Raw genomic sequence first — 897,783 nt, forward strand, 5'->3', positions numbered from 1 at the left:
ATGACGGAAGAAAACTGGGGCCGGTTGAGACAGCGTTTGTTGAAAACCGTGGGGCAAAACAACTTTACAACTTGGATCGAACCTCTTGAGTTTGCGCGGGTTGATGATGGCGTTGCCATCTTCAACGTGCCGACGAATTTTATGGGAAACTATGTCAGCCAGAACTTTGCTGATTTGATCCTGCATGAATTCAATCTGTCCGGCATGTCGGTACAGCGGCTGGCCTTTCGGGTTGCTGCCAATTCCAGTACGCGCCCGGTGCAGACCGAACAGACAGCTGCCGCTGATGACGCACCGTTGGATGGTCTGGACGACGAGGTGTTGACGGATAAGACGCGTATTCGCGCCGTTGGGCGCACCGCGCCGACTAAGGATCTGGGTGACACACTGCAGGCCGCACCGCTTGACCCTCGGTTTACCTTTGACAGCTTTGTCGTCGGCAAGCCTAACGAATTGGCACATGCAGCTGCACGTCGTGTGGCTGACGGTGGGCCGGTTACTTTTAACCCGCTGGTGCTTTATGGCGGCGTCGGTCTGGGTAAAACGCACCTGATGCACGCTATCGCTTGGGAGCTGACGGCCCGCAATCCAGATCTCAATGTGCTGTATCTGTCAGCGGAACAGTTTATGTACCGCTTTGTTCAGGCGCTGCGCGAACGCAAGATGATGGATTTTAAACACCTTTTTCGGTCGGTTGACGTTCTGATGGTAGATGATGTGCAATTCATCGCTGGGAAGGATTCAACACAGGAAGAATTCTTCCACACATTCAATGCGTTGGTGGACCAGAATAAGCAGATCATCATTTCCGCTGACCGCGCACCGGGCGAGATCAAGGATCTTGAAGACCGGGTTCGTTCGCGGCTTCAATGTGGTCTGGTTGTTGATCTGCATCCGACTGACTACGAACTGCGCCTTGGCATTCTTCAGTCCAAAGTTGCCCAGCAGATGATGACCTATCCCGATCTGCGGATTACTGATGGCGTTCTGGAATTCCTTGCGCACCGTATCTCCACCAACGTGCGGGTGCTTGAGGGCGCGCTGACACGCCTGTTTGCCTTTGCATCGCTTGTGGGTCGTGAGATCGACATGGAGCTGACTCAGGATTGCTTGGCAGATGTTCTGCGTGCGTCCGAACGCAAGATCACCGTGGAGGAAATCCAGCGTAAGGTGTCGGAATACTATAATATCAGGATGTCCGATATCATTGGCCCCAAACGCCTGCGGTCTTATGCGCGTCCGCGTCAGGTGGCGATGTATCTGTGTAAACAGCTGACCAGCCGCAGCCTCCCCGAAATCGGCCGTCGCTTTGGCGGGCGGGACCATACCACCGTCATGCATGGTGTGCGTCGTATCGAAGAGCTGAAGACAATTGACGGCCAGATTGCCGAAGATGTCGAGATGCTGCGTCGCTCGCTGGAGGCCTGACGCCAGTCATCTGCTTCGGTATATCAGCTCCGAATAGCCGCCGTTTTGCGGCGTCCCAAAAGTTCCGCAACGACCCCGGCCAGTCCGGGGTCTTTTGCCCTCTCGTCAGCGGCGGCGATACCCAAGCCGGGGTGAGGCGTTCGGGACCAGCGGAAGTCATGCTATGGGGCCACGTTTCCGAGGGATAAATCGGGCAAGAGGGCATCCGCCCTTGACGCTGCGGGCAATCCCTTGGACAAATCCATAAAAAGCCTTGTGCCGAAGGGGTAAAGCGTTACGTTGCTTCTCCCGGCCAGACGTTAGAGGACTTAGGGACATGAAGATCAGCATCGAACGCGGCACCCTGTTGAAGGCTGTGGCTCAGGCCCAGTCGGTTGTCGAGCGCCGCAACACTATTCCGATCCTGGCAAATGTGCTGATTGAGGCTGAAGGGGACACCGTTCAGTTTCGCGCCACCGATCTGGATATTGAGGTGGTCGACAAAGCCCTTGCACAGGTTGAGCGTGCTGGTGCGACAACCGTTGCCGCGACAACTTTGCATGAAATCGTTCGGAAACTTCCTGACGGAGCATTGGTCACCCTGACGGCAGATGCTGCCAGTGGGCGTTTAACGGTTGAGGCTGGACGCTCCAACTTCTCGTTGGCGACGCTGCCACGTGAAGATTTCCCGGTGATGGCCTCCTCCGAGTATCATTCCAACTTTTCTGCCAATGCGGCAGTTCTGAGGCGGCTGTTCGACAAGTCGAAATTTGCAATCTCCACCGAAGAGACGCGGTATTATTTGAACGGCGTCTACATGCATGTGTCCACCGGGACCGATACCAGCAAGGTCTTGCGCTGCGTGGCAACTGATGGCCATCGCCTGGCCCGGATTGATGCCAACCTGCCGTTGGGGGCAGAGGACATGCCTGGCGTAATTGTGCCGCGTAAAACCGTTGGTGAGCTGCGCAAGCTGCTGGACGATGATGAAATGGATATTGCGGTTTCTGTCAGCGAAACCAAAGTGCGTTTTGCGACGCCGAACCTCACTTTGACCTCTAAAGTTATCGATGGGACCTTTCCCGATTACACCCGTGTTATTCCGGCTGGGAATACGCGTCGTCTGGAAGTGGATGCAGGAGAATTTGCCCGTGCCGTCGACCGGGTCGCCACCGTATCGTCAGAGCGGTCCCGTGCGGTCAAGTTGCAGCTGGATGAAGATCGCCTGATCCTGTCCGTGAATGCACCTGATAGCGGTGCCGCCGAGGAAGAGCTGGCGGTGGCCTATAGCGACGAACGGCTGGAAATCGGCTTTAACGCTAAGTATTTGCTGGAAATTGCGAACCAAGTGGATCGTGAGAATGCTGTATTCATGTTCAACTCCTCTGGTGATCCAACCCTGATGCGCGAAGGCAGCGATGAAAGCGCCGTTTACGTTGTGATGCCGATGCGGGTCTGACGTGCCTGATGGCACGGCCTCCGGCGGAGATATTTTAGCAAAGATGAAACCGGATCTCGCCCCATGCTGGCGCTGACTGATTTAACGCTGTCCCATTTCCGCTCGCATTTGCGGGCGGATTTGCATTTGGACGGTCGGCCCGTGGCGATTCACGGAGCAAATGGCGCAGGCAAAACCAATATTCTAGAAGCGGTTTCTCTGTTTTCGCCGGGCCGTGGTCTGCGGCGGGCCAGTGCAGCTGATATGGCACGGCGCCCTGAAGCTCTGGGATGGAAGCTGAAAGGCCAACTGACCGCCGCCCGTCAGATCTATGAGGTTGAAACATGGTCCGAAGAGGGTAAGGCGCGACAGGTCAGGATTGACAATAAGGCGGCCAGTCAGATTGATCTGGGGCAAATCTGTCGTGTAGTCTGGCTGATCCCGGCGATGGATAGGCTGTGGATTGAGGCCGCAGAGGGGCGACGACGATTTCTGGACCGTATCGTGCTCAGCTTTGATCCGGGCCATGCCGAGGCCAGTCTTGCCTATGAAAAAGCCATGCGAGAACGTAATCGCCTATTGAAGGACCAGGTTCGTGATGCGGGGTGGTACAAGGTTCTGGAGACGCAGATGGCCGATGCGGGTCATCGCATACATGCCGCCCGCACAGCTGCCGTTGATCGATTGCAACTGGCGCAGGCTGAGGCTGAGACCGCTTTTCCAACTGCAGAGTTGGAGTTGATTCAATCGGATGGCGGATTGCCGGATAATGCCGATGATCTGCGCGAAGCGTTGGCCGAGGGGCGGTTTCGGGATCTGGTGGCGGGGCGAACTCTGCTTGGGCCGCACCGTACCGATCTGCTGGGCACTTTTGCGGCAAAAGGTCTGCCCGCGCGTGATTGTTCGACGGGTGAGCAGAAGGCGTTGTTGGTTTCGCTGATCCTAGCCAATGCCCGCGCGCTGATTGCCGCGGGTGGTGCCTCTCCGATTTTGCTGCTGGATGAGGTGTCGGCCCATCTGGATGTGAGTCGCAGGGCGGCGCTATATCATGAAATTGTCACGCTTGGGGCGCAGGCTTGGATGACCGGTACTGGACCTGAACTGTTTGATGAGCTGGGTGCGCAGGCGCAAATGCTAACTGTGCATGAGGGGGTCGACGGATCTGAGGTAGTGGCCGGGTGAGCGTTTCTATCTGGGACCTTACGCTGTATGCAGGCGGATTGTTCGTGCTGTTCTTGACCCCCGGTCCGGTCTGGTTGGCGGTTATGGCGCGGGCGATGTCCGGCGGGTTCAACGCTGCTTGGCCGCTGGCGTTTGGGGTCGCTTGTGGGGATATTCTCTGGCCGGTGATTGCGGTCGCGGGGATGTCTTGGATCGTCTCGGAGATCACGGGCCTCATGGCGGTGCTGTGCTGGGTGGCCAGCGGCATGTTTCTGATCATGGGTCTTATGTTGCTACGCCATGCGGATGCCCGAATAGAGGCGAACAGCGCATTGACCCGACCTGGTATCTGGGCGGGGTTTGTTGCCGGGATCGCGGTGATCCTCGGCAACCCCAAGGCGATTCTGTTCTACATGGGTGTTTTGCCCGGGTTCTTTGATCTGACGGCGGTGAACTGGCTGGATATCCTTGCCATTGTGGCGCTGTCATTTTTGGTGCCGCTGATCGGCAATCTGTGCATGGCTGGGCTGGTGCACAGGGTACGCTGGCGGGTCACGTCGCCGGCGACATTACGTCGGATTAATATTGTGTCTGGCTGCCTGTTGATCGTCGTCGGCTGCCTGATCCCCTTCGTCTGATCCCTTGGGTAATCTGGTCTTGCGTGCTTTCTCTTAGCTGGGCTTCTGGGGGGTCAGCCAAGGGGTCAGATATTGCAACAGATCGGCCCGAAAGCTGTTGTCTGTGTCATGCGCCGCGCAGAACGACAGTGCCAATATATGGTTCAGAAATGCCTGTATGCCTTCTGCCAGGACGTGCGGAGGTTGGTCATTGCGCAGTGCGCCGGTCTGCTGCAACTGCGCAACCCACTGTGACCACAAGGTGATCTGACGAAAGAAGCTTTGTGTAATGACGGCATCCGTCTCGGTCCCTGTCGTACCTGAATAACGCAGCAACAAATCGAAAATCACCCGATCCTCTGCCACAAAATTGATGATCGGCAGCAAGCGGTCGATCAGGGCTTCCAGCGTATCGGGGGCCGTTTCATCCTCGGTTGTGTCCAGTACCGTCATGATACGGGTGCCGATCAAAACGGCGAGCAGCCCGTTCTTGTCGCCAAAATGCGAAAACAGCGTGCCTTTTGCGACACCCGCTTCTGCCACGACATCCTCCACTCGCAGGCCGCTGTATCCGACGTGCGCGATTTGTGTGGCTGCCACCTCCAGCAGACGGGCGCGGGTTTCCAAACGGCGTTGCTGCGGTGGACGGGACATGATGACCTCTCAAAATATGACCGCGGTCATATTTAATATTGACCACGGTCATTTTTCATATAAGTTGACCGAAGTCATTTTACGGATCAGAGGTCAACATGTCTACGCGCAAAATCATCATTCTCAATGGCCATCCCGCGCCGAGCTCTCTGTCCAAATCCCTTTGCGACGCCTACCGAGATGCCGCTGAGGCGAAGGGACATGAGGTGCGCTTCCATGATCTATCGGCAATGGAGTTTGATATTGATTATGGTCAAAGCGGCTATAAGGCGCCAAAACCACTAGAGCCAGATTTGGCTAGATTTCTGTCAGATCTGGAATGGTCGGATCATGTTGTCATGGCCACGCCGATGTGGTGGGGGGCGGTGCCGGCAAAACTGAAAGGCGTCTTTGATCGCGCGCTTTTGCCCGGACGTGCGTTTGATACGCGAAACATCAATTTCATGGGCATGCCTGCACCAATGCTGGCGGGTAAGACAGCCCGCGTTTTGTTGACATCGGATACGCCAGCGCTGTGGTTGCGGTTGATCTACGGGAATGCGATCAAGCGGTTTATCAGTGGTCAGGTCCTTGGATTTGTAGGGATCAAACCAACGCGATTTTCCTCATTTGCGCCGGCTACCGACGCCCCGGATGTAAAGGTGCAATCCTGGCTGCGCAAAGCTGCTGGTCTGGGGGCCAAGGCTGTCTGATTCCATCAAGAAAAAAAGGGGCTTGCGCGTGACATTCCCGGCCAGACTTCGTATAAAATCCTGAAGCAAAGACAGGAAGATGTGAATGTCCGGAAACGAGCAGGCCCCCGCAGAATATGGCGCGGATTCCATCAAAGTTCTCAAGGGGTTGGAGGCGGTTCGCAAACGCCCTGGCATGTATATTGGGGACACCGACGATGGGTCGGGGCTGCACCACATGGTGTATGAAGTTGTCGACAACGGCATTGACGAAGCGCTGGCAGGTCATGCTGATCGTGTGGTGGTGAAAATTCACGCCGATTCCAGCGTCTCGGTCAATGACAACGGGCGCGGGATTCCTGTGGGTATCCACGAGGAGGAAGGCGTCTCAGCGGCCGAGGTCATCATGACCCAGCTGCATGCGGGCGGCAAATTCGACAGCAACTCCTACAAGGTTTCGGGCGGTTTGCACGGCGTTGGTGTTTCTGTCGTGAACGCACTGTCGGATTGGCTGGAGCTGCGCATCTGGCGCGACGGTCATGAGCACGTCGCACGATTCGAGCGTGGTGATACCGCAGAGCACCTGAAAGTGGTCGGCGATTGTGGCGATCAGACGGGCACAGAGGTCCGCTTCATGGCGTCGACCGATACGTTTTCCAACCTCGAATATTCCTTTGAAACGCTGGAGAAACGTCTACGCGAGCTGGCGTTCCTGAACTCTGGTGTGCGGATCCTATTGGTCGATGAACGCCCGGCAGAACGGCTAGAGGTGGAGCTGTTCTACGATGGCGGCGTCAAGGAGTTTGTTAAATACCTCGATCGGTCGAAGTCGCCGGTTATGGAAGAACCTATCTACATCACGGGTGACAAAGACGACATCGGGGTCGAGGTCGCGATGTGGTGGAATGACAGCTACCATGAGACAGTGCTGCCTTTTACAAACAATATTCCGCAGCGCGACGGTGGCACCCATGTAGCGGGCTTTCGCGGGGCGCTGACCCGGACCATCAACAACTATGCTCAATCTTCGGGTATCGCCAAGCGAGAGAAGATCTCCTTCACCGGCGATGATGCACGCGAAGGTCTGACGTGCGTCCTATCAGTGAAAGTGCCGGATCCCAAATTCTCCAGCCAGACCAAGGATAAGCTGGTTTCCTCTGAGGTACGCCCTGTGGTGGAAAGCCTGGTGAACGAAAAGCTGTCGGAGTGGTTCGAAGAAAATCCAGGCCAAGCCAAGCAGATTGTCGGCAAAATCATCGAGGCGGCTCTTGCCCGTGAGGCGGCCCGTAAGGCGCGTGAATTGACACGACGCAAGACGGCGATGGATGTGAACTATCTGGCCGGTAAGCTGAAAGATTGCTCCGAGAAAGATCCGTCTAAGACCGAAGTCTTCCTCGTTGAGGGTGACTCTGCTGGCGGCTCCGCCCAGACCGGGCGGGACCGGATGACGCAGGCGATCCTGCCGCTCCGTGGTAAAATCCTGAATGTTGAGCGCGCACGGTTTGACCGGATGCTGGGCAGTCAGGAAATCGGCAATCTGGTGATGGCGCTCGGCACAGGTATCGGGCGTGATGAATTCAATATTGATAAGCTACGGTACCACAAGATCGTCATTATGACTGACGCTGACGTCGACGGTGCTCATATTCGTACGCTTTTGCTCACCTTCTTCTACCGCCAGATGCCAGAGCTGATCGAAGGCGGTTACCTCTATATTGCTCAGCCACCTCTTTATAAGGTCGCACGCGGAAAATCTGAGGTCTACCTCAAGGATCAGGCGGCGTTGGATGAGTATCTGATCAATCAAGGCGTTGATGGCGCGGTTTTGAAACTGGGATCTGGCGAAGAACTGGTGGGGCAGGATCTGGCCCGCGTTGTGGACGAGGCGCGCCAGTTGAAGCGTGTACTGGATGCCTTCCCTACCCATTACCCGCGCCATATTTTGGAACAGGCCGCCGTCGCAGGTGCCTTTGTACCCGGCGCTGTGGATTCCGATCTACAGGGTGTTGCCGATATGGTGGCTCAGCGTCTTGACCTGATCGCGTTGGAGTATGAGCGCGGTTGGAACGGTCGTATTACACAGGACCACGGTATCCGCCTGTCGCGCATCCTGCGCGGTGTCGAGGAGTTACGCACTCTTGATGGTCCAATGCTGAGATCCGGTGAGGCGCGGAAAACCGGCAGCTTTACCAAGAGCTTGAAAGAGACGTATGGGACCACGGCGACGCTTGTACGTCGGGATCGAACTCAAATGATTCACGGTCCGCTTGGCTTGTTGAGGGCGATTCTTGATGAGGGCGAAAAAGGCTTGTCGCTGCAACGCTACAAAGGTCTGGGAGAGATGAATCCGGGTCAGCTGTGGGAAACCACATTGGACCCCGATGCGCGCACGCTGCTTCAGGTCCGTGTCGAGGACATGGTCGAGGCGGATGATCTCTTTACCAAACTGATGGGGGATGTGGTGGAACCTCGCCGCGAATTCATCCAGAAAAACGCGTTGAGTGTCGAGAACTTGGATTTCTGACCCAATGTAGAATGCCAATGACCAAGCGTTTCACGGTATTTGTGTGGTTCTGCAACAAGGGCATGGCAGCATTTCTGGCGCATGACCTGTTTAAAATGCTCCGCCTGTGAATGGTGGAGCATTTTTGCATGTGGCAGAATGCGCAACCCTGCCCGTGGTTGAACGGTATCTTCTGCTGGCACGGCAGCATCTACTGCATTCTGACACCATGCGATCAAGCAGCCATGCGACCGTTGCTGTGCGCGGCCAAACCATGGGAGGATGAAAAATTACCGTGCGGGGGCGCGCGCATTGGGGTGGGTGCACATCCTGTGGCAGTTTATCATTCTGGCGCAGAATGTTGACGTAGAATCAGTGGAAGGTTAAGAATCGATTAACAAAACGTGGCGTGAACGCGTTTACCGTGCAACCAGGGGTAATTGGGGCAATGTTGAGTGCAAAGAAGGACAGGATTTCCGACGCGGAACCTGTCACTGGCGGTGATCGCAACCCGCAGTCGGCGAGCCCGGTTCGAATTGACGGTGTAATCACCTCTGACAACAGTAGGCTTGACACACCTCATGCAAGAAAGCGACGGGCGGCGTTGAACATCGCATCTGCGGCGAACGTATCCGGAGGATCGGAGCAATCAACGGCCAGATCCAATGCTTTGAATACTGCCAGTGGAATGTCGCCGATCATCAAACTTGGGGCCGCAGCTGCGGTTCTTGCGTTGCTGGCCGCTGGTCTGGCCGTGCTTCAGTTCGGGGGTAGCGATGTGGCTGAGGCACCTACGGACAGGCCGCGGGTTGCTCAGCTGCTGACACCGCAGGCCTTAGCGGGACTGGATCCCAGTGCGACGCCGACCGAACGCGCCGCAGCTGACGTTCTAATGACGGCGGCTGTCGAGACAGCAGCCCCCCTGAGCGCCGAAGACGCCCTTGTTGCACAGATGACGGCCGGCACGCTTGCGGCCCTTCGGCGTGGCAGTGATGCGTCCAAACCTGCCGCAGTGACGCGTGATACAACCTCTGCCAGTCAGGCACATACTGCTCTTTACAGTATGGTGTTGCGTGCAGTCGGGCAGGGGCAGTCTCCCGCTTACATCGACCAGATGGTGAATGATGCCTATCGCAGTCAGACGATAACTGTGCCCGCAGCACTTATCGGTGCTGACGGCCGGGTTGATACGGCGACCATCCTTGCATTGTTTGTGGGCCAGTAAGCCCCCGCCTGCAAAGGCTTCACATACTAACAGCAGATCGGTCGCTCTGGTGGGCGGCTTTTGCTGAGCAAAATCACCAATAAACTGTTTACGAAAAATGAGGTGTCGCCCAGCCAGGGGATGAACGCCCGATATGACCCGAAGGGGGGACCGATGAAAAAACACCTGATTGCGGCGCTGATCTGCGTCACAGGCCTGATGGCTGCACCTGTTGCGGCCGAAACTTGTGGCGGCACCTACAAGGTCCGCACCGGCGACAGTCTGTCGCTGATTGCGGACCGCCTCTATAAGGATGTCGGTATGTGGAGTGCGATCCACAGCCGCAACATCGACGCGATTGGCCCCCGCCCTGACGCGATCCGTGTCGGCATGGAGCTGACAATGGCTTGCCTCAATGGCCTTCCCACGGGATTGCCGGGCGGCAAAGCTGTGGCGGATATCCAACCGGTCGCTGCCGCGCCTATCAAGGTGCAGCCCGGCACCGCTGCCGTGCGTAGCAAGATCAACCTGTTGACCGGAGATGACTACGCGCCTTTTACCTCTAAAGCGGCGCATAATGGCGGTCTGATTACTGATGTCGTAAGTGCGGCGATGACCAATGCCGCCCCGGCGCAAGGCTTTGCGCTCCACTGGGTAGATGACTGGGCGTCTCACTTTGATCCGCTGTTATCCAACGCACTCCTTGATCTTGGTTTTCCTTGGTATCGCCCGGACTGTGACACCATGCCGGAGAGCTATCGCTGCGTGAATTTCCTGTTCTCGGATCCGATGTTTGAAACGCTGATGCTGCTCTTTGTGGATACATCGCGGCCATTCATCTTTGAAACTGACGCCGATATCGAAGGGAAGACATTGTGCCGCCCTTCAGGCTACCTGACCTTTGACCTTGATGGCTATGGTCGCCGCTGGTTGGAAGATAAAAAGATTACGCTGAAGCAGCCCCACAAAGTGGCCGATTGTTTTGAAATGGTCGCCAAAGGTGAGGCGGATGCTGTGGCAATCAACGAGTTTACGGGCCGCAGCGTGATGAAGGAAAACGGCCTGCTTGAACAGTTCGAAGTGCTGCCGCTGCCGCTCTCTGTTCTGGGCATCCATGTCGTGGTGCATAAAACTCACCCACAGGCCGATGAGATGCTCACCATGATCAACACCGGTCTGCGCAATATCCGCGGCAATGGTCAGTATCAGGCCATCATCGAGGATCATATGGCCAGGATCTGGGCTGGCTTTTAGAGGAGGGCGCGATGTCTAAACGTTTCGCAACACTGGCGGTCGCTGTGCTGATGGCAGTAGGGCTTGTGCCCCGCGCCGCCCAGGCGATTTGCAATGTCGATTACCGGGTGCAGCCCGGCGACACACTCTTTTCGATTGCCGAGGCCCATTATAATGACCGCAGCCGCTGGACGCTGATCTACTATAGTAACCAGCATGTGCTGGAGGGGCCCAGCGTCATTCCGGGCAAAACTCTGCATATTCCTTGCGCGCAGGAGGCCTCCGCTCCGGATGCCACGCCTCTGCGCAAGGATGACGCAGAGATGAAGTTGCTGACCGGTGGCGGCTTTGCACCATTTACCGATCAGGCATTGCCAGGCCAGGGCATGGTCACCGAATTGGTCAACGCAGCGTTGGAGCTGACCCCGGCGCCAGTGTCTTATTCCATTACATGGGAGCAGGATTGGTCCAAGCATCTGTTCCCAATGCTGGATGAAAAACAGTTCGACATGGGGTTTCCCTGGCTGAAGCCTGATTGCGCCGCCACTCCAGCCGATGAGCGTTGCGTGAATTTTCACTTCTCAGAACCGCTGATGACGATCCCGATCATGGTTTTCGTACGGGCCGATACGACCTTTTCCTATGACAGCGATGCCGACATGCTGGGCAAGACGCTTTGCCGCCCGGAGGGGTATTATACCCATGATCTCGACCGTAGTGATCGCAAATGGTTAAGCGAGGGCAAGGTCACATTGGTGCGCGCAACGGATCCGGGGGCTTGTTTTCGCAAGCTGATGGCGCGCGACGTCGACGCTGTGTCGCTGAACCTGTTCCTTGGTGCCAATACGCTGATTGCCGAAGGTCTGCGTGATCAGGTGGTCCCATTGGAGCGCCCTCTGTCCGAAGAGGGGTTGCATGTGGTGATCTCAAAGCGGCACTGGCGCGGGACCGCTCATCTGTACCGGGTCAATGCGGGGCTAAAGGCACTTAAAGCGGACGGTCGTTTTCAGGACATTGTGTCCCGGCACCTGGAACTGTTCTGGGCACAACTGCAGTAATCTGGACTCGCCGCCAGAGGGTATGCCGCGCTGATTGGCAGAGGCCTCCCGCCCAAATTGGGAATAGTTCCCAATTCCGTTGGGCCAAGCGCCGCGCCCCTCAAGGGCGCGGCGTGCGCATATATAGAGAGAGCCGCGCCCGGTCGGTCGTGCATGTCGCCTCTGCTGATCTATGCCGCTTTGACTGTGCCGCTCTTTTCCACATGAATCTGGCTGGCGTTCTAAGATCTCTGCCAATAGCCCTTGAAGCAGGCGTTCAGTTGATACTGCTGTCTTCTATTGATCCTGGTGTGGCCGCCTTGGCATGATCGCCTGTAGTGCTGATTGCAATCATCTGGCCACTTAAATGCGCGCTTCTCAGGTTGTCACCCCTGGCGCATTTCCAGTCTTTTCTGTTTTTGGTCTGACTTGTTGGTGAGGCAAGTGGGGTGTGTTGGTTTTTTTGGTGTGATTCCTGGGGTGTTCGGTGATGATTTGGGGTGTTGGGTTGTGGATATGTCAGGGTTGCCTGTGGGTAAGTGGTTTTCTGGTTGGGTTGTTGGGGGGATTGTCCGGGGTTTGGGTGGAATACGGGTCAGTTTTGTTGACTTTGTTGTCGTGTAAGTATCTGTATTTGTTGTGTTTCATGTTTTTGTTTTCGAAAACTTCGCTTTTCCATCATTTTGGTATTGCGGCTTTGTGTAACTCGCCTTAGAACCCCCTTCACCGGCGGCGCTGAGGCGCTACGGGGACACACTGGACGGGACGGCGGCGACGCTGGATTGGACGGGAAACGCGGCGGAGAGACGCTGGGACGGGCTGGAGAGACGGTCGGACACATCGGAGAGACGGTGGACATTTTGGAGATTTGGTTGGCGGGCGCGTCATGAGAGTGGCGCATCTGTTGGTTATTGTCTCTTGGTGTATGCTCTTTGACATTGATGAAATCTGAAGAGATATGTGGGCGGTTTGGTTCATTCGATGGATCAACCTCTTCATATCAACGCTTTTAGCAAGGCCTTTCGCTCTAGTAGCGATGTGGTTGCGCGATAATAAAGTGTCAGCTTCACTGTTTGTCGGCTTTCTGTACCTTTGGTACTGAAGCACGAGAAACAGAGAATGTTGGATGTTCGTTTCGAGTTCCTAGCCGGGTTCGAAGCCGTGCTGTTTGAGGCCCGTCCTCAAGTAGCGTTAGCGGTAGGACATTCAAAGATGTGCAGAGGTTCGAACGTCAAGGATACGCATGTAAGTGCGTTTCAACTTGAGAGTTTGATCCTGGCTCAGAACGAACGCTGGCGGCAGGCCTAACACATGCAAGTCGAGCGCACTCTTCGGAGTGAGCGGCGGACGGGTTAGTAACGCGTGGGAACGTGCCCTTCTCTAAGGAATAGCCACTGGAAACGGTGAGTAATACCTTATACGCCCTTCGGGGGAAAGATTTATCGGAGAAGGATCGGCCCGCGTTAGATTAGATAGTTGGTGGGGTAACGGCCTACCAAGTCTACGATCTATAGCTGGTTTTAGAGGATGATCAGCAACACTGGGACTGAGACACGGCCCAGACTCCTACGGGAGGCAGCAGTGGGGAATCTTGGACAATGGGCGCAAGCCTGATCCAGCCATGCCGCGTGAGTGATGAAGGCCTTAGGGTCGTAAAGCTCTTTCGCCAGAGATGATAATGACAGTATCTGGTAAAGAAACCCCGGCTAACTCCGTGCCAGCAGCCGCGGTAATACGGAGGGGGTTAGCGTTGTTCGGAATTACTGGGCGTAAAGCGCACGTAGGCGGATCAGAAAGTATAGGGTGAAATCCCAGGGCTCAACCCTGGAACTGCCTTGTAAACTCCTGGTCTTGAGTTCGAGAGAGGTGAGTGGAATTCCGAGTGTAGAGGTGAAATTCGTAGATATTCGGAGGAACACCAGTGGCGAAGGCGGCTCACTGGCTCGATACTGACGCTGAGGTGCGAAAGTGTGGGGAGCAAACAGGATTAGATACCCTGGTAGTCCACACCGTAAACGATGAATGCCAGTCGTCGGCAAGCATGCTTGTCGGTGACACACCTAACGGATTAAGCATTCCGCCTGGGGAGTACGGTCGCAAGATTAAAACTCAAAGGAATTGACGGGGGCCCGCACAAGCGGTGGAGCATGTGGTTTAATTCGAAGCAACGCGCAGAACCTTACCAACCCTTGACATCCTAGGACCGCCAGAGAGATTTGGCTTTCACTTCGGTGACCTAGTGACAGGTGCTGCATGGCTGTCGTCAGCTCGTGTCGTGAGATGTTCGGTTAAGTCCGGCAACGAGCGCAACCCACATCCTTAGTTGCCAGCAGTTCGGCTGGGCACTCTAGGGAAACTGCCCGTGATAAGCGGGAGGAAGGTGTGGATGACGTCAAGTCCTCATGGCCCTTACGGGTTGGGCTACACACGTGCTACAATGGCAGTGACAATGGGTTAATCCCAAAAAACTGTCTCAGTTCGGATTGGGGTCTGCAACTCGACCCCATGAAGTCGGAATCGCTAGTAATCGCGTAACAGCATGACGCGGTGAATACGTTCCCGGGCCTTGTACACACCGCCCGTCACACCATGGGAGTTGGGTTTACCCGAAGGCCGTGCGCCAACCTTTTCGGAGGGGGCAGCGGACCACGGTGAGCTCAGCGACTGGGGTGAAGTCGTAACAAGGTAGCCGTAGGGGAACCTGCGGCTGGATCACCTCCTTTCTAAGGATGTATCTAGCTAGATCAGAGCTTGCTCTGTCTCGTGATACACTTAGCATAAGATCAGTAATCAAAACTGATCACATCCGGACCAGGCCGTCCTCATATCTCTTCAGAACTGTCATGATTTTGCCCTTTGGCAGGATCAGCAAGGGGCCTTAGCTCAGCTGGGAGAGCGCCTGATTTGCATTCAGGAGGTCAGGAGTTCGATCCTCCTAGGCTCCACCACTCATGCGAAGGCCCTACATAGAATGGGTCGGTAGCTCAGGTGGTTAGAGCGCACGCCTGATAAGCGTGAGGTCGGAGGTTCAAGTCCTCCTCGACCCACCATTCTTCAGTATACGATTTGATCGTTAAGCATCCTGTGATGTTTAACCGTCCAATCGGACCGGATCGATGTTCCTTCGGGAAGGTTGATCACATTGACATCGTTTAGAGAGATACAATCAACAACACTGTTGGTCACCCGCGTAAGGGATCGACCTCAGTTTGGTGCTGATGACTGCTTCGGTGGTCTGATGCGAGCCTTTGCATTCCGCCCTTTTCCTCGGGCGCGCGAAGGTCTGCCGGATTGAAACCACAGTGTTGTCCAAGTCAAGTACACTAACCCGGTTCATATTCCGCAAGGTTTATGAGCCATTGTTCACTTCTTATGAAGTGAGCGGGAAAGTAATGCTTTTGGTTCAGAATAAAGCCGTAGTTTCTTACCAGCTTCTGCGGCGTGGCAGGTCACTGTCTTTTTCTGGACCAGATCAAGCGCGAGAAGGGCGTTTGGTGGATGCCTTGGCAGTAAGAGGCGATGAAGGACGTGATACTCTGCGATAAGTCATGGGGAGCTGAGAATAAGCTTTGATCCATGAATTTCCGAATGGGGGAACCCACCTGACAGTTTGTTATTGTGACTCTGCAGTTTGCTATGAGAGGCCTGTCCTCAAGTAGCGAAGCGGTAGGACATCAATAATGAGCTTAATCAGGTACTTAAGACCTGAATACATAGGGTTTTAAGAGCAAACCCGGGGAACTGAAACATCTAAGTACCCGGAGGAAAGGAAATCAATATGATACTCCCCTAGTAGCGGCGAGCGAACGGGGACCAGCCGAGCCTTGAGTGTGAATAGAATGTGTTGGGAAGCACAGCCATAGTGGGTGATAGCCCCGTATATGAAGCATGATAGGACGTATTAAGTAGGGCGGGACACGTGAAATCCTGTCTGAAGATCGGAGGACCACCTTCGAAGGCTAAGTACTCCTTACTGACCGATAGCGAACCAGTACCGTGAGGGAAAGGTGAAAAGCACCCCGACGAGGGGAGTGAAACAGTACCTGAAACCGAACGCCTACAATCAGTTGGAGGCCCCTTGAGGGCTGACAGCGTACCTTTTGTATAATGGGTCATCGACTTGGTCTCACAAGCAAGCTTAAGCCGTTAGGTGTAGGCGCAGCGAAAGCGAGTCTTAATAGGGCGAATGAGTTTGTGGGATCAGACCCGAAACCGAGTGATCTAGGCATGGCCAGGTTGAAGGTGCAGTAACATGCACTGGAGGACCGAACCCACATCTGTTGAAAAAGATCGGGATGAGCTGTGCCTAGGGGTGAAAGGCCAATCAAACTCGGAGATAGCTGGTTCTCTGCGAAATCTATTTAGGTAGAGCGTCATCCGAATACCCCGGGGGGTAGAGCACTGGATGGGTAATGGGGCCCCACAGGCTTACTGATCCTAACCAAACTCCGAATACCCGGGAGTACTAGATGGCAGACACACTGCGGATGCTAACGTCCGTAGTGGAGAGGGAAACAACCCTGACCTACAGCTAAGGCCCCTAATTCATGGCTAAGTGGGAAAGCAGGTGGGATGTCCAAAACAACCAGGAGGTTGGCTTAGAAGCAGCCATCCTTTAAAGATAGCGTAACAGCTCACTGGTCTAATTAAGACGTCCTGCGGCGAAGATGTAACGGGGCTCAAGCCATGAGCCGAAGCTTAGGATGCACATAGTGCATGGTAGCAGAGCGTAGTGTGACATAGTCTCATGTCTCCTTAGTGTCCTCGGGCACATTGGAGACGCGAGGCTTTCGATGAAGCGGGCGCGTGAGCGATCCCGTGGAGAGATCACTAGCGAGAATGATGACATGAGTAGCGACAAAGAGTGTGAGAGACACTCTCGCCGAAAGTCCAAGGGTTCCTGCTTAAAGCTAATCTGAGCAGGGTAAGCCGGCCCCTAAGTCGAGGCAGAAATGCGTAGACGATGGGAACTAGGTTAATATTCCTAGGCCAGGAGGATGTGACGGATTGTGAAGGTAGTTCATCCTTATCGGATTGAATGGGCTGCTGATCAGTTCCTGGAAATAGCCCTCCATGAGACCGTACCCTAAACCGACACAGGTGGACTGGTAGAGAATACCAAGGCGCTTGAGAGAACGATGTTGAAGGAACTCGGCAAAATACCTCCGTAAGTTCGCGAGAAGGAGGCCCAGTTCCAAGGCAACTTGGAGCTGGGGGCACAAACCAGGGGGTGGCGACTGTTTATTAAAAACACAGGGCTCTGCGAAGTCGCAAGACGACGTATAGGGTCTGACGCCTGCCCGGTGCCTGAAGGTTAAAAGGAGGGGTGAGAGCTCCGAATTGAAGCCCAGGTAAACGGCGGCCGTAACTATAACGGTCCTAAGGTAGCGAAATTCCTTGTCGGGTAAGTTCCGACCTGCACGAATGGCGTAACGACTTCCCCGCTGTCTCCAACATCGACTCAGCGAAATTGAATTGCCTGTCAAGATGCAGGCTTCCCGCGGTTAGACGGAAAGACCCCGTGCACCTTTACTACAGCTTCGCACTGGTATCAGGATTGTGACGTGCAGGATAGGTGGTAGGCATCGATATCGGAACGCTAGTTCCGGTGGAGCCTCCCTTGAGATACCACCCTTCGCACTCTTGATATCTAACCGCGGTCCGTTATCCGGATCCGGGACCCTGCGTGGCGGGTAGTTTGACTGGGGCGGTCGCCTCCTAAAGCGTAACGGAGGCGCGCGAAGGTTGGCTCAGAGCGGTCGGAAATCGCTCGTTGAGTGCAATGGCAGAAGCCAGCCTGACTGCGAGACTGACAAGTCGAGCAGAGACGAAAGTCGGCCATAGTGATCCGGTGGTCCCAAGTGGGAGGGCCATCGCTCAACGGATAAAAGGTACGCCGGGGATAACAGGCTGATACTGCCCAAGAGTCCATATCGACGGCAGTGTTTGGCACCTCGATGTCGGCTCATCTCATCCTGGGGCTGGAGCAGGTCCCAAGGGTACGGCTGTTCGCCGTTTAAAGAGGTACGTGAGCTGGGTTTAGAACGTCGTGAGACAGTTCGGTCCCTATCTGCCGTGGGTGTAGGATACTTGAGAGGAGTTGCCCCTAGTACGAGAGGACCGGGGTGAACGATCCACTGGTGGACCAGTTGTTATGCCAATAGCAGTGCTGGGTAGCTATGATCGGACAGGATAACCGCTGAAGGCATCTAAGCGGGAAGCCCCCCTCAAAACAAGGTATCCCTGAGGGCCGAGGTAGACCACCTCGTCAATAGGCCGGAGATGTAAGTGCAGCAATGCATTCAGTTGACCGGTACTAATCGCCCGATAGGCTTGATCTGTTCCAGTAACAGACAGTGACACAAGAACCAAAAGCAAAACACAAAACTTGGACTTCATGTCGATTGTATCTCGACGATCTCATAATAGATCGTCGAAAAATGGATTTTTCTCGGTTTGGTGGTCATAGCGCAAGTGAAACACCCGGTCCCATCCCGAACCCGGAAGTTAAGCACTGTTGCGCCGATGGTACTGCGTCTTAAGGCGTGGGAGAGTAGGTCACCGCCAAACCTAGTAAAATCCATAACTCTAAAACGATACTACTAAAGAATACCCTTCAGACCAAATAACCCTGAAGGGGAAACGCAGTAGTGCTACCCGCAATACTGCAATAGTCCTCAACCGCAACGATCGGCGATAGGACAAACAAATGGGCTCAAATAGCGTAAGCAATAGCCCAAACAAACTGTCGCGGGATGGAGCAGCCCGGTAGCTCGTCAGGCTCATAACCTGAAGGTCGTAGGTTCAAATCCTACTCCCGCAACCAAATCTACACAGAAATAACAGATGCTTGGCCTCGCTTCGGCGGGGTTGTTCGCGTTGTGCCAAACGCACTGGAAGCACTCTGGAAGCAAATGGGGAGACGTTTGGAGCTGTGACCGAAAGGTAACGGCCCAAACCGGATCTTCAGCACGTATGCAATATGCTGCGGCGCGGCCCACCGAACCTTCCGTTCGCTGCGTGTGCAAAGCTTCGGCTTAGGTACTCTCACGCAATACAGGATGAATGGGTTAGTTTTATTGTACCAGTGGTTTCAGCTTTCGCAGGTGCCTAAAATGAGCAAACGTATGTTCCGCAAGCCCGTCAAATCCACCCGTAAGAACGGTGCTGCGGCTACAATGAGCCCGGCGATGCAAGCACCACGGAAGCAAACAGGGACACGTTTGGCACCGTAACCGAAAGGCAACGCCTGGAAGGGCGCTCCGTGCGACGCTCTTACTCATATAAAGGCGCAGAAGGGCAAACAGGGCAGGTGCTGACAAAGCGGGTCGAAGTGTCCCTGCTCTCTCCTGTAATCGGTTTGCTTTCAGTGGTGCTACTTCATACAATTTAGAGATGTTCAGATTTCTTTTTAGATCGTTTTTTAGGCCGAGCTATCGGCCTCGATCTAAGCCACACACGAAACCGGTTAGAGAAACGCTTGCCTATAAGGCAGGCCGCAGCATCGCTGCTGCTTCTGTGCAACCAAAAACGCCGGAGGCTCGTGCGCCGGAAAGGGACGATGCGTTCGATGCAACGACCTCTCACTCAGTTACGCTGCCGCGCGTACTGGAAGGGCGAGCTTACGTTACAGACGGTGATACAATTACGATCCAAAAAACCCAAGTACGCCTTTACGGGATAGACGCACCAGAACTGCATCACCCCTACGGCAAGAAGGCGAAATGGGCCATGGTGCATCTGTGTAAGGGCCATAGTATACGCGCGGAGATCACTGATGAAGACGAATATGGCCGTACAGTTGCAAAGTGCTTCTTGCCTGATGGTCGTGACCTATCCGAGGAACTAGTTAAGCAAGGCCTCGCTATCGACTGGCCAAAGTTCTCAGGTGGTAAATACAGCAAACTTGAGGTCGCTGGCATCCGCAAGAAGCTTTGGCTTGCCGACGCTCGCCAAAAAGGCCGCGTACATGTATTGGAAAAATTTGATGCGCGAAAAAATGGTGAAAGCAAAGGAAAATGAAGAACCGACCCAGAGCCGACATTCATAACACTTTCCGATTGCTGCAGTGCGGCCCGTCAAACCAGACTTCCGTCGGTCATGCGGCGTCAGATGCATAGCGTCCTGCCGATGCAAACAATCGAGGCCTACTCTATTGAAGCCAGAATAGTACATGCTCATATCAAAGCAAAGAAGTCATGGAGATAAGCGTATCAGGTAGTCAAACTTGATGACGAAGAAGCGTTGGAAATTCGCGCATACTCTCTGAAGGACTTGATTGCAGAGAAGCTATCCGACTGCTCGCGGTCAAATCGCTGATGTCAGGAAACAGCTCTTCGTTGCAGGTAGGGTGCTGACTGCGCAGATGGCAATTTTCGACTATATATGGCTTCCGAACCCCGCCCCGACGACACTCTGCCCGGGGCGAGAAAAGCCCAGTCACTTTCGAAAGGAACGCGGCTGGAACGAGCACCTGGGTCGCCACCGAAACGCGACAGGTACATTCTGGGTTGCTCTTATGATTGTAACTTTTGCATGTTGAAGGATGAATCGTGAGGCTTCTGGTCGCTTCTAGAATTTCGTTGGATTATCCGTCAGAACCGACAGCTGAAAGGTGCAAATATCGGGTATCATGGGCGTAAAAATATCAAATAGATATAGGTAGCTTAGGCTTCATGACCGATACCGCACAGCAGACCGATGCCAGAGACCAACTTCAGATTGGGGCTCATTTCTATGATCCGGTATCCAATGAACTCTTAGACCCGTCTGGAAACACGGTTCCGCTGAGGCCTCAGTCTGGCCAGGTCTTAGCAGTATTGGCCAAACAATCGGGTACAGTGATTACGAAATCTGAGCTGTTTGCTGCCGTCTGGCCGAATACAAGTGTTACGGATGACAGCCTTACACAATGCATCTCGGAAATTCGCAAATCGTTGGGGGATAGTGATCGCAAGTTGCTTCGCACCATTCCAAAACAAGGATACCTGTTGGATAGTCGATCCGTTGTACCTGCCAGCACGGCTCAGAAAACTCTGCCTCACCATATCAGCGCCGACCTGATAGAATGGGAGGTGACACGCCAGCGTACGGTGATGATCATATGTCGACCTGCGGGAGGGCCTAACGAAACCTCGCTGCATGAGGCGGTGCAATCGGTTGTACGGCTGCACCGTCCCACCGGGGCAAAAGCAATTGATGGAAACAGTGCAACGCTGACTTTTGCAACGCCAATCGAAGCAGTTCAATGCGGTCGGGCCTTGATCAGAAGTGCAGGTACGTTGGGAATGGGCGTTCTTCGCACTGCCTTCGATACTCTTGAAAGAAGCCGAATAGCTGCCTTGTCAAAATTGCTGCAAGAGTCGAACGATGGGTGGGAATATGCCACCGTTGAGGTGAGGGATCAGCTACACTTCAGTTTAGAATGCGAGTTCGAGGATCTGGGAGATCAGCATCAACTGGCTGAGGTCAATGGTATTCGCTTGTATCGTGTGCATCGATACGGATCAACATACCATCCTGCCGCGCGCACCAATCTGGACGATGTATTGCCAACGGTGGCTGTTCTACCGTTTACAACACGTAATCGCAGCGCTCATGATCCTGTTCTGGCTAATGTGTTGGTTGATGACATTATATCGGCATTATCCCAATCACCTGACCTCAACGTAATTTCACGTCTCTCAACTTTTGGAGTCCGGGCAGAAAACATGACGTTGGAGCTCTGTAAAAAGACGTTTAACGCAGAATTTCTGATGTCCGGGGTCTGCGACGACGACGGCTCACGGGTGATCGTAACTCTTGAATTGACCGATGTTTCATCTGGCAAAATTTTATGGTCAGAACGGATCTTGAAGCCGCTAGAAAGTTGGATCAACAATCTCGGTGTTATCGATGAGATTGTGATGAGCATTCGCAAAGCGATCAGCCTCAATGAAGTGCGAAAATCACGATTGCAGCCGATTACATCGTTGAAGAATTCGACGCTTCTGCTGGGCGCTGTTGCTCTCATGCATCGGTTATCCAAGTCCGATTTCCAAGCGGCGCGGGTCATGCTGGATGAGTTGATGGATCGAATTCCGGATCACCCAATAGTTTTGTCTTGGGTGGCCCGCTGGTATGTTCTTCAGGTGCAGCAGGGGTGGACGGAGACGCCTGAAAACGACGGTCAGCGTGCGCTACAGTATACGTCGCGTGCGCTCGAAATTGATCCGGAATGCGCATTGGGGCTGATTAGCGAAGGCGCTGTTTTGGTTAACCTCTTTAGAGATTTGGAGCTTGCACAAGATCGCTATGATACAGCGCTGGAAGTGAACCCGAACGATGCAAACGGACGCCTGTTGCGGGGTACACTTTATGCGTTTCAAGGACAGGGGGATCTGGCGGTTAGTGATACCGAACTGGCTATGCATCTTGCCCCACTCGACCCGCATCGATTTATGTTCCTGGCGCTTGCTGCTGGAGCGAGCCTCGCCGCTGATAACTTGCCCCGTACCATCGAACTGGCTGACGCTTCGCTTCGACTGAACCGGTCACATGCCTCTACCTTGCGGATTAAAGCCGTAGCACAATTGCGCTTAGGACGTGAGAGCGACGCGCGTAAAACTACTAGGGAACTGTTGAGAGTGCAGCCTAATCTGACTGTTGACGGATGGCTGAGGCGGTCTCCCAGCTCCTCTTATCAAGTCGGTCTACGTTTTGCGGAAACGCTGAAGGGCCTCGGGATTCCCGAGACCTAGGCGCAATCTCCAGCCGGTCCGCCGTTCTGGGGCACCATCGCGGGATGATAAGAGGTGCAACTTTATTTTGTTTCATTTATTTCATAACGCCTTAAGGTGGTAATGTCTGCACCTTGGCGCACTGGAACGTATCGGTCGTAAGTGCTGGTTTCCGGTAGGTTTTAGCGCAGCGGGGGGGGCTAAAGGTCGGTCAGTGTGAGAGCGGTGTGTTACGCGACGCCAATGGAGTGGCGCCGTTTAGGCATAATTCTTCATACGAGCGTTGCCCCGAACAATTAAAGGCCGTGAGACATCATCTGATCTCTTCCTGATCGGGTGTTTATCACTAGTACCCTATGATTTATCAAAGGAAAATTGATTTGCCCTTCAATGCTAAAGGTTCGCCCGAGAATAGTTTTAACAGCTTCAATAGTTTTAATAGTTTCAACAGCTTTAATAGCTTTGGAACCTCTGGGAATACCGTCGCAGCTGAGGCTTTGCTAACGACGCGCGATGGTATTGTCGGTGCGCCCTTAGATCTGAATCCCCACATTACTCCGGGTAGCCCCCATGATCCGCGCAATCTGGCGCGGTTGTCGGCAGATGTTCGGGCCAGCCTATATTTGTCTGAATTAGGCTCGCGGGTTGCATTTTCGGATGCCATAGATGAGACGGCAATCGCCACCCTTTGGCGGCGGGATACTCGGCCAGCGGGTCGTTCGCCTCAACCAGATAGCCTCCTAGTCCAAATCACAACCCCGACGATTGATCAGTTCAAGGAACAGATGGCCTATCTCACCGCTTATGCTGACCTGCGCAGCGATCGGGCGGCAGAGATCCTTTCGCAAACCAGCGCAATTACGCCTTTTTTGGCGTCGATTTCCTTTATGGATCCTGCAAGAACCCCCTTCACGCTGGAATTGATGTCTGCAGCACTTGGGTTCACCAACTATTGTGGCATGCGTTTGAAATACAGTATCTCTGCCAAACGCCCGATAGAATTTTCGCCACAGGTGCAACCAATAATCCCGACGCCCACTCACGGCTCTTTGCCGAGTGGCCATGCCACGGAAGCCTTCGTTACAGCACGCCTCCTATGGAAACTGCTGCGGGCCTCCAACTCGGAGCAATATCGCGAGGATGGTGTCTGGGGCGAAATGTTCATGCGTTTGGCATCCCGGATTGCCACGAACCGGACTGTCGCAGGCGTCCACTTTCCAGTTGATAGTGCGGCGGGGGCTGTGCTGGGTCTTACACTGGCAGACTATCTGCACGCGGTATGTGATCCAGAGGCAAATGAGCTGACAAGTGCATGTTTCAATGGCCCTGCGTTCAATGCTGCGGAGGATTTTGATTGGCACGCCTTGTATATGGCACGCGAAGATCGCCAGACGAAAAAGGCGGGCAAGAAACGCAGGCCCTGGGCTACCAGCGAGCGTCATCCAACGACGCCGGACATGGCTTCTCCGGTTCTGACATGGCTCTGGAAGAAGGCGCAGGCCGAGTGGCAGGATTTCTCCGTATAATTCCAATGCTTTGTCGAAATAGGAGTAAAAACCATGCCATTGCATTGGGAAACATTTCATTCGCAGGATCTGCTGTCTGACGTTGCTGACTATCGATTGTCGCGTCCGCTTATGCACACTACATCAGAGGCGTCTCAACCTTGGTGGTCCGCCCTTGTTGAGTTGCAAGATATCAGTATCCGCGAGTTTGAAGAGCGGGTGCAAAGCCGGTTCCCGGATTACTTGGTCATCCCAACTGATTATGATGCAGATGATCGTGATCGCGTCGAAGAAACGCAATTCGTTTCAATTTTTGCCCGTAAACCGCTGCTTGATGCGTTCAACCGTCACGCTGCCGAGTATTCAGTGATAGGGTTGACGCTGGGCACAACTGTTGCGGCCTCTGATCTGCCTGATGTTGATACAAATGATGATGACAGCAATCATCGTAAGATCATTGAAGTGCCCGAAGGAACGGTCATCACAGCTGTCATCGACGATGCGATTGCCTTCGCCCATAACCTGTTTCGCGATGGCCTGGTGTCGTCGCGGGTGGAATTTGCAACAATCCTGCCAACGTCTTCCGAACAGCTCTCTCAGGGGAGACCGTCGGGGCGCAGCTATAGCAAAGCCCAAATTGACGCCCTTTTGCGGGAATATACGACCAACGGTTTGTTAGATGAGCCTGCATTTTATGCAGCGGTTGGTTTGATAAATGCACGAAGTAAAGCACTCTCCGCCGTTGCCCTGCGTCGTTCTCATGGCACGCATGTGATGGCGCTGGCAGCGGGGCATTCGATGAGGGATGCCCCGAATGATCGGCCAATTATCTGCGCGCTTTTGCCATCCCGAGTGACTGAGGACTCTACCGGACAAAATACGCTGCCCAGCTTTAAGCTGGCGCTCAAGCGCCTGTGCAATCAGGCGGCGCGGTTCCGACTGCCTGACAAAAGTAAACCGCCTGTCATATTCAATTTCAGCTATGGGAATTTTGCGGGACCTCACGATGGAACCAGCGGTATTGACCGTGTGATTGACCGGTATTTCGGACCGCAAACAAAAAAGCACGATGCAGATCAAACACGCCAGATTGTGCTACCGGCGGGCAATGGTAACCTTAGTCGCATTCATGCGGGCCTGAACCTTCAGAACGCGAAAAGCAAACCCAAGGGCCCATCGTGGAAACTGGATTTTGTTGCTCAGCCGGATGACAGGACATCAAGCCATCTCCAGATGTGGATGCCATACCACGCAACCAATCCGCCACCCCGGTTTGTGGGGGTGCGTGTCACTGTGCCATCTGGCCCCACGAGCAAGACAGTTTATGTGTCCGGTAATACCGGACAGCGGCTGGTTGATGAGCAAGGCCAGGAGGTCGCACGCCTGACGTATCGGTTCGACGGGGGTCATACACGTCGAGGGGTTATGATCTTCAGCGTCAATCCCACTGCGCATCAATCTGCTATCGATTTGGCGCGTGCCGGCCGTTGGCGGATCAATATTACGTCTTGCGATATGGGCAGCAGTGACGACGTTCAAATCTGGATAGAGCGTGACGAAACCTTGCCCGGTTTTCTGCCCGGTGGTCGGCAAGGGTATTTTGACAACGCCGACTATGTCTATTTTAACGCGCTTGGCGCGCCACTCCCGGTGGATCCGGCGGGAACAACTAGCTCAATCCACCGTGCTGGCACATTGAGCGGTTATGCCTGCGGGAAAACACCTATGGTGGTTGCCGGCTTCACCCAAAGTAACCGCTTGCTGTCAGACTATTCCGCCGCAGGGCCGATTACGCCTTCTCGTGGAAAGAAAAAGGCCAATCGACTGGGACCGGATGCGGCGGCACTTGCGGATAACAGTCCGGTCTTGACCGGCGTATTGAGCGCGGGATCCAACAGCGGCAGCCTGACGCGCATGGGCGGCACCAGTGTCGCCGCACCCCGGGTAGCGCGCCTGGCGGTTCAAATGACCTCAGAAGGGGTTGAAACTGACCGCAATTGGCTATGGTCTTTGGCGGAGGCCGAAGATCCCAACAATAAGGCGGCTATAACCCGTACAGGTGGTGGCCAGGTTGATATTCCAGTGGATTTTGTTTTGCCTGAAAAAGGCTGAGCGACATTGCCCAGCTGGGGCAATGATCACGAGCTTCAGGTCAGTCTGCGGTCATGCTCTTTAGCTTGGTCATCAGGGCTTTCGCACTTTCCTTGTCAATTCCCACAAGGGTCGAAAACTCGTCCGTTTCTGTCTGTGAAACCATATGATTCAGGCAGTTGGCCAAAGCCATGCACTCTGTTGCCGTCAGCGTATCTGGAGATTGGTCAGGCATTGCGTTTTCCTTGTTAAATCTGCCGCCCTCCGCAGACCGGAGAGGCGGCATGGATTTAGGGCTGAACTCAACTTAAGTTGTCGTAGTAGGTCTTACCGGTCAATGGACGAAAAGCGGTGCCGCAGTCGTTGGCATTATCATTCGTAATGATGACTGTACCGGTGGGCGTATGCCAGTACGCATAGCGACTGTTAGCCAGCGCCTTGGACTCCGTCGGCGCGTTCATAATCCCCAGAAGGAATGTCGCGAATTCATCTGCATTGGCAATCGTGGGATCGGGAAATGCCAAGCCATCGATTACCTTTCCATGTACGAATTCGGCTGAGTGTTTCGTATAAGCGTGGCCATGTGCAATGGCTGCTGAATACTCGGTATTATTGGTAGCTGTGCAGGCAGCGTGAGCAAAGGCAGGCAGGGAAACCAACAGCACGAGGACCGCAGCTAATCTTTTAAGAAGTGTCATGTCTAAATTCCTTGTTCGCCAGAGATTTGAAGGATGTCGCCATGCGGCGAAGTGTTTTTGCCGGGGCCTAAAAAGGTCCCGCAACAAGTCGTTATTGGCGGTGGACTGTGAACGTGCCGTCCGACTGATAGTCCACGTTGCAGGTAGAGTAGCCGTTCGTAAAATCGCAGAGCGCAGCACCCGTGGCCGAAAACGAAATGGATGATCCGACGGGATGATCGCCTGTCTTCACGTAGAATTTCGGTTTTGGCGCGCAGAATATGTGATTGACCGGTAACGGGGTGACGTAGCTGGACAAAACGACCTGCGTGTTTTTTATCTTTATCCCATTGCCGCAGTAGAGCTTCAAACCACCAGTGGGTGTGTAGCTTGGTATCTCGATACCAAAGCTCCCTTCAGAGATGCCTGATGTGTAGGTCGGCTTTGACAAGCCAAGAGAGCCGACCGTCAACTGAGTATTATTTGGCACCTGCTTAGTCTGGTCCTGTGGCGTCAGAGCAATTGGCCAACTGGCAACAACAGATGTTTGCGAAGCGCTTGCAAACGGTTGTGGCTTCACAAGCATCGCAAATTTGGCTTGATTGCTAAATGCTGCCACATGAGGTTGTCGGGCAAACTGGAACTGAAGCGTGGACCCAGATGATTTGTAGGGGAGGACTGCTCCCGTAGCTAAGCTGGCCGATGACGACTGAAGTACACTTCCTGAACTCTTGTAATCTGCAGGGTGCTGAAATGCATAGAACTGCATTTTATTCTGAGACAGGTTCCTGATTACTATGGTCAGCGTATGCGGCATGAGAGCAGTCCATTCTGCGGCGCAGCCTGAGCTGCTCCGAAGTTCTACTAAGCAGAGAGGTAGACTGACCTAGGTTCGGCTGGTGATGTTCCAATCCCCGTTAGCTGCCAGCTCCACGTCAATCACAGTGTAGCCCCCGGTGAAGTCACACAGCGCGGATGTTTTTGACGCGGCGGTGAAATCCATCACGGTGCCAGGTGTGTAGGTGCCGGTTGCAACATAGTATTTCAGGATCGGCTCACAATCAGTGTGGGACTGCGGATTTGCCTGAACAAAGTTTGACAAAACGATCCCGCCATTCGCCGACACCGCAGAGCCGACGTTGTAGAAGGGCGGCGAAGAGAAGCTGGGTGTGTTGATGCGGAACGCGCCAGCCTGTACGCCGGTCTCGTTTGTCGGAGTGGACAGGCCAAGTGCCGGGCTGACAGTGGCGGTTGTGGAGTCATTGGCGCTGCCACCGCCGGCAGGCGCGAGGTCGATCGGACGGCTCGCAGACGAATAGCCCGAGGATTGGCCAACAGTGGGTGCCGAATGAGCCTCTTGAATGCCAGCGTAATACTGGAGATCAACCTGAAAAGTCAGAATTGAGCCAGCCGTGCCATAGTTCGCTAAGTTCTCTGCAAAAAGGCTGTTCGAATAAACTTTCGCACCACCGGTATAGGTTGCAGGTTCCTGGAAAAAGAAAAAGCCTTGGGTCGCAGGCTCCAAGTTTTTTACGTTGATTGTCAAAAGGGTAGACATGAGAAATTCCTTGCTTTGATGAGTGGCAGCAGGCCCTGACTTTGCAAGCCTTGCCCAATCATCATCGGGTCGCTGAGGCCAGATGTCCTGAAACTGGTGCTGAAATTTTCTGAAATTTCCAGAAGGTCATGTCTAGGTTTTGATCAGCTTCACCCACATGGGCCATCTCTGAAAAGTATAATGCGGATGATTTGGTGGAGATCACCACCTGTCCGCAGGCCCGGCCATAATCAGCGGACTAGGATCAAAACGCGGTGCCTGCTGACGTGCTCCCCTGAAAAGTCTGCAGTTTGAAGTTAGCCTGTTCTCCAAACGAGGAGACAGACGATGCGGAAGAGCCGATTCAGCGAAGAACAGATCATTGGCATCCTTAAGGAGCACCAAACGGGACGGGTCCAATGACCCTTCATGGGAGTGCAGCGATGGAGATGGCTCGCTCACTTGTTACGGCGAGCGTGCCGTTTTGGGTCGCGGCGATTTACCCGCCAACGATACCGGAAATTAGTGGGCAATCATTCCGGCTGCGATTTCTGTCCCACTCAACTCTGCGAGAAAGTAGGTTGGCCAGTTGGTGACTTCTGTCAGCAACTCAGCACGGTCATCGCCCCAATAAAGGTGATAGTGATCAACTTTGGTTGGTATGATTTCATGGTCGCTGAACTGAATGAACTGGGGCGCGGTGGCATCGCCTCCAGACTTTTCAAAGATGAAGCGCACACCCTGGTTTCCAGAGGCATAGGTTAGAATTTCATATCCGTCGTTCGCATACTGACCTTGAACGGGCTGGCCGTTTCGAAAGAATGTCACGCGGGAACCGTCGATTAATATGCGCTCCACATCGGTTTTGTAGCCCGCCTCATAATACGCACGGTATTCTTTGGCGGTCTTCTTCCCGTTGTTCGCTTTATGCTCCATGACGGCGTCCAAAGTGCCGTCTTGCAAAAGCGGGTAGGCAGATTGCCAGTCTCCGGCCCAGTCAGACAGGTTACGGGTTTGAATGTCTGCGTCGTCCACGAGGACGGGCGCGCTCGCCTGATGGCTATGGCTATGGCTATGGTTGTGGGTCGTGGCCGAATTCGACGTTGTTTGCGCTATGGTCTGCGTTGAAATTGCGACCAACGCAGCAATTGCGATGATGTCAGATCGGTTGAGGATTGCGTGTAGCATAAATTGTCTCCAGCGGTCTCTGAATTTTTTATATGTTATGTTACAACATAACATTTAGGTATTAGACTGATCACGTATGTTTGGCAAGGCGTGCCGGTGCCTTCCCGACGAGTTTAAATTTGATCACTTACAGTCAGCTGAACGCAGCCCGCTGGATGTGAAAAATCAATGTCTACAAAGATCCGTGTTGTGGGTCTCCATGACCTTGCAGGGCAGCACAGTGGAGCGGTTGCTGTGCAGGTTTTAAGCAATCAATTTGGTGAGCCTAAACCACTGTTTATGTGCGCCAAACATGATCGCTATACTGAGCGTCGGGCGCCGAATGTGGGCACGCGTTGCTTTATGAGCCTCGTGGGGGCTCTCTCCGCAGGTCGATCAATTTAGCTGTGTACTCAGCATAATCCTGACAATCGCTCGACCATTCTCTCGCGGTTTCGGGATGCAACGCCATCGTGTCGAACACATCTGCGCGCATTGACCCGTCCACATTGTGGATCTGTCCGGTATTTGTGTCGCCCCGTAGTCTATATTTGGGCCAGTTTCCATCGGAGAGTGACGGGGTTTTCCATCCGGGTATGAGCCGCGACATCGTCGGCCATAGACATCTTTGATGTGGTCGAAGCCTGCGAGCTCTCGTGTCCTATTGGCCTTAATACCCTGTGTGCTTGTCGAGGAGTCATGCTGGACAAGAAAGACTGTCCACAATTGTCATGCTGCGCGCAAGCGGCTGAGATCGCGTCGTCTCAGAGACTGCCGGGCCAGGTTCCCGTAGGTGCTGCGTACGCGGGCGCGACCGAGTTCGCCCGTCAGGCCATGCGCTGTTGCCAGCTCGGGAAACAGCGTCAGTAGTTCAAGCATATCGTTGATCGACAATCCACGGATCGCCTCAGGTCCTGGCCAGAAGGTTTCGGTGGCGATGCCTTCGGCAAAGATCACCTCGTGCTGTTCAGTCATCAAATGCACATATGTGACAGGCGTTGTTGTGGTCACCTGCTGGACAAAGCTTTGATCCACCTCGGCTAATAGTCTGGAGGACACAAAGCTCTCTTCAAATGGCCGCTCGGGCATCAATCCGCGATCGTTCACAATCAGACGATGCTGCGGGGACAGCAACATGGGACGTTCCGGGGACAACAGACCTCCGGGGCGCAGGCAATAGGGGCGCAGCTGGGGGCGCTTTTCCAGATCCGCTACGCTCAGGGAACGCTTGCCTACCCATATCACTGGTTGAAACCCGTTGTCCGCGGTTTGAAGCAGATCCCCGACCCGAATCTGACCGGCTGGGACAGCGCCCCGGCGCGTGGCCAAGAGGACATCTGGGGTGAAACACGGGATACCCGCCGCATAAAGCTGATCATGAGTGGCCATCTGTGCGGGGGTGACCCCCTGAAGAACCAGTTGTTCACCTCCGGGGAAGGTCAACAATGCATTGCCAGAGCCATCATCAGTCACCGTGACATCACTGGTCCGCACTGCGCCATCGACACCGCTGCCGCCGACCAGATCTGAGACATCCAGCTGGTCATTGTAGAACCCGTTGCTATCATCATCCATGAGATCAAAATCAGCGACGGTATCGGTGCCCCCGGCATCAGATAGGATCAGTTGATCATCCCCGGCGCCACCAGTGATGGAATCGTCCCCCGCACCAAAGCTGATCGTATCGTCGCCAGCGCCCGCATCTATATCAACCCCGGCATTGTCAGCCGAAGCATCGACCACATCTGCCTGATCGGTCAGGGTCAGTCGTTCAATCTCACTGAAGGTGACGGTGTCTGCGCCATCGGTAATCTGGCCGGCCTCAAATCCGGTATATGTGACCGTGACGCTGCTGGTGACTGTCGACATGTCGATGTGGTCGGAATCATTTCCGGCCTCACCGCCCGATATAGTGTCGTTGCCAAAGCCATCCGACATCTGAAAGGTGTCGGCATCCGCTTCGCCATACATCTTGTCATCGCCGGCGCCGCCGACCAGAAGGTCGTCATCATTGCCGCCGTACATGGTATCGGCACCATCGCCACCTTCCAGCGTGTCGTTGCCGTCGGTGGCGACAATGCTGTCATCACCAGTGCCGCCGACAAGGCTGTCATCGCCCGCCGAGTTGCGCAGGGTGTCGTTGCCGGCCCCACCAATCAGCGTGTCATTGCCAAGCCCGGTGGTCAGACTGTCGTCGCCGTCGCCGCCGTCAATATAATCGTCACCATCGCCACCTGCAATGGTATCGGCCCCGAGGCCACCCATCAGGGTATCGTTGCCGACCCCGCCATCCATGACATCGTTGCCATCGCCCCCGTCCAGGCTGTCGTTGCCCGTTTCGCCGTACATCAGGTCGTTGTCGGCGCCACCCAGCAGCAGGTCATCGTCATTGCCGCCGTACATCGTGTCGTCGCCATCGCCGCCTTCCAGCGTGTCAAAGCCGTCTGTCGCCACAATACTGTCGTTGCCGACCCCGCCGACCATACTGTCATCGCCGGCAGAGTTGTTCAGCGTGTCATTGCCCTCACCGCCGAGAAGCGTGTCGTTGCCAATACCGGTTGAAAGCTGGTCGTCACCTTCGCCCCCTTCGATGTAGTCGTCGCCGTCACCGCCAGAGAGGGTATCACCACCGCTGCCACCCATCAGGGTATCGGCACCCACACCACCCTCTATGACGTCATCGCCGTCACCCCCGTCCAGGCTATCGTCGCCCTCTTCCCCTAGCAGCGAGTCGTTCCCGCCCTGACCGTAAACGACATCATTGCCCTCGCCGCCCATGACAGTATCATCGCCCTGCTCGATAATTGTGGTCACCGGATCGTCCAGAACATCACCAGACAGGGTGAAACCAGCCAGGCCCGCACGGGTTTGTAAGGTGAACTCAATTGACGATCTGTCCTCGAATGAGGCGGAGAACCAGGAATCCTGGTCGGTGTAGTCGTTAAACTCGGAACCGGTCGCTTTGACCACATTTCCATTTACGTCCGTCGTCAGCGAGGAATCGGAGGAAACACCGAAAGATGTGAAGCTGTTGCCATCAATGATCACCGCCTCGGCGTCACCGGAATAGCTGTTGTCGTCGATGTCATTGAAGGTCGCTGTGGAGTCTAGAAAGACGGCTTCGCCCGTTGCCGGGTCAAAGAACTCAAGCCGAAATTTGGCCTGATCCCCTGACTGATCCCCATCCAACAGGATTTCGGCGCCTGCGTCATAGCCGAAAGTAACAGACATGTTGGCATTGGATTTCTCGACCAGAACCAATTTGCCGGAAATGCTGGTGCCGTCCTCAAGTGTGGCGACATTGCTGAACACCGCGTAGTTGCCGGCGGAGCCGTAGGCGCCATCATGGGAAACCGACTGCATGTTGTTGATGTCCAATGTCAGAGGTGACGCTTGCACACCCTGGTCGAACCCATCCCCCATATCGCCATAAACGATGTCATCCCCATCGCCTGCCGAAATGATATCGTCGCCCTCTTCACCCGCAACGGTATCGTCGCCTTCGCCGGCGTCCATGGTATCGTCACCCTTGGTGCCACCCATTTTATCCTTACCCTTACCACCTTTCAGGGTCGCGAGGAGATCTTCGAGCCAACTTGGACGGGGCATGATAGTATTGATCCTTAACTAAGTTTCACAGCAGCACACACAATGTCAGGCGTCATCGCAGGGCCAAAGCGAAGGCAGGCCCGAAGAACAGCAATATCAATGTATGCTTTCTGCGATAAGAAACCGTAAATTAGGACGCTGCTCCAAATTTCTTAGGTGGTGGCTGACCAATGAAAATCTGGCACAGTCCGTGCCAGACCACTTAGCGCGCTGACCGACCTGTTTATCCTGCGTGGCGTGCCTGTTTACATTCGCTGGGACAACGGCCCAGAATTTATCGCCGAGGCCGTCAGAGACTGATCAAAGCTGTGGGAGCAAAGACCGCGTATATCGAGCCAGGATCGCCTTGGGAGAACGGATTTTGCGAAAGCTTCAACGGGCGCATGCGCGACGAACTGCTGAACGGGGACGTTTTCTATTCCCTGCGAGAGGCTCAAATCATCATCGAAGGCTTGAGAAGGCCCTACAACACCAAGCGACCACACAGTGCCCTGGGCTACCGCCCACCTGCGCCCGAGGCCGTCATCCCGATGGACCAGAGGCCAACCATGCACTAACTTTCAAATTGGACCACTCAAGTGGGGCCGCTCAAAGTGCTTAAAGTAGAAGAGTCTTGAAGCAGCCATTTAGGTTCAGCGCAGAGAATGGCCGCAGTGAGCCCAGACTGTACCTTGTTTTTTTCGCCGCGTGCCCTTGCAGCGCAGATTTCGCTGCAAGGGCGTAGAATTCCGTGCCGCATTGTAGAGGTAAATGTGGCCGTTCACTGCAGATGAGAATGGCCTGACTTGCCCCGCTGGATCCTGATACTTCAGCCTGAAGCCCCGCTGGTTTCAACCTGCCTGGCCCACCACCCTGCGCGCTGCCTCCAGGCCGTCGCTGCCAGTCATCGAACAGCAAACGCTGGCAAGGGTACGCGGTTGCTCATAGGGCCAGGGCATACCGCGATGCAGCGTTGCCCTTTGGTCCCACATGAGAACATCGCCAACCTGCCACTGGTGCGAATAGACAAACTGCGGCTGCGTGCAGAAGGCGATCAGTTCATCCACCAGCGCGTCGCCTTCCGCCGGGCTGAGCCCTTCCACCTCAAATACATGCGATGCGATGTACAGCGCCTCCTGCCCGTTGACGGGATTTGCCCAAACCGCAGGCCACCTTTGCGCGGGCCATTTGTTGAACATGGGAAGATTGGCCAGTTCCATCGAAATCCGCTCTCGCGACCGGCGGTAGTTGTGCCCCAAAATCCGCCCTTTGATCCGCTGTCTGAGATCCTCGGGCATCGCAGCCCAGGCTGCGCGGGTGGAGGCCAGCTCCGTCTGGCCGCCCTCTGTTGTCACAACTTTGGCTGCCAGGACGTTGCACAGCGAAGGAACCGGCATGAAGGTGGAATCGATATGCCATTGCTGGTTTGCTTGCAGATGCAGGGTGTGCAGATCCATTTCCCCGGTGACGCCCGCGTCCGTTTCATTGGATACCAGCGACACCTCCGGCGCCGCACCCGGCTGCCGTTCATCCTTTTTCCGGTCCTCAATGGGGCCGAACAACTGTGCCAGGCGCAGGTGATCTTCCGGCGGCAGCGACTGGTTGCGGAACAGCAGCGCAGAGTGATCTTCGAAAAGCTTCCGCAGTTCCGGGTAATCTTTCTCGGCTGAGATCTTGGACAGGTTGAAGTTATGAACGGCAACGCCAAAGCTGCCTGTCAGAGGGCTGATTTCGAATAAGGCTGACATTGCTTTCTCCCGTATGTCATCTCTTAACTGCATCCTAAGAAGGAGAAGAAGCAAATAAACTTGCTAAATCTTCATGCCACTCATAGCTTTTCCTTATGCAAGGCCGTTTTCGCCGTACCCAGCATCTGCTCAATGCGCTTCCTGTTCTGGAGGCATCCGTGCGGCTTGGCAGCTTCACGAAGGCCGGCGAGCATCTGGGCCTCAGCCAGCCTGCCGTCAGCCGCCATATAGCCAATTTGGAGGATCAGCTGAGTGTGAAGCTCTTTGCCCGGAATCACAACAAGCTGACGGTGACCAGACAAGGCCGGGATCTGGCGAATGCGGTGGACCTGGGCCTGTCTCATATCGATGCGGCCATCCGCAAAACCGCCGGAACCGCCGGTGCTGGTGGGTTGCGCCTGGCCTGCACGCAAAGCTTTGCCAACTGCTGGCTGCTGCCCCGGTTTTCCAGTTTGAGGCAGGCGATGGGTGATGTGCAGGTGCATCTTGCGGTGTCCCATTGGCTGGATGACATCGACCCTGACAGTGTGGACATGATCGCCCACTGGCGGCCGCAGGGCTGGGCCGGATGGCCGCGAAGGCAGCTATTTGAGGAGGTGACATTTCCGGTGTGTTCCCAGGAATACCTGGATCGCAATCCTGCGCTCCAGAACGCCTCGGAGGATCCATCAGTTTTGATCCGACCGGATCTTTTGCACTATGAGGAACGTGCAATGGAGTTCGCAGGCTGGCCGGAATGGTTTGCCGCCTCCGGCATCGGCTACACCGCTCTGGATCAGGTGTTCCGCTACCCCAGCTACCAGTTCATGTTGCAGGCGGCGGCAGATGGTGCTGGGGTCGCATTGGCCTGGCAGCACCTGGCTGCAGACAAGGTTGCTTCCGGCGAGCTGGTGCAAATCGGGCGGGACCTTCACCGGAACGGTGCTGGCTACTTTCTGGAATACCGGGACACAGGAAGCACTGCGCGTTTTCAGCAGAGGCTGCTGGACTGGTTCGTCGCCGAGGCAGGCAGGTGATCGGACTTAGCCGTTGCCGCTGAATAAGAGCAAAACCAACCGCGAAGGAACACTTTCGGCAAGGTCGGTTTTGGGCTCCGAGCTGCCCAATGCCCGTGCAGCAATCCAATCAAAGAAGCGCATCTGATAGCGGTTACGTGCCGTCAGCCAGGCGGTTGTTGCTTCCGTGAGGTCATTTAAGGGTCTTGAGGTACCCGATTAGATCGGTGATCTGTTCTTCCTTTTTCAAGCCGGGAAAGGCCATTTTAGTGCCAGGAAGGTGTTTCTTGGGCGCGGCCAGGAATCCGGCCAACTGTTCTTCATCCCAGGCGTATCCGGCCTCCTGCATCGCACCGGAATACTTGTAGCCCTCTACCGATCCGGCCGGACGGCCGACAATCCCGAACATCGTTGGGCCGACCTTCTTTTTCCCTTCTTCCACCGAGTGGCAGGCGGCGCATTTTTTGAACACCTTTTCGCCAGCGGCTGCGTCGCCTTCAGCGGCAGCAGTTTGAAAACAGCCCATGATCATTGAAGCGGCCAATAGAATTTTCTTCACTGGGGTAATCCTTTTAGGTTGAGTGGTTGATCGGATTTTGAAGCGGGCTTCTGCCCCTCTGCGGCTGGAGGAGGCGCAGGGACAGTGTTCCGGCCCAAACAAGACAGACTGTTTTAAGGATTTCAGCAGCCACGTAGACTATGTGAAGCGAGCTTTCTTCCACCTGAGCACCTGCGATGATTGCGAGGGTGCGGGTGTCCAGCAGCGGCAGGAGCCAAAGCCGCTGAAAGGCAAAAACTGCCGCTGCCGCCAGCAGAGGCCAAGATGGCCACCGTCGTGCCGCCGTCAGCAGGAGCAGGATGGCCAGCAAGCAGATGGCCTCCGCTACGCCGATCCAGAGAAACTGCATCCGCCCCACTTCCAACGCCACAGGAAGTGACAGGGAGGACGCCTGGAACTTCGCCGGTGCGGCGATCAGATTTCCGGAAACAGCTGCCCCTGCCCAAAACATTGTGGTGGCAGCTGCGGCTTGGCTCGCCGCAGTTCCCGCACTTGAGCGCACGTGCGAAGCTGAACAAGGATGTGCGCGGGTCAGTGCCTCCATCAGCCTGCCTCCCTCTGGTCCTGCCCGTCCTGCAAACCGTTTGCTGCTGCAGTCCGCACATTTGGCCTCGAGGCCGCGCGCCAATATCCGTATCCCATGATGCCAGCGCCTGCGAACGCGTTGCCAAGTGTGACATAGGCCAGATTATGTGCTGCTCCCGCCAAAGAGACGGTATCAGGGTGATCAGACAGTAGCGCCAACGAAAATACGGTCATATTGGCGACACTGTGCTCGAAGCCGGCTGCGATGAAGGCATAGAGGCACCAGAAGATGACGATGCATTTGGTCACGTCATCCTTGGCCCTGGCCGAGCACCACAGGGCCAGGCACACCAGCCAGTTGCACAGCACCGCCTTGGCAAGCAGCTGCAGGCCGGTCCCGTGCATCTTCTTTGCGGCCACTTTGTAAAGCAGCGCCTCTTCGCCTGCCCCCAGGATCAGTCCGCCGCCGCCCGCCACAAAGAGCAGTGCCAGCAAAAGCGCCCCAGTCAGGTTGCCTGCCCAGCTCACCGCCCAGCAGCGCAAAAGATCGCCCAGGCTGCTCTGCCCGGTCAGCAGGCCGTGCGTCATGTACATGGTGTGGCCGGTGAACAGCTCGGCCCCCGCAAAAACCACCAGCGTCAGTGCAATGCCGAAGCTTGCGCCCATCACAATGGGCCGGATAGCGCCCTCCACCCCCTGACCCACAGAGAATATCAGCAGGATGCCCGCACCCACAAAAGCGCCCGCTTTTAAGGCGAGGATCAGGAAGGCCAGAGGATCGTCCCGCAGGCTGGCGCTTTTGTTTTGCGCCACCTGGGCAAAACCCAGAACAGTTTCAGCATAAGTCATCTTGTTTCAAACTCCGCATTTGGCGCATCCTGAACTGCTCAGCGGCAGCCAGCGCGGATTTCCGAATAAAACCGGGATGGCCCAAAGGCAGGCCAGAGCCGCGGCGAGATAGAGGAAGGCAAAGCCCAGATCCTGCTGGGCAGAGACCAGGTAGGAGTTGCAGATCCGAACCGGCGCATGGGTGTACAGAAACCCAAGCACTCCCAGCATCGACAGCGCGTTGGCCTTAATAAACCCGCGCAGGATTGGGCCTAGCCAGGGCCAAGACAGCCGCAGGGGTATTCCCAGCAGCAGCGGTAGGGTGATGTATTTAGCGGCCTCCCCACCCGGAGACAGCGCCCAGTCCACATTGCGTGGCAGCATCCAGAACAGAAAAACGGTCAGTGCTGCCAGCAACAGAGGCACGGCCCATCCGCGCGGTGCTTTCAGGTTCCAGGCCGACATAAAGCCCGCCAGCGCAAGCAAAGGCATCTGCACCAGAACATGCTGAACCGGGCTGGCCACCGCCGCATCCCGCAGCGCAACCGCTTCGGCAAAGGCAAGCAGGGCCAGGCAGATCATCCTCATGGCTGCTCCCCGTTCACATGTGCCAGCACAGCCTCCACTGCGTCGGTATCGTAGACAGCGGAGAAGCGGCCATCGCCGGTGATCACATGGATCGCTGCATTATGCTGGTAGCCGCCCCATTCATCCGGGATGACCGTCACATCAAACAGTTCCAACAGATCCGGCAGGTCCTTCTGCCTGGGCCGCGCAACGGTCCACATGGCGCCGTCAGCTTCATGCGCATCGCCGTAGATGGCCATCTGCTCCGGTGTGTCGCGCTCAGGATCGAAACTGACAGATAGCAGCCGGACCTTCAGCCCCCGCGCCTGCAGGCGGTCGCGGATCTCGGCAAAGTCCGCGGCGGCAATCTGGCAGATGTCGCCGCAGACCGTGTATATGAACTCAACCAGCACCACCTCATCCGGCTGCGGCAGCAGCGGCACCGGCCGGCTGGCCATATCCTCCAGCTGCACGTCCGGCACCGCACGGGGGGCGCGCAGCACATCCAGCCGCCGCGCCGCCTCGCTGGTGAAGGCCTGCGCTCCGTCGGTGGCCTGCCACAGGACCCCGCCGCCAATCACGGCGGCGAGAACGGAAGGGAGCGCGCGGGCCAGCATCAGCTCTCGCTCCGGCCCAAGCGCGCAACAAAGCGCAGGACAAAGATCAGCGTGCCCAGCACCACCAGCACGCTGAACAGGGTGCCGATGCGGTCATGGGTGAGCCATTCCTCGTAATGCACGGCCCAGCGGCGCGGGATTGAGGCGGCACCGGAGAACAGGAACACAGTCACGAAACCAGCTGCACCCGCCAGGTAGGTTATAAAGGCTGCGCGGTCCAAACCGCCCATCTGCGAGATGGTCCTGCCGCGCACCAGCCAGGCCATGAAGCCAAAGGCCATCGCAACCTCACCCAGCAGCAGATAAGTGTGGAAGTGGCCCGGCACCCACATGGTGTTGTGCATCACCTTGTTGACGCTGATCATCCCGTCGATTGATGCCGGGATCGACCCCACCGACCAGCCGGCCACCGACAGAACCAGCAGCGAGGAGGCCAGGTCCCAAGTCATCTTGGATCCGCGCACATAGAGGAAGGTGGAAAAGGCCGTCACCGCAATCAGAGGAATGCCGCTGAAGTAGGAAACCAGCTGCCCCACCACCAGCATCCAGGGCGGCATTACCACATCCTGCAGCAGGTGGTGCCAGTAGACCGCCATCACGAAGATCAGCACCGCGTTCCAGGCGATCGCGAACACCCGGTTCGATTTCCAAGGGCGACCGGTGTATTCAGGCAGGATCTCGTAGACTGCGGTCACCGCCATGTAGATCGAGGCGTTGATGAAGACATGGCCGAAGAAATAGATCAGATTCTTGGCCAAAAGCGCATCGACCTCAAACCCCGGCACCAAGAGATGCACCAGGCTGGCCACCAGAACTGCCGCACCCAGGATAATACCGATCGAGTTGAAGATGGTGACGGCTGCCGCTGCAACAATGGTGGGTGGCGGCGGGTTGCTGTCCTCGCGGCCCAGAATAAGGTTCCAGCCAAGTGCCCGAACCAGACTGCCATATCGCGCATGGATCTGGCGCCCCAGCTCAAGATAGTAGAGCAGGAAACCGACACCGATCGACACATAACCCAGCATGAAGGCCGCGGCAGCCCCAGCCTCCCACGCGCCGCCGGACAGGGCGGGAAGCGGGAACAGGAAGGTCCAGGCACCGCCAAATCCGCCGACGAAGATCGCGCCCAGGATCAGCACAACACCCAGCAGAAACAGGCCGAGAAAGGCCCAGAAGATACCGGCGGTCAGTACGACGTAACGACCGCAAAAATACCACATGACGGCCGCGCCCGAGAGCGCTGCAGTGCCGACCATGCCAGCGCCATGCGCAGTCAGGATTTGATAAAACAGCGCCGGATCAAGCTCGATCCACTGGCCCTGGGCTGCGCGCATGATCAGACCAAAGACCATCATCAGCGCAAAGACTGCGCCGGACAAGATCATGGTGAGCTTGACCGCTCCGGCTTGGGGTTCAGCCGCAACAGGCCCGGCGGCGATTGGTTCAGATGCAGTGCTCATTTATTCCTCCACCGCTACAACTTCGAATTCATTGACCATGTCGTGGTGGGCCACCCCGCAGAACTCCATGCACAGGAGCTGGTAGCTGCCCGGTTCGGCGAACGTATAGGTGACCTTGGTTGTGTAACCGGGAATCGCTTGGACCTGGGTCAGCAGCGTCAGCTCACTGTCATAGATACCCATGCCGTGGGTGACGTCCTCGGTCGTGACGTTGAAGTTGACCGGCGTTCCAGCCGGGATCTCCGTGGTGTCGATATCCCACCACCACTGACCGCCGCTGACGTTCACTTCCAGCGCATCGCCGGTACTGGCCAACGCGTGCGGCCAGCTGCGCAGAGAGCCTACGGACACGATTACACCGAGAACCACCATCGCCCAAATCAGGCCGGTGCGTTTGCTGTTGGCATTTGGCCCGGGGGCTTCGCCCTCCGAAGCCTTGGATGCCATGTAGAAGACCGCTGACAGCAATGCCATCAGGATCAGGGAGATCAAAAGAACAACTGGCTGCATGTGCTGCCCCCTTTAATGAGTATCTATAATGCTTATTATTGAAGGGCGTCGATACATGTCAATGAAATACGTATTTTCAATACGTGTTTTTTGTGAGAAGAGTGCTTATGCAGATTTCAAAGTTCTCAGATTACGCACTTCGCATCCTGATCCACCTCTCCACCCATGAGGAGGGGCTAATGTCTACGCGTGAAATTGCGGAGATGCAAAAGCTACCCTTTAACCACCTGGCCAAGATTTCCCAATGGCTTACTCATGAGGGCTACGTGGAATCAGTGCGCGGGCGCAACGGGGGCATGCGGATGGCACTGCCGCCGGAGGCTATATCAATTGGCGGGCTGCTGCGTAAGTCCGAGCGCGGCACACCGCTGGTTGAGTGCATGAAGGAAGGCGGCGGCTGCTGCGTGATGACCCCGGCCTGCGGCCTATTGCCGATCCTGACCGAGGCACAGGAAGTGTTCTTTGCCGCACTAGACAGCAAGACCCTGCAGAATGTTCTGGAGGGAAACCGAGGAATGAAGAACCTGATTCGGGCGCTGGAAGCCGGGCAGGGTGCGGCCTGAAGCCACAAATGCGCAACCATATTGCGCATTTTGACGACAAACTACTTGGCAGCGTCCAAAACCACACCTTCCAGCGGCTGCCCCTCCCAAGCGTCGAACGCCACCGACAGGTGCCATGCCTTGAAGCCGATGTAACCGGCCAGCAGGGCCAGTATCAGCAAATACATAGCCCTGCGGAAGCGGGGGTTCTCCTCAGCTTGGCGCATCTTCACCGTTCCATAGCAGATACAGCGTCAGCATCCGGATCTGTGCATCGCTCAGGCGTCCCTCCCAGGCGGGCATAACGCCCATGCGGCCATAATAGATGCTGCGGTATACATCTTCCCTGCTGTTGCCATAAATCCATTGGCCATCGCCCAGATCCGGCGCGCCGATTTCATATCCGCCGCGCCCGTCGTCCCCATGGCAGGCCGCACAGTTGTCTTCAAAAACTCCACTTCCGGCTTCTGCAGCCGCCGCATCATGTTCCAGCCCGGACAACGACAGCACAAAATCAGTCACCTCGCCGACCTGTTGCTTTTCAAGCATCCCATCCGCCCCAAAGGCCAGCATGAGAGCGTTGCGCGTCTCGTCATGGGCCGCATTGATGCCATAGCGGATCGTGTATTCGATCTCCTCCGGCGATCCCGACCACAGCCAATGGCCGTCCGCCAGGTTCGGAAAGCCAGGCTGCCCCCTCAGATTTTCCGTATGGCAGGCGGCGCAATTGTCTGCATAAAGCTTGGAAATGGCCGCGCCATAACGCTCCTCCAGCGCCGGATCGGCGGCCAGCGCTTCAAAATCCTCCGATGCGAATGGTGCAAAAGCTTGTTCGCGGTCCGCCTCTGCTTTCTTCAGCGAGGCCATGACTTCCGCCCTTGAGGAATACCCAAGCGCCCCTTTGGCGTAATCCCTCACAGCAGGAAAAGACGGATAGAACACCCAAAATGCGGCGGCCACTGCAATACTGCCCCACAGCGACCATCGGGCGGCCCAAGGAACCGGCGTGTCCAGCTCCTTGATCCCGTCCCACTCGTGACCGGTCAAGTCCGTACCCGAGACCGGATCCTTTTCTCTTACCGCCATGGCTGGTCCTCCCGCCCGTCCAGCGGAGACTGCGCCGCATCGTCATACATGCGGCGCCGCGAGGGCCAGTAGACCCAGACCACGGCCGCCAGGAACACACTCAGCAGATAGATCGCGCCCCAGGTTTTGGAGAAGACCAGAACTGCATCATGGGTCATCGGTTCACCTCCTCGGGGTTCAAAGAATCGAAATCAACAAGCGTTCCCAGCATCTGCAGGTAGGCCACCAGCGCATCCATTTCTGTCAGACTTCCGGGCTGGCCGTCGAAATCACGCACCTGGACGCTTGCCCCATAACTCTCCTGCAGCTCGCCTTCGTAATTCTGCTCGAAATCTGCCTGCCAGACCGCGTCCTTTTCGGCATTTTCGATCTGCGCTTCTGTGTAGGGCACCCCTGCGCGGCTCAGCGCCTTCAGCGCCGCGGGCAAATGGCCGGTCGGCAGCCTGTTTTCGGACAGGAAGGCATAGCCGGGCATCACAGATCCGGGGACCAGTTCACGCGGCGCCTCCAGATGCGCCACATGCCAGTCATCGGAATACTTGCCGCCGATCCGGGCCAGATCAGGCCCGGTGCGCTTCGATCCCCATTGGAACGGGTGGTCATACATGCTCTCGGCGGCCAGGCTGTAATGCCCGTAACGCTCCACGTCCGAGCGCAAGGTGCGGATCATCTGGCTGTGGCAGGCATAGCATCCCTCGCGCACATAGATGTCGCGCCCGGCCAGCTCCAATGGCGTATAGGGCCGCATGCCTTCGACTTCCTCCACCGTGTTTTCGATTGTAAACAGCGGTGCAATTTCGACGATGCCGCCGATCGAGGCCACCAGCAGGATCATCATGGCAAATCCCAGCGAGTGGCGTTCAAGTTTCTGATGTGCTGTGCTCATGGGCGTTACTCCGCAGGCCGGGTCAGAGGCCCGGTTTGCCGGGTTTCCATTTTCCGCGGCCCGCTTACGGTCATGTAGATGTTGTAGGCGCCGATACAGGCCCCAATCAGATAGAGCAGCCCGCCGACCGCACGGGCGACATAGTAGGGGTGCATCTCGATCACACTGTCGAGGAAGGAATAGAGGAAAGCGCCATCCGCATCATAGGTCTGCCACATCAGCGATTGTGTAATGCCGCTGTTCCACATCGCACCGACGTAGATCAGCGTGCCTGAGAGGGCGAGCCAGAAGTGCCAGGCCTCCAGTTTCAGCGAATAGACGCCCTCGCGTTTCCAGACCCAAGGCACCATTTTGTACATGGCGCCAAAGGTGATAAAGGCCACCCAGCCAAGCGCTCCCGCATGCACATGGCCCACGGTCCAGTCGGTGTAATGGCTCAGCGAGTTCACCGGGCGGATCGCCATGAAGGAGCCTTCGAAGGTGGCTAGGCCGTAGAACAGGATCGCCACCATCATAAAGCGGACGGCAGGGTCGGTGCGCACCTTGTCCCAGGCGCCGTTGATCGTCAGGATACCGTTGAAGACCGAGGCCCAGCTGGGCACCAGCAGGATGATCGACATGCTCATGCCCAAGTATTGCACCCAATCCGGCAGCGCCGTGTAATGCAGGTGGTGCGACCCTGCCCAGAGGTAGAGAAAGGTGATCCCCCAGAAGCCGACTATTGACATCCGATAGGAATAGACCGGCCGGTTCACCGCCTTGGGCAGGAAATAGTAGAGCATACCCAAGAAGCCTGCGGTCAGCAGGAACCCGACCGCATTATGGCCGTACCACCACTGCGTCATCGCATCCTGGGTGCCGGCAAACAGCGAATAGCTCTTGGGGTAGGCAATCGAGACCGGAACCGAGAGGTTGTTCACGGTGTGCAGCATCGCAATCACCACGATGAAAGCGAGATAGTACCAATTGGCCACATAAATATGCGGCTCAGCCCGTCGCGCCAGGGTGCGCAGATACAGAGTCAGGTAACCGATCCAGACCACCAGCAGCAACAGGTCCGCGTACCATTCCGGTTCAGCGTATTCCTTGGACTGGGTGATGCCCAGCGGGTAGCCGGAGGCTGCCAGCACCAGGAACAGGTTGTATCCCCAGAAAACTAGCCAGGGCAGCGTTTCGCTGGCCAGCCGCGCCCGTGATGTCCGCTGCACAACGTAAAAGGACGTGGCGATCAGCGCGTTGCCGCCGAAGCCGAAGATAACGCTGGAGGTATGCACCGGCCGCAGCCGTCCGAAGTTGGACCAGGACATATCGCCGTTAAGCGACGGGATGGCCAGTTGCCACGCAAGAATGTCACCAACGGCAAAACCGATTATTCCCCAGATCAAAGTGGCAATGACACCGAAGCGGATGACTTTGTCGTTATACTCTAAAGGCACCTCTCCCGGCCCGTCACTGATCCGGTTCAGCATCCACATGATGCCCCAGCCAGCGGCCAGCGCGATCAGCCAGCCGTGCAGCACATAGCCCAGCGGCACGCCCCAGCCCAGTACGGCAAGCCCGCCCAAGAGCACGGCAAATAAAGCGCCGAAAATGACGCCATCCTCTATGCTTAGATTACGTTGCATCGGACACCTCCTGTCGGTGGAACCGGACTTCGAATTCCACTGCGCCAAGCGCCTCGACCGAGTGTATTTCCTGCGGGGCAAAGATGGCGGTTCCACCCGCTTCGACAATCACCTCTGCCTTGTCTTCCCGCCGGAACAGCAGCCGACCGCTTTGCACCGCCAACTGACCCCAGACGCCCGCCTTGGTACTGTGATCCTTACGCAATTTCTCCGGGAGGGTGTCCTGCGTAAACCGCGAGGTGGCGTAATGCACCGCGCCTTTGGGAAGAGCCTCAGCCATTCATGCATCTCCATGGAACAGATCCGCGTAGGCATGCCAGGTGGCATAGCCAAGCAGCGGAAAGACAATTGCAAGCCCCAGCAACCCGGTCAGAATGCCCAGGGCGGTCAGGAAGGTGATGGCAGCGCCCCACCAGACGCAGAGCCGGAAATTATGGGTGGCCGCATTGAAGCTCAACCCCATGGCCGAGAAGCCGTCGATCTCGCGATCCACCAGCATCGGCACTGAAAACGCCGAGACCGCAAAGCCAAGCGCTGCAAACAGCCCGCCCGTCAGCGAACCCGCGATCATCAGCACCCACCCTGCCTGCGTGCTGAGCAGCAATTGCAAGGTTTCGATGAAACCGGCAAAGGGGCGCAGACCGTAGACGATGGCAAACAGCACCGTGGCTGCCCGGATCCAGGTCAGGGCAAAAACCATCAGGATGGCACCCACCAGCGCGATCTGCCCTTTTGAGGCTACCTCGCGCCGCCCACGGGCCACTGCGTAGAGCCCAACCGTTGCAACCGGCCCAATCAGTACTCCGCCCGCCAGCAGCGGCAGCAGCATCCAGCCGGTCCCGCTCGCTGAAAGGAGCCAGATCAAAGCCCAGCCCCCTAGGACCAGTGCCATCCCATAGCCAAGGGAAAACCCTGGGTTCGCACGCAGATCTCGCCAACCGGCAACCAGCCAGCGTTTCACCACCTGTCCCGGATCCTCTTGGATCACCCTTGCTTTGGAATAGACGCCTGCGGTCATTTTTCGCCTCTCCTTTTGGCCGTCCGGGACGGAATGATGGTTTCGATCCTAACACACGAGACAGCGACCCTCCGGCAACTGCCCGTAAATTACTCATGCCAGAACAGGTGGAGCCCCTTCAGGCTTGCGGAAGTTTTCGATTCCATAGGACAATCCGTTGCCGATGCGGTCGGCCAGATTTGCAAATGCCGCGGCCGTTTCCGGTTTCAACTCGCGGTTTGCCGTGTCCCGGAACAGCTCCAGCCACCGAGGAAAGTGCTCCGGCAGTATTTCCGAGTTGGACAGATGGACCTGCATGGGATTTCCTTCATACCCCGGTTCGCGCAGGATCGCCCCCCTCCAGAACGCTAAGATTTTCGCCTCGTGCGCTGGCCAGTCTTCAATGGCCGCACTGAACACTGGGCCAAGCACATTATCCACGCGGATACGTGCATAAAAACAACATACCAGCCTGCTGATCTCTTCCGGGGTAACATCAAACATATGTGGCCGCGCCCGCTGTACTTGCGCCATGAGAATCTCCAAGTTTGACCATGACATCCCTACTTTACCGAGTACTTACTTTACCAAATAGGTATTTTCAAGTCGTATTTTAATTCCCCTCCGGCAACGGCGGCTTGGGCGCAGCCAATTTGGCAGTTTCAACTAGACCGGCGCGCAACAGAGACCGCATATGCAGGACTGCGCAGGGCGAATACATTATCGTGAGGTTCTGCCACACCCTCTGGCAAATGAGAGGGGTCAAACACTTTGGCAACGCTCTCCGCCCGGTCATCCGGCAACTCGATTTGCACCGTTCCAAGGATCAGTTCGCCATGCACCCCATCCCATGGGACGGTTGGATCCGAGATATCATCCGCATCATTCGCCACAACCAGCTTCAGCGTCCATCGGGCAGGCCGATTACTCAACTCCCGCAGCAACCTGTCATAAAGGAAATCATCCGGCAGATCCTTCTTCTCCTCATCCGTCAGGCCGTGGCGACCGCCTTCAGGCTCCAGAAGGATACGGGCCGCAAGCACGCCTTCGCTGGTACCGAAGTGGTAGGCATGGCCTGAATGATACTGTTCTGCAGAATAACACCGGCAAGGCGCCACAGATTTGAGGTAGGCTTGATGCGGAACGGTGTTCGGGTTTGCGTCATTAAACGCCTTTACCTTTGCAGGGTCCGGTGCGCCAGTTGCTGGGTCAGCAACCCGCGCCGCCAAAAATGCCTTAAATTGCTCTGCCGAATTGGCGAAGAACACCGGATTTGAGATCAATGCCATAGCCCATTTTTCGGCGTTCTGCCCGATCTCCAACCCAATCCCCCGGACGGTTGGGCTTTTATCGCTAATCGCTGGCTTACCGCCCCCAACCGAGAAGCGCGCAACTACCTGCTGTTCGGATTGCAATAGCGGTATCTGCGCTTCACCACCACCGGATGCGGGAATGAAGCGGCCCCTGACGGAAAACCCCTTGGCATGAGACGCGCGGTATCCGGCATGGTGACCAAAAGTACCATTCAACGCATCAATCAGCTCTTCTGCCCCAGACATGTCCTTCAACTCCTCATTTCTGACTGCGCAAAGAAACTGCTGCAGTGCAAATTATATCGTGCACGACATAGTGCAGTTCGACACTACTCTTGACATCCGCAAACTGTCAACTAGAAATATCGCGCACGATTTAATGGGAGCATGAGGACCAGGATGTCAAAACTGCCCGAAAATGCCGATGAGATGTTCTGCTTTGCGGTGTACAATGCTTCCCACGCAATCAATCAGATCTATGGCCCACTATTGAGGCCTCTGGGCCTAACCTATCCACAGTACATTACCCTGATGTTGCTGTGGGAGCGCGATGCGCAAGGCGTGAGCGAGCTAGCGGCACAGCTCTCCTTGAAAACCAGCACCCTCACACCGCTGCTCAAGCGGCTGGAAAGTTCTGGCCTGGTGCAACGGATCCGGGGCACCAAGGACGAACGTCAAGTGTTTGTGCATCTTACCGACAAGGGCCGGGACCTGCACGCAGCCTCACGCAAAATAACATCATGCCTTGTGGAAGCGACGGAGATGGAACCGGAGGCATTGGATCAGATTACCACCAACCTGACCCGCCTTACCAAAAATCTGACGCATGGGAGCTGATGGTAGCGCACCTTGCCTATATACCTGTAGTGGCTTGCACTTATCCGGGCGCCGAATAAATCCAACTTACAACAGCTACCAGACGCGGGAGTCGCATGGCAGCAACAAGTCAGTTGAAGGGCAGCACTGAATTTACCGTTCGGGGGCAGCCCGCTTGCGCGGCGCTGCCCCTTGCAAGGTTTTGTTGGTAACAATCATTCCTTTTCGGAGAGGCGCTGTCCAACGCCGAGTGCATAGATCATTGAACGAACCTGCAACATTGGATCTTCCGAGGGGGCAAACCCGTCGCTCAGCACCATTGGGTCAAAGTTGAGCTCATCACACTGACCGTCACTTTCAGCCATTGCGGCTTTTGCGGTAAAGCGAGCCGCGACGATCTCGGTATGGTCCCCGGTCCATTGAACGGACGGATCCGCGACAACGTCATCTGGATTGGCCAATGTCACAACCATGTCCCAGGAAACGCCACCGTCAGCGATATTTTTCTGCATGTTTTCCAAGAAGAAATCAGGGTGGGTCTCTGTGACAATACCCTCTTCTCCGGAAGGTCGGAATGAGAAACGCATCGCCGTTTGCGTGCCAGCCTCATTCACCAGATAGAAGGAATTCACGCTGTTGAAAGTCGTGCCTTCGTAGGGGCGTAGGGTTTCGGCCTGTCAATGAGCGTTCAAAGTTGACCCGGTTTCAGCATTTAAAATTGACCCACCCCATGTGGCGCAAAGCCCCCAGGCGGGCCGCCCTCATATAGCGAGTCCGTCTGGGGGCTTTGCTTTCGGGACGGTTACTTTTCTCTGCGGCTTTTGCTCTGAGCAAAGCGATAGGACGTGTTGCCGGTTTCGATGATTGCGCAATGGTGGGTGACGCGATCCAGCAGCGCGGTGGTCATCTTGGCATCGCCAAAGACCGAGACCCACTCTCCGAACTCCAGGTTGGTGGTGATGATGACGCTGGTTTTCTCGTAGAGCTTGCTGATCAGATGGAACAGCAATGCTCCGCCAGACTTGGGGAACGGGATGTAGCCCAGCTCGTCGATGATGACGCAATCCAGAGCCGAGAGTTGCCGGATGATCTTCCCGGCATTGCCCTCGGCCTGTTCCTTGATCAGGGCGTTGATCAGATCGACGGCGTTGAAGAAGCGTGCCTTCTTGCCGTTGGTGATCAGGGTGGTGCCCAAAGCGATGGCGATATGGGTTTTGCCGGTGCCGGTTCCGCCCACCAGGATGAGGTTGTGCGCCTCTTGGGTGAACTGCCCTGTGCAGAACGGTTCGATCTGGGTCTGGGTGATGGCGGCAGCACCATAATCGAAGGTGGCGAAGTCCTTATGATGGGGGAACTTCGCGATCCTCATTTGATACTGGATAGAGCGCGCCCGCCGCTCTACAGTCTCCGCGTCGATCAGTTGCTTTATCGCTGTGGTCAGACTTGGTGGCTTGCGCGCGGACAGCAAATCATGTGCGCAAGCTGCCATTCCGTGCAACCTCAGGGCGGTCAGTTGGTCGATCAGGGCGTTCATGCGGCAACCTCCTCAGTCGAGCACAGGATCTCATAGCGCTTGCAGTCGGCCTCGGGTCGCAGGGTCAGTTGCGGATAGGCATAGGCTTCGCTGAGCGGCGTGATGACCGGCTCCACCAACTGGTTAATCAGGTTGATGATGGCGGGCAGGCGGAGGGTGTTTTGTGCCACGGCCAGTTCACAAGCCATCTCGACAACCTCGATCCCGTGATCCTGGACGAGCAGAAGCAGATCAACGAACTCCCGATCCCCGCCCTTGTCTGCCATGTAATGTTCCCTGATCTGGTGCATGGCCTCAGGCAGTTGCCAGTCCACGAAGGGTGCGCCATTGCGTAGGGCGCCGGGCTTGCGATCCAGCAGAGGAACATAGTGCCAGGGTTCAAAGTAGCTGACGTTGCGGGTGAAGCGGCGCTTATGCTCGGCGATGATATCCTGGCCCGACACCAGCATAATCCGGCCCGCATAAGCGCGCAGCGACACATGTTGACCGGCAAAGTGGGACGGGACGCTGTAGCGGTTGCTGGCATATTGAACCAGGCAAGTGGATCGGACACGAACCGTCTTCTCAACATAGCCGTCAAAAGGCCGACCCAAGGGGCGCAGCTCGGCGCGTTCGTCTTCGAACACCTCGGCAATCGTGCGATCCTGCTGTTCGGGATGGGGACGATTGGCCAGTTCTTCACAGCGCAGGCGCAACCAGGTGTTCAGCGCATCAAGATCTTCAAAGGCAGGCTTGGGCACAAACAACCGGCCGCGCAAAAACTGGACCTGGTTCTCGACCTGCCCCTTCTCCCAACCCGCTGCGGGCGTGCAGGCAACAGGTTCCATCACATAGTGGTTCATCAGAGCCAGGAACCGGGGATGGAATATCCGGTCCTTCGAGCGGGACACATAGGTCACCATGGTCTTGGGGTTATCAATGATCACCCGTCGTGGAACCCCGCCATAGAAAGACAGTGCCTGCACAAAAGCATCCAGAACCATCTCCTGGGCTTCGCCGGGATAGGCGATCACCAAAGGCTTGCGGCTGTGGCACAGGCGGAAATGGGCAACCTAGATCTTTTGTTCAACGCCGCCCAGGACAACCCGTTCTTCGCTCCAGTCAAACTGAAGGGCGTCACCAGCAGCAAAATGCAGGGGGATAAAAGCATCGCCAGAACCGGCGCCAGCCCGCTTCAGATCGCGGACAAATCGCTGAACTGGAGAATAGGACCCGGTGTAGCCTTCCACCACGAGCTGCTCATAAAGCTTCTGGGCCGTTCGCCGCTCCCGACGTGGTCGCTTCTGGTCCTGATCGAACAGTTCCTGAAGCCGGAGATCAAACCCGTTGCACAGTTTGTGCCGAACCGGTGGAGCCTGGCGCTGGTAGCTCGGCGGGCTCTCATCCTTCAAATACTTCTTGATCGTGTTGCGCGATAATCCCGTCGCCCGCGCAACAGACCGGATACTGCGCCCTTCAACCAGCACCCACAGACGGATCTTCGATACACTTTCCATCAATAACACCTGCTCTTTCCTCCGCACTTGAAGCGCGGATGTTAACGAAACAGGTGGGTCAATTTTACTCGCTCATAACCCACCTAAGTGGGTCAATTTCGCATGCCGATTCACAGTGCAGGTCCTCACGCGCGTCTTGGTCGGGTCCAGCACCAGCCACGTCGCGTCCTCCCTGTCGATCCGCGTGAGGCCCAAGTCCGTCATCTCTTAGCTCGCCAGCATCAACGTCCAAAGCAAACTCGCGACCATCATCGAGACGATCCCCGCCAAGAATGTCCCCATGATCAGCCAGGGCGAGATCGTCAGCCACCTCTTGTTCTGTCGCAGAAAGCTGCGGGTATCGGTCTCGATTGTACGATGCGCGTTTATCGCAATGCTGTTCAAATCGGTCCTGAAGCTCTCCAGTTGAGATGCCATCGAGGCGGCGTAGTCCTGCCTGATCGTGTCCAGTTCCGCGTTCAACTTCTCGCTCAGCCGGGTCGGCTTGCCAGTCTTCATGGAAAATCTCTCCTTTCAGTCGCCAGCGCTCGCCGGTGTCGGGGTCTTGTGCGGTCAGGTAGGCTTTGCCCGCGCGGGGGAGGTCGAAGCCTGCGTCAGCAAGGGCGTCGACCATACTAGCGCGGTCGGTGATCAGGCCGACGCTAATCTGGTCTTGCAGCCATGCATGCAGCTCGTCGCGGCCTTGGGCGCGGGTTGCTGTTTGCTCTTCTGTGGGATTGGTTGCGGTCATGATCTGAGGCCTGCGGCTTGGATTTGGGCCTGCGTCACCAGCTTCGACGCAAGCAATGCTGTGACTTGGGGTGCCGTGATGTGTTCGCAAATCGGGTTGCGGTCACTGATCCAACAGGCCAGTCGCGCATGGTGATCAGCCTGCAACGCTGTCGCCTTCTCCCGGTCTTCCCCTTGCTTCTCGACATAGGCCTGCCACCGCCGCGACTGAAACCAGTTGTCGGAAAAGCAGACCTTGGAGCGAGTGAAACCTGCGCTACCGTTGGCGTAGGCTTGGATGGCCTGCCGCAAGTTCTCCGGTGCGACCCCTTCCTTCATGGCCTCTTCGATCTGGGCGATGCAGACCGCCTTGCCCCGTAGCCGGTCCGGCGGGTATGCCGCCAGAATCTTCTCAATTTCTTCATCCGCCGCCGCCTCGCGCCTGCACGTAGGTGGTTTATGGATGGTTGTAGGATGGTTTGGGGGCCGTGGTGGCCCCGGTACCCCGGCCACAGTGGCCCCCGTGCCGGGGCCAGACTGGACGGGGGCCACTGTGGACCCCGTCTCAATTTCGGGTTCAAGCGTGGGGTCCAGGGCCTCAACCTTGGCGAGATCGATCCGGTAGACGACGGTGAAACCGTTCTTGCAGGTACGCGCGCCGGTCTCAACCAGAATGCCTTCCTTCAGGAATTCGCGCACGGTTCGCTTAACGGTGGTCTCCCCCAGCTCGGTGTGCCGCTGAATCGTGCCTTTGGAACACCAGATGCCCGAACCGTCATCGCTCGCCTTATCGGCGAAGAACATGATGATCTGCTTGCGCGTGGCACTCCCGAACTTGCGTTCCGCGCATGTGTTCGCAACCCGCCAGCTCATTGGAAGGCCCCAAAACGCGCAAAGACGTGCGAATTTTGTACAGGTTTTGTACGAGATTTCCGCGGTTTCAGCAGAATTCGGCGCGAAAGCTCACGGGACTTTCTGCAAGCTCCTGCACAAAGCTCTGTAAATAAGTCATATTTTTCAGGTGGTTTTGGCGACCCCGGCAGGATTCGAACCTGCAACCTGCCCCTTAGGAGGGGGCTGCTCTATCCAGTTGAGCCACGGGGCCTGCTTGTTTACGCGATAGCAAACCCACCGTGGCAAAACAATCCTCACGAATTGGATTTTGCAGGCGTTGCGCCCCATTGTGCAGCGCGCTCTGTCTGCGCTAACCTAACAGGAACAACAATGTGAGGCCATCGACGTGACAACGGACAACAAGCGCCCGCTTACCCTTCGTGATGTATCCGAAGCAACCGGCGTTTCAGAGATGACTGTCAGCCGTGTTCTGCGCAATCGGGGGGATGTTTCAGAGAAGACCCGGAAAAAGGTTCTGACGGCCGCCAAGGAACTGGGCTATGTGCCCAACAAGATCGCTGGCGCGCTGGCGTCGAACCGGGTCAATCTCGTGGCGGTGATCATCCCGTCGCTGTCCAATATGGTGTTTCCTGAGGTGCTGACGGGCATCAATTCGATACTGGAAAATACCGATCTGCAGCCCGTGGTCGGGGTGACGGATTACCAGCCCGAGAAAGAAGAAAAAGTCCTTTACGAGATGTTGTCCTGGCGGCCGTCTGGCGTGATCATTGCCGGATTGGAACACACAGAGGCGGCGCGCGCGATGTTGAATGCGTCGGGCATTCCGGTGGTCGAGGTCATGGACACTGACGGCAAACCGGTGGACGCGATGGTGGGGATTTCGCATCGCCGCGCGGGCCGTGAAATGGCCAAGGCCATCCTCAAGGCGGGCTATCGTCACATTGGCTTCATGGGCACCAAGATGCCGCTGGACCACCGCGCCAGAAAGCGGTTTGAGGGCTTTACCGAGGCGCTGGCCAAGGAAGGCGTTGAGATCGAAGATCGCGCGTTTTATTCTGGTGGTTCGGCGCTCGCCAAGGGGCGGGAAATGACACAAGAGATGCTGGAACGCTCTCCTGAGCTTGATTTTCTCTATTACTCCAACGACATGATCGGCGCAGGCGGGATGCTCTATCTGATGGATCAGAAGATCGATATCCCTGGTCAGATCGGTCTTGCCGGGTTCAACGGGGTTGAGCTGTTGCAAGGTTTGCCGCGCCAGCTAGCCACGATGGACGCCTGTCGTCTGGAAATCGGGCGCAAAGCTGCCGAGATCATCGCGGCGCAGCTCGACAACCCGGATCAGGAGATCGAGAAACACGTGACCCTGACCCCGACCATCACCTACGGCGACACGCTTAAGCGGCGCTGATGTCCGTTGCGCGGCTGGACAACCGGGCCGCGCGGCGGCTGTTTATGGATCGTCATGCGCTGCTGGAACAGCCCAGCGGGTCCGCTACGGGTGATGCGCTACTGGACCTGATCACTCGATTGGGGTTCGTGCAGCTGGACAGTATCAACACTGTTGCCCGCGCCCATGACATGATCCTCTATTCACGCAGGCCCAGCTATCGCCCCGCCGCTCTGAAGCGACTTTATGAACGGGACCGCCGTCTGTTTGAACATTGGACGCATGATGCAGCTGTGCTGCCGATGGCGTTCTATCCTCACTGGCATCTGCGGTTTCAGCGGGATGCCGAGGTGTTGCGCAAACGCTATCGCAACTGGCATCGCGACGGGTATGAGGCAAAGTTTCAGCATATCCTGGATCACATCCGGGACCATGGTCCGGTCGGGTCATCCGATGTCGGCAAGGACGAGGCCAAGGGATCGGGCGGCTGGTGGGATTGGCATCCGTCAAAAACGGCGCTGGAATATCTTTGGCGGTCGGGCGCACTGACCGTTGTGGGGCGCAGTGGTTTTCAGAAACGCTATGACCTGACGGAGCGAGTGATCGACCCCGCCCTTGTGCCTAACCAAGGCACTGTTGATCCGCGTGAAACCGTGGACTGGCTGTGCAACGCTGCGCTGGACCGGCTGGGGTTTGCCACTTCGGGCCAGCTCGCGGGCTTCTGGGCAACGGCCAGTCCGGCTGAAACCGCCGCCTGGTGCAAACATGCCGAGGCTGATGGCCATATTGTCCCGCTTGAAATCACACTCGCAGATGGGCGCAACCGACGTGTGTATGCGCGCTCGGGGGCCATCGACAACGCCGCAGATCTGCCTGCACCGCCGGGCCGGATACGGGTGCTTAGCCCCTTTGATCCTGCGCTGCGGGACCGCAAACGGACTGAAGAACTGTTTGGCTTTCACTACCGGATTGAGGTCTTCACCCCTGCCGCCAAACGCCGCTATGGCTACTACGTCTTCCCGCTGATGGAAGGGGACCGGCTGATCGGGCGTATCGACATGAAGGCGCAGCGCCAGGCGGGCCTGCTTCATGTCACAGCCCTGTGGCCTGAACACGGGGTCAAATGGACTGTGTCACGCCAAGCCCGGCTGGAGGCGGAATTAGACCGCGTTGCCCGTTTTGCGGGGGTGGAGCAGGTGACATTTGCCGATGGATGGCGACGTGAAACTCTCTAGATACGGCTCTAATCAGGTGGTTCAGGCCAGATCCGGGCGCAAAAGCGGCTCAATCACCGCACGGTAATCCGCAGGTGCGGGCCTTGTTGTGAAATCCTCGGGCGCGATGAAGACACAGACAAATTTGCCCTCAAAACACAAAATCCCGTCTTGGCTGGCCTCGACCCGGAAGGTGACAGATTTCTGTCCCAGCGCTACCGGCCAGACTGCACAGGCCAGGCGATGGCGTGGGGTCACAGGTGAGCGGAAATCTATGCTCATATGGACAAAGGGCGTGCCGGTGCCGCGATCCAACTCCATCTGATACCAGCCGTCGCCGTCCAGCTGATGTTCCCACCAACCATCAATCGCCTGAAGTGCAAAACCCGGCAGATGGCCGGTATAGGCAATCCGGGCCGGGTCACAATCGCCCCAGCCAACGCGGATTTCATGCACAAAATCGGGCGTATTTGGTTTGGTCATCGGCGGCCTCGGCTGTGAACGGGTTAAACGGATCGCGGCCACCCGCCGGAACGGATGGCCGCGTTATAGTGAATGATTACGTCTTAGCGCATCAACATCAACGGCAACAGCGTGATGATCGGAAAGGCAACGAGGATCACCACCCGGATCAGATCAGAGGCAACAAAGAACATAACCGCCTTGTAGGTATCGACCATACGCGTGGTGCGATCCATCGCATTGATGACAAACAGGTTCATGCCGACCGGCGGGGTGATCAGGCCAACCTCGACCACGATCAGAACCAGAATACCAAACCAGATGGCGACGTATTCGGTCTCGATCCGGTTCGCTATACCTTGGGTGACACGGATGCCCAGCTCTTTCATCTGCTCGCGGGTCAGTTCGGCCCCCGTGGCAATCGCGTCTTGGATAGAGGCCAGCATTTCGGCCCCCATGCCTTCGGGTATGCCGGCCTTCAGGACCTCCATCGCCGCATCGGCCTGCATGGCGGGCAGGTTCACCAGGCCAAAATCCATCGCCGAGATCACCGGATAAAAGATCGGGATAGTCAGCAGGATCATTGACAGGCTGTCCATCAGGCAGCCAAATACCAGATAGAAGGTAAGGATCAGAATGAGCACCATCCACGGGCTTAGGCCTTGGCTGACGACGAAATCAGCCAGCTCCTGCGGCACTTTGGTTAGCGCAAGAAAGCCGTTATAGAACCCGGCCCCCAGCACGATGAAAAAGATCATCGCAGTGGAACGCGCAGTCACCATAAAGCTCTCGCTCAGCGTTGCTTGGGTCAGCCCCCCGTTGAGCCAGGCAATCAATCCGGTCCCCAGCGCGCCAACAGCTGCGCCTTCGGTTGGGGTGAACCAGCCCAGATAGATGCCGCCCACCACAAGGCCAAAAACCAATAGCACCGGCCAGACCCGGAAAAGCGCTGTAAACCGCTCTCCCCATGGCACCGGTGGTCGGGTGCCCGCACTGCCTGGAAACACCCGCACGTAGACAGAAATCGCGATAACATAGCCAATCGCCGCCAGAATGCCGGGAATAAAGGCCGCAAGAAACAGCTTGGCGATATTCTGTTCGGTCAGGATCGCATAGATCACCAGCACGACCGAGGGCGGGATCAGAATACCCAGCGTGCCGCCCGCCGCCAGTGTCGCAGTGGAAAACCCGCCCGCATAGCCATAGGCGCGCAGTTCCGGCAGGGCGACCCGGCCCATGGTTGCCGCTGTCGCCAGCGACGATCCGCAAATCGCACCAAAACCGGCACATGCCCCGATAGAGGCCATCGCAACGCCTCCTTTTTTGTGCCCCAGAAACCCCTCGGCTGCCTTGAACAGGGCGGTCGACATACCGCCCAGCGTTGCAAAATGCCCCATCAGCAGAAACATCGGCACGATGGTCAGAGAGTAGGAGGAAAAGGTCGAATAGGTCTCGCTCTTCATGCGACCAAAAGCGACCTGTGTGCCATCCGTCACCACAATCAGCCCGACCAGGCCAACCAGAAACATCGACAGGCCAATCGGTACCCGCAGAAAGATCAGGATCATCAGGATGGGAAAGGAAGCGATCCCGATTTCAAGTGCAGTCACTGTTCACCCTCCACGCCGTCCCAGACAAGGATCCGACCGGTAAAAAATTCGATGGTGCGCACAGCGCCCATATAGACGCCGACCAACGCGGCAACGATGGCGGCGATCAGGCTGGCGCCATAGGCCCACCAGACCGGAAATTCGAGCAGGAACGACGTCTCACCATTCTGTAACTTGCTCAGCGCGCCAGCGCCCAGTCGGACCGCAATCAACACCAGAACAGCGGCAAAGACGATTTCGGTCACCATGCGCAGGAACCGTTTGACGCCCCGTGAAAAACTGTTCGTCACGATATCAACCGATGCATGGCCCGCCGTGATCTGACAGAGAGGGAGAAAGGCAAAAATGGCAAAAGCCACGCCTGCCTCAACCACCTCAAAATCGCCATTGATAGGCCCGACACCGATGGCAATCAGCCATTCGGACAGCTCAGGGGCCAGCCCCTGCATCATCGCCCCATGTAGCGCGCCGTTCAGCAGCCGCCCGGCGATCGACAGACAGGTCAGCAGGATCAGCAGCGACAAGACAATACCGCCCACAATGGCCATTGTTCTGGCCAGTCCCATCATCAGCTTATGCATGGAATATGTACCTTTTTCAGGTGGGTGGACCCGCCGCCATCATGGGCTGCAGATCCACCGGTCTTGGGATCAGTTACTGATACTGAGCCGTGTATTTGTCGATCAGATAGGTTGCCTGCTCCAGCAGTGCGTCCCCATCGACACCTTTGGCCTTCATGTCGTCCAGCCACTGCTGGTAGATGGGCTGAGATGCCTCACGCCACGTGGCAGTCTGGTCGTCGTCCAGAGTGATGACATTGTTGCCCTCATCCAGCGCAAATTCCCGCGCGGGAGTGTCGGCATCCGCCATAGTACCACCGGCAAAGACCGAGAATTCCAGCCCAGAGTTGTCATCCACGGCCTTTTTCAGATCGTCCGGCAGGCTGTCGTACTTGTCTTTGTTCATCGCCAGAACAAAGGTCAGCGTATAAAGCGCACGACCGGTGAATTCCGTGTGGTTCTCAACCAGTTCCGGCACTTTCAGTGCGGTGGTGACTTCCCACGGGATGGTTGTCCCGTCGATCACACCTTTGGACAGCGCCTCGGGGATGGCAGGCACCGGCATGCCCACCGGGGTTGCGCCCAGCTCGGTCAGCAGACCATTGACCGACCGGCCACCGCCACGGATCTTCATACCGCGCAGGTCGTCGGGGGATTCCACGGGATCAGTGGTATGGATGATGCCCGGACCATGGACCCATGTGCCCAGGATTTTCACGTCCTTGAACTCGGTGTCCTTCATATGTTCGTCGAACATCTCCCAATAGGCGTGCGACGCCGCGCGTGCATTGGTCATCATGAAGGGCAGCTCAAACACTTCGGTCGACGGGTAGCGACCGGGCGTATAGCCGACCACGGTCCAGACGATATCCGCAACGCCATCAATGGCCTGATCCATCAGCTCTGGCGGCTTGCCCCCCAGCTGCATCGACGGATAGCGGTCAATCTTGATGCGGCCATCGGAAGAGGCCTCGACCTTGTCGGCCCAGACATCCAGAATCAGCTTGGGCACATTCGCCTGCGCCGGCAGAAACTGGTGCAGCTTCAGCGTCACCTCCTGCGCCATGGCGGACGTCGCGCCCATCGCCATGAGTGCAACGGCCCCCGCCGCGCCAAGTAGCTTTCTCCGAGTGGTCATGTGTTTCCTCCCTCTGACCTTCTTATCTTTAGATGTTTATCGCCCTCAGGTGACCCTGATGCAACAAACGCCGTTCATGGCCCGGCCATGGGCCTGACCCTGACCGTGCTGATGATGCCTCCAAGCCCCACCAGCTATTAGGTGCATTTGTAACCATCAACAGATGATTATGCATTTGTGCTGTATCATTTCCCACTTGTGCGAGTGATTACAGATCTCAGAAAGAAAAATACGTTACAAAATTATCAACGCAAGCCGTATTAGTGATACTTAAAACACCTACAGGTTGATATTTCGACCATCAGCCACCGTGTCCGCAACTCCGGTCAGCGCAGTGCCAGGCGCACAGGCGTTAGCCCGTCAATCCCGCCTTCGATACGATCTCCAGTTACCACAGGTCCAACACCGGCAGGCGTACCGGTTAGGATCAGGTCGCCGGGCCGCAAATGATAGTAGCCGGACAGATGGCAGATAATCTCCTCCACCGACCAGACCAGCTCGGCGAGGGTTGCATCCTGCCGGATGTCATCATTGACCGACAGCCAGATCCGCTGCGCCTCAACTTCGCCCCACTCCGCAGCCACAGTGAGTGAGGCAAAGACGGAACCGGCCTCTAGATCCTTGCCCAGGCTCCAGGGGCGCTGCTTCTGCCGTTCGCGCAGTTGCAAATCGCGGCGGGTCATATCCAGCGCGCAGCCGTATCCAAAGATCGCAGCCCGCGCCGCCTCTGGTGTCGGGTCTGTCAGCGGTGCGCCAATGGCGACGGCCAATTCCATTTCATGATGGAAATTCTCGGTGCCCCGCGGGTAGGGGATCTCTGTGCCACTCAACACCGTATGGCAGGCCGATTTGGTAAAGTAAAACGGCTGTTCGCGGTCAACCTCGACCCCCATCTCCGCCGCATGGGCCGCATAATTGCGTCCAACACAGAAAATCCGTCCAATCGGATAGCTGTCAGTCCGGCCCACAACGGGGATCATCGGAGCAGGAGAGAGATCAAAAAGGGGCTGTGACATGGTAGGGCTCCTGGAGTTGGCGAAACCAATGGTCTGCGGCGCGATCACGCGACGCCAGATGACCATCATCGTGGTGCGTGTTACCGTACCTTAGTCAGCAGTCTCCTTGAATCACAGCCAGAACAGGATCGTCGTTACAACAGCGAAGGTCAGCACGGTCTTGATCGGCCATATGGCCGAAATCTGGGTGCGCTAGCCTTTGCCTCTGATTTTTCTCAGACTCAGGCTGAGCGATTTGCGCATCACTTCGCGCAGGGAGGCGCCCGCGCCGTTGATCATGACGATTTGGCCCAATACCCGTCTCAGACAGGCGCGGCCCGCCGCTTTGTCCGATTGTGCGAAATGAAACGCGGCCATGTTCAGCAGGGTGATGGTCCCCATGAACAATTTCTGGTCCAGGCTTTCCTTCGAGAAAATGCCACCGCCATGTTCGCGGTACCCGGATTTGCCCAGTTCAGGCATGAATTTGCCGCGACCATGATGGCCGAGAACCGCCCAGACCGTCATGTCACCCATGGGGGCAGATCGCAGGAACATGGGCGGCGCCTTGGAAAACACATTCCTGAAACAGGTCGTCAGCGTGTTGATCGGCAGCCCTTGCTTTAGCTCAGCTGGCGAAAGATCACGCTCCAAACCATTTTTGAAGTCGATGGTTTCAATATCGTCCTGCACGCGCTTGACCGGACCATAGGTTAGTGAGACATCCGGTTCGCTGTCCAAAATCGCGACCTGTTTGCTGAGCTTGGCAGGATCATCCCAATAATCATCCCCATCGCAGATCGCCAGATACGCGCCCTGTGCATTGGGAAAGACATACGCATAATAGGGGTTTACCCCCTTGGAGTACTGATTGTCAGTTTGCAATATGGGGCGGATGATATCTGGGTAGCGTTGCGCATAGGTCTGGATGATCTCGGCGGTGCCATCGGTCGATGCGTCGTCGTGGATGATGATCTCTACACGAAAATCACAGATCTGATCCAGAAAACCCTCAAGACATTGCTCCAGAAATGCGGCGTGATTGAAGGTGATCGTACAGATCGACAGTTTGACCGGGTCTGTGGCCAAAAACCGCGCGTCTCGAAGTGCTGGAACCTTGGTCAATGTGCGTGCCTTCTTCGCTTGATCTGGATGGCCCTGTGCAGGGGCTGTTTCTGAACAGACCGGAACCCAGTCGCGGTCTGCATCTCGTGGGCCGTTACGTTTGGTTTTGCTCAGCCAGCTCTGCTCTCAGCTCTGCTTCCAATCTCAGGCAGTCCTGCTTTCTTGGGCGGATGGCTACGGCAGGCACCCCTGCGTAGACGGTCCACGGCGCAAGCTCACGCTTCACGAGGGTATTTGCGCCCACACTTGCGCCCTCTCTCAATTGGGCACCAGGCAGGACAACCGACCGCGCCCCCAGGATGACATGCTTATGGATATGAATGTCCTCTGTCCGCACGTTTGTAAACTTGGATGGCACGGTCGGGTTGGTAAGGGCCGCGCCCGAATAGTCATCTGACGAGGAAAAAATCAGGCAGTGGTTTGAGATGCCGGCAAAATCATCAATGGTTATCCGACCGGCACCAGACAGGGTGCTTCCGCCAGCGATGTGGATAAAGTTGCCCAGCTTCAGATCCTTGCAGGTCAACGTGCAATAGGGATCAATACGAATGTTGGACCCGAACCGGATACAGTCGAAATCCAGCACAACACATGTGCTGTGGATCAGGATGTTCCGTTCCGCGCTGTTTTCCACACCAAGCGTGGCCAGCGCTTCGGGCGTGAGAAAGCCGCTATTCAGACTCCGGCGCGCCATGGCGATGAGACCTTGTGTTTAGACGCATTGCGTAATGCACAGGCGTGTTTTCTCCATCAGATCGGATCGTTCCTCGGGCGTCAACCAGGACCGGACTGGCAGAACGATCACCCGCTCAGACAGGTTCTGCGCATTCTCACAGGTGCCAACCCGCGCCATGCCACCGCAACGCCCAAGGCTCGGCTGATAGTAACGCCGGATTTCAACGCCCAATCCCTGCATCTTCTCAGAAAATTGCAGAACGCGGCTCTCATCGGGCAAAAGGATAGGGAACACCTGCCATGGCGCTTTGGCAAGCTCGGTGTTGAAGATATGACACCCCGTGTCGCCCAACGCAGTGATCCACTCGCGGGCCATGGCCTGCCGCAGCGCGACGCGCGCGCCCATATCTTCTGACACCGCCATGCCAATCGCAGCCATGACCTCTGACAGTTTGCCGTTGATGCCCCAGCGCGGTGTGGCGTCATGGCCGGCGCCGGTATGGGTCTGTAGGCCGAAATTGATGGCCGAGCGGATGGCCCCGTCTAGGCCGGGGGCTGCAAATATCGCGCCGCCTTCGCCAATGCCAAACGGTTTGGTTGCATGTAGCGAAAACACTTCGCTGACATGGTTGCCATAGGGCACCGGAGACAGCCCGCGCCGGTCGACTCCCAATCCGGCGGCGTTGTCGATAATCAGTATGGCGCCTCGCTTGGCGCAAATCTCCGCATGGGTCGCGAAGTCGGTCTGGATCCCATAAGGGGCCAGAACGATGGCCGCTTTGGCTCCGGTTTCAATCAGGGCCTGCTGTAGACACTCTGGCGACACAACGCCATTGGTCGGGTCCACATCAATGATAACCGGCGTACAAGCCGCCCCCAGAATCGCGCAGGCCGTCGCCTGAAAGGTGAAGGCAGGGCACAAAACAGGCCCCGAAATACCATTTGCGATCAAACAGGCCGACAGGCCGGCAGTTGCGCTGGAGGTTGCGATAACGGTTTCGTCCGCATGGCCGTACAGCGCATGCAGCTTTTGCTCAAATCGTTTGGACGTCGGCCCAAAGTTGGTGTGCCAATTCGCAGCCGTTGCCTCCTCCGTATAAGGAAGCCATCTGTCTGCTGCGGGGATTTCTGGCCAAACTGATCTCACGGTGGTCTGCGTCCTGATTCTCTGCGTGTTTCGCGCGGTCGCTGACGGTGGCGCTGGGCATGGCCAATCGTCGGGTGCCGCATTCCACTAGATTTCTAGTTGATCCCGACGGGATGGCCTATAGCCAAAATTTGATCAGCCGTGGTGACGATCTCTGAACGGTCTACCGCAGTGGTAGATGGCCGAGATGATCTTCGCCGCGCTGACGAGCAAGTTTCATTTGTTTCTGGCGCTCGCGGAATCGGGCTTTGTCGGCGTCAGAGGTTTCGTCGATGCACAGATGGCAAGACACGCCCAGCTCATAGGCCGGATGCTTTTTGTCGTTTGGCAGGATCGGGCGACGGCAGCCATTGCACAGCTCATGCGGACCTTCCTGCAACCCGTGCCCAACCGATACCCGGCTGTCAAAGACAAAACACTCGCCGTTCCAAGTGCTGTTTTCCTGTGGCATTTCCTCAAGATAGCGCAGGATCCCCCCCTTGAGGTGATAGACGTCCTCAACCCCTTGGCCAATCAGGAAATTGGTGGATTTCTCGCAGCGGATGCCACCAGTGCAGAACATCGCAACCCGTTTGTTGTGAAACCGGTCTTTGTTCTGCTCCCACCAAGCGGGAAATTCGCGGAAACTCTCGGTCTTGGGGTCCACGGCACCCTCAAAGGTGCCGATGGCCACCTCGTAGCCGTTGCGGGTGTCGATCACCACAACATCCTCGGCGCGGATCAGGTCGTTCCAGTCTTCAGGATCCACGTAATGCCCGACATGGGCGCGCGGATCGATATTCGGCTGGCCCATGGTCACGATCTCTTTCTTCAGCCGCACCTTCATCTTGCCAAAGGGGGGCTTGTCGCTGGTGGCTTCCTTCCATTCAAGGTCGGCGCAACCGGGCAGGGCGCGGATATGGGCCAGTACCGCGTCAATGCCAGCGCGGGGGCCGGCAATTGTGCCGTTGACACCTTCGTGGGCCAGCAGCAGCGACCCCTTGACCGCCTGCGCCTCGCAGAGCGTCAGCAACGCCGGTTTGATGGCAGCAGGATCGTCGAAACGGGTGAAGTGATAGAGAGCAGCAATCGTATACATGGCGCCGCTCTACACCAAGCAGGCAACGCCCTGCAAGGTCGTGGAATGCCGCAGTGGCGCAGCTTTGTTGACGGGTGGGATTGCGACGCGTACCCCTGTTACCAAAGATGCGGAGACCCTGATGACCAAAGCTTTGATCGTGATTGACGTTCAGATGGATTTTTGCCCCGGTGGCGCTCTGGCGGTGCCGGGCGGGGATCAGGTTGTGGCCCCGATCAATGCGATGATGGCGCAATATGATGCGGTTCTGATGACCCAGGATTGGCATCCCGGCGACCACAGCTCCTTTGCCTCGCAACATCGCGATGCCGCCGAATATGATATGATCGAGATGCCCTATGGCCCACAGGTTCTGTGGCCGGATCACTGTGTGATCGACAGTGCAGGCGCACAATTCCACCCGGATCTGCACCTGCGCGGGGACCTCATTTTGCGCAAAGGCTACCGCCGTGAGATCGACAGCTATTCGGCGTTTTTTGAAAATGACCAGACAACCACAACCGGATTGCACGGTTACCTGCGGGATCGCGGGATCACCGAATTGACGCTGGTTGGTCTGGCGACAGATTTCTGCGTGGCCTATTCGGCGCTGGATGCCGCGCGATTGGGATATGATGCGACGGTTGATCTGACGGCCTGTCGGGCCATTGACCTTGACGGTTCGCTAGACGTCGCCCTGACCAACATGCAAAAGGCGGGTGTGCATTTGCTGGGCGGGCAGGGGTAAGATGTTAAGAAATCGACGATAGACTGAGATTTATCGTTAGCAGGGACCGTGCAAGCCGATGCCGCAGGCCGAAGCGCTCAACAATGGGCCTTTAGAAACCTATCATAAGCGATACAGTCGCCGTGGGTTGCTCAACCGCTATGCGGATGGGCGGGCCCGGTTCTTTGTCTATCGGCAACTGACGATGCTTGGTCTTGCGGGCCTGATTGGCATGTTGTTGTCGCCGCTGGTTGGCTTGGCGGCCTTCGTGGTTGTGGTTCTTGGTGATCTTATCGACACCAGCTACCTCAGATATGTCACCCCTGTGCGAGACGGGGTCTCGGTCAGATGGGTGCTGGTGATCAGCACCTTCACAGCGGCCGTACAGGCGATATCCTTGGCCTTTCTAGCCTGCGCACCAAGCCTGTTCGCTGAGCCAGCAGATCACATGCATCAGGCCCACGCCACGCCGCTGTTCACTATGGGCATCCTGGTCGGCGCGGCGATCAATGCCACTGTGGTTCTCCCCTATCAGGTGTCTGCGGGCATTGTTCGGTTGATGATCTATGCGCTGACGCCATTGGCTGCCATTGTGGTCAGTTCCCTTGGGGAACACGGTGGCCACATTGGCGACGTCCAGATGTTCCAAATCGCTGGCCTGGCAGTGCTGTACCTCAGCGTTTTCTTCTTCGTCAGCTTTATTGCCGGTCGCTATCATCGCAGTCGCAAGAATACACTGGCAATGGCGCTCCAGCACAAGCAACTGGCACAGATCAATACCAAGCTGCAAGCTCAACAGCTGCAATCGCAACGCCTTGCGTTGGTTGCCGAAAATGCCAATGACAGTGTCTTTCTCATGGACAAGGACGGGCGCATCACTTGGGTGAACGACGCCTTCACGCGCATAACTGGATATGGTTACAATGAGGCCATCGGTCAGTTTCCCGGCGATCTTCTGAACGCTGACAACACTGATATGGCGGTCGTGCGGGCGTTGGAACAGGGGCGTGCGACTGGAAAACCCTTCCGGCTTGAGATCTGCAATCGTCGCAAGGACGGGCAGCTGCTGTGGCTGGAGACCAATCAGGTTCCAATGCTGCGCGAGGACGGAACGGTGGAAACCATCATTGCCGTGGAACGCGATGTGACGGCATCCAAACAATATGAACAGCAGCTGAAAGATGCCCGGATTGCCGCAGAGGAAGGCGCGCGGGTGAAATCGGAATTCCTGGCCACCATGAGCCATGAGATCCGCACCCCGATGAATGGCGTCATTGGCATGGCGCAGATGCTGGAGCGCACCGATCTCAGCGAGGATCAAAAGCTTTACGCCGATACGATTCTCGGCTCAGCGCGCACATTGCTGTCGCTGATCAATGATATTCTGGACCTCTCTAAGATGGATGCTGACGAGGTCATCCTCAGCGAAGTCGATTTCGATCTGTCCGCTTGTTTCCACCAGACGTTGCAATTGTTTGAACCGCAAGCGCAGGAAAAAGGCATCACGCTGACTCTTGATGTCGCGCCTGATGTGCCACAGATGGTAAATGGGGATGACCGTCGTCTGCGCCAAATACTGCTGAACCTTGTTGGCAATGCGGTGAAGTTCACCGAAACCGGTGGCGTCCGCGTCGAACTTTCCACCGCTCGTGCGGGTGACCGGCTGCGATTGCGCTTTGCCGTCAGCGATACCGGAATTGGCATCGCGCATGACAAGCTGGACCATGTTTTCGAACGGTTTTCACAGGCCGATGCGGCAATCACGCGGCGCTTTGGCGGAACTGGCCTTGGACTTACCATTTCGCGGTTGCTGTGTGAGGCAATGGGCGGCGAAATATCCGTGACCTCTGAATTGGGAAAAGGGGCCTGTTTCTCGGTGCATCTGCGGATGCAAGCGGCGCTTGGCACCGCCACACCTGAGGCGGCCGATAATGTGCGCTACGACGGGCGCTCGTTGCGGGGAATGCGTATTCTTGTGGCCGAGGACAACAAGATCAATCGCCTGCTGATGCAGAAGTACCTACAGGATGAACCGGTAGAGCTGGCTTTTGCCGTCGACGGTGCCGAAGCGATGGAAAAGACGCTGGATTTCGATCCGGATTTGATCTTGATGGATATGTCGATGCCGGTAATGAACGGGCTGGATGCCACCCGTAATATTCGCGATATGGATATCCGCCAACCGGTGATCGCCGCATTGACGGCCAACGCTTTTGATTCAGACCGCGAGGCCTGTTTGGCGGCCGGCATGGATGATTTCCTAAGCAAACCAGTCAACCGCGACGACCTGTTGATGGTGCTGCGCAAGCACAGCCAGCCCCCACGGGACTGCGCGGCGGTCTGATTTCCTTTGCCCCCGACAGCCGGCTGTTTTATCAACCATTGAAACACGATGGATGAGGCCGCCTGTGGACATTGCAACCCGCGTCTATAACCACAAGTGGAAGATCGATCCGATCGTTCGGTCCCTGATCGACACGGATTTCTACAAACTGCTGATGTGCCAGTCGGTGTTTCGCAACCGTCGCGACACCGATGTGCGGTTTTCGCTGATCAACCGGTCCAAACATATCCCCCTGGCCGATCTGATTGACGAGGGTGAGCTGCGCGAGCAGTTGGATCACATCCGTTCCCTGTCGCTGTCACGCGGCGAGAGTACCTGGCTGCGGGGCAACACCTTTTACGGCAAGCGTCAGATGTTCCGCTCTGATTTCATGGAGTGGTTCGAGGGGTTGCAGCTGCCGCCTTACCATCTGGAACGCAAGGGCGATCAATACGAACTGACGTTTGAGGGCAAATGGCCAGAGGTCATGCTCTGGGAAATCCCTGCTCTCTCTGTACTGATGGAGCTGCGCAGCCGGGCGGTGCTGGACCGTATGGGACGGTTCGAACTCCAGGTGCTCTACGCCCGCGCGATGACCCGCGTCTGGGAAAAGATTGAGCAGCTGCGTGATATCGACGGACTCAGCATTGCGGATTTCGGCACCCGCCGCCGTCATGGGTTTCTCTGGCAGGACTGGTGCGTACAGGCCATGAGAGAGGGGCTGGGCAACAAGTTTACCGGCACCTCCAACTGCTTGATCGCCATGCGCCGCGAGGTCGAGGCCATCGGCACCAACGCGCATGAATTGCCGATGGTCTATTCTGCCCTGGCCGCAGATGATGCGGCACTGGCCCGCGCGCCTTACGATGTTCTCTCGGATTGGCACGACGAACACGAAGGAAACCTGCGCATCATTCTGCCCGACACCTACGGCACCGAAGGCTTCCTGAATGCCGCGCCGGATTGGTTGGCCGGTTGGACCGGTATCCGCATTGACAGTGGTGATCCTGCCACCGGCGCGGAAACTGCAATCCGCTGGTGGCAGAACCGGGGTGAGGATCCAAGAGACAAGCGGGTCATCTTTTCCGACGGTCTTGATGTCGAGAAGATCAAGCAACTTCACACGCAATTCTCCGGCCGGACCAAGGTCTCCTTTGGGTGGGGAACGCTGTTGACCAATGATTTCCGTGGGCTGGTGCCGGGGGACGCGCTGGCGCCTTTTTCACTGGTTTGCAAAGCGGTTTCGGCCAATGGCCGACCGACTGTGAAACTGTCGGACAACCCGGAAAAAGCGATGGGACCCAAGGACGAAATTGCGCGCTACAAGCGGGTGTTTGGTGTTGGCGAGCAGGACAGCCAGGCGGTAATCGTCTAGCAATACTTCGCCCATCTTGGGGTGACTTCGTGCAGTTTCCCAACAAGTTGCGGCAAAAGATCTGCCCCATTGTTTCGCACGCGAAACAATGGGGCAGCCAGCCTGACCTACCGCGCCACACCTTCTGTATGCTTAGCCGTGATAGGCCGCGATGGTTTTCAACTGCGAAAACCCGTATAGCGCCTCGAATCCTTTTTCACGGCCATGGCCGGATTTTCCAGTGCCGCCGAACGGCAGCTCAACCCCACCGCCAGCACCGTAGTTGTTCACAAACACCTGCCCGGCACGCAACCGCTTGGCCAGCCGCATCTGACGCGCGCCATCACGGGTCCACAGCCCTGCGACCAAACCATAGTCCGTGCCATTGGCGATCGCGACGGCTTGATCTTCGCTGTCGAAAGGGATCAAAACCTGCACCGGGCCAAAGATCTCTTCCTGCGCCAGAGGGTGATCAGGCGCAACATCGGCAAACAGGGTTGGGCACACATAGGCCCCGCGATCTGTCGCCTCTTCTGCCAGATAGCCCTGTGCGGCGATGGTCAGATCCTGACCTTTGGCCAGATACCCCTCGATGATCTCTTTTTGTCGCATAGAGATCAGCGGCCCCAACCGCATATCGGCCATTGCCGGTCCGACACTCAGCTGTTTGTAAGCCGCTGCCATGGCGTCGCGCACCTGATTGTAAACGCCCCGTTGTACCAGAATACGAGAGGCGGCAGAGCAGGTCTGCCCAGCATTCTGAATGCCTGAATTCACCAGAAACGGCAGTGCCGCCTGCAGATCCGCATCGTTAAACACCAACTGCGGGGATTTTCCACCCAGCTCCAACGTCACCGGCACAACATTGCGGCCTGCCGCCTGCTGAACCAGGGCTCCCGTTGCAACGGATCCGGTGAAGGAAATATGATCAACACCCGGATGCCCAGCCAATGCCGCGCCTGCCTCGGCACCTATGCCGGGCACCACGTTCAACGCGCCTGCGGGCAATCCGGCCTCCACCGCGATCTGGGCAAAGGCGAGCGCGGTCAGGCAGGCTTCGTCGGCGGGTTTCAATACGCAGGCGTTGCCCATGGCCAAGGCCGCCCCGACAGAGCGGCCAATGATCTGCATTGGATAGTTCCAAGGCACGATATGCCCCGTCACCCCATGCGGCTCGCGCAGGCTGTAGACTGTGTAGCCGGACTGATAAGGAATCGTTTCGCCATGCAGTTTATCCGCCGCGCCACCGTAGAATTCCAGATACCGCGCCAGCGCCACCGCATCGGCGCGCGCCTGAGTCAGCGGTTTGCCGACATCCATCGCCTCTAGCTGGGCAAGGGTGTCGCAGCGGGCCAGCACCAATTCGCCCATGCGGCTTAGCAATCGCCCGCGCTCCGTTGCCGTCATTGCGCCCCATGGCCCATCCAACGCAGTCCGGGCGGCTGTGACGGCGGCGTCGATGTCTGCGGCATCGCCGCGCGCGATATTGCACAGGGCGCTGCCGTCAGAGGGATTCACCAGTGAAAGGGTCTGGCCCTTGGACGCTGGGCGCCACTCTTCCCCGATCAGGCAGAGCGCGGGATCAAACCAGAGCGGCGCGGCGTCAGTCATTATGATCTCCTGCAATATGGAAGCTGTAACTCTTGATCTGATGTTCGGTGAAGGGGGCCCCGTCGCGCAGCTGTTCCACCCCGCGCAACGCGCTGAGACAGGTGCCCCAAAAGGCAACCGCACTGGGGGATTGGCCCGATATTCCCATACGCCAGAAGCCGGGGAATTCCGCAAAGATCAGGCTGGCAGCGGCATGGCCATAGCCCTGCCTGCGGCTGGCCTGATCAATATAGAATTCGGACAATTCGCGCCGGTCATCGGGCAGGTTCAGCACAATGGCAAAGCCGATGCGGACATCATCCTGCCGGATCCAAAAGGCGGTGACATCCTTGCGATGCAGCATCCGCCCGGCGCGTTCGCTTGGATCAATGGCCAGGGCCGGGGCGATTTCGGAGTAGTAATTGGCCAATGCGGCGGCCAATCTGGCCCGTTCGCGGGGCAGGATCAGGGTCAGGCTGATACTCATCCGCGCGCCGCCTCATGGCCGATGTTTGGCAAGACCGGCGCTGCCGCGATGAGGGACTGCGTGTAGGGGTGCTGCGGGGTGCTGAACAGAGCCTCGGTTCTGCCCTCCTCGACGATCTGCCCGCGGCGCATCACCAGACAGCGATCGGTCATATTGCGCACCACGCTCAGGTCGTGGCTGATGAACAGATAGCTGAGCCCGTAGCTGCCGCAGAGATCAGCGAGCAGATCCAGAATTTGTGCCCGGACCGAAACATCAAGCGCGGACACCGCCTCGTCAAAGAGGATCAGTTCGGGGCGGGTGATCAGAGCCCGCGCGATGGCGATGCGCTGACGTTGACCTCCGGAAAACTGGTGGATGTAGCGACCTGCATCCTCCGGTGACAGGCCAACTGCATGCAGCGCCTCGGCAATCTGTTCCACGCGATCTTGCCCTTTGGGTGCGTCTGCCATGCCGTGAAAGGGTTCGGTGATCAGCCGGTCGACCCGGTGTCGGGGATTAAAGCTGCCAAACGGATCCTGAAACACCACCTGCATCTTGCGCCGTTGATCTGCGGCCAGACCCGTTCTGGCAAGCGGCGTCCCATCCAGCAGAATTTCACCGCTTTGCAGCGGTTCCAGCCCCAGAATTGCCCGTGTCAGGGTTGATTTCCCACAGCCGGATTCCCCGACCAGCCCCAGCCGTTCGCCCCGGTGCAGGGTGAAACTGACGTGATCCACCGCCCGCATATGCTGGGCCGGCCCAAACAGGCGTTTGCGCGCCACCGGGTAATCCCGCACCGCATCGCGAACCTCTAGCAGCGGCACCGGGTGTGGCGGGGTCGCAGATGCGGGCGGCAGGGCTACCTTGTGACTGGAGGCCGCAAAGAGTTTCTGCGTGTAAGGATGGTGCATATTGGCCAATAGCCACTGGGTAGAGCCTGTTTCCACCACTTCGCCCTTGCGCATGACCACGATGTGATCGGCCATGTCCGCGACCACGGCCAGATCATGGGTGATGATCACCATGCCCATCCCATAGTCGCGCACCAGATCACGCAGTAGGGTTAGAATTTGTGCCTGTGTTGTCACATCCAGCGCGGTTGTCGGCTCATCCGCGATGAGCAGCGCTGGGCGCAGGGCGATGGCCATGGCAATCACCACGCGCTGGCGCTGCCCCCCGGACAGTTCATGCGGAAACCGGCTGAGCGGAAACCGATCAGCTGGCAGGCCGACGCGATCCAGCAACGTGCGCGCCTCTTTCTCGGCTTCGGCGCGGGGGCAGCCACGGTGCAGCAGAATTGTTTCCATCACCTGATCCCCGATGGTCTGCACCGGGTTCAGCGCAGTCATTGGCTCTTGGAACACCATCCCTACCTTTTGGCCGCGTAGCGCACACATTTCTGTTTCGCTCTGGGCAAGGATGTCGGTGCCATCCAGACTAAGATGGCCACGCAGGGTGGTGCAATTCGGCAGCAGACGCAGAATTGCCAGTGCGGTCATGGATTTGCCGGACCCGCTCTCACCAGTGATGGCCAGGATCTCGCCCGGCTCAACCGACAAAGAAATGCCTCGCAGAATCGGGTAGGCTCCGATGGAGAGCGACAGGTTGGTGATCTCAAGAAGGCTCATGTGCGGCCCTCGCGTAGCTTTGGATCCAACCAGTCGCGCAAGCCGTCCCCCATCAGGTTGAGGCCCAGAACGGTGAGGATGATCGCACAGCCCGGCACCAGCGCCATATGCGGTGCGAGGCTGACCATGGTCTGCGCATCTGCCAGCATCCGCCCCCAGCTGGGCACGGGTGGCTGTGCGCCAAGGCCCACATAGCTGAGACCGGCTTCGGCCAGAATGCCGAGCGAGAACTGGATGGTGCCTTGCACGATCAGCAGGTTGGCGACATTGGGCAGGATATGCTCGACTGAAATTCTGGCGGATCCTTTGCCAGCGACACGGGCGGCCAGAATGAACTCCCGCTGCCAGAGCGACAGCACCGCCCCACGGGTGACGCGGGCAAAGACCGGGATGTTGAAAATACCGATGGCGATGATTGCATTGACCGCACCAGCGCCGAGGATGGCGGTGATCAGGATGGCAATCACCAGCGAGGGGAAGGCAAAGACCAGATCATTGGCCCGCATGATGCCTTCGTCCAGCCAGGAGCCACGTTTGGCTGCAGCGGCCAGGCCCAAGGGCACACCAAGCCCCATGCCGATCCCCACCGCCACCAGCGCAACCGCAATCGAGGTGCGCGCGCCGACCATGATCATCGACAGGATATCGCGGCCAAAGTGGTCGGTGCCAAGCCAGTGTTCCGCGTTTGGGGCCTGCAGCTTGGCGGGGATGTTCAGGGCGGTGTGGTCGTAAGGCGTCCAAATGAAGGACAAGAGTGCGGCCAGCAGCACCAGCGCGGAGAGGACTCCACCAAGGATGAGGCTACGGGTCATCGGGGGCCTCGCGTGTCGCGGAGTGGCTTGCGTCCGACCCTGGGTGGGTGCAAAGCGCCCTCCCGGGGGGAGGGTCGGGCGCTGCCCGGCTGTGCCGGGCATATGTGAGCCATGTGGTTTGTCATCCGCGCCCCCGCAGCCTGGGATCGACCAGTGCATAGGTCAGATCGACCAGGAAATTCACCATGATGACGGCAAAAACCAAGAGCATTACGACGCTTTCCACCACGATCAGATCACGGGCGGAAATGGCCTGAAACACCAGCCGCCCTAGACCGGGCAGGTAAAACACCTGCTCAATGATGATCGCGCCTGCGAGGAGGAAGGAAAACTGCAACCCGATGATGGTTAGCACCGGGATCAGCGCATTGCGCAGCCCGTGCCGCCAGAGCGCCTGCCGCTGGCTCAGCCCTTTGGCGCGGGCGGTGCGGATAAAATCTTCGCCCAGAATATCCAAGAGAGCCGAGCGCATGACGCGGGCCAGAATGGCCGCCTGTGGCAGGGCAAGCGCGATGGCGGGCAGTGTAAGGGAGTGCAGCGCGGCCAGCGGCCCGGCCTCCCAGCCGACAAAGCCCCCGGCGCTGAACCAGCGCAGATTGATGGCAAAGACCAGAACCAGCATCATCGCAAACCAGAAGTTCGGGACGGCGACGCCCAGCTGGGTTGCGCCCATCACCGCGATATCGCCGGTTTTGCCGCGGCGGGAGGCGGCGTAAATCCCAGCGGGCAGGGCAATCAGCGTCGATAGCGTCAGGGCGTAGATCGCCAGCGGCAACGAGACCCAGAGCCGATCCGCAACCATCTGCGCAACCGGCGTGCGATAGGTGTAGGAGGTGCCGAAATCGCCCTGCAACATACCTGTGAACCAGCTGATGTAGCGGCTGAATTTCCCCTCATCCAATCCCAGCTCACTGCGCAGGGCAGCGATGGTATCAGGTTGCGCGTTGATCCCCAGCATGAAGGACGCAGGATCCCCCGGCGCGATCTCAATCACGAAGAAGATCACCCAAGAGGCAATCACAAGGCTGACGATCAGCGACAGCAGGCGTTTGGCGAAGTAGCGTCCCATTGGCGGCAGGTTAGGCGCGCGCTGGGCGCGGGTCCAGAGCGGCCAGGCCCTGACCCGGAGAAAACGGCAAAAACATTTATTTCACAGCGCCCTAGCATGACCGTAAAAGGCGAAGCTGTGCGGCTATCGCGCGGCTGTTGCTGCTGTTGGATCTGCGGGGTTTGGCGCAGCACTGTTCCGCGCTATCTCTGGGCGCATGACACAATTCACTGCTGCTCCCACTCGGCTTGCCGTCACTGATACCGCCAGCCCCTCCGGCCCGCTGGAGGCGCCGGTTTTTATCGGCTCGGAGATCTATCGCGGGTCCAGCTATGGGCGGATGCATCCGCTTCGGGTACCGCGCGTATCGACGGTGATGGACCTGTCGCGGGCGTTGGGCTGGTTGCCGTCGGCGCAGTATCAGACCTCGCCTCGGGCGAAACCGGCGGCGCTGGAACGCTGGCACAGCCCGGAATACATCGCGGCGCTGCAAGCGGCGGAGCGGGCGCAGGCGGTAAGCGATGAGGTGAAGGCGCGGCATCATATCGGGACGATCTCCAACCCGGTGTTCCCGGAGATCTATCGCAGGCCCGCCACGGCGGCGGGTGGGTCGATCCTCGCGGGGGAGCGGTTGGCGGCAGGGGGCGTGATCTACAACCCGGCGGGGGGCACGCACCACGGGATGCCGGATCGGGCCAATGGGTTCTGCTACCTCAATGATCCGGTGCTGGCGATGCTGTCCTTGCGCCACCATGGCGCGCAGCGGATTGCCTATGTCGATATCGATGCCCATCACGCAGATGGGGTCGAGCATGGCTTTGCCGGTGACCCGGATGTGCTGATGATTTCCATCCATGAAGAAAATCTATGGCCCAAGACCGGTAAGCTGGCCGATGATGCCGGGGGCAGTGCGCTGAACCTGCCGGTGCCGCGCAGCTTCAACGATAGCGAGATGGCCTATATCCTTGAGGAGCTGATCCTGCCTGCGGTGGCGGATTTTGCGCCGGATGCGGTGGTCCTGCAATGCGGGGCGGATGCGGTTACCGAGGATCCGCTGGCGCATCTGGATCTGTCGAACACTGCGCATTGGTCGGTTGTTGCGGCGCTGCGAACGCTTGCGCCGCGTTATCTGGTGCTGGGCGGCGGCGGATATAACCCCTGGTCCGTCGGGCGACTGTGGACCGGGGTTTGGGCAACCCTGAACGGGCATGAGATCCCCGATCGTCTGCCACCAGCGGCAGAGCAAGTCCTGCGCGGGCTGGAGTTCAAGGGGCATCGTCTGGGGCGCAATCCGCCAGAGCATTGGTTCACAACCTTGCGGGATACACCGCGCCCCGGTCCCGTGCGCGATCAGATCCGCGAGTCGGTGGCACAGCTGCGTCGGCGTCGTGGGCTTGGCTGAAAGGTCGCCAATAGACAACAGCGCCCGATCAGAGGCGCTGTTGTTTCGGCTCTAATGCAGGGCATTCCGGCCTATTTTGCCCAGCTGACCGCTGTCAGATCGGTGGCTTGTGTCGGTGCGTTGGCCCAGAGCCCTTGCAGATCCGCCTTGGCCACGCTGAGTGCGGCGAGCTGGAACAGGAAGCCGTTCACATAGTCCTGCGCGATGATCTCCTGCGCCTGTTGCAGCATCTTGGTGCGGGCGTCGGGATCGGTGGTGCCGGTCAGCTCTGCCATCAAATCCTGAAAGGCCGAGTTGTCATACTGGAAGTAGTAATCGGGCCGGGCGTAGATACCGATATCCATCGGTTCTGTATGACTGACGATGGACAGGCCAAAATTCTTGCCCCGGAACACGGTTTCCAGCCACTGCGCCCATTCGACGTTGATGATCTCGGCGGTGATGCCGACCTCGGCCAGTTGCGCGGCGATGATCTCTCCACCACGGCGCGCGTAAGAGGGCGGCGGCAGGTGCAGCGTTGTGGTAAAGCCATCGGTCAGACCGGCCTCGGCCAGCAGGGCGCGGGCCTTCTCCGGGTCATGGGCGCTGGTGCCGGTCAGATCGACATAGGCCGGGTTGTGGGGCGCAAAATGGGTGCCGATTGGGGTGCCGTAGCCAAACATCGCACCATCAATGATCGCCTGTCGGTCGATCGCATGGGCCACAGCCGCGCGGACCTTGGGGTCGTCGAAGGGCGGCTGTTTGTTGTTGATCGACAGGATCGTTTCCCCCTCGGTCGAGCCGATGAGCACCTGGAACCTTGGGTCGGCCTCAAACTGCGGCAGGTTCTCAGGCGCGGGGAAGGCGGAGAAGGCATCGACATCCTCGGCCATCATTGCAGCAAAGGCGGCGGTAGGGTCGGAGATAAACTTGAACGTGGCCGCATCCAGCATGGCGGGGGTGCCCCAATAATCGGGGTTGCGGGCCAGATCGATGCGGTCGCCCTGCACCCAGCCATCAAAGGTAAAGGCACCGGTGCCCACGGGCATGGTCTTGATCGTCTCGATGCTTTCGGGGGCGACGATGACCGCATCGCCCCAGGCGAGGTTGAACAGCATCATACCATTGGGTTGGGCCAGGGTGATCTGAACCGTGGTCGGATCCACCACTTGGACGTTGGCGATATCGGCAAACAGTGCCTTTTGGGCGTTTGTGCTGTCTTCGGCGCGGGCACGATCGAGACTGAATTTCACATCCTCGGCGTCCATGCCGGTGCCATCGTGAAAGCGCACGTCGGAGTGCAGTTGAAACGTATAGGTCAGCCCGTCGTCCGAGATGTCCCAGCTTTTGGCGAGGCCGGGCACCACGGATCCATCGCTGGTAAATCGGGTCAGACCTTCAAAGACATTGGAATAGAGCACCTGGTCAATGGCTCCGGCCGCGGCGCTGGTTGGGTCCAAATGCGGCGGCTCCAGCTGTAATCCGATTGTGACGCTGTCACGCGCTGCGGCGGCTCCGGCCAGAATTGCCAGCGCCGAACTGGCGGCAAACAGGAATGAAAGTCGTGGCATCGGTGGTCTCTCCCTCTGGGTGACAGCCGCTGTAGCGGGGCTTTGGGGTGAAGTGTTCCGCATTTTCCCTTAGGTAATCAAGGGCGGCGGGACATTTCGCCCCCTAGAAGCGCGCAGCGTAAATTGCTAGCGGTGCGCAATGCGAACGGAGAGGACAGCATCATGAGTGCAACAGCCCGCAAGACGGCACCCAATGCCGAGGATATCCGCGCCCGCAAAGGCGGCACTCCGCTGGTGAGCCTGACGGCCTATACCACACCGATGGCGCAGCTGATGGACGATCATTGCGATTTTGTGCTGGTGGGCGACAGTGTCGGAATGGTGCTGCATGGTTTGCCCTCAACCCTGGGCGTCACCATGGAGATGATGATCCTGCACGGGCAGGCGGTGGCGCGTGGGCTGACGCAGGCGATGATGGTGATCGACATGCCTTTTGCCAGCTACGAGGAAGGCCCGCAGCAGGCGTTTCGCAATGCCGCCCGGCTGATGGCGGAAACCGGTGCAGGCGCGGTCAAGCTGGAGGGCGGTGTTGAGATGGCGGAGACGATCCGCTTCCTTGTCAAACGCGGCATCCCGGTGATGGCGCATATCGGCCTGACGCCGCAGTCGATCAACACGCTTGGCGGCTACAAGGTACAGGGCCGGGATGCACAGGCGGAGGCGGTTCTGGCCGATGCCCATGCGGTGGCGGAGGCTGGCGCGTTTTCGGTGGTGCTGGAGAAGGTGCCGCAGGGGCTGGCCGATCGGATCACAGCAGAGGTCGCCATTCCCACCATCGGCATTGGTGCCAGCGTGGGCTGTGATGGCCAGATTCTGGTTGTGGATGACATGCTGGGCTTTTTTTCCGCCTTTAAACCGAAGTTCGTGAAACGCTATGCCGACCTCGGCCCCTTGGCAGAGGCGGCGATTTCCGAGTATGCAGCCGAGGTGCGCGCGCGTAGCTTCCCCGCGCCCGAGCATGTGTTTGCAGATCAGGCCCCGGCTGCCGCCAAGACGGCCGCGCCCAAGGCCCCGCAAAAGGACTGATCCCATCATGACTGCCCCGATTCTGCGCCGCCTGAGCGATCTGCGCGCGCTGCATTCCGATTGGCGCCGCGAGGGTGCCCGTATTGGTCTGGTGCCCACCATGGGTGCGCTGCACGAGGGGCATCTGTCGCTGGTCGCTGCGGCCAAGGCCGCCTGCGACCGGGTCATCGTCACGATTTTTGTGAACCCCAAGCAGTTCAACAATGCCGAGGACCTGGCGAAATACCCCCGCACGGAACTGGCGGATGCGGAAAAACTGGCCCCCTACGGTGTCGATGCGATATATGTGCCGGATCCGGATCAGATCTACCCGGAGGGCTATGCGACCACTGTGTCGGTGGCGGGGCTGACCGATGTGCTGGAGGGCGAGTTTCGCCCCGGCCATTTCGACGGGGTGGCAACAGTGGTGGCCAAGCTGTTCCTGCAATGCGGTGCAGATGCGGCGTTTTTCGGCGAGAAGGACTATCAGCAGCTGATGGTGGTCACCCGTATGGCGCGGGATCTGGACATTCCGATCACTGTGCAGGGCTGCGCCACCGTGCGCGAGGCCTCTGGCCTGGCCATGTCGTCGCGCAATTTGCGGCTCTCGCCTGAGGCGCTGGGCAAGGCCGGGCAGCTCTATCCGGTGTTGCAGGATCTGGCGAACCAGCTGCGCGGCGGTGCGGATTTCGGGGATATTGTTGCGGGCGCGCGCGCGACGCTTGCGACGGCGGGATTTGGCGAGATCGAGTATCTGGACCTGCGGTGCGCCGAAACGCTGGAGCCTTTGTCGCGCCCTGATCGTCCGGCCCGTCTGCTGGTCGCGGCATGGCTGGGTGGCATCAGGTTGATCGACAATATCGCGGTTGATCAACTAAATGATTAGTAGGGGCTGGTAGCGATAGCACTTTTGCGTCTAATCTCTGCCCCAAACGACCCAGGGGAGGGGCAAGATGACGTATATTCTGGCGATAGATCAGGGCACAACCTCGACCAGAGCGATCCTGTTTGATGACAGGATGCAGGCGCAGGGCTCGGCTCAGCAGGAGTTTACCCAGCATTTTCCGCAGGCGGGCTGGGTGGAGCATGACCCGGAAGACCTCTGGTCCACAACGCTGGATGTCTGCCGCAAGGTGATGGCAGAGCAGGGCGTTACGGCGGCGGATATTGCCGGGATCGGCATCACCAACCAGCGCGAAACCACGGTGGTCTGGGATCGTCACAGCGGCAAGCCGATCCACAATGCGATTGTCTGGCAGGACCGCCGCACCAGCGCCATCTGCGAAGAGATGCGGGCGGCAGGACATGAGGACAGCGTGCGGCAGAAAACCGGGCTGCTGCTGGATCCCTATTTCTCGGGCACCAAGTTGAAATGGATTCTGGACACCGTGCCGGATGCACGCGCGCAGGCTGAGGCCGGGGATCTGCTGTTTGGCACTGTCGACAGTTTCCTGATCTGGCGCCTTACGGGTGGTGCGTCGCATGTGACCGATGCCACCAATGCTGCGCGGACGCTGATGTATGACATTCGCAAGGGTCGTTGGAGCAGCGAGATCTGTGGTTTCCTTGGCGTGCCGCGCGGAATGCTGCCCGAGGTGAAGGATTGCGCCGCCGATTTTGGCACCACCAAAGGTGAATTTCTTGGTGGTGAAATTGCCATTCTGGGCGTTGCTGGCGATCAGCAGGCGGCCACCATCGGACAGGCCTGTTTCCAGCCGGGTATGATGAAATCGACCTATGGCACGGGCTGTTTCGCGCTGCTGAACACCGGTGATACGCCGGTTGTGTCCCAAAACCGGATGCTGACCACCATCGCCTATCAGCTGGACGGCGCGCCGACCTATGCGCTGGAGGGCTCGATCTTTATCGCCGGTGCGGCGGTGCAATGGCTGCGGGACGGCTTGGGCATTATCGGCTCAGCCCAGGAAAGCGGTGCCCTGGCGCGCAATGCGGATCCCGGTCAGGACGTTATTCTGGTGCCGGCCTTTACCGGTCTTGGTGCGCCTTATTGGAAACCCGATTGCCGGGGCGGCATGTTTGGCCTGACCCGCAGTTCTGGACCGGCGGAATTTGCACGCGCAGCACTGCAAAGCGTGGCCTATCAGACCCGTGACCTGTGGGAGGCGATGCGGGCGGATTGGCAAGGCGAGAGTCTGGTCACCCTGCGGGTGGATGGCGGCATGAGTGCCAGCAATTGGACCATGCAGAGCCTGGCGGATCTCCTTGGGGCGGCAGTGGATCGTCCGGTGATGCAGGAAACCACCGCGTTGGGTGCGGCCTGGCTGGCGGGGATGCGGGCGGGGGTCTACCCGGATCAGGCGGGCTTTGCCGCGACCTGGGCGCTGGACCAGCAGTTCACCCCGGAGATGGACGAAGACCGACGCAGCGCCGCCTATGCGCGCTGGAAGCGTGCGGTAGACGCGGTGATCGGGGGCTGAGGCGTGGCCGCAGGCGGGCGCTCCCGCCTGCTCCGTCACAGTCGTGGACTGTGCCTGCACAGTTGGGGGTGGCGCCGCGCGATGCGCGGCGTTTTCTTTTGCTGAGAAGCGGTTTGCGGGCAGGCCTGCCCGCAAACGCGCCATATCGATGGTGATGGCGCCGATCCGCGCCTCAAGGGTGACCCGTGCCTGTGGCACGGCGGCTGTGCCGCCCTTGACCCACGGCGCGGCGCCCGGTCGCCTCAGTTGATGCGGGTGCCTGCTGGTATGGTGCGGGGGCGGGCGTTCAGCTCCTCGATCGAGAAACCGGCGATGGATTTGTATTTTGCCGCATGGGCCGCAAGGTCCGCCTGCGGGATTACGTCGCCGATATTGCTGAAATCACCACCACAGAGGTCTTCGACCTGTTGCAGCACGCCGTCCGGACCACCGCCTGCGCGATTGGCCAGAGCGACGGCTGTTGTCACCGGGCGGACAGCCGCCTCATAGGCGTTGAGGGCCTGGGGGGGGATGCCATGGGCCAGCATCTGCGCGCCAATGATGCGGGCGTCGACAATGGCTTGGCTGGCGCCGTTGGAGCCGACGGGATAGGTTGGATGGGCGGCGTCCCCCATCAGGCTGACAGGCCCATCCTGCCAGCGGGGCAGAGGATCGCGGTCCACCATCGGGTATTCATAGACGGTTTCGGCCCCTTTGATCAGCGCGGGGACATCAATCCAGTCGAAATGCCAATTGGCAAAATCCGGCAGGAAGTTACTGATGTCCGCCGCTCGGTTCCAGCTTTCGCGTTTCCAGGGGGCGGATGGGTCGAATAGTTTTTCCGCAATCCAGTTGATTGTGGCGCTGCCATCGGCCTCCGGCGTGCTGATGGGATAGGCGACGAGGCGCAGTTGGTCGTGACCGATCATCGCCATCGCCGCGCCCCCATGAAAGGCAGGCGCGCGAGTGGTGGCGCGCCACAGGATGCGCCCATTCCAGATCGGTGCGCCCTCATCCGGATACATCTGGGCGCGGATGGCGGAATGGATCCCATCAGCGGCGATCAGCAGATCACCACGGGCGGTGCGGCTATTCTCCAGATGCAGGCAGACGCCCTGATCCGAGGTGTCGTAGCCGGTGGCGCGCGCGCCGGTGGTCAGGACGCTGCTGCCTGCGCGCTGGAGGAGCGCGTGGTAGAGCATCATCTGCAACGCGCCGCGATGGACGGAAAACTGTGGCCAACGGTAGCCTGCAGCCTCACCGCGCGGCTCCTCCCAGATGGTCTTGCCGAGCTTGGAGTAAAAGCCCAGTTGCCGGGTGCGCACACCGATGGCGGAGAGTTCGGCCTCAAGCCCCAGATCAAAGAGTTCGCGCACCGCATTGGGTTGCAGATTGATGCCGACACCCATCGGCTTCAGCGTCTCGGTGGCCTCATAGATGTGAAACGGCACGCCCAATTCGTGCAGGGTGAGGCCAAGCGTCAGCCCGGCGATCCCTGCGCCTGCAATCATCACCGTCATCTGGCTCTCCCACTTCCTGCGCGCTTTGCGGCATTAGAACCATGGCGCGAGAGGCAGAACAAGATGGGTAAATGCCGCGGTTAGAGCCGAATACGCGCGGCTATCCATCCTCGCTGCTGCCGAGGCTGAGGTCAGGACCAAAGATCACGTCGGAGTAGCTGTTGAGATAGATCTTGAGCCAGGGGGTAAAGCGATCCGGGTGGCGCTGCACCTCGGCCAGAAGGTCGTGATAGTCGACCCAGCGGGTCTCCATCACCTCTTCCGGGTTGGGCGCGAGATCCGGCACGCGGTGCGCATGGGCGAGAAAGACATCCACCACCTCGTGTTCGATCAGCCCGTTGCCGACATCGGCGCGGTATTCCAGATGGTGGCGGAACTCAGGATAAAGCCCGGTGATGCCGAGTTCCTCTTCCATGCGACGGACCGCGCAGGCCGAGGAGGCCTCGTCCCATTGCGGGTGGGTGCAGCAGGTGTTCGCCCAGAGCCCGGGGGTGTGATATTTGCCAAGCGCGCGGCGTTGCATCAGGATTTCGCCGCCTTTCACCACAAAGACCGAGACGGCCTTGTGCTTCAGCCCCTGTTCATGGGCGGCCAGCTTATCAACCGGCGTCAGGGTGCCATTCACCCAAGCGGGAATCTTGTGGGTCATTGCAGGAACTCGCAAGGATTGAGCAAGGGGGCGGGCGGCCAAGCCACTGGGCCGGGCGCACTGGATCGGGCAGATATGGTGGTCATCAGGTGGAGATCAATCCCACAAATGAGGCTGCCCGGATCGGCGGGTGAGTGGATGCAGGGGCAAAAGGCCTGCGCGGGACGGTCAATATCGTAGAGACATATGAAAATCAATTGTGCGAAAAGCCGCGGCCGGGGGCGCGCGGCTTTTGCCAGTTTGTCTGCCGACCAAGGATCAGTTGGTTGCGGTCTCTTCCGTGGTGGCTTCGGCTTCTGCTTCGGCGGCATCCGCAGGGCCATGCATTGCAAGGAACGCGTAGATATCTTCCGCGCCTTTCTTCAGGCGGAAGGACATTTTGGACTTGGCTTTCTTGTCGCCGAGATAGTCGCGCAAGAAGGCTTTGGGGTCGGCGGTATAGGCGGTGAAGGAGGCTTCGTCCCAGGCCAGGCCTGCTTCGCCCGCGGCGACCATGTCCTTGCCGTATTTGTAGCCCTCATAGGTGCCGGCAGTGCGGCCGACGACGCCCCAGAGGTTCGGGCCGGTCTTGCCACCCTTGATGATCACATCACCGCTGTCGGAGACAACCATGTGGCAGGATTTGCATTTGTTGAAGCCCTTTTCGCCCTTGTCGGCATCGCCTTCGGCAAAGGCAGGGGCCGCAATCAGGCCCAGGGCTGCTACAGCAGTCAGAAGTTTCATTTCGCTTGCTCCAATATTGAGTTGGCTTGGTCAATACGCGCGTGATGCGGCGCAGAGTCAAACGGGCGTTTTGCCGCGTCCGCTGTCTGTTATGCGCTCAGCCCGACCAATTGTATCTGATCTGCTTCAAGTCAAGGTGGTGGCACCGAGGGGTCAACTTTTCTGCCAGCAAGGCAGCAGGTCGCCCGGTTCGGGACAGGCCAGGGCGGCGGCGCGGGCGATGGCGCGGCTGAGGCAGAGGGCCGCAGCGTGGCCGATTTCGCCAAGATCAGCGCCGAGTTCGCCACCTGTGGTGGCCGCACCCGGATCGCCGGTGCTGACGGCAAAGACGAGATCGCCGTCGCCGGGGGAATGGGCCGGAACGATCGCCCGCCCGATCCCGTCATGGGCGGCAATGGCAAGACGCTGGCATTGTGATTTCGTCAAAGGCGCATCGGTGGCGACAATGGCGATGGTGGTGTTGCTGCCCTCAGCCGGGATCGCGGCATCAGCGGCCAGTTTCTGCATTGAGGCGAGTTTCAGGCTGGGGGCGGGGGTGGTGAACCCTGAGGCCGGGTCCACACCCGCACCGCCAAATTCGCCGTTGATCTCAAAAGGGGCGGCCCAGAAATGACGATCCCCCGGCGTGGTGACAGAGCCAAGCGGATTGGCCGCCACCAGGGCGCCCACCGTGGTGCCATCCGGCAGCACAAAGGAGGCCGACCCAAGCCCGCCCTTCACCCGCGCGGCGAGGGCGCCGGTGCCCGCCCCGGCAGTGCCGAGGGCGAACTGGCGGTCTGCGGCCATATAGGCGGCGCGGCCGAGGGCAGAATAAGGGTTTTCTGCCCAAGCCTTGTCACCGCCGTTCAGGAGATCAAAGAGGATGGCGCCCGGCACGATAGGCACACGGGCTGGTCCCACTGCAAAGCCGCGCCCGGCGGCGTGCAATCCGGCCACAACGCCGGAGCAGGCGTCAAGCCCGAAGGCCGAACCGCCAGACAACACCAGCGCATCAATCTGGGCGACGGATTTGTCCGGTGCCAGCAAATCGGTTTCGCGTGTCCCCGGCGCGCCGCCCATGACATGTACCCCGGCGGTGAAGGGCTGATCTGCAGTCAGCACGGTGGTGCCGGATTTCAGCTGCCGGTCCTCGGCGTTGCCGACCTTGAGGCCGGGCACATCGGTGATCAGGTTCAGGGGGCCGGGGTGCATGGGGTGTGTCCTTTGTCGTTGGCTCTGTGAGGGCCTGTAGCAGGGGCGCGCTGGCGCGCGCGGCCTCTGGCGGGAGTATTTGGGGAAAGATGACGGGCCGGCCGGACGCCACAGGGAGGCCGTCAGATGCAGCGGCCGCCGTCAACCTCAAGCGCGACGCCGGTGACCATGCTGGCCTCATCCGAACAGAGATAGCAGGCGGCATTTCCCATATCTTCGGGCGTGGAGAAGCGACCGATAGGGATGGTGGAGAGGAATTTCGCACGGGTTTCCGGCGTATCCTCCCCCATGAAGGTTTTCAGCAACGGGGTTTCGCCCGCCACCGGATTGATCGCATTGACGCGCACCCCTGCGGGGGCGAGTTCCACTGCCATGGTGCGGGTGGCGGTGATCATCCAGCCCTTGGAGGCATTGTACCAGTTGAGGTTCGGACGCGGCGATATCCCGGCTGTGGACGCCACATTGAGGATCGCGCCGGACTGGCAGGATTTCATATGCGGCACCAGCGCGCGGGCGGTCAGGTAGACAGATTTCATATTCACCGCAAAGACCCGGTCGAAGTCCTCCTCGCTCACATCTTCGAGCGGGGTGGGCAGATGGCTGACGCCGGCGTTGTTCACCAGAATATCCACCTGACCAAAGTGATTGAGTGCGGCCTGCGCCATTTGATCGACCGAGGCGCGGTCAGAGACATCGACGGTCTGGGCGATGGCCCGGTCGGATCCATAGGTTTCGCAGGCCCCGGACGCAGCTGCAGCAGCGGCGTCGCCGTTGATATCCGCGATCATTACCCGCGCGCCTTCCGTCAGGAATTTGGTGACGATCCCGGCGCCAAAGCCCGAGGCCCCGCCGGTAATAATGGCGCATTTCCCTGCCAGCCGCATATGCTCTCTCCCCGATTGACTTTGCGGCAGCTTGGCCGAGAGCGGGGGTCAGTGCAATCGCCTGTCTTAATCTGGGTCGATCTTACCGCGCGTCGCTTTGACATCACTGCGCTGGCGTTTGGCATCAAGGCGGCGACGCACTGAACCGCGTGTGGGCTTGGTGGCGATGCGGCGTTTGGGGACAACCAGAGCCTGGCGGATCAGCTCGGCCAGCCGGTCGCGCACCAGCTCGCGGTTGCGCTGCTGCGAGCGGGTTTCGTCACATTGCAGGATGATCGCACCGTCCTTGGTCCAGCGACGGCCGGCCAATCGCTTGAGCCGGGATTTTACGGCCGGAGTCAGGGCGGGCGAGCGTGCTGCCTCGAATCGCAGTTCAACGGCTGAGGATACTTTGTTGACGTTCTGCCCTCCGGGCCCGGAGGCGCGCATGAAGCTTTCGGTCAATTCCCAATCCTGAAGGGCAATGGTGTCGGTGATACGCAACATGGGGCGGACCATACTGCGGGGATTGGCCAAGGTCCAAGCGAAAGCCGGGGTCGGGCTGGGCACTGTGGACTGCGTGTCACGCAAAAAGGGCCGCCCCTAGCGAGGCGGCCCTTTCCGAAAGTTTGTAAGAGCAAAGGCAGGTTAGGGTCCGAGACCCAGCCGGATGGCTGCTGCCAGAGAGGGCTGCCTCAGAGGCCCGCCGCTCCGGTTGTTGCTACGCATTGCTCCAATACCTTTCTGGACACTGGATCACCTCCTTTTCTCTTTGTTTCCGTTACTCAGGATGGTGGCACGGAACGGAAGGATCTCCAAATAAAAAAAGCAAAGTGTCAGTTTGCGGTAGCCTTGGCGCGTGTCAAACGGGCCACAATCAGGCGGAAGGGGATCAGGGCCAGGAGTGCCAGACCGACCTTAACGCCCCAATCCGCAACGGCGAGCGAGACCCAGAGCGGGGCCACGGGACCGGTGCCAAGGATCGGCAGCATCTCACCGGCCCAGCTGACGTCATTGCTGGGTTCCAGCCAGACCAGAGCGCCGGAAAACGCGATGCTGAAGAACAGCGCGGTATCGACGGAGGCACCAATCAGGGTGGAGGCCAGCGGCGCGCGCCACCAGGCGCCATTGCGCAGGGCGGCAAAGATCGAGACATCCAGCAGCTGTGCGGTGAGAAACGCGAGACCGGACGCAACGGCGATCCGCAGGGTCACGAGCGGGCCGAATTCGCCCATGATCTGCGTGCCGATCAGCGAGCAGATGACGCCGACGACAAAACCGGCCAGAACCACCCGGCGGGCGGGGCCGGTGCCATAGACGCGGTTGGTCACGTCAGTGACGAGAAAGGCGATGGGGTAGGTGAAGGCACCCCAGGTCAGCCATTGGCCGAACAGAAATTGCACCAGGATGTTGGAGGCCACGACAATGGCGGCCATGGCAAGAATGCCAGGTAGATAAGAGCGTGTCATTTTGCAGTCCGTTTTTTAGACAAGGTCGCGGAGACTTGTTTCGCCAATGCGAAAGATCAGGCCCAATAGCGGAAAAGCTGCGGTTTGGGCAAGGGGTTTGTCAGGGCGCGCGCCTGTGCTGGTACCTGTTCTGGTGCCTGTTCTGGTGCCGGTGCGCGGCGTGTGAGGACCTAGTCGGGCAGCCGGTATTCCACCAGTTCGGTGCGTTGCAGCGATTTGAAATTGTCGTCGGAGACCATGGTGGCACGCAGCGCGCCGCTTTGATCACGCCAGATCGACACGCCTTCCAGATTGTCGTGCAGCCCAAGGCCGGTTTCCAGCAAGGTAACCTCACCGCTGATGCCATCCGGTGTGAGATCCCAACGCCGCAGACGGCTGCGAAACCCGATCAGGCCGAAGTTGCGTTCCAAGAGGTAGAACCGGCCATCGGGACCGAAATCCGCCCCCACGGGCAGGAAGTTACCCCGGCTGGGCAGCACGAAAGGGCGATCCCAGCGGGTCCCGTTCCAGCGCCAGACCGGAATATCACCCGCCGCAGTCAGCGCGCGTTCCGGCAGGGTGTAGAGGTGGCCTTCGCTGTCGATGGCCAGCGCCTCAAGCGCCTTGTTCAGGGGCAGGCGGCGGAAGGCCTTGGGACGGGGCAGGACCTCGGCGCGGCTGTCACCCCGGCGGTGGCGGGCCACGCGCGAGACCCCTTCGAAGGAGATGAAGAGGGTGCCGTCCCGCGCTATGGCGAGACCTTCTGCATCGACGATGCGCCCGCGCAGGATCGCACCGTCTGAGGCGCGCAGCTTATGAGCCTCGGTCGGGGTCACCGCCTTGATCGGCTGCATCGCCTCCGGGCTGCGCTCAATCCGGGCGGTGACGATGGTGGCGCGGTCGCTGACCACGGTCATCTGCCGCCCGTCCGGTGACAGCGAGAGCGCGGAGAACCCACCAAACCACTTGGCCGGGTGGGTCCAGCGATAGGCTGCGATGAACTGCGCCCCGCCGGGCTGGGCGGCGGAGGCGACAGGGCGATAGGCCACCAGCGCGGTCAGAGCGAGGCCAAGAGCGGTTACAACGCCGAGGCTCAGTTTGATTGCAGAACGGCGGCGCATTGCTGAGGCAGATCCGATAGAGTGTGCTCGCGCCGAGGCTTGGGCTTGGGCGCATTGGGGTCGCGGGGTTTCGGTGGCGGCGGGCTTAGGATGTCCTTGACCCATTGGCGGGCATCGTCGCAGCCATCACCGCGGGGCGGTGGATCCTGATTGACGCAGCCACGCGTACCATCGGGGCATTTCAGCCGCACATGGAAGTGATAGTGGTGGAGGTACCAGGGCCGGATTTTACGCAGCCAGTCCCGGTTGCCTTTCTCGTCGTTGCACATCTGCACCTTGGCCCCCGGGAAGACAAAGATCCGGGCGACGCGATCATCCTTCGCGGCGGCGCGTAGGATGGCGTGATGCTGAGGGGTCCAGTTGGAATTGGTATAGGCGCCCTTGGCCCGGCGCAGAGAGATCGACGAGATCTTCTCGCGTTCGGCCACAGACAGATCGAGACGCTTGGCCGGCAGCATCCAGATATCGGCATCCAGCCCCATCTGATGGCTGCGGTGACCCGACAGCATCGGCCCGCCGCGCGGCTGGCTGATATCGCCGACATAAAGCCCGTTCCAGCCGTTTTGACGGGCGGCAATACGGCTCAGATCCTTGATGAAATCGATGGTTTCGGGATGGCCCCAATTGCGATTGCGCGACAGGCGCATGGCTTGCCAGGTGGGGCCAGTCTGGGGCAGCTGTTCCGCGCCGGCAACGCAGCCCTTGGCGTAGGAGCCATGTGGTGCAGGTTTCTGGGCAGAGCCGTTGCGCTTGGCCCCGAACAGCTGTTTGGCGGGCACGCCGGTGTCGGCAGAGCGGCTGACCACCTGCTTTACGGTGGGCGAGCGGCTGTCTGCGGCGGGGCCGCAGGCGGTTAACAGGAGGGCGGTGAGGGTGATGTATCGACTGAACTTCAACTCTGGTCTCCTTCTGCATTGACCCAGCGCAGGACGATGAGTCCGATAATGAACAGGAAAATGACCGGTGCAATCCCAAGGCGGGCACTGCCGGTCAGGGTGGTGGCGATGCCGATCAATGCGGGGGCAAGAAAGGCAGTTGCGCGCCCCGAAAGACCATAGAGGCCAAACGCCTCGGTGGCGTTTTCGGGGGTGGTGTGGCGTACCATCAGGCTGCGGCTGGCGGCTTGCAGTATGCCACCAAAGCCGCCGATCAGCACGCCGCAGGCGAAGAAAACCGTGTCAGGCAGGCCGGAACCTGCCGCGAGGGTCACGCCAAAGAACTGGTCGCGCGACATGTTCACGACCAGAAAACACACAGCCGTCAGGATCAGGATCGACAGGGTGATAACGGGTTTTGGGCCAAACCGGCGATCTGCGAGGCCACCTAGCCAGCTGAACAGCGCCGAGGAGATCACCGCGATGATACCGAAGATGCCAATGAGGGTGATTTCCCAGCCCAGGACCAGCCGCGCGTAGATCCCGCCAAAGGCATAAAGCCCGTTCAGGGCATCACGGTAGAGCATCGAAGAAATCAGATAGCCGGTCAGGCTGGCGCGATGGCGCAGATTGGCGATGGCGCGCCCGACCGAGCGGATGGCATCGCCGAACCGGCCCCGTGCGCCGGTGATGGCATCGTCGTGGACCCAGCGGAAATAGGGGATGATGAACACGGCAAACCAGATTGCGGTCAGCGGACCCGCAGCGCGGGTGCCTTCGCGCAGCGCCGCATCCAGCCCCAAAATGGGGTCAATCCCGATCAGCGTCTTGCCGTCACCCTGTTCAACAAACAGCGCCAACATCAGAAACAGCGCGATTACCCCGCCAAGGTATCCGATGGCAAAACCAGTGCCGGAGATGGTGCCCACGTCTTCTTTGTTGCCAAGCGAGGGCAGCTGCGCATTGACGAAGATCAGCGCAAATTCCGCACCGATAAAGCCAAAGCCAAAGCTGATAAGCATCCACCACAGGTTCGAGCCGCCCGGATCCATGAACCACAGCCCCCAGGCGCCGGTGATATACATCAGCGAAAAGACCATAATCCACGGAAGCTTGCGCCCGGAAATATCGGCGAGCGCGCCCAAGAATGGCCCGCCAAGGCCGATCATCAGGCCGGTGATGGTCAGGCACATCGACCAGACGGTCTGCGCCTGTGCCTTTGCCGCCTCATCCGCGAGCCCTTGGGTTAGGTAATAATCGGCGGCAACCGCAGCAAAGAAGGGCGCAAAGACAAAGGTCACCAGCAGGGTGTGATAGGGCTGACTGGCCCAATCAAAGGCCCACCAGCCCCAGATGCGCTTGCGCATGGAAATCTGCGTCATGCCTCGTCTTCCCTCGCCCGATGCCTGTCGTGGTCTTTTGTCATTACCTTTCGGTATGACAGGCCGGTGTGGGGTTAGGCAAGCGTGTCCTGAGCAGCGGATGCATCAGGAGCCACTGTTTCTGTCGGCATCATCGGCGGCCAGGGGCGGCCTGCGTCGGCCTCGCACCAGGCCTTGATCCAATCGGGCATCTGTGGCGCGGCGCTGTCGGTGCGGCCGATGGTTTTCAGCACCTCCTGCGGCGAGACGATCCCCTTGGCGTCGGTGATCGCGGTGCGCAGCATTACGTGGCTGGCGCAGTCGCCGTTGGATTTCCACATGGATTGTTCGAGGTAGATGAAGCGATCGTCCCAGGCCACCGCGCGGCTGCGCATCTCAAACCGTTCAAACCCGCGAATACGGCGACGGAACCGCACGGTGGTGCCCGCAACGGTCATGCCCCAGCGACGGCTGCGCAAAGCGCCGATCAGGCCGACACGCTGCGCCAGCATGGTGCGGCCCAGATCATACAGCGTCATGGCGCGGCCGTTGTTCAGCTCCATCCAGATGTCCAGATCCCAGGGCCAGCAAATGTGGCGCGAGACATGGGTTTCGGTCAGATCCAGCGGCGGCATCCGGCGGGCAACCAGCAGATCCTTGATCAGGCGGACGATGGGAAACATGGGCGCGCTCTCCTGTGTGATGTGCCCGTGTTGCCATGTGTTTACAGCACGTCAACCGCAACCTCGCGGCAGTCTTGCGATTTTGCGCGGGCGCGCTTACCTGTGAACAAGCTCCAAAAAGGGAAAATCAAGAGATGCTGTCGCTGTTTCAAATTCTGATGCTGATCCTAGACATCGTCTGGTTCTTTATCATCGCCCATGTGATCATGAGCTGGTTGATCAATTTCCAGGTTCTGAACCTCAATCAACAGTTTGTGTCACAGGTTTGGTACGGCCTGAACCGCTTGTTAGAGCCGCTTTATGCGCCGGTTCGTCGCATTCTTCCCAATATGCAGGGGCTGGATCTGGCGCCGTTGGTGGTGCTGATCGCGGTTTACGCGTTGCGGATCATTCTGGCCAACAATATCGCGATGTTCTACTGATTGCAGGATGGCTTCTGCCGTTTTGATTGACCGCCGGGGCCATGGCTTGCGGCGGTCTTTTTCTACGCGCTACCCCATTGCGAGGGGCGCTGACCCTTGCCGCCTGAATCCGGTTGTGGGATTGTGATTGCCAAGACGAGCAGATCACCAAAAACGAGGCCCACCGCCCCCATGTCCGCAGTTTCGCCGGAAATGACCGCCCCCAGTGGTGCGACGTCACCTGCTGCGTCCGCAACCGGTGCAACACCGCTGTTGCGCGAGATCTTCGGCTTTGACGGGTTTCGACCCGGTCAGGAAGAGATCGTTGATGCGGTGACAGCTGGCGAGAATGTTCTGGCGATCATGCCAACCGGCGGCGGCAAATCCCTGTGTTTCCAACTGCCCGCGCTGCTGCGCGAAGGGATTACAGTGGTAATCTCGCCATTGATTGCGCTGATGCGGGATCAGGTGCGGGCGTTGCAGGAGGTCGGCGTGACTGCCGGGGCGCTGACCTCCGGCAATACCGACGAAGAAACCGAAGCGGTCTGGCAGTCGATTGAGGAGGGGCGGCTGAAGCTACTGTATATGGCGCCGGAGCGTCTGGCCTCGGGTGCGGCGATGGGCATGCTGCGGCGGATTGGTGTCAGTCTCATTGCCGTAGATGAAGCGCATTGCGTCAGCCAGTGGGGCCATGATTTCCGCCCGGATTACCTGCGCATCGGTGAGTTGCGGCGGGCATTGGACGTGCCTCTGGCGGCCTTTACCGCGACAGCAGATCAGGAAACCCGCGAAGAGATTGTCGAGAAGCTGTTTGATGGCGAGGCGCCGCGCAGTTTTCTGCGGGGCTTTGACCGTCCCAATATCCATCTTGCCTTTGCCACCAAAGACAGCCCGCGCCGCCAGATTCTGGAATTTGCTGCCGCTCGCAAGGGGCAATCCGGCATCGTCTATTGCGGCACTCGTGCCAAGACCGAGGCATTGGCGGCGGGGCTGCGCGAGGCGGGCCACGCGGCCTGTTATTACCATGGCGGCATGGACGCCGAAGATCGGCGCGGGGTGGAAACACGGTTTGCCCGTGAGGACGGGCTGATTGTTGTGGCGACAGTGGCCTTTGGCATGGGCATCGACAAGCCCGACATTCGCTGGGTCGCCCATGCAGATCTGCCCAAATCCATCGAAGCCTATTATCAGGAAATTGGCCGTGGTGGCCGCGATGGCGCGCCTGCTGAGACACTGACCCTGTTCGGGCCGGAGGATATTCGCCTGCGCCGCAGTCAGATTGACGAAGGGCTGGCGCCTGCGGAGCGGCGTGGCGCGGATCATGCGCGGCTGAATGCGCTGTTGGGGCTGGCTGAGGCGCTGAAATGTCGGCGGCAAACCCTGCTGGCCTATTTCGGTGAGGCGGCTGAGCCCTGCGGCAACTGTGATCTCTGTGATCAGCCCGTGGATGTGTTCGACGGCACCACTGCGGTGCGCAAGGCGTTGTCGGCGATCTTGCGGACGAATGAGACTTATGGATCAGGACATCTGATCGACATTCTGGTGGGCAATATCACCGACCGGGTGCGCGACAAGCGGCATGACGACCTGTCGGTTTTCGCCTGTGGCAAGGAATACGGCAAACGGCAGTGGCAGGCGGTGTTCCGGCAGATGATGGGCCATGATCTGGTGCGCCCGGATCCCGAACGCCATGGCGCTTTGCGGATGACCGAGGCGGCGCTGCCGGTTCTGCGCGGCGAACAGGACATTGCCCTGCGTCGCGACACCATCAGCTCAGCCAAGCGCAGCCCCGCCGTGAAGGCGCTGGTGTCGGATGAGGACGCGCCGCTGCTGTCGGCACTGAAAGCCAAGCGGCGCGCGCTGGCGGAGGCGCAGAAAGTACCGGCCTATGTCATTTTCCCGGATCGAACCCTGATCGAGATGGCCGAAACCCGCCCCAGCTCGCTGGACCAGATGGCGCGGATTGGTGGGGTCGGGGCGAAGAAGCTGGAACGCTATGGCAGCGCATTCCTGTCGGTGATCACTGGCGAGAGTGAGGCGTTGCACCCTATGCGGCGCAAATTGGCCGGGCGTTATGCCGGGTCGCTTTATGATGCGCTGTTGGAAACGCAAACCCAATTGGCGCGCGGCAGCGATGGCACAGAAAAGCCACTAAGTTGTTCTGCGGCACAATTGGCCAAGCTGGCGCAGATGCGCCCGCAGGACGAAATGGCGATCACAAGACTGTTAGGGGAGCGCCGCGCGGAACGTTTTGCGGCGGCGTTTCTGGACGTCTTGCGCGGCGCGGGCTAGGTCTTGCCAAGAACCAAACGGGGGCAGAGTATGCTGGTAGTGACTTCTCCGGCCAAAAAGCTGGACTGGAGCGAGCGCGACGTTGAGATGACATGGCCCGCCATGCATGACGCCGCGACGGAATTGGCATCAGTGGCACGCGATCTGTCGGTCGCCGATCTGATGAAGCTGATGCATATCAGCGAGGATCTGGCCAGGCTGAACCACGAGCGGTTTCAGAATTTCGCGGCTGATCCGGGCAGCGATGATATACGTCCCGCCGCACTGGCCTTTGCGGGTGATACCTATCAGGGGTTGGAAGCGGGTTCGCTGGACGCGGATGAGATGAGTTGGGCCCAAGATCATTTCCGCATTCTGTCGGGCCTATACGGGTCGTTGCGCCCGCTGGATGCGATGCAGGCCTATCGGCTGGAAATGGGATCGAGGCTGAAGACGCCACGCGGTAAGTCGCTGTATGAATTCTGGGGTCGTGAGATTTCTGATGCATTGAATGCTCAGGCTGACGTCGTGGATGCAAAGGTTCTCGTAAATTGTGCGAGCCAGGAGTATTTTGGCGCGGTAGACCAGACCGCGTTGAAGCTGCGGGTGGTGACGCCGGTGTTTATGGAAGACAAAAACGGCACACCGAAGGTGGTGAGCTTTTATGCCAAACGGGCACGGGGGGCGATGACCCGCTATATCATCCAGAACCGCTTAAACGATCCGGCTGCGTTAGAGATGTTTGACAGCGGTGGGTATCACCATATGCCGGAGCTGTCGAAGCCGGACCAGCCGGTGTTTCTGCGCGCGGGCTGACCGGTGGCAAAAAGATCAGGCTGCGCCTGTCTGGTTCAGATCTTCGGGGACGAGCGGCGCGGCCTCTGCGGGCAAATAGGCATGCAGGCGTTCAAGGATCAGCGCCTTGCGCAGCGGTTTGGTCAGATAATGATCGAGCCCTGCGGCCAGAATGCCTTCTGAATCGCCCGTCATGGCGTGGGCCGTCAGCGCGACAATGGGCACATAGGTGCCGGTTCCATGTTCCAGGGCACGGATTTTCTGTGTCGCTTCTTTGCCATCCATCAGTGGCATGGAGATGTCCATGAAGATCAGGTCAGGCTGGAAAGACTGATAGGACTCCACTGCCTCGATACCGTTGTTGGCAAATTGAAGGTCGATATTGAGATCCTTCACCATCTTGCGAAAGACAAGCTGGTTGGTGCGATTGTCTTCGGCCGCCAGCACACGCATCAATCGCTGGACGGGGACAGTGGTGACCGGCGGCAGAGAAACAGCCGTTATCGTCGCTGTCGCTGTCTGGGCGGGTTCTGGAGTTTGCGGTTCCGCGGGCATGGGCGGGCTGGATACAGCACCGCCAATTGGCAGGTCCATCAGCCGTTGGAACAACTCGTCTCTCTGGATCGGTTTTAGCAAAACGCTGTCGGTGACCGATTGCACATCTGAATTTCTTGGTGCGGTTGGGTCGTTGCTGAGCATCAGGATTGGCACCTTGGCGAAGGGGCCAGAACGTAGTTTCTTCGCCAGTTGCACCCCCTCTTGATCAGGCAATTTTTCGTCACAAACCACCAGATCGACATCGCCGGGCATGCCTGCAATCGCGGCCGCACCGCTGTCAAACACGGTGACTTCTAGCCCAAGCGTTGCCAGCTGCTTGCTCAGGACATCGCGCATCACAGATTGGGAATCAATCACCACAACCTGACATAGCCCTTTGGGCAGCGCTGGAATGCTGGTTGCTGCCCCTTGCGCCACCGGGAGTTCTACACGGAAGCCGAAGCAGGAGCCTTTGCCCTCTTGGCTTTCGACCCAGATTTCGCCGCCCATCAGTTCAATCAGGCGTTTGGAGATCGCAAGGCCAAGCCCGGTGCCCTCGAACTGGCGATTGCGCTCGTCTTCGACCTGATTGAATTCGCCAAAGATGTCTTGGGCTTTGTCTTCGGGGATGCCGATGCCGGTATCCTCGATCGTGACATGGATCGAGCAGATCTTGGTATCGGCATTCGAAATGCCGGTGATTTGCAGCGCCACATGACCGGAAGAGGTGAATTTCACCGCGTTGCCCACCAGATTGGTCAGGACCTGGCGAATGCGCCCCGGATCGCCGACAAAACTGGTGGGAAGGAACAGGTCATAATCCAAGAGCAGGGTCAGCCCCTTGTCACGCGCGGTGGGTTGAAGCAGCATCAGCACCTCATGGACGCTGCGCTCCAGATCAAAGGGCTGGGTATGCAGCTCCAGTTTCTGCGCCTCGATTTTCGAATAATCCAAAACGTCATTGATGATGACCAGCAAGGCCTCGCCAGAGTTTTTGATCGTGTTTGCATACAGCTGCTGTTCTTCGCTGAGATTGGTATCGCTGAGCAGCTCGGCCATGCCGACCACGCCATTCATCGGCGTGCGGATTTCGTGGGACATATTTGCCAGGAAGGCAGATTTTGCACGGTTCGCGGCCTCGGCGCGTTCACGGGCGGCTTGCAGCTCTTCCTCGTATTGCACGGTAGACGTGATATCGAGCGCAAGGCTGACCATATCGCCGCCATGCCCGCGCTGGTCGAGCAGCCGCAGATAGCGATCATCCCACATGCGCACCACCACCGGTTCGGGCGAAGGCGAGAGCCAGCGGTCGGCCATCTGGGCACGCCAGTGGTCGGGATCTTGTTCTTCGGTATTGACCAGCCCTTCGTCGGTGAGCACCTGGAGCATCCGCACATAGGATACGCCGGGCGTGATTTCATCCAAGCCGTCGAAGAGGTTCAGATAGGCGGTGTTGGCGCCGATCAGCTTGCTGTCAGCATCAAAGAACGCAAACCCATCCTGAAACGCCTGGATCGAGTGCCAGAGGCGACGCTCAGCCCTTTCGACCTTTTCATTGGCGGTAGAGAGATCTGATTTTACCTTGGCGTTTTCGTCGCGAACGGTTGCGACCTCGGCCTGGGTGACACCGATCTGGCGGGTCAGGGCCAGCGCGTGGCGCCCGAGTTTGCGGTTGGCTGCCGAAAGCTCCGCCTGCTTTAACTCAAGCAGGCGCTCCGCCGCGAGACGCGCACGTCGTTCTTCCGTTAATTTGTCAGCAAGGTTCATCCCTGCGAACTCCACATAAAAACCAACACAAACAGCTTGCCCCAGCTTGGGGGGCAGAGATTAAATTGAGATTAGCTCATCTGTTACGGTGCGATACCTTGCTATGGCGTTAACCCCGTGCCAGCCTCAACGCAGTTTTGGAGGGTTCCCCAGTGCGTGTGCTTATTTCATTTGTTGTACTTCTCTGTGGCTTTGCATTTCAACCCCTAGTTGTTTCAGCAGAGTCCATTCTTCCCGATATCCGGTATATTGTTCGCCGCGATACCGATCATTTTGGTGCTGATCTTGGCCCGCTGTTCGATACCGACATGCGCAGTTGCGCACGGGCCTGTTCGGCGCAGTCGGATTGCGTTGGCTTTGCCTTCAACAGCCGGTCTAACGCCTGTTTTCCAAAATCGGCAATGGATCAGCCATCGCCCTATGAAGGCGCATTTTCAGCTCTGAAACTGGATGCCAGCGCTAGACTGCAGCAGGGCGCTGATCAACGCGCCGCACAGTTGCAGGGACTGCAAGAGGCAGATCTGACAGCCGCTGTCAAACAGGCGGAAAACCTTGGGCTGCGCTTTCCCACCGGTGAAGCCAGTGTCGGGGATCTGACCGCAGCGGCCCAGAATAGCACACCCACTGCGGCTCTGCGCTGGTTGGCGGAGGCGGTTGTCTTGAGCGACCGAGCTGATCTTTGGTTGGACTATGCCCGCGCCCTGCTGCGTCAGGAGGCCAATGGTTTGGCGCAGCGGCGGTATCACGAAGAGGCCCTCGCCGCCGCCCTTAACAGCTATGTGCGCAGCCCGGCGGCGGAGGGGCAAGCGGATGCGCTTGTTACGGCCGCAGGCGCGCTGGAACAATTGGGCCGGGGGCGGGCTTCGCTGACCCTGTTACGGTTGGCTGCTGACCGTGCAAATACTCCGAAGATTGTACAGCGGCTGGACCGTGCAATTGACAAATACGGATTTCGGATCACCGGGAGCCGGGTTGAGAGCGACAGCGATGCGCCACGTATTTGTGTCGAATTTTCAGAAGATTTGTCCCGCACCGGGGTCGAGTACAGCGATTTCGTGAAACTTGCCGACCCGAGACTGGTGGCTGAGTCGGCCGGGCGCGAACTGTGCGTGGAGGGGGTCGAACATGGGTCTCGTTATCGCCTGACGTTGCGCCGTGGACTGCCTGCGGGAAATGATGAGACATTGGCCAAGGATGTTACCTTGACCCACTATATTCGCGACCGCAGCCCCAGCGTTCGCTTTTCGGGCCGGTCCTATGTTCTGCCCAAAGGTGATGAGGTGGCAGTGCCGGTAGAGACGGTGAATGCCACGACACTGGATCTGCGGCTGCGTCGGGTCAGTGATCGCAACCTGCTGCGCACCTTGCAGGAAGACTACTTTGCACGCCCGCTGTCACAATGGCAGGACGAGCAGTTCGCCACTGATATCGCAGAGGAGATCTGGACCGGCACCGCCGAGGTGTCACAGGATCTGAACCAGACAGTTACCACCCGGCTGCCGCTGCAAAAGGCGTTGGCGGATCAACCGGTTGGTGTCTACGCGCTCAGCGCACAGGTGCCAGGGGCAGATCCCTATGACAATCCGGCGGCCACGCAGTGGTTTGTCCTGACCAATCTGGGCCTGAGCACGATGATGGGCAGCGATGGGTTGCATGTGCAGGTGCAGGGATTGTCGGATGCGCAGCCACGCGAGGGTGTGAAGGTTCAGCTGATTTCCAATGCCAATGCGGTGCTGGGGGCGGCGATCAGTGACGCTGATGGCTATGCCCGGTTCGACGCTGGTTTGACCCGAGGCCAGGGGGCTGCGGCTCCGGCTGTTGTGATGGCACAGACCGGCGCGAGCGATCCAGGCGCCGACGATTTTGCGTTTCTGTCGCTGCGGGATGCCGCGTTTGATCTGTCGGATCGAGGAGTCGAGGGCCGACAGGCTCCGGGGCCGATTGACGTTTTCCTGACAACGGATCGTGGCGCTTACCGTGTCGGAGAGGTGATCCACGCCACCGCGCTTGCCCGTGATCCTGCGGCGCAGGCATTGCCGGGTGTGCCGCTGATCGCAGTGCTGACCCGGCCTGATGGTGTGGAATATGCCCGGCTCGTGTCTGAACAAGACGCAGTTGGCGGTCACGTCTTTTCCCTGCCCATCAGTGGCACGGCCCCCCGTGGCACATGGCGGTTGTCGATCCTGTCAGATCCGAAAGCGCCGGCCTTGGCAAGCCAGCAGATCCTGGTTGAAGATTTCCTGCCGGAGCGAATTGATTTCACACAGGCCTTGGCAAGTGGCTCGGTGCCGCAGCTGCGCCCCGGTGCCAGCGGCCTGCTCCAGATTGCAGCCCGGTATCTGTTTGGGGCTCCCGGTCGCGATCTGAGCATCGAAGGCGAGGTCACCCTGCGCCCGGCGGGGCAGATTGCCGGTTGGGAGGGCTACCGATTTGGTCGCCATGATGAGACTGTTGCGCCGCAGAGCCGTTCCTTCGGCGGTATACGCACCGATGACGCTGGCAAAGGCGAGATCTCGGTCCTGTTGCCGGACATTGACGCGCTGGGACAGCCGCTGGTGGCTGACATCACCACCCGCCTCGCCGATGGGGCCGCTCGCCCGGTGGAGCGACAAATTTCGGTGCCTTTGCTGCCGGATGGAGCAATGATCGGGATCAAGCCGCTGTTTGAGGATGTCGTGGCTGAAGGTGATGATGCGCGGTTCTCGGTGATTGCGCTGGCACCCGATGGCGCACAGCAGGAAATGCCGATCAGGTGGACATTGAACCGGGTGGAAACCCGCTATCAATGGTATCAGCTCTACGGCAACTGGAACTGGGAACCGACAACCCGCCGTAGCCGTATTGCCACCGGCGAGGCGGTGCTGAACGCACAGGCGCCGCTAATGTTGGAACACCCTGTGCAATGGGGGCAGTACGAACTGGTGGTAGAACATCAGGGCACGCCTTATGCGGCGGCCTCGACCGATTTCTATGCAGGCTGGTATGTGCCTGATGCGGGTGCAGATACGCCGGACCAGTTGGATGTTTTTCTCGATCGCGACAGTTATCAGCCGGGCGATACGGCGCGGCTGCGACTGGTGTCGCGGGCGGCAGGGACGGCGCTGGTGTCGGTTATGTCGAACCAACTGATTGACCGGCAAATGGTCGAGGTGTCCGCAGGAGAAACCATTATCCCGTTGAGCGTTAGTGCCGATTGGGGCAGCGGTGCTTATGTCTCTGCCATGGTGGTGCAGCCGCTGACGGGTAAGGCGGATCAGACACCAGCCCGCGCGCTTGGGCTGGCGCACGCCACCGTTACCCGACCGGGGCAAGAGCTGGAGGTGAGGCTGACTGTCCCTGAGGTGGCCCGCCCGCGTGCAACGCAGCTGGCTAAGATTATGGTGACCGGTGCCGCCCCCGGTGAGGATGTCTGGCTGACGCTGGCCGCTGTTGATCTGGGGATTATAAACCTAACCGGCTTTCAAAGCCCGGATCCGTCAGCACATTATTACGGTCAACGGCGTCTGGGGATGGAGCTGCGGGATCTCTATGGTCGGTTGATCGAGACAGGCAACGGGGCGCTTGGCCGGGTTCGTTCGGGTGGGGACGCGGGGGCCGGGATGCGGTTGCAATCGCCACCACCGACGCAGGATCTGATGGCGGTGTTTTCCGGGCCGGTAAAGATTGGCTCCGACGGGCAGGCTGAATTGCCCATCGCAGTGCCGCCTATTAATGGCACGGTACGTCTGATGGCGGTTGCCTGGTCGCAGAGCGCGGTTGGACAGGCCGAGCAAGATATGCTGGTGCGCGATCCCGTGGTGGTCAGCGCTAATGTGCCGCGTTTTCTGGCTCCGGGGGATACCAGCCGTGTGCAAATTGACATCACACATGCCGATGGTCCTGCCGGGCAGGTTGCCCTGTCTGCGCGGGTGCTGGGAGCGGGCCTGAACCTTGGGCAGTTGCCACAATCTGTGGAACTAACGGAGCAGGGTCGTCAGAGCCTGATCCTGCCGGTTGAGGCGCTGACCGTCGGTGATCCTGAGATCGAGCTGACGTTGACCACGGCAGCAGGCGAGACGCTGGTACAGAGCCTGCGCCTGCCGGTGCGGGCCAATGATCCGATGGTTGCCACCACCCGGCGCTTTACGCTGGCGGCGGGAGACAGTTTTTTGTTCTCTTCTGATGTCTTTACAGGGCTGAACCCGGGGAGCGCCCGTGCGGTCATGTCCGCAGGTCCACTGGCGCGGTTTGACGTTCCTGGGCTGCTGAACAGTCTGGACCTTTATCCCTATGGCTGCACCGAACAGGTGACGTCGCGCGCCTTGCCATTGCTATATCTGTCATCTGTGGCACAGGCGGCTGGGCTCGGCGATGGACCGCGTGTTGCGGCCAAGATCGACAGCGCCATTCAGCAGGTTCTGACACGACAGGCGAGCAATGGCGGCTTTGGTCTGTGGCGGGCCGAGAGCGGCGATTTCTGGCTGGATGCCTATGCCAGTGATTTCCTGAGCCGCGCACGCGCACAGGGCTACACGGTTCCGGATGTCCGGTTCCGTCAGGCGTTGGACAATCTGCGTAATCGTGTGAACTACGCCCCCGATTTTGACAGCGGTGGTGAGGATATCGCCTATGCGTTATTAGTCCTGGCCCGTGAGGGTGAGGCCGCGATGGGCGACCTGCGGTATTATGCGGATGTGAAGGCGGAGGATTTTGCCACGCCTTTGGCGGTTGCCCAAATCGGAGCCGCTCTTGCGGCCTACGGAGACCAGCGGCGGGCTGATCAGTTGTTTACACGGGCCGGTGTGATGGTGCAGCAAGCGGATCCCAACCCCACCCTTTGGCGGGCTGACTATGGCAGTCTGCGGCGCGATCAGGCTGGTGTGCTTGCGCTTGCAAGCGAAGCCCGATCCGAAGCGGTAGACAGCCGCCAGCTGAGCGCGCGTTTGGCGGGTGATGGGCGGGCCTTGTCCACACAGGAAAGCGCGTGGACGCTAATGGCTGCACATGCATTGGTCGGACGTGCCGAAGAGTCGGGACTGCTGATCAATGGTCAACCGTCGGAGGGGCCTGTGGTCGAGGTGCTGGAGGGTGATCAGGACAGTGCACCGCTAGCGTTGACGGCCGCGTCCGGCAGACAGGTGGATATCACCCTGACCACGCTGGGTGTGCCGCTGGTGGCAGCCCCGGCAGGTGGGACTGGCTACAGCATCGAACGGAGCTACTACTCGATGGAGGGGACCGTACTGCCATCGGATCAGTTTGCGGTGGGGGATCGTTTTGTCACCGTGCTGCGCGTTAAACCGTTTGAACCTAACGGTGCGCGGTTGATGATCAATGATCCGCTGCCCGCCGGTATAGAAATCGACAATCCAAACCTGTTGCGATCCGGTGATCTTCGCGGCTTGGACTGGTTGTCGCTGAGCGAGGCCCGTCATACAGAATTCCGCTCAGATCGGTTTCTGGCTGCGGTGGATCTGCGGCGTCGGGACGATGAGGAGACGGGCGGCGCCATCACCCTGGCCTATGTCGCCCGCGCGGTGACTCCAGGTCTGTTTCACCGTCCCGCCGCCTCGGTTGAGGATATGTATCGGCCTGACTATCGCGCCCGCACTGCCACGGGCCGTGTGCAGGTCCGGTGATCACGGGGGCGACAGGTCAACCGCCCCCTCCGCCTGGCGCAAGACGGGCTTGGTGGCGGAAGGCCATGGTACTGACGGCTGCGGTCTGCGCGGCTGTTGTGGTCGCTGGCCTGGTGTTTGACGGCTGGGTTGCCCGTACGCCGATGCCGACCACGCTGGCAGAGACTGCAACCGAGGTGCGAGATCGCAATGGTCAGTTGCTACGCGCCTATCCGGTTGGCGATGGGATCTGGCGCATGGCGATCACGGCGGGTCAGGTTGATTCGGGCTATCTGGCGATGTTGCTGCGCTATGAAGACAAGCGGTTTTACGACCATAGTGGCGTTGATCTTATCGCCCTGCTGCGGGCAGCGGGGCAGGCGTTGTTGTGGCGGCAGGTGGTTTCGGGTGGGTCCACGCTGACCATGCAGGTTGCGCGATTGCTGGAAGACGGCAGTACCGGGCGCTGGGCGGGCAAGCTGCGGCAGATACGGTTGGCGCTTGCGCTGGAGCGTCGGCTGACCAAAGGGCAGATACTGGAGCTGTATCTGATCCATGCCCCGTATGGTGGGAATATCGAAGGTGTGCGGGCGGCCAGCTATGCCTGGTTTGGCAAGGAGCCATCACGGCTGACCCCGGCGCAGGCGGCGCTGCTGGTGGCGCTCCCCCAAGCGCCAGAGGCCCGTCGCCCGGATCGCGCTGCAAGGCATGCGCGTGCGGCGCGTGACCGGGTTCTACGACGTATGGTCGATGCTGGCGTGCTGACTGCTGAGGACGGCGCAACTGCCCGCCACGCAGGGGTTCCCACGGAAATGCGGGCCTTTCCGCAGCTGGCACCGCATCTGGCGGATCAGGTGGCGGCTGAAACCCCGGAACAGGCGCTGATTGCCCTGACGGTGGAGGCCGGGCTGCAGCAAAGACTTTCGACGCTGGTGGCTGAAACCGCCGCGCGGCAGGACGCCCGATTGTCGGCTGCGGTCGTCGTGGCGGATCACCAGAATGGCGAAATCCTGGCATTGGTTGGGTCGGCTGGCTACCGGGATGATCTACGGCAGGGTTTCGTGGATATGACGCGGGCTGCGCGGTCGCCCGGTTCCACCCTGAAACCCCTGATCTATGGTCTGGCCTTTGATCAGGGAATGGCACATCCCGAAACCATGATCCACGACGGTCCGATAGATATAGATGGCTATGAGCCGCAGAATTTTGATGGCCGGTTTCGGGGCGATGTCCGTGTCGGACAAGCCCTGCAACTGTCGTTGAATATCCCCGTGGTGCGGCTGATGCAGGCATTGGGACCTGCCCGGTTGATGGCGGCATTACGTCGCGGCGGCGCGCAGCCGCAATTGCCTGGTGGCAAGGCAGGTCTGGCTGTGGCGCTCGGTGGGGTTGGCCTGTCGCTACGCGATCTGGTGCAGGTCTATGCAGGGCTGGCTGCCGGCGGGCAGGGACCACGTTTGCGGGTGCGTATGGACACCACAGAAGAGAGAATGCCGCGGCTGCTGTCCAAGGTCGCAGCCTGGCAGATCGCAGATATTCTGCGCGGGCTGTTCCCTCCTCCGGGGGCCCCGGCGGGGGTGCTCGCCTATAAGACCGGGACGTCCTACGGACACCGCGATACCTGGGCGATTGGCTGGGATGGTCGTCATGTGGTTGGGGTCTGGCTGGGGCGGGCGGATGGCACGCCGGTGCCGGGTGCCTTTGGCGCGGAACTGGCGGCACCGCTGTTGTTTGAGGTCTTTGGCCGACTGGGTACGGGGTTCGCCCCGCTGCCGCCCGCGCCTGCAGCAACACTGCGGGGTTCCACAGCTGATTTGCCGCTGCCATTGCAACGATTTGACAGTCCGGGTGGGTATGGTAGCGGTCCGGGCGGCAACAGCTTACAACTGGCGTTTCCACCGGATGGTGCCATATTGATACTGGCAGACGACGGGCAGATTACCCTGCAGATCAAAGGCGGCGCGGCCCCGTTTCTGGTCCTTGTCAATCAACGACCGGTGGTGATGGGCGCGCGCCGTCGCAGTATTGATGTTCCTGCCATGGAGGTGGGGTTCTCGACCCTTGCGGTGGTTGATCGCAATGGCATGTCCGACCAGGTCCAGATCCGCATTACCCGCCCCGGAGGATAGCCCCCAATGTGAGGCGGTGATCAACGACGTCCTTCGCGCAGCCATCCGGCTAGGATTGCAGCTGTGGCCATCAACAGCACCAGCCAGGCTGGAAGCAGAGGTGTCTGATTGACTGACACCGTACGATAGGCATCGCGCGGGGTCAGTCCGATCCATCCCCGCCCGGCTGCAACGCGTCCGGGACGCACGTCGCGCAGATCAGGCACGCCTTCGTGGAGCGCACGCACGCCGCCGCGGGTCTGGGCAACGGCCGCTGCCATCACATCGCCAGTGGCGATGGTTTGTTCGAACTCACGGGGGGCGGCTGGGCCAAGGCCAATGACCGTAGATTGCCTGCCCTCTTCCAAACGATAAAGACCAGGTTCCGGCCCCTCGTAACGTCCTTCCCAACGCCCGGGCGCGGTTTGTAACAGGGTGACACTGGCGGTGCTGCCGTCGGGATTGGTAAGTGTTACAGGCCCGACATCATCGCCAAGGCTGCGACGTTGAATGCGCATCCGTTGACCCGTGGCCTCAGCGCTTAGGACCTCTTCTTCCAGTTCAGGCTCTTTCATCATCCAATGGGCCAGTCGGCGCAGCAGTTCCAACTGTGGCCCACCGCCTTCGTAGCCACGACTCCAGAGCCAGGCATGATCCGAGGCCAAGAGTGCCACGCGTCCCTCGCCCACGCGATCGAGCACCAGCAGTGGGCGGGTGTCGACACCGCTCATCAAGACATGTCCCTGGGGCACGTTGACCTCAATCTGGCGCAGCCAGCGGCCCCAACTGTCAGAATCGGTCAAATCAGCGGTGACCGGGTGGCGTTGACCAAGATCGGTAATCTCGGGCCGATAGGCGCGTTCCAGCACGCGGGCAGAGGGGCTGGCGGGCAGGATGCTGGAGAGGGGAGAGCGATAGATGCTGTCGGCGCTGGCAAAATCTGGCCCTGCCGCCACCAGTACGGCCCCGCCGCGTTGAACATAGTCGGCAACGTTATCAAGGTAGATCGCAGGTAGAATGCCGCGCCGTTTGTAGCGGTCAAAGATGATCAGGTCGAAATCGTTGATCTTCTCCAGAAACAGCTCACGGGTAGGAAAGGCAATCAGCGACAGTTCGTCCACTGGTACGCCATCCTGTTTCTCAGGTGGGCGCAGAATGGTGAAATGGACCAGATCCACAGCGCTGTCCGATTTCAACAGGTTGCGCCATGTGCGCCCGCCCGGATGAGGTTCGCCAGAGACGAGCAAGACTCGCAGCCGATCACGGACGCCGTTGATCTGGACAAGGGCGGAATTGTTGCGATTGGTCAACTCTCCAGCCGCAGTTGGGGTGGTGAATTGGATCACGTTGCGTCCGCCGTGCGGCAGGGTCAGCGGCAGGTCGAAATCAACCCCTACCGGCAGGTTGAAACGCTGAGGTTCGGCCCCGCCAATGGAGATGGCCAGCTCTGCAAGCCCATTTATGACAGGGGCTTCGCCCTGATCCTCGATCCGCAGCGTCAGGGTCACTGGTTCGCCAATGATGGCAAAGCTGGGTGCGTTCTTGACGATCAATCGTCGGTCCCAATCGCCGGGGCGACCGGTTAACAACAGATGCAGCGGTGCGGGCAGGGCGGGGGTCTGTTCGATGTCATGGATCTGTCCGTCGCTCAACGCGATCATCCCTGCAACCCGACCACGTGGCACATTGGCGAGCGCTTCGGCGAGCGCGTTCATCAACAGGGTGCCGCTATTGTCGCTGGTGCCATCACGGGGCGGCTCGCTTTGTACGGGGATCCAGCGGATTTCGGTATTGGGACGTGCGGACAGCGCGGCCTCAAGATCAGCGCGGGCCTCAGCGGTCTGTACCCCTCGGTCAGACAACCGCTGGCTGGCGGTCTGATCCTCCAAGACCAGAACAATGTCGCTCAGTGGGGTGCGATCCTCAATCTGGTAAACAGGACCGCTGAGGGCACCAAGCAGGATCAAGGCGGCCAGCGCCCGCAGGGGCCAGCCTGCCAGACGGCGCCAGATCGCTAGGGCCAGCGCGGCCAACGAGATCGCACCGAGCACGCCAATCATGCTCCAGGGGATCAGCGGATCAAAGAGGATCGTCTGTGTCATCACCCTCTCTCCTATTGTCCGAGTCGGTCAAGCAGGGCAGGCACATGGACCTGATCTGATTTATAGTTGCCGGTCAGCACATGCATCACCAGATTGACCCCAAAGCGATAGGCAAGTTCGCGCTGCCGTTCGCCGGCATAGCCACGCCCAACGGGCAGCAGGGGGCGGCCATTGTTATCGACGGCCCAGGCGGCGGCCCAATCATTGCCGCCAATCACCACGGGGGTAACGCCATCGTTAAGATTGCGAAAGGGGATGCCCTCCACCTGTTTGGCATCGGCGGACGCCGCCTCGACCCAGACTGCGCCACGGCTGTGACGTCCTGGAAAGTCCTGCACCAGATAAAAGGTCCGCGTCAGAACGTGATCAGTGGGCAGCGGCTCTAGCGGTGGGACATCCAGCCGCAGCGCCAGCTGTTGCAAACGTCGGCCAGCTGGACTGCTGGCACCCGCGCGGGTCAGATCCGCGTCGCGGGTGTCAAAAAGGATCATGCCACCCGTGCGCAGATAGGTATTGAGCCGGTCATAAGCCTCGCCCGAGGGCATCGCCTGATTTGCAGTCACGGGCCAATAGAGCAGCGGGTAGAACGCCAGTTCATCGCGCTCCAGATCCACGCCAGCCGGGGGCGCGGGTTCGACCGAGGTGCGAAACCGCAGGGTATTGGAGAGACCCTGAAGACCATCGCTGGCCAGTTGGTCGACCTGTGGATTGCCGGTCAGCACATGGGCAAGCGTTAGTTCCGCAGCGCGCAGAGCCGCCAGCGCGTCTGCTTTGGGGGTGACCTGGGGATCGGCTGGGCGGCTGTTCTGGTCTGTAGGGTCGGCGAGGCCCTGCGCCCGCACGCGCAGATCATCGCCGACCCCGACACTCCAGGCGAAGATTGCTACGAGCATTACGGAGGACATGTTGCTGCCCGCTTTTCCGACCAAGTGACGCGTATTGCGGGACAGCATACCTGAGAGCGACAGTGACGCAACAACGTCCAAGGCCAGTAAGAGCAGCGCAAAGCTGAGCAACAGGCCGCCCAGCGGGCGTTCCGGCGTCAAGCCATAACCGCTGAGCACAACACCTGCGGGCCATGTGGCAGCGGTCAGCGGTTCGCCCGTACGCAGGACGTTGCGGGCGATACGGCGATCCCCATTCTGGTACAAACCAGGTTGCAGGGATGGCCCTGCCTCGGCGGCTATCAGATCTGGCCCCGCAACGCCCGGCAACGCATCGGCGTCTTGCAATACACCAAAACCATCCAGCACCTGCAAAGGCGACCAGGTGGTGCCGTCCAGATCGGTCGCTTCGGGTGGTTTCGACGCAGAAGAGACGGCCAGTCGCTCCATCATCTGAACAAATAGGCCAGACAGTGGCAGGCTGCTCCATTCCGCGTTGGCGGTCACATGGAACAGGACAACGTGGCCATCTCCCATCGATTTACGGGTGACCAGCGGCGTACCATCCGACAGTTCTGCAATCACCCTGTCAGCCAGTGCGGGGTCCGGTTGGGCGACCACTTGGGACGTGACTGTTACATCGGGTGGAATGGACAGGCCAGAGAACGGCGAACCTTCGGCGAAGGGTGCAAGTGTTTTGGGTTCGCCCCAGCTCATTGCGCCGCCGATACTGCGCCCACCGCTGCGCAGGCGCACGGGCAGCAGGGGCTCTTCGTCTGTGCGGGCGGTGTCGCTGGAGGCCAGTCGCGGTCCCGCAAAGCGCAGCAGAAGCCCGCCTTGGTTCACCCAGTCGATAACGGCGGCTTCCTGATCCGGGGGCAGCCGGGCGGTATCCGCCAGTACAATCACATCTGGATTGGCCGGTAACAGATCACTTAACCCGCCTTCCAACAGGTCCGCTGTTGGGGCCAGTGCTTTGCGCAGGTAGTGCAGCGGCGACAACAAGGCGAGACCTTCGTTGCCGCTTTGGGCTGAGATAAGCGCAATCTCGCGGCGGCGGAGGCTGTCATCTGTGAGTGAGATCGCCCCAGCACTGCGCTGGCCTTGGACCTCAAACATGCGAATACGCGCGCGCAGCTCCGCAGGGAGAGACAGGCGTGCGCTGGCGTTTTGCCCGTCCGCGGCAGTGCCGCTTGGGTCGGCAAAGTCTACGGTGACGGTCCCCAATGTGCGCAGAGTGCCGCCGGGATCAGGTCCTTTGGCCAACACCGTCACGGTCTGGCTGAGGCTGTCTGAGGGGCTGGCAATGCCAGATAGTCCGCCCGCTCTGTTGGTCGGTAGGCTGCGGGCTACGGTGACCTCCATCATGCCATCGACATAGGTCACCGGGCGCAAGGCAAGCGTGGCTGTCGGATGCTGGTAGATGGTCAGGTCGCCCTGCGATGTCAGCGCATCCAGCATCTCTGCGCGGCCGGGGTAGTCCAGCCCATCACTGAACCACAGGCTATCAAAACCGCCGTCAATCTCGTTGAGATGCGTCTGGGCCGTGGCCAGCTGATCGGGAGAAGGTTGCCAGGACTGTGGAGTCTCGCCAATGATCTGGCGGCGCCAGCTGGCTGCGCTTTGGAATTGCAGTGGCTGCGGCGCGGTCAGGCGCAGAACAGCAACAGGGCGGTTTGACCGACCAGCCTCGGCCAGCAGGCGGTCGATTTCTTTGTGCGTGTGGTCCCACTCCGGGGCCCCGGCCCAGCTTCCGTCCAACACCACCAGAAGTGGCCCACGTCCGGTTGGTTCTATGGTCGGGTTCAGTACCGGTCCGGCAAGGCCGACGATGGCGGCCGCCACGACGACAAGGCGCAGCAACAGCAACCACCAAGGGGTGCGATCCGAAAGGCTGTCGTCGTCGCGCAGGCCCAGCAAGAGGGTCACGGCAGGGAAAAATCGTTTGCGCGGCGCTGGCGGAACCGCCCGCAACAGCAGCCACAACAAAGGCAGCGCCAACAATGCCAGCAACAGCCAAGGCGCGGTAAAGCCGATGCCCGCAATTGTGGTCATGGGCTGCTTCTTTCCATGGCATGAAACAACCACATCAAAGCTGCTTGTGCGCTATCGCCGGTGTGATGTGTGCCCAATCGCCAGCCAGCTGCGCGGCAAAGCCGTTCCAATGCGTCGCGTCGCTCGGCCAGCCGGTCCAGATAACGTTGGCGCAACGCGTCGGCCTTGAGGGTTTCGTGGCGCAGACCACCGCCGACGCTTTGGAAAATAGTGCGGCCTTCGAAGGGAAACTGCTCTTCTGTAGGATCAAGAACCTGCATCAACACGCCACGTACGCCGCGGTCTGCGGCCTTGGCCAAGGACTGTTCCAATGGCGTGAACGGGCCAAGGAAATCGGACAGGAATAGCACCCGCGCATGGGGCAGCATGGCGCGGTCTTCCGGCGGAGTGTAGTCGCTTGTGCCGTCTTCGCTCAGGTATTCGGCAAGCCGCAGGATCTGGGCGGTGCCGCGCCTGGGCGGTAGGTGACCACCGGTCAGGCCCACGCGTTCACCCCCGCGCAGCATCAGGACAGAGGTCGCTAAGCCCAGAAGCCGCGCGCGGTCAATTTTCTGCGGCAATGCATCGGTTGAAGCAAAGCGCATAGAGGCGCCCTGATCGACCCAGAGATGCACCGTCTGGGCAATCTGCCATTCGCGCTCACGTACAAACTGCTGATCTCCCTTCGCAGAGCGGCGGTGGTCGATCATGCGCCGGCTGTCGCCTGTCTGCACCGGGCGGTACTGCCAGAAATCATCGCCCATGCCGGCGCGGCGGCGTCCATGTTCCCCCAGCAGAACAGAGCCTGCAAGCTGCTGTGCCTGTACCAGCAGTGGCGGGAACCTGCTGGCGGCGCTTTCAGCCCGGTGCCGCAGGTCGACAGCGCGCTGTGTTGCGGGGGCGGCGGCACCGGCCGGCTGGGGGGCAGCGGATGATGTCACGCAGCCGCTCCTGGGCGGGCCAGGGTTTCAGCAGTGTCGGCAATCAAGTCGCTCAGGCTTTCACCACGGGCGCGGGCGGCAAAGTTCAGCGCCATCCGGTGGCTTAGTACCGGTTGCGCCATATCCAGCACGTCGTCAGCGTTGGGCGCAAGCCGTCCCTGCAACAGGGCACGTGCCCGCACCGCCAGCATCAGCGCCTGTGCTGCGCGTGGACCAGGACCCCAGGCCACGGTTTGCTGCACACGCTCAGAGGCACCGGGATCGTCGGGGCGGAATGCGCGCACCAGATCCAGGATCATTTCGACCACGCTGTCGCCCACGGGCATCCGGCGCAGCAGGGTCTGTGCGGCGATCAGCTCATCCGCGGTAAAGACCTGATGTGCGCTGCTCTCTTCGACCCCTGTCGTGGCCAATAGAATGTCCCGTTCGGTCTGGCGGGTTGGATAAGGTACGTCGATCTGGAACAAAAAGCGATCCAACTGTGCCTCAGGCAGGGGGTAGGTGCCTTCCTGCTCAATCGGATTCTGGGTGGCGAGCACATGAAACGGGGTGCCAAGCGGCCGGTCGGCGCCTGCTACGGTGACCACGCGTTCCTGCATTGCCTGCAACAGCGCCGATTGGGTGCGGGGGCTGGCGCGGTTGATCTCATCCGCCATCAGCAGCTGGCAGAACACAGGTCCCGGCACAAACCGAAAGGCGCGGCTGCCATCGCTGGCGGTATCCAGTACCTCGGAGCCCAGAATATCGGCAGGCATCAGGTCTGGCGTGAACTGCACGCGGTTGCCTGCAAGGCCCATCACCGTGGACAGCGTTTCCACCAGACGCGTTTTGCCCAGACCGGGCAGGCCGATCAACAGACCATGCCCCCCGCATAAAAGAGTACTGAGCGTTAGATCAACAACGCGTTTCTGACCGATAAAGCGCCGGGTGATAGAGGATCTGGCCTGTGTCAGCTTGTCTTCAAGCGCTTCAATCTCGGCCAGCAAATCGTCGGGTTCGGACATGACTTTCCCTTCACGGCGAATATATAGTGGTACTGTATCGCGTTGACAGAAAATGGCAAAAGCAATGAGCGGACAAAATCCCGTGACCACCGGCAAAAATACTCCTGAAACAGGATCCGAGCCCCCCAGTGCCGAAGGGCTGGCAGCGGCTGCCAAAACCGCCGGCAAGAGTGGCCCGCCGCCGGTCCATCTGTGGAATCCGCCGTTCTGTGGCGATTTGGATATGCGGATCGCCCGTGATGGCACCTGGTTCTACCTCGGCACGCCGATTGGCCGGTTTGAGCTGGTGCGGCTGTTTTCGTCGATTCTGAAGCTGGAAGACGGCAAATACTATCTTGTCACACCAGTGGAAAAGGTAGGCATTACGGTGGATGATGCACCGTTTGTCGCGGTGGATTTCGAGGCAACGGGGGAGGCGGCTGAGCAAGATCTCTGTTTTGAGACCCATGTCGGCGACAAAATCGTGGCTGGTCCCGAACATCCGATTCGCGTTCTCAGAGACAGCGAGACTGGCGAGCCGTCGCCGTATGTGATGGTGCGTAGTGGGCTGGAGGCGCTTATTGATCGGAAAAGCTTTTACCGGTTGGTTGATCTGGGTGCGCATCAGGATGGTTGGTTCGGCCTGTGGTCCGGTGGTGCGTTCTTTGGTGTGATCCCTTCGGCCGAGCTTGCTGACGCATCCACCTGACGACAAGGCGTGAAAATCGAGAGGGCGCGCGGCATGAAAACGGTCACGGACCGGATGATCGGCAAGGCCTTGCCCGTGTGGTGCACAGTTGGCAGAAACCCGCTTTCCTGCGCAGTGTTGTCGTCAAATTGCCAAAAATTCGCATGAAATCCTGCTCAAAGTCGGCGCAGATCTGGGGCAGATTAGAGCTGTGCAGTAGGGGGCACATCGACGGGCGTCCAGCGGGGGCTGGCCCGGCCGTTTGGTGTAAGCGCTCTCTGGTGCCGCAGTTTGGCCGCCAATCGGGGGTGGCACCATAGGAGATTTCTGATGCCCAAGTTCGCGGCCAATATTTCGTTGCTGTTTGCTGAATTGCCTTATCTGGACCGTTTTACAGCGGCGTCACGCGCGGGTTTTGAGGCTGTCGAAATCCTGTTCCCCTACGAGCTGGCCGCGAAAGAGACACAGCGGGCATTGCTTGCCAATGGGTTGGAGCTGCTGCTGATCAACGCGCCGCCGCCAAATTACACCGGTGGTATGCCGGGGTATGCCGCGCTGCCGATGGGGTCAGATCGCTTTCAACGCGATATCCGTCGCGTGCTGCGCTACGCCGAGGTTCTGCGCCCGACGATGATCCACATCATGGCGGGCTATGCCAAAGGGGATGTGGCCAAAGAGACCCTGATCCGTAATTTGCAGTGGGCTGCTGACTATGCGCCGGGCCAGCAGTTCACAATTGAGCCGCTGAACGCGGGGGATCAGCCGGGATATTTTCTGGACGACTATAATCTTGCTGTTGAAGTGCTGGAGACGGTCGATCGGGAGAATGTAGGGTTGCAATATGATGCCTATCACGCACAGTTGATCCATGGCGACGCGGCAAAGGTCTGGGAGGCCTTTGGTGATCGGGCCGTCCACGTCCAAATCGGCGCCGCACCGGGGCGGTGCGAGCCAGGAACCGGGCCCGTGGATTTCGAGCAGCTGTTCGCGGCCATCGACGAAAGTGGGTATGATGGCTGGGTCAGTGCAGAATACACCCCGAGCACCAAGAGGACCGAGGACAGTCTGGCCTGGATGGGGTGAGTCTGTCTGCGATGATCTGAGGATTGCTGTTAAGCGGCCATATCCGCGCGGATTGACGGAAATACATTCGTGAATTGCAATGTGATGTGCCGCGGGGCATAAGTTCGCCAGACACTCATTCTTGGAGCGCGCAATGCTGCCTGCACGATTTGCCCCAATTCTGTTCGGATTGATCCTGTCGGGGATCATGTCCTGTATTGTGACCGGCGTTGCAACGCTCAAGGCCGTCGGTTTCAGTGCTGAGGCACCTGGACTGTGGATGGGGGCCTGGAGTTTTGGTTGGCCTGTGGCCTTTGCTGTGGTTCTGGTGGTGGCACCCGGGGTGCGCCGATTGGTGGCGATCTTGGTGAAATCACCACCCGCGCCGAACCGCTGAACAGGACGCGTTCCCGGCCGTCATCGCAGTATCAAAGATACTTCTCTGCCGGTTGGGCTTAGCGCCATGCCATAGGCATGGCGCAGAGTTCGCTAGGTCTGGTGGATCAGTGTGCTTCCGCCCAGTTGCGACCTTGGCCTGCATCAACGACAAGTTTGACGTCCAGATGGACAGCCGGATCTGCTGCGGTTTCCATCACGCGGCGCGCCGTTTCGATGGTGTCGTCGACTGAACCCTCCGGCACTTCGAACAGCAATTCATCGTGGACTTGTAACAGCATCCGGGCAGGTAGATGCGCGATGGCGTCAGGCATGCGGATCATCGCGCGGCGGATCACGTCGGCAGCGGTGCCTTGAATCGGGGCGTTTATGGCTGCGCGTTTGGCAAAGCCTGCGCGCGGCCCCTTGGCGGCGATTTCCGGTGTGTGGATCTTGCGCCCGAAGAGCGTCTGGACATGACCGTGTTCTTTTGCAAATGCGACAGTGTCGTCCATGTAGCGGCGGATGCCGGGGAAACGCTCAAAATAGCGGTCAATAAATCCCTGTGCCTCGGCACGAGGGATGCGGAGATTGCGGGCTAGACCAAAACCGGAGATTCCATAGATCACCCCAAAGTTGATAGCTTTGGCCTGACGGCGGATGTCTGGTGTCATTTCATCCAGCGGTACGTTGAACATCTCAGAGGCGGTCAATGCGTGGATGTCCTGACCTTCGGCAAAGGCCTGTTTCAGCGTATCTATTCCGGCGACATGGGCGAGGATGCGCAATTCGATCTGGCTGTAGTCCAGCGACAGCAGCACGTTGCCATCCTCGGGCACAAAAGCCTCGCGGATGCGGCGCCCTTCTTCTGAGCGGACAGGGATGTTTTGCAGGTTCGGATCGGTCGAGGCGAGCCGCCCGGTGTTCGCGCCGGTCTGTACATAAGAGGTATGAACACGCCCGGTTTCCGCATTGATATGGTCCTGCAAGGCATCTGTATAAGTCGATTTCAGCTTGCTCAGCTGGCGCCAATCCAACACCAGCCCCGGCAAGCTGTGTTCGGTCGCAAGATCTTCCAGAATGTCGGCGCCGGTGGCATAGGCCCCCGTCTTGCCTTTTTTGCCACCTTCAAGACCTAGTTTGTCGAAGAGGATCTCGCCAAGTTGCTTTGGCGAGCCAACATTGAAGGTCTGGCCTGCTTGTTCATGAATCTCGGCCTCAAGCCCCGCCATCTTTTGGGAAAAGGCGTTAGACATGCGTGAGAGTGTATCGCGGTCGACCTTGATGCCTTCGCGTTCCATCCGGGCGAGCACTGGTACAAGGGGGCGTTCCAACGTCTCATATACCGTGGTGACACCGGCCTGGTGCAGCTGCGGTTTGAAGAACTGCCAGAGACGCAGCGTGACATCGGCATCTTCTGCCGCGTAGGCGACGGCGTCGTCAATCGGAACACGGTCAAAGGTGATCGCAGATTTACCGGTGCCGAGGAGCGGTTTGATGGGAATCGGTGTGTGGTTCAGATAGCGCTCTGACAACGTGTCCATGCCATGCCCGTGTTGGCCTGCGTGCATGGCGTAGGACATCAACATGGTGTCGTCGATCGGTGCCACGTCGATGCCCCGACGGGCAAAGATCTTGGCATCGTATTTCATGTTCTGCCCGATTTTGAGAATGCTGTCGTCTTCGAGCACTGGTTTCAACAAAGACAGCGCGTCATCAAGCGGCATCTGCCCCTCCGCCAGCTCGTCTGAACCAAACAGGTCATTGCTGCTGCCAGATTTGTGGGTCAGCGGAATATAGCATGCGGTGCCGGGTTCGACGCAAAGCGAGATACCGACAAGCTCGACGACCATCTCATCAAAGCCCGTGGTTTCGGTATCCACGGCCACCCAACCGCGGTCGCGGATTTGGGCGATCCATTTGTTTAGCGCGGCAGCATCGCGGACGCATTCGTAAGCGGTGCTGTCAAATGGCAAATCGACCACGGCAGGTGCGTTTGTAGTGGCAGCGGTGCCGACGGATGCCTCTGCGATTGCTGGGGCTTCTTTGCCAAACTGATCTGCAACCCTCTTTGACAGAGTGCGGAATTCCATCTCGGCCAAAAAGCCAAGCAACTGATCAGCCTGGGGTTCGCGCACGCCGAGATCATCGAGGGTAAAGTTCAGATCCATATTGCAATCAAGCTGAACAAGCTGGCGTGACAGCTCAATCTGGTCTCGTTTTTCAATCAGGGTCTGGCGTCGTTTCGGCTGTTTGATTTCCTCGGCCCGGTCCAGCAGCTCATCTAGGCTGCCGTACTCGTTGATCAACAGGGCAGCGGTTTTGATCCCGATGCCGGGCGCGCCCGGAACGTTGTCGACGCTGTCGCCGGCCAGCGCCTGCACATCAACAACGCGGTCGGGACCGACACCGAATTTCTCATGCACGCCATCGCTATCAATACGCTTGTTCTTCATGGCGTCCAGCATTTCTACGCCGCCACCGACCAGCTGCATCAGATCCTTGTCAGACGAGATGATGGTGACGCGGCCCCCTGCCTCGCGGGCGCGGCAGGAAAGTGTGGCGATGATGTCATCTGCCTCAAACCCTTCTTGCTCTTTACAGGCGATATTGAACGCTTCGGTCGCGGTGCGGGTCAGTGGTATCTGCGGGCGCAGATCCTCGGGCATGGCTTCGCGATTGGCCTTGTACTGATCATAGAGATCGTTGCGGAAGGTGTGCGACCCTTTGTCGAAAATGACTGCGACATGGGTCGGCGCGTCCGGGCCGGTATTGCCCTCGACATAGCGGTGCAGCATGTTGCAGAACCCGGCTACGGCCCCAATCGGCAATCCGTCGGATTTTCGCGTCAGCGGCGGTAGCGCATGATAGGCGCGAAAGATAAAGGCCGATCCGTCGATCAGATGCAGGTGGCAGCCGGTGCCAAATGGGGTGGTGGTCATGGCCGATGCTCCGGGAGTTTCGCGTTGACCTCCGTTATCGGTGATCCCGCAAGCGAGAGCAATTGCCGTTTCACCCGCGTCTCGGCGCGGGCTGCCCGCTATGATCAGGCCACCGGCCGCTTGCAAGCCCTGCACGATCGCGGGCGATTGAAAGGGACAAGGGAAAAAATTGTATCAATGGTCAAACTCATGGAGCCGACTGTTGGGCACCAGCTGACAAAGGTGTCAGGCTGTCTTCTTCTCGGTCGGTTTGGCCTTTTTGCCTTGTACGAGGACGCGCATTTCGTCCCGCGACATTGGTTTGCCGAAGTAAAATCCCTGTACCGAGGCACAGTTTTCTAATCGCAGGAATTGTAGTTCATCCTCGACTTCGACACCTTCAGCGAGCACGGGGATGTCCAAGGCTGCACCAAGGAGGAGAGTCGAGCGGACAATCGCTGCACGCTGCGCATCCTTGTGCACGTTCTGGACGAAACTGCGGTCGATTTTGATCTTGTCGAACGGAAAGGTTTGTAGCATGGCCAGCGACGAATACCCGGTGCCGAAGTCATCCATTGCGATGCGCAGCCCCATGTTCTTGAGCTGTTGCATGACCTTCAGCGTGTGAACCTGATCGTCGATAATACTGGCTTCGGTAATTTCCAGTTCCAGCTGTTGTGCGGACAGACCCGTTTCCAGAAGAATGTCAGAGACATGTTCAACAAATGATGGCTGCATCAGCTGCTGAGGTGCAACATTCACAGCGATATTATACTGACCGTGCCACGTGCTGGCCTCGTGGCAAGCGGTTCGCAGCACCCAGAGCCCTATCTGACGGATCAGACCGGTTTCTTCAGCGATTGGAATAAAGGTAGTCGGCGGTACGCGCCCTCTGGTCGGGTGGTTCCAGCGCAACAGGACCTCAAACCCTACGGGTTCCAGCGACGTCAGGTCGTTTTGCAGTTGATACGCCAGTTCAAACTGATCTCCGGCTTTGCAGGCCTGCCGCAGATCGTTGACCAGTTCGAGACGTTCACGGCTGTGTTGCTCCATCTGAGCGTTGAACAAACAGATGTGGCGGTCTGCGTCGGCCTTGGCGCGATACATGGCGACATCGGATTTGTGCAGGAGATCGCGGATATCACGCCCGTCTTCTTGACTGGTGGCGACGCCGATTGCGACGCCGATGATTGCGGATGTATTGTCGAAATCAACCGGCTCCACGATCAGCGCATGCAGGCGTTCAGCAAAGGCCATGACCTGATCAACCCTGCGGAACCCCCGCTTAAACGCAACAAATTCGTCGCCGCCGACGCGCGCAATGAATTCGTCCTGCTCCACCGCAGCTGCAAGCCGGTCAGCGACAGTTCCAAGAACTATGTCCCCAGCCGCATGGCCGTAGAGGTCATTGATTTCTTTGAACAGATTCAAATCCAATGTCAGCACCGCGACGCGCTCGGTTTCGTCGCGTTCCAGCAGCTCTGTCAGGCTGGCCATCTTGCGGGTCAGCGACATGCGATTCGGTAGGCCGGTTAGCGGATCATGCAGCGCGGCATGCTGCAGTTGGCCACGGGCCTCACTTTCCATATTGGTTTCAATGCTTAGCGCCGCGAAACCGATCATTAGGATGATCGCCATTGCACCCAGGATGAGCAAGCTAAGCGTGGTGTCGGAAATCACTTCGGCTGGGACCGAATATAGCGGGCTCAGCTGTACAGTGATCGCGGACATACCGGTGAAATGCATGGTGCAGATTGTCAGGCTCATCAGGGCCACGGAGACAAGCCAATGACGTCCTTCCGAAAACCGCGTGATATAACCGTAAGTCGCCATCCCGAACAGCGCTCCCAGTAGGATCGACGACACAAGTGGCGTCGTTTCCCAGACAATTTCACCTGGTAGTAGATAGCCCGTCATGCCGAGGTAGTGCATGGTCGAGACGCTAAGACCGAACATCGCGCCACTTGCCGCAACTCGGTAGCTGGTGGAGTGGGCGAGCGCATAAACCCCGTTGGTCATGACCATTCCCAAGACCGCAGCTCCAAGCGACAGTGCGGTTGTCAAGGGATCGTACCCATGGATGTACCCCGGATCAAAGGCCAGCATCGCAATGAAGTGAGTGGTCCAAACGGTGCCGCCGCTGATCAGGCTGGTCAGAGCCAACTGGACCAGTTTGCGGTTACCGACTGTGTGGCCAAGCCGTTGCGTCATCAGTACAGACAGACAGGACCCGATAACGCAGACAAGTGCTGCTACGGCCACAAGGCCAAGGTTGTGCTCCTGCGTGATGCATTGAACGACGCTGTACATCTCAGTCTCCGGTGGCGACAGAATTAACCTCTATGTCTTGCATGAGGATCGTAAATAAACCGCTACCACGGCCCACGTTTGCGGCCTCTAACGGCGTGCAATTGTGCTCAATTTGCGGTAAATTTCGGCTGAGCAGAACGCAAAAAACGCCACCATGACTGGCAGCGTTTCTAGGAAGCAAAAATGTTAGATTGTTACGCTACAATGTCCGCAGCGTCTTTGTGTACATATCTGCAGTCGCAATAGGGGCATTCGACAAATCCGTCGGCTTCGGGGATTTGCAGGTAGACCCGTGGATGTCCCAGCGCACCTTCGCTGCCGTCGCAGGCAATGCGGTAGCTCTCCACGATCTTGGTTTCCGGCGCTTGGATGGTCATCGCTGGCGGTCCTCTTGGTTATCAGTTAGGGGCTTTTATGAGCCAAGGGAAAACCGGGGGCAAGGGCCGCGATGACAGAGGACGCAATCCGTATTGAAGGTTTGCAAAAAACCTACAAGGGCAGCCGGGCGCAACCGGCGAAACAGGCACTTAACGGGATTGATCTGAGAATCCCGCGCGGGTCAGTTTTTGGCCTGCTGGGGCCGAACGGTGCTGGAAAATCCACGATGATCAATATCCTGGCTGGTCTGGTACTCAAGACCGCCGGCAAGGTCACGATCTGGGGATTTGATCAGGATGCAAATCCGCGCCAATCGCGTGCTTCAATCGGGGTTATGCCACAAGAGCTGAATCTTGATCCATTTTTTAGTCCACGCGGCGCGCTGGAGGTGCAGGCTGGTCTATATGGCGTGCCGAAATCCGAACGGCGCAGCGATGAAATCCTGCGCATGGTCGGGTTGGAGGGTAAGGCCCATGCCTATGCGCGGACGTTGTCGGGGGGGATGCAGCGGCGTCTGCTGCTGGGCAAGGCGCTGGTTCATCATCCGAATATCCTGGTGCTAGATGAACCAACGGCAGGTGTGGATATCGAATTGCGGCAGATGCTGTGGGAAAACATTCGCAAGCTGAACGCCGAAGGGATGACCATTATCCTGACCACACACTACCTCGAAGAGGCTGAGGAAATGTGTGATGAAATCGCCATTATCAATGCTGGAAACCTGGTGGCACGCGACACCACGGCAAACCTGCTGGGTCGGTTGGATGCCAAGGCGATGGTGGTGCATCCGGCGTCACCGGTGACCGAATTGCCAACCGGAGCAGGGATCACGTCGGACCTGCGCGGTGACGGCGCGGTGATCCTGCGATATCATGGCAATGCCACCAGTGCCGAAGAGGTGCTGTCAGCGGTCCGCGCGGCTGGCATCTCTATCCGTGACGTGAAGACCGAGGAAGCCGATCTTGAAGACGTGTTCTTGGCGTTGACCAAATCGCGCGGCTAAGCGCGGCAGCCGAGGAAACGTGCGAAATGGCCCGGATCAGAGCCTATTCCACCCGTCACTGGGTCTCGACACAGTGACGGCGAAAGGCGCGTTTCAGCATGTCCAGTTCAGCGCGTAGCAGCTCTATCTCGACTCTGAGATCATCGCCTGTCAGTTCGCCGCAGACGAGGGTGAAATCGCCCAGTTTGGAATCGCTGGCTAGGTCGTAGATGACAAAGCTCTGGACGCCGTCTGCAATAGCTTCTGTCGGGATAGGGATCTGTAAGGCCCATTCGCCGCTGGTTTCGCTCTCGACAATTGTCACGCCAGCAACTGGGCGATCCAGATGGCGGACGTCAATTGTTGGTGCTTGACCGGTGTTGCCTGTCCCTGCAATCTGCCCTTCCCACAGTGCGTCGCGAAAACGAGTTTTGGTCAATGTCAGTTGGCTCATATCCGGGCCTCTCGAATGCAGGTTACAGGCTGGCGCGGCGGCTGCGCGACAGGGTGACATCGCGCAGGGTCACCTGGTTCATTTCAGGAGCTTCAAAGATCAGCTCAAGCCAGAGCCGTTCTACCCGCTTTTCGTTCAGCTCGGCGTAGGCGAGATCGTATTCAACATGGGTCCGTTTGCTGCCCATTGGCATCTCGCGCACCAGCTGTTCGGTGTTGGGGCCGTGTTTGATATTGAGTCGGGCAAAAATCTCGATCGGGTTTTCGGTTTCCAGCGTGCAATCGACCCGCAGCAGGTGGTCTCTGCTTAATCCATCAGTCACCTCCGCAGGGAGTTCGATGACCAGGGACAGGAAAGAACCGTCAAATCGAAACACATCCAGCCGAACGCCGTAAGGCGCGAGGTCTTCGTCACGGTTGTTTCGCAACTGACGCAGGGTCAGCTCTGAGACGGTGCAGTCGTGGAACAGCTGCACCTCGTCGCCCAAGCGCGTTTTACTGGAAACAGAAGAGGCACCGGGAACGGGCAGGGGCCCGCGCCACAGTTCTGGTCGCCAGCCCCAATCGGTGCCATGCGGGCGTGGAAAGGCGTTGGACCCGATCTGAGGAAGCGCCAACCGCCCCTCGGCGATATGGATCAGCCGGTCCAGATGAAAGCGCAGCTTTCGGGCGCGGTTGCGCTGGTCCCGCAAACGGCTGAGCGGGGCTTTGTGGGCCTGCTGTGCAAGCCGGCGCCAACGTTCCAATACGCGCGCGAATAGCAGTTTTTCGACGATCCTGCCCATGGGCTCAATATCCTTGGTGCGCGATACGATAACCGGCGTGAAACCGGGAACTCGTGGCGGCCTCTTTGTTTTCTTGACCCTACCCAATGCGCGGTCCGCTGACAAATCCTCTCACGAATGTTCGGCTAGCCCATACGTGCGGACACCGGAGAGACGGGGTGTCAATTTTGTCCGTTCGGTGCGGCGTCAAGATCTGCGGTAACAGAGGCCTCAAGCGTTTTGGCGGTCAGCTCATCCAGCAGCCGTGCGCCGCGCCCGCCGAGATTCCGACTGCTGCTGGGCGCATATAGCGCTACGGCAACAAGCTGGTCATTCAGCACAAAGGCCCCGCGCCAATGTACCGGGCTGGCGCCGCGTGCGCGGTGGTCTGGCATGTTCAGCTTTACCAACGGCAACATCAGGTCATTGCGCTCCGCCAGCAATCGCGCCCCGCGTGCATTCTCGTAGATCTGAGCGCTTGTCAAAGCGGCATCACCGGTTCCCGCAGGCCCGACGGCAACAGTGATCAGGGCGCGATTTCGGCTGGAGAGATCGGAGCCGGGACGCAGGCTGGCGCAAGGCACAATAATGGCAAAGCCACCATCGGCCCGGTGACCGGTCATGCGAGCGTCGATGCAGAAGCCTTTTGGTGGAACCAGATGAATGGTGCCGCTGGCGAAGCTCATCCGGGTGATATCGTCTGGGTATTCTTCGGTGGCGTTAGCGCCCGATGATGGCGCGGTTCCAGGGGCGCAGGCCGCCAGCAGCACTGCCAAGCCAGAGGCCATGACCATTCGCTGTATGCTCTGACGCAGATCCGCGCGCGGAATATGCTGTGCGCCAATGCAAACGCGCTGTGCAAGGGCGATAGAAATGCAACAGGTCCACACTCGATTTAGGGTTGCGGCCCACTCGTTTTTCGCGCGTTTACCTGACTGCTTTCTATCATGAATAGATGCGATTTTTCCGTTAGTTACGGTTGTCACGGTTGTTTCCGCCTGTCTTTGTCTTGCTCCCTGCCGGGATAGTTCGGGCCTTTGGTCGGGGCAAGCACCCGATGCAAAAGTCGACAGTGTGTTGCCTTGTAATGTCAGGGTGCAGTGATTAGGCTCTTTTCGCTGTGCAGGCAGCAGGCGGCCTCACACCGGCATTTTCCGACAGGCAAAAGGAGCAGGGGATGAAATCCACCCTGTTTTCATTCATCTGGACCTATTCACGGCGCCAGCAAATAGGTCTGTTGGCCCTGACGGTGGTCACATTTCCGTTTCTATTCGCCGCGTTGGAATTGCCAAAACGGATCATTAACGATGCGATCGGTGCCCCGATGGACCGCATCGTCGTCCTGGGGCAGGAAATCGGCCAGGTCGATTATCTCCTGCTTTTGTGTTGTGGGTTTCTTGCTGCCGTCATGATCAGTGGCCTGCTGAAAATGCGACTCAACACGATGAAGGGTGTTGTTGCCGAGCGCCTATTGCGGCGTCTGCGCTATACGCTGATCAGCCGTATGATGCGCTTTCCGACCCCCTATTTCCGCACCACCAGTCAGGGTGAGATGGTGTCAATGATCACCTCTGAGTCTGAACCTATGGGGGGGCTGATGGGCGATGCCGTTGCGCAACCTGTATTTCAGGCCGGGCAGATGCTGACGATTGTCACCTTCTTGTTCATGCAAAGCGTTTGGTTCGGCCTGGCCTCGGTTGCGCTGATCCCGCTTCAGGCGTGGTTGATCCCGATGCTGCAACGTCAAATCAACTTGCTAAACAAGGATCGCATCCAAGAGGTCCGGGCATTGTCAGCCGAAATCGGTGAAACAGCGGCTGGCATTAGCGATCTGCGTATCAACGGCGGGCGCCGCTATCGGTTGGCGCAGATTTCCGCGCGTCTGGGGCGGTTGTTCGACATTCGGCGACGGATTTATTCCAAAAAATACTTCATGAAGTTCCTCAACAACATGATCGGCCACCTGACGCCCTTCGTGTTTTATTCGGCGGGTGGCGTATTGGCGATCCGGGGCGATATCACCGTGGGGGCGCTCGTGGCCGCGCTGGCAGCTTACAAGGATCTGTCTGCCCCCTGGCGCGAGCTTTTGACCTATTACAATCAGGTGCAGGACATGAGTCTGCGCTGGTCGATCATGACTGAGCGGTTTGCACCCAAAGGCATGATCGCGGAGGAGTTGATCGTCGGCACGCCTGCCGACATTCCGCATCTGCGCGGTGCGATCGAATTGCGCAATGTGTCAGTCAAGGATGCTGACGGCAACATGGTGCTGGAGGATCTGTCCCTGGCCATCCCTGCCGGTGGGCGCGTCGCGATCCAAAGCAGCAGCGAAGCCGAGCGCGCGGCATTTGCGGCCCTGTTGACGCGCGAGGTGTTGCCTGCCCGTGGGTCCGTGACGATAGCGGGCCATCGGCTAGATCAGTTGCATCAGGGCGTTATTGCAGCGCGCGTGGGCTATGCCTATTCGCGGCCGTATCTCTTTAACGGCTCGCTCGGGGATAATGTGTTAATGTCCTTGCGCGATCAGCCCCATATGCCGCCGGGTGCTGAAACAAGGGGGCAAAGCCGCACCATGACGGAAGCCTGTCGTGCGGGTAATAGTCCAGATTCGCTTGCGGCAGACTGGATCAACCCGGCTTTGGCTGGCTTGGGGTCGGAAAGCGAGCTGCGCGACTGGTGGTTCCAGCTGGTCGAGGCTATGGGCATCGACGAGCAATTGTTCCGCCGTACCTTGCACACGCGGTTCCAGATCGGCCCACATCTGGGGCTTGTGCAACAGATCGTATCGCTGCGTCCGAAAATTGCCGAGCGCCTGCAACAGGCTGGCCTTGCAGATGTGGTGAACCGGTTTGACCCGGATGTGTTTAATCCGGCGGTTCCCTTGGGGGGGAACATCCTGTTTGCCGCCCCAACCCGCGCCATTGCGCCCGAAGAACTGATTGCCGCTGACGGGCCGATTGTCAGCGCATTGCGAAACAATGGGCTACAGGATGACGTGATCGCCTTTGGCCTGAGCGTGATGGAAACCTTGCAGCAGACCTTTGGCCGGGTTGATACGAACCACCCGTTGTTTAAGCGGCTTGGCCTTGATGAGGCACTATATCAGCGCATCGCCGAGGTCGCTGATCGGCAGGCCACCCTTGGCGTGGCAGGCTTGCGGGAGGATGAGCGGGTACTGTTGGCGTCGGTGCCGTTTCTGATCTCCGAAGAGCAGATCGGCACGCCTTTTCCCGAGCGTTTCAAGCGCCGCATTTTGGACATTCGGCGCGACAGTGGACCCGCTTTGCAGGCGCAATTGGGCGATCTCTTTATCCCGATTACACCGGATGCCTATTTTCCACGGCTGACAGTGCTGGAAAACGTGCTTTATGGCCGTCTGTCGCTGATGGCAGGGGCCAAGGCCAAGCAGGTCGAAGATCTTGTTGCTGAGGTGCTAGAAGAGAATGGGTTGCGCAAGCGATTGGCGCTAATCCTCTATGACTTGCCCGCAGGCCTTGGCGGCACTGCGTTGGAACCGGTGTTTCAGGAGCGTGCCGCCTTTACCCGCGCGGCGATCAAGCGGCCTGATATCCTGATCCTGGATCGCGCGTTGGCAAGCCATGACAGCGCCAGCCGGTTGCAGTCGCGCGACCGGTTGGCCAAGCTGATGCCGCATGCCACAATGCTGTTTATCGAAGACCAGTTCAATCACCCGGACCGCTATGATCTTTTTGTGAAAATTAGCAACGGCCGTATTGACGGCGTGGAAGGCGAGCTGACCGAACCCACAGAGAAAATCGCGGGTAGCGATTTGGGCAAGCGGCTGGAATTGATTCAGAGCACCGAGCTGTTTGCACAGCTGGATGCCCGCAACCAGCGCCTGCTTGCTTTCTCGGCGCGTTGGCATGATGTGGTCAAGGGCGACTATGTGTTTCAGTCTGGAGAAAGCGCCGATGCCGTGTTTCTCTGCTTAAGCGGCAAAGCCGATTTGTTCTGGCCGGGTAGCGACCTAAACGCCAATCCGATTTCTCAGATTGAGCCGGGACGTCTGATTGGCGATCTTGCGGTAATTTTGCGTGACACAAGGCAGCTGGACTTATTTGCGGTGGAAGATTGTAGTTTTCTAAGGATCGGCGCTGAGGAATATCGTGCGGTGATCGAATCTGACTCCGGTGTTGCGGTGCAGTTGCTTGAAACCGTTGCACGGCATTTGGTGCAGACCGCAGGGGTGGCGCGGGCCGCGAAACAGAACGTTGCGGACAGTGACCGGCTTTCGATGGCCGCAGCCCTGCCAGATACAATGGAGCAGGCCGACAATGTCCACTGACACCGCTTACGTTGCTCATGCACAATTGGTTGAGGCGGCGCGGCAAAGACCGCAGATATGGCGGCTTCTATTGGGGCTGCTTTTGGTCGTGGTGCTCAGCTATGCGGGCACCAATGTGACAGTGCGATTGCTGATCGTTGCCTTCCCTGGCGATTGGATCGGCGATCTGCCTACAGGCAAAACGCCGATTGCGATGTTCGTCCTGCTTGGCAGCTTCCTGTTTGTGACTTGCGCGGTTGCCTTCGTTCTACCATTTTTGCACCGTCGCAGTCTTGCCAGTTTGATTGGCCCGTTCCATCTGGCCGTGTATCAGTTTCTGCGGACTGGCGCTGGCTTGCTGTGTCTCATCGCTGGGCTGGCTTTGCTGTGGCTGATATTGCCCGGCGAGCTTGCGGGCGGCACAATGACGGATCTTGTGCCGAATCTCGATTTAGGGCCTTGGCTGTTATTGTTGCCCTTGGCATTGATCGCGGTATTTGTGCAAATCAGTGCTGAGGAGGTTCTGTTTCGCGGCTATCTTCAGCAGGCGCTTGCAGCGCGGTTTCAGCATCCGTTGATCTGGCTACTGTTGCCTTCAGCCTTGTTCGCCGCCGGTCACTACGCGCCAGCGGATGCCGGGGACAACGCGCCCTTGATCGCGCTTTGGGCGGGTGGGTTTGGTTTGCTGATGGCGGATCTGACAGCAAGAGCTGGCACCTTAGGTCCGGCTATGGCTGTTCATTTTGCCAATAATATCATTGCGATCCTCTTATTCGGCTCTCCCACCAGCTTGTCTGGGCTGGCTTTGTATCTGGTCCCTTTTGAGCTGTCTGATCCGGTTGCGGTACGTCAGATGCTGTGGATTGACTTTGCTATTGTGGGGCTTTGCTGGTTGGTTGCGCGGCTTGCCATCCGGCGCTGATTGCATTTAGACGCGCGGGGCCTTATTTGAAGGTCCAAACCGCCCCTACAAAGGCATGGCTTATGAACTGGATCACCAACTACGTCCGGCCGCGGATCAATTCGATCTTCTCGCGCCGCGAAGTTCCCGAGAACCTTTGGCGCAAATGCGATGAATGCGGCACCATGCTGTTTCACCGTGAGCTGAGCGACAATCTGAATGTCTGCAACAACTGCGGGCATCACATGCATATCACGCCGCGCGATCGCTTTCTGGCGCTGTTTGACAGTGGTGTCTTCACTGAGGTTGCCGTGCCTGAGCCATTGGCGGATCCGCTGAAGTTCCGGGATCAGAAACGCTACCCCGACCGGATGAAGGCAGCGCAGAAGAAAACCTCCGAAAAAGAGGCTATGCTGGTTGCTGTCGGCGAGATCGGCCGAACGCCGATTGTTGCTGCGGCGCAGGATTTCTCCTTTATGGGCGGCTCGATGGGCATGTTTGTCGGCAATGCGATCATCGCTGCTGCCGAAGAAGCCGTGAAACTCAAGCGCCCGTTGGTGCTGTTCTCCGCCGCTGGTGGCGCGCGTATGCAGGAGGGCATCCTGTCGCTGATGCAGATGCCCCGGACCACGGTCGCGGTGCAGATGCTGAAAGAAGCAGGCCTGCCATACATCGTGGTGCTGACCCATCCAACCACTGGCGGTGTGACAGCGTCCTACGCGATGCTGGGCGACGTACATATTTCCGAACCCAATGCGCTGATTTGTTTCGCCGGTCCGCGTGTGATCGAACAGACCATTCGCGAAAAGTTACCCGAAGGCTTTCAGCGGGCAGAGTACCTGCTGGATCACGGGATGCTGGACCGGGTGACGCCGCGCACCGAAATGCGCGCTGAGCTGATCACCATTACCCGCATGCTGCTGGGGCTGTCGCCCCAGATCGTTGGCGACCTTCCCGCCCCTGATGAGGACGCAAAAGCCGCGAATGGCGCGGATGATGCCGCTGAGACATCGTCAGCTGACAGCTAATGTCGCTAAAGTATGATTATGCGGCCCGCCTATTCAAAGGGCGGGCCGTTTTTATGTGACGCATCAAGATCCACCTCCACAGTGAGCCGCACAATGACCCAGACCTCTGACGTGATCCTTGCCCGCATGATGGCGCTGCACCCCAAGATCATTGATCTGACGCTGGACCGCGTTTGGCGTCTGCTCGCGGCACTGGACAACCCGCAGGAAAAGCTGCCTCCGGTGATCCATCTGGCAGGAACCAACGGTAAGGGATCGACCCAGGCCATGATCCGCGCAGGGCTTGAGGGGATGGGAAAATCAGTCCACGCTTATACTTCGCCGCATCTTGCCCGATTTCATGAACGGATCCGCCTGGCTGGGGATCTGATTTCCGAAGCGCATCTGACGGATATTCTTGATGAGTGTTGTGCCAAGAATGGCGGCGAAACCATCACCTATTTCGAGATCACAACGGTAGCGGGGATACTGGCATTTTCCCGTAGTTTTGCAGACTACACCCTGCTTGAGGTGGGCCTCGGCGGCCGACTTGATGCTACCAATGTTGTGACACCAGAACTGTCGGTGATCACACCAATCTCCATCGACCACGAGCAGTTTCTTGGCAATACCCTGACCAAGATTGCCGCGGAAAAGGCCGGCATCATCAAACGCGGGGTACCGGTTGTGGTCGGCCCGCAGCCTGATGAGGCGATGGAGGTGATCGAGGCAACTGTCGCACGTCTTGGCGCACCGCTGATTGCCTATGGCCAGCACTGGCACGTCTGGGAAGAACGCGGGCGGCTGGTGTTCCAGGACGAGAACGGCCTTTTGGACCTGCCGCTGCCTGCCTTGCTCGGCGCACATCAGATCCAGAACGCTGGAGCGGCACTCGCTGCTTTGCGCCATATGGGTGCCGATGAGACGGCTTGCGAGGCGGCAATGACCCACGCCGAATGGCCTGCGCGCATGCAAAAGCTGAAAACTGGTCCGCTGGTGGATGCGGCGCCTGAGGCCGAGCTGTGGTTGGATGGTGGTCATAACGCGGCGGCCGGCCTTGCGCTGGCGGATGTGCTGGCGGGGCTTCCAGCGCGGCCTACGCACCTCATCTGCGGCATGCTGAATACCAAGGATGTGACAGGCTATATGGAGCCGCTGGCCGCATATGCAGAAAGCCTCACCGCGATTTCAATCCCGGACGAGATGAATACGCTGCCCGCAGCAGAGACCGAGGCCGCGGCACGATCTGTTGGCCTCAGGGCAGCCAGTGCAGACAGCACGATGGATGCGCTGAAATTGATTGCAGCCAGCGATCCTCAGGCGCGGGTACTGATCTGCGGCTCGCTCTATCTGGCTGGTCACATCCTGCGCGAGAACGGGTGACACTGGAAACCGAGGTGACTGTGACGTGTCACCTTTCCAAAAATACTCCGGGGGCGAGAAAGCTGCGCTTTCGAGGGGGCAGCGCCCCCGGCAACGCAGCCAGTTTCCAGCGGTTCGATCAGGTCCGCTGACCCCAGTCCTTGTCCTGCATCTCCCGCAGCCGTGATGCTGTGCGTTCGAATTCGAACGTGCCTTCGCCCTCCACATAGAGCATTTCTGGTTCTGCTGCAGCGGAACAGATCAGGCGCACGCCTGCCTCATAGAGCGCATCAATCAGCGTCACAAACCGCTTGGCCTCGTTGAAGTTGTTGCGCGACAGGCGGGGTATGTCCTCAAGAACCAAAACTTTGACAACCTCCGCAATTGCCAGATAGTCGCCCGGCCCAAGCATTTTTCCGCACAGATCATAGAAACCGGCGCGCGCGACGCCGTTGCGAAAAGCGGGCAGAGTGATCTCGCGCCCTTTGACCTCCAGTGTCAGGGGCATGGCTGGACCACCAGACAGATCTTCCCAGATCGCTCGGATATTCGCGCTTGCCTCGGCATTTACAGGTGAGAAATAGACCTGCGCCCCAGTGAGCCGATCCTGACGGTAGTCAACCGGGCTGACCATCTCATGGACCTGCATCTGCTGTTTGATGAGACCAATGAACGGCAGGAACAGCTGCCGGTTCAGCCCGTTCTTATATAGGTCGTCCGGCACCCGGTTTGATGTCGTGATCACGGTGACTCCGGCGGCAAACAGGGCCTCGAACAAACGCCCAACAATCATTGCGTCGGTGATATCGGTGATCTGCATTTCGTCAAATGCCAGTAAACGCACAGAGGTTGCGACATCCGCGGCGACTGGTGCCAATGCGTCTTCGACCCCGTTCTGGCGGGCTTTGTGCATTTTCGCGTGGATTTCCTGCATGAAAGCATGGAAATGCACCCGGCGTGAGGGCACGTCATCCAGGCTGTCGACAAAGAGATCCATCAACATCGACTTGCCTCGCCCAACGCCGCCCCAGAGATACAGGCCCTGGACCGGTTCGTACGTGGCTTTTCGGAAAATACCACGTTTTACTGGCGGTGCTTTTAAACCTGCGGCGATGTGGTCGAAATGCGGAAGAACAGCCTCTTGTGCTGGATCCGGTTTCAGCTCGCCTGCGTTGATTTTCTGCTGATATAGCTCTGTCAGATGGGTCATGAGCAAGGGATAGCGCGGAGAAATTCGGATGAAAAGCGGTGTCTGGGAATCGTCGGACGTCAATCTTGTGTGTTGACGCGCTCAGGATATGACAGCGTCGCGTTGACATGCCGGATTGATGTGTCCGTGATCACATCAATTATCTTTAACTGATGGCGCAAAAATCCTGATTTGACCGACTGGTGAATATCCGTACCGTCGCTGAACCGGACTATCTCCGGGAAGGAGAGAGAACATGACCCGTCCGGCACCGTTGTTTACACCCGTTCTGATCGTGGGCTGTATCGTCATCATGATCAGCTTTGCAGTGCGCGCCTCATTTGGGGTGTTTCAGATTCCCATCGCGGAGGAGTTTGGTTGGTTGCGGTCGGAGTTTTCACTAGCGATTGCAATCCAGAACCTCGCGTGGGGGATCGGACAGCCGATTTTTGGGGCTATTGCGGAAAAGATTGGCGATCGAAAGGCGATTGTCACAGGCGCGCTGATCTATGCGGCAGGTTTGGTGTTGAGCGCCTGGTCGACCACGCCGTTTGAGATGCAGGCCTACGAATGGCTGGTGGGTTTTGGAATTGCCGGTACCGGGTTTGGCGTGGTTCTTGCTGTGGTTGGCCGGTCCAGCTCTGATGAAAATCGGTCAATGTCGCTGGCAATTGTGACTGCGGCTGGTTCAGCCGGACAGATTTTCGGAGCGCCGACTGCGGAGTGGCTGCTCACCTTTCTCAGTTGGCAGAGCGTGTTCCTTGTTTTTGCTGGTGTTATACTGGCCCTGATAGCCACCCTGCCGTTGATGCGTGCGCCCGTGCCCGTTTCCAAGGCAGATCTGGAAGAGAGTATGGGTACGATCCTGCTGAAGGCGTTCAAGGATCCTTCATACACGCTGATCTTTCTTGGCTTTTTCAGCTGCGGTTATCAACTGGCCTTCGTTACAGCGCATTTCCCGGCCTTCGTGACAGAAATGTGCGGACCGATCATGCCGGGCGGGGCGCTATATAGCATCGGGATTACGTCCACGTCGGCGCTCGGTGCTGTGGCAATATCATTGATTGGGGCCGCCAATGTGGGCGGAACGCTGTTGGCGGGGTATCTGGGCAATCGCTATTCCAAGAAATACCTGCTGGCAGCGATCTACACCGGGCGCACGATTGCTGCGGCGGCGTTCATCCTGCTGCCGATCACGCCGATGTCTGTCATCGTTTTCTCGATTGTGATGGGATCTCTGTGGCTGGCGACGGTGCCGCTGACCTCTGGGTTGGTCGCGCACCTCTATGGATTGCGCTACATGGGGACACTGTATGGCATCGTGTTTTTCAGCCACCAGCTGGGTAGTTTCTTGGGTGTCTGGCTGGGCGGGCGGATGTATGACATCTATGGCGATTACACGATGGTGTGGTGGATTGGTGTGGGCATCGGCGCTTTTAGTGCGATTGTGCACCTGCCGATCCGCGAGCGTCCGCCGACTCCGGCTGCCGTTTGAAATAAGGCAACCGGCTGGCAGTGATCACATTGCGTTGCGCCAGCTGTCCAGGATGTGGCGGCTGGTCATGAGATCCAGATGGGCACCACCGCCGTTCTTAAACAGGGTGATGTGTGCCGGGTCATAGTCGGGGAAGGCATCCAGCTGGTAAAAATCCGCGAGGATATTGGCACGTTTGATGGTGCCCGCTGCCAGTGGGATTTTGAATTCTCCGATATGGTCAACGGTGGTGTCGAAACTATCGCAATATATTTTGGCGCGGTGCAGGGCTGTGTCATCCGCTTCGCGCATGTCGGGGCGGTAGGCCCCGATCAGATTCAAGTGCTGGCCCGGACGCAGCCATTCTCCCTGTATGATGGGTGTCGACGACATGGTGCAGGTAATTATGATATCCGCAGCACGCACCGCAGGTTCCAGATTTTCTGCGACTCTGGTGCCTGGATAGCTAGAAACCAGCGTTTCTGCCTTGGCTGTCGTGCGGTTCCAGACACGTATCTGGGCCTTGGGGTATGCCGCCCCAAAGGCCTCAATCAGGGAGGCACCGACGGTACCAGCCCCAACAATCAGGATTTCCTGGCTATCTGGATTGGCCAGCCGTCGCGCACCCAGCAGGCTGTCGCCAGCGGTCTTCCACTTGGTCACAAGATGAAAATCTACCAATGCTTGCAACATACCGTGGAGGTCATCGTATAGGCAGACGCCGCCATTCACCATTGGCTGGCCTGCTTCTGGATTCTCAGGAAAGATTGTGGCGCTTTTGACAGCCAGACCCAGACCGTCGATCCAGGCTGCGCGGTTCAGCAACGTATCTTTTCCCCGATACAGAAAAGTGTCGGACACTTCGGCCTTGGGCAAGCGGTGACCTGCAGCCAGCGCCTCGCAAAATGACAGCCAGCTCAATGTGGCCTCGCCCTCGGCAAAGGGGATCTGCAATATGGTGCTCATTGGGCATCCTCCAATTGTAGCAGGCCCTCGTCGACCAATCGCTGGGCCCAGGTGTCTGGTGTGGTGAACAGATGCGTCTGCCAGCCTCTTGCGGCGGCGGCTTCGATGTTCTCTGGGCGGTCATCCGTGAACAACAACTGCTCGGGTGTCACACCTGTATCCCGCTCCAGATGGGCGTATATCGCCGCTTCAGGTTTGATCGTTTGCAGGTGTCCTGACACAAATACCTGATCGAATTCATTAAAAAACGGATAGACTTTCTTAGCCAAATCAAAGGTGCCGATACCAAAATTAGTCAGCGCAAATACCGGGATTCTGCGCTGACGAAGTGCGCGCATCAGGCGAACAGAATGGGGGATATCGGGGCTGGCCATCTGCAACCAGCTGTCATGCCAGTGGCGGATTTCCTCGGCCCACTTGGGGTGCCGGCCCGCCAGCGAATAGACCGCCTCTTTGAAATCATCACCTCGATCAATGCCAAGGTTCATCCCGTGCAGGTCGACATCTCGAAACAAGGCTTCACGCTGCGGCTTACCGATGTACGCGTCGTAAAATCGTTCGGGCTCCCATTCGATCAATACACGACCAATATCAAAGACAACGGCAGTCACGGGCATTGGCGTTTCTCCTATCCGGTGGATCGCGGTCGTGGGCGTGGGGCCGGGCGGCTGCGACGGGTTTCGCGCCAGACTGAAACAAGACCGGCGCCAATGATCAAGGCGGATCCAATCCAAACAGGCCCATCGGGCCATTCGTTGAAGACCAGAACACCCCAGAGCACGGCCATTGGCATGGCAATGTATTCAAACGGGGCGACCAGGCCTGCCTCACATTGGCGATAGGCCTGGCTAACCAGATAGCCACCGATGGACCCTGCCAGACCCACGGTCAGAAACAGGATCCAATCCTGTGGCGCAGGCCAGATCCAACCGCGCAGGATGAACTGAAGCGCGGCGCTGTCGCCAGTGGCAAAGCGGCCATCGCCGGTGACTATCCCAACCAGCGCGCTGACCACAAGAAATCCAAGCGTTGGGTAGAACGACAGCGTCGCAGCCCTGTCTGTGCCACCTGCACGGCGCGTCAGCACATGCAGCGTCGCGTAGCCACAGGCCCCCAGCAGCGGCAGTAGTGCGGCAGGTTGAAACGTCCCGGGGCCGGGGCGCATGATCAAGAGAACACCGGCGAAACCCACCGCAACTGCCAGCCAGCGCCAGGGGCCTACACGTTCTTTCAGAAATACAACCGAGAGAGTCGTCACCACTAGGGGCGTGGCAAAGGCAATGGCGACCGCTTCGGCAATGGGCATGATTGCCAGACCGGTAAAGAAACAAAGATTGGCAAACAGCACCGCGAGGCTGCGCAAAAGATGCAGGCCGGGCTGTCGTGTCCGCAGTATACCGAAGCCGCCTTCGAGCGGAATAATGAGCGTTAACAGCACGATCATTGCCACTACCGAGCGCAGCAGCACCACCTCGTAAAGAGGATAATCGCCGGAGAGAAATTTGAATATAACGTCGATGATGGAAAAGCAGACGGCGGCACCAATGGCCGCAAACACGCCGAACAGGCTGATTTTGGTCTGTGGCTGTGTCACGCATCATCCCCCATCGGTGATCAGTGACCCAAAGGCAGGCAAAGGGCAAGAGGACGAGTGTAACCCTCTGCTGCTGCGCTGTTCTTAACGGGTTTCGCGTGCCGCCTGTGCGGCAGCCGCACGGATTTCCCGCTCTAATGCGTCCAAAAAGCGGGACCGGTCCGCCTTGGTAAAGCCCTTGCCGCTGCCGCCTGCCCCGAGCGGGTTGGCGGCCCGTAGATCGGCCATGAGATCCCGCATGGCGAGCTGCTGGCCGATGTTTTCCGGCGTGAAGCGCTCACCATTGTGGCGCAGCACACGGGCACCGGTTTCGATACATTTGGCGGCCAGTGGGATATCTCCGGTGACCACCACATCGCCCTCGCCGCAGCGCTCAGCGATCCACATGTCCGCCACATCGGCGCCTTCGGACACGATCACCGTCTCAACCAGGGGGGTCTGCGACGGGCGCAGCCCACCGTTTGAAACGACAAACATCGTGACCTTGTGGCGGGTCGCCACGCGCTCTGCTTCAGCTTTGACCGGGCAGGCGTCAGCGTCGATGTAGAGCGCCATTACTCAGCAGCCTTGGTAGATTTTGCAGCGACTTTGGCCTTTGTCGCGGCTTTGGGTTTTTCTTCTCCGGGTTTCTTCACTTTAAACTCATCGGGGATAGGCATCCGGTTGAACGCATCAAGACCCGCGATTTTGTAGGCTTCGGCCAGAGTGGGGTAGTTGAAGGTATTCTGTACGAAGTAGTCTACCGTCCCTTTTAAGTTCAGGACCGCCTGGGCGATGTGGATAAGTTCGGTCGCGCCTTCACCAACGATCTGCACCCCCAACACCCGGCGCGTTTTGAGCGAAAACAGCATCTTGAGCATACCGTGCTCCAGACCCATGATGTGCCCGCGGGAGGTTTCACGGAACCGGGCGATGCCGATTTCATAGGGTATGCCACGTTCCTGAAGTTCCTCTTCGGACATGCCGCAAGTGGACATCTCGGGCACCGAATAGATGCCATATGGGAACCAGGGGCTCTCTGGTAGGGTCGGGGTTTCCAGCGCATGACAGGCGGCGACCCGCCCTTGTTGCAGAGAGGTTGAGGCCAGCGAGGGGTGACCGATCACATCGCCGGTTGCATAGATATGCGGCACCGGGGTTTGATAGGATTTGCGATCTACGCTAAGGCGGCCGCGATGATCCGTTTCCAGTCCAACAGCGTCCAGGTTGAGGGCTTCGGTATTGCCCATGCGGCCCGCGGCGAACAGCAGCATGTCGCCCCGCACGTGACGTCCGTTCTCCAGGCTGACTTCGATGTGAGTGCCTTCGTCCTCAATCGAGATGATGGCCGAGCCAAGGCGCAGATCAACGCCGTTTTCACGGATCTGGTGGGTGAAATCCTGGATCAACGTACTGTCGATGAAATCAAGAAATGTGTCGCGGGGCTCGACCAATGTGACCCGCACATCCAGTGCCGAGAACATAGTGGCATATTCAACGCCAATAACCCCTGCACCGACCACAACGAGCGAGCGCGGGATTTCCTCCATCTCGAGGAACTCGTCACCATCGACTACGGTTTTGCCATTGAAGGGCACGTAGTCAGGGCGATAGGTACGTGTTCCGGTGGCGATCAGGAACTTCTCGCCGGTAACGCGGGTGGTATCGCCTGCCTCAGTTGCAACTTCGACCTCATTCGGGCCAACAAAGCGCGCAAGGCCCGGCAGAACCTCAACATGGTTGCGGTTGAACTGATGCTCCAGAACGTCGACCTCATGGTCGAGGGTCATGTGCAGGCGGGCCTTGAGATCTTCGGCCTGAATCTGGTCCTTCACCCGGTAGGCGCGCCCGTAAAAGCTGCGCTCACGCCACCCTGACAGGTTTAATACGGTTTCACGCAGAGTTTTGGAGGGCACCGTTCCGGTATGGACAGAAACCCCGCCGAGCCGATCCTTGCGGTCGATCACCAGCACGCGCCGGTTCAATTTTCCGGCCTGAATGGCAGCGGTCCGGCCAGAAGGGCCAGAACCGATAATGATTAGATCGTAGTCAAATTCTGTCATGGATCAGCCCCGGTAGAGCGCTTCTGCATGGAAGGATACGTGATCCTCCATGAAGGTGGAGACAAAGAAATAGCTGTGATCATAGCCCGGTTGCATCCGCAGTACCGCCTGCTGGCGGCGGGCTGCCGTCGCTTGCGCCAAGGCTTCGGGCTTCAATAGATCAAGGAATTGATCAGTGGTGCCGGTGTCCACCAAAATTGGCCCATCAAAGCCGCTGTCCTGCATCATTAGGGTGGCATCATGGCGTGCCCAGGTGGTTTCATCTTCGCCAAGATAGGCGGTCAGCTGTTTGCGGCCCCAGTCGCTGGCCGAGGGATTGCAGATCGGCGCAAAAGCCGACACCGAACGGAAGCGCCCGGGCAGGTTCATCGCCATGGTCAAAGCGCCGTGGCCGCCCATGGAGTGACCGGTGATCGACTGCCGATCGAGGTCGATTGCAAAATTCTGCCCCAGCAGGACTGGCAGCTCTTCGGTGATATAGTCCCACATCTGGAAGTGTGATGCCCAAGGGCCCTGTGTGGCGTTTACGTAGAACCCCGCGCCTTGACCCAGATCGTATGCGTCGTCATCAGCAACCCCGTCGCCACGCGGCGAGGTGTCGGGAAAGACAATTGCGATCCCCTGTTCGGCACACCAGGCTTGCGCCCCGGCCTTGGTCATGGCGTTTTCATGAGTGCAGGTCAGCCCAGAGAGGTACCACAGCAGCGGCACCGGACCATCAGCCACCTCTTCCGGCAAGAACAGACCAAAGGTCATGTCGCAATTCGTGCTGCTGCTGGCATGGCGATAGACGCCTTGTACGCCGCCGAAGGCGGTATTTTCCGAGACGGTTTCCATGAGGCGACTCCTTTGGTTCTGTGTTGCTCTATCGCTACCTGTGGTCAGCCATAGCGTCCAGTGACTGCGCGTCTGTGGTCCCTGTTTTTGCGACATATGATTGCAAAAACCTGAATAATACCCAGTTGCGTGGCTCCGCGCTGGTTTAAGGCAGGGTCAGTGCGGAAACCCAAGCAATCACCAATGGCAACGTCAGAATGGACAGCGTCGTGGACACGAGGATCGCGGCAGAAGCTCGGTGCGGTGCGACGCAGTAATGTTGCGCAAGCATGTACACATTGCCGGCAACCGGCAGCGCGGCAGCTGCTATGGCCACCCCTGCGGCATAGGGGTCAACTGGGATCAATACCAGTACAAAGAAAGCCACGCAGGCCGGGTGCAGCACCAGTTTGGCAAAGCTGAGCCAGCTGGCGATCTGGATGCGTTCCGCCGATTTGGAGGCAAGCGACGCGCCAATTGCAAAAAGCGCACCGGGTGTGGCTGCATCGCCCAGCAAGACCAGAAACGCGTTGGCCGGATCGGGGATTGGTAAAGCCAGCGCCGACCAAATCAAACCTGCGCATATTGACAGGATCATCGGGTTTTGCAGCAATCCACGACCAACAAGCCGGAAGGTTCCGCTGCCGAGGCCACTGCCGCGCCCCAGATTGATCAAGATAACGATGAGTGAGGAAAAAACCACAAGATCGACACTGAGGATCAGCATCATAGGCCCGACTGACGCTGGGCCAAACAGCAGCACCATCATTGGCAGGCCCAGAAAACCGACATTGCCGATGGCCGCGCATTGGGCCTCAACTGCGGCTGTCTGCATGTCGAGCTGCCGCATCGCCGCCACGAGGGTGGTCAGCAGATAGACAGCCATGGTGCCAAGCAGGTAGCCGATGATCAGGCGGGGGTTGAAGATCTCGACAAAGGATAGATTGGCGGCAAAGCCAAAGATCATCGCAGAAAGAGGGAAATAAAACACAAACTTCGTGAGATGTGCAGTCGCGGTTTCTCCGAAGAAACGGCTGCGACCGGCCCCGTACCCGAGGCCGATGATTGCAAAAAATGGTAGTGTTCTCAAAAATATGTCGAGCATCGACGTAACTGGTAACCTGAATTGACCAACGCGAAAAGGGCGTTTCGCAGCCCGAATGGGCCGCCTTTGCCAAGTGTCTTATCCAAGTGCATGGCTCTGCTCTGATCGAGCGCGGCGACGTCATGATTTCCTTTCGCCGCACATGGCTCTAGTTTCTAATGATATCATCGCGTCACAATAGAGTGTGAGGTCATGCTTGACCTTGCGGGTCAATGCCTAGATTGGGCCGTGAACGCAGGAAATCCAGTCCAAGTGGCATGTCGAAACCAGGAGCTTTGATGAACCAGCCAGCCGCCATTCCTCGCAAAGGCCGCAAATACGATCAAGTGCTTCAGGGCGCGCGCGATGTGTTCATGGCCAATGGGTTCGAAGGCGCAAGCGTCGATGATATCGCTCGACAAGCCGGTGTCTCTAAAGCCACGCTATACAGCTATTTCCCCGATAAGCGGTTGCTGTTCATGGAGGTGGCGCGCCATGGATGCGCGCATCAGGCCGACACTGCGGTGGCGATTACCTCTGGCTGCTGTGATCCCGCGACGGTCTTGCGCGAGGCGGGGCACCATGTCCTGTCGGTGATCCTGTCGGAATTCGGGGTCAAGATGTTCCGCATCTGTGTTGCCGAGGCGGACAGATTTCCGGATCTGGGGCGCCGGTTCTATGAAAGCGGGCCGGCCACCATCCGCGCGCAGCTGAGTGAGTATTTGACGGGCGCGGTGGCACGCGGTGAACTGCGGATCAAGGATATCAACCTAGCGGCAGATCAGTTTGCAGAGCTCTGCCGTGCGGATATGTTCCTGCGGCTATTGTTCAACGTCGATAGCGAGATCACTGAGGATGAGCGTGCGCGCGTGGTCGATGCTGCGATTGAGATATTCCTGTCTCGCTACGGGCCCGACATCTGATCGTCTTTGGCGGACGTCAATGCGTGGTAAACTCTCTGGGTGTTATACGGTAAATCTGATGGCAGTTGTGGCAGGACGAAATCAACCTGGGCAGACTACGTTTTAGTCCGGCCGCCGACCGTGTATTCAAGGCGCGGGCGGCGTTTTGTGTGTCCTTTGCGTGGATTGTGAAATCATCCCAATTTGTCCAGATTCCACCACGTGCATGGGAAGACAGGTCCGTCACATCCCGCCGGAAGTGTTTAGGGATGCGCCCAGTGGAACGGATCAGGGCGCGCCGCGCCTCCCGTGCGCCAGACCGGTCAAAGACGATATAGTCTCTGGTCATGGCAATTAGATCTTGCAGTGCGTTTTTCTGGGCGCTCATCAAGGCGATACGTTCAGCGACGTATTTGTTTGTCGGCGTATTGTCGGCCTTGGCAGCTGTGTTCAGCAACAAGACCACAATGATCATCATCGCAGCGAGCAACATCAGGCGGACCGGAGGTGATTTGCGCCAATCCGGGTGTGTGCGCGCCCTTGCGACATAAGATTTGGCGGCAGGCCCGGTCGCTGCCGCGCGCCTCAGTCCGGGCATTTTATCCTGCATAGCTTATGCGTCCTCGCCGTTATGAAATACGCCCGTGTGCAATCTAAGAATGACCGGTTAGATTGGCGTTAACGCGGGGCAGGACCATTTCAGACAATCCTTCGATACTGGGCGAAACGTTTGCGCTAGCTGTGTGCCGCGTGGGTAGGCTATCGTGAGCGACATGAGCACTCCACGTTTCGATATCCTTGGCCAAGCGCTTGCTGATGCTAGCCGCACACGCATGTTGTGCGAGCTTTTGGACGGGCGTTCTTACACGAATAAAGAGTTGGCGGCGGCGGCCGGGGTGACGCCACCCACCGCCACGGCCCATCTTCAACTGCTGCAATCCTCAGGTCTTGTGGTGGCTGAAAAACGCGGGCGTTGCGTGTTTCACCGGCTTGCCAACGCGGAGGTTGCGCTGGCATTGGAGCAGCTTGCAGCGATTGCACCATCGGATCATCTGCATCGCGCACAGCAACGCAAGGCCGGTGGGCTGGCTCCTCTGCGCAGCTGTTATGACCATTTCGCCGGCCCGCTGGCAGTGGCGATGACAGCCCGCTTTGTCGAGCTGGGTATATTGATTGAGCGAAACGGCGGGTTCGAAGTGCTTCCCGCCGTAGAATGGGGCAAATTGGGCGTAACCTTGCCTGATCGCAGTGGTCGCCAGCCTTTTGCACGGCCCTGCATGGATTGGACAGAACGGCGGTTGCATATCTCAGGCGCGCTGGGGCGTCAGTTGTTGTCACACGCGCTGGAGACAGGATGGGTCAAACGTCAGGCTGTCAAACGTGGGTTACTGTTGACCGCGCCTGGGCGCGCGGCATTCGACCAGATTATCGGTTTGGACACCGGCGCTGTGGTGCCGGAATTTTCGATGTCCTGATTAGCCAATCACGGCATGCCGTGCGATAATGCTTGATTTAATAGGCGTTTGACGCGACGCTGATGGTATGAGCTTTGACAAAGTGCAGCCCTTTTCCTCATCTTCTGGCCCGCAGCAGGTTGCTTTTCACCGCACGGAACTGTCTGTTATCCTGTCGCTCTATGGCCGCATGGTTGCGGCTGGTGAATGGCGCGACTATGGCATTTCCACTCTGCGAGATCTGGCTGTATTTTCGGTTTTCCGCCGCACTGCCGAACATCCCCTTTATCGTATAGAAAAACGTCCAAAGCTGCGCGGACGGCAGGGGCAGTATGCGGTCGTAGGCATGGACGGGCAGATCCTGAAGCGGGGCCATGACCTGAAAACGGTCCTACGTGTTCTTGAACGCAAGTTGATCCGTTCGGTGACCTAACTCTGTTGATGGAAGCAATCGCTTCAGATCGCTGGACGACGGTGCGCTGTTACGGGGCCGTCGCCCTGTTCCATGATCCGTTCTACGGCATCCATCACAGGTTCTAGTGCGACAGCCATATGATAGGCGTTGGCGTGGATCATCGTCTCGCTATTCTGCATCAGAGCCACGTGACCTTTCCAAAACAGCAGGTCCCCGCGCCGCAGATCACTGGGGACTGCGGTGTTGCCGAGCGGCATATCTGCGCCCAGTTCATGTTCTTGCTGATCGCTATCGCCGGGGCAGTTCACGCCACAGGCCAGCATCGCGGTCTGAACCAGACCGGAGCAATCAATCCCCGCGCGGCTGTTCCCCCCCCACAGATAAGGCGTTCCCAGAAACAGTTCTGCAACCGCAACCGGGTCCCTGTCCAATTCGGAGATTGCGCGCAAATGGTTGGCCGGGACAAACCCGCGGTCGGTTTCGGCAAATTTCTCCGTGAAGGCGGACACGACAAGCCGGCTGCCGTAGCTAAGGCTGCAAAGATCTGCGGATTTCATATTCGGCGCGCTATAGGCATGTGTCGCTGGCGTGCGGACCTGATGGGTCAATTCTGCGCGCGCTTCTGCCAACGCGGCTGTCGGCACATAGCCGACATACTCATCTGCGGCGGCCTGAACAAAGGCCCAGCCGTCGCGGATCTCATAGATTGTGACCTCTGCCCCAAGCAGCAATTGACGGTCACGCGGACCATCGGGGCAGCGCAAGAGGTCAACAAGCGGCAGCCCGATGCGCGCCGCGTGTCCCTCAACACTGGTGCGTCCTGAAGGGGGCAGCGGGAGATGTCGGGCGGCAATGCGATCGTTGACGGGAGTGCGGCGTGCATCGTTCATCACAGACCTCAGAGCCCCAGCATCTGCGGCAACGCGTCAAACAGCGCTCGCGCGCCTTGCAGCGCGCCGCCTTTGGGTTGTGCGGGTGCAGCGGTTGGGGTCCAGCCGTAGATATCAAAATGCATATACCGGCTGTCTCCTGCGAACCGGCGCAAGAAAAGAGCAGCGGTAATGGATCCGGCAAAGCCACCGCTTGGCGCATTGTCGAGATCTGCGATCTGTGGTTCGATCATGGCCTCATAAGGGGCGTGAAACGGCATCCGCCAGACCGGATCTGCTGCGGTGCCTGCAGCCGCGCTGAGGACAGCGGCATCGGTATCGTAGTCGGTGTAAAAGGGGGCGAGATCTGGGCCAACTGCAACCCGGGCCGCACCCGTCAGCGTGGCCATGGAGACCAATAAATCAGGCCCGTCTTCGGCTGCATAGGCCAATGCGTCGGCTAAGACCAGCCGCCCTTCAGCGTCGGTATTGTTGATTTCCACGGTCATGCCATTGCGCGCGGTGAGCACGTCTCCTGGTCGAAACGCATTGGCGGATACACTGTTTTCCACGGCCGGAATCAAAACGCGTAGCTGAACCGAAAGATTGCTGGCCATGATCATATGCGCCAATCCTAGCACATTCGCAGCTCCGCCCATGTCCTTTTTCATCAGCCCCATGCTGCTGCCCGGTTTGAGGTTGAGGCCGCCCGTGTCAAAACAGACCCCTTTCCCAACCAGTGCCAGTTTTGGGCCAGATGTGCCCCAGCGCATATCCAGCAGGCGTGGGCGACGGTCCGAGGCGCGGCCTACCGTGTGGATCATAGGAAAGTTCTGCGTCAACAAATCGTCATCTGCGACAACGTCGAGTGTTGCAGCGTGCTGATCGGCAAGCGCCTGAGCCGCGCGGTGCAGGTCATCTGGTCCCATGTCAGAGGCGGGCGTATTGATCAGATCGCGGGTCAGGAATTCCGCTGCAGCAAGGGTTTCGATATGTGCGGCATCAATGCCATTAGGGGCAATCAGATGCCTGTCGAGATCCTGCCCGGATTTGTAGCGGTCAAATTGATACTGGGCGAGCAACCAGCCCAAGCATTCAACGGCGCGTTCGTCTGTGGGGATCCCCTGAGTCAGCCGATATGTGCCTTTGGGTAAACTTGTGAGCGCTGCCGCCAGAATAAACCGGCGCCGTGCGCGGTCTTTGCTTGTGCCGTAGCCGACCAAGACCTGTTTGGGCAGGCCGTCCTCGCCGGGTATTGTGACGGATTGCCCAATGGCGCCACGAAACCCGATTGCACGTGCCCAATTGGCCACCGTCGCAGGCGCGTCTGCAAGCCAGCTTTCGCAGCCGTCCTGCTCCAGCACATGTAGATTGATGCAATCAGTATCTGCCTTGGCAAAGGCAGGGGGCTTGGCAGTAGGCATGGTGGATTACTCCGGATCCGGGGGCAGTTCTGCGTAACAGTATCTGCCACAGCGCCGTCTGCAAGCCCTGCTCTGTCGCGCGCAGCCAGTCGTTTCAACTGGCTGCAGCTCTCATTGTTTGCGCAATTGCAACGCCAAGAAGGGCCCAATGATGAGCCCGGACGCAAAACACGCGTCTCAACGAACAGGTCGACAGCAGCGGGGTGATCCCCTCTCGTTTCTGACAGTTGGAGCAGTGTTTCCATCGGCGGCAGAGCCGCTGTCAGTACTTTCCGAACAAATGTCCCCCCAGGGTCATTTGTCAGACAGAGAGGTCTTGCTGCTCCCATACTGCGGTCAGTGACCGTTCGCCAATTCGCATCAGTCGAAACAACGTCGCTGACGCGGCTGCGAAGTCATTGGCATCGATCGCGGCGGTCACGTCGCCGGCGACCCGCGCCATGGCTGACATGCCAATCTGATCCGCGATGGCGATCAGAGACCGCGCGCTTTTGCGTAGGTTCGGCAGATCATTCTGCCGCCAAAGCCGTTCGCAATGAGACAGGCGGACCGCCAACTCCTCAATTGCGCGACAGACCACATCTTCGGCCCCGGCTTCGCCAAGCTGCGCATAAAGGTCAGACAGTTTGTCTGAATCCAGGCGCACGTTTTCTTTGTGTATTACAGTGAGTATTTGAGCCACCACATTAAACCCCATTATTTATGCCCCCACGGCACGGGCCAAATTTGCGCCCTAGAAGTTGTCAAAAGGTTTCCAGCCGGGTGAGCAAATCGCTCGAATTTGGTGACAATCCTTGATAACAGACCAGACAGAGGTCATTCGAGGAACGACAGATGGAATTTGCCAAACCCCTCCCCAGCTATTTGGTGACGCGCTATCACGGGTGGAAAGCCACAACGTATAGCGACAATCAGGGCTGGTATCGGAGGCTTGCAAGTGAAGGTCAGCGCCCGCGCGCTATGGTGATTTCCTGCTGTGATAGCAGAGTTCATGTCACATCGATCTTCGGGGCGGACCAGGGTGAATTCTTTATCCACCGAAATATCGCGAATCTGGTACCGCCATATCAGCCCGATGGAGACCATCACGGCACCAGCGCGACCGTTGAATATGCGGTCACCGTTCTAAAGGTCGCGCATCTTATCGTACTGGGCCATTCGCAATGCGGTGGCGTGCAGGGGTGTATTGACATGTGCAAGGGGCACGCGCCCGGATTGGACGCCAAAGAAAGCTTCGTCGGCCGGTGGATGGATATCCTTAAGCCAAAGTTTTCTCTGGTCGAGGATATTGAGGATGAAGACGCCCAGGCACGCCAGTTCGAACGCCAGGCAGTTGTTGCCTCGCTTGAAAACCTGATGACATTTCCCTTTATCGACAGCGCGGTCCGTGATGGCACGCTAAGCCTGCACGGATTGTGGACCGATATCGGCGAAGGCGGGTTGGAGTGTTACGAACCGCGCAGTGGAAAGTTCATGCAGGTTTGACATCGCACGATTGGCGGCTGGCCTAAGCGGCGGTTCAGGCTGTGGCGTGGTCTGACGCCGCGGCCATGCGCAGCGCTGCCTGTGTGTAGCCGCCCGCGGCACCATCGATGAAATGTACATGGTCATCCCGCATGACAGATGGAACGATGCAGGTCACCAATGCCTCGTCCTGTTCATGCAGCCCGTAACGCACATGGCCTGCGATCATCGCCTGCTCCAAAATGCCGGCGATCTTGTCGCGCACTTGGGGTGGGCAATCGAGGGTTAATTTCAGACCGTCGTCAAATTTTCGAAAATCTGCATTCGTCACCAGCATCTTGCGGTAGTGGACTGCGTCAAATCCACCCAAAGGTTTGCGCCGACTAAGGGCAATGGCCGCAATGGTTGTTTCGAAAAATAGTCGCAATTTTCGCAAAATGAGTGCCTGTTTCCCGCGCGATACCTTGGCCTCCAGCGTCAGTCCGGGTGGGGGAAAGCTGAAACTGGGCCCGCCGTCCGGCACGGGGTGACCTTTGCGGTGTAACTGGTCTGCTACGGCAAGCACATCTCCGGCAATTTGGGCAAAATTCTTGAGTGAGGCACCGGGGCTGGGCTGCACAACGATCGACAATATCATACCGTTGCGCGCTGGGATGGTGTTCCAGCGGCAGGACAGCCCGGTCAGGTCAGGTGGGTCTGGGAGCGCAGCGGCCGGGACCTCGAACCCACCAAGTTTCATCTGCCGTTCAGCCCAGTTAAGGCCTCCGCCGCTGAACATAGCGTAGTCTGCAGCCTCTGAGACAGCGTAGCGCGCGACGGAAACATCCAACCCTTCGGCCCGGATCCACGAGACGGGCAACAGAGCTGCGCGTAAATCAACATCGAACTCATCGCTGGCCCAACTGCGCAGGCGCGCCAGCGTGTCACGCGCAATGTCTGCATGTTCTTGAGCAACTGCAAAAGACGCGCCATCGCCGCCAAAGACATAAGGGAAGGGGGTGCCCTTCAGGGCGTTGATCATCGCGGCGATTGCCGAGGCGCCTATGGTGTTCACCGTTTTATAGCGCCCAGTTGCAATTAGGTCGGTGGAATTGACAATATCACAGCACCCAACCATCCAGTCGCGAGGCAGTGGCGTAAAGGCCGCGGTCCGGGTCAAGGCTGCAAAATCGCGGCTGGGCGCAAGGCCCTGGTAAAAACCGTCCTGTGTCATATGCGATCCGTTCATCCTGCTGAAATCATAGCCTAGCGCGCGGTGGCCACACGACCAATCACGGCTAAGTGGTTTCTCACTCTTGCGAAATGATGCCAAATCGCCACTGTGGGCCGCAGTATGTCATCGGGGGGACTGGGCCATGCAGGCGGGGCTTATCATCTTGTGTCTGGGCTATGTGCTCAGTCAGTTTTTCCGTGCGTTTCTGGCGGTGCTTAGTTCATCCTTGCAAAGCGACCTTGGGGCGACGCCAGGAGACCTTGCATTTGCATCTGGGCTTTGGTTCCTGACTTTCGCTGCGATGCAATTGCCGGTTGGTTGGGCGCTGGACCGTGTCGGCCCCAGCCGCACTGCAGCGGTGCTGTTGTTGATTGGCGGGGGAGGCGGGGCCTTGGTGTTTGCGCTGGCAGGCACACCGGTCCACATTAGTTTGGCGATGGTTCTGATCGGGATCGGCTGTTCGCCGGTTTTGATGGCGTCATATTACATCTTTGCCCGCGAATATCCACCGCGTCGCTTTGCGACACTGGCCGCATTGATGCTGGGTGTCGGGTCGCTTGGTAATCTGGTAGCGTCTTATCCAACGGCCCTCGCGGTTGAGCTGTTGGGATGGCGTGGGACGCTATTTGGTCTTGCAGGGCTTTCCACCGCTGTGGCGATCGGCATTGCACTGACTGTCCGGGATCCGTCGCGGGTGGAGGTTGCTGATGGCCCCAAGGGATCTGTATTTGATATCCTGCGGATGCCGGTCCTTTGGCCGATTTTTGTGATGATGTTTGTGGCCTATGCGCCCTCGGCTGCGTTGCGCGGCCTTTGGATTGGCCCTTATTTGAACGATGTATTTTCTTTGGAGCGCGGGGCCGTGGGTATCGCCAGTCTGGTGATGGGGGTTGCAATGATCCTCGGTACTCTGGCCTATGGGCCGATGGATCGGTTGCTTGGTACACGCAAGGGCGTGGTACTGGGGGGCAATCTGCTTGCCTGCGTGGCGCTAGGCGGGCTGATGGTCTTGGTCGACGGGCCAGTGGTGCTGGTGGTTGCACTGATAGCGGTGATCGGGTTTTTTGGTGCGTCTTTTCCGGTTATCCTGGCACATGGTCGCGCCTTTGTGCCGCCGCATCTGGTTGGGCGCGGGGTGACCATGCTCAATTTTTTTGGCATCGGTGGCGTGGGAATCATGCAGTTTGCCAGTGGTCGGCTACATGCGGAAATGACCGGAGCGGACCTTTCCTTGCCCTATTTTGCCATTTTTGGTTTTCTCCTGGCGTTTTTAGCGGGTGGGTGCGCAATATATCTGCTCAGTCGCGATAGCTTGGATTGATCTGGCCTTTCCACGCGGGGCCTTTCCCGATAAGACACCGCAGCCGGTCACAAGGTCGGTTTAACTGGAGAAATAATATGGGTTATCGCGTCGTTGTCGCCGGCGCCACGGGCAACGTGGGCCGTGAAATGCTGAATATCCTGGCCGAACGCCAGTTCCCGGTGGACGAGATTGCCGTTCTGGCAAGTCGAAAATCGCTGGGTACAGAGGTTATGTTCGGTGACAAGACACTGACGACGCAGGACCTCGATACCTTTGACTTCACGGGCTGGGACATGGCGTTGTTTGCCATTGGTTCCGACGCAACAAAGAAGTACGCGCCCAAGGCGGCGCGCGTGGGCTGTGTGGTTATCGATAACTCGTCGCTTTATCGTTATGACCATGATGTGCCGCTGATCGTTCCCGAGGTGAACCCCGAGGCGGTACACGGCTATGCCAAGAAAAACATCATCGCCAACCCCAATTGCTCAACCGCGCAGATGGTTGTTGCACTGAAGCCTTTGCATGACCGTGCCAAGATCAAACGTGTCGTGGTGTCGACCTATCAATCGGTGTCCGGGGCCGGCAAAAACGGCATTGATGAGCTTTGGGATCAGACCAAGTCGATCTATAACCCGACAGACGACAAGCCGCCCAAACAGTTCACCAAGCAGATTGCGTTCAACGTGATCCCGCATATCGATGTGTTCCTTGATGACGGCTCCACCAAGGAAGAATGGAAGATGGTTGCCGAAACCAAAAAGATCGTCGATCCGTCGATCAAGGTTACAGCAACCTGTGTTCGCGTTCCGGTTTTCGTTGGTCACTCTGAAGCGATCAATATCGAATTCGAAGATCACCTGGACGAAGATGAGGCCCGCGATATCCTGCGTGAGGCACCGGGCATCATGGTGATCGATAAGCGAGAAGATGGTGGCTATGTCACACCGGTTGAGTGCGTGGGTGATTTCGCCACATTTATCAGCCGGATTCGTCAGGATTCGACGCTTGATAATGGATTGAACCTTTGGTGTGTCAGCGACAACCTGCGTAAGGGCGCGGCCCTGAACGCGGTGCAGATTGCTGAACTTTTGGGCCGTGAAGTCCTGAAAAAAGGCTAAAAACCTATCCATTTAGTAAGGGGGCTGTCTCGAAAGAGATGGCCCATTTACCGTTTGTACAGATGTTCTTGCCAGCCTTGATACCATTAGTCTGATGGAGGTTAGACAACGGTAACTGGGGGTAAGATAATGACGGAGAAGACAACAACGCAGGCGATATCACAGGCCACGCACACCGGTATCGGAGAGAGCGCCTGGGCCAGTGCACGTACCAGTTCACGCCTGGATGCGGAGATGGTCGCGCAGTTGCGTATGGTCCTGAGTGAGAGTTTTCGCACCGCGAAGAACTGGCTCGACCTGATCCGGGCTTTGAGGAGCAAAGGGTTCTACCTGCAACGAGATCAAGATCGCATGCGCCTTCGTGATGCAAATAGCCATGTGGAAATCTGTACCTGCCGGTTCCTCGGGTTTCCTGGGAAAGAGCTGGAGGCGCGCTTTGGTGCTCCGTTGCCAGATGATTCAAGCGAAGCCTGAACGAGCAGGAGCGGTCTGCGTCATGATGCGATGCAACGGCTGGTAACCTCTCGCACCGATACGTAGGTTCGATCACAGGCGGGCAACCTGTCCGCGGTTTGATCAATCGAGAGATATCATGCGACCTGTCTATTCAGTTATTGCCTTTCTTGCGGCTTCTGTCGCCACAACGAACATTGCCACATCCGCAGTTGCGGATGTATTCTCCGTTTCCAGCCAGGTTTCTGCGGTAACGCTGTATCCGGGGCTTGCCCAGATCACCCGCACCGCTGTGCTCGACTTGCCTGCGGGGCGTCATCAGTTGATCCTGCAGGGCGTGCCACGCAGTGCGAATACAGCCAGCCTGCAAGTTCAGGTCAAAGGTGCCCGCCGCATCAGTACTCTCATGCGAGCGGATTTCGTGCCTCCCCAGAACGTTGCGACACCCGCGATTGACGCAGCCGAGGCGCGTGTTCGTCAAATTCAAGAACAGATCGATCTCGTGAAGGATGAGGCGGAACGTGCCCGAGCCTCTGCCCGTGCCGCACAGAGCTCAATTCATTTCCTTAAACAGCTTGGCAGCAATGATGGTCTTGGGCGAGCGGATGCCTCAACATTGGCAGACATCGCTTTGATGATCGCAAACCGGGCCACTGCAAGTCACCGTGAGATGGTTGATGCAGAGGCAGAGGCCCGCGCCAGGGAACAAAACCTGATAGCGCTGAAAGATGAACTGGCAGGAGCTCGCGCGGCGCTTGCCGCCATCGCAACCGAGGATGAAGATCGGCTCTTCCTTGAGGTGCAGGTCGAGGTTGCAGAGGCCGGGCGCGGGGAGGTGACGCTGAACTACCTAACAGGTGGGGCGGGTAAGATCGGCTGGTCTCCCTACTATGAACTGCATCTCGCGACCGGTGATGCGCCGGAACTGACCTTGGCCCGTAGCGTAATCCTGGCACAGGATACAGGCGAGAGCTGGCAGGATGTTGCGTTGACCCTTTCGACTGCGGAACCCTTGGGCCAATCTGCGCCATCCGTTTTGTACCCTCGGCTGCGACGGATCGAACAACCGGCCCCGCCGCCGAATCCAAAGCAGAGGTTCTCGTCCGACATGGAAATGTCGACGGACGCCGAACCGATTATCGAAGCTGCGGTGATTGTTGAATCGTTGCCGCAATGGAACGTCGATACGGGTGGTGTCGCTGCGGTCTATGCCTTTGGTGAACCTGTCTCTATTGCTTCGGGTGTGGATGCGTTGCGGCTTGAAATGGATAGTCTCACCACAACCGCTAAGCTGACGGCGCAGGCGGTTCCGCTGCGCAACGAGGTGGCTTATCGTATGGTGCGTTTCACCAATGAATTTGGCGAGCAGCTACTGGCTGCCACAGAGACTGCCCATTTCGTTGACGGAAAACTGGTCGCTGTTGCAGATTTTCCGGGCCTGGCGCCTGGGACGGAAACGAATATCGGGTTTGGCCCAATCAAGGGGCTGACGCTGCGCCGCGATGTGCTTGACCAGAGCGAAGGCGAGCAGGGTTTGATTTCACGTAGCACGGAGCAGGTCAGCCGTTTCGAAATCGAGATTGAGAACCTGACCAATCAGGCATGGCCTCTGCGGGTGCTGGACCGGGTTCCATATTCCCAACAGGAGGCGTTGGAGATCACTTGGGCAGCGCGCCCGGCACCATCTGAGGAAAACGTTGAAAAACAACGCGGCATCTTGGCCTGGGAGGTGGAGATCGCCAAAGGCGCGACGCAGACTATTCAAGTCGAAACAAAGCTGAACTGGCCCGAAGATCAGGTCCTGCGCTGATCCATGCGCCGCGTATCACCGTTGGCCGCGTAGGCGGCCAACTACACCGCTTGGAAAAAAATAGACGCTAAGGATAAACAGAACCCCCAGCCACAGCAGCCATCGGTCTGGGCTGAGCAGGTCTGGCAACAGGGGCAGGTCCTCGGTCATGCCCGCCAACACGCCCATTAGAGTTTGTAGGTAATTCTGTGCCAAGATAAACAGCGTTACGCCAATCACAGCGCCATACATCGTGCCCATGCCACCGATCACGACCATCAGCAGAATGTTGATCATGATTTCCATCGATAGGGTGGTGTCAGGTCCGACATAACGCAGCCAAATAGCATATAGCGATCCTGCAAGTGCGGCTACGGCCGCAGACATGCACGTGGCTGCGACCCGGTAATAAACAACGCGGTAGCCGATTGCCTCAGCCCGGAAGTCATTTTCCCGAATTGCCTGCAGCACTCGGCCAAAGGGTGAATTAACAACTCGCAACAAGCCAAGGAACAGAGCGGCGCTGCTGCCAAATATCAGGTAGTAGGTTAGTAGCTTCCCATTCAATTTGACGCCGAAAAGTTCACCGTCAAAGCTGTCTTGACCAAATTTGAATGCTGGGCCCAACGCGCGTGGTGTCTTGAAGGTTAGCCCGTCTTCGCCACCGGTCAGGCTGGAAAACTGGCTGAACAGCACCGCGACCGCAGACGCAACGGCAAGCGTGATCATAGCAAAGAAGATCGCCCGCACCCGCAGGGAAAACAGCCCGATCAGCAATGCAAGCGCAGCCGCAGTGCTGGCACCAATCCCGGCCCCGACAAGCAGCGCGTCGAAACCACGCCCCATATGGGTTGAGGTCAACGCCACACCGTAGGCCCCAATGCCAAAGAACATGGTATGGGCAAAGCTGACGATGCCTCCGTAGCCCAGTAGCAAGTCATAGCTCGCGACGAGCACCACAAAGATGCAGATCCTTGCGGCAGTATCGACGGTGCGCACGCCTGGAAAAAGAAATGGTGCAAAGGCGAGACAGAACAGGATCATCGCCAGCAGCAGAACCAGGATTTTAGATCGCGGCAGATCGCCGGAGAGCAGTGAGCCGATCATTTTGCCTTTACCACCGGGATCATGCCCATCGGGCGCCACATCAGGATCGCGACCATCAGCGCGATGTTTGAAATCAGGGCGAGTTTCGGCTCTACAAAGGCAACATAGTTCTGCAAGAGGCCGATCAGAAGCGCGCCGATGAAGCAGCCTTCGACTGAACCAAGGCCGCCGATGATCACCACGATAAAGATCAGGATCATGGCCTGATTGCCCATATGGGCGGTGATGACCTCTTGGTAAAGTCCCCACATCACGCCGCCAAGTCCGGCCAATGCGGACCCTGCGATAAATACGCCGATGAAGACCAAGCGCAGCCGATACCCGAGCGCCGCGACCATTTCGCCGTTTTGGACACCGGCGCGGACAATCAAACCGATCTTGGTTCGGCGCAGTACAAACCGCATCGCGGCAAAGACAGAGAGCCCCACCACGACAGCAACCAGTCGGTATTTTTCGATCGCCGCATCACCGAAGGTCAGCGCGCCTTTTAGGGCTTCGGGACGGGTGAAGTAGATCTCTTCTGGTCCCCAAAGCACAATGATCAGCTGCTCGGTGATAATCAGCCCACCCATCGTCACCAAGATTTGGCTAAGGTGATTGCCATAGACGGGCCGCACGATCACCCGTTCGAAGGCCCAACCCATGCTGGCTGTGGCAGCCATCGCTGCGAGAACCGCAGCGAGGATGGCCAACAGGTTTAACCCCAGCGATGGCGCATTGGTGAGATGGCCCAGCGTCAGCAGGACAGAAATGCCGACAAAGGCACCCACCGAAACAAAGGCACCATGGCCAAAGTTGATGACATCCATGAGGCCAAAGACCAGTGTGAGGCCTGAAGCCATGAGAAAGATCATCATTCCCATCGCCAGGCCGGATACTGTGAGCGTTAGCCAGCTGGCTGGGTTCTGTACGGCGACGAAGCCTGCGACAGTCAAAAGCGGCACCAGCAACAAGGGAGCATAGGGGGAGAGCCGATCACGCAGAGAGATCTGCGCCAGGGTGGGGGCGTGTTCAGGGGCTGCGGTCATTGGCGGGCCTCGTCTATGGTGTCTAGGACGGGAGAGTTGCGTGTCATGGCTACTGCACTTCCATGCTGAGCCCCATCAGCCGTTCTTGCAGTGTGGCATCACTGCCGAGCTTTGCCATCTTGCCAGACCAGATTACGCGTCCGTCATCCATGACATTGGCGGTATCGCCAAGCGCCTTGGCCACTGCGAAATTTTGTTCAACCATCAAGATAGCGGCACCTTGGCGCTTTAGATCCCTCAATGCGCGTGCCATGGTTGAGATGATCGCCGGGGCAAGCCCTTTGGTTGGCTCATCTATAAGGTACAGCTTGCGTTCTTCGATCATGGCGCGGGCGATGGAGAGCATCTGTTTTTGTCCACCGGACAGGTTGCCGGCTTCAGATTTCCAAAAGGTTTTTAGTGGTGGGAAAGCCGCGAAGATCCAGTCGAGGCGGGCTGAATTGATCGGACCTGAAATGGCAGCCAGAACCATATTTTCTTCTACCGTCAGGTCGGCAAAGATCCCCATGTCCTCCGGCACGAAACCAAGACCTGCCCGTGCAATGCTGGCAGTGGCCATACTAGTGATGTCCTCGCCATCAAAAATGATCCGGCCCTGATGGGGCCGCCAATGGCCAATGACACTGCGCAGGGTGGTTGTTTTGCCGACACCGTTGCGCCCCAAGAGCATGGTGACACCGCCGCGCGGCACCACCAGATCGACACCCTGCAAGATGTGGTATTGCGCGATATTGGTGTAGATTCCGTCGATCCGCAGGATTGGATCTGCATCGGATGTGGCTGTGCTTTGTTCAGACATCGGTCAGCACCCCTTCCAACCCACGGCCCATATACGCTTCCTGCACCACATCAGAGGCCATGACCTCTGTCGGGGGGCCATCCGCCGCGAGCGCGCCATTGTGAAGAACGATGATGCGATCTGCGAGAGTCCGGATCACGTCCATTTTATGTTCAACCAACAGAACCGTGCGGTCGGTTTGCGCTTTCAGATCGGCGATCAGATCCAGCACAACCGGTGCTTCATCCACGCTCATCCCGGCAGTCGGCTCGTCGAACATATAGATCGCAGGATCCAAGGCAATTAGCAGTGCCACCTCCAGCTTGCGTTGGTTGCCATGTGAGAGTTCGGACACAACCTGATTGCGTTCATCCAACAGGCGGACCCGTGACAGGATTGTCTCAGCTTCGATGATCAGATCAGAATGGCCGGCCACCATAGACCATAGGTTGAAACCGCGCCCGGCCTTGGCCTGCACCACAAGCCGCACGTTTTCCAGAACCGTCAAATCCGGGAATAGATTGGTCAACTGAAAGGCGCGCCCGATGCCAGCTTTGGTACGGGCCGCGACTGATAGCGCACTTATGTCCTGACCAGCCAGCATGACCTGACCCGCAGTTGCAGGAACCTGGCCGGAAATCAGGTTGAAGTAGGTTGTTTTGCCCGCGCCATTAGGACCGACAATCGCTGTCAGCTCGCCCGCGTGGAACGCACAAGTCACGGCATCAACGGCCATATGGCCGCCAAATTTCACACTCAATTTGCTGGTGGACAAGAGGGGGACTGGCATCGACAGATCCTATTGCTGAGGTGACAGTAGCGAGATCAGGCCCTAACGGAATGGGGTGTGGGGCCGACGCCTGGCAAAAAAAACCGGGGGCGCGATGGCCCCCGGACGCGGTGGTTAACTCTTACTGATTGCGCACAGGGATCGGCAGATCATCTATGCTCAGCTCGCGTACCAATTCAGGAATGGCCCACTCAACATCATCATCAACCCGCAGCTTAAAGTGATACATCGACTGCAAGGCTTGATGATCCTCGGCGCGGAATTGCATGGTGCCTTTCGGGGTTTGCCACTCCATGCCTTCCATTGCGGTGATCAGTGCTTCGGTGTCGGCGGAGCCTGCTTTTTTGATCGCCTCAACTGCTGCGATTCCAGCGGCCATACCGCCAGCAGTGAAGAAGTCCGGCGGGCCATCGAAACGTTCGAAATGGGTTTTTACCAGCCAGTCGTTCACCGGATTATCAGGCAGTTCATAATAGTAGTAGGTGCCGCCTTCCATGCCTGCAAAGTCCTTGAAACCCTTGAGAGCCGCCAGAATGTTGCCGACACCTGCAAATTCGATGCCAAAGCGGCCTGGATCCATAGCGTTGATTTTTGCCCAAGGGTTGCCGCCGCCTGCCCAGATGATGAACAGTTTTTTCTCACCCTCCAGATCTTTCATCGCGTTGAAGATACGCTCACCTGCGGCGGTGAAATCTGTGGTGTCCGTCGGGGCAAATTCTTCATGAACGATTTCGTGGCCTTGCGCAGCGAGGGCCTCACGGAAGGCTGCAATGCCATCGCGACCAAAGGCGTAGTCCTGTGCCAGTGTCGCGATATGTACATTATCACCTGCCAGCGCGATGGCACTGGCGACCGCGTCCTGCGAGGAATTGCGCGAGGTGCGGAAGATATAGCGGTTCCAGTTTGCGCCGGTGATGGAATCGGCAACGGCAGGTTCCACGATCAGAAGTTTTTCATATTCTTCGGCCACCGGCAGCATCGCTAATGCCACGCCCGAGCTGACTGGGCCGATGGCCAGATCGACCTCATCGTCGCCATAGGCCTCTTCCAGGAGAGCCTTGCCGTTTTCCGGCTTTAGCTGTGTATCTTTTTCGATCACCACGATCTTTTCGCCATTCACCTCCATCGTGCCGCCGGTTGCGTATTCCAGTCCCAGCATCAACCCGTCATGGGATTGTTTTGCATAGGCCTCAAACGGGCCAGTCTTGCCGTAGATATGTGCGATCTTGATATCGGCAAACGCGGCAGTGGCCGCAGATAGCGTCAGCGCGGAGACCATCCCCGCAACAAATGTGCGCTTCATATTGTAACTCCCTCGTGGCGCGCCAAGGCACTCGGCGCAATCTCGCTTAAGTGGTGTCAGTCTGGCGGCGGGGTGTCAAACTGATCAGTTGGGCAAACATAGTTAATTGACGTTAAAGCCGTTGGCTGGCGGAAACAAAAGTCTATTTTGCCTTCCATTCGGCCGCTAGGGCGCGGGCGTTTTGGGCCAGCAGCAATACATCGATTCCAACGGCAAGGAACTGCGCGCCCATATCTAGGTAGGCCTGCGTTTCGTCTGGAGTGACCCCTAGAATGCCGGGTGCCTTTCCTGCATCCTTGATCCGGGTCAGCGCATCGGCAATGACGGCGCGGACCTCTGGGTGGGCAGAATTTCCCTGATAGCCCATATCGGTCGACAGATCCGCTGGACCGATAAAGACACCATCAATTCCCTGAACCGACAGGATGTCGTCGAGGTTTTTGATCCCTTGTTGGTTTTCGACTTGCAGCAGCAGGCAGACTTGTTGATCCGCTGTCTGAATATAGTCACGGGCGGAGCCGAACATGGTTGCCCGCGCGGCCGTCGCGCCGACGCCACGGGCGCCATGCGGCGGATAGCGGCAGGCGCGGACCAGTGCATCGGCCTGTTCTGCGCTTTCCACCATAGGCACCAAGATGGTTTGCGCGCCCGCATCCAGAACCTGTTTGATTATCCAGGTTTCGCCGATGGGTACGCGCACCACAGGGTGGCTGTCTGACGCCGCTAATGAGATGAGGTGATCGCGGATCGACCGGATGTCATTGGGAGCGTGTTCGCCATCAATAACCAGCCAGTCAAAGCCACAGGTGCCCATGATCTCGGCCACGGCACTTTCACCAAAGCTCATCCAGCAGCCGATTTGACGCTCTCCGCTGATCAGAGCGTGTTTGAAACGGTTCTTGGGGGCGGGCATTGGTGAAGCTCCTCGTTAGGTTGGTGAATGTTTGCAGTGGCCTTCACGACAAGCCCCTGGCGATCTCGGTAATGACGTTATGTGCCATCATCACATCCGCTTCGGTGGTCTCAAACTGGCCTGCTTGAAAACGGATAACCAATTGATCGTCGACGCGCGTCTGGGTCAGGTAGATGCGCCCGTCATCGTTGATCGCGTTCACCAATCGAAGGTTCAAAGCATCCAGATCTGTGGCATTGCTCGGGGTGTAGCGGAACGACCAGAGCGACCACATCGGAGGGGTGACGATCTCAAAATCAGGCTCTAATTTAAGCACATCGTGAAGTTGGGTGGACCAATTTACGTGATTGCGCAACCGTTCACGCAGGCCTTCCAACCCATAGGTGCGGATCAGGAACCAGATCTTGAGGGCTCGGAAACGGCGGCCCAGCGGCACCGACCATTCAGAATAGTTGATGATCCCGTCTTTGCCATGGGTTTTTAGATATTCCGGGCTGATCGCGAGCGTCTGCACGAGATCATCAGGGTCCTTCAGGAAATGAGCGGAGCAGTCGAATTGCACGCCAAGCCATTTGTGCGGATTAAAGACAATGCTATCTGCACGCTCAACACCTGGCCAGTAATGGCGATACTCCGGGCATATCATCGCAGATCCCGCCCAAGCAGCATCTACATGAGTGTAGAGGCCGTATTTCTCGGCCACATCCAGCACCCGATCAACCGGATCTGTTGCACCGACACCGGTTCCCCCGACACAGAGGATCACACCGGCTGGCTGATGACCTGCGGCGAGGTCAGCCACAATGGCGGCTTCCAGAGCCGTCGGGTCCATTCCGCGCCAGTCGCCTTTGACCGGCACCCGGATCAGGTTTTTCTGACCGATGCCGGCCACCCAAATCGCGCGGTCGATGGAGGTATGCACCTCGGACGAGCAGTAAATACGCAGTGTTTTTTGGTCAAAGAGCCCCTGTTGATTGCCCTGCCAGTTCAGGGCCTTTTCGCGCATGGTCAGAACCGCTGCGAGCGTGGCAGATGAGGCGCTGTCCTGAATGACACCTTGAAACTCTTTGGGCAAATCCAGCGCCTGGCGCAGCCAATCCATCATCCGCGTTTCCATCTCAGTAGCGGCTGGCGAAGTTTGCCACAGCATACATTGCGGTGCGATGGCGGAGGTTAGGAATTCTGCAAGCACCGAAGGCGCGGCGGCATTGGACGTGAAATAGGCAAAGAAGCGGGGATGCTGCCAATGGGTGATGCCGGGCATCACGATGTTCTCAAAATCGGCAAAGATGGCCTCCATCCCGTCGCCGGATTCAGGCGGAGTGACAGGGAGCGCATTCAGGATATCACCAGGTTCCGTCCGGGCGCGTACCGGTCTGTCACCGACAGTTAGGTGATAGTCCTGTGCCCAGTCAGCAACTTTGCGGCCCCAGTAAGAAAAGTCTTTCCAGTTCATCTAGTTGTCCTTTGGTCTGAAGGTCGTGCCGCGATCACATGTTACATTTGGTTAACATGTTTTCCAAACCCCATCCAGTTGATCGAGGCCGCGCAATGGTGCCTATGGACTCAGCGCAGTTCCGCCTATTCTCGCCGGGAATAGTCTATTTGACCTGCTCTGGCACGCATTCGCACGCCAAACTCGGCAGAGGGGATTTGCCTTTGGGCGCGTGTGCGGCGATAATTGGGCATGACCAAACAGTTACCCAGCACGGACCGATCTCTGCCCATTGCCCTATTGCGCGCGAGAGAGCGCGTAATGGGACCAATCCGCGCATTGTTGAGCGACGCAGATCTGACGGAACAGCAGTGGCGGGTGCTACGTGTTGTGCAGGAGACCGGCGGTATAGATCCGACGCAGATATCAGAACGGGCCTGCCTGCTGCTGCCTAGCCTGACGCGTATCCTGCAAAAACTTGAGGATAAGGGACTTATCCGGCGAGAAAAGGACCAGATGGATCGCCGTCGCCAAATTGTCAGTATCACGGCGGCAGGCGAACAGGTCATTGACCACAACCTACCAGCAAGCCTTGCGGTCATCGAACATACGCGCGCTAAGATGGGGCATGAGCGGTATGAGGCGCTTTTGGATCTGTTGAACGAGTTGCATCAGCTGGACGAATAGATCTGGCCGCGATGCTATTTCGGCATTTGCAGCAGGATCTGCACATCCGCGACATTGGTGCCGGTTCCACCGGTCAGCAGCAGATCATTGGCCATGGCCAAAGCACGATTGCTGTCATTGTCGGCGAGTAGAGCGTCAGGATCGCCACCTGCGGTTTCGATACGGCCCCAAGTGCCCGCATCGACAATGCCACCAGCGGCCGCAGTTGGGCCGTCCCGCCCGTCGGTGCCACCAGAAAGAAATACCCAGCGACCTTGCAGCATCTTGCGTCCCATGCGTGCCACATGAAGTGCAAGCTCCTGATTGCGGCCACCAAGACCGGTACCGCTCAATTGCACCGTTGTCTCGCCGCCGAAAATCAACGCCTGCGGCTGGCTGCAGTTAGTTTCCTGACTGGCATGGATGATGCGTTGTGCGGCCGCCTCCACATCTCCTATCAGCGCATCATCAACGATCTGCGCCAGCCAACCGGCAGCTGTGGCGCATACGCGCATGGCATCCAGACTGTGCCGGTTTGAGCCGATCAAATGTGCATTGCCAGCAGGCGGGACTGTCGGAGGAACATCTATCGACAGATGCGTCTTCACGGTTGTCGGCAATTGTGACCAGATGCCATGTTGTTGCAGCAGGTCCCGGGCCTCTGTTCGGGTACCGAGTGGTGCAACCGTTGGGCCAGATGCGATAGCCCGTAGATCGTCACCAATCACGTCTGACAGAATATAGCTGGAAACCAGAGCTGGGTGAGCCTGGCGTAGAAGGCCGCCACCTTTTACATCCGACAATTGTTGCCGGATCAGGTTCATTTCGGTAATGCCCATCCCCGACGCTAGCAGCTGCTTGGTCACGGTCGTCTTGTCGGCGAGCGTCAGCCCCGGCGCGGGCACAGCTGCCAGAGAAGATCCTCCGCCGGAGATCAATGCGATGACCCGATCAGATGAATCTAACCCGGTGACTGCCTTTCGAAGGGCAAGGCCTGCGTTGACACTCGTGTGGTCGGGCACCGGATGGGCACCTGACATGACTTGAGCACCGTCAAGTTCCGCTCGGTTTTCAGGGTTGGTGACGGCCAGTGCCGCCTCCGCGCGGGGCAAGATCTGCATCGCTCGGCGCAGCATTGGTATTGCTGCTTTGCCCAGTGCGACTAAGATCAGGTGGCCTTTGTTGGTGGGCAGGTTCGGGGGATACTGCTGCAGCGCTGTTTCTAACGCAGCCTCAGGATCGGCGCGTGCGACGGCAGCGGTAAATAGATCTGTGGCAAAGCTGCGCAGGTTGGTCATTTGGGTGTCGCTCCTGACTGCTTTGGCAGATGTCGTGACTGCTGGCGCGGACCTTCGGGCGTGATGGTGTGGAGCGACAACGTGTGATCCATATTGCGCATTCGGTGTCGTAGCATCTGTCGGGTCAGCCGTGTTAGAGCAGTTTGATAGGTCGGATCATGCGCGACATCGACCCGTTCCCCTCCTTTGTCGTGATCGAACAGCAGTGGCGGCAGGTCGGCTGCAAATTCCACAAGGGTAAAGCGCGCGTCGCGCAGGATTGCCAGATTAGATTCGCTGACGTCGGTACCAAGATATTGTTGCCACGGGCTAGGCCGCTCTGGCTCGCCAAAATCTAGCTCAGAGTAACTGTAGTGTCGCCAATCGGTTGGTACGTCTCCGGCCAGCAATGGCAATAGCGAGCGCCCGTCCATCGCGTTGGGTATGGGCTGGCCGACCCAGTCCAGAATGGTTGGCGTCAAGTCGATGGATTCCGTGAATTCGTTGACAACCGCCCCAGCCCGCGCAGCATTGTCTGGTTGGCGAATGATCAATGGCGTGTGATAGGCTGCATCATAGACTGAAAACTTACCCCAGCTGTGCCGATCCCCCAGCATTTCACCGTGATCGGCGCTGAGCACGATAAGCGTGTTATCCAGCTGACCGCTCTCGCGTAGATGCGCCATCACCCGACCGATATGGGCGTCAACCTCGGTTGCGAGCCCGAGATAGATCGAGCGAAGGGTCTGCACGACCTCATTGCTGGCCTCCAGATCAGAAAAGCCCTCTACCATGGATGCAGGCGAATAGGCGCGGGTGGTTGGATCAAAGAAGGGATGCATGGCGCGCTCTTCTTCGGCAGTTGCAAGACGTTCTGGCAATGGCAGGCTGGCGGGATCATACATTCGATTGTATGGGGCCGGTGCCACCAGTGGCGGATGCGGTCGGATATAGGTTAGATGGGCAAACCAGCTGTGGTCGTGATACCCCGGCAATGTGGCCAGCAGCCGATCCGTTAGAAACGCAGTATCGCTGTCTTCTGCCTTATATGGCGCTGGATCGTTTATCTGGTGAGCCTGGCCAGTGGCAGACATTGGTTTGTAGAGATCCCAATACCGATCAAACTCGTATCCCTTGTTCAACAAATGCGCGCGCCATGGGTGCGACATCTCCATCCGCATTTCCAGCATCTCGTGAAACCCAGTCATCGGGTATTCGTAGGTCCGCATCGCAGGATCATTCGGGTTATAGACACGCGGATCATGGGACGTATCGGTGTAGCCGAACAGCATTGGCAGATATCCGGCCTTGCGCATTTCGGTCGCAAGATTCGGAGTATCATGTCGCAGTGGCGTGCCATTGCGCACCGAACGATGGTTCATTGCATATTGCCCGGTCAGGATTGAGGCCCGCGACGGCCCGCAGGGATTCACAACCGTGTAGTTGCGGCGAAAGCTGACTGCATCCGCCATTAATGCGCGCAGATTGGGCAGCTCGACGTGTTCTGCCAGCGCACCAAAAAGACAATCTGCCCGCATCTGGTCAATCAGAATGAACAGAACGTTTCGTTGCCCATCTGACGGTTTGTTAGTCGTGGGCGATGATGGATGGACCGAGGGAAGAGGGGGGGGCTGTCTCATAGGCATTCCTTCGCGAACGTATCGCCAGATAAGCTCGCTTTATTCGCTTTGGCAAAGAGAATTCCCGTTTTCGGCGTCAATATTGACCGAATTTGTGGGATTTTGTGCTTTCTTGTTTGATTCGTGCCATGTGTCTGTGGTTGTGTTGCGCCAAACAAGTAGAGGCGACCGGGTGTCCGACGATCAGAAAATGTCCCATCGTGAATTAGAACTGCTGGAGGCGCTGCGCCGCGTGGGTGGTTCTGCGCGCAGTGGTGAATTGGCCAAGGTCCTGACCGTGTCAGAGGAAACCGTCCGTCGAACCATCAAGGCGCTGTCCAAACAGGGGTTGGTTCAGCGGGTGCATGGTGGCGCGTATCTTGTCGGCCCCGATGCGGCTGACAGCTTTTACCGACGGATGTCTGAACACGCGGATGAAAAACAACGTATCGCCGCCGGAATACTGCCCCACGTCGATGATGGCATGACAGTGTTTCTGGACGTCGGCTCTACCACCGCATTTATCGCCAATGAATTGCGCAGGCGCGCCAATCTAACCATTGTGACCAACTCCATTGGTGTGGCGCAGACATTGGCCAATCACAACGGCAACCATGTGCATTTTCTGGGTGGTGAAATCCAGAGCAACGAGCGAGGGACATTTGGCCATGTTACCGAGCAACAGGTGCAAGTGTTTGCCCTTGATATTGCCATACTGTCGGCAGATGCATTCTCTGCGAAACATGGCGCGTTGTACCATAGCGCGACCGAGGCGCAGCTCGCGGCCGTTGTAGCCGACGCAGCAGAGCGCACGATGGTGGTCGTCACGTGTCCAAAATTTGATGACACCGCGCCGCATCTCGGTCCTGCGCCTGGGGCGATCGATCTGATCCTGACCGATGCGCCCCCCCCGCGCAAACATCGCCGTTCCCTTGAGAATTGGGGAGTGTCGTTGGAGGTTTCGCCGGCCCCCCCCGGATCAACGCGTGAGGCTGGTCAAGATGGTAAGGGCCGGACGGCAGAGCCTGCCGACTAAAGACACACTCGCGCCAACGGAGACAATCCCATTGCGCCAAGAGACAACAGTTGGTCGCAAGCAACGGCCCTACAAAGGATAAGAACACAGCATATGGCCATATTGAGTTTTCTAACCAACCTTGCCGGAGCCGTTATGCTGCTTTTGTTTGCAGTGCGCATGGTCCGAACGGGTATCGAACGCAGCTACGGGGCGACCTTTCAACGCCTGTTGACCGGGCAGCGCACGCTCGCGCAGGCCAGCTTTGTTGGAATTGGCATGGCGATTGTCTTGCAAAGCTCAGCCGCAGTTGCCTTGTTAACTTCGGGCTTTGCAGCCAGTGGGCTGCTGTCGTTCGCACCGGGATTGGCGATCGTATTGGGCGGCGATCTAGGGTCGGCGTTGATTATTCAATTGCTGTCGTTCCGCCTGGATTGGCTGGTGCCTGTATTGTTGGCCGTGGGCGGGTATCTCTTCGTCAAGACTGAGGCCAAGAAGGCGCGACAGATGGGGCGCATCCTAATGGGGATCGCCTTTATCCTGATATCGTTGCGGTTCTTGCGCGAAGCGATGGACCCGATCCGCGAGAGCGCGTTTCTACCTGCCATCGCCGAGTATCTGGCCCGCGACTATATCACTGCGTTCCTTGTGGGGGCGGCGCTGGCTTTTGTGATGCATTCATCGGTGGCCGCGATCCTGATGTGTGTCACGCTGGTGCAGATTGATGCGATACCTTTTGCGGCAGGTCTGTCGCTGATGCTAGGGGCCAACTTTGGGTCTGCATTCATTCCCGTTTGGCTTAGTAGGGGGATGCCTGCAACGGGACGCCGGATCCCAATTGCCAACCTCGGTTTGCGGGGAACTTGGGCTGTCATTTGCCTTGTTGGTGTCAATATGGCGTTAAGATCAGGAATGTTGGGTGCGCCTGAGGGCGGCCAGACGCTGGTCTATGCGCATCTTCTCTTCAACGCGTCGCTGCTGCTCTTGGCTTTGCCATTCTGCGGTATGCTGCACGGCGTTCTGACCGGGCTGGTACCGAATCCTGTAACGTCGCAGGGCAGCGCGCCCGGGTTGCCCGTCAGCGTTTTGAATCAGGATGATTACCAGCAACCCAATCAAGCGATTGCCAGCCTGAAGCGTGAACTACTGCGCATGTCCGATCTTGTCGGCGCGATGTTTAGGCCCATTCCTGATCTCTATCAGCACGGTGACCGGTCACAAATCAAGGCGGTACAGGCTCTGGACCGCGAGGTGAACAGTTGTCTGTCGGGGATCCGAACCTATGTCGCCGGTATGCCGACCGAAGGGTTCGGGAAAGACAACGCCAAGGTCGCCCGTGATTTAGTGGAGTATGCCATTCGCCTGGAAACAGCGGGTGACGTGGTTGATGAACGTCTCGCCACGCTTGCCGCCGCAATGCATAAGAAAGGTGTGCGGTTCTCCAAGGAGGGGTGGGGCGAAATCACGCGTATGCACGAGGTGATCGTGGCCAATATGCAATTGGCCTCGAATGTGCTGATCTCGGACGATCTGGAAAGCGCACGCTTGCTGAGTCTTGAGAAAACCGAGGTAAAGCGGATGGAGCGCGATAGCCGAAAGCGCCATCTGCGTCGGCTCCAACACGGTGCCAGCGAGAGCTTTGAGAGTTCGGATATACATCTGGAAACGCTGCGTGCCCTGCGGGAATTCAACAGTCACATCGCTGCGATTGCCTATCCGATCCTCTACCGCAACGGGCAATTACTGGAGACCCGGCTGATCACCGATATGCCCGCCGAAGAGATGGATTGATCTGTGCACCCTTCCCTATCGACCGAGAGCTGAAGATGACCCCGTTTGTGATTGCTATTATCCTGTCGGCGGCAATGCTGCACGCGATCTGGAACGCCATTGTCAAAACCGCCGCTGACCGGACCACGACGCTGGGTTTAGTGGCGTTGGGGCATGTGGTTCCTGGCATTGTTATGGTCGTCACACTGCCGCTGCCCTCGGCAGAAAGCTTGCCTTACATCGCGTTGTCGACCGTTGTGCACTTTGGCTATTTCTACATGCTAGGGCGGGCTTATCAGCATGGTGATCTAAGTGTGGTCTACCCGATCGCGCGAGGTATCGTGCCGGCGCTTGTCGCACTCTGGGCGATGATCTTTGTCGGTGAAATGCTTCCGGTTCAGGCCTGGATCGGGATCGCCCTTATTGCGTTTGGTATTCAACTTAGCAGTTGGAAGGCGCTGCGGTCTGGTGTGGGGCAGACCGCGCTGTGGTATGCGCTGGGCACTGGGTTTTGTATTTCGGTCTATTCTCTGGTGGATGGCGTTGGCGTGCGGTTGTCTGGCAATACGGTCAGCTATTGGGCCTGGGGCGCCTTTCTGCATGTTTTTGTCGCGGTGTTTGTGCTTGTGCGTAAGCGTGAAACGCTACCAAGCCTGCCGCCTCGTGTCTGGGTTCTGGGCATCGCGGGTGGCTTGGTGTCGATGTGCGCCTACGGATTGGTGCTTTTTGCCAAAAACTTCGCCCCGCTTGGGGCGGTGTCGGCCCTGCGGGAAACCTCTGTGATTTTTGCGGCGCTCATAGGGTTTTTGGTCTTGAAGGAAGGCAATTGGAAACGGCGTTTGGGGGCTGCGCTGCTTATGGCGTGTGGCGTCGCGCTTATTGGAATGGCGGTTTGACCGTGTCATTGAATTTGTGAACGCTTCCGCGGAGTTGCAACATTGACGTGGGCCCCACGCTGCGCGCAGACTGATCTGCGTGAAGCTATTGGGGAGTCGACAGCAAATATCGCAAAAGACGTACCCGCGTTGGATTTGCAGAAAACGAAACAGAACTGAAACTGGCCCCATAAACGCGCCCATGCGGTGATTTCTGGCCTTATCGAATTCTGAATCTGTCACTGTAGCAATGCGGGAGCGTTCCGCAGAGTTTCACCACCAAAAACAAAAACAAAAACCAACAGATCCATAGGGAGAAATACAAGATGACTGCAAAGTCCACAGTAACCCGCCGCTCTATCCTTAAGGGGGCAGGTGCGGCCGCTCTGGCCGCTCCGCTGTATTCCAAAAGCGCGCTGGCCTCTTCTGGGGAGATCAACATTCTGATGTGGTCCGACTATCTGCCGCCAGAGTTCATCTCGGGTTTTGAAGGCAAGACCGGCATCAAAGTGAACTACACCGGTATCGGATCGAATGAGGAAATCATCAATAAGATGAAGGCCACCAAAGGGCAGGGTTTCGACATTGTGTCGCCGACCAACAACCGCTCTTTGCAGTGGGGGCCGCTGGAACTGCTGAAGCCGTTTGATCTCAACAAGGTGAACCTAGATGCGGTAAACCCTGCCATGGCCAAGATCGGTACCGACGCCTGGAATTTTGACAATAGTGGCGCACATTGGCTGCCGCATATCTGGGGTACCGAAGGTATTGCCTATCGGACCGACAAGTGGCTGCCTTCCGGTGATGCACCGTCTTACGGGGATGTCTGGAGCGAAGAAAACGCAGGCAAAACCATGGGTCGCGCGCATTCGATGATGCTGGGTGCTGGTCTTTATATGGAAGCCTCTGGTGAGATGGAGCCGGGTTCCATCTGGGCCGCCTATAACGACGAAGAGACCATGCGTAAGGTGTGGGGCCAGGTCACCGATTGGTGTGTCGCCCGCAAAAACCGGATCAAACTGATCTGGAACGACGCGGATTCGCAGAAGAATGGTTTGCTGAATGAGGGTGTTGTTGTTGGTCAGACTTGGGATGGCCCGCCGCTGGCGTTGAAATCCGCAGGCGAACCTGTGCATTATCAGGCTCCGGTTGAGGGTGCTATGGCTTGGGTTGACGGTATTTCGATGCCAGTTGGCGCTAAGAACGAAGAGCAGGTTTATGCCTTCATTGACTATGCTTACGAGCAGGAACCTGCAGGTAATGCAATTGATAGTCATGGCTACAATTCGCCAGTGCTGAAGGCTGACGACTATTCGGGCGATGTTTACAAAAAGAACTTTGCCGAAGCTTATCCGGGCAACAGCCTCGCCAATCTGAACCCTTGGCCTGCTGAAGCGCCATGGTATGCGGATGTGCGTACTGAGTTCGTCAACAAATTCAAAAGTGCTTGATTAACTGATCAGACACGCAAAACTGGCCCCTGTTGCGACCGGGGCCAGCCACACGCCCAAGAGGCGTAAATTCAACGTATAATCAACCGGATGCTTTCTGCATCGGCCGGAGGTTCGCCACCGGACGAACGGTTGCACCGAGGGAGAGGCCACATGAGTGCTGGGGTTGGCGTAGATCTTGAGAATCTCTGGATCCGCTTTGGAGATTTCGTTGCAGTGCGCGACGCGAATGTCAAAATTAACGGAGGCGATTTCTTTTCGTTCCTGGGCCCGTCTGGCTGTGGCAAGACGACGATCTTGCGGGCCGTGTCCGGTTTTCTGGAGCCAAGCGAAGGCAATGTTCTGATCGGCGGAAATAATATGCGCGGGATTGGTCCGAACAAACGGCCAACCGCGCTGATCTTTCAGAATCTGGCTCTGTTTCCGTTGATGAAGGTCTGGGAAAACATCACCTTTTCCATGGAGATCAATGGTGCATCAGCGAAGGAACGTCGCAAGCGCGCAGATGAGTTGCTGGACATGATCGCGCTGCCGGGTCAGGGCGACAAACTGCCGTCGGAACTGTCCGGTGGCCAACGGCAGCGGGTTGCTATCGCGCGGGCGCTTTGCGCGGAACCGGATGTGTTGCTATTAGACGAACCCCTATCTGCGTTGGATTTGAAATTGCGCCAACATATGCGCACCGAATTGCGTGAAATTCAGCAACGCGTCGGCATCACATTTATTTATATTACCCATGATCAGGGCGAGGCACTGACCATGTCGGACAATATCGCTGTCATGCGTGCTGGCGTTATCGATCAGATCGGCGATGGCAAAGCAATTTACAATGATCCAGCAACGGCTTTTGCTGCGTCCTTTGTCGGTGAAAACAACGTGTTCCGGGGCAAGGTCAAACGGGTAATGGGCAATGAAGCACTGATCGCGACCAACCGTTCTGGTGAATTGGTGGCGCGGATATCTCCGGCCAACCAAGGCAAGATGAAAGAAGGCGACGACGCCATGATGTTCATCCGCCCCGAAGCCTTTGCATTGGCACCCAAAGGGGCCACTGGTGATCATTTTGTGACAGCCAAGGTCAATCACGAGGAGTTCGAGGGCAACGCCTTTAACATCTTCATGGAAGGCGATGGTGGCAAAGAGCTGAAGGTCTCCATCCCCAATCTCGGTCAGTCGTTTGACGATCATACAGGTCAAAACATCACCCTGGAATACGAGACGAAGAATGCCGTCGCCGTGCCAGCGGGTGAGTTGGCCGCAGAATAAGGAGGCCCACGCCATGCCAAGGTTCCTAAGGGAATTCTTCAATCGCAACGGCTACGGGCTGGGTGCCTTGATGCTGGGTCTGGTCCTGTTCTGGACCATCGGCCTGATCATTCTGCCACAGTTGTCGATGCTCGACTTTTCATTCCGTCCAAACCTACCGCCGCCGGAAATCGGTGGTCCAAAGGACGTCTATACACTGGAGAACTATAAATATCTGGTATTCGGCCCCGAAGGGGGCGGGCAGGATTACAACGCCGTGGATCTGCGCGTGTTCTTCCGTACCTTGGTTGCGGCAGTATGCGTGACCGTGTTCAACCTCATCCTGTGCTACCCGATCGCCTACTATCTGGCTCAGACCAAGGGCAATCACATTCGCATTTTTGCGCTGATGCTGATCATTCCTTATTGGATCAACGAAATCCTGCGTGCCTTTGCATTGCGCATCATCTTTGGTGACAGCGGTGTTTTGAATACGGCGTTGGTTGGGCTTGGGGTGTTTGACACGCCGTTTGATTTCATCCGCAACGATATCGCGCTCTATGCGGGGCTTGGCTATGCCTACATCCTGCTGATGATTTTCCCGATCTATAATGTGATCGAAAGCCTGGATCGCAATCAGATCGAAGCTGCACGAGACATGGGTGCCAGCTGGGCCAAGATTCACCAGCGTGTCGTCATTCCCTATGCCAAGCCCGGCATCAGCTCGGGCTGTACCATGGTGTTCATGCTGTCGGCTGGTGCGCTGGCTGCGCCGCAGATCCTGGGGGGGCCATCGTCGTTGTGGTTCACGCAGCTGATCTACCAGCAGTTCAACGACAATAGCGACTGGCCGCAGGGGGCCGCCTATGCGGTTGTTCTTCTGGTCACCTGCATCCTGTTGGTCTTGGCCGCCATGCGACTGTTCAAGGTGAACATGGGGGATATTGGTAAATGAAGAGCTTCTCCTTTCTACGCCTGAGTGTTTGGTTCTATCTGGCGATTTTCTTTGCCTACCTGTTGGGGCCGCTGGTGATTATGTCGGTCACTGCCTTCAACTCACCTGGTTTTCCGCAGGCCACGCCTTGGGAATGCCTGACCTTTGAATGGTTCTCGGCACTGTTTCAGGATGAACGGATCCTCAACGGTATAAAGAACTCGATTTTGGTGGGTTTTGGCACTGTTGTGATGTCTGTCGCAATGGGGCTTGCCGGGGCGCTGATGCTTACCCAGATCTGGCCGAAACTGCGGGCGACCTATTACACGGTGATCATCGCGCCGATTCTGATCCCCGGTGTGGTGATTGGTATCTCGACGCTGGTGTTTTGGGATCGGGTCAATCGCATGTTGGGGCTGGGAGCGGATAGCTTTCTGTCCAACGGGTTGTTCCTAACCATCATTGGTCAGTCCACTTTTATCGCTAGCTACTGTATGTTGGTGCTGGTGGCCCGTCTGCAACGTTATGACACCGCGTTGACAGAGGCGGCGTTGGACCTGGGCGCAACCCATGCGCAGGCATTCCGTAAAGTGCTGCTGCCGTTCATGAAGCCCGCGATTGCCTCTGCTGCGGTCTTGGCGTTTCTCGCAAGCTTTGAAAACTACAATACAACGACCTTCACCTTTGGTGAGTATCCAACGCTGACGATCGAACTGGCGCAGAAGGTGCGGTACGGTATCACGCCTGCGATTTCTGCGCTGGCCTTCATCATCGTTGTGCTGACCGTCTTTGCAGCGCTGTTCAATGAGGCCAGCATTCGGCGGCGAGAACTGGTTGCTGCCGCGCGCAAGGATGCGACGGTCGAAGAACTGGAAAGCGGCCGTCTGCGTCTACCCAGCTTCCTCAGTTCAAACTGGGCAGCCGTGGGGCTGGTCGGGGTTGCCTGTTTCACCATTGTGATCGTTGGGACGGCGACGGTCTATAGTCCGGCGCAATGTATCGCGGACGTAAAAGAGCAGAAGCGTATGGAAACCGAACTGCGCATTCAGGAGCTACGTCAACGGCGCGCCGAGGATGCGGCCCGTCGAGCTGCGGAAGAGGCTGAAAACGGCGGTGCAGATGCGAGTGACTCAACATCGCAGCCGTCGACCGGTGGCGGCAACAACTCAGGCTTTGGCGGCGTGTTTAGCCCCAATACACTGGGCGGCGGTGACACAGCGGCACCAGAAGCAGAAGGTGAAAGCAGCGCACCTGCGCCTACGGCTGAGGGGAACTCTGCCTTTGGCGGCGCGTTCGATCCTAACGCTCTTTCCGGCGCAGAGGCATCTGACGGTAACTGACAAACCCTAGGACTGCGAAAAACAAACCCTGCCCAAGATGATCCTTGGGCAGGGTTTCATATTAGATAAAGCGGCTTGAAGATGCTCCTTCGATCCTGGCATCTGCGGGTACATGTCGGTTCAATCAGTGCCGCAGCCTGAAACCCTTGCTTGTATGGATCAGCCGATATGAGCCCGCGCGGCAACGGTAGGGCGCGTGGGCGCTTCGACAGAACCGAACCGGCGCAGCTTGTGCCATCCGGTCAGCCGACCCGTGAGGATCCGCCACAGCGACCGATACACGTTGATGATCAGAAGTTGGCGATAGATCAGCCTGTTTAGCAGAAGAAGGAACACCATAGAGCGCGGCGTCGAAGGTTCAGACCGCACCGCGAAATCGGCCATAACCATTTCAAGCAACGGCAGCGCAAGGAAGATTGCCAGTACCGCATAGTCGCGGACGGTAAAGGCATTAAAAGTGGTTCCATCAAAACTAGAGACAAAGCGGACCAGCATCAGCACAAGCAAGAGGTCAATGATCGGCCCCAGCAGAGGCATAATCACCCCAAAGACCACCAGATCAGTTAACCCCACTAGCCCAACTGCATGGCCTTTGCGGATGGTGCGACGGTGTTTCCAAGCCGATTGAAGAATGCCGATAGACCAACGCATGCGCTGCTTCATGAGTGTTCCGACTGAGGCGGGGGCCTCGGTATAGGCATAGGCCCGGTCCGCAGCGCGCACTTCATAGCCTTTTTCGAGCAGGGAGATCGTCAGATCGGTGTCTTCGGCAAGAGTCTGACTGGAATAATAACCACACCTGCGCACAGCCTCAGTCCGCCAAGCGCCAAAGGCACCAGGCACTACCATAATCGCATTGATCGTTTCATAGGCACGCCGGTCGATGTTCTGGGCAACCGTGTATTCCAGTTTCTCAAGCTTCGTCAGCAGATTTTTGGAGTTACCAACCATGATTTTGCCTGCGACAGCGCCGACGTTCGGATTGCGCAGGGGCTGCATCAACCGCCGAATCGCGTCGGGGGCCACAATCGTGTCAGCGTCGATAGCGACAACATAGTCCGTCGTTACATGCGAGAACGCCAGATTGGCCGCTTTCCACTTGCCGCCGTTGGGCTGACGCAGGATCTGGACACTGGGATTGTTCTTGTAGGTTTTGGTGACCAGCGCATGTGTGGCGTCGGTTGATCCGTCATCGACAACTAGAACGGATAGGTTCGGATAATCCGAGTCGAGCACGCTGTAGATCGTCTTGAGAATACTCTTCTCTTCATTATAGGCCGGGATCACAACGGTAACCGGGGCCGAGAAATCACCGGTACGATGGCGTAGATCCGCGCGGTCAGCACGCCGAGAGCGGATTGCCATAACAAACAGGATCAGTGCGCGGATCACGCCCAGCAACACAGCAAAGGGGACCACAAAGGCAACCCAAGTGGCGCTGTTGCCAACACCCGTGAAGGCCAGTGCTTCAAAAGGGTCTAGTTTGGTAATCTGACGGGTCTCATACGGAGTGCCGAAACCGGCCATAGCTTGATTGAGGGTCAGGAACTGATACCCGCGTGCCTTCAACTCAGGAAGAAGTAGGCGCAAGGCGTCAATGGTATTGCTCCGCTCGCCGCCGCCGTCATGCATCAACAATACTTGGCCAGTGCCGTCCAATGCTTCCAGCGTATAGTCTACAAGCTGTTGGGGGTTGAGGCTGCGCCAGTCTGGTGGGACAATATCTGCACCCAGCAGGTGGTAGCGCTGATCAACAATGGTTTTCAGTCGGCGCGCCAGATCCCCCTCCAGTGGACCTGGACCACGCATGTAAGGTGCGCGGAACACAACAGGTGTGCGACCGGTAAGCCAAGAGAAGATCCGTGATTGCAGCGCCAGCTCTACCTGCACCCGAGCAGGGGAAGTTCGATCAAGCTGCGGGTGCGAAAACGTGTGCAGTCCAAAGTCAAACTCGGAATCGGCTAAGGCATTGACGACGTTTTTCTGTTCGAACATCTGGTTGCCAACCATGAAAAACGTTGCGGGCACCTCAGCGTCTTTGAGAATGTCGAGCACCTCTTGCGTATGATCCTGTGCTGGCCCGTCATCAAAGGTCAGCAAAATGGATTTGTCCGGTAAGGATCCGTAGCGCTCACCAATAACGGGTGTCGGAAGCGGCTGGGCGACCGCATCAATCACCATCAGGGTTTCTGAATCGCGCGTCACATGACGGTGTCCAAGAACCTCGGTCTGGTCAAACCGCAGAAACGGGCCGGTACCACGATAAGAGACAAAGCTGCCTAGGTCGATTTCGCTCAATGTGTCAAAAGCTTCATCCGAGAGAATATCGGGCTTTGCGAGCAACGGCCAAATCGACGGGTCTTCTTGGCCCAGCCCCCAGATCGCGACACCGTCGATCCCCGCTTCTGCGAGGCTCAGCAGCTGGCTGTAATGGCTTACGGCGTCCAGATACCAGATCATGTTTCGTTCGCCGTCGGCATCCATGTAGGAAATCAACCCGTGACCCTTGTCCGGGGCATATCCGGCAAAAGCGCCGTATTGATCGGCCTGGGACATTGCATCGGCGTAGCTTATAAATTCAGGCACTTGGCTGCCCGTAGTCCAATGGACGCCACCGGAAGCGAGACCAATCACCAGCTTTTCGCTGGGAATGGCGCTGCGCGCACGTTCTAGAACCGATCGAAACCAATCCAAAGGGGCGGGCGACTCTTCGTAGATGCTGAGTCGATAGCTGTTTTGCACTGCGGGCAGGATCACCCGATCTGGCAGTTCGGATCCGTAGGCGAGCGCTTCAATTTGATCTGGCGCTATGACCGCGCAGGTTTCCAATCCCTTGATGATGAAATCGTCTTTTACCCCGTTCAGATGGACCAGCGCCTTTTGTAAGTTTTGGGTTTCCAGCCGACGCATATCAAAGCATAGACCTGACCACCCGTGCCGCTCGGCGAGACGTGCGGCCTTGGACCAGTGATCTGTGCCTTTCCCCTCAAGCGCGCTGGCCTGGACGTGCATCAATGGTTGGATCGGATGATCGCCAAAGGGGTTTGTTCGCACGACGTAGGGGGTGCCGAAGGTCTGATCGCCGGATTGCAGCCAATCAATGCCTTCGTCGCTAATGATCAGCCATTCGGGAACAAACACATTGATCGTGTCGCAGGTCCGCTGAACAGAATTTGCGACGTCTTCCAGATCGGCTGTCACAAAGGCATAGAGACGCGAAGGGTTGTTGTTCGCACTGCGAGGCGGGCTAGCTTCTTTTTGGCATGAACTTGCGAATGCACTCGACTTGCGTCCGTGGTCGTTTCCCAATTGGTCGTTGCCGCCGTTCCCTTCAAGAGTTGTACTCTTGGGCAAGAACCGGCGCCAATCCTGGCTGACGCTATCCTTGGGTTCACTGTTCTGAAACAGAGGGCGGGCGAGCTTGAATTCGGCCACTACGCTTTGCGTGACAGCAACAATCATTGCAGCAGCCAGCGCCAGCATGATGACGAATAACAAGGCTGCCAAAAATGGTCGGGTTGCACCATTGGCTTTGAAGATTTGCCGTTGCTCATCGGTCGAGTTGGTCATCTCGGCCGGTAAAATTTCAGTCGGAAAGGTCTTGTGACGAAGCTTCGAAGACGCAGCAGATTTCGCTGTGCGTGTCGCAGGCCCTGACGCTGGCCGGTTTTTGATCGTCGTGTACATCGCTTGCCAACCCGTTCAAATAACGTGCTACTTTTTCACTCACTAGTTTGGGGGGCAGGCGATTTTCGCCGTAGTCGCATCCGCATAAACCATTTCGATTCCACGTCCGCTAATTAAGTTTTTAACAAAGTCCTAATGATAATTCAAGATGGGCTTTGCGACTCGTTCAAGTTAGAGTGGCCTCTGCCGAAACCGGAAAGTTGGATAGGGTAATGCCGTGGAAACGCCGTGAGTTTCTGGGTTTGGCCTCAAGCGGCCTGCTTAGCACTGCCTGGCCTGCTCTGGCGCAGACCGAGCGGGCAGAAAGTATCCGTGCCTTCTCTATAGTGCTCACAGGCGTGCACCCGTCTTTGCCCGAAAACGCCCTTGGGTCGTTGATTTTTGCGTTTTTGTCACAGGGCGTGGCCCTGTCGGTTGAGATTGAATTCGAGGAATTTGCCAAACACACAACAGAGGGCACTCACCCTGTCTTGTCGATGCTAAGTGATACCGCATCGCAGAACCGGACATTTGTTGAAATCGTACCATCAACGCGGCAGCTGATGCAGAAGACGGGGTATTTCAAGGCACGCACTCTATGGAACCTGCGCTCCGAAATCGACCGGCTTTTGCCCGGCGCGATGGTGTCAGCTGCTCAGCCTGCACATTTTTCAACGGTGTCGACCGACACGCTAGAGGGTGATTTGCGGCAGGACGGGCTGCGAACTGGTGGCTGCACAACTGTGATCTATGATGCCATCGATCTGCCAGAACGCGAGGCACTTCTGGGGCCTGCTGCGGTCCTTATGCTGCCATTGAAGGCGCGTCTTGATTTGTGGGCGGCGCAGGAAAGAATGAACTCTGCACTGTTTTCGCAGTTGGGGGATGGCACTGCAATTGCAATCAATGTCGCGGAGCTACCCATTAATCCCGCGCGGGCCTATGAGATCGGGCAGCGTATCGCGGCGGGAGTCAATCGCGCACGGCTCTCCGGCTACCTTTTGTCCGTGCTTCCGCGAGAGATCTACAAGAGATGTTGCGCATTTCTGCCGAACCATTCGCGTCACTACGTCATACTGCCTGAGCTACCGAGGGATGCCGACGCATATAGTACACTTTTGGCGCAGGCGCGCGGGCGGCTTGATGTCGATTGTGTGACTTTGGTACGAGGAGCAGAGCGCCGGGCGGATGGCACCTTGCTGGTTGAAACGCGTGATGGTGAAGAGCTGCGGCTTGGTGCCCCTGGGTTGGCCGCTGATGGCGAAGCGGTCGAAGGCCCGCTTTTTTTTGCTGACGAGGTGGCCCCCCAGCGGGGAGATGTGCGCCACCCGGATGCGGTGTTTGTCCATAGGGCCGATACTGTCGGCAAGATTGTTGCCAAGGTTCCCACCGCAAACGGCATATGCCTGAATTATCCGACCCGGATCATTGATCCCGCGCATGAGCTGTTGCTCGAATCTCGCACAACGCTGAAAGCCGCAAGCCTGGTGCCGCAACCTTCGATCTTTGACGATGCCATGATGGCCGACGCTCGCCTGGCCTACGCATATTTGGAGCAGGCGGAGATAAAGGCGACAGGATTGGCGCTGACGGTTCGCAAGCGGATCAATGGGAAAGCCTTCAATAACTCTGAGATCACCATGTGGGACGTCGGCAGTCTGATCCTTGGCCTGCTTGCTGCAATTGACCTGGAGCTGGCTCCGGCTGAAACCATTTACCGCCGTATCCGCAAAATTTTTCGCAGTCTGCCTGTGATCAAAGATGCAGAGATGGCCTATCCGCCAACGCTGATCAATGTGCGGGATACTACAATTAATAGGCGGGGGTTTGATGCTTGCGATTTCGCACGGCTGACCAGCGCGGTGACACGCGCCGCGCAACAGCCCCCCTTGGCCGAGGCCTGCGCGGATCTTGTAAGTCGTTGGAACATAACAGGCTTGATGCAAGGCGGGGTGCTCAACAACATTCTGAAGACCCGTGTTCAATCCTCGTATTTGTCACATTGCGCTCATTACCAGGCGCGCGTTCTTCCACTCATCGGCCAGGCCAACACGCGTTCTCCTTATCGCGAGGCTTTTGTGGGGAGCACAGTGGCGGACCGGACCGTCAACCTGCTCTATACAGTTGATCAGATTGGCATCTTGCCAACCGAACCGCTGCTCTTGGAATATGTCGAGCTGGGGCCGTCTGCCGAATGTGCGGTGCTTACGGATGTCTTTCTGGGCGCGATGAAGCATCATTTCGACCTGACGGGCCAGCTATTGGCCCCGTCCGAGACCCCGATCGACACTGCGCCATGGTTTGTCTACCAAGGGTTCGATCTGGGTCACGAAACGCGCTGGAATGTCAGCTATCGCAAGGGCAGAGACGTGTTCTTCGATCCTGTTGCCACTAGCCCATATGGAATTTTTTCGACCAAAGCTGCCTATCTATGGTACGCCGTGCGGCCTTGTGCTTTTACTCGTCAAATGCTGGATTTGGCACAAAGCCGTGCCCGAATTGATGATTTCGGGATGAGCAGTGGGTTGTTTCTGGATGGGTATACTCAGATGAAGAACCATGCGGACCTGAACACAAACGGCATCGTGTTGCAGGCGCTTGCGCATCTGAAGCGCCGCGCCCGCTGACGGTCAGATTGGGTTTATCCGACGGGGCCAAACACTTGACATCCGCTGGCCGAAATCTCCCCCCGCGCAACGGGGTAACCGCGGCGCGGGTTCAGGCGGATAGGTTGCATCCCGGTTAGCCGATTCATGCAGCGTTGCGTATCCCGTACAGAATTGCGCTTACCTCCGATGTAGATATCCAGCCAGGGGCGGCCCTGTTTGCCAGTGTAGCACGGACCGTTTTGTGGTTTGTGCCCATCCCCGCAAACATCTTCGACGATGGCATATTTGCGCAGTCTCTCAATGTAAAAACGCGTTCCGGCGGGAAATTCCAGAGTTTGACGCCCTCGGCGGATCGCATGGCCAACTGCGATGGTAATGGGGTCATTGTACGTGCCGGTGCCCCCTGCCTGTCGCCGCAGCACAGGACGCGCAATCGCGGCGCTGCCCGGCGGCGTGTTGTCCCAGTAACTGTAACCGGTCAGATAGCCTTCAAACCGAACTTCTGTTCCTTGCCGAACAAACTGTTTCAGCTGCGCCTTGATATCGTTGTTGATGCTTTGTGCCGGAAGCATGCCCGCGCAAATGCTCATCATTGTCAGTGCGGCGGCAGCCACAGTGGTCTTTCTGAAGGCGGAGTTCCATATCGTCGACATGACATGTTCCTTTTCGAGGGTGGCCTCGTGTTTGAGTTCCGACCCAGAGAGGGTGGCGCGCGGGCAATCCACTAGGGAGCGTTCGCTTTTGAACGGGCGACTGTTGCGCGATGTGCTGTTGCCCCTGTCGGCAATTTGTTGTTGTGCGGTTTTCTAAGGGCCGGTCTGATGACTTGTCCTCTAGCGAAAGGTCGAATCCGCTCGGCGCTACCTCACGATTGACGTTGAGCGGATACACCAGATGAGGAGCCTTGCTCAAAGCAGGCAGCCCTGTTGTGGCGGGATCTCTCCCAAGCGTCGGCGGATTTCAGGAGGTGCTATTTCTGCTGGCCACTTGCGCTTCGCGCAGATCGAGCACACGGGACTTGTGCCTTCGTCGTTTCCAGCGAGATCCAGGCTGGCCAGTTATGATTCGCCGCTCCAAAGGAAATACCGTGCCCGCACCGGTCAACGCGTATGTCCGCGCACCGGTGCCTGTATCTACCCGGAACGTCATTCGACCCAGTGGGATGGTTGCCTGTATGAATTGCCCTGCAGTGTGCGTGACTGATAGTTGTAGCGTAGCCCCGCATTTTTCATTTTTCCCGAAATGGTCTAGAGAGTTTAGAAGTCGGAGGCGCGCTGGGCTTGAAGCGAACGTGTGCTTATGATTGGTCGGGTGATACCGTCGTTTTCGATCTGTCATCCAACCCTCCTGATCCTGGTGCTAATGCTGCCTCCGCAGGCCTCACTAGAGGCAAGATTGCGGTGTCTGACATTGATGATGAGGGGAAGAACTTAAAATCGGCCTTAACTGATCCGATTCGGAAAGATCCAATTGCGGACAATTTGATTCAACGGCGGTTCATCGCTGACAGTTCCAGCTATCAGGCCAATACTGTTTCCAATTTGCCAACGATCAACGCGAATCGGCGGCAGCTTGTTCGGTTCACGATTCGGTATTCGGTCACGAGCAGGGCCGTTGGTTTGGAATATCGGCGTCCCGATTGGCAGATTGGTGACCGCGAAAGCTTGCAAAATTGTCGGGCATGATCACTTAGTCTGCGGGCTTATCAACCCGATGGACAAGCGATTTTGGCTCGTGCTGGAGAACTAAATCTTTGTGTTCTCCTGTTACGAAAACGCGAGGGCTGCTGCATGGTCCACCTACAAAACCGCCACCACGGCAAAGGGCATGGCATCCTCCCTTTCTTGTATTGGGGCCGCCCGCATTTGCGATCGGGGGCCAAGACTAAGTCTACGGCGGTCTCGGTAACGAGACCGTCCATGATGCGACAGAGGCCGAAGTTCGGCTCCCGTTTTGGGACGCAGACAGGACGTGTGCGGCTAAAACTGGGGCGGCGTCGGCGCAGTTCAGTCCGATGGCTGGGAGATCAGCGCCGCAGCAGATCCAACCGACATACAGTCCAGCGACGTTATCACGAGGGTGCGGCAGGGGACGCCAAGACCCCAAAAGGGCGGATCACCATTTCCCTATCAAATCCGGGTCAGCCTGGCACCTCGGATCCGGCGCTGGAGTTTGACCTGATCAGCACAGGCCGGGCCAAGCGGATCGACTTCACCCTCTCATCGGCGGCGTTGTCCGTCCTCTCCCCGACCCGGCAGGTGGTGGCGCGGCTTGAACGCGCAGATGGCTGGCTGATCGCCCGCGGCAGCACCACATTGCCGACAGGCTCGCCGATCCATATCACCCTCAACAAGGTGATGTACTGACAGGACTGTCCTGACCGGCAGAAAGGGGCGCCATCCCCCCGCCCCCGTGCCCCGGCCTATTGCTCTAAGCGGGGCATCGGCCTAACATGACACCGCTACCGGGGCAGCCACCAGGTCCGCGGAAAGCCGTCATCGGCACCCCAAACCACATCAGACGACAGCCTTCTTCGGTATGTCTCATGCTCGCACATAGCGGACCGTCGGGCGTTGAATGAGGACACCGATGACCAAATCTCTGGACCAACTGCGCCGCGACGCAAAGGCGCTGCGCAAAGCCCATCACTCCCACGACACAATCGCCCTGCAGCGGATCGCCAGCCAGCGACCACGCAAACCTGAAACCCCGCTGAGACATGCCGACTATCTGCAGGTGATCGCGCGGGAAAACGGCTTTCCTTCCTGGCCTGCTCTCAAACTCGCGGCGGAGTTGCTGGGGATGGATCTTGCCACCAAACGCCAGCGTCTGCGGGGCGCGCTCTATGCCGGTCACTTTGCGGTTGCGGATCAGCTGCTGGCAGACACCCCGGCGCTTGCGGATGGCGATTTTGGCCTCAGCCTCAGCCTGCTGCGCAAGGCCGAGGTGCTGGCGGCACTGGACCAGCCCACGCAGCATGCAACGGCGCTGATCGGCGATGTTGCCCCACCGATGACCATTCTGGCGCGCTCCCGATGGATCCACCACGCTCCGGAGCGGAAGGCGGATATGCTGGCCATCGCCGAGGCGCTTCTTGCGGCTGGTGCGGATATCAACCTTGGTGCGCCGGTGCATGACGGCAGCGACCACCGCCTGTCGCCGCTCTATTTTGCGATTGGCCATGCCGACAACATGGCGCTGGGGCAATGGCTGCTGGAGCAGGGCGCCAACCCCGATGACGGCGAAAGCCTTTATCACGCAACCGAACTGGGGCATCACGACGGCCTGCGGATGTTGCTGGCCCATGGTGCCGAGCCGGAGGGCACCAACGCGCTGTTGCGGGCCATGGATTTCCATGACCTGCAGGCGGTGCAGCTGTTGCTGGATCACGGTGCCAAAGTTGACGCCTTTGACGGGCGCCCCGTTGGCGGTGAGACGCCTTGGGTGGTGCCCGCGCTGCATCAGGCCGCCCGCCGCATGGCCGACCGGCAGATGATCACGCTGCTGCTGGACAATGGCGCGGTGCTGAACCGCCGGTTTCAGGGCGCGACCCCCTATGCCTATGCGCGTGTCTTTGGTAACCGCGATCTGGCGCAGCTCTTGGCAGAGCGGGGCGCGGACACAATCCTGACCCCGGTGGAGGAGGCCCTGGCAGCCGCCGCAGAGGATGCGCCGCAGGGGGCTGTTTTATCGCCCGAGGCGATCCCGGAAGCCTACCGCGACATCATTCGCCAGATCCTGCATCTGCCCGGTAAGCTGGATCATATCCGGCGGCTGGTTGCCATCGGCGTCGATTATGACCGCCCCGACAGCGAAGGGCTGACGCCTGTGCAGGTTGCAGGCTGGGAAGGGGTGGCCGAGGTTCTGCGCTATCTTTTGAGCCTCAAACCGGATCTTACCCATGTGAACGGCTACGGCGGCACGCTGCTGTCGACCATTCTGCATGGCGCGGAAAACTGCCCTCAGGCGGCCGCGCGCGACCACATCGCCTCTTTGGACCTGGCACTGGGCGAAGGCATCGCCCTGCCGCGCCGCGCGATTGCGCTGACAGGCGTGACAGAGGTGGCGGAATTCCTGATGGACTGGGCAGAGCGACATCCCGATCAGGTTGTCAACGGCGGGGTTGTCTGACCGTTAAGGGTGGAGGCATGTCCGGCAGCGACAGGCAAGGGTGAGATACAGCACCATACCCCCTCAAAGGGCCGACAGCCCCCGGTTGTCTTTGGCCTGGGTCTTGGGGTATCGCAGGGGGAGCCGGGCGATGTGTCGACGGGAGCCAGAGGTGTGACTGGGCACCCCTGTAACCGCTGCCCCTGACCCCTGTGGGCGCCGTTGTGTCGCCTGTCTTCTGTCCTGCCGCCGTGGAGCGTTTTTATGACCATAACCCATCTTGTGACCCATTCCGGCGGGTTTCATGCCGATGAACTTCTGTCCTCGGTGATCCTGACCCGCCTGTTCCCCGATGCGGAACTGATACGCTCGCGGGAGGCTGCATGGATCACGCCGGCGGCGGGGCGGATCATCTATGATGTGGGCCAGGCCTATGATGGGGGCGCGCAGATCTTCGACCATCATCAGCGCCCCAATCCCCTGCGCGAAGATGGCCAGCCCTACAGCTCCTTTGGTCTGATCTGGCACCATTTCGGGCGCGATTACCTTCGCAGCCTCGATGTGCCGGAGGCCGACATTGACACCATCCATCACAGTTTTGATCAGAGCTTCGTGCTGCCGGTGGATCTGCTGGACAATGGCGCGATTGACCCCGGTGTTGCCGGGCCTCTGGCGGGGATGACGCTGCCGGTGTTGCTGGAAACCCTGAAGCCGGTGTTTGATGACCGTCGCGATGGCGCGGATGATCAGGCGTTTATGGCAGCGCTGCCGGTGGCACGCGCCTTTGTCGAGGCGGCGGTCAGGGGTAGGGCTGCAAAGCGGCGGGCCGAGACCATGGTCATGTGTGCCATCGAGGCTGCGGGGGAGGCCAAAGTGCTGGAGCTGCCAATGGGGATGCCGTTCCGTTCAGCGGTAGAGAAGGCGGGCGCGGATCACCTGCTGTTCGTGGTTCATCCGCGCGGCAGCGACTGGACGCTGACCACCATCCGCAAAAGTGGCGACAGTTTCGAGAGCCGCGCCGATCTGCCTGCCGCCTGGGCTGGTCTGACGGATCAAGCGCTTGAGGCGGCCTGTGGCGTCAAGGGGGCAAAATTCTGCCACAACGCCCGTTTTATTGCTGTCGCCAGCACCCGCGCTGCGATCATGGAAATGGCACAGCGCGCCGCATCAGAGGCCTAATATGCAGCCCAGGTTCCAGCAGACGCCTATCTGACAGGCAGCAGAGCCTCGACTGATGTCGTGCCTTCGTGCAACAGAGCCGTCTGTGCAGTCTCGTGAATACGTCAGCCCCCCTGTCCAATTGTTTCGCGTGCGAAACATTCGGGCAGGCGTGTTGATACTTTTTCTGGGCGTTGCGCAGGCTGCGGGCGCGGATATCTGGTGGCGCTGCAACAGAAGTTTCGGCGGGGTTAACAGGAACCGACCGTAGGCGTGCGCACGGTGCATCCGCCGACCATAGGTTGTTCTGCACCGCCGTTGATGAAGCCAAAGCGGGTATGGGATGCGGTTTTTGCGCCGCCGCCGGTGCTTTTGTAACCGGGGTGGGCATCAGGTCTTGCCACGGAGGCAGGGCGCCGCTACCCCCTAATCACCCAGCGAAACGTCAGGCAGAACATCAACCGCAAAAGCGGAGACGGGACATGATTCTGCGACGAACTGCTGTGTCGACCTTTGCCCTGCTGGCCTCTGTGCCGGCAATGGCTGACGTTGTCGAACTGGAACCAATTATTGTAACTCAGGAAACCGGTGGCGCCTTCTTTGGCAAGAGCGTTTCTCTTGATACCGGCACTGTGGCCAAAACCGGGGATGCCATCGCCGAGACGCCTCGCTCGGTCACGGTGGTGACTGCTCAGGAGCTGGCGGCGCGCGGTGCCCAGAATGTCGAACAGGCGCTGCAATATTCTGCCGGGGTTGTGGGCGGCCAATGGGGGCTGGACAGCCGCGCCAACTGGTATCTGGTGCGTGGCTTTGACGCCAGCACCCTGCACGACGGGCTGCCTGCGCGTTATGGTTTTTACAATGACACCAAGCCGGAACCCTTCCTGCTGAACAGCGTCGAGGTGCTGAAAGGGCCGTCCTCCGGGCTGTATGGCAGCGGCGCAGTGGGCGGCGTGGTGAACACCACATCAAAGACCGCCGCACAGGAGGCGGAAAATCTGTTTCAGGTGCAGGTCGGATCTCATGACCGCAAACAGGCGGCGGTGGATGTCAGCGGTGATCTGAACGCCAGCGGCACTCTGCGCTATCGCTTTGTCGGTCTGCTGCGTGATGCGGAAACACAGGTTGATCATTCGCAGGATGATACTGTTGTGCTGGCGCCGTCGATCACCTGGCGGCCCAGCGACGACACGGAGCTGACCATTCTGGCCAACTATCAGAAAAGCGATGGCAGCCCGCTGATCCAGTTTGCCTCCATGGCGGGTACGCTGCTGCCTGCGACCGGGCTTGGCAATGGCGATTACCTGCCCAACAGCCTGTTTGTGGGGGAGCCGGGGTTTGATACGTTCAACACTGAACAGCGTGCCATCACGGCGATGTTCAAACATCGTTTCAACGCGGTCTGGAGCCTCAACGCCAATGCGCGCTATCTGGAGAGTGACGGCGAATACCAGCATGCCTGGTGGGCCTTCGACAACTTCGGTTCTGGCCGGTACAATCCCGATGGCACCATCAACCGGACCTTCTACCGGGCTGAAAACACGCTGAAGACCTGGGGGTTTGATGCCTATGGCACGGCGGAATACCGGCTTGGTGGCTTTGATATGCGCACCATTATCGGGGCGAGCTATACGCGCGGCCATTACGACAGTGATACAGGCTACGGCGCACAGGTTGGCCCGATTGATCCGTTCAACCCGGTCTATGTCGGTTACCCGACGGTCTCGGTGACGGATACGCCGGGGACCTCCATCACCGAAACCGGCGCTTATGTGCAGCAGCGTGCCAGCTATGATGACCGGCTGTTTGTCGATTTTGGTCTGCGCTATGGCAAGATCGAGAGTGGGCCGAGCAATGGCAGCTTTGGTGCGACCAGCATTGCGGCCAGTGACAGCGAATGGACCGGCAATGCGGCGGTGATGTACCGCTTTGACAACGGCATTGCCCCCTACATTAGCTATGCTGAGAGCTTCCGTCAGGACGCCATTGGCAGCGATGTGAATGGCAAGGCGTTTGAGCCGACCCGTGGCGAGCAGTATGAACTGGGTGTGAAATTCCAGCCTGCAGGCAGCGATACGCTGCTGACGGCGGCGGTGTTCGATCTGACCAAATCCAATATGACGGTGGCGGATCCGGGCAATCCGGGCTTCCAGGTGCAGACCGGTGCCGCCTCGGCCAAGGGGTTGGAGCTGGAACTGTTCCACCGCTTTGGTGATCTGACGGTGGATGCGGCCTATACCTATCTTGATAGCGAAGATGCCGAGGGCGATTATATCGCGCAGGTGCCGAAGAATGCCGCCTCGCTGTGGCTGAACTACGCCCCTGAAGCGGGTGCCTTGCAGGGCTGGAGCTTTGGTGGCGGCGTGCGCTACAACGGCGAAGCCTGGGGCGGGACCGGGACCTATCTGACGCCATCCTATACGCTGTATGATGCGGCTGTTTCCTACGGTCAGGACAATTGGCTGGTGTCGCTCAATGTGCAGAACCTCACCGATGAGCGCTATGTCACCACCTGTCAGGGCGGTGCCTGCTACTTCGGCGACGGGCGAAACATTGCCCTGACACTGACATCGAAGTTCTGAGCCTTAGCCACGGCTAAGGGGGAACGGCACCTGCGTCCGCAAGATCTGCGGGCGCAGTTTTTTTGGGCCGTGTGGGCCACCTGGGTGAGCAGAAATGAAAACGGCCCGCATGAGAATTGCGGGCCGTTTGGGAATTGCCATGGACCTGACGGGTTATTTTGAGAAAGTCATTGGCAGGTTGAAGGTCATCTGATTGAGCGTCAGCTGCTTGGGGGCGGCGGGAAATTTGCGGGCGCGCGCCACGGCCTTCAGCGCGGCCTGATCCAGCGCTGCATTGCCGGAGGATTTGGCGATACGGTGGCTGATCAGCTGACCATTGCGCGCCACGGTGAGGCGCAGCAGCACCCGTCCGGTGGCGCGGGTGCCAGAGGTCCTGCGTTTGTTACGTTCGACGCGGGCGCGGATTTTTGCGCCCCAGATGGATTTGAGTTTCGCCTGTTGCCCGGCTTGTGCCGTCGCAGCGGCGGCGCGTCCGGCCTGACCGGCCTGTCCGCCACCACCCGAACCGGCGGCACGTTGTTCGCTGCGGCCTGCAGAGGTCTGCGCGGCCTTCGGCGCGTCCTGCGGGGTCGGTTCCTGTTTGGGGCGCGGTTTTGCACGGGGTTTTGCGCGGGGGCGCAATGTCGGATCCGGTTCCGGCTGCGGTTTGGCGACCGGCGGAGGTGGGGGCGGCGGTGTCGTGTCCAGTTGCAGCCTGTCGTCGGGCGTGGGCTTGGCAAGGGCGATCTGCCGTGCGGCGCTGGGCGCCTGGGCCAGTTCGAACTGAGGCACCACAGGGGCGGTCGGGGCGGTCTGCGGCGGTGTCAGGGTGGTGTCGATCTGCGGCTGGGTCTGCGGCGGGCGCTCCCAGGTTTCGACCATCTTTGCGACGGTGGCGCTGGCAGCCTGCACCGAGACCATGGCATCGCCGCCCCCGCCGCTGGCCTCAGCGCCGGATTTCGGCGCGCTGACAAAGAGCGCCACGTGAATCACCGTGGCGATCCCGGCAAAGACGGTGAGTTCGGCGGCACGTTTCATTGCGGGCGCACCACCAGTTCGGCGTGGGTCAGCCCGGCCTCGGCCAGTTGTCGCAGGATCCGCGCCAGATCTGTTGCCTGCAGCCGCGCATCGGCGCGCAGCTGCACGGTTTTGCCGGGGGCGCTGGCAAGTCGGCTGAGCGCAGCGCGGCCTTCGCTACCATCAAAATGCAGCCGTCCCGTGGCATCGATATAAAGCACATCATCGGATTTGGCCTCGCCCTCCAACCCGGCGTCGGGCGGGGTGACCTCAAACGGGTCAGGCTGGGCGAGGCGCGAGGTCATCAGGAAGAAGATCAACAGCAGGAACACCACGTTGATCATCGGCACGATGGATTCACCGCGCGCGCGGCGGGGGGGATCGGTCAGGTCCATGGGGCCTCCTCACTCCACCAGAACAAAATTGGTGAACCCCGCCTGCCGGAGCAGGCTGGTCACATCGGTGATGCGTTGCAGATCGGCCTGATCCCGCCCGCGCAACACCAGCATATCGCCGGGGCTGTCCATCAGCGGGGCCAAGGCCTCGGCCAGGTTGCTGTCGGCCACCGGCAGCCCGTTCAGATCCAGATTGCCCGCGCCGATACCGATCAGCCGGGGCGGGCCGGTGTAGCTGCCGCCCTGACCTGCAAGCGGCAGGTCCAGCACCGCATCGGTGCCAAAGCGGGACGCCAGCATGAAAAACACCAGCAGCAGAAACACCACGTCGATCATCGGCGTCAGGCTGGGTTTGCGCCGGGGTTTCGGGGCTTGGATGAACTGCATCGGGTTACTCAGCAGCGAGTTTCAGCGACTGCGGCTGATGGGCGACAAAGATGCGGGTGGCGCTGTCCTCAACGTCGCGGCGGATGCGGGTGATCACGGCCTCAAACCAAGTCAGCGCGGCGGAGGCGGGGATAGCCACGGCCATGCCGGCAGCGGTGGTCAAAAGCGCCTCCCAGATGCCGCCGGCCAGCAGCGCGGGATCGGCCTTGGACCCGGCGGCCTGCAGCGCCTGAAAGGCCGCGATCATGCCCAGAACCGTGCCCAGAAGGCCCAGGAGCGGGGCAATGGTGGCAATCAGTTCCAGCGCGCCAAGGCCGGTACCGGCGGAGGCCAGATGCAGCTTCGCCACGCGGGCGGTTTCCTCGCGGGCGCGATCTTCGGGCAGGGTGCAGACGGAGGCCAGCGCGGAGGCGACGACTTTGGAGCGGATGCCCCGTCGGCCCCGGACGATGTCGCGGGCGGTGTCCTGTTCGCCCCTCTCAAAGGCGGCGACGGCGCGACCCGCCTTGCCCCGCGACCAGGCGCCGATCAGCGCCAACCGCCAGATTTTCCACAGGATCAGCGCCAGCGTGATCACTGAAAGCGCCGCAATCGCCCAAATCGACGGCCCGCCGTCGCGCAGGAACTTGACCGCTTGCGCCGCCGCGTCGCTGGCGGTTTCAGCCAGCATCTCCTGCTGGGAGAGCGCTGCCTCGGGTCGGGGCACGGGCGTTGCTGCGGGCGTGTCATTGAGCGCGGGGCTGCTGTCGGCTGCGGGTGTTGTCTCGTTGGTGGGGCCTGCACCATCGTCAGTGGCTGTCGCGGGGGCGCTGGTGTCGGAGAGGCCCGGTGTCGGCGTTTCACCCGAGACGGCGGGCGCCGTGGTGGCTGGCGATTGCGTGGTGATTTGCGGCGCGGATGTGGTCGGGGCAGCGGGGGCCTCCTGCGCCACAGCAAGCGAGAGGATCAACAACAGCGCGGCAAGGGCCGCTGGTCTGCGAAGGGTCATGACTGGCTCCAATAGGCAGCGATATAGCCTTGTCCGGGGCTTTTCCGGGGGGCGGGTTTGTCCTGCTTTATGGCGGCGCGCAGGCGCTGCACGTCGGATTTCTCGCAGGCAAACCACAGGAAATGATCGGGGCGTTCGGCACGGGCGGTCAGGGCCAGATCGCACAGGCTTTGCTGGTCAACGTGGCGCAGCCAGGTGACGCTGATGCCCTCCGGCGCGACGATGGGATAACCGCAATCGGCCCCGTCTGCGGCGAGGAGGACCGCCGCTCCGCGACTGTCGCGCGGCAGGGTTTCCAGAATGCGGGCGGCGGCGGGCAGGGCGGTTTCATCGGCATAGATCAGGATCTGCGAGGTCTGCGGAATGCCGCCACCGCCAGGGCCTGCAATCCGAAGCGTGTCGCCGGGTTTGGCGCCCAGAACCCAATTGGTGGCGCGGCCACCGTCGTGCAGGAAGATGTCAAAGGTCATCTCTGCGGCGGCATGGTCGATGTGGCGGGTGGTATAGACCGGGCGGTGCAGCGCCTTGTCACCCGAGGGCCAGACGGTGGCGCCGTTTTCAGCCACATGAGGCCACGCGGGGTCGGCGCAATCCGCAGCGGGCAACAGCAGGCGGAAATGAATGGCGTCCTCCTGAAAGCTGCTGAGGTCCGCCGCCTTCACCCGCACCCGCAGGAAGGCGCGGCCCACCGGGGTGATCGACATCACGGTGGTGGCATGCACGTTTGGAGGCAGTGCGCCGACGGTGGCGGTGTCGGACCAGCGCAGGGTCTGGGACAGGCCGGGTTGCAGCTCTTCGAGGTGCTCGGCAAACCCATCCTTCAGCATATGCAGGCGGTCGGGCAGGGCGGCAGAGACGCGGATCTCGATACCGTCACCCTGTGCTGTGAAATGGTAATGGCCAAAGCCGGGCACCTCGACCGTGACGGCGCTGTCGCTGTCTTCGATCACCGGCAGCTCATGCTCCTGCGCCATGGCGACAAGGGGCGTGCGCAGGATACCAAAGGGCAGCGTGGACAGGGTGGCGGTGGTCTGTAGCGGGAAGGTCGGGTTGATGGTCATGGTGGTCTCACTCACTCCGGGATGACATGCGGGCTGCCGTGGACGGGATCGGCAATGATCCGGCAGGGCAGGGCGAAGACGGATTGCAGGACGCCTTCGGTGACCACCTCCTCCGGGGGGCCTTCGCAGAAGACCTGCCCGTCTTTCAGCGCGATCATATGGCTGGCAAAGCGTGCGGCCAGATTGATGTCATGCAGCACCATGACCACGGTGCGCCCGGTGTCTTGGTTGAGCTGCTGCACCAGTTTCAGCAGTTCGATCTGATGCGGCAGATCGAGGTAGGTCGTGGGTTCATCAAGCAGCAGGATGTCTGTGTCCTGGGCCAGCGCCATGGCGATCCAGGCACGTTGGCGCTGCCCACCGGAGAGCGCCTCAAGCGGGCGATCTGCGTGGGGTGTCATTTGGGTGAGGTCGAGCGCGCGGGTGACCGCCTCGGCGTCCTGTCTGGACCATTGCCGCAGCGGGGATTGATGCGGGGTGCGGCCCCGGGTGGCCAGATCGCGCACGGTCAGCCCCTCTGGGGCGGTGGGGGTCTGCTGCAGGATCGCCAGACGCTGCGCGACGGCGCGGCTGCCCTGTCGGTGGATCGCCTTGCCATCCAACAGCACCTGACCCTTGCCCGCAGGCTGGAGCCGGGCCAGCGCCCGCAGCAGGGTGGATTTGCCACAGGCATTGGGACCGACGATCACGGTGAGCGCACCATCGGGGAGATCTGTCGACAGACTGTTGAGCACGGGGGTGCGGCTGTAGGACACCGAGAGATCCTCGGCGCGCAGGCGGGCGGTGGCAGCCATCAGAGGGCTCCTTTTCTGAATTGGGCCAAGAGCAGCCAGATCAGCACCGGGGCGCCGATCAGCGCGGTGAACACTCCGGCGGGCAGCTGGATCATCGGCACCGCGCGGGAGGCGGTATCGGCCAGAAGAGTGATCAGCGCGCCGGACGCCGCGGCGGCCAGCAGGACCGGTCGGCCATTGGGGATCAGGCGGCGGGCGATGGGACCGGCGGCAAAGGCCACAAAGGGCAGCGGCCCGGCGGTGCTGACAGCCAATGCGGCAAGCAGGATGCCGGTGCCGGTGAGTGCAAGTCTGAGCGGTGACAGCGCCATCCCCAGCCCGGTTGCGATATCATCGGCCATGCCCAGCCGGGTGAGCGGGAATTGCAGCCAGATCAGCGCCGGAGCCAGCAGCAGCAGGCTGCCCCAGACAAGAGCAACATCGCTCCAGCTGCGGGCGTTCAGCGTGCCGATCAGCCATTGCGCCATATCTGCGGCGGTCTGGGCATCCATTCGGCTGATCAGCAGATCGCCTAGGGCGGTCAGCACGAGGCTGGCCCCAACGCCGGTGAGGATCAGCCGATAGGGCGGCAGGCCACGCGACCAGGCCAAGAGGGTCACAACACCGGCGGTGATGAGCGCGCCGGCAATGGCACCGGGCAGCACCATGCCACCGGTGAGCATCATCGCGACCAGCGCGCCGCAGCTGGCCCCGGCGTTGAAGCCGATCACATCGGGAGAGGCCAGCGGGTTGCGCATCATGGTCTGGAACAGTGCACCGGAGAGGCCGAAGGCCGCGCCTGCGCCAAGTGCGGTCAGGATGCGCGGCATGCGATTGTCCAGCAGGATCATCTGTTGGATCGCGGTGCCGCCGCCGGTCAGGATCTCCCGCATGTCTGCAAGGCTCAGCGGGTAGCTGCCAAGGGTCAGGGCCAGCAGGGCCGTCATCAGCAGGACGCTGAGCAGCAGGATCGCGGTGAGGACCGCGCGGCGCGAGATCTGCAGCGACAGGGCGGAGAGGCGGAGGGTCCAGATCATAGCTTGCGCACCCCGTTGCGACGGACCAGCCAGATCAGCACCGGCCCGCCAATCAGCGCGGTCATCACCCCGGCCTGCATATTGCCACCAAAGAGGGCCAGCCGCCCCAGAAGATCCGCCGCGATTAGCAGCAGCGCGCCGAACACGGCAGAGAAGGCGAGCGACCAGCCAATCGCGGGACCTGCGGCCCAGCGGGCGATATGCGGTACGATCAGCCCGGCAAAGGCAATCGGCCCGGCCATGGCAACGGTTGCGCCACACAGGAGCACAATCGCGGCCCCGGCTATGAGCCGTGTGAACCCGGTGCGTACGCCCAGCCCCTTGGCGGTATCCTCGCCCAGCATCAGCGCATTGAGGCCGAAGCCTGCGATGATGGCCAGCAGAGCGCCCAGAATAAGAAACGGCAGCAGGGACTGGAGCGTGGCGGGCAGAATGCCGTCGAACCCGCCGAGAACCCAGAAACGATAGACATCCAGCGTCTGCCGGCTGACCAGCAGCAGGGCGCGGGTGAGTGCCAGAAACAGCGCGCTGACAGCGGCCCCGGCCAGGATCAGGCGCAGCGGATTGGCCTGACTGCCACCACCGAGGAGGAACACCAGCACGGAGGCGGCCAGACCACCACCGAGGGCCACCCAGATGAACTCTGCCGGATCGGTCACGCCCAGAACAAGAATGCAGAGCACAACCCCAAGGGCTGCCCCACCGTTGATGCCCAGAAGGCCGGGATCAGCCAGCGGGTTGCGGGTCATCGCTTGAATCAGCGCGCCCGACATGCCAAGGGCCGCCCCCGCCAGCCCAGCCCCGATCAGTCGCGGCAGGCGCATATTGCGCACGACGATATGATCGGCATTGTTCGGGTCATAGCTGGTCAAAGCGCCCCAGATGTCAGCCCAGCCGGTGGCGCGGGCACCAAGGCTGAGGGCGGCAATGGACAGCAGACAGAGCGCAAGCAGCGCGGTCCCAAGCCACAGCAGCCGCAGATCGCCAGAGCGGGATTGCCGAGGTAGCGTGAGTGTTGACGCGGTCATGTCAGGAGCCTCCCTTCGCGAGTAGCCCGGCATTTGCAGTGCTGCTCACCACGGTTGCGGGGTCGCCATCCACCGCCGCCTCCAGCAAGGGCACCAGCTGGTCGAGCGCATAATCGAGGCTGAGTGGGCTGGAATGGGACAACGCGGCGGACAGCAATTTATCCGCATAGATTTCGCGTCCCTCGCGGTAAGCCCGCGTGGTATGGCGCAGCGGCATTCGGGCAAGTTTTTCAACATTGCGCCCGGTATCCAGCCAGATCAGCGCATCCACATCCATTGCCGACGGGTCTTCGGCGGGGAATTCGATGTAGAATTGGTTGAGCGCGTTCTGCCCATCCGGCGCATCCTGCACCGAAAATCCCAGAGCGGTGAGGAACTGGCCGCGAATATCGGCACGGGTATAGGCGCGGGTATGGCCGGCCCATGCCATCATGGCGCTGGCGCCTTGCCATTCGGGATGGGCGGCGCGCAGATCCGCAAAACGCCCCTCAATCCGGGTGACAATCGCCTCTGCGGTGGTGCGCTTGCCGGTGGCGGTTCCCAGTCGCAGCAGCATCTGCTGCCAGGGGGTGCCATAGTCGCCATCCTCGGCGCGCGGCGGTAGGGTCGGGGCGATTTGCGACAGCAGCGCATATTGCTGTGCGGTGATGCCGGACCACTGCGCGGCGATCAGATCAGGCTCCATCGCCGCGATCCGTTCGATGTCGATCTCGCCCCGCATCACCACCGGTTGAGCCTCCCCAAGCGCATCATGCCCCCAGGGCCAGACGCCATAGGGATCGCTGCCGTACCATTTGCGCAGCGCATAGGGGCGCTCTCCCAATGCCAGCAAAAAATCATGCCCGATGAAGCTGAGCGAGACGATGCGGGTGGGTTTGGCGAGCACCGTTGTGGTGCCGTAACGATGGTCGATCACCGCTGGAAAGGGATCGGCGCTGCCGGGTAGTGGACAGAGGCCGAGCAGGAAGACCGCCAACAGCGCGGCAGCCGCTTGGCGCCAGTTTTGTCGACTCAGGCTCAGGCTTGGTCGCAGGGCGCTGCGGGCTGCGCCTGTGTTCTGTCGGGGATCGCCCTGTTTCACATGTCTCTCCAGCCATCGGCACGAGGTGCCGCCGTTTTGATCGGTGTTATGATCAAGATTGGCTGGATCTGCGGCCCATGAGGCGGCGAGTCTTGCTGGTTGGCGCCCGTCCGGCGCGCTCGGGTCAGTTATTTAACCTTAGTTCTTTTGTCAAGTTAACGGCGCGATGACACAGTGTTCAACCCCGGCTGGTTGTTGTGCAGCCAATCGAGCATAGCAGATGATCCTAGTGTTGCTGATCGGCAAATGCGGAGTTCCCAAGGGCGGTGGCGAAACTGCCAATTGCATCCGGCAGAAGAATGTATGCGACAACACCCTGCATTTTTGCGTTCGTCCCAGAAATGCAGAGAGCGATTGCTATCAGGTCTGGTTCGGCGCGTGTCGCTATAGCGGAGATCAGGACCATCGGAGGCCTGCTTCCTGTCGTCTGAGCTGGCCAATTCTGCCATTGCCATTGCCATTGCCTGTTTGGCGGACATTGTTTGGGTCAGAGGTGATTTTGCACGGTTTCCCCCGGCAATGTCGCTTGCAACATCCTGGATAGTTCGCAGTGGCTAAAAAGCAGCGGTCAAAGTGGCCGTATGAGTGTTTTTCGTAGAAAAGATGGAGTTGCGCACGAATTCAGGCGCCTTGAAATGATCGCTGTCATAGGCCCCGCAGCGCTGCAATTGTTCGCGACTGGTAATGAAGATCCGGTTGTGTGCTTCAAACACGAGGCCAGAGTGTTTGAGCGTTGAGGGGATGGCGAATTCGTTATCTTCATAGCGCTCCAGCTCTTTGGAGAACCAGTCCTTCCCGCTGCCAAATATCCGCCCGATATTATTAAGGAGATAGTGCTTGGACGGGTCTGGGCTCATGTAGATATGGTAATATCCCTCATGGCGCTCCAGCAGGCCCGGATTGCGACACTCACGGCGGATGACCCTTTCCATCTGCTCCGAAAACGGATCATCCGATTGGGCCAAAACTGGCGGCCGCAGCCGGACCAGTTTGGCCAGCGACGGTGTGGTCTGGTCGGTGAGGTATTTGTTGAATTGCTGCCGGTTGATCCCGATTCGACGGCAGACCTCCGAAACCGAGCGCCCGTAACAGCATAGCAGTCTAAGATTGGAGGAAAGGTCAGTATCAGGCATAATTTATGCTGCTTTATGCTGATCTGCTGCGTGCAGCCTAATATTCACGGTATGACTATGCGTGCTTTGCGGCCTGTGCGCCCTCTAGATTGGTGAAAACGATGTCAAAAGATGAAGAGGAAGATGACAAAAATTGCGAGTGTGTCCGTCCGGCGGGTTCCAGTATGCGCAAGCGTTGCAGCCGCCATCTGGACCGCTGTGGCAGGTACTGGTGCCGCCGATACCCTGCGCATCGCGGTTGCCGCCGATCCCGGCTATCTGGATCCGGCCTGTTAGGGGTCTAGTTCGGAGCAGCTGCTGATTGACAACCTGTATCCGCGGCTGGCCAAATATGCCCCCGGCGAAACCTGGAGGGTCGAACTGGATGCGGCAAAACCGGTGGATCTCTCCGATCCGCAGAACATCATCTTTGAGCTGAAGCGGGCATCATGTGGTCGGGCGGTTATGGCGAGTTGACGGCAAAGGATGTGGAGCACTCCTTTGAATGACACTTGGATCCAGGTTGGGAATCCGGCATCGCCACCGAGTTTACGCTGCTGAAAGACGTCGAGTTTACCGGGCCTTACGCTGGCTTCATTCACTTGAACGCGCCCTCGGCGTTCTTCTGATCAGCCACTTTGGCCTCTACGTCCGGCGCAATCATTTCCAAGGCGTTGGCGGAAGCTTCGGATGGCTATTTTGAGGCTGTCCCGGTGGCGACGGCAGGCCCGTACAGATTCAAATCCCACGCACCCGGCCAGCCATCAAGGCCGAGTTCGCCGAGCGGCTGGGGCTGGATCAGCCGATGCCGGTGCAGATCGTGAAGTATCTGGGAGCAGTGGCTCAGGGCGATCTGGGCACCGATCTGCGCAGCCGCCGCCCTGTCAGCGAAGTACTGATGGCGCATCTTCCGCATACGGTGCAGCTGATCACGGCAGCGATGCTGCTGGCGGCAGACCTGGGCATCCCGCTGGGCTGGCTGGCGGCTGCGCGCCGCAACGGGCTGTTTGATCGGCTGATCGGGGTGCTGTCGGTCAGCGGCATCGCGGTGCCATCGGTGACTATCGCAATCTACGGCATGCTGCTGTTTCATCCCGGCTGGGCTGGCTGCCGGCCATCGGCGTCGGCGGGGTCGGCTATCTGGCGCGGCTGATGCGCGCCTCGATGATTGAGGTGCTGTCGGCAAACTACGTCCGCAATGCCCGGTCGTTCGGACTGACTGAACCGCGCATCATCTCGCGCTATGCGCTGCGGGTGGCGGTGGCACCGACCATCACCGTGCTGGGGGTCGGAGTCGGCTACATGCTGGGCAGCGCGGTCTTCGCGGAGATCGTCTTGGCCCGGCCCGGCATCGGCAAGCTGATGTATGACGCTGTGATCCTGCGCAGCTACCCGGTGACACTGGGTGCGGTGCTGGCGTCCAGCGCGCTGCTGATCGCCGCCACCACTGCGGCAGATATCCTCAACGCCACAATCGACCCCCGTTTCAAGGAAGGCCAGGAGCAATGACTGCGGTAGATATTCAACCCGTCTCCAAGCCAGCACGCTCAGGCGGGTTCACCAATCTGGCCCGTGATCCGATGGGCATGTTGGGGCTGCTGCTGGCGCTGCTGTTGATCCTGACGGCGCTGCTGGCCCCTTGGATCGCGCCGTACGGGCCGAATGCCATGGACACCCCCTCCAAACTGCAGGGACCAAATGCGGCCCATTGGCTGGGCACCGACCAGTGGAGCCGCAATGTGCTGTCGCGGGCGATCTATGGTGGGCAGATCGCGCTGAGCGTGGTGCTGATTTCCACCGCGCTGGCTCGACTATGTGCTGACACTGGGGTTCGACACGGTGCGCGCCTATCCGGTGATTATTCTGGCGTTGGCCATCGGCCCGATCTTTGGCGGCGGCATGGTGGTACTGGTGGTACTGGTGGGACTGCTGGTCGCAACTTCTATGCCCTATTACGGGCGGATCATGCGGGCTTCGGTCATGGCGCAGGCCAAATCCGAATATGTAGAAGCACTGTGCGCGATGGGCGCCGGGCGCGTCCGTATCGTGGCCCGCCACATCCTGCCCAATGTGATCGGTCCGGTTCTGATCGTCGCCTCAATGGATATTCCCACCTTCATCGCCGCCGAAGCGGGACACAGCTTCCTGGGTGTCGGGGCCAAACCGCCCGCCTCCAGCTGGGGCCTGATGCTGCGGTGTGGGTTCGATTTCGTCGGCTACACGCCCTGGCTGGTTGTCGCGGCCTATACCCGTGACGGCGCCTGGGCCGAGTTCAACGAACACCGCAAGGGAAGGCAGCGTGTAGACATGATGGCAGATGTGGTTGTCATGGATCGCGATCTTGAGGTGCAGCGGGCAGGCCAGCTCAGCTTGGCACAGGCGGCACTGACAGTCTGCGGCGGTCAGATCACTTTCGAGGCTTGAAACCTGCTGTTTTGTGACGCGCCAATGCTTGATACTGATAATACAGCATTGGCACGCCACATGTGTTTCCAATCAACCGCGCGGCCGTCAGCGCGCGGTATCAGCTAGAGTGTGAAATCAGTTCGAACGTAGAGTTGTCGTTTAGGGATTGGACGCCCTGCACCACGCCCACGCCGCTGCCGTTGAAAGTCGTTGCCCCATTCGTATTCAGCGACAGGTAGTAGCCAAGCAATGACGAGCATTCAAAGGCAACATGGTTGGGGCCAACAAAACGGAGATACCATCTCTCTAAAGAGCCACAGCCGTACTGGCAGTTGATCGGTTTGATGTCACCCGGCTGCGGCGTGCCAATGCGGATGTAGCAATTGGCCCATGCCGCTGACAGCAGGCCAACAGTGTTGTTGTCTTGCGGCATCAGGATGAACTGTTCCCAAGGCCCTGCGCTGATTTGGGCGTTTACCGTTCCAGCGCCTTCCGGTTCGGGGCTGGTCAGGCCGTTGGCATCCATGCGGACATAGGCATCTTTATAGGCAATGCATTTCAGGCTATAGGTCAAATTTTGCGATGCAGACGTTGCGGACTGGGCTTCGAGCGGGCTGAGATCCATAAGTTCTTTCCTCCGGTTTTGGAAGATTTGGGTAGCATTCGAAACAGGAAACTCTGAAGCAAAAAGCACGCAAAAATTGTATATATTCTCAATCATTCAATTCAGAGGTATGTCAGGCAAGGTTTCTTATGCGCACTTGATTTGGTGATTTGAGGTTGGTCATTGATGCCTGCCTCGGCAAGCATCGCGGGTTCCAGCGCGCTGAACGTCATCGTGCCTTTGCGATGGGAACATTCACAGCGCCCATGCGTTACTTCTGATACGCAAAAAGGAGTTGCACATGAGCGAGGCCCAGATCCCCGGCGAAGATCTCATTCAGGGAGAATGCGAGAATGAGGCCGTCGAAGAGGCGACCGGCCTGTCTCCGAGATTGGTTTTCGAAACCATCCGACGAAATGGCGAAGAGGAGCTTGAGCGGCCGGTGCGGGCGCTTTGGTGGTCAGGGATTGCTGCGGGATTGCTGATCAGCTTTTCCGTATTGGGCAAAGCGGTGTTCAGGACGCATCTGCCTGACGCCAACTGGTCGCCCTTGGTGGAAAACCTCGGCTATTCCTTGGGTTTTCTTATGGTGATCCTGGGGCGCATGCAGCTGTTCACAGAAAATACCATAACCACCGTGGTGCCGGTGATGTTGCGGTGCGACAAGGCGAGCTTGCTGCGTACGGCGCGACTGTGGGGGGTAGTGCTGGCCGCGAATGTTGTTGGGGCGTTTCTGATCGCGTCCTTCTTTGCGTTGACGCCGGTTCTGGATGACGCTCTGCACGCCTCGATGGTTGAGATCAGCAAACATGCGACCGGGATGCCGCCCTTTATTGGCATGATCAGCGGCATTCCTTCTGGTATCCTGATCGCTGCGATTGTCTGGATGCTGCCCTCGACACAGCACAGCGAGATCCCTTTGATTGTGATCTTTACCTGGCTGATCGCGGCGGGGGATTTTACCCATATCGTTGCCGGTTCAGTCGAGATGGCCTTTTTGATAGTGCAAGGGATGCTGCCGCTTGGACAGGCCGTGTTTGGCTTTTTCCTGCCAGTTCTTATCGGCAATGTCATCGGAGGGACTGCGGTGTTCACGGTCCTGACCTACGCACAGATCAAGCCGGAAATCCCTCAGAAGTAAAGTGGAGGACTGGCCATTGCCCGGCTCCCTTTCGGGGGAGGGCAGATGCCAAATGGAACTATTCAGCCTCTCGGCGCGTTAACTTGCCAGATTGACAATAGACAGAGACGAGGACGAGCAATGACAAACTGGCCACTGATCTATTCCCTGGTTGCTGCCGCTGCTGCGGTACTGGCGTTTGGCGGAATTGCTGCGGGAGCTGCCTTTGCTGCGAATGTGGTGTTCCTATTGGCGATGTTCTTGCTGGGGCTGTCGCTGATTGACCGGACCCTTTGCGACTGACGGGGCTGCCTGCGGCACCCCCGTTTCTGTACCGCAACAAAAGCAAAGGCGCGATCCGATTGGATCGCGCCTGTTTCCGTTTCACAGGTCAGGAAGTTGGTCGATTACCGGCCAACTGTTTCCTCACCAAAACTCGGATGAATGCCAGTGGCAGCTGCAATATCTTCAGCGGTCGCACCGCTGGCGATGAGCGCAGCGAATGGGGCAATCATGTCCGGGCCTGCGTGATTGATCAGAGCCACACCGTTCAAAACGTTGTCGGAAAAGGCAGCGGCGAAAAAGGAATGCGCAGCAGTTCCATCGTCCAGCACATCGCTGGACAGGTTGGAGATGGTCTCGCCATCGTCGTGATCAGCCTCTAGGCGGCCCACCTGTGATATCGGCGGCAGTGTGTATGCCGAAGTCGCCACAAGATTGAGATCTATCTGATCGGCGTTGTCTCCAAAATGCTGCGCGGCAAAGCAGGCACCATCGCGGGTGGCAACCGGGGTCAGCGGAAGCCGGTCTGCGGCGTCGCCGATGGCATAGATGCCCGGAATGGATGTCTGAAACTTTGTATCAATGGCGAGGGCACCTGATTTCACGCATTTGATCCCCTGAAGACCGGGACCAAGCTGATCCGTGTTCGGGATCCGGCCAATGGCAGCGATAACGCGATCGGCATATTGAATACTGCCGTCGTCAAAACTCACTTTGAACATGGTGCCGTTAAAGTCGATCTGCGTCGGTTTGATGCCGAAGCCAAGATTGACGCCCTGCTTGTTCAACCCGGCCTGGACGCAGTCAACGGCCGGGGCATGGAATTGGTCAAGCAGCCTTTCACCATCCGTCATGAGGTGAACCTCGCTGCCGAAGGCCGCGAATATGCTTGCGAACTCACACCCAATGTAGCCGCCGCCGATGATCAGCAGTCTGGCTGGTAGATCATCCCAGCCAAAGACATCATCGCTGGTTGCGGCCAGCTCCCCGCCGGGGATATCCAGCATGCGCGGGCGGGCCCCCGTGGCGAGAAGTAGTTTTCCTGGCTGAAAGACTTCGCCGCCCGCATGGATTTGACCTGCCTCGCCCACTTCTGCACGTCCGCGCAACAATCGGACCCCGGCCTGTTCCAGCTCTTCTTCGAAATGATGGTTAAGCTTGTCGATCTTGGCATCGCTGCGGCGGCGCAATGTGGCAAAGTCAAAGCTGGGCACATCCGTCAGGCTCACGCTCTCCATCTCACGCAGGCCTTGTTGGTGTGAGGCAGCTTTCCACATCAGTTTCTTGGGTGTGCAACCGCGATTTACACAGGTTCCACCCAATTCGGCCTGTTCGATCAACACCACTGACGCGCCCAATCGCGCTGCGGCTTTGGCTGCGGCCAACCCGCCGGAGCCTCCACCAATCACCACGAGATCATGGGAGGCGGCGGGGTGGTGGGTGAAATGGCTCATTTTAATCTCCGATTGGACTGCGTCACAATCTCAACCCGCCTGTGCCGGGTAAGGTTCCAAGAAACAAATTCGGGGGGTATTGCGTTGGGTTAGCAGCACAGGAGACGCATCATGCCAAGCCAGCCTATCACCGATGAGGGCGCATCTGCCGCAACTACCCCGACCGTGGTGCCCACTGACGGGGCAGAAGCGGGGGCGGCTGAGGTCAAGGCAACCAGCCAGTCTGGGCATAATACTGTACGGGCAGGCACCAAAAGCCACCAGTCCCGGCAGCTCACTGGTTGGAAAGCCAAGCTGCCGTTGCCTCTGCGGATAATGTGGCGGGCCTGGACACGAATGGGCGACGCCCACGGTGGCCTGTTGGCCGCCGGTGTTGCGTTCTACGGTTTATTATCGGTGTTTCCTGGGATCACGGCGGCGGTTGCCTTGTTTGGATTGATCGCTGATCCGGCAATGATCACATCGCAATCCGCTTGGCTGACAGGTCTGCTACCTCCTGCGGCCGCGGAACTGGTCAACCAACAGCTGGTACAAGTTGCTGGCGCGCGACCCGAGTCCCTAGGTTGGGCCGCGGCGATTTCGGCTGCGGTTGCGCTTTGGTCGGCATCGCGGGCGACTGACAGCGTTATTCAAGGGCTGAATGTGATCTTTGGCACCAAGGAGGGGCGCAGCTTTATCGTGCTGAAAGCGATGACTGTGGCAATCACCTTTGTTGCTATTGTCGGTGCCCTACTGTTGCTGCTGATCGTTGCGGCAATCCCGGCTGTGGTTGCCCTGATCGGAGACTCGCGTTTGTTGACACTTCTGACACAGGTCCTGCGTTGGCCGCTGATGTTCGGGGTTGGGATCGCCGGGATCTCGTTGCTGTACCGCTTTGGGCCGGATCGCACTGGGGATAGTTGGCATCTGATCACACCTGGCGCGGTTTTTAGCTGCACCCTGTGGGTCGTAGGAAGCATTGGCTTCAGCCTCTATGTACAGGCATTTGGCAGCTATAATGAGACTTTTGGTACGCTTTCGGGTGTGATTGTTCTGCTGACATGGATGTGGCTGTCGGCGTTTGTGATTCTGTTCGGGGCCGGGGTCGATGCTGAACGGCGGGACATGGTGCAACCCGACCCTGCAGGCAAGGTTGCCAGAGACAAAACCTCTGACCTGAATGATCCGGCGTCCGGTACGTCACAGGCGGCATGACCAATAGTCTGTACAATCGGCCTTAGGTTTTGGGCGCGGTGGGTTTGTTGCGTTGGGCTACCCGTATCAGGCGCTGGAAGGTGGGACATTCCATATGTGACGGTGCGGGACAGTCCGCAACGTGTCGCATGGCATCGCGCAAGGTGGTCATGTTGCGGATCTGCTGGTCCAATTGATCCGCGCGGGTGTGCAGCTCGTGGCGCGGCAAATCCGGTTGCCCATCGGCCCCGAACATGCCCGAAATCTCCGAAAGCGAGAAACCAGCCGCCTTGCCAAGGGCGATCAGCGACAGCTGCAATAGCGTTTCAGGGCCGAACTGCCGACGTAGCCCTTTGCGGCTGAGCGATGTGATCAGGCCGATTTCTTCATAATATCGCAGGGTGGCTGGGCTGAGTCCGCTTTGCGTTGCGACGTCACCGATATCATAGAGATGCATCTCGAATACCTATTGACCTCAAGTTAACATGAAGTGGCAGACTGCCTTTTGTCATCAAAGAGCACAAGAGGAGATCGTCATGTCTGTCTTATCCCGCCCAGACGTTCCGGTTGTTTGGAAAGATCGCCGCGCGATCACATTACTGCTGGCCGCGACGCTGACCGTCATGGCAAATGCCACCATTAGCCCCGCGCTCCCCGGGATTGAGCGGGAGTTCGCGGGCCCCCCGAACGTAGGGCTTTTGACCCGGTTTCTGGTCTCTGCCCCGTCGTTGACTGTTCTGTTTTGCGCACCGATTGCGGGGTTGATAGCGGATCGCTACGGGCGGCGTTGGATGCTGCTGGCAGGGATTGCCTTATTCGCCATGTCTGGTGCCGCAGGTGCGGTTCTGCCGTCTCTCAGCGCAATAATGGCCAGTCGGCTGCTGCTTGGCGTGGCCGTTGCCCTGATCATGACCGCACAGACCGCGCTGATCGGGGATTTCTTTACCGGCGATGCACGTCGTTCAATGATGGGGTTGCAGACATCGGCGCGGAACTTTGGCGGGTTGATCTTTATCACCTCTGCCGGATGGCTGGCCCTGATGTCACCACGGTTGCCCTTTGCGATCTACGGGGTGGCGATCTTGTTGTTGCCGGTCATCTGGCGCCATATTCCCGAGCCGCCACGCCAAAGCGCCGCAAATGCCAATGCGCCGACTGGTGGGGGCAACCCACAGCAGACCGCACCAGCCATGTGGCACATCCCGCTGCTTGGACTGGCAATGTTGCAGATGATCACAAGTCTCATCTTCTTTATGATGCCGACGCAACTGCCGTTCTTTTTGGCGTCTCAGGGGGCTGACAATGCGGCGATGACGGGCGGCCTCTTGGGGGCGCTTACGCTGTCCGGAGGGCTTGCGGCGCTATTATATGTCCGGATCAACCGTAGCTTTGGTGCCGCGGGTGCGTATGCCTTAGGGTATGCGCTGATGGGCAGTGGGTTTCTGCTGCTGACGGCTGGTGCTGACGGTATCCAGCAGGGCGTGGCTGCGGTTGCGATCGGGGCCGGTTTTGCCACTGTGATGCCGAACTTTGTGGCCTTGGCGCTGGCGCTCGCACCAGCGCACCGTCGTGGCATGGTCGGCGGGGTTCTGACATCCGCTGTGTTCCTGGGGCAAATCCTATCGCCTGTCGTGAGCATTCCCGGAATTGCGGAAATCGGGTTTCTGGGGGTGTTTCGTGCGGCGGCTGTGCTGTTGGCCGGTCTGGCGCTTGGCGCTGCGATGTGGGCCCTGATTCCCTGGCTAAAGGTGATTCTTCTTGAGCCAATGAGGGGGCAGCGTCGCTCCAGATAGGTCAAATTGGCAGCATCACACCACCGCGCGTTAAGATATCGCAGGTAATTCCTAACAGAGCGTTAAGGTCGAGTTTTGGTTTTTTGAAACCCAGCTCGGCCTTTTTTCACATCCAGTGGGCACCTGATTGAGGGCTGAGGGGGCGAATGTGGCGACCGTGCCGCTGAGATGCCGCATTGGCTGGTGCAGCCGGGACCGGCGGTTCTGAAATCGCAATCTGAAATCAATAATTTTCCATAAAAATTAACAACTTGTAAAAAAGTTAATGAGCGGGTGTCGGAAACTGTGGGTTCTCTGTGGTTTTTTTGCGATGATAGGGCGTCACACCCGGGGGGGTTATGATTTGTTAGAACAGTCTCATTTCGCCCATGGTTTCGGCCATGTTCGGCAGTTTTGCGTCTCATTCCAGCCGCACCTTTGAAACAAGGTGTTGGCGTGGGAATTTGGAGTGGGCGATGAAACGCATTTTTGCTGCTTTTGCGGCATGCTTCCTATTTGGCATGCCAAACGGCGCAGCTGCGGATGATCCGCAGTCGAGCGTCAAATCCGTTGTGGGATGGGAGGCCGTGGGACGGCTGAACATTTCGGGGCGCAGTATGTGTACCGGGGCCTTGGTGGCGCCCGATTTGGTGGTTACGGCGGCACATTGCGTCTATAATCCTGAGACGGGCCGCAAGGTGAACCCTGAGCGCATTCGCTTTGAAGCGGGCCTGAACGGGAACCGGGCCAAGGCTGCGCGGTCGGTAACCAAGACGGTCGTGCATCCGAGTTACCAATATCAGAAACACGGTGACACACAGTTGGGCAGCGATATTGCCATTCTGCGTCTGGACCGACCGATCAGCCGCCAGATGATCCAGCCGTTTGAACTGGCAAATCGTCCGGCGCGCGGTGCTACGGTTGAGGTGCTGTCGTATTCAGGGGCGCAGCAAAACCGTCCTAATCTGGAACAGGATTGCTATGTCTTGGCACGTCAGGAACACGTCGTGGTGATGACCTGCCGGGTTGATTTTGGTGCCTCTGGCGCGCCGGTGTTCGATGTTGTACCTGGGCGGATGCCACGGTTGGTCTCGGTCATCTCAGCCAAGGCTGAAATGGGGAACCGTCGCGTGTCGATTGGGACATCGTTTGACCGCACCGTATTGGCCATGATGCGCTCGGCCAGCTGATTGGATGACGACGCAGGGCAAACCGGCATCCTAGACCGGTCGAGCAGATCCTGCTGACGCATTCCTTTGCCAATACCTCGCCCGAGATGGGCAATACCCGATAGAGACGCGATGATGGTTATGATCAGGCTGAAACTATCGTTTTGAACAGACAGACCAGAAAGCCCTGTATCGCAATATCGGAGCGGAAGGGTGTCTTGGACGACAGCCAGAAGACTAAAACAGAGCGCGTGTGGGCGGTAACCCGTGCCTAGGGTTCGCGGAAGGCTTCGCGTGATTTGTATAGCGGCTTCAGCATATACTTGAGGATTGTCTTGCTGCCGGTTTGCAGCTCGGCGGTGGCGCGCATGCCGGGGCGAATTTCGATGGCTTGCTGGCGTTCGGTGAACTTCGTTCGATCCACCTTAACCGTGACGCGATAGTACGGTTCAGCACGCGGATTGCGCTCGTCCTCGAACGTATCGGCTGACACAAAATCCACCTTGCCGCGCAGTGATCCGTAGATGGTGTAATCATAGGCGGATAGCTTGATCGTGGCGTCCTGACCGGGTTGAACGCTCGCAATATTCTCAGGCTTAACCCGTGCCTCGACAAACATCTCTTCCCCAAGGGGAATGATCTCGACGATTTCCTCACCGGGGCGGATGACGCCGCCAATAGTTGTGACCGCCAGACTGTTGACGATCCCTGCCATGGGGGAGGTGATCACCGTCCGGCTTAGCTGGTCGGTGGCCAGACGCAATTCTTGACGCAGCGATGTTAAGTCTCGCAGCGTTTTGGAGTAGTCCTCTGCCAGTTCCAGTTCGGACTGGGTGCCAATCTCATTGTATTTTGCCTGAGCGTCGCTCACCGCTTTTTGGGAGCGATTGACCTCAATCAGGGCAACGATCTCTTTCTTGTGCAGACGCTGCATATTGGCCAGCTCGTCTTTCAGTTGGTCGAGGATCTCGCGGGCGCTGGCGCGGCGGCTGGTAAAATCAGTCTGGCGGGCATTCAAAAGGGCGCGTTCAGAGGTATAGATGCCCGGCGAGCGTTCTGCCAATTCCTCAGGCACGTTAAAGTCAAACGCGCCTTCCAGTTCAGCTTCTAGCCGGTATTGCTTGATCTCCAGCGCGTCGATCCGGTCTTGCAGATCATCGGCGGCTGCCCGAAACTTGGTGTCCTGAAGCCGTGCGAGGATCTGTCCCGCTTTGACCACATCACCCTGATGCACGTGCAGTTCGGCAAGAATACCGCCCTCAAGGTTCTGGACGATCTGGGATCGTGAGGAGGAGACAACCTCGCCATCCGCGCGCACGATTTCATCTACCCAAGCAAAGCTTGCCCAAAGCAGAAACACGACCAGCGCACCGGCAACCAGATAGATGATCCGGCTGGCCCCACGCGAGGTTTCGCGAAGATCGTAGCCGGTCGAGGTCATTTGCCTTCACCTGCTGCGAGATGCGCCAGAACCTGATCACGCGGACCGTCTACGACCATGCGACCGGATTGAAGGATCAAAGTGCGGTTTGTCAGCGACAGGATTGGCATGCGATGGGTGGCGATCACGGTTGTGCGGCCTTCCAGCCATGTTTCCAGGCGGCTGACCAATGTGCGTTCCAGTGTCTGGTCCAGCGCCGCAGTGGGTTCGTCCAGCAAGACAATCGACGGGTTCTGCAGCCACAGTCGTGCCCAGCCGATGGACTGGCGCTGACCGATCGAAAGGCCGCCACCACCGTCGAAAATCTCGAGATCGAGACCTTTGTGGTGATTGCGCACATGCGCGCCAAGACCAGCAAAATCCAGTGCGGTCATCAGCCGATCATCGTCGCGCTCCAGCTGGTTGAGGTTGAGGTTCTCGCGCAGGGTGCCCGCAAATAGGCGTACATCCTGGCTAAGATAGCCGATATGACGGCGCAGATCGCGCGGGTCGATCTGGGTCATGTCGGTGCCGTCTATCATCACCCGGCCACGATCCGGGACGTAGAGACCTGACATCAGCTTGAGCAGCGTGGATTTGCCCGATCCGTTGACGCCCAGCACGGCGACGCGCTGACCCGGTGTCACGGCAACACCCGGTACGTCCAGTGTTGGTGCGCCGTCTTCGTCGTAGCGGAACATGACTTCGCGCAGCTCAAACCGCCCTTCCAGGCTGTCACGCCGCAGGTAAGAGCGTTCGTCTTCTTTTTCCTGAGCAGAATTGGCGATGGCATCCAGGCCTTCCAGTGCGCCTTTGACGTTGCTCCAACGGGCCAACGTGGCCGCAAATTGCGTCAACGGGGCCAGCGTGCGGCTGGTCAGGATACCGGTGGCAATGATGGTACCAACCGTGAACTCACCGGCAAAGACCATCAGAGTGCCGACAACAACCGATCCGATGTAGGTGGCTTGCTGCACACCCTGCGACCAATGGGTCAGGGCGCTGGACAGGCGGCGCTGTTCGGTTGCGGCGTGGGTGGACAGGGTGTTCAACTCATCCCAGAGGCGCAAGACGCGATCTTCGCCACGCTGGCTCTTGAGCGTATCAAGTTCGTTCACCACCTCATGCAGAAGGCGACCAGCCTTGGCATTGGCGCCTTGAGTCTGGCGGGTCAGGGTGATCATGCGTTTCTGCATGAAATAGGCAGGTAACAGCATCAGGATGCCGCCGGCGATAATGATCCAGACAATCGGGCCGGCAATTGATGCGACCAGCAGCAGGAACACGGCAATGAACGGAATGTCAGCCAATGTTGAAATGGTGGTCGAGGTAAAGAACTCGCGCACCGATCCAAAATCGCGCATCGCGGCAAACAGCCCGGAAGGCGGCAGCGGTTTTTTGTCCGACCGCATCCCGATCAGTCGCCGCATCAGATTGTTCTGAACCGAGAGTTCAATCTGGCGTCCGGCAGCATCGGTGAGCCGGGCGCGGGCCAGTTTCAACAGCGCTTCCAGCATGATCGCAAGGAACGCTCCAAACGCCAGAACCCAGAGGGTGGCATGGGACTGATGCGGTACGACCCGGTCATAGACCTGCAAGGAGAACAGCGCGACAGAGACGGCCAGAATATTGGCCACCAGCGAGCCAAGCATGATCTCACCCACCTGACGGCGGTACTTCGGGAATTCGCCCCAGAACCAGTGGTCGCTTTCCAGTTGCGGGGTATGTCGGGCGGCAATCTGCTTTAGCGAATTGCGCGCGCCCAGCGTGGTGCCTGTGAAATAGGGGCCAAACTCAGCCAGCGGCACCTCGGCGCGATTATCGGCACAGGTGGTGTCATAGATGCTGATGGTCTCGCGTGTCTGCGACAGGACAAGCACACATTGCCCGTTGTTCATCATGGCCAGTGCTGGCCAACTCTCAGGGGTGAGTGGCACCTGATGGCTGATCTGGGCCTGCATACCTGTGGTCTGCAAAGCCTTGGCCAGGGAGTCGACAGAGACATCGCCGGGATCATTGCGCCACATGTATTCTGCGATGTCGCTCAGTGGCACGTTTGTGCCTTTCAGCGACGCAAAGGTGGCGATCAGGGCGGCACGGTGCTGAATACGCGCAGTGGCGTCTTCGATCAGCGCGCTGACTTCTCCGACCGATCCGTCCTCAAGCAGCCCAGTCAGATCAAGGTCCGCAACCGGCGGCGTAGGTGCGCCGGCCTGTGGGGCCGGGGCCGCAGCAGCCGGTGCCAGATGCGGGGCTGACTGGGTCTCAATCGCGCGTAATACGGGTTTGCCGCTGCTTGGGCGTGCGGCATCGTCTGGCGCGCGGGGTGCCGGGGGAACGGGCCGCAGCACCGTGTCATCGGTCGGGCGGTTGGAGTTGCTCAAATCCGGTCACCATCTGCCAAAAGCCCCATATCCCGCGCCAGCGCCAGCTGGATCAATACAACTTCGTATTTCGCGTCGATATGAGCTTGTTCGCGGCGTACCACCTCTTCGTAGAGGGACACCACATCCATAACCGAGCGTTGCCCGGCTTTAAACTGTGCCTGAAACAGGCGGTACGTCTCGCGGCTGGTCTGCGCCAGCGCTGCGGCTTCGGCCTCCTGCCTGCGATAAGAGGCGAGGCGCTGCATCTGGCGGCTGAAATCGCGCCGTGCGTCTTCTTCGACCTCAGAAACCTGACGTTTGGCGATTTCTTTTGAGGCTTCAATCGCCTTCAGTGCGGCTGGCGTGCCAAGGCCAAAGGGTTGCGCCAGATCCAAGGTCAGACCAGCACCAGACCCGTCAGAGGTCACATTCCCGGCCGCGGAGACCTGCGGCAACAGGCCTGCGCGTTCCATCTTGGCCTGCTCGACGCTGCGTGTGGCTTCGGCCTCGGCTTTTAGGATTGTCAGATATTGACCGCCCTCGGGCGGCGTGGCCAATTGCAGGCGGCTTGGCTTTTCAGCAAAGTGCTGCCCGGTCAGCGCTTTCAGCTCTGCATTGGCGGTAGAGGTGGCATCATTGGCAGTGGCGATAGCCGATCGTATGCCGTTGATCTTGCTCTGCACAACGTTGAGGTCAGAGCGATCAGAAACGCCCCCCTCCACACGTCCGCGGACAATGCGCTCAAACTCATACATGCGCGACAGGGCGCGGGTGCCAGCGGCCGCCTTTTCCGTGCCGCGCAGCCCCGAGACATAAAGCCCAAGCGCGCTTTCGACCCGGCTGTTCATGTCAATTGACAGGTTCACGGCGGCCACTTCGACATCTGCGGCGGCAAAGGCGCGCTCCGCCTTGCGCCGGCCATTGTCGAAGAGAACCTGCTCGATCAGAATTCCAGCCACCAGATCGCCCAGATCCGTAAGGCTGACTGACGGCCCCAGCGTCGGCAGCCAGTTTTTTGCCTTGGCTTCGGCGCGCAGTTTGGCGCTGGTCAGTTCCGCTTCTGAGGCACGGGCAGAAGCGGAAATTGCCGCCTGAGCGACAGTGTCATAGATGCTGCCATCTTCCAGCAGCGACTGACGCTGCATTAGATTTGAGATCACAACAGAGGGGTTCTCGGCATCTGGCTGGGCAAAGCTGCTGGCGCGACGGCTGACGTCCGTTTCGGTGCCTTCGCCGGGCTTGGCAAAGGGCAGGGACTGCATGCAGGCCGACAGGCAGCACAACAGTGCCACCGCGCCAATGGGTCGTCCCAGTTGCATTCTGCCCCCTCGCATCGCCTGTGTCCTTACCCTTGTTGCCGGGTATTTGTCTCGGGGGCCAAAATGGCCAGCGCCAAATCGGCCCCCGCTTGACCCTTGTGGATCAGAGAACCACCTGCACGTCCTGATCGACAATCAGCGTCGTGCCATCGTTGCCGATGGTATAGACATTGAAGGTCTCGCCGTCGATCTGACGGGTACCACCTGCATTGCCGCCGGCCAGGGTGATGGTGTCGTTGTTGTCGCCCCGGATCGTGAGCGTGTCCGAATTGCCGGACAGCGCTTTGATAGCGGATTCGTTCAGGGTCAGGCTGACATCCGATGCATAGTGCAGGTTCAGATCGTCCACGTTGAACTGGCCAAGGGCCGCGTGATCCAGTGAGCCTGCATTGGTCGCATTGTCGTCAAAGACCACAAGCGTGCTTGAGGTATTGCCGACCGCGTCGTTGCGCGACAGCACAAGATGCGTCCCATCCGGAATAGCAGTGCCAAAGCGGAATTCCGTTCCGTCGATAGGATCGACGGTTTTGGACGCAGCAGGGGACCCCATGGTGCCATTCGGATTGAGCGTATTGACAGAATAATTGTCGGTCGCATCCAGCGTTTCCAGCCGGACGATCCCACTGCTCGATTCTGTGACCGTGTTGATGGTCGCGGCGCCAACTTCGGTATCGACGGAGAACTGCTCAACAGTGCTGCGTTCATTGCCGGCGGCGTCTGTGGCACGGATGGTGGCCGTTGCGGTATAGGTGCCGTCGGGCAGATCCGCATCAGAGAAGGTCACGCTCCAGTTCCCGGAGGCATCAACCGTCGCGTTATTGGTGATCGCGCCGATGGTGACAGCAACCGTAGAGCCTGCCTCGACCGTGCCCGACAGGGTGGTGCCTGCAATCTGTTCCGCCTTGTTGACGATGTCGTCGGACGTCTGGTTCGGCTGAACCGTCAAAGGCACCACTTCGGTATCGAGTGCAACGGTGTCAGAGACACTTGCTGTGTTGCCTGCGTCATCAACGATGGAAGCGGTGATTGGCAGCGTCTGGGTGCCCGTCGGGATTTCGGTTGCCGGGAATGTGGTGGCCCAGTTGCCGTTTCCATCAGCGACCACCTGGCGGCTTGCGGCGCCAAGACCGACCGTCACGGTCAGGCCTGGCGTGGCGGTGCCGCTGATTTCGACACCGTCGGCACGTTCGACCGCGTTGATCACGTCGTCGATCTCGATCGGGTCGGGAGATAGCGCCACAGTGCCTGCAACGGTGTCTACCCGGAGGGCAGAGGAGGCCGAAGCGGTGTTACCCGCCGCATCCGTTGACGACACTGTGACCGAGGTATTGTATTCGCCGGCAGCCAATGCGCCCGGCTCGAAGAGCGCGCTCCAGGTGCCATTGGAGGCGACGGTGGCAGTGCGGGTCACACCTGCGACAGTGACCTCCACACTGGAGCCCGGCTCAGCAGAGCCTGTGAGCGTCACACCGGCCTGCGCCTCAGCGGCATTGACGATGTTGTCGCCGCCCGCCTGATTGGCGTCGATGCTGACCGTAGTCGAGGTATCGACGCGCAAAGTGCCCGAGGTGCTCTCACTATTGCCTGCGGCATCGGTTGCGGTGACGCTGATTGGCGAGTCGTAGGGGGTGGCCGACTGGGTGATCTCGCCCGCAGTATAGGGTGCACTCCAGCGGCCCTGTGCATCGGCGGTCACGGTGCGGGTGATGCCCTGGAAGGTAACAGCAACGGAGGCGCCTGCCTCGGCGGTGCCGGTCAAGGTCAGACCGCCTGCGGCTTCGGCACCGTTCAGAAGATCGTCGCCACCGGCCTGTCCGCTATCAAGCCCAACACTGGTCGTGGTGTCCACGCGTATCTGACTGCTGGTCGAGGCCGTGTTGCCGTAGATATCGGTCGCAGTGGCTGTCACCGTGGTGTCATAGGTGCCATCAGCGATATCTGAGCCTGCAAAAGTTGCTGACCACTGGCCTTGGGCATTGGCGGTCACCGTGCGGGTTGCATTGCCCAGCTGTACCACAACGCTGGCGCCTGCCTCGGCGGTGCCGGTCAGATCCAGGCCGTTGTTGGCCTCGGTCGCGTTGATAAGGTTGTCACCCGCCAGCGGGTTGCTGAGCGCCACCGTGGTCTCGGTGTCCACACGGACGGTGCCGGTGGTCGAGGCCGTATTGCCAAGCGCATCGGTCGCAGTGACAGAGACACTGGCATCATATTCACCAGCCGGGATCTCGCTGCTGGCGAAATCCGCGCTCCAGTTACCCTGTGCATCCGCGGTCACGGTATGGGTGGTGCCCTCAAGCGTCACGGCAACAGTCGCGCCCGCCTCAGCTTTGCCGGTAAGAGACACGCCGCTGGCCACTTCTGGGGCTGAGATCACATTGTCACCAGCCTGCACCGCATCCAAAGACGCTGTGGTTTCAGTATCCACCGGGATTGTGGTGGAGGTCGAGCTGGTGTTGCCATTGGTGTCTGTGGACACAGCAGAGACACTTGCATCGTAGGTGCCTGTCGCGATTTCGGAGCTGAGATAGCTTGCCGACCAATTGCCCTGCGCGTCCGTGGTTACGGTGCGGCTGACGCCTTGGAATGTCACCACAACAGTCGACCCGGCTTCAGCAGTGCCGGTGAGAGTGATGCCGGCTGCCTGCTCGGCGCCGCTGATCATGTGATCATTGCCAACTTGGGTATTGATCGTCACGCGGGTTTCGGTGTCGACGTCTACGGTATGCGTGGTCGTGCTGGTGTTACCAAAGGAATCGGCGCTGGTGACTTCGATGGTGGAGCTGTAGATGCCCGTCGCCACTTCGTTCACGCTATAGTTGACCGACCATGTGCCGTTTTCAGCCACAGTGGTGGTGCGGGTCACGCCTTGGAAAACCACGCTAACACTGGCGCCAGCTTCGCCGGTGCCGTTGATCACAACGCCGTCGGCCACTTCGATATAGTTGATATGGTCGTCGCCTTCGACGGTGTTGACAGCGATCGGAGGCGGTGTGGTGTCGATGATGACCGACGGGCCATCAAGATCAAATTCGGTGCCCGTTGGGTCCTTGACATGGACCGTGGTCTCGTAAGAGCCATCCGGGGGCAGGTTGGTTACCGGGAAATTCGCAACCCACGTACCGTCATCTTTCACAGTGACCGTTTCTGTGATGGTGCCAAGTGTCACGTCGACTGTGGACCCTGGCGCGCCGGTGCCGCTGACGATCACGTCCTCGGTCGTGGAGCCTGCCACAGGGTAGGTTGCATCGGGGTTGTCGACGGTTGGTGTGACCGCGCCGCCGCCACCACCGCCGCCGCCACCACCGCCAACGATTGCGGCGGCACCAACGACGCCAGCTGCGGCACCGGCAGTGCCAAGGCCGCCAATCAGCGGTGCAACGAGAGGTGCGACAACCGGTTCGATACGCTCCACGTCAAGGAACACCATATCATCATAGGCGCTCCACTTGCCGCTTAGGTCCAGCGGCTCGTAGCTGGCATAAAGCATACCGTCGGTGCGGTCCTCCAAGACCACCTCGATGAAGTTGCCCTCTTCGCTGAGGAACAGGTTTTTGCCGCCGGTGGCACCGGTGTTGAAGAAATCATCCAGCACCACGACCTGACCGTCGATCAGGGTAATATGTAGATCCTGGCCGCGCCGCGCATAGCTTTCGACATCAGACGGGCCAAGGTTAAGCGAAATGTCTTTCGCCTGTGCCGTCGAAATTGTCGCCTGAGGAGTGTCAGCAGATGTACCATGCTGTTTGGTGCCCGCCATGTCGCGGACGATGTATCCAACCGTACTCATTTTTATATACCGCTCGTCAAAAGACCAAAGCGCCGGAATTATAGCGCCGAGGTAGCCTGCATTGTTTTGCCCATCGGCCGTCTCCGCGACCATATTGACGCCATATTGCTGCCTTCCCAGTGACCTTGTCTAGGTTTTGATGAGCGGATTTTTACCGAAAACGTCGGGGTGTGGCTAATTTGTAGTCAAATTGCATCGAAGTTTATGCATCGGTTTTTGTTAATGATTGCCTTTGGTTGACGTAAGGGAATCGTTTGCCATCTGTTTGTGCTGCGCTCTGATGTTTGCGGGCCTTGTATCTAAGGCCCTATTGGGAGCGCGCTGCATAGTTGGCGGTACAGGTTGAGCGTAGTTTTTACGGGCTGGGTCACGTGTAAATCGCTGATGTGTGAACAAGTGTTCTATTAAAACGCACTGGTAATTAACCAAAAAGACACCAGTTTCAGATAGGATCGAGGGCATAATTGGTGTAGAGTTGATCCTAAGTATACGACGCCGAAAGCTAGGCAGCAGCTGGAATGTCACCGCTCAGAGTGACCCGCTGTTCTTGTATCGCCGGATCCGGCGCCGAGCAGAATTCAGACGAATATTTTCACGCGGACATTCCTTGGCCCTCGCGCTGGGCGCCCTCTGTCTGTGTGCGATCTTAGACCCCAGGAGGACCGGCGCGCAGTAACAAGGAGGCTAGAGCCAGATGAAAGACATTGCCGAACTTTTTGCCGAACAATATGGCGAAACGCGTGAGCAGGAGATGTCGCTGCAGGACTATCTGAACGCCTGTCGCGATGATCCCAGCATGTATGCCAATGTCGCCGAGCGTATGCTCAAGGCGATTGGCGAAGAGGAACTCGTTGATACGTCCAAGGACGCGAGACTTGGCCCGATCTTCCAAAACCGTACCATCAAACGCTACGCCGCCTTCAAGGACTTCTACGGGATGGAGGACACGATTGAACGGATCGTGGGGTATTTCCGTCACGCCGCACAGGGGTTGGAAGAGCGCAAGCAAATTCTCTATCTGCTTGGCCCGGTTGGGGGCGGTAAATCTTCACTCGCGGAGCGCCTGAAGCGGCTGGTAGAAGAGCAGCCGATTTATGTGCTGAAGGCTGGCGAAGAACTGTCACCCATTTTTGAGAGCCCGCTTGGTCTCTTTGATCCCCTTCGCATGGGCAAACTGCTCAAGGAGGAATACGGGATCGCGCAGCATCGTCTGCCTGGTCTGATGTCCCCATGGGCTGTGCAGCGGCTGGATGAATTTGGCGGCGACATCAATAAGTTCTCTGTGGTCCGCCTGTATCCATCGCGGCTGCGCCGGATCTGCGTTGCCAAGGTTGAACCGGGCGACGAGAACAATCAGGACATCTCCACCCTGGTGGGCAAGGTTGATATTCGCCAGCTTGAACACTTCAGCCAGGACAACCCGGATGCATACAGCTTCTCTGGCGGTCTCAATCGTGCGACGCAGGGTGTTCTGGAATTCGTGGAGATGTTCAAGGCGCCGATCAAGATGCTGCACCCCCTGCTGACGGCGACGCAGGAAGGCAACTACATGGGGACAGAGAGCTTTGGCGCCATTCCGTTTACCGGCCTGATCCTTGCGCATTCCAATGAAAGTGAATGGCAGCAGTTCAAGAACAATAAGAACAACGAAGCCTTTATTGACCGAGTGTCGATAGTGAAGGTGCCTTACTGCCTGCGTGTCTCGGAAGAGGCAAAGATCTACGACAAGCTGATCGAACACAGCGAATTGGTTGCGGCACCCTGCGCGCCAGAAACCCTAAAGATCCTAAGCCGGTTCTCGGTTCTGACGCGGCTGAAACCGCATGAGAACTCCAACCTCTATTCCAAGCTGCGGGTCTATGATGGCGAAAGCCTGAAAGACACCGACCCCAAGGCCAAGACCGTTCAGGAGTATCAGGATCGCGCTGGCGTTGATGAAGGCATGAATGGGATTTCCACGCGCTTTGCCTTTAAAGTGCTGTCGACCACGTTCAATTTTGACACAGATGAGGTGGCAGCAGATCCCGTGCACCTGATGTATGTGCTGGAACAGATGATCAAGCGCGAACAGTTTCCGGCCGAAACAGAGGCCAAATATCTTGCCTTTATCAAGACAGAACTGGCGCCGCGCTATGAAGAGTTTATCGGCAATGAAATCCAGAAGGCCTATCTGGAAAGCTACACCGAATACGGGCAAAACGTGTTTGACCGCTATATCTCATATGCGGATGCCTGGATAGAAGAGCAGGATTACAAGGACCCCGATACAGGCCAGCTCTATGATCGCGAGGTTCTGGATGCAGAGCTCAGCAAGATTGAAAAACCCGTTGGCATCGCAAATCCCAAGGATTTCCGCAACGAAGTGGTGAAATTCGCCCTGCGTCATCGTGCGAACACGGGATCAAATCCGGCTTGGAACTCCTACGAGAAACTGCGCGATGTCATTGAAAAACACATGTTCAGCCAGGTCGAAGAGCTGCTGCCGGTGATTTCCTTTGGCAGCAAAAAGGACAGCAAAACCGAAGGTAAGCATCAAGAGTTCGTCGAGCGGATGCGCAGCCATGGCTACACCGACCGGCAGGTCCGGCGTCTGGTGGAATGGTACATGCGGGTCAACAAGGCGGGTTAACAGCAAAAGGGCGGGTGCCAGATGCATCATTTTATTGACAGGCGCGCCAATCCCAAGGGCAAAAGCTTGGGGAACCGGCAACGGTTCCTCAAGCGCGCCCGAGAGAGCATCAAGGAGCGCGTTGACAAATCGGTGAAGGAGAAATCCATCAAAGATGGTGGCGGTGTTCCTGCCGAGGGTGAAAAGGTGACCATCCCGACACGTGGGCTAAAAGAACCTAGGTTCCACCATTCCTCCAAGGGTGGCCGACGTCGCCACGTGTTGCCGGGCAATAAGGAATTCATTGTCGGTGACACATTGAAGCGACCACAGGGGGGCGCCGGCGAGGGCGGCAAACAGGCGTCCGAGGACGGTGAGGGCGCGGATGAATTCTCCTTTACCCTGACGCGTGACGAGTACCTGGAGATTCTGTTTGATGGGCTGGAGCTGCCGGATCTGGTCGAAAAGGCAACTGTAGAGACTGAAACCATTGGCACGCGCCGGGCGGGGCTGACCACTGCTGGCACGCCAAACAACCTCAACCTTGTGCGCACGATGCGCAATTCTCTGGGTCGCAGGATTGCGCTGCAGCGCCCATCTGTTCGGTCGATTGCGGAGCTGAAAGAACAGATCGCTGAGCTGGAGGCACTCACTGAGCGGACAGAGGCGCAGGACAAGATCCTGGAGGAGCTGCTTCACCGCATGGAGGTGCTGGAGCGTAAGCGCCGGGTGGTTGGCTATATCGACCCGCTGGATCTGCGCTATGACACTCATGTGCCTGAGAAGATCCGCAACTCGCGCGCTGTGGTGTTCTGCCTGATGGATGTGTCCGGCTCGATGCAGGAGCGGGAAAAGGACCTGGCGAAACGGTTCTTCATGCTGCTGCATCTGTTTTTGGCCCGCAGCTACGAGCACACCGAACTGGTGTTTGTACGACATACCCATCACGCACAAGAGGTGGACGAGGAGACATTCTTTTATGCGCGCGAAACCGGGGGAACAATTGTGTCAACCGCGCTCGACAAGATGAAAGAGATCATCGACGAGCGTTATCCACCGGACGAATGGAATATCTATGGCGCACAGGCCTCAGATGGCGAGAATTTCGGCAATGACTCGGCGCGCTGCAAGGCGCTTCTGCTGGAGGACCTGCTGCCGGTTTGCCAGTATTATGCCTACGTCGAGATTGTCGATGAAAACGCCGAGATGCTGCTGAGTAACCCCGAGGCAGGTGAGGATCTGTGGCAAAATTACCGGCAGGTCAAAGCGCAGGCCTCTCATTTTGAGATGCAGCGTGTGTCGCAGCCCGCGCATATCTATCCGATTTTCCGGGAATTCTTTCTTCCCAAGGCAAAAGGGGCGCAGAATGCAGGCGGCTGATACTGTGGCAGAACCTCTGTTTACCGGTCCGGAATGGACCTTTGAACTGCTGGAAACTGCTCGCGATGCGATCGAGGATATTGCGCTGAATGATCTTGGGCTGGATGTTTATCCGAACCAGATTGAAATCATCTCTGCCGAGCAGATGCTGGATGCCTATTCCTGCGTCGGCCTGCCGTTGATGTACCAGCACTGGTCATTTGGCAAACATTTTGCGCGTGACGAAACCCTGTACCGCACGGGGCGGCAAGGGCTGGCCTATGAGATCGTTATCAATTCCAATCCCTGCATCAGCTACAACATGGAAGAGAACACCATGGCGATGCAGACATTGGTGATGGCGCATGCCGCTTTTGGGCACAATCACTTCTTCAAGAACAACTACCTGTTCCAGCAGTGGACCGATGCGGCGGGGATTCATGATTATCTGGCATTTGCCAAGAACTATATCGCCGCTTGCGAAGAACGTTACGGGCTGACCGCGGTCGAGGAAATCCTTGACGCTGCCCATGCGCTGCAGTCGCAGGGGGTGTTCCGTTACGGTCGCCCGCCAAAACCCACAAGCGAAGAGCTGGCCGCCATGCAAAAAGTACGCGAAGGCTATGAAAGCGGGCAAAGCGTGCTGGATTTGTGGACTGATGCGACCATGGGCCAGGACAAGCTGGAAGAGATTAGGGATGAACCTTTCAGCGCGCGCCGAAAGCTGATGAACCTGCCGCAGGAAAACCTGCTGTATTTCCTTGAAAAACACAGTCCGGTGTTAGAGCCTTGGCAATGTGAGATCCTGCGTATCGTACGGATGCTGGCGCAGTATCTCTACCCGCAAAAACAGACCAAGGTCATGAACGAAGGCTGCGCGACCTTTGTGCATTATTACATCATCAACAAGCTGTTCGAGCAGGGGCGCCTGACCGAAGGCGCCTATATGGAGATGATGCATAGCCATACCAATGTTGTGCTGCAGCCGGAATATGACGATCCGCGCTATTCCGGCATGAACCCCTATGCGCTGGGCTTTGCCATGATGCAGGACATTCGCCGCATCTGTGAGGCGCCGACCGACGAGGATCGCGAATGGTTCCCGGACTTTGCAGGCGATCCGGACTGGCGGCGGGTGATGCGCGATGCCTGGGCCAATTACCGGGATGAAAGTTTTATCCAGCAGTTCCTGTCGCCGCATCTCATTCGCAAGTTCAAACTGTTCACGCTCGCGGATGACGCGGATCAATCGCACCTGTTGGTAAGCCAGATTCACAATCGTCAGGGCTATCGCTCAGTCCGGCGCGACCTCGCGCATTCCTATGATTTGGCCTATTTAGAGCCTGATATTCAGGTTACAGACGCAAATTTAAAGGGTGATCGTGAACTGAAATTAACTCATACCGTGCGAGACGGCATTCATTTGTCGGAGGAAAACAAAGACGAAGTGCTAAAGCATCTGCGGCGGCTGTGGGGCTATGATGTGAGCCTCGAGGCGGTAGACGCGGGGACGTAATGTTGGCAGCAACGCGGCTATGGCATCTGGGTGCGCAGCTGATCCTCAAGCGAGGTCTTGGCCGCCAGAATATGCTGGGCCGTCAGCCGCGCCGCGAGATCGGCATCGCTGTCTTGGCAGGCCTTCAGGATGGCGCGGTGCTCTCCTTCACTGCGTGACATGCCATCGCTCAGCACCAGCTGGGCGCGTATGTATCGGTCGATACGATCCATGGCGGTTTCGACAACCTCAATGTGATAGGGCATGCCGCTGACGCTATAGAGCGTTCCGTGGAATTGTCGGTTTAGCGTGCCCCATTGCATCGGATCGCCGCAGGCTGAAAATGCATCCAAATGAGCAGCCGCTTGTGAAATCACATCGTCCGTCATGCGCGCAACAGCAGCACGCATGAGATCGGCCTCCAGCTTTGCCCGCAGTTCAAAGATCTCGGCAGCATCCTGCATAGATAAGGTTGCAACCACTGCGCCCTTGTAGCGCTGCGTGGTGACCAGCCCTTGTTGCTCCAGGCGCGTTATGGCTTCTCGTACTGGAAATCGTGAGGTGTGAAACGCTTTCGCAATCTCATCCTGCCGCAGGGGGGTCCCGTCCGTCAGCTCGCCCTTAATGATTGCTTTGCGCAGCGCGCGAAAGATAATCGTCGCGGCGGATTCTGTTTTGGAGATATCGACGGCCTGTAGTTTCAATGAGGGTCTCTGTCATGGGAGTGTCGTGTTGAGTATGCCTTTGCTTCAACCGATAGGCTAGTCTCTGCTGCAGGCAACCTACTGGGGGTGCGAAGAGCATGGCCCAGAAATGCAAAACGCAGGCCCGTGGGCCTGCGTCGATACCTTGACGAGAAAGAACGATTAGAATTCGACGACCGCACGGATCGACTTGCCTTCGTGCATCAGTTCAAAACCGTGGTTGATCTCGTCCAGGGACAGCTTGTGGGTGATCATCGGATCAATCTCGATTTTGCCGTCCATGTACCAATCTACGATTCTGGGCACATCGGTACGGCCGGCCGCGCCACCAAAGGCGGTGCCGCGCCAGCTGCGACCAGTGACCAGCTGGAAAGGCCGCGTGGAGATTTCGGCACCAGCGGGGGCAACGCCAATGATAATGCTTTCACCCCAACCCTTGTGAGCGGCCTCAAGCGCGGTGCGCATCACATTTACATTGCCGGTGGCATCAAAGGTGTAATCCGCGCCCCCCTTGGTCAGCTCAACCAGATGCGCGACCAGATCGCCGTCAACTTCGGAAGGGTTCACGAAATCGGTCATGCCAAAACGCGTGGCCATCTCGACCTTACCAGGGTTGAGATCGACGCCAATAATCTGGTCCGCACCGGCCAGCCGCAGACCTTGGATCACATTCAGACCGATACCGCCGAGCCCAAAGACAATTGCGCGTGAACCGATTTCCACCTTAGCGGTGTTGATCACAGCGCCGATACCGGTGGTGACGCCGCAGCCGATGTAGCAAACCTTGTCAAACGGAGCGTCTTTGCGAATCTTGGCGAGCGCGATTTCCGGCACCACGGTGTGGTTGGCAAAGGTCGAACAGCCCATGTAATGGTGGATCGGAGTGCCATCCAACATCGAGAAACGGGTCGATCCGTCGGGCAGCAGACCCGCACCCTGGGTCGAGCGGATGGCCTGACAGAGGTTGGTCTTTGGGTTCAGGCAGTATTCGCATTCTCGGCATTCAGGGGTGTAGAGCGGGATCACGTGATCGCCGACCTCCAGGCTGGTCACACCTTCGCCAACTTCGACCACGATGCCTGCGCCTTCATGGCCCAGAATCGCAGGAAAGATGCCTTCGGGATCATCGCCTGAGCGGGTGAACTCATCCGTGTGGCACAAGCCTGTTGCCTTGATTTCGACCAGCACCTCACCCTTTTTCGGGCCTTCGAGGTTTACTTCCATAATCTCCAGCGGCTTTCCGGGGGCAACGGCCACAGCTGCGCGGGTGCGTATCATGGTGAAATTCCTTTGTTCTGTCAGTGACGGCAGGCGCCAGTTGCGCTGGGGTGCATATTGGCAGACCCGGTTGTGGGGCGCAAACCGCCAGCCGCCGCCTAATGATTATTTCTTGCAGCCTTGAGTCTAGCGATACCGGCCTGTCCTGCCGCAGAAGAATACGACAGCGTGATCTTCGTTCCCGTCATCAGATTGTTTGCCTACCGAGGGCCGTCTTTCGCAGGGCGCGTAGTGAGATGAAATAATCCGGTGATCTGCCCTTGACCTTCCCCTGACTGGAAGCCCCATATCTGTATGAGAACATTCACCAGACGATCTAGAAAAAGGTCACGTTAATGTCGGAGTCGGATACCAGAGAGTTGAATTTGGAGGTCACTGGCTTAAATTGCGCAGGCTGTGTTGGTCGCGCAGAGCGGGCGCTGGCGACCGTTGATGGCGTGACTAAAGCCACAGTCAATCTGGCCAATGGCAGGGCGTATGTGAGCTGGCAAGGTGACACGGATGTTGCGGATTTACGCGATGCCCTTGCAACTGCGGGCTACCCTGCGGCGGAAACGACGTTGGATGTGCAGGTCAGCAGGCTGAGCTGTGCCGGTTGTGTCGGCCGGGTTGAGCGGGCGTTGCGCGCAGTTCCAGGCGTTATTGCGGCACATGTGAACCTGGCTCAGGAGCGGGCGCACGTCGTCTATTTGGCCGGTAGTCTGGCTCCGGATGATGTCTTGCATGCAAGCGAGGCAGCCGGATACCCGGCGAAACGTCTTACCGCCGACATTGATGGTGCGCAAAGTCGCCAGATCGAAAAGCAGGGCGAAATTCGCCTGCTTGGTCGTCAGGTGCTGTGGGCCGCCGCGCTGACCCTGCCAGTTTTTGTGATCGAGATGGGCGGCCATATGTTGCCGTGGCTGCATCATTGGATTGTCGGCACTATCGGCACTGGCAATAGTCAAATATTGCAATTTATGCTGACCACGCTTGTTTTGTTCGGGCCCGGGCTTCGGTTCTATCGTCTGGGCGTTCCGGCGCTGATGCGTGCGGCGCCTGACATGAATGGGCTGGTTGCCATTGGCACGGCGGCGGCCTATGGGTTCTCGGTTGTGGCAACCTTCGCACCGGGGCTGCTGCCCGTCGGCACCGCCAATGTCTACTATGAGGCAGCGGCAGTGATCGTCACATTGATCCTGCTGGGCCGCTGGTTGGAAGCGCGTGCGAAGGGGCGCACTGGTGCTGCGATCCGGGCCTTGGTCGGGCTACAGCCCAAGACCGCACTTGTTGTCGTCGCGAACCAAACTGAAGAGCGTCTTGTTGTGGATCTGCGTGAGGGTGATCACGTGCGTGCCCGCCCAGGAGAGCGGATTGCCGTTGATGGCCTGGTTCTGAGCGGACGGTCCTATGTCGATGAAGGCATGATAACTGGTGAACCCGTCCCGAATGAGAAGCGCGCGGGCGATCAGCTGAACGCGGGGACCATCAACGGCGCCGGAGTGCTGGACTATCGTGCAACCCATGTCGGGGCGGATACGCTGCTGGCGCAGATCATCCGCATGGTTGAACAGGCGCAGGGGGCGAAACTGCCGGTGCAGGCACTGGTGGACCGGATCACCTTGTGGTTTGTGCCCGCCGTCATTGCAATTGCTGCGCTGACAGTGACCGCTTGGCTGTTGTTTGGCCCCGCACCGGCTTTGCCACTTGCCTTGGTGGCTGGTGTGTCGGTGCTGATCATTGCCTGCCCCTGTGCCATGGGATTGGCGACGCCGACCTCTATCATGGTCGGGATCGGGCGTGCGGCCCAGATGGGGGTGTTGTTTCGCAAGGGAGACGCGCTTCAGCGCCTGCAGGAGACCAGCATTGTTGCGCTGGATAAGACCGGCACCCTGACCCAAGGGCGCCCGACCTTGACCGTGCTGCGATGCGCCGAAGGGTTCGATCGCGCGACATTGTTGCCCTTGTTGGCGGCGGCAGAGGCGCAGTCAGAACACCCGATCGCGCGCGCCATTGTGGCAGCAGCGGGACCGGACCTGCCCGCCGCGACAGATGTCGAGGCGATCCCTGGCTTTGGCTTGCGCGCAAAAGTTGCGGGGCGGCAAATCCTGATTGGCGCGGCGCGCCTGATGCAACGTGAGGGAATTGCTTGCCAGCCTTTTGAGGCCGAGGCAGACGACCTCGCGGCGACCGGTGCGACGACGCTTTTTGCCGCGGTGAATGGGCAGCTTGCGGGGCTGGCAGCCGTGACTGATCCGATCAAACCCGGCAGCCGGGCTGCGGTTGAGGCCATGGTCTCTCGTGGGCTCAAGGTGGCTATGCTGACAGGTGATGGGCCTAAGACTGCGCGGGCCATTGCCGATGATCTGGGTATCGACATCGTTGAGGCCAATTGTCTGCCCGGTGACAAGGTGACCGCACTGGAGGCTTTGCAGCGGGAGCATGGTACACTGGCCTTTGTTGGGGATGGGATCAATGACGCACCAGCCCTCGCGGCGGCGGATGTTGGCATTGCGATTGGTACTGGTACGGATGTCGCAATTGAGACTGCGGACATCGTTTTGGTGTCCGGCGATCTGCGTGGGGTGGCCAATGCGATCACCGTGAGCAGGGCGACGATGCGCAATATCCGCCAGAACCTCGGTTGGGCATTTGGTTATAATATCTTGCTGGTGCCTGTCGCTGCGGGTCTATTGGTGCCCTTTGGTGGCCCATTGCTGTCGCCGGGGCTTGCTGCCGGGGCGATGGCGCTGTCCAGTGTTTTTGTCCTAAGCAACGCGCTGCGCTTGCGTCGAATGCGGTCTGGATTAGATCAAGGGGATACGGCCACAAATGTGCTGGCCGAACCAACACTGGAGGAGGTGCGACCTTGAATATCGGTGATGTGGCTGCCCGTTCGGGGTTACCTGCCAAGACAATCCGCTACTATGAGGATATTGGCCTGATCAAGCCGCGCCGTAGCGAGAACGGCTATCGCTGCTTTGCTGAGACTGATTTGCATAAGCTGGCCTTTTTGGGCCGTTCACGGGCGCTTGGCTTCACAATTGAGGATTGCCGTACGTTGCTGGCTCTTTACGAGGATGAAAGCCGTGCCAGCGCAGATGTGAAACGGCTCGCCCAAGAGCATCTGGACAAGATCAATGCCAAGATCAGCGATCTTCAGGCCATGCGCGATACCCTGTCGGAACTGGTGACTTGCTGCGCCGGTGACAATCGGCCGGATTGCCCAATTTTGCGTGACCTATCGCAATTGTCCGGCAGGGACCTGAGCGCAGCGACTGTGGCTGAACAGACCGACAAGGGCGGTGTATAAGACGGGTGACCTTGCCGTGCCATACGCCTTGAGCAGCTGCCCCATCGTTCGCAAAGATGGGTGGTAACGCGCGGCGCATTCTGCGCCCAGGTGCTACTCGGGAGGGTCAGGCAATCGGGCAACAGCAGCCGAGGGAGGAGCGGCTCTTGCTGCGAATGCGTCGCGCGCAGTATCGACATAAGGTTCGTTATGCGCGCAAGCAAGGGGGCGGTAGGTCCTGACGCTGCGTTGCCTTGTTTGCGCAGCAAATGGCCGATCTAGAGCGTGTGGATCTCTGTCAATCGGCATTTCAAGCGGATGTCAGGCCTTTGATGCCCGCAAGCCAAGGATCTTGCGGGCCTCGTTGCAGCTCGCGACAGGTCGCCCGTATTGTTCACATAGTTGTACCGACCGCCGCACCAGCGCGGCGTTTGAGGGCGCAAGCGTATTGCGGTCCAATCGCAGATTGTCCTCTAACCCGGTGCGGGTATGGCCGCCGGCAGCAATCGCCCATTCACTGACCTGGATTTGACCGGCGCCAATGCCCGCAGCGCACCATTGGGCATCGGGTGCCAGCCGCTGTATGGTTCGGACATAATAGTCAAAGACGTCGCGATCGACAGGCATCGCGTTTTTGACGCCCATCACGAATTGCACGTAAAGCGGCGCCTTTAGACGCCCGTCACGCGACATCGCGACTGCCTGATGGATGTGCGAGAGGTCAAAGGCCTCGATCTCGGGTGTGACATCATAGGCCAGCATTTGTGACGCGAGCCAATCAACCAGATCCGGCGGGTTTTCATAGACACGGGTGGGGAAATTATTGGACCCAACTGACAGCGAGGCCATATCGGGACGCAGAGACAACATACCGCCGCGTTCATGCCCTGCACCTGATCGGCCCCCGGTGGAGAGTTGGATAATCATATCGGGGCAATGGTGCTGGATTCCCCCCATCAGCTGCGCAAATCTATCTGGATCCGAGGTTGGCGTCTCGTCCTCTTGCCGGACGTGACAATGTGCGATGCTGGCGCCCGCCTCATAGGCCTCATGCGTGCTTTCGATCTGCTCATTTATGCTGATCGGGACGGCCGGGTTATGCGCTTTTCGTGGCACTGAACCGGTGATCGCGACACAGATGATGCAGGGCAGGGTCATAGCAGGCTCCTCAGATGTCAAAAAACACGGTTTCATCCGGTCCTTGCAGGTGGATATCAAAACGATAGAGTCGCGGATCAGTTGCCTCGTCAGCCGCGTCCGAGGTCTGTGGCTGCGCCAGCAAGGTGGTGCGGCGTGCGGGCTGCTCGATCAGGTTGAGAACCGGATCGGAGTCATTGGCGTGCTGTTCGTCGGCGAAGTAGAGCCGAGTGTTGAGCCCAACATTTATGCCGCGTGCCACAATCCAAAGGTTGATATGCGGGGCCATCATTCTGCCGTTGCGTCCAGGTACTGAACCCGGTTTGACAGTCTCAAACTGCCAGTGGCCAGTAGCGAAATCAGAGATTGCGCGGCCCCAACCCCGGAACCCGGATTCGATCTGACCCGATGTCTTGCCGTCTGCATGAACGGGCGTTTCAGGATGCGGGTAGCACCCGTCAGCATTGGCTTGCCAAACCTCAATCAATACATCGCGCAGAGGGGTGCCGGTGCCATCAAACACCTGACCTTCTACCCGGATGCGCTGGCCTTTGGCGTTTGGTCCCGCGAAATCCTGACCCAGATCCTGATCGTATATGCGGAACCCTGCTGCATCGGGGGCTAGGCCGATGTGGACGAAAGGCCCGGCTGTCTGCGATGGTGTTTCTTTTTGCGGTGTCAGCGGTGGCAGCATCAGTTCCCCTCCATCCGGTTTTCAAACAGGGTTGAGCGGCGGCCACGCAGGACAATATCGAACCGATAGGCGATCATATCCAAGGGCAACGTGGCATTCATGTCCAGGCGTGCGATGAGCTGCTGAACTGCAGCAGGGTCGGGGAGGGTGCTGACAATGGGGCATCTTGCGATCAGCGGGTCGCCTTCGAAATAAAGCTGGGTAATCAGCCGTTGTGCGAAGGCATGGCCAAAGACCGAAACGTGGATATGGGCCGGACGCCAATCATTGATCCCGTTGCGCCAGGGATAGGCACCGGGCTTGACCGTGCGAAAGGCATAGTTACCTTGCGCATCCGTCAGAACGCGGCCGCACCCACCAAAATTAGGATCTAATGCGCCCAAATAGCCATCTTTCTTGTGTCGATACCGACCCGAGGCATTGGCTTGCCAGATCTCCACCAATGTATTGGGCACCGGACGCGCGTTTTCATCTAGCACACGACCATGCAACAGGATCCGTTCGCCGATTGGACTGCCATCGACGCTGGCGAAGTTGGTCAACAGATCATTGTCTCCAGGGGCGACATCTGTTGGTGCGAAGGTTGGTCCGGTGATCTCGCTGGCTGTATTTTCTATGCTTAACAATGGCATCCGGGGTGAGCGGCTGACTGAGGTCTTGTAGTCTGGCGTGAAGGCAGGAGGATGCCATTTGCGGTCACGGGCGTAGTAATCAGGGGGCGTCATCGTGATCTCCTGCGCGGGATGTTTCTGCAGCCATTTCAGCGTAGGTTTCCTTGGCGAGCTTCAGGGCGTGATTGGCGCGCGGAGCGCCCGCATAGATGGCCACGTGTTGAAACGCTTCGGCTACGTCTTCTGGTGTTGCGCCAGTGTTCGCTGTTGCGCGGATGTGCATTGGGATTTCATCAAAGTTGCCAAGTGCCGCGAGTAACGCCAGTGTCAGCATGGAGCGTTCGCGTCGACTGATCTTGTCCGAAGCCCAAACATTGCCCCAGGCTGTTTCGGTGATCAGCTGCTGGAACGGTTCATCCAAACGTGTCGTTGCGGCATCGGCACGGGCGACATGGGCCTTGCCCAGAACCTCGCGACGCACCTCTTTTCCGGCATGATACTGTGGGTTGCGCATGTGGCTCTCCATTGTTTATGACTTATCTCATATCGTAATTGGTCTGTATAATCCTCTGATTTGGATGTTTTTATGTCGAAAATGATATGCGTCTGTCATCTCAGCTAAAGCTGCGCCACCTTGAGGTGTTTGTAGAGGTCGCCAGAAAGATGAGCGTGACGCAGGCGGCGGAACGGTTGGGTATGACCCAGCCAGCGGTCACGCGGGCGCTGCGCGAGCTGGAAGCCGTCTGTGATAAGCCTTTGGTTGAAAAATACGGTCGCGGCATTCGTCTGTCACCCTACGGTGAGATGTTCCGCGATTATGCAGGCCGAAGTTTAGCGCTGACGCGTGATGGTGTCGAAATGCTGCGCGGGCTTGATGCCGCAGAGGGATCCAAGGTGGCAATCGGAGCACTGCCAACGGTGTCGGCCACTGTGGTGCCCGATGCACTGGCGCGCATCTGGGAGCAGGGCGGTCGCAATCGGTTCTCGGTGGTGTCCGGTGACAATCAGCACCTGTTGGATCTACTGCGACGGGGTGAGCTGGACGTGGTGGTTGGACGGCTGCCCGCCCCCAAAAGCATGGTCGGTCTCGACTTTGATCCGCTTTTTCGCGAACATGTGACTGTGGTGGTTGCGCCGGATCACCCGCTGACGGCGCTAAGCGCCGAGGCATTGCCAGAGGCGTTGTTCGGCACATATCCTGTGCTGATGCCGCCGCCTGCTTCGATCATTCGGTCTTCGGTTGAAAGAATGTTTCTGGAGCAGGGCATCCAGATGCCGTTGGCGGCGATTGAAACAGTGTCTTCGACCTTTGGACGTCAGTTTGCCCTAGCACATCAAGCGGTCTGGATTATCAGTCACGGCGTTGTGCGATCAGACCTTGCGAACGGAGCCTTGGTGGCCTTGCCGTTGGATACTGACAGCACGCTTGGCCCAGTGGGTCTGTGCCTGCGCAGTGAACATCAGCTGTCCCCGGCGGCCGCCAGATTTTGCGCGGCCCTCAAGCGTATTTGCACCTGAAGCATAGTCTTTAAATTGGGGACTCTGGGGCGAGATATTTTCGCGAATATTAGGGTGCCGTCACAAATTCGATAGCCCGTTTTTCTTGCCCTGACGCTAGGTCGCGTGGATTGACAGGTGAAATTTAACCTCTCTACTCTGGGTTTAATCGCGGCGCATGCAGGCTTGAGGAGGCCTGCGATGCACAAAGCTGTGTAAAAAAACCGCCCTGAACGGGCAGGGGAGGACAATTTGGAAGCTGTGCAGCTGCTGGTGAGCGGGCTTGCGAATGGCTGTGTGTACGGTCTGATCGCGCTTGGTTTTGTGCTGATCTACAAGGCGACCGAGGCGGTCAATTTCGCCCAGGGCGATTTCATGATGCTAGGTGCTTTTGTCACGCTGGGCCTAACCAACGCCGAATATCTGCATTTGCCGTTCTGGCTGGCTGCCCCACTGTCAATCGCAATCATGGCCGCGCTGGGATACCTTCTGGATCTGGTGATCCTGCGACATCTGTTTGGTCAGAACCAGACGGCGGTTGTGATCCTGACCATTGCGCTGGGCTTTGTCATTCGGTTTTTCGCAGGCGCGATCTGGGGCCACGAGCCGCAGACGCTTGAGAGCCCCCTGGCGTTAGGGGATGTTCATCTGGCTGGGGTGGTTCTGGGGCTGGCGGATGTTGCGATCATTGTGGTCACGGTTCTGCTGACCTGGTCGCTCTATCAGTTCTTTCAGCGCACCAAACTGGGGCTTGCCATGCAGGCGGCCAGCCAAAATCAGATGGCAGCCTATTTCATGGGCATCCCGGTGCGGCGGGTGCACGGGATGATCTGGGGCTTGTCCGGAGCGACAGCGGCAGTGGCGGGCATTCTGTTTGCCTCAAAAGGTGCTATCGACCCGAATGCAGGTTTGTTGGGGATCAAGGCCTTTGCAGCGGCCGTAATCGGCGGCTTTGGTTCGCTGCCTGGTGCCTTGGCAGGCGGGCTGATTGTCGGCGTTATTGAACCGTTTGCAGCCCGTTACCTTGCGGCCGGTTATTCGCAGATTGCCCCTTATGTGCTGTTGTTGGCGGTGCTGGTGTTCCGCCCGCACGGGCTGTTCAGCCAAGTACGCACAAAGAAGGTGTAAGGCGATGCGGATCCAGTTCAAAACCAGCTATGACCACGATATTCGGCTGTTTCCTGACCGGCATAGCCTGATCGTCTATGGTGCGTTGATTGTGCTGGCGCTGGCGCTGCCATTGCTGATCAATGAGTTCTACATCGGAGAGGTCACCAATGTTTTGATCTGGGCGATCGCCGGGTTGGGACTGATGCTGCTCACTGGACAGACGGGGCAGGCCAGCCTTGGCCACGCCGCGTTTCTAGCGATTGGATGTTACACCAACACCATCATGATCGAACAGGGAATGCCTTTTGTTCTGGCGTTCCCTCTGGCCGGGGTGCTGACCGGGATCGTCGGAGCGATTATCGCCATTCCAGCACTGCGGCTGCATGGGATTTATCTGGCGATTGCCACCATTGCGCTGTCGATCCTTGCGGATGATATCATTGTCCTGCTGGAACCCTGGACCGGTGGCGTTTCAGGTAAATTTCCAGACGTGATCCGACTGTTCGGGATTGAGATCGAGCGGTGGACCATGCCGGTGCGGTTCTATTACCTTGTGCTGACGGTCGCGGTGATCTGTACGCTGTTCTACCGCAATCTATTGCGATCACCGCTTGGCCGGGCCTTTGCGGCTGTGCGCGACAGTGAGGTCAGTGCCACAGCGATGGGCGTACATATCGCCCGGACCAAGGCGATGGCCTTTGGCCTGAGCTGTATGATCACCGGCTGGGCTGGGGCACTGATGGGATACTATGCCGGTGCCTTCAATAACGAGACGTTTTCGTTGGTGATCTCTATCACCCTGCTAATGATGATCGTGATTGGCGGGCTTGGCTCTATCCATGGAGCGTTTTTTGGCGCCGTTGTGGTTGCCTTCCTGCCGCAGGGGCTGTCGATCCTGAAAGATGGCGTGCTAGGCGGGGGTGTCGCCATTCCGGGACTGGAGACAGGTGTGTTTGGCATGATCCTGATCCTCTTTATCCTGTTTGAACCTATGGGGATCTACGGGCGCTGGCTGAAAATCCGCATCTGGTTTGAATTGTTCCCCTTTGCTCGAAAGGACATGTTCCGTCGACAGAAATCCTACCTCAAGACGGAGCGGTTGAGATGAGCTTATTGCAGATCGAAAACGCGACGTTGAAATTTGGCGGCGTTGTCGCGGTCAACGATCTCAGCTTCTCGGTTGAGGAGGGAGAGGTTTATGCCATAGTTGGGCCAAATGGCGCGGGCAAGTCGACGGTGTTCAACTTGATTTCGCGCTTTTATCAGCCCCATTCCGGGCGCTTTGCCATTGACGGGCGGGATTTGTTGCAGTGTAAACCGGATGAGGTCGCGGATCTGGGTATTGCGCGGACATTTCAGAATATTGAATTGTTCGATCATGCCACTGTGTTGCAGAACCTGCTGGTTGGTCGCCATCGGCACCGTCGCACAACGCTGATAGAAGAGCTGTTTTTTGCCCCACGTGTGCGGCAGGGAGAGCGTTGCCACCGGGCTGCGGTGGAAGAGGTGATCGATTTTCTGGATCTCCAGCCCTATCGAGACAAGATGATTGCTGGGCTGCCATATGGTATCCGCAAGGTGGTGGAACTGGGCCGTGCCCTGGCATCTGGTCCGCGCCTGTTGCTGTTGGACGAACCCGCCTCTGGCCTGTCGGTAGAGGAAACTCAGGATATGCGCTGGTGGATAGATGATATTCGCAAACAGATGGGCATTACGGTCTTAATGGTCGAACATGATATGGGGCTGGTTTCTGGCGTATCGGACCGGGTTCTGGCCCTCGCCGATGGTGCCAAGCTCGCAGAAGGAACGCCGGCCGAGGTCCAGGCCAACCCCGCTGTGATCGAGGCCTATCTGGGCGCGGGGGCCGCGTGATGGAGGCGCCATTGCTTGATATCCGCAACCTGGAGAGTTTTTACGGGCCAATCATGGCCATTCGTGGGGTGTCGCTTTCTGTACAGAAGGGGCAGATCGTGACTGTTCTGGGAGCCAATGGGGCTGGAAAATCGACACTACTCAAGACAATTTCTGGTATCATGGACCCGGAAAAAGGCAGCGTTTCCTTCGATGGGCAAGAGATTCAGGGCGACGAACCGCATCGCATTGTTGCACGCGGCATCGTGCATGTGCCGGAAGGGCGCGAGGTGTTTCCCCTGCTTACGGTGGAAGAAAACCTGACCCTCGGCGCCTATACCCGCAAGGACCGAAGCGAGATTGAACAGGATCGGCAGATGGTGTTCGATTACTTCCCCATCCTCGCCGAGCGCCGACACCAGGAGGCAGGGACGCTATCGGGCGGGCAGCAACAGATGCTGGCAATTGGGCGCGGATTGATGTTGCGCCCCCGGATCATGCTGCTGGATGAGCCGAGCCTAGGGCTGTCTCCGCTGCTGGTTCAGGAGATCTTTGATATCCTCAAGCGGCTGAACCGTGATGAAGGCGTGACGATGATGTTGGTGGAACAGAACGCCCGCATCGCGCTCGAGCTGGCCCATGTGGGTTATGTGATGGAAATCGGTAGAATTGTGATGGATGGCAGCGCCGAACGACTGATGGAGAGCGAGGACATCAAAGCCTTCTATCTGGGTCATCAAGAGGTCGGTCAGCGGGGAGAGAAGCGATGGAAGCGCAAGAAAACCTGGCGCTAATTCACCGCATAGAGATTGAAATGGCGCGTCGTGACTGGCGGGGACAGGGGGAAAGGTGACGGACACAGCAATGAGTGCGGCGCATCATACAGTTGGCGCAGATGTTTCGGGCAATGGAATGCCGCAGCATCCGCAGATCGAATTGAACGGTGCCACTTACAATTCGATACCCGGTCAAAGACCCGTGATGGTTGATGGTTGTGATACAATTTCCAAGCTCTTTGCGTTGCGGTGCCATCAACTGGGTGCTCGCACGGCCCACCGCGAAAAGGACATGGGCATTTGGAAGGCCTATTCCTGGCAGGACTATTGGGATCACGCGGAGAAGATTGGTCTGGGCCTTTTGTCGCTTGGGCTTGAGCGTGGAGAAGTGGTCTCGATCCTTAGCGAGGACCGCAAGGAGTGGCTCTATCTCGATATGGGGATCCAGGGTGCGGGTGGGGTGGCTACGGGCGTCTACACGACGGATTCAGCCCAGCAACTGGCCTATCTGATCAACGACAGCGGCAGCCGATTTCTGATTGTTGAAAACGACGAGCAGCTGGATAAATTTCTGGAGATCGAGGACGACGTCCCGCATTTGCGCTGGATTGTCATTCTGGATCGCGACGGGCTGCACGATCTTCGGCATGACAAGTGTCTGTTCCTGGACCAGCTATATGAACAGGGGGCAGTCCAGCGAATGGGTAGTCCAAGCGCGTTTGTGGATGCTGTCGCCCGATCCTGTCCTGATGATACCGCGCTGTTGATCTATACCTCTGGTACGACGGGGCAGCCAAAGGGCGCGATGCTGAGCCATGAAAATATTCTGGCCACAATGGAGGCAGGTGCCCGCGCATTGGAGGTCTTTCCAGAGGATGAGCAACTGTGTTTTCTACCGCTCTGCCATATCCTGGAACGCAATGTCTCAGTTTATCTGCCTATGGCCGCTGGTAGCACTGTGAATTTTGCCGAAAGTCCCGAAACGGTGTTTGAGAACATGCAAGAGGTGTCGCCTGCGACCTTCTTTGCGGTGCCGCGTGTCTGGGAGAAAGTCTATTCCCGTGTGCTGGTTCTAGCTCAGGAGGCCACCGGTATCGGTCGTTGGGCATTTGAGATGGCGGTTGCCGCGGGTGCGGCGCGGGCTGAATATGTGTTGGCAGCGAAACCCGTACCGGGTGGCATTGCACTGCGGTACCGGTTTTGGGACATGCTGGTTCTGCGCAATCTGCGACGGATGCTTGGGCTGGACCGGCTGCGGCGCGGCGGCACCGGGGCGGCGCCCATCTCGCCTGAGTTGTTGCGCTGGTACTGGTCTATCGGCGTTCCATTGATCGAAGGTTACGGGATGACAGAGAATGCGGGACTTACGGCCGTGAACCGGGTGCAGTCACATCGACCGGGCACAGTTGGGCAGGCCGTCCCCGGGGTTGAGATCCGCATTGCGACAGATGGCGAAGTGCAGCTTTGGGGGCTCAATAATTTCCAAGGTTACTGGGGTAAACCAGAGAAGAGCGCAGAGACCTATACCGAGGATGGTTGGCTGCGAACGGGCGACGTCGGACGGCTGGATGACATGGGTTTCCTGACCATCACAGGTCGGATCAAAGACATCATCATCACGGCCGGGGGCAAGAATATCACCCCGGCTGAGATCGAGAGTCGGTTGAAATTCAGTCACTATATTGCCGACGCCGTGGTGATTGGGGACCGGCGCAAATTCCTAACCTGTTTGATCATGATTGATCAGGAGAATGTCGAGAAGTTTGCCCAAGATCAAAAAATCCCGTTTAGTGACTTTGCCTCGCTGTGCGCGGCGCAGTCAGTGGTGGATCTGATCCGCAGCGAAGTCGACGCAGTGAATAGAGATTTCGCACGGGTTGAGCAGATCAAGGATTTCCGTCTGATCAACGTATTGCTGACGGCCGAGGACGACGAGCTGACGGCAACCATGAAACTGAAACGTGGGCTGGTTGAGAAGAAGCACAAGAACCTGATCGACCAGATGTATTGAAACGGGCGCATTCGCGCCGGGGGACACAAGGGAGACTGCGCAGATGAAGACTTGGACAGCGGGGCTGGTTGGGGCGGCAATGGTAGCGGGGCTTGCGCCTCATGCGATGGCCGAAACGCAAGGTGTTAGTGACACTGAAATTGTATTGGGATCTGTCAATGATTTGAGCGGCATTTTTGCGGCGGTTGGTGTCCCGGCGGTAAACGGTGCCAATCTGCGTTTCGACGAAGCCAATGCCAATGGCGGGGTTCATGGTCGCAAAATTCGTTTTGTAGTCGAGGACAATGGCTATCAGATTCCACGCGCGATGCAGGGCTACAATAAGTTGTTAAATCGCGACAAGGCCTTTGCAATGCTTTTGTCGCTTGGGACGCCTATGAACATTGCCGGTTTCAAATTGCTGGATCCCAAAGGTATTCCCAATATCAGTCCACTGACTGCTGCACGTCAGATGTTACAGGACCCGATTGAGAATAAATTCATCGGGTTTTCCAGCTACTATGATCAGGTTCAGGCTGGTGTGACCTATTTGGCGGATGAATTTGATGCCAAAGAGATTTGTTCGATGTACATCCCTTCGGATTTTGGCAAAGAGATTAAAGAAGGCAGTGAAGATATTGCCGCATCTCTTGGTTTGAGCTTTGCGGCCGAAACAACGCATAAACCGGACGAGCTTGATTTCGTCGGGTCGCTCACCAAGTTGAAGGCGTCAGGTTGTGATGTCGTGACAATGGCCCTTGGTGTGCGTCAGGGGATTACCGTCGTCGGCACCGCCAAGAAACTGGGTTGGAATGATGTTAAGTTCCTCAATACCTCTGCCGGTTTCCTTGAGGTCGTGGCAGCCGTGCCGGGCGGCGTGACCGAGGGTCTCTATGCTGCGGCGGGCTGGGCAGATCTTATCGCCCGTTCTGACGACGAGGCCCCAGCCAAGTTCATGGCCGACTACCAAGCCAAATTTGGCCAACCTGCGGGTGGATTTGCCATGCTGGGCTATAGTGCGGCCAATACGGTGGTGAACGCCCTAGAGGCGGCAGGGCCTGATCTGACCCATCAGAGCTTTATCAACGGAATGGAAAGTCTCGATTTCTTTGATGCGCTGACCGACACGCAGATCACATACAGCCCGGACGACCACAGGGGAGCAGACGTTATTGTGATATCGGTGGTCGAAAATGGTGTTTGGAAAGAGCTGAGCCGCAAGTGAGGTCCGCATTTGCGTAAATGGGGTCTGGATGGGTTGGCGGAGACATATTCCGCCAATCCAGTTGAGACTGTGGATAGGCGATCAGGGTCTATCATGCAGGGACTTCATTCAATTCAAGTATTCATATATTATTCCTCATAGTTCACTGGGGGAGATCTATCATGGTGGTGACACGGCGGCGTTTCATTCATAGCCTGGGGGCTGGAGTTGCCTTGGCCTCGGGCGGGCGCCTGTGGGCGGAAACACGGATCGCATTGGGTCGGGCCGAGATACTTAGCTTATCAGATGGTCAGATGCAGTTGCCGCCATCCTTTTTATATGGGGACATAGACACGACATTGCTCGCCCCTGTGTTGGCAGAGCATGGGATGACCCCAACTGACCCGCTATTGCCTGACGTGAATGTGACATTGTTACGCGATGAAGACCGTGTTGTTCTCTTCGACACGGGGGCAGGGCCAGGGTTTCAAGAGGGCACTGGTTTGCTCCCCGATGCCTTGGCCGCAGTGGGAGTAAGGCCCGAAGACGTCACACATGTTGTCTTTACGCATTGTCACCCAGATCATCTCTGGGGGGTTCTGGACGACTTCGATGACCCTCTCTTTTTGAATGCGCAGCATATGATGGGGCGTCAGGAATGGGACTATTGGTTTGATCGCAACACCGTCGACGCGATCGGCGATGAACGTGCGTCGATGGCCGTTGGTGCGCGACGGCGAATGGAAACCCTGGCCGAAGGTATTTCCTTTTTTGAAGACGGGATGGAGATCCTGCCTGGTGTGGCTGCGCGGGCGACGTTTGGGCACTCGCCTGGCCATATGTCGTTTGAGCTGGCCCAGGGCAGTGACAGTTTGATGGTGTTGGGTGATGCAGTCACAAATGCGCATGTCAGTTTTTCTGAACCAGGCTGGGAGATGGCTTCGGATCAGGACCCGACAGCTGCAGCGGAGGTGCGGCGGCGCCTGTTGCAATACCTGTCAGTGGAAAAGATGATGATCTTGGGCTATCACTTACCCAATGGCGGAATAGGGCGCGTTGAATCTGTTGGCAGTGGCTACCGGTTTATACCGGGCACTTAGGTAAATTAACGACCGTCCTTTACATTTCTTAGCGTGACTTCGTATGGGCGATCAGTGGCCCTGTCACTTACATGGCGTTGTTGCAGCACTCTGAGTGCTAAGGATTCACAACACGAATCCATGCGGCTAGACAGGGCAGATGAACATGCCCGCACTTGGCCGCTACCGTACGACGCATTGGTCCAGCTAGAACGATGCGCTTAGAAAGCGCGGGTCGCTTCTGATCTGGTTGGGCAACGAGATGATCTGGCTCGCGCCGCAGGATAGCAGCCCCGGCCGCCCTGCGGTCTTCTCGGATGCGGCGATCCAGTTTGCCTGTCGATCAAGGTTCTGTTCAAGCTGCCCCTCCGGCAGACCGTCGGGAGGGGCACCAGCCTTTTGCACCTGGCGGGTCTGGACTGGCCCGTTCCGGATTTCTCTATGCTGGCCGTCCAGATCCCATATCGCCGCGCCGATGGGCCGCTGAACCTGCTTGCCCCCTCTCGGGACATCACTGTGTGATGCGCTGCCGGGCAGTGGACAGCACTGGGATCAAGTTCCTTGGCGATGGTGAGTGGCAGGCCCGCAAGCACGGCGTTCAGGGGCGCGCCAATCACTGCCCGGTCTTACCGAACTTGTTGGGTCAGGTCCCCAAGGGCGAAGACATCGGCACCGTGATCGCCTCTCTCGGCGATGCTTAAAGGCATTCGGCGAGCGCAGTGCCGCAAGAGACCCCGACCGCCAAACCGGCGAAATCCACATCCGCATCGCACGCATCAACCGCTTCAACCCACGCGGCACCGCCGAGATCATCCGCGTCGCCTAAGTTCGGAGGGGAAAGCTGGAGACAGCCTCAACAGCCAGTTCTGCAAAAATGCCCTTGCGACCTATCTTTGCGTATATGTTCGTTATTCAACCAAATCTTATAGACCGCATAGGTTGTATATTTTTGATGACTTTTATTGATTCGTATGGGATGGTTAATTTGTGGGTAATCAATTTGATCGGATGAGGGGTCTGGGTTCCGGTTGTATTGCTAGAGGTAATAGGTTTGGGACATGAAAAATAAACTTAGAATTCGCCATTTTGGCGCGTTTGGAGTTTTTCTGCCTAATGGAGGAAGTCTTCCTCTCGGGTCAAAGCACCAAGCATTGTTAGCGCTATTGTCGACTGCAGAGGGTGGCGTTCGCACCCGGGCGTTTCTTGAACGCACCTTATGGGGGCTTGCACAGCCTGAGCAGGCAAAGGCCAGTTTGCGCACAGCTCTTTCAACGCTTCGACGGCACTTGGGGCGAGATTTGGCGGGGCTGCTTTCTGCAAATCGAGAGCGCGTTATTTTGGATCTCGCCAATGTCGAGGTGGATGCAGATCCAAGCAAGGGCGATTTCATGGAGGGATTCGAACTTCCTCATGAAACCACCTTTGCGGTTTGGCTCGAACAACAGAGAAATGATTTGTTTCGTGCTGATGCCCGTAACCGTGCGGCAACAGGAATGCTGCGAGATTACAGCCGTGCCGTGCTTGATAGCTTGTCTCCGCCAATCGCAGTTTTGCCCTTTGTCCACCGTGCAACAGGAGAGGCAAAATCGCCGCTGGGGGCCCTGCTGTCGGAGGAACTGGTACGTCACCTGTCGCGCAGCCATGCCTTTTGCGTGACTTCCTATCTTGCGTCACGACAATTCGATCCACATCAGGTCCGACCAAGCGAAGTGTATTCGGTTGCAGGTGCGAACTATCTCGTTTCTGGTACGGTGAATGTAACAGGACAGACCTACCGGCTTCAGGTTGACCTTCACGATGCAGAGCGTGAACGGGTGATATGGTCACGAGACTTTACCGAAACCTTGTCGGTTCTTACCAATGGGAACAGCAGCGCTCTGCGTGAGGTGACTGCGCAAATTGGTTGGACGGTCGTGGGTGAATCCGTGCGGCTTGTTGGCTTTCGCCCCCTGTCGAAACATGACAGTCACACGCTGTTGATGGCAGCAATTGCATTAATGCAGGACATGCAGATGTCCCAGTTCAACCAAGCGCAGGATATTCTGGCGGTCTTGCTGGAGCGCGAAGTGCAGCACCCGGTTGCGCTGACCTGGATGGCGATGTGGCATGTGATGCGCGTCCAAAAAGGGTTCTCGACTGACCGGCAACTGGATGCACATCTGGCCAATCAGCTGGTCGCTGCGGCGTTGGCCCAGGATCCGTCGTTCTCATTGGCGCTGACCGTGCGTGGGTTGATTGCCAGCCATCTGATGTTCCGTTTTGATCTGGCGCAGGATTCCTATGATCTTGCTCTGAAAGATAATCCAAACGAGGCACTTGCCCTGTTGCTGAAGGGAACAACCCTAGCCTACCAGGACAAACCAGAGGACGCTGTACAGCTGACGGATGCTGCGCGCAGGTTGTCCCCCTTGGGGCCTCAGCGCTACTATTTCGACTCGTTGTCTGCGACGACCAATCTTGGTGCCCAGAATTATGAGCGTGCTGTCCGCCTCGCTGATCGGTCCTTGCAAGCCAACCCTACGTTTCCGGCGACCCTACGGGCCAAGGCGATTGCTTTGCAGGCTATGGGGCAGCAGAGCGACGCGCGCGACGTGGTGAAATCCTTGATGGCGGTTCAGCCTGAGTTCAGTATCTCGCTTTATGAAAAGGAGCACGCCGCCGCCAGTGCTCCGTTCGGCAAGGACTGGAGCCAAGCTCTGAAAACCGCAGGGGTGCCAGCCTAATATCCATGAGCCGTCGCAAGATTTGCACAGGCGGGGTGAAATATGATTGAGATGGGAAGGACTTGCGTGTTCTTCCCATCTCCGCTTTTGTGACGGCATGTTGGCGCGTGCGCTAGGCGCTGCAGGTATAGAGGATCCGGACATGAAAGCGATTACATATCGGGCGTTTGGCCCCGCTGAGACGGTGTTGCATCTGGAAGAGATGCCCGACATTCCGCCCGGCCCCGGTGAACTGCGTGTTGATCTGGCGTACTCCGGTGTGAACCCTTCGGATGTCAAGGCAAGGGCTGGGGCCCGTGCGGGCGCTACCGAACTCCCCTATCCGACAATCATTCCCCACAGCGATGGATCCGGCGTAGTCGCAGAGGTCGGCGAGGGTGTGGATCCGGCTCGCATCGGAACGACGGTCTGGATTTGGAACGGCCAATGGCAACGACCCTTTGGCACCGCTGCAACGTCTATCACATTGCCGTCGGAGCAGGCTGTTACGCTGCCCGCAGGGTTGGATCTGGCACAGGGGGCTGGGTTGGGTATTCCGGCGCTGACGGCGGCTCATGCGGTGTTTTCGGGCGGTGAGCTTGAGGGCAGGACAGTCCTGGTTCAAGGAGGAGCAGGTACTGTAGGTTTGCTTGCGGTGCAGTTTGCAAAATGGGGAGGTGCCCGTGTCATCGCGACATGTTCGCCATTGGCTTTCGAACGTGTTCTGGAGGCAGGTGCAGATAGCGTGCTCGATTACAACGCTGCAGATCTGGCGGATCAGATTCTGGAAGCAAATGGTGGCAAACCTGTCCAGCAGATTGTCGAGGTCGAATTCGGTGTCAACTGTGAGGTGGATACTGCGGTGATCGCGCCAAATGGACGTATCACTGCCTATGGATCGGCCAAGGAAATGTCGCCAAGCCTGCCGTTCTATCCCCTTATGTTTAAAGCGGTAACGCTGGAGATGTCGCTAGTGTATCTGCTGCCATCTGCGACGCGCCAAACTGCAATTAACCGGATCAATCGTGCTGCTGAACAAGGGGCGCTTTCCCTGCCAGTTGCAGGGGTCTTTAACCTTGTGGATACGGCTAAGGCGCATCAGGCGGTTGAGCACGGAAATCGTGCTGGATCTATCCTGGTAAAGACCTGTTGACGCCAATCAGGGCAGGTCTGCTGGAGACCTGTCCCGATCAGAACTCGGCTGATGAAATAAGGAAACGGCAAAACGGCATTTTTTCCAAAAATCCTCTTGCGCCTTCCGGAGTCTGCTATTAGACAGCCGCTCACCGATGGGGTGTGGCCAAGTGGTAAGGCAACAGTTTTTGGTACTGAAGATCGTAGGTTCGAATCCTACCACCCCAGCCATTTTCCTAGTGATTTAGTTTGTCGAAAATACTCCTTCGGGAGTATTTTTCGTTTATAATCAGTCACATATGGAAATTGTTAAAACTGCACCTTGTGGTTTTGTCTCATATCCCGCAACAAATCCCGCAACAAATCCCGCAACATTTTGCCAATTTGGGCAGGGGAAACGTATGGGAATAACGTGTGATCGGGGGCGCTGGTATTGGGTCAAGCGCATTCCAAATCGTTTCTATGGATTGGTCCTTGGGGCTGATGGTAAGCCCGTTAAGCAGGTCAGGCAGGCGCTGCACACTGCGGACCGGCTTGAAGCTCAAATCCGGGGGTCACAGATCGAGGTTGAAAGGCTGGCGGAGTGGGAAGCTCTGGCCGCCGGAAACACTGATAGTGCAAAGCGCCACTATGAGGCCGCGCAGGGACTAGCGCGGGCGCGGGGCTATTCTTACCGCCTGATGTCCGAAATGGCGAACAGCGACCCTAAAGAGCTTGCTGAGCGCATCCTTTCAGTGTCCGGCTCATCTCATTCCAGCCGCGTGGCAGCGCGAGCGCTGGTGGGCACGATCGATGAGGTGCTGCCGACACTTCTGGAAATGCGAGATGACTATTTTGAGATGACAAAGAGCAGGCATCTCAAAAAATCAGAGCGGCAGTATCACCGTTGGAAACTGCCACGCAATCGTGCGGTCAAGAATTTCATAGATGTGGTTTCCCAAAGGGACGCGCAGGGTAAGCCGGTGTTGGTCTCAATTGACCGCTACACCCCAGACGACACACTAAAATTCCGCAACTGGTGGGCTGAGCGCCTAGAGGCGGAGGGCTTGGACATCGAAACCCCCAATAAGGACTTCGGGCACCTGGCTGAGATGTTCGGCACATGGGCTAAGCTAAAAAAGCGCGATATGCCGAATCCATTTGCAGGGCTGAGATTTGAGAACAGGCGCAACAAAAACAAAACCAAACACCCGCCGTTTTCGCGGTCTTGGGTTGAGGGGCGATTGCTCGCGGACGGTGCGTTGGATGGCATGAACGATGAGCAGCGCGATATATTCCTGATGACCATAAACACGGGCGTGCGGCCCTCGGAAATCACCGATGCGCCGCTGTCTGATTTTGTGCTGGATGGCCCGGTGCCGTTCTTGCGCGTTGCGCCCCATGGGCGCGAATTGAAAGTTGCGCACACTGAGCGGGATATTCCCTTGCTGGGAATCTCGCTTGAGGCTGCAAAGCGGATTGTGGGCCGTGGCGGAATTGAGCGCTATGCACAGAATGCAGGTTCCTGGTCGGCTGCGGCCAACAAGTATTTGCGGACCAACGCGCTCAAGGAAACGCCAAACCACGTCGCTTATTCGGTTCGGCACTATGTTGAGGATGAGTTGTTAGCCGCTGGCGTCGATGACAGGGTGCGGGCGGATATCTTAGGTCATGAATACAAGCGACCCAGCTATGGCAGTGGCGGTGCTTTGATTGGGCGCCATAAGGCGCTAGCGCTGATAGCTCTTTGACCGGCGTGACTTTGCGGCCATCTCTTTCGCAGTCGCCAAGGCGCGTGACATAGCCGTTGATTGCTGTTGTGCGATGCGCACCTGTTCCTCCATGGCGATGAACGCTGGTAGGAACTCTTCACCATAGCGATCAACAAGCTCGGCTGCGCCGTGCATCGCTTTTGTGAAGAGTTCAAGATCGCTCATGGTTCTAAATCAGGGTGCGGTTAGGGGATTGTTGGGTTAATCTGCGGGGTGAAATTCAAGAACCAATTCGTTCGGCTCTTCGGGTTTGCCGTTTGTCGTCCGTGAAATCCCATCCTTGCAGGGAATGACGCGCATGCGGCCGATGTCGCTATCGACTGTAAAAATGGGCAGGTCGCCGTGCTTTTGCTGTTCCAGCTGAAGCTGTGCGATGAGTGCGGAAATCTTCATATCTCTCTCCATCAAAGGGGTGATTTATGGATTGACGCGGATCGCATAGACCTCGACCGGATCGGGGCCAAAATGCGGGTGCGTGATTGTGGTCTTGCGATAGCCGCGCCATTGGCGTGTGATCCGGCGACTGGTGTCGCCTTTCGGCGGGTATCCCTTGGCGAGTTCGATCCCGTCATATTCGCGACCTTCTATCCGCTTGACCCAGAAGGGCGTAGCCAGCCGGTATTCCTCGACCTTCTCGCCACTCTTGATCTGGTCGAAATATACGCCCTTCAAGGGCAGGTGCAGGGTGGCCATGGCTTCCTCCGGTGCGTTTCGGAGTTGGGGTTAGGTGGAGTTACTTGCGCCGCTTGCTTTTCAGCATCCGGCGAAGGCTACGGCTGTTGCCTTCTGGCGTCGGCCTAGGCTCTGGGGTGAACACGACAAAATCTGAGAACCCGCAGGTTTCGCAGGCACGCAACTTCTCACGCCAAGCGCCGCAACCTTCGCAAACTCGTAAATCTCTCATATCGGCCTCCGGTGCGTTTCGGGGCTGGTGGGTCAGCCTGCAAAGGCGTTGATGGCGTATATTGCAAGCCAGATTAGGCCGCCGAAAATGGCGAGCTTGGCGATGATCGCGAAGATCATGATGTTGCGGGTGCGGGCGAAATGTCGGTCGAAGTTGTCCATTGAGTTCTCCATCAAGGGGGTGCGTTTTCCGGGCCATACGGCGGCTCAAACCCGCATCGGCATCAGGACCATGATCAGATCCGTATGTGCCTCACTGGTAGCCAAGGCAGGTGCGCCATTGTCTTTCGCGCGTAAGCGAATGTTCCCCATCGTTGCCGTTGTCTGGGCCAGGTAGAGAGTGTTGAAACCGATATCCGGCCCAGACTTGCCCTTGGCGGCATAAGTCACAGACATCTTGCCATCGTGATCCTCTCGGCCAATCGTCATGGTGCCGTTTTCAGGGGAAATCTTGCATCCAAGGCCTTGCGGTCCGGCCATCAAGCGAAGGCGTTGAGTGGCGGATTTGGGAATGATGATATCGAGTGCCTGTTCCCCGTCGATTGAGGGGATGACCCGGTTGTAATCGGGATATGTGCCATCGATCAGTTTGCAGTGCAGTTCGCGGTCGCCCATCTCAATACTAAGAAGCGTGGGCGTCTTATCGGCGCCGCGGTACGTGATCTTGGCAAGCTGATTGCCGTTTTCTGTCAGCATTGCTGCGAGCGGCGTTATGCCGATCTGGGGGAAAATCACATCAAATGGCGGATTTGGCGCTTCGAGATCCAGGCGCGCAAGCCGATGCCCGTTCGTCGTCACCATACGTGACGCACCGTCGTGTGAGGTCCAGTAGATCCCGTTCAGGTAGTACCGAGTTTCGTCTTTCGATATGCACGATTTGACCAGGTTAAGCGCTCGGAGGAGGGTGTTTTCGCCGATCTCAACGCCGCCCAGTGGCTTATGCTTGTTGATGGTTGGCCAGTCCTCCGGCGGTGCCATAACGTTCATGGCAAGGGACATGCCGTCAGCCGTCAGGGTAAGGAGATCCTTGGCAATGTCATGCTCAATGGTGACGGTGCCGGACAAACCTGCCGTGACTTTCATCACCCGGTGACCGTTCATCACAAATGACCAAGTGCCAGAGGTGTCGCAGGAGAGTGTCTGACGTGCTTCGCGATCAAGGCAGGTGGCAGTGATAGCTAGCTGGCCGCCTTCAACCTGAAACAGGTTCTGGCTCAAGATCGGGATGCGTGACCACGTTTCCCGCACCTTGTTGACCCAAGCGAGGGCGGCGCGAAGTTCTGAGATGTCGACCTTGAGTGATTTGGTGGCGACATCAGTCTTGATTTCACTGTGAGCGTTCATCTTAGAGCCTTTCGGTGCATGGTTTCATTTGGGGCGCGGCGGGTGTTCCGTGAGTGGTTTGGCCGCGCCCCAGCGCGCAGCGCTCGCGCTGCGGGTGTGGTCAGCTGCTGTTTCTGGCACGTTGCATCCGGCGGGTGCATTTTCGCCTGATCTGGCGTTGCTCTCCCTTCAGTACGTGCAGGGCGTGTTCTTTTCTGCGGATGCGCAGGTGAAGGATCGCGAGGCGGCGCAGGTCTATTTCGTCGGCAAAGTGAAGCCACAGCGCCTTGAGGCCGAAAATCTCAATCTTCTTTAGGCTTTTGCCGGTCTGCTTTGGCGCGGCCCGTGTACCTGTGACGGGTACACGCGCTGGGGTATGTGCTCTGGTTTGCATGGTTGCTCCGATCACCGGTAAGGGGTCGCGATTTTGCCTGTCCAGGCGTCGAATTCGGTGCGCAGGGCGTCGAAGCGGTCGGCAGCGGCCTTGTTGCTGTTGAGCAGGCCACGGCTGTTCACCCCGCAGATCAGGCGGACGTATTCAGCGGCGGCGCTGGACATCAGTGACTTGCCGGGGAAGCCGCTGCGCTGTGCTGCAAATTCCTGAAAGCGCGGATCATTGCAGAGGATCCCGGCCTGTTGGGCGGGCGGCATTTCGGCAAAGGGCTGGCGGGTCATGCGATCGCGCCTTGGGCGATCAATGCCGGCGGACGGGCGGGAAGGTCTGTCGCGGCGATGTGGCGGCGAATGCGATGGGTTAGCCCATTCGCAGGTAGAGGCGCTTCGCTAACGTGTTGCGCGTCGCTCGGTCGGTGATCGTGATGCAACCGGATTGAGAGTTTTATTTGGCTGTTCTCGGTTTGACCATGAATTGCAAGGTGCATTGCTGCTCTCCCAGTGTAGGTTTTGGGTTAGCATAATGTCCAATAAAATGGATAGTCAACATGTGTGTCCGATATTTAGGACATTTTATAGCGCGACTCGCGAGATTGGTAGCGCATCATTGCGATGTTATGAGTGTGGGTTGTTGGGGGTTAGCCCAACGCGGAAAAGGAGTGAATTATGCGAACAGTTGCGTTGGCTGAGGCGATTGGGCGTTTGAGTAGCCGCCTGTCGGACTGGGGGTATGTCGTCAAGGAGGTTGATGATGTTTCAACCGTGCCGGGTTTGGTCGACCTGTTGGGGAAGTCGTATCTAACCCCCTTATCAAGTCCAGGACACAACGATTTCACGGAGAACAACGTTATATGGCTGGTCGCTATGAAGGGCGATACTCCTGTATTTGCGGGGTGCGCGCGCCTCGAAGATATCGGGCGCGAGAGTGTATCCAGATACTGGTCCAGAACCCTCAAACGTGCATATGGGGCCAATTCAGATGCCCCGGTAATTGAAAAAGTTCGCCCAGAGGTGGAAAAAAAACTATTCGGGCGTCTTGTCTACTTTGGGGATCTTTACGTCAATTCATCAGAGAGGGGTTCACGGGTGGCGCTTCGCTCATTTGTAGCGTTGGGACACTTGGCTGTTTCCTTAAAATGGGATCCAGACTGGATTTACTGCTTTGTCAGAGAGGAAGATTTGGCGCGCGGGGCAGGTGTAATTTATGGGTTTTCAACCTTGCTTCCTGAACCTTTCAATTGGTTGTCGCCGCCGCCGCCTAGATCGAATTCTGAATGGCTTGCGTTGCTTCCAAGAGACGAAATTTGGTCGTTTGCAGGCGCTTCTCTCCGCGCGGCTCTTCGTAGCGCTGGTCCTCGACGGGATCGCTCAGACAATCAGCAGAGAGTAATTAAGGATGCGCCTGCCGAGTGTGTCGGATCTCACGGGGAATAGCCCTCGGATAAATTCCATCTTTACTCGTACAGGGTGGTTCGGCATTTGAACGTCTAACGTTTCCAGCGATACAAGTGGGCCGTTTATTGAGGTGCTGGCATATGCAGAAACCCAGCGCCTCTTGAGTTCATCGTCGGGCACCGTGTCCAAGGCCGTCTGCAAGAGGCGGGCGTTAGGTTGGCCCATTGTAATCGCCGCGAGGCTTTTTGCTCCAACTTCAATGACTTCCAAGCTGGAGGCGTCGGGTGCGCAAGGGGCATATTGGTCGCAGTACGCCAGTGTTTCTGTAAAGCCCTCTAAGACGCCTCCTGACTTTAGATGTGTCCGCATCAAGGAGTCGATGGTAGGTGTTCCATTGCTCTGAGAGTGCTGGGCGATCAGCGTCGCCGAGGCGTGGCTGAGCAGTTGATCGGCGCTATCAAGTTGGGTGGATAAGCGGCGTACAGGCGGCGCTATCCCTGCGAGATGATCTAGCGTTGTTCCTAGCAGGGAGGCTACCCGAGACATGCCAAATAAGCCGGGCCCAGTTTTTGAGATGTCCAGTTTCTTGTCGTTTATGATGTTGTAGAGGGTCTTCTTGCCCAAGCCTGCTGCTGTTGAGAGGCCCCAGATGTCGTCACCATATGGTGAGTTCTTCACTGCCTCGCTAAGTCGTTCTCTAAATCCATGCATGTCAATGATATTCCTAAATTTAGGAATTACCATGCAACTGCTTGACCTCTGGGGTCAAGGCGTTGCAGCTATTGGTTGTGAAGATTATTGTTCGCCCGGAGTAGTGGATTGAAAGTAGCTAAATTTTGCCAAAAATTACTTGATATGAGTGAGCGGGAGCTGGCTGCTTTGCGGGTCTACGGTGAGGATGCTAGTCTTTTTCTAGCAGAGCAAGAATGCCGTCGCGCGCGCGCGTATCTTGCTCCATCAGCGTCATCAGTCGCTCGGTCTCAGGGGAAATCTCAAAGCCAAAAAGAACAAAAGCAAGACTAAACCCATTCGCTTCACAGATCTTTGCGAGCTTTTGAACCGTGGGTTCGGCTCCATCCTTTAGGACGGAGTGTAGATATCCGGGGGTTGTATCGCCGCGCTTGCTTGCCTCGCGCATGGAGAGGCCGGACTGCTCGAGTAGCAGCAGCAGGCGTTTCCTCATCGCGTTGGTGTCATATGTGCCATTCATGCTGCGATTATCCATTAGATTGGATATATGCGCACGTCCTTTATTTTGGAATATTGACGTGTCCAAAATAATGGATATTACTGCCATGTATGAAACCAGTTCAACATACATGGCTTGATGTCTCAGGCGGCCCCCTTAGTGGCGAAATCCGGCTTCTCCTTGAGCGGATTGAGAAATTTTGTGAAGCGCGGAATTGGACGCTTGGATACTTCGGAAAGCTTGTTGCAGGTGATGACACAATCATCCGTAGGCTCCGCGACACGGGGCGTGTGCAGGCCCGTCTGATGCTCGTAGTGGAGCAGTTTCTTGACGAGAATGAGGTTGCAGATCGTTCCGGTGGTGACGCGCAATGACCATAGATTGCGTGTTAGCTGCTGCAGCCAAGCTTGGAATGCAGGGGGGGGATTAGATGATTGGGCACCCCATTAGCCGCGTCTGTTCAGATGTCAGTCAAGGCGGTTTTTTCAAGCGGCGCGTGGCGAAATGGATCGCATCGGGTGTTTGTGGTCTTACGCCCTATGCGATCCGCTGGTTCTGCGTTTCACGTCTGGGCGCTCTAAAATTCCTCGCCGTATTGCAGATCGCCAAACACGAATTCTCCGGTCGTGCCATCGTTCAGTCTAACAATCGCCGTGCCGGAGATCAGATCTGTCTTACGGGTGATGATCGCATTGCCGGTTCGGCCATCGGTGCAGGATACCGGTGCGCGAATTGTAATAGCGGTTGTTCCCGCATCATAGGTGCCAGCGCAACTCAGCCCTCTGGTGTTGAGGACCTGAAAGGTTCCGCCGGAAAGCGAAGCGGTCGCTGTGCCTTGTGCTGGCTCGCCATCGAATTGTCCATTTACTGGCAGCGAGACAGAGCAAGCGGCGGCAAAAGGCACGACAAAAAACGCAAATTTACGCATGATGAATCCTTCGTATTTATGTACCGAACAACTGGTGCGGGAATGCGTGTGCTGTCAACTCTTTGCGCGGGCTCATCTCCCATTTCTATTTTGGGTGATCCAGCCGGTTGCAGAAACGCAGCGGGCACAGAGGGCCGCCACCCTCGCTTCGTCGCCGATTGGGGGCAGGCGCGCCTGCATGTGGCCCCCGTATCCTCCCTGATGGAACCTGGGCGCGTTGGTGCAGCTTGCGCTGCGCGCCCCTTTTTCGAAGGGGGTTGCCATGCTTGACCTTCAATCCTGCGCTTTGGCGTTTCCTGACCGGCCAGATTGGGTCTGGTTGCGTTGGTATTGGGGCGTCACAGATTTGCTGCGCGACGGGGTGACGCTTGATGACGTTGCCGCGCGTGAACGGGGACGGATTGGCTGCCTCGCCACGCCTTATTCGGATTTTCCCGGCGGTCCCGTGCTGGCGGCTGATTATGCGGCGGAATGGGCAGGGTTGTTGAGTGGGGCAGGGCTGCTGCCCTTGTCGCCTGCGCTATCGGCGCTTGAGGCTGGCACGGCCAGCGCTGAGGTTGGCCCGGTTTCTCGCGTTGCTGAGGTTGTCGTGGTGCCGCCGATCGAGGGTTGGCGGCAGTCGGCTGAGGTGTGGCGCGCTGTCTGCGCCGGATTGGGCGCGATGCGGCCTGTCTATCTGCTGAATGGGGGTGCCTGATGGCTGAGCGGGATCTTTGGCGGGCGATCTTGGCCCTGGCGGTATCGGATACGCTCTATGAGGGGGATGCGCCGGTCGCCTGCGATGCACGTGATGCGGCGCGCGAGTGGTTCCGGTTTGGTGGTCGTGATTTCCGATTCACATGCGTGATGGCGGGATTTGACCCCGATGCAGTGCAAGCACGGTATATGGCGGGCAAGTTCTCAGCGGTCGCTGAGGCTGGGCGTGCGTTCATGCATCATACTGGGCGACCACCGCGTGCACCGGAGGCGGTACGCGCATGGCCGCGCGTTTCAGCCCGTCACCAACAAAAATCAGAGCAGCAGGGAGGTCATAATGGACGGCCAAATCAATGACGTGGCGCAGGTGATGCCTGACCCATGGCCGCTGAAACTGGGGGAAACCCTATCGTCACATGACTGGTTTCCGTTCCATGGGCATCAGTTCCTCGGCTCTTCCTTTGTCCGCACATCGGTGATGGCGGGGCGACGGGAGGATATCGGCACCGCCGTGATCCTCCAGGCAGAGGCCATGCGAGAAGACCCAGCAGGCACCCTGCCGACCGATGATATCGAGTTGGCCGACCTCGCACGGTTTCGCAGCGTGGATGAGTGGCTTGAGGTGCGGGCGCGGGTCTTGAAAGGGTGGGTCACCGTGTTGGTCGAGGATCCGAGGACGGGGGCAGTGACTGAGCGCCTCGGCCATCCTGACATTGAGGAGGTGGTGAAGGACATGTACAAGCGCAAGCGCGGTAGGGATGCGGCGCGGGATTCCTCGCGTATGGCGCTGAAGCGGCACAAGATCCGCACCAAGATGCAGGAAATGGGTGTTCCCGAGCATATGGCTGCGGACAAGGGTGCAATCCAGATGTTGGCTGAGCATTTCGATCATGCTGACATCTACATCACGCCCGACAACCTGCGCGCGGCCATGGCCGAGGTGCTGGGGTATACCGGCGCTGTGACGCCGCTGTCAGCGCATCGGCGGACGTGAAATCCTACTGAAATACAACTGAAATGATTTCACTACATTTCAGCACGATTTCACCCGGCAAGTGAAATTGCCCTACAGAACAGAACAGCACAAAACAGAATAATACAGAACACCTTACTAGCGCAGAACTCTGGCGGGACGCCTGTGGATAACTTGGAATTGCTTAGAAGAAAGGCAGAGCAGACATGGACGCTAGAGAGCAGCAAGCGGGCGAAAAGCGGGTGCGGGAACACCTGATTGATCCGCTGACCCGGTTGGGGTTGGTGAAGCCATCGGGAATGACCGTGGCGCAATTCAAGGTGATGCAGGACGAACTCTGCGGCAAGCTGGCCTATATGACGGATCTGAACCTGCAGGCGCTGGCCGAACAGGTGCGATCGATGCCGAGCGGCAAGAGCAAGGATCGGTTTCCGATTGCCGCCAAGGTGCTGGGCTGGGCGGCGCAGATCCAAGCGCCCGCCGATGACGCGTCGCCTTTGTTCCGCGCGGTGTTCGGCGGTGCCCTCGGCAAGGCTGCGATGGCGGAGGATTTCGCGCCGGAACTGTTGGCGCATCTGAGGAGCCACCGGGTGTGGCCGCGCGAATACGATGTGCGCCAGATCCGCGAGCGGTCAGTTGAGGCCAAGCGGCGCATCACTCGGATGATTGAGTCAGAGCAGCGCGGCGGTGTCGTATCTGGGGAAGATCAGCGGCTGCGGGCTGCGCGGGTGCAGGCAGCAGAGAAGTGCCGGCGCATTGTTGCGATCGTCGAGAATGGCGGTGCAGCATGACCGAACATGTGGTGATCGTCGCGTCCGACGGTGTTGCGCGGCTACAGGCAGAGGCGGATCGAATTGCCGCGATCAAGGCACGCGGTGCTGTGCCTTCGGCCTGTGGTGATGAAATACCTGAAGCGCCAGCGCGGGGGGCTTTTCGGGTATTTGAGCCTATGCGGTTGAGGTCTGTTGGTTCCGGCGAATATGAAGCGCAGCATGTTGGATATCGTGGTCGATCGGCAATTCGCAATGCCGACGTGTTCGACGTGATGGCAGCGGCGGTGGCGCGAAAGAAAAAGTCACCGCCGTTCACGCCTGGTCAGGTCGCAATGGGCCGCCACTATCGCGATCTGATTGAACGCCATGCTTGCGCTGGGTTGCGGTGTTCGTCTCTTGAGGCAGTGCGTTCGGGGGGCGGTGGACAGGGAGGTGAGTTCGTTGATGCAGTGCTTCGTGATCGTGAGGAGATCACGTTGATGCGTCGGCGGATCGGCACCGGCAGCGCGATAGAGGTGCGCAGGGTGCGCCCGAGTAAGCGCGGGTCACGAACGACGATCACCAATCAGCGTCTTGTCGATATGGTTTGTATTGAAGGCAAATCGTTACGCGATGTTCTCGAAGCTCACGGCTGGTCGGTCTATGGGGAGACGACTAAGGCTGTCCGACAGGCTTTGGCTGGCTTGCTGGATGCAATGGCTGGCCCAGCGTACACTGGGCATATTCAGTCGCTATGAAGAAAGGGGCTTGACCCTTACCTCATCTGCGAGGCATGAATAGTACATCATCACGAAATGCGCCCACGGGGAACCGGCGGGCGCTTTTGCTTTTGGGGGGTGTCGATGTCCGGGCTTGATATGAGTTTGCACATGGACACCGGCGATTTCATCAAGGGATCTGATGAAATCCAGCGCAAGCAATTGCCGATGGCAACGGCGTGGGCCTTGAATGACACGGCACAGGACGTGTTGGAGCATATCCAGCACCGGATGGAAGTCGTCTTTGATGAACCGACGCGGTTCACAAAGAACGCATTCCATGTTTGGCGGGCCAAAAAATCAAACCTGGTCGCCAAGGTCCAGGAGCGGCCATCGGTAGGCAGCAAGCACTATCTGAAGGTGCAGGAACGCGGCGGGCGCAGGCCAAAAACTGGTCTGGAGCGGATGCTTTCATCCTCGCTGGCCTATGACGGTTTCTTGGCCGCAATCGCCCCGGCGGCTGGTGCCAAGCGCAACCGCTTCGGCAACTGGGCACCGGGCCAGCGCAATCAAGCGATCTCGGCCATCAAGGGGTGGAGCGAAACCGGGTACAAGGCCAACGCCACCAAAGACAGCGCGGCCCGCAACCCATCGCGCGCCGCATATTTCGTACCGCAAAAGAGTTCGAAGCTCTCGCCCGGTATTTACAAGCGCACGGGTAGGGGGAAGCGGGAAAAAATTGTGAAGATCGCCCACTTTCTGGACAGCCTGCCGAGCTATTCGAAACGGCTTGGCTTCCATGATGGTGCTGAGCAGGTGTTTGAAAGCCAGTTCCCGATGCACTTCAGGCGCGCATTCAAAAAAGCGATGTCCACCCGCCGATAGGCCCTTGGGTCCTTCCTGGGGATTGGCTGCACGCGGGTAATTCGCACCCCGATCCATTCAAGTGTTTGTTGTTTTTCAATGCTTTGGGTTGTGGTTCTTGTTGATGTTTGAGCGGAGGAAGGTGAACCGATGACGGAATTGATCACGTTGGACAGCGGGGAGGTGATTGATCTTTCACGCTACCCGTTGCCCAGCGGGATTGAGGATGAGGTTTACAACATCCAGCTGATGGCCAAGGCCATGAACACCAGCACGGTAACGGTTAACAAGTGGATCGATGCCGGAATGCCGGTCGAGAATCCCGGCGGAAATGGTCGCTCCTACGAGCTGCGGTTTTCTCATTGCTACGCCTGGCGCAAATGGCGTGAGGGTAAGGATCAAGCGGCTGTAAAGGCGAAGGCCAGCAGTGCAGCGCAAAAGGCCATGCTGTTTGTCGGTGAAGATGATGAGGCCGCAGCTGATAACGCGCTCTCGGCAAAAGAGGTGCGTGAATGGTCAGAGGCCGTGATCCTGCGCGATAAGGCAGCGTTGCAGCGCGGGGATCTGATCAAGCGCGGTGATGTTCAGGGCGTCATGGAAAAGCTACTCGGTACGGTTCGGCGAACCATCACCAATATGCCGGACTGGCTGGAACAGGAATTCAGTCTCAGTCCTCGCCAAGCGGACAAAGCCCAGACCTATGCCGATGGCCTGCTGGATGAATTGCGGCTGCAATTGGAACGGCAGGGATATCAGACCGCCGACGTCATTGACTTTGGAGACCGCGACACCCTCGCGGAATAAGCCATGCTGGAAAATCGAGATCATGCGCTGGGACAGATCATGGATCTGCCCCCACTGCCGCCGCATACCAAAGCGGGTGAAGTGCTGGCGGATTGCCTGCCGATCCTGGACGCTCCCAGCCGCATCACGCCGATCGAGTGTGCCCAGCAGAATGTTCGGGTGGAGGCGCGCGGGGTCTGGCAGAACTACGACCCTGACGTCACGCCCTACATGGTCGAGCCTGCCAACACGATCCAATCACGCCTCTACAAGGGCGGCGCGTTTGTCGGGCCATCGCAGTCCGGCAAGACCATGGCTTTGATCACTGCGGCGCTGCATCCGGTCATCTGCGATCCGTCGCCGACGTTGGTGATGCACATGGATAGGCCCAGCCGGGATCGGTGGGTTGAAGAATCCTTGAACCCGGTCATCCACAACAGCCCAGAGGTCTATAAGCGGCTCGGCAAGGGTCGCGATGATGACACCTTCAGCCGTAAGCGTTTCCTGGGGATGCGGTTGATGCTTGGGTATCCGACGCCGCAGTGGCTGTCCTCGGCAAAGTACAAGCTGGTTGCTCTGACCGACTATGACCATTTCCCGCCTGAGCTTGGCGTCCGAAAGGACGCGCCGGAGGGTTCGTCTTTCGACATGGCGAAACAGCGGGTTAAAACGTTCCTCAGTCGCGGATTTGTTTTCGCGGAAAGCACCCCGGCGTGGCCCGTTACAGATGAAGATTGGGAGGCTACTGAGCAGCACCCACATGAGCTGCCGCCGGTCAAACATGGGATTGTGTTGCTCTACAATGAGGGCACGCGCGGTCGCTGGTATTGGGAATGCCGTGACTGCCAAGAGCTGTACGAACCTACCGTAGAGCGGTTGGAATATGACAAAACTCTACCGCCGATAGCAGCAGGCGAGACAGCTGTGATGGTTTGCCCGCATTGTGGTGGGTACGTCGGACCTCAGCACAAGACCGAATTAAACCGCGCCGCCTTGGCGGGTCGCGGCGGTTGGCTCCATGAGACCGAAGACGGTAGCGGCCTGGTGCCGTTGAATGACAGCCGCATTCGTGGATCCGAGATTGCATCCTGGGCATTGAACGGGGCAGCGGCGACCTTTGCTAAATGGTCGGAGTTGATTTCAAGGCGTCTGGTTGCAGAGAATGCCCTCGCGAGGCTCGGCGATGAGGTTGCCCTTGCCCGCTACTATTACACCGACGTGGGCGTCCCCTATCACAGGAAGGTCGACAAGAAAGAGGGCGAGCTGACTGTCCAGTTCCTCAAGGATAACCTGCGCGAGGCAGAGCGTGGCGTGGCCCCATCGTGGACCCGCTTTATCGTGATCACCGTTGACGTTCAGGGATCTTACTTCCCGGTGCAGATCACTGCATTTGGAGAAGAGGGAAAGGCTCAGGTTGTCGATCGGTTTGACCTGACACAACCGCCCGTAGATGCCCCCAACCGTGGCAGCGGCGATGAGATCCGCCGGTTGGAGCCTGCGCGATACTCCGAGGACTGGAAGGTCCTGGATGGGTTGGCGCAAAAGGTGGTGCCGATCGAGGGCGAGGATTACGGCCTGAAGCCAGTTCACTGCATCGTGGATTTCCACGGTGAACCCGGCGTCAGTGACAACGCAGAGAAATTCCTGAAGCGCCGCCGCAAGGAGGACGAAGGGCATATCTGGCGCGTGTCGCGAGGTGAGGGCAAATTCAAGGTTCCATTCCGCATCAAGTATGCAGAGCCGGAACGGGGCAGCGGCGGTAAGGCCGCGCGCTCTATTCGCATCCTGACAATGGCCACAGACCGTCTCAAGGATACCTTGGCTGTCTCGCTGAAGCGCGCAACCGGGGGTGCGGGGCCGTTCCTGTTGCCAAGCTGGATGCGGGAAAACACCGCACTCTTACAAGAGTTTGTCGCGGAACAGCGCACCTCGGACGGTTGGGAAAAGAAGCCCGGCCAAGTCCGAAACGAGGCGATCGACCTTTCCGTCCAGGCGCGCGCCGGTGCGGAGCACAAGGGCCTGTTGCGCATCGACTGGGCAGCACCGCCGGAGTGGGCGCTAGGCGGTATTCAAAACGAGTTCGCGGTCGCGCTGTCCGTCGATGAGGGCGAGGCCGCAGAGCCTGCGCGCGAGAAAGAACCACCCGCGCAGCAATTCGTCAGTTTTCTAAGGAGATGATGGGCATGTACTCGCAAGATCAATTGCAGAAACTGAAGGATGCCTATGCCAAGGGTGTCCTGTCCGTGGAGTTGGCGGGCGAAAAAGTCACCTTCACCAGCGGCTCGGAAATGCGCCGGCGCATCCGAGATATTGAGGGCACCATCTCTGGTGGCGGAAACGAGATGACCGTCTCCTACACGACAACGGGACGGGGTTACTGATGCGCTGGCTTGATAAAGCGGTGCTGGCAATCAGCCCGGAACGGGGGTTGGCGCGTGTCAAGGCGCGGAGTGCGGCCCACACTCTGATGAACTATGACGCGGCATCAAAGGGGCGGCGCACATATGGGTGGAAATCACCGGGCACATCTGCCGACAGTGCAGCGCTTGGCAGCCGCTCCCGCCTGCGCAACCTAAGCCGGGATTTTATGCGAAACCGCGCCCTTGCGGTGCGTGGCCGGGATGTGACTTCCGGCAATGTCGTTGGCACCGGCATCCGCCCTTCCGTCCGTATGGAACAGGGGCAAGAAGACCGCGCAAGTGAGGCGATGGAAGTGGTCCAAGATCACCTTCTAACGTCTGCAATCGACACGTATGGCGTCAGCGACATCCTCGGCCTTCAGACTCTGGTGATGAATACGGTTTTCACCGATGGCGAAATCCTTGTGCGCCGCCGCATGCGCAACACACTGTTTGACCCAAATCTGAAATTGCCGTTTCAGGTTCAGCTCATGGAGGTGGATCACCTTGATGAAAGCATAACCAGCAACGGCAATAACGATGTGATCGAAGGGATCGAGTACGGGCCTACCGGGAAGGCGGTCGCCTACCATCTTTTTGACCAGCATCCGGGCGAGGTCGGATGGCGGCGGCGTCGCAAGATGACCAGCACGCGCGTGCCTGCGGAGCAGATCTTGCACATCCGCCGGATTGAGCGCCCAGGTCAGATGCGCGGCATTCCGTGGCTTGCGCCGGTCATGACCACCCTTGGTGAGATCAGTGACTATCAGGATTCGCAGATCCTCAAGCAGAAGATCGGATCTCTGCTGGCGTTTTTCGTCAAGTCTGGTGCTGACGGAAAAACATACGCCGGTGCGCAGCTGAGCCATTTGGAACCGGGGGCGATTGTAGGGCTGGCAGAAGGGCAGGAAGTCACGCCCTCAGAACCACCAAAGGTCGATGGCTACCAGGAGTTCATGAACCAGGCGATCCGAACCATCGCGGTGGGGTTGGGCCTGAGCTATGAGAGCTTCGGGGATCTGCGCGGGGTGAATTTCAGCTCCGGCAAGATGGGGCGCATTGAGATGGATCGCTTTGTCGAGATCTGGCAGCGCGCGATCATCATTACGCAATTCTGCATGGGGGTCTCGCGTTGGACGCGGGATGGCTGGCGTCTGGTGGAAGCCTCCAAGGGTCTCGCGCCGGTTCCAAAGTCGATCGACTGGACAGCCCCGAAACGCCCGATGATCGACCCGGCAAAAGAGATCGGCGCGGCTGTCGATGAGATCGAAGCCGGATTGACAAGCCTGCAGCGAAAACAGCGGGAACTTGGATACGACCCCGACGTGATTGCGCGCGAACGGGAGGAAGACGCCAATCGCGGCGGCACCCCAGCGGCTCCGGCCAACAGAAACCAGCGCCCCCCAGAGGACGAAACCATCGAAGAGGATGAGGAAGATGAACGGCAATGATTTGATCCTGAACGGTGAAATCGTTCTGGAAGGTTACATCCACGACCATGAGACCTGCGAATGGATGGGGCCTGGGTATTTCTCCAGTCGGATGGTGCGTGATGCGCTTTCGTCCTTCTCCGGCGACGTGACAGTGCGGGTTAACTCCAATGGTGGCGACCCCTTTGAGGGGGAGGCAACGCGGGCCGCGTTCGAAGCCCATTCGGGCAAGGTCACTGTTTTGGTCAACGGCATGGCCGCGAGCGCGGCCTCTCTGCTGATCATGGGGGCTGACCAGATCGAAATGTCCGCCGGTTCGTTCATCATGATCCACGATCCGTCGGGTGGATGCTGGGGCACGGCAGAGGCGCACGAGGCAGAGGCGGAGCGGCTTCGCACCCTCGCCAGCACCTATGCCGATGTCTACGCGGCTCGATCGGGGCGGTCGAGCAATGAGGTCAAGGCGATGATGACCGCCGAGACCTACCTGAATGCAGCGAAGGCGGTGGAAACCGGCTTTGCCGATGCCCTTATCGGCAGCTCAAAATCAGACGTGCCAGAGGATGAGGCATTGGCAGCGGTGCAAACCGAAATGGCCCGCCACCATCGCCAGTATCTCATGGCCATGCAGCATTTTCGCGCATTGGGCGGCAAGCCCGGTGCGAAACCACAGGTCAGTATGACCGCTTCACAGGAGGCTCAAGAGATGCCGAACGATACCAATCAGCAGACCCCCAATCCAACGCCCTCGGTCACGCCGCCTGAAGGTGCCGCGCCTGAGACCACCATGACCAACACGCCCGAAATTGAACTGGCTGTGCAGGCAGAGCGCCAGCGTCAGACCGCTATCCGCACGATGGCAGCACCGTATCGCGAATCCGGGCAGTTGGCGCAGATGCAGATCGACACTGTCATTGATCAGGGCCTCACGGTGGAAGCCGCAGGGGCACGTTTCATGACCCTTATGGCGGCAACGCCTGATCGCGTTGTGCCGGCCGCACCGATTGGCGCACGTCAGGATGAAGCCGAAACCCGCATGGAAGGCATGATCCAGGCGCTGATGTCCGACTATACCGGGCCGGGTGAGCAGTTCCGTGGGATGCGGGTGCGGGGGCTTGCAATGGAGCTGGGCGGCGGCTCCAGCTTCGATACATTCGCGCAGGTTCAGCGCGGTATGCGCTCCACCACAATGATGGGCGGCGCGCATGGCGTTAGCGACTTTGCCTATATCACCACTGAAGTAATGAACCGCAGCCTGATTGCGGCCTATGAGCGGCGCACTGCAAATTGGCAGGTTCTGACCGGCACGCCGATGCAGGCCAGCGATTTCCGCGAACTGCATGCGGCGCGCTTCGGCGGGGATTTCCAGCTCAAGAAAGTCCGCGAGAACGGCGAATATGAAGAGGCCACCCTTGCAGATGAGGCGGAGGGCCTGAAGGTCGAGCGCCGTGGCCGGACCATCAACCTGACCTTTGAAGCGGTCATGAATGATGACATGGGCGCGTTCAATCGCATTCCCACTGATTTTGCGATGGCCGCACGGCTCATGGAAGCGTCCATGGTCTGGGCGCTGCTGCGCTCCAATGCGGTGCTGAAATCTGATAAAACCGCGCTCTTCCATGCCAAGCATAAGAACATTGCTCCGGCAGGTTCTATTGGTGCTGAGAGCGTTGGCAAAGCCCGCAAGCTGATGTGGGAACAGAAAGCCTTTGGTTCTGCGGATGGCGCTGAGGACTTCCTGATGATCGAGCCTGATCTTCTGATTGTTCCCCCGGCGCTGGAAACAGATGCAGGCAAATTTATCGCTGACGTGACCCCGGCAAAAATGGCTGATGCCAACCCCTGGCGGGCCACGCTGACGCCGGTTGTTGCACCGCATATCGGTTCCGTTGCACAGGGTGGTTCCGACAAGAATTGGTATGTCGCATCGTCGGATCTGCCGCCGATTGCTGTGGCCTATCTGGAAGGGCATCAAGCCCCAACGGTTCGCACCGTTGAGGGTATGAACCCTGACAAGGTGACGATGACAGCGCGTCACATCTTCGGTGCGGCTCCGTCAGAGTTCCGCGGCATCGTGAAGGTTCCCGGTCAGTAAGTCGGGCAGTTTTCTTAACATGAACTAATGGGACGAAAGGGCGGCAGGTGCCGCCCTTCGTCGTTTGCAACACTGACAAAGGAAGGTTTGTCATGAAAAACTATGTAAAGCCCGGTGATCATCTCCCCGTCATTGCCCCGGCAGATGTGAAATCTGGGGGCCTCGTCAAGGTTGGCGCTCTGATCGGTATTGCCCAGCATGATGCCTTGGCTGGTGAAGAGGTCGAAATCGTCCGCAAGGGCTGTTTCACTCTGCCGAAAGTGTCGGCCCAGGCATGGGCGCAGGGCGCAAAGATCTACTGGATCACCGCCGACGCCAAATGCACGACCACAGTGGGCGGAAACACCTTGATTGGCGCGGCTGTTCTGGACGCGGCGAACCCGTCTGACAGCGGTTTGGTCCTTCTGGACGGCGTGATCCGCTAAACCAATGAGCCATTTTTTCGATGGCATGGCCGGATTGCTGAATGAGCTGTTTGGTGATCCGGTTCAGATCACACGCGCAAACGGTGTTGTTGGTACTATACAAGGTGTGTTTCGTCGCGATCCAATTGAGGTGGCTGGCGATGATGGGTTTCCGGTTCTGATCATGAGCCCAACCCTGAAGGTGCCTCAGACTATCCGCCTTGAGTTTGGCGACTTGGTAGAGCCGTCCATCGCACCCGGTGCGCGTTTTGTGGTCAAGAGCGGCGAGCCAAGTCCGTCACCGTCAGCAGATCGCATGGTGGTCTATGAACTGGAGCTTGAGCCATGACAACAAAGATCGCTGAGACCCTTTCGACCGCGCGCGCAACGATAACAGCTGACCCGCGCTTTGCCGGGTTCCGCCAGTTTGGAATATGGGACAAGCGCATCACTGAGGATTCCCTACCCGCATTCGGTGTCGGGGTGCCTCGCTGGACAGACGATGACAAAGATACCCTAACCAGCGGTGAGGCGGTGACCACGGTTGTGATCGCGCTGAAGCGATCAGATGGGGATCTCGAAAGTCTGGCATTCGAAGATGCAGCGGCGATCAAGGCGCTGTTGTTGTCGGCCTTGGAAGATGAAGCACATGAGCTGAGCTTTCAGGAGGCGACCTATCAGGAGGACACCGCCGGGGAGAAACCCGTTTCCACTCTCTCGATGATGTTCTCTTTCACCTACTGGCCCGCAGTTCTGTAGGCCAGCACATGCCCGCACAGGCGGGAAATCCGACATAGGAGAAGAATGATATGTCAAGCAGCGGAGCAATTCGCGGCAAGGGGTCATCTGTACGCGTAGGCGTCGGCGATCCTGTCGCATGGACCAAACTGGCCGGGATCGAGACTTTTGATTTTCCCGACCAATCCCGTCCGGAATTGGATGTGACACATCTGGACAGCCCAAACGATACCGAGGAGGCCATTCCAGGGATGCGCCCGGTGGCGGTTTGGACTGTCGATATGCACCACGTTGAGGGGAGCGCTTCAGAAGTGTTGTTATCGGGGTTGGAAGACACCGGCGAGCCGATGCAGCTGGAATTGAAGACTGGCGGCGCTGCAGCCACCCCGAAAGTCTTTGCAGGCTACGTCAAAGGCTACACCCCGAAAGGGATTGGCCCCAAGGGTGTCCAGATGGCTGCCCTGAGTATCCTCATTCAAGCCAAGATCGAAGGGTGAAGGGTATATGGCTGACTATACACGAGGTGAAGTGAGCGGGCGCGTGCGTGGGCGCGTCAAAACCCTGTGCCTTGATATGGCAGCACTTGAGCGGTTTGAGGCGTTACAGAGCCAAGAAGCGTTTTCTGCAATCGAAGAAATGCGCGGTGACGATGCCGGGTTTGCGACGCTGCGCCGACTGGTGTGGTCGGCAATGGCCAAGCACCACCCGGACGCCACACTGGCAGAGGCGCAAGCGTTCATTGCCAAGCATGCTGACAAAATCCGCGCAATGCTTCAGCGGGCACTACCGGAGCCTGAGACGGATGAGGACGTGGCAGAGTCCGCGCCGGGAAAACCGGCCGGAGCGACGGGGTAGGGGTCTCTTCGCTCCGGCATGATTGGCTTGATGCCGGTCTTGATCCTGATCGGTTCTGGCAGATTACCCCGCGCCTTTATGTTGAAGAGATGCGTTCGGCGGCCCGCCGTCGAGCGCATCAGCAGGCCGCGCTGGCTGAGGCCATGTTTGCCGGATCTCGCATGGACGGCAAAGACCTACAGAAATACTGCGACGACCTGCGCGGTGAAGATCGGACGCAGCCGCCTGAAGCTCTGCCGGGTGCAATTGATGCTGCCGCGCGGGGTCACCCGGTGATGACCTGGAAAGAATTCCTAACACAAAGGAACACGTGAAATGTCTCTGGTGGGTCGTCTCAAAGCGACCCTCGGGCTGGATGCCCGTGGGTTCGACAAAGGTCTGAAATCAAGTGAAAGCCGCGTGAAGCGGTTCGGAAAGGCTATCTCCAAGATCGGGGTTGGCCTTTCTGTTGTTTCTGCTGGTGTGCTGGCGGCAGTGCGCAATCAGCTCAATGCTGCTGATGAGCTGTCCAAAAGTGCGCAACGGCTTGGTGTGCCGATTGAAGAGCTATCTGCGCTCCGCCATGCCGCTGATATGTCCGCAGTCAGTGCATCTGATCTGGACAACGGTTTGGTTCGCCTGTCGCGGAACATGCAGGACGCATTTGCGGGCGGCAAAAGAACCTCCGCTCTGTTCCGGGATCTTGGGATCAGCTTTTCTGATACCAATGGCAAGCTGCGTCCAACATCTGAAGTGATGGCAGATGCGGCAGAACGTCTTGCGGCCATGCCTGACGGGGCCAAGAAAACAGCGCTGGCATTTGAGCTGTTCGGGCGCGCGGGAGCTAACCTGATCCCAATGCTCAACGGAGGTCGGGAAGGTCTGCAGGGCATGCTGAAAGAGGCCCGCGAATTGGGTCTGGTTGTCGATCAGAAGACTGGCAAGTCTGCCGAGAACTTCAATGATAACCTCTCGCGTCTTTCCAAGACCCTGAGGGGTGTCTTGTTGCAGTCCATGGCGGCGCTGGCTCCCGTCTTGGAGCGCATCACAAATGCGGTTGTGAACGCGTCCAAATGGTTCCGTGATCTGTCGCCTTCTGTTCGTCAGGCCCTTGCGGGGTTCGTGGCATTCCTGGCTGTCGCAGGACCATTGGCTCTTGCAATCGGTGGGGTCACATTAGCGCTGTCAGCGATCGCGGGACCAGTTGTTGCTGTGGTTGGTGGTTTCGCGGCTCTAGTGGCTGGGGCTTCAGCCTTGGGCGTCAGCCTCAGAACCATTGCCGCTGTCGCGGGTGCTGTTGCCGCAGCCTTCGGGATCAAACTGGTTGTTGCGATTGGGGCAAAGTTTGTCGCCTCCGCTGTCGCTGCAACCCGTCAGGCCCTCGCTCTGGAAATGGCTCTGGGGGCCAAGTCCCGTGCCGCCGCTGTCGCGGGGGTTGCCGTCAAGAGTTTGTCGCGGGCGCTGATTGCCCTGCGGAGCGCACTTGTCGCCACTGGCATCGGTGCCCTCGTGGTGGCCGCAGGACTGCTGGTCGACCAATTCACGCATTTGGTTCAACGGTCTGGTGGTCTGGGAACAGCGCTGTCCCTTCTGTGGAATGTTGCGAAAGAGGTATTCAACCGGATCGGCCTTGCGGGCTTGGCCGCTGTGGACCGGCTGCGGGCTGGGTTCTTTGACCTTCAGGCCCGCTCTGTGCGGATCTGGGCAGGTATTATTCGAACCGTCACCAATGCTGCCGAGGCCATTGTTGATTCCGGCATTGGCGCTGCTGAAGCCTTCAAGACCGCATTTCAGGGCATCCCCCAGGCCCTTGGCGATTTCATGTTTCAGGCCGCAAACTCGGTCATTGATGGTGTCGAGGAGATGATTAATGCGGTGGTGAGCCGCATCAACAAGTTCATATCTGGTCTGAACAGCGCCCTTGCAAAGCTGCCGTCATGGGCTGGCGGCGGGTCTCTGTCGGTCGGACTGGTGGGGGAGGTCAATCTCGGGGGTGTCGACAATCCGTTTGCCGGTAAGGCTGCGGGCATGGGTCAGGCGGCGCAGGATGCCTATGACGCGGCGCAGGGAACGAGCGACTTTGGCGGTCGGGCGGATCGTCTCGAAGCTGTTGCATCTGGCATCGACACCAGCGCGGCTGCTGCCCGCGCCGCAAGCGATGTTCTCCTTAATATGGCTACAGCGCCGTTGACCAGCATCGATGCGTTGCGCGAGGCGATGCAGGAAACCGAGGGGGATATTGACAGCACGTCGGAGGCCACGACCCGGCTACAGCAGGAGCTGGATAAGCTTGGTAACGGCGGCGGCGGTGGTGCTGGCAAGGGAAAGAGCGGCAAGTCCATCAAGGAAAAGCTCAGTGAGCCGTTCAAGTACCTAAAAGAAAAGGTCAAAGGATTTTCCGATTCACTTGCAGGCGCAATCGTTCAGGGCAAGAGCCTTGGCGATGCCATGCGGGGCGTATTCCAGCGGATGGCGCAGGATCTCATTGCCAGCGGCATTCAGCGGCTGATGATGAGCCTGTTCAGTTTCGGGGGCGGCGGCGGCAAGATCTTTGGATCGCTTCTGGGGTCGATCTTCAAAGTTCCCTCCTATGCGTCTGGCACCATGAACCACCCCGGAGGTATCGCGCAGGTCTTTGAGGAAGGTGGCGAGCTGATCAATCTGCCCAGTGGCGCGCGGGTTATCCCCCACGATCTTTCGCGCATGATGGTGACTGCTGCAGGCAAAGCGGCGGGGGCCTCGGCGTCCTCTGATCTTTCCAAAGTGCAAACGCAAGAGGTGGTTGTCCGCCTGTCCCAATCCGCCATGCGGCTGAGCGATGACGGCAAGATCGTCGCGGAGATCGGTTTGCAGACGGATCAGAAGATTTCACGCGCGGCTGAAAACGCGGATCTCGCCTTGCCGCAGAAGGTCCAGCAGATCAACCACAGACCAAGGGATCGCTACACATGAGCAATCAACCACCCCTCGCGCTGTCAGAGTTCTGGAACAAATTGCGCCTTCGGGCGATCACCTTTGATTTGCCCGATGATCAGACTGGGACCGGCACCGGCAGCGGCGAAGTTCTCAGGGCCAGCCGCCGCGACGTGCTATGGCAGGGCAAGGCGGCGGTAACACTCAATCGCCATGACGCGCAGGACGAAATTAAAGCCCTCATGGATGAGATCCGCCATGGCGGCGCACGTTTTCTGGTCAGCGACCCAAAGCGCAGAGGGCCGCAGTCTGACAAGCTGGGCACGCTTCAGGGCAACAGTATCGCAACCGTGCATTCCTTCGACCTGGGGGATCGCCGCAAGTTGGTTCTGCGCGGTCTCCCGGCAGGATTTGAACTGCGCGCCGGTGATCTGTTGTCGATCGAGTATGGCGCGGATCCCGTCCGGCATTTCCTGGCGCGTATCCAGCGCGGCGGGACTTTCGCAGGCAATACACCAAAGTGCGAGCTTCGGGTTTTGCCGTTCTTGCCGATTGGCCTGGAAGTCGGGCAGGTCGTCACGCTGCGCAGTCCTGTCTGCAAAGCCTCTTACGTGCCCGATTCCTATACCCCTATCGAAAGACTGCCGGGTTACGACGGCGGCTTTGAATTCAAGTGGAGACAGACGTACCGATGAGCTGGCCAGTTTCCCAACGCAGGGATCAACACAACCGTGTCTTGATGTGGGTTGAAGCGAAAGAACATCTGACCGGCGACCCAAAGCCGCTTGGCATCTGGGATGGCCGGGATCATCAGCAATTTGAGATCGATGGCGAGATCCGCGCGTTCTACGGCGCGGGCAGCATCCAGCAGCTCAAAGCCTTCACCTCTGAGGCTGGGTTGGTGATCCAGAACTATGGCCTGGACCTTGCGGCCTTTTCTCCGGAGGTGCGCGCATTGGTGCGTGCGCGTGATGTGCGCTTCGCACGTGTCCAGATCTACGTGGTTGTGTTTGATCCGGAGACCGGCGCACAGCTCGGCTTACACAGAGTGTTCAGCGGCGTCATTGATGGGGCACCTGAGGAAATCGGGGCGGCTGGCGGGGATGCGCTGGTGAAGCTGAATCTGGTCTCCAATGCCCGTTTATTGACTCGCAAAGCGCCTGTACTCAAATCGCAGGCCGCACAGTCCAAACGCGAAGACGACAAGTTCTTTCAATATGCGGATGTATCCGGTGCCGTTCCTGTCTTCTGGGGCCGGTGGCGGCATCGGGATTAACTGAAACTCCACAATCTGAAAAATTGAGGCGGGAATGACCCAATCAATTAAGCGCCATAGCCAATGGCGTTCAAATCTTTGCGGCTTTTTGGCTTCGGTCTCCCGGCAGAAATTTCGGCCAGGGGCGCATGATTGCGCCTTGTTTGCCGCCGGTGCTGTGAAGGCAATGACCGGCGCAGATCTCGCCGCAGAATATGCCGGCCGCTATCGCACAGTCGCAGAAGGCATGGCCTTGTTGCGCTCTGAGGGGGTGGCGGATCTCACTGCCTTGGTGATCCGTCATTTTGAAGAAATCCCGCCACTCAAAGCCGGTGTCGGGGATCTCGCCTTGGTCGAAGGGGAGGGGGGGGAGGATGCCCTCGGCGTTGTGCAGGGGCCATCAATATTCGTTCTGCAAAGGAACGGGCTTGGCCGCGTTTCCTTGGAAGCTGGTCTGAAAGGGTTTCGTATATGAAAAACCTGTTGTTTGCGGCCTTGGTGTATCTGCTGGCGTCGTCAGGGCCTGCTGACGCCGCGCCAGTAATCGCCGCCTTCCAGGCCGTTGCCGCTTTCGTGGGCACGCTTGGTGTTGTCGGCTCGGCGTTGCTGCAACTCGCGATCGGCTCGGCCATGAGCATGATTGCCAAATCCAAGTTGCGAAAAGCGCAAGGGCAGAATTCTGGCATTCAGACAGAGGTGACCCTAACCGGCGGCACCAATTCTGAAAGCTTTATTCTCGGCTATTACGGCACTGCCGGCACATGGGTTTGCCCGCCTCTTTCGCGCGGTGACCGCCTCAAGGTGCTAACCTATGTGATTGATCTGGCTGGCATGCCCGGACACTCGCTGGAGGATGTGTTTGTCAATGGCGAGAAACTGAAGCTGGACGGCAAAATCAAGCACGGCAAAACCGTCACCTCCAAACCGGACAGCTTCAAAGGGCTGGTGACCGTTACCTATTTTGACGGGTCGCAAACCAAAGCCCCCGTCATGATGCAGCGGAACTACGGCACTGATCCCGACTTTCCGTGGACCGCTGAAATGGTCGGTCGTGGGCGCTGTTATGTGATCGTTGAATTCACGCACGACGCTAAGGTCTTCTCGGGCCTCCCCCGCATGCGCTTCGGTCTGCGCGGCTTGCCGCTTCTCGACCCCCGCGTCGGCGAGGTGATGCAGTTTGATAATCTCGCACTGTTGGCATATTCCGTCCTTCGTGGGTTTGAATTTCCCGATGGCACCCGCTGGGGCGGCGAGGCCAGTCTTGCAGACCTTCCGCTGTCGGTTTGGTCCGCTGCCATGAATGAGGCCGATCGGCTGATCGCCACCAAAGATGAAAATGAAGAGCCGCAGTTCCGTGGTGGCTTTGAAATCAAAATCGCTGAGACAGAACCGGCTGAGGTTCTGGAGCGGTTCATGGACGCCTGCACCGGCGATCTCGCTGAAGAGGGAGGCACATGGTACGTGCGCATGGGCGCGCCTCAGGTGCCGTCTGCGTTCCTGACGGATGATGATCTGATTGTTGATGCGCCGATGTCTCTGACGCCGTTTGCGGGCTTGGCAGACAGCATGAACAGTCTGACGCTGAAGTATCCGAACCCGGCCATTGCGTGGGAAGTCAGTGAGGCGGAGCGTATCTTGCGCCCTGAGCTGGAGGCGCAGCACGAGGGGCGGCGGCTGTCAGAGGATCTTTCCTTGTCGGCGTGTCCCTTCCCGCTTCAGGTGCAGCGGGTGGGGAAAGCCTATATTGAGGATGCGCAGCGCGATGTGCTGCACAGCTTCACACTCCCCCCGGATTTCGCGCATCTCTCGCCCTTGTCGGTGGTTTCGTGGACCTCTGAGCACAACCAATATGACGGCAAGCATTTCTCGATCGAGAAAAAGGTAATCCACCCGCACGATCTGTTGGCCTCGGTTGAGGTGCGCGAGGTCGACCCGGCTGACCACAGTTGGTCAACTGATGATGAATTGCCAGTGCCGGACGGGGTGACCCAACTGACGCCGCCGGTGTTGTTCATTCTGAACGGCGTCCGCGTTGCCCCCGTCGATATCTTGGATAGTGACGGCAACCCGCGCCGGGCTGCAATCGAGGTCTCGCAGATCCCCATTGTCGAGGGGATCGAATGGCGGGTGTTCGACTTTGCGGGCACCCGTATTGCTGACGGCGTTGCCATGGATGTTGGCGACACCTTTCTGATCACTCAGGGCATCCTGCCGGGGCACACCTACTTTGTGAGTCTGCGGGTTGCTGATGAGGTCAATGTTGATTGGTCGGCCTGGTATGAGGTCAACACCAATGATGTTCGGCTCGGGCCGGACGATCTGTCAGAAGAGGTGTGGCAGTACGTGGATGGCGTGGCCGTCTCAGCGCTGAACGACTTCAATGGCAACATGACCTACGCGCTGGAAAAGTTGGCGCAGGTGGATCTGGAAAACCGGGTTTCCGGTTTCTTGGAAACCGCCCGAATTGAGGGGGAGGTGAATGAGAAGACAGAGGCGCTTTCGTCGGAGATGGATGGGGTCCGCGCTGATCTGGTGCAGAACTACATTACTGCGGCAATGCAGGATTCCGCACTCGCGATGCTGCGGACGTCTTTGACCGCCGAAATTGATGGCGTCTCCGCCTCTCTGTCGACCAGCTATTACACGATCGCGCAGGTCAATTCTGCGATCTCGGCAGCGCGTACATCTTTGCGAAGTGAAATCGCAGGGGTCTCCGCCACGCTGAACGCTGACTACTACACCATCGCTCAGACCAACTCGGCTATTTCGGCGGCGACAACCTCGGTCACCAGTACCCTTGATAACCTGACCACGACCGTCAACCAGGTGCAATCCTCGGTCGATGGGGTCAAAGGCACATACGGCGTCCAGGTCAACAACAACGGCGTCGTGACCGGCTTTGGTCTGGTGTCGGAGTTGATCAACGGATCCGTCTCCACCACCTTCACGGTGCAGGCAGACCGCTTTGTCGTGGCCAGCAGCTCAGGCGGAGGGGCCGTGTCGCCTTTCCTGATTTCAGGCGGCAAGGTCTACATCCGTGATGCGGTGATCCGAAACGCGTCTATCTCCAGCGCAAAGATCAAGGCCCTCGCCGTTGACACCCTGCACATCAAGGGCAAGGCGGTTGACACCCGGCAGATCGCAGAAAACGCAGCCACCACCTTTTACGAGGCTACGGGCGGCACCGGCTACAAGCGGATCCAGATCAGGAACATCCATGATGAGCCAATCACGCTGATCATCCAGGTGCTCTATGATTGTCAGGATGACAGCGGTTCTGCCGCGCGGTTTGCGGGCGTGAAGATCTACAAAGAGCAAACCGCAGGCGGGAAAAATAATCTTCTGTCCTCAGTTGGTGACGGCAGCACCGGCGATGGTGAGGTCGCTGCCGCCGATGGCACCGAAGTCGTCACAACAACCATCAATCCTGGCATCACCCGGTACATATCCGTCTATCCAGAGGGGCGGGTGGTCCGGCGGTGTGACATGATCATTTTTCAGAGGCAGAGATGAGCGAGAACCGCCACAAAAAGCCCAAGCGCTTTGCGATCTACTGCAAAGACACCGGCGAAATCAGGCAAATCACTGTCTGCCCCGCTGAAGCGATCGGGGGGCAGCTGGAGCCGGGGGAAAAAACCCTTGCTCTGGATCTCGCCGGGGAGGCCGAATTGACCTCCCTTCGGGATCTTTCGCGGGTGCGTGTGCATCAGGGCCAGTTGGTGCCTTTCACCCCGCCACTGGATCTGCACGCTGAAATGGTCGCGATCAGGCAGCGCCGCAACAAGCTGTTGGCGGCGAGTGATTTCACGCAGATGCCGGACGTTCCGATTGATCTGAAGGTCTGGGGATCACGTCGGGCATACCGGCGTGCCTGGCGCAAATACCGCAAGGCGCTCCGCGATCTTACCGCCACCATCACCGACGTCGGAAACGTCACATGGCCGCAACCTCCCGAGAAAGGACAATAGCATGACGTGGTATCGCACGGGCACGGTCGAAATCGCCCAGGGCAGCAACACCATTCAGGGCACCGGCACCAATTGGATCGAGCAAAAATCCGGCTGGGCGATAGTGATCGAGGGCGTGCCCGGATTGGTCGAAATTGACGCAGTGGTCAGCGCGACTGAGCTGCGTCTTGTCGAACCGATTGAGGGCCAAGGCGGTGGATTGGGCTATGCCATTATCCCGACGCATGGCCTCAGTATCCGACTGATTGGGTACTTTGACCGGCTGATTGAAGAGCTGAACGCAACGCGGGCAACATGGAAAACGGTGTTTTCCACCTTCAGCGCCACTGCATATCAGCTCTGGCTTGATCAGGGCAACGCAGGGACGGTGGATGACTTCTTGCAGGCCATACGCGGCGAACAAGGGATTCAGGGGCCGCAAGGCGTCCAGGGCGAGCGCGGCATCCAAGGTGAGCAAGGGGTGCAAGGGGAACGTGGCGAGCAGGGCATCCGGGGCGAACAGGGTATCCAAGGTGAGCAAGGCGAACAGGGTGTGCAGGGTGACAAAGGCGACACCGGCGCAGGTCTGAACATCAAGGGCACGCTGGCCGATGTTGCGGCTCTGCCCGGATCGGGCACAGCGGGCGATGCCTGGTCTGTGCAGGGCGATATCTGGGTCTGGGACGATATCAACGCCGAGTGGGACAACGCAGGTCCCCTGCGCGGCCCTGAGGGGCCGGTGGGCCAACAGGGTATTCAAGGCCCCCGTGGCCCTCAGGGCGAGGTGGGACCGGTTGGTCCAGTTGGGCCGCAAGGTGTGCAGGGCATCCAAGGGGTGCAGGGCGACAAGGGCGATACGGGCCTCACCGGGCCAAGCGTCTTTGAGGTCTGGCGGCAGTCCCGTGGTGGTGTCGGCACCTTGGAGGACTACCACGACTTTCTTTCAGATCAGACCGTCTCACTGGCGCGCGCGCAGGCTGACGCTGCCAGCGCCGACCGCGCTGCCGCTGAGACTGCCCGTATCGCTTCTGAAGCCGCAGGGGCCGAGGCACAAGCCGCTGCCGCCTCTGCAACTCAATCGGCGCAAGTTCTCTCTGACAACGCTGAAATCGTGCGCCTTTTGCAACAGCACAAGGTGCGCGCCCTCTTGAATTTGGACATCTAAAGGAGACCTGAAATGTCACTTGAACTGGTCGCACAGGCCCTCAACCAAAAGATCGAAGCGGCGGCAAACGGTGCCGGTCCAGAGGATCTTGCAATGCTGGCAACGGCTCTGGACCGCATCGGTGGCCGGGTCACCATCGCCGAAGTCATGGCGGCAGGTGCAGAGGCCAAGGTGCAGCTTTCGCAAGCGCAGGCCGAGGCCATTGCCGCAATCGTCGCTGTGAAAGACGACGTCCGCCAAGCGGCTTTGGAGTTCCAAAATACCGCTCTCAAATCCACCCAGTTTTTCAGCCTGTTTGTGGCCTCTCAGTAAAGGAAGGAAATCCCTATGCCATTTGCAAAAACCACTCTTGATGGGGTCAACACCCCCGAAATCATCGCGGCCCCGGCAGGCAAGCTGCTGAACTTGAACGTCTCGGCTGTGAACACCTCGCAAGATCGCGCCCTCGTCAAATTCTACATCCACGCGGCAAATGTCGCGCCGACCGACGCCGATATCTTCGACATGGCGACCTTGGACAAAGGGGCGCTGTTGGAGCGTAGCGGCGTGATCCTGCCCGAAAATATGGCCGTGTCCGCCTTCAGCGATACAGCGGCTATCAACGCATTCGCCTGGGGCCTTGAGGCTCTGGCGTAACCCAAAATCTTAGGAGAACGAACATTGGGACGTATTATCACAGGGGCGCAAAGCGCCCGCACTGGTCGCTTTAACGAAATCGCGATCTTCAACAAGGCCGGTGTATTCGACTGGATCGTGCCTGAAAACATTGATCCTGACGTGCCAATCCGCGCGCATGTGTATGGGGCTGGCGGTGCTGGCGGAACCGGCGGCGGCGCTGGTAATGGATATGGCGGCGCAGCTGGTGGTCTTGCCTTGTCCGAGATCCCGCTGTCCGCTCTGACGATTGGCGCGGCTGTTTCGCTGACTATCGGCCTCGGTGCCCAGACATATACGGGCGTCGGCGGCACATCGTCCTTCGGGGCATTGCTTTCCGCAACCGGCGGCAATTCGGGCTTCAATGACGCGGATAATCTCGGCCTTGCCGCATTCTCTGCGGGTGGTATGGGCGTTGGTGGTGATATCAACCGGCGCGGCGGCTCTGGCGGTGCTGGCGTTTTGGGTAATTCCATCGGCGGCGGTGGAGGGGGTGGCGCTGCGCCTGCCCCCGGTGGGCTTGGCAACGGCCATAAGGGCGGCGACGGCATTAATCATGGCGGTGGATCTGGAGCATCTATCAGCTATGACGGCGCAGAGCCGGACAGCAACTATTGCTCGGCTGGCGGATCTGGCACCGCTGGCCCCGGCTGTTCAGGCACCCCCGCCGCCACCGGGTATTCGCATGGCGGCAACGGCGGCAGTGGATTGCTGGGCGCTGGCGGCGTTGGCGCGGCAGCCGTTGCCTATAGCAATGCGTCACAGGCTACCACTCGGGCGGGCAACGGTCAGGGCACTGCAATTCTTGAACCTAACCAGATCCTCTTTGGCGGTGGCGGCGGTGGTGGATCTGCCGCCTGCGATTATTCGACATCCCGCGCCAGCACAAACGCGGGCAACGGCGGTCCAGGCGGTGGCGGTGGCAGCGCTGCGGCATTTGGCAACGGTGCTGCTGACGCCCAGATTTTGGCGGGCAACGGTGGTTTGTTGGGCGGCGGTGGTGGCGGCGCTCAATACTGCATTCCAGGCCACGGCGGCAACGCTGGTGGCGGTGGTGCAACCGGATACAACTATGGCTCGGCACAGGGCTACGGTTGGGGCGGCGACGGCCTGATCATCCTGCAATTCGCACTCATTCACTAAGGAGGCTCTCATGTCCTATGCAAAAATCGCCAATGGCACAGTTGTTCAGGTGCTTGACCACTTGGAAGGCGTCATTCACCCCTCCCTGCATGGTGGCTACACCGAGGTGATCAGCAGCGTGAAAGAGGGGATGACGACACAGGACGGCCAGTCATTCGCATGGCCTCAAACCGCCGCCCCTGATCCGGTTGTGCCGGTCGCACCGCGCGTCCTGCCGAAACTGGTGTTCTTTCAGCGCCTCACGACTGCTGAGCGCGTCGGCATTCGCACCGCAGGTAAGACCGATCCGGTGGTTGAGGACTGGCTTGCCATGCTGGATCTAATCGAAAACGTGGATCTTGACGCAGAAGACGTCACTGCCAGCCTAGGCTATTTCGTCAGTGAAGGGTTGATCAACGCCAATCGCGTTCCTGAAATCCTAGCATGATACCGGGCGTTGTTCTAACGCCGCCCCACTTTTCCTGAAAATCTGACACCGCACGCGCTGGCCCTCTTGGACCCGCGCCAAAACTGCTGCGCGCCAACCGGCGCGCGGCATCTGCCTGCACGGCACACCCCCTCACAAATCAATGAAGGATAGCTGCAATGACGATTGCAATCATCGTGTTCGTCCTGGCCCAATTGGGCGATGTCATCACCACCAAACGCGCGCTTGCCCAGCCCGGTAAGCGAGAGGCCAATCCTTTCATGCGGGTTCTGTTCGACCGTCTGGGCGTCAATGGTGGCCTGACGGTCAAAGCGCTGGTCGCCTCAGCCCTGGTCTACTGGCTGTGGTCTGAGGGCGCGACGCTTCCCATTTGGGCGGTTGCGGTCATGACGGGCGCAGTTGCGCTGCACAATCACCGCTTGATGCAGAAAGGATGAACCCTTGTCTGTTCATCGTTTCGCAAAACAGGCGCTGCCCCGGTTTCTGAAGAACCCTCGCATTCGGCAAGATCTCTATCACGCTTCCGTCCCGATGGTTCTGGCGGTGGCCATGGCCCCCAGCAGTCTCGCAGGTAGCGCAATCTTCCTGCTGGTCTGGGTGCTTATTCGGTGGAGCGGCCATGGCTGAGTTGCACCACAAATTCAATTGGATACGGGCGGTTTCGATTGTCTCGATCATCGCTCTTTTCATCGCAGATTTCGCTTTCAACATCATGGCCAAAGATCCGCCGCTTTGGGCCTATCTGGTTCCCGGCCTCTTGGCGCTTGGGGTTGAGGCAAACGCGGTTGGCCGGTTGCTGATGCAGCTGGTTCGCGCCGCCGCGAGAGTTCCACAGGAGGACAAAGACCCATGAAACTCACCACCCGTGATATTCAGGCCCGCTGCGCCGCTCTGGGCTTTCACCCTGGGCCGATAGACGGACGCAGGGGGCCACGCACCTCAGCGGCCAGTCGGGCCGCTCTTGAGGCGCACAACGGCAGCACCATCACTGATCTGTTCCACAAGAGCGGATTGCACCGGGTGCATATGCACTGGACCGGCGGAGCCGAGGGCGTCATCGACATGGAGCGCCGCGCCTATAACTCGCTGGTCACGCACAATGGGCAGCGGGTGCAGGGCGTGTTTCCACCAGTAGCGCAGGCAACCTATGCTGTCGGTCGTGCGGCATCCCACACCCGCATGTTCAACACCGGTGCGATCGGGCACGGAATGGACGCCATGGCGGGGGCAAACGAGCGCCCGTTTGATCGTGGGTCAGCGCCGATCACGCCGCGCCAGCTTGATGCGTTCTGCCGGTGGTCTGCAGAATACAGCGTCCAGTATTGGATTCCGATCAATGTCTACGGCATGCCGACCCATGCTGAGATTCAGCCGATATTCGGCGTGCGCCAGCGCTGGAAATGGGACATCACTTGGTTACCCGGAATGTCTACCCCCGGCGATCCCTTGGTGGTTGGTGAGCGCCTGCGCGACATGATCCGCGAGTGCCTGCCTGACGTGCGAGCTGCCGCATGATGCGGTGGGTCGCGATCGGGGCGCTCTGTCTGGCGCTTATGCTTGCGGGCGTGTCCTCATACCTGGTCTGGCGCAATGGGCACCTGCGCGAAGATCTGGACGCAGCCACACGCCGCCTACGGGTGGCGGAGCGGCAGGCCGATGACGCACGGCAAACAGCTGATGTTCTGAACGCTCATATCAAACGGATGCAGGAGGATCGCCGCACGCATGATGCGGATCTGCGCAGCCTGCGGGAACGGGAGGGATACGATGCGCCATTGTCTGATTTTCTTGGCGATGCCTTTGACCGGCTGTAGCTGGCTGCTGCCAGATCCTGAGCCGTTTTATGTAGAGCGCCCCATACCGGGGGAGCTGACCACACCTTGCGCTGAGCCGGTGAAGGGGCAGCGCACCGAGGGCGGCTTTGCGGAGCTGGCCCTGGGCTGGCGTTTCGCGGCCCGGTGCAACGCGGGGAAGTTGGAAGCAATCGCGGAGCTGACGGGGCCGCACTGATTGAAGAAAGCCCCGCCAAGTGGCGGGGCTTTTTGTGTATCTGAAGCTGTAGCTGCGAAGCGCAGCAAGCGCCCTTTGCAAACTCGGCCGTTTTACGCAACCAGCTGAGCTGTTGTGCTGCGTCGCAGCCCGATGTTTCTGCCGTTCGCTGCGACAGCAAGCTTCTGAACCCCGTGAATTCACACAGTGCGGACATGCCGGTCACGTGTCGCGCCTCGCCCCTGGTCGCTGGTGCCTTGGTTGAAAGGCTCGCCAGTGACAGGTGGATAACGGACCGTGGCTATTGCCACGGCCTTCTTTCTTTTTTTGCGCCAAGACATTAAATCTTCCCCTGAATTCACGGGGGAAGCATGGCGCACACGCAATCAATCCAACTTCTGCTCAATGACGACAGCACGGACCACCGAACGGAGATCGGAGCGCTGTTCAAGAATGCGCGGCGTTTCGAATGCATGGTCGCATTCGCAAAAATGTCGGGCTGGAAGGAAATGAAAGCGCCACTGAAAAAGGCGTTGTCTAAAGGTATGGCGGCGCGGCTCGCGGTCGGCTTGGATTTTTATCACACTGATCCTGCGCTACTTCGTGCCCTCTTCCGGTTGAGCAAGAAGCACAACCTCGAATTATACCTCAGTAACTCCCAGAGTTCGTTTCATCCGAAAATTTATGCATTCGAGTCCGGCGATGGATGCAAGGTCGCTGTCGGATCGTCGAACTTCACGCAAGGCGGACTGCTTCAAAATTATGAAGCGTCGGTTCTGATCGACGATGAGAGCGGCGCGATGATGGAAAAGATCACCGGGCATTTCGATGACTTGATCGACAATTATGAGATTGTGCTGGCGACGAAGCCGTTGATTGATGGTTATGCAAAGGATCATGCGATCAACGCTGCGTGGGCGCGTTTTGCAAGGCGTCGCGCCACGCGCGCTGTTGATTCCGGCGAAGCGTCACTCGATGTCCTAGCCGGCTTCCTGCGAATGATGCAGGAAGGTGACGCATCATCGCCGTTCAATGCTCAGATGAAAGTCAGACGGGACAATCTTGCGGTTGCGCCGACACAGCTTCGTTCCATCGCGGCGTGGAAGGGGAAAACAGCGCATGGATTCTTGACCGAATATGAGCATCTAATCGGGTCATTCCATTCGGGCGGCCTCGACCGCGCAAAGACGCGCATTACTGACAAGCGTGAGGATTTTGTCCGCGCGGTGGCATCAATCATCGATCACGCTGATTTGTCGCCGCGTGATGCGTTCGCCACTCTCCACGCGGCGTTTGCAAACATCAAAGGTGCTGGGATCAATCTCCTTACCGAGATTTTGCACACGCTGGACAACACACGTTTTGCGGTAATGAATCAGAATGCGGTCGCGGGCCTGCGTCTTGCTGGCTACGATGAATTTCCGCTTCACCCATCGAAGGGAAGCGTGAGCCCCGACAAGTATCAGCTTTATTGCGATCACGCGGACGCCGTGTGCAAGGCGCTCGGGCTTCGCGATTTCACCGAACTCGATGCACTATTTAACTACGTTTATTGGCATGAGGATCGGCCCGATGACGATGGAGGCGATGACGAGGACTAATCGACTGCCGTTCTCCCATGGCATAATCGGACACCTTCAGTAGCGGTGGCAAAGCGCAGATAGTGACCTTTGCAAAGTCGGGGTGATCGGGCGCACTTGTTAACCCGATCGGCCCGTACCGGACATTTGTCGAGTTCGTATTCGCTGCCGCGCAGCAACGCCGAACCGGCCATTCGCAGCGCCACTAGAATTAAAAATCCGTGAATGCGGGGGCAGTGATCGACTTGACAGTCAGCGCCTGCAATAAGCAAATCACTCAATCTAGTAGCGAGTAGTTGGATGAAACGAATGCGGGTCAGTAACCAATGAGATTTCACGCAAACGGTCCGATCATCCCTGATGTTCTGCTTGAGCGCAGTGATGCTGGCCGAGTCGTCTTCCTTTGTGGTGCTGGGGTTTCACTGCCATCTGGGATGCCGAGCTTCATCGGCCTCACCCAACATGTGATCGATTTCTTTGACCCACCTGAAGACTCAGAAATCATGCGGGCGTTCCAACCTTGGATTGATGATCCGACTGGTACAAACACGCCGTTGGATCACATCTTCAACCTGCTACATTTGGAATATGGACGTGATGAGGTGAATGCCCTTGTGACTGAGCGTCTTCAAGCTTCGGCTGGAAGCGGTCAAGTTGGTCATCACCACAGCGTGGTCAAACGCATCTCCACCAGTCCAAACGGCATACCTCAGATCGTTACGACGAACTTTGATCTGTTGTTCGAAATGGATGGTGATCTGCCAACGTTTGCACCTCCCGCCTTCCCTGATCTGACATTTGGACGTTCGGTCGAAGGTATCACTTACCTCCATGGACGGCTTGCCAACGAAGACGCCAACCAGCTCCCGTATGTCCTAAGCAGTGCTGATTTTGGTCGCGCATACCTTTCCGAGGCTTGGGCTACGAATTTCATACGCAACCTGCTGGAACATTACACTGTGGTACTGGTCGGCTATCAAGCTGAAGACCCACCGATCAAATATCTGCTCCAAGGTTTGAACCATGACGGGCAGTTTGATCGCACACGGATCTATGCATTCGACAAAGGTGCACCTGAAGACATCGAGGCCAAGTGGCGTGATCGCGGCGTCACGGCAATTGCTTACAGCGATCATCCTGACCTTTGGCAGACTATGGAAGCCTGGGCAGATCGTGCAGATGATCCTAGGGAATGGCGAAGGGTGGTGATTGCGACAACAGAGCAGGACCCAAAGTCACTGTTACCATACCAACGTGGTCAGGTTGCCCATGTGGTACGCTCCGTACCTGGTGCAAAACTCTTGGGTGATGCTCAGCATCCAACACATCCAGAATGGGTATGCGTATTCAGCGGATTCATTCGGTCAGCGAAGCGGGCCAGCGGCTATGGCGATGATGCCGAGGTCTTTGAGCCGAATGTCGGATACGGATTGGACGATGACCTTCACAACCTAACCGATGATGACTACCGCCGTGGAATCTTTAACGAGGACCTTTTTTCGTGGCGACATGGCGATGAAAACCCGACCGATGCACATCGACTTGGTGGCAAAGCACCAGACGGCCACACTAGCGTCCCACCACGTCTATTGTATTTGTTGAGGTGGGTCGGGAAACATCTATCCAGCCCTGTTATTGCTTGGTGGGCGATTAAACAGAATGGTCTGCATCCGCGTTTGCTGAACCATATCGAATGGCGTCTGGGCCAGAACGAGGAACTTGATGACCGAGCTCGGCAGATTTGGAGCTTGATCATTGACCACCACAAGGACCCTCGGAACCGCGAATGGGATGGCGACTGGTTTGACCTGAAGAGAAGGGTCGCGAATGAAGGCTGGTCCCCAAGCGTTCTTCGTGAGTTTGGACGTGTTGCTGCACCCAAGTTGGACATCAAACCACCGCATAGTTTAGCAGGTGCGCGGCCTCCTTCAGTGGATTGGCCAGACTTAGAACTTGGTCATCTCGGACAATTCGAAGTGAACTTCTTAGAACGCCACAAAGATGATCTGACCATACCTGACGAAGTGCTTCCGCAGGTGTTTGGCCTGCTCGAAGACGCGATGAAGGCCACCTCAGGGATGCTATCAGATATTGGTAAGACCTATTTTGTCACGCCAACCTGTTACCCTGATCGTGAGGTAGATGGAAAAGATCGGCACAACAAAGCTGCCGACGCGATGAAATTCTTCGTTGAACTGTTTGAACGACTGGTGCAGACCGCACCCGACATTGCACTTGGGCATTTCCTGACGTGGCCAATTGAAGACCAATTCTTCTTCAAAAAACTGATCCTCTACGCTCTGTCAAAAGAAGACTTGTTCGGGCCTGAAGAAGTTGGAGAGCGTATCCTTGCACTTCGCCAGGAAACTTTCTGGAACTCCGATGTAGCAAGAGAACTTGTCTTCTTGCTGGTTGACAGGTGGTCCGCGTTTCCAGAACCACTTCGCTATCAACTGGGTGAACGGCTTCTCAGCGGACCTGACCAAGAAAGCTACTGGTCGGATGAAGTGTATCCGAGCAGGCGTGACGAGATTGTCGCAAGATATGCGCGCTATTTGGAAATGCAGGGATGTGAACTTGTCGGTGACCAAGGTGAACGTCTTGCTGCTGTCATCGACGGCATTGAGGACTGGAGTGACGGATGGGCGACCTCAACAGTCACAGAACGGGGGTCTCGTGTCGGGTACGTTGGGACGGATGAGACACCTGATGTAGTGGTTGATCTTGCCGTAGGCGAAATTATTCCCCGAGCAAAAGAGGACCTCCAACGTGACTTTGGGAGCTTCACAGAGAAGCGCCCCTTCACAGGTCTGGTAAAGGCAAATCCACGCAAAGCTCTGTCGGCTCTGTCGGTAGCAGCCAAAGAGAACGATTACCCACAGGTGTTTTGGTCAGCCATGATCAAAGAGCTTCCTGATGATGTCGAACCGAGGCTGCAACGGGTGTTTTTGCACCGCCTGAGCCGCCTTCCTCCTGCTGTGATCGTGGAATTGAGGCACACTGTGTGTCGGTGGCTCGAACAGAACATCACAAAGCTGATCGAGTTCAATGACGAACTTGCTTGGGCCGTGTTTGATAATGTCGTGGACGGTGTTGTCGGGGGTGGTGACAACGCGACCGAAAGCGGGATTGGAGAAGTAAGTCGAGACGGTGAGGTTATTCCCCAGTCACGTCGCACATACGAACATGCGATTAACGGACCTCTTGGAATGTGTGCAGAGGCCTTGTTCCATGCCGTACCTAGTGAAAAGCAGGAACAAAATTTACTGATACCAGACTACATCAAGAGCCGTATTGAACGCTTGTTTGCATCGCCGGGCGAGGGCTCTGACCACGCTGTTTCTATCACTTTCAGCAAGCTGAACTGGTTGATGTTCGTTGATCCAGAGTGGGTTGAACATCGCCTCATACCCATGTTGGCTTTCGATCATACTGCTGCTGAACCAGCTTGGAATGGGTTCCTGTGTAGCAATCGAGTTCCGTGGCCACCTCTGGCAGTCCTTATTAAGCCACTTCTGTTGCAAGCCGTGCCATGGGTTGAGAACCAGACATGGGATCGCGATCTGGCAATGGTCATAGCCCAATGGTTGGGGTGGATGTACATCTTCAAGCGTGATGAAGACGACGGGCTGACAAAGCAAGAAATGCGACGCGTGTTGCGAGAGATGTCCGATGACACACGCAATCAGTTTATTTGGTGGTTGGGACAAGTTGGCCAAGGGAACGACGACGGTTGGGAGACACTAGTAGCACCCTTCTTGAATGAAGTATGGCCGCGAGAACACATCTACCGCACTGCTTCGTCGGTCGAGTCGTGGATCAGCATGCTTGACGATACTGGAACCAGTTTTCCAGTGGTGTACGCCTCCGTTAAGCGTTACTTGGTACCGGTCGAAAATGACCGCCATCCGTTCTACCGATTTACTCGCGAAGTTGGCGAAGACGAACCAATCACCATGCAGTTCCCAGTGGAAACTCTTGATCTTCTCGATTCTGTGATACCAAAGGTTCTGAACCGAACTCCATACGATTTACCGAAAATCCTAATGTTGGTCAGCGAAGCAGCACCCGATCTAAGGGCGGATCATCGTTACCTGAGACTAATGGATTTGGTTGAGAGGATGTAGGTAGAGCCGATGTCTCAATGTCCGCTTCGTGGGGGTTGGGAAAGTGCAGCTGCAACTGCAGCGAATGTCCGGAATCCCGCCGACCTGTGGGTTCTAGCCACTTGAAACGGTTGGCTGATGGGGTCCGCTTTGGGCTGACTGGCGCCATCCGGGTTCGGGTGCCATAGGGCGAATTTGCCGTGCGTCAGCAGTAGCACCCCCGCAAGGCAGCTTTGAGACCAAACTACGTCATGCTGAACCACGCGCGAACGTCAGATGTCTACCGCAGGCCGTTTCGCTTCTCTCGCAGCTTGACGCACTCCAAATGTTCCTTATTTGTTCGAGTCATGTGGACCATGCGAAAAACGGTAATCGGCGGCGAAGTCAGAGAGGATGATTGGGTGATTGTCTGGAACGGCCGTTCGGTGGGGCGGATAAGTCTGGATGCCTTTCCATATAATGATGCCAAGTCTTGGACGTGGGCGACATGGGTCCATCCAGCAGAGCACGGTCGGGTCGACACTATGGAAGAGGCCAGAGAGAAAGTGCGAAAGGTAGTATTGCGCGTGTTGGCCAACGAAGACTAACGCCGCTCCAATTCTAGACCTCTATCGAACCGTATCCGTGCGGAGAACATCTTCCAGACCCTCTGCAGCAGATCGTGGCGCGCCACAGCTAGGGCACCGGTCTTGGCTGAAACCGGACGCCTGCTAGAACAGCGTTCCGAATGGCTCGATCAGATCCGGCCCATCGTCGTCGCGTCCAAAGGGGGCAACCTTCTGCGCCCTCATGCGTCCGTTCCAAGAGGTCCCTAGGTCTTGTTCTTCGCCGCTCTCTAGGTTTCCTGAGAGCCAAGGTATGATCTGATCATCGGCTAGGATCACCGGTGAACGTGCGTGTATCTCGCTGATCTGCGGCAACGCTGATCGCGTCAGAATAGTGCATGTGTGCAGATTGTCACTCAGGCGCGAATAGAGCCCGGCGAAGAACAGGGCAGGGGCGTTGCTATCGGTCGTGATCCACCAGGGTTGTTTATAGCCCTTCGGTCCTGTCCATTCATAGTAGCCTGCCGCCGGAATGATGCAGCGCTGTGACTTCCAAGCATTGCGGAAACTTGGCAGGCTGGCTGCTGTCTCGATCTTCGCATTGAAGGTGGTGCGCTTCCAGTCCCTTACATCGCCCCGATGCCAGCTTGGCACGAACCACCAACGGGCTGTCGTACTGAACAGCTGGTCTTCGTCCAGATAGGCGATGTCTACCAGTTGGGTGGGCTTTACGTTCCAACTCGCTGACAGCTCAACCGCATTCGGATCGCGCACGGGTATAGGTGGTCCGAGAAAACGGCGCTCCAGCTCGTACAGCTGTCGCCACGTAAGATCTGGCCTGCCCAATCTTCCGCACATGGTTGATCTACCTCTTACCAAATGGGTCCAGCGCAACACTATAAGGCAACACTTGTATCTTGGGGTATCCGTAATTCATGATTGATCTGCCTCGTTTTCTCCATCGCCAAGAATCTTCGGAAGTGTTGAAAGCGGCGTTCCAACGTGCTGTGGCGGTCGATCGGACAGCCACAATCGTGACGCGGAATTCAATCCCGCAACAAATCCCGCAACATGTGTGCAAGTCTTTGTTGCTAAGTTGTTGGATTGAAACACTTACCTGATTTTGTTTTAATCCTACCACCCCAGCCATCGGCCTTTCACAGAAAATTTTAAGATGATGTGGTGCCACTAGACAGGCAAAATGCCCCTAGGAATGCCCCTGTGCAGAACTGGCCTATTTCGGGCTTTCAGGGCCTCCTTGACGCTATCTGCTCCCTTTCTGAACGACATCACTAGAAAAGCCTCCCTCGTGGGGAGGATACCCTGTGGGAAGGGGTTATCCCTCTATAATAGGTATAAGTATTGGATAAGGAGAAAGAAGAAGAGGAAGGTGGAGATCCTAGGAGGGATACCTGATAGAAGGTCCCTTTATGGGATCTAGGCCTATAAGCAGTTGTATCCATGAGCATAATCGCCTTTGGTTCCGAGCAAATACTACCCGAAGAGGCCTTGTCCATGGCAGAGATCAGCAATCCTAGGTGTTCCCGCCCCATCGACGTTCACCGTTGGTCTGATCACCCTGAGGTGAAGGCCTTGGTCGAAGAGATCTGGCGGGATTACCTTCCTTGGCAGATTACTGGGAAACAGGGGGCGAAGAGGCCGGGGCCGCAGCCGAAGACTTCCTTCAAGAACCAGCTGCGAGTGCTGATCCTCGACCTCTATGCGGCTTGGCTGGAGGATCCCGAATTGAGTATCGGGATGTCTATGTCTCCGAACGAGTGGAAGGCCAATTCCCGGTACAATGCCCTCCACCTGTCCAAGAAGCTGATCCCTATCACGGAAGCATTGAGCATTGCTGGGTTGGTTGACCTGGCCAAGGGCAGCTATGCCGGTCCGGGAGCCAAGGGCAACAGAACTACACGCATCAGGGCGTCTGAGGGGCTTCAAGACATGTTCAGGGAAGCCAAGTTCCAACGTAAGGACGTGCAGCGCTTCGAAGGTCAGGAAGTCATAATCCTGCGGGATGAAAAGATGGCCGGGAAGGTCGGAAAAGAAGTTGAATACACCGACACCCCAAACACCAATGCCATGCGGGGCGAGTTGAAGTCGTACAATGATCTGCTGGCCTCTTCATTCATCGATATTGCGACACTACAAGAACCACTTATTCCCCGAGAGGACGCGGTGGATAGCTCTCTCCCCGTGCGCATCCACCCAGATCACGCCCGATTGCGCCGTGTTTTCAGCCGCAAAGACTGGTCAATGAATGGCCGTTTCTACGGCGGTTGGTGGCAACAGGTCAACGACGATTGGCGCTCCAAAATCTTTATTGATGACCAGCCGACTATAGAGGTGGACTTCAAGGGCCTCCATGTCGCGATGCTCTACGCTCAGGCAGGGAATAAAATGGCGCATGATCCTTATGATATTTCTTCGGCTCTGTTGCGCAAATCGGGTGAGGGATTCATCTCATGAATCCAGCGTGATAGCTAGAGGGCATGAGCAGACCAACATCCCCGACCTACAAGATCAAGAACTGGCGGGCCTATAACGAAGCGCTGAAGCGTCGTGGCTCGCTGACGATCTGGTTCGATCCCGAGATGACGTGGGAGGCCCGGCCGACCGGCAAGAGAGGCCGACAGCCCATCTATAGCGACGCCGCGATCAAGACCTGCCTGACGATGAAGGTGCTGTTCCGCATGGCGCTCAGGCAGACGACCGGCTTCGTGGAAAGTCTCCTGCGATTGAGTGGATTGGACTGGTCGGTACCGGATTTTAGCACGCTTTCACGCCGCCAGAAGTCTCTCGCCGTGAACATCCCGTATCGTGGTTCTGAGGGGCCGCTACACCTGCTGATCGATAGCACTGGGATAAAGGTAGAGGGCGAAGGCGAGTGGAATGCGCGCAAGCACGGTGGCTCGAAACGCCGCGTGTGGCGCAAGGTTCACCTCGGTATCGACGAAAAGACACTGGAAATCCGGGCAGTCGAGTTCACCAGTAGCGACATTGGTGATGCGCCCATGCTGCCGGAACTGCTTAATCAGATCCCGCCCGAGCAGGAGATCGGCAGTGTCACGGCAGATGGCGCCTACGATACGCGCAAGTGCCACGATGCCATCGCCAACCGAGGTGCCAATGCCGTCGTCCCGCCCCGCAAGAACGCCAAGCCCTGGAAACCCGACACCGCAGGCGCGATTGCGCGCAACGAAGCGCTGCGGGCGTCGAAATACCTTGGCCGAGCGCTTTGGCGGAAATGGAGTGGATACCACCGCCGAAGTCGTGCCGAAACCAAGATGCACTGCATGAAACTGCTGGGACAAAGACTGATGGCACGGGATCCTGGACGTCAGGTTGCCGAGCTTCAGCTCCGTGTTGCGGTCATGAACGGATTCACCGCGCTTGGCATACCCGTCACAGAGGCCGTGGGATAAGTCCGTCTGGGGAAAGGGGAACCTTGGCCCTCAACCGATTTGCGCAACAGAGTCGATCTAGGCCTATAAGCAGTTGTATCCCTGAGCATAATCGCCTTTGGTTCCGAGCAAATACTACCCGAAGAGGCCTTGTCCATGGCAGAGATCAGCAACCCTAGGTATTCCCGCCCCATCGACGTTCACCGTTGGTCTGATCACCCTGAGGTGAAGGCCTTGGTCGAAGAGATCTGGCGGGATTAACCGCCCTCTGTCGGGCAATCTTGTCATCACTGGTCTTTAGGGACTGCTTCAGGGCTTGTTGGCCAAGAAGTGCAGCCACCTCCTTGGGGTAGTTCCACCTGTAGAGCCAAGTCTGCCCCTTGAGATAGGGGTTCTTCTCGGATGTGGCGACCCAGTTCTGGCTGTCAATCAAGGTTCTGTTCAGCTTCCGCTCCAATGCCCTACGTCAGGAGGCTTGGCTGTAGCGAACCCCTTCTGGGCGATGGGTATCAAATACACTGGCGATGATCCGGGTGATGGCGCGCCCTTCTGGTCGGATCCGAAGATATTTGTCGTCTAGTATCACCAGATCGCCAAAGCGCGTATCAATCTCTGACAGGTCCGTGTCTAGCTGGTGACTCAGCTTACCGAAACGTTGGAATAGCTCGGTACGATTCAGGCTGAAATCGCACATCAGCATTTCAATGGCGCGGGCCCGCAGCTTGTCGACTTCGGTCAGTTGATGGCCACGGGCACCGCCAAGCTCGCCTGCCTCAATACGCTGGATATAGGCTGCGGTGGCGGCGGCGTTTTGCACATAGCCGCCGTCGAAGCGAGATATCGAAGAGGCCCCAACTCCGATCAATGTTGGACAATGGTCATCGGTGTAACCTTGGAAATTACGCCGTAGGTGACCATTGATGCGGGCCAAATCCAGACCATCCCCGGGTTGCGCAAAATGGTCTATCCCAATGCCTGCAAACCCTGCATTGCGAAATTTGTCGGCGGCCAGTTCGGCGAGCTGATAGCGGGTTTCGTCACTGGGCAGCGCGATGTCGTCAATCAGTTTCTGCCGTTTCGCTACCCAAGGAACATGGGCATAGCCAAACAGGGCCACGCGATCAGGGGCCAGTGTGAGAACCTGGTCCACGGTGTCTGAGATACGGGCGGCATTCTGATGGGGCAAGCCGTAAACTAGATCGGTATTGAGCGAGGTAATGCCGGCGGCGCGCAGATCAGCGACACATACGGCGGTCACGTCAAAGGGCTGAATTCGGCCGATGGCGGCCTGTACCTCGGGGTCAAAATCCTGAATGCCGATGCTGGCACGATTCATGCCTTCGGCGGCGAGGGCATTAATCTTTTCACGGTCGACCATGGTTGGATCAATCTCGACCGAAAACTCCCAATCGTCGGTTGGAGGGATGACAGATTTTACCGCTTGCGCCAGCCTGTGAATCAGGGCCGGTGGTAGGATGGTGGGCGTGCCGCCGCCCCAATGGAGCCTTCCCATGCGTAATCCTTTGGGCAGGATCTTTGCCAGTAGCGCCAGTTCCTTTTCAACCGTGCCGATATAGCTTTCGACCGGGCTTAATGTCAGGGTTCCCTGGGTCCGACACGCGCAGAACCAACACAATCGTTCGCAAAAGGGCACGTGGATATAGACCGAGACAGGCACATTTGGATCAAGCGCCGAAAGAGCCTTGCTTTGGAAGGCGCTACCCACCGCTGGGCTGAACACCGGTGCAGTGGGATAGGATGTGTAGCGGGGCACGCGGCTGTCAAAAAGTCCCAGCGCGCGAAGGCGGGTGATCTGTGTCATGCCGCCAGCTATGGCTGATTTTGCCTATGCATTCTTTGCGCCAAATCAAATTCTATCAGGGCAGCGGAGAAACCCCGAGCAGGGTTTCGTGTAGAAACAGGGTCGCGATCCACAGGCTCAACCCGAGTGTTGTGCGTGCCACGACTGTCTTTATGTGGGCCTGCCGCCACGCACGATCAGTCAGTGGGCTGAGAGAGATAATTGGGATCTTGGCAAAGTATTGCGCTGCGTCTTCTTGCCCCAGAGCGGTTGTCACCTGGCGATCAAAAGCGACCATCGCAATGAGGGCGAGCAGGCCGGACCCGCCAAACAGGATTACATGCGCCAGATCGCCATTTGCCAGCATATGAGCCAGAGACCAGAGAAGTAGCGCCAAGAGCAACGGATGCCGACTGAGCGCTGCCAACCCGAACGTTGTCTTCGCCGGGTCGGCCTTGTCTGACCCACCAAGGGTGAAGGGGGTATCGATACCAATTGCGCAGGCAGCCAGTACAAACACCAATGGCATCAAAAGCATAGGGGCCCACCGCTGCCATGGTGCTGGCGGCCACAGTTCAATATAGGGGGCTTCGGCGGCGGCTATCAGCACCCAGCCAAAAAGCACCAAAGATAGTAGGCCATAAGCCGAGAAATAGGCACGCCGACCTATCGTACTAATCAGCCAGCCACGTAGATTGCCGAGACGAGGCACGAAGTGGCTGGTTGCAAACAGCAGCAGAGAAAGAGTAAATCCCAGCCAACTAGCTGACATCTGGTAAGTCCTAACAGTGTTCAGATTGCCGAATGTACCTTATCCGGTTGGGCAGCAACGAACGCAGGGTTTTCTGTACATGCGGCCTCAATCGTCACAAGGCGTGGCATATCTGCGAAGTCGACCTCCCACCGGCGTGCGTTGTAGAGTTGCGGCATTAGACAAATATCAGCCAAACCCGGATGAGACCCGGTGCAATAGGGGGTTGGCGGATACCCCTTGAGCAGGGTCTCAAAGGCCTCAAGACCGGGACGAATAAAGTGACGCATCCAGGCTCTCGGCATGTCGCTGGTGTCTGAGGTCAGGCTGGTTGCATGGCGTGCAACTTGCAGATTACAAATGGGATGCAGATCCACCGCAATCGAGTGTGCCAAGGCCATTGCCATTGCGCGGTCTGCCGGGGCTTTGGGCAAAAGGCTCAAGTCGCGGGTCTGGTCTAGATAGTCGAGGATCGCGAGGGACTGCGTCAGCCGCAGGCCATCGATGTCGAGCACAGGCACAAACCCCTGCGGATTACGGGTCAGGTGCTTGGCGCTATGGTGTTCACCCTTCACCAGATCCACCGTGACCGACCTGTAACGAATGCCCGCAAGGTTCAATGCGATGCGCACCCGGTAACTGGCTGAAGAGCGCCAGTAGTCATAAAGAACCGCATCTGCCATCGTAAATCTCCCATATTAGACCCTGTTATCAGGATTGTGGCGCGCCCCCCTAATCTCGGCCCTCAGTTTGACCGGGGGCATGTCCAAAAGAACGGGTCTGGTGTTCAGATCTCGCTGAGCTCTTTGGCATGTAGCCAATCGGCATGTTTCGGGGCTTTTTTGGTCTTGGCCCACTCGTCAAGCATTTCCCATTTCACGGCGTTCAATTGCTTTAGTAAGGCGTCTTCTTTTGGATCTGGACAAGCCAGCTCGACGCGGTGGCCATTGGGGTCGAAGAAGTAGATTGAATGGAAGATGGAATGATCTGTGACCCCCAACACCTCAACACCATTGGTTTCCAGATGATCCTTGTACTGGAGCAGGGTATCGCGGTCTTTCACCTTAAAGGCGATGTGCTGCACCCAAATCGGTGTGTTGCGGTCACGGTCCATCTCGGGTTTGGTTGGCAGTTCAAAAAACGCCAATATGTTGCCATTCCCCGCATCCATGAAGATATGCATGTAAGGGTCTGGTTCATGGGTCGATGGCACATGGTCCTCAGCAATGGCGAGAACAAAGTCCATGTTCAGCATCTTGTTGTACCACTCCACCGTTTGCTTGGCGTCCTTGCAGCGGTAGGCCACGTGGTGAATTTGCTCAATCTTCATGCGTGACTCTCCTCTTGGGGCAGCGCGGCAACGGCCAACGCTTGGGTCAGGATTGCGCGGTTTCCAATGTGGTTGGCGAGCACCAGAACCAGTCGTGCGTTCAACGCGTCACTGTCGGCTTTGCTCAAGCCCTCATGTGCGGCCAGGAGATCAGCGTAGAAATCATCGGCCCGTTCGATATTGGGAGACAGGTTCAGTTTTTGCGTGGTCTTCATGCCGTGTTCTCCTTACCGATCGCGCGGCGCAGAGCAGCGCGGAATTGAGGCTCATCAAAAGCGGGGCGGCGGGCAGCGACGTGCTGATCAGGGCGGATCAGATAGACGGCACTTTCAGCATCACCCAGATACCGCTCTCTCAGGGCGCGGGTCTTGTCGTCGTGCGTTATCAGGGCCAATCGCGTGACGGTTACACCTGCCTCTTCAAAACTATCAGGCGCTTCTGCGTTGATGGTCAGCAGGGTAAAGCGATCCGCCAGATGTGGCAGAAGATACCCGTCCGCTGTTGGGGCGTCGGGGCAAGGGCTGCCCGGTATCGTGCGGGCTGGACCATGTAGCGCATCGGCGGAGTTTAGGGACGAGCCGACATAGGAACAGGGCAGCGACAAGCGGCCTGAGTTCACAAGGGGGCGGGCAAATTCATATTGTTCAGACAGATCCAAGACCGCATCGCGCAGCAGTCGACTCATCTCGGATTTTGGTGTGATGAAATCGGTCGAACGTGACGAATTGAGGATATTTTCATCCGCCCCATGGACGCGTTCCGCATTGTAGGTGTCCAACAGGCTGTCTGGCGCCTTGTCCTCCAGAACCAATTTCAGCTTCCAGCAGAGATTGTCAGTGTCCTGTAGTCCCGAATTCGCGCCGCGCGCACCAAAAGGCGAAACCTGATGTGCGGCATCACCGGCAAACAGGACGCGGCCATGGCGGAATTTCTCCATCCTGCGGCACTGGAAGGTATAGATGGAAACCCACTCCAGCTCGAACTTTACATCCTCTCCCAGCATTTCACGGATTCGGGGGATGACGTTCTCGGGGAGTTTTTCGCGCTCTTTGTCGATGTCCCATCCAAGCTGAAGGTCGATGCGCCAGACACCATCCGGCTGTTTATGTAGCAAGGCCGATTGGCCCTTGTTGAAGGGAGGATCAAACCAGAACCAACGCTCTGTCGGGAAATCCGCATCCATGATGACATCTGCGATTAGGAAGTTATCCTCAAACACCCGGCCCACGAAATCGAGCCCGAGCATCTGCCGGGTCGGAGAGCCGGCCCCGTCGCAGGCAATCAACCAGTCGCCCTCGATATTGTAGGCCCCTTCTGGTGTGTCGATCTCGATTGTCACGTGATCGTCATGAGTGCCGATGGCAGAGACCTTGTTGCGGCCCCGGATATCGATTGTGGCACCAGCCTCTTGCAATTCACGCAAGCGGTGCACCAGATATTCTTCAAAATAATATTGCTGTAGATTGATAAACGCCGGACGGGCGTGGCCTGCTTCTGGTAGCAGGTTGAAATCATAGACCTTGCGGTCATCAAAGAAAACTTTGCCCAGGTTCCATTGGACGCCTTTTTCAACAAGCGGATCACCAAGACCCAGCCGATCTGCGATTTCGAGGGTGCGTTTGGAGAAACAAATTGCCCGACTGCCAAAGCTGACCTTGTCGTTGTCATCCAGAACCACAACACCGATTCCTTGCTGAGCAAGGTCAATGGCCGCCGCCAGTCCAACGGGGCCGGCGCCAATGATAATCACTGGATGGCGCACCGGTACGGAGGCATCCTGGTCCTCACTGCGCTGGTAGGGGTACAAGGGAACTTCAAAGATCTTGTTCATCTGGTTTCCTCCCAAAGTCACGTGTCGCTGGGCACAGCTCTCTCTTGTCCCGGCACGGATAAGCCGAGATTAGACAGAAGCGTCTCATAGGTTTGGTTGGGGCGATAGGATCTGGATCAAATCGCCCCGAATACAGGCCTTCGCTGACTCTTAGCCTTGCAGCGCGTCCCACATCTCCAGATCGCGCTGGGCGGTCCAGATACGGGGGGTGTCGATGCCCCGTGCCTCGTCATAGGCGCGGGCGACGTTGAACGGCAGGCAATGCTCGTAGATCGCATAGTCAGAGAACTTGGGGTCACATTCAGCGCGCACGGCGTCCCAGGCTTCTTTCAGTGTTCCGTTGCGGGCCGCGACGCGGGCCGCCGGGCGATAGGTGCTTTCGACAAAATCACGAGTGTTTTCAATGGCGGCATTGACCATCTCCTTACCAACCAGCGCGTCGCCACGGCCCGGTGCGATGGCGTCGACGTCGAATGCTGCGATAGCGTCGAGCGTATCTCCCCAATCGCAGAAATGGCCGTCGCCGCAATAGCAGGCGGAGTGGTATTCCACGATGTCTCCGGTGAACATAACGTTCTGATCTGGGACATGAACCACGATGTCTCCCGCTGTATGAGCCCGGCCCAAGTGCATCAGGTCAACACGGCGGTTGCCCAGATAGACCGTCATATCATCGGAAAACGTTGTGGTTGGATAGGTCAGTCCAGGAATGCTCTCATGGCCTTCGAACAGGCGAGGGAAGCGTTGGAATTCACTGTCCCAATCTTCCTGTCCGCGTTCCACCACCATGGCGCGGGCGGCGTCGCCCATAATGATCTGCTGAGCGCCAAAGGCCGAGGCGCCCAGAACACGCACGGCGTGGTAATGGGTCAGGGCCACATGGGTGATTGGCTTGTCTGTGACGGAGCGCACGCATTCGATGACCTTATTGGCCAGTCTGGGCGTCGCCTGCGCTTCTATGATCATGACAGAGTCATCGCCAATAATAACGCCAGAATTGGGGTCGCCCTCAGCGGTAAAGGCGTAGATCCCTTCACCGATCTCATCAAATGTGATCTTTTTTTCGGTAAGGTCCCCTTGGGACGCAAAGGCCTTGGCCATGGTTCTGTCCTTTCAATGGTGTGCTGGAGGCCATTTCGGGAGCCTCCGGCGGGGATATTTTCAACCAGAAGAAATGCGGGCCTTACCGCTTAAAGGGATCTTGCAGCGCTGGCAGCACAGTGCCGGTACAATCGCCGAACCCGATGGTGTAGCCATTGCCCATGGCGGCACCTTTCAGGGTCAAGATGTCGCCGTCAGCGATGAAGGTGCGTTCATCGCCGGTCTCCAGTGTGAGGGGTTCCTTGCCGCCCCAGCTGAGTTCCAAGAGGGAACCACGGCTGTCCTTGGTCGGACCTGAAATGGTGCCCGAGCCGAGCAGATCGCCGGGTGTCATGGGGCAGCCGGAGGTCGTGTGATGTGCGAGTTGCTGTGCGGCAGAATAATACATTTCCTTGTAGTTGGTCCGCGCGATGGTACTCGCAGCTTTCCCTTTTGGTGCCATTGTGACCTCCAGATCGATATCATAGAGCATCGGTCCGCAGTCTTTCAAATGATCCAAGAGTTCTACGTCGCGCACCGGTGTGTCACAGCGAAACGGATCAAGCGCCGCTTTGGTCACGATCCAGGGAGAGATCGAAGTCGCAGTGGCCTTTGCCTGAAACGGACCAAGAGGCTGGTATTCCCATGCTTGGATATCGCGTGCGGACCAGTCGTTCAGCAGCACATAGCCAAAGATGTGGTCGTCGGCCTCTTGAACGGTGATTGGACCATCTGATGGGGTGCCCACAATGGCTCCCATCTCCAGCTCGATATCAAAGCGCGCACTGGGGGCCCAGCGGGGTGCGTCATCATTTGGGCCTTTTAGCTGCCCCCAAGGCCTGCGGATATCCGTGCCCGAGACCACAACGGAGGATGCTCGCCCGTTGTACCCAATTGGAATATGCAACCAATTGGGCGGCAATGCGTTTTCGGCCCCCCGGAACATGGTGCCAACATTGGTGGCATGATGTCGCCCGGCATAGAAATCTGTGTATTCGCTAACGGCAACTGGCAGATGCATCTCGGCCTCTGCTATTGGCACCAAAAGGAGTTCTGTTTTGGCCTGCTCAGGTGCCTCTTCCGCCAATAACGCGGTCAGCCGATCCCGGAGCGCGGCCCAGACGGCGGGACCCTCTTCCATCACCTCATTCCAATACGGCATCTCGAACAGCGGCTCATCGTTCAACTGCACCAGCCCCTCGGCTTCGGCAGCTTGCAGGTCAAGGATCATGTCCCCGATGGCAACACCGCAGCGCGGATCACTATCGGCGGTCGAGAAGACGCCATAGGGCAGGTTGTTCAGCGGGAAGGGGTGGGATGGGTTGTTGGCAGATGCAACCCAGGATTTTTTCAGAGACATGAGCGTTCCTAATGTCTGAGGCCCCTAGTTCGTCGAACTGCTGGGCGCTTGTTCAGCTTTGGTGATTGGGTCGAGAGCGAAGCGGAGTGTGGTGGGTGCGCAGGAAGGCGCACCCAACGTTTACTTCACGCCGGGGCTGCCATCGAATTTCTTTTCGATATCCGACCAGCAATCGATATAATCGTCCTGTAGCGGGGCTTCTTTGGCGGCAAATCTGGTTAGATGCTGCGGGAAACGGGTTTCGAACATGAAGGACATGGTATTGTCCAATTTCTCAGGGCCAAGCTTTGCATTAGAGGCACCTTCAAAGGCGTTTTTATCAGGTCCGTGTGGCAGCATCATATTATGCAGGCTAACACCGCCCGGGACGAACCCTTGTGGTTTGGCATCGTACTGGCCATAGATATTGCCCATCAGTTCCGACATAATGTTTTTGTGATACCAAGGCGGGCGGAATGTATTTTCGGCTACCATCCAGCGTTCCCGGAACAGGACGAAATCGATATTGGCGGTGCCGGGCTGACCAGAGGGGGCTGTCAGGACCGTGAATATCGACGGATCGGGGTGATCGAACAGGATCGCGCCCACCGGGCAATAGGTCCGTAGATCGTACTTCACAGGCGCATAATTCCCGTGCCAGGCGACAACGTCGAGAGGAGACTGGCCTATCTTTGTCTCATGGAACTGGCCGCACCATTTGATCGTGACGGTTGAGGGCACTTCGCGATCTTCGTAAGCTGCGACCGGGGCTTTGAAGTCACGTGGATTGGCCATGCAATTGGCCCCGATCGGGCCCCGTCCGGGTAGTTCAAATTTCTGACCGTAGTTTTCACAGACAAAACCACGGCAGGGTCCTTCGAGGACTTCAACCCGGTAAACCAGTCCGCGGGGGATGATGGCAATCTCTTGTGGTTCGAGATCGATAATCCCGAGTTCGGTCGCAAAGCGGAGCCGACCCTCTTGCGGGACCACCAGAAGTTCTGAATCGGCTGAGAAGAAATAGCTGTCCACCATCGAGTCCGTCACCAGGTAGACATGGCTTGCCATCCCGACCTGAGTGTTCACGTCCCCCGCGGTTGTCATGGTGTGCATACCTGTCAGCCAAGTATGCGATTGCTCGCTATGGGGTACCGGGTCCCAACGATACTGGCCGAGGCTGACAACATCAGGGTCCACATGAGGCGCCGACTTCCAATAAGGAAGGTCAATCTTTTCATAGCGGTGCGAGTGTTTGACCGAGGGGTGGATGCGGTAGCACCAGGTCCGCTCGTTCTGGTGGCTGGGGGCTGTAAAAGCGGTGCCGCTCAGCTGCTCGCCATAAAGGCCATAGTCGCATTTTTGTGGGCTGTTCATGCCCTGTGGCAGCGCACCGGGTAGGGCCTCGGTTTCATAGTCATTTCCAAAACCGGGCATATAGCCCTCGTGTGGCCCGGCAAGGGAGGGGGCCTGGATCATCTCATGTGGATCGACGGGACGATTCATGACGCGTTCCTTTTTGTTGCTGATGATGTCGGTAATAGTTGATTTTGTAACTAACAAGGGATAGCTCTGGGCCATGGATGAAAAAGATGACTTCGCCTTGCAGGATTTCTTGCCGTATCTACTCAATCGTGCGGCCGAGGAATCCTCGCTTGAGTTTCAAAAGCATTACAAGAACCGCTACGGGATGCTGCGTAACGAATGGCGGGTGCTGTTTCACCTCGGCAATTATGGGCGCATGACTGCGACTGAGATCGGCCACCGTGCCAAAATCCACAAGACAAAGATCAGCCGCGCTGTTGCGAAACTGTCAGAGCGGCGGTTTGTCCTGCGTCACCGTGATGAAAAAGACCGTCGGGCTGAACATCTGGAGCTTACTGCACAGGGAGAGGCGGCTTATCGGGATCTAAGTACGCAGGCTGCGATCTATGATCAGCAGCTGGCTGAACGGCTGAGCAAAGGGGAAAGCGCCGCGCTGCGCCAAATGCTGCGCAAGTTGGCAGGAATTGAGCCATAGACATCCCTAGGCTGACGCATCAGATTAAGTGAAAATCAAACGATGAGGCCCAGCCAGATGACGGACGCTGACCTGCGCGCTACGCTGACAATTGACTGGATCACCAGTGAAGGGCTGCGCGGCGCCAGTCGTCAGGAAATGTTGCAAGGGTACTGCCAACGCCTGGTTGATTGTGGCGTTCCGCTGTTTCGGTTTCATCTGGCGCAACGCGCCTATCACCCAAAATACGGCGGCATAGGCTTTAGCTGGACCCGCGCGGATGGATTGACGCATGAGTACTATGAGCACAGCGAAACCCCACGGGACGAATGGCTCTACAGCACATTCTACTACATGCTCGAACGCAAAGTTCCAGAGTTCCGCAGCAAGCTGACGGGCCATGTGCTTGAGCGATTTCCAGCGCTTGCACAGTTCAAGCAACGTGGCGCGACTGACTATTTTGCACTGGCCAAGCGATTTGGGGATTTTGCCGATGCGCCTTTTGATCCTCGGCGGCCGGGAGAAGGGGTTCTGTCATCCTGGACCACGGATCAGAGCGCCGGATTTGATGAGGCGGATTTGATGTTGATCCGTCTTACCTATCCACATCTGGCGCTGGCCTTGCGTGCAGCCTCTGCCCAGCAAATGGCCAAGGATCTTTTGCAGGTCTATTTGGGGCGTGATGCAGGGCAGCGTGTCCTGTCAGGAGAGATTCAGCGAGGATCTTCGCGCCAGATTGATGCGGTGATTTGCTATTTCGATCTTAAGGGCTTTACGCAACTTGCTGAGCAGATCCCCGGTGCCGATCTGATCGACATGCTCAACGATTACTTCGGCCTTGCTGTCCACACGATACAGACACACGGCGGTAATATCTTGAAGTTCATGGGAGACGGCATTCTGTCGATGTTCGACCTTGGCAGCATTGATGAGGATGCGACAGCCGCTCTCGACGCTGCTAGCGATTTGCAGCGGAAGATACGGCAGCGGAATGACGAACGAGCTGACAAGGGTGTGCCGGTTGCCGATTTCACACTTGCCCTGCATGCAGGCGAAATTCTCTATGGCAACATCGGGTCCGAAAACCGTTTGGATTTTACGGTGATCGGCCCAACCGTCAATCTCACGGCGCGTATCTCTGGTATGCACACGTCGGTTGGGCGCAGTATCATTGTGTCAGAGCAAGTGCAGCGTGCTGCGCAGCCAACTAACCATGATCTGGTGTCACTGGGACGCTATATGCTGCGTGGCGTGGCAGAGCCGGTCGAATTGTTCACCATTCACGAAAGTGCAGCCCTTGCACAGCGGGACGATTTCACTGAATAAAGATAAACTTTGCCATAATTTTCGCATTTTTCTTCGGTAGCGTTTTTGTCGTAGGGGCGTCGATCCGGGTCCGCTTGTAAATATGGACATTGAACCGGAAGGCCCGCACGATGAGAGCAGCAAGGAGTGGCGTGATGAAACCAACACTGCGCGTGAAAGAGCTGACAACCGGGGCAGCTGTCTGGCTGTTGACGGGTTCGCTTGCGTTTGCGGCTGGTGAGTGGCCGGCAGAGGGTGGTCCGGGCAACGGGAATGGCAACGGCTGGGGTAACGGTTGGGGCAACGGTGGTGGCAATGGGAATGGTGGCGGTCAGACGGTGCCAGAAATTGACGTTGGTGCCGGATTGCTTGCGGTTGCGGCAGTTGCCGCTGCATTACTGCTGACCTGGGAACTGCGCCGTCGTCGCTCAGCCTAGAGATAGCCTCGCACCATATATGGAAATAACCAATGCAGCTGAGCTTAAATCAGCGCCCAGTTTTGTGTTGCAAGCGCGACATAGGCAATCAATGCATTTGCCACCATATGTGCAAGGATAGCTGCAGGTAGGCCACCGCCGCGTAGATATAGTCCACCGAATATTGCCCCGGCAGCCATCCCAAGCGCAAAGCGATCATGCATCAGGCCAAAGAGCGCACTGCTGACCAGCAGTGCGAAAATGGCGCGCAGTACCTGCCCCTGACCCGCCATACGGCGCAGTAGATATCCGCGAAAGAACAGCTCTTCGATGATCGGCACCAAGATGACGGTGCCTAGCAGGCGCGTAACAATCCAGAACGCGCTGTGATCACCGCTGCTGGCACCGCGGGTGATGTCGGGAACGGACAGCATGATCCAGACCGCGGCAATCGCAGCGCCGGCTGCAATGTCCATCGGACGCGGGCGGTAGCGTAAGTATTGCAAGGCGGGCCAGAATAATATCAGTACGGTCGCCATCATCGCTGCGCGCAGTGGATATCCCTCGGCTGGATCAGCCCAGATGGCTGAAACCAGAACTCCGCTCAGCATCATCACGATAAAGGGGACGATGGAGGCCAGTAGCATATCTGCGCGCATTGGAGGCAGATTGGCTGTCACTGCGGCCAGCGCCTCTGGATTGCTTTGTAACCAACGCGAGCGATGGGCGACTGCCAAGACCAGCAGTGCCAGAACAGTAAACATCAGCCAACCGGCATAGCTGTGAAACCCGTTAACGGCATGTTCAGGGGCGACCCAGGCACCGATCAGGATCAGGATGGCAATGCGGACCACGTTAAAGGCCCAGCTGAGTAATAGTGCTGCCGGGAGTAATACCATCCAATACCGTCCTTGACGGATGTCCCGCCCCATCAACAGCGCGTATAATCCCATAAATGTTGTGACAAGGGCAAACCCCTCCACACCGGAACAGGGCTCGCCTATCTCCACCAAAAACCCATCGACCCGGATCAGATGTAGTGTCGGATCTGACCAGACTGTCGCCCCCGAGGATTCAAGCACCCATGACACCAGAACAAAGGTCATTGAGGTCAATGCGTTGATGTTCCAGATCGGCTCCATCATCCGGGTGATATCTGGCATGACCAGCGCAACCAAAAGGGCCAGAATTAAGACAGGACCGCAGCCCCTGAGCCAGGCGACCCAGGTCTGCAGGGGCATGAGCGCTAGCAACCCGCCAAGGCCTGCAATGGTGCCACCCAGGCAGATCAATATGAGGGTTGGCGAAATCCAGGCGTTGATGCCGCCCGGACCAAACAAGGCCAGCGGAACAAGCGCGATCAGCAGGCCGGTAACGTTCAGAAGCAACGCCGCAGGTCGGCGTGCGGCCCGGCTAATGGCAGTGGTTAGGGCGTGATATGCACTGCGCACCAGCACCAGATAGAGGCCTAGCACCGTCAGCAGTGCCAGCAGACGACCCGCAATTGACCGAACGGTTGTACAGGCGAGATCTGCGCCGGTGAACTTGCAGTGAACGTTGGCCAAGAGCTGATAGGCCACCATGATTACAAACAGTTCGGCCACGGCGACGCCGAGTATCAAAAACAGCCTGCGCCCGCCCTTACTGGGCGCGGGCCTTGTTCTACCGGTAGGGTGGGGGGGATCAGATGTCGACATCCACGCCTGGCAGGTTCAGAGACTTCATCATGTCGCGCAGTTCTTGACGGGCTGCGATGTTGGAGATGTTCAACTGTTTGACGCCGATGTCCTTGAGGTCTAACAGGGTCAGCCCGCGTGGAAACAGTTCACGAAACACCACGCGCTCAGAGAAGCCAGACGCCACGCGAAATCCGATCCGTTTCGAGAGCATCAATATCGCACGCTCCATTTTTTCCTTGTTGACCATGCGCTGGGTGCCGACGCGGTTGCGGATCACAATCCAGTCGATCGGTTTTAGCCCGGCTTGCGCCCGCAGCTGCCGTGCATTCCAGACCATTTCCGAGTACACTGACGGGCCGGTGATTTTTTCACCTTTCTGGTCAGTATGCGCCAAAAGGTCGAAGTCAACGAAACTGTCGTTCAACGGCGTGATCAGCGTATCCGCCAGGGAATGGGCGACCTGGCTCAACCGGGTATGAGAACCGGGACAATCAATTAGGATGAAGTCGTTGTTCGGCTCCAGTTCCGAGACGGCTGCGGAGAGGCGGTGGTCATAGACGTTCTCGCCGGGTTGTAGACTGTCTGCGTCAATTTCAGGCAATTCGTGCAATTCGACCAGCGGTAGTTCCAGCGCCGCCTTTTCCATGAAAGCCTTGCGGTTTTCCAGGTAACGACCCATCGACCGCTGTCGCAGATCAAGATCAAGTGCGGCAATTTTGTATCCCAGTCGGGCCAAAGTTGTTGCCACATGCATGGAGACGGTGGACTTGCCAGCGCCCCCCTTTTCGTTTCCGACGACAATAATATGCGCCACTTTCACTTCCCCCAATCATTGCGCAAATTTCCGCGCATCTTGGGCCGAGTATACTGTTCGGGCGAATCGATGGGAAGCGACATATCCACGGGTTAGGGCCTGAATTAGGCTCTAGCGTAAACCTTGGGTCACCTGACAGATCGCGCGGCGTGCATGTCCAACAACGAAATACGCCGCCCAAGATGAGCGGCGTTTTCGGAAATAGGAATATCGGGTCGGCTTAGAAGCCCAGACCTTCGTATTTTTTCTTGAACTTGGATACGCGGCCACCGGCATCCATCAGGCGGGTGGTGCCGCCGGTCCATGCGGGGTGCACGGTGGGGTCGATGTCCAGCGACAGGGTGTCACCCTCTTTGCCCCAGGTGGAGCGCATTTTGAGGATGGTACCATCGGTCATCTTGACGTCGATGGAGTGGTATTCGGGATGTGTATCGGCTTTCATAATACCAATCCTTACGCTTTGGCTTTGTAGTTTGTATCTTCTGCAATCCGTGCAGATTTTCCGCGGCGGGCACGCAGATAGTACAGTTTCGCGCGACGGACACGGCCGCGGCGAACAACAGTGATACTGTCGATGTTGGTTGAATGCAGCGGGAATACGCGCTCCACACCTTCGCCAAACGAAATCTTGCGAACAGTGAACGAACCGGCGATGCCGACGCCGTTTTTACGGCTGATGCAGACACCTTCGTAGTTCTGCACACGCGAACGGCTGCCTTCGGTCACTTTGTAGCCGACGCGGATAGTGTCACCGGCTTTGAAATCGGGAATCTCTTTCCCCAGGGCGGCAACTTGTTCCGCCTCCAACTGTGCGATCAGATCCATCGCGGGTCTCCTATAGTTGCTCGTGGTTTTTCCCACGAAGATTTGCGCGGTTGCGAGAGCTCTTGGTCTTCACCGGGTCCCGCCTGCGCAGCCCGCCAGAGATCGCTCCGTTCTTTCCTAATAGTGAACCAACATCCCCCAAATTGCCGAAGAAGGCGGGTTAGGGTTTCGTGATGCAACAGAACACCGGTCCATAGACGCAAAAGCGAATCCAGACCTGCGCCTTCTACGCCTGTTCTGTTGGCGGATCAAGAGGAGAGGCCGCGTTCGAGAGCGGCAAATGCAGCCTCTCGGCTGATCAGTCGGGCTTCTGGCGGTTCACGTGGGACTGCCAAAGATCGGGACGCCGGGCCTGGGTAATCTCTTCACTCATTTTCTGCCGCCACTCGGCAATTTTACCGTGATGACCGGACATTAACACATCTGGGATGCTCTGGCCTTTCCATTCCGCCGGGCGTGTATATTGCGGGTGCTCTAGCAGGCCTGAGGAAAAACTCTCCTCTTCGGTAGAAGCCTGATTGCCGAGGACGCCTGGGATCAGGCGCACAGTGGCATCAATCATTGCCTGTGCCGCAATCTCGCCGCCGGTCATGACAAAATCACCCAGAGACACTTCCAGGATGCCGTAGTGCTGCAACACCCGTTCATCGACACCCTCAAATCGCCCACAAAGTAATGTCATACCATCGCAGCCCGCAAGGTCCTGCATTAACCTCTGATCCATCCGGCGACCGCGCGGCGACAGATAGATCAGCGGCCAATTGCCAGTGGTGCCTGCCATTGTATGTTCGATTGCATTGCCCAGCACATCAGCGCGCAGCACCATGCCGGCTCCACCTCCGGCGGGGGTGTCATCGACATTGCGGTGCTTGCCGATACCGAACTGGCGCAAATCAACCGTCTCTAGCTGCCAGAGCCCCTCTTGCAGGGCCCTGCCGGTAAGGCTTTCACCTAGAATACCGGGGAAGGCATTCGGGAATAGCGTCATGACCTTGGCTTTCCAAACACCTGCCAAATCCGGCGTTGGCGTCATCAGCTCGCGTGGTTTGAAGGAGGGGCGAAGGGCTTTGCGGCCATGAGATTTGTTCTGTGCAGTCATGTGAAGCTGTTTAATCCAGTTACAACGACACGCAATAAAAAGCTTTGGTGTCGAATGAATTCAGAAGTACCCCGCATTGAAACCGACCCCGATTTTCAGGCCGCATTCGATGAGGTGCAGGCGCGTGCCAAAAGTGTTCTGGCCACGTATTGCATCGGACTTTGGATGCCTGTCGGTGGGGCCCGTTTTCGCACGCTGAATGTGAATTAGTCTGCGTCAACTCAGTCGCAGTTTGCAGGAAGTCAAACCGGCGAGTGGACAAAGCTATATGTTAAGGGCTGTTTTGACGAAGCAAACATCGCGCGGCAGAACAGAGACAAAGAACGAAAGAAGTCGCTGCCGCAGTGGAGCATGTTTTGGAGGCGTTGTTGGCAACCGAAGGCTAACGGGTTCAGAACACGCCTTCAGGTGGATCTGCAATGATGCGACCAGTAGCGAGGTCGACGGTAGGTACAGCGGTCAGCGTAAACGGCAGCAGCACTGTTTTGCTGTCGGTCGGCATGATGATTTCCAGCAGATCTCCTGCCCCATGGTTCTGGACTGACTTCACGACCCCCAGAAGGGTGCCGCCGGTATCATAGACCTCTAGGCCCATCAGATCGGTGTGATAGTATTCGTCGTCATGCAGGTTAGGGAGCCGGTCGCGAGGGGCGAAGAGGCGTACGCCCTTTAGCGCATCGGCCTGCTCTTTGGTCTCAACGCCACCGATATTGGCGGAGAAACCGTTCTTGATGGCACGGTTCAAGGTCAGGGAATAAGTCTGGCTGCCGTCTTCGTTGCTGAGCGGCACATAGGATTCGATATCCTCAGGCATTGCGCAAAAGCTCTTGACCCGTACTTCACCACGCACCCCATAAGATCCGGCAATAGCGCCAACGCAAATCTGCTCAGTCATTCTGTCCATCCTTTGCAGAAACGCGCGGCAGTCCAGGTGCCGCCTGCGAGCCCACAGCGTTCTGTTTGGTAATTGCGTTCGTAAAGAACACCGGCGGTAAAGGCGATCAAAACAAAAACCGCAAGCCTGAACAATCGCCACATAGGCGGATTATCGGGTTTCGATTGGTAGCGCGCTGCGCCGGGTTTCCCAACCCAGCTGTTCCAGTTCCGGCGTCTTGGACAACCGTTCCGGGTGGCCGACGCAGAAATAGCCGATCAGCTGCCAGTCAGTTGGCACATCCAGATCCCTGTTCAACTGTTGGGGGTCAAGGATGGACACCCAGCCTAGGCCCAGACCTTCGGCACGCAGGGCCAGCCAGAACAGGGTCACGGCTGTGACAACCGAATAGCGTCGCATTTCCGGCATGGTACCGGCGCCAAGCTTATGACCTTTGGTGGTAGAGTCGTCGCAGTAGATAGCTAGCTGAACCGGTGCTTCACGCATGCCGGACAGCTTCAGTTTGGCATAGCGTTCGGCTTTGGCTTCGGAAAAACCCGCCAGGGCGGTTGCATTAGCAGTCTCAAAATTGGCAAGAGCGGCAGCGCGGGCTGTGGCACTTTCAACACGAATAATGCGCCAAGGTTCGCTAAGCCCCACGGAGGGGGCCAGCTGAATGGTGTCGAGACAGCGCGCAAGCACTGCCTCATCCACCGGATCGGAGCGAAACCGGCGCACGTCGCGCCGGACCCGCATCAACAGATCAAGTTGCATGCGGAAGTCTTCAGAGAATGAATTGTCCCGCATGTTCACCAACTTACTCCGCGTCTGCAGTCGCTTCAGCCGCTTTGGCTGCTTTTTCTTCGGCACGTTCCTGAGCTTTCTTGCCCGGTGCGCCTTTCTTGGGGTTGTTCCGCTCCACCTTAGCGCGAACGCCAGCAGCTTCCAACATCCGAGCGATACGATCTGTTGGCTGAGCGCCTTGGTCAAGCCAGTGCTGTACGCGCTCCATATCCATTTTCACGCGCTCTTCACTGTCTTTCGGCAGCAGCGGGTTGTAGGTGCCTAGCTTTTCGATGAAGCGACCATCGCGCGGCATGCGGCTGTCTGCAGCCACAATGCGGTAGAAGGGGCGTTTTTTCGAGCCGCCGCGGGCCAGACGAATTTTCATTGCCATGGGTTCAGTCTCCTTTAATGGCGTTTACAGGGAAGTCCCTGTTATTCCTGGTGTTTCTTGTGGTGTCGGATGACTTCCTGAATGATGAAGTTCAGGAAAGCCTTAGCGAAATCGGGGTCCAGGTCGGCCTGTTTCGCCAGGTCTTCGAGCCGTGCGATCTGCGCGGTTTCACGCGTCGGATCGGACGGGGGAAGGTCGTGTTCTGCCTTAAGTCGGCCCACCGCCTGGGTGTGCTTGAACCGCTCGCCCAATGTGTAGACGAGGATCGCATCCAGCCGATCAATGCTCTCGCGGTGGCCCTTCAACAGCTCAGCTGCGCGGGCGACGGGATCATGTGTGTCGGTCGTCATCGGGGACTCCGCAGGTCAGAAAGATGGGGCCGCTGCGAGCGGCTCAATGTATTCAGGTTAGTCAAGGGCCCACCCCTCCGGTTTGAAGAGCGGATCAGCGTAATGGCTGATTTCCATTTCGATCCCATGGGCCAACTGACTATCCTGCAGCACGCTTGGTGCGGGGTGGCGGTACACGGCATCACTGCCATCAATTGTTGCAGCGTTGTGGACTTTTTGGGCACCCAGCCGTTCCGCCAGACGAATCGAATCCAGGTTCTTGGGGTCGATATAGCTTACTGCGGTGTCCCAGCCGAGTGTGTTGTAATAGTAATGGCGGGCGGCATGAGTTGCTTCCAGCGCGTAGCCATTGCCGACGGCATCAGGCCAGATAATCCAGGCGATTTCACGCTCGGGCCAGCCTGCGGGCATCCAGCCGCCAGCCATGCCATAGGTCTCACCCGTGCTCTTGTCGTGGATCATCCACATGCCGAATCCGCGCACCTGCCAATGGCCAATTTCGGCGGCATAAAGCATCCAAGCTTCATAGGTGTTCAAAGGACCACCCATAAAGCGTGCGCGGTAGGAGCTGAAAGTTGCCTTGAAATCGGGATAATCCTCGGCTTCAGGGCCACGCAGCACCAAGCGCTTGGTTTCGATCACGGGAATGGAAGACGGCATCAGCTATCTCCCGTCCGGCTTTGATGACTGCGCTGAATCATTGTAGGCGCCCGTTCGGTACGGCCTGCGTCAGAGCGCGCGGCTTCGGCTGATGGCGCCAGGTCCGCATGTTCTCCGTAGGGGCAAGACGGAACGAGACGCGTTTTTCTGGCCGTGCGCCAATGCGCTGCGCCAATGCGATAGAGGCCTCGTTGTCTTCGGGGATAAATGACGCAATAGTCTGCCAGTCCATCTCGTGGAATAGCCAATCCAAAACCGCACTGGCAGCTTCGCTTGCATAGCCTTTTCCACGTGCGCCCTCGGTGAGATGCCAGGACAGTTCGGGCTCGGGCCAACCTTTGGGGAACCAGGGGCCGATCATTCCGACCGGGCGTCCTGTGCTGCGCTCAATGGCGGCGAATAAGCCGTAGCCGCGCAAATGCCAGTGGCCGATAATGGTTGCGATCGACCACCACAGCGCATCCGGATCGTCAGTAGCGTCAATGAAGCGCGGGGCTCCAATGCGCAGAAAGGCGTCCTGCGCATCGAAACCGGCCTCAGCAGGAGAGACCAGTCGAAGCCTCGGGGTGACGAGGCTGGGGAAACGATTGCCCGTATCTGACATAATCACACCCATTTTGGCCCCTGCTGCGGGCGCAGCAGCGATCTGTTTGTGCATCGACGACCGCTCAATCATGCCAGATGCCGGGAAACAATGGGTTAAAGCGTGGCCATGGTGTTGCAGGGCGGTTGCGGCCTGCAAGGCTGACGGATGAGTTGGCGCTGTGTTTTGGGCAGAGATCATGCGTAGGCCTCCATTCCGCCGTCAGTCAAATCCGCGGGGGAGGGGTGGCGCCAGACTTGAACCTGGCCAAAGCGTTTATGGACGAAGTGTCCGTCCTGTTTCGCACCAAGACGTTGTGCGAGGGCGCGCGATCCGTGGTTGTTCGCGTCAATCAGGCTGATAGCAGTGGTCCAGCCCAAAACATCATAGGCATAAGTCCGCGCTACCTTTGCGGCCTCAGTCGCGTAACCCTTACCGCCGAAGCCTTCAAACAGATCCCAACCGATTTCGGGTTCCGGCCAGCCATCGGGGAACCAAAGCCCAATCAGGCCAGCCGCTTGGCCGGTATTTTTCTCTTCGACAGTCCAACGGCCATACCCACGCAATTGCCAATGGCCGACTTCCAGGCCCAGGTTGCGCCAGACCTGCTCTTGGCTCATTTGCCCACCAACGAATTCTGCCCGATCAGAAGCAAAAAACGCACATAGTGCCTCAAGATCCGCAAGCGATGGGGCGCGGAGGATTAGGCGATCTGTTTCTAGTGTGGGGATGGCGACAGACATGAGGCTACTTTTTCTTCCCAAACCCGCTCAGGCCGCCAGGCAGACCCATGCCGCCAAGGCCGGGTAGCCCGCCGGGCATACCGCCCATGCCACCAGGAAGGCCCTTGCCGCCGCCCATGGCTTTGGCCGCTGCTTCCAGCGCTTTTGGATCCATCTGGCTCGGATCCATTCCAGCCATATCGGGCATGCCACCGCCTTTGCCGAACATGCCGGACATGGCTTGTTTCAGCATCTTGCCTTTGCCCATCTTGCCCATTTTTTTCATGACGTCGGCCATCTGGCGGTGCATTTTCAGCAGCTTGTTGATGTCAGACACCTGAGTACCGGACCCCGCGGCGATCCGCTTCTTGCGGCTTGCCTGCAACAGGGCGGGATTGGCGCGCTCTTTCTTGGTCATGGACTGGATCATAGCGATTTGCTGGCGCAGCACTTTGTCTTCAAAACCGGAATCTTCGACCTGTTTTGCCATCTTGGCCATGCCGGGCATCATTTGCATCATGCCCTGCATGCCGCCCATCTGGATCATTTGTTCCAACTGCATCTTGAGGTCATTCATATTGAAATGACCCTTCATCATGCGCTTCATCATGCGCTCGGCCTGTTCGGCCTCGATGGTTTCCTGGGCTTTCTCCACCAGTGCGACGATGTCGCCCATGCCAAGAATCCGACCGGCGATCCGGTCGGGCTCAAAGGTTTCAATGGCATCCATCTTCTCGCCAAGACCGACAAAGCGAATCGGTTTGCCAGTAACGGCACGCATCGACAGGGCTGCACCGCCGCGTCCGTCGCCGTCCATACGGGTCAGAACCACGCCTGAGATGCCGATCTTAGCGTCAAACTCCTCTGCCACCTCAACGGCGACCTGACCGGTCAGGCCATCGACCACCAACAAGGTTTCACGAGGTGAGACGACATCGCGGACATCTTCGACCTCCTGCATGAGGACTTCGTCGATCTGCAGACGGCCGGCGGTATCAAGCATATAGACGTCATAGCCACCAAGAGCGGCCTGCTGCTTGGCACGCTTGGCGATGTCGACGGGTTTCTGGCCGGGCACGATTGGCAGCGTATCGACACCAATCTGAGTGCCGAGTACCGCCAGCTGATCCATAGCCGCCGGGCGGTAGACGTCCAGCGAGGCCATCAGTACGCGCTTGCCCTCTTTGTCTTTCAGACGCTTGGCAAGCTTGCCGGTGGTGGTCGTTTTACCTGAGCCTTGCAAACCGACCATCAGGATTGGGGCTGGTGGGTTGTCGACCTTTAGCTGGCCTGCGTCCTCGTCACCGCGCAGAACGTCCACCAATGCGTCATGAACAATCTTCACAACCTGCTGTCCAGGGGTCACCGACTTAGTTACCGCCTGGCCAGTGGCCTGATCCTGCACGCGTTTCACAAAATCGCGCGCCACCGGCAGCGAGACATCGGCCTCTAGCAGGGCAATACGAACTTCGCGCAGGGCAGTTTTGACATCCTCTTCGGACAGTGCGCCCTGTTTGGTGAGCCGATCAAAGACACCAGATAGGCGTTCGGATAAATTTTCAAACATACCTGCGGCCTCCTTGCCGGTTTCAACGCGTGCGCCCCACATGTAGGGAGCAAATGATCCATGCGCAATCGCCCCCACGGGCGTAACACGCTGGTGGGGGGCGATCCCTGACACGGGCAGGGACCGGAAGACTCATGAGGCTCCCGGATTTCCAGCCTGCGTTACGCCCTTGGACGAGATGAGTCAACCCGCGGGCCGGTCGTCACAGAGCTCCGACAATCAGACATGCGCGCGTTGCAGTGCTTGACGGATAGGCGTCATCGGGGGAACATAGGGGCGCGTAGACGGGCCTGCATCTAAATTTGCGGTGCCAACCCGCCGCGACTTTGACAACACGGGGCAGACTTTTTGGGCATCTGGTGCGGCACGCCTGCCGCATTCCTTCATCGGGCGGCTTTGCAGCCATCAGAAGGACCAGGAATCATGCGTGTGTTTACCATTTTAGGACCCTCAAATTCCGGCAAGAGCGAGCTTGCAACAGCGCTGGCGACCTTGGAGACGGAGGAGCAGAAACCGCATCGCGCCAATGGGGGCGCTGATCTGCGGACGTTTGACTTCATGAAAGAGCATTGGGGTGTCATTGATATCGCAGGCGGGGTCGAGAACCTTGCAACGGCGGGTCCAGCCCTTGCGGCCAGCGATGCGGCGGTGGTTTGCGTCTCAGCGGATGCTGCTGCCGGGGTCTTGGCAGCGCCCTATCTACGAATGGTCGAAGAGGCGGGCATCCCCGCCTTTCTTTTTATCAACCGCATGGATCAGGCAACGGGGCGCGTCGCGGATATCGTCGCCGGGCTACAAACCTATTGTCGCCACAACATCGTATTGCGCCAGATTCCAATGCGCGCGGGCGGTGAAGTGGTCGGCGCGGTTGATCTGATCTCAGAGCGTGCCTGGAAATATCAGGAAGGCCAGCCATCGGCGCTGGTTGCTTTTCCTGACAGTGTCCATGTCCGCGAACGTCAGGCGCGAGGCGAGATGCTGGAGGCTCTTGCGGACTATGACGACGATCTGCTGGAGCAGCTGATCGAGGATCGCAAGCCTATGACTGAGGCGGTTTATGATGTGGCAACCCGTGTGTTGCAGCACAATGATCTGATCCCGGCGCTGTTGGGGTCTGCGCTGCATAGAAATGGTATTCTGCGGCTCATGAAGTCATTGCGGCACGAAGCTCCAGCGGTAGAGGTCGCGGCCCAAAGATTGCTCCGAGCCGCAGAGAAGCGCGAGAATGGTACCACTACGGTAGGCGGTCAAAACGGTGTGCTTGCGGTAGGCTGTCTGGGTGATCTGGTCAAGCATCTGGGGAAAACTGTCGTGTTACGTGCATTGACGGCTCCAATGGACCCCGGTGCCCATCTCGGTGGCGAGGCGTTAGGGGCGATGACGCAGCTGGCAGGCGCACAGGACAAGGGGCTGGTCCCAGGCGACATCGGTCAGGTGGTAAAATCTGATCACCTGAGCCTTGGGTATTCCTATTCGAAGGATGGGCTTGCTTCTCTGCCGAATTGGGCGCAGCCGCGACCCTCCAGCTATCAGCGTATCGTCGCACCGTTGCATGAACGGGATGACGTGCGGCTTTCGGCAGCCCTCGAACGGATCGCCGAAGTGGATCCAGCATTGGGTATTGGTCAGGACGAGGTTACTGGACATGCTCTGCTCAGCCTTCAAGGGCCCCTCCATCTTCGCCGTATATTGGCGTTATTGACGGATTCTTTTGGGGTTAATGTCAGCGAGGCATCAGTCCCACCTGCGCTGCGTGAGACGATTAGCCGTGAAGCAACAATCCATCATCGTCATCGCAAGCAATCTGGCGGTGCCGGGCAATTTGCTGATGTCGTACTGAGCGTGTCTCCGGGACCGCGTGGCAGCGGGTTCCAATTTTCTGAGGAGGTAAAGGGCGGCGCGGTTCCTAAATCCTATATTCCGTCTGTCGAGGCGGGCGCGCGTGAGGCGCTGTCGGTTGGGGTCAGCGGCCACCCCGTGGTGGATGTACAGGTGACCCTCAAGGACGGAAAACATCATACGGTGGACAGTTCCGACTTCGCGTTTCGCACCGCCGGGAAATCCGCCGTGCGTGAGGCAATGGCCGAAGCGGGCGCAACCGTCTTGCATCCGATAATGCGCGTCGAGATTCATGTACCATCCGTTTTCACTGGCGGGTTGGTTCCAGTCGTCAGCGGTATGAAGGGGCAGGTCCTGGGTTTTGCGGCACATCCTGAGGCTGCGGGTTGGGATGTCTTTGAAACGTTGCTGCCTGTTGCTGCGCAGGATCAGCTCTGCAGCAGCTTGGCAAGTGCCACACGTGGCACGGCTTGGTTCTCTTGCGGGTTTGATCACTATGAAGAGGCCAGTCGCATGTAAGTGTTGAAGTGACAAAGTTTCGCCAATAGCACTGGGTGTGAATGGGGCTTGCGTTCGGCAGGTTTTCGGATTGATCTGCGGACCACTTAGGCAAGCAGAAAGAAGAGCCCCAATGGACGCATCATCCAAATTTCAGGATAGCTTGCCCGTTTCATCTGATGCGCTGCTGGCGCAATTTGACAGCTGGGGTATTGCATATCGGCTGTACAGCCACGCGCCGCTGCGCACCGTTGAGGACGCAAAATCTGTCGAAGGCGAATTTATGCGGGCAGGGGAGGCGGCGTTACGGCTCAAGAATCTTTATTTGCGTGACAAGAAAAAGCGCAATCATCTGGTTAGTTTGGAACAGGATCGCGATGTCGACCTTAAGACACTGGCGGCAGAGCTGGGGGTGAGCACCCTCTCCTTTGGTTCGGCGGATCGGTTGCTGGAAAACCTGGGAGTACGACCGGGTGCCGTAACGCCTTTGTCAATGATCAACGGTGCCGACAAAGGGGTTCGTTTCTATATGGATCAGGCCGCACAGCACGTTGACTTGATCTATATGCACCCATTGGTCAATGATCGGACCGTGGCGCTGACGCGGCAGGGATTTCTGGACGTGATGGCGCGCTTTGGGGTGGAGATCATCTGGATCTAGGGTGACGTTGCCTTCTTGACGGCCTTGCTGCGCAAATGCGAACCTTTCTCTGGTTGTGGCCACTGGAATGTGCATGTTTGCAGATGATGATTTGCAAGTGAGAGGCTGTCATGGAAAACTGGGACGAGGTTCGCACCGCCTATCAAGTCGCTCGGATGGGAACTGTCAGCGGTGCTGCCGAGGAATTGGGTGTGCACCATGCTACGGTTATTCGTCATGTCGACGCGATCGAGGCGCGGCTTGGTGTAAAATTGTTTCAGCGTCATGCACGGGGGTACACCCCGACTGAAGCGGGGCAAGACCTGCTGCGGGTCGCACAGGCCACGGACGACCAATTCAGCCAGTTAGTGGGGCGATTGAAAGGGCACGGCGATGCGGTTTCGGGGGAGCTGGTCGTCACCTCTTTGTCGGCGATGTCGGGGCTTTTGGCCCCTGCGTTGACTGAATTCCAACGTCAGCACCCAGAGCTTGTAGTGCGGTTTCTGACCGGTAGCCGCTTGTTTCGCCTTGAATATGGCGAAGCGCATGTTGCGATCCGGGCCGGTTCTCCGCCAGAGCAGCCGGACAATGTGGTCCAGGCTTTCATGACGCAGCAGCACGGGTTGTATGCTAGCGCCGCGTATATTGAGCATCATGGCCTGTTGAACGGCGTGGAAGATATGCCCAATCACCGGTTTGTTTGTAACGACGATATAGAGAGCCGCGCGCCTTATTCACGCTGGCTGCGCGCGCATGCACCAGATAGCGCACTGTCGTTTCGCTGTGTTAACGCCCTGTCGATGCACGATGCAGTGCTGGCAGGCGCGGGTATCGGCTTTCTGACCCAATGGGAGGCGGCACGACACCCCGAACTTACGCAGATGATGGAGCCGCTGGAAGAGTGGACCAGTGAACTTTGGCTGGTCACCCATGTTGACCTGCACCGCACGACCAAGGTCCAGACGTTTCTCAGCTTTCTGAAAGCAGAAGCCAAGGCCTGGACTGCATGAGCCCGATTTATCGTGGCCATCTTGCGATGTTGGTGTTTTCGGCACTGGTTGCGGGGTCGTTTTCGCTCGGCTCCATGGTGGCGAATGATATCACCCCGATGGCATTGAATGCCGTACGGTTTGTGATTGCTGCGACAGTTATCGGCATCGCGGCGCAGATGACGCACGGTTTGCGGCGCGCACAGTTCCAGGCGCCCTGGCGGTTTGTCGTGCTTGGCGGACTATTTGCGATCTATTTTGTGCTGATGTTCTACGGGTTGCAAACGGCGGCACCGATTAGCACAGTGGCCGTTTTTACGCTGACACCGGTGCTGAGCGCTGCATTTGGCTGGTTGTTGCTGCGGCAGGTGACCAGCTGGCGTATGGCATTGGCGCTGACCATCGGTGCGGCCGGTGCGGTCTGGGTGATCTTTCGCGGTGACATATCGGCGATCTGGGCCTTTGAAATCGGGCGTGGAGAGGTGATCTATTTCTGGGGCTGCGTGGCGCATGCACTTTATACGCCAATGGTACGGCTACTGAACCGGGGAGAGCCTGCGGTGGTGTTTACCTTCGGGATGCTGGTGGCCGGCGCTGCGATCCTGCTGGTGGTTGGCTGGCCTGATATCTGGGCGACGGATTGGGCGGCGCTGTCACCGCTCGTCTGGTTGGTCCTGCTCTATGTGGCCCTGATCGCGAGCGCGGCGACCTTTGTGCTGTTGCAATACGCTACGCTGCATCTGCCCTCGGCCAAGGTGATGGCCTACACATATCTGACACCAAGCTGGGTGATCCTCTGGGAGATCGCGCTGGGCCGACCTGCTCCGAACGGCATTGTTGCGATTGGCATCGCCTGCACGGTCTGGGCACTTTGGCTGTTACTGCGCGAGGGGCGCACACCCCAGCCGACCACGCAGACCACCTGAGTAAAGTCAGTCGGTTGGGTGATCTGCGGGTGGGGCTGCCAGCTCGGTCTCAAGGAACCGTTCAAAGGCATCGAGGTTCACCGGCTCAAACTGACCAAAGCCCTGCATCCAGACACTGGCGCTACGCATCGCGTCCGGTTGCAGCTTACACCACTTGACCCGGCCGCGTTTCTCTTGGGCGATCAACCCGGAACGGGTGAGGATTGTCAGATGTTTAGAGATCGCGGCCAGCGACATCTCAAAGGGTTCTGCCACATCGGTGACAGCCATATCGTCCTCTAGCAGCATTGTCAGAATGCTGCGTCGGGTTGGGTCCGCCAGCGCGGCAAAGACGGTATCGAGGGGGCTACTCATTCCACACACCTAAACCGCATGAAGCGGATCGACAATCCCGCAGCGGCGGCGGCATATGGCGGCATAACACTGAGGGCGTGGGCATGGCACTAAAATATTGGGCGGTGATTTTCATACTGGGCATCGGCTGGGGGATGTCCTTCATGTTTAACGCAATTCTGTTACGTGAGCTTGGCCCGCTATCGGTGTCGATGGGCCGTGTCGGGTTTGGCGCGCTTGGATGCTGGGTTTATGTCCTGGCAGCACGCAAGCCACTGCCGACAGATATGAAGCGTTGGCTGGCGTTGTTTGCTTTTGGCGGGCTGAGTTACGCGGCACCATTTTCCTTTTACGCGCTGGGCCAGCAGCATATTGCCAGCGGTGTCGCCGGGATCCTCAACGCCATTACGCCAGCGCTGGCCGTCGTCGTGGCGCATTTTTGGCCCGGCGGAGAGCGCGCCACTCTGCTAAAGTCACTAGGAGTGCTATGTGGTTTCCTGGGTATTGTGGTTCTATCCTTGCCCTTGCTTCAGGGCGGGCGGCAATCTGAGGTTTGGGCGGTTCTCATCACACTCTGCGCGCCGTTGTGCTACGCGTTCTCTGTCAATATCGCCCGGCAGTTTCGTGATATGGATCCGGTCGTCCTGGTCGCCATCGCTCTCACCGGTGCGACGCTAGGTATCGCGCCATTGGCGCTAGGGGTCGAAGGGGTGCCGGTCATCACCCGGCTGGAGACGTGGGGTGCGATGTTGGTCATTGGTTTCATCCTTACCGCTGCGGCCTTTATTCTGTTCTACTGGGTGCTACCCAAGGTAGGGCCGACCAATATCACGCTGCCAACCTTGATCGCTCCGGTCTCTGCCCTGGCGATGGGGGCTTGGGTGTTGCAAGAAACGCTGAAGGTGGAACACCTATTGGGCATGGCAGCAATTCTGCTCGGTTTGCTGTTGATTGATGGACGGTTGGTACGAAAGATCTGGCACAAACCAATGCTCTGACAAAATCAACCTATTGGTTGAATATGCGGTTTTGGCACTCAAATCCCCCCGTTGTTTTTCATGACCTTGGGGCGTTTGATTTGGTGGCAGGTAAATTGCTTAAATTTCAACGAGTTGTGGGTAGTGTCGCAGGGCGACCTGGGTTGTTGACTCTGCGTGGCAGACTCCTTAGCACCGCACTCAGATTTCACGTGAGGATGGCGCCCGTGACAGAAGAGCCAGATAAGCAGCGCTTGGCGCAGCTCGAGGCCAAGCTGGCAGAGGCGCGTAAGGCCCATGAGCCCAAGCCGCGCGTGGATGAACATTATTCGACGGCAAGCGATGCCTGGAGAATGGTGATTGAATTGGTAGCTGGTCTGATGATCGGCTTTGGTATCGGATACGGGTTGGACCTTCTGCTTGGGACCATTCCGATCTTTCTGGTGCTGTTCACGATGCTGGGTCTGGCGGCCGGAGTAAAGACGATGCTCCGCAGCGCGCAAGAGATCCAGGAAAAGAAACTGGCCGAAGAGGCCGAACAAGATGCGCAGGACCGGGACTGATCCCCCGGCGACAGGAGAAACGGGACAATGGGCAAACTAATCTTTGGAGCAGCATTCCTGCTGGTACTTGCGTCTGGGCTGTTTTTTGCACCGGCCGTTCCTGGCCTGCAGATCCACCCGACCGATCAGTTCCTGATCAAACCGTTGGGTGGTTCGGGTGAGCTGAACTTCTACACCCCGAGCAACGTCACCCTGTGGATGGGCTTGGCAATTGTTGCGATCTTTGCGCTGATGGTTCTTGGGTCCTCGAAGCGCGCGATTGTGCCCTCGCGCATCCAGTCGGTTGCTGAGCTTGCTTACGGTTTCATCTACAAAATGGTCGAAGACGTCACCGGCAAAGACGGCCTGAAGTTCTTCCCTTACATCATGACGCTGTTCATGTTCATTCTGACGGCCAACATGCTGGGGCTGCTGCCCATGAGCTTTACCACCACATCGCATTTTGCTGTGACCGCAGTGTTGGCGATGCTGGTGTTCGTGACCGTCACCGTGACCGGCTTTGTGCTGCACGGTACCAAGTTTCTTGGCTTGTTCTGGGTTAGCTCTGCTCCGCTGGCGCTGCGTCCAGTGCTGGCCATCATCGAATTGATTTCCTACTTCGTGCGTCCTGTCAGCCACTGCATTCGTCTTGCAGGCAACGTTATGGCCGGCCATGCGGTTCTGAAGGTGTTCGCAGGTTTTGCAGGTGCTCTGGGCCTGTTCAGCTTCCTGCCGATCTTTGCGATCACCGCAGTCTACGCACTCGAAGTTCTCGTGGCCTTCATCCAGGCCTACGTGTTCACCATTCTGACCTGCGTGTACCTCAAGGACGCGCTGCATCCGTCGCACTAAAGCACGGCTAGGTTTGAACAATAAGATCCTCAACTTCCAATCGTAAGGAGATACACAATGGAAGGCGAACTCGCACACATCGGCGCTGGCCTGGCTGGCATGGGTACTGGTATTGCTGCACTGGGTGTTGGCAACGTTGCTGCTAACTTCCTGGCAGGCGCTCTGCGCAACCCCTCCGCGGCTGCTTCCCAAACCGCAACCCTCTTCATCGGCATCGCATTTGCAGAAGCTCTGGGCATCTTCTCGTTCCTGGTCGCTCTGCTGCTGATGTTCGCCGTCTAAGAGCCTTCGGAACCATTTTCCTTACGGCCGGGCAGCGTGGATCCCCGCGCTGCCCGGTGTAACGGCAAGTTCCCTAGGAGGACGACATGGCAACTCAGACGCAGGACGCAGGTCACGGTGCTGTAGACGCAGCACATGGTGCCGCAGACGCCGCCCACGGTTCGGGCGGGATGCCGCAGCTGGACTTCTCGACCTTTGCGAACCAGATCTTCTGGCTCGTGGTCACGCTCGTCGTGATCTATTTCATCCTGTCGCGCATCGCGCTGCCTCGTATTGCGGCAGTGTTGGCCGAGCGTCAGGGAACCATTACCAACGACCTCGCCGCGGCTGAAGACCTCAAAGCCAAAGCCGTTGAGGCCGAAAACGCTTACAATCAGGCTCTGGCAGATGCCCGTTCGGAGGCTCAGCGTATCGCCGCTGAGACGCGCGCGGAAATTCAGGCAGACCTAGACGAGGCCATTGCCAAGGCAGACGCGCAGATTGCGGCCAAGGCAGCGGAATCGGAAACAGTCATCGCCGAGATCAAGGCCGGTGCCATCGCCAGCGTCGAAGCCGTCGCTGTGGAGACTGCCGCCGAAATCGTTGCTGCCTTTGGTGGCAAGGCAGACGAAAAAGCGGTCGCAGCTGCGGTTGCCGACCGGATGAAAGGATAAGGACATGCGCTCAGTTCTGGCTCTTGCCCTAACCTTTGGTGCCACAAGCCCGGCGTTTGCCGCTTCTGGCCCATTCCTGTCGATGAGCAACACCGATTTTGTTGTGACGCTTGCGTTCCTGCTCTTCGTTGGCATTCTGCTCTATGCCAAGGTGCCTGGTCTGTTGGGTGGCCAATTGGACGCCCGTGCTGAAGGCATCAAAAAGGACCTCGAAGAGGCCCGTGCCCTGCGTGAAGAAGCTCAGACCATTCTGGCCTCTTACGAGCGCAAGCAGCAGGAGGTTCAGGCCCAGGCGGATCGGATCGTAGCTTCGGCGCGTGACGATGCAGCCCAAGCTGCAGAACAGGCCAAAGCAGATCTGCAAACCTCGATCGCTCGCCGTATGGTGGCTGCAGAGGAACAGATCAAAGCGGCGCAGGATTCTGCGGTGAAAGAAGTGCGTGATCAGGCCATCACTGTTGCCGTCGCAGCAGCCGATGCTGTGATTTCGAAACAGATGACAGCAACCGAAGCCAACAAGCTGATCGACGCTGCAATCGCTGACGTGGACGCCAAGCTGCACTAAGCTGCGCGGACACTGGTAACCTTAAAAAACCCGGCCCAGGTGGCCGGGTTTTTTGTGTGCCGGGGTATTAGCCTGTGTTGCAATCCGGCATGTGGCCTCGCTCTGGTGTCGCTCAGGGTTTCCCAGTCTCGTGCTGGAGCCGCTGTCTGGCAATCTCGGCGTTGCGCAGGGCACGCTGGTGGTCAGAAAGCGCCTGTTTCACATAATCGAGATGGGTTTCAACTGCCTGGCGCGCTGCTGTGGGGTCGCGGGATTGCAAAGCGGCGTTGATAGCGCGGTGTTGGGCCAAAAGCGCGTCGCGCGTAGTGTGCTGCTGAAACATGATGCGACGGTTGTAAAATACGCCCTCGCGCAGGAGGTCGAACATTGATCGCATCATATGCAGCATGACCACATTATGGCTGGCGTCCATGATGGCAGAATGGAACTGCGCATCAAGCGCTGCAGCTTCCTCGGAGATGGCCGGGTCGCCTGCCAATTCCATCTTGTCAAAGATGGTCTGGATTACTTGAAGATCATAGTCTGACCCGTATTTCGCGGCCCGTTCAGCCGCGAGACCTTCTAGGTCGCGGCGAAAACTCAGGTAGTCAAATACGGCCTCGTCATGGCTGGCAAACAACTGTACCAATGCGGGGGAGAACGCCGATCCCAAGACATCTGCCACGAATACGCCGGCACCCGCGCGTGATACCAATAGGCCGCGCCCCTGCAATTCGGCTAAGGCGTCTCGTAGAGACGGGCGTGAGACGCCGAGACGTTCCGATAATTCCCGTTCTGCCGGAAGGCGCTCTCCCGGCGTCAGAATACCGCGAAGAATGAACTGTTCAATCTGTCGCACCACCGAAGCGGAGAGTTTTTCTGGCTGAACTTTTTGAAAGGGCATGATGTGTGGTCTGTCTGATCTAGCGATTGGTCAACTCATATGACCACGCTGCTGATCTTGCTGCAAGGGTCAGCAATAGCACACCAGAGACAGGGTTGATTGTTGCTGTTAGATTGGAGTGGCGATGGATCGATTTCATCGGTCATTTGTGACGGTGATACACATGTTCAATTCGTTTGGTCCGGTGCCGCTACTGCTTCTTGTCCTACCGCTTGTGGCATGCGACACGGCCAGCCCACATTTCCGGGGCCAGGCTTTGCAACGGATTACCGTGGATGGCAGCGTATTTGATGTGAGGGTGCGCGGAACATTGGCCGAAGCTGTGCGTATAAACCCGCAGTATGCGCCACGCTTGGGGCCGATCCGAATGCGAGCAGCACACGCCATGGAACTGGCGAGCGGCTGCATGGTGTCACGTGTATTAGGCGACCAGGCGGTCTTGGTTGGGCAGTTGGATTGTCCAAGTGGTGCAATCAAAAAATAGAAAGTTATCCACAATATATGGTGGCATTATCACGCTGACCCATTTGATTTGGGGGGCGGCCACATTGACAGTGGTGTAACAAACCCATGACACTTGGCTCCCAATGAATCACAGGATATCAGCTTGCGCTTTTCGAAACTTCGACTGAACGGCTTCAAGAGTTTTGTGGACCCAACCGATCTTTTGATCGCCGATGGGCTCACAGGTGTTGTCGGGCCAAATGGCTGCGGCAAGTCGAACCTGCTGGAAGCGTTGCGCTGGGTGATGGGCGAAAACCGTCCCACGGCGATGCGCGGCGGTGGTATGGAGGACGTGATCTTTGCGGGCACCAGCTCGCGGTCCGCACGGAACTTTGCCGAGGTTAGTCTTCAGATCGACAACAGCGAACGATTGGCCCCTTCCGGGTTCAATGAAAATGACAATCTGGAGATTCTGCGCCGCATCACCCGCGATGTGGGTAGCGCCTATAAAACCAATGGCAAGGATGTGCGTGCCCGAGACGTGCAGATGTTGTTTGCAGATGCTTCGACCGGGGCACATTCACCTGCACTGGTCCGGCAGGGGCAGATTGCCGAACTGATCAACGCCAAACCCAAGGCACGCCGCCGTATTCTGGAAGAGGCAGCGGGGATCTCCGGTCTCTATCAGCGGCGGCACGAGGCCGAGCTTAAGCTGAAGAATACTGAACAGAACTTGCTACGTGTAGATGATGTTATCGAACAGCTGGCTGCGCAGCTTTCGCAATTGGCACGTCAAGCCAAGCAAGCGCAGCGGTATCGCGATATCGGCGAACAGCTGCGCCGGGCGGAGGGCATGTTGCTCTATCGTCGCTGGCGCGAGGCCGATGATACGCGTCTAGAGGCAGAGGATATTCTGCGTAACCGTGAAACCCAGGCTGCCAAGGCTGAGTCACTGGCGCGCCTGGCAGATGGTAAACGGATAGAAGCAGAGAACGGGCTGCCCCCATTGCGCGAAGAAGAAGCAATCGCGGCGGCGGTGTTGCAACGTTTGTTCGTGCAACGGGACGCATTGAGTGATCAGGAGGCGCAGGCGCGCCAGACGATCGAAACTCTGACCAATCGTGTTGCGCAACTGGGCCGGGATATTGAGCGCGAGAGCGGGCTGAACCGCGACGCGGGCGACACAATCGAGCGTCTGGATTGGGAGCAAAGGGAACTGGCGCGCGCCGGTGTGGGGCATGATGATCGAATGGCTGAGGCTGCTGAACGCGCCCGCGAAGCCGGGTCGGTTCTACAGGCGCGTGAGGATCAGTTGAGCAGTCTGACCGAGGATGTTGCGCGTCTCTCGGCACGTCATCAATCCGCACAGCGCCAGGTTGAAGATTGTCGCCGCGCGGTGGTCCGGGCCGAAGACGACGGCAGTAGCTCGCGTGAGGCGATGGTGGCTGCACGTGAAACACTGGGCGAGGCGGAAGCTGCCTTTGAGGCGGCAATCGAGGCCGAGGAAGAAGCGCGCGCCGCGGCAGAACTGGCGGATGAAACGCTGGCCGCCGCCGATGAGGCGCGTAACGATACCCAGTCTCGCGAGGCCGAAGCCCGTGCGCGGCGGTCGGAAGCTGAAGGAGAATTGGGGGCCTTGCGAGCCGAGGTAACGGCTTTGGCCAAATTGGTAGAGCGCGACACGGCCGAGGGCGGTCATGTCCTGGACGACATGCGTGTGGCTGCCGGGTATGAAAAGGCGCTTGGTGCAGCGCTAGCAGATGATCTGCGCGCGCCTTTGGCAGAGGTTGATGGGCCTAGCGGTTGGGTAACGCTACCGCCTTACGATGGCGATGCTACTCTTCCGGCTGGGACCATACCACTGTCATTGCATGTCAGCTGCCCAGATGCGCTACATCGACGTATTTCGCAGGTCGGTCTTGTGGACAGTGACGCGGCACGCGATTTGCACGCGCATCTTTTGCCAGGCCAGCGGTTGGTCACGCTGGAGGGGGACCTCTGGCGCTGGGATGGTTTCCGAGCCTGGGCTGAGGACGCGCCAAGCGCGGCTGCCCTGCGGCTTGAACAGATGAACCGGCTGGAAGCACTGAAGCAGGAGATGGAGCACGTCGGTGCTCGTGCTGATGGCGCCCGTGCAGCGCATGAGGTTCTGATGCGCACCTTGGAAGAGGTCACCGCCGCAGATCAGGCCGCGCGCCAGGGGCGCCGGGTCGCAGATCAACGGATGGCAGATGCTGCCCGCGCGTTGAGCAGGTCTGAAAGCCATCGAAACCTGTCCGAAGGCAAGCTGGAGACGCTCAGCATTGCTGTGGCGCGCCACGACGAAGACGCAGCAGCCGCCAAGGCGCAACTGGTTGAGGCAGAGGCGGGACTTGAAGAACTGGAAGACCTTTCCGAAGCGCGCGCAAAGGTGGAGGACGTGAAGCAAACGGTAGAAGCGGCGCGGATCACCATGCTGACCCACCGTTCGACCCAGGATGAGCTGCGCCGCGAGGGTGAGGCGCGGACTGCGCGTGGCCAACAAGTGACCAAGGATCTGTCCGGCTGGCGTCATCGCCTTGAGAGTGCGGAACGCCGTATCGCAGAGCTGACAGAGCGGCGCACCGCAACCGAGGAAGATCTTGAAGAGGCGTATGGGGTTCCGGCTGAGATTGCCGAGACGCGTGACGACCTGAATGTCGCGATTGAAGAAGCAGAAGCGCGTAAGGCGACAGCTTCGGACGCATTGATCGGGGCTGAAACCGTGTTGCGTGACGCCGTGCAGAGCGAGCGCGAGTGCGCGCGACTGGCCTCTGAAGCACGTGAAGCTCGCGCCCGGTCCGAGGCACGGTGCGATGCCGCGCGTGAGGCCGTTGGCCGAGCCGAGGCCCGAATCCGGGAAGAGCAGCAGACGGTTCCCGATGATCTTTTGGCCAGCCTCGATGCGACACCTGAGGATATGCCAAATGCAGAAGAGCTGGAGGCCGAAGTCAATCGTCACAAGCGTCAGCGCGATGCCTTGGGGGCAGTCAACCTGCGCGCTGAGGAAGACGCACGTGCGGTTCAGGACGAACATGATCAGCTGGTGCGCGAAAAATCTGATCTGGAAGAGGCAGTAAAAACACTGCGCGCTGGAATTGCCAGCCTTAACCGCGAGGGCCGTGAACGCCTTTTGACTGCTTTCGAGGAGGTGAACTCCAGCTTTACCATGCTGTTCACCCATCTGTTCGGCGGAGGAGAGGCCAATCTGGTCATGGTTGAAAGTGATGATCCGTTGGATGCCGGGCTTGAGATCATGTGCCAGCCTCCAGGCAAGAAGCTGTCGACCCTGTCGCTGCTTTCGGGCGGAGAACAGACGCTAACAGCCATGGCTTTGATCTTTGCAGTCTTTCTGTCCAACCCGGCACCCATCTGTGTGCTGGACGAGGTGGACGCACCGCTAGACGATGCAAATGTCACACGGTTCTGCGACCTGCTCGACGAGATGTGTCGTCAAACCGATACGCGCTTCCTGATCATTACTCATCATGCGGTGACCATGGCACGCATGGACCGGCTATTCGGGGTTACAATGCAGGAAAAAGGTGTCAGTCAATTGGTGTCGGTAGATCTTAAGAAAGCCGAAGCGATGGTCGCCTGACCTCTTGTTCCATCACTTCGGGCGTTTTATCGTCGCGTTGCCAATGACAGGATTTGTAATGAAACTTTTTTCTCTACTGACCGCCGCCGCACTGATCGCTCTCCCTGATTTGGGGCAGGCCGACAATATTCTTGCTAAGGATGCCACAACCCTTTCCAAGTTCTTCGAAGCCGAAGGTGTTGATTTCGAAGTAACAACCGATGATGTCGGCGATCCCAAACTGAAGGTCGACTACTACGGTAATGACTTTTCGATCTATTTCTACGGTTGTGAGAACAACAAAAACTGTGACGCAATTCAGTTTTTCTCGGGCTACCAGACGGAAGGCAGTGTCCGGCTGGTGAAGATCAACGAATGGAATACCGAAAACCGTTTTGGTCGCGCCTATGTCTCCGAAGAAGGCTCCGCTCGGGTTGAGCAGGATGTCTATCTGGGGAATACCGGTATGAACCCGGACGACTTTGCGGAGCTGTTGGGAACGTGGTCACGCGTTGTGAGCGAATTTGAGGCATTCATCGACTGGTGATCCTGCCCATTTCTCTCTGGTTTTTCACTGAATTGTGAGATGCCTGACCTTTAAACATCGCTAGGCTGGCGACATGAACCGTTTCATATTGCTGGCCTTATTCATGACCTCTGGTCTCAGCGCCTTCCCCATTCAGGCATTGGCTCAGGACGGGGCAATGAGAGTTGGGGACGAACCCTATGATGATGAGGCGCTGGCGGCCCTGCCTGGGCAATCGTTTGTATTTTATGACGATGGTGAAGCCAGGTTCGGACCAGGCGGGGCGTATTCCTATACCTACTCGGCTGAAAACGGTGGTGGTACGTCTTGGGGAAGTTATCGCGTGTCGGAGGACAACCAGATCTGCGTCACCTTCGTCAATGGATCCTCGCGCTGCGACCAATATGTGACCAACCAAAACCGTACCGTGGTCATCACTGCTGATGGGCAAAGATTCCCGGTACGTGAGCCAAAGTAGGTCATTTAGAGCATCGGAGCGGCTCTCTGCTCCGAAACTACTTTGTACAGTCGTGGTTCGGACGTTAGAGCCGTGACAACAAAGCCGGTGTTGGCCAGGCATCTGCTGGCAACCCTAAGCGTTCCTGTTCTTTTTGCACCGCGACACGGGTCTTGGCCCCAAGGATGCCATCGACATCACCAACATCATGCCCGCGCGCGCTCAGCTTTCTTTGTAGCTGTTCCATTTGGTCACTGGCCAAGCCGGTGTCAGGCGTGCCCGCATCATAGGCGGCTGCACCTGACAGTCGCGTGGCGAAGTACGCAGCGGTCAAAACATAGGTAAAGCTCTGATTCCATTCGAAGTAGACATCAAAATTCGGATAGGCGAGAAAAGCAGGTCCCTTGTGCCCCTGTGGCAGGATTAGTGCTGCCTTGGTGTTGGGACCGGCCAGTCTTCCATTGCGTGGGCTTACCCCCAATGACTGCCAATCCGCGACGGTTTTCTTACGGTAAGTCCCGCTGAGCCGCAGGTCGAGATTCGCGGGAATAGTGACTTCTTGTACCCAAGGTTCGTTGGGACGCCAGCCCAGATTCGACAACATCTTGGCCCCTGACATCAGTGCATCCGGCGCAGAGGTCTTAAGACGGACATGGCCATCTCCATCCGCATCGACGCCGTTCTCCAGAATATCGCGAGGCAGCATCTGCACCATTCCGATTTCACCGGCCCAAGCGCCTGTGGTGCGGCGGGGGTCGAAATTACCCTGACGAAACAGCTCCAGCGCGGCGAACACTTGCGGGCGAAATAGTGTGGGTCGGCGGCAATCGTGGGAAAGTGTGACCAGAGCATTCAGTGTGTTAAAGCTTCCCTGTACCGCACCGTAGTCGGTTTCAAACGCCCAAAATGCCAACAATACGCCACGATCAATGCCGTAGGTGGATTCAATCCGGCGAAACGTGGTGTCGTATTTGCGAGACATTGCCTGGCCGCGATCCAATCTACTTTTTGAGATCAGGCGGCGGGAAAAATCGATGAAAGGCTTTTGAAAGACGCCTTGTGAACGATCGGCTTTCAGGACGGAGGGATCTTGCCGAACGCTTTGGAAAAAGCTGTTCACAGTCGCGCTGTCATAGCCGCCTGTCAGCGCCTCCTCTTTCATCAATTGGACGAAGTTGCGAAAGCCGCCACCACATTGGGCCTGGGCTTGCAGCGGCAGAAGAAGAGAGACGAGGGCGAGAAAGCTGGAGCGCAACACGGGAGGCGTGTCCTTTTTTATGGTGCTGCCCCTTGTTAGCTATAACAGAGTAGCAATGGCAACCATTAGCACAAGGCCAAGCGCCCAAGCGGCCCATAGAAGACGTACAGCGCGCATGATGGCATGGCCACCTGCGCTTTTGGAGCCTTCGGCATTGACCCAAGGAAACTCTTGCATCTTGCCGTCGTATGACCGTGGTCCGGCCAAGGCGACGTGCAATGCCCGCGACATCGCTGCCTCAGGCCAGCCCGCATTGGGGGATCGGTGACGGTGGGCGTCGCTCGCAATGTCTGGCCAGGTGCGCAACACGCGCCCGACCACAGCGATCATAAGTGCGGAAAGACGGGCAGGGATCAGGTTTAGAAGATCATCCAGTCGTGCCGCAGCCCAGCCAAAGTTCCGGTAGCGGGGCGTTTTGTAGCCGATCATGCTGTCGGCGGTATTGGTGATCTTGTAGATCATCAGGCCGGGCAGTCCGCCGATCAGAAACCAGAACGCTGGTGCGACTACACCATCAGAAAAATTCTCGGCACCGCTTTCGATAGCGGATCGTGCGACCTGCGGCGTGGTCATGCCAGAGGTGTCACGGCTGACAATCATTGCAACCGCGTTGCGCCCCTGGTCAAGATTGTGGCCAAGCCCCTGGGCGACCGCCTCAACATGTTCGCACAGTGATCTTTGGGCCAGCAGTATCGCGGCAAAAAGAATCTGCACCAGCGGGCCGAACAATGTCATGACCCAGCCCAGCCAGCCTGCGCCTAGAACCAACAAGGTTATGGCGATAGCGCCTTTTATCTTGCGTTGTTTGCCTTGGTTCAGATTTTGGTCGGCAATGGCTACTGCGCGCCCCATCAGCACCGCAGGATGTGGTACCCGCGACCAAAGCCAGCGCGGTTCACCAAAGATCGCGTCTAACAAAAGCGCTGGGATCAGCAGGGCAGCAGTGCTCACAGAGCAGCCTCAAGCCGTGTCCAGTCATCGCCGACCGGCAGGCCAAGGCGCAAATAGGTTTTGGAATACGGGAAAATACGTGTCCAGATATGGGCGCGTGCCAGTCTCGCCTGCCAAATAGCTGCATTGTCAACCTCATAGAGGCGGAAGAGATCGGTGCCGCCAACAATGCTTGCGCCTTTGGCGATCATCATCGCGTCAAGTCGCGCGGCATCCTGTTGTAGGCGGTTTCGGGTTTCGAGGGCCCAATTGTCGTCGCGCAAAGCCTGGGCACCAATGCGTAGAGCAGGACCAGATACTGCCCAAGGCCCCTGCCAGGCAGCCAAATCGCCAATCATGCAGGGGTCGCCAATGGCAAAACCCAATCTCAGCCCAGCGAGACCCCAAAATTTCCCAAAGCTCTTGAGGATGATAACGCCGGGGCGTTCGGCAAGGTGAATTAGACTGTCGGCGGGACACACGTCGCAGAAACTCTCGTCGATCACGACCAGCGGAGCTTGTGCGTCTTCTTCGGTCCAGCGTCGCCCGTCGGGATTGTTGGGGTGTACCAGGACTCGCGCTTCTGCAGGTCCATCTGTGACAACCTGCCAGCCGCGGGCTGTGAAAGATGCTGCGTGTTCGTTGTAGGTAGGTGGCGTGATGCGGACCCAGCGTGGATCGGCTAGCGCTGGAAGGGCCGCGATCAACGCCGAAGCACCGGGGGCGGGCAGGATATCGGCGCCACTGGGCACGTTCCAGAAATGGCGGGCCGCGTCGAGAAGATCATCCATCGCGGTTTGATCAGGCAGGGCACCCCAGTCTGCCCCGGTTAATCCGCTCACCGGGTACGGCAGCGGGTTGATCCCGGTCGATAAATCGACCCAGTCGCTGGCTACACCACCATATCCCGAAATGGCGACGCTCAGGTTGCCACCGTGATCCCGTTTCGGAGTCTGTATCAGATTCAGTATGCCAGTCATCGTGGGCCTTGAACAAAAGAACCAGAGCCTTGAGCCAAAATACGCAGGCCTAATACCGCCGTATGGAACAGCAATCGTGAGAAAGCAACCATAGGAGACCAGGAACAGCAATTCGCTAATATGGGGGAGTCGGGCGTGGATTGAGTCGCCTTATGGGTGTATCTCGATTAGCGCTCATCGATTTAAAAAGGGTCTTTGATGGATCCAGATCGGAATCGGCAAGACATTTCCTGCACGAATCGCTTGGCAGTCGCCTCTGTTGCAGCGCGCACCATGGGGCAATGCATCGGTGGGAAGTGACAATTTTCTCAAAATGCGAGGATTGTATCGGCGCTTTAGACGTACCACCGATGGCTATGCGTCGATTTGGCACCTCTGTTCTCGTCATGGCACCTCGTGGACGTGATGTTATCCGCGCCCATGAGGTGCCATCCAGTCGATACGCGGATTGGTCGGGATGATCTGATGTGGATTGATGGTCGCGTGGCTGTAGTGATAGTGGCGCACGATATGCTGCATACCCACAGTTTCCGCAACGCCGGGCCATTGGTAAAGCGCGCGGGTATAGGCCCAGAGGTGCGGGTAATCGACCAGGCGACGCCGATTACACTTAAAGTGCAGATGATACACTGGATCAAAGCGCAACAGTGTGGTGAACAATCGCCAATCGGCCTCGGTCAACGTGTCACCCAATAGGAAACGATGTTCGGACAGAATATCGTCCAGCCAGTCGAGTGTGTCGAACAGTGGGTCTATTGCCGTGTCGTAGGCGGCTTGCGTCGTCGCAAAACCGCATTTGTAGACGCCGTTGTTCAGGGTGGAGTAGATCCTGCTATTCACGGCCTCAATCGGTTCACGTAATTCTTCGGGCCAATAGTCATCCGTATTGCCGGTGACCTTATCAAAAGCGCAATTAAACATGCGGATGATGTCGGCGCTTTCATTCGAAACGACTGTGTTTTTCTTTTTGTCCCAAAGGATTGGTACCGTGACGCGACCTGAATACTTGGGGTCTGCGCGGGTGTAAATTTGATGAGCATAGTCGTTGCCGAATAGAGTGTCACCGGTTGCGCCATGGTCGTCGGTAGCAAAGCTCCAGCCCATGTCCAACATGTCCGGATGGACCACCGAGACGCTGATATGATCACTCAGCCCCTTTAGTTGGCGAAAAATCAGCGTGCGATGCGCCCATGGGCATGCCAGTGACACATAAAGATGATACCGTCGACTTTCGGCAGCATAGCCCCCGTTGCCGGTTGGACCCGCTTGACCATTCTTGGTGACCCAATTGCGAAACTGCGCTTGCGAGCGTTTGAATGCGCCCCCGGTTGAGGCGGTATCATACCATTGGTCGTGCCAGACACCATCAATCAAGAGGCCCATAACCGTCTCCTATTAGCTGCGGGGCAAATTGCTTGTGGTCAATCTAGGCTGCGTCAGCCGCTGCGCCCATGGTCGTTTTGCGCGCAACTTCCCTGCGTGAACGCACAGGTGACCGATGCGTTGATGTTGGTTGCCGATAGCAAGGGATCAAAAGAGGTGTTGCGGATCAGTGATACAAATGATGCAAAAAGTTCACTTGATTTTATTCTTTGATAGCGCATTTTTGTGAGGAGTTGGGTAATTTGCCCGCCCGCATTTGTCCTGCCGCGCAATGCCATCGGGGCCGCTGTGGGGCCAGATCGAAAGGTCACCACCATGACGACATTCATTCCAAAAGCTGTGCAAGACGCGCTGGATGCTGCGCGACTGGAGGGGATGAAACACAAGAGCCGCCTGCGGGTTGCAGTCGATGACCACGTGTTTCCTGTGCTGAGTATGTGGAAAGATGGATTTTCGGTAGAGGTCGCGGACGTGCCTCAACTGCGCGGTTTGGTCGATCTTTACGATGGCACGCACCATCTGTCGCAATGCCTGATCGTCGCCTCTGACGAGGAATCTGGCGAGATGCGCTATGAGTTCAAGCGGGCGACCGTTGTCACGGATAGCGCACCGCTCGATTTCTACCGCGCGCCGGACGCACCTGTGGCATTGATCGCACAGGACGAATTGCGGTTCTGAGAGGAATGGTTTTCACCCAGGGTTGCCGCTTGATTTAGAACTATCGAATATGAGACCTAAAAAAGGGGGCGGCGCCTGATGCCGTCCCCTTATCGTTTTCGCCGAAATCGCAAACCCACAAGTGAATAGGGTTCAATCTGCAATACCTGCCGCGCGCAATTTGGCGGCAGGTTTTCGGGATATTGAACTACTGCAAGTCAGAGAAAGCGGCGCGCAACCGGTCGCAGGCTTCCTCTACGCGGGCACGCTGGGTGCCGAGGTTGAACCGCAGGAAGTTGTCGCCACCGGTGCCGAAGCTTGGTCCGTGGTTGGCAGCTATCTTGGCTCCGCGTTCAACACGCGAGGTGAATTCCTCCCGGTTCATTCCCGTGCCGGAAAAATCGACCCATGCCAGGTAGGTGGCCTCTAGCCGGGTGGAGCGTAGGCCGGGAATTTCATTCACAGCTGCATCAAAGACCTGACGGTTGCCGTCGAGATATGGCACCAGTTCGTCGACCCAGGCGGCACCTTCGGGAGAGTAGGCAACTGTGGTTGCCCATTGACCGGGAGAGTTCGGCGATAGTGCCAGCGCCAGCATTCGACGTGAAAACTGCGCGCGCAGATCCGGATCCGGGATGATCACCTGACCTGTGTGCATGCCCGCAAAATTGAAGGTCTTGGACGGCGCTGTCAGCATCAAAAGCCGATCGGTAACATCGGGGGCGGCGTTCTGCATAGGGATATGGGTCGCACCGTCGAAAACCAGATCGTGGTGGATTTCATCCGAGAGAAGGATCAGATCGTGGCGCTTGGCAAAATCGGCAACCCCCCGCAGTTCCGCTTGTGTCCAGACACGCCCGACCGGATTATGGGGGGAGCAAAGGATCACCATTTTCTCTGCGCCGGTCATCTGAGCGTCATAGGCGGCAAAATCCATCTCGTAGCGCCCATCGTTCACGACGAGTTCGCATTCCACCACGTTACGGCCTGCGTTACGAATGACTTTGGCGAATGCGTGATAGACTGGCGTGAACAACACGATGCCGTCGCCAGGCTTGGTGAAGGTATCAAGGCACATGCCAACACCGTTCACCAAACCGGTCGTGGTGAAAATTGCCTCTGGCTCGACGGACCATCCGTGGCGATTCTGCATCCACCAACAGATCGCCGACCTGTAGGGGCTGTCGCAGTTCACATAGCCATAAACACCGTGATTTGCCATCTCATGCATCTTGTCGGTCACCACGGGTGGTACCGCAAAATCCATATCTGCAACCCACATCGACAGGCCTTCATCGTGTGGGACGTTATAGAGGTCCTCCATCATGTCCCATTTGATGCAATGCGTGTTCTGGCGGTCAATGATCTTGTCAAAATCCATGGTCTGAACTCCCGTTGTTCCGAGGCGAAGCTAACGGCAATCGCGCCATGCGCAAGGGGGGCGTTGCAGGGCGCGCGCCAATGTCCTAAATCAGCGACATGAAACGTCCGATCCTGATCCATCCTGATCCCCGCCTCAAGAAGGTTTGCGCACCGGTTCCCGACCTGTCGGATGCGTTGCGCACCCTGGCTGATGATATGCTTGAGACGATGTATGCCGCCCCAGGTATCGGGTTGGCGGCTCCGCAGATTGGCATTTTGGATCGCCTGATCGTGCTGGACTGCGTCAAGGAAGAAGACGGCGCAGCGCGTCCCTTGGTGATGTTCAACCCAGAAGTGATCTCGGCGTCTGATGATATCAACGTCTACGAGGAGGGCTGCCTGTCCATCCCGGAACAATACGCAGAAGTGACCCGCCCCAAAGAGGTTGAAGTCACGTGGATGGACCGCAACGGCAATGCGCAACGCGAGACCTTTGCGGGGCTTTGGGCCACCTGTGTGCAGCACGAGATCGACCATCTAAACGGCAAACTGTTCATTGATTATCTCAAACCGCTGAAACGGCAGATGATCACGCGCAAGATGCAGAAAATGAAACGCGAACGTGCACGGGGCTGACCTATTGCTTGTGCTCTTGGCTCAGGTCGGTTCAATTTGCGGCATGATCACCAGCACAAGGAGATGGATAGAATGACAGTTCTCCCCATTGTCACCTGGCCCGATCCGGTGCTGTCGGCCCGCGCCGATCCTGTTGCCTCTATCGCGGACGTGGCAGACTTGGCGCAGGACATGCTCGACACCATGTATGCCGCGCCGGGCCGCGGGCTGGCGGCCCCTCAGGTTGGCGTTTTGCGGCGTGTTTTTGTCATGGATACCATGTGGAAGGATGGCGCGCGCGATCCGCTGGTTTGTATCAATCCAGAAATCTTGGCCCTGTCGGATACTTTGGTCACTGGACCCGAAGGTTGCCTGTCGATCCCAGGTGTCAGCCTTGAGGTTGCGCGACCGGATTGGGTTGAACTGGGTTGGAGAGATCTGGACGGCACGCGCCATCAGAGACGCTTTGATGGGTTTGCGGCGGTCTGCATCCAGCATGAATATGACCATCTGGAGGGGCGCGTGACGTTTGATCAGGTCTTGCCCGAAATCCGGGCCAAGGCCGAAGCCGCCTACCAATTTGATACGGAGATACCCCGATGACCGTGCGCCTATGCCTGCCCTGGCCCGACAAACATCTGCGAAAACGTGCCGAAGAGGTAAGCGACATCACCGAGGACACTCTGGCGCTTTGGCAAGACATGATCGACACGATGGAGGCGATGCCCGGTGTTGGGCTGGCTGCGAACCAAATCGGTGTGCTGCTGCGTCTCGCAGTTGTTGACGGCTCCAGCGAGCGGGGCCGTGCTGTGCGCCTCGCCAATCCAGAGATCCTGCACGCCTCGGTCGCATTGCGTGAGCACGAGGAAGCCAGCCCTAATTTGCCGGGTGTCTCTTCCAAGATCAAACGGCCGCGCGCCGTTACTGTACGCTACATGGATGAGACTGGTGCCACGGTCGAACGAGATTTTGTCGGGATCGAAGCCACCAGTGTGCAACATCAGATCGACCACCTGAATGGCAAGATGTACTTTGACAACCTGTCCAAGGTGAAGCGCGATATCTTGATCCGCAAGGCAAAGAAGCTGAATGGCTGATCGCTTGCAGGTACTACTCTGCGGGTTAGGGTCGACCCACAGGTTAACTTGGCAACTGAAAGAGGGTTGAGCATGCGTATCATTTTCATGGGAACGCCGGACTTTTCAGTACCGGTTCTCGATGCTCTGGTGGACGCCGGGCACGAAATCGTTGCCGTTTACTGTCAGCCGCCCCGTCCCGCCGGACGGGGCAAGAAAGATCGCCCAACCCCTGTGCATGCGCGTGCCGAGGCTCTTGGGCTAGAGGTGCGCCACCCTGTTCGCCTGAAGGGCGAAGACGAACAGCAGCGGTTTGCGTCATTACAGGCTGACGTTGCCGTTGTGGTTGCTTACGGGCTGATCCTGCCGCAGCCCGTGCTGGACGCCCCCCACCACGGTTGTTTGAATATCCACGCAAGCCTGCTGCCGCGCTGGCGTGGTGCCGCTCCGATCCACCGGGCTATCATGGCGGGCGACACGCAAACTGGCGTCTGTATCATGCAGATGGAAGCTGGGCTGGACACGGGGCCGGTGCTGTTGCGTGATGCGACAGAAATCGGGGGCACGGAAACCACGGCACAATTGCATGACCGCTTGTCTCACATGGGGGCGGCACTGATCGTCAGTGCTGTTGACCAACTGGGTAGCCTAAAGTCTGACCCGCAGCCAGATGACGGGGTTACCTACGCCCATAAGATCGATAAGGCCGAGGCCAAGATCGATTGGCAGCGTCCGGCGGTTGTGGTGGATCGGCAAATACGTGGATTGTCGCCTTTTCCCGGCGCCTGGTGCGAGATCGAGGGACAGCGGGTAAAATTGCTGGCATCGCGCGTGGTCGACGGTAACGGTACACCGGGGACTGTTCTAGATGATCAGCTCACCGTTGCGTGCGGTGAGGGGGCAGTTGAACTGTTGCGGCTCCAGCGGGCTGGCAAGGGCGCACAAGCGCGCGACGTGTTCCTCCGAGGCTTTCCGGTTTCTGCCGGCAGTCAGCTGTAAACGGGGAGGCAACAAGATGTTTCTGGCGCTATTCGGCAGCGTGGTGATCGCAGGCATCATTGGGTACCTGGCTGAGCGGACCGGTTTTACGCAAAACGGTTATCTTTCATCAATCATCATCTGCGTCGGCGGTGCGTTTCTGTTCCATTTCATTGTGATTATGTTCGGCATCGGGTTTCGCGCGCCGGGATGGAACGCTATCGCAGCCTCAATCGGGGCGTTGATCATTGTGCCGTTTCATTGGCGCCGCTGATACAGCGACGCCGGTATTTTGTCAGCTGCGCGGCGGGCGCGAACGATAGACCGGTAGGTGCCAGCCAAATGTGATGGATCCTGCACGTAAGATCCAGCAGACCATCGCACAGGCCACCAACGCCCAGCGGGTTGGTAGACCAAATGCGATGCAGGTCACTGCAGTGATCGCACCTGCCATGGCGCAAGAGATATAAAGCTCCCCTTGTTTTAGCACCAATGGTACCTCGTTGCAGACCACATCGCGCATCAACCCACCCAAGGTGCCGGTCGCCATGCCCATCAGCACAACAACAATCGGGGGTTGGGTGGTTAGGATCGCCGCGCCGGTCCCGGCCGAAACCGCGATGGCAAGCGCAAAACTGTCTAGCCAAACGACCCAACGCAATCGGCTTTCCACCAGATGGGCCGTGAAGAAGACAATTACTGATGCTCCCGAGGCGAGTAGGATATAGTTGGAATCTCCGACCCAGAACACTGGATGCCGGTTCAACAAAAGATCCCGAACGGTGCCGCCGCCGACAGCTGTTAGGCTGGCAACAAAGGCAAAGCCTACGATATCCAATTGTGCGCGGCTTGCGACCAACGCACCTGACAGGGCAAAGACCAATACAGAACCATAGTCGAGCAGCGTCAGCAGCGTCATGCCTTGGCCTTGCTGGATTTGAACGGTGCCATGCCCGCCCGCGCCAGCTCGTCCGCGCGTTCGTTCTCCGGATGACCTGCGTGGCCCTTGACCCATTCCCAGGTCACAGTGTGTCGGCGCTGCGCTTCATCCAGACGCTGCCAAAGCTCGACGTTTTTCACAGGTTTTTTGGAAGCTGTTTTCCAGCCATTACGTTTCCACCCATGGATCCAGCCGGTGACGCCATTCTTCACGTAGGCAGAGTCGGTGACTACCGTGAGTGTCGAGGCGCGGGCCAGGCTTTCGAGTGCATTGATCGCCGCCAAAAGTTCCATCCGGTTGTTGGTGGTTTCAGCCTCTCCGCCCTGCAGTTCCTTTTCCTTGACGATGGTGTCGCCATCCATGGCCCGCAGCAAGACACCCCAACCGCCGGGACCGGGATTGCCGGAACACGCGCCGTCTGTATAGGCAAAGAGATCAGCCATGACAGGCCACCGAAACCCAGCGCGCCAATGCGCCGTCCAAGCCGGTGCTCTCACCGGTGGTGCGGTTGTGAGGGGTAAACCCGGCAGTGCGCAGCAGATTGATCAATTCGTCTTCCTCGTAGTAGGTGTAGTAACGCCCAAGGGCATCGCGGGCCTCGCCCTTACCCAGCTTTAGCGCGATGTAAAAGGGGGCACCCGTGCGTAGTGCTTCCCGTAGGGACGTCAGGTGATGCGGGAACTTGGTGCGGGGCGCATGCAATAGGCTGAAATTGGCCCAGATGCCGTCGTATATGTTCGCGCCGGCCAAGTCATCAAAGCTGGCTTGACAGGTGTCGACGCCCTTTAACTGGTTGGCTAGAGCGATCATTTCGGCAGAGGCATCCATGGCAAGTGGACAAAGCCCGGCAGCTGCCATCACCGCGCTGGAGGTTCCGGGACCACACCCCAAATCCAGCACGCGACCACCAGGCTTGCAGGCGTTGATGAATTCCCGCAGCCGGGGATCCTCGCGCAGATGCGTTTCATTCTGTTTTGCGTAATCTGCGGCTTTGCCATTATAGACAGCCAGCGTTTCGCGATCCGTTCCGCTCATAGGTAAACCCCTACGGCCAGGCTGGCGATGACAATTGCGCTCAGCAGCAGTCGCAGGCGCATCCACCATGACGGGGTCAAGCCCCAGACGAAAAACGCATAGTCCAGCAAAAGCAATCCGGCAAAACCATAGATGAGGTTGATGCCGGCTGAGGTTGGCCCTCCACCGGTCATAATGAACGCCCAAAGGGCGGGCAGGACCGCGAGACCATATCCTGTGGCAGCGCGCAGTCCTGACGTCTTGGTCGCAAACCCCCATAGCACGCCGGACATGAAGCTGAGTATCACCGACCCATAGAACAGCTGAACGTAGGGTCCGACAAATCGCGGTCCCAAATGGCTGGCTCCCCAGGCCTGTAGTGTCGGTATCTGAGTGGTGAGCGGACCCCAGACAAAGGGGATCAGCCCGGCCAATCCTAGGATCAACGGTGCTGGTGGAATCCTACTCATGCACGCTCCATCGCCAGCCGCGTCGCCAGTGCAGTAAACAGCACGGCAAAGCTGCGATTGAGCCATTTGACCACTGTTTCTGACCCGAGGATCAGATTGCGTGCCTGCGCGGCGAATAGACCATAAAGCGCGAAGATGGCGAAGGTCATTGCCATAAAGATCGCACCAAGGACGATCATTTCCTCCGTGGCGCTGCTTGCCGCACCGGAGAGGAAGGGTGGCAACAGAGCCAGAAAGAACACCGATAGCTTGGGGTTCAGGATATTGATCAGCGCGCCTCGCTGGGCGATGCGCAGTCCGGACTGCCGGGAAGAAGGGACGGCGGACACCGACAGTGCGCCGCCGGCCTTCAGCATTTGCCAAGCAAGATAGAGAAGATAGAGTACACCAGCGACCTTTACTGTCTGAAACAGCAGGGCCGAAGCGTGCAGCACGGCAGCGAGCCCCAGTGTTGCGGCGGCAAGATGCGGCAGAATGCCGACGGTGCAGCCAACCGCAGCCCAGATCGCAGCACGTGGCCCCTGGCCCAGGCCCAGGGCGATTGTATAGATCACGCCAGTGCCCGGAGCGAGCACAACAACAAACGCGGTGAGAAGAAATTGCAGCGAAATCAATGACTGTTTCCTTGTGACAAGACGGGGCGCTGATCACAGGGTAGTGGGCTGCGGACGAGTTGCAAGCGCTTGTCTGTCGTAGCAACGAGCGGCTTCATCGCTGGGCGCGGCGGATGGGCGGTCTTGCCCTTTTCTCAGGCCGTTTCGCGCAGCACGCGTGGCACCTTGAATTCAACCTTCTCGATTGCGGTTTCGACAATCTCGACGGTGACATCGAACCGGACACGGAACGCATCTATAACTTCATTGACCAGAAGTTCCGGGGCCGAGGCCCCGGCGGTGATAGCAACGGTTTTGATCCCATCCAGTGCGCGCCAATCGATGTTCTCTGCGCGCTGCACCAGCTGGGCATATTGGCAGCCGGCCTTGGCGCCGACCTCAACCAGGCGGCGTGAATTCGATGAATTGGGTGCGCCAACCACGAGCAGCGCATCGGCCTTGGGCGCGACTTCCTTCACGGCCTCTTGTCGATTGGTTGTGGCGTAGCAGATGTCCTCCTTGTGGGGGCCAACGATATTTGGAAAGCGAGCCTGAAGGGCCGCGACAATATCCTTGGTGTCATCTACCGATAGGGTTGTCTGGGTGACATAGGCGAGGGTGTCAGGATCGCGCACCTTGACCGTGGCCACATCGTCAGGCGTTTCGACCAGCAGCACTTCTCCATCAGGCAGCTGCCCCATGGTGCCGATGGTCTCTGGGTGGCCTTTGTGACCAATCATGATCATTTGAAGGCCGTTTTCAGCGTGGCGCTGCGCTTCGATATGCACCTTGGACACCAATGGGCAGGTCGCATCGACATAAATCATCTGGCGACGGTCCGCCTCTGCCGGGATCGCCTTCGGCACACCGTGGGCTGAGAAGATCACCGGCCGATCGTCGGGGCATTCGTCCAATTCTTCGACAAACACCGCTCCCTTAGCGCGCAGCCCGTCAACCACGTATTTGTTGTGCACGATTTCATGGCGCACATAGACAGGTGCTCCCCATTTTTCGAGCGCCATTTCGACGATCTTGATCGCGCGGTCTACACCGGCACAAAAACCGCGCGGTGCGGCAAGAAATAGTGTGAGGGCTGGCTTCGTCATCGCGGTCTCCTTGCTGCTCAGAGCTAGGGCTTTCTGGGGGCAAGGTCCAGCCCCGGGGTCAGTGATGGCGATAGGTGTCTAAAAAACCCGCAGTGCGGTCATATCGCGCACTGCGGGTTTTTGATTTTGATATGGTCTCAGACGACAATGTCTGCCGGACAAAATTAGCCGGTTACGGTAGATACCGGGCGCGGATCATTCTGTTCGCGAGGTGGCCGACCAATCACGTCCTTCAGCTCTTCCAGTTCGATGAAATTATCGGCCTGGCGTCGCAGCTCATCCGAGATCATTGGTGGCTGACTGCGGATGGTCGAAACCACCGACACCCGGACGCCCTGGCGTTGAAGACTGGCAATCAACGGGCGAAAATCGCCATCCCCGGAAAACAACACAATATGATCCACTCGTGGGGCCAGTTCCATGGCATCCACGGTCAGTTCGATATCCATATTTCCTTTAACCTTACGTCGACCCATGCTGTCCGTGTATTCCTTGGCCGGCTTCGTCACCATGGTGAAGCCATTGTAGTGCAGCCAGTCGACCAGCGGACGGATCGGAGAATACTCGTCATTTTCCAGCAAGGCTGTGTAGTAAAATGCTCGCAGCAATTTACCCCGGCGCATGAATTCCTGCCTGAGCAATTTGTAGTCGATGTCAAATCCCAACGCCTTTGCGGCAGCATAAAGATTCGAGCCATCGATGAACAGCGCGAGCCGTTCGTCCTTGTAAAACATCAAATATGTCCTTCCGGTAGGTCCGTCTCAGCTGTGGGTTCCGTGAGTGAATGCTGAAATACGCCAAAACGGGTGGACTTAATGTAGGTTATTTGACATTTGCCGCAAGTGTATGAGGATTAGGAAACGGGGACAAAAATGACCGAATTCCGGTCAGAGGCGCTGATCGCCCTTGGTGGAAACCTGCCTATTGGCGAGCAGTCCGTGACACACACCCTTATAGCGGCGATACAGCAGTTGTCCGAATCAGACATCTGCTTGCGGGCAGTGTCCCGGTTCTACCAGACGCCATGCTTTCCGGTTGGAGCTGGGCCGGACTATGTGAACGCGGCAATCCGCATCCACACCGATCTGTCACCGCGGTCTCTTCTGGACCTTTTGCACGAGATTGAGGCCGATTTCGCCCGTCAGCGTGCGCAGCGCTGGGGAATGCGGACATTGGACCTCGACCTGCTGGCATATGATGACTTGATCTGCCCGGATGTGGCCACCTTCGCCAGATGGAAGGATCTGCCACTTGATCAGCAGATGAAGGAAGCTCCGGGTCAGTTGCTTTTGCCGCATCCGCGCCTTCAGGACCGGGGTTTTGTTCTCGTGCCGCTCCGAGATGTTGCACCGGATTGGCGGCACCCGATTCTTGCCAAGATGGTGCAAGACCTCTGTGATGCACTGCCTAAGTCCGATTTGAATGAGATTTCCCCACTGTGAGCTGTAAGGGCCTCCCATTCGGCGCTTGTCAATAGAAAGCTTTGGTTTTAGAAGTCACGCTTCTGGACTTATTTTGATTTGGAGAGTCGCCCATGGCCCGCGTGACGGTTGAAGACTGCGTAGACAAGGTTCCCAACCGCTTTGAGCTGGTGATGCTCGCGGCGCATCGCGCCCGTGAGATTGCGGCAGGTGCCGCCCTGACGGTCGAGCGTGACAACGACAAAAACCCTGTCGTGTCCCTGCGTGAGATCGCGGATGAGACACAGAGCGCAGATTCGCTGCGCGAGCGTCTGATCGAGAACAACCAGAGCCAAATCGAAGTGGACGAGCCGGAAGACGATTCCATGGCTCTGCTTATGGGAGCGGAAAACGACAAACCCTCCACCGACGATATGTCAGAAGAAAAACTGCTGCGTGCGCTAATGGAGGCGCAGGGGCAGGGCTGAGAAGTCATACGACATAACTAGCTGAGGCTGCGGACCGGAAATGATTTCACCAGAAGACCTGATTGCTCTGGTCCGCAACTACAATCCAAGGACCAATGCGGACAGGATCGCCGATGCATATGCGTTTGGCGAACACATGCATGAGGGCCAGTTCCGCCATTCTGGCGAGCCCTATTTTACGCATCCGGTTGCTGTCGCGGCCATCCTGACAGAGCAGCGGCTGGATGATGCCACGATCATCACCGCGCTGCTGCATGACACAATCGAAGATACAAAAGCTTCCTACGATGAGATCTCTAACCGGTTTGGCCCTGAGGTGGCGATGCTGGTCGATGGCGTCACCAAGCTGACCAACCTGCAACTCTCGAGCCGTGAAACCAAACAGGCCGAGAATTTTCGTAAGCTGTTCATGGCGATGTCAAAGGACCTGCGGGTCATTCTCGTCAAACTCGCGGACCGTCTGCACAATATGCGGACCATCAAGGCGATGCGGTTGGACAAGCAGGCCCAAAAAGCCCGCGAGACCATGGATATATACGCACCACTTGCGGGTCGCATGGGGATGCAGTGGATGCGCGAAGAGCTGGAGGATCTGGCCTTTCGTGTGCTGAATCCCGAAGGCAGGCAGTCGATCATCCGGCGCTTTGTGACGTTGCAGCGTGAAACCGGCGATGTGATCCATCGGATCACCGGCGACATGCGTACCGAGTTGGAAAAGACGGGTATCGAGGCCGAGGTCTTTGGGCGAGCGAAAAAACCCTATTCAATCTGGCGTAAGATGCAGGAAAAAGATCAGGGCTTTTCGCGACTATCCGACATCTATGGGTTCCGCATTATCACTGCCAGTGAAGAAGACTGTTACCGGGCATTGGGTGCTATTCATCAGCGATGGCGCGCGGTCCCTGGTCGGTTCAAGGACTACATCAGCCAACCGAAATCTAACGGCTACCGATCAATCCACGCAACAGTTTCGGGGCGGGACGGTAAGCGGGTCGAAGTGCAGATCCGCACCCGCCAGATGCATGATGTTGCCGAAACCGGAGTGGCCGCGCATTGGTCCTATCGCGATGGTGTCCGTTCGGAAAATCCCTTTGCTGTCGATCCGGCGAAATGGATCGCCTCGCTGACTGAACAGTTCGACGCAGAAGAGGATCACGATGAATTCCTCGAAGCGGTTAAGCTGGAAATGTACTCTGACCAGGTGTTCTGCTTTACGCCTAAAGGTGACGTCATCAAGCTGCCCAAAGGGGCGACACCGATTGACTACGCTTATGCGATCCACACCAGGATCGGCCATGCCTGCGTCGGAGCCAAGGTGGATGCAATTCGCGTGCCTCTCTGGACCCGGCTGCGCAATGGGCAATCCGTGGAAATCATCACCGCCGAGGGGCAGACCCCGCAGGTAAGCTGGTTGGAGATTGCAACTACGGGTAAGGCGCGAACGGCCATCCGGCGGGCCTTGCGGGAATTGGATCGGGCGCGTTTTGTGAAACTGGGCCATGAACTCGCGCGCTCTGCCTTTGAACATGTCGGCCGCAAAGCAACCGATAAGGCCCTGGAAACTGCCGCAAGGGCCCTCAGGGTCAGTTCTGTTGATGAATTGCTCGGACGCCTGGGCGCTGCGGTGCTGACCGCGCATGACGTGGTGCAGGCAGTCTATCCTGAGTTGGCTGCTGACGACAGTGATGAGGTCTCGCCGCGTCGTGCGGTGATTGGTCTTGAGCCGGGACAGAGCTTTGAACGTGCGCCTTGCTGCCAGCCACTGCCGGGTGAACGCATTATTGGCATCACCTATCGCGGTCGCGGCGTTGTTGTGCATTCCGCTGATTGCGATGCGCTGGGCGAAGTTGAAGATCAACCAGAGCGCTGGGTTGATCTGCATTGGCACAGCGGCACCCATCCGGCGGTCTACGGTGTGACACTTGAGCTGACCATCGGCAACGACGCCGGTGTTCTGGGACGCATTTGCACATTGATCGGTGAAAAAAAGGCCAATATTTCTGACCTTGAATTTGTCGATCGGAAACCCGACTTTTACCGGCTGATGATTAATGTCGAACTGCGTGATGTGGAGCAGCTGCATTCGCTGATGTTGATGCTGGAAGCTGAGAGCGATGTTGCAGCCGTTGCTCGGTTCCGTGATTTGCCAGAAAGCCGCCCGAAACTAGGGTAGCCGTTCAGCACGATTTGGGAAGGACGCGAACCTTTGGTATTCAGGCGCCGGGATAGACGCCCACCTTTGCGTGCGCTCGCGGATTTTTTGTGGCCGCGCGGCGGTTGGGGACGTGCGTTTCACTACGTGAAGCACCGGGTGCGGCGGTTGCCCGATTCGCCAGAACGTATCGCCCGCGGTGTTTGGGCCGGGGTTTTTACCACCTTCACGCCGTTCTACGCGATGCATTTCGTGGTAGCGGCCATCATTGCACGGCTGATGAATGGCAATATTTTGGCGGCTCTCAGTGGCACCTTCTTCGGCAATCCGCTGACCTACGTGCCTATCGGTGTGGCCTCTCTTCAAACCGGGCACTGGATCCTCGGGACTGAGTTTGACCCTGATGTGGACAAATCTCTGGTTGGGAAATTCCTCGCGGCGGGCAGCGATCTTTTTGACAATTTGATTGCGCTGGTGATGGACCGCCCCGCCGACTGGCAGGGGCTGGCGCTATTTTATCATGAAGTGTTTTTCCCCTATCTTGTGGGTGGCGTCTTGCCGGGCATCATCACAGCAACCGTTTGTTATGTGCTGAGTGTGCCAGTCATTCGCGCCTATCAGCTACGCCGCCGGTCCAAGATCAAGGCAAAGTTCGACATTATCAAGAAACGCGCCGCCTTGGATGCGGCAAGCGACAAGGGTGAAAACGGACCGCTCTAAGCGCGCTTTTCTGGTGGTTTCCGGGTTGCTCTTGGACGCGCAGCACCTAGTGTCAGGCCAATAGCGTTGAATTGGGAATTGCGATCCATGGCACAGACTTCTGAGCAAGACACCGCCCTGCGACTGGGCGTAAACATCGACCATGTGGCCACGGTGCGCAATGCACGTGGCGGGCTGACACCTGACCCGGTGCGGGCTGCCAAGCTCGCTGAAGAGGCGGGGGCGGATGGCATCACGGCGCATCTGCGTGAAGACCGCCGTCATATCACTGATCGTGACATCGACGGGCTGATGGAGGCGCTGAGCGTACCTTTGAACTTTGAGATGGCCGCTACGGAGGAAATGCAAAACATCGCGCTCCGGCACAAACCGCACGCAGTCTGCATCGTACCGGAGAAACGTGAAGAGCGTACCACCGAAGGCGGGCTGGAAGTTGCGCGCGAGGAAAACAAACTGGCGCACTTTATCGCTCCGTTGCGGGACGTGGGTTGCCGGGTGTCGATTTTTATCGCGGCGGATCGGCGCCAGATCGAAGCTGCGCATCGCATCGGGGCAGAGGTGATCGAATTGCACACTGGGGCCTATTGCGACGCCCATGCCGAGGGGGATTTCGCCAAACGCGATTCCGAACTGGCCGCTCTGCGCGAAATGTCGAGCTTTGCCCATTCGCTTGGGCTGGAAGTCCATGCCGGTCACGGTTTGACCTATGATTGTGTCCAGCCCATCGCGGCATTCCCCGAAGTGTGCGAGCTGAACATCGGTCACTTTCTGATCGGCGAAGCCATTTTCCGCGGGCTCACCCCGGCGATTGCAGAGATGCGCCGCCTAATGCATGAGGCGCGCACCGAAGGCTAAGGCATCGTGGCCCCTTGTCAGTGTCGGTCAGATCGCCTTTGATCAACTAATGATCCTGGGCATCGGCACCGACTTGGCAAATATTGAGCGTATCCAAGGCACTCTGGACCGGTTTGGCGACCGGTTCAAAAATCGCGTTTTCACCGATATTGAGCAACGCAAGGCAGAGCGGCGGCTAGACGTTGCGGGCACTTATGCCAAACGCTGGGCCGCTAAAGAGGCTTGCTCAAAGGCGCTGGGCACCGGGCTGCGTATGGGAATCGCATGGAAAGACATGGCGGTGTCAAACCTACGGACAGGTCAGCCAGTCATGCATGTAACCGGATGGGCGGCCGACCGGCTTGCCAAGATGACGCCAGAAGGTCACGAGGCCATTATCCATGTGACATTGACGGACGATCACCCTTGGGCACAGGCCTTCGTCGTGATTGAGGCGCGTCCAATCGCCCGTGAACCGCTTGCGACGCCGGGCGATGCTTGACTTACCCGGATCGGCCCCGCATGTAGCGCCGAACCCTTGTTTACAGTTAGACCGGAGAGCCTGATGACGGCCAAAGCAACAGTCGGAAGTTCGATCCTTGAGACGGTCAAGACCATCGTCTACGCCCTGCTGATCGCGGGTGTGTTCCGCACGCTGTTCTTTCAGCCGTTCTGGATTCCTTCCGGCTCTATGAAGGAAACTTTGCTGATTGGCGACTTTCTGTTCGTGAACAAGATGGCCTATGGCTATTCCTCCGCTTCCTGTCCCAGCCTGAAATTCCCGAGCGTCGGCATCGACATCGACAGCAGTGATATCTGTGGCTTCCTTGATGGTGAAAATTCTCGTATTTGGGCCGGTGAGCCCGAGCGCGGAGATGTCGTGGTCTTCCGTCATCCGGTCAATCAGAACGATTTCATCAAGCGGCTGATCGGTCTGCCGGGCGATAAGATCCAGGTGAAAGATGGCGTGCTGCACGTCAACGGTACCGCTGTTGCCATGCAGGATGCCGGTGAATTTGAAGAGCTGATGGCACCTCAAGGCCCTGCCGGGTCCTATCCGCTGTGTGAAAACGCACCAGTGGGTGAAGGCGCTACCTGCACAAAATCGCGTCAGATTGAAACCCTGCCCGGCGGGAGTGAGCATGTTGTGCTGAATATCGGCAATCAGGGCATGGATCATACTGGCGTCTATCAGGTGCCTGCAGGGCATTACTTCTTTATGGGGGACAATCGTGACAATTCCTCTGACAGCCGTTTGCCGCAGTCGGCCGGAGGCGTCGGTTACGTCCCTTACGAAAACCTTATTGGCCGTGCTGACCGGATCGTGTTTTCCTCTGCTGGCCGGTCCATGCTGTTCTTCTGGACTTGGCGCGGGGACCGTTTCTTTAAGGGGATCGAGTGAAACTCTCTAAGGATATGTGCGCTTTTGCGGCGCGGATCGGCTATACTTTCATTGAGCCTGCACTTCTCGTGCGGGCTTTGACTCATGCTTCTGTGTCGTCACCGAACCGTCAGGACAATCAGAGGCTTGAGTTTTTGGGCGACCGGGTGCTTGGCTTGGTGATGGCCACTGCACTGCTGGACACGGATAAGACTGCGACCGAGGGCCAGTTGGCGCCGCGGTTCAACGCTTTGGTGCGCAAGGAAACCTGCGCTGATGTTGCCCGCGAAATTGGGTTGGGTGATGTGCTGAAATTGGGCCGTTCGGAAACAATGTCAGGCGGGCGCCGCAAGCAGGCCCTGCTGGGGGATGCAATGGAAGCAGTGATCGCGGCTGTCTACAAAGATGGTGGATTTGAGGCCGCACAGCAGCTGATCCTGCGTCTTTGGGGTAGCCGTATTGGCCGTGTCGAGGCAGACGCCCGTGACGCCAAGACCACGCTACAAGAATTTGCCCAGGCGCGCGGCGAACAGCCCCCCGCCTATGTGCTGGTTGAGCGCAAAGGCCCAGACCATCAACCTGAATTTACGATTTCCGTGCAGCTGCAAGACGGCACCGAAGGCCGCGCTACTGCCGGATCAAAACGTCAGGCCGAACAGGCCGCAGCCAAATACTTGTTGGCTCGATTGGAGCAAGAAAAATGACCACACGCGCCGGCTTTGTTGCCCTGATCGGTGAACCCAATGCGGGTAAATCCACGCTTCTCAACCGTATGGTTGGGGCCAAGGTGTCAATTGTAACCCACAAGGTGCAGACCACCCGCGCCCGCATCCGTGGCGTGGCCATGGAGGGCGAGAGCCAGATTGTTTTTGTAGACACACCTGGCCTGTTCCAGCCGCGCCGCCGTCTGGATCGCGCGATGGTCGCAGCTGCCTGGGGGGGCGCTGCGGATGCCGACGTGGTCGTGCTGATGATTGAGGCACACCGCGGTATTACCGAAGGTGTCGAACGCATCTTGGAAGGTCTTGAGAATATCGGCGAGGGCCGAAAAATCGCCTTGGCGATCAACAAGATAGACCGGGTTCAGTCCGAGGTCTTGCTGGGTTTGACCAAAGATTTGAACGAACGCTACGCGTTTGCCGATACCTTTATGATTTCCGCAGAAAAGGGCCATGGTGTCGACCATCTGCGCGGCTGGTTGGCAGAGCAGCTGCCAGAGGGGCCGTGGCTTTATCCAGAAGATCAGATCGCTGATCTTCCAATGCGCATGATTGCGGCAGAGATGACCCGTGAAAAACTGACCCTGCGCCTGCATCAGGAATTGCCGTATCAGCTGACGGTGGAAACCGAAAACTGGGAAGAGCGTAAAGACGGCTCGGCCAAGATCGACCAGCTGATCTATGTGATGCGTGACGGTCATAAAGGGATCGTGCTCGGCAAACGGGGGGAGACCATCAAGGCGGTCAGCCAGGCTGCCCGGGCTGAGCTGGAGGAGTTCCTCGATCGCAAAGTGCATCTATTCCTGCAGGTGAAAGTGCGCCCGAACTGGCTGGAAGAATCCGAACGCTATTCTGAGATGGGTCTCGACTTCAAGGACGGGAACTGATCCCGCATGGCGCGTCTTACGGCGAGCTTTTGGGTGCAGGCTTACCTCACCCGTCTGCGGCTTGCCGATATTCCGGCCTTTGTCACCTCGCATGGTGACGATACGGCCGGTGCCGTTCTGGTCAAGCTGAACACATTGGACCGCCAGGCCGAAGCGCTGCATCGCTCGTACGATTTGATGAGCGGCGCGCGTAGTTGGATCACATTGGCTAAGGGCGATGAAAACGACGTGGACGCGGCTATCGCCAAGCAACGCGGTTTTGACCCGGATCTCTGGGTGATTGAGGTCGAAGACCGCCACGGGCGGCATTTGCTGGATGAACCGGGCCTGGATTGATCATGGAGTGGCGCGACGAGGGCATATTGCTGACAATGCGCCGCCATGGTGAGAGTTCAGCAATCGTGGATGTATTCACCGTGGACCACGGGCGCCACGCCGGAGTTGTCCGTGGTGGTGCCGGTCGCAGAATGGCACCTGTGTTGCAACCGGGTGCCCAGTTGGATGTGACCTGGCGCGCGCGCCTAGAGGATCATCTGGGCAGCTATCACGCTGAACTTATACGAAGCCGTGCGGCGGCTGCCCTCTCTGGTCGTCTTGCGCTGGCAGGACTGAACGCGGTGACGGCGCTTTTGGCGTTTTGCCTGCCTGAACGCGAACCGCTTCCGGACCTTTATCTGCGTAGTGAACAGCTTTTGGATTTGTTAGACCGTCCTGATGTTTGGCCCTTGGCCTATCTACGTTGGGAGAAGGCGCTGCTGGAGGAGATGGGCTTTGGTCTCGATCTCAACCGATGCGCGGTAACAGGCGCGGGCACTGAATTGATGTATGTTTCCCCCAAGAGCGGACGGGCAGTGTCCCGCACTGGGGCGGGGGATTGGGCCGACCGCCTGTTGCCACTGCCACCAATTTTGCGCGGCCATGGCGATGCCAATACGGGGGAGATTGTGACAGCTCTCTCCACCACTGGGTTCTTCCTGGAAAGCCGTCTGGCGCCATCACTTGGCGACCGACCCCTGCCAGAGGCGCGAGGGCGGTTAATCGACGTGCTCAGTCGGTAGCCGTAAACAGCATCTCGCGACCGGCGTCATTGGTGAGCAGCAGGACGGATCCTTTGATCTCGACGAGATCCATCTGTTGCAGTGCCGTTAGGACATCTGTCTCTTCCCTTAAGGTCGGGCAGACCATACGTGTGGTTGCCAGTGCCGCGATCTCGAACCAGGGGTAGGGGGTCATCAGCTGGCCGGTCATTTGGTTGCACGGAAGCTGACCGGTGATGACACCGGGCTTCGGGAATTCCAGCGTTGTGAGCGCAGCGACGGGCGTCTTGTCGATTTCACGCAGCTGCCAGGTGGTTCCGCGGCCGCCATAGGCGCGCAGCGTTTCGTCACCGAAACACCCCACAAGAGACAAAAGAGAGGCAAAGGCGAGCAATGGGGCATAGATCAGTTTCATAGGGGCACGCTATCCCATGGCGACCGCTCGTCAAGCCGCCGGTGCAATTAGAAACGACCCGGAGCTGCGTGCGCCGGGCCGTTTCCAATCAGATGGCTGGGGGGCAGTATGTGATCAGGCCAGTAGCCTGCGTGCGATGACCTGTGCCTGAATCTCGGCGGCACCTTCAAAAATATTGAGGATCCGTGCATCACACAGCACCCGGCTGATCTTGTACTCTAGCGCAAAACCGTTGCCGCCATGGATCTGCAAACCGTTGTCGGCCGCTGCCCAGGCAACGCGGGCGCCCAACAGCTTCGCCATACCAGCCTCTAGGTCACAACGATGGCCATTGTCTTTTTCCCAGGCCGAAAAATACGTGAGCTGGCGGGCCATCATGATCTCAACCGCCATCATCGCCAGTTTGGAGGCCACGCGGGGGAAGGCGATCAGCGGCTTACCGAATTGCTTTCGATCCTGCGCGTATTGCATCGCGATATCCAATGCAGATTGCGCAACACCAATGGCGCGGGCAGCAGTTTGGATACGCGCGGATTCAAAGGTCTCCATCAGCTGCTTGAAGCCTTTGCCCTCGTTCCCGCCGAGCAGGTTTTCACGCTTCACGTGAAACCCGTCAAATGCCAGCTCGTACTCTTTCATACCGCGATAGCCAAGAACCTCGATTTCACCACCGGTCATGCCTTTTGTAGGGAAGGGATCTTCATCGGTACCAGGTGTTTTCTCTGCCAGGAACATCGACAAGCCCCGATGATCCGTACTGTTGGGGTCGGTGCGTGCCAGCAGCGTCATTACATGGGTGCGCGCGGCATGTGTAATCCAGGTCTTATTGCCGGTGATCTTGTAGTCGCCATTGTCACCCTTAACGGCGCGGGTGCGCAAGGCACCCAGATCAGACCCTGTGTTTGGTTCGGTAAAGACGGCTGTGGGCAGGATTTCGGCGCTGGCGATCTTGGGTAGCCAGCTGGCTTTTTGCTCTTCGGTCCCGCCTGCTATGATCAGTTCAGCTGCGATTTCTGACCGAGTGCCAAGGCTGCCAACACCGATATAGCCGCGTGACAGCTCTTCGGACACGACGCACATCGAGGCCTTGGACAATCCAAAGCCGCCAAACTCCTCAGGGATGGTCAGCCCAAAGACGCCCATTTCGGCCAGCTCTTCGATGATCTCCATCGGGATCAACTCGTCGTTCAGATGCCAGTCGTGGGCGTGAGGCTCCACCTTTTCGATCGTGTAACGACGGAACTGATCACGGATCATCTCCAGCTCTTCATCAAGGCCGGAGTTGCCAAACATAACTGAGCCGGACTGCTCTTGCATCAGCTCTACCAACCGCATGCGCGCAGCCTGAGTGTTGCCGCTGTCACAAAGCGTCATGACAGCAGGAACCATTAGCAACCTCTGACTGTCCTGTGACAGGCCAAGATCCTGCAACCGCAGAACCTCGCCCTGGTTCATCGGAATGCCGCCGTAGATTTGCCAGAGGTATTCGCCAAAGCCGATTTGCAGCAATAGCTGGTCCGTTTCGGAGAATTTGCCATCCGCCTGCAGCCGTTCTGCCCAGTTATGCATCTGGCGTAAGCTATAGGCATAGGTGGCAAGCCAGGCGAGGCCGTGCGCGGCCGTTTGATGGCTTTCGACCAACGCCCCCGAAACTCGACCGTCCTCGCTGACAAGACCGCGCACGGTGCTTCGCGCGGTCTCTAGAAGATCGCTCACCGGGTCCAGTGCCGCTGCGGTGAGCGTCAGAATGTCAGGAACAAGGGTCGGTTGCATTTGCGGGTCCTGTCCATCATGAGCCATGAATCACATCCTTTCAGTTGCGTCAGTGGTAGATCACTTTGCAGTTGCAGCGCAACAAAAATACCTTGTGACGTTATGTTTGGATCAATAATTGCTGATACATTTCGCACGTGCAGCGCAACGCGGATGTGCTAAAGGGGAGAGATGTCAGTGTCTTCTTACCTTGTCGCCGCTCTCCCACCGGGTCTAAATATCGAAATATTGGCGTTTGCGCTGGGAATTTCGGTATTGGCTGGCACGGTGAAGGGCATGGTCGGATTTGCCATGCCAATGATCCTAGTTTCCGGGCTGAGCATGTTCCTGTCACCGGAAATTGCGCTCGCGGGGCTGATTTTGCCGACAGTGGTGACAAATGGTATGCAGGCGTTGCGCCAAGGAACTGCGGCGGCCTGGCAGTCAATCAAACGGTTTCGAATTTTCTTGCTTGTTGGGTTGGTCTTTTTATTGGCGAGCGCGCAATTGGTTAGGGTGTTACCGCAAGGCATTATGTTACTCGTGATTGGGGTGCTGGTCACGATTTTTGCGCTGATGCAGTTGATGGGACGCAGCATTCCCATGACCCGTACCAATTCACAAACCGAGGCGGTCGTCGCGGCAGTCGCGGGCTTTATTGGCGGGTTGTCAGGTATCTGGGGGCCGCCGACCGTGGCCTATCTGACAGCCCTTGGCACCGAAAAACACGAACAGATGCGAGTGCAAGGTGTGATCTATGGGCTCGGTGCTATGGCCTTGCTATTGGCGCATATCGGGTCCGGCGTGATGCGTGCTGAGACTGCGCCGTTCTCACTCATGCTGGTGCCGCCTGCTATCGTCGGCATGTGGATCGGGGGGCTGTTACAGGATCGGATCAATCAGGCCACGTTTCGGCGGGCAACATTGGTTGTTTTGCTGCTTGCGGGGGCCAATCTGCTCCGGCGCGGACTCATGTATTAGGGTCTAATGAGCTGGTCAGAGCCTAGTTCGTGCAAAGAAACACACAAAGAGGACTGTGGATGGTAAAGCGATTGAGCGCAGAGCATTTGGCCACAGTCTCCATCGCTGTTGCGATACTGGTGCTCGCAGGTAAGACGCTGGCCTGGTGGCTGACCGGTTCGATTGCGCTGTTTTCTGACGCGATGGAATCGCTGGTCAATATCGGCGGCGCGATCATGGCATGGTTTGCGGTCCGCTACGCCAATCGTCCGCCTGACGCAGGACATCCCTTTGGTCATCACAAGGCGGAGTATTTCTCGGCTGTTGTGGAAGGGATCATGATCATCGTTGCGGCCTTGCTGATCCTAAATGAGGCCATTTCCGCCCTTCGCGCACCGGCACCCTTGGTTTGGAACAGTGCGGGGATTTGGGTCAATGCGGGGGCCATGGTGGTGAACCTGCTCTGGGCCCGTGTGCTGATCGAACGTGGCTCTGTGCTTGGCTCGCCAGCACTGGTTGCAGGCGGACGCCATTTGATGAGTGACGTTTGGACCTCGGCAGGCGTCCTGGTTGGCTTGGTCTTGGCAATGGCCACGGGCTGGTCATTGCTCGACCCAATCCTGGCCCTATTGGTTGCTGTTAACATCCTGCGCGAAGGGTATCTGGTGGTTGTCTCATCAGTTGGCGGGCTGATGGATCAGGCGGCGCCGCAGAATGAGCGGGACGAAATAGCTGCGATTATTCACCAGACGGCCCAAGGTGCGTTGCAGGTGCACGGTCTGAAAACCCGGCGTGCCGGGCAAGCGGTTTTCATTGAGTTTCATATGGTTGTCGCAGGTGAAATGACGGTACGGGCATCTCATGCGATCTGCGATCGTATCGAAGAAGCCATCCGCGTCTCGCTGCCAACCGCGCAGGTCACGATCCACGTGGAACCAGAACACAAGCTGGAAGACAGCGGTATCAAACCGGGGCAGTAGCGCGCGGAAAACCCGGAAATGAAAAAGCCCCGATCAGAGGATCAGGGCTTTTTGTGTTTCGGAACAGCGGAACTCAGCTGATGGCCGCAGCTTTTACGTCATCATCAATGTAGGGTAAGTACTGTTCAAAGTTGTCAGAGAACATCTGCACCAATTTGGCGGCTTGAGTGTCATAGGCCACCTGATCGTCCCATGTGCGACGCGGGTCCAGCAAGACCTCGGCAACACCAGGGACAGTGACAGGTACGTCAAAGCCAAAGTTCGCGTCTTTACGGAACTCCGCCTCGGCCAGCGATCCATCCAGCGCTGCTGTCAACAACGCGCGGGTGGCCCGGATCGGCATGCGACTGCCAATACCGTAGGCACCACCGGTCCAGCCGGTGTTGACCAGCCAGCAGGTGGCCCCATGCTGGGCGATCTTGTCACGCAGTAGGTTACCATAAACTTCGGGCCGACGCGGCATGAAGGGGGCACCAAAACAGGTGGAGAACGTAGGTTCTGGTTCAGTCACGCCGCGCTCGGTGCCTGCCACCTTAGAGGTGAAGCCGGACAGGAAGTGATACATCGCCTGTGCTGGGGTCAGCCGCGCGATCGGAGGCAGCACCCCAAAGGCATCACATGTCAGCATGATGATATTCTTGGGGTGACCGCCGCGTGCGCTCTCGGATGCATTGGAGATGTAATGCAGCGGGTAAGCACAACGCATGTTCGCGGTGAGACTGTCGTCGTTGAAGTCCAGCTCCTTGGTCTCCGGATCGAACACCATGTTTTCGATCACCGTCCCGAACTTCGACGTCGTGGCGTAGATTTCCGGCTCCGCCTCGGCGTTCAGGTTGATGGTCTTGGCATAGCAACCGCCTTCAAAATTGAACGTACCGTTGTCGGCCCAGCCATGTTCGTCATCGCCGATCAGGACGCGGTCCGGGTCTGCGGACAGGGTGGTCTTGCCAGTGCCCGACAGGCCAAAGAACACAGCGGTGTCCACCGGATTGCCCTTGGCGTGGTTGGCCGAGCAGTGCATCGGCATGATGCCCTTTTCGGGCAGCAGGTAGTTCAGCAACGAGAAGACGGATTTCTTGTTCTCACCGGCGTATTCCGTGCCGCCAATCAGGATCATCTTGCGATCAAAGTTCATCGCGATCACGGTCTCGCTGCGGCAGTTATGGCGCTCCGGATTGGCCTGAAAGCTGGGGCAGTTGATGACAGTGAAATCCGCGATAAAGTCGTCCAGATCTTCACGGTCAGGGCGGCGCAACATGGTGCGGATAAACAGCCCGTGCCAAGCCAGTTCGGTGACCATACGCACGTTGATTGCATGTGCGGGGTCCGCGCCGCCGACCAAATCCTGCACATAGTATTCTTTGCCCTGCATATGGGCGAGCATGTCAAGATAAAGCGCATCAAACCCCTCGGGGCTCATCTCGGCATTGTTTTCCCACCAGATGGTGTCGGTAACGCTGTCGGTTTTCACAACGTGCTTATCCTTGGGCGAACGGCCGGTGAACTTGCCGGTGGTCACCAGAAAGGCGCCGCCATTGCCAAGCGTACCTTCGTCGCGCTTCAGGGCCGCCTCCATCAGGGCTGGCTCCATGAGGTTGTAATAGACGTTCCCCAGTCCTTCGATACCTTGATCTTCGAGGCGGAATTGCGGGTTAACCCGTCCAGATGCCATGTGTTCTTTCTCCTGTGGCGACTATAAAAGTCGCAAACAATAAAAGCCGCGCCCTGGGGCATAAATCGGCACAAAGGCCAATGTGGCTGGTCTTAACATAAGGGTTTGCGCGCTGAACAGAACGCTTTGACGCAGTTAGCGCCATCAAGGCAATGTTTAGCGCAACCATTTTTTTTAACGACAATTTGCAGGGGCTCGTGCCTGAATGTTTAGCGCCTGCTAAGGTATTTTTGTCTCAATTGAGGCGAAACTGTGTCGAGATTCTTCAATGGGCATTGATTCGCCGGGGCAGAACAGCGATGAACGTTTAAAAAACACAAAAACGAGCAGATTTGGGGCCAATCAGATGTCTAAGATTGCTTTAGTCGATGATGATCGGAATATCCTGACCTCGGTCTCAATGACCCTTGAGGCCGAAGGCTTTGAGGTTGAGACCTACAATGATGGGCAGGCCGCGCTGGACGCGTTCAACAAGAAACTGCCGGATATGGCAGTTCTCGACATAAAGATGCCGCGCATGGACGGCATGGATCTGTTGCAGCGGCTGCGGCAGAAAACCCAGATGCCTGTAATCTTTCTCACCTCCAAGGATGATGAGATCGATGAGGTTCTGGGCCTGCGAATGGGGGCTGATGACTACGTAAAGAAACCGTTTTCGCAACGGCTTCTGGTCGAGCGCATCCGCGCCTTGCTGCGCCGTCAAGAGGCGATCAGCGGTGATGTTGTTGCCACTACGACCGAAAACAAGATGATGGAGCGGGGCAATCTACGCATGGATCCGCTGCGCCATTCGGTCAGCTGGAAAGGGCAGGACGTGTCCCTGACGGTCACTGAATTTCTGCTTTTGCAGGCTCTGGCACAACGCCCTGGTTTCGTCAAAAGCCGCGATCAGCTGATGGATGTTGCCTATGATGATCAGGTCTACGTGGATGACCGTACCATCGACAGCCATATCAAGCGTCTGCGCAAGAAGATGCGCAGCGCGGACACCGAATTTGCGGCCATTGAGACGCTTTACGGTATCGGTTACCGTTACAATGAAGAGTAAGCCCCACATAGGGTCAGGCGGAGTAGAACGCCGATGCGCGATTCCGGTATAAGCCGTTCACAACGGGATAGTGATGTTGTTCTTGGCGATGATTGGGTCGCGCCGGAGCATACTGTGACGCGTGAACTACAGGATAAGAGGGCTCGCCGGGGGGTGTTGTCGCTGCGCAGCTCGCCGTTGACACGCAAGATCATTACGCTGAATCTCATTGCGTTGATCATCTTGGTGTCGGGTATCCTTTACCTAAATTCATCACGCCAAAGCTTGGTTTTGCAACGGGCCGGTGCACTTGCCGCTGAAGCGATGCTGATCTCCGATGTGTTCGAGGCCCAGCTGCCGGAAATTGGCACCGTTAGTCTGGTGGTCGGGGACGGGATCGATCCCGTTGCCACTCTTCAGAACATTAGTCTGCGGGCGGGTGCTGAAGTCTTTGTATTCGATACGGCCGGCACGTTGATCGCCCAGACCAAAGGGGTTGAGCGGGGTGGCGCACTGGATCTGTTGAATGACGACAGCATGTCGTCCACATTGATCAGTGATGGTCTGGCGACGGTATGGTCTACTGTTGGCGGGATGTTGAAATCCGACACGGGCCAACTGCCCACACAGCCGCTTGAGGATCAGCTGCGAAATATGGTCCAGCAGGCTTTGGTTGGGGGCACCGAGGTAAAGGCGGTAGTTGATACCAGCGGCGGCACGGTGTTTTCTGCAGCAACGCCAATCATGTTCCAAGGCGATGCCATCGGCGTGGTTACCCTAGCGTCACCTACTGGCGAGATTGATGCGTTGGTCCGCAGTGAGCAGGAACGCGTGTTGCAAATGTTCGTTGTCGCTTTGCTGGTGTCCATTGGCCTCAGCCTGGTATTGGCCTCTACGATCGCCAATCCGCTGGCTGATCTGGCGGAAGCGGCAGAGCTGGGTCGTGATGGTGACACCCGAAAATCGAAACCGGGGCGTATCCGTATTCCCGACCTGACGGCACGCCCGGATGAAATTGGACGTCTCAGCCGCGCCCTGCGTAGTATGGTTAAAGCGCTTTACAACCGGATAGACAGCAACGAACAGTTCGCCGCTGATGTTGCCCATGAGATTAAGAACCCGCTTGCCAGTCTGCAATCTGCCGTTGGCACCCTGCGGATGATTAAGCGCGAAGATCAACGCGACAAGTTGCTCGATGTAATCGAACATGACGTGCGGCGTTTGGACAGGCTGGTCAGTGATATCTCCAATGCATCGCGCCTGGATGCTGAGCTGGTGAAGGAGGAAGAAGAGAGCTTTGATCTTCTGCATATGCTTGGCAATTTGAACCAATTTCTGGGCGAGGATGCGCGCGGAAAAGGTATCGACTATATCACCGACCTGCCCAAGACTCCCATTGATATTCAAGGGTTGGAGGCACGGCTGGCACAGGTGTTTGTCAATCTGATCACCAACGCGATTTCCTTCTGCGAGGATGGCGATGCGATCCGCGTCTGGGCGCGACGTCGCGACAATCGCGTGCTGGTCGTGGTCGAAGACACCGGTCCGGGCATCCCAGATCAGGCACTAAGCAAAGTGTTCAAGCGGTTCTATTCTCAGCGTCCGGTCGAACATTTTGGAAACAACTCAGGACTTGGCCTGGCGATTTCCAAACAAATTGTTGAGGCACATGGCGGTGTGATCTGGGCCGAAAATATTCGTCCGACAGAAGCAGATATTACGTCTGAACCTCTGGGCGCGCGGTTCGTCGTTGGTTTGCCGGTCTGACATATGGACGCGCCGCGTACCTGTCGCCTTCATGCCAGTTGCGTTGATGTTTCCGGTCGGGGCTTGCTGATAACAGGCACATCGGGTTCCGGAAAATCGACGCTTGCGCTGCAATTGATGGCAATGGGTGCCGCGCTGGTTGCGGATGATCAGGTAATTGTTTCAGTGGGGGCAGACCACTTGGTTGCGACCGCGCCGGAAGCCCTGATCGGCGTAATCGAAGCGCGTGGTCTTGGCCTTTTGCGCGCGGAACCGGTTCAAAGAACCCGACTTACAGCCGTGGTAGATCTTGAAGAACTTGAAACAGATCGCCTACCGCCCCAGCTAATGACCATGATCCTTGACCATCCGATCCGCCGATTGCGCCGTACTGAGGGTCCGCATTTTGTGCCAGCTTTGCTACAATATCTCAAACACGGAGCACTGAACCCAGATGCGCACCTCTGACGCTGTCCCTGATCCAGCCGCCGTCCCGATTGTGCTGGTGACCGGTCCATCGGGTGCTGGGCGGACTACAGCGATCAATGTGCTCGAGGATTTGGGATTTGAGGCGATTGATAATTTACCACTACGACTGCTGCCCGGTCTGGTGGAGGCAAATAGCCTGACCAGGCCAATGGCTTTGGGTCTTGATAGCCGCAATCGCGATTTCTCACCGGCTGCCCTGTTGGATGTGATCGATATGCTGGCGGGACGCCGGGATCTGGATTTGACCGTGCTTTATCTCGATGCAGATCACGAGGTATTGCTGCGCCGCTACTCTGAAACGCGCAGACGCCATCCGCTCTCTCCCGCTGAGGACCCAGAAGTCGGCGTCTTGCGTGAAATTGACCTGATGATGCCGATCCGCGACCGGGCTGATCTGTTGCTGGATACGTCAGAGATGAATATCCACCAACTGAAAGCGGATATTGAACGACGCTTCGCTCCCGGTGGTAGGGCACTGGCGGTGTCGCTACAGAGCTTCTCCTACAAACGCGGCGTGCCACGCAGCATTGATATGGTGTTCGACTGTCGGTTCTTACGTAATCCATATTGGGAGCAGGGCCTGCGTAGTCTGGACGGGCGCGATGAGGCTGTTCAGGCCTATGTGCGACAGGATAGACGGTATCAGCCGTTTTTTGAGAGGGTACTCGATCTCATACGCTTACTGTTGCCTGCATACCGAGAAGAGGGTAAATCGCATCTCTCCATCGCATTTGGGTGCACTGGGGGGCAGCATCGCTCGGTCACAATGGCAGAAACCCTAGCCAAGGATCTTGCGGAAGATGGGCAGCAGGTGTCAATTAGACACCGCGAGCTGCATGGCCAGCGACAGAAGTGAGGGACCGGCTTGATCGGAATCGTGATCGTTGCACATGGTGGATTGGCCAGAGAATACCTGGCCGCCGTTGAACATGTTGTGGGCCCTCAGCTCTGTCTTGAGGCCATTAGCATCGGACCGGAAGATGACCGGGACGCCAAACAGCGCGAAATCTGCCGCGCGGCGGACGCCGTTGACAGTGGCGGTGGTGTTGTGGTGGTGACGGATCTCTTTGGTGGCTCCCCCTCTAACCTCAGTCTTTTGGCCTGTACTCCGGCAAATCGCCGGATCCTATACGGTGCCAATCTGCCGATGCTAATCAAACTGGCGAAATCCCGCCATCTGCCCGTCGCTGACGCTGTGCGGCATGCGATGGAGGCGGGACGTAAGTACATTAACGCCCAAAACATCAACCCCGAAGGGGAGCAAGCGCATTAAATGGTTCAGAAAACGCTGGAAATCGTCAACGAAAAAGGACTGCACGCGCGGGCTTCTGCCAAACTGGTCGAGGTCGTCGAGGGCTTTGATGCCTCGGCAGAAGTGTCGCGGGACGGGCTGTCAGCCTCGGGTGACAGTATCATGGGGCTTTTGATGTTGGCAGCCTCCAAGGGAACGACTATTGACATCGAAACGTCCGGCCCGGATGCAGAAGCGCTGGCAGCGGCGTTGGATACGCTGGTTGCCGATAAATTCGGCGAAGGCTACTAAGCATCTTTCAGAATTACGGAACGGGACAAGGCACTTGGCGGATACTGCGCATGATCGGGACACGGGCGTGACGCCGGGGACCGAAGAGACCGGTGAGATCTACGATCGGCGGACCCTCACCTATGCCAACTCCTTTGATGATCGTTGGACCTCTTTTGCGATCCGTGCGATTGAATGGCTCACGGGCAAGCTGACAATTTTGCGAATGGTCCGTAAGTTCGAACGCAGCAACGCCGAATATCGTGGGCAGAAGTTCTGGCGCGGGGCGTTGAACGTCATGGGGATCAAGCTCATGACACCAGAAGAGCAGATCAGCCGTATTCCTGCTGACGGGCCTGTTATTGTGGTGGCGAACCATCCGCATGGCATGGTGGATGGCATGATTTTTGCCGATTTGATCGGTCGGGTTCGTCAGGATTACCGTATCCTGACACGGTCTGTTCTGACAGGTCTCGACGAAGCGGCGACCTCTTTCATGATCCCCGTGCCTTTCCCGCACGATCCCGAAGCGCAACGGAAGATGGTCGAAATGCGGGCCAAGACCATGGCGCACCTGAAGCAGGGCGGCGTTGTGGCATTGTTCCCATCGGGTGTTGTCATGTCGTCAGAGAGCTGGTTTGGACCAGCGATTGAGCAAGAGTGGAATGTTTTCACCGCCCAGCTCATCCGCCGTTCTGGTGCGCGCGTGGTGCCAATTTTTTTCCCTGGCAGCAATTCTCGTTGGTATCAGATCGCCAATCGTGTCTCGCCAATCCTGCGTCAGGGGCTGTTGCTGCACGAGATCGTACGCTCTTGCAACAAACCTCAAAGCCCGGTTGTTGGCGCGACATTGACCGACGCACAAATGGAAAAACTTCAGAGCGATCCGCGCGGTTTTATGGCGTGGCTACGTGAGCACACATTAGCATTGGGCAAAACCGGCACATAGTTACGGTGTTGTTTTCCCAAAACAGCAACTTAGAACTGCCTTCCCTGAACCCGCCCTCATGGCGATGGCGACCTCCGCGGCTCACAATGGGCGCGGAGGTCGCGGCAGTTTAACGTGTAGGGACGGGCGTCTCGCCACGGTAGTCGTAAAAACCGCGCTGCGTTTTGCGACCCAGCCATCCAGCCTCGACGTATTTGGTTAATAAGGGGCAGGGACGGTACTTAGTGTCGGCCAGCCCATCGTGCAGCACATTCATGATCGCCAGACATGTGTCCAATCCAATGAAATCCGCCAACTCTAGCGGTCCCATCGGGTGGTTTGCGCCCAGCTTCATGGATTCGTCGATGGACTTCACGTTGCCGACGCCTTCGTAGAGTGTATAGACAGCCTCGTTGATCATTGGCATCAGGATGCGGTTCACGATGAAGGCGGGGAAATCTTCGGCGCTGGCTGCTGTCTTGCCCAGTTTCGCCACGACGGCATGACAGGCCGCAAAGGTTGCTTCGTCAGTCGCGATCCCGCGGATCAGTTCCACCAGCTGCATCACCGGCACCGGGTTCATGAAGTGGAACCCCATGAAGCGCTCTGGTCGGTCTGTTCGGCTGGCCAGTCGGGTGATCGATATCGACGAGGTGTTCGAGGTTAGAATCGTATGCGGCAGCAAGTGTGGCAGCAGATCTTCGAAAATGGCCTGCTTTACGGTTTCGCGCTCTGTTGCGGCCTCAATGACCAGATCAGTCTTGCCGATGTCTGCCAACATCAACGTGGTCGAAATACGTCCCAATGCGGCATCAACATCAATCTGATTAATCTTGCCTTTACTGGCCTGCCGGGTCAGGTTCTTTTTTACCGCATTCACAGCAGCGTCCAGGGCCTGCTGGCTTATGTCATTCAAAACAACATCATAACCTGCAAGCGCCATCACATGTGCGATGCCATTGCCCATCTGGCCCGCACCAATCACGCCTATCTTCTGGATGTCCATCGCTCATGCCTCTTGGGAGTTTTCTGGCGGATCATACGGGCGAGGCCGTGCGTGGCACAAGGCCGATTGGCCGGGTTTTTAGGCAAAGTTGAGCATTAGCCTTTCGTCAACAGATCTCCGGTTAAGTGAGTCTTGGGTGAATATTGGTGGGTATTATGAGCTACGAACTCAAGAGCGCAACCGCGCTTGCGGGCGAGCCTTGCAGCTATGCGGGCTCGAAGCTATTGGTCCGCGGGCCGGTGCGTAATCTAACTGAACCATATTTGGCATTTATCGGCGGGACCGAGGTCTTTGGCCGATTTGTCGAGCGGCCGTTTGTCGCCAAGACTGAAGAAATTTTGCAACAGACCTGCGTAAATTTGGGGAGTGTGAATGCCGGAGTTGACAGCTTTTTGAAGGATCCTGACATCCTGAATATTGCCCGAAAGGCGCAGTCTTCTGTGATGCAGGTGCTTGGGGCACAGAATATCTCCAACAGCTACTACAAGGTTCATCCGCGGCGCAACGACCGGTTTTTGCGTGCTCATGAACCGCTGTTGGAACTCTACCCTGAGATGGATTTTACAGAGTATCATTTCAACAAGCACTTGTTGAGCGCGCTGCGATCATGCTGCACGAATCGTTACGAAACGGTTCGTGATCATCTGCAGGAAACCTGGGTAGAGCGGATGGGCATGTTGATCGGGGCCCTGGAGGGGCAGGTGACGCTGCTTTGGATCCACTACGATGTGGATCAGCAAGCTTTGTTTGGTCATGAACCGGCGCTCGTGGATCGGCCAATGGTCGACGCCCTAAGAGCACAGGTGCTCGGGGTCGTTGAAATCCCGGTGCATACAGCGAGGGATGCAGAAGATATCGATGGAATGTTCTATGGGCAGCTAGACCTGCCTTCGGCGCAGCGGATGGTGGGCCCTAAGGAGCAACAGCGCATTGCGGAACAGGTCGCGCGATATCTGCAACCACGTCTTGCAAACTAGGAGACGGCTTTGATAGCTCAGTGAATAGCAAAAAAGCCCGCAACACATGTCGCGGGCTTTTCCATGTCACATGTTGTCGTGCTTACAGCTTTTCGATCAGCTCAGGCACCGCTTGGAACAGATCTGCAACCAGACCGTAGTCCGCAACCTGGAAAATCGGCGCCTCTTCGTCCTTGTTGATTGCGACGATGATCTTGGAGTCTTTCATGCCGGCGAGGTGCTGAATTGCACCAGAAATGCCCACCGCGACATAAAGCTCAGGCGCGACGACCTTACCGGTCTGCCCCACCTGCCAGTCGTTCGGTGCATAGCCGGAATCGACCGCAGCGCGGGACGCGCCTACAGCTGCGCCCAGTTTATCGGCAAGGCTTTCGATCAGTTTGAAATCTTCCTCGGAGCCAACACCGCGACCGCCGGACACAACCACACCAGCCGAGGTCAGCTCGGGGCGATCGCTGGCGGCGACCTTGTCTTCAACCCATTCAGACAGGCCGGGGTTTTCAGCTGCGGAGATGGTATCAACAGAGGCAGAGCCGCCGTCGCCAGCCGCGTCAAAGGTGGAGGTCCGGAAGGAGATGACTTTTTTCGGATCACGCGATTTTACAGTCTGGATTGCGTTGCCTGCATAGATCGGGCGTTCGAATGTATCGCTGTCTACAACACCGGACACGTCAGAAATCACCATCACATCCAGCAGGGCCGCAACGCGGGGCAGGACGTTTTTGGCGTCAGTCGTCGCCGGGGCCACGACGTGCTCATAGTCCGAAGCCAGCGAGGCAATCAAAGCTGCAGTGGGTTCCGCGAGGCGATGACCCAGTGATGCGTCTTCAGCGACCAGCACCTTGGATACACCAGCGATCTTGGCGGCTTCGTCACCGGCAGCAGCGGCAGAGGCGCCTGCGCATAGCACGGTCACATCACCCAGTTTACCAGCGGCTGTAACCGCCTTGGCGGTTGCATCCAGCGCCAGCGCGCCATCGGTCACTTCGGCAAGGAGAAGAACAGCCATTATACAGCCCCCGCTTCTTTGAGTTTGCCAACCAGTTCATCCACGGAGCCAACAATAATGCCTGCGGCACGGGCTGCGGGTTCGGTGGTTGAAATAATTTCAAGACGTGGCGAGACATCGACGCCGTAGTCAGCGGCAGTTTTCTCGTCGAGCGGCTTTTTCTTCGCCTTCATAATGTTCGGCAACGACGCGTAGCGTGGTTCGTTCAGGCGCAGATCGACAGTGACGATGGCGGGCATCTTCACTTTGATGGTCTGCAGGCCGCCATCCACTTCGCGGGTTACAACGGCATTGTCGCCATCGACGTCCAGCTCAGAGGCAAAGGTGCCCTGCGACCAACCCAGCAGTGCTGACAGCATCTGACCGGTTGCGTTCATATCGTTGTCGATTGCTTGCTTGCCGGCCAGAACCAGACCGGGCTGCTCTTCTTCGACAACTTTGGCCAGGATTTTGGCGACTGCCAGCGGTTCGATGTCGGTGTGGACGTCGTCGGCCGCGTTGACGAGGATCGCGCGGTCGGCGCCCATGGCCAGTGCGGTCCGCAGGGTTTCCTGCGCCTGCTTCACACCGATGGAGATAACAACGATCTCATCTGCTTTGCCGGCTTCTTTCAGACGAATGGCCTCTTCGACGGCGATTTCGTCGAATGGGTTCATCGACATTTTGACGTTGGCGAGATCGACACCGCTGCCGTCCGCTTTGACGCGGACCTTCACGTTGTAGTCAATCACGCGCTTGACAGGCACAAGTACCTTCATTTTGCGTTCTCTCCTTAACAAACGGCAAGCCGCCAAGCGACTCCCCTCCATGCTCTCGCGATGTTGATAGCGGCTTAGATTGCACCGCAACAGGGCAAAATCGTCACGTTACCGCCCTCCGACGTCGCGTTTGATGCTTTGCATCAGCAGTTTTGCAGGAATGTTTCCAAGAGGATGCTGCACTGCCGCAACGGCAGCCATAAGATGGCGGCTTTGGCCTATCGCGGATGTTTTGCACAGCTGTGTCAGGTTGACGCAGGCTGTGATTGCGTCAAACAAAACCGCCGCTGTGCTAACAAGAATGTAGACAGCGGCGACTTAAGTAACAAGGGACAGGCATCAGCGATTGGCGCCGGGCACCCACAGCACGTCCCGCGCACCATTGTCATTGGCGGCGCGCGACGCGACGAAGAACCAGTCAGACAACCGGTTGAGGTATTTGACAGCCGCTGGGTTGATGTCTTCTTGGGTTGCAAGATCTGTTGCCAGCCGTTCGGCGCGCCGCGCCACCGTTCGGCACACATGCAAATGGGCGGACAGCGCAGCGCCACCAGGCAGGACAAAGCTGCGCAGCGGAGACAATTCCGCATTCATGACGTCGATTTCGGCTTCCAGTCGGTTGATCTGGGCATCGGCTATGCGCAGCGGCGGGTATTCTGCACCGGCGTCTTTGTCCATTTCAGGCCGACATAAGTCTGCCCCCAGATCGAAGAGATCGTTCTGGATTCTGGCAAGCGCAGTGTCCATCTCGCCATTGGCCTCCAGACGGGCGACCCCGACAAAAGCGTTCAGCTCATCCGAGGTGCCATAGGCGTTGACGCGGGCGGAATGTTTGGCAACTCGGTCGCCGTTCCCCAGTGCTGTGTCACCTTTATCACCGGTGCGGGTGTAGATTTTGTTCAATACGACCATGGATCACTGGCCCCCTTGGTTGCGAAGGTAGACGTAGCCAAGGATTAAGACCACGGCGAGAAACTGAAACAGGATGCGAAGGCGCATCATCTTGTTTGCGTATTTGGCACTAAAGGCGCCACCCGCGCCGAAACTGCCTATGCCGATCACCAGCACGATGACGGTTGCCGCGATCGCTGCAATCGCCAGGAAATAGAGCGGATCGCCCATCTTCTGAATTCCTTATCTTGGACGTCGCAGCATGTTGTCACCATGACTAACGCCGCCACGCACTGGCTATCTAAGCCGCGCCAGAATGCGGTCAATTGCCCGTGTTGTCAGGACCCGTTTTAACACGCCGCCCAGATGCGTGGGTATGGTGACATAGTAGCGCGGATGCGGGTGTTTGCTCTCGCACGCATGAATCAGCTTGGCAGTGACGGCTGAGGCAGGCAATTCGAAACGATCAGGTCCGCTGCTTTCGTAAAGGCGTTTCAGCAGGCTTTGCTCATAGCGGTCGCGCAGAGCTGAGTTCTTCCAATCTACATATTGTTCGAAATGGGGGATCGCTTTTTCGCGAATCTTCGACGTGATGGGGCCAGGTTCGATTAGAACCACGTTTATGCCGCTGTCACGGAGCTCTACCCGCATGGTGTCAGTCAGGCCCTCAATGGCATGTTTTGTTGCCACATAGGCCCCACGCCAGGGAAAACTGACAAATCCGAGGATCGAAGAATTCTGTATAATGCGGCCATGGCCCTGTGCTCGCATAACGGGGATCACTTGTCGGGTCAGCTCGTGCCAGCCAAAGACATTGCTCTCAAAGATCGCGCGCAGCCCATCGGTCGATACATCTTCAACCGCGCCGGGCAACCCGTGGGCACCGTTGTTGAATAAGACATCAAGCCTGCCACCGGTATGCTCCAGCACATCTTCCAAACCGCTGCGCAGCGTTTCAGAGTCGGTGTAATCCATGAGCGGGCTGACAAACCCCTGTGCCCGCAGCCGGTCGCAATCCACCCTTCTCCGGCAAGCGGCAAAAACGGTCCAGCCGCGTTCACGCATGCCATGTGCTGCATCCAGGCCAATCCCGGAAGAGCAGCCCGTAATCAGTATTGTTTTTTGCATAAAGCCCCTCGCGCGGTCACCTGTACCGGCGCTTTATGGGCGTTTCTGACTCACCAGGGAAGCGGCAATCCAGCCGACCTTGCCGTCTTTTACAGTGCGCAGGTGCAACCAGCCAGTACCGATGTCTTCAAACACGATGACTTCTTCGCCATTGGTGAGCCGATCCATGACCGGGTAGACCGTGCCGGGCCCTGAACGCATGTTGACACGGGTCGCGGTGATCTTGCGAATGTCGTCGCGCGGTTCCAGCAGGATGTCCTGCGGTGCGGATGTCTCGTCTCGAATCGTGTTCTGGACGGAAGGCAGGGCAGACAACCCATTGGAAAGCGACGCCAACTGGATCGTTGCCCCCGCTTCTGCGCCACTTTCGAAACCCGCGTTGCTTACTGAAAATGCGGAGTCGCTGTTTCCAATCCCATTTCCAACCGCTGCAATTTGCTCCATCGCGACGCGAGAGCGCAATGTCGGATCTGCCGCTGGCCGGACCGATTTTGCATTGAGGCGCAGCGCGGATGTATTTGCATTGGGACGCAGCGCTACCTTGCTGACCAAAGATTCTGCGGTAACTGCAGTGGATCGTGCTGGCGTTGGCTGTGGCGCGAAAGCGGCCTTGGCAATATCAATAGCCGCAGAGGGCCCTTTCGGCGGTTCAAAGTCAGCACCTCCACTGGCCTCATAAAACCCCCAACCCAAAAACAAGAACGATGCAATAACAAAGCGTGACATATACTGATCCCCCCCAGGATGAGCTGGAAAAACTGTGCAAATTCATGAGTGTCAGGCTTCTGCCCGTCTGCAAGTAGTACGCACCTGCGGCACAGATTGTTCCGGCTTAATTCAAAATAACGCAGTTTGCTGAGTCGCAACAGGGGAGAGTGGGGCGCATTCTCCCCCAAGCCTGTCTGGTGGCTCAGGATGGATGCGGCCATCGGTCAGCCCACCGTCAATGGGTTCAGCATTTGCGATAAGTGGGGGTAACTTCGCATTTTCGTTCGGCCCCGCTTTACCAAGTCCTGAGGGGGCAGTATCACGAATGCATGACCGACCTGGTAGATGATCAAGACATTCCCGATTCCCCCGAAACCGGAGAAGTGCTGGAACCGCTGCGCCGCGCGATTGGCGAGCGTTACCTGACATATGCGCTCAGCACCATTATGCACCGGGCTTTGCCTGATGCGCGTGATGGCCTGAAACCGGTGCATCGCCGCATTCTCTACGCCATGAGCCGCCTGCGACTCACCTCCACCGGTGGCTTTCTGAAATCGGCCAAGATTTCAGGTGATACCATGGGGGATTTTCACCCGCATGGTGACGCGGCGATTTACGACGCGATGGCGCGGCTCGCCCAGGAATTCAACGTCCGCTATCCCCTGGTCGATGGTCAGGGCAACTTTGGCAACATTGATGGCGATAACCCGGCTGCCTCGCGCTACACCGAAGCACGGATGACCTTTGTCGCCGAGGCGATGTTGGATGGGCTGGCTGAGAATGCCGTCGATTTCCGCGATAACTACGACGGGCGTCTGACGGAACCTGCGGTCCTGCCGGCCACTTTCCCGAATATCCTTGCCAATGGTGCAGCCGGTATCGCTGTGGGTATGGCGACCAATATTCCGCCGCATAATATCAGCGAGCTGATCGACGCCTGCCTGCATCTGATCAAGACACCAGATGCGCGTGACGATACGTTGTTGAATTATGTGCCAGGACCGGATTTCCCCACTGGCGGCGTGATTGTCGAACCGCGCGAGAGTATCGCCAAGGCCTACACCACGGGCCGCGGCTCATTTCGTCTGCGCTGTACCCATGAGATCGAGGATCTTGGGCGAGGTCAGTGGCAGATCGTTGTAACCGAAATCCCCTATCAGGTGCAGAAATCCAAACTGATCGAGAAGATCGCTGAGCTGATCCAGACCAAAAAAATCCCGATCCTTGCCGATGTTCGCGATGAATCGGCCGAGGATATCCGCATCATTCTGGAGCCGAAGTCCAAGAACGTGGATCCCGAAGTGCTAATGAACATGATGTTCCGCAATTCGGATCTGGAAATTCGCTTTAGCCTTAACATGAATGTGCTGATCGACGGCGTCACACCCAAGGTTTGTTCGATGAAAGAGGTGCTGCGCGCCTTTCTCGACCACCGTCGCGACGTCCTGCAGCGCCGCTCTCAGCACCGGATGGATAAGATCGATCACCGGCTTGAGGTGCTGGAAGGCTTCATCATTGCCTTCCTCAACCTGGACCGGGTGATCGACATCATTCGCTATGATGATGATCCCAAGGCTGCGCTGATGCGCGAGGACTGGGATCAGGATCATCCCCGTGCCTTGACGGAGGTGGATTATGTCACGCCTGCTGCTGGCGCGGGAGAGTTGAGCGAAGTGCAGGCCGAGGCCATACTCAACATGCGTTTGCGCAGTTTGCGCCGCTTGGAAGAGATTGAATTGGTCCGCGAACGCGATGCCTTGCGCGACGAACGTGCCGGATTGGTCGAATTACTGGCCTCGCAGGACCAGCAATGGACCCGGATCGCGGAACAGTTGAAAGACACCAAGAAACAATTTGGCAAAGACTACGAGGGAGGCGCCCGTCGCACCCGCTTTGCCGAGGCCGGCGAAGTCGAAGAAGTGCCGTTGGAGGCGATGATCGACCGCGAGCCGATCACTGTCGTATGTTCCCAGATGGGGTGGATTCGGGCGATGACGGGCCATATCGACCTGGGGCGCGAATTGAAGTTCAAGGATGGCGATGGTCCGCGCTTCATCTTTCATGCCGAAACCACAGACCGGCTGCTGGTCTTTGCCTCCAATGGTCGCTTCTACACCCTCTCGGCTGCCAATCTGCCGGGTGGGCGTGGCATGGGGGAACCGCTTCGACTGATCGTTGATTTGCCCAATGAGGTCGAAATCGTCGACATCCTGATCCATAACCCAGAGGGGCGTCTGCTCGTGGCCTCCTCGGCGGGCAATGGGTTTATTTGCGCCGAGAAGGAGATCGTGGCCCAGACGCGCAGCGGTAAGCAGGTGTTGAACGTCAAAAACGATGACCGCGCCAAGATTTGCATCCCGGTGACGGGTGACCACGTTGCGGTGGTGTCTGAGAATGGCAAATTCCTTGTCTTCGCAGTTGAGGAAATGCCGGAACTGACCCGAGGCAAGGGCGTACGCCTGCAGAAATATAATATGGCGCGTGGCAAACAGGGGTCGCTCGAACTGGATGGCGGTCTCAGCGATGTTACCACCTTTAATTGGGACGATGGCCTGAGCTGGGAAATGGGCGGCGGCAAGACCCGCCATGAAACCGATCTGGCGCAGTGGCTGGGCAAGCGTGCCGGCATCGGCAAACGTCCGCCCTATGGCTTTCCGCGTGACTACAAGTTCCAATAGGGCGCTTCTGGGTGCCTCAAACCTGTGACCTCAACGCCACCCGCGGGGTCCGGTCGGCCAATATGGCTTTACCGGTTCCATATGGGGCGGCTATCTGGGGCACATGTTCATCAAAATGAGATTGCTATGATCCGGATCTTCGCTCTCCTGGCCGCTATGGTCTCCGTTGCTGCCTGCACCGCAGCGGCCCCAGACGAACCACTGGAAGATCTAGGCGCCTTTAAACTGGGGCATAATATCGTCATCGCCTCCAAGGTGCAGATGGTGCCAGGTTCACGTGAAGTGTCCAAGGACGAATGGGTCGATATCCTTACCAATGAGGTTGGAGCGCGGTTCAGCCAGTACGATGGCGACAAGCTCTATCACTTTGGAATCAGCGTCGAAGGCTATTTTGTCGCGCCCGGTGGCGTGCCGCTGGTGCTCAGCCCAAAATCGGTTCTGGCTATCAATGTAACCGTCTGGGATGACGCCGCAGGCACCAAGCTGAACGAGAAGGTCAAGAAATTTACAGTGTTTGAGACCACCACTGCCGATAGTTTCCTGGTGGGGTCTGGTCACGCGCGTACCCGCGAGGAGCAGATGCGCGGTCTGGCCCGCAATGCGGTCGGTCAGATCGAAGACTGGCTGGTTGCACAGCGGAAGGAAAGCGACTGGTTCGCACCGGAGCCTGGCAGCGCTGCTGCCATTGCCGCGGCCAAAGCGTCTGAGGCGGGAGCCATTTCCGAAAAGGCGGTCACCGAGGTGGAGGCAAAACCCGCCAGCTAGCCATTTTAGGGCCGTCGATGCACGGCCTTGGGCTGGGCCGTCAGGCGGGTCGATTTACGCACATATTCTATGCGCCATTGGGCGCCGCCGAAGCCAATCCACAACGACGTGACATGTTGCCGCCAATTGGCAGGCAATCGTCTCTGGACGTACAGGAACGGGTTGATTTTCGTCAGCAAACCAAATAAGCCGCGCGCGCAGAGGAAATTCGGGTCGCGTTTCGACCCCCAATTCAAAAGGGCGCCTACAGAATGGCTAAGGAAAAGTTTGAACGTACAAAACCGCACGTCAACATCGGCACCATCGGCCACGTTGACCACGGCAAGACCACGCTGACCGCAGCGATCACCAAATATTTTGGTGACTTCAAAGCCTACGACCAGATCGACGGCGCACCCGAAGAAAAAGCCCGCGGCATCACCATTTCGACCGCGCACGTCGAGTATGAGACCGAAGGCCGTCACTACGCCCACGTCGACTGCCCCGGCCACGCTGACTATGTGAAGAACATGATCACCGGTGCGGCGCAGATGGACGGCGCGATCCTGGTTGTGAACGCAGCTGACGGCCCGATGCCGCAGACCCGCGAGCACATCCTGCTGGGCCGCCAGGTTGGCATCCCGCACATGGTTGTCTTCATGAACAAGGTTGACCAGGTCGACGACGAAGAGCTCCTGGAGCTGGTCGAAATGGAAATCCGCGAGCTGCTGTCGTCTTACGACTACCCCGGCGACGATATCCCGATCATCGCAGGCTCGGCTCTGGCCGCTATGGAAGGCAACAAGCCTGAAATCGGCGAAGAGAAGATCAAAGAGCTGATGGCAGCTGTTGATGAGTACATCCCGACCCCTGCACGTGCGGTTGACCAGCCGTTCCTGATGCCGGTTGAAGATGTGTTCTCGATCTCTGGCCGTGGTACGGTTGTTACGGGGCGTGTTGAGCGTGGCGTGATCAACGTTGGCGATTCGATCGAAATCGTTGGTATCCGCGACACCAAGACCACCACCTGCACCGGTGTTGAAATGTTCCGCAAGCTGCTGGACCGTGGTGAAGCCGGCGACAACATTGGCGCCCTGCTGCGCGGTATCGACCGTGACGGTGTTGAGCGTGGCCAGGTTCTGTGTGCCCCCAAGTCGGTGAACCCGCACACCAAGTTCGAAGCCGAGGCTTATATCCTGACCAAGGAAGAAGGCGGCCGTCACACGCCGTTCTTTGCGAACTACCGTCCGCAGTTCTACTTCCGGACCACCGACGTGACCGGCACCGTGACCCTTCCCGAGGGGACCGAGATGGTTATGCCCGGCGACAACCTGAAGTTCGACGTTGAACTGATCGCGCCGATCGCAATGGAAAACGGCCTGCGTTTCGCCATCCGCGAAGGCGGCCGCACCGTCGGCGCCGGCGTCGTGTCGAAAATCACTGAGTAATTTTGGAAACCGTGGCGGCAGGCGGTTTTCCGCAGGAAAATCGCCGAGAATCCACTCGGTTCTGATTACAGAAAGGGCCTCCCTCGGGAGGCCCTTTTCTTTTGCAGCAGCGCCTGAACAGGGCAGGGACCGGCCAGGCGCCGGAGGCCGTCTTGCAAAAGCTCTGGCGAAGATTGTGGGACCGCAGGCGCGTCCGCTCCGGGTGCGATGCAACCGCGCCCGCCCGTTTGCCGGAGGTACTCCTTAGGCCAGAACACTTTTGTCTTTTGGGAAACCGTGTCCTGGGACCCAAGGTCGATTCCCGTCTCTGCCTGGATCTCGCTGCAGTGCAGAAAAGGGACGGATGTAAGTAAGCATGCTATGGCACGCAGAAGTTGGATGCGGAAAAATGCATTTTTGACTGAGCGGCCCCACTTGAGTGGTCCAATTTGAAAGTTAGTGCATGGTTGGCCTCTGGTCCATCGGGATGACGGCCTCGGGCGCAGGTGGGCGGTAGCCCAGGGCACTGTGTGGTCGCTTGGTGTTGTAGTGCCTTCTCCAGCCTTCGATGATGATTTGAGCCTCTCGCAGGGAATAGAAAACGTCCCCGTTCAGCAGTTCGTCGCGCATGCGCCCGTTGAAGCTCTCGCAAAATCCGTTCTCCCAAGGCGATCCTGGCTCGATATACGCGGTCTTTGCTCCCACAGCTTTGATCCAGTCTCTGACGGCCTCGGCGATAAATTCTGGGCCGTTGTCCGAGCGAATGTAAACAGGCACGCCACGCAGGATAAACAGGTCGGTCAGCGCATCGATGACCTCTGTAGAGTTTAGTTTCCGCTTCACCCGGATCGCCAGACACTCCCGACTGTGTTCGTCCAGAATGTTCAATGTCCTGAAAGCCCTGCCATCATCGGTTCGGTGATGTACGAAGTCGTACGACCAGACATGATTACGATACTCGGGACGCAGCCGGACACATGATCCGTCGTTCAGCCACAGTCGCCCTTTCTTCGGTTGTTTCATAGGCACTTAGAGCCCCTCACGTCGCCACAGGCGTTCGACACGTTTGTCATTCACTTGCCAGCCTGCATCTCTCAGCAGGGCAGCAACCCGTCGATAGCCATATCGGCCGTACTGGCGGGTCAGCTCGATCATGTTCGCGACCAAGCGCTCCTCGTCAGCACGTCCCTGCGGCACTCGCCGCTGTGTGGATCGATGTTGGCCCAAAACACGACAAACGCGACGCTCCGTAACGCCGATCTGCCGGATCACATCTATGCGGGGCATGCCTTGCCCCATCAGAACTTCAACCTGCCGTAACTTCACGACAATCTCTTCAGGCTTGGGTCTCTTCGTCGCCATCTATGGTCCTCCGTTTCCTAATCATAGGGGCGGACCACTTCTTTGGGGGAGGCCCAACCAGGGTTTTACACCCTGAGGCTGAGCGCAATCCGGTGCCGTTTGAACAGACTGGAAAGCAGATCAACAATCAGTGCGACCCTCGGGGCGCGCAGAGATGAGGGGTCGTCTCCAATTGGATGATCAATCCGCCACCGGAAACTGCATCTGAATACGCCTGATCAGCCTGCCTGCGTCTTCGGACTCTTACCATCGCGCCCGGCCGCCGCATCTGCCGTATCAGTAATCTCATCCAACGAGGCTTCCAGGCTCAGCCGCAGCGTCTCAACCTGCTCATCATTTGGCTTTTTCGGCACCTCATCCGTCCACTCCTGACAGAGCAGCACGCCGCGCGAAAACGGCAAGGGCAGCATCTGCTGGTCCCAAGTCGGCAATTTGATCACCTTCCGCTCTGCAAAGGCGACAGTGAACACCCGGCAGCCGGTCATCCGGGCCCAGGTGATCGGCACGCCAGAGGACGTCCGGGCCGGGCCTCTTGGGCCATCGGCGGCAATACCGATCGAGCACCCTTCCTTGGTGCGGCGCAGCACTTCGCGGGATAGGGCGACGTGGCGCTTGTGGCTCGACATCGGGATGGTCTCAAATCCTAGGCGGACCAGAATCTGTCCGGCCAACCGCCCGGCGCGCGCGGCGGAGGTCAGGGCGCAGATGCGACCCAGCGAAGTGTCGAAGAGATAGGGGGCCATGATCAGCCGCTGGTGCCAGAGCACGAAGATCACGGGTTCCCCTGAGGCGACGCAGGCATCCATCTCCTCAAATCCGCGACGCTCCCAGCGTGAGGTTCGATAGGCGAATCGCACATAGCCGGCTAAAATCGCCTCAATGGCACGGTTCACACGAGGGCTATCTGCAATTTTTCTACGTAGGCTCACGGTTCGGCCCTTTCAACGTGGTGGCACTGCCCCGTCATACTTAAGCCTAGGGTAGGGGGCCAGCCATGGCGCAGCGTCGGATGCTAAACCGCGCCGAAATTGGCATCAATTCGTTTATTTCCCTCTTGCCAGCGGCGCATCCCTGGCTTAGGAACTGCCGCACCGTAGGGGTATAGCTCAGTTGGTAGAGCGACGGTCTCCAAAACCGTAGGTCTCGGGTTCGAACCCTGATGCCCCTGCCATTCTCCAAGTTCCATAATGATACTTACAATGGATCCAGGGTTTGTCCGTGACTGATGGAACCTAAAAATCCCCACTGCCACAGGGCAGAAGGGATGTTTTTTTGGTGGTTGCAGAGGGGGTCAGGCGGCGTGAACTGGAGCGCTGGTCGGCGCGGCAACGGCAAGCCTTTCACCGGCAGAGAGCAGCAGGCCGTCCTCTGTTGGTACATCCACATGTTGGGGCATCAATCCCTTACAGTGGCGATCAAACACCAGATCAAAGCCACGTTCCAAATCGCGGATATATCTAGCGGTGTCGAACAACGGTGCCTTGGCCTGCATCATTCGCAGCTTGGCGCGCAATGCCATCAACTGATCGCGATCACGCGTTAACTCCAGCGCGTGGGCCTCGTACTCTTGCACCGTTGTGGCCAGCAACTCTTTCAGCCCTGCGGCAGTCAGCAGGCTGGCGCTGGTGCGGGCTGCGAATTGACGGCCTGCAACCGACAGGACTGGTAGCCCTGCACAAAGCGCGTCGCGTGCTGCAGGACCTGCGTTCATCGTCATCGTGTCGAGGAACAGATCCGCAACCATGCAACGGGCCATGCGCTCTTCGCCCGTAGCTGCCGTCGCAAAGACAATGCGGTCGGCGGAGACTTTGCGATCTTCTGCAGCCAGACAGAGAGCAGCCTGGGCTTGTTCGGGGTAGTCAGGCAACCATAGAACGCTACCCTCGGTCTTGGCCAGAAGGCGCATCCAGATGTCGAATTCCTTCGGCGTGACAGCGTGGCTCGCAGCAAAGCTGCAAAAGACAAAGGCGTCATCTGGTAGGCCGCAATCGTGGCGGCTGAACTGATGACCCGAAAGATCTTGGAAGCCGGTACCGCTTTGATAGCTGTGTGGCATGCGAATCAGGTGTTCTTCGTAGTAGCGTTCGCTGCCAGGGGGGCAGGTCACCGTATCGCCAAGCATATAGTCATAGGCTGGGGTCCCCATGGTGCCGGGGAACCCTGGCATCGCAATCTGCACAGGCGCGATGCGGGCAGAGAACACAGTCGTATCGGCCTCTAGGCCAAAACTGGTGAGATCTACGGCGATGTCCAGCTCGTCCGCGACTGCTTGCGTCTTGATCGTGGTGGCAGAGAGGCCACGAATGTTGCGATGATGCACGTGACCCACATCGGCACGCGGAGTGCTGGCCGAATAGACATAGACTGCAAATCTGTTCTGATCGTGTCGCATTAGCAGGCTATCGAGCAGTCGCAACGCATCCAGATCTTGAGATGCGCTAATGAAATACCCTATCTTCAGCCGCCGGGGGCGCGTTTGCGCGGGTGGCTTCTGCGGGCTTGTTTCAGACTGAAGACCTGCGTTTGCGTGGGCCTGCATACGGATCCGCATCAGATCGGGGTTATCCTCCAACCCAAGCAGCGCCTGTGGTGCGCAGGCGGATCCTCGAAGACCGAGATGGCGACGATGGTCGCCGTATTCGTCCAGCCAGCGCCAGTCACACAGTTCGGCCATCATCCGCAACTTCAATGCGCGAGCGCGGTCATCAGCGGGGCGCGCGAGCAGGATCTGATCTAAATGGCGGATCGCCTCTGTCTGATTGCCGTCCTGACCGGTCAGCTGTGCTAGATTATAACGGGCCTCTAGGAAACCCGGTGCAAACCGCGCTGCCTGACCGTAAAGATCACGCGCAATGCCTATATTACCAAGATGACGCTGGATATTGGCGCGGTTGTAGAGCAACTGCGCATTGTCGGGTGCCTGGTCAATGGCGGTGGCAAAACACTGGTCTGCTTCAATGATACGGTCCAGATCCAGCAGCGTGTTGCCAAGGTTGTTCAGCGCAGGCAAGCATGCCGGATCGAGCGACAGCGCCTTTTTGTATAGGGCAATCGCATCCTCTGGCCGGTTTTGGCGGCGGTAGACATCGCCCATCGCTGCAAAGGTGGTAGAGGAGGCGGGGTTCAGTTCGCAGGCCTTGTTGAGACAGGTTGCCGCTTCGTCCAGGGCGGTTTGCGCCAGCTGGCAGCGGCCCAAGAGCTCCCATAGGAAAGCGCATTTTCGGCGGGTTTTTAGCAGTTCAGCGCAGCGGGTCGCTGCCTGCTGATATTGCCCGTGCTGAAACAACGCCGTCAGCTGCTCTTGTACTTCTGGGTCCAGATTAACACCCCCTTGCTGTGGCTGACTGCGTCCACGACCGGAAAGTCTCCCGGAAATTTGCATGGTGAGCGGTGGGGTAACCTGCGCTTCGCGCTGAGTGGCCCCCGCAATCGGGGTGGTTTGGGTCAGGTCAGTGGCCTGTTGGTCTGTATGTGCGAGGGTCATGGAATCCTATCTCATAATCGCGCTCGAAAAAAGGGTGTTTGGCCATGCGCTGCGACTACCAACACCCGATAGCTGATATTTATGACCGTCGAAAATTAAGATAGAATTGACCGCAGTGGACGGGGGCGTCGAAGTGGTATCAACCATTCGCCACCGCGTCTGCGAGATTGCAGGTGCGCACGACCGGTGCCCGCGGCGGCAGGGCTTGAAATTGCCGTAGTCTCCGGTTACATCGCAAAGTGATTGCTAGCAGAGAGAAACACGCCTCATGGCCACTATTAACCCCGTCCAGTTCATCCAGCAGGTTCGCGCCGAAGTCTCCAAGGTCGTCTGGCCGACCCGCCGTGAGGTGCTGCTGACCACCGTTATGGTGTTCGTTATGGCGGCGCTGACGGCTGTGTTTTTTGCCATCGTAGATATCCTGATCCGCTTCGGCCTTGAGGGCATCTGGGGCATGTTCGGCTGATTATCAGGACAATTGCCCTGATATCGCAACCCATTGTGTTGCGTTGTATGTTGGCTGGCAATTGACGGCTCACCTCTTGATCTTGGACTTCCAGGGCGATAGGTGAGCCTTAGCTCTGACGTAGGCGTGTGGCGATTCGTGTCGCGCGCCGCTTTTTGTTAGAGTGCAGCCAGAGGCTGTATTTTATTTTAGCAGCGGCACGACGATCTTGTCGGCCAAGAGACACAAGGACGATCAGGTTCATGGCGAAACGGTGGTATTCGGTCAGCGTTCTTTCGAACTTCGAAAAGAAAATCGCAGAGCAGATCCGCACGTCGGTCGCAGAACAGGGCCTTGAAGACGAGATCGACGAAGTTCTGGTCCCCACCGAAGAGGTGATTGAAATTAGGCGCGGCAAGAAAGTCTCGACCGAGCGTCGCTTCATGCCCGGTTACGTGCTGGTGCATATGGAAATGTCCGACCGCGGCTATCACCTGATCTCCTCTATCAATCGCGTGACTGGCTTCCTCGGCCCGCAAGGCCGCCCGATGCCGATGCGCGACGCCGAGGTGCAGGGCATCCTTGGCCGCGTCCAAGAAGGCGAAGAGGCACCGCGCACGCTGATCTCTTACGAGGTTGGGGAGCGCGTCAAAGTCAACGACGGTCCGTTCGAGGATTTCGACGGCATGGTCGAAGGTGTCGACGACGACAATCAAAAGCTCAAAGTTACCGTGTCCATCTTTGGCCGCGAAACTCCGGTGGAGCTGGACTTCACCCAGGTGACCAAGCAGGGCTGATACCAGTCACCGGGCATGCCCGGTGTGAGGCAAGGATGAGATCTGTCAAAGGCGTCTGGCAACAGGCGCCTTTTGCTTTTGTAGCAGGGCGGACTGTATATTTCCTGACTTGAGTTCTGGCCGGCCTGCCTGTAAGGACACGGTTTATTGCCAGGAATGGCGATTCCCGCGTGGGAGGCGCGCACATCGCGATGTGCAGACCAGACCACACAACATATCAGGCTCAAGGGACGCGTCCCGAGGGTGTTGGAATAGGAGAAGGCCCATGGCCAAGAAACTCGTAGGCACGATGAAGTTACAAGTGCCCGCCGGTAAAGCAAACCCGTCCCCGCCGGTTGGTCCGGCGCTGGGTCAGCGCGGCATCAACATCATGGAATTCTGCAAGGCGTTCAACGCTAAGACGGCAGACATGGAGCCCGGCGCGCCGTGCCCGACCGTGATTACCTACTACCAGGACAAGTCCTTCACCATGGACATCAAGACGCCGCCTGCGTCTTATTACCTGAAGAAGGCTGCCAAGGTGAAGTCGGGTGCGAAAACCCCTTCGCGTGAGACCGTCGGCACCGTGACCGCGGCTCAGGTGAAAGAAATCGCCGAAGCAAAAATGAAAGATCTGAACGCGAACGACATCGAAGCCGCGATGCAGATCATCCTGGGCTCTGCCCGCTCCATGGGCATCGAGGTGAAGTAAGATGGCTAAGCTCGGTAAACGTACCCGCGCTGCGCGCGAAGCTTTCGCTGGCAAGAACAACCTGTCGGTGGAAGAAGCAGTCGCTCTGATCAAAGCGAATGCAAACGCGAAATTTGACGAAACCGTCGAAATCGCCATGAATCTGGGTGTTGACACCCGTCACGCAGACCAGATGGTTCGCGGTGTTATCGGCCTGCCCAACGGCACCGGCAAAGACATGCGTGTTGCTGTTTTCGCCCGCGGCGCGAAAGCTGACGAAGCCAAGGAAGCCGGTGCAGACATCGTCGGTGCGGAAGACCTGATGGAAACCATCCAGGGCGGCACCATTGATTTCGATCGCTGCATTGCAACCCCTGACATGATGCCGATCGTTGGTCGTCTGGGTAAAGTGCTTGGTCCGCGTAACCTGATGCCAAACCCCAAGGTTGGTACTGTGACCATGGACGTCAAGGCAGCTGTTGAAGCGGCCAAGGGTGGCGAAGTTCAGTTCAAGGCTGAAAAAGGCGGCGTTGTCCACGCAGGCGTTGGCAAAGCGTCCTTCGACGAAGCCAAGCTGATTGAAAACGTTAAGGCGTTCATCTCGGCAGTGGCCAAGGCCAAGCCGGCTGGTGCCAAAGGCGCCTATATGAAGAAAATCGCTCTGTCCTCCACCATGGGTCCGGGCGTCACTGTTGACGTGGAAACCGCCGTTACCGAGTAATCTCGGTCAATGGCTGGGTTCGCCCAGCGGCGCAACCTTTTACGTCCGGGCGGATCTGTTTCATTTCTGGTTATCCGGGATCCCTTGGCGGGGGTCCCGGTTTTTGTTTTCTGGCAGGTATCCTTGGGTGTTCTCGCCTGAAATGCAGTGGCTTCAGACGTTGTCGTTTTTGCCCTTGGAAATCCCTTCAAATGGGACTAATTACGACCCCGAGATAAAGCGTGCGATTCGTCGTGCGCTTTATTTCATTTCGTCCAAGATGGTGGGTGACCTGTCGATCGGGTCTTAATTTCCCTCCTGAGACGGGAACGACCAAAGGATCGAGGGAATTCCTACCCTCGGGTGATTTTGGCTCACCCCGTTAAAACGGACTTGAACGTCGGACAGCAATGTTCGGCACATCAATGAGCCGGGATGCGCAAGTGTCCCTAAACTTGGAGAGAACTGTGGATAGAGCCCAGAAAGAGAGAGTGGTCGAGGAACTCGGCCAGATCTTCGAAAGCTCTGGCGTGGTGGTCATAGCCCACTACACCGGTCTGACAGTTGCTGAGATGCAGGATCTGCGAGCGCGCGCAAGCGACGCTGGCACCTCCGTGCGTGTTGCCAAGAACAGGCTCGCCAAAATCGCCCTCGAGGGTAAGCCGTGTGAAAACATGTCTGACCTGCTGACAGGGATGACCGTACTGACCTATTCCGAAGATCCTGTGTCCGCCGCTAAGGTGGCAGAGGATTTCGCCAAGGAGAACAAAAAGTTCGAGATCCTTGGCGGCGCAATGGGTGAGAACGCTCTGGACCGTGCCGGCGTTGAAGCCGTGTCGAAAATGCCTTCGCGCGACGAGCTTATTGCTCAGATCGCAAGCTGCATCGGCGCACCTGCTTCCAACATCGCTGGCGCAATTGGCGCACCTGCAAGCAACATCGCAAGCATTCTTTCGACCATCGAAGAGAAGGCGGAAGCTGCGTAAGCGGTTGGCACTGAATGACTGGCGTCGGGCACCTGCCTGCACGTTGGAACACACACACTGTAAACGGAAAGAGCTGATAAAATGGCTGATCTGAAGAAACTGGCAGAAGACATCGTTGGTCTGACCCTGCTTGAAGCACAAGAACTGAAAACCATCCTGAAGGATGAGTATGGCATCGAGCCCGCAGCTGGCGGCGCAGTTGTCATGGCAGCTGGCGGCGACGCCGGTGGCGCAGCTGAAGAAGAAAAGACCGAATTCGACGTCGTTCTGAAGAATGCCGGCGCTTCCAAGATCAACGTGATCAAAGAAGTTCGTGGCATCACCGGTCTTGGCCTGAAAGAAGCCAAAGAGCTGGTCGAAGCTGGCGGCAAAATCAAAGAAGGCGTGTCCAAGGACGAAGCCGAAGACGTCAAAGGCAAGCTGGAAGCAGCTGGCGCCGAAGTCGAGCTGGCCTAAGCTACGCGATACGGGACAACACTGGGGGTCGGTTTCGGCACCCTCTGAACATCCCGGAAATTTGGCTGGGCCCGGTGAAAACCGGGTCCAGCCGAACCTGTCTTAGAAAGGGCCCAATATTTACGGGCGTTTTTTCAGGCGAGGTTCAAAGGATCGGGAGGCCACCATTCGGGAAGGTGGTCATGAATTGATCCGAACACGCTGTCTCGTATGAGTAAGGTGCCGGGGCCCGGCGGCATCCTTGCTCAGTGAGAATTGGAAAGGTGACATCTGACATGGCTCAATCGTTCCTTGGCCAGAAACGTCTTCGCAAGTACTACGGTAAAATTCGCGAAGTCCTGGACATGCCGAACCTCATCGAGGTCCAGAAATCTTCTTACGACCTCTTCCTGCGCTCTGGTGATGCAGAACAGCCGCTCGACGGCGAAGGCATCATGGGCGTGTTCCAGTCGGTATTCCCGATCAAGGACTTTAATGAGACGTCGGTTCTGGAGTTCGTGAAATATTCCTTTGAACGTCCGAAGTATGACGTTGAGGAATGTATGCAACGCGACATGACCTATTCAGCTCCGCTGAAGGTCACTTTGCGTCTTATCGTCTTTGATGTGGACGAAGACACCGGCGCGAAGTCGGTAAAAGACATCAAAGAACAGGACGTCTACATGGGCGACATGCCCCTGATGACGCCAAACGGCACATTTGTGGTCAACGGCACCGAGCGTGTGATCGTGTCCCAGATGCACCGTTCGCCTGGCGTGTTCTTTGATCACGACAAGGGCAAGACGCATTCTTCGGGTAAATTGCTCTTTGCCTGCCGCATCATCCCGTATCGCGGCTCCTGGCTCGATTTCGAATTCGACGCCAAAGACATTGTCTTTGCGCGTATCGACCGTCGTCGTAAGCTGCCTGTGACAACCCTGCTTTATGCGTTGGGTCTCGATCAGGAGGGCATCATGGATGCCTATTACAACACCGTGAATTTCAAGCTGGAGAAGAGCCGTGGCTGGGTCACGCCGTTCTTCCCCGAGCGCGTGCGCGGCACCCGTCCGACCTATGATCTGGTTGACGCCGCCACTGGTGAGATCTTTGCCGAAGCCGGCAAAAAGGTCACGCCCCGCGCTGTGAAGAAGATGATCGACGAAGGCAATATCAGCGAGCTGCTGGTGCCTTTCGAACATATCGTTGGCAAATATGTCGCCAAAGACATCATCAATGAAGAAAACGGCGCTATCTACGTCGAGGCCGGTGATGAGCTGACTCTCGAGTATGACAAGGGCGGCGACATCATTGGCGGTACTGTCAAAGAACTGATTGATGCCGGTATCACCGACATCCCGGTTCTGGACATCGACAATATTAATGTCGGCCCCTACATGCGCAACACCATGGCGTTGGACAAGAACATGGGCCGCGATACCGCGCTCATGGATATCTACCGCGTTATGCGTCCGGGTGAGCCGCCGACCGTTGAAGCAGCCTCTTCGCTGTTCGACACGCTGTTCTTTGATTCCGAGCGTTATGACCTGTCGGCCGTTGGCCGCGTCAAGATGAACATGCGCCTTGCTCTGGACGCCGAGGATACTCAGCGGACCCTGCGCAAGGAAGACATTATCTCCTGTATCAAAGCGCTGGTTGAACTGCGTGACGGTAAGGGCGACATCGACGACATCGACCACCTCGGTAACCGTCGTGTGCGCTCCGTTGGCGAATTGATGGAAAACCAGTACCGCGTCGGTCTGCTGCGGATGGAGCGTGCGATCAAGGAACGGATGTCCTCCGTCGAGATCGACACTGTCATGCCGCAGGATCTGATCAACGCGAAACCGGCTGCGGCTGCGGTACGTGAATTCTTCGGCTCCTCGCAGCTGTCGCAGTTCATGGACCAAACCAACCCGCTCTCCGAAGTGACGCACAAGCGTCGCCTTTCGGCGCTTGGGCCTGGCGGTTTGACCCGCGAGCGTGCTGGCTTTGAGGTGCGCGACGTTCACCCGACCCACTATGGTCGGATGTGCCCGATTGAGACACCGGAAGGCCCGAACATTGGTCTGATCAACTCGCTGGCGACCTTTGCCCGTGTGAACAAGTACGGCTTCATCGAAACACCCTACCGCGTTGTCAACGAGGCGAAGGTGACCGACGAAGTTCACTACATGTCCGCGACCGAGGAAATGCGTCACACCGTGGCGCAGGCGAACGCGACACTGGACGAAGATGGCAAGTTCATCAACGATCTGGTCTCGACACGTCAGTCGGGCGACTACACTCTCGCCCCACGTGAAAGCGTGGACCTGATCGACGTCTCGCCAAAGCAGCTGGTATCGGTTGCGGCCTCGTTGATCCCGTTCCTTGAGAATGACGATGCTAACCGGGCTCTGATGGGCTCGAACATGCAACGTCAGGCGGTTCCGCTGCTGCGCGCAGAAGCACCGCTGGTCGGCACCGGCATCGAAGAGATCGTGGCACGGGATTCCGGCGCGGCCATCATGGCCAAGCGCGGCGGTATCATCGACCAGATCGACGCACAGCGTATCGTGATCCGGGCGACGTCCGATCTCGAAATGGGCGACGCGGGTGTGGACATCTACCGCATGCGCAAGTTCCAGCGTTCGAACCAGAACACCTGCATCAACCAGCGTCCGCTGGTGAAAGTCGGCCAGGAAGTCCGCAAGGGCGAAGTGATTGCTGATGGTCCATCCACCGATATGGGTGAACTGGCTCTGGGTAAAAACGTCGTCGTGGCCTTCATGCCCTGGAATGGCTACAACTACGAAGACTCCATCCTGATCTCCGAGCGCATCGCGCGTGACGACGTCTTTACCTCGATCCACATCGAGGAATTCGAAGTCGCCGCCCGTGATACCAAGCTTGGGCCGGAAGAGATCACCCGCGACATTCCGAACGTCGGTGAAGAAGCGCTGCGCAACCTCGACGAGGCTGGTATCGTTTACATCGGTGCGGATGTGGAACCTGGCGACATCCTGGTCGGCAAGATCACACCCAAGGGCGAAAGCCCGATGACCCCGGAAGAAAAGCTGCTGCGCGCCATCTTTGGTGAAAAAGCATCTGACGTGCGCGACACCTCGCTGCGCGTGAAGCCGGGTGACTACGGGACTGTGGTTGAGGTGCGTGTCTTCAACCGTCACGGCGTCGAAAAAGACGAGCGTGCGTTGCAGATCGAGCGTGAAGAAGTCGAGCGTCTGGCCCGTGACCGGGACGACGAGATGGGCATTCTGGATCGTAACATTTACGCTCGCCTGCGTGGCATGCTGTTGGGTAAAACCGCAGTCAAAGGCCCCAAAGGTATCCGCTCCGGTTCGGAAATCACTGAAGAGCTGCTGGAAACACTCAGCCGTGGTCAGTGGTGGATGCTGGCGCTTGAAGACGAGCAGAGCGCACAGGTTGTTGAGGCCCTGAACGAGCAGTACGAAGCACAGAAACGTGCCTTGGATGCCCGCTTTGAGGACAAGGTTGAGAAAGTGCGTCGCGGCGATGATCTGCCGCCGGGTGTGATGAAGATGGTCAAAGTCTTCATCGCGGTGAAGCGTAAGCTTCAGCCGGGCGACAAGATGGCGGGTCGTCACGGGAACAAAGGTGTGATCTCGAAAGTGGTGCCGATGGAGGACATGCCGTTCCTCGCAGATGGTACTCCGGTCGACTTCTGTCTTAACCCGCTTGGCGTTCCCTCGCGGATGAACGTTGGTCAGATTCTGGAAACCCACATGGGTTGGGCCGCACGCGGTCTGGGCATCAAGATTGATGATGCGCTTCAGGACTATCGTCGCTCTGGCGATCTGACTCCGGTTCGAGAAGCGATGCATCATGCCTATGGTGACGACGTCTATGGTGAAGGTATTGCCGATATGACCGAGACCGATCTGGTCGAGGCCGCCGGCAATGTGACCCGTGGTGTGCCGATCGCAACACCAGTCTTTGACGGTGCCAAAGAGGCCGATGTCAACGACTCTCTGGTGCGCGCTGGCTTTGACACCTCTGGTCAGTCGATCCTGTTTGATGGCCGCACCGGCGAGCAGTTTGCCCGCCCTGTGACCGTCGGCATCAAATACCTGCTGAAACTGCACCACCTGGTTGACGACAAGATCCACGCGCGTTCGACCGGCCCGTACTCCCTCGTTACCCAGCAACCGCTGGGTGGTAAGGCGCAGTTCGGTGGTCAGCGCTTTGGTGAGATGGAAGTCTGGGCCCTTGAGGCTTATGGCGCCGCCTACACCCTGCAGGAGATGCTCACCGTGAAGTCGGATGACGTTGCAGGCCGGACCAAGGTCTATGAATCGATCGTCAAGGGCGAGGACAACTTTGAAGCGGGCATTCCAGAATCGTTTAACGTTCTGGTGAAAGAAGTCCGTGGCCTCGGCCTGAATATGGAACTCCTGGATGCAGAGGAAGACGAGTAAGGGCTTCGGCCCTTGCTTCACCCCTTTCTGCACGAATTTGAGGTATCAAAATGAACCAGGAACTGACGAATAATCCGTTCAACCCGCTCACGCCGCCAAAGGTCTTTGACGAGATCAAGGTGTCGCTGGCCTCGCCAGAACGGATCCTGTCGTGGTCCTACGGCGAGATCAAAAAGCCGGAAACCATCAACTACCGGACGTTCAAGCCTGAACGTGACGGTCTGTTCTGCGCGCGTATCTTTGGCCCGATCAAAGATTACGAATGCCTGTGTGGCAAATATAAGCGCATGAAATATCGCGGCGTTGTCTGCGAAAAATGCGGCGTGGAAGTCACGCTGCAAAAGGTCCGCCGCGAGCGCATGGGCCACATCGAACTGGCGTCACCAGTTGCGCATATCTGGTTCCTCAAGTCGCTGCCGTCGCGCATCGGCCTGATGCTGGATATGACTCTGCGTGATCTGGAGCGGGTTCTGTATTTCGAAAACTACGTTGTCATTGAGCCGGGTCTGACCGACCTCACATACGGCCAGATGATGACCGAAGAAGAATACATGGACGCCCAGGACCAGTTCGGCATGGACGCGTTCACCGCCAATATCGGCGCTGAAGCGATCCGCGAAATGCTGGCGGCCATCGACCTTGAAGCCGAAGCCGAGCAGCTGCGTGCTGAGCTGGCCGAAGCCACAGGTGAATTGAAGCCCAAGAAGATCATCAAACGCTTGAAAGTCGTTGAGAGCTTCCTCGAATCCGGCAACCGCCCGGAATGGATGGTCATGACCGTCATTCCTGTGATTCCGCCGGAATTGCGCCCGCTGGTACCACTGGATGGTGGCCGTTTCGCGACCTCTGACCTGAACGATCTGTATCGCCGCGTCATCAACCGGAACAACCGTCTGAAGCGTCTGATTGAGCTGCGCGCGCCTGACATCATCGTCCGCAACGAAAAGCGGATGCTGCAGGAATCGGTTGACGCTCTGTTCGACAACGGCCGTCGTGGTCGCGTGATCACCGGCGCCAATAAGCGTCCGCTGAAATCGCTCTCCGACATGCTGAAGGGTAAGCAGGGTCGTTTCCGTCAGAACCTTTTGGGTAAGCGCGTCGACTTCTCCGGTCGTTCGGTCATTGTGACCGGCCCTGAGCTGAAGCTGCACCAATGCGGTCTGCCCAAGAAGATGGCGCTCGAACTCTTCAAGCCCTTCATCTATTCGCGTCTGGAGGCCAAAGGTCTGTCCTCCACCGTGAAGCAGGCGAAGAAGCTGGTCGAAAAAGAGCGTCCCGAAGTTTGGGATATCCTCGACGAGGTGATCCGTGAGCACCCGGTGATGCTGAACCGTGCGCCGACCCTGCACCGTCTTGGTATCCAGGCGTTCGAACCCACGCTGATCGAAGGTAAGGCCATCCAGCTGCACCCGCTGGTCTGCTCGGCGTTTAACGCGGACTTCGACGGTGACCAGATGGCTGTGCACGTCCCACTGAGCCTTGAGGCCCAGCTGGAAGCGCGCGTCCTGATGATGTCCACGAACAACGTTCTGTCGCCTGCAAACGGCGCACCGATCATCGTTCCCTCGCAGGATATGATCTTGGGTCTCTACTACGTGACCCTGGAACGCGAAGGCATGCCCGGCGAAGGCATGGTGTTCGGCTCGATCGAGGAAGTTCAGCACGCGCTGGACGCAGGTGTTGTTCACCTGCACACCAAGATCACCGCGCGCGTCACCCAGATCGACGAAGAAGGCAACGAGGTCGTCGAACGTTTCGAGACCACGCCAGGCCGTGTACGCCTTGGCGCTCTGCTGCCGAAAAACGTCAAGGCACCGTTTGTGCTGGTGAACCGTCTTCTGCGGAAGAAAGAAGTTCAGCAGGTCATCGACACCGTCTACCGTTACTGCGGTCAGAAAGAATCCGTGATCTTCTGTGACCAGATCATGACCATGGGCTTCCGCGAGGCGTTCAAGGCAGGCATTTCGTTCGGCAAGGACGATATGGTTATCCCTGACACCAAATGGACGTTGGTGGATGAGACCCGCGATCAGGTGAAAGACTTTGAACAGCAGTACATGGACGGCTTGATCACTCAGGGCGAAAAGTACAACAAAGTTGTCGATGCCTGGTCAAAATGTAACGACAAGGTCACCGACGCGATGATGGGCACCATCTCCGCTGACAAACGCACCGAGGCTGGTGCTGTTATGGAACCGAATTCGGTTTACATGATGGCGCACTCCGGTGCGCGTGGCTCGGTTACTCAGATGAAACAGCTCGGCGGTATGCGCGGCCTGATGGCCAAGCCGAACGGCGACATCATCGAGACTCCGATCATCTCGAACTTTAAAGAAGGTCTGACCGTTCTCGAGTACTTCAACTCGACTCACGGTGCCCGTAAGGGTCTGTCGGATACCGCTTTGAAGACAGCGAACTCGGGTTACCTGACCCGTCGTCTGGTGGACGTGGCACAGGACTGTATCGTGCGTGATCGCGACTGCGGTACCGAAGCGGCGATCACGGCGGAAGCAGCTGTGAACGACGGTGAAGTTGTGGCGTCGCTTGGTGAACGTATCCTGGGCCGTGTTGCGGCAGAGGATATCAAAAAGCCCGGCACCGAGGAGGTCATCGTCGCGATTGGCCAGCTGATCGACGAGCGTATGGCGGATGCGGTAGAAGAGGCGGGCGTTCAGTCGACCCGAATCCGTTCACCGCTGACATGTGAAGCCGAAGAAGGTGTCTGTGCTCAGTGCTACGGTCGTGACTTGGCCCGTGGTACGCAGGTCAACACTGGTGAAGCGGTTGGCATCATTGCTGCCCAGTCCATCGGTGAACCCGGTACACAGCTGACGATGCGGACATTCCACATCGGCGGTGTTGCACAGGGTGGCCAGCAGTCCTTCCTCGAAGCATCGCAAGAAGGCAAGATCGTCTTCGAGATGCAGCAGACCCTGGAGAACGCCAACGGCGAGACCTTGGTTGTTGGTCGGAACATGAAGCTGATCATTCAGGACGAACACGGCGAAGAGCGGGCCAGCCACAAGCTGGGCTATGGCTCCAAGCTGTTCGTCAAGGAAGGCCAGACCATTGCGCGCGGCGACAAACTGTTCGAATGGGATCCCTATACCCTGCCGATCATCGCAGAGAAGCCCGGTGCGGTTAAATATGTTGACCTGGTTTCGGGGATCGCCGTTCGCGACGAGACCGACGAAGCCACCGGCATGACGCAGAAGATCGTGATCGACTGGCGTGCGGCTCCGAAAGGGTCGGATCTGAAGCCTGAGATCATTCTGGTGGATGGCGATGGAGAGCCGGTGCGCAATGACGCGGGCAACCCTCTGACCTATCCGATGTCCGTCGACGCAATTCTGTCGGTCGAAGAAGGCCAGGATATTGTCGCTGGTGACGTTGTTGCGCGTATTCCGCGTGAAGGCGCCAAAACCAAGGACATCACCGGTGGTCTGCCGCGGGTTGCGGAACTGTTCGAAGCACGTCGTCCCAAGGACCACGCGATCATCGCCGAAATCGATGGTTATGTGCGCTTTGGCCGCGACTACAAGAACAAGCGTCGCATCTCGATCGAGGCTGCTGAAGAGGGCGCGGATCCCGTCGAATACATGGTGCCTAAGGGCAAGCACATTCCTGTTCAGGAAGGTGACTTTGTTCAGAAGGGCGATTACATCATGGACGGCAACCCCGCGCCGCATGACATCCTGTCGATCATGGGCGTGGAAGCGCTCGCAAACTATATGATCGACGAAGTTCAGGACGTCTATCGACTGCAGGGTGTGAAGATCAACGACAAGCACATCGAGGTGATCGTTCGCCAGATGCTGCAAAAGTGGGAGATCTCCGACTCAGGCGACACCACGCTGCTCAAGGGTGAGCACGTGGACAAGCAGGAGTTCGACACCGCCAACGAAAAGGCACTGTCGCGCGGCAAGCGTCCGGCACAGGGCGAGCCGATCCTTCTGGGGATCACCAAGGCATCGCTCCAGACCCGGTCGTTCATCTCTGCGGCGTCCTTCCAGGAAACCACCCGCGTTCTCACCGAGGCTTCGGTGCAGGGCAAACGCGACAAGCTGGTGGGCCTGAAAGAGAACGTTATCGTTGGCCGTCTGATCCCGGCTGGTACCGGTGGTGCCACCCAGCGGGTACGCAACATTGCTCAGGGGCGTGACAATGTCGTCCTTGAGGCGCGTCGTGAGGAGGCAGAAGCAGCCGCCGCACTGGCCGCCCCGTCAATGGATGATGTAGCTGTGGCTGATGACAGTTTCGACACTCTGGTGGACACACCCGAGAGCCGCGATTGATCCACGCTGATCTGACGTAAAATTAGCCCCCCGCAACCTATGTTGCGGGGGGCTTTTGCGTGGACAACTGTCAAACTGAATAGAAGATTCAGTTACGGCTTAATCCGTTGTTTACCAGCAGTATTGAACCCATAGTATTTAATGCTGCACTGCGCATGAATGTCAGCTACTCGGCTTCTACGGCCAGTCGTCTGACCAACACCAAGATCAGTATGACCGCAATGAACAGAAACACCGCACCGACAATCCATGCGATAGGTGTAGAGTAGATCTCAGCGACAGTTCCGGCCAACAGCAGGCCCAATGCGGCGCCCAACTGTTGTATCAGCGACCGCAGAGAGAGCATGGTCGACCGCTGACGGTCCTCCACGCAGCGATGCAGAATGCTGCTGGCTGGCGTTTCGCTGACACCAAGGATCACCGAATACAGGATAAAAACCATCACAAAGCCGATGATATTGTCTTGCAATGCCAATGTGATCTGTACGCCAGCTAAGCAAGTGAAACTCGCCGCCAGCGTCATGGCGTGGCGCCGCTTGAAGATCCGGCTGATGTGTGAAGACAGAGATGCGCCGAAAGCGATGGAGAAGAAATAGGTCGCAGTGACGACACCGATGACGGTGTTTGCGTAGCCCTCTTCCAACATGAGTTTTGCATGGGTCGGCCAGATTACCTCGACTGGATTGGTTGCCATCAGAAAGACCGCCAACGCTGCCAGAAGTATCGACAGAGCGGGGTGTTTAAGAGCCAAAAGACTCGCGTCCTTTATCACCGTTGGGACATTGGCGAAGCCGTGCATGAGAGCCGTCATGTTCATCGGACGCGGTTTCTCGACAATGGCTAACATCGTGAAAACAAACACGCCCAACATCACACCGAAGCTCGTTAGGTAGGACACATCATAGATGCTGAACCCAAGGCGTTTTGCGCCCTGGCCTGAAATATCGGGCAGAAGGCCCCCCAGAACAGCGCCAATGGCCAAGCCTACGGCATTGGCCCATTGCGCTTTGGCCAGTGCGGGCTGGACATCTACATTAGGTGCGGTGGCCTTGAAAGTTTCGACAAACCACGCATCAAGCGTGCCCGACCTCAGCGCGCGTCCAAAACCGATGAATGCAAATGAAAGCGCCAGAACATAAAAATCACGCGTCGAGAGAAAGAGCGCGAGCGAAATCAAACTGGCGACGACCGCCGTCAAAAAGACCGGCTTGCGGCCAATACTGTCGGCGAGACCACCAAACGGCAGCTCCATCGCCATCGTCGTGAGCGAGTAGACCCCGAAGAGAAGCGAGATTTGAAAAAGGTCCATGCCACGGTCAGCCAATGCCAGCGCAACAACGGCAACTGTCAGTCCCATCGCAAAACGGTCAAGAAACTGGTGTATCTGAAACACGCGAATGTGACGCCGCGCCGGCTCATTCAGTGCTGCAAAAGAGAATTCGATTTCGGTGGCCATCTTTGCAGCATCGTCGTTGCTGTCGACATGCACAATACATTAAGGAAGCCAGAATTTATGCTGATGTCCATGCGGCTGTTCGTGCAAGCGAGGCGAAAGCCCCCGTCGTCCACCGAGCCGACCCTTGGGTGTCGCGTGTCAGAGCCCGTCCAGCACGGACGACCTTGCGCGGCAGGATAGGGTCCCTTCCAAAGTTGTGTACTGGTTGCGCTTAAACCTTATCTCACGTCTCTCCGTTGGGATGCAGGATAACCAATCACAGCTTTTTGTCGCTGCCAATTGACGAGGAAGTCACCTTTTTTGTCTGTTATCTCGGCTTAGCTCATTGCGTGGCATTTATGGCTGCCAATTGCTGTGTTGCCCGTACCGCGCTGTTGCAAGGCGTTGGTGCGATTTAGCGCCTTCCAAATTGGCCTCGGGGATGGTCTTTTGCGCTGAACACTGCCCGGTCCATCCGGGCTGCTAGAGGATCGCACGGACATGGATATTAAACTCAGTATTGTCGGCCTTGTGCGCTTTTCCGTGTTGACGCCGACCTACTACTCCGAACGGTTCGCGACCCTTGAGGACACCGCCGCCCATCTCTTCGCGCCAGAGCGGATGGAGCTGCGGTTTCGGGTGTTCGAACGGTTGTGTCTGCGCTCCCTCTTGCGGCAGAGCGACCAAGGGTTTCACCTGATTGTCCTCACCGCGGAGGATATGCCGGAGATCTATCTGGAGCGCCTTGCGCGTCTGCTGGAACCTGCTTCCAATATCACCCTGATGCCCGTCGGCCCCGGTGCCCATTATCGAATGCTGAAACAGGGCTATAACGCGGTTCCGGTTGATGATGCGACCCATCGGCTGATGTTCCGGCTGGATGATGACGACGCGGTGGATCTGGATTATGTCGCCCGCAATCGCCGCTTGGCCCTGGGAATGATCCCACTTCAGGGCGCGGACACGCCGTTTGTCCTTGCCAACAACCGGGGGCTCTATCTTCGGCGAACTCAGGGGGCGGGCGGTCCGAAGGATGAAATTTTCGACGCCTGCGAAAAGGCGCCGCTGTCGGTAGGGGCTGCGCTTGTGGCTCCGGTGGAGTACCGCGACAATCCGTATCGCTACAATCACCGCCGCTACGCGCAGCATTGGAACACATATTCCGACATCTCGACGCCCGGCTTTCTGCGCACCATTCATGGCGATAACAAATCCCGCCCGGCGCAAATGGGGATCACACATAAGATGTCGGACACGCAGATCGCCACAGCACTGGACTGCCATTTTGCCATGACGCCAGACCAACTGCGCGACGTGTTGCCGTGATCTCTCGGCTGACTGGAAACCAGCTGGGCGCGCTCTTGATGGTCGGCAGCATGGCGGGCTTCACCCTGAACGACGGGATGGTCAAACTCGCCGGACAAAGCCTACCGCTCTCGCAGATCTTAGTGGTACGCGGCATGGCGGTCAGCGTGCTGATCTATGCTTTGTCCCGTACATATGGGGGCCTGCGCTTGTCGTTGAACCGGCGTGACTGGGCATTGGTCGCGGGGCGCAGCATCGCCGAGGTCGCCACCACCTATTTCTTTCTCACCGCGCTTTTGACACTGCCAATTGCGAATGTAACAGCCATCCTGCAGATGCTGCCGCTGACGGTCACGCTTGCCGCGGTGCTTGTCTTTGGTGAGACGGTTGGCTGGCGGCGGGCGACCGCCATCGGGGTCGGTTTCACTGGCATGCTGTTGATCGTGCGGCCGGGGCCAGAGGGGTTTGATGCGGGCACAGGCTATGCGCTTGCGGCGGTGCTCTGCATTACCGTCCGTGATCTCTTTACACGCCGCATGTCGGCAGCTGTGCCATCCCTCACCGTGACGCTGATGGCAGCGCTGTCAGTGCTGCTATTCGGCGCGGGCCTCAGCCTACAAGAGGAGTGGCAGCCGATGACGCTTTCCACCACGCTAATCCTGCTGACGGCGGCGGGGTTCATCTTTGCGGGCTATCTGTTTTCGGTGATGGTGATGCGGGTGGGCGATGTCGCGGCGGTTGCGCCGTTCCGCTATACTGGACTGCTCTGGGCGTTGCTGCTGGGGTGGCTCATGTTTGACACCTGGCCTGATGCGCTGACTCTTCTGGGGGCGGCGATTGTTGTGGGGGCGGGCGTCTTCAGCCTGTTGCGCGAACACCCCCGTCGCCTGTCACCACCGGAATAGGGAACAAGATCACAACCGGATCGCAAACCGCGCCTCGAACTCGCCTTCCTGTCTGGCAGTGAGGCGCGTCAGCTCTGGTTCCTTGGCATCCTTTTGTCGCGAGTCGTTGTAACTGTTGAGGGTCCGCACAAACATTGGCGCATCAGGAATCGTGATGCTGGGCATGAATCGCGCGATCTTGTGATGGGCAAAATTCATGATGGTCTGCTTGCAGCCGCCCGCAACATACATGCCCATTGCGGCCACGAAATAGGGGCGATGAACCTCTGTGGCGTAGATCCCGTCAGCATCAAATCGGGCTGTGAATCCCTTGCAGAAATCAATAGCCAGCGTCTGGTTCCTGGCAATTAGCCCAGGGCAGTCAGCAGCGGTCTGGCGCAGCCGTTCGACAAAGTCGACCGATACTGCGTCATCGTCATCATGTCGGAATTGCAGGCATGCCGCGTTTATATTGGTACGGGCCTCATTCAACACCTGCTTCATCACCTGCCGGTGGGTGCCGGAGGGCAGGGCGCGGATCTGGATCTGTGGTATATCGGCTGTCAGGTTGCGCAGCCGTTCTACGTGCCTGCTCGGCAAGCTGTCCCCGATCACCACCACCAGCGTGTAATCCTGATCAGTCTGGGCACGCAGGCAGGGCAAGGCCACGGTCTCCATCAGGTGAAATCGCTCTTCCAACCGCGCCTCGCCATAAAGATAGGCAATCCGCGCCTCAAGACTGTCATGTTCGACCTGAAAGCCGCCAAGTGCCGGGTAAGAAAAACGGCATAGACCTATGACCTGCATCACTGTAGACCCTCGCATCTGCGGCCTATCAACTTGGTCCGCTGGTTGGTCGGGACTATGCACCGTGCCGACTGGCCGGGCAAGCAAGGCAGCAGAGCCGGTTTCGATCCGATGGTCTCTATGTGTTCTGATACCGCCAGGCGCAGGGGGCGCTGTTGACATCGCCTGCGACTCCCCATATATGCCCGCCTATCCGGCACCCGGGGGTCGCCCCAAAAGCCGATATCAAATCGAAGTGGCTCAAGATCTCGTGCGTCTTATTTGCACGGATCCTCTGTAAACCCACCGCGTCGTTCACCTCGGAATGGGAACGATTGCGGTTTTTGCGCTTGCGGACGCGTAAGTGCGACGAATTTAGCCGCATGTCCAAGGATGTGCATGACACATGTGTTGATGAGACGGGGATAAAACCGGAATGCCAACGATCCAACAGCTGATCCGCAAACCGCGGCAGCCGAAAGTAAAACGCTCAAAGTCCATGCACCTGGAACAGTGCCCGCAGAAACGCGGCGTCTGCACCCGTGTGTACACAACCACACCTAAGAAACCGAACTCCGCGATGCGGAAAGTTGCGAAGGTTCGCCTGACCAACGGTTTCGAAGTGATCTCCTACATCCCCGGTGAGAGCCACAACCTTCAGGAGCACTCCGTGGTTCTGATCCGTGGCGGCCGAGTAAAAGACCTTCCCGGTGTCCGTTACCACATCCTGCGTGGTGTTCTGGATACCCAGGGCGTCAAAGACCGTAAGCAACGCCGTTCGAAGTACGGCGCGAAGCGTCCTAAGTAAGAGGAAGATAATATGTCTCGCCGTCACGCTGCTGAAAAACGCGAAGTCCTGCCCGACGCCAAGTTTGGCGACCGCGTTCTGACCAAATTCATGAACAACCTGATGATCGATGGTAAAAAATCGGTCGCAGAAAGCATCGTTTACAACGCCTTTGATCGCGTTGAATCGAAAATCAAACGCGCCCCCGTGGAAGTCTTCCACGAAGCCCTCGACAACGTGAAGCCTTCGGTCGAAGTGCGGTCGCGTCGTGTGGGTGGTGCAACCTACCAGGTGCCCGTCGAAGTGCGCCCCGAGCGCCGCGAAGCCCTGGCCATCCGTTGGTTGATCAAAGCGGCCCGTAGCCGCAATGAAAACACCATGGAAGAGCGCCTTGCCGGTGAACTGCTGGACGCTGTTCAGTCCCGCGGTACTGCCGTGAAAAAGCGCGAAGACACCCACAAGATGGCCGAGGCGAACAAAGCCTTCAGCCATTACCGCTGGTAAGCTAGGGGATCTAGACCTATGGCACGCGACTATCCACTCGACCGTTACCGTAACTTCGGTATCATGGCGCACATCGATGCGGGTAAAACCACCTGCTCCGAGCGCATCCTGTATTACACCGGCAAATCCCACAACATTGGTGAGGTGCACGATGGTGCAGCCACCATGGACTGGATGGAGCAGGAACAGGAACGCGGCATCACCATTACTTCGGCTGCGACCACCACATTCTGGGAACGCACAGAAGACGGTGAAACCGCCGACTCGCCCAAGCATCGCCTGAACATCATTGACACCCCAGGCCACGTTGACTTCACCATCGAAGTTGAGCGTTCGCTTGCGGTTCTCGACGGTGCTGTCTGTGTTCTGGACGCCAACGCCGGTGTTGAACCTCAGACCGAAACCGTGTGGCGTCAGGCTGACCGCTACAAGGTTCCGCGTATGGTGTTTGTCAACAAGATGGACAAAATCGGCGCTGACTTCTTCAACTGTGTCAACATGATCGAAGACCGTACCGGTGCCCGCGCGGTTCCGGTTGCTGTTCCGATCGGCGCAGAAACCGAGCTGGAAGGCCTGGTTGATTTGGTCAACATGGAAGAATGGCTGTGGCAGGGCGAAGACCTTGGTGCGTCGTGGATCAAAGCACCGATCCGTGACAGCCTGAAAGACATGGCCGACGAATGGCGCGGTAAGATGATCGAAGCGGCCGTCGAAATGGACGACGACGCTATGGAAAACTACCTGATGGATGGCGCAGAGCCTGACGTCGCGACCCTGCGCGCCCTGCTGCGCAAGGGCACGCTGTCGTTGTCGTTCGTTCCTGTCCTGGGTGGTTCCGCGTTCAAGAACAAAGGCGTTCAGCCTCTGCTCAACGCTGTGATCGACTATCTGCCCAGCCCGCTGGACGTTGTTGATTACATGGGCTTCAAACCCGGTGATGAGACAGAAACCCGTGACATCCCCCGCCGTGCGGACGATGAAATGGCGTTTTCGGGTCTGGCGTTCAAAATCATGAACGACCCCTTCGTGGGCTCGCTGACCTTTACCCGCATCTATTCCGGCGTCTTGAACAAGGGCGACACGCTGCTGAACTCGACCAAAGGTCGCAAAGAGCGCGTTGGCCGGATGATGATGATGCACTCGAATGACCGTGAGGAAATCACAGAAGCATTCGCGGGCGACATCATTGCGCTGGCAGGTCTGAAAGACACCACAACCGGTGACACGCTCTGCGCCGTCAACGATCCTGTGGTTCTGGAAACCATGACCTTCCCAGATCCGGTGATCGAGATCGCGGTTGAGCCGAAAACCAAGGCCGACCAGGAGAAAATGTCCCAGGGTCTGCAGCGTCTTGCTGCTGAAGATCCGTCCTTCCGCGTGGAGACCGACATCGAGTCCGGTCAAACCATCATGAAGGGCATGGGCGAACTTCACCTGGACATCCTGGTTGACCGTCTGAAGCGTGAATTCAAGGTTGAGGCCAACATCGGCGCGCCGCAGGTTGCTTATCGCGAGACCATTGGTCACGAAGTTGAGCATTCCTACACCCACAAGAAACAGTCGGGTGGTTCGGGTCAGTTCGCTGAGGTGAAAATGATCATCTCGCCGACAGAGCCAGGCGAAGGCTTCTCGTTTGAATCGCGGATCGTTGGTGGTGCTGTTCCCAAGGAATACATCCCCGGCGTCGAGAAAGGCATCAAATCGGTTATGGACAGCGGCCCTCTGGCCGGCTTCCCCGTGATCGACTTCAAGGTTGCTCTGATCGACGGTAAGTTCCACGACGTTGACTCCAGCGTGCTGGCCTTCGAAATCGCTGCTCGTATGGGCATGCGTGAAGGTATGCGCAAAGCTGGCGCCAAGATGCTGGAACCGATCATGAAGGTGGAAGTTATCACACCTGAGGACTACACCGGTGGCATCATCGGGGATCTGACCTCGCGTCGTGGTCAGGTGACCGGCCAAGAACCCCGTGGCAACGCTATTGCGATCGACGCAATGGTGCCGCTGGCGAACATGTTCGGCTACATCAACACGCTGCGTTCGATGAGCTCGGGCCGCGCCCAGTTCACCATGCAGTTTGATCACTACGATCCGGTTCCGCAGAACATCTCTGACGAGATCCAGGCGAAATTCGCGTAAGCGAAACGAATTTGAGGGGTTCGCGCCACGGCGCGTGCCCTTCTCAACACGAAAAGGAGGCCTCTCATGGCTAAGGAAAAGTTTGAACGTACAAAACCGCACGTCAACATCGGCACCATCGGCCACGTTGACCACGGCAAGACCACGCTGACCGCAGCGATCACCAAATATTTTGGTGACTTCAAAGCCTACGACCAGATCGACGGCGCACCCGAAGAAAAAGCCCGCGGCATCACCATTTCGACCGCGCACGTCGAGTATGAGACCGAAGGCCGTCACTACGCCCACGTCGACTGCCCCGGCCACGCTGACTATGTGAAGAACATGATCACCGGTGCGGCGCAGATGGACGGCGCGATCCTGGTTGTGAACGCAGCTGACGGCCCGATGCCGCAGACCCGCGAGCACATCCTGCTGGGCCGCCAGGTTGGCATCCCGCACATGGTTGTTTTCATGAACAAGGTTGACCAGGTCGACGACGAAGAGCTCCTGGAGCTGGTCGAAATGGAAATCCGCGAGCTGCTGTCGTCTTACGACTACCCCGGCGACGATATCCCGATCATCGCAGGCTCGGCTCTGGCCGCTATGGAAGGCAACAAGCCTGAAATCGGCGAAGAGAAGATCAAAGAGCTGATGGCAGCTGTTGATGAGTACATCCCGACCCCTGCACGTGCGGTTGACCAGCCGTTCCTGATGCCGGTTGAAGATGTGTTCTCGATCTCTGGCCGTGGTACGGTTGTTACGGGGCGTGTTGAGCGTGGCGTGATCAACGTTGGCGATTCGATCGAAATCGTTGGTATCCGCGACACCAAGACCACCACCTGCACCGGTGTTGAAATGTTCCGCAAGCTGCTGGACCGTGGTGAAGCAGGCGACAACATTGGCGCCCTGCTGCGCGGTATCGACCGTGACGGTGTTGAGCGTGGCCAGGTTCTGTGTGCCCCCAAGTCGGTGAACCCGCACACCAAGTTCGAAGCCGAGGCCTATATCCTGACCAAGGAAGAAGGCGGCCGTCACACGCCGTTCTTTGCGAACTACCGTCCGCAGTTCTACTTCCGGACCACCGACGTGACCGGCACCGTGACCCTTCCCGAGGGGACCGAGATGGTTATGCCCGGCGACAACCTGAAGTTCGACGTTGAACTGATCGCGCCGATCGCAATGGAAAACGGCCTGCGTTTCGCCATCCGCGAAGGCGGCCGCACCGTCGGCGCTGGCGTTGTGTCCAAAATCACCGAGTAAGACGGCTTTGCCGTCTGGCGGGCGGCAGTTGGTTTTGCGCAGCAAAATCAATGAGAGCCCGCACCTCTGAGACAATAGAAAGGGCCGCTCGAAAGAGCGGCCCTTATTCGTTGTGGCGAACATGGTCACTTTGTCATTGTCTTCAAATCGGGTGCGGCACTGCCGTTATCGTTGTTATTTTTCAGTAAGGTATTCTAGATGTTCAATAATTTTCAGACGCTCATTGCGTCAACTTTGGTTTCTTTGGTGCAGTTACTTTCCAGCCCCGATGTTTCTGCTGCGACCTGTGAAGCGCCAGTGAAGAGCAACATCGAAGGCGTTGTTGTCTGCGATCTGGGCGTTCTGAAAGGCGGGGAAAGCAGCTTCGCAAAAGCGGTAAGCGATGATGGCCACATTGTCGTTGGTGTGAGCGGCTCTTCAGAGGGAGAGCGCGCATTTCTGTGGACGGAAGAGTTGGGAATGCTCAGCCTTGGGGTCCTGCCTGGCGGTTCGAAAAGCCGTGCATCCGGTATTAGCGCTGATGGCTCTACTGTTGTAGGAGGAAGCGATAGCGCGGCTGGCTGGCATGCGTTCCTGTGGAGGAAAGACACTGGAATGGTCAGTCTTGGTGAGGCTGAAAGGTACACTCAAACTCATGCCCAGGCGGTAAGTGCAGATGGGTCGGTTGTTGTCGGCAGCGTTGGCGGTACCGGGGATAGCGGAGGGAAGCGTGCATTCCGCTGGACCGCCGATAGCGGAATAACTTTCATCGGAACCGAAGATCTTCACAGAGACAGCGCTGCCCTCGGGGTTAGTGACGATGGTAAAATCATTGTCGGACGTGTAGGGGTTCAGGCGTTCCGGTGGACCAAAGAGGATGGTGTTGTTCTTCTAGCTCCTGTGCAGGGCGAAAAGCTGATGTATGCGCACGATGCTTCCTGGGACGGTTCGATCGTTGTTGGTGACGCAAGCAGCCACAAGAGAAGCAAGGCATTTTTTTGGAGCACCGGCGGCGGCAGCCAACTGCTGTTGCCACCGTTCAAGGTCAAGAAAGCCGGAGCACGTGCGATCAGCAGGCTGAGTGAAGCTGTCGTGGGATATGTCAAGGGAGCCGGGGGAGGCGTTGCGTTCATTAAAGAGAAGGGCGGACCCGTGGAACTTCTCGGGCGGCTGAAGGACAGCGGCGGCTACATTTCCAGTTCCGCTAGTGACGTTAGTGCTGATGGCTCAGTTGTTGCGGGATCATCCACAGGGGATCTTGGCCATCGAGCAGTGATTTGGAAGCTGTCTGATCAAAACTGACAGGTGAAACCAGCTGAGGATAGTTTGGCATTGCGGGCCAAAGCGAAAAGGGGCGTCTCCTCACCTCTGTTTCCTACATTGAAAAGGGGGCAATCTGCTCGCCGTAGCCTCCGCTCAACCTCCCCTAACAAAATCCCAAACCCACCGCCCTCCCCAAACGCAACGGTTTCGCGGCAAACCCCCTTGCCACACACCCCCATCAAGCGTATACGGCGCCATCCCGCTCTGCGGGGATGAGGCGGGGTGATTCCCGCCTTTTGGGTTCGATGAGGGTTCGGCGGTGGTCGCAGGCCCTCCTCTCAACCCCAACGCCTGAAAAAAAGGCATGATTATGCAAAGCCAAAATATCCGTATCCGGCTGAAGGCATTCGACTTCCGTGTGTTGGACGCCAGCACGCAGGAAATCGTGAACACTGCCAAGCGGACCGGCGCGCAAGTGCGTGGCCCGATCCCTCTGCCGAACAAGATCGAGAAATTCACCGTTCTGCGTGGCCCGCACGTTGACAAGAAATCTCGTGACCAGTTCGAGATCCGCACCCACAAGCGGCTCCTAGACATCGTTGATCCGACCCCCCAGACCGTGGACGCGCTGATGAAGCTCGACCTCGCTGCTGGTGTGGACGTCGAAATCAAGCTGCAATCCTAAGATCGGAGGGTAAACATATGCGCTCTGGTATTATCGCAAAAAAAGTCGGCATGACCCGGCTGTTCCTCGAAGATGGTCAGCAGGTTCCTGTGACTGTTCTTCAGCTGGACGGCCTGCAAGTGACCGCACAACGCACCACCGAAAAAGACGGCTACACAGCTGTTCAGCTGGGCGCAGGCTCGGCCAAGGTGAAGCGCGTTTCCAAAGCCATGCGCGGTCACTTCGCAGCTGCGAAGGTTGAGCCGAAGCGGAAGCTGGTTGAATTCCGCGTGCCCGCGGATGCCTTGATTGAAGTCGGTGCCGAAATTTCGGCCGAGCACTTCCTCGAAGGTCAGAAAGTTGACGTCACCGGTACCTCCATCGGTAAAGGTTTCGCCGGTGCGATGAAGCGCTGGAACTTTGGTGGTCTGCGTGCCTCGCACGGTGTGTCGATCTCGCACCGTTCGCACGGTTCGACCGGCCAGTGTCAGGATCCGGGCAAGGTTTTCAAAGGCAAGAAAATGGCCGGCCACATGGGCGCTGCCCGCGTGACCACCCAGAACCTGGAAGTCGTCAAGACCGACGCTGATCGTGGCCTGATCATGATCAAAGGCGCCGTTCCCGGCTCCAAGGGTGGCTGGGTCACCGTCAAAGACGCCGTGAAAAAGAAGGCCCCCGAAGGTCTGCCTTTCCCGGCAGGTCTGAAGTCGGCCGCAGCGGAAGAAGTCTCCGCGGAAGGTGGTGAAGCATGAAACTTGATGTGATCAAACTCGACGGCGCCAAAGCCGGCGACATCGAGCTGGATGCAGAGCTGTTCGGCCTGGAGCCGCGCACCGACATCCTGCACCGTGTGGTGCGCTGGCAGCGTAACAACGCGCAGCAGGGCACGCACAAGGTCAAGACGCGGTCCGAGACCTCCTACTCGACCAAGAAGATCTATCGCCAGAAGGGCACCGGTGGCGCACGCCATGGTGACCGTAACGCACCGATCTTCCGCAAGGGTGGTATCTACAAAGGTCCGACCCCGCGGTCGCACGGCCACGATCTGACCAAGAAATTCCGCAAGCTGGGTCTGCGTCATGCGCTGTCCGCCAAAGCCAAAGCGGGCGAACTGGTCATCATCGAGGATGCAGCTGCCGAAGGCAAAACCGCAGCTCTGGCCAAGCAGGTGAAAAACCTGGGCTGGAAACGCGCGCTGGTCATCGACGGTTCTTCGGTCAACGAAGACTTCCTGAAAGCGTCGCGCAACATTGAAGGCCTGGATATCCTGCCGACAATGGGCGCAAACGTCTATGATATCCTGAAGCGTGACACCCTGGTGATCACCAAAGCAGGTATCGAAGCACTGGAGGCTCGCCTGAAATGAGCGCGAAGGCAGAACACTACGACGTGATCCGCAAGCCGGTCGTCACCGAAAAAGCAACCATGGCATCCGAAAACGGTGCAGTGGTGTTTGAGGTCTCGATCGACTCCAACAAACCCCAGATCAAAGAAGCTGTCGAAGCTCTCTTTGGTGTGAAGGTCAAAGCGGTCAACACCACCATCACCAAGGGTAAGGTCAAGCGTTTTCGCGGCCAGCTGGGCAAGCGTAAAGACGTGAAAAAAGCCTATGTGACCCTGGAAGAAGGCAACACCATCGACGTGTCCACCGGACTCTGAGATCTGCCTCTCTGACAAGAACGAAAGCCCTTCGCAGCGATGCGGGGGGCTTTTTTGTTCAAAGCAAGCTGCTTGGTGTTGTGGGCAGGCGGGGTCCTTACGGATGCTCTTTGCAAATGTATAGCCGCTGCGGGTCAAAACCCATGACGCCCTGCGTGCGTATCCAAGAAACAGCTGTGCCTAGATGCAAAGCCCCCCGGCCCAACGCCTTTTACTACAGCGATGCGGTGGTTCAAATCTGATTGGCGCACGCCAGCACTATCATTCCCAGCACTATAGCGTATGGGAGAGAGGCCTTAAGGAGAATAAATGATGGGACCTTCACAGAGTTTACCTGAACTGGTCGCCGTGGCGCGGGTCAATGCCAAGACGCTTGAGGATCGCATCGTGGCGGCGCAGGCGCCTGCCGGCGGGCCGGAAGAATCTGCCGCCCAGGTTGAGGAACTTCGCGAGGCCACGGTCGCGCTGGAGGCGCAGGCGGTCGACATCTTCACGCTGTTTGAGGCGCGCATGCAGCATCACTTTAAACGGGGGCCGTTTTCGCGGAAACTGACAGCCCTACTATTGCAGTCCGGGCAAACGGATCTCGCCGAGCGGGTCCGCCAGTACTATCTGGTGGTCAACGTTCTGAAGCATGGAAAGGGTGCGAGCTATCGGGAATTGCTGAATGCTCCGGGGGCCAAATTTGCCATAAATACCAGCCAGGACAGCGCCTCTGATGACGGGCTGACGTCCTTAGGACTGGTGGACATCAGTTTTCCCGGCTTTTTCGAGGGGTTGACCGAGACCATACTGGACGCCAGCCAGTTCTTGGAGAAGCATTAGGGTAAGTCTCGCCGCGCCAGCGCCAGGCGGAAAGCAGGCCTGCGACCGCACCCGCCCCATGAGGCGGCGCTTTGACTGGTGTTTTACGTGCGTCTATCCGGTGGCGGACAATGGGGGGTGTTCAATAGGTGAGTCGTTTCTATTGAATCATGGACACGACCATTGTCACTTCTCCCAAGCTCTGCTAAGTCGCAACAATCCTGACGGCCCCGGATTCGCTCCGGGGCTATTATATTTGTCGGGATGTTCGAACCTTGGGACCTTCGGGGCCCTATAATCTGGCCACCCTAGTAGGGCGTCCCAATATTGGGACAACCGGGCGGGGGGCTTACACATAGCGGGCCTTAGGACGAAATCTGAGGGTTCGCAGCGGTGGGGTAACCCATCGTAGCTAAACGGAAGACAGAAAGCATGGCACTCAAGTCGTATAAGCCGACGACGCCGGGCCAGCGTGGGCTGGTTCTGATCGACCGTTCGGAGCTTTGGAAAGGGCGTCCGGTCAAATCTCTCACCGAGGGTTTGACCAAGTCGGGCGGCCGGAACAACACCGGACGGATCACTTCACGTCGTCGTGGCGGCGGCGCAAAGCGTCTCTACCGGATCGTTGACTTCAAACGGAACAAATTTGATGTTGCGGCAACCGTTGAACGGATCGAATATGACCCGAACCGGACCGCATTCATCGCGCTGATCAAATACGAAGACGGCGAGCAGGCCTACATCCTTGCTCCGCAGCGTCTGGCAGTTGGTGACACCGTCGTTGCATCCGCAAAGGCAGACATCAAGCCGGGCAACGCAATGCCGTTCTCGGGCATGCCGATCGGTACTATCATCCACAACATCGAAATGAAGCCCGGCAAAGGCGGCCAGATCGCCCGTGCAGCCGGTACTTACGCTCAGTTCGTTGGTCGTGATGGTGGCTACGCTCAGATCCGCTTGTCCTCGGGCGAACTGCGCCTGGTTCGTCAGGAATGCATGGCCACCGTTGGTGCGGTCAGCAACCCCGACAACTCGAACCAGAACTTTGGTAAAGCCGGCCGTATGCGCCACAAGGGCAAGCGTCCTTCTGTGCGTGGTGTGGTTATGAACCCGATCGATCACCCGCACGGTGGTGGTGAAGGTCGTACCTCCGGTGGTCGTCACCCGGTGACACCTTGGGGTAAGCCGACCAAAGGCAAGCGTACCCGCAACAAAAACAAAGCGTCGCAAAAGCTTATTATTCGCTCGCGCCACGCCAAGAAGAAGGGACGTTAATCTATGTCTCGCTCTGTATGGAAAGGCCCCTTTGTCGATGCTTACGTGCTGAAAAAAGCCGAAGCAGCGCGCGAGTCGGGCCGCAATGAAGTCATCAAGATCTGGTCGCGCCGCTCGACGATCCTGCCCCAGTTCGTGGGTCTGACGTTTGGCGTTTACAACGGTCAGAAGCACATCCCCGTCAACGTCTCGGAAGACATGATTGGTCAGAAGTTCGGTGAATATTCGCCGACACGGACCTACTATGGTCATGCGGCAGACAAAAAAGCGAAGCGGAAGTAAGTCATGGGCAAGGCAAAAAATCCCCGCCGCGTGGCAGACAACGAGGCAATGGCGAAAATCCGCATGCTTCGTACTTCCCCGCAGAAACTGAACCTCGTCGCCGCAATGATCCGTGGCAAGAAAGTTGAGAAGGCTCTGACCGACCTGACTTTCTCCAACAAGCGGATCGCACAGGACGTGAAGAAATGCCTTCAGTCCGCAATCGCGAATGCCGAGAACAATCATAACCTGGACGTCGATGAACTGATCGTTTCCGAGGCCTATGTGGGTAAAAACCTGACCATGAAACGCGGCCGTCCTCGTGCCCGTGGCCGGTTTGGCAAAATCCTCAAGCCGTTTTCGGAGATCACCATCACGGTGCGTCAAGTTGAGGAGCAAGCCTAATGGGACATAAAGTCAATCCGGTCGGCATGCGCCTTCAGGTCAACCGTACCTGGGACAGCCGTTGGTATGCCGACACCAAAGATTATGGTGATCTGCTGCTGGAAGATCTGCGCATCCGTGACTTCATCAAGGATGAGTGCAAGCAAGCGGGCATCGCCCGTGTGATCATCGAGCGCCCCCACAAGAAGTGCCGTGTAACCATTCACACAGCACGTCCGGGCGTGATCATCGGTAAAAAAGGCGCTGACATCGAAGTGCTTCGTAAGAAGCTCGCCTCGATGACAGACTCGGAACTGCACCTCAACATCGTTGAAGTCCGCAAGCCCGAGCTCGACGCACAGCTGGTTGGCGAGAACATCGCTCAGCAGCTGGAACGTCGTGTGTCCTTCCGTCGCGCGATGAAGCGTGCCGTTCAGAATGCTATGCGCATGGGCGCCTTGGGTATCCGGGTGAACGTTGCTGGCCGTCTGGGTGGTGCTGAAATCGCACGGACCGAATGGTACCGCGAAGGCCGCGTGCCTCTGCACACGCTGCGCGCCGACATCGATTACGCTCACAACGAAGCCATGACCCCCTACGGGATCATCGGGATCAAAACCTGGATCTTCAAAGGCGAGATCATGGAACACGATCCTCAGGCACGTGACCGTAAAGCACAGGAACTCCAGGACGGCCCGGCACCTCGCGGTGCAGGCGGTCGTCGCTAAGGAGGAGATGACATGCTTCAACCAAAGCGTACTAAATTCCGCAAAATGCACAAAGGCCGGATCTCCGGCGAAGCAAAAGGCGGTTCGGACCTGAACTTCGGCACCTATGGCCTGAAGGCAACCACTCCTGAGCGCGTCACCGCGCGTCAGATTGAGGCTGCTCGTCGTGCCATGACCCGCCACATGAAGCGTCAGGGTCGTGTATGGATCCGGATCTTCCCGGACACTCCGGTTACCTCTAAGCCCGTCGAAGTTCGTATGGGTAAAGGTAAGGGTTCCGTGGATTACTGGGCTTGCAAAGTGAAGCCTGGTCGCGTGATGTTCGAGATCGACGGCGTCAATGACGACATCGCACGTGAGGCTCTGCGCCTGGCTGCGATGAAGCTGCCGGTCAAGACCCGCGTCGTGGTTCGCGAAGACTGGTAAGCCCGGTTAACGCAAAAAATAGATTGAAGCCCTCGCTGAGAAATCGGTGGGGGCTTTCTCGTATGGAGGGGCCAGCGGGAAGATTTACAAGATTTGTTCTGCCCCGGAGAAATCTCCGATACCCCAAAAGTCATTGGTGGTGGTATCGGCATAGAAGCCTTCGAAATAATCCTCGGGTTTGGCCAGCCTCAGGCTCTCATCGGTTTGACAGATCAGGTGATAATGATAGTCGATGTTGATCGCACAATAGAGCGACCTATCCACTGACCAGAGCTCTATGCACCCTTGCTGTTTGTCCAGTAGATCAAGGGCTTGTATTTTATTTGGTGATGACCCGAAGTGACCGGCACTTATCAGCCTATCTTGGCCAAGGGCCTGCGCAAAGGAACCCATTGAAAGTTCCAGAAGGGGCGATGAGCAGCCTTCATCTGGAAGGTGTATATTCTGTGTGGCGCAGATCTCCAGCATCCGGGCAGTGTCGCCAGGGTTTGCATATTTGGCAGAGATACGTTTTGATCCGGTCAGTCTCAGGGCCCGGTTGACTTGTGAGGGGGAGGAGAAGTCGCAAAGCAATGCGATCTCCGCCCAAGAAACTCCACAAGAGGCCCCCTTCAATTTGGCAGCTAGAACGGTACTGTCTGGCTGCCATTCCCCATTTTGCCAAGGCGGATGATCGGGGAGTTTTAGAAACGGGTTTAGGGCAACAAAAACGGATGTGAACTTACCGTCAAAGTGCTGCAGGTAAGGGGTGTCGTCATCGCCGGGGTAGCTGAACGGTGATTGCGCCAAATGGTTGCCCTCAATACACATATTTTTCCGAGGCTAGGACGGCGGATTTCAAAGAGCAAGTGGTCGGGAATGCTGCATTGGTTCCGCTGCGGAGCTGGGCTAAAGAGGGGGCATGGCACAGATAGAATCCCTCTTCGTAACCCGTCTCTACCGCGCAGCCCTGTCCGAGCACGGACCCAAGGTCGATGCCGGTGAACTTGAAAACTCTTGCTTCGTGATCGCCCAGGACGACGAGGCCGGCCAGGACTGGTGCGAGGAGAACGGCTATCCCGGCTATACGTCCTATGCCTCGCTCACCGATCTGCCCTGGCGTTTTCCAATCTTTGCCGATTTGGTGAAAACGCTCGATCTGCATGTCGCAGCCTTTGCCAAGGATCTGGAGCTGGACCTTGATGGGCGCGCGCTGGTGCTGGAGGATCTCTGGATCAATATCCTGCCTGAAGGCGGCACCCATGCCAGCCACATCCACCCCCATTCGGTGATTTCCGGCACCACCTATGTTTCCATGCCCGATGGTGCCTCAGCCCTGAAACTGGAAGACCCGCGCCACGCGATGATGATGGCGCACCCCCCGCGTCAGAAGGATTGCCGCCAAGAGCTGAAGACATTTGTTTACCAGACGCCCGCCGTCGGCGATGTTCTCCTGTGGGAGAGCTTCATCCGCCACGAGGTGCCCATGAACATGGCCGAAGACGAGCGAGTCTCGGTGAGCTTTAATTACCGTTGGGAGTGATCGGACGTGAAAACCGTTGATATCGTTAAATGGGTTGCAACCGCTATTCAGCTGGTTGGCTATGGAATGACCGGTCTCAATATGACGCCGTGGAACGTCTACTTTTTCTTCGCTGGTATCTTCCTGTGGTTTGCTGTTGGCGCGATGTGGAAAGATAAGGCGATCATGGTGGTGCATGTGGGTGCGTTCATCTCGCTGATGATCGGGCATCTTAACGCGCCCCAGTTTAAGGGGGGGCAGCGGATGCATCCCAAGGTGTATCACACTAGGTACGCATAATGTACGATCACGCGGCAATCGATCTTCTTGCCGGTGAACAATTCGTTCACGCCACTCACGCCCGCATAGCGCCAACGCTGAGCGAGATGATCGTCATCGTTCTCTGCGCGCCGGTGGCGCTGGTGATCTGGCTGTTCATCCATCGTGCCTTTCGCTCGGTCACCTACATCATAACCACGCGGCGCGTGTTGATTGTCGAAAAGCAAGGCATTCTCGATCAGATCTGCATTCAGGATATCCAGCGTGTTAAGGTCAGGCGGCGCGCGTTGATGATCTCCGGAAAAAGCAAACGCCTGTGGCTTGCGCGGCTGCAAAACGGGTGGCAATTTGATACGATCTTAACGCGGGTACGGGCATTGCGCTAAGCGCCGCGACCGGGTGCAAACGGTGTCGCAAACTTCTCCCTTGCTCCGACCGCCCACCTCCTGTAAGTGGACCCATCGCCTGACCCCTGTCCTGCGTGGATTTGGGGCTGGTGATTCTTTTTGCCACGTCATGCGACGTGGATGACATAACCCACCAGACCCAAGGTTACCCATCTCAGGGGCCTTCTGGTGCTAAGGACAAGGAACAAAGGCGATGAACGCCAATGATCTGCGCGACAAGACCGTGGATGAACTCCGCGATATGCTCGCATCCCTGAAGAAAGAAAGCTTTAACCTCCGCTTTCAGCAGGCAACCGGTCAGATGGAAAACACCTCCGGCATCAAAGCGGCCCGCCGCAATGCTGCCCGTGTGAAGACCATTCTGAACCAAAAAGCTGCTGCGGCAGCTGAATAAGGAGCCTGACAGATGCCCAAACGTATTCTCACAGGCACTGTGACCAGCGACGCAAACGCCCAGACTGTAACTGTCTCGGTTGAACGCCGCTTCACGCACCCTGTTCTTAAGAAAACCATCCGTAAGTCCAAGAAGTACCGGGCTCACGATGAAAAGAACGCTTTCAAGGTCGGCGATTCCGTACGCATCATCGAATGCGCGCCGAAATCGAAAACGAAACGCTGGGAAGTTCTGGAAGCCTAAGAGTCTCATCTCGAGACTCCTGGCGACTAGACTTAACAGTTAGTCGAAACCCTGGGGGAGTACGCCACGCATCGGCGCCCCAAAGGTCGGGAGAAACCACATGATCCAGATGCAAACAAACCTGGATGTTGCTGACAACTCTGGCGCTCGCCGAGTTCAGTGCATCAAGGTTCTGGGTGGTTCCAAGCGTAAGTACGCATCCGTGGGCGACATCATTGTCGTCTCGGTCAAGGAAGCCATCCCGCGCGGTCGCGTAAAAAAAGGGGACGTCCGCAAGGCCGTCGTCGTACGTACCGCCAAAGAAGTCCGTCGTGCCGATGGTACTGCGATCCGTTTTGATCGTAATGCCGCCGTCATCCTGAACAACAACAACGAGCCTGTAGGTACACGTATCTTCGGCCCGGTTGTTCGTGAACTTCGTGCGAAAAACTTCATGAAGATCATCTCGCTTGCTCCGGAGGTGCTGTAACTATGGCTGCTAAACTCCGCAAAGGCGACAAGGTCATCGTGCTTGCTGGCAAAGACAAGGGCAAAGAAGGTACCGTTACCTCCATTGATCCCAAAGCTGGCAAAGCCATCGTTGATGGTGTGAACACGGCAATCCGCCACACCCGTCAGACCCAGTCTGACCAAGGTGGCCGTCTGCCCAAAGCCCTGCCGATCCAGCTGTCGAACCTGGCCCTGCTGGACGCAAATGGCAAAGCAACACGTGTTGGCTTCCGCATGGAAGGCGACAAGAAAGTGCGCTTCGCTAAAACCACGGGGGACGTGATTGATGCTTGATTCCGCAACCTATACCCCGCGTCTGAAAGCTCTTTACAAGGACACCATCCGTGGCGCCCTGAAAGAAGAGTTCGGCTACAAGAACGAAATGATGATCCCCAAGCTGGAGAAAATCGTTTTGAACATCGGCTGTGGCCGTGCCGCCGTGAAAGACAGCAAGAAAGCCAAGTCTGCTCAGGCTGACCTGACCCTCATCGCGGGCCAGAAAGCACTGACAACCGTGGCAAAGAACTCCATTGCTGGCTTCCGCGTTCGCGAAGGCATGCCGATGGGCGCAAAAGTGACTCTGCGCGGCGAACGGATGTACGAATTCCTCGACCGTCTGACCACCATCGCGATGCCCCGTATCCGCGACTTCCGCGGCGTTCCGGGCACGTCTTTTGACGGCCGTGGCAACTATGCCATGGGTCTGAAAGAGCACATGGTCTTCCCTGAGATCGACTTCGATAAGATCGACGAACCTTGGGGTATGGACATCGTGATTGCCACCACCGCGGAAACCGACGCGGAAGCAAAGGCGCTGTTGAAAGCTTTCAACATGCCCTTCAACAGCTAAGCGCGGGAAGGAAGAGACATGGCTAAGAAAAGCATGATCGAACGCGAGAAGAAGCGCGAACGCCTGGTGGCAAAATACGCCGCAAAGCGTGCCGAGCTGAAAGAAATCGCAGCTGATGAAAGCAAGCCGATGGAAGAGCGTTTCAAAGCGCGCCTCGAACTTGCGAAACTGCCGCGTAACTCGTCGGCAACTCGTCTGCACAACCGCTGCCAGCTGACCGGCCGTCCTCACGCTTACTATCGTAAGCTGAAGATCAGCCGGATCGCGCTGCGGGAACTGGGCTCGAATGGCCAGATCCCCGGCATGGTGAAATCGAGCTGGTAAGGGAGAGACTGATATGAACGATCCTATCGGCGATATGCTCACCCGTATTCGTAACTCGCAAATGCGTGGCAAATCCACCGTCCTGACCCCGGCTTCCAAGCTGCGGGCCTGGGTTCTGGATGTGCTGAAGCAAGAGGGTTACATCCGGGGCTATGAGTCCGGGACTGATGCAAAGGGCCATCCGGCTCTGGAAATCAGCCTGAAATACTTCGACGGCGAACCTGTTATCCGTGAACTGAAGCGGGTATCCAAACCCGGTCGTCGCGTTTACATGGGCGTCAATGACATCCCGTCGGTCCGTCAGGGCCTGGGTGTGTCGATTGTCTCCACCCCCCAGGGTGTGATGTCGGACGCAAACGCACGCGCAGCCAACGTCGGCGGCGAAGTGCTCTGCACCGTCTTCTAAGGAGGCCCCACGATGTCCCGTATTGGTAAAAAACCGGTCGAACTTCCCAGCGGCGTAACTGCTTCTGTGTCCGGCCAGACCATCGAAGTCAAAGGCCCCAAGGGCGCCCGTAGCTTCACCGCGACCGACGACGTCACTCTGACTGTTGACGACAATGTCGTCAACGTGGATCCCCGCGGCAAATCCAAGCGCGCGCGCCAGCAGTGGGGCATGTCCCGCACAATGGTCGCGAACTTGGTTGCAGGCGTGACCACCGGCTTCAAAAAAGAGCTGGAGATCCAGGGTGTGGGTTACCGGGCTCAGATGCAGGGCAATGTCCTGAAGCTGAACCTGGGCTACAGCCACGATGTTGATTTCACTGTTCCGGAAGGTGTCACCATCACCGCTCCTAAGCAGACCGAAATCGTTGTCGAAGGTAATGATCAACAACTCGTCGGCGAAGTTGCGGCCAAAATCCGCGACTGGCGTCGTCCTGAGCCCTACAAAGGCAAGGGTATTCGCTACAAAGGCGAGTTTATCTTCCGCAAGGAAGGCAAGAAGAAGTAAGGACCAGCAAAATGGCAAATACGAAACGTACCCTGTTTCTGAAGCGCCGGCTGCGCGTCCGGAACAAGCTTCGCAAGGTCAACGCAGGCCGTCCGCGCCTGTCCGTACACCGCTCGAACAAGAACATCTCTGTTCAATTGATCGACGACGTACGTGGTGTGACCCTCGCTTCGGCATCGACCCTGGAAAAAGACCTGGGTCACGTTGGCAAGAACAACGTCGAAGCAGCCACCAAAGTGGGTTCGGTTATCGCCGAACGCGCAAAGGCGGCTGGCGTCTCCGAGGCCTATTTCGATCGTGGCGGCTTCCTGTTTCACGGCAAGGTGAAGGCTCTGGCCGACGCTGCGCGTGAAGGCGGCCTGAAGATCTAAATCTCATGCGGGCGGCCTTTCGGGGCCGCCCCGATGATCCGGGACCCTGGATGTGTATTCAGGGTCACCAGGATTGGAAGAATAGGCGCGTGTGCTACTACAGTGCGCCACTTTGAAAAGGATTGCCTCATGGCAGAACGTGAAAATCGCCGGGGCCGTGGTCGCCGCGAAGAAGAAACACCGGAATTTGCTGACCGTCTGGTCGCGATCAACCGGGTGTCGAAAACCGTAAAAGGTGGTAAGCGCTTTGGCTTCGCCGCTCTTGTGGTTGTTGGTGATCAGAAAGGCCGTGTCGGCTTTGGTAAAGGTAAAGCGAAAGAGGTCCCCGAGGCCATTCGTAAAGCCACCGAGCAGGCCAAGCGTCAGATGATCCGCGTGCAGCTGAAAGAAGGTCGCACCCTGCATCACGACATGCACGGCCGTCACGGCGCAGGCAAAGTTGTCATGCGTACCGCACCTGAAGGTACCGGTATCATCGCAGGTGGTCCGATGCGTGCTGTCTTCGAAATGCTCGGCGTCAAAGACGTTGTTTCGAAGTCGATCGGTTCGCAGAACCCCTACAACATGATCCGCGCCACTATGGACGGTCTGAAAAAAGAGCAGTCGCCCCGTTCGGTTGCTCAGCGTCGTGGCAAAAAGGTCGCCGACATTCTCCCTAAGCGGGATGATGCACCGGTTGCCGAAGCTGCTGAAGCGTAAGGAGACGAACTCATGGCTAAAACCATCGTTGTGAAGCAGATCGGTTCCCCGATCCGCCGCCCCGCAGACCAGCGTGCCACGCTGATCGGTCTGGGTCTGAACAAGATGCATAAAACCCGCGAGCTGGAAGATACCCCTTCCGTACGCGGCATGGTTCGCAAGATCTCCCACATGGTGGAGATCATCGAAGAGCGCGACTAAGCCTCTTTCGAGTGAACGAAAACAAAAAAGCGCCCCGATCCGTTCGGGGCGCTTTTTTCATCTGCGCTTCAATATGTTGCCTGGGTGATCCTTAGGCGTGGTGCGCAGTATAGAACGGCTCAGATTTGAGGGAGATGCCTGCAAATGGGCGCTGTTGATTGAGCCGTATTGTGGTGGCAGCTTGTCCAGAAGCATCGGGGGCTGGTTCTATCTGGGGGTGGTCCCGCCAGCTGGCGATGCGGCAGGGAGAGCTGTCGCAGGGCAAATGTGGAAACGTGTCGAAAGGCCGGTACAGATGCCGTCGATTTCTGCGCGTAAGGGCGATGAACCGTCCCCATCTCAACCTCCTGCTGTCAACATCAGCAATGAAAGCCGGGGTCTGTGATGGGTCTCAGTCTAAGCGGACGCATTATGCCAGTGAAATCGTTGGGCTTGGTTTAGTTTGCTGTCAGGGTATAGGCCCTAGGTCGTTGGTGATCGTCATAGATCAGCCAAAGTAGGTGCGGGCGTCATAGTAAGGAAGGTCGGCCGAAGTCTCGTCAGCGTCGCGGCGCTCAATTGCGGACTGGATCAGGCGTGTCGCCACTTCGGCAACCATGGGGTAAAGAACGAGAACGGCCACGACGGTGGTGGAGAAGCCGATGTAGCCGCTTGCAACTGCGGTGACGGTTGCGGTTGCCCCGATGAGTGTGCTGAAGAGTGCCATGTCTGTGTTCCTTGATGCTGATGTTTTCGTTGTTCTCAATTTGCCATTTGTCTCAAATTGCATCAACGACACGAAAGGATAGTCTGAGGTTCCAGAGGCTAGCCCCTGCATCCGTTGGGCAGCCCGGATCGCCGTTGGCGCGGTTTGATAGCTGATTTTGACATGTTTTCCGGGGGTGCCTGGTGCAACAGCCCTCATAACAGTCGCCAAAAGGGCAGCAAACGCCCGATCAGATGCCCTAAATGCGGGTCTTCCTGTGCTTTTCGGTTAGGGTCGGCTAGCGGCAGCGTTTGCCCCGAGTGTCGGTGTCCATCGCCAGACACTGCGCAGCCATGGCAGCCCGGCGCGCGTTAAGATCTGAGTCATCTCCCATGCTTGGGGTGCATAGCGGGCAGACCGACCTGTCAGTTGTTTGCGCAAACATTTAGACCTATCTCTCCCTTGTCACTGAAACAGACACATCAAGAACAACCGGAAATTCGTCCGGTCAGATACAAGGACTAACACTATGGCACATGTCATCAACACAACTCACACCGGTTTCAACCTCTTCGCCCGCCTGCGCGGTTTTGCAGAAGAGGTCAAAGACAGCTGGGACCGTCGCGCCGAATACAAGCGCACCTATGCAGAGCTGGACAGCCTCTCCAATCGTGATCTGGCGGACATTGGTATCCGCCGCTGCGACATCGCGCAGATCGCCCATGCGCAGGCCTACGGTCACTAAGCCCCGTCTTTTGCGCAAATGGTGTTTTGGGTCCAACCCAAGTTAGCCATGGCGCCAAGCTTCGGACCGGCTCTTTCTCCTCCCTCAGGGGCCGGACTGGACACGCCTCCGCTTTGCGGGGGCGTTTTTGGTTTCTGAGGTGGCGGTGCCAATAAGAGGCCCGGTGTTGGCCAGTAGCTCGCCGTTGCGACCCCAGCGCCCGCCCGCTCCATGATCCGTTCATGCGCCAGTGGCATTCTGCTCAGGATCGCGATCACTCGTCGGGCCTGACACCCCCGGCACCGATGACCAGGGCCCCGGCGTGGCAGCCGGGGAGCACGATAATATTATCCACGCACGGGAGAGATCCCGTCCCAAACACCCCGGCGGCGCCGCCACCCTTTATCGGTCGGCCACAGACGCAACGGACACCGCAACAGACCTGCGATAGCAGCAAACGACAGGGCAGAAGCCTTGGCGGGCTGGAGGTGCATTCGGATTCAGGGTAAGTATAGCTTGAGAAACGCGTCGAAGCTTTTAGAGAGCTTTATCGTGTGCAAGGAGTAACAATCCCAAAACATAACCGGAGACTCCCGACGGGATCCGCCGCGCAAAGCCTCCATGTCGAAGCAAATTTGGCTCCCGGAGCTGTCATACGCAAAAGGTAGAAGGCCTTCCGGCATACCGGCTTCACGCCACGCCAGTGCCTTTTGCGCGTCAGAGGGATGGTGGAAGTCTGCCAAGTGAGGCGCGGGCTCCGGAAGGATCAGGGTTAAAAGCGGGAACCGATTGAGCCATCTGAAATGCCGGTCATCTTTTTCACTCAGCCATTCCCAGAGTTTTATAGTCGATGAAGGCAATCCGACTTCCAGCAATTGGGATTGGTAGCTTGCAGGCAATGCAACGCCTAAATTGTCTTCGAGAGCCTCCAGGTCGCCTTTATTAATGCTCGTTGGATGAGAATCAGGGTGGCTCCAAGTCTCGTGAAATTTCTTTAAGTTGCTCATGTGTCGGTCTCAGTCAAATAACAGAAATCCTCTCTATGAATCTGCGAAAGGTCAACAGCATTCCGCGCCACCCTTGATCCCCTGCTCCATCGGGTCTATACGCCCCCGGTGGTCCTGCGGGCCACAGAATCAGAAAACCAAAAAACGCCGTGTCTGCCCTAATCCGCTTCGGGGGCACTTCCGGCAAAGGAGAAGCGATATGAAACTCAATGAACTGCGCGACAATCCAGGCGCCACCAAAAAGCGTATGCGCGTTGCCCGTGGTCCGGGTTCCGGCAAAGGTAAAATGGGTGGCCGTGGTATCAAAGGTCAGAAATCCCGTTCGGGTGTTTCGATCAATGGTTACGAAGGTGGCCAGATGCCCCTCTACCAACGTCTGCCTAAGCGCGGCTTCAACAAGCCGAACCGCAAGGCATACGCAGTTGTGAACCTGGGCCTGATCCAGAAATTCATCGACGATGGCAAGCTGGAAGCCGGTTCCATCACCGAAGATACCCTGATCTCTTCGGGTCTGGTACGCCGCAAGCTGGACGGTATCCGCGTTCTGGCAAAGGGTGAATTCACCGCCAAGGCCACGATCACTGTGACCGGTGCCTCCAAGGCCGCCGTTGACGCAGTCGCAAAGACCGGTGGCGCTCTGACCGTGGCAAACACGGCCGCAGCTGAGTAACAGCTTGTGAGCGGCGTCGATGCCGCTTACATAGTCTTCAGTTTTCCATTAACGCCGCCCGAGCCGGAAAACGGCCCTGGGCGGCGTTTTCGCAAGAAGAGACCTTTTTTATGGTATCAGCAGCAGAACAAATGGCGGCGAACACCAGCTGGGCCGCTCTTGGCAAAGCCACGGATCTGCGCAACCGCATCCTATTTACGCTCGGGCTTTTGATTGTCTACCGCCTGGGCACATATATTCCCGTTCCGGGGATCGATGCGGATGCTCTGCGCCAGTTCATGACCTCGGCAGGGCAGGGCATCGGGGGCATGGTGTCCATGTTCACCGGCGGCGCGCTTGGCCGTATGGGCATCTTTGCACTTGGCATCATGCCCTATATCTCGGCGTCGATCATTGTGCAGCTGCTGACCTCGATGGTCCCGGCTCTCGAACAGCTCAAAAAAGAGGGCGAGCAGGGCCGCAAGAAGATCAACCAATACACCCGCTACGGCACCGTGCTTCTGGCGACAGCGCAGGCTTATGGTCTGGCGGTCTCGCTCGAATCGGGGGATCTGGCGACGGATCCGGGCATGTACTTCCGCCTCGCCTGCATGATTACCCTGGTGGGGGGCACCATGTTCCTGATGTGGCTGGGCGAACAGATCACCCAGCGCGGCATTGGTAACGGTATCTCGCTGATCATCTTCGTCGGCATTATTGCCGAAGTGCCTGCCGCGATTGCCCAGTTCCTGGCTTCCGGCCGCTCTGGTGCGATCAGCCCCGCGGTGATTATTGCAGTGATCCTGATGATGATCGCCATCATCATGTTCGTGGTGTTCATGGAGCGCGCCCTGCGCAAGATCCATATCCAATACCCGCGCCGCCAGGTCGGCATGAAGGTCTATGACGGTGGCTCCAGCCATTTGCCCGTCAAGGTCAACCCGGCTGGCGTGATTCCGGCGATCTTTGCCTCATCGCTGCTGCTGTTGCCGGTAACCATCTCGACGTTCTCTGCGGGCAGCACAAGCGGGCCGATCATGTCCTGGCTGCTGGCCAATTTTGGACCCGGTCAGCCGCTCTACCTGCTGTTCTTTGTCGGTATGATCGTGTTCTTTGCCTATTTCTACACCTTCAACGTGTCCTTTAAACCCGATGAAGTTGCGACCAATCTGAAAAATCAGAATGGCTTTGTTCCTGGCATTCGTCCCGGCAAGAAAACCGCTGAATACCTGGAATATGTCGTGAACCGCGTGTTGGTGCTGGGCTCTGCCTATCTGGCGGCTGTCTGTCTGTTGCCGGAAATCCTGCGCGGTCAGCTGGCAATCCCGGTTTACTTTGGCGGTACGTCCGTGTTGATTGTGGTGTCTGTTGTGATGGACACCATTCAACAGGCACAAAGCCACCTGCTTGCGCATCAATACGAAGGTCTCATTGAAAAGAGCCAGTTGCGCGGTCGCAATAAGAAACGGACACGACGGGGACCTGCACGCCGATGAGCAATATTATTCTTCTGGGCCCGCCCGGCGCGGGCAAAGGAACACAAGCACGTTATCTGGTTGAATCACGCAATATGGTTCAATTGAGCACCGGGGACATGCTGCGCGATGCGCAGGCCTCTGGTAGCGAGATGGGCAAACGCGTTGCCGAGGTGATCGCCCGTGGCGAACTGGTCACCGACCGCATTGTCATTGGTCTCATCCGCGAAAAGATCGAAGAAGGGGCTGAGGGCGGTTTCATCTTCGACGGTTTCCCGCGCACCCTGGCGCAGGCCGATGCGCTGGCGGAGCTGCTGCGTGAGACAGGGCAGAAGCTGGACGCGGTGATCGAGATGCAGGTGGATGATTCCGCGCTGGTCGCTCGGATCACCGGTCGCTCTACCTGTGGTGACTGCGGTGAGGTCTATCACGACGAGACCAAGCCCTGGCCTGCGGATGGCAAGTGCGCCAACTGCGATGGTACCACCCAGAAGCGCCGCCCGGACGACAACGAGGAAAGCCTCCGCACCCGTCTGATGGAATATTACAAAAAGACCTCGCCGCTCATTGGCTACTACTACGCTAAGGGTAGTCTGCAGCGTCTCGACGGTCTCGCCTCCATCGAAGAGGTTCGCAAGAATCTCGGTTGGATCATGGGCGACTAAGCTGGCCCCAAATCTGCAAATATCCAAACGCCCCGTGCCCTGGCATGGGGCGTTTTCTGTCCGCATGTGGTGAAAATCACTGCAAATGGAGAGGGCAGAGGTTGACCTTGCGGGAAACTTCGGCCCCAGTCTTCCTGTCGGGTTGACCATAGTGCAATTTCCACATAGGGAACCCCATCCCTTATGGGAATCATCCCGGGTGTGCGTATTTTTTGCCGCCTGAACACCTCGAAATGCTGGACCCATGGGCGACACTGCCAAGGTCAAGCGTTGTGAAAAAAGGTTCCGGCGCTACGGAACCGCAACGAAAAGGAAAGTGACACGTGGCACGTATTGCCGGCGTAAACATCCCCACTGCAAAGCGGGTACCCATCGCCCTCACCTATATCACTGGCATTGGCACAACCTCTGCTGAAGCCATCTGCGAAGCCGTAGGCATCGACGCTACCCGTCGTGTAAACGAGCTGTCCGACGCTGAAGTTCTGGCCGTGCGTGAGCACATCGACGCCAACTTCACTGTTGAAGGCGACCTGCGTCGTGAAACTCAGATGAACATCAAGCGTTTGATGGACCTGGGTTGCTACCGCGGTCTGCGTCATCGTCGTAATCTGCCCGTTCGCGGTCAGCGTACCCACACCAACGCTCGTACTCGCAAAGGCCCTGCTAAGGCCATTGCTGGTAAGAAGAAATAAGGGAGGGTTTGATCAATGGCACGCGATAAGACTCGTACCAAGCGCAAAGAGCGCAAGAACATCGCCTCCGGCGTTGCACATGTGAACTCCTCGTTCAACAACACCAAGATCCTGATCTCGGACGTGCAAGGCAACGCGATTTCCTGGTCCTCCGCAGGCACCATGGGCTTCAAAGGGTCGCGTAAATCGACTCCTTATGCTGCTCAGATGGCTGCTGAAGATGCAGGCAAAAAAGCGCAGGAACACGGCGTTAAAACCATCGAAGTCGAAGTTCAGGGTCCCGGTTCTGGCCGTGAATCCGCACTGCGCGCCCTGGCCGCAGTGGGCTTCAATATCACCTCGATCCGTGATGTGACCCCGATGGCCCACAACGGCTGCCGTCCGCCGAAGCGCCGTCGCGTCTAAGCGATACTAATTTTTGCTGGGGCTTTGCGATTTTTGCAGGGCCCCAGTACGCCATTTGAAACCTCGGGCGTCTGTACCTTCGGACATGAGGTATAGACAGGAATGGAGGGACCGCATGATCCACAAGAATTGGGCTGAACTGATCAAGCCGACACAGCTTGACGTGAAGCCGGGCAATGATCCCGCACGCCAGGCCACAGTTGTGGCTGAACCGCTTGAGCGCGGCTTTGGTCTGACGCTGGGCAACGCGCTGCGCCGCGTTCTGATGAGCTCGCTGCAAGGTGCCGCCATCACCTCCGTGCAGATCGACAACGTCCTGCATGAATTCTCCAGCGTCGCCGGCGTTCGCGAAGATGTCACCGACATCATCCTGAACCTCAAAGGTGTGTCGCTGCGCATGGAAGTCGAGGGTCCAAAGCGGCTTTCGATCAATGCCAAAGGCCCCGCAGTTGTTACCGCCGGTGACATCTCCGAATCCGCTGGCATCGAAGTGCTGAACCGTGAGCACGTGATCTGCCACCTCGACGATGGTGCGGATCTGTTCATGGAACTGACCGTCAACACCGGCAAGGGCTATGTTTCTGCCGACAAGAACAAGCCCGAAGATGCGCCCATCGGTCTGATCCCGATCGACGCTATCTATTCGCCGGTCAAGAAGGTCTCTTATGACGTTCAGCCGACTCGCGAAGGTCAGGTTCTGGACTATGACAAGCTGACCATGAAAATCGAAACAGACGGCTCCATCACGCCTGATGACGCGGTCGCCTATGCGGCCCGTATCGTGCAGGATCAGCTGTCGATCTTCGTCAACTTCGACGAGCCGGAATCGGCCAACCGTCAGGACGATGATGATGGCCTCGAGTTCAACCCGCTTCTGCTGAAGAAAGTGGACGAGCTGGAACTGTCCGTGCGGTCTGCAAACTGCCTGAAAAACGACAACATCGTCTACATCGGCGATCTCATCCAGAAGACCGAAGCAGAAATGCTGCGCACGCCGAACTTCGGCCGCAAGTCCCTGAACGAGATCAAAGAAGTGCTGTCGGGTATGGGTCTGCACCTCGGCATGGATGTTGAGGACTGGCCACCGGACAACATCGAAGATCTGGCTAAGAAATTCGAAGACAGCTTCTAAAAGATTGGGCGGCTCACGGGCCGCCCGTAATGCCCGGGTTTGGCCGGGGACAATCGGGCATATGCCCCAAGGTGAGCCGCTGACACGCATCAGTAGCCTGACAAAGCAAAAACGCAGATCAAAGGAATATCAAAATGCGTCACGCACGTGGTTACCGCCGCCTGAACCGTACTCATGAGCACCGTAAAGCCCTGTTTTCCAACATGGCCGGCTCGCTGATCGAGCACGAACAGATCAAGACAACCCTGCCCAAAGCAAAAGAACTGCGCCCGATCATCGAAAAGATGATCACTCTGGCAAAGCGCGGCGACCTGCACGCCCGCCGTCAGGCCGCGTCCAAGCTGAAGCAGGACAAGGACGTCGCGAAACTGTTCGAGATTCTGGGCCCGCGTTACAAAGACCGTCAGGGCGGCTATGTCCGTATCCTGAAAGCCGGCTTCCGCTATGGCGACATGGCACCGATGGCAATCATCGAATTCGTTGATCGTGATCGCGATGCAAAAGGTGCTGCCGACAAGGCTCGCCTCGTCGAAGTAGAAGCTGCCGCTGACGAATAAGAGATCTCGGTTTCGACCGGACCTGACCCCCGCTCTGGCAACAGGGCGGGGGTTTTTCGTTGTCGACGCCTCGCCCGTGCACTGGAACCGCGCGATGGGTTTGCGGTTCGGGGGCGTGACAGGTTATTTTTCCCCTGAAAACCCTATCTTGTAAAAGGTCGCAGTGGTCCGCATATCTTGATCACAAGAACATCGGAGGTGTCATGTTCCGCGCAATCCTGACCGCAGTTGGCCTATTGCTGGCCACTCACAGCAGCCCCGCCATCGCAGAAACCCGCGTGCCGACGTCGCAGGCCGAAATCTCGCTGGGGTTTGCGCCTTTGGTGAAACAAGCGGCACCGGCCGTGGTGAACATCTATGCCAAGATCGTGCAGGAGCAGCGTCGCACGCCCTTCATGAACGACCCGTTCTTTGATGATTTCTTTCGCGGCCTGTCGAAGCCTCAGCGCCATGTGCAGAACTCGCTTGGCTCTGGCGTAATCCTGTCGGCGGGCGGCATCGTGGTGTCAAATTACCACGTGGTTGGCATGGCGACGGATATCCGCGTGGTGACCACGGACCGACGGGAATATGCCGCTCAGGTGGTGCTGGCGGACCGGGCCAGCGACCTTGCCATTCTGCAATTGGAAGAGGCAGAGGACCTCCCCTTTCTTGAGTTGCGTGACAGCGACGGGGTCGAGGTGGGCGAATTGGCCTTGGCCATCGGCAATCCCTTTGGTGTTGGACAAACTGTCAGCAGCGGGATCGTCTCTGGTCTTGCCCGCAGCGGTGCCGCCACGGGTGAGGGGATTGGCTATTTCATCCAGACCGACGCGCCAATCAATCCCGGCAACTCCGGTGGCGCGCTGATTGATGTGAACGGCGATCTCATTGGGATCAATACACGTATCGTGACCCGTTCAGGCGGATCTAACGGGATTGGTTTTGCCATCCCGGCCAATCTGGTGCGGGCCTTCATGCGGCAGGCCCATGACGGGGCCGAGGAATTCCAGCGCCCTTGGGCTGGCATGATGGGGCAACCGGTTGATGCGGATCTTGCCGCGTCGCTGGGGATGGACCTGCCGGAGGGGATGGTGATCTCTGAACTTCACCCCTCCAGCCCCTTTACCAAGGCCGGATTTGAGGTGGGAGATGTCATTCTGGATGTGGCGGGAGAGGCTGTGAACTCTCCGTCGGAGATGGTGTTCCGCATGTCGGTCACCGGGCTTGGCGACACGGCAGAGGTCACCCGACTGCGCACTGGTACACGCGACGTGCTGACCGTAGAGATGATGCTGGCACCGGATGAACCGCCCGCTAACCCGCTGAGCCTGGAGGACGGCAGCCCGCTGCCTGGTCTCACGGTGGCGCGGATCAATCCGCTGTCGATCCTGCGCTTCCAGCTGCCGATGTCGGCAGATGGCGTGGTGATCACCGATCCTGGTGCCTATGGCGGTCGTGTTGGTCTGCGCGCGGGCGATATCATTCTGGGTATCAACAATCAGCAGATCAGAATGCCTGCGGATGTCTCTGAGGTGCTGGCCAATGCCGGGCGTTGGATGAAGGTCGATCTCAACCGGCAAGGCCAGCGCGTATCCCTGCGCTACCGGCTCTGATCATGGCGGACCTTTTTGACAATGGTGATGTAACGCCGCAGCCGGATCCCCGGTCAGAGGTGAACCGCCCGTTGGCGGATCGTCTGCGGCCCAAGACATTGGCTGAGGTCATCGGTCAGGCGCAGGTGCTGGGGGAAGAGGCACCCTTGGGAGTGATGTTGGCATCTGGGTCTTTGTCGTCGCTGATCTTCTGGGGGCCGCCCGGTGTGGGCAAAACCACCATCGCGCGGCTTCTGGCCTGCGAAACCGATCTGCATTTTGTGCAGATCTCAGCCATCTTTACCGGCGTTCCGGACCTGAAAAAAGTGTTTGAGGCTGCCAAGATTCGCCGTCAGAACGGGCAGGGCACGCTGTTGTTCGTCGACGAGATCCACCGTTTCAACAAGGCCCAGCAGGACGGGTTCCTGCCATATATGGAAGATGGGACAATCCTGCTGGTCGGGGCCACGACTGAGAACCCGTCGTTTGAACTGAACGCCGCTGTGCTGAGCCGGGCGCAGGTGCTGGTTCTGGAACGCCTTAGTCTGGCCGATCTGGAGCGATTGACCCAACGCGCCGAGCAGGAACTGGACCGCGCCCTGCCGCTGACGCCTGACGCCCGCGATGCTGTGCAGGGGATGGCGGATGGCGACGGGCGTGCGCTGCTGAACCTGATCGAACAGATCGCCGCGTGGAAGGTGGAGACACCGCTGGGCCGCGAGGCACTGGCGACTCGTTTGATGCGGCGGGCTGCCAAATACGACAAATCCGGCGATGAGCATTACAATCTGATTTCCGCCCTGCATAAATCGGTGCGGGGATCGGACCCGGATGCCGCCCTCTACTGGTTCGCCCGAATGCTGGAGGGCGGCGAGGATCCCAGATACCTGGCCCGCCGCCTGACCCGGATGGCGGTCGAGGATATCGCGCTGGCTGATCCGCAGGCGCAGGGCATCTGCATTCAGGCCTGGGAAACCTATGAGCGTCTCGGCAGCCCGGAGGGCGAGCTGGCGCTGGCGCAGGCGGTAATATACCTCGCCCTCGCGCCGAAGACCAACGCCGGCTACATGGCTTATAAGGCGGCGCGGCGGTTGGCGAAACAGACCGGTAGTGCGCCACCGCCGAAGCATATCCTGAATGCGCCGACCAAGTTGATGAAGTCGCAGGGCTACGGCGAGGGGTATGATTACGATCACAATGCAGCAGATGGGTTTTCTGGGCAGAATTACTTCCCTGATGACGTCCCGCGTCCGGAGCTGTATCAGCCGGTGGAGCGCGGGTTCGAGCGTGAGTTGAAGCGCCGGACCGAGTATTTCGCCAACCTGCGCGCCAAGCGGAACAGTTGATCCGACTTTGCACGGGCAAAGCCGGTGCCTGCGGCGCGAGTATTTTCGGAAAGGTGACAGGGCCTGCTCCGGGGCTGCAATGCTGCCATGCTTGCGCAAAACTTGACATCCAAGCGCCAGCCGGCGACAGACCGTTGATGGTTTTTTCGGTTTTATATGTGGCCTTGGGCGGCGCGATCGGTGCTGCCTGCCGCTATCTGACCGGGCTGGGTGTTGTGCGGCTCTTTGGGGTGGGGGATTTCCCTCTGGCGATCCTGATGATCAATGTGATCGGGTCGTTCGTCATGGGTGCCTTTGTGGCTGCCGCCGCCCATAAGGGTCTGACACATCTCAGCCCTTTTGTGATGACCGGCCTTCTGGGCGGTTTCACCACGTTTTCGGCTTTCTCGCTTGAGACGGCTAATCTGATTGAGCGCGGCACGCTGGGGCAGGCGGCGCTTTATGTTCTTTTGTCTGTCGGCCTGTCGGTCGGCGGGCTATTTTTCGGCCTATGGGCCGCCAGAGGAGTGTTCGCATGAGCGGCGTACAGATGATCACCGTCAGTGAAGACGACGCAGGCCAGCGCATCGACCGGTGGCTGCGCCGCCTGTTCCCACATGTGAACCAGGGCCGCATTGAAAAGATGTGCCGCAAGGGTGAGCTGCGCCTGGATGGTGGCCGGGTCAAAGCGAGTTCTCGCGTTGAGGCAGGGCAGACCGTGCGCGTGCCACCATTGGGGGCCAGCGATCTAAAACCGGCAGCGGCGCCGACGTATCGGATTTCTGAGGCCGACGCCAAGATGATCCGCAACTGTGTCATCTATAAAGATGACGCAGTGATTGTGCTGAACAAACCCGCAGGTCTGGCGGTGCAGGGCGGCAGCGGCACCACCAAACATGTCGACGGGCTGAGCGCTGCGTTGCAGTTTGATGCCGACGAAAAACCGCGTCTGGTGCACCGGCTGGACAAGGATACATCCGGCGTGCTGGTTCTGGCGCGCACCCGGCTGGCGGCACAGTCGCTGACCGCGGCCTTCCGGCATCGCGCCACCCGCAAAATCTATTGGGCGCTGGTGGCGGGTGTCCCAACGCCCTATCTGGGCGAGATCAAATGTGGCTTGGTCAAAGCCCCGGGCCACGGCAAATCGGGTGAGGGTGAGAAGATGATTGCCATTCACACCAATGAGGTGGATTCGACCCCCGGTGCCAAGCGGTCCCATACCCAATATGCCACGCTGTTCCGTGTCGCCAGCCGCGCGTCCTGGGTTGCAATGGAACCGATCACCGGCCGCACGCATCAACTGCGCGCGCATATGGCCGAGATCGGCCATCCGATTGCGGGTGACGGCAAATATGGTGGATCCAGCCAGGAAAACCTTGGCGATGGCTGGGGCGCACAGCTGGGCGGGATCATCTCCAAGAAGCTGCACCTGCATTGCCGCCGCATGGCGTTTGAACATCCGGTGACCCGCAAACAGCTGTCGATCACAGCGCCGCTGCCCGACCACATGAAGGACAGCTGGGAGACCTTTGGCTGGTCCGAAGATCTGGCGGCAGAAGATCCGTTTGAGAGCCTGCAATAGCGAGGTCCATGACGATGAGCGGTGATCTGCGTCTGATCCTTTTTGATGTGGATGGCACGCTGGCGGACAGCGAGAGTGACATTGTTCAGTGCATGCAGGAAGCTTTCGAGGTGTATGAAAGAAAGCCCGCGAAACGGGATATTCTTTCGATAGTTGGCCTTTCATTGCCGGAGGCTGTCGCACAGTTGGCCCCTGATTTGCATCCGGAGTCGCGGGACACAGTGGTCGAGCTATACAAGGATGCGTATTACCGGGCGCGCGTTACCAAGGGCGCCGGGCATTCGCCGCTCTACCCCGGGGCGGCAGAGGTGCTGGCGGAGCTGAACGCGGTGCCTGAATATCTGCTGGGTGTGGCCACCGGCAAATCACAGCGCGGGCTGGATGCGCTGATCGAGACGCATCAGCTGCGGTGTTTCGTGACCCGGCAATGTGCCGATCACCACCCGTCAAAGCCGCATCCTTCGATGGTGCAGCGGGCGATGGCTGACACGGGCGTGACACCTGCGAATACTGTGATGATTGGCGACACCAGCTTTGACATTGATATGGGGCATGCGGCGGGGGTGCATACCATCGCTGTGGACTGGGGATTTCATCCCGCTGACCAGCTGGGTGCGGATCACATTATCGACAGCTTTGCCGATCTGGCACCGCTGTTGCAGCACATCTGGAAAGACTGACGATATGAGCGAGTGGAAACAGAAACGATTCTGGAAAGCTGTCTCGGTGGCCGAGACGGAGAACGGTTTTGCGGTGGAGCTGGATGGGCGCCGCGTGAAAACACCGGCAAAAGCGGTGCTCGCGGTTCCCAGCCGCCCAATGGCCGAGGCAATTGCCGTCGAATGGGATGCGCAAACCGAATCAGTTAACCCTAACATGATGCCCGTGACCCGGTCTGCGAACGCCGCAATTGACAAGGTGACACATCAGCACGCTGCGGTGGCCGATATGTTGGCCGATTATGGCGATTCTGACCTTTTGTGCTATCGCGCCGAGATGCCGACCGAATTGGTGTTGCGTCAATCCGAGATCTGGGATCCGGCACTCGACTGGGCAGCCGACGCACTTGGTGTCCGGCTTGAACCCCGTAGCGGCGTCCTGCATACGCCACAAGATCCGGCGGCTTTGGACCATTTACGTGGCTTAGTCCATGAAATGACACCGTTTCAGTTGGCCGCCTTTCACGATCTGGTGGCGATGTCGGGATCCCTGATCCTGGGGTTTGCCGCCACAAAGGGTTGGCGTGAGGCGTCGGAAATCTGGGATATTTCGCGTCTGGACGAGCTGTGGCAGGAACAGCAGTGGGGGCAGGACGAAGAAGCACAGGCCACCGCTGACCTGAAGCGCCGTGCGTTTTTGCACGCTAAGCGGTTCTACGATTTTTCCTGATAGCGCAATTAATTACCCAAAACGCGACGTTGCCGCAAAATTCGTTCGCGGCCACGAAAATGTTCTCTATACGGCCATCGAAATTCCTGATCCCGCACTTGACGTTTGTTGATGAATGCGACCACACTTGGTCGCGAAATGGGGAAAATCCTGTTTCAACACCTATCTCCGGCATGGCTGGTGCCGGGCAAAAAGAGCCGCCAAATAGGCGGACAATCAGGAAGAGGTAAACATGAAGAATAAGGTAATTTTGGGTGCGCTGACTATTGCTGGTCTGGCCGCCGGTGCCGCCGCTGCGGGGACGCTGGACGACGTCAAGGCGCGTGGTAAGCTGAACTGCGGTGTGACCACTGGTCTGGTCGGCTTTGCAGCGCCCAATGCCAATGGCGAATGGGAAGGTTTTGACGTTGCCGTCTGCCGCGCGGTTGCTGCGGCTGTACTGGGCGACTCGACCGCCGTTGAATTCGTGCCGACCACTGGCAAAACCCGCTTCACCGCTCTGGCCTCTGGCGAGATCGACATGCTGGCGCGCAACACCACCTGGACCTTCAGCCGCGACGTTGACCTGAAGTTCGAATTCGTCGGTGTGAACTACTACGACGGTCAGGGCTTCATGGTTCCCAAGGAACTGGGCGTGTCCTCCGCGAAGGAACTGGACGGCGCGACCGTCTGCATCCAGACCGGGACCACAACCGAGCTGAACCTGGCGGATTTCTTCCGCTCCAACAACATCAGCTATGAGCCGGTTCCGATCGAAACCAACGCTGAAGCACAGCAGCAGTACCTGGCTGGGGCCTGTGACGTCTACACCACCGACGCCTCCGGTCTGGCGGCAACCCGCGCGACCTTCGATGATCCTTCGGCGCATGTTCTGCTGCCTGAAATCATCTCCAAAGAGCCGCTGGGCCCGCTGGTTCGTCACGGCGACCACGAGTGGGGCGACGTTGTGCGCTGGAGCCTGAACGCACTGGTTGCAGCTGAAGAGCTGGGCGTGACCTCCGCCAACATCGGCGAAATGGCTGCTGGTACCGAGAATCCGGAAATCAACCGTCTGCTGGGCACCGAAGGTACCCTGGGCGAGATGCTGGGTCTGTCGGCTGACTGGGCGAAAAACGCCATCGGCGCTGGCGGCAACTACGGCGAAGTCTTTGCGAAGAACATCGGCGAAGACACTCCGATTGGTCTGGCACGCGGTCTGAACGCACAGTGGACCGAAGGCGGCCTGCTCTACGCACCGCCCTTCCGCTAAGAACGACTGAGGAAAGGGCGCAGGACCAACCTGCGCCCTTTTTTCCTACCGACCTATCCTAACAAAAACGCTTGAGGTCTGACGCGAGCAGGGAACCAACCCCGCCGATCAGTTGACCTATAAGCCACGGGGATCACTAATACATGTCAACTCTCACGGACCCACCAAAGGAGCAGTTCCGACTGTCGATGCTCCTTTATGATACCCGGTACCGTTCGGCGACCATCCAGGTCGTTGCAATGTTCGGGTTCATGCTCTTGGCCGCTTGGCTGATCAACAATGCCATCATCAACCTCAACACGCTGGGCAAGCCCGTTGCTTTTGGTTTCCTTGGCGAAACCGCAGGCTACGACATCAACCAGCGCCTGCTGGATTATTCCAACCAGGACAGCCACATGCGCGCGGCCTTTCTTGGCCTGCTGAACACGCTGGTGATTGCGGTCCTCGGTTGCATTGCTGCCACCATCATCGGCGTTGTCGTTGGCGTGCTCCGCCTGTCGTCGAACTGGCTGGTTGCCCGCATCATGACGGTCTACGTCGAGATGTTCCGCAATGTGCCGGTGCTGCTGTGGATCGTTCTGATCTTTGCCATTGTCACCGAATCGACGCCGCATCCCAAGGTCTACAAAGGCTTGGACACAGGTGCCGTCGTTGTTACCAATCGCGGCACCTATCTGCCCGAGCCGCTGTTTTCGCGCTCACTTGGGGACATTCACCTGTTTGGCAATTCCAGTCTGCGCTTTGATGTCTCCATCGATCTGATTGCGATTCTGATTGTGCTGGGACTGAGCATCTTTGCCGCGATGAAGATCCGCCAGCGGGCCGACAGCATTCAAGAGGCCACCGGCGACCGCCCAAGAACCTGGCACACCCGCGCGGCTGTGCTGATCCTGCCGATTGCAGCACTGCTGCTGGCGCTGGGGTTCCATCTTGGCTACGCCGAGCTGAAGGGCTTCAATTTCAAGGGCGGCACCCATCTACGCAACTCGTTGCTTGCTTTGTGGCTGGCGTTGTCCCTGTACACAGCCGCGTTTATCGCAGAAATCGTGCGGGCGGGTATTCTGGCGATCTCCAAAGGCCAGACCGAAGCGGCCGCCGCATTGGGTCTGCGTCCAAACAAGACCATGAATCTGGTGGTCCTGCCGCAAGCCCTGCGGGTGATCATTCCACCGCTAATTTCAAACTATCTGAACCTGACCAAAAACTCGTCGTTGGCGATTGCCGTGGGATATATGGATATCACCGGCACCCTTGGCGGTATCACGATGAACCAGACCGGGCGTGAGCTGGAATGCGTTCTGATGTTGATGCTGGTCTATCTCGCCATCAGTCTGAGTATCTCAGCGGTGATGAACTGGTACAACGAAGCCGTGAAGCTGAAGGAGCGCTGAGATGAGCGGAACACATGCACATACCGTCGCCTTTGTCCGCGACACCATGCTTCCGGAACAGGCCCCGCCGGCGTCCGAAGTTGGACCCGTTGGTTGGGTCCGTCACAATCTGTTCTCGGGTTGGCTGAACTCTGCCCTGACACTGGTCTCGCTTGGGGTGATCTACTACGTGCTTTCTGGCGTGCTACCGTGGGTCTTTCAATCCGTTTGGAACGCAGATTCGCTGAGCGAATGCCGCGAAATCATGCGCGAAAGCTGGGGTGACACTCATGGCCACGCCTGCTGGGGCGTGATCAAGGAACGCTGGAACCAGCTGTTGTTCGGCTTTTATCCGAGTGGAGCGATCGAGGGCACATCGGACCTGCGCTGGCGGCCAATCCTGGCCTTGGTGCTGCTGATGGGCGCGCTTAGCCCAATCCTGTTCTCTGATCGGGTATCTTCCAAGATGCTGATCCTGACAGCGGCCTACCCGTTCATCATGCCTTTCCTGATGTGGGGTGGCACGATCTGGGGTCCGCTGACCGCAGCAATCGGCTTTGTCATCGGTTTTTTCATCATCAAGAAAGGCGCGCTTGCCCTTGGTGAATTGGTATCGATGATCATTGGTGTGGTGGCTGCCGTGGTGTGGTGGTTCCTGTTGGCCCCCTATGTGGCTGATGGATTGTCCGCAATTCTACCCATCGGGTTGGAGCCGGTTCAGAGCCGCCAGTTTGGTGGCTTTATGCTAGCGATCTTGTTGGGGGTTGTGGCCATCGGTGTGTCGCTGCCAATCGGGGTTGTTCTTGCCTTGGGCCGCCAGTCGGATTTGATCGTTGTCAAATACCTCTGTGTTGGCTTCATTGAGTTCATCCGGGGTGTGCCATTGATCACGCTGTTGTTTGTGGCGTCCTTGCTGCTCAACGTCTTTTTGCCGCCGAATACCAATTTTGACATCATCCTGCGGGTGATGATCATGATGACTCTCTTCTCTGCCGCCTACATGGCAGAGGTGATCCGTGGGGGTCTGGCGGCCCTGCCAAGAGGCCAGTATGAAGGCGCGGACAGTCTGGGTCTGAACTACTGGCAGGCGCAGCGTCTGATCATCATGCCACAGGCCCTGAAGATCTCTATTCCGGGCATCGTGAGCACCTTCATCGGGATTTTCAAGGACACCACGCTGGTGTCGATCATCGGATTGTTTGACGTCATCGGGCTGGCCAGCGCGATCCGTGCAGACACCGCCTGGAATGGCGTCTACTGGGAACTTTTCGCGTTTATCGCAGCACTGTTCTTCGTCGTCTGCTTCTCCATGTCCCGTTATTCCATGTATCTGGAGCGCAAGCTTCAGACTGGCCACCGTTAAGGAGTTCAACATATGTCTGAACTTATGACCGACCGCGCAATCGACCGCTCCAAAATGCAGGTGAGCGACGAGGTTGCTATCGAAATCAATAATATGAACAAGTGGTACGGCTCGTTCCACGTGCTGCGTGATATCAATTTGACCGTCAATCAGGGCGAGCGGATTGTTATTGCGGGCCCGTCGGGATCCGGAAAATCCACCCTGATCCGCTGCCTGAATGCGCTGGAAGAACACCAACAGGGCAAGATTGTGGTGGATGGCACCGAACTGTCGAATGATCTCAAAAACATCGACAAAATCCGGTCCGAGGTTGGCATGGTGTTCCAGCACTTCAACCTGTTTCCACATCTGACCATTCTGGAGAACTGCACGCTGGCGCCGATCTGGGTGCGTAAAACGCCCAAGAAAGAGGCCGAAGAGCGGGCGATGCATTTCCTGGAAAAGGTGAAGATCCCCGAGCAGGCTCACAAGTATCCCGGCATGCTGTCCGGCGGTCAGCAGCAGCGTGTGGCGATTGCCCGCAGCCTGTGCATGATGCCGCGCATCATGTTGTTCGATGAACCAACATCGGCGCTGGACCCGGAAATGATCAAAGAGGTGCTCGACACCATGATCGAGCTGGCGGAAGAGGGCATGACCATGCTCTGCGTGACCCATGAGATGGGCTTTGCCCGACAGGTGGCGAACCGCGTGATCTTTATGGATGCAGGTCAGATTGTGGAGCAGAATGAGCCGGAAGAGTTTTTCAACAATCCCCAGAGCGACCGGACCAAGCTGTTCCTCAGCCAGATCCTTGGTCACTGAGGGGCACCTGCTATGACATTGGAAAGGCCGGGCATTTGCCCGGCCTTTTTGTTTTACGGCTCTGGCAGGGGGCGCTGCCTCCTGACCCCCGGAGTATTTACCGGAAAGATGACGGGGCGCGGTTGCATGGGGTCTTAGCCGTGGTGCGCGAACATCTCGCTGCTGCCATCTGGCTGGATCAACAGCGTGGTGAAGGGTTCGGTGTTGTCGCCCATCTGCATGCCGGGAGAGCCGATCGGCATGTCGGGCACGCTGAGGCCTAAGGCATCGGGGCGTTCGGCGAGAAGGCGGGTGATATCCCCTGCGGGGACGTGGCCTTCGATCACATAGCCCGCAACCGTGGCGGTATGGCAAGAGGCCAGCGCATCAGTGATGCCAAGCTGAGCCTTCATCTTCGGGCTCCATTTAGGACGGTCTCAGCCCGCTTGACGCTAAAGGAAACCAGAGAGAACAAGCGTATGGGTTCCCGCGTGGGATCGACAGGATGCCACAGGTGGGGGATGCGCCGCGCTAGCGGCGCTTGGCCCAACGGGAACGGAGGCATGTTCATGCAGCCGGGACAGGTGGGACAGGCGGGAGCCTGCGCGTGCAGCGTTGTCAGGCGCCCAGCAATTCACGCGGAACGGTGAATTCAGCCACCTTGCCGCTGCTCCAGGTCAGATCAGACCAAGTGTTTATGTCAAATCGGGCAATCATTGTGGCACCGGTGGGGAAATCGTCAAAGCGTGAATGATCTGGCGGGTGGCAGACGATCGAATGGGCAAAGGCCGCCAGACCGGGGTTGTGGCCAAGCACCAGAACGGTCTTATGCTCTGCTTCGCGCAGCACCTGAAACAGGATCTCTGCGCTGGCATGATAGAGCCGTTCGATAAACACCGCAGGTACCCCCAATTCCATAAGCTCGCAGGTTTCACGGGTGCGCTGCGCTGAGGACGAAATCACCTGATCCGGGATCATTCCAATTTCGCGCAACCAACTGCCAACCGCAGCGGCTGAATGGCGGCCGCGGGTGTTGAGCGGACGGGCGTGGTCGCTGGGGGAGCTTGTATCCCAGGCGGATTTGGCGTGGCGGGTCAGGATCAGCGTACAGGTCATTTTATGTGGAAATACCTCATGTGATGGGCGGATTGGGCCGGGGTGCGGTTGGCCCCCGTGCTCAGCGGACAGGCGCAGCGGGCACGGCATCCGTAGGACAGGCAGCTGGTCCCGGCGGTGGTATCTAGATGGTCGTGGCAGGCTGCCAGTTTGTAAGGACCGCCGTTCTCCAGCGCCTCAGCGGGGCAGGTGGTCAGGCAAGGTTGATCCGCGCAGCTCAGGCAGGGGGCCTGTGCCAATGGCGGAGTCGGGAGATCAATGTCATACGCGAAATATAGCGCGCCGCGATAGGAAATCATCATGCCGTAGTGATCATGCACCAGCATCTGCGACGGAGATGTGAAACTGCGGCCAGAGGCCAGCGCCCAGGCGACAAATGGAGCATAGGGTGGGCCGGTGAAGGGGTAGTAGGGCGTGGCCCCCAGGCGATATGCAAGATCTCCGATGACCCGGCTGGACCAGCGATCTACGGGGTTTGGGGCGGTGTCCAGATACTCGGCGCTGGCGGTGAATTGCGCCCAATAAGACGCCCCAGTGCCCAGCAGGATCAACGTTCCGCCGCTGGTGTCCATGCCTGGATATGCGCCTGAATGCGCACCCGTACACGCGTCGGTACCTGTGCCGCTACCCGCAGGCTGTTGCAGCGCAGGGTTGGGCGCTGTCTGTGAGGTCGGGATCTCGACCATATCGCGGCGCTGCGTTGCTGTTGGGTGAAAGCCACCGTAGATATCCAGCCCATGCGCCGTGGCCGCCTGTTGCAGCATGGCGTAGTTTGGTGCGGTCTTGTTAGGGTCGACATCGGCCATCGATACGGAGCGATCCGCAGCGACCGATTCCGGGCACGGGGGGCTGGTCATCGTGCCAGTCTAGCGCAGGCGGGCGTGTTTCCCTATCGGGATTTCGCTGCCGTAAACCACGCACAAAGCTGACAAGGGAAACGCCGACCCACCTGGGGCAGTCATCTGAACTGCTTTACGGGCGGATCATGGAGCCGGCACCGTGGTCGGTGAACAGCTCCAGCAAGACCGCATTTGGTACGCGGCCATCCACGATGGTGCAGGCGCGCACGCCACTTCGCACTGCGGCAAGCGCGGTTTCGGTCTTTGGGATCATACCGCCTATGATCACGCCATCGCGGGTCATTGTCTCGACATCGGCGGCCTTCAGCTCTGTTACCACCTCGCCGTCACCATTTTTCACACCAGAGACATCGGTCAGCAGCAGCAACCGATCTGCCGTGAGCGACGAGGCGATTGCCCCAGCTGCCGTGTCGCCGTTGATGTTAAAGGTTTCGCCCTTGGGGCCCGCACCAATGGGGGCGATTACCGGGATCATGTCCTGTTCAAAGAGATGCCGCAGCACGCCTGGGTCCATCTTTGTCGGGGTGCCGACAAAGCCCAGATCAGGATTGGCCTGCGTGCAGGTGATCAGATTGGCATCTTTGCCCGACAGACCGACGGCGGCACCGCCCTGACGGTTGATGGCCTGGACAATGCGCTTGTTGACCACACCCGAGAGCACCATTTCGACCACTTCCATGGTGGCGGCATCTGTGACCCGCTTGCCGTTTACGAAATCGGATTTGATCTGCAACTTGTCCAGCATGGCATTGATCATCGGGCCGCCGCCATGGACGATCACCGGGTTCACGCCGACCTGACGCATCAGCACGATGTCGCGCGCAAAAGTGTCCATCGCCTCGTCGCTGCCCATGGCGTGACCGCCCAGCTTGATCACGACAATGGCACCGTCGTAGCGCTGCAGATAGGGCAGGGCGCTTGAAAGGGTCTCGGCTGTGGCAATCCAATCGCGGTTCATATCTTGTTTCTTCATCATTGCAATCCCTGGAACTGGCAGAAGCGGGCAGCGCGCACGGCTGTGCCATGGCACTTGTGTTACGCGGTTCTGCCCGCTGTGCCAAGCATCGGGCGGCGTATTCACCCCATTGCGGTTGCCTGTTGGGGTGCTAGGTTTGCCGTAACGTGCCGATGATGCGGTACGGATCGTCTGACAGTCAGATGGAATCTCGGTAGTGGCTTTGGGCCAAGGATGGTGAGATGCGCAAGAAAACCCTTTTGTTGACTGGGGCAAGCCGGGGCATTGGCCACGCGACGGTGCAGCGGTTCAATGCCGAAGGCTGGCGGGTGATTACCTGTTCGCGTCAACCTTTCCCGGCGGAATGCCCCTGGGGCGGCGGAGAGGAGAACCACATACAGGTTGACCTGTCCGATCCGACGGACACGATAAATAAGGTGGGTGAAATTCAGGAACTCTTGGGGGGAAAGTTGGACGCGCTGGTCAACAATGCCGGGGTCTCGCCGAAGGGGCCGGAGGGGGAGCGGCTGAGCACGCTGGACACCGACCTGATGACCTGGGGCAAGGTGTTCCACGTGAACTTCTTCTCATCGGTTGTACTGGCGCGCGGGCTAAAGGATGAGCTGGCGGCGGCCAAGGGGTCGGTGGTCAATGTGACCTCTATCGCCGGCAGCCGGGTGCATCCTTTTGCGGGCGCTGCCTACGCGACCTCCAAGGCGGCGCTGGCCGCGCTGACCCGCGAAATGGCGCATGATTTCGGCCCGCTGGGCGTGCGTGTCAACGCGATCGCACCGGGCGAGGTGGAAACTGCGATCCTGTCGCCGGGTACCGATAAGATTGTTGAGAAACTGCCGCTGCAACGGTTGGGCCAGCCAGAAGAAGTAGCCGCAGCGATCTATTATCTTTGCTCGGACGAAAGTTCTTATATCTCCGGGGCGGAGATAGAGGTGAACGGCGCTCAGCACGTCTGATATCGGCTCTATCCTGCGGTATAGACATTTAAAATGCCCCCGGATCGACAGATCGCGGGGGCGTTTTTGGTCATACAGCTGCATGCCGAGGTCGGGGGTTATTCCAACCCCGAGATGATCGACCGCAGGGTGGCGATACCGTCGCCTTTTTCCGATGAGGTCAGTACGATTTCTGGATAGGCAGCCGGGTGTTTTGACAGCGCCTTGCGCACCTGATCCATGATCGCGGGGCGGTCCTTGTCCTTGACCTTGTCGGCCTTAGTCATCACGCATTGAAAGGTCACGGCAGAGCTGTCGAGTCGGGTCATGATCTCGTCATCGACGGATTTGATGCCATGGCGGCTGTCGATCAGCACAAAGGCACGGCGCAGAGTTTGACGGCCCGAGAGATACTGTTTGAGCAGCCGCTGCCATTTCTCGACGATGGGCAGGGGGGCATTGGCATAGCCATAACCCGGAAGGTCGACCAGATACAGCTCAGGGCCTTGGGTGAAATAGTTGATTTCCTGCGTCCGCCCCGGCGTGTTGGAGGCACGTGCCAGACCTTTTGTGCCGGTCAGTGCGTTGATCAGGCTGGATTTTCCGACGTTAGAGCGGCCCGCAAAACAGACTTCGATCCGGTCGGCAGGGGGCAGGCCCGACATGGCGACCACGCCTTTGACAAATTCCGACTGGCCGGCAAACAGTTTGCGGCCTTTTTCGGTCATGATTTCATCCGGCGTATCGGCCAGGGGGAACGGCATCTGCATCAGAGCACCTTTATGCTATCGCCGACGCGAATCGCGCCGTCTTTGATGACCTCTGCATAGACAGCAAAGTCCTGGTGACCCCAAGTGTCGCGCAGCATTTTCAGCGTGTCTGCATCGCGTTGGCCGGTCTCGGGGTTGGTCGTGGTGGCCAGACAGCGGACGGTGCGTTCGCGGATTGTCAACACCGCCTCGCCAATCTGCACATCGCGCCCGATCCATTTGTTTTCGTCCCAAGCGTTGCCTGTGTCGAACCAGATGTTACCACGCCAGCGCAGCGGCGACAGCGTGTGGCCAATGGCGGTTTCCACTGCGCGGTGAGAGGCCCAGTTGCACAGGCTGATCGACGGAAACGGGCTGTCGGTCATGCCCCGTCCCGGCACCCGCAAAATGCGGGCAGAGGCGGCGCGGTCCTCGGGCATCAGGGGGCGGACCCAGTCGAGAAATCGCGGTAGGTCAGCCGCGCTATCGGGGCTGAAGGTCAGCGAATCCTGCGTCGGATGGGACAGTGTCACATGGCCTTGGGCTTCGTCGTAGCGCGCCTCAACCGCCATCAGCTGTGGCGCCTTGGCGACGCGGCTGAAGTTGGCGCAGGGCGCCCAGGCGCTGCCGTCAGCCTTGGAGGCCTCATGGGCTACCGCCCAAACGCGATCGCCGGGCAGACACTGCCCGGCGACCAAAGAGGCGCTCTCTAGCGGCTCCCGACCATGTGATTTGATCGGGTGCCGCCAGATATGAGTGATGCCTTCGCTCATTTCTTGTCTGCCTTTGGCGTTTTCTTAAAGCCGGATTTGATATTGCCGAACACATCCGGTTTGTAGCCATGGGTGCGCATAATCAAATACTGCTGCGTAAAGGTGATGGTGTTGTTCGCAATCCAGTAAACCACCAAGCCAGAGGCAAAACCACCCAACATGAACATGAAGACCCAAGGCATCCAGGCAAAGATCATCTGCTGGGTCGGATCCGTGGGCGCCGGGTTCAGTTTTTGCTGCAACCACATGGAGATACCTAAGAGGATCGGCAAAATCCCAATAAAGATCGTGGCCATCAATGTGCCCTCGACCGGGGCTGCCATCGGCAGGAGGCCAAAGAGGTTCATGATGGACGTCGGATCAGGGGCGCTGAGATCCTGAAATGGACCAAAGAAGGGCGCGTGACGCAGCTCCAGCGTGACAAAGATCACTTTGTAGAGCGAGAAGAAGATCGGGATCTGGATCAGGATCGGCAGGCAGCCGGCCGCTGGGTTGACCTTTTCCTTCTTGTAGAGCGCCATCATCTCCTGCTGGAGCTTTTGACGATCATCGCCCAATTTTTCCTTGATCTCCTCCATCCGCGGCTGCAGCTCTTTCATCTTTGCCATGGAGGCGTAGGATTTATAGGCCAGCGGGAAGACAAGAAGTTTGATCAATACGGTCAAGCCGATGATCGCCCAGCCCATGTTGCCAATCAACGCGTTCAGCCAATGTAGAACCGCAAAGATCGGCTTGGTCAGGAAGAAGAACCAGCCCCAGTCGATGCTGTCGAGGAAACCTTCGATGCCGTCTTTCTGGTAGCCTCGGATGGTTGCCCATTCCTTGGCGCCAGCAAACAGCATGGTGGTTGCCTCAGTGGTTTGGCCATCCGCTACGGAGACGGTCGGCAGCACAATATCGGTCTGGTAGATCTCGCGACGCTCATCGAATTTTGCGATGGAGCGGAAGGCCTGACCCGGCTCGGGTACCAGGGTCGACATCCAGTAATGATCGGTAAAGCCAATCCAGCCGTTGCCCTCAATCTGGGTCACTTCGGCGCGGGCACCCGTGCGGGGATCAATCTCGAAATCGGTCATGTCGTCATAGTCGATTTCGGCGAGGGTGCCGTCGGCCATGCCAATCACACCTTCATGCAGGATGAAGAAGTTTTTCAGATCCTGCGGTTCGCCATGGCGGGCCAGGGTGCCATAAGGCGCCAGTGCCACGGTCCCACCAGAGGCGTTGGTCACCGACTGCGTGATGGTGAAGAGATAATCCTGATCGACCGCAATGGTGCGGTTGAAGGTGAGGCCCTTGCCATTGTCCCAAGTCAGGGTGACCGGGCTGTCCGGCGTCAGGGTCGCGTCGCTTTCGGCCTGCCACAGGGTGTTGGCTCCGGGCACATCGTCGGGACCCAGACCGCTGCCGGGGGCCCAGCCATAGAGCGCGTAATAGGCGTTGGGGTCACCAGCGGGGGACAGCATCTTAACGATTGCGGCGTCCGCTTCCAGAGAAACGCGATAATCCTTGAGCGACAGATCGTCGAGACGACCGCCTTGCAAGGAGATGGTGCCGGAAACGCGCGGCGTGTCGATGGTCAGGCGCGGCGCATCGGCGACGGCCTTTGCCTCGGCGGTGACGCTGGCCCCATCCGTGCCGGCCACAGGGCTGGCAGCGTTTGGCGCGGCCACCACGTCGCCCGCAGGTGCGGTTTCAGTGATAACGGCATCAGGCTGCGGCTGCGGCTCTGGCGGTGGAAAAAAGACGTACCACCCCAGAATCACCAGGAAACTAAGTGCGGTTGCGAGAAGAAGGTTCTTGTTCTGATCGTCCATTTGGGACTGCCACCTCGTGCATGGAATGACAGGGTGTGGTTCAACAGAGATGGCCCCCAAAGGTCAAGCGGAATCGCCCCCAAGCTGGCCCTGCAGCGTCGTTGAGGGGCTATTTCCCAAAATCGACCCTGGAAAACCGCAAGACGGGCGGTGATGACAGCGCCAACAAGGACGTCAGTGACGGGAAAAATCAATGCAGAGGACAACGCCAATCTCACCTGGCACGCGCATTCCGCAGGCGCACTGCGCCCAGATGAGCAGACAGGAGATATCCCGCGTCTGCTGGTTGATCAGAGTAATGGGCAGGCCCGGCCGTCAGCGATGGCGCACAGAAACCCGCCTACAAGCATGATACGCGGACAGAGCGCAGGCGGCATCGTGACCGGAGGCATGTGAAATGACTGGTGTCAGTTGAAGAAACCTAAGGTTGTCCAAAAACTGTCGGCTAAGACGATGTTACTAACCGTGGTGAATTGGTCGGGCATGGCGCAGGGCCAGACGCTGTTTGCGTCTGCCGCTATTCAGCAATTATCTGCCCTGTTGCGCCATCAATTGCCCTGACGACCAATCGTGGGGGCGTCTTGTAGTTTGGCCTCATGGGCCGTGATCCAATCCAGGGTCTGATCAAAGGGCATCGGGCGACCGATGCCAAAGCCCTGCACGTGATCGCAGCCAAGCTGTGATAGCAGCGCATGTTCGCCCACGGTCTCTACCCCCTCGGCAAGGGTGGTGAGCTCGAGACGCTCGGCCATGGTCAGGATGGCAGCGATCAGTTTCTGCTGCTCAGGATCACGATCGGCTTTCATCACAAAGGATCTGTCAATCTTGATCCGCGACACTCGGAACCGCTGCACGGCGGCAATCGACGCATGGCCAGTCCCAAAATCATCCAGATCAATGCCGCAGCCCATTTTGCCAAGGGCCGCGATATTGCGCACGATCATATCGTCGGGGCGATCGGTCATGACGGTTTCGAGGATTTCAATACAGAGCCGGTCAGGGGTGAGACCAAAACGTTCCAGCTCCCACTGGATGCGCTCAACCAGGTTGGCATTGCGCAGCTCATCCGTGGCGAAATTGACCCCCACAGACGGCACATGCAGACCGGCGGCATCCCACGCTTTAAGTGCTGTCAGAGCGTTGTAGAGCATGATTTCGCTCAGGCGTTCCATCAGACCCGCGCTTTCCAGCGTGGGGAGGAAGGACATCGGGGGAATCATGCCGCGCACAGGATGTGCCCAACGGGCCAGTGCCTCAAACCCGGAGACGCGGCCGGTGTCGGTGCAGATCTGTGGCTGGAACCAAGCCTGGATCTGACCATTTTCCAAGGCCTCGGTGACTTCGTCCATCATATCGCCACGCGCTTTGCTGCGCTGATCCATTTCGGGCGAGAAGGCGCGCATGCCGGAGGGGCCATTGTTCTGCGCATCCAAGAGCGCGGTGCAGGCGGCCCCCAGCCAATCATTCCCAGAGGGTTTCGGCGTCCGGCTGTGTAAGCAAAAGCCGATGGAGCAGGAGACATACAGCGAGGCGCCGTCCACGGCGATTGGTTCTTCGATTGCAGCCTGAAGCCTGCCAGACATCTGCACGGACAGCTCCAGATCCATCTGCAGGACCGGAGTAAGGCAGATGGCAAAACGGGAATCGCCAATCCGCGCAACATAATCCTGTGGACGCACAATCGACAGGATCCGGTCGCCGCACCGGTTCACCAGCTGATCTGCGGTTTCCTGACCATGGCGCTGCGCCAATTCCTTGAAATCATCCAGTTCGATCACAAATACGGCGGACCGCAGACCGGTGTCCGCAGCGCTGTCGTAAACTTCGGATATGACCTCATTAAAGCCGTCGCGCATCATCATGCCGGTCAGGCTGTCGCGTGGCATGGCCGGACGGCGAAAATAGCTAAAACCGCCTGAGACCGCAAAAATCAGGGGCAGCCCCAGAGCGACGGCCAGCAATGCGGCCTCGCCCCCCATCCAGAAGGTAGCCAGGGTGAGAGCTGGCAGAAATGCAAGCAGTGGCGGCCCCAGCAGCACCGGGGCAATCCGTTTTCTGACCTGCGTTATCGTCTGCGACAGCGATTTTGTCATCTGTAGACCTTTCACCTACGGCATGTGGTGCTTGCTACAGACTAGAGCCGCGGTCTGACCGCCAAGTTAACGCAAATCGGGAATTTCGCCTGAATCGCCCCCGTAATCGCTATTTTTCAACATAAGACCGGAGAAATCGAAAAGCTTTGGATCCAGTAGATGTGACGGGCGTGCATTCATCAGCGCGCGGAACATAACCTGACGGCGTCCTGGGCTGTTTGATTCCCACCCGTCTAGGATCTGTTTCACCTGCTGGCGCTGTAACCCGTCCTGACTACCGCAAAGGTCACAGGGGATGATCGGATAATTCAATGCCTTGGCGAATTTTTCGCAATCCACCTCGGCGACATGGGCAAGGGGGCGAAACACAAACAGATCGCCCTCTTCATTGACCAGCTTTGGCGGCATGGTTGCCAGACGACCTCCGTGGAAGAGGTTCATGAAGAAGGTTTCAAGAATATCGTCGCGATGATGACCCAGCACCACAGCAGAGCAGCCCTCCTCGCGGGCGATCCGGTAGAGGTTGCCGCGCCGCAGACGCGAACAGAGCGCGCAAAACGTACGGCCCTGCGGGACCTTATCCATCACGATGCTGTAAGTGTCCTGATATTCGATGCGGTGTGGGACACCCATTTTTTCCAGAAATTCCGGCAGCACAGTTGCCGGAAAGCCGGGCTGGCCCTGATCCAGATTACAGGCGAGAAGATCCACCGGCAACAAGCCGCGCCACTTCAGTTCATAGAGAACCGCGAGCAGGGTATAGCTGTCCTTGCCGCCAGAAAGGCAGACCAGCCATTTCGGTGTGCTGCCGTCCTCGCGCCGTTCCACCATGCCGTATTGGTCAATCGCTTCGCGCGCGTAGCGCACGATTCGTTTGCGGAGCTTCTTGAACTCAGTGGTTGAGGGCGCGCCTGTAAACAGCGGGTGGATATCGTCCAGATCATCATCAAGCATGGGCGCGCCCTAGCCGAGGATCGGCATTTTGCCAAGAAGAAAAGGCCCCGAATGCAGATTCCAACGGCGGCCTGGGGGACTGCCTCATTTGGCAGAGTCATCCAAAGCCGGGGCCGTTGCGTAGCCAAGGGCAAGAGAAACAAGACAAAGATGAGGTGTGAGATATGGCAATTGCGACACAAACACCACGCCGGTTTCGGTTTGGCCGCTGGGCAGCTCTTGGCGCGGGGGCGGCAGCTGTTGCGGCGCTGGCATCCTGCGGGCGGCCCAGTCTGAGCGATGATAAGCTGAGCGATAAGACCTTCAATCTGGAGGAATATTTCGAAGGTAAAACCGTCGCATATGGCCAGTTCGAAGATCGGTTTGGAACCGTTCGGCGGCGGTTCAAAGTAGAGATCACTGGCGAGTGGGATGGCCGTGTGCTGACGCTGGCCGAGAGTTTCCGCTATGCCGATGGCAGTACCGAGCAGCGGATCTGGTCCCTGACGAAAACGGGCGAAAACACCTGGGAAGGCAGTGCTGATGGGGTGCAGGGCATCGCCAAGGGGGAAGAGCGTGGTGATACCTTCAACTGGGGTTACACGATTGATCTGCCAGTGCCCGGTGGCGACACCATGCGGGTGACGTTTGATGACTGGATGTGGCTTCTGGAGGACGGCAGGTTGCTGAACAAAGCATATATGAGCCGCTATGGCGTCACGCTGGGCGAAGTTACGATTTTCTTTGAGAAGCTCTGAGCGGGTTACCTGGGGCCTGCAGTCGGGTCCTGTTTGGCCCGGTCATGGTCGGGGTCACAGCCGGGAACCGGATCGTAGCCATCCCCACCAAGGGGATGGCAGCGCCCGATTCTGCGCGCGGTGAGCCAAGCGCCCCGAATGGCGCCGTGTTTCTCCAGTGCCTCCAGCGCATAGGCCGAGCAGGTGGGCTGGTAACGGCAGTTGAAGCCAACCCAGGGGCTGAACAGCAGCCGATAGGCGCGTACGGGCAAAGCAAAGAGGTGGGCGAGTGGAGTCATGGCGTCTAGATAGGCGCGCCGGCGCTCTATAGCAATCTGCGGGGGTGTCGCGGCTGCGGAGTGAGGAGCAACGGAAGGTGTGGGCCTTGCCTGTTGTGATTACTTGCCGTGAATTTTCTTCATCGCGTAGATCAGATCGTTTTTCAGATCGTCGAACGGGCGGTCAGCGGTTTCGCCTGCACGGCCTATCAGCACGTAGTCCCAGCCGGTGCGGCCGTGGATTGGCAGAATCATCCGAGCTACCTCGCGCAAGCGGCGTTTGGCGCGGTTGCGGGCCACTGCATTACCGACCTTTTTGGAGCAGGTAAAGCCCATGCGAATGCCATCGCCGACGGGATCCTCCGCATGGCGTTTGCGGCCCTGAACCATCATCCCCTTGGTGCCCTGACGACGGGCGCGCGCCGCCGCGAGAAAGTCGCGGCGTTTGGCGATCACATCAGGTTGCGGGCGGGGAAGGGGACAGACCAAGGTATCAGATGCGCAAACGGACACCGCCGGAGACCTGGTCCCTTGGGCAGCTGGGCCATCCTTGGGGGTCTCCGGCGGTGTCATGTCTGTCTGAACAGAACTGGGCGCGATTACGCGCTCAGCGACTTACGACCGCGTGCGCGGCGTGAGTTCAGAATTTTGCGGCCTGCCTTGGTGGCCATGCGCGCACGGAAGCCGTGGCGGCGTTTGCGAACCAGGTTCGAAGGCTGATAGGTGCGTTTCATCGCTCCGGTCTCCAACTGTTTACATCGGGACGGCGCGGAATCGGCCACCCGGGGGTCTATCTCGAAGCCCGGTCTCTAGAAGGGAATGACCTGCGAGTCAAACCCCAACGCGGTTGTTTTCTGCGCGAAATGCAACATTTCCATGAAAACCGGATGCTGGAGGCTCTCTAGCAGAAGAGAATTGTAACAGACAGGGGGCAGATTGGTGTTTGGCTCACTTTTTCGCAGGGGATGATCAAGCGGACGTGAAGAGGCGGCGTCTATGCTCGTACAGGGCCTATTTACCGGATAGCCAGAGACAAAGGTCTGCGGCGGTGGTGCCCTCCAGCCCCCAACCGCAGCTGCGGAACAGAATATGACTGGCCAGCTATGGCCCAAGACAGCAGGATTTACAGAAGATGTCCGATCAGTCCGACCAACCAGATATCGCAAATCGTTCTGAGGGCGTGGCCCCGGCAGGCGAATCGGGAGAGCGGGGCAAGAAGACTCCTGCGTTGACACGATTCCTGCCACTGGCGCTGGTGCTGGTGGTGGCGGTGATCGGTGCGATGACCCTTGGTGATTATCTGACGTTTGAGACGCTGCGCGACAACCGGGTGGCGCTGATGGCGTTTCGCGATGACAATTATTTGGGTCTCGTTGGTCTGTTTGTGCTGGCCTATGTGGTGATCGTGGTATTTTCGCTGCCCGGTGCGGCTGTGGCGTCGGTCACCGGCGGGTTCCTGTTTGGTTTGGTTGCGGGCACGGTGTTCAATGTATTGGCGGCCACGATCGGTGCTGTTGGCATCTTTCTAGCGGCGCGCTGGGGGCTTGGGGCGATGCTGACCCACCGGCTGGAAGCTGCGGAGGGGCGGGTTCGGACCCTGAAGCAGGCGCTGCGGGAAAATGAGATCGAGGTGCTGCTGCTGTTGCGGTTGGTGCCTGCGGTCCCGTTCTTTGTGGCCAATCTGCTGCCCGCGCTGGTCGGGGTGAAGCTGATCAATTTTCTGTGGACGACGGCAGTGGGCATCATTCCCGGTGCTGTGGTGTTCACCTGGATTGGTGTGGGCCTTGGCGCGGTGTTTGACCGGGGCGAGACGCCGGATCTGTCGATCCTGTGGGAGCCGTTTGTGATCGGGCCGATCCTTGGCCTGTGTGTGTTGGCGACCCTGCCCATCCTGCTGAAGAAACGCCGCCCGGCAACCCCCGGAAAGGACCAGTGACCATGCAAGAGCTAACCTGCGATCTTCTCGTGATCGGCGCCGGGTCAGGCGGTCTGTCCGTTGCCGCTGGAGCCAGCCAGATGGGCGCCGACGTTGTGCTGCTGGAAGGGCACAAGATGGGCGGCGATTGCCTGAACTATGGCTGCGTGCCGTCCAAATCGCTGCTGGCCAGTGCCAAGGTGGCTTATGGTCAGGCCCATGCCAGCGCCTATGGGGTTGCGGATCAGATGCCGGTGGTGGATTACGCTGCTGCCAAGGATCACGTGCAGGACGTGATCGCCACCATCGCGCCCGTGGACAGTCAGGAGCGGTTTGAAGGCTTTGGCGTGCGGGTCATTCGCGCATATGGCCGGTTTGTCGATGATCGCGTGGTCGAGGCCGGAGAGCATCGTATTACCGCCCGGCGCATTGTGATCGCTACGGGGTCCTCGCCCCTGGTGCCACCAATCGACGGGCTGGCTGATGTGCCGTATTTCACCAATGAAACGCTATTTGACCTGCGCGAGCGGCCAGAGCATCTGCTGATTATCGGCGGCGGCCCCATCGGTATGGAAATGGCGCAGGCCCATATCCGGCTGGGCAGCAAGGTGACCGTCATCGAGGGTGACCGGGCGCTGGGCAAGGATGATCCTGAGCTTGCGTCCATCGTATTGGACCAGTTGCGCGGTGAAGGCATTGAGATCGCCGAGGGCGCGCAGGCTGAGACTATTGCCTCCACCGAGGGTGGCGGCATTCGCGTTACAGCAAAGGATGGCCGGGTGTTCGACGGCAGCCATCTCCTGATGGCGGTCGGGCGCAAGGCCAATATCGACAAGCTGAACCTGGAGGCCGCAGGCGTTGAGACCAATCGGGCAGGCGTGGTGGTGGACGACAGTCTGCGCAGCAGCAACCGTCGGGTCTATGCCATTGGTGATGTGGCCGGTGGGATGCAGTTCACCCATGTGGCCGGCTACCATGCCGGGGTGATCATCCGCTCGATCCTGTTCGGGCTACCGTCCAAGGCCAAAACCAATCATATTCCCTGGGCGACCTACACCGCACCGGAACTGGCGCAGGTTGGCCTCACGGAGGAGCAAGCACGCGAAAAACACGGCGACCGGCTGGAGGTTGCACGGTTTGACTATCACCACAACGACCGCGCGCTGGCAGAGCGCAAGAGCAAAGGCCTGATCAAGGTGATGGTGGTCAAGGGGCGTCCCGTTGGGGCCTCTGTTGTGGGGCATCAGGCGGGGGAGCTGGTGGCGCTGTGGTCCATGGCCATCGCCAATAATCTGAAGATGAGCCAGGTCGCGGGGATGGTGGCCCCCTATCCCACCATATCGGAGGTGAATAAACGCGTCGCAGGGGCCTATTTCTCGCCACGGCTTTTTGATAGTCCAATGGTGAAACGAGTGGTGCAATTTGTGCAGCGCTGGCTCCCGTAACGCCGGAAGGGGCTGAATGCTCAACACGCTTTCAGGCAGATTCCTGATCCTGACCACGGTCTTCGTGATGTTGGCCGAGATCCTGATCTTTGTGCCCTCCATCTCTCGGTTCCGGCTCGACTATCTGGCAGACCGGCTGGAACGCGCGCAGATTGCGTCGCTGGCACTGCTTGCAGATGATATGCTTGAGACTGAGCTGGAGGCAGAGCTCTTGGAAAACGCGGGCGTTTTCAACGTGGTTCTGCGGCGGGATGAGGTGCGTCAACTGGTGCTGTCCTCGCCGATCCCTTCGCCAATTTCCGGCACCTATGATTTGCGGATGAGCAGCCCGTTTGCGCTGATCGGCCACGCCATGAAGCGGCTGGTCACCCCGGAAAACCAGATTATCCGAGTGATCGGCGCGCCGGTGCGTGATGCAGGGCTGCTGATCGAAATCACAATTGAGACCAAAGACCTGCGCGATGCGATGATCGACTATGGGCTGCGCATTCTGCTGCTGTCGGCGGTGATCTCCATCTTTACCGCAGTGCTGCTTTTTGCGGCGGTGCGCCGGTTCATGGTGAAGCCGATCAAGGGTGTCATCGGTTATATGCAGCGCTATGCCGCCGCACCGGAGGACGCCCGCGGCATTATTCACCCCAGTGCCGGGGTGCGCGAGCTGCGCGAGGCCGAAGAGGCACTGATGCAGTTGCAGACAGAGCTGACCCAGGCGCTGAAACAGCGCGAGAGGCTGGCGCAGCTGGGCGGTGCGGTGGCCAAGGTGAGCCATGATCTGCGCAATATTCTGACGTCAGCGCAGCTGTTCACCGACCGTATCGAGATGAGTGAAGACCCGCTGGTTCGTCGCTTGGCGCCCAAGCTGGTGAATTCGATCACCCGTGCGGTGTCGCTGTGCGAGGGGACGCTGGCGTTTGGCCGGGCAGAGGAACCGGCGCCGACCTTTGGCCGCGTGTCCCTGTATGGGCAGGTCGAGGATATTCTGGAGAGCGAGAGCCTGGCAGGGGGCACAGAGGGGCGGATCCGTTTCCTGAATGAGGTGCCTGTGGATCTGAGCCTGCGGGCCGATCCCGAACAGCTGTTTCGGATCGTGATGAACCTGGTCCGCAACGCGCGTCAGGCGATCGAGGCCACGGGGCAAGAGGGGCAGATCACTCTCTCTGCCCGCGAAGACACCGAAACCTGGTGGATCTCCGTTGCGGATACTGGCCCCGGTCTGCCGCCAAAGGCACGCGAGAATCTCTTTACCCCGTTTCAGGGCGGTATCCGCAAAGGCGGCACCGGTCTGGGCCTTGCTATCGCCGATGAGCTGGCGCGCGGCCATGGCGGCATGGTGGTTTTGCGCGAAACTGGACCAGAGGGCACCGTGTTTGATATATGTCTGCCCAAGGGCGACGGGACCCTCTAAGGGTTTGTCGTCTGTAAGGCGCGCCGGATGCGTAAAAATACGAAAACCTGCGACAGGCTGACATTTTAGGCTTGCACCCATGCGCCACTCCCCTTAAACCCCGCCGCAGTGGACCGATAGCTCAGCTGGATAGAGTACTTGACTACGAATCAAGGGGTCGGGGGTTCGAATCCTCCTCGGTCCGCCACTAAATTCTTGTTGAATGTCAGATGTTTTTGACTTTTCCGTCACGACATTGACCCAACAGAGTACCGGCCGAATTCTTTCGCCGCCACAGTGACCCAAAATCAGAAAACTGCTCGCTAACGTTCCGTGTTGTCCAAAAAATTGCGTTGCGTCATTGTGTCAACATGCGTCAGCCCACAAAACAACATTTGGATCGACATGAACGCCTCAAGGCCGATCTTCGAGTCCGGGGAAGCTCTCTCGCAAAGATCGCCCGCGAATTGGGCGTGACTGACTCTGCTGTCACCTTGGTGGGCAAGAGAATGTGCCGGCCTGCAAAGATCGAGCAGGCTTTGGCGGACGCTTTGCAAACTACGCCAGAGCAGCGTTTCCCTGATCGTTACGAAGAGAGATAGAGCGGCCATTCACGCCTGGCGCGGCAAATGCCCGGTCAGGGCCCTTCGCAGTCATTCAGGCCTGTCCTGTGTGCTGCGAGTGTTTTGGGCTGCTTTCAACCCTTTCCTGACATTCGTGCAAGGTGCGGCGAGAGACCAAGCCGGTGATGAGGCTGGTCTTGCCCGCACCGGAGCCACCCGTCACGACGAAGAAATGGTCGCTCATGGGCCATCCTCGGTTTTGACAAAGGGGAGGGCCGCGAAGCGATCAACACGCCGAAAAAGCGCGGATCAAAGCAGCATAGATTTTTGAAGGGAAAACAGCACCTGTCTGCACGACAGAGGTAAATCCTCTAACGAGAAAGGCAAAACTATCTGGTGCTTTTCAAGAGTGATTTGGTGGAGCCTAGGAGGATCGAACTCCTGACCTCCTGCATGCCATGCAGGCGCTCTCCCAGCTGAGCTAAGGCCCCAAATCATCCGCGTGTCGTTGCCGTCTCGCGGTGTGTGTCGGTGATTTAAGGGAGGCTGGCGCGCGCCGCAAGCGGAAAATGCACCATCATCCGAGATTTTTTCGACACCTGAAACATGGGGATCCGGGGGAGGTGGCAGCACCTCCCCCAAGGGCCGTATGGCCTTAGGTATCGTCGTCTTCGGCGGCGACGTCGGCAATCTCGTCAAGCGAGACATTGTCCTCGTCGTCGTCATCATCCAGGACGTCATCGCCCAGATCCAGATCGACGTCTTCATCATCATCAAGCACCGCGTCGTCGCCGTCGGTTTTTTCCTTGGCTTTGCGGCTTGCCGCATCTTCGGCGTCGGCTTCGATCATGCGGCTTTTGCCGTTGTTCAGTTCGACAACCTCACCGGTGTAGGGGCTGACGATCGGGTTTTTGTTCAGGTCGTAAAAGCGCTTGCCGGTTGTCGGGCAGACGCGCTTTACACCCCATTCTTCATTGGGCATGTGGATCCCCTTGATTTTCTGCTGAGTCGGTTCGACGATTCAGGTGCCTTGCCATATGCGTGGGGTGCTGTCAAAGCCTTTGCCAAAAAGGGGGGCCGTAATGGCTGATCATCATCTGCCCGGAAATCCACCGGTGCCGCTGACTCTGCGCCGGTCGGCGCGGGCGCGCCGGATCAGTTTGCGGATCTCAGGTTTGGATGGACGGGTGACGCTGACTTTGCCCTCTCGGGTGCCTGATCGCGAGGCGCTGGCCTTCGCCCGAGAGAAGGAAAGCTGGATCCGGGAGCACCTGTCGAAACACCCGGACAGCATAGCTGTTGACTATGGCTGCGTGCTGCCAATCGACGGGCGACCACGGCAGGTGGTGGCAGGGCCCGGCCGCCGGGTATTGCTGGAGGCGCGCAGCCTGATCGTGCCCGGTGCCGAAAAAGGCGCGAACCCAGGGCGGCGTATCCAGCGATACCTACAAGAGCTGGCCCGTGATCGCTTGGCCGGGGCCTCTGACGGCTACGCGGCGGTGCTGGGACGCAGCTACAGCCGGATCAGCCTGCGCGACACCCGGTCCCGCTGGGGGTCCTGCTCATCCGATGGGGCCCTGATGTATTCATGGCGCCTGATCTTGGCGCCGCCGGAGGTGTTGCGCTATGTTGCGGCTCATGAGGTGGCCCATCTGGCTGAAATGAATCATTCGCCCGCATTCTGGGCGGTCGTGCAGCAGCTCTATGGCAACTACGATGGCGCACGGGACTGGCTGCGCCGCGAAGGCAATCACTTGCATCGCTTTCGGTTCAGCGCACCATAAATCGGCTCTGGTGACATGATGCACGTTTCGGTTGACGGTGGCTGTATTTGTGATCACAAGATCCGCCATGTCCAATCCCATTCGCCCCACCGCTGAACCGCCCACGGGATCCGCCCATGACCGTGTTTATCGCGCGTTGCGCACCCGCATTATGCATGGAGAGGTCGCGCCCGGACAGGCGTTGACGCTGCGTGGCATCGGGCGGGAGTTTGAGGTGTCGATGACACCTGCCCGCGAATCGGTCCGACGTCTGGTGGCTGAAGGGGCCTTGTTCCTGTCCTCTTCAGGGCGGGTCTCGACGCCCGAGCTGACCAATGAGCGGATCGAGGAACTGGCCGCTCTGCGTGCCTTGATTGAGGTGGAACTGGCAAGCCGCGCCCTGCCACGGGCGCATATGGCGCTGATCGACCGGTTGCAGAGCATCAATGCCAATGTGGCCGAGATGATCTCGAAACGCGACGCCTGCGGCTACATCCGTACGAATCTGGAGTTTCACCGAACGTTGTATCTGCGTGCGCAGGCACCGGCGATGCTGGCCATGGCAGAGACCGTTTGGTTGCAACTGGGGCCAACCATGCGGGCGCTTTACGGGCGTCTGCGACGAACCGAGCCGCCGCAGAACCACAAGCTGATTATTGCTGCGCTGAAAGCCGGGGATGAGCCGGGGCTGCGGCTGGCGGTGCGGTCTGATGTGACCCAAGGGCTGCGGTTGCTGGCGGGGTAGGTCGCGCAGTCAGCTGCCGCTAAGCGCATCGCCCAGCGTTTTTGTCCCGCGATCACTGGCCTTTGGCACGACGCGATAGAGTGCGTTGACGCAGCAAAACAAGGCAAAGCCCAAGAGGCCGATACAGAGGGCGGTGACGAGGACTTGCCCAAAGACCTGCCCCCGTAACCAGTCAAATACGCTGCCGATACCGTCTGGATTGTCGGCAGAGGCCGACATGGCGGCCTTAATGATCAATGCGCCAATAACGCCGATGACCACGCCGTTCGCAGCGACACCGATTTTCAAGGGTGTATTAAGGCGCCGGGTGGTCGCGTTGGCTTTGAGATGTGTTCGGTAGCCTTCGTTCCATGCCTTGTGAAGGTAGTAACCCGCTGCACCCAGCGTCAGCAGGCCAGCCACCCCGAGGAGGATCGCGCCGACCGGCGACGACGCAAGCTGTGCGATCTTATCACCGCCGGTGCCACTACCGGACTGATGGTCGATCAAAACTGTGACGGCAAGCCCCGCCATGATGAAGTGGACGAGACCCGTCACCACCATCGCCGTGCGGGCGATCAGGCCCTTGATACCAGCCCCGTATGCTTCGAGGTCCCAGACGCTGTCGACCACACGCCAGACTGCGTAGGCTGCCAATCCCAGAATGATTGCGAGTAGTACAATTGTACCCCAGCCACCATCCAGCCATTCCAGCGCTTCCGTGGTGCCTTTTGCACCGCCGCCCTGCCAGATCGACCAGAGCGATGTACCGGAAATCGTCAGATAGACCAGCGCCCGACCACCGTAGCCTGCACGCATAATGGGTATTGCCCAAGAGAAGTCATCGGGGTTGATCTGGTCAAGGATCTCATTGCGGGTTTGTTGCGAGGGCAGGGCGCGATTTGCGCGCCCTGATTTCAGGCGGTCTGACATGATGGCGCTCCTGACCCTGAGAAAGGGCATTTACTGGTTAAATGCGCAACACCGCAGTATTGTTCCGAATTTGAGTGTCTCAGGGCAGGCAGGAATAGCAAAAAACCCCGGCGCAAAGGCCGGGGTTTCATTTTAAATCAGAGCGTTGCAGGTGGCCTTAGGCCGCCAGCCCCTTGGAGCCGATGTCCAGGAACTTTTGGCGGCGGTCCTTGATCAGGGCGGCGGCGTCCTTGCCGTCCAGCTCTGCCAGCATGTCGGACAGCGCGCCGCGCACCGCCTCAAAGGCGGCATCAGCATTGCGGTGGGCGCCACCGAGCGGCTCGGGGATGATCTTGTCCACCACGGCCAGTTCCTTGAGGTTCTGGGCGGTGAGGCGCAGGGCCTCTGCGGCTTCGCGCATCTTCTCGGCATCTTTCCAGAGGATAGACGCGCAGCCTTCGGGGCTGATCACAGAGTATACGGAATGTTCCAGCATCGCCACGCGGTTGGCCGTGGCAAAGGCCACAGCACCGCCAGAGCCGCCTTCCCCAATGATGATGGAGATCAGCGGCACGCCGATTTTTAGGCACATTTCGGTTGAGCGGGCGATGGCCTCGGACTGGCCGCGCTCTTCGGCCCCTTTGCCGGGGTAGGCACCTGCGGTATCGACCAAGGTCACAACGGGCAGACCAAACCGGCCGGCCATTTCCATCAGGCGGATTGCCTTGCGGTACCCTTCGGGGCGGGCCATGCCGAAGTTATGGGCGATACGCGCCTTGGTGTTGGAGCCTTTCTCATGGCCGATCACCATCACGGGCTGATCGTTGAACCGGGCCAATCCGCCCATCACAGCCAGATCATCGGCAAAGTTCCGGTCGCCGGCCAGCGGTGTATATTCTGTGAACAGCGCGTCGATATAGTCGCGGCAATGGGGGCGTTCCGGATGACGGGCCACCTGACATTTGCGCCAAGGCGTCAGATCCTTGTAGAGATCGATCAGCAATTGCGCCGCCTTCGCATCCAGGGCGGCGGCCTCATCGGTCAGATCAGCCTCTTCATTTGCCCGTGCCAGGGCGCGCAGTTCTTCCGCTTTGCCTTCGATTTCGGCCAACGGTTTCTCAAAATCCATGTACTGGGTCATGTCGTCTCACTCGAGCGGTTTGCCCGATATATGGCCCCAAGGGCCGACGGATGCAACTCAGCAAGATTTGTGAAGTGCTACTATGGCATTCAAATCGGGTCAGAAGAGGGACGTTTTCCATGAGCAACTCCTATGAGGACCGCATTCTGCGGGTGCTGGGATATATCTACGACAACCCGGAGGGGGATCTGTCGCTGGATGCGCTGGCGGATGTTGCGGCGATGTCGCGGTTTCACTGGCACAGGGTATTTCGCGCCCTGACCGGGGAAACCTGCGCGCAGGCGGTGCGCCGGATCCGGCTGCATCTGGCCGCAACAGCGCTGGTGCAGGGCGCAGCCCCGGTTGAGAGCATCGGCCGCGCCGCAGGGTATCCCAACACGCGATCTTTCGCGCGGGTCTTTGCCGAGAGCTATGGGGCGTCACCCGCGGCCTTTCGCAGGAAGGGCCGTCTTCTGCCGCCCAATCCCAACCTGATGTCCCAAGGAGACCCTATGTTCCCCACCACCATTCGCGATGAACCCGCCCGCACCCTGGCCGCATTGGCCCACAAGGGGGCCTATAGTGAGATCGGCCGCAGCTTTGAGGCGTTCTCAGCGCTGTGCACGGCGCGCAATCTCTGGCCGCAGATGCGCCAGATGATCGGCGTCTATCTCGACAGTCCCGATACAGTCCCCGATGCCGAGCTGCGCAGCTATGCCGGGGCAAGCACGGCTGAGGGGGTCGCCCTGCCTGAGGATATGGAAGAGGTGGCTCTGCCCGGTGGTAAGACCGCAGTGATGACCTACAAGGGGCCGTATTCCGGCATCCATGCCGCCTATAGCGATCTGTTTGGAGCGTGGCTGCCACAGTCGGGCGAGGAACCCGCCGATGCGCCCTGCTATGAGATCTATCTCAATGATCCGCATCAGGTCGCACCGGAGGAGTTGTTGACGGAGATCTGCCTGCCGCTGAAGTGACGCTCAGCGCTGCAGCAGGATCGCGGCCAGCGACGCAAGAAGCAGGGCCGCCATGGTCCAGTTGAAAGCCCGCAGCTGTGCGGGGCGGGTCAGCAGCCGACGCAGCTGCTGGCCCAGCAATGTCCAGGTCGAGGCCGAGAAACTGCCCACCAGAAGATAGGTGCCGGAGACCCAGAGAATGGCAGTCACATCGCGGCTGGTCGCATAAAGGGTGATTGCGCCAAGGGCCATCGCCCAGGCCTTGGGGTTGACCCACTGGAAGGCGCAGGCCTGAAGGAAACTCAGCGGTGTCCCCTGCGCCTCGCCATCGCGCGGCGGGGCCGCATTGGCGACTTTCCACGCCAACCACAGCATATAGGCCACCGACAGTGCCGTCATGATCCAGGTGAGCGCGGGGAAGGCATCAAACAGCTGCATCACCCCGAGGCCGACCGGTAGAATCATCAACGGAAAACCGACTGCAACGCCGGTGAGATGCGGAACTGAGCGACGAAAGCCGAAATTTGCACCGGAGGCCATCAGCATCAGATTGTTGGGTCCGGGCGTGAAGACAGTGCCAAAGACAAAGGCGGCGAGGGCGAGGAAGAGTTCGTAAGTCATGGCGATGAAAATGCAGGGCATTTGAGCGAATGAAATTGCGTTCTCTACGAATTATCGTCATGTTTTGCAACAAATGGCGAAGCTGGATCAAATAAACGACAGGATATTGCAGGAGTTGAACCGCGACGGGCGGATCAGCAATCTTGAGCTGGCGGATCGCGTGGGGCTGTCGCCTTCTGCCTGTCTGCGTCGGGTGCAGGAGCTGGAGCGCAGCGGAATCATCACCGGATATCGTGCGGTGTTGAACCGGCAGGCGATGGGCGTTGGCTTCGTCACCTACATTGGGGTGGGTCTGGGCGAGCACACCAAAGAAGCGCAAGAGGCGTTTGAGGTGGCCATGCGGCGGGCGCCGGAGGTCGTGGAGTGCCACAATATCACCGGAACCATCGAATATCTGTTGCGGGTCGAATGTGCGGATCTGCCCAGCTACAAGCAGTTTCATACCGACATTCTGGGGACATCTCCCTATGTGACCTCAATCACCACCTATGTGGTGATGGGATCGCCCAAGGATATGCGGGCCTGAAAGCCGGGGCGGCGTTTTTTGAGTATTTTGGGAAAGGTGACGGGGCTGACGTCAGTCCGCGCCTGTGAGGTTCTGCATGGCGATGGCGGGGGATGTCAGCACCGGAATCTCTGTTTCAATCAAGGCGGCAGCTCCGGCCATGGAGGCCTGCGCCAGCACCACGCAGGAGGTATCGGCCACCAAGGCGAGGCTGGTGCTGACCCAGGTGGCGATCTGTTTGTGGAACAGATCGGTATCGCCTGCGGTGAAATGTGGCCAGAGACCGGTCAGAGGCAGGGTGCGGATTTCTGTTGATTTGCCGAGGTCGCGGAAGGCGCGCTCCAACAGGGCCGTAGAGGGCGCGCGCGTGCTTTCCAGACAATAAGCAATCAGCACCGGTCCGCCGATCTGCGCCGCAGCCTGCATCATCGGCCAGTCGAGCCGGGTGGCGCCGGCGCTTTCGGCCAACTCTCCCAATGTGGTGCAAGTGCAGAGGACAGGGCCGGTCAGGCGCTGGATTTCGGCGGTGATTTCCCGGCGAAGCGCGTCGTCGATGCCGTCTTGTGCCCGCTCCAGCCAGCCGGGACGGACGATATGATGCAGCTTTGCTGCGCCCGCCAGCGCATCGAAGCTGGCGACATGGACCTCGGCAGTATGAATCAGGGTGAGATCGACCATGTGCTTCGCCTGCCTTTGCCTACATCTTGACGGATTACTGTTCTTCCGGGGGCACTGTCGCACCCCCGGTTTTACAAATCATTAGCCGTTCTGGGCGATCAGCTCCGATTGGGCCACGATCACCTCAGCCTGTTTGATGGAGGCTATATCGACCAGACGGCCCTTGTAGACAGTGGCACCTTCGCCATTGGCCTTGGCTTGCTCCATGGCGGCGAGGATTTCGCGCGCCTCACCTACGGCCTCATCCGAGGGGGTGAAAACCTGATTGGCCAGCGCGATCTGTTTGGGGTGGATGGCCCATTTGCCCACCATGCCGAGCGTGGCGGAGCGTTTGGCCTGAGCGATGTAGCCATCGTCGTCGGAGAAATCCCCAAATGGGCCATCAACCGGCAGAATGCCATGTGTGCGGCAGGCGGCGACAATGGCGGCCTGCGCCCAGTGCCAGGGGTCGGACCAGTGTTTTTCGCCCGCGCGCAGCATATAGTAGTTCTCCTGCGTGCCGCCGATGCCGGTGGTCTGCATGCCCATGGAGGCGGCGAAGTCTGCAGCCCCGAGGCTCATGGCCTGCAGGCGGGGGCTGGCGGCGGCGATGGCCTCAACATGTGCAATGCCGGCGGCCGATTCGATGATCACCTCGAAGGATATCGGTTTGGTTCGGCCCTTGGCGCGTTCAATCGCCGTGACCAGTGCGTCAACGGCATAGACATCTTCGGCGCAGCCCACTTTGGGGATCATGATCTGGTCCAGCCGGTCACCAGCCTGCTCCAGAAGATCGACCACATCGCGGTACCAATAAGGCGTATCCAGCCCATTGATCCGCACGGAGATGTATTTGTTGCCCCAGTCGACGGTGTTCAGGGCCTCAATCACATTGGCGCGGGCCACGTCCTTGTCCAAGGGCGCGACCGAATCCTCAAGGTCGAGGTTGATCACATCTGCTGCGGAGGCCGCCATTTTGGGAAACAGCTTGGTGTTGGAGCCGGGGCCAAACAGTTGACAGCGGTTCGGGCGGGCCGGGGCGGCAGGTTGGATGCGAAAGCTCATGTTGTCGACCTCTGGGTAATGATGTGTCGTAATTTCTTGTTGTTTTGGTATTAAGTTTCAAGGAGAGCTGCAAGCGTTTTGTGCAGCCGCAGCATTGCGCGTGCAGAAACAGATGCTGTGGGGATCGATCCGGGTGAGGGTGTAAGCAAGGAACGGGCGTATATCATCCTTGATAGGGAGGATCTTCTGGTATTTCTCATTCAGTTCGAAGATTCATGCGTCAATTTTCAAATGTTGCGCAGAATTCGGGATCCTCTCGCGGGCGCGCTCTCCTACACTCGCGCGGAACTCGACTATTCCTGAGGAGGCCCCGCCATGATCGAGACCCCATATCTGCTGTTTCTGGGTGATGCGCCCGATATGCTGGCCGCCAAGGTGGCCATCGGTATTCGCGACTGGCGCCCTGACCACGCCGTGGGTCAGATCCGCCTGCCTGGCTGTGGCGCGGATCTTGGTCTGACCGATATGTCGCTGGTCGAGGCCAAGGCGGCGGGTGCCAAAACGCTGGTGATCGGCGTTGCCAATCGTGGCGGCGTGATCTCTCCGGCATGGAAAGAGGTGCTGATTGCAGCCTTGGAGATGGGCTATGATCTAGCGTCCGGTCTGCACAATCTGTTGCGGGACGAGGGGGATCTGGTCGCGGCCGCCCAGACCCATGGTGGTACGCTGCATGATGTGCGCGTGCCGACCGTTGGCTATCCGATCGCCAATGGCGTTAAGCGCAGCGGCAAACGCTGCCTCGCTGTTGGCACCGATTGTTCAGCGGGCAAAATGTATACCGCGCTGGCGATGGATGCCGAGATGCAGAAGCGGGGCATGAAGTCGACCTTCCGCGCGACGGGTCAGACAGGTATCCTGATCACCGGCCACGGTGTGCCTCTGGATGCGGTGATTGCCGATTTCATGGCCGGTGCCATCGAGTATCTGACCCCGGACAATGAGGACGATCACTGGGATCTGATCGAGGGGCAGGGCTCATTGTTTCACGTGTCCTATTCCGGTGTGACCATGGCGCTGGTGCATGGTGGCCAGCCGGATGCGCTGATCCTGTGTCATGAGCCGACCCGTGAGCATATGCGGGGTTTGCCGGGCTACAAGCTGCCGAGCCTTGAACAGCTGCGCGATACGGCGCTGCCGCTGGCGCAGGTGTCCAATCCAGACTGCAAAGTTGTGGGTATCTCGGTCAACACCCAGCACCTGAGCGAAGACGAAGCGAAATCCTATCTCGCCGAAGTTGAGGCCCGTATGGGGCTGCCGGCTGTGGATCCCTATCGCCATGGCGCGGGCCGTCTGGTGGACGCGCTGGACGCTGTGTGATCTAACCCCTGCTGCCGCCGGGGGTGGGCCGAAGGGGCCGGAGCCTCCGGCGGGAGTATTTTTGGAAAGATGACATTGGGGTGCCCGGCCGTGCGGGTGTCCTTTGGGCCTTTTCCGGTTCTTTAGACAAAGAAAACAACCGTAGTTATGGAGAGACAAATGCAGATCAGCGTGACACCCGATATTTTCAAGCTGGCGCAGGTCTTTACCATTTCCCGAGGATCACGCACCGAGGCCAAGGTGCTGACCGTGCGTATCAAGCAGGACGGTGTGACCGGTCGTGGTGAATGCGTACCCTATGCGCGCTATGGTGAGACGCTAGAGAGTGTGACCGCCGAGATTGAAAGTCTGCCAGAGCGTTTCAGCCGCGAAGAGCTGCAATCGCTCTTGCCTGCGGGTGCTGCGCGTAATGCGGTTGATTGTGCGCTCTGGGATCTGGAGGCGAAGCAGGCAGGCAAGCGGGTCTGGGAGTTGGCAGGTTTGCCGGAGCCAAAGCCCGAGATCACCGCCTATACGCTGTCGCTGGACAGCCCTGAAAACATGAGGGCGCAGGCCGCCAAGAATGCCCATCGCCCGTTGTTGAAGATCAAGCTGGGCACTGCCGACGATATGGCCCGCCTGGAAGCTGTGCGCGCTGGAGCCCCGGAGGCGCGCATCATTGTCGATGCCAACGAGGGCTGGAGCGCCGAGGTCTACGCTGACCTTGCCCCGCATCTGGTGCGACTGGGGGTGGCGCTGGTGGAACAGCCGCTGCCTGCGGGGGAGGATGCTGCCCTTCTTGGGATGGAGCGTCCAGTGCCAGTCTGTGCAGATGAAAGCTGTCATGACCGTGAGAGCCTGGCCGCGCTGGAGGGGAAGTACGACGTCATCAACATCAAGCTGGACAAGACCGGCGGTCTGACCGAAGCGCTGAAATTGCGCGATGCGGCGCTGGCGCGGGGCTTTGAGGTGATGGTGGGCTGTATGGTCGGATCTTCGCTGGCCATGGCACCTGCGACACTGGTGGCACAGGGGGCGGTGGTCACCGATCTTGACGGGCCGCTTCTGTTGGCCGAAGACCGTGCGGAACCGTTGAAATTTGACGCAGACGGCGTGCACCCGCCGGAAGCGGCCTTGTGGGGCTAAGGAGAGCACTATGACCCGTACCGTATATGTAAATGGCGACTACTTGCCGGAGGATGAGGCCAAGGTCTCGGTTTTTGACCGCGGTTTTCTGATGGCAGATGCTGTCTATGAGGTGACCTCGGTACTGGGCGGAAAGCTGATTGATTTTGAAGGCCATGCCGTGCGTTTGAAACGGTCGCTGGATGAGCTGGAGATGGCGGAGCCCTGCAGCAAGGAAGAGCTGCTGGAAATCCACCGTAAGCTGGTGGAGCTGAACGGTATCGACGAGGGGCTGGTCTATCTGCAGGTCAGCCGTGGCTCTGATGGGGATCGTGATTTTGTCTTCCCCTCGGCGGACACCACGCCGACCATCGTGTTGTTCACGCAGAACAAGCCCGGCCTGGCGGACAGCCCGGCGTCGCGCAAGGGCGCTAAGATCATCTCGATCGAGGATATTCGCTGGGGCCGTCGCGACATTAAGACCGTGCAGCTGCTTTACCCGTCCATGGGCAAGATGATGGCCAAGAAGGCCGGGGCCGATGATGCCTGGATGATTGAAGATGGTCACGTGACCGAAGGGACCTCCAACAACGCATATTTCGTGAAGGATGGCGTGATTGTTACCCGCCCGCTGTCCAATGACATCCTGCACGGCATTACCCGCAAGGCGGTGTTGCGCATGGCAGCGGAGGCCCAGCTGAAGATCGAAGAGCGCCTGTTCACAATTGAGGAAGCGAAAGAGGCGGATGAGGCCTTTACCACATCGGCTTCCGCCTTTGTGATGCCGGTGGTTGAGATCGACGGCGTAGCGCTGGGCGATGGCACACCGGGTCCGATCGCCAAGCGCCTGCGCGAGATCTATCTGGAAGAGAGCATGAACGCGGCGATCTGATCACGCTGTTACGAAAGACATAGATAAGGCCGCCCCGGTTTCCGAGGGCGGCCTTGTTGTTGGCGAGATCTCAGCGGCCGTTACAGCAGCGACATCAGTTTTTTCGCTGCGTCCTCTGACGAGGCCGGATTTTGGCCGGTGACCAGCTTGCCGTCGATGATGGCAAATTCAGCCCAATCATTCTGTTTTTCGTAAAGGCCGCCGTTGGCTTTTAACATGTCCTCGACCAAGAAGGGCACCACATCGGTGAGGCCGACGGCCTCTTCCTCGGTGTTGGTGAAGCCGGTGACGCGCTTGCCCGCGACCAGCGGTTTGCCGTCCGTACCCTGCGTGTGCCGGAAAATCGCGGGGGCATGGCAGACGGCTCCAACCGGACGGCCGCTCTGGGCAAAGCCTTCGATCAGACGGCGGCTGTCGGCGTCTTCGGCCAGGTCCCACAGCGGGCCGTGACCACCCGGGTAGAAGACCGCGTCGAAACCTGCGTCCTGCACGTCGGCCAGCACCTTGGTGTTTGCGAGAGCGGACTGGGCGGTGTCGTCGGATTTGAAGCGGTTGGTTGCCTCTGTTTGGGCGCTTTCATCGTCGCTTTTGGGATCGAGCGGTGGCTGGCCGCCCTTGGGCGACGCCAGGATGATCTCGGCCCCTGCATCCTTGAACACGTAGTAGGGGGCAGCGAATTCTTCCAGCCAGAAGCCGGTTTTTTCGCCTGTGTCCCCGAGCGTGTCATGCGAGGTGAGTACCATGAGAATTTTCATCGGTCGTTTCCTTTGCTTATCAGTCTGGGATCAATCAGCGAGGTGGATGACGCGCTTACCAAACGCCTCACCTCTCAAGAGACCAACGAATGCTGCGGGCGCTTGTTCCAGGCCTTCGATCATTTCTTCGCGGTATTTCACTTTGCCTTCCTGCACCCAGCCGGTCATCTGCTTGGCAAATTCCGGGTAGAGATGGCCGAAATCGTCAAAGACGATGAAGCCGCGCATGGTGATGCGTTTGCGCAGCAGCTGGCCCATCAGATAGTTCATCCGGTCGGGACCTTCGGGCAGGGCAGTGGCGTTGTACTGCGAAATCAGGCCGCAGAGCGGGATGCGGGCAGAGGGGTTGAGGAGTGGCATCACGGCGTCAAAGACAGCGCCGCCGACGTTTTCGAAATAGATGTCGATGCCATCCGGAACCGCCTTGGCGAGGTCGTCAGCAAAGCCGTCTGCCTTGTAGTCAATGCAGGCGTCAAAGCCCAAAGTGTCGATGACGTGCTGGCATTTCTCAGCCCCACCGGCGATGCCGACCACGCGCAGGCCGAGGATTTTTCCAATCTGGCCGACGGTTGCGCCAACCGGGCCGCTGGCGCCTGCGACAACCAGTGTTTCGCCTTCTTTGGGTTGGCCGATCTGGGTGAGACCCGCCCAAGCGGTGAGGCCCGGCATGCCCAGAACACCAAGCGCCCAGGAGGGGTTCTGCGGGGTCTTGCCCATGTTGATCACGCCGGTGCCGTCCGACAGCGTGTAGTCCTGCCAGCCGCCGAATGCGACGACCCAGTCGCCTTTTTCATATCCCTTGACGTTGGAGGTGACGACCTCGGCCACGGTGCCGCCAACCATGACTGCGTCGATTTCGACAGGGGCGGCATAAGAGGGCGCGCTGCTCATCCGGCCGCGCATATATGGGTCCAGTGACAGATACTCGTTGCGCAGCAGCATCTGGCCTTCGCCTGGGGTGGGCACTTCGGTGGTGTCTAGGCGCAGAGTGCTGTCTGTCGGCTCGCCCTTGGGGCGTTCGGCGAGGACGAACTGGCGGTTGGTGGTGGATGTCTGTGTCATGTTTGGATCCTTTTCTGAAGGAATTAGACCGATCGTCTAGTGATCGGCAAATTTATTGACGGCAAGCATTTGCGCCAGAACGGCTCTGACTGGCTAGGTTTGCCGGGGCGGGGGAAGCATGGTCCGGGTCTGGACCATGGCGGTGTCAAACGGGGTGCTGTCCTGTGACAGATGGGCCATCAGGCTGGCCCCAAGCCAGATCTGATAGAGGGATGTTGCAGTCTGGACAGGGTCGACGTCCGGGCTGAGAGAGCCGTCCTGCTGACCTTTACGCAGGCAGTCGGCGAGCCGGGCAGTAATGCCTTCAACGGCCCGTTGCAGGATGCCGCGCATCGCCGGGGAGAGATCCGCGATTTCAGCGGCCAGTTTGACGATGAGGCATTTTTGACCGGCCATGTCCGAGCTCTGCCGCTCTTGCCAGGCGGTGACATAGGACAGCACCTGATCGCTCCCTGTCAGCGACGGGTTGTTCAGCGTGGGCGTCAACTCAATCCGGTACTGGTCGACGTAGTGACGCAGCAGGGCGCAGCCGTAGTCCTCTTTGGAAGAGAAGTAGTGATAGAAAGACCCCTTGGGTACCTGTGCCGTCGCAAGCAGCTCCGTCAGGCCGACGGAGGTATAGCCGCGCTGCGCCGTCAGTGCGCGTCCAGTGTCCAGAATATGCAGTCGGGTGTCACTCATGCGAGTAGACATAAGATCACTAGACCGATTGTCTAGTGGAGGTCGCAGTTTTTTTCCCATCCCCCAAAAATGAGACAAGGCCCCGCGTCTGCGAGGCCTTGCGCTGGCTGATACCAAGTGATCGGGAGGTGTTACTTGATCATCAGCTGAGGGGAGACAACGTCGATGCCCAGAGCCTTGCCGACCGCGAAATAGGTCAGCTTACCAGCATGGACGTTCAGGCCGTTCAGCAGATGCGGATCGTCAGCGCAGGCTTGTTTCCAGCCTTTGTTTGCCAAATTCAGCAAGAATGGCAGGGTGGCGTTGCCCAAGGCCTGGGTCGAGGTGCGGGCAACAGCACCCGGCATGTTGGCCACACAGTAGTGCATGATGCCGTCGACCTCATAGATTGGGTCGGCGTGGGTGGTGGCCTTCGATGTTTCAAAGCAGCCGCCCTGGTCGATGGCGACATCCACCAGCACTGCACCGGGCTTCATCTCGCTGAGTTGTGCGCGAGACACCAGTTTGGGGGCCGCGGCACCGGGGATCAGAACCGCGCCGATCACCATGTCTGCATCACGCACCAGCTCAGCGGTGGCCCCTGCGGTGGAGTATTGGTTCTTGAAGTCACGACCAAAGATATCGTCGAGATATTTCAGGCGGGTCAGGGACCGGTCGAGAATGGTGACATCTGCGCCCATGCCAGCGGCGATCTTGGCTGCGTGGGTGCCAACGACACCGCCGCCGATCACCACAACCTTGGCCGGGGCCACGCCGGGGACGCCGCCCATCAGGACGCCACGACCGCCATTGGCCTTTTGCAGGGTATAGGCACCAACTTGCGGAGCCAAACGGCCGGCAACTTCGGACATTGGAGCCAGCAGAGGCAGGCCGCCACGGTCGTCGGTCACGGTTTCATAGGCAATCGCGGTGCAACCGGAGTCCAATAGATCACGGGTCTGGTCTGGATCGGGGGCGAGGTGCAGATAGGTGAACAGCAGCTGGCCTTCGCGCAGCATCTTGCGCTCAACCGCCTGCGGTTCTTTCACCTTCACGATCATATCGGCGGTGGCAAAGATCTCTTCTGCGGTGTCGATGATTGCGGCGCCTGCGGTGGTATAGTCTTCGTCGGTGAAGCCTGCGCCCATCCCGGCACCGGCCTGAATCAGGACGGTATGACCATGGTTTACGGCTTCACGAGCGGCGTCCGGCGTCATGCCGACGCGGAATTCCTGGGGCTTGATCTCTGTGGGGCATCCGATTTTCATGTAATCACTCCTCCTACATGCTTGCGTTATTGTGCCGCAGTAAGGGGGAGATTTGCTGCTTTTTTAGGCGAAATAAAAAGGTGCATATCGAAGGTTCTTCGAATAAGTTCACCCCTCATCGAAGGATCTTTCACTATATGTCACTTGATCACACGGATCGTCGCATCTTGCAGGTGTTGCAGAAGCAGGGCCGGATATCCAACGCCGAGCTGAGCGAGCAGGTGAACCTGTCGGCATCGGCCTGTCACCGGCGCGTGCAGCGGCTGGAGACGGACGGGTATATCCGTAATTACGTCGCTCTCTTGGATGCGCGCAAGATGAACCTGCCGGCGACCGTCTTTGTGGAGATCACGTTGCAAAGTCAGGCGGATGAGTTGCTGGACGCCTTTGAAAAGGCAGTGGCGCGTATCCCGGATGTGTTGGAGTGTCATCTGATGGCAGGCACTGCGGACTACATTCTGAAGGTGGTGGCTGAAAACACCGATGATTTTGCCCGCATCCATCGCCAGCACCTGACGCGACTGCCTGGTGTGGCCCAGATGCAAAGTTCCTTTGCGCTACGCACGGTGTTCAAAACCACGGCGCTGCCGGTCTGATACACGTGCCCGCGCGGGTCTTCGCGTGGCTTGTCAGGCGAGGGGATCTGGGAAAGACTGCCCCGGCAGAACAAGACGGCAGGATTGTCGCGGGCGGGGGCGTATGGACTGGGATTATATCATTGTCGGGGCAGGCAGCGCGGGTTGCGTACTGGCCAACCGGTTGAGCGCGGCAGGTCAGCGGGTGCTGCTGCTAGAAGCGGGTGGCAAAGACAATTACCACTGGGTGCATATCCCGATGGGATATCTTTATTGCATCAACAACCCGCGCACCGATTGGATGTATCGGACAGAGGCGGAGGCCGGTCTGAATGGGCGCGCGCTGATCTATCCGCGCGGCAAGGTTCTGGGCGGTTGTTCGTCCATCAACGGAATGCTCTACCTGCGCGGACAGGCGGCGGATTATGATGGCTGGCGCCAGCGCGGCCTTATTGGCTGGGGCTGGGATGATGTCCTGCCCTATTTCAAGAAGTCCGAGGATTACGTCGACGGCCCCTCTGACATGCACGGGGTCGGCGGCGAGTGGCGGGTGGAGAATCAACGTCTGCACTGGGAAGTACTGGATGATTGGATGCAGGCCGCCGCCGAATGGGGCCTGCCGAAAGTTACGGATTTCAATACCGGCAACAATGAGGGCGTTGGCTATTTCCGGGTGAACCAGCGGAGCGGCTGGCGGATGAACACCGCGAAGGCGTTTTTGCGCACGGCGACTGGTGAAAACCTGAAGGTAGAGACCGGCGCCCACACCCGGCGCATCCTGATCGAGAATGGCCGTGCCGTGGGGGTGGAATATAGTCAGGGTGGCGCGGTGAAAACAGCGCGGACCGGTGGTGAGGTGCTGCTGTCGGCCGGGGCCATCAACAGCCCGCAGATCCTTCAGCTGTCTGGTCTGGGTCCGGCAGACCTGCTGCGCGACCACGGGATTGCGGTGCAGCGTGACATGCCTGAGGTCGGTCAGAACCTGCAGGATCATCTGCAATTACGCTGCGCCTGGCGGCTGAAAGGGGCAAAAACACTCAATACGCTGGCGAATTCTTTGATCGGCAAGGCAAAAATTGTAGCTGAATATGCCATGCGCCGGTCCGGTCCGATGTCGATGGCCCCCAGTCAGTTAGGGGCGTTTTCCCGCTCGCGCCCGGATCTGGCGACGCCGGATCTGGAATACCATGTCCAGCCTCTGACGCTGGAGGCTTTTGGTCAGCCGCTGCATGATTTTCCGGGGTTGACGGCAAGCGTCTGTAACCTGCGCCCTGAAAGCCGGGGCGAGGTTGCGATAACCAGCGCGGATCCAATGCAGGCGCCGCGCATCGCGCCGAATTACCTATCGACCGAAGGCGACCGTCAGGTCGCGGTTGCGGCGATTCGACAGGCACGGGCGATCATGGGGCAGGGGGCCATGCAGCGTTATGCACCGCAGGAGCTGAAACCCGGCGGCGGTTCGGATGATGAGGCGGATCTGATGCAGGCGGCAGGCGCGATCGGGACAACCATCTTTCATCCGACCTGCACGGTCCGGATGGGCGCGGAGGAGGCGGCCCCGTTGGACGACGCGCTGCGTTTGCGCGGGGTTGGCGGCCTGCGGGTGGTTGATGCCAGCGTGATGCCGATGATTCCCAGTGGCAACACCAATGCGCCGACGATCATGATTGCGGAAAAGGCAGCTGACATGATTTTGAGCGATCATCGCGGGTAATTGGCCGCGCGGGCAGCATGCCCCCTTGCGTCTGCCGCCAATATTCGATTCCCTGTTCCGATCCGGCTGGCGCGTGGCGTGCGGGATGCGTTGGCCCTTTCAGGGGCCGGTGGGGCTAGCAGCACTTATCGCTTGCCTGACTGTGACACGAAACGATCACATCCGCCTGCTACAGCCGCGTGACTGACCACAGATCGACCAAGGAGCTTTAGTGTGACCAGCGACCATGACCCTGATTCCTTTGACTGGCTGGACGCCGAACTTCAGGACACGCTGGACGAGGATTTCGAGATCGAATTCGCCGAGCCTATGCTGTCGATGGAATTGCGCAAGATCTATCGCTCGCAGCATCCGGAGATGCTGGATCGCAAGGTCTATTTTCGCAACTTGCTGCGGTTGCAGGCTGAGCTGATCAAGGTTCAGGATTGGGTCCAGCATACCGGTGCCAAGGTCTGTATCCTGTTTGAAGGCCGCGACAGTGCCGGCAAGGGCGGCGTGATCAAGCGGATCACCCAGCGTCTGAACCCGAGGGTGGCGCGGGTCGTGGCGCTGCCTGCGCCCAGCCGCCGTGAGCAGAGCCAGTGGTATTTCCAGCGCTATGTGCCCTATCTGCCTGCCGCGGGTGAGATCGTCCTGTTTGACCGGTCGTGGTACAATCGGGCGGGGGTCGAACGGGTGATGGGCTTTGCCAGCGACGACCAGGTCGAACAATTCTTTCAGGACGTTCCCGAATTTGAGCGGATGTTGGTGCGCTCCGGGATTATTCTATTGAAATACTGGTTTTCCATCACGGATGAGGAGCAGCAGCTGCGTTTTATGATGCGTATCCACGATCCGATGAAGCAGTGGAAGCTGTCGCCGATGGATCTAGAAAGCCGCATTCGTTGGGAGCAATACACGAAGGCCAAGGAAGATATGTTCGAGCGAACCAATATCGCCGAGGCACCTTGGTATATTGTTGAAGGCAACGACAAAAAGCGTGAGCGTTTGAACTGTATCGAGCATCTTCTGACGAAGATCCCCTATCGTGACGTTCCAAGCGAGCGCGTCTCTCTTCCGGACCGAGAGTATAAGCCCGACTACGAACGTCAGGTGCTGCCAGATGATCTCTATGTGCCAAAAATCTATTGACCGCTGAGCTCAGGTTAAATGGGTGCCTGTCCCGCGTGCTGATATGGTTAACACCTGAAGGCGTGGCGCCCGTGCGGTGATGACCCTGGCTTGCACGCTATGGCCCGATATTGCACGAGAGGTCTAAGTTCTGAAAAGAAGGAACCCGGAGCGGCAAATGCCTTGGTTTTATGGGGGTAAGGCAAGCGCCTGATGGGGGGGAGACGCTGCCTGCTCCGGGTTAGACCATCGGGTGTTCCAGATCCGATGGAACGGGCAGCTACTGGGGAAACGCTTCAGACTGGCCCGTACATTAACCAGAGTAGCGCAGTATTATCGAAACGAACACACGCTTTACGTGTATTTTTTGATAAAATACTAATTTTATAGGTGGCGGATTGTCGCACTCGCCATTTGTGGGGAGGCCGAAAACGACAAACCCCCGCGGCTAAGCCTCGGGGGTCGTCAATTGCGTCCAGAACTGCGGACCGAAGAGCTCAGAGGAGGCCTTCGCGCTGTGCTTTCTTACGTGCCAGTTTACGGGCACGTCGAATCGCTTCAGCTTTCTCGCGCGCTTTTTTCTCGGACGGCTTCTCGAAATGTTGCTTGAGCTTCATTTCGCGGAAGACGCCTTCACGCTGCAGCTTTTTCTTCAGGGCACGAAGCGCCTGATCGACGTTGTTGTCGCGAACACTAACCTGCATGTGGTTTTCACCACCTTTCTAAGTTGAGTTGCAAGGATTTGCAGGAAGTGGCCATATAGCAAGGTCGCACTAGCTTGTCCAGTGTTCGGCACATGACTTCGCACTGTGACAGTCAGCGGTGGTTGGGCGGTGAAACAGGGGCCTGAGGCGTTTGGCCCGGTTTCATTCTGGCATATAACAGATACTAAGTAAGAAAAATCGGAAGGCTTTATGATGACCACTGAGCACAACACTGCCCCTGTCGCTGAAGATGTCATTGATCAGCTTCTGGATGCCGCGCTGATGCATGTGCCGTTTGATGGCTGGAGCGCTGCGAGCTTTGCCGCAGCGGTCGCAGATGCCGGAGTCGATTCGACACTGGCCGAAGTGCTTTGTCCACGCGGCGCGGTGGATCTGGCCGTGGCCTTTCACAAGCGCGGCGATGTGTTGATGCTGGAGCGCTTGGCGGATGAGGATATGACCGGCCTGCGGTTTCGCGACAAAATCGCGCGGGCCGTCCGGCTGCGGCTTGAAGTGGTGGACGACAAGGAAGCGGTGCGACGCGGCACCACGCTGTTTTCCCTACCGCAATACGCAGGTGACGGGGTTCGGCTGATCTGGGGCACGGTCGATGAAATCTGGACCGCGCTGGGCGACGCGTCGGAAGATATAAACTGGTACACCAAGCGCGGATCGCTGGCGGGGGTGTATTCCTCCACTGTTCTTTATTGGCTGGGTGACGACAGCCTGGATCATCAGGCCAGTTGGGAGTTTTTGAATCGACGTATCGACAATGTGATGCAATTTGAAAAGCTTAAGGCTCAGGTGCAATCCAATCCGTTGCTCAAGCCGCTGCTCGCCGGGCCAAATTGGCTGGCACAGAAGATCAAGGCACCAACGGCGCGCGATGACCTGCCGGGTCGCTGGACCACGCCGCGCAGCTGAACCGCGCAACGTTTTGCGGCCTGCGAAGCCTAAGCGTCTTTGACTGGCAGCTTTCCTTTGCTAGGCATTTACAACAGCAGAGGGAATGTCAATGAGCGAAATGATGCGTGCGATTGAGATCCGGGAGTCGGGCGGCCCTGATGTCTTGCGGGAATGCGAACGCCCTGTGCCCTTGCCGGACCACGGCCAGGTGGTGCTGAAGGTTGCCTATGCAGGCGTCAATCGCCCTGATGCGTTGCAACGTGCCGGAAAATATGCGCCACCACCTACGGCCAGTGATCTGCCGGGTCTTGAAGCCTCGGGCGAGGTGGTGGCCGTTGGGGCCGGTGTCAGCAATCTTGCGCTTGGAGATCTGGTCTGTGCGCTGCTGCCGGGCGGTGGCTATGCCGAATATGTCGCGACTCCGGCGGTGCATTGTCTGCCCGTGCCTGCGGGCCTGTCGATGAAACAGGCCGCATGTTTGCCCGAGACCTGCTTCACTGTCTGGTCGAACGTTTTTTCGCGTGGTGGCTTGCAGGCAGGCGAGCGATTCTTGGTGCATGGCGGCTCATCCGGGATTGGTACAACGGCGATCCAGCTGGCGTCCCAACTGGGCGCGCGGGTGTTCACCACGGCTGGATCTGATGAAAAATGCGCGGCGTGCCTGACGCTCGGCGCAGAGCGCGCGATCAACTACCGCGATGAGGACTTTGTCGAAGTCATGAAGGCTGAGGGTGGTGCGAATCTGATTCTCGACATGGTGGGCGGTGACTATATCCCGCGCAATGTTCGTGCCTTGGCGGATGATGGTCGGATGGTTCACATCGCGTTCCTGTCTGGTCCAAAGGTAGAGCTGAACTTTGCCCAGATCATGGCGCGACGGCTGACGCTGACCGGGTCGACCCTGCGTCCGCAGAGTGATCTGGCCAAGGCACAGATTGCCCAAGATCTGCGCGAAGTGGTCTGGCCCCTGATCGAGGCGGGCAAAATGGCACCGGTGATGGATCAGACCTTTGCACTGGCTGACGCGGCAGTGGCCCATGCCCGGATGGAGAGCTCGACCCATATCGGCAAGATCGTCCTGGAGGTTGGTGACGCAGTCTAATCTAGCGCTTTGGAATTCGTCATCCGATACGACAAGATAGGGGCAGAGTGATCTGCCTCTATTACATCGGCATCAGGTTTCATTGGCTACAGACGCATCGGTTTGGCCATCTTAAGCCACTGCACGGCGGTAGAGATGCCAGGTGGCGTGTCCCAGTACCGGGACCACAATAATCATGCCCGCAAACATCGGGATGGCAGCCAGTAGCAATGACAGGGCCACTATGGCCCCCCAGGTCAGTGTGACAACCGTGTTTTGCCGCACGACCCGCAGCGACGTGGCGACCGCAATGGGCAGCCCGACGTGACGGTCCAGCAGCAGCGGAAAAGACACCAGGCTGACCGCAAGCGCGACAAAGGCAAACAATCCACCGACGGCGCCGCCAATCAGAAGCATTGCCCATCCCGGCGCGGTCATGAAGATATCCTGTGCAAAAACCGCAAACGACTGTGGTGCCTCAGGGCCAAGGGTACGGTTGTAGATCGCCGCTGCAATCATCAGCCATAAGACGGCCAATGCCGCAAGATAGATCCCCAGTGCCAGAATCGATAAAAACGCGGGCGAGCGCAGCACGGAGAATGCATCCATCCAACTGGGGGTAAACCCGGCTTCGCGGCGGGCCGACATCTCATAGAGACCGACGGCAGCAACCGGACCGATCAGGGAAAATCCCAAAATCAGCGGAAAAATCAGCGGCAACAGGTTCATTGACAGACTGAGAACAACCAGCGCAATGCCGATCAGCGGGTAGAGAAACACCAGCGCGATGGCGTCGCTGCGGCAGGCACCAAAATCATGCCATCCGGCCCGCAAGGCAGCCCGCAGGTCCGCAAAATCAAGCTGCAGTACCTTTGGCATTGAGGCAATCTTGTCGCTGCCTAGGTGATCAACCGAAGCTGAGACATGCGCGCCGGTCAGTCCAAGTGATTTGGCAAGCCAACTAATAGGGTTTCCGATAGTGCGTTCCATGATCCTTCCTCTCAGCAAATGCTGTGCGCACCGCAGGGGTGGGTCGGGCGGAACAGGTCCGGATCTGTGGCGACCGAAGGCGGTGCGTAGGATAAGAGTAGCATAAAACTAACGCAAATCTGATCACTAAGGTGAGAGGGTGGAATGTGACCGCCGGTTGGCGGGCCGGGGTGGTCTGGTCTCAGTCCAGTAGTGCTAGCGGATCGGTTCAAATATGGCGTTTTTGCGGGTGCAATCCTTGATCACGTCGCGGCCGCAGGGCACCGGGGTCAGATCTCGGGAGAGGCAAACGCGCGCCTCTTGGATGTGACCGTCGCGACAGGTGATGGTGAGTGTATCTGGTCGGAGATCGGGGTTGACCTGCAAAAATGCCTGTTCAACGAGACTGGCCGGAAGGGTCACCTGCTGTTGCAGCTTGCGAAAGGCGGCAGGGCGGTTGATCTGCTCATAAGCGCGACGAGACAGGGTGAAATAGTCACGGGGCGATAGACCGGAACAGGTGCCGTGTTTCTTCCATTGATGCCAGGCAAGCCCCTGTGTTCCCATGATATCGGCCATCGCGCGGGTCTGCTGGCGTGATGGCGGGGCTTCGGAGGTGCGGCAGTAGCTGGGCCAGCCACGATGAAACTGGGGCCACAAACCATGCAGGGTCCAGCCGTGATCTACGCGCGGGTTGCATTGTTCTGATCTTTTGGCGTCTCCTTCCAGTGCGCACCAATTTGGTGACCAGCTGAGGCTCAGCACATAGTAGTCAAACTGACCGGCTATCTCGCCTTCCCCCTGTGCGGTGGTCGCGGTCAGGGTGCCCAGCCCGATCCCGCCGGTTGCAATAACCAGCGCCATGAGAGCCTGTTTGATCCTGCGCATTCGCCTCTTTCCTTATAGAAACAACGCGACTATATAGAAGTGAAGTTCCCCGACAACGGAAACCGCCCCAAATCGGGGAAGCCTCTTTCAGGCGACGGGAAAGATGTATCTGGGGATAACGTGTTTTAAGGAGATGAGCGCATGGCAAAACCGTTGATGGCTAGGGCGACCGCCGTGTGGCTGGTGGACAATACGACGATCAGCTTTAAACAGATCGCCGATTTTGTTGGTATGCACGAGCTGGAAATCCAAGGCATTGCCGATGGCGACGTTGCCACAGGCGTGAAGGGATTTGACCCGGTTGCCAACAATCAGTTGCTGCAGGAAGAGGTCGACAAGGCTGAGAAAAACCCGCTGCACAAGCTGAAGTTGAAGTTTAACCCTGCTGCTGCTGGCGAAGAGAAGCGCCGCGGCCCGCGTTACACGCCTTTGTCCAAACGTCAGGATCGCCCGGCCTCGATCTACTGGCTGGTCAAATTTCATCCTGAGCTGTCGGACAGTCAGGTATCGAAATTGGTTGGCACCACCAAGCCGACCATTCAGGCGATCCGCGAGCGGACCCATTGGAACATTGCCAATATTCAGCCGATCGACCCGGTTGCGCTGGGCCTGTGTAAGCAGTCCGAACTGGACGCTGCGGTCCAAAAGGCCGCTGCCAAGAAAGCTGCCGAAGGCGGCGTGATGAGCGATGACGAACGTCGCAAGCTGGTATCGACCGAGCAATCTCTGGAGATGGACGCCGAATCCCGGATGCCCACTGCGATCGAAGGTCTGGAGACCTTTACCTTGGGTGGCAACAATCGGTCTGAGAGCGAGGAAGAAGAAAAGATCGTCGATGCTGATAGTTTCTTCAACCTGCCTGCAGGTGGCGACGATGATGAAGACGAGGACGACGCAGATCCGCGCTTCTGATATGTTCACACCGTAAACCGGTGTGGAAAACTAAATAAAGGCCACAGAGCGTGTCGCGCTCTGTGGTTTTTTTCTTTTTAAGTTCCTGCCCTTGGGGCAGGTGTTGGCGCAAATTTGTCAGGCGCAAGGCACATTCTGATGTGCAATATTCTCCCATATCGAAAAAATCGCATTCCAACGCGGATCACTGCATTTTTATGACATTTCTGCCTTGACGCGCGCGCGTGGCTGGCGTACCTCGCACCCCGACGGCGCGGTAGCTCAGTTGGTTAGAGCGAACGACTCATAATCGTTAGGTCGGGAGTTCGAGTCTCCCCCACGCCACCATTCATCTCTTGCAATATCAGGCTCGGTCCACAGGCATACGGCTGTTGCAATGCCGAGATTTTTGATGGGTTTCGGGCCTGAAACAACCTGATGTACTGAGCCACAGTGAGTTGTTGGCTGGCAGTTGTGAGCGCGCGAGCTGATCAGATGTCCTTGCGGGCGCGCAGGGCAGCGGTGATGGTGCCTTCGTCAAGATAGTCCAGTTCTCCACCGATTGGCACACCCTGTGCCAGCGACGTCAGGCGCGCTTGACCGTGCAGCTGATCGGCGATGTAGTGGGCGGTGGTCTGACCGTCGATGGTCGCGTTGAGTGCCAGGATCACCTCGCGGATTGCTTCGCTCTGTACGCGGTCGACCAGACGCGGGATGCGCAGATCCTCGGGGCCGATGGCATCCAGCGCTGACAGCGTCCCACCCAGCACGTGATAGCGCCCCTTGAAGACGCCTGCGCGCTCAATTGCCCAAAGATCCGAGACCTCCTCCACCACGCAGAGCTCGCCGTTGGCGCGGGTCAGGTCTTCACAAATTGTGCAGAGATCGCTGGTGCCGACATTGCCACAGTTGAGGCACTCACGGGCGGTGGCTGCGACCTCGCTCATGGTCTCGGCCAATGGGGTCAGCAGCAGGGCGCGTTTGCGGATCAGGTGCAGCACCGCCCGACGGGCAGAACGCGGCCCCAACCCTGGCAGCTTGGCCATCAAGGCAATCAGGTCTTCGATATCAGTGGTGGAGTTCTTGATCATGCTGATACTCTTGTTTGCACAGGTATATAGGCTGATTGCCGCGGCGGAATGCAAGGGCGGGCGACAAAATGTTCGGGGTTTGTTTTGAAATGGCGACCCGCCAAAAGAAAAGGCGGCCGAAGCCGCCTGATGCTGAGGGTATAAGGATTCCGTCTTAGAACGGCAGTTTGATATCCTTGGGCAAGCCCATGCTTTCGGTCAGGCTCGCCATTTCTTCCTGCGCTTTTTCGGCGGCTTTGGCCTGGGCATCCTTGATCGCGGCAAGGATCAGGTCTTCGACCACTTCCTTGTCGTCGCCGTTGAAGATCGACGGATCGATATCCAATGCCTTAAGGTCACCCTTGGCCGATGCGGTTGCCTTCACAAGGCCAGCGCCTGCTTCGCCGGTGACCATGACATTGTGCAGATCTTCCTGCATCTGCGCCATCTTGCCTTGCAGTTCCTGTGCCGATTTCATCATCTTGGCCATGTCGCCAAGACCGCCGAGGCCTTTGAGCATCTGTTTTCTCCTAAGTGCGAGGGCGCAGCGCGCCGTAAGTCATCACCGCACATATCGCAATTGCGAGGCCGATGAACAAGTGGGGGGAGCCTAAGCACCCTTCAACAATGGCGTAGTATTGCACATCATCAAGCGCGTTTTCGTACCGGTCGATAGCAATTACAAATGCCATACTCGCCCAGAGCAGGGCTGAGATTACAAAGGAGGCACGGTTACGTGTGGCCAGAGCGATGCCTGTCAATGCAAACAGAGCCAAAGTGATGGGCAAGCTGGACAGCGCCAGTAGTTCATCCCAAGCTGTGGCCGGGTCGTCAGTGCGGACCCAGGCGGGGCGCGTTTTGTCACAGACTTCGGCCAGTGCGGAGCCGGGCAAACCTGTCAGCAGCGCGCCTGCCGTCGATGTCACTCTTCCTCGAAGGGGTCCCATTCGTCCTCGACCTCGGGCAGGGCCTCTGCCTCGACTTCTGCGGTCAGCTCTTCGGCGGTGCGGATGCGTTTGATCTTGGCCTTGGGGAAACTCTCCAGCACGGCCTGCACCATCGGGTGGGTGCTGGCCTCGGCGCGCAGGGCGTTCTCTGCGGCGTTGTCGCGTTCGGTGATGGTCTCGCCGCCGCCCTCATTGGCGAGGGAAATGACCCAGCGCGCCTGGGTCCAGGTTTGCAGCTGTTGGCCAAGGCGCTGTGCGAGGTCTTTGGGCGCGTCATCGGTGGGCTGAATAGTGATCCGGCCGGGCTGATAGGACACCAACCGCAGGTATGTTTTCACATATTCCAGCAAAAGGCCGTCTCGGCGGACACGAATTAGCTCCACGATATGTTCAAAGCTGGGGTAACGGGCCAATGCCTGATCCATCTGCGGCGCGAGAGCCACGGCCTGACCATTGCCGTTCGACATGGTCGCGCCTCCGCTGGGGCCAACAGGGAAGCTGCCCTGCTGCGCGCCTTGCGGGGCATTGTACTGGCCGCCTTGCTGGTGGCCACCGCCTTGTGGCATCGCCATACCGTTTCCCGGGCCGCCGGGGCCCGTGGGCGGCGGTGGGGGCGTGTCCTGCAATGTGCGCATCAACTGTTCTGGTGTTGGCAGGTCAGCCACATGGGTCAGCCGGATCACCGCCATCTCTGCTGCCATCATCGCATTGGGCGCGGCGGCGACCTCTTCCAGCGCCTTGAGCAGCATTTGCCACATCCGGGTCAGAACGCGCATCGGCAGCGCTTCGGCCATTTGGCTGCCACGGGCGCGTTCATCCGGACTGACGGTGGGATCTTCGGCGGCATCGGGTGTGATTTTCACCACCGACACCCAATGGGTGATCTCGGCTAGGTCGCGCAGCACTGCCAGCGGATCGGCACCTTCGGCATATTGCGCGCTCAGCTCAGTCAGGGCCGAAGCCGCGTCGCCACGCATAATCATGTCGATGAGATCAAGGACCCGCCCGCGATCCGCCAGTCCCAACATGGCGCGGACCTGATCAGCTGTTGTTTCGCCTGCGCCATGAGAAATCGCCTGATCCAGCAGCGAGGTGGCATCACGGGCCGACCCCTCGGCGGCGCGGGTGATGAGGGCCAGCGCATCCTCGGCGATTTGGGCATTCTCAGCGCCTGCGATCTTTTGCAACAGGGTGATCATTACCTCAGGTTCAATGCGGCGCAAATCGAACCGCTGGCAGCGCGACAGCACCGTCACTGGTACCTTGCGGATCTCCGTGGTGGCAAAGATGAATTTCACATGTGCGGGCGGTTCTTCCAGCGTCTTCAACAGCGCGTTGAAGGCGCTGGTCGACAGCATGTGGACCTCATCAATGATGTAGATCTTGTAGCGGGCGGAGGCGGCACGGTACTGCACCGAATCGATGATTTCGCGGATGTCACCAACACCGGTGCGGCTGGCGGCGTCCATTTCCATAACATCGACATGGCGGCCTTCCATGATGGCGGTGCAATGTTCGCATTTGCCACAGGGTTCGGTTGTCGGACCGCCGTTGCCATCCTCACCAATGCAGTTCATGCCCTTGGCAATGATGCGGGCCGTGGTGGTTTTACCGGTGCCCCGGATGCCGGTCATGATAAAGGCCTGGGCGATGCGGTCCGCTGCAAAGGCGTTTTTTAGCGTGCGCACCATGGCGTCCTGGCCGACCAGATCGGCAAAGGTTTCGGGCCGGTATTTGCGGGCCAGAACCTGATATTGACCGGTTGATTGGCCTGCTGTGTCGCCTGCTGTGTCGCTCATGATGTCTCGTGCAAGATTCGGGGGTAGGTCATTGATCTGCCCGTAAAGTAGGGAAGCCCAAGCGTGGCGTCCACCGCTGATGGTAATCCATAAGGGATGAACAGCAGTGGCAGCAGTGGTTTCAGAAACCATTAGGTGCAGAGCGGGCAGGCGGATACATTGATGGCTGTAATCGTCCGGGGGGATTGTTGGTGGTGTAACTGGCAGTGGGGGCTGACCATGGAGGATGGATCGTTATCTGAAAATAGAAGCGGCGTTGGACCCGATGCGTCAGCGGCGCAGAGCGCCATGCCGCTGACGCTGCATGCGCTGTCGGTAGCGGATGGAATCTTGGCGCTTTGCCAGTTGCCCGGTGCAGGCGGTAATTACGACGCTGACATACAGCATATACGGGAATGGCAGCCGGGATTGGTCATATCCATGACCGCGGACGATGAGCATATGGCAGTTGGCGCGGACAATATTGGCGCTGACCTGCAGAGCATAGGCTGCCGTTGGATCCACCTGCCGATTCCAGACTTCTGCGCCCCACCGCCGGATATCCTGAGCCGATGGCCAGACGCGAGCCACCTGGCGCGCAAGGCGTTGGTTGGTGGCGGTCGAGTGCTGATCCATTGCCGTGGAGGCTGCGGACGCTCTGGAATGGCGGTGTTGCGGCTGATGACGGAATGCGGTGAACGGCCGGATGTGGCACTGGCACGGCTGCGGGCAGTCAGGCCATGTGCCATCGAGACAGAGGCGCAAATGGCCTGGGCCTATGGACCGAGGCGGATTCCCGGAAATTGAACGCTGCAACGGCGGACGTAGCGCCGCGCGAGGCGCGACGCTGGTCCGTCACTAGGCGGAAAGAGACTGCTGCGAGGCGGCAGTTCGGCTCGTCTGGGGATGCAGAGGAACCGCTTGGGCAAGAGCATAGGGGTATTCGGGCCGTTTGGCGATAAATCCCCTGTCTCTGGTTCCCTCAAAAAGCGCATCCGCAAATCGGTCAAGACCGCTCTGCTCGGCCTCAGGCGAAACCCCACAGTAAATACGGATACGTTCATGATTGGCGGTGAAACGTGCTTGGCAGGGATGATCGCAGGCGGTCAGCTCGCAATTGCCCGCGACTTCAAAATCATCCGCAGTAACTGTACGGGCCTGTCCCAAGGCAGCTGCAAGTCGGGAGAGCATGTGTTCCGCAGCGGGGCAGGGGCGCCCTAGGTGCTTGCAGGTGCTCAGTGTGTAGCTATGTGTTGTATCGGTCCAGTGCATGGCGCCCTCCGCGCGTGGAAGGGAATGAACCGGAGGAGCTGGCAGGCCAAAAGGTGGACGTGCAGACCCTGCCAGGACACCCCGCCCGGTTTTGAGTTTCTCGTCAGATGGCAGGTCTCCTGACTTGCGGCTCATCACAATCCCAGGCCTTCCCAATGCTCGCGAACCCGTCAGGATTTTTAGCATCAGTGGCGTTTTCCGAGGTTGCTCACCGCTTACAGTTGCGGGGGCAGTCGCGGCATTGGTCAGGCATGCGCCGTTCCTCACCGTGTTCCCTTTTCATCCTGCCCGCATTGCTGCGGCACAAGAACCATCTGCCCAACGGCTAGCGGTAGTGGAGCCGAGTCGTCAAGTGTTTCGTTGAGCTGGTTTCGGACCCCATTCCGAAGTTTCGCCCAAATGTAGTATTTGACGCTTAGGGAATAACAACATGCTGGAGTTCGCCCGGCCGTAGTAGCATCATGGATCACAGCGCTACCGCAAGGGGCAACGCAAGCACGCAGATAAAAATGGAAAGGTTAGGTGAGAGGTTGGACATCGACCCAAGCGGGGCTCGTTGTGGCTGCTTCCTTCCGGATCTGACCAGGTTGGCGAGGCGCTCGCCCGCGCCAACCTCTCACTGCACGATATAGGCAGGCGCGCAGAGAATGGCAAGCCCGTCGCGCCTTCAATCTGGAGCGGGGTCGGTGTCGGTTGGTCTTAGAGCTTGAAACCGATCTGCAAGAAACCATCCTGTGTGGTTCCATGTAGGCTGTAGCGCGCAGGATCGAGTTCGGACAGATATGCACGTGCGCCCGGGCCGGTAAAAATCTCCGCCTCGGTGAAGGGATGGTTGAATAGCTGCCAGGGAGAGGGGGACTGTTCGAGTGGGTCGCGGGGCAATCGCCCCGATATATAGTCACAAATCGTGTCTCGAACCCGCATTGGAGGTATTGGCAATCGGGTGGCGGCCTGGGCCATGGTGAAATTGCCTCCGCCACCGATGCGGTAGCTATTCACTGCCATGGCGAAATGCTGGCTGTCTCGTACCGGCCCGCCCTTCCATCTCAGATTGCGCACCCGGTGGCTGTCAGGATGTGCGAGCTCTCCATCACTGCCAAATCGCGCTGGTGTAGAGATATCAATGTCGTATTGCAGTCCAAATATTACATCGAAATTGTGACCGGCTCGATCTTCGTCTAATAGGTGCCCGCCAGAGGTGCCGGGAGCGATTTGATTGAACAGCCCAGCAGACATTTCCAGCCATTCGCGCAGCTGGGCGCCATTCAATACGACGGCCCGTAGTTCATTCGGAAAGGGCTGGATATCCACGATATGCCGCATATGCATCTGCCCCATAGGCACATCGGTGTAATTTGAAGGGCCGGAACGGGCACCGAATTTTCCGGGGGCAGCGGCCGAGAGCAGTGGCAGATTTCCGGCCACTGTGTTCTGAAGCGCGGGACGCACGGCAGCGGCCTGCGACGTCGCGACTAGTGCGAGAGCTTGGTCGTGGCCGAGGAACGTAAAATAGGAATGCAGAGGCCGACTGGTACTGCCGACTGGTTGGGCCATTCTGACCCGCGTTTCGGCGTGATCTGCGGCCAGTGCTTCGACGATCGCGGGATGTTCTTCGGCGAGCGAATTCAGCCCGCCGTAAGATCCACCTATGTTGCGTCGTCTGGCAATCGGGCGCAGGGTGCTGGTTGCACCTGTCACGCTCCAGCCTGTGTCGCTTCGGGCGACGCGCAAGTCGATAACTCCAAGATGTGACCCATAAGCGCCGGGCATCACCACCGGAGCGGAGACAGGATGGCGTGAATCCGGCAATGTCAGGTGGGTGTGCCCGCCAATAAGGGCATCAAACACGCCCAAATCTGCGAGCGGATGTAAGGCGTTTTCAATACCGTAGGCGGCCTTTTGGGGGCCGATCCCGGTATGCGCCAGCGCAATGACGATGTCGCACCCCTCGGCCCGCAACGTGGCGGTCTGCTGGACTGCGGTTTGCACCATATCCTCGATGGCGACTTTGCCTTTTAGAAGATGCGCTGCCCATTTCAGGGTCTGTACTGGTAGAACCGAAAGTAATCCGATCCGCAGGGGGGGGGCATCGCCAGAATCGGGCAGCTCACGCGTCAGTACAGTGGTTTTGCAGAAGGGCAGAGAAACCTGCGGGTCTATTGAGCGCATATTGGAGCAAAGAACCGGGCAGGAGATCTGCATCAACGTCTGTTGTAACTGATCAAGGCCAAAATCAAAGTCATGATTGCCCAATCCGATGGCGTCGTAGCCCATCATTGAAAACGCTCTTGGAACCGGTGCGGGCTGCGTATCGCCAAGCTGCATCGGCCGCTCTGCAATCGGGGTGCCGTAGAGGCTATCGCCATTATCAATAAGCAGAGTTGCGGCCCCCGCGGCTGCGGCCTCCTTGCGTGCCTGAACAATGAGTGTGGCGACCCGTGACAGTCCTAAGGCCGGATCAGGCTGATCTGAATAATAGTCATGACTCAACAAGTTGGCATGCAGATCCGTCGTCGCCAGAATGCGCAGAGACCTAACCTTGCTGTCCGTGGTTTGATCAGCTCCTGTCATATTCGTTTCTTAAAGATCTCACGGTGAATCCCGGCTTGGCGTTGGTTGCGAATTTATTAACAAGCCTGTCGGGCTCTTTGAAGCAATCAAATGTGACACTAGAAAGTCGCTTTTTGCTAAGAATTCTATTTAAATGCGCGAATTTCCTCTTGAGATATGCCGGAATTCCGGTTTTCAAGTTTGAACCAGCAATTTGATTTTCTTGGCGACTGTGGTGCGCGGGAAACATTAATGCAGCTTTGAGGTGTATCAGGCCGGTGACTTCGGTCAGGTCGAGCCGATCATACCAGCGGACAACAATGGACTGAAACGATGCGGCAGGCAGAACAGGTAACATTTGGTGGCAGCGGTCTGGATCGCGCAGCGCAACTACGGGATGATGCTGCGGGTTTGGCGGACTTATGGCAAGGCATGGACAGCCGTATATTGTTGATTTGGCGCGGAAAGCCGCTGTGCCGCATTCCGGGCGAAGATGAGGGCACTTTGTCCGTTCCAGCCGCCCTCGCGTGGGTTATGTCTGGCCACCCGTTGGTCAGTAACTTAGCAGCTGATGCCGTGTTTCTCGGGCGCTGCGAGTCGGGTCTGGCGCGGTTCGCCGTGGATATCAGCGCATGGCAACCCGACAATCTGGACGATACTGCGCTGGGCGGTTTTGTGGATGTCAGCGAGCAACAGCACCCTGATCTGCCGTCTGACACCGGCTTTGCCGAGTTGCGGCGCATCATGGCACATCTCAGCCGCGAAGAGGCAGAGTTGGCGGCGACAGCGCGTGCGGTGTTCGGCTGGCATCAGAGCCATGGTTACTGTGCCAAGTGTGGAGCCAAGAGCGATATGGCGCAAGCGGGGTGGCAGCGGATTTGTCCCAGCTGCGGAGCCGCGCATTTTCCGCGCACCGATCCGGTGGTGATCATGCTGATCACCCATGGGGATGCCGTTCTGGTGGGGCGATCACCGGGCTGGCCTGAGGGGATGTATTCGCTGTTGGCGGGCTTTGTTGAGCCTGGAGAGACGCTGGAGGCCGCGGTGCGACGCGAAACGGATGAGGAGACCGGCATTAAGGTTGGTGCAGTCAGCTATCTGTCCAGCCAACCCTGGCCGTTCCCGATGTCATTGATGTTTGGCTGCGCGGGTGAGGCGTTGACACGCGACATTGATATCGATCCCAATGAAATTGAGGATGCGATTTGGGTCTCGCGGCAGGACATGATGACTGTGTTCGAAGGTGTGCACCCAGAGATTAGAAAGCCGCGCAATGGGGCAATTGCCCATTTTTTGCTGCAAAACTGGCTTGCAGATACGCTGGATTGAGACGAATAGTGGCTACCAACCTTAAGACCTTCACGGCTGAAACCTGCCGGGCGCAATGACAGGACGCAAATGGATTTTTCCAGCAAAGAAGATATAGAAGCGCCGATTGCTGAGGTCTTTCAAGCAATTACTGATTTTGAGAGCATGGAACGCATGGCGCTGCGCCGGGGTGTTGATGTGCAGTGTTTGGGGGATGTGCAGCGTCCCGACAAAGGGCTGGCCTGGGATGTCTGGTTTCAGTTTCGTGGCAAACAGCGCAATCTGCATCTGTCGCTGGAGGGATATGAGCCTGTCACCCAGATGATCATCAGCGGCGCAGGAAGCGGTCTGGACGGAGCGATGGAGGTCGAGTTGGTGGCTCTTTCGCCGCAGCGGACCCGACTGTCGGTGGCGTTGTCTTTGGCGCCTAAAACCCTGGCGGGGCGCTTGCTGGTGCAATCGCTGAAATTGGCGAAGACACGGCTCAATCGCGGATTCAAAAAGCGGGTGGCAGAATTTGCACGCCAGACCGAGGAACGGATGAGCCGTTTGACGTAACGGCTTTCACGCCAGACGACCGGTGATCAGCACTTGTTGTGCTGCCGTTCAGAACCGGTCGTCGTTGGCGGGGTAGACACCCAGAATTTCGATATTGGTGGTAAAATAGGCCAGTTCGTCCATAGCCAGCCGCACGTTGGCGTCATCTGGGTGGCCGTCGATGTCGGCGTAAAACTGGGTCGCGGTGAAAGACCCGTCGACCATGTAACTCTCCAGTTTGGTCATGTTGATTCCATTGGTGGCAAAGCCGCCCATAGCCTTGTAAAGCGCGGCAGGAATGTTGCGGACCTGGAATACGAAACTGGTGATCATGCCGTGGTTGCCACGACGTTCCAGATTCGGCTCGCGCGACATTGTCACAAACCGCGTGGTGTTGTTGCCGTGATCTTCGATGTGACGGGCGAGCACCTCTAATCCATAAATCTCACCAGCCAATTCGCTTGCGAGGGCCGCGTGGGTCTTGTCGCCCTGTTCGGCCACGTCACGCGCCGCGCGGGCGTTGTCAGGGCTGACGCGGCCGCGAATCTTGTTTTCGGTTAGGAAACGCGCGCACTGCGGCAGCAAGACCAGATGTGAATGGGCTTCCTTGATATCTTCAAGACGCGCGCCGGGCACGCCCAATAGGTTGATGTGGACCCGCACAAAGGCTTCGTCGATAATATGCAGGCCGCTATGTGGCAACAGCCGGTGAATGTCCGCCACGCGCCCATAAGTAGAATTCTCGACAGGCAGCATTGCCAGCTCTGCGTCTCCGCTGCGGACGGCGTCGATTGCGTCTTCAAAGTTGCGGCAAGGCAGCACGTCCATATCGGGACGTTCGTTGCGGCAAGCTTCGTGACTGTAGGAGCCAAGCTCCCCTTGAATGGCAATTCTCTGGGTCATAACTGCGACATCCGTGCAAAACTTCAAAAAACGGGCGTTTCGTCGCGCTGTCTATACCTTGCCACTTGAGAGGGGAAGCCTTAGACACCCTCCCAGATAGCTGAAATGGACTCGCGATCATGTTTGACACGATGACCCTTACCAAAGCGACCGCAGGCGTTTGCGGCGCGCTCCTCGTGTTCCTCCTTGGCAAATGGGCCGCAGAGGAACTCTATCACACGGATACCCACGGCGAGGCGTCCTATGTGATTGAAGTGGAAGAGGCAGGTGCGGAAGAAGTTGCTGAAGTCGTAGACTTTGGTGAACTGATGGCCGCGGCAGACGTTGGCAAAGGTGCCAAGGTCTTCAAGAAATGCTCCTCCTGCCACAAACTCGAAGCCGGTGAAAACGCCACCGGTCCCTATCTCTATGGGGTGGTTGATCGTCCGATCGCTGCTGCGGATGGCTTTGGCTACTCTGCGACGCTGGCCGGTCTTGGCGGCGAATGGACCGCAGAAGAGCTGGATGCCTTCCTGACCAAACCGTCGCAATACGCGCCGGGCACCACCATGAGCTTCAGCGGGCTAAAGAAGCAGAAAGATCGGGTTAACCTGATCGCCTACCTCGATAGCCTCGACGACTGATTTAGGTCGCCATACGCGATCATCAAAAGGCCGCGCCACCTGGTGCGGCTTTTTGCATTTACAGCCCTTTTGTCGCAGTTGTGATGCTTGGCTCGGCGTGTTGATGCCTTGCCAAAGGTTGACACACGGGAAATTCAGCCAATCTGAACTTGAATGTTAGGGGGGCAGCCGCTTAGCTTTGGTTCTTAGAATGATCCTGGCATCAAACGCCGGACAATGGAGGTTTTGGCAGATGACGACTCTCACCACGCCACGCCGTGCCGTTTCGGCCCGAGTGATTGATCCGCAACCGCTTTTTCAGGCTTTCCTTGCCGGTTTGGCAGCGCTGACCATGCTGGCGCTTGCCGCCACAACGGTGCACGCCGAAGAAACGGTGATCAAGAGCCATGGTTTTGCTGAATTCGGAGAGTTGAAATATCCCGACGGCTTTGGTCATTTTGAGTATGTGAACCCTGACGCCCCAAAGGGCGGAGAGCTGTCCCTGTCCGCAGTCGGCACGTTTGACAGTATGAACCCCTACACCCGTAAAGGTCGAGGTGGGGCGATGTCGGCGGATCATTTTGAATCGCTGATGATTGGCTCATATGATGAGCCGGGATCCTATTATGGTCTGCTGGCTGAGAGCCTAGAGTACCCCGAAAGCCAGGATTGGGTGATCTTCAACATGCGCCCCGAAGCGCGATTTTCCGATGGCACGCCTGTCACCGCCGAGGATGTTGTCTTTTCCCATAATCTGCTACTGGAGCAGGGCTTGAAATCCTATGCAGAGGCCGTGAAAAAACGCATTCCGAAGGCCGAAGTGCTGGGGCCGCATCGAGTGAAATTCTATTTCTCGCCGGATTTTCCGCGCCGAGCCATGATCACGCAGGTGGCGGGTACGTCGGTGTTTTCCAAGGCCTGGTTCGAGGCTGATCCTGAAAACCGCCGATTGGATGAACCTCGGTTGGATCCCGGCATCGGGTCGGGGCCTTATGTGCTGGAAACGGCGGATGTTAATCAGCGCATTGTTTATAAACGTAATCCCGATTATTGGGGTAACGATGTGAATGTGAATGTTGGCCGCCACAACTATGACCGCATCCGTATCGAGTATTTCGGTGACACCGTTGCCGCGATGGAGGGGTTCAAGGCGGGGATCTATACCATGCGCCCCGAGAACAGTTCTAAGAGCTGGGCAACAGCGTATGAGTTTGATGCGGTAAAAGCGGGAAATGTCATCAAAGGCGAGTTTGCCGATGGGAACGTGCCTGCGGCCAGCGGATTCGTGATGAATTTGTTGCGCCCCAAATTCCAGGACCCTCGCGTGCGTGAGGCGATCCAACTTGGTTATAATTTCGAATGGACAAATGACAGCCTGCAATACGGATTGTTCGCACAGCGGCAATCGTTCTGGCAGGATACAGCGCTAGAGGCCAAGGGCCTGCCAGAAGGGCGCGAATTGGAAGTGCTTGAGGGATTGGGGGATCTGATTGACCCGGCACTGCTGACCAACGAGCCGGTGATGGCACATGGCTCTAAGCCAGATCGTCCCGCAGATCGGCGAAACCTGCGCCGCGCCATGAAACTGCTGGACGACGCCGGTTGGCGTGTCGGAGGAGATGGTCTGCGCCGCAACGACGCGGGGCAATTGCTAACGCTGGAGTTTCTGATCGATTCTCCGACCATTGAACGTATCGTGCAGCCCTATGTGACGAACCTGCGCCAGATGGGCGTGGACGCAAAATCCAGCCGTGTCGACTATGCGCAATACACCAGCCGTCGCCGGGAAAAAGACTTTGATATGATCACGTATGCCTATCCAAAGTACCTGCAGCCCTCCACCGGACTGTATCAGCAGTTTGGGTCTGATGCGCATGAATTTTCGGTTTTCAACCCAGCTGGCATGGCCGATCCGGCGGTGGACAAGCTGATTGAAGCCATCGTCAAGGCAGAAGATCAGGAAGAGCTTTATGCCAATGTGCGCGCGCTGGATCGCGTTTTGCGGGCCAAGCGGTTCATGGTGCCGACCTGGTATCTGGGCGTGAACTGGGTGGCCTATTGGAATTTTTATGAGCAACCAGAAACGTTGCCTCTATTCGATCTGGGGTTGCGCGATGTCTGGTGGGTCGACACCAAGAAAGAAGCGGCATTGAAATCCTCTGGCGCATTGCGGTAAGCGCCTGACATGGCAGCCTATATCCTCAGACGTTTTCTATTGGTGATTCCGACCTTATTCGGAATCTTGGTGATTAACTTCGCGCTGGTGCAGTTCGTGCCGGGTGGCCCTGTAGAACAGATGATAGCGCAACTAGAAGGCGGCGGCGACGTGTTCGAAGGCTTCGCTGGCGGCGGCGGTGACGCAGGCGGCGAAGCCATAGCCGCCAACGACAGCTATGCAGGCCGTCAGGGCCTGCCGCCAGAGCTGATCGCGGAACTGGAACAGCAATACGGTTTGGATAAACCGCCGCTAGAGCGGTTCTTTCTGATGCTGGGCAACTATATGCGGTTTGATTTTGGCGAGAGCTATTTTCGCAAGATCGACGTGATGAGCCTGGTTCTGGAAAAAATGCCTGTATCGATTTCATTGGGCCTGTGGTCGACGTTGATCGCCTATATGATTTCAATACCACTGGGTATCCGTAAGGCGCTTCGCGATGGCAGCCGGTTCGACACCTGGACCAGCGGCGTGATCATTGCGGCCTATGCTATTCCCGGATTTCTGTTTGCGATTTTGCTGCTGGTTTTGTTCGCTGGTGGGTCTTATTGGCAGGTCTTTCCACTGCGGGGACTAACCTCTGACAACTGGGACAACCTCGGCCTGTTTGGCAAAATCACCGATTATTTCTGGCACATTACTCTGCCGGTGGTGGCCTCGACCATCTCGGCCTTTGCAACGCTGACACTGCTGACCAAGAATTCGTTCCTGGATGAGATTAAAAAGCAGTATGTGATGACGGCCCGTGCGAAAGGGCTAAGCGAGAGCCGCGTGCTCTATGGTCATGTGTTCCGCAACGCAATGCTGATTGTTATTGCCGGATTTCCGGCAGTGTTTATCGGTGTGTTCTTCTCAGGAAGCCTGATCATCGAGACAATTTTCTCGCTCGATGGTCTGGGGCGGCTGGGTTTTGAGGCGGCCGTGGCGCGCGACTATCCTGTGATCTTTGGCACGCTATTCATCTTTGGCCTGATGAGCCTCGTTGTGGGGATCATCTCGGACATCATGTATGTGATCGTTGATCCGCGTATCGACTTTGAAAAGAGAGAGGGCTGACCGATGGCTTTGTCTCCGCTCAACCGGCGTCGCTGGAATAACTTCTGCCGCAATCGCCGGGCCTTTTGGTCTTTGTGGATTTTCTCAATTCTGTTTGGAATTTCGCTGTTTGCGGAGTTTGTGGCCAACGACAAGCCGATGTTGGTGAACTACCGCGGTGAATATTTCACGCCGGTGTTTAACTTCTATCCGGAGACGGCCTTTGGCGGAGACTTTCAGACAGAGGCGGCCTACCGAGATCCGGAAGTGAAATGCCTGATTGCCTCTGGCGGTGTCGAGGACTGTTTTGATGATCCTGAGGGTATTCTGCAACAAATCGAGACGGGTGTATTTGCGGCGAAAGGGTTTGTAGAAGGCTGGGCGATCTGGCCGCCGATTCCCTATTCATTCAACACCACAGTGGATCGGCCTGGTGCAGCGCCTCTGCCGCCCAATGGGCAGAACCTTTTGGGCACCGATGACACCAAACGTGACGTGCTGGCACGGGTGATCCATGGGTTCCGTCTGTCGATCCTGTTCACGTTGATGGTCACCGGCGCTGCAACGCTGGTAGGTATTGCGGCGGGTGCGGTTCAGGGTTTCTTTGGCGGCTGGCTCGACTTGATCTTTCAGCGTGTGATAGAGATCTGGGGATCTATCCCGCAGCTCTATGTCATTATTATCATGTTCGCCATCCTGGGCCGCAGTTTCTGGCTATTGGTGATCCTGATGATCCTGTTCAGTTGGACCGCGCTGGTCAGCGTGGTTCGTGCCGAATTCCTGCGGGCCCGCAATCTGGAATATGTCCGCGCCGCCAAGGCGCTGGGGGTCGGGAACCTAACCATTATGTTCCGTCATATGTTGCCCAATGCGATGGTTGCGACGCTGACTTTCCTGCCGTTTATCGTTACTGGTACCATCGGCACATTGGCGGGGCTGGATTTTCTCGGCTTTGGTCTGCCGTCCTCAGCCCCATCGCTGGGGGAACTTACATTGCAGGCCAAACAAAACCTTGAAGCGCCCTGGCTGGCTTTTACCGCGTTCTTCACCTTTGCCATCATGTTGTCGCTTCTGGTTTTCATCTTTGAAGGCGTGCGCGATGCGTTTGATCCGAGAAAGACGTTTTCATGAGCCCGTTGCTCCAAGTTAGAGACCTGCGCGTATCATTCCGTCAGGATGGTAAAGTGACCGAGGCCGTGCGCGGTGTTTCCTTCTCTGTTGGCCAGGGTGAGACTGTCGCGTTAGTGGGGGAATCCGGGTCGGGCAAGTCGGTGACGGCGCTGTCTACCGTCTCTCTTCTCGGCGATAGTGCCACTGTCAGCGGTTCTGTCACCTATGACGGGCAAGAGATGGTGGGCGCAAATGACCGACGTCTTCGTCAGGTCCGGGGCAATGACATCAGCTTTATCTTTCAAGAGCCGATGACCTCACTCAACCCGCTGCACACAATCGAAAAACAGTTAGCTGAATCGTTGGCCTTACATCAGGGACTGGATGGGGTCGCAGCCCGTGCCCGTATCATCGAGTTGTTGAACCGTGTGGGTATTAGAGACGCCGAAACCCGGCTGGGTGCTTATCCACATCAGCTTTCGGGTGGGCAACGTCAGCGGGTTATGATTGCGATGGCGCTAGCGAACAAGCCGGACATTCTGATCGCAGATGAGCCGACCACCGCTCTGGATGTCACAATTCAACAACAAATCCTTGAGCTGCTGGCCGACCTGAAGGCAAGCGAAGGCATGGGGCTGTTGTTTATTACCCACGACCTGAGCATTGTGCGCCGCATTGCGGACCGCGTCTGCGTAATGAAGGGGGGAGAAATCGTCGAGGAGGGGCCGACGTCTGAGATTTTTGCCAATCCCCAGCACCCATACACGCAAAAACTGCTTGATGCAGAGCCAACTGGGCAGCCGTCACCGGTGCCCGTCGCAGCGCAGGAGCTGGTCAGGACCGAAGATCTGAAGGTCTGGTTTCCCATTCAAAAGGGGCTGCTAAAACGCACCGTGGGTCACGTCAAGGCGGTCAACCCGACCTCGCTGAGCGTGTGTGCTGGTGAGACGCTGGGAATCGTTGGCGAAAGTGGTAGCGGGAAAACCACCCTGGCACTGGCGATCATGCGATTGATAGCATCAGAAGGCAGCGTGCAGTTCCAAGGGCAAGATTTGCGCCAGTGGTCGACACGCGATCTGCGTCGGCTGCGTGCGGACATGCAGATCGTGTTCCAGGATCCATTTGGGTCGCTAAGTCCGCGTATGACCTGTGCCCAGATCATCGCCGAGGGTCTGGCGATACATAAGCTGGACCAGGGCCGCGACCCCCGTGATCTGGTTGCTGAGGTGATGACCGAAGTCGGGCTGGATCCGGCATTCATGGACCGTTATCCGCATGAGTTTTCGGGCGGTCAACGCCAGCGTATAGCCATAGCGCGGGCCATGGTTCTGCGACCCAAACTGGTTGTCCTAGACGAGCCGACCTCGGCGTTGGATATGACTGTGCAGGTGCAGATCGTCAATTTGCTGCGCGATCTGCAGGACCGTTACGGGCTGGCCTATCTGTTCATTTCACATGATCTGAACGTAGTGCGTGCCATGTCGCACAAGATGATCGTAATGAAACAGGGCGATGTTGTAGAGGTCGGGCCCACAGCGGAACTGTTTGCCAATCCCAAAGACCCATATACGCGGCAGTTGCTTGCTGCGGCGGGCTAAACGTTAGCCATAATGCACTCGGTTGAAAATATTACCCGGATCTATCGGGCACCGGCCTTCGCCAGACTAAAAGATGTGGCGGTGAACCCACATGATGTTTCGCGACAGTTTGGCACATGTCGGATTTGGTTATGATGCGTGATGAGCCGCCTGGCAGATATTTGAAATTATGGATAAAAATAGATGTCTTTATTCGCCACGCAGGCCGAAATTCGGGTCAGATCAGAGCCCGCCGACATCGAATAATCCCCGCGTCGCCAATTGTGATTTACGGCCCTTCGGTTTAGTCTGGTGCCCGCAGGTTGGCATTCGCCTCAGCGCAAATCAAATCGGACATCTCCATGAACGCTCCTACCATTCAGAACGTCAATTGCGGTGATTGCCCCATTCGTCACCGTGCCGTTTGTGCGCGCTGTGATGCGGATGAATTGGACGTTCTGGATTCGATCAAATACTACCGCACGTATGAGGCAGGTCAGCCGATTACCTGGTCCGGTGATCGGATGGATTTCGTGGGTTCGGTTGTGTCGGGCATCGCGACCCTGACGCAGACGATGGAGGATGGCCGCACTCAGATGGTTGGCCTGTTGTTGCCCAGCGATTTTGTTGGCCGCCCAGGGCGCGACACTGCGGCCTATAACGTGGTGGCGACGTCGACTGTAGTCATGTGTTGTTTTCGCAAGAAACCATTTGAAGAAATGATGTCCCAGACACCGCATGTTGCGCATCGTCTGCTGGAGATGACGCTAGACGAATTGGACGCGGCGCGAGAGTGGATGCTGGTTCTGGGGCGTAAGACTGCGCGTGAGAAGATTGCCAGCCTGCTGTCGATCCTGGCGCGGCGTGATGCATCGTTGCAGCTCCATAAGGACAGCAATCGTCGGGTGTTCGATTTACCACTGACCCGCGAAGCGATGGCAGATTACCTGGGGCTGACGTTGGAAACTGTCAGCCGTCAGGTCTCCGCCTTGCGTAAGGACGGTGTGATCGAATTGGAGGGTAAGCGCCATGTGACCGTGCCTGACATGGGCCGCCTGATGGACGAGGCTGGGGATGACAGCGACGGCGGCTATCTGATTTGATCTGATCATAAGTGGCCACAGCAATTGTCCGGGGCCACTTGCGTGGCCCCAATTGGTTACGCAACTGATTTGATGCGCTTAATGCGCCATCAGAACCGGAACCTTGGCCCGTTCTAGCATATTTCGGGTCGCGCCACCCAAGATAGCTTCGCGAAAGCGGGAATGCCCATAGGCCCCCATCACGATCAGATCTGCCGCTGTATCGACCGCATGTCGGTTCAACACGTCGGAGACGCGGGTCATGGTCTTGCTGAGCACATCAATCTCACATTTGACTCCTTGACGCGACAGCATTTGGCACAACAGCCCACCGGGATCTGATCGCTCTGGCCCGTGTTGTGGCGGATCAATCACCACCACGCGCACCACATCGGCAGCCCGCAGTATTGGCAGGGCTTTGCGAATAGCGGTCATGGCTTCAATGCTCTCGTTCCAGGCGACCAGCACAGTTTTTGGTTGGTCGGGCAGGGGGCAATCATCAGGCACCACAAGTACAGGCGCGCGCCCTTCGAATAACGCGGCCTCGACGATGGCCTCCGCCTCGGCGGGGCGATCCTTGCCGTAAGGCTGACCCAACACCACGAGATCCGAAAAGCGCGCCAGACGGGCGACATGGCGCCCAATATCGGCCATTTGCGCAACGCCTGTTTCGACGTTGAAGCTGACGCCGGACCGCTCCATACGTCTGGTGACGGTCTGCTCTATCGTGGCAACCTCTTCCTTTGCGCGTGCGAGCGTTTCCTGCAGCACCATCGCATTGGCACCTGCGTAATAATATCCGGTTTGTGTGCGATCCACACCCAAGCACAGCGCGTCTGCGTGACCATTTTCCAAACGGGTCAGTGCGATGGTTTGCTCTAGCTGTGCCTCGGTGTTCGCTGGGGTCGTTAGAACAGTCAGCAGTGTCTTGTAGGACATATTAACCTCGCATGTGTATGGGCGACTGCAACGAACTTGTGGTTGTGCCGCGAGTTGCGTCATTATGAAAGTGCATCTCATATTCTGCGGCAAACTGTCTTGATACAGATCAAGGCGTTGTTCTGCGCAGTTTTGCATTTAAGGCTCAGAAAAAACTGTCTGACGCGGGCCAGAGAATCGCGGCGGGCAAGGAAAAGGGACGCAAGATGTCTAATTATATCAAGCTAATTGCGCTTGGTTTGGTCACGCTCTTTGCGATGATCGCGACCAACTACGCGCGGGACGTGGCCTACCAGGTCCATGCGATCATCATCATGGTCGTAGCGGCCGGGCTGTTTCTCCATACTCTTCGGCGCACGGATGAACCAGTGCTCGCTGCGGGGTCGCTGCAGGGAGAGTACTTCGATAGTGTGGTGCGCGCCGGTGTGGTGGCAACCGCGTTCTGGGGCGTGGTCGGGTTTCTGGTGGGTGTCTTCATCGCCTTCCAGCTTGCCTTTCCGGTCCTGAACTTTGAGTGGGCGCAGGGGCTGGCCAACTTCGGGCGGCTGCGGCCTCTGCATACTTCGGCGGTGATTTTTGCCTTTGGTGGCAATGCGCTGATTGCGACCTCATTTTACGTGGTGCAGCGCACCTCGGCCGCCCGTCTCTGGGGCGGTAACTTGGCGTGGTTTGTGTTCTGGGGCTATCAGCTGTTCATCGTGCTGGCGGCGACCGGCTATCTGTTCGGGTCGACCCAGTCCAAGGAATACGCGGAACCGGAATGGCATGTTGATCTATGGTTGACCATTGTCTGGGTGGCTTATCTGGCTGTGTTCCTGGGCACCGTCATCAAGCGCAAAGAACCGCATATCTATGTAGCCAACTGGTTCTACCTCGCGTTCATCGTGACCGTGGCGATGCTGCATCTGGTCAACAACATGACGATCCCTGTCAGCATCTGGGGCTCCAAATCGGTGATCATGTGGTCGGGCGTGCAGGATGCAATGGTGCAGTGGTGGTACGGCCACAACGCTGTGGGCTTCTTCCTGACTGCGGGGTTCCTTGGCATGATGTACTACTTCGTGCCGAAGCAAGCAGAACGCCCCGTGTTCAGTTACAAGCTGTCGATCATCCACTTCTGGGCACTGATCTTTCTGTACATCTGGGCTGGCCCGCACCACCTGCACTACACCGCGCTGCCGGATTGGGCCTCGACCCTTGGCATGGTGTTCTCAATCGTGCTGTGGATGCCTAGCTGGGGCGGTATGATCAACGGTCTGATGACCCTGTCGGGTGCCTGGGACAAGCTGCGCACCGACCCGGTGATCCGAATGATGGTAATCTCTATCGGCTTCTACGGCATGTCCACCTTTGAAGGTCCGATGATGTCGATCCGCGCCGTGAACTCGCTGTCGCATTATACCGACTGGACCATTGGTCACGTTCACTCCGGCGCGCTTGGCTGGAACGGCATGATCACCTTTGGTGCGCTCTACTTCCTGGTGCCGGTCCTGTGGAAACGTGAGCGTCTCTACAGCCTGAGCCTGGTGTCCTGGCATTTCTGGTTGGCCACCATTGGCATCATTCTCTACGCGGCATCCATGTGGGTGACCGGCATCATGGAAGGCCTGATGTGGCGCGAAGTGGATGCCAACGGGTTCCTGGTGAACTCCTTTGCCGACACGGTGGCTGCGAAATTCCCGATGTACGTGGTGCGCGCTCTGGGTGGGGTCATGTTCCTCGCTGGTGCTCTCGTCATGTGTTACAACCTGTGGATGACTGTACGGCGCGCGCCGGCCAAAGAGGCCAGCCTGACCGTCGCAGTTCCCGCTGAATAAGGAGGGCCCGAGCAATGGGAATTCTCGACAAGCACAAAATCCTCGAGACCAACGCGACCCTCCTTCTGGTGTGCAGCTTCCTGGTTGTCACCATCGGTGGTCTTGTCCAAATCGCGCCGCTGTTCTGGCTGGAAAACACCATCGAAGAGGTGGAGGGCATGCGTCCCTACACCCCGCTGGAGCTGGCCGGGCGTGATATCTACATCCGTGAAGGCTGCTATGTCTGTCACAGCCAGATGATCCGCCCAATGCGGGACGAGGTCGAACGGTATGGACCATATTCGCTGGCGGCAGAGTCGATGTATGACCACCCGTTCCAGTGGGGGTCCAAGCGAACCGGTCCGGATCTGGCCCGTGTGGGTGGTCGCTATTCAGATGAATGGCATGTGGATCACCTGCGCAATCCGCAGTCAGTGGTGCCGGAGTCGGTAATGCCAAAATATGGCTTCCTTGAGGGCAACCGGATCGATGGAAAATACATCGGCGATGTGATGACGGCAAATGCCTTTGTTGGGGTGCCCTATTCCGATCAGATGCTGGAAAACGCGCAGGCAGACTTCCGAGCGCAGAGCGATCCAGATGCCGACTACGACGGCCTGCTGGAGCGCTACGGAGAAAAGGTCAGTGTGCGCAATTTCGACGGCCAACCGGGGATCTCCGAGGCCGATGCGCTGATCGCCTATTTGCAAATGCTGGGGACATTGGTTGATTTCTCGACCTTTACCCCCGTTGCCAACCGCTGATTGGAGGCAGACATGGACATTTATACTCTGCTTCGGGAATTCGCCGACAGCTGGATGCTGCTCTTCCTGTTTGTGTTCTTTCTGGCCGTGGTGGTCTGGGCGTTTCGCCCCGGCAGCACCAAGGTTTACAAGGATACCGCTAACATCCCCTTCCGGCATGAAGACAAACCCGCCCCAGAAATGGGTAAAGCCAAGGAGGCGCGGTCATGAGCAAGAAAGTGAAGAAGTTCGAGGACGATCCGAACACCACCGGCCACAGTTGGGATGGGATCGAAGAATTCGACAATCCGATGCCGCGTTGGTGGCTCTGGACTTTCTATGCCACCATTATCTGGGCCATCGGTTATACTGTTGCCTATCCAGCCTGGCCGGGGATTCAATCGGCGACGGCTGGTGTGCTGGGCTGGAATTCCCGAGCGCTGGTCGCAGAAGAAATCGCAGCCGTGAATGAGGCCAACGCCCCGATCAACAGCCGTCTGGAGGAGATTGAGCTGGCGTCTATTACCACCGATCCCGAGTTGAACGGCTATGCGGTCTCGGCTGGTTCTGCGGTGTTCAAGACCTGGTGTGCGCAGTGTCACGGTGCCGGTGCCGCCGGTGCCAAGGGCTATCCTAATCTCTTGGATGATGACTGGCTTTGGGGCGGATCAATGGAAGACATCCATACAACGATTGCCCATGGTATCCGCAATGAGGAAAGCGATGACGCGCGCTACTCTGAAATGCCTGCCTTCGGTCGTGATGAGCTGCTGGAGAAGGACGAGATCAGCCAGGTCGTCAACTACGTGATGTCGCTGTCCGGCGAGGCGCAGGATGCCTCTCAGGTTGCGGCCGGGTCGGTTATTTTTGCAGATAACTGCGCCTCTTGCCATGCTGAGGACGGCACAGGAGACCGCGAACAAGGCGCGCCAAACTTGGCGGATGCGATTTGGCTTTATGGCGGTGATTACGCCACTTTGACCGAGACCGTGCATAATTCGCGCTACGGTGTGATGCCGAACTGGAATACCCGCCTCACAGAGGCGCAGGTTCGCGCCGTGACCGCCTATGTCCACCAACTGGGTGGCGGCGAATAATCAAGCTGCCCGTTTTTTCACAGTAAATGGGGCTGCCTTTGGGCGGCCCCATTCTTAATTGTGTACGGCGATTGAAGATGGGGGATTTCCTTCTTGAAGCTACAGTTACTATAGGGTGTAGCCGTGTCGGGCATTGGAAAAAGGATACACCATGTCTGACGTCGCACACCTCACGCCATCCACCATGCTGGACTTTCGCAGCCCTGCTATCGTGAGGCTGATTAGTCAAAGAGGCTGGCTGGGGCTGCGTCCTTCTGAACGGATCGGCGCGGCTTATGATTTTGTCAGCAACGAGATCCTGTTCGGCTACAATATGTCCGACACCCGCAGGGCGTCTCAGGTGCTGGCGGATGGCTACGGTCAGTGCAACACCAAGGCAACGCTGCTAATGGCACTGCTGCGGGGCTTGGGTATTCCCTGCCGACTGCACGGTTTCACCATCGATAAGAGCCTACAACGCGGCGTAGTGCCTGAACTGGTTTACTGGATGGCGCCGCAGAATATTCTTCACTCCTGGGTTGAAGTAAGGCTGGACGGGCGGTGGATCAATCTTGAGGGGTTCATTCTCGATAACGGCGTATTGGTGGCGCTTCAGGCGGCTTTCCCAGGACGGAACTCGCTTTGTGCCTATGGCGCTGGGACGGATTGCCTACAGAGCCCGCAAACTGTTTGGCACGGCCAGGACACGTATATTCAAAAGACTGGCATCAACGCCGATCTTGGCTTGTTTGAGAGCCCGGATGCGTTCTACGCCCACCACCAACAGGCACTGACGGGGCTACGCAGATGGCTATATCGAAACGGCATCCGGCATTGGATGAACAGGCGGGTCGCCCTGATCCGACGCGGGTTGGTGCCAAAGTTGCCAGGCGGGGAGGCTACGTTGAACCCAAGCATTCGTAAGCGGGTCTTTGGGGTGGAATAACTGGCGCGTATCAGAATTTGGCAGGGGTTTGATCCGTATCAAATACATCTGATCCGCAGCACTCTAATCTGAGAAAACTAGACAATGCCGCTGGTTTGCCTTCTTGCGCTTCGGTGGCCACCTATCCCCAGACCCACTTATGGGCTTGGGGCAAGCGTCGGCTTTTGATCTGTTCGCGCGTTTCCTGAAAGCCGACGCTTTTTTTCCTTTCCCTCTCTTGTGTTGCCGCGGTGAAGCTCTCTTTGATCACGGACAGCCTATCGCGCGCGGCGCTGGCATCGTAGACTGATTGCAGAGCAGAAACTGTGTGCAATTTTGACCTGCGCTTTGGTGTCACATCTGCGACTTGGCGACGCGGAGTAATAGATGAGATCCAATCTATCCGTATGTTTTTAAACAACTAAATGTGAATATAGGCGATGTGGGCAGAATGCCACGCCCCGTTGACGGCACCCGCGCAAAGGCAAAGATGCTTTCATGATATGCGTTTGATCCACGTCAAGGTTCGCCAGTCGCGTATCTGGGACAACCGCAGCACAATGCAAGATTTGGAGTGAGTCCGTGAGCGATTCCGACCCCGCCCCCAGCCTATATGCCGCCAGAGAACCGATTTTCCCGCGGCGTGTGTCCGGGCCGTTTCGAAACTTGAAATGGTATATCATGGCGGTGACGCTGGGGATCTACTACCTGACGCCCTGGATCCGCTGGGACCGGGGTCCGGCACTTCCGGATCAGGCGGTTTTGCTGGATCTGGCCAACCGGCGCTTTTATTTCTTCTGGATCGAAATCTGGCCACATGAATTCTACTTCGTCGCCGGCCTGCTGATCATGGCCGGGCTGGGGTTGTTTCTGTTTACGTCGGCGCTTGGCCGTGTCTGGTGTGGCTACACCTGTCCGCAAACTGTCTGGACCGACCTTTTCATTCTGGTGGAACGCTGGATCGAAGGGGATCGAAACGCGCGACTGCGCCTGCACCGCCAGAAAAATCTGGATTTCAGAAAGGCGCGGCTGAGGGTGACCAAATGGGTGGCGTGGCTGTTGATTGGCCTGGCGACCGGCGGGGCTTGGGTGTTTTACTTTGCCGATGCGCCGACTTTGCTTTGGGATCTTGTCACGGGCAACGCCCATCCCGTTGCCTATACCACAATGGCAATCTTGACCGGCACCACCTTTCTCTTCGGGGGCTTTGCCCGAGAGCAAATCTGCATCTATGCCTGTCCCTGGCCGCGTATTCAGGCGGCGATGATGGATGAGGATACCTTGACCGTAGGCTACCGCGAATGGCGTGGAGAGCCGCGTGGCAAGCCTCGCAAGACCGATGAGCCCGGTCTGGTGCATGGCGACTGCATTGATTGCATGGCCTGCGTGAATGTCTGCCCGATGGGGATCGACATTCGCGACGGTCAGCAGATGGAGTGCATTACCTGTGCGCTGTGTATTGATGCCTGTGACGATGTCATGGAGCGGATCGGTAAACCACGTGGCCTGATCGACTATATGGCATTGAGCGACGAGGCAAATGAACGCGCTGGACAGCCACCAAAGAACATCTGGAAACATATCCTGCGCCCGCGCACGATCATGTATACAACGCTCTGGGGGGCTGTCGGCCTTGCCCTGATATTTGCGTTGTTCATCCGCTCCGATATAGAGTTGACGGTTGCCCCTGTCCGCAACCCAACTTTTGTCACGCTTTCTGATGGCTCAATCCGCAATACCTATGATGTCCGCCTGCGCAACAAATCGGGCGAGCCGCGTCCGTTTGAGCTGTCGATCAAGGGGACGCCTGATATGCGGCTGACCTTGGAAGGTGTGGATGATACTATTGTCACTGTGCCCGCCGACACCAGCTTTCTTCAGCGGGTTTACATCGTGGCGCCTAAAACGGCAGACGCAGCGGCGGCGCGTAGCACACCGGTGCGGATCTGGGTGACAGATATCGACAATGGCGAGCGCGCGCACAAGGATAGCAGCTTTAACGGAAGCGGGAGCGGACAATGACCGAGGACAAGCCAACACGCCAATTCACCGGCTGGCATATGTTGATGGTTTTTGGCGGTGCCTTCAGCGTGATCATCGGCGTCAATATTGCGCTGGCGGTCAATGCGGTTCGCACCTTTCCGGGGCTTGAAGTGAAGAACAGCTATGTCGCCAGCCAGAGCTTTGATGCCCGCCGCGATGCGCAGCAGGCACTGGGCTGGTCGGTCTATGCCTCGGCTGTCGGCGATCAAGTGAAACTGGAAGTCACCGATGCCGATGGTGCCCCGGTTGAGGTCGCCGCGTTGCGCGCGACCCTTGGCCGTGCGACCCATGTGAAGGACGACCAGACACCTGATTTTCGGTTCGACGGCACGGCTTATGTCGCCCCTGCAGAGTTGAGCGCTGGAAACTGGAACATCCGAATGGTCGCGCGGGCGGAGGACGGTACGGAGTTTACGCAGCGTGTCATCCTGCATGTGGCGCGGTAAACGATGAGCACCGCCGTCCGCCCCCAGCTTGCTGCCTGTCCGGGCTGCGTTGCTGCACCAAATGGTACAATAGAGCAGGCGCCAACGGAGGCGCGTCTGGCGCTGTCACTGCCTAGCATCCACTGTCAGGCCTGTATCTCAACCGTTGAGCGCGGACTGAACGCGGTGCCGGGCGTGCGGAGCGCGCGGGTGAATCTCACACTGAAACGCGCGCTGATTGAGGCGGACCCCGAGGTGCGCGCCTTGGATCTGGTGCCGGTGCTGGAGCGCCTGGGGTTCGAGGCGCATGAGTTGAACCTCGCCGCGCTGAATGCAACCCAGACAGATCAGGCCGGTCGTGAGCTATTGATGCGGTTGGCTGTTGCCTTCTTTGCCTCCATGAACGTGATGCTGCTGTCGATTTCGGTCTGGTCCGGGGCGAGCGACGCAACCCGCGATATGTTCCATTGGATCTCTGCGGCGATCACCTTCCCGGCAATCCTGTTCGCTGGGCAGCCGTTCTTCCGCAATGCCTGGCAGGCCCTGCGGGTGGGGCGGTTGAATATGGACGTGCCGATTGTTCTGGCAATTGTTCTGGCCCTGCTGACTTCCCTGTGGGAGACGTCCCTTTCCGGAGAGCATGCGTATTTCGATGCAGCGCTGACGTTGACCTTCTTCCTGCTGGCCGGGCGGTATCTGGATCATCGCACCCGCGCGGTCGCTCGGTCCGCTGCGGAGGAACTGGCCGCCTTGGAGGTGCCGCGTGCACTGCGTCTGGATTCGGCGGGACAACCGGTGGAAGTGGCGGTCGCAGATCTGGTCATTGATGATCATATTCTTGTGCGTCCCGGTGGGCGAATGCCCGTGGATGGCGTCGTGCTGGAGGGGCAGTCTGAACTGGACCGATCCCTGCTGACTGGCGAAACGCTGCCGGTTTTTGCAGAGGCAGGCAGTCTGATTTCGGCAGGTGAAGTCAATCTGACCGGTCCGCTCGTCGTGGGTGCCACAGCTGTTGGAACACAAAGCTCGCTGCATCAATTGGCCGATCTGGTTGCTATCGCTGAATCTGGCCGTTCGCGTTACACCTCGCTCGCGGATCGCGCGGCCAAACTGTATGCGCCAGGGGTGCACATCCTTTCGGCCTTGGCCTTCCTGGGCTGGTATCTCTTTACCTTTGATCTGCGCGTGGCGCTGAATATTGCCGCAGCCGTATTGATTATTACCTGTCCATGTGCGTTGGGTCTGGCGGTTCCGGCGGTGACCACCGCTGCCTCAGGTCGGTTGTTCAAAAAAGGCATGCTGATCAAACATTCCACCGCGCTCGAGCGGCTGGCAGAAGTCGATACGGTGGTTTTTGATAAGACTGGAACGCTGACCAATGGCACGCCGCAGTGTGACGATTTCGCCCTGCTGTCACCTCAGGATCAACAGCTTGCCTATGCATTGGCACTGGGATCAGATCATCCGCTGTCGGCAGCTATCTGCCGCGCAGCAGAGCAGGCGGGGGTTCGGCCCGCTGTCGTTACCGGATTGCAAGAGGTAACGGGTTTTGGCACCGAAGCATCATACCATGATCGGCAGGTGCGTCTGGGGCGTGCTGCGTGGGTCGGTGCGGAACCAGGGGCCAAAACGGCGGCTTATCTGGACAGCGGCGCGGGGCGGGCACAGGCGTTGACGTTCTCTGATAGCTTGCGCCCTGGTGCGGCTGAGGCTGTCGAGGCCTTGCAGAAGGCGAACAAGAACGTCTGGCTGATCTCTGGTGACACTGAAGGCGCAGTTCGCGATCTGGCAGAACGCTTGAAAATCCAGCATTGGATTGCATCGGCGTTGCCACAGGACAAATCCGATTGTGTGGCTGAATTGTCAGAGCAGGGGCAGCGGGTGTTGATGGTCGGTGATGGCTTGAACGATACCGCCGCACTGGCAGCTGCACATGTGTCGATCTCACCTGCATCGGCGTTGGATGCTGCGCGCGTGGCCTCGGATATCGTGTTGTTGGGGCAGGATCTGGCCCCCATTGCCGAGGCCTGTGTTGTTGCGCAAAAAGCAACCTACCGCATCCGCGAGAACTTCCGTATCGCCACGCTCTACAACGTGATTGCGGTCCCTCTGGCAGTGGCCGGGTTGGCAACGCCATTGGTCGCAGCCTTGGCGATGTCGACCTCCTCCATTACTGTATCTCTAAATGCGTTGCGTCTGCGCTAAGGGCGCAGTGAGCCGTCCAGCCCGAAAGACCTGTTATGAGCGTTCTGTCCTATTTGATACCGATTTCGCTGTTCCTGGGGGGCATTGGCCTTGTTGGGTTTCTCTATACCGTGCGGTCAAATCAATATGACGACCCAGAAGGGGACGCGCGCCGAATCCTGAATGATGAGTGGGATGATCACCCAAAGCCTTGAAATCGGTAAGACAGATTCATGCCGCATACAAAAAAGGCGCCCCCGGGGCGCCTTTTTTATTGGCTTTGTGACCCTCTGTCAGGATGGCCCGACCGTGTCGCAGGTGATGTTGCGGGCAGAGAGGCGGCGGCAGGCGAGGGCCGCGCTCTCTTTGGTCATGCCAAGAAAATTGGCATCAAAGCCACGAGGTGTTTTCACAACTTTACGAAGACTGCCGTCCAGTGTTGCCATCTCCGCAAGGGCGGTTCGTAGCAACACTTTTTCGGCCTGATAACGGCTGCCGTAGCGTCCTACGTTGATGCCCCAGTAGCGCCCGCCTGAGGTCGAAAGCCGGGTGACAACCACCGGTTCAGGCGCGCTGTTCACTTGGCTTTCGGCCAGTTTTGCGGGGCGTGCCATGGGGCGCAGGCCGACAAAGGGGCGGGGCTTCGCAGTGGGGGGGCTGCTCTGCTCGGCAACGGCAGCGATCACTTCTGCTTCGGCAATGGCGGCGGTGATGCTGGCCTGTAGGATGTCGCGGTCCAGCTTGGGGGCGGCCTCTACGGCTGATGCCGTGGTATCGGGTGTTGCGTCGTCTGTTGCAGGTGCAGCTGTCTGGACCTCGGCTAGCACGGTTGCGGGTTCTGGTGTTACGGCGGCTGGACGTCTTTTGGGGCGTAGACTGGTTTTTACCAATCCTGTTACGCGAATGGTCTTACCTGCGCCCTGGCTTGGGGCCTCTTCGCCAGAGCTTGCCAGCTGCGCGCCAAGACCCTTGTTACCCTGATAAGCTGGACGGGCGGGGCGGCGCAGCTTGGCGCGAGTGGGTGCGCGGCGAAAACCGAGGTCCAGGAGTTCGGCCACTTTGGCATTGCGCGACGTTGAGGATTTGCCACCAAATACCGTGGCGATCACCCGTTCATTGCCGCGTTGCGCCGATGCAACCAGGTTGAAGCCGGCAGCGCGTGTATAACCGGTCTTGATCCCATCTGCCCCCCGGTATGCCGCCAGCAGACGGCGGTTTGTGTTGGGGACCTGACGCACGCCTGCGTCTGTCGATTTGCGGGAAAACAAGTTGTAGTATTCTGGATAATCGTACAGCAGATGCCGCCCTAGTGTGGTCATGTCGCGGGCCGAGGACATATGCCCCTTTTGGGTCAGGCCATGCGCATTTTTGAACGTAGTGCGCGACATGCCCAATGCCTTGGCCGTACGGGTCATACGACGGGCAAAGGCGGCTTCGGATCCTGCAAGTGTCTCACCGATGGCTGTTGCGGCGTCATTGGCGGATTTTACGGCGGCGGCGCGAATCAGATATCGAAATGCAATGCGTTGACCGGTCCTCAGCCCCAGTTTGGAGGGTTGTTCGGAGGCGGCGTTGCGGCTGATCTTGACCTTGGTATCAAGGCTGATCTCGCCATTGCGAACCGCCTCAAACGCAATGTATAGCGTCATCATCTTGGTCAGAGAGGCGGGGTGCAGCCGGGTGTCTGCGTTGCGCGAATGCAGGACTTCGCCGGTGCGCGCGTCGATAACCATAGCCGCATAAGGTGCGGCCATCGCACCGGGCGGCGCGGTTGCGGCCATCGATAGGAGAATAACCAGTCCCAAGACCCAACGCCCCAGCCGGCAATACGCCCGCTGTGCGCGGGTCAGCGGAGTCCGCCTGACCTGCACGATATCTGCCATGTTTGCCTCTTGCCGCCGGTTTTCCGACTGACGTTTTTGCCTGTATTAAAAAATCGTAACACAGGGTCGGCACGGAATAAACCGCGAGGTTTTTAAGGGAAAATCTTGTTTGGGATGCGATGTCCGACATCTAGTGGGTCACCATTAAGGCGCCTACTAGATCGGCGGTTGGTTAAGGAAGTGTTAGCGAAAAAACTTGCGTAAGGCACAGCCGTTGGCGGATGTGCGCTTGGGTTTGGTGCTCTGCTGCAACAGCGTGGAGGGTCGCGTCGGCACGACTGGCGACATTGCAGGCGGTAATGGTCCCTCATCGGGCATTGATCAGGGCTGGTGTTGGCCTGTTGTGTAGAATGGCCCAAAATAGTCCAGCTCAATTGAGAACGCACACGCCACGGGGATTCGCGCTGTGATCGCTGCCTTGAGGGACTGCAGCAACATATTTGAGAATGCGGCATCGCGGTGCGGCTTCACCAATGCGGAAACTTTCACAGCAACATGGGTGTGGTGGTAGACATCCGTCGGATAGCCTCGTCCCTTGCAATCCCCTGCGCCGTCATCGTGTGAAAGAATGACCTGTTCGATCTCGGCAAGGATTGCAGGGATATCGAGCTCCAGATCATTGGAATATTTGATTTCGGCGTGAGGCATCTATGAGTCCGTATTTGATAAGATGAAAGAATACATGCAGATCCTAGCCGATCTCGGCGACCAAACTGGCGAGTGCGCTTAGGTCAGTGATCTCGGAATATCGCGGGCTGTGGTTCGGGGCAGGGGCATATTCGACTTCCCAGACCAGCCCATGTGGCACATAGGTGCCCCAGCCACCGGCCTCAATGATGGGGACCACGTCGGAGCGCATTGAATTGCCCACCATCATTGCGTGTTCAGGGCCGTCGCCATGGTGGGCGAAAATATCGACATATATCTCGGGTGTCTTTTCCGACACGACTTCCACCCCGTGAAACAGATCCCCGAGGCCCGATTGCGCCAGTTTGCGTTCCTGATCCAGTAGGTCGCCCTTAGTCACCAACACCACCCGGTGGCTGTCGGCCATTGCTTCAACCGCTGCCCGTGCGCTTGGCAGCAGCTCAATCGGGTAGGACAACATCATCTGGCCCGCTGTAATCAGCTCTTGGATGACGCTGGCAGGCACACGGGCTTCGGTCACCTCGATCGCGGTTTCGATCATCGACAGGGTAAAGCCCTTTACGCCGTAGCCATAGCGCCCCAAATTCTGTTTTTCCGCTGCCAGCAACCGCTTACCCAAGGTGTGAGAATCAAGCGCATCAGGAACGTGATCCATCAACAGCTCAGCAAAGCGATCCTGCGTGATGCGAAAGAATCGTTCATTGTGCCAGAGGGTATCGTCGGCATCGAAGCCAATTGTTGTCAATTTTCGGGTCAATCGGACACGCTCAATCCCTTTTCCTATCCACAGGAAAGGCTATATAAGCGGGACACCAAAATCCATCCACGATCGGAACTCTGTGTAATGCTGCTTACGCCAGTCATGATGTCGGACAATTCAGATGATGACACCGACTTCGGTGTCATGACCAAAACACGGCCCAAAACGCAGCGTCCGCCGCGGTACAAGGTGCTGTTGCTGAACGACGACTACACGCCGATGGAATTTGTGGTGATGGTGTTGGAGCGTTTCTTCAACATGACCCATGCCGAGGCGTTTGAAGTAATGCTGGTCGTGCATAAAAAAGGCGTCGCGGTAGTTGGTGTCTTTAGTCATGAAATTGCGGAAACCAAGGTCGGGCAAGTCATGGATTTTGCTCACCGCCATCAGCACCCATTGCAGTGTACGATGGAAAAAGAAGAATAATAAGAGGCTATTAGATGTCTGTTCGCCTGTCCCTGGCGGTCGAGACGGGCGGGTTCTCCGTGCCCGACGTCGGTCGTATTGTGGTGTTCCACCCCTCATCAGACCTGGATTTGTCTGCCCTTCCAAAAGAACGCATGCTGATCGTCCAGCCCTTCGCCCCAGATCATTCAGCGTTTACCGCACAAGGCTATGACTGTGTCGCCGAACTGCCCTCGGATGAACGCTTTGCCGCCGGGCTTGTTCTTCTGCCGCGGGCCAAGGCGCTGATGCGCGGTCTCTTTGCCAATGCGGCGGCTGTCTGCGATGGGCCTGTGCTGGTGGATGGTGGCAAGACCGAAGGGATCGATTCGGCGCTGAAAGCGCTGCGCGCCCGAACTGAGGTCTCAACGCCGATTTCAAAGGCGCATGGTAAGGCCTTTTGGTTCAATGGGGCGACCGCTGATCTCAGTGATTGGCAGATGGAGCCATCACAGATCAACGGCGGATTTCAGACCGCGCCGGGTGTATTTTCTGCTGATGGCATTGATCCCGCCTCTGCCCTGCTCGCAGCAGCGCTACCCGAGAAACTGGGTCGTACTGTGGTCGACCTTGGTGCTGGATGGGGGTATCTCGCGGCTGAGATCCTGAGATGTGAGACAGTGCGCACGCTTCATCTAGTGGAGGCGGATCACAATGCTCTCAATTGTGCGCGCCATAACGTCAGCGATCCGCGGGCACAGTTCCATTGGAGCGATGCGCGCGCCTGGCAGGCGCCGGAGCGGGTAGACTGCGTTGTGTCCAACCCGCCGTTTCACACCGCGCGCGCCGCCGAGCCGTCGCTGGGACAGGCCTTTATTACGGCGGCATCTGGTATGCTGGCCCCTGCAGGGGTCCTGTGGATCGTCGCCAATCGGCATTTGCCTTATGAAACCACACTGACCGAGCAATTTGTAACACTGGATGAGATCGCAGGTGATAACCGGTTCAAGGTGCTGCGCGCCAGCCGTCCCCGCCGCCACCGCCGGTGAAGTCAGGGCGTGGGAAACGGTGGTTCCCTTGTCATGATCGGCAGTCTAGGTTGCTGACAAAAGGGGCGATCATCTGCCTCGCTGATCCTGACGGAGGTCATTCATGTCTTTTTCCATCTCTGGCAAAACGGCCATCGTCACCGGCTCGGCCAGTGGCATCGGTTTGGCAATTGGCAAGCAATTCGCAGCCGCTGGCGCCAATGTCATGTTTGCCGACACTGATGAGACTGCCTTGCTAAGCGAGTTGGGCACCCAGGCGGACAAAAGCAATATCCGTTATTTTGCAGGTGACCTGCGCGAACGCCTGACCATTGCCAATCTGCTGTCTGCGACCATAGACGCCTTTGATGAGGTCGATATCCTGGTGAATGGTGCGCGTCAGGTGGTGACGACGGACCCTCTGGATCCCGAGGATGAGTCGCTTGAATTGCTGCTGAACCAGACATTGCTGCCCACCATGCGCCTATCGCAGCAGGTGGCACGCCGCATGATCAAACAGGGTGAGCAGCGGGACAGCAACGGTCCAAATGGGGCGATCATCAATCTGTCGTCCATCGCCGCCCGCCGCTCTCATCCTGAACTTATGGCCTATTGCGTTGCCTCTGCTGCGCTGGATCAGCTGACCCGATCGTTGTCCGTCTCTCTGGCGCCCCATCGGATTCGGGTGAATTCGATTGCGTTCGGCTCAGTCATGAGCGCGTCTATGCAGGCCACGCTCAAGGACAACCGTGCCTTCCGGCAGGACATCGAGCGCCATACGCCGCTGGGGCGGATCGCCTCTCCCAATGAATTGACCGAGGCGGCGCAGTTTCTGGCCTCGGATGCCGCCGCGTTTATGACTGGACAGGTTGTTACGTTGGATGGGGGGCGGACGCTTCTGGACACTGTAGCGGTGCCGGTCCACTAACGCCTATATTCCACCTATGCTGTATTGGGTCTCCAGATGAGCAATGACATGATCAACGAAAAGGCCCGCGCTGCGGCCTGGTTTACATCCCTGCGCGACAGCATCGTGATAGCTTTTGAAGCGCTAGAAGACAGCCACGACACTGGTCCCTTCAGTGATCAGACAGCGGGCCGTTTCGAGATCAGCGAGACAAAGCGCACTGCCGAGGATGGCAGCGATGCGGGCGGTGGCCTGATGAGCGTGATGCGCGGCGGTCGGGTGTTTGAAAAGGTCGGCGTCAATATCTCCGAGGTCTACGGCACTCTTGGAACACGCGCCCAAACCGCGATGGCCGCCCGCAAAGGGATTGAGGGAATGCAAGAGGATCCACGTTTCTGGGCATCGGGTATTTCCCTGGTTGCCCATATGCAGAATCCTCATGCACCCGCCGTTCATATGAACACCCGCATGTTCTGGACACCACATGCCTGGTGGTTCGGCGGAGGATCGGATCTGAATCCTTGCATTGAATACGATGCGGACACCGCGCATTTCCACCGCACGCAGGAACAGCATTTGGCACCACATGGTGACGGTCTCTATGCTGAGTTGAAAGACTGGGCAGATGAATACTTCTACATCCCCCATCGCAATCGCGCCCGGGGCGTTGGCGGTATCTTCATGGATGATCGCAACACCGGCAACTGGGAGGCGGATTTCGCTCTGACGCAGGATATCGGCCGCGCCTTCTTACCCGCCTTTCTGCCGCTGGTCGAAAAACGTCGTTTGCTGGACTTTGGCAGCGCCGAAAAGGACAGGCAGCTGGTGCATCGCGGGCTCTATGCCGAATACAATCTTGTCTATGACCGCGGCACGAAATTTGGCCTGGAAACCGGCCATGATGCAAACGCCGTGCTGATGAGCCTGCCGCCAATGGCGAAATGGATCTGATTTCGCGCGCTTTCGCTGATCGCGCGCTGCGTCTGGCTTGGTGATTGCTCTTACGGCCGCGGCAGGCTTTACTAGACCAAAGCGCAGCCAATCGCGCGAGGTAGGTGGAGCAGATATGGGCAGAGTGTGGCGGGCGATTTCGTTGGTGCTGATGGTGGCCGCCTGCGCGCCGCGCGCCGCTCAGGTTGTTGCACCATCGCCCCCGATCGGTCAGCCAATTGTGGCTGGTGAAACCTCAACAACGTTGGCGGTGGCGCGGGCACAGCTGATCACCAATCCAAAATTCGCCGACAATGACCCGCACCCCTGGGAGGGGCGCACGCCCTGGTCTTACCCAATCCATGGCATTGATGTTTCGCGCTGGCAGGGGGACATCGACTGGCGTCGGGCCAAGGCGGCGGGTATCAGTTTTGCCTATATCAAGGCGACTGAGGGCGGCGATCTGGCGGATCCGAAATTCCGTGACCACTGGACGGGAGCTCGGCAGGCCGGTGTTAAGCGTGGTGCCTACCATTATTTCTACTTCTGTCGCCCTGCCGCTGAACAGGCCCGCTGGTTCATCCGCCACGTGCCACGTGACAGCAAGGCACTGCCGCATGTTCTGGACATGGAATGGACGCCACAGTCGCGCACCTGCACGAAACGCCCCTCCGGTAGCAAGATCCGCGCCGAGGCGGACCGTTTTCTTGATATCCTTGAGGCGCATTATGGGCGCCGTCCCGTGCTCTATACCACAGTGGACTTTTATCGTGACACCGGGATCGGGCGGCTGCCCGGGACAGAGTTCTGGCTCCGCTCTGTTGCGGACCACCCACATGTCACCTATTCCGGCGCGCTCTGGCGGTTTTGGCAATATACGGGCACCGGGCGGGTACCGGGAATCAATGGAAATGTCGACCTAAACGTCTTCGGCGGCGGCCCTGAACGCTGGTTGCGTTGGTCAGGTCAGATCTAGTCGGTCAGGCCAGATCTCAGGGGCAAAACGGACAAGTGACAACGGCATAGCTTCTGCCGTGAATGTGCTATCTTCTGGCTGAAAATATCCCGGAGCGCGAGGCGGCGCCTCGCATGACACAGCGATGTAGGCAGTCAGGCGCATCGGTGATGGATCAATTCTTCCAATCAAAGAACCCGGTGCCAGCACGAGCCAGCAGTTCGGCTGCCATCTCTCGGCCAAGCTGAGCGCCATCTTCAATTGGGCAGGATTGGTCGTCGGTCAGGGATTGAGAACCGTCAACGCGCAAGACTTCTCCGCGCAGCCGTAGGGTTGTCCCATCCAGCGTTGCGAGGCCTGCGATTGGGGTCTCGCAGGATCCGTCCAAGGCAGCAAGAAAGGCCCGTTCCGCTGCGAGCCGTTCGCCGGTTTGACTGTCATGTATGGCCGCCAGCATATCACCCGCGCGGCGGTCAGTGACGCGGCGTTCGATGCCGATGGCGCCTTGTGCAACAGCGGGCAGCATGTCGCTGGCCTCAATCGCGGTGGCAGGAACATCTGCCATTGCGAGACGATTTAGGCCAGCCATCGCAAGGAAGGTGCATTCTGCAACACCTTCGGAGAGTTTGAGCAGGCGCGTCTGAACATTGCCGCGAAACTGCACGACGTGCAAATCAGGGCGACGATGCAGCAACTGGGCACGGCGACGCAGTGAAGAGGTGCCAACCACAGCCCCTTTTGCCAGATCCTGAAGTGAGCCGCATGTTGGTGATATCAACGCATCCCGGACGTCTTCGCGCGGCAGATAGGTATCAAGCAGAAGCCCACCAGGCTGAGCCACCGGCATATCCTTCATCGAATGAACCGCAATGTCGATTGCACCAGACAGAAGATCCTCTTCGATCTCCTTGGTGAACAGACCTTTGCCCCCCAGCTCTTTCAATGGCTTGTCCGCCGCGATCAGGGCCTGATTGTCGCCGGTGGTCTTGATGACGACGATTTCAAAGGCATCATGCGGGAGGTCAAACGCCGCCGCCAGCCGTCTGCGGGTTTCATAGGCCTGGGCAAGCGCCAGCGGTGATCCGCGTGTGCCGATTTTCAGGGGCGAAGCGGGGGAGGGCAGGTCGATCTGTGTCATATATTGACCCTTAATCGCGACATAATGCCATGACAAGCACCGCGCCTGCTGCCCTTGACAATTTGCCGCCAAGGCTAGACCTCAGATGCAACAATGAAATGAGGGTGATTATGGCCGAACAGAAAAAGCTGCTACGCGCATTGGCAGGTGAGACACAGGACGTTCCGCCCATTTGGATGATGCGACAAGCGGGCCGCTATCTGCCAGAGTACCGGGCCACGCGGGCCGAGGCCGGCGACTTTCTGTCGCTGTGCTACAACCCGGAATTGGCGACGGAGGTCACTCTACAGCCGATCCGTCGCTATGGGTTCGATGCGGCGATTCTGTTTGCGGATATTCTTCTGATACCGCAGGCATTGGGCGCGGATCTATGGTTTGTGACTGGCGAGGGCCCGCGCCTTTCGACTATCACCACCGAGGCTGATTTTGCCAAACTAGGTCCGGTCAGTGACATCCACGAGACGCTGAGCCCAATTTATGAAACCGTGCGTCTGTTGTCCTCGGCCCTGCCGTCGGAAACCACGCTGATCGGCTTTGCTGGCGCGCCTTGGACAGTCGCGACCTATATGATTGCCGGGCGCGGCACCCCAGATCAGGGGCCTGCGCATCTGCTGCGTCAGGAGAATAACCCGCTGTTTGAGACCTTGTTGGCCCGCATCACAGAGGCGACGATTGAGTATCTGTCAATGCAGATCCAAGCAGGTGCAGAAGTGGTCAAGATCTTTGACAGCTGGGCTGGCTCGCTGTCAGGGGATGCGTTCGAGAAATACGCGCTTGAGCCTTGCCGTCAGATCACGTCTGAGCTGAAACAGCGCCATCCGGAGGTGCCGGTGATCGGTTTCCCGCGTGAAGCTGGCGGCAAATACGTGGGCTTTGCCAAGGCTACGGGGGTTGACTGCGTCGCGCTCGACAACTCGGTGGATCCTGAATGGGCCGCAGCCCATGTACAGGTCGATGGCTGCGTGCAGGGCAATCTTGCCTCGCGCCACATGGTCACCGGTGGACAGGAGCTTGTCGATGACACGCGTCGTATCGTCTCCGCGTTTGGTAAAGGACCGCATATCTTCAATCTTGGTCACGGCATTACCCCGGACGCGAGCCCGGACAATGTGCAGCTGATGATTGATACTGTACGCGGCGGATAAGCCACTGCCACCTTGCGCGCCGGTGCCAACTACGGCATCAGCGCGTATTCCGATCAGGCCGAAAGGGCATTTCGATGGACTACAAGAAAACGGGCGCTGCCAAAAAGGGCAAAAACCGCCCACGTCACCAAGAGCATAACGCGAAGGGCAGCACGAAAAACCCATATGGCGCGCGCGAAACCAAAGCCGAGCTACTGGCCCGGATGAAGGCGGCTGCCGAAGGGGCCAAGAAAGACAGCTGATCTTAGCGCTGTTTCTGGTTCAGTTCGTCCAGAATTTCGCCGGTGTGCTGGCCGCGTGTTGGGCTTGGCGGGGCAGTCCAGTTTGCCTGACCAGAAAATCGCGGCGCAGGCGCTGCTTGTAGCCCAGTGCCACCCATGACCCAGGTGCCGCGCTGGTTCATCGGGTGGTTACTTGCTTCTGATGGCGACAGGACGGGCGCCACGCAGGCATCGCTGCCGAAAAACAACCCTGCCCAGTGATCGCGTGTTTGCATGACAAAAATCCCGGCCAATCGGGCGGCGAGCACTGGCCAGAGAGTTTTGTCATGCTGGCGGGTGAACGCTGGATCCTCCTGCAGCCCGAGCTGTCTCAGAAACTCCGCGTAAAATTGCGGTTCCAGACATTGGACACTAATGTGTCCTCCATCTGCGCAGGTGTAACATCGGCTCCAATGCGGACCATCTAGTAAGTTCTGGCCGCGCGCAGCGCCGAAATGACCCGCCTGCTGTAAGGTCATCAAGAGGTTCATCATATGCGCAGAACCATCATAAATCGCGGCATCGACAACACAGCCGCGCGGATCTGCACCTGCCTGTCTACGATCGCGGGCCAGAACAGCCGCCAGCATGCCTGCCACCAGATACAGCGCACCTCCCCCAATATCGCCAACCAACGTCGGTGGGCTGAGTGGCGGCGCGTCCGGCAAACCATCATACCAGAGCGCTCCGGACAGAGCGATGTAGTTCAGATCATGGCCCGCGGTCTGTGATAGCGGGCTGTCCTGACCCCAGCCTGTCATACGCCCGTAGATCAGGCCAGGATTGCGCGCGTGACAGTCAGATGGACCAAGCCCAAGGCGCTCCATCACGCCGGGGCGAAATCCTTCGATCAGCCCGTCAGCGCTTTCGATCAGTTGCAACAGCGTCTCCACATCAGTGGCGGATTTCAGATCCAGCGTGATAGAACGTTTGCCACGGTCGATGATGGGGTTCGACGGTAGCAGCCCAGCGTCAGCGCCGCCTCTGCGGTGGACGCAGATCACATCCGCGCCAAGGTCCGCCAGCATCATCGCGGCAAAGGGCGCGGGGCCAAGGCCCTCAATCTCAATAATGCGAAGTCCTTGTAGCACGGGGTGCCCCCTTAGGTCGTAATCATCATGTGGCGTGGGTCGCCGAGGCATAGCCTAACGGTATCGCCCAGTTTCCCAAGAACGCCGTTGCGGCATGGGTATGATCCGCATGGGCTTCGAGGTGTTTTTCTAAAGAAATCTCTTGAAGCTCTAGCCGCTGTAGCAATTACATAACTGGCTGACTCAAGTATTGCGCAGAAAAGGTGGATCCCGATATGGCGAATGAGGCTAGCGTGCAGTTGGAATGGCGGGTTACTGGAATGGACTGTGGTTCCTGCGCTGCAAAAGTGCGCGGCGCGGTGGAGCGGTTGCCGGGCGTTACGACCGTTGATGTGGCGATGATGGCGGAACGATTGCGTGTGGAACTTGATCCGCAGCAGGGTTCGGCTGGCGTCATTGAAAAGACTGTGCGCGGGCTGGGTTTTGGTGTCAGTCAACGCAGTGGCGCGGATGGCATGACCACTGAAGACAGCGCAGGCAGCTGCTGGGGGGGGGCTGCGCAGGGCCAACCCCAAGGCGCAACTACCCAAGAGACAATGCCCTGGTATCGCAGTGGCAAGGGGCAACTGTTGTTGGGCACAGGGATGTTGCTGGCGCTGGCCTTGGCAATCAAGTTGCTGGCATCACCGACGGTCGGGCTTGTGGCGTTTATGCTGGCGACAGTGATTGGCGTGACACCAGTGGCGCGCCGCGCCTTGGCGATGTTACGCGCAGGTATGCCATTCACCATTGAAATGCTTATGTCGATCGCGGCTATTGGGGCGCTTTTTATCGGGGCGGCAGAAGAGGCCGCTCTGGTTGTCTTCCTGTTTGCTGTGGGTGAAATGTTGGAAGGGGTTGCTGCCAATAAGGCCCGCGATGGTATTCGGGCACTGGCGCAGCTGGTCCCCAAAACAGCACTTCTTGAGCAGGAGGACAGCTTAGCAGAGATCGCCGCAGATCGCTTGAACACGGGACAGATCGTGGTTGTGCGCCCCGGTGATCGTGTACCTGCCGATGGCGAGGTGATCGAGGGGATCTCAGGTGTCGATGAAAGCCCGGTCACCGGTGAAAGCGTGCCGCGTCTAAAAGAGCCGGGCGCCGAGGTTTACGCGGGCTCGATCAATGCCGAAGCCGTGTTGCGGGTGCGGGTTACCCGGGCGGCATCGGATAATACCATCTCCCGGATCATCCGATTGGTTGAGGAAGCCGAGAGCGCGCGTGCGCCCACGGAACGTTTCATTGATCGTTTTAGCCGAATATACATGCCGATTATTGTCAGTATTGCTTTTCTGATTGCTGTGGTGCCGCCCCTGGCCTTTGGTTTGGATTGGGGTACGTGGATTTATCGCGCCCTTGCGCTGTTGTTGATCGGGTGCCCCTGTGCACTGGTGATCAGCGTCCCTGCGGCGATTGCCTCTGCCCTGTCAGCGGGTGCGCGCCACGGTATCCTGCTGAAAGGCGGTGCCGTTATCGAAGCCGCAGCGCGCACCACTGATGTCGCTTTTGACAAGACCGGCACGCTAACCCGCGGACGCCCGCAGGTGACGGATATTGTTGTTATTAAGGGTCATGAGGACGATTTGGTGTCGCGTGCCGCTGCAGTGGAGCGCGGCTCTAGCCACCCGCTGGCCGTGGCGATTTTGGACCATGCCAACAGGGTGGGGCTGGATATCCAAGTCGCCAAAGACGCTCATGCAATGCCGGGTAAAGGCGCGTCTGCGCAGGTCAATGGTGTGCGGCTGACAGTCGGCTCACCACGTTATGCGGGCGATTGCGGCGTGATGGATGATGATGCTTTGGCCAAGGCGCAGAAGATGGAAACTGACGGGAAAACCGTTGTGGCGTTGTTCAGTGATCAGGTCTGTTATGGCTTGATTGCGCTGCGGGATGAACCGCGCGAGGATGCCTTTGGTGCGGTTGCCGCGCTGAAAAAACTGGGAATCCATCCAATTATGCTGACCGGTGACAATGCTCGAACAGCGGCGGCGATTGCCGGACAGTTGGACATCGATCACCGGGCTGAACTGATGCCGCAGGGCAAGGTCGATGCGCTGCGGGGCCTCACCAAAAAATCGCAGGTTATGATGGTCGGTGATGGTATCAACGATGCACCGGCTTTGGCGACCGCTCAGGTCGGCGTTGCCATGGGATCGGGCACCGATGTTGCTTTGGAAACCGCCGATGTTGCGATCCTGCGCAACCGTGTGGCTGACGTGGTCGGCACCATCCGTCTATCACGGGCCACCTTGCGAAACATTCGTCAGAACGTTGCCGTGGCCTTGGGGCTGAAAGGCGTGTTTCTGGTAACCTCGGTGTTTGGGATCACGGGTCTGTGGATAGCTATTCTGGCAGACACGGGCGCGACAGTTCTTGTGACCCTCAATGCGCTGCGACTGCTGTCGTTCAAGCCATCGGGGGGCGCAGCGGATCGCTGACAGGCGCAAACCGGGTGGTGGCAGGATCAATAATGTGGCGGGCGTTCGTCTCCGATGACCACCCCGCCGCCGCCGTCCTGCTCGCGAGAGGCTTCGCGCTGAAATAGCATCGCAACGCGGTGGGTCAGTTGGTCGATCTCGGATTGCTGACGGTTGATCACGTCACTTAGCTCATCAACTGTGCGGGTCAGGTGGGCGATCTGTTCTTCGAGATGTTGCATCGGTCTCTCCCTTCGGCTCTGCGGCTGTCATAGGGGCAGTTGCATGCGGGGTCCATGCTTGGCCGTGTCACGGGGGGCATCGGGTACATGGATATCCGGTTAACCGCGGCAGTCACACCAGACCTGCGCGCTCTGCTGACTTGCTGTTAGGCCGCCCTTGGGCTAGACCGCCGGGCGAGTATCTGACCCATTTGACACCCCGAGGAGGCCAAGATGGCCAAAGTCAAGAAACAGCCCCGCCCCAAGGCGATCACGCCCAAGGGTTTCCGTGATTATTTCGGCGAAGAGGTGAGCCAGCGTAGCGAAATGTTGCGCGCCATTGCGGGTGTCTATCATCATTATGGGTTCGAAGCGTTGGAATCCTCGGCCGTGGAAACCGTTGAGGCGCTGGGCAAGTTTCTGCCTGATGTGGATCGTCCCAACGAAGGCGTCTTTGCCTGGCAGGAATACGACGAAAGCGGCAATGGTGATTGGATGGCGCTGCGCTACGATCTGACTGCACCATTGGCGCGGGTCTATGCCCAGCACCGTAACGATCTGCCCAACCCCTATCGTCGTTATGCGATGGGCCCGGTCTGGCGCAACGAGAAGCCGGGGCCGGGTCGCTATCGTCAGTTCTATCAATGTGACGCTGATACGGTTGGTACCGCCTCTATGGCGGCAGATGCCGAGATCTGCGCTATGCTATCGGACACGCTGGAGACAGTTGGCATCCCGCGTGGTGATTATCTGGTGCGGGTGAACAACCGCAAGGTTCTGAATGGCGTGCTGGAGGCGATGGGACTGGAAGCCGGTGACGTCAAGCGCGACGACGTGCTGCGCACAATCGACAAATTCGACAAAGTGGGTGAGGCCGGCGTGCGTGAGTTGTTGACCAAAGGCCGGCTTGATGCCTCGGGTGCGTTTATCGACGGTGTCGGTCTGTCGGACAATCAGGCTGCACCGGTGCTGGCATTCCTGACCTCCAAAGGGGTGGATGCGGCCAAGACCCTTGCCAACCTGCGTGAGGCGGTTGGCAGCAGCACGATTGGTGCAGAGGGCGTGGGCGAGCTGGAGCAGATCGGCGATCTGCTGGCCGCTGGTGGCTACGGTGCTGATCGTATCGACATTGATCCGTCGGTCGTGCGCGGACTGGGATACTATACCGGTCCAGTCTATGAGGCCGAGCTGACCTTTGAGATTCTGGACGAAAAAGGCCGCAAGCGGCAATTCGGCTCGGTCTCGGGCGGTGGACGTTATGATGATCTGGTTAAGCGGTTTACGGGTCAGGAAGTGCCTGCGACGGGCGTGTCCATCGGTGTTGACCGACTATTGGCTGCCTTACGCGAAAAGGGTCGGATCACGGCAACACCCACCGGTCCTGTCGTAGTCACTGTGATGGACCGTGATCGTATGGCCGACTATCAGTTGATGGTGGCGGAGCTGCGCAACGCAGGTATCCGGGCCGAAGTCTACCTGGGCAACCCGAAGAACTTTGGCAACCAGCTGAAATATGCGGATAAGCGTAATTCTCCCGTCGCGGTGATTGAGGGCGGTGAAGAGAAAGATCGCGGCGTAGTACAAATTAAGGACCTGATTCTGGGCGCAAAGATCGCCGAAAACGCCACGCATGAAGAATGGAAAGAACGCCCCAGCCAGTTCGAAGTGGCCCGTGGTGATCTGGTCGCAAAAGTGCGCCAAATCCTTGCAGGGCAGGGCTAGGCCATGACCGACAGATTGAACGCGCTCGCGCTTGCCGCCCGGCTGCGCATGAGCTTTGAAGCGGCCGGCGCCACGTTGATGGAACCGCCTTTTTTGCAACCGGCCGAAACCTTGCTGGATCTTTATGGCGAAGATATCCGCGCCCGTGCCTATGTGACGTCGGATGCGCTGCGCGGCGAACAGATGTTGCGGCCCGATTTCACGGTACCTGTGGTGCAGATGCATATGCGTGAGGGTGCAGAGCCTGCGCGTTATACCTATGCGGGCGATGTATTCCGCCGTCAGGAACATGACGAGGATCGCGCCAATGAATATCTTCAAGTTGGCTACGAGGTTTTTGAGCGCGACGACCCCGCCGGTTCCGATGCAGAGGTCTTTGCCCTGATTGCGCTGCAATTGCGCGATCTGTCGGTGCGTGCGGCAACGGGCGATATTGGTATCTTGATGTCGGCGGTGCAGGGGTTGAACACCACAGCGCTGCGCAAAGCTGCGTTGATGCGCCATATCTGGCGGCCTCGCAGGTTCCGCGCCATGCTGGACCAATTCGCAGGTCGTAGCCCTGTCGCTGAAAGTCGTCGCAAATTGCTGTCCACCGAAGGCGTGCTGACCGGGCAGGTGCCTGCCATCGGCAAGCGCCGCATCGCCGAAATCGACGCTCGTGTCGAGGCGCTGCGTGCTGATGCAGCGGCACCGCCAATTGCTGAGAATGAGCTGACTGCGCTAGAGGCTCTGATGGCCGTGCGCGAGACCATTCCCTATGCATCTGAACAGCTGCGCGATATCGCGGTGGATCTGCCAGCCATCAACTCGGCATTAGACCGTCTTGACGCGCGCACAGCCGCAATGAAGGCGCGCGGCATTGACGTTGATAACCTCGACTTTGAGGCCTCTTATGGCAGAACCTCAATGGAGTATTATGACGGCTTTGTTTTTGGCTTCGCTGCCGAGAGCCGCCCGGACCTCCCCGCGATTGCCAGTGGTGGGCGCTACGATGCGCTGACCCGCCAACTGGGGCAGGGCGCAGAGATCCCAGCCGTGGGCGGCGTTGTTCGCCCGGATCTGATGTTGCTTTTGCAAGGGGTGAAGTCATGAGCCTAAAGCTTGGTGTGCCGTCCAAGGGGCGGCTGATGGAGAAAACCTTTGAGTGGTTTGCCAAGCGCGATATCACCCTGTCGCGCACGGGGTCCGACCGCGAGTATGCCGGCGCCGTCGATGGTGTGAAGGGGGTCGATCTGGTGCTGCTGTCCGCTGGGGAAATCCCACGGGAACTGGCCGCGGGGCGCATCCACCTGGGTGTTACAGGCACGGATCTGGTACAGGAAAAACTGCCTTTGTGGGAGCAACAGGTTGAAGAGATTGAGGGGCTTGGCTTTGGTCATGCTGATCTGATCCTGGCGGTCCCTCAGGTCTGGGTCGACGTTGAAACCATTGATGACCTGGATGCCGTTGCAGCTGCGTTTCGCGCCCAGCATGGTCACCGGTTGCGCATTGCGACCAAATACCATCGTCTGGTGCGGGAATTCCTCACGGATGCGGGCGTTGCCGACTATCAGTTGATTGATAGCCAAGGGGCCACCGAAGGAACGGTCAAGAACGAGACTGCGGAAATGGTCGCTGATATCACTTCGACTGGTGAAACCCTTCGGGCGAACCACCTGAAACTCATGTCAGATGGGCTGGTCCTGCGGTCGCAAGCCACGCTGTGGCGCAGCCGCGTTGCAAAATGCAGCACCGAAGAAAAGGCCACGCTCACGCATTTCCTGGATCGTTTGCAAGCCTGATGCCGACGATGCGGGGTACCCGCAGTGACCCCGTGCCGCCGGACCCGATCTGACGCCTGTAGGCTTTGGGACGGGCTGTACCTTGGCAAACCTTGGTACGGCCCGATTTCGTTGTGGCAGCGGTGTTGGTGGCGGCATGAGGTCGGGGAAGAGTATCGCGGCTGCCAGTGGTCTATTCAGCATGTCATGTGCCTGCTACCGGTATTGGGCATCCAACGGGCAGCAAAATTTGATAATCCTGCCGACCCGTCTATCATGAACAATTGAATTGCAGAGTATGTACGCTTGGCGTGTCGATCGCGACGTCACTGCCTGAAGCTACCTGACGATCTATGTGAACGTTCTCTGCCTGATCTATGCAACAAAGGAGATGATGACATGACATTCACCAAAGCCGTACTGCTAGCGGTGCCTCTTCTCGTGGGTACTGCCCCGCTGACCAGCGCTCAGGATACATCAATGAGCTTTTTTGTAACCAGCGTCGGCTCTGGCAAAGGCGGTGATCTTGGTGGGTTGGACGGGGCCGATGCTCATTGTGCCAGCTTGGCTCAGGCGGCGGGTGTAACCGGCAAGACCTGGCGCGCCTATCTCAGTACGCAGGAAGACGGCAAGCGGGGGATTTCTGCAAGGGACCGGATTGGCAGTGGCCCGTGGCACAACGCCAAAGGTGTGCAGATCGCCGCCAATCTGGATGAATTGCATCTGAGCCCTAATATCGTCAAATCGACCGGGCTGGATGAAAGTGGCAATCTTGTAAATGGTCGCGGTGATAGCCCGAATGTGCATGATCTGCTGACTGGAACCATGGCGGATGGGACGGCCTACTTCCCGCGGGTCACAGAGGACAAGACTTGCAGCAATTGGACCAGTTCCGGAGAGGGCAGCGCCACAGTTGGGCACCATGACCGCCATGGTGGGGGGAATACATCTTGGAATGCAGCCCATGATACGCGCGGTTGCTCAATGGAGGCCCTTGCCTCGACCGGTGGCGCGGGGCTCTTCATGTGCTTTGCGGAAAACGACGGATGATATTCAATGACGCAGGGGCTTCCCTTGCGTGGTCCTGTCGCAATATGTGTTGGTCTTTCATCACACGAAAGGCGCCCTTGGGCGCCTTATTATATTTGGTCGGAGCGAGAGGATTCGAACCTCCGGCCCCTGCCTCCCGAAGACAGTGCTCTACCAGGCTGAGCTACGCTCCGACCGTGGCGCGGAATTACACTTCAGATGGTCGATGCGCAAGCCCTATTCCGTGTGATTTTCTGGGCTTCGCCGCTTGAGAATGAGTGAGACATTTGTACCGCCAGCCGTGTAGCCACGGCTTCTGGTACGCAGAACGGGGGTGTTGTCTGAGCGACCGCCAAAGGCCTCGCGCAGGACGATGAAAATGCCACTGGCAATGATGATTGCAGCCCCGGCCAACGTCATGACATCAATTGTTTCATCGAACAGGACGACACTAAAAATGGTGGCCCAGATGATCTGGGAATACTGCATCGGGGCGACAATGGCGGCCTCGCCAATGGTATAGGCACTTACTGTGAGCAGCGTCGCACAGAACCCGAACAGTGCAACAATAGCGATCCCGCCAAAGGTTATGCCCGCTAGCGGGACATAGACCAGCGGCAGCGCCAGCCCCATAACCACAAACGTCATGAGCATCGGATAGATCATCAATACCACCCGGCGTTCATCGCTGCTGATCTTGCGCAAGACGACTGATTGGAACGCGGCACAAAAGGCCGCAAACAGTGCCGCGGCATGGCCATAGCCAAAGCTGGTCGCCCCCGGACGCAAGACAACCATTACGCCGATAAATCCAACCACAACCGCCGCAAGGCGGGGCAGACCGACCTTCTCGCCCAAAATAGGGATCGACAGCAAGGTGATCAGCAGCGGTGTGGCAAACAGCAGCGCATAGGTTTCGGCCAAAGGCAGTTCGGAGAACGCGTAAAAAGCGCAGGCCGGGATCACCGCCATGGTTGCGGATCGCGCTGCCATCCACCAGGGATGCACCGGGCGTAGATGGCCAGGGGTCACATCCTTAATCAGCATCAGCACCAAGAGCGGGAAGGACAGTAGACTGCTGAAGAACACCAACTGCACCGGCGAGACGTCCGCGCCAAGCACCTTGACCACCACATCATGGGTCGAAAATATCGCATAGGCCAAGAGGGCAAGAAGGGCGGCTTTGACGTTCATGAGCAATCCGGTAGGTGCGAGGCCGACTAGGGGTTACCAGCAATTATAGCGCTAACGTTACTAGTGGAATACAAAAAATCAAAAAGTAGTAGTCTCTTGAAACTCAGAAGTTTAGCGGTTTCACACGCGGAGTGTCTGGCCTAGCCTTGAACAGGCCTAGGGGTAATAGGGGGCCGGCGGTGGCCCCCTATGGTGATTTGCCTGCTTCGCTAGTTCTCAGAGGCTGGCGTCCAACGCGGCGACGATCACATCACCCATTTCAGAGGTGCTGATCGGCGAAACGCCTTCCTCGCCCAGCAGGTCGGCGGTGCGATGGCCATCGGCTAGCACCTGCTCGACGGCGGCCTCCAGACGGTCGGCTTCGCTGCCTTGATCAAAGCTGTAGCGCAACGCCATTGCAAAGCTGAGGATGCAGGCGATCGGGTTTGCCTTGCCCTGACCTGTAATGTCGGGGGCAGAGCCGTGTACGGGTTCATAGAGCGCTTTGGGACGGCCATTGGCCATCGGGGCCCCGAGTGAGGCAGAGGGCAACATGCCCAGCGAACCGGTCAGCATCGCCGCACAATCAGAGAGGATATCGCCAAACAGATTGTCGGTCAGGATAACGTCGAATTGCTTAGGCGCGCGCACCAGTTGCATGGCACCATTGTCGGCGTACATATGCGACAGCTCGACCTCGGGGTAGTCGGCGGAAACGCGGGTTGTGACCTCTCGCCACAGAATGCCGGACTCCATCACATTGGCCTTTTCCATCGAACAGAGCTTCTTGTTCCGACGCATCGCCAATTCAAATGCGGATCGTGCGGCACGTTCGATCTCGCTCTCGGTGTAACGCTGGGTGTTGATGCCAACGCGTTCGTTGCCTTCTTTGAAAATGCCACGGGGTTCACCGAAGTAGACGCCAGAGGTCAGCTCGCGCACGATCATGATGTCGAGACCGGCAACGATGTCCTTTTTCAGCGAAGAGAAATCCGCCAACGCATCAAAGCATTGCGCCGGACGCAGGTTGGAATAAAGGTCCATCTCTTTGCGCAGGCGCAGCAGGCCGCGCTCAGGTTTGACCGAGAAATCGAGATCGTCATATTTCGGTCCGCCGACGGCACCCAGCAGCACTGCGTCAACCTCTTGGGCTTTGGCCATGGTTTCGTCCGACAAGGGCTTGCCGTGGACATCATAGGCGGCACCGCCCACCAGATCTTCGCTCACATCGAACTGTAGATCACGCTTCTCGCCATACCAGCCAATGACCTTGCGGACCTCGGCCATTACCTCAGGGCCGATCCCGTCGCCGGGGAGAATCAGAATCGATGGGTTGGACATGCGGATACTCCTTGAAATCGCTAAAAATGGGGGTAACGGCACATCGCCGTTGGGTCAATGATTGCAGCGCAGATAGCATGTGAGAGCTTTGTTTTTATGGCGATTAAGGGGAAGCCGTGGCTGCTTCTGGCACCTGTCAGACTAAAACTCCAGATCGACCCAAACCAGTGCATGACGGCTGGCGGGTCGGTTTCCTTCTGTGATCGATTCTGGCCAGAGGACCCCGGATTGTTGCACTGAAACCCCATCTGAGGGGAGGAGGTAGTCCACGCGCATTCGTCTGGAATTTCCCCAGTCTACGGTCGCAAGGTGGCCGTCGAAATCGCGCGGCTTCGGGTCCTGCAACCGTGGATCAGTGAGTAGATCAATGATCGCCTGACGTAGCCCAGCACCGCGCGCCGGATCCAGATTTGCACCACCTGCAATGATCCAAGGCAACGTTGGCGCAGGCCCCAACTCGCCATCCAGCAGCACCTGCCACAGTCGAATTTCATCCCGGTTGCGCAGGCCATTGCGGTCTTCGGGTCCATCAAACAAAGGCGGTGTCGCCTGAAAAGCCAGAATGGATAGGCGTGTTCCGTCTGGCAGCATGATAGGGACCACCCAATGCCCGGTTGAGGACAGACGCTGGGCGGATTGTGCGGCGGCGCTGGGGAAAGGGCTGCCATCAGAATTGGTGGGCAGGATTGCTCCTGGAAGATCTCGCCAAAGCAGATCGGAGAGGTTCCGTGCTTCTGCCCGCAGGATGGGATACCGCGACAGTATCGCCATGCCGTCTCGGCCGGTGAAATCACCATAGCCCTGCGCATCCCTTGCGCTACCAAAGCGCCCATCGCCGTCCATATCCAACCCGGTTTGCACGCCGGTATTGGGTTGTGGCGCGTAGATGTGCTGGTATGGGGCCATCGTCTTGGCGAGCTGGCTGGCGAATGCCGAAACTGCGCGCCCGTCAAAGTCCCAGTCGATGCCTTGCAGGACCAATATGTCAGCGTTGGCGACGTGCAACGTATATAGAATCGCCGCGACCTGAGGGTCCTCACCGCGTTGCAGATCGCGTAGCAGCAGACCTGGCCCCTTTCGGGAGAGTTCAGTGTTGAAACTGGCGACGCGCAGCGGTTCTGCCGCAAGAGGTTCGGCACAGCAGATTAAGGATAAGCAAAAGGCCAGCACAAGGGGGGGCAGTGACCTCATGCGGTTTGCAACGCCTCTGAACTTGCGTAGGCTGCGCGCCGTTTTTGCGCAATCAGCTCTGATATCCGCAGCATAGCCAATCCTCGCATGATCATAGAGGCAGGCACAAAGGCCCAGACAGAGATAACCCAGATCAGCGTCTGGGGGGCGGACAGCAAGCCCGGATCCACCATGCCCGCCGCCAGCTTAATCACTGTCGGGATCGCAAAGGGCAACAGAACGCCGCCGATAATGTTGATATGGGCATCGCGTTGCAGGCGATTGACCACATCACCCCCGGTTGTCGGATCAAACAGGGGGAGGTTGATCCAGACATTGAATGGCCCACTGCCAAGCGGCCAATCCTGTAGCCGTATCGCCAGCACGAAACTTATGATCGTGACGAGAGCAATAACATAGGCCAACGCCGCGGCTGCCATCACCTGTGCCACCAGGTTGGGCGCAACATGTGCAGGCATCATCAGGCCGGCCAACTGCACCGGGGAAAAAGCGAAATTCAGCACATTTCCCAACCAATACGCGAGGCCGCTGACCAACGATGTGAGCGCGGTCGCCTCCATCGGATGACGGACCAGAAGGCTGATCAGGATCACCATCAGAGCCAAAGAGATAAACCGCATGCGGTTCAAGGGTGGGGCTTCGCGAAACTCAACAAAGCTGGGGTAGCTTGAAAAATATTCAGCAAAGGTCAGAGCTGCCGCGAGGATCGCAAGCAAGGCAATTACTTCGGGGGATCTGGTCGCTGAGTCCGGCAACAACAGCGATGGCATTGCAATCAGCAATGCAACAAAGATGCCGCGGAAAGCCGCGCCTGTTATCCGTGCCAACACGTTGCTTCGTTCCCTTCAAACTGGACCGGGTGTTTCCCTGTTTCCAGATTTGAAGCCCCCCGGAAAGTCCCAGAGCGCTCTGCCTCATTTTTGCCCTATTCTTGCCGGTTGGCAGCTTTCCGCTCAAGCGCAGTACGTCCTAAGAGCAGAAAACCCACCGCTTTCTACTGGTAGGTGGTGCCGGATTGCATCATAGAGCCAGGATAGGTTGTTGGTGGGCGCGCTACTGACACAAGATGATGTGTTGGGCGCAGCTACACAGTGAAGTGACCAATGGGTCACGATTCTAGAGATCGCCCGCAACGGATTTTTCTGAGCGCTCCCATGATCTTTGCGGTGGCAAAAAGAAAGCCGCCCCGATGGGGCGGCTTGGTGGTCAGCACTGAACTGTGGGATCAGACCCAGGGACGCTCTTGCGCTGCCTTGCTTTCAAAACTGGCGATGGAGGCCGATTTTTCCATGGTCAGGCCGATGTCATCCAGACCGTTCAGCAGGCAATGCTTGCGGTGGCTGTCGACATCGAAACTCACGGCCTCACCATCAGATGTTGTGATTTCCTGCGCTTCCAGATCCACGGTCATGCGGGCATTTTGGCCCTTTTCCGCGTCTTTCATCAACAGCTCAACCTGTGCCTGTGGCAGCACAATCGGCAGGATGCCATTTTTGAAGCAGTTGTTGTAAAAGATGTCGGCAAATGACGTGGAGATCACGCATTTGATGCCAAAATCCTTAATCGCCCAGGGTGCGTGCTCACGCGAGGAGCCGCAGCCAAAGTTGTCGCCGGCCACAAGGATCTCCGCGTCGCGATACTGTGCTTTGTTCAGCACGAAATCCGCAATCTCGGTCCCGTCGCGATTATAGCGCATCTCGTCAAACAGGTTCTTGCCAAACCCGGTGCGCTGAATGGATTTCAGGAACACCTTGGGGATGATCATGTCAGTGTCGATATTGACAAGCGGCATGGGGGCGGCGACGCCGGTGAGTTTTTCAAACTTATCCATTGTGCGTGTTCCTTACATCAACTCGCGAATGTCGGTCAGCTTACCGGTCAATGCGGCAGCAGCGGCCATAGCGGGCGATACCAGATGGGTGCGACCCTTGTAACCTTGACGGCCCTCAAAGTTGCGGTTCGAGGTTGCGGCGCAGCGCTCACCTTCGGACAGCTGATCAGGGTTCATCGCCAGACACATCGAGCAGCCCGCAAGGCGCCATTCGAAACCGGCCTCGGCAAAGATCTCTGCCAGACCTTCCTCTTCGGCTTGTGCCCGAACCAGACCGGAGCCCGGAACGATCATCGCACGCATACCGTCCTTGATCTTCTTGCCTTTCACGACCTCGGCCACAGCACGCAGATCTTCAATGCGGCCATTGGTACAGGAGCCGATGAAGACGGTATCGATCTCAATGTCTGTCAGCTTCTGGCCAGGGGTCAGCCCCATGTATTCGATTGAGCGGCGTGCCGCTTCGACCTTGCCACCTTCAAAATCTTCGGGGGCAGGGACCACTCCGGTGATTGGCAACACATCTTCGGGCGAGGTGCCCCAGGTCACAACAGGCTGAATGTCTTCGCCCTTCAGGGTAACCACTTTGTCGAAATGTGCGTCTGTGTCGGTGTAAAGCGTCTTCCACCAGTTCAGCGCGGCTTCCCACTGGGCAGCCTTGGGGGCATGCGGACGGCCTTTGACGTAGTCATAAGTGGTCTGATCCGGGGCGATGAGCCCGGCGCGTGCGCCCCCTTCGATCGCCATGTTGCAGACGGTCATGCGGCCTTCCATCGAAAGATCGCGGATCGCTTCTCCGCAATACTCAATCACATAGCCAGTACCACCGGCGGTGCCGGTTTCACCGATGACGGCCAGAGTGATGTCCTTGGCGGTGACACCCGGCTTCAGCTTCCCGGTGATCTCCACTTTCATGTTCTTGGATTTTTTCTGGATCAGCGTCTGGGTGGCCAGCACGTGCTCTACCTCAGACGTACCGATGCCATGCGCCAGCGCACCAAATGCGCCGTGGGTTGCAGTGTGGCTGTCGCCGCAAACAACTGTCATGCCGGGCAGGGTCCAACCCTGCTCTGGGCCAACAATGTGCACAATGCCCTGACGAACGTCATGGACCGGATAGTAATGAACGCCAAATTCGCGGGCATTTTTGTCAAGCGCATCAACCTGGATGCGGCTTTCCTCGTTCTCGATGCCTTTGGCACGGTCAAGTGTGGTTGGCACGTTGTGGTCCGGTACGGCGATGGTCTTGTCAGGCGCGTGCACCTTGCGACCGGTCATGCGCAGACCTTCAAAGGCCTGCGGCGAGGTCACTTCGTGGACCAGGTGGCGGTCAATATAGAGCAGGCAAGTGCCGTCTTCTGCTTCATGCGCGACATGCGCATCCCAGATTTTATCATAGAGCGTCTTGGGGGACATAGGTCCTCTCCCGTGTTTTTTGGAGTATGCTGGCAAAGGGCTGGGCAGCAGCCTTATAGGCGCGCCAGGACCGTGCGGGCGGCACCATAGAACCGCTCGCGCAGGCGGGCGCGATCTTGCAGTTCGATCTTTTGGGCCAAAACGAAGGTCATAGGCGCTGGGATACCCTGCCAGGCCGCGGCAATCAAGATTCGTTCTGATGTTGGCCCGGAGGGCGGGGGTCGCAGGTGCCACAGGCCGGGCGGAGGTGTGCCATTGATTGCAGCATACCGTGGCCCTGTCCTCACGGACGTTCGGTGTGCGGCGTTGCAAAAACATCAGGATCCTTGATTGCAGGGCCTCTTCCCCTTGCCATCCCTGCGGCGGTGTCGGCATCCTGCCAGATAGGAGGCGCGCCAATGGATGAACTAGAAGTGCCAGAAACGGTTAGCACCCTGTGGGGTCAGATCCTATTGGTGCTGGAGCTGGGGCTCACCCCCGGTTGGCGGCAGTACCAGCTTGCGATCATTCTTGGTCTTCTGGCGACGGCCTTTATGCTACGGTTGTTGACGCAACCGGGTTGGGACCGCTGGGCCAGATCACGCAGTGGTTGGCCCAAATGGCGGTTGCGCGTGCTGGTTCAGGTCTTGCGGCGCATCACGTTGATATATTTTGTTGTTTTGTGTTGGGGAACCTATCTCGCCATGCAGCAGATGACGTGGCCGTCGCGAAGTTACCTCATTGGCGTCGCAGCGACACTGGGAGTCGCATGGCTCATTATCGGCTTTCTAGCGCGGCTGGTGCATAACAGGACATTGCGCCGTCTCGTGACATGGTCGCTGTGGATTTACGCCACCTTGGTTGCGCTCAACCTTGTTGATGATGTGGCACAGTTTCTTGACGGTGTTGCATTGGATATCGGCTCCATGCACCTGTCCTTACTGGCTGTCTTAAAGGCCTGTGTGATGGGCGCGATCCTGCTGACAATGGCGCGGCTTGGAACCCAGGCAGCCACAGGTGGGCTGCGCCGGAACGAGGATATCTCGCCGTCGATGCAGGTACTGATGGGCAAGGCGGTGCAGGTGGTTCTTTATGGTTTGGCGCTGCTGTTCAGCATTCGTGCCATCGGTTTTGACCTCACTGGGTTCGCGGTCTTGTCTGGTGCGATTGGTGTTGGGATCGGTTTCGGCCTTCAGAAAGTGGTGTCGAATCTGGTCTCTGGCATCATCATTCTGATGGACCGGTCGATCAAACCGGGAGATGTGATCTCGCTGGGCGAGACCTTTGGCTGGATCAATGCGCTGGGCGCGCGCTACGTGTCGGTGGTGACCCGTGACGGGCGCGAGTATCTGATCCCGAACGAGGACTTTATCACCAGTCAGGTCGTCAATTGGTCCCACTCTGACCGATTCGTGCGGTTGGATCTGAACTTTGGCACCGGCTACCACGACGACCCGCATGAGGTTCGCCGTGTTGCGATTGAGGCGACAAAAACAGTCGGCCGGGTGTTGAGCGGCGGCAAACGCGCTCCTGTCTGCCATATCGTGGGATTTGGCGATAGCAGTGTGGATTATGTGCTGCGCTTCTGGATCAGCGATCCAACCGGCGGGCTGACCAATATTCGTGGAAATGTCTATTTGGCGCTCTGGGATGCCTTTAAAGGCGCTGGAATCTCTATACCGTTCCCTCAGCGTGAGGTGCGCGTACTGAACGAAAATCTGCCGGTCTCTATGTCAGATAGGGTGTCGGGGCCGCAAGAGGATGTCGGTCGTAGTCCGGATCGGGACTGAAATCTGACCTATATGACCGTCAATTTGTGATCTCTTTACGCCTGCGCGCTGTGCATGGCAGCCGACCATCATGGTTCATTGAAAAACCACATCTGGCTTGCTACATTAACACAACCCCAGCGCCGGGGGACCGGCGGCGCGCTACAAGGAGGACAATGTCCTGTCACCCGAACCTCAGGCGGCCCAAAATGCTGGCCGCGGAGTGGCCGTAATGGCTACCACATCACTGCCAACCAGCGACGAGCTGCTGGCGCGTGTTCTTTCCTCGCTGAATGACGACAAGGCCGAAGATGTCGTGCAGATCGACCTGCGCGGCAAAACGGCTATCGGCGATCATATGGTCATTGCCACAGGTCGCTCGACCCGTCAGGTGGCAGCTATGGCCGAAAAGCTGGCTGATCGTCTGAAGCAGGACTATGGCATGATCTGCAAAGTCGAAGGTAAAGATACCGGCGATTGGGTGCTGATCGATACCGGCGATATCATCGTCCATCTGTTCCGCCCGGAAGTGCGCGAATTCTATCAGCTTGAGAAAATGTGGCTGCCGTCGAACGCGTCACCTGCCCAGAGCGAGAACTGATCCGCAATCTGGATTTTGTTCTGATTAGATCGGCCCGTGCATGTGGCGCGGGCCAGTATCGAAAGATCCCTCATGCGACTTCATTTCTGTGTGGTCGGGCGCCTGCGGGCCAGCCCGGAAAAGCAGCTGATCGACGATTATGTGGAGCGGTTTGACCGCTCCGGTCGTGCGCTTGGTCTGGGACCGTGCCGCATCATCGAGGTCGAAGATAAGAAAAACGCAGGTATGGCCGCCGAGGCGGAGCTGCTGCGTAAGGCAATCCCCAAGGGGGCTGTCATCTGCACATTGGACGAGCGCGGCAAACTTCTGTCCTCACCCGATTTTGCCCACCGTCTTGCGGATTGGCGCGATACCGGACGCCAGGACGTTGCTTTTATTATTGGCGGTGCAGATGGGATTGATCCCAGCCTGCGCGCCGAGGCCGATTTTTCCGTATCACTGGGAAAGATGGTTTGGCCGCATATGCTCGTCCGTGTGCTGTTGGCAGAACAGGTCTACCGCGCCGCCACCATTCTGGCAGGCAGCCCGTATCACAGGGTCTAGGGCGGGGCGGCCTGTCTACCCGGCCGGTACTTTTCAGCATATCAACAGGACGTGCAGGCCAGAGGTAGAATGTAGGTTGCTTCTGACCAGCCATCGACATTGCACCGGGCCTGAATCAGCACCGCGTCCAGCCCCTCCGGTAATGTCACACCTGCCAATGACCTTGTGAAGGGCTGCTCGTTCACATGCGGATGCGCCAATTCACGCAGGCCCAGCACATTTCCCTCCATATCCAGCAGACGCCAGCCATCCGCGTAGTGATTCCAGCCTGTATCCGGGTGGCTCAGCGTGACGTCGATACGCCAGCTGCCGCCGGTCTGTTGTGCGGTCGCATCAGTTACCTGCGGACCATCGGCAAGCGCTGCAAGGGGCAGGCAAGCGACAAGGAGAGTGGGCGCGGCTTTGAGCATGGCAACAGCATAGGTGAGTCGACACGAAACCATGGTCACAACTGCGTGTGAGAAGACGTGCTGACCGGCGCTTTGGGAGGTGTTGTTTCCGCCGGAACCCGTTGCAGGATGGTCCGCGATTGCGAGGCGAACTCACGCCTGTAAAGCACGGCGCAGGTCACAACCGATGCGGCGATCAAAGCCCAGGCACCAATCAGCCAGGCCGCCGCAGCCAGAGCAAAATATGTTGACCGCATCGCCCGGTTGAAACTCCGTGCGGCCGTAATGCTGAGGTCTGCCGCCTGATTGGCGCGCGGATACGCGCGGGGGTCTTTGTCGGTATTGGGTACGGCTGCCATCAGGACAAAACAATAACCGAATAGGCGATGGGCCCAGACGTACTTTAGAAATGCATTGGACAGTAGCAGCAGGATCGTCAGGATCTTAACGTCCCAGACAAAGGCCGGCACGCTCTCCAGACTCAAATCCTGGGCCACCCCAGCCAGCTGATCCGTATTGCCAATCAGTGCCAGCCCGCCGCCAATGGCAATCATGGAGGCGGACGCGAAAAATGCGCTGCCCTGCCGCAGATTGGCGATCAATTGTGCATCAAAGATTCGTGGGTCGCGTTGCACCATCTGGATCATCCAGGCGTGGCGGAATTGGGCCATCAGGCCCGAGACCGATGGGTGTTGCGCTGTGGCATTGTCAATGCGCCAGCCAATGCCCAGCCAGCAGGCAATCAGCACAAAACAGGCGGCCAGATCAGCGGGTGAAAACAGCAGGATACGGTCGAGTATGGTCATGCCCCGATCCTAGCTGGGGAACAACAGGCTTGCCAGATGTGAAAATTGGTAATATTAATTTACCAAATTTAGAGATCCTAGGAGAGCCCCATGGAAATGCCATCCCCGGATCCTGCCATTCTGGCGCAAAAGGCCGATCTGGTCTCGCGGCTGTCTGCCGTTCTGCCGCAGGATGCGCTGGTCCATGATCTTGCTGAGACCCGCGCCTATGAATGCGATGCGCTCACGGCCTATAAATGCCCGCCGATGCTGGTGGCCTTGCCGCGTAGCACGCAGGAGGTCTCGGATATTCTGCGGATCTGCCATGCCGCAGGCGTGCCGGTCGTTCCGCGCGGGGCGGGGACCTCGCTGGCAGGTGGTGCGCTGCCGACAGCCGATTGTGTTATTCTAGGTGTCGCCCGGATGAACGAGGTGCTGGACACCGATTACGACAATCGGATCATCCGGGTACAGACCGGCCGCACCAACCTCAGCGTTTCTGGTGCGGTAGAGGAAGAAGATTTCTTTTACGCACCTGACCCGTCCTCGCAATTGGCCTGTGCGATTGCCGGCAATATCGCGATGAATTCTGGCGGCGCACATTGCTTGAAATACGGTGTCACCACCAACAATTTGCTGGGCGTCACCATGGTGATGATGGATGGCACCGTGGTTGAAATTGGCGGTGGGTATCTAGATGCGGGGGGGCTGGACCTGCTTGGTGTAATTTGCGGCAGTGAGGGGCAGTTGGGCGTGGTGACCGAGGCCACGCTCAGGATCCTGCGCAAACCCGAAGGGGCGCGGCCCGTTCTTATCGGATATGACAGCAATGAAGTGGCAGGGGCCTGCGTGAGTGACATCATCAAAGCGGGCGTTCTGCCGGTGGCGATTGAGTTCATGGACCGCCCTTGCATCGAGGCCTGCGAGGCCTTTGCCAAGGCTGGTTATCCGATGTGCGAGGCGCTGTTGATTGTTGAGGTTGAAGGCAGCGCCGCCGAAATCGACCATCAGTTGGGGTTGATCACTACGATCGCCCGATCTCACAACCCGGTTGAACTGCGCGAGGCACGCGACAGCGACGAAGCCGCCCGCATCTGGTTGGGCCGCAAATCGGCCTTTGGTGCGATGGGGCAGATCAACGACTACATGTGCCTTGATGGCACGATCCCTGTGACCTCGCTCCCTTATGTGCTGCGCCGCATTGGGGAAATGAGCAAGGAATTCGGCCTGGATGTTGCGAATGTCTTTCACGCAGGCGACGGCAATATGCATCCGCTGATCCTGTTTGATGCCAATAAGCCCGGTGATCTGGAAATCTGCGAGGCCTTTGGTGCCGAAATCCTGAAACTATGCGTCGAGGCAGGGGGCTGTCTGACTGGTGAGCATGGCGTCGGGATCGAGAAGCGCGATCTAATGCTGCATCAGTACACGCCAACCGATCTAGAGGCGCAGTTGCGGGTGAAGGATGTGTTCGACCCAAAATGGCTGTTGAACCCGGCTAAGGTGTTCCCGCTGTCAACCACGGCAAGTCGGCGCAGCCCAACGCTGGTAACTGAGTGATTGGGGCCTGCCTCAAACCTCGGGATATTTGTGAAAGATGAAGATGATGACACCGCAGAGCGAGGCCGAACTGGCCGAAATGATCGGATCGGCCCGCGCGCCTATTAGTATCCAGGGGGGAGATACCCAAGGTCTGGGAGGAGCCGGTGAGATGCTTAGCACCAAAGGGCTGTCGGGGGTGACCTTATACGAGCCCGGCGCCCTGACATTGGTGGCAGAGGCGGGCACGCCGGTTTCAGAAATTGAGGCGCTGCTGAGGGCGCAGAACCAGCGTTTGGCGTTTGAACCGATGGACTGTCGGGGTTTGTTGGGCACCGATGGTACGCCGACCATTGGCGGGGTCTTTGCGAGCAATCTGTCCGGGCCGCGCCGTATTCAGGTGGGGGCAGCACGGGACTTTCTGCTTGGTGTGCGCTTTGTGGATGGTCACGGGAACGTGGCGAAAAATGGCGGTCGGGTGATGAAGAACGTAACCGGCTACGATCTGGTAAAGCTGATGTGCGGGGCGCAAGGCACGCTTGGCGTACTGAGCGAGGTATCGCTGAAGGTGTTGCCCTGTGCCGAGGCCTCAGCGACAGTTACTGTCGAATGTGCTGACTTAGCTGGCGCTGTTGCCACAATGTCAGCAGCGCTTGGATCACCCTATGATGTGACCGGGGCAGCCTATGATCCCCAGAGAGGCTGCACATACATCAGGGTTGAAGGTTTTGAGACCTCGGTCGCCTACAGGGCGGAGGCCTTGGAGGCGGCATTGTCCAGGTTTGGCGCAGCTGACAGCAGCCTGGATGGATCAGCGCAGCTCTGGCGCGGGGTGCGGGATGTCGCGGCGTTTCACGGTCGATCCGGCGATGTCTGGCGGCTGTCTGTCAAACCCTCGGATGCGGTGGAACTGGCACCGAAATTGTGCGCGGACGGGCTGCTGTTCGACTGGGGTGGTGGGTTGATCTGGGCCTTGGTGCCCGCCGGCACTGATTTACGGGCGCGACTGGATGTTCCGGGCCATGCAACGCTGGTGCGGGCTGAGGCAGAGACGCGCAGCGCCCTTGGGCAATTTCAGCCACAACCCGCTCCGTTGGCGGGGATATCGCAGGCGTTGCGACAACAGTTTGATCCGCGGGGGATCTTTAATCCGGGATTGATGGGGTAGGCTATGCAGACGACATTCACCAAAGATCAGCTGCGCGATCCCGGTACACAGCGCGCCAATGAAATCCTGCGCTCTTGCGTCCATTGCGGGTTTTGCACCGCCACATGCCCGACCTATCAGGTTCTGGGCGATGAGCTGGACAGCCCGCGCGGCCGGATCTATCTCATCAAGGATATGCTAGAAAACGAGCGTGTCCCTGACGAGAAGACAGTGAAACACATTGATCGGTGTTTAAGTTGCCTTGCCTGTATGACCACTTGCCCATCGGGGGTGCACTACATGCATCTGGTCGATCATGCGCGGGCCTATATCGACAAACACTATCAGCGCCCCCTCGGGGATCGTGCCTTGCGTTGGTTATTGGCGCGGATCCTGCCCTATCCGGGTCGGTTTAGGCTGGCTTTGATCGGTGCTAAACTGGCACAGCCCTTTAAACGATTGATACCGGATGCGCGCTTGCGGGCGATGTTGGATATGGTTCCGAAAACCATCCCGCCCGTCAGCCGGAATGATGACCCGCAGAGTTTTGCAGCCAGTCAACCGCGCAGGAAACGCGTGGCGCTGATGACGGGCTGCGCGCAAAAGGCGCTAAATACCGATATCAATGATGCCACCATCCGCCTGCTCACCCGGCTCGGCTGCGAAGTGGTTGTGGCGAAGGGGGCCGGTTGCTGTGGCGCGCTGACCCACCATATGGGGCGTGAGGACGAAAGCCATGCCAGCGCTGCCAACAACATCCGTGCCTGGACGGCTGAGATGGATGGGCGGGGGCTGGATGCGATTGTCATCAACACCTCTGGGTGCGGCACAACGGTCAAGGACTACGGCCATATGTTCCGCAATGATCCGCTGGCCGCAGAGGCTGCCCGTGTTTCAGGTGTGGCGATGGATGTTTCAGAGTTACTGATGCAACTGGATCTGCCCGCAGGTGAGGCGCGTGGGTTAACTGTTGCCTATCACGCGGCCTGTTCGCTGCAACATGGCCAACAAATCAAGACACATCCAAAAACCTTGCTGAAACGGGTTGGTTTCGCCGTGGTGGAACCGGCGGACAGCCATCTCTGCTGTGGGTCGGCGGGCACCTACAATCTGTTACAGCCGGAAATCTCGACTGAGCTGAAGGCGCGCAAGATCAAGACGCTGGAGGCCAAACAGCCAGATGTCATCGCGGCTGGCAACATTGGCTGCATGATGCAGATCGGCTCCGGCACTGAGCTTCCGATTACGCACACGGTCGAACTGTTGGACTGGGCCACTGGTGGCCCCAAGCCACGCGCGCTGGATGCAGGCAATACAACAAGCAGTGCACGCGCGGGCGAAGTCCCGATACTACGGTGACGCCATAGGCGAGAAGCTGCTCGGAGTCAGATACTCTGCAGGTGCATTCTTGGTCTGACTGCCGTAATTTCGCCCAAACCAAAGCATAGTCTTTAGGGGATAAAATCATACGTGGGGCCGCTGGAAATGACTGCAGGAAAACGGATTGGGCAGCTGTTGCCGTCACTGGCAGTTGCCTTGTCCGGTGTGGCCTTGATGAATGTGGCCTTGGCCAGTGGCGCCATGGCTGAAGACAGTGGTTTGCAACGGCTGGAGACCACGGAAGCGGGCCGTGACTGGCAGGCGGTTGGGCGGTTGGATGTCAATGGCGAGGGGTTTTGCACCGGCGCGCTGATCGCGCCAGATCTGGTGCTGACCGCAGCGCATTGCCTGTTTGATCGCGACAGCCGGGCGAGAATTGCGCCTCAGACAATCGAATTCTTGGCCGGCTGGCGCAATGGGCGCGCATCAGCCTATCGCAGCGTCCGTCAGGCTGTTATTCATCCCGGGTATATCTATGACGGTGAGATCTCGACCGACCGCGTCCGAAATGATATCGCGCTTTTGCAGCTGCAACGGCCCATTCGCAATACCACCGTGACCCCGTTTGAAACTGATGAGCGCCCCCAAAAAGGCGCGCGGATCGGGGTTGTCTCTTATGCTCATGACCGATCCGAAGCGCCATCGTTACAAGATGTCTGTGCCGTAATGTCCCGCCAGGAGGGTGTGTTGGTGATGTCTTGTGATGTGGACTACGGCTCCTCCGGGGCGCCAGTGTTTTCCTTTGACGGTGAACGCCCTAAAATTGTGTCGGTGGTGTCGGCCAAGGCTGAGGTTTCCGGCAAGCAGGTCGCACTGGGGTCCGCATTGGCAGAGGAGCTGGCGTTGTTGCAGTCACAGCTGACGGGCCGCCGGATTGGCGGGCAGATGCCTCCTGGGGTGGGACGGGTCATCGTTGGCGAAAGACGCCAGAGCACGGGCGCGAAATTCATCAAACGCTGATTGCGAAGCAGCTGAATACCAACTGTATGCGTCCCCCTTGAACCGGAAAAAACAGCTCTTATCTCAACACTGTTCGGATCGCCGATGATCGGGGTCCGACGCTTCAGACGCCCGTCCCGATTGGGAGGGCACGTTGAAATCGCTCACGAATGAGGATGACACATGCGTAGTTTTGATTTTGCCCCGCTGCACCGCGCCTCCATTGGCTTTGATCAGATTGCCGACCTGATGGATCGCGCACTTACTTCTGATGGCGCGCAGCCGAGCTACCCCCCTTACAATATCGAGAAAACCGCCGCAGATGCCTATCGCATCTCAATCGCCGTTGCCGGCTTCTCTGACGCTGATCTGGGTGTCGAGGTAAAGGAAAACGCCTTAGTGGTCTCGGCCAAGAAATCCGACGATGACAGCGAGCGCACATATCTGCATCGCGGCATCGCCACCCGCGCATTTGAGCGTCGGTTTACCCTAGCTGATCATGTGCGTGTCACGGGTGCCAGCCATTCAGACGGTATGCTGCATATCAATCTACAGCGTGAAGTGCCCGAAGCACTGAAACCGCGGCGGATCGAGATTGCCTCTGGCAGGACGCCAGAGCTGGACGCTAAGACAGTCAACTGATCCTGTTCTGATCACTCGGATCTGACAATTTTATACACGACAGCCCCCCGGAGCGACCGGGGGGCTGTTTTGGTTATATCTGGTCGGGGGAAAGGGTCAGTTGACCTCTGGCTGACCCATTTTCCCGATGGAGAAAAACATCGTCTCTCCAGAGGCATCGTCGACACCATCATTGTCGGTCACAATATACCCTTCTCCATCCGCAGTGATGGCTAGGCCTTCCACTTTGTCCAGCACATAGCCCCCGGTGGAGGTCAGATCCGGCAACAGATCGCGCACCAGTTCTTTTTGCACGATCGGCAGATCACCGCCCAGCTGTGCTGGCTGCATTTCAGTCATCGGGATGCGGTAGACCTTTTTGGTGACGGCGCGGAAATCATGCTGGTTGTCGCGCTCAATGACATAGACATAGTCGCCATGGGCCACGATCTCTGACAGCCCTACCCAACCGGTGTCAGGCTCTGCCTTGGGATAGTGAACCGCGCCCCATTCCTTGGTTTCCAGGTTGTAGGACACCAGTTTGACGTGGTTTTTCGGGTCATCTTTCCATTCCCGCTGAACGGCCATCCAGAGCGTGTCGCCCACTTTGGTGATGCCTTCAAAGCCAAAGCGGCGCTCGACGGCCATCAGCTCGGCTGGCAGACCTATCTCGCCCTTTTTGGCTTTGATGAACCCGTCTTTGGAGACGTGATAGATGGCATGTGGTGTCACCCGATCAGTGCGCCCTTCGGAAGCAACATAAAAGCCACCTTTGCCGTCCAGCGTGATGCCCTCCAGATCCAGTTTCTGGGCCGGGTTGCCGTCTTGGCGATGAATGCGGATCACGTCGACGATACGGGCAGGCGTCTGGCTGGGATCAATTTTGAAGATCGAAGGCTGGAAGCCATAGAAGCTGTCATTGACGGCATAGATCATGCCATCTTCATCGGCGACCATGCCCGATAACGCGCCCCAGCCGATAAGCTCATCCGCGCCTTCTGAGGTCAGATGCGGGTAAGTGGGGGCGCCATTTTGCAGCTCGTACAGCATAACATGGGCACGTGCCCCTTTGTCTTCGATCAGATCCTTTTCATTGGCCGAGACCAGCAGACCACGTTCAGGGATGACGGCGTACCCTTCTGGCCCGACACCGGACGGCAGCAGTTGGGTTAGAACCGGATTGGTGGGGTCCGTCACATCATAGACCCCAACAACTGATGCCCGCTCGGCGCCGACAAACACATAGGGCGTATCGCCGAATTCAGCGAAGGTCACGCTTTCGGGTTCGACGCCTTTGGCATCAGAGCGTTTGTCCGGGTAGTGGCCAATCTGCACGATGGCATGTTCAAAGGAGGTGCCGCTGTCATAAACGACGGTGCCGTCTTTGTTGAAGATGGTCCAGCCTCGCGAGCCACCGTTGTAATCGCCTTCGTTTGCAGTGGCGAAATGGGTGTCATCAATCCAGGTCACCGCATCAGGCTCACGCAGGCGGCTCTCTTGGCTTTCGGTGAAGATCAGCGCGCCGCGTTCATCCGTGGCGTCGATACCTTCAAGATCAACCGCCCCGGCCGAGAAGTGATTCAGGACCATGCCATCCTTGGACAGGACAACAAGATGGTTGTTTTCCTGAAGAGTGACTACCGTCTCTCCAAGCCCGTTAATAGAGACATATTCCGGCTCGGGATCGTCGCTGGCAATCTCTGCCAGACCCGCAAGGCCGATCACCTTCATAGAGGCACAATCCAAGCCGCCGTCCGCGGTGTTGATCATCACCAGATTGCCTGCGGGCATTTGCGGCATCAGACCATCGTTCAGATCTTCGTCACGTTCGTTTTCAATCGCAACGGCGAGGAAGGCGCCATCCTTGGATTTTGCGACCGAGTCGGGCTGACCACCCAAATCGCAAGAGCCGGTCTCGGTCCCAGTGCGGATGTCAAAGGCTTTCAACAGGCCGGAGGGCTGTGTGTAGCTCTTGGATGTGTTCACACCGACATACGCCGTGGTTCCGATTACCGTGACGGAGGTCGGCTCGCCCGGCAGCGCGATATTGCCCTTGGGGGCCGGGTTCGCAGGATCGGTGATGTCGATCAGGCCCAGAGCCTCCAGCGGGCTGTCGGTATAGACCAGCGTCATGCCATCCGCAGTCGCGTCGATGATTTCGGGAGAACTTTCGCGTGTGATGTCTTCACCTGCGGCCATGTTCTGGACCACGGGAAAGGACGCGATACGATTAAATGAAGTGTCTGCCTGCGCGATACCAGCGGTGAGCGCGAGGGCAGAGGTCAGGCACAAAAGGCGCGTGGACATCGGCAGCTCCAGTATGGATGAATTGACTGCCTTGCTCCTGACGGGTCTGCATCAAGGTTTTGTGACGCTTTGATGTAGTTTTAGTGATGTGGTGGCTGCGGCAGGGACACCCGCCGCAGCCCTTCATCCAGCTTTATACAGACATGCAGATGTATTTCATCTCAAGGTAGTCTTCGATACCATGGTGGCTGCCTTCACGACCAAGGCCCGACTGTTTGACGCCACCAAAGGGAGCCAGCTCGGTTGAAATAATGCCGGTGTTGACCCCGACAATACCGTACTCCAGCGCTTCGGCCACTTTGTAGACGCGGCTCAGATCCTTGGCGTAGAAATAGGAGGCCAGGCCAAAGATGGTGTCATTGGCCATTTCGATCACGTCGTCTTCGGTCTCAAACTTGAACAGCGGCGCCATCGGGCCAAAGGTCTCATCCTGAGAGAATACCATGTCCTGTGTGGCGCCTGTGATGATTGTCGGCTCAAAGAATGTGCCGCCCAGCTCCGATGGATTGCCGCCCAGGATCACCTCAGCGCCTTTTTCCTTTGCGTCGGCAATATGCGCCTGCACTTTCTCGACGGCTTTCTGGTTGATCAGGGGGCCAAACTGGGTGCCCTCTGCCAGACCATCCCCAACAGTCATCTTGGCCACGGCTTCCTTTAGCTTCGCAGCAAAGGCATCGTAAACACCCGCCTGTACATAGATCCGGTTGGCACAGACGCAGGTCTGGCCGTTGTTGCGGAACTTGCACATGATCGCGCCCTCGACCGCGGCGTCGAGGTCAGCATCATCAAAGACAATGAACGGTGCGTTGCCGCCCAACTCCATGGAGCATTTCATCACGGTATCTGCCGCCTGCCGCATCAGGATGCGTCCCACTTCGGTAGATCCGGTGAAGGTCAGCTTGCGCACGGCGTTGTTCTCGCAGAACTCTTTACCTGTTTCAGAGGCATTGGAGGAACTCACGACATTGAACACGCCCGCCGGAAGGCCCGCACGGTCTGCCAGCACGGCCAACGCGGTCGCGGACAGTGGCGTCAATTCAGCAGGCCGCGCAACAAAGGCGCAGCCCGCCGCCAGTGCCGGCCCGGCCTTGCGGGTGATCATCGCATTGGGGAAGTTCCAGGGCGTGATGGAGGCGGCCACCCCGATGGGCTGCTTCAGCACCGTGATGCGCTTGTCGCGCTGATGGCCGGGAATGGTCTCTCCATAGATACGTTTGGCTTCTTCGGCAAAGAACTCAATGAAGGACGCGCCATAAGCGATCTCACCGCGCGACTCTGCCAGGGGTTTGCCCATTTCGGCGGTCAGAATTATGGCCAGATCCTCTTGGTTCTCCATCATGAGATCAAACCATTTGCGCAGAACATTGGCACGCTCCTTGCCGGTCCATTTGGCCCAATCCTTCTGAGCAACTTCAGCCTGCGCGATGGCGCCTGCCACCTGCGACCGGCTGACGTTGGCCACATTGGCAATCACATCGCCACGCGCGGGGTTTTTCACCTCGAATGTGCCATCCTGGCCATCGACAAAACCGCCGCCAATATAGGCGCGCGGTTCCAGCAGGCTGGGATCAGTGAGCAGTGATTTCAGATCAGTGGTTGCGTCGAGCATTGCGGGCCTCCCGTATGTCATTTGCGAAATGCAAATCAGCTGTGACTTGATATGTCCAGAAAGATAGGTGAGTCCAGAATTTGATCAAATTCAGGAGCAAGGTGGGCACCACATCAATGTTCTGCACGGGCCGGGTTATTTGACATGTTCTGTGCCAGACTGTCAGGTAGCGGCAACAAGAAGAACAGGGAGATTGGGCATGGAGCTCGACGACGCGTATTCAAATGGCGCCTACATCGAAAATGCTGACAGCTATCCGCCGCGCTGGTTGGCCTCGGCCGAGGATTTCCGCAACGCGATACGCGGGCGCACAAAACTGGATGTCCCTTACGGTGAGGGCGCGCGCGAGCGTTATGATCTGTTTCTGCCCGAAGATGCTGTCAAGGGGCTGATGATCTTCGTGCATGGTGGCTATTGGATGGCGTTTGATAAATCCAGCTGGTCACATCTCGCTGTTGGTGCCTTGGCACATGGCTATGCGGTTGCCATGCCGTCTTATGACTTGTGCCCAAAGGTGCGGATTGCCGATATCACTCAGCAGATCACTGCGGCTGTCACCGCAATCGCCGCAGAGGTTGATGGCCCGATATCGCTTGCAGGGCATTCCGCAGGCGGTCATCTGGTGGCGCGCATGTTGGACCGGGGTTTGTTGCCCGAAGAGATCGGCGCGCGGATCAGCACAGTTGTGCCAATCTCGCCGCTGTCCGACCTGCGGCCTTTGCTGCGCACCACAATGAACACCAAATTCAAGCTGGACGCAGCCGGTGCCGCCGCCGAAAGTCCGATTGATATGCAAGATCGCTACCCGGCAGAGGTCACGGTCTGGGTCGGCGGAGAGGAACGCCCCGCATTCTTGGATCAGGCGGTCTGGCTGGTAGAGGCCTGGGGCGCGGATCATGTCATTGCGTTGGGGCAACACCATTTCAACGTGATTGAGCCTCTGGCGGATCCGGACAGCGATCTGGTCGCAGTGCTGGTCAAATAGACGGCAAGAGCCGTAGAAAAATGCGGCTCTTGTCGTTTTCGACACTTCGAGCGGAGATTCAGGCTTGCCAGTTCTATAGCTCTGCCGCATCTTTTACGCCAAGGGCCAGGCGATGGCGTCGCCGCATGGAATTCATGCTGCCCTAACACTCAAACCGTCCTGAACGCCGGGACCTTTCTTGTAAGATGGAAGGGTCGACTATGACTGCACGTCCTGAAATGTATCGTTTTCACAATGGTGAAAAGGCGCCGCTGCAATTTGCTGTCTCCGAATATGAGGCGCGGATCGCAGGTCTGCGCAAAATCATGGCAGAGACTGGCGTAACCGCCGCTGTCTTCACTTCGATGCACAATATCTCGTATTATTCGGGCTTCACCTACTGCGCCTTCGGTCGCCCCTATGGCATGGTGGTGACCGCGTCCGAGGCTGTGACAATTTCAGCCGGCATTGACGCAGGCCAGCCCTGGCGCCGGTCGTTCTGCGACAACATCACCTATACCGACTGGCAGCGCGACAATTTCTGGCGCGCGATCAAGTCGGTTTCAGGCGATGGTGCCGTTGTCGGCTACGAGAGCGATCACCTGACCCTGCTGCAAAAAGCTAAACTGGAGAGCTTCCTTAAGCCGTCCAGCTTGGTTGATCTGTACCATCCCACGATGGTTCAGCGGATGGGTAAATCGGCTGCGGAACTGGACATGATCCGGGCCGGAGCTGCCGTCGCAGACGTCGGCGGTTTTGCGATCCGCGATGCGGTGAAGGAAGGCGCGCGTGAGATTGATGTGGCAATGGCGGGCCGTGACGCGATGGAACTGGAAATTGCCAAGCGGTTCCCGGATGCGGAGTACCGTGACAGCTGGGTCTGGTTCCAGTCCGGCATCAACACCGATGGGGCCCATAACCCGGTGACAGCCCGCAAGCTGCAACGCGGTGATATCCTGTCTCTGAACACCTTCCCGATGATCTCCGGTTATTACACCGCGCTGGAACGCACCATGTTCGTGGGTGAAGTGGATGCCGAAAGCCTGCGTATCTGGGAGGCCAATGTGGCGGCCCATGAGCTGGGCATCTCGCTGCTGAAACCGGGCGCGAGCTGCGCGGAAATCACCTATCAGATCAACGCCTTCTTTGAAGAACAAGACCTGCTGCAATACCGCACTTTCGGCTACGGTCATTCATTTGGTGTGCTGTCGCATTATTATGGTCGTGAGGCGGGGCTTGAACTACGCGAGGACATCGACACGGTGTTGGAGCCGGGGATGGTGATCTCGATGGAGCCGATGCTGACCATAGCGGACGGCCAGCCTGGCGCCGGCGGCTACCGCGAGCATGACATCCTGATTATCCATGAAGACGGCAATGAGAACATCACCAAGTACCCCTATGGGCCGGACTTTAACGTTGTCGGATAACTGAGCCTGATAGGCTGAGATGGGTAGGCGGGTGGCTCCCGCCTGTTCATGGTCTCTCCCCAAGAGAAACCCTCACAGTTGGGCGTGGCACCGTGAGAGACACGGTGCCATTTTTCTTTTCGGCACCGCTGCGGCCCAGAATAACATTGGCGTTACCGACCGCGCGCCGTAACATGCCCGATCTGTTGTGTTGCGCAGACGTTGCGCCGAGGCTTCCCTTCGGGCATATGTTTGCCATGGTCGCGATTGCACAGGTCCAGCGTCGCAGAGACTGCGGTGGGCCGTTGCCGTCTAAAAGGAAAATCCACCGATATGCACCACACCCCGGAAAAGCGAAAATCCGAATACGCGTTGATTCAGCTGCTGCCAAACATGATGACCATTGCGGCCATCTGTGCCGGGCTGTCAGCAATCCGTTTTGGGGTGCAGGGCAACTACACATTGGCCGTGCAACTGATCCTCGCGGCGGCCATTCTGGATGGGTTCGATGGTCGCTTGGCGCGGATCTTGCGCAGTGACAGCAAGATGGGCGCAGAGCTGGATTCGCTGGCGGATTTTCTCAACTTCGGAGTCGCTTCACCGTTGGTGATTTATTACTGGGCGTTGCAGGATATGCGAGGGCTGGGCTGGCTGGCCGTGCTAGTGTTCTCGGTTTGTTGCGTGGTGCGGTTGGCACGGTTTAACGTGTCCAGCAAATCCGAAGAAAAAGTTGTCGCCAAGAGTATTTATTTTGAGGGCGTGCCGTCCCCGGCAGGGGCGCTGCTGGCGATGCTGCCCATGTTCATTTCCTTTGCTTTTGCCGATGCACCAGTGGTGCCGGATATTCTGATCTGCCTTCACATGGTTGTCATCGGGCTGCTTATGATCAGCCATGTACCAACGTGGTCGCTGAAAGCGGTCAAAATCTCGCGCGAAAACGTGAAGTACTTCTTGGTTGGTTTTGCCTTTGCGGGGGCAGCCGTCCTGATTTACGCATGGATAACACTTGTGATCCTGTGCCTTGGGTATGCTGCAATGGTGGCCTGGGGGTTGTTAAAAAGAAAAACGCCGGAGACCGGCGTGTAAAATCGTAAGGGTGGATAATTGGATATCAAGGCCGTTGAAACGTCGTATGCCCGGTGGGCACCAGTTTACGATCGAACGTTTGGTGCGCTCACCAACGTAGGACGTCGCCGCGCCGTTGGCTATGTGAACGAACATCGCAGCGGCCGCATCCTAGAGGTGGGCGTGGGGACCGGCCTGTCGCTGCCTTTGTACAAATCCGACGTGATGGTTACGGGCATTGATTTCAGCGAAGAGATGCTGCGCAAGGCCAAGAAGCGGGTTGCAGAAAACGACCTTCAACACGTTGAGGCGTTGCGCCAGATGGATGCGCGACAGCTCGATTTCCCCGATGCCACATTTGACACCGTCTGCGCGATGCATGTGTTGTCGGTCGTGCCCGATCCGGAAAAGGTCATGGGGGAGATTGCTCGCGTGCTAAAGCCGGGCGGCAAGGTGGTCATCACCAACCACTTCCTGCGTGATCAGGGCGTCCTTGCCTTTCTTGAACGTGTCTCAGCTCCTTTTGCCAATGTGCTCGGATGGCATTCCGATTTTGAAATTGATACTGTGTTGGGCGAAGATCACCTGTCGGTCGAACATCATCAGCCACTGCCACCGTTTGGTCTGATGACTTTCTTGGTGCTATCCAAAAAAGTTGTCCCAGCCTAATCCACCATTGCGACAGATCTGAGGTCTTTGGCAGTTCCGCCATACCTGTATCAGAACCAGCAGAGCCCGCTTCCGGCTCAGCCGAGCTTTCAATTGTTAGGCCTCTCTGCAAAACTGACCAAAATGGGTGTGTGGATGTCGGGTTTTCTCCCCAAGAGGGGATGTAAATCATCGTTACATATCCATATGTAATACAAGATATTGAAGAAAGGGCACATTAATGAGCCAATCACAATTTGACGAAATGGTGCGGGCTTCACAAGCCAAGGTGAGCGAGTCGCAACAGAAGATCACGGCGCTGACCTCGCGGATCGAAACCGCGCGCGCCAAGATTTCTGCCGGAGAAGACGCCAGCATCGACATTGAGAACGCAACGCTGGATGACGTGCACGCCCATACCGAGGTGATGAACGCCAATATCGCCGAGCTGATCATGGGTCTGGATGATGTGACCACCGCGTTCTCCAAGGATTTCGACGAGATGCGTTCGAAAACCGGTTGGGAGAGCTTTGTCGGGTTTTTCAGCCGCGGAAAATCGGATTCGATGCGCCAGGAACGGATGCGTACGGCCAATATCGACGACAAGTTGCAGGATCTGATTGCCAAGTCGGATGTCATCGTAAAACTGCTGGAAGGTCAGCTGGCGACGCTGGAAGATCAGCGCGAGAAGGTGCAGGTGAACCTGTCGGCCACGCTGGACGACCGCGAGTTCACCGTACAAGAGCTGGAGGCGGTCCGCGCGGGTATCGTGGCGCTGGACCCGCAGATCATTGAGCTGGAAAACAAGATCTCGGTCGAGCAGGATGCCGCCGCACGCACCAAGTTGGAAACCGAACTGGCGGATCTGAACGCCAAGTATAATGCAATGGTGCAGGACGAGCAGGTAAAACTCGCTAAATCCCAGACGCTGGAGCGCTATATCGAGAAGGGCAAGACCTGGGTCGACTCCCTGCAGAACCAGGCGGCGACGCAGATGGTGCTGATCAATAAGTTGCAGACAGACACGGCGCAGCGGGTTGTGCTGTATGACGCGCTGACCAAATCGCTGAAGACCGCACAGCAGCAGGATGTGGCGCATAGGATCAACGAGATCGGCGTGCAGACTGACAAGGAAGCCCAGACCGCAATGGCGGCGATCGGCACCGCCACCAACCAGAAGATGGCCGATATGCTGGAAAGCCACGAGGACAACATGGTGTTCGCCCGAGACGTGCTGGAGAAAAAGGCCAAGGCCGATGAACGCTTTGCCCGCCGGTTTGCTGGGATTGTCGAGAAGCACGACAAAAACCTTTACGGGGGGTGATGTACCGAAGGCGTTCTCTGCTTGGTGATGCCCGGCCGGGTTCCCGGGAAGCGCGGCTCAAGAAGCGGTTTCTGATAAACGCCATCGTTGCCGGTTTTGCTGCTGCGGGCTTATTCGTAATTGGTTTCACCCGATTTGGAAGCTGGGGCCTTTGGTTTGCGATTGGCTTTTTGGCGTCTTCGGAGCTGTTGCGGGGAATACGGTATCTGCTGCGAGTGTTCAGCTTTTGGGTGCCGGGTCTGACCATTTGGTACGCGCGATATGAAAGTTGGATGGATGAAAAGATTCAGCAGTGAATTTCGGCGCAGAGGATCGCGCCGGGCCCAAAGGGAGGGGCAAACCGCACCCGCCGTTTTGCCGGAGGCAAACCTGCGGTTTGATGGGGGCGGGGCGGGCACGATCCGGGCCACTGCGCACCCCGGAGGTTTGATATGACCGATCCCTCCCACGACCACGCGGGCCTCAGTGATACCTTCGCCTCGCGCCGGTATTTCAAGAAGTTCGAGAGTATCATCCGGCACCTAACCCGGGTGGCGGCAGCGATGCAGGCGGAGGGGCGGCTCTCGAAATCCGATGTGAAAGTGCTGACCGCCTATCTGATGCGGCTGAACTTCACTTTCCGCGCGCTGTCGATGAAATACCTGATGGCGGGGCGTAATACGGGCCGATTTTTTGGCAGTCTGGCGATGGACAAGCGCGACAGCGGCTTTCCGGTCGCCTCCGAGCTGATGACTATGGCTAATGATGCCCAGCAGGCGGAGCGGCATCTGGCCAATATGGCCAGCGAGACGCAGCTGAAGGACGATATGGTGCGGACTATAATCTCGGACCGCGCGGTGCCGTCGAAGCTGCAATTCGCCCTGTCGCAGCGGCTTTATTATGAGGAGCTGCTGAAAGGGCAGCTGTTCTGGACCCAGAACGACCCGGTTTGTGAATGGCTGGAAAATATCGGCGAGCGGCGTCGGCGGTTCCTCTTACATTGGGCGGCCTATGACAGTCAGGTGAACCTGCCGGTGATCTACCTGATGGAGCTGGAGGACAGTGGCAAGGTGGCGCTGCCCAAGGACGAACGCCGCTGGCCCGAAGTGCAGGCGCATCTGATGGCGCAGGCGCTGGCCGGGCTGAAGCTGGTGACCATTGCCAAAGGGTTCGACGAGGATTTCGACGATCTCCACCCCAAGCATCTGCGCCGCTTTCATGTTGGCCCGATGTATTCCTCCGCCTACACCGAACAATCCGGCCCTCTGCACCGGGTGCTGGAGGAGGCGGAGGCGCCAGCGGGTCAGGATTGGGCCCTGGCCTGGACGCTGGAGGAATTGGAGAGCGAAGAGGTGCGCGAGGAGCGATCGGGCTGGTTCGGCACTGTAGAGAGGGAGATATTCGCGCTCGACCCCTTTGGCGGGCGTGGTGCGGATACCGGGGCGACCCGGACCCAGCGCGCCATTATCCTGCCGCAGCGCCCGTTCCAGGTGCTGGCAGAGCTGGGCCCGCCGGGGTTCGCCGATGTGCAGAAATTCGTGGTGAGCGAGGTAGGGCAGGTGCTGCGGTATTGAATTGCCGACTGCGGAGCCTCCCCTCTCGGCGGCGAAGCCGCCTGCTGGGCAGCGGGACGGGAGTATTTTTGAAAGGTGAAAGCGGGCCGGGTTTTTTCGCCTGCGATGATACGGATTGAGAGGAAGAAATGAGCATTTCAGGCAATCAGATGGAACTGCGGGAAGAGGATATCCGGAAGCACTACGCCGCTGCGGGAGCGATGCTGGAAGGATTCGACCATACCCCGCGCATTGCCAAGCCTGCGGTCGAGGGTAAGGCGCCAGAGCGATCCGTAGGGATTGGCACGCGGCGGCGATTCCGCTCGACCACGCCGGGACTGGTGACCCGTTCCACCGCGCGGCCTGATGGCGTGCATCTGATCGCCCGGATCGAGGCGGCGGATGACGATGATCCGCTGACCTCGCCGCTGCAGGCGACCCTGCAGCACGCCTTGCGCCGGGCGCTGGCGATCTCCTTGGCGATGGGCGAGGCTTATACGGATGTCTCTGGCCTCGCGGATCTGAAACGGGCCAATCTGGCGGGGTCTTTGGACGCTGCGCGCAAAGGGGAGTTCACCGAACTGCTGGCGGCGGAGGCGCTGATTGCAGCGCATGTGTTTGCCAATGCTGCAGCCTATCTGCTGGCACCGCACGGGTCTGAGGCGCAGGCCGAGGTGGGCGAGGCGGAGGAGCTGCTGACGGACAACGCGCCACTGGCCCTGCACGGGGCGCTGTGGGAGTTGGACCAGAAGCTGGCGCAGCATGCCCCCGATGATGCACATCTGATTGCAGCCACGGCCGGTTATGCTGAACAGCTGATGGAGAAGGCGGCTTTACGCGCTCGATCCGCCCCGCGTCTGGAAGGTTTCACCGCCGCAGACTGGCGGGTGGAGGCGGATGATTTGACCATCAGCGGCTTTGAACCGGCAGCGAAGGCAAAGTCCACAACGCTCACCATGGCATTCAAAAAACCGCATGAGGTGGTCGGCAACCATATCGCCAAATACCAGGCCTTAAGGCTCTCCAAGATGCTGATGGCCTATGATTTCGACCGCCGTCTGAACCCCTTTGCAGAGATGGGCGGCTTCATCTTCACCTTCATGGGGGATGGCAAGCCGGGGACGGGGAAGACGACGCTCATTCAGATGATGGCGGGCCTCATCCATGATTATTGCCAGAATGCGGGCTATGCCTTCCGCTACCAGAACTTCGGCATCGACAATATCGACAGCTATCAGGGCAAGTCCGGGCAGAACGCCAAATCCTTCATCCAGAATGTGCTCGACCCCGGCGTCATCGGCTTTGGCACCATCGACGACATCGACCAGATCGCGGGCAAGCGTGGCGACCGGCAGTCCAGCGCGGGCCAGCAGGAGGTCACTGCGGTGTTTATGGAGGCCTTTGCCGGCGCCAACACCGTGGTGCGTGGCAACTGCACCTTTGGCATGTTCTCCAACTACCCGGAGAATGTCGACGACGCGCTGCGCCAGCGAGCGGGTGCGCGGTTCCTGGTGGACGGGCCGCAGACGCGGGAGGATTACATTGATATCCTGACCCTGCTGATGGGCAAAAACCACGAGATTCCGCTTGGCGATCATAACCTATACGGCGCGCAGGAGATCAAACAGGCGGTCGCGCGCTCGTTTGAGGCGCATAACCGCCCGCAGGAGCCGGGGCTGGCAGAGGTCTTTGGCCGCGTCCAGGATCAGATTGGGGAACTGGACAGCCTTGCCAAGCTGGGCACCTATCTGAAGGCGATCCAGCAGGCGGACGAACGCTTCACCGGCCGCGCCATCAAAAACATCACCGATGCGGTGAAGGTGCGCGCGATGGATTTTGAACTGCCGGATGACTGGATGGAGAACCCCGAGCTGTTCCTGTTCAAGGATTACGACACCAAATCCGCGATGATTGGTGAACTGCGGGTGCCGATCACCATCGACATGGTGGTGCAGGAGATCAACCGCTACGCCGATAGTGAGTTCCGCTATGCCGATAAGTCGGATGAAGTGGCGATTGACAATATGGTGCGCGATTTCGGGCGTCAGGAAGAGGCCAAGCGGCGGTATCTGGAGGGGCAGGGGTAAATGATTACACGCGAAGAAATGCTTGGAGCTCTTGGTACTTCTGCAACAGCGCAGGTTGTTGAAAGGTTTCGGGGACTAGCATTTATTGCCCCGGAACTGTTGCAGCGTCTTGCCGACCAAGCGCTTACTGAGGAATGGGGGCGTAGTAACTTCGCGCTCGAAAAATATCTCGCAGTTCACATCCCATGGGCAATTGAACAGGGAGCTTTTTCGACGTCTGAGGATCAAATTTTCTTCTCAGCGGGCCACCTGCAAACAAGGTATGGAACACCTCTTTACTTGGTGTTCGAGCGCAACGATGGACCGTTTGACCAACTTTTGTATTGCAAATACGCCGGCACGAATCCGTCCGCGCCTAACTTCCCATCGCCTCCTGAGATCCCGGCAGTTCCGGAAATAAATAAGGGATCAGAAATTGTTATGTTGCATGACCATATTCTTGGAGACAATGCAGATCGCGTCCCGTTCCTACGGGACACGCCGCCAGTAGCTCAGATGTGTGCAATCTCAGGAGCAATCCAGTGGTCGCTAAACAGTAACCTTGAGATTTCTTACTACTATTTCGGTACTATGAGCTTCTTAGCTCCTCTTTACTTGCAAAGTAGAGAGAACATTACTGAAGCGCCGGACTTAATTGCCCCTGTACAAGTGAATCGGGATAATTTGGTTGTCCGTACGGTTCTTACTCCTCACATGCCATATGCAAACGCTCGCGTCGCTGTTGAGCGTCATGATAAATTACCTGCGTGGATGCTTTCTGCATGGAATGCTCATTCTACAGAGTTGTCTGACACTCAGGTTGAAAATCCAGAGCAAGCCCAATGAAGCGCCTCATCGAAGCTGGCCTGATGTTCGGCAATCTCTTCCATGTGGCCTCGCCCGCGCTGGTGGAGCGGTACAATCGCGCGCTGAAGCATCTGACCGGCAAGACTACGGCTCTCACGGATTTCCACGTCGATATCTCGGGCTACTCACCTGAGATCGGGGATGAGCTGGGGGATGACCACTATCTGAACCATGCGGGTGTGAACCGGCAGTTCATTCTCCTCAGCACCGAACAGAAGCGTTGCCCGCTTCTGAATGTGAAATTCTCCACCAGCCGGGACATCTTGCGCCGGTTCATTGCGGCCAATGAAAGCCAGCTGTTTGCGCTGACCGCGACCGATGCGGTGGCGGGTGAGTTGGTCAATTCGGTGTTTGAGGTCGCAACGCCCGCGCAGCTTTTTGACATCCGGCAGGTCAGGGTCGAGGCGGACACCACAAAGGGCACGCTGCGGCAGGCCGATCAACTGGCCAAACTGGTGGACCGGTTCAAGAGCGAGGAGGACGGCTGGTTTGACGATGCGCTGATCGCTGAGATGATCGCGACGGCGGAAAAAACCGGCGATGTCACCCGCAACCCTGTGCGGTTGAAGCACGAGGTGTTTGAGCAGCAGAATTTCTGGACCGCGCATTTTGGCGGGCTCTATGTGTTTCAGGATGTCGAGCACCCGGCCCTGATTGCCAGTGGGGAAAAACCCGAAGGCGTGCCGCTGGACCGGGTGTTTGACCGGACGCAGGGCAATTCGGTTGCCAAATTTCTGGAACTGAACGGGCTGGTAGAGCCGATTATCCGTGCGCGCGGCGTCGATGGCGCGGCGATCCTGCGCCAGAAGATGGGGTTTCTGGCGATCAGTGTGCTGGCGGACAAGGGGATGGACCTCTCGGGCCTGTCGCGCAGCGATCTGCGGCGGATGGCAGCCCGCCACGCAAGCGAGCTGCCGGCGGAGTTCGAAGGCATGGCAGCGATGGTTCGCTGGGCCGAAAGCGGCGGCAAATGGCCCCGGATAAAATCGGATCACCCGGCCTATTTCTACTGCCTGCGGGCCACCAACACGCCGAACCGCGATCTGGTCAATATGCTGCTGGCAGAGCTGACGCCGCTGGATTTCCGCCAGCTGTTCATCTGCCACAAGGAAGCGTTTTATCATCAGTATCGCAACTGGCCGGAGGCGAAGAAGGACCACGTCGTCGCCTTCCTCGCGCGTGAATATGCGATGGACAAGGCAGGCGCGCGGGCGGCGCTATTTGGCCATGAGCCGGATATGAGCGGGCGCAGCACGGGCGCGCAGGATCGACCAAAACAGCGCCGAACGGACAGTCTGGTTGAACGGGTCGGCCCCTGGGGGGCTGTCAGCAGCAGATCTGGCAACAGGGGGCGCCGCTGATGTTTGCCTTTCTGCGCCTGATGGCGATCCTTCTGGTGGTGCTGACAGTGATCTACGGCATTGTCTCGCTCTATTCGCGCGAGGTGCGGCGTGCCAAGCTGAAACGTCGTTGGGCCGAGAAGGGGTTGACCGGAGACCGTTCCGCCTTCATCCAGCGCGGGTTGCACCAATATGACAGGTCACTGCGCCGCAGATTGATCCTGTTGGTCTATGTCGTGCCGCTGGGGGCCATTGCGCTTCTGGTCTATGTCATGAATTTCATGTGAGGTCGCTGAGATGCGTTATATCAAATGGGTGTTCATTCTCACCATCTGGCTGCTGGCAGGGGCCTTTCTGCATTACACACTGCCGCAGAATGATGTGGTGCGCGTGGTCAAGACTGAGGTGCGCCGGGTTGATTTCGGCGAAAACTCGATTTTCTGGGCACAGCAGGACACGGCACAGGAAGGCGCGACCAGCGTCAATCGCGATGTCCGCTTCGTGGAAGCGTTCCTGCCAAATGGCCGCCCCATCGTCTACCGCAATGAGGACACCGGCTGGGGCTGGCCGCCGTATTTCAAGCTGGACAGCTCCAACCTGCAAGCCGAGCTGACCGATCTTGCGTCCACTAAGGCTGATCCGCAGTGGGTGCTGCTGCGCCACTATGGCTGGCGCAATGAATTCCTGTCGATCTTCCCGAATGCGGTCGCGGTGAAGCCAGTTGACGGGCCGGAGTATAGCCAGGTGAATTGGTTCAATATCATCTTCCTGACGATGTTAGCGGCTGTGGTCTGGGCGCTTTATGTGCGCTGGCGCCGCTTCCGCCGGGCGCGGATCGATCCGATGGTGGAGAATGTCGAAGACAGCCTTTACGCTGCGGGTGATGCGCTTTCGGAGCGGCGTGGCCGGTTCCGGCGCTGGCTAGATAGCTGGAAACAGACGTAACCCAAGACGCCGCTCACAGGCACACCAATCACCGGCTGGGGCAAGCGTCGCGTCTGCCCTAGTCCGTAAAAAGATGTTCCGTCCGCGCCAGCGTAAGTGCTGCATCGTGATCCAGTGCAAAGAACGGCATCAGCTGTTCGGCAATCTGTTCATCGCTGTCGCTTTCGCGGATCAGCCCGTGGTGGTCAAAACCCACATCGCGAATGCGGTCGGCCTCGTGCTGGATATCATTGCGAATGGTTGGCAACAGGCGCTCAAGCGCGAGGGACGATGTCTGTTGGCCGGCCAACCCAATTCGTTCAGCGTGACCAGTCAAATAGGCATCGCTCAGGCTACAGTCGATCTGCAGGATCCGCGTGACGGCACGATCGGCGCAGAAATCCTGCATCAAATCCAGCGCTGACGGATCAAGGCAGATCACCAGCCTGTCGGTCTCGTAGTAGTCAAACAGCATTCTCACCAGCGCACGGCGGTGTCGGGTGCGCTTCCACAGGGTTGCTTCGATTCCGCCAAGATCAGGCATATCGGTGCCTTCCTCATCAAAGAGATAGGCAAGTGCCGGAATATTGCTGACATCGCGCAGGCGATTGACCAACCGCTTGGCTACATGCCATTTTTTGCAGGTAACGATCAGCAGCTCGCGGTCGCGTCCCAAGGTGCTTTCGGTTTCCCAGAAGCGTGGCGCAAAGCGCAACCCGTTCCGCCCGCGCTTCGCCAGAAACCCATATAGATTGCGCCCTTCGTTCGAAATCTGGAATTCAACACCCTGCTCGGCATAAAGCGCGCCAAGACGGGATTTCAGCTCCTGCGCCTCGGGGCTGATCTTGCGGGCAAAGAGGAAATCCTGCCCCATCAGCATGTCGTAGTGATCATTGTAGAACTGCACCGGCATCCCATAGTCGGAGAACATCAGGAAGGTGAGAGTCCGGCACTCGATTTCCGTGGCTGGAACCAGATGGCGCACCAGCGTCTGAAAAAAGGTCTCATCCGGGATCCAGGTGGTGCGAAAGAACCGTACAACATCGCGTCGTTGATCCAGAAAGGAGAGGATCCATTCCACGGTGCGTCGCCGCAGGCACCACCATTGGCTACCGATCTGGATCTGCACGTCTACGGGCGGACGTCGTGTCAGGCCAAACCGTTTCTGCATGCCATGGCTCAGGTCAAACAGTCGCTTGTGTGTGCGTTCGTTGAACAGGTGGCGATAGATCAGCCGGTCTTCCTTCATGCCGGTCTTGATCCAGTCGCTTTCAAAAAAGTCGAAGCTCTCGATATAATCTTTGTCCTGCGCGTCCAGCAGGCGATGGGCATATTCGGCTGTCTTGATTGCCATGCAATCGCCTGAAACCATGTAGAAATGGGTCGCGCGCGGAAAGGACGCCACAGCGCTCTCAAGGGCGTTCAGTGTCGCTTGTACCAGCGACCACTCGCCCCAGCCGCATTTGACCCGCTTGCGAGCAAAGCAGACGTTGGGGTTGGTGGTCAGCGCTTTGCGGATCATCGCAAAATCTGCCTGTGATGATCGGCCATCGAAATGGATCGCCATATAGTCACCAGCCGCGGTTAGTCGCGCCGCCTGCTGAATAATCGCCTCTGGGTCCTTATGGCACAGCAGAACATATGCGATTTTTGCCATGACAGCGCCCCAATGTCTTATTTTGATTGATTGTTTCCTTGATACTGACGAATTCTCACTGAATAAACCGCATTATTTCGCTTTTAACGACTAGAGTAGTACGAGGCGCAATTGCGCCGCATGGGGACGGGGAGAGGCAGATGGGGTTTCCAGGCACCTGGATGACAGAGAGCGAAAGCGTGATCTATCGCGTGGTGCCCAAATGCGCCTGCTCCACTATCGGGCAGATCATGTATTATTCTGATCACGGGCGGTTCTTCGACGGCGACATCCATGATGCAACCGGCGGGCTGCACAAATGGGCGTTGGAAAACAGCCAATCGACGATCGCCCGCAATGTGAAAGCGCAGAATACCTACGCCTTTACCTGCGTGCGCAATCCCTACACCCGGATCCTGAGCTCGTTTTTCGACAAGATTTGCGGCATCCAACGTAATGGGAAACGTTATCGCGGCAACCTGGTGCCACGTCTGACCTACGACTATGGAGTCGACGTCGGAGGAGAGGACGGCAAACAGGAGTTTGACCAGATCAAGAGCTTTCGCCGCTTTCTGCTGTTTGTCCGCGATACCGTGAAATTCCGTCGTCCGATGGACCCCGATATCCACTGGTCTGCAACCTCGGGCCATGTTTCGACGTTCATTTGCAATGGTGGCCGGTACGACAAGGTGATCTGGACCGAAGCCTTCAACGAGGGCATGCAGGATGTGCTGGACGCGATCGAGACGCCGCATCAGGTGGATCTGACCCAGATCCCCCGTTTCAATGAAAGCGAAGGCCACGGCCCCAAACGCGCCCATCCGGTCGAAGACTATTTCGACGACCTCTCGATGCATCTGGTCTATGAAATCTACAAGCGGGATTTCGAAGTGTTCAAATATGACTTTGAAAACCCCGCCAACAAGATGCCGGTGGGTGAGATCGACCTTGATGAGGTGCACGCCAAATTGGGTGAGTGATCCCAAGCCGCGCGATGCTCCCGCCCGGGGTGGCGATCATTGCATGATCTGACCCGGTTGGGCCTGGCGCCGCTGGCGCGGCGCGCCTCCGGCGGGAGTATTTTGGGAAAGGTGATAGGTTTCGTGCCTTATGCGCGGGGCGGCGATCCCAGATCTTGCAGGTGGGTATTCAACCCGGTTGGAAACCGCTCAGTCCCGCCAGCCTCCAGCGTATCTGGATGGACCCATCTGGCGATACATGCCTGGCCGTTGCCTTTTTGAAATTCAATCAGATCGCCTGCCAGATGCGGGGTCTCTGGCCAGGTGACATGTGTGGCGAAGATGATCTCATGACCGGTCTGGCCTTCGTGCTGATAGATATTTTCTAGCACCACAGGCGCGCCGCCCGTGGTCACCCGCACCCCAGTTCCTCCTGAAATTTCCGTCGCAGCGCCTGTTGCCAGGTTTTGCCAAACTCAACAGGGCCGCCCAAGGGACGTGCGCCCTTGATGTGACCGTCTCCGGTTGCGGCCTCGGCGGCCAGTAGCCGGTCTTTGTACCAGCATAGGTCAACGGTTTTTTGCGCAAATTTATTGGGCAGGGCGCCAGACTGTCATGGATGTTCTGCGAGTGCTTTGAACCGGGAGCATCTGGCTAATGTGGATCAACGGCGGGCGCAACACTGCGGTCGGGCGGATCCGCGGCGCGCTGACTGCGTGTCCTGGTGACGCTGATCACGAAATATTTCACTTAGCCATTCAGGTGAGTAACCGTTATCTGATCTTCTATGGTTTACAATTATGACAAATTATACGCAGAGACGCCGGACGCGTTAGGGGATCCCAGCCCTGCGTTCGTGCAGTTCTTCAATCAAGACGCGGGCGAGGGTCTGCGGATCCTAGATCTGGGATGTGGTCAGGGAAGGGATGCGCTGTTCATCGCGCGGAGGGGGCACCGGGTTGTTGGCGTCGATCTTTCAGCCAATGGGATCCGTGATCTTGTCGCAGCTGCGGCGAACGAAAACCTGTCAATTGAGGGCGTTGTCGCGGATATCACCCGCTATACGCCGGATGGTATATTCGACATCATCCTGCTGGACCGAACCCTGCATATGTTACCGGAGGCCCCGCGACGGGCTGTCCTGAAACAGCTGCTGGATCACGTGGTGACGGGGGGCTGGGTGCTGATTGCCGATGAGGCTGCGAACATGGAGGGGTTCGCAGCTATTTTTGCGCATCATTCGCGCGAATGGACAAAGGACTATGCAAAACCCGGATATCTGTTTGTGCGCCAAGAATAGACGCGCGCGTCGTAACCTTCGTTGCGTCCGACGAAAAAGGGGCGGACATGATGCCCGCCCCCGTATCGTATCGGTTATCTTAGACGCTCTCAGTCATCCTCGCCGGGCAGCGCGCGTACGGCGCCTTTGGCGGCGGAGGTGGCGAGCAGCGCATAGGCTTTGAGCGCTTTGGAGACTTTGCGCTTGCGCGGCTTTACCGGTTTCCAGCCCGCAGCATCCTGCGCCGCGCGGCGGGTTGCCAGCTCCTCATCCGATACCGCCAGATGGATGGTCCGGTTGGGGATATCAATCTCGATCTTGTCGCCCTGTTGCACCAGACCGATTTCACCGCCTTCAGCGGCCTCGGGTGAGACATGGCCAATGGAGAGGCCCGAGGTGCCGCCTGAGAAGCGGCCATCGGTCAAGAGTGCGCAGGCTTTGCCCAGGCCTTTGGACTTCAGATAGGATGTCGGGTAAAGCATTTCCTGCATGCCAGGACCGCCGCGCGGGCCTTCGTAGCGAATGACCACGACATCGCCCTCTTTGACCTTGCCGGTGAGAATATCGCTCACCGCCTGATCTTGGCTTTCGCAGACATAAGCCGACCCGGTGAATTTCAGGATGTTCTCATCCACACCGGCGGTTTTTACAATGCAGCCATCGCGGGCGATATTACCAAACAGAACCGCAAGGCCACCATCCTGACTGAAGGCGTGTTCTTTTGACCGGATCACGCCGCCTGCACGGTCGGTGTCCAGCTCCTTGTAGCGGTTGGACTGGCTGAACGCTTGGGTGGTGCGGACGCCGCCGGGGGCCGCCTTGAACAGCTCTTCGGCTTCCGGGTTATTGGCGACCTTGATGTCCCATTTGCCGATGGCTTCGCCAATGCTGCTGGAATGCACAGTGCCGCAGTCATTGTGCAACAGGCCCGCACGGCTCAGCTCACCCAAGATTGAGAAGATCCCACCGGCCCGGTGAATATCCTCCATATGGACGTTTTCGGTGTTGGGGGCCACCTTGCAGAGGCAGGGCACCTTGCGCGACAGGCGGTCCATATCGGTCATGGTGAAATCAACCATTCCCTCATTGGCGATGGCCAGAAGATGCAAAACGGTATTCGTCGAACCGCCCATGGCGATATCTAGGCTCATTGCGTTTTCAAACGCCTCAAAGCTGGCGATTTCGCGGGGCAGCAGGCCTTTTTCCTCGTTCACGTAATGGCGCTTGGTGATGTCGACAATCTTGCGACCTGCTTCAAGGAACAGATGTTTGCGATCCGCATGGGTCGCCAGGGTTGAGCCATTTCCGGGCAGGGCCAGACCCAGCGCTTCCGCCAAACAATTCATGGAATTGGCAGTGAACATGCCAGAGCAGGACCCGCAGGTCGGGCAGGCGTTTTCTTCGATGTGCTTGACCTGCGCATCGGTCAGATCCTCGCTTGCAGCGGCGACCATCGCATCCACGAGGTCGATTTTCTTCATGTCCAGATCGGCGATGTCGATCTTGCCAGCTTCCATCGGGCCGCCGGAGACAAAGATCGCCGGGATATTGAGACGCATGGCGGCCATCAGCATGCCGGGCGTGATCTTGTCGCAGTTAGAGATGCAGACCATCGCGTCGGCGCAATGGGCGTTGACCATATATTCGACCGAATCCGCAATGACTTCGCGAGAAGGCAGCGAGTAAAGCATGCCGTCGTGACCCATGGCGATACCATCATCCACCGCGATGGTGTTGAACTCTTTGGCAACACCGCCAGCGGCTTCTACCTCGCGGGCAACCATCTGGCCCAGATCCTTGAGATGGACGTGGCCAGGCACGAACTGCGTAAAGGAGTTCACGATGGCGATGATTGGCTTACCAAAGTCATCGTCTTTCATGCCGGTGGCACGCCACAGGCCGCGTGCGCCTGCCATATTGCGGCCATGGGTGGAGGTTCTGGATCGGTACATTGGCATCTGGCTGGTTCCCTTGTCTTTGCCCCTCAGGGACACGATTTGCGCAATAAAGGCAACATGCCGGGGCGGTCTTCGGTAATATTCAGGCGGTTTATGCGGTGTTTTACGGGGTCTGCCGGGGGAAACGCCTGTCATCAAGCGGTGGATCGCCGACTTCCACCTTATCCGGGGGGCTGTTGTCAGCCCGATTTGCCGGGTCAGCACCAGCTGCCGGGGTTGGCGTGCTGGGGGGTGACAGCAGGTGATTCACAGCCAGTCCCAGCACCAAGGCCCAGAATGGCGCGCCAATCCCCCAGAAGCTGATCCCGGAAACAGTCGTCATAAAGGTTATAAGGGCGGCCTCGCGGCCCCTGGCCTCGCCAAGGGCGGCCGCAAGGCTATTGCCGATGGTCGACAACAGTGCGAGGCCTGCCACCGTCGCAATCAGGGCCTTGGGTGCGATAAGAAACAGGCTGATCACTGTGGCCCCGCCGAGCCCGACCAGAATATAGACAATCCCCGTCATGACACCGGCCAGATAGCGGGTGTCTGGATTGTCATCCGCCTCGGGTCCGGCACAGATCGCTGCGGTGATGGCGGCGAGATTGAAAGCATAGCCTCCGAACGGGGCCAGCAGCAGCGTGGCAACACCGGTGACCGTCAGGCTGGCAGAGACCGGCGGCTGATAGCCTGCCGTCCGTAGCGCCACGACGCCTGGCATATTCTGCGAGGACATGGTGACCACAAATAGCGGCAGACCAATGCCAATCAGCACCTGTAGCGAAAAGGCGGGCATGACAAATTCCGGCCGTGCCAAGGTTAGATCCAGACGGCTGATATCTCCAAAAGCTCCAGTTGCGGTACACCAAAGCGTGCCCACAGCCAGTACCGCAGGAATAGTGTAGCGCGGTAGCAAACGCCGCCCGAGCAGAAAAGTCACGCCCATGATCGCCACCAGAGCCGTGTCAGTTTCTAGCGCGGTAAAGGCAGAGAGGCCGAATTGAAACAGGATTCCGGCCAGCATAGCACTGGCGAGGCCATCAGGGATCAGTCGCGACAGGGCAGCAAACCAGCCGGTCACACCGGTGAGGGTCAGCAGCAGCCCGCAAAAGACAAAGGCCCCGATCGCCTGGTCCAGCGACACCTCATCCAGGCTGACCGCCAATAGGGCCGCGCCAGGCGTCGACCAGGCGGTCAGGATAGGCATCCGGTAGCGTAACGACAGGATCAGGCAGGTGATGCCCATGCCCAATCCCAATGCCAGCATCCAGCTGCTGGCCTGGGCCTGAGTTGCTCCAACAGCCTCAATCGCCTGAAAGACAATCGCAACAGACCCCGTATAGCCGACCAACACCGCCACGGCACCAGAGACGATGTGAGAGAGCTTTAGGTCTCTGAGCATGTGGGTTTTCCTCTGGCGTCGGATCGGGTACGAATGGCATTGTGCGTTATAGCGCACAGTACACTTTGTGCGTTATAACGCACAAGACCTTTATGTAGGCCCGGTACGGGCACCGGTACGAGGCAACAGTGGACCATGACTGACGACAGCATCCCCTTGAACCTGCGGGAGATTCGCAATGGTGCCGGGTTCAGTCTGTCCAGGGCGGCGGAGGCCACTGGCGTGAGCAAGGCCATGCTGGGTCAGATTGAACGCGGCGAATCAAGTCCAACGATTGCGACGCTCTGGAAAATCGCCAAGGGCTTTCACCTGCCCCTGACCGCGTTGATTGGAGATGCATCACAGCCCGCCGGGGCGAGCGGTCGCAGCTTCCGCTCGGTGCAGTTTCCGGGGTCTATCGCGGTCAAGATGGTTTTTCCCTTTGACCCTGTACTGGGGGCCGAGACCTTTCACGTCAGCCTGAGGCCGGGCCAGTGCCACCAGTCGCAATCCCATGACACGGGCGTCACCGAAGAGGTTTTTGTGCTGGAGGGCGCGATGGAAGTGCTGCGGGATGGGGGGTGGGTGCCGCTCGACGCTGGACAAGGGCTGCGCTTTGCGGCGGATCAACCCCATGGCTATCGTAGCGGCGAGAGTGGTGCGGCGTTTTTGAACATGCACCACTACCGCCAAGTGGCTGGGATAGCCTGAAAGACGGGCACGGGGGCGGTTCAATTGGCCGCAGCCACATGGCTTGTGCAGCGCTAACACCCGGCCTAATGCTTGGTCATCTATTGATTGCGTTGATTTTCAGAGCCTTGCGCCAAGGCAAATCTTGGATGCGGGGCGCAACCGGATTTTGCGACGAAGCCATTTCAGGGGGAATAGGACTATGGACACCTTGCGCGGTAGTCTTTTGATGGTGTTGGCCATGGCAGCCTTTGCGCTGGAAGACATGTTTATTAAATCCGCAGCCCAAAGCCTGCCAGTTGGGCAAATCCTGATCTTGTTTGGAATGGGCGGCATGGCGATCTTTGCCATCATGGCGCGTGCGCAGGGGCAGCGACTGTGGAGCCCGGTGTTTCGCACGCGCGCGCTGGTGGTGCGCTCAATTGCCGAGGTGGCAGGGCGGCTCTGTTATACGCTGGCGATTGCGCTGACACCCTTGTCGTCGGCGTCAGCGATCCTTCAGGCAACACCGCTGGTGGTTTCTGCCGGGGCGGTTGTGTTCTTCAATGAACACGTAGGTCTGCGGCGCTGGCTGGCGATTGGTGCGGGGTTCATCGGGGTTCTGATGATCCTGCGTCCTGGCGCCAGCGGGTTTGAGCTGGCCTCGCTCTTTGCGGTGGCGGGCACTTTGGGGTTTGCCGGACGGGATCTTGCCACACGGGCCGCACCGGTCGGGCTGTCGAACGCGCATCTGGGGTTGGCGGGTTTTGCGATGTTGGTGGTCGCAGGCCTGATCGCACAGCCCTTTGGCGCGCCGATGGTGATGCCCGATGTGACCACATGGCTGGCTTTGGGCGCTGCGACTCTTGTGGGTGTGGTGGCCTATCAGGCCCTGACGGGTGCCATGCGCACCGGCGAGATCTCGGTTGTCGCGCCGTTTCGCTACACGCGGCTGATCTTTGCCATGGTGCTGGGAGTTGTGGTGTTCCACGAGCGGCCAGATCTGTGGACCCTTATTGGCAGTACGGTCATCGTTGTCAGCGGTGGATTCACCCTGTTGCGCAGCAACCGTCGTCAACCGGCTTAAGCGGTACTGGCAGGGCAGAGATCAGACAGCAGCCCTTGGTCCTGCCCCGAACTGCTCGGCGAAATTGCCTTGCGGGACAAACGCCTGCATCACCATCTTGCACCTCTGCCGTCGGCACCTTACATCTGCGACCCATGGCCAAGCAAAAATCAGACCCGAATTACAAAGTGATCGCCGAAAACCGCCGTGCACGGTTTGACTACGCGATCGAAGACGATCTGGAATGCGGGATCCTTCTGGAAGGGTCCGAGGTCAAATCCCTGCGTGTTGGCGGCACCAATATCGCCGAGAGCTATGCCACGGTTGAAGATGGCGAACTGTGGCTGGTGAATTCCTATATTGCGCCCTACGAACAGGCGAAAATGTTCAGACATGAAGAGCGTCGCCGTCGTAAGCTGCTGGTGTCGCGCAAGGAACTGTCGGTTCTTTGGAATGCGACCCAACGCAAGGGCATGACGCTTGTGCCGCTGGTGATGTATTTCAACCACCGTGGATTGGCCAAAATGAAGATCGGTATCGCTAAGGGTAAGAAGAACCACGACAAGCGCGAGACCGAGGCCAAACGCGATTGGTCGCGTCAAAAGCAGCGCCTGTTAAAAGATCACAGCTGATCCCAGCCGCCACCAAGGCCAAATGATCAATCGACGGCTTGCAGACGTGCAGCGCGGCATGGGTTGGTTTGTTTGGTCATTTTGCTCCGCTCATTTTGCACCTTCTGTTACGGTTGCGGTATCTGACTAAATAAGTCAGATACATGTTGCCCAGCAGACTCATCCTTCAGTCAGGCCCGGTAAACAGTTGTGATACCAGAATTGAGAATAAGGATGAGACCCGATGACCGAGGTAACTTCTGACGCCATGATGACATGTGGGCCGCTGCCAACCGTAGCCGATTCCCCCTCAGGCGTGACCCTTTCGAATGCCATCAGCCTTGCGGAATTGAGGCTGGATGCATTTGAAGCTGCCTTACTGTCACCGCTGCGTCATTTCACGATCTGCCTGCGTCGACCCGAGAGCCAAGCCTGGCAGTTGGCCTACTGCACTGCATCAGAGCGTTGGGGCGATACCTTTGGTCTGGCGGTGGCCAATGCGCTGTTTAAGGTGATCCGCTGTCTGCATGACCTGCGGGCCGAGACGTATCAGGGCCTCGACGCATTGGATCTGGAAACGCGAAATCTTGTAACGGCGGATGAGGCCGCGTTTCTGCGGATGCTGCACCACATGCGCCGGGATGAGACCGCCCCCGCGCGCGACGCCGTGGCGGATCTGACCGGGGGCTGGATGGACCCGCACGTCATACGCGCCGCACTGTCCTTTGCCCATCGGTTTCCGGCAGGCAAGGCCAAGCCGCAACATGGCGCGCTGCAATCAACACCGTATCACGGCTTACGAGTTGTGGGCTGATTGGCCTTGGCCTTGCGGCTAGGGGTGCCCATCGGGACAGATTATTGCGCTAACAGTCTGGCTTCTCTTGCGACTCTGTCCGGTCGGATGTACGGATGCCTCAGCACATATGAGGGGAGACGGAAACGTTGGACGATCCTAAAACGCTTGTGTCGACAGACTGGCTTGCTGCGCATCTAAAGGACCCTGATCTGCGGCTCCTTGATGCATCCTGGTACATGCCGCATGAGGACCGCGATCCCAAAACTGAATATGATGCCGTTCATATTCCCGGCGCGCGCTTCTTTGACATCGACGATATTGCCGATAACCGTTCAGACCTGCCGCATATGGTCCCCCCGGTTGAGAAATTCATGTCCCGCCTGCGCGCGATGGGGGTTGGTGACGGCCATCAGGTGGTGGTTTATGACGGCACCGGCCTGCGGTCGGCCGCGCGGGTGTGGTGGCTGTTCCGCCTGATGGGGCAGAACAATATCGCGGTGCTGGATGGTGGCTTGCCGAAATGGCAGGCCGAAGGCAACCCGGTTGAGGATCTGCCGCCAGTGATCCGGGATCGCCACATGACCGTGCGGGTGCAGAACCATTTGCTGCGGGACGTCACACAGGTATCGTCGGCTGCCAAACTGGGCGATCATGAGATCATTGATGCCCGCGCCGCTGAACGGTTTCGCGGCGCGGTGGCAGAACCACGCCAGGGCCTGCGTTCGGGCCATATTCCCGGCTCCAAAAACCTGCCCTATACCCAATTGCTGAACGCCGACCAAACGATGAAAGCGCCAGACGCCCTGCGCACCGCGTTTGAAACAGCCGGCGTCGATCTCAGCAAACCAGCCATCACCACCTGTGGGTCCGGTGTTACCGCTGCCGTCCTCAGCCTCGCTATGGAGCGGATCGGCAAAACCGATCATGCGCTTTATGATGGGTCCTGGACAGAGTGGGGCGCCTTCCCGACCCTTCCCGTTGCAACCGGAGAGACCTGATGTTCGAAACCCTGAAACCCCAGCCAGCGGATAAAATCCTGGCGTTGATGCAGATGTATCGCGACGACCCGCGCGACAACAAAATCGACCTTGGTGTTGGCGTTTACAAAAACGCCGAAGGGGTGACGCCAGTCATGCGCGCCATCAAGACCGCCGAGCATAAACTGTGGGAAGAGCAAACCTCCAAATCCTACGTCGGGCTGGCCGGGGATCCGGCCTATTCCGATGCTATGATCAAGCTGATTCTGGCCGATAGTGTCGAACGCGCCAATGTTGCCGCCGCAGCCACGCCCGGTGGCACTGGCGCTGTGCGTCAGGCGTTTGAACTGATCAAGATGGCCAACCCTGGCGCGCGTGTTTTCGTGTCGAACCCGACCTGGCCGAACCACATTTCGATCCTGAACTATCTGAACATCGAAACTGTCGCCTATCGCTATTTCGACCGCGAAACCTGCGGCGTTGATTTCGACGGCATGATCGCGGACCTGAAGACGGCCAACAAGGGTGACGTGGTGCTGCTGCACGGCTGCTGCCACAACCCGACCGGTGCCAACCTCAATATGGTGCAGTGGCAGGAAGTCGTGGCCATCCTGAACGAGCGTGGTCTGATCCCGATGATCGACATTGCCTATCAGGGCTTTGGCGACGGTCTGGAAGAGGACGCACAGGGCGTGCGCTATGTCGCGGCCAATACGCCGGAATGTCTGATCGCGGCCAGCTGCTCCAAGAACTTCGGCATCTACCGCGAACGCACAGGTCTGCTGATGGCGGTTTCTCAGGACGGCGGCGCACAGGCGCTGAATCAGGGCACGCTGGCCTTCCTCAACCGCCAGAACTATTCTTTCCCGCCGGATCACGGCGCGCGTCTGGTGTCGATGATCCTGAATGATGACGCCCTGCGCGCCGATTGGGCGGCAGAGCTGGAAGAGACCCGTCTGGGCATGCTGGCACTGCGTCAGCAACTCGCGGATGAGCTGCAACGCCTGACCGGATCTGACCGCTTTGGCTTCCTTGCCCAACATCGCGGCATGTTCTCGCTGCTTGGCACCACGCCGGAGATGGTCGAGAAAATGCGCGCAGACAGCGGCATCTATATGGTTGGTGACAGCCGTATGAACATCGCGGGCCTGAATGAGCAGACCGTGCCGATCCTCGCCAAGGCGATCCTTGACGCCGGCGTCTAAGCCTGCGGTCTGATACCTGAGAAACACCAAGACGCGCCCCCGATCCGGGCGCGTTTTTTGCGCCGTGTTCGCTCGGCGCAAATGAAAACGCGGCCCTTACACGAAAGGCCGCGCCATATTTTTGTTTTTTGGGTCTGCTTAGCTGGGCGAAAACTCAGGATAGGCTTCCATCCCCAGCTCCGCCATATCCAAGCCGTTCACCTCATCTTCTTCGCCAACCCGGATCCCTGTCACAGCACGCAGGATCAGCCACACGACAGCTGAACTGATCACCACAAAGAGGGCGACGACCACGATACCGGTCAGCTGGGTGATCAGGCTTGCCTCAGGATTGGTCAGCACGACGGCGATGGTGCCCCAGATGCCGGCGACCAGATGTACCGGGATGGCGCCAACCACATCGTCGATCTTCATCTTGTCCAGCATTGGCACGACAAAGACCACAATAATGCCGCCGATTGCGCCAATCAGGGTCGCCATACCAAGGCTGGGCGTCAGCGGTTCTGCGGTGATCGACACCAGCCCGGCCAGCGCGCCATTCAGGATCATGGTCAGATCAGGCTTTTTGAACAACAGCTGGGTCAGGATCAGCGCCGCTACGGCACCGCCGGCAGCGGCGGCATTGGTATTGGCAAAGATCCGGCTGACGTCAGCCACATCTCCCACGGTACCCATCGCCAGCTGCGAGCCACCGTTAAAGCCAAACCAACCGAGCCACAGAATAAAGGTGCCCAATGTGGCCAGCGCCAGATTGGAACCGGGCATCGGGATGGTTTTACCTGCCTTGTACTTGCCCAGACGCGGGCCGAGGATCAGCGCGCCGGTCAGCGCAGCCCAGCCGCCCACGGAATGCACCACAGTGGAGCCTGCGAAGTCGAGGAAACCCATTTCATCCAGGAAACCACCGCCCCATTTCCAGCTGGCTTGCAACGGGTAAATCACGGCTGTCAGTACCACGGTAAAGGCAAGGAACGGCCAAAGCTTCACGCGCTCTGCCAGCGTGCCGGACACAATCGACGCCGTGGTTGCACAGAACATCAGCTGAAAGAAGAAATCCGACCCGGTTGAGGCATAGGAATAATCATCCGCAGCTTCGGATGAAAGGCCGACCGCCTCCAGCACGCCGGGACCCCAGACCCCAGACAGGACGCCGTTCACAGACCAATTCCCCAACGGGTACATCAGGTTATACCCGATCAGATAGTAAAAGATCGCGGCCAGTGAAAACAGCGCGACATTCTTGGTCAGCTGCATGGTTACGTTCTTGGATCGCACCAGACCAGCCTCCAGCATCGCGAAACCGGCCGCCATCCAGAACACCAGAATGCCACCAATCAAAAACAGCAGCGAGTTGAGAATAAAGACCGTGTCGGTGGCCGCAGCGCCAGCAGGCGGGGCGGCTGCAGCCTCTTGCGCGACAGCAAGACCTGGCAGGATCAGCGCCGTCAGGGCCGCAAGGGAGAGGGTTGATTTACGCATAAGTGATTTCCTTCCTTTGCGCGTCTTCACAGCGCGTCGTGATTGGTTTCGCCGGTGCGCACGCGGATTGCCTGCTCAACGTCGAGAACAAAGATCTTGCCGTCACCGATTTTGCCGGTGCGGGCTGTTTGGGTGATGGTGTCGACGACCTGATCGGCCAGTCCTGATGGCACGACCAGATCCAGCCGTACTTTGGGTACGAAATTCACCTCATATTCCGCGCCACGGTAAATCTCGGTATGGCCAGCCTGGGCGCCAAACCCTTTGATTTCGGTGACCATCAAGCCGGACACGCCGATGGATGTCAGCGCTTCGCGAACCTCCTCCAGCTTGAACGGCTTGATGGTTGCTATGATCATTTTCATCCCTGAACCCCTGTCGTGATGGCTGCGCCTGAACTCTTTGCAGGTGCAGAAAATCCGCTGAACCGAGTCGGTGGAACATTCACCTCCCTGTTTCCGGGGGCTGCCGCGGGGGGAGGATGAAAAAATAGGCGTTCTTTTGCCGTTGCGCTTAAAAAACACCCGGCAGAGAGAGGGGAATTGCGCGCAAACTGCCCCTCAACAAAGCAGAGCAGACCGGGTATTGTCCGCAAAACGGGCAAACCGGGCAGGATCTGGAAGATGGCACAAGGAACGCGGCGTCGACCTCTGGTCGCAGACAAACGCTACGCGACAGCTGGGCGTGGCACGCAGGGCAATGGCACTGCGCGCAAGTCGAAACCACGGCCAAAATCGAACGCGAAACCCCGTAAATCGGGTTGGTTCGGCCTGTTCCGTTCCGGCCGTAAAGGCGGCGGTGGTGGTGGCAGGGGACCGCGCAAACCGCAAAAGCCCAAGACCCTGTTGGGCAAGCTGCTGGCGATGGTGTTGGCTCCGTTCCGCTGGGCCTTTCGCCTGGCCTGGGGATTTACCTGGCGCATTGGCATGATCTCTGCCGCGCTGGTGGCGCTGGCTGTAGGCTATCACTACATGAAACTGCCCGAGGTTGCCGAGCTGCTGGACGGGCGCGCGCGAGGCTCTGTCACCCTGACCGACCGCAATGGCGAGGTGTTCGCTTGGCGCGGAGATCAATTCGGCGGCGTGGTCACCAGTGACACGGTGTCGCCCTATCTAAAAAACGCCATCGTCGCGACCGAGGACAAGCGGTTCTATCGGCACTTCGGGGTGTCTCCACGCGGTGTCGCCAGTGCTGTGCGCATCAACCTGCGAGAGGGACGTGGTCCGCTGTCCGGCCATGGTGGCTCCACCATCACCCAACAGACCGCCAAACTGCTCTGTCTTGGTGTGGTTTACGACCCGACGGAATGGGAGAGCGAGCGCGCTTATGAGCGTGACTGCCGCCAGGGCTCGCTCTGGCGCAAGGCCAAGGAAGCCATCTTTGCAATGGCGATGGAGGCCAAATACACCAAGGATGAGATTCTCTCGATCTATATGAACCGCGCCTATCTGGGCGGGGGTGCTTACGGTGCAGAGGCGGCAGCGCAGCGCTATTTCGGCAAATCTGCCAATCAGGTTGATGCGTCTGAGGCCGCGATGCTGGCGGGCCTTCTGACCGCGCCGTCGACATTGGCACCAACCAACAACTTGCAACGCTCACAGGATCGCGCCGCCACCGTGCTGCGGCTGATGCAGGAACAGGGCTATCTGACGACGTCTGAAATGCGTTCGGCACAAAACAGCCCCGCCGTGCTGAGCGAGGCCGCCGCCGCCCGCGCCGGGGGGTATTTCGCCGATTGGGTGATGGATACCATCCCGGATTTCTTCGGCAGTGAGACAACCGAAGATGTGGTGATACGCACCACCATTGACCAGCGCCTGCAACGCGCAGCCGAGGACGCGCTGAATCACGTCTTTGACACCAAGGTCCGCAAGGGGTCTAAGGCGCAAGCCGCCATCGTGGTGATGAGCGCGGATGGCGCAGTCCGCGCCATGGTTGGCGGGCGCAAGTCCCGTGTCTCTGGTGTTTTCAACCGGGCCACACAGGCCAAGCGTCAGACCGGATCGGCCTTCAAACCCTTTGTCTATGCCACGGCGCTGGAGCTGGGGTATTCACCGCTCGACCGGGTTCTGGACGCGCAATATTGCCTGGATGTACCTGGCTCCGGCCAGTGGTGCCCCAAGAACTACACCCGGAAATTCTATGGCGAGGTGACATTGGCGCGGGCTTTGCGCGACTCGCTGAATATTCCGGCGGTGAAAGTCTCCGAGGCCGTGGGCCGCGATCTGGTGCGCCGTGTCGCCGGTGATTTCGGGCTTGATAGTGAACTGGCCGCAGGTCCGGCACTGGCGCTTGGCGCCTCCGAAAGTACGCTGATCGACATGACAGGGGCCTATGCCGGTATTCTGAATGGCGGCTCATCGGTGACCCCTTACGGGGTGACGGAGCTGACATTGATCGGTGACAATACACCGATGATGGGGGCCAGTGGCGGTCTTGGGGAGCGGGTGATCCAGACCAAGGCGGCGCGGGAGTTGATCTGGATGATGGAGCAGGTGGTCTCACAAGGCAGCGGTCGTCGCGCCCAAATCCCCGGTTGGCAGGCCGCAGGCAAGACTGGCACCACTCAGGCCGCCCGCGATGCCTGGTTCGTTGGCTTCACCGCCGATTACGTGGCCGGTGTCTGGATGGGCTATGACGACAACACGCCGCTTTCTGGTGTGACGGGTGGCGGCTTGCCCGCTGATATCTGGCGCGAGGTCATGGTGCGGGTGCATGACGGGCTGCCGCCCAAGCCCCTGCCGATGATTGCACCCAAACCCATCGCCCCGCCGCCGCAACCGCAGCCCCAACGCCGCCAGCGCCCCAATGTCGGACAGGAGCTGGGTCGTGCAGTGGATGGCCTGCTGCGCGATATCTTCGGGAACTGATCAGATATGCCTCTAGCGGATCACCTGACCATCAGATCGGCCCGTCCCGGTGACGAAACCGGGATGAGCATGGTGCTGACGGAGGTGTTGACCGATTGGAACAGCACCCGGCCCGGAGACCCTGCGCATGTGCTGGCCGCCTATATCGGTCATCCTGATCGGGTCGACTGTGCGGTCTGCGAAGGTCCTGACGGAGCTGTCGGGTTTCAGTCTCTCAGACTGGCGCTTCCCGGCAACGTCTATGAGGTTGAACCGGGCTGGGGCATCATCGGAACCTATGTGCGGCTCGATATGGGGCGGCAGGGCATCGGTCAGGCACTTTTCGCCCACAACCTGCGCGCTGCTCAAGCGGCGGGGCTAAGCTGGATCGAGGCGACCATCGGCGCTGACAATCTCAGGGCGCAGGCGTATTATGATGCCATGGGGTTTCAGACCTACCGACCAGATGACGGTGCGGTGCGCAAACGCTGTGCGGTGTCGCGTCTGATGGAAAATCTGATATGAAAAAAGGGGCCGTTTGGCCCCTTTTTTACTCTGATCAATGCTTGAGACGTCAGCCTCTCAACTCAACCGCTTCAACTCGGCGGTCAGCTTGTTAATGTCACCCCTGTTGCGATCAAGAATGGCACCGATTTCGGTGCGTTCGGTCAGCAGCAGGTTCACACCTTCGATGAACATGTTGTAGAACTTATCGCGGCCGGATTTGTCAGACACCAGAAAGGTCACTTCAAATGGGGCCTGACCCTTCAGCTTGGCCAGCGATTTGATCTCATAGCCTGCTTTAATCTTGCGGGCTGACTGAACCTCGACAGACCCGCCGATGAATTCCCGGAACCGTTTGCCATATTTGCGCGAGATATAGCTCTGAAAGGCCCCGGTAAAGGCGCGCAGTTCAGAGGCGCTGGCGCTGCGCGCTTCGACACCCAGCGCATAGCGGGCCATGATGTTCACATCGGCATAACGCACAAAGATTTTCTCGAAATCGCGGATCATTGCGCTTTCGGATTTACCTGATGCAATCACCTTGTTGATGTCACCCACAACACTGTCGACAAGGCTGCGTGCGCCTGCTTCGCTCAGGGCAAGCAGTTTGCCGGGCAGGGCGGCGAGCCCTACAAAGGCAAGTCCCGTGGTCAGAAAACTGCGGCGGGTCAGAAAATTACTCGGCATAGATGTCCTCATACGGATCTGAATAGGGATCCCCATAGACCCCTTCATATTCACTTTGATCGCCGCCTAACTCAAAACGGCGATTTTGCAGATAGATCAACCGCGCTTGGGCGTAGCTGTCTGCGCTTTCGTACAAAATAGAGTCGATGGTGTCGGAATATGTGCCACGATCCCCGAGACGACGCACCACCTCGGCATAGATACCGATGTTGTCGGCTGGATTATGCCGAGCGTAGCTGATCGGATTGGTGAAGAAATCCACCAAAATGCCGGCCCCGTCGCGCGCGGTGGAGGGGCCAAAGAACGGCAGTTCCACATATGCGCCTTCGCCAACACCCCAGACGTGCAATGTCTCGCCAAAGTTGGTGTCAACCCGCGGTACATTAAAGTCAGAGGCCGGATCGCCCAGACCACCGATGCCAAAGATCGTGTTGATAACAAAGCGCGACATCGCAATGCCGGATTCCTTTAGGTTGCCTTGCAGCAGCGCGTTTACGGCCTGGCCCGGCATCGACAGGTTTTCAGCGAAGTTGTTGAAACTGGTGACCATATCCGGTGGCACCACGGCGACATATCCTTTGGCCGCAGGGCGAAATGCAAAGCGGTCAACGCCGCGGTTGAAATTGTGGATCGACCGATTGGTGTTCTCATAGGGGTCGAATACCTCACCCGAGGTGCGCGAAACACTATCCTGGGTTGCACAGCCTGCCAGTGCCGACGTAACAGTAACCAAGGTTATCAATAATAAAGGTCGCAGCGGGAAGGTCATTCGCTTGAGTGTCCGATCTATCAGCAGTGGGCTTAGTTGAGACCCACTTATAAAGTTTCTCAGCTCTGCCTAGTCAGAAGCTGGGTTTGTTTACACTGTTGTGGCAGATTTGGAACATATATGGTCCGGTTTTCTGCTCGCTTGGCTGATACATAGAGCATATCGATAGGGAATTGCAGGCCTCTCATGACGAAAACCTCTTTTAAGACCGGTGCCGAGGAACTGCGCGCCCATCGGCAGCGCAGCCGCAGCCTTTATTGGGCGGTCGCGATCTTCAGTTTCTTTGTGAATATGCTGATGCTGACCGGCCCACTTTACATGATGCAGGTCTATGACCGGGTTCTGGGCAGCCGCTCGGTGGCAACGCTGATCGCGCTGTCACTGCTGGTGGTGTTCCTTTATGGCACCATGGGCGTGCTGGATTATGCGCGCGGGCGGATTTTGGCGCGTGTTGGCGCACGGTTTCAGGCTGGATTAGATCAGCGCGTGTTCGACGCAATGATCCGCCGATCTGCTGTGGCGCCGGATCCTGTGGCACAAACCGGGCTGAGCGACCTGGAATCGGTGCAGCGGTTGATTGCCTCTCCGGTGCTGGGGGCCGCGTTTGACTTGCCCTGGACGCCGATCTTCCTGTTTGGCATTGCGCTGTTCCACCCTTGGCTGGGTCTATTGGCGCTGGGGGGCGGGGCGGTTCTGATTGCCATCGCTGTCTTGAACCAGCTTTTGTCCCGCAGGCCGCAGATGCAGGCCGGGATCTCGGGCCATCGCGCAAACCTCATGTCTGAGGAAATCCGCACAGAGGCGGAGATGATTCAGTCAATGGGCATGCGTCGCGCTGCCTTTGATCGCTGGAAATCCGGCCGCGATGCCGCCCTTGTCGACAGTGTGAGCGCCAGCGATGTCGGCGGCGGTTTTACCACCCTGACCAAGACACTGCGTCTGTTCCTGCAATCGGCGATGCTGGGGCTTGGCGCTTATCTGGTGCTGCAAAATCAGGTCACCGCGGGGGCGATGATTGCGGGCTCCATCCTGATGGGGCGGGCGCTGGCGCCAATCGAACTGGCGCTTGGCCAATGGGCGATGGTGCAAAGGGCGATCAAGGGGTGGCGGAATCTGGGCGAATTGCTGGAAAAAGTCCCGGAAGAGCCGGAGCGCACGGAACTGCCCAAACCCAATGCAAATCTAGAGGTGCAGGCGCTGGCCGTGGTCCCGCCCGGCGACAGCCGTCCGCAGCTGCGCAATGTCAGCTTTCGGGTGCAGCCGGGGCAGGCGATTGGCGTGATTGGCCCCTCTGGGTCCGGAAAATCCACGCTGGCACGTGCCCTGACAGGCGCGTGGCGGCCGGCGGCGGGGACTGTGCGATTGGATGGTGCCTCGCTGGACCAATACGCACCCGAAGTGCTGGGCCAGAACATTGGGTATCTGCCTCAGCGCGTGCAGCTGTTCGAGGGCACCATTGCACAGAATATCGCGCGGCTCATGCCGCAACCAGATTCGGCCAAGGTGGTCGCTGCTGCAAAAAAGGCCGCCGCCCATGACATGATCGTACATTTGCCCGACGGCTATGACACCCACATCACCGCCGGTGGCGGGCGTTTGTCCGGGGGGCAGATGCAGCGCGTCGCTCTGGCGCGCGCGCTTTACGATGATCCGGTGATCGTCATTCTGGATGAGCCGAACTCAAATCTCGACAATGACGGATCGGTGGCGCTGAACCGGGCCATCAAACAACTAAAGGCCGACGGCAGGTCTGTGCTGATCATGGCTCACCGTCCGGCCGCTATTCAGGAATGTGATCTGCTGCTGGTGATTGATCAAGGCATTCAAACCGCCTTTGGTCCAAAGGATAAGGTGCTCAAAGAAATGGTGTCGAACCACCAATCCATCCAGCAGGCGACAGCCGGAGGCGTACGATGACAAGTGATACCAGATGGTCCGCCCGTCGCCCGATGATCATTGGACTGATCGGCATGCTGATCTTGCTCGGCGGTTTTGGCACGTGGTCCGTTGCCACCTCGATTGCGGGGGCCATCGTGGCCTCTGGCCGGATCGAGGTCGATCGCAACCGTCAGGTGGTACAGCATCTGGATGGGGGCATCGTGCGCGAAATCCTGGTGGAGGAGGGGGATACCGTGGACGAAGGCGCAGTTCTGTTGCGTCTCGATGCCAAAGAGCTGACGTCGCAGTTGGTCATCACGGAAGGTCAGCTGTTTGAACTGATGGCGCGTCGCGCCCGTCTTGATGCTGAACGTGACAGCGCAGAGACAGTTGAATTTGATGCCGAACTGCACGATCTGGCAGTGACCCAGCCCGAGGTCGCTGATCTCATGCAGGGCCAGATGAGACTGTTTCAGGCCCGCAAAGATTCTATCGCGCGCGAGATTGATCAGCTGGAAAAACGGCGATCCCAGATCAAGGATCAGATCACGGGCGTGCTTGCGCAGCAGGACTCGCGCCGCACCCAACTCTCTTTGATCAAGCAGGAACTTTCGAATCAGCAATCTTTGCTGGACCGGGGCCTGGCACAGGCGGGCACCGTCCTCAATCTGCGGCGGACTGAGGCCGATTTGCAGGGCTCCCTGGGGGAGCTGATCGCAACCGAGGCCCAGGCCGAGGGGCGCATCACCGAGATTGATATCGAGATTTTGAAACTGGCGACCCAGCAGCGCGAAGAGGCCATCACCCGTCTGCGCGACCTGCGCTATCAAGAACTGGAGCTGGCCGAGACCCGCCGTGCTTTGTTAGATCGGCTGGCGCGGCTCGATATCACCGCGCCGGTCTCCGGCATCGTCTATGGTCTACAGGTGCACACGCCGCGGTCGGTGATCCGGGCGGCGGATCCGGTGTTGTATCTTGTGCCGCAGGACCGCCCGCTGGTGATTGCTGCGCAAGTTGCCCCCACGGATGTGGATCAGATCTTTGTTGGGCAGGCGGTGACATTGCGGTTCCCGGCCCTTGACCAGCGTTCCACACCCGAGCTGTTCGGAACGGTCAAGCAGGTCTCTGCTGATGCGTTTGAGGATCCCAATAGCAAACTCTCCTACTACCGCACCCAGATTGAGCTGGATCCCGGTCAGCTGGAAACCCTGCCCGCCGATACGGTGCTGATCCCCGGCATGCCGGTTGAGGGCTATATCCGCACGGCGGACCGCACCCCGCTCGCCTATCTGGTCAAACCGCTGTCGGATTACTTTGTCCGCGCCTTCCGAGAGAGCTGACCCGATTTCACGGCCTGATGGGCAAGCGTCGCAAAACCGTCCCTACGGGGGCGGTTTTTTGCTTTCCGCCCTGCCGCTTCCCGGTTAGCGTTCCGCGAAACCTGACACAAAGGACCACCCCCATGGATATCGAAGCCAAACTCAAAGACCTGGGCATTCAACTGCCAAGCGCACCAGCCCCTGCAGCCAACTACGTGCCCTATGTAGTGGTGGACAATATGGTCTATATCTCCGGCCAGATTTCTGCCGGTCCTGAGGGTCTGATCACCGGTAAACTGGGCGCGGATATGGATGTGGCCGCTGGTCAAAAGGCAGCCCGCCAATGCGCCATCGCGCTGCTGGCGCAGCTGAAAGCCGCCTGTGACGGTGATCTGAACCGTCTGAAGCGCGTTGTGAAACTAGGTGCATTTGTCAATTCCACCGACAGCTTCACTGACCAGCCGCAGGTGGTGAACGGGGCCTCTGACCTGATGGTCGAGGTGCTGGGTGATGCCGGGCGTCATGCCCGTGCCGCTGTCAGCGCGCCCTCGCTGCCGCTGGGCGTGGCAGTGGAAATCGACGGCGTGTTTCAGATCTCATGACCTCTGATCTGCCTGCCGCATTCCTGCGCCAGCCCATCACCCATCGCGCGCTGCACGACGTACGCGATGGTCGCCCGGAAAACAGCCGCGCGGCCATACTGGCCGCGATCAAGGCTGGCTACGGCGTGGAAATGGATCTGCAACTGTCCTCGGACGGGCGCGCCATGGTGTTCCACGACTACAATCTGGAACGGCTGGCCGAGGGTGCGGGGCTTGTTGCCGATCACACCCGCGACCAGCTGCGCTCCATCCCTCTCAAGGGCGGCGACGGCGAGTGTATTCCCGATCTGGCCGAGATCCTCGACCTGGTCGATGGGCGCGTGCCACTCTTGATAGAGCTGAAAGATCAGGACGGCAATATGGGGCCTAATGTTGGCGCGCTGGAGCGGGATACCGTGGAACAATTGCAGGGCTACAAGGGTGATGTGGCGCTGATGTCCTTCAACCCGCATTCGGTGGCCGCGCTGGCAAAGTTAGCTCCGGAGCTGCCGCGCGGCATCACAACAAGTGGCTACGATCCGGTTAAGTGGACCGAGCTGGGAGCAGAGACCTGCGACCATCTGCGCGCGATCCCGGACTTTGACCGGGTTGGGGCCTGTTTCATCAGCCACGAGATGCAGGACCTTGCCCGTGAGCGCGTTGCAGAGCTGCGCGCCATGGGCGTGCCGATCCTGTGCTGGACGGTGACCTCGGCCGAGATGGAAACCGAGGCGCGCAAAATCGCGCATAATGTGACCTTCGAACGCTATCTTTCTGATTTTGCGACTTGAACCGCGCCGCGATGGACACAGATACTGTCTGTCGCGGAGGCATTGAATGAAACAGGCGCAGATCGAAATCGAGGTGCTCGGCGCGCTGTCGCAGTTGGATGCGGCAGAGTGGGACGCCTGCGCCTGTCCCGAAGCTGCCGATGGTGGCGCCCCGCTGGATCCCTTCACTACGCACCGGTTCCTTGCCGCGCTAGAGGACAGCGGTTCCGTCGGGCGCGGCACCGGCTGGCAGCCGCAGTATCTGACTGCGCGCCGCGACGGTGTGTTGATCGCCTGCGCGCCGATGTACGCCAAATCCCACAGTCAGGGCGAATATATCTTCGACCACAACTGGGCCCATGCCTATGAGCAGGCGGGCGGGCGTTACTACCCCAAGCTGCAGATCGCAGCGCCTTTTACCCCCGCCACAGGGCGGCGTTTTCTGGTAAAGCCGGAATTCGAAGGGCTGGGCCAGTCCGCACTGGTGCAGGGGGCTGTACAACTGGCGGCGGACAACCGCGTCTCCTCCCTGCATGTGACCTTCTGCACCGAGGATGAGGCGCAGATGGGCGCCGAGATGGGGCTGATGGCCCGTGTCACGCAACAGTTTCACTGGCTGAACGACGGTTACCGTAGTTTTGACGATTTCCTTGGCGCACTCTCGTCACGCAAGCGCAAGACCATCCGCAAGGAACGCGCGCAGGCGCTAGGCTTTGGCGGTGAGATCCGCGCTTATCACGGCAGCGATCTGCGCCCCGAACATTGGGATGCCTTCTGGACCTTCTATCAGGATACGGGCGCGCGCAAATGGGGCTCGCCCTATCTCAGCCGCGCCTTCTTCGACATCGCGCATGACACCATGGCTGACGACATGGTGCTGATTCTCGCCGAACGTGACGGGATACCGGTCGCGGGAGCGTTGAATTTCCTTGGCCGCGAGACACTTTACGGGCGCTATTGGGGCTGCCGCGAACACCACCCCTGCCTGCATTTCGAACTGTGTTACTATCAGGCGATTGAACAGGCTATCCTGCGTGGGTTGAGCCGGGTAGAGGCTGGCGCGCAGGGCGAACACAAGCTGGCGCGTGGCTATCTGCCGACACAAACGCATAGCCTGCATTGGGTGGGCGATCCGGGATTTGCCGATGCCATTGCTCGCTATCTGGAGGCAGAACGCGGCGCCATCGAAGAAGAAATCGAGATCCTGACGGACTATGGACCGTTCCGCAAACCCCATGTGGAGGAGCAACAATGACCGAGAAACTTTCAGACGCCACCCGTGGCCCACTATTGGATCCGCTGTTCAGCGCCGGTTGGCAGGTGGTTGAGGGGCGCGATGCCATCACCAAGACCTATAAATTCGACAGTTTTGTCGATGCCTTCGGTTGGATGACCCGCGCCGCAATATGGGCCGAAAAATGGGATCACCACCCGGAGTGGAGCAACGTCTACAACTCCGTTACCGTGACCCTGACCACCCATGATGTCGGTGGCCTTAGCGCGCTGGATGCAAAACTCGCCCGCAAGATGGAAAGCCTTTAGCGGCCACCACCCGACAGATGTGAATAGACAAAGGCGCGGCTTGGTTCCGCGCCTTTGTCTATTGTTCCTTGCGGATCAGCCCATCGCCTCCAGCAGCGCCTCGCCCGCAGACAGCTCACATTGGCCGGGATTGTCTTCGGCGTTCATGACCTCGACCTTGCCATCGCGTGCCAGCATCGCATAGCGCAGCGACCGCCCGATCAGACCCGCCGCAGGCGCGTCCAGCCGCATCCCGATCGCATCGGTAAAGCCGCATTCGGCGTCCGATAGCATGGTGATACCGGCAGCACCGGCCCCGGTCGCCTCTGACCAGGCCTGCATTACAAAGGGATCGTTGCCCGCAATGCAGAGGATCTCATCCACGCCTTTGGCTGCCAGCGCGTCCTTATTGCGGATGAAACTGGGCACATGGGCCGAATGGCAAGTCGGGGTAAACGCGCCCGGCACCGCAAAAATGGCAACCGTGCGCCCTTTGGTCAGCTCGGCCATGCTTACCTGTTCAGGGCCCTCGGCCCCCATGCGGGTTAGTGTCGCCTCAGGCAGGGCCTCTCCAACGGAAATCATGATCTGTTCCTCTCCCGTGATTGTGTTTTATATCCCCACACATATAGGGTCGGGCAGCAGGCATGCCAGAGGCGTGTGACAACCAGCAGCCGCAGACCGGGACAGCAGAAAGATAGGGGGAACCATGACCCATTTCGTCGTGATCGGGGCAGGGCAGGCCGGCGCCTCGCTGGTGGCCCAGCTGCGCAAGCAGGGCTTTGAGGGCGAGATTACGCTGATCGGCAGCGAACCTGTCGTACCCTATCAGCGTCCGCCTCTGTCGAAGGCCTATCTGCTGGGTGAGCTGGAGCTGGAGCGGCTCTATCTGCGGCCTGAGAGTTTCTATGCCGATAGCAATATCACCCTCAGACTGGGGCAGCAGGTGCAGGCCATTGATCCTGCGGCCAAGACCGTGACCCTCGCGGATGAGGTGCTGCACTACGACCAGCTGGCGCTCACCACCGGGTCCAGCCCGCGCCGTCTGCCTGCCGCCATTGGTGGCGATCTGGACGGCGTTTACGTGCTGCGCGGTCTGGCGGATGTGGACGCTATGGCGCCCGTGGTCAAAGACGGTGCGCGCACGCTGATTGTGGGCGGCGGGTACATCGGGCTGGAGGCAGCCGCCGTCTGTGCCAAACGCGGGGTCTCCGTCACGCTGGTCGAGATGGCCGACCGTATCCTGCAACGTGTTGCAGCCCCCGAAACCTCGGACTACTTCCGCGCGCTTCACGCGGGCCACGGTGTCGATATCCGCGAAGGCATCGGGCTGGAGCGGCTGGAAGGCGGGAATGGCACCGTCAGCCGCGCCGTGCTCAGCGATGGCTCAACGGTTGAGGTGGATTTCGTCATTGTCGGCGTTGGTATCACCCCCGCATGCGATCTGGCAGAGGCGGCGGGCCTGACGCTGGAGAACGGGATCAAGGTGGATGCGCAGGGCCGTACCTCGGATCCGTTCATATGGGCCGCCGGGGATTGCGCATCTTTCCCCTATCGCGGCAACCGCATCCGTCTGGAAAGCGTGCCCAACGCCATTGATCAGGCAGAGGTCGCTGCCCGCAATATGCTTGGCGCGAATGAGACTTATGTGGCCAAGCCGTGGTTCTGGTCCGATCAATACGACGTCAAACTGCAAATCGCGGGCCTCAACACCGGCTACGACAATGTCGTCACCCGCGCGGGACAGGATGGCACCATGTCCTTTTGGTACTACACCGGTGATCAGCTGGTGGCGGTGGATGCGATGAATGATCCCCGCGCCTATATGGTCGCCAAGCGTCTGATCGAGGCCGGGCGCACCGCCGACAAAACCGTGGTGGCTGACCCTGAGGCGGATCTGAAACCGCTCTTGCGCGCATGAGGATCATCGCCGGAGATTTCCGAGGCCGCGCGCTCACCAGCGTGGGCAAGGGGGATGCAGGCGCCCATCTGCGCCCCACCACCGACCGGGTGCGCGAAAGCCTGTTCAATGTGCTGTCGCATCTGGTCGATTTCGACGGGCTGCGGGTGCTGGATCTGTTTGCGGGCACCGGTGCCCTGGGGCTTGAGGCGCTATCGCGCGGTGCGGCGGATGCGGTGTTTGTGGATGATGGCCGCATCTCTCAGGGGCTGATCACCAAAAACATCGACCTGCTGCGCATCAAGGATCGCGCCCGTCTCATCCGCCGCGATGCCACCCGCCTGCCTGTGAATGATGGCGCGCCTTGTGATGTGATCTTCCTCGATCCTCCCTATGGTAAATCACTGGGGCAAAAGGCACTGGCGGCGGCGACCAAGGGCGGTTGGCTGGCCGAGGATGCGTTAGTCGTCTGGGAAGAAAGCAGCCCCATGCAGCCCCCCGAAGGATTCACTCTGCACGACAGCCGCAAATACGGTGATACGCATGTCACCCTTCTGTGGCGCGAGAGCTGAGCATCAGCACAAAAGGACAGCACCATGCCGATCACATACCCCACCCCGCAACTGGTGATTTTCGACTGTGACGGCGTGCTGGTCGACAGCGAAACGCTCAGCAATCAGGTGCTGGCCGACAACCTCGCACGCCACGGGCTTCAGCTGTCACTTGCAGAATGTATGGATCTCTTTGTCGGTGGCACCATGGCAGATGTGCGCACCAAGGCCATCGCCCGTGGCGCGGACCTGCCTGAAAATTGGGTGGATGAGGTCTACGGAGAAACCTACGCCCGCCTGCGGCAGGGCGTGGACCTGGTTCCCGGCATTCCTGATCTTCTGGCGCTCTTGCAAGCGCGGGGCATCGCTTTTTGTGTGGCCTCCAACGGCAGCGATGAAAAGATGCGCATCACCCTTGGCCAGAACGGTCTTTGGGATCTGTTCCATCCTCACGCCATGTTCTCTGCCCATACGCTCAAGACCGGCAAACCTGATCCTGATCTGTTCCTTGCTGCGGCCTGCCATTTCAATGTGCAGGCCCGCGATTGTCTGGTGATCGAGGACAGCGAAAACGGCGCCATCGCCGCCGCCCGCGCGGGCATGCGCTGCCTCGGCTTTGATCCGCACGGCACGGGCCGCCGCCTCACACCGCACAACGCCGAGCATATTACCACCATGGCAGACGTCCCGCGTCTGATCGGCCTGCTTCCCTAATAGTACTCTCAGGTAGAGTGCGACATTTTCACAGCAATCTATGCGTATTGCTTGGCGGAACTCCCCACAGTCTGACCGCAGGATTTACACGCACCCATGTTGGCCATATTCGGCTTGGGAAACGGACGATCTATCGTTCCGTTCAGCATCTCATTTCAGATGCTCAGAATTGAAGTAGGACACAATATGAAACTCAATCTCCGCATCGGCCTGGCCCTCGCCAGCGCCTTGGCCCTGTCGGCCTGCGTATCGCCCGATGTTGTCACCAAAACGCAGGTGGGTGATGCCAAGCTGACCTGCACCGAAATCGAGGTGCAGCTGAACCAGCTGGAAGATATCCGCGAAGAAGCCAAGAAGGGCAAGAGCATGTCCGGCGAGAATATCGCAGCCGCGCTGTTGTTCTGGCCGGCGGTTATCGGCAACCACTCCAACGCCAAGCAGGCGCTTGAAGCTGCGAACGAGCGTCACGAGGTTCTGGTGGCTCTGGCAGAGCGCAAACGTTGCAAGCTCTGATCAGTACAGACAGTCTGACATAAAAAGGGGAGCAAGGTCTTGAGCCTGCTCCCCTGATTTTTGCGTGGCCTGCGTTGCTTAACCGTAGGTCGGATGAAACTTCCCGCTGGGTGACAGGGTAAAGATCTCAGCCCCATCAGCGGTCACCCCAACCGAATGCTCAAACTGCGCTGACAGCGATTTGTCGCGGGTCACGGCGGTCCAGTCATCAGCAAGGATCTTGGTCTCAGGCCGACCCAGATTGACCATTGGCTCGATAGTGAAGAACATGCCTTCCTCCAGCACCGGGCCAGAGCCTGCGCGGCCATAATGCAGCACATTTGGCGGTGCGTGGAATACCTGCCCCAGGCCGTGGCCGCAGAAATCCCGCACCACGCTCATGCGCTGTGCTTCCACATAGGACTGGATCGCATGGCCGATATCACCAAAGGTGTTGCCGGGTTTCACCGCCTCGATCCCCTTCATCAGGGAGTCATGGGTGACCTGGATCAGCCGCTCGGTTTTGCGGGATAGCTTGCCCGCCACATACATGCGGCTGGTGTCGCCAAACCAGCCATCTACGATGACGGTCACGTCGATATTCAGGATGTCGCCATCCTTCAGCTTCTTGTCGCCGGGGATCCCGTGACAAACGACATGGTTCACGCTGATGCAGCTGGCGTGCTGATAGCCTTTGTAGCCGATGGTGGCTGAGGTCGCGCCTGCGTCCTCCACCATCTGGGTGATCATCCGGTCCAGCTCGCCGGTGGATTGCCCCGGCGCCACATGCGGAGCGATATCGTCCAGGATCCGGGCGGCCAGCGTCCCGGCCGCGTGCATTCCCGCGAAATCACCGGGTTCATAGATACGGATGCCGTCTTTTGTGGTGCGGCCGTCTTTCGATCTCATCAGATGAGGCTCCATCGGGTGTCTTTGACATAGCTATGTAAGCGGTTCGCGCCAAAAGGGCCAGAGCCGGCACGGCCGCCTGCCGGGAACTTTTTCCCGGTGGCATGCGTTCCCTCCCTGACGAATTGCAATCGCACGACGGAGGACCCCGCACCCATGGACAGCATGAATGCCCTGATGCAGACTGAAATCTACAATGGAAAATCGCTGGCGGATTTGGTCACGCTGGAATTTCTGGCCCAGGCCATGGGCAGCGTGCTTGCAGCCACCGTTATTCTGCTTGCCGGGTTCATTGTAGCGAGCTGGGTCAAACGCCGGATCGTGCAGATCGGCGACAGCCATGCCAGCCTTGATGTGACCCTGTTCCACTTCCTCGGCAATCTGGCGCGCTATGTGATCCTCGCTTTTGCGGTGCTGTTTGTGCTGAACACGTTCGGGGTGCAGACCACCTCCATTATTGCCGCCATCGGTGCCGCGGGTCTGGCCATTGGTCTGGCAATGCAGGGCGCGCTGTCCAATGTCGCGGCCGGCATCATGCTGATCCTGTTCCGCCCGTTCAAGCTGGGTGATTTCATCGAAGTGAACGGCGAAATGGGCACGGTGAAGGAAATCACCCTGAACAATACCGTGATCGCCAGCCTCTCCAACCTGAAGGTGATAATCCCCAACTCCGAGGTTTGGGGCAACACGATCACCAATTATTCCGAGTTTGACACCCGCCGGGCTGAATGGAATTTCGGTGTGGGTTACGGTGCCAATCTTGCCACCGCCGAACAGGTGATCCGCGACACCATCATGTCCGACAGCCGCTCGCACGCAGAGCCGGAGCCATTCATCCAGGTCAACAATCTCAACAGCAGCTCGGTGGATTTCCTGGTGCGTGTCTGGGTCGATGCGGCGGAGTATTTCCAGTATCAGGCCGACATGAAACGTAAGGTGAAAGAGGCACTGGACACGGCAGGAATTGATATTCCCTTCCCGACCCGCACGTTGGTTCAGGCAGGCCCTGATGCGTCGCAGCAGGCTTCAGAAGACGGCGATCAGCAGGACAGCGCTGCAAACCGCAACGAGGCCGCTGCCTGAGGGATCAGCTCGCGATCACGCCCGCAATCTCAACGCCTTGCGGGCTGATGTGGGTGCTGATCACCAGACGCTCCACACCGGTAGCCGCCGCCGCATCCCAAGCGGCGGCATAGATCGGGTCGATGTCGCGGGCAATCTCAAAGCGATCACAATCCTCGCGCTGCACCAGATAGAGCAGCACCGCCCGGTGTCCGGCCCGGCACATATCCGCCAGGTTGCCCAGATGTTTGGCGCCGCGCGCGGTGACGCTGTCGGGGAACTCCGCCAGCCCGGGCTGGCGCGACAGGGTGACGCTTTTGACCTCGACATAGCAATCGGGCAGGCCGGGCTGGCTCAGCAGGAAATCAATGCGGCTCTTCTCGGCATATTTCACCTCGGCCCGGACCGTTTCATAGGCCGACAGCGCTGCGATCTGGCGCGCCTCCAGTGCGGATTTCAACGCGCGGTTTGGCACCGATGTATCCACACCCACCAGGGTGCCACCGGCAACTTCGACCAGCCGCCAGCCGTATTTCAGCTTTTTCTTCGGGTCGTCATTCGGCTCCAGCCAGACCGGGCTGCCAGGCTCGGCCAGCCCCAGCATCGAACCGGGGTTGGCGCAATGGGCAGTCACCTCGCGCCCATCCGGCAACTGGCAGTCCGCCAGAAACCTCTTGTAGCGTCGGATCAGCACGGCGGGCAGGAGAGGGGTTTGAAAGCGCATGTGACTGGGCCTATACCTGCGCTATCATTGGATCAAGAGGAGGAGCGCAGATGGCAAACCCAACCGCCGCAATGCTGGTGATCGGAGACGAAATTCTGTCCGGGCGCACCCGTGACGCCAATATGTATTACCTCGCCGGTGAACTGACAAAGCATGGCATCGACCTGCAGGAGGTGCGGGTGATCAGCGACAACGAGTCCGCGATCATCGCGGCTGTGACGGCGCTGTCTGACAGCTATGACCATGTCTTCACCAGCGGCGGCATCGGCCCCACCCATGATGACATCACCGCCGATTGCATCAGCAAGGCCTTTGGTGCGCATCTGGACGTGCGCGATGATGCCCGTGCGCTGTTGCAGGCCCATTACGACAAATCCGGGCAGGAGCTGAACGCCGCCCGCTTGCGGATGGCTCGGATCCCCGATGGCGCGACACTGATCGAAAACCCGGTCTCCACTGCGCCCGGTTTCACCCTGCGCAATGTGCATGTGATGGCCGGGGTGCCCAGCGTGTTTCAGGCCATGGTCGCCTCGGTCCTGCCGACGCTCACGGGCGGCGCGCCGCTCTTGTCGCAGACCCTGCGTGTGCAGCGGGGCGAGGGCGATATCGCCCCCATCCTGACCGCCATTGCCGAGGCCTATGATGACCTCTCCATCGGCTGTTACCCGTTCCAACAAAACGGTGCCTTTGGCGCCAATGTGGTGGTTCGGGGCGCTGACGGTGCGCGGGTGGATGCCGCGATCACAGCGCTGGCGCGGGATCTTGATCTTTGACGACTGCTCACTCTCTGACCGACCCCAAGTATTACGACGTCACCGACCACACATGGCCCGCCGCTGAAATACGGCAGCTTGGCCCTGTAACCCTGCGCCGGGGCGCTGGCGGTGGCAGCCGTGTCTCCGCAGCAACTGTCATCACAGGTCACGCAAGCGACGCAGAAATCACCGCGGCTGAACAGGCCATGGGCGGTATGGGGCAGGATCATCTGTTCATGATCCGCGATGGTCAGGACGCCCTTGATGCGCAACTCGCTGCGCGGGGCTATGTGATCAAGGATCCAGTGGTGCTCTGGACCTGTCCGGTCGAATCGCTCTGCCATGTTGAAATCCCGCCCGTGACAGCCTTCTGCGTCTGGGAACCGCTGGCGATCCAGCATGAAATCTGGGCCGCAGGCGGTATCGGTCCCGAGCGCTTCGCCGTGATGCAACGGGTTGCGGGGCCAAAGACTTCGCTGCTGGGCCGGTGTGACGATTCTCCGGGCGGCACCGGTTTTGTGGCCATCCATGATGGCATCGCCATGGTCCACGCGCTGGAAATCCTGTCACAACAACGCCGCAGGGGTATGGGCGTCTGGCTGATGCACCGCGCTGCGCAATGGGCCGCCGATCAGGGCGCACGCGAATTGGCGGTTCTCTGCACCGAGGCCAACGCCGGGGCAAACGGTCTATATGCCTCACTTGGCATGCTGCGCGCCGGGCGTTACCACTATCGGCACAATCCAAAGGAAGTGTAACCCATGACTCGCGACACCGACGCACCCACAGCGCTTGACCTGCCGATGGTGGACCCGCTTCCGCCCGAGACGCAGAAGTATTTTGACATCTGCCAGGAGAAGCTGGGCATGGTGCCCAATGTGCTGCGCGCCAATGCGTTCGACATCGACAAGCTCAACGCCTTTACCGGGATGTATAACGACCTGATGCTGGCGGACAGCGGCCTGTCAAAGCTGGAACGCGAGATGATCGCGGTGGTCGTGTCTTCCATCAACAGCTGTTTCTACTGCCTCGCAGCCCATGGCGCAGCGGTGCGCCAGCTGTCTGGTGACCCCAAACTGGGTGAAATGCTGGTGATGAATTACCGCGTCGCGCCGCTGGAGCCCCGCCAGCGCGCCATGCTGGATTTCGCGGCCAAGGCGACCAAGGCCAGCGCCGAGATCGAAGAGGCCGACCGCAAGATCCTGCGCGACCACGGGTTCAGCGACCGCGATATCTGGGACATTGCCAATGTGACCGGCTTTTTCAATATGTCCAATCGGGTTGCCAGCGCCACCGGCATGGTGCCCAACGACGCCTATCACGCGCAGAACCGTTGATCCGTCGCGCTGTCTTTGCCGCCCGGCGGCTGACGCCTGCGGTGGCGGGGCTGCTCTGTGCGGCCCTGCCATCGGTGGTCGCTTCGCAGGGGGTAAATTTACCCCCCGGCGCACGCCAGCTGGCCGAGCGCGCCACCGCCCTTGGCAGCTATGCGGTGCCGCTCGGTCCCGCCAGCGACGACGGCGTACCCGAACGCCAGGTCGAGGGGCAGATCCTGCGCCGCAGTTGGCGGGTTTCCGGTGATGCCACGGTGTTGCAAGTGCTTGCACCGCTGCGCGCGCAGCTGGTCGAGGCCGGGTATGAGCTGCTTTATCAATGCCCCGCACGGAGCTGCGGCGGTTTTGATTTCCGCTTTGATATTGAGGTGATCCCCGCCCCGGACATGACCGTGGATGTTAGCAACTACAGCTTCCTCTCTGCCGAGCATCCCGACGGGCGGATCGTCACTCTCTTGGTCTCGCGCTCCGGCAACGCCACCTTTGTGCAGGTGATTGAGGTCACGCCCGAAGGTGTCAGCACGCCGGTCATCGCAGAGGGCACCACTTCGGCAAGCGGCGGCACCGACGAAGCCCCGACCGTCGCGCTGCCACTCATTGGCGCGGCAGAGTTGATCACCGGGTTGCGCCGCAACGGGCGGGCGGTCTTGGCGGACCTGGAGTTTGAAACCGGCGCCGTGACACTGGGGGCAAAACCCTATGACAGCCTTGCGGCCCTTGCGGAGTTTCTGATCCAGAATCCGGATTTTGATGTGCTCCTGGTCGGGCATACCGATACGGTGGGGTCGCTGGAGCAGAATATCGCGATCTCTGAACGCCGCGCCGATGCGGTGCGCCGCCGCCTGCTGGCCGATAGCGCGGTTGACCGTGCACGGGTCGCGGTGGCAGGCGCGGGCTTCATGGCGCCGCTGACCACCAATCTCACCCCCGAGGGGCGCGAGGCCAATCGCCGGGTTGAGGTGGTGCTGATCAGACGTTGATGTGGTGCGGTCCAACTCGGTCTTTCGGATAGATACAGAAAACCCGGCGCAACGGCCGGGTCCTGTCCAATCCCAAAGAGGCGCGCCTCACCAGGTGATGCCATCCTTGTCGGCAAAGGCATTGGCGAGGAAGTCGATAAAGGCCCGCACCTTGGGCTGGGTGAAACGGCCAGGAGGGTAGACCGCATAAATGCCTTGGGTCTCCATCGGCAGCGAGGGCATGACGTCCTCGACCAGCCCCTCGGCCATGGCGTCGGAGTAGAGGTAGCTTGGCAGATAGGCGATCCCCAGACCGGAAATGGCCGCATTCAGCAGCGATTGCCCGTCATTGACCGACAGCCAGCCGGAGGTCCGCACCTGCCGCTTTTCGCCCGACGGCGCGGTGATCTTCCACATGCTGCCGCTCGACTGGTTCGAATAATGCAGCAGCTTGTGCATGTTCAGATCGTCGATTTTCTGCGGACGGCCGAATTTCTCCAGATAGGCGGGGGAGGCGATCATCCGCTTGGTGGTTTCGGTCAGTTTGCGCGCCCGCAGAGAGCTGTCTTCCAGCTCACCAATCCGCAGCGCCATGTCGAACCCTTCAGAGATCAGCTCTACATAGCGGTTGTTCAGCACCATATTGACGGTGATATCGGGGAAATCGCGCAGGAAGTCCGACAACACGGGCGACAGGTGGTTGACGCCAAAATCCGTCGCCACCGAAATCCGCAACAGCCCGGAAGGCGCCGATTGCATCGAGGTCACCAGCGCATCCGCCTCGCCGGCATCATTTAGGACACGGCGCGCCCGGTCATAATAGGCCAGCCCAATTTCGGTGGGGGACACCCGCCGCGTGGTCCGGTTCAGCAGCCGCGCGCCCAGCCGGGCCTCAAGGCTGGACACATGTTTGGATACCGCCGATTTGGATATCCCCATTTTCTTTGCCGCATCGGTGAATCCGCCCTGATCCACCACATTGGCAAAGGCCTCCATTTCGGTCAGTCGATCCATGGCGTTCGCGTCCTTATCCATCCGAGTTCCCCTATTTCTCGCGGTGAAATCGGGCAAGAACGGGGCAGGGATGGGATAATTGCGAGGTTATTCACCCATAGTTTACCAGCTGGAAACACCTGCAGCTCTGCCCGAATATCGCAATAGTGGTCGAAGCCACTATGTTGAGAGGGGCTTACACCAATGGGAGGACATCTTATGAATGCGATGATCAGATCTTCACTGGCGGCTGTGGTGGCCTGTGCCTTGCCCGTCTCTGCGGCCCTTGCGGGTGGCGAAACTCCGGCGCCGGATGGGGCCGAAGTCTATTTCGTGACCCCCAAGGATGGTGAGGTGGTGTCCGCACCGGTGACGGTGGTCTTTGGCCTGCGCGGCATGGGCGTGGCCCCGGCGGGCACCGAGAAGGAAAATACCGGCCATCACCACCTGCTGATCGACCGCCCGCCACTGGGGGAGGGCGAAGACGGTGCGGATGAGTTGTCCTACGGCCTGCCATCGGATGAAAACCACATCCATTTTGGCGGCGGACAGACCGAAACCACGCTGGATCTGGCACCGGGTGAACATACGCTGCAGTTGGTGATGGGCGACTACGGTCACGTCCCACATTCGACACCCATCGTCTCCGAACTAATCACCATCAAGGTCGAGTAGGCCTATAAGGCGGGTGGGACACTTCGGTGCAGGGCGAAGCATTCCCCGCATCCTGCCTGCTAGACCGGGGGCGTATTTTCCAGCAAAGGACGCCCCTGATGCTCAGCTGTGTCATCCGTTACCATATCGACCCCACCAAACGTGAGGATTTCGCCACCTACGCCCGCAACTGGGGGCAGGCAATTCCGCGATGTGGTGCGGATCTCATCGGCTACTACGCCCCGCATGAGGGCTCATCAACGCTGGCCTATGGCATCTATGATGTGGCAAACCTTGCCGAATACGAAGCCTACCGCGCGCGCCTCGCAGCCGACCCGCTGGGGCGTGAAAACTACGCCTTCGCCCAGGAGCGCCGCTTTATCCTGCGTGAGGACCGCACCTGGCTGAAAAAAGTCTCTGACCCGGAAGGATCCACAGGATGATTGCCGTTATCTTCGAGGTTGAAATCAAGGACGGGGCCAAGGACCGTTATCTGGAGATCGCCGCCGATCTGAAACCGCTGTTGCAGGAGATTGAAGGCTTCATCTCCGTCGAACGGTTCCAGAGCCTGACGACACCGGGCAAACTCCTGTCGCTGTCCTTCTGGGAGAGCGAGGAAGCCGTGGCCAACTGGCGCCGCCTCAGCGCCCACCGCGCCGGGCAGGCCGAGGGCAGAGAGAGCGTGTTCAGCGACTACCGTCTGCGGGTGGCAGGCGTGCTGCGTGACTACGGCATGGACCGGCGCGACGAAGCCCCCGCCGACGCCCGCGCGGTCCACGATCCTGTTGTCACGTGAAACACAAGGCACGCAGGCTATGCCTCTGGGGCTGCGCTGCGATCGGCATGGCCCTTTTCACCTCTCTTGTTGGGGCGGAAGAGGCGCGGATACCCGGCGCGGCGATCCTGTCGCCCCGGGATGGGGATATCGTCGCATCGCCTATCGCGGTTGATCTCCGGGTGCCCGCAGAAGGCGCATATCACCTCTATGTCGATGGCATAGCTGTCGGTCCCGATGGGTTACCCATGGGCGACGTCCGTCTGACCTTGGACGTGCCAACAGGGATCCACGAGCTTGACGTGCGCCAGATGCGCGCCGCCTTTAGCGGTCAGGCTATCACCGTGCTTGTTGATCGGATCACCTTGCCGGACGACACGAACTGCCTCGCCTGTGGCGGTTTGCGCCGCCCTTGATCGTTACGGCAAAGACCCCGGCTGCGAACCGGGGCCTTTGTAGAGGTAGACCTTTGATCAGTCGTCGGATCAGCGCGGGTGCCGACCTTCTTCGATCTCTTCCACGATCTTGCCGACAAATGCCTTCAGATCATCGGGGTTGCGGCTGGTCACGATCCCGTTGTCCGCGACGACCTCCGCGTCCTGCCAATCGGCCCCGGCGTTGATCATATCGGTTTTGATCGACTGGAACGATGTCATGGTGCGGCCCTTGACCAGGCCGGCTTCGATCAGCAGCCAGGGCGCATGGCAGATTGCGGCGACAACCTTGCCCTGATCGTAGAAAGCGTTGATCAGCTCGATCACATCGTCATTGATGCGCAGCAGATCTGGGTTGATCTGACCGCCGGGCAGGACCAGCGCGTCGTAATCCTCGACACGGACCGCCTTCAGCGCCAGATCGGCCTTGGCCTCGCGGCCCCAATCATCGCCTTCCCAGCCCTTGATCGCCTTGCCGTCCAGACTGGCAACCGAGACGTCGGCCCCTTTGACCCGCAGCTGATCTCGCGGAAATTCCAGTTCGGACTGTTCGAACCCATGGGTGGCAATCATCAGGATCTTGGCGTCGGTCATACGGGGCATGAAACTCTCCTGTTCGTCGTGGCGGTAATCGCGCCGCAGGGGCGGCGCCGTTCACGGACAAAACGTCACTGGGCGCCGGAGGTTCCACAACCGCAAACGACCCCCGCCACCACAGGCGGCGAGGGTCGCAAGACTTACAAGGGAGCTAAACGGTGCCGGATCAGAGGCTGGCGGCCAGCCGTGTGCCCTGATTGATGGCCCGTTTGGCGTCCAGTTCTGCGGCCAGATCCGCGCCGCCGATCACATGACAGGCGGTGCCCTGTGCCTCCAGCGTGTCGGCGAGGGAGCGTTCCGACAGCTGGCCCGAGCACAGCACCACGGTGTCCGCCGCAATCACGGTCGGGTTCTCGCGCGCCTCGCCAAAGCTGACATGCAGTCCCTCGTCGTCGATCTTCTCGTAGTTCACGCCGCCGACGAAATTCACGTCCTTCATCTTCAGCGCGGCGCGGTGGATCCAGCCAGTGGTCTTGCCCAGCCGTTTGCCGTGACGCTCCGCCTTGCGCTGCAACAGCGTCACTTCACGCGCCGGCGCTTCGGGTTGCGGGCCTTCGGGGGCCAGACCAGCGCGATGCTCGGCGGGGTCGGCAACGCCCCATTCCTGCATCCACAAAGGCAGGTTCTCGGTTGGGCTTTCGCCTGCGTGCAGCAGGAATTCCGACACGTCAAAGCCGATGCCACCGGCCCCGATCACCGCCACCCGCTTGCCGACCTCGGCCTTGTGGCGCAGCACGTCGATGTAATCGACCACATTGGCGCGATCCTGACCGGGGATCTGCGGATCGCGCGGCACCACACCGGTGGCAATCACCACCTCGTCGAAGCCTTTGAGATCGCCCGCAGAGACTTCGCGGTTCAATTCCAACGCCACGTCGCTCTGGGCCAGCATGGTGCGATACCAATCGACCAGCCCCCAGAACTCTTCCTTGCCCGGAACCTGCTTGGCCATATTCAACTGACCGCCAATCTCGCTTGCGCGGTCAAACAGCGTCACCTTATGGCCACGTTCCGAGGCCGCCAGTGCGGTGGACAGGCCTGCCGGACCCGCACCGACAATGGCGATTGCCTTCACGCTCTCCGCAGGCGTCAGCACCAGTTCGGTCTCGTGACAGGCGCGCGGGTTCACCAGGCAGGAGGTCAGCTTGCCACCAAAGGTATGGTCCAGACAGGCCTGATTGCAGGCGATGCAGGGCGCGATCTGGTTGGATTTGCCTTCGGCAGCCTTGGCGACAAAATCCGCATCCGCCAGCATTGGTCGCGCCATCGACACCATATCGGCGCAACCCTCGGACAGCACCTGTTCGGCGACCTCAGGCGTGTTGATCCGGTTCGATGTGATCACCGGAATGCCGACCTTGCCCATCAGCTTTTTGGTGACCCAGGCAAAGGCCGCGCGGGGAACAGATGTGGCAATTGTCGGGATCCGTGCCTCATGCCAGCCGATGCCGGTATTCAGAATGGTCGCCCCGGCTTTCTCGACCTCTTGCGCCAGTTGAACCACCTCGTCATAGGTGGAGCCATTGGGCACCAGATCAATCATCGACAGGCGGTAGATAATGATGAAATTCGTTCCCACCGCCTCGCGGGTGCGGCGCACCACATCAATCGGCAGGCGCATCCGGTTTTCATAGGAGCCACCCCAGCGGTCCTCGCGTTTGTTGGTATGGGTGACCAGGAACTGGTTCAGGAAATAGCCTTCTGACCCCATGATTTCAACGCCATCATAACCGGCCTGCTGCGCCAGCACGGCGGCATTCACGATATCCGCGATCTGCTTCTCAATACCCTCTTCGTCCAGCTCATTTGGCGGGAAGGGAGAGATGGGAGATTTGACCGGACTGGGGGCAACACATTTTGGCCCGTAGGAATAGCGCCCCGCATGCAGGATCTGCATCGCGATCTTGCCCCCGGCCTCATGCACGCGGTTGGTGACGATGCTGTGGTTCTCCACATCCTGATCGCTGGTCATCATCGCCGCGCCCGGCAGAACCGAGCCTTCGAGGTTCGGACCAATACCGCCGGTGACCATCAGCGCCACGCCACCCCGCGCACGGTCAGCATAGAATTCGGCCACCCGGTTCCAGTCTTTGGTTTCCTCAAGCCCGGTGTGCATGGATCCCATCAGCACGCGGTTTTTCAACGTGGTAAAGCCGAGATCCAGCGGCGCCAACATTTTCGGGTACGCAGTCATGACACTCTCCCTGGTAGTTCTCTGGTAAGTCTTCTGTCTTGGTTTGCGCGAAAATGGCCCAGCCTGAAAGGGATTGTCACTTTGGACGCGGCGTCAACCTCTTGCACGACGCTGGGGCACAGGTGCACAAGGGGGCATCCAACCAAGGAGAGCCTGATGACGCCCGAAGAAATCGCCGCCTTGCCCTATCGGCCCAATGTGGGTGTGATGCTGATCAATGCGGCAGGGGATGTTTGGGTTGGCCAGCGCATGGACCGGCACAAGGACGCTTGGCAGATGCCACAGGGCGGAATTGACGCAGGCGAAGACCCCAGGCTGGCGGCCCTGCGTGAGCTGGAGGAAGAAACCGGCGTCACCGCCGATCTGGTTGAGATCATCGCCGAAAGCAACGGCTGGCTGCCCTATGATCTGCCCGCCGAGGTGGTGCCGCAGTTTTGGGGCGGCAAATATCGCGGACAGGAACAGAAATGGTATCTGATGCGCTTTCTCGGGCGCGATGATCAGATCAATATCGCCACCGACCACCCGGAATTCTCCGCCTGGTGCTGGCAGCCGGTTGATCAGCTGGTCGGCAAGATCGTGCCATTCAAACGCGAGGTTTACGAACGGGTTATTCAGGAGTTTCAGGACCATCTATGATGGTTCGGACTGACCTCCCGTCTGACAAAGGATGTTCTGATGCCGCCTCTTCGCAGTCTCATCGTGCCAGCTGCCATCTCCGTCGCGCTCATCGCGACCTTGGCGGGGCCTGCCACAGCCCTCAGCTGTCTACCGTGGGGGCCGTCGGACGCCTATCTTGAGGCCGCAAAATCCGACAAGATCTATGTCGTGGTCGAGGGCGTGCTGAGCTTGGACGAGGGCGCGTTGCCCAAGGCCCCGCAGAACAATCCCAATGACGCGCCGCCGCGCAGCCTGATTCCGGCGCGGATTGAAGGCAAGCTGATGACGGCGCAGGGCTTTGCGAAACCGGTTGATCTGCCGATCACGCTGGAGATCCTGTGCTTTGGGCCGTGGTGTGCTGGCGCAGCGGATGGCGTGGACTATCTGGCCTTTCTGGAACAGCGCGCGGATGGCTATGTCCTGCGGATGGATCCCTGTGGCGGCTTTGGCTTCGGGGGCACCGATGGTGCCGCCCGAGAGGAGGTGCTGGCCTGCCACGCGGGCACATCCTGCACCCCTTGGTCTGAACGCTAACCCGGTCCCGGCTTCGGTCTTGCGCATCCGGCAGGGCCTCAGGCCCCGGCCACCCGCGGCCTGCGCCAGCGCAAGCCGCTTTGCCCCAGCCACAGGCTGAACAGCGCAAGGCCCGCGCCAATCGCCTGTTTCGCCGTCAGCACTTCGCCCAGAAACACCCAGCCCAGCACCACCGCTGACAGCGGGCTGAGCACCCCCAGAAGCGACACCACCGATGGTTCCAGTCGGGCAATGCCGCGAAACCACAACACATAGGTCGCAGCGCCGCCGATCAGGCTCATATAGGCCAAGCCGAGCAGGTTCTCGCCGCTCAGCTGCGGCACGGCGGGCAGGGACCACAGCGTCACCGGGATCAGCAACAGCCCGCCGGCCGTCAGCTGCCAGGCGGTGAAGGTCAGCAGCGACACAGGCGGCTGCCACTTGCGGCTCAGCACCACGCCAGCCGCCATCGCAATGGCCCCGGCGAGCCCGGCAAAGACACCGATCCCGTCCAACTGTGCGCTCGGCGTCAGCACCAGCAGCGCCACGCCCAGAATGCTGAGGCCCGCCGCCAGCACCGCTGCCGTCCGCACCGGCGTCTTCAGCATCAGCGCCGACAGGAACACCACCACCAGCGGCTGTACCGCGCCAAGGGTCGCGGCAACCCCGCCGGGCAGGCGGTAGGCGGCGACAAACAGCAGGCTCCAGAAGATCGAGAAATTCAGCGCCCCGAGCACCAACAACCGCGGCACCCAATTTAGCGGCGGCAGTTGCCGCACCATCAGCATCAGCAACAGCCCCGCAGGCAAAGCCCGCAGTAGGGCCACCAGCAACGGCGACTGCCCGGGCAGCAGGGTGGTCGTGACAATATAGCTGCTGCCCCAGATCATGGGCGCCAGCGCGGTAAGGATCAGATCACGGCTCTGCATAGCAGGCTCCTTTTAGATTTCTCGACATCAAGATATAGTGATTTTTCTTGACGTCAAGATATCGTCCGGTAAAACCTCCCGACATGGACCATGTAGATTTTGTGACCCAGCAATGGGAGCGGGAACGCCCCGACCTTGATGTATCGGCGATGGCCGTCATCGGGCGGGTCGGGCGATTGGCGCAGGCCTATCAGAAAGAAATGCAGAAAACCTGGGCGCGGTATGATCTGAACGGCGCCAAGTTCGACGTGCTGGCCACCCTGCGCCGCGCCGGTGCGCCCTATTGCCTGTCGCCGGGGGATTTGTTGCAGGCCACTATGGTCGCCTCTGGCACCATGACCAACCGCATTGACCGGCTGGTGGATGCAGGGCTGGTGGCCCGCAGCGTCAACCCCGAGGACAGCCGTAGTTTTCTGATTGAGCTGACCCCGGAGGGGCTGCGCCTGATCAATGAGGTGGTCGAGGCCCATGTGGCCACACAGGCGCGCCTGCTTGATGGTCTTGGTGCGGAAGAGCAGACGGTTTTGACGGAGCTGCTGTCAAAGGCGCTGACCTCCGCCGACAACGCCTGACCCCGGCCAGCCCCCCAACCGGGACAGCCAATGCTGTTCACCGATGGAAAAAGCCGCCCCCGATTGCTCCGGGGCGGCTTTATCATATCCGTTGCATGGGATGTCCCGTCTCAGAGCAGCCCTTCGCGGCGCAGCACCTGGCTCATCACCGCTTTGGGGCGGGGGCCGATGTGGCTGATCACCTCGGCGGCGCAGGCGTTGCCGATCTTGGCACAGGTCTCGATATCCAGCCCTTTGGCCATGCCAAACAGGAACCCGGCCGCAAACTGATCACCCGCACCCGTGGCATCCACCGGCACCACCCGCTCGACCGGCACCGACACACGGGTGTCGCCCTGAACCACGGTGACGCCATCGCCCGAGCGGGTGCAGACCACCAGCGAACAGATTGCAGCCGTCTTGGCCAGCGCCTCTTCCAGATCGTCGGTTTCGAACAGGGATTTGATCTCGGCCTCATTGCCGATCACGAAATCCAGATCGTTTTCGATCAGCGACAGGAAATCGGCGCGGTGGCGTTCCACACAGAAGGGATCGGAAATCGCGATGCCGCATTTGCCGCCGCCCTCGCGGCAATCCCGCGCCGCTTCCATAAAGGCGGTTTTGCCTTTGTCCTTGTCAAACAGATAGCCCTCAAGGAACATCAGCTGCGCCTTGCCGGCCACCGTGTCCGGCACATCTGACGAAGACAGTTCGGAGGAGATGCCCAGATAGGTGTTCATCGACCGCTCACCATCGCCGGAGACAAAGATCATCGACCGCGAGGTCGGCAGCTCGCCACCTGCAACCGGCGGGTTCACAAAATCCACGCCATCATCGGTCATTGCCTGCGCGTAGAACCGTCCCAATGCGTCGTCATGCACCCGGCCGATAAACGCGGCCTCCAGCCCCAGCGCCCCGGCACCAGCGATGGTGTTCGCGACCGAGCCGCCGGGCGTCTGGACACGTTCCTGCATCGCCGCATAGAGCACCTCGCCGCGATCGCGTTCGATCAGCTGCATAATGCCTTTTTCAATGCCCATATGCTCCAGAAAGCTGTCGTCGCATTGGCTGATCACGTCCACAACGGCATTGCCGATCCCGACGAGCTGGTATGTTTTCATAGAGTTTTGTCCTCAAACTGGCAGAGATCGCGGATGATGCAGGTGGGGCACATCGGTTTGCGAGCTTTGCAATGGTATCGCCCGTGCAGGATCAGCCAGTGATGGGCATGGAGCTGAAAATCTGCCGGAATGTTGTCTTCTACGGCGCGTTCGACCGCATCGACATCCTTGCCCGGCGCAATGCCCGCCCGGTTGCCGACGCGAAAGATATGGGTGTCCACCGCCTGTGCGGGCTGGCGCCACCACATGTTCAGCACCACATTTGCGGTCTTGCGCCCGACACCGGGCAGGGATTGCAGCGCCGCGCGGGAATTGGGCACAATGCCATCGTAGTCTTCGACCAAAATCCGCGACATCTTGATCACATTCTTGGCCTTTTGACGGTATAGGCCAATAGTCTTGATATGCTCGATCAGGCCTTCTTCGCCCAGATCCAGCATCCTTTGCGGGGTGTCCGCGATCTGAAACAGCGCGTGGGTGGCCCGGTTGACACCGGCATCCGTAGCCTGCGCCGACAGCGCTACCGCCACCACAAGAGTATAGACGTTGACGTGATCCAGCTCGCCCTTGGGTTCTGGATCCGCTGCCTGAAACCGCGTGAAGATCTCACGCAGAGTGTGATAATCGAGTTGCTTTGCCATCGCGGACCTTAATGCCGCGCAGGTCCCCCCGGCGCAAACAGAAAAGCCGCAAAAGGTGAGCGAAGCGTTACCTTGTGGTCACCGGCCCATAGTCCGTTGTTCTCGCAAGATCCGGGTCGCGCAGTCAGGGCTTGTCCCTATACTGGGGATAGGAACACAGGTCGGGAGGGCTCCCCATGAACATCCAAACACGCGAGCAGAGCTATCACTACGGCGTCATGCGCCGCGCGATTGAGCTGATTGACGAGGGCGGCGAGGCTTTGACCCTTGCCGAACTGGCCGCCGCCATGGATATGAGCCCGGCGCATTTTCAACGCCTGTTCTCGGCCTGGGTCGGCGTCTCCCCCAAGCGTTACCAGCAGTATCTGCGCCTTGGCCACGCCAAGACCCTGTTGCAGGAGCATTTCACCACGCTGGAGGCGGCCCATGCTGTCGGTCTTTCGGGCAGTGGCCGTCTGCATGATCTGTTCCTGCGCTGGGAGGCGATGAGCCCCGGTGAATACGCCCGCAAGGGGGCCGGTCTGCGTATCCTCTGGGGCTGGTTTGACAGCCCCTTCGGACTGGTCCTGGTGATGGGCACGGAGAAAGGCATCTGTGGCATGGGCTTTGCGGCGGAAACCGGGGCAGAGCCGACCATGGCCGATATGCGCAGCCGCTGGCCCGACGCTGATTTTGTCGAGGATCCGATGGCCCTGCGCGCGATGGTGGAGGCGATCTTTGATCAGCGGGGCGAGGCCGCTCTGCATATGATCGGCGCGCCGCTACAGATCAAGGTCTGGGAGGCGCTGCTGCGTATTCCTTCGGGACAGGTCACCACCTATTCCGAGATCGCCCATGCCATCGGCGCGCCCCGTGCGGTGCGCGCCGTCGGTACGGCGGTAGGACGCAACCCGGTCAGCTGGCTGATCCCCTGTCACCGCGCCCTGCGCAAATCCGGCGCTCTTGGCGGTTATCACTGGGGCCTGCCGGTCAAACGCGCGATGCTGGCCTATGAGGCCGCGCGTGATGAGGGGCAGCAGGACGGCGCGGCCTGACCCGCACCTACCGCGCCCTGACCCGCGCGTCGCGCAAACAGGCGCCGCAGCAGACCGGGGCGCTTGGCGGTTGGCTCTGTCTCGGCCCGCGCGGCGGCCTTTGCCGCTGCCTGAGCCGCACCGCGGATCTGAGCAGCATCCCGCTCCAATTCATAGGATTTGGGAAACTGGCGCTGTGCCTCCCATTTGTCTTTGCCCAGCGTGATCAGAACAATCCAGTCATAGGTTAACATGGTGTCTCTCCTTCTGTCTGAACCCAGAACACCACAACGCTACTGACACGCTTTGTCAGCGGCCTGTGCTAAGGTGTCAGCAGCCTGTCAGTGGAGAGAGACCATGGAACGCACCGGTCGCCTGTTCGAAGTCATCCAAATCCTGCGCGCCGCCTCCGCCCCGATCCGGGCCGAGGATCTGGCGGAGAAGCTTGAGGTCTCAAAACGCACGATCTACCGTGATATCGCGGCACTTCAGGGCATGCGCACCCCGATCGAGGGGGAGGCGGGCATCGGATATATGTTGCGCAAAGGCTATGATCTGCCGCCGCTCAACTTCGATGAGGAGGAGTTGGAGGCGCTTTATGTCGGCCTGTCCCTGTTGATGCGAACCGGCGATGGCGCCCTGCAGGAGGCCGCCATACGGGTCTGTCGCAAGGTGATGGAATGCCGCTCCCCCGGGGATCGGCTGCAGGTGGCGCCTTGGGGCGGCCCACCGCAGGATGATCCCGAACAGGGCTGTGTCTCTAAGGGGCTGCTGCGTCAGGCGGTCCGCGAAAGCCGTAAACTGCAGCTGACCTATCTTGGCCCTGACAGCGGCGAAACCCGGCGAGTCCTGCGTCCGCTGGCGCTGATCTACAATGTCGAGACCACGCTGCTGGCGGCCTGGTGCGAATTGCGGGGCGGGTTTCGTCACTTTCGCACCGACCGGATGCTTTGTGCTGATCTGCTGGACGACAGCTTTGCGACAGAGGCCGATATGCTGCGCAAGCTGTGGATCGATCAGGGAGGTGGCGTGTTTGGCGATGAAGAGGGTGTCGCCTCAACTTAGAGCAGAGATTCGGCAGGTTTTCGCCGAGCAGAAAAGACGTTACCTTGTGATGAACGCGCCGCAGCACGATATTCTCCGCAGCACGGGCCCCGCCCGGATTGAGCAAGCAAAAGGCAGATTTTGATGATTCAGATGAAACTTACCACCGCCGCCATCGTGGCCGCTGGCCTTGGCCTGACCGCCTGTACCGATCCCGCAACCATCGGGACCCCTGGCAGCAAAACGCAGAATGGCGCGCTGATTGGCGGCCTGATCGGCGCGGGCGTTGGCGCTGCTGCCAATGATTCCGACCGTGGTCTGGGTGCTGTCACCGGCGCGCTGGTCGGTGCTGCTGCTGGCAGCGTGATCGGCAACCAGCTGGACGCACAAGAGCGCGAGCTGCGCCAGTCGATCTCCAACGACGGCATTTCCATCGTCAACACTGGCGACCGTCTGATCGTGTCCCTGCCGAATGACCTGACATTTGCCACCGACAGCGCGGCGGTCTCGCCCGCTGTGCGGTCTGATCTGAACAAAGTGGCCAGCAGCCTGGTGCGCTATCCCAATAGCCAGGTGCAGGTGATCGGTCACACCGACAGTGATGGCGACGCGGGCTACAACCAAGGCCTGTCCGAGCGCCGCGCCAATGCGGTTGCCGACCAGATCCAAGCCGGTGGCGTGCCCTACAACCGCGTGCAGATCATTGGCCGCGGTGAGAGCCAGCCGGTGGCGTCGAACCTCACCGCTGAAGGCAAGGCGCGCAACCGTCGTGTCGAAATCGTGGTGATCCCGCAGGGCGCCTGATTTCCGGCCTCACTGTTAAGGTCTGATAGACAACAGGGCCGCGCCGCAGGGTGCGGTCCTTTTTTGTGCGAAAATGTGCAAAACTAACGTTACGTTGTGCGTATTGTGAGCTTTTGCACAGTCAGTGCGCAGGCTTTGGGCTTTTCTTGTGACCGAAGCGGCATAGGTTGGGGCCAGACAGACATTCCCAACCGAAAGAGGCATCCTTCCATGTCCGATCCCAAAATCCTCACCATCTCCGGCTCGCTGCGCGCAGGGGCCACCAATCGCAAACTACTGGCTGAGGCCACGCGCCTGTTTGGCCCCGCCGAGGTGACAGAAGCGGATCTCAATCTGCCGCTCTATGATGGCGATGATGAACAGGCGAGCGGTATTCCCGCAGCCGTTCAGACACTTGCGGATCAGATTGGGGCGGCGGATGCGGTGATTATTTCGACCCCTGAGTACAACGGCGCGCCGTCAGGTGTGTTGAAAAATGCCCTCGATTGGGTCAGCCGCACCAGCAACAAGCCCTGGCAGGACAAACCCGTCGCCATCATGTCCGCCGCTGCGGGCCGCGCCGGCGGTGAGAAATCCCAGATGTTGCTGCGCACATTTCTGGTTCCATTCCAGCCCCGCGTCCTGACTGCACCGCAGGTGCATCTGGCGGCATCGCATTCGGAGTTCGACGAAGGCGGCCGCCTGCTGAGCGAACTCTATACCGAAACGCTTGAGGCGCTGATGACAGCGCTGCGGGCTGAAATCGCACGCTAAGTCAGATGAGCCCCAACAGGCCCTGTGTGTGCGATCACTCCGGGCCTGTTGCCTTATGGGCTAGGGCGGGCAATGGCTACCCGTCACGGCCCGGCTCATCCGGGTTGCTGAAAAACAGGGCAATCTTATTGCCCTGCGGGTCACGCAGATAACCGACGTAGAACCCTGCACTATAGGCCGAGCGAAACCCCGGCGCGCCCTCATCCGTTCCGCCTGCCGCCACTGCGGCTGCATGCAGGGCCCGCACCTGCGTCTGCGTGCTGGCCTCAAACGCCACCATCATGCCATTGCCCGCCGCAGCAGGCGCACCGTCAAACGGGTGTTTGACATAGACATCTGGCGCGGTCGGAACCTCTCCCTCCGGCACCGGCAGGGCAAAGCTGAGGCCGTCGGACCCTTCGCTGAAATCATAGCCAAGTGCCGGCAGGAACGCGGTGTAGAACGCCCGTGCGCGGGTCATGTCATTGGTACCGATGGTGATATAGGCGATCATCTCTCTGCCCCTTGGCCTGGCATTCAGAAGTTATCTTCGACCCGGAAACCATCGGGGATATTATCCTGCCCGTCCAGCAGAAGATTGGCCATGGTCTCGGCCACTTTGGGCGCCATGCCAAAGCCGATCTTGAAGCCACCGTTGGCGATGAAATGTCCGCGCCGATCCGGCCAGCCCCCCAGCATTGGCGCGCGTGAGCGGGCGCGGGGGCGCACCCCGGCCCAACGTTCGATCACCTCAGCCCCATGCAGCACCGGCAGGGCAGCCCGCGCACGCTCAATCACATCGTCAAGCTGAGAATCGGTGCTGCTGGGATCCTCGAATTCACGCTCGCTGGTGGAGCCTATGGCCAATGTGCCATCAGCATGGGGAATGATGTGCAGTCCATCGGCATAAAGCTGTGGCACCTTCGGGCCTTCGGCAAAGCGCAGCAGAGCCGCCTGACCCTTCACCCCATTGCCCACTATCTTGCCTGCCGCCGGGCCGTCGGGACCTGCCAGCATCCGGTTCAGCTCCTGCAGGCCCGCGTAACCCTTGGCATGGATCACAAGCCCCTGATCGGGCGCCTCTGTCTGTACTGTGATCCCCATGACCGCCAGCCCCGCCACCAGTGCGGCACAGGCGCGGCGGGGGTGCATCCGGGCGCTCAGCGTGTCGTGAATGACATATCCGGTGGCGCTGGGCGGCACCCATGGGCCTGCGTCTGCGGTGGCGATGACAGACCAGTCCGCCTTCCCTTGCCACAGGTTCCGGGCGCTTATTGCGCGTTGATGCGCCAGATCCAATGTGCGCTGATCATTGATCGGTTGCAGCCGTCCGGTGCGACCATAGCCGGGGGAGACCCCGCCGGTGGCCTCAACCTCGGCCCAGAAGGTTTCGGCCATCAGCAGGCTTTCCAGCTGGTAGTGCTTCTTTGGGTTCCAGTTCTCCGGCACATGCGGCGCCAGCGCCCCGACCAGCCCGCCGCTGGAGCCGGCCCCCGCCCCAAAGGGGTCGATCACCTGCACGGATGCGCCGCGCCGCGCGCAGGTCCAGGCTATGGAAAGCCCAAAGATCCCGGCGCCCCGGACGGTGATATCTGCCATTGCCATTTTCGCACCCTTTCGCCAGTGTCGCGGCGTTCCACCGCATCATTTAGGGGATAATAGCATGGCAGACCAGCAGGCGCGGCTCAGCTGGCGGGATGGCAGCATTCCGGTATCCGATCAGTTCGACGATCCCTATTTTTCCATCCATGATGGGCTGGCCGAGACCGGGCATGTGTTTCTTGACGGTAATGATCTGGCCACGCGGTTTGCCAGCGCCGCAGAGGCGGGGACCGATTTCCACGTTGCCGAGTTGGGCTTTGGCACCGGTCTGAACCTGTTCGCCGCCTGGCGCGCGTGGGAGGCGGCGCAGGCGGACTATGACACCGCAGCGGTGCTGCATTTCACCAGCTTTGAAGCCTTCCCGATGGCGACGGATGATATGGCCCGCGCGCTGGAAGCCTTTCCCGAGGTGGCGCCTTGGGCCGCGCGGTTTCTGGCGGTCTGGCGTGGTGCAGGTCTGTGCGACCTGGGCAATTTGCGCGTCAATGTCATCACCGGCGACGCCCGCATGTCGCTGCCGGAGTGGACAGGGGCGGCAGACGCATGGTTTCTGGACGGGTTTTCACCGGCCAAAAACCCGGAGCTGTGGCAGGATGATCTGCTCGCCGCTGTCGCGGGGCACACCCGCGCTGGCGGTACGGCGGCAACCTACACCGCAGCGGGATTTGTCCGCCGTGGGTTGGAGACTGCCGGATTTGAGGTTTCCCGCACACCCGGTTTCGGGCGCAAGCGGCATATGACAAAGGCACGATTGCGATGACCATGCGCCCCGACGCCAGAATACTTGAGCCGCGTCCTCCGCAGTTGACCCAAAAGAACAACGTCTCGGCGGGCGTTCTGTTGATGATCGCGGCCACCGTTGTCTTTGCGATGCAGGACGGGATCTCTCGGCATCTGGCAGGGGAGTATAACACCTTTATGGTGATCATGGTGCGTTATTGGTTCTTTGCGCTGTTTGTGATCGCGCTTGCGGCGCGCGCACCGGGGGGTATTCGCGCCACAGCCCGCACCGATCAGCTGGGGTTGCAGATCTTTCGCGGCGTGCTGCTGGTCGCGGAGATTTGCGTTGCGGTCTATGCCTTTACCGTACTGGGGCTGGTCGAAAGCGTGGCGGTGTTTATCTGCTATCCACTGTTGGTGGCGGCCCTGAGCGGGCCGGTGCTGGGGGAGCAGGTGGGCTGGCGGCGGTGGGCGGCGATTTCGGTCGGGCTGATTGGCGTGCTGATCATCCTGCAACCCGGCATCGGTATTTTTGACCCGTTGGCGATCATCCCATTTGTCTCGGCGTTGATGTTTGCGCTTTATGGTCTGATCACCCGCTATGCCGCGCGGCGCGACAGCACGGCGACCAGTTTCTTCTGGACCGGGGTTGCGGGCATGGTGGCGATGACCCTTGTCGGCATCTGGTACTGGGAGCCGATGAGTCAGGGCGATTGGATGTGGATGGGCATCCTGTGTCTGACGGGTGTGACCGGGCATTGGCTGCTGATCAAATGCTATGAGATGGCCGAGGCCAGCGCGGTGCAGCCCTTTGCCTATTTTCACCTGATCTGGGCGGCGGCGCTTGGGGTGATTGTTTTCGGCGAGGTGATCCGCACCAATGTCGCCATCGGTGCGTCCATCATCGTGGCGGCCGGCCTGTTCACCCTATGGCGCGAACGCGTTAAGGGTTGAGCCGGCCAGTTCTTTGGAGAAAGGCACCGGCAGCGGTGTCTTGCCAAGGCGCGCGCGATAGACTGGCAGGCTCTCGGTGACGCGCATCACGTAGTTGCGCGTCTCATTAAAGGGGATGTGTTCGATCCAGTCGACAATCCCCGGCGTGCCGCCACGCGGATCGCCATAACGCTCCATCCAGGCCTTGGGGCGATGCGGGCCGGCGTTATAGCCCGCCGCCATCATCACCACATTGCCGTTAAAATCACCCGCCAGATCCGCAAGGTAATTGCTGCCCAGAAGCGCATTATAAGACCAGTCGGAAATCAGCCGCGTGGTTGTGTGATTGCCCTGAATGCCCATGTTCGAGGCCACCAGTTTTGCGGTGGCGGGCATCACCTGCATCAATCCCCGCGCACCGGCGTGGCTGATCACGATGGGGTCAAATTCACTTTCGCGGCGAGCAATGGCAAGGGTCATTTCCTTGGCCATCGGCAGGTCCTTCTGCGCGACGGGATGCAGCGGGAAATAGGCCGCTTCCAGCTCTTCGCCGGTCTGCGCAGCGCGTTTGGCGATCATCACTGCCAGATGTGGTTTGTTCATGCTGACAGCCATTTCGCCCAGCTGGCGTGCCTCAATCGGGTTTAGCCCCTCAACCAGATGGGTGAGGAAGCGCTCGGCCAGGGGCAGATCGCCAGTCTGCAACAGCAACAGCCCGGCCTCTGCCACGGTGGAGTTCAGGAAGCTGGCCGCGCGCCAGTCGGGCAGCTGCGGCGGGGTGATCAGATCGGGATCAAAGGGACGGCCCAGAACCTCTGCCGCCAACAACCCGTAGAAAGACGTCTGATAATCCGCCGCCTTGGCATAGGCGGCATGGGCTTTCTCAATATCGCCATGGGCACCATAGGCCTGTCCCAGCCAATAGCCGCCACGACCCACCGAAATCGGGCTTTCGACAGAGGCGAGGAACCGTTCGAAGTGGTAGGCGGCCAGTTCCGGGTCGTTCAGTTTTCGCAAGGCGATATAACCTGCCAGCCATTCGCAATCGGAGTAGCCATAGCCCGCATCCTCGGGCGCGAAGTGATGTGCGGCCAGCTGATAGGCGCGTTCGTGATTGCCGTCACGCATGTCCTGCCGCGCCAGATCGCGGCGACGGCGCAGCCATTTGGCCGGCTCGCCCAGTTTTTCGGCGGTGGTGCTGCGGTCCATCATCAGGGTGATGGCATCCTCTTGGCGCCGCTTGCGGTCGCGCCAGGCAAAGCGATCATAGGCAAGGCCCGCGTTATCCTTCAGCGCGTCGGGCACGGCGGCGATCTTGCCATCCACACCCGGTTCGACCTCTTGCAGGGCCAGACGCGCCTCTGCCAGCTTGCGCTGATCGGCGCTGACCAGCGGCAACATCCGCCGCGCGCTGACCTTGTGACTGTCCCACAGCAGCCGGTCCAGCCGGGCTGCGTGATGCGGCGCCAGAAGTTTGGCGTGGCGTTTCAGATAATCGTCCTGAATGACCGACCCCATGGGCATTGTGCGCCAGGCCAGCACCAGCTCTGCCTCGCCTTCGCCCTTTTGTCCGGCTGCGATCAGTGCGCGGCCATAGCTCAGCGCGCCTTCGGCGGTCTGTGGCCGGGTGTCGCTATAAAAGGCAAGGATGGTCTTGCGACCTGCGCTGGCAATCTCCGGCTCATTCTTGCGCCGCAGCAGCGCCAGCCCCGGCCAGTCCGACCGCCGCGCCAGAAACGCCATCACATCGGAGGCCGACCCCATGCCGGCGCGCAGGCGGTGCCATTCGATGACATCGCGGGCGACGGTGGCTTCGTGGCCGGCACTCCGCCCGGCCTCGCTCCATTTTTCCGAGCGCATCAGCTCCAGCGCGCGGCTTAGGTCCACGGCCATGGCAGCTGTGCCGCTCAGACCGGCGGAAATGAGGGCAATAAGGGCCAGAATGCGTGTCATCTCTTGCATTTTCCAACGTTCCGGGGATAGAGCCAATGACGATAATCCGTGACGTGCTGGTATCAACTCAAATTCCCGGTATGTCCATCACCTAAGGCGGCGCATGATCGCGCCCGCACGAACAGCAAAGGGAGCGTGCCCATGTTCAAAGGCTCTATGCCAGCCCTCGTCACCCCGTTTTCCAACGGCGAGTTGGATCTGGATACGCTCAAACGTTTGGTCGAGTGGCACATTGATCAGGGATCCAGCGCTTTGGTGCCGGTGGGCACTACCGGCGAAAGCCCGACCCTGACCCATGAAGAGCATGAAACCGTCATTGCCGAGGTGGTGAAGATCGCGGCAGGCCGGGTGCCGGTGATTGCCGGGGCCGGGTCCAACAACACGGTTGAGGGCAAGCGGTTTGTGCAATTCGCCGCCGAGGTGGGCGCCGATGCCGCACTCGTGGTGACGCCCTATTACAACAAGCCCACGCAGCGCGGGTTGATCGCGCATTTCACCGAGCTGCATAACTGCGCCGATATTCCGATTGTGATCTACAACATCCCCGGTCGCTCGGTCATCGACATGACCCCCGCCACCATGGGGGAACTGGCCAAGCTGGAACGCATCATCGGCGTGAAGGACGCAACCGGCGATATCGCCCGTGTGTCGCAGCAGCGTGCATCCTGCGGTGCGGATTTCATCCAGCTGTCTGGCGAGGATGCCACTGCACTGGGCTTCAACGCCCATGGTGGGATTGGCTGCATCTCGGTGACAGCCAATGTGGCGCCGAAACTCTGCGCGGAATTCCAGGCGGCGACGCTGGCCGGTGACTACGCATTGGCGCTGGAGTATCAGGACAAGCTGATGCCACTGCATGAGGCGATTTTCATTGAGCCGGGTCTGGTCGGGGCAAAATACGGCCTGTCTAAATTGGGTCTGTGCAGCGAAGAGGTGCGCCTGCCGCTGACTGGTCTGGAAGATAGCACCAAGGCCGCGATTGATGCCGCCATGGCGCATGCAGGTCTGCTGTAAGCGCAGGACACCGCCAATAGACATGTTTTTTCGGACCGGGACGCTGCTGCGTTCCGGTCTGTTTCGTTTTGGCTGTCGTATGCCTCTAACTGGCGGTTTAGGGTCACATCCCCAGGGCCAGATCTGTCGAAAATAAAAAGGCGGCGCCGCCCCGGTGGCGATCCCGGGAAAGGCTGGAATTTGCGGGGCGCGTCACTGCCCCGGTGCCAAACTGTTTTGCACGAACCCTGGCGGCATCACTGCCAACAGGGCCGGTTTCCATGGTGTCCGGGGACGTAAAGCCCGGAGGTGATCGCGATCCGGAACAGGATAGTGCCGCCAGATGTATCAACGGTAAGCGGGGCGCGCGCCGTATCTGCAACGGCGGGTCACCCCAGCACAGATGCCAGATGCCGCGTCTTATCCGGGTTGCGGGTGACATAGATGCGGGTGATCCGGCCCGCGCGAATGTCCAGCGACGTGGCTTGCAGAATGCCATCCTCACCCCGGCTCACAATGGCGGGCAGACCATTGAGCTGGCACAGGCGCCAGTGATCTGGCGTTGTGTGATGGGCCTTGCGGGCCAGCCCGGCCAGCAGCCGCAGCACCTTGTCGCGTCCATAGATCGGGTTGAGTGCCGCCATCGCCTTGCCGCCGCCATCGGAGATCAGTTGCACATCTTCGCTCAGCAATCGGGTGAGGGTGGTCATATCTCCGGTTTTGGAGGCCCGAAAGAACGCCTCGGTCAGCGCCTCGCCTTGGTCTGGGCGGCTGGGGGCCTCCGGTCGCAAGGCCTGCACCTTGCGGCGCGCGCGTGTGGCCAGCTGGCGGCAGGCCTCGGGCGAGCGGTTCAGCGCGGAGGCCACATCGCTGTAAGAGCTGTCAAAGATATCATGCAGAAGGAAGGCCGCGCGTTCCAGCGGGGAGAGGGCGTCCAGCGCCAGCAGAAGCGCAACCGAAACGTCATGATCCAACTGGTCGGTCGCATCATCGGTGAGCACGGGTTCCGGCAACCACTCCCCCGGATAGGTCTCGCGCTGTTTGCGGGCTGATTTCAACTGATCGAGACAGAGCCGCGTGGTGATCCGCATCAGATACCCGGTCGGGTCCAGAACCTCGCCCTTGGGTGCGGATTGCCAGCGCAGATAGGCGTCTTGCAGGATATCCTCGGCATCGGTCACGCTTCCAAGCATCCGGTAGGCGGCCGCGAACAATCGCGGCCGCGCTGTCAGAAACGCATCGGTTCCTGTGTCTTTGGTCTGTGCTGTCACGCCGCGTTGGCCCCTGTTGTGCTCTCGCTCACAGGGTGGGCGCTGCGAAAGCCGATTGCAATGCGGTTCCAGCTGTTGATGGCGCCGATCAGCAGGGTCAGCAGCACCTGTTCGCGCGGCTCAAAAAGGTCTGCCACGGCGTCATAGTCGGCATCGGGTGCGGCGGTGGCTTCTACCCGTGTCAGCGCCTCGCACCACGCCAGCGCCGCGCGTTCGCGGGGTGTGTAGAGCGGCGATTCGCGCCAGGCGTTCAGCAGATGCATCCGGTCCTCGCTCTCGCCATGGGCGCGCATCTCATGGGTGTGCATATGGATGCAGAAGGCGCAGCCATTGATCTGGGAGGCGCGCAGCTTCACCAGTTCCACCACACTGAATTCCAGCGTACTGTTTTTGAACAGGGTTTCCTGCTCCATCATCGGTTTGAACAGATCCCCGGCGACAGAGAAATAATCGAGACGTTGGGTCATAGGTTTGGTCCTTTCTGATGGGTTCAGAAACAGGACGAGGCAGCGGGCGGGTTTGTGACATGGACGGTGACATTTTTTGAAAAAAGATGTGACCCATGAAAAAGGGCGCCGCTGGGGCGCCCTGATCCTTGTGGGTTTGGGATGGCTCAACGCTTGCCGTAATAAAGCCCGACCACATGTTCGGCCTGGGCAAAGAACAGCCAGCGGGAAACAGCGATGCCCGCGATGTGCAGCAGTACGGCGATACCTGCGAGCAGGTGTTTCGCCATCAGGCCTTCAACCGGCAGGATCAGGCAGATCAAGGGCAGCGCAAAGCCAAGGGCAAAGGCAATGACCCGCAGTTTCTGCGCATGTTTGCGCCCGACCACATGCACGAATTCGCGCAGCAGATAGTTGGACCCGGTATGGGGCGGCTCAAACGCGCGCACGGTGCCGCGATCGCCAAGGCCGGTGGCGGTGCCTATATTGGTGCCGGAGCTGGCAAAAGCCTGATCGCCCTTGGCCCAATAAGCCAGTTGTACCGAGCCCGCGATGGCTAGCAACCAGGGCGCCAGCGCCTCGGCCCCGGCCAGCAGTGACCCGCCCGCAAGGCTGAAGGACAGGAACATCACCGGCGTCAGGGACATGTTCCAGCGCGGGATGGTCTTGAGCTGGGTGTAGATCATTGAGGTGGTAAAGACTGTCGCCAGCGACAGCGCCGCGCCGATCCAGCCAAGCACCCACCAATGGGTGTCCAGAAACACCGCGCCAAAGGCAAAAAGCCCCATCACAATGAGGGCCGAAACCGCGCAGATGCCCTCACGGCTGAGCCAGCTGGTTTTCCACTGGGTGAAAGCGCGCCAGGCCCGTTCCGGCCGACCAAGGTGAAAAGTTGAGGCCAGTAGCCCGCCCACCGCAAAGCCAAAGGCGATGGCATAGAACACAAAGGCCACCCAGCCCGTCACCGCAGGTTTGCCGAGGCCAAGAAAGGCCAGAAGGCCAAAGCCGAGACCAGAGAGGGTGGTGAAGAGGATAACGGATGGTGCCGGATGCATCAGCTTGCCCCCCCCGAAGTTTGTCCCGGCAGCTTATCAAGCGCCTTGTCCAGCCAGCCAAGGAAGCCTTTGGGATCTTCGGCGACGGGGGCCAGCAGCGGGGCCAGAATGTCGATCTGGTCCTCGATCTGGTCCTTGGGGCGGGGGGGCAGGTATTTGTTCACGGGTCTGGTGCCCATTTCCGGCATCAGGTCCATCCCGCCGCGCTCTGCCACCAGTTTGGAGACATCGCTGTCAGGATCACCGAGATCGCCAAAGTGGCGCGCGCCTGCCGGGCAGGTCCGCACGCAGGACGGCACACGGTCCACCTCTTCGAGGTTCTCATTGTAGATCCGGTCCACACAGAGCGTGCATTTCTTCATCACTCCTTCGGCCAGATCCAACTCGCGGGCGCCATAGGGGCAGGACCAGGCACACAGGCCACAGCCGATGCAGTTGGATTCATTGACCAGCACGATACCGTCCTCCACCCGCTTGTAGCTGGCGCCGGTGGGACAGACGGTGACGCAGGGGGCGTCTTCGCAGTGCAGGCAGGATTTCGGGAAATGCACCAGCTGGGCCGCCGGGTTGGGCTGGCTGGCACAGGGGGATGGCTGCACCTCGTAAGAATGCACGCGGTTGAGGAAGGTGCCCGAGGGATCGGCGCCATAGGCGTTCTGATCGCTGAGCGGCGCGCCATAGTTTTCGGTGTTCCAGCCCTTGCAGGAGATCACACAGGCATGGCAGCCGACGCAGGTATCAAGGTCAATGACCAGACCCATCTTGCGGTCGGTCCTGGTGGGAAGCTCGGTCATTGCAGGACCCTCCATTTCGGATCTGTAATCGCCCAGAAAAATCGCAAATTATCGTCGACAAGCGCGGAATAAATCCCCTCGACCTTGGTGAGGTTGCCCGCCAGTTTCGCCAAGTGCCACGCATTGTCCAAAGAGCACCAAACCGGTTGGGACATCAGAACCTGATGGTTGTTGGCTTGACCAAAGTCAAAGCAACGTGAAGCAACCTCTGTGCGCATCGTGTCCAAATGCGGATTGCCCCAGGCCCAGAGAAACTCCTCGCGGGGCGCGAACCAACTACCGATGTAGGACAACGGTGTTTCCACGATGCCGCCGCCCGGGAAATGGAACTCAAGAAGGCCAACGTCTTCGTCGTACCCCCAGGTGCCTTGGCCATTGCCGATGCCAAAGTCGCGTCTCAGGAGGGTCATCTTCTCGTCAATTTGCACGCAGGCGTGTTGGATCTGCGCATCTAAATCTGGATCCGTCACAGCATGGCGGATGTTGCAGTTTTCGCAGGTTACCTCAAATTCAAACATAGGGGGCTGCGTTGGTATTTGGGTGCGTTTGAAAGGCCAGATCATTTGCCCACCTTCCATGTCAGGTCCTTGGGACCGGTGCCCACCGGTGAGGTTTGAGGCTCTACCGCAGGTTGACTTTCGCTCAGATCCTGCGGCGCGGCCGCTTTCTCGATTTTGACCTTAAGGTCGAACCACGCGGCCTGACCGGTGATCGGGTCGGAATTGGCCCAGCGAAGCCCGTCGCCCTTGGGCGGCAGCAGCTCGTGGATCAGATGGTTCAGCAAGAAGCCCTTGGTGGCTTCCGGCGCGTTTTCTTCCAGCGCCCAGGCGCCCTTGCGTTTGCCGATGGCGTTCCAGGTCCAGACGGTGTTTTCATTGAGCGCGGCCATCTCCATCACTGGCACGGTGATTTCGCCATGGGGGGAGGTGACCCTGGCCCAGTCGCCATCGCTGAGGTTGTTTTCGCGCATCAGCTTGGTCGGCACATAAAGCGGATTGCGGCCGTGGATCTGGCGCAGCCAGGCGTTTTGCGTGCCCCAGGAGTGATACATCGCCATCGGGCGCTGGGTGAGGGCGTTGACGGTGAAGCCGTCGTTGCCCTGCTGGTCGGTTTCATACCAGATCGGCAGCGGGTCCATCGTCTCTTTGATGCGGTTGCGTAGGTGCTCGGGCGGCTGACGTTCGCCGTGGCCTTCGGCGGCCAGCTGGAATTTGCGCAGCGGTTCGACGTAGAGCTGGAACAGATAGGGCTGTGGGCTGTCAAAGAGGCCGAGGTTCACCGCCCAATCCTGATAGGCCATATTCCAGGGTTTGAAATAGCTGGCCTCTGCCGGGATATGCTCAACGAAGAAACCGCCGTTTTCGATGTATTTATTCAGCTGTTCGGGGTTCACCTCACCCCGGCCAACCTTGCTACCGTCTTCGCCCCGGAACCCCGCCAGCGGGCCGATGCCGGGTTTACGCTCGTGGTTGACGATATAGTCGGCGTAGTCCTGCCATTTCGCGGTGCCGTCTTCATGGGTGAAGCCGGGGAGCTTCATCTTGTTGGCCAGCTGCACCAGCACGGTTTGGAAACCGCGCACATCACGGTCAGGTTCCACGACAGGCCAGCGGATCGCATCCGCCGCGCCATCGGCTTCGCAGATGGGACGGTCCAGCAGGGAGATACAGTCGTGGCGTTCCAGATAGGTGGTGTCGGGCAGGATCAGATCGGCATAGGCCACCATCTCGGACGAATAGGCGTCGGAATAGATGATCCGGGGGATCACATAGTCGCCGTTGTCATCGGTATCGGTCAGCATCTCCATCACGCCGCGCGTGTTCATCGAGGAGTTCCACGACATATTCGCCATATACATGAACAGCGTGTCGATCTTGTAAGGATCACCGGCATGGGCGTTGGAAATCACCATATGCATCAGCCCGTGGCTGGACATCGGGTTTTCCCAGGTAAAGGCCTTGTCGATGCGCGCCGGGCTGCCGTCGGTTTTCAGCGCCAGATGTTCCGGCCCGTGCACGAACCCCAGATGCGGGCCGTCCAGCGGTTTGTTCGGGGTGACGCGGCAATGGGGCGCTGGATGCGCCTCAACCGGTTTGGGGTAGGGCGGTTTGAAGCGGAAGCCGCCGGGGGCCTCGACCGTGCCCAGAAGGATCTGCAACACATGCAGCGCGCGGCAGGTCTGAAACCCGTTGGCATGGGCCGAGACACCGCGCATGGAGTGCATGGCGACCGGGCGGCCCTTCATGGTTTTATGGGTCTCGCCGCGGAAATCGGTCCACTCCTGGTCCAGCTCAAACGCCTCGTCAAAGGCGACGCGGGCCAGCTCGGCGGCGATGGCGCGGATGCGTTTGGCGGGGATGCCGCAACGCTCGGCCACGGCTTCGGGGGCGTAGTCGTCGCTGAGATAGCGCTGGGCCATCAGCTGGAACACCGACACATGGGTGTTGCCATTGAGTTCAAACGAGCCGCCCAGATCGGGGCGCACGCCATGCATGTCAAAGGGCGCCAGCTTGCCGGTGGTGCGGTTGATCACCAGGGGCGCGCCATGGTCATCGCGCAGGAACAGGCCATAGTCGGGGCTATCTGGGTACTGATTGACCAGCACCGGCGCGTTGGTGAACTGGCTGAGATACTCTAGGTCGATCTTGCCCGCCTTCATCAGCACATGCACCAGCGCCAGGATGAACAGCCCGTCGGTGCCCGGCGTGATGCCGACCCAATCGTCAGCCACAGCATTGTAGCCAGAGCGGATCGGGTTGACGCCGATGACCCGCGCGCCGCGCGCCTTGATCTTGCCGATGCCCATTTTGATGGGATTGCTGTCGTGGTCCTCGGCGACGCCAAACAGCATGAACAGCTTGGTATGATCCCAGTCGGGCTGGCCGAATTCCCAGAACGCGCCGCCCATAGTGTAGATGCCGGCGGTGGCCATATTGACCGAGCAGAACCCACCGTGGGCCGCATAGTTGCAGGTGCCAAAGTTCTGCGCCCAGAAACTGGTGAAGCTTTGGGATTGGTCGCGGCCGGTGAAAAACGCCAGCTTTTCCGGGTTATCCTCGCGGATCGGTTCCAGCCAGCCCGCGGCGATGTCCAGCGCCTCGTCCCAGGAGATTTCCTCGAACTTGCCGGAGCCGCGCGGGCCGACGCGTTTCATCGGCGCGCGCAGGCGCGAGGGCGCGTTGTGTTGCATAATGCCGGCGGAGCCTTTGGCGCAGAGCACGCCCTTGTTCACCGGGTGATCGCGGTTGCCTTCGATATAGGCGACTTTCTTCTGGCCATCCTCATCCGTCTTCATGTGGACGTTGATGCCGCAGCGGCAGGCGCACATGTAGCAGGTGGTCTGGCGGATCTCGTCCGATACGGGCGGCGAGGTGTCTAGCTGGGGCTGGGTATGTGCCATGGTGTCCCTGTTTGATGATGCGCCGGGCCTGCATGGGCCGGGCGGCGTTATTTGGTGTGGCGCGGAGTGTCGCGGATCAGCGCGTATTTATTGGAATATAGGCGCGGGGTTCCGGCCCGTTGTAAAGGGTCAGCGGGCGGATCAGGATATTGCCGCGCTGCTGTTCGATGCATTGGATGATCCAGCCGGGCATCCGCCCGATGGCAAAGATCGGCACGTAGAGATCCATCGCGATGCCATGCAATTGGTAGATCACGCCGGAGTAGAAATCGACATTCACGTTCAAACCGTGGCGCGCATAGGGCTGCATGGCCTCGACCACGGCTTGCAGGATTTCATACCATTCCGGCGCGCCCATTTCTGCGCCCAGCTGGCGCACGCCGTCGCGCATGTGGCGCGCGCGGGGGTCTTCCTTGCGGTAGACGCGGTGGCCAAATCCGGTGACGGCCTCCTTGGCGGCGCGCTTGGCCTTTACGTAGGCGGCGGCTTTGTCGGGCGTGCCGATCTCATGCACCATCTTCATCACGTCCTCGGCAGCGCCGCCGTGGGCCGGACCTGCAAGGGTGGACAGCGCGGTGACGATGCCGCCGTGCAGGTTGGTCTCTGTCCCGATGGTGACGCGCGCGGCAAAGCTGGAGGCATTGGCACCATGTTCGGCATGTAGGATGAAATCCACATCCGCCAGCCGGGTCGCCTCGGGCGTGGGTTTTTCGCCCTTCAGCATCCACAGCCAGTTGCCGGCATGGCTGAGATCCATGTCGGGCGCGACCACCGCGCGCCCGTTTCGAATTGCGTCATGGGCGGCGATGATGATCGGCACCTGCGAAATCAGGCGGATGCCATTGGCGATAAAGGCGTCTTCGCCGACCTTCTGGCTGTCTGGATCAAGCGCCGCAAGCGCCGAAACGGCGGTGCGCAGCACGTCCATCGGGTGGCCGTCCTTGGTGGCGCGGATGATATCGAGCACCGGTGCAGGCAACACGCGGGCGGTTTTCAATGCGGCGTCAAAACCGGCCAGTTCCTCGGCAGTGGGCAGCTCGCCGTGGATCAGCAGGTAGCAGACTTCTTCAAACGTGGAATGCGTGGCCAAATCATGGATCGAATAGCCGCGATAGCTCAGCTCCCCCTTGGCGCCATCAATGTCGGAAACCCCGGAGCGTTCGAAGTAGATCCCCTTGAGGCCGCGGTTGATCTTGACGTTATCGCTCATTGCTGGCTCCTTTCCCCGCAAGGGAGATCAAAATGACTGTACTTGAAAAGGCATATGCGCTGGCCCGCAACCGCAGGGCGCGGGTGGTGTTCCCCGAAATGGACGACCCCAGAGTGGCGGCTGCGGTGGACCAGCTGACCCGTGAGGGGCTGGTGGAGGCGGTGCCTTTGGCGCCGGTGTCTGCGGCGCATGTGGAGGTGTTGGTGGCCGCACGCGGCATGAAGGAAGGCATCGCCAAGCGGATGCTCTCCAAACCCCTGTACCGCGCGGCGGCGATGGTGTCTGCGGGCGAGGCGGATGCGATGGTGGCGGGCGCGGATGTGCCCACGCGCCGGGTGATTGAGGCGGCCAGCATCGGCATCGGACTGGATGCAGGTGTTAGTACCGCGTCATCGTTTTTTCTGATGCTTTTTCCCGATGGGCGCGAATTGGTGTTTGCCGATTGCGCGGTGAATGTCGCGCCGGATGCAGCGCAACTGGCTGATATTGCACGGGCCTCTGCGCGTTCGGCTGAGGCGCTCTTGGGGTCTGCGCGGGTTGCGATGCTGTCGTTTTCCACCGGCACCTCGGGCGATGGCGACAGTGTGGCACTGGTGCGCGCGGCGGCAGAGGCCAGCGGATTTGCAGGCCCGGTGCAGGCAGATGCGGCGCTGAACACTGCGATTGCCGAGAAGAAAGGCATCGCGCCGGTTGAGGCCAATGTGCTGATCTTCCCAACGCTGGATGCGGGCAACATCGGGTACAAACTCTGCCAAGAATTGGGCGGCGCGCAGGCGCTGGGGCCGTTCCTGCAGGGCTTTGCCAAGCCGGTTTGCGATCTGAGCCGAGGTGCCTCGGTCGAGGATATCGTGGCGGCGACGGTGTTGACGGTGGCGCAGATCTGATCCGGCACGTGAGATGACAGGAGGACGGGGGCGGCGATCATGGCGTCCCCATCAGAGTTTGGGCATCCATGGCAATCTGGCGCTCTTCCTCGGCCTCGACCACCCAGATTGCCACCTTGGAGCTGCCCGCATGCAGGCGCGGTTTACGGGCGTGGTTGGCATCCACATCCATACGCGCGCCGATCCATTCCAGACCCCGTAGAATGCGGGCGCGCACACCCACCGCGTTTTCACCGATGCCGCCGGTGAAGGCGATGGCATCGAGCCCCTCCATCGCGGCAATCAGGCTGCCCGCGTGGCGCAGGCTCCAGTAGCAGAAATGTTCGATCGCAAAGGCGCTGTCGGCGCTGGGGTCGAGCATCAGGTTGCGCATGTCGGATTTACCGCCAGAGAGACCCAGAAGACCGCTTTCGTTGTTCAGGATCGCTTTGGTGCGCTCCAGCCCGTTGTCCTCGACCAGGCGCAGCACGGCATTGGCGTCAATCCCGCCCGACCGCGTGCCCATGGTGAGGCCATCCAGTGGCGAATAGCCCATGGTGGTGGCGACGGACTGGCCATTGCGGATCGCACAAAGCGAGGCGCCGTTGCCAAGGTGAAACGCCAGCAGGCGCGAGGGCAGGGCGGCGCCGGAAATTTCAGGCAGGCGCCGCACCAGCGAGGCGTAGGACAGACCGTGAAACCCGTAGCGACGAATGCCCTTGGTCTCTTCCACGCGGGGGATCGCATAGCGCGTTGCAACCTCGGGGTTGGTGGCGTGAAATGAGGTGTCAAAGCTGGCAAACTGCGGCAGATCGGGGGCGGTGGCGGCCATCGTGTCAATCGCGGCAAGGCTATGGGGGTTATGCAGCGGGGCCAGCGGCGTGCAGTCTGCGATTTCACCGCGGATCTCTGCGGTGATGCGCAGTGGCTTGGTCAGCTTGCGCCCGCCATGCACGACCCGGTGGCCTACGGCGGCCAGCTGTGTCGGGTCAAGCCCGTGGTCCGGCAGCGCTGCGAGAATGGCGGCGAGCGCTTCGGCGTGGGTGGGGAACTGGGTGTCACACCTGGCGTCGGCGATGCGCAAACGCGATTGCGGCGTGCCGATCCCCTCGGCCAGTCCTGCGACACGTTCTGTCAGTTGGGCGTCAAAGACGGCAAATTTGATCGAAGAGGATCCGGCGTTCAGGACAAGAATATCCGTAGCGGAGGTGCGACGACTGCTCATAGCGCCCCCTTTGCGAGGTTCAGCAGCGCCAGCCCTGCCAGCAGGATAACGACGTAACGGCGGAACAGCGCAGGCGAGGCGAGGGCAAAGCCGCGCGAGCCGCACCACACGCCGGCACCAAGGATCGGAAAGGCCAGCATCACCGCCCAGAGCGTGTCTGCCCCGGTCAACCCGTGGGCGGCCATTACCGGCAAAGCCATCAGGTCAATGCCTGTGAGAAAGACCACCATTGTGGCGCGAAATACTGCCGGATCAATGGGCTGCGCGGTTAGAAACGCGGCTGTGGGCAACCCGCCGACGCCCGCACTGTTGGCCATGCCGGCGCCAATGCCGACTAGGCCATGCCCCACCGCGCCGATCGGCCGCGCCAGGGTCCAACCGCTGAGCAAAAGGAGGCTGAGCGCCAGCACCATGACAGAGATCGCCAGCCGCGCCTCACCAGGATCAAGACGGGACATCACCGCCACGGCGGGTAGGGTCGCCACTGCGGCACCGCCCAACAGGGCGAGGGCGCGCCGCCAGTCGATATGGGGACGGATGCCGCGGGCCTGAAAGGCGGTCATGGCGATTTCACAGGAGAACACCACCGGTATCAGTGGCAGCGGGTTGGTCACCAAAGTGGCCAGAATGATAAAGATCGCGGAGAACCCAAAGCCGGAGTAGCCGCGAATGATGGCCGCCGCAAACAATGCGACGGCCAGAAAGAGACCCTGTCCTGATGAGAGATCAAAAGGCAGGGGCACTGATTTCAGACCTGCTGTTCGCGCATGTCAGCCTTGTCGATGCCTGCCACGCGGACGGGTTTCTTCATGGCGTCACGGCGGAACGGTTCACCCAGTTCCTGGTTGATCATGGCTTCGATCAGGGTGGTCTTGCCGTTCTTCTGGTCCTCAATGGCCTGCGCCAGCGCGGCAGTCAGCTCATCCATTGTGCGGGCAACAACGCCTTCAAGACCGCAGGCCTTGGCGATGCCGGCATAGGAGACCTGTTCGTCCAGTTCGGTGCCGACGAAATTGTCTTCAAACCAGAGGGTCGAGTTGCGTTTTTCCGCGCCCCATTGGTAGTTGCGGAAGACGATATGGGTGATGGCAGGCCATTCGCCCCGGCCAATCGCTGTCAGTTCGGTCACCGCGATACCAAAGGCGCCGTCACCGGAGAAGCCCACGACAGGGGTGTCCGGGCAGCCGATCTTGGCGCCGACAACGGCGGGCAGACCATAGCCACAGGGGCCGAACAAGCCGGGGGCGAGGTATTTACGGCCGGCCTCAAACGAGGGGTAGGCGTTGCCGATGGCGCAGTTGTTGCCAATGTCGGAGGAGATTATTGCCTCTTTTGGCAGGGCGGACTGGATCGCGCGCCAGGCCATGCGGGGGCTCATCCACTCCGGTTTGTCGGCGCGGGCGCGTTCGTTCCAGCTGGTGCCGGGATCGTCGTCTTCGTGGGTCATTTCAGTGAGCTGCTGCGCCCATGCGGATTTCTTATGGGCGATCAGGGCTTTGCGCTCTTCACGACCTGCGTCACCAGCGCTGTCGCTTAGCTGGGCGAGAATGCCATTGGCCACTTTGGCGGCGTCACCGATGATGCCCACGCTGACCTTCTTGGTCAGACCAATGCGGTCGGGATTGATGTCGACCTGAATGATCTTGGCGTCGGCGGGCCAGTATTCCATGCCATAGCCGGGCAGGGTGGAAAACGGGTTCAGGCGGGTGCCAAGGCAAAGGACGACGTCGGCCTCCTTGATCAGCTCCATACCCGCCTTGGAGCCATTATAGCCCAACGGACCCGCGAACAGAGGATGGGAGCCGGGGAAGGCGTCATTGTGCTGATAGCCAACACAAACTGGGGCATCCAGGCGTTCGGCCAGCTCCTGCGACGCGGCGATGCCGCCTTTGGAGAGAACCACACCAGCGCCGTTCAGGATCACGGGGTTCTTGGCTTCAGACAGCAGCTTTGCCGCGTCACTGACGGCGGTTTCGCCGCCGGAGGGGCGTTCAAATTCGACGATTGCGGGCAGTTCGATGTCGATGACCTGGGTCCACATGTCGCGCGGGATGTTCAGCTGCGCAGGGGCAGAGGCGCGTTTGGCGTTCATGATGACACGGTTCAGCACTTCGGCCACGCGGGAGGGGTCGCGGACCTCTTCCTGATAGGCCACGCAGTCTGCAAACATGCGCATCTGTTCCATTTCCTGGAACCCGCCCTGACCAATGGTCTTGTTTGCAGCCTGTGGGGTGACCAGCAAAAGCGGAGTGTGGTTCCAATAGGCGGTTTTGACGGCGGTCACAAAGTTGGTGATGCCAGGGCCGTTCTGCGCGATCATCATCGACATCTTGCCGGTGGCGCGGGTGTAACCATCGGCCATCATGCCGCCGGAGCCTTCATGGGCGCAGTCCCAGAAAGAGATGCCAGCCTGCGGGAAGATGTCGGAAATCGGCATCATGGCCGAGCCGATGATGCCAAACGCATGTTGGATGCCGTGCATTTGCAGTGTTTTTACAAAGGCTTCCTCGGTGGTCATTTTCATCGCGTGTTCTCCTGATGAGATGCCAAAAGGGCCGGCACGGGGGCCGGGATAAATCCGGTGTATTCCGCTCTGAGAGACCGGGTTAGGGCCAGTTCCCATCCCGTCTTAGTACCAGTATGTGATGGGGTGCCAAATGCTGCGCCGCGGCGCCAAGCCGGATCTGCGTGGGCGCATGTCAAAGCGCAGTTGAGGCGGGCTAACCTGCCTTTGCACGGTTGGGGTGCAAGGCTTCGGCCAATAAGGCCAGCCCCGGCTCGATCCGGTTTGATGGGATCGACGAATAACCCAGCCGGTAATAATTCTGCTTGCGGTGCTCTGCTGCGAAGAAGGGCGCGCCGGGTTCAATCAGAACGCTTTTCGCCTTCATGTATTGGGCTACGGCGGCGGTGTCGACGCCGTCATTTGCACGCATCCAGAGCGATGACCCGCCATAGACGCCAACCCCTGCCACGCTGAGGTTGTGGTGGTTTACGGCCTCTTCGATCACGCAGCGGCGATCGTGCAGAACCTTGGCCATGCGGCGGATCTGGGCGTCGTAGTGGCCCAGCGACAAGAAATAGGCCACGGTGCGCTGCACGTGGCCAGGCGGGTGGCGCAACACATTGGCGCGCAGGGCGCGGGCCTGCCGGATAAAGGGTTCGGAGCCCACCAGATAGCCAAGGCGCAACCCCGGAAAGAGCGACTTGGAGAAGCTGCCGACATAGACAACCCGGCCATCCGCATCCAGCGATTTCAACGCGGGGGAGGGCGCGCCAAGGAAGGACATCTCAAATTCGTAATCGTCTTCGACAATCACCGCGTCAATCTCGCGGGCACGGTCCAAGAGTTGCTTGCGCCGCGGCATCGGCATGGTGGCTGTGGTCGGGCTTTGGTGACTGGGGGTGGTAAAGATCACATCGGTGTCACTGCTTATGGCTTCGGGCGGCAGGCCATCGTGATCCACCGGAATGCAGTCAATCGCGCAGCGACGGTGCACCACTTGATCGCGCAGGGTGTAATAAGTCGGGTCCTCTAATGCTGCCTTGCGGGTTTTGTCCAACAACAGCTGTGCCACCAACCACAGGGCATTCTGCGCCCCCAGAGTGATCAGGATCTCCTCGGGGCGGGCGGAGATGCCGCGCCGAGGCAGCGTGTGGCGGGCGATGTATTCGACCAGCAGCGGATCATCCTGATCGAAATAGTCATTGGTCAGGGCGGCAAAATCCTTTTGCCCCAAAGCGCGCAGAGCACAAAGCCGCCAATTGGCATGATCAAACAGCGAAGCATCGGCCTGACCGTAGATGAATGGATAACGATAATCGCGCCAGTCCTGCGGCTTGCGTGGGGTGTCGCCACCGCTGAAGCACTGGACCATCGCCGCGGACCAATCCACGGTATCGGCTGATTTCTGCGACGGAGAATACGACGGCGGCACCGGCGCGTTCTCGGACACATAATACCCCGATCGCCCGCGCGAGGTGAGGTAGTCGTTTGCCAACAGCTCTGTATAGGCGAGCGTCACGGTGATCCGGCTGATGCCCAGATGCGCGGCGAGCTTGCGCGAGGACGGCAGTTTCTCTCCCACGCGCAGGCGGCCGGAGAGAATGCCCTCGGCAATCATTTCCTGGATCTGCGCCTGCAGGGTGCCTTGCGCATCAGGGGTCAGAAAGAAGGTGTCGACAGAGATAGCCATGCATCACTGTAGGCTGGATATAAACGGGGTGCAATCTGGACTTACGCATTTTGGTATCTTGCAGTGAGAATCTTGTCGGTATCGATCTTGATTGCAATCGGTGACCGGCGTTGGGCATGTTCCACTCATGATGAAGTTTGTTGTTCACGGCCTGATTGTTCTGTTTTTGACTGTGGTTACTCAGATCGGCGGGCTCGCTTGGTTTGTGTCGAGATTGTTCCGCAGATCCCTGCTTGTCTTCGTCATTGTCTATGTGGCGTTCAGTATTGGGGCGCAGTACACGGCCCCAGCCTTTGGCAGAACACCGCTCAGCTGTTTTGGATCAGGCAACCTGCAAGTGCAGTCCTGGTTTTACTGTGCCTTGAACAGAACCTATGTGTCGCCCGCGTTGCTTGAGGTGTTGCAGGACAATGCGGATGAGGTTGCGCGGGAGTACCCCGGCACGGTTACACTTGTATTAGATGCCAACTTTCCGTTCTGGGATGGTTTCCCACTGCTGCCACATCTTTCGCATGATGACGGAGAGAAAGTGGATCTGGCGTTCTTTTATAGCGATGAAGGTGGATTTGTTCCGGGGGCGGTACAGTCGCCGATTGGGTATTTTGCATTTGAATCTGGACCGACTGAGTGTCGCAACACTTGGTTGTCACTGCGCTGGGATCTTGATTGGGTACAGGGGTTTTGGCGAGATCTAACTCTTGGCGAGGGCAGAACATTTTTTCTGGTGAGGACGCTGGCAGAAGAGCCACGGGTTCAGAAGGTTTTTATTGAGCCTCATCTAAAGGACAGAATGGGCACAGACTTTCGCAAAATCAGGTTTCAGGGCTGCCGTGCCGCCCGCCATGACGACCACATACACGTTCAGATTTAGATTCATCGAGAAGATGGCTTGATGCGCTCAAATGATTCTATATAACTAGTTTTATAGAATCATTTGAGGCCAGGATGAGGCCAAGAGGTGCGTTATGGAATGGGAACATGCAGCGGGTGGGTTTGCGGCGATGGGGTCGGAGGCGCGGCTGGCGGTGTTGCGTTGTCTGGTGCGCGCGGGCGAAGGCGGGTTGATGGTGCAGGATATTCAGGCCCGCACGGGCATTGCGCCGTCCACATTAGCCCATCATCTGAAACTGCTGGCAAGCGCGGGGCTGATCCTGCAGCGCAAGCAGGGGCGCAGCACCTACAATACGGCAGATTATGCCCAGTTAAAGCAACTGGCGGGGTTTATCCTCAGTGAGTGCTGCGCGGATGATGTCTCTGTTGGGGAGGTGGCAAACGATGGCTGAGCTGACACAAGATCCGCGTTCCTTGGGGCTGATTGCGCGAGGGGTAAAAACGCCATGGGCGTTGTGTGTGGCGATCCTGCTGGCGGTGGCTGTGCTGGATCCCGGCAATCTGGCGGAAGTCATCCGGTTCGCCGGGGCGGCGTTGCTGCATACCGGGCGTTACATTCTGTTTGCGGTGCTGTTGCTCTCCTACCTCAAGGCGACGGGGGCCGAGGTGATGGTGGCGCGGGCCTTTGAAGGGCGCGAAGTGCGGATGATCTTTCTCGCGGCGGTCTTTGGCGGGTTAGCGCCGTTTTGTTCCTGCGAGGTGATTCCGTTCATTGCGGGTCTGCTGGCGCTGGGCGCGCCGCTGTCTGCGGTGATGGCGTTCTGGCTGGCCTCGCCCCTGATCGACCCGCCGACGCTGCTGATCACGGCTGGGGCGCTCGGCTGGCCGTTTGCGATTGCCAAGGCGGTGGCGGCGGTGGCGCTGGGGCTGTTTGGTGGCTTTGTCATCAAGGCATTGCGGGGGGCTGGGGCCTTTGCCAGCCCACTGAGGCAGGCGCCGACCTCAGGCTGCTGTGGCTGTGGGGCGCCGAAGGCCGAGGCGCCGGTCTGGGCCTTTTGGCGGGAACCTGCGCGGCGCAGCCAGTTTCGGCAGGAATTCATCAGCAATGGCCTGTTTCTGGTGAAATGGCTGACGCTGGCCTATGTGCTGGAGGCGCTGCTGGTTTCTTATGTGCCTGCGGATCTCATTGCCAATTTGGTTGGTGGGGAGGGGCTCCTGCCGATTGCCACCGCTGCACTGGTGGGGATGCCTGCTTATCTCAACTCCTATGTAGCGCCACCCTTGCTGGCGGGGCTGATGGACCAAGGGATGAGCGCGGGTGCCGCGATGGCCTTCATGGTGGCGGGTGCAGTGAGTTCGATCCCGGCGATGGCGGCGGTCTGGTCGCTGGTGAAGCCACAGGTCTTTGCCACCTATCTGGCGCTGGGGATCACCGGCGCGATCCTGTCTGGGATCTTGTTTCAGATGGTCTGAGGAGCCGGGACCGGGCTGGATGCTCCCGTCCGGTGCGCGACATCTGAGATGCCTGACACCCGTTGGGCCAAGCGCCGCGCATCTGCGCGGCGCTGTCGCGTCTGGGGTGGGCGTCATCTGCCCAGCAGATGTAGCAAATGGGCGCGGATCGTTGGCCATTCGGAGGCGGTGATCGAATAGACCGCCGTGTCACGCTGGGTGCCATTGGCCAGTATCATATGAGCACGCAGGATCCCGTCGAGCTGCGCGCCAAGCCGTTCGATGGCAGCCCTACTTTGACGGTTGAGGCGATGGGTGCGGAACTCCACCGCGATGGCATTAAGGGTCTCAAAGGCGTGACTCAGCAGCAGAAATTTGCATTCGGTGTTGATGCCGCTGCGCTGCACCGATGTGCGATACCAGGTGGAGCCGATTTCCAGCCTGCGGTTTGCGGCATCAATGTTCATATAGGTGGTCATGCCGACCGCGCGCCCGGTGCTGTCGAGAATGGCGAAGGGGGCCATGCTGCCGCTGTCTTGCAGGGCAAGGCGGCGATTGATTTCGGTTCCGATATCCTGCGGCGCGGGCACTGTCGTGTACCACAGCCGGTGCAGGTCGCCGTCGGCGGCAGCCTCTGCCAGATCGCTGGCGTGGTCGGGCAGAAGCGGGGTGAGGGAGACGGTTTTGCCCGTCAGGGGGAGCGGAGAAGCCCACATGGTTGCGCACCTTTGATCTGAAATATCCAATCCAGAGATGCAAGAAAGGTGGCCCGGTTCAAAGGGCCACCTTTTAACTTTTCGATCAGGCCAGATGGCCCGATCTGGAGATATCAGCCAAAGACCTTGGTCAGGGCCACATCCACCGCATCTGTGATCTTGTCCACGTCTTCGGGTGTCACGATCAGCGCCGGACTGAAGCAGAGGGTGTTGTTCTTGCCCGGGATGGAGCGGTTGGTCACACCAATGATGACGTTCTGATTGCCGCATTCGGCCACAACCGCCTGCGCCAGTTTCTCGTCCACCGGTTCCTTGGTGTCGCGGTCCGCAACCAGTTCCGCACCGATAAAGAGACCCTTGCCGCGGACATCGCCGATGACCTGATGTTTCTCCATCAGCGCCTCAAGGTTGGATTTCATCCGCGCGCCCATGGCGGTGCAGTTGTCGAGCAGGTTCTCATCCTCGATGATCTGCATATTGACCAGTGCGGCCGCAGGGCCGGCGGTGCAGCCGCCAAAGGTGGAGATGTCGCGGAAGTAGTTCATCGGATCACTGGCGTCATCCTTGAACATGTCAAAGACCGCTTCGGTGGTGACAAGGCAGGCAATCGCCGCATAGCCGGAGGCCACACCTTTGGCCATGGTCACGAAGTCGGGCTGAATGCCGTAGTGCTGATAGCCAAACCAAGTGCCGGTGCGGCCAACGCCACAGACCACTTCGTCGATATGCAAGAGGATGTCGTACTGTTTGCAGATTTCCTGTACCCGCGGCCAGTAGCCTTCAGGCGCCTCAATGACGCCACCGCCCGCGGTCACCGGTTCAAGGCAGAGCGCGCCGACGGTGTCGGGGCCTTCGCGCAGGATGATCTCTTCGATCTGGTTGGCCGCTGCAATGCCGAACTCCTTGCCGGAGAGATGCTCCAGACCCAGCTCGTGCTTGCGGTACTCCATGCAGTGGGGAACTTTCACGAAATCGGGCGCGAAGGGGCCATATTGCATATTGCGCTCTTCCTGGCCGCCTGCGGACATCGCCGCAAGGGTGGAGCCGTGGTAGTCGCGGTCGCGGTAGAGGATCTTGGTTTTCTTGCCGCCGTATTTCTTATGCGCGATCTGGCGCACCATCTTGAAGGCTTTCTCATTCGCCTCAGATCCGGAGTTGTTGTAGTAGACCCGGCTCATGCCCGGCATTTTCCCGATCAGCTTTTCGGCAAACAGCGCACCGGGGATGGACCCTGCCGACTGGGCGAAATAGCAGAGCTTCATCAGCTGGTCATAGACCGCCTTGGCGATTTCCTCGCGGCCATAGCCGACGTTGACGGTCCAGACCCCGCCGGAAACGGCGTCGAGCCACTCCTTGCCGTTCTGGTCCCAGACCCGCATGCCCTTGCCCTCGACGATGATGCGGGGGTCGTTTTCTTCAAAAGGCTTGTGCTGAATCAGGTGATGCCAGACGTTGGCCTTATCGGCGGCGATGACCCGGCTCAGGTCGTTTTCATTGAACGTGCCATCCATGACATGCCCTTTCCAAGTTGTTCGAAAATGCGGTCTGCCATGGATTGGCTGGCCAGACTCGCCCTGTACCCACGAAACGCTATATTTACGTTTTGCTCTAGGTCCAGTTGCCGGCGCAATTTAGCTCCAGACGCGGAGCTGGCGGATGATTGTGGTAAAAAACATTTGTTCTGGATTTGTTGGATTGAGAACGTGCGTCGATATGCGCCAGATCGGTGCAGTGACACAGGCGGAGCGAAGCGTTGACGACATATCATTTGATGGTGGCCCCCAATGGGGCGCGGCGGCGGCAGGCGGATCATGCAGGGCTGCCGGTGCGCACTGCGGAGATTGCTGCGACGGCGGCGACTTGCCAGCGGGTCGGGGCGGATGCGCTGCATCTGCATGTGCGCGACCGGGACGGCGGGCATTCGCTGGATGCGGGACGCTACCGCGCGGCAATCGCGGCGGTGGCCGAGGCCGCGCCGGGCATGGCGATCCAGATCACCACCGAGAGTGCCGGGGTTTTTGACGTTGCCGATCAGCTGGCCTGTCTGGAGGCGCTGCGTCCGGCGGCGGCCTCTGTGTCTATCCGAGAGATGGCGCGGGATTGGCGATTGGCATCGAGGGCTTATGCGGTCTGTGCGGAGGCGGGGACTGAGGTGCAGCATATTCTATACGGTGCCGACTGCATCGCGGCGTTGCGTCAGGCCTATGCGCGCGGGGATATTCCGACGCAGATGCGGTCGGCTATTTTTGTGCTGGGCCAATATGCGCCGCCGCGCCTGGCCCATCCGGCGGAGCTGCACCCGTTTCTGGCGGCAACTGCGGATCTGGATCTGGACTGGGGGCTCTGCGCCTTTGGCCGGCAGGAACACGCCTGCCTGCTGGCAGGGCTTGAGGCCGGCGGGCGGCTGCGGATCGGGTTTGAAAACAATACCCAGGCTGCGGATGGATCAGAGTATCCTGACAACGCGGCCTCTGTCGCGGCTTTTGTCGCATTGGCCCGCGCGGCGGGGCATCGCCCGCTTGTGATGTCTGTTTCCGAGGATAAAGGACCCCAGTAATGAGCCATGTTTTCCCTCGCCACACCAAAGCCGATCTGCCCATCGCCGTTGCAGGGGACGGCTGCTACCTGATTGATGCCAATGGCAAACGCTATTTCGATGGCTCGGGCGGCGCGGCGGTGTCCTGTCTGGGGCATTCCGACGCCGGGGTGACTGCCGCCATACAGGCGCAGGTTGGCAAGCTGGCTTTTGCCCATACCGGGTTCATGACCTCGGAACCGGCAGAGGCGCTGGCGGATCTGCTGATTTCACAGGCGCCGGGGGATCTGGACCGGGTCTATTTCGTCTCCGGCGGGTCAGAGGCGACGGAGGCCGCGATCAAGCTGGCGCGGCAGTATCATCTGGAGCGTGGCGACAGCGCGCGCCGTCACGTGATCGCGCGCAGGCAAAGCTATCACGGCAATACGCTGGGGGCGCTTGCGGCGGGGGGCAACGCATGGCGACGCCAGCAGTTTGCGCCGCTGCTGATTGATATTTCGCATATCGCGCCCTGCTATGAATATGTCGATCGGGGCGACGGCGAGAGCCGCTATGACTATGGTCAGCGTGTGGCCAATGAGCTGGAGGCGGAGATCCTGCGGCTTGGGCCAGAAACGGTCATGGCCTTTATGGCGGAGCCGGTGGTCGGGGCGACATCCGGCGCGGTGCCGGCCGTTGAGGGCTATTTCAAGCGTATCCGCGAAATCTGCGACCAATACGGCGTGTTGCTCATTCTGGATGAGGTGATGTGCGGCATGGGGCGGACTGGTCATTTGTTCGCGTGCGAGGCGGATGGTGTTGCGCCGGATATCCTGTGTATCGCCAAGGGGCTGGGCGCTGGCTATCAGCCGATTGGCGCGATGCTGTGCAGTCGCCAGATCTATGACGCGATTGAAGGCGGCAGCGGTTTTTTCCAGCACGGCCACACCTATATTGGCCACCCGGTGGCAACAGCGGCGGGGCTGGCGGTGGTGCGGGCGCTGCTGGATCGCGGGCTGGTGCAGCGCAGTGCCGAGATGGGTGAGACGTTGCACGCGGCGCTGGTTGCGCGCTTTGGTCAGCATCCGCATGTGGGCGATCTGCGTGGGCGTGGGTTGTTCCGAGGGATCGAACTGGTGGCAGATCGTGACAGCAAGATGCCCTTTGATCCCGCACTTGGTGTTGCGGGCAAGCTGAAGAAGGCGGCGTTTGAGGCCGGGCTGATCTGCTATCCGATGGCGGGAACACGCGACGGGCGCAATGGTGATCATATCCTGCTCGCGCCGCCCTTTATCCTGAGTGAGGATCAGATTGGCGAGATCACAGACAAGCTGGAGGTTGCCTTGGGTCAGGTGCTGCCTGGGGAGTAATCCGCTGATGTCGGATCTCAGGCGACCCGGCACGCGTCGATCAGCTCGGGGGGCGGGAATTCAATTTATGGATTTTGATCGGTTATTGGCGTAATTTTAGGGTCAAAATCTTGGAATAATTTGTATATATTGCAGTAAATGAGTGAAATTTCACCAGTCTTACTTGGTAAAGTGTTTGCAGCACAGCAAGAGGACCGTTCAAATGACCACAAATTTCGCCCCTGCCGACCTTCTTGATCGCTTCAGCGCGTCACTTGCTGGGGCTGAGTGTCTGGACCGCCTGCGGGGCGGTGTCATTGGTGACGGGGCGGAACTACCGGGACCGAACGGGCCGGTGAAGATGATATACGCCGATTACGTCGCCTCTGGCCGGGCCTTGCGCCAGGTTGAGGACTTCGTTCTGACGGAGGTGCTGCCGTTCTATGCCAACAGCCACACCGAGGCATCTTATTGCGGGAGCTTCATGACCCGGCTGCGCAGCGCCGCACGGCAGACCATTGCGCGGATCTGCGGCGCCGATGATCGTTTTGCCACGGTGTTTACCGGGTCTGGCGCGACGGCGGGCCTCAATCGGCTGGTGCATTTGTTGGGGGTCTCCGGCGCAGTGGCTGCGGGGCAGACGCCTCTGGTGATCCTTGGCCCCTATGAGCATCATTCCAACATCCTGCCGTGGCGCGAAAGCGGTGCCGAGGTGGTGGAGATTGCCGAAGCCGCAGAGGGCGGGCCAGACATGGCGGAGCTGGAGGCTGTGTTGCAGCGCGAGACTGGCGGCGATCGCCTGATCGTGGGGGCGTTTTCTGCGGCATCAAATGTGACAGGGATTGTCACCGACTCCGATGCGGTCAGCCGTCTGCTGCGCCAGTACGGTGCGCGGGTGGTCTGGGACTACGCCGGTGGTGGCCCTTATCTGCCGATGGATATGGCTGCGGGCACAGATGCCGAGAAGGACGCGATTGTGTTCTCCGCCCATAAATTCCTGGGCGGGCCGGGTGCGTCTGGTGTGATGATCCTGCGCAAGGCTGCGGTGGCAAGTACACGCCCGACGCTGCCCGGAGGTGGTACCGTGAAATTTGTCTCCCCCTGGCGGCATGATTACGCAGATGATCTGGCGGCGCGGGAAGAGGCGGGCACGCCCAATGTCGTGGGCGATATCCGGGCCGCGCTGTGTCTTTTGGTGAAGGAGGCGATGGGGCAGGCCTTCATGGACCAGCGGCAGGAGGAGCTGCGGCAGCGGGCGCTGGCGGCCTGGCAGGATCTGCCCAATCTGCAAATCCTCGGCAATCCGAACGCAAGGCAGAAGCTGCCGATCTTCTCGTTTCAGGTGCAGGATCCCGAGACCGGAGCGCCAATACACCAACAGCTGTTCACCCGGATGCTGTCGGATCACTACGGGGTGCAGGCCCGTGGCGGCTGCGCCTGTGCGGGGCCATATGCCCACCGGTTGCTGAACATCGGACAGGTGCAGTCCCGCGCTATGCGCGCGGCCATTCTGGGCGGGCAGGAGATTGAGAAACCGGGCTGGACCCGCCTCAACTTCTCCGCGACGTTGAGCGATGAGAAAGCCGATGCAATCATCCACGCGGTGCGCGACCTCGCACAGGATCCGCAGCGGTTTTGTGAGGGGTATAACGTCGATGCCGCTACTGCGCGTTTTGCGCCGAAGGTGGCCTAATGTGCCGTCTGCTCGCCTGGAACGGGGCCCCGCGCTACCTTGAAGATCTGGTGTTTGTACCGGAACATTCGCTGGTGCATCAATGCCGGAATGCGCTGATCTGCAAGACGCCGATCAATGCGGATGGGTTTGGTATGGCTTGGTATTCCGACCGCCCGGAGCCGTGTCTTTATAAGGACACGCATCCGGCCTGGTCCGATCCCAATCTGGCGCAGATTTCGCGGCATACCAAGACAGGGCTGTTTCTGGCCCATGTGCGCGCCTCCACCGGAACCGCGACTTCGCGCAACAATTGCCACCCTTTTGCCAGCGGCAAATGGAGCTTTATGCACAATGGTCAGGCAGGCGGGCATATGAAGTTCCGCAAACGGTTGGATACGATGATCCCTGATGCGTTTTACAATCACCGTCTCGGTGGCACTGAGAGTGAGGCGATATTCCTGATTGCCCTTGGTCTGGGGCTGGACGCGGATCCCATCGGCGCGGTGGCCGGAGCGGTGCAGCAGGTAGAGGCCGTCTCGCGCGAGAATGGTACCACGCCGCATATGCGCTTTGGTGCCTGCTGGTCTGATGGTACCCGTCTTTATGCGGCGCGCTATGCGTCCGACCGGCATGCGCCAAGCCTATACTATAGGGTCTATAAGGAAGGGGTGATTGTCACCTCTGAGCCATTGGACAGTGATACTGGCAGCTGGATAGAGGTGCAGCAAAACCGCGCGCTGGTGGTTGAGGGCGGTGAGGTTATGGATCTGCCATTTGCCTCGGCGATGGCGGCCTGATCGGTACCCGGCATAAGCGTGATCACCGGTCCGTCAGTGGGACGCGATAACCTTGCGGTGAGATGTGTGGTCGAGCGGCCAAAGGTCGGTTGACTATCGGTGCTTTGCAGCGCAACCCTGTGGCGAAAATCGCACCCCATGTGTCGGGGTGATACCCGATTGCTCGCTGTTCGGAGGCCCCATGTCGCGTCAGGAATCCCCGCTCTATCCCGTTATCCGCACCGTTGGGCTGTCAGGTATGCTGGTCAGTTTCGGTGATCAGCTGGACGAGGCGACCAATCGCGCCACCTTGGCGTTTCGCAGTGCTGTCAATGATTTGTCTCTGCCGGGAGTGATTGAGACCGCGACGTCTCTGGCCTCGGTCTTTGTGCGGTTTGATGTGGCGTTGCGCTCGCATGATGAGATGCGCGCTGATCTTGCGGCATTGGTGGACCGTCAGGACTGGCGGCGTGCGCCGCTGCCCGAGGGGCGGCGGTTCTGGCGGGTGCCGACAGTTTACGGCACGGATCTTGCACCGCAATTGGCCGAAGCCGCAGATGCCGCCGGGGTTAGCGAGGCTGAGGCGATTGAGCAGCTGGGTGGCGCGCGGGTGCGGGTATTGACGATCGGATTTGCGCCGGGTCAGCCTTATCTGGGCACCTTAGGAGAGAACTGGGATATTCCACGTCAGACCAGCGTTACGCCACAGGTGCCCGCAGGGGCGCTGGTGGTGGCGATCCGTCAGTTCGTGCTGTTTTCAACGGCATCCCCGACCGGCTGGCGACATGTGGGACAGACCGGATTGCGGCTGTTTCAGCCCAGTGCAGACAATCCCTTTGCCCTGCGCGCGGGCGATGAGTTGCAGTTTGAGCCGGTTCGCAAAGATGCCTTTTTGCGGTTGTGTGATGGCGGTGCCGAGCAGGGTGGCGCAATTGTCAGCGAGGTCACATCATGAGAGCGCTGAAAGTTCTGCGCATCGGTCTCTCTTGTACGGTGCAGGATTGTGGCCGACCGGGCTATCTGGGGCAGGGGATGTCACAGGGTGGGGCGGCAGATATGCAGGCCCTCGCCGAAGGTGCCGCGCTTCTGCGTCAGGATGGCGGCATGGCCGCGCTGGAAATGGCAGGGTTTGGTGGATCGTTTGAGGCACGTGAGCCTATGCGCATAGCCCTGACCGGGGCTGAGATGGCCGCAACGCTGGATGGTGCGCCGCTGGTCTGGAATGCTTCGCACCGGATTGAGCCGGGGCAGCGGTTGGAGATCGGTGCCGCAAAACGGGGCGTCTACGGCTATTTGCATGTGGGCGGCGGCTTTGCGACGCCGCAGCGGCTTGGCGCGCGCGCGGCTCATCTGGTGGCCGCTCTTGGCGCGCCAGTTGCTGAGGGCGATACCCTGCCGGTCGGCGATGAGATCACCCCGGCAGCGCGGCAGGTGACGGGGCTGGGCCTAACCGTGGCGGACCGGTTTTCTGGCGGAGAGCTGCGGCTGGTCGAGAGTTTTCAGTCTGATTTGTTCCCGCCCGAGGTGCGCCGCCGTTTTGCAGAGACGGTTTTCACACCGGGCCGCCGCGCCAGTCGCATGGCCTTGCAGTTGATGTCAGAGGGTGAAGGGTTCGCAGCTGAGGGGCAGTTGAATGTCCTGTCAGAAATCATCGTGCCGGGAGATGTGCAGATGACCGGCGATGGTCAGCCCTTTGTGTTGCTGCGCGAGGCGCAGACGACCGGGGGCTACCCCCGCATCGGCACCGTCTTGCCCTGTGATCTGGCACGGGTGACGCAGGCTGCTGCAGGGACGGCCTTGCGGTTTCGCTGGGTTTCGCTGGACGAGGGGCTGGCACAGCAGGCCGCGCATGAGGCTGCGGTGGCACGGCTGCCTTCTGCCTGTCGCCCTCTGTTGCGCGACCCGGCTGATATGGGTGATCTTCTGTCCTATCAATTGATCGGCGGGGTTATCTCTGCTGAGGCGGATCCTTTTGAAACCGGAGCTAAGACATGAGCAAGAGCGTCGATCTGAACGCCGATATGGGCGAAAGCTATGGCCCTTGGACCATGGGTGATGATGCCGCGCTGCTGGATGTGGTGACCTCGGCCAATATTGCCTGCGGGTTTCATGCGGGCGACCCGGATGTAATGGCCGCGACTATGGCACTGGCGCGCGACCATGGGGTTGGCATCGGCGCGCACCCCGGATTTGACGATTTGCAAGGGTTCGGCCGTCGCAGGATGCAGGTGCCGCCCGTCACATTGGCCAATATGATCCGCTATCAGTTGGGCGCGGCGCAGGGCATGGCGCGCGCGGCAGGTACCAAAGTACGGCATCTGAAGCTGCATGGGGCGCTGTCGAATATGGCCTGCGTTGATCCCGCCATGGCGCTGACCTGCTATGAGGCGGCGCTGGAGCTGGACCCGGATCTGATCATCATGGTGCTGGCCGCCACCGCCATGGAAGAGGTGGTGCGGGAGCTGGGCTGTAATTGGTGCGGTGAGATTTTTGCGGATCGGGCCTATAAAGATGACGGCACACTGGTTGACCGGTCGCTGCCGGGGGCAGTGATCCACGATCCCGATATCGCGGGCCCGCGCGTCCTACAAATGGTGGAGGAAGGCGCGATCATCACCGAAAGCGGTGCGCGCATCCCAACCGCCATCGACACCATCTGTCTGCATGGGGACACACCTACCGCCGTGCAGTTGGCGCGGTCGGTGCGGCACTCGCTGTCCGAGGGCGGAATCGAGGTTCGCGCCTTCGATGGGCGTCGGGGGTGAACCTGTCGTGAAAAACAGATTGGATGACTATTTTTTCGTTTCAAAATAGAATATTAGCTGAAGATGTTTTAAAATTGGATGTTGGAGCCTATCCCTTGAGCGGATTTCTGGGCTAAACCTGTGGCAGCCTTTTGCCGCAACAGGATCCGCCTATGTCTCTCCGTTTGTTTTCGACCCGGTCCCGCCCAATGCATATGGGACCGTTTCCGATGGAGCGAGTGCAGCCGGGGCCGATGCCGGATCTCGCGGCAGTGCCGCCGTTTCAGCCGCTGAATTTCAGACGTCCCGGTATGCCTGCCTCAATCGTCAATGCGATGGGGGAGTATCAGGCGATGATGGATGCAATCCGGGACGGGCTGGTGAACAAGGCCCGCGCTGATTGCCCCGATCACCCGCAGGAACGGGCGGATCATATCAAGGCCTTTGGCTATTTCTGTGATGCCGCCATGGTCGGGGTCGGGCCGCTGCCCGCATCGGCCCGGCTGGCACAGCCCTATCGGAACCCGGACATTGATCGGCTGTCCCATGATCTGAAGACCCGCCAGACCAAGACGCTGGCCTCTGGCATCGACATGATCATGGCCGACCTGAAGGACGCAATGGTGGCGCCGCCAACCACGATTGGTGATCACAGCCATGCGATTGTGTTTCTCTATGAAATGCCACGCGATCCCCGCCCGCAGGAAGAGGGCTGCGACTGGCTGGACGGGGCCGAAACCCATCGCGCCTGTCTGCGGGCCTCGGAAACGGCTGTGGTGTTGGCCAATTACATCCGCCTGTTGGGTTGGGATGCGAAGGCGCATACCGGCACATCGTCAGATGTGGACCTGAACCAGCTGACCGTTGCGGCAGGTTTGGCCACGGTCGAAGACGGCAAGCTGGTGAACCCCTATCTGGGCACGCGGTTTGGTGTGGCAGTTGTGACCACCGATTTCGATCTGGTCCGGGATCGGCCGCTGTTGCCGCAGGATCTGCAACCGGTGATGCAGGTGAAGGGGCCAAAATGGTGGCTTGGTTTAGGCTCTGCCCGGTCGGCGTTGAATGGCGATCCCTTTGCCAGCCGCGATTTCCGCGATGGGCCGCATCCGTTTGAGACGCTGAAGCGGGTCGCGGATCCCACCACCTATATAGATGAGGCCCGTGTGGCACGGGTGCCAAAGCGCACCGATATGTTTGCCCGCAGCCAGTTCGGCGACATGGGCAAGACCAATCAAGCGGCGGCCACCGGCGGGTTTTACGTGCGCAAGGCCGCGCCCTCGATGGCGCAGCGGCGGATGTTGGGGGCATTCGTGCTGTTACAGGACGGGGCCTCTGCCGAAAACGGTGCGCGCCCCACAGATGCGGAGCGCAACGCCGCCAATATCAAGGCGGCGAGCTATTGGCTGGGGATTGATGCCGTCGGGATCAGCCGCTGCCCGGACTGGACCTGGTACAGCCATGACGCCACCGGTGCCGAAATCCACCCCGAACATGATCAGGCGATTTCGATGATCGTTGATCAGGGCTTTGACACGACAGAAGGCACATCGGGGGATGACTGGATTGCGGTGGCGCAGTCCATGCGCGCCTACCTGCGGTTTTCGCTGCTGGGTGGCGTGATTGCGCGGCAGATCCGCAACCTCGGCTATAAGGCGAAGGCCCATACGGTGATGGATGGCGAGGTGTTGCAGCCGCCCTTGCTGCTGCTGTCGGGACTGGGGGAAGTCAGTCGCATCGGCGAGGTGATCCTGAACCCTTTTCTCGGGCCGCGCCTTAAGTCGGGGGTTGTGACCACCGATATGCCGATGGCGCATGACAAGCCGATTGATTTCGGCATTCAAACGTTTTGTGAGTCCTGCAACAAATGTGCCCGTGAATGCCCGTCTGGGGCGATCACAGCCGGACCAAAGCGGATGTTCAACGGCTATGAAATCTGGAAATCTGATAGCCAGAAATGCACCACCTACCGCATCACCACGCCCGGTGGGGCGATGTGCGGACGCTGCATGAAGACCTGCCCGTGGAACCTTGAGGGGATTTTCAAGGAAAAGCCGTTTCGCTGGGCGGCGATGAACATGCCTGCGGCAGCCCCCGCCTTGGCCAAACTGGACGATATGGTTGGCAATGGCGAGATGAACCCGGCAAAAAAATGGTGGTGGGATCTGGAGCTGGAGGAAGACGGCGGCTATCGCCCAACGCGCCATCCGGTCAATGCACGCGCGCTGCAAAAGGATCTGGATCTGCACTATGAGGATCAGACGCTGGCCGTGTACCCGGCAAATCTGGCACCGCACCCCTGGCCCTATCCGTTCCCAATGGACCGGGAGGCGGGGATCGAGGCCTATCAGGCGATGATCACCGCCGAGGAGTACAAAGCCCGCCGGGCGCGGGGCGAAACCGGCGATTGGGATCACATCTATACCAATGACGACGACAGCCCGGTGTTGCGGGTTGAGGTCTCCAATGTGGAGGTCATGAGCGGCGGCGTTACCAAATATGAATTCAAGAGCCTGGATGGCAGCCCCCTGCCGGAATGGACGGCGGGGGCGCATCTGGACATCGTGGTCGCGCCTGAATTCCTGCGGCAGTATTCCATGTCCGGCGATCCGGCGGATCGGTCGAAATATCAGATCGGAGTGCTACGCGAGGATGTAGGGCGGGGTGGCTCAAAGCTGCTGCACCGAATTTTTGCAAAGGGGCGCAAGGTCTTTATTTCCAAACCGATCAACCATTTCCCACTGGTTGAGAGCGCGAGCCGCAGCTTTCTGATGGGCGGCGGCATCGGGGTGACGCCGATGATCGCGATGGCCCATCGCCTGCACACGCTGGGACAGCCGTTTGAGCTGCATTATTCAGTGTCATCGCGCAAGGATGCAGGCTACCTCGACGATCTTGCAGCGATGCCCTGGGCAGATCACGTGCGGGTACATGTCTCGGATGAGGGCAGCCGGGCGGATCTGGATAAACTGCTGGCGGGGTATCGGAACGATTGGCATGCCTACACCTGCGGACCCGATCGTTACATGAGCGGCGTGATGGAGGCGGCAGAGCGGCAAGGCTTCCCGGAAGACGCGCGTCATCTGGAGTATTTCTCGGTCCCCGAGATGCCAGACTATGAAAACCATCCCTTTACGCTAAAGCTGGCGCGATCAGGGCGCGAATTGCTGGTGCCCGCGGATAAGACGGCGACCGATGTGCTGGCGGAGAACGGCGTCCATGTGGATGTGAAATGCTCTGACGGGATCTGCGGGGTGTGCAAATGCGGCCTGGTGGCGGGCGAGGTAGAGCACCGCGATTTCGTGCTGTCCAAGGCGCAGCAGCAGGATGCGGTGATCCTGTGCCAGTCACGCGCGGCCAAGAAAGACGGCGTCATCGAGGTCGATCTCTGACCTGCATATTTGAGGTGGGTAGGATGGTACCAAGACGAGAACGGGCCGCGCATTCCATCGCGCTGCCCGTCCCGTATCTAAATGTACGGTTTCGCCGGGGATCAGATGCCTTTGCCTTGCAGCGTCTCTGCCGCACGGATGAGGGCAGTCGCCAACGCCCTTTCAGAGATGGGTTTTTGCACGATGGGGCAGGGCGGGTAGATATCTATGATTGTCTGCACCTCGCCATAGCCGGTGGTCAGGACAAAGGGGATGTTCTGCCGTGCCAGTTCCTCGGCGACGGGCACCGATTGTTCGGACCCTAGATTGACGTCCAGCACGGCATATTCGATGCCGCCGTCCGCCAGCTTATCCAGCGCTTTGGTAACACTCGACGCGCTGACCACTTCGAAGAAACCCATATCCTCCAGCATGGCGCTCACGTCCATCGCGATGATAAAGCTGTCCTCAACCACCAATGCCTTACCGCTTAGTACGGGGGCGCCTTTGGTCCCATTGTCGACAAGGACGGTGTCAGAGATCCGGGAGTTGTCATGTTGGATCCCGCGCAAGTGAAGGGTCGGAATGCGGAAATGTGCCTCCAGACCGGTAGTCTTGTAGTGGACCGTCGCATCGCCCTTCAATTCGTGCGGGATCGAGTTTTCGACGATGGTTGAGCCAAAGCCGCGCCGAGATGGGGGCGAGACTGGTGGGCCACCACGCTCAACCCAGTCAATCAGCAGCGCGCCGCTGTCCTCTTCCTTCAGGGTGATTTCGACCCGGCCAACATGGTTGCTGAGCGCGCCATGTTTCACCGAATTGGTCGTCATTTCGTGCAGCACCAGCGCCAGCGTGGTGAAAGCCTGAGGCGCAATCAGCGCGTCTGGCCCGCTGATAACCACCTCGTCGGCGCGCCCGGAGGAATAGGCCTCAAGCTCACATTTGATCAGGGCCTGCAGAGATGCCGGTTCCCATTGTTCGTTGGTCAGCTGATCGTGGGCCCGCGCGAGCGAGTGGATGCGCCCATCAAGGTTGTCGGTAAATTCGGTCAGAGTGCGGGCTGTGCCCTTGGTCTGGGTCACCAACCCGCGCATCAGGTTAAGGATATTGCGGACCCTATGGTTCAGTTCCGAGATCAACAACTGCTGTTGTTCCTGTGCCCGCGCGCGCTCGGCATTGGCAGCCTCTGTCACCTTAAGGAAAACCTCCAGCAGCACGGTGCGCAACAGGTTGGCGGCATGCTGGGTGTGCTCATTCCAGGGCGCGGAACGCCATTCGACGGTTTCCTGCCAGAGCTCAAAGCTCTTGCGCGGGGTCAGCCGTACACCATTTGGGCCAATTTCCATCGGTTTGGTCGGATCCCCTGCCCAATCCACGGTCTGCGAGATGTTGCGTCGGCACAGGATCAGGTAATCGCGTGGTCGTTTTGAGATCGGGATCGCAAGAATGCCGGCACAGCGATCAATGTACTCGCGCGCTGGTTCGTGAAGGCTCTCTAACTGGTTTGTCGAAAAGACCGTCGCCCCAATCGTCAAATCCAGCTTCCGGGCCAAGGACCGGGTTTCGTCGGCAGTGGGCGCAGTGCCGACCGCGTGAAACTCGTTATCGGAGTAGAGCACGAGACCGTCATGGGGGATGACATCTTGAATATCGTCCGACACCGAGATCAGGCTGTCCTTGAACGGGCGCCCATCCGCCAGCATTGCCATCAGCTGGGTCTGCAACCGGTTCATGTTCTTTTCTTCACGGCTGCGCTGGCTGCTCTCAAACTGGCTCAGTTCGTATGAAAACACATGCGCGAACATCTCGATCGCGGTGCGACGTTCGTAGTCGATGTAGCGGGGTCGGTGGTGGTGGCAGGCAAACAACCCCCACAGCTCACCGTCCTTCATGATCGATACCGACATTGACGCGCGCACGCCCATATTGCGCAGATACTCCAGGTGGATGGGGGACACGGCACGGGTGACAGCCAAGGACAGGTCCAACGGCGCACCGTCGATCTTGAAACCAGGCGTTATCGGAGCACCTTCATCGTCGACATCTGCAATCAGCCGCAGCAGGGACCGTTTGTACAATGCGCGTGCCTGTACTGGAATGTCAGAGGCTGGAAAGAACATGCCTTCGTATTTCTTGGTGCGATCAGCGCGAACCTCGGCAATAACCTGACCTGAGTGATCGGGCTGGAACTGATAGACCATGACGCTGTCAAAACCGGAAATCGCCTGCAACCCGCGGGCGGCACCCTGTGCCAGGCGGGCAATATCTTCATCGCGGCGCAGCTGGCTGAAATGGGGGTAGATTTCGGACATCACATCCCGGTCACTTCGCTCGAACTTTGGCTCAAATTCGATGATCAGATGACGGCCGCTCTGGTGAATATTGACGTCAAACGCCTGGGTGCTGTGTTTCAGAACAATATTGAAAAGCCGCAGGGTGCTGTTTGGGGCTTCCAGCGCGCTCAGATCGCGACGAATGCGGGCAAAGGCATTTTCGGCGATCAAATCGCCCAGTGATTGGCCGATGGCGTCGCTCACATGCGTGCCGAGTATCTCCTGAAGGTTATCTGATGCGTGCTGCACGATCCAATCGGTCGAAACCGCAATCAGCGCGCCGTATGATTGGACCCGGCCCAACTGATGGATCGGTTCACGGTCACAATTGGTGAGTGTCGTCGTGGAAAGAGTTTGTTCCAAAGCCATTATACAGGCCCTTTGTTATCGCGTTTTTATGTATGAATTGGGTAGCGTCTTGGGTGACTTTAGCGGATTGATCCGCGCCGCCATATTAAATAGCTCAAACCCGCTGCGGGTATCTGTCACGATTTTATCTGCCAGCGTGCTGTCTGTCTTGATCGCGTCCAGGTCTTCGCAGGCTGCCCGCCAAGGCATCAGATGGTCACGGGGCTCGAAATAGCAGGGCAGGGCGGCACATCCAGTGGCATCCGACAGGCGGCGGCGCAGAACCTCAGTGCCCAGCCGCGAACCAAGCACCAGATAGTCGACCGCCAGCGGGTGCAGGTTTGGCAGCGCGCTTCTGGCGAGGTCCGCCGGAGCGGTGCAATGTGTGGTGCAATCAGCGCGCAAGGCCTCTGTCAGCATTGGCAGCAAATCTGCAGAATGCCCTGTTGCGCTGTCGCAGGCCCGGGCCAAAGCGTGCAGTGCGGTATACTGACAGTTCAAAAACCAGGCGAGATGCGGCAAAGGGCTCTCATGAAAGGGCGCAAAGGCACGTTCTGCGGCATCATGCTCGGCACGGGTCGTCTGGCGCAACAGCATGCGAAACCCGTTGTTGCTTGGGCGGGGCCTCATTAGATTATCTGCCAAGGGCGGGGAGGACATCCTATCAGCGGGTGCCGCCCGCAAAGAGGAGGGGTCTCGATCTGTCATAGCCACTGCTTTGGTCCCGTGGTTGCGCTGTTGCTGCCGCATTGACGTAGGTCTTGGCTGCCTGCGCCTGCGGTTCGGCCATCAAAGCGTATGAGACGGCGCAGACACAACCCAAATTGTAGATAGTGACCTAACGACCTCAGCGCCTTTCACTAGGCCTAGGGTAAAGACCCCCTGTTTTGCGCCATGAATCGGGAATCTCTCTGTGTTGAGATGCTGCGAATCCGAGTCAGCGGGCGACGAGTCGATGTGCTATTAGTGGCTCAGAGACGCCTGACCCCTATATGTAGATGATGCCTGACATCACGGTTGATATGCCATCCAAGGAAATCGAGTGATCCGGCTTGTTATGCGCATTAATTTACGAAAAACGAAGTACGTATATATTTGATTTTGTTGTGTAATATTTGACTTTCTCCAAAACTTCATGAAAATGTCAAAAAACAGCTTGCGGCTTTGTGTAACTCGCCTTAGAACCCCCTTCACCGGCGGCGCTGAGGCGCTACGGGGACACACTGGACGGGACGGCGGCGACGCTGGATTGGACGGGAAACGCGGCGGAGAGACGCTGGGACGGGCTGGAGAGACGGTCGGACACATCGGAGAGACGGTGGACATTTTGGAGATTTGGTTGGCGGGCGCGTCATGAGAGTGGCGCATCTGTTGGTTATTGTCTCTTGGTGTATGCTCTTTGACATTGATGAAATCTGAAGAGATATGTGGGCGGTTTGGTTCATTCGATGGATCAACCTCTTCATATCAACGCTTTTAGCAAGGCCTTTCGCTCTAGTAGCGATGTGGTTGCGCGATAATAAAGTGTCAGCTTCACTGTTTGTCGGCTTTCTGTACCTTTGGTACTGAAGCACGAGAAACAGAGAATGTTGGATGTTCGTTTCGAGTTCCTAGCCGGGTTCGAAGCCGTGCTGTTTGAGGCCCGTCCTCAAGTAGCGTTAGCGGTAGGACATTCAAAGATGTGCAGAGGTTCGAACGTCAAGGATACGCATGTAAGTGCGTTTCAACTTGAGAGTTTGATCCTGGCTCAGAACGAACGCTGGCGGCAGGCCTAACACATGCAAGTCGAGCGCACTCTTCGGAGTGAGCGGCGGACGGGTTAGTAACGCGTGGGAACGTGCCCTTCTCTAAGGAATAGCCACTGGAAACGGTGAGTAATACCTTATACGCCCTTCGGGGGAAAGATTTATCGGAGAAGGATCGGCCCGCGTTAGATTAGATAGTTGGTGGGGTAACGGCCTACCAAGTCTACGATCTATAGCTGGTTTTAGAGGATGATCAGCAACACTGGGACTGAGACACGGCCCAGACTCCTACGGGAGGCAGCAGTGGGGAATCTTGGACAATGGGCGCAAGCCTGATCCAGCCATGCCGCGTGAGTGATGAAGGCCTTAGGGTCGTAAAGCTCTTTCGCCAGAGATGATAATGACAGTATCTGGTAAAGAAACCCCGGCTAACTCCGTGCCAGCAGCCGCGGTAATACGGAGGGGGTTAGCGTTGTTCGGAATTACTGGGCGTAAAGCGCACGTAGGCGGATCAGAAAGTATAGGGTGAAATCCCAGGGCTCAACCCTGGAACTGCCTTGTAAACTCCTGGTCTTGAGTTCGAGAGAGGTGAGTGGAATTCCGAGTGTAGAGGTGAAATTCGTAGATATTCGGAGGAACACCAGTGGCGAAGGCGGCTCACTGGCTCGATACTGACGCTGAGGTGCGAAAGTGTGGGGAGCAAACAGGATTAGATACCCTGGTAGTCCACACCGTAAACGATGAATGCCAGTCGTCGGCAAGCATGCTTGTCGGTGACACACCTAACGGATTAAGCATTCCGCCTGGGGAGTACGGTCGCAAGATTAAAACTCAAAGGAATTGACGGGGGCCCGCACAAGCGGTGGAGCATGTGGTTTAATTCGAAGCAACGCGCAGAACCTTACCAACCCTTGACATCCTAGGACCGCCAGAGAGATTTGGCTTTCACTTCGGTGACCTAGTGACAGGTGCTGCATGGCTGTCGTCAGCTCGTGTCGTGAGATGTTCGGTTAAGTCCGGCAACGAGCGCAACCCACATCCTTAGTTGCCAGCAGTTCGGCTGGGCACTCTAGGGAAACTGCCCGTGATAAGCGGGAGGAAGGTGTGGATGACGTCAAGTCCTCATGGCCCTTACGGGTTGGGCTACACACGTGCTACAATGGCAGTGACAATGGGTTAATCCCAAAAAACTGTCTCAGTTCGGATTGGGGTCTGCAACTCGACCCCATGAAGTCGGAATCGCTAGTAATCGCGTAACAGCATGACGCGGTGAATACGTTCCCGGGCCTTGTACACACCGCCCGTCACACCATGGGAGTTGGGTTTACCCGAAGGCCGTGCGCCAACCTTTTCGGAGGGGGCAGCGGACCACGGTGAGCTCAGCGACTGGGGTGAAGTCGTAACAAGGTAGCCGTAGGGGAACCTGCGGCTGGATCACCTCCTTTCTAAGGATGTATCTAGCTAGATCAGAGCTTGCTCTGTCTCGTGATACACTTAGCATAAGATCAGTAATCAAAACTGATCACATCCGGACCAGGCCGTCCTCATATCTCTTCAGAACTGTCATGATTTTGCCCTTTGGCAGGATCAGCAAGGGGCCTTAGCTCAGCTGGGAGAGCGCCTGATTTGCATTCAGGAGGTCAGGAGTTCGATCCTCCTAGGCTCCACCACTCATGCGAAGGCCCTACATAGAATGGGTCGGTAGCTCAGGTGGTTAGAGCGCACGCCTGATAAGCGTGAGGTCGGAGGTTCAAGTCCTCCTCGACCCACCATTCTTCAGTATACGATTTGATCGTTAAGCATCCTGTGATGTTTAACCGTCCAATCGGACCGGATCGATGTTCCTTCGGGAAGGTTGATCACATTGACATCGTTTAGAGAGATACAATCAACAACACTGTTGGTCACCCGCGTAAGGGATCGACCTCAGTTTGGTGCTGATGACTGCTTCGGTGGTCTGATGCGAGCCTTTGCATTCCGCCCTTTTCCTCGGGCGCGCGAAGGTCTGCCGGATTGAAACCACAGTGTTGTCCAAGTCAAGTACACTAACCCGGTTCATATTCCGCAAGGTTTATGAGCCATTGTTCACTTCTTATGAAGTGAGCGGGAAAGTAATGCTTTTGGTTCAGAATAAAGCCGTAGTTTCTTACCAGCTTCTGCGGCGTGGCAGGTCACTGTCTTTTTCTGGACCAGATCAAGCGCGAGAAGGGCGTTTGGTGGATGCCTTGGCAGTAAGAGGCGATGAAGGACGTGATACTCTGCGATAAGTCATGGGGAGCTGAGAATAAGCTTTGATCCATGAATTTCCGAATGGGGGAACCCACCTGACAGTTTGTTATTGTGACTCTGCAGTTTGCTATGAGAGGCCTGTCCTCAAGTAGCGAAGCGGTAGGACATCAATAATGAGCTTAATCAGGTACTTAAGACCTGAATACATAGGGTTTTAAGAGCAAACCCGGGGAACTGAAACATCTAAGTACCCGGAGGAAAGGAAATCAATATGATACTCCCCTAGTAGCGGCGAGCGAACGGGGACCAGCCGAGCCTTGAGTGTGAATAGAATGTGTTGGGAAGCACAGCCATAGTGGGTGATAGCCCCGTATATGAAGCATGATAGGACGTATTAAGTAGGGCGGGACACGTGAAATCCTGTCTGAAGATCGGAGGACCACCTTCGAAGGCTAAGTACTCCTTACTGACCGATAGCGAACCAGTACCGTGAGGGAAAGGTGAAAAGCACCCCGACGAGGGGAGTGAAACAGTACCTGAAACCGAACGCCTACAATCAGTTGGAGGCCCCTTGAGGGCTGACAGCGTACCTTTTGTATAATGGGTCATCGACTTGGTCTCACAAGCAAGCTTAAGCCGTTAGGTGTAGGCGCAGCGAAAGCGAGTCTTAATAGGGCGAATGAGTTTGTGGGATCAGACCCGAAACCGAGTGATCTAGGCATGGCCAGGTTGAAGGTGCAGTAACATGCACTGGAGGACCGAACCCACATCTGTTGAAAAAGATCGGGATGAGCTGTGCCTAGGGGTGAAAGGCCAATCAAACTCGGAGATAGCTGGTTCTCTGCGAAATCTATTTAGGTAGAGCGTCATCCGAATACCCCGGGGGGTAGAGCACTGGATGGGTAATGGGGCCCCACAGGCTTACTGATCCTAACCAAACTCCGAATACCCGGGAGTACTAGATGGCAGACACACTGCGGATGCTAACGTCCGTAGTGGAGAGGGAAACAACCCTGACCTACAGCTAAGGCCCCTAATTCATGGCTAAGTGGGAAAGCAGGTGGGATGTCCAAAACAACCAGGAGGTTGGCTTAGAAGCAGCCATCCTTTAAAGATAGCGTAACAGCTCACTGGTCTAATTAAGACGTCCTGCGGCGAAGATGTAACGGGGCTCAAGCCATGAGCCGAAGCTTAGGATGCACATAGTGCATGGTAGCAGAGCGTAGTGTGACATAGTCTCATGTCTCCTTAGTGTCCTCGGGCACATTGGAGACGCGAGGCTTTCGATGAAGCGGGCGCGTGAGCGATCCCGTGGAGAGATCACTAGCGAGAATGATGACATGAGTAGCGACAAAGAGTGTGAGAGACACTCTCGCCGAAAGTCCAAGGGTTCCTGCTTAAAGCTAATCTGAGCAGGGTAAGCCGGCCCCTAAGTCGAGGCAGAAATGCGTAGACGATGGGAACTAGGTTAATATTCCTAGGCCAGGAGGATGTGACGGATTGTGAAGGTAGTTCATCCTTATCGGATTGAATGGGCTGCTGATCAGTTCCTGGAAATAGCCCTCCATGAGACCGTACCCTAAACCGACACAGGTGGACTGGTAGAGAATACCAAGGCGCTTGAGAGAACGATGTTGAAGGAACTCGGCAAAATACCTCCGTAAGTTCGCGAGAAGGAGGCCCAGTTCCAAGGCAACTTGGAGCTGGGGGCACAAACCAGGGGGTGGCGACTGTTTATTAAAAACACAGGGCTCTGCGAAGTCGCAAGACGACGTATAGGGTCTGACGCCTGCCCGGTGCCTGAAGGTTAAAAGGAGGGGTGAGAGCTCCGAATTGAAGCCCAGGTAAACGGCGGCCGTAACTATAACGGTCCTAAGGTAGCGAAATTCCTTGTCGGGTAAGTTCCGACCTGCACGAATGGCGTAACGACTTCCCCGCTGTCTCCAACATCGACTCAGCGAAATTGAATTGCCTGTCAAGATGCAGGCTTCCCGCGGTTAGACGGAAAGACCCCGTGCACCTTTACTACAGCTTCGCACTGGTATCAGGATTGTGACGTGCAGGATAGGTGGTAGGCATCGATATCGGAACGCTAGTTCCGGTGGAGCCTCCCTTGAGATACCACCCTTCGCACTCTTGATATCTAACCGCGGTCCGTTATCCGGATCCGGGACCCTGCGTGGCGGGTAGTTTGACTGGGGCGGTCGCCTCCTAAAGCGTAACGGAGGCGCGCGAAGGTTGGCTCAGAGCGGTCGGAAATCGCTCGTTGAGTGCAATGGCAGAAGCCAGCCTGACTGCGAGACTGACAAGTCGAGCAGAGACGAAAGTCGGCCATAGTGATCCGGTGGTCCCAAGTGGGAGGGCCATCGCTCAACGGATAAAAGGTACGCCGGGGATAACAGGCTGATACTGCCCAAGAGTCCATATCGACGGCAGTGTTTGGCACCTCGATGTCGGCTCATCTCATCCTGGGGCTGGAGCAGGTCCCAAGGGTACGGCTGTTCGCCGTTTAAAGAGGTACGTGAGCTGGGTTTAGAACGTCGTGAGACAGTTCGGTCCCTATCTGCCGTGGGTGTAGGATACTTGAGAGGAGTTGCCCCTAGTACGAGAGGACCGGGGTGAACGATCCACTGGTGGACCAGTTGTTATGCCAATAGCAGTGCTGGGTAGCTATGATCGGACAGGATAACCGCTGAAGGCATCTAAGCGGGAAGCCCCCCTCAAAACAAGGTATCCCTGAGGGCCGAGGTAGACCACCTCGTCAATAGGCCGGAGATGTAAGTGCAGCAATGCATTCAGTTGACCGGTACTAATCGCCCGATAGGCTTGATCTGTTCCAGTAACAGACAGTGACACAAGAACCAAAAGCAAAACACAAAACTTGGACTTCATGTCGATTGTATCTCGACGATCTCATAATAGATCGTCGAAAAATGGATTTTTCTCGGTTTGGTGGTCATAGCGCAAGTGAAACACCCGGTCCCATCCCGAACCCGGAAGTTAAGCACTGTTGCGCCGATGGTACTGCGTCTTAAGGCGTGGGAGAGTAGGTCACCGCCAAACCTAGTAAAATCCATAACTCTAAAACGATACTACTAAAGAATACCCTTCAGACCAAATAACCCTGAAGGGGAAACGCAGTAGTGCTACCCGCAATACTGCAATAGTCCTCAACCGCAACGATCGGCGATAGGACAAACAAATGGGCTCAAATAGCGTAAGCAATAGCCCAAACAAACTGTCGCGGGATGGAGCAGCCCGGTAGCTCGTCAGGCTCATAACCTGAAGGTCGTAGGTTCAAATCCTACTCCCGCAACCAAATCTACACAGAAATAACAGATGCTTATGGCCACCTCAGGGTGGCTCTCTGCGTTTGGAATATGCCGTGATGCAAGCACCACGGATGCAAACAGGGATACGTTTGGCACCGTGACCGAAACGCAACGCCTGGAAGGGCGCGAAGCCCGCTCGCCACACGAAAAATTACAGAAGCACAGATGCAGCAGCCCGAACTTCGACAGTTCGCCCTGAATTTGCTCCTGATTTCATGGTGTGACTGTCAATGAAATAAAGGCTGTCCGCGTGTAGAAGGCCAGATTTTGGCGCAAGTCTTATTGTGGCACGCCGTGTCAGATGAAGCGATTGAAACATCGACAAATCGTGCATAATGTTGCGACATATATACGAAGATCACGAGATCCGGTGGGCGCCAGTACCTGTAACTGGTTGAGGGCTATCGCAATGAGCAGGGTAAGGTCCGCCACCGGGTCGTTGCGAACCTCGGGCGGCTTGAGGATCTAAGCCCTGCCAAGCTTGACCCTCTGATCAACGGCTTAAATCGGTCCATTGGACGAAGTGACAATACAGCGTTTGCCGTCGAGATCGAAAGCTCCAAGGCCTATGGGAACGTCTTTGCTCTGCATGAGCTTTGGAAGGACTTGGGCTTCGTTCGCGCCATGGTCTTCAACCGCCTGTGCGACCCCACAAGCAAGCTTGGCTGTCTGCGCTGGCTGGAGACAGTCGCCATGTCAGGCATGCCTGAAACCGTCACCCATCAGCATCTCCTGCGCGCCATGGACGCGCTCATGGACAAGGTCGACCACGTGGAGGCCGAACTGGCCAAACAGATCAGACCCTTGGTCGATCGCGATCTGACCGTCGTCTTCTACGACCTGACCACGGTGCGCATCCACGGTGAGGCAAAGGTCGATGACGACATGCGTGCCTTTGGCATGAACAAGGAAACAGGTGGTATCGCCCGCCAGTTCGTTCTGGGCGTCGTACAGACCGCTGAGGGACTACCGCTCATGCACACCGTGCATCCGGGCAATGTGGCCGAGACCAAGACACTGCAGGCCATGCTGGCTGCTGTCCTTCAACGCTTCCCCATCGAACGGGTGATCCTGGTGGCTGACCGTGGTCTCTTGAGCCTCGATAACATTGATGCCCTGACCTCCCTGGCCGAGCAAGGTGGGCGTACTCTGGAGTTCATCCTCGCCGTCCCCGCACGCCGCTACGGTGACCTGGTCGAGACCTTCCGGAACATGGCGTTTGAAACAGACGGGTTGGCCGAGGATCGCTTTGCAGGTCAGCGCCTGATCGTCGCCCATGATCCTGTGCGTGCCGCTGAACAAGGTGACCGGCGTCGAGCGCGCATCGCCGAGTTGGAAGCCATGGCCGAAAAGATGGTCGGGAAGCTCGATGCTCAGGACGCAGGCGAAACCACCAAGGGCCGCGGCGCCTCCGACCGCGGCGCTTATAGCCGCTTCACCCGGGCTGTTGCAGAGGCGGACCTCACGCGCTTCCTCAAGGCTGATCTCAATGCTGACCGCTTCAGCTGGTCAGTCGATGACGACGCCATCGCCGAGGCGGAGCTCTTCGACGGCAAGCTTGCGCTGATCACTAACGCCCCAGACCTCACGCCTTCCGAAACTGTCGCTCGATACAAGGGTCTCGCAGATACTGAGCGCGGTTTCCGCGTGCTAAAATCCGACATCGAGATCGCGCCGGTTCACCATCGCTTGCCCGACCGTATCCGGGCCCATGCCCTGATCTGTTTTTTGGCGCTCCTGCTCTACCGCGTCATGCGCATGCGCCTGAAAGCAAAAGGCCACAGCGCAAGTCCCAGAACCGCGCTCGATCTTCTCGAACGTATTCAGCAGCATGTGGCACGCATTGGCCCCACAATCAAAACAACATTCACCCGAAAGCAACCCGAGCAACTCGACCTCTTCACTGCCCTAGACCTGAAAACACCCTTCTGACACCGCCATGTTGTGGCAAAAATGAGTATCCATCCTAAACAATATCAATCACTTACGCGTTAAACTGTCGAAGTTGGGAGGCTCGTCGGCTTCCATGGCTTGGCGTTTTTGCGGGGCGGGCTGACGGCGGCGGCGTTTCGAGCGGCAATTGCGTCGTGGCACTCTCGGGTGTCATAGGCGCCGTCGACGATGACCCTGCCGATCTCCTGATCAGGCGGGACCTGGTCCCGCAGTTTTGGCAATACGGGCGCGTCACCAATGTTGCTGCCCATGATCTCGACCGCCAGTGATCTCGACCGCCCGGACCTCAAGCGTTTCCTCGTCGGCCCCGATATGTACCTGACGCCAGATCCGCCGTTTCGCACCGCCGTGCTTGCGGGCATTCCATTCGCCTTTACCTTCGGCCTTGATACCAGTGCTGTCGATTAGAAGGTTCAGCGGACCCGCATCGCCACGATAGGGGAGCTTGGTTTCAATGCTGCGCATTTCGCTATAGGCGATGACAAGGAGGTTGCCCGACCCACAGGCAGGATCAAAGACGCGGTTTTCGGCATGCGTGTGCGCAGATTGTCGAGCTAGCGTTTGTTGTCGCCTGCTGCCTCAAGCTTCGTGTTTAGGTCATCAATGAAAAGCGGGTTCAGCACTTTGAGGATGTTGGGCACAACCGACAGCCTGTCAGGATCAACAGCCAAATGCGGCAATGCGCCTGAACTGCGCTTGCAGCGAACTGTGGTCGGCAAGGCAGTGTTAAGGTGCAAAACAGTGTTCAAGCCAGATTTGGAAATCGTCATGTAATTTTTAATATATATCAAATGCTGGAGGTGACGCAGTCAGGGCCGTTTCATTCCTATGTCCCACTGAGAGCACGCTGCCTTGGAACCCTGGACATGTTACCGGGTCACCCAGTCTCACGTATTTCAGAGATCGAGATGTCCCCGAGTTTCTCGATCAGGCTCTGCTCGATCTCCTCAAGAACGCTGGTGACCCGTTTCTGGAGTGCGTGCTCGACCGAACAGGCTGCTGCATCGCTGGCCTCATCTGCGGCGACCAAGCGTTCATTCAACGCGAGATAGACATCTGCGAGGGTTATATCCTGCGGCTCGCGGGCCAGACGCCACCCGCCTGCGTGACCCTTTTCAGACGTCAGCAGGCCAGTTTCCCGCAGACGCCCCAAGACCCGGCGAACAACAACAGGGTTTGTTCCAGCGTGCTCTGCAATGTCGGCAGATGTTCGTATGCGATCTGGTTCCCCGGCCATATGGCTGAGCGTGTGCAGGGCGAGAGACAGGCGAGAATTTCGCTTCATTGGCGGCTTTTCTCCAAACGGCTGTTAAACGTAACTTTGACAGTTGCGTTTATTTGGTAACTGAGTAAGTTGCGTGAAAATCAACGCAACCAATGGAGCGCCATATGACAGATCCTCGCCTTCCCGTCACGGTTCTTTCCGGCTTTCTCGGAGCAGGCAAGACGACACTTCTGAACCAGGTCTTGAACAACCGGGAGGGCCGCCGGGTTGCTGTCATCGTCAATGACATGTCCGAAGTGAACATTGACGCGGATCTTGTGCGGGCGGACACCGAGCTTAGCCGAACCGACGAAACGCTGGTCGAGATGTCGAACGGCTGTATCTGCTGTACCCTCCGTGACGATCTGCTGGACGAAGTGCGTCGCCTCGCGGCCGAAGGACGTTTTGACTATCTGCTGATCGAGTCTACTGGCATTTCCGAACCGTTACCCGTCGCTGCAACTTTCGATTTCCGTGACGAGCTTGGTCACAGTCTGTCTGATGTTGCGCGGCTCGACACTATGGTAACTGTCGTCGATGCGGCAAACCTGCTGCATGATTACGCGTCTCATGATTTCCTTCACGACCGGGGTGAAACAATGGGGGAGGAGGACGAGCGCACGCTCGTACATTTGCTGACCGACCAGATAGAATTCGCGGATGTCATCATTTTGAACAAGGTGGAGGATGCGGGCGCTGAAAAGGTTGATGCGGCCCGCAAGATCATCCGAAGTCTGAACGCTGATGCGGAGATCGTGGAAACCAATCGCTCGGTTGTTGGCGCCGAAAAGATTTTCGACACAGGCTTGTTCGATTTTGAGAAAGCGCATGAGCACCCGATGTGGGCAAAGGAGCTGTACGGCTTTGCCGAACACGTTCCAGAGACAGAGGAATATGGCGTCGCGTCATTCGTCTACCGGGCACGGCTTCCGTTTGTTCCTGAACACATCCTCGAGGTTCTGAATGGCGATCTTCCCGGTGTGATCCGGGCCAAGGGGCATTTCTGGATCTCAACGCGGCCTGACTGGGTGGCGGAGTTTTCTCTGGCTGGGGCGCTATCAAGCATCAAACCTTTGGGGACATGGTGGGCTTCGGTCCCGGAGGCGCGGCGACCGACCCATGACAACGCAAAAACCTATATGCAGGCCCATTGGCAGGAACCCTGGGGCGATCGCCGTCAGGAACTGGTCTTTATCGGAGCGGGAATCGACTGGGCTGCGCTGAAGGCGCGATTGGACAAATGTCTTGTTCCGTCCGTTGCCGTGACTGGCCCGGATGATCTGCCGTCCTACCCGGACCCATTCCCGATCTGGCATCGCGGAGAGGATGCCGCATGACTCTGGTCAGATGGTCCGAAAAAGATCGCATCGAGGGCGCGCAGATCGTGGAGGATGCAGACGCCTTTGACGCATGCCTGCAAGCCGGAGAAGCTGCTGCCATTTGGCGTCGGCAGACGCCACGGGATATCCAAAGCTGGTTGAACGGCCTTGACCCTCAGCATCTGCCTCAGGGGCGCGTCACTCTGCCCGCAACCGCTGTGGCCGATGTTGTCACGCAGCTCTGTGATAAATCCGGCCTTCCTGCCGGGCAGGAACGAGATTGGCTTCAGAATGACATCGTTGCATTGGCAGACATGTTCTCGGACTTGATGTCGGTCAAATACCTGCGGCTACGATTGGACGTCGTGATCACAGACGCCTGCCGCAAATTCCACATTGACGCGACTACGGCCCGTCTGGTTTGCACCTATCGCGGAACCGGCACACAGTACGGCGTGTCAATGGACGGACGCGCGCCAAAACGCGTTTTTACCGTTCAGACCGGCAGCCCCATTCTATTGCGCGGCTCGCTTTGGCCCGGAGCGTTTTCCGCAGGCGTCCTGCATCGCTCACCCCCGATCGAAGGCTCCGGCGAGACCCGTCTTGTTCTGGTGTTGGATCCCGTATTCGACCGGGAAGATACAGCATGAGCAGAAACCTGGGGGAAAGCAGCCTGCGCAGAAAACGGCGATTGGGTGACCCCATGACCGAATTCGACAGGCTTCCCGCTCCGGTCCGACAGTGGCTCTCGCAGGCGGCCTTGCCCTGGTCGCCTGCATCCGCGCGGCGCATATGGTCGAAATCCAGGGCAAAAGGATTGTCAGACGAGGAGGCATTACGGTCGCTGAGCCGCGCCGAATCCCGAACGCTGGCCCGCGATAAAGCAACGATTTCACCTCGGTGCTGACCATCGTTGTTTTGCTAGGCTCAACCTTAACGGGCCGGCTGGCCATGAGCGGTATGTTCCGAAGGCCAGCCGGTCACCATTCGTAAACTTCCATTTCATCCGCCACGATGGAATAACCCGTCTGGCCAAGGTTGGTTGATTGAAGTTGCGTGCGCAGGACCCCTGTGACCCAGACCGGATCCCAAAGTTGATCCCCTGGCCAGGGGATCTTGGCCGTGACCATCACAAGTTGGTTTGCGGGCGGTGGCGGTGTGTGAATGCAGGCACCAACATAGGGCACCAGCATAAAGTCGGTCACACCTTTTGCGCTGACGTCGAACGGGATGATGAACCCGGGCATTTTGATATATCGCCCGTTCAGATCTTCGTTCAGTTTGACCCCATTGGCATCATAGATGGGGTTCCAGATATCCTTGGCCTCGTCCAGCTCGCCCTCTCCAATGATTTCGGGGTAGGGCAGGCCGGGGGGGATAAGGTCGTCCCAGGCCACTTCTTGTGGGGAGGCGGCGAATGCGGCGTTGGGGGCCAAGGCAGGCCCAGACAACAGCATCAGTGCGGTTCTGCGATCTAACATCGTATCGACCTCATTCGTGGCGCTAGGTTTTCACCATCATGCCATCAGCAAGAGACATTTTGTAAGCCCGCAACGCGGGGACAAGGCTCACAATTGCGCCAGCCCCGACCACGCCAATGACAACCCAGAATTCCCGGGCGGTGGGGGCCTCGATGGGCAACCATAGACCAAAGGCACCATCCAGGATTGGTTGGGCAATGATCAGACCAACATATAGTAGCACCAAACCAAGCAAGGCCCCAACGGCCGCCATCATCATCGCCTCCAGAACCAGCATGCTCAAGATCGTGAAGGGTCTGGCGCCCATGGCCCGAAAGATCGCCATTTCCCGGCGGCGTTCATTGAGGCTGGAAAAGATCGTGGCCATCATACCGATCAGCGCCGTGACCACCACCATGGCTGAGACAGCCAAAAGCGCGGTTTCGGCAATGCCGACAATTCCCCAAAGTTCCTGCAAGGCGACACCAGGTAGGATCGCCAACAGGGGCTCTTCGGGGTAGTCATTGATTGCCCGTTGTAGTGCAAAGGTCTGCAACGGGCTTTTGACGCCGACAAGGGCCGCAGTCACAGACCCGGGTGTCAAGTCCATTTTACGGATCTCATCCGCTGGTGTGGACTGGCCGGGGATCTGCGCGCCGCTCCGCCAATCCACATGGATCGCCTCAATTGCTTCCATGCTGACAATAACAGTGCGGTCAACGGGGGTGCCGGTCTTTTCCAGAATACCGGACACACGGAACGGTTGGTCTTTGTGCTCGGTAAAAGAGGCCAGCCCATGGGCGACGACAATCGGGTCATTCACGCGATACCCCAGCGTTGCTGCAACATCAGCCCCAATCACGGTATCAAAAAGATCGTCCATGATTGCGCCATCCGTGATCGCCAGCGATCTGCCTTGCCGATATTTGTAATGTTCAAAAAAGGCCTGGGAGGTTCCCATGACCCGGAACTGACGATGACTGTCGCCGAGTGAGATCGGAACACTCCAGTCGACATGGGGCTGCGCGGCAATATCCTGATAGCTCTCCCATGTGACGTTGTTGGTCGCGTTGCCAATGCGAAAGACGGAGTAAAGCAAAAGCTGTACCGACCCAGAACGCGCCCCCATGATAAGATCCGTTCCCGAAATGGTATCGGCAAAGCTGGATTTTGCCCCGGTGCGTACCTTTTCGACTCCCAGAAAAAGCGCCACCGACAAGGCGATGGCAAGGATCGTCATGCCAACAGTTAGTGCTCGCGCAAAGAGCGACGCGATAGCCAGACGCAGGATCATACCGCCGCCCTTTCAATCTGTGCAATGTCGTCCATCCGGATCACCCTGTCAAAACGTTCGCCCAGCCGCGGATCATGGCTGACCATTAACAGCGCGGTCTGATGGGCGTCAGCTTGTGCGAACAACAGATCAAGAAAAGCCGCCTGACTGGTCGCATCAAGCGCCGAGGTGGGTTCATCCGCAACGATCAACGGCGGGTGTCCGATCAGCGCGCGCGCAACCGCGACACGCTGTTGTTGACCAACACTCAGGGTGCTGGCCTTGGCATGGATGATGTCCTTAGGCAGGCCCAGTGAAATGCACAGGGTCGTGGCTTCTGCGAGTGGATCAGCTATGCGGCTGCGCCGTTTCGGCGCAAAGCGAAGCGGCAGGAGGATATTGTCTGTCACAGACCCAAAAGGCAGCAGATTGAACTGTTGGAAGATCACCCCAATCTGTTCGGCCCGGAACTTGTCGCGCGCCCCGCCCGACAATCCTGTCACATCGACTCCCGCAATATGAACATGACCGCGATCCGGCAAGATCGTGCCACAGATGAGCGACAAAAGTGTTGATTTCCCTGAGCCGCTCTCGCCGAGTAGTAAAACTGTTTCACCCTCAGCAACCAAGAGTTCGGGGACCGCCAACGCAAATGGCGACGGTCCCGGCCAGCGGTAGCCAATATTGGACAGATTGAGAACGGGCATCGCCACCTGCGCCTACTGTCCCATGTTCAGGACGGGCGCGCCCCGCTTCACTTCATACACTTTTGCCCCGGATGATGTGACAATCTGCACCTCAACCTCTTGTGCATTGGGGAAAATCTCAAAGTAGGCAAAGTTGATTTCGCTCAGCGCCGCAGGGGTCTCGCAGGTCAGCGTGTACTCCGCATGGAATTCGGTGTGGCCGGATGCTTCGTCATGCTCTGCGTGCTCTTCCTGTGCGTGGTTGTCATGCTCAGCATGGTCCTCCTCAGTATGCTTCCCGTCAGTATGGTCGTCGTGGTTTTCGTCCGAGTGTTCATCGTGATGGTCTTTGTCGTGGTCGCCATGATGATCCTCGTTTTCCAACGCGGCATGTGCGTCGGCGACGGTGCAACTCGCAGCATCCGGCAGAATGAACAGCTCAAGCGGGGCGCTCAATGTTGCAAGAGCCGCATCAATAGCGGCATGATCCGCCTCGCTTTCGGCAGCGTATTCAAACCCTACAATGTCAGCACCAGGGGCATGAAATCCCATTGTAACGGTGGTTTCCTCTATCGCAATATTCAGTGCGCCAACGCCATGTTCATGGGCTTCAAGCTGGCGTGTATTCTCTGCCAGTGCCGGTGCGGCAGCAATAAGAGCGAGGAGAGTGAGTGCTTGTTTCATAATACATCCGTATTGACTTCATTGAAAAGGATCAGGCCGGGAGGGTCCACGTGCCCGTAAATTTCAACGATGTGACACGTCGCGAGAAAAGCGTTTTGATTGAGGAGGGCGGTGGGGCTGCGGTACACGGCAGCGGTCGCCATGCTGGTTTTGCCAATATGAAGCCGCTCCAGAAGCTGACACGCAGTCATCGACTTCTTAGATGCAGTCAGGACCTTCAGAACATCCTTTTTCTGAGCTGCCGCATGCGTTCTCATCAATCAGTCTCCATCGTTACGAATTAGATATGTTATAAGATAACAAATGGCAAGATCGGAAAATATCACCTAGCCATCGACTGCCGAGATCCCCTTGGCGCTGATCACCTTTGGGACACGTAGTAGGTATCACTGCGCTAGATTTTACCAGTTGGTCAGACCTCGGAAATGCAATCGCACAGGTTCACAGGGCAGGCCACGTGTTCTGAATGTGAAATCGAGATGCGGATTGACCGGCTTTGATCAGTGCTCACCCCAGCTGTTTCAGAAAGCAGTTGCTTCTAAGACGACGGACACAGGCAAAGCCACAGGATTGCACCGGGTCTGCGTGTGCAATTGGGTATCGTGTCATCTGACACGCCATCAGCGCGTCAGACAATTCGTAAGATCAAATATGCTACTGTGTGGGTGACACCAGCGTATCGCCACCTAGCGCCGCTGCATGTCGCGCGGCATCTCCGACAGGATCTCGGCGCCGGTTTCGCGCAGGATCACAATCTCTTCCAGCCGCACGCCAAACCGGTCCTTGAGGTAAATCCCCGGTTCGATCGAGAACACATTGCCTGCGCGCAGCTCAACATCAGAGGTGGCGGTGATATAAGGCGGTTCATGCACATCAATACCTAGCCCATGGCCGGTGCGGTGCAGGAACTGTGGGCCATATCCGGCGGCAGCAATGGTGTCGCGGGCGGCACGGTCGACCTCGCTGGCGCGTACGCCGGGTGTCGCGGCCTGAACGGCGGCCTGAACTGCGGCTTCGACCACCTCAAACACCTGCTCATATTCGGCTTCCGGCGTGCCGAACCAGCCGCAGCGGGTCATGTCTGAAGGGTAGCCGTTCAACCGGCATCCCGTGTCGATCAACACGGCCATGTCGCGGGTCAGCCTGGTATCGCCAGTGTGGTGATGCGGGAAGGCGCCATTGGCGCCAAAGCCGACAATGGTGAACTCAGGGGTTGCGCCATGGGCCTTGTAATGGGCATGCAGGATCGCCTGCACATCCAGCTCGCTCATGCCCTCTTCAAGGCGGGAAAACGCCTCGGTCACGGCGGCATCATTCAACAGATGTGCAGCCTTCAGCGCGGCATATTCGGCGTCGTCCTTCATCGCGCGCAACAGGCCAACGGTATCATCGGTGAAACGCCGTTTGGGCGCGTCCATCGCGTCCAGAACCCGTAGGGCAAAATCCGCGCGCATGGTTTCATCCAGCACCACCGACAGACCAGTAGCCGTGGCGCCGCAGTCATGGAGCAGCCCGGTAAGCGCGGCATCCGGCCCGTCATCATCCGACCAGCAGCAAAATGGCAGATCGGTGGATGTGCGCGCCGCATCAGCGTTCAACCCCGGCATCAGAAAGCCCGCGTGGCTCTGGCTGACCATCAGCAGCACGGGCCGCTCGTCGCCATGGGGGTTCACACCTGACAGCCACATCATATGGCTTGAGGGGCCAAGCACCACCAGATCGGTGGCGGTCTCGGTCATGCGGTGGCGCAGCCGGGTCAGCCGGTCTGCAAAGGGGGGCGTGGTCATGGTCATATGTCCTGTAGCGCGGGCGGCCCCATCGGTGGCGGGAGATCGGGCCGGAAGATGAAAAGAAGGGCCGGCTCATGTCAGCACCGGCCCCAGATGCCCGCCCCCGGATAAGGGGAGCAGGCGAAAGCGCCAAGTGACGCCGGGGGATCAGTTCTTTTCCACCAGACGGTAGAAGACAAAATCGGAGGTCGCGCCATTCACATAGCCGGAGACATCCGCATCCATCGCCACCTGATAGGCGGCCTGGAACATGATCACGATAGGAGAGGTTTTCTGCACCTCTGCCTGCAATTCGCGATACATCTCCAGACGCTTTTCAGGATCCGCCTCGGTCAGGGCGGCCTTGGTCTTGGCGTTCATATCCTCCGGCACCGCCCAGGCGTTGCGCCATGTGGTGGTGGCCGCATAGTTGTTGTCCGAGTTGTCGGAGTTATAGGCGAAAGCCTTGGCATTGGAATGCGGATCCATGAAATCCGGGCCCCAATACAGAAGCATCGCCTCATGGCTGCGCTCACGGTATTTGGTGATCACCTGGCTGCCGGTGCCGGGCAGGATTTCAAAGTTGATCCCCGCGTCGGCAAAACTCGCCTGTAGGGACTGCGCCATATCGGTAAACGGGGCCGCATTGATCACATCCAGCGATACGGTGATCGGGGTCTCGATCCCGGCGTCGCTGAGGATGGATTTGGCCCGCTCCGGGTCATAGCCAAACGGGGTCTCATCGTAGGAGCCGGGAAAGCCCTTGGGCCAGAACGCCTGATGGATCTCCATCTGGCCGTTGATGATGGTGTCGGTCATCCCCTTGTAGTTCACCAGATACCGCGCGGCCTCCCAGACGGCGGGGTCGGTCAGACTGTCGGTCTTCTGATTGAAGGACAGGAAATGCACCGCCGCCTGCGGGTAGGTCTCCACCTTGATGGCGTCGCTGTCAAAGCCGCGGATCTGATCGGGCGTCAGGTTGCGGGCCATGTCGATATCGCCGGATTCCAGCAGCAGTTCCTGCGTGGCGGCTTCGGCCACATGGCGGATGATGACGCTCTCCATCTTGGGCGCGCCCTTAAAGTAATCCGCATTGGCCGCCAGCCGCACCATCTGCGCCGGACGGTAGCCCTGCAACTTGAACGGGCCGGAGCCGGCGGCGTTTTCATTCAGCCAGCCATTGCCCATGTCGCCGTCCACGGCATTGGCCATCACCACCTCTTTGTCCACCACCGAGCCGGGGCGGGCGGCCAGCACGTTCATCACAAAGGCGGGGGAGAAATCCCCTTCGTATTTGATGGTGATGCTATTGCCGTCGGCCGTCACCATCTGATCGACATTCTCAGCCGTCCAGCCCAGCTGCGCCAGAATAAAGGCCGGGGTCAGGTTCAGCTTGATCACTCGCGCCAGTGAGAACACGACATCCTCACCGCGCACCGGGTTGCCAGAGTGGAACACCGCATCATCGCGCAGGGTAAAGCGGATGGTCTTGGTTTCCGCGTCGACTTCCCAGTCGCTGGCAAGACCCGCCGCCAGCGCGGTGGGGTCCTCGGCGTCATATTGCACCAAGCGATCATAGAGGTTTGTCACCAGCTCACCCGAGGTGAACTCATAGGCCTGTGCGGGGTCAATGGCGACGATATCGTCGATGTTCTGCGCCACAATCAGCGCATTGGCAGGCGTGTCAGCGATAGCGCTGCTCGCCAGAGGCAGCGCCATCACGCTGGCCAGCAAGGCGGATTTCACGAGGTTCATGTCAGTGTCTCCCTGTTTTAATGTCTTGTTGTCTGCCGCATTGGCTCTGCCCACTGGGGAGCGGTCCCGGTCACGGCAGGTTCGGGGTGTTCTTGCTGTGCAAAACGCTCAGCGTACCGGTCCACAGCAGCCGCGCGGTCTCTTCGGTGGGATTGCTCCAGGAATGTGAGGTAAGACCGCTGTAATGCAGGCTGTCCCCAACCCGCAGACGGAACACCTGCCCATCCAGTGATTGATCAATCTCGCCCTCCAGCACATAGAGCATCTCTTCACCCTCATGGCTGACCTCCTCAGACACATATCCGGGTGGTACATGCAGGATGTAGCTGGACAGCTCTGCGCCCGGAAACTGCGCGCCAAGGGCCTCGTAGGTGATCGACGATCCCGCCAGCGAAAACTGTGTGCGCGTTGTCGCCCGCGTCAGCGCATCCGAAGGTTTGGGCGTGGCGATGAAATACTCCAGCCCCACCTCCAGCGCTGACGCAATCTGTGCCAGCGTACCCAACGTGGGGGTAGCATTGTCGCGTTCCACCTGGCTGAGATAGCCGACCGACACCCCGGCTGTGTCGCACAACGCCTGAAGCGTCAGCCCCATCTGCTTGCGCCGCTTGCGGATCAGCGCGCCCAGCATAGGGCCTGCGCTGCTGCGGGTCTTGGCGGGTTTGGGGGTGGCGCTGGTCTGGGGCATTGGCGGCTTTCGGTCTAATCCTCTTTTGCCCAGCTTAGGAAAATAATTATTGTGAAGCAAAAAATTTTTTGCTTTTGCGAAAAATAATATTTATGCCGGAGATGGATTTGCCGGTACTCTGCCGGCAGCGCGCCGTGCGCTACGGCCAGGTGGAGGGCAGGATATCTTGACCAGAACAGCAAGATCGGGGCGCGCAATTTTGCGCTGGGGGCAAGGGCTTGCGGGTTTTGCCATCGTGTCGACGCTGACCTTTCTCGGGCTTCTGGCGATTACGTTTTTCATTGGCCGTGTGGTGCCGATTGATCCGGTGCTGTCGGTGGTCGGGGATCGTGCGACACAGGAACAATATGACGTGGCGCGGGTTGCCATGGGGCTGGACCGGCCGCTGGTGATGCAGTTTTTCTCCTACGTGGGGGATGTGTTTCAGGGCGATCTGGGGCGCTCGGTTTCCACCAACCGACCTGTTGTCTCTGATCTTGCACGGGTGTTCCCGGCCACGCTGGAGATGGCCACGCTTGGCATTCTGATTGGCGTGATACTGGGCGTGCCCATGGGTGTCTGGGCTGCCGCGCGGCAGGGCACTTGGGTCGATCAGATCATCCGAGTCTTTGCGCTGCTGGGCTATTCGGTGCCTGCGTTCTGGCTCGGGCTGGTTGGACTGGCGGTGTTCTACGCGGGTCTGGGCTGGGTCGCTGGGCCGGGGCGGGTCGACATCTTCTATGATGGATTGATTGATCCGGTCACCGGCCTGTTGTTGGTCGATAGCCTGCTGGTCGGCGACACCGAGGTGTTCTGGAACGCGCTCTCGCATCTGGTGCTGCCTGCGGCCATCCTCGGGTTTTTCAGCCTTGCCTATATCGCGCGCATGACCCGCAGCTTCATGCTGGACCAGCTCAGTCAGGAGTTCATCACCACCGCCCGCGTCAAAGGCGTGCCGGAATGGAAAGTGATCTGGGTGCATGGGTTCAAACCGATCCGGGTGCCGCTGATCACGGTGATTGGCCTCTCTTATGCTGCTCTGCTGGAAGGTTCGGTGATGATTGAGACCGTATTCAGCTGGCCCGGCATCGGCAATTACCTCACCGTGGCGCTGCTCAATGCGGATATGAACGCCGTGCTTGGCTCGACGCTGGTGATCGGCGCGGTCTTCATCTTCATCAACAAGATCTCGGATGTGCTGTACCGGGTTCTCGACCCAAGGAGTCTGTGATGCTGAGCAGCGACTGGTTGCTGGACGACTCGCCCGCCACGCGGACACAGGCCACCGCAGGGCGCGCCTATCGCATGATCCTCGCACTGATGCGCAATCCGCTGGCGGTGCTGGGGGCGGTGATCATCACGATCCTCATTCTTGCGGCGGCTTTTGCGCCTTGGATCGCACCGCAAAGCCCAGTGGGGCAGGACCTATCTTCGCGCCTGTTGCCGCCCTCCTGGGCCAATTGGATGGGCACGGATGAGCTGGGGCGGGATATCTTCTCCCGCGTGGTTTACGGCGCGCGCATCACGCTGATGATCGTGGCACTGGTGGCGGTGATCTCTGCGCCGCTGGGGCTGATCATCGGGGCGATCGCAGGCTATTTCGGCGGCTGGGTAGACCGGATCCTGATGGGGATCACCGATGTTTTTCTGTCGATGCCCAAGCTGATCTTGGCGCTGGCCTTTGTCGCCGCCTTGGGGCCGGGGATCGAAAACGCCATCATCGCCATCGCCATCACCGCATGGCCTGCCTATGCCCGCATCGCACGGGCCGAAACGCTGACCTTCCGCAACGCCGAATTCATCGCCGCGACGCGCCTGCTGGGGGCCTCGCACAGCCGGGTCATCCTGCACCATGTGCTGCCGCTGTGTACGTCTTCGATGATTGTGCGGGTGACGCTGGACATGGCGGGGATCATTCTGACGGCGGCGGGTCTTGGGTTTCTGGGGCTGGGTGCGCAGCCGCCGCTGCCAGAATGGGGCGCGATGATCTCGCGCGGGCGGGTGTTTATTCTGGACCAATGGTGGGTGGCGACCATGCCCGGCATTGCCATCATCGTGGTCAGCCTCGGCTTTTGCTTCCTTGGCGATGGCTTGCGCGATGTGCTGGACCCGAAACAGGGGGGCAAGTCATGAGCCAATCCACATCCCCCCCCTTGCTGGAGGTTGAAAATCTCCGCGTCAGCTTTCCGACCCCCAAGGGGCGGGTTGAGGTGGTCAAGGGGCTGAACCTGACCCTGGGCCGCGAACGCCTTGGTATCGTGGGCGAGAGCGGATCGGGCAAATCCATGACCGGCCGCGCCATCCTGCGGCTGATCCGCACCCCCGGCCAGACAACGGCGGATCGGCTGGCACTGGAGGGGCAGGACCTGCAATCCCTCAGCGAGCGCCAGATGCGCAATATCCGTGGCGCGCGGATTTCGATGATCATGCAGGATCCGAAATTCTCGCTCAATCCGGTGATGACCATCGGCGCACAGATCGCTGAGGCGCTGGATGTCCACGAACGTCTCAGCCGCCGCGACACCCGCGCCCGTGTGCTGGAGATGTTGGAGGCGGTGCGCATCAACGACCCCGAACTGGTGGCCCAGATGTATCCCCATCAGGTGTCCGGCGGCATGGGGCAGCGGGTGATGATCGCGATGATGCTGATCCCGCGCCCGGATCTGTTGATCGCGGATGAGCCGACTTCGGCGCTGGATGTCTCGGTGCAGGCGCAGGTGCTGGATCTGATTGATGATCTGGTGCGGGACAAGGGCATGGGCCTCATCCTGATCAGCCATGACCTCAATCTTGTGGCGCGCTACTGTGACCGGATCATGGTGATGAATGCCGGTCGCGTGGTCGAAAGCTGCGCCGCCGCTGATCTGCACAAGGCCAGCCACCCCTATACTCAAGGTCTGCTGGCAGCGGTGCCCCGGATGAAGGAAACCCGCGACACGCTGCCTGTGCTGGACCGATCAAGCTGGAGCGGCACATGACAGCGATATCTCTGCGAAATCTCGATATTTCTTATGGCGACACCAAGGTGGTGCGGGATGTCAGTTTCGACGTCGCCGAAGGGGAAAGCTTTGCCTTGGTTGGGGAAAGCGGTTCCGGAAAATCCACCGTGCTGAAGGCCATCGCGGGGCTCGCCCCTGATTGGACAGGGGACATCTCGGTGCTGGGCCAGCCACGCAGCCACGGTATTGACCGCGCGTTTTCCCGAACCTGTCAGATGGTGTTCCAGGATCCCTATGGCTCATTGCACCCGCGCAAACCGGTCGACTGGGTGCTGCGGGAGCCCTTGCGGGTGCATGGCATCGGCGCGCGTGACGCCCGCGTCGCAGAAGTGCTGGCCGCAGTTGGCCTCGACCAGCGATTCCGGTTCCGCTATCCGCATCAGCTGTCCGGTGGGCAGCGCCAGCGGGTTGCCATTGCGCGGGCCTTGATGCTGGAACCCAAGGTGATGCTGCTGGATGAGCCGACATCGGCGCTGGATGTGTCCGTGCAAGCCGAGATCCTGAACCTGCTGAAGGCGCTGCGCCGCGATCAGGGGCTGACCTATCTAATGGTCACGCACAACTTGCCGGTCGTCAGCTTCATGTGTGACCGCATGGCGGTGATGAACAAGGGGCGCATTGTTGAGATTGCCCCAGCTGAGGCGCTGCATGATGGTGCCTTTAATGACGCTTATACGCAGCAACTCTATGCCGCCAGCGGTGGCGCGGAGCCGACCGCGTGACAATTTACCCGAGAAGATGGATCCCACAGAATGCCCGACAATAGACTGCCGGAAGATATCTCAGAGACCATGTCTGCACCCCTGTCGACAGAGGCACTGCGCCATTTCACCGACGCACTGGCCGCCGCCACAACTGCCGAGGCTGCGTATGATGCCCTCTGCGCGGTGACCAAAGCCACGGTTGGGGCAAAGCTGTTCACGGTGATGACGGTGGATATGGCATCCATGCTGGCCTGTCGCACCTATACCGATGATCCCGAGAACTACCCGACCTCCGGCACCAAGCCGATTGAAATGAATGACTGGTTCGAGATCGTCCATGGCCAGCACCGCTGTTTCGTTGCGAATACGCTGGAAGAGATCGATCAGGTCTTCCCCGATGCGGAGCTGATTGGGGCGTTGGGCTGCGGGTCGGTGATCAACCTGCCGGTGCTGATCGGGGGTGAACTTGCTGCGACCATCAATATTCTGCATGAGCCGGGGTACTATACAGAGGCGCGCGTCGATGCGGCAAAAGCCCTGCTGACCCTGCCCGCAATGGCGACGCTGGCCGTCGCTGCGCAACTCTGATCCCGCGTTTGGAACGGGTTGCGCTGCGTTCCGTGCCCAAAGCCACAAAAACAGGGAGGCCGCGCGGCTGCGGCCCCCTGTGACATTTGTACCTATCCGTGGCCTGGATAACGCTATGTACCGAGCAACCGACACTGCGCGTAGGTTGTCGCTTGCCAATGTAGCGATTGATCAGTCTTCCAGACTGTCTTCGCGCTTCTCGTCGATCAGGTCGCGCTCTTCTTCCTTGCGCTGTCGGAAGCGGGTGCCGTAGCCTTCGATCGCCTCATCGGAAATCACCTTCTTGGCACGGGTGAACACTTCGTTTTCCTCCTCGTCCATATGGTGTTCGTAGTCATGCTTCAGCTGTTCGAACTTGGTCATCCACAGATCGGACGACATCTTCATCACATTCAGCTCTTCCATCAGATCATCAAGCTGCTGGTGCTCATGCACGGAATGCCGGGCCGCATCCTGGCCCCAGGTCTGGCGGATCAGTTTGGAATAGAACGTCTCTTCCTCAGCTGCGGCATGGCTTTTGACGTCCTCATAAAAGCGTTTCCACAGGCTGCCGCGCGCCTCGATCTTGCTGTCCTGAATGGACCTGAGCAGCTCGCGGTGGGTGTCATGATCCTGTTTGATGGCGTCATAGATGGATGGCATGTGGGCTCTCCCTTTGATTGAGCGCGCGCGTGACCATTGACCGGTCCGATACGCGTATTGGCAACTTGCAATGACGCATCGGTCCGGGCGCATTGGAGCGCATAACTGAAGATGGAACGTCACCACAGGTCAGAGGGTTCCCGCACGCGGGCCGTTTTTACGCAGGAAACGGGTCGCTTGATCTGCGGCTGCGAGTCTAGAGCGGGTCAGCAGAATGCACCAAAGGACCATATGAAAATGACTATTGAGACGATGTTTGCCCTGCTGCTGTTCCTGTTTCCGCTGGCATATAGTCCGGGCCCAGGCAATCTGTTCTTTGCGGCCAATGGCGCGCGCTTTGGTTTCCGGGCGACGCTGCCCGCGACGCTGGGCTACCATATCGCAACCGCAATGGTGACCTTGATGATCGGGTCTGGATTGTTGGCGGCACTGATCTCTTCTCCGGCAGTGTTCCAGCTGCTGAAATGGGCAGGCGCCGGCTATATGCTGTGGATTGCCTGGGGGTTGTGGCGGGCCGGAGGGCTGCGGGCCTCAGTTGAGGCACGTCCTGCCCGGTTTCGGGATGGTGCGGTTTTGCTGCTGCTCAACCCAAAGGCCTATGTGATCATTGCGGTGATGTTCAGTCAGTTTTTGCCACCCGGTGACGCAGGCGCAGCGGGCAACCCTGAGACGATCAACGCTGCCACGGGGGATCTGGCGCGGGTGGCGGTGATTACACTTGTGTTCACGCTTAACAATCTACTGGCGTTTTCTATCTGGACTTTGGTTGGCGACGGGCTGGCCCGTCAGTTCGCGCGCGAGCCCCTTGCGCGACAGATGAACCGCAGTTTTGCTCTATTGCTGGCGGCGGTTGCGGCCTGGATGCTGCTGATCTGATCCATACCCTAAACGATCTTGGCGGATGCAACAGCACAAACGGGTGGTATTGCGCGACCTCAATAAAACTCTAAACAACCTATGAGTGTCTTTGTGGAACTATTCCTGGATGGGGACGTTTCCACAAGGACACCATCACGGAGTAGCAGATGTTTGAGAGTGAGGTCAGAGTTGGGGCGGGTTTTGCCCCCGAAAGCGGATCAGCGAGTGATGCTGCATGCAATGTGATGCCCCTACCAGGCGATCCACAGGCGCGGACGGCCGCCGGGGCGCGCAAGGTCGGTGTAGAAATCGAATTCGGTGGCCTTACCTCTGCCGAGGCACAAGTGATCACACAGCAACAGCTTGGCGGCGACATCCATGGTGAAGATCGCGCCGGCGAGCCGAACCCTCACGTCAAGGATACCGAACTCGGCGACATCGAAGTCTATCTCGACAGTCGCTACCGCACCGAAGTGGAGGGGTTGGGAAAGGCCCTGTTCTCGGTTGCGGAGCCGCTGATTCCTGTCGAGATCGTCACGCCGCCGCTGACTCAGGCACAACTGCCACAGCTTGATCGCCTGTGTGAAAAACTGGCAGAGGCCGGGGCCACGGGCACGCAAGACGGTATGCTGAACGGCTTTGGCGTACATCTGAACGTCGAAGTTGCGGATATGACGGCGGATCACATCGTACCGGTGCTTACCGCCTTTGCTCTGCTGGATCCGGTGCTGCGCCGCAGTCCGGGCATCGACGTGTCGCGCCGGGTGCAGCCCTTTATCGCGCCCTATCCGGCGGCGCTGATCGATGTCCTCTGTGAGCACCCGCCACAGACGATGGAGTCGCTCTGCACTCTTTATCTCGACCATGCGGCGGATAGAAACCACGCGCTGGATCTGCTGCCACTGCTGGCCGACTACGCGCCGGATCGCGTGCGCTCCGCGCTGGGCGAGGATGATAAAACCGCCGCCCGCCCGGCCTATCACTATCGTCTGCCGGATTGCCGTCTGGGGCAGTCGGGGTGGTCGATCACCTATGAATGGAACCGCTGGGCAGAGCTGGAACAGATTGCCCGCGACGGTCGGCTCGATCAGTTGATCGAGGCCTGGCGGAGCCGCCCGCGCTGCGAACAGCTGCTGAACCGCGAATGGGCCAAACACGCGGCCGAGGTTCTGAACACCGCAGCACGAGGAGATGCCGCATGAAACCGGTCATTGCAGTCACCGTGTCGCGCCGCAGCGGCTGGCGGATCTTTCCCCTGATGGCCCTGAACATCTGGCTGGCTGGTGGCCGTCCTGTGCGCTGGCAAAGCAACCGGGATGCGGATCTCGCCACGGTGGATGCTGTGGTCATTGGCGGAGGCGATGACATTGCGCCGACGCTGTATAATGGTCAGGTCATGCCCGAGGTCCGACTGGATCCCGACCGCGACGCGCTGGAGGCGGGCATCGTGCGAGAGGCGTCCCGGCAGGATGTGCCCCTTTTGGGGATTTGTCGCGGGGCGCAGATGCTGAACGTGGCGCGCGGCGGGCGACTATACCAGGACGCCTATGCCTTCTACGGGTTGGAAAACTACAAGACCGTGCTCCCCCGCAAGAAGGTCACGATCACCAACAACAGTACACTGCGGCGTATTCTCGGGGTGTCTGAGCTGAAGGTCAATGCGCTGCACAGCCAGTCGGTCAGCAGCCTGGGGCAGGGGCTGCGTGTCACCGGGCGCGATCAGTCCGGCATGGTGCAGGCGATTGAGGATCCGGGGCGGCGGTTCGCTGTAGGCGTGCAGTGGCACCCGGAGCATCTGTTCTACCGTGCGGCTCACTTGAATCTATTCCGCGCATTGGTTGCTGCCGCCAGAACCAAACGGGATACACCCGCAGAGCAGATGCGCTGGGCAGGCTGACGTCTGACACAGGCCTAACAGCCTAACCACAAAAGAAAACGCCCGGATCACTCCGGGCGTTTTTTATGATTTCAGGGCAGTATGTCGCCCCAATCACGCCAATGCGTGATCAGCCGATGATGCCGTTCAGCGTGGCGCTAGGGCGCATGACCGCGGCGGTTTTTGCCGGATCGGCGTGGAAATAGCCGCCCAGATCCACAGCCTTGCCCTGAACCTCTGCCAGCTCGGCGAGGATCGCCTCTTCCTTGGCGGCCAGTTCAGCCGCGATGGGCGCGAAGTGCGCGGCCAGCTCGGCGTCGTCACCCTGCGCGGCCAGCGCCTCGGCCCAGTAGCGGGCAAACCAGTAGTGGCTGGCGCGGTTGTCCGGCTCACCCACCTTGCGCGAGGGCGAGCGGTTGTGATCCAGAATGCCCTGCGTCGCCGCCTCGGCAGCAGCACCCAGCACGCCAGCCTTGGCGTTGCCTTTGCTGTCGGCGAGGAAGTTCAGCGATTCACCCAGGGCACAGAACTCACCCATGGAATCCCAGCGCAGGTGGTTTTCTTCAACCAGCTGCTGCACGTGCTTGGGCGCAGAGCCACCGGCCCCGGTTTCAAACAGCCCGCCACCGTTCATCAGCTTCACAATCGACAGCATCTTGGCCGAGGTGCCCAGTTCCAGGATCGGGAACAGGTCGGTCAGGTAGTCGCGCAGCACGTTGCCAGTGATGGCGATGCTGTCCTTGCCTGCGGTGATGGTTTTCAGCGACTGGGCTGTTGCCTCGCGCGGGGCCATGATCTGGAACAGGTCGGATTTGCCTGCCGCTTCCAGCGCGGGCGTCACGTATTTGATCAGCTCTGCGTCATGGGCGCGGTTCTCATCCAGCCAGAAAATCGCTTCGGAGCCGGTCAGACGCTGACGGTCCATCGCAAGTTCGATCCAGTTCTCGATCGGGGCCTTTTTCACGGTGCAGGAGCGCCAGATATCACCGGCCTCGACTTCATGCGCATGCAGCGTCTCGCCATTGGCCAGCACGATGCGGATGGTGCCATCGGCAGGCGCTTCAAACGTGGTCGGGTGCGAGCCGTATTCCTCAGCCTTCTGCGCCATCAGGCCGACGTTGGCGACGGAACCGGCAGTAGTCACATCCAGCGCACCATTGGCTTTGAAGAAGTTGATGCTCTCGTCATAGACGGTGGAATAGCAGCGGTCAGGGATCACGCAGTTGGTGTCGCCCTTGTTGCCCGCTTCGTCCCAGCCTTTGCCGCCGGCACGGATCACCGCAGGCATGGAGGCGTCGATGATCACATCGGACGGCACATGCAGGTTGGTGATGCCCTTGTCGCTGTCCACCATATACATCGACGGACGGTCCAGCGCGGCGATCTCGGCCTTGATCGCATCGCCATTGGGCAGGCCGTCGATGGTTGCCAGAACCGCGCCAAGGCCGGAATTGGCAGAGCCGCCAGCCGCTTCGATTTCAGCGCCGAATTTATCCCAGACCGGACCAAGCCATGCCTTCACCGCGTGACCAAAGATAATCGGGTCAGAGACCTTCATCATGGTGGCCTTCATGTGCAGCGAGAACATGGTACCGTCGGCTTTGGTGTCCTCGATGGCATCCTTCAGGAAGGACGACAGCGCCTTGGCAGACATGAAGGTTGCATCGGCAACGGTGCCTTCTTCCAGCGGCCAGCTGTCCTTCAGCACGGTGACCGCGCCGTCCTTGCCGACGAACTCGATCTTCGCGGTACCGGCCTGTGCGGCAGAGATGGTGGCGGAGACTTCGTTGGCGTAGAAATCATTGCCGAGCATCGAGGACACTTTGGTCTTGCTGTCTGCGGACCATTTGCCCATCGAATGCGGGTTGTTCTGAGCAAAATTCTTCACCGCGCGGGCGGCGCGACGATCCGAGTTGCCTTCGCGCAGCACCGGGTTCACAGCCGAACCCTTGATGGTGTCATAGCGCGCGCGGATCTCTTTTTCTGCATCCGTCGCAGGATCTGCCGGGTAGTCGGGAATGCCAAACTCTTGCGCCTGCAATTCGGCAATCGCGGCGGTCAGCTGCGGCACCGAAGCCGAGATGTTCGGCAGCTTGATGACATTGGCCTCAGGCGTTTTTACCAGCTGGCCCAGTTCGGCCAGATCATTGCTCTGACGCTGGGCGTCACTCAACGCTTCGGGGAAGGTCGCAAGGATACGGCCCGCCAGCGAGATGTCCTTGGTCCCAACGGAGACACCTGCCGCCGCGGCAAAGCTGCGGATGATCGGCAACAGAGAGGCGCTGGCCAGCTCGGGGGCTTCGTCTACGATGGTATACAAAATGTCGGGGGTCGAATTTTCTGCCATATTCCACAACCTTTTTTCAGCGATATCGGAAACTTGGGTGAGCGATTGACGCTGCACCGGATGGACGGGGTGCTGCGGTCCAGCTTGGGCGCGGGGGCGGTCATTATGTGTCAGATCTGCTCTCACAGACCGGCAGCCCGCACGGACAACAGCCATTCATATGGTCCCCCGTGTAAATCAGGTCGCGCGCAGGTGCAATTGCCGGCATGGGCTTTGTAGGGCGCAGATTGCCGCGCTTTTGAGATTATTGGGGTGATATGCCGCCAATATGGGCAATTTGTCCCGCATTGGCGACTCGCACATCGTTAACCGCGCCAGCGCAACAGGCGGCGTTCTACCTGCCCAATCAGGCTGCTGACGAGCACGCCCAGCACTGACAGGATGGCGACACCGGCAAACAGCCGTTCCAGATCATAGAGCGACCCGGCCTCCAGAATATACGCGCCGATGCCATGTTCCGCGCCGAGCATTTCAGCCGCCACCAGCAGGATGATGGCAATCGCTAGACTGATGCGCAGGCCGGACAGAATACCGGGCATCGCCCCCGGCAGCACGATCTTGCGCACAATCGACAGCCACGACAGGTTGAAACTTTGCCCCATGCGGATCAGGGTGCGGTCCACATTGTCCACCGCGCCATAGGTGGCGACCACCGTAGGGGTAAAGGTGCCAAAGGCGATCAGCGCGTATTTTGAGGCTTCGTCAATGCCGAACCAGATCACAAACAAGGGCAGCAGCGCGATTTTCGGGATCGGGAACAGCGCGGCCACCAAGGGCACCAACCCGGCACGCACATAGGAAAACAGCCCGATCATCAGCCCGACCCCAACGCCGACACTGGCCCCAAGGGCGGCGCCAACCACCAGCCGCGACAGCGAGACACTGACATGGGTCCACAGCAGGCCGGATACATAGAGCTCCTGCAACGTTGCCAGCACATCGCTGGGGCGCGGCAGGGTCAGATTGGAAATCCAGCCCTGACGGGTGCCCAGTTCTGCCAACATCAGCAACAGGACAAACACCAGCGCCCCAACCCAGCGGGCCCCGCGTGGTGCAAAGCCGCCGCCGCGAAACTGGACCGGGCGCACGGGCGCATGTGGGTGGGGCGTCTGCGTGTTGGGGACAGGCGGGAGAGTGGCCATCCGGGTGTCAGACATTCATCAGCTCCGCATCTGCCGCCCGCGCCTCGTCACGCATCAGCTGCCACAGGTATTTCTGTTTCTGTTCCAGATCGGCATCGCCGAACGCACGTTCGGCCAGCGGTGTATCCAGATGTACGATCTCTCGGATCTGACCGGGGCGGCGGGACAGCACCACGATGGCATGGCCCAGACGCACCGCTTCGGCCAGATTATGGGTCACATAGACGGCGGTGAAGGGCGTGCGTGTCCACAGCGCCACCAGATCATCCATCAGCAATTCACGCGTCTGGCTGTCCAGCGCCGACAGCGGCTCATCCATCAGCATCACTGCCGGGTTCACCGCCAATGCCCGCGCAATCGCCACCCGCTGCTTCATGCCGCCGGACAGTTGTTTGGGCAGCGCCCCGGCAAAATCGCTCAGCTTGGTGCGCGCTAGGACATCGTCAATGATCCGCGCCGCCGCCGCCCCGCGAATGCCGTGATCCTCCAGCACCAGACTGATATTGCCCCGGACCGTGCGCCAGGGCAGCAGGGCAAAATCCTGAAACACATAGGTCAGCGGATTAAGACAGCCTTCCGGCGGCTGCCCCACCTGCAAGACCTCGCCTTGGGTGGGGCGTTCCAGCCCGCCGATGAACCGCAAAAGGGTGGATTTGCCACAGCCAGAGGGGCCGACGATACAGACGATCTTGCCGCTGGGAATATCCAGCGTGATGTCGCGTAGAACGGCGACATTGTCATAGGCATGACCCACCGCTGACAGGCGAATATCCATGATGTTGCTCCGCAAGAGGATGTGCCGGGGCAGGACGCCCCGGCCGCAGGATTAGCCGATACTGTCGACGTAGCTGGAGTCGATGATCGTCTCCAGCGAGATATCGGCATCCACCAGCTTCTCCGCCTGGAACCAGGCCAGCTGATCCGCTAGCGATTTGGTGTTCATCGCGGCGCCTTCGTTCAGGCGCATGGTGCCGTTGATGATCGACTTGGCGGCTTTCTCGCGGGGGCGATCTGCGTAGACATATTTGTGGATCAGATCGACCATCTGATCGACGCCTGCATCACCGCTGGCCCGGTCGATCATAGTGGCGTTGTAATCCGCCACTCCGCGGCTATAGGCGCTCAGGAAATCGCCGGTCATCTGCTGTTCACCGCTGGCGTTGCTGGCCGAGGTGAACACCGTCGTCACCTGATAGTCGGGCAGATAGTCCGCCACATCACCAATGATATGCACCGCACCCGATCCCGCCAGCGGCTTGGCGATATGGGGCACGATCGACCAGGCATCAATCTGCCCTGATTTCAGCGCGCCGATGATCGCACCGACCTTTTGCAACGGCTTGAAGGACAGCGATACACCTTCCTTCTGTGCCATCCGCGAGCCCATGTAGTGGAACGACGATCCCGCTGTGGTCATGCCAAAGCTTTTGCCATCCAGCGCCGCCGGGCTGGTGATGCCCGCCTGATAGGCCGCGTCTGAGACCAGGATCTTCTGCCCGTCAATGCCCGGCTCCTCGGAGAGGGCACCGCCGATCACCTTGATCGCGCCCTTGTCCGCGAGCGAGATCAGCCCGCCCGACATCGCGGTGACGGCATAGTCGACGTCGCCCGACGCAATCGCCACCGACATCGGTGCCGCCGCCTGGAAAAACCGTAGTTCCACATCCAGCCCTGCATCGGCGAAATAGCCACGCTCCTGCGCAATAAAGCTGGCGGAATGGCTGGTAAAGCGCAACGCCCCCAGCACGATTTTGCGCCGCGTTGCCAAGGCCGGTGTCGCAAGGCCAGCCCCGGCCAGGGCGCCAACGCTACCAAGGGCTGCCAGCGTGCTGCGGCGTGTCCAATTATTCATGTCTCAAGTCCTCCCTCTTGAATGTGCTGCGGCACCGTTGCGGCCCGCGACTGATCTCTGGTTTTGATGTTCGGTGCTCAGCAGCCCAGATCAGCTGTGACATATGCCTCCAGCGCCGTCAGCGCGGCCTCGGTGTCGCGCGCCAGAACCGCCTCCAGCAACGCCTGTTGCTGACGGGCACGGATGGCAAAGTCCAAACGGCCCTCGCGCAGCAGCGCAAGCCGGAACCGGCGGGACTGATCGTAGAATTTCAGCTGCATGCCCGTCAGGCGCGGCGAATGTGCGGCCTCCACCAGCGTCGCCGCAAAGGTGCGACAGGCGATGTCCCAGTCCAACGCCGTGGCATCATCAACGCTTTGCGAGACCGTCTCTTCAATGTGGCGCAGCGCGTGGTGGCTGGCCATGACCCGGCCCTCCCACGGCACATCGCCCTGCTGCATGGCCATCCGCAAGCCCAGCCGTTCGATCTCCAGCCGCATCAACAGGATATCGCGCAGATCATCCTCGGTCGCCGAGGTCACGCGAAAGCCGCGCTGGGCGGTGGCCTCCACCAGCCCCTCGGCGCTCAGCATCCGCAGGGTTTCGCGCATCGAATGGTTGGAGCCGCCATAGTTCTGGCGCAGCGCCTCGATTTTCAGCTTCTGATCCGGCCGCAACACGCCAAAAGAGATGTCCCGCCGCAGCGCCGCCGCAAGCACCGCCACAACCGTGTCATCTTCAGCGCTGGGCCGCCGACCAAACATGCTTTGATCCCTATTTTGCAAAATCTCCAATATTTTTGACGCGATGTCGTGGCTCTGTCAATCCGCCCCAGGAACTCTGCACCTGTCGATCTCATTCTTGTGCACCGGCAGACAGTGCGTTGACGCCCTCGCGCGGCTCTGTCACTTCTGCAATCCACTCATCAAAAACCACCCAATTCAGCCACCCTGACCAAAGGACTCGCCTCGCATGACCCGCCTGCGCCTTTTGCACACCTCTGATCTGCATCTGGGCAAGCGTTTTGGCCAGTTTGACGAGGAAACCCGCGCCGCCTTGCAGCAGGCGCGGCAGGGGATATTGGCACGGCTGGCGCAGGTCGCCACCACCGAGGGCGCCGGACATGTGCTGATTGCGGGTGATCTCTTTGATACAGAAACCCCGTCGGCGCGGGTGATCCGGCAAGCGCTGGCGGCCATGGCGGCAGCGGATCCGGTGCAATGGTGGATCATCCCCGGCAATCACGACAGTGGTGCGGCAGAACCGCTCTGGGCGGAAATGGCGCGTCACGTCCCGGAGAATGTCCACCTGCTAATGCAGCCTGACCCGGTTGAGATGGCGCCGGGGGCCACCCTGCTGGCCAGCCCTTGCGAACGCCGCTTTGCGGGGCAGGACCGCACCACCTGGATGGACAGCGCCGAGACGCCGGAGGGGCATCTGCGTATTGGTCTGGCCCATGGAGCCGTGCTGGATTTCGACCGTGATCAAAACGGGGCAGAGACAATTGCCACCACCCGCGCCAGCAGTGCCCGGCTGGATTATCTGGCACTGGGCGATTGGCACGGTGATTTCACCCTGAACGCCCACAGTCGTTATCCCGGCACGCCGGAGCGGGACCGTTTCAAACATCCGGGGCGCGGCAGTTGTCTTCTGGTGGATTTGCCGGGACCGGGCCAACCACCACAGCTGCGCCAGATTGAGGTTGGACAGTACCACTGGCAGGATCTGGCGCTTGATCTGGCACCGGGACTGGATGTCGCCGCGTTGGTCGATGCGGTGCTGCCTGCCGATGAAACCGCATGGCCCGATTGTCTGATCCGCATTCGCGCCCGTGGCTGGGTCACCGCTGAACAGCATATGCAGCTTCGTGCCTGCATTGATCACCACGCCCCCGCTTTCTGCCATCTGACGCTGGAGACTGAGGGGCTGCGCATGGAACACCGAGCCGAGGATCTGGATCAGATTGCCACCGGCGGGGCCTTGCGGGTCGCCGCCGAAACCCTGATGCAGGACAGCGCCGATGCCGCCCGTTCGCAAAAGGACCGCGATGTCGCCGCCGCAGCGCTCAATCGGCTTTATGCCTTTGTGCGAGAGGGTGCGGAATGAAGCTGACATCAATCAGGTTGACCAATGTACGCCGCTTTGTTGATCCAGTGGAAATCACCGGCATTGCTCCTGGTCTCAACCTCCTGAGCGCGCCCAATGAACAAGGCAAATCCACCATCTTCGACGCGCTGCATGCGTTGTTCTTCCACGATGCAAAATCCTGGAAAAAGGAGGTCAGCGCGCTGGCTCCATATGCGGGAGGCGACCCGGAAATTGAGGTCACGCTGACCCATGAGGGGCACAGCTATCGCATTGCCAAGATCTTTACCAAGGCCTCGGGGAAGGGCAGCGTGCGCATCTGGCGTGACAGCGCGCTCCTGCATCAGGCCGATGCGGCAGAGGCTTGGCTGCGTGATCTCATCTCTCCGCCCAAAGATGGCCCGGTGGGGATGCTTTGGGTGCGGCAGGGGTTGACGGATTTCTCCGATGCCAAGGAGACGCTGGATGCGCGCCGTGATCTGATGTCCTCGCTCAGCGGCGAGATCGAGACCGTGACCGGCGGCCAGCAGATGGAAGTGCTGCGGCGACGCTTGCGTGCCGAACTCGACCGTCTGGTCACCAGCCGCGGGGCCCGCAAGGGCGGCCCGTTGGCCGAGGTCGAGACCCGCGTTGCCAATCTGACGGAACGGCGCGATACCCTTGCCGCGCAGGTTGCGGACCTGCGCCAGTTGCTGGACCAGCGCCAGACCCTGCGCCGCGAACAGAGCGAGTTGACCGCCCCAGAGGCGGCAGAGGCGCGCCAGTCAAGGCTTCGCGCGGCGGAAACGGCTCTTGCCGCTGCCGAACGGCATCAGGAACAGCGCGAACAGGCTGGTCGGGCGTTGGATCTGGCGGTGTCGCGCCGTGACGCGCAGGCCGCGCGCGGCGAAACCCTTGCTGCCCGATTGGCGGATCACACTCGTGCGGCCACCGCCCGCACGCAGGCCACTGACCTGCGTGTTCAGGCGCAACAGCGCGCGTCTCAGGCTGCAACGGGTCTGGCTACAGCACAGTCCGGTGCCGCGACGGCCCGCAGCGCTGTTACGGTGGCCCGCGCGGCTGTGGCAAAATCCCTGCGGGCCGAGGCCGCGCAACATGCCGCCGGTCTGCGTCGGGAACAGCAGGCGCGGCTTGCACAGGTTGATACGCTCCTCGCGGCAATCGAGGTGGATCGCCAGCAAGCCGGTCTTGGACCTGATGCGGTTGCGCTGGCCCGGATGGATCAGCTGGCACAGGCCGTTGCCTTGGCGCGCCACAGCCGGGCCGCTGCTGCGGCGGCGTTGAGTGTGACCTACGAGGCAGGGCCTGATGCGCCCCCGGCATTGCTGTTGGACGGCGCGCCGTTGCCACAGGGCGCACAGGTCGCGCTGCCAGACGGGGGCACGCTCGAGGTGCCCGGTCTGGCGCAGGTAACTATCCATCCCGCCCGCACCCAGGACGCCGACGCTTTGCCAAAGGCGGAAACCGCGCTGGCCACGGCGCTGTCAGATCTGGGCTATGAGTGTCTTGAGGCCGCGCAGGCAGCGCATCAGTCCCGCAGTGCCGCCGCCGCCCGTGTGCAAGAGGCCGAGGCCACGCTCACGGCCCTGGCCCCTAAAGGGCGCGGCGCGTTGGTGCAGGCGTTGGGTGCCTTGCCGAAACAGCCAGATCCTGAAGAGGCAGACTCAAACACGGCGGAAACAACGCCTGATCGCGTCGCGCTGGAACACGCTCTTAGCGCCGCAGAAGAGCAGCAAACCACAGCCGAGGCGCTGTTGGAACAGGCCCGCGCCGAGGACGGCGAGGCACGCCAGATCACCCATGCGGCCCGCGCCACCGAAGAGGCGGCCATCGCGCAGCTGGCGCAGATCGAACAGGCCCTTGGCGACCTTGCAGTGGCCCGCGCGCAGTTGGACCAGCTTCAGGCCGCGCAACCTGCTCTTGATGCGGCGGTGATCACTGCCCGCGAGGCCGACGCCCGCCTTGCCGCCGATGCCCCGGATCTTGATCAGATCCGCGCCAGTTGTCAGCGCGCCAGAACGGTGCTGGAGGCGGCACAGGCCCGCGCCCAGGATATCGCCCGTGATCTCGCCGTTCTGGAGGCGCGCATCAGCACCCATGCCAGCCACGCGGTTGAGGAAGATTTGTCCGAGGTGACAGATCAGCTGTCGGTGGCCGAGGCTGCCCATGATGCGCTGCTGTTCGAGGTGGCCACCTTAAGTCGGTTGGATCAGGCACTTGAGGCTGCACAGGCGGGCGCACAGGCGCAGTATCTTGGTCCGCTGATGGCAGAGCTGACGCCGCTGTTGCGCCGTCTATGGCCGGAAGCTGCGCTACAACTCGATGCCGACAGCGTGTTGCCGAGCCAATTGGCGCGCGGCGCGGCAGAGGAACAGCTGACCCAGCTTTCGGGCGGCACACAGGAGCAGCTGGCGCTGATGGTGCGGCTGGCTTTTGCGCGGCTCCTGGCCAAATCGGGCCGAGGCATTCCGGTCATCCTCGACGATGCGCTGGCCTATACCGATGATGCCCGCATCGAGGCGCTGTTTGATGCGCTGACGCTTCAGGCCAATGACCTACAGATTCTGGTGTTTTCCTGCCGCCAAAAGAGTTTTCGCGATCTTGGCGGCACCAGTCTGACGATCCGCCCGGCGCAGGGCATTGCCTGATGCGGCGAGGGCGTTAGTCGCGCAGCTCGTCCGGGGCCACGCCCCACAGCTTTTCCTTGGGGGCCCAGCCACGATAGCCGCCGGCCGATATTGAACACCAGCTGACATCGCATTGTCCCAAACGCGCCACCACGCCCAGCTCAAAGGCCGCTGTGACCGGTGCGCTGGGTTCGGGACGGGCATGAACCGTCAACATGTCTTCTTCGATCAACACGGTGCGCGCGCCGGAGAGCAGCGCATAATGCACCCAGCCGCCCGCGCCGTCGCGGTCCCGCACCCGACGCCAATGGCCATATTCAGCGGTAATCTCCAGCGGCATGCCGCGTCGTTTGAACACCCAGTCGATCTTATGGGTCAGGGAAGGGCCACGGCGTACATTGCCCTCGGCGGCCTTCATCGACACAAAACGGGGCAGCGGCAGATTGGTCACTGCGCCACGCGCCTCTTTTGCATTGGTTACGGCGGGGGTTATTGCCCCAGCCAACCCAATCAGGATCACGCCGACCACGGCCAACCGGGACCGCAGATAAGATGCCGAAATGTTCACTGCCTGCTCGCTTCTGCTTGTCGCTGTCTGTTGCCTGCTGATACCAACCCGAAATCGGCGCATTCCTTGCTGATCTGCCCCGGATCTGATGTCCGGGTGCTATCAGTTTTGAAAAAGAAAGCCGCGTCACAAAGGCCGGAGGGCGGGATGGGTTCTTGTGCCTGCCCGCGTCCTGCGCCACGATGCCATGAGGTCAAAGTAATTGCAAAGCCGAGGGAGAGCAGCAGTGGCAAGAGAACGTCTGAGTGTTGTCGTAACGCGACGGTTGCCGGAGCCGGTCGAGACGCGGTTGAGCGAATTGTTCGATGTGCGCTTGCGCGACGACGACACCCCAATGAGCCGCGCCGAATTGGCCGCCGCGCTCAAGGACGCCGATGTGCTGGTGCCGACTGTCACGGATGAGATCGACGCAGGGCTGCTGGGGCAAGCCGGTGACCGGCTGAAGCTGATTGCGAATTATGGCGCCGGGGTTGATCATATTGATGTGGCAACCGCCCGCCAGCGCGGCATTCTGGTGTCCAACACCCCCGGCGTGCTGACGGATGACACCGCCGACATGGCAATGGCGCTGATCATGGCGGTGGTGCGCCGCATCCCCGAAGGCCTTGCAGTCATGCAAAAAGGCGATTGGCAAGGCTGGTCACCAACGGCGCTTTTGGGGGGGCGGCTTGCGGGGCGACGTCTGGGCATTCTGGGCATGGGCAGCATCGGTCAGGCCGTGGCAAAACGCGCAGCGGCCTTTGGGATGCAGGTCCATTACCACAACCGCCGCCGCCTGCGGCCGGAGATCGAGCAACGGTTTGAGGCCACCTATTGGGAAAGTCTTGACCAGATGGTGGCGCGGATGGATGTACTGTCCATCAATTGCCCCTCCACGCCGTCGACCTTTCACCTGATGAATGCACGGCGGCTTAAGCTGATGAAACCGGATGCGGTGATCGTCAACACCTCGCGGGGCGAGGTGATTGATGAACACGCGCTGACCCGAATGTTGCGCAGCAGCGAAATCGCGGGCGCGGGTCTCGACGTCTATGAACACGGCACCAATATCAACCCACGCCTGCGTGAATTGGAAAACGTCGTGCTGCTGCCGCATATGGGCTCGGCCACGCTTGAGGGCCGCTTGGAGATGGGCGAAAAAGTTCTTTTGAACATCAAGACATTCGAGGACGGTCACCGGCCACCGGATCAGGTCGTGCCGTCCATGCTCTAGGGTTGCTGACGCAGCCCGTCATTTCTTGAGGGAGGCGACGTTATGAAACATCTGTTCTGGGCCGGCATATTGCTGGCAGCAACACCCGCTTGGGCACAGGAGGCGGCAGATGCTGTCGCGCCGGAAGGTGCCGCCGAAACCGCAGATGCTGGGTTTGCGGCAATCAGCGAGGAGGTCGCGGCTGCCATCGAGGCCAAGGAAGAAGGCACCCCGGTCGAGGCTGACAATTGGATGGTTGCCGCCGCCAATCCGCATGCGGTGTCAGCGGGGGCAGAGGTGCTGCGCGCAGGCGGGACCGCTGCGGATGCCATGGTGGCCGTGCAGACCGTTCTGGGACTGGTGGAGCCGCAGTCCTCAGGTCTTGGCGGCGGGGCATTTCTGGTCTGGTATGATGCAGCCACGGGCGAAGTGACAACACTGGATGGCCGTGAAACCGCGCCTCTGGCGGCGACGCCGACGCTGTTTCAGGACGACTCAGGCGAGCCGCTGAAATTCTACGATGCCGTGGTTGGTGGCCGCTCTATCGGCACCCCCGGAACACCTGCCTTGCTAGAAGCTGCGCATCGGCGCTGGGGTCGCGCCGCCTGGCCCGGCCTGTTCACCGCAGCCATTGACCTGGCAGAAGATGGCTTTGCCGTTTCGCCCCGGCTGGCCGGTCTGATCGAAAAAGACGCCGACCGCCTGTCGCGCTGGTCGGATACCGCCGATTACTTCTTGCCCGGTGGCACGCCGCTGGCGGTGGGCAGCACGCTGAAGAACCCCGCATACGCGGATACCCTGCGCCGCCTCGCAGCGGAGGGTGCGCGCGGGTTCTATTCTGGCCCCGTGGCCGAGGCGATCACCAGTGCGGTGCGCGGTGCCGAGGGCAATCCCGGTGTCCTCTCAGCGATGGATCTGGCGCTTTATCAGGTGAAGGAACGCCCCGCCGTCTGTGTGGCCTATCGCGCGTTTGAGGCCTGCGGCATGGGGCCGCCTTCGTCCGGGGCGCTGACCGTGGGGCAGATCCTCGGCATGCTCGGCAATTACGATCTGGCGGAACTGGGCGCAGATAACCCCGATGCCTGGCGGTTGATCGGCGATGCCTCGCGGCTCGCTTTTGCCGACCGGGGGCGGTACATGGCCGATAGTGATTTCGTGCCGATGCCGACACAGGGGCTGGTGGCGCAGGACTACCTCGCAACACGCGCCACGCTGCTCAGCGGCGATGACGCCCTGCCGGCGGTGAATGCAGGCGCGCCGGAATTTGACCATGCGCTGCTGCTGGCCGATGACGAGTCGATTGAACTGCCCTCAACCTCGCATATCTCCGTCGTCGATCAATATGGCAATGTGCTGTCGATGACGACCACCATCGAAAACGGTTTTGGCTCACGGCTGATGGCGGCCGGATTTCTGCTCAACAACGAGCTGACAGATTTCTCCTTCCGCAGCCACCGTGAGGGGGTGCCGATTGCCAACCGGCTGGAGCCGGGCAAGCGTCCACGCTCCTCCATGGCGCCCACCATTGTGCTGAAGGATGGCGAGCCGGTGCTTGCCGTAGGCTCTCCCGGTGGCAGCCGCATCATCGGCTATGTCGCCAAGACGATCATCGCCTGGGCCGATTGGGGCATGGATGTGCAGCAGGCGGTGGCGCTGCCCCATGCGGTGAACCGCTTTGGCACCTATGATGTGGAGGCGGGCACAAGCGCCGAGGATATGACGCAGCCGCTCACCGATATGGGGTTTGAGGTCAATGCCCGCGACCTGACCTCTGGTCTGCATTTGATCGAAATCGGTGACGGGCTGAAAGGCGGCGCAGATCCACGCCGCGAAGGCATCGCACTTGGCGAGTGACATCGTCGCCCGGCCACATCCGGCCGGGCGACCGATATGCTACCGACTACTGGGTATTGCTGGACCTTTGCACTGCTGTGTAAGTTAACAGGTGAAGTGCCGGGCAATCGTCCGGCACGCGCCTATTCAGGGGGATAAGACCATGGTGCAGGCCACAACATTGCCGCGCAATGAGGCCGGTATCAACGCGGCGATTGACGTGTTGAAACAACGCTTTGGTGAGCAGCTGCAGACCGGGCAGGCGATCCGCGAACAGCATGGCCACACCACCACATGGATCACCAATCAGCCGCCGGATGCGGTGCTCTTTCCGACCTCCACCGATGAGGTCGCTGAAATCGTCAGAACCTGCGCCGACTACGGCGTCCCGGTGATCCCCTATGGCACCGGCACCTCGCTGGAGGGCCATGTCAACGCCCCCGCGGGCGGGATCTGCGTGGATATGATGCGGATGGACAAGATCCTTGCCGTCCATGCCGAAGACTTGGATGTGGTGGTGCAGCCGGGGGTGACCCGCGAGCAGCTCAACACCTATCTGCGCGATCAGGGCCTGTTCTTCCCGATTGACCCCGGCGCCAATGCCTCGCTCGGCGGTATGGCCGCGACCCGCGCCTCTGGCACCAATGCGGTGCGCTATGGCACGATGAAGGACAATGTGCTGGCGCTTGAGGCGGTGATGGCGGACGGCGGGGTGATCCGCACCGCGCAGAGGGCCAAGAAATCCTCCGCCGGCTACGATATGACCCGCCTGTTGGTCGGCAGCGAAGGCACCCTTGGCCTGATGACCGAGTTGACCCTGCGCCTGCAGGGCATCCCGGAAGCGATCCGCTCGGCGCGCTGTGCCTTCCGCAGTGTGGATGACGCCTGCCGCGCGGTGATGATGACCATCCAATACGGCATCCCGGTGTCCCGGATCGAATTGCTGGACGAGATGAGCGTGCGCGCCGCCAATGCCTATTCCGGCCTCGACCTGCCGGAAATGCCGCTATTGCTGCTGGAGTTCCACGGCTCAGAGGCGGGCGTGGTGGAACAGGCGGATACCTTCGCCCAGATCGCTGAGGAATTCGGCGGTTTTGATATCGCGGCGACCTCCACCGCAGAGGAGCGCAGCAAACTCTGGCAGGCGCGCCATGATATGTATTGGGCCAGCCTGCAGCTGCGGCCCGGTGCCAAGGGGATTTCCACCGACGTCTGTGTGCCGATCTCCAAACTGGCCGAATGTGTCAGCGCCGCGCGCGCGAAAGCCGAAGAGATGGGCCTCCTTGCGCCGATGGTGGGCCATGTCGGCGATGGCAATTTCCACGCGTTGCTGCTGATCGACATGGACAGCGACGCGGAACGGGAAGCCGCCGATGTTTATGTCGGCTGGCTGAATGAGTTGGCGATCTCCATGGAGGGCACCTGCACCGGGGAACATGGTATCGGTCAGGGCAAACGCCCCTATCTGCAGCAGGAACTGGGCGGGGCCACCCGCTATATGGCCGCGATCAAGGCGGCATTGGACCCTGAGAATATCCTCAACCCCGGCAAGATTCTGGAGATTTGAGGTCTGCCTGCCGACAGCACAGCGCGCCAGTCTGACGTCGGAATTTGAGTATTTCAGGAAAGGTGACAGGCTGGACCTCGCTCTGTCACCTTTCCTGAAATACTCACGGCGCTGCCCTTGCAGGTGCAGAGGACGGCCCGTTGCGAAGTCGCCGCACGGTGGGCTTACCTTTGCCCAATCTGAAACTGTCACGATCTGAGCTGATCGCGATCACCGCCGGGACTGACATCCCCGGCACTTTGGAACAGGGCCCTTGGCAGGGGCACGCACAACCGACGTTCAGCGTGCGGGGCAGATTGTCCCGTCCCGCCTCCGCTTCTGGCGGCGCCGCCACTTCTTATTGCTTTTAGTTCTGGCCGTATATCAGCCCCGAGCAAAAGGCCGCATCAGACCCTAAGAGACCGATACTCCGGCAGGGCAGTGCCCCGACCGGACCAAAGCCATGCGCAGCGTTGCCTGTGCAAACCCGAACCGCAAATCGCGGCCATGACCGCGAAAACCGACAGGGGGCGGGCAGAAACCTGCATTCCGGGCGACGCTAGGTCGGTTTTGTCATGTTTTGGGTCGGATGGATTTGGCGCAAAATCTACAGGCGAGGCATAACTCCCTGCAAACGAGTCATCATTTTCCGGAGAGCGGGCCCATGAAAACCCAAGTCAAAGCATTGGTCGTCGGCGGTGGCGCTGTCGGCACCTCGATCGCCTATCACCTTGCCAAAGCAGGCTGGGACGACGTCATGCTGATTGAGCGTGACGAGCTGACCTCCGGTTCCACTTGGCACGCGGCGGGTCTCTTGCCGCTGTTCAACATGTCCTATGCGACCACCCATATTCACAAATACTCGGTCGATTTCTACAAGACCCTTGAGGAAGAAACCGGCCTGAACGCAGGTTTCGCCGTGGTGGGCAACCTGCGGATGGCCCAGACTCAGGATCGCATGGATGAATATATGCTCTATGCCTCCACCGCCGAGACCTGCGATGTCGACTACGAATGGCTGACCCCGGATCAGATCAAGGAACGCTGGCCGCTGATCGAGACCGGCGATCTTAAGGGCGCGATCTACCACGCCGAAGATGGCTATATTAACCCCGCCGATGTGACCCAGGCGATGGCCAAGGGCGCCCGTCAGCGCGGCGTTGAGATCCACCGCAAGCTGCAGGCTGACGATTTCCACTGGAACGGCACCCATTGGGAAGTCACCTGTACCAAGATGATCGAGAAGGGCGGCAACCTGATCGAGAGCGACGAGAAAGTCGTGATCACCGCCGAGCATGTCGTCACCGCCTCCGGCAACCACGCGCAGCGCACTGCCAAGATGCTGGGCATCAAGATGCCGGCGATCCCGGTCGAGCACACGTTCATCGTCATGGACAAGGACCCCGAGCTGGTCAAATGGCGCGAAGCAGGCAACCCCGAGCACCCCGTTATTCGCGACGCCGACAACGAATCCTATGCACGCGAGGAGCGTGGTGGCTGGATCCTCGGCATCTATGAGCACGGCGCGCCCGCGCGCTTTGAACATGGCGTGCCCGACAGCTTCCGGGCAGACCTGTTCCCGCTGGATCTGGACCGGATTGCCGACCAGTATATGGCGATGGCCGAGCGTGTGCCCTCCTGCGCCGAATCCGGCCTCAAGGACGATTTCAACGGCCCGATCTGCTACACCCCCGACGGCAACCCGCTGGTTGGCCCGGCACCGGGCCTGCGCAATATGTGGCTGGCAGAAGGTTTCTCCTTCGGCATCACCGCTGCTGGCGGCACCGGCTTCTATCTGGCGCAGATGATGGTGGATGGCGAAGCCGAGATCGACATGGCGTCGCTCGACCCGAAACGCTACTCCTCCAACTGGATGACCACCGAGTTCGCGGCGCGCAAGAACGAAGAGTGTTATGAGCACGTCTACATTCTGCACCACCCGGACGAAGAGCGCCCGGCAGCCCGCCCGCTGCGTACAGCACCTGCGTTTGACCGCCAGAAGGCCCGCGGCGCACAGTTTGGCTGGGTCAACGGCTGGGAACGCCCGAACTATTTCGGCCCTTTCGATGCCCCCGACAACTTTGACCACGACGCTCGCTCCTTCCGCCGCGGCGGCTGGTGGCAGCATGCCGTGGATGAGGCCAAGGCCATCCGCGAAGGCGCTGGTCTGGTGGATGCCACCGCCTTCACCAAACATGTCGTCAAGGGCCCCGGTGCGACCCAGTTCCTCGATTGGTTCACCTGCAACAAGCTGCCGAAGGTTGGCCGCATCAACCTGACCTATGCGCTGACCGCATTTGGCACCACCCGCACCGAATACACCATCGTGCGCAATGGCGAGAACAACTACTACCTCGTCTCCGCCGGCGCCTGGTCCGAGTATGACGCCGACTTCCTGCGCAAGGCCGCCGAGGACAAGATGGAAGAATTCGGCTACATCGAGATCCAGGATGTGACCACCCAATGGGGCGTCTTTGCCATCGCAGGCCCGAAATCCCGCGATGTGCTGAAAGAGGTGATCGTGGACGCCGACCCCGAAACCGCGCTGTCCAACAAGCGGTTCCCCTGGCTGTCGGCCCGTCAGATCGAACTGGGCATGTGCCCGGTCAATGCGATCCGCGTGGCCTATACAGGCGAGCTGGGCTGGGAGCTGCATCACCCGATCGAGATGCAGAACTACCTGTTCGACCTGCTGGAGAAAGCGGGCGAGAAGCACGGCATGAAGCTGGTTGGCGCGCGCGCCCAGAACTGGCTGCGTCAGGAAAAATCCTACCGCGCGTTTGGCAACGAACTGGGCCGCGACGCGACCCCGCTGGAAGCCGACCTGCCGCGCTTTGTTGATCAGGAGAAAGACTTCCACGGCAAAGACAAGCTGGTTGAGACCGGCGTGCGCGTGAAATGCTGCACCCTGCTGATCGACGGGCCGGAAGATGCCGATCCTTGGGGCCATGAGGCGCTCTATGCTGAGGACGGCGTCACCCGCGTTGGCCGCCTCACCTCCGGTGGCTATTCGGTGGCGTTCGAGAAATCCATCGGCATGGGCTATGTAAAACCTGACGTCGCGGTCGAAGGCACCAAGCTGAAGGTCAAGATGCAGGATAAGCTGTGGGATGCGGTCGTGACCTGTGACAGCCCCTATGATCCCAAGAACGAAACCATCCGTATGAATGGCTGATCACAGGCAGCGCCAACGCGGCTCTGACTGGATCTCTAAAAAGAAAGCCCCGGCCAATGTGCCGGGGCTTTTGCGTTCTGTCCTGAAACTCCATTTTAGTCTGTCAGGGCTGCGCGGCAGGAGGCTTCCCAAGTGGTGAGAAACTCCATGATCTCCCAGCTGTCACGATGCCGGGGCGACGGGCGCGCGGCTTCGCGGTCGGACCGTGCGACATGATGCTCGACCAGCTTCGTTTGGTGATAGAACGCGTCATGGGGATCCTCGACGTGGATCAGTTCCGCGTCCCCGTCAAATGGCGACCATTTGAGCGTGCTGCGACCTTCGATGGGCTGCCACGGGTTGGTTTCGAAACTCAGAATGCCATTGTCGCCGATCACAGTGAACGCATTGCCGGTCCCGTAGGAGTCGGTAGAGTGCAGCGTGGCCAGAACACCGTTTCCAAACCGCACCGAGCAGGCCGCGTCGCAGACCGTTCCATCATTGTTGAGATTGCCAAACCCGTGCAGCTGGCGCTGACCAAACGCGTCGTCGCCACACATCGTCTGTACCGTCAGCTGTAGCAAAGAGGCCGGGTAGCACCCTAGATTATAGAGCGTTCCCATGCCTTTGGGGTTCACGAATTGCCAGATGTCGGCGCAGTAATACCCGTTGATACTACGCAACGCGCCAAGCCGACCATCGCGCAGAACCTCGACAAACCGCGCCAGAAGCGGATGTGCCAGATACATCAGCCCCTCGACAAAGAAAGTGCCCGCATCCGCGACCGCGCCCAGCAGCGCGTCGGCCTCGGCCATGGTGGTGGTCAGCGATTTCTCCGATAGAACGGCCAGGCCCGCCTGCGCCGCCTTCATGGTGACGACATGATGCATATGGTTTGGCAGCCCGATATAGATCGCATCCAGCGCCGGGTCAGACAGCACCGCGTCAAGATCCGTCAGACCATGGGGAATATCATGGCGCGCCTGAAAATCCGCAACCAGATCAGGCTGCCGCCCAAACACACTATATAGCTGCGATCCATCGCTTTTCTTGATGCCGTCAATCGCCTTGTTGGAGATGAACCCGGTGCCGATAATTGCCCAGTTGAGTGTCATGATAACCTTTGTGTCTTGGATCTGAGTGCGCGCGCGTTAGGCGAGCAGCGCGGGTTGCATCGCGGCGAAGGATCGACCCTAGTTCTATTACAAGACAGCGGCAAGTTCCGGCACCAAAAGATCACACACTCCCGCTGATGTCGCCGCGTGCAACGGCCGTCTGGCCTCAAGATACCTTAACGTCTTGCCACCAGCGCCAGATTGTTGGCGGGCATTTCGACCACATTGCGCATCTCTAGCCCGCTGGCCTGTAGCCAGTCCATCACGTCGAAATCATCCTTGTAACCGACCTCGGGGTCATGGGCGGTCAGCTTGGCGTGAAAGGCGCGGTCGCCGTCGCTGGTCAGCTCTCCGCCACGTTGAAAGGGGCCGTATATCAGGAATTGTCCGCCGGGGGCCAAATGATCGGCGGCGTTGCGGATCAGGCTCTTGGCCTCCGGTATGCTGATCAGGTGCAACAGATTGCTCAACACGATCAGCTCAAAGGTCCCAATATTGGCAGGCCAGGGGGCTTCGGTGGCGTCCAGCTGAAGAGCGGCGGCGACATTTCTACAGCCACTGTCGGCGACATAAGCGTCGATACTGCTCAGCCGTGCCGGGTCGACGTCGGTGGGTTGCCAGTCCAGATGGGCGCAGCGGCGGGCAAAGCCGATCATATGCTGGCCTGTGCCGCTGGCAATTTCCAGCGCGCGGGGACGGCGGGTGTGTGAGTGTTCTGGTGCGGTTGCGATCTGGGCCAGCAGATCGGCAATGGCGTCAAGGTTGCGCGCCGCCGACGGGGCAAACAGCTTGGCCCCTGTATCCGACAGCGCGACTGAGGCCTCTCCGGGAACCGTGCGAACAACCATCAGCGCAGCCTTTCCGGGCTAAGGGATGCAAGGGTTACAGCGTCAATTTCGGGGGGATGCCCGGTGACAAGATCGGCGATCAGCCGCCCGGCTGCGGGCGAGGTCTGCACACCGTAGCCGCCCTGACCAGCACACCAGACAAAACGGGTCTCCGCAGGATCCGGGCCCAGCACGGGCACACCATCGGCCACGAAACTGCGCAGCCCGGCCCAGTTGTGTTCGACCCGGGTGACCGGTGTGGTTACCATTGCCTCGTAGCGGGCCAGCCCTTCGGCCAGTACCATGTCATCGGCGTAGGCATCCTGGGGCGGCACCGGATCTGCCTCAGCGGGAGAGACAAGCAGCTTGCCCGCATCGGGTTTGGCATACCAGGTTTCACCGGCCCCCATGGTCATCGGCCAGTGGCTGACATCGTGACCACCCGGTGCAGGCAGTCGCGCCATGGAGCGACGTTTGGGTTGCAGGCCAATCGGGGCAATGCCCGCCAGTGTGGCCAGCTCATCCGCCCAGGCCCCAGCGGCATTGATGATGGTGCCTGCGGTGATCTGATCGCCGACGATATCGACCTGCCACTCCGCAGCGGTGCGATTCAGGGCGATGATCCTGGCGCGGGTGCGGATCTCACCGCCATGGGTGCGTACGGCGCGTGCAAACCCCTGCAACAGCAGGTCCGCATCCAGATCCTGCGCGGCATCGTGGTATGCTGCAAATCCGACCTGTTCGGGATCAAGCACTGGCACCATCTCGCAGGCCGCCGCAACCGTGATTGGCGTCAGCCCGAGGTCAGCGCAATCGGTTTGAAAGATTTCTGCCTGATCGGTGCCGCCGACCAAGAGCATTCCGCGCGGGCTGAGGCAGCCCTTTGCACGATGATGCGCCTCGCTGGCGCGGCTCAGCACCTGTACCGGGGCGGGGCCGTAATTGGCCTCAAACATCGCGGCAGAGCGGCCTGAGGAGTGATAGCCAAGCGCCTCTTCGCGCTCTAACACCAGGACGCGGCCACCACGTGGGGCAAGGGCGGCAGCGGCGCTGAGACCAGCCAGTCCGCCGCCGATCACGAGATAATCAACTTTGGTCATGTATGTTCCTCCAGTCGGTCGGTGGCCGGCGCGGGGCGCGGGCTTATGGCTGCAATCCGGTCATAGAGATCCGCCCCCATGTCGATATCAAGCGCCGCCAGGGACGGGCGCAGCTGTTCGACTGATCGGGCCGAGACGATGGGCGTCACATTGTCCCCATAGGCGGCAGCCCAGGCCACAGCAAGACTGGCAGGATCAACCTCCATCTCCTGTGCCACTGCCACAAGGGCGGCGGCGGTGTCCTGCATCCACGGCTGGCCATAGCGTTCGCGGTAGCGCGGATCCTCGTCCAGTCGGCCACGGCTGTTGCCCGCAGCCGGTGCGCCAGCATATTTCCCGGTCAACATGCCACCGCCTAAGGGGGAATAGGGCGCCACATGCAGGCCCTGGTCGCCGCACATCGGTAAAATTTCCACCTCCACCTGACGTTTGATCAGCGAATACATCGGCTGCAGGATCGCGGGCCGCAGGTCGAACTCCTGCCCGACCATAATCGCTTTCATCACCTGCCAGGCGGCAAAGTTCGACAGTCCGAGATAGCGAAACTGCCCCGCCGCGCGCAGCTCGGCCAGTGAGGCAAGCGTTTCGCGCAGATCCGTTTCTTCGTCGTAGCGGTGCAGATACAGGATATCGACCATATCCTGCCCCAGACGCGCCCGCGACTGATCCAGCTGGCGGCGGATATTCTCAGGGCCTGCGCCGCCGGTGTAAGCAACCTTGGTGGCGATCAGCAGGCTGTCGCGGGCGTCCCGGATCAACTGGCCGAGGATCTCTTCGCTGGCCCCATCGGTATAAACCCATGCGGTATCAAAATGGGTGATCCCTGCGGCGCGGCAGGCATCATACATCGCTGCCGATTGCGCGGCATTGGCGCGGCCGCCAAACTGCATGGTGCCAAAGGCAAGGGCGCTGGCGGGGGTGCCGTCTAGGCTGATCAAATCGGTGCTCATGCGCCGCAGCGTGGCACGAGTGCGCCGCAACCAAAAGTGCAAAATGTCAGATATTGGCGCAAAGATATCTGCGAGAAATCCCGCATTCCGCCTATCATAATCGTGAGTGGCAAAGCCCCGGTGCGCGGGGTAGGGGAGAGTATGTTTGATTCAAAAATCCGCCCGCTGATCGATCCGATGCTGAACGCGCAGGGGCAGGTGATTGCCCGTGCCGGGATCAGCGCCAATCAGGTCACGCTGACCGGGCTGGCGCTGGGACTGGTGGCGGCGGTGATGATTGCCTGCGGCCTGTTTGCGCTGGCGCTGCTGCCGCTGTTGCTGTCACGGCTGGCCGATGGTCTGGACGGCGCGGTGGCGCGGGCCAGTGAACCAAGTGATTTTGGCGGCTATCTCGATATCACCTGCGATTTCCTGTTCTACGGCGCGGTGCCGCTCGCCTTTGTGTTGGCGGATCCGGCCCAGAACGCGGTGGCGGGCGCCTTCCTGTTGATGACGTTCTATGTGAACGGCACCAGTTTTCTGGGCTACGCGGTTCTGGCGGAAAAGCACAAGATGAAGAGCACGGCGCGCGGCGTGAAGACGCTTTATTTCACCGGAGGCCTGCTGGAGGGGGCGGAGACCATCGGGTTCTTTGTTCTCCTGTGCCTGCTGCCGCAGTGGTTTGCGCCGCTGGCCTGGGTGTTTGGTGCGCTCTGTCTGGTGACTGCTGGATCACGGGTGCTGCTGGCACTGCGGGTATTCCGCCGCGACTGAGGTGCTTGGCAGCGGCTGGGGAATTTGAGTATTTATGGAAAGGTGACGGGCGAGAGGATCTTTGCCTAGGCGGGACTGTGTTCTGCCGGTGCAGTGAGGGGTATCTATGGAAAAGGCCCGCCGGATGAGGCGGGCCTTTCGTGTCATTACATCGTTGAAGAGGTGGCACCGCTTACTGCGGGATATCGCCTTGAATGCCTTCGACGAAGAAGTTCATGCCCGCCAGCGTGCCGTCATCCGCGGTCTCACCCTCTGCCAGCCAGTCGCTGCCGTCCTGTTTTTTGATCGGACCGGTGAACGCATGGTAGGAGCCATCGGCCAGGCTTGCCTTGAGCGCCAGAGCTTCTTCCTTGATGTCAGCGGGAACCGCATCGGTGATCTCGCCGATTTTCACCATGCCGTCGCCGATACCGTGCCAGGTGTCGGTGCTCTCCCAGCTGCCATCCATCACCGCCTGGGTGCGGGCGATGTAATAGGGTGCCCAGTCATCAATGATTGAGGACACGCGGGGTTTCGGCGCATACTCGGCCATGTCGGAGGCCTGCCCGAAGGTATAGACATTGCCAGCAGCCTGCGCGGCGGCCTGCGGCGCGGTTGAGTCGGTGTGCTGCAGGATCACGTCGGCGCCCTGTTCGATCAGAACCTTGGCAGCGTCGGCTTCCTTCGCCGGGTCAAACCAGGTGAAGGCCCAGACGATTTTGAACTCCACATCGGGGTTCACCTTCTTGGCGTGCAGATAGGCCGAGTTGATGCCGCGGATCACTTCGGGGATCGGATAGGAGCCGATGTAGCCGACGATATTGCTCTCGGTGAGATTGCCCGCGATGTGGCCCTGCACCGCACGGCCTTCGTAGAAACGGGCCGAGTAGGTGGAGACATTGTCGGCACGCTTGTACCCGGTGGCGTGTTCGAATTTCACGTTCGGGAATTTCTTGGCGACGTTGTTGGTCGGATCCATATAGCCAAAGGACGTGGTAAAGATCAGATCCGCGCCCTGTAGGGCCATTTGGGTGATCACACGCTCGGCATCTGGGCCTTCGGCGACGTTTTCGACATAGACCGTTTCGACCTTGTCGCCGAATTTCTCAACCACGGCCTTGCGGCCCTGATCGTGCTCATAGGTCCAGCCGCCATCGCCGACCGGACCGACATAGACAAAGCCGACCTTGGTCTGATCGTCGGCCATCGCGCTGGTGGCCAGGCCCAGGGCCATGGCGGCGCTGGTCAGAAGTTTGCTCACATTCATCAAAGGGTCCCCTCATGTTGGTTATCTTGCAGCCGTGACGTTGCACGATCTGATGTGTGGTGGTCCGACCGAAGCCGAACCAAAAGACAGCTCCCCGCTGGCACTTAGCGAGAGGCGTGGAAGTTACGGCCAAGTGCAGCCGGTGCACTGCTTTTATCGGCCGATAGAATGACAAGCACCAGAATGGTGATCAGATAAGGCGACATTGCCAGATACTCGACCGGGATGGCAACGCCTGCGGCCTGAAGATTGAGCTGCACCACGGTGACACCGCCAAAAAGATAGGCACCCAGCAGTGCGCGCCATGGCTTCCAGCTGGCAAAGACCACCAGCGCCAGCGCAATCCAGCCCACGCCGGCGGTCATGCCCTCGGTCCACTGGGGCACCCGGATGAGGCTGATATAGGCGCCGCCAACGCCGGCGCATGCACCGCCGAACAGGATTGCCATCAGGCGGATGCGGACCACCTTGTAGCCAAGCGCATGGGCGGCGTCGTGGTTTTCGCCAACAGCCCGCAGGATCAACCCGGCGCGGGAGAACTTGAGCAAAGCCCAAACAGCGGCGGTCAGTGCGATGCCGAAATAGAGGATGATATCATGGCCAAAGAGGATCGGACCCACCACCGGCAGATCGCTCAAGACGGGGATATGGATGTCGCCCATTTGTGGCGGCTTCACCCCCACATAGGATTGCCCCATCAGCGCTGACAAACCCAGTCCAAACAGGGTCAACGCCAGACCCGAAGCGACCTGATTGGCCTGGGCAAACTGGGTGAGAAACCCAAACAACACCGACAGCAGCGCCCCCGCAAAGGCCGCCGCGACAAAGCCCAAGAGCGGCGATCCGGTCTCAACCGCTGTGGCGAAACCGGCGATGGCGCCGGTGATCATCATGCCTTCGACACCAAGATTGAGAACGCCTGATTTCTCCACCACCAATTCGCCAATAGCAGCGATCAGGATCGGGGTGGCCGCCACCATCAGCGAGGCGACAAGGAGGACGGGATTGATTGCAGAGAGATCCATATCAGGCGTTCCTCGTTTCACGCAGGGCAAAATAGAGTGGCAAGGCAAGGGAGAGGCCAACCGTGAAGGCCGCAGGCAGGGTCAGCCACCACAGGCCGACGCCTTCGCGTTTGGCGTCAAAGAAGGACCAGGTCCAGAATATTGGGATCGACAGCAGGATATCCGTCGAAAACCCCGCAGCAGCCCCATTCTCAAACAACGCCATTATGAAAAGAACTGGCGACAGGCCGTGCTGTGCAATGAATGACGCAAAGAACAGCCAGGGCAGGACGGTGCCCAATACCGCGAGGCTCCACCAGAATGCAGGCCTTGGCATCACGCTACCTCCCGCTTGCGCAGCGTGATGCGGAAATTGGTGAGCAAATCGAACGCCAGCAGGAAGAACAGCAGCATTCCCTGAAAGACCTGGATCGCGGCGGATGGCAGTCCCATGTTGGACTGCGCGATATCGCCGCCGATATAGGTCAGCGCCATCAACCCGCCGGCCAGCAGAATACCCACCGGATGCAAGCGGCCCAGAAAGGCGACGATAATCGCGGTGAACCCGTAGCCGACGTTGAAATCAATGCTGACCTGCCCCGATGGTCCCGCCACCTCAAATAGGCCTGCCAACCCGGCCAGCGCGCCGGATGTGCCCAGGCAAAACAGGATCAGCCGCGCAGGTTTCACACCGGCAAAACGGGCCGCACGCGGGGCCTCGCCAGTCAGGCGGATATGATAGCCCAGCATATGCCGATTGAGCAGGATATAGGCAAAGATCACCGCGATCAGCGCCGCAGCAACACCCCAATGCAGCCCCAGATCCTGGTCGATCCAGCTGTTGGCGCTAGCGTATTCGCTGAGGTTGCGGCTGCCGGGAAAGCCAAAGCCTTCGGGGTTTTTCATCAACCCCAAGGACATCGACGCCAGAAACTGCTGCGCCACATAGACCAGCATCAGGGAGACAAGGATCTCATTGGTGCCAAAACGGGTCTTTAGGAACGCCGGAATTATGGCCCATAGCCAGCCGCCCACAGCCCCGGCAACAACCATCAGCGGAAAGATGAACCAGGCCTCCATGGGGTAGAACGCAAGGCCTGTGCCCGCGCCAAACAGCGCCCCCATGATGTACTGTCCCTCGGCGCCGATGTTCCAGATCCCGGCGCGAAAACCGAGACTGAGACCAATGGCGATCAGCACCAGTGGCGCGCCTTTGATCAGCAGCTGAGGTCGGTAGTAAAAGGCAAATTCGCCAAACAGCGGTTCCCAGAAAATCGTGCGGATTGCCTCCGCCGGGTCTTTGCCCAGGGCCGCGAACAACAGCCCGCCTGCCATCATTGTTGCCAGTACCGCCACCAGCGGCGTGGCCATGGACCAAACCCGCGATGGTTGCGGTCTTTTTTCAAGCCGGATCATCCCCAATGCCCCCGTTGGCCGGAGTTTTGATCTCCGGATCTTGTCATCTTTCTAAAAATACTCCCGCCGGAGGCATCGGCCTCCAGCAGCAGACCGCTTCGGCGGGAGGTCAAAGCGTCACACATGCGCCACTTCCATCCCATGGGCGCCGCCCATCATCAGGCCGATCTCATCGACACTGAGACCCGCCGTGGGGCGCGGCGCGCTCAACCGGCCCTCATTCAGGGCGGCAAAACTGTCGGCGATCTCCATCAGCTCGTCCAGATCCTGGCTGATGCAGATGATGGCGGTGCCGCCCGCTGCCAGATCCAGCAGGGACTGGCGGATCGCGGCGGCTGCGGCGGCGTCGACGCCCCAGGTCGGTTGGTTCACCACCAATACGTCAGGGCGCTGCAAGACCTCGCGGCCAATGACAAATTTCTGCAGGTTGCCGCCTGACAGCGACCGGGCCGCATTCTCGGGGCCCGGTGTGCGCACGTCAAACTCCGTGATCACCCGTTTGGCAAACTCAGCTGCCGCCCCCCATTTCAGGAACCCGCGATTGGACAGGCCTTCGCGGGTGGCGGCGGTCAGCATGGCATTTTCCGTCAGGCTCATATCCGGTGCGGCCGCATGACCCAGACGCTCCTCCGGGGCGGCCAGAATACCCAGTCGGCGACGCGCCACGGGGCCCAGATTGCCAACCGGTGCCCCATGCAGGGTGACAGCATCTGCCGCAGTTGTGGTTTCACCCGACAGCACCGCCAGCAATTCATCCTGACCGTTCCCGGCCACACCACCGACGCCCAGGATCTCGCCTTTGCGCACGGTCAGATGCACATTTTTCAGCGTGGTGCCAAAGGCCGACGGTGCCGGCACCGACAGACCTGTGATATCCAGCGCCACCTCGCCAAGTGCGCGGCCGGAGCGTTCCGGGGTTTGCAGCGCTGTGCCCACCATCATCTCTGCCATATCGCGGGCCGAGGTCTCAGAGGGCACACATTCACCGACATTCTTGCCCAGCCGCAGAATGGTTGCATGATCACAGAGCGTGCGGATCTCTTCCAGCTTGTGCGAAATATACAGGATCGACGTGCCCTCAGCGCGCAGCTTTTGCAGGGTTTCAAACAAGATCTCCACCTCCTGCGGGGTCAGAACAGAGGTCGGCTCGTCCATGATCAACAGCTTGGGATCCTGCAGCAGGCAGCGGATAATTTCGACCCGTTGCCGTTCGCCGGCAGAGAGGTCGCCTACCGTGCGGTAGGGATCCAGCGGCAGGCCGTAGGTCTCGGACACTTTGCGGATCTGCGTCGCCAGATCGCGCAGCGCAGGTGGGGTTTCCATACCAAGAGCGATATTTTCCGCCACGTTCAGCGCGTCAAACAGCGAAAAATGCTGAAACACCATGGCAATGCCATCAGCGCGGGCCTGGCGCGGCTCGCCGGGGGTATAGGGTTCCCCGCGCAGTAGCATCTTGCCGCTATCAGGCTTCACGAGGCCATAGATCATTTTGACCAGCGTCGATTTCCCAGCGCCGTTCTCGCCGAGCAGGGCGTGAACCTCTCCCGCGCCGATATCAAAGGAGACCGTATCGTTGGCAACAACACCGGGATAGGCCTTTGTCAAACCTTGCAGGCTCAGGAGAGGTTGGGTCACGCGCGTCTGTCCTTCTTCAACTCGTCTGTGGCGCCCAGGCGCAAAAGCTCTGCCGCAACCCCCACCGCAATCATCTGCGGATGCTTGCCAAGGGCGGGATCGCCCATGGGGCAGGTCAGCCGGGCGATCTGATCCGGCCAGTGGCCCAATTCCCTGAGCCGTGAGCGGAACCGCGCCCATTTGGTGGCAGATCCGATGACCCCGGCAAAGGCAAAGCCGCGCAGCAACAGGGCGTGGCATAGCGCCAGATCCAGCGCATGGGAATAGGTAAGCACCAAATGCTGTGCATTTTCAGGGGCATGGGGCACCAATGCCGCAGGTTCCGCTGCGGGCACGGCGGTGACAGTCGCAGGAATGTCAGAGGGAAAGCGCTCAAGCCCGGTATCGACCCAGGTGATATCCAGATCCGGCATCGGCGCCAGCACATCGACCAGGGCGCGGCCCACATGGCCCGCCCCCCAGATCCACAGCGGGGTTTCAGGGCGGTGCACAGGTTCCAGCAGCCAGCCATCGCTCAGCTGCGGGTCGGGGCGCTGCCCCTGACTGCGGGCCAGGGCCAGTTTGCGGCGCAGGGCAAGCGGCGGCTCGTCTGAGTCTGCCCGCAGCGCCCGCAGGATCACCTCATCGTCGAGGTTGTCGAGGTCTTCAGCGCGGTAAATCTCGCTCCACAGCGTGACAGAGCCGCCACAGCATTGCCCCAGATCGGGACCAAGCGCCCGGGTGGTCTGTTGTCGCATCCGCCCCGTCGCCAGCTGGGCACGAGCCGCCCCAGCCGCCTCATGCTCCAGCGCGCCGCCGCCGATGGTGCCGGACTGGCCGTTGTCCCAGACCAGCATGGCGGCGCCCACCTCACGCGGGGAAGAGCCGCGGATGGCGGCAATCACCACCCGCACCACCGGTCCATGGGCCGCAATCCCGCGGCGCAGATCCTGAAGATCAAACCCCATCGCTCAGGCCCCCGGCGCGATGCGGCGCACCGCGCGCCAGAGCTCTTCCGCCGTTGCGGGCGCATTCAGCGCCGGATAGCCGCCCCCATAAGCCCCAACCGCGTCGCTGAGCGCGAGCCAGGCAGAAATCCCCAGCATAAAGGGCGGCTCCCCCACCGCTTTGGAGCGATAGATGCTGTCCTCGCGGTTTTCGCCATTCCAAAGCGCGACATTGAACACATCGGGCCGGTCTGAACAGGCGGGGATCTTGTAGGTGGAGGGCGCATGGGTGCGCAGATTGCCGGTCTGATCCCAGACCAGCTCTTCTGTTGTGAGCCAGCCCGCACCCTGCACATAGGCGCCTTCCACTTGCCCGATATCCAGTGCGGGGTTCAGCGAGGCGCCCGCATCATGCAGCACATCGGCGCGCAGAATGCGGTTTTCGCCGGTCAGACGGTCGACGACAACTTCGGTGATGGCAGCGCCATAGGCAAAATAGAAAAACGGTCGCCCCTTGCCCTGAATACGGTCCCATTCCAGTTTCGGTGTTTTGTAAAACCCGGTGGCCGACAGGCTGATGCGGCCGGTGTAGCATTCCATCGCCGCCGCCTCGAAGCTCAGCTCTTCGCTGCCAATGATAACGCGATCACCCTCAAACCGCACGGCTGCGACCGGCTGCTGATAGCGCTCCGCGAGATAGGCCGCCATGCGGTCGCGGATGGTGTCGCAGGCAGCCTTCACCGCCATGCCATTGAGGTCGGTCCCGGAGGAGGCTGCCGTGGCCGAGGTGTTCGGCACCTTGGCGGTGTCGGTGGCGGTGATCTTCACCTTCTCCAGCGAGATGCCAAAGCGGCTGGCGGCCACCTGTGCCACCTTCTGAAACAGGCCCTGGCCCATCTCGGTGCCGCCGTGGTTCAGGTGGACCGAGCCATCCTGATAGACATGCACCAGCGCACCGGCCTGATTGAGATGGGTCAGCGTGAAGGAAATGCCGAATTTCACCGGGGAAAACCCAATGCCGCGCTTGAGCCGATCGTTCCCGGCGTTCCATTTGGCGATTTCCGCCCTGCGCGCGGCATAATCCGATGTGTTCAGCAGCTCTGCCGTCAGCTCGTGCAGGACGAAGTCCTCCACCGGCATATGATAGGGAGTGGTCTGCACATCTTTGGCGGGTGTGGTGACATCGGCAGGCTCAGCCGGGGCACCGCGAGAGGCAAGATCGCCTGTCGCACCCGGTGCGGGGGCGGAACTGTCGTGGGGATCGCCCGAGGGCGCGGTGGGGGATTGCATTGGCGCGTAATAGTTGCGTTGGCGCAGCGCGACCGGGTCCAGCCCCAGCGCGTGGGCGGCGTGATCCATCAGCCGTTCGATGCCCACCATGCCCTGCGGACCACCGAAACCGCGATAGGCGGTGGCGCTCTGGCGGTTGGTTTTCAGCCGGTGGCTTTCGATGCGGATCGCAGGGATCAGATAGGCGTTGTCGCTGTGCAGCATGGCGCGATCCGCCACCGGCAGCGACAGATCCTGCGCCCAGCCGCAATCGACCAGATGGGTGAACTCCACCCCCTGAATGCGCCCCTCGGCGTCAAAGCCCGCGCGGTAGGAGATGTGAAAAGCGTGACGCTTGCCGGTGATGGTCATGTCGTCATCGCGGTCATAGCGCATCTTGCAGGTCCGACCGGTGGCGCGTGCGGCGATGGCGCAGGCCACGGCCAGCGCGTTGCCCTGGCTTTCCTTGCCGCCAAAGCCGCCGCCCATGCGGCGGGTCTCAACCCGGACGGCATGCATCGGCAGGCCAATGGCCTCGGCCACCTTGTGCTGGATTTCGGTGGGGTGCTGGGTTGAGGAGTTGACCAGCATGCCGCCATCCTCCTGCGGCTGCGCGAGGGCGGCCTGACCTTCGAGGTAGAAATGCTCCTGCCCGCCAAGGTCGAATGTGTCCTCAACCACATGCGCGGCGGTCTGGATGGCGCTGTCGGCGTCGCCTTTGCTGTAGATGCGTGGGCCGTCTTCGAACCGGCTGTTGGCGGCCAGCGCGTCTTCCAGCGTCAGAAGGGCCGGGCGTTCGGCGTAGCTGATCTGGCCTTTGCGTGCGGCCACCCGCGCGGCACGATGGGAGGTGGCGACCACCAGAAACACCGGCTGGCCGATATAGTGAACAGAGCCCTTGGCCAAGAGCGGTTCGTCATGGGCAGACGGCGAGACGTCATTGTTAAATGGCAGATCTTCCGCCGTCAGCACGGCAACCACGCCGTCGCTTTGGCGGACGGCATCCAGATTCATTGCGGTGATATCACCATGGGCCACGGTGGAGAGGCCAAAGGCCAGATGCAACGTATCACGCGGCGCCGGAATATCATCGACATAGCGCGCCTGACCGGTCACATGCAGGCGCGCTGCGTCATGGGGGAGGGGTTTTGCAACAGCCATTACTTCACCTCCAGCACATGGGTGGGGGTGGTCGTCTGGCCCAGATCGTCAAAATAGCGGGCGAGCATATTGGCGGCAGCCTCCAGCCGGTAGTCAGCAGAGGCGCGCATATCGCTCATCGGGGTGAAATCGCAGGCAAATTCCGCCTTGGCGGCGGCAAATACCGCTTCCGACCAGCTGTGTCCGACCAATGCCGCCTCCACATGGCTGGCGCGTTTGGGCACGCCCGCCATGCCGCCAAAGGCGATGCGCGCGGCGGTGACCCGGCCGTCTTCAACTGTCAGGTTGAACGCCCCCAGAACGGCAGAGATATCCTGATCGAACCGTTTGGAGAGCTTGTAAACCCGTAAGCCGTCAGTTTGGCCCTTCGGGCGTGCAGGTAGGGTGATCGCCTCAACAAATTCGCCGGGCTGGCGGTCCTGCTTGCCGTAGTCGATAAAGAACTCCTCAAGCGGCAGGCTGCGGCGGGCATCCCCACAGCGCAGGTGCAGTGTCGCGCCAAGGGCGATCAGCGCAGGCGGATTGTCCCCGATGGGAGAGCCATTGGCGATATTGCCGCCAATGGTGGCGGCGGCGCGCACCTGCTGGCTGGCAAAGCGGCGCAGCATTTCGCCATAAGACGGATGGCGCGCGGCGAGGGCGCTGCGCAGGCGGTTCATATCCACCATCGCGCCGATGCGCAGGCTGCCGTCGGGCTGTTCAGCGATCTCTTTCAGGTCTTCGCAGCCATCCAGAAAAATCACATCCCGCAGATCGCGCAGCTGTTTGGTCACCCAGAGGCCCACATCCGTGGCGCCGGCAATCAGCGTCGCGTCCGGGCGGGCAGCATAGGCGGCTGCCAGTTGGTCGGCGGAGGTGGGGCGCAGAGACGCAGGGGGCTCAGCACTGTTTGGCTTAGGGGGCTCTGCCCCCCGGCCTGCGGCCTCCCCCCGGAGTATTTCGGGAAAGGTGACAGAGTTCTCTGCGCGGATCCAGTCGGGCACCGGAGCCTCAGCAGCGGCTTCGGCGGCGCGGATGATCGGCGCATAGCCGGTGCAGCGGCAGAGGTTGCCTGCAAGCTGGTCGTCGTGATCCTGCGCACCATTCTTATGAGCGGTGACCATCGACATGATGAACCCCGGAGTGCAGAAGCCGCATTGGCTGCCGTGATGGGTGATCATCGCCTCTTGTACCGGGTGCAGCTGGCCATCGGGACCTGCGGCACCTTCGACGGTGCGAATGGATTTGCCATGCAACTGGGGCAGGAACAGGATGCAGGCATTGAGCGGCTTGGCGCCATGGTCATCGGTGACCATCACCGTGCAGGCGCCACAGTCGCCCTCATTACAGCCTTCCTTGGTGCCGGTGAGACCGCGGTCTTCGCGGAGCCAGTCCAGCAATGTCGCCGTCGGAGAGACCTCCGTCAGCGCGACCTCTTCACCGTTCAGTTGAAAGGTGATTGTCATGTCAGAAACCCGTCGCGTTACTTTGGTTTTCCCTTGGTGCCATCCCTTCGATGCGACGTAGAAGACATGGCGGGCCTTGGTAGATTTGTTGCCGGTAGCCTAGAAAGCAGGTTGTTGTTCTGGCAAGGAAAAGTGACTCTGCCATGGAGCGGGCCAGCGGCGCAAGATCCTTGCGGTGTGCCGGTGTATGCTGTTATTTTTGAAGGGTTTAATGCCGAATTGCCGCAGGTTTCAGGCGGATCTTGATAAGACTTTCAAATAAAGCGGAATAATGAGCGGTTAATTTTTTGGCAATTTGGAAGGTCTTCGCCTTGCCGGGGGCAAACCGAGGGGCTGACAGGAGCGCTGGCGCGGGTGAGCGCGCCGTGGTCTTTTGCGCGAACTACGTAGGTTGGGTGCGGAACCGCTTTAACCTTGGCTGTGCTGCCGGTAGCTTGGCCAGATGACAAGTTCTCCCCGATTCATTCACCTGCGCACCCATACAGAATACTCTTTGCTGGAAGGGGCGGTGCGGCTGAAAAAGCTGCCGGATCTGTGCAAGAAATACGAGATGCCCGCAATTGCGGTCACCGACAGCAACAACCTGTTCTCGGCGCTGGAGTTTTCCGTGTCAGCCAGTGGCGCCGGGGTGCAACCGATCATGGGCTGTCAAGTGGACCTGCGATTTTCGGACCCGGCACCAGGAGAGCGGCCCAAACCGCCGGCTCCCCTGGTGCTGCTGGCACAAAGCGAGGCGGGATATGAGCATCTGATGAAGCTCAATTCCTGTCTGTATCTGCGCCAGGGCAGCGAGCTACCCTATGTGACGCTAGAGGAGTTGGCGGAACATAGCGCGGATGTGATCTGTCTGAGCGGCGGGCCGGACGGGCCTGTGGGCTGCCTGTTGCAGCAAGGACAGCGCCCGGCGGCCGAAGAATTGATGCGGCGATTGGCGGCGACTTTCCCGGACCGGCTCTATGTGGAGCTGCAACGTCATCCGGGGGAACATGGCCAGCCGGAGGCAGAGAAACAGACCGAGCGCGGCCATATCGAGATGGCCTATGCGATGGGGCTGCCCTTGGTTGCGACCAATGATGTCTATTTCCCCAATACAGAGATGTATGAGGCCCATGACGCGATGATCTGCATCGCCGAGGGAGCCTATGTCGATCAGGCTGAACCGCGTCGACGCCTGACGGCGCAGCATTATTTCAAAAGCCAGGAAGAGATGGTGGCACTGTTCGCTGATCTCCCGGAGGCAATTGAAAATACAGTGGAAATCGCCAAGCGCTGCGCCTTTATGGCTTATATGCGCGACCCGATCCTGCCGAAGTTTGCCGATGATGAGGTCGCTGAACTGCGCCGTATCGCCAATGAAGGTCTGCAACAACGTCTGGCGGTGATCCCCCATGCGGTGAGCGTTGAGCAATACCAGGAGCGGCTGGATTTCGAGCTGGGTATCATTGAGGGGATGGGGTTCCCCGGCTATTTCTTGATCGTTGCCGATTTTATCCAATGGGCCAAGGACCACGACATTCCGGTTGGGCCGGGGCGGGGATCGGGTGCGGGCTCGCTTGTGGCTTATGCGCTGACGATCACTGACCTTGACCCGCTGCGCTATTCTCTGCTGTTTGAACGCTTCCTCAATCCGGAACGGGTGTCGATGCCTGACTTCGACATCGACTTCTGCATGGACCGCCGGGAAGAGGTGATCAAATACGTGCAGGAGAAATACGGCCGCGACAAAGTTGGGCAGATCATCACCTTTGGCGCGCTCCTGTCCAAGGCGGCGGTGCGCGACATGGGGCGGGTCTTGCAGATGCCCTATGGTCAGGTGGACCGGCTGTCCAAGCTGATCCCGGTCGAGGGCGTAAAACCGATGTCCATCGTGGACAGTCTGCGTGAAGAGCCGCGGCTGCGTGAGGAGGCGGAGAACGAAGAGGTTGTCGACCGGCTGCTGAAATACGGCATGCAGGTTGAGGGGCTGTTGCGATCAGCGGGTACCCACGCGGCGGGTGTGGTGATTGGCGATCGGCCGCTGGATGCGCTGGTGCCGCTTTACCGCGATCCGCGTTCGGACATGCCGGCTACTCAGTTCAACATGAAATGGGTGGAACAGGCCGGTCTGGTGAAGTTTGACTTCCTTGGCCTGAAGACGCTGACCGTGATCCAGAACGCGATGGATCTGATTTTCCAGTCGGGCCGCGATCTGCATGTGGCCGCCGATGGCACCCAGCTTTATGATCCGCCGGAGGGGGCGGAGAACCAGATCAACGCCATTCCGCTGGACGACGCGGTCACCTATGACCTCTACTCAAGGGCCAAGACGGTGGCGGTGTTCCAGGTGGAATCCACTGGCATGATGGACGCGCTGAAGCGCATGAAACCCACCTGTATCGAGGACATCGTGGCGCTGGTGGCGCTGTATCGTCCTGGCCCGATGGAGAACATCCCGGTTTATTGCGAGGTGAAGAACGGCCTGCGAAAGATCCAGTCGGTGCATCCGCTGATCGACCATATCCTTGAGGAAACACAGGGCATTATCGTCTATCAGGAACAAGTGATGCAGATTGCCCAGGTGATGGCGAACTACACGCTGGGCGGCGCCGACCTGCTGCGCCGCGCCATGGGTAAGAAGATCAAAGAGGCGATGGACGCCGAACGCCCGAAGTTTGAGAAAGGCGCGGCGGAAAACGGCGTTCCGGCCAAGAAGGCGTCGGAGGTGTTCGACCTTTTGGAGAAATTCGCCAACTACGGCTTCAACAAATCCCACGCGGCGGCCTATGCGGTGGTCAGCTACCAGACCGGCTGGCTGAAGGCGAACCACCCGGTGGAGTTCATGGCGGGCGTCATGAACTGTGATATCCATCTGACGGATAAGCTGGCGATTTACTTCGAAGAGGTCAAAAAAGGTCTGCGCCTGCCTTATGTGCCGCCCTGCGTGAACCGCTCAGAGGCGACGTTCAACGTGGTCAAGGGGGAGCTGGTCTATGCGCTGGGCGCGCTGAAAAACGTCGGCGTCGAGGCAATGCGCCTTGTGACGGCGGCGCGGCGTGAGAGCGGTGAGGACAAACCCTTTGCCACGCTGTTTGATTTTGCCCGCCGGGTGGATCTGAAAAAGGTCGGCAAGCGCCCGCTGGAAATGCTGGCACGGGCGGGGGGCTTTGACCAGCTGGACCCCAACCGCCGCCGGGTGTTCGACAGCCTCGGCGCATTGGTCGATTATTCGTCTGCGGTGCATGATCAGCGCAATTCCAGTCAGGTGTCGCTGTTTGGTGAGGCGGGGGAGGATCTGCCAGAGCCGCGTCTGCCCGGCACCCCGGACTGGCTACCTGCTGAGCGGCTGTCGGAGGAGTTCAAGGCGATTGGGTTCTACCTCTCGGGTCATCCGCTGGACGACTATATGCCTGCGCTGAAACGCAAGGATGTGATGACGCTGGACGAGGTCACGGCCAAAGCAGAGCGCGGGCCGTTCATGGCCAAGATGGCCGGTATTGTCGCCGGTCGGCAGGAGCGAAAGTCGGCACGCGGCAACCGCTTTGCCTTTGCCCAGCTGTCGGACACCAGCGGCGGTTATGAGGTCACGCTGTTTTCTGAAGTGCTGGAGAAATCACGCGAATTTCTGGAAACCGGCGCCAAGGTGGTGATCACCGCCGAAGCCACGATGGAAAGCGATCAGCTGAAACTGCTGGTGCGGTCTGTCGGGCCGGTGGATGCGGCGATTGCCGATGCGGGGCGCAGTTCGCTGCGGGTCTATGTCTCGGACGCGAAGGCCGTGGCGACGGTGGCACAGGTGCTGGAAGACGCCAAATCCGCCGCCCGCAACGCCTCGCGGGGGGAAGTCTATATGTACCTGCAGGATCCCGACCTACCCGGTGATGTTGAGATGGATCTGGGCCAGCCCTTCCCCATCAACCCCCAGATCAAAGGCGCGCTGAAGTCACTGGACGGGGTGATGGATGTTGAGGAGATTTGACGGTGTAGACTGCCGCTTACCCGGCTGAAAGGCCGGGCCGCGCCAAACCTCTTCCCCGGAGGGCGCGTTTGCAGCATTTCCTGTTTTAGAACTGTTACGGTTGCTTCGATGTTGTGTGCGTCAGAACCCATGGTGATACGTCCTCCAGATCGGGCGCGCGCCTCGCCGCCAAACCAGAGCTTTGCCCATCGTATTCCCACGCTCAACTTCCAGTGAAAGAAAGGACCCATTGCCGTGACTGACCAGCCAGACCTCACTCTGCGAGTTGCAGATGTGGCGGATGCCTCCAGCTTGGCGGCGTTGTCGATGGAGGTCTGGGTTGGCACTTATCTGCGTGAGGGGGTGAGCGGGTTCTTTGCCGATTATGCGCTGGCAGAGCTGACGGCGGCGCAGTTTGAGACGCATCTGGCCAACCCGCAGGAGCATTTTATTGTCTCGCAGAACAGGGTCGGCATTGATGGCTATATCCGCATCAGCCGGGGCAGCCCGGGGCCTGTGCCAGGCTGTTCGGATGTGGAGATCACAACGCTCTATGTGCAGCCGCGCCACCATGGGCGGGGCATTGGGACTGCCTTGCTGCGCGCGGCGTTGGCCCATTGCGCAGAGGAGCGCGTGGCGCGGGTCTGGCTGGCCAGCAATGCCGAAAATACCCCCGCCAAAGCGTTCTACCTGTCGCAGGGTTTTGAACGTATCGGCGAGACCCAGTTCGTGATCGACGATCAGTCTTATCTGAACGACGTCTTTGCGCGCCGATGTCTTTCCTGACCTGATGGGCGCGCGCACCTTGGTGCAGGCTGTAATTCTTTTGATGAATGGCTGCTCAACCGGAGGCGGGTTCACCCGGTCTTAACCACTTTCATGGCATCCCGTAGGCGAGCGGTGAAACTGCAACGCAATGAGGAACGCATGAAAGTCGTTATTCTCGCAGGTGGTCTGGGAACCCGGATCAGTGAAGAAAGTCATCTCCGGCCCAAGCCGATGATCGAGATCGGCGGCAAACCGATCCTCTGGCATATCATGAAGTCGTTTGGCGCGCAGGGATTCACCGATTTTGTGATCTGCTGTGGCTACAAAGGTTACATGATCAAGGAATACTTCACCAACTATATGCTGCATAATGCCGATATCTGCGTCGACATGCAGACCGGTGAGATGGCGCTGTTGCAGAAGAATTGCGAGCCTTGGAAGGTCACCATGCTGGACACCGGCGAGATGACCCAGACCGGCGGTCGGCTTGCCCAGGTTCGCCCCTATCTGAACGAAACGTTCTGCCTGACCTATGGCGATGGCGTGGCCAATGTCGACCTTCAGGCATTGGTGCAGTTTCATCACCAGCAGGGCACTGAGGCCACCGTGACAGCGGTGCAACCGGCGGGCCGGTTTGGCAGCATCGAGATCGACGGCACCACCGCGACCCGCTTTGTCGAAAAACCGGCAGGGGATCATCACTGGGTCAGCGGCGGGTTCTTTGTCTGCGAGCCGTCGGTGCTGGACAGTATCGAGGGGCCGGACACCATTTGGGAAAAAGGCCCGGTCGAGGCGCTCGCAGCGCGCCAGCAGCTCTCGGTCTACAAACACAACGGATTTTGGGCGGCGATGGATACCCAGCGGGACAGGATGTATCTTGAAGGGCTGTGGGAGACGGGCAAGGCCCCCTGGAAGGTCTGGGCGTGAGCGGGTTCTGGCAGGGCAAACAGGTCCTAGTGACTGGGCACACGGGTTTTAAGGGCGCGTGGCTGACGTTGATGCTGGCGCGGCTCGGTGCGCAGCTGCGCGGACTTGCGTTGCCAGCGGAGGATAACAGCCTGTTCGATAAGGCGGGGCTGGCGGATCTGATTCCCGGCGATATATGTGATCTGCGCAATCGTGATCAGCTGGCAGAGATGTTCGCGGGGTATCGCCCTGATGTGGTGTTCCATCTGGCAGCGCAGCCGTTGGTACGGCAATCCTATGTTGATCCGGTCGAGACATGGGATAGCAACGTCACAGGGACGCTGAACCTGCTGGAACTGTTGCGGGACATGGCCGGATCTGAGGTTGCGCCAATGACTGTCGTGGTGGCAACAACGGATAAGGTCTATGCGCCGGTTGCGGGTCGCCATGCCTTTGTCGAGACAGATCGGCTGGGCGGACATGACCCGTATAGTGCCAGCAAAGCTGCGACCGAGCTGCTCGTGGCCTCTTATCGCCAGTCGTTTCTACAGGATCTGGACATTCGCATTGTCACGGCGCGGGCGGGCAATGTGATTGGTGGCGGCGATTGGGCTGAGGACCGTATCATTCCGGATCTGGTTCGCGCGATTGTCGCAGAGCAACCGCTGCATCTGCGATATCCGGCGGCGGTGCGCCCCTGGCAACATGTGCTGGATCCGCTGGCCGGATATATTCGCCTGGCCGAGGTCGCGACTATGGGATCGCCGGACGCCGTGCCGCCTGCGCTGAATTTTGGTCCCGACGCGCAGGCGGAGAAATCTGTGGCGGATTTGATCGCGCATGCCAAGGCGGCCTATCCACATGCTGATCTGACCGTCACACAGGATACGTCCGGTACTGGGCACTGGGTCGAAACCGGGCGTTTGTGCCTGTGCAGCGATGCGGCGCGTCGCAGCCTGGGCTGGGCGCCGCGCTGGGGGTTTGAGCGCAGCGTCGCCGAGACAATGACATGGTATGCTGCGGTGCAGAGCAGTGCTGACCCGCGTGAGGTCACTGAGGCGCAGATCGCCAGATTTGAGGCCGCAGCATGATTTTGGATCAACTGCCTCTGGCTGGCGCCTACAATGTGCGATGGAGCGCATCACGCGACCAGCGCGGTGCCTTTGGCCGTCTGTTTTGCGCAGAGAGTTTTGCCAAGGCCGGTCTGGTCAGCCAGTGGGCGCAGACCAATCTGTCGCGCAGCAGCGCAAGGGGAACCCTACGCGGCATGCACTATCAAACCGCCCCCTTTGCTGAAACCAAGCTGTTGGTCTGTCTGACAGGGCGGATTTTTGATGTGCTGGTCGACATGCGCCCCCGGTCCGCCAGTTTCGGGCGTTGGATCTCACTAACGCTGGACGGTGCGCTGGGCGATGGCGTCTATATCCCGGCGGGTATAGCCCATGGGTTTCAGACCCTTAGTGAGGATGTGATGCTGCACTACAGTCATTCACACCCCTATCGCCCCGCCCATCAGGCTGGGCTGCACTATGGTGATCCCGATCTGGCCATTGATTGGCCCCTGACGCCAGTCGCGGTGTCTGAGAGGGACAGGGCGCTGCCATGTTTTTCCCGCGTCACAGATGATTTGCAAAAAGAGAGAGCGCCACAATGAAGTGTCGACACTGCGCGACAGAATTGTCGCAAGATATTCTGGATCTGGGCCATGCCCCGCCTTCGAACGCCTATCTAAAAACCGCGCAATTGCGGGCGCCAGAGGTCCATTTCCCCCTGCGATTGCTGTTCTGCCCGGAGTGCTATCTGGTTCAGACAGAGGACTACGCTGCGGCGGAAGATCTGTTTGACGCGGAATATGTCTATTTTTCCTCGACTTCGCGCAGCTGGCTGGATCATGCCACGCGGTTCTGCAACGGCGCGATTGAGCGGTTTGGCCTGACAGCGGGGAGCTATGTGGTCGAAATCGCCTCGAACGATGGCTACCTGCTACAAAATTTCGTCGCTGCCGGGATTCCCTGTCTGGGGTTTGAACCTACGGCAAGCACGGCTGATGTGGCGCGCAATAAGGCCGTTGAAACCCGGCAGGCCTTCTTTAACACCGCAGAGGCTGAGACATTGCGCAAGTCGCGTGACGGACGTGGGGCCGATCTTATTGTTGGCAACAACGTCTATGCCCATGTGCCGGACATCAATGATTTCACCCAAGGTCTTGCGGCGTTGCTGGCATCCGAAGGGGTGATTTCGCTGGAATTTCCACATTTGTGTGAGCTGGTAGAACAGGGACAGTTTGATACCGTCTATCACGAGCATTTCTCGTATCTGTCGTTGACCACGGTCAAACGGATCCTTGGGAGCGTCGGCCTGCGGATTTTTGATCTGGAAAAGTTACCGACCCATGGCGGCAGCCTGCGAGTCTGGGCATGCCATGACGCAGCCAGCCACGAAACCCACGCAGCGGTTGCTGCGATGCTGCGCCGCGAGGCGAATGCAACGGTGCCTCAGGGCGCGGGCGGATCGCAGGCTGGTGCCTCTGTCGGGGTTGGCGCAGTCGAGTATTACAGCCGTCTTCAGGCGCAGGCGAATGGGGCGGCACATGCGTTGCTTGATTTTCTGATGCGCTGCCGTGACCGCGGCGAAACGGTTGCGGGATATGGGGCCGCGGCCAAGGGGACCACATTGCTTAACTATGCCGGCGTGGATCGTCGGCTGCTGAGCTATATCGCGGATGCCGCGCCATTCAAACAGGGCCGTTTTCTGCCCGGTGCGCATATCCCGGTGGTTTCGCCAACCCATCTGCGGGACAATCCGCCCGATCATTTGTTGATCCTGCCATGGAACCTGCGTGAAGAAATCGCGGCCGATCTGACCGGGATCAGCGCGCAGCACGGCACCACGCTCTGGACCGTAATGCCGCGTCCCGCACCGGTGCAGACGGCGGCTCACTCGGTGACACCCGCATATGACCCGGCACTGCCGTTGTCTACAAGCAAGGCAGGCTGACCATGACAGACATCAAACTGAGCATCTGTGTGCCAACGTTTAATCGGGCGCGCTACCTAGAGAGTCTGTTGCAGTCGCTGCAACAACAAATGGGGCTGTTTCCTTGGCCGGTCGAGGTGATTGTGTCGGACAATGCTTCCGACGATGAGACCCCAGAGGTGATCAAGAGCATGCAGGGACATCTGCGGCTGCGATGCCTGACGCAGTCAGAAAACATTGGCGCGCTGCGCAATATTCAAAAAGCCATGCGCGCGGCGACCGGCGAATATGCGGTCTATCTCGCCGATGACGATCGGCTTGTGCCAGAGGCGCTGATCCGGGCCGTTGCTCAGCTTGATGCGATGCCCAGTGCGGTAACGCTGTATGCGCCGTGGAATTCCGTCGATTTGGTCACCGGAGACGAAGGGGGGCCCTTTTATTGTCAGCCAAAAACAATGTGCATAGCAAAAGGCGACTACGCAGGCTTGTTGCGGCATGTCCTTGATCACAGTGTTTTTGCCGAGATTTCAATTGTGCGTGTGTCGGCGTTGAGACATCTGACACCGGTTGCCAATGACATCGCGTTCTGGGCCTTTACGGTGCCGTGTGAATACCTGGGGTTTGGGGATGTAATTTTCTCGCATGAGCCCTTTTATCTGTCTGTTGGCCGACACTTTGTCGGTGAGTACCGTGCGCGGCTGGGGCACGACGAAGTGAAGATCGGGTGGGATAAATACCGTGGCGGTTTGGAGCACCTATTTGGGATGGCGTTGCAGCAAGGCGGTGTTGAAAATTCGCAGAATCTTCGTCTCAAAGCGGAGAATATTATCACCAACCGGATGCTGGTTGCACTACGTCTGCGGATGAATCAAGGAGCCGACCCGATTGAAACCTATGCATTGGCGGCGCGGGTGCGCGGGCAAGGTCAGGCGGGGCTATTGGCAGATAGGATGGACCAGATCCGGCTTGCGGCGGCTTTGCAATATATTTGTGTTCTGTTGCCCGACGTGCTGCAGGCCGAAGGAGTGGCGGTCATTGGCAGCTGCCCACCTGCCACGATGGAGGCGCTGGCCGGTATCGCCAGCGCGCCGCTGCGCGAGGTACGCGATGCTGAGGATATCCGGGCCTCTGACATCGTGTTCAACCTAGGCGACGCGGGTGATCCGCTGCATGTTGCCGCAGCACAGACAGCGCTGGTTGCCCTGACCGAGGGTGATCTGATGCGTAAGTTTGCCTGAAGGGGGCCGAGATGGATCAGCCACATTTTCTGCTGACAGGGTCTACCGGATTTGTCGGGCGAGCGGTGACGCAAGAGCTGCACGCCGCCAATGTGCCCGTGCGACATGTCATTCGGCGCGGCACGGTGGATCGGCTGGCCACGCTTGGCCCGCAGGATAGTGTTGTGGAATGTGATGATGTCTTTGCGCAACCGGCAGATTGGTGGACCGAGGTTGCGACAGGTTGCGAGACGCTGCTGCATCTTGCCTGGTACGCCGAGCCGGGAAAATATCAGTTATCACCACGCAATTTCGATTGCCTTTGCGGCACGCTACAAATTGCCGAAGGGGCAATTCAGGCAGGCGTTGCGCGGTTTGTCGGCACGGGCACCTGTCTGGAATATGATCTGCGTGGTGGCGAGGTTAGCGCCCAGACGCGGCTTGATCCGCAATCGCCCTATGCGGCAGCCAAGGCGGCCTGTGCGCTGTCACTGGGGCAGCTGTTGCCGCAGGCTGGCATGTCGTTTCTCTGGGCACGTTTGTTCTATCTCTATGGTGCGGGCGAGGATCCGCGTCGGCTGACCGCCTATATCCACCGGCAGTTGGCTGCGGGCGAGGCGGCGGATCTGTCCGCCGGTGACCAGATACGTGATTTTCTGGATGTGCGGGACGCCGCGCGCCTGCTAGTGCGAGAGGCCCTGTCTGCGCGCACGGGAGCAACCAATATTTCCAGCGGGCGCGGGGTTTCTGTGCGGGCATTGGCTGAGCAGATTGCCGATGGCTATGGCCGCCGAGATTTGCTGCGCTTTGGCGTGCGCCCCGGCAACCCTGATGACCCGCCCGTGGTGATCGGGCTGCGCGAGGGTGACACCGATGCGGCCCCGCCTGATCACGTGGTGGCCAAGAGGGTTGGCGCTGCATAATCCAATACGAATTGCGCCCCCTGATCCCCATTCCCAAGACCTGAAACGAGAGCCCAGATATGACAACTTTTGCCGCAGATATCCCCGCCCGTCTCGACTCCATGCGCAATCACGAAGGATTGCAATCCTCTGCGATGGCCTTCCTGAGAGCCTCTGCACGCGCCGAGTATTCTTACAACTATCACTGGTTGGGACGGCCGATTATCCAGTATCCACAGGATATTGTGGCCATGCAGGAACTGATCTGGCAGATCAAACCGGATCTGATTATCGAAACCGGTATTGCCCATGGTGGATCGCTGATCTTCTCGGCCTCCATGTTGGCGCAACTTGATATGCATGAGGCGATCGAAGCCGGGACTATGTTTGATCCGGCACAGTCAAAGCGCAGGGTGCTGGGTGTCGATATTGATATCCGTCCGCACAATCGTGACGCAATTGATGCGCATCCGATGCGCTCGCGGATTGAAATGATCGAAGGGTCGTCCATTGATGCAGGGATCGTACAGCAGGTGAAGGAGATCGCGGCAGGCTACGACAAAGTGCTGATCTGCCTGGACAGCAATCACACTCATGACCATGTGCTGCAAGAGCTGCGCGCCTATGCCGATCTGACGTCGGTCGATAGCTATTGCGTTGTTTTCGATACGTTGATTGAGGATATGGAAGACGACACCTATCCAGATCGTCCCTGGGGCAAAGGCGACAACCCGCGCACCGCGGTTGAGGCCTATCTGAAAGAGAACGACTGTTTTGAGACGGATGAAGATATCCATGACCGTCTGTTGATCACAGTGGCCCGTGGTGGGTTTCTGCGCCGGGTCAAATAAGGTCGGTTCGCTGGTTTTGAGAAAGAGAGGGTGCAGCATTGGCTGCGCCCTTTTTGTATCTGAAATCCTGTTTAGACCCAGGGACAGGGACAATTTTCACACGGTGCTGTGCCAAGCAGCAACATCCGCCCTAGCGATCCTTTGCGCGGGCGGGCTCGGGCTTGTTTCTGGATGCCGGTCAGAGACAGCGGACCTCAACAAAATCCAGGTTTCGGCTGACCAGTTGCGCTACGATCTCGTCCCGGTAGGCAGGATTTGAAATCGCAAGTATATCGCCGGGACGGGCATCCGAGTAGAACTTGTCGGGGCCGTGGATCGGCTTGATCGAACCGGGCAGCCAGCGCCCCTGTTTGCTGGGGTTGATATCAACGGCATAGGGCACATTGCCCACCAACCGCCCCAGACGGTTGGCGTGCCACAGAAACATACATCCCTTGGTCGCGGCTCCCCAGAAAAAACAGTGGCCCTTGGGGCCGGTCAGAGCCTCCAGCTGGTCAATCTGTCGCTCTAATGCAGGGAACAGGTCGTCAAATCCAATGTCCTGCCAATTGTCGCCTGTGTAGGCCGTGTCAAACCCATTGGCGAGGTCGCCGAGGTTGGCAATGATATATTGATATTGCGCGCCAAAACACAATTGAGCGTCGTGAACCTTGCCGCCAAACAGGGCAGCGAGCGCCTGTTGACTGAAGTAGTTCACGTGTTCGTAGGTGATGTCAAAGAACGTGTTATTCTGCAAAATCCAGTCCAGATTGGGCACTTCGATATAGATATCCGTGTCGCCAAAGACCTGGTGCAGCATGGCCAGAAACCTATGCGGTTGCGGGATATGTTCCAGCACGTGGCGCAGCACAACGATATCTGCAGGCACCCGGTCATTACTGCCCAGATAGCGCTGTTCAATATAAGCGGCGTCGCCGGTATAGGTGGTGTCGTAGCCCTGGCAGGTGAAATGTCCGGCCTGATGGGCGAGGGTCAGGAAATCTCCCTTGCCGCACCCAACCTCCACCAATGTGCTGCCAGCGGGATAGCGCTGTGTCAGAGCACCAAGCACTTGTTTCATATGGGATAAGAACTGGCTTGAATGGGCCTGACTGTTCTCATAGCTGGTGTCATAGTAGGTTGCATCCGGGTCAAACCGGGCGTTTTCGACAAAGTTCAGCACATGATTACGTCGCAGCTGCATGGCACCGGTGCTCTGATCGTCCTGCGGGTTGAGCAACGGATTGTTGGGCGTGGTGGGCAGATGCAGGGCAGTCATTCTGGAATCCTCTGACAGGGTTCGCCCGATTGGACAAAGCTGGCAGAAATCTCGCAAATCTGTCTCAAGATTCAGTAAATTTCGGACCCGTTCCAGAGCCTCTAGAGGGCAAGGTTGAAGACGGAGTTGGTGTCCAGAAGATATTGTGAGATTACCGGGCCGCTGGCAGCGCCGATGGCGCGGGCGTTGGGGCCGATGGCGCCGCATTCAATGTGGGGCGGGATCAGGCCACGGGCGTCGAGATTGGACAAGGCGGCGCGGGTGCGCTCGACCAGGGCTGCGCGGATGCTGTCGGGCAGGGCACCGTCGATCAGCACCGCTTCGAAGTCGATCACTGCGCAGGTGGCGAGGCTGGCGCGGGCGATGGCGTCTGCGGCCTGATCCAGCCAGGGGGTGACCTCGGCGTCAAATCCCGACCAGTGCATCGGCAGCTGCCAGAGCTGACCGGGATCTTTGCCCGCATCGCGCAGGCGCTGTTCAAGGAGGTGGATGGAGGCAAGATCGAGGAGCTTCGCCTCCCGTCCGTCGGGGCCCAGTGTCGACAGGGAGCCGAGCGCGCCGGCGTTGCCCTGATTACCCTCCAGCACCCGGTGGTTCAGCACCACGCCGCCGCCGATAAAGGCGCCGACAAAGAAATAAGCGTAGTCGCGGTAGGCCTTGCCCCGGCCATACATGTGTTCGGCGCGGCAGGCGGCGGTAGCGTCATTGACAACATGCACAGGCAGGGGGCTGAAGCGCGCAATTTCAGATGTGAAATCAACCGTCTGCCAATCTGCAAGTGCCTCTGCCGGGGCATTGATCTGGGCATGCCAAGTCCAGAGCTGAAAGGGGGCGGCGACGCCGATACCGCAGATGCGCGGGTGCAGCTCTGACGGCAATGCCGCCTCGATCTGGCGCATGCTGTCGCGCAGGAAATCAAAGACCACCGTCGGCGTGGGGTAGGGATAGCGCAGCCGTAGCTGCTGGCGCACCGCACCGCAGACATCCATCAGCAATACCTCGACGCTGCGGCGGCCGATCTTCAGCCCGTAGGAAAACAGGCCGTCAGGATTGAGCCCCATGGGCACCGAGGGTTTGCCAACCCGGCCGCGCTGGGTCTCGCCACGCCTTAGCAGCCCATCGGTTTCGAGTTTGCGCAGGATGACGGAGACGGTTTGTGGCGACAGGCCGGTGCCGCGGGCCAGCGCGCTGCCGGGCATCGCTCCGTTGCGCTGCAGGAGAGACAGGATCAGCCGTTCATTGAACACGCGGACGCCGGTCTGATTGACGCCGCCGCTCAGGGATCTGGCTTGCTCTTGTTCCATGCGGCGGACCCTAATCACGCTTCGAGGTCTACGGAAAGTGCGGATATCACCTTAATAAGTCAAGTTGATTTACTTATTGACAGGGAGGCCAGAATCACGGCCCTCTATGGGCGACATGGCGGCCCGACCGTCTTGTTTATTTTCATTGTGATGCTGAGGGAGGACATCATGAAGAAGCTACTATTGGGTACCGCCATTGGATTTGCGGCCATGACCGGCAGCGCCTTTGCGGCAGAGGGCGTGACCGCCTGTTTGATTACCAAGACCGACACCAATCCGTTTTTCGTCAAGATGAAAGAGGGCGCCGAGGCCAAGGCGGCAGAGCTGGGCATGACGCTCAAAAGCTTTGCCGGGAAGGTGGATGGCGACCATGAAACCCAGGTTGCGGCGATTGAGACCTGCATTGCCGATGGTGCCAAGGGCATCCTGCTGACCGCCTCTGATACCTCGTCGATTGTACCGGCAGTGCAGCAGGCGCGCGACGCTGGTCTGGTGGTGATTGCGCTGGATACGCCGCTGGAGCCGATTGATTCCGCCGATGCCACATTTGCTACCGACAATTTTCTGGCTGGTGAGCTGATTGGCAAATGGGCGGCGGCGAGCCTGGGTGATGAGGCGGCGAATGCCAAGATCGCGATGCTGGATCTGGCTGTCAGTCAGCCCACCGTGGGCGTGCTGCGCGATCAGGGCTTCCTGCAGGGGTTTGGCATTGATCTGGGCGATCCCAACAAATGGGGCGACGAGACGGATCCGCGCATTGTCGGCAATGATATCACCGCAGGCAATGAAGAGGGCGGTCGCCGCGCGATGGAGAACCTGCTGGCCAAGGATCCTATGATCAATGTGGTCTACACCATCAACGAGCCGGCGGCTGCAGGTGCCTATGAGGCGCTGAAGTCGATTGGCCGCGAAAATGATGTGCTGATTGTATCCGTGGACGGTGGGTGCCCCGGCGTACAGAACATCAAGGACGGTGTGATCGGGGCCACATCGCAGCAGTATCCGCTGTTGATGGCCTCCAAGGGGATCGAGGCGATCAGCGCCTGGGCCACCACTGGAGAGAAACCCGCACCGACACCGGGCAAGGCGTTCTTCGACACCGGTGTGGCATTGGTGACCGATCAGCCCGCAGAAGGTGTTGACAGCATCGACACTGCCGAAGGGACCAATCTCTGCTGGGGTTGATCCCATCAGACCCCCTATAGAGGCAGGCCGAACAGAGCTTGAGCGGCGTCAGTAGACGCTGACCATCAAGGCGAGCCATGGGGGCGGTGGAAACATCGCCCCCTCTGCGCCGCTGCGGACCTGTTTTGCTGCTGCGTTCTGGTCGCGGGTGCCTGTGCCCCACCGGACGCCGGATTTTACGGAGAGAGTTATGACCACGCCCCAAAGCTATGAAGCGGCGGCCAGCGGCAGCCCCGAGGCCGTTGCGGATTTCGACCAGGGAGAGACCTCCTTTATCAGTCGCTTTCAACATATGCTGCATGTGACCCCATCGCTGGTGCCGCTGATCGTGCTGGTGCTGTCGGTGATCGTGTTTGGGCTGCTGCTGGGCAGCAAGTTTTTTTCCCCCTTTGCGCTGACGCTGATCCTGCAACAGGTGGGCATTGTCGGCATTGTGGCCTGCGCGCAGTCGTTGGTGATCCTGACCGCAGGCATCGACCTGTCGGTAGGGGCTATCATGGTGCTCAGCTCGGTGGTGATGGGGCAATTCACCTTTCGCTATGGGTTGCCACCCGAGGTGGCGGTGGCCTGTGGGTTGATCTGCGGCACCATCTGCGGCTTTATCAATGGCTGGCTGGTGGCGCGGATGAAACTGCCGCCCTTTATCGTGACGCTGGGCATGTGGCAGATCGTGCTGGCGAGCAACTTCTTGTATTCGGCCAATGAAACCATCCGCAGCCAGACCATCGCTGCCGAGGCGCCGCTGCTGCAGCTGTTTGGCGAGAAAATCAAGATTGGCGGCGCGGTCTTCACCTACGGCGTGATCTTCATGGTCATACTGGTGGTTCTGCTGGCCTATGTGCTGCGCCACACAGCCTGGGGGCGCCATGTCTATGCGGTCGGCGACGATCCGGAGGCGGCAGAGCTGTCGGGGGTGAAGGTCACGCGGGTGCTGATCTCGGTCTATATGCTGTCGGGGCTGATCTGTGCCTTTGCCGGCTGGGCGATGATCGGGCGCATCGGGTCAGTCTCGCCCACCTCAGGACAGCTCGCCAATATTGAGAGCATCACGGCGGTGGTGATCGGCGGGATTTCACTGTTTGGTGGACGCGGGTCGATCCTGGGCACATTTTTTGGCGCGCTGATCGTGGGGGTCTTTACCCTTGGGCTGCGCCTTCTTGGAGCGGATGCACAGTGGACCTACCTGCTGATCGGCCTGCTTATCATTGCGGCGGTGGCCGTGGATCAATGGATCAGAAAGGTGTCTGTCTGATGGAACCTATTTTGAAAGCCCGTGGTCTGGTGAAGCGATACGGACGTGTGACCGCGCTGGATCATTGTGATTTTGATCTGATGCCGGGAGAGATCCTGGCGGTGATCGGTGACAATGGGGCGGGGAAATCCTCGCTGATCAAGGCGGTGTCCGGCGCGGTGATCCCGGATGCGGGGGAGGTCTGGCTGGAGGGGCGTCGAGTGCAGTTTCACACGCCCATTGATGCGCGCAAAGAGGGGATCGAGACGGTTTATCAGACGCTTGCGATGTCACCTGCGCTGTCGATTGCTGACAATATGTTCATGGGACGTGAGCTGCGTAAACCCGGCTGGCGGGGGTCCGTGCTGCGGCAGCTGGATCGCGCACGCATGGAACAGATCGCCCGTGACAAGCTGAACGAGCTGGGCTTGGCGACAATCCAGAACATCAATCAGGCGGTGGAAACCCTGTCGGGTGGTCAGCGTCAGGGCGTGGCTGTGGCGCGGGCGGCGGCCTTTGGTTCCAAAGTGATTATTCTGGACGAGCCGACTGCTGCGCTGGGCGTCAAGGAAAGTCGTCGAGTGCTGGAGCTGATCCAGGATGTGAAATCGCGCGGTATTCCGATCATCCTGATCAGCCACAATATGCCCCATGTGTTTGAGGTTGCAGATCGCATCCATGTGCACCGGCTGGGCAAGCGGCTGTGTGTGATTGATCCCAAACAGCACAGCATGTCGGACGCGGTCGGCTATATGACCGGCGCGCAGGTGCCATCCGAGGATCTGACTGCAGCATGACGCAGGAGATGACATCACTGGCAGATCTGGTGACGCAGGTGCAGGCGTTGCCGGTGGCCGAAGGGCGCGCGCGGCGACTGGTGGCGCTGGCAGGCGCGCCGGGCAGTGGCAAATCCACCCTGGCAGAGCTGCTGGTGCGGGCGCTCTGTGCGCAGGGGACGTCAGCGGCGGTGGTGCCGATGGATGGGTTTCATCTGGACAACAGGCTGTTGTCGGAGATGGACCTGCTGGCACGGAAGGGCGCCCCGGAGAGCTTTGATCAGCCGGGGTTCCTGCGTCTGATAGCGGCCATGGCGGTAGAAGACGAGGTGATTTACCCCGAGTTCGACCGCGTGCGGGACATTGCCATCGCAGGTGCCGCACGGGTGGATGCCGGTGTTGAGGTCGCCGTTGTGGAAGGCAATTATCTGATGTTTGACGCGCCGGGATGGCGCGATCTGGCGGCATTGTGGGATGTATCGGTGCGTGTCGATGTTCCGCGTGACATCTTGCGGGAGCGGCTTGTGGCGCGCTGGCAGGCCCATGGGCTGAGTGACGCCGAGGCAGAAGCACGGGCGGAGGGCAATGACCTGGCCAATGCAGATCGTGTGACTGCTGCGGCCCTGCCTGCGGATGTGATCTGGAGAGGTAAGACAGAATGATCCTGTGTTGTGGAGAGGCGTTGATCGACATGATCCCGGCGCCGGTTGCCGGGGCTGTGCCGGTGGTGGATGGCGCTGATGCGCAGACCGGGTTTGTGCCCCATTGCGGCGGCGCGGTGTTCAATACGGCGATTGCGCTGGGACGGCTGGGGCGAAAAACCGGCCTGTTCACCGGCCTGTCGCGCGACCTGTTCGGCCAGCAGCTGGCGGCGGCGCTGACGGCGTCGCATGTGGATCACGGGTTTGCAGAACGGTCCGATCAGCCCTCCACGCTGGCCTTTGTGCATCTGCGTGACGGTCATGCGGAGTATCACTTCTTTGACGAGAATTCCGCCGGGGCCAGCCTGCGTCCTGACCGGTTGCCGGAGCTGTCCGAGGATGTGGACACGTTGTTCTTTGGCGGAATTTCCCTGTGCAATGGCGCCGCGGCGGAGACCTATGCAGCGCTGGCGGCGCGCGAACGGGGACGCCGGATCATTATGATCGACCCTAACGTGCGCGCCGGGTTTGCCAAGGATGAGGCGGCCTATCGCAGCCGCTTGGCGGCGATGGTGGCGAGGGCCGGGATTGTCAAAGTCTCGGACGAGGATCTGCACTGGATCTATCCGGGCGATGCACCGATTGAGGAGAAAATCCGCCAAATTCTTGCCGGAGAGGCCGGGATGGGACCTGGGCTGGTGATCCTGACGCTGGGCAGCAAGGGCGCGAAAGGGTTCCTGCGGTCCGGCCCCACGGTCGAGGTGCCCGCACAGGTGGCGGTGGTTGCGGATACCGTCGGGGCTGGCGATACGTTCAATGCAGGGTTTATGGCCGCCGCGACCGAGGCTGGTGTGTTGGCGGATGCGGCCAGCGGTGAGATGGATCCCGAGCAGCTGCGCGCCTGTCTGGGCTACGGCGCACGGGCCGCCGCCGTCACCGTTTCCCGCCCAGGTGCCAATCCGCCCTGGCGGGGCGAGCTGGAAAACTGAGGCGATAGTCGCCCCTGGGAGAGAAAAAACGCCGCCCGGCTCATGGCTTGGGCGGCGTTTTGCTATTGGTTTGGTGTGTTTGAGGTCAGCGTGGCAGTTGGCTGGCGGCGCGGGCGAGGTCGCGGATGGCGTCCCAGTCGCCTGCCTCAACCAGTTTGGCCGGGGCGACCCAGCTGCCACCGGCGCAGACCACGTTGGGCAGCGACAGGTAGCTATCTGCATTGTCCGGGCTGACGCCGCCGGTCGGGCAGAAACTGATCTGCGGCAGGGGTGCGCCGATGGCCTTGAGCGCGGGGGCGCCGCCTGAGGCCTCAGCCGGGAAGAATTTCAGCATGTCATAGCCGCGGTCCAGCAGGCGCATCGCTTCGGAGGCGGTAGCGGCACCGGGCAGCATCGGCAGACCTGCGGCCTCAGCCGCGTCCAGTAGCGTATCGGTGGCGCCGGGGGAGACGCCGAACTGCGCACCGGCTGCAACGGCGCGGGTGACATCCTCCGGCGTGATCAGCGTACCGGCGCCAACAACGCCGCCCTTGACCTTGGCCATTTCGGCAACCACATCCAGCGCGGCAGGGGTGCGCAGGGTGACCTCCAGCGCGGGCAGGCCACCGGCGACCAGCGCCTCCGCCAACGGGCGGGCATGGGCGACGTCATGGACAACCAGCACCGGCACGATGGGGGCCAGTTGGCAGATCTCGCGCGCACGGGTGCTGGCGTCTTGTGGGGTGATGGCCATGGGTCAGTCTCCGATCAGGGTCGAGAATACGGTGGCGCCGGTATCGGCAGAGGTGACGGCGTTGCGGAACAGCGCGAACATCTCGCGGCCAGTGCCGTGCTGATAGGCGGAGAGGTCGGCCAGCACCGGTTCGCGGTCGTCAAAGCCTTCGGCCCTGACCTCTAGCGTACCTGTGAGGGCATCAACCCGCACCATGTCACCGTCGCGCAGTTTGGCAATCGGACCACCATCGAGGGCCTCCGGCACCACATGGATGGCGGAAGGGATCTTGCCCGAAGCGCCGGACATGCGGCCATCGGTGACCAGAGCCACCTTTTGTCCGCGCCCCTGCATGATACCGAGGAACGGCGTCATCGAGTGGAGTTCCGGCATGCCGTTGGCCTTTGGCCCCTGAAAGCGGACAACGATGATCATGTCGCCTTTGTCCAGCTCTCCGGCTTTGAAGGCGGCTTTGACCTCGTCCTGGTCGTGAAAGACACGGGCGGGGGCTTCGACCATGCGGTGCTCGGGCGCGACGGCGGAGATTTTCATCACGCCAGTGCCAAGATTACCGGACAGGCGCGCCAGACCGCCGGTGGGCTGGAAGGGGGCGCTGGCGGGGCGAATGATCTTGTCGTTGAGGCTCTCGGCGGCGCCGGGTTTCCACACCAGACCTTCGTCGCTAAGGAAGGGTTCGGCGGTGTAGCTCTCCAACCCGCTGCCTGCGACCGTTCGCGTATCGGGGTGGAGGTGACCTGAGTTCAGCAACTGGCCGATCACATAGCCCAGACCGCCGGCCGCATGGAAGTGGTTCACATCGGCCAGACCGTTGGGATAGACCCGCGCCAGCAGCGGCACCACGTCAGAGAGTTCGGAAAAATCCTGCCAATCCAGAATGATGCCGCCAGCGCGGGCCATGGCGATCAGGTGGATCAGCAGATTGGTGGAGCCGCCGGTGGTCATCAGCCCGACAATGCCGTTCACATAGGCGCGTTCATCCAGAATATCGCAGACCGGCGTGTAGTCATTGCCAAGCGCGCTGAGCGCCAGAGCGCGGCGGGCGCCTTCCTCCGTGAGGGCGGCGCGCATGTCAGTACCGGGATTGACGAAGGAGGAGCCGGGCAGGTGCAGGCCCATGAACTCCATCAGCATCTGGTTGGTATTGGCCGTGCCGTAGAAGGTGCAGGTGCCGGGGCCGTGATAGGCGGCCATCTCGGATTTCAGCAGCTCGTCACGCCCGATTTCACCAGCAGCGAATTTCTGGCGGACCTTGGCCTTGTCATCGTTGGAGATGCCGGAGGTCATCGGACCGGCGGGCAGGAACACCGCAGGCAGATGGCCAAAGACCTGCGCGCCGATGACCAGACCCGGCACGATCTTGTCGCAGACGCCGAGATAGACAGTGGCATCAAACACGTTGTGGCTAAGGGCGATTCCGGTGGCCATGGCGATGGTGTCGCGGGAGAACAGGCTGAGTTCCATGCCGGCTTCGCCCTGGGTGACGCCATCGCACATGGCCGGCACGCCACCGGCCACCTGCGCGGTGCCGCCAACGCGGCGCACGGCGTCGCGGATCCGCTGCGGATAGGTTTCAAACGGCTGATGTGCCGAGAGCATGTCGTTATAGGCGGTGACGATGCCGAGGTGCCCGGCGGTGCCTTCGGCGAGGGGCATCTGATCCTCGCCCGTGGCGGCATAGGCATGGGCCTGACCGCTGCATGACAGATGGGCGCGGGCGGGGCCTTTGCCCTTGGCGGCGCGCATCCGGTCGAGATAGGCGGCGCGGGGTTTGGCGCTACGGGCAATAATTCGGTCTGTGACGTCGCGGACTGTTTGGTTCAAACGCATCGGGTGCCTCTTTCAGTCGTCAGGTGCCGGTTGGTCGGATCGTGTCGGGAGCGCGGGCGGGCAGGCTCAGGAGCCGATGCCACGCCAACGGCGATTGTCGCGGTGCATCAGGAGCAGGGCATCCTCTGGCCCGGAGCTGCCGGGATCGTAGGGTTGCGGCGTGTCATTGCTGTGGTCGGTCCAGCCCGCGATGATCGGGTCGGCCCAGGCCCAGGCGGCCTCGACCTCATCACCGCGCATGAACAGGGTCTGGTTGCCCCGGATCACATCCATGATCAGCCGTTCATAGGCATCCTGAGGGCGTCCGGCCTCTGGCAGGCTGTCGGCGAAGGTCATGTCGAGATTGGCACCGGTGAGGCGCATGCCGCCAGGGCCGGGATCCTTGATCGTGGTGCGCAGGGTGATGCCCTCATCCGGTTGCAGGCGGATCACCAGCACATTGCCCTTGATACCGCCGGTGCCGGTGTCCTCGGCAAAGATGTTGTGCGGCGGATCGCGGAAGAACACGGCGATTTCCGACTCGCGGGCGCGCAGGCATTTGCCGGTGCGCAGGTAAAACGGCGTGCCGGCCCATCGCCAGTTGGCGACCTCCACCTTCATTGCGATAAAGCTTTCGGTGGTGCTGGCGGGGTTGCCTGCATGTTCGCGGTAGGAGTCCCCCTCCGGGCCGCGATACTGGCCACGGGCGATCTGATCCGGGGCGACGGGGTTCAGCGCCTCGATCACCTTCACCTTTTCGTCGCGCACGGCGTTGGGGGTGAAACGGGCGGGGGGCTCCATCGCGGTGAGGCACAGGAGCTGCATCAGATGGTTCTGGACCATATCCCGCATCGCGCCGGATTTGTCATAATATTCGCCGCGCCCTTTGACGTCGATGCTCTCGGCAACGGTGATCTGCACATGGTCGATGTGCGAGGAATTCCACAGGGGTTCAAAGAGCGAATTGGCAAAGCGCAGGGCCATCAGGTTCTGGACGGTCTCTTTGCCCAGATAATGATCAATACGGTAGATCTGATGTTCTTCGAAATTGGCGCGCAGGGCGGCGTTCAGCGCCTGGGCTGAGGCCAGGTCATGGCCGAAGGGTTTTTCCAACACGATACGGCTGTCGGGCGTGGCGATCCCGGTGGAGCGCAGACGGCCCGCGATATCGGGGAACAGGCTGGGCCCGACCGAGAGGTAGAAGGCGCGGATAGCATCATCGCGCAGCAGATCGCCAAGGGCCTGCCAGCCGTTGTCGCCGCGCGCATTGACGGCGGTGTAATGCAACAGATCCACAAAAGCGGCGATTTCGTCGTCGCTGGTCTCGCCCGGCTGGCCATAGGTGCGAATGGCGTCGGCAACCATCTCCTGAAACCCGTGGCGATCCATCTCGCTGCGCGAGGTGCCGATAATGCGGCAATCGTCGGAGAACTGGCCGATCTGGAAGCGGTGGAACAGGCTGGGCAGGATCTTGCGACGGGCAAGGTCACCGGTCGCGCCAAACAGCACGAGGTCAAAGGACTGGACGGGAATGACGCGGGAAACCATGGCTCTCTCTCTGACAGCTCGAAGGGGAAATTGGCGGTCTTGTTGGTGGCTAGGGGTGCGGATGGGTGAGTTTCGACAAAAGGCCCCGGGTGGAGCCGTCTTTGGCCTCATATGCCTCAGCCTGGGCGGAGCCGTCGACCAGCGGCAGCAGGCTGACGGCCAGTTCCTTGCCGAGTTCAACCCCCCATTGGTCAAAGGAGTTCAGTCCCCAGACCACCCCTTCGACGAACACACGGTGTTCATAGAGCGCGATGAGCTGACCCAGCACAAAGGGGGTGAGTTTCGGGTAGGCGAGGGTGACGGAGGGGCGATTGCCAGTGAAGGACAGGTGGCCTGCCATCTGTTCCAGCGCATCGCCGGTAAAGCCACGTTTGGCGGCGATGGCGCGGGCCTCCTTGCGAGCACGGCCCAGCATCAGGGCTTCGGATTGGGCGAGGCAGTTGGAGACCAGCAGCTGGTGGTGATCGGTCAGATCCCCCTCATGTGCCTCAGCGGCGATCAGGAATTCGGCAGGCACCACGCGGGTGCCCTGATGCAGCAACTGGTAGAAGGCGTGCTGGCCGTTGGTGCCGGGCTCGCCCCAGACGATAGGGCCAGAGTCGTGCGGCAGGGGGCTGCCATCCAGTGCGACGCTCTTGCCGTTGCTTTCCATATCCAGCTGCTGGAGATAGGCTGGGAAGCGGGCCAGACGCTGGTCATAGGGCAGAATAGCGCGGCTGTCGTAGCCACAGATATTGTGGTGCCAGACGCCGGTCATGGCGAGCATCACTGGCAGGTTTTCGCGAAACGGCGCGGTGCGGAAATGGCGGTCCATCGCAGCGGCGCCGGACAGGAACTGGCGGAAATTCTCGGCCCCGATGGCGATCATGATCGGCAGACCCACCGGCCCCCAGAGCGAATAGCGCCCGCCAACCCAATCGGCAAAGCCAAAGACCCGTTCGGGGGCAATGCCAAAGGCTGAGGTTTTGTCTCGCGCGGTCGAAACGGCGGCCAGATGCGCAGAGGCGCCATCCCCCAGTGTGGCACGCAGCCAGCCCAATGCGGTGCGGGCATTGGTCATGGTCTCGATGGTGGTGAAGGTCTTGGAGGCGATGATCACCAATGTGGTCTGCGGATCCAGCCCCTTCAGCGTGTCGGCAATATGGGCGCCATCCAAGTTGGACACAAAATGGCAGCGGGGACCGTCATGGTAGGGCGCCAGCGCCAGCGTTGCCATGGCGGGGCCAAGGTCGGAGCCGCCAATGCCGATATTGATCACATCGGTGAATTTTGCGCCTGTCCCGGAACGGATGCTGCCATCGCGCAGCGCCTCGGCAAAGCTCTCCATCTGTTGCAGGGTCTGGCGGATGGCGGGCAAGACATCGTCACCATCGACTTTGATCGGTTCATCGGTCTGTGCCCGTAGGGCAGTGTGCAGCACGGCGCGGTCTTCGGTCGTGTTGATCTTGTCGCCACGGAACATCTGGCTGATGCGATCGGCAAGACCGGCCTCGGCCGTGATCCGCTCCAGAAGCGAGAGCGCGGTGGTGTCGAGCGCGGTTTTGGAATAGTCCAACAGCAGACCGTCGGTTTCTGCCGAGAAGGCCTGAAAGCGATCCGGTGCGTCAAAGCGGGACAGAAGGGACACATCGGCAGTCTGCGCGCGATGCTGTGCCAGAAGTTGCCAGGTTTGCGTCTGGGTCTGCGTCATCGTCCGTCTCCCTCGGGTATCTCTGCCCTGTTGCGAATCACTCAAGGGCATCGCTGACGTCTAGTTAGCGCTAACATGTGTATTTGTAACGCCCTAATATAGCAGTTTGCGCTGTCTAGCCCAAATAGTGCCGTCTTGACCGGTGGTGACTGCGGATAGGCGGGGCTTGGGTTCAGATCCGCTGGCCTGCCTCATCAAAGCTGAGGCAGTTGGCGGGATCGAAATCAAACTGCAGAGTCTCACCGACATTGGTGTCATGCTGGCCAAAGAGCCGCGCGGTGAAGGTGAGATCCTCACCCATATCGACCAGGATATTGGTATCTCCGCCCAGTTTTTCCACGTGGATCACCTCGCCGGTGAGCGGGCCATCCGGGCTGATGCGGGCGTATTCCGGGCGTATTCCGATGAACTGTCCGGGGTTGCCACCAAGGCGTTGCGCCGGCACAAAATTCATCGCAGGCGCGCCGATGAATTCCGCCACAAAGCGATTGGCAGGATTGTTGTAAAGCTCCATCGGGGTGCCGACCTGTTCAATGCGGCCATCACGCAGCACGACAATTTTATCCGCAAGTGTCATCGCTTCGATCTGGTCATGGGTGACGTATATCATGCTGGCCGACAGCTGGCGGTGGAGGCGGGCGATTTCCAGACGGGTGTTCATGCGCAGGGCGGCATCGAGGTTGGAGAGCGGTTCGTCAAACAAGAACAGCTTAGGTTCGCGCACCACGGCGCGGCCAATGGCGACACGCTGGCGTTGCCCGCCGGAGAGTTCGGAGGGGCGGCGGTCCAGGTAGTCTTCTAGCGACAACATGCGGCTGGCTTCGGCGACGCGGGCGGCGATTTCCTCCTTGGGCTGGCGTTCCTGTTTCAGAGCCAGCGCCATGTTCTCGCGCACCGAAAGATGCGGGTAAAGCGCGTAGGATTGGAACACCATCGCGATGCCGCGCTTGGCGGGGGGCGTGGTGGTCACGGTCTGCCCACCAATGCTGATCTCGCCTGCGGTGGCATCCTCCAGCCCGGAGATGACCCGCAGCAGGGTGGATTTGCCACATCCCGACGGGCCGACAAAGACCACAAATTCGCCGTCTTCGACGGTGAGATTGATGTCTTTCAGCACCTCGACTGGGCCGAAGGATTTGCAGACATTGGTAAGCTGTAGGGCGGTCATGGCGGAAATCCTTCAGGTCTTCGGGGTCAGAAAGGGAGAGGCGGGCGCTGTGGCCTCGGCCTCTGTCAGGTCAGATGTCAGATCGACAGGCGCGCCGCTGCGGATGCTCTGGTCGGCGGCCAGACAGATCGCCAGCGAGGCAACGGCGTCCTGCATATGCCGATCCATGTTTAGGTCGTCGGCAATGACGCGCAGCATATGGGCCTGTTCAGCGGCGCAGAGGGCATTGTGATCGGGCTCTGCGGGCAGGTCGATGCGTCGGTCCGGGGTGCCTTGCGTGCTGCGATGTACGATCAGGCTGCCGACGGCGGTATGGCTGTCCACATCGTCCGAGCCGCTCTTGTCTGTTTCGGTGATCGAGACGGAACCATTCGGGGATACCACGTCTTTTACGAAATAGGCGGTTTCGGACATCATCGGTCCCCAGCCGGCCTCGTACCAGCCGACGGAGCCGTCGGAGAAACTCACCTGAAACTGGCCGTAGTTATACATATCCTCGGCGATCTCATCCGACAGGCGCAGGCCGATGCCATGGACGCGCTGTGGCGTGGCATCGGTGATCTGGCACATCACATCGACGTAATGCACACCGCAATCCACGATCGGAGAGGTGGTCTGCATCAGCGCCTTATGGGTGTCCCATGTCGGCCCATCGGACTGCTGGTTGAGGTTCATGCGGAACACATAAGGCGGGCCGAGATCGCGTGCCTCGGCAATCAGACGCTGCCAGCTGGGGTGGTGGCGTAGGATATAGCCCACCATCAACTTGCGGCCAAGACGGCGGGCGGTATCGGTTACGGCGCGGGCATCGGCAACCGTGGTGGCCAGCGGCTTTTCAACAAAAACATCCGCACCGGCCTCCATCGCAGCGATGGCATAGGGCGCGTGGCTGTCGGAATAGGTGGCGATGACCACCAGATCGGGTTTGGTCTGCGCCAACGCCTGATGGAAATCGCTATAGACCGGATAGTTCTGCAAGGGGGCCTGTGCGGCCGCGCCAGAGCGGTTGACGAGGCCGACAATGTGCGCGGTTTCGTCATGGTGATGGGCCAGAGCATGGGAAAACCCCATATTGCCGAGGCCTGCAATCAGAACACGGGTCATTGGCTGTCTCCTGAATGGCGGTTCAGCTGCATGGCGATTGAGTGCGCCGGACCAAGAGATGACAGAGGTCTGCCATCTTGGGGGGCTGGTCCGGCGCGGCCCGGCATTGCAGCCGGGCAGGGGGATGGGTTGAGCGGTAGCATCATTTCACCGCCCCGGAGGTGATGCCGCGAATGAGCTGGCGTGAGAAAATCACATAGAGCACCATCACCGGCAGGATCGCCATCGACAGGGCGGATAGCACGGCGTTCCAGTCGGTGACGAACTGCCCGATGAAGACCTGGCTGCCGAGCGTTAGCGTCTTGGTCTCCTCGGCCGGGGCCAGGATCAGCGGGAACCAGAGGTCGTTCCAGATCGGGATCATGTTGAAAACCGCGACCGTCGCCATGGCTGGACGCACCAGCGGCAGGACCAGCCGGAAGAAGATGGTGTATTCCGACAACCCGTCGATGCGGCCGGCGTTTTTCAGATCGTCGCTCACCTGTTTCATAAATTCCGACAGGATGAACACCGCCAGCGGCAGCCCTTGCGCGGTATAGACAAGGATCAGCGCGGTCAGCGTGTTCACCAGGCCGGTGTCCACCATCAGCTCCAGAATGGCGACGGTGCCGATGCGGATCGGGATCATGATGCCCAGGGCGAGGTACAGGCCGAGCAGCATATTGCCCTTGAACCGGTACTCCGCGAGGGCAAAGGCGGCCATGGCGCCAAACAGCAGCACAAGTGCGAGGGAGACCACGGTGACAATCATTGAGTTCTGGAAGTAGAGGAAGAAATCCCCCTGCTTCAGGACGGTCTGATAGCCGACCAGCGAGAATGTGTCGGACGTGGGCAGCGCGAGCGGATCACGAAAGATCGCTTTGCGGGTTTTGAAGCTGTTCACCAGAATGACGAAGACCGGAAACAGGGCGATCAGTGTGTAGGTGATCAGCGCACCATGGGCAAGGATGCTGTTGAACGGGTTTGAACGGGATTTATGCATCATCGGATCCTCAGAACTGGTAGCGGCGCAGACGGGTCTGGATGCCGAAGAGATAGATACAGACACCGATCAGAATGATCCCGAACATGGCGGTGGCAATGGCGGACCCCATATGCGGATCGCCCAGTTGCAGCTGAAAGCCGAAGAAGGTGCGATACATAAATGTGCCAAGGATATCGGTGGAGAAATCCGGCCCGGCGAGCGCGCCTTGGGTGGTGTAAATCAGGTCGAACGCATTGAAGTTGCCCACAAATGTCAGGATTGAGATGATCCCGATGGACGGCAGGATCAGCGGCAGTTTGATCTTCCAGAAGGCGGACATGCCGGTGATACCATCAACCTCACCCGCCTCGATCACCTCTTCGGGGATCGACAGCAGGGCTGCGTAGATCAGCATCATCGGGATGCCGACAAATTGCCAGACAGAGATCAGCGCCAGCGTGGTCAGCGCGTAGTCTTCTTTGCCCAGCCACGGGGCGAACAGCCATTTCAGGCCGATGGCGTCCAAGAGGTCGGGGGTGATGCCCCAGATTGGCGAGAGGATCAGTTTCCAGGCAAAGCCGACGATGACAAAGCTGAGGATGGTCGGCACAAAGATGGCGGTACGATAGAGCGCTGCAAACCGGAGCCGGGGATGGCTGAGGATCGCCGCCAGTGCCACCCCGATAGGGTTCTGCACCAGCATATGAACAAAGAAGAACCAGAAGTTGTTGCCAAGCGCATTCCAGAACTGTTCCGACCAATTGGGGTTGCCAAACAGGGTCTCGAAATTCGCAAGGCCCACAAATTGGCGGATCTGGTCGCTCTCGCTGTAAAGCGCGAGCCGCAGAGTATTGAACAGCGGGAAAATCATGATGGCGGTGTAGACCAGCACAGCGGGCGCCAGAAAAACGGCGATATGCCAACGTCTGCGCGGTTTATAAGGGGTGTTTTGCATGATGTGTCCCATCTGTCGGCGGGTCCGGGCCGCATGGGGCCGCCCGGACGCCTGAGTGTCAGGTCAGTCAGGTGGTGGCGCGCTTACTTCTGCGGCTCGTACCAGCTGGCCAGACCCTCTTGCAGGTCTGCGCCCAGATCAGCAGGAGCTTTGGTTCCTTTGATCGCAGCGACGGAGGCACCCCAAGTCTCGTTTTCGAGGTTCGGCGTGCCGCGCGACAGGATCTGATAGGTGGAGCGGATGGTGCTCTCACACTCACCACGCCAGGAGACGAACTCCTGCGCCAGCGGATCTTCCATCGCGACCTCATGGTTCGACAGCGAGAAGAAGCCCGGCAGCGCGTTTGCGTAGATGCTGGCGAATTCAGCAGAGCCGACCCAGTTCAGGAAGGTCTTGGCAGCCTCGGCATTGGGGGAGGCTGCGTTCAGGCCAACCGCGATATCGGTGTGATCCGAGATGTAGCAGGTGTCGCCCGCCGCTTTGACTGGCGGTTTGAAGGCGCCCATTTCAAAATCAGCCTGAGTGTTGAAGCCGGAGATTTCCCAGCTGCCCGCCGGATAGATTGCAGCGCGGCCCAAGGTGAAGATGTTCTGGCTGTCAGGATAGGTCTGCGCCTCATAGCCATCGCCCATGTAAGCACCCCATTTCGACAGGGTCTCATAGGGGGCAACCCACTGATCATCGGTCAGTTTCTGCTCACCTGCGATCAGGGCAAGACGGCCTTCCTCACCCTTCCAGTAGTTCGGGCCAATGTTGTTGTAGCCCATGGTGGCGGCTTCCCACTGGTCGTTGGTGCCCATGGCCAGAGGCACGTAGTTGCCGTCTTCCTTGATCTTTTCCAGCGCCGCAAAGAACTCATCTTCGGTTTCGGGCACATTCACGCCCAGCTCGGCAAAGGCGTCTTTGTTGTAGATGAAGCCGTGGATCACAGAGGCAATCGGCACGCAGAAAGTCGCGGAGCCATCGTCGGTCTGCCATGCGGATTTGGCCACATTGGAGAAGCTGCCCATGGCGTCAAGATCTGAGAGATCGGCCAGCTGACCCTTGTCATAAAGGCCAAGCGAAGCATCAAAGGGGCGACAGGTGATCAGATCGCCGGCGCTGCCTGCATCCAGTTTGGAGTTCAGCACCGCATTGTATTCTGCCGGGGCAGAGGGGGTGAACTTCAGCTTGATGCCGGGGTTGGCCGCTTCAAAGGCGGGGATAATTTTGTCCTGCCAAAGGGCGAGGTCGTCATTGCGCCAGCTCTCAATGGTCAGCGTCACGTCTTCAGCAGCTGCGGCGCCGCCGATCATGGTCGAGCCGAGCAGTGCGAGGGTAAAGAGTTTCCGTGTCATTCAGTATCTCCCAGTTTGCATGTTTGGTATTTTTAATCAGGGTCTTGGTGACCTCTTGGGTGGCGCGTGGCCGACCGTTACACCTGTGCGAGCGCGGCTCGCAGGTTGTTCTTGTTGTGGCGCAGCAGTGTTTCTGCCGCGGTGGGTGAGGCGGCCCCCTGCAGCAGCAGAATAGCGGGTTTCACCGCACCGCCGGTTTGATCCAGCGCGCGGGCCGCGGCCTCTGCGTCCTGCTGGGTAAGGGTGCTGACAATGCGGATCGCGCGCTGGCGCAGCTTGGCATTGTCGGCGATGAGGTTGACCATCATACCGTCCATCACATGCCCCATCCGGATACCGGCCAGGGTCGACATCATATTCAGAGCGGCCTTTTGCGCAGTGCCGGCCCCCATGCGGGTCGATCCTGCGATAACCTCTGGTGGGGTGGGCAGGCAGATCGCTACATCCGCCAGGTTCAGAAGCGGTGTCTTGGCATTGTTGGCAATGGCGATGACCTTGGCTCCGGCGGCCTGCGCCGTCCGGGCAAAGCCCATCGGAAAGGGGGTGCTGCCGCTGGCAGAAAGGGCGATGACCACATCATTTGCGGCAACAGTCGCAGCGGCTTTGGCACCTGCCGCGTCGTCATCTTCGGTATGGCCGGGCATACGCCCGTTGGCAGGGATGCCGCCAGCCATATGAATGGAAATCTGGTCGGCGTTGATGCCGAAGGTGCCGGGCAGCTCTGCGCCATCAGCCAGTGCCATCAGGGCAGAAGATCCTGCGGCCGCGTAATACAGATGGCCGCCATTGTGCAGGCTGTTGGTGAGCAGGTCCGCACCGGCCGAGATGGCTGTGCGGGCGCTGGCAACGGCTTCTAATGCACGCAGTTGACCGTCCAACAGGGTGTCGAGAATCTCCGCATCGGCGCGCAGATCCAGCCCCTGAGCATCAGGGTGCAGCGTCTCTGTCTGCGCCGTAGATTGTGCCTCTGTCTGCGCAGACGTGCCGGCCTTGGGTGGCTGATCGCTCCTCGATCCCATGTGATTCCTCCCCCTCAGGTGAATGAGAAGTATTTAATACCTATACAATACCACTTGTCTACCATTTAATTTTTTTGCAGTGTTTTTCGCCTTTTATCAATGGCTAAGCATACCTGTGGCTTGTCTGGCGGGTCGATAGGTCTTTCTTTTCATTAAGAGGTATTGTATAGGTATTGCATGACTGACTCGCATTTTCCATATCTGATCGCCGTGGACGGAGGTGGGACCTCCTGCCGCTTTGCCCTGCTGAAATCAGGAGCGACACCGCCGCAGCGGCTGGTGGTGACTGGCGGCAGTGCCAATGTTTATACGGCGCCCGATCAGGCGGTTGCGACCCTGAGTGCCGGATTGGCGGATTTGCAGCGGCAGTCGGGTCTGACCGATGCGGTGTTTTCTCAGATACCGGTCTATGCCGGACTGGCCGGTGTCATTGATCGTGAGTCTGCCGCACGTGTCGCGGAGGCCCTGCCTCAGGCGCATGTCCGGGTGGAAGATGACCGCATGCCCGCTGTGGTGGGCGCATTGGGAGAGGAGACCGCCAGCCTCATCGGGGTTGGCACCGGGTCGTTCCTCGGGCGTCAGGTGGCCGGTCAGGTTACCCTTATTGGCGGCCATGGTACGGTTTTGGGGGATGAGGCCTCAGGCGGTTGGCTGGGGCGGCGTGTGTTGCAGTTGACCCTGCAGGCTGCTGAAGGGGTTGAGCTGATGACGCCGCTTCTACGCAGTTGTTTGCGCGATTATTCCAATGAGACAGCGAAGATCGTCCGGTTTGCCCAGACCGCTCGGCCGGTGGCCTTTGGCGCCTATGCGCCGCGCGTGGCCAAGGCTGCGGCGGAGGGTGATGCGGCGGGTCAGCGGCTGATGGCGGAGGGCGCAGAGTATCTGTGCAACGGGCTGCAGGCGCTGGGGCGTCGGCCTGAGGAACCTGTTTACCATATTGGGGGTGTCGCCGCGCAATACGCCGCCTATCTGCCTGCGGATGTGGCGGATTACCTGCGCGGGGCAGAAGGTTCACCGCTGGACGGCGCGCTGGAGCTGTCACGCCGATTTGCCCGCGAAATCGCGCAGGAGGTGGTATGACGGTCGAGGATTTCCTGAAACCTGCGGCTTGGTTGGAGGACGCCGCAGGGCCACGCTATGTGCGGCTGCGCCAACGGATTGAGGACGGGGTTGAGAGCGGGCTGCTGCCAAAAAGTGCGCCGCTGCCCGCCGAGCGGGAGATTGCCACACTCACCGGGCTGTCGCGGGTCACCGTACGCCGCGCCATGCAGGATCTGGTGGATCGCGGCATTGTGGTCCAGCGGCAGGGGTCTGGCAGTTTTGTGTCCGATGGCACGCCAAAGGTCGAGCAATCGCTGTCAAAACTGACGTCTTTTACCGAAGATATGGAGCGGCGCGGCTATGACACCAGCGTTGAGTGGCTGGAGCGCGGTATCCACACTCCGTCGCCGGAGGAGGTGATGGCGCTGGCGCTTACGTCTGGCGAAGCTGTGGCGCGCATCGCCCGCCTGCGCAGCGCTAACGGGCGACCCATGGCTATTGAGCGGGCCTCGCTGCCAGTTGATATCCTGCCTAACCCGCAAGCCGTCCAGGGGTCGCTCTACGAGGTGCTGGAACAGTCCGGCAATCGTCCTGTACGGGCCTTGCAGCGTATTTCAGCCATCAACCTGCCCGAGCGGGAGGCCCAGATGCTGGGGGTTGAGCCTGGTATGGCGGGGCTGAGCATCGCGCGCACATCTTATTTGCGAAACCGCCGTGTGGTGGAGTTCACCCGCTCCATCTATCGCGGCGATGCCTATGATTTCGTCGCCGAGCTGAGGCTTGGAACGACCTAACCTGGCAACCCTGAGGAGGGGACCATGACAGATATCACCAAAATGCGTCGCGAGATCGACGAGATCCCGACGGCTGTCGACCGGTTGCTGAGCCGGGGCGATGCCGACATCGACGCGGTTGCCGATGCGGTACACGCGCTTGATCCCAATGTCATGGTCACCGTGGCGCGCGGCTCGTCCGATCATGTCTGTACCTACCTGAAATACGCCAGCGAGATTCTGTTGGGCGTGCCAGTGGCCTCGGTCGGCCCTTCTGTTGCCTCGATCTACAAGGCACCACTACGGCTGAAGGGCGCATTGAGCCTTGCGGTGTCACAATCTGGTAAAAGCCCGGACATCGTCGCCATGGCCGAAAGCGCGCGCCGCGACGGCGCACTGGCTGTGGCTTTGACCAATGATGCGGCTTCGCCGTTGGCGGCAGCGTCGGATCACACACTGGACATTCACGCAGGTCCTGAGTTGAGCGTGGCGGCGACCAAGACCTTTGTGACCTCTGCGGTGGCGGGGCTGTGGTTGCTGGCAAAATGGGACCGCAATCAGGCCTTGCTGGCGGCGCTCCATACGTTGCCAGATCAATTAGATCGGGCCTGCCGGATTGACTGGCCCGAGGTGCGAGATGCCATCGGCGCGCGGTCATCCCTGTTCACATTGGGCCGGGGTCAGGCGCTGGCGGTGTCGAATGAGGCGGCGCTGAAGTTCAAGGAAACCTGCCAGCTGCATGCAGAGAGCTATTCCTCGGCGGAGGTTCTGCACGGGCCGGTGTCGATTGTGGAAGAGGGGTTCCCGGTGCTTGGCTTTGCGGCGGCGGATGCGGCGGAGGGCGCGCTGGCGGGCATTGCCGATCAGATCGCGGCTAAGGGCGCGCAGGTCTTTGCCACCACGGATAAGGTCACGGCGGCGCAACGCGTGGACCATGTCCGCACCGATCATGCGCTGACAGACCCGATTAGTCTGATCGTGTCTTTCTATGCGATGGTCGAGGCCTTTGCTGCGTCGCGCGGGATCGACCCGGATGCACCGCGTCACCTGAAGAAAGTGACGGAAACGGTATGACCGGAAATCGGCATATTCTGCGTGCGCTGACTGGCGCGCGTATTCTGACCCCTGTGGGGTGGGAGGATGATTTTGCGCTGGTATTGCGCGGCGATCAGATCGCGGCGGTTCTGCCGATGGGCAAACTGCCCGAGGGGGTCGAGGTTACGGCACTTGATGGCGGGATCCTGACAGCGGGGTTTGTCGACCTGCAGGTCAATGGTGGCGGCGGGGTCATGTTCAATGACGCCCCCGATCTGGAGCAATTGCAGGTCATTGCCGCAGCACACGCAAGGATTGGTGCAACCTCGATCCTGCCAACGCTGATCACCGATACGCCGAATTTCGTTGCCCGCGCGATTGAGGCGACCGTCGAGGCGATTGCTGCTGGTGTTCCGGGCATCGCCGGGTTGCATCTGGAGGGGCCACATCTGGCGGTCTCCCGCAAGGGCGCACATGATGCGTCATTGATACGCCCGATGAGCGAGACCGATCTGGAGATGTTATGCGCAGCGGCCAGCCGGTTGCCGGTGCTGAAGGTGACCCTGGCCTGCGAAGCGGCGACCCCGGCGCAGATCCGGCAGTTGAGCGAGGCCGGCGTGCTGGTGTCGCTGGGCCATACTGATGCAAGTCATGCCGATTGCGTGGCGGCGGTTGCGGCGGGCGCGCGCTGCGTCACCCATCTGTTCAATGCCCAGAGCCAGCTCGGCAATCGCGAACCCGGTGTTGTCGGCGCAGCGCTTGATCTTGGCGGGTTGTCAGCGGGGTTGATCGCTGACGGTGTGCACGTGCACCCAGCGTCGATACGGGCGGCACTGGCGGCAAAGACCGGACCGGGGCAGGTGTTTCTGGTTAGCGATTCCATGGCCACCGGAGGCTCCGACATTGACCGATTTACGCTGAATGGTCGCGAAATCCGCCGTGATAACAACCGTCTGACGCTGGCTGATGGCACCCTTGCGGGCGCCCATCTGAAGCTGGAAACGGCGGTGCAGATCCTGGTTGAGGGTTGTGATGTCCCGCTGGAGACGGCGCTGGAAATGGCCTCTACCCGGCCTGCAGACCTGATTGGGCGATCTGATCTGGGACGTCTGCAACCCGGCGCGCGCGCTGACGTGCTGCATCTGAACAACGCGCTGGAGCTGCAGCAAGTCTGGCAGGGCGGGCTGGCGCTGTAGTTGCTGTTGCGACGGTTCACGGGGAGAGAGCATCCACGGTGAAAACTTGCGCCAAATATGTTGTTAGGGCCGCAAGCTGTGTTGGTCTGCTTCGAGCCCTCAGCAGCATTTTGAGTTTCGTAGTTTTCCTTGTAACGTGGGAATTTAGGCTATTGGGAGCGCGATGATGGCTGACCCTTTTCAAGACGTGGATTCCGCTGGACCTGAATTCGTCAAAATGTTCGCTGATGCGATGGACGTGCGTCAATCCGACCCCACAATGGAGAAAATTGTTGCGTCCTATTTGGACCGTCTACCTTTCGCCGCCGACAGTCTAACCATCGAGGTCGGGGCTGGTGCCGGTGCGGTCACACGGCGCATCGCAACATTGGCACATCCGACGAAGGTCGTAGGGTACGAGCCGTCAAAGGGCTTTGTAAACGAAGCGATTGAACGATCAAGCGGCCATTCCAACTTATCATTCGTGGTTGCGGATGGGGCGTCGCTACCGATTAAAGATAAAACTGTTGATGCAGTGGTCATGCACACTGTTTTGACGCACGTGACGCATCCAGAATCTCTTTTGGCTGAGGCATTTAGAGTGCTAAAGGCTGGCGGATCGCTTGTCATATGCGACGCGGATTTTTCAAAATCCACATTCAGTAGCATTCCAAATGACCCGCTAAATATTTGCGCCCAAGAATTTGTCCGCGAATTTGTCACTGACGCGTTCATCGTCGGAAAATTAAGGACCTTGATTGCAAACGCTGGCATGGAGATCGCCAGCTTTGATGTGACCAGCCGAGTCGTCACATCGCGCGAACAAATGCGACCATGGGTCGAAGTTACAACAAAGCAAATGGTTGAACGTGGTGACATTGGAAAAGACTTAGCGGATGCGCTAGTAGCAGAACATGATCGCCGTGCAGAACTGGGTTCACTCTACGGATATCAAGCTTTCGCGACAGCAATTGCACGGAAGCCATACTAGCTGAACCGGCGAACGGCAGCTTAGTCCCACATGGCTGACCGAAATCTAATGTAAACCCCCTCATTATTTGATCAAATTATTTGCCCGCAGGGGAAGGGATAGGCTAAGTCTCTGTCAGAACACTCTGCCGTGCCTTGGCAGAGGGATGCCTCGCACATTGCGGGTGCACTGACAGGAGAGCCCATGACACCGCTTGCAGGTCTGAAGGTGGTCGAGCTGGCCCGTATTCTCGCAGGGCCATGGATTGGCCAGTCGCTTGCCGATCTGGGGGCGGAGGTCATCAAGGTCGAGAGCCCCGAGGGCGATGATACCCGTCGCTGGGGACCGCCCTTTATTGAGCGCGATGGTGACAAAACGGCGGCTTATTACTATGCGGCGAACCGGGGCAAATCCTGCGTCACTGCGGATTTTCGCACCGAGGATGGCAAGCAGACGGTGCTGGAGCTGATCCGGGGTGCCGACATTCTGATCGAGAATTTCAAAGTCGGTGGGCTGGCGAAATACGGGCTGGACTATGACAGTTTGAAAGCGGTCAATCCACGTCTGATCTATTGTTCGGTCACCGGATTTGGGCAGGATGGCCCTTATGCGGCGCGGGCGGGCTATGATTTTCTGTTGCAGGGGATGTCCGGGCTGATGTCGATCACTGGCGCGCCGGAGGGCGAGCCGCAGAAGGTGGGCGTGGCGATCACCGATATTGTCACCGGGCTTTATGGCACTATCGGCATTCTGGCAGCGGTGGAACAGCGCCACAGCACCGGGCGCGGCCAGCACATCGACATGTCGCTCTTGGACTGTGCCACGGCTGTGCTGGCCAATCAGAACATGAACTATCTGGCCACCGGCACCAGCCCGACCCGGATGGGCAATGAGCATCCCAATATTGCGCCTTATCAGGTGATGGCGGTGCGTGACGGCCATGTGATCCTTGCCGTGGGCAATGACGGTCAGTTTGCGCGGCTTTGCGCGGTGCTGAATATGGCGGGGCTGGCGGATGATCCGCGATTTGCCTCTAATCAGCTACGGGTGGCCAACCGGGGCGATCTGACGCCGATGCTGGCGGCGGCGCTGGCGCAATGGGGGCAGGCGGATCTGTTGGCGGCGCTGGAGGCCGCAACTGTGCCTGCAGGGCCGATCAACACCATCGGGCAGGCGTTTGACGATCCGCAGATCAAGCACCGCCAGATGCAGATCGCACCGGAAGATGTGCCCGGTGTGCGGGGCCCTTGGGTGTTTTCCGATGCGGAGCTGGCCTTGGAGAAAACCGCACCGATCCTGCCGGTGGCGCAGGATATGTCGCAGGGAGACTAGACCTCCGGATCGCCGACCGATTGGGTGGGCGGCAACAGCTTGAGATTGAACCAGACAGGAAGAGGGCGCGCCATGGCGATGGAGATCACTGGAGTTGAACATCTGTGGATCCCGCTGCCAGATGGGCGTCGGCTGGCGGCGCGGATGTGGCGGCCAGCGGCAGAGGGGCGTTATCCTGCGATCCTGGAATATCTGCCCTATCGCAAACGCGACGGTACGGCGCCGCGTGATGCCACCACACATCCGGTTTTTGCGGCTGAGGGCTATGTCTGTCTGCGGGTGGATATTGCCGGCACGGGCGACAGTGAGGGGCTGTTTGACGATGAGTATTCCGAACAGGAGCTGAGCGACGGCGAGGCGGTGCTGGCCTGGCTTGCGGCGCAGGCCTATTGCGACGGAAATATCGGCATGATCGGGATTTCCTGGGGCGGCTTCAACGGTTTGCAGTTGGCCGCACGTCAGCCAGAGGCGTTGAAGGCGGTGGTCAGCGTGGCCTCAACCGTGGATCGTTATGCCGATGATATCCATTTTATGGGGGGCTGCCTGCTCAGCGATAATGCCAATTGGGCGTCGCAAATGTTGGCCTATCAAACCCGCCCGCTGGATCCCGAGCTGCGCCCGGATTGGCGCGAGGCCTGGGTGGAGCGGATCGAGACGCTGCCGTTTATGGCCGCGGATTGGCTGTCCCATGCGCAGCGTGATGATTTCTGGAAACACGGGTCGGTCTGCGAGGATTGGTCTGCGATCACGGCGCCGGTGCTGGCGATCACCGGCTGGGCCGATGCCTATGTGAACGCGCCGCCTGCCTTGGCGGCCAATATGCAGGCCCCGGCGAAGGCACTGATCGGCCCCTGGGAGCATCGTTATGCGCATATTTCCAAGCTGGAGGCGCATGATTTCCACGGTGAGGTGCTGCGCTGGTTTGATCGCTGGCTGAAGGGCGCAGACAGTGGGGCAGAGGCTCTGCCGGATTATCGCACCTACATGCAGGAGCATTTCAACCCGACCAAGGAAAACAAACCCCGGCAGGGGCGCTGGATTGCTGAGACCGCATGGCCCTCCCCAAATGTGCAGGAGGTGACGCATCATCTTGGGCCGCAGGGCAATTTGCAGACTGTCCCGGAGGATGGAGAGGCTGTGGTGTCTAACCCGGCAACCCTTGGTGCCGCCGGGGGTTATTTTTGCGCGGGCATGCGGATTGACAATGAGCTGCCGGGTGATCAGGCGAGCGATGATGCGCTGTCGGCCTGTTTCGATACGGCACCGCTGGACATCCCGCTGGAGCTGTTGGGGCGGGCGCGGGTGCGGCTGGCGTTCTCTGTCGACAAACCTGTGGCGCAAGTGATGGCGCGGCTGTGTGACGTGGCCCCGAATGGCGTGTCGCAGCGCATTACTTACCGTGGGCGGAACCTCTGCCATGATGAGAGCCATGAACGTGCCGAGGCGCTGGTGCCGGGCAAGCGGTATGAGGTGGAGTTTGCCCTCAATGAATGTGCGCATCACCTGCGGGCAGGGCATAAGCTGCGGCTGGCGCTGTCGACGTCTTACTGGCCGATTGTCTGGCCCAGCCCGGAACCTGTGGCGCTGACCCTGCATCTGGAGGGATGTGCGCTGATCCTGCCGGAACGTTTGGTCGCTGAGGAGGTCGAAGCGCAGGCGCCAAGCGCCGCGCGGGATTATCCGACCTATCAGGCAGAGGTCACCCGCGCCCCATCCGGCACATCCAACACCTATGAAGAGGCCGACGGCACGCAGGTGCTGGAGACCTTTGATGACTATGGATCGGCCATTGATCCAGTACACGGGATGGAGGTCGGCAGCCATGTCGCCATGCGCTATGCGGTGCATCCTGATGATCCGGCCAGCGCCACCTTTGCCAGCCAGTGGCGGTTTACATTCGCGCGCGGTGACTGGCAGGTGCAGGTCGATACCGACAATGAGATGCGCGGTGATCGGGAGGATTTCCACCTCTGGCGCAGGGTTGTGGCCACTGAAGGTGCCGGGCAGACTGAGGTCTGCGTTAAGGAATGGACGCGAAGCCTGCCGCGCGATTGTTTGTGATTTCGCATCAAATCCTGTTAAAAATCGCTGTTTTTCCCCGGATTGACCCCCAGTTCGCCACGGTTTGGCCACGTTCTGTGACCAAAAACGGAACTGCGCGTTAACCATTTCGGGTGAGAATACCCCCCTTGAGATGTTTTCATCGCGCTGGAATGCCGGGCGGATGGTCCCCCGGTTGTGAGCAGACGATAAACAGAATTGGGGCGAGAAGGTGCATCTATCCGTTGTTGTACCCTGCTATAATGAGGAAGAGTCCATTCCCCTGTTGGTGGATCGGTTGGTGCAGGCAATCGAACCCTGGGCGAAGCGGGCCGAGATCATTCTGGTCGATGATGGCTCCAGCGATGAAACCTGGGCCGCGATGGAGGCCGCGCATAGGCGGCATCCGGTGGTACGGGGCATTCGCCTGTCGGCCAACCGTGGCCATCAGGTGGCGCTGACCGCAGGTCTGGAGGCCGCGACAGGCGCGCGGATCTTCATGCTGGATGCTGACCTTCAGGATCCGCCAGAAATTCTGCCCGACATGATGATGATGATGGATCGCGGCTATGACGTGGTTTATGGTCGCCGCGCCGAACGTCAGGGCGAAACCCTGTTCAAGAAGGCGACGGCCTATCTGTTTTATCGCTTTCTCAATACGCTGTCCGATGTGGATATCCCCAAGGATACTGGTGATTTCCGTCTGGTGAGCCGTCGCTCGCTGGATGCGGTGCTGAAGATGCCTGAACGGGCACGGTTCATCCGTGGTATGTTCGCCTGGGCCGGATTCCACCAGATCGGATTGGAGTATGTCCGCGAGGCACGCGTGGCGGGCGAGACGAAATATCCTTTCAAGGCGATGCTGCGCTTTGCCACCGATGCGCTGACCGGGTTCTCGACCAAACCGTTGAAAATGGCTACGCGGCTGGCGTTCTTCAGCTTGCTGGTGACCGTGCTGATGGCGATCTATGTCTTTGGCTCGCTGATCCTATTCAACACGGTTGCAGGTTGGGCTTCGGTTCTGTTGGCGATCTCTTTCTTCTCGGCGATCCAGCTGCTGACGCTGGGGATCCTCGGCGAATATGTCGGACGGCTTTATATGGAGAGCAAACAGCGGCCGCTTTACTTCCTGTCACAGGAGACCGGGCATCCTGCCGCCCATGCCATTGATTTCACCAGTGAAAGCCGACCGATCACAACAACGCCCAAGGCTCCCGTCCAAAAAGAAGCGTCATGATCCGCGCCGTCGTTCAGAAGGACCTCGGCCAGTTGATCCGCTTTGCCATTGTGGGTGTCTCGGTTGCGGCGATTTATGTCCTGCTGTTTCTGGCATTCTTGCAGATCGGACTAGCAACATGGCTGGCTAACGCACTGGCCTTTGGTCTGGCGGTATTGGCGCAATACGTCGGGCAGACGGTCTGGACCTTTCGCCAGAAATTGGCCCGACAGGATCAGGCGATGCGATTTGGCTGCACGGTTGGGCTTGGGTTTGTCACCTCAGCGCTGGTGACCGGGATAATCGGGCCGATGCTGGGGTGGTCTGACTGGATGGCGGCCACCATCGCGGCCCTGCTGCTGCCGGTGCAGAATTATGTATTTTTCAAAATTTGGGTCTACGCCGAACGCGGCGCGTAAACAGGAGCAGACAGTCATGTCACATGTCTATTCAAACGAGTTCTATGACTATATCGACACCGGTGCGCGCAGTTCCGCGCAGGCCCTGATTGAGGTTGTACAGCCGTGGCTTGACGCACAAAGCGTGCTGGATCTGGGCAGTGGGCGCGGCGTCTGGCTCAGCGAATGGGCCAAGGCGGGGGTCGGTGATATCGCCGGTGTGGACGGCGACTATGTTGATCGCAGCCGCCTTGCCATTCCCGCCTCGCAATACCATGCCGCTGATCTGACACAGGATTTCGATCTTGGCCGTCGTTTTGATGTGGCCCAAAGCCTGGAGGTCGGAGAGCATTTGCCGAAACCAGCCTCAGCCAAACTGGTAGCGGGGCTGACCCGTCACGCAGATCGTGTGTTGTTTTCCGCGGCGGTACCAGGGCAGGGCGGAGAGTTTCACATCAATGAGCAACCGCTGTCATTCTGGCAGGACCTATTTTCAGCACAGGGCTATCGCGCCTTCGACTGCGTGCGTCCGGCATTGAAGACGGCAGAGGGTGTCGAACCCTGGTATCGCTATAACACGGTTTTATACGTGAACGCGGCGGGGCGAGCCGGTCTGCCGGATGAGGTGCTGAAGACCGAGATCGCTGCGGGCCAGCCTGTGCCGCTTGCGGGAAGTCTGAGCTGGCGGTTGCGCCGGGGTGTCGTCTCGTTGATGCCACGTCCGATGGTGACAAAGATTGCCCAGGCCCGTGCTGCTGTGATCGCACGTCAGGCGCGCACAGCGGACGCGGCGAATGCCGCGATGACCCAGGGCTTGAAGTGATGACAATGACATTTGACAGCCCGGCGATGGCGCTCCGGCGTGGGCCGTGGCCGTTGCTGGCGACCATCGCTGTGGCTTTTGCCGGGTTGTTGATTGCAGCGGCGTTTCAACTGCCGGATCCGCTGATCCGTCACGATGACTATCCGGCGCTGTTTGGCGATGCCGAGACCTACTATGTTAAAACCCTGACCGAGGGGCGTTGGGTCAACTACCTGTGGCACCTGCGCGAGGTTCTGCTGCCAAGCTGGGGCAACTACCTGATCTACAATGCGCTTTGGGCGGTGGTTCTGGGATGCCTTGCGCATAATGCGCTAGGGAGCGGGGCGGCGCTATGGCGCAAGGGTGCGGTGGCGCTGATTGCCGGGCTGTCTGCGCCGGCGCTGTTGATTTCACTGTGGTTCAATACGTTGATCCCCGGCATGGCGATCCTTGCCATCTATGCACTGGCGACCACGCAGCTGTCAGATCGGGCCTGTCGCTGGTTGCTGGTGCCCTTTGTGCCGCTGGCGCTGACTGCCTATACCACCTACCCGTTTTTCCTGCTGGCCCTCTGTCTGACCCGCGCCGATACCGAACGCTCGGCCAAGGATCTGGCGGCGTTGCTGGGATTGTTCATCCTGTGCTTCGCGTTGGCGATGGCATCGATTTATACGCTGAACTATCTGTTCCACGGTGTCTTTGGCATCCCGATGGCCGAATGGCGGATGCCGAACCCGGCCCATGATCTGGTGTCAGTAATGGATAATATCGGCCTGATCGGGAGTTTTCTGACCAGCTCTGCGTCGCTGGTGTCGTTCCACTTCCTGCCGCTGACCCTGTTCCAGCTGGCGCTGTTCGGCTGGGCTGTTTGGGTGGTTGGGAAATCCGACCCCTGGCGCGCAATCTATCCGCTGGCGGGCATCTGCCTTGGGATGGGGTTGATTTTTGTACAGACGGTCAAGACCGGCATCACCCTGCCGCCGCGTGTCTCCGGGTTTGTCTGGCTCTACTATGCGGTGCTCCTGGGTCTCATGTCGCAGGAGCTGGCAGCGCGCGGCGCGGGTTGGGACCGCATCGGGCGCAATCTTCTGGCCTTTGTCGCGCTGATCTATCTGGCGTTCAATGTGCTGCAACATCGCGACGTGACGGCCTGGCAGACGGACAGTCGCAAGATGGTGGCGCAGATCACGCCAGCGGATGGCCCGATCTATGTCAGTGGTACATATCTGTCGCTGCCGTCGGGGGAGAAGTCCGGCCTGCAGCATGATCTGTCGGTGGCCTTCCGTCTGACGCAGCTGACCGGGCGGGATGTGGTGATCTGCGCGATGACACCAGAGGCCTGCGCGCATCTGCCAGAAGATGTGCAAACGGGCGCCAGCGGTGCGCAATATGAGGTGCGCAATCTGGACGTGGGCAGCGTGATCATGCTGTCATCCACCCCAATCCGCGAGGCGGCACATAACATTCCCGATGGGGGATGAGCAGATACATCAGGTGAAACAAAAACGGGGGCCTCAGCGCCCCCGTTTGCGCGTCAGATCCGGTGTGTCGGCTCAGAAGTCGAGGCCAAGATCCAGCGTCTGCGCGGAATGGGTCAGCGCACCAGAGGAAATGTAGTCAACACCCGTGGCGGAGACCTCAGCAATACGGTCGCGGCGCATATTGCCGGAGGCTTCGGTCACCAGATGGCCCTTAGCCATCGCCACAGCCTTCGTCAGGGTTGGCGTGTCCATATTGTCGAGCAGCACCACATCGGCACCGCCGGTTTCCAGAACTTCCTGCAATTGGGCGAGGGAATCGACTTCGATTTCGACCTTCATCATATGGCTGACATTGGCCCTTGCGGCGTGCAGGACGGCTGCAACGCCACCAGCGGCGGCGATATGATTGTCCTTGATCAGGATCGCATCGGACAGCCCGTAGCGGTGATTGTAGCCGCCGCCATGCAGAACCGCCTGTTTCTCTACCATGCGCAGGCCGGGGGTGGTCTTGCGGGTACAGGTGATCCGGGTCTTGGTGCCCGCGGTTTCAGCTACGAAGGAGGCCGTCAGACTGGCGATGCCAGAGAGGCGGCCCGCAAAATTCAGCGCCACACGTTCACCCGACAGAATAGACGCGGCCGAGCCTGCGATGGTCATCAATGTCTGGCCGGGAGTGCAGGGCTGGCCATCCTGCACCAAGGTTTCGATCTTGAGCGTCGGATCGACAAGGTGAAAGGCGATGCGGGCAATCTGCATACCCGACACCACGCCGGTGTCGCGCGCATTGAGCCGCGCCTCGTAGGTGGTCTCTGCCGGGATCACGGCGCGGGTGGTGACATCACCGCTTTGGCCAAGGTCTTCCAGCAGGGCAGCGCGGACAAGCGGTTCGATGATCAGGTCTGGGAGAGCGGCGAAAGACGGGGTCATGTCGGATCCTGAGCGGCGGCGGCGCGGATGGCGCGGGCCTCGGTGAGGGTGATGTGGGTGCGATGGGCCTGTGCAGGGTCTGCCTCAGGATAGTCGTCGCGGAAATGGCCACCCCGACTTTCGCGGCGGGCCAATGCGGCGGCGGCGATCAGCGTGGCGGTGGCGCACATATTGGCAAAGCTTTCATCGTCACCGTGCTCTGTCAGCAGCTGTTCGATGGTGACAAGAGCGGTTCTCAGCCCGGTTTCGTCCCGGCGCACACCGACATGGGCGGTCATCGTCTCGCGCAGGCGAGCGATGGCGCTGGCTGGCGCAGCGGGAGTGGTGGCGGGAGCAAAACTCAGCGAGACTTCTGGCGGGGTGTCCGTCTCCGTGGGCTCTGTCTCCGTGGCGTTAGGTCCAAGCGCCTCGGCAATGTCCTGCGCTGCGGTGCGGGCATAGACCAGCGCCTCCAGCAGACCGTTGGAGGCGAGGCGGTTGGCACCATGCAGCCCGGTTGAAGAGGCTTCGCCACAGACCCAGAGATGGGCGAGACTGGCGCGTCCCTGCATGTCGGTGGCGATGCCGCCCATGTGATAATGGGCCGCAACCGCAACGGGGATAGGGTCGGCAACGGGATCAATACCGGCACGCGCACAGGTTTCCGCGACGGTTGGAAAACGGGTCAACACCTCGGCGCCCAAGGCCTCGCGCGTGTCGAGCATCGGGCGGCGGCCAGCCTGCGTTTCGGCAAAAATCGCGCGGGCGACGATGTCACGAGGGGCCAATTCGGCGTCCGGGTGCGCGGCCAGCATGAAGCGGATGCCATCCTGGTTGATCAGCGTGGCGCCATCGCCGCGCAGCGCCTCAGTGGCAAGCGGTGCCGGGTCTTCACCAATATCAAAAGCGGTGGGGTGGAACTGGACAAATTCAGGATCGGCAATGCGGGCACCGGCGCGGGCGGCAAAGCCGATAACCTGGCCGCGAATACGCGGCGGGTTGGTGGTATGCGCAAACAGCCCGCCGGATCCGCCGCCTGCCAACAGGATCGCGGGGGCGCGGATCAGCACGGGAACCGAGGTGCCGCTGGCGTCACTGACCCAGACGCCGGTGACGCGATCGTCTGCCACCTCCAGCCGGACGGCCTGGGTACCCTCGTGCACCTGAACCGAAGGGGTGGCCCGCACAGCGGCGATCAGGGTTTCCATGATCTGCCTGCCGGCCTGATCCCCTTTGACTCGCACGACGCGGGCGACGGAATGCGCGGCCTCGCGGCTCATGACAAAGCCACCATCAGCGGTCCGGTCAAAAGGCGTGCCCAGCTCGGTCAGGTCCAGAATGTGATCTTGTGCCACCTTGGTGACCATGGCGGCGACCTCGGCATCAACCGTTCCGGCACCGGCACGCACCGTGTCGCTGGCATGGGCGGCGGGGCTGTCGGCCTGATCCATCGCCGCGGCCACACCGCCCTGCGCCCAGGCGGAACTCGCGCCTTCGCCGAGGGTCTCGGGCGAGATCATCAGAACGGGACGCGGCGCCAGTTCAAGCGCGGCATAGAGCGCGGCCATGCCGGCACCGACAATGATCACACGGTCGGTGTCACAGCTGGCGGTGGCTTCGGTCAGGGCCTGAACCTTGACCTGAGATTCGGCTTGATTTGCGGCCGTATCGGTCAGTTTGGCACCGGGGGTGTCCAAGGGTCAGATCCCCAGCTTCTGGCTAAGATCAATCATCCGCTGCACCGCCACACGGGCCTGCTCTGCCACTTTTGGATCGACCTCGACCGGCTCGGACATGGTGTGCAGCGACCAGAGGATCTTCTCCAGCGTGATCTTCTTCATGTAGGGGCACATGTTGCAGGGGCCGACAAAATCCACCTCGGGCAGCTGATCGGCAATATTCGAGGCCATCGAGCATTCGGTAATCAGCATCGCCTTTTCGGGCTTTTCGTCGGTGACATATTTGATAATGCCGCTGGTGGAGCCGGAGAAATCGGCCTCATTCACCACATCTGGCGGGCATTCTGGATGGGCGATCAGCCGGGTGCCGGGGTTCCATTCGCGAAAATCACGCAGATCCTTGGCGGTGTATTGCTCATGCACGATGCAGGAGCCCTCCCACCAGACAACGTTTTTCTGCGGCACCTGCTGGGCGATGTTCTGCGCCAGATACTGATCCGGCGTCATGATCACGGTATCGCTCTCCATCGCCGCCACAATCTGGGCGGCGTTGGAGGAGGTACAGCAAATATCGGAGGCGGCTTTGACCTCGGCTGTGGTGTTCACATAGGTCACAACCGGCGCGCCGGGATATTTTGCGCGCATCTCGGCGATGCCGTCGGCGGTGATCGATTCCGCCAGCGAGCAGCCGGCCTCCATGTCGGGGATCAGCACAATCTTGTCGGGGCTCAGGATTTTCGAGGTTTCGGCCATGAAATGCACGCCGCATTGCACAATCACGTCGGCCTCGACTTTGGTGGCCTCCATGGCGAGCTGCAGGCTGTCGCCCACCACATCTGCAACCCCGTGGTAGATTTCCGGTGTCATGTAATTATGTGCCAGAATGACGGCGTTGCGCTCTTTCTTGAGGGCCAGAATGGCCGCAACATAAGGCGCGTAGGTGGCCCAGTCGATCGGGTTCACCACACGGTTCATCTTGGCGTAGATCCCGGACATCTCTTCGGCCAGAGCCGGATTTGGCGCAAGATCATAGTGGTTGGCGAGCTGATCGCGCATGGTTTGCAGATCGAACATGGCATTTCCTCAAAGCTGCGCCAGAGATGGCACTTTGGGAAAATCTTGTTTCATGTTCGCATTTAGCACGCAAGCAAGTGTCCCGACTTAATTGCGATCAAGGGCGGAATTCCTGCCTTTGATCGGCGTCAATCCGGCAGGATCGGCAACCCGCGTGGATGCTTCTGCCAGAGACCTTGTGTCCGTCCGGTGATGTCAGCGCAAACGGGGCAGGGTCAATTTGTCCAAATTTCGCGATGGGTGACGTTTTTGTCTATTGGGCGGCTCGATATTGTGGTTTGCACAGAACCAACACGCAGTAGAGGGAAGCGGTAAGACCGGTCCCATAGGGGAGAAAATCCGCTTCCATGTCTGATCTCTGGGAAGGATTGGTCCAAGCCTTTTGGCTGGTGGTCACGCTGGATAGCGATCTGGTGGAGATTACGCTGCGCTCGCTTCGGGTCACTTTGACCGCGTTGCTGGTGGCTTCAGTCATTGCGCTGCCCTTGGCGGCCTTGTTGGCGGTTCGACGGTTCCGGTTGCGTCGGGCAACTATTGCAGTGCTCAATGCACTGATGGGGCTGCCGCCGGTGGTCGTTGGGCTTGTGGTCTATGTGATGCTGTCGCGGGCCGGGCCGTTTGGCGTGCTGGGGCTGTTGTTCACCCCGACCGCGATGATCATCGCGCAGGTGATCATTATTGTGCCACTCGTGGCCTCCATTGCGCATCAGTCGCTGCGGGATCTGTGGAGCGATTACCACGACCTGCTGATTTCCCTGAACGCCAGTCAATTCCAACGGATCTGCACGCTGCTCTGGGATGGGCGGCGGGCCTTGCTGACGGCGGCGCTGGCAGGATTCGGACGTGCCATTGGCGAGGTCGGCGCGATCATGATTGTGGGCGGCAATATCGATCATGCCACGCGGGTACTGACGACGGCAATTGCGCTGGAAACCGGCAAGGGAGATTTTGCCATGGCGCTTGGCCTTGGCTTTGTGCTGATCGCGCTGGCGGTGGCGGTGAATTTGACCATTCACTGGCTGGGCAAGACCGAAAGTGAGGGGCGTTGGTGACTGGGGCGAACACTCTTTTCCCGCTGGTGGTCGAAACCGCGCAGGTGCGTCGTCGCGGCAAGACGCTGATCGGCCCGGTGGATTTACGACTGGATGGGCAGGGGACGACCATCGTGATCGGGCCGAATGGGTCTGGCAAGACGTCGTTGCTGAAGATGCTGCATGGGATTCTGCGGCTTGGGCAGGGGCGGATCAGCTGGGGCTGTCCTATGGCGGAGGCACAGCGGCGCCAGGCCTTTGTCTTCCAGACACCGGTGATGATGCGCCGCTCGGTGGTGGAGAATATCGCATATCCGCTGCGGCTGAATCGCGTGTCGCGCAAGGTCGCGCTGGCGGAGGCTGGGATCTGGGCCGAGCGGATCGGGCTTGGCGGGGATGCATTGCAACGGCCTGCTGTTCTGCTGTCTGGCGGGGAACGGCAGAAACTGGCCCTGGCGCGCGCGCTCATTCGTAAGCCGCAGTTGTTGTTTCTGGATGAACCCTGTGCCTCGCTCGATGGGCGGGCCACCCGCGAGATTGAAGAAATACTGACCGAAGCGGCAGCGTCGGGCACCCGGCTGATCATGTCGACCCACAATATGGGACAGGCGCAGCGGTTGGCGGACGAGGTGCTGTTCGTGCTGCATGGCCAGATTGCCGAATTTTCAGCGGCGGAGGCGTTTTTTGCCCGGCCGCATACCGAACAGGGACGCGCATTTCTAAGAGGAGATATTGTCGAATGAAACGGATTATGCTGGGGGCTTTGGCCGCGCTGGCGATGGGAACAGCTGCGCTGGCGGAGGAGATGAAGCTGGCGGTGACCACCTCCTTCCACAACTCCGGTCTGGCCGAGGTTCTACTGCCTGAAATCAAGGCCGATCTGGGATTGGAGGTGCAGCTGTTGGTGGTGGGCACCGGTCAGGCGATCCGCCTTGGTGAAGCGGGTGATGTGGATGCCATTCTGGTCCACTCCAAAAAGGCGGAAGAGGCGTTTCTGGCCGGGGGCAATGGCACCCATCGCCGGGAGATCATGTATAATGATTTCGTCTTTGTTGGCCCTAAGGCGGACCCGGCGGGCGTTGCAAAGGCAGGCTCTGCGGCCGACGCCTTGCAGAAGATTGCCGCCTCGGAAGCGGCCTTTGTCAGTCGTGGCGATGACAGCGGCACTCACAAGAAAGAGCTGAGCCTGTGGAACTCTGCCGATCTGTCCCCGGAAGGGTTTGGCGATTGGTACAATGCTGTGGGGGCAGGTATGGGGGCGGCGCTGAATACAGCCTCCGGCATGGGGGGCTACATCATGTCAGACCGGGCAAGCTGGCTCAATTTCGCCAACAAGGGCGATTTGGCGCTGCTCTATTCCGGCGATCCCGTGCTGTTCAATCAATACGCCTATCTGCCGGTGAACCCGGAAAAGCACCCGCATGTGAAAACGGAACTGGTGGCCGAGCTGGAGACTTGGCTGGTGTCGGACAAGGCAAAGGATCTGATCAACAGCTACCAGATCAATGGCGAAGCATTGTTTGTGTTCAACGCCCAGCAGTGAATTTACGCCCTGATTGGGGCATGAAATGGAAAACGCCGCGCGGGGATTGCGCGGCGTTTTTCCTTGTGTGCCGTGCGCATTCAGTCGTCCGTCACGTGAATGGCGAACTGCTCCAGCCCTGCGTCCTGTGCCTCAATCGCGCGATAGCTTTCCTTGACACCGGCATCTGCCAGCTCGCGCATGACGGTCAGCAGGGTGTTGGGCGCGTGATCCGCGCAGAGGTCGGCCATATGGGCCAGCTCTTCCTCCGCCACGGGGCGGGCGGTGTCCGCATTCGGCGCCCCATAGTAGCTGACAAAATGCTGTGCCAGCAAATCGGTGAGCGTGGCCAATTCTCCCTCTTCGATCTTGGTCACCGCGACAAAGGTGGCGCGCCCGCCGGTTTCCAGCCCCATCCAGCCATTGGCAAAGGCCTGGCGCTGTTTGCCGGTCAGATCCGCCTCTTCCCAGTTGGAAAACTCAAACCCGCCGGAAATGCACCACTCGCCAGTGCGGGCCGGGCTGGCAAAGACGTTCTGATCGCTTTCGTCGAAGTGAATGGCGCGGGCAAGCTGCATCATGGGGTCTCCAGTAGCGTGGTGAGGGGAATCATGTGGGTGGTGGTCTCGTCCCGCAAAAGCAGGCCAAAGTCCTCATCCACCCCGAGAAACGTACCGGTCCGGCCCGCGTGGGTTATGGTCTCGCCGATGTCCTGCGCCAACCCGCGCCAGGTGCTGTGAACCGGTTCTGCTCCGGTGTCTTCCCAACGGTTGATCCAGTGCAGCGCGTGGCGCGCCCAGCTTTCCAGCAATTGCCCGGCATCCACATCAGCGCAGCCCTCGGCATAAAGCGCGGTGTCTTCGGGACGATCGCCGGTTTCCCCGTCGCTCGGCGGCCAGAGTGGCAGGTCGAGGCCAATGACCAGCCAGTCTGGCACCTCGGACGGGGTGGTGGTGCTGGCGGCGGCGCGCAACCGGCCACAACGACCGCCATTGATACGCAGCCCGCCATCCCATTGCAGGTGCACCGCCACCTCTGGCGGGGCCAGCGCGCCTAGGGCGTTTTGCAGTGCGATGCCGCAGACAGGCAGCATGGTCATCGCCTGCTGCAACGCCACCTCTGGCGCAAAGACGAGAGCCGCCTGCACACGATCATGCGCGAGGTTATGCACGACCAACCCGGCGTCACAGCCCAGCACCGCCTTCTGACAGGCAAGGGCAAAGGGATCCTCCGCGCCGCTGAGGGCCAGCCCTGCCATCAGAGGCGGAAAGCTTAGTTCGCTCATGTCCGCCACCGGATCAGGCCTGACCCTTGGCGACGAGATCGGCAGCCAGATCGTGGAACGCCTTGGCCTGCGCGCTGTCGGGTTTGCTGACTGCAATCGGCGCACCGCCATCAGCGGCCACACGTACGTCCAGATGCAGCGGGATTTCGGCCAGCAGCGGTACGTTCAGTTTCTCGGCCTCGGCCGCAACGCCGCCATGGCCAAAGACATGTTCCTCATGTCCGCAGTTGGAGCAGATATGGGTGGACATATTTTCCACCATGCCAATGATCGGTACGTTCAGTTTCTGGAACATGTCGATGCCCTTGCGTGCATCGATCAGGGCGACGTCCTGTGGGGTGGACACCACGATGGCGCCGTCCACATGGGCCTTTTGCGCCAGCGTCATCTGCACGTCACCGGTGCCCGGCGGCAGATCGACGATCAGCACGTCCAGCGCACCCCATTGCACCTGCATCATCATCTGCTGCAAAGCGCCCATCAGCATCGGACCGCGCCACACAACCGCCTGATCCTCGTTGGTCATCAGGCCGATGGACATCATGGTGACGCCATGGTTGCGCATCGGCAGAATGGTCTTGCCATCGGGACTGGCAGGGCGGCCAGAGACACCCAGCATCCGTGGTTGCGAGGGGCCGTAGACATCGGCATCCAGCAGGCCAACACGACGTCCCTGAGCGGCCAGAGCGCAGGCGATATTGGCCGAAACAGTGGATTTACCAACGCCGCCCTTGCCCGAAGCAACTGCGAGGATCCGGTCAACGCCGGGGATTTTCTGCGGACCCTGGGGTTGAGCCGGTTTGTTCCCCTTCAGATCCGGCGGGGCCTTTGCAGAATGGGCGGTCAGCATGGCTGAGACTTTGCCTGCGCCGGGCAGCGCCGTCACCTTGGCGTCGGCCTCATCGCGCACGGGCGTGTAGATGTCGGATTTTGCCGGATCAATTTCCAGAACAAAGCGGACCGTGTCCTCTTCAATATTGAGCGCGCGGACAATGCCTGCGGCGACGATATCGCTGCCGGACACGGGGTCCTTGATGGTCTTGAGCGCTTCTAGGACGATTTCACGAGTGAGGGCCACGCCGGGGTTGCTCCTTCCTGTTACCAGCTTGTTTCAAGCTGCCTTGTTTGTGGTTGGTTGCCTTCGGTGGCGTTTGCCCCGGCTGCAACAGTTCTTGACGAAGATGTAGATGGTTTCCTAGCATTTCATATGGTCTGGGTATGCACTCTTTTGCGCAAATATGCGGGAATACTGGTCTTGCTGGTATTTGCCGTTTCGATGCAGCCGGTGGCTGCCATGGCGCAGGGTGATCCGCGCAAGGTCCGGCTGATTGCGCCGCAGACGCTGATCGACACCGGGGTGCTGGGGTTCATGCTGCCCCGATTTTCCCTGAAAACGCAGGTGCGCGTTGAACTGGTCGATACGGGTGCCACGGCCGAGGTCGCATTGGGATCGACTGGTCAACCGGTCATGGCGGGCCAAGGCGTCGTTTGGCATCTGGAGCTGATCACCCCGGATCACACAGGGGCGCAGCGGTTTGCGGATTGGCTGACCTCGGAGGTGGGCAGGCGCACGCTTGCAGCCTTTGCCCCCGGTGGCACACAGATGTTTCAAGTGCCGGAACAGGCCGCCGCACAGGTCGAGGTGGTCGCATGGGAGGGGGACGCGGGGCTTGGGTATGATCTGTCCAAAATCCATTGCGGGCGCTGTCACGCGGTGGATGAGGGCGGACGGATCAACAGCATTGGTTCGACACCGTCGTTTTACGTTCTGCGCAGCCTTGCGGATTGGGAGCAGCGGTTTCAGGCGTTTTATGCCTTGAACCCGCACCCCGCCTTTACCCAGGTTGCTGAGGTCACGCCGCCCTTCGACGAGACGCGCCCCTCGCCGATTGTCCCGGTGGAGATCACGCTGGACGAGCTGGAGAACATCCTGGCCTATGTGGCCGTACTGAGCCCGGCGGATCTGGGCGCGCCGCTGGAGCACAAATAGGGGCGTCATCGTCTCTTGGTCCGTCGGGCTCAATGGTCCTTGCGCTTGCTGAGGTAATCCTCGGTTGTGCGGACCTTGGGGCGATCCGCGCCCGCGAACGGAGAATTCTGTTGGTGGAACTGCGCATTGACGCGGCAGTCATCACACATCTGGATCATCCGAGCCGCATCCGGGTTTGCAAACATCGAATGTTTTCCGGCTAGCTTTTCAGTAATTTTGTCGATGGTTGATTTCACCCCGAACAGTGATCCACATTCGACACAGGCAAAGGGCTCTTCCTCGTGCAGGACCACCTGTGACAACGCATCCGGGGTGAGGTTCAGGCGCGGCTCATAGGTGATGGCGTCCTCGGGGCAGATCGTGGCGCAGAGACCGCATTGCAGGCAGGCGTCTTCCTGAAACCGCAGCTGCGGCAGGTCAGGATTGTCACCAAGCGCACCGGATGGGCAGAGCGACACACAGGACAGGCAGAGGGTACATTTGTCCGAGGACACCAGCACCGCGCCATAGGGCGCGCCTTCGGGCAGTGTCAGCGTTTCCGCAGTAGGTACCAGTGCCTTGGCGGCCTGGCGGGTGATCTGGCGGCGTGTACCCATCGGGCGTTGTTGTGTTTCGACCTGTGCCTGGGGTGCTGCGACGTCAAACAGGTGATCGCTTAGGGCATCGGGATCGGCCACATCCAACAGATGGACATGCGGTCCCGCAATGGCCGCAGCGAGGGCGATTTCATGCTCTTGGACGTCGCGCTCGGCGCGTGGTGAGAGGAGAATGGCAACCTCGCCACACCCTGCGGCCAGCGCCGCCAACGTCTCTGCGTGGCCAAAGCTGTTTAGGGCCTCGACAGTCAGCGGGATCACATCAGCGGGGAGACCACGACCAAAACGGGCGGCCAGCTGGATCATCTCGCCGCCGTGGTTGTCGACCACCAGCAAGCGAGGTGTGCGGCCCCCGGCGTCAAGATAGGTTTTGGTCAGGGTCTGAATGCGCCGCATCAGCGCATCTGTCGGCGGCGCATCATAGGTGATGGCCCCCGAGGGGCAGAGCGAGGCGCAAGAGCCGCAGCCGGCACAGATCATCGGATCAATGCTGACATGGTCGCCAGCAGTGCTGATCGCGCCGGTCGGGCAGATATCCAGGCATCGGGTGCAGCCCGTCTGACCCGCGCGCGAATGGGCGCAGAGCAGGGGCTCGGTCCGCACATAAAGCGGCTTCTCAAAAATGCCGACCAATTGGCTGGCGGCCATCGTGGCTTCGGCAACAGCAGTGGGAGACTTTGGATCCGCGCGAAGGTAGCCCTCGCGCTTTTCCGGCGCGGGAAACAATGGGTTTTCGCCGCGCAGGTCGAGGATAATATCGCAGACCGACTGGCCGCCATCACGGGCCGGACCCCACGTCCAGTTGCGACCGGTGACATCCAGTTGTTGCAGGGCGTCAATGGTGACGGAAAACTGCCCCAGCGCCCCTTTGGCGCGCCGCAGTTGGCCGGTGATCACGTCATAGGCGCGGCTGATAGGGGGCTCTTCAGTGCGGTCCAGCAAGACAGTGACGGCCAGCGTTTCCTGCAACCGTTCCGCCGCTGCAAAAGCGACATCAGGGGCACCAAGGATCAGGCACAGCCCCTCGGAATGGATGTCGATTGTCTTGGCAGACGCAGGAGCAAGCGTTGCCTCGGCAATCAAAGCGGTCATTTTGGGCAGTGTTGAGGCGGTATCTGCGGTCCATCCAGCTCGATCGCGCAGGTCCACATAGGTAGGAGCGGAGACGTCGATCTCCTCGGTCAGGGCGTCGAAAATCCGGTACTCTTGTGCGCAGCAAATAATTGCATCCTCTTGTGAGAGGGCGGCGGCAGCCTGTTCAATTTCATCGGTGCAAAGCGCGGAATGGACCTTGGAGCAGGGCAGGCCAGTGCTGCGATGCAATGCCTCGGAATCGATTGCTTGCGTTCCAGAACAGTCGCATAAAATCAGATGCTTGGGCATATTTCCTCGCGTATTTCGTGGCCTGTGAAAGTGGCGGAAATCCGCCGCGCCAGGGTCTAGACTAGGCATGATTGAGCATGGTCGTAAACCGCTATTCGGAGACAAGAGCCATTCGCCGATCTCTTCGATAGCCAAGTGATTCGCAACTTTGACGGGGATAGGAGCGTGGTACGTTAAAGCTGAGTAAATCAGTCAAAATAGACTATTCGTCCGGCATGCCCCACAGGCCCGAAGCGGGCTGGCCATTTTGACCATTGATGATGATTTATCGCGCAATCAGCAAAACTTATCTTTCGGTGTAAGGGCGGCTTGCGGCACTCTTTCGATGTAGCGAAATCATCGACAGGGCTTTGGTGTGACCGAAATCGCAGACCGCAATGCAAAGACGGATGTGATGCCGCTGGGTGTCGTGGTGCGGCGCCAGCCCGGTGTGACGCGTTGGGCGCGCTGGTCGTGGAAGGTGACCTCGGTTCTGCCGGGGGCGGCACCAGCGGATTGGCAGCTGCTGCGTGAAGCGGGTGAGATCAGTGAGTTTCACGCCGCCTCATTGCCGCTTGAGTTGCACCGCAGTGAGGCCGAGGCCTATTTGCACGGTCTGACCGCTGAGCCGCCTTGCATCTATGTAATCCTGCGCGATGGCGCATCAGAGGAGCGGCCGCTGGATGTGCTCTTGGTGACGGCGTCGCCCTATGAGGCGCAGGACTATGCCGACAACGGCGAGGATCTTGTTGAAAAAGTGCCCATGCCAGAAGGGTTGATTGCTTGGGTGCGGGATTTCGCACAGCTGCATTTCCATGATGAGCCGTTCAAAAAACGTCGCCGGGATCGGGTGAAAACCGATGCGAATGAGGATGGTATCGGGGATCCGCGCATTTCGCAGCTGACCGATGTTTACCGGTCGCCCATGATGAAGAAAGCGCGCCTGTCATGAGCGGGGGTGATTTCTGGTCCCAACGGCGCACGAAGGTCGCCGCAGAGCAGCAGGCAGAGATCGTCGAGGCTGCGGCCGCTGCGCGCGCAGCGAAAGAGCAGGCGCTTGAAGAAAAGAGCGACGCTGAACTACTGGAAGAGCTGAACCTGCCGGATCCGGACCAAATGCAGCGGGGCGATGATTTCAGCGTTTTCCTGAAAGAGACCATTCCGGCGCGCCTCCGCACCCGCGCACTGCGGCGGTTGTGGACCAGCAATCCGGTGCTCGCAAATGTCGATGGCCTTTTGGACTACGGCGAGGATTTCACCGACAGCGCCATGGTGATCGAGAACCTGCAGACCGCGTATCAGGTGGGCAAGGGCATGACGGCCCATGTTGAAGAGCTGGCGCGCCAAGCCGAAGAGGCCGCGACCGCCGAGGCCGCGATTGACGAGACTGAGGCCGTCTATGTGCAAGAGGTCGATGGGGCGGTGATTGAGGCGGATCCGGGTGATGAGACCGCAGTGGCAGTGTCTACTACGCGCGCGCCAACGACGGCACTGCGCTCCGCCGAGGACGCGGTTGCGGTGGAGCCGCACGATACCGCGCAGGTGTCAGCTGATGCGGCTGTAGCAGTGGTCGCAGACCTCGAACCCGCGCCAACCGCTACGCGGCGGATGCGCTTTCGTTTTGCAGCCGAAACCCATGGCGACGGGGCCGTCACATGATGTTGCAGCAACACATCTGCCTTTGCTTCGGCCTGATGCAGGCCGCTGGCAGCAGGGCCCCCAAAGAGATGCCCCAAAGACCACGCGTGTTGAGGAGACACCTATGACCGCCGAGCAAATCCAGACAGAGACAACCGCCGAACCACTGGCGGCACCGCGCGACGAGGATCGTCTGCGCGCGGATCTCTATAACTTTCTGGGGCTGATGCTGGCGACCCCGCCGGATGAGATGCTGCTGGCTCAGATGGCGTCGCTGACCGGAGATGACAGCGATCTTGGCACGGCGATCAATGCGCTGGCGAAGCTGGCCAGGTTGACCAAACCGGCGGCCGCAGAGCGGGAATTCAACAAGCTGTTCATCGGCCTGGGGCGCGGTGAATTGTTACCCTATGCCAGCTACTATCTGACAGGTTTCCTGAATGAGAAACCGCTGGCGGCCCTGCGGCAGGACATGGCCGCGCGCGGCATGACGCGGGCGCAGAACGTCTATGAGCCGGAGGACAACATCGCCTCGCTGATGGAGATGATGGGCGCGCTGATCGCAGGGCGCTTTGGCGCGGTGGCACCACTGAGCGACCAGAAACAGTTCTTCAACAAACACATCGGTCCTTGGGCCGGTCATTTCTATTCTGATCTTGAGGCGGCCAAGAACTCGGTTCTGTATGCCGCTGTCGGTGCTGTGGGCCGGGTGTTCATGGAGATCGAAGCCGAAGGATTTCGGATGAGCGCGGAGCAATCCGCCTGAGCCGGGCCGGTGCGCCGGCCCATAACCCCGTGAACCAAACATTTGAGGAGGAGGATCACATGACCAGAAAGACCGAGGAGGCCACCAGCCGCCGCGACTTTCTCAAGCTGGCAGCGACCACAACGCCGATTGCGGCGGTGGCGGTTGCAACGACCGGCGGCACGGCCGAGGCGGCCGAGCCAGACCTGACATCAGAGGTGATGCAGGACACCGCGCATACCCGCGCCTACTACGACAGCCTCCGGTTCTGACACACCGGTGATGTATGAACGCCCCCGGCGACTGGTTGCGTGACGCCCGACTGCCAAAGGCCCCCGATAACCCAGCGAACCCGTAAGGGAAGCAAGGGAGGAACATATGCTTAGGAAAAAGACCAACGGGGTTGCGCGACGCCCCCAGCGGACCAGTATCCTGTCCAAGGTTGCAGAAAGCTCTGTTGACCGCCGCGCGTTTCTGCGTGGATCCGGCCTGGCCATTGGTGGCCTTGCCGCGATCAGCGCAACAGGTGGATCAGTCACCCGCGCCAATGCAGCGACAGCAGCGGCCGGTGCGGTTGAGACCATCAAATCCGTCTGCACCCATTGCTCGGTCGGCTGTACCGTCGTGGCAGAGGTGCAAAACGGTGTCTGGACCGGTCAGGAACCCGGTTGGGACAGCCCGTTCAACCTTGGTGCCCATTGTGCCAAAGGGGCCTCTGTGCGCGAGCACGCGCATGGCGAACGCCGTCTGAAGTACCCGATGAAGAAAGAAGGCGGAGAGTGGAAGCGTATCAGCTGGGAACAGGCGATCAACGAGATCGGCGACGGTATGATGCAGATCCGCGAAGAAAGCGGGCCGGATTCCGTCTACTGGCTGGGTTCAGCCAAGCACAACAACGAACAAGCCTATCTGTTCCGCAAATTCGCGGCCTATTGGGGCACCAATAACGTCGACCATCAGGCGCGGATCTGTCACTCGACCACCGTTGCAGGTGTTGCGAATACATGGGGCTACGGCGCCATGACCAACAGCTACAATGACATCCATAACTCCAAGGCCATCTTCATCATCGGTGGCAACCCGGCAGAGGCGCATCCCGTCTCGCTGTTGCACGTGCTGAAGGCCAAGGAGCAGAACAACGCGCCGCTGATCGTCTGCGATCCGCGCTTTACCCGCACGGCAGCTCATGCCGACGAATATGTGCGCTTCCGTCCCGGCACCGATGTGGCGCTGGTTTGGGGGATCCTGTGGCATATCTTTGACAACAGCTGGGAAGACAAGGAATTCATCCGCACCCGTGTCTGGGGCATGGATCAGATCCGCGAAGAAGTTGCCAAATGGACGCCTGAGGAAGTCGAGCGTGTGACAGGCACCCCCGGCAGCCAGCTGAAGCGCGTGGCGCGGACGCTGGCCAACAACCGTCCCGGCACCGTGATCTGGTGTATGGGTGGCACCCAGCACACCACCGGCAACAACAACACCCGCGCCTATTGCATCCTTCAGCTGGCGCTGGGGAACATGGGCACCTCGGGCGGCGGCACCAATATCTTCCGTGGCCATGACAACGTGCAGGGCGCAACCGACCTTGGCGTCCTGAGCCACACTTTGCCCGGCTACTATGGCCTGTCCAAAGGCGCCTGGGCGCATTGGGGCCGTGTCTGGGGCGAGGATGGTGAGTGGCTGTCGGCGCAGTTTGACTCCGTCAAAGGGGCCGACGGCAAGGATAAATCGCTGCAGAACCTGACCGGTATTCCGGTCAGTCGCTGGATCGACGGCATCCTTGAAGAGAAGGATAACATGGATCAGCCCAACAATGTGCGGGCCATGGTTCTGTGGGGCCACGCGCCGAACTCTCAGACCCGTATGACGGAGATGAAGACGGCGATGGAGAAGCTGGACATGCTGGTCGTGGTTGACCCGTATCCCACCGTCTCTGCCGTGCTGCATGATCGCACCGATGGTGTTTATCTGCTGCCCGCCTGTACCCAGTTCGAGACCCGCGGCTCGGTTACTGCGTCGAACCGGTCCTTGCAGTGGCGTGACAAGATCGTCGATCCGCTGTTCGAGAGCCTGCCGGATCATGTGATCATCGCCAAATTCGCGAACAAGTTCGGCTGGGGTGACCGGTTCTTCCGCAATATTGAGATGGAAGACGCCGAAACCCCGAATGTCGAAAGCATCACGCGCGAATTCAACAAGGGTATGTGGACCATCGGCTACACCGGTCAATCACCGGAGCGGATGAAAACGCATATGGCCAATCAACACACCTTTGACCGCACAACGTTGCGTGCCATTGGTGGTCCGGCTGACGGGGATTACTACGGTATGCCCTGGCCCTGCTGGGGCACCGCTGAAATGGGTCATCCGGGGACGCCGAACCTTTATGACATGTCCAAACCAGTGTCTGAGGGCGGTCTGACCTTCCGCGCGCGCTTTGGCGTCGAACGGGATGGCGACAACCTTCTGGCCGAGGGTGTCTATTCTGCAGGGTCGGATATTCAGGATGGTTATCCCGAATTCACCTATCAGATGCTGAAGGATCTGGGCTGGCATACCGAACTAACCCCAAGTGAGCGGGCGTTCATCGCCAAGGCAGCCGGAGTGGACGGCTTTGCCGACTACACCCATGAAGTTGGGGAACAAAGCATGTCGCCCTTCCCGTCGGACTATGACGACAAGGTTGCAAAGGTGAACTGGAAGACGGATTTGTCCGGTGGCATCCAGCGGGTTGCGATTGCCCATGAGTGTGCGCCCTTCGGCAATGCCAAGGCGCGGGCCGTGGTCTGGACCTTCCCGGATCCGGTGCCGATCCACCGCGAGCCGCTTTACACCAACCGCCGGGATCTGGTCGAAGACTACCCGACATATGAGGACCGTCATTCCTACCGGTTGCCGACCCTCTATGCGTCGATCCAGAAAAACGACGTCTCCAAGGAGTATCCGATCATCCTGACCTCTGGTCGCCTGGTCGAATATGAAGGCGGCGGCGAAGAGACCCGGTCCAACCCCTGGTTGGCAGAATTGCAGCAAGACATGTTTGTCGAAATGCACCCGCGTGATGCCAACAATATCGGCATTCGGGATGGATCTCAGGTCTGGGTCGAAGGCCCGGAGGGCGGCAAAGTCAAAGTCATGGCGATGGTCACAGAGCGGGTCGGAGAGGGCGTTGCCTTCATGCCGTTCCACTTTGGCGGTCATTACCAAGGCGAGGACTTGCGCGACAAATACCCCGATGGCGCTGACCCCTATGTTCTGGGCGAGAGCTGCAACGTCGCACAGACCTATGGCTACGACAGCGTGACCCAGATGCAGGAGACCAAATGTACTCTCTGCAAGATCAGCGCAGCATAAGGAGAAAGAGATATGGCAAGAGCGAAGTTTCTCTGTGACGCCGAACGCTGCATTGAATGCAACGCCTGTGTCACGGCCTGTAAGAACGAGCACGAGGTGCCTTGGGGTATCAACCGGCGTCGGGTGGTGACCATCAATGATGGCAAACCCGGCGAGCGGTCGATCTCGGTCGCCTGTATGCATTGCTCGGACGCGCCCTGTATGGCGGTGTGCCCGGTCGATTGTTTCTATCAGAACGAAGAAGGCGTGGTCCTGCACTCCAAGGATCTTTGCATTGGTTGCGGCTATTGCTTCTACGCGTGCCCCTTTGGTGCGCCGCAGTATCCGCAGGCCGGCAACTTTGGCAGCCGTGGCAAGATGGACAAATGTACCTTCTGCGCCGGTGGCCCTGAGGAGACGCATTCCAATGCGGAATTCTCCAAATACGGCCGCAACCGGATTGCCGAGGGCAAGCTGCCCATCTGTGCCGAGATGTGCTCGACCAAGGCGCTGCTGGCGGGTGACGGGGATGTGGTTTCCGCTGTCTACCGCGAACGTGTGGTGGCCCGTGGCTTTGGCTCCGGTGCCTGGGGCTGGGGGACAGCCTATGACCAGAAGGGCGGCTGATCACAGTCCTCTTTGACATGATGGGATGGCCCGCCCGCGCGGGCCGTCCTGTTTCCTTATTCAGTTTTCAAGACAACCCATGAAGGAGTGTGGCCCATGCTGCGCATCGCCTTTGCTATTCTGATGCAGCTGACGTTGATGGCTGGGATCGCTGCGGCGCAGAACGCCCCGGATGCCCCTGCGACGAACACTGTGCCGGACCGCAGTGCCACGGGCGGGGCGCAGACGCTTGAGGATATTCTGGCGCGCCAGCGCGGGGAAAAGATCGACGACAGCTTTCGCAGTGATGACACGGGCGCCGCGGCCCTGGGGGCCGGGTTGACCGAGCAGCTGGGCACGCTTGGCGGCGCGTCTGATCCTGAGCTGTGGCGCGCGATCCGCTATAATGCAGCTGACCTAAGGGTCTCGGCCGGGGGCGATGTGGCCACCGTGCTGGTGCAGGATGGTGGCATGCGCTGGCTGACCTTCCGTGAGGGGCCGTTGCGCACCTATGGTGGCTGGCTGCTGCTGGGCACTATTGCGGCGCTGGCCCTGTTTTATCTGCTGCGCGGTCGCATCCGCATTGACGAGCCCGCAACCGGGCGCAGCGTGACGCGGTTTCAGTTCATCGAACGCTTTGCCCATTGGATGCTGGCGGGGTCATTTATCTTGCTTGGCCTCACGGGGTTGACCAGCCTGTTTGGTCGTCTGGTGATCGCGCCTTATCTCGGCAAGGAGATCAATGCAGGCCTGCTGATCTGGAGCAAATGGGTACATAACAACGTCTCCTGGGCGTTCATGCTGGCGCTGGTCATGGTGTTTGTCATGTGGGTCGCCCATAATATTCCGAACCGGACTGATCTGGTATGGATCCGTCAAATGGGCGGCATCGTGGGCAAATCACACCCGCCGGCCAAGAAATTCAACTTCGGCCAGAAACTGATTTTCTGGTCGGTGATCGTGTTTGGCGCCTCTATTTCTCTCTCGGGCCTGTCATTGCTGTTCCCGTTTGAAATCCAGCTCTTTGCCAAGACTTTTGGTATTTTGAACGATCTGGGGCTGCCGCAGCTTGTGGGCTATGGCACGCTGCCGGTTGAACTGGCGCCGCAGGAGGAAATGCAGTTGGCGCAGATCTGGCACGCGGTTCTCAGTTTTGTGCTGATGGCGATCATTCTGGCACATATCTACATCGGGTCACTTGGCATGGAAGGTGCATTTGACGCCATGGGCAACGGCGATGTCGACGAAGCCTGGGCGCATCAGCACCATTCTCTCTGGTTGGACGAGATGCGTGAAAAGGGCGAAGTCACGCCCGGCGGTGCGGGCAGCGGTGGCGCCAAGGGCGCAACACCGGCAGAGTGATCGGCGGTGGCGCGCCACATGTCAGCACTCGCCGATGTGTCCCGCAAGATTTGCGTAACGTGCGCTGCGGCAGCGCTGTCGTTGATGGCTGCGGGCGGCCACGCTGATGCAGATGAGTTCACCACATTGAAGGGCCATGGTGGCCCGGTCATGGCGCTGGCGGTTTCGCCGGAGGGGCAGGTGGCGACGGGCAGTTTCGACAATGCGGTTGGCCTGTGGAACAAACGCGTGCCTCAATGGCTCGAGGCGCATGAAGCGGCAGTTACTGCGTTGGCTTTTGTCGACGCGGGGCGGCTGGTGACCGGGGGGGATGATTTTGCGCTCTACCTTTGGCAGGGCGATCCTGACAAGGCAGAGCTGCTGGGCCAGCATCAGGGCAAGATTCGCGGCCTGGCGGTCGCGCCTGACCGCAGATATTTCGCTTCCGCCAGCTGGGATGGTGACATCGGACTCTGGCCGCTGGAGGGCGGGGATGCACGTCGGATCAAGGTCGGAAGCGGCGTCAATGATGTGGCCATTGGGCCGGATGGGTCAATTTACGCGGCCACCATGAATGGGCAGATCCTTGTGTACGAGGGCGCAGATAACGTGCCCCGCCGATTGATCGATCAGGGATTTGGCATCAACCAGCTGGTGCTGGGGCCGGCTGGGGATTGGCTGGCCTATGGGGCTGTGGATGGTGCCACCCGCATTGTTGACAGTCAGACCGGCGATCCGGTAGCAGATTTTACGCTGGAACGGCGGCCTATTTTGGCGATGGCATATCACGAAGGTACAGCACGGCTCGCCGTTGGGGACGGGCAGGGCTATATCATGATGGTAGATACGGAGACCTGGCGCATCAGCGCAGATTTTCGCGCCACCCGAGACGGGCCGGTCTGGGCACTGGAGTTTGCACCGGACGGGCAGACGGTCTGGGCTGCGGGATTGGACGATCTGGCCTATGGCTGGCCAGTCGCACTGATGGGAGAGACAGAGGCGCAGATGGCAGGCAATCGCGGGTTCCTGACGGATCCGGCCACGATGCCCAACGGAGAGCGGCAGTTTATGCGCAAATGTTCGATTTGCCACGCGCTTGGCGCGGGAGCCAGCCGCAAGGCGGGACCAAGTCTTTATAATGTCTTTGGCCGACCGGCGGGAACGCTGGCAGGTTACCGCTATTCAGAGGTCCTTGATGGATCTGATATAATCTGGGGAGAGGCGACGATTGATGCCCTCTTCGATCTGGGCCCGGATCACTATATTCCGGGGTCTAAAATGCCGATGCAGCGGATTACCGATCCGCAGGACCGGCGCGATTTGATTGCGTTTCTGAAACGCGCAACCAAGGTGGAGAAGTGACCAAATGAAAGCCATGTTGACGGGATTTGCCGCCATCATCGTGATTGCCGCCGGTGCGAATTTCGCGCTGGATCAGGCAGGATTTGCCTCGCAAGAGGTGCATTCCGGACCTTCTGTTCGACTGGATTGACTGTGCTGACAACCGCGCCACCGCCCCGCGATGAATATGGGGAAAACCTTGCCGGTGCGTCGATACTGGTGATCGACGACGAACCTGGCATGCGCAATTTTATGACCAAAATCCTGACCCCCCGCTGCAAACGGGTGGAGCAGGCGGCCTCGGCTGCGGAGGCGTCGAACATCTTGGATCAGGCGCATTTCGACCTGATCATCCTCGACAATATCATGCCGGGGAAAACCGGTCTGGAATGGGTGCAGGAACAGCATAAGGTCGGCCTGTTTGCGGACACGGTGCTGGTCACCGCCTATGCGGATCTGGAAACGGCCATTCAGGCCCTAAGGGTCGGCGTCGCGGATTTCGTGCTGAAACCGTTTCGCGCCAATCAGATTCTGAATTCCGTGGCTCGCGCGCTGGATCGCAAACATCTGCGGCGGGAAAACTATCTGCTGAAGCATGCGCTGTCAGCCGAAGGCACGGCAGCACGGGGGCGGCTGTTGGGCAAATCCCCTGCCATTCAGACCGCGCGCGACATGATCACCCGGCTGGCGCCTCTGCCCACACCAGTTCTGTTCACGGGCGCCAGCGGGACGGGCAAAGAAATCGCCGCGCGGACGCTGCATTCGCTGTCGGACCGGGCGGAAAAACCCTTTGTCGCGGTGAATTGCGCCGCCATCGCCCCAGACCGGATTGCGCATGAGCTGTTCGGGGTGGTCGATGCGCAGGACCGCCGTCAGGACGGGCTGTTTCTCTATGCCGATGGGGGGACGCTGTTCCTGGATGAGGTGGCGCAGATGCCGGAGCAGGTGCAGGCGGCCCTGTTGCGGGTGCTGGAGGATCAGCGCATCCGCCCGGTTGGTGCCGAACGCGACATCCCGCTGAACCTGCGGTTCCTGTTTGCCACCAATGCCGATTTGCAACAGGCGGTGGCCGAAGGACGGTTCCGGGCGGATCTGTACCACCGGATCAACGTTGTGAATATCCAGATGCCGCCGCTGAGTGAGCGGGTTGAGGATATTGTGGAACTGGCCGCGCTCTTCATGGAGCAGTTTTCCACCACGCTGGCGATGCCCGCGCTTGAACTTGACGCGGATACCCTGCTGAAATTCAGCCGCTACGATTGGCCCGGCAACGTGCGGGAGTTGCGCAACCTTATCGAACGCTCGGTGATCCTTGGCGCATTCCCTGAGGAATTTGCAGGCACCGGTGGGGTGACGGGCAGTGCGGCGATGGATACGCTGGATCTGGTGATGCAACGCCACATCATGCATGTTCTGGACGCCTGCGATGGCAACCGGGCCGAGGCTGCGCGCAGGCTGGGTGTGTCGCGCAAGACCGTCGATCGCAAATGCGCGGGTTGGGGGCTGTAGCCGTGCTGCCCATTACCCGTCTTGTGGGGACACCGCCGGCAGCCAGATCGAAAACACCGCGCCGCTGATCTGGCCATCCTGCACCCGGTTGTCGGCAGAGATCATGCCACCGGCCCGCTGGATCAATGTCTGACTGATCGACAGGCCCAGACCTGTGCCTTCCCCCAGCTTGGTTGTATAGAACGGATTGAAAACGGACCGCAGATCTTCCTCTGCGATGCCGGAACCGGTGTCGGCGACCTCCAGACAGGCGCCGGGGATGTCGCCTTGCTGTTGGGCGCGGAGGGTCAGCATCAACCTGCCACTGCCAGTCATGGCCTGCGCGGCATTCAGGATCAGGTTTATCACCACCTGCTGCAATTCGCCGGGATCAATGCGCACCTGAGGGGTTTCAGAGAATTGCTTGTCCACTGTAATGGCCTGTTTCGTCACCACGTGATCCACCAGCACCAGGCAATCCGACACCACCGGTGCCAGGTCGAGGCTTTCTTCAAAGGTGCCAAACTCCGAAGGGCGGGCAAATTGCAGTAACTTTCCGACGATGGCGGTGATCCGCAGGATCTGGTTGTCTATCAGGCTCAGCTCTGTTTCCACCTCGGCTGTGGCATCCCCCAAGGTCATGCGCATCACATCGACGTTGCCCTGAATCACCGCGACGGGATTGTTGATCTCATGCGCGACACCAGCAGTGATTTCGCCGATCGAGGCGAGCTTTTCGCTCATCACCAGCTGTTTGAAGGTGGCTTCCAGCTTATCATTGGCGGCGCGCAGCTCTGCGGTGCGTTGATCAACACGTTCGTTCAGTTCTTCCGCCCAATCGCGCAGTTTCTGATCGCGCTCCTGAACCTGGTCCAGCAGGCTGTCCAGATGCGCCGCGACCTGACCGATTTCGTCACGTCGGCCGACATTGCCATTGCGCGCGGCCAGATCTCCACGCTCAACCCGGCCCATTGTCTGACTCATCTGTTCCAGGGGCGCAAAGATGCCCTTGGCCAGCCATAGAAACAGTGGCGCCGACAGCAGCAGAACCGATAGGAAGGACAGGACAACGGTCCAATAAGCAGACAGCTTGGCCGCGGCAAATGGCGCCTCAAGAAAGCCAACATAAAGCATGCCAACCCGTTTCCCAAAGCTGTCCGTCAGAGGAAGATAGCCCGAGATATACCAGTCATTCACCACAAAAGCGCGGTCAAGCCAGGTCTGCCCGTCGCCCAGTACCGCGTTGCGGACCGCCCGCGACACGCGGGTGCCAAGAGCGCGGACGTCCTCGAACAGGCGCACATTGGTTGAAATGCGCGTGTCTTCCAGAAACAGCGTGGCGGTGCCCTTACGGCTGATGCTGTGGCTGTCACCAAGGTACACAAGCGCATTGATCGTATCGATAAAATCCAGATTGCGGTTCAGCAATCGCCCGGCCACCAACACACCCTCACCACCGTTGATCGACACCGGGGCGGCAGAATGGATGACCATGCCGCGATCCTCGGCGGGGCGGGTGGTCGGTACGGCAGCTTCGGTTTCGATCAGCGGTATGCGGGCGCGATCGCGCAGATCGGCAGAGATCACGTCCAGATCGGCCGCCGAAAAAATATCGATCTCAGACGCCAGCTGACCCTTTGCAGCACGGTCGACCACCGGCCAGCGACGCGCATCGCCGTCGATATTGCGCATCGGCAGATAATACAGGAAATCGAGCTGGAGCGCCTGCCGCCGTTGATCCAGAAACCGCAACTGATTATGCAGCGGCGCGCGCAGCATATCGGCGAATTGGGCAGATCCGGCAATGGCTGCCAGATCGTCGCCAGTGCCTGCCTTCAACTGGCGCAGGTATTGGTCAGCGATTTTTAGGTCGCTTTCCACATTGACGATCAGGACATTGTCATAATCCGCATTCCACCGGGCCATCGCCACGACAAGAAGCAGCGGCATCACCACGCTGAGCGGTAAAAGCGCAAGCAGAAGGAGGCGAAGCCTGACAGATTTCAAGGCGGCAGTTTCCTCTGGACAAGCTGGCACATTTGACCCCCGTGCAGCGCGCGGCGCTGAGGGTCACCCAACTGTCGCATGATGGGGACGGGGCGGGCAAGTCCAGAGCAGGTATCGGTCAGGCCGGAATTTCCTTTCCAGCCCAGTCGAACACCCGCCCACTATCGTCAGGTGAAAGGCCGTCGATGACCTGAGCCAGATACGCCGCGGAGTGCGCCGGTTCGAACAGCGCGCTTTCGGGCACGTTTTTGGAGAAGGGATCCGAAAGCGGTGTTTGCACTGTACCGGGGTGCAGACCGACGCAGATCATCTTGTCATTGCTGCGAGCCATTTCAATCGCATAGTTGCGGATCAGCATATTCAGCGCGGCCTTAGAGGCCCGATAGGCGTGCCAGCCGCCCAACCGGTTGTCGCTGATGGACCCAACCCGCGCGGACAGCGCCGCAAAGATGGCTCGGTCCTTGCGGGGCATCAAGGGTAGCAGATGCTTGGCAACGAGGGCAGGACCAAAGGTGTTGATCTCAAACACCCTCTGAAAGGCGGTGAGGCTCTGTTGGCGATAGGACTTTTCTGGTTTCAACTCGGCCTCATCCGACAAAATGCCGGTGGCAATGATAACCAGATCAGGGGCGATGTTCCTGCAGCGCAGGTCGCTGGCAAAAGCCGTCAATTGATCTTCATCGGTTATATCCACCCGCTGGGTGTCCACGTCTGCGCGGGGCGGCAGCGGACTGCGGGCGACGGCTGTCAGGGTGGTTGGGCTCTGCGCTGCGTAGTAATCAACCAGCGCCGACCCGATACCACCAGAGGCCCCAATGATCACGATATTCTGCGGGTATGGTGCGGTCATCTGCCAGCCCCTATCAACCGCAGGAATAATGTCCGCGGCAGGTATTTGCCGATGGTGAAAATCCAGGCAAACGGGGCGGGGAAACTGGTGCTGAAGCGTCCGCTCTTCATCGCCTTCACACAGGCCTCGGCGGCTTCTTCTGGCGTCTGGATCATCGGCATGTTGAAGTCATTTTTTTCGGTCAGCCGGGTCTTGATGAAACCGGGATTGATCACTTGGATCTTGATTGGGGTCTGGAATAGATCCGCCTGGAGATTTTCCGCCATGTGCATAACGGCGGATTTGGATGCGCCATAGCCTGTGGCGCCTGGAAGACCCGTATGACCAGCGAGGGAGCCGATCAGAACGATGTGCCCGGCGTTGGCGGCCACCATCTGAGGCACGACACGGCCGACCACACGAATGGCCCCCATGAAGTTCACATCACAGATCAGCTCAACCTTGTCGGCGTCCCATTCCTGCGCGGGCATCGGGTCGTAGGCGCCTGCGCAGTAGAGGATGCCATCCACCTTGCCGATTTGGGCAACAGCGGCGCTGATCGCATCACTGTCAGTCACATCCAGCGGGAGGGCGGTGGCGTTTCCCAATTCGCCCGCGAGGTCCTGCAATCGCTCCTCGCTGCGGGCCGAAAGCACCAGCCGCGCTCCGGCTGCATCCAACTGCTGTGCAATTGCGCGGCCCAGTCCTTCACTTGCGCCGACGATCCACCAGGTTTGCCCCGCAAACATCTCAGTTTCCTTTCGGACGGATGGTGGCGACCAGTTCGGCAACCTTGATGCCAAATTTGCGCATCTCGGAGCGGTTCATGATGGTGCCGTTTTCCATCAGATACATCCAGTCTGTGACATCCAGCACGTGACCGCCCGCACTCTTTGGCAGACGGATGCTGTAATCCAGTCGCACCGTGGCGCCGGTCTGCTGGCCATGGGCGGTGCCGATAATATCTTCTGCGGTCGTGGTAAAGGCGCCGTTCTCTCCCATGGTAAGAAACCATTTGCGCTGCTGGCTGCTGCCTGCGGCATAGGTGAAATCCTCGCTCAGGGTGCCTGTGTGGCCATCCCATTCGCCGTACATATTGGCGACGAACCGCGATACAACTCGCCCACGCGGGCCGTAAATCATCCCCTCCGAAATCATCTCGCCGCTCAGATGTTTGCGGATATCAAAGTCAGGGCCGGTATCGGCATAATACTGCGACCGCTGGCTGCGAAAGCCAAAGCCGGGCCGCAGCAGCGCCAGCAGCAGCAACAGGATGATGGCTACAAGCAGCAGTTTCATGGCGTGGTTACCTTTCTGGGAAGACGGAGCACCATCGCAATGGCGAGGAGTTTGATACAGCAGGGAATGATGGCGTAGGCCCATGTCAGGGTCATCAGCGCGGCGCTGCTGTTTTGGCCGCCGGGGGTAAACCCGCTAAGCTGCAAAAGCGGCAGTAGCAGCACCGCAGCGGCAGCGAGCGCCAGTTTGACAGCAAAGGACCAAAGCCCAAAGGCTTGCCCCGCCTGCAATCCAGCCCGTGCCAGGGCGCGGGAAAACAACACGGGCAGGATCACCATATCGGCGCCAAGGGCGGCGCCGGACCCAATGCAGATTGCGGCGAACCCAAGGGCGGCACCTGCGGGAAGGAAGGCCGCTGACACAAAAGACAAGATCGCAAGGATCATCGCCGGGAACAGCACGTTACGCGCCCCGTAGCGGTCCGCCGCCCGTGTCCAGAACGGAACCGACACGCCAGCGGCCAGAAAGAACAGCACCAGAAATGGTCCGGCCAGATCAGGCAAAGCCAGCCGGTCCTCGACAAAGAACAAAAACAGTGTGGAGGTCATGGCCACCGGCAGGCTGTTGACCAGCGCCAGCGCCAATAGGCGAAACCCGCCCGCGTCGCGCAGGGCAGAAACCGACAGCGGTTGTTCGGGCTGTGGGGCACGACTCCACAGTCCCCGCGTCAGCAACCAGATCGCAATGCACAGACCGGCCAACATCCAGCCAAATGCAGGATACCCGCCCTGGCTGGCCCCCAGGGCAAGTAGCGCGCTAGGGGCGAGGGCCGCGATGATAATCCCCGCCAATGTGCCGCCTTCGCGAAATCCGGCCAGGCGGATCAGCGCTGCGGGACTGCCTGCAAGGGCGGTACTTTGGCCATAAAACAAAACAGTGCCAAGACTGTAGGCGGTGAACAGCAGCACCAGCGCGATCACGAACCACGGCAGCACGCCACCGATGGCAGGCTGGTAGCTGTACAGCAGAATAAACCCCGTCGCCATACCCAGCGCCGCCAACGCGGCAAAGGTTGCGCGCTCCTTCGGCCAACGGTCAGTGATCCAGCCCAGCAACGGATCCTGCACAAAATCAAGCACTCGGATTCCGGCAAGCACGGCCGCAAGGGTTGCCAGGCTCATCCCCAGCTCCGCCGTCGCATACCGCGGAAGATGGATGTAGAGCGGCAAACCGGCGGCGGCCAGCATCATCGCAAAAAGGGACACACGGGTGGCTTGCATCATTCGCCCCGCAAGCGGCTGGACAGGCGCGCGGCACGGCTGTCGGGCGACAGCCAGATATTCAGAAACCGTTTGCGGGCCTGCGGATGGCGCACATCGCAGGTTTGTCGCCCGTTCAGATACAGCGCAACCTGATCAGGCGCGCGTGCTGTGGCCACAAAACTATCACCCGCCGCGACATCCTGAAAACACCTGTCTAGCTTGGCGATCAGCTGATCCTGATCGGCGCGTGGTCCTTCGATCCGGGCCAATTCCGAAGCAGTTGCTTTCATCAGTTGCAATTTGCTGAACCCGCGCCGGTATTTCAGCCGCAGCGCCATCGGTGTCTGCCAGTCAAAGCGGCTTTGTCCTTCTGCATATAGGCTCGCGTCATAGAGCGGCAGACCGAACCAGCGGAATGTGACCTCACCCAGTTTGGTTGGAGCATTCAGGCCGATGTTGGCCCGTGCGGGCACTGCAGCAATGGCAAGCAGCAGACCAAGGCTGAGCAGCAGCATCTTGGCCGCGGGAGCCGGGCCACGTGGGGCGGCGATCCTAGGCTGCTGTGGGCGCGAGTCACGCATGGACCAGCTCCACCTGAACCACATCCGTCTGACCCACCTCAAAGGAGGCGGCGCAGGTCTCTAGATAGTAGCGCCAGTTGCGCAGGAAGGCGTCACCATAGCCCATCGCTTTGATCTTGGGAGTCATTGTTACCATGCGCGCAGCCCATTCCCGGCAGGTGCGGGCATAATCCTGACCAAAGGCAAAGTTCTGCGCCACCTTCAGCCCGGCAGTACGGGCTTGATGGGAAATCACCGCGTCGGACAACAGCATCCCACCGGGGAATGTATACTGGCGAATGTAGTCAGAGGATTGCCGGTAGATATCAAAATAGCTGTCCTGCACTGTGATCGCCTGCACCACGGCCCGGCCATCTTCGGACAGGCGGTCCTTTAGCGTGGAAAAATAGCTGGGCCAGTAGCGTTCGCCCACCGCTTCGACCATTTCGATAGAAACGATATTGTCAAACTTGCCATCCGATTTGCGGTAATCGCACAGTTTGATGTCTGCGCGCCCGTCAAGCCGGGCATCAGCATAGCCGAACTGGCTGGGCGAGATGGTCAGCCCGGTGACATGGCGGCCCTGTTCAGAGGCGCGTTCGGCAAATCCTCCCCAGCCGCAGCCAACCTCCAACACACGCTCCCCCGCTGTAAGGCGGCTCAGCACACGGTCGTATTTTCGCGTCTGCGCGCGCGCCAGATCATTGTCGCCGGGGGCAAAAAGCGCTGAGGAATAAGTCATGCTCTCATCCAGCCATAGCTGGTAGAATTCATTGCCGACATCATAATGTGCCTTAATGTTGCGCGACGCCCCACGGATCGAATTGGCGCGCAGCATCCGGTCCACAACCCGATATTTCAGGCTGGCCCAGAAACTGGGGTAGGCGTAGTCGGTCAGATGGTCGAGGTTCAACAGTGCGACCTTGATCATGTTTTCAATGCTTGGGGTGTCCCACAGCCCGGCAACATAGGCCTCGCCCAATCCGATATCGCCACGGGCCGCCATCGCGGTGATGGCGCTCCAGTCGTGCAGCATGATCTCGGCCTGCGGCGCGCCCGAGCCAAAATCATGGATGCCGCCCTCTGGCGTGTGCAGGCGCAGGCTGCCCTTGCGAATGCGGGTGCAGCTGTCGAGAAAATCGTGCTTCACACGTTTGGTAAGGAAAATCATCAGCTGACCTCATGTTTCGGTGGGGTAGGGCGAGGGCGATAGATGGCGCCCTTGATTTTAAGTTTCAGCGCCTGCCAATAGATCAGCGCGACGGTGCGCATCGTGCCGGCAGGGCGGCGCAGACTGGCCTTCAGCAGAGAGGCGTTGCGCAGCGGCTTGCGGGGGCCGGTCAGTGTGGCAACCACGCCCTCGTCACCGTTGCGGTGATCAATACGGATCGCAATCTTGCGCGGACCAATGTCAAAGTTGAACCAATAGTCCCCGGCGACTTGTTGAAAGGGCGAGACGTGAAATACCTTCTGCGCCAACAGCTTGTCAGAGGGCGCAATGGCGGTGAAATCGGGCTTGTGGCAAAGATAGCTGTGGCGGTCGCCAAATGTATTGCTGACCTCTGCAATGACCGCGTGCAGCACGCTGCCCCGAAAGGCGAGCCAGAAGCTGACCGGATTAAAAACATGGCCAAGGTAGCTGGGCTGCGTCAGCAGGCGGATACTGATGCCATCCATGCTCAACCCGGCTTTGGCCAGAACATTTTCGGCCCAGGGCAGGCCGATGCCCTGACGCGGTGCACCGCCGTGGTTATGGTCGTGGACCGCGGCCAGATTGAACCGGTTGCGTGAGAACAGCACCGGCCCGTGACTGGCGCGCGGGTCAATCAGCACATAATCAACGCCGTAGCGAAAGCTGTTAGAGATCGCGCCATGCCGGGCATGGGTTGTCTGACCGGCGATATGATCGGGCCATTGGCTCATGCAGGGATCCTTTCGCGGGCTTCAATGCCCCGTGCAACCCGAACGGCGCTCGCAAACCCGTCTTCATGGAATCCATGGCGCAGATAGGCCCCGGCGAACCAAGTGTTGTTCTGACCCTGAATATCGCCAATCCGCGACTGCGCGCGCAGCGCTGCGGTGTCGAATACCGGGTGGCGAAAGGTCTTCTGATCATAGATCAAATCAGATTTCACAGGCTTCACAGGGTTCAGCGAAACAAACAGCGGGTCACGCTCATCAATGTTTTGCAGCCGGTTCATCCAGTAGGTGACACCGATTGTCGTGCGGTCATCTTGTTTGTCGGCTTTGTAAACCCAAGACGACCAGCAGGCGCGCCGCTGTGGCATCTGTGCGGTGTCATGATGCAGGATCATTTCATTGTCCTGATAGCGCATGGCGCCAAGGGTCGCCTGTTCATCCTTCGTGGGCTGGGCCAGCAATCGGAGGCTGTCATCCGAATGGCAGGCCATAACCACCTGATCAAACGCCTCCTGTGTGCCATCGGGCAGGTGTATGCGCACGCCGTCGGGGGTGCGCTGAACGTTACGTACAGGCGTGCCGGGCCGCAGCTGGCATCCCATCTGCTCCAGCCGAGCGGTCAGGCGGCGTACATATTCGATACTGCCGCCCTTGACTGTCCACCACTGATGTTGGCCGGACGCGCTAAGCAGGGCGTGGTTGCGAAAGAACCGCACCAGGGATTGCGCGGGGAACCCACGGATTTCATCCGGCGGGGTGGACCAGATCGCCCCGCAGATCGGCATCAGATAATAACGTTGAAACCAATCACCCAACTTCAGATCATTCACCAGCTCGCCAATGGTGACACTGTCGCTGGTGGCCACCTGTTCAGCCCTGGCGTTAAAGCGCAGAATGTCGCGAACCATGCGATAAAAGGCGGGCCTCGTGATGTTGCGGCGCTGTCCGACCAGCGCCCCAAAATCCCGCAACCCGTATTCCACGCGTCCATCACCAATACTGGCACCAAAGCTCATGTCGCTTTTGACAACGGGCACGTCCAGATCGCGAAACATTGACGTCAGATGCGGGTAATTCACGTAGTTGAAGACAATAAAGCCAGTATCGACCGGCTGATCGCCATTGCGCCCCGCGATCACCGTCCGGGCATGCCCACCAAGCCGTGGCGCGGCCTCATACAGCGTCACATTATGCGTCTTGGCCAAGAGCCACGCGGTTGCCAGTCCTGAGATGCCGCCGCCAACAATGGCGATACGCTGACGGGCGGATGATAATGCGTCAAAGGACATGCTGTCTCCATCTGTGATTTCAACTTGTTACGCGCGCTGAGCCTGTGCGGATCAAAAACATCTTCGCCAATTTTTGCTGCCTCGAAGAAAAGCAAAAAAAATTTGCACGCAGAGTGATCCGAAACTGCAAAGCACTCGTAATCCGTACATGTTGACCATGCTGAGCGATCCTTCTCTTGCAGCTCCTGCGCCGCCCGCTACGGTGTGCGGTGACACAAGTGTTTTGCGCGAAAGGAAAAAAGTGGAACGGGAGAGCCTGTCTGAGCAGACCGTTTGGATGCTTGCCGTGCGCGATGACCGGTGCAGAGTTGCGTTCGGTCGCCTGTTTGACCATTTTGCTCCGCGCCTGAAGGGGGTCATCTGCCGGTCCGGTATGCCGCCGAACCAGGCAGAGGATGTGGTTCAGGACGTCATGCTGACGGTTTGGCGCAAGGCGGCGATGTTTGATCCTGAACGGGCGCAGGTTTCGGCCTGGATCTACCAGATCGCCCGCAACAGGCAGATTGACGTGATCCGCAAGGAGCGTCGTCCAGTACCGGAAGAGCTGAAGCTGCCGGAAGAGACACAGGAAGATGCAGCACAGGTTTTGGCGCTGGATCAAGAGACACAAAAGCTGCGCGCCGCATTGGATCGGTTGAAACCGGCACAGCGCGAGATGGTTGAAAAGGCCTATCTGGGCGAGCTGACACATGCGGATATCCATAAGCAGACCGGATTGCCGCTGGGTACGATAAAATCCCGCATCCGTCTCGGGCTTGAGCGGTTGCGTCACGAGTTGAAAGAACAAGGACTAACATGACCGGCGCACGCCATCATATCCCTGACCCGCTGTTGGTTGCCTATGCCTCTGGCAATCTGCCTCACGCGTATTCGCTGGTTGTCGCGACACATTTGTCGATGTGCGATGCCTGTCGTGTGCGGCTGAACGCGCATCAGGCCGTCGGCGGTTCGGTGCTGGAAAGCTGTGGGACGCAGGACCTGTCGGGTGATCTGCGGCAGCGGGTGTTTGACCAGTTGGATGATCCTTTCGAAGAGCAGCCTCAGTTCCAGCGTTCCGGCGTTTTCCCAGCTCCGGTGATGGAGGCGCTGGGCGGTTTGCCACCAAAATGGAAATCGCTTGGCCTGGGTGTGCGTCAATCTATCCTCAGCCATGACCAGGGCAGCAGCGTCAGGCTGCTGTATATCCCTGCGGGGCAGGCGGTGCCGGATCATGGCCACAACGGGTTAGAGCTGACACTGGTGCTACAGGGGGCGTTTCGCGATGAAACGGGCCGCTACGGTGTTGGCGATCTGGAAGTCGCGAATGATGATCTGGAGCATACGCCGATTGCAGAGGATGGCGAGACCTGCATCTGTCTGGCGGCAACAGATGCTGCGTTGCGGTTCCGGTCGCTGGTGCCGCGGCTGCTACAGCCCATTTTCCGCATCTGATCCGCAGTCATGCGGGGTTCACGAAAAAGGGCTGCCCGCGGGCAGCCCTTTGCAATTGTGCTGATGTCTGACGCCTAACCGTTCATTACCTTGCCCATATGGCGACCGGTATCGATCATCCGGTTGGAGAAGCCCCATTCATTGTCATACCAGCTGACCACGCGCACCAGACCTTCGGCGGTGACCGCTGTCTGTGGTGCCGCAAAGCACGAGGAATGCGGGTCATGGTTGAAATCAACAGAAACCAGCGGATCGGTCTCATAGGACAGGATCCCGGCCAGATCGCCTTCGGCTGCGGCTTTCATCGCGGCGTTGATGCTGTCGACGGTGGCCGGGTTCTCTGGAATGAAGCTGAGATCCACAACCGATACATTGGGTGTCGGCACACGGATCGCCGAGCCTTCAAGACGCCCTTTCAGATGCGGCAGCACCTCGGAAATGGCACGAGCAGCCCCTGTTGACGTTGGGATCATCGACAAGGCCGCAGCGCGCGCGCGATACAGATCCTTATGGCTGGTATCATGCGTTGGCTGGTCGCCGGTATAGGCATGGATCGTGGTCATATAGCCGGTTTTGATACCAAATGTATCATCCAGCACCTTGGCCACGGGTGCCAGACAGTTGGTTGTACAGGACGCATTGGAGACAATCACATCATCCACGGTCAGCGCGCTATGGTTGACGCCAAAGACCACGGTGCGGTCCACATCTTTGCCGGGTGCCGAAATCAGCACGCGTTTGGAACCATTTTTCAGATGTTTCGCAGCGGTATCGCGGCTGGTGAACAGGCCGGTGCATTCATAGGCAATATCCACATCCTGCCAGGGCAGCTCTTCCGGGTTGCGGATCGCGGTCAGGCGGATGCTGTGGGTGCCCACATGCATGGTGCCGCCGTCGACTTTGACCGGCGCGCGCAAACGACCGTGCACACTGTCATATTTCAGCAGATGCGCCAGGGTTTCGGCGGGCGACAGATCATTGATAGCGACGACCGAGATGTCATCGGTATTGCTTTCCAGAAGGGCGCGCAGCACGCCACGGCCAATTCGTCCAAATCCATTGATCGCAATTTTCAGGGTCATAGGTGCAACTCCGGCTGGTGATGTGGGTTCAGCCCTCTGCGGGGTATCCCGGTGGTCTGACAATTGTCGCATCGTTATCGCTAACAGTGGCAAAAATCAAGCCCGTTCCCGGTATGCCTTAGGGGGATGAACCACCCATATTATAGCGCGGGCGAACGGGTTCCGGCCCCGAACAGGCAAAGGGCCGCTTGCCAATGTGTGGCAAGGCGGCAGCGCAGCTATGATTGCAACGGCGGGGCTGCCAGGATGGCCCGCGCATAGGGAACCTGTGGGCGAGCGACGGGCGATCTTATTCCCTAGAGGACAGGCTGATTTAGCGCTCGCCGTCTCCGTCAGGAGCAAGTCTGCGCACGTATTTTTCGCCGGTATGTCGCTGTAGGAACTCCCGCGCGGTCGGCATATGGCCAACACTTCGGAGGTTCTGAAGGTTGCGATAATGGATTGTATAGATATCGCGATCTTCGGGCAGGGGTTCGCCTTTCAGCTTGCCGCCCAGAATGTAGTGCTGTTCTTCCGGTAGGATGTTCCAGTCCAGCCCGGCACGCCGGATCGCAGCGGGGAGCGTCATCTGATCCAGATAGGGACGCCGCTTGTCCAGACTCTCAACACGGTCAATAATCTGCGCGGTGTCGTACCAGACATCGGGGAACCGGCCCTTGCCGCTGACGTCCTGTTCTGGAAATGCCACCAGCCCCGCACTGAAATAGGGAACAACTTTCCCCTTGCTGCGGCGCATCAATTCATAGCGTTCTGGTGGAATCTCTATGTTGAGCGCGCCATAGATCACATCCCAGATGGACTGATCGCCCCACAGCATCGACGCTGCCATCGAGCAAGAGACCATACCCGGTTTGAGGATGTTCGCGGGGGTATTTTCACGCAGACACAAGACATCTGAGTCCACGAACATCGAGTAGGCACTGTCGCGTTTTTCCAAAGCGGCCAGGATCTTGTTGCCATGGGGGTAGGCGGGGTCAAACCGATCATCGGTGCGAAAGGTTCGGACCTCGGCACCCATCATCTCATGCGCGCGCAGCACCCCCGGATGCAGCTCGTCATAACGGTGCTCGGGGCAATACCCCACTGCTTTGACGCTGGCCGGAAAGCAGGATCTGATCGAGGCCAGAAGCGAGCAGGCCAGGATCTGATAGTCCGGCGGCTCGACAATATAGAAGATGGTCAGATCGCTGGTTTCTTCCATGGCTTCTGGGCCCGACTGCATCATTTGAGAGCCAGGCTCGGATCAATACCAACCTGACGGCACATGCGGTCCGCGTAAGAGCCTTCCATAGGTACATTCTTGCGCCACCAGGGCTTGGTGCCATTGGTGTATAGATGAACCGATAGGGTGTTTTCGGTAAAATGCCCTTCAACCCGCCCATGTGGATCATAGAAAACATCGTTCAGCTGGAACGGTACCGGATACAGGCAGTCCGGGCTGAGCGCCTTATCGTAGTCGCCGGTCTGCTGGGCAAAATAGGTAAAGGCCTGGGGGCCAAAGGCCGTGCGCTCGGCCTTGTAAATTCGCACCGGATGGGGGTCTGAGGAAAACTTCTCCAGCTTGCGCCGCTGGTTCTTGTTGAACCACGGCGGGGCCTCGGGGAGGTTTTCGTAGTAGTCCAGCAGCATGTCGATCAATTCACCCTGCGGCGGGATATAGACAACACCACAATTCAGCGCGCCCCGAAACCCGTGCCCGGCGTAGATGTTCTGCATCTCATCGGGGAAGGGTTTGTGACAGAAGGCATCGCAATCAATCCAGATCGCATCGGTTTTCTTGATCATCTTGTAGCGAAAGACATTCGATAGAAAGGACGCGCTGGTCTGGTCAACGATGGACATGTCGATGTCCATAATCTCTGAGGCGGGCCGGATTTCGACCCCATCCGGCGCGTTCTGCACGTCATCGGTACAATAGAGAATGGTCGGATGCCCGGCCAGCAAATGCGATTTCAGGCAGAGCTGATTTAGGTAATGCAGCGACTCCCCGATCCACAGCGACGCTACGGGCCGCCGGTTAAGCTCTGTCATGAAAATCTCCGCTCTTTGCCGTCGCATATTATTCTGCGTTCTCTCTGGCTTTCTGCCACGTCGCAGGGTCGTATTGCAATCTTCTGTTCCGGGCCGGTGGACGCAATCGCACTACGCAGGCGCAATGGCACCATGCAGACCTGTGTCCCAGTGCAATCGGCAGCCCTGGTGACGCGTTTTTTGCTGTCCCTGTGGGCGGGCCTATGGCAGGTTTGACAGGACAAAAATGATGGGCCGATGGCCTGCGGGCAGAACAAATCTGATATGGCGAAACGACACCAGGATGAACAGCGCGACTGCGTGGTCTCCGATATTTTCGGAACGGTTGATTTTGCACTGACGCAGCATATCAGCCCGCATGGCCGTGTCACGGCCGTGTCGATGATGAAAGACGAAGGCCCTTTTGTGCTGGAATGGGTCGCCCATCATCTGGCCATCGGCTTCACCGATTTGCTTGTTTATACCAATGACTGCTCTGACGGTACGGATGACATGTTGATCCGGCTAGAGAAACTGGGCCTGGCGCATCACCGGCGCAATGACATCCCCGACGGGATGCGACCGCAGCCCTCGGCCCTGAAATACGCGCAGAAGGATCCACTGGTCAGGGCCAGCGATTGGGTGCTGGTGTTTGATGCCGATGAATTCTTGTGCATTCGCCACGGCGATGGGTCACTGGACGACATGATTGCCGCCGCCAAGGATGTGGAGGCCAATGGTATCGTGATCACCTGGCGGACCTTTGGCTCGGGCGGGGTGCATCACTGGTCGCGTGACCTGGTGACCGAACAATATCTCTATGCGGCGCCGGCGATGTGGAACAAGGGCTGGGGCGTAAAAACCCTGTTTCAGTTCGACCCCGAGTATTGGGTGCTGGGTATCCATCGTCCCAAGATCAAGAATAAACACCTTAAGACCGGTTTCCCGGACAGTGTGAACTGGCTCAATGGCTCTGGACAGCCGATGGAGGACTACTTCAAGTATCGCGGCTGGCGGTCGATTGTGCGCACGGTCGGGTATGACTGGGCCCAGATGAACCACTATGCGGTCAAATCCATCGACAGCTACGCGATCCGCAAATTTCGCGGCAATGTGAACAATAAGAAAGACAAGTATAACGCCGATTACTGGGCATTGCAGGATCGCAATGAGGTGTTTGACGATGCCATTCTGCGCCATCGCGCCCGACGTGACGAGATCCTCGCCCAGCTGTTGCAGGATCCGGTGTTACACCAGCTGCACCATAACGCCATCGACCGAGCCGAGGCGCGGCTGGCCGAGTTCAAGGACAGCCCCGCCTATGACGAGCTGGTCACGGGGCTAAAGACAGCATCAGACGTTCCGATCACCCAGGTGGTGGCCACACCGCCAAAGCCACGGGATCCAGCCCAGATCGCAGCCCTGATGTCCGATGTCGAAGCACAGCGCAACACCCGCCCGAAATCGGAACGCCGCCACAAGGCGCATGTCGATTGGGGAACCGCGAGCGATATCTATGTCAATGAGACGATCAATCTGGACAATGACATCGCGGTCGAGCTGTTCCCCAATCGCGGGCTAAAGATCCCTGCAGACCCACGTGTTTTCAGACCGTCGGCGTTGCAGTTGATTGCGGATGGCAAATTCGAACGCAATTCAGCGCGCCGTATTCCGAAACTGCTGCAACCGGGGATGTCCTATCTGGAAGTCGGGGCCGGGGCAGGTGTCTTGCCTGCGATCATCGCAACAGAGCATCCGACCGTTACTGTGACAGCGCAGGAAGACAACCCGGGCCTCGCCCAGATGGCTGCGCGGATCTGGCAGGCGAATGGATTGAAACCCGGACCAAGGCTTCGCTTGGCGACAGACCCGCTGTTCGACGGATCGGATGGGGCGCAGGCTGCGCGTCGGTTGCGGTGGTTCATGGATGAGGTGGCCTGTGACGTTCTGGTTCTGAACGACCCACGTGTTGATGAACCCATGCTGACCGCGGCGCTTGATGCTCAGGATGAAACTGCAGCCCAAGGGCCAAACGCGCGTCCGCTGGCGATCGTGTTGGGTGCACGCGCCCTGGCGGGTGCGATGGATGAGCCCCGCGCCCTCAGGGCTCTGGCCAAAATGGGCTACCACCCACCCGCAGACAATCCTCTGGCCTCGGCTCTCCTGCTGATGCTACAGGCACCGGCGGCCCCCGGACCTCAGCCGCCGCCGGACGCCGGTGACAGCACGCAATAGGGGTGGGGCGATACTCGCGGCAGGCCTGAGATCACCAGTCACGGCCTCGGGCCGACCGCATCAAACATAATAAGTGCGACACAATGGGCAGGGAAATCGGACGGATGACAGAAAAGAAAATCGGACCATATAAACGCGCGCTGAAAGAGGCTGAAGAAAGAGCCAATGCAACGCGGGTCGAACAGGCCGGAATCGTGACACATCAGTACCCCGACTATGAGACCTACCGTGAGGTCCAAGTGGCCGGTAACAAAGCAAAGCTACGGATGCAGTTTGTCAAGGAAAGCCACATTCAAGCGCTCAGCACCTATCTTGGCGGAATATTTGATATCATTGATTTTGGTCTGTGCCACGGCACCCGACGCGGGCTTGAGCAGGCCTGGTTCAAGACACATCTGCCCGGATCGCCGACCGTCGTGGGGACAGAGATTTCTGACACCGCTGAGGAATTTCCCGATACGGTCCAATGGGATTTTCATGACGAAAACCCGGATTGGCAGGGCACGGCCGACTTTGTCTATTCCAACAGCTGGGATCACGCCTTCGACCCTGAGAAGGCGTTTGGGAATTGGGCCAAGTCCCTGAAACCCGGCGGTGTCATTCTGCTGGATTACACCAAGGGACAATCAAGAGACGCGGCAAATGCGCTGGATCCTTTTGGCGCAGATATCGAGGCCTTGGAGGATATGCTAAGCCGCAGCCTAAAGCCGCATGGTGCCTTGCGTGAAACTCTGGACTGGCGCAAAACCAACAAGGAATATCGCAGCCGCGTGGTCGTCTGGCAGAAAGCCTGAAGTACAGGCGACCAGAGGGCTGGTAGATCTCCCTTACTTGGTCGCAGCGTTGATCTGCCGTAGTTGCCTGCGCGCAAAACCATGTCCATGCTCTCGGTGCAAAGCCTTGCAGGCGCGATGGGCAAGCGGGCCGTTCCCCCGGGCGAGGGCCGCCGCAAGAAACGGTTTTGCCCAGGCCTTATTGGCGCGTTTGTTGCGCAGCAGACGGAAAAAATCGGCATCAACCCGGCCTGAACCGGGATAGGTCGTCATCAGATGATCAAGCGCCCCTGCCTTGGCCAGGACGCGGATCAGCGTGTGCCCTGCATAGGGAATAGGCACCTGGGTCAGACCCGGCGTTTGCAGGCGCTGTGCGTGTAGCCAATCTTCGCGCACCTGGGGGTCATAGAAAACATGCCCGCCGGAAATGCGCCCGACATAGTGCGCCGCGTCCAGATAATCCGGGGTCTGCCAGTCGAATTTGCGGTACGGATAGGGGTAGCGCCGTTCAAACGGCGCGATCTCGCGGTTCAGGGTCGATTGCGGGCTAAAGGCCAGCACCCGTGCACCGGGCACCAGACCTGCAAAACACAGTGCTGCGAACCCCCCCATGGATGTCCCGGTAAAAACGATGTTCTGAAACCGCTTAAAGAAACCCTGCGCCTGCAGCTCGGCTATCTGGTCCGGGGCTTCAGCGCTGCGATACCAATCCTTGTGATGGGATTGCACGCCCAGCACGCTATAGTTCGACTCGGTTGCCCGGCTCTGCATCCAGACAGGCCAAGGTCGTTCCGTGGGGCGTTCATTGATGGATGCGAGATTGTCAAAGGTGACCAGCAACGTGTCCGATTTCAGACGTGCAACCAGATCACAGTCTTTTCCCGCGACCCAGAAATCGCCGCCTGTCACCGCCTGTGAGACGCTTGTCGTTTGCATCAATGCTGTCACTACATCTGCCCTGCTGGCGCGGATCAACGGTTTTGTCCTGGTTCGTCCGGTGCTGTCCGCGTCGCACCGTATCGGTGCGTTGATAAATTTTGTAACCCACTTCGCTAGGGGCGATCAATGCTCACCATAATCGGGCAGCGCCCTGTCGCGGTCCTATTGCAGGCAGACGACGGCCACCAAATTGACAGTGTTTAAGCCGAACTGATAGTGTGAATTCAAAATGTTAGGGCAGCAGTATGCAGGTGTTTGGGTATATCCGGTTTTCCTATCTGGGCCGCAGTGACGCGCGGCTGTCACGGGTGCCTGGTGCCACGCAGGCGGAGTACTTTCAGCGCCTCTTTGACCCTTTGCGCATGGAAACCCGGTTTCATTTCTTTGAAAAGATCTGCCTGCCGTCAATCAAGGCGCAATCGGATCAGGAGTTCACAATTTTAGTCATGGCGTCGCAGGACATGCCACAGCCCTACAAGACTCGGCTGGCGGCGGCTGTTGCAGACATCCCGCAGATCCGCCTGTGCTATAGCGATGTGCCTAATATCCTGCATGCGTTCCGTCCTATCGTCAAAGAGCTGACAGAGGGGATGGTGGAGAATTCGATCCATTTCAGAATGGATGATGATGATGCCATCGGGGCCGGGTTGATTGGCGATTTGCGCCGGATGGCGCAACATGCCGAACCGGGTACGCTGTTGTCATTGCCACGCGGGTTTCATCTGTTTGCGCATCAGGGCCGCCCATATCTGCTGCCCAAGATCGAAGCCTTTATCGCGATCGGCTTTGCCTTCGTGAATGCCCCGGACAATATCCGCAACCCCTATGCCAGCGCGCATCAAAAGGCTTTTCACCGGGTGCCGTCAATGATGGAGCCGCGCCCGCATTCCTATATTCATGTCGCACATTCAGCGGCCGATACGCGCGATATGCACGCCAAGCGGGTCGCGCGGCTGCTCAAGAACGTACCGGATTATGACACCGCAGCGTTTCAGGATCAGCTTCGGGCGGATTTTGCAGCAGCTTTTCCGCACAGCTCACTGGAGGAGGTTTTTTCGACAATCCAGTCGGTGCCCGATGCAATTTCGCAATAGGCGACATTGGGGCATTTCTGTCACCTGACATCGGCTTTTGCGACCGTGCCTGCCCCTTTGATGCCGCCCTTTGGCGCATTTTAAGCGCGACTTGCGACCGCCAACAACGGTGCTCGCTTTTTTGGGTCGCGGCTGGGGACGGGCGTATTGCCGCCATTGGTCAGCAGGCCCGATCTTGGTGTCGTGCCGGGGCTGCGATCAGAAGATCAGCTCCGGCATGTTCTCTTCGTCATCATCGGCAAATAGTTCGTCTTCCTCAACGGGCTGGGTGAACAGCAGGGACACCAGATCGTCGGCAGCCAGGGTCGCAAACGGCGGTTCCGCAGCGTCCGGGGCCTGCTCTGCCTCGGGATCAGATGCGTCGTCCTCTGTCGTCTCGGCATCTGGTTCCAAAGTTGGCGCTTCGTCGTCGGCGACCTCTGCATCCGAAGGATCGGGTTCCTGCGGCGCCTCCACTGAATCCTGGTCATCAGCGTCAGTTTCATCGCGCTGGCTAAGGCTGGCCTCGGCGAGCCTGTCCATTGCGGGCGCGTGTTCCACGCCCTCACCGGACGCCGCCCCGCCATCACCGTCCTCACCGTCATTACTTTCGCCGCTGCCGTCGCCCTCGCGCCAGGTCTCGCCATCCTCGGTGACCACCAGCTCCAAATACTCACGGCTGGCTTCGACGCCTTCAGCATCGGTGCCGACCACGGTCATCTGATAAACATTGTCACGGTCCAGATCCCATACGTCATCCACGGAAGGGTCGTACCAGTCCTGATAGGTGACTGCGCCGGTCTCTGTATCGACCTGGAACAGTGCCGCATCATCGCCTTCGAGGGTGAACAGCAGGCCAGAGCCTTCGCCGCCACCACCGCCAGCTTCACCACCACCACCGCCTTCGTTCAGCCCGATCGCGCCGTCGTCGTCGATATCCGCGTCAAACTGTTCCTCGACCGCCTGCACATCCTCCAACAGGACCGGGGTGCTGATCAGGCCATCCGCGCCAACATCGCTATAGCTGTAGCTGCCATCGGCACTGTTTTCCCATAGCACGATAAACCCGGTTTCGCTGCTTTCCGCATGGATCGCGGCCAGATCAGGAAGGCTATCAGGCCCGACACTGCCGTTTGTGTCCTGCAAACTGGTCTGCTGGTCGCCAGACTCCAGAATATAGCTCGTGCCATCGGCAGAGATCAGCAAACGCACATCGCCGCTGGTTTCAACAACAGAGGGCTGCGCCGCGCTGGTCCAACCGCCGGATTCGAGGATGTCGTCATAAGAGACAGAGATATCTCCGAAATCGAGAAACTCGATATCGGATTCGACGATATCAATGCCTTCGCCTGTGACGGTCAGTGCCCCATTGGTCACCGAGACAGTGTAATCCAGCGCATTCAGGTTGAAGAGCGCGTAATCCGTGCCGTCCCCGCCCTGCAATAAATCATTGCCAAGGCCGCCATTCAGCGCATCATTCCCAGCACCGCCACTCAGGCTGTCATCGCCGGCGCCACCGCTGATCAGATCGTCGTGATCTTGCCCCAGCAGGGTGTCATTGCCGTCACCGCCGTTCATCAGATCATTGCCGGTGCCGCCTTCGCCATAGAACGAAGAGCCAGCTGTGCTGCCGTCAAGAAAGTCATCACCGGCATCAAGGAAAATCCGGTCGGAATCCTCAGGAATCCCGATGAACACCAGATCATCCCCATCGCCGCCGTGGATTTCGTCATTGCCCTGGCTGCCCGCCAGCGTGTCGTTGCCCGCGCCTCCCCAGATCGTATCGGTGCCGATGCTGCCAATCAGCTCGTCATCACCGTCGCGGCCATAGATCAGATCATTGCCGTCACGACCGAACACATGGTCATTGCCCGCACCTGAGTCGATGACGTCATCGCCATACAGCCCTTCAATCTCATCATCGCCATCGCCACCATTAAGCGTGTCATTGCCATAGCCGCCGCGCAGCGTATCGGCACCATCGCCGCCATCCAGCACGTCATTTCCGCCATCGCCTTGCAGGGAATCATTGCCAAGGCCACCCAGCAACGTGTCATGGCCAGCGCCGCCGACCAGCATGTTGTTGGCCTCGTTGCCCGTCAGCAGATCATCACCGGGCCCGCCGGTTAGGATTATATCATCTGGTCCGATTGGCATTTGGCACCCCCATGCGTTTGATGCTCAAAGGTCTTATTTTGATGAAAATGTGACAAGCAGTTATTGTGAATTTTCACCAAAAGCCATCATAGCGCGCCATGATGCTTAACGGGTGCTTAGGTGAAATTAACAGTGTCTGAACTGTGCGGGTATTGTTGCGTATATGCGCATGAAAGATCCAGTTGGTTATCCGCGAATCAACGCCGCAGCAGATAGATATCCATGATCCAACCGTGATCGGCGCGGGCTTTGGCGCGGGTTTCGATGATCTGATCGGTGACCTCGTCCAGCGGGCCCGAGATCGAAATCTCGTTCTCCATCCCGGCATAGGCAGTCCACCAGATTTCAACGCCATCAGCCTCAAGCGACTGGAACGAACAGGCCCCGTCCAGCATCACAACCAGCGTCTCGGTCCCCTCCGGCCAGCCCGCATCGCGCAGCTGCCGCCCGGTGGTGATGGTGAAGGGGCCGTTGATGGTATTGATCGGGATCGCATGCGCCGCCGTCAGCGCCTGAATGGAGGTAATGCCGGGAATGACGCGCAGGGCAATCTCGGTCCGCGTCTTCAGCCGGTCTGCAATCCGCATCGTGCTGTCATAAAGCGAGGGATCTCCCCAGACCAGAAATCCAACCGCGCCGCCCTCGGGCAGGTGGGTGGTGATGGTCTGCCACCAGATCTCGGCAATGGCGTCATGCCAGTCGTCGACACGCTGTCGGTAATCCTGTGTCGCCTCATCCCGCACCGGCAAGTCGAATTCCACGATACGGGGGGCTTCACCGGTCTGGCCATGACCCCGGATCGCCTCAGCACAGATTGCTTGACGCAGCCCGGCCAGATCGTCCTTACCGGTCCCTTTGTTGGGGATCAGGATCAGATCCTGCGCGTTCAGTGCCTCAACAGCCTGCAGGGTCAGATGCTGCGGGTTGCCGGTGCCGATACCGATCAGGGTGAGGTCAATCATCGCGGGGCCTTTCAGACAAAAACACGGCCCCGAAGGCGGGGCCGTGCCGGTTCATTCATGTGCCAAGGATCAGGCGTTGTTGTAAAGGCGCGGTGTCACCAGCGCGCTGCCGTTGAGGCCACGCATCGCCTTGGCACCAGCCAGAACCGCCAGATCGGCAATTGGCTCGATCAGGACCACCAGCGTATAGGCGCCGCCAAAGGTGAGCACGGAGGTCACGGTCTCGCCGCCAAACCCCTGGCCGTAAAAGGCCCAGAACGCCACCCAGGCCACCACGCCGCCCTGATAGGCAGTGCTCAGCGCCAGCGCCTGACTGTATTTCAGATCGATATAGGCGGTGCCCGGTGCAATAATGCGGCTGGCCAGCGCCTGGAGCGCGAACAGCGGCACCAGCAGCGTGGTCAGGTTGATGAAATACATCGGCAGATCAAACGGCGCAAAGAACACACCCTGAATCAGCAGACCCGCCGCCAGACCAAAGGCCGCAGGTGCAGATCCAAGGATCAAAAACAGGGTCGAGCCGAGAATGAAATGCACCTCGGACACGCCAACGGGGAAATGCGGCAGCACCTCAAAGAACAGGAACACGCCAACAGTCGCGACCAGTGCGCGCAGCGCGTAGGAGGCGATATTGGTCTTTTTCAGATCCGCAAAGGTTTCCTTGGCGGTATAAGTCGCAGCGCCAGCGGCGGTGGCATAAGACAAGCCGATTTTGGTGGCATCAACGATGCCTGGTTCGATATGCATAACTGTCTCCTCTCCGTCTCACCCGACGGGATGTTGTTGTTGCATGGCCGGTCTCCTGACTCGCGGGTCGCTGCTTGCTTTCCCCCTTCCCAGCCAGTTGGCCAGTGGGTGTTGGAAAGCTGCTCGCCGCTCACAGTCGCGGGGGCGGTTGAGGCTTCGGTGCCGCGATTGGGTCCACCGTTCCTCATTCCCGTTTCAGTCCTGACGCTTCGCGCCGTTGGAACACCATATGCCGCCTATGTGGCCCCTGTGCCCCGACTCGGTCAAGTTCGAATCCGGCCCCGGAGAAGGCGATTGCGACGCGTCCTTGGGTCAGCTGTCGCGAACACGGAAAAATAGAAATATCCCACCCGCGAAACACGGATAGGATGTGACTTCTCAGAGCGGGGTGACCTATGGTCTGGGTGTAGGGACCGCGCGGTGACCGGCTGGTTAGCCGTCGTCCTTTGCGCTGACCCCGGCGTGGGCGGGATCCGCCGGTTGATCGGCAAGCGGGCCGTAGAGGATCAGCACCGGCGCCGTGGTCTCCATCGCGCGCAGCACCTCCGGCAGCTCGCCGACTGTATGGCAATGCAGCTCCTGCTCCGGCGTCGAGACCCCCAGTGCAATCAGCGCATGAGTCTGCGGGGGCAGCCCCGCCTCCAGCAGCTTTTCCGCCAGTGAGGCAAAGGTCCGCTTGCCCATATAGACGACGGTGGTCGCATCCGGGTCCGCCAGCGCGGCGAGGTTCAGCTGATCAGGCAGCCCGCCGGTGACGTCATGACCGGTGATGAACTGCAACCGCCGCGCCGTCAGCCGCCGGGTCAGCGGGATGTTCGCCGCCGCCGCCGCCGCTGAGGCCGCTGTGACGCCGGGCACGATCTCGAACCCGATGCCGGCCTGCCGCAGCGCGGTGATCTCTTCCTCCAACCGGCCAAAGACACCGGAATCGCCGGATTTCAGCCGCACCACATGCAGGCCACTCTGGGCGTAATCCACCAGCAGCTGGCTCACATGGTCCTGCTTGGGCGAGGGGCGACCCGCCCGTTTGCCGACGCCCACCAGATCGGCATCCGCGCGGGCATGGGTCAAGATCGGGCCGGAGGACAGATCGTCAAACAGCACCGCATCCGCCGCTTCCAGCCGTTTGACGGCCTTGACGGTCAGCAGTTCCGGATCGCCGGGACCAGAGGAGACAAAGCTGACAAAGCCGCTCATGCCTGCTCTCCGGTGATCAGGTGGAAGAAGGTGCCGGTGACATGGCCTTTGATTGATCCGGTTTCCGGCACCGGGTTGCCGTCCGCGTCCATGACATTGGCCAGTGGCGCATCGGGTTCGTCCAGAATGGTCGAATAGTGGAATTCGTGCCCGCGCAGGGCGGTGCCTGCCGCAAAGCCCGGCATTCCGGCCTGAAGCACAGCCCGGCGATAGCCAAGGTGGAATTTGCGCTTCTCATAGGAGGTCACAAGACCCAGAAGGCCGGCCATCTGGTGCCGGTTGCCTTCCTTGTCGATCAGCGCTTCGCCGAGCGCCATGTAACCACCGCATTCGCCATGAACCGGTTTGGTCTCGGCGTGTTTGCGCAGCCCCGCGCGGAAAGTCTCCGCCGCCGCGAGGGTGCCGCCATGCAGTTCCGGATAGCCGCCGGGCAGCCAGACCAGATCGGCGTCCGCCGCAGGTGCTTCATCCGCCAGCGGCGAGAATGGCAGGATCTCTGCCCCCGCCGCGCGCCAGCCGGTCAGCAGATGCGGGTACGTAAAGGAAAACGCCGCATCCCGCGCCAGCGCAATTCGCTGCGCCGGGGGCAGAGGCAGTTTTGCCGCCGCCGGAGCAGCACCTGCGAGGGCCGCCGACTTGATCGCCTCCAGATCGACATTCTCGCGCAGGAACGCCGCATAGCCTGCAATCGCCGCTTCCAGATCGGGATGTTCCACCGCCTGAATGAGGCCCAGATGCCGCTCCGGCAGCGCCAGATCGCCACGCCGGGGCAGGGATCCCAGTACCTTGATACCGGCCTTCTCCATCCCCAGTCGCGTCAGCCGTTCATGCCGCGGGCTTGCCACCCGGTTCAGGATCACGCCGGCAAAAGGCAGGTCAGGATCGTAATTCTTGAACCCCAGCGCTGTGGCCGCTGCCGATTGCGCCTGTCCGCCCACATCCACCACCAGCACCACCGGCCAGCCCATCCGCTTGGCCGTCTCGGCAGAGGAGCCAAAGCCCGACTGCCCGCGCGTGGCCACACCGTCATACAGCCCCATCGAGCCTTCACCGATGCAGATTTCCGCACCCGCCGCCTGACCCGTGACCGCATCCAGCAGGCCCGCGTCCATCGCCCAGGTGTCGAGGTTGAAACTGGGCCTGCCCGCCGCCGCAAGGTGAAAGGCCGGGTCGATGTAATCCGGCCCGCTCTTGTAGGGTTGCACCACCAGCCCGTCCTCTGCCAACGCCCGCAGAAGGCCCAGCATCACCGTGGTCTTGCCGGTGCCGGAGGAGGGCGCCGAAATCATCAGTCCGGGAGGGTTCATATCTGTCATTGGATTAGCCATTCTATCAATCATCCCCGTGGCTCCAGCTCGACCATGGGCTGTCCGCGTTTTGCGGGCGATAGCGGCGGTCGTAGTCTGTGGCGTAAAGGCAGCTTTCGTCAAAGCCTTCGCCTTTCAGTACCGGCCCGACAAGGATCAGCGCGGTGCGCGAAATTTTTTCGTCCAGCGATGCCTTCAGCGTCTCAAGGGTGGCGCGGATGATCTGCTGATCCGGCCAGCTGGCGCGATAGACCACCGCCACCGGGCAATCAGCCCCGTAATGCGGCGTCAGGCTGTCCACCACATGATCCAGATTGCCGATCGACAGGTGAATGGCCAGCGTGGTGCCGGTTTTGGCAAAATTCGCCAGCGACTCGCCTTCGGGCATCGAGGACGCGCGGCCCGGCGTGCGCGTCAGCACCACCGACTGACCAAGGCCGGGCAGTGTCAGCTCGGTTCCCAGCGCCGCAGCGGCGGCAGCAAAGGACGGCACGCCGGGGGTGACGCTGACCGGAATGCCCTCGGCCTTCAACCGCCGGATCTGCTCACCCATTGCGGACCACACCGACAGATCGCCGGAATGCAGCCGCGCCACGTCCTGACCTGCCGCATGGGCGGCCTTGATTTCACCCACGATGGCGTCCAGATCCATCGCCGCCGTGTTCACCACCTTGGCGTCCGCGGGGCAGTGGCTCAGGATCTCCTCCGGCACCAGCGACCCCGCATAAAGGCACACCGGGCAGGCGGCGAGGATATCGCGCCCGCGTAAGGTAAGAAGGTCGGCAGCGCCCGGTCCGGCGCCAATGAAGTGAACGGTCATGGCTCAAGTCTTTCTGCTATGGCCGCGGTGGCAAGCCCATCCGCGGTGACAACTCTTGGGGCCAAGAGACGCGCCCGCGCCCCCGGTGCCCCATGGCGCGCGCCCGCCAGCGCCGCGGCTTCCGCCAGCGAGCCGGTGCCAAACCGCGCCTTGATCCGGGGTGAGCAGGTCAAGGTCTGCTCCCCGGCAATATCCTGTTCCCGCAAGGCAATCAGCGGCAGGCCGATGCTGCGCGCAAAGTCCTGCATGGCGGGCGTTGCGGCCTTTTCCGCAATAGACGCCAGCGCGTCCACCCGCTCACCAGTCAGCGCCAAAGCCGCCTGTAAATCCGCCGCCGCGGCGCTCTCACGAAATCCAATCCCCGCCACTTTCATCGCGTGACGCTCCACTGAATGACAGGCCGCGCCCGTCGCCAGTCGCGCATAGACCCCAGCGGGCCTGCCTCGGCGATTTCAGCTTTTAACAACTGCCCGCCGCGCGCGGCATGGGCTTGCATCAGCAGGGTCTCGGTTTCCAGTGTGACACCATTGGCCACCAGCCGCGTGCCCTCGGGCAGGATGTCCCACAGATAGTCCAGCAAAGCCTGCGACCCGCCGCCGCCAATGAATACGCAGTCGGGCAGGGGCTGGCCGTCCAGCACATCCGGTGCCTTGCCCAGAACCGCACGCATCCGGTGGTCCAGTCCAAACGCCGCCGCATTGGTACGGATATTCTCCAGCCGGCTCTCGCGCGGCTCAAATGTGATCGCCCGCGCTCCACGCGCAGCCAGACACCATTCCACGGAAACAGACCCGGACCCGCCGCCGATATCCCACAACAGCTCTCCCGCACGCGGCGCCAGTGCCGACAGCGTCAGCGCCCGGATGGGCCGCTTGGTGATCTGCCCGTCGCTGGCGAAATGCGCCTTCGCCAGCCCCGACGCCTGCGGCAGCCCGGGCCGCATGGCCTCGATGGCCATAAGGACCGGAGCCCCCCCTGGCGGCAGGTCCCAAGCTTCGGCAGTGGCATGGAACAGCCTTTCCTTGGGGCCGCCAAGCCGCTCCATCACATGCAGCCGCGCATCCGGCTGGCCATTCGCAACCAGCCAGGCCGCCAATTCCGCAGGCGCCGCCCCATCCCGCAAGGTGCAGATCACCCGCACGCCCCGGCCCAGCAGCGGCAGCAGCCGCGCGTAAGGCGCCGCATGCAGCCCCAGGCACAGCACTTCTTCCAGCTTCCAGCCCAACCGGTTTGACGCCAGCGCAAAACAGGATGGCGCCGGGTGCGACACCCACTCACCCGCCTCCAGATCCCGCATCAGCGAGCCACCAGCGCCATGCCAGAACGGATCGCCCGAGGCCAGAACGGCGACGCGCTGCCCGCGCGCCGCCAGCACTGGCTCGATGGAAAACGGCACCGGCCAGGGCTGGCCTTTGGCGCCGGCGCCGGCCAATTCCAGATGCCGCGGGCCGCCTATGATCACTTCGGCTTCCGCAAGCGCCTTCCGGCTTGCATCGCCCAAGCCTTCCAGTCCATTTTCGCCCAGACCGATGATCGTAAGCCACTGTCTCAAAGGGCCATCAGACATGACACGCATCCTTCTTCTGGGCGGTACCACCGAGGCCTCGACGCTCGCGAAAACCTTGGCTGAGGCGGGCGCGGATGCGGTGTTTTCCTACGCGGGCCGCACCGCCAAGCCCGTCAGCCAGCCCCTGCCCACGCGCATCGGCGGCTTCGGCGGTGTGGAGGGGCTTTCGGAATATCTGAAGGCCGAAAGCATCACTCATGTGGTCGACGCCACCCATCCGTTTGCCGCGCAGATGAGCACCAATGCGGTTCACGCCTGCGAAGCGACGGATGTGAAGCTTTGCGCCTTCGAACGCCCGGCCTGGCAAGCGGGGGAGGGCGACGCTTGGGTTCACGCCGGGACTATTGATGAAGCCGTTAACGCTTTGCCCGACGCCGCGGCACGGGTGTTTCTGGCCATTGGCAAGCAGAACCTGACCCAATTTGCCGCCAAGCCCCAGCACCACTACCTGCTTCGGCTGGTGGACGAACCAGACGCGCCCCTGCCGCTGCCGCGCACCACGGTCGAAACCGCCCGCGGCCCGTTTGACGTTCAGGGCGACACCGCGCTGATGCAGCGCCATGGCATCACGCATATCGTCGCCAAGAACGCTGGCGGCGCGGGCGCCGCAGCCAAACTCATAGCCGCGCGCGACCTCGCGCTGCCGGTCATCTTGATCGGCAGGCCGCAGGTGCCTGCAAGACCCATCAAGGGCAGCGTGGCAGAGGTGATGGCCTGGCTGTCGCATTCTCCGGTTTAACCCTCCGCCGCGTAGCGGGGGGTATAGACATAGTTGCCAACCCGGCGGGTGTCGCGGTTGCCGACAATCACCACCGTGCGCATGTCAGCCATCTCCGGCGTTGCGTCCTTCAGCGGCACGGTCAGCAGTTCCTGCCCCGGTTTGGTCACGTCACGGGCAAAGGTGATGAGGGTATCCGCGCCGCAAGCCTCCCGCAGGATTTCCAAAGCGCGGGCAAACTGATGCGGCCGCGACTTGGAGCGCGGATTGTAAAACGCCATCGCCAGTCCGGCCTCGCCAACCAGTTGCAGGCGTTTTTCGATCAGGCTCCAGGGCTTCAGATTGTCGCTCAGGTTGATGGCCGCGAAATCATGCCCCAACGGCGCGCCGATGGCAGCCGCAGCCGCCAGCATCGCGGTAATACCGGGCAGCACGCGGATCTCCAGATCCAGCCACTCCGGTTTGCTTTCCGCATTATTCTCCAGCGCTTCAAACACCGCAGAGGCCATGGCAAATACGCCGGGATCACCGGAGGACACCACCACAACGCGCTTGCCCTCGGCGGCCATTTCCAGCGCATGGGTGGCGCGGTCGACCTCGACCCGGTTGTCTGTGGCGTGCAGGGTCAGGCCCTCGCGCGGCGCGATACGCTTCACATAAGGGATATAGCCAACGATATCCGTGGCCTCCCCAATGGCGTCGCGCACTTCCTGCGTCACCAGCGCCTCGTTTCCGGGGCCGAGGCCGGCAATCACCACCCAGCCGTTTTGCGATAGTTTCATGGCCGGCGCCCCTGTCCGTGAACCAAGACGATAGAGAAGTAAGGCACCTCGCCCTCAACATCTGACAGCTTCTGCACGGTCTGGCCGGGCATGGTGCCGCGTTCGACAAGCCAGGCGTCCTCCGCGCGGCCCGCGCGTTCCAGTGCGCGGCGCAGTTTGGGCAGGTTGCGGCCGATTTTCATCACCACCAGCGCGTCGGTCTCGGACGCGCGTTTGGCCAGTTCATCCTCGCTGAGAGTGGCCATCGCCACGGTCAGAACATCATCGCCCCAGGTGATCGGCTGGCCAGAGGCAGTCCAGCAACCAGACATGCCGGTGATGCCGGGAATGATCTCCTGCGCGGCCCGGCCCTGAAGCCGGGTGTAGAGATGCATGTAAGAGCCATAGAGGAACGGGTCCCCCTCACAGAGCACCACGACGTCCTCACCTTTGGCAATCTCGGCCAATGTGTCGGCCCAGCGGTCATAGAACTCCGCCAGCACCCGGTTGTACTCGGGGTCGGAGAAATGAATCTCGGTCGTCACCGGGTATTCCATCGCGTGCTCGATGACGCCGTCTGCCAGCATCCCGTCGACAATCGCGCGGGCCTGCCCCTTGCGGCCGGCCTTGCGGAAATAGGCGATGTGGCGCGCGCCGGAAATCATCCGGTGCGAGCGCACGCTCATCAGGTCGGGATCGCCGGGGCCAAGCCCCGCGCAGATGACTGTACCCATTTGCTATTCTTTCCAGCTTGCAAGCGCGTTGACCGCCGCCACGGTGATGGCAGAGCCACCCAAACGCCCTTTGACGATCATCGAGGGCACTGGCAGATCTTCCATCAGCGCGTCCTTGGATTCCATCGCACCGACAAAACCGACGGGGCAGCCGATGATCGCGGCGGGGCGGGGGCAATCGGGATCTTTCAGCATGTTCAACAGGTGAAACAGCGCTGTTGGCGCATTGCCGATGGCCACGACCGCACCTTCCAGTTTCGGGCGCCACAGCTCCAGCGCGGCAGCGGAGCGGGTATTGGACATGTCCTTGGCCATATCCGGCACTTTCGGGTCGCGCAGGGTGCAGATCACCTCGTTATCCGCAGCCAGGCGCGGGCGGGTGATGCCCTCGCTGACCATATACGCATCGCAGAGGATCGGCGCGCCCTTGGCAAGGGCTGCGCGGGCGGTCTCAGCCATGCCGTCGGAAAACCGTACATGCTCTTCCAGCCCCACCATGCCGGCGGCGTGGATCATGCGCACGACGACGCTTTCCTCGTCCTTGTTAAAGCGCGCCAGATCGGCCTCGCGGCGGATGGTGGCAAAGCTTTCGGCATAGATCGCGGCGCCGTTGGTTTCATAGGTGTGGAGCATGTCAGCTGCCCTCTGTCATAAGGTCTGGAGCGGCGCGCAATGCATCGGCGCTCAGGGAGGTGTTTAGCGGGTGATCCGCGGCAGTGCCATTGCGGATCAGGTCAAATTGGTCGTCACCGGTGGCTGTCAGCACCAGATCGGCGGGGCGGGGATGGGCGCAGCCCTTGGTGCAGCCGGAAATATGCAGGTGTTGACCAGCAGGGACCGCAGCGGCCAGATCGCGAGCCAGTTCGCGCGTGACCGCGCGCGCCTGCGGGCAGCCGGGGGCGCCGGTGCAGGCGCTCACACGCAGGCGGGGATCCGTGGCGTCCAGGATCAGGCCGGGCAGGGGCGGCAGGCTGTCGATGCCTTCCACCAGCAGCATCCGCCAGGGGGTCAGCCGCAGCGCGCCGTGATCGGCAAGTTTGGCCAGCGTGCGGGCAGGCATCTGGCCGAATTCCAACGCCACCAACAGGCCAAAGGGGGTCGCGCCCGGCTGCTGTGGTGCAAGCCGCGGTGCGCCGGGGGCGGCTGCGACATGCACTGCGGGTGGTGTGCGGCGCGTCATCAGCTGGTGCATTCTGCCACGTCCCTCCGACGCGCCGCCCTGATCGAGAAACCAGCGGGCCAGGGCGAGCGCCTCGCCAGCGGCGGCTTCTGCCGTTACTGGTAGGCCGGTGTCTGCCCCATCGGCCCGCAGGAGCAGCCCGTCCGGGCCGCGCTCAATACGGATATCGGCAGCGGTGTCTGTCAGGACCGGAGCCGCGCCGCAATCCACCGCGAAGCCGAATTTTCCGGGCAACTTCAGATCTGTCGCCTCTGTCAGCGCGGCCGCCAGATCCAGTGCAATCAGGTGGCTTACGTCCCCCGCCTGCCAGAAGGGCGTCAGAGTGATATTGCGCCGCGCCTCCGCGCCTGCGTCCTCATCCAGCAGACCAAGATCGCGCAGCCCGGCGATCAGTCCCGCGTGGGCCTCTTCGCGGATGCCGCGCAGCTGCAGGTTGGCGCGGGCGGAAATATCGACAAGGCCAGACCCATAACGCTGCGACAGCTCGGCCAGACCGCGCGTCTGTTCAGCCGTGAGCCGTCCCAAAGGTGCGCGCACCCGCACCACCAGCCCGTCACCCGACATCATCGGGCGCAGCGCACCGGGGCACCAGCCATAGACTTTGGGCGGTGGAGAGGCGGCTTGGTCAGTCACACCGCGCCCTCCAGCTCGGCCATGATCGAGTTGCGTCGCGTGCTCCAGAGACCGGCGTCAAACAGCGCGCGAAAGCGGTCGCGCATGGCCTGAAGCGCGTCGGGGTTTTCGCCGCTCATGAACTCAACCAGATCCTCGCGGCCCAAAGTGGCCTCGAAATAGAGATCAAACAGATGCGGCTGTACCACCTGCGCCAGATGCGCAAAGGCCGCCATGTGATCCAGCGTCGCCGCGATTTCCGCCGCGCCGCGAAAACCGTGGTTCATCATCGAGGTGGCCCAGTCCGGATTGGCGGCACGGGCACGGGTGACGCGGGCGATTTCCTCACCCAAGCTGCGCGCCTGCGGTTTGTCAGGGCGGGTAGCATCCATGTGGTAAAGTGCCGGTGCCTTTTGGCCGATGCGCGCCATCGCGGCGGCAAACCCGGCCTCATGTGCCGCATAATCCGAGGCCACCAGCAGGTCGGTTTCCGGCAGATCCTGCAGGTGCACAAAGCTATCCGTGGTTTGCAGCCGGGCCTCCAGCGCCTCGCGGGCATCGTGGATATCGCCCTTGGCATCAATTGCATGGGATGAGGCATTGAGCCAGGCCTCGCCCGCTGCTGCGCGGGCCTCGTCGGTGTAGTCATCCAGATGCGGGTTCATCGACAGGCCATACTGGCCCGGTTTCGGACCAAAGACGCGGGGCGTCTCGATCAGATAGGGATTGTCTGCGGCGCTCTCTTCCCGTGCCGCCAGTGCGGCGGCGGCGGTCTCGAACATCTGGGCAAGGCCGGGGAAGACATCGCGGAACAGACCTGAAACCCGCAGGGTGACATCAATGCGCGGGCGGTTCAGCATTGAGAGCGGCAGCACTTCGAAACCGGAGACGCGCTCGGAGCCTTCGTCCCATTTGGGCGCCAACCCGGCAAGATGCAGCGCCATGGCAAATTCCTCGCCTGCGGTGCGCATGGTGGCAGAGCCCCAGAGATCAATTACCAAGCCCTTGGGCCAGTCACCGTGGTCCTGAAGGTGGCGGCGCAGCAGCTCTTCCGCCAGCTTGACCCCTTGCGCCTGCGCCGCCCGCGAGGGCACCGCGCGGGGATCCGTGGTAAAGAGGTTGCGCCCGGTCGGGATCACATCCGCGCGGCCGCGAAAAGGCGATCCAGAGGGGCCGGGGGCGACCATTTGACCATTGAGGGCCGCGATCAGACCGGCGCGTTCGTCCGCCCCACATTGGCCGGTGCCAAAGATATGCAACCCCTCGCCATATTGGCTTTCCTTGATGTCGCAGACAAAGGCATCGATGCGGGTGATCGCTTCGGCGGCGCAGCTGTTTGGGGTGAGGCCAAGATCAGCCTCCACGCCTGTGCCTTGCGCCTCGGTTCGGATGCTGTCGATCAGCCGGTCGCGGCGGGCGGGGTCCAGACCGTCGGCGGTGGAATATTCATCCAGCAGGCTTTCCAGCCGCGCCATGCCATCCGGCAGATTGGTCTGGGCCAGTGGCGGTGGCAGATGGCCAAGTGTAACCGCGCCAATGCGGCGCTTGGCCTGTGCGGCCTCGCCCGGATCATTGACGATAAAAGGATAGGCAACCGGCAACGGGCCGGTCAGCACCTCGGGCCAGCAGGCAGCCGAAAGTGCGACGGATTTGCCCGGCAGCCATTCCAGCGTGCCATGGGCGCCGATGTGGACGATGGCATCAGATTGGCTGCGCAGCCACATGTAAAACGCCACATAGGCATGGCGCGGGGTACGGTCGAGATCGTGGTAATCATCGACGCGGGTTTTCACCTCGCCGCGCTCCGGTTGCAGTGCGATCAGCGCCTTTCCCGCGCGCAACGCTTTGAAATGAAACGCCCCATCGCGGCAGTCTGGGTCTTCCTCCGGCTGGCCCCAAGCCGCAGTCAGGGTGTTCTGTAGATCCTGTGGCAGAGTGGCAAGGGCGGTTTTGTAGTCCTGCAACGGCAGGCTCAGCCTTTCCTCCATCAGGCGCAGGCCGGTGTTCTCCTGCGGTTCGACCACATAGCCCTGATCCCATAGCTCGCGCAGGATTTCATCGCAGGAGGCCAGCGCATCCAGTCCCACCGCATGGGCCAGATTGTGATCGCGCCCCGGATAGGTCGACAGCACCAGCGCCAGACGTTTGTCATGATTGGGCAGCTGCGCCAGCCGCAGCCAGCCCTCGATCCGGTCCACTGCGGCCTTTACCCGGTCCATGTCGGCGCGATGGGCAAAACGGGAATATTGCAGGTCCGGGTCTTTCTTGCCTGGCGCTTTAAAACTGACCAGCCCTGCGAAAATGCGGCCATCCACCTCGGGCAGCACCACATGCATCGCCAGATCGGCTGGTGACAGACCCCGGTCGGCCTCGGCCCAGTCCTTGCGCCGCGCGGTCGAGAGCGCCACCTGAAACACCGGGCAGCCGGTGGTGGAGAGCGGCGAGGCGCTGCCGTCGCTGCCCTGCGCGGAAAATGCCGTGGCGTTGATGATCGCAGCCGGGGCCAGATCGGGCAGGGCGCTGCGCAGCCAGTCGGCAGCTTCCGGCGCCTTCAGGCTGGCGGCAAAGACGCCATAGGCGGCATAGCCCCGTCCGCGCAGCTCGCCGATCAGCGCATCGACAGGCCCGGTGTCGGCGGCCGTCAGATAGGAGCGGTAAAAACTGACCAGAACCAGCGGTTTGTCCTGTTCTGGCAGCTCTGCCAAGACGCCGCGATTCGGGTCGTAACAGCCATATTGCGGCACGGATTTCAGCCCCGTCACCGGACCGGCATAGAGCCCCGCCGCCAGCGACAGCTGCGCCAATGCGGCCTGCGCGGCCACGGCCCCGCCGCTATCGCAGAGATGTTGCAGACGGCGGAGGGTTGAAACCGGCAGGGTCGACAGCTCATCCAGACGCGGATCTTCGCGTCCGTCAGCGGGCAGGATCGCCAGCGCGATGCCTTTGCGGCGGGCCAGATCCTGCAAGGTGGCAAGCCCGTAGGACCAGTAGCTTTCGCCGCCGATAAGACGCACAAGGACGCCCTTGGCGCCCTCCAGTGTCTGTTCGGCGTAGACGTCCACCGACAGGGGGTGTTTCAGCGCCACCAGATTGGCGAGCCTCAGCGAGGGCAGCCGGTCCTTGCCGCGATGCCAGCCTGCCGCAAAGGCCCCGAGATCGCTGTCAGAAAACGACAGCACCACAAGATCCGCAGGCGTCTGCCCCAGATCCTGTGGTGTATCACTCTCATCAAGGCCGTGGCTTTCGCGGAAGACGACATGCATGGGTCAGGCCTTTACATTCTGGCAGGCGGTGGGCGCTCTCAGGGTCGGGCGCAGCCCGGCCTGCGACCGGGCGATGTCATTAGAAACAAGACGCCAGACCAGCATAGCTTCAGGCCCCCAGCTCGGCGCGGATCGCCTCGGCGTCGATATTGTCATGCTCGGCGATGATCACGAGAACGGTCTTGCGCGCCTGTGCGCCCCAGGGCTGGTCATATTGCGCGCGCAGGCGTTCCCCCACGGCCTGAACGAGCATACGCATCGGTTTTCCTTCCACCGCAACATAGCCTTTGACGCGCAGGATATTACGCTCGCGGGCGAGTTTCACGATGGCATCCTGCAACACTTGCGGATCGGAGACTTCGCCCATTTCGACCACGATTGTATCAAAATCGTCATGGCTGTGGTCATGATCATGATGGTGGTGATCGTCGCCATGGTCATCGTCGTGGTGGTGATGATGCTCGTGGTGCGAGGGGCGCGCATCCAGATCGTCTTCGGCGGCGGCCTCAAGCCCCAGAATGACACGCGGGTCGATCACGCCTTCGGACATCGACAGGATCGGCAGTTTGCGCGGTGCTTCGGCCTCGATCATGGTGCGGGCCTTGTCCAGACCCTCCTCACCGGCGAGATCGGCCTTGGACAACAGGATGATATCGGCGCAGGAGATCTGATCCTTGAACAGCTCCGACAGCGGGGTTTCATGGTCGATGCCTTCGTCGGCCTCGCGCTGGGCCTGCACCGCCTCCAGATCGGTGGCGAACTGACCTTTGGCGACCGCTTCGGCATCGGCCAGCGCAACCACGCCATCCACGGTGATGCGCGACCGGATCGCGGGCCATTCAAACGCCTTCAGAAGCGGTTTCGGCAGCGCCAGACCAGAGGTTTCGATCACGATGTGATCGGGTTTTTCCGGCAGGTTCATCAGCTGTTCGATGGTGGGGATGAAATCATCGGCCACGGTGCAGCAGATACAGCCATTGGCCAGTTCCATGATGTTCTCTGCCGGGCAGTTTTCATCGGCGCAGGATTTGAGGATTTCGCCGTCCACACCCGCGGTGCCAAACTCATTGACCACGACGGCCAGACGCTTGCCCTGCGGGTTCTGCATCAGGTGGCGGATCAGGGTGGTTTTGCCCGCACCAAGGAAGCCGGTGATAACGGTGACGGGGATTTTATTCAGGTCGCTCATGGGGTCAATCCTTGGACAACGATGGAGGAGTGGAAGGCGCCGCCACAGGTGCGGGCGGAATGCGGGCGATGGATTGCTTGCGGAACACCACGGGGCGTTCGCGCCAGGGCACCAGACCATCCGTGGTGGCGGCATAGGCGGCAGCGCCGGTCAGGATGTCGGGCACATGTTCGTCGGGATCAAGATCGCCGTAGATGTAGCTCCAGCGGGCGTCGCCGCCGCTCAGCACCATGGAGCAGCCACGGGTGCAGGCCGACAGGCATTCGACACCGCGCACCGCAACGCCCTCCGGCAGATCGGCGTCTTGCAGGGCGGCCAGCATGCGGGCGCCGGGGCGCGGGGCCTCCGGGTCGGTCACCTCGCCGCGACGGCAGGTGGTGCAGATCGTCAGTGTTACCTCGGCCATGAGCGCCCTTCACTTGGTTCCAGCGAGGGGGCTGCGAGCCAGCGGGGGCGCGAAGATCGCGCAGGTATCCCAGCCAGTCGCGGAACACCCCGTCCGCCCGTTGCGTTTCTTTTGTTGGCAGGTCTCCCGGCTTGCGGATGCCAAGGCTTGGGGCCTTGACGGTCATCCTGCCTTCCCGAGTTTCCTCAGTGGCATCGGAGACCTCTCCGGTCACGGTCGCGGGGGCGGCTGTGCTTGGCCGGACCCTGATGGCCCAACTGTCACATTCCCTCTTCGCCTGCCAAATGGCAGGAACCAACAAAACCCCCTTGCGCCATTGCCCCTGTCTTTGTCAAGACATGGGCGAACCAGTAGGAGAGCCCCCATGAGCGATACGCCCGAGACCGACATTTCCGAAGCAGAAGCGGCACGCCATGCGGCGAAGATGGCCAAGAAGAAGGCCGCCCGCGACCGCATGATGCAAAACAAGGACGGCGAGAAAGGACTGATCATCGTCCACACCGGCCCGGGCAAGGGCAAATCCAGCTCTGGTTTCGGCATGATCATGCGCTGCATTGCCCATAAAATGCCCTCAGCTGTGGTGCAGTTCATCAAGGGCGCCTGGCAGACCGGCGAACGGACGCTGATCGAAGAAAACTTCAGCGATTTGTGCCAGTTTTACGCAATGGGCGAAGGCTTTACCTGGGAGACCCAGGACAAGGCCCGCGATATTGCCGCCGCGCAAAAGGGCTGGGAAAAGGCCAAGGAGATGATCCGCGACGAGCGCAACACTATGGTGCTCTTGGATGAGATCAACATTGCCCTGCGTTATGACTATATCGACATTGCAGATGTGGTGGAGTTTCTGGAAACCGAAAAGCCGCCGATGACCCATGTGGTGCTGACTGGCCGCAATGCCAAGGAAGAGTTGATCGAGATCGCCGATCTGGTCACCGAAATGGGCCAGATCAAACACCCTTTCCGCGACGGCATCAAAGCCCAGAAGGGCGTGGAGTTCTGATCATTTGAGGTGATCAAAAAGAATGCTGGAAAGCCCCTGCAGGTTGCTGCGGAGGCTTTTCGCCAAGTTTCTTTGGCGGCGCCTGTGGGCAGCGGCGCTTGGCCAAAAGCGTGCCAGAGCGATGCCCTCTGAACCATGCCCTGGGGATGTTCGTGGCAATTGTCAGGATTTTCTTCCGCGTATTTACGGGAGTGTAACGCGATAGGTATAGGCCCGTTACCTACACAAGTAGGGATGGGAAAGCATTTGACGTTCATGGACAGCCGGATCGAAGCGCGTCCGCTTAGGGGAGAGGCTCCCTTTGCGCTAAATGAAGTATTCTACTCCAGAACGGATAGCCGCGGGGTTATTCAGATTGGTAACGAGATCTTCCGACGGGTGTCAGACTTTGCATGGGATGATCTTATCGGTGCCCCACATAAGATCATTCGCCACGAAGACATGCCACGGGGGGTGTTCCAGCTGTTCTGGGAGATCCTCGGCAACGGCGACTTCTTCGGCGGATACATAAAAAACAAGTCCCGCGATGGGTTGTATTACTGGGTTTTTGCCGTCGTTGTGCCTTGCGAAGATGGGTTTCTTTCGGCGCGGATCAAACCGACAAGCAAGCTGTTTGACAAGGTCGCGCAGGGCTATGCGGATTTGCTGAAAGAGGAGCAGGAGGGCGGGCTTAGCCCTGAGGAAAGCCGCGATAGACTGCTGGCCTGGTGTGTTGATCTGGGGTTCGAGAACTACGAACAGTTCGCGGCCAATGCGCTGGCAGATGAGCTGATGGCCCGCGATCAGGGGCTGGAGCAGGCGCCGGACCTTTCGATTGAAAGGCTGCGGACCATGCTTGCAAACTCGGATGTGCTGGCAGAAGAAACCCGTGGTCTGATCGACGACTTTGCGGCGATGCGCACCATTCCCCATAACCTGCGGGTTCTAGCGTCCCGGATTGAACCGTCGGGTGGCCCGGTTACCGTGCTTTCGCAGAACTACGGGTCCATTTCGCAGGAGATGTCGAACTGGTTTGCTACGCATGTTCTGGGAAAGGACAGCAATTTCTCCAAGATCAAGGGGCAGGTGAGTCAGAGCCTGTTCGTCGCAGGCGTAGTGCGTATTTTTGCTGAGTGTAACAAGCAGCTTCAGCGTGAGAATCATGCCGTTCTGGACGAGGAAGGCCGTGCACATGAACAATCGCTGTTGCGGGCGTTGGCCGTGGTGCAGGAAGAACATGCCCGAACACAGTTGTCGGATGTGAACCGCGAGGCAGAGCGCATTACCAAAATTTGCGAAACCATGCAGCGCCAGCTGTTGGGGCTGAGTTCGACGCGGGTGTTGTGTAAAATCGAAAGCGCGCGGCTTCCCGAGGATGGTCACTCGCTCTCTGACATCATCGACCAGCTGGGACGTTTCCAGCAGCGTATCTCGCAGCGGCTTCAGCACATTAGCAATCTTTGTTCCAACGATCCCAAGCCCGCAGATCAGCCATCCTGAGGTAATCAGAAAGAACGGCGGAAAGCCCCCGCAAGGATTTGCAGGGGCTTTTATCATGAGGGGAGTGGATGGAAAAAATCTCTCCTTCCCAGAATTGACTGGATGAACGATGCGCGCAATCATGCACTTTTTGGTTGTATGGATTGTATTATGTCAGAAGAACTCCCAGAATTTCTCACACAAGGGGAACAGGCTCGTTTATTTCCCGTGCTTTCAACAACATCGAAAGAGGGGCGAACGACTTCGATTGTTTTGGCTTGTTTGGCAAAGGTGGATGAATTCGGAGCAAGTCTGCTTGCGAGCCTTGGGCAGCGAGTTGGCGTTCGATCTAAGATTGAAACCTACACTGAAGTCGTCTGTACAAATCGCGCGTCGGATCAAAAGGATAGACCTGACGGCTTGATTGTCATGCGAACAGGGAGCCGTGAGTGGCGCGCCTTGGTTGAAGCCAAAGTGGGATCAAACAATCTTGATGCTGACCAGATCGAAAAATATCGACAATTGGCCAAAGATAATGAGATCGACTGTGTGATTTCCATATCAAATCAATTTGCAACAACCCCTTCCACGCATCCGGTATCCGAAGTCAACAAAAGCCGATCTAAGATTCCGGTCTATCATTGGTCATGGATGCACATTCTTACCGAAGTGGATCTTTTACTGAGCCGCAATTCCGTATCAGATATGGATCAGCGCGTGCTTTTAAATGAGTTGAGGCGCTTTCTGACTCATGAAAGTGCAGGCGTGAAGGGGTTTGATCGTATGCCCAAGGAGTGGGGCGAGCTAAATAAGCTCGTATCCAGTGGGGGTATCATAACTGCAAAATCGGCAGATGCTCATGCGGTTATCACGGCATGGCATCAGGAAACACGCGACTTGTCTTTGATCCTTAGTCGGATGACGGAAGCCTATGTCGCGGAACGGTTGCCAAGGAAATATCTGTCAGATGGGGCGCTGCGTTTCAAAGATGAGCTGAACTTCTTAAGAGAAAATCGCCAGCTACATGCAGAACTGGATGTCCCAGATGCCGCAGCACCAATCAAAGTTGTAGTAGATATTAGTCGACGAAGCGTTGATGTCGGGATGGTTTTGCGTGCGCCAGAAGACAAGGTTTCGACTAGGGCGCGGGTCAATTGGATCTTGCGGCAGGTTAAGGCGGACAAGCAAGAAGACTTGTACCTGAGGCTTATGTGGCCAGGGAAATCGGAGCCTACTCAACATCTGGTTTCTGATTTAAAAGAAAATTCTGATGCAGCAGCTAAAGGGAAAGATCAGCTTTCCCCACATAGCTTCTTTATATTTAGGTCCAAGCAGCTCGGAGCACGTTTCGCGCAGCAGGCAAATTTCATCATCGACTTAGAAGAAATGGTTCCGGCCTACTATCGTGATGTAGGAGCAAATTTGTCAGCGTGGCAGAAGAGAGCACCAAGGATCAAAGAGGATCGATCAACCGCGGAAGATGTGACTACGGAGGCGATTTCTGAGGACGCCCAGAACTATGATGTCTAGCCACCTCAGACAACGTCAGCCTTTCTGACCAAATGTTTTGCGTGCGAAACAATCAGGCAGGGGGGCTGATACTTTTTGTGGGCGTTGCGCGGGGTGCGGGCGCATAGGGGTTGGATGTGTTGCAGGCGGGTTAAGGCGCCGGGGCCTGAAATGGCCCGGCACCCACCCGTCCCAGAGACCGCACTCAGGCGGCCAGATCTGCGGCCTTGCTGCGGATGTACGTGTCGACCGCCGCGCGCTCTTCCTCGCTCAGACGCAGGGCCAGTTTGGTGCGGCGCAGCAGGTAATCCTCGCCGGTGCGGACCCATTCGTGGGCGATGGTCCAGTCAAGTTCACGGGCGGTGATGGTGGCGCCGAAGTCCTGGCCGAGATCGGCGGCTGTGGTGGCTTGGCCCAGCACGTCCCAGGCCTCTGTCCCATAGGCGCGGATCAGGCGACGGGTCGCGTAAGGGCTGAGGAACGGATAGTCCTGCGCCAGTTTCGCGGTCAGTTTTGCCACGTCTCCGACCGGGAAATCACCGCCGGGCAGGGCAACGCCTGCGGTCCAGTCGGCGGGCAGATCGGGGAACACGGTTGCGATCTTCTCCAGCGCGGCCTCGGCCAGTTTGCGATAGGTGGTGATCTTGCCGCCAAAGACATTCAGCAGCGGCGCGGCGCTGTCGTTCAGGGTCAGCACATATTCGCGGGTGGCGGCGGTGGCAGAGCTGGCGCCATCGTCATAAAGCGGGCGCACGCCGGAATAGGTCCAGACGATATCGTCACGGCTGAGCGGATTGGCGAAATACTGCGAGGCGAAATTGATCAGGTAATCCTGTTCCTCGGGCGTGCAGGTCGGGGCGGTCTGCGGGTCGGGGTGGTCGGCGTCAGTGGTGCCGATCAGCGTGTAGTCTTCCTCATAGGGGATGGCGAAGATGATGCGCCCGTCGGTGCCCTGAAAGAAGTAGCAGCGCCCGTGATCATAGAGTTTCGGGACCACGATATGGCTGCCGCGCACAAGACGGACGCTTTCGCGGCTGTTCTGGCCCAGCTTCTGACGCAGCACATCTGCCACCCAGGGACCGCCGGCATTCACCAGCATCTTGGCACGGCGCTGCGAGGTTTCGCCCGTGGTGATGTCTTCAAGGTCAATCACCCAGTGGTCCGCGTTGCGGGTGGCGCCGGTCACTTTGGTGCGGGTCATGATTTCGGCGCCGCGGGCCTCGGCGTCGCGGGCATTCAGCACCACCAGCCGTGCGTCTTCGATCCAGCAGTCGGAATATTCAAAAGCGGTCTTGAACTTCGGATCCAGCGGGCGGCCGGCGGGATCGCTGGCGAGATCCAGTTTGGAGGTGCCGGGAAGGATGCCGCGTTTGCCGAGGCTGTCGTACATGAACAGGCCAAGACGGATCAGCCAAGCCGGACGCCGACCCTTCATCCACGGCATGATGGTGGTCAGCAGTTTTGACGTCGGCGTGGTGTTGTCAAAGCGCATGTCCTTATGAAACGGCAGCACAAAGCGCATTGGCCAGGAGATATGCGGCATCGCTTTCAACAGCACCTCGCGTTCGATCAGCGCCTCACGCACCAGCCGGAATTCGAAGTATTCAAGATAGCGCAATCCGCCGTGAAACAGCTTGGTCGAGGCGGAGGAGGTGGCGGAGGCAAGATCGTTCATCTCAGCCAGCGCCACGGACAGGCCCCGCCCTGCGGCGTCGCGGGCGATGCCGCAACCATTGATGCCGCCGCCGATGATGAAAAGATCGGTGATTTGGTCTTGAGCGTTTGTGTTAGACATTTTCGCTACTTTCGTTTTCGCCAACCCAGAGGATTTGCGTGCCTGCGGCCTTTGCCGCGCGGGAAAATTCAGCGGGGACGGGGCGGTCGGTGACCACCACGTCGAGATCGGAGATATCGCAGATGCGGACCGGGGCGGTGCGCTCGAACTTGCTGCCGTCGCAGACAAGCACGCGCTTGCGGGCGTTTTTGAGGATGGCGCGGGCGACGGAGACTTCACGCGCATCATGGTCAAGAATGGCGCCGTCTGCGTCCATGGCCGAGGCGCCGATGACAGCGATATCAACCTTGTAACGGGCAATGAATTCCAGCGCGTCCTCGCCGACGATGGCGCCGTCGCTTTGCCGGATGGCCCCGCCGACAAGTACCAGTTCCTTGCTCTCATCCTCCATCATCATATTGATAATATTGATATTGTTAGACAGAACAGTGAGGCCGCGATGGCCTGAAAGGGCGCGGGCGACCTGTTCGGTGGAGGTGCCGATATTGAGCGTGATGGCGCAGTTGTCAGGGATCAGATCAGCGGCGAGCGCGGCCATGGCGCGTTTGCCGCGGGCATTCAGCTTGCGCCGTTCGGCATAGTCGCGGCTGGCGCCACTGCTGCTGCGCACCGCACCACCATGCACGCGGGAGAGCGCGCCACGGGCAGCCAGATCGCGCAGGTCGGTGCGGATGGTTTGCAGCGAGACGCCAAAGCGCTGCGCGAGATCCTCGACCTCGACCCGGTCCTGTCGGGTCAGCAGGTCCAGAATGGCGGCCTGTCTGTCGCTTGCGTCCATGGGAGATCCTTTCGCAGGCCTATCTAGGCCTCTGGTTGCGAGAAGTCACGGATTATTTTCGTTTCGCTTTCGTTTCGCTTTTTTGACTGGCTGATCAGGCGATCGGAATCAGATGGTTGTCCCAGGCGAGATCTGTGCGGGCCCGGATGTGCGACGGACGATCAGCTTGGCTGGTGCTCAGCTGTGCCAGCAGCCCCTGACCGGTGGTGACAACAAAGCCATCCGCGTCACTGGCCAGCCCGCAGACATCCGTGAGGCGAAGTTCCCGCAGCAGCGCGCCGGTGGTGCAATCGGCGATCTGCACCACACCACCGCGCGGGGAGGTGACGGCGATCTGTGTTCCATCGCAGGAAAAGGCGACGGAGCCGCCATAGCCGTTGAGGTTGCGCAGGCGGGGGTCATCCTCGGCCATCAGGCGGGGGGCAGAGCCGGGATTGTGCAGACCGATGATCGGCAGGTCCGCGCCCGCGTCGCCCTGCCACTGCATTGCAAAACCAACAGTCCCTGTGGCGCTGATGGCAAGGTGGCGGATCGAGTTCAGGCGCATATCGGCGTTCAGGATCAGCTGATCCTGCAGGGTGCCCTCAAGGCTGAGGTAGCTGAGGTTGGGTTGCATGGTGGCGAGGTTCAGCTTTGCGCGGCCGCTGTCGGGGTGGGTCTGAATGCCGCCGTTGGCCACCACCAGATTGTGCTGGCCGTCAGGGCTGGTGCGCAGCTTGATATCATGCGGGCCAATGCCGCCGGAGGCATGATCGCCAATCCGGCGGTAGCCGTCGCTGGCGTCCCAGATGCCGATGCGGCCGTCGCCGCTTTCAAAGGCGTTTTCGGTGGTGAAGAGAGACCTGCCGTCCGGGGAGAATACGCCATGGCCATAGAAGTGATGTCCGGGTGGCGGGGTGAGCCGGGCCAGGGCCGCACCGGTGCGGCAGTCGATCACATCCGCGAACTGTCCGGGGCGGCGGGCAAAGGCGACCGCCTCCGGGCGGGTCGGGTGCGCGGTTGCGGCATGGCCCCGGGCGGGCAGGGCGTGGCGGAACAGGATGGCGCCGGTGCGGTCCAGACCCGCGAGGAGGAAGCTGCCATCGGGGGATTTACCCGCCGAGAGATAGGCAGGGTGGCCAAGGTCGGCCCAGCTGGCCTGCGGCGCCATGCCTGCGGCCAGAAGACCGGCAAGAAACCCGCGACGGGAGGGGCCTGCCATGGGGTCAATCCCCGTCGAGGGAGTTGAACCCTGCGGTGACGCCGAGTTTCGGGCCAAGCCGGGTGGTGATCAGGCTGCGCAGGTCGTTGACGTCCTGCTGCACGGCTTCGATGCGGAAGCGGCGGGCGGGGTCGGCCACCCCGGCGAGGGAGGGATCGTCCAGCGCGCTGGCGCGGGTCAGCGCCTTGGCAAAGCCTGCATGGATATCCTGCATCAGCGCGGGGTCGCCTGCGGCGAGGGCAAGGGCGAGCGGTTCCATCGCGGTGAGGGTCAGCACGATGTGGCGCTGACTGCGGGCGGAACGGCGGGCCTCGGCGCGGTTGGGGCGGGGGGCGTCGAACTGGCCCAGCGGACGGCCCAGCCGCATATCGATCAGCACCTGAAACCCGGTGGTCAGGGTTTTGAACAGCTCCTGCCGGATCTCCGCCTCCGACTGGTAGCGGTTGCCCGGTCCGGGGCTGACCAGTGTCACGGCATAACTGTTGTGCCAATCATCGCGGATCGTGGCGGTCGTGCGGGCGATGTCGGCGCTGATGGCCGCAACCAGGGTGCAGCGCTGGTCTGCGGTGCCTTCGGATTGGATCGCCGCATCAAAGAGGAGATATTCCAATGCGTAGAAGCCGCGCAGTGCAACCGACTGGCTGGCGAAGGCATCTTCATCGGTGAGGGTGTCGCGGGTGGCCTCGGTGAGGGCGCGGCGCAGGGTGCCGGGGATCTTGTTGCGGCTGTCCGGCCAAAAGGCGAGGGCAAAGGCGCGGTTGTCGGTCTCGGTGGGGCCAAACCGCAGGTGGCTGGCAGCGATCCAGGCGTCAAAGGCGCGGGCAAAAGCGTCGCGCAGGGCTGGATCATCCGGGGTGCAATGGCTGGCGGCGACCTCGGCCAGGGTGGCGCTGGTCTGCGCTAGCCTGTCAAAGCCGGGGAGAATGTGGTGGGTGAGGATCCAGTCCAATTGATGTGCCGGGGCCAGGGTCTGGGGCGGTGTATTGGGCACGCTGACAGCTGTGGTGTCGGTCCGCGCGGGGGCCGCCTGCGGGAGCAGGGTGGCGCAGACCATAGCGGTCGCAACCGTCAGGGCGACAACACGCGACAGGCGCGTGCGGGACAGGGAAAGGGGGTTCGGCATCAGAGCGACTCCAGAAAGCGGATCAGATCGGCGCGGTCTTCGGGCGCAAGGCCCACCACGGTGTCTCGGGCGGATTGGGCTTCGCCGCCATGCCAGAGGATCGCCTCCAGCAGGGTGCGGGCGCGGCCATCATGCAGGAAACCTGCGCGTGGGTTCACTTGCTGCACCAGCCCGATCCCCCAGAGCGGCGCGGTGCGCCATTCGCGCCCGGTGGCGCGGGCTTCGGGGCGGTGGTCAGCAAGGCCGTCGCCCATGTCGTGCAGCAAGAGGTCGCTATAGGGCCAGACCAGCTGGAAGCTCTGCGCGGGTTGCGCCTCCAGCCGGTTGGTGACGAATTTTGGCGTATGACAGCTGGTGCAGCCTGCGCTGTAGAATTGCGCCTTGCCGCGCAGGACGGCGGGGTCGTCCGGGGTGCGGCGGGCAGGCACGCCGAGGTTGCGGCTGTAGAAGGTGACCAGATCCATATTGGGCTGGTCAATCTCGGTCTCGCGAATGTCATTGCCGCCGTGCGGGGCGCTCTGGCAGGCGGTTTGTGCGGTGGTGCAATCGCCTGCATGGACCGGAAACAGCGGCGTGGAGATGCCGATATCGCCGGAAAACGCGGCGGCGGATTGTTCATGCACCGTGGGCTGCCCGGCCTTGTAGCCAAAGCGGCCCAGCATGATCCGGTTGTGTTCCGCTGACCAGACCAGATTGGCGCGCCCGGAGATGCCGTCGCCGTTGCTGTCATCCGCATCCGCGCCTGCCAGAAGGTCTGCGGCGGGGATCGCCTCCAACAGGCCGAGGCCAATCATGCTGGGGGCGACGCGCGGCGACAGCATGGCGTCCTTGTGCAGCGGGCCATAACCGAGGGTATTGGCGCTGTAGTCGGGGCGGTGCAGGGTGGCGGTCTCGCCACCTGCGAGTGCGATGATCTCTTCGCTGTAGGTGACGCCAAGGCGGTATTCGGGCGCGATACCGGGGGCGGAGAAATCCTGCATCTGGCCGCCATAGGTTGGCTCGGGTGCGGTGCCGATGTAGTCGGTGATTGCCTGCATCTGGTCCGGCACCGGGCCGGGGATGGAGACGCGCAGAAACATCGTGGTGGAGACATAATCCGGGCCATCCGGCACATGGCCGCGCCCGTCCTTCAGGTGGCAGCGCTGGCAGGAGCGCGCATTATAGAGCGGCCCCAGCCCATCAGAGGCGAGGGTGGAGGCGGGCGAGAACACCCAGATCTTCTTGAACAGCCCATTGCCGAGTTTGAATTCCAGCTCTTCCTCAAAGCTGAGGTTGGCGCTGTGCTGCGAAAACGCCTCGTCATCGGTGCGGGCGCGCACGGTGGCCGCACCTGCGGGCAGGGCCTCATAAGGTTCGGGCTGGTCGAACTGCGTTGTTGGGCGGGTGACGGCGCGAATGCGGGTCTGTTCCTGCGCGGTGCGGGGAAGGGTGGCGAGATGCGGATCGCCGATCGTGGCATAGGGAGGCGCAGTCTGCGCGCGGTCTGTATCGCCCTCTGGCGCGTCCCCTGCCAGGGTTTCCGACAGCGCAGTGGTTTGCGTGTCGGCCAGAGTGGGAAGCGGTGCGATCAGCGCGAGGAGGCTGAGGCCCATCAACAGCTGGGACAAATGCGGGCGGTGGGGCGACGGGGAAACGCGCATGCGGGCGGGATCACTTCTATTGGCGGGGCGCGGGGCCTCCTGACCTTGGATAGGAGGATCCGGAGCTGGCATCAACTCTTGCAGGGTGGACAATTTGTCCGGGTTGTCCGGGTTGTCCGGGTTGTTCGGGCGAATTGGTGCTGCAAACGGGCCGGGCCAAAACGCCAAGAGCAGGGGCCACGCGATGCGCCGCCCCTGCCGTATCTTTGCTGCCGTGGCAGCCCTTGGCCCGTCTTACTGGAAAACGGCCGTTGGGTTGTCGAGCGAGTCGGAGCCTTCGATGGCGACGCCATCCAGATCCAGCGCTGTCACCACGCGTTCGATGGAACGGGTCTGATCGACCAGACCGTTGACGCCGCCCATGACCAGTGCTTCGCCTGCTTCATTGCCCTGTTCCAGCATCTGGTCGTAGGAGAAACCTGCCTCGGCTGCGGTTTTGATCTGACCCAGCGCGCGCATGGTGGTCGAGAGCTTGCTGCGCATCTCGCCGTCCAGTGCCGGATCGATCTCTTGCACCAGATCGGAGAGCGACGCGCCGGAAACCATGCTGCCGTCGGTGCGGATATATTCGCCCAGATAGACGTTCTGCACGCCCAGACCATCGTAGTAATGGCTGTTGTGGGTGTTGTCGGAGAAGCAATCATGCTCTTCTTCGGGGTCGTTCAGCATCAGGCCAAGGCGCATGCGTTCGCCGGCGGTTTCCCCGTAAGAGAGCGAGCCCATGCCGGTCAGCATGGCGGTGATGCCTGCGTTTTCATCCGACAAAAGCGTGCCGCGGGCTTCGCCTTCGGTGCCCCATTGTGCGGCCATCCACTCCAGATCGGAGAGCAGCAGATCGGTTGCCGCCTTCAGGTATTCGCCGCGGCGATCGCAGTTGCCGTTGGTGCAATCCTCGCCTGCGGCATAGTCGGTCCAGGCGCGGCTGCCGGCGCCGTGGTCGGTGCCGTTCAGATCCTGACCCCAGAGCAGGAATTCGATGGCGTGATAGCCGGTTGCGACATTCGCCTCGACGCCGTCGGCCTCATGCAGGGTGCTTTCCAGCAGCGCAGGCGTGATGGCGCTGGCGTCGATGGATTTGCCGGACAGCTCAAAGCTGGGGTTGGCGACGATATTCAGCGCTGCAAGGGTGTTTTCATCTGTCGGTCCGCCATAGCTGGCATCGACATAATCAATCAGGCCCTCGTCCAGCGGCCATGCGTTCACTTTGCCTTCCCAATCATCGACGATGGCGTTGCCAAAGCGGAACACCTCGGACTGCTGATAGGGCACGCGGGCCGCGAGCCAGGCCTTACGGGCGGCTTCCAGTGCCTCGGCCGAAGGTTCGGCGATCAGCGCGTCAACAGCTGTTTGCAGGGTTTTTGCCGTTTCAAGGCTGTCCTGATATTTGGCGTGCGCAATGTTTGCGTAGGTGGTCAGCACCTCAGCCTTGTCTGCCGCAAAAGCGGGAGCCGCAACTGTGGCGAGCGCTGCAACAGCGGTACCTGCGAGAAAATGCGATGTCATTTGTTCGGTCCTTAAGGTTTAGTCGAGATGTAATGTTGTGAACGGATGGCGGGGATCTGCGGCTATCAGTCTGCGCGCCTGTCAGTGAAGGGTGGCCGACAGTGGTTGCAGCTGCGTCGAATGGGCGGCGGGGCTGGCCTGCTGAGCGCTGAGCTGATCGAGGACCATGCCGATTCTGGCGGCCAGAATCGCGGCCCGCTGGGCCTGGCGGGGCTGAACAATGAGTGAGGCCAAAAGACTGGCGTCTTCGTATTCACCGCGCGCGGCAGCGGCGACCAGATTGGCAAAGCAGTTTTCATCGGCCCCAAGACAGGTGCAGGTCATCCCGTGGCGCACCAGCGGGCGGCGGCCCTCGGTGACGCAGAAATTGCACAGGCGGCCAAAGTTTTCATAAGCTTGACGGCCGATGACCGGGCCAAGCGATGTCTGCAATTCATGTAGCAGAGCGATGCGTGTCTCGTCACCGCCGAACCAATGGCGCAGGTGGCGTACGACATTGGCTTCTAGGGCGGGCAATTCTGTCAGCAGGCCAACAGTGGCCCCGCCCCGTGGTGCCGAAGATGCGGCTGTTGAGCGGTCGGCAATCATTTTGTCAAAATCAACTTTCCGGCGCGAGTGATGCGCAGGCTGTAGATCTGGCCATTCAGCAAAATGCGGGCCTGGGTGCCGCCCCGTGCCAGTTCTTCGGCATGGTAGGTCGGGAACACTTCGGTGGCAGCGGCGCTGGTGGTCGTGGCGTGGTCAAAATTCATCTGGTTCATCAGGGTCACCCGTTTCTGTTGTCCGACCGGTCCAGATACCACTCCAGGCAAAACCCATGATCTCCGCGTGGCAGGCCGTCGGCCAGAAGCCGTCTTTGGCAACAGCTATCGCCGCAAGGAAACGCCCAGCGACGTAGAAAGGAGATGGGATTGAAGAGCGACATGAGGCGATCTCGATTGGTTGCAGTAGCTGGCTGCCTGCGCAATCACAGGTTGGCTGAACTGCGCTAAACCTGACTGAATTAATCAGAATCGTCAACCTGACTTTTTTAGTCAGATTAAAGTTTTTGTGGATTGCCTGCGGGTTTTTGTCAGAGCGCAGAGGTGGCTACCCTATTGTTGGGCGCGCGGTCTGGCTCAGAACGAAAAAGGCCGCTCCGGGCGGAGCGGCCATGGTCTGAAAGTGGGAGAGATCAGTCGCGGGTGCCGGAGAAGCGCTCCTGCCATTCCTCGCGCTGCTCGTCGGTGATCTTGGCAAAGAGCACCTCCGGCACGGTGAAGGCATGACCTGCGGGCAGCGCGGAGAGGGCGGCGGCCACATCGTCGGGCCAGCTGCGATCCTCGGTCCGGAGGGCGGCCAGCAGACGCTCGGTCGCATCAGGGATGAAGGGGGCCGACAGCACAGCATAGAGCCGGATCAGGTTCAGCCCCAGACGCACCTGAGCGGCGGCCTGATCGGGGTCGGTTTTGAAGACGGACCATGGCGCCACGGATTGCAGGTATTCATTGCCCGCAACCCAGATCGCCCGCAGCTCCTGCGCGGATTTGCGCACGTCCATGGCGGCCATGTGGCCCTCATAGGCGGTGACGCGGGTGCTGATCTCATCAATCAGCGCCTGCTCGGCCTCGCCGTAGTCATTGCCCGCAGGAACCGCCTCGCCGTATTTGGAGCGGCAGAATTTGGTGATGCGGCTGACGAAGTTGCCCAGCACGTCCGCCAGATCCTTGTTCACCGATTGCTGGAAATTCTCCCAGGTGAATTCGGAATCGCTGCTTTCGGGGGCGTGGGACAGGAGCCACCAGCGCCAGTAATCAGCGGGCAGGATTTCCAGCGCCTGATCCATGAACACGCCGCGCCCCTGCGAGGTGGAGAACTGGCCGCCATCGTAGTTCAGGTAGTTGAAGGATTTGAGGTGGTCGACCATCTTCCACGGCTCGCCGGAACCAAGGATGGTGGCCGGGAACGACAGGGTGTGGAAGGGGACGTTGTCCTTGCCCATGAACTGAACATATTTCACATCATCGGCGCCTTTATCTGTGCGCCACCAGCGCTGCCAGTCGGCGTCGGATTTGCCGTTGGCGTCGGCCCATTCGCGTGAGGCAGCGATATATTCGATGGGGGCGTCGAACCAGACGTAGAAAACCTTGCCCTCCATACCGGGCCAGTCCTGATCGCCCTTCTTGACCGGCACACCCCAGTCGAGATCACGGGTGATGCCACGGTCCTGAAGGCCGTCGCCGTCATGTAGCCATTTCTTGGCAATCGAGGTGGTCAGGACCGGCCAGTCTGATTTGCTGTTGATCCAGTCGTCCAGCTGGTCCTTCAACTGCGATTGGCACAGGTACAGGTGCTTGGTCTCGCGGACCTCCAGGTCGGTGGAGCCAGAAATCGCGGAGCGCGGGTCGATCAGATCGGTCGGGTCGAGCTGTTTGGTGCATTCCTCGCACTGGTCGCCACGGGCGCGTTCATAGCCGCAGTTGGGGCAGGTGCCTTCGATATAGCGGTCGGGAAGGAAACGGCCATCGGCGTGGGAATAAACTTGTTTTTCGGTGACTTCGCGGATCAGCCCCTGCTCGGCCAGCTTGCCTGCGAAATGCTGGGTCAGCGCGTGGTTCTGCGGGCTGGAAGAGCGCCCGAAGTGGTCAAAGCTGAGGCCGAACCCTTTGGCGATACCGGCCTGAACCTCGTGCATTTCGGCGCAATAGTCAGCCACCGGCTTGCCTGCCTTGGCGGCGGCCAGCTCGGCGGGGGTGCCATGTTCGTCGGTGGCGCAGAGGAACATCACCTCATGGCCGCGTGCGCGCTGGTAGCGAGCGTAGAGATCTGCGGGCAGCTGGCTGCCGACCAGATTGCCCAGATGCTTGATCCCGTTGATATAGGGGATCGCCGAGGTAATGAGAAAGCGCGCCATATCATCCATCCAACTAAAGCTTTGCTGGCCCGTCTAGCGCATGGCGCTGCCGCCGAAAACCCCGCTGTGGACCTTGTGGCTAATTTCCCCGCTCTGAAGGGTGTCGCAGACCGTCTAGCGCCGCTCGCGGGAGCGTTTGAGCAGGCGCCCAATGGTGAAGGAGGTGCGCGGCGCATAGACGTAGCGGGTCCGGTCCTCGGGCGCGGGGCGGGCGCGCATCCGGGCCAGGCCAAAGATAATCAGTCCGAGGTGGCCGACTGCGACAAAGGCAAAGAGCGCGCCGGGACCGTAGTTTTCGATCAGCGCCGAGGTGATCAGCGGCGAGGCGATGGCGCCAAGGGCGTAGAAGAACATCAGCGCGGCGGCCAGCTCAATCCGCTGCTGCGAGGTGGCAAAGTCATTGGCGTGGGCGGCAGAGACCGAGAAGATCGGCATGGTGGTGAAGCCGAAGAAGGCGGCAGAGGCCATCACCGCGAGAGTGCCCATGCCGCTGGCGGCCATGGTGATGCCGCAGGACAGGATGGCCACCACCGACAGCCAGATCAGCACCCAGCGACGGTCGTATTTATCCGCCAACCAACCCAGCGGGTATTGTGCCAGCGCGCCGCCAAGGACGAAGGTTGCCAGGAAGAAGGCGATCTGCCCGACCTCCAGCCCGACCTCCTGACCGTAGATCGGACCAACCATACGGAAGGACGCGGAGCTGAGGGCGGCGACGATCACCCCCGCGACGGCGAGTGGCGAACAGGCCCAGGCCAGTTTCGGGCGCAGGCGCGGGGCGTCCGGGATTTCGGGTTGGCTGGCCTTGGTCATGGTGAGCGGCAAGAGCGCCGCGCAGCAGAGGATCGCCAGCAGGTTATACGAAATGTAGGAGGCAGGCGGCAGCACCGCGATCAGCAGCTGCGCCACCAACGAGGCGGAGAGGTCCACGATGCGATAGGTGCCCATGGCGCGCCCACGGGTTTCATTGGTGACCTTGGCGTTCAGCCAGGCCTCAATCACGGTGTAACACCCTGCGACGCAGAGCCCAGAGGCCATGCGCATCACGGCCCAGGCCAGCGGATCTTCGGTCAGGGTGTGGCCGATCAGCCCCATGGCACCAAGGGCTGTACAGACCGCAAAGGCGCGGCTGTGGCCGACGTTGCCCATCAGGCGCGGTACCCACCAGCAACCGATGAAAAAACCAAGGAAATGCGCCGAGCCGAGAAAGCCGATCTGTTCCTTGTCAAATCCTAGTGTCAGACCAGAGAGCGCATCCAAGGGACCCACGCCGCCGGTCGACAACTGCAACAGGATCACAGAGAGAAACAGCGCCGCAAAGGAAATCATCATCCGCATAATGGCCAGTCATGACCGCTGCGAGGTCAGATTGCACGGGTGTTTCCGACATTTTCCCAATCGGCGTGTCGTATTGTGCCCGGTTTGTGCCCGGCGCGGCAGATTTGCCGCGCCGGGCACAAACCGGGACGAGGGGGCGGCTCAGTCGTCGCGCTGGGCGATCTCTCCGCCCGATTTGGCCCAGGCGGTAAAGCCGCCCTCAAGGTGCATCACCGGGGCAAGGCCCATTTCCATCGCGGCCTTGGCCGCAAGCGCAGAACGCCAGGCGCTGGCGCAGTAGAACACATAGGTCTTGTCCTGATTGAACACGGGTTTGTGATAAGGGCTGTCGGGGTCGATCCAGAATTCCAGCATCCCGCGCGGGCAGGAAAACGCGCCGGGAATCATACCGCTGGCCTGCAGTTCGCGGATATCGCGCAGGTCAATGAAGACATAGGCGTCGTCGGACACCGCAGATTTTGCGGTATCGATGGACATGGTGTCGACGATGGCATTGGCCTCCTCAAGGAGGGTATTGACGCCTTTGGTGATGGTCTGGGGCATGACGGGATCCTATGTTTGTTGGCTGGGGTGGTCCGGTTCCTGCGGCAGGCTGAGGCAGAGCGTGGCGCTTGGCAAGGGGGCAGAGGCGCGCAGGTCGCGCCGGTCCGGGGCGTGGCGATCCGGTTGCATCAGGCCGGGCCTGCGCTAGTGTTTGCGCTGACAGGGGCCATTGGCGCCCTCAGCAGCTGCAACAACAGGATTCCGATCATGAAGATGAACCCGCTTGGCCGCACCGGCATGGAGGTGTCGCAAATCTGTCTTGGCACTATGACCTTTGGCACTCAGACATCAGAAGCAGACGCACATGCCCAGATTGATCTGGCGCTCTCGGCGGGTGTGAATTTCCTTGATACTGCCGAAATGTATCCGGTGAACCCGATCAGCGCCGAAACCATCGGCGGCAGCGAGGCAATCATCGGGACGTGGAATGCCAAGACCGGGCGGCGCAGGGATTATATCCTTGCCACCAAACATTCCGGCGAAGGGTTGCAGGCGGTGCGGGATGGGGCGGCGATTACGGCGGAGACCATCGCACCCACGATTGAAGGATCCTTGCGGCGCTTGCAGACGGATTACATCGACCTCTATCAGTTTCACTGGCCAAACCGGGGCAGCTATATGTTCCGCAAGAACTGGCAGTATGATCCGGGCGGCGATGACCGGGCTGAGGTGCTGGACAATATGGCGGAATGTCTGGAGGCGCTGAAGGCGCAGAGGGACAAGGGCAATATCCGCGCCTTTGGCCTGTCAAACGAAAGCGCCTGGGGCACGGCGCAGTGGTTGCGGCTGGCTGAGGAGACCGGCGGGCCACGGGTGGCGTCAATCCAGAATGAATATTCGCTGCTGTGCAGGCTGTACGATACCGATTTGGCGGAGATGAGCCTTTATGAGGACGTGGGATTGCTTGCGTTTTCGCCGCTGGCCACTGGCTTGCTGACGGGGAAATATCAGGATGGTGCGGTGCCGGAGGCCTCGCGCAAGACGCTGAGCCCGGAGCTGGGCGGACGTGACACGGATCGGGTTTATCCGGCGGTGGCGGCCTATCTGGAGATTGCCAAGCGTCACGGGTTGGATCCAGTGCATATGGCGCTGGCCTGGTGTCACACGCGGCCGTTCATGGCCTCGGCCATTTTTGGAGCGACCACGTTGGCGCAGTTGCAGCATGTGCTGGCGGGGGCGGATCTGACCCTGTCGCAGGAGGTGCTGGAGGAGATTGACGCGGCCCATCGTGCCCATCCGATGCCCTATTGATCAGGGTGACCTGGGACGGGATGAACGCTTGATCATTGCAAGACGGGCGACCCTGAAGGGCCGCCCGTTTCCATCATATGCCTTGCAGCCCTTGGACTCAGTAAGAGCCAGTAGACTGTCGCGGCAGCGGGCCGCTCTGGCGCAGGGTGTTTTGCCCTTGTGACAGAGGGGCCTGACTGAACAGTGGCTTGCTGGCGGCAAGCCGGGTGGTCGCGGCGCTTGCAAGGCTTGACTGGCGCAGCTCGCGGGCGGTGATGTCATGGGCGGTGCGGAAGGCGCGGGCAAAGCTGGACTGGGAATTGAAGCCGGTGGCCAGCGCCACCTCCATGATCGGCAGATCGGTGTCGGTGACCAACCTGCGGGCCTCAGCCAGACGCAGTTGCAGGTAGTGGTCCTGCGGGGTGGTGTTCAGGCGCAGGCGGAACTGCTGTTGCAGGCTGCGGGTGCTGGTGCCCAGTTCCTCGGCGATCTCGCGCAGCGGTTTGGGATCATCCAGCGCGGCCTCCATCAGGGCGTTGGCCCGTGCGGTGAGGGAGGAATGTTTGGAGCTGCCAAGGCGGCTTTGCGGGCGCTCGGTGGAACCGGGGCCATCGTAGAGGAACAGGCCGGCCACGCGGGAGGCAAAGCCCGCACCATGGCGGCTGCCGATGATATGCAGCATCATTTCAATGGCAGGTGTCGCGCCGCCGGAGGTCATGCGCCCCTCGGAGAGGGTGAAGCGGTCGTTGCGGCACTGCACACCGGGGAAGCGGCTGGCAAAATTGTCCAGATCTTCCCAGTGGGTGGTGGCGGGATGACCGTCCAGAAGGCCGGCTTCGGCCATCAGCCAGGGGCCACCGTCGATGCCGGCAATGGTCGTCCCACCCGCCGCCAGACGGCGCAGGCCAGCCAGCAGGCTGGGGGTGGCGTGGCGGGCGAGCTGGAAGCCGGCGATCACAATCAGCAATTCGCAGCTTTGCAGGCGCGCCAGCGGGATGCCCGGCACGCTGAGGCCGCTGGTCAGCATCGCAGGTTCGCTGGTGGCGGTGACATAGTCCCAGTCGAAGGCGCCACGACCGGCCAGCCGATTGGCTGCACGCATGGGATCGACAGCCGCGGCGAAGGACAGGGTGTTGCTCTCATCAAGCACCAAAACAGCCGTTTTTAGCGGCTGATTCTCGGGCTGGAGGATGTTTTTTGCGGATTTCATCAAGTTCGATTCGCATGTTGACTAGTGGGTGCAACAAGGCTGCGGCACTGTTGAGAGCAACACAAACAGGAATCTGGGGGCAGGCTTGGGGATAACTCGGGCACAACCCTGTACATCGAGGGGAAAACCAAAATGCCTCTGAATATGGCCAAAAACGTCTTCATCACCTGCGCCGTCACCGGCTCTGGTAGTACTCAGGATCGCAGCCCGCATGTGCCCAGATCGCCCAAGGCGATCGCCGAGAGCGCCATTGCAGCAGCCCAGGCCGGAGCGGCGATCGTGCATTGCCATGTGCGTGATCCCGAGACCGGCGCGCCCTCGCGCGATCTGGCGCTCTACCGTGAAGTGACCGAGCGGATCCGCGAGAGCGACACCGATGTGGTGCTGAACCTCACTGCTGGTATGGGCGGTGACATGGTGTTTGGCGATACCGAAAACCCTCTGCCGCTGAATGAGGCGGGCACCGATATGATCGGCGCTGCGGCCCGAATGGCGCATGTGGCCGAATGCCTGCCGGAGATCTGCACGCTGGATTGCGGCACGATGAACTTTGCCGAGGCCGATTACGTGATGACCAACACGCCGGGCATGCTGCGGGCGATGGGTCAGATGATGACCGATCTGGGCGTGAAGCCGGAGATCGAAGCCTTTGACACCGGTCATCTGTGGTTCGCCAAGGAACTGGTGAAGGAAGGCGTGTTGGCCAGCCCCGCTCTGGTCCAACTGTGCATGGGGGTGCCTTGGGGCGCGCCCAATGATCTCAACACCTTTATGGCGATGGTGAACAATGTGCCGAGCGATTGGGACTGGTCCGCGTTCTCGCTGGGGCGCGATCAGATGGCCTATGTTGCGGCCTCCGTCTTGGCGGGCGGCAACGTGCGGGTCGGATTGGAGGATAACCTGTGGCTTGGCAAAGGGCAGCTGGCGGAGAACTGGCAGCTGGTCGAACGGGCGGGCACCATCATTGAGAACATGGGGGCCAAGCTGATGGGGCCGGATGAGGTGCGTGCGCAGCTGGGGCTGGTCAAACGCGCGCCGGTGGCGAAGTAATATTTGTACCGTGGGCAGGATGCGGATGGCCGCGCGACTGACTATCACGCGGCCCCTGAGGTCAGTCTGCGCGGTGAATGCGGCAGAGGAAGCAGTTGTTGCTGGCGCTGCGCAGATCGACAAAGGCAATATCGGGGCGGTTCAGCAGTTCTGCGGCGTAATCGACGAGCTGTCGTCGCGGGGTCACGGCACCGGTGCCGTAGATGATCCGCTCCTCTGGCGAGTATCCACGCAGGATATAAGCCTCCGCCTGCAAGACTTGCGGAGATGTCGGCGTAGGCGTGGCTCGTGCACATGGCTCCGCACAGAGGTAGATCGGCCCGGTTTCCGTAAAGGGGTTGCGCCCTTCGAAGGGGCGATGTGCCAGCGCCAGAAACGGCTTGCCTGCGGGTACGTTCTGCAAACAGTGGCGACAGGGCATGCCGCCCTCTTCGGCGCTGGGGTGGCGTTCAACCGGATCGCCGTAGGAATCAAGGCCTGTGCGATGGATGGTCTCGACCACCTCGCTGGGCAAAGCGTGAAATTCAAGTCTCATGAAATGTCTCCTTTCCTGGCTGTTCTGGCAGAGCAGCCGCAGGCGAGGCGACCCGAAACATGCGGGAAAGAGCCATGACAAAAACAGCAGCAATCATCGGTGGCGGAGTTATTGGAGGCGGCTGGGCCGCGCGATTCCTGCTGAATGGCTGGGACGTGCGGGTGTTTGACCCGGACCCGCAGGCCGAGCGCAAGATTGGCGAGGTTCTGGCCAATGCACGGCGCAGCTTGCCGGGGCTTGGCAATGTGGCGCTGCCTGCGGAGGGCAGTCTCAGCTACCATGCGACCATAGAAGAGGCGGTCGCCGGGGCGATCTGGATTCAGGAGAGCGTGCCGGAGCGGCTGGAGCTGAAACAGAAGGTCTATGGCGCGTTGCAGGCGCATGTTGCTGCGGATGCAGTCATCGGTTCGTCTACCTCTGGTTACAAACCGTCGCAATTGCAGGATGGGTTCAGCAATGCCGCCCAGATCGTGGTCGCGCATCCGTTCAACCCGGTCTACCTGATGCCGCTGGTGGAACTGGTCACAACCGAGGCCAACCCGGCAAGCGTGATCGACAGCGCCAAGGCTATTATCACCGAGATCGGGATGTACCCGCTGCATCTGAAGAAAGAGATCGACGCTCATGTCGCCGACCGGTTCCTGGAGGCCGTCTGGCGCGAGGCGCTGTGGCTGGTGAAGGATGGCATCGCCACCACCGAAGAGATCGACAACGCCATCCGCTATGGGTTTGGCATCCGCTGGGCGCAGATGGGGCTGTTTGAAACCTATCGCGTGGCGGGCGGTGAGGCGGGTATGAAGCATTTCATGGCGCAGTTTGGCCCGGCACTGAAATGGCCCTGGACCAAGCTGATGGATGTGCCGGAGTTCACCGATGAGCTGGTCGATCTGATTGCAGGCCAGTCGGATGACCAGTCCGGTCAGCATTCGATCCGCGAGCTGGAGCGTATTCGCGACGACAACCTTGTGGGGATGATGCGGGCGCTGGGCGCCAATGATTGGGGGGCAGGCGCGCTACAGAACGCCAATGACGCGTGGCGCGAGGGGGATGCCGGGCTGGTGCGGTCGCTGGATGCGCTTGACGATCTGAGCCAGCCGGTGCTGACTCAGAGCCGGATCGTGCCGCTGGATTGGACCGACTACAACGGCCATATGACCGAGAGTCGCTATCTGGATGCCTTTGCCCAATCCACTGATCGGCTGATGATGATTATCGGCTGCGATGCGGAGTATATCGCGAGTGGCGGCAGCTATTTCACCGCTGAGACCCACATCCGTCACATCGACGAGGTTCATGCGGGCGACCCTATTCAGGTGCGCACACGGGTGATCATGGGGCAGGGCAAGAAAATGCACCTGTGGCATGAGATGTATTCCGGTGAGCGTTTGCTGGCGACCGGCGAACACATGCTGCTGCATGTGGACCTGAAAACCCGCCGCTCCGCCCCGCCCGCGCCGCATGTCGAGGTCAATCTGGTGAAGCTGGCGGAGGCCCATGCAGGGTTACCAGCCCCTGAAGGTTTGGGCCGCGCGATTGGTGCGCCCAGATGAGCGCTGAAGGGATGCACCGTGTTCTGGTGACCGCTGGCGGGTCAGGGATTGGCCGGGCGATGGCGGAATGCTTTGCCGCCGCCGGGCATCAGGTCTGGGTCACGGATCTCAGCGCTGAGGCGCTGGCGGATGTGCCCGAGGGGTGGCGGACAACGGTGGTGGATGCCACCGATGAGGCGGGCGTGAAGGTACTGTTCGCAAAGATCGCTGAGGTCTGGGGCGGGCTGGATGTGCTCTGCGCCAATGCTGGCATTGCCGGTCCGACCGCGCTGATCGAGGATATTGCGCTGGAGGATTGGCGCACATGCGTGAGCGTCAATCTGGAGGGCTGTTTTCTGGCCGCGAAATACGCAGCCCCTATGATGAAGGCGGCCAGGGCCGGGGCGATCATCGTGACATCTTCGACCGCTGGGCTGTACGGCTATCCCAACCGGGCGCCTTATTGTTCGGCGAAATGGGCCGTTATCGGGCTGATGAAAACGCTGGCGATGGAGCTGGGCCCCTTTGGCATCCGGGCCAACGTGATCTGTCCCGGTGCTGTGGAAGGCCCGCGAATGGAGGGCGTGCTGGCGCGCGAGGCCGCGGCCAAGGGCATGGCCCGCGATCAGGTCTATAATGGCTATGCTGCAGGGACCTCGATGCGGTCCTTTGTCGAGGCGAAAGACATTGCCAATATGGCAGTGTTTCTGGGGTCGGACGCAGCGCGGCTGGTGTCGGGGCAGGTGATTGCGGTGGATGGCCATACGGAGAACCCGGATCCCAAGGTATGAGGCCCGTCTTGGAAACCGTCCGGGGGACGGTTTCAGGGCCGAACGGGCGGAGCCCTGGGCCGAAACCGGGGGCAGGCAGGTGCAGCCCGGCCTGTCGACCAGGCGAAACAGATTTAACGGCTGATCGCTGCCCTCAACGCCCTGAACCGCCCCGGCAATTGCCGCGCAGTGATATCGGCCTCGCGCACCAGATCGTCGAAATGGCTGCTAAAGGTCTCGACCCGCTCCTTGTCGCGAAAGGCGAGATAATGGCTGCCTGCGTAAAACACGCATAGCAGCGGGCCAAAGACGGTGAGTGGCGCTGAATAGAGCCGCTTGGCATCAAAGAGATAGATCCGCAGGCGTGGATAAAGCTGGGTGCAGAGCTGTTCGAAATGGTCGAGCTGCTGCAGCCGGATGTCCAGCGGCAGGCCCTCATAATATCCAACCGCATGGGCAAAGCTGTCCAACTCATAGATTGGCATGGCGATTTCATAGTCAGAGGACGATTGCCGCATCCATGTCAGCCGATCCTCAGAGGCGCCGATGGCCTGATCAGCGGTGCGCCCCAGATGCGGCGCAAATTCCCATTCCAGCAGCGCGCGCGTCTTGAGCATGTCGGGCAGGGCGGCAGGGACATGGCGGATCTTGTAACCCTGCGCCTCTTGATGCCATTCAAAGATGCGTTCATCCACCAAGGCGCGCGGAGCCTTGGCCATCGACAGGCTGGCCGCGACCAGATCTGCGGCATTTTCCGGGCGATCTGACAGGCTGAGGAGCCAGTCGGCAGAAACCCCAAGTGCTCCGGCGCAGGCACCGACCACATGGGCATTGGGCAGCCGCGCCCCCGCATCGGTCAAAAGCTGCGATATGGTCGAGCGATCCACCCCGATGGCGCGGGCCAGCGCGCTTTGGCTGAGACCGCTGTCGCGGAGCGCGCGGTTGAGGCGCAGGCGAAATTGCTCGGCGCGCAAGCGTTTGTCCATAATATCAATCATGTGATGATTTTTATCACGATTGCTGAATTTTGTTAATCATATTCGGAATTCTGCATCGACCGGCATCCGTGTAGGCCAGAGGAAAGGTAGGAAAAACAGGAGGCTGCGGATGGACACACGAGCGCGATCAGTGGTGAAAGCAGTGATCTGGAATCTGCTGGGGCTGGCGATGATGGCGGGGGTTGGCTGGCTGCTGACCGGGTCGCTTGCGCTTGGCGGGACGCTGGCGCTGGTCAACACCTGCGTCGGCTTTCTTTGTTACCTGCTGTATGAGCGGATCTGGGCCGGGGTGCGCTGGGGGCGGCGGCATGTCTGAGCAACCGGTGATCGCCGCAGCGCGGACATCCGTGCGCCCGCAGTTGATCCTGGGCCGGGTGGAATGGGGCACGCTGGGGTTGATCCTTGGCTGTTATGCGGCCTGGGGGGCATCGCTGGTCTGGCTGCCGCTGCTGTCGTTTTGGGTGGCGGTGCCGGTTTTGGCCTGCCTGATCACGTTGCATTCTTCGCTGAGCCATGAGGCGCTGCACGGCCATCCGTTTCCTCTGCGGGTGTTGAATGAGGCGCTGATGTTTCTGCCGCTGAATCTGGCCATCCCTTATGGGCGGTTTCGCGACACCCATCTGGCCCATCACCATGATGAGCGGCTGACTGACCCCTATGATGACCCCGAGAGCAATTTTTTGGATCCGGCGCGCTGGCGGCGGCTGGGGCGGATCATGCGTGCGGTTTTCTGGCTGAACAATACGCTGCTGGGGCGGATGTTGCTGGGGCCTGTGCTGGGGCAGATCCGATTTATGGCCGACGACTGGCGGTTGATCCGGCGCGGCGATGAAGCCGTCCTGCGTGACTGGCTGCTGCATGTGTTGGGCGCAGGGATCATTCTGGTGCTGGTGTTGAACAGTCCGCTGCCCCTGTGGAGCTACCTTCTGGCAGCATATCTGGGGTTGGCAATCCTGAAGATCCGCACCTATCTGGAACACCGCGCTCATCTCAGCCCCGAAGCGCGCACGGTGATTGTAGAGCGTGGCGGAATCCTGGGATTTCTGTTCCTGAACAACAATCTGCACGTCGTGCATCACTGCCATCCGGGCGTGCCATGGCATGATTTGCCAAAGCTGTACCAGACCCGTCGTCAGCAGTTTCTGGAGCGTAACCACGGCTATGTCTACCCGTCTTACGGGACGGTGTTCCGTAGCTATGCACTGCGTGCAAAGGACCCTGTTGCGCATCCCATCTGGTCACAACCTAAATAACGCCCCATAAGGGCAGGATGACATTGTGGATCCCCATCGCTATCGCCGCAGCCAGTTTTCAGACGGTTCGCTTTATGCTGCAAAAAGTGCTGAGCAGCGTCACATTGTCGTCGGCGGGGGCGACATTTGCGCGGTTCGTCTATTCCGCGCCGGTGATCTGGGCCGGGTTGCTGGGCTATCTGGCGGTGTCAGGGCAGAAGATGCCAGCGCTGTCTGCGACTTTCTGGATGTTTGCCACAATCGGCGGCACTGCACAGATTCTTGCGACAGTCTGCGTGGTGGCCCTGTTCCGACAGCGCAATTTTGCCGTGGGCATTACCTTTAAGAAAACCGAGGTGATCCAGACAGCGTTGGTTGGGCTGGTTGTGCTGGGCGATCACATCACGCCGTTGGGGTGGGTGGCGATTGTGATTGGCCTGTGTGCGGTGCTGGTGCTGTCCAGAACGCCCGAGAACAAAGGCCCTTGGTGGCGGCATCTGTCCAGCCGGGCCTCGTTGCTGGGATTGGGGTCTGGGGTGCTGTTTGCCTTTTCCGCCGTCAGCTACCGAGGGGCATCATTGCAGATGGAGGCGCTGGAACCTGCCTTTCGCGCCGGGGTGACGCTGGCGATTGTGGTCAGCCTTCAAACGCTGTTCATGCTTGTCTGGCTCAATTGGCGTGAGCCGGGAGAGATTGCACGGGTCTGGGCGGCGCGGCGGGTGGCGATCTGGGTCGGCCTGACCAGCATGGCGGGCTCGTTCTGCTGGTTCTGGGCCTTCACCTTGCAGAACGCCGCCTATGTAAAGGCGCTGGGTCAGGTCGAGCTACTGCTGTCGCTGCTTGCTTCGGTGCTGTTTTTTAAGGAACAGATCACCCGGCGCGAAATCCTCGGCATGGGGTTGTTGATCCTGTCCATCCTGGCGCTGGTACTGGCAATCTGACCGACATTGCGCCGCATGCGGTGATGGCTGTTGCTGCTGGCGCGCCGTCAATCATGCGCGGGCATCGGATAGCCCTTCAGGTGCAGGAAGTGACTGGATTCATCATCATTGCGAAAGAACGGCACGCTTTCAGGCGGGGCTTCACTGCGGATTCGGCGGGTGACTTCGGCTAGAACCACTTCGGTGATGAAGGGCAGATCATAGGTGCGCACCTGGCTGAGCGGGATCCATTGCAGATGCGACAGCTCATCCGAGGCGCGGGAAAAATCATCAATATCGCTGCTGATCTGGGCTGCGTCGATCAGAAAGAACCGCGCATCAAATCTGCGGGGGCGACCGGGGGGCGTGATGGCCCGGAACACAAATTGCAGTGCGGCAGCAGCGGGCAGATGGCCGGTGGCGGCGAAATCTACCCAGTCTGGGCCGGGCGGGGTGGTCCATGTGCTGGGTTTCCCAAGGATCAGCCCGGTCTCTTCCCACAGCTCGCGAATAGCGGCAATCGCCAAGGCGTGATGCAGGTCCTCGCTGGACTGTTCCGCCAGCCTGTCGCGGCAGACCGGCGGCAGGGCCGTTGCCAATGGCACATCGGCGTCGCCCGGATCAACGGCACCGCCCGGAAACACCACTTTGTTGGGCATAAAGGCGGCTTTGGCGCCGCGCTGGCCCATCAGGACCTGAGGATCATCGCCCATCCGATCGCGCACCGCGATAATTGTTGCAGCGTTGCGGATTGGTGTGGTGTCCCGGCCGGCGGTGGCAGCATCGGCGTAGCCGGTGTCTGCGGGGGGCTTGGCAGGGGAGGGGGATTTGCGCATCTAACGGGCCTTGTGGGTTGAGCACTGGCGGCGGAGGCGGCGTGTTTCACCATGCCCCGCCGGATCCAGATGTTCCGGTTCAACTGTCCTTGTCAAACCCATGCATACGGCGCGCCCATTGGTAGGCGATCACAATGCCCTTCATGCGGGGCAGCAGGAACAGCGAGGACAGAACGCAACCCAGCGAGAACACGGTGAAGGTCACCATCGGTTCGGGTCGCCAGGTGAAATAGACGAAATGCAGCAGCACGGCCATAACGTGGCCAACCAGCAGGATAGTCAGATATGCGGGGCCATCGTCGGCGCGCGCATGGGTCAGGTTCAGCCCGCAGTTGGAGCAGCTGTCGTTCACCTTCAAATATGAATGCAGCAACTTGCCCTTGCCGCAATTGGGGCATTTGCACCGCCAGCCGCGCAATACGGCAGGCATGGTGGGGCGGTCTTCTTTGCTATCAGTCTTGATATCGGCCGAAAGGGCCGCAGATGACTCGGTCATGACAAATCCTATCTTTTGCCTGCATATTTGAGCGCATTGGCCAAAAGTTTAAAGGGGGCGACCCCGCAGTGCGTCGGCATGCCGCAAGATTGCGCCGTGCTAGCCCGTGGCGCAATGCCGTCGCCGGGATTTCTTCAAACGTTTTTATTTTTTTGCGACGGAACGGCCGTGGGCCTGCGTTTTGTTGTTGTGATCGGCAGCAACGGGCTGCCTGCTGCAAAAGGGAACGCAGACATGAAACATTCCAAGTTTATCGCCATTGTGGTTGCTGTCGGGTCTTTGATCGGCGCGACCGGTGCGGTGGCCAAGCCAGGGTATGGCGGCAAGGGTGGCCATGGTCCACGGATGAGCTTTGAGGAAATCGACACCAATGGCGACGGTCAGATTACCAAGGCCGAAATGGAAGGCCTGCGTGAGGCACGTTTTACAGCCGCAGATGCCAATGGTGATGGTCAGCTGACACTGGCGGAGATGGAAGCCGCCGCTCAGACCCGCGCCAGAACCCGCGCGGCTGCGATGCTAGAGCGGATGGACGCGGACAACGATGGCACGCTGAGCCTGGAGGAACTGCCGAAACCCCGGCGGATGGGAAAGATGTTTGACCGCGTGGACGCCAATGACGATGGTGCCATCAGCAAAGAAGAATTCGAAACCGCCCGGATGAAACACCGTGGCCGCCACGGCACCGGACATAAGCCGCGTGACGGCGCACCACAGGACGGCGAGACGGAGCAGAACTGATCCGATACGACAGATGCAGTCTTCAGCACATATCGCGCGACGGGCCCAGGACCAGGGCCCGCTGATGACGCTGCCTGTAGATCCTCCAGAACCTGCGACGCCGATCACGTCGCCTATTGTCGAGGACCCCGATGGGGCGTTGCTGATCCGTTTCGCCGACGGTGATCCGCAGGCCGCAGCGCTGCTGACCGCACGTCTGGCTCCGCGCGCACTGGGGGTGGCGATGCGGGTTCTGGGCAACCGGGCCGAAGCCGAAGATATCACCCAGGAAGCAATGTTACGGCTGTGGCGGCAGGCGGAGCACTGGGAGCCGGGGCGGGCGCGACTGACGACCTGGCTATATCGGGTGGTGATGAACCTTTGTATCGACCATAAACGACGTCTGCGGGGCGGTCATCTGGATCTGGATGCGATCCCCGAGCCGCCTGATACGTCAAAATCCGCCGCTGAGCGGATACAGGACGGTGCGCGGCAGGACGCTTTGCAGGCGGCATTGATGCAATTGCCGGACCGACAGAGACAGGCGGTGGTGTTGCGCCACATCGAAGACCTGCCCAACCCGGAGATCGCAGGGATCATGGACATCAGCGTCGAGGCGGTCGAAAGTCTGACTGCGCGGGGCAAAAGGGCACTGGCGGCGATCTTGGCCGGGCGTCAGGCTGAATTGGGATATAGCGATGGTTGACAAGACTGGAAAATCCACCCCCGAAACATCGGGTGCCGGTGACGGCTTCATAGTCGAACGGGCCGAATTTTCCGATGCGGAGAAGGCGCTTGATGATCTGTTTGCGCAGGCCCTGGACGAGGCTTCGCCAGTGCTGCCTGTGGCGATGGAAACGGCGATCCTGGACGAGGCCAACGCGATGCAAGCGGCGATTTTGGCGCGGCGGTCCACTGTCGTTGATCTGGTCGCCGCACAAGAGGACACACCGCGAGCGATCACGGATGGCGGCGGCGGTGTTGTCGTGGGGCTGCGTGATTTGCTGGCCAATCTGGGCGGCTGGCCTGCGCTTGGTGGGCTGGTGACAGCCAGCGCCGTTGGCCTGTGGATAGGTCTCGCGCCGCCTGCGTTCCTGCCCGACCCGATAGAGCTTGCCGGGATCGACCTGAGCGGTGAGGACCTACCGGATGACAGTTATGATTTGGCCATGGCGGTGAGCGAGGAGATGGAATGATGATCGAGCAAGCCAAGCCCATGCGTCGCCGCTGGCTGTTGATCGCGTCTTTGGCGCTGAATCTGGTGGTGATTGGCGTCGCGGTTGGGGCGGCATGGCGCTATGCGGGCCATGACAAGGCGCGTTTGCGGATGCCGCCGGTTGGTGCGCTTTTGTTCCGCGATCTGGATGCCGGGACCCGCCAGAGTTTGCGCAGCAAGGCGGAGGGTGATCACGGCAGTTACCACGCCCGTCGCCGTGCAGAGGGTGCGAGGGTGGTCGAGCTGCTGCGGGCGACCCCTTTCGAAGCGGCGGCGCTGGGCGAGATGCTGAATGCTCAGGCAGAGCGGCGTCACAGCTTTCAACGCTCGGTTCAGGAGGCCTGGTTGGGCAAGATCGAAGCGATGAGCGCGGAGGAACGCGCGGATTACGCAGATCGGCTGCAACACCGGGTCGACCACCCCAAGCGGCGGAAATGGCGGGAGTAAGCTGGTTTCTCGGCGCTTGCGTCACTTATGACCGGGCGAGACCCGTGCAAGGCTGAAATCTGGGCAGACCGAACGGGGCAGAGAATGGATCGCTGCCCCGTTTGCTGTTTCTGGACCGTGTGACTGCTCGGACGGTCCTGCCTGCATTGTCGCCACGTCCTGCCGGATTGTTCCGGTCTGTGGACTTGCGGCGCCCGTAACACTGTCCCGTGTCTGTGGGCTGGTAGTCAGCGTCGTATTCTAAGGCTGCCCGGTGTCGGACTTGGCCGATGGGGCGTTTCCAATAGATGTTCACGCCGCCATGTCGATGGCGAGCGAGATCTGGTTTCGTCCGGCGTGTTTGGCGCTGTAAAGCGCGCGATCGGCATCGGTGATCAGCGCGTTGATAGCGCTGTCGGTGTCGCGGGGGTCTGCGGGCGTCTGGCGCGCGCACCCACCGATGGCTGCGCCGATGCTGATGGTGACATAGATCGGGGTATCTACGCCGGGGATGTGGAACGGTGTGCTGTTGATCCTGTTGCACAGGTCACTGGCGGCGGCCTCGGTCATGGCTTGGCCAACTGCGGGCATGACGATCATGAACTCTTCACCACCGATACGCGCCAGCAGGTCGACGGGGCGCAGCGCGGTTTGCAGGCGCTTTGCGGCCTCAATCAGCACGGCATCGCCAACGGGATGGCCATAGCGATCATTGATTTTCTTGAAGTGGTCGAGATCCGCCAGCATGACGGCAAAGCTCTCGCCGGTTTTGGCGGAGGTCCGGGCGACCCGCTCCAGAAAGGGTTTGGCATAGCGGCGGTTGAACAGGCCGGTCATCGGATCTTCGACCGCGGCGCGCAACCCGTTGCGGACGCTGTCGCGCAGCTGTTCAATGCGGGCCTTGTTGCGCAGCTGAGTTTCGATGCGCAGCGCCAGTTCGGCTGCGTCGAAGCCGGTTTGCAGCACGTCATGTGCGCCCCGGTCCAACGCTTCGGCAGCAATCGCGGGATCGGCCGGGTGGACAACGGCGATCACCACGGATTTACGAGTGGCCGCGCGGGCTCGCAGATCAGCCAGCAGACGCAGGCCCTGCGCCAGTGTGTTGCGGCCCAGCTCAATCACGATGGCATCAGGCACTGGCTCGCGCATCAGGGGATGCACCGCGCCGAATTGATGATTGCAAAGCTGATAGGGCACCCGTGGCGCCAGTTGTGCCTGCCAGTAAACGGCGGTGGCAGTATATTCGGTGACCAGCGCCACCATTGCGCTGCGCATTTCGGCACTGAGATAGGCCTCTGATGCGGGCATCGAAAACCCGTGGGAGCCGTCGCGTTGCAGGTGAAGCTCTTCCTGTGCGCTGCAGGCACGCAGAAGACTGCGGATCCGTGCCTGCAGGATGGTGTCATCCAGAGGTTGCAACAACACATCGTCAATTCCAGCCCGCAGTGCCGCCAGGCGGCGCTGGCTGTCGTTTTCACGGTCGATGGCGATCATCGGTATGCCAGCCAGTTGTTCGTCGTCTGCAAGCGCGCGTTTCACATCCGCGGCCTCGCCATCGGGAAGCGACATCGCGGTCAAGATCAGGTCTGGCCGGCACCGCTGCGCAGTTTTGGCCGCATCGGCAATACTGTCGGCCTGCACCACCCGGTAGTAGGCGGCGGACAGCTGAACCTTCAGCATGATCCGGTTGGTCGAAACCCCGTCAATGATGAGGATAGTACCCTGCACGCGGTGCCCTTTCGCCCCTTGCATTCCATTTGTCTCTCAAGTTTTAATGAGACTGGTTAATAAACCCTTTCGTATTTTCATCAATTTGACCGCGAAGTGTCAGGAATGTGCTCACATATGCCATTTTCCGCCGATGCCGCCGAAACGCTCGGCTTAAAAGCGCTTGCCTGGCTGGCGGGGAACGACGAACTCTTGCCGGTGTTCCTCGGCTCAACCGGTGCGAGTGAGGCTGACCTGCGGGCGCAGGCCTCGGATCCCGCCTTTTTAGGGTCAGTTCTTGACTTTTTGACCATGGATGACGCCTGGGTCATGCAGTTCTGCGACAGCCTTGGGATCAGCTATGAACAACCGATGCATGCGCGCATGGCGTTGCCCGGCGGCGCGCAGGTTCACTGGACCTAACCGCGAACCGGCCCCGAAACTGGCCGCGCTTGTGGTCATCAGATCACTGCACCAACTCTCCCTCTTTTGCCTCTGACCTAAGGAATGCCCATGCCTGTTGATGCCCTGCTTTTTGACAAGGACGGAACACTGTTTGATTTTGCCCTGACCTGGGATCGCTGGACGGGGCGGATGCTGGATCTGCTGGCAGAGGGCGATATGGCACGTATGCAGCAGATGGCTGATGCCATCGATTATGATCTGCAACAGGGCAAGATCCGGCCAAGCAGTCTGGTCATCGCCGCCACAAACCGGCAGGTCGCCGAAGCCCTGGCACCGCATGTGCCGCAGATGGATCTGGATCAGCTGGAACTATACATGGCCGAAAGCGCCGGTGAGGCGGAATTGGCCGAGGCGGTGCCATTGGCGGCCTTCCTTGATGATCTGCTGGCGCGGGGCAAAGTGCTGGGTGTCATGACCAATGATGCCGAACTGTCCGCAAAAAACCAGTTGAGCCGCAGTGGCGTGCTGGACCGGTTTGCTTTTGTCGCCGGGTTCGACAGCGGCCATGGTGCCAAGCCGGATGCGGCGCCGCTGTTGGCGTTCTGCACCGCCACCGGTATTGTACCTGAGCGCACGGCCATGGTCGGTGACAGTCTGCATGATCTGGTGGCCGGGGATGCGGCGGGGATGCGACGTATTGGTGTGCTGACCGGGCTGGCCGTCGCCGCTGATCTGGAACGTCATGCAGATGTGATTCTGCCTGACATCGGTCATATTCCGGCCTGGCTTGACAGTTGAGAGTTGGTGGAGCGCTGTGAACTGGACACATGTGACCAGAAATATTTGCTTTGCGCCGTACCAGCGCTGAAAAACGACCAGCCCTGTCGGAAATAGGCATCCTAACCCCGTCTGAACAGGGCCTGCTGGGGCTCAGGAAATAGGGGCACCGCGCGAACCAATGGCTGTAGCCCCTGCCAGCAGGGGAGGGCCGCTATGACATCCGAAACAAAAACCCGTCGGCGCGGCGGGGGCCGGGCCGGGGCTGCGGCCCGCCGGGGTGATGCTGTGATCGAGCAAATGCCATGGTTGATCCCACGCAATATCGATCGCCCGATAGAGCCGCTGGGCCCGGATGGGGTTGCAGCCATCCACGAAGGCGCGATGCGTATCCTCGAAGAAATCGGCATTGTGTTCCTGAATGACGAGGCGCTGGAGATCTTTAAAGAGGCGGGCTGCAAGGTCGTCGGCGACCGCGTGCATCTGGACCGAGAGTTCGTGATGGAGATGGTTGCCAAGGCGCCGTCGGAGTTCACCATCACGCCGCGCAACCCGGACCGCACCCTGCCGGTTGGTGGCAATCATATTCTGTTTGGCAATGTGTCTTCGCCGCCGAACTACTGGGACATGTCGCTGAATGCCAAGGTCGCAGGCACACGTGAGCAGTGCCAGAACCTGCTGAAGCTGACCCAGTATTTCAACTGCATCCACTTCGCTGGCGGCTATCCGGTGGAACCTGTGGATATCCATGCCTCGGTGCGGCATCTGGATGTACTCTATGACAAGCTGACGCTTACAGATAAGGCGATGCATGCCTATTCGCTGGGCAAGGAGCGGGTCGAAGACGTGATGGAGATGGTGCGCATTGCGGGCGGGTTGACCCATGAGGAGTTCGAGGCCCGCCCGCATATGTATACGAATATCAATTCGACCTCGCCACTGAAGCATGACCAGCCGATGATCGACGGTTGCCTGCGGCTGGCGCGGCGAGGGCAGGCAATTGTGGTCACGCCCTTTACCCTTGCAGGGGCGATGGCGCCGGTGACCATGGCCGGAGCGGTGGCGCAGTCCATTGCCGAATCCCTCTCGGCGATTGCGCTGTTTCAATATGTACGTCCTGGTACGCCCTGCGTGATTGGCACCTTTACCTCCAATGTGGATATGAAATCCGGTGCCCCGGCATTTGGCACGCCGGAATATATGCGCTCGACCCAGATGACCGGGCAGATGGCGCGTTACTATGGGCTGCCGATGCGATCCTCGGGTGTCTGCGCGGCCAATGTGCCCGATGGTCAGGCGATGTGGGAGACGTCAAATTCGCTTTGGGCTGCGGTGCAGTCGGGCACCAATATAGTCTATCATGCAGCCGGTTGGCTGGAAGGCGGACTGATCGCCAGCCCCGAGAAGTTCATAATGGACTGCGAGATTCTGCAACATATCCAACGCTATATGCAGCCGGAAATTACTGGCACAAGTCCTGACGATATCGCGTTGGAAGCCATCCGTGAGGTTGGCAATGATGGGCATTTTTTCGGTATTCAGCACACGCAGGATCGCTATAGCACTGCCTTTTATCAGCCCTATCTCAGCGATTGGCGCAACTATGAGGCCTGGGAGGCTGCGGGCGCGGTCTGGACACCGGAACGGGCGCATAACATGTTCAAGGAGATCATCGCCCAGTTCGAGGCGCCGCCCCTGGATGAGGCGATCCGCGAAGAGCTCGCAAGCTTTGTTGCGCGCCGCAAAGCAGAAGGAGGTGCGCCAACTGATTTCTAATACTGGTTGAGGGGAAGTTTCACGTATTGGAACCTCTGCCATTGTATTGCGCAAGTGTATAAGTCAGGCCGATCTAACGAGAGAATCGCTGCCATGACTGACCCGGATACTGCAATCGCTTTGCGCGCCCGTTTGCCTATGGTGGCTTTGGGCGCGGGTAGCGGATTCGCCATGTGGCTGCTGGCGCGGGACTGGGACCAGCCGGGTCTCTCTGAGGGCCTGTTTTTGGCGATGTTTGCCTTCCTATCCAGTTTCTGCGGCGCATCACTGGCGATGATCGGGCCGCTGTCGCTGTTGCGTGCGTTGGGCGGGGCGCTTTGGGTTGCGGTGCCGATGACCGCGCTGATGCTTCTGGCGGCGTTGCGCTACCCGGTTGCGACCGATCTTTTACAGAATGAGGTGTTGGTGCTGATGACGCTGACGCTTGGCGCGATGGCCTGCCCATTTGTGTTGCTGCGGTTGTCCGTGCCCGACCGCTGGACCCGGTTTGCGGCACTGTCTGCGGCCAGCTGGGGTATCGTGTTTCGCCTGGCCTGCGGGGTCGGGTTTGTCGTGGTGTTCTGGATTCTTGGTCTGTTGTCCAATGCCCTGCTGGATCTGGTCAACATCACCATTCTGGAAGACATCGCCGAGGTGGATTGGTTGGCGCTGACGCTGAGCGGCGCGGTCTTTGGGTTGGGCCTGGCGGTGGTGCAGGAGCTGGGGGGCGGTGGCGCGCCGCATCTTCTGTTTCGGTTACTCAGCCTGCTGCTGATTCCTGTGCTGTTGGTGGTTGGCCTGTTTCTGGCTGCGATCCCGCTGCAGGGGTTGTCCAGCGCCTTTGGTCATCTGTCCTCGGCTGCGACGCTGATGGCGATGTCGGCGGTGATGATGACACTGGTCTGCGTCGCACTGACCTGGCAGGAGCATCCAAGGGGCGCAAATGGCATGGCGGCACGACTGCTGGCGATTGGTTTGATGCTGGTCACTGGTCTGGCAGCCTGGGCGGTCCTGATGCGGGTCTGGCAATATGGTTGGACGCCGGATCGCATCTATGCGCTGCTGTTTGCGATGACGTTACTGCTGCACGGGTTGGTCTATGCCGGCTGTGCGGCCATTGGAGGCGCGGGTTGGCCAGATCTGTTGCGGCGCGCCATTGTCGGCCTGGCGCTGATGACCGGTGCCACATTGGCGCTGGCCCTGACGCCGCTGGTGGATGCGGGGCGCATTGCGGCCAATAATCAGGTGGCGCGGGTGCTGACGGGTGAGACAGAAGCAGCAGAGCTGCCCCTGTGGCAGATGGCCCATGACTGGGGGCAGGGCGGCCTTGACGCGCTGACGCGGTTGGATGCCCACGCGGAAGAGACCGGGGATGCAGATCTCTCCAATCGCCTGCAGCTGGCGCGCAGCGCTACGAGCCGTTGGGAGATGACGAAGGAAGTGGTGGACGTCACCGATGATCAGCGCAAGGAGCTGATTGAGCTGCTGCCCGTACAGCCCGCCGGAGCTACAGTGACAGCAGATGATTTCAGAGGGCTGAAGCGTTTTCAGCTGCTGCGCTGGATTCGCAGCTGCAAGCGGCTGCTGCCGGATGGCAGCGCGGGCTGTGTGCTTATTCGCGGCGCGCTGGGAGCGACCTCCGACGAGGCGGCGGAGCTGGCCTTGCTGCTCTTCAGAGAAGGGCGGGACGGGGCGCAGCTGGAGACCCTCGCCCTGCGGTTTGGCCCGGACGGCGCAGACATGCTGGGCCGTATAATTCTGGATCGCGGGCCACCGGCGCAGCAGCAGACAAAAGAGCAGGCCGAGACCTTGCTGGCGGCGGCGCAGGCCGGCCGTTTCGAGATATCTCCCGCGCGGCAGAATACGTTGAAACTGGGCGATCTGGAGGTATTGATACGGCGCCGACGCTGATCTGAGGGAAAACCTGTGAAATTTTAATTGTTGGCCCTTTGTTAACCAGGTTGGGTCAAAAGTAGAGACACGCAACAAGGGGCCAGCGATGCACGGTCTGATCAACAGGGCATTCCAGGCATTTGTCAGCACCACCTTCGGGGGGGGCAGCTGGCAGGTGATCATGGATACAGCAGAGCTTGGCTTTAACGAGTTCGAAGCGATGCTCACCTATACGGATGAGCAGTCGCAGACCATGTTGCATACCGCTGAACAAATCCTGCAGCGCCCGTTGGCCGAAATGCTAGAGGACATGGGCACGTTTCTGGTGTCCAACCCCCAGCTGGAAGCGCTGCGCAGATTGCTCCGCTTTGGCGGCGTCAACTACGTGGAATTCCTGCATTCACTAGATGATTTGCCTGATCGTGCGCGCCTGGCGGTTGCAGATCTGAACCTGCCGGGGCTGGAACTGATCGAACAGGCACCCGGACAATTTGAACTGCACTGCCAGCCCGGTTTGCCGGGTTATGCCAATGTGTTGATGGGAGTTCTGCGCGCGATGGCGGATGATTACGGGGATCTCGTCTTTCTTGATCACTCGGGGACGCAGGACAATGCTGAGGTGATTTCTATAACGTTGGTGGAAACCGAATTTGCAGAAGGCCGTGCCTTCGATTTGGGGGCACATTCGCTATGATGATGAGCCTGCGAGATATTTCCGGTATCGCGAATGAAATCTGTCCGATGCATGTGGTGATTAACCACGAAGGCCGCATTACCGGTGTCGGGCCGACACTGCGCAAACTGCGCCCGGATACCGATTGGCTGGGCAGCCGCTTCTTTCGTATCTTTGATCTTGCCCGGCCGCGACGTGTGCGCTCAACCGAGGATTTGATCAAGACAGCCGGGGCCAAACTGCATCTGAAATTTCGCGATGCGCCTCAGACCGGGCTGAAGGGCGTTCTTGCGCCGTTTCCGGATGGGCAGGGCGGGTTCATTAACCTGTCTTTTGGTATTTCAGTGCTGGAGGCGGTGCGGGATTATGATCTGACAAGTGCGGATTTTTCGCCCACCGATCTGACCATCGAAATGCTGTATCTGGTTGAGGCAAAATCCGCCGCGATGGAGGCCTCACGCCAGCTGAACCTGCGCCTGCAAGGGGCCAAAATTGCTGCCGAGGAGCAGGCCTTTACCGACACGCTGACCGGGGTCAAGAACCGGCGCGCGATGGACCACATATTGAACAGGTTGATCGCGACTGGTCGAGATTTCTCGCTCATGCATGTCGATCTCGACTTTTTCAAAGAGGTCAATGACACGCTGGGTCATGCGGCCGGGGACACTGTGTTGCAGCGTGTGGCCAAGCTGATGGTGCAGTGCACCCGCCAGAACGATACGGTTGCGCGAGTCGGTGGCGATGAATTTGTGCTGATATTCGACGGCCTTATAGATCGTATCCAGCTATCGGGCATTGCGCGTCGCCTGATTTCAGCCATCGAAGAGCCGATCCCTTTTGGGGACAAAACCTGCAAGATCTCAGCCAGCGCAGGCACCGCGTTGTCCTCGGCATTCTCGGCTGGGTTGGATGGCGCGACGCTATTGAACCAGGCCGACGTTGCGCTTTATGCGGCCAAAAATGCAGGCAGGGCGCGTCACTTTTTTTACCAGCCCGGCATGGAAGATCAGCGCGACGACACCCCCTCTTAAGACGCTCTTATGTGGCCTATCGAGGCCTCGGACGTGCCTGACATCGATGCCGTTAAAAAGGGTAATCGAGGGATCTGCGTGGCGATCCATCCTGTGGACTGAAATCCGTTGATGTCTTGATCTGGATTGCCCTATGTGCCGCGCGTTCCAAGACGTGACGATATCGGGTGCTTGGTGAGTACCCGGTTCGCGGAATCTATGGTGAGCGCTTGGAACGCAGCATTCAAAATGCGGCCCACCCAATAAAACATCAAATTTCTGAGAGGAAAAGTGGCAGCCCGTAGGGGAATCGAACCCCTCTTTCCAGGTTGAAAACCTGGCGTCCTAACCGATAGACGAACGGGCCACTTGGTCTGTGAGGGGGTGTTTACTTAGTCCTCAGCGCTGGCGCAAGGGGGATTTTCACCTGAATTGGAGTTTTTTTCAACATTTGCCAGTCGCCTGCAAGGTTCTGAAAAGTATTGTAAATATGAAGGCTGTGGACCGTGTCAGTACCCGCATGCCGCAAGCGACGGTTTGCAGGATGGACCAAAGCCACACCTACACTCGAACTGACATGCGACTGAGTATAATCCAGCTGCTGCGCCAATAGGAGCTGATCAGAAACATCACTGTCATGGAAAAGTGGCAGCCCGTAGGGGAATCGAACCCCTCTTTCCAGGTTGAAAACCTGGCGTCCTAACCGATAGACGAACGGGCCACTTGGTGTGAGCGGGTATTTAGTGATTAGCGCCGAAAGCCGCAAGTCAAAAAACACCACCGAGGTGATTTTATTTTGTAGGCAACCGGGGGTGGTGCCGCGGCGGGAATATGGGGTTGTTTAGATGTGCACGTCAGGCTTCTGCGGCGTCCTCTAGCCGCATTTGCACGGATTGGCGTCCGCCCCAGGTGTTGATCTCCAGTCGCCCGGCGAAGTGAAAACGGGCACCGCCGTGATCCAGCAGGCGTTGGCCCAGTTCGGTGTCAAATGCACCAAAGCAGATGGCGTCTATGCCACTGCTCAACCCGTCGCTCAGCGATAGTTTCAGATGGCTTTCTCCAACTCGCTTGGCAAAGCGGATCTGAAGATCGGGGAATCCATAGCGCGGGGCGGGGGCGCCTGCACCAAAGGGACCGGCTTGTTCAATCTGTTCGATCAGCGGCACGGTTGCGGCACCTGGCATCAACATGCCGTCCAGTTTCAGATCACTTGGTCCCAGATCACCGGCCCCTTGTTTGGCCAGCAGCGCGCTCAGTCGCGCCATGGCCGGTTCCAACTGGTCGCGCGCAACAGTCAGCCCTGCCGCCATTTTGTGTCCGCCGCCCTTGATCAGCAGCCCCTCAGCGGCAGCGCGTTGGATCGAGGCGCCAAGGTCGATGCCGCTGACCGAGCGGCCTGATCCTTTGCCCTCATCGCCATCAAGGCCGATGACGATGGCCGGGCGGCCTGCGGCCTCTTTCAGGCGAGAGGCGACGATGCCGACAACGCCGGGATGCCAGCCTTCGCCAGCTGCCCAGACCAGCGGCGCGTCCAGTCCCCGGGCCTCCGCCTGTTCCAGAGCGGCGGCGCGAACAGCGTTTTCGATATCGCGACGTTCGCTGTTCAGCTCATCCAACCGGGCGGCGATGGCTTCAGCCTCGGCCAGGTTGCTGGTCGCCAGCAGTCGCGCACCAAGATCGGCCTTGCCGATGCGCCCGCCGGCGTTGACCCGTGGACCGAGCAAAAAGCCGAGGTGATAGGTCGACGGGGCCGAATCCATCCGTGATACATCCGCCAGTGCCACCAGTCCGGGGCGCTGGCGGGCGGCCATGACCTTGAGTCCCTGACGGACAAGCGCGCGGTTCGCCTCAATCAGCGGTGCGACATCGGCGACGGTGGCCAGGGCAACCAGATCCAGCAGGGCCATCAGATCAGGACCGGTGCCCATCCCCTTGTCCCGCATCTGGCGGCGCAGCTCGACCAGCATCAGGAACACCACACCGGCGGCGCAGAAATAGCCCAGATCGCCGTCCTCATCCTGCCGGTTGGGGTTCACCACCGCGACGCAATCGGGCAGGGTTTCGCCGCCCAGGTGGTGGTCCAGAACCACCACATCGGCCCCTTTGGCTGCGGCAATCGGGCCATGCGACAGGGTTCCGCAATCGACGCAGACAATCAGGTCATGATCCCGTGCCAATGCGGCCATCGCGGCGTCATTGGGGCCATAGCCTTCGTCGATGCGATCCGGCACATAGAGTGTGGCGCCAAGGCCGACTTGGTTCAGCCAGACCAGAAGCAGTGCTGCAGAGGAGCCCCCGTCGACATCATAATCGGCAAAGACGGCAATGCGTTCGCGTCGCTCTACCGCCTGTAGGAACCGGGCGGCGGCGGCTTCCATATCTTTCATCCGACGCGGATCAGGCAGCAGTTCTTTTAGCTGTGGAGACAGAAAGCCGCTGGCCTCATGGGCGGGAACGCCCCTGCGCGCCAGCACCTGACAAACTGCGGCGGGCAGGCCGGTCTGCTGTTCCATCGCCTCGGCGGCGCGGGCCATGTCCACATCCGGGCCAATCCAACGACGTCCGGTGAGTGAGGTCTCAACTCCCAAAAAGCTCATGTCTGCGCCCCTTATGTGTTTGGCCCCGCGCTGGCCCGGTCATGGCAAAGGCCGGACCCACGCGGATCCGGCCTTTCACCTTTCTTCAAATACTCAAATCCCGGCAGATGCTGCAAGCACCAAGCTTTGCGATCACTGGTGCGCGCTGAGCGGTGTGCGATAGCTCATCCGGCGGACGGAGCCGGTTTTGGAGCGCATCAACAGTGTGGTGGTTTCCACCCAGCCCGGCTGACGTTTGATCGCGGGCAGCAGCGAGCCGCCGGTGACGCCGGTTGCCGCAAAGATCACATCGCTGGTGACCATCTCGTCCCGGCTGTAAACCCGGTCCAGATTGGTGATGCCTGCCTTAGCGGCGCGGGATTTTTCATCGTCGTTGCGGAACAGCAGGCGGCCAAAAATCTGGCCACCCATGCATTTCAGCGCCGCTGCGGCCAGCACGCCTTCGGGTGCGCCGCCCTGGCCCATATACATGTCGATACCGGTGGTCTCGCTTTCGGCGCAATGCATCACACCTGCGACGTCGCCATCGGTGATCAGGCGGATCGAAGCACCGGTTTCGCGGACCTCAGAGATCATGGTTTCGTGACGCGGGCGCTCCAGGATACAGACCGTGATGTCCGACGGTGCGCAGTTCTTGGCTTTGGCCAGGGCCTCAACACGTTCGCGCGGGCTCATGTCCAAGGAAACGACACCCTCCGGGTAGCCAGGGCCGACGGCCAGCTTGTCCATATAGGTGTCTGGGGCGTGCAGCATAGAGCCGCGTGGCCCCATCGCGATCACCGTGAGTGCGTTCGGCATATCCTTGGCGGTCAGCGTGGTGCCTTCCAGCGGGTCAAGGGCGATGTCCACGCCAGGGCCGTTGCCGGTGCCGACTTCTTCGCCGATGAACAGCATCGGGGCTTCGTCACGCTCGCCTTCGCCGATGACCACAACGCCGGCGATATCCAAAAGGTTCAGCTGTTCGCGCATGGCGTTGACGGCGGCCTGGTCAGCGGCCTTTTCGTCGCCGCGCCCGATCAACGGTGCGGATGCCAGGGCAGCCTGTTCGGCCACACGGGCCAGGCCGAGCGACAACATGCGGTCGTTGAATGCGGCGTCGTTGGTGTCAGTAGTCATAGCCAATGTCCTATCTCAATCCCTGGTCGGTGCCGTCGCATACCCTGCATCTGGCAGCGCGGGCAAGGGCGGTTGGCGGTAACGGGCCGATCAAGCGGCCCTGTCACCTCTACTTATCGCCGGTTGTCCGGCTGCGGTGCGGTGCTCTGATACATCTGTCCGGGGCAGGGTTCCGCTGGATCAGACCTCTTCAATGCGCAGGGCGACCGGCTCGCTTGCGACAACATCGGTCTTGGCCAACTCATCCAGTGCCGTTTGCAGCGTGGTGGAGGTGCATTTATGCGTCACGATCAGCACCGGCGCGGTTGGCTCGGAATGGCCATATTGGCGCATCCGGTCGATAGAGATCCCAGCGTCGCCAAGAGCTGTCGAGACTTTGGCCAAGGCACCGGGCTTGTCCAGCAGCGCTAGGCGCAGATAATGCGGCGCAGCAAGGCTGGTCTGGGCGGCAGGTGCCTCTTGCAGCGATACGGCTGGTTGGCCGAAGGTCGGAAAACGGCTGCCGCGTGCCAGATCGCAGATATCGCCGAGCACGGCGCTGGCAGTCGGACCTTCGCCGGCGCCGGGGCCACGCAGGACGATCTGTTCGACCGCGTCGCCTTCGATCACCACCATATTGGTGCCGCCTTCCAGCTGGCCCAGCGGTGAATGTGCAGGCACAAGGCAGGGCGACATGCGCTGTTCCAGCCCACGCCCGGTGCGCTGCGCGACGCCCAGCAGTTTGATCCGATAGCCCATATCAGAGGCGTGGCGGATGTCGTCCAGGCTGATGCGCTGAATGCCTTCCAGCTGCACATTGCCAAAAGCCGGTTTGGTGCCAAAGGCAATCGCTGAGAGGATCGCCAGCTTGTGTCCGGCGTCGATGCCGCCCACATCCAGATTGGGATCGGCCTCAAGATAGCCAAGACGGCCACATTCCTCGAACAGGGCGTTGTAGCCCTGACCGGTGGCTTCCATCTGGGTCAGGATATAGTTGCAGGTGCCGTTCATCACGCCCATCACACGGGTGATTTCATTGCCTGCCAAACCTTCGGTCAGGGATTTGATCACCGGGATGCCGCCTGCAACGGCGGCTTCGAAGCGGATGATGCGACCGGCGGCTTCGGCCTGTTCGGCCAGCGCCTGACCATGGATGGCCAGCAGCGCCTTGTTGGCGGTGACAACATCCTTGCCCGCAGCCAGGGCAGCCTCGGTCGCCTCTTTGGCTGCGCCTTCGTGTCCGCCCATCAGTTCAACAAACACATCCACATCATCGCGGGTTGCCAGCGCCACGGGATCGGTTTCCCAAGCGTAGTCACCGAGCGACACGCCACGGTCCTTGCTGGCGTTGCGGGCAGAGACAGCCGTAATTTCAATCGTGCGTCCGGTACGGGCCTCCAGCATAGCTGCCTGGCGACGGATGATCTTGACCACACCGGTGCCAACCGTGCCCAAACCTGCAATACCAAGACGAAGCGGCTCTGTCATAGCTGGGGATCCCTTAATTCCTAAAGACGTCTCCCCGCCTTAGCGGGTTCGGCGCAGCGGTGCAACGCCAGCGGCGGGCCAGTCGGGACAAAACCCCGACGGGATGCGAGTTGATCAAGGGGGTGACTGAGCCGTGAGCCGATGCGCATGGTTTCTGTACGAAGGTAGTGCCCGAGGTGGCAACTATAGAAAGCGGTCAGGGTTGCGCGTTGCGCAACGCCTCTGCGCGGGCCTGCAAGCGGGCGGCGCGGGCTGTCAGATTGTCCTCCAGGGCTTTGCTCTCTTCCGCAGGGCGCGCGCTGGGTTGAAGCGCGTCTTCCAGTGGAACAAGGGCTGGGTACTCTGATCCGCGCAGATCCGGTGTCAGCCTGTCTTCCAGTTCCGGCACCCTTGTGCAGCCAGCGATTGCCAATCCAGCCAGTACCATCACCAGATGAGCGGCGCGCGGCCGATGGGACGTTTTTGCGCGGGTGGCGGCTGCCTGAGGCGTTGGTAGAACCTGCGTTTTGGTCAGGGTCCGGGACTGTGCGGGCGATTGCATCAAAACCATCCTTGTTCGCTAGTTCCTTGATGCACATATTAGCCAAAAGGCACAAGCAGGGCTTTTATCTGAACGTTTGTTCAGATATTGTTGAGACATGGCACGTACCCAAGGTTCACATTCTGACATCACCGGTCCGCGCATTCGTGCAGCGGCGCTGCAATTGTTTGCCCAACATGGCTATGCGGCGGTCTCCATGCGCCAAATCGCATCTGCGGTTGGGGTGCAGGCGGGCGCGCTATACAATTATACGCCTGACAAGCAAAGTCTGCTGTTCAGCCTGATGGAAGGTCACATGACTGAGCTGTTGCAGGCGTGGCAAGATTTGCGCGCGCCGGATCAGACGGATGTTGGTGGCCGTCCCGAGGATCTTGTTCTTGCACGGCTAGAGGCCTTTACCCGGTTTCACATCCGCTTTCATCTGGAACGGCCTGACGCGGTTTTTATCGCCTACATGGAACTACGAAACCTATCAGAAGAAAATTTTACCGCCATCGAATCCCTGCGTCGTGAATATGAGAACGCGCTTCAGGCGATCCTGAAGGATGGTGTGCGGCTGGGGGTGTTTCATATCCCGGATACCAAAATTGCCACTTTGGCGGTGATCGCGATGCTGAACGGTGTGATGACCTGGTACCGCAGCGGCGGGCGTCTGTCGCTGGATGAGGTGGAAGCAATCTACTGGGATATGGTGCAAAAATCGGTGCGGGCGTGAGCCTCCTGTCACTACGCAGTGATCGGCTGGTCGCAATTCGCCCCGAGGAAATCGCCACCGGGGACCTTGCCGCGCTCTTTGCGCCCGAGGTTGTCAGGTGGCTACCACCCGGATTTCAAACCTGTGAAGGCGAGGCGGACCAGCGGGCTTTTTTGCGGAAATTGCAACACCAGGCTGAGGTGATCGGTCTGGCCGATGCGCGGGGCGAGGTGCTTGGGCTGATGGTGCTGACAGATGCCGCACCCGGAGAAGACACCCGTCATCTGGGCTACCTTCTGGCAGAGCGGGTCTGGGGGCAGGGGCTGGCAAGCGAGTTGCTCGCGGCGCTTCAGGTCCAGATGCGAGGGCGGGCGGTGACCCTTGCCGGTGGCGTGATGATGCAGAACCATGGCTCGGCGCGTGTATTGGTAAAGGCCGGTTTTGTGCCGGATCATGCTGAGGCGTCCGCCGCGGCTGAGGGAGAAGTCATCTATCGCTGGCGCGCCACCTGAGATGGCGCGCGCCAGTCCACGCTGCTATAGGGCCTATTCCGTTAATGAGCCGGGCGGATGAAGCTGCCGTTGCGCAGGTCCCTGAAAGCCTGACGCAGCTCTTCTTGGCTGTTCATCACGATTGGGCCGTGCCACGCGACAGGTTCCTCAATCGGCGCGCCTGAAATTAGCAGGAACCGAACCCCCTCCGGGCCAGCCTGAACGGTGATTTCTTCCCCGGTGCCAAACCGCACAAGGGTGCGATCCCCGGACATGTCGCGAATGTGCAGTTCTTCGCCCGCGACCTCTTTTTCCAAGAGGATCCCCTGCGGCGTGGCGGCATCAACAAAAGCCCCCTGACCGGCAAAGATATAGGCAAAGGCGCGCCGGTAGGTGTCGATGCGAAAGGTCTTTTTCACACCCGGCGGCACAGATACGTCCAGATACTGTGGATCAGCTGCAATGCCATCCACCGGCCCACGCTTGCCCCAGAAGTCGCCGACGATGACCTTCACACGGGTGCCGTCATCGTCCGTGACTTCGGGAATGTCCTTGGCGGTGATGTCCTGATAGCGTGGGGCGGTCATCTTTTGGCTGGCGGGCAGATTGCCCCAGAGCTGGAAACCATGCATCTGGCCTGTAGCGTTGCCTTTGGGCATTTCCTGGTGAAGTATGCCGGATCCGGCTGTCATCCATTGCACATCGCCTGCGCCCAGCGTGCCGTTGTTGCCAAGTGAATCGCCATGATGAACGCTGCCGTCGAGCACATAAGTAATGGTCTCGATCCCGCGATGGGGGTGCCAGGGAAAACCGGCCTCAAAATCCTTGGGGTGGTCATTGCGAAAATCGTCAAACAGCAGGAAGGGATCCAGCTCGCTGGGGTCATGAAAGCCAAAGGCGCGGTGCAGTTTGACACCAGCGCCCTCAAGCGCCGGGGTTGCGGGGCGGGTTTCGAGAATGGGGCGGATCGACATGGCAGGTCTCCGGTGTCTTTGGGTGTTCAGCATAGATAGATCTGTGCATGTCTGGAAGAAAGTCGCGTCCTGTCACGTTGTGTGTGCGTATTTGAACAATTGTGGCGAACCTTGGATTGAAATCCGCAGCTGCGCACCGTCCCTGTGACAGTGCAAGGGCTATGACTTTAGGCGCAATCAGGATACATCCCGGCGTAACGACGCCCTTTGATTGTGACAGGCCGGGGGGTAGAAGGCCGGGATAGGCTGAGGGGACACGCGATATGAATGACGAAATTCTGGCAACGATTGATGCCTCTGGACCGCGGCGCATCATGGCAACGACGATGTTGTTTGTTGTCGGGGCGTTGGCGATCTATGTGGCGCTTTCACGCCCACCGGCCTTGCATTGGCTGGTGTTTCTGTTGGGGATAGGCGGGTTTTCAATCTGGCTTGGCGTGCGGCTGTGGCAGGCAACGACCCACAGGATTGAGCTGACGGAACGCGAGTTGCGCAGTTCGGATGGGGCGGTGATTGCTGAGGTCGCGGATGTGGTTGCAGTCGATCGCGGCGTCTTTGCCTTTAAGCCGTCAAACGGGTTTCTCATCCGCACTGCCGTCAAGGGACCGCGCAGCTGGCGGCCGGGATTGTGGTGGCGCATGGGGCATCGCATTGGCATTGGTGGCGTGACGCCGGGCGCACAGAGCAAATCCATGGCTGAGATCCTCGCAATTATGATTGCGCGGCGTGATGCGGGGCAGGGGAACGTCTGACCATCAAGATGGCTGGTGAGGCTGCGCCCCGGATACAGAAAAAGGCGCGTCCCTAATCCGGCGCGCCTTTTATGCTTTGTTGATGCAGATCGGATCAGTCCGTTGGCTCGGTGCCGTCATTGTGGCCACCGCCACCGCTGTCCTGGCCTTCAAACTTTACTTGCGGTGCGAAACGCGGGCGGGTGAAGACAAAATTTTCGATATCCATGTCTGGCAATCCAACATTGAAAGCCGGATCAATGTCGTTCTTTGTTTCAACCAAAATGACCCGCTCTTGGTCGGGCATGCTGGGCAGGTCATCTTTGACATTTTGAATTGTGCCATCCTGCCATTGAGCAAATTGGCCACCACGGACCCTGGACCAGTCGACGTAGTAGCGATTGTCATCCTCGTCCCAACGGATCACGGAAATTCTGAGCGAGATCGAAGAATCAACACGGATCAGCAGCTTGGCCAATTCATGCATGCTGTCGATATACTCTTCGTTCAGAGTAGAGGTTTCCCGCGAGATGAGGTCTGAAATCGTATAGGCCGCCTTGAGGTTGGCGCCCTCCTGCCGGTAGGCATCGAAATAGGTGTACATTGCGGCAAAGACGCCGAGCAGCAATGGCATGTAAAAGGCGAATTCTACCGAAACAGAACCGTCAGTTTCATGCCTGTAGCGGCGGAACAGGCTGCGGAGATCATTCAACATTACCTTGGCTCCTGAACAAAGGCTGACGTTGCATAGAGGCGAATTCGACCATCCAGGTCATTGTCCATGTCGTCGGCCAGGCCCCAATGGGGGAACACCGGTTTGATGGCCATGCAGGCGCGAATGAACATCAGCTCGTTAGAGGCACCGGTCACAAAAGAGCGGACAGGTTGCACGTCTTCAACCCGGTTGATGCAATCCGGGTCCGGGTCCACGGCCGACCAGGCGTAGGGGTCGACCTGCACCATTTCGAGCCGTAGCGACGTGCCGCAATTGCGAATGAAACCCGACCGGCTGCAAACCTCATCGCGGATTTCATTATGCTGTTTGGGCACGCCGGTGGACAGACGCAGGCCCCGCACGGTCTGGTCTAGGGCGCGTTCCAGCATGGATTGCTGGATGGTGATCATACCCAGTTCGACCGTGTTCATCAGCAAAAACAGGAAGGCCGGTATGACGATGGCGAATTCAACTGTCGCGTTGCCGTCCTCGCGTTTGCGGAACAGGCGTAGGGCGCTGCGGATCCGTGTCAGACTATAGCGACGCGCAGAGCCTGTCATTGGGTCAGCCTCAGCTGGCGAATGGATGTGGCGATGGAGGCAAAGGCATCGCTGATCTCCAGGCCTTCCACGTCAAAATGATGGGCGTCAGAGCTCGCGCAGTCTTTCAGAACTGCGGTGCCACTGTTGGGGGCCTCAAAGCCGATGGTGTAGACAACGATGCCCTGGCTCTTGGCCGCGGTGCAGACAGCACTGGTGCGGGCATTCTTAGTGGTGGTGCCCCAGCTATCGTAGACGCCATAGTACCATGTACTGCGGGCGGAGCTTTGACCCATCCAATCACCATAGAGGTATTTGTAAAGATATTTGAGCGAGGTATCCGCAAAGAGGTCAGCATAGCTTAGCCGTTGTACCTGCGCCGGTTCGCCCTCTTCATCCTGCCACCAGCAGTAGCTGCTATTGCATTTGCGATAGCTGCCTTGACCATATGCGTGGTCTTCCCAGCGGTTCATATTGTCCCAATAGTATTTATCGCGCTGCGGATCATAGGTGGAATAGCGGGCTCTGGAGCTGGAAGCCGCAGGGTTGTAGTACACGTCCGACGGGCCCTCGCGGTGATCACTCTCTACATAATACTGCGAGGTGTTTTGCCCATCCGTCATGAGGACGATGATCTTGACCGTGTCATTGTCGTTGAAGCTTACGGGGCGATTGCTGAAGGTTGCGGGCACCATAGCGCCGCCGCCCCCCGACAGCGCGCTGATCGCAGGGCGTGCGCTTGGATCCAGCAACGCCGTGCCCCATTTCATACCAACGTCGATGGAGGTGTTGCCTTGCGCGTAGAGATTCTGGATGAAATCCTTCAGCGTGTCGGCATCCTTCTGGAGCGGCAGAATTTCACGGTCCGCGCGATCTTCGCAGACAGGGCTGCTCACCAGGTTTGAGCTGGTACGGTAATCGCTGCCGGACCAGGGGCTGAAATGCATGGTGCGTTTCAGTTCCTCGGTCGTCGACAAAGCGGTGCTCTGGAAATGAGGGCCGGTGAAGTTTACGCAATTGGAATATTCATGCTCTTCGGTGGCATTGTACTGCTGCAACAGCTCCGCAGGCAGGCTGACTTGTGTGGCGTAGGGGACAATCGATACGGACATTTTGCCATCGGTCGTATTGGCGACCATAGTGTCGATGAATTCCTTTGCCGCAATTTTGAGATTGGTCAGGCGACTGTTGGAGCGCATCGATCCCGAGACGTCCAGAACAAGTGAGATTTCCAGCGCGTCGATGCTCTCTTCTGCGCGGGAGGTCGCATAAAGTGGCATGTCCTGACCGCTGGAGAATTTCAGCATATGGGTTTCGAACGTGGTGTCGATGGTGCTTTGCACCTTTTTGAAACCGATCCCGGTTTCGGCCACCGGTGGGGTGTAATATTTGTTGAGCCCGGCCTTGTTGAGATAGTCCTGAACAACCACCGCAGGCGGCAGTGGCTGATCAAGATCAGCTGCTGCAAGAACCGCACGGTCAAGCGTATATTGTAGGATGGTCCGGTCCCGTTCCATGCGCATCAGGTCAACGCCAATGCCGCCCACTGCCAACATGGACAGCAGAAACCCGACCATAGGTTTCACCAGCACGCCGGATTCGTCTTGCCGAAAGGCGCGCAGCTCTGCTCCGCCCTTGATGCAAGCGGTCAGGCAGGCCTGTCGGACTGCGATGGAAATATTGTCAAAACCTATACTCATATGTCGAACCCCCAGCCGCCTAACCCCCCGGTTCAGCGCCAATAGAAACGGACTTTCATACTTATTAATGCTTTATGAAGGTGGCGGAATTGGGGCGTATACCGGGCCAAGTCGCGCGCATTGTTTTCGATTTTACGGGCAATGAACCCTGCGAAAAGCTGTTGTCGCCCATCGGTGGACAACTTGCTCTGACCCGGCGACTCAGTTGTGATGCAGATAAATGAACCGTGTTTCAATTTGCCTGAAATTGATTCTTTTTCCATGGGAATGGTCAAAAAGGTCGCACCTTCTTAATCCAAGAGTCATAGTGTCCGAACACTATCTCACTGAGTCGACGCAGAAGCACGGAGTACAGCCGATGAGCAGTGCAACAGAACCCAGTTTTCGCCAGAGTGTGGACCTAATGTTCAACAGGGCGGTGTCCTTGATGGATCTGCCGCCTGGCCTGGAAGAGAAGATCAGGGTTTGCAACGCGACCTATACGGTGCGGTTCGGAGTTCGCCTGCGGGGCGGCATCCAGACCTTCACCGGGTATCGTTCGGTGCATTCCGAACATATGGAACCCGTGAAGGGCGGCATCCGCTATGCGATGGGCGTGAATCAGGATGAGGTTGAGGCGCTGGCGGCGCTGATGACCTATAAATGTGCGCTGGTTGAGGCGCCGTTTGGCGGCTCCAAGGGCGGGCTATGCATTGATCCGCGCCAGTATGAAGAGCACGAGCTGGAGCTGATCACCCGCCGTTTCGCCTATGAGCTGGCCAAACGGGATCTGATCAACCCCTCCCAGAACGTTCCGGCCCCGGATATGGGCACGGGTGAGCGTGAAATGGCGTGGATTGCCGACCAATATGCGCGGATGAACACCACCGATATCAACGCCAAGGCCTGTGTGACCGGCAAGCCGCTGAACGCGGGCGGCATCGCCGGCCGGGTCGAGGCGACGGGCCGCGGCGTGCAGTATGCTCTACGCGAATTCTTCCGTAATCCGGAGGATGTGGCGGCTGCCAATATGGACGGCAAACTGGACGGCAAACGGGTTATTGTTCAGGGCCTCGGCAATGTGGGCTACCACGCGGCCAAATTTCTGATGTCGGAAGACGGCGCCAAGATCACGGCTGTGATCGAGCGTGACGGTGGTCTGATCGACGAAAATGGTCTTGATATCGAAGCGGTGTTCCAGTGGATCGCCAGCAATGGCGGTGTCACAGGCTACCCGGATGCGCGGTATGTTGAAAATGGCGCGCTGTTGTTGGAAGAAGACTGTGACATCCTGATCCCAGCGGCACTGGAAGGGGTGATCAATCTCACCAATGCAGCCAACATCAAAGCGCGCCTGATTATCGAGGCTGCGAATGGCCCCGTCACTGCGGGTGCGGATGAGATCTTGCGCGACAAAGGCATCGTGATCATTCCTGATATGTATGCCAACGCAGGCGGTGTGACGGTTTCCTACTTTGAGTGGGTCAAAAACCTCAGCCATATTCGCTTTGGCCGGATGCAACGCCGCCAGGAAGAGGCGCGTCATCAGCTGGTTGTGGATGAGCTGGAGGCCCTGTCTGAAAGCCTGGGCAAGACCTGGACGCTGAACCCAAAGTTCACCGAACGCTACCTGCGGGGCGCTGATGAGCTGGAGTTGGTGCGCTCGGGTCTGGATGACACCATGCGCACGGCCTATCAGTCGATGCGGGAGGTCTGGCATGGCCGCAATGACGTGACTGATCTGCGTACCGCCGCTTATCTGGTGTCCATTGACAAGGTTGCCAAGAGCTACCGCGCCAAGGGGCTTTGACCTTATTCAAGGCAGCCCTTTTGGGTCATACATAAGAAAAGAGGCGGCATGTCCCGCCTCTTTTTTCGTTTCAGTGGCCCTTGGGCGCGAAGTGGGGTGAATGCGACCCGGTGCTGGTGGTCTGCGTCGCTTTCAGTACTAGACATATGTGTCCTGAATATGCTGCTGATAACGGGCGGCTGATCTGCACGGGGCTGGTATCCCAGCGGCGATCCGGTCAGACTGGCACGCGAAGACACCAGGGCAGTTGGTCGGGGCAAATGCCCGCGTCTGATCGTCGGGTAAAAGACCAAGGGGGCGGGGATGCGATTTTCTGGCTGGCGTGTGCTGCGCGAAGGGCTGACTGGCAATCGGGGCTGGCAGGGCCATTGGCGCGACCCGGATCCCAAACCCGAATATGATGCGGTGATCATCGGGGGTGGTGGTCATGGGCTGGCGACGGCCTATTATCTGGCCAAAGATCACGGCATGACCAATATCGCCGTGCTGGAGCGCGGCTATATCGGCGGTGGCAATGTGGGGCGCAACACCACCATCGTGCGGGCGAATTATTATCTACCGGGCAACTCTGAGTTCTATTCCCATTCCCTGAAGCTGTGGGAGGGGTTGGAACAGGATCTCAACTACAATGCGATGATGTCGCAGCGTGGCATTCTGAATGTGTTTCACAATGATGCGCAGCGCGACAGCGCCGTGCGGCGCGCGAACGCGATCATCAATCAGGGAGATGATGCCGAAATCCTGTCCCGCGATCAACTGCGCGAGATGGTGCCGCTGCTGAATTATGCCAACAATCGCTTTCCCATTCAGGGGGCGCTGTTGCAGCGCCGGGCAGGCACGGCGCGCCATGATGCGGTGGCCTGGGGGTTTGCGCGGGGGGCGGATCAGCGGGGTGTTGATATCCTGCAGAACTGTGAGGTGACCGGAATTCGGACCGAGGGTGGCAAGGTCATCGGGGTTGAGACCTCCCGTGGTCTGATCCGTGCGGGCAAGGTCGCTATGGCCGCCGCCGGGCGGTCCAGCCAGGTGGCCGCGATGGCTGGTCTGACCCTGCCGATTGAGAGCCACGTCTTGCAGGCGTTTGTCTCAGAGGGTCTGAAGCCGATCATTGATCATGTCCTCACTTTTGCTGAGGGGCATTTGTACATCAGTCAGTCGGACAAGGGCGGGTTGGTCTTTGGCAGCTACCTTGATCTCTACGCTTCTTATGCGGCGCGGGGGAACCTGCCGATGGTGGAGCACACAATGGAGGCCTGCATGGCGATGCTGCCCACCATCGGCAAGGCGCGGCTGTTGCGCAGCTGGGGCGGCATCATGGATATGACACCGGATGGCTCGCCCATCATCGACCGAACGTCGATTGACGGGCTCTATCTCAATGCGGGCTGGTGCTATGGCGGGTTCAAGGCAACGCCGGCCTCTGGGCAGTGTTATGCCCATCTGATCGCCACGGACCGTCCCCATGAGGCTGCGGCGGCATTCCGGTTGGACCGGTTCGAAACTGGCCATGGCCTGATGGATGAGGAGGCGACCGGTGCGCAGCATAATCTGCATTGATCCCCGCCTTGCCAAATTCGCGCCTGCGATCGCCGCAGCGGTGGATATGAGTATTTTTGGAAAGGTGAAAGGGCGTCGGCCATGAGGATTACCTGCCCCCTATGTGGTGAGCGCGATCGGCGCGAGTTCTATTACCGGGGTGCCGCGCTGGAGGCACCTGCAGAGGGCGACAGTCCTGAGGTCTGGCATGCCCATGTCCATCTGCGGGACAATCCCGCCGGTCCGGTTGAGGAATGGTGGTATCACCAGCAAGGCTGCGGCAGCTGGATCTGGGTGCGGCGCGACACGTCCAGTCACGAGATGCTCGCGGTGCAGCTGGCATCTGCGCAGGAGGATCTGTGATGCGGATCGCAGGATGGGCGGGGAGGTCCGATACGCGCGAGGTCGGCTTTTCCTTCAATGGGCGCGCCCTGACCGGGCGGGAAGGGGAGCCGCTGGCGGCAGCCCTGCTGGCCAATGACATTCATCTGGTGGGGCGGTCGTTCAAATATCACCGCCCACGCGGCATCCTGACTGCTGGCAGTGAAGAACCCAACGCGTTGGTCACCGTGGGAGAGGGGGCAGCACAGGAGCCCAATCTGAGGGCCACCACGCTGCCGCTTTATGAAGGACTGGCGGCGCGCAGTCAGAATTGCTGGCCGTCGGTTGGTTTTGACGTGATGGCGGTGAACGATCTGGCCGCACCGTTTCTGGGCGCGGGGTTTTACTATAAGACCTTTATGTGGCCAGCGGCGTTCTGGGAAAAGATCTATGAGCCGATCATCCGTCGCGCTGCCGGGCTGGGGGCATTGTCTGGTGCGCCGGATGATGGGATCTACGAGAAGGCTTATGGGTTCTGTGATCTCTTGGTGATCGGGGCCGGGCCTTCGGGGTTGATGGCGGCGCTGACCGCGGCGCGGGGTGGCGCGGATGTGATCCTGTGTGACGAGGACAACCAGTCCGGTGGTCGATTGCTCAGCGAACAAGAGACCATCAACGGAAACCCGGCGCAGCAGTGGATTGCGGCCACGCTGGCAGAGCTGGATAGTCTGGACAATGTGCGTCGTATGGCGCGTACGACTGTGACAGGTGTTTACGATCAGGGAACTTACGGCGCGCTTGAGACAGTACCTGCCGGTGGCGGTAAACCCGCGCGCGCCTGTTTCTGGCGGCTGGTGACCAAACGGGCGATCTTGGCGGCGGGCGCGTTGGAGCGACCCGTGGCTTTTGCCAATAATGACCGGCCAGGGATCATGCTGGCAGGGGCCGTGCGCAGTTATCTTAATCGTTGGGGGGTGGCGCCGGGGGAGCGGGTGACCGTGTTTGCCAACAACGATGATGCCCACCGTACCGCGCGGGATCTGGTTGCGGCCGGGGTGCATGTGGCGGCGGTGATCGACAGCCGCCATGACGCCCCGCAGAGCCCTGATTTTCGGGTGATCCGTGGGGCGCAGGTCTGCAATGCCTCTGGCCGTCAACGGTTGGAGAGCCTGACCCTGCGAACGGTATCGGGTGAGGAGAAGTTGCAGACGGACTGTCTGGCCATGTCCGGTGGTTGGAACCCGACGCTGCATCTGACCTGTCATCTGAACGGGCGCCCCCGCTGGCGGCGGGACCTTGCGTGTTTTGTGCCGCAGGACGGCGCGGTTCCCGGGATGGATATCGCCGGTGCCTGTCGCGGACGGTTTACCACTGCGGCGGCCTTGCAAGATGGCGCTGAGGCCGGCGCGCGGGCGCTTGAGGCATTGGGCAAGTGGGCGGTTGCGGCAGAGGTGCCTGAGGCGGAGCAGGCGGAATATCGCATTTCTCCGCTGTGGTCGGTGCCGGGGCGCGGGCGCGCCTGGGTTGATTTTCAGAATGACGTCACGGTCAAGGATATCTGTCAGGCCGGGCGCGAGAACTTCCGCTCGGTCGAGCATATGAAGCGCTACACCACCCAAGGGATGGCCACGGATCAGGGCAAAAGCTCAAACGTGGTGGCGCTGGCGGTTTTGGCGGAGGCCACGGGGCGCAGTATCCCCGAGACCGGCACCACCACGTTCCGCCCACCTTATGTGCCGGTGCCGATTGGCGTATTGGGGGCTGGAGCGCAAGGCCAGGGATTTGCGCCGCGCCGTTTGCTGACTTCACATGCGACAGCTGAGGATATGGGGGCCCATATGATGGAGGTCGGCCTGTGGTATCGGGCGGGCTATTTCCCCAAACCCGGCGAGACCAGCTGGCGGCAGTCCTGTGACCGTGAGGTCGGATATGTGCGCAATGCGGTCGGGGTCGCGGATGTCTCGACCCTTGGCAAGATCGACATTCAGGGGCAGGATGCGGCGCGGTTGCTGAATTATGTCTATGCCAATGGCTTTGCCAAGCTGAAACCCGGTCGGGTGCGCTACGGTCTGATGCTGCGCGAAGACGGGTTCGTGATGGATGATGGCACCACCGCCTGTCTGGCGCCGAACCGTTATGTGATGACCACCACCACCGCCGCCGCCGGGCAGGTCATGGCGCATCTGGAGTTCGTGACGCAGGCATTGCACCCCGATTGGGATGTGCGGATCAATTCGGTCACCGAGCAATGGGCGCAGTTTTCCGTCGCAGGCCCCAAGGCGCGCGCGCTGTTGCAGGGTCTGCTGGGCGTGGCGTTTGAACCCGCTGATTGGCCGTTCATGGCCTGTGGTGAGATCGCGCTGGGCGAGATTCCCGCGCGACTGTTCCGAATCTCATTCTCCGGTGAGGAAGCCTATGAACTGGCGGTGCCGGCGCGCTATGGCGACAGCCTGTTTGATGAGTTGCTGCGCCGGGCCGAGGGTCTGGGCGGTGGCGCCTACGGGTTGGAGGCGCTGAACGCCTTGCGGATCGAGAAGGGGTTTTTGACCCATGCCGAGATCAACGGCACGGCCACCCTGCATGATCTGGGCTTTGGCGGTATGCTGGCGTCTGGCAAACCTTGTGTGGGCCGCGAATTGGCGCAGCGCGAGGGGCTGACGGCCAAGGATCGGATGCGGCTTGTGGGAATCAAACCCATCGGTGCCGTGCAGCAGTTGACAGCGGGCGCTCATCTTTTTGATCCGCAGGATCCGGTCGAGCGAGTTTATGATCAGGGCTATGTGACCTCTGTCGGATACTCCCCGACACTGGGCCATATGATTGGTCTGGCGCTGATAAAGAACGGCCCAGACCGGATTGGCGATCCCATTCGTATGGTGGATCACACGGCGGGGCTGGATGCGCTTTGTGAAATTGTGGATCCGGTATTCTTTGATCCAGAAGGAGAACGTGCCCGTGGTTGAGTTGCGTGCAAAAACACCCTGTGCCGGATTGTTGCCCATCACCGTCGGGAACCTCACGCTCTGTGAAGTGGATCCCGCAGTGATGACCTCACTTGCTCCCTATCAGGGCCAGAGCAAGGCGCTGTCCGACGCGTTGGGCACAGCACATGGTCTGCGCTGGCCCGCGCCAAACCGGAGCCACACTAAAGCTGGCGCGCGGGTGATCTGGTTCGGCCGCGAGATGGCGCTGCTTACTGGTGTGGCGCCAGATCCTGCGTTGTTTGAACATGCCGCCCTTACTGACCAAAGTGATGGCTGGGCCGTTGTCCGTCTTGAGGGCAATGGCGGCGAGGACGTGCTGGCGCGGCTCTGTCCGGTCGATCTGCGTGCGTCGGTGTTCAAACGCGGGCATACGTTGCGTTGCGAGCTAAAACATATGGCGGTTTCGGTCACGCGGCTGGGGCCAAAGACATTTCAGGTCATGGTTTTTCGCTCACTCGCCGAAACACTTGTGGAGGAAGTGAAAACAGCGATGGAAGCTGTCGAGGCACGGGGGTAGTCTCTGGGATCACCAACTGATTCCGGGAGCCAAGTGTATGATCCGTCTTGCCCTTGTTGCAGCTTTGCTGGCAGCGCCAGCCTATGCAGCTGAAAAGAAAGAAGAAAGCTGCAAATATCAGGGGCAGGTCATCGCCGCCGTGCAGCAAGCCCGGCTCGACAAGATCAAGCAGGCGGATGTCGCCCAGACGATTCTCGACAGCGAGCCAGACTGGCCCGAGCAATACAGCAAGGCCATTCCGCAGCTGACAGCGCATATCTATAGCCTGCGCAAGCGAGATCTGCGTAACACTGACTTTGGGGCGCTGCTGGAACAGCAATGCCTGGAGAATTGGGAGCAGATCCAGAGCATGAAAAAACAGTTGCAGAGCAGCTGATATGTCGCTGCCCCCTGGCTTTCTTGAAGAATTGCGCAACCGCGTCAGCCTCTCGCAGGTTGTCGGGCGCAAGGTCATGTGGGATCAGCGTAAATCCAACATGGGCAAGGGCGATATGTGGGCACCATGCCCATTTCACCATGAGAAATCTGCGAGTTTTCACGTCGATGACCGCAAAGGATTCTACTACTGCTTTGGCTGTCAGGCCAAAGGGGATGCGCTAAAGTTTGTGCAGGAAACCGAGAATGTCGCTTTCATGGAGGCGGTGGAGATCCTTGCACAGGAGGCGGGCATGGAAATGCCGGCGCGCGACCCCAAAGCACAGCAGAAACAGGACCATCGGACGCAATTGGCCGAGGTCATGGAGCAGGCGGTGCGGTTTTTCCGGATGCAGCTCAACACCCGATCCGGTGAGGGCGCGCGTAGCTATCTTGCCCGCCGCGGGCTGAGCGGTCCGGCGCTGGAGCGCTGGGAGATCGGCTTTGCCCCCGAAGGCTGGCAGCATCTCTGGGACGCCCTGCGCGGCAAGGGGGTGCCGGAAGAGCTGATCATGGGCGCAGGACTGGCGAAGCCATCGAACAAAGGCGGAAAACCCTACGATACGTTCCGAAACCGGATCATGTTTCCGATTCGCGATGCGCGTGGGCGTGCGATTGCCTTTGGCGGGCGCGCAATGGACCCGCGCGACAATGCCAAATATCTGAACTCGCCAGAGACGGCGCTGTTTGACAAGGGGCGCAGTCTTTATAATCACGGACCCGCGCGCACGGCGTCAGGCAAATCCGGCCAGCTTCTGGTCGCCGAAGGGTATATGGATGTGATCGCCCTGGCTGAGGGTGGTTTTGACGCGGCGGTTGCGCCATTGGGGACTGCAATCACCGAAAGCCAGTTACAGATGATCTGGCGCATCGCCGATGAGCCAATCATTGCGCTGGACGGGGATACCGCCGGCCTGCGCGCCGCCATGCGGTTGATTGATCTGGCGTTGCCCCTGCTTGAGGCCGGGAAGTCCCTGCGCTTTGCGCTGATGCCCGAGGGCAAGGACCCCGATGATCTGATCCGCGCCGAGGGCCCGGAGGCGGTGCAGGCAGTGCTGGACCAGGCCATGCCAATGGTCCGCCTGCTGTGGCAGCGCGAGACCGAAGGTAAGGTCTTTGACAGCCCAGAACGCAAGGCGGCGCTGGACAAGGCGTTACGGGACAAAATCCGGCTGATCCGTGACCCGTCGATCCGGCGTCACTATGGCGAGGATCTTCAGGATATGCGCTGGCAATTGTTCCGAGGGGGACGCAGCCGTGACGAGGCGGCCTCTGGTCCCAGTCTGGACATCGGCTTTGACCCAGGGCCGGATGCTGGCTTTGCTGCGGATCAGGGGCCAACCTTTGATCCCGCAGGTGACCCCGGCTATGGCGCTGATTTTGATGCGGGCTACGATCCGGGTTTTGACCCCGGATATGACCCTGGAATTGACCCTGGCTATGATGCAGCACCCGCGCCGACAGGCGGGCAGGGGGCAGCCTCTCGCGGCAGCAGCTACAAGCCCAATCCGGGCGGCTACAATTCCGGTAAGTCACGCAAGAGTGGCGGATTCCGTGATGGCGCACGGATGCCATGGCGGGGCAAGAATGCGCCGCCGCAGCCGCTGGAGACAACGCGGAATTCACTGCTGGCCGGTGGCAGTGAGGAATCTCTGGTGCGGGTGCGTGAGGCGGTGATCCTGGCCGCCGTGATCGTGACCCCAGCTGTGGTTGCCAAGTTTGAAGCCAATTTGGAGCGCATGGCCTGTGTCGGCTCGGACCACGCTTTGCTGCGCGATCTGGTGCTGCGCTATGGTGTTGATGCACCAGATCGCCTGAAAGATGAGATTGCGCAGGCTGCGGGGGCGCATGCCCTTGAAAACCTCTTTGCGCTTCGCCATGTGGCAATCAGCCCCTGTCTGCGCAAACCCGGTGATGTTGAAACCGCCAGCCTGACCCTCGCCGAGGAATTCGCCAAATTGGAAGCACGCCAGGGACTGGATGCGGAAGTGGCCGAAGCAGAAGAGGATTTGGACGGGCTTGCCGATGAGGCGGTGACCTGGCGATTGGGACAGGCCGCTGAGGCGCGCAACAAGGCCGTGCGCAGCGAAAACGAAGATCGTGCACAATATGATGTGGGCGAGAACGGCGCACGCCTAAACCGCGATGAACGCGACGCTTTTGGAGCGTTATTGGAACGTATTGGCTATTCCAAGAAGTGACCGCTGCGCCGCAGTGAGTCGTTTTGCTAAGGAAGAGCAAAAGAAAAACGGGTAAACCGGGTGACGAATCAGCAGATCGCGATAATGATTCGCGAAACCGAATCGCCCCAGCCCCGACGAGGAGCATTGAATGGCCGCCAAAGATACCGACGACCGCAAACCTGACGATCAGGAGTCCGAAATGTCTCTCGACATGAGCCAAGCTCAGGTCAAGAAGATGATCGCCGAAGCGCGCGAGAAGGGCTACATCACCTATGATCAACTTAATCAGGTCCTGCCGCCGGATCAGGTGAGTTCGGAGCAGATCGAAGATGTGATGTCGATGCTGTCCGAAATGGGCATCAACATCATCGAAGATGAGGAAGCCGAAGAGGAAGAGCAGAAAGGCTCGACCGATCTGGTCACCACCGAAAGCAACCGCGAAGTGGCGGTGGCTGGTGCGGCAGCTGAAAAGCTGGACCGCACCGATGACCCTGTGCGGATGTATCTGCGTGAAATGGGCTCTGTTGAACTGCTGAGCCGCGAGGGCGAAATTGCCATCGCCAAGCGGATCGAAGCAGGCCGAAATACGATGATTGCAGGGCTCTGCGAGAGCCCGCTGACCTTCCAGGCGATCACCATCTGGCATGATGAACTTCTGTCCGAAGACATCCTGTTGCGCGATGTGATCGACCTTGAGGCCACATTCGGCGACCAGCTGGACGAAGACGGCGAGGTTGCCACACCGGTTGTGGATACATCCGTTGTTGCTGCGAACAAGCCCGCCGCCAAGGATACCGGCCCTGAACTGGATGCTGATGGCAACCCCATCGCACAAGACGATGATGATGACGAAGATGATCAGGCCAATATGTCCCTTGCCGCTATGGAAGCGGCACTGAAGGACGGTGTACTGACCACGCTGGAACGGATTTCGTCTGACTACGCACAGCTGAGCGAGATGCAGGACAGCCGGATATCGGCGACCCTGAACGAAGACGGATCCTTTAGCGAGCGCGACGAGCAGGTCTACCAGTCGCTGCGCGCCGAAATTGTCCTGCTGGTGAACGAGTTGCATCTGCACAACAACCGGATCGAAGCTCTGATCGACCAGCTCTACGGGATCAATCGTCGGGTCATGTCCATCGACAGCTCGATGGTAAAGCTGGCTGACCAGGCCCGTATCAATCGGCGTGAGTTCGTCGAGGCCTATCGTGGCCGCGAGCTGGACCCGAACTGGCTGAGCGATATGGGCGACAAACCCGGTCGTGGCTGGCAGATGTTTGTCGAACGGTCGACCGACAAGATCGAAGAGCTGCGCGCTGATATGGCGCAGGTCGGTCAATATGTGGGTCTTGATATCTCTGAATTCCGCCGCATCGTGCAGCAGGTTCAGAAGGGCGAAAAAGAAGCCCGTCAGGCCAAGAAGGAAATGGTCGAAGCGAACCTGCGTCTCGTGATCTCGATCGCCAAGAAATACACCAACCGTGGTCTGCAGTTCCTCGACCTTATTCAGGAAGGCAACATCGGTCTGATGAAGGCGGTGGATAAGTTCGAATACCGCCGCGGCTACAAGTTCTCGACCTATGCGACCTGGTGGATCCGTCAGGCGATCACCCGCTCCATCGCGGATCAGGCGCGGACCATCCGTATTCCTGTCCACATGATCGAGACCATCAATAAACTGGTCCGCACCGGTCGCCAGATGCTGCACGAGATCGGCCGCGAGCCGACCCCGGAAGAACTGGCTGAAAAGCTGCAGATGCCGCTGGAAAAGGTTCGCAAGGTGATGAAAATCGCCAAGGAGCCGATCTCGCTCGAAACCCCGATCGGCGACGAGGAAGACAGCCAGCTGGGTGATTTCATCGAGGACAAGAATGCGGTACTGCCCTTGGACAGTGCCATTCAGGAAAACCTCAAGGAAACCACCACACGGGTTCTGGCCTCGCTCACTCCGCGTGAAGAACGGGTTCTGCGTATGCGGTTCGGCATCGGTATGAACACCGACCACACGCTGGAAGAGGTAGGCCAGCAGTTTAGCGTGACCCGCGAGCGGATCCGCCAGATTGAGGCCAAGGCCCTGCGCAAGCTGAAGCACCCCAGCCGGTCGCGCAAGCTGCGGTCCTTCCTCGACCAGTAAGCGGCTGTGGCAGAAATCTTACAAAGGCGTCCCATATTGGGGCGCCTTTTTTGTTGGGGCAGTCTTTGGCGCCTGGGGCAGGAAAGCGTTTCTTCGCAAGCATTTGTGAACTGAAACGGGGCGTCGAGTGCGCTGTATTGTTAACCAGTTCGGTCGGTCAGAGATTGTTGTTCACCTTCGGCATACCTAAGTTACCAATGTCTTAACCTTAACAGCCTCGGGGGAGGAGCAATGCCGCAACATTCGAATTTGAACGACGCACTTAATGTGCTGGACGACAAGCTCCGGTCATTGAGCGCGCTTACAAAGGCCAATGCCTTTCTGGTAGATATCATGCGCAAAGATCGCGATATGCTGGAGCAGATGGAGGGTGAAGCAGCGCGAGCGATGCTGCTGGACCGTGCTCAGCACGCCTTTGGTGACATCGCAGGCGAGGATGCGGATCCTGATACGTTGCAGGTACTGGAGGTGGCTCTGATGCAGAGCAAATCCGCAGAGATCATTCCCTTTCCGAACAGCCATCGCAATTGATCCGCTGCGTAACCGGCACCTGTGGTCATGTGCTCCTTTGGTGACCTGAGACCACAGTCACACAAGCACGATCCGGGCGGGCCATCCGGCCCGGATCTGCTTTTAATATGGAGACGGCATTTGCCGGATTAGCCGGTCGGCGTCAGGAAAACCTCGCGCACGGTGTTGCGCGGATCGGCGTTTAGGGCAAAGACAACAGCCTCAGCCACGTCTTCAGGTTGCAGCTTGTCGGGTTTGGCTTCGTCAAAGAAGGCTGTGTTGACCATGCCGGGCGCGACAACCGTGCACCGGCCACCCCAATCTTTCATTTCTTCGGCAAGGTTACCGCCGTAGCCATGAACAAACCATTTCGACGCCCCGTAGATTGATCCTGGGATATGCACCCGGCCGGCGGCTGATCCGGTCATCACGATGTGCCCCTTCTGCGGTTTCAGATGTGGGATCGCGGCTTTGGCTGTGTAGAGCAACCCCATGATGTTGATGTGGATCATGTCGTGCCATTCAGCGGGGTCGCCTTTTTCTGTGCCTGGGGTGTCGAGCCCGGTGCCCGCGTTTGCATAGGCCGCATCCACCTGTCCAAAGCTGTCGCGCAGATGTTGTAGGGCGGCGACCTGATCCTTAAATTTGGTTGCATCCCCAGGCAGCACCAACGCGCCATCGCCCAGCTCATTTGCGAGAGCGTTCAGCTTGTCTTCGGAGCGGGAGAACAGACCTATATTCCAACCCGCCTTGTGGGCTGCGCGGGCGGTGGCGGCGCCGATTCCGCTGGAGGCGCCAGTGATGAATAGTGTTTTCTTAGCCATGGGTGAGATCCTCTGTCTTGTGGTGTCTTTGACCACTCAACGCGATGACCAGGCGATTGGTTGCGCGCATAGCAGAGGGCTGTCGCGTCAATGATGTGATCAGTTGTGACTGGTCTCTCCTGTTTGGATCTGGAATCCTGTGTCAGTTCTCCTATCTCTAGGGTATTGAAATTCAAATGTGACCTCGTCGGTGTTCGATGTTCTCGACCAAAGAGGTCACGCCTTGTCGGCGGGTTACGCCGTCGGGTTTGTCATCAGGGATTGGCATCATGCGAATATTATCTTTGTCCGTAGCGGCGGCGATAGGCTTGTCAGCCTGCGCCGAGGCAACGCCAACCGGCCATGTCACCATGGACAGCGCGCGGGTCTTTGCGTTGCCGGACGGAAGTTTTGAGGTGGCGCCCCCACAGGGATCCGTCCGTTCGGCCTTTTGGTGCGGTGCCGCAGACTATGCCCGCCGCGCACTTGGGGCGGGGTGGAACCAAGAGATATATGTTGCCCGAGGGATGGGCAAAGGCGTGGCTGTTAATCGCAAATCCACCGTGCATTTCACCCTGACCCCGGTTGAGAACGCCCGTGGTGACAGTTGGTTGAAGCGGACAAATGCCTACAACGTCGGTGACCGGCTGAGCGTTCAGGAAGCTGATCACCAGTGCAGCACCGCCTTTATCCGTTTCTGAAGACTGTCTGCCATTCTCTATTGAAAGCTGTGCTATGACCCGTTCAGTGCTAACCAGCCTCAGTTCTTGGTCATTGACAGGCAAGGCGCGCCGAGAGGTTGCCCACCGTCCGCTGAGTGCGGCTCTGATGGTTGGTCTGGCACTTGCCAGTATGCCCAACTCTGCATTTGCCTTTCGTGCTATCAACAAGCTGGAGGTCGTCCCGGCGGGGCAAAACCAGTTTGAGGTGATTGGTCGCGCGGGTGCGTTCAAGCCTGATTACTGGTGTGCGGCAGGGGATTACACGCGCCGGTCATTGGGCCTGTCCTGGCAGACCAAGATCTATGCAGTGGATGGCATCGGGGCCAGCATCACTACCGGCGCGCGCTCTGCGGTGCGGTTCACACTGGATCCGGTTGCTGCGGGCGTGACACCTTTTGATGGCAATTGGACGGGTGACATCCTGACACCTGGTTATGCGCTTCGGGCCAATTCTGCGTATGGCAAATGCGAGGATTGGATTTTTCCCTTCCGCAGGCGCAACTGATAGCTGATAGGCAGGGCCAGCGGGTCGAAGAGGCGTGCCATGCAAAGACAATTCACCGTCTCCACTCAGGGGCAGGGGCTATATGAGATCACCGGTCAGATTGTTGATTGGGTGCGACATGCGGCGCAGGGTTCAGACACGCAGACTGGGCTGCTCACGCTTTTTGTGCAGCATACGTCTTGCTCTTTGCTGATCCAAGAAAACGCCGACCCGGATGTGCAGGTTGATCTGTTCGCCTATCTGGCCAGGCTGGTGCCGCCGGCCAACGATCCCCAGATGCAATATCTGCGACATGTTTACGAAGGTCCTGACGACATGCCCGCCCATATCAAGGCGGCGATTCTGCCGGTCAGCCTGTCGATCCCCGTGGCTCAGGGGCGTCCGCTCTTGGGAACGTGGCAGGGCATCTACCTGTTCGAGCACCGCGACGCACCACACAGCCGCAGGGTGATCGCGCATCTGGTTTGACGCCCGGTATCTTGTGGTCTCAAATCGCCACTACCCAAATCCTAGAGGCTGCCATATAGTTGTGGATAAGGGCGCCTTGGCGCCTGTCTACCGGCGGATTTGAACAGGGGGACGGCAGATGCGCTGCCCGTTTTGCGGAAATATCGATACCCAAGTTAAGGACTCTCGCCCTGCTGAGGATCATGTTTCGATCCGGCGGCGTCGGTTCTGTCCGGCCTGTGGTGGCCGTTTCACCACCTATGAACGTGTGCAGCTGCGCGATCTTGTGGTGATCAAATCCAGCGGCAAACGCGAAGATTTTGACCGTGATAAGCTGGAACGCTCAATCCGGATTTCCATGCAGAAACGCCCGATCGAGCCAGAGCGCATCGACCAGATGATCTCGGGTATTGTGCGGCGTTTGGAAAGCATGGGGGAGACGGATATCAGCTCCAGCAAGATCGGCGAGATCGTGATGGAGGCGCTGGCCCGTATAGACACAGTAGCCTATGTGCGTTTTGCCAGTGTTTACAAGAATTTCCAGGCGGCTGATGACTTTGAGGATTTCGTTCACGAGCTGCGCCCGCCGGTGGCACCGGAAGAGTGAGACCGCAAGACCCGCGATATATGGCGCTCGCCCTGTCCTTAGGGCGGCGCGGGCAGGGACAGTGCTGGCCAAACCCGGCTGTCGGCTGCGTAATCGTACGCGATGGCCGTATTGCCGGGCGGGGCTGGACCCAGCCCGGCGGTCGCCCCCATGCGGAAACCGAAGCATTGGGCCAGGCCGGTGAACAGGCCCGTGGGGCCACGGCGTATGTTTCGCTGGAGCCTTGTTCGCATACCGGAAAAACGCCCCCTTGTGCGCAAGCCTTGATAGATGCCGGCGTCGCGCGCGTTGTCGCCGCGATTGAAGACAGCGACCCGCGGGTCTCGGGGCATGGGTTCACCATGCTGCGTGACGCCGGGATAGAGGTCACAACCGGTGTCTGCGCAGACGAGGCGGCACGGGACCATGCGGGGTTCTTTTTTAAGACTGAGCAGGGGCGTCCTTTTGTAACGCTTAAGCTCGCCAGCAGTTTTGATGGTCGCATTGCGACCGCCAGCGGTGAAAGCAAATGGATCACCGGACCGGAGGCCCGCCGCGCGGTTCATGCAATGCGGGCGCGCCATGACGCAGTGATGGTGGGTGGTGGCACAGCGCGGGCGGATGATCCTTCTTTGACTGTGCGCGACCTTGGCGTGACCCGTCAGCCGGTGCGGGTGGTGATTTCACGGCATCTGGACCTGCCACTGATGGGGCAACTGGCGCGTAGTGCGCGCGATATCCCGTTGTGGATCTGCCATGGCACCGGGGCGGACGCGGACCGTCTGCGTGCCTGGAATGGGGTCGGAGCTACGCTTTTGCCCTGCGCTGCAGATGGAATGCAGCTGGACGCCGGGGATGTCCTGCAACAATTGGGGCAGGCCGGTCTGACACGAGTGTTCTGCGAAGGCGGCAGCGCGCTTGCGGCTTCGCTGCTCGCGCAGGATCTGGTGGATGAGCTGATCGGCTTTACCGCCGGTCTGGGGATGGGCGGTGACGGGTTGTCCTCAATTGGGAGCCTTGGATTGGAGGCGCTGGCCGATGCGCCGCGTTTTGATCTGCTGGATGTGCGCCCGGTCGGCGCTGACATCCAGCATCGCTGGGTCCGCTCACTGCGCTGACCCCTGTGGTGTGCTGTGGTCGTCTAGCGCCACAGATGGGCGTAGGTGGACAGCAGACCCTGAAGCTTGGCGAGGGTTCTATTGGTTGTCCCAAGCGGCGGGATATCGTCTTTTGCCAGCCGGTCCACCACCAGTTCGATCTGGCAAGGCAGGCCACTGACAGGATCAACGTAGCGTGGATAATCAATCAACGTGGCGTGAACCAATCCCATCAGGGATGGCCGTGCCCGGCGCCGTGCGACGGGTACCGCCCCCATGTCATTGGTCAGCCCCCAGCCAGCATAGAAAGGCGCGCCAAGAGTGGTGACCTTGACGCCGCGCAACAGCGCCTCAAAACCAAGAAGCGAGGTCATCGTCCAGACCTCATGCACCATATCCAATAGCGCCATGGGATCGCTGTCAGTGACCACAACGTCTGCCAGCCCCTCGGCTGCGATTGTGCCATTGCGCAGGCCAGCTATCACATCGGGATGGGGCTTGTAGACAAGCACGGCCTCCGGATTTGCCGCGCGGGCGACGCGCAACAGGTCGGCATTTGTCGCGACCTTTTCGCAACCCAGTCGGACTGAGGCGTCATCGGCAACCTGTCCCACCACCAGCACGCGGTGGCCTTCGGGTAGGTTGGGGATGGTGCCGCCGAGATTGTACTTCGACAGGCTGTCCTGCACCAATCGCTGCGTCAGCCGTTCGGCGCGTTGTTTTTGCTCAGAGGTCAGCTGGGTGCGGGCGGCGATCAGATCCTCAAGATCGCTGGGCTGGCCGGGATCGTAGTAGATTCCCTGCCGGTCCACGACCAGCGATAGCGGCGGCACCAGATCTGCGCCCAGCCCGCGTGAGCGCAAAAAACCATCCTCAACGCGATGTGCTCCGGGATGCTGGCCAGTGCCGGTGCGTCCTGCCCAGATCATCCAGTTGCGCCCACTGGCGCGTGCTGTCTTGGGGCTGTCGCTAAACCTCAGGCGCCGATGGCGGCCAAAGAACCCTTGCAGCGGCCGCCGTTTCCACAGCCGCATACCTGAGGCGATCCAGCCAGCGCGGTCCTGTCGCCAGCTGCGGGTCTCGGCCTCCAGCGCGTCGATCACCTCTTCCAGCTCGCACAGGCGGTCGTCATAGGGGCTGTACCAAGTGGGGTAGAGGATCATTGCGGCGGCGAACAATTGCGCGCGGGTCAACCGGCGCTGGCGGCGGGCAACCGGGAACTCATCCTCGGTGAGCCCCCAGCCTGCGTAGAACGGCTGGCCAAAGACGCGGGGCTTATGACCACATAGGATCGCCTCAAACCCCATTTGCGATGACACGGTGTAGACCGCAATTGCGCCCTCCAGCAGCGCCCAGGGGGACACTGCCGCATCCAGTAGTTCCACCCGGCCTTTCGCATCCGCTTGGGTGTAGTAGCCAGGGCGGTGGCCTGCGTGATCCTCTGGGTGGGATTTGATAATGACACGTGCGCCGGGGTGTTCATCCTGTGCGCAAAACAGCATCTCCTGAAACCGCGGGCGATCGGTGCCTTCAAAGGGGGTCGAGGCACGGACCGAGGCATCGCCGCGCGCCTGATCAATCACCAGCACATAGCCCGGTTCCGGTACCGGGGCCTCAGGTGAATAGGCGTTGTATTTGCTCAGATGGGCGTCCTGAAGCCGTGCAATCGCGCGGCGTGCGCGCCGCATCAGGGCACTGTCATCCAGCGGATGCGTTGCCAGCATCTGTTCCAGATCCGACTGGGTGGCCGGGTCAAAATGCAGGCCAGAGCTGTCCAGCAGCAGGCCCAACGGCGGCTCTCCGGCGCGACCGGGATGGATGGACCGTAAAAATGCATCCTCGACCCGCAGCAAATCGCAGCCCTGCGCGGCAGCGACGGCATGGCCGCGATGGGCCGTGTCAGCGTTGCCCCAGACTGCGACAAGATCCTCGGCACTCGGCTTGCCCAATCGCAGGTCGTAGCCAGCCAGCGTCAGGATTCGCCTAAGCCGCCGCTGGCGCAGGAAGCCCGCGTTGAAATAGAAAAGCCGGGGGCGCGTGCCCCCGGCCTTGGTTGTCAGATCAGACATTATCATGCCATCAGCTGCCGCCGGCCAGGCTCTCAATGCTGGCGATTGGTCCCAGCGGGGTGGCCAGAAGCGAAATCGTCTTGGTCCACTGTGCGTAGGGGGCTTCGGTGACATACAGTGTGTCAGAATCGCGGATCACAAAATCCCGCGCGACGAACAGACCGTTGGGTTTGGTCAGGTTCAGCACATAAACGAGACGTTGCGCCCCGATCAGATCATCTCGCCCCAGCACCTGATTGGCGATTTCCGCAGGCTCGTTGCGCAGGACAAAGACGCCGGTCGGATCCGAGGCCGTAGAGATCAATCCACCAACCTGCGCGATCGCCTCAAGGGCCGAGAGGTCCTGACTTTCAAACGGGACGCGGGCCTGAGCACTGGTCGCGCCAAGCGCGGTAAAGGAGCGGCTGTCTTCTTCGACCAGAATTTTGTCACCGCCACGCAGGGCGATGTCCAATTCCGGGTGTTTGTACAAATCCTGGAACCAGATGGTGCCTTTTTGGGCCCCGCGAATGACGGTGATCTGTGCATTTTCCGGCTCAATCGCAACGCCGCCTGCACGCGCTAGCATGGTGGCGAGACTGCGGGTCGGGCGCTCGATCGCATAGACACCCTGGCCGCCGACGGCGCCGGTCAGGCTGACAGTGGCCCCGTCGCCCGCAAGGCGGCGCACCTGCACCTGCGGGTCAGGGGTCTGGTCTTCCAGTTTCTTGGTGATGGTGCGGCGCAGTTGATCCGGCGTATTGCCCGAGGCGCGCAGCCGCCCGGCATAGGGCACGAAGATAAAACCGGCGCTGTCGACCTGCACCTCTTCCAGCACGGTTGCGTTGGTGGTTTCTGCCGCAAGCAACCCATCATCGACGTTTTCCCAGACCGTAAGGCCCAGCACGTCACCGGGGCGGATCACATCCGAGGTCAACCGACCTGCACTGCGAAAGCTCTCGGAAAATCCAAGAGCCGGCACCACTGCGGTGGCGCGTGTCACGCGATCGTTTACAGAGACGATGAAGGCGTCGCCTTCTTTTTGCACGGAGCCGGCATAGATCTGACGCTTGTTCGGGCCGACCTGGGGAAGGCCGCAGGACGCCGCCAGCGTCAGTGCGGCCAGAATCGCAACCGGGCGCGCCCATTGAAAGGGAACGGTTTTCACTGCTCGGTCTCCTCGACCTATTATTGTTTTGCCTCAAGTTTTGGGGTCAAGCTAGCGCAGTGTCATGGAAAAATCCAGCCTTGGACGTGTGGCTTGTCAGCTCACCACACGCAACTGTTGCCGCGGTGCCGCTGTCCCTTCTAGCAGCGCCTGATAGGGATCCTCGTGCGCCAACATCATATCGACCACCTGACGGAGCAATTGGCGACGGCCTTTGCGGGAATAAAACCCGCCAGGCAGCTGTGATGTTTCAAGCAGATAGCGACGATAGTCCTTATAGGCGCGATTGTCGGGCCGGGCAGGGGCGGAAAAGAAATCGCGCAAGGGCTGGGTCGAGACGAACTCTGGCTTGTCATAAACCGCTTTGCCAAAGACCTTGAGCGGAATGCCGCGCCAGAGCACTTGCTGACCTGCGGTTGAATTCACGGTAACTGCCGTGCGGGCCTCATTCAGTAGGGCGGCCAGTTTGCCGCCGCGCACGTAGTGAACGCGGTGCTCAATGTCATAGCGTTTGGCCAGCTGGCGCACAGTCCGGCGGATCGGCACGCGGCCATCCTCCAGCGGGTGCGCCTTTACCACCAGATGATGATGGCGTGGCGCGCCTGTGGCAAAACCTTCAAACACTTCGGTCAGGAAATCGGTCAGACTGCCAAACGCAGAATGCTCCTGAAAGGCGCTATCATGTTCAAGCTGCAGCAAAGCCAGATGGTAAGGGAAGCCGCCGTTGCGAATGCGCCGGGTGGCAAGCCTGCGTTCAAGCGCCTGAAGGGGCATCAATAGCAATCGCCGCAGATAGAGCTGAAATTCACGGGTCACCGGCAATGCGCGATGGGGGCGAAACTGGCGGTAGCCGCGATTAAAGAACATCACAAAGCCATGGTAGAGCGCGCCGTAGAACACATGTTGCCGGGTGTCGCCCCAATGAGAGGGGGGCAAAGGCGCCTCCATATCCGAACGGGCCAGGGCGCTCGTCATCTCCTGCACGGGCATCTTCATCAGTCGTGAGTGACCGTTAGAACCCTCCCGCTCATACGTGACCCAATAGGGGCGCAGATAGCCCTCTTCAAAGACATGGACCTGGATGCCGCGCGCCTTGGCGGCGGCAATCGCCCTGGCGTGGATGGGGCGGGTGTCGCCGTAGAGCACAAGATCGCTGATCTGGTGCTGCTCTAGCAGTTGGTCAAGATAGCCGGGCCAATCCTCGGGGGTGCCGCGATACGGCAGGTAACTGTTGGTGTCGCGCCAGAACGCGCGGTCGCCTGCATTGAAACCGACGCGCCAGACAGCACAGCCTGCCGCCTGCAGCATCTCTGCCAGACTGGCAAAGAACGGCCCGTGGGGCCCTTGCAGAAACAGAAAAGCGCGTTGTGAATCGTTGATCTTGTGCATAATGGGCAAAATATATCCCGATTGTACAAACAATGGCTTAACCGCTAATTCGGCTTAACCATATCTGCAGAGTAGAGTAGGGTGCCGGAGTGGCGCAAGGCAAGAGCGGCCATCGGTTCGGAGCAATTGCAGGGCGGGTTCATCTGGCAACAGCAGGGCTTGCCGCGCCGCGGTCCAATGGCTACCAGAGAGACGCCGGCCGATCAACACGGCCACAACCGCATTTGCAGGAGCCCGCCCATGTTCACAGGCATTGTCACCGATATCGGCACCATCACCGAGCTAGAGCAGCAGGGCGACCTGCGGGCGCGGATCAAGACCGGTTATGACACCGCGACCATTGATATTGGTGCCTCGATTGCCTCCGATGGTGTCTGCCTGACGGTGATCGCGCTGGGAGGCGATTGGTATGACGTACAGATCTCGGCCGAGACCGTGTCCAAGACCAATATCGGCGGCAATGGCTGGACCGTTGGTAAGCGGGTCAATCTGGAGCGGGCGCTGAAAGTTGGCGATGAGCTGGGCGGTCATATCGTGTCGGGCCATGTTGATGGCGTGGCTGAGGTGGTGGAAATCCGTGATGAGGGTGACAGCACGCGTGTTACCCTGCGCGCGCCGAAGGATCTGGCACGCTTCATCGCGCCGAAGGGATCTGTCGCGCTGAATGGCACCTCGCTGACGGTGAACGATGTTGAAGGATGCGACTTTGGCATTAATTTCATCCCGCACACCAAGGAGGTTACAACCTGGGGGGATGTTGCGGTGGGCAATGCGGTGAACCTTGAGATAGATACGCTTGCGCGCTACGTCGCACGGCTGAACGAAGTGGCCTGAAGCCGGCTAGGTCTGATCAGCCTTCCCGAATGGGAATGGTCATCTGTGGGGGAGGCGAACAGTTCCCGCCTCTTGGTCACGGCAACACAGTTGCCGCGCAAAGCGTTGGGCCGGGCGCGCCGCAAGAGCGGCGCGCGTCAGAGCGAAAATTACACGACAGCGTGGAAATGAACGTCGATACCAGTCGGCGTTACAAGGCGGCCCGCTCTTGGACGCCGCGTCCGGGCTATGGTCTGCCGCATGCGGGGCTGGTATTCACTGTGCTGCTGGTCTATCCCGCTGGGGTATCCACGGCCTTGCTCGGGGCTGTGGGGTCGCATTGACCGCTGTCCACGACTGCCCACCGAAAGGTTGCCTGAATGAGCTTTGAAACACCGGGGCCAATTGAAGCCCAGTTGCGCGATGCAATCAGCCCGATCGAAGAGATCATCGAAGAGGCCCGTCAGGGGCGGATGTTCATCCTGGTCGATCACGAGGATCGTGAAAACGAAGGTGATCTGGTCATCGCGGCCGAATTTGCCGATGCGGCTGCAATCAACTTTATGGCGACTCACGGCCGGGGGCTGATTTGCCTGCCGATGACCGCAGAGCGGGTTGATGCGCTGGGCCTGCCGATGATGGCGGTGAACAATTCTTCGCGTCATGAAACCGCCTTCACCGTGTCGATTGAAGCGCGCGAGGGTGTCTCGACCGGGATTTCGGCAGCCGACCGTGCCCTGACTGTGGCGGAGGCCATTAACGAGAATAATACCATGGCATCGCTCGCGACACCGGGCCATGTCTTTCCGCTGCGGGCCAAGCGGGGCGGGGTCTTGGTGCGGGCAGGCCATACCGAGGCTGCGGTTGATATCTCGCGCCTCGCCGGGCTGAACCCGTCCGGGGTGATCTGTGAGATCATGAACGATGACGGCACCATGTCGCGGCTGCCAGAGCTGGTCACCTTTGGCAAGACACATGGGCTGAAGATTGGCACCATCAGTGACCTGATCGCTTACCGTGCGCGCAATGACAATCTGGTGGTTGAAACCTCACGCGAGACTGTGACGGCCGAGATTGGCGGTGACTGGGAAATGCGTCTGTTCACCGACCAGACCCATGGCATCGAACATGTGGTGATGATTAAGGGTGATATCACCACGCCGGAACCTGTGCTGACCCGGACCCATGCTTTGCATGAAGCGACCGATCTACTGGGGCTTGGTCCCAAATCGGCCCGCCAGCTGCCCCACGCGATGGAGTTGATCGCTGCGGAAGGGCGCGGCGTGGTCTGCCTGTTCCGCGAGCCGCGCAGCGCGCTTTATGCCCAGGACGACGAAGGCCCGCGCACCATCAAACAGACCGGTCTAGGCGCGCAGATCCTGTCCAAGATGGGTCTGCAAGAGCTGGTGCTGCTGACGGATTCGCCCTCCACCACCTATGTTGGCCTGGATGCTTACGGGCTGACCATCGTTGGCACCAAACCTCTGCTGAAGGACGCTTGATATGGCTGCACATGAAACCCACTACACGCTGGACCGTCCGACATTCGACAAGCCTGTGAAGCTGCTGATTGTCGTCGCTCCTTATTACAAGGACATCGCGGACAATCTCGTCGCTGGGGCGCAGGCGGAGATTGAGGCCGCAGGCGGCACCTGCGAGCTGATCAAGGTGCCCGGCGCGCTGGAGGTGCCTACGGCCATTGCAATCGCCGATCGCAGTTCGAACTTTGATGGCTATGTGGCGCTGGGCTGTGTGATCCGGGGCGAAACCACCCATTATGAAACCGTCTGCAACGACAGCAGCCGCGCAATTCAGCTGATGGGATTGCAGGGCCTGTGCATCGGCAACGGCATCCTGACCGTGGAAAATCGCAAGCAGGCAGAGGTCCGCGCGGACACCAAGGATCAGAACAAGGGTGGCGGCGCTGCTGCTGCGGCCTTGCATCTGATCGCGCTGACGCGTAAATGGGGCGCCCAAACCAAGGGAGTCGGCTTTAAAGCCCCTTCCGAGGCCATCAGACTGGCCGACTCAGATAATGGACCCACCACCGCATGACCACCTCGGACAGCCAAGGCGCCGCTCGCAAGGGCAGTGACAAGCACAAGATGAAATCAGCGTCCCGGCTTTATGCCGTGCAGGCGCTGTTTCAGATGGAACATAGCAATCTGACCTTTGACAAGGTCATCGTCGAATTCGAAGACCACCGGTTTGGTGCGGTCTATGATGGCGATGAAATGGCTGAGGGCGACACCAAGAGCTTTCGCAAGCTGATTGAGGGCGCGGTCAACGAGCAGGCCAAGATTGACCAGATGACCGACCGTGCACTGGTGGCCAAATGGCCGATTGCCCGGATCGATCCCACGCTGCGCGCCTTGTTCCGTGCGGCTGGTGCTGAGTTTCTGGCGGGTAAAACCCCGCCCAAGGTTGTGATCAACGAGTTTGTCGATATCGCGCGCGCCTTCTTCCCCGAGGGCAAAGAGCCGAAATTCGTCAATGCTGTGCTGGACCACATGGCCCGCGAGGCCCAGCCAGAAGCCTTTTGATCGGCTGAGGTGCGCGCCGGGCTGTGCATTGCCTTAGCGGCGCTGCCTTGCGACAGCATACAGATTTGAAGTGCTATGAAGAGCGTACCCTGTGGGTGCGCTTTTTTCGGTGTATGCAAATTTTCTGCGGCTGCCCTGCATGCGTCAAATTCCGCCGATCTGCCATTTGCCGCTGGACGCCCCAGCTAACAATGCTACCGTTTTACCATAGCAGGAGGGCGTTTCATGCCAAAGCTGGTGAGACTCTATATTCAGAATGTGGTTATTGGCTTTGCCATCGCAGGGGCCTTTGTCGGTATGCTTCTCTGGTTCAATGTGATGAACCTATGGCATCTGGTCAGTACTTCAGACAGCGGTGTTCTGGCGGTTGGTATCCTGTGGTTCATGAATGGCATTGTATTTGCCGGGGTACAGTTTGGCTACGCCGTGATGTCGCTGGCAGGTAAGGATGACGACCCCCGTGGCGGCATGCGGATCACTCCGGATGTGAGGCATGATATGATTCCAGTGCCCGTTCCGGCCAAGAAATTCCCTCGGCCTTTGCCGCGTCGCTGATCCGCTGCCCTCGTCTCAAGTCGGTCCAGACCAATAAGTCTTTCAACCAGCCGTGCCTCTCTCAGGCGCGGCTTTTCTTTTGTCAGTAATAACGGTGGTGGAATGCGGCGGGACCACCAGTCAACCGTGCGGTTTTGATTCCCGAGGACCTGTATGTACAGGTGGGCGCCAGATAAAAGGACCAGGGTCCGAACAGAGCCAGCTCCCTCGGAATTGCTTAAGGCCACTGGAATGCTACCTGTCACGAGAAGGGCAGAACCCGCCTCCGCTCTAACTAGGGGGCACGGGAGGGCGAGACAAGGGTCTGGGCGAAACTCTTTTTGGCTGAGATGCGGATGCGAGGCCAGCGGGCGGCCTGGCCATCATTTTGGGCGCTCGCTGACAGGTAGGTTACTTGCCATTTGTTCCTGTATTGTTCACATTGGGCGGATGACACAGGACCTCACTTCCGGCCAGCGTCTTGCACGCGGTGTTGCGCGCCATATGGCAGCGCTTGGTTTTGTCACGATTGAGGAATTTGTCCCAGCACGTGGTCTGCGGGTCGATGTTATGGCGCTTGGTCCCAAGGGGGAGTTGTGGATTGTGGAGTGTAAATCCAGCCGCGCCGATTTTCAGTCCGACAACAAATGGCAGGGCTATCTGGAGTGGTGTGACCGCTATTTCTGGGCCGTGGACATGGCTTTTCCGACTGAGCTGTTGCCAGATAGCAGCGGGCTGATCATTGCGGACGGCTATGACGCAGAGATCATCCGTATGGCGCCGGAACAGAAACTGCCGGGCGCACGCCGCAAGAAGCTCACGCAGAAATTTGCCATGGATGCCGCGACGCGGTTGCACCGGCTGCGGGATCCGCGGCCCGGACTGGACGGCACCTGGCAGGGTTGATGCTGCGGCCCCGCACGCGTGACGGCGAGGCCGGTCAGGCGTAAATCAGGTGTTCAGGCTGCGCGCTGCCTGCGCCGCCGCCATAATCTCTTCTGCGATTTCATTGGCCTCATCAGGATCGAAATCCATCGGGATCTCTACACCATCGGCTTCGATGAAAATGCGGACCATGCCTTCGTCGGTAGGGCCGATCTGCATGTTGGCTTCGATGTCGCGCTCTGTATTGATGCTCATGCTGCACTCCTGTCGTGGTGCGTCCATTGACGGGCTCTGCTAGCCTGCCATCGACGCAAAGGCAAGCACCCCTCGCGTCTGTGGCATGGGGTTCTGGAGCCGGTGCTTGGTGAGAATTCTCTTCACATCGGGGGTAAAAAACTTGCGGCTTTCCTCTTGCGCTCTCATCGCCCCTGTATTAAATCGCCCGTAGTGCCGCCTTAGCTCAGTAGGTTAGAGCGCCTGATTGTGGATCAGGAGGTCCCCCGTTCGAGCCGGGGAGGTGGTACCACTCTTCACCTAAATAGTTGCAGATATTTTGGCCTAGGCCCATTTTTTCCTGCTTGCGGTATGCGCTCCGGCACTATCGGATGCGCATGTCTTGGGCACGACGCGGGATCACTTGGTCATCGGATCAATCGTAATCCGCTGTTCAATTGCGCCGCTCAGATTGTTCAGGATCAGGATTTCATCCTCATCGGTCACCACCGCAATCCAGCCGTCGCCAAAGGTGACGGCACGGGCGCTGAGACCATCAGGCAGGGCAACCGCGTCGGGCAGGCTGGGACCAGATGCAGACAAACGGATGACAAGCAGGGTCAGAACCACTAAGAACCCGCAAATCATGATCACGGTCAACGTGGTCACCATCCGTCGCAGAAACACCAGCTGCGGCGGTTCACTTTGATTATCTGTTTCAGAAGGATGTGTCATGGCCCGCCGCCGGATCGAGTTTGTCATTGCGGAAAATCCGCCTAAACGGCTTGATAAAGCGGTTTCGCGTGATGTGCCAGAGGAAGCCACCCTGTCGCGTACCCGGCTTGCCCGATTGATCGAAGCGGGCCAGCTACAAGTCAATGGATCTGTGGTTAGCGATGCCAAAGCCAAGGTTGATGAGGGCGCGCTGATTGAGATCACGATCGAAGAGGCTGAGGACAGCCATATCGGCCCCGAGGATATCCCGCTTGAGGTCATCTATGAAGATGACGATCTGATTGTCATCAACAAACCCACAGGTATGGTGGTGCATCCAGCCCCCGGCACGCCGTCAGGGACGCTGGTAAACGCGCTGTTGCATCATTGCGGCGATAACCTTTCTGGTGTCGGCGGGGTGAAACGTCCCGGTATTGTGCATCGCATTGACAAGGAAACCAGCGGCCTGCTGGTGGTCGCCAAATCCGACGTGGCGCATCAGGGGTTGGCGGCTCAATTCGAGAAACACACGGTAGAGCGGTATTATCGCGCGATCTGCTATGGTGTTCCTGACGCCAATGATCCGCGCCTGCGCGGGGTCAAAGGCACCAGCTTTGAAGCCGGTAATATCCTTAAGCTGACGACACAGCTGGCGCGGCACAAAACCGACCGGCAGCGTCAGGCCGTCCTGTTTCAGGGTGGGCGCCATGCCATCACCCGCGCCCGCATTGTCGAAAGATACGGTGCACCAGCTGTTGTGGCATTGATTGAATGCTGGCTGGAGACCGGGCGTACCCATCAGATCCGGGTGCATATGGCCCATGCGGGGCATGGTCTTGTCGGCGATCCGGTATATGGCGGCAAACGCAAGTTGGCTGCCAAATCTCTGCCGGTTGAGGCTGCTGTCGCAATTCAGTCTTTCCCGCGTCAGGCGCTTCATGCGGCGGTTCTGGGGTTCATCCACCCAGTGAGTGGCGATGCCATGCGTTTTGAAGCGCCATTGCCAAAAGACATGATTGACTTGCTGGATGCTCTGGCGTCTCCGGTCACCTGACCGCGTTTAAGATATTGCATTGTATCACAAAAACGTCTTGCGCGGTTTTTGCCTGTGCAGGCGTCGTTCTATGCAAAATGCTGTGAACTTGATCACAGACCGCTTTCTTTACGATTCCTATAAGAGATAAACTTAGCAACTCTTGAACGGTGATGTGCGTTACCCCATATGATGTGATGTTAAGTCCTTAAACATTGGGAGGGACACAAAGAATGGCAAACTATGCAAATCTGCCTGCACCGACGCCTGAGGGCGGGCTGAATCGGTATCTGCAGGAAATCCGCAAGTTCCCTCTGCTGGAGCCGGAACAGGAATATATGCTGGCCAAGCGTTGGGTTGAAGAGCAGGACAGCGCCTCGGCCCACAAGATGGTGACATCCCACCTGCGCCTCGCTGCCAAGATCGCCATGGGGTATCGTGGCTATGGCTTGCCCCAGGCCGAAGTGATTTCAGAGGCCAATGTCGGTTTGATGCAAGCGGTAAAACGCTTTGATCCCGAAAAAGGCTTCCGTCTTGCGACCTATGCGATGTGGTGGATCCGTGCCTCCATTCAGGAATACATCCTGAGGTCCTGGTCGCTGGTCAAACTCGGCACCACCTCTGCACAGAAGAAACTATTCTTTAATCTGCGCAAGGCCAAGGCCCGTATCGGCGCGCTTGAAGAGGGCGATTTGCGCCCTGACAATGTCAAACGGATTGCAACCGATCTGGGTGTAACCGAGGCCGAAGTGATCTCGATGAACCGCCGGATGTCGGGTGGTGATGCCTCTCTCAATGCCACTGTTGGTAGCGATGGCGAAGGCACCATGCAATGGCAGGACTGGCTGGAAGATGAAGACGCCGATCAGGCCAGCGACTACGAAGCACGGGACGAACTGGACGCCCGTCGCGAATTGCTTGCCAGCGCGCTTGAGGTGTTGAATGACCGCGAAAAGGACATTCTGACCCAGCGCCGCCTGACCGATCAGGCCAAAACACTGGAAGATCTCAGTACGCAATATGGCGTCAGCCGCGAGCGCATCCGCCAGATTGAGGTGCGTGCGTTTGAGAAACTGCAAAAGAAAATGCGCGATCTTGCTTCGGAGAAAGGTATGTTGGCCGTAAGCTGATCATGTCGCTTCAGGTTCGAAAACGGCTCCCGTTTGGGGGCCGTTTTTTCGTTGGCGCTGCGATTGGCCGGCCCGCAATCTCTACAATGTTCCCTATACTATGGAATCGGGGCCGGCCAATACATAGAATGGCCTTCTGATCGGTTAACAGAGGGAGCGAAATCGGAAGAAATGTCTAAGTATATCTAGTCGTTAAGGTCCTCTGGCCTAACCGTTTGTTAGGGCGCCTGCCTTAGGTTCGGGGGATGTGAATTCCTCAAAGGGCCCAGTGAACAATGCCTTCCATCCTATTTCGACTTCCCATCCGGATCTACGCTGTAGTGGCAATGGCGCTCGCGCTCTCTGTGCTTTTGACCGTGCTGCTGCTGTCGCGTGCTGTCGACAATGCCCACGCCATGCGCGAACGCGAGCTGCATAACATCATCGACACTTCGATCAGTCTACTGGCTGATCTTGAGGCGCAGGTGAAATCCAAACAGCTGACGCCCGAAGAGGCGCGGGCACAGGGACGTGAGCTGCTTGAAAAGATCCGGTTTGAAACCTCCGGTTATCTTTTTGCTTTTGATCAGGACATGATCGTCCGTGCCCATCCGATGGTACCGGATTGGGTCGGGACAAACCGGTCGGGCTTTGAAGATGTAAAAGGTATGAAGGTGTTCCAGGAACTTGGCAAAGTGGCCGCGAGTGACGGCGCCGGTTCTGTGCGGTACTGGTTCCAGAAGCCGGGTGAAACGACGCCGGAACAGAAAATCGGGTATGTGCAATCATTCAGGCCCTGGGGTTGGATCATTGGAACCGGATCTTACCTTTCTGATATCGAGGCTGATCTGGCCCAGATGCGCAATGAATCGATGATCACCTTGGGGGTCAGCCTGATCCTGCTGCTGATCGCCTCTACTGTACTGTTGCGCAGCGTGACCGGGCCGATCAACGGGCTGAAGGCGCGGATGGCGACGATGGCAGATGGGGACACCAACGCGGATGTGCCCTACACTAAGGCACGCAGTGAAATTGGTGAAATCGCCCGCACATTGGAGGCGTTCCGTGGCACATTGCAACAGCAGAGCGCGCTGAAAGATCAGCAGCAGATTCGGGATGCTGAACGCGCAGACGTTGTTTCCATCATCTCCAGCCGCCTGGCAACACTGTCCAATGGCGATCTGACTGTTCGGATCAAAGAGACGTTGCCAGAGGATTACGTCCAATTGCAACGTGACTTCAACCGGACGGCAGAAACGCTGAGTGCGACGGTGACACAGGTTGTGGATACGGCCGAGAGCATCCGCAATGGCGCAGGTGAGATCAGCCAGGCTTCTGATGACCTCTCCAACCGGACCGAGAGCCAGGCCGCCACGCTGGAGGAAACCGCCGCGGCACTGGATGAGATGACCGCCAGCGTGAAATCTGCCGCCGAAGGCGCGCGCAGCGTCGAAACCATCATGCAGGAGGCCAAGCAAGAGGCCGAAACCAGCGGCACCGTGGTCCAAAGTGCCGTGTCCGCAATGACCGAGATCGAACAATCCTCGACCCATATTTCGCAGATCATCAGCGTCATCGATGACATCGCCTTCCAGACCAATTTGCTGGCGCTGAACGCCGGGGTTGAAGCCGCGCGCGCTGGTGAGGCGGGCAAAGGCTTTGCCGTGGTCGCCAGCGAGGTGCGCGCGCTGGCGCAACGCTCCTCGGATGCCGCGATGGAAATCAAGACCCTGATCGGCGACAGCACCAAACAGGTGGAGCGCGGCGTGGACCTGGTTGGCAAAACCGGCGAGGCGCTTCAGGGGATCGTCGAACGGGTCAGCCATATCTCGCAACTGGTGTCCGGCATCGCAACCGGGGCGAGCGAGCAATCCACCGGTTTGCATGAGATCAACACCGGGGTGACCCAGCTGGATCAGGTGACCCAGCAGAACGCCGCGATGGTCGAAGAGGCCACCGCTGCGGGGCACATGCTGAACGCCGACGCCAGCAAACTGGCTGAATTGGTGGCTCATTTCAAGGTCGCGGTCGGCGCGGCACCGGCGCGCAACACATCCGCCTCTCCGGCTCCGGCACCGCAGGCGATGAACACCGCGGCACGGGCGAACGAGACCCCCAGCGCCCCCAGCGCCCATGGCGATGATTGGGACATCGAAGCGATGACACCGCAGCCCGCCAAAGCCCCGGAAAAAGCTATGACCAGCGCAGCCACAAGCGGCAACGCCGCCAAAGACATCTGGCAGGACTTCTGATCCCGCCAATGGCACCCGGCCCCACTGCGGGTCGGGTCACAGTAGAACACCGAACCGCGCCAGAGCTTTTCTGGTGCGGTTTTCTACGGCGCAATTGGCGAATGTTGAACCTGTATCCAGTACCTGGTCGCGGAGATCTTAGGGTTGGCGTACCGGATGGCGGACCTGCCTGAGGGCGCTGGCCAAAACGCAGCTCAGGCCGGAGCCTTTAGCCAGGTGTGGACATGGTCACCGGCATTGGCACAGGCCTGTGCCAGGCTATGCCCGGTCAGCAGTTGGACGGCAATTGACGTCGCCAAAGTACAGCCCGTGCCGCGTTTCCCGTTAGAGAGCCTCGGCCGTTCGTAGGCTGTGCACTGATCGCCCTCAAACAGGTGGTCAACCGACATGGCCCCCGTTCCATGTCCGCCCTTAATCAGCGCAGCCTTAGCCCCTAGGCTGATTACTTGTCGCGCCTGTGTGGCAATATCGGTAAGGGGGCTTGCTGATGCTTGGCCGGCTAGCTGCGCGGCCTCGGACAGGTTGGGCGTGATCAGATCAGCGCGCATGATCAGGGGCGTCAGATCCGCCGCTTGCATCAAGTCACCGCCTGAGGTGCTGCGCAGCACAGGGTCCAGCACCACCGGGCAATCATCAGGCAGCTCTGTCTCCAAAAAATGCGCGATGGTCTCGGCTGCAGTGGGACTTCCGACCATGCCGATTTTGACAGCGCCGATAGGGCCAGTCTCAATTGCGGCGCGCAGCTGGGCCAAGAGGCCCTCATTTGGAACCGGATGCACGTCGCGCAGCGCGCGGTCTGTCTGGGCGGTCACAGCAGTCACAACCGGGCGCAATAACAGCGGCGTCTCGCAATAGTGATGTGTGGCCTGAGCCATGGCGGCTGCGGCGGCCACGTCTCGGGTCAGCCCGGCGCCCCCGCTGCTGTCGGTTCCCGCTATGATCAACAGCGCGCTCATCCCTGATTGCCCACGGCGAGCAAGGCCAGTTCGCCGGGGAATTCCGCAGCGAGTGCCACTGCTGCGCACCAGGCCCTTAGCCCGCTATGGCAAGCCAGGACCACACGTCGGCCTGGCGGCAGTACCTTAGCGTGTAGATCCTTTGGCAGGATCCGCAACGCGGTGGGTGCGGCAGGTACGGGCGTCTCGTCACTGGAGCGCAAATCAATGATATAATCGCTCGGCGTCAGCCCATCGCGGCCAATAAACGGAAAGGCATTTTCAGGCTCGGGGGCAGAGGAAAAGTCAAACCCACCCATCTCAAGCCCGGCAAGATCAATGCTGAACAGTCGTCCCCGGGGCGATGGCTGATGAGAGAGCAGAAGTTTCAGCGCCAACTGTGCCTGCAAGGCGCCGATCATGCCGACCACGGGGCCCATCACTCCGGCATCGGCGCAAGTTGCGGTTAACCCTGGGGGGTCGGGAAACACCGCACGCAGCGAGGGGGCACCACCACAGAAGACGCCGGCATATCCAGATTGTGCCAGCGCAGATGCCGTGACCAGTGGGCGCCCCAGCTGGTGGCAATGGTCCGATAGAGTGTAGGACACGGCGTAGCTGTCGGCAGCGTCAATGACCACATCAGCCGGGGCAACGGCGGCGACGACATTGTCCGGCGTCAGGTGGCGTGCATGAGGGTGCAACCGCAGATCTGGTGCGATCTGGCTTAGGTATTGGCGGGCGGCGTCCACCTTGTATCGACCACAATCAGCAGGGGAATAGAGCGGTTGCCGCGGCAGGTTGCTCTGCTCAACCGTGTCGCCATCCATCAGGGTGATTTCCCCGACACCCGCCCCTGCAAGATATTGCAGGACGGGGCAGCCCAGCCCACCGGCACCGATCACCAGAATATGCGCGCTGGCCAGTTTCTGCTGCCCAGCGGTGCCGATTTCTGGCAGGCTAATCTGGCGATCAAAACGGGTCATGTTCCGCAGGCCTTTAGCCATTCCAGCGTCCGGGTTTCGGGGTTTGGGGCCTGCTGGATGTCACTGACCACAGCAGCGCTGTCGGCACCTGCGGCAAAGACACCGGGCAGGCGATCGGGCGTCAGCCCACCGATGGCGACCAATGGGGTTGCGTTGGCGATCTGTTTCCAGCGCGCGACCCGGTCCAGCCCCTGCGGGGCCCATTTCATCTGTTTGAGGATGGTTGGATACACCGGGCCAAGCGCGACATAATCGGGGTCAAGAGTCAACGCCCGATCCAGCTCTGCTTCATCATGGGTCGACAGACCGTAACGCAGGCCGTGGCGGCGCAGGGCGGCAAAATCGGCACTGTCCATATCCTCTTGGCCCAGGTGGACAAAGCCACAATTCAGATCCAGAGCCGCCTGCCAGTGATCATTCACCACCAGCTGACATCGATGCACGGCGCAAAAATCACGGGCCCGGGAAATTTGACGACGGATCTCAGGCTGGGGCAGATCCTTCAGGCGCAGCTGTACCAACCGCACGCCATGCGGCACCAGCAGTTCGAGAGCGCTGACATGGCTGACAATCAGGTAAAAACGCTCCATCAGCGGTGCTCCAGTTCACTTAGATGTGCCAGACCCAGTGTCGGGGTCGAGGGAACGGCCATATCGCGTGGCTCCATCGGGTCAGCCGCGTGGCCCTGTTGTCCAGCAATCACCGCCTGCGCCATAGCACGGGCCATGGTGACGGGATCACCGGCCTTGGCGACAGCAGTGTTCAGAAGGACCGCATCCATGCCCAATTCCATCGCCTGGGCGGCATCTGAAGGGCGACCGATGCCTGCATCGACGATCAGGGGAGTGTCAGGGAAATGTGCCCGCATCGCGCGCAATCCGTCGCGATTGCGCAAGCCCTGTCCAGACCCAATCGGTGCCCCCCACGGCATCAACAGCTGACAGCCGGCCTCGATCAGTTTTTCGCCAACCACCAGATCCTCGGTCGTATAGGGAAAGACCTGAAACCCGTCCTGCGTCAGGATCTGCGCCGCCTCGACCAAGGCAAAGACATCAGGCTGCAATGTGTCACCATGACCAATCACCTCCAGCTTGATCCAGGGGGTGTTGAACAGGTCGCGCGCCATTTGGGCGGTTGTCACCGCCTCGTGGACGGTGTGGCATCCGGCCGTATTGGGCAAAATTTGACAGCCGCTGGCGCGCAGCAGATCCCAGAATCCGGCCCCGCTGCCTTCGGCGCTCTCGCGGCGCAGCGATACCGTCACCACCTGACAACCGCTCGCTGTGATGGCGTCCTGTAATATGGCTGGTGACGGGTATTGGGCCGTGCCCAGCAGCAACCGGCTGTCGATTTCAGTCTCATATAGGCGCATTGTCTAGCCTCCCTGCATCGGGGTGAGGATTTCCAGCCGATCGCCGTCTTTCAAAACGGTCTTGCTGCGGGCCGTGCGGGCCACGAACTGGCCATTCACGGCTGTTGCGACGGTGGAATTGGCGTAGCCCAAATGGCGCAGCGCGCCTTCCAGCGTGTCGGCAGGCAGGTCATGCAGTTTGGCGTTGACGGTGATGTTCATCTGAGGTCTCCGAAAGCAGGTGGTGTGCGGCTTGGGCTGCAAGAGCGGGGGCCAACAGAAATCCGTGGCGGTAAAGCCCATTGAGGTAGAGCGTGCCGTCTTGTTCGATCAACCGGGGCAGGTTATCTGGGAGGGCCGGGCGCAGGCCCGCGCCGGTTTCCACCACGCTGGCCTCGGCAAAGGCGGGGTGCAGGGTGAAGGCGGCGCTGAGCAGATCACTCAGTGACCGCAGGGTGATCGCGCGGTCAGACGAGCTCTCGATCATGGTGCCGCCGATCATGAAGTGCTCTTCGTCGCGGGGCACGAGATAAAGCGGCATGCGCGGGTGCAGCAGACGCAGGGTACGTCGGATATTGATATCCGGGCAGTGCAGGATTGCCATCTCGCCACGCACCGGGCGCAGCGATGGCAGGGGGGCCGCAATGCCGGTGCAATCCAGCGTCACACCTGCGGGGGCAGGGGTGGCACAACGGATCTCTCCGCCCAGTTCCTGAACCTTGGCGCTTAAATCCTGCACGGCGCGGCGCGGATCCAGATGAGCCTCCTGCTCAAACAGCAAACCCTGATTGAAACGTCCCTCGAGAGCGGGCTCCAGTGTAGCGATTTCAGCGCCATCCACGCTCCGATGCCCGCTGGTGCGACGGGCAAAGCGGTGAAGCTCGGCCCGGTCGCGCGGAGGTGTCACCACCAGCGTGCCGCGCCTGTGGACGGGTGTGATCCGACCCCACCAGTCGGCGGCGTGCTGGCCGAGGGTGATTACCTCCTCCTCGGCGCTTTCGCGTTCGCACCAGGGGGCCAGCATGCCCCCCGCATAGCGCGAGACACTGGCGGCGCCAATGGTGTCGCCCTGCTCATAAAGTGTGACCTTGGCCCCACGCTGCGCCAGTTCATAGGCGCAGGCGAGGCCCGCAAGGCCTGCACCTGCGATGGTGATCATTCCGCCGGTTCCACGGCAGCCTCTGGTGCGGGCACATACAGTTCGCCCCCCTCGCGGAATTTGGCGGCCATTGCCTCCATGCCCTCTTTCTGTGCTTCGGCGCGGATGTCGTGGCTGATCCGCATCGAACAGAACTTCGGCCCGCACATAGAACAGAAATGTGCGACCTTGTGGGCCTCTTTCGGCAGGGTCTGGTCGTGGAACTCGCGTGCCGTGTCCGGGTCAAGCGACAAGTTGAACTGATCCTCCCAGCGGAATTCGAACCGGGCACGGGACAGCGCATCGTCACGGCGCTGCGCACCCGGCAGACCCTTGGCCAGATCAGCGGCATGGGCGGCGATCTTATAGGTGATCACACCCACCTTGACGTCGTCGCGGTCGGGCAAGCCCAGGTGCTCTTTCGGCGTCACGTAGCACAGCATCGCGCAGCCAAACCAGCCGATCATCGCGGCACCAATGCCGGATGTGATGTGGTCATAGCCCGGCGCGATATCCGTGGTCAGCGGCCCAAGTGTGTAGAACGGCGCCTCGTGGCAGCACTCCAGCTGCTTGTCCATGTTCTCCTTGATTTTGTGCATGGCGACATGGCCGGGCCCTTCGATCATCACCTGACAATCTTTGGCCCAGGCGATCTTGGTCAGCTCGCCCAGCGTTTCCAGTTCCGCAAACTGCGCCTCGTCATTGGCGTCCGCAATCGAGCCGGGCCGCAAGCCGTCGCCCAGGCTGAAGGATACGTCGTACTGGCGGCAAATGTCGCAGATTTCGTCGAAGTGCTCGTAAAGGAAGGATTCTCTGTGGTGGTGCAGGCACCATTTGGCCATGATCGAGCCGCCGCGCGACACAATTCCGGTTACCCGCTCAACAGTCATTGGCACCATATGCAGGCGCACACCGGCATGGATGGTGAAATAGTCGACGCCCTGTTCTGCCTGCTCGATCAGCGTGTCGCGGAACACCTCCCAGGTCAGGTCTTCGGCGATGCCGTTCACCTTTTCCAGCGCTTGGTACAGTGGCACGGTGCCGATGGGTACGGGGGAATTGCGGATGATCCATTCGCGGGTGTTGTGGATGTTGCGGCCCGTTGACAGGTCCATCACCGTATCGGCGCCCCAGCGGATCGACCAGACCAGTTTATCGACTTCCTCCTCCATCGAGGAGCTGACGGCCGAGGTGCCCATATTGGCGTTGATCTTAACCAGGAAGTTGCGGCCGATGATCATCGGTTCCAGCTCCGGGTGGTTGATGTTTGCGGGGATAATGGCGCGCCCGGCTGCAACCTCATCACGCACAAACTCTGGCGTCACATAATCGGGAATATTTGCGCCAAAATCATTGCCGTCGCGGTGACAGGGAGAAAGCTCGCGCAGCTGGTTTTCGCGAATGGCGATGAATTCCATCTCGGGGGTCACGGTTCCAGCGCGGGCATAGGCCAGTTGGGTGACCGCTTTGCCGTCCTTGGCCCGCAGCGGGGCAGGTTTTACTGGAAACTCTGGCGTTAGCCGATCGCCTTGGACAAATCCATTGTCCTCTGGCTGGATATCGCGGCCTTGGTAGGTCTCGACATCGCCGCGGGCAAGGGTCCAGTCTCGGCGAAGCTGTGGCAGGCCCTGGCGGATATCGGTTTGTATATTCGGATCTGTATAGGGACCGGAGCTGTCATAGACCGGCAGCGGAGCCTCGCCAGCGGTCGGGTGGGTGGAGATTTCGCGCATTGGAACGCGCACATCCGGGTGCAGCTCTCCACTGACATAGATTTTGCGCGATGCAGGCAGGCTGCCAACAGTGACTTTGGGGGTGATCTTTGGGCTTGGGACGTTCATCTGGTGTTCCTCCGGTCGTCGGGTCAAAAACACCAATTGAGCCGGGTCGGAGGAAAACGGACAGAACTCTACGCGAGGTGTACGGCCAATGCGCAATATCTGCCTGTTCGAACACAGCGGTTCACCTGTACCGGGCGGCGCACCATGTCCTAGCTTCCTACGCCAGTATCAACTGGGTCAGGTTCTAAGGGTCGCGTCACCGGGATTGCTCCCTATCTGCCTCTCAGTCCCTTGGGCGGGACTCCCCTGCGTGGCTTTAGTGGTAGGGGAGGGAGCTGTATCGCGTCAACCGCATTTTTACTTTTCTCGTGGTTTCCGATAAATATATTTGTATTTCAATGCGTTGAAGAATTTTCCAATTGGCGTTTCCGCAGTGTGGCGAAAACACTTGCCAGCTTAGGGATGTATTATCTATTAACTGTGGAAATCACACCTTGTGTCAGTAATTTTATCTATAAAATGGAGTTCCCATGCTGGATGCCACGCCGATCCGTACCGACTGGACCCGTAGCGAAGCGGAAACACTCTACAACCAGCCCCTGATGGATCTTTTGTTTCAGGCGCACACCGTGCACCGGCAGTACTTCGACCCCAACCAGGTGCAGAAGTCCAAACTGCTCAGCATCAAGACCGGCGGTTGCGCCGAGGATTGCGCCTATTGCTCGCAGTCGGCCCGCAACGGCGCGCAGCTCTCGGCCTCCAAGCTGATCGAAGTGCAGCGGGTGATTGCCGAGGCCAAGAAAGCCAAGGATGGCGGCGCGACGCGCTATTGCATGGGCGCGGCCTGGCGCTCGCCCAAGGATCGCGACATGGCCGCACTTGAGGCGATGGTGCAGGGCGTCAAGGACCTCGGCATGGAGACCTGCATGACCCTCGGTATGCTGGAAGAGGACCAGGTGTTCCGCCTGCGTGATGCCGGACTGGATTATTACAACCACAACATCGACACTTCCGAGCGGTATTACTCCGAGATCATCACCACCCGCACCTTTGCCGACCGGATCGACACCTTGAACCGGGTGCGCGAGGCCGGCATCAAGGTCTGCTCCGGCGGCATTGTCGGCATGGGCGAGCAGCAGCTGGACCGCATCGACATGATGCTGGCGCTGGCGACGCTGGAGGTGCATCCCGACTCGGTGCCCGTGAACATGCTGATCCCGATTGCAGACACGCCGCTGGCGGATGTGGAAAAGCTGGACCCGATCGAATTTGTCCGCTCGGTGGCGCTGGCCCGGATCCTGATGCCGAAATCGCATGTGCGCCTGTCCGCAGGCCGCACCGATATGTCGGACGAGATGCAGGCGATGTGTTTCTTTGCCGGTGCCAACTCGATCTTTGTGGGCGACACGCTGCTGACCGCCGACAACCCGGAAGAAGACAAGGACCAGCAGCTGTTCGACCGTCTGGGCATCACCGCGATGGCCATGGGCTGCGATGGCAGCCGCTGATGGCGGGCGCCTTCCCGAGGCATGAGACATCGCTGGAAGCGCTGCGCAATCGCGGGCGCTACCGGCAGCTGATGCCGCGGGACGGGCATGACTTTGCCTCCAATGACTACCTCGGGTTGGCGGGCAGCGATGTGCTGCGCGCCGCCGCCGCGGACGCGCTGTCGCGCGGCGTGCCAGTGGGCGCCGGCGGTTCACGCCTGCTGCGCGGCAATGACGCCGAGCATCAATTGCTGGAGGCCGAGGCCGCGGCGTTTTTCGGCACCGAGGCTGCGCTGTTCATGGGCGGCGGCTTTAACGCCAATCAGGCGATCTTCTCGACCCTGCCGCAGCAGGGCGATCTGGTGCTTTATGATGTGCTGATCCACGCCAGCACCCATGACGGGATGCGGCTGGGCCGGGCAGAAACCCGCAGTTTTGCCCATGGTGACGTGGAAGACGCTTCGCGGGTGCTGAAGGCTTGGCGTGCCGAGGGCGGCACCGGCCAGGTCTGGATCGCGGTTGAGGCGGTCTATTCCATGGATGGCGACCTCGCGCCGCTGGATGCTCTGATTGCCTTGGCGGATACGGACGGTGCCGTTCTGGTGGTGGACGAGGCGCACTCAACCGGTGTGTTCGGCGATCTGGGTCGCGGGCTAGCACATGCTATCGCCCATCGCCCCAACGTCCTGTCCCTGCACACCTGCGGCAAGGCGCTGGGGGCCTCTGGCGCGCTGATCTGCGGTCCGAGTGTGCTGATCGAGACGCTGATCAACAAGGCGCGCGGATTTATCTTTGCCACCGCGCCCTCGCCGCTGAACGCCGCGCTGGTACGGGCGGCCCTGGCTGAGCTGCAACAGAACACAGGCCGCCGCGAACAGGCGTGGCAGGGGATCACCCATGCGCAAGCAGAGGCCAAACGCCTCTGCGGGCTGGACGGTTTCCAAAGCCAGATCCTGCCGGTGGTGATCGGCGACGACAAACGCACCATGGCGCTGGCTGCCCGGATGCAGGCGCAAGGCTATGACATCCGCGGCATCCGCCCGCCATCGGTGCCGCGCGGCACCTCGCGTCTGCGGCTGTCGATCACGTTGAACACGGGGGCAGAGGTCATCACTGAAATGTTCGAAGACCTAGCCCGCGAAAGGGAGGCAACGCCATGAGCGCGCTGATCGTCACAGGAACCGACACCGGCATTGGCAAGACCATCTTCTCAGCTGGCCTGGTGCAGGCGCTGGGTGCAACCTATTGGAAGCCGGTGCAATCCGGGCTGGAGGAGGAGACCGACAGCCAGACCGTCGCACGCCTGTCAGGCCGCCCGGCGCTGCCCGAGGGGTACCTGCTGCAACTGCCTGCCTCGCCGCATCTGTCGGCGGAGGCCGAGGGCGTGGAGATCGACCCGGATACGCTGGCCTTGCCGCAGGTGGACGGCGTGCTGGTAGCCGAGGGGGCCGGCGGGTTGATGGTGCCGCTGAACCGCAAGGTGCTCTATCTCGACCTGTTTGCCCGCTGGAGCGCGCCGGTGATCCTGTGCGCGCGGACGCAGCTGGGCACGATCAACCACACCCTCCTGTCGCTGAAGGCCCTGCGCGATGCGGGCTGTCTGGTTGTGGGCGTGGCCTTCATAGGCGATGCGGAACCGGCTGTAGAGGAAACCATCTGCCAGTTCGGCCAGGTTGCCAATCTGGGGCGGCTGCCGGTGCTGGGCGAACTGACCTCTGACGCATTGGCTGTGGCCTTTCAGGCCAGCATCCGCGTAGATCTGATCAAGGAGGTCTCGGCCCAAGGAGAGGCAGCATGAGCGCGGCAGACCTCACCCAGCTGGAGTTCGACCAGCAGCACCTCTGGCACCCATACACCAATGTCGCCAAACCCGGCCCTACCTTTGTGGTGAAGGAAAGCGAAGGGATGTACCTCACTCTGGACGACGGCACCCGTCTGATAGATGCCATGTCGTCCTGGTGGTGCATGATGCACGGGCACCGCAACCCGGCGATCACATCGGCCATTCACGACCAGCTCGACACTCTGCCGCATGTGATGTTCGGCGGGCTGACGCACGATCCGGCCATTGACCTGGGCCGCAAGCTGCTGGAAATCACCCCCGAAAGCCTGACGCGCATCTTCTACTGCGACAGCGGTTCGGTCTCGGTCGAGGTGGCGATGAAGATGGCGGTGCAGTACCAGCACGCCATCGGCCAGCCAGAGCGCAAGGAGTTTGCCACCATCCGCTCCGGCTATCACGGCGATACCTGGAAGGCGATGAGCGTCTGCGACCCGGACACCGGTATGCACCACCTGTTCCAGGGCGCGCTGAGCGTGCAGCATTTCGTCTCCCGCCCGCCGGTCCGTATCCATGAGGATTGGAGCGATGATCCGGCTCAAAACGGGCTGGGCGAGCTGCGCGCGGTGCTGGAGGCCGGGCAGGACAAGATCGCCGCCTTCATTCTGGAACCCGTGGTGCAGGGCACTGGCGGCATGTATTTCTATCACCCGGAATACCTGAACCAGGCCCGCGCTATCTGTGATGAGCTGGGCACCTTGCTGATTTTTGATGAGATCGCCACCGGTTTTGGCCGTACCGGCGAACTGTTTGCCACCGGGTTCTGCGACGTGGAACCGGATATCATCTGTTTGGGCAAGGGGCTGACCGGGGGCCATATCTCCTTCGCCTGCACCATCACCAATGACCGCGTCGCCGAGGGTGTGGGCGGCGGCAACCCCGGCATCTTCATGCATGGGCCGACCTATATGGCCAACCCGCTGGCCTGTGCGGCGGCCAAGGCCTCGCTGGATCTGCTGACGGGGCAGGACTGGCGTGGAACTGTCTCGGGGATTTCAGAGCAGATGCAGTCTGAACTGGCACCGGCGCGCGATCTGCCCAATGTGGCGGATGTGCGGGTTCTGGGCGCCATTGGCGTCATCGAGATGAAACATCCCGTCTCCGCAGATGAGGCGCACGCCCGTGCCCATGATATGGGTGTCTTCCTGCGCCCCTTCGGCAAGAACATCTATACCATGCCGCCGTTCATCACGTCCCCGGATCAGCTGAGCCAGATCACCGCAGGCATGCTGCGGCTGGCACGGGAGTTGTAAGGGATGGAATTCCGCTGGCTCAAACAGACCCAATCTGCCGAGGCCATAGTGGTCTTTGGCGGCTGGGCTGTGGGGCCAGAGGTGTTCGGGCATCTGAACTGTGCACAGGATATTCTATTTGCCGATGACTATCGCGATCTGAATGCGGATCTGCCGGATCTGACAACATATGGCCAGATTACTTTGCTGGCCTGGTCTTTTGGTGTGGCTTCTTATGCCCATTGGCAGGCGGGGCGGGTTGATCCCTTCGTTAGAAAGGTCGCCATCAATGGCACGCTCTGCCCGGTCGATTCCGACCATGGTATTCCGCCACAGGTGGTGGCCAATACCATCTCGACGCTGAGTAAAGCCAGCTACCAACAATTCCTGCGCCGGGTGTTCAGCGCGCCGCAGGTTGAGGCCGCGATTGATGTCCCCGCCCGTAGGAAAGAGCTTGAGGTGGTTGCAGATCGGGGGGCTGCCCCGCATATCCGCTTCGATCATGTCTGGATTTCCGCACGCGACCGGATTTTCCCCCCGGCCCATCAGTATCGTGCCTGGAAGGGGCAGTCAGTGCACGAACTGGACGGCCCCCACGCACCGTTTGCCCGCTTCAGCAACTGGCACGAGGTGATAGGATGAAGGATCTGACGGTCGGCACCTCCGATTGCAATCGGGTGGCCAACAGTTTTCGCAGGGGGCTGGGCAGCTATCATGCGCAGGCGACAGCGCAGGCGCGTGTTGCGGTGGACTTGGCAGACCTTCTGCAAAAATGCGTTGGCGACCGTCGCTTTGCACATGTCTTTGAGTTTGGTGCCGGCACCGGGCATCTGACGGAGGCATTGTTTCATCGCTTTGACATCGGGACGATTGCGCTGAACGATCTTGTGGCGGAGGCCGAACCGCCGCTTCAGCAAACCGTGGCTGCACATGGGGGCAAGGCAAGCTTTGCTGTCGGCCCGATCGAGACCTGCGCGTTTCCGCAAGGCGTAGATTTGATCGCGGCCTCTTCGGTTGTGCAGTGGGTGCCGAATGTTCCGCAGTTGATGCAGCGATGCGCGGCGGCTCTAACGCCGAACGGCTGGCTGGCGCTTTCTGGATACGGGCGCGGGCATTTTCGTGAGCTGGCGGCGCTGGGATCCACTGCCGCCGCACCAAACTATATGGACCATAGCGACTGGCCTGCCGTTTTGCCGCAGGACCTGCAACTGGTCGAACTGCGGCAAGCGGCGATCACCCTCCATTTTGCAAGCCCGCGTGACGTTCTGCGGCATCTGCGGGAAACGGGCGTCAACGGTCAGTCGCAGGGCGGATGGACGCGTGCCCGGCTTGTTGGTTTCGAAGCAGCATACCGGCAACGGTTCTCTACGCCACAGGGCGTCACCCTAACGTATGATCCGGTACTGATTCTGGCCCGGCGCCGTTGATCTGAAACCGCTACATGCAGGCGCTGCGGCAAGGCGCGGCAATTCCGCCTCTGGTTCCTGCCTTGGAATGGCGTTAGCCTTCGGCGAAATGGAAACGCCACATCAAGAGGCCGCAATGCATCTGTCCTATGTCATGACCCAAGAACGCGGCGCCACCGACAAGCTGCTGACCGCTCTTGCTGAGCGGTTGCAGGCAGACGGTCTGCGTCTTGCTGGCATCGTGCAGACCAACACCGAATGTTACGACAATGCGCTGTGCGATATGGATGTGCGGGTGTTGCCGGCCGGTGAAACCATTCGGATTTCGCAATCCCTCGGCCCAGAGGCACGCGGCTGCCGGTTGAACCCCGACGCACTGGAGCGCGCGGTGGGGCAGGTCACAGCAGCGCTGGGGCAGGATCCCGCACCACAGGTCCTGCTGGTTAATAAATTTGGCAAACACGAAGCGGATGGGCGCGGTATGCGCCCCGTCATCGGCGAGGCGCTGGCGCGGGGCGCGGTGGTTGTATCTGGTGTCAATCGCATGAACGTCGATGCGTTTCAGACCTTTGCCGAAGGGGTGGCGCAGGAAGCGCAGCCTGACCTGGATGCGCTGGCGGCTTGGGTACATTCCGCCGTGGAAAAAGCTGCGGCTGAAGCTACCGACTGACACTGTTGTTTGCGACTCTGCTGGTCCGGTGCAACTGCGTTGCCGGATCAGCGGGGCTGTGATCACAAACAGAGAATAATCCTACGGGACCGTCTTGTCAGTGCAATCGCCTGTAAAATATATGACTTTTCAGTAAGTTATCTTGCGCCAAACGGCGGCCACCATTTTCCTGTTTTGACTTGAAAAGAAGAAAATGGTGGGCGACCCTGGAATCGAACCAGGCGTGCGTCTCCGCGAGGGAGTTACAGTCCCCTGCCACACCTTGCGGCCTGTCGCCCACTGTCAGTTGCATGTTGCACCTGATGTGGAGGCGTGATTACAAGCAGGCCAAACGGGCGTCAACAGGAAAATCGCCAGATTTTCACGCACGTCCTGAATTCTTTCTGCTGGAGAGCAAAATGTCCAAAAAACCCAAGTGGGTCGTCGAAAAAGAGCAAGCCAAACGAGCTTCTTCAGCGGAAACTGTCTGGCTGTTTGGCCTGCATGCGGTGCGCGACGCGTTGATGAACCCGGATCGCGAAAAACTGCGCCTAATGGTGACCAAAAATGCTGAAGTGAAACTTGCCGATGCCATCGCGCAGTCCGGGATCGAGGCAGAGGTGATTGATCCTCGCAAATTCAACCCACCCATTGATGCACAGTCTGTGCACCAGGGGGCCGCGATGGAAGTGAAGCCGCTGAACTGGGGTGGGCTTGCTGACAATTGCATTGGGCGCGAAGCACCGCGGGTGTTGCTGTTGGACCGGGTGACGGATCCGCATAATGTGGGCGCTATCCTGCGCTCGGCTGAGGTGTTGGGCGCCAGTGCCGTGATAGGAACCCGCCACAACTCGGCGCCTGAAACCGGCGCTCTGGCAAAAACCGCAAGTGGCGCACTGGAACGCCAGCCCTACCTGCGGATGCGCAATCTCTCTGATACAATTGTTGAGTTGCAGCGTATGGGCTTTTTGGTACTGGGGCTGGACGGCGAAGCAGAAGAGACCATTGAATCCGTGCTGGAGGGTCGTAAGGGCGATCCCGTGGCGCTGGTTCTGGGGGCCGAAGGGCCGGGTCTGCGGCAAAAAACCAAGGAAACTGTAGATCATCTGGTAAAGATTGATGCCGCAGGCGGCTTTGGCTCGCTCAATGTGTCCAACGCAGCTGCAATCGCACTTTATGCCTCTATCGCGCGCTGAGGTGCCTTACACCCTGTGACCTGACGGTGCCACTCTGGTGGCCCGATTGGTCACAGGGGTATCACAAATGCGTATCCTCCCTTTGCAGAAGAGGCGGTGCGGGTCACAATTGGTAGGTCAGAAATCAGCTATGGACCCCAATGGACGTGACCCGCATTTGCAGCACAATCATCACAGACCGCAGCTGGTTTGCACAGGTTCGGGCCTGTGTCAGGACGCACATCGTGGCGATTGCAACCGCGACAGCTGTTGCATCGGCGGTTCTACTGGCAGGGGTTGCCCCATCTAGGGTTCAGGCCGATCCGGCGCTGGTGTCGGCGTCGCGCGGAGTTGCTGTTGGTGGTCATGACGTGGTTGCCTTCTTTCAGGTCAACAGCTCTGTTTTGGGACATCCGGACCACGCAATTATGTGGCGTGGTGCAATCTGGCGCTTTGCCAGCACGCAAAACCAACAACAGTTCGAAGCCAATCCACGTGCCTATGCGCCGCAATTCGGTGGCTATTGCGCCTATGCGCTGTCGCAGGGCTACCTGGCGCCAGGAAACCCATCGCTTTGGGTGATCGCGGATGGGCGGCTTTATCTGTTGAACAACGCCAACGCCCTGACAGCATGGACAGCAGAACGCCCGGCCCTGATTGTTGCGGCGCAGGGCAATTGGCCGAGGGTGCTGCAAAGATGAGCAGCGTGGGCTGAGTGGTCCATCGGGCGCGCCTTCATCCTGATCTTATGTCTTTGGCTGGTCTGCAAAATATCACGAATTTGAGAGGATCCCTTTCAAAATTCGCAGGCCACCCCATATTGATAACAGATCGCGAACTGGAACCTTCGCTGATCTTTTTCACTGTCCCTCGTTCCATACCTTGCGCCCAGGCTAGACCCTGGGCGCTTTTTTGTTGGGGCGGGACTTTGACCGGGACTGTTGCTTTTCCCTTGCGCGGCGGACAGCAGCCGATACGGTCCACATCGCAGCAGAAAACGCGCCACAGGGCTGGTTGATAATGGAGTGGATGATGCCAGAATATTCCGACACGCATCTCAAGGACATACTGACCCGTAGCAAGACGATCGCCATTGTTGGTGTCTCGCTAAACCCGGTGCGGCCTAGCTATTACGTGGCGCGTTATCTGGCGTTGAAAGGGTATCGGGTTCTGCCCATCAATCCAGGCCACGCAGGAAAGATGCTGTTCGGCCAAACCATCCACGCTCGTCTCAGCGAGATCACGGAACCTGTCCATATGGTTGATGTTTTCCGCCGATCCGAAGTTGTTCCGCCGATTGTGGACGAAGCGCTGGAGGTCTGCAAAGGCCTGCAGACAATCTGGATGCAGATCGGTGTCGAACATGCCGACGCTGCCACTAAGGCCGAGGCGCAGGACATCAATGTCATTCAGAACCGGTGTCCCAAGATCGAGTATCAACGCCTGTTTGGAGAATTGCGCATGGGTGGCTTTGCAACGGGGATCATATCGTCAAAACTGTGAGGGCGAAGCGAGGCGCTCCCGCCCGTCCTGGCCGTTCTGAGGAAACGACCGCCCCGGTTGGGCATGGCGCCGCTGTGCGGCGCGCAGAAACCGATTTACCCACTATCCGCTATCGGGCGCAGCCATAGGGGGGAGGGGGATCAGCCTTTGGGGCGGCTGGATTTCTCGACGATGCCGCTCACCCCCTGGCGGTCAGCCAGCACCTGAAGCACATCATCCAGCGCCACATCGCGTGCCGCCAGCATCACCAGAAAATGATAGAGCACATCCGCGCCCTCAGAGGCGAGGCCGGGCTTGTTATCCTTCACCGCCTCGATAATGGCCTCGATGGCCTCCTCACCGAATTTCTCGGCACATTTCTCCGGCCCCTTGGCGAGCAGTTTGGCGGTCCAGCTGCTGTCCGGGGCGGCACCCTTGCGCGCCAGAATGGTGGTCTCAAGGTCATGCAGCAGGGTCATGTCAGCCTCATTGGGATGCCGGCAGCGGCCATATGCTGTTTGGCCTGCTGCACAGTAAATTCGCCAAAGTGAAAGATGGAGGCCGCCAGAACCGCGCTGGCGCCACCTTCTGTGACGCCCTCCACCAGATGATCGAGCGTGCCCACGCCGCCGGAGGCGATCACCGGCACATCGACGGCATCGGATATCGCGCGGGTCAGCGGCAGGTTGAAGCCTGATTTGGTGCCATCGCGGTCCATTGAGGTCAGCAGGATCTCTCCCGCACCTTTGGCCACTACAAGCCGGGCAAATTCAACCGCATCAATCCCGGTTTCGCGGCGCCCGCCGTGGGTGAAGATTTCCCATTTGCCGGGGGCCACCGTCTTGGCGTCGATGGCACAGACAATGCACTGACTGCCGAACTGATCCGCGGCCTCGCGGATCACATCCGGGTTGGCCACCGCTGCGGAATTGAAAGAGACCTTATCGGCCCCGGCCAAGAGCAACGCGCGAACGTCTTCTTTGGTGCGCACCCCGCCGCCGACGGTGAGCGGTACGAAACACTGCTCTGCCGTGCGCCGCACCATATCGAACATGGTGCCGCGGTTTTCATGGGTGGCATGAATATCCAGAAAGCAGATCTCGTCCGCGCCGGCAGCATCATAGGCCTTGGCCGCCTCAACCGGGTCTCCGGCATCACGCAGGCCAACGAAATTGACACCTTTGACCACGCGGCCATCAGCCACGTCGAGACAGGGAATGATGCGGGTTTTCAGCATTGACTTTCCCTTTGCCGCTGGGGTTTCCCTGTCTTTACTGCGCGGAAGGACTGGATGCAATCGTGGGGCGGTGCCGCGCGATCCGGCGCATGCTGTCGCGCACGATCAGGATGTGAAACGGCATCACCGCCGTCAAATAGATCCGGCCCAGAAGATTATGACGATGGACCCAGGTTGCCATGTGGATCCGGCCGTCGTGCCGCAGCACGGTGATACGGAAATCTAGATGGATATCATCGGCGCCAAGGATCAATTCGCGGCTGTCCTCAAATGTAACGGGAAAGATCGCGCCGTCGCCAGTGTCGCTGACCTCGGTTTTCAGTCCAAATGGCCGCATGATGGCATTGCGCAGGCGCAAGAGCGCTGCGGCCCAGCCCGGCATCGACAGGCCAATATCGGCGGCGTCACGTGGGGAAAGCGGGCTTTCGACTGCATATCCATCAATAAAATCGCCTGGGGACACCATTTGCCACAGTCGGGCAGAGGCAGGCAGAGGGGTCTTGCGGACGCGGGGCATGGTGGAGCTTTCGTTCATGACTGCGCAGGGCGATGATCCGCCTGCGCCGATGTCGCGCATTAAACGCGAAAACGCGGCGGTTTGAAACCGGACTCGGTGCCGCAGGAAATGACGTCGTCAAATCGCTGAAACATTGGCTCTGCGGCGAACGGGCCAATCGGGCTGAGTTGTTTGCCGGAATTGCGACAGGGTCAATGGGCGCCACTCTTCGTTTCACGAATCCGATAGGCAATTTCCACGCCTGCCAGGAGCACCAGTGCCGGCAGCAGAGTGGTAACGATGTAAATGAAGCCAAAAAACTTTAGAAAATAGGCACAGTTCCCCATCGCCTGAGGAAGATGCATGCAAGATTAGCAGCACTTGATGGTGCCGTCGCAACCGCCGAACAAAAACCCAATCCAAGCGCCGCAGTATGCGCTCAGCAGGATAAGGCTTCAGGCCCCGCCATAGCCTGTCCAGCGATTTGCAAACGGCGGGAAAAGCACCCGGCTGGGTGTTCTGTGTTTGGTGTCGCGCAGAGCGTGTATGAAACAGGTCAGCAAAGGCAAAGTCGCAACAGTGAAATGTGTGATTAACGGTAAATCCATAGAAAGAAGTCGCTATTTGAGAAGGTCCTGAGACGACAGGCGATATCTGTGCTTACCAGCATTGAGATTACGCCCCTCCGTGGGCACCACGTAAGTGGATGCTTCAAGTCAGGGGTGCAACCTTGCGTTGACGATCGGGAGATGGCGGGCTGAGAGCAAAGAACTGCCGATGCCGCAGATGTGAATTGCCTGCCGGGGCCTGTTGCCGTGTTTTTATCCCATCACCGCACATTTTGGAGCTGTCGTTATGTTCAAATCCTTTGCCCTCGCCGGAGTCATTGCTGTTATGTCCGCCATTCCCGCCGCTGCTGACCTGATCAAAATACCAAGCCAGAAACCGGTGGCTGAGACCATGGATGCGCTGCAGGCCGCAGTAGAGGGCGCAGGCGCCACGGTGTTTGCCCGGGTGGACCACGCGGCAGGTGCGCAGAACGTTGATCTGTCGCTTGGTGACGCGCAGCTTTTGATCTTTGGCAATCCCAAACTTGGCACGCCGGCCATGCAGGCGGATATGCGTGCGGGGCTTTTTCTGCCGCTTAAGGTGCTGGCCTACCAGGATGGCGAGGGACAGGTCTGGCTAACTTATGAAGACCCGGCTGTGATGCTGTCTGGTCTGGATGTCCCGGCTGATGCGGGGTTTGTTACCAAGATGCAGGGAGCCTTGGGCAAGCTGACGGGCGCCGCCGTCAGGTAAAGCAGGTGGTTTCGGGGCGGTTGGCAGGGGGCGCTGCCCTCTCCGGGCCTTGCCCGTTCACCCCCGGGATATTTCCAGCCAGAAGAAAAGAATGTCAGACCTTGAGCAGGTCCAGGGCGGTTTTGACATCGATCGCGCCATCGTAGAGCGCGCGGCCGGAAATGGCCCCGTTCAACGGCGCACCACAGGTCTTCAGGGCCTGAAGATCGTCCAGCGAAGAAACGCCGCCCGAGGCGATCACCGGAATGCTGACCGCGTTGGCCAGATCTGCTGTTGCCTCGATATTCGGGCCCTTCATGGCGCCATCACGCAGAATGTCGGTGTAGATGATGGCTGCAACACCTGCGTCTTCGAAGGATTTTGCCAGATCCGTGACCATGACGTCGGTTTCCTCTGCCCAGCCTTTGGTCGCAACGCGGCCATTGCGCGCGTCAATGCCAACGGCGACCTTTCCCGGAAATTCCCGCGCCGCCTCGCGCACCAGATCTGGATTTTCCACCGCCACGGTGCCCAGAATAACCCGCGCCAAGCCTTTGTCGATCCAGCGGGCGATCGTGGCCATGTCGCGAATACCACCGCCGAGCTGCGCGGGCACTTGGCATTGTGTCAGGATCTCTTCAACTGGTGCAGCATTGACCGGCTCTCCCGCAAAGGCACCATTGAGGTCAACCAGATGCAGCCATTCACAGCCTGCGGCCACAAATTCCAGTGCCTGGGCGGCCGGGTTGTCGTTAAAGACGGTGGTCTTGTCCATATCGCCATGCAGCAGGCGGACGGCTTGCCCATCTTTGAGATCGATTGCGGGGTAGAGGATCATAGTGCATGCCCTTGTCAGAACTATCGGAAACCGGTCCCTGCCACGCGCGTGGCTGATGCCGTAGCAGCGCTGTTGAGGCAGGGTCTCGTCTTGCTCCCCTTTTGCACAAGGCCACTCACGATTGCAACGCGACCCGAGGTCAACCTTGCCTGAAATGCCAGTTGGCGGCCAGACTGCCTGCAAAAGGGAGGATGAAACATGAAAAAACTGGCAATTGGTATCGCCTTTGTACTTGGATTGGCAGGCGCTGCATCGGCTGATCCTGTACTTGGCACATGGAAGACCCAGCCAGATGACGGCTCTTACGCCCATGTCACCATGGCACCCTGCGGTGCTGCGGTGTGCGGAAAAATCAGCCGGACGTTCAATGCCGACGGAGAGTATAAATCGCCCAATATCGGCAAGACCCTGGTGATTGATATGGTTGCCAATGGCGATGGATCTTACGCGGGCAAAGTCTGGCGCCCCTCCAATAATAAGATCTACATCGGCAAGATGGACCTTGCAGGCCAGTCTCTGGCTTTGCGCGGCTGCGTGGCTGGTGGGCTGATCTGCTCCAAACAAACCTGGAACCGGGTTAAGTAAGGCTCAGAATGCCGGGGCTGCATATGGCCATTGGGGCGCATTTTGGACTGCGCCCCTTTTTTGACGAGGGGTTTAAGGCAGTCTAGAACAGTCCCAGCTGCACGGGGATCGGCACAAAGCCGCGCTTGATATGGCGGGCACGGTCTTTCTCGGCGGCAGCCAGCGCGCTCTCGCGTGACGTGAAATAGCTACGCCGCTGCTGTCCCCCGGCCTCGCCCAGCGGGCCATTGATCTGCTCCACACACCATTCCCCAAACAAGGTTTGGCTGAGGCTCAGCACGCAATAGCGGTGCTGACCTTCATGATAGTCGAATTTTTCGAGTCGGATCTGCACCGGGTGGTGACCTGCAAGTGACGTGGGGCTATTTGGGTTTGCGGTGTATGCCCGTCTACGTCGTCGCTGTCCATCCACTCTTCATCGTGGCCCAAGCCGTCGTTGCGGCAGGGGTTACCTTCTGGCCACAGCGATCTCGCAGCCAGAAGACTCGGGGCTGGGCGGTGCCCGGTTCGGATCAGACAGCGCCGTTGTATTCGCCGCGCGCAGGGTAGTCATTGGCGATGGCAAAATCTAATGCCGAGACCAGTTCAGAGAAATGCGGACGGACAAATGGCATTGTCTGTACCGACCCGTAGTAAAGCGTCTGTTCGGGCGTCACCATAAAGAGGCCGGGCTCAGAGAACAGCGCGGGTTCTTCGATACCGATCGAGGTGGTGCCGCGTGACGTGGACAGGTACAGCCCCCATTCGCGCGCGACATCCAGCGGCAGATCATAACCAAAGCGTAAGGATTCTGCTGCGATTTTGTCGGCCATGGCGCGGGTGCGGTCGGTGCCGTCGCTGCTGATCGCGATGCAATTCACGCCACGGTTGGCAAAATCAGCAACCCGTTTTTCAAACTCTTTCAGATAGTTTGCGCAGATCGGGCAATGAAGGCCGCGGTAAAAGCAGATCACTGTTCCACGCGGGCTTTCTTCAGTGGTTAGGTCAAACTGTCCATGATCCAGGGTCGGCAGGGTTAGGTTCGGGGTTTTCTGGCGGGGTATCAGCATCATCGGCTCTCCATCTTGGGATTTGTCTTGACCAAGGGTATCCGGGTATGGTGCTTTAAAAATCCGAATTACCTGATCAAAAATCCTATATTTGGGACCGGTATGGATCGACTGACAACATTGATAAAGCGGTTTCAGCTGCGGGTCGGGCCAGTGGACCCCGCGGCTGCGCGGTTACTGATTGTGGCAGAGCCGGGTTCTGCCGCGATATCATTTGATGACGGCATAGGGGGGGGCGGCGCCTTGCTGTTCTGTACGGAGCCTGTCAGCGGGCGCGAGACCCATCAGACCTGCGCCGATAAGGGGCAAAAGATCCTGCTGGCGATGGGGGTGTCCTGGTCACGCTCAACAAATCCATTTCTGGCGGCCTTGCCGGACTGTATTCGCTACCCGTTGCAAGATGATCCTGCGGCCTGCGAATTGGTGCGGTTGATCGTGCAGGAAGACAGGGGCGGGCGCTGCGGCGCAGATTCTGTGGTATCGCGCCTGGGCGAAATTCTGATGGTGCGGCTGCTGCGCGATCAGATTGCGCGGGGCAGCGCTGAACCGGGATTGATCGCAGGCCTGGGCGATCCACGCCTGAGCCGGGCGATAGTGGCGATCCACGACCATCCGGGCAAGCCGTGGTCCAATGATGATCTAGCCTGCGAGGCCGGGCTATCGCGGTCACGCTTTGCCGAGGTCTTTGCGGCGGAGGTTGGAGAAACCCCCATGGGCTACCTGCGGCGTTGGCGGCTGATCCTGGCCCGTCAGGATCTTGTGCGCGGCGACCGGGTCGATGCCGTTGCGCGGCGCTATGCGTATGGCTCGTCCGAGGGGTTCACCCGCGCCTTTCGCAAGGCGCATGGTGTGGCGCCGGTGTCGTTGCGCAAGGCTGTGGCCTGACCCCGGCTTCACCTTTCCCAAAATACTCCCGCCGGAGGCACGGCGCGCAGCGCCGTTCTGGATCAGGGGGCCCAGGTCAGAAAATTGCCGATCATCCGCAAGCCGATGTCCTGGCTTTTCTCCGGGTGAAACTGCATGCCGACCATTGTATCGCGACCAATGACAGCCGTGACATCGCCGCCGTAGTCCACATGGGCCAGCCGCTCTGCGGGGATACCAACACGGAAATGGTAGGAATGCACGAAATAGCAGTGATCGCCGGAGGCAATGCCGTCAAAAATCGCATGGTCACTGTCGATCACCAGGTCGTTCCAACCCATATGCGGCACTTTGAGATTGGGATTTTGGGGGGTGATCTTGACCACGTCACCGCCCACCCAACCTAGGCCGGGGGTGTCGCGATACTCATGACCGGTGGTGGCCATTAGCTGCATGCCCACACAAATTCCCAAAAAGGGGCGGCCTTTCTGCTCTACGGCCTCGACCATGGCATCATAAATGCCCCGGTGGCCACGCAGCTCTGCGGCACAGGCCGGAAAGGCGCCGTCACCGGGCAGCACCAGTCGATCAGCACGGGCCACGACCTCGGCGTCAGAGGTCACGACAACCTCGCCTGCATTCATTTCACGGGCCATCCGCTGAAACGCTTTTTCGGCAGAATGCAGATTGCCGGATTCGTAGTCGATAATGGCGGTCAACATCTTACAGCGCGCCTTTGGTCGACGGGATCGCATCACTCTTGCGCGGGTCGGTCTCGACCGCGGTGCGCAAAGCGCGCGCAACGGCCTTGAACGCGGCCTCTGCAATGTGGTGGCTGTTGACCCCATGCAGCTGATCAATATGCAAAGTGATGCCGCCGTGGGTGCTAAAGCCTTGGAAAAACTCGCGCACCAATTCGGCGTCAAAGGTACCGATTTTCTGGGTCGGCAGATCGACGTTCCAGATCAGAAACGGGCGTGCCGACAGGTCCAGTGCGCAGCGCACCTGGGCGTCATCCATCGGCAGGTGACATTCGCCATAGCGGTTGATGCCTTTCTTGTCGCCAAGGGCGGCAACCAGCGCCTGACCTAAGGCGATGCCGGTATCTTCGACCGTGTGGTGATCGTCGATGTGATAATCACCCTTGGCGCGTATAGTCATATCAATCAA

General features: G+C 59.1%; 858 protein-coding genes, 17 tRNA genes, 6 rRNA genes, 1 other RNA gene, 6 pseudogenes and 4 riboswitches (1 of these 892 only partly in view). Of the genes and pseudogenes, 492 read left to right on the top strand and 396 right to left on the bottom strand.

Annotation, left to right across the window (positions count from 1 at the left end; all coding sequences use genetic code 11):
* The 4 genes from dnaA to PhaeoP97_RS00020 all read left to right on the top strand — a co-directional run bounded on the left by dnaA (window position 1) and on the right by PhaeoP97_RS00020 (window position 4,644).
* The gene (dnaA, locus tag PhaeoP97_RS00005) at window positions 1-1,428 is read left to right on the top strand and encodes a chromosomal replication initiator protein DnaA (RefSeq protein ID WP_072503323.1); all 1,428 of its coding nucleotides are present in this window, start codon (window positions 1-3) and stop codon (window positions 1,426-1,428) included.
* Window positions 1,429-1,744: 316 nt separating this feature from the next.
* The gene (gene dnaN / locus PhaeoP97_RS00010) at window positions 1,745-2,866 is read left to right on the top strand and encodes a DNA polymerase III subunit beta (RefSeq protein ID WP_072503324.1); all 1,122 of its coding nucleotides are present in this window, start codon (window positions 1,745-1,747) and stop codon (window positions 2,864-2,866) included.
* A gap of 63 nt (window positions 2,867-2,929) precedes the next feature.
* The gene (gene recF / locus PhaeoP97_RS00015) at window positions 2,930-4,027 is read left to right on the top strand and encodes a DNA replication/repair protein RecF (RefSeq protein ID WP_072503325.1); all 1,098 of its coding nucleotides are present in this window, start codon (window positions 2,930-2,932) and stop codon (window positions 4,025-4,027) included.
* Window positions 4,024-4,644: a LysE family translocator gene (locus PhaeoP97_RS00020; RefSeq protein ID WP_072503326.1), complete on the top strand. Its 621-nt coding sequence runs from the start codon at window positions 4,024-4,026 to the stop codon at window positions 4,642-4,644. Before recF ends, PhaeoP97_RS00020 begins: the two co-directional genes overlap by 4 nt.
* Window positions 4,645-4,677: 33 nt before the next feature.
* Here the strand turns inward: PhaeoP97_RS00020 and PhaeoP97_RS00025 are convergent, their stop codons facing one another.
* Window positions 4,678-5,277: a TetR/AcrR family transcriptional regulator gene (locus PhaeoP97_RS00025; RefSeq protein ID WP_072503327.1), complete on the bottom strand. Its 600-nt coding sequence runs from the start codon at window positions 5,275-5,277 to the stop codon at window positions 4,678-4,680.
* Window positions 5,278-5,375: 98 nt separating this feature from the next.
* Between PhaeoP97_RS00025 and PhaeoP97_RS00030 the strand changes: the two genes are divergently transcribed.
* The 15 genes from PhaeoP97_RS00030 (at window position 5,376) to PhaeoP97_RS00100 (ending at window position 26,260) form a co-directional block, all read left to right on the top strand.
* The gene (locus PhaeoP97_RS00030) at window positions 5,376-5,969 is read left to right on the top strand and encodes an NAD(P)H-dependent oxidoreductase (RefSeq protein WP_072503328.1); all 594 of its coding nucleotides are present in this window, start codon (window positions 5,376-5,378) and stop codon (window positions 5,967-5,969) included.
* An 85-nt stretch (window positions 5,970-6,054) separates the two neighbouring features.
* On the top strand, window positions 6,055-8,472 hold the full coding sequence (gene gyrB, locus PhaeoP97_RS00035; RefSeq protein ID WP_072503329.1) for a DNA topoisomerase (ATP-hydrolyzing) subunit B: 2,418 nt from the start codon (window positions 6,055-6,057) through the stop codon (window positions 8,470-8,472).
* Window positions 8,473-8,899: 427 nt separating this feature from the next.
* A complete protein-coding gene (locus PhaeoP97_RS00040; protein ID WP_072503330.1) occupies window positions 8,900-9,676 on the top strand; it encodes a hypothetical protein in 777 nt (258 codons plus the stop codon).
* Between the two features lie 153 nt (window positions 9,677-9,829).
* On the top strand, window positions 9,830-10,909 hold the full coding sequence (locus PhaeoP97_RS00045; RefSeq protein ID WP_072506213.1) for a transporter substrate-binding domain-containing protein: 1,080 nt from the start codon (window positions 9,830-9,832) through the stop codon (window positions 10,907-10,909).
* Window positions 10,910-10,920: 11 nt separating this feature from the next.
* Window positions 10,921-11,946, top strand: coding sequence for a transporter substrate-binding domain-containing protein (locus PhaeoP97_RS00050; protein ID WP_072503331.1), 1,026 nt, complete (start codon window positions 10,921-10,923; stop codon window positions 11,944-11,946).
* A gap of 1,236 nt (window positions 11,947-13,182) precedes the next feature.
* Window positions 13,183-14,648: ribosomal RNA gene (locus PhaeoP97_RS00055) — 16S ribosomal RNA — on the top strand.
* Between the two features lie 149 nt (window positions 14,649-14,797).
* Window positions 14,798-14,873: transfer RNA gene (locus PhaeoP97_RS00060), tRNA-Ala, on the top strand.
* Window positions 14,874-14,898: 25 nt separating this feature from the next.
* Window positions 14,899-14,975, top strand: a tRNA-Ile gene (locus PhaeoP97_RS00065).
* A gap of 420 nt (window positions 14,976-15,395) precedes the next feature.
* Window positions 15,396-18,266: ribosomal RNA gene (locus PhaeoP97_RS00070) — 23S ribosomal RNA — on the top strand.
* A gap of 114 nt (window positions 18,267-18,380) precedes the next feature.
* Window positions 18,381-18,495: ribosomal RNA gene (gene rrf, locus PhaeoP97_RS00075) — 5S ribosomal RNA — on the top strand.
* Together the 16S, 23S and 5S rRNA genes with 3 tRNA genes alongside form the textbook arrangement of a ribosomal RNA operon.
* A 179-nt stretch (window positions 18,496-18,674) precedes the next feature.
* Window positions 18,675-18,751: transfer RNA gene (locus tag PhaeoP97_RS00080), tRNA-Met, on the top strand.
* A 569-nt stretch (window positions 18,752-19,320) separates the two neighbouring features.
* Entirely contained in the window at window positions 19,321-19,947 is a 627-nt protein-coding gene (locus tag PhaeoP97_RS20580) for a thermonuclease family protein (RefSeq protein WP_237028961.1), read from the top strand.
* 653 nt (window positions 19,948-20,600) lie between these two features.
* On the top strand, window positions 20,601-22,664 hold the full coding sequence (locus PhaeoP97_RS00090) for a winged helix-turn-helix domain-containing tetratricopeptide repeat protein (protein ID WP_072503332.1): 2,064 nt from the start codon (window positions 20,601-20,603) through the stop codon (window positions 22,662-22,664).
* 359 nt (window positions 22,665-23,023) lie between these two features.
* Window positions 23,024-24,169 carry a phosphatase PAP2 family protein gene (locus PhaeoP97_RS20475; protein ID WP_157891215.1) on the top strand — a complete coding sequence of 382 codons (1,146 nt, stop codon included), beginning with the start codon at window positions 23,024-23,026 and terminating at the stop codon, window positions 24,167-24,169.
* Between the two features lie 33 nt (window positions 24,170-24,202).
* Entirely contained in the window at window positions 24,203-26,260 is a 2,058-nt protein-coding gene (locus tag PhaeoP97_RS00100) for a S8/S53 family peptidase (RefSeq protein WP_072503334.1), read from the top strand.
* A 40-nt stretch (window positions 26,261-26,300) separates the two neighbouring features.
* Here the strand turns inward: PhaeoP97_RS00100 and PhaeoP97_RS20245 are convergent, their stop codons facing one another.
* From PhaeoP97_RS20245 to PhaeoP97_RS00125, 6 genes are all read right to left on the bottom strand, one after another.
* Window positions 26,301-26,474, bottom strand: coding sequence for a hypothetical protein (locus PhaeoP97_RS20245; RefSeq protein ID WP_157891216.1), 174 nt, complete (start codon window positions 26,472-26,474; stop codon window positions 26,301-26,303).
* 67 nt (window positions 26,475-26,541) lie between these two features.
* Window positions 26,542-26,937, bottom strand: a complete 396-nt coding sequence (locus tag PhaeoP97_RS00105; RefSeq protein WP_072503335.1) for a hypothetical protein — start codon at window positions 26,935-26,937, stop codon at window positions 26,542-26,544.
* Window positions 26,938-27,028: 91 nt separating this feature from the next.
* Complete coding sequence (locus tag PhaeoP97_RS00110; protein ID WP_072503336.1) at window positions 27,029-27,733, bottom strand: hypothetical protein; 705 nt, start codon at window positions 27,731-27,733, stop codon at window positions 27,029-27,031.
* 69 nt (window positions 27,734-27,802) lie between these two features.
* Window positions 27,803-28,474, bottom strand: coding sequence for a hypothetical protein (locus PhaeoP97_RS00115; RefSeq protein ID WP_072503337.1), 672 nt, complete (start codon window positions 28,472-28,474; stop codon window positions 27,803-27,805).
* A gap of 501 nt (window positions 28,475-28,975) precedes the next feature.
* A complete protein-coding gene (locus PhaeoP97_RS00120; RefSeq protein ID WP_072503338.1) occupies window positions 28,976-29,641 on the bottom strand; it encodes a metal-binding protein ZinT in 666 nt (221 codons plus the stop codon).
* Between the two features lie 708 nt (window positions 29,642-30,349).
* Window positions 30,350-33,229 carry a Hint domain-containing protein gene (locus PhaeoP97_RS00125; protein WP_072503339.1) on the bottom strand — a complete coding sequence of 960 codons (2,880 nt, stop codon included), beginning with the start codon at window positions 33,227-33,229 and terminating at the stop codon, window positions 30,350-30,352.
* 201 nt (window positions 33,230-33,430) lie between these two features.
* Between PhaeoP97_RS00125 and PhaeoP97_RS00130 the strand changes: the two are divergent.
* Window positions 33,431-33,786: pseudogene (locus PhaeoP97_RS00130) on the top strand (integrase core domain-containing protein); the annotation flags it as partial.
* 273 nt (window positions 33,787-34,059) lie between these two features.
* On the opposite strand, the gene PhaeoP97_RS00135 reads toward PhaeoP97_RS00130, so the two are convergent.
* Window positions 34,060-34,956, bottom strand: a complete 897-nt coding sequence (locus PhaeoP97_RS00135) for a TauD/TfdA dioxygenase family protein (RefSeq protein ID WP_072503340.1) — start codon at window positions 34,954-34,956, stop codon at window positions 34,060-34,062.
* 95 nt (window positions 34,957-35,051) lie between these two features.
* Here PhaeoP97_RS00135 and PhaeoP97_RS00140 point away from each other — a divergent pair, with 95 nt between their 5' ends.
* Complete coding sequence (locus PhaeoP97_RS00140) at window positions 35,052-35,972, top strand: LysR substrate-binding domain-containing protein (RefSeq protein WP_072503341.1); 921 nt, start codon at window positions 35,052-35,054, stop codon at window positions 35,970-35,972.
* A 172-nt stretch (window positions 35,973-36,144) separates the two neighbouring features.
* On the opposite strand, the gene PhaeoP97_RS00145 is transcribed toward PhaeoP97_RS00140, so the two are convergent.
* From PhaeoP97_RS00145 to PhaeoP97_RS00175, 7 genes are read right to left on the bottom strand one after another with little or no spacing between them, the layout of a single operon-like run.
* Complete coding sequence (locus tag PhaeoP97_RS00145) at window positions 36,145-36,510, bottom strand: c-type cytochrome (RefSeq protein ID WP_072503342.1); 366 nt, start codon at window positions 36,508-36,510, stop codon at window positions 36,145-36,147.
* Between the two features lie 13 nt (window positions 36,511-36,523).
* A complete protein-coding gene (locus tag PhaeoP97_RS00150; protein WP_157891217.1) occupies window positions 36,524-37,054 on the bottom strand; it encodes a hypothetical protein in 531 nt (176 codons plus the stop codon).
* Window positions 37,054-37,884 (bottom strand): formate/nitrite transporter family protein, encoded by an 831-nt coding sequence (locus tag PhaeoP97_RS00155; protein ID WP_072503344.1) that lies wholly within the window; start codon window positions 37,882-37,884, stop codon window positions 37,054-37,056. Before PhaeoP97_RS00155 ends, PhaeoP97_RS00150 begins: the two co-directional genes overlap by 1 nt.
* A gap of 6 nt (window positions 37,885-37,890) precedes the next feature.
* Entirely contained in the window at window positions 37,891-38,451 is a 561-nt protein-coding gene (locus PhaeoP97_RS00160; RefSeq protein ID WP_072503345.1) for a hypothetical protein, read from the bottom strand.
* On the bottom strand, window positions 38,448-39,047 hold the full coding sequence (locus tag PhaeoP97_RS00165; RefSeq protein ID WP_072503346.1) for an SCO family protein: 600 nt from the start codon (window positions 39,045-39,047) through the stop codon (window positions 38,448-38,450). Before PhaeoP97_RS00165 ends, PhaeoP97_RS00160 begins: the two co-directional genes overlap by 4 nt.
* Window positions 39,047-40,507, bottom strand: coding sequence for a cbb3-type cytochrome c oxidase subunit I (locus PhaeoP97_RS00170; protein ID WP_072503347.1), 1,461 nt, complete (start codon window positions 40,505-40,507; stop codon window positions 39,047-39,049). The genes PhaeoP97_RS00165 and PhaeoP97_RS00170 overlap by 1 nt, the downstream gene beginning before the upstream one ends.
* The gene (locus tag PhaeoP97_RS00175; RefSeq protein WP_072503348.1) at window positions 40,508-41,017 is read right to left on the bottom strand and encodes a cupredoxin domain-containing protein; all 510 of its coding nucleotides are present in this window, start codon (window positions 41,015-41,017) and stop codon (window positions 40,508-40,510) included.
* 107 nt (window positions 41,018-41,124) lie between these two features.
* On the opposite strand from PhaeoP97_RS00175, the gene PhaeoP97_RS00180 reads away from it, so the two are divergent.
* Window positions 41,125-41,580 (top strand): RrF2 family transcriptional regulator, encoded by a 456-nt coding sequence (locus PhaeoP97_RS00180; protein ID WP_072503349.1) that lies wholly within the window; start codon window positions 41,125-41,127, stop codon window positions 41,578-41,580.
* A gap of 41 nt (window positions 41,581-41,621) precedes the next feature.
* Here PhaeoP97_RS00180 and PhaeoP97_RS20250 read toward each other — a convergent pair whose 3' ends face one another.
* The 9 genes from PhaeoP97_RS20250 to PhaeoP97_RS00220 all read right to left on the bottom strand — a co-directional run bounded on the left by PhaeoP97_RS20250 (window position 41,622) and on the right by PhaeoP97_RS00220 (window position 47,712).
* Complete coding sequence (locus PhaeoP97_RS20250) at window positions 41,622-41,786, bottom strand: hypothetical protein (RefSeq protein ID WP_157891218.1); 165 nt, start codon at window positions 41,784-41,786, stop codon at window positions 41,622-41,624.
* Entirely contained in the window at window positions 41,773-42,645 is an 873-nt protein-coding gene (ccoP, locus tag PhaeoP97_RS00185; RefSeq protein ID WP_072503350.1) for a cytochrome-c oxidase, cbb3-type subunit III, read from the bottom strand. The genes PhaeoP97_RS20250 and ccoP (PhaeoP97_RS00185) overlap by 14 nt, the downstream gene beginning before the upstream one ends.
* Complete coding sequence (locus PhaeoP97_RS00190; protein ID WP_014875441.1) at window positions 42,636-42,803, bottom strand: cbb3-type cytochrome c oxidase subunit 3; 168 nt, start codon at window positions 42,801-42,803, stop codon at window positions 42,636-42,638. The genes ccoP (PhaeoP97_RS00185) and PhaeoP97_RS00190 overlap by 10 nt, the downstream gene beginning before the upstream one ends.
* Window positions 42,800-43,531 carry a cytochrome-c oxidase, cbb3-type subunit II gene (gene ccoO, locus PhaeoP97_RS00195; RefSeq protein ID WP_072503351.1) on the bottom strand — a complete coding sequence of 244 codons (732 nt, stop codon included), beginning with the start codon at window positions 43,529-43,531 and terminating at the stop codon, window positions 42,800-42,802. Before ccoO (PhaeoP97_RS00195) ends, PhaeoP97_RS00190 begins: the two co-directional genes overlap by 4 nt.
* A gap of 5 nt (window positions 43,532-43,536) precedes the next feature.
* Window positions 43,537-45,156: a cytochrome-c oxidase, cbb3-type subunit I gene (ccoN, locus tag PhaeoP97_RS00200; protein WP_072503352.1), complete on the bottom strand. Its 1,620-nt coding sequence runs from the start codon at window positions 45,154-45,156 to the stop codon at window positions 43,537-43,539.
* Window positions 45,146-45,436 carry a TehB family protein gene (locus tag PhaeoP97_RS00205; RefSeq protein ID WP_072503353.1) on the bottom strand — a complete coding sequence of 97 codons (291 nt, stop codon included), beginning with the start codon at window positions 45,434-45,436 and terminating at the stop codon, window positions 45,146-45,148. Before PhaeoP97_RS00205 ends, ccoN (PhaeoP97_RS00200) begins: the two co-directional genes overlap by 11 nt.
* On the bottom strand, window positions 45,437-46,174 hold the full coding sequence (locus tag PhaeoP97_RS00210; RefSeq protein WP_072503354.1) for a DUF2189 domain-containing protein: 738 nt from the start codon (window positions 46,172-46,174) through the stop codon (window positions 45,437-45,439).
* 93 nt (window positions 46,175-46,267) lie between these two features.
* On the bottom strand, window positions 46,268-46,687 hold the full coding sequence (locus PhaeoP97_RS00215) for a group III truncated hemoglobin (RefSeq protein WP_072503355.1): 420 nt from the start codon (window positions 46,685-46,687) through the stop codon (window positions 46,268-46,270).
* Window positions 46,688-46,815: 128 nt separating this feature from the next.
* Window positions 46,816-47,712, bottom strand: a complete 897-nt coding sequence (locus PhaeoP97_RS00220) for a catalase (protein ID WP_072503356.1) — start codon at window positions 47,710-47,712, stop codon at window positions 46,816-46,818.
* A gap of 153 nt (window positions 47,713-47,865) precedes the next feature.
* On the opposite strand from PhaeoP97_RS00220, the gene PhaeoP97_RS00225 reads away from it, so the two are divergent.
* Window positions 47,866-48,303 (top strand): MarR family winged helix-turn-helix transcriptional regulator, encoded by a 438-nt coding sequence (locus PhaeoP97_RS00225; protein ID WP_083570273.1) that lies wholly within the window; start codon window positions 47,866-47,868, stop codon window positions 48,301-48,303.
* 194 nt (window positions 48,304-48,497) lie between these two features.
* On the opposite strand, the gene PhaeoP97_RS00230 is transcribed toward PhaeoP97_RS00225, so the two are convergent.
* The 7 genes from PhaeoP97_RS00230 to PhaeoP97_RS00255 form a co-directional block, all read right to left on the bottom strand.
* The gene (locus tag PhaeoP97_RS00230; RefSeq protein ID WP_237028962.1) at window positions 48,498-48,869 is read right to left on the bottom strand and encodes a catalase family protein; all 372 of its coding nucleotides are present in this window, start codon (window positions 48,867-48,869) and stop codon (window positions 48,498-48,500) included.
* A gap of 215 nt (window positions 48,870-49,084) precedes the next feature.
* On the bottom strand, window positions 49,085-49,816 hold the full coding sequence (gene istB / locus PhaeoP97_RS00235) for an IS21-like element helper ATPase IstB (RefSeq protein ID WP_072503358.1): 732 nt from the start codon (window positions 49,814-49,816) through the stop codon (window positions 49,085-49,087).
* Window positions 49,813-50,829, bottom strand: coding sequence for a Mu transposase domain-containing protein (locus tag PhaeoP97_RS00240; RefSeq protein WP_237029005.1), 1,017 nt, complete (start codon window positions 50,827-50,829; stop codon window positions 49,813-49,815). Before PhaeoP97_RS00240 ends, istB begins: the two co-directional genes overlap by 4 nt.
* Before the next feature lie 39 nt (window positions 50,830-50,868).
* Window positions 50,869-51,312, bottom strand: coding sequence for a hypothetical protein (locus PhaeoP97_RS20480; protein WP_217525901.1), 444 nt, complete (start codon window positions 51,310-51,312; stop codon window positions 50,869-50,871).
* Window positions 51,313-51,376: 64 nt separating this feature from the next.
* A complete protein-coding gene (locus tag PhaeoP97_RS00245) occupies window positions 51,377-52,042 on the bottom strand; it encodes a hypothetical protein (protein ID WP_192849671.1) in 666 nt (221 codons plus the stop codon).
* On the bottom strand, window positions 52,039-52,824 hold the full coding sequence (locus PhaeoP97_RS00250; RefSeq protein ID WP_237028963.1) for a hypothetical protein: 786 nt from the start codon (window positions 52,822-52,824) through the stop codon (window positions 52,039-52,041). Before PhaeoP97_RS00250 ends, PhaeoP97_RS00245 begins: the two co-directional genes overlap by 4 nt.
* A gap of 224 nt (window positions 52,825-53,048) precedes the next feature.
* A tRNA-Arg gene (locus PhaeoP97_RS00255) sits at window positions 53,049-53,125 on the bottom strand.
* A gap of 135 nt (window positions 53,126-53,260) precedes the next feature.
* Here PhaeoP97_RS00255 and PhaeoP97_RS00260 point away from each other — a divergent pair.
* Both PhaeoP97_RS00260 and PhaeoP97_RS00265 read left to right on the top strand, forming a co-directional pair.
* Window positions 53,261-54,286, top strand: a complete 1,026-nt coding sequence (locus PhaeoP97_RS00260; RefSeq protein WP_072503360.1) for a LacI family DNA-binding transcriptional regulator — start codon at window positions 53,261-53,263, stop codon at window positions 54,284-54,286.
* Window positions 54,286-55,500 carry a winged helix-turn-helix domain-containing protein gene (locus tag PhaeoP97_RS00265; RefSeq protein WP_072503361.1) on the top strand — a complete coding sequence of 405 codons (1,215 nt, stop codon included), beginning with the start codon at window positions 54,286-54,288 and terminating at the stop codon, window positions 55,498-55,500. Before PhaeoP97_RS00260 ends, PhaeoP97_RS00265 begins: the two co-directional genes overlap by 1 nt.
* Window positions 55,501-55,521: 21 nt before the next feature.
* Here PhaeoP97_RS00265 and PhaeoP97_RS00270 read toward each other — a convergent pair whose 3' ends face one another.
* The 9 genes from PhaeoP97_RS00270 to trhO all read right to left on the bottom strand — a co-directional run bounded on the left by PhaeoP97_RS00270 (window position 55,522) and on the right by trhO (window position 64,269).
* On the bottom strand, window positions 55,522-55,962 hold the full coding sequence (locus tag PhaeoP97_RS00270) for an acyl-CoA thioesterase (RefSeq protein ID WP_072503362.1): 441 nt from the start codon (window positions 55,960-55,962) through the stop codon (window positions 55,522-55,524).
* Window positions 55,963-56,045: 83 nt separating this feature from the next.
* The gene (locus PhaeoP97_RS00275; protein WP_072503363.1) at window positions 56,046-57,551 is read right to left on the bottom strand and encodes a TRAP transporter large permease; all 1,506 of its coding nucleotides are present in this window, start codon (window positions 57,549-57,551) and stop codon (window positions 56,046-56,048) included.
* Complete coding sequence (locus PhaeoP97_RS00280; RefSeq protein ID WP_072503364.1) at window positions 57,548-58,132, bottom strand: TRAP transporter small permease; 585 nt, start codon at window positions 58,130-58,132, stop codon at window positions 57,548-57,550. Before PhaeoP97_RS00280 ends, PhaeoP97_RS00275 begins: the two co-directional genes overlap by 4 nt.
* Window positions 58,133-58,205: 73 nt before the next feature.
* A complete protein-coding gene (locus tag PhaeoP97_RS00285; protein ID WP_072503365.1) occupies window positions 58,206-59,249 on the bottom strand; it encodes a TRAP transporter substrate-binding protein in 1,044 nt (347 codons plus the stop codon).
* A 326-nt stretch (window positions 59,250-59,575) separates the two neighbouring features.
* Window positions 59,576-60,265, bottom strand: a complete 690-nt coding sequence (locus tag PhaeoP97_RS00290) for a fumarylacetoacetate hydrolase family protein (protein WP_072506215.1) — start codon at window positions 60,263-60,265, stop codon at window positions 59,576-59,578.
* A gap of 192 nt (window positions 60,266-60,457) precedes the next feature.
* Window positions 60,458-61,369 (bottom strand): glycosyltransferase family 2 protein, encoded by a 912-nt coding sequence (locus tag PhaeoP97_RS00295; RefSeq protein ID WP_072503366.1) that lies wholly within the window; start codon window positions 61,367-61,369, stop codon window positions 60,458-60,460.
* 94 nt (window positions 61,370-61,463) lie between these two features.
* A complete protein-coding gene (locus tag PhaeoP97_RS00300) occupies window positions 61,464-62,063 on the bottom strand; it encodes an acyltransferase (RefSeq protein WP_072503367.1) in 600 nt (199 codons plus the stop codon).
* A gap of 18 nt (window positions 62,064-62,081) precedes the next feature.
* Window positions 62,082-63,191: a DegT/DnrJ/EryC1/StrS family aminotransferase gene (locus PhaeoP97_RS00305; RefSeq protein ID WP_072503368.1), complete on the bottom strand. Its 1,110-nt coding sequence runs from the start codon at window positions 63,189-63,191 to the stop codon at window positions 62,082-62,084.
* 163 nt (window positions 63,192-63,354) lie between these two features.
* Entirely contained in the window at window positions 63,355-64,269 is a 915-nt protein-coding gene (gene trhO / locus PhaeoP97_RS00310) for an oxygen-dependent tRNA uridine(34) hydroxylase TrhO (RefSeq protein ID WP_072503369.1), read from the bottom strand.
* Window positions 64,270-64,390: 121 nt separating this feature from the next.
* On the opposite strand from trhO, the gene pncA reads away from it, so the two are divergent.
* From pncA to pncB, 3 genes are all read left to right on the top strand, one after another.
* Entirely contained in the window at window positions 64,391-64,996 is a 606-nt protein-coding gene (pncA, locus tag PhaeoP97_RS00315; RefSeq protein WP_072506217.1) for a bifunctional nicotinamidase/pyrazinamidase, read from the top strand.
* Window positions 64,997-65,054: 58 nt separating this feature from the next.
* Window positions 65,055-67,319, top strand: coding sequence for a hybrid sensor histidine kinase/response regulator (locus tag PhaeoP97_RS00320; RefSeq protein ID WP_072503370.1), 2,265 nt, complete (start codon window positions 65,055-65,057; stop codon window positions 67,317-67,319).
* A 64-nt stretch (window positions 67,320-67,383) separates the two neighbouring features.
* Window positions 67,384-68,673: a nicotinate phosphoribosyltransferase gene (gene pncB / locus PhaeoP97_RS00325; RefSeq protein WP_072506218.1), complete on the top strand. Its 1,290-nt coding sequence runs from the start codon at window positions 67,384-67,386 to the stop codon at window positions 68,671-68,673.
* A 132-nt stretch (window positions 68,674-68,805) separates the two neighbouring features.
* Here pncB and PhaeoP97_RS00330 read toward each other — a convergent pair whose 3' ends face one another.
* From PhaeoP97_RS00330 to PhaeoP97_RS00350, 5 genes are all read right to left on the bottom strand, one after another.
* Entirely contained in the window at window positions 68,806-70,263 is a 1,458-nt protein-coding gene (locus PhaeoP97_RS00330; protein WP_072503371.1) for an aldehyde dehydrogenase family protein, read from the bottom strand.
* Window positions 70,256-70,729 carry a GNAT family N-acetyltransferase gene (locus PhaeoP97_RS00335; RefSeq protein ID WP_072503372.1) on the bottom strand — a complete coding sequence of 158 codons (474 nt, stop codon included), beginning with the start codon at window positions 70,727-70,729 and terminating at the stop codon, window positions 70,256-70,258. The genes PhaeoP97_RS00330 and PhaeoP97_RS00335 overlap by 8 nt, the downstream gene beginning before the upstream one ends.
* On the bottom strand, window positions 70,726-72,339 hold the full coding sequence (locus PhaeoP97_RS00340; RefSeq protein ID WP_072503373.1) for an ABC transporter ATP-binding protein: 1,614 nt from the start codon (window positions 72,337-72,339) through the stop codon (window positions 70,726-70,728). The genes PhaeoP97_RS00335 and PhaeoP97_RS00340 overlap by 4 nt, the downstream gene beginning before the upstream one ends.
* Window positions 72,336-73,151 carry an ABC transporter permease gene (locus PhaeoP97_RS00345; RefSeq protein WP_072503374.1) on the bottom strand — a complete coding sequence of 272 codons (816 nt, stop codon included), beginning with the start codon at window positions 73,149-73,151 and terminating at the stop codon, window positions 72,336-72,338. The genes PhaeoP97_RS00340 and PhaeoP97_RS00345 overlap by 4 nt, the downstream gene beginning before the upstream one ends.
* Before the next feature lie 121 nt (window positions 73,152-73,272).
* Window positions 73,273-74,220, bottom strand: coding sequence for an ABC transporter permease (locus PhaeoP97_RS00350; RefSeq protein WP_072503375.1), 948 nt, complete (start codon window positions 74,218-74,220; stop codon window positions 73,273-73,275).
* 196 nt (window positions 74,221-74,416) lie between these two features.
* Between PhaeoP97_RS00350 and PhaeoP97_RS00355 the strand changes: the two genes are divergently transcribed.
* Window positions 74,417-75,601 carry an acetoin utilization protein AcuC gene (locus PhaeoP97_RS00355; RefSeq protein WP_072503376.1) on the top strand — a complete coding sequence of 395 codons (1,185 nt, stop codon included), beginning with the start codon at window positions 74,417-74,419 and terminating at the stop codon, window positions 75,599-75,601.
* Between the two features lie 71 nt (window positions 75,602-75,672).
* Here PhaeoP97_RS00355 and PhaeoP97_RS00360 read toward each other — a convergent pair whose 3' ends face one another.
* Window positions 75,673-77,151: an ABC transporter substrate-binding protein gene (locus PhaeoP97_RS00360; RefSeq protein WP_072503377.1), complete on the bottom strand. Its 1,479-nt coding sequence runs from the start codon at window positions 77,149-77,151 to the stop codon at window positions 75,673-75,675.
* Between the two features lie 162 nt (window positions 77,152-77,313).
* On the opposite strand from PhaeoP97_RS00360, the gene panB reads away from it, so the two are divergent.
* From panB to glpK, 3 genes are all read left to right on the top strand, one after another.
* Window positions 77,314-78,177, top strand: a complete 864-nt coding sequence (gene panB / locus PhaeoP97_RS00365) for a 3-methyl-2-oxobutanoate hydroxymethyltransferase (protein WP_072503378.1) — start codon at window positions 77,314-77,316, stop codon at window positions 78,175-78,177.
* Window positions 78,178-78,184: 7 nt separating this feature from the next.
* Window positions 78,185-79,042, top strand: coding sequence for a pantoate--beta-alanine ligase (gene panC / locus PhaeoP97_RS00370; RefSeq protein ID WP_072503379.1), 858 nt, complete (start codon window positions 78,185-78,187; stop codon window positions 79,040-79,042).
* A gap of 67 nt (window positions 79,043-79,109) precedes the next feature.
* A complete protein-coding gene (glpK, locus tag PhaeoP97_RS00375; RefSeq protein ID WP_072503380.1) occupies window positions 79,110-80,594 on the top strand; it encodes a glycerol kinase GlpK in 1,485 nt (494 codons plus the stop codon).
* A gap of 242 nt (window positions 80,595-80,836) precedes the next feature.
* Here the strand turns inward: glpK and PhaeoP97_RS00380 are convergent, their stop codons facing one another.
* The 11 genes from PhaeoP97_RS00380 to PhaeoP97_RS00430 form a co-directional block, all read right to left on the bottom strand.
* A complete protein-coding gene (locus PhaeoP97_RS00380) occupies window positions 80,837-82,093 on the bottom strand; it encodes a flavin-dependent oxidoreductase (protein WP_072503381.1) in 1,257 nt (418 codons plus the stop codon).
* A gap of 100 nt (window positions 82,094-82,193) precedes the next feature.
* The gene (idi, locus tag PhaeoP97_RS00385; protein ID WP_014873221.1) at window positions 82,194-82,742 is read right to left on the bottom strand and encodes an isopentenyl-diphosphate Delta-isomerase; all 549 of its coding nucleotides are present in this window, start codon (window positions 82,740-82,742) and stop codon (window positions 82,194-82,196) included.
* Between the two features lie 258 nt (window positions 82,743-83,000).
* The gene (locus PhaeoP97_RS00390) at window positions 83,001-83,465 is read right to left on the bottom strand and encodes a c-type cytochrome (RefSeq protein WP_072503382.1); all 465 of its coding nucleotides are present in this window, start codon (window positions 83,463-83,465) and stop codon (window positions 83,001-83,003) included.
* A 153-nt stretch (window positions 83,466-83,618) separates the two neighbouring features.
* On the bottom strand, window positions 83,619-84,656 hold the full coding sequence (locus PhaeoP97_RS00395) for a P1 family peptidase (RefSeq protein WP_072503383.1): 1,038 nt from the start codon (window positions 84,654-84,656) through the stop codon (window positions 83,619-83,621).
* A 122-nt stretch (window positions 84,657-84,778) separates the two neighbouring features.
* On the bottom strand, window positions 84,779-85,540 hold the full coding sequence (locus tag PhaeoP97_RS00400; RefSeq protein ID WP_072503384.1) for an SDR family oxidoreductase: 762 nt from the start codon (window positions 85,538-85,540) through the stop codon (window positions 84,779-84,781).
* 66 nt (window positions 85,541-85,606) lie between these two features.
* Window positions 85,607-86,026, bottom strand: coding sequence for an alternative ribosome rescue aminoacyl-tRNA hydrolase ArfB (arfB, locus tag PhaeoP97_RS00405; RefSeq protein WP_072506220.1), 420 nt, complete (start codon window positions 86,024-86,026; stop codon window positions 85,607-85,609).
* A gap of 329 nt (window positions 86,027-86,355) precedes the next feature.
* Window positions 86,356-86,988, bottom strand: coding sequence for a queuosine precursor transporter (locus PhaeoP97_RS00410; protein WP_072503385.1), 633 nt, complete (start codon window positions 86,986-86,988; stop codon window positions 86,356-86,358).
* Between the two features lie 170 nt (window positions 86,989-87,158).
* Window positions 87,159-88,088: an esterase-like activity of phytase family protein gene (locus PhaeoP97_RS00415; RefSeq protein ID WP_072503386.1), complete on the bottom strand. Its 930-nt coding sequence runs from the start codon at window positions 88,086-88,088 to the stop codon at window positions 87,159-87,161.
* The gene (gene mepA / locus PhaeoP97_RS00420; protein WP_072503387.1) at window positions 88,061-88,984 is read right to left on the bottom strand and encodes a penicillin-insensitive murein endopeptidase; all 924 of its coding nucleotides are present in this window, start codon (window positions 88,982-88,984) and stop codon (window positions 88,061-88,063) included. Before mepA ends, PhaeoP97_RS00415 begins: the two co-directional genes overlap by 28 nt.
* Window positions 88,981-90,345, bottom strand: coding sequence for an MFS transporter (locus PhaeoP97_RS00425; RefSeq protein WP_072503388.1), 1,365 nt, complete (start codon window positions 90,343-90,345; stop codon window positions 88,981-88,983). Before PhaeoP97_RS00425 ends, mepA begins: the two co-directional genes overlap by 4 nt.
* Window positions 90,346-90,419: 74 nt before the next feature.
* On the bottom strand, window positions 90,420-91,007 hold the full coding sequence (locus PhaeoP97_RS00430) for an acyl-CoA thioesterase (protein WP_072503389.1): 588 nt from the start codon (window positions 91,005-91,007) through the stop codon (window positions 90,420-90,422).
* A 134-nt stretch (window positions 91,008-91,141) separates the two neighbouring features.
* On the opposite strand from PhaeoP97_RS00430, the gene PhaeoP97_RS00435 reads away from it, so the two are divergent.
* The 3 genes from PhaeoP97_RS00435 to yaaA all read left to right on the top strand — a co-directional run bounded on the left by PhaeoP97_RS00435 (window position 91,142) and on the right by yaaA (window position 94,495).
* The gene (locus PhaeoP97_RS00435) at window positions 91,142-91,429 is read left to right on the top strand and encodes a YggT family protein (protein ID WP_072503390.1); all 288 of its coding nucleotides are present in this window, start codon (window positions 91,142-91,144) and stop codon (window positions 91,427-91,429) included.
* A gap of 192 nt (window positions 91,430-91,621) precedes the next feature.
* Window positions 91,622-93,700, top strand: a complete 2,079-nt coding sequence (gene recQ / locus PhaeoP97_RS00440; RefSeq protein WP_192849690.1) for a DNA helicase RecQ — start codon at window positions 91,622-91,624, stop codon at window positions 93,698-93,700.
* Window positions 93,701-93,730: 30 nt separating this feature from the next.
* Entirely contained in the window at window positions 93,731-94,495 is a 765-nt protein-coding gene (gene yaaA / locus PhaeoP97_RS00445; protein WP_072503392.1) for a peroxide stress protein YaaA, read from the top strand.
* 15 nt (window positions 94,496-94,510) lie between these two features.
* On the opposite strand, the gene PhaeoP97_RS00450 is transcribed toward yaaA, so the two are convergent.
* On the bottom strand, window positions 94,511-96,778 hold the full coding sequence (locus PhaeoP97_RS00450) for a response regulator (protein ID WP_072503393.1): 2,268 nt from the start codon (window positions 96,776-96,778) through the stop codon (window positions 94,511-94,513).
* Window positions 96,779-96,930: 152 nt separating this feature from the next.
* Between PhaeoP97_RS00450 and PhaeoP97_RS00455 the strand changes: the two genes are divergently transcribed.
* Together PhaeoP97_RS00455 and pbpC are read left to right on the top strand one after the other, a co-directional pair.
* The gene (locus tag PhaeoP97_RS00455; RefSeq protein ID WP_476742289.1) at window positions 96,931-102,396 is read left to right on the top strand and encodes an alpha-2-macroglobulin family protein; all 5,466 of its coding nucleotides are present in this window, start codon (window positions 96,931-96,933) and stop codon (window positions 102,394-102,396) included.
* 65 nt (window positions 102,397-102,461) lie between these two features.
* Window positions 102,462-104,504, top strand: a complete 2,043-nt coding sequence (gene pbpC / locus PhaeoP97_RS00460; protein WP_072503394.1) for a penicillin-binding protein 1C — start codon at window positions 102,462-102,464, stop codon at window positions 104,502-104,504.
* A gap of 20 nt (window positions 104,505-104,524) precedes the next feature.
* Here pbpC and PhaeoP97_RS00465 read toward each other — a convergent pair whose 3' ends face one another.
* The 4 genes from PhaeoP97_RS00465 to PhaeoP97_RS00480 are packed head-to-tail and all read right to left on the bottom strand — an operon-like array spanning window position 104,525 to window position 111,448.
* A complete protein-coding gene (locus tag PhaeoP97_RS00465) occupies window positions 104,525-106,585 on the bottom strand; it encodes a hypothetical protein (protein WP_072503395.1) in 2,061 nt (686 codons plus the stop codon).
* A gap of 11 nt (window positions 106,586-106,596) precedes the next feature.
* Window positions 106,597-109,524, bottom strand: a complete 2,928-nt coding sequence (locus PhaeoP97_RS00470) for a DUF4159 domain-containing protein (RefSeq protein WP_072503396.1) — start codon at window positions 109,522-109,524, stop codon at window positions 106,597-106,599.
* The gene (locus tag PhaeoP97_RS00475; protein ID WP_072503397.1) at window positions 109,521-110,444 is read right to left on the bottom strand and encodes a DUF58 domain-containing protein; all 924 of its coding nucleotides are present in this window, start codon (window positions 110,442-110,444) and stop codon (window positions 109,521-109,523) included. The genes PhaeoP97_RS00470 and PhaeoP97_RS00475 overlap by 4 nt, the downstream gene beginning before the upstream one ends.
* Window positions 110,441-111,448, bottom strand: a complete 1,008-nt coding sequence (locus PhaeoP97_RS00480; protein WP_072503398.1) for an AAA family ATPase — start codon at window positions 111,446-111,448, stop codon at window positions 110,441-110,443. The genes PhaeoP97_RS00475 and PhaeoP97_RS00480 overlap by 4 nt, the downstream gene beginning before the upstream one ends.
* Before the next feature lie 64 nt (window positions 111,449-111,512).
* Between PhaeoP97_RS00480 and PhaeoP97_RS00485 the strand changes: the two genes are divergently transcribed.
* The 3 genes from PhaeoP97_RS00485 to PhaeoP97_RS00495 all read left to right on the top strand — a co-directional run bounded on the left by PhaeoP97_RS00485 (window position 111,513) and on the right by PhaeoP97_RS00495 (window position 113,574).
* The gene (locus PhaeoP97_RS00485) at window positions 111,513-112,136 is read left to right on the top strand and encodes a DUF1285 domain-containing protein (protein ID WP_083570410.1); all 624 of its coding nucleotides are present in this window, start codon (window positions 111,513-111,515) and stop codon (window positions 112,134-112,136) included.
* 309 nt (window positions 112,137-112,445) lie between these two features.
* The gene (locus PhaeoP97_RS00490; protein ID WP_072503399.1) at window positions 112,446-113,198 is read left to right on the top strand and encodes a hydroxypyruvate isomerase family protein; all 753 of its coding nucleotides are present in this window, start codon (window positions 112,446-112,448) and stop codon (window positions 113,196-113,198) included.
* Between the two features lie 133 nt (window positions 113,199-113,331).
* Window positions 113,332-113,574, top strand: coding sequence for a DUF2798 domain-containing protein (locus PhaeoP97_RS00495; protein WP_072503400.1), 243 nt, complete (start codon window positions 113,332-113,334; stop codon window positions 113,572-113,574).
* A 106-nt stretch (window positions 113,575-113,680) separates the two neighbouring features.
* Here the strand turns inward: PhaeoP97_RS00495 and polA are convergent, their stop codons facing one another.
* The 3 genes from polA to PhaeoP97_RS00510 form a co-directional block, all read right to left on the bottom strand.
* Window positions 113,681-116,494 (bottom strand): DNA polymerase I, encoded by a 2,814-nt coding sequence (polA, locus tag PhaeoP97_RS00500; RefSeq protein WP_072503401.1) that lies wholly within the window; start codon window positions 116,492-116,494, stop codon window positions 113,681-113,683.
* Window positions 116,495-116,719: 225 nt separating this feature from the next.
* A complete protein-coding gene (locus tag PhaeoP97_RS00505) occupies window positions 116,720-118,783 on the bottom strand; it encodes a bifunctional diguanylate cyclase/phosphodiesterase (RefSeq protein ID WP_072503402.1) in 2,064 nt (687 codons plus the stop codon).
* A gap of 194 nt (window positions 118,784-118,977) precedes the next feature.
* Window positions 118,978-119,160, bottom strand: a complete 183-nt coding sequence (locus tag PhaeoP97_RS00510) for a zinc-finger domain-containing protein (protein WP_072503403.1) — start codon at window positions 119,158-119,160, stop codon at window positions 118,978-118,980.
* A 71-nt stretch (window positions 119,161-119,231) separates the two neighbouring features.
* Between PhaeoP97_RS00510 and PhaeoP97_RS00515 the strand changes: the two genes are divergently transcribed.
* Window positions 119,232-120,164 (top strand): ABC transporter ATP-binding protein, encoded by a 933-nt coding sequence (locus tag PhaeoP97_RS00515; RefSeq protein ID WP_072503404.1) that lies wholly within the window; start codon window positions 119,232-119,234, stop codon window positions 120,162-120,164.
* A gap of 55 nt (window positions 120,165-120,219) precedes the next feature.
* Here the strand turns inward: PhaeoP97_RS00515 and PhaeoP97_RS00520 are convergent, their stop codons facing one another.
* The 3 genes from PhaeoP97_RS00520 to PhaeoP97_RS00530 all read right to left on the bottom strand — a co-directional run bounded on the left by PhaeoP97_RS00520 (window position 120,220) and on the right by PhaeoP97_RS00530 (window position 122,154).
* Window positions 120,220-120,597: a hypothetical protein gene (locus PhaeoP97_RS00520; protein ID WP_072503405.1), complete on the bottom strand. Its 378-nt coding sequence runs from the start codon at window positions 120,595-120,597 to the stop codon at window positions 120,220-120,222.
* A gap of 22 nt (window positions 120,598-120,619) precedes the next feature.
* Window positions 120,620-121,381 (bottom strand): DUF6478 family protein, encoded by a 762-nt coding sequence (locus PhaeoP97_RS00525; RefSeq protein ID WP_072503406.1) that lies wholly within the window; start codon window positions 121,379-121,381, stop codon window positions 120,620-120,622.
* Between the two features lie 161 nt (window positions 121,382-121,542).
* Complete coding sequence (locus tag PhaeoP97_RS00530) at window positions 121,543-122,154, bottom strand: hypothetical protein (RefSeq protein ID WP_072503407.1); 612 nt, start codon at window positions 122,152-122,154, stop codon at window positions 121,543-121,545.
* A gap of 383 nt (window positions 122,155-122,537) precedes the next feature.
* Here PhaeoP97_RS00530 and PhaeoP97_RS00535 point away from each other — a divergent pair, with 383 nt between their 5' ends.
* From PhaeoP97_RS00535 to PhaeoP97_RS00550, 4 genes are all read left to right on the top strand, one after another.
* Entirely contained in the window at window positions 122,538-125,666 is a 3,129-nt protein-coding gene (locus PhaeoP97_RS00535; protein ID WP_192849673.1) for an ABC transporter transmembrane domain-containing protein, read from the top strand.
* Window positions 125,656-126,567, top strand: coding sequence for a CPBP family intramembrane glutamic endopeptidase (locus tag PhaeoP97_RS00540; RefSeq protein WP_072503408.1), 912 nt, complete (start codon window positions 125,656-125,658; stop codon window positions 126,565-126,567). The genes PhaeoP97_RS00535 and PhaeoP97_RS00540 overlap by 11 nt, the downstream gene beginning before the upstream one ends.
* A gap of 62 nt (window positions 126,568-126,629) precedes the next feature.
* Window positions 126,630-127,574, top strand: coding sequence for an acetyl-CoA carboxylase, carboxyltransferase subunit beta (gene accD / locus PhaeoP97_RS00545; RefSeq protein WP_072503409.1), 945 nt, complete (start codon window positions 126,630-126,632; stop codon window positions 127,572-127,574).
* Between the two features lie 93 nt (window positions 127,575-127,667).
* Entirely contained in the window at window positions 127,668-128,936 is a 1,269-nt protein-coding gene (locus PhaeoP97_RS00550; RefSeq protein WP_072503410.1) for a bifunctional folylpolyglutamate synthase/dihydrofolate synthase, read from the top strand.
* 118 nt (window positions 128,937-129,054) lie between these two features.
* Here the strand turns inward: PhaeoP97_RS00550 and zapE are convergent, their stop codons facing one another.
* Window positions 129,055-130,125, bottom strand: coding sequence for a cell division protein ZapE (zapE, locus tag PhaeoP97_RS00555; RefSeq protein ID WP_072503411.1), 1,071 nt, complete (start codon window positions 130,123-130,125; stop codon window positions 129,055-129,057).
* Between the two features lie 235 nt (window positions 130,126-130,360).
* Here zapE and PhaeoP97_RS00560 point away from each other — a divergent pair, with 235 nt between their 5' ends.
* Window positions 130,361-131,599, top strand: coding sequence for an MFS transporter (locus tag PhaeoP97_RS00560; protein ID WP_072503412.1), 1,239 nt, complete (start codon window positions 130,361-130,363; stop codon window positions 131,597-131,599).
* A gap of 24 nt (window positions 131,600-131,623) precedes the next feature.
* On the opposite strand, the gene PhaeoP97_RS00565 is transcribed toward PhaeoP97_RS00560, so the two are convergent.
* The 7 genes from PhaeoP97_RS00565 to PhaeoP97_RS00595 form a co-directional block, all read right to left on the bottom strand.
* The gene (locus PhaeoP97_RS00565) at window positions 131,624-132,544 is read right to left on the bottom strand and encodes an ornithine cyclodeaminase family protein (protein WP_072503413.1); all 921 of its coding nucleotides are present in this window, start codon (window positions 132,542-132,544) and stop codon (window positions 131,624-131,626) included.
* On the bottom strand, window positions 132,541-133,161 hold the full coding sequence (locus PhaeoP97_RS00570) for an HAD family hydrolase (RefSeq protein ID WP_072503414.1): 621 nt from the start codon (window positions 133,159-133,161) through the stop codon (window positions 132,541-132,543). The genes PhaeoP97_RS00565 and PhaeoP97_RS00570 overlap by 4 nt, the downstream gene beginning before the upstream one ends.
* Window positions 133,162-133,172: 11 nt before the next feature.
* The gene (locus PhaeoP97_RS00575) at window positions 133,173-134,138 is read right to left on the bottom strand and encodes a DMT family transporter (RefSeq protein WP_072503415.1); all 966 of its coding nucleotides are present in this window, start codon (window positions 134,136-134,138) and stop codon (window positions 133,173-133,175) included.
* A gap of 84 nt (window positions 134,139-134,222) precedes the next feature.
* Window positions 134,223-134,693 carry a YaiI/YqxD family protein gene (locus PhaeoP97_RS00580; RefSeq protein WP_072503416.1) on the bottom strand — a complete coding sequence of 157 codons (471 nt, stop codon included), beginning with the start codon at window positions 134,691-134,693 and terminating at the stop codon, window positions 134,223-134,225.
* A complete protein-coding gene (sthA, locus tag PhaeoP97_RS00585) occupies window positions 134,693-136,180 on the bottom strand; it encodes a Si-specific NAD(P)(+) transhydrogenase (protein WP_072503417.1) in 1,488 nt (495 codons plus the stop codon). Before sthA ends, PhaeoP97_RS00580 begins: the two co-directional genes overlap by 1 nt.
* Window positions 136,181-136,183: 3 nt before the next feature.
* Complete coding sequence (gene fghA / locus PhaeoP97_RS00590; RefSeq protein WP_072503418.1) at window positions 136,184-137,017, bottom strand: S-formylglutathione hydrolase; 834 nt, start codon at window positions 137,015-137,017, stop codon at window positions 136,184-136,186.
* A gap of 145 nt (window positions 137,018-137,162) precedes the next feature.
* Window positions 137,163-138,101: an AEC family transporter gene (locus tag PhaeoP97_RS00595; RefSeq protein WP_072503419.1), complete on the bottom strand. Its 939-nt coding sequence runs from the start codon at window positions 138,099-138,101 to the stop codon at window positions 137,163-137,165.
* Between the two features lie 278 nt (window positions 138,102-138,379).
* Here PhaeoP97_RS00595 and PhaeoP97_RS00600 point away from each other — a divergent pair, with 278 nt between their 5' ends.
* On the top strand, window positions 138,380-139,003 hold the full coding sequence (locus tag PhaeoP97_RS00600; RefSeq protein WP_072506224.1) for a TetR/AcrR family transcriptional regulator: 624 nt from the start codon (window positions 138,380-138,382) through the stop codon (window positions 139,001-139,003).
* Window positions 139,004-139,019: 16 nt separating this feature from the next.
* Here the strand turns inward: PhaeoP97_RS00600 and PhaeoP97_RS00605 are convergent, their stop codons facing one another.
* The gene (locus PhaeoP97_RS00605) at window positions 139,020-139,592 is read right to left on the bottom strand and encodes a c-type cytochrome (protein WP_237028964.1); all 573 of its coding nucleotides are present in this window, start codon (window positions 139,590-139,592) and stop codon (window positions 139,020-139,022) included.
* 163 nt (window positions 139,593-139,755) lie between these two features.
* On the opposite strand from PhaeoP97_RS00605, the gene PhaeoP97_RS00610 reads away from it, so the two are divergent.
* Together PhaeoP97_RS00610 and PhaeoP97_RS00615 are read left to right on the top strand one after the other, a co-directional pair.
* The gene (locus PhaeoP97_RS00610) at window positions 139,756-140,457 is read left to right on the top strand and encodes an ArsR/SmtB family transcription factor (protein WP_072503420.1); all 702 of its coding nucleotides are present in this window, start codon (window positions 139,756-139,758) and stop codon (window positions 140,455-140,457) included.
* A gap of 67 nt (window positions 140,458-140,524) precedes the next feature.
* Window positions 140,525-140,869 carry a DUF2794 domain-containing protein gene (locus PhaeoP97_RS00615; RefSeq protein ID WP_072503421.1) on the top strand — a complete coding sequence of 115 codons (345 nt, stop codon included), beginning with the start codon at window positions 140,525-140,527 and terminating at the stop codon, window positions 140,867-140,869.
* 23 nt (window positions 140,870-140,892) lie between these two features.
* On the opposite strand, the gene PhaeoP97_RS00620 is transcribed toward PhaeoP97_RS00615, so the two are convergent.
* The 3 genes from PhaeoP97_RS00620 to PhaeoP97_RS00630 all read right to left on the bottom strand — a co-directional run bounded on the left by PhaeoP97_RS00620 (window position 140,893) and on the right by PhaeoP97_RS00630 (window position 143,841).
* Window positions 140,893-141,741 (bottom strand): C40 family peptidase, encoded by an 849-nt coding sequence (locus tag PhaeoP97_RS00620; protein WP_072503422.1) that lies wholly within the window; start codon window positions 141,739-141,741, stop codon window positions 140,893-140,895.
* Between the two features lie 8 nt (window positions 141,742-141,749).
* Window positions 141,750-143,144 (bottom strand): leucyl aminopeptidase family protein, encoded by a 1,395-nt coding sequence (locus tag PhaeoP97_RS00625; protein ID WP_072503423.1) that lies wholly within the window; start codon window positions 143,142-143,144, stop codon window positions 141,750-141,752.
* Between the two features lie 301 nt (window positions 143,145-143,445).
* Window positions 143,446-143,841, bottom strand: coding sequence for a hypothetical protein (locus tag PhaeoP97_RS00630; RefSeq protein WP_192849674.1), 396 nt, complete (start codon window positions 143,839-143,841; stop codon window positions 143,446-143,448).
* A 137-nt stretch (window positions 143,842-143,978) separates the two neighbouring features.
* Here PhaeoP97_RS00630 and PhaeoP97_RS00635 point away from each other — a divergent pair, with 137 nt between their 5' ends.
* Entirely contained in the window at window positions 143,979-144,629 is a 651-nt protein-coding gene (locus PhaeoP97_RS00635; protein WP_072503424.1) for a carbonic anhydrase, read from the top strand.
* A gap of 34 nt (window positions 144,630-144,663) precedes the next feature.
* Here PhaeoP97_RS00635 and PhaeoP97_RS00640 read toward each other — a convergent pair whose 3' ends face one another.
* Window positions 144,664-145,821: a DUF3095 domain-containing protein gene (locus tag PhaeoP97_RS00640; protein ID WP_072503425.1), complete on the bottom strand. Its 1,158-nt coding sequence runs from the start codon at window positions 145,819-145,821 to the stop codon at window positions 144,664-144,666.
* Between the two features lie 142 nt (window positions 145,822-145,963).
* Between PhaeoP97_RS00640 and PhaeoP97_RS00645 the strand changes: the two genes are divergently transcribed.
* From PhaeoP97_RS00645 to PhaeoP97_RS00660, 4 genes are all read left to right on the top strand, one after another.
* Window positions 145,964-147,142, top strand: coding sequence for an MFS transporter (locus PhaeoP97_RS00645; protein ID WP_072503426.1), 1,179 nt, complete (start codon window positions 145,964-145,966; stop codon window positions 147,140-147,142).
* A gap of 77 nt (window positions 147,143-147,219) precedes the next feature.
* A complete protein-coding gene (locus PhaeoP97_RS00650) occupies window positions 147,220-148,242 on the top strand; it encodes an aspartate-semialdehyde dehydrogenase (protein WP_072503427.1) in 1,023 nt (340 codons plus the stop codon).
* Window positions 148,243-148,371: 129 nt separating this feature from the next.
* Window positions 148,372-148,716, top strand: coding sequence for a relaxase family protein (locus PhaeoP97_RS00655; RefSeq protein WP_072503428.1), 345 nt, complete (start codon window positions 148,372-148,374; stop codon window positions 148,714-148,716).
* 118 nt (window positions 148,717-148,834) lie between these two features.
* Complete coding sequence (locus PhaeoP97_RS00660) at window positions 148,835-150,505, top strand: DUF4139 domain-containing protein (RefSeq protein WP_072503429.1); 1,671 nt, start codon at window positions 148,835-148,837, stop codon at window positions 150,503-150,505.
* Between the two features lie 15 nt (window positions 150,506-150,520).
* Here the strand turns inward: PhaeoP97_RS00660 and PhaeoP97_RS00665 are convergent, their stop codons facing one another.
* From PhaeoP97_RS00665 to PhaeoP97_RS00695, 7 genes are all read right to left on the bottom strand, one after another.
* Window positions 150,521-151,591 carry a branched-chain amino acid ABC transporter permease gene (locus PhaeoP97_RS00665; RefSeq protein WP_072503430.1) on the bottom strand — a complete coding sequence of 357 codons (1,071 nt, stop codon included), beginning with the start codon at window positions 151,589-151,591 and terminating at the stop codon, window positions 150,521-150,523.
* On the bottom strand, window positions 151,588-152,619 hold the full coding sequence (locus tag PhaeoP97_RS00670; RefSeq protein ID WP_072503431.1) for a branched-chain amino acid ABC transporter permease: 1,032 nt from the start codon (window positions 152,617-152,619) through the stop codon (window positions 151,588-151,590). Before PhaeoP97_RS00670 ends, PhaeoP97_RS00665 begins: the two co-directional genes overlap by 4 nt.
* Before the next feature lie 49 nt (window positions 152,620-152,668).
* The gene (locus PhaeoP97_RS00675; protein WP_072503432.1) at window positions 152,669-153,418 is read right to left on the bottom strand and encodes an ABC transporter ATP-binding protein; all 750 of its coding nucleotides are present in this window, start codon (window positions 153,416-153,418) and stop codon (window positions 152,669-152,671) included.
* The gene (locus tag PhaeoP97_RS00680; protein WP_072503433.1) at window positions 153,411-154,187 is read right to left on the bottom strand and encodes an ABC transporter ATP-binding protein; all 777 of its coding nucleotides are present in this window, start codon (window positions 154,185-154,187) and stop codon (window positions 153,411-153,413) included. The genes PhaeoP97_RS00675 and PhaeoP97_RS00680 overlap by 8 nt, the downstream gene beginning before the upstream one ends.
* A gap of 121 nt (window positions 154,188-154,308) precedes the next feature.
* Entirely contained in the window at window positions 154,309-155,490 is a 1,182-nt protein-coding gene (locus PhaeoP97_RS00685) for a substrate-binding domain-containing protein (RefSeq protein WP_072503434.1), read from the bottom strand.
* 142 nt (window positions 155,491-155,632) lie between these two features.
* The gene (locus tag PhaeoP97_RS00690; protein ID WP_072503435.1) at window positions 155,633-156,403 is read right to left on the bottom strand and encodes an HpcH/HpaI aldolase family protein; all 771 of its coding nucleotides are present in this window, start codon (window positions 156,401-156,403) and stop codon (window positions 155,633-155,635) included.
* Window positions 156,404-156,446: 43 nt separating this feature from the next.
* Window positions 156,447-157,859 (bottom strand): pyridoxal phosphate-dependent decarboxylase family protein, encoded by a 1,413-nt coding sequence (locus PhaeoP97_RS00695; protein WP_072503436.1) that lies wholly within the window; start codon window positions 157,857-157,859, stop codon window positions 156,447-156,449.
* A gap of 231 nt (window positions 157,860-158,090) precedes the next feature.
* Here PhaeoP97_RS00695 and hpaR point away from each other — a divergent pair, with 231 nt between their 5' ends.
* Window positions 158,091-158,525: a homoprotocatechuate degradation operon regulator HpaR gene (gene hpaR, locus PhaeoP97_RS00700; protein ID WP_072503437.1), complete on the top strand. Its 435-nt coding sequence runs from the start codon at window positions 158,091-158,093 to the stop codon at window positions 158,523-158,525.
* Between the two features lie 14 nt (window positions 158,526-158,539).
* Here the strand turns inward: hpaR and PhaeoP97_RS00705 are convergent, their stop codons facing one another.
* Both PhaeoP97_RS00705 and PhaeoP97_RS00710 read right to left on the bottom strand, forming a co-directional pair.
* Window positions 158,540-159,802, bottom strand: a complete 1,263-nt coding sequence (locus PhaeoP97_RS00705) for a glycerate kinase type-2 family protein (protein ID WP_072503438.1) — start codon at window positions 159,800-159,802, stop codon at window positions 158,540-158,542.
* A complete protein-coding gene (locus PhaeoP97_RS00710) occupies window positions 159,799-161,421 on the bottom strand; it encodes a sulfatase-like hydrolase/transferase (protein ID WP_072503439.1) in 1,623 nt (540 codons plus the stop codon). Before PhaeoP97_RS00710 ends, PhaeoP97_RS00705 begins: the two co-directional genes overlap by 4 nt.
* Window positions 161,422-161,611: 190 nt before the next feature.
* On the opposite strand from PhaeoP97_RS00710, the gene PhaeoP97_RS00715 reads away from it, so the two are divergent.
* The 7 genes from PhaeoP97_RS00715 to PhaeoP97_RS00745 all read left to right on the top strand — a co-directional run bounded on the left by PhaeoP97_RS00715 (window position 161,612) and on the right by PhaeoP97_RS00745 (window position 170,030).
* Complete coding sequence (locus PhaeoP97_RS00715; protein ID WP_083570413.1) at window positions 161,612-162,436, top strand: DeoR/GlpR family DNA-binding transcription regulator; 825 nt, start codon at window positions 161,612-161,614, stop codon at window positions 162,434-162,436.
* A gap of 93 nt (window positions 162,437-162,529) precedes the next feature.
* On the top strand, window positions 162,530-164,206 hold the full coding sequence (locus PhaeoP97_RS00720) for a Na/Pi cotransporter family protein (RefSeq protein ID WP_072503440.1): 1,677 nt from the start codon (window positions 162,530-162,532) through the stop codon (window positions 164,204-164,206).
* 35 nt (window positions 164,207-164,241) lie between these two features.
* Window positions 164,242-165,081, top strand: a complete 840-nt coding sequence (locus PhaeoP97_RS00725; protein WP_072506230.1) for a DMT family transporter — start codon at window positions 164,242-164,244, stop codon at window positions 165,079-165,081.
* A 305-nt stretch (window positions 165,082-165,386) separates the two neighbouring features.
* Window positions 165,387-166,511 carry an extracellular solute-binding protein gene (locus PhaeoP97_RS00730; protein ID WP_072503441.1) on the top strand — a complete coding sequence of 375 codons (1,125 nt, stop codon included), beginning with the start codon at window positions 165,387-165,389 and terminating at the stop codon, window positions 166,509-166,511.
* Between the two features lie 153 nt (window positions 166,512-166,664).
* On the top strand, window positions 166,665-167,777 hold the full coding sequence (locus PhaeoP97_RS00735) for an ABC transporter ATP-binding protein (protein ID WP_072503442.1): 1,113 nt from the start codon (window positions 166,665-166,667) through the stop codon (window positions 167,775-167,777).
* A gap of 13 nt (window positions 167,778-167,790) precedes the next feature.
* Complete coding sequence (locus PhaeoP97_RS00740) at window positions 167,791-168,711, top strand: ABC transporter permease (RefSeq protein WP_072503443.1); 921 nt, start codon at window positions 167,791-167,793, stop codon at window positions 168,709-168,711.
* A complete protein-coding gene (locus PhaeoP97_RS00745; RefSeq protein ID WP_072503444.1) occupies window positions 168,708-170,030 on the top strand; it encodes an ABC transporter permease in 1,323 nt (440 codons plus the stop codon). The genes PhaeoP97_RS00740 and PhaeoP97_RS00745 overlap by 4 nt, the downstream gene beginning before the upstream one ends.
* Before the next feature lie 159 nt (window positions 170,031-170,189).
* Here the strand turns inward: PhaeoP97_RS00745 and PhaeoP97_RS00750 are convergent, their stop codons facing one another.
* Window positions 170,190-173,600 (bottom strand): trifunctional glycoside hydrolase family 18/polysaccharide deacetylase/glycosyltransferase family 2 protein, encoded by a 3,411-nt coding sequence (locus PhaeoP97_RS00750; RefSeq protein ID WP_237028965.1) that lies wholly within the window; start codon window positions 173,598-173,600, stop codon window positions 170,190-170,192.
* Between the two features lie 329 nt (window positions 173,601-173,929).
* Here PhaeoP97_RS00750 and PhaeoP97_RS00755 point away from each other — a divergent pair, with 329 nt between their 5' ends.
* Window positions 173,930-176,323, top strand: coding sequence for a DUF3131 domain-containing protein (locus tag PhaeoP97_RS00755; protein WP_072503446.1), 2,394 nt, complete (start codon window positions 173,930-173,932; stop codon window positions 176,321-176,323).
* Between the two features lie 14 nt (window positions 176,324-176,337).
* Here the strand turns inward: PhaeoP97_RS00755 and PhaeoP97_RS00760 are convergent, their stop codons facing one another.
* The gene (locus tag PhaeoP97_RS00760; RefSeq protein WP_072506232.1) at window positions 176,338-176,958 is read right to left on the bottom strand and encodes a hypothetical protein; all 621 of its coding nucleotides are present in this window, start codon (window positions 176,956-176,958) and stop codon (window positions 176,338-176,340) included.
* Window positions 176,959-177,705: 747 nt separating this feature from the next.
* On the opposite strand from PhaeoP97_RS00760, the gene PhaeoP97_RS00765 reads away from it, so the two are divergent.
* From PhaeoP97_RS00765 to PhaeoP97_RS00785, 5 genes are all read left to right on the top strand, one after another.
* A complete protein-coding gene (locus PhaeoP97_RS00765; RefSeq protein ID WP_072503447.1) occupies window positions 177,706-177,990 on the top strand; it encodes a hypothetical protein in 285 nt (94 codons plus the stop codon).
* A gap of 234 nt (window positions 177,991-178,224) precedes the next feature.
* Window positions 178,225-178,671, top strand: a complete 447-nt coding sequence (locus tag PhaeoP97_RS20585; protein ID WP_237028966.1) for a hypothetical protein — start codon at window positions 178,225-178,227, stop codon at window positions 178,669-178,671.
* Window positions 178,672-178,894: 223 nt separating this feature from the next.
* Window positions 178,895-180,436 carry an ankyrin repeat domain-containing protein gene (locus PhaeoP97_RS00775; RefSeq protein ID WP_072503449.1) on the top strand — a complete coding sequence of 514 codons (1,542 nt, stop codon included), beginning with the start codon at window positions 178,895-178,897 and terminating at the stop codon, window positions 180,434-180,436.
* A gap of 243 nt (window positions 180,437-180,679) precedes the next feature.
* The gene (locus PhaeoP97_RS00780; RefSeq protein WP_072503450.1) at window positions 180,680-181,594 is read left to right on the top strand and encodes an MYG1 family protein; all 915 of its coding nucleotides are present in this window, start codon (window positions 180,680-180,682) and stop codon (window positions 181,592-181,594) included.
* Window positions 181,595-182,055: 461 nt separating this feature from the next.
* Window positions 182,056-184,155, top strand: coding sequence for a TonB-dependent siderophore receptor (locus tag PhaeoP97_RS00785; protein WP_083570280.1), 2,100 nt, complete (start codon window positions 182,056-182,058; stop codon window positions 184,153-184,155).
* Window positions 184,156-184,308: 153 nt separating this feature from the next.
* Here PhaeoP97_RS00785 and PhaeoP97_RS00790 read toward each other — a convergent pair whose 3' ends face one another.
* From PhaeoP97_RS00790 to PhaeoP97_RS00840, 10 genes are all read right to left on the bottom strand, one after another.
* Complete coding sequence (locus PhaeoP97_RS00790) at window positions 184,309-185,172, bottom strand: energy transducer TonB (RefSeq protein ID WP_072503451.1); 864 nt, start codon at window positions 185,170-185,172, stop codon at window positions 184,309-184,311.
* Complete coding sequence (locus tag PhaeoP97_RS00795) at window positions 185,169-185,546, bottom strand: ExbD/TolR family protein (RefSeq protein ID WP_072503452.1); 378 nt, start codon at window positions 185,544-185,546, stop codon at window positions 185,169-185,171. The genes PhaeoP97_RS00790 and PhaeoP97_RS00795 overlap by 4 nt, the downstream gene beginning before the upstream one ends.
* Before the next feature lie 9 nt (window positions 185,547-185,555).
* Window positions 185,556-185,933, bottom strand: a complete 378-nt coding sequence (locus PhaeoP97_RS00800) for an ExbD/TolR family protein (protein WP_072503453.1) — start codon at window positions 185,931-185,933, stop codon at window positions 185,556-185,558.
* A 4-nt stretch (window positions 185,934-185,937) separates the two neighbouring features.
* Entirely contained in the window at window positions 185,938-186,921 is a 984-nt protein-coding gene (locus PhaeoP97_RS00805) for a MotA/TolQ/ExbB proton channel family protein (RefSeq protein WP_072503454.1), read from the bottom strand.
* Window positions 186,918-187,982: a siderophore-interacting protein gene (locus tag PhaeoP97_RS00810; protein ID WP_072503455.1), complete on the bottom strand. Its 1,065-nt coding sequence runs from the start codon at window positions 187,980-187,982 to the stop codon at window positions 186,918-186,920. Before PhaeoP97_RS00810 ends, PhaeoP97_RS00805 begins: the two co-directional genes overlap by 4 nt.
* A gap of 11 nt (window positions 187,983-187,993) precedes the next feature.
* A complete protein-coding gene (locus tag PhaeoP97_RS00815) occupies window positions 187,994-188,776 on the bottom strand; it encodes an ABC transporter ATP-binding protein (RefSeq protein WP_072503456.1) in 783 nt (260 codons plus the stop codon).
* On the bottom strand, window positions 188,776-189,792 hold the full coding sequence (locus PhaeoP97_RS00820; RefSeq protein WP_072503457.1) for a FecCD family ABC transporter permease: 1,017 nt from the start codon (window positions 189,790-189,792) through the stop codon (window positions 188,776-188,778). The genes PhaeoP97_RS00815 and PhaeoP97_RS00820 overlap by 1 nt, the downstream gene beginning before the upstream one ends.
* The gene (locus PhaeoP97_RS00825) at window positions 189,789-190,820 is read right to left on the bottom strand and encodes a FecCD family ABC transporter permease (RefSeq protein ID WP_072503458.1); all 1,032 of its coding nucleotides are present in this window, start codon (window positions 190,818-190,820) and stop codon (window positions 189,789-189,791) included. Before PhaeoP97_RS00825 ends, PhaeoP97_RS00820 begins: the two co-directional genes overlap by 4 nt.
* Before the next feature lies 1 nt (window position 190,821).
* The gene (locus tag PhaeoP97_RS00830; protein WP_237028967.1) at window positions 190,822-191,901 is read right to left on the bottom strand and encodes an ABC transporter substrate-binding protein; all 1,080 of its coding nucleotides are present in this window, start codon (window positions 191,899-191,901) and stop codon (window positions 190,822-190,824) included.
* 554 nt (window positions 191,902-192,455) lie between these two features.
* The gene (locus tag PhaeoP97_RS00840) at window positions 192,456-193,034 is read right to left on the bottom strand and encodes a helix-turn-helix domain-containing protein (RefSeq protein ID WP_072503460.1); all 579 of its coding nucleotides are present in this window, start codon (window positions 193,032-193,034) and stop codon (window positions 192,456-192,458) included.
* Window positions 193,035-193,157: 123 nt separating this feature from the next.
* Between PhaeoP97_RS00840 and PhaeoP97_RS20255 the strand changes: the two genes are divergently transcribed.
* From PhaeoP97_RS20255 to PhaeoP97_RS00855, 5 genes and pseudogenes are all read left to right on the top strand, one after another.
* The gene (locus PhaeoP97_RS20255) at window positions 193,158-193,310 is read left to right on the top strand and encodes a hypothetical protein (protein WP_157891219.1); all 153 of its coding nucleotides are present in this window, start codon (window positions 193,158-193,160) and stop codon (window positions 193,308-193,310) included.
* 508 nt (window positions 193,311-193,818) lie between these two features.
* Window positions 193,819-194,166, top strand: coding sequence for an ABC transporter permease family protein (locus PhaeoP97_RS20045; RefSeq protein WP_083570282.1), 348 nt, complete (start codon window positions 193,819-193,821; stop codon window positions 194,164-194,166).
* Window positions 194,166-194,522, top strand: a complete 357-nt coding sequence (locus PhaeoP97_RS20050; protein WP_083570284.1) for an ABC transporter permease subunit — start codon at window positions 194,166-194,168, stop codon at window positions 194,520-194,522. The genes PhaeoP97_RS20045 and PhaeoP97_RS20050 overlap by 1 nt, the downstream gene beginning before the upstream one ends.
* A 77-nt stretch (window positions 194,523-194,599) precedes the next feature.
* Window positions 194,600-194,650: pseudogene (locus PhaeoP97_RS20875) on the top strand (hypothetical protein); the annotation flags it as partial.
* A 178-nt stretch (window positions 194,651-194,828) separates the two neighbouring features.
* On the top strand, window positions 194,829-195,437 hold the full coding sequence (locus PhaeoP97_RS00855; protein WP_072503461.1) for an ABC transporter permease: 609 nt from the start codon (window positions 194,829-194,831) through the stop codon (window positions 195,435-195,437).
* A gap of 100 nt (window positions 195,438-195,537) precedes the next feature.
* On the opposite strand, the gene PhaeoP97_RS00860 is transcribed toward PhaeoP97_RS00855, so the two are convergent.
* Window positions 195,538-196,044, bottom strand: coding sequence for a fascin domain-containing protein (locus tag PhaeoP97_RS00860; RefSeq protein WP_072503462.1), 507 nt, complete (start codon window positions 196,042-196,044; stop codon window positions 195,538-195,540).
* 280 nt (window positions 196,045-196,324) lie between these two features.
* On the opposite strand from PhaeoP97_RS00860, the gene PhaeoP97_RS00865 reads away from it, so the two are divergent.
* Complete coding sequence (locus PhaeoP97_RS00865; protein WP_072503463.1) at window positions 196,325-197,164, top strand: formate/nitrite transporter family protein; 840 nt, start codon at window positions 196,325-196,327, stop codon at window positions 197,162-197,164.
* Between the two features lie 120 nt (window positions 197,165-197,284).
* Complete coding sequence (locus PhaeoP97_RS20150) at window positions 197,285-197,446, top strand: DUF1328 domain-containing protein (RefSeq protein WP_096740441.1); 162 nt, start codon at window positions 197,285-197,287, stop codon at window positions 197,444-197,446.
* A 104-nt stretch (window positions 197,447-197,550) separates the two neighbouring features.
* Here the strand turns inward: PhaeoP97_RS20150 and PhaeoP97_RS00870 are convergent, their stop codons facing one another.
* Window positions 197,551-198,879, bottom strand: coding sequence for a dihydrolipoyl dehydrogenase family protein (locus tag PhaeoP97_RS00870; RefSeq protein ID WP_072503464.1), 1,329 nt, complete (start codon window positions 198,877-198,879; stop codon window positions 197,551-197,553).
* A gap of 111 nt (window positions 198,880-198,990) precedes the next feature.
* On the opposite strand from PhaeoP97_RS00870, the gene PhaeoP97_RS00875 reads away from it, so the two are divergent.
* Window positions 198,991-200,073, top strand: coding sequence for a YihY/virulence factor BrkB family protein (locus tag PhaeoP97_RS00875; RefSeq protein WP_083570286.1), 1,083 nt, complete (start codon window positions 198,991-198,993; stop codon window positions 200,071-200,073).
* A gap of 22 nt (window positions 200,074-200,095) precedes the next feature.
* Here PhaeoP97_RS00875 and PhaeoP97_RS00880 read toward each other — a convergent pair whose 3' ends face one another.
* Window positions 200,096-200,509: a helix-turn-helix domain-containing protein gene (locus PhaeoP97_RS00880; RefSeq protein ID WP_072503465.1), complete on the bottom strand. Its 414-nt coding sequence runs from the start codon at window positions 200,507-200,509 to the stop codon at window positions 200,096-200,098.
* A gap of 79 nt (window positions 200,510-200,588) precedes the next feature.
* Here PhaeoP97_RS00880 and PhaeoP97_RS00885 point away from each other — a divergent pair, with 79 nt between their 5' ends.
* Both PhaeoP97_RS00885 and PhaeoP97_RS00890 read left to right on the top strand, forming a co-directional pair.
* Complete coding sequence (locus tag PhaeoP97_RS00885) at window positions 200,589-201,845, top strand: MFS transporter (RefSeq protein WP_072503466.1); 1,257 nt, start codon at window positions 200,589-200,591, stop codon at window positions 201,843-201,845.
* Between the two features lie 455 nt (window positions 201,846-202,300).
* On the top strand, window positions 202,301-203,014 hold the full coding sequence (locus PhaeoP97_RS00890) for a trypsin-like serine peptidase (RefSeq protein ID WP_072503467.1): 714 nt from the start codon (window positions 202,301-202,303) through the stop codon (window positions 203,012-203,014).
* A 250-nt stretch (window positions 203,015-203,264) separates the two neighbouring features.
* On the opposite strand, the gene PhaeoP97_RS00895 is transcribed toward PhaeoP97_RS00890, so the two are convergent.
* The 4 genes from PhaeoP97_RS00895 to PhaeoP97_RS00910 form a co-directional block, all read right to left on the bottom strand.
* Entirely contained in the window at window positions 203,265-204,434 is a 1,170-nt protein-coding gene (locus PhaeoP97_RS00895) for an HlyD family type I secretion periplasmic adaptor subunit (RefSeq protein ID WP_072503468.1), read from the bottom strand.
* Window positions 204,431-206,797: an ATP-binding cassette domain-containing protein gene (locus PhaeoP97_RS00900; RefSeq protein ID WP_072503469.1), complete on the bottom strand. Its 2,367-nt coding sequence runs from the start codon at window positions 206,795-206,797 to the stop codon at window positions 204,431-204,433. The genes PhaeoP97_RS00895 and PhaeoP97_RS00900 overlap by 4 nt, the downstream gene beginning before the upstream one ends.
* On the bottom strand, window positions 206,794-208,098 hold the full coding sequence (locus PhaeoP97_RS00905; protein WP_072503470.1) for a TolC family protein: 1,305 nt from the start codon (window positions 208,096-208,098) through the stop codon (window positions 206,794-206,796). Before PhaeoP97_RS00905 ends, PhaeoP97_RS00900 begins: the two co-directional genes overlap by 4 nt.
* A 103-nt stretch (window positions 208,099-208,201) precedes the next feature.
* On the bottom strand, window positions 208,202-211,885 hold the full coding sequence (locus PhaeoP97_RS00910) for an Ig-like domain-containing protein (protein ID WP_072506238.1): 3,684 nt from the start codon (window positions 211,883-211,885) through the stop codon (window positions 208,202-208,204).
* Window positions 211,886-212,579: 694 nt separating this feature from the next.
* Here PhaeoP97_RS00910 and PhaeoP97_RS00915 point away from each other — a divergent pair.
* The 3 genes from PhaeoP97_RS00915 to PhaeoP97_RS00925 are packed head-to-tail and all read left to right on the top strand — an operon-like array spanning window position 212,580 to window position 217,368.
* Window positions 212,580-214,514 carry a PrkA family serine protein kinase gene (locus PhaeoP97_RS00915; RefSeq protein WP_072503471.1) on the top strand — a complete coding sequence of 645 codons (1,935 nt, stop codon included), beginning with the start codon at window positions 212,580-212,582 and terminating at the stop codon, window positions 214,512-214,514.
* A gap of 21 nt (window positions 214,515-214,535) precedes the next feature.
* Window positions 214,536-215,873, top strand: a complete 1,338-nt coding sequence (locus tag PhaeoP97_RS00920) for a YeaH/YhbH family protein (RefSeq protein ID WP_072503472.1) — start codon at window positions 214,536-214,538, stop codon at window positions 215,871-215,873.
* Entirely contained in the window at window positions 215,860-217,368 is a 1,509-nt protein-coding gene (locus PhaeoP97_RS00925) for a SpoVR family protein (protein WP_072503473.1), read from the top strand. The genes PhaeoP97_RS00920 and PhaeoP97_RS00925 overlap by 14 nt, the downstream gene beginning before the upstream one ends.
* 17 nt (window positions 217,369-217,385) lie before the next feature.
* Here PhaeoP97_RS00925 and PhaeoP97_RS00930 read toward each other — a convergent pair whose 3' ends face one another.
* A complete protein-coding gene (locus tag PhaeoP97_RS00930) occupies window positions 217,386-218,051 on the bottom strand; it encodes a GntR family transcriptional regulator (RefSeq protein WP_072503474.1) in 666 nt (221 codons plus the stop codon).
* Between the two features lie 162 nt (window positions 218,052-218,213).
* On the bottom strand, window positions 218,214-219,329 hold the full coding sequence (locus tag PhaeoP97_RS00935; RefSeq protein ID WP_072503475.1) for an S-(hydroxymethyl)glutathione dehydrogenase/class III alcohol dehydrogenase: 1,116 nt from the start codon (window positions 219,327-219,329) through the stop codon (window positions 218,214-218,216).
* A gap of 335 nt (window positions 219,330-219,664) precedes the next feature.
* On the opposite strand from PhaeoP97_RS00935, the gene PhaeoP97_RS00940 reads away from it, so the two are divergent.
* Both PhaeoP97_RS00940 and cueR read left to right on the top strand, forming a co-directional pair.
* Window positions 219,665-222,181 carry a heavy metal translocating P-type ATPase gene (locus PhaeoP97_RS00940; RefSeq protein ID WP_072503476.1) on the top strand — a complete coding sequence of 839 codons (2,517 nt, stop codon included), beginning with the start codon at window positions 219,665-219,667 and terminating at the stop codon, window positions 222,179-222,181.
* Window positions 222,178-222,621, top strand: coding sequence for a Cu(I)-responsive transcriptional regulator (cueR, locus tag PhaeoP97_RS00945; RefSeq protein ID WP_072503477.1), 444 nt, complete (start codon window positions 222,178-222,180; stop codon window positions 222,619-222,621). The genes PhaeoP97_RS00940 and cueR overlap by 4 nt, the downstream gene beginning before the upstream one ends.
* Window positions 222,622-222,921: 300 nt before the next feature.
* Here cueR and PhaeoP97_RS00950 read toward each other — a convergent pair whose 3' ends face one another.
* From PhaeoP97_RS00950 to pcaC, 4 genes are read right to left on the bottom strand one after another with little or no spacing between them, the layout of a single operon-like run.
* The gene (locus PhaeoP97_RS00950; RefSeq protein WP_072503478.1) at window positions 222,922-223,758 is read right to left on the bottom strand and encodes a 3-oxoadipate:acetyl-CoA acetyltransferase; all 837 of its coding nucleotides are present in this window, start codon (window positions 223,756-223,758) and stop codon (window positions 222,922-222,924) included.
* Window positions 223,759-223,768: 10 nt separating this feature from the next.
* The gene (gene pcaG / locus PhaeoP97_RS00955) at window positions 223,769-224,431 is read right to left on the bottom strand and encodes a protocatechuate 3,4-dioxygenase subunit alpha (RefSeq protein ID WP_072503479.1); all 663 of its coding nucleotides are present in this window, start codon (window positions 224,429-224,431) and stop codon (window positions 223,769-223,771) included.
* Window positions 224,431-225,156: a protocatechuate 3,4-dioxygenase subunit beta gene (pcaH, locus tag PhaeoP97_RS00960; RefSeq protein WP_072503480.1), complete on the bottom strand. Its 726-nt coding sequence runs from the start codon at window positions 225,154-225,156 to the stop codon at window positions 224,431-224,433. Before pcaH ends, pcaG begins: the two co-directional genes overlap by 1 nt.
* Entirely contained in the window at window positions 225,143-225,556 is a 414-nt protein-coding gene (pcaC, locus tag PhaeoP97_RS00965) for a 4-carboxymuconolactone decarboxylase (RefSeq protein WP_072503481.1), read from the bottom strand. Before pcaC ends, pcaH begins: the two co-directional genes overlap by 14 nt.
* A gap of 86 nt (window positions 225,557-225,642) precedes the next feature.
* Here pcaC and pcaQ point away from each other — a divergent pair, with 86 nt between their 5' ends.
* From pcaQ to PhaeoP97_RS01030, 13 genes and pseudogenes are all read left to right on the top strand, one after another.
* Window positions 225,643-226,560, top strand: a complete 918-nt coding sequence (gene pcaQ / locus PhaeoP97_RS00970) for a pca operon transcription factor PcaQ (protein ID WP_072503482.1) — start codon at window positions 225,643-225,645, stop codon at window positions 226,558-226,560.
* Window positions 226,561-226,791: 231 nt separating this feature from the next.
* The gene (locus tag PhaeoP97_RS00975; RefSeq protein ID WP_072503483.1) at window positions 226,792-227,667 is read left to right on the top strand and encodes a branched-chain amino acid ABC transporter permease; all 876 of its coding nucleotides are present in this window, start codon (window positions 226,792-226,794) and stop codon (window positions 227,665-227,667) included.
* A 4-nt stretch (window positions 227,668-227,671) separates the two neighbouring features.
* Window positions 227,672-228,757, top strand: a complete 1,086-nt coding sequence (locus PhaeoP97_RS00980; RefSeq protein WP_072503484.1) for a branched-chain amino acid ABC transporter permease — start codon at window positions 227,672-227,674, stop codon at window positions 228,755-228,757.
* A complete protein-coding gene (locus tag PhaeoP97_RS00985) occupies window positions 228,754-229,521 on the top strand; it encodes an ABC transporter ATP-binding protein (protein WP_072503485.1) in 768 nt (255 codons plus the stop codon). The genes PhaeoP97_RS00980 and PhaeoP97_RS00985 overlap by 4 nt, the downstream gene beginning before the upstream one ends.
* Window positions 229,521-230,294: an ABC transporter ATP-binding protein gene (locus PhaeoP97_RS00990; protein WP_072503486.1), complete on the top strand. Its 774-nt coding sequence runs from the start codon at window positions 229,521-229,523 to the stop codon at window positions 230,292-230,294. Before PhaeoP97_RS00985 ends, PhaeoP97_RS00990 begins: the two co-directional genes overlap by 1 nt.
* 118 nt (window positions 230,295-230,412) lie before the next feature.
* Window positions 230,413-232,287: an AMP-dependent synthetase/ligase gene (locus tag PhaeoP97_RS00995; protein ID WP_192849694.1), complete on the top strand. Its 1,875-nt coding sequence runs from the start codon at window positions 230,413-230,415 to the stop codon at window positions 232,285-232,287.
* A 43-nt stretch (window positions 232,288-232,330) separates the two neighbouring features.
* Window positions 232,331-233,491, top strand: coding sequence for an ABC transporter substrate-binding protein (locus PhaeoP97_RS01000; RefSeq protein ID WP_072503488.1), 1,161 nt, complete (start codon window positions 232,331-232,333; stop codon window positions 233,489-233,491).
* Between the two features lie 368 nt (window positions 233,492-233,859).
* Window positions 233,860-234,570: an MBL fold metallo-hydrolase gene (locus PhaeoP97_RS01005; RefSeq protein WP_338048666.1), complete on the top strand. Its 711-nt coding sequence runs from the start codon at window positions 233,860-233,862 to the stop codon at window positions 234,568-234,570.
* Window positions 234,571-234,709: 139 nt separating this feature from the next.
* Window positions 234,710-235,375 (top strand): annotated as a pseudogene (locus tag PhaeoP97_RS01010) (transposase).
* Window positions 235,376-235,607: 232 nt separating this feature from the next.
* Window positions 235,608-237,272 carry a transcriptional regulator gene (locus PhaeoP97_RS01015; RefSeq protein WP_072503490.1) on the top strand — a complete coding sequence of 555 codons (1,665 nt, stop codon included), beginning with the start codon at window positions 235,608-235,610 and terminating at the stop codon, window positions 237,270-237,272.
* A gap of 142 nt (window positions 237,273-237,414) precedes the next feature.
* Window positions 237,415-238,404, top strand: coding sequence for an NADPH:quinone reductase (locus PhaeoP97_RS01020; protein WP_072506240.1), 990 nt, complete (start codon window positions 237,415-237,417; stop codon window positions 238,402-238,404).
* A 137-nt stretch (window positions 238,405-238,541) separates the two neighbouring features.
* Window positions 238,542-238,616 (top strand) — tRNA-Gln (locus PhaeoP97_RS01025).
* A gap of 170 nt (window positions 238,617-238,786) precedes the next feature.
* On the top strand, window positions 238,787-240,115 hold the full coding sequence (locus PhaeoP97_RS01030; protein ID WP_072503491.1) for a site-specific integrase: 1,329 nt from the start codon (window positions 238,787-238,789) through the stop codon (window positions 240,113-240,115).
* Here the strand turns inward: PhaeoP97_RS01030 and PhaeoP97_RS01035 are convergent.
* The 5 genes from PhaeoP97_RS01035 to PhaeoP97_RS01050 all read right to left on the bottom strand — a co-directional run bounded on the left by PhaeoP97_RS01035 (window position 240,095) and on the right by PhaeoP97_RS01050 (window position 242,383).
* Window positions 240,095-240,301, bottom strand: coding sequence for a hypothetical protein (locus PhaeoP97_RS01035; RefSeq protein ID WP_072503492.1), 207 nt, complete (start codon window positions 240,299-240,301; stop codon window positions 240,095-240,097). The two genes, PhaeoP97_RS01030 and PhaeoP97_RS01035, sit on opposite strands and share 21 nt — an antisense overlap.
* Before the next feature lie 36 nt (window positions 240,302-240,337).
* Window positions 240,338-240,529: a hypothetical protein gene (locus PhaeoP97_RS01040; RefSeq protein ID WP_072503493.1), complete on the bottom strand. Its 192-nt coding sequence runs from the start codon at window positions 240,527-240,529 to the stop codon at window positions 240,338-240,340.
* A 24-nt stretch (window positions 240,530-240,553) separates the two neighbouring features.
* Complete coding sequence (locus tag PhaeoP97_RS01045) at window positions 240,554-240,829, bottom strand: RNA-binding protein (protein WP_072503494.1); 276 nt, start codon at window positions 240,827-240,829, stop codon at window positions 240,554-240,556.
* 243 nt (window positions 240,830-241,072) lie between these two features.
* The gene (locus tag PhaeoP97_RS20775; RefSeq protein WP_257786527.1) at window positions 241,073-241,201 is read right to left on the bottom strand and encodes a hypothetical protein; all 129 of its coding nucleotides are present in this window, start codon (window positions 241,199-241,201) and stop codon (window positions 241,073-241,075) included.
* A 45-nt stretch (window positions 241,202-241,246) separates the two neighbouring features.
* Window positions 241,247-242,383, bottom strand: coding sequence for a DNA polymerase III subunit beta (locus PhaeoP97_RS01050; protein ID WP_072503495.1), 1,137 nt, complete (start codon window positions 242,381-242,383; stop codon window positions 241,247-241,249).
* Window positions 242,384-242,432: 49 nt separating this feature from the next.
* On the opposite strand from PhaeoP97_RS01050, the gene PhaeoP97_RS01055 reads away from it, so the two are divergent.
* Window positions 242,433-242,678, top strand: a complete 246-nt coding sequence (locus PhaeoP97_RS01055) for a hypothetical protein (protein ID WP_157891220.1) — start codon at window positions 242,433-242,435, stop codon at window positions 242,676-242,678.
* Window positions 242,679-242,767: 89 nt separating this feature from the next.
* On the opposite strand, the gene PhaeoP97_RS01060 is transcribed toward PhaeoP97_RS01055, so the two are convergent.
* The 5 genes from PhaeoP97_RS01060 to PhaeoP97_RS01080 all read right to left on the bottom strand — a co-directional run bounded on the left by PhaeoP97_RS01060 (window position 242,768) and on the right by PhaeoP97_RS01080 (window position 246,267).
* Window positions 242,768-243,037, bottom strand: a complete 270-nt coding sequence (locus tag PhaeoP97_RS01060; protein ID WP_072503497.1) for a hypothetical protein — start codon at window positions 243,035-243,037, stop codon at window positions 242,768-242,770.
* Between the two features lie 1,086 nt (window positions 243,038-244,123).
* A complete protein-coding gene (locus tag PhaeoP97_RS01065) occupies window positions 244,124-244,894 on the bottom strand; it encodes a hypothetical protein (protein WP_044041581.1) in 771 nt (256 codons plus the stop codon).
* A 157-nt stretch (window positions 244,895-245,051) separates the two neighbouring features.
* Window positions 245,052-245,471: a helix-turn-helix domain-containing protein gene (locus PhaeoP97_RS01070; protein ID WP_081497207.1), complete on the bottom strand. Its 420-nt coding sequence runs from the start codon at window positions 245,469-245,471 to the stop codon at window positions 245,052-245,054.
* Window positions 245,472-245,482: 11 nt separating this feature from the next.
* Window positions 245,483-245,710, bottom strand: coding sequence for a hypothetical protein (locus tag PhaeoP97_RS20060; protein ID WP_083570288.1), 228 nt, complete (start codon window positions 245,708-245,710; stop codon window positions 245,483-245,485).
* Window positions 245,711-245,916: 206 nt separating this feature from the next.
* Window positions 245,917-246,267, bottom strand: a complete 351-nt coding sequence (locus PhaeoP97_RS01080; protein ID WP_072503499.1) for a hypothetical protein — start codon at window positions 246,265-246,267, stop codon at window positions 245,917-245,919.
* Window positions 246,268-246,529: 262 nt separating this feature from the next.
* Between PhaeoP97_RS01080 and PhaeoP97_RS01085 the strand changes: the two genes are divergently transcribed.
* The 37 genes from PhaeoP97_RS01085 to PhaeoP97_RS01260 all read left to right on the top strand — a co-directional run bounded on the left by PhaeoP97_RS01085 (window position 246,530) and on the right by PhaeoP97_RS01260 (window position 278,720).
* Window positions 246,530-246,964: a hypothetical protein gene (locus PhaeoP97_RS01085; protein ID WP_157891221.1), complete on the top strand. Its 435-nt coding sequence runs from the start codon at window positions 246,530-246,532 to the stop codon at window positions 246,962-246,964.
* Window positions 246,964-247,320, top strand: coding sequence for a hypothetical protein (locus PhaeoP97_RS20590; protein ID WP_237028968.1), 357 nt, complete (start codon window positions 246,964-246,966; stop codon window positions 247,318-247,320). Before PhaeoP97_RS01085 ends, PhaeoP97_RS20590 begins: the two co-directional genes overlap by 1 nt.
* Window positions 247,301-247,957: a hypothetical protein gene (locus PhaeoP97_RS01090; protein WP_237028969.1), complete on the top strand. Its 657-nt coding sequence runs from the start codon at window positions 247,301-247,303 to the stop codon at window positions 247,955-247,957. Before PhaeoP97_RS20590 ends, PhaeoP97_RS01090 begins: the two co-directional genes overlap by 20 nt.
* 185 nt (window positions 247,958-248,142) lie before the next feature.
* Window positions 248,143-248,727, top strand: coding sequence for a hypothetical protein (locus PhaeoP97_RS01095; protein WP_072503502.1), 585 nt, complete (start codon window positions 248,143-248,145; stop codon window positions 248,725-248,727).
* Window positions 248,724-249,446, top strand: coding sequence for a hypothetical protein (locus PhaeoP97_RS01100; RefSeq protein WP_072503503.1), 723 nt, complete (start codon window positions 248,724-248,726; stop codon window positions 249,444-249,446). The genes PhaeoP97_RS01095 and PhaeoP97_RS01100 overlap by 4 nt, the downstream gene beginning before the upstream one ends.
* A 132-nt stretch (window positions 249,447-249,578) precedes the next feature.
* The gene (locus tag PhaeoP97_RS01105; protein WP_083570415.1) at window positions 249,579-250,292 is read left to right on the top strand and encodes a hypothetical protein; all 714 of its coding nucleotides are present in this window, start codon (window positions 249,579-249,581) and stop codon (window positions 250,290-250,292) included.
* Window positions 250,293-250,421: 129 nt separating this feature from the next.
* Window positions 250,422-251,075 (top strand): hypothetical protein, encoded by a 654-nt coding sequence (locus PhaeoP97_RS01110; RefSeq protein WP_072503505.1) that lies wholly within the window; start codon window positions 250,422-250,424, stop codon window positions 251,073-251,075.
* A gap of 3 nt (window positions 251,076-251,078) precedes the next feature.
* On the top strand, window positions 251,079-253,232 hold the full coding sequence (locus PhaeoP97_RS01115) for a terminase gpA endonuclease subunit (RefSeq protein ID WP_072503506.1): 2,154 nt from the start codon (window positions 251,079-251,081) through the stop codon (window positions 253,230-253,232).
* A 5-nt stretch (window positions 253,233-253,237) separates the two neighbouring features.
* Entirely contained in the window at window positions 253,238-253,435 is a 198-nt protein-coding gene (locus tag PhaeoP97_RS01120; RefSeq protein WP_123619071.1) for a phage head-tail joining protein, read from the top strand.
* Entirely contained in the window at window positions 253,435-254,904 is a 1,470-nt protein-coding gene (locus tag PhaeoP97_RS01125) for a phage portal protein (RefSeq protein WP_072503508.1), read from the top strand. The genes PhaeoP97_RS01120 and PhaeoP97_RS01125 overlap by 1 nt, the downstream gene beginning before the upstream one ends.
* Window positions 254,891-256,978: a head maturation protease, ClpP-related gene (locus PhaeoP97_RS01130; RefSeq protein WP_072503509.1), complete on the top strand. Its 2,088-nt coding sequence runs from the start codon at window positions 254,891-254,893 to the stop codon at window positions 256,976-256,978. Before PhaeoP97_RS01125 ends, PhaeoP97_RS01130 begins: the two co-directional genes overlap by 14 nt.
* Before the next feature lie 92 nt (window positions 256,979-257,070).
* Window positions 257,071-257,403: a DUF2190 family protein gene (locus tag PhaeoP97_RS01135; RefSeq protein WP_072503510.1), complete on the top strand. Its 333-nt coding sequence runs from the start codon at window positions 257,071-257,073 to the stop codon at window positions 257,401-257,403.
* Window positions 257,404-257,407: 4 nt separating this feature from the next.
* A complete protein-coding gene (locus PhaeoP97_RS01140; protein ID WP_072503511.1) occupies window positions 257,408-257,731 on the top strand; it encodes a head-tail joining protein in 324 nt (107 codons plus the stop codon).
* Window positions 257,728-258,141: a hypothetical protein gene (locus PhaeoP97_RS01145; RefSeq protein ID WP_072503512.1), complete on the top strand. Its 414-nt coding sequence runs from the start codon at window positions 257,728-257,730 to the stop codon at window positions 258,139-258,141. Before PhaeoP97_RS01140 ends, PhaeoP97_RS01145 begins: the two co-directional genes overlap by 4 nt.
* 50 nt (window positions 258,142-258,191) lie before the next feature.
* A complete protein-coding gene (locus PhaeoP97_RS01150) occupies window positions 258,192-258,617 on the top strand; it encodes a phage tail protein (RefSeq protein WP_072503513.1) in 426 nt (141 codons plus the stop codon).
* Between the two features lie 7 nt (window positions 258,618-258,624).
* Complete coding sequence (locus PhaeoP97_RS01155) at window positions 258,625-258,975, top strand: hypothetical protein (RefSeq protein ID WP_072503514.1); 351 nt, start codon at window positions 258,625-258,627, stop codon at window positions 258,973-258,975.
* Window positions 258,976-259,064: 89 nt separating this feature from the next.
* A complete protein-coding gene (locus tag PhaeoP97_RS01160) occupies window positions 259,065-259,289 on the top strand; it encodes a hypothetical protein (RefSeq protein ID WP_072503515.1) in 225 nt (74 codons plus the stop codon).
* 1 nt (window position 259,290) lies between these two features.
* The gene (locus PhaeoP97_RS01165) at window positions 259,291-261,906 is read left to right on the top strand and encodes a phage tail tape measure protein (protein WP_072503516.1); all 2,616 of its coding nucleotides are present in this window, start codon (window positions 259,291-259,293) and stop codon (window positions 261,904-261,906) included.
* Window positions 261,903-262,562, top strand: a complete 660-nt coding sequence (locus PhaeoP97_RS01170; RefSeq protein ID WP_072503517.1) for a hypothetical protein — start codon at window positions 261,903-261,905, stop codon at window positions 262,560-262,562. Before PhaeoP97_RS01165 ends, PhaeoP97_RS01170 begins: the two co-directional genes overlap by 4 nt.
* On the top strand, window positions 262,559-263,143 hold the full coding sequence (locus PhaeoP97_RS01175) for a hypothetical protein (protein ID WP_072503518.1): 585 nt from the start codon (window positions 262,559-262,561) through the stop codon (window positions 263,141-263,143). Before PhaeoP97_RS01170 ends, PhaeoP97_RS01175 begins: the two co-directional genes overlap by 4 nt.
* 34 nt (window positions 263,144-263,177) lie before the next feature.
* The gene (locus PhaeoP97_RS01180; protein WP_083570292.1) at window positions 263,178-263,597 is read left to right on the top strand and encodes a DUF6950 family protein; all 420 of its coding nucleotides are present in this window, start codon (window positions 263,178-263,180) and stop codon (window positions 263,595-263,597) included.
* Window positions 263,594-266,635 (top strand): phage tail tip fiber protein, encoded by a 3,042-nt coding sequence (locus PhaeoP97_RS01185; RefSeq protein WP_072503519.1) that lies wholly within the window; start codon window positions 263,594-263,596, stop codon window positions 266,633-266,635. Before PhaeoP97_RS01180 ends, PhaeoP97_RS01185 begins: the two co-directional genes overlap by 4 nt.
* The gene (locus tag PhaeoP97_RS01190; protein ID WP_072503520.1) at window positions 266,632-267,090 is read left to right on the top strand and encodes a tail fiber assembly protein; all 459 of its coding nucleotides are present in this window, start codon (window positions 266,632-266,634) and stop codon (window positions 267,088-267,090) included. The genes PhaeoP97_RS01185 and PhaeoP97_RS01190 overlap by 4 nt, the downstream gene beginning before the upstream one ends.
* A 1-nt stretch (window position 267,091) precedes the next feature.
* Window positions 267,092-268,234: a collagen-like domain-containing protein gene (locus PhaeoP97_RS01195; protein ID WP_072503521.1), complete on the top strand. Its 1,143-nt coding sequence runs from the start codon at window positions 267,092-267,094 to the stop codon at window positions 268,232-268,234.
* A gap of 12 nt (window positions 268,235-268,246) precedes the next feature.
* Window positions 268,247-268,546, top strand: coding sequence for a hypothetical protein (locus PhaeoP97_RS01200; protein WP_072503522.1), 300 nt, complete (start codon window positions 268,247-268,249; stop codon window positions 268,544-268,546).
* A gap of 15 nt (window positions 268,547-268,561) precedes the next feature.
* Window positions 268,562-268,870, top strand: coding sequence for a hypothetical protein (locus PhaeoP97_RS01205; protein ID WP_024099690.1), 309 nt, complete (start codon window positions 268,562-268,564; stop codon window positions 268,868-268,870).
* Between the two features lie 24 nt (window positions 268,871-268,894).
* Window positions 268,895-270,031 carry a hypothetical protein gene (locus PhaeoP97_RS01210; RefSeq protein ID WP_072503523.1) on the top strand — a complete coding sequence of 379 codons (1,137 nt, stop codon included), beginning with the start codon at window positions 268,895-268,897 and terminating at the stop codon, window positions 270,029-270,031.
* Window positions 270,032-270,041: 10 nt separating this feature from the next.
* Window positions 270,042-270,458: a hypothetical protein gene (locus PhaeoP97_RS01215; protein WP_072503524.1), complete on the top strand. Its 417-nt coding sequence runs from the start codon at window positions 270,042-270,044 to the stop codon at window positions 270,456-270,458.
* Window positions 270,459-270,616: 158 nt separating this feature from the next.
* Complete coding sequence (locus PhaeoP97_RS01220) at window positions 270,617-270,895, top strand: DUF5658 family protein (RefSeq protein ID WP_072503525.1); 279 nt, start codon at window positions 270,617-270,619, stop codon at window positions 270,893-270,895.
* Window positions 270,896-270,899: 4 nt separating this feature from the next.
* Window positions 270,900-271,085, top strand: coding sequence for a hypothetical protein (locus PhaeoP97_RS01225; RefSeq protein WP_072503526.1), 186 nt, complete (start codon window positions 270,900-270,902; stop codon window positions 271,083-271,085).
* Entirely contained in the window at window positions 271,078-271,311 is a 234-nt protein-coding gene (locus tag PhaeoP97_RS01230; RefSeq protein ID WP_024099686.1) for a hypothetical protein, read from the top strand. Before PhaeoP97_RS01225 ends, PhaeoP97_RS01230 begins: the two co-directional genes overlap by 8 nt.
* Window positions 271,308-271,973 carry a peptidoglycan-binding domain-containing protein gene (locus tag PhaeoP97_RS01235; RefSeq protein ID WP_072503527.1) on the top strand — a complete coding sequence of 222 codons (666 nt, stop codon included), beginning with the start codon at window positions 271,308-271,310 and terminating at the stop codon, window positions 271,971-271,973. The genes PhaeoP97_RS01230 and PhaeoP97_RS01235 overlap by 4 nt, the downstream gene beginning before the upstream one ends.
* Complete coding sequence (locus PhaeoP97_RS01240; RefSeq protein WP_072503528.1) at window positions 271,970-272,272, top strand: hypothetical protein; 303 nt, start codon at window positions 271,970-271,972, stop codon at window positions 272,270-272,272. The genes PhaeoP97_RS01235 and PhaeoP97_RS01240 overlap by 4 nt, the downstream gene beginning before the upstream one ends.
* Window positions 272,253-272,468 (top strand): Rz1-like lysis system protein LysC, encoded by a 216-nt coding sequence (gene lysC, locus PhaeoP97_RS20880; protein WP_072503529.1) that lies wholly within the window; start codon window positions 272,253-272,255, stop codon window positions 272,466-272,468. The genes PhaeoP97_RS01240 and lysC overlap by 20 nt, the downstream gene beginning before the upstream one ends.
* A 350-nt stretch (window positions 272,469-272,818) precedes the next feature.
* Window positions 272,819-274,048: a phospholipase D family protein gene (locus tag PhaeoP97_RS01250; RefSeq protein WP_072503530.1), complete on the top strand. Its 1,230-nt coding sequence runs from the start codon at window positions 272,819-272,821 to the stop codon at window positions 274,046-274,048.
* Window positions 274,049-274,353: 305 nt separating this feature from the next.
* The gene (locus tag PhaeoP97_RS01255; RefSeq protein ID WP_072503531.1) at window positions 274,354-278,154 is read left to right on the top strand and encodes an SIR2 family protein; all 3,801 of its coding nucleotides are present in this window, start codon (window positions 274,354-274,356) and stop codon (window positions 278,152-278,154) included.
* A gap of 335 nt (window positions 278,155-278,489) precedes the next feature.
* A complete protein-coding gene (locus PhaeoP97_RS01260) occupies window positions 278,490-278,720 on the top strand; it encodes a hypothetical protein (protein ID WP_157891222.1) in 231 nt (76 codons plus the stop codon).
* A gap of 123 nt (window positions 278,721-278,843) precedes the next feature.
* Here PhaeoP97_RS01260 and PhaeoP97_RS01265 read toward each other — a convergent pair whose 3' ends face one another.
* Window positions 278,844-279,536, bottom strand: coding sequence for an SOS response-associated peptidase (locus PhaeoP97_RS01265; protein WP_072503533.1), 693 nt, complete (start codon window positions 279,534-279,536; stop codon window positions 278,844-278,846).
* A 603-nt stretch (window positions 279,537-280,139) separates the two neighbouring features.
* Between PhaeoP97_RS01265 and PhaeoP97_RS01270 the strand changes: the two genes are divergently transcribed.
* Together PhaeoP97_RS01270 and PhaeoP97_RS01280 are read left to right on the top strand one after the other, a co-directional pair.
* A complete protein-coding gene (locus PhaeoP97_RS01270) occupies window positions 280,140-281,153 on the top strand; it encodes a hypothetical protein (RefSeq protein WP_072503534.1) in 1,014 nt (337 codons plus the stop codon).
* A 23-nt stretch (window positions 281,154-281,176) separates the two neighbouring features.
* Window positions 281,177-282,109 (top strand): IS5 family transposase, encoded by a 933-nt coding sequence (locus PhaeoP97_RS01280; RefSeq protein ID WP_083570294.1) that lies wholly within the window; start codon window positions 281,177-281,179, stop codon window positions 282,107-282,109.
* A gap of 445 nt (window positions 282,110-282,554) precedes the next feature.
* Here the strand turns inward: PhaeoP97_RS01280 and hemN are convergent, their stop codons facing one another.
* The 9 genes from hemN to hmgA all read right to left on the bottom strand — a co-directional run bounded on the left by hemN (window position 282,555) and on the right by hmgA (window position 291,723).
* Window positions 282,555-283,910: an oxygen-independent coproporphyrinogen III oxidase gene (gene hemN / locus PhaeoP97_RS01290; RefSeq protein WP_072503536.1), complete on the bottom strand. Its 1,356-nt coding sequence runs from the start codon at window positions 283,908-283,910 to the stop codon at window positions 282,555-282,557.
* Between the two features lie 55 nt (window positions 283,911-283,965).
* Window positions 283,966-284,661 (bottom strand): NnrU family protein, encoded by a 696-nt coding sequence (locus PhaeoP97_RS01295; RefSeq protein WP_072503537.1) that lies wholly within the window; start codon window positions 284,659-284,661, stop codon window positions 283,966-283,968.
* A gap of 20 nt (window positions 284,662-284,681) precedes the next feature.
* Window positions 284,682-285,323 (bottom strand): maleylacetoacetate isomerase, encoded by a 642-nt coding sequence (gene maiA, locus PhaeoP97_RS01300; RefSeq protein ID WP_072503538.1) that lies wholly within the window; start codon window positions 285,321-285,323, stop codon window positions 284,682-284,684.
* 104 nt (window positions 285,324-285,427) lie between these two features.
* The gene (locus PhaeoP97_RS01305; protein WP_072503539.1) at window positions 285,428-285,970 is read right to left on the bottom strand and encodes a VOC family protein; all 543 of its coding nucleotides are present in this window, start codon (window positions 285,968-285,970) and stop codon (window positions 285,428-285,430) included.
* A complete protein-coding gene (locus PhaeoP97_RS01310; protein ID WP_072503540.1) occupies window positions 285,967-286,185 on the bottom strand; it encodes a DUF2783 domain-containing protein in 219 nt (72 codons plus the stop codon). The genes PhaeoP97_RS01305 and PhaeoP97_RS01310 overlap by 4 nt, the downstream gene beginning before the upstream one ends.
* Window positions 286,182-287,801 carry an FAD-dependent oxidoreductase gene (locus PhaeoP97_RS01315; protein ID WP_072503541.1) on the bottom strand — a complete coding sequence of 540 codons (1,620 nt, stop codon included), beginning with the start codon at window positions 287,799-287,801 and terminating at the stop codon, window positions 286,182-286,184. Before PhaeoP97_RS01315 ends, PhaeoP97_RS01310 begins: the two co-directional genes overlap by 4 nt.
* A 150-nt stretch (window positions 287,802-287,951) precedes the next feature.
* Window positions 287,952-288,902, bottom strand: a complete 951-nt coding sequence (locus PhaeoP97_RS01320) for an MBL fold metallo-hydrolase (RefSeq protein WP_072503542.1) — start codon at window positions 288,900-288,902, stop codon at window positions 287,952-287,954.
* An 82-nt stretch (window positions 288,903-288,984) separates the two neighbouring features.
* Window positions 288,985-290,241, bottom strand: coding sequence for a fumarylacetoacetase (fahA, locus tag PhaeoP97_RS01325; RefSeq protein ID WP_072503543.1), 1,257 nt, complete (start codon window positions 290,239-290,241; stop codon window positions 288,985-288,987).
* A 120-nt stretch (window positions 290,242-290,361) separates the two neighbouring features.
* Window positions 290,362-291,723, bottom strand: a complete 1,362-nt coding sequence (gene hmgA, locus PhaeoP97_RS01330; protein WP_072506243.1) for a homogentisate 1,2-dioxygenase — start codon at window positions 291,721-291,723, stop codon at window positions 290,362-290,364.
* 73 nt (window positions 291,724-291,796) lie between these two features.
* Here hmgA and PhaeoP97_RS01335 point away from each other — a divergent pair, with 73 nt between their 5' ends.
* The 3 genes from PhaeoP97_RS01335 (at window position 291,797) to PhaeoP97_RS01345 (ending at window position 293,958) form a co-directional block, all read left to right on the top strand.
* Window positions 291,797-292,237, top strand: a complete 441-nt coding sequence (locus PhaeoP97_RS01335; protein WP_072503544.1) for a MarR family winged helix-turn-helix transcriptional regulator — start codon at window positions 291,797-291,799, stop codon at window positions 292,235-292,237.
* 57 nt (window positions 292,238-292,294) lie between these two features.
* Complete coding sequence (locus PhaeoP97_RS01340; RefSeq protein WP_072503545.1) at window positions 292,295-293,542, top strand: adenylate/guanylate cyclase domain-containing protein; 1,248 nt, start codon at window positions 292,295-292,297, stop codon at window positions 293,540-293,542.
* 134 nt (window positions 293,543-293,676) lie between these two features.
* Entirely contained in the window at window positions 293,677-293,958 is a 282-nt protein-coding gene (locus PhaeoP97_RS01345) for a VPEID-CTERM sorting domain-containing protein (protein WP_072503546.1), read from the top strand.
* 44 nt (window positions 293,959-294,002) lie between these two features.
* Here PhaeoP97_RS01345 and xrtE read toward each other — a convergent pair whose 3' ends face one another.
* The 13 genes from xrtE to ffh all read right to left on the bottom strand — a co-directional run bounded on the left by xrtE (window position 294,003) and on the right by ffh (window position 304,287).
* On the bottom strand, window positions 294,003-295,541 hold the full coding sequence (gene xrtE, locus PhaeoP97_RS01350; protein WP_237028970.1) for an exosortase E/protease, VPEID-CTERM system: 1,539 nt from the start codon (window positions 295,539-295,541) through the stop codon (window positions 294,003-294,005).
* Window positions 295,542-295,620: 79 nt separating this feature from the next.
* Entirely contained in the window at window positions 295,621-296,430 is an 810-nt protein-coding gene (locus tag PhaeoP97_RS01355) for a division plane positioning ATPase MipZ (protein WP_072506244.1), read from the bottom strand.
* Window positions 296,431-296,650: 220 nt separating this feature from the next.
* Entirely contained in the window at window positions 296,651-296,872 is a 222-nt protein-coding gene (gene rpmE, locus PhaeoP97_RS01360) for a 50S ribosomal protein L31 (protein ID WP_072503548.1), read from the bottom strand.
* Window positions 296,873-296,883: 11 nt separating this feature from the next.
* Window positions 296,884-297,255 (bottom strand): 50S ribosomal protein L19, encoded by a 372-nt coding sequence (gene rplS / locus PhaeoP97_RS01365; protein WP_072503549.1) that lies wholly within the window; start codon window positions 297,253-297,255, stop codon window positions 296,884-296,886.
* A gap of 298 nt (window positions 297,256-297,553) precedes the next feature.
* Window positions 297,554-298,354 (bottom strand): tRNA (guanosine(37)-N1)-methyltransferase TrmD, encoded by an 801-nt coding sequence (gene trmD / locus PhaeoP97_RS01370; RefSeq protein WP_072503550.1) that lies wholly within the window; start codon window positions 298,352-298,354, stop codon window positions 297,554-297,556.
* Between the two features lie 391 nt (window positions 298,355-298,745).
* Window positions 298,746-299,249 (bottom strand): ribosome maturation factor RimM, encoded by a 504-nt coding sequence (rimM, locus tag PhaeoP97_RS01380; RefSeq protein WP_072503552.1) that lies wholly within the window; start codon window positions 299,247-299,249, stop codon window positions 298,746-298,748.
* A gap of 150 nt (window positions 299,250-299,399) precedes the next feature.
* Window positions 299,400-300,035 (bottom strand): 5,6-dimethylbenzimidazole synthase, encoded by a 636-nt coding sequence (gene bluB, locus PhaeoP97_RS01385; RefSeq protein WP_192849695.1) that lies wholly within the window; start codon window positions 300,033-300,035, stop codon window positions 299,400-299,402.
* Between the two features lie 10 nt (window positions 300,036-300,045).
* Complete coding sequence (gene rpsP, locus PhaeoP97_RS01390; protein ID WP_072503553.1) at window positions 300,046-300,405, bottom strand: 30S ribosomal protein S16; 360 nt, start codon at window positions 300,403-300,405, stop codon at window positions 300,046-300,048.
* A gap of 41 nt (window positions 300,406-300,446) precedes the next feature.
* Window positions 300,447-300,755, bottom strand: a complete 309-nt coding sequence (locus PhaeoP97_RS01395) for a chorismate mutase (protein WP_072503554.1) — start codon at window positions 300,753-300,755, stop codon at window positions 300,447-300,449.
* 57 nt (window positions 300,756-300,812) lie between these two features.
* Window positions 300,813-301,415 carry a GNAT family N-acetyltransferase gene (locus PhaeoP97_RS01400; protein WP_072503555.1) on the bottom strand — a complete coding sequence of 201 codons (603 nt, stop codon included), beginning with the start codon at window positions 301,413-301,415 and terminating at the stop codon, window positions 300,813-300,815.
* 37 nt (window positions 301,416-301,452) lie between these two features.
* On the bottom strand, window positions 301,453-302,199 hold the full coding sequence (locus PhaeoP97_RS01405) for a GNAT family N-acetyltransferase (protein WP_083570297.1): 747 nt from the start codon (window positions 302,197-302,199) through the stop codon (window positions 301,453-301,455).
* Window positions 302,196-302,741 (bottom strand): GNAT family N-acetyltransferase, encoded by a 546-nt coding sequence (locus PhaeoP97_RS01410; protein WP_072503556.1) that lies wholly within the window; start codon window positions 302,739-302,741, stop codon window positions 302,196-302,198. The genes PhaeoP97_RS01405 and PhaeoP97_RS01410 overlap by 4 nt, the downstream gene beginning before the upstream one ends.
* Window positions 302,742-302,745: 4 nt before the next feature.
* Window positions 302,746-304,287: a signal recognition particle protein gene (ffh, locus tag PhaeoP97_RS01415; protein ID WP_072506247.1), complete on the bottom strand. Its 1,542-nt coding sequence runs from the start codon at window positions 304,285-304,287 to the stop codon at window positions 302,746-302,748.
* 423 nt (window positions 304,288-304,710) lie between these two features.
* Between ffh and PhaeoP97_RS01420 the strand changes: the two genes are divergently transcribed.
* From PhaeoP97_RS01420 to PhaeoP97_RS01435, 4 genes are all read left to right on the top strand, one after another.
* Window positions 304,711-306,645 (top strand): elongation factor G, encoded by a 1,935-nt coding sequence (locus PhaeoP97_RS01420; RefSeq protein WP_072503557.1) that lies wholly within the window; start codon window positions 304,711-304,713, stop codon window positions 306,643-306,645.
* Between the two features lie 112 nt (window positions 306,646-306,757).
* Window positions 306,758-307,285 (top strand): prolyl-tRNA synthetase associated domain-containing protein, encoded by a 528-nt coding sequence (locus PhaeoP97_RS01425; protein WP_072503558.1) that lies wholly within the window; start codon window positions 306,758-306,760, stop codon window positions 307,283-307,285.
* 110 nt (window positions 307,286-307,395) lie between these two features.
* Window positions 307,396-308,274 (top strand): LysR family transcriptional regulator, encoded by an 879-nt coding sequence (locus tag PhaeoP97_RS01430; protein ID WP_072503559.1) that lies wholly within the window; start codon window positions 307,396-307,398, stop codon window positions 308,272-308,274.
* The gene (locus PhaeoP97_RS01435; RefSeq protein WP_072503560.1) at window positions 308,271-309,179 is read left to right on the top strand and encodes a DMT family transporter; all 909 of its coding nucleotides are present in this window, start codon (window positions 308,271-308,273) and stop codon (window positions 309,177-309,179) included. The genes PhaeoP97_RS01430 and PhaeoP97_RS01435 overlap by 4 nt, the downstream gene beginning before the upstream one ends.
* A gap of 6 nt (window positions 309,180-309,185) precedes the next feature.
* Here the strand turns inward: PhaeoP97_RS01435 and PhaeoP97_RS01440 are convergent, their stop codons facing one another.
* Entirely contained in the window at window positions 309,186-309,533 is a 348-nt protein-coding gene (locus PhaeoP97_RS01440) for an ArsR/SmtB family transcription factor (RefSeq protein WP_072503561.1), read from the bottom strand.
* Window positions 309,534-309,616: 83 nt separating this feature from the next.
* Here PhaeoP97_RS01440 and PhaeoP97_RS01445 point away from each other — a divergent pair, with 83 nt between their 5' ends.
* From PhaeoP97_RS01445 to PhaeoP97_RS01470, 6 genes are all read left to right on the top strand, one after another.
* Entirely contained in the window at window positions 309,617-310,510 is an 894-nt protein-coding gene (locus tag PhaeoP97_RS01445) for a DMT family transporter (protein ID WP_072503562.1), read from the top strand.
* Between the two features lie 197 nt (window positions 310,511-310,707).
* Window positions 310,708-311,052, top strand: a complete 345-nt coding sequence (locus PhaeoP97_RS01450; RefSeq protein ID WP_192849675.1) for an AtpZ/AtpI family protein — start codon at window positions 310,708-310,710, stop codon at window positions 311,050-311,052.
* Between the two features lie 27 nt (window positions 311,053-311,079).
* Window positions 311,080-311,883 (top strand): F0F1 ATP synthase subunit A, encoded by an 804-nt coding sequence (locus PhaeoP97_RS01455; protein ID WP_072503563.1) that lies wholly within the window; start codon window positions 311,080-311,082, stop codon window positions 311,881-311,883.
* A gap of 57 nt (window positions 311,884-311,940) precedes the next feature.
* Window positions 311,941-312,165: a F0F1 ATP synthase subunit C gene (locus tag PhaeoP97_RS01460; protein WP_008562443.1), complete on the top strand. Its 225-nt coding sequence runs from the start codon at window positions 311,941-311,943 to the stop codon at window positions 312,163-312,165.
* An 86-nt stretch (window positions 312,166-312,251) separates the two neighbouring features.
* Window positions 312,252-312,818: a F0F1 ATP synthase subunit B' gene (locus tag PhaeoP97_RS01465; RefSeq protein ID WP_072503564.1), complete on the top strand. Its 567-nt coding sequence runs from the start codon at window positions 312,252-312,254 to the stop codon at window positions 312,816-312,818.
* Window positions 312,819-312,822: 4 nt separating this feature from the next.
* Window positions 312,823-313,383, top strand: coding sequence for a F0F1 ATP synthase subunit B (locus PhaeoP97_RS01470; RefSeq protein WP_072503565.1), 561 nt, complete (start codon window positions 312,823-312,825; stop codon window positions 313,381-313,383).
* Between the two features lie 112 nt (window positions 313,384-313,495).
* Here PhaeoP97_RS01470 and PhaeoP97_RS01475 read toward each other — a convergent pair whose 3' ends face one another.
* On the bottom strand, window positions 313,496-314,266 hold the full coding sequence (locus tag PhaeoP97_RS01475; RefSeq protein ID WP_072503566.1) for a FadR/GntR family transcriptional regulator: 771 nt from the start codon (window positions 314,264-314,266) through the stop codon (window positions 313,496-313,498).
* 607 nt (window positions 314,267-314,873) lie between these two features.
* On the opposite strand from PhaeoP97_RS01475, the gene smc reads away from it, so the two are divergent.
* The 3 genes from smc (at window position 314,874) to PhaeoP97_RS01495 (ending at window position 319,312) form a co-directional block, all read left to right on the top strand.
* On the top strand, window positions 314,874-318,329 hold the full coding sequence (gene smc / locus PhaeoP97_RS01485; protein ID WP_072506250.1) for a chromosome segregation protein SMC: 3,456 nt from the start codon (window positions 314,874-314,876) through the stop codon (window positions 318,327-318,329).
* Between the two features lie 58 nt (window positions 318,330-318,387).
* Entirely contained in the window at window positions 318,388-318,855 is a 468-nt protein-coding gene (locus tag PhaeoP97_RS01490; RefSeq protein WP_072503567.1) for a YbjN domain-containing protein, read from the top strand.
* 73 nt (window positions 318,856-318,928) lie between these two features.
* Window positions 318,929-319,312 (top strand): hypothetical protein, encoded by a 384-nt coding sequence (locus PhaeoP97_RS01495; RefSeq protein WP_072503568.1) that lies wholly within the window; start codon window positions 318,929-318,931, stop codon window positions 319,310-319,312.
* 64 nt (window positions 319,313-319,376) lie between these two features.
* Here the strand turns inward: PhaeoP97_RS01495 and PhaeoP97_RS01500 are convergent, their stop codons facing one another.
* The 5 genes from PhaeoP97_RS01500 to PhaeoP97_RS01520 form a co-directional block, all read right to left on the bottom strand.
* Entirely contained in the window at window positions 319,377-320,549 is a 1,173-nt protein-coding gene (locus PhaeoP97_RS01500) for a lytic murein transglycosylase (protein WP_072503569.1), read from the bottom strand.
* Between the two features lie 39 nt (window positions 320,550-320,588).
* Window positions 320,589-321,500 carry an adenosylcobinamide-phosphate synthase CbiB gene (gene cbiB, locus PhaeoP97_RS01505; protein WP_072503570.1) on the bottom strand — a complete coding sequence of 304 codons (912 nt, stop codon included), beginning with the start codon at window positions 321,498-321,500 and terminating at the stop codon, window positions 320,589-320,591.
* A complete protein-coding gene (locus PhaeoP97_RS01510) occupies window positions 321,497-322,459 on the bottom strand; it encodes a threonine-phosphate decarboxylase (RefSeq protein WP_072503571.1) in 963 nt (320 codons plus the stop codon). The genes cbiB and PhaeoP97_RS01510 overlap by 4 nt, the downstream gene beginning before the upstream one ends.
* 408 nt (window positions 322,460-322,867) lie before the next feature.
* Complete coding sequence (locus PhaeoP97_RS01515) at window positions 322,868-323,842, bottom strand: glutathione S-transferase family protein (RefSeq protein WP_072503572.1); 975 nt, start codon at window positions 323,840-323,842, stop codon at window positions 322,868-322,870.
* Between the two features lie 53 nt (window positions 323,843-323,895).
* Window positions 323,896-324,159 carry a hypothetical protein gene (locus PhaeoP97_RS01520; protein WP_072503573.1) on the bottom strand — a complete coding sequence of 88 codons (264 nt, stop codon included), beginning with the start codon at window positions 324,157-324,159 and terminating at the stop codon, window positions 323,896-323,898.
* Here PhaeoP97_RS01520 and PhaeoP97_RS01525 point away from each other — a divergent pair.
* Window positions 324,158-324,520: a hypothetical protein gene (locus PhaeoP97_RS01525; protein ID WP_072503574.1), complete on the top strand. Its 363-nt coding sequence runs from the start codon at window positions 324,158-324,160 to the stop codon at window positions 324,518-324,520. The two genes, PhaeoP97_RS01520 and PhaeoP97_RS01525, sit on opposite strands and share 2 nt — an antisense overlap.
* Window positions 324,521-324,707: 187 nt before the next feature.
* Here the strand turns inward: PhaeoP97_RS01525 and PhaeoP97_RS01530 are convergent, their stop codons facing one another.
* The gene (locus PhaeoP97_RS01530; protein WP_072503575.1) at window positions 324,708-325,880 is read right to left on the bottom strand and encodes a MalY/PatB family protein; all 1,173 of its coding nucleotides are present in this window, start codon (window positions 325,878-325,880) and stop codon (window positions 324,708-324,710) included.
* 98 nt (window positions 325,881-325,978) lie between these two features.
* On the opposite strand from PhaeoP97_RS01530, the gene def (PhaeoP97_RS01535) reads away from it, so the two are divergent.
* From def (PhaeoP97_RS01535) to PhaeoP97_RS01555, 5 genes are all read left to right on the top strand, one after another.
* Window positions 325,979-326,497, top strand: a complete 519-nt coding sequence (gene def / locus PhaeoP97_RS01535) for a peptide deformylase (protein ID WP_072503576.1) — start codon at window positions 325,979-325,981, stop codon at window positions 326,495-326,497.
* Window positions 326,498-326,569: 72 nt separating this feature from the next.
* Window positions 326,570-327,079 (top strand): peptide deformylase, encoded by a 510-nt coding sequence (def, locus tag PhaeoP97_RS01540; protein ID WP_072503577.1) that lies wholly within the window; start codon window positions 326,570-326,572, stop codon window positions 327,077-327,079.
* On the top strand, window positions 327,076-327,573 hold the full coding sequence (gene def / locus PhaeoP97_RS01545) for a peptide deformylase (protein WP_072503578.1): 498 nt from the start codon (window positions 327,076-327,078) through the stop codon (window positions 327,571-327,573). Before def (PhaeoP97_RS01540) ends, def (PhaeoP97_RS01545) begins: the two co-directional genes overlap by 4 nt.
* A gap of 72 nt (window positions 327,574-327,645) precedes the next feature.
* Entirely contained in the window at window positions 327,646-328,551 is a 906-nt protein-coding gene (fmt, locus tag PhaeoP97_RS01550; RefSeq protein WP_072503579.1) for a methionyl-tRNA formyltransferase, read from the top strand.
* A gap of 16 nt (window positions 328,552-328,567) precedes the next feature.
* A complete protein-coding gene (locus PhaeoP97_RS01555) occupies window positions 328,568-328,804 on the top strand; it encodes a hypothetical protein (protein WP_072503580.1) in 237 nt (78 codons plus the stop codon).
* 21 nt (window positions 328,805-328,825) lie between these two features.
* Here PhaeoP97_RS01555 and PhaeoP97_RS01560 read toward each other — a convergent pair whose 3' ends face one another.
* The 7 genes from PhaeoP97_RS01560 to PhaeoP97_RS01590 form a co-directional block, all read right to left on the bottom strand.
* On the bottom strand, window positions 328,826-329,449 hold the full coding sequence (locus PhaeoP97_RS01560) for a trimeric intracellular cation channel family protein (protein WP_072503581.1): 624 nt from the start codon (window positions 329,447-329,449) through the stop codon (window positions 328,826-328,828).
* A complete protein-coding gene (gene rnhA, locus PhaeoP97_RS01565; RefSeq protein WP_072503582.1) occupies window positions 329,446-329,913 on the bottom strand; it encodes a ribonuclease HI in 468 nt (155 codons plus the stop codon). The genes PhaeoP97_RS01560 and rnhA overlap by 4 nt, the downstream gene beginning before the upstream one ends.
* A complete protein-coding gene (locus tag PhaeoP97_RS01570) occupies window positions 329,906-330,505 on the bottom strand; it encodes a class I SAM-dependent methyltransferase (RefSeq protein ID WP_072503583.1) in 600 nt (199 codons plus the stop codon). Before PhaeoP97_RS01570 ends, rnhA begins: the two co-directional genes overlap by 8 nt.
* A complete protein-coding gene (locus PhaeoP97_RS01575) occupies window positions 330,502-330,954 on the bottom strand; it encodes a DUF3429 domain-containing protein (protein WP_072503584.1) in 453 nt (150 codons plus the stop codon). The genes PhaeoP97_RS01570 and PhaeoP97_RS01575 overlap by 4 nt, the downstream gene beginning before the upstream one ends.
* Window positions 330,951-331,568: a LysE family translocator gene (locus PhaeoP97_RS01580; protein ID WP_072503585.1), complete on the bottom strand. Its 618-nt coding sequence runs from the start codon at window positions 331,566-331,568 to the stop codon at window positions 330,951-330,953. Before PhaeoP97_RS01580 ends, PhaeoP97_RS01575 begins: the two co-directional genes overlap by 4 nt.
* A 134-nt stretch (window positions 331,569-331,702) precedes the next feature.
* Window positions 331,703-332,653: a 4-hydroxy-3-methylbut-2-enyl diphosphate reductase gene (gene ispH / locus PhaeoP97_RS01585; protein WP_072503586.1), complete on the bottom strand. Its 951-nt coding sequence runs from the start codon at window positions 332,651-332,653 to the stop codon at window positions 331,703-331,705.
* A 164-nt stretch (window positions 332,654-332,817) separates the two neighbouring features.
* Entirely contained in the window at window positions 332,818-333,387 is a 570-nt protein-coding gene (locus tag PhaeoP97_RS01590; RefSeq protein ID WP_072503587.1) for a LabA-like NYN domain-containing protein, read from the bottom strand.
* A gap of 138 nt (window positions 333,388-333,525) precedes the next feature.
* On the opposite strand from PhaeoP97_RS01590, the gene folK reads away from it, so the two are divergent.
* The 11 genes from folK (at window position 333,526) to recO (ending at window position 342,292) form a co-directional block, all read left to right on the top strand.
* On the top strand, window positions 333,526-334,095 hold the full coding sequence (gene folK / locus PhaeoP97_RS01595; RefSeq protein WP_072503588.1) for a 2-amino-4-hydroxy-6-hydroxymethyldihydropteridine diphosphokinase: 570 nt from the start codon (window positions 333,526-333,528) through the stop codon (window positions 334,093-334,095).
* 92 nt (window positions 334,096-334,187) lie between these two features.
* A complete protein-coding gene (gene rpoZ, locus PhaeoP97_RS01600; RefSeq protein WP_072503589.1) occupies window positions 334,188-334,541 on the top strand; it encodes a DNA-directed RNA polymerase subunit omega in 354 nt (117 codons plus the stop codon).
* 40 nt (window positions 334,542-334,581) lie between these two features.
* The gene (locus PhaeoP97_RS01605) at window positions 334,582-336,714 is read left to right on the top strand and encodes a RelA/SpoT family protein (RefSeq protein ID WP_072503590.1); all 2,133 of its coding nucleotides are present in this window, start codon (window positions 334,582-334,584) and stop codon (window positions 336,712-336,714) included.
* Window positions 336,715-336,747: 33 nt separating this feature from the next.
* Window positions 336,748-337,413: a DUF2062 domain-containing protein gene (locus PhaeoP97_RS01610; protein WP_072503591.1), complete on the top strand. Its 666-nt coding sequence runs from the start codon at window positions 336,748-336,750 to the stop codon at window positions 337,411-337,413.
* An 87-nt stretch (window positions 337,414-337,500) separates the two neighbouring features.
* Window positions 337,501-338,268 carry a pyridoxine 5'-phosphate synthase gene (locus tag PhaeoP97_RS01615; protein ID WP_072503592.1) on the top strand — a complete coding sequence of 256 codons (768 nt, stop codon included), beginning with the start codon at window positions 337,501-337,503 and terminating at the stop codon, window positions 338,266-338,268.
* A 49-nt stretch (window positions 338,269-338,317) separates the two neighbouring features.
* Window positions 338,318-338,749, top strand: coding sequence for a holo-ACP synthase (gene acpS / locus PhaeoP97_RS01620; RefSeq protein ID WP_072506251.1), 432 nt, complete (start codon window positions 338,318-338,320; stop codon window positions 338,747-338,749).
* Between the two features lie 63 nt (window positions 338,750-338,812).
* Window positions 338,813-339,649: a signal peptidase I gene (gene lepB / locus PhaeoP97_RS01625; protein ID WP_072503593.1), complete on the top strand. Its 837-nt coding sequence runs from the start codon at window positions 338,813-338,815 to the stop codon at window positions 339,647-339,649.
* Window positions 339,646-340,332 carry a ribonuclease III gene (rnc, locus tag PhaeoP97_RS01630; RefSeq protein WP_072503594.1) on the top strand — a complete coding sequence of 229 codons (687 nt, stop codon included), beginning with the start codon at window positions 339,646-339,648 and terminating at the stop codon, window positions 340,330-340,332. Before lepB ends, rnc begins: the two co-directional genes overlap by 4 nt.
* Window positions 340,329-341,234 (top strand): GTPase Era, encoded by a 906-nt coding sequence (gene era, locus PhaeoP97_RS01635; protein WP_072503595.1) that lies wholly within the window; start codon window positions 340,329-340,331, stop codon window positions 341,232-341,234. The genes rnc and era overlap by 4 nt, the downstream gene beginning before the upstream one ends.
* A gap of 6 nt (window positions 341,235-341,240) precedes the next feature.
* Complete coding sequence (locus PhaeoP97_RS01640) at window positions 341,241-341,570, top strand: DUF1491 family protein (protein WP_072503596.1); 330 nt, start codon at window positions 341,241-341,243, stop codon at window positions 341,568-341,570.
* 2 nt (window positions 341,571-341,572) lie between these two features.
* The gene (recO, locus tag PhaeoP97_RS01645; RefSeq protein WP_072503597.1) at window positions 341,573-342,292 is read left to right on the top strand and encodes a DNA repair protein RecO; all 720 of its coding nucleotides are present in this window, start codon (window positions 341,573-341,575) and stop codon (window positions 342,290-342,292) included.
* On the opposite strand, the gene PhaeoP97_RS01650 is transcribed toward recO, so the two are convergent.
* Window positions 342,282-342,686 carry an META domain-containing protein gene (locus tag PhaeoP97_RS01650; RefSeq protein WP_072503598.1) on the bottom strand — a complete coding sequence of 135 codons (405 nt, stop codon included), beginning with the start codon at window positions 342,684-342,686 and terminating at the stop codon, window positions 342,282-342,284. The genes recO and PhaeoP97_RS01650 overlap by 11 nt on opposite strands.
* A 114-nt stretch (window positions 342,687-342,800) precedes the next feature.
* Entirely contained in the window at window positions 342,801-344,486 is a 1,686-nt protein-coding gene (locus PhaeoP97_RS01655; protein ID WP_072503599.1) for an acyl-CoA dehydrogenase family protein, read from the bottom strand.
* A gap of 144 nt (window positions 344,487-344,630) precedes the next feature.
* On the opposite strand from PhaeoP97_RS01655, the gene PhaeoP97_RS01660 reads away from it, so the two are divergent.
* Window positions 344,631-345,419, top strand: a complete 789-nt coding sequence (locus tag PhaeoP97_RS01660) for a sulfite exporter TauE/SafE family protein (RefSeq protein WP_072503600.1) — start codon at window positions 344,631-344,633, stop codon at window positions 345,417-345,419.
* Between the two features lie 59 nt (window positions 345,420-345,478).
* A complete protein-coding gene (locus tag PhaeoP97_RS01665) occupies window positions 345,479-346,378 on the top strand; it encodes a cation diffusion facilitator family transporter (protein WP_072503601.1) in 900 nt (299 codons plus the stop codon).
* Window positions 346,379-346,451: 73 nt separating this feature from the next.
* Here the strand turns inward: PhaeoP97_RS01665 and PhaeoP97_RS01670 are convergent, their stop codons facing one another.
* The gene (locus PhaeoP97_RS01670; protein ID WP_072503602.1) at window positions 346,452-348,050 is read right to left on the bottom strand and encodes a phosphoenolpyruvate carboxykinase; all 1,599 of its coding nucleotides are present in this window, start codon (window positions 348,048-348,050) and stop codon (window positions 346,452-346,454) included.
* Window positions 348,051-348,396: 346 nt separating this feature from the next.
* Between PhaeoP97_RS01670 and PhaeoP97_RS01675 the strand changes: the two genes are divergently transcribed.
* The 7 genes from PhaeoP97_RS01675 to PhaeoP97_RS01705 are packed head-to-tail and all read left to right on the top strand — an operon-like array spanning window position 348,397 to window position 353,783.
* Entirely contained in the window at window positions 348,397-349,098 is a 702-nt protein-coding gene (locus PhaeoP97_RS01675) for a response regulator transcription factor (RefSeq protein ID WP_072506252.1), read from the top strand.
* Window positions 349,099-349,131: 33 nt separating this feature from the next.
* Window positions 349,132-350,844 (top strand): sensor histidine kinase, encoded by a 1,713-nt coding sequence (locus PhaeoP97_RS01680; RefSeq protein WP_072503603.1) that lies wholly within the window; start codon window positions 349,132-349,134, stop codon window positions 350,842-350,844.
* A 3-nt stretch (window positions 350,845-350,847) separates the two neighbouring features.
* On the top strand, window positions 350,848-351,291 hold the full coding sequence (locus tag PhaeoP97_RS01685) for an HPr kinase/phosphorylase (RefSeq protein ID WP_072503604.1): 444 nt from the start codon (window positions 350,848-350,850) through the stop codon (window positions 351,289-351,291).
* Window positions 351,278-352,168: an RNase adapter RapZ gene (rapZ, locus tag PhaeoP97_RS01690; RefSeq protein ID WP_072503605.1), complete on the top strand. Its 891-nt coding sequence runs from the start codon at window positions 351,278-351,280 to the stop codon at window positions 352,166-352,168. The genes PhaeoP97_RS01685 and rapZ overlap by 14 nt, the downstream gene beginning before the upstream one ends.
* 9 nt (window positions 352,169-352,177) lie before the next feature.
* Window positions 352,178-352,585, top strand: coding sequence for a PTS sugar transporter subunit IIA (locus PhaeoP97_RS01695; protein WP_072503606.1), 408 nt, complete (start codon window positions 352,178-352,180; stop codon window positions 352,583-352,585).
* Window positions 352,586-352,855: an HPr family phosphocarrier protein gene (locus PhaeoP97_RS01700; RefSeq protein WP_072503607.1), complete on the top strand. Its 270-nt coding sequence runs from the start codon at window positions 352,586-352,588 to the stop codon at window positions 352,853-352,855.
* A gap of 34 nt (window positions 352,856-352,889) precedes the next feature.
* Window positions 352,890-353,783 (top strand): lysophospholipid acyltransferase family protein, encoded by an 894-nt coding sequence (locus PhaeoP97_RS01705; RefSeq protein ID WP_072503608.1) that lies wholly within the window; start codon window positions 352,890-352,892, stop codon window positions 353,781-353,783.
* A 109-nt stretch (window positions 353,784-353,892) separates the two neighbouring features.
* Here the strand turns inward: PhaeoP97_RS01705 and PhaeoP97_RS01710 are convergent, their stop codons facing one another.
* A complete protein-coding gene (locus PhaeoP97_RS01710) occupies window positions 353,893-354,768 on the bottom strand; it encodes a 3-hydroxybutyryl-CoA dehydrogenase (RefSeq protein ID WP_072503609.1) in 876 nt (291 codons plus the stop codon).
* Window positions 354,769-354,923: 155 nt separating this feature from the next.
* Here PhaeoP97_RS01710 and PhaeoP97_RS01715 point away from each other — a divergent pair, with 155 nt between their 5' ends.
* A complete protein-coding gene (locus PhaeoP97_RS01715; protein ID WP_072503610.1) occupies window positions 354,924-355,745 on the top strand; it encodes a DUF6473 family protein in 822 nt (273 codons plus the stop codon).
* 82 nt (window positions 355,746-355,827) lie between these two features.
* On the opposite strand, the gene PhaeoP97_RS01720 is transcribed toward PhaeoP97_RS01715, so the two are convergent.
* The 6 genes from PhaeoP97_RS01720 to PhaeoP97_RS01745 all read right to left on the bottom strand — a co-directional run bounded on the left by PhaeoP97_RS01720 (window position 355,828) and on the right by PhaeoP97_RS01745 (window position 360,257).
* The gene (locus PhaeoP97_RS01720) at window positions 355,828-356,754 is read right to left on the bottom strand and encodes an electron transfer flavoprotein subunit alpha/FixB family protein (protein ID WP_072503611.1); all 927 of its coding nucleotides are present in this window, start codon (window positions 356,752-356,754) and stop codon (window positions 355,828-355,830) included.
* Window positions 356,754-357,512, bottom strand: a complete 759-nt coding sequence (locus PhaeoP97_RS01725; protein WP_072503612.1) for an electron transfer flavoprotein subunit beta/FixA family protein — start codon at window positions 357,510-357,512, stop codon at window positions 356,754-356,756. Before PhaeoP97_RS01725 ends, PhaeoP97_RS01720 begins: the two co-directional genes overlap by 1 nt.
* Window positions 357,513-357,851: 339 nt before the next feature.
* On the bottom strand, window positions 357,852-358,424 hold the full coding sequence (locus PhaeoP97_RS01730) for a cob(I)yrinic acid a,c-diamide adenosyltransferase (RefSeq protein WP_072503613.1): 573 nt from the start codon (window positions 358,422-358,424) through the stop codon (window positions 357,852-357,854).
* 3 nt (window positions 358,425-358,427) lie between these two features.
* Window positions 358,428-358,634, bottom strand: coding sequence for a twin transmembrane helix small protein (locus tag PhaeoP97_RS01735; protein ID WP_072503614.1), 207 nt, complete (start codon window positions 358,632-358,634; stop codon window positions 358,428-358,430).
* A gap of 66 nt (window positions 358,635-358,700) precedes the next feature.
* The gene (locus tag PhaeoP97_RS01740; RefSeq protein WP_072503615.1) at window positions 358,701-359,531 is read right to left on the bottom strand and encodes an SDR family NAD(P)-dependent oxidoreductase; all 831 of its coding nucleotides are present in this window, start codon (window positions 359,529-359,531) and stop codon (window positions 358,701-358,703) included.
* 33 nt (window positions 359,532-359,564) lie between these two features.
* Window positions 359,565-360,257, bottom strand: a complete 693-nt coding sequence (locus PhaeoP97_RS01745) for an SH3 domain-containing protein (protein WP_072503616.1) — start codon at window positions 360,255-360,257, stop codon at window positions 359,565-359,567.
* A 311-nt stretch (window positions 360,258-360,568) separates the two neighbouring features.
* Here PhaeoP97_RS01745 and PhaeoP97_RS01750 point away from each other — a divergent pair, with 311 nt between their 5' ends.
* From PhaeoP97_RS01750 to tuf (PhaeoP97_RS01760), 3 genes are all read left to right on the top strand, one after another.
* Window positions 360,569-362,917 carry a DNA topoisomerase IV subunit A gene (locus PhaeoP97_RS01750; RefSeq protein WP_072503617.1) on the top strand — a complete coding sequence of 783 codons (2,349 nt, stop codon included), beginning with the start codon at window positions 360,569-360,571 and terminating at the stop codon, window positions 362,915-362,917.
* A gap of 126 nt (window positions 362,918-363,043) precedes the next feature.
* Window positions 363,044-363,682, top strand: coding sequence for a hypothetical protein (locus PhaeoP97_RS01755; RefSeq protein WP_072503618.1), 639 nt, complete (start codon window positions 363,044-363,046; stop codon window positions 363,680-363,682).
* Window positions 363,683-363,933: 251 nt separating this feature from the next.
* Complete coding sequence (gene tuf, locus PhaeoP97_RS01760; protein ID WP_072503619.1) at window positions 363,934-365,109, top strand: elongation factor Tu; 1,176 nt, start codon at window positions 363,934-363,936, stop codon at window positions 365,107-365,109.
* Window positions 365,110-365,544: 435 nt separating this feature from the next.
* On the opposite strand, the pseudogene PhaeoP97_RS01765 reads toward tuf (PhaeoP97_RS01760), so the two are convergent.
* Both PhaeoP97_RS01765 and PhaeoP97_RS01770 read right to left on the bottom strand, forming a co-directional pair.
* Window positions 365,545-366,450, bottom strand: a pseudogene (locus tag PhaeoP97_RS01765) (IS3 family transposase).
* Between the two features lie 218 nt (window positions 366,451-366,668).
* Window positions 366,669-367,379: a lysophospholipid acyltransferase family protein gene (locus PhaeoP97_RS01770; RefSeq protein ID WP_072503620.1), complete on the bottom strand. Its 711-nt coding sequence runs from the start codon at window positions 367,377-367,379 to the stop codon at window positions 366,669-366,671.
* Between the two features lie 166 nt (window positions 367,380-367,545).
* Here PhaeoP97_RS01770 and PhaeoP97_RS01775 point away from each other — a divergent pair.
* Window positions 367,546-367,621: transfer RNA gene (locus PhaeoP97_RS01775), tRNA-Trp, on the top strand.
* Between the two features lie 120 nt (window positions 367,622-367,741).
* Here PhaeoP97_RS01775 and PhaeoP97_RS01780 read toward each other — a convergent pair.
* Window positions 367,742-369,934, bottom strand: a complete 2,193-nt coding sequence (locus PhaeoP97_RS01780; protein ID WP_083570299.1) for an O-linked N-acetylglucosamine transferase, SPINDLY family protein — start codon at window positions 369,932-369,934, stop codon at window positions 367,742-367,744.
* Between the two features lie 268 nt (window positions 369,935-370,202).
* Here PhaeoP97_RS01780 and secE point away from each other — a divergent pair, with 268 nt between their 5' ends.
* The 8 genes from secE (at window position 370,203) to rpoC (ending at window position 382,695) form a co-directional block, all read left to right on the top strand.
* Complete coding sequence (secE, locus tag PhaeoP97_RS01785; protein WP_072503621.1) at window positions 370,203-370,400, top strand: preprotein translocase subunit SecE; 198 nt, start codon at window positions 370,203-370,205, stop codon at window positions 370,398-370,400.
* Window positions 370,401-370,642: 242 nt separating this feature from the next.
* Window positions 370,643-371,176, top strand: coding sequence for a transcription termination/antitermination protein NusG (gene nusG / locus PhaeoP97_RS01790; RefSeq protein ID WP_072503622.1), 534 nt, complete (start codon window positions 370,643-370,645; stop codon window positions 371,174-371,176).
* 265 nt (window positions 371,177-371,441) lie between these two features.
* Window positions 371,442-371,867 carry a 50S ribosomal protein L11 gene (rplK, locus tag PhaeoP97_RS01795; protein ID WP_072503623.1) on the top strand — a complete coding sequence of 142 codons (426 nt, stop codon included), beginning with the start codon at window positions 371,442-371,444 and terminating at the stop codon, window positions 371,865-371,867.
* A gap of 1 nt (window position 371,868) precedes the next feature.
* Window positions 371,869-372,567 (top strand): 50S ribosomal protein L1, encoded by a 699-nt coding sequence (gene rplA, locus PhaeoP97_RS01800; RefSeq protein WP_072503624.1) that lies wholly within the window; start codon window positions 371,869-371,871, stop codon window positions 372,565-372,567.
* A 446-nt stretch (window positions 372,568-373,013) separates the two neighbouring features.
* Entirely contained in the window at window positions 373,014-373,532 is a 519-nt protein-coding gene (rplJ, locus tag PhaeoP97_RS01805; RefSeq protein WP_072503625.1) for a 50S ribosomal protein L10, read from the top strand.
* A gap of 81 nt (window positions 373,533-373,613) precedes the next feature.
* On the top strand, window positions 373,614-373,988 hold the full coding sequence (gene rplL, locus PhaeoP97_RS01810; protein ID WP_072503626.1) for a 50S ribosomal protein L7/L12: 375 nt from the start codon (window positions 373,614-373,616) through the stop codon (window positions 373,986-373,988).
* Window positions 373,989-374,263: 275 nt separating this feature from the next.
* Window positions 374,264-378,400 (top strand): DNA-directed RNA polymerase subunit beta, encoded by a 4,137-nt coding sequence (gene rpoB / locus PhaeoP97_RS01815; protein WP_072503627.1) that lies wholly within the window; start codon window positions 374,264-374,266, stop codon window positions 378,398-378,400.
* A gap of 50 nt (window positions 378,401-378,450) precedes the next feature.
* Window positions 378,451-382,695, top strand: coding sequence for a DNA-directed RNA polymerase subunit beta' (rpoC, locus tag PhaeoP97_RS01820; RefSeq protein WP_072503628.1), 4,245 nt, complete (start codon window positions 378,451-378,453; stop codon window positions 382,693-382,695).
* A gap of 166 nt (window positions 382,696-382,861) precedes the next feature.
* Here rpoC and PhaeoP97_RS01825 read toward each other — a convergent pair whose 3' ends face one another.
* Window positions 382,862-384,151 (bottom strand): MFS transporter, encoded by a 1,290-nt coding sequence (locus PhaeoP97_RS01825; RefSeq protein WP_072506253.1) that lies wholly within the window; start codon window positions 384,149-384,151, stop codon window positions 382,862-382,864.
* A 480-nt stretch (window positions 384,152-384,631) separates the two neighbouring features.
* On the opposite strand from PhaeoP97_RS01825, the gene PhaeoP97_RS01830 reads away from it, so the two are divergent.
* On the top strand, window positions 384,632-385,456 hold the full coding sequence (locus tag PhaeoP97_RS01830) for a glycosyltransferase (RefSeq protein ID WP_072503629.1): 825 nt from the start codon (window positions 384,632-384,634) through the stop codon (window positions 385,454-385,456).
* The gene (locus PhaeoP97_RS01835) at window positions 385,453-386,340 is read left to right on the top strand and encodes a DMT family transporter (RefSeq protein ID WP_096740442.1); all 888 of its coding nucleotides are present in this window, start codon (window positions 385,453-385,455) and stop codon (window positions 386,338-386,340) included. The genes PhaeoP97_RS01830 and PhaeoP97_RS01835 overlap by 4 nt, the downstream gene beginning before the upstream one ends.
* A 9-nt stretch (window positions 386,341-386,349) precedes the next feature.
* Here the strand turns inward: PhaeoP97_RS01835 and PhaeoP97_RS01840 are convergent, their stop codons facing one another.
* Window positions 386,350-387,126 carry a putative rhamnosyl transferase gene (locus tag PhaeoP97_RS01840; RefSeq protein WP_072503631.1) on the bottom strand — a complete coding sequence of 259 codons (777 nt, stop codon included), beginning with the start codon at window positions 387,124-387,126 and terminating at the stop codon, window positions 386,350-386,352.
* Between the two features lie 415 nt (window positions 387,127-387,541).
* On the opposite strand from PhaeoP97_RS01840, the gene rpsL reads away from it, so the two are divergent.
* The 15 genes from rpsL (at window position 387,542) to rplP (ending at window position 399,220) form a co-directional block, all read left to right on the top strand.
* On the top strand, window positions 387,542-387,913 hold the full coding sequence (rpsL, locus tag PhaeoP97_RS01845) for a 30S ribosomal protein S12 (RefSeq protein WP_005621086.1): 372 nt from the start codon (window positions 387,542-387,544) through the stop codon (window positions 387,911-387,913).
* Between the two features lie 12 nt (window positions 387,914-387,925).
* Window positions 387,926-388,396 (top strand): 30S ribosomal protein S7, encoded by a 471-nt coding sequence (rpsG, locus tag PhaeoP97_RS01850; RefSeq protein WP_072503632.1) that lies wholly within the window; start codon window positions 387,926-387,928, stop codon window positions 388,394-388,396.
* Between the two features lie 18 nt (window positions 388,397-388,414).
* Window positions 388,415-390,535: an elongation factor G gene (gene fusA, locus PhaeoP97_RS01855; RefSeq protein WP_072503633.1), complete on the top strand. Its 2,121-nt coding sequence runs from the start codon at window positions 388,415-388,417 to the stop codon at window positions 390,533-390,535.
* Window positions 390,536-390,601: 66 nt separating this feature from the next.
* The gene (gene tuf, locus PhaeoP97_RS01860; RefSeq protein ID WP_072503619.1) at window positions 390,602-391,777 is read left to right on the top strand and encodes an elongation factor Tu; all 1,176 of its coding nucleotides are present in this window, start codon (window positions 390,602-390,604) and stop codon (window positions 391,775-391,777) included.
* A 198-nt stretch (window positions 391,778-391,975) separates the two neighbouring features.
* Window positions 391,976-393,058 (top strand): hypothetical protein, encoded by a 1,083-nt coding sequence (locus tag PhaeoP97_RS01865; protein WP_083570301.1) that lies wholly within the window; start codon window positions 391,976-391,978, stop codon window positions 393,056-393,058.
* Between the two features lie 331 nt (window positions 393,059-393,389).
* Complete coding sequence (gene rpsJ / locus PhaeoP97_RS01870; RefSeq protein WP_008563081.1) at window positions 393,390-393,704, top strand: 30S ribosomal protein S10; 315 nt, start codon at window positions 393,390-393,392, stop codon at window positions 393,702-393,704.
* 17 nt (window positions 393,705-393,721) lie between these two features.
* Window positions 393,722-394,435 carry a 50S ribosomal protein L3 gene (gene rplC / locus PhaeoP97_RS01875; RefSeq protein WP_072503635.1) on the top strand — a complete coding sequence of 238 codons (714 nt, stop codon included), beginning with the start codon at window positions 393,722-393,724 and terminating at the stop codon, window positions 394,433-394,435.
* Window positions 394,432-395,049 carry a 50S ribosomal protein L4 gene (gene rplD, locus PhaeoP97_RS01880; RefSeq protein WP_072503636.1) on the top strand — a complete coding sequence of 206 codons (618 nt, stop codon included), beginning with the start codon at window positions 394,432-394,434 and terminating at the stop codon, window positions 395,047-395,049. The genes rplC and rplD overlap by 4 nt, the downstream gene beginning before the upstream one ends.
* Complete coding sequence (locus PhaeoP97_RS01885; RefSeq protein ID WP_072503637.1) at window positions 395,046-395,342, top strand: 50S ribosomal protein L23; 297 nt, start codon at window positions 395,046-395,048, stop codon at window positions 395,340-395,342. Before rplD ends, PhaeoP97_RS01885 begins: the two co-directional genes overlap by 4 nt.
* A 309-nt stretch (window positions 395,343-395,651) precedes the next feature.
* Entirely contained in the window at window positions 395,652-396,167 is a 516-nt protein-coding gene (locus tag PhaeoP97_RS01890; RefSeq protein ID WP_237028971.1) for a hypothetical protein, read from the top strand.
* A 411-nt stretch (window positions 396,168-396,578) separates the two neighbouring features.
* On the top strand, window positions 396,579-397,421 hold the full coding sequence (gene rplB / locus PhaeoP97_RS01895; RefSeq protein WP_072503638.1) for a 50S ribosomal protein L2: 843 nt from the start codon (window positions 396,579-396,581) through the stop codon (window positions 397,419-397,421).
* Between the two features lie 3 nt (window positions 397,422-397,424).
* Window positions 397,425-397,703 carry a 30S ribosomal protein S19 gene (gene rpsS / locus PhaeoP97_RS01900; protein ID WP_005980699.1) on the top strand — a complete coding sequence of 93 codons (279 nt, stop codon included), beginning with the start codon at window positions 397,425-397,427 and terminating at the stop codon, window positions 397,701-397,703.
* A 3-nt stretch (window positions 397,704-397,706) separates the two neighbouring features.
* Window positions 397,707-398,087 (top strand): 50S ribosomal protein L22, encoded by a 381-nt coding sequence (rplV, locus tag PhaeoP97_RS01905; protein ID WP_072503639.1) that lies wholly within the window; start codon window positions 397,707-397,709, stop codon window positions 398,085-398,087.
* A complete protein-coding gene (gene rpsC / locus PhaeoP97_RS01910; protein WP_072503640.1) occupies window positions 398,087-398,794 on the top strand; it encodes a 30S ribosomal protein S3 in 708 nt (235 codons plus the stop codon). The genes rplV and rpsC overlap by 1 nt, the downstream gene beginning before the upstream one ends.
* A gap of 12 nt (window positions 398,795-398,806) precedes the next feature.
* Window positions 398,807-399,220, top strand: a complete 414-nt coding sequence (rplP, locus tag PhaeoP97_RS01915; RefSeq protein ID WP_008559969.1) for a 50S ribosomal protein L16 — start codon at window positions 398,807-398,809, stop codon at window positions 399,218-399,220.
* 84 nt (window positions 399,221-399,304) lie between these two features.
* Here rplP and PhaeoP97_RS01920 read toward each other — a convergent pair whose 3' ends face one another.
* Complete coding sequence (locus tag PhaeoP97_RS01920) at window positions 399,305-400,009, bottom strand: hypothetical protein (RefSeq protein WP_157891223.1); 705 nt, start codon at window positions 400,007-400,009, stop codon at window positions 399,305-399,307.
* 112 nt (window positions 400,010-400,121) lie between these two features.
* Here PhaeoP97_RS01920 and PhaeoP97_RS01925 point away from each other — a divergent pair, with 112 nt between their 5' ends.
* The 14 genes from PhaeoP97_RS01925 (at window position 400,122) to rpmD (ending at window position 405,930) form a co-directional block, all read left to right on the top strand.
* On the top strand, window positions 400,122-400,742 hold the full coding sequence (locus PhaeoP97_RS01925; RefSeq protein ID WP_072503642.1) for a TIGR02466 family protein: 621 nt from the start codon (window positions 400,122-400,124) through the stop codon (window positions 400,740-400,742).
* Between the two features lie 6 nt (window positions 400,743-400,748).
* Window positions 400,749-401,021, top strand: a complete 273-nt coding sequence (locus PhaeoP97_RS01930) for a DUF6552 family protein (RefSeq protein ID WP_072503643.1) — start codon at window positions 400,749-400,751, stop codon at window positions 401,019-401,021.
* Window positions 401,021-401,386: a hypothetical protein gene (locus tag PhaeoP97_RS01935; protein WP_072503644.1), complete on the top strand. Its 366-nt coding sequence runs from the start codon at window positions 401,021-401,023 to the stop codon at window positions 401,384-401,386. Before PhaeoP97_RS01930 ends, PhaeoP97_RS01935 begins: the two co-directional genes overlap by 1 nt.
* Window positions 401,387-401,600: 214 nt before the next feature.
* Window positions 401,601-401,801, top strand: a complete 201-nt coding sequence (gene rpmC, locus PhaeoP97_RS01940; RefSeq protein WP_072503645.1) for a 50S ribosomal protein L29 — start codon at window positions 401,601-401,603, stop codon at window positions 401,799-401,801.
* Between the two features lie 12 nt (window positions 401,802-401,813).
* Window positions 401,814-402,044 carry a 30S ribosomal protein S17 gene (rpsQ, locus tag PhaeoP97_RS01945; protein WP_024088546.1) on the top strand — a complete coding sequence of 77 codons (231 nt, stop codon included), beginning with the start codon at window positions 401,814-401,816 and terminating at the stop codon, window positions 402,042-402,044.
* 100 nt (window positions 402,045-402,144) lie between these two features.
* Window positions 402,145-402,513 (top strand): 50S ribosomal protein L14, encoded by a 369-nt coding sequence (gene rplN / locus PhaeoP97_RS01950; RefSeq protein ID WP_008207529.1) that lies wholly within the window; start codon window positions 402,145-402,147, stop codon window positions 402,511-402,513.
* 2 nt (window positions 402,514-402,515) lie between these two features.
* Window positions 402,516-402,827 (top strand): 50S ribosomal protein L24, encoded by a 312-nt coding sequence (gene rplX, locus PhaeoP97_RS01955; protein ID WP_072503646.1) that lies wholly within the window; start codon window positions 402,516-402,518, stop codon window positions 402,825-402,827.
* Window positions 402,820-403,383, top strand: coding sequence for a 50S ribosomal protein L5 (gene rplE, locus PhaeoP97_RS01960; protein WP_072503647.1), 564 nt, complete (start codon window positions 402,820-402,822; stop codon window positions 403,381-403,383). Before rplX ends, rplE begins: the two co-directional genes overlap by 8 nt.
* An 18-nt stretch (window positions 403,384-403,401) precedes the next feature.
* The gene (gene rpsN / locus PhaeoP97_RS01965; RefSeq protein ID WP_072503648.1) at window positions 403,402-403,707 is read left to right on the top strand and encodes a 30S ribosomal protein S14; all 306 of its coding nucleotides are present in this window, start codon (window positions 403,402-403,404) and stop codon (window positions 403,705-403,707) included.
* Between the two features lie 13 nt (window positions 403,708-403,720).
* A complete protein-coding gene (gene rpsH / locus PhaeoP97_RS01970; RefSeq protein WP_072503649.1) occupies window positions 403,721-404,113 on the top strand; it encodes a 30S ribosomal protein S8 in 393 nt (130 codons plus the stop codon).
* A gap of 12 nt (window positions 404,114-404,125) precedes the next feature.
* Window positions 404,126-404,659, top strand: coding sequence for a 50S ribosomal protein L6 (rplF, locus tag PhaeoP97_RS01975; protein WP_072503650.1), 534 nt, complete (start codon window positions 404,126-404,128; stop codon window positions 404,657-404,659).
* Window positions 404,660-404,670: 11 nt separating this feature from the next.
* Window positions 404,671-405,030: a 50S ribosomal protein L18 gene (gene rplR / locus PhaeoP97_RS01980; RefSeq protein ID WP_072503651.1), complete on the top strand. Its 360-nt coding sequence runs from the start codon at window positions 404,671-404,673 to the stop codon at window positions 405,028-405,030.
* 129 nt (window positions 405,031-405,159) lie between these two features.
* Window positions 405,160-405,729 carry a 30S ribosomal protein S5 gene (gene rpsE / locus PhaeoP97_RS01985; RefSeq protein WP_072503652.1) on the top strand — a complete coding sequence of 190 codons (570 nt, stop codon included), beginning with the start codon at window positions 405,160-405,162 and terminating at the stop codon, window positions 405,727-405,729.
* Window positions 405,730-405,741: 12 nt separating this feature from the next.
* Window positions 405,742-405,930 carry a 50S ribosomal protein L30 gene (rpmD, locus tag PhaeoP97_RS01990; RefSeq protein ID WP_054463225.1) on the top strand — a complete coding sequence of 63 codons (189 nt, stop codon included), beginning with the start codon at window positions 405,742-405,744 and terminating at the stop codon, window positions 405,928-405,930.
* Between the two features lie 487 nt (window positions 405,931-406,417).
* On the opposite strand, the gene PhaeoP97_RS01995 is transcribed toward rpmD, so the two are convergent.
* Window positions 406,418-406,636 carry a hypothetical protein gene (locus tag PhaeoP97_RS01995; RefSeq protein WP_072506255.1) on the bottom strand — a complete coding sequence of 73 codons (219 nt, stop codon included), beginning with the start codon at window positions 406,634-406,636 and terminating at the stop codon, window positions 406,418-406,420.
* 508 nt (window positions 406,637-407,144) lie between these two features.
* Here PhaeoP97_RS01995 and PhaeoP97_RS02000 point away from each other — a divergent pair.
* Entirely contained in the window at window positions 407,145-407,360 is a 216-nt protein-coding gene (locus PhaeoP97_RS02000) for a DUF1127 domain-containing protein (RefSeq protein WP_072503653.1), read from the top strand.
* Between the two features lie 479 nt (window positions 407,361-407,839).
* On the opposite strand, the gene PhaeoP97_RS02005 is transcribed toward PhaeoP97_RS02000, so the two are convergent.
* Entirely contained in the window at window positions 407,840-408,346 is a 507-nt protein-coding gene (locus PhaeoP97_RS02005; RefSeq protein WP_072503654.1) for an SMI1/KNR4 family protein, read from the bottom strand.
* A gap of 199 nt (window positions 408,347-408,545) precedes the next feature.
* Here PhaeoP97_RS02005 and rplO point away from each other — a divergent pair, with 199 nt between their 5' ends.
* From rplO to PhaeoP97_RS02090, 17 genes are all read left to right on the top strand, one after another.
* Entirely contained in the window at window positions 408,546-409,016 is a 471-nt protein-coding gene (gene rplO / locus PhaeoP97_RS02010) for a 50S ribosomal protein L15 (RefSeq protein ID WP_072503655.1), read from the top strand.
* A gap of 110 nt (window positions 409,017-409,126) precedes the next feature.
* Window positions 409,127-410,491 (top strand): preprotein translocase subunit SecY, encoded by a 1,365-nt coding sequence (secY, locus tag PhaeoP97_RS02015; RefSeq protein WP_072503656.1) that lies wholly within the window; start codon window positions 409,127-409,129, stop codon window positions 410,489-410,491.
* Window positions 410,488-411,135, top strand: coding sequence for an adenylate kinase (locus tag PhaeoP97_RS02020; protein ID WP_072503657.1), 648 nt, complete (start codon window positions 410,488-410,490; stop codon window positions 411,133-411,135). Before secY ends, PhaeoP97_RS02020 begins: the two co-directional genes overlap by 4 nt.
* A 323-nt stretch (window positions 411,136-411,458) precedes the next feature.
* Complete coding sequence (gene rpsM / locus PhaeoP97_RS02025) at window positions 411,459-411,827, top strand: 30S ribosomal protein S13 (protein ID WP_072503658.1); 369 nt, start codon at window positions 411,459-411,461, stop codon at window positions 411,825-411,827.
* Between the two features lie 15 nt (window positions 411,828-411,842).
* Window positions 411,843-412,232 (top strand): 30S ribosomal protein S11, encoded by a 390-nt coding sequence (rpsK, locus tag PhaeoP97_RS02030; protein WP_072503659.1) that lies wholly within the window; start codon window positions 411,843-411,845, stop codon window positions 412,230-412,232.
* Window positions 412,233-412,347: 115 nt separating this feature from the next.
* Window positions 412,348-413,364 carry a DNA-directed RNA polymerase subunit alpha gene (locus PhaeoP97_RS02035; protein ID WP_014875981.1) on the top strand — a complete coding sequence of 339 codons (1,017 nt, stop codon included), beginning with the start codon at window positions 412,348-412,350 and terminating at the stop codon, window positions 413,362-413,364.
* Window positions 413,365-413,498: 134 nt separating this feature from the next.
* A complete protein-coding gene (rplQ, locus tag PhaeoP97_RS02040) occupies window positions 413,499-413,921 on the top strand; it encodes a 50S ribosomal protein L17 (protein ID WP_072503660.1) in 423 nt (140 codons plus the stop codon).
* Window positions 413,922-414,124: 203 nt separating this feature from the next.
* Complete coding sequence (locus PhaeoP97_RS02045; RefSeq protein ID WP_072503661.1) at window positions 414,125-415,516, top strand: trypsin-like peptidase domain-containing protein; 1,392 nt, start codon at window positions 414,125-414,127, stop codon at window positions 415,514-415,516.
* Between the two features lie 2 nt (window positions 415,517-415,518).
* On the top strand, window positions 415,519-416,841 hold the full coding sequence (locus PhaeoP97_RS02050; RefSeq protein WP_072503662.1) for a replication-associated recombination protein A: 1,323 nt from the start codon (window positions 415,519-415,521) through the stop codon (window positions 416,839-416,841).
* 137 nt (window positions 416,842-416,978) lie between these two features.
* Window positions 416,979-417,359, top strand: a complete 381-nt coding sequence (gene crcB, locus PhaeoP97_RS02055; RefSeq protein ID WP_072503663.1) for a fluoride efflux transporter CrcB — start codon at window positions 416,979-416,981, stop codon at window positions 417,357-417,359.
* Window positions 417,356-418,402 (top strand): RluA family pseudouridine synthase, encoded by a 1,047-nt coding sequence (locus PhaeoP97_RS02060; protein ID WP_072503664.1) that lies wholly within the window; start codon window positions 417,356-417,358, stop codon window positions 418,400-418,402. Before crcB ends, PhaeoP97_RS02060 begins: the two co-directional genes overlap by 4 nt.
* A 14-nt stretch (window positions 418,403-418,416) precedes the next feature.
* Entirely contained in the window at window positions 418,417-419,082 is a 666-nt protein-coding gene (locus PhaeoP97_RS02065) for an HAD-IA family hydrolase (RefSeq protein ID WP_072503665.1), read from the top strand.
* Window positions 419,083-419,086: 4 nt separating this feature from the next.
* The gene (locus PhaeoP97_RS02070; RefSeq protein ID WP_072503666.1) at window positions 419,087-419,791 is read left to right on the top strand and encodes an ATP12 family chaperone protein; all 705 of its coding nucleotides are present in this window, start codon (window positions 419,087-419,089) and stop codon (window positions 419,789-419,791) included.
* Window positions 419,792-420,023: 232 nt separating this feature from the next.
* Entirely contained in the window at window positions 420,024-421,040 is a 1,017-nt protein-coding gene (locus PhaeoP97_RS02075) for an amino acid ABC transporter substrate-binding protein (RefSeq protein WP_014878929.1), read from the top strand.
* 143 nt (window positions 421,041-421,183) lie between these two features.
* Window positions 421,184-422,431, top strand: a complete 1,248-nt coding sequence (locus tag PhaeoP97_RS02080; protein WP_072503667.1) for an amino acid ABC transporter permease — start codon at window positions 421,184-421,186, stop codon at window positions 422,429-422,431.
* A gap of 1 nt (window position 422,432) precedes the next feature.
* Window positions 422,433-423,773, top strand: coding sequence for an amino acid ABC transporter permease (locus PhaeoP97_RS02085; protein WP_072503668.1), 1,341 nt, complete (start codon window positions 422,433-422,435; stop codon window positions 423,771-423,773).
* A gap of 12 nt (window positions 423,774-423,785) precedes the next feature.
* Window positions 423,786-424,577, top strand: a complete 792-nt coding sequence (locus tag PhaeoP97_RS02090; protein ID WP_072503669.1) for an amino acid ABC transporter ATP-binding protein — start codon at window positions 423,786-423,788, stop codon at window positions 424,575-424,577.
* Between the two features lie 134 nt (window positions 424,578-424,711).
* Here PhaeoP97_RS02090 and PhaeoP97_RS02095 read toward each other — a convergent pair.
* From PhaeoP97_RS02095 to argB, 4 genes and pseudogenes are all read right to left on the bottom strand, one after another.
* Window positions 424,712-424,972, bottom strand: a pseudogene (locus tag PhaeoP97_RS02095) (DUF411 domain-containing protein); the annotation flags it as partial.
* 202 nt (window positions 424,973-425,174) lie between these two features.
* Entirely contained in the window at window positions 425,175-425,672 is a 498-nt protein-coding gene (locus tag PhaeoP97_RS02100) for a SixA phosphatase family protein (protein WP_072503671.1), read from the bottom strand.
* Complete coding sequence (locus PhaeoP97_RS02105; protein ID WP_072503672.1) at window positions 425,669-426,529, bottom strand: ferredoxin; 861 nt, start codon at window positions 426,527-426,529, stop codon at window positions 425,669-425,671. Before PhaeoP97_RS02105 ends, PhaeoP97_RS02100 begins: the two co-directional genes overlap by 4 nt.
* A 115-nt stretch (window positions 426,530-426,644) precedes the next feature.
* Window positions 426,645-427,505: an acetylglutamate kinase gene (gene argB, locus PhaeoP97_RS02110; RefSeq protein ID WP_072503673.1), complete on the bottom strand. Its 861-nt coding sequence runs from the start codon at window positions 427,503-427,505 to the stop codon at window positions 426,645-426,647.
* A gap of 224 nt (window positions 427,506-427,729) precedes the next feature.
* Between argB and PhaeoP97_RS02115 the strand changes: the two genes are divergently transcribed.
* Window positions 427,730-428,458, top strand: a complete 729-nt coding sequence (locus PhaeoP97_RS02115) for an SDR family NAD(P)-dependent oxidoreductase (RefSeq protein ID WP_072503674.1) — start codon at window positions 427,730-427,732, stop codon at window positions 428,456-428,458.
* 98 nt (window positions 428,459-428,556) lie between these two features.
* On the opposite strand, the gene yihA is transcribed toward PhaeoP97_RS02115, so the two are convergent.
* The 5 genes from yihA to ttcA all read right to left on the bottom strand — a co-directional run bounded on the left by yihA (window position 428,557) and on the right by ttcA (window position 434,820).
* On the bottom strand, window positions 428,557-429,207 hold the full coding sequence (yihA, locus tag PhaeoP97_RS02120) for a ribosome biogenesis GTP-binding protein YihA/YsxC (protein WP_072503675.1): 651 nt from the start codon (window positions 429,205-429,207) through the stop codon (window positions 428,557-428,559).
* Complete coding sequence (locus PhaeoP97_RS02125; protein WP_072503676.1) at window positions 429,207-429,959, bottom strand: MOSC domain-containing protein; 753 nt, start codon at window positions 429,957-429,959, stop codon at window positions 429,207-429,209. The genes yihA and PhaeoP97_RS02125 overlap by 1 nt, the downstream gene beginning before the upstream one ends.
* Window positions 429,956-431,773, bottom strand: a complete 1,818-nt coding sequence (gene yidC, locus PhaeoP97_RS02130; RefSeq protein ID WP_072503677.1) for a membrane protein insertase YidC — start codon at window positions 431,771-431,773, stop codon at window positions 429,956-429,958. Before yidC ends, PhaeoP97_RS02125 begins: the two co-directional genes overlap by 4 nt.
* Window positions 431,774-432,321: 548 nt before the next feature.
* On the bottom strand, window positions 432,322-433,866 hold the full coding sequence (locus tag PhaeoP97_RS02140) for a putative bifunctional diguanylate cyclase/phosphodiesterase (protein ID WP_072503679.1): 1,545 nt from the start codon (window positions 433,864-433,866) through the stop codon (window positions 432,322-432,324).
* Between the two features lie 66 nt (window positions 433,867-433,932).
* Entirely contained in the window at window positions 433,933-434,820 is an 888-nt protein-coding gene (ttcA, locus tag PhaeoP97_RS02145) for a tRNA 2-thiocytidine(32) synthetase TtcA (protein WP_072503680.1), read from the bottom strand.
* A gap of 164 nt (window positions 434,821-434,984) precedes the next feature.
* On the opposite strand from ttcA, the gene PhaeoP97_RS02150 reads away from it, so the two are divergent.
* Window positions 434,985-435,557: a DUF3833 domain-containing protein gene (locus tag PhaeoP97_RS02150; RefSeq protein ID WP_072503681.1), complete on the top strand. Its 573-nt coding sequence runs from the start codon at window positions 434,985-434,987 to the stop codon at window positions 435,555-435,557.
* Between the two features lie 5 nt (window positions 435,558-435,562).
* Here the strand turns inward: PhaeoP97_RS02150 and yidD are convergent, their stop codons facing one another.
* The 3 genes from yidD to rpmH form a co-directional block, all read right to left on the bottom strand.
* Window positions 435,563-435,835 carry a membrane protein insertion efficiency factor YidD gene (yidD, locus tag PhaeoP97_RS02155; protein WP_072503682.1) on the bottom strand — a complete coding sequence of 91 codons (273 nt, stop codon included), beginning with the start codon at window positions 435,833-435,835 and terminating at the stop codon, window positions 435,563-435,565.
* A 99-nt stretch (window positions 435,836-435,934) separates the two neighbouring features.
* Complete coding sequence (gene rnpA, locus PhaeoP97_RS02160; protein ID WP_072503683.1) at window positions 435,935-436,387, bottom strand: ribonuclease P protein component; 453 nt, start codon at window positions 436,385-436,387, stop codon at window positions 435,935-435,937.
* Between the two features lie 26 nt (window positions 436,388-436,413).
* Complete coding sequence (rpmH, locus tag PhaeoP97_RS02165; RefSeq protein WP_005632162.1) at window positions 436,414-436,548, bottom strand: 50S ribosomal protein L34; 135 nt, start codon at window positions 436,546-436,548, stop codon at window positions 436,414-436,416.
* Window positions 436,549-436,946: 398 nt separating this feature from the next.
* On the opposite strand from rpmH, the gene PhaeoP97_RS02170 reads away from it, so the two are divergent.
* From PhaeoP97_RS02170 to PhaeoP97_RS02190, 5 genes are all read left to right on the top strand, one after another.
* Entirely contained in the window at window positions 436,947-437,750 is an 804-nt protein-coding gene (locus tag PhaeoP97_RS02170) for a TVP38/TMEM64 family protein (RefSeq protein WP_072503684.1), read from the top strand.
* Window positions 437,751-437,752: 2 nt separating this feature from the next.
* Window positions 437,753-439,174 (top strand): dihydrolipoyl dehydrogenase family protein, encoded by a 1,422-nt coding sequence (locus PhaeoP97_RS02175; RefSeq protein ID WP_072503685.1) that lies wholly within the window; start codon window positions 437,753-437,755, stop codon window positions 439,172-439,174.
* Between the two features lie 16 nt (window positions 439,175-439,190).
* Window positions 439,191-440,579: a sensor histidine kinase gene (locus tag PhaeoP97_RS02180; RefSeq protein ID WP_072503686.1), complete on the top strand. Its 1,389-nt coding sequence runs from the start codon at window positions 439,191-439,193 to the stop codon at window positions 440,577-440,579.
* A 110-nt stretch (window positions 440,580-440,689) separates the two neighbouring features.
* Window positions 440,690-440,766, top strand: a tRNA-Arg gene (locus PhaeoP97_RS02185).
* A 163-nt stretch (window positions 440,767-440,929) separates the two neighbouring features.
* A complete protein-coding gene (locus tag PhaeoP97_RS02190; protein ID WP_072503687.1) occupies window positions 440,930-441,160 on the top strand; it encodes a helix-turn-helix domain-containing protein in 231 nt (76 codons plus the stop codon).
* A gap of 55 nt (window positions 441,161-441,215) precedes the next feature.
* On the opposite strand, the gene PhaeoP97_RS20595 is transcribed toward PhaeoP97_RS02190, so the two are convergent.
* The 3 genes from PhaeoP97_RS20595 to PhaeoP97_RS02200 all read right to left on the bottom strand — a co-directional run bounded on the left by PhaeoP97_RS20595 (window position 441,216) and on the right by PhaeoP97_RS02200 (window position 442,103).
* The gene (locus PhaeoP97_RS20595; protein ID WP_237028972.1) at window positions 441,216-441,365 is read right to left on the bottom strand and encodes a hypothetical protein; all 150 of its coding nucleotides are present in this window, start codon (window positions 441,363-441,365) and stop codon (window positions 441,216-441,218) included.
* Window positions 441,366-441,536: 171 nt separating this feature from the next.
* Window positions 441,537-441,612: transfer RNA gene (locus PhaeoP97_RS02195), tRNA-Ala, on the bottom strand.
* A gap of 164 nt (window positions 441,613-441,776) precedes the next feature.
* Window positions 441,777-442,103 (bottom strand): TIGR02300 family protein, encoded by a 327-nt coding sequence (locus PhaeoP97_RS02200; RefSeq protein ID WP_072503688.1) that lies wholly within the window; start codon window positions 442,101-442,103, stop codon window positions 441,777-441,779.
* 100 nt (window positions 442,104-442,203) lie between these two features.
* Here PhaeoP97_RS02200 and PhaeoP97_RS02205 point away from each other — a divergent pair, with 100 nt between their 5' ends.
* Entirely contained in the window at window positions 442,204-442,905 is a 702-nt protein-coding gene (locus PhaeoP97_RS02205) for a M48 family metallopeptidase (RefSeq protein WP_072503689.1), read from the top strand.
* A gap of 67 nt (window positions 442,906-442,972) precedes the next feature.
* Window positions 442,973-443,629: a GntR family transcriptional regulator gene (locus PhaeoP97_RS02210; RefSeq protein ID WP_072503690.1), complete on the top strand. Its 657-nt coding sequence runs from the start codon at window positions 442,973-442,975 to the stop codon at window positions 443,627-443,629.
* A gap of 9 nt (window positions 443,630-443,638) precedes the next feature.
* Here PhaeoP97_RS02210 and PhaeoP97_RS02215 read toward each other — a convergent pair whose 3' ends face one another.
* Together PhaeoP97_RS02215 and PhaeoP97_RS02220 are read right to left on the bottom strand one after the other, a co-directional pair.
* Window positions 443,639-444,541 carry a DUF1206 domain-containing protein gene (locus tag PhaeoP97_RS02215; protein ID WP_072503691.1) on the bottom strand — a complete coding sequence of 301 codons (903 nt, stop codon included), beginning with the start codon at window positions 444,539-444,541 and terminating at the stop codon, window positions 443,639-443,641.
* A gap of 157 nt (window positions 444,542-444,698) precedes the next feature.
* Window positions 444,699-445,661, bottom strand: coding sequence for an acetyl-CoA carboxylase carboxyltransferase subunit alpha (locus tag PhaeoP97_RS02220; RefSeq protein WP_072503692.1), 963 nt, complete (start codon window positions 445,659-445,661; stop codon window positions 444,699-444,701).
* A gap of 119 nt (window positions 445,662-445,780) precedes the next feature.
* On the opposite strand from PhaeoP97_RS02220, the gene PhaeoP97_RS02225 reads away from it, so the two are divergent.
* The gene (locus PhaeoP97_RS02225; RefSeq protein WP_072503693.1) at window positions 445,781-446,617 is read left to right on the top strand and encodes an AraC family transcriptional regulator; all 837 of its coding nucleotides are present in this window, start codon (window positions 445,781-445,783) and stop codon (window positions 446,615-446,617) included.
* A 3-nt stretch (window positions 446,618-446,620) separates the two neighbouring features.
* Here PhaeoP97_RS02225 and PhaeoP97_RS02230 read toward each other — a convergent pair whose 3' ends face one another.
* Entirely contained in the window at window positions 446,621-447,217 is a 597-nt protein-coding gene (locus tag PhaeoP97_RS02230) for a LysE family translocator (protein WP_192849676.1), read from the bottom strand.
* Between the two features lie 73 nt (window positions 447,218-447,290).
* On the opposite strand from PhaeoP97_RS02230, the gene PhaeoP97_RS02235 reads away from it, so the two are divergent.
* The gene (locus tag PhaeoP97_RS02235) at window positions 447,291-447,743 is read left to right on the top strand and encodes an Lrp/AsnC family transcriptional regulator (RefSeq protein WP_014875927.1); all 453 of its coding nucleotides are present in this window, start codon (window positions 447,291-447,293) and stop codon (window positions 447,741-447,743) included.
* Window positions 447,744-447,794: 51 nt separating this feature from the next.
* Here the strand turns inward: PhaeoP97_RS02235 and PhaeoP97_RS02240 are convergent, their stop codons facing one another.
* Window positions 447,795-448,400, bottom strand: coding sequence for a hypothetical protein (locus PhaeoP97_RS02240; protein WP_072503695.1), 606 nt, complete (start codon window positions 448,398-448,400; stop codon window positions 447,795-447,797).
* Window positions 448,401-448,481: 81 nt separating this feature from the next.
* Window positions 448,482-449,444, bottom strand: coding sequence for an L-malyl-CoA/beta-methylmalyl-CoA lyase (locus PhaeoP97_RS02245; RefSeq protein WP_072503696.1), 963 nt, complete (start codon window positions 449,442-449,444; stop codon window positions 448,482-448,484).
* Window positions 449,445-449,759: 315 nt separating this feature from the next.
* Here PhaeoP97_RS02245 and dgcN point away from each other — a divergent pair, with 315 nt between their 5' ends.
* The 3 genes from dgcN (at window position 449,760) to PhaeoP97_RS02265 (ending at window position 452,757) form a co-directional block, all read left to right on the top strand.
* Window positions 449,760-450,761: an N-acetyltransferase DgcN gene (gene dgcN, locus PhaeoP97_RS02255; RefSeq protein WP_072503698.1), complete on the top strand. Its 1,002-nt coding sequence runs from the start codon at window positions 449,760-449,762 to the stop codon at window positions 450,759-450,761.
* Window positions 450,762-450,920: 159 nt separating this feature from the next.
* Window positions 450,921-451,886, top strand: a complete 966-nt coding sequence (dgcA, locus tag PhaeoP97_RS02260; protein ID WP_072503699.1) for an N-acetyl-D-Glu racemase DgcA — start codon at window positions 450,921-450,923, stop codon at window positions 451,884-451,886.
* Window positions 451,887-451,896: 10 nt separating this feature from the next.
* Window positions 451,897-452,757 (top strand): D-amino-acid transaminase, encoded by an 861-nt coding sequence (locus PhaeoP97_RS02265; RefSeq protein ID WP_072503700.1) that lies wholly within the window; start codon window positions 451,897-451,899, stop codon window positions 452,755-452,757.
* A gap of 80 nt (window positions 452,758-452,837) precedes the next feature.
* Here PhaeoP97_RS02265 and PhaeoP97_RS02270 read toward each other — a convergent pair whose 3' ends face one another.
* The 4 genes from PhaeoP97_RS02270 to ald all read right to left on the bottom strand — a co-directional run bounded on the left by PhaeoP97_RS02270 (window position 452,838) and on the right by ald (window position 456,502).
* Complete coding sequence (locus PhaeoP97_RS02270) at window positions 452,838-453,512, bottom strand: type 1 glutamine amidotransferase domain-containing protein (RefSeq protein ID WP_072503701.1); 675 nt, start codon at window positions 453,510-453,512, stop codon at window positions 452,838-452,840.
* 30 nt (window positions 453,513-453,542) lie between these two features.
* Window positions 453,543-454,574 (bottom strand): NADP-dependent oxidoreductase, encoded by a 1,032-nt coding sequence (locus PhaeoP97_RS02275; RefSeq protein WP_072503702.1) that lies wholly within the window; start codon window positions 454,572-454,574, stop codon window positions 453,543-453,545.
* A 93-nt stretch (window positions 454,575-454,667) separates the two neighbouring features.
* The gene (locus PhaeoP97_RS02280) at window positions 454,668-455,255 is read right to left on the bottom strand and encodes a TetR/AcrR family transcriptional regulator (RefSeq protein WP_237028973.1); all 588 of its coding nucleotides are present in this window, start codon (window positions 455,253-455,255) and stop codon (window positions 454,668-454,670) included.
* Window positions 455,256-455,386: 131 nt separating this feature from the next.
* Window positions 455,387-456,502 carry an alanine dehydrogenase gene (gene ald / locus PhaeoP97_RS02285; protein ID WP_072503704.1) on the bottom strand — a complete coding sequence of 372 codons (1,116 nt, stop codon included), beginning with the start codon at window positions 456,500-456,502 and terminating at the stop codon, window positions 455,387-455,389.
* Window positions 456,503-456,639: 137 nt separating this feature from the next.
* On the opposite strand from ald, the gene PhaeoP97_RS02290 reads away from it, so the two are divergent.
* The 3 genes from PhaeoP97_RS02290 to ppk2 all read left to right on the top strand — a co-directional run bounded on the left by PhaeoP97_RS02290 (window position 456,640) and on the right by ppk2 (window position 459,922).
* A complete protein-coding gene (locus PhaeoP97_RS02290; protein WP_014881173.1) occupies window positions 456,640-457,098 on the top strand; it encodes an Lrp/AsnC family transcriptional regulator in 459 nt (152 codons plus the stop codon).
* Between the two features lie 103 nt (window positions 457,099-457,201).
* The gene (locus PhaeoP97_RS02295) at window positions 457,202-458,791 is read left to right on the top strand and encodes a GMC family oxidoreductase (RefSeq protein ID WP_072503705.1); all 1,590 of its coding nucleotides are present in this window, start codon (window positions 457,202-457,204) and stop codon (window positions 458,789-458,791) included.
* Between the two features lie 213 nt (window positions 458,792-459,004).
* Entirely contained in the window at window positions 459,005-459,922 is a 918-nt protein-coding gene (gene ppk2, locus PhaeoP97_RS02300; protein ID WP_072503706.1) for a polyphosphate kinase 2, read from the top strand.
* Between the two features lie 476 nt (window positions 459,923-460,398).
* On the opposite strand, the gene rpsU is transcribed toward ppk2, so the two are convergent.
* Entirely contained in the window at window positions 460,399-460,605 is a 207-nt protein-coding gene (rpsU, locus tag PhaeoP97_RS02305) for a 30S ribosomal protein S21 (protein WP_005614280.1), read from the bottom strand.
* A gap of 213 nt (window positions 460,606-460,818) precedes the next feature.
* Here rpsU and PhaeoP97_RS02310 point away from each other — a divergent pair, with 213 nt between their 5' ends.
* Together PhaeoP97_RS02310 and PhaeoP97_RS02315 are read left to right on the top strand one after the other, a co-directional pair.
* Window positions 460,819-461,529, top strand: coding sequence for a COQ9 family protein (locus PhaeoP97_RS02310; protein ID WP_072506256.1), 711 nt, complete (start codon window positions 460,819-460,821; stop codon window positions 461,527-461,529).
* A 91-nt stretch (window positions 461,530-461,620) separates the two neighbouring features.
* Window positions 461,621-462,613 carry an NAD(P)H-quinone oxidoreductase gene (locus tag PhaeoP97_RS02315; protein ID WP_072503707.1) on the top strand — a complete coding sequence of 331 codons (993 nt, stop codon included), beginning with the start codon at window positions 461,621-461,623 and terminating at the stop codon, window positions 462,611-462,613.
* 111 nt (window positions 462,614-462,724) lie between these two features.
* Here PhaeoP97_RS02315 and PhaeoP97_RS02320 read toward each other — a convergent pair whose 3' ends face one another.
* Window positions 462,725-463,582 (bottom strand): DUF2189 domain-containing protein, encoded by an 858-nt coding sequence (locus tag PhaeoP97_RS02320; RefSeq protein WP_072503708.1) that lies wholly within the window; start codon window positions 463,580-463,582, stop codon window positions 462,725-462,727.
* A gap of 195 nt (window positions 463,583-463,777) precedes the next feature.
* Window positions 463,778-464,449, bottom strand: coding sequence for a ribonuclease T2 family protein (locus tag PhaeoP97_RS02325; protein WP_083570303.1), 672 nt, complete (start codon window positions 464,447-464,449; stop codon window positions 463,778-463,780).
* Window positions 464,450-464,590: 141 nt separating this feature from the next.
* Here PhaeoP97_RS02325 and PhaeoP97_RS02330 point away from each other — a divergent pair, with 141 nt between their 5' ends.
* Window positions 464,591-465,361 carry a DUF1013 domain-containing protein gene (locus PhaeoP97_RS02330; protein WP_072503709.1) on the top strand — a complete coding sequence of 257 codons (771 nt, stop codon included), beginning with the start codon at window positions 464,591-464,593 and terminating at the stop codon, window positions 465,359-465,361.
* Window positions 465,362-465,611: 250 nt separating this feature from the next.
* Window positions 465,612-465,688 (top strand) — tRNA-Met (locus PhaeoP97_RS02335).
* Window positions 465,689-465,831: 143 nt separating this feature from the next.
* Here PhaeoP97_RS02335 and recR read toward each other — a convergent pair.
* The 4 genes from recR to PhaeoP97_RS02355 form a co-directional block, all read right to left on the bottom strand.
* Complete coding sequence (gene recR / locus PhaeoP97_RS02340; protein ID WP_072506258.1) at window positions 465,832-466,431, bottom strand: recombination mediator RecR; 600 nt, start codon at window positions 466,429-466,431, stop codon at window positions 465,832-465,834.
* 154 nt (window positions 466,432-466,585) lie between these two features.
* Window positions 466,586-466,930, bottom strand: coding sequence for a YbaB/EbfC family nucleoid-associated protein (locus tag PhaeoP97_RS02345; protein WP_072503710.1), 345 nt, complete (start codon window positions 466,928-466,930; stop codon window positions 466,586-466,588).
* Window positions 466,931-466,940: 10 nt separating this feature from the next.
* Complete coding sequence (locus PhaeoP97_RS02350; protein WP_237028974.1) at window positions 466,941-467,336, bottom strand: hypothetical protein; 396 nt, start codon at window positions 467,334-467,336, stop codon at window positions 466,941-466,943.
* Window positions 467,333-469,156 (bottom strand): DNA polymerase III subunit gamma/tau, encoded by a 1,824-nt coding sequence (locus PhaeoP97_RS02355; protein WP_072503712.1) that lies wholly within the window; start codon window positions 469,154-469,156, stop codon window positions 467,333-467,335. Before PhaeoP97_RS02355 ends, PhaeoP97_RS02350 begins: the two co-directional genes overlap by 4 nt.
* Before the next feature lie 219 nt (window positions 469,157-469,375).
* Here PhaeoP97_RS02355 and PhaeoP97_RS02360 point away from each other — a divergent pair, with 219 nt between their 5' ends.
* Window positions 469,376-469,942, top strand: coding sequence for a protein-tyrosine phosphatase family protein (locus PhaeoP97_RS02360; protein ID WP_072503713.1), 567 nt, complete (start codon window positions 469,376-469,378; stop codon window positions 469,940-469,942).
* 51 nt (window positions 469,943-469,993) lie between these two features.
* Here PhaeoP97_RS02360 and PhaeoP97_RS02365 read toward each other — a convergent pair whose 3' ends face one another.
* From PhaeoP97_RS02365 to PhaeoP97_RS02375, 3 genes are all read right to left on the bottom strand, one after another.
* Complete coding sequence (locus PhaeoP97_RS02365; RefSeq protein WP_072503714.1) at window positions 469,994-470,407, bottom strand: hypothetical protein; 414 nt, start codon at window positions 470,405-470,407, stop codon at window positions 469,994-469,996.
* 92 nt (window positions 470,408-470,499) lie between these two features.
* A riboswitch (cobalamin riboswitch) is annotated at window positions 470,500-470,737 on the bottom strand.
* 190 nt (window positions 470,738-470,927) lie between these two features.
* Window positions 470,928-471,026, bottom strand: an RNA gene (gene ffs, locus PhaeoP97_RS02370) — signal recognition particle sRNA small type.
* An 80-nt stretch (window positions 471,027-471,106) separates the two neighbouring features.
* Entirely contained in the window at window positions 471,107-472,978 is a 1,872-nt protein-coding gene (locus PhaeoP97_RS02375) for a 5'-nucleotidase C-terminal domain-containing protein (RefSeq protein WP_072503715.1), read from the bottom strand.
* 312 nt (window positions 472,979-473,290) lie between these two features.
* Between PhaeoP97_RS02375 and nudC the strand changes: the two genes are divergently transcribed.
* Both nudC and PhaeoP97_RS02385 read left to right on the top strand, forming a co-directional pair.
* Complete coding sequence (gene nudC, locus PhaeoP97_RS02380) at window positions 473,291-474,286, top strand: NAD(+) diphosphatase (RefSeq protein WP_072503716.1); 996 nt, start codon at window positions 473,291-473,293, stop codon at window positions 474,284-474,286.
* Window positions 474,287-474,355: 69 nt separating this feature from the next.
* Entirely contained in the window at window positions 474,356-474,823 is a 468-nt protein-coding gene (locus tag PhaeoP97_RS02385; protein WP_072503717.1) for an SRPBCC family protein, read from the top strand.
* Window positions 474,824-474,871: 48 nt separating this feature from the next.
* Here the strand turns inward: PhaeoP97_RS02385 and PhaeoP97_RS02390 are convergent, their stop codons facing one another.
* A complete protein-coding gene (locus PhaeoP97_RS02390; protein ID WP_072503718.1) occupies window positions 474,872-475,705 on the bottom strand; it encodes a prephenate dehydratase in 834 nt (277 codons plus the stop codon).
* Window positions 475,706-475,824: 119 nt separating this feature from the next.
* On the opposite strand from PhaeoP97_RS02390, the gene PhaeoP97_RS02395 reads away from it, so the two are divergent.
* From PhaeoP97_RS02395 to fnrL, 6 genes are all read left to right on the top strand, one after another.
* The gene (locus tag PhaeoP97_RS02395; protein ID WP_072503719.1) at window positions 475,825-476,328 is read left to right on the top strand and encodes a c-type cytochrome; all 504 of its coding nucleotides are present in this window, start codon (window positions 475,825-475,827) and stop codon (window positions 476,326-476,328) included.
* A gap of 232 nt (window positions 476,329-476,560) precedes the next feature.
* Entirely contained in the window at window positions 476,561-478,483 is a 1,923-nt protein-coding gene (locus PhaeoP97_RS02400) for an extracellular solute-binding protein (protein ID WP_072503720.1), read from the top strand.
* A 9-nt stretch (window positions 478,484-478,492) separates the two neighbouring features.
* A complete protein-coding gene (locus PhaeoP97_RS02405; protein ID WP_072503721.1) occupies window positions 478,493-479,578 on the top strand; it encodes a microcin C ABC transporter permease YejB in 1,086 nt (361 codons plus the stop codon).
* A 3-nt stretch (window positions 479,579-479,581) separates the two neighbouring features.
* A complete protein-coding gene (locus tag PhaeoP97_RS02410) occupies window positions 479,582-480,688 on the top strand; it encodes an ABC transporter permease (RefSeq protein WP_072503722.1) in 1,107 nt (368 codons plus the stop codon).
* Window positions 480,685-482,265, top strand: a complete 1,581-nt coding sequence (locus PhaeoP97_RS02415) for an ABC transporter ATP-binding protein (RefSeq protein WP_072503723.1) — start codon at window positions 480,685-480,687, stop codon at window positions 482,263-482,265. The genes PhaeoP97_RS02410 and PhaeoP97_RS02415 overlap by 4 nt, the downstream gene beginning before the upstream one ends.
* A 341-nt stretch (window positions 482,266-482,606) precedes the next feature.
* A complete protein-coding gene (gene fnrL, locus PhaeoP97_RS02420) occupies window positions 482,607-483,347 on the top strand; it encodes a transcriptional regulator FnrL (RefSeq protein WP_072503724.1) in 741 nt (246 codons plus the stop codon).
* Between the two features lie 78 nt (window positions 483,348-483,425).
* Here the strand turns inward: fnrL and PhaeoP97_RS02425 are convergent, their stop codons facing one another.
* Window positions 483,426-484,265, bottom strand: coding sequence for a universal stress protein (locus PhaeoP97_RS02425; RefSeq protein WP_072503725.1), 840 nt, complete (start codon window positions 484,263-484,265; stop codon window positions 483,426-483,428).
* 206 nt (window positions 484,266-484,471) lie between these two features.
* Here PhaeoP97_RS02425 and ccoN (PhaeoP97_RS02430) point away from each other — a divergent pair, with 206 nt between their 5' ends.
* The 9 genes from ccoN (PhaeoP97_RS02430) (at window position 484,472) to ccoS (ending at window position 493,672) form a co-directional block, all read left to right on the top strand.
* Window positions 484,472-486,082: a cytochrome-c oxidase, cbb3-type subunit I gene (ccoN, locus tag PhaeoP97_RS02430; protein ID WP_072503726.1), complete on the top strand. Its 1,611-nt coding sequence runs from the start codon at window positions 484,472-484,474 to the stop codon at window positions 486,080-486,082.
* A 14-nt stretch (window positions 486,083-486,096) separates the two neighbouring features.
* Entirely contained in the window at window positions 486,097-486,825 is a 729-nt protein-coding gene (ccoO, locus tag PhaeoP97_RS02435) for a cytochrome-c oxidase, cbb3-type subunit II (protein WP_072503727.1), read from the top strand.
* A gap of 12 nt (window positions 486,826-486,837) precedes the next feature.
* Complete coding sequence (locus PhaeoP97_RS02440; protein ID WP_040174575.1) at window positions 486,838-487,035, top strand: CcoQ/FixQ family Cbb3-type cytochrome c oxidase assembly chaperone; 198 nt, start codon at window positions 486,838-486,840, stop codon at window positions 487,033-487,035.
* Window positions 487,032-487,901 carry a cytochrome-c oxidase, cbb3-type subunit III gene (gene ccoP / locus PhaeoP97_RS02445; RefSeq protein WP_072503728.1) on the top strand — a complete coding sequence of 290 codons (870 nt, stop codon included), beginning with the start codon at window positions 487,032-487,034 and terminating at the stop codon, window positions 487,899-487,901. The genes PhaeoP97_RS02440 and ccoP (PhaeoP97_RS02445) overlap by 4 nt, the downstream gene beginning before the upstream one ends.
* Before the next feature lie 151 nt (window positions 487,902-488,052).
* On the top strand, window positions 488,053-488,826 hold the full coding sequence (locus PhaeoP97_RS02450) for a transglutaminase-like domain-containing protein (RefSeq protein ID WP_072503729.1): 774 nt from the start codon (window positions 488,053-488,055) through the stop codon (window positions 488,824-488,826).
* Between the two features lie 561 nt (window positions 488,827-489,387).
* Window positions 489,388-490,827, top strand: a complete 1,440-nt coding sequence (ccoG, locus tag PhaeoP97_RS02455) for a cytochrome c oxidase accessory protein CcoG (protein ID WP_072503730.1) — start codon at window positions 489,388-489,390, stop codon at window positions 490,825-490,827.
* On the top strand, window positions 490,824-491,294 hold the full coding sequence (locus tag PhaeoP97_RS02460) for a FixH family protein (RefSeq protein WP_014881153.1): 471 nt from the start codon (window positions 490,824-490,826) through the stop codon (window positions 491,292-491,294). The genes ccoG and PhaeoP97_RS02460 overlap by 4 nt, the downstream gene beginning before the upstream one ends.
* Before the next feature lie 3 nt (window positions 491,295-491,297).
* Window positions 491,298-493,478: a heavy metal translocating P-type ATPase gene (locus PhaeoP97_RS02465; protein WP_072503731.1), complete on the top strand. Its 2,181-nt coding sequence runs from the start codon at window positions 491,298-491,300 to the stop codon at window positions 493,476-493,478.
* 35 nt (window positions 493,479-493,513) lie between these two features.
* On the top strand, window positions 493,514-493,672 hold the full coding sequence (ccoS, locus tag PhaeoP97_RS02470) for a cbb3-type cytochrome oxidase assembly protein CcoS (RefSeq protein WP_014881151.1): 159 nt from the start codon (window positions 493,514-493,516) through the stop codon (window positions 493,670-493,672).
* Window positions 493,673-493,750: 78 nt separating this feature from the next.
* On the opposite strand, the gene PhaeoP97_RS02475 is transcribed toward ccoS, so the two are convergent.
* From PhaeoP97_RS02475 to PhaeoP97_RS02485, 3 genes are all read right to left on the bottom strand, one after another.
* Entirely contained in the window at window positions 493,751-495,340 is a 1,590-nt protein-coding gene (locus PhaeoP97_RS02475) for a D-alanyl-D-alanine carboxypeptidase family protein (RefSeq protein ID WP_072503732.1), read from the bottom strand.
* Between the two features lie 321 nt (window positions 495,341-495,661).
* Window positions 495,662-495,988, bottom strand: coding sequence for a hypothetical protein (locus tag PhaeoP97_RS02480; protein WP_072503733.1), 327 nt, complete (start codon window positions 495,986-495,988; stop codon window positions 495,662-495,664).
* A gap of 43 nt (window positions 495,989-496,031) precedes the next feature.
* Window positions 496,032-496,745, bottom strand: a complete 714-nt coding sequence (locus tag PhaeoP97_RS02485; RefSeq protein ID WP_072503734.1) for an HAD family hydrolase — start codon at window positions 496,743-496,745, stop codon at window positions 496,032-496,034.
* Window positions 496,746-496,832: 87 nt separating this feature from the next.
* Here PhaeoP97_RS02485 and clpS point away from each other — a divergent pair, with 87 nt between their 5' ends.
* The 5 genes from clpS to PhaeoP97_RS02510 all read left to right on the top strand — a co-directional run bounded on the left by clpS (window position 496,833) and on the right by PhaeoP97_RS02510 (window position 500,973).
* The gene (gene clpS, locus PhaeoP97_RS02490) at window positions 496,833-497,174 is read left to right on the top strand and encodes an ATP-dependent Clp protease adapter ClpS (protein WP_072503735.1); all 342 of its coding nucleotides are present in this window, start codon (window positions 496,833-496,835) and stop codon (window positions 497,172-497,174) included.
* 14 nt (window positions 497,175-497,188) lie between these two features.
* Window positions 497,189-498,181 (top strand): class I SAM-dependent methyltransferase, encoded by a 993-nt coding sequence (locus PhaeoP97_RS02495; RefSeq protein ID WP_072503736.1) that lies wholly within the window; start codon window positions 497,189-497,191, stop codon window positions 498,179-498,181.
* A 103-nt stretch (window positions 498,182-498,284) separates the two neighbouring features.
* Window positions 498,285-499,088: an SDR family NAD(P)-dependent oxidoreductase gene (locus PhaeoP97_RS02500; protein ID WP_072503737.1), complete on the top strand. Its 804-nt coding sequence runs from the start codon at window positions 498,285-498,287 to the stop codon at window positions 499,086-499,088.
* Window positions 499,089-499,124: 36 nt separating this feature from the next.
* On the top strand, window positions 499,125-500,018 hold the full coding sequence (gene hemF, locus PhaeoP97_RS02505; RefSeq protein WP_072503738.1) for an oxygen-dependent coproporphyrinogen oxidase: 894 nt from the start codon (window positions 499,125-499,127) through the stop codon (window positions 500,016-500,018).
* A 115-nt stretch (window positions 500,019-500,133) separates the two neighbouring features.
* Window positions 500,134-500,973: a glycoside hydrolase family 25 protein gene (locus tag PhaeoP97_RS02510; protein WP_072503739.1), complete on the top strand. Its 840-nt coding sequence runs from the start codon at window positions 500,134-500,136 to the stop codon at window positions 500,971-500,973.
* Window positions 500,974-501,127: 154 nt separating this feature from the next.
* Here PhaeoP97_RS02510 and hemC read toward each other — a convergent pair whose 3' ends face one another.
* A complete protein-coding gene (hemC, locus tag PhaeoP97_RS02515; RefSeq protein WP_072503740.1) occupies window positions 501,128-502,090 on the bottom strand; it encodes a hydroxymethylbilane synthase in 963 nt (320 codons plus the stop codon).
* Window positions 502,091-502,200: 110 nt separating this feature from the next.
* Here hemC and hemE point away from each other — a divergent pair, with 110 nt between their 5' ends.
* A complete protein-coding gene (hemE, locus tag PhaeoP97_RS02520; protein WP_072503741.1) occupies window positions 502,201-503,235 on the top strand; it encodes a uroporphyrinogen decarboxylase in 1,035 nt (344 codons plus the stop codon).
* A gap of 74 nt (window positions 503,236-503,309) precedes the next feature.
* Complete coding sequence (locus PhaeoP97_RS20410; protein WP_192849677.1) at window positions 503,310-503,477, top strand: hypothetical protein; 168 nt, start codon at window positions 503,310-503,312, stop codon at window positions 503,475-503,477.
* A gap of 2 nt (window positions 503,478-503,479) precedes the next feature.
* Here the strand turns inward: PhaeoP97_RS20410 and PhaeoP97_RS02525 are convergent, their stop codons facing one another.
* On the bottom strand, window positions 503,480-504,586 hold the full coding sequence (locus PhaeoP97_RS02525) for a CaiB/BaiF CoA transferase family protein (protein ID WP_072503742.1): 1,107 nt from the start codon (window positions 504,584-504,586) through the stop codon (window positions 503,480-503,482).
* A 215-nt stretch (window positions 504,587-504,801) separates the two neighbouring features.
* Here PhaeoP97_RS02525 and PhaeoP97_RS02530 point away from each other — a divergent pair, with 215 nt between their 5' ends.
* Entirely contained in the window at window positions 504,802-507,003 is a 2,202-nt protein-coding gene (locus PhaeoP97_RS02530) for a heavy metal translocating P-type ATPase (protein WP_072503743.1), read from the top strand.
* Between the two features lie 26 nt (window positions 507,004-507,029).
* Here the strand turns inward: PhaeoP97_RS02530 and PhaeoP97_RS02535 are convergent, their stop codons facing one another.
* Window positions 507,030-507,224, bottom strand: a complete 195-nt coding sequence (locus PhaeoP97_RS02535; protein WP_072503744.1) for a SlyX family protein — start codon at window positions 507,222-507,224, stop codon at window positions 507,030-507,032.
* Window positions 507,225-507,437: 213 nt separating this feature from the next.
* On the opposite strand from PhaeoP97_RS02535, the gene hisS reads away from it, so the two are divergent.
* The 4 genes from hisS (at window position 507,438) to PhaeoP97_RS02555 (ending at window position 511,735) form a co-directional block, all read left to right on the top strand.
* Window positions 507,438-508,925, top strand: a complete 1,488-nt coding sequence (gene hisS / locus PhaeoP97_RS02540; protein WP_072503745.1) for a histidine--tRNA ligase — start codon at window positions 507,438-507,440, stop codon at window positions 508,923-508,925.
* Window positions 508,926-508,928: 3 nt separating this feature from the next.
* Window positions 508,929-510,017: an ATP phosphoribosyltransferase regulatory subunit gene (locus PhaeoP97_RS02545; RefSeq protein ID WP_072503746.1), complete on the top strand. Its 1,089-nt coding sequence runs from the start codon at window positions 508,929-508,931 to the stop codon at window positions 510,015-510,017.
* On the top strand, window positions 510,014-510,706 hold the full coding sequence (hisG, locus tag PhaeoP97_RS02550; RefSeq protein ID WP_072503747.1) for an ATP phosphoribosyltransferase: 693 nt from the start codon (window positions 510,014-510,016) through the stop codon (window positions 510,704-510,706). The genes PhaeoP97_RS02545 and hisG overlap by 4 nt, the downstream gene beginning before the upstream one ends.
* 378 nt (window positions 510,707-511,084) lie before the next feature.
* A complete protein-coding gene (locus tag PhaeoP97_RS02555) occupies window positions 511,085-511,735 on the top strand; it encodes a hypothetical protein (protein WP_072503748.1) in 651 nt (216 codons plus the stop codon).
* A 96-nt stretch (window positions 511,736-511,831) separates the two neighbouring features.
* Here PhaeoP97_RS02555 and PhaeoP97_RS02560 read toward each other — a convergent pair.
* The 8 genes from PhaeoP97_RS02560 to PhaeoP97_RS02595 all read right to left on the bottom strand — a co-directional run bounded on the left by PhaeoP97_RS02560 (window position 511,832) and on the right by PhaeoP97_RS02595 (window position 518,818).
* Window positions 511,832-511,908, bottom strand: a tRNA-Pro gene (locus PhaeoP97_RS02560).
* Window positions 511,909-511,951: 43 nt separating this feature from the next.
* Window positions 511,952-512,908, bottom strand: coding sequence for a DMT family transporter (locus PhaeoP97_RS02565; protein ID WP_072503749.1), 957 nt, complete (start codon window positions 512,906-512,908; stop codon window positions 511,952-511,954).
* Window positions 512,909-513,124: 216 nt separating this feature from the next.
* A complete protein-coding gene (gene leuB / locus PhaeoP97_RS02570; protein WP_072503750.1) occupies window positions 513,125-514,228 on the bottom strand; it encodes a 3-isopropylmalate dehydrogenase in 1,104 nt (367 codons plus the stop codon).
* 141 nt (window positions 514,229-514,369) lie between these two features.
* Window positions 514,370-515,419, bottom strand: a complete 1,050-nt coding sequence (locus PhaeoP97_RS02575; RefSeq protein ID WP_072503751.1) for an endonuclease/exonuclease/phosphatase family protein — start codon at window positions 515,417-515,419, stop codon at window positions 514,370-514,372.
* The gene (locus PhaeoP97_RS02580; protein WP_072503752.1) at window positions 515,416-516,249 is read right to left on the bottom strand and encodes a hypothetical protein; all 834 of its coding nucleotides are present in this window, start codon (window positions 516,247-516,249) and stop codon (window positions 515,416-515,418) included. Before PhaeoP97_RS02580 ends, PhaeoP97_RS02575 begins: the two co-directional genes overlap by 4 nt.
* Before the next feature lie 395 nt (window positions 516,250-516,644).
* Window positions 516,645-517,250, bottom strand: coding sequence for a 3-isopropylmalate dehydratase small subunit (gene leuD, locus PhaeoP97_RS02585; RefSeq protein ID WP_072503753.1), 606 nt, complete (start codon window positions 517,248-517,250; stop codon window positions 516,645-516,647).
* Window positions 517,251-517,262: 12 nt separating this feature from the next.
* Window positions 517,263-518,666 (bottom strand): 3-isopropylmalate dehydratase large subunit, encoded by a 1,404-nt coding sequence (gene leuC, locus PhaeoP97_RS02590; protein ID WP_072503754.1) that lies wholly within the window; start codon window positions 518,664-518,666, stop codon window positions 517,263-517,265.
* 53 nt (window positions 518,667-518,719) lie between these two features.
* Window positions 518,720-518,818 carry an isopropylmalate isomerase gene (locus PhaeoP97_RS02595; protein ID WP_072506259.1) on the bottom strand — a complete coding sequence of 33 codons (99 nt, stop codon included), beginning with the start codon at window positions 518,816-518,818 and terminating at the stop codon, window positions 518,720-518,722.
* Window positions 518,819-519,064: 246 nt separating this feature from the next.
* On the opposite strand from PhaeoP97_RS02595, the gene PhaeoP97_RS02600 reads away from it, so the two are divergent.
* From PhaeoP97_RS02600 to rlmH, 3 genes are all read left to right on the top strand, one after another.
* Window positions 519,065-520,435 (top strand): mechanosensitive ion channel family protein, encoded by a 1,371-nt coding sequence (locus tag PhaeoP97_RS02600; protein ID WP_072503755.1) that lies wholly within the window; start codon window positions 519,065-519,067, stop codon window positions 520,433-520,435.
* Window positions 520,436-520,646: 211 nt separating this feature from the next.
* Complete coding sequence (gene rsfS, locus PhaeoP97_RS02605) at window positions 520,647-521,015, top strand: ribosome silencing factor (protein ID WP_072503756.1); 369 nt, start codon at window positions 520,647-520,649, stop codon at window positions 521,013-521,015.
* 72 nt (window positions 521,016-521,087) lie between these two features.
* Window positions 521,088-521,558 (top strand): 23S rRNA (pseudouridine(1915)-N(3))-methyltransferase RlmH, encoded by a 471-nt coding sequence (rlmH, locus tag PhaeoP97_RS02610; protein WP_072503757.1) that lies wholly within the window; start codon window positions 521,088-521,090, stop codon window positions 521,556-521,558.
* A gap of 41 nt (window positions 521,559-521,599) precedes the next feature.
* On the opposite strand, the gene PhaeoP97_RS02615 is transcribed toward rlmH, so the two are convergent.
* Window positions 521,600-521,968, bottom strand: a complete 369-nt coding sequence (locus PhaeoP97_RS02615) for a hypothetical protein (protein ID WP_072506260.1) — start codon at window positions 521,966-521,968, stop codon at window positions 521,600-521,602.
* Window positions 521,969-522,003: 35 nt separating this feature from the next.
* Window positions 522,004-522,753: a DUF599 domain-containing protein gene (locus tag PhaeoP97_RS02620; protein ID WP_072503758.1), complete on the bottom strand. Its 750-nt coding sequence runs from the start codon at window positions 522,751-522,753 to the stop codon at window positions 522,004-522,006.
* 90 nt (window positions 522,754-522,843) lie between these two features.
* On the opposite strand from PhaeoP97_RS02620, the gene PhaeoP97_RS02625 reads away from it, so the two are divergent.
* From PhaeoP97_RS02625 to PhaeoP97_RS02645, 5 genes are all read left to right on the top strand, one after another.
* Window positions 522,844-524,292, top strand: coding sequence for an FAD-linked oxidase C-terminal domain-containing protein (locus PhaeoP97_RS02625; RefSeq protein ID WP_072503759.1), 1,449 nt, complete (start codon window positions 522,844-522,846; stop codon window positions 524,290-524,292).
* A gap of 46 nt (window positions 524,293-524,338) precedes the next feature.
* Window positions 524,339-525,439, top strand: coding sequence for an FAD-binding protein (locus PhaeoP97_RS02630; RefSeq protein WP_072506261.1), 1,101 nt, complete (start codon window positions 524,339-524,341; stop codon window positions 525,437-525,439).
* A gap of 3 nt (window positions 525,440-525,442) precedes the next feature.
* The gene (gene glcF, locus PhaeoP97_RS02635) at window positions 525,443-526,777 is read left to right on the top strand and encodes a glycolate oxidase subunit GlcF (RefSeq protein ID WP_072503760.1); all 1,335 of its coding nucleotides are present in this window, start codon (window positions 525,443-525,445) and stop codon (window positions 526,775-526,777) included.
* 126 nt (window positions 526,778-526,903) lie between these two features.
* Entirely contained in the window at window positions 526,904-527,758 is an 855-nt protein-coding gene (locus PhaeoP97_RS02640; protein ID WP_072503761.1) for a trypsin-like serine peptidase, read from the top strand.
* Window positions 527,759-527,920: 162 nt separating this feature from the next.
* Window positions 527,921-528,379 carry an Hsp20 family protein gene (locus PhaeoP97_RS02645; protein ID WP_072503762.1) on the top strand — a complete coding sequence of 153 codons (459 nt, stop codon included), beginning with the start codon at window positions 527,921-527,923 and terminating at the stop codon, window positions 528,377-528,379.
* A gap of 96 nt (window positions 528,380-528,475) precedes the next feature.
* On the opposite strand, the gene PhaeoP97_RS02650 is transcribed toward PhaeoP97_RS02645, so the two are convergent.
* The gene (locus tag PhaeoP97_RS02650; RefSeq protein WP_072503763.1) at window positions 528,476-530,665 is read right to left on the bottom strand and encodes an esterase-like activity of phytase family protein; all 2,190 of its coding nucleotides are present in this window, start codon (window positions 530,663-530,665) and stop codon (window positions 528,476-528,478) included.
* A 133-nt stretch (window positions 530,666-530,798) separates the two neighbouring features.
* Complete coding sequence (locus PhaeoP97_RS02655; protein ID WP_072503764.1) at window positions 530,799-532,274, bottom strand: NAD-dependent succinate-semialdehyde dehydrogenase; 1,476 nt, start codon at window positions 532,272-532,274, stop codon at window positions 530,799-530,801.
* A gap of 199 nt (window positions 532,275-532,473) precedes the next feature.
* Here PhaeoP97_RS02655 and PhaeoP97_RS02660 point away from each other — a divergent pair, with 199 nt between their 5' ends.
* The 11 genes from PhaeoP97_RS02660 (at window position 532,474) to PhaeoP97_RS02715 (ending at window position 544,434) form a co-directional block, all read left to right on the top strand.
* The gene (locus tag PhaeoP97_RS02660; protein WP_072503765.1) at window positions 532,474-533,259 is read left to right on the top strand and encodes an alpha/beta hydrolase; all 786 of its coding nucleotides are present in this window, start codon (window positions 532,474-532,476) and stop codon (window positions 533,257-533,259) included.
* A 200-nt stretch (window positions 533,260-533,459) separates the two neighbouring features.
* Window positions 533,460-534,668 (top strand): aminopeptidase P family protein, encoded by a 1,209-nt coding sequence (locus tag PhaeoP97_RS02665; protein WP_072503766.1) that lies wholly within the window; start codon window positions 533,460-533,462, stop codon window positions 534,666-534,668.
* A 312-nt stretch (window positions 534,669-534,980) separates the two neighbouring features.
* Window positions 534,981-535,733, top strand: a complete 753-nt coding sequence (locus PhaeoP97_RS02670) for a CDP-alcohol phosphatidyltransferase family protein (RefSeq protein WP_072503767.1) — start codon at window positions 534,981-534,983, stop codon at window positions 535,731-535,733.
* Between the two features lie 18 nt (window positions 535,734-535,751).
* Entirely contained in the window at window positions 535,752-536,381 is a 630-nt protein-coding gene (locus tag PhaeoP97_RS02675) for a class I SAM-dependent methyltransferase (RefSeq protein WP_072503768.1), read from the top strand.
* A 220-nt stretch (window positions 536,382-536,601) separates the two neighbouring features.
* The gene (locus PhaeoP97_RS02680) at window positions 536,602-537,684 is read left to right on the top strand and encodes a hypothetical protein (RefSeq protein ID WP_072503769.1); all 1,083 of its coding nucleotides are present in this window, start codon (window positions 536,602-536,604) and stop codon (window positions 537,682-537,684) included.
* Between the two features lie 431 nt (window positions 537,685-538,115).
* Window positions 538,116-539,237 carry a hypothetical protein gene (locus PhaeoP97_RS02690; RefSeq protein ID WP_072503771.1) on the top strand — a complete coding sequence of 374 codons (1,122 nt, stop codon included), beginning with the start codon at window positions 538,116-538,118 and terminating at the stop codon, window positions 539,235-539,237.
* 128 nt (window positions 539,238-539,365) lie between these two features.
* Window positions 539,366-541,303 (top strand): AAA family ATPase, encoded by a 1,938-nt coding sequence (locus PhaeoP97_RS02695; RefSeq protein ID WP_072503772.1) that lies wholly within the window; start codon window positions 539,366-539,368, stop codon window positions 541,301-541,303.
* Window positions 541,304-542,128, top strand: a complete 825-nt coding sequence (locus tag PhaeoP97_RS02700; protein ID WP_072503773.1) for a DUF3825 domain-containing protein — start codon at window positions 541,304-541,306, stop codon at window positions 542,126-542,128. It abuts the gene before it with no gap.
* The gene (locus tag PhaeoP97_RS02705; RefSeq protein ID WP_072503774.1) at window positions 542,125-543,510 is read left to right on the top strand and encodes a DUF6638 family protein; all 1,386 of its coding nucleotides are present in this window, start codon (window positions 542,125-542,127) and stop codon (window positions 543,508-543,510) included. The genes PhaeoP97_RS02700 and PhaeoP97_RS02705 overlap by 4 nt, the downstream gene beginning before the upstream one ends.
* Window positions 543,510-543,776, top strand: coding sequence for a hypothetical protein (locus tag PhaeoP97_RS02710; protein WP_027248657.1), 267 nt, complete (start codon window positions 543,510-543,512; stop codon window positions 543,774-543,776). The genes PhaeoP97_RS02705 and PhaeoP97_RS02710 overlap by 1 nt, the downstream gene beginning before the upstream one ends.
* 10 nt (window positions 543,777-543,786) lie before the next feature.
* Window positions 543,787-544,434 (top strand): DUF1523 family protein, encoded by a 648-nt coding sequence (locus tag PhaeoP97_RS02715; protein ID WP_072503775.1) that lies wholly within the window; start codon window positions 543,787-543,789, stop codon window positions 544,432-544,434.
* 58 nt (window positions 544,435-544,492) lie between these two features.
* Here PhaeoP97_RS02715 and PhaeoP97_RS02720 read toward each other — a convergent pair whose 3' ends face one another.
* A complete protein-coding gene (locus PhaeoP97_RS02720) occupies window positions 544,493-546,070 on the bottom strand; it encodes a DUF5928 domain-containing protein (RefSeq protein WP_072503776.1) in 1,578 nt (525 codons plus the stop codon).
* Window positions 546,071-546,210: 140 nt separating this feature from the next.
* Here PhaeoP97_RS02720 and PhaeoP97_RS02725 point away from each other — a divergent pair, with 140 nt between their 5' ends.
* Entirely contained in the window at window positions 546,211-547,029 is an 819-nt protein-coding gene (locus PhaeoP97_RS02725) for a sulfotransferase family protein (RefSeq protein WP_072503777.1), read from the top strand.
* 128 nt (window positions 547,030-547,157) lie between these two features.
* Here PhaeoP97_RS02725 and PhaeoP97_RS20600 read toward each other — a convergent pair whose 3' ends face one another.
* A complete protein-coding gene (locus PhaeoP97_RS20600) occupies window positions 547,158-547,430 on the bottom strand; it encodes an NUDIX hydrolase (RefSeq protein WP_237028975.1) in 273 nt (90 codons plus the stop codon).
* 365 nt (window positions 547,431-547,795) lie between these two features.
* On the opposite strand from PhaeoP97_RS20600, the gene PhaeoP97_RS02735 reads away from it, so the two are divergent.
* Entirely contained in the window at window positions 547,796-548,308 is a 513-nt protein-coding gene (locus PhaeoP97_RS02735; protein WP_072503778.1) for a class I SAM-dependent methyltransferase, read from the top strand.
* 89 nt (window positions 548,309-548,397) lie between these two features.
* On the opposite strand, the gene ilvD is transcribed toward PhaeoP97_RS02735, so the two are convergent.
* Complete coding sequence (gene ilvD / locus PhaeoP97_RS02740) at window positions 548,398-550,245, bottom strand: dihydroxy-acid dehydratase (RefSeq protein WP_072503779.1); 1,848 nt, start codon at window positions 550,243-550,245, stop codon at window positions 548,398-548,400.
* A gap of 103 nt (window positions 550,246-550,348) precedes the next feature.
* Window positions 550,349-551,626, bottom strand: coding sequence for a benzoate/H(+) symporter BenE family transporter (locus PhaeoP97_RS02745; RefSeq protein WP_083570305.1), 1,278 nt, complete (start codon window positions 551,624-551,626; stop codon window positions 550,349-550,351).
* Window positions 551,627-551,761: 135 nt separating this feature from the next.
* On the opposite strand from PhaeoP97_RS02745, the gene PhaeoP97_RS02750 reads away from it, so the two are divergent.
* The 6 genes from PhaeoP97_RS02750 to PhaeoP97_RS02775 all read left to right on the top strand — a co-directional run bounded on the left by PhaeoP97_RS02750 (window position 551,762) and on the right by PhaeoP97_RS02775 (window position 556,929).
* Complete coding sequence (locus PhaeoP97_RS02750) at window positions 551,762-552,316, top strand: helix-turn-helix domain-containing protein (protein ID WP_072503780.1); 555 nt, start codon at window positions 551,762-551,764, stop codon at window positions 552,314-552,316.
* 181 nt (window positions 552,317-552,497) lie between these two features.
* Window positions 552,498-553,361, top strand: coding sequence for a DMT family transporter (locus tag PhaeoP97_RS02755; protein ID WP_072503781.1), 864 nt, complete (start codon window positions 552,498-552,500; stop codon window positions 553,359-553,361).
* A 134-nt stretch (window positions 553,362-553,495) separates the two neighbouring features.
* The gene (smpB, locus tag PhaeoP97_RS02760; protein WP_072503782.1) at window positions 553,496-553,972 is read left to right on the top strand and encodes an SsrA-binding protein SmpB; all 477 of its coding nucleotides are present in this window, start codon (window positions 553,496-553,498) and stop codon (window positions 553,970-553,972) included.
* A 223-nt stretch (window positions 553,973-554,195) separates the two neighbouring features.
* A complete protein-coding gene (locus tag PhaeoP97_RS02765; protein WP_237028976.1) occupies window positions 554,196-554,765 on the top strand; it encodes a hypothetical protein in 570 nt (189 codons plus the stop codon).
* A 128-nt stretch (window positions 554,766-554,893) separates the two neighbouring features.
* Window positions 554,894-555,745, top strand: a complete 852-nt coding sequence (gene sseA / locus PhaeoP97_RS02770; protein ID WP_072503783.1) for a 3-mercaptopyruvate sulfurtransferase — start codon at window positions 554,894-554,896, stop codon at window positions 555,743-555,745.
* Complete coding sequence (locus PhaeoP97_RS02775; RefSeq protein ID WP_072503784.1) at window positions 555,745-556,929, top strand: amino acid aminotransferase; 1,185 nt, start codon at window positions 555,745-555,747, stop codon at window positions 556,927-556,929. The genes sseA and PhaeoP97_RS02775 overlap by 1 nt, the downstream gene beginning before the upstream one ends.
* Window positions 556,930-557,067: 138 nt before the next feature.
* Here PhaeoP97_RS02775 and PhaeoP97_RS02780 read toward each other — a convergent pair whose 3' ends face one another.
* Complete coding sequence (locus tag PhaeoP97_RS02780) at window positions 557,068-558,408, bottom strand: ammonium transporter (protein WP_072503785.1); 1,341 nt, start codon at window positions 558,406-558,408, stop codon at window positions 557,068-557,070.
* 26 nt (window positions 558,409-558,434) lie between these two features.
* Entirely contained in the window at window positions 558,435-558,773 is a 339-nt protein-coding gene (locus PhaeoP97_RS02785; protein ID WP_072503786.1) for a P-II family nitrogen regulator, read from the bottom strand.
* Between the two features lie 258 nt (window positions 558,774-559,031).
* Here PhaeoP97_RS02785 and PhaeoP97_RS02790 point away from each other — a divergent pair, with 258 nt between their 5' ends.
* Window positions 559,032-561,278: a transglycosylase domain-containing protein gene (locus PhaeoP97_RS02790; RefSeq protein ID WP_072503787.1), complete on the top strand. Its 2,247-nt coding sequence runs from the start codon at window positions 559,032-559,034 to the stop codon at window positions 561,276-561,278.
* A 6-nt stretch (window positions 561,279-561,284) separates the two neighbouring features.
* Window positions 561,285-561,782, top strand: a complete 498-nt coding sequence (locus PhaeoP97_RS02795) for a GNAT family N-acetyltransferase (RefSeq protein ID WP_083570307.1) — start codon at window positions 561,285-561,287, stop codon at window positions 561,780-561,782.
* A 57-nt stretch (window positions 561,783-561,839) separates the two neighbouring features.
* On the opposite strand, the gene PhaeoP97_RS02800 is transcribed toward PhaeoP97_RS02795, so the two are convergent.
* Window positions 561,840-562,448, bottom strand: a complete 609-nt coding sequence (locus tag PhaeoP97_RS02800; RefSeq protein WP_072503788.1) for an MlaC/ttg2D family ABC transporter substrate-binding protein — start codon at window positions 562,446-562,448, stop codon at window positions 561,840-561,842.
* Window positions 562,438-563,217 (bottom strand): MlaA family lipoprotein, encoded by a 780-nt coding sequence (locus PhaeoP97_RS02805; RefSeq protein ID WP_072503789.1) that lies wholly within the window; start codon window positions 563,215-563,217, stop codon window positions 562,438-562,440. The genes PhaeoP97_RS02800 and PhaeoP97_RS02805 overlap by 11 nt, the downstream gene beginning before the upstream one ends.
* Before the next feature lie 186 nt (window positions 563,218-563,403).
* Between PhaeoP97_RS02805 and PhaeoP97_RS02810 the strand changes: the two genes are divergently transcribed.
* The 6 genes from PhaeoP97_RS02810 to PhaeoP97_RS02835 all read left to right on the top strand — a co-directional run bounded on the left by PhaeoP97_RS02810 (window position 563,404) and on the right by PhaeoP97_RS02835 (window position 569,307).
* Window positions 563,404-565,134, top strand: a complete 1,731-nt coding sequence (locus tag PhaeoP97_RS02810) for a type I secretion system permease/ATPase (RefSeq protein WP_072503790.1) — start codon at window positions 563,404-563,406, stop codon at window positions 565,132-565,134.
* Window positions 565,131-566,435: an HlyD family type I secretion periplasmic adaptor subunit gene (locus PhaeoP97_RS02815; protein ID WP_072503791.1), complete on the top strand. Its 1,305-nt coding sequence runs from the start codon at window positions 565,131-565,133 to the stop codon at window positions 566,433-566,435. The genes PhaeoP97_RS02810 and PhaeoP97_RS02815 overlap by 4 nt, the downstream gene beginning before the upstream one ends.
* A 122-nt stretch (window positions 566,436-566,557) precedes the next feature.
* Window positions 566,558-567,016, top strand: a complete 459-nt coding sequence (locus tag PhaeoP97_RS02820; RefSeq protein ID WP_072503792.1) for a RidA family protein — start codon at window positions 566,558-566,560, stop codon at window positions 567,014-567,016.
* Complete coding sequence (locus PhaeoP97_RS02825; RefSeq protein WP_072503793.1) at window positions 567,013-567,786, top strand: glycerophosphodiester phosphodiesterase family protein; 774 nt, start codon at window positions 567,013-567,015, stop codon at window positions 567,784-567,786. The genes PhaeoP97_RS02820 and PhaeoP97_RS02825 overlap by 4 nt, the downstream gene beginning before the upstream one ends.
* 46 nt (window positions 567,787-567,832) lie before the next feature.
* Entirely contained in the window at window positions 567,833-569,020 is a 1,188-nt protein-coding gene (locus PhaeoP97_RS02830; protein ID WP_072503794.1) for a GNAT family N-acetyltransferase, read from the top strand.
* Window positions 569,017-569,307, top strand: a complete 291-nt coding sequence (locus tag PhaeoP97_RS02835; protein ID WP_072503795.1) for a 4a-hydroxytetrahydrobiopterin dehydratase — start codon at window positions 569,017-569,019, stop codon at window positions 569,305-569,307. Before PhaeoP97_RS02830 ends, PhaeoP97_RS02835 begins: the two co-directional genes overlap by 4 nt.
* Before the next feature lie 75 nt (window positions 569,308-569,382).
* On the opposite strand, the gene PhaeoP97_RS02840 is transcribed toward PhaeoP97_RS02835, so the two are convergent.
* Window positions 569,383-569,871, bottom strand: a complete 489-nt coding sequence (locus PhaeoP97_RS02840) for a peroxiredoxin (RefSeq protein ID WP_072503796.1) — start codon at window positions 569,869-569,871, stop codon at window positions 569,383-569,385.
* A gap of 124 nt (window positions 569,872-569,995) precedes the next feature.
* On the opposite strand from PhaeoP97_RS02840, the gene PhaeoP97_RS02845 reads away from it, so the two are divergent.
* The 4 genes from PhaeoP97_RS02845 to PhaeoP97_RS02860 all read left to right on the top strand — a co-directional run bounded on the left by PhaeoP97_RS02845 (window position 569,996) and on the right by PhaeoP97_RS02860 (window position 572,964).
* Window positions 569,996-571,207 carry an NAD(P)/FAD-dependent oxidoreductase gene (locus PhaeoP97_RS02845; protein ID WP_072503797.1) on the top strand — a complete coding sequence of 404 codons (1,212 nt, stop codon included), beginning with the start codon at window positions 569,996-569,998 and terminating at the stop codon, window positions 571,205-571,207.
* A complete protein-coding gene (rsmD, locus tag PhaeoP97_RS02850) occupies window positions 571,204-571,758 on the top strand; it encodes a 16S rRNA (guanine(966)-N(2))-methyltransferase RsmD (protein WP_072503798.1) in 555 nt (184 codons plus the stop codon). Before PhaeoP97_RS02845 ends, rsmD begins: the two co-directional genes overlap by 4 nt.
* A gap of 24 nt (window positions 571,759-571,782) precedes the next feature.
* Complete coding sequence (locus PhaeoP97_RS02855) at window positions 571,783-572,451, top strand: HAD family hydrolase (RefSeq protein ID WP_072503799.1); 669 nt, start codon at window positions 571,783-571,785, stop codon at window positions 572,449-572,451.
* A gap of 186 nt (window positions 572,452-572,637) precedes the next feature.
* Window positions 572,638-572,964 carry a hypothetical protein gene (locus tag PhaeoP97_RS02860; RefSeq protein WP_072503800.1) on the top strand — a complete coding sequence of 109 codons (327 nt, stop codon included), beginning with the start codon at window positions 572,638-572,640 and terminating at the stop codon, window positions 572,962-572,964.
* Between the two features lie 78 nt (window positions 572,965-573,042).
* Here PhaeoP97_RS02860 and map read toward each other — a convergent pair whose 3' ends face one another.
* Window positions 573,043-573,852: a type I methionyl aminopeptidase gene (gene map, locus PhaeoP97_RS02865; protein WP_072506264.1), complete on the bottom strand. Its 810-nt coding sequence runs from the start codon at window positions 573,850-573,852 to the stop codon at window positions 573,043-573,045.
* Between the two features lie 156 nt (window positions 573,853-574,008).
* Between map and PhaeoP97_RS02870 the strand changes: the two genes are divergently transcribed.
* Window positions 574,009-574,935 carry a mechanosensitive ion channel family protein gene (locus PhaeoP97_RS02870; RefSeq protein WP_072503801.1) on the top strand — a complete coding sequence of 309 codons (927 nt, stop codon included), beginning with the start codon at window positions 574,009-574,011 and terminating at the stop codon, window positions 574,933-574,935.
* Between the two features lie 4 nt (window positions 574,936-574,939).
* Here the strand turns inward: PhaeoP97_RS02870 and sfsA are convergent, their stop codons facing one another.
* Window positions 574,940-575,638 carry a DNA/RNA nuclease SfsA gene (sfsA, locus tag PhaeoP97_RS02875; protein WP_072503802.1) on the bottom strand — a complete coding sequence of 233 codons (699 nt, stop codon included), beginning with the start codon at window positions 575,636-575,638 and terminating at the stop codon, window positions 574,940-574,942.
* Between the two features lie 50 nt (window positions 575,639-575,688).
* On the opposite strand from sfsA, the gene PhaeoP97_RS02880 reads away from it, so the two are divergent.
* Genes PhaeoP97_RS02880 through PhaeoP97_RS02895 form a run of 4 tightly spaced genes read left to right on the top strand, consistent with a single transcriptional unit; the run spans window position 575,689 to window position 578,707 of the window.
* Window positions 575,689-576,411 carry a competence/damage-inducible protein A gene (locus tag PhaeoP97_RS02880; RefSeq protein ID WP_072503803.1) on the top strand — a complete coding sequence of 241 codons (723 nt, stop codon included), beginning with the start codon at window positions 575,689-575,691 and terminating at the stop codon, window positions 576,409-576,411.
* The gene (locus tag PhaeoP97_RS02885; protein WP_072503804.1) at window positions 576,408-577,151 is read left to right on the top strand and encodes a GNAT family N-acetyltransferase; all 744 of its coding nucleotides are present in this window, start codon (window positions 576,408-576,410) and stop codon (window positions 577,149-577,151) included. Before PhaeoP97_RS02880 ends, PhaeoP97_RS02885 begins: the two co-directional genes overlap by 4 nt.
* Before the next feature lie 3 nt (window positions 577,152-577,154).
* Entirely contained in the window at window positions 577,155-577,730 is a 576-nt protein-coding gene (locus PhaeoP97_RS02890; RefSeq protein ID WP_072503805.1) for a peroxidase-related enzyme, read from the top strand.
* On the top strand, window positions 577,727-578,707 hold the full coding sequence (locus PhaeoP97_RS02895; protein WP_072503806.1) for an OmpA family protein: 981 nt from the start codon (window positions 577,727-577,729) through the stop codon (window positions 578,705-578,707). Before PhaeoP97_RS02890 ends, PhaeoP97_RS02895 begins: the two co-directional genes overlap by 4 nt.
* Window positions 578,708-578,794: 87 nt before the next feature.
* On the opposite strand, the gene PhaeoP97_RS02900 is transcribed toward PhaeoP97_RS02895, so the two are convergent.
* Entirely contained in the window at window positions 578,795-579,700 is a 906-nt protein-coding gene (locus tag PhaeoP97_RS02900; RefSeq protein ID WP_014875799.1) for a LysR family transcriptional regulator, read from the bottom strand.
* Between the two features lie 198 nt (window positions 579,701-579,898).
* Here PhaeoP97_RS02900 and PhaeoP97_RS02905 point away from each other — a divergent pair, with 198 nt between their 5' ends.
* The 4 genes from PhaeoP97_RS02905 to PhaeoP97_RS02920 all read left to right on the top strand — a co-directional run bounded on the left by PhaeoP97_RS02905 (window position 579,899) and on the right by PhaeoP97_RS02920 (window position 581,524).
* Complete coding sequence (locus tag PhaeoP97_RS02905) at window positions 579,899-580,354, top strand: DUF4399 domain-containing protein (RefSeq protein ID WP_072503807.1); 456 nt, start codon at window positions 579,899-579,901, stop codon at window positions 580,352-580,354.
* Window positions 580,355-580,452: 98 nt separating this feature from the next.
* On the top strand, window positions 580,453-580,776 hold the full coding sequence (locus PhaeoP97_RS02910; RefSeq protein WP_014881080.1) for an NIPSNAP family protein: 324 nt from the start codon (window positions 580,453-580,455) through the stop codon (window positions 580,774-580,776).
* On the top strand, window positions 580,773-581,129 hold the full coding sequence (locus tag PhaeoP97_RS02915) for an antibiotic biosynthesis monooxygenase family protein (RefSeq protein ID WP_014875796.1): 357 nt from the start codon (window positions 580,773-580,775) through the stop codon (window positions 581,127-581,129). Before PhaeoP97_RS02910 ends, PhaeoP97_RS02915 begins: the two co-directional genes overlap by 4 nt.
* Window positions 581,130-581,176: 47 nt before the next feature.
* Window positions 581,177-581,524 (top strand): hypothetical protein, encoded by a 348-nt coding sequence (locus PhaeoP97_RS02920; protein WP_072503808.1) that lies wholly within the window; start codon window positions 581,177-581,179, stop codon window positions 581,522-581,524.
* A gap of 69 nt (window positions 581,525-581,593) precedes the next feature.
* Here the strand turns inward: PhaeoP97_RS02920 and PhaeoP97_RS02925 are convergent, their stop codons facing one another.
* Together PhaeoP97_RS02925 and PhaeoP97_RS02930 are read right to left on the bottom strand one after the other, a co-directional pair.
* Window positions 581,594-582,145: a type 1 glutamine amidotransferase domain-containing protein gene (locus tag PhaeoP97_RS02925; RefSeq protein WP_072503809.1), complete on the bottom strand. Its 552-nt coding sequence runs from the start codon at window positions 582,143-582,145 to the stop codon at window positions 581,594-581,596.
* Between the two features lie 160 nt (window positions 582,146-582,305).
* Complete coding sequence (locus PhaeoP97_RS02930) at window positions 582,306-584,333, bottom strand: NADPH-dependent 2,4-dienoyl-CoA reductase (protein ID WP_072503810.1); 2,028 nt, start codon at window positions 584,331-584,333, stop codon at window positions 582,306-582,308.
* A gap of 156 nt (window positions 584,334-584,489) precedes the next feature.
* Here PhaeoP97_RS02930 and PhaeoP97_RS02935 point away from each other — a divergent pair, with 156 nt between their 5' ends.
* Both PhaeoP97_RS02935 and PhaeoP97_RS02940 read left to right on the top strand, forming a co-directional pair.
* Entirely contained in the window at window positions 584,490-584,972 is a 483-nt protein-coding gene (locus PhaeoP97_RS02935) for an RNA pyrophosphohydrolase (protein ID WP_027248685.1), read from the top strand.
* A 39-nt stretch (window positions 584,973-585,011) separates the two neighbouring features.
* Window positions 585,012-585,527, top strand: coding sequence for a hypothetical protein (locus PhaeoP97_RS02940; RefSeq protein ID WP_072503811.1), 516 nt, complete (start codon window positions 585,012-585,014; stop codon window positions 585,525-585,527).
* Between the two features lie 38 nt (window positions 585,528-585,565).
* On the opposite strand, the gene PhaeoP97_RS02945 is transcribed toward PhaeoP97_RS02940, so the two are convergent.
* Complete coding sequence (locus PhaeoP97_RS02945) at window positions 585,566-586,435, bottom strand: EamA family transporter (RefSeq protein WP_072503812.1); 870 nt, start codon at window positions 586,433-586,435, stop codon at window positions 585,566-585,568.
* 83 nt (window positions 586,436-586,518) lie between these two features.
* On the opposite strand from PhaeoP97_RS02945, the gene PhaeoP97_RS02950 reads away from it, so the two are divergent.
* Entirely contained in the window at window positions 586,519-587,007 is a 489-nt protein-coding gene (locus tag PhaeoP97_RS02950; protein ID WP_072503813.1) for a MarR family winged helix-turn-helix transcriptional regulator, read from the top strand.
* 110 nt (window positions 587,008-587,117) lie between these two features.
* Here PhaeoP97_RS02950 and PhaeoP97_RS02955 read toward each other — a convergent pair whose 3' ends face one another.
* Both PhaeoP97_RS02955 and nth read right to left on the bottom strand, forming a co-directional pair.
* On the bottom strand, window positions 587,118-588,107 hold the full coding sequence (locus tag PhaeoP97_RS02955) for an adenosine kinase (protein WP_014875788.1): 990 nt from the start codon (window positions 588,105-588,107) through the stop codon (window positions 587,118-587,120).
* Complete coding sequence (gene nth, locus PhaeoP97_RS02960; protein WP_072503814.1) at window positions 588,104-588,748, bottom strand: endonuclease III; 645 nt, start codon at window positions 588,746-588,748, stop codon at window positions 588,104-588,106. The genes PhaeoP97_RS02955 and nth overlap by 4 nt, the downstream gene beginning before the upstream one ends.
* Window positions 588,749-588,924: 176 nt before the next feature.
* Here nth and PhaeoP97_RS02965 point away from each other — a divergent pair, with 176 nt between their 5' ends.
* On the top strand, window positions 588,925-589,782 hold the full coding sequence (locus PhaeoP97_RS02965; RefSeq protein WP_072503815.1) for a methylated-DNA--[protein]-cysteine S-methyltransferase: 858 nt from the start codon (window positions 588,925-588,927) through the stop codon (window positions 589,780-589,782).
* Here the strand turns inward: PhaeoP97_RS02965 and PhaeoP97_RS02970 are convergent.
* The gene (locus tag PhaeoP97_RS02970; protein WP_072503816.1) at window positions 589,737-590,015 is read right to left on the bottom strand and encodes a hypothetical protein; all 279 of its coding nucleotides are present in this window, start codon (window positions 590,013-590,015) and stop codon (window positions 589,737-589,739) included. The genes PhaeoP97_RS02965 and PhaeoP97_RS02970 overlap by 46 nt on opposite strands.
* A gap of 103 nt (window positions 590,016-590,118) precedes the next feature.
* Between PhaeoP97_RS02970 and PhaeoP97_RS02975 the strand changes: the two genes are divergently transcribed.
* From PhaeoP97_RS02975 to PhaeoP97_RS02985, 3 genes are all read left to right on the top strand, one after another.
* Window positions 590,119-590,826 (top strand): helix-turn-helix transcriptional regulator, encoded by a 708-nt coding sequence (locus tag PhaeoP97_RS02975; RefSeq protein WP_072503817.1) that lies wholly within the window; start codon window positions 590,119-590,121, stop codon window positions 590,824-590,826.
* Window positions 590,827-590,949: 123 nt separating this feature from the next.
* Window positions 590,950-591,609 (top strand): YiaD family glycine zipper/OmpA-like lipoprotein, encoded by a 660-nt coding sequence (locus tag PhaeoP97_RS02980; RefSeq protein ID WP_014875783.1) that lies wholly within the window; start codon window positions 590,950-590,952, stop codon window positions 591,607-591,609.
* Window positions 591,610-591,819: 210 nt separating this feature from the next.
* Window positions 591,820-592,362 carry an NADPH-dependent FMN reductase gene (locus tag PhaeoP97_RS02985; RefSeq protein ID WP_072503818.1) on the top strand — a complete coding sequence of 181 codons (543 nt, stop codon included), beginning with the start codon at window positions 591,820-591,822 and terminating at the stop codon, window positions 592,360-592,362.
* Between the two features lie 76 nt (window positions 592,363-592,438).
* On the opposite strand, the gene PhaeoP97_RS02990 is transcribed toward PhaeoP97_RS02985, so the two are convergent.
* The gene (locus PhaeoP97_RS02990; protein ID WP_072503819.1) at window positions 592,439-592,855 is read right to left on the bottom strand and encodes a VOC family protein; all 417 of its coding nucleotides are present in this window, start codon (window positions 592,853-592,855) and stop codon (window positions 592,439-592,441) included.
* A 23-nt stretch (window positions 592,856-592,878) separates the two neighbouring features.
* Entirely contained in the window at window positions 592,879-593,946 is a 1,068-nt protein-coding gene (locus PhaeoP97_RS02995) for an NAD(P)/FAD-dependent oxidoreductase (protein WP_072503820.1), read from the bottom strand.
* Between the two features lie 58 nt (window positions 593,947-594,004).
* On the opposite strand from PhaeoP97_RS02995, the gene mnmC2 reads away from it, so the two are divergent.
* Together mnmC2 and PhaeoP97_RS03005 are read left to right on the top strand one after the other, a co-directional pair.
* A complete protein-coding gene (gene mnmC2 / locus PhaeoP97_RS03000) occupies window positions 594,005-594,703 on the top strand; it encodes a tRNA (5-methylaminomethyl-2-thiouridine)(34)-methyltransferase MnmC2 (protein ID WP_072503821.1) in 699 nt (232 codons plus the stop codon).
* Entirely contained in the window at window positions 594,700-595,617 is a 918-nt protein-coding gene (locus tag PhaeoP97_RS03005; protein WP_014881064.1) for a DMT family transporter, read from the top strand. The genes mnmC2 and PhaeoP97_RS03005 overlap by 4 nt, the downstream gene beginning before the upstream one ends.
* Here PhaeoP97_RS03005 and PhaeoP97_RS03010 read toward each other — a convergent pair.
* Window positions 595,591-597,549, bottom strand: a complete 1,959-nt coding sequence (locus tag PhaeoP97_RS03010; protein WP_072506265.1) for a lytic transglycosylase domain-containing protein — start codon at window positions 597,547-597,549, stop codon at window positions 595,591-595,593. The genes PhaeoP97_RS03005 and PhaeoP97_RS03010 overlap by 27 nt on opposite strands.
* Before the next feature lie 141 nt (window positions 597,550-597,690).
* Between PhaeoP97_RS03010 and dapA the strand changes: the two genes are divergently transcribed.
* Window positions 597,691-598,563 carry a 4-hydroxy-tetrahydrodipicolinate synthase gene (gene dapA, locus PhaeoP97_RS03015; RefSeq protein WP_072503822.1) on the top strand — a complete coding sequence of 291 codons (873 nt, stop codon included), beginning with the start codon at window positions 597,691-597,693 and terminating at the stop codon, window positions 598,561-598,563.
* Between the two features lie 368 nt (window positions 598,564-598,931).
* On the opposite strand, the gene sigJ is transcribed toward dapA, so the two are convergent.
* The 7 genes from sigJ to PhaeoP97_RS03050 all read right to left on the bottom strand — a co-directional run bounded on the left by sigJ (window position 598,932) and on the right by PhaeoP97_RS03050 (window position 606,718).
* Window positions 598,932-599,813: an RNA polymerase sigma factor SigJ gene (gene sigJ, locus PhaeoP97_RS03020; RefSeq protein WP_072503823.1), complete on the bottom strand. Its 882-nt coding sequence runs from the start codon at window positions 599,811-599,813 to the stop codon at window positions 598,932-598,934.
* Window positions 599,810-600,280, bottom strand: a complete 471-nt coding sequence (locus PhaeoP97_RS03025) for a carboxymuconolactone decarboxylase family protein (protein ID WP_072503824.1) — start codon at window positions 600,278-600,280, stop codon at window positions 599,810-599,812. The genes sigJ and PhaeoP97_RS03025 overlap by 4 nt, the downstream gene beginning before the upstream one ends.
* Before the next feature lie 146 nt (window positions 600,281-600,426).
* Window positions 600,427-601,314: a dimethyl sulfoxide reductase anchor subunit family protein gene (locus PhaeoP97_RS03030; protein ID WP_072503825.1), complete on the bottom strand. Its 888-nt coding sequence runs from the start codon at window positions 601,312-601,314 to the stop codon at window positions 600,427-600,429.
* Window positions 601,314-602,108, bottom strand: coding sequence for a 4Fe-4S dicluster domain-containing protein (locus tag PhaeoP97_RS03035; RefSeq protein ID WP_072503826.1), 795 nt, complete (start codon window positions 602,106-602,108; stop codon window positions 601,314-601,316). The genes PhaeoP97_RS03030 and PhaeoP97_RS03035 overlap by 1 nt, the downstream gene beginning before the upstream one ends.
* A complete protein-coding gene (locus PhaeoP97_RS03040) occupies window positions 602,105-602,518 on the bottom strand; it encodes a DUF6882 domain-containing protein (RefSeq protein WP_157891224.1) in 414 nt (137 codons plus the stop codon). The genes PhaeoP97_RS03035 and PhaeoP97_RS03040 overlap by 4 nt, the downstream gene beginning before the upstream one ends.
* A gap of 149 nt (window positions 602,519-602,667) precedes the next feature.
* On the bottom strand, window positions 602,668-605,508 hold the full coding sequence (locus PhaeoP97_RS03045; RefSeq protein ID WP_072503827.1) for a molybdopterin oxidoreductase family protein: 2,841 nt from the start codon (window positions 605,506-605,508) through the stop codon (window positions 602,668-602,670).
* 76 nt (window positions 605,509-605,584) lie between these two features.
* Window positions 605,585-606,718, bottom strand: coding sequence for a citrate synthase (locus PhaeoP97_RS03050; RefSeq protein WP_072503828.1), 1,134 nt, complete (start codon window positions 606,716-606,718; stop codon window positions 605,585-605,587).
* 32 nt (window positions 606,719-606,750) lie between these two features.
* On the opposite strand from PhaeoP97_RS03050, the gene PhaeoP97_RS03055 reads away from it, so the two are divergent.
* Window positions 606,751-607,602 (top strand): phosphate acyltransferase, encoded by an 852-nt coding sequence (locus PhaeoP97_RS03055; protein ID WP_072503829.1) that lies wholly within the window; start codon window positions 606,751-606,753, stop codon window positions 607,600-607,602.
* Between the two features lie 37 nt (window positions 607,603-607,639).
* On the opposite strand, the gene PhaeoP97_RS03060 is transcribed toward PhaeoP97_RS03055, so the two are convergent.
* From PhaeoP97_RS03060 to pdxR, 4 genes are all read right to left on the bottom strand, one after another.
* Complete coding sequence (locus tag PhaeoP97_RS03060; RefSeq protein WP_072503830.1) at window positions 607,640-608,806, bottom strand: acetate/propionate family kinase; 1,167 nt, start codon at window positions 608,804-608,806, stop codon at window positions 607,640-607,642.
* Complete coding sequence (locus tag PhaeoP97_RS03065; RefSeq protein WP_072503831.1) at window positions 608,803-609,549, bottom strand: TSUP family transporter; 747 nt, start codon at window positions 609,547-609,549, stop codon at window positions 608,803-608,805. The genes PhaeoP97_RS03060 and PhaeoP97_RS03065 overlap by 4 nt, the downstream gene beginning before the upstream one ends.
* A gap of 5 nt (window positions 609,550-609,554) precedes the next feature.
* Entirely contained in the window at window positions 609,555-611,330 is a 1,776-nt protein-coding gene (gene xsc / locus PhaeoP97_RS03070) for a sulfoacetaldehyde acetyltransferase (RefSeq protein WP_072503832.1), read from the bottom strand.
* 196 nt (window positions 611,331-611,526) lie between these two features.
* The gene (gene pdxR / locus PhaeoP97_RS03075) at window positions 611,527-613,002 is read right to left on the bottom strand and encodes a MocR-like pyridoxine biosynthesis transcription factor PdxR (protein ID WP_072503833.1); all 1,476 of its coding nucleotides are present in this window, start codon (window positions 613,000-613,002) and stop codon (window positions 611,527-611,529) included.
* A gap of 127 nt (window positions 613,003-613,129) precedes the next feature.
* Between pdxR and PhaeoP97_RS03080 the strand changes: the two genes are divergently transcribed.
* From PhaeoP97_RS03080 to PhaeoP97_RS03090, 3 genes are all read left to right on the top strand, one after another.
* Window positions 613,130-613,873, top strand: coding sequence for a hypothetical protein (locus PhaeoP97_RS03080; RefSeq protein ID WP_072503834.1), 744 nt, complete (start codon window positions 613,130-613,132; stop codon window positions 613,871-613,873).
* 94 nt (window positions 613,874-613,967) lie between these two features.
* Window positions 613,968-614,285: an ArsR/SmtB family transcription factor gene (locus tag PhaeoP97_RS03085; RefSeq protein WP_072503835.1), complete on the top strand. Its 318-nt coding sequence runs from the start codon at window positions 613,968-613,970 to the stop codon at window positions 614,283-614,285.
* Window positions 614,278-615,306: a permease gene (locus tag PhaeoP97_RS03090; RefSeq protein ID WP_072503836.1), complete on the top strand. Its 1,029-nt coding sequence runs from the start codon at window positions 614,278-614,280 to the stop codon at window positions 615,304-615,306. The genes PhaeoP97_RS03085 and PhaeoP97_RS03090 overlap by 8 nt, the downstream gene beginning before the upstream one ends.
* A 113-nt stretch (window positions 615,307-615,419) precedes the next feature.
* Here PhaeoP97_RS03090 and PhaeoP97_RS03095 read toward each other — a convergent pair whose 3' ends face one another.
* Together PhaeoP97_RS03095 and PhaeoP97_RS03100 are read right to left on the bottom strand one after the other, a co-directional pair.
* Window positions 615,420-616,001, bottom strand: a complete 582-nt coding sequence (locus tag PhaeoP97_RS03095) for a GNAT family N-acetyltransferase (RefSeq protein ID WP_014881048.1) — start codon at window positions 615,999-616,001, stop codon at window positions 615,420-615,422.
* 113 nt (window positions 616,002-616,114) lie between these two features.
* Window positions 616,115-617,512, bottom strand: a complete 1,398-nt coding sequence (locus tag PhaeoP97_RS03100; protein ID WP_072503837.1) for an aminotransferase family protein — start codon at window positions 617,510-617,512, stop codon at window positions 616,115-616,117.
* A 242-nt stretch (window positions 617,513-617,754) separates the two neighbouring features.
* Between PhaeoP97_RS03100 and PhaeoP97_RS03105 the strand changes: the two genes are divergently transcribed.
* The 8 genes from PhaeoP97_RS03105 (at window position 617,755) to PhaeoP97_RS03140 (ending at window position 628,449) form a co-directional block, all read left to right on the top strand.
* Window positions 617,755-618,558: a 3-keto-5-aminohexanoate cleavage protein gene (locus PhaeoP97_RS03105; RefSeq protein WP_083570309.1), complete on the top strand. Its 804-nt coding sequence runs from the start codon at window positions 617,755-617,757 to the stop codon at window positions 618,556-618,558.
* Entirely contained in the window at window positions 618,558-619,886 is a 1,329-nt protein-coding gene (locus PhaeoP97_RS03110; RefSeq protein WP_072503839.1) for an aspartate aminotransferase family protein, read from the top strand. Before PhaeoP97_RS03105 ends, PhaeoP97_RS03110 begins: the two co-directional genes overlap by 1 nt.
* Before the next feature lie 202 nt (window positions 619,887-620,088).
* Window positions 620,089-621,558 carry an aminotransferase class V-fold PLP-dependent enzyme gene (locus tag PhaeoP97_RS03115; protein ID WP_072503840.1) on the top strand — a complete coding sequence of 490 codons (1,470 nt, stop codon included), beginning with the start codon at window positions 620,089-620,091 and terminating at the stop codon, window positions 621,556-621,558.
* The gene (locus PhaeoP97_RS03120) at window positions 621,558-622,337 is read left to right on the top strand and encodes a class II glutamine amidotransferase (protein ID WP_072503841.1); all 780 of its coding nucleotides are present in this window, start codon (window positions 621,558-621,560) and stop codon (window positions 622,335-622,337) included. Before PhaeoP97_RS03115 ends, PhaeoP97_RS03120 begins: the two co-directional genes overlap by 1 nt.
* A 181-nt stretch (window positions 622,338-622,518) precedes the next feature.
* A complete protein-coding gene (locus tag PhaeoP97_RS03125; protein WP_072503842.1) occupies window positions 622,519-623,271 on the top strand; it encodes a 5-oxoprolinase subunit B family protein in 753 nt (250 codons plus the stop codon).
* Window positions 623,268-624,311, top strand: coding sequence for a 5-oxoprolinase subunit C family protein (locus PhaeoP97_RS03130; RefSeq protein WP_072503843.1), 1,044 nt, complete (start codon window positions 623,268-623,270; stop codon window positions 624,309-624,311). Before PhaeoP97_RS03125 ends, PhaeoP97_RS03130 begins: the two co-directional genes overlap by 4 nt.
* The gene (locus tag PhaeoP97_RS03135) at window positions 624,308-625,081 is read left to right on the top strand and encodes a LamB/YcsF family protein (RefSeq protein WP_072503844.1); all 774 of its coding nucleotides are present in this window, start codon (window positions 624,308-624,310) and stop codon (window positions 625,079-625,081) included. Before PhaeoP97_RS03130 ends, PhaeoP97_RS03135 begins: the two co-directional genes overlap by 4 nt.
* Window positions 625,082-625,233: 152 nt before the next feature.
* On the top strand, window positions 625,234-628,449 hold the full coding sequence (locus PhaeoP97_RS03140; RefSeq protein ID WP_072503845.1) for a reductive dehalogenase: 3,216 nt from the start codon (window positions 625,234-625,236) through the stop codon (window positions 628,447-628,449).
* 101 nt (window positions 628,450-628,550) lie between these two features.
* On the opposite strand, the gene PhaeoP97_RS03145 is transcribed toward PhaeoP97_RS03140, so the two are convergent.
* Both PhaeoP97_RS03145 and PhaeoP97_RS03150 read right to left on the bottom strand, forming a co-directional pair.
* Entirely contained in the window at window positions 628,551-631,130 is a 2,580-nt protein-coding gene (locus tag PhaeoP97_RS03145) for an HWE histidine kinase domain-containing protein (RefSeq protein WP_072503846.1), read from the bottom strand.
* Between the two features lie 15 nt (window positions 631,131-631,145).
* Window positions 631,146-631,739, bottom strand: a complete 594-nt coding sequence (locus tag PhaeoP97_RS03150) for a heme oxygenase-like domain-containing protein (protein ID WP_157891225.1) — start codon at window positions 631,737-631,739, stop codon at window positions 631,146-631,148.
* Between the two features lie 1,094 nt (window positions 631,740-632,833).
* Between PhaeoP97_RS03150 and PhaeoP97_RS03160 the strand changes: the two genes are divergently transcribed.
* From PhaeoP97_RS03160 to PhaeoP97_RS03190, 7 genes are all read left to right on the top strand, one after another.
* Window positions 632,834-634,299: ribosomal RNA gene (locus PhaeoP97_RS03160) — 16S ribosomal RNA — on the top strand.
* A gap of 149 nt (window positions 634,300-634,448) precedes the next feature.
* Window positions 634,449-634,524: transfer RNA gene (locus PhaeoP97_RS03165), tRNA-Ala, on the top strand.
* A 25-nt stretch (window positions 634,525-634,549) separates the two neighbouring features.
* Window positions 634,550-634,626 (top strand) — tRNA-Ile (locus PhaeoP97_RS03170).
* A 420-nt stretch (window positions 634,627-635,046) separates the two neighbouring features.
* Window positions 635,047-637,917: ribosomal RNA gene (locus PhaeoP97_RS03175) — 23S ribosomal RNA — on the top strand.
* Between the two features lie 114 nt (window positions 637,918-638,031).
* A 5S ribosomal RNA gene (gene rrf / locus PhaeoP97_RS03180) occupies window positions 638,032-638,146 on the top strand.
* Window positions 638,147-638,325: 179 nt separating this feature from the next.
* Window positions 638,326-638,402, top strand: a tRNA-Met gene (locus PhaeoP97_RS03185).
* 403 nt (window positions 638,403-638,805) lie between these two features.
* Entirely contained in the window at window positions 638,806-640,347 is a 1,542-nt protein-coding gene (locus PhaeoP97_RS03190) for an IS1634 family transposase (RefSeq protein ID WP_237029010.1), read from the top strand.
* A gap of 80 nt (window positions 640,348-640,427) precedes the next feature.
* On the opposite strand, the pseudogene PhaeoP97_RS03195 reads toward PhaeoP97_RS03190, so the two are convergent.
* Window positions 640,428-640,812: pseudogene (locus PhaeoP97_RS03195) on the bottom strand (transposase); the annotation flags it as partial.
* A 433-nt stretch (window positions 640,813-641,245) separates the two neighbouring features.
* A complete protein-coding gene (locus PhaeoP97_RS03200) occupies window positions 641,246-641,653 on the bottom strand; it encodes an RrF2 family transcriptional regulator (protein ID WP_072503849.1) in 408 nt (135 codons plus the stop codon).
* A gap of 104 nt (window positions 641,654-641,757) precedes the next feature.
* On the opposite strand from PhaeoP97_RS03200, the gene PhaeoP97_RS03205 reads away from it, so the two are divergent.
* From PhaeoP97_RS03205 to PhaeoP97_RS20610, 3 genes are read left to right on the top strand one after another with little or no spacing between them, the layout of a single operon-like run.
* Complete coding sequence (locus PhaeoP97_RS03205) at window positions 641,758-642,969, top strand: GTP-binding protein (RefSeq protein WP_072506266.1); 1,212 nt, start codon at window positions 641,758-641,760, stop codon at window positions 642,967-642,969.
* Window positions 642,966-643,601, top strand: a complete 636-nt coding sequence (locus PhaeoP97_RS03210) for a DUF1826 domain-containing protein (RefSeq protein ID WP_072503850.1) — start codon at window positions 642,966-642,968, stop codon at window positions 643,599-643,601. The genes PhaeoP97_RS03205 and PhaeoP97_RS03210 overlap by 4 nt, the downstream gene beginning before the upstream one ends.
* A gap of 53 nt (window positions 643,602-643,654) precedes the next feature.
* Window positions 643,655-643,858: a DUF6525 family protein gene (locus PhaeoP97_RS20610; protein ID WP_338048670.1), complete on the top strand. Its 204-nt coding sequence runs from the start codon at window positions 643,655-643,657 to the stop codon at window positions 643,856-643,858.
* A 73-nt stretch (window positions 643,859-643,931) separates the two neighbouring features.
* Here PhaeoP97_RS20610 and PhaeoP97_RS03220 read toward each other — a convergent pair whose 3' ends face one another.
* The 8 genes from PhaeoP97_RS03220 to PhaeoP97_RS03255 form a co-directional block, all read right to left on the bottom strand.
* Entirely contained in the window at window positions 643,932-644,432 is a 501-nt protein-coding gene (locus tag PhaeoP97_RS03220; RefSeq protein ID WP_072503852.1) for a DUF3299 domain-containing protein, read from the bottom strand.
* Window positions 644,433-644,454: 22 nt separating this feature from the next.
* Window positions 644,455-645,705: an ABC transporter permease gene (locus tag PhaeoP97_RS03225; RefSeq protein ID WP_072503853.1), complete on the bottom strand. Its 1,251-nt coding sequence runs from the start codon at window positions 645,703-645,705 to the stop codon at window positions 644,455-644,457.
* Window positions 645,702-646,391, bottom strand: coding sequence for an ABC transporter ATP-binding protein (locus PhaeoP97_RS03230; RefSeq protein ID WP_072503854.1), 690 nt, complete (start codon window positions 646,389-646,391; stop codon window positions 645,702-645,704). The genes PhaeoP97_RS03225 and PhaeoP97_RS03230 overlap by 4 nt, the downstream gene beginning before the upstream one ends.
* A 12-nt stretch (window positions 646,392-646,403) precedes the next feature.
* Window positions 646,404-647,054: a zinc uptake protein ZrgA gene (gene zrgA, locus PhaeoP97_RS03235; RefSeq protein WP_072503855.1), complete on the bottom strand. Its 651-nt coding sequence runs from the start codon at window positions 647,052-647,054 to the stop codon at window positions 646,404-646,406.
* Window positions 647,051-647,311 carry a hypothetical protein gene (locus tag PhaeoP97_RS03240; RefSeq protein ID WP_072503856.1) on the bottom strand — a complete coding sequence of 87 codons (261 nt, stop codon included), beginning with the start codon at window positions 647,309-647,311 and terminating at the stop codon, window positions 647,051-647,053. The genes zrgA and PhaeoP97_RS03240 overlap by 4 nt, the downstream gene beginning before the upstream one ends.
* A 429-nt stretch (window positions 647,312-647,740) precedes the next feature.
* Window positions 647,741-648,841 carry a M24 family metallopeptidase gene (locus PhaeoP97_RS03245; RefSeq protein WP_072506267.1) on the bottom strand — a complete coding sequence of 367 codons (1,101 nt, stop codon included), beginning with the start codon at window positions 648,839-648,841 and terminating at the stop codon, window positions 647,741-647,743.
* Window positions 648,842-648,991: 150 nt separating this feature from the next.
* Window positions 648,992-650,578, bottom strand: coding sequence for an ABC transporter substrate-binding protein (locus PhaeoP97_RS03250; protein WP_072503857.1), 1,587 nt, complete (start codon window positions 650,576-650,578; stop codon window positions 648,992-648,994).
* 70 nt (window positions 650,579-650,648) lie between these two features.
* Window positions 650,649-651,266: a helix-turn-helix domain-containing protein gene (locus PhaeoP97_RS03255; RefSeq protein ID WP_027246264.1), complete on the bottom strand. Its 618-nt coding sequence runs from the start codon at window positions 651,264-651,266 to the stop codon at window positions 650,649-650,651.
* Between the two features lie 166 nt (window positions 651,267-651,432).
* On the opposite strand from PhaeoP97_RS03255, the gene PhaeoP97_RS03260 reads away from it, so the two are divergent.
* Genes PhaeoP97_RS03260 through PhaeoP97_RS03280 form a run of 5 tightly spaced genes read left to right on the top strand, consistent with a single transcriptional unit; the run spans window position 651,433 to window position 655,536 of the window.
* Window positions 651,433-652,476 (top strand): ABC transporter permease, encoded by a 1,044-nt coding sequence (locus PhaeoP97_RS03260; RefSeq protein ID WP_192849678.1) that lies wholly within the window; start codon window positions 651,433-651,435, stop codon window positions 652,474-652,476.
* The gene (locus PhaeoP97_RS03265) at window positions 652,476-653,378 is read left to right on the top strand and encodes an ABC transporter permease (RefSeq protein WP_072503859.1); all 903 of its coding nucleotides are present in this window, start codon (window positions 652,476-652,478) and stop codon (window positions 653,376-653,378) included. Before PhaeoP97_RS03260 ends, PhaeoP97_RS03265 begins: the two co-directional genes overlap by 1 nt.
* Complete coding sequence (locus tag PhaeoP97_RS03270) at window positions 653,375-654,223, top strand: ABC transporter ATP-binding protein (RefSeq protein WP_014881021.1); 849 nt, start codon at window positions 653,375-653,377, stop codon at window positions 654,221-654,223. Before PhaeoP97_RS03265 ends, PhaeoP97_RS03270 begins: the two co-directional genes overlap by 4 nt.
* Complete coding sequence (locus PhaeoP97_RS03275; RefSeq protein WP_014881020.1) at window positions 654,220-654,966, top strand: ABC transporter ATP-binding protein; 747 nt, start codon at window positions 654,220-654,222, stop codon at window positions 654,964-654,966. Before PhaeoP97_RS03270 ends, PhaeoP97_RS03275 begins: the two co-directional genes overlap by 4 nt.
* A gap of 30 nt (window positions 654,967-654,996) precedes the next feature.
* Window positions 654,997-655,536: a GAF domain-containing protein gene (locus PhaeoP97_RS03280; RefSeq protein ID WP_072503860.1), complete on the top strand. Its 540-nt coding sequence runs from the start codon at window positions 654,997-654,999 to the stop codon at window positions 655,534-655,536.
* 171 nt (window positions 655,537-655,707) lie between these two features.
* On the opposite strand, the gene PhaeoP97_RS03285 is transcribed toward PhaeoP97_RS03280, so the two are convergent.
* On the bottom strand, window positions 655,708-656,178 hold the full coding sequence (locus PhaeoP97_RS03285) for a hemerythrin domain-containing protein (protein ID WP_072503861.1): 471 nt from the start codon (window positions 656,176-656,178) through the stop codon (window positions 655,708-655,710).
* A gap of 237 nt (window positions 656,179-656,415) precedes the next feature.
* Between PhaeoP97_RS03285 and PhaeoP97_RS03290 the strand changes: the two genes are divergently transcribed.
* From PhaeoP97_RS03290 to PhaeoP97_RS03300, 3 genes are all read left to right on the top strand, one after another.
* Window positions 656,416-657,054: a LysE family translocator gene (locus tag PhaeoP97_RS03290; protein WP_072506268.1), complete on the top strand. Its 639-nt coding sequence runs from the start codon at window positions 656,416-656,418 to the stop codon at window positions 657,052-657,054.
* Window positions 657,055-657,203: 149 nt separating this feature from the next.
* Window positions 657,204-658,238, top strand: a complete 1,035-nt coding sequence (locus PhaeoP97_RS03295) for an amidoligase family protein (RefSeq protein ID WP_072503862.1) — start codon at window positions 657,204-657,206, stop codon at window positions 658,236-658,238.
* Window positions 658,235-658,933, top strand: coding sequence for a gamma-glutamyl-gamma-aminobutyrate hydrolase family protein (locus PhaeoP97_RS03300; RefSeq protein WP_072503863.1), 699 nt, complete (start codon window positions 658,235-658,237; stop codon window positions 658,931-658,933). Before PhaeoP97_RS03295 ends, PhaeoP97_RS03300 begins: the two co-directional genes overlap by 4 nt.
* Before the next feature lie 109 nt (window positions 658,934-659,042).
* Here the strand turns inward: PhaeoP97_RS03300 and PhaeoP97_RS03305 are convergent, their stop codons facing one another.
* The 5 genes from PhaeoP97_RS03305 to PhaeoP97_RS03325 form a co-directional block, all read right to left on the bottom strand.
* Window positions 659,043-661,259: an NADP-dependent isocitrate dehydrogenase gene (locus tag PhaeoP97_RS03305; protein WP_192849679.1), complete on the bottom strand. Its 2,217-nt coding sequence runs from the start codon at window positions 661,257-661,259 to the stop codon at window positions 659,043-659,045.
* A gap of 305 nt (window positions 661,260-661,564) precedes the next feature.
* Window positions 661,565-662,416, bottom strand: a complete 852-nt coding sequence (locus PhaeoP97_RS03310; RefSeq protein ID WP_072503865.1) for an ABC transporter permease — start codon at window positions 662,414-662,416, stop codon at window positions 661,565-661,567.
* Window positions 662,409-663,176, bottom strand: a complete 768-nt coding sequence (locus tag PhaeoP97_RS03315; protein WP_072503866.1) for an ABC transporter ATP-binding protein — start codon at window positions 663,174-663,176, stop codon at window positions 662,409-662,411. Before PhaeoP97_RS03315 ends, PhaeoP97_RS03310 begins: the two co-directional genes overlap by 8 nt.
* A gap of 51 nt (window positions 663,177-663,227) precedes the next feature.
* Window positions 663,228-664,253 (bottom strand): ABC transporter substrate-binding protein, encoded by a 1,026-nt coding sequence (locus tag PhaeoP97_RS03320; protein ID WP_072503867.1) that lies wholly within the window; start codon window positions 664,251-664,253, stop codon window positions 663,228-663,230.
* Between the two features lie 77 nt (window positions 664,254-664,330).
* The gene (locus tag PhaeoP97_RS03325) at window positions 664,331-664,996 is read right to left on the bottom strand and encodes a GntR family transcriptional regulator (protein ID WP_072503868.1); all 666 of its coding nucleotides are present in this window, start codon (window positions 664,994-664,996) and stop codon (window positions 664,331-664,333) included.
* 208 nt (window positions 664,997-665,204) lie between these two features.
* On the opposite strand from PhaeoP97_RS03325, the gene PhaeoP97_RS03330 reads away from it, so the two are divergent.
* Window positions 665,205-666,338: a metallophosphoesterase family protein gene (locus tag PhaeoP97_RS03330; RefSeq protein WP_072503869.1), complete on the top strand. Its 1,134-nt coding sequence runs from the start codon at window positions 665,205-665,207 to the stop codon at window positions 666,336-666,338.
* A complete protein-coding gene (locus PhaeoP97_RS03335) occupies window positions 666,335-668,965 on the top strand; it encodes an AAA family ATPase (protein ID WP_072503870.1) in 2,631 nt (876 codons plus the stop codon). The genes PhaeoP97_RS03330 and PhaeoP97_RS03335 overlap by 4 nt, the downstream gene beginning before the upstream one ends.
* A 13-nt stretch (window positions 668,966-668,978) precedes the next feature.
* Here PhaeoP97_RS03335 and PhaeoP97_RS03340 read toward each other — a convergent pair whose 3' ends face one another.
* Entirely contained in the window at window positions 668,979-669,512 is a 534-nt protein-coding gene (locus tag PhaeoP97_RS03340) for an SH3 domain-containing protein (protein WP_072506269.1), read from the bottom strand.
* 226 nt (window positions 669,513-669,738) lie between these two features.
* On the opposite strand from PhaeoP97_RS03340, the gene PhaeoP97_RS03345 reads away from it, so the two are divergent.
* The 4 genes from PhaeoP97_RS03345 to PhaeoP97_RS03360 all read left to right on the top strand — a co-directional run bounded on the left by PhaeoP97_RS03345 (window position 669,739) and on the right by PhaeoP97_RS03360 (window position 677,258).
* Entirely contained in the window at window positions 669,739-670,725 is a 987-nt protein-coding gene (locus PhaeoP97_RS03345; protein WP_072503871.1) for a 2-hydroxyacid dehydrogenase, read from the top strand.
* Window positions 670,726-670,767: 42 nt separating this feature from the next.
* Window positions 670,768-672,558 carry a gamma-glutamyltransferase gene (gene ggt, locus PhaeoP97_RS03350; protein WP_072503872.1) on the top strand — a complete coding sequence of 597 codons (1,791 nt, stop codon included), beginning with the start codon at window positions 670,768-670,770 and terminating at the stop codon, window positions 672,556-672,558.
* 142 nt (window positions 672,559-672,700) lie between these two features.
* A complete protein-coding gene (locus PhaeoP97_RS03355) occupies window positions 672,701-674,104 on the top strand; it encodes an FAD-binding oxidoreductase (protein ID WP_072503873.1) in 1,404 nt (467 codons plus the stop codon).
* Window positions 674,105-674,747: 643 nt separating this feature from the next.
* Entirely contained in the window at window positions 674,748-677,258 is a 2,511-nt protein-coding gene (locus PhaeoP97_RS03360) for a GcvT family protein (RefSeq protein ID WP_072503874.1), read from the top strand.
* A 95-nt stretch (window positions 677,259-677,353) separates the two neighbouring features.
* Here PhaeoP97_RS03360 and PhaeoP97_RS03365 read toward each other — a convergent pair whose 3' ends face one another.
* From PhaeoP97_RS03365 to PhaeoP97_RS03380, 4 genes are all read right to left on the bottom strand, one after another.
* Window positions 677,354-678,352: a Gfo/Idh/MocA family protein gene (locus tag PhaeoP97_RS03365; RefSeq protein ID WP_072503875.1), complete on the bottom strand. Its 999-nt coding sequence runs from the start codon at window positions 678,350-678,352 to the stop codon at window positions 677,354-677,356.
* A gap of 176 nt (window positions 678,353-678,528) precedes the next feature.
* Window positions 678,529-679,200, bottom strand: a complete 672-nt coding sequence (locus tag PhaeoP97_RS03370; protein ID WP_072503876.1) for a DUF938 domain-containing protein — start codon at window positions 679,198-679,200, stop codon at window positions 678,529-678,531.
* Window positions 679,200-680,279: an NAD(P)/FAD-dependent oxidoreductase gene (locus PhaeoP97_RS03375; protein WP_072503877.1), complete on the bottom strand. Its 1,080-nt coding sequence runs from the start codon at window positions 680,277-680,279 to the stop codon at window positions 679,200-679,202. The genes PhaeoP97_RS03370 and PhaeoP97_RS03375 overlap by 1 nt, the downstream gene beginning before the upstream one ends.
* The gene (locus PhaeoP97_RS03380) at window positions 680,276-681,229 is read right to left on the bottom strand and encodes an aldo/keto reductase (protein ID WP_072503878.1); all 954 of its coding nucleotides are present in this window, start codon (window positions 681,227-681,229) and stop codon (window positions 680,276-680,278) included. Before PhaeoP97_RS03380 ends, PhaeoP97_RS03375 begins: the two co-directional genes overlap by 4 nt.
* Window positions 681,230-681,370: 141 nt before the next feature.
* On the opposite strand from PhaeoP97_RS03380, the gene PhaeoP97_RS03385 reads away from it, so the two are divergent.
* Complete coding sequence (locus tag PhaeoP97_RS03385) at window positions 681,371-681,982, top strand: CDP-alcohol phosphatidyltransferase family protein (protein ID WP_072503879.1); 612 nt, start codon at window positions 681,371-681,373, stop codon at window positions 681,980-681,982.
* Window positions 681,983-682,154: 172 nt separating this feature from the next.
* Here PhaeoP97_RS03385 and PhaeoP97_RS03390 read toward each other — a convergent pair whose 3' ends face one another.
* The 8 genes from PhaeoP97_RS03390 to xdhA form a co-directional block, all read right to left on the bottom strand.
* A complete protein-coding gene (locus PhaeoP97_RS03390; protein WP_072503880.1) occupies window positions 682,155-683,228 on the bottom strand; it encodes a BMP family ABC transporter substrate-binding protein in 1,074 nt (357 codons plus the stop codon).
* Window positions 683,229-683,332: 104 nt separating this feature from the next.
* Complete coding sequence (locus PhaeoP97_RS03395) at window positions 683,333-684,253, bottom strand: ABC transporter permease (RefSeq protein ID WP_072503881.1); 921 nt, start codon at window positions 684,251-684,253, stop codon at window positions 683,333-683,335.
* 1 nt (window position 684,254) lies between these two features.
* The gene (locus tag PhaeoP97_RS03400; protein ID WP_072503882.1) at window positions 684,255-684,569 is read right to left on the bottom strand and encodes a DUF2834 domain-containing protein; all 315 of its coding nucleotides are present in this window, start codon (window positions 684,567-684,569) and stop codon (window positions 684,255-684,257) included.
* Window positions 684,569-685,648 carry an ABC transporter permease gene (locus PhaeoP97_RS03405; RefSeq protein WP_072503883.1) on the bottom strand — a complete coding sequence of 360 codons (1,080 nt, stop codon included), beginning with the start codon at window positions 685,646-685,648 and terminating at the stop codon, window positions 684,569-684,571. The genes PhaeoP97_RS03400 and PhaeoP97_RS03405 overlap by 1 nt, the downstream gene beginning before the upstream one ends.
* Window positions 685,649-685,765: 117 nt before the next feature.
* The gene (locus PhaeoP97_RS03410; RefSeq protein WP_072503884.1) at window positions 685,766-687,283 is read right to left on the bottom strand and encodes an ABC transporter ATP-binding protein; all 1,518 of its coding nucleotides are present in this window, start codon (window positions 687,281-687,283) and stop codon (window positions 685,766-685,768) included.
* Complete coding sequence (gene xdhC, locus PhaeoP97_RS03415; protein WP_072503885.1) at window positions 687,280-688,230, bottom strand: xanthine dehydrogenase accessory protein XdhC; 951 nt, start codon at window positions 688,228-688,230, stop codon at window positions 687,280-687,282. The genes PhaeoP97_RS03410 and xdhC overlap by 4 nt, the downstream gene beginning before the upstream one ends.
* Window positions 688,231-688,233: 3 nt before the next feature.
* Window positions 688,234-690,639 carry a xanthine dehydrogenase molybdopterin binding subunit gene (gene xdhB, locus PhaeoP97_RS03420; RefSeq protein WP_072503886.1) on the bottom strand — a complete coding sequence of 802 codons (2,406 nt, stop codon included), beginning with the start codon at window positions 690,637-690,639 and terminating at the stop codon, window positions 688,234-688,236.
* Window positions 690,639-692,084: a xanthine dehydrogenase small subunit gene (gene xdhA, locus PhaeoP97_RS03425; protein ID WP_072503887.1), complete on the bottom strand. Its 1,446-nt coding sequence runs from the start codon at window positions 692,082-692,084 to the stop codon at window positions 690,639-690,641. Before xdhA ends, xdhB begins: the two co-directional genes overlap by 1 nt.
* 442 nt (window positions 692,085-692,526) lie before the next feature.
* On the opposite strand from xdhA, the gene dnaE reads away from it, so the two are divergent.
* From dnaE to PhaeoP97_RS03470, 9 genes are all read left to right on the top strand, one after another.
* Entirely contained in the window at window positions 692,527-696,039 is a 3,513-nt protein-coding gene (gene dnaE, locus PhaeoP97_RS03430) for a DNA polymerase III subunit alpha (protein WP_072503888.1), read from the top strand.
* 234 nt (window positions 696,040-696,273) lie between these two features.
* A complete protein-coding gene (locus tag PhaeoP97_RS03435; protein WP_072503889.1) occupies window positions 696,274-696,804 on the top strand; it encodes a GNAT family N-acetyltransferase in 531 nt (176 codons plus the stop codon).
* 141 nt (window positions 696,805-696,945) lie between these two features.
* Complete coding sequence (gene rfbF / locus PhaeoP97_RS03440; RefSeq protein ID WP_072503890.1) at window positions 696,946-697,713, top strand: glucose-1-phosphate cytidylyltransferase; 768 nt, start codon at window positions 696,946-696,948, stop codon at window positions 697,711-697,713.
* Window positions 697,710-698,783, top strand: coding sequence for a CDP-glucose 4,6-dehydratase (gene rfbG / locus PhaeoP97_RS03445; RefSeq protein ID WP_083570417.1), 1,074 nt, complete (start codon window positions 697,710-697,712; stop codon window positions 698,781-698,783). Before rfbF ends, rfbG begins: the two co-directional genes overlap by 4 nt.
* Window positions 698,780-699,346: a dTDP-4-dehydrorhamnose 3,5-epimerase family protein gene (locus tag PhaeoP97_RS03450; protein WP_072503891.1), complete on the top strand. Its 567-nt coding sequence runs from the start codon at window positions 698,780-698,782 to the stop codon at window positions 699,344-699,346. Before rfbG ends, PhaeoP97_RS03450 begins: the two co-directional genes overlap by 4 nt.
* On the top strand, window positions 699,343-700,689 hold the full coding sequence (locus PhaeoP97_RS03455) for a class I SAM-dependent methyltransferase (RefSeq protein WP_083570314.1): 1,347 nt from the start codon (window positions 699,343-699,345) through the stop codon (window positions 700,687-700,689). Before PhaeoP97_RS03450 ends, PhaeoP97_RS03455 begins: the two co-directional genes overlap by 4 nt.
* Window positions 700,690-700,691: 2 nt before the next feature.
* The gene (locus PhaeoP97_RS03460; RefSeq protein ID WP_072503892.1) at window positions 700,692-701,906 is read left to right on the top strand and encodes a glycosyltransferase family 2 protein; all 1,215 of its coding nucleotides are present in this window, start codon (window positions 700,692-700,694) and stop codon (window positions 701,904-701,906) included.
* An 11-nt stretch (window positions 701,907-701,917) separates the two neighbouring features.
* Complete coding sequence (locus tag PhaeoP97_RS03465) at window positions 701,918-702,808, top strand: NAD-dependent epimerase/dehydratase family protein (RefSeq protein WP_072503893.1); 891 nt, start codon at window positions 701,918-701,920, stop codon at window positions 702,806-702,808.
* A gap of 59 nt (window positions 702,809-702,867) precedes the next feature.
* Window positions 702,868-703,638, top strand: coding sequence for a cephalosporin hydroxylase family protein (locus PhaeoP97_RS03470; protein WP_072503894.1), 771 nt, complete (start codon window positions 702,868-702,870; stop codon window positions 703,636-703,638).
* 178 nt (window positions 703,639-703,816) lie between these two features.
* Here PhaeoP97_RS03470 and PhaeoP97_RS03475 read toward each other — a convergent pair whose 3' ends face one another.
* A complete protein-coding gene (locus PhaeoP97_RS03475) occupies window positions 703,817-704,896 on the bottom strand; it encodes a class I SAM-dependent methyltransferase (RefSeq protein WP_072503895.1) in 1,080 nt (359 codons plus the stop codon).
* Window positions 704,897-704,997: 101 nt separating this feature from the next.
* Complete coding sequence (locus PhaeoP97_RS03480) at window positions 704,998-706,200, bottom strand: ROK family transcriptional regulator (protein WP_072503896.1); 1,203 nt, start codon at window positions 706,198-706,200, stop codon at window positions 704,998-705,000.
* Window positions 706,201-706,368: 168 nt separating this feature from the next.
* Between PhaeoP97_RS03480 and PhaeoP97_RS03485 the strand changes: the two genes are divergently transcribed.
* The 5 genes from PhaeoP97_RS03485 to PhaeoP97_RS03505 all read left to right on the top strand — a co-directional run bounded on the left by PhaeoP97_RS03485 (window position 706,369) and on the right by PhaeoP97_RS03505 (window position 711,022).
* The gene (locus tag PhaeoP97_RS03485; protein ID WP_014875702.1) at window positions 706,369-707,385 is read left to right on the top strand and encodes a sugar ABC transporter substrate-binding protein; all 1,017 of its coding nucleotides are present in this window, start codon (window positions 706,369-706,371) and stop codon (window positions 707,383-707,385) included.
* A gap of 190 nt (window positions 707,386-707,575) precedes the next feature.
* Window positions 707,576-708,637 carry an ABC transporter permease gene (locus tag PhaeoP97_RS03490; protein ID WP_014875701.1) on the top strand — a complete coding sequence of 354 codons (1,062 nt, stop codon included), beginning with the start codon at window positions 707,576-707,578 and terminating at the stop codon, window positions 708,635-708,637.
* Window positions 708,637-709,413: an ATP-binding cassette domain-containing protein gene (locus tag PhaeoP97_RS03495; RefSeq protein ID WP_072503897.1), complete on the top strand. Its 777-nt coding sequence runs from the start codon at window positions 708,637-708,639 to the stop codon at window positions 709,411-709,413. The genes PhaeoP97_RS03490 and PhaeoP97_RS03495 overlap by 1 nt, the downstream gene beginning before the upstream one ends.
* Window positions 709,410-710,054 (top strand): nucleoside/nucleotide kinase family protein, encoded by a 645-nt coding sequence (locus tag PhaeoP97_RS03500; RefSeq protein WP_072503898.1) that lies wholly within the window; start codon window positions 709,410-709,412, stop codon window positions 710,052-710,054. The genes PhaeoP97_RS03495 and PhaeoP97_RS03500 overlap by 4 nt, the downstream gene beginning before the upstream one ends.
* Window positions 710,051-711,022 carry a carbohydrate kinase family protein gene (locus PhaeoP97_RS03505; RefSeq protein ID WP_072503899.1) on the top strand — a complete coding sequence of 324 codons (972 nt, stop codon included), beginning with the start codon at window positions 710,051-710,053 and terminating at the stop codon, window positions 711,020-711,022. Before PhaeoP97_RS03500 ends, PhaeoP97_RS03505 begins: the two co-directional genes overlap by 4 nt.
* 85 nt (window positions 711,023-711,107) lie before the next feature.
* Here the strand turns inward: PhaeoP97_RS03505 and eda are convergent, their stop codons facing one another.
* From eda to PhaeoP97_RS03555, 10 genes are all read right to left on the bottom strand, one after another.
* Window positions 711,108-711,755, bottom strand: coding sequence for a bifunctional 4-hydroxy-2-oxoglutarate aldolase/2-dehydro-3-deoxy-phosphogluconate aldolase (gene eda / locus PhaeoP97_RS03510; RefSeq protein WP_072503900.1), 648 nt, complete (start codon window positions 711,753-711,755; stop codon window positions 711,108-711,110).
* A gap of 3 nt (window positions 711,756-711,758) precedes the next feature.
* On the bottom strand, window positions 711,759-713,582 hold the full coding sequence (gene edd, locus PhaeoP97_RS03515; protein WP_072503901.1) for a phosphogluconate dehydratase: 1,824 nt from the start codon (window positions 713,580-713,582) through the stop codon (window positions 711,759-711,761).
* Window positions 713,583-713,648: 66 nt separating this feature from the next.
* On the bottom strand, window positions 713,649-715,109 hold the full coding sequence (zwf, locus tag PhaeoP97_RS03520; RefSeq protein WP_072503902.1) for a glucose-6-phosphate dehydrogenase: 1,461 nt from the start codon (window positions 715,107-715,109) through the stop codon (window positions 713,649-713,651).
* 49 nt (window positions 715,110-715,158) lie between these two features.
* Window positions 715,159-716,799: a glucose-6-phosphate isomerase gene (gene pgi, locus PhaeoP97_RS03525; protein WP_072503903.1), complete on the bottom strand. Its 1,641-nt coding sequence runs from the start codon at window positions 716,797-716,799 to the stop codon at window positions 715,159-715,161.
* Between the two features lie 172 nt (window positions 716,800-716,971).
* Complete coding sequence (locus PhaeoP97_RS03530) at window positions 716,972-717,967, bottom strand: ABC transporter ATP-binding protein (protein ID WP_072503904.1); 996 nt, start codon at window positions 717,965-717,967, stop codon at window positions 716,972-716,974.
* Window positions 717,968-717,979: 12 nt separating this feature from the next.
* Window positions 717,980-719,071, bottom strand: coding sequence for a Gfo/Idh/MocA family protein (locus tag PhaeoP97_RS03535; protein ID WP_072503905.1), 1,092 nt, complete (start codon window positions 719,069-719,071; stop codon window positions 717,980-717,982).
* Window positions 719,072-719,213: 142 nt separating this feature from the next.
* Window positions 719,214-720,053, bottom strand: a complete 840-nt coding sequence (locus PhaeoP97_RS03540; protein WP_027246310.1) for a carbohydrate ABC transporter permease — start codon at window positions 720,051-720,053, stop codon at window positions 719,214-719,216.
* Between the two features lie 10 nt (window positions 720,054-720,063).
* A complete protein-coding gene (locus PhaeoP97_RS03545) occupies window positions 720,064-720,990 on the bottom strand; it encodes a carbohydrate ABC transporter permease (protein WP_072503906.1) in 927 nt (308 codons plus the stop codon).
* Between the two features lie 83 nt (window positions 720,991-721,073).
* Entirely contained in the window at window positions 721,074-722,327 is a 1,254-nt protein-coding gene (locus tag PhaeoP97_RS03550) for an ABC transporter substrate-binding protein (RefSeq protein ID WP_072503907.1), read from the bottom strand.
* Between the two features lie 77 nt (window positions 722,328-722,404).
* Window positions 722,405-723,346, bottom strand: a complete 942-nt coding sequence (locus tag PhaeoP97_RS03555; protein ID WP_072503908.1) for an N-acetylmuramic acid 6-phosphate etherase — start codon at window positions 723,344-723,346, stop codon at window positions 722,405-722,407.
* A gap of 177 nt (window positions 723,347-723,523) precedes the next feature.
* Between PhaeoP97_RS03555 and PhaeoP97_RS03560 the strand changes: the two genes are divergently transcribed.
* The 11 genes from PhaeoP97_RS03560 to PhaeoP97_RS03610 all read left to right on the top strand — a co-directional run bounded on the left by PhaeoP97_RS03560 (window position 723,524) and on the right by PhaeoP97_RS03610 (window position 735,609).
* The gene (locus PhaeoP97_RS03560; protein WP_072503909.1) at window positions 723,524-724,426 is read left to right on the top strand and encodes a glucosamine kinase nucleotide-binding domain-containing protein; all 903 of its coding nucleotides are present in this window, start codon (window positions 723,524-723,526) and stop codon (window positions 724,424-724,426) included.
* Window positions 724,423-725,181: a GntR family transcriptional regulator gene (locus tag PhaeoP97_RS03565; protein ID WP_072503910.1), complete on the top strand. Its 759-nt coding sequence runs from the start codon at window positions 724,423-724,425 to the stop codon at window positions 725,179-725,181. The genes PhaeoP97_RS03560 and PhaeoP97_RS03565 overlap by 4 nt, the downstream gene beginning before the upstream one ends.
* A gap of 24 nt (window positions 725,182-725,205) precedes the next feature.
* Complete coding sequence (locus PhaeoP97_RS03570) at window positions 725,206-726,234, top strand: SIS domain-containing protein (protein WP_072503911.1); 1,029 nt, start codon at window positions 725,206-725,208, stop codon at window positions 726,232-726,234.
* Window positions 726,231-727,391, top strand: a complete 1,161-nt coding sequence (gene nagA, locus PhaeoP97_RS03575; RefSeq protein WP_072503912.1) for an N-acetylglucosamine-6-phosphate deacetylase — start codon at window positions 726,231-726,233, stop codon at window positions 727,389-727,391. Before PhaeoP97_RS03570 ends, nagA begins: the two co-directional genes overlap by 4 nt.
* A gap of 166 nt (window positions 727,392-727,557) precedes the next feature.
* Window positions 727,558-728,361, top strand: a complete 804-nt coding sequence (locus tag PhaeoP97_RS03580) for a class I SAM-dependent methyltransferase (protein WP_157891226.1) — start codon at window positions 727,558-727,560, stop codon at window positions 728,359-728,361.
* Between the two features lie 183 nt (window positions 728,362-728,544).
* Window positions 728,545-729,672: a CaiB/BaiF CoA transferase family protein gene (locus tag PhaeoP97_RS03585; RefSeq protein WP_072503914.1), complete on the top strand. Its 1,128-nt coding sequence runs from the start codon at window positions 728,545-728,547 to the stop codon at window positions 729,670-729,672.
* A gap of 72 nt (window positions 729,673-729,744) precedes the next feature.
* On the top strand, window positions 729,745-731,733 hold the full coding sequence (locus PhaeoP97_RS03590) for a CocE/NonD family hydrolase (RefSeq protein WP_072503915.1): 1,989 nt from the start codon (window positions 729,745-729,747) through the stop codon (window positions 731,731-731,733).
* Window positions 731,734-731,944: 211 nt separating this feature from the next.
* Window positions 731,945-732,949 (top strand): glycosyltransferase family 2 protein, encoded by a 1,005-nt coding sequence (locus PhaeoP97_RS03595; protein ID WP_072503916.1) that lies wholly within the window; start codon window positions 731,945-731,947, stop codon window positions 732,947-732,949.
* The gene (locus PhaeoP97_RS03600; RefSeq protein ID WP_072503917.1) at window positions 732,946-733,347 is read left to right on the top strand and encodes a GtrA family protein; all 402 of its coding nucleotides are present in this window, start codon (window positions 732,946-732,948) and stop codon (window positions 733,345-733,347) included. Before PhaeoP97_RS03595 ends, PhaeoP97_RS03600 begins: the two co-directional genes overlap by 4 nt.
* 16 nt (window positions 733,348-733,363) lie before the next feature.
* The gene (locus PhaeoP97_RS03605) at window positions 733,364-734,149 is read left to right on the top strand and encodes a class I SAM-dependent methyltransferase (RefSeq protein WP_072503918.1); all 786 of its coding nucleotides are present in this window, start codon (window positions 733,364-733,366) and stop codon (window positions 734,147-734,149) included.
* Entirely contained in the window at window positions 734,149-735,609 is a 1,461-nt protein-coding gene (locus tag PhaeoP97_RS03610; RefSeq protein ID WP_072503919.1) for a hypothetical protein, read from the top strand. The genes PhaeoP97_RS03605 and PhaeoP97_RS03610 overlap by 1 nt, the downstream gene beginning before the upstream one ends.
* A 72-nt stretch (window positions 735,610-735,681) precedes the next feature.
* On the opposite strand, the gene nadC is transcribed toward PhaeoP97_RS03610, so the two are convergent.
* Genes nadC through nadA form a run of 3 tightly spaced genes read right to left on the bottom strand, consistent with a single transcriptional unit; the run spans window position 735,682 to window position 739,268 of the window.
* Window positions 735,682-736,536, bottom strand: a complete 855-nt coding sequence (gene nadC / locus PhaeoP97_RS03615) for a carboxylating nicotinate-nucleotide diphosphorylase (protein WP_072503920.1) — start codon at window positions 736,534-736,536, stop codon at window positions 735,682-735,684.
* A complete protein-coding gene (locus tag PhaeoP97_RS03620) occupies window positions 736,533-738,212 on the bottom strand; it encodes an L-aspartate oxidase (protein ID WP_072503921.1) in 1,680 nt (559 codons plus the stop codon). The genes nadC and PhaeoP97_RS03620 overlap by 4 nt, the downstream gene beginning before the upstream one ends.
* A gap of 3 nt (window positions 738,213-738,215) precedes the next feature.
* Window positions 738,216-739,268: a quinolinate synthase NadA gene (gene nadA / locus PhaeoP97_RS03625; RefSeq protein WP_072503922.1), complete on the bottom strand. Its 1,053-nt coding sequence runs from the start codon at window positions 739,266-739,268 to the stop codon at window positions 738,216-738,218.
* Window positions 739,269-739,615: 347 nt separating this feature from the next.
* Here nadA and PhaeoP97_RS03630 point away from each other — a divergent pair, with 347 nt between their 5' ends.
* Genes PhaeoP97_RS03630 through PhaeoP97_RS03640 form a run of 3 tightly spaced genes read left to right on the top strand, consistent with a single transcriptional unit; the run spans window position 739,616 to window position 741,842 of the window.
* Window positions 739,616-740,320 carry an ABC transporter permease gene (locus tag PhaeoP97_RS03630; RefSeq protein WP_027246322.1) on the top strand — a complete coding sequence of 235 codons (705 nt, stop codon included), beginning with the start codon at window positions 739,616-739,618 and terminating at the stop codon, window positions 740,318-740,320.
* A complete protein-coding gene (locus tag PhaeoP97_RS03635; protein WP_072506271.1) occupies window positions 740,317-741,042 on the top strand; it encodes an ATP-binding cassette domain-containing protein in 726 nt (241 codons plus the stop codon). Before PhaeoP97_RS03630 ends, PhaeoP97_RS03635 begins: the two co-directional genes overlap by 4 nt.
* Window positions 741,039-741,842 carry an ABC transporter substrate-binding protein gene (locus PhaeoP97_RS03640; protein WP_072503923.1) on the top strand — a complete coding sequence of 268 codons (804 nt, stop codon included), beginning with the start codon at window positions 741,039-741,041 and terminating at the stop codon, window positions 741,840-741,842. The genes PhaeoP97_RS03635 and PhaeoP97_RS03640 overlap by 4 nt, the downstream gene beginning before the upstream one ends.
* Window positions 741,843-741,922: 80 nt before the next feature.
* Here PhaeoP97_RS03640 and PhaeoP97_RS03645 read toward each other — a convergent pair whose 3' ends face one another.
* Genes PhaeoP97_RS03645 through apbC form a run of 3 tightly spaced genes read right to left on the bottom strand, consistent with a single transcriptional unit; the run spans window position 741,923 to window position 744,184 of the window.
* Window positions 741,923-742,399, bottom strand: coding sequence for a DUF6505 family protein (locus tag PhaeoP97_RS03645; RefSeq protein ID WP_072506272.1), 477 nt, complete (start codon window positions 742,397-742,399; stop codon window positions 741,923-741,925).
* On the bottom strand, window positions 742,399-743,106 hold the full coding sequence (locus PhaeoP97_RS03650; protein ID WP_072503924.1) for a DUF4444 domain-containing protein: 708 nt from the start codon (window positions 743,104-743,106) through the stop codon (window positions 742,399-742,401). Before PhaeoP97_RS03650 ends, PhaeoP97_RS03645 begins: the two co-directional genes overlap by 1 nt.
* A 13-nt stretch (window positions 743,107-743,119) precedes the next feature.
* Entirely contained in the window at window positions 743,120-744,184 is a 1,065-nt protein-coding gene (gene apbC / locus PhaeoP97_RS03655) for an iron-sulfur cluster carrier protein ApbC (protein WP_072503925.1), read from the bottom strand.
* A 129-nt stretch (window positions 744,185-744,313) separates the two neighbouring features.
* Between apbC and PhaeoP97_RS03660 the strand changes: the two genes are divergently transcribed.
* Window positions 744,314-745,096 (top strand): hypothetical protein, encoded by a 783-nt coding sequence (locus PhaeoP97_RS03660; RefSeq protein WP_044041803.1) that lies wholly within the window; start codon window positions 744,314-744,316, stop codon window positions 745,094-745,096.
* Between the two features lie 29 nt (window positions 745,097-745,125).
* On the opposite strand, the gene PhaeoP97_RS03665 is transcribed toward PhaeoP97_RS03660, so the two are convergent.
* Window positions 745,126-747,075, bottom strand: a complete 1,950-nt coding sequence (locus tag PhaeoP97_RS03665) for a 4Fe-4S binding protein (protein ID WP_072503926.1) — start codon at window positions 747,073-747,075, stop codon at window positions 745,126-745,128.
* Between the two features lie 394 nt (window positions 747,076-747,469).
* Between PhaeoP97_RS03665 and PhaeoP97_RS03670 the strand changes: the two genes are divergently transcribed.
* The 10 genes from PhaeoP97_RS03670 to PhaeoP97_RS03710 all read left to right on the top strand — a co-directional run bounded on the left by PhaeoP97_RS03670 (window position 747,470) and on the right by PhaeoP97_RS03710 (window position 757,567).
* A complete protein-coding gene (locus PhaeoP97_RS03670) occupies window positions 747,470-748,006 on the top strand; it encodes a DUF3305 domain-containing protein (protein ID WP_072506273.1) in 537 nt (178 codons plus the stop codon).
* Complete coding sequence (locus PhaeoP97_RS03675; protein ID WP_072503927.1) at window positions 748,003-748,713, top strand: DUF3306 domain-containing protein; 711 nt, start codon at window positions 748,003-748,005, stop codon at window positions 748,711-748,713. The genes PhaeoP97_RS03670 and PhaeoP97_RS03675 overlap by 4 nt, the downstream gene beginning before the upstream one ends.
* A 103-nt stretch (window positions 748,714-748,816) precedes the next feature.
* The gene (locus PhaeoP97_RS03680) at window positions 748,817-749,458 is read left to right on the top strand and encodes a TorD/DmsD family molecular chaperone (RefSeq protein WP_072503928.1); all 642 of its coding nucleotides are present in this window, start codon (window positions 748,817-748,819) and stop codon (window positions 749,456-749,458) included.
* 59 nt (window positions 749,459-749,517) lie between these two features.
* Complete coding sequence (locus PhaeoP97_RS03685) at window positions 749,518-749,709, top strand: twin-arginine translocation pathway signal protein (protein WP_014875663.1); 192 nt, start codon at window positions 749,518-749,520, stop codon at window positions 749,707-749,709.
* Between the two features lie 106 nt (window positions 749,710-749,815).
* Window positions 749,816-752,791 carry a formate dehydrogenase subunit alpha gene (locus PhaeoP97_RS03690; RefSeq protein ID WP_072503929.1) on the top strand — a complete coding sequence of 992 codons (2,976 nt, stop codon included), beginning with the start codon at window positions 749,816-749,818 and terminating at the stop codon, window positions 752,789-752,791.
* Between the two features lie 12 nt (window positions 752,792-752,803).
* Window positions 752,804-753,397 (top strand): formate dehydrogenase FDH3 subunit beta, encoded by a 594-nt coding sequence (fdh3B, locus tag PhaeoP97_RS03695; protein ID WP_014875661.1) that lies wholly within the window; start codon window positions 752,804-752,806, stop codon window positions 753,395-753,397.
* A gap of 96 nt (window positions 753,398-753,493) precedes the next feature.
* Window positions 753,494-754,738, top strand: a complete 1,245-nt coding sequence (locus PhaeoP97_RS03700) for a formate dehydrogenase subunit gamma (protein WP_072503930.1) — start codon at window positions 753,494-753,496, stop codon at window positions 754,736-754,738.
* An 18-nt stretch (window positions 754,739-754,756) separates the two neighbouring features.
* Window positions 754,757-756,079, top strand: a complete 1,323-nt coding sequence (locus PhaeoP97_RS03705) for a c-type cytochrome (RefSeq protein WP_072503931.1) — start codon at window positions 754,757-754,759, stop codon at window positions 756,077-756,079.
* Between the two features lie 4 nt (window positions 756,080-756,083).
* Entirely contained in the window at window positions 756,084-756,209 is a 126-nt protein-coding gene (locus PhaeoP97_RS20780) for a hypothetical protein (RefSeq protein ID WP_024096159.1), read from the top strand.
* Window positions 756,206-757,567: a sigma-54-dependent transcriptional regulator gene (locus PhaeoP97_RS03710; protein WP_072503932.1), complete on the top strand. Its 1,362-nt coding sequence runs from the start codon at window positions 756,206-756,208 to the stop codon at window positions 757,565-757,567. Before PhaeoP97_RS20780 ends, PhaeoP97_RS03710 begins: the two co-directional genes overlap by 4 nt.
* A gap of 12 nt (window positions 757,568-757,579) precedes the next feature.
* On the opposite strand, the gene PhaeoP97_RS03715 is transcribed toward PhaeoP97_RS03710, so the two are convergent.
* The 9 genes from PhaeoP97_RS03715 to PhaeoP97_RS03755 all read right to left on the bottom strand — a co-directional run bounded on the left by PhaeoP97_RS03715 (window position 757,580) and on the right by PhaeoP97_RS03755 (window position 766,652).
* Window positions 757,580-759,553 carry a sensor histidine kinase gene (locus tag PhaeoP97_RS03715; RefSeq protein ID WP_072503933.1) on the bottom strand — a complete coding sequence of 658 codons (1,974 nt, stop codon included), beginning with the start codon at window positions 759,551-759,553 and terminating at the stop codon, window positions 757,580-757,582.
* Window positions 759,554-759,671: 118 nt separating this feature from the next.
* Entirely contained in the window at window positions 759,672-760,403 is a 732-nt protein-coding gene (locus PhaeoP97_RS03720) for an SDR family NAD(P)-dependent oxidoreductase (protein ID WP_072503934.1), read from the bottom strand.
* On the bottom strand, window positions 760,400-761,131 hold the full coding sequence (locus PhaeoP97_RS03725; protein ID WP_072503935.1) for an SDR family NAD(P)-dependent oxidoreductase: 732 nt from the start codon (window positions 761,129-761,131) through the stop codon (window positions 760,400-760,402). Before PhaeoP97_RS03725 ends, PhaeoP97_RS03720 begins: the two co-directional genes overlap by 4 nt.
* Window position 761,132: 1 nt before the next feature.
* Window positions 761,133-761,681: a DUF3833 domain-containing protein gene (locus tag PhaeoP97_RS03730; RefSeq protein ID WP_072503936.1), complete on the bottom strand. Its 549-nt coding sequence runs from the start codon at window positions 761,679-761,681 to the stop codon at window positions 761,133-761,135.
* Window positions 761,678-762,901, bottom strand: coding sequence for an MFS transporter (locus PhaeoP97_RS03735; RefSeq protein ID WP_072506275.1), 1,224 nt, complete (start codon window positions 762,899-762,901; stop codon window positions 761,678-761,680). Before PhaeoP97_RS03735 ends, PhaeoP97_RS03730 begins: the two co-directional genes overlap by 4 nt.
* Window positions 762,901-763,464, bottom strand: a complete 564-nt coding sequence (locus PhaeoP97_RS03740) for a chalcone isomerase family protein (RefSeq protein WP_083570318.1) — start codon at window positions 763,462-763,464, stop codon at window positions 762,901-762,903. The genes PhaeoP97_RS03735 and PhaeoP97_RS03740 overlap by 1 nt, the downstream gene beginning before the upstream one ends.
* Window positions 763,457-764,614 carry an SAM-dependent methyltransferase gene (locus PhaeoP97_RS03745; protein ID WP_072503937.1) on the bottom strand — a complete coding sequence of 386 codons (1,158 nt, stop codon included), beginning with the start codon at window positions 764,612-764,614 and terminating at the stop codon, window positions 763,457-763,459. Before PhaeoP97_RS03745 ends, PhaeoP97_RS03740 begins: the two co-directional genes overlap by 8 nt.
* A complete protein-coding gene (locus tag PhaeoP97_RS03750) occupies window positions 764,614-765,366 on the bottom strand; it encodes a DUF1365 domain-containing protein (RefSeq protein ID WP_072503938.1) in 753 nt (250 codons plus the stop codon). Before PhaeoP97_RS03750 ends, PhaeoP97_RS03745 begins: the two co-directional genes overlap by 1 nt.
* Complete coding sequence (locus tag PhaeoP97_RS03755; protein WP_072503939.1) at window positions 765,363-766,652, bottom strand: NAD(P)/FAD-dependent oxidoreductase; 1,290 nt, start codon at window positions 766,650-766,652, stop codon at window positions 765,363-765,365. The genes PhaeoP97_RS03750 and PhaeoP97_RS03755 overlap by 4 nt, the downstream gene beginning before the upstream one ends.
* Before the next feature lie 148 nt (window positions 766,653-766,800).
* On the opposite strand from PhaeoP97_RS03755, the gene PhaeoP97_RS03760 reads away from it, so the two are divergent.
* Both PhaeoP97_RS03760 and PhaeoP97_RS03765 read left to right on the top strand, forming a co-directional pair.
* Window positions 766,801-767,451 carry a sigma-70 family RNA polymerase sigma factor gene (locus PhaeoP97_RS03760; protein WP_072503940.1) on the top strand — a complete coding sequence of 217 codons (651 nt, stop codon included), beginning with the start codon at window positions 766,801-766,803 and terminating at the stop codon, window positions 767,449-767,451.
* Window positions 767,448-768,083 carry a ChrR family anti-sigma-E factor gene (locus tag PhaeoP97_RS03765; protein WP_072503941.1) on the top strand — a complete coding sequence of 212 codons (636 nt, stop codon included), beginning with the start codon at window positions 767,448-767,450 and terminating at the stop codon, window positions 768,081-768,083. The genes PhaeoP97_RS03760 and PhaeoP97_RS03765 overlap by 4 nt, the downstream gene beginning before the upstream one ends.
* A 74-nt stretch (window positions 768,084-768,157) precedes the next feature.
* On the opposite strand, the gene gap is transcribed toward PhaeoP97_RS03765, so the two are convergent.
* The 3 genes from gap to PhaeoP97_RS03780 form a co-directional block, all read right to left on the bottom strand.
* The gene (gap, locus tag PhaeoP97_RS03770; protein ID WP_072503942.1) at window positions 768,158-769,165 is read right to left on the bottom strand and encodes a type I glyceraldehyde-3-phosphate dehydrogenase; all 1,008 of its coding nucleotides are present in this window, start codon (window positions 769,163-769,165) and stop codon (window positions 768,158-768,160) included.
* A gap of 313 nt (window positions 769,166-769,478) precedes the next feature.
* The gene (locus tag PhaeoP97_RS03775) at window positions 769,479-770,387 is read right to left on the bottom strand and encodes a hypothetical protein (protein ID WP_237028977.1); all 909 of its coding nucleotides are present in this window, start codon (window positions 770,385-770,387) and stop codon (window positions 769,479-769,481) included.
* Complete coding sequence (locus PhaeoP97_RS03780; protein WP_072503943.1) at window positions 770,387-771,196, bottom strand: hypothetical protein; 810 nt, start codon at window positions 771,194-771,196, stop codon at window positions 770,387-770,389. The genes PhaeoP97_RS03775 and PhaeoP97_RS03780 overlap by 1 nt, the downstream gene beginning before the upstream one ends.
* 264 nt (window positions 771,197-771,460) lie before the next feature.
* Between PhaeoP97_RS03780 and PhaeoP97_RS03790 the strand changes: the two genes are divergently transcribed.
* Together PhaeoP97_RS03790 and PhaeoP97_RS03795 are read left to right on the top strand one after the other, a co-directional pair.
* Window positions 771,461-773,410: a glycosyltransferase family 2 protein gene (locus PhaeoP97_RS03790; protein ID WP_083570418.1), complete on the top strand. Its 1,950-nt coding sequence runs from the start codon at window positions 771,461-771,463 to the stop codon at window positions 773,408-773,410.
* A 104-nt stretch (window positions 773,411-773,514) separates the two neighbouring features.
* Entirely contained in the window at window positions 773,515-774,204 is a 690-nt protein-coding gene (locus tag PhaeoP97_RS03795) for a class I SAM-dependent methyltransferase (RefSeq protein ID WP_072503946.1), read from the top strand.
* A 33-nt stretch (window positions 774,205-774,237) separates the two neighbouring features.
* Here PhaeoP97_RS03795 and PhaeoP97_RS03800 read toward each other — a convergent pair whose 3' ends face one another.
* Complete coding sequence (locus PhaeoP97_RS03800; RefSeq protein WP_072503947.1) at window positions 774,238-775,119, bottom strand: hypothetical protein; 882 nt, start codon at window positions 775,117-775,119, stop codon at window positions 774,238-774,240.
* Window positions 775,120-775,367: 248 nt separating this feature from the next.
* On the opposite strand from PhaeoP97_RS03800, the gene PhaeoP97_RS03805 reads away from it, so the two are divergent.
* On the top strand, window positions 775,368-776,216 hold the full coding sequence (locus PhaeoP97_RS03805) for a glycosyltransferase (RefSeq protein ID WP_072503948.1): 849 nt from the start codon (window positions 775,368-775,370) through the stop codon (window positions 776,214-776,216).
* Window positions 776,217-776,414: 198 nt separating this feature from the next.
* Here PhaeoP97_RS03805 and PhaeoP97_RS03810 read toward each other — a convergent pair whose 3' ends face one another.
* From PhaeoP97_RS03810 to cbiE, 8 genes are all read right to left on the bottom strand, one after another.
* A complete protein-coding gene (locus PhaeoP97_RS03810; protein ID WP_072503949.1) occupies window positions 776,415-778,352 on the bottom strand; it encodes a hypothetical protein in 1,938 nt (645 codons plus the stop codon).
* Between the two features lie 197 nt (window positions 778,353-778,549).
* The gene (gene cobF, locus PhaeoP97_RS03815; protein ID WP_072503950.1) at window positions 778,550-779,314 is read right to left on the bottom strand and encodes a precorrin-6A synthase (deacetylating); all 765 of its coding nucleotides are present in this window, start codon (window positions 779,312-779,314) and stop codon (window positions 778,550-778,552) included.
* A 69-nt stretch (window positions 779,315-779,383) separates the two neighbouring features.
* Complete coding sequence (locus PhaeoP97_RS03820; RefSeq protein ID WP_072503951.1) at window positions 779,384-780,061, bottom strand: energy-coupling factor ABC transporter permease; 678 nt, start codon at window positions 780,059-780,061, stop codon at window positions 779,384-779,386.
* A 28-nt stretch (window positions 780,062-780,089) separates the two neighbouring features.
* A riboswitch (cobalamin riboswitch) is annotated at window positions 780,090-780,306 on the bottom strand.
* A 187-nt stretch (window positions 780,307-780,493) separates the two neighbouring features.
* Window positions 780,494-781,258, bottom strand: coding sequence for a uroporphyrinogen-III C-methyltransferase (cobA, locus tag PhaeoP97_RS03825; RefSeq protein WP_072503952.1), 765 nt, complete (start codon window positions 781,256-781,258; stop codon window positions 780,494-780,496).
* Window positions 781,255-782,574: a cobyrinic acid a,c-diamide synthase CobB gene (locus tag PhaeoP97_RS03830; RefSeq protein ID WP_072503953.1), complete on the bottom strand. Its 1,320-nt coding sequence runs from the start codon at window positions 782,572-782,574 to the stop codon at window positions 781,255-781,257. Before PhaeoP97_RS03830 ends, cobA begins: the two co-directional genes overlap by 4 nt.
* Window positions 782,575-782,590: 16 nt before the next feature.
* Window positions 782,591-783,385 carry a precorrin-4 C(11)-methyltransferase gene (gene cobM / locus PhaeoP97_RS03835; RefSeq protein WP_072503954.1) on the bottom strand — a complete coding sequence of 265 codons (795 nt, stop codon included), beginning with the start codon at window positions 783,383-783,385 and terminating at the stop codon, window positions 782,591-782,593.
* Window positions 783,382-783,759: a cobalamin biosynthesis protein gene (locus PhaeoP97_RS03840; protein WP_072503955.1), complete on the bottom strand. Its 378-nt coding sequence runs from the start codon at window positions 783,757-783,759 to the stop codon at window positions 783,382-783,384. The genes cobM and PhaeoP97_RS03840 overlap by 4 nt, the downstream gene beginning before the upstream one ends.
* Window positions 783,756-784,952, bottom strand: coding sequence for a precorrin-6y C5,15-methyltransferase (decarboxylating) subunit CbiE (gene cbiE / locus PhaeoP97_RS03845; RefSeq protein WP_072503956.1), 1,197 nt, complete (start codon window positions 784,950-784,952; stop codon window positions 783,756-783,758). The genes PhaeoP97_RS03840 and cbiE overlap by 4 nt, the downstream gene beginning before the upstream one ends.
* Here cbiE and PhaeoP97_RS03850 point away from each other — a divergent pair.
* Window positions 784,951-785,691 carry a cobalt-precorrin-6A reductase gene (locus PhaeoP97_RS03850; RefSeq protein ID WP_072503957.1) on the top strand — a complete coding sequence of 247 codons (741 nt, stop codon included), beginning with the start codon at window positions 784,951-784,953 and terminating at the stop codon, window positions 785,689-785,691. The genes cbiE and PhaeoP97_RS03850 overlap by 2 nt on opposite strands.
* On the opposite strand, the gene cobJ is transcribed toward PhaeoP97_RS03850, so the two are convergent.
* The 7 genes from cobJ to PhaeoP97_RS03885 all read right to left on the bottom strand — a co-directional run bounded on the left by cobJ (window position 785,688) and on the right by PhaeoP97_RS03885 (window position 793,815).
* A complete protein-coding gene (gene cobJ, locus PhaeoP97_RS03855) occupies window positions 785,688-786,452 on the bottom strand; it encodes a precorrin-3B C(17)-methyltransferase (RefSeq protein ID WP_072503958.1) in 765 nt (254 codons plus the stop codon). The two genes, PhaeoP97_RS03850 and cobJ, sit on opposite strands and share 4 nt — an antisense overlap.
* Window positions 786,449-787,165: a precorrin-2 C(20)-methyltransferase gene (locus PhaeoP97_RS03860; protein ID WP_072503959.1), complete on the bottom strand. Its 717-nt coding sequence runs from the start codon at window positions 787,163-787,165 to the stop codon at window positions 786,449-786,451. The genes cobJ and PhaeoP97_RS03860 overlap by 4 nt, the downstream gene beginning before the upstream one ends.
* A gap of 3 nt (window positions 787,166-787,168) precedes the next feature.
* Window positions 787,169-787,798 carry a precorrin-8X methylmutase gene (locus PhaeoP97_RS03865; protein WP_072503960.1) on the bottom strand — a complete coding sequence of 210 codons (630 nt, stop codon included), beginning with the start codon at window positions 787,796-787,798 and terminating at the stop codon, window positions 787,169-787,171.
* A gap of 1 nt (window position 787,799) precedes the next feature.
* Window positions 787,800-788,978: a precorrin-3B synthase gene (gene cobG, locus PhaeoP97_RS03870; protein ID WP_072503961.1), complete on the bottom strand. Its 1,179-nt coding sequence runs from the start codon at window positions 788,976-788,978 to the stop codon at window positions 787,800-787,802.
* Window positions 788,975-792,220, bottom strand: coding sequence for a cobaltochelatase subunit CobN (cobN, locus tag PhaeoP97_RS03875; RefSeq protein WP_072503962.1), 3,246 nt, complete (start codon window positions 792,218-792,220; stop codon window positions 788,975-788,977). Before cobN ends, cobG begins: the two co-directional genes overlap by 4 nt.
* 109 nt (window positions 792,221-792,329) lie before the next feature.
* Complete coding sequence (gene cobW, locus PhaeoP97_RS03880; protein ID WP_072503963.1) at window positions 792,330-793,409, bottom strand: cobalamin biosynthesis protein CobW; 1,080 nt, start codon at window positions 793,407-793,409, stop codon at window positions 792,330-792,332.
* Between the two features lie 4 nt (window positions 793,410-793,413).
* Entirely contained in the window at window positions 793,414-793,815 is a 402-nt protein-coding gene (locus PhaeoP97_RS03885) for a DUF1636 family protein (protein ID WP_014879416.1), read from the bottom strand.
* Window positions 793,816-793,914: 99 nt separating this feature from the next.
* Window positions 793,915-794,129: riboswitch (cobalamin riboswitch) on the bottom strand.
* A 50-nt stretch (window positions 794,130-794,179) separates the two neighbouring features.
* On the opposite strand from PhaeoP97_RS03885, the gene cobO reads away from it, so the two are divergent.
* The 3 genes from cobO to PhaeoP97_RS03900 all read left to right on the top strand — a co-directional run bounded on the left by cobO (window position 794,180) and on the right by PhaeoP97_RS03900 (window position 797,803).
* Window positions 794,180-794,815, top strand: coding sequence for a cob(I)yrinic acid a,c-diamide adenosyltransferase (cobO, locus tag PhaeoP97_RS03890; RefSeq protein WP_014873933.1), 636 nt, complete (start codon window positions 794,180-794,182; stop codon window positions 794,813-794,815).
* A 246-nt stretch (window positions 794,816-795,061) separates the two neighbouring features.
* A complete protein-coding gene (locus tag PhaeoP97_RS03895) occupies window positions 795,062-796,294 on the top strand; it encodes a PAS domain-containing protein (protein ID WP_072503964.1) in 1,233 nt (410 codons plus the stop codon).
* Window positions 796,295-796,444: 150 nt separating this feature from the next.
* The gene (locus tag PhaeoP97_RS03900; RefSeq protein ID WP_072506277.1) at window positions 796,445-797,803 is read left to right on the top strand and encodes a hypothetical protein; all 1,359 of its coding nucleotides are present in this window, start codon (window positions 796,445-796,447) and stop codon (window positions 797,801-797,803) included.
* Between the two features lie 184 nt (window positions 797,804-797,987).
* On the opposite strand, the gene glpD is transcribed toward PhaeoP97_RS03900, so the two are convergent.
* The 11 genes from glpD to PhaeoP97_RS03955 form a co-directional block, all read right to left on the bottom strand.
* On the bottom strand, window positions 797,988-799,577 hold the full coding sequence (gene glpD, locus PhaeoP97_RS03905; RefSeq protein WP_072503965.1) for a glycerol-3-phosphate dehydrogenase: 1,590 nt from the start codon (window positions 799,575-799,577) through the stop codon (window positions 797,988-797,990).
* Window positions 799,570-800,355: a DeoR/GlpR family DNA-binding transcription regulator gene (locus PhaeoP97_RS03910; protein ID WP_072503966.1), complete on the bottom strand. Its 786-nt coding sequence runs from the start codon at window positions 800,353-800,355 to the stop codon at window positions 799,570-799,572. The genes glpD and PhaeoP97_RS03910 overlap by 8 nt, the downstream gene beginning before the upstream one ends.
* A 94-nt stretch (window positions 800,356-800,449) precedes the next feature.
* On the bottom strand, window positions 800,450-801,556 hold the full coding sequence (locus PhaeoP97_RS03915) for a DUF1513 domain-containing protein (RefSeq protein WP_072503967.1): 1,107 nt from the start codon (window positions 801,554-801,556) through the stop codon (window positions 800,450-800,452).
* 4 nt (window positions 801,557-801,560) lie between these two features.
* Window positions 801,561-802,679, bottom strand: a complete 1,119-nt coding sequence (locus PhaeoP97_RS03920) for an imelysin family protein (RefSeq protein ID WP_072503968.1) — start codon at window positions 802,677-802,679, stop codon at window positions 801,561-801,563.
* On the bottom strand, window positions 802,679-804,319 hold the full coding sequence (locus PhaeoP97_RS03925; RefSeq protein ID WP_237028978.1) for a di-heme oxidoreductase family protein: 1,641 nt from the start codon (window positions 804,317-804,319) through the stop codon (window positions 802,679-802,681). Before PhaeoP97_RS03925 ends, PhaeoP97_RS03920 begins: the two co-directional genes overlap by 1 nt.
* A 234-nt stretch (window positions 804,320-804,553) precedes the next feature.
* Entirely contained in the window at window positions 804,554-805,822 is a 1,269-nt protein-coding gene (locus PhaeoP97_RS03930) for an imelysin family protein (RefSeq protein WP_072503969.1), read from the bottom strand.
* 81 nt (window positions 805,823-805,903) lie between these two features.
* The gene (locus tag PhaeoP97_RS03935) at window positions 805,904-806,410 is read right to left on the bottom strand and encodes a hypothetical protein (protein ID WP_072503970.1); all 507 of its coding nucleotides are present in this window, start codon (window positions 806,408-806,410) and stop codon (window positions 805,904-805,906) included.
* On the bottom strand, window positions 806,407-806,574 hold the full coding sequence (gene hemP, locus PhaeoP97_RS03940; RefSeq protein ID WP_420849004.1) for a hemin uptake protein HemP: 168 nt from the start codon (window positions 806,572-806,574) through the stop codon (window positions 806,407-806,409). Before hemP ends, PhaeoP97_RS03935 begins: the two co-directional genes overlap by 4 nt.
* Before the next feature lie 422 nt (window positions 806,575-806,996).
* Window positions 806,997-808,715 (bottom strand): methionine--tRNA ligase, encoded by a 1,719-nt coding sequence (gene metG / locus PhaeoP97_RS03945; protein WP_237028979.1) that lies wholly within the window; start codon window positions 808,713-808,715, stop codon window positions 806,997-806,999.
* Between the two features lie 114 nt (window positions 808,716-808,829).
* Window positions 808,830-810,053 (bottom strand): MFS transporter, encoded by a 1,224-nt coding sequence (locus PhaeoP97_RS03950; RefSeq protein WP_072503972.1) that lies wholly within the window; start codon window positions 810,051-810,053, stop codon window positions 808,830-808,832.
* Window positions 810,054-810,194: 141 nt separating this feature from the next.
* The gene (locus PhaeoP97_RS03955; protein ID WP_072503973.1) at window positions 810,195-810,596 is read right to left on the bottom strand and encodes a rhodanese-like domain-containing protein; all 402 of its coding nucleotides are present in this window, start codon (window positions 810,594-810,596) and stop codon (window positions 810,195-810,197) included.
* A 207-nt stretch (window positions 810,597-810,803) separates the two neighbouring features.
* Between PhaeoP97_RS03955 and PhaeoP97_RS03960 the strand changes: the two genes are divergently transcribed.
* Window positions 810,804-811,847: an aldo/keto reductase gene (locus PhaeoP97_RS03960; RefSeq protein WP_072506280.1), complete on the top strand. Its 1,044-nt coding sequence runs from the start codon at window positions 810,804-810,806 to the stop codon at window positions 811,845-811,847.
* Window positions 811,848-811,944: 97 nt separating this feature from the next.
* Here PhaeoP97_RS03960 and PhaeoP97_RS03965 read toward each other — a convergent pair whose 3' ends face one another.
* Window positions 811,945-813,036: a GlxA family transcriptional regulator gene (locus tag PhaeoP97_RS03965; RefSeq protein ID WP_072503974.1), complete on the bottom strand. Its 1,092-nt coding sequence runs from the start codon at window positions 813,034-813,036 to the stop codon at window positions 811,945-811,947.
* 132 nt (window positions 813,037-813,168) lie between these two features.
* Between PhaeoP97_RS03965 and bcoG the strand changes: the two genes are divergently transcribed.
* Window positions 813,169-814,086 (top strand): 3-dehydrocarnitine:acetyl-CoA trimethylamine transferase BcoG, encoded by a 918-nt coding sequence (bcoG, locus tag PhaeoP97_RS03970; RefSeq protein WP_072503975.1) that lies wholly within the window; start codon window positions 813,169-813,171, stop codon window positions 814,084-814,086.
* 61 nt (window positions 814,087-814,147) lie between these two features.
* Here the strand turns inward: bcoG and PhaeoP97_RS03975 are convergent, their stop codons facing one another.
* Window positions 814,148-814,621, bottom strand: a complete 474-nt coding sequence (locus PhaeoP97_RS03975; RefSeq protein WP_072503976.1) for a DUF1203 domain-containing protein — start codon at window positions 814,619-814,621, stop codon at window positions 814,148-814,150.
* Window positions 814,622-814,695: 74 nt separating this feature from the next.
* Between PhaeoP97_RS03975 and PhaeoP97_RS03980 the strand changes: the two genes are divergently transcribed.
* On the top strand, window positions 814,696-816,171 hold the full coding sequence (locus tag PhaeoP97_RS03980) for a carnitine 3-dehydrogenase (RefSeq protein WP_072503977.1): 1,476 nt from the start codon (window positions 814,696-814,698) through the stop codon (window positions 816,169-816,171).
* The gene (locus PhaeoP97_RS03985) at window positions 816,168-816,941 is read left to right on the top strand and encodes an SDR family oxidoreductase (protein ID WP_072503978.1); all 774 of its coding nucleotides are present in this window, start codon (window positions 816,168-816,170) and stop codon (window positions 816,939-816,941) included. The genes PhaeoP97_RS03980 and PhaeoP97_RS03985 overlap by 4 nt, the downstream gene beginning before the upstream one ends.
* A gap of 113 nt (window positions 816,942-817,054) precedes the next feature.
* On the opposite strand, the gene PhaeoP97_RS03990 is transcribed toward PhaeoP97_RS03985, so the two are convergent.
* On the bottom strand, window positions 817,055-817,918 hold the full coding sequence (locus tag PhaeoP97_RS03990; RefSeq protein WP_072503979.1) for a helix-turn-helix domain-containing protein: 864 nt from the start codon (window positions 817,916-817,918) through the stop codon (window positions 817,055-817,057).
* A 109-nt stretch (window positions 817,919-818,027) separates the two neighbouring features.
* On the opposite strand from PhaeoP97_RS03990, the gene PhaeoP97_RS03995 reads away from it, so the two are divergent.
* Genes PhaeoP97_RS03995 through PhaeoP97_RS04005 form a run of 3 tightly spaced genes read left to right on the top strand, consistent with a single transcriptional unit; the run spans window position 818,028 to window position 820,091 of the window.
* Window positions 818,028-818,234, top strand: a complete 207-nt coding sequence (locus PhaeoP97_RS03995; RefSeq protein WP_014873956.1) for a DUF2061 domain-containing protein — start codon at window positions 818,028-818,030, stop codon at window positions 818,232-818,234.
* The gene (locus PhaeoP97_RS04000) at window positions 818,227-819,171 is read left to right on the top strand and encodes a fatty acid desaturase (protein ID WP_072503980.1); all 945 of its coding nucleotides are present in this window, start codon (window positions 818,227-818,229) and stop codon (window positions 819,169-819,171) included. The genes PhaeoP97_RS03995 and PhaeoP97_RS04000 overlap by 8 nt, the downstream gene beginning before the upstream one ends.
* 17 nt (window positions 819,172-819,188) lie before the next feature.
* On the top strand, window positions 819,189-820,091 hold the full coding sequence (locus PhaeoP97_RS04005; RefSeq protein ID WP_072503981.1) for a DMT family transporter: 903 nt from the start codon (window positions 819,189-819,191) through the stop codon (window positions 820,089-820,091).
* Between the two features lie 47 nt (window positions 820,092-820,138).
* On the opposite strand, the gene PhaeoP97_RS04010 is transcribed toward PhaeoP97_RS04005, so the two are convergent.
* Together PhaeoP97_RS04010 and PhaeoP97_RS04015 are read right to left on the bottom strand one after the other, a co-directional pair.
* Window positions 820,139-820,906: an NUDIX hydrolase gene (locus PhaeoP97_RS04010; RefSeq protein ID WP_072503982.1), complete on the bottom strand. Its 768-nt coding sequence runs from the start codon at window positions 820,904-820,906 to the stop codon at window positions 820,139-820,141.
* Between the two features lie 79 nt (window positions 820,907-820,985).
* On the bottom strand, window positions 820,986-821,402 hold the full coding sequence (locus tag PhaeoP97_RS04015) for a DUF983 domain-containing protein (protein ID WP_072503983.1): 417 nt from the start codon (window positions 821,400-821,402) through the stop codon (window positions 820,986-820,988).
* A 234-nt stretch (window positions 821,403-821,636) separates the two neighbouring features.
* Here PhaeoP97_RS04015 and PhaeoP97_RS04020 point away from each other — a divergent pair, with 234 nt between their 5' ends.
* The 4 genes from PhaeoP97_RS04020 to PhaeoP97_RS04035 all read left to right on the top strand — a co-directional run bounded on the left by PhaeoP97_RS04020 (window position 821,637) and on the right by PhaeoP97_RS04035 (window position 823,785).
* Window positions 821,637-822,143, top strand: coding sequence for an EF-hand domain-containing protein (locus PhaeoP97_RS04020; protein ID WP_072506281.1), 507 nt, complete (start codon window positions 821,637-821,639; stop codon window positions 822,141-822,143).
* A 64-nt stretch (window positions 822,144-822,207) separates the two neighbouring features.
* On the top strand, window positions 822,208-822,828 hold the full coding sequence (locus PhaeoP97_RS04025; RefSeq protein WP_072506282.1) for an RNA polymerase sigma factor: 621 nt from the start codon (window positions 822,208-822,210) through the stop codon (window positions 822,826-822,828).
* Window positions 822,821-823,318: a hypothetical protein gene (locus tag PhaeoP97_RS04030; RefSeq protein WP_072503984.1), complete on the top strand. Its 498-nt coding sequence runs from the start codon at window positions 822,821-822,823 to the stop codon at window positions 823,316-823,318. The genes PhaeoP97_RS04025 and PhaeoP97_RS04030 overlap by 8 nt, the downstream gene beginning before the upstream one ends.
* The gene (locus PhaeoP97_RS04035) at window positions 823,315-823,785 is read left to right on the top strand and encodes a periplasmic heavy metal sensor (protein ID WP_072503985.1); all 471 of its coding nucleotides are present in this window, start codon (window positions 823,315-823,317) and stop codon (window positions 823,783-823,785) included. The genes PhaeoP97_RS04030 and PhaeoP97_RS04035 overlap by 4 nt, the downstream gene beginning before the upstream one ends.
* 291 nt (window positions 823,786-824,076) lie before the next feature.
* Here PhaeoP97_RS04035 and PhaeoP97_RS04040 read toward each other — a convergent pair whose 3' ends face one another.
* Window positions 824,077-825,492: a diguanylate cyclase domain-containing protein gene (locus PhaeoP97_RS04040; protein ID WP_072506283.1), complete on the bottom strand. Its 1,416-nt coding sequence runs from the start codon at window positions 825,490-825,492 to the stop codon at window positions 824,077-824,079.
* 117 nt (window positions 825,493-825,609) lie between these two features.
* Between PhaeoP97_RS04040 and PhaeoP97_RS04045 the strand changes: the two genes are divergently transcribed.
* The 6 genes from PhaeoP97_RS04045 to PhaeoP97_RS04070 all read left to right on the top strand — a co-directional run bounded on the left by PhaeoP97_RS04045 (window position 825,610) and on the right by PhaeoP97_RS04070 (window position 832,005).
* The gene (locus tag PhaeoP97_RS04045) at window positions 825,610-825,894 is read left to right on the top strand and encodes a DUF3572 domain-containing protein (protein WP_072503986.1); all 285 of its coding nucleotides are present in this window, start codon (window positions 825,610-825,612) and stop codon (window positions 825,892-825,894) included.
* A 90-nt stretch (window positions 825,895-825,984) separates the two neighbouring features.
* Window positions 825,985-826,674, top strand: a complete 690-nt coding sequence (locus tag PhaeoP97_RS04050) for an HAD family hydrolase (protein WP_072506284.1) — start codon at window positions 825,985-825,987, stop codon at window positions 826,672-826,674.
* A gap of 195 nt (window positions 826,675-826,869) precedes the next feature.
* Entirely contained in the window at window positions 826,870-828,429 is a 1,560-nt protein-coding gene (locus tag PhaeoP97_RS04055) for a trimethylamine methyltransferase family protein (RefSeq protein ID WP_072503987.1), read from the top strand.
* A 93-nt stretch (window positions 828,430-828,522) separates the two neighbouring features.
* On the top strand, window positions 828,523-830,319 hold the full coding sequence (locus tag PhaeoP97_RS04060; RefSeq protein ID WP_072503988.1) for a DUF4153 domain-containing protein: 1,797 nt from the start codon (window positions 828,523-828,525) through the stop codon (window positions 830,317-830,319).
* Window positions 830,320-830,407: 88 nt separating this feature from the next.
* A complete protein-coding gene (locus PhaeoP97_RS04065; protein ID WP_072503989.1) occupies window positions 830,408-830,995 on the top strand; it encodes a heme NO-binding domain-containing protein in 588 nt (195 codons plus the stop codon).
* Complete coding sequence (locus tag PhaeoP97_RS04070; RefSeq protein WP_072506285.1) at window positions 830,995-832,005, top strand: GGDEF domain-containing protein; 1,011 nt, start codon at window positions 830,995-830,997, stop codon at window positions 832,003-832,005. Before PhaeoP97_RS04065 ends, PhaeoP97_RS04070 begins: the two co-directional genes overlap by 1 nt.
* Before the next feature lie 271 nt (window positions 832,006-832,276).
* Here PhaeoP97_RS04070 and PhaeoP97_RS04075 read toward each other — a convergent pair.
* The 6 genes from PhaeoP97_RS04075 to PhaeoP97_RS04100 all read right to left on the bottom strand — a co-directional run bounded on the left by PhaeoP97_RS04075 (window position 832,277) and on the right by PhaeoP97_RS04100 (window position 837,705).
* Window positions 832,277-832,351, bottom strand: a tRNA-Glu gene (locus PhaeoP97_RS04075).
* A 279-nt stretch (window positions 832,352-832,630) separates the two neighbouring features.
* Window positions 832,631-832,705: transfer RNA gene (locus tag PhaeoP97_RS04080), tRNA-Glu, on the bottom strand.
* Window positions 832,706-832,838: 133 nt separating this feature from the next.
* On the bottom strand, window positions 832,839-834,581 hold the full coding sequence (recJ, locus tag PhaeoP97_RS04085) for a single-stranded-DNA-specific exonuclease RecJ (RefSeq protein WP_072503990.1): 1,743 nt from the start codon (window positions 834,579-834,581) through the stop codon (window positions 832,839-832,841).
* A gap of 132 nt (window positions 834,582-834,713) precedes the next feature.
* Window positions 834,714-835,697, bottom strand: a complete 984-nt coding sequence (gene glpX, locus PhaeoP97_RS04090; protein WP_072503991.1) for a class II fructose-bisphosphatase — start codon at window positions 835,695-835,697, stop codon at window positions 834,714-834,716.
* A gap of 180 nt (window positions 835,698-835,877) precedes the next feature.
* Window positions 835,878-837,164 carry a homoserine dehydrogenase gene (locus PhaeoP97_RS04095; protein WP_072503992.1) on the bottom strand — a complete coding sequence of 429 codons (1,287 nt, stop codon included), beginning with the start codon at window positions 837,162-837,164 and terminating at the stop codon, window positions 835,878-835,880.
* 196 nt (window positions 837,165-837,360) lie between these two features.
* Window positions 837,361-837,705: a hypothetical protein gene (locus PhaeoP97_RS04100; protein WP_072506286.1), complete on the bottom strand. Its 345-nt coding sequence runs from the start codon at window positions 837,703-837,705 to the stop codon at window positions 837,361-837,363.
* Window positions 837,706-837,802: 97 nt separating this feature from the next.
* On the opposite strand from PhaeoP97_RS04100, the gene PhaeoP97_RS04105 reads away from it, so the two are divergent.
* Window positions 837,803-838,420 (top strand): TetR/AcrR family transcriptional regulator, encoded by a 618-nt coding sequence (locus PhaeoP97_RS04105; protein WP_072503993.1) that lies wholly within the window; start codon window positions 837,803-837,805, stop codon window positions 838,418-838,420.
* The gene (locus tag PhaeoP97_RS04110) at window positions 838,417-838,911 is read left to right on the top strand and encodes a GNAT family N-acetyltransferase (RefSeq protein ID WP_072503994.1); all 495 of its coding nucleotides are present in this window, start codon (window positions 838,417-838,419) and stop codon (window positions 838,909-838,911) included. Before PhaeoP97_RS04105 ends, PhaeoP97_RS04110 begins: the two co-directional genes overlap by 4 nt.
* A 41-nt stretch (window positions 838,912-838,952) precedes the next feature.
* On the opposite strand, the gene PhaeoP97_RS04115 is transcribed toward PhaeoP97_RS04110, so the two are convergent.
* Window positions 838,953-839,864 (bottom strand): pirin family protein, encoded by a 912-nt coding sequence (locus PhaeoP97_RS04115; protein WP_072503995.1) that lies wholly within the window; start codon window positions 839,862-839,864, stop codon window positions 838,953-838,955.
* Window positions 839,865-840,127: 263 nt separating this feature from the next.
* On the opposite strand from PhaeoP97_RS04115, the gene PhaeoP97_RS04120 reads away from it, so the two are divergent.
* Complete coding sequence (locus PhaeoP97_RS04120; protein WP_072503996.1) at window positions 840,128-840,616, top strand: hypothetical protein; 489 nt, start codon at window positions 840,128-840,130, stop codon at window positions 840,614-840,616.
* Window positions 840,617-840,710: 94 nt separating this feature from the next.
* Here the strand turns inward: PhaeoP97_RS04120 and PhaeoP97_RS04125 are convergent, their stop codons facing one another.
* Genes PhaeoP97_RS04125 through PhaeoP97_RS04135 form a run of 3 tightly spaced genes read right to left on the bottom strand, consistent with a single transcriptional unit; the run spans window position 840,711 to window position 843,549 of the window.
* Window positions 840,711-841,310 carry a TadE/TadG family type IV pilus assembly protein gene (locus PhaeoP97_RS04125; protein WP_072503997.1) on the bottom strand — a complete coding sequence of 200 codons (600 nt, stop codon included), beginning with the start codon at window positions 841,308-841,310 and terminating at the stop codon, window positions 840,711-840,713.
* A complete protein-coding gene (locus PhaeoP97_RS04130; RefSeq protein WP_072503998.1) occupies window positions 841,310-841,870 on the bottom strand; it encodes a TadE/TadG family type IV pilus assembly protein in 561 nt (186 codons plus the stop codon). The genes PhaeoP97_RS04125 and PhaeoP97_RS04130 overlap by 1 nt, the downstream gene beginning before the upstream one ends.
* Window positions 841,867-843,549 (bottom strand): Tad domain-containing protein, encoded by a 1,683-nt coding sequence (locus PhaeoP97_RS04135; RefSeq protein ID WP_072503999.1) that lies wholly within the window; start codon window positions 843,547-843,549, stop codon window positions 841,867-841,869. Before PhaeoP97_RS04135 ends, PhaeoP97_RS04130 begins: the two co-directional genes overlap by 4 nt.
* 358 nt (window positions 843,550-843,907) lie before the next feature.
* Between PhaeoP97_RS04135 and PhaeoP97_RS04145 the strand changes: the two genes are divergently transcribed.
* The 9 genes from PhaeoP97_RS04145 to PhaeoP97_RS04185 all read left to right on the top strand — a co-directional run bounded on the left by PhaeoP97_RS04145 (window position 843,908) and on the right by PhaeoP97_RS04185 (window position 855,961).
* Window positions 843,908-845,338: a Glu/Leu/Phe/Val family dehydrogenase gene (locus tag PhaeoP97_RS04145; protein ID WP_072504001.1), complete on the top strand. Its 1,431-nt coding sequence runs from the start codon at window positions 843,908-843,910 to the stop codon at window positions 845,336-845,338.
* Between the two features lie 303 nt (window positions 845,339-845,641).
* Window positions 845,642-846,895 carry a sarcosine oxidase subunit beta family protein gene (locus PhaeoP97_RS04150; RefSeq protein WP_072504002.1) on the top strand — a complete coding sequence of 418 codons (1,254 nt, stop codon included), beginning with the start codon at window positions 845,642-845,644 and terminating at the stop codon, window positions 846,893-846,895.
* Between the two features lie 81 nt (window positions 846,896-846,976).
* A complete protein-coding gene (locus tag PhaeoP97_RS04155) occupies window positions 846,977-847,237 on the top strand; it encodes a sarcosine oxidase subunit delta (protein WP_072504003.1) in 261 nt (86 codons plus the stop codon).
* The gene (locus PhaeoP97_RS04160) at window positions 847,237-850,158 is read left to right on the top strand and encodes a sarcosine oxidase subunit alpha family protein (protein WP_072504004.1); all 2,922 of its coding nucleotides are present in this window, start codon (window positions 847,237-847,239) and stop codon (window positions 850,156-850,158) included. The genes PhaeoP97_RS04155 and PhaeoP97_RS04160 overlap by 1 nt, the downstream gene beginning before the upstream one ends.
* Window positions 850,151-850,696 carry a sarcosine oxidase subunit gamma gene (locus tag PhaeoP97_RS04165; RefSeq protein WP_072504005.1) on the top strand — a complete coding sequence of 182 codons (546 nt, stop codon included), beginning with the start codon at window positions 850,151-850,153 and terminating at the stop codon, window positions 850,694-850,696. The genes PhaeoP97_RS04160 and PhaeoP97_RS04165 overlap by 8 nt, the downstream gene beginning before the upstream one ends.
* 37 nt (window positions 850,697-850,733) lie before the next feature.
* Window positions 850,734-851,072 carry a hypothetical protein gene (locus tag PhaeoP97_RS04170; protein WP_072504006.1) on the top strand — a complete coding sequence of 113 codons (339 nt, stop codon included), beginning with the start codon at window positions 850,734-850,736 and terminating at the stop codon, window positions 851,070-851,072.
* A gap of 1 nt (window position 851,073) precedes the next feature.
* Window positions 851,074-853,311 (top strand): DNA primase, encoded by a 2,238-nt coding sequence (gene dnaG, locus PhaeoP97_RS04175; protein WP_072504007.1) that lies wholly within the window; start codon window positions 851,074-851,076, stop codon window positions 853,309-853,311.
* 130 nt (window positions 853,312-853,441) lie between these two features.
* Window positions 853,442-855,430 carry an RNA polymerase sigma factor RpoD gene (rpoD, locus tag PhaeoP97_RS04180; protein ID WP_072504008.1) on the top strand — a complete coding sequence of 663 codons (1,989 nt, stop codon included), beginning with the start codon at window positions 853,442-853,444 and terminating at the stop codon, window positions 855,428-855,430.
* Window positions 855,431-855,661: 231 nt separating this feature from the next.
* The gene (locus PhaeoP97_RS04185) at window positions 855,662-855,961 is read left to right on the top strand and encodes a hypothetical protein (protein WP_072504009.1); all 300 of its coding nucleotides are present in this window, start codon (window positions 855,662-855,664) and stop codon (window positions 855,959-855,961) included.
* Window positions 855,962-856,089: 128 nt separating this feature from the next.
* On the opposite strand, the gene PhaeoP97_RS04190 is transcribed toward PhaeoP97_RS04185, so the two are convergent.
* Window positions 856,090-856,764: an SDR family oxidoreductase gene (locus PhaeoP97_RS04190; RefSeq protein ID WP_072504010.1), complete on the bottom strand. Its 675-nt coding sequence runs from the start codon at window positions 856,762-856,764 to the stop codon at window positions 856,090-856,092.
* Between the two features lie 269 nt (window positions 856,765-857,033).
* Here PhaeoP97_RS04190 and PhaeoP97_RS04195 point away from each other — a divergent pair, with 269 nt between their 5' ends.
* The 5 genes from PhaeoP97_RS04195 to ribD all read left to right on the top strand — a co-directional run bounded on the left by PhaeoP97_RS04195 (window position 857,034) and on the right by ribD (window position 860,121).
* A complete protein-coding gene (locus PhaeoP97_RS04195) occupies window positions 857,034-857,444 on the top strand; it encodes a hypothetical protein (RefSeq protein WP_072506287.1) in 411 nt (136 codons plus the stop codon).
* 34 nt (window positions 857,445-857,478) lie between these two features.
* Window positions 857,479-857,970, top strand: a complete 492-nt coding sequence (locus PhaeoP97_RS04200) for a hypothetical protein (protein ID WP_237028980.1) — start codon at window positions 857,479-857,481, stop codon at window positions 857,968-857,970.
* Between the two features lie 39 nt (window positions 857,971-858,009).
* Complete coding sequence (locus tag PhaeoP97_RS04205) at window positions 858,010-858,438, top strand: secondary thiamine-phosphate synthase enzyme YjbQ (RefSeq protein WP_072504011.1); 429 nt, start codon at window positions 858,010-858,012, stop codon at window positions 858,436-858,438.
* A 118-nt stretch (window positions 858,439-858,556) separates the two neighbouring features.
* On the top strand, window positions 858,557-859,024 hold the full coding sequence (gene nrdR, locus PhaeoP97_RS04210) for a transcriptional regulator NrdR (protein WP_072504012.1): 468 nt from the start codon (window positions 858,557-858,559) through the stop codon (window positions 859,022-859,024).
* On the top strand, window positions 859,021-860,121 hold the full coding sequence (ribD, locus tag PhaeoP97_RS04215; RefSeq protein WP_338048677.1) for a bifunctional diaminohydroxyphosphoribosylaminopyrimidine deaminase/5-amino-6-(5-phosphoribosylamino)uracil reductase RibD: 1,101 nt from the start codon (window positions 859,021-859,023) through the stop codon (window positions 860,119-860,121). Before nrdR ends, ribD begins: the two co-directional genes overlap by 4 nt.
* A 23-nt stretch (window positions 860,122-860,144) precedes the next feature.
* Here ribD and PhaeoP97_RS04220 read toward each other — a convergent pair whose 3' ends face one another.
* The 3 genes from PhaeoP97_RS04220 to PhaeoP97_RS04230 form a co-directional block, all read right to left on the bottom strand.
* Entirely contained in the window at window positions 860,145-862,175 is a 2,031-nt protein-coding gene (locus PhaeoP97_RS04220) for a capsular polysaccharide biosynthesis protein (RefSeq protein WP_072504014.1), read from the bottom strand.
* Between the two features lie 4 nt (window positions 862,176-862,179).
* On the bottom strand, window positions 862,180-863,316 hold the full coding sequence (locus tag PhaeoP97_RS04225) for a polysaccharide biosynthesis/export family protein (RefSeq protein WP_072504015.1): 1,137 nt from the start codon (window positions 863,314-863,316) through the stop codon (window positions 862,180-862,182).
* 96 nt (window positions 863,317-863,412) lie between these two features.
* The gene (locus tag PhaeoP97_RS04230) at window positions 863,413-864,705 is read right to left on the bottom strand and encodes a capsule biosynthesis protein (protein WP_072506289.1); all 1,293 of its coding nucleotides are present in this window, start codon (window positions 864,703-864,705) and stop codon (window positions 863,413-863,415) included.
* 240 nt (window positions 864,706-864,945) lie between these two features.
* Between PhaeoP97_RS04230 and PhaeoP97_RS04235 the strand changes: the two genes are divergently transcribed.
* From PhaeoP97_RS04235 to PhaeoP97_RS04265, 7 genes are all read left to right on the top strand, one after another.
* On the top strand, window positions 864,946-865,539 hold the full coding sequence (locus PhaeoP97_RS04235; RefSeq protein ID WP_072504016.1) for a riboflavin synthase: 594 nt from the start codon (window positions 864,946-864,948) through the stop codon (window positions 865,537-865,539).
* Between the two features lie 167 nt (window positions 865,540-865,706).
* On the top strand, window positions 865,707-865,862 hold the full coding sequence (locus PhaeoP97_RS20260; protein ID WP_157891228.1) for a hypothetical protein: 156 nt from the start codon (window positions 865,707-865,709) through the stop codon (window positions 865,860-865,862).
* 36 nt (window positions 865,863-865,898) lie between these two features.
* Window positions 865,899-867,020: a 3,4-dihydroxy-2-butanone-4-phosphate synthase gene (gene ribB, locus PhaeoP97_RS04245; RefSeq protein ID WP_072504018.1), complete on the top strand. Its 1,122-nt coding sequence runs from the start codon at window positions 865,899-865,901 to the stop codon at window positions 867,018-867,020.
* 1 nt (window position 867,021) lies between these two features.
* On the top strand, window positions 867,022-867,573 hold the full coding sequence (locus PhaeoP97_RS04250) for a 6,7-dimethyl-8-ribityllumazine synthase (RefSeq protein WP_072504019.1): 552 nt from the start codon (window positions 867,022-867,024) through the stop codon (window positions 867,571-867,573).
* On the top strand, window positions 867,570-868,061 hold the full coding sequence (gene nusB / locus PhaeoP97_RS04255; protein ID WP_072504020.1) for a transcription antitermination factor NusB: 492 nt from the start codon (window positions 867,570-867,572) through the stop codon (window positions 868,059-868,061). Before PhaeoP97_RS04250 ends, nusB begins: the two co-directional genes overlap by 4 nt.
* Window positions 868,062-868,286: 225 nt before the next feature.
* Window positions 868,287-868,616, top strand: a complete 330-nt coding sequence (locus tag PhaeoP97_RS04260; protein WP_072504021.1) for a hypothetical protein — start codon at window positions 868,287-868,289, stop codon at window positions 868,614-868,616.
* 429 nt (window positions 868,617-869,045) lie between these two features.
* The gene (locus tag PhaeoP97_RS04265) at window positions 869,046-869,501 is read left to right on the top strand and encodes an MmcB family DNA repair protein (protein ID WP_072504022.1); all 456 of its coding nucleotides are present in this window, start codon (window positions 869,046-869,048) and stop codon (window positions 869,499-869,501) included.
* Between the two features lie 45 nt (window positions 869,502-869,546).
* Here PhaeoP97_RS04265 and PhaeoP97_RS04270 read toward each other — a convergent pair whose 3' ends face one another.
* Window positions 869,547-869,735 carry a DUF6324 family protein gene (locus tag PhaeoP97_RS04270; RefSeq protein WP_072506290.1) on the bottom strand — a complete coding sequence of 63 codons (189 nt, stop codon included), beginning with the start codon at window positions 869,733-869,735 and terminating at the stop codon, window positions 869,547-869,549.
* A gap of 194 nt (window positions 869,736-869,929) precedes the next feature.
* Here PhaeoP97_RS04270 and PhaeoP97_RS04275 point away from each other — a divergent pair.
* Window positions 869,930-870,006 (top strand) — tRNA-His (locus tag PhaeoP97_RS04275).
* Between the two features lie 107 nt (window positions 870,007-870,113).
* Here PhaeoP97_RS04275 and PhaeoP97_RS04280 read toward each other — a convergent pair.
* The gene (locus PhaeoP97_RS04280; RefSeq protein ID WP_072504023.1) at window positions 870,114-870,428 is read right to left on the bottom strand and encodes a DUF6476 family protein; all 315 of its coding nucleotides are present in this window, start codon (window positions 870,426-870,428) and stop codon (window positions 870,114-870,116) included.
* On the opposite strand from PhaeoP97_RS04280, the gene PhaeoP97_RS04285 reads away from it, so the two are divergent.
* The 3 genes from PhaeoP97_RS04285 (at window position 870,427) to PhaeoP97_RS04295 (ending at window position 874,801) form a co-directional block, all read left to right on the top strand.
* A complete protein-coding gene (locus PhaeoP97_RS04285) occupies window positions 870,427-871,461 on the top strand; it encodes an RluA family pseudouridine synthase (protein WP_072504024.1) in 1,035 nt (344 codons plus the stop codon). The two genes, PhaeoP97_RS04280 and PhaeoP97_RS04285, sit on opposite strands and share 2 nt — an antisense overlap.
* Before the next feature lie 212 nt (window positions 871,462-871,673).
* A complete protein-coding gene (gene rpoH, locus PhaeoP97_RS04290) occupies window positions 871,674-872,570 on the top strand; it encodes an RNA polymerase sigma factor RpoH (RefSeq protein WP_072504025.1) in 897 nt (298 codons plus the stop codon).
* Between the two features lie 275 nt (window positions 872,571-872,845).
* Complete coding sequence (locus PhaeoP97_RS04295) at window positions 872,846-874,801, top strand: methyl-accepting chemotaxis protein (RefSeq protein ID WP_072504026.1); 1,956 nt, start codon at window positions 872,846-872,848, stop codon at window positions 874,799-874,801.
* Between the two features lie 194 nt (window positions 874,802-874,995).
* Here PhaeoP97_RS04295 and thiD read toward each other — a convergent pair whose 3' ends face one another.
* The 7 genes from thiD to thiC are packed head-to-tail and all read right to left on the bottom strand — an operon-like array spanning window position 874,996 to window position 881,052.
* Window positions 874,996-875,757, bottom strand: a complete 762-nt coding sequence (gene thiD, locus PhaeoP97_RS04300; protein WP_072504027.1) for a bifunctional hydroxymethylpyrimidine kinase/phosphomethylpyrimidine kinase — start codon at window positions 875,755-875,757, stop codon at window positions 874,996-874,998.
* Window positions 875,754-876,722 carry a HesA/MoeB/ThiF family protein gene (locus tag PhaeoP97_RS04305; RefSeq protein ID WP_072504028.1) on the bottom strand — a complete coding sequence of 323 codons (969 nt, stop codon included), beginning with the start codon at window positions 876,720-876,722 and terminating at the stop codon, window positions 875,754-875,756. The genes thiD and PhaeoP97_RS04305 overlap by 4 nt, the downstream gene beginning before the upstream one ends.
* Window positions 876,719-877,312, bottom strand: coding sequence for a thiamine phosphate synthase (locus tag PhaeoP97_RS04310; RefSeq protein ID WP_072504029.1), 594 nt, complete (start codon window positions 877,310-877,312; stop codon window positions 876,719-876,721). The genes PhaeoP97_RS04305 and PhaeoP97_RS04310 overlap by 4 nt, the downstream gene beginning before the upstream one ends.
* A complete protein-coding gene (locus PhaeoP97_RS04315) occupies window positions 877,312-878,094 on the bottom strand; it encodes a thiazole synthase (protein ID WP_072504030.1) in 783 nt (260 codons plus the stop codon). The genes PhaeoP97_RS04310 and PhaeoP97_RS04315 overlap by 1 nt, the downstream gene beginning before the upstream one ends.
* Before the next feature lie 3 nt (window positions 878,095-878,097).
* Window positions 878,098-878,295 (bottom strand): sulfur carrier protein ThiS, encoded by a 198-nt coding sequence (gene thiS, locus PhaeoP97_RS04320; RefSeq protein WP_072504031.1) that lies wholly within the window; start codon window positions 878,293-878,295, stop codon window positions 878,098-878,100.
* A complete protein-coding gene (locus tag PhaeoP97_RS04325; protein WP_072504032.1) occupies window positions 878,264-879,232 on the bottom strand; it encodes an FAD-dependent oxidoreductase in 969 nt (322 codons plus the stop codon). Before PhaeoP97_RS04325 ends, thiS begins: the two co-directional genes overlap by 32 nt.
* Window positions 879,229-881,052, bottom strand: coding sequence for a phosphomethylpyrimidine synthase ThiC (gene thiC, locus PhaeoP97_RS04330; protein ID WP_072504033.1), 1,824 nt, complete (start codon window positions 881,050-881,052; stop codon window positions 879,229-879,231). Before thiC ends, PhaeoP97_RS04325 begins: the two co-directional genes overlap by 4 nt.
* Before the next feature lie 137 nt (window positions 881,053-881,189).
* A riboswitch (TPP riboswitch) is annotated at window positions 881,190-881,310 on the bottom strand.
* Window positions 881,311-881,522: 212 nt separating this feature from the next.
* Here thiC and bioB point away from each other — a divergent pair.
* The 7 genes from bioB to PhaeoP97_RS04365 all read left to right on the top strand — a co-directional run bounded on the left by bioB (window position 881,523) and on the right by PhaeoP97_RS04365 (window position 887,627).
* Window positions 881,523-882,500, top strand: coding sequence for a biotin synthase BioB (bioB, locus tag PhaeoP97_RS04335; RefSeq protein WP_072504034.1), 978 nt, complete (start codon window positions 881,523-881,525; stop codon window positions 882,498-882,500).
* Window positions 882,500-883,639 (top strand): 8-amino-7-oxononanoate synthase, encoded by a 1,140-nt coding sequence (locus tag PhaeoP97_RS04340; RefSeq protein ID WP_072504035.1) that lies wholly within the window; start codon window positions 882,500-882,502, stop codon window positions 883,637-883,639. The genes bioB and PhaeoP97_RS04340 overlap by 1 nt, the downstream gene beginning before the upstream one ends.
* Complete coding sequence (bioD, locus tag PhaeoP97_RS04345; protein WP_072504036.1) at window positions 883,636-884,277, top strand: dethiobiotin synthase; 642 nt, start codon at window positions 883,636-883,638, stop codon at window positions 884,275-884,277. Before PhaeoP97_RS04340 ends, bioD begins: the two co-directional genes overlap by 4 nt.
* Window positions 884,274-885,572, top strand: a complete 1,299-nt coding sequence (gene bioA / locus PhaeoP97_RS04350) for an adenosylmethionine--8-amino-7-oxononanoate transaminase (RefSeq protein ID WP_072504037.1) — start codon at window positions 884,274-884,276, stop codon at window positions 885,570-885,572. Before bioD ends, bioA begins: the two co-directional genes overlap by 4 nt.
* Window positions 885,573-885,575: 3 nt before the next feature.
* Complete coding sequence (locus tag PhaeoP97_RS04355; protein WP_072504038.1) at window positions 885,576-886,193, top strand: pimeloyl-ACP methyl esterase BioG family protein; 618 nt, start codon at window positions 885,576-885,578, stop codon at window positions 886,191-886,193.
* Window positions 886,190-886,978: a methyltransferase gene (locus PhaeoP97_RS04360; RefSeq protein WP_072504039.1), complete on the top strand. Its 789-nt coding sequence runs from the start codon at window positions 886,190-886,192 to the stop codon at window positions 886,976-886,978. Before PhaeoP97_RS04355 ends, PhaeoP97_RS04360 begins: the two co-directional genes overlap by 4 nt.
* A 115-nt stretch (window positions 886,979-887,093) precedes the next feature.
* Window positions 887,094-887,627 (top strand): DUF2478 domain-containing protein, encoded by a 534-nt coding sequence (locus PhaeoP97_RS04365; RefSeq protein WP_072506291.1) that lies wholly within the window; start codon window positions 887,094-887,096, stop codon window positions 887,625-887,627.
* A gap of 194 nt (window positions 887,628-887,821) precedes the next feature.
* Here the strand turns inward: PhaeoP97_RS04365 and PhaeoP97_RS20265 are convergent.
* Window positions 887,822-887,905 (bottom strand) — tRNA-Tyr (locus tag PhaeoP97_RS20265).
* A 120-nt stretch (window positions 887,906-888,025) separates the two neighbouring features.
* Between PhaeoP97_RS20265 and rlmB the strand changes: the two genes are divergently transcribed.
* From rlmB to PhaeoP97_RS04385, 3 genes are all read left to right on the top strand, one after another.
* A complete protein-coding gene (rlmB, locus tag PhaeoP97_RS04375; protein ID WP_072506292.1) occupies window positions 888,026-888,802 on the top strand; it encodes a 23S rRNA (guanosine(2251)-2'-O)-methyltransferase RlmB in 777 nt (258 codons plus the stop codon).
* Between the two features lie 224 nt (window positions 888,803-889,026).
* Complete coding sequence (locus tag PhaeoP97_RS04380) at window positions 889,027-889,482, top strand: YHS domain-containing (seleno)protein (protein ID WP_237028981.1); 456 nt, start codon at window positions 889,027-889,029, stop codon at window positions 889,480-889,482.
* Between the two features lie 331 nt (window positions 889,483-889,813).
* Complete coding sequence (locus tag PhaeoP97_RS04385) at window positions 889,814-890,284, top strand: CoA-binding protein (protein WP_072506294.1); 471 nt, start codon at window positions 889,814-889,816, stop codon at window positions 890,282-890,284.
* Between the two features lie 140 nt (window positions 890,285-890,424).
* Here PhaeoP97_RS04385 and PhaeoP97_RS04390 read toward each other — a convergent pair whose 3' ends face one another.
* Genes PhaeoP97_RS04390 through PhaeoP97_RS04400 form a run of 3 tightly spaced genes read right to left on the bottom strand, consistent with a single transcriptional unit; the run spans window position 890,425 to window position 892,017 of the window.
* Window positions 890,425-890,742, bottom strand: a complete 318-nt coding sequence (locus PhaeoP97_RS04390; RefSeq protein ID WP_072504041.1) for a phosphoribosyl-ATP diphosphatase — start codon at window positions 890,740-890,742, stop codon at window positions 890,425-890,427.
* On the bottom strand, window positions 890,739-891,500 hold the full coding sequence (hisF, locus tag PhaeoP97_RS04395) for an imidazole glycerol phosphate synthase subunit HisF (protein ID WP_072504042.1): 762 nt from the start codon (window positions 891,498-891,500) through the stop codon (window positions 890,739-890,741). Before hisF ends, PhaeoP97_RS04390 begins: the two co-directional genes overlap by 4 nt.
* Window positions 891,501-891,534: 34 nt before the next feature.
* Window positions 891,535-892,017 (bottom strand): DUF2867 domain-containing protein, encoded by a 483-nt coding sequence (locus tag PhaeoP97_RS04400; RefSeq protein ID WP_072506295.1) that lies wholly within the window; start codon window positions 892,015-892,017, stop codon window positions 891,535-891,537.
* A gap of 834 nt (window positions 892,018-892,851) precedes the next feature.
* Here PhaeoP97_RS04400 and PhaeoP97_RS04405 point away from each other — a divergent pair.
* Window positions 892,852-893,298, top strand: a complete 447-nt coding sequence (locus tag PhaeoP97_RS04405; protein WP_072504043.1) for a DUF302 domain-containing protein — start codon at window positions 892,852-892,854, stop codon at window positions 893,296-893,298.
* Window positions 893,299-893,392: 94 nt separating this feature from the next.
* Here PhaeoP97_RS04405 and hisA read toward each other — a convergent pair whose 3' ends face one another.
* Window positions 893,393-894,115, bottom strand: coding sequence for a 1-(5-phosphoribosyl)-5-[(5-phosphoribosylamino)methylideneamino]imidazole-4-carboxamide isomerase (gene hisA, locus PhaeoP97_RS04410; RefSeq protein ID WP_072504044.1), 723 nt, complete (start codon window positions 894,113-894,115; stop codon window positions 893,393-893,395).
* Window positions 894,116-894,313: 198 nt separating this feature from the next.
* On the opposite strand from hisA, the gene PhaeoP97_RS04415 reads away from it, so the two are divergent.
* Complete coding sequence (locus PhaeoP97_RS04415) at window positions 894,314-894,700, top strand: DUF2147 domain-containing protein (protein WP_072504045.1); 387 nt, start codon at window positions 894,314-894,316, stop codon at window positions 894,698-894,700.
* A gap of 82 nt (window positions 894,701-894,782) precedes the next feature.
* On the opposite strand, the gene PhaeoP97_RS04420 is transcribed toward PhaeoP97_RS04415, so the two are convergent.
* Window positions 894,783-895,034 carry a WGR domain-containing protein gene (locus tag PhaeoP97_RS04420; RefSeq protein WP_072504046.1) on the bottom strand — a complete coding sequence of 84 codons (252 nt, stop codon included), beginning with the start codon at window positions 895,032-895,034 and terminating at the stop codon, window positions 894,783-894,785.
* 178 nt (window positions 895,035-895,212) lie between these two features.
* The gene (locus PhaeoP97_RS04425) at window positions 895,213-895,749 is read right to left on the bottom strand and encodes a peroxiredoxin-like family protein (protein WP_072506296.1); all 537 of its coding nucleotides are present in this window, start codon (window positions 895,747-895,749) and stop codon (window positions 895,213-895,215) included.
* A 102-nt stretch (window positions 895,750-895,851) separates the two neighbouring features.
* Here PhaeoP97_RS04425 and PhaeoP97_RS04430 point away from each other — a divergent pair, with 102 nt between their 5' ends.
* Window positions 895,852-896,634 carry a helix-turn-helix domain-containing protein gene (locus PhaeoP97_RS04430; RefSeq protein WP_072504047.1) on the top strand — a complete coding sequence of 261 codons (783 nt, stop codon included), beginning with the start codon at window positions 895,852-895,854 and terminating at the stop codon, window positions 896,632-896,634.
* Window positions 896,635-896,696: 62 nt separating this feature from the next.
* Here the strand turns inward: PhaeoP97_RS04430 and hisH are convergent, their stop codons facing one another.
* Both hisH and hisB read right to left on the bottom strand, forming a co-directional pair.
* Window positions 896,697-897,335 carry an imidazole glycerol phosphate synthase subunit HisH gene (hisH, locus tag PhaeoP97_RS04435; protein WP_072504048.1) on the bottom strand — a complete coding sequence of 213 codons (639 nt, stop codon included), beginning with the start codon at window positions 897,333-897,335 and terminating at the stop codon, window positions 896,697-896,699.
* Window position 897,336: 1 nt separating this feature from the next.
* Window positions 897,337-897,783: the 3' portion of an imidazoleglycerol-phosphate dehydratase HisB gene (gene hisB / locus PhaeoP97_RS04440; RefSeq protein ID WP_072504049.1), read on the bottom strand. 141 nt of this gene lie beyond the right edge of the window; 447 of the gene's 588 nt are visible here — the last part of the coding sequence; its start codon lies off the right edge, out of view; its stop codon occupies window positions 897,337-897,339.

The sequence above is a fragment of the Phaeobacter porticola genome, from assembly GCF_001888185.1.
GTDB lineage: Bacteria > Pseudomonadota > Alphaproteobacteria > Rhodobacterales > Rhodobacteraceae > Phaeobacter > Phaeobacter porticola.

Excerpts from the sequence above, each read along its gene's own strand:
- leuB (WP_072503750.1), bottom strand. The coding sequence starts at position 514,228 with ATGTCCAACCCATCGATTCTGATTCTCCCCGGCGACGGGATCGGCCCT.
- rpmE (WP_072503548.1), bottom strand. The coding sequence starts at position 296,872 with ATGAAAGCCGATACACATCCCGAATACCACTCCATCGACGTCAAGATG.
- PhaeoP97_RS04035 (WP_072503985.1), top strand. The coding sequence starts at position 823,315 with ATGATGATCGAGCAAGCCAAGCCCATGCGTCGCCGCTGGCTGTTGATC.
- nusG (WP_072503622.1), top strand. The coding sequence starts at position 370,643 with ATGGCGAAACGGTGGTATTCGGTCAGCGTTCTTTCGAACTTCGAAAAG.
- PhaeoP97_RS03450 (WP_072503891.1), top strand. The coding sequence starts at position 698,780 with ATGATTTTGGATCAACTGCCTCTGGCTGGCGCCTACAATGTGCGATGG.
- PhaeoP97_RS02940 (WP_072503811.1), top strand. The coding sequence starts at position 585,012 with ATGCCGCCTCTTCGCAGTCTCATCGTGCCAGCTGCCATCTCCGTCGCG.
- yihA (WP_072503675.1), bottom strand. The coding sequence starts at position 429,207 with ATGCAGATGCCGTTCCCCCTGGCCGATACGCCGGATGAAATCATGACC.
- PhaeoP97_RS00760 (WP_072506232.1), bottom strand. The coding sequence starts at position 176,958 with ATGTCGACGATATGGAACTCCGCCTTCAGAAAGACCACTGTGGCTGCC.
- PhaeoP97_RS20595 (WP_237028972.1), bottom strand. The coding sequence starts at position 441,365 with ATGAGCGACCATTTCTTCGTCGTGACGGGTGGCTCCGGTGCGGGCAAG.
- PhaeoP97_RS04190 (WP_072504010.1), bottom strand. The coding sequence starts at position 856,764 with ATGGCTAAGAAAACACTATTCATCACTGGCGCCTCCAGCGGAATCGGC.
- PhaeoP97_RS03545 (WP_072503906.1), bottom strand. The coding sequence starts at position 720,990 with ATGCAAAACACCCCTTATAAACCGCGCAGACGTTGGCATATCGCCGTT.
- PhaeoP97_RS01555 (WP_072503580.1), top strand. The coding sequence starts at position 328,568 with ATGTTTCTGGCGCTATTCGGCAGCGTGGTGATCGCAGGCATCATTGGG.
- PhaeoP97_RS03465 (WP_072503893.1), top strand. The coding sequence starts at position 701,918 with ATGGATCAGCCACATTTTCTGCTGACAGGGTCTACCGGATTTGTCGGG.
- PhaeoP97_RS04105 (WP_072503993.1), top strand. The coding sequence starts at position 837,803 with ATGGCACGTACCCAAGGTTCACATTCTGACATCACCGGTCCGCGCATT.
- nadA (WP_072503922.1), bottom strand. The coding sequence starts at position 739,268 with ATGTTCGATCTGCAAACCATGCGCGATCAGCTCGCCAACCACTATGAT.
- metG (WP_237028979.1), bottom strand. The coding sequence starts at position 808,715 with ATGGCGCGCTTTCTCATTACCTCGGCGATCCCCTATATCAACGGGATC.
- PhaeoP97_RS02710 (WP_027248657.1), top strand. The coding sequence starts at position 543,510 with ATGTTTGCCTTTCTGCGCCTGATGGCGATCCTTCTGGTGGTGCTGACA.
- PhaeoP97_RS03730 (WP_072503936.1), bottom strand. The coding sequence starts at position 761,681 with ATGAAACTGCTGCTTGTAGCCATCATCCTGTTGCTGCTGCTGGCGCTG.
- PhaeoP97_RS01590 (WP_072503587.1), bottom strand. The coding sequence starts at position 333,387 with ATGTTTTACAAGGACGAACGGCTCGCGCTGTTCATCGATGGCTCGAAT.
- PhaeoP97_RS02820 (WP_072503792.1), top strand. The coding sequence starts at position 566,558 with ATGGATATCGAAGCCAAACTCAAAGACCTGGGCATTCAACTGCCAAGC.
- crcB (WP_072503663.1), top strand. The coding sequence starts at position 416,979 with ATGGTTTTTTCGGTTTTATATGTGGCCTTGGGCGGCGCGATCGGTGCT.
- PhaeoP97_RS20610 (WP_338048670.1), top strand. The coding sequence starts at position 643,655 with ATGACCGAATTCGACAGGCTTCCCGCTCCGGTCCGACAGTGGCTCTCG.
- PhaeoP97_RS00345 (WP_072503374.1), bottom strand. The coding sequence starts at position 73,151 with ATGACCCGTAGCCTCATCCTTGGTGGAGTCCTCTCCGCGCTGGTGCTG.
- PhaeoP97_RS03140 (WP_072503845.1), top strand. The coding sequence starts at position 625,234 with ATGTCTCTCCGTTTGTTTTCGACCCGGTCCCGCCCAATGCATATGGGA.
- PhaeoP97_RS00450 (WP_072503393.1), bottom strand. The coding sequence starts at position 96,778 with ATGAACCTTGCTGACAAATTAACGGAAGAACGACGTGCGCGTCTCGCG.
- PhaeoP97_RS02450 (WP_072503729.1), top strand. The coding sequence starts at position 488,053 with ATGTCTGACGTCGCACACCTCACGCCATCCACCATGCTGGACTTTCGC.
- pdxR (WP_072503833.1), bottom strand. The coding sequence starts at position 613,002 with ATGGCTATCTCTGTCGACACCTTCTTTCTGACCCCTGATGCGCAAGGC.
- PhaeoP97_RS00280 (WP_072503364.1), bottom strand. The coding sequence starts at position 58,132 with ATGCATAAGCTGATGATGGGACTGGCCAGAACAATGGCCATTGTGGGC.
- PhaeoP97_RS04160 (WP_072504004.1), top strand. The coding sequence starts at position 847,237 with ATGCGGATCGCAGGATGGGCGGGGAGGTCCGATACGCGCGAGGTCGGC.
- PhaeoP97_RS04120 (WP_072503996.1), top strand. The coding sequence starts at position 840,128 with ATGAATGACGAAATTCTGGCAACGATTGATGCCTCTGGACCGCGGCGC.
- PhaeoP97_RS01445 (WP_072503562.1), top strand. The coding sequence starts at position 309,617 with ATGGCACTAAAATATTGGGCGGTGATTTTCATACTGGGCATCGGCTGG.
- PhaeoP97_RS02965 (WP_072503815.1), top strand. The coding sequence starts at position 588,925 with ATGAACATCCAAACACGCGAGCAGAGCTATCACTACGGCGTCATGCGC.
- PhaeoP97_RS03935 (WP_072503970.1), bottom strand. The coding sequence starts at position 806,410 with ATGATTGCCGACCGCTCAACAGCCGCATCTTCGGCACCACGGGGCGGG.
- PhaeoP97_RS02465 (WP_072503731.1), top strand. The coding sequence starts at position 491,298 with ATGAGCACCGCCGTCCGCCCCCAGCTTGCTGCCTGTCCGGGCTGCGTT.
- PhaeoP97_RS01145 (WP_072503512.1), top strand. The coding sequence starts at position 257,728 with ATGACAACAAAGATCGCTGAGACCCTTTCGACCGCGCGCGCAACGATA.
- PhaeoP97_RS01170 (WP_072503517.1), top strand. The coding sequence starts at position 261,903 with ATGAGCAATCAACCACCCCTCGCGCTGTCAGAGTTCTGGAACAAATTG.
- PhaeoP97_RS03650 (WP_072503924.1), bottom strand. The coding sequence starts at position 743,106 with ATGAGCGAACTAAGCTTTCCGCCTCTGATGGCAGGGCTGGCCCTCAGC.
- PhaeoP97_RS02460 (WP_014881153.1), top strand. The coding sequence starts at position 490,824 with ATGACCGAGGACAAGCCAACACGCCAATTCACCGGCTGGCATATGTTG.
- PhaeoP97_RS04185 (WP_072504009.1), top strand. The coding sequence starts at position 855,662 with ATGCCGCAACATTCGAATTTGAACGACGCACTTAATGTGCTGGACGAC.
- PhaeoP97_RS02220 (WP_072503692.1), bottom strand. The coding sequence starts at position 445,661 with ATGACCCAGTACATGGATTTTGAGAAACCGTTGGCCGAAATCGAAGGC.
- PhaeoP97_RS20590 (WP_237028968.1), top strand. The coding sequence starts at position 246,964 with ATGGCTGAGCGGGATCTTTGGCGGGCGATCTTGGCCCTGGCGGTATCG.
- PhaeoP97_RS02105 (WP_072503672.1), bottom strand. The coding sequence starts at position 426,529 with ATGACCAGCCCCCCGTGCCCGGAATCGGTCGCTGCGGATCGCTCCGTA.
- PhaeoP97_RS02660 (WP_072503765.1), top strand. The coding sequence starts at position 532,474 with ATGGAGCTCGACGACGCGTATTCAAATGGCGCCTACATCGAAAATGCT.
- PhaeoP97_RS04310 (WP_072504029.1), bottom strand. The coding sequence starts at position 877,312 with ATGGAGCGTTTTTACCTGATTGTCAGCCATGTCAGCGCTCTCGAACTG.
- PhaeoP97_RS04230 (WP_072506289.1), bottom strand. The coding sequence starts at position 864,705 with ATGCACAAGATCAACGATTCACAACGCGCTTTTCTGTTTCTGCAAGGG.
- PhaeoP97_RS02600 (WP_072503755.1), top strand. The coding sequence starts at position 519,065 with ATGGATGAACTAGAAGTGCCAGAAACGGTTAGCACCCTGTGGGGTCAG.
- PhaeoP97_RS00140 (WP_072503341.1), top strand. The coding sequence starts at position 35,052 with ATGCAAGGCCGTTTTCGCCGTACCCAGCATCTGCTCAATGCGCTTCCT.
- PhaeoP97_RS04315 (WP_072504030.1), bottom strand. The coding sequence starts at position 878,094 with ATGCGCCTATATGAGACTGAAATCGACAGCCGGTTGCTGCTGGGCACG.
- ffh (WP_072506247.1), bottom strand. The coding sequence starts at position 304,287 with ATGTTTGAAAATTTATCCGAACGCCTATCTGGTGTCTTTGATCGGCTC.
- PhaeoP97_RS03700 (WP_072503930.1), top strand. The coding sequence starts at position 753,494 with ATGCTGCGCATCGCCTTTGCTATTCTGATGCAGCTGACGTTGATGGCT.
- bcoG (WP_072503975.1), top strand. The coding sequence starts at position 813,169 with ATGCCTCTGAATATGGCCAAAAACGTCTTCATCACCTGCGCCGTCACC.
- PhaeoP97_RS01060 (WP_072503497.1), bottom strand. The coding sequence starts at position 243,037 with ATGACCCGCCAGCCCTTTGCCGAAATGCCGCCCGCCCAACAGGCCGGG.
- PhaeoP97_RS02535 (WP_072503744.1), bottom strand. The coding sequence starts at position 507,224 with ATGCAACATCTCGAAGAACAGATCGCCCACCTGACCCGCACAGTTGAT.
- PhaeoP97_RS03135 (WP_072503844.1), top strand. The coding sequence starts at position 624,308 with ATGAGCAAGAGCGTCGATCTGAACGCCGATATGGGCGAAAGCTATGGC.
- PhaeoP97_RS02410 (WP_072503722.1), top strand. The coding sequence starts at position 479,582 with ATGGCTTTGTCTCCGCTCAACCGGCGTCGCTGGAATAACTTCTGCCGC.
- cbiE (WP_072503956.1), bottom strand. The coding sequence starts at position 784,952 with ATGTCTGATGGCCCTTTGAGACAGTGGCTTACGATCATCGGTCTGGGC.
- PhaeoP97_RS00635 (WP_072503424.1), top strand. The coding sequence starts at position 143,979 with ATGGAATTTGCCAAACCCCTCCCCAGCTATTTGGTGACGCGCTATCAC.
- PhaeoP97_RS04270 (WP_072506290.1), bottom strand. The coding sequence starts at position 869,735 with ATGAGCATCAATACAGAGCGCGACATCGAAGCCAACATGCAGATCGGC.
- PhaeoP97_RS02985 (WP_072503818.1), top strand. The coding sequence starts at position 591,820 with ATGTCCGATCCCAAAATCCTCACCATCTCCGGCTCGCTGCGCGCAGGG.
- PhaeoP97_RS01435 (WP_072503560.1), top strand. The coding sequence starts at position 308,271 with ATGAGCCCGATTTATCGTGGCCATCTTGCGATGTTGGTGTTTTCGGCA.
- PhaeoP97_RS01140 (WP_072503511.1), top strand. The coding sequence starts at position 257,408 with ATGAGCCATTTTTTCGATGGCATGGCCGGATTGCTGAATGAGCTGTTT.
- PhaeoP97_RS01280 (WP_083570294.1), top strand. The coding sequence starts at position 281,177 with ATGAGCAGACCAACATCCCCGACCTACAAGATCAAGAACTGGCGGGCC.
- PhaeoP97_RS01560 (WP_072503581.1), bottom strand. The coding sequence starts at position 329,449 with ATGACGCTGCTGACGCTGCTCGACTATGGTTCTGTATTGGTCTTTGCC.
- PhaeoP97_RS03690 (WP_072503929.1), top strand. The coding sequence starts at position 749,816 with ATGCTTAGGAAAAAGACCAACGGGGTTGCGCGACGCCCCCAGCGGACC.
- istB (WP_072503358.1), bottom strand. The coding sequence starts at position 49,816 with ATGAACGCCCTGATCGACCAACTGACCGCCCTGAGGTTGCACGGAATG.
- PhaeoP97_RS00150 (WP_157891217.1), bottom strand. The coding sequence starts at position 37,054 with ATGGAGGCACTGACCCGCGCACATCCTTGTTCAGCTTCGCACGTGCGC.
- PhaeoP97_RS03680 (WP_072503928.1), top strand. The coding sequence starts at position 748,817 with ATGACCGCCGAGCAAATCCAGACAGAGACAACCGCCGAACCACTGGCG.
- PhaeoP97_RS02180 (WP_072503686.1), top strand. The coding sequence starts at position 439,191 with ATGCTCAACACGCTTTCAGGCAGATTCCTGATCCTGACCACGGTCTTC.
- PhaeoP97_RS00520 (WP_072503405.1), bottom strand. The coding sequence starts at position 120,597 with ATGAGCCAACTGACATTGACCAAAACTCGTTTTCGCGACGCACTGTGG.
- PhaeoP97_RS03230 (WP_072503854.1), bottom strand. The coding sequence starts at position 646,391 with ATGCCCGTTCTCAATCTGTCCAATATTGGCTACCGCTGGCCGGGACCG.
- PhaeoP97_RS03055 (WP_072503829.1), top strand. The coding sequence starts at position 606,751 with ATGACTGTACTTGAAAAGGCATATGCGCTGGCCCGCAACCGCAGGGCG.
- pcaH (WP_072503480.1), bottom strand. The coding sequence starts at position 225,156 with ATGACGCCCCCTGATTACTACGCCCGTGACCGCAAATGGCATCCTCCT.
- PhaeoP97_RS00485 (WP_083570410.1), top strand. The coding sequence starts at position 111,513 with ATGAGCGGACAAAATCCCGTGACCACCGGCAAAAATACTCCTGAAACA.
- PhaeoP97_RS03470 (WP_072503894.1), top strand. The coding sequence starts at position 702,868 with ATGACAACTTTTGCCGCAGATATCCCCGCCCGTCTCGACTCCATGCGC.
- dnaG (WP_072504007.1), top strand. The coding sequence starts at position 851,074 with ATGTCGCTGCCCCCTGGCTTTCTTGAAGAATTGCGCAACCGCGTCAGC.
- PhaeoP97_RS01180 (WP_083570292.1), top strand. The coding sequence starts at position 263,178 with ATGACCCAATCAATTAAGCGCCATAGCCAATGGCGTTCAAATCTTTGC.
- pgi (WP_072503903.1), bottom strand. The coding sequence starts at position 716,799 with ATGACGCAGACCCAGACGCAAACCTGGCAACTTCTGGCACAGCATCGC.
- PhaeoP97_RS01570 (WP_072503583.1), bottom strand. The coding sequence starts at position 330,505 with ATGAGCGGAACGGATCGCGAAACGCTGGCTGTCTATAATGGCAAAGCC.
- PhaeoP97_RS02200 (WP_072503688.1), bottom strand. The coding sequence starts at position 442,103 with ATGCCCAATGAAGAATGGGGTGTAAAGCGCGTCTGCCCGACAACCGGC.
- PhaeoP97_RS01890 (WP_237028971.1), top strand. The coding sequence starts at position 395,652 with ATGATGGGACCTTCACAGAGTTTACCTGAACTGGTCGCCGTGGCGCGG.
- PhaeoP97_RS00395 (WP_072503383.1), bottom strand. The coding sequence starts at position 84,656 with ATGCACCCCGGCCCCCTGAACCTGATCACCGATGTGCCCGGCCTCAAG.
- PhaeoP97_RS01405 (WP_083570297.1), bottom strand. The coding sequence starts at position 302,199 with ATGATCTCTGCCCAAAACACAGCGCCAACTCATCCGTCAGCCTTGCAG.
- PhaeoP97_RS02790 (WP_072503787.1), top strand. The coding sequence starts at position 559,032 with ATGGCACAAGGAACGCGGCGTCGACCTCTGGTCGCAGACAAACGCTAC.
- PhaeoP97_RS00320 (WP_072503370.1), top strand. The coding sequence starts at position 65,055 with ATGCCGCAGGCCGAAGCGCTCAACAATGGGCCTTTAGAAACCTATCAT.
- PhaeoP97_RS04250 (WP_072504019.1), top strand. The coding sequence starts at position 867,022 with ATGGCTGCACATGAAACCCACTACACGCTGGACCGTCCGACATTCGAC.
- PhaeoP97_RS00115 (WP_072503337.1), bottom strand. The coding sequence starts at position 28,474 with ATGTCTACCCTTTTGACAATCAACGTAAAAAACTTGGAGCCTGCGACC.
- rpsQ (WP_024088546.1), top strand. The coding sequence starts at position 401,814 with ATGCCCAAACGTATTCTCACAGGCACTGTGACCAGCGACGCAAACGCC.
- rpsU (WP_005614280.1), bottom strand. The coding sequence starts at position 460,605 with ATGCAGGTTAGTGTTCGCGACAACAACGTCGATCAGGCGCTTCGTGCC.
- PhaeoP97_RS00720 (WP_072503440.1), top strand. The coding sequence starts at position 162,530 with ATGGCCATATTGAGTTTTCTAACCAACCTTGCCGGAGCCGTTATGCTG.
- PhaeoP97_RS03535 (WP_072503905.1), bottom strand. The coding sequence starts at position 719,071 with ATGACCCGTGTTCTGATTGCAGGCCTCGGCAATATGGGGTTTTCCCAT.
- PhaeoP97_RS02240 (WP_072503695.1), bottom strand. The coding sequence starts at position 448,400 with ATGGTCGATCTCACCCTGATTCATACTGCCGAGGTCCATGTCGCCAGC.
- PhaeoP97_RS00265 (WP_072503361.1), top strand. The coding sequence starts at position 54,286 with ATGTCCGTTGCGCGGCTGGACAACCGGGCCGCGCGGCGGCTGTTTATG.
- ribB (WP_072504018.1), top strand. The coding sequence starts at position 865,899 with ATGAGCTTTGAAACACCGGGGCCAATTGAAGCCCAGTTGCGCGATGCA.
- PhaeoP97_RS03850 (WP_072503957.1), top strand. The coding sequence starts at position 784,951 with ATGACACGCATCCTTCTTCTGGGCGGTACCACCGAGGCCTCGACGCTC.
- PhaeoP97_RS03675 (WP_072503927.1), top strand. The coding sequence starts at position 748,003 with ATGAGCGGGGGTGATTTCTGGTCCCAACGGCGCACGAAGGTCGCCGCA.
- PhaeoP97_RS00935 (WP_072503475.1), bottom strand. The coding sequence starts at position 219,329 with ATGATACGCACCCGCGCAGCTGTGGCCGTTGCCCCCGGAAAGCCGCTG.
- PhaeoP97_RS01230 (WP_024099686.1), top strand. The coding sequence starts at position 271,078 with ATGGCTGAGTTGCACCACAAATTCAATTGGATACGGGCGGTTTCGATT.
- pcaQ (WP_072503482.1), top strand. The coding sequence starts at position 225,643 with ATGCGTCTGTCATCTCAGCTAAAGCTGCGCCACCTTGAGGTGTTTGTA.
- rnpA (WP_072503683.1), bottom strand. The coding sequence starts at position 436,387 with ATGACACCGCCGGAGACCCCCAAGGATGGCCCAGCTGCCCAAGGGACC.
- PhaeoP97_RS03370 (WP_072503876.1), bottom strand. The coding sequence starts at position 679,200 with ATGGTTGTTCGCACGGTTCCCGGAGAGGCCTCAGTCGCGCTGTCGGAT.
- PhaeoP97_RS00625 (WP_072503423.1), bottom strand. The coding sequence starts at position 143,144 with ATGCCTACTGCCAAGCCCCCTGCCTTTGCCAAGGCAGATACTGATTGC.
- PhaeoP97_RS03395 (WP_072503881.1), bottom strand. The coding sequence starts at position 684,253 with ATGGATCTCTCTGCAATCAATCCCGTCCTCCTTGTCGCCTCGCTGATG.
- PhaeoP97_RS02495 (WP_072503736.1), top strand. The coding sequence starts at position 497,189 with ATGTCTGTTCGCCTGTCCCTGGCGGTCGAGACGGGCGGGTTCTCCGTG.
- polA (WP_072503401.1), bottom strand. The coding sequence starts at position 116,494 with ATGACCACCACCCCATTTGGCACCGGCTGCCACCTGCATCTGATCGAC.
- PhaeoP97_RS02750 (WP_072503780.1), top strand. The coding sequence starts at position 551,762 with ATGACTGACGACAGCATCCCCTTGAACCTGCGGGAGATTCGCAATGGT.
- acpS (WP_072506251.1), top strand. The coding sequence starts at position 338,318 with ATGATCCTGGGCATCGGCACCGACTTGGCAAATATTGAGCGTATCCAA.
- PhaeoP97_RS04100 (WP_072506286.1), bottom strand. The coding sequence starts at position 837,705 with ATGCAATCGCCCGCACAGTCCCGGACCCTGACCAAAACGCAGGTTCTA.
- PhaeoP97_RS04235 (WP_072504016.1), top strand. The coding sequence starts at position 864,946 with ATGTTCACAGGCATTGTCACCGATATCGGCACCATCACCGAGCTAGAG.
- PhaeoP97_RS01670 (WP_072503602.1), bottom strand. The coding sequence starts at position 348,050 with ATGGCATCTGGACGGGTTAACCCGCAATTCCGCCTCGAAGATCAAGGT.
- PhaeoP97_RS00165 (WP_072503346.1), bottom strand. The coding sequence starts at position 39,047 with ATGCTGGCCCGCGCGCTCCCTTCCGTTCTCGCCGCCGTGATTGGCGGC.
- PhaeoP97_RS00435 (WP_072503390.1), top strand. The coding sequence starts at position 91,142 with ATGCTGTCGCTGTTTCAAATTCTGATGCTGATCCTAGACATCGTCTGG.
- PhaeoP97_RS03485 (WP_014875702.1), top strand. The coding sequence starts at position 706,369 with ATGAAGAAGCTACTATTGGGTACCGCCATTGGATTTGCGGCCATGACC.
- PhaeoP97_RS02315 (WP_072503707.1), top strand. The coding sequence starts at position 461,621 with ATGAGCGAAATGATGCGTGCGATTGAGATCCGGGAGTCGGGCGGCCCT.
- PhaeoP97_RS00790 (WP_072503451.1), bottom strand. The coding sequence starts at position 185,172 with ATGAAACGTGCCGCCGAACTCACCGTCTTTGCCGGGATCGCCACGGTG.
- PhaeoP97_RS02575 (WP_072503751.1), bottom strand. The coding sequence starts at position 515,419 with ATGAGGTCACTGCCCCCCCTTGTGCTGGCCTTTTGCTTATCCTTAATC.
- thiC (WP_072504033.1), bottom strand. The coding sequence starts at position 881,052 with ATGAACGTCCCAAGCCCAAAGATCACCCCCAAAGTCACTGTTGGCAGC.
- PhaeoP97_RS00750 (WP_237028965.1), bottom strand. The coding sequence starts at position 173,600 with ATGACCAACTCGACCGATGAGCAACGGCAAATCTTCAAAGCCAATGGT.
- PhaeoP97_RS01070 (WP_081497207.1), bottom strand. The coding sequence starts at position 245,471 with ATGTATGTTGAACTGGTTTCATACATGGCAGTAATATCCATTATTTTG.
- PhaeoP97_RS02170 (WP_072503684.1), top strand. The coding sequence starts at position 436,947 with ATGTCCGATCAGTCCGACCAACCAGATATCGCAAATCGTTCTGAGGGC.
- PhaeoP97_RS03530 (WP_072503904.1), bottom strand. The coding sequence starts at position 717,967 with ATGACCGCCCTACAGCTTACCAATGTCTGCAAATCCTTCGGCCCAGTC.
- PhaeoP97_RS00225 (WP_083570273.1), top strand. The coding sequence starts at position 47,866 with ATGTCAAAACTGCCCGAAAATGCCGATGAGATGTTCTGCTTTGCGGTG.
- recR (WP_072506258.1), bottom strand. The coding sequence starts at position 466,431 with ATGATCAAGAACTCCACCACTGATATCGAAGACCTGATTGCCTTGATG.
- rpsC (WP_072503640.1), top strand. The coding sequence starts at position 398,087 with ATGGGACATAAAGTCAATCCGGTCGGCATGCGCCTTCAGGTCAACCGT.
- rpmD (WP_054463225.1), top strand. The coding sequence starts at position 405,742 with ATGGCTAAAACCATCGTTGTGAAGCAGATCGGTTCCCCGATCCGCCGC.
- PhaeoP97_RS00515 (WP_072503404.1), top strand. The coding sequence starts at position 119,232 with ATGACAGAGGACGCAATCCGTATTGAAGGTTTGCAAAAAACCTACAAG.
- PhaeoP97_RS02795 (WP_083570307.1), top strand. The coding sequence starts at position 561,285 with ATGCCTCTAGCGGATCACCTGACCATCAGATCGGCCCGTCCCGGTGAC.
- PhaeoP97_RS02765 (WP_237028976.1), top strand. The coding sequence starts at position 554,196 with ATGACCGAGGTAACTTCTGACGCCATGATGACATGTGGGCCGCTGCCA.
- PhaeoP97_RS03320 (WP_072503867.1), bottom strand. The coding sequence starts at position 664,253 with ATGAATAATTGGACACGCCGCAGCACGCTGGCAGCCCTTGGTAGCGTT.
- PhaeoP97_RS01840 (WP_072503631.1), bottom strand. The coding sequence starts at position 387,126 with ATGCAGGTCATAGGTCTATGCCGTTTTTCTTACCCGGCACTTGGCGGC.
- folK (WP_072503588.1), top strand. The coding sequence starts at position 333,526 with ATGACCGAATTCCGGTCAGAGGCGCTGATCGCCCTTGGTGGAAACCTG.
- PhaeoP97_RS02905 (WP_072503807.1), top strand. The coding sequence starts at position 579,899 with ATGAATGCGATGATCAGATCTTCACTGGCGGCTGTGGTGGCCTGTGCC.
- hisG (WP_072503747.1), top strand. The coding sequence starts at position 510,014 with ATGAGCCTAAAGCTTGGTGTGCCGTCCAAGGGGCGGCTGATGGAGAAA.
- PhaeoP97_RS01995 (WP_072506255.1), bottom strand. The coding sequence starts at position 406,636 with ATGGCACTCTTCAGCACACTCATCGGGGCAACCGCAACCGTCACCGCA.
- PhaeoP97_RS00190 (WP_014875441.1), bottom strand. The coding sequence starts at position 42,803 with ATGACCCATGATGCAGTTCTGGTCTTCTCCAAAACCTGGGGCGCGATC.
- PhaeoP97_RS00415 (WP_072503386.1), bottom strand. The coding sequence starts at position 88,088 with ATGCGCCGCCGTTCTGCAATCAAACTGAGCCTCGGCGTTGTAACCGCT.
- PhaeoP97_RS04280 (WP_072504023.1), bottom strand. The coding sequence starts at position 870,428 with ATGACACATCCTTCTGAAACAGATAATCAAAGTGAACCGCCGCAGCTG.
- bluB (WP_192849695.1), bottom strand. The coding sequence starts at position 300,035 with ATGCGGGACAATTCATTCTCTGAAGACTTCCGCATGCAACTTGATCTG.
- PhaeoP97_RS02805 (WP_072503789.1), bottom strand. The coding sequence starts at position 563,217 with ATGACCTTCCCGCTGCGACCTTTATTATTGATAACCTTGGTTACTGTT.
- hisA (WP_072504044.1), bottom strand. The coding sequence starts at position 894,115 with ATGATCCTCTACCCCGCAATCGATCTCAAAGATGGGCAAGCCGTCCGC.
- PhaeoP97_RS00990 (WP_072503486.1), top strand. The coding sequence starts at position 229,521 with ATGGAGGCGCCATTGCTTGATATCCGCAACCTGGAGAGTTTTTACGGG.
- PhaeoP97_RS03750 (WP_072503938.1), bottom strand. The coding sequence starts at position 765,366 with ATGAGCCAATGGCCCGATCATATCGCCGGTCAGACAACCCATGCCCGG.
- PhaeoP97_RS02915 (WP_014875796.1), top strand. The coding sequence starts at position 580,773 with ATGATTGCCGTTATCTTCGAGGTTGAAATCAAGGACGGGGCCAAGGAC.
- PhaeoP97_RS00110 (WP_072503336.1), bottom strand. The coding sequence starts at position 27,733 with ATGCCGCATACGCTGACCATAGTAATCAGGAACCTGTCTCAGAATAAA.
- PhaeoP97_RS03580 (WP_157891226.1), top strand. The coding sequence starts at position 727,558 with ATGGCTGACCCTTTTCAAGACGTGGATTCCGCTGGACCTGAATTCGTC.
- PhaeoP97_RS00695 (WP_072503436.1), bottom strand. The coding sequence starts at position 157,859 with ATGAACTGGAAAGACTTTTCTTACTGGGGCCGCAAAGTTGCTGACTGG.
- PhaeoP97_RS03210 (WP_072503850.1), top strand. The coding sequence starts at position 642,966 with ATGACTCTGGTCAGATGGTCCGAAAAAGATCGCATCGAGGGCGCGCAG.
- PhaeoP97_RS02065 (WP_072503665.1), top strand. The coding sequence starts at position 418,417 with ATGAGCGGTGATCTGCGTCTGATCCTTTTTGATGTGGATGGCACGCTG.
- PhaeoP97_RS00135 (WP_072503340.1), bottom strand. The coding sequence starts at position 34,956 with ATGTCAGCCTTATTCGAAATCAGCCCTCTGACAGGCAGCTTTGGCGTT.
- rpsJ (WP_008563081.1), top strand. The coding sequence starts at position 393,390 with ATGCAAAGCCAAAATATCCGTATCCGGCTGAAGGCATTCGACTTCCGT.
- PhaeoP97_RS00985 (WP_072503485.1), top strand. The coding sequence starts at position 228,754 with ATGAGCTTATTGCAGATCGAAAACGCGACGTTGAAATTTGGCGGCGTT.
- PhaeoP97_RS02475 (WP_072503732.1), bottom strand. The coding sequence starts at position 495,340 with ATGGCAGATATCGTGCAGGTCAGGCGGACTCCGCTGACCCGCGCACAG.
- PhaeoP97_RS04170 (WP_072504006.1), top strand. The coding sequence starts at position 850,734 with ATGATCCGTCTTGCCCTTGTTGCAGCTTTGCTGGCAGCGCCAGCCTAT.
- PhaeoP97_RS04025 (WP_072506282.1), top strand. The coding sequence starts at position 822,208 with ATGACGCTGCCTGTAGATCCTCCAGAACCTGCGACGCCGATCACGTCG.
- PhaeoP97_RS01220 (WP_072503525.1), top strand. The coding sequence starts at position 270,617 with ATGACGATTGCAATCATCGTGTTCGTCCTGGCCCAATTGGGCGATGTC.
- trmD (WP_072503550.1), bottom strand. The coding sequence starts at position 298,354 with ATGACTGCACAGAACAAATCTCATGGCCGCAAAGCCCTTCGCCCCTCC.
- PhaeoP97_RS03735 (WP_072506275.1), bottom strand. The coding sequence starts at position 762,901 with ATGCAAGCCACCCGTGTGTCCCTTTTTGCGATGATGCTGGCCGCCGCC.
- recO (WP_072503597.1), top strand. The coding sequence starts at position 341,573 with ATGGAGTGGCGCGACGAGGGCATATTGCTGACAATGCGCCGCCATGGT.
- PhaeoP97_RS00660 (WP_072503429.1), top strand. The coding sequence starts at position 148,835 with ATGCGACCTGTCTATTCAGTTATTGCCTTTCTTGCGGCTTCTGTCGCC.
- PhaeoP97_RS00645 (WP_072503426.1), top strand. The coding sequence starts at position 145,964 with ATGCAGGCGGGGCTTATCATCTTGTGTCTGGGCTATGTGCTCAGTCAG.
- hemP (WP_420849004.1), bottom strand. The coding sequence starts at position 806,574 with ATGAATTTTGACCACGCCACGACCACCAGCGCCGCTGCCACCGAAGTG.
- hemC (WP_072503740.1), bottom strand. The coding sequence starts at position 502,090 with ATGACACAGATCGACCTGCCCTCCCCCGCTTCGCCCCTGAAAATCGGC.
- cobO (WP_014873933.1), top strand. The coding sequence starts at position 794,180 with ATGAGCGATACGCCCGAGACCGACATTTCCGAAGCAGAAGCGGCACGC.
- PhaeoP97_RS02785 (WP_072503786.1), bottom strand. The coding sequence starts at position 558,773 with ATGAAAATGATCATAGCAACCATCAAGCCGTTCAAGCTGGAGGAGGTT.
- PhaeoP97_RS02365 (WP_072503714.1), bottom strand. The coding sequence starts at position 470,407 with ATGCACTGGACCGATACAACACATAGCTACACACTGAGCACCTGCAAG.
- PhaeoP97_RS20245 (WP_157891216.1), bottom strand. The coding sequence starts at position 26,474 with ATGCCTGACCAATCTCCAGATACGCTGACGGCAACAGAGTGCATGGCT.
- PhaeoP97_RS03110 (WP_072503839.1), top strand. The coding sequence starts at position 618,558 with ATGAGCCATGTTTTCCCTCGCCACACCAAAGCCGATCTGCCCATCGCC.
- PhaeoP97_RS01400 (WP_072503555.1), bottom strand. The coding sequence starts at position 301,415 with ATGCCGTCTTCCATTCCCGTGATCGAAACCAAGCGCTTGGTGCTGCGT.
- PhaeoP97_RS03955 (WP_072503973.1), bottom strand. The coding sequence starts at position 810,596 with ATGCCCCAGACCATCACCAAAGGCGTCAATACCCTCCTTGAGGAGGCC.
- PhaeoP97_RS00795 (WP_072503452.1), bottom strand. The coding sequence starts at position 185,546 with ATGGACCTGACCGATCCCCCCCGCCGCGCGCGCGGTGAATCCATCGTG.
- PhaeoP97_RS03860 (WP_072503959.1), bottom strand. The coding sequence starts at position 787,165 with ATGGGTACAGTCATCTGCGCGGGGCTTGGCCCCGGCGATCCCGACCTG.
- PhaeoP97_RS03255 (WP_027246264.1), bottom strand. The coding sequence starts at position 651,266 with ATGCCCCAGACCAGCGCCACCCCCAAACCCGCCAAGACCCGCAGCAGC.
- PhaeoP97_RS02815 (WP_072503791.1), top strand. The coding sequence starts at position 565,131 with ATGACAAGTGATACCAGATGGTCCGCCCGTCGCCCGATGATCATTGGA.
- cobF (WP_072503950.1), bottom strand. The coding sequence starts at position 779,314 with ATGATTGACCTCACCCTGATCGGTATCGGCACCGGCAACCCGCAGCAT.
- hemN (WP_072503536.1), bottom strand. The coding sequence starts at position 283,910 with ATGACACAGATCACCCGCCTTCGCGCGCTGGGACTTTTTGACAGCCGC.
- PhaeoP97_RS01020 (WP_072506240.1), top strand. The coding sequence starts at position 237,415 with ATGAAAGCGATTACATATCGGGCGTTTGGCCCCGCTGAGACGGTGTTG.
- hemF (WP_072503738.1), top strand. The coding sequence starts at position 499,125 with ATGAGCAATGACATGATCAACGAAAAGGCCCGCGCTGCGGCCTGGTTT.
- fghA (WP_072503418.1), bottom strand. The coding sequence starts at position 137,017 with ATGGAAACCGTCTCGGAAAATACCGCCTTCGGCGGCGTACAAGGCGTC.
- PhaeoP97_RS01130 (WP_072503509.1), top strand. The coding sequence starts at position 254,891 with ATGAACGGCAATGATTTGATCCTGAACGGTGAAATCGTTCTGGAAGGT.
- PhaeoP97_RS02080 (WP_072503667.1), top strand. The coding sequence starts at position 421,184 with ATGTCAACTCTCACGGACCCACCAAAGGAGCAGTTCCGACTGTCGATG.
- PhaeoP97_RS03720 (WP_072503934.1), bottom strand. The coding sequence starts at position 760,403 with ATGACCGCACCATACCCGCAGAATATCGTGATCATTGGGGCCTCTGGT.
- ttcA (WP_072503680.1), bottom strand. The coding sequence starts at position 434,820 with ATGCTTGATGATGATCTGGACGATATCCACCCGCTGTTTACAGGCGCG.
- PhaeoP97_RS02005 (WP_072503654.1), bottom strand. The coding sequence starts at position 408,346 with ATGAGCAACTTAAAGAAATTTCACGAGACTTGGAGCCACCCTGATTCT.
- dapA (WP_072503822.1), top strand. The coding sequence starts at position 597,691 with ATGTTCAAAGGCTCTATGCCAGCCCTCGTCACCCCGTTTTCCAACGGC.
- PhaeoP97_RS01065 (WP_044041581.1), bottom strand. The coding sequence starts at position 244,894 with ATGGTAATTCCTAAATTTAGGAATATCATTGACATGCATGGATTTAGA.
- PhaeoP97_RS01740 (WP_072503615.1), bottom strand. The coding sequence starts at position 359,531 with ATGCAAAAAACAATACTGATTACGGGCTGCTCTTCCGGGATTGGCCTG.
- PhaeoP97_RS02845 (WP_072503797.1), top strand. The coding sequence starts at position 569,996 with ATGACCCATTTCGTCGTGATCGGGGCAGGGCAGGCCGGCGCCTCGCTG.
- PhaeoP97_RS03975 (WP_072503976.1), bottom strand. The coding sequence starts at position 814,621 with ATGAGACTTGAATTTCACGCTTTGCCCAGCGAGGTGGTCGAGACCATC.
- eda (WP_072503900.1), bottom strand. The coding sequence starts at position 711,755 with ATGGCCATCACCCCACAAGACGCCAGCACCCGTGCGCGCGAGATCTGC.
- PhaeoP97_RS02125 (WP_072503676.1), bottom strand. The coding sequence starts at position 429,959 with ATGAGCGAAGGCATCACTCATATCTGGCGGCACCCGATCAAATCACAT.
- PhaeoP97_RS01700 (WP_072503607.1), top strand. The coding sequence starts at position 352,586 with ATGGTTCAGAAAACGCTGGAAATCGTCAACGAAAAAGGACTGCACGCG.
- PhaeoP97_RS00870 (WP_072503464.1), bottom strand. The coding sequence starts at position 198,879 with ATGAGCCATTTCACCCACCACCCCGCCGCCTCCCATGATCTCGTGGTG.
- PhaeoP97_RS00430 (WP_072503389.1), bottom strand. The coding sequence starts at position 91,007 with ATGTTTCCCATCGTCCGCCTGATCAAGGATCTGCTGGTTGCCCGCCGG.
- PhaeoP97_RS03660 (WP_044041803.1), top strand. The coding sequence starts at position 744,314 with ATGGTCTGGGTATGCACTCTTTTGCGCAAATATGCGGGAATACTGGTC.
- PhaeoP97_RS01190 (WP_072503520.1), top strand. The coding sequence starts at position 266,632 with ATGAGCGAGAACCGCCACAAAAAGCCCAAGCGCTTTGCGATCTACTGC.
- PhaeoP97_RS01045 (WP_072503494.1), bottom strand. The coding sequence starts at position 240,829 with ATGGCCACCCTGCACCTGCCCTTGAAGGGCGTATATTTCGACCAGATC.
- pncA (WP_072506217.1), top strand. The coding sequence starts at position 64,391 with ATGACCAAAGCTTTGATCGTGATTGACGTTCAGATGGATTTTTGCCCC.
- PhaeoP97_RS04145 (WP_072504001.1), top strand. The coding sequence starts at position 843,908 with ATGAGCAGTGCAACAGAACCCAGTTTTCGCCAGAGTGTGGACCTAATG.
- rplC (WP_072503635.1), top strand. The coding sequence starts at position 393,722 with ATGCGCTCTGGTATTATCGCAAAAAAAGTCGGCATGACCCGGCTGTTC.
- PhaeoP97_RS04285 (WP_072504024.1), top strand. The coding sequence starts at position 870,427 with ATGGCCCGCCGCCGGATCGAGTTTGTCATTGCGGAAAATCCGCCTAAA.
- rpsL (WP_005621086.1), top strand. The coding sequence starts at position 387,542 with ATGCCAACGATCCAACAGCTGATCCGCAAACCGCGGCAGCCGAAAGTA.
- PhaeoP97_RS03610 (WP_072503919.1), top strand. The coding sequence starts at position 734,149 with ATGACAATGACATTTGACAGCCCGGCGATGGCGCTCCGGCGTGGGCCG.
- PhaeoP97_RS00090 (WP_072503332.1), top strand. The coding sequence starts at position 20,601 with ATGACCGATACCGCACAGCAGACCGATGCCAGAGACCAACTTCAGATT.
- ccoP (WP_072503728.1), top strand. The coding sequence starts at position 487,032 with ATGAGCAAGAAAGTGAAGAAGTTCGAGGACGATCCGAACACCACCGGC.
- PhaeoP97_RS01005 (WP_338048666.1), top strand. The coding sequence starts at position 233,860 with ATGACCCCAACTGACCCGCTATTGCCTGACGTGAATGTGACATTGTTA.
- PhaeoP97_RS01440 (WP_072503561.1), bottom strand. The coding sequence starts at position 309,533 with ATGAGTAGCCCCCTCGATACCGTCTTTGCCGCGCTGGCGGACCCAACC.
- PhaeoP97_RS03725 (WP_072503935.1), bottom strand. The coding sequence starts at position 761,131 with ATGTTTGCGGGGCAAACCTGGTGGATCGTCGGCGCAAGTGAAGGACTG.
- leuD (WP_072503753.1), bottom strand. The coding sequence starts at position 517,250 with ATGGATAAGTTTGAAAAACTCACCGGCGTCGCCGCCCCCATGCCGCTT.
- PhaeoP97_RS03380 (WP_072503878.1), bottom strand. The coding sequence starts at position 681,229 with ATGAGCACCGATTTGATCAGCCTAGACGGCACCCCCGCCAGCGCCCTT.
- PhaeoP97_RS03960 (WP_072506280.1), top strand. The coding sequence starts at position 810,804 with ATGAAGATGAACCCGCTTGGCCGCACCGGCATGGAGGTGTCGCAAATC.
- PhaeoP97_RS01460 (WP_008562443.1), top strand. The coding sequence starts at position 311,941 with ATGGAAGGCGAACTCGCACACATCGGCGCTGGCCTGGCTGGCATGGGT.
- PhaeoP97_RS03280 (WP_072503860.1), top strand. The coding sequence starts at position 654,997 with ATGCCCGACAATAGACTGCCGGAAGATATCTCAGAGACCATGTCTGCA.
- PhaeoP97_RS01310 (WP_072503540.1), bottom strand. The coding sequence starts at position 286,185 with ATGAAGACCACGCAAAAACTGAACCTGTCTCCCAATATCGAACGGGCC.
- PhaeoP97_RS02215 (WP_072503691.1), bottom strand. The coding sequence starts at position 444,541 with ATGTCAGACCGCCTGAAATCAGGGCGCGCAAATCGCGCCCTGCCCTCG.
- PhaeoP97_RS03745 (WP_072503937.1), bottom strand. The coding sequence starts at position 764,614 with ATGATTTTCCTTACCAAACGTGTGAAGCACGATTTTCTCGACAGCTGC.
- PhaeoP97_RS03205 (WP_072506266.1), top strand. The coding sequence starts at position 641,758 with ATGACAGATCCTCGCCTTCCCGTCACGGTTCTTTCCGGCTTTCTCGGA.
- PhaeoP97_RS02140 (WP_072503679.1), bottom strand. The coding sequence starts at position 433,866 with ATGACAAAATCGCTGTCGCAGACGATAACGCAGGTCAGAAAACGGATT.
- PhaeoP97_RS03005 (WP_014881064.1), top strand. The coding sequence starts at position 594,700 with ATGACCATGCGCCCCGACGCCAGAATACTTGAGCCGCGTCCTCCGCAG.
- PhaeoP97_RS02060 (WP_072503664.1), top strand. The coding sequence starts at position 417,356 with ATGAGCGGCGTACAGATGATCACCGTCAGTGAAGACGACGCAGGCCAG.
- PhaeoP97_RS01495 (WP_072503568.1), top strand. The coding sequence starts at position 318,929 with ATGAACCGTTTCATATTGCTGGCCTTATTCATGACCTCTGGTCTCAGC.
- PhaeoP97_RS00840 (WP_072503460.1), bottom strand. The coding sequence starts at position 193,034 with ATGCCTGATACTGACCTTTCCTCCAATCTTAGACTGCTATGCTGTTAC.
- panB (WP_072503378.1), top strand. The coding sequence starts at position 77,314 with ATGAGTGCAACAGCCCGCAAGACGGCACCCAATGCCGAGGATATCCGC.
- PhaeoP97_RS04055 (WP_072503987.1), top strand. The coding sequence starts at position 826,870 with ATGACATCCGAAACAAAAACCCGTCGGCGCGGCGGGGGCCGGGCCGGG.
- PhaeoP97_RS02425 (WP_072503725.1), bottom strand. The coding sequence starts at position 484,265 with ATGTCCTACAAGACACTGCTGACTGTTCTAACGACCCCAGCGAACACC.
- PhaeoP97_RS02400 (WP_072503720.1), top strand. The coding sequence starts at position 476,561 with ATGACGACTCTCACCACGCCACGCCGTGCCGTTTCGGCCCGAGTGATT.
- PhaeoP97_RS03100 (WP_072503837.1), bottom strand. The coding sequence starts at position 617,512 with ATGGATGGCACGTTCAATGAAAACGACCTGAGCCGGGTCATCGCCGCC.
- map (WP_072506264.1), bottom strand. The coding sequence starts at position 573,852 with ATGAGATCGAAAGACGGCCGCACCACAAAAGACGGCATCCGTATCTAT.
- PhaeoP97_RS03030 (WP_072503825.1), bottom strand. The coding sequence starts at position 601,314 with ATGCATCCGGCACCATCCGTTATCCTCTTCACCACCCTCTCTGGTCTC.
- glcF (WP_072503760.1), top strand. The coding sequence starts at position 525,443 with ATGCAGACGACATTCACCAAAGATCAGCTGCGCGATCCCGGTACACAG.
- PhaeoP97_RS00655 (WP_072503428.1), top strand. The coding sequence starts at position 148,372 with ATGACGGAGAAGACAACAACGCAGGCGATATCACAGGCCACGCACACC.
- PhaeoP97_RS02920 (WP_072503808.1), top strand. The coding sequence starts at position 581,177 with ATGGCCCTTTTCACCTCTCTTGTTGGGGCGGAAGAGGCGCGGATACCC.
- PhaeoP97_RS01160 (WP_072503515.1), top strand. The coding sequence starts at position 259,065 with ATGCGTTCGGCGGCCCGCCGTCGAGCGCATCAGCAGGCCGCGCTGGCT.
- rplS (WP_072503549.1), bottom strand. The coding sequence starts at position 297,255 with ATGGATCTGATCGCACAGTTGGAGGCGGAACAAGTTGCCGCCCTGGGG.
- zwf (WP_072503902.1), bottom strand. The coding sequence starts at position 715,109 with ATGGTTTCCCGCGTCATTCCCGTCCAGTCCTTTGACCTCGTGCTGTTT.
- PhaeoP97_RS02855 (WP_072503799.1), top strand. The coding sequence starts at position 571,783 with ATGCCGATCACATACCCCACCCCGCAACTGGTGATTTTCGACTGTGAC.
- PhaeoP97_RS02870 (WP_072503801.1), top strand. The coding sequence starts at position 574,009 with ATGGACAGCATGAATGCCCTGATGCAGACTGAAATCTACAATGGAAAA.
- PhaeoP97_RS02360 (WP_072503713.1), top strand. The coding sequence starts at position 469,376 with ATGGAGGATGGATCGTTATCTGAAAATAGAAGCGGCGTTGGACCCGAT.
- PhaeoP97_RS02090 (WP_072503669.1), top strand. The coding sequence starts at position 423,786 with ATGTCTGAACTTATGACCGACCGCGCAATCGACCGCTCCAAAATGCAG.
- rpoC (WP_072503628.1), top strand. The coding sequence starts at position 378,451 with ATGAACCAGGAACTGACGAATAATCCGTTCAACCCGCTCACGCCGCCA.
- PhaeoP97_RS03355 (WP_072503873.1), top strand. The coding sequence starts at position 672,701 with ATGGTGCAGGCCACAACATTGCCGCGCAATGAGGCCGGTATCAACGCG.
- PhaeoP97_RS00480 (WP_072503398.1), bottom strand. The coding sequence starts at position 111,448 with ATGTCCGAACCCGACGATTTGCTGGCCGAGATTGAAGCGCTTGAAGAC.
- PhaeoP97_RS03640 (WP_072503923.1), top strand. The coding sequence starts at position 741,039 with ATGAAACGGATTATGCTGGGGGCTTTGGCCGCGCTGGCGATGGGAACA.
- PhaeoP97_RS00915 (WP_072503471.1), top strand. The coding sequence starts at position 212,580 with ATGAAAGACATTGCCGAACTTTTTGCCGAACAATATGGCGAAACGCGT.
- fnrL (WP_072503724.1), top strand. The coding sequence starts at position 482,607 with ATGAACGCTCCTACCATTCAGAACGTCAATTGCGGTGATTGCCCCATT.
- def (WP_072503577.1), top strand. The coding sequence starts at position 326,570 with ATGACAGTTCTCCCCATTGTCACCTGGCCCGATCCGGTGCTGTCGGCC.
- PhaeoP97_RS00355 (WP_072503376.1), top strand. The coding sequence starts at position 74,417 with ATGACACAATTCACTGCTGCTCCCACTCGGCTTGCCGTCACTGATACC.
- cobJ (WP_072503958.1), bottom strand. The coding sequence starts at position 786,452 with ATGAAACTATCGCAAAACGGCTGGGTGGTGATTGCCGGCCTCGGCCCC.
- PhaeoP97_RS03630 (WP_027246322.1), top strand. The coding sequence starts at position 739,616 with ATGTCTGATCTCTGGGAAGGATTGGTCCAAGCCTTTTGGCTGGTGGTC.
- nudC (WP_072503716.1), top strand. The coding sequence starts at position 473,291 with ATGCGGCAGGCAGAACAGGTAACATTTGGTGGCAGCGGTCTGGATCGC.
- PhaeoP97_RS03555 (WP_072503908.1), bottom strand. The coding sequence starts at position 723,346 with ATGGGATCGAGGAGCGATCAGCCACCCAAGGCCGGCACGTCTGCGCAG.
- rpsN (WP_072503648.1), top strand. The coding sequence starts at position 403,402 with ATGGCTAAGAAAAGCATGATCGAACGCGAGAAGAAGCGCGAACGCCTG.
- PhaeoP97_RS00330 (WP_072503371.1), bottom strand. The coding sequence starts at position 70,263 with ATGACTGACGCCGCGCCGCTCTGGTTTGATCCCGCGCTCTGCCTGATC.
- PhaeoP97_RS00820 (WP_072503457.1), bottom strand. The coding sequence starts at position 189,792 with ATGATCTGGACCCTCCGCCTCTCCGCCCTGTCGCTGCAGATCTCGCGC.
- PhaeoP97_RS01780 (WP_083570299.1), bottom strand. The coding sequence starts at position 369,934 with ATGACCCTCGCACATACAGACCAACAGGCCACTGACCTGACCCAAACC.
- PhaeoP97_RS00675 (WP_072503432.1), bottom strand. The coding sequence starts at position 153,418 with ATGTCTGAACAAAGCACAGCCACATCCGATGCAGATCCAATCCTGCGG.
- PhaeoP97_RS20255 (WP_157891219.1), top strand. The coding sequence starts at position 193,158 with ATGACAAAAATTGCGAGTGTGTCCGTCCGGCGGGTTCCAGTATGCGCA.
- dnaN (WP_072503324.1), top strand. The coding sequence starts at position 1,745 with ATGAAGATCAGCATCGAACGCGGCACCCTGTTGAAGGCTGTGGCTCAG.
- PhaeoP97_RS01455 (WP_072503563.1), top strand. The coding sequence starts at position 311,080 with ATGGGCAAACTAATCTTTGGAGCAGCATTCCTGCTGGTACTTGCGTCT.
- PhaeoP97_RS03250 (WP_072503857.1), bottom strand. The coding sequence starts at position 650,578 with ATGAACCTCGTGAAATCCGCCTTGCTGGCCAGCGTGATGGCGCTGCCT.
- PhaeoP97_RS02390 (WP_072503718.1), bottom strand. The coding sequence starts at position 475,705 with ATGACCCAGAGAATTGCCATTCAAGGGGAGCTTGGCTCCTACAGTCAC.
- PhaeoP97_RS00580 (WP_072503416.1), bottom strand. The coding sequence starts at position 134,693 with ATGGCGCTCTACATCGACGCTGACGCCTGCCCGGTCAAAGCTGAAGCA.
- mnmC2 (WP_072503821.1), top strand. The coding sequence starts at position 594,005 with ATGGCAGACCAGCAGGCGCGGCTCAGCTGGCGGGATGGCAGCATTCCG.
- PhaeoP97_RS03335 (WP_072503870.1), top strand. The coding sequence starts at position 666,335 with ATGAAGCTGACATCAATCAGGTTGACCAATGTACGCCGCTTTGTTGAT.
- PhaeoP97_RS01640 (WP_072503596.1), top strand. The coding sequence starts at position 341,241 with ATGGCGCGTCTTACGGCGAGCTTTTGGGTGCAGGCTTACCTCACCCGT.
- PhaeoP97_RS03605 (WP_072503918.1), top strand. The coding sequence starts at position 733,364 with ATGTCACATGTCTATTCAAACGAGTTCTATGACTATATCGACACCGGT.
- PhaeoP97_RS01685 (WP_072503604.1), top strand. The coding sequence starts at position 350,848 with ATGGACGCGCCGCGTACCTGTCGCCTTCATGCCAGTTGCGTTGATGTT.
- rplX (WP_072503646.1), top strand. The coding sequence starts at position 402,516 with ATGGCTGCTAAACTCCGCAAAGGCGACAAGGTCATCGTGCTTGCTGGC.
- PhaeoP97_RS00665 (WP_072503430.1), bottom strand. The coding sequence starts at position 151,591 with ATGATCGGCTCACTGCTCTCCGGCGATCTGCCGCGATCTAAAATCCTG.
- PhaeoP97_RS03130 (WP_072503843.1), top strand. The coding sequence starts at position 623,268 with ATGAGAGCGCTGAAAGTTCTGCGCATCGGTCTCTCTTGTACGGTGCAG.
- rplQ (WP_072503660.1), top strand. The coding sequence starts at position 413,499 with ATGCGTCACGCACGTGGTTACCGCCGCCTGAACCGTACTCATGAGCAC.
- PhaeoP97_RS01235 (WP_072503527.1), top strand. The coding sequence starts at position 271,308 with ATGAAACTCACCACCCGTGATATTCAGGCCCGCTGCGCCGCTCTGGGC.
- PhaeoP97_RS00505 (WP_072503402.1), bottom strand. The coding sequence starts at position 118,783 with ATGTACAGCGTCGTTCAATGCATCACGCAGGAGCACAACCTTGGCCTT.
- PhaeoP97_RS02050 (WP_072503662.1), top strand. The coding sequence starts at position 415,519 with ATGGCGGACCTTTTTGACAATGGTGATGTAACGCCGCAGCCGGATCCC.
- xdhA (WP_072503887.1), bottom strand. The coding sequence starts at position 692,084 with ATGACAATCACCTTTCAACTGAACGGTGAAGAGGTCGCGCTGACGGAG.
- ccoN (WP_072503726.1), top strand. The coding sequence starts at position 484,472 with ATGTCTAATTATATCAAGCTAATTGCGCTTGGTTTGGTCACGCTCTTT.
- PhaeoP97_RS01605 (WP_072503590.1), top strand. The coding sequence starts at position 334,582 with ATGATTTCACCAGAAGACCTGATTGCTCTGGTCCGCAACTACAATCCA.
- PhaeoP97_RS02085 (WP_072503668.1), top strand. The coding sequence starts at position 422,433 with ATGAGCGGAACACATGCACATACCGTCGCCTTTGTCCGCGACACCATG.
- PhaeoP97_RS02700 (WP_072503773.1), top strand. The coding sequence starts at position 541,304 with ATGATTACACGCGAAGAAATGCTTGGAGCTCTTGGTACTTCTGCAACA.
- PhaeoP97_RS03505 (WP_072503899.1), top strand. The coding sequence starts at position 710,051 with ATGATCCTGTGTTGTGGAGAGGCGTTGATCGACATGATCCCGGCGCCG.
- PhaeoP97_RS02115 (WP_072503674.1), top strand. The coding sequence starts at position 427,730 with ATGCGCAAGAAAACCCTTTTGTTGACTGGGGCAAGCCGGGGCATTGGC.
- PhaeoP97_RS03740 (WP_083570318.1), bottom strand. The coding sequence starts at position 763,464 with ATGCGTGACTCGCGCCCACAGCAGCCTAGGATCGCCGCCCCACGTGGC.
- PhaeoP97_RS03755 (WP_072503939.1), bottom strand. The coding sequence starts at position 766,652 with ATGTCCTTTGACGCATTATCATCCGCCCGTCAGCGTATCGCCATTGTT.
- PhaeoP97_RS04125 (WP_072503997.1), bottom strand. The coding sequence starts at position 841,310 with ATGTTGAATGATCTCCGCAGCCTGTTCCGCCGCTACAGGCATGAAACT.
- PhaeoP97_RS02645 (WP_072503762.1), top strand. The coding sequence starts at position 527,921 with ATGCGTAGTTTTGATTTTGCCCCGCTGCACCGCGCCTCCATTGGCTTT.
- lepB (WP_072503593.1), top strand. The coding sequence starts at position 338,813 with ATGACGGCCAAAGCAACAGTCGGAAGTTCGATCCTTGAGACGGTCAAG.
- rfbF (WP_072503890.1), top strand. The coding sequence starts at position 696,946 with ATGAAAGTCGTTATTCTCGCAGGTGGTCTGGGAACCCGGATCAGTGAA.
- PhaeoP97_RS03390 (WP_072503880.1), bottom strand. The coding sequence starts at position 683,228 with ATGAATGTGAGCAAACTTCTGACCAGCGCCGCCATGGCCCTGGGCCTG.
- PhaeoP97_RS00615 (WP_072503421.1), top strand. The coding sequence starts at position 140,525 with ATGAGCTTTGACAAAGTGCAGCCCTTTTCCTCATCTTCTGGCCCGCAG.
- PhaeoP97_RS04000 (WP_072503980.1), top strand. The coding sequence starts at position 818,227 with ATGTCTGAGCAACCGGTGATCGCCGCAGCGCGGACATCCGTGCGCCCG.
- ald (WP_072503704.1), bottom strand. The coding sequence starts at position 456,502 with ATGAAAATCGGATGCCCCACAGAGATCAAGCCCCAGGAATTCCGCGTC.
- PhaeoP97_RS02565 (WP_072503749.1), bottom strand. The coding sequence starts at position 512,908 with ATGAACGTCAAAGCCGCCCTTCTTGCCCTCTTGGCCTATGCGATATTT.
- ccoN (WP_072503352.1), bottom strand. The coding sequence starts at position 45,156 with ATGCAACGTAATCTAAGCATAGAGGATGGCGTCATTTTCGGCGCTTTA.
- PhaeoP97_RS03670 (WP_072506273.1), top strand. The coding sequence starts at position 747,470 with ATGCCGCTGGGTGTCGTGGTGCGGCGCCAGCCCGGTGTGACGCGTTGG.
- PhaeoP97_RS03025 (WP_072503824.1), bottom strand. The coding sequence starts at position 600,280 with ATGACCCAACGTCTCGATTATTTCTCTGTCGCCGGGGATCTGTTCAAA.
- PhaeoP97_RS01675 (WP_072506252.1), top strand. The coding sequence starts at position 348,397 with ATGTCTAAGATTGCTTTAGTCGATGATGATCGGAATATCCTGACCTCG.
- PhaeoP97_RS03060 (WP_072503830.1), bottom strand. The coding sequence starts at position 608,806 with ATGAGCAGTCGTCGCACCTCCGCTACGGATATTCTTGTCCTGAACGCC.
- PhaeoP97_RS01260 (WP_157891222.1), top strand. The coding sequence starts at position 278,490 with ATGCGAAAAACGGTAATCGGCGGCGAAGTCAGAGAGGATGATTGGGTG.
- rplO (WP_072503655.1), top strand. The coding sequence starts at position 408,546 with ATGAAACTCAATGAACTGCGCGACAATCCAGGCGCCACCAAAAAGCGT.
- PhaeoP97_RS01725 (WP_072503612.1), bottom strand. The coding sequence starts at position 357,512 with ATGAAGGTACTTGTGCCTGTCAAGCGCGTGATTGACTACAACGTGAAG.
- PhaeoP97_RS02955 (WP_014875788.1), bottom strand. The coding sequence starts at position 588,107 with ATGAAAACATACCAGCTCGTCGGGATCGGCAATGCCGTTGTGGACGTG.
- PhaeoP97_RS00800 (WP_072503453.1), bottom strand. The coding sequence starts at position 185,933 with ATGCAGTTCATCCAAGCCCCGAAACCCCGGCGCAAACCCAGCCTGACG.
- PhaeoP97_RS00170 (WP_072503347.1), bottom strand. The coding sequence starts at position 40,507 with ATGAGCACTGCATCTGAACCAATCGCCGCCGGGCCTGTTGCGGCTGAA.
- PhaeoP97_RS03090 (WP_072503836.1), top strand. The coding sequence starts at position 614,278 with ATGGCTGAGCTGACACAAGATCCGCGTTCCTTGGGGCTGATTGCGCGA.
- cobN (WP_072503962.1), bottom strand. The coding sequence starts at position 792,220 with ATGCATGTCGTCTTCCGCGAAAGCCACGGCCTTGATGAGAGTGATACA.
- PhaeoP97_RS00880 (WP_072503465.1), bottom strand. The coding sequence starts at position 200,509 with ATGCATCTCTATGATATCGGTGACGTCGCAACGCAAAGCGGACTCAGC.
- PhaeoP97_RS00685 (WP_072503434.1), bottom strand. The coding sequence starts at position 155,490 with ATGAAGCGCACATTTGTTGCGGGGATGGTCTCCGCGCTGACGCTATCT.
- fusA (WP_072503633.1), top strand. The coding sequence starts at position 388,415 with ATGGCACGCGACTATCCACTCGACCGTTACCGTAACTTCGGTATCATG.
- edd (WP_072503901.1), bottom strand. The coding sequence starts at position 713,582 with ATGCGTTTGAACCAAACAGTCCGCGACGTCACAGACCGAATTATTGCC.
- PhaeoP97_RS02555 (WP_072503748.1), top strand. The coding sequence starts at position 511,085 with ATGACATTCACCAAAGCCGTACTGCTAGCGGTGCCTCTTCTCGTGGGT.
- PhaeoP97_RS02825 (WP_072503793.1), top strand. The coding sequence starts at position 567,013 with ATGACCTCTGATCTGCCTGCCGCATTCCTGCGCCAGCCCATCACCCAT.
- PhaeoP97_RS02755 (WP_072503781.1), top strand. The coding sequence starts at position 552,498 with ATGGACACCTTGCGCGGTAGTCTTTTGATGGTGTTGGCCATGGCAGCC.
- leuC (WP_072503754.1), bottom strand. The coding sequence starts at position 518,666 with ATGTCCCCCAAGACGCTCTATGATAAAATCTGGGATGCGCATGTCGCG.
- PhaeoP97_RS01150 (WP_072503513.1), top strand. The coding sequence starts at position 258,192 with ATGTCAAGCAGCGGAGCAATTCGCGGCAAGGGGTCATCTGTACGCGTA.
- PhaeoP97_RS01710 (WP_072503609.1), bottom strand. The coding sequence starts at position 354,768 with ATGGACATCCAGAAGATAGGCGTGATTGGTGCGGGCCAGATGGGCAAT.
- PhaeoP97_RS03930 (WP_072503969.1), bottom strand. The coding sequence starts at position 805,822 with ATGACATCGCATTTTCTCGCAGGTACCGCTGTTGCAGCGCTCGCCACA.
- PhaeoP97_RS00940 (WP_072503476.1), top strand. The coding sequence starts at position 219,665 with ATGTCGGAGTCGGATACCAGAGAGTTGAATTTGGAGGTCACTGGCTTA.
- xdhB (WP_072503886.1), bottom strand. The coding sequence starts at position 690,639 with ATGGCTGTTGCAAAACCCCTCCCCCATGACGCAGCGCGCCTGCATGTG.
- PhaeoP97_RS00560 (WP_072503412.1), top strand. The coding sequence starts at position 130,361 with ATGACCCGTCCGGCACCGTTGTTTACACCCGTTCTGATCGTGGGCTGT.
- PhaeoP97_RS02355 (WP_072503712.1), bottom strand. The coding sequence starts at position 469,156 with ATGAGCGACACAGCAGGCGACACAGCAGGCCAATCAACCGGTCAATAT.
- PhaeoP97_RS00105 (WP_072503335.1), bottom strand. The coding sequence starts at position 26,937 with ATGACACTTCTTAAAAGATTAGCTGCGGTCCTCGTGCTGTTGGTTTCC.
- PhaeoP97_RS03565 (WP_072503910.1), top strand. The coding sequence starts at position 724,423 with ATGACGGTCGAGGATTTCCTGAAACCTGCGGCTTGGTTGGAGGACGCC.
- PhaeoP97_RS02695 (WP_072503772.1), top strand. The coding sequence starts at position 539,366 with ATGAGCATTTCAGGCAATCAGATGGAACTGCGGGAAGAGGATATCCGG.
- PhaeoP97_RS02345 (WP_072503710.1), bottom strand. The coding sequence starts at position 466,930 with ATGCTCAAAGGCCTCGGCGGTCTTGGCGACATGGCCAAGATGATGAAA.
- PhaeoP97_RS02245 (WP_072503696.1), bottom strand. The coding sequence starts at position 449,444 with ATGAGCTTTCGCATCCAACCTGCCGCCCCGGCCCGCCCGAACCGCTGT.
- PhaeoP97_RS01430 (WP_072503559.1), top strand. The coding sequence starts at position 307,396 with ATGGAAAACTGGGACGAGGTTCGCACCGCCTATCAAGTCGCTCGGATG.
- PhaeoP97_RS03330 (WP_072503869.1), top strand. The coding sequence starts at position 665,205 with ATGACCCGCCTGCGCCTTTTGCACACCTCTGATCTGCATCTGGGCAAG.
- PhaeoP97_RS01095 (WP_072503502.1), top strand. The coding sequence starts at position 248,143 with ATGGACGCTAGAGAGCAGCAAGCGGGCGAAAAGCGGGTGCGGGAACAC.
- rpoZ (WP_072503589.1), top strand. The coding sequence starts at position 334,188 with ATGGCCCGCGTGACGGTTGAAGACTGCGTAGACAAGGTTCCCAACCGC.
- PhaeoP97_RS01265 (WP_072503533.1), bottom strand. The coding sequence starts at position 279,536 with ATGTGCGGAAGATTGGGCAGGCCAGATCTTACGTGGCGACAGCTGTAC.
- PhaeoP97_RS01195 (WP_072503521.1), top strand. The coding sequence starts at position 267,092 with ATGACGTGGTATCGCACGGGCACGGTCGAAATCGCCCAGGGCAGCAAC.
- ccoO (WP_072503351.1), bottom strand. The coding sequence starts at position 43,531 with ATGAGCACAGCACATCAGAAACTTGAACGCCACTCGCTGGGATTTGCC.
- PhaeoP97_RS03915 (WP_072503967.1), bottom strand. The coding sequence starts at position 801,556 with ATGGCAGGCCCCTCCCGTCGCGGGTTTCTTGCCGGTCTTCTGGCCGCA.
- PhaeoP97_RS00950 (WP_072503478.1), bottom strand. The coding sequence starts at position 223,758 with ATGACCCTGCCCTGCATCATCTGTGTCGCGATCACCGGTTCAGTGCCA.
- PhaeoP97_RS20480 (WP_217525901.1), bottom strand. The coding sequence starts at position 51,312 with ATGGAAAGTGTATCGAAGATCCGTCTGTGGGTGCTGGTTGAAGGGCGC.
- PhaeoP97_RS03275 (WP_014881020.1), top strand. The coding sequence starts at position 654,220 with ATGACAGCGATATCTCTGCGAAATCTCGATATTTCTTATGGCGACACC.
- PhaeoP97_RS03010 (WP_072506265.1), bottom strand. The coding sequence starts at position 597,549 with ATGACACGCATTCTGGCCCTTATTGCCCTCATTTCCGCCGGTCTGAGC.
- PhaeoP97_RS02725 (WP_072503777.1), top strand. The coding sequence starts at position 546,211 with ATGGGGTTTCCAGGCACCTGGATGACAGAGAGCGAAAGCGTGATCTAT.
- PhaeoP97_RS04060 (WP_072503988.1), top strand. The coding sequence starts at position 828,523 with ATGACTGACCCGGATACTGCAATCGCTTTGCGCGCCCGTTTGCCTATG.
- PhaeoP97_RS04065 (WP_072503989.1), top strand. The coding sequence starts at position 830,408 with ATGCACGGTCTGATCAACAGGGCATTCCAGGCATTTGTCAGCACCACC.
- PhaeoP97_RS03645 (WP_072506272.1), bottom strand. The coding sequence starts at position 742,399 with ATGCAGCTTGCCCGCGCCATTCACTTCGACGAAAGCGATCAGAACGTC.
- PhaeoP97_RS03840 (WP_072503955.1), bottom strand. The coding sequence starts at position 783,759 with ATGAAAGTGGCGGGGATTGGATTTCGTGAGAGCGCCGCGGCGGCGGAT.
- PhaeoP97_RS01420 (WP_072503557.1), top strand. The coding sequence starts at position 304,711 with ATGCGTGTGTTTACCATTTTAGGACCCTCAAATTCCGGCAAGAGCGAG.
- rpsP (WP_072503553.1), bottom strand. The coding sequence starts at position 300,405 with ATGGCAATGAAAATTCGTCTGGCCCGCGGCGGCTCGAAAAAACGCCCC.
- PhaeoP97_RS02385 (WP_072503717.1), top strand. The coding sequence starts at position 474,356 with ATGGATTTTTCCAGCAAAGAAGATATAGAAGCGCCGATTGCTGAGGTC.
- PhaeoP97_RS03475 (WP_072503895.1), bottom strand. The coding sequence starts at position 704,896 with ATGACTGCCCTGCATCTGCCCACCACGCCCAACAATCCGTTGCTCAAC.
- PhaeoP97_RS03780 (WP_072503943.1), bottom strand. The coding sequence starts at position 771,196 with ATGACAGAGCTTAACCGGCGGCCCGTAGCGTCGCTGTGGATCGGGGAG.
- PhaeoP97_RS03495 (WP_072503897.1), top strand. The coding sequence starts at position 708,637 with ATGGAACCTATTTTGAAAGCCCGTGGTCTGGTGAAGCGATACGGACGT.
- PhaeoP97_RS20260 (WP_157891228.1), top strand. The coding sequence starts at position 865,707 with ATGAACGTCGATACCAGTCGGCGTTACAAGGCGGCCCGCTCTTGGACG.
- PhaeoP97_RS02045 (WP_072503661.1), top strand. The coding sequence starts at position 414,125 with ATGTTCCGCGCAATCCTGACCGCAGTTGGCCTATTGCTGGCCACTCAC.
- PhaeoP97_RS03095 (WP_014881048.1), bottom strand. The coding sequence starts at position 616,001 with ATGTGGGCTTCTCCGCTCCCCCTGACGGGCAAAACCGTCTCCCTCACC.
- rpmC (WP_072503645.1), top strand. The coding sequence starts at position 401,601 with ATGAACGCCAATGATCTGCGCGACAAGACCGTGGATGAACTCCGCGAT.
- fdh3B (WP_014875661.1), top strand. The coding sequence starts at position 752,804 with ATGGCAAGAGCGAAGTTTCTCTGTGACGCCGAACGCTGCATTGAATGC.
- rplN (WP_008207529.1), top strand. The coding sequence starts at position 402,145 with ATGATCCAGATGCAAACAAACCTGGATGTTGCTGACAACTCTGGCGCT.
- PhaeoP97_RS01255 (WP_072503531.1), top strand. The coding sequence starts at position 274,354 with ATGAGATTTCACGCAAACGGTCCGATCATCCCTGATGTTCTGCTTGAG.
- PhaeoP97_RS02480 (WP_072503733.1), bottom strand. The coding sequence starts at position 495,988 with ATGCCTCACGCCGAAATCAAATATTCCAATGATCTGGAGCTCGATATC.
- PhaeoP97_RS03385 (WP_072503879.1), top strand. The coding sequence starts at position 681,371 with ATGTTTGATTCAAAAATCCGCCCGCTGATCGATCCGATGCTGAACGCG.
- PhaeoP97_RS00285 (WP_072503365.1), bottom strand. The coding sequence starts at position 59,249 with ATGACCACTCGGAGAAAGCTACTTGGCGCGGCGGGGGCCGTTGCACTC.
- nth (WP_072503814.1), bottom strand. The coding sequence starts at position 588,748 with ATGGCAAAGCAACTCGATTATCACACTCTGCGTGAGATCTTCACGCGG.
- PhaeoP97_RS04050 (WP_072506284.1), top strand. The coding sequence starts at position 825,985 with ATGCCTGTTGATGCCCTGCTTTTTGACAAGGACGGAACACTGTTTGAT.
- PhaeoP97_RS04010 (WP_072503982.1), bottom strand. The coding sequence starts at position 820,906 with ATGCGCAAATCCCCCTCCCCTGCCAAGCCCCCCGCAGACACCGGCTAC.
- PhaeoP97_RS02900 (WP_014875799.1), bottom strand. The coding sequence starts at position 579,700 with ATGGATCGACTGACCGAAATGGAGGCCTTTGCCAATGTGGTGGATCAG.
- PhaeoP97_RS02615 (WP_072506260.1), bottom strand. The coding sequence starts at position 521,968 with ATGCTCAAAGCCGCGCCCACTCTCCTTGTCGCTTGCCTGCCCCTTGCA.
- PhaeoP97_RS00205 (WP_072503353.1), bottom strand. The coding sequence starts at position 45,436 with ATGGCTGAGGCTCTTCCCAAAGGCGCGGTGCATTACGCCACCTCGCGG.
- bioD (WP_072504036.1), top strand. The coding sequence starts at position 883,636 with ATGAGCGCGCTGATCGTCACAGGAACCGACACCGGCATTGGCAAGACC.
- smpB (WP_072503782.1), top strand. The coding sequence starts at position 553,496 with ATGGCCAAGCAAAAATCAGACCCGAATTACAAAGTGATCGCCGAAAAC.
- PhaeoP97_RS01680 (WP_072503603.1), top strand. The coding sequence starts at position 349,132 with ATGCGCGATTCCGGTATAAGCCGTTCACAACGGGATAGTGATGTTGTT.
- PhaeoP97_RS01165 (WP_072503516.1), top strand. The coding sequence starts at position 259,291 with ATGTCTCTGGTGGGTCGTCTCAAAGCGACCCTCGGGCTGGATGCCCGT.
- PhaeoP97_RS02230 (WP_192849676.1), bottom strand. The coding sequence starts at position 447,217 with ATGACTTACGAACTCTTCCTCGCCCTCGCCGCCTTTGTCTTTGGCACT.
- zapE (WP_072503411.1), bottom strand. The coding sequence starts at position 130,125 with ATGACCCATCTGACAGAGCTATATCAGCAGAAAATCAACGCAGGCGAG.
- PhaeoP97_RS03150 (WP_157891225.1), bottom strand. The coding sequence starts at position 631,739 with ATGAGGCCCCGCCCAAGCAACAACGGGTTTCGCATGCTGTTGCGCCAG.
- PhaeoP97_RS00605 (WP_237028964.1), bottom strand. The coding sequence starts at position 139,592 with ATGCAGGATAAAATGCCCGGACTGAGGCGCGCGGCAGCGACCGGGCCT.
- PhaeoP97_RS02680 (WP_072503769.1), top strand. The coding sequence starts at position 536,602 with ATGAGCCAATCACAATTTGACGAAATGGTGCGGGCTTCACAAGCCAAG.
- pcaC (WP_072503481.1), bottom strand. The coding sequence starts at position 225,556 with ATGCGCAACCCACAGTATCATGCCGGAAAAGAGGTGCGTCGCGAGGTT.
- PhaeoP97_RS03490 (WP_014875701.1), top strand. The coding sequence starts at position 707,576 with ATGACCACGCCCCAAAGCTATGAAGCGGCGGCCAGCGGCAGCCCCGAG.
- PhaeoP97_RS03220 (WP_072503852.1), bottom strand. The coding sequence starts at position 644,432 with ATGTTAGATCGCAGAACCGCACTGATGCTGTTGTCTGGGCCTGCCTTG.
- PhaeoP97_RS03900 (WP_072506277.1), top strand. The coding sequence starts at position 796,445 with ATGTCAGAAGAACTCCCAGAATTTCTCACACAAGGGGAACAGGCTCGT.
- PhaeoP97_RS02840 (WP_072503796.1), bottom strand. The coding sequence starts at position 569,871 with ATGATTTCCGTTGGAGAGGCCCTGCCTGAGGCGACACTAACCCGCATG.
- PhaeoP97_RS00270 (WP_072503362.1), bottom strand. The coding sequence starts at position 55,962 with ATGACCAAACCAAATACGCCCGATTTTGTGCATGAAATCCGCGTTGGC.
- recF (WP_072503325.1), top strand. The coding sequence starts at position 2,930 with ATGCTGGCGCTGACTGATTTAACGCTGTCCCATTTCCGCTCGCATTTG.
- glpD (WP_072503965.1), bottom strand. The coding sequence starts at position 799,577 with ATGTCTAACACAAACGCTCAAGACCAAATCACCGATCTTTTCATCATC.
- PhaeoP97_RS02745 (WP_083570305.1), bottom strand. The coding sequence starts at position 551,626 with ATGCTCAGAGACCTAAAGCTCTCTCACATCGTCTCTGGTGCCGTGGCG.
- PhaeoP97_RS01305 (WP_072503539.1), bottom strand. The coding sequence starts at position 285,970 with ATGAAGATTGAGCAAATTCACCACGTGGCCTACCGCTGCAAGGACGCC.
- PhaeoP97_RS20585 (WP_237028966.1), top strand. The coding sequence starts at position 178,225 with ATGATGCGACAGAGGCCGAAGTTCGGCTCCCGTTTTGGGACGCAGACA.
- nusB (WP_072504020.1), top strand. The coding sequence starts at position 867,570 with ATGACCACCTCGGACAGCCAAGGCGCCGCTCGCAAGGGCAGTGACAAG.
- PhaeoP97_RS01735 (WP_072503614.1), bottom strand. The coding sequence starts at position 358,634 with ATGGGCGATCCGCTCTATTTCCTGGCGATTGCAGCGATCGCGGCAACC.
- PhaeoP97_RS03830 (WP_072503953.1), bottom strand. The coding sequence starts at position 782,574 with ATGACAGATATGAACCCTCCCGGACTGATGATTTCGGCGCCCTCCTCC.
- PhaeoP97_RS04030 (WP_072503984.1), top strand. The coding sequence starts at position 822,821 with ATGGTTGACAAGACTGGAAAATCCACCCCCGAAACATCGGGTGCCGGT.
- PhaeoP97_RS03240 (WP_072503856.1), bottom strand. The coding sequence starts at position 647,311 with ATGAGAACGCATGCGGCAGCTCAGAAAAAGGATGTTCTGAAGGTCCTG.
- rpmH (WP_005632162.1), bottom strand. The coding sequence starts at position 436,548 with ATGAAACGCACCTATCAGCCTTCGAACCTGGTTCGCAAACGCCGCCAC.
- clpS (WP_072503735.1), top strand. The coding sequence starts at position 496,833 with ATGCTGCTTACGCCAGTCATGATGTCGGACAATTCAGATGATGACACC.
- PhaeoP97_RS00705 (WP_072503438.1), bottom strand. The coding sequence starts at position 159,802 with ATGACCAACCTGCGCAGCTTTGCCACAGATCTATTTACCGCTGCCGTC.
- PhaeoP97_RS01340 (WP_072503545.1), top strand. The coding sequence starts at position 292,295 with ATGACGGACGCTGACCTGCGCGCTACGCTGACAATTGACTGGATCACC.
- PhaeoP97_RS00210 (WP_072503354.1), bottom strand. The coding sequence starts at position 46,174 with ATGACCGCAGGCGTCTATTCCAAAGCAAGGGTGATCCAAGAGGATCCG.
- trhO (WP_072503369.1), bottom strand. The coding sequence starts at position 64,269 with ATGTATACGATTGCTGCTCTCTATCACTTCACCCGTTTCGACGATCCT.
- PhaeoP97_RS03885 (WP_014879416.1), bottom strand. The coding sequence starts at position 793,815 with ATGGCCGAGGTAACACTGACGATCTGCACCACCTGCCGTCGCGGCGAG.
- PhaeoP97_RS00715 (WP_083570413.1), top strand. The coding sequence starts at position 161,612 with ATGTCCCATCGTGAATTAGAACTGCTGGAGGCGCTGCGCCGCGTGGGT.
- PhaeoP97_RS03305 (WP_192849679.1), bottom strand. The coding sequence starts at position 661,259 with ATGGCAGAAAATTCGACCCCCGACATTTTGTATACCATCGTAGACGAA.
- rpoD (WP_072504008.1), top strand. The coding sequence starts at position 853,442 with ATGGCCGCCAAAGATACCGACGACCGCAAACCTGACGATCAGGAGTCC.
- PhaeoP97_RS03285 (WP_072503861.1), bottom strand. The coding sequence starts at position 656,178 with ATGCCATCCATCTATGACGCCATCAAACAGGATCATGACACCCACCGC.
- PhaeoP97_RS04260 (WP_072504021.1), top strand. The coding sequence starts at position 868,287 with ATGCCAAAGCTGGTGAGACTCTATATTCAGAATGTGGTTATTGGCTTT.
- PhaeoP97_RS02620 (WP_072503758.1), bottom strand. The coding sequence starts at position 522,753 with ATGACCATACTCGACCGTATCCTGCTGTTTTCACCCGCTGATCTGGCC.
- PhaeoP97_RS01125 (WP_072503508.1), top strand. The coding sequence starts at position 253,435 with ATGCGCTGGCTTGATAAAGCGGTGCTGGCAATCAGCCCGGAACGGGGG.
- ggt (WP_072503872.1), top strand. The coding sequence starts at position 670,768 with ATGAAACATCTGTTCTGGGCCGGCATATTGCTGGCAGCAACACCCGCT.
- PhaeoP97_RS02925 (WP_072503809.1), bottom strand. The coding sequence starts at position 582,145 with ATGCCCCGTATGACCGACGCCAAGATCCTGATGATTGCCACCCATGGG.
- PhaeoP97_RS01155 (WP_072503514.1), top strand. The coding sequence starts at position 258,625 with ATGGCTGACTATACACGAGGTGAAGTGAGCGGGCGCGTGCGTGGGCGC.
- PhaeoP97_RS00220 (WP_072503356.1), bottom strand. The coding sequence starts at position 47,712 with ATGTCTGGGGCAGAAGAGCTGATTGATGCGTTGAATGGTACTTTTGGT.
- PhaeoP97_RS03795 (WP_072503946.1), top strand. The coding sequence starts at position 773,515 with ATGACAGAAAAGAAAATCGGACCATATAAACGCGCGCTGAAAGAGGCT.
- PhaeoP97_RS00895 (WP_072503468.1), bottom strand. The coding sequence starts at position 204,434 with ATGACCTCGACCGGCTACGATCTTCGCGAAACCTCGCGTGGGGCCAGC.
- dnaA (WP_072503323.1), top strand. The coding sequence starts at position 1 with ATGACGGAAGAAAACTGGGGCCGGTTGAGACAGCGTTTGTTGAAAACC.
- PhaeoP97_RS01720 (WP_072503611.1), bottom strand. The coding sequence starts at position 356,754 with ATGGCTGTTCTTCTCCTTGCCGAAGTGACCGATGGCGCGCTGGCGCTG.
- hemE (WP_072503741.1), top strand. The coding sequence starts at position 502,201 with ATGGCCGAACAGAAAAAGCTGCTACGCGCATTGGCAGGTGAGACACAG.
- PhaeoP97_RS01040 (WP_072503493.1), bottom strand. The coding sequence starts at position 240,529 with ATGAAGATTTCCGCACTCATCGCACAGCTTCAGCTGGAACAGCAAAAG.
- rpsH (WP_072503649.1), top strand. The coding sequence starts at position 403,721 with ATGAACGATCCTATCGGCGATATGCTCACCCGTATTCGTAACTCGCAA.
- PhaeoP97_RS00735 (WP_072503442.1), top strand. The coding sequence starts at position 166,665 with ATGAGTGCTGGGGTTGGCGTAGATCTTGAGAATCTCTGGATCCGCTTT.
- PhaeoP97_RS00620 (WP_072503422.1), bottom strand. The coding sequence starts at position 141,741 with ATGAACGATGCACGCCGCACTCCCGTCAACGATCGCATTGCCGCCCGA.
- PhaeoP97_RS03500 (WP_072503898.1), top strand. The coding sequence starts at position 709,410 with ATGACGCAGGAGATGACATCACTGGCAGATCTGGTGACGCAGGTGCAG.
- PhaeoP97_RS02035 (WP_014875981.1), top strand. The coding sequence starts at position 412,348 with ATGATCCACAAGAATTGGGCTGAACTGATCAAGCCGACACAGCTTGAC.
- PhaeoP97_RS02935 (WP_027248685.1), top strand. The coding sequence starts at position 584,490 with ATGACGCCCGAAGAAATCGCCGCCTTGCCCTATCGGCCCAATGTGGGT.
- PhaeoP97_RS00360 (WP_072503377.1), bottom strand. The coding sequence starts at position 77,151 with ATGCCACGACTTTCATTCCTGTTTGCCGCCAGTTCGGCGCTGGCAATT.
- PhaeoP97_RS00410 (WP_072503385.1), bottom strand. The coding sequence starts at position 86,988 with ATGACACGCTCTTATCTACCTGGCATTCTTGCCATGGCCGCCATTGTC.
- cobM (WP_072503954.1), bottom strand. The coding sequence starts at position 783,385 with ATGACCGTTCACTTCATTGGCGCCGGACCGGGCGCTGCCGACCTTCTT.
- PhaeoP97_RS00865 (WP_072503463.1), top strand. The coding sequence starts at position 196,325 with ATGAGCGAGGCCCAGATCCCCGGCGAAGATCTCATTCAGGGAGAATGC.
- PhaeoP97_RS04205 (WP_072504011.1), top strand. The coding sequence starts at position 858,010 with ATGCAAAGACAATTCACCGTCTCCACTCAGGGGCAGGGGCTATATGAG.
- yidC (WP_072503677.1), bottom strand. The coding sequence starts at position 431,773 with ATGGACGATCAGAACAAGAACCTTCTTCTCGCAACCGCACTTAGTTTC.
- PhaeoP97_RS04135 (WP_072503999.1), bottom strand. The coding sequence starts at position 843,549 with ATGAGTATAGGTTTTGACAATATTTCCATCGCAGTCCGACAGGCCTGC.
- PhaeoP97_RS04115 (WP_072503995.1), bottom strand. The coding sequence starts at position 839,864 with ATGTCGATCCGCCCCATTCTCGAAACCCGCCCCGCAACCCCGGCGCTT.
- PhaeoP97_RS00465 (WP_072503395.1), bottom strand. The coding sequence starts at position 106,585 with ATGACACAGACGATCCTCTTTGATCCGCTGATCCCCTGGAGCATGATT.
- PhaeoP97_RS02075 (WP_014878929.1), top strand. The coding sequence starts at position 420,024 with ATGAAGAATAAGGTAATTTTGGGTGCGCTGACTATTGCTGGTCTGGCC.
- PhaeoP97_RS02930 (WP_072503810.1), bottom strand. The coding sequence starts at position 584,333 with ATGACTGCGTACCCGAAAATGTTGGCGCCGCTGGATCTCGGCTTTACC.
- thiD (WP_072504027.1), bottom strand. The coding sequence starts at position 875,757 with ATGAGCGCGCTGTTGATCATAGCGGGAACCGACAGCAGCGGGGGCGCC.
- PhaeoP97_RS00905 (WP_072503470.1), bottom strand. The coding sequence starts at position 208,098 with ATGCAACTGGGACGACCCATTGGCGCGGTGGCACTGTTGTGCTGCCTG.
- PhaeoP97_RS00740 (WP_072503443.1), top strand. The coding sequence starts at position 167,791 with ATGCCAAGGTTCCTAAGGGAATTCTTCAATCGCAACGGCTACGGGCTG.
- PhaeoP97_RS02510 (WP_072503739.1), top strand. The coding sequence starts at position 500,134 with ATGGGCAGAGTGTGGCGGGCGATTTCGTTGGTGCTGATGGTGGCCGCC.
- PhaeoP97_RS01035 (WP_072503492.1), bottom strand. The coding sequence starts at position 240,301 with ATGAGCGATCTTGAACTCTTCACAAAAGCGATGCACGGCGCAGCCGAG.
- PhaeoP97_RS00290 (WP_072506215.1), bottom strand. The coding sequence starts at position 60,265 with ATGTCACAGCCCCTTTTTGATCTCTCTCCTGCTCCGATGATCCCCGTT.
- PhaeoP97_RS01090 (WP_237028969.1), top strand. The coding sequence starts at position 247,301 with ATGGACGGCCAAATCAATGACGTGGCGCAGGTGATGCCTGACCCATGG.
- PhaeoP97_RS00745 (WP_072503444.1), top strand. The coding sequence starts at position 168,708 with ATGAAGAGCTTCTCCTTTCTACGCCTGAGTGTTTGGTTCTATCTGGCG.
- PhaeoP97_RS03040 (WP_157891224.1), bottom strand. The coding sequence starts at position 602,518 with ATGACCCTCCTGAGACGCGACTTTGGCATCGGCAATGGCCAAGGCACC.
- PhaeoP97_RS02595 (WP_072506259.1), bottom strand. The coding sequence starts at position 518,818 with ATGACCTTCGTTTTGGCCCAAAAGATCGAACTGCAAGATCGCGCCCGC.
- PhaeoP97_RS01470 (WP_072503565.1), top strand. The coding sequence starts at position 312,823 with ATGCGCTCAGTTCTGGCTCTTGCCCTAACCTTTGGTGCCACAAGCCCG.
- panC (WP_072503379.1), top strand. The coding sequence starts at position 78,185 with ATGACTGCCCCGATTCTGCGCCGCCTGAGCGATCTGCGCGCGCTGCAT.
- rplE (WP_072503647.1), top strand. The coding sequence starts at position 402,820 with ATGCTTGATTCCGCAACCTATACCCCGCGTCTGAAAGCTCTTTACAAG.
- PhaeoP97_RS02000 (WP_072503653.1), top strand. The coding sequence starts at position 407,145 with ATGGCACATGTCATCAACACAACTCACACCGGTTTCAACCTCTTCGCC.
- PhaeoP97_RS02810 (WP_072503790.1), top strand. The coding sequence starts at position 563,404 with ATGACGAAAACCTCTTTTAAGACCGGTGCCGAGGAACTGCGCGCCCAT.
- PhaeoP97_RS20250 (WP_157891218.1), bottom strand. The coding sequence starts at position 41,786 with ATGCGCCAAGCTGAGGAGAACCCCCGCTTCCGCAGGGCTATGTATTTG.
- PhaeoP97_RS04325 (WP_072504032.1), bottom strand. The coding sequence starts at position 879,232 with ATGATCACCATCGCAGGTGCAGGCCTTGCGGGCCTCGCCTGCGCCTAT.
- PhaeoP97_RS04400 (WP_072506295.1), bottom strand. The coding sequence starts at position 892,017 with ATGCCCCGCGTCCGCAAGACCCCTCTGCCTGCCTCTGCCCGACTGTGG.
- PhaeoP97_RS00340 (WP_072503373.1), bottom strand. The coding sequence starts at position 72,339 with ATGAGCCTTCTTGAGATCACCAACCTGTCGCTCTCCATCGGAGCCTAC.
- PhaeoP97_RS03910 (WP_072503966.1), bottom strand. The coding sequence starts at position 800,355 with ATGGACGCAAGCGACAGACAGGCCGCCATTCTGGACCTGCTGACCCGA.
- PhaeoP97_RS03995 (WP_014873956.1), top strand. The coding sequence starts at position 818,028 with ATGGACACACGAGCGCGATCAGTGGTGAAAGCAGTGATCTGGAATCTG.
- rpsS (WP_005980699.1), top strand. The coding sequence starts at position 397,425 with ATGTCTCGCTCTGTATGGAAAGGCCCCTTTGTCGATGCTTACGTGCTG.
- PhaeoP97_RS03985 (WP_072503978.1), top strand. The coding sequence starts at position 816,168 with ATGAGCGCTGAAGGGATGCACCGTGTTCTGGTGACCGCTGGCGGGTCA.
- PhaeoP97_RS00710 (WP_072503439.1), bottom strand. The coding sequence starts at position 161,421 with ATGAGACAGCCCCCCCCTCTTCCCTCGGTCCATCCATCATCGCCCACG.
- PhaeoP97_RS01115 (WP_072503506.1), top strand. The coding sequence starts at position 251,079 with ATGCTGGAAAATCGAGATCATGCGCTGGGACAGATCATGGATCTGCCC.
- PhaeoP97_RS01100 (WP_072503503.1), top strand. The coding sequence starts at position 248,724 with ATGACCGAACATGTGGTGATCGTCGCGTCCGACGGTGTTGCGCGGCTA.
- PhaeoP97_RS02330 (WP_072503709.1), top strand. The coding sequence starts at position 464,591 with ATGGCAAAACCGTTGATGGCTAGGGCGACCGCCGTGTGGCTGGTGGAC.
- PhaeoP97_RS00630 (WP_192849674.1), bottom strand. The coding sequence starts at position 143,841 with ATGGGGTTTAATGTGGTGGCTCAAATACTCACTGTAATACACAAAGAA.
- PhaeoP97_RS01030 (WP_072503491.1), top strand. The coding sequence starts at position 238,787 with ATGGGAATAACGTGTGATCGGGGGCGCTGGTATTGGGTCAAGCGCATT.
- PhaeoP97_RS01935 (WP_072503644.1), top strand. The coding sequence starts at position 401,021 with ATGTACGATCACGCGGCAATCGATCTTCTTGCCGGTGAACAATTCGTT.
- PhaeoP97_RS01200 (WP_072503522.1), top strand. The coding sequence starts at position 268,247 with ATGTCACTTGAACTGGTCGCACAGGCCCTCAACCAAAAGATCGAAGCG.
- PhaeoP97_RS02070 (WP_072503666.1), top strand. The coding sequence starts at position 419,087 with ATGAGCGAGTGGAAACAGAAACGATTCTGGAAAGCTGTCTCGGTGGCC.
- PhaeoP97_RS02210 (WP_072503690.1), top strand. The coding sequence starts at position 442,973 with ATGTCCAATCCCATTCGCCCCACCGCTGAACCGCCCACGGGATCCGCC.
- PhaeoP97_RS00045 (WP_072506213.1), top strand. The coding sequence starts at position 9,830 with ATGAAAAAACACCTGATTGCGGCGCTGATCTGCGTCACAGGCCTGATG.
- PhaeoP97_RS01080 (WP_072503499.1), bottom strand. The coding sequence starts at position 246,267 with ATGCGTAAATTTGCGTTTTTTGTCGTGCCTTTTGCCGCCGCTTGCTCT.
- xdhC (WP_072503885.1), bottom strand. The coding sequence starts at position 688,230 with ATGGGGTTTGATCTTCAGGATCTGCGCCGCGGGATTGCGGCCCATGGA.
- PhaeoP97_RS02835 (WP_072503795.1), top strand. The coding sequence starts at position 569,017 with ATGACCGAGAAACTTTCAGACGCCACCCGTGGCCCACTATTGGATCCG.
- PhaeoP97_RS04130 (WP_072503998.1), bottom strand. The coding sequence starts at position 841,870 with ATGACAGGCTCTGCGCGTCGCTATAGTCTGACACGGATCCGCAGCGCC.
- PhaeoP97_RS01085 (WP_157891221.1), top strand. The coding sequence starts at position 246,530 with ATGCTTGACCTTCAATCCTGCGCTTTGGCGTTTCCTGACCGGCCAGAT.
- PhaeoP97_RS03270 (WP_014881021.1), top strand. The coding sequence starts at position 653,375 with ATGAGCCAATCCACATCCCCCCCCTTGCTGGAGGTTGAAAATCTCCGC.
- PhaeoP97_RS03800 (WP_072503947.1), bottom strand. The coding sequence starts at position 775,119 with ATGCAAACGACAAGCGTCTCACAGGCGGTGACAGGCGGCGATTTCTGG.
- nrdR (WP_072504012.1), top strand. The coding sequence starts at position 858,557 with ATGCGCTGCCCGTTTTGCGGAAATATCGATACCCAAGTTAAGGACTCT.
- PhaeoP97_RS01925 (WP_072503642.1), top strand. The coding sequence starts at position 400,122 with ATGGCACAGATAGAATCCCTCTTCGTAACCCGTCTCTACCGCGCAGCC.
- PhaeoP97_RS03455 (WP_083570314.1), top strand. The coding sequence starts at position 699,343 with ATGAAGTGTCGACACTGCGCGACAGAATTGTCGCAAGATATTCTGGAT.
- PhaeoP97_RS03310 (WP_072503865.1), bottom strand. The coding sequence starts at position 662,416 with ATGTCTGACACCCGGATGGCCACTCTCCCGCCTGTCCCCAACACGCAG.
- cobW (WP_072503963.1), bottom strand. The coding sequence starts at position 793,409 with ATGAGCGACCTGAATAAAATCCCCGTCACCGTTATCACCGGCTTCCTT.
- PhaeoP97_RS02290 (WP_014881173.1), top strand. The coding sequence starts at position 456,640 with ATGTCACTTGATCACACGGATCGTCGCATCTTGCAGGTGTTGCAGAAG.
- bioA (WP_072504037.1), top strand. The coding sequence starts at position 884,274 with ATGAGCGCGGCAGACCTCACCCAGCTGGAGTTCGACCAGCAGCACCTC.
- PhaeoP97_RS00600 (WP_072506224.1), top strand. The coding sequence starts at position 138,380 with ATGAACCAGCCAGCCGCCATTCCTCGCAAAGGCCGCAAATACGATCAA.
- PhaeoP97_RS20580 (WP_237028961.1), top strand. The coding sequence starts at position 19,321 with ATGTTCAGATTTCTTTTTAGATCGTTTTTTAGGCCGAGCTATCGGCCT.
- PhaeoP97_RS01215 (WP_072503524.1), top strand. The coding sequence starts at position 270,042 with ATGTCCTATGCAAAAATCGCCAATGGCACAGTTGTTCAGGTGCTTGAC.
- PhaeoP97_RS02830 (WP_072503794.1), top strand. The coding sequence starts at position 567,833 with ATGAAACAGGCGCAGATCGAAATCGAGGTGCTCGGCGCGCTGTCGCAG.
- PhaeoP97_RS03590 (WP_072503915.1), top strand. The coding sequence starts at position 729,745 with ATGGCGATGGAGATCACTGGAGTTGAACATCTGTGGATCCCGCTGCCA.
- PhaeoP97_RS03200 (WP_072503849.1), bottom strand. The coding sequence starts at position 641,653 with ATGAAGCGAAATTCTCGCCTGTCTCTCGCCCTGCACACGCTCAGCCAT.
- rlmB (WP_072506292.1), top strand. The coding sequence starts at position 888,026 with ATGTCCAAAAAACCCAAGTGGGTCGTCGAAAAAGAGCAAGCCAAACGA.
- PhaeoP97_RS03705 (WP_072503931.1), top strand. The coding sequence starts at position 754,757 with ATGTCAGCACTCGCCGATGTGTCCCGCAAGATTTGCGTAACGTGCGCT.
- PhaeoP97_RS01185 (WP_072503519.1), top strand. The coding sequence starts at position 263,594 with ATGAAAAACCTGTTGTTTGCGGCCTTGGTGTATCTGCTGGCGTCGTCA.
- PhaeoP97_RS01575 (WP_072503584.1), bottom strand. The coding sequence starts at position 330,954 with ATGAGTAGGATTCCACCAGCACCGTTGATCCTAGGATTGGCCGGGCTG.
- rimM (WP_072503552.1), bottom strand. The coding sequence starts at position 299,249 with ATGACTGAGCAGATTTGCGTTGGCGCTATTGCCGGATCTTATGGGGTG.
- ccoS (WP_014881151.1), top strand. The coding sequence starts at position 493,514 with ATGAGCGTTCTGTCCTATTTGATACCGATTTCGCTGTTCCTGGGGGGC.
- PhaeoP97_RS01320 (WP_072503542.1), bottom strand. The coding sequence starts at position 288,902 with ATGGCCAAGGCCTTTGCGTCCCAAGGGGACCTTACCGAAAAAAAGATC.
- PhaeoP97_RS03775 (WP_237028977.1), bottom strand. The coding sequence starts at position 770,387 with ATGCAGTCGGGCCCAGAAGCCATGGAAGAAACCAGCGATCTGACCATC.
- arfB (WP_072506220.1), bottom strand. The coding sequence starts at position 86,026 with ATGTTGCGTATCACCGACACCATTGCCCTTCAGGATTGGGAATTGACC.
- PhaeoP97_RS00030 (WP_072503328.1), top strand. The coding sequence starts at position 5,376 with ATGTCTACGCGCAAAATCATCATTCTCAATGGCCATCCCGCGCCGAGC.
- PhaeoP97_RS04095 (WP_072503992.1), bottom strand. The coding sequence starts at position 837,164 with ATGACAGAGCCGCTTCGTCTTGGTATTGCAGGTTTGGGCACGGTTGGC.
- PhaeoP97_RS02275 (WP_072503702.1), bottom strand. The coding sequence starts at position 454,574 with ATGACACAGACATCCACCACCAACCGCCAGTTCGTCCTCGCCGAACGC.
- PhaeoP97_RS01510 (WP_072503571.1), bottom strand. The coding sequence starts at position 322,459 with ATGACTGGCATACTGAATCTGATACAGACTCCGAAACGGGATCACGGT.
- rplR (WP_072503651.1), top strand. The coding sequence starts at position 404,671 with ATGGCAAATACGAAACGTACCCTGTTTCTGAAGCGCCGGCTGCGCGTC.
- xsc (WP_072503832.1), bottom strand. The coding sequence starts at position 611,330 with ATGAAAATGACCACCGAGGAAGCCTTTGTAAAAACACTGCAAATGCAC.
- PhaeoP97_RS03145 (WP_072503846.1), bottom strand. The coding sequence starts at position 631,130 with ATGGCTTTGGAACAAACTCTTTCCACGACGACACTCACCAATTGTGAC.
- PhaeoP97_RS02995 (WP_072503820.1), bottom strand. The coding sequence starts at position 593,946 with ATGGCAATGGCAGATATCACCGTCCGGGGCGCCGGGATCTTTGGGCTT.
- PhaeoP97_RS03360 (WP_072503874.1), top strand. The coding sequence starts at position 674,748 with ATGAAAACCCAAGTCAAAGCATTGGTCGTCGGCGGTGGCGCTGTCGGC.
- PhaeoP97_RS03375 (WP_072503877.1), bottom strand. The coding sequence starts at position 680,279 with ATGACCAAAGTTGATTATCTCGTGATCGGCGGCGGACTGGCTGGTCTC.
- rapZ (WP_072503605.1), top strand. The coding sequence starts at position 351,278 with ATGCGCACCTCTGACGCTGTCCCTGATCCAGCCGCCGTCCCGATTGTG.
- gyrB (WP_072503329.1), top strand. The coding sequence starts at position 6,055 with ATGTCCGGAAACGAGCAGGCCCCCGCAGAATATGGCGCGGATTCCATC.
- PhaeoP97_RS20775 (WP_257786527.1), bottom strand. The coding sequence starts at position 241,201 with ATGGACAACTTCGACCGACATTTCGCCCGCACCCGCAACATCATGATC.
- PhaeoP97_RS00300 (WP_072503367.1), bottom strand. The coding sequence starts at position 62,063 with ATGGCGCGCCGGAGTCTGAATAGCGGCTTTCTCACGCCCGAAGCGCTG.
- PhaeoP97_RS04070 (WP_072506285.1), top strand. The coding sequence starts at position 830,995 with ATGATGAGCCTGCGAGATATTTCCGGTATCGCGAATGAAATCTGTCCG.
- PhaeoP97_RS00215 (WP_072503355.1), bottom strand. The coding sequence starts at position 46,687 with ATGGCGCAAGTACAGCGGGCGCGGCCACATATGTTTGATGTTACCCCG.
- PhaeoP97_RS03225 (WP_072503853.1), bottom strand. The coding sequence starts at position 645,705 with ATGATCCTGCGTCTGGCTATCGCGTCGCTCTTTGCGCGAGCACTAACT.
- PhaeoP97_RS01295 (WP_072503537.1), bottom strand. The coding sequence starts at position 284,661 with ATGTCAGCTAGTTGGCTGGGATTTACTCTTTCTCTGCTGCTGTTTGCA.
- PhaeoP97_RS02630 (WP_072506261.1), top strand. The coding sequence starts at position 524,339 with ATGACACCGCAGAGCGAGGCCGAACTGGCCGAAATGATCGGATCGGCC.
- PhaeoP97_RS01825 (WP_072506253.1), bottom strand. The coding sequence starts at position 384,151 with ATGGCCACCGAAATCGAATTCTCTTTTGCAGCACTGAATGAGCCGGCG.
- PhaeoP97_RS02945 (WP_072503812.1), bottom strand. The coding sequence starts at position 586,435 with ATGCAGAGCCGTGATCTGATCCTTACCGCGCTGGCGCCCATGATCTGG.
- PhaeoP97_RS01015 (WP_072503490.1), top strand. The coding sequence starts at position 235,608 with ATGAAAAATAAACTTAGAATTCGCCATTTTGGCGCGTTTGGAGTTTTT.
- PhaeoP97_RS01270 (WP_072503534.1), top strand. The coding sequence starts at position 280,140 with ATGAGCATAATCGCCTTTGGTTCCGAGCAAATACTACCCGAAGAGGCC.
- PhaeoP97_RS02310 (WP_072506256.1), top strand. The coding sequence starts at position 460,819 with ATGACCACTGAGCACAACACTGCCCCTGTCGCTGAAGATGTCATTGAT.
- PhaeoP97_RS03600 (WP_072503917.1), top strand. The coding sequence starts at position 732,946 with ATGATCCGCGCCGTCGTTCAGAAGGACCTCGGCCAGTTGATCCGCTTT.
- PhaeoP97_RS02280 (WP_237028973.1), bottom strand. The coding sequence starts at position 455,255 with ATGAGTGACACCCGACTGCATATTCTGGACACTGGACGCGCACTGACG.
- PhaeoP97_RS01865 (WP_083570301.1), top strand. The coding sequence starts at position 391,976 with ATGTTCAATAATTTTCAGACGCTCATTGCGTCAACTTTGGTTTCTTTG.
- rplA (WP_072503624.1), top strand. The coding sequence starts at position 371,869 with ATGGCTAAGCTCGGTAAACGTACCCGCGCTGCGCGCGAAGCTTTCGCT.
- PhaeoP97_RS03125 (WP_072503842.1), top strand. The coding sequence starts at position 622,519 with ATGTCGCGTCAGGAATCCCCGCTCTATCCCGTTATCCGCACCGTTGGG.
- PhaeoP97_RS00380 (WP_072503381.1), bottom strand. The coding sequence starts at position 82,093 with ATGACGGTGATGATTGCAGGCGCAGGGATCGCCGGGCTGACGCTTGGC.
- PhaeoP97_RS04015 (WP_072503983.1), bottom strand. The coding sequence starts at position 821,402 with ATGACCGAGTCATCTGCGGCCCTTTCGGCCGATATCAAGACTGATAGC.
- PhaeoP97_RS03085 (WP_072503835.1), top strand. The coding sequence starts at position 613,968 with ATGGAATGGGAACATGCAGCGGGTGGGTTTGCGGCGATGGGGTCGGAG.
- PhaeoP97_RS03480 (WP_072503896.1), bottom strand. The coding sequence starts at position 706,200 with ATGGAACAAGAGCAAGCCAGATCCCTGAGCGGCGGCGTCAATCAGACC.
- PhaeoP97_RS04220 (WP_072504014.1), bottom strand. The coding sequence starts at position 862,175 with ATGATAATGTCTGATCTGACAACCAAGGCCGGGGGCACGCGCCCCCGG.
- rplD (WP_072503636.1), top strand. The coding sequence starts at position 394,432 with ATGAAACTTGATGTGATCAAACTCGACGGCGCCAAAGCCGGCGACATC.
- PhaeoP97_RS01830 (WP_072503629.1), top strand. The coding sequence starts at position 384,632 with ATGGATATTAAACTCAGTATTGTCGGCCTTGTGCGCTTTTCCGTGTTG.
- PhaeoP97_RS03115 (WP_072503840.1), top strand. The coding sequence starts at position 620,089 with ATGACCACAAATTTCGCCCCTGCCGACCTTCTTGATCGCTTCAGCGCG.
- PhaeoP97_RS01745 (WP_072503616.1), bottom strand. The coding sequence starts at position 360,257 with ATGTCACGCTTTGTTATTGCATCGTTCTTGTTTTTGGGTTGGGGGTTT.
- PhaeoP97_RS01345 (WP_072503546.1), top strand. The coding sequence starts at position 293,677 with ATGAAACCAACACTGCGCGTGAAAGAGCTGACAACCGGGGCAGCTGTC.
- PhaeoP97_RS00525 (WP_072503406.1), bottom strand. The coding sequence starts at position 121,381 with ATGGGCAGGATCGTCGAAAAACTGCTATTCGCGCGCGTATTGGAACGT.
- PhaeoP97_RS20050 (WP_083570284.1), top strand. The coding sequence starts at position 194,166 with ATGCGCGCCTCGATGATTGAGGTGCTGTCGGCAAACTACGTCCGCAAT.
- yaaA (WP_072503392.1), top strand. The coding sequence starts at position 93,731 with ATGCTGGTAGTGACTTCTCCGGCCAAAAAGCTGGACTGGAGCGAGCGC.
- PhaeoP97_RS00050 (WP_072503331.1), top strand. The coding sequence starts at position 10,921 with ATGTCTAAACGTTTCGCAACACTGGCGGTCGCTGTGCTGATGGCAGTA.
- rplV (WP_072503639.1), top strand. The coding sequence starts at position 397,707 with ATGGGCAAGGCAAAAAATCCCCGCCGCGTGGCAGACAACGAGGCAATG.
- PhaeoP97_RS02205 (WP_072503689.1), top strand. The coding sequence starts at position 442,204 with ATGGCTGATCATCATCTGCCCGGAAATCCACCGGTGCCGCTGACTCTG.
- argB (WP_072503673.1), bottom strand. The coding sequence starts at position 427,505 with ATGAAGAAACAAGATATGAACCGCGATTGGATTGCCACAGCCGAGACC.
- PhaeoP97_RS01425 (WP_072503558.1), top strand. The coding sequence starts at position 306,758 with ATGGACGCATCATCCAAATTTCAGGATAGCTTGCCCGTTTCATCTGAT.
- PhaeoP97_RS00995 (WP_192849694.1), top strand. The coding sequence starts at position 230,413 with ATGCCGCAGCATCCGCAGATCGAATTGAACGGTGCCACTTACAATTCG.
- PhaeoP97_RS00890 (WP_072503467.1), top strand. The coding sequence starts at position 202,301 with ATGAAACGCATTTTTGCTGCTTTTGCGGCATGCTTCCTATTTGGCATG.
- pcaG (WP_072503479.1), bottom strand. The coding sequence starts at position 224,431 with ATGCTGCCACCGCTGACACCGCAAAAAGAAACACCATCGCAGACAGCC.
- yidD (WP_072503682.1), bottom strand. The coding sequence starts at position 435,835 with ATGACTCCACTCGCCCACCTCTTTGCTTTGCCCGTACGCGCCTATCGG.
- PhaeoP97_RS04200 (WP_237028980.1), top strand. The coding sequence starts at position 857,479 with ATGACCCGTTCAGTGCTAACCAGCCTCAGTTCTTGGTCATTGACAGGC.
- PhaeoP97_RS03315 (WP_072503866.1), bottom strand. The coding sequence starts at position 663,176 with ATGGATATTCGCCTGTCAGCGGTGGGTCATGCCTATGACAATGTCGCC.
- dgcA (WP_072503699.1), top strand. The coding sequence starts at position 450,921 with ATGCAGATCAGCGTGACACCCGATATTTTCAAGCTGGCGCAGGTCTTT.
- PhaeoP97_RS01885 (WP_072503637.1), top strand. The coding sequence starts at position 395,046 with ATGAGCGCGAAGGCAGAACACTACGACGTGATCCGCAAGCCGGTCGTC.
- PhaeoP97_RS03570 (WP_072503911.1), top strand. The coding sequence starts at position 725,206 with ATGACAGATATCACCAAAATGCGTCGCGAGATCGACGAGATCCCGACG.
- glpK (WP_072503380.1), top strand. The coding sequence starts at position 79,110 with ATGACGTATATTCTGGCGATAGATCAGGGCACAACCTCGACCAGAGCG.
- PhaeoP97_RS00535 (WP_192849673.1), top strand. The coding sequence starts at position 122,538 with ATGAAATCCACCCTGTTTTCATTCATCTGGACCTATTCACGGCGCCAG.
- PhaeoP97_RS00885 (WP_072503466.1), top strand. The coding sequence starts at position 200,589 with ATGTCTGTCTTATCCCGCCCAGACGTTCCGGTTGTTTGGAAAGATCGC.
- PhaeoP97_RS01000 (WP_072503488.1), top strand. The coding sequence starts at position 232,331 with ATGAAGACTTGGACAGCGGGGCTGGTTGGGGCGGCAATGGTAGCGGGG.
- PhaeoP97_RS03965 (WP_072503974.1), bottom strand. The coding sequence starts at position 813,036 with ATGAAATCCGCAAAAAACATCCTCCAGCCCGAGAATCAGCCGCTAAAA.
- PhaeoP97_RS01665 (WP_072503601.1), top strand. The coding sequence starts at position 345,479 with ATGGTAAAGCGATTGAGCGCAGAGCATTTGGCCACAGTCTCCATCGCT.
- PhaeoP97_RS01530 (WP_072503575.1), bottom strand. The coding sequence starts at position 325,880 with ATGGATTTTGACAAGATCATTGACCGCCAGAACACGCATTGCATCAAA.
- PhaeoP97_RS03050 (WP_072503828.1), bottom strand. The coding sequence starts at position 606,718 with ATGAGCGATAACGTCAAGATCAACCGCGGCCTCAAGGGGATCTACTTC.
- PhaeoP97_RS02440 (WP_040174575.1), top strand. The coding sequence starts at position 486,838 with ATGGACATTTATACTCTGCTTCGGGAATTCGCCGACAGCTGGATGCTG.
- lysC (WP_072503529.1), top strand. The coding sequence starts at position 272,253 with ATGCCTTTGACCGGCTGTAGCTGGCTGCTGCCAGATCCTGAGCCGTTT.
- accD (WP_072503409.1), top strand. The coding sequence starts at position 126,630 with ATGAACTGGATCACCAACTACGTCCGGCCGCGGATCAATTCGATCTTC.
- PhaeoP97_RS04405 (WP_072504043.1), top strand. The coding sequence starts at position 892,852 with ATGTTCAAATCCTTTGCCCTCGCCGGAGTCATTGCTGTTATGTCCGCC.
- PhaeoP97_RS02735 (WP_072503778.1), top strand. The coding sequence starts at position 547,796 with ATGGTTTACAATTATGACAAATTATACGCAGAGACGCCGGACGCGTTA.
- PhaeoP97_RS01315 (WP_072503541.1), bottom strand. The coding sequence starts at position 287,801 with ATGAACAAGATCTTTGAAGTTCCCTTGTACCCCTACCAGCGCAGTGAG.
- PhaeoP97_RS03080 (WP_072503834.1), top strand. The coding sequence starts at position 613,130 with ATGATGAAGTTTGTTGTTCACGGCCTGATTGTTCTGTTTTTGACTGTG.
- PhaeoP97_RS02690 (WP_072503771.1), top strand. The coding sequence starts at position 538,116 with ATGACCGATCCCTCCCACGACCACGCGGGCCTCAGTGATACCTTCGCC.
- rsfS (WP_072503756.1), top strand. The coding sequence starts at position 520,647 with ATGGCTACCACATCACTGCCAACCAGCGACGAGCTGCTGGCGCGTGTT.
- PhaeoP97_RS03560 (WP_072503909.1), top strand. The coding sequence starts at position 723,524 with ATGACTGACTCGCATTTTCCATATCTGATCGCCGTGGACGGAGGTGGG.
- PhaeoP97_RS03990 (WP_072503979.1), bottom strand. The coding sequence starts at position 817,918 with ATGATTGATATTATGGACAAACGCTTGCGCGCCGAGCAATTTCGCCTG.
- ispH (WP_072503586.1), bottom strand. The coding sequence starts at position 332,653 with ATGACGAAGCCAGCCCTCACACTATTTCTTGCCGCACCGCGCGGTTTT.
- PhaeoP97_RS00775 (WP_072503449.1), top strand. The coding sequence starts at position 178,895 with ATGACCAAATCTCTGGACCAACTGCGCCGCGACGCAAAGGCGCTGCGC.
- PhaeoP97_RS00785 (WP_083570280.1), top strand. The coding sequence starts at position 182,056 with ATGATTCTGCGACGAACTGCTGTGTCGACCTTTGCCCTGCTGGCCTCT.
- PhaeoP97_RS03295 (WP_072503862.1), top strand. The coding sequence starts at position 657,204 with ATGTTTGAGAGTGAGGTCAGAGTTGGGGCGGGTTTTGCCCCCGAAAGC.
- PhaeoP97_RS04355 (WP_072504038.1), top strand. The coding sequence starts at position 885,576 with ATGGAATTCCGCTGGCTCAAACAGACCCAATCTGCCGAGGCCATAGTG.
- PhaeoP97_RS00690 (WP_072503435.1), bottom strand. The coding sequence starts at position 156,403 with ATGCCCGCCCCCAAGAACCGTTTCAAACACGCTCTGATCAGCGGAGAG.
- PhaeoP97_RS00250 (WP_237028963.1), bottom strand. The coding sequence starts at position 52,824 with ATGTTCTTCGCCGATAAGGCGAGCGATGACGGTTCGGGCATCTGGTGT.
- rplB (WP_072503638.1), top strand. The coding sequence starts at position 396,579 with ATGGCACTCAAGTCGTATAAGCCGACGACGCCGGGCCAGCGTGGGCTG.
- PhaeoP97_RS20045 (WP_083570282.1), top strand. The coding sequence starts at position 193,819 with ATGCCGGTGCAGATCGTGAAGTATCTGGGAGCAGTGGCTCAGGGCGAT.
- PhaeoP97_RS01655 (WP_072503599.1), bottom strand. The coding sequence starts at position 344,486 with ATGGCTCATGATGGACAGGACCCGCAAATGCAACCGACCCTTGTTCCT.
- PhaeoP97_RS02950 (WP_072503813.1), top strand. The coding sequence starts at position 586,519 with ATGGACCATGTAGATTTTGTGACCCAGCAATGGGAGCGGGAACGCCCC.
- PhaeoP97_RS00805 (WP_072503454.1), bottom strand. The coding sequence starts at position 186,921 with ATGACCCTTCGCAGACCAGCGGCCCTTGCCGCGCTGTTGTTGATCCTC.
- PhaeoP97_RS02860 (WP_072503800.1), top strand. The coding sequence starts at position 572,638 with ATGAAACTCAATCTCCGCATCGGCCTGGCCCTCGCCAGCGCCTTGGCC.
- PhaeoP97_RS04155 (WP_072504003.1), top strand. The coding sequence starts at position 846,977 with ATGAGGATTACCTGCCCCCTATGTGGTGAGCGCGATCGGCGCGAGTTC.
- PhaeoP97_RS02415 (WP_072503723.1), top strand. The coding sequence starts at position 480,685 with ATGAGCCCGTTGCTCCAAGTTAGAGACCTGCGCGTATCATTCCGTCAG.
- PhaeoP97_RS04150 (WP_072504002.1), top strand. The coding sequence starts at position 845,642 with ATGCGATTTTCTGGCTGGCGTGTGCTGCGCGAAGGGCTGACTGGCAAT.
- rpsK (WP_072503659.1), top strand. The coding sequence starts at position 411,843 with ATGGCACGCGATAAGACTCGTACCAAGCGCAAAGAGCGCAAGAACATC.
- PhaeoP97_RS03400 (WP_072503882.1), bottom strand. The coding sequence starts at position 684,569 with ATGCCAAGGCCTGCATTCTGGTGGAGCCTCGCGGTATTGGGCACCGTC.
- PhaeoP97_RS01475 (WP_072503566.1), bottom strand. The coding sequence starts at position 314,266 with ATGCCCTTTCAAAAAGTTCAGCCAGAAAAACTCTCCGCTTCGGTGGTG.
- PhaeoP97_RS00550 (WP_072503410.1), top strand. The coding sequence starts at position 127,668 with ATGACCCAGACCTCTGACGTGATCCTTGCCCGCATGATGGCGCTGCAC.
- PhaeoP97_RS02325 (WP_083570303.1), bottom strand. The coding sequence starts at position 464,449 with ATGCGCAGGATCAAACAGGCTCTCATGGCGCTGGTTATTGCAACCGGC.
- PhaeoP97_RS00910 (WP_072506238.1), bottom strand. The coding sequence starts at position 211,885 with ATGAGTACGGTTGGATACATCGTCCGCGACATGGCGGGCACCAAACAG.
- def (WP_072503576.1), top strand. The coding sequence starts at position 325,979 with ATGAAACGTCCGATCCTGATCCATCCTGATCCCCGCCTCAAGAAGGTT.
- PhaeoP97_RS00610 (WP_072503420.1), top strand. The coding sequence starts at position 139,756 with ATGAGCACTCCACGTTTCGATATCCTTGGCCAAGCGCTTGCTGATGCT.
- PhaeoP97_RS01715 (WP_072503610.1), top strand. The coding sequence starts at position 354,924 with ATGAGCTACGAACTCAAGAGCGCAACCGCGCTTGCGGGCGAGCCTTGC.
- sthA (WP_072503417.1), bottom strand. The coding sequence starts at position 136,180 with ATGACAGAATTTGACTACGATCTAATCATTATCGGTTCTGGCCCTTCT.
- PhaeoP97_RS04265 (WP_072504022.1), top strand. The coding sequence starts at position 869,046 with ATGACACAGGACCTCACTTCCGGCCAGCGTCTTGCACGCGGTGTTGCG.
- hmgA (WP_072506243.1), bottom strand. The coding sequence starts at position 291,723 with ATGAATCGTCCCGTCGATCCACATGAGATGATCCAGGCCCCCTCCCTT.
- hisF (WP_072504042.1), bottom strand. The coding sequence starts at position 891,500 with ATGCTGAAAACCCGCATCATTCCCTGTCTCGACGTGGCTGATGGCCGC.
- ccoP (WP_072503350.1), bottom strand. The coding sequence starts at position 42,645 with ATGGCGGTAAGAGAAAAGGATCCGGTCTCGGGTACGGACTTGACCGGT.
- PhaeoP97_RS01240 (WP_072503528.1), top strand. The coding sequence starts at position 271,970 with ATGATGCGGTGGGTCGCGATCGGGGCGCTCTGTCTGGCGCTTATGCTT.
- cobA (WP_072503952.1), bottom strand. The coding sequence starts at position 781,258 with ATGAGCGGCTTTGTCAGCTTTGTCTCCTCTGGTCCCGGCGATCCGGAA.
- PhaeoP97_RS00920 (WP_072503472.1), top strand. The coding sequence starts at position 214,536 with ATGCATCATTTTATTGACAGGCGCGCCAATCCCAAGGGCAAAAGCTTG.
- PhaeoP97_RS03980 (WP_072503977.1), top strand. The coding sequence starts at position 814,696 with ATGACAAAAACAGCAGCAATCATCGGTGGCGGAGTTATTGGAGGCGGC.
- dnaE (WP_072503888.1), top strand. The coding sequence starts at position 692,527 with ATGACAAGTTCTCCCCGATTCATTCACCTGCGCACCCATACAGAATAC.
- rpsE (WP_072503652.1), top strand. The coding sequence starts at position 405,160 with ATGGCAGAACGTGAAAATCGCCGGGGCCGTGGTCGCCGCGAAGAAGAA.
- PhaeoP97_RS00595 (WP_072503419.1), bottom strand. The coding sequence starts at position 138,101 with ATGCTCGACATATTTTTGAGAACACTACCATTTTTTGCAATCATCGGC.
- PhaeoP97_RS00160 (WP_072503345.1), bottom strand. The coding sequence starts at position 38,451 with ATGAGGATGATCTGCCTGGCCCTGCTTGCCTTTGCCGAAGCGGTTGCG.
- PhaeoP97_RS02100 (WP_072503671.1), bottom strand. The coding sequence starts at position 425,672 with ATGACCTGTACGCTGATCCTGACCCGCCACGCCAAATCCGCCTGGGAT.
- PhaeoP97_RS02970 (WP_072503816.1), bottom strand. The coding sequence starts at position 590,015 with ATGTTAACCTATGACTGGATTGTTCTGATCACGCTGGGCAAAGACAAA.
- PhaeoP97_RS01450 (WP_192849675.1), top strand. The coding sequence starts at position 310,708 with ATGGCGCCCGTGACAGAAGAGCCAGATAAGCAGCGCTTGGCGCAGCTC.
- PhaeoP97_RS01515 (WP_072503572.1), bottom strand. The coding sequence starts at position 323,842 with ATGGGCCTCTTGATTGATGGTGTCTGGCACGACCAATGGTATGATACC.
- PhaeoP97_RS02975 (WP_072503817.1), top strand. The coding sequence starts at position 590,119 with ATGGAACGCACCGGTCGCCTGTTCGAAGTCATCCAAATCCTGCGCGCC.
- PhaeoP97_RS02320 (WP_072503708.1), bottom strand. The coding sequence starts at position 463,582 with ATGGAACGCACTATCGGAAACCCTATTAGTTGGCTTGCCAAATCACTT.
- era (WP_072503595.1), top strand. The coding sequence starts at position 340,329 with ATGACCACACGCGCCGGCTTTGTTGCCCTGATCGGTGAACCCAATGCG.
- PhaeoP97_RS04360 (WP_072504039.1), top strand. The coding sequence starts at position 886,190 with ATGAAGGATCTGACGGTCGGCACCTCCGATTGCAATCGGGTGGCCAAC.
- PhaeoP97_RS02175 (WP_072503685.1), top strand. The coding sequence starts at position 437,753 with ATGCAAGAGCTAACCTGCGATCTTCTCGTGATCGGCGCCGGGTCAGGC.
- PhaeoP97_RS01105 (WP_083570415.1), top strand. The coding sequence starts at position 249,579 with ATGGACACCGGCGATTTCATCAAGGGATCTGATGAAATCCAGCGCAAG.
- PhaeoP97_RS02705 (WP_072503774.1), top strand. The coding sequence starts at position 542,125 with ATGAAGCGCCTCATCGAAGCTGGCCTGATGTTCGGCAATCTCTTCCAT.
- PhaeoP97_RS00175 (WP_072503348.1), bottom strand. The coding sequence starts at position 41,017 with ATGCAGCCAGTTGTTCTTTTGATCTCCCTGATCCTGATGGCATTGCTG.
- PhaeoP97_RS00400 (WP_072503384.1), bottom strand. The coding sequence starts at position 85,540 with ATGCGGCTGGCAGGGAAATGCGCCATTATTACCGGCGGGGCCTCGGGC.
- PhaeoP97_RS02545 (WP_072503746.1), top strand. The coding sequence starts at position 508,929 with ATGACCGACAGATTGAACGCGCTCGCGCTTGCCGCCCGGCTGCGCATG.
- PhaeoP97_RS01110 (WP_072503505.1), top strand. The coding sequence starts at position 250,422 with ATGACGGAATTGATCACGTTGGACAGCGGGGAGGTGATTGATCTTTCA.
- PhaeoP97_RS02775 (WP_072503784.1), top strand. The coding sequence starts at position 555,745 with ATGTTCGAAACCCTGAAACCCCAGCCAGCGGATAAAATCCTGGCGTTG.
- rplK (WP_072503623.1), top strand. The coding sequence starts at position 371,442 with ATGGCCAAGAAACTCGTAGGCACGATGAAGTTACAAGTGCCCGCCGGT.
- PhaeoP97_RS02670 (WP_072503767.1), top strand. The coding sequence starts at position 534,981 with ATGCACCACACCCCGGAAAAGCGAAAATCCGAATACGCGTTGATTCAG.
- PhaeoP97_RS00180 (WP_072503349.1), top strand. The coding sequence starts at position 41,125 with ATGCAGATTTCAAAGTTCTCAGATTACGCACTTCGCATCCTGATCCAC.
- rpsG (WP_072503632.1), top strand. The coding sequence starts at position 387,926 with ATGTCTCGCCGTCACGCTGCTGAAAAACGCGAAGTCCTGCCCGACGCC.
- tuf (WP_072503619.1), top strand. The coding sequence starts at position 363,934 with ATGGCTAAGGAAAAGTTTGAACGTACAAAACCGCACGTCAACATCGGC.
- PhaeoP97_RS02190 (WP_072503687.1), top strand. The coding sequence starts at position 440,930 with ATGCGTCAGCCCACAAAACAACATTTGGATCGACATGAACGCCTCAAG.
- PhaeoP97_RS20780 (WP_024096159.1), top strand. The coding sequence starts at position 756,084 with ATGAAAGCCATGTTGACGGGATTTGCCGCCATCATCGTGATTGCCGCC.
- PhaeoP97_RS03325 (WP_072503868.1), bottom strand. The coding sequence starts at position 664,996 with ATGTTTGGTCGGCGGCCCAGCGCTGAAGATGACACGGTTGTGGCGGTG.
- secE (WP_072503621.1), top strand. The coding sequence starts at position 370,203 with ATGGCCACTATTAACCCCGTCCAGTTCATCCAGCAGGTTCGCGCCGAA.
- PhaeoP97_RS00650 (WP_072503427.1), top strand. The coding sequence starts at position 147,220 with ATGGGTTATCGCGTCGTTGTCGCCGGCGCCACGGGCAACGTGGGCCGT.
- PhaeoP97_RS02910 (WP_014881080.1), top strand. The coding sequence starts at position 580,453 with ATGCTCAGCTGTGTCATCCGTTACCATATCGACCCCACCAAACGTGAG.
- PhaeoP97_RS04305 (WP_072504028.1), bottom strand. The coding sequence starts at position 876,722 with ATGACCCGTTTTGATCGCCAGATTAGCCTGCCAGAAATCGGCACCGCT.
- PhaeoP97_RS04195 (WP_072506287.1), top strand. The coding sequence starts at position 857,034 with ATGCGAATATTATCTTTGTCCGTAGCGGCGGCGATAGGCTTGTCAGCC.
- rnhA (WP_072503582.1), bottom strand. The coding sequence starts at position 329,913 with ATGGCTGATCTCTTTGCCTATACAGACGGCGCGTGTTCCGGCAATCCC.
- PhaeoP97_RS03665 (WP_072503926.1), bottom strand. The coding sequence starts at position 747,075 with ATGCCCAAGCATCTGATTTTATGCGACTGTTCTGGAACGCAAGCAATC.
- ilvD (WP_072503779.1), bottom strand. The coding sequence starts at position 550,245 with ATGCCAATGTACCGATCCAGAACCTCCACCCATGGCCGCAATATGGCA.
- PhaeoP97_RS20410 (WP_192849677.1), top strand. The coding sequence starts at position 503,310 with ATGGACTACAAGAAAACGGGCGCTGCCAAAAAGGGCAAAAACCGCCCA.
- rsmD (WP_072503798.1), top strand. The coding sequence starts at position 571,204 with ATGAGGATCATCGCCGGAGATTTCCGAGGCCGCGCGCTCACCAGCGTG.
- PhaeoP97_RS00570 (WP_072503414.1), bottom strand. The coding sequence starts at position 133,161 with ATGCCCGTGACTGCCGTTGTCTTTGATATTGGTCGTGTATTGATCGAA.
- bioB (WP_072504034.1), top strand. The coding sequence starts at position 881,523 with ATGCTGGATGCCACGCCGATCCGTACCGACTGGACCCGTAGCGAAGCG.
- PhaeoP97_RS02655 (WP_072503764.1), bottom strand. The coding sequence starts at position 532,274 with ATGCTCGACGCAACCACTGATCTGAAATCACTGCTCACTGATCCCAGC.
- PhaeoP97_RS03460 (WP_072503892.1), top strand. The coding sequence starts at position 700,692 with ATGACAGACATCAAACTGAGCATCTGTGTGCCAACGTTTAATCGGGCG.
- PhaeoP97_RS03245 (WP_072506267.1), bottom strand. The coding sequence starts at position 648,841 with ATGACCACGCCCCCCTTTGCAGACCGGCTGACCCGGCTGCGCCACCGC.
- PhaeoP97_RS00390 (WP_072503382.1), bottom strand. The coding sequence starts at position 83,465 with ATGAAACTTCTGACTGCTGTAGCAGCCCTGGGCCTGATTGCGGCCCCT.
- PhaeoP97_RS01135 (WP_072503510.1), top strand. The coding sequence starts at position 257,071 with ATGAAAAACTATGTAAAGCCCGGTGATCATCTCCCCGTCATTGCCCCG.
- PhaeoP97_RS02500 (WP_072503737.1), top strand. The coding sequence starts at position 498,285 with ATGTCTTTTTCCATCTCTGGCAAAACGGCCATCGTCACCGGCTCGGCC.
- PhaeoP97_RS03920 (WP_072503968.1), bottom strand. The coding sequence starts at position 802,679 with ATGCCGAACCCCCTTTCCCTGTCCCGCACGCGCCTGTCGCGTGTTGTC.
- PhaeoP97_RS01250 (WP_072503530.1), top strand. The coding sequence starts at position 272,819 with ATGGCGCACACGCAATCAATCCAACTTCTGCTCAATGACGACAGCACG.
- PhaeoP97_RS01050 (WP_072503495.1), bottom strand. The coding sequence starts at position 242,383 with ATGAACGCTCACAGTGAAATCAAGACTGATGTCGCCACCAAATCACTC.
- PhaeoP97_RS03760 (WP_072503940.1), top strand. The coding sequence starts at position 766,801 with ATGTTGACCATGCTGAGCGATCCTTCTCTTGCAGCTCCTGCGCCGCCC.
- dgcN (WP_072503698.1), top strand. The coding sequence starts at position 449,760 with ATGATCGAGACCCCATATCTGCTGTTTCTGGGTGATGCGCCCGATATG.
- PhaeoP97_RS03540 (WP_027246310.1), bottom strand. The coding sequence starts at position 720,053 with ATGCATAAATCCCGTTCAAACCCGTTCAACAGCATCCTTGCCCATGGT.
- PhaeoP97_RS03810 (WP_072503949.1), bottom strand. The coding sequence starts at position 778,352 with ATGCCAATCGGACCAGATGATATAATCCTAACCGGCGGGCCCGGTGAT.
- PhaeoP97_RS00875 (WP_083570286.1), top strand. The coding sequence starts at position 198,991 with ATGCCAAGCCAGCCTATCACCGATGAGGGCGCATCTGCCGCAACTACC.
- PhaeoP97_RS00155 (WP_072503344.1), bottom strand. The coding sequence starts at position 37,884 with ATGACTTATGCTGAAACTGTTCTGGGTTTTGCCCAGGTGGCGCAAAAC.
- ccoO (WP_072503727.1), top strand. The coding sequence starts at position 486,097 with ATGGGAATTCTCGACAAGCACAAAATCCTCGAGACCAACGCGACCCTC.
- PhaeoP97_RS00530 (WP_072503407.1), bottom strand. The coding sequence starts at position 122,154 with ATGGTCATGGCCTCTGGCTTGGCAGTGCTGCTGGCGGCCTGCGCCCCT.
- fahA (WP_072503543.1), bottom strand. The coding sequence starts at position 290,241 with ATGTCTCTGAAAAAATCCTGGGTTGCATCTGCCAACAACCCATCCCAC.
- hisH (WP_072504048.1), bottom strand. The coding sequence starts at position 897,335 with ATGTTGACCGCCATTATCGACTACGAATCCGGCAATCTGCATTCTGCC.
- PhaeoP97_RS02020 (WP_072503657.1), top strand. The coding sequence starts at position 410,488 with ATGAGCAATATTATTCTTCTGGGCCCGCCCGGCGCGGGCAAAGGAACA.
- PhaeoP97_RS00730 (WP_072503441.1), top strand. The coding sequence starts at position 165,387 with ATGACTGCAAAGTCCACAGTAACCCGCCGCTCTATCCTTAAGGGGGCA.
- PhaeoP97_RS00565 (WP_072503413.1), bottom strand. The coding sequence starts at position 132,544 with ATGAGCACCATATTGCAGATCCCCTTTGCCGAGGGCGAGGCCACATTG.
- PhaeoP97_RS00725 (WP_072506230.1), top strand. The coding sequence starts at position 164,242 with ATGACCCCGTTTGTGATTGCTATTATCCTGTCGGCGGCAATGCTGCAC.
- PhaeoP97_RS00925 (WP_072503473.1), top strand. The coding sequence starts at position 215,860 with ATGCAGGCGGCTGATACTGTGGCAGAACCTCTGTTTACCGGTCCGGAA.
- PhaeoP97_RS00120 (WP_072503338.1), bottom strand. The coding sequence starts at position 29,641 with ATGCTACACGCAATCCTCAACCGATCTGACATCATCGCAATTGCTGCG.
- PhaeoP97_RS00490 (WP_072503399.1), top strand. The coding sequence starts at position 112,446 with ATGCCCAAGTTCGCGGCCAATATTTCGTTGCTGTTTGCTGAATTGCCT.
- PhaeoP97_RS02225 (WP_072503693.1), top strand. The coding sequence starts at position 445,781 with ATGAGCAACTCCTATGAGGACCGCATTCTGCGGGTGCTGGGATATATC.
- PhaeoP97_RS01490 (WP_072503567.1), top strand. The coding sequence starts at position 318,388 with ATGAAACTTTTTTCTCTACTGACCGCCGCCGCACTGATCGCTCTCCCT.
- PhaeoP97_RS02980 (WP_014875783.1), top strand. The coding sequence starts at position 590,950 with ATGATTCAGATGAAACTTACCACCGCCGCCATCGTGGCCGCTGGCCTT.
- PhaeoP97_RS00510 (WP_072503403.1), bottom strand. The coding sequence starts at position 119,160 with ATGACCATCCAAGCGCCGGAAACCAAGATCGTGGAGAGCTACCGCATT.
- PhaeoP97_RS00470 (WP_072503396.1), bottom strand. The coding sequence starts at position 109,524 with ATGACCACAATTGCGGGCATCGGCTTTACCGCGCCTTGGCTGTTGCTG.
- PhaeoP97_RS02800 (WP_072503788.1), bottom strand. The coding sequence starts at position 562,448 with ATGCCGAGTAATTTTCTGACCCGCCGCAGTTTTCTGACCACGGGACTT.
- PhaeoP97_RS00680 (WP_072503433.1), bottom strand. The coding sequence starts at position 154,187 with ATGCCAGTCCCCCTCTTGTCCACCAGCAAATTGAGTGTGAAATTTGGC.
- PhaeoP97_RS03585 (WP_072503914.1), top strand. The coding sequence starts at position 728,545 with ATGACACCGCTTGCAGGTCTGAAGGTGGTCGAGCTGGCCCGTATTCTC.
- thiS (WP_072504031.1), bottom strand. The coding sequence starts at position 878,295 with ATGAACATCACCGTCAACGCCAAACTGCATGACCTGCCTGCCGACACG.
- PhaeoP97_RS03045 (WP_072503827.1), bottom strand. The coding sequence starts at position 605,508 with ATGGCACATACCCAGCCCCAGCTAGACACCTCGCCGCCCGTATCGGAC.
- PhaeoP97_RS00125 (WP_072503339.1), bottom strand. The coding sequence starts at position 33,229 with ATGCCCCGTCCAAGTTGGCTCGAAGATCTCCTCGCGACCCTGAAAGGT.
- PhaeoP97_RS01410 (WP_072503556.1), bottom strand. The coding sequence starts at position 302,741 with ATGTCTGTCGCCATCCCCACACTAGAAACAGATCGCCTAATCCTCCGC.
- PhaeoP97_RS04020 (WP_072506281.1), top strand. The coding sequence starts at position 821,637 with ATGAAACATTCCAAGTTTATCGCCATTGTGGTTGCTGTCGGGTCTTTG.
- PhaeoP97_RS00025 (WP_072503327.1), bottom strand. The coding sequence starts at position 5,277 with ATGTCCCGTCCACCGCAGCAACGCCGTTTGGAAACCCGCGCCCGTCTG.
- idi (WP_014873221.1), bottom strand. The coding sequence starts at position 82,742 with ATGACCCACAAGATTCCCGCTTGGGTGAATGGCACCCTGACGCCGGTT.
- PhaeoP97_RS03365 (WP_072503875.1), bottom strand. The coding sequence starts at position 678,352 with ATGACACTCAACTGGGCAATTATCGGCACCGGGTTCATCTCCAACAAG.
- secY (WP_072503656.1), top strand. The coding sequence starts at position 409,127 with ATGGTATCAGCAGCAGAACAAATGGCGGCGAACACCAGCTGGGCCGCT.
- PhaeoP97_RS03290 (WP_072506268.1), top strand. The coding sequence starts at position 656,416 with ATGACTATTGAGACGATGTTTGCCCTGCTGCTGTTCCTGTTTCCGCTG.
- PhaeoP97_RS03120 (WP_072503841.1), top strand. The coding sequence starts at position 621,558 with ATGTGCCGTCTGCTCGCCTGGAACGGGGCCCCGCGCTACCTTGAAGAT.
- PhaeoP97_RS00815 (WP_072503456.1), bottom strand. The coding sequence starts at position 188,776 with ATGGCTGCCACCGCCCGCCTGCGCGCCGAGGATCTCTCGGTGTCCTAC.
- tuf (WP_072503619.1), top strand. The coding sequence starts at position 390,602 with ATGGCTAAGGAAAAGTTTGAACGTACAAAACCGCACGTCAACATCGGC.
- PhaeoP97_RS00780 (WP_072503450.1), top strand. The coding sequence starts at position 180,680 with ATGACCATAACCCATCTTGTGACCCATTCCGGCGGGTTTCATGCCGAT.
- glpX (WP_072503991.1), bottom strand. The coding sequence starts at position 835,697 with ATGACTACTGACACCAACGACGCCGCATTCAACGACCGCATGTTGTCG.
- PhaeoP97_RS02650 (WP_072503763.1), bottom strand. The coding sequence starts at position 530,665 with ATGTCCACGCGCCTTTTGTGCCTGACCTCTGCCCTCGCGCTCACCGCT.
- PhaeoP97_RS01615 (WP_072503592.1), top strand. The coding sequence starts at position 337,501 with ATGGCACAGACTTCTGAGCAAGACACCGCCCTGCGACTGGGCGTAAAC.
- PhaeoP97_RS03805 (WP_072503948.1), top strand. The coding sequence starts at position 775,368 with ATGCAGGTGTTTGGGTATATCCGGTTTTCCTATCTGGGCCGCAGTGAC.
- PhaeoP97_RS04365 (WP_072506291.1), top strand. The coding sequence starts at position 887,094 with ATGCATCTGTCCTATGTCATGACCCAAGAACGCGGCGCCACCGACAAG.
- PhaeoP97_RS01465 (WP_072503564.1), top strand. The coding sequence starts at position 312,252 with ATGGCAACTCAGACGCAGGACGCAGGTCACGGTGCTGTAGACGCAGCA.
- gap (WP_072503942.1), bottom strand. The coding sequence starts at position 769,165 with ATGACCCTGAAAATTGCGATCAATGGATTTGGACGAATTGGCCGTGGC.
- PhaeoP97_RS00100 (WP_072503334.1), top strand. The coding sequence starts at position 24,203 with ATGCCATTGCATTGGGAAACATTTCATTCGCAGGATCTGCTGTCTGAC.
- PhaeoP97_RS02235 (WP_014875927.1), top strand. The coding sequence starts at position 447,291 with ATGGCGAAGCTGGATCAAATAAACGACAGGATATTGCAGGAGTTGAAC.
- PhaeoP97_RS02295 (WP_072503705.1), top strand. The coding sequence starts at position 457,202 with ATGGACTGGGATTATATCATTGTCGGGGCAGGCAGCGCGGGTTGCGTA.
- PhaeoP97_RS03685 (WP_014875663.1), top strand. The coding sequence starts at position 749,518 with ATGACCAGAAAGACCGAGGAGGCCACCAGCCGCCGCGACTTTCTCAAG.
- PhaeoP97_RS04430 (WP_072504047.1), top strand. The coding sequence starts at position 895,852 with ATGGATCGACTGACAACATTGATAAAGCGGTTTCAGCTGCGGGTCGGG.
- PhaeoP97_RS03265 (WP_072503859.1), top strand. The coding sequence starts at position 652,476 with ATGCTGAGCAGCGACTGGTTGCTGGACGACTCGCCCGCCACGCGGACA.
- PhaeoP97_RS02270 (WP_072503701.1), bottom strand. The coding sequence starts at position 453,512 with ATGAAAATTCTCATGGTACTCACCTCGCATGACACGCTCGGGGACACA.
- PhaeoP97_RS02890 (WP_072503805.1), top strand. The coding sequence starts at position 577,155 with ATGACTCGCGACACCGACGCACCCACAGCGCTTGACCTGCCGATGGTG.
- PhaeoP97_RS01175 (WP_072503518.1), top strand. The coding sequence starts at position 262,559 with ATGAGCTGGCCAGTTTCCCAACGCAGGGATCAACACAACCGTGTCTTG.
- rplP (WP_008559969.1), top strand. The coding sequence starts at position 398,807 with ATGCTTCAACCAAAGCGTACTAAATTCCGCAAAATGCACAAAGGCCGG.
- nadC (WP_072503920.1), bottom strand. The coding sequence starts at position 736,536 with ATGACCCCGTCTTTCGCCGCTCTCCCAGACCTGATCATCGAACCGCTT.
- PhaeoP97_RS04340 (WP_072504035.1), top strand. The coding sequence starts at position 882,500 with ATGGCGGGCGCCTTCCCGAGGCATGAGACATCGCTGGAAGCGCTGCGC.
- PhaeoP97_RS00980 (WP_072503484.1), top strand. The coding sequence starts at position 227,672 with ATGCGGATCCAGTTCAAAACCAGCTATGACCACGATATTCGGCTGTTT.
- PhaeoP97_RS01650 (WP_072503598.1), bottom strand. The coding sequence starts at position 342,686 with ATGAAACTGATCTATGCCCCATTGCTCGCCTTTGCCTCTCTTTTGTCT.
- hisS (WP_072503745.1), top strand. The coding sequence starts at position 507,438 with ATGGCCAAAGTCAAGAAACAGCCCCGCCCCAAGGCGATCACGCCCAAG.
- PhaeoP97_RS03035 (WP_072503826.1), bottom strand. The coding sequence starts at position 602,108 with ATGACCGAGCTTCCCACCAGGACCGACCGCAAGATGGGTCTGGTCATT.
- PhaeoP97_RS02780 (WP_072503785.1), bottom strand. The coding sequence starts at position 558,408 with ATGCGTAAATCAACCCTCTCCCTTGCGGCCCTGACGGCGCTGATCCTG.
- PhaeoP97_RS01520 (WP_072503573.1), bottom strand. The coding sequence starts at position 324,159 with ATGGTGGTGACCTTTCGATCTGGCCCCACAGCGGCCCCGATGGCATTG.
- zrgA (WP_072503855.1), bottom strand. The coding sequence starts at position 647,054 with ATGAAACAAGCACTCACTCTCCTCGCTCTTATTGCTGCCGCACCGGCA.
- PhaeoP97_RS00230 (WP_237028962.1), bottom strand. The coding sequence starts at position 48,869 with ATGCGTTTCTCATTCCGACCTTCCGGAGAAGAGGGTATTGTCACAGAG.
- PhaeoP97_RS02625 (WP_072503759.1), top strand. The coding sequence starts at position 522,844 with ATGGAAATGCCATCCCCGGATCCTGCCATTCTGGCGCAAAAGGCCGAT.
- PhaeoP97_RS00810 (WP_072503455.1), bottom strand. The coding sequence starts at position 187,982 with ATGACCATCAACCCGACCTTCCCGCTACAGACCACCGCCACCCTGTCC.
- nagA (WP_072503912.1), top strand. The coding sequence starts at position 726,231 with ATGACCGGAAATCGGCATATTCTGCGTGCGCTGACTGGCGCGCGTATT.
- PhaeoP97_RS02265 (WP_072503700.1), top strand. The coding sequence starts at position 451,897 with ATGACCCGTACCGTATATGTAAATGGCGACTACTTGCCGGAGGATGAG.
- PhaeoP97_RS03925 (WP_237028978.1), bottom strand. The coding sequence starts at position 804,319 with ATGCGCGTTTCCCCGTCGCCCCACCGCCCGCATTTGTCCCAGCTGTTG.
- PhaeoP97_RS03950 (WP_072503972.1), bottom strand. The coding sequence starts at position 810,053 with ATGCGGATGATGATTTCCTTTGCGGCGCTGTTTCTCTCTGTGATCCTG.
- PhaeoP97_RS02375 (WP_072503715.1), bottom strand. The coding sequence starts at position 472,978 with ATGACAGGAGCTGATCAAACCACGGACAGCAAGGTTAGGTCTCTGCGC.
- PhaeoP97_RS02640 (WP_072503761.1), top strand. The coding sequence starts at position 526,904 with ATGACTGCAGGAAAACGGATTGGGCAGCTGTTGCCGTCACTGGCAGTT.
- rplL (WP_072503626.1), top strand. The coding sequence starts at position 373,614 with ATGGCTGATCTGAAGAAACTGGCAGAAGACATCGTTGGTCTGACCCTG.
- PhaeoP97_RS00350 (WP_072503375.1), bottom strand. The coding sequence starts at position 74,220 with ATGGGACGCTACTTCGCCAAACGCCTGCTGTCGCTGATCGTCAGCCTT.
- PhaeoP97_RS00670 (WP_072503431.1), bottom strand. The coding sequence starts at position 152,619 with ATGACCGCAGCCCCTGAACACGCCCCCACCCTGGCGCAGATCTCTCTG.
- sfsA (WP_072503802.1), bottom strand. The coding sequence starts at position 575,638 with ATGCGCTTTCAAACCCCTCTCCTGCCCGCCGTGCTGATCCGACGCTAC.
- PhaeoP97_RS01755 (WP_072503618.1), top strand. The coding sequence starts at position 363,044 with ATGATCCGGATCTTCGCTCTCCTGGCCGCTATGGTCTCCGTTGCTGCC.
- maiA (WP_072503538.1), bottom strand. The coding sequence starts at position 285,323 with ATGGCAGATGCGGTTCTTTATGACTACTGGCGCTCTTCAGCCAGTTAC.
- PhaeoP97_RS01120 (WP_123619071.1), top strand. The coding sequence starts at position 253,238 with ATGTACTCGCAAGATCAATTGCAGAAACTGAAGGATGCCTATGCCAAG.
- PhaeoP97_RS00245 (WP_192849671.1), bottom strand. The coding sequence starts at position 52,042 with ATGACCGCAACCAATCCCACAGAAGAGCAAACAGCAACCCGCGCCCAA.
- PhaeoP97_RS00495 (WP_072503400.1), top strand. The coding sequence starts at position 113,332 with ATGCTGCCTGCACGATTTGCCCCAATTCTGTTCGGATTGATCCTGTCG.
- PhaeoP97_RS00640 (WP_072503425.1), bottom strand. The coding sequence starts at position 145,821 with ATGACACAGGACGGTTTTTACCAGGGCCTTGCGCCCAGCCGCGATTTT.
- PhaeoP97_RS03765 (WP_072503941.1), top strand. The coding sequence starts at position 767,448 with ATGACCGGCGCACGCCATCATATCCCTGACCCGCTGTTGGTTGCCTAT.
- PhaeoP97_RS04425 (WP_072506296.1), bottom strand. The coding sequence starts at position 895,749 with ATGCTGATACCCCGCCAGAAAACCCCGAACCTAACCCTGCCGACCCTG.
- PhaeoP97_RS02880 (WP_072503803.1), top strand. The coding sequence starts at position 575,689 with ATGGCAAACCCAACCGCCGCAATGCTGGTGATCGGAGACGAAATTCTG.
- PhaeoP97_RS02405 (WP_072503721.1), top strand. The coding sequence starts at position 478,493 with ATGGCAGCCTATATCCTCAGACGTTTTCTATTGGTGATTCCGACCTTA.
- PhaeoP97_RS00335 (WP_072503372.1), bottom strand. The coding sequence starts at position 70,729 with ATGAGTATCAGCCTGACCCTGATCCTGCCCCGCGAACGGGCCAGATTG.
- fmt (WP_072503579.1), top strand. The coding sequence starts at position 327,646 with ATGCGTATCATTTTCATGGGAACGCCGGACTTTTCAGTACCGGTTCTC.
- PhaeoP97_RS01730 (WP_072503613.1), bottom strand. The coding sequence starts at position 358,424 with ATGGTCGTATTGAACAAAATCTACACCCGCACCGGTGATAAAGGTGAC.
- def (WP_072503578.1), top strand. The coding sequence starts at position 327,076 with ATGACCGTGCGCCTATGCCTGCCCTGGCCCGACAAACATCTGCGAAAA.
- rpoB (WP_072503627.1), top strand. The coding sequence starts at position 374,264 with ATGGCTCAATCGTTCCTTGGCCAGAAACGTCTTCGCAAGTACTACGGT.
- rlmH (WP_072503757.1), top strand. The coding sequence starts at position 521,088 with ATGCGACTTCATTTCTGTGTGGTCGGGCGCCTGCGGGCCAGCCCGGAA.
- hpaR (WP_072503437.1), top strand. The coding sequence starts at position 158,091 with ATGACCAAACAGTTACCCAGCACGGACCGATCTCTGCCCATTGCCCTA.
- PhaeoP97_RS01660 (WP_072503600.1), top strand. The coding sequence starts at position 344,631 with ATGTCAGTGTCTTCTTACCTTGTCGCCGCTCTCCCACCGGGTCTAAAT.
- PhaeoP97_RS04385 (WP_072506294.1), top strand. The coding sequence starts at position 889,814 with ATGCCAGAATATTCCGACACGCATCTCAAGGACATACTGACCCGTAGC.
- PhaeoP97_RS00540 (WP_072503408.1), top strand. The coding sequence starts at position 125,656 with ATGTCCACTGACACCGCTTACGTTGCTCATGCACAATTGGTTGAGGCG.
- PhaeoP97_RS01335 (WP_072503544.1), top strand. The coding sequence starts at position 291,797 with ATGGATGAAAAAGATGACTTCGCCTTGCAGGATTTCTTGCCGTATCTA.
- PhaeoP97_RS02530 (WP_072503743.1), top strand. The coding sequence starts at position 504,802 with ATGGCGAATGAGGCTAGCGTGCAGTTGGAATGGCGGGTTACTGGAATG.
- PhaeoP97_RS03790 (WP_083570418.1), top strand. The coding sequence starts at position 771,461 with ATGGCGAAACGACACCAGGATGAACAGCGCGACTGCGTGGTCTCCGAT.
- PhaeoP97_RS04390 (WP_072504041.1), bottom strand. The coding sequence starts at position 890,742 with ATGACCCTGCTGCATGACCTTGAGACCACCATTCTGGCGCGCAAGGGT.
- recJ (WP_072503990.1), bottom strand. The coding sequence starts at position 834,581 with ATGAGCTTTTTGGGAGTTGAGACCTCACTCACCGGACGTCGTTGGATT.
- PhaeoP97_RS02665 (WP_072503766.1), top strand. The coding sequence starts at position 533,460 with ATGACTGCACGTCCTGAAATGTATCGTTTTCACAATGGTGAAAAGGCG.
- PhaeoP97_RS01205 (WP_024099690.1), top strand. The coding sequence starts at position 268,562 with ATGCCATTTGCAAAAACCACTCTTGATGGGGTCAACACCCCCGAAATC.
- PhaeoP97_RS01525 (WP_072503574.1), top strand. The coding sequence starts at position 324,158 with ATGACGACATTCATTCCAAAAGCTGTGCAAGACGCGCTGGATGCTGCG.
- PhaeoP97_RS02395 (WP_072503719.1), top strand. The coding sequence starts at position 475,825 with ATGTTTGACACGATGACCCTTACCAAAGCGACCGCAGGCGTTTGCGGC.
- PhaeoP97_RS03300 (WP_072503863.1), top strand. The coding sequence starts at position 658,235 with ATGAAACCGGTCATTGCAGTCACCGTGTCGCGCCGCAGCGGCTGGCGG.
- PhaeoP97_RS01395 (WP_072503554.1), bottom strand. The coding sequence starts at position 300,755 with ATGACGACCGACACACATGATCCCGTCGCCCGCGCAGCTGAGCTGTTG.
- PhaeoP97_RS04045 (WP_072503986.1), top strand. The coding sequence starts at position 825,610 with ATGCCATTTTCCGCCGATGCCGCCGAAACGCTCGGCTTAAAAGCGCTT.
- PhaeoP97_RS02990 (WP_072503819.1), bottom strand. The coding sequence starts at position 592,855 with ATGATCGCCTATATCACCATCGGTACCAATGACATGACCCGCGCACGG.
- pbpC (WP_072503394.1), top strand. The coding sequence starts at position 102,462 with ATGGTACTGACGGCTGCGGTCTGCGCGGCTGTTGTGGTCGCTGGCCTG.
- PhaeoP97_RS03820 (WP_072503951.1), bottom strand. The coding sequence starts at position 780,061 with ATGCATATCGAACCAGGCATCGTTGATGCCACCAAAATCGGCTTGTCT.
- PhaeoP97_RS02150 (WP_072503681.1), top strand. The coding sequence starts at position 434,985 with ATGGCAATTGCGACACAAACACCACGCCGGTTTCGGTTTGGCCGCTGG.
- PhaeoP97_RS02715 (WP_072503775.1), top strand. The coding sequence starts at position 543,787 with ATGCGTTATATCAAATGGGTGTTCATTCTCACCATCTGGCTGCTGGCA.
- PhaeoP97_RS03550 (WP_072503907.1), bottom strand. The coding sequence starts at position 722,327 with ATGACACGGAAACTCTTTACCCTCGCACTGCTCGGCTCGACCATGATC.
- PhaeoP97_RS00425 (WP_072503388.1), bottom strand. The coding sequence starts at position 90,345 with ATGACGCAGATTTCCATGCGCAAGCGCATCTGGGGCTGGTGGGCCTTT.
- PhaeoP97_RS00825 (WP_072503458.1), bottom strand. The coding sequence starts at position 190,820 with ATGACCGCGTCAACACTCACGCTACCTCGGCAATCCCGCTCTGGCGAT.
- rpoH (WP_072504025.1), top strand. The coding sequence starts at position 871,674 with ATGGCAAACTATGCAAATCTGCCTGCACCGACGCCTGAGGGCGGGCTG.
- PhaeoP97_RS00755 (WP_072503446.1), top strand. The coding sequence starts at position 173,930 with ATGCCGTGGAAACGCCGTGAGTTTCTGGGTTTGGCCTCAAGCGGCCTG.
- PhaeoP97_RS01750 (WP_072503617.1), top strand. The coding sequence starts at position 360,569 with ATGACCGACCTGGTAGATGATCAAGACATTCCCGATTCCCCCGAAACC.
- PhaeoP97_RS03865 (WP_072503960.1), bottom strand. The coding sequence starts at position 787,798 with ATGCTCCACACCTATGAAACCAACGGCGCCGCGATCTATGCCGAAAGC.
- PhaeoP97_RS04005 (WP_072503981.1), top strand. The coding sequence starts at position 819,189 with ATGACATTGTGGATCCCCATCGCTATCGCCGCAGCCAGTTTTCAGACG.
- PhaeoP97_RS20150 (WP_096740441.1), top strand. The coding sequence starts at position 197,285 with ATGACAAACTGGCCACTGATCTATTCCCTGGTTGCTGCCGCTGCTGCG.
- recQ (WP_192849690.1), top strand. The coding sequence starts at position 91,622 with ATGACCGCCCCCAGTGGTGCGACGTCACCTGCTGCGTCCGCAACCGGT.
- PhaeoP97_RS03405 (WP_072503883.1), bottom strand. The coding sequence starts at position 685,648 with ATGATCCGGCTTGAAAAAAGACCGCAACCATCGCGGGTTTGGTCCATG.
- PhaeoP97_RS04415 (WP_072504045.1), top strand. The coding sequence starts at position 894,314 with ATGAAAAAACTGGCAATTGGTATCGCCTTTGTACTTGGATTGGCAGGC.
- PhaeoP97_RS00040 (WP_072503330.1), top strand. The coding sequence starts at position 8,900 with ATGTTGAGTGCAAAGAAGGACAGGATTTCCGACGCGGAACCTGTCACT.
- PhaeoP97_RS04295 (WP_072504026.1), top strand. The coding sequence starts at position 872,846 with ATGCCTTCCATCCTATTTCGACTTCCCATCCGGATCTACGCTGTAGTG.
- PhaeoP97_RS02720 (WP_072503776.1), bottom strand. The coding sequence starts at position 546,070 with ATGGCAAAAATCGCATATGTTCTGCTGTGCCATAAGGACCCAGAGGCG.
- rplF (WP_072503650.1), top strand. The coding sequence starts at position 404,126 with ATGTCCCGTATTGGTAAAAAACCGGTCGAACTTCCCAGCGGCGTAACT.
- PhaeoP97_RS00860 (WP_072503462.1), bottom strand. The coding sequence starts at position 196,044 with ATGGATCTCAGCCCGCTCGAAGCCCAGTCCGCAACGTCTGCATCGCAA.